767 protein-coding genes, 8 tRNA genes, 1 other RNA gene and 6 pseudogenes (1 of these 782 cut by a window edge) are annotated in these 922,746 nt (G+C 72.6%); 323 read left to right on the plus strand and 459 right to left on the minus strand.

Features of this window, described 5'->3' with window-relative positions:
- Window positions 1-2: 2 nt before the first annotated feature.
- From GA0070623_RS11675 to cimA, 9 genes are all read right to left on the minus strand, one after another.
- Window positions 3-1,151, minus strand: coding sequence for a cellulose binding domain-containing protein (locus tag GA0070623_RS11675; protein ID WP_067311031.1), 1,149 nt, complete (start codon window positions 1,149-1,151; stop codon window positions 3-5).
- A gap of 89 nt (window positions 1,152-1,240) precedes the next feature.
- The gene (locus tag GA0070623_RS11680; RefSeq protein WP_067311028.1) at window positions 1,241-1,639 is read right to left on the minus strand and encodes a DUF4180 domain-containing protein; all 399 of its coding nucleotides are present in this window, start codon (window positions 1,637-1,639) and stop codon (window positions 1,241-1,243) included.
- 86 nt (window positions 1,640-1,725) lie between these two features.
- Complete coding sequence (gene arfB / locus GA0070623_RS11685; protein WP_067311025.1) at window positions 1,726-2,151, minus strand: alternative ribosome rescue aminoacyl-tRNA hydrolase ArfB; 426 nt, start codon at window positions 2,149-2,151, stop codon at window positions 1,726-1,728.
- A 137-nt stretch (window positions 2,152-2,288) separates the two neighbouring features.
- The gene (locus GA0070623_RS11690; RefSeq protein ID WP_067311022.1) at window positions 2,289-3,152 is read right to left on the minus strand and encodes a S1C family serine protease; all 864 of its coding nucleotides are present in this window, start codon (window positions 3,150-3,152) and stop codon (window positions 2,289-2,291) included.
- A 53-nt stretch (window positions 3,153-3,205) separates the two neighbouring features.
- Window positions 3,206-4,165 (minus strand): VWA domain-containing protein, encoded by a 960-nt coding sequence (locus tag GA0070623_RS11695; RefSeq protein WP_067311019.1) that lies wholly within the window; start codon window positions 4,163-4,165, stop codon window positions 3,206-3,208.
- Entirely contained in the window at window positions 4,162-5,169 is a 1,008-nt protein-coding gene (locus tag GA0070623_RS11700) for a DUF58 domain-containing protein (protein WP_231932756.1), read from the minus strand. Before GA0070623_RS11700 ends, GA0070623_RS11695 begins: the two co-directional genes overlap by 4 nt.
- Window positions 5,166-6,215 (minus strand): AAA family ATPase, encoded by a 1,050-nt coding sequence (locus GA0070623_RS11705; protein WP_067311016.1) that lies wholly within the window; start codon window positions 6,213-6,215, stop codon window positions 5,166-5,168. Before GA0070623_RS11705 ends, GA0070623_RS11700 begins: the two co-directional genes overlap by 4 nt.
- Window positions 6,216-6,586: 371 nt before the next feature.
- On the minus strand, window positions 6,587-7,108 hold the full coding sequence (locus GA0070623_RS11710) for a hypothetical protein (RefSeq protein ID WP_067311012.1): 522 nt from the start codon (window positions 7,106-7,108) through the stop codon (window positions 6,587-6,589).
- Between the two features lie 290 nt (window positions 7,109-7,398).
- Complete coding sequence (cimA, locus tag GA0070623_RS11715) at window positions 7,399-8,997, minus strand: citramalate synthase (protein WP_067311010.1); 1,599 nt, start codon at window positions 8,995-8,997, stop codon at window positions 7,399-7,401.
- Window positions 8,998-9,276: 279 nt separating this feature from the next.
- Between cimA and GA0070623_RS11720 the strand changes: the two genes are divergently transcribed.
- The 3 genes from GA0070623_RS11720 (at window position 9,277) to GA0070623_RS11730 (ending at window position 12,080) form a co-directional block, all read left to right on the plus strand.
- Complete coding sequence (locus tag GA0070623_RS11720; protein ID WP_067311007.1) at window positions 9,277-9,735, plus strand: hypothetical protein; 459 nt, start codon at window positions 9,277-9,279, stop codon at window positions 9,733-9,735.
- A gap of 110 nt (window positions 9,736-9,845) precedes the next feature.
- On the plus strand, window positions 9,846-10,604 hold the full coding sequence (locus tag GA0070623_RS11725; RefSeq protein ID WP_067311004.1) for a tyrosine-protein phosphatase: 759 nt from the start codon (window positions 9,846-9,848) through the stop codon (window positions 10,602-10,604).
- 183 nt (window positions 10,605-10,787) lie between these two features.
- On the plus strand, window positions 10,788-12,080 hold the full coding sequence (locus GA0070623_RS11730) for a serpin family protein (RefSeq protein ID WP_084261426.1): 1,293 nt from the start codon (window positions 10,788-10,790) through the stop codon (window positions 12,078-12,080).
- A gap of 109 nt (window positions 12,081-12,189) precedes the next feature.
- Here GA0070623_RS11730 and GA0070623_RS11735 read toward each other — a convergent pair whose 3' ends face one another.
- Entirely contained in the window at window positions 12,190-13,287 is a 1,098-nt protein-coding gene (locus GA0070623_RS11735; RefSeq protein ID WP_067310997.1) for a branched-chain amino acid aminotransferase, read from the minus strand.
- Between the two features lie 106 nt (window positions 13,288-13,393).
- A complete protein-coding gene (locus GA0070623_RS11740; protein WP_067311043.1) occupies window positions 13,394-14,425 on the minus strand; it encodes a 3-isopropylmalate dehydrogenase in 1,032 nt (343 codons plus the stop codon).
- A gap of 220 nt (window positions 14,426-14,645) precedes the next feature.
- Between GA0070623_RS11740 and GA0070623_RS11745 the strand changes: the two genes are divergently transcribed.
- Together GA0070623_RS11745 and GA0070623_RS11750 are read left to right on the plus strand one after the other, a co-directional pair.
- Window positions 14,646-15,521, plus strand: a complete 876-nt coding sequence (locus tag GA0070623_RS11745) for an FAD:protein FMN transferase (RefSeq protein WP_067311039.1) — start codon at window positions 14,646-14,648, stop codon at window positions 15,519-15,521.
- Between the two features lie 357 nt (window positions 15,522-15,878).
- Window positions 15,879-16,235 (plus strand): hypothetical protein, encoded by a 357-nt coding sequence (locus GA0070623_RS11750; protein WP_084261424.1) that lies wholly within the window; start codon window positions 15,879-15,881, stop codon window positions 16,233-16,235.
- Between the two features lie 172 nt (window positions 16,236-16,407).
- On the opposite strand, the gene serA is transcribed toward GA0070623_RS11750, so the two are convergent.
- The 5 genes from serA to GA0070623_RS11775 form a co-directional block, all read right to left on the minus strand.
- Window positions 16,408-18,006, minus strand: coding sequence for a phosphoglycerate dehydrogenase (serA, locus tag GA0070623_RS11755; protein ID WP_067310990.1), 1,599 nt, complete (start codon window positions 18,004-18,006; stop codon window positions 16,408-16,410).
- A 1,137-nt stretch (window positions 18,007-19,143) separates the two neighbouring features.
- The gene (gene ilvC / locus GA0070623_RS11760) at window positions 19,144-20,157 is read right to left on the minus strand and encodes a ketol-acid reductoisomerase (RefSeq protein ID WP_067307040.1); all 1,014 of its coding nucleotides are present in this window, start codon (window positions 20,155-20,157) and stop codon (window positions 19,144-19,146) included.
- Between the two features lie 71 nt (window positions 20,158-20,228).
- Window positions 20,229-20,744: an acetolactate synthase small subunit gene (gene ilvN / locus GA0070623_RS11765; protein WP_067307043.1), complete on the minus strand. Its 516-nt coding sequence runs from the start codon at window positions 20,742-20,744 to the stop codon at window positions 20,229-20,231.
- A gap of 66 nt (window positions 20,745-20,810) precedes the next feature.
- Window positions 20,811-22,697 carry an acetolactate synthase large subunit gene (locus GA0070623_RS11770; protein WP_089004012.1) on the minus strand — a complete coding sequence of 629 codons (1,887 nt, stop codon included), beginning with the start codon at window positions 22,695-22,697 and terminating at the stop codon, window positions 20,811-20,813.
- A gap of 239 nt (window positions 22,698-22,936) precedes the next feature.
- On the minus strand, window positions 22,937-25,330 hold the full coding sequence (locus GA0070623_RS11775) for a putative bifunctional diguanylate cyclase/phosphodiesterase (protein ID WP_084261263.1): 2,394 nt from the start codon (window positions 25,328-25,330) through the stop codon (window positions 22,937-22,939).
- A 128-nt stretch (window positions 25,331-25,458) separates the two neighbouring features.
- On the opposite strand from GA0070623_RS11775, the gene ilvD reads away from it, so the two are divergent.
- A complete protein-coding gene (gene ilvD, locus GA0070623_RS11780) occupies window positions 25,459-27,306 on the plus strand; it encodes a dihydroxy-acid dehydratase (protein ID WP_084261264.1) in 1,848 nt (615 codons plus the stop codon).
- Between the two features lie 168 nt (window positions 27,307-27,474).
- Here ilvD and GA0070623_RS11785 read toward each other — a convergent pair whose 3' ends face one another.
- Window positions 27,475-28,293, minus strand: a complete 819-nt coding sequence (locus GA0070623_RS11785) for a DUF4352 domain-containing protein (RefSeq protein WP_067307052.1) — start codon at window positions 28,291-28,293, stop codon at window positions 27,475-27,477.
- Between the two features lie 330 nt (window positions 28,294-28,623).
- Window positions 28,624-29,634, minus strand: coding sequence for a transcriptional regulator (locus tag GA0070623_RS11790; RefSeq protein WP_067307054.1), 1,011 nt, complete (start codon window positions 29,632-29,634; stop codon window positions 28,624-28,626).
- 141 nt (window positions 29,635-29,775) lie between these two features.
- Between GA0070623_RS11790 and GA0070623_RS11795 the strand changes: the two genes are divergently transcribed.
- Window positions 29,776-30,249: a DUF2690 domain-containing protein gene (locus GA0070623_RS11795; protein ID WP_067307057.1), complete on the plus strand. Its 474-nt coding sequence runs from the start codon at window positions 29,776-29,778 to the stop codon at window positions 30,247-30,249.
- A gap of 191 nt (window positions 30,250-30,440) precedes the next feature.
- On the opposite strand, the gene GA0070623_RS11800 is transcribed toward GA0070623_RS11795, so the two are convergent.
- From GA0070623_RS11800 to GA0070623_RS11815, 4 genes are all read right to left on the minus strand, one after another.
- Complete coding sequence (locus tag GA0070623_RS11800; protein WP_067307059.1) at window positions 30,441-32,105, minus strand: SulP family inorganic anion transporter; 1,665 nt, start codon at window positions 32,103-32,105, stop codon at window positions 30,441-30,443.
- Window positions 32,102-32,446: an ArsR/SmtB family transcription factor gene (locus tag GA0070623_RS11805; protein ID WP_067307062.1), complete on the minus strand. Its 345-nt coding sequence runs from the start codon at window positions 32,444-32,446 to the stop codon at window positions 32,102-32,104. Before GA0070623_RS11805 ends, GA0070623_RS11800 begins: the two co-directional genes overlap by 4 nt.
- Window positions 32,447-32,562: 116 nt before the next feature.
- Window positions 32,563-34,572: an FAD-dependent oxidoreductase gene (locus GA0070623_RS11810; RefSeq protein ID WP_067307065.1), complete on the minus strand. Its 2,010-nt coding sequence runs from the start codon at window positions 34,570-34,572 to the stop codon at window positions 32,563-32,565.
- A gap of 144 nt (window positions 34,573-34,716) precedes the next feature.
- Window positions 34,717-37,287 carry a glycosyl hydrolase 2 galactose-binding domain-containing protein gene (locus GA0070623_RS11815; protein ID WP_084261265.1) on the minus strand — a complete coding sequence of 857 codons (2,571 nt, stop codon included), beginning with the start codon at window positions 37,285-37,287 and terminating at the stop codon, window positions 34,717-34,719.
- 339 nt (window positions 37,288-37,626) lie between these two features.
- On the opposite strand from GA0070623_RS11815, the gene GA0070623_RS11820 reads away from it, so the two are divergent.
- Complete coding sequence (locus GA0070623_RS11820; RefSeq protein WP_067307068.1) at window positions 37,627-38,646, plus strand: LacI family DNA-binding transcriptional regulator; 1,020 nt, start codon at window positions 37,627-37,629, stop codon at window positions 38,644-38,646.
- Window positions 38,647-38,701: 55 nt separating this feature from the next.
- Here the strand turns inward: GA0070623_RS11820 and GA0070623_RS31385 are convergent, their stop codons facing one another.
- Window positions 38,702-41,284: a putative bifunctional diguanylate cyclase/phosphodiesterase gene (locus GA0070623_RS31385; protein ID WP_269458981.1), complete on the minus strand. Its 2,583-nt coding sequence runs from the start codon at window positions 41,282-41,284 to the stop codon at window positions 38,702-38,704.
- Between the two features lie 188 nt (window positions 41,285-41,472).
- Here GA0070623_RS31385 and GA0070623_RS11830 point away from each other — a divergent pair, with 188 nt between their 5' ends.
- Window positions 41,473-41,847: a PH domain-containing protein gene (locus GA0070623_RS11830; protein ID WP_067307070.1), complete on the plus strand. Its 375-nt coding sequence runs from the start codon at window positions 41,473-41,475 to the stop codon at window positions 41,845-41,847.
- 6 nt (window positions 41,848-41,853) lie between these two features.
- Here the strand turns inward: GA0070623_RS11830 and GA0070623_RS11835 are convergent, their stop codons facing one another.
- The gene (locus GA0070623_RS11835; protein ID WP_067307073.1) at window positions 41,854-42,780 is read right to left on the minus strand and encodes a 2-hydroxyacid dehydrogenase; all 927 of its coding nucleotides are present in this window, start codon (window positions 42,778-42,780) and stop codon (window positions 41,854-41,856) included.
- 167 nt (window positions 42,781-42,947) lie between these two features.
- On the opposite strand from GA0070623_RS11835, the gene GA0070623_RS11840 reads away from it, so the two are divergent.
- From GA0070623_RS11840 to GA0070623_RS11850, 3 genes are all read left to right on the plus strand, one after another.
- Window positions 42,948-44,753, plus strand: coding sequence for a GAF domain-containing SpoIIE family protein phosphatase (locus tag GA0070623_RS11840; protein WP_067307077.1), 1,806 nt, complete (start codon window positions 42,948-42,950; stop codon window positions 44,751-44,753).
- Window positions 44,754-44,874: 121 nt separating this feature from the next.
- Entirely contained in the window at window positions 44,875-46,038 is a 1,164-nt protein-coding gene (locus tag GA0070623_RS11845) for a PQQ-dependent sugar dehydrogenase (protein ID WP_067307081.1), read from the plus strand.
- 136 nt (window positions 46,039-46,174) lie between these two features.
- Window positions 46,175-47,809, plus strand: coding sequence for a metallophosphoesterase (locus tag GA0070623_RS11850; RefSeq protein WP_067307084.1), 1,635 nt, complete (start codon window positions 46,175-46,177; stop codon window positions 47,807-47,809).
- 882 nt (window positions 47,810-48,691) lie between these two features.
- Here the strand turns inward: GA0070623_RS11850 and GA0070623_RS11855 are convergent.
- From GA0070623_RS11855 to ligA, 6 genes are all read right to left on the minus strand, one after another.
- Window positions 48,692-51,049 carry a transketolase-like TK C-terminal-containing protein gene (locus GA0070623_RS11855; protein ID WP_067307087.1) on the minus strand — a complete coding sequence of 786 codons (2,358 nt, stop codon included), beginning with the start codon at window positions 51,047-51,049 and terminating at the stop codon, window positions 48,692-48,694.
- Between the two features lie 155 nt (window positions 51,050-51,204).
- Window positions 51,205-52,704 (minus strand): Asp-tRNA(Asn)/Glu-tRNA(Gln) amidotransferase subunit GatB, encoded by a 1,500-nt coding sequence (gene gatB / locus GA0070623_RS11860; RefSeq protein WP_067307090.1) that lies wholly within the window; start codon window positions 52,702-52,704, stop codon window positions 51,205-51,207.
- Window positions 52,705-52,717: 13 nt separating this feature from the next.
- Complete coding sequence (gene gatA, locus GA0070623_RS11865; RefSeq protein WP_067307093.1) at window positions 52,718-54,193, minus strand: Asp-tRNA(Asn)/Glu-tRNA(Gln) amidotransferase subunit GatA; 1,476 nt, start codon at window positions 54,191-54,193, stop codon at window positions 52,718-52,720.
- A 76-nt stretch (window positions 54,194-54,269) separates the two neighbouring features.
- Entirely contained in the window at window positions 54,270-54,575 is a 306-nt protein-coding gene (gene gatC / locus GA0070623_RS11870) for an Asp-tRNA(Asn)/Glu-tRNA(Gln) amidotransferase subunit GatC (RefSeq protein ID WP_067307096.1), read from the minus strand.
- Between the two features lie 218 nt (window positions 54,576-54,793).
- Complete coding sequence (locus GA0070623_RS11875; protein ID WP_089004014.1) at window positions 54,794-57,301, minus strand: putative bifunctional diguanylate cyclase/phosphodiesterase; 2,508 nt, start codon at window positions 57,299-57,301, stop codon at window positions 54,794-54,796.
- Window positions 57,302-57,609: 308 nt separating this feature from the next.
- On the minus strand, window positions 57,610-59,766 hold the full coding sequence (gene ligA, locus GA0070623_RS11880; protein ID WP_407937978.1) for an NAD-dependent DNA ligase LigA: 2,157 nt from the start codon (window positions 59,764-59,766) through the stop codon (window positions 57,610-57,612).
- A gap of 163 nt (window positions 59,767-59,929) precedes the next feature.
- Here ligA and GA0070623_RS11885 point away from each other — a divergent pair, with 163 nt between their 5' ends.
- Window positions 59,930-60,442 (plus strand): type II toxin-antitoxin system PemK/MazF family toxin, encoded by a 513-nt coding sequence (locus tag GA0070623_RS11885; protein ID WP_067314841.1) that lies wholly within the window; start codon window positions 59,930-59,932, stop codon window positions 60,440-60,442.
- A 15-nt stretch (window positions 60,443-60,457) separates the two neighbouring features.
- Here the strand turns inward: GA0070623_RS11885 and GA0070623_RS11890 are convergent, their stop codons facing one another.
- The 7 genes from GA0070623_RS11890 to GA0070623_RS11920 all read right to left on the minus strand — a co-directional run bounded on the left by GA0070623_RS11890 (window position 60,458) and on the right by GA0070623_RS11920 (window position 67,664).
- Window positions 60,458-61,459: an ADP-ribosylglycohydrolase family protein gene (locus tag GA0070623_RS11890; protein ID WP_067314855.1), complete on the minus strand. Its 1,002-nt coding sequence runs from the start codon at window positions 61,457-61,459 to the stop codon at window positions 60,458-60,460.
- 127 nt (window positions 61,460-61,586) lie between these two features.
- Window positions 61,587-61,955, minus strand: coding sequence for a VOC family protein (locus tag GA0070623_RS11895; protein ID WP_172898513.1), 369 nt, complete (start codon window positions 61,953-61,955; stop codon window positions 61,587-61,589).
- A gap of 37 nt (window positions 61,956-61,992) precedes the next feature.
- On the minus strand, window positions 61,993-63,000 hold the full coding sequence (locus tag GA0070623_RS11900; protein WP_067314846.1) for a methionine synthase: 1,008 nt from the start codon (window positions 62,998-63,000) through the stop codon (window positions 61,993-61,995).
- 29 nt (window positions 63,001-63,029) lie between these two features.
- Complete coding sequence (gene mnmA, locus GA0070623_RS11905) at window positions 63,030-64,103, minus strand: tRNA 2-thiouridine(34) synthase MnmA (RefSeq protein ID WP_067314849.1); 1,074 nt, start codon at window positions 64,101-64,103, stop codon at window positions 63,030-63,032.
- 614 nt (window positions 64,104-64,717) lie between these two features.
- A complete protein-coding gene (locus tag GA0070623_RS11910; RefSeq protein ID WP_067305822.1) occupies window positions 64,718-65,893 on the minus strand; it encodes a cysteine desulfurase family protein in 1,176 nt (391 codons plus the stop codon).
- A gap of 275 nt (window positions 65,894-66,168) precedes the next feature.
- A complete protein-coding gene (locus GA0070623_RS11915; RefSeq protein ID WP_067305825.1) occupies window positions 66,169-66,837 on the minus strand; it encodes a class F sortase in 669 nt (222 codons plus the stop codon).
- On the minus strand, window positions 66,834-67,664 hold the full coding sequence (locus tag GA0070623_RS11920; protein ID WP_067305828.1) for a DUF4397 domain-containing protein: 831 nt from the start codon (window positions 67,662-67,664) through the stop codon (window positions 66,834-66,836). The genes GA0070623_RS11915 and GA0070623_RS11920 overlap by 4 nt, the downstream gene beginning before the upstream one ends.
- Before the next feature lie 251 nt (window positions 67,665-67,915).
- On the opposite strand from GA0070623_RS11920, the gene GA0070623_RS11925 reads away from it, so the two are divergent.
- Window positions 67,916-68,518: an RNA polymerase sigma factor gene (locus GA0070623_RS11925; protein ID WP_067305832.1), complete on the plus strand. Its 603-nt coding sequence runs from the start codon at window positions 67,916-67,918 to the stop codon at window positions 68,516-68,518.
- A complete protein-coding gene (locus tag GA0070623_RS11930; protein WP_067305835.1) occupies window positions 68,472-69,341 on the plus strand; it encodes an anti-sigma factor in 870 nt (289 codons plus the stop codon). Before GA0070623_RS11925 ends, GA0070623_RS11930 begins: the two co-directional genes overlap by 47 nt.
- Before the next feature lie 120 nt (window positions 69,342-69,461).
- Here GA0070623_RS11930 and GA0070623_RS11935 read toward each other — a convergent pair whose 3' ends face one another.
- The 5 genes from GA0070623_RS11935 to GA0070623_RS11950 form a co-directional block, all read right to left on the minus strand.
- Window positions 69,462-70,421 carry an electron transfer flavoprotein subunit alpha/FixB family protein gene (locus tag GA0070623_RS11935; protein ID WP_067305838.1) on the minus strand — a complete coding sequence of 320 codons (960 nt, stop codon included), beginning with the start codon at window positions 70,419-70,421 and terminating at the stop codon, window positions 69,462-69,464.
- An 11-nt stretch (window positions 70,422-70,432) separates the two neighbouring features.
- Window positions 70,433-71,212, minus strand: coding sequence for an electron transfer flavoprotein subunit beta/FixA family protein (locus GA0070623_RS11940; protein WP_067305841.1), 780 nt, complete (start codon window positions 71,210-71,212; stop codon window positions 70,433-70,435).
- A gap of 84 nt (window positions 71,213-71,296) precedes the next feature.
- Window positions 71,297-71,380: a hypothetical protein gene (locus tag GA0070623_RS31635; RefSeq protein ID WP_157517499.1), complete on the minus strand. Its 84-nt coding sequence runs from the start codon at window positions 71,378-71,380 to the stop codon at window positions 71,297-71,299.
- A gap of 36 nt (window positions 71,381-71,416) precedes the next feature.
- Complete coding sequence (locus GA0070623_RS11945; RefSeq protein WP_067305844.1) at window positions 71,417-71,830, minus strand: hypothetical protein; 414 nt, start codon at window positions 71,828-71,830, stop codon at window positions 71,417-71,419.
- Complete coding sequence (locus GA0070623_RS11950) at window positions 71,827-72,624, minus strand: GNAT family N-acetyltransferase (protein ID WP_067305848.1); 798 nt, start codon at window positions 72,622-72,624, stop codon at window positions 71,827-71,829. Before GA0070623_RS11950 ends, GA0070623_RS11945 begins: the two co-directional genes overlap by 4 nt.
- 41 nt (window positions 72,625-72,665) lie before the next feature.
- Between GA0070623_RS11950 and GA0070623_RS11955 the strand changes: the two genes are divergently transcribed.
- From GA0070623_RS11955 to GA0070623_RS11965, 3 genes are read left to right on the plus strand one after another with little or no spacing between them, the layout of a single operon-like run.
- On the plus strand, window positions 72,666-73,058 hold the full coding sequence (locus GA0070623_RS11955) for a YidH family protein (RefSeq protein ID WP_067305851.1): 393 nt from the start codon (window positions 72,666-72,668) through the stop codon (window positions 73,056-73,058).
- Window positions 73,055-73,375, plus strand: a complete 321-nt coding sequence (locus GA0070623_RS11960) for a DUF202 domain-containing protein (protein ID WP_067305855.1) — start codon at window positions 73,055-73,057, stop codon at window positions 73,373-73,375. The genes GA0070623_RS11955 and GA0070623_RS11960 overlap by 4 nt, the downstream gene beginning before the upstream one ends.
- Window positions 73,376-73,402: 27 nt before the next feature.
- Window positions 73,403-73,777: a PLD nuclease N-terminal domain-containing protein gene (locus GA0070623_RS11965; protein WP_067305858.1), complete on the plus strand. Its 375-nt coding sequence runs from the start codon at window positions 73,403-73,405 to the stop codon at window positions 73,775-73,777.
- A gap of 11 nt (window positions 73,778-73,788) precedes the next feature.
- Here GA0070623_RS11965 and GA0070623_RS11970 read toward each other — a convergent pair whose 3' ends face one another.
- The 4 genes from GA0070623_RS11970 to GA0070623_RS11985 all read right to left on the minus strand — a co-directional run bounded on the left by GA0070623_RS11970 (window position 73,789) and on the right by GA0070623_RS11985 (window position 78,198).
- Window positions 73,789-74,607, minus strand: coding sequence for an ABC transporter permease (locus tag GA0070623_RS11970; protein WP_067305860.1), 819 nt, complete (start codon window positions 74,605-74,607; stop codon window positions 73,789-73,791).
- On the minus strand, window positions 74,604-75,587 hold the full coding sequence (locus tag GA0070623_RS11975; protein ID WP_067305863.1) for an ATP-binding cassette domain-containing protein: 984 nt from the start codon (window positions 75,585-75,587) through the stop codon (window positions 74,604-74,606). Before GA0070623_RS11975 ends, GA0070623_RS11970 begins: the two co-directional genes overlap by 4 nt.
- Window positions 75,588-75,720: 133 nt before the next feature.
- Window positions 75,721-77,343 (minus strand): acetolactate synthase, encoded by a 1,623-nt coding sequence (locus tag GA0070623_RS11980; protein WP_067305866.1) that lies wholly within the window; start codon window positions 77,341-77,343, stop codon window positions 75,721-75,723.
- Between the two features lie 81 nt (window positions 77,344-77,424).
- Window positions 77,425-78,198 carry an enoyl-CoA hydratase-related protein gene (locus GA0070623_RS11985; protein WP_067305869.1) on the minus strand — a complete coding sequence of 258 codons (774 nt, stop codon included), beginning with the start codon at window positions 78,196-78,198 and terminating at the stop codon, window positions 77,425-77,427.
- A gap of 100 nt (window positions 78,199-78,298) precedes the next feature.
- Here GA0070623_RS11985 and GA0070623_RS11990 point away from each other — a divergent pair, with 100 nt between their 5' ends.
- The 3 genes from GA0070623_RS11990 (at window position 78,299) to GA0070623_RS12000 (ending at window position 80,249) form a co-directional block, all read left to right on the plus strand.
- Complete coding sequence (locus GA0070623_RS11990; protein ID WP_067305872.1) at window positions 78,299-78,826, plus strand: DUF6232 family protein; 528 nt, start codon at window positions 78,299-78,301, stop codon at window positions 78,824-78,826.
- Between the two features lie 97 nt (window positions 78,827-78,923).
- On the plus strand, window positions 78,924-79,406 hold the full coding sequence (locus GA0070623_RS11995) for a DUF6232 family protein (RefSeq protein WP_089004015.1): 483 nt from the start codon (window positions 78,924-78,926) through the stop codon (window positions 79,404-79,406).
- Between the two features lie 72 nt (window positions 79,407-79,478).
- The gene (locus GA0070623_RS12000; protein WP_067305931.1) at window positions 79,479-80,249 is read left to right on the plus strand and encodes a hypothetical protein; all 771 of its coding nucleotides are present in this window, start codon (window positions 79,479-79,481) and stop codon (window positions 80,247-80,249) included.
- A 147-nt stretch (window positions 80,250-80,396) separates the two neighbouring features.
- Here GA0070623_RS12000 and GA0070623_RS12005 read toward each other — a convergent pair whose 3' ends face one another.
- Complete coding sequence (locus tag GA0070623_RS12005) at window positions 80,397-81,290, minus strand: ribokinase (protein WP_067305934.1); 894 nt, start codon at window positions 81,288-81,290, stop codon at window positions 80,397-80,399.
- Window positions 81,291-81,498: 208 nt separating this feature from the next.
- Window positions 81,499-82,386, minus strand: a complete 888-nt coding sequence (locus GA0070623_RS12010; protein WP_067305878.1) for an ABC transporter ATP-binding protein — start codon at window positions 82,384-82,386, stop codon at window positions 81,499-81,501.
- A 75-nt stretch (window positions 82,387-82,461) separates the two neighbouring features.
- Here GA0070623_RS12010 and GA0070623_RS12015 point away from each other — a divergent pair, with 75 nt between their 5' ends.
- The 3 genes from GA0070623_RS12015 to GA0070623_RS12025 all read left to right on the plus strand — a co-directional run bounded on the left by GA0070623_RS12015 (window position 82,462) and on the right by GA0070623_RS12025 (window position 86,373).
- Window positions 82,462-83,508, plus strand: a complete 1,047-nt coding sequence (locus GA0070623_RS12015; RefSeq protein WP_067305937.1) for an ABC transporter ATP-binding protein — start codon at window positions 82,462-82,464, stop codon at window positions 83,506-83,508.
- Entirely contained in the window at window positions 83,505-84,518 is a 1,014-nt protein-coding gene (locus GA0070623_RS12020) for a hypothetical protein (RefSeq protein WP_067305881.1), read from the plus strand. The genes GA0070623_RS12015 and GA0070623_RS12020 overlap by 4 nt, the downstream gene beginning before the upstream one ends.
- Before the next feature lie 355 nt (window positions 84,519-84,873).
- The gene (locus tag GA0070623_RS12025; protein ID WP_231932757.1) at window positions 84,874-86,373 is read left to right on the plus strand and encodes a S8 family peptidase; all 1,500 of its coding nucleotides are present in this window, start codon (window positions 84,874-84,876) and stop codon (window positions 86,371-86,373) included.
- A 90-nt stretch (window positions 86,374-86,463) separates the two neighbouring features.
- Here GA0070623_RS12025 and GA0070623_RS12030 read toward each other — a convergent pair whose 3' ends face one another.
- Entirely contained in the window at window positions 86,464-87,639 is a 1,176-nt protein-coding gene (locus GA0070623_RS12030; RefSeq protein ID WP_067305887.1) for an ROK family transcriptional regulator, read from the minus strand.
- 352 nt (window positions 87,640-87,991) lie between these two features.
- Between GA0070623_RS12030 and GA0070623_RS12035 the strand changes: the two genes are divergently transcribed.
- Entirely contained in the window at window positions 87,992-89,533 is a 1,542-nt protein-coding gene (locus GA0070623_RS12035) for a glycoside hydrolase family 3 N-terminal domain-containing protein (RefSeq protein WP_067305890.1), read from the plus strand.
- Window positions 89,534-89,613: 80 nt separating this feature from the next.
- On the opposite strand, the gene GA0070623_RS12040 is transcribed toward GA0070623_RS12035, so the two are convergent.
- Window positions 89,614-89,955, minus strand: coding sequence for an STAS domain-containing protein (locus GA0070623_RS12040; protein ID WP_157746966.1), 342 nt, complete (start codon window positions 89,953-89,955; stop codon window positions 89,614-89,616).
- Window positions 89,956-90,329: 374 nt separating this feature from the next.
- Window positions 90,330-91,031 (minus strand): GNAT family N-acetyltransferase, encoded by a 702-nt coding sequence (locus tag GA0070623_RS12045; RefSeq protein WP_067305897.1) that lies wholly within the window; start codon window positions 91,029-91,031, stop codon window positions 90,330-90,332.
- A 159-nt stretch (window positions 91,032-91,190) separates the two neighbouring features.
- Here GA0070623_RS12045 and GA0070623_RS12050 point away from each other — a divergent pair, with 159 nt between their 5' ends.
- Both GA0070623_RS12050 and GA0070623_RS12055 read left to right on the plus strand, forming a co-directional pair.
- Complete coding sequence (locus GA0070623_RS12050) at window positions 91,191-91,391, plus strand: hypothetical protein (protein ID WP_067305940.1); 201 nt, start codon at window positions 91,191-91,193, stop codon at window positions 91,389-91,391.
- Between the two features lie 220 nt (window positions 91,392-91,611).
- On the plus strand, window positions 91,612-92,130 hold the full coding sequence (locus GA0070623_RS12055) for a hypothetical protein (RefSeq protein ID WP_067305900.1): 519 nt from the start codon (window positions 91,612-91,614) through the stop codon (window positions 92,128-92,130).
- Between the two features lie 76 nt (window positions 92,131-92,206).
- Here GA0070623_RS12055 and GA0070623_RS12060 read toward each other — a convergent pair whose 3' ends face one another.
- Window positions 92,207-92,935, minus strand: a complete 729-nt coding sequence (locus GA0070623_RS12060) for a Clp protease N-terminal domain-containing protein (RefSeq protein WP_067305904.1) — start codon at window positions 92,933-92,935, stop codon at window positions 92,207-92,209.
- Between the two features lie 165 nt (window positions 92,936-93,100).
- Between GA0070623_RS12060 and GA0070623_RS12065 the strand changes: the two genes are divergently transcribed.
- From GA0070623_RS12065 to GA0070623_RS12080, 4 genes are all read left to right on the plus strand, one after another.
- Entirely contained in the window at window positions 93,101-94,012 is a 912-nt protein-coding gene (locus tag GA0070623_RS12065) for a hypothetical protein (protein WP_067305907.1), read from the plus strand.
- A 169-nt stretch (window positions 94,013-94,181) separates the two neighbouring features.
- Entirely contained in the window at window positions 94,182-95,009 is an 828-nt protein-coding gene (locus GA0070623_RS12070; protein WP_197700110.1) for a DUF72 domain-containing protein, read from the plus strand.
- A gap of 309 nt (window positions 95,010-95,318) precedes the next feature.
- The gene (locus GA0070623_RS12075; RefSeq protein WP_084261203.1) at window positions 95,319-96,299 is read left to right on the plus strand and encodes a polyphosphate polymerase domain-containing protein; all 981 of its coding nucleotides are present in this window, start codon (window positions 95,319-95,321) and stop codon (window positions 96,297-96,299) included.
- Entirely contained in the window at window positions 96,290-98,401 is a 2,112-nt protein-coding gene (locus tag GA0070623_RS12080; RefSeq protein ID WP_067305914.1) for a CotH kinase family protein, read from the plus strand. Before GA0070623_RS12075 ends, GA0070623_RS12080 begins: the two co-directional genes overlap by 10 nt.
- A 53-nt stretch (window positions 98,402-98,454) precedes the next feature.
- Here GA0070623_RS12080 and GA0070623_RS12085 read toward each other — a convergent pair whose 3' ends face one another.
- Window positions 98,455-100,947: an ATP-binding protein gene (locus GA0070623_RS12085; protein WP_089004016.1), complete on the minus strand. Its 2,493-nt coding sequence runs from the start codon at window positions 100,945-100,947 to the stop codon at window positions 98,455-98,457.
- A gap of 320 nt (window positions 100,948-101,267) precedes the next feature.
- Between GA0070623_RS12085 and GA0070623_RS12090 the strand changes: the two genes are divergently transcribed.
- Together GA0070623_RS12090 and GA0070623_RS12095 are read left to right on the plus strand one after the other, a co-directional pair.
- Complete coding sequence (locus tag GA0070623_RS12090; protein ID WP_157517498.1) at window positions 101,268-102,563, plus strand: chymotrypsin family serine protease; 1,296 nt, start codon at window positions 101,268-101,270, stop codon at window positions 102,561-102,563.
- Window positions 102,564-103,123: 560 nt separating this feature from the next.
- Complete coding sequence (locus GA0070623_RS12095) at window positions 103,124-104,155, plus strand: glycoside hydrolase family 11 protein (protein ID WP_067305925.1); 1,032 nt, start codon at window positions 103,124-103,126, stop codon at window positions 104,153-104,155.
- A gap of 80 nt (window positions 104,156-104,235) precedes the next feature.
- On the opposite strand, the gene GA0070623_RS12100 is transcribed toward GA0070623_RS12095, so the two are convergent.
- The 8 genes from GA0070623_RS12100 to GA0070623_RS12135 all read right to left on the minus strand — a co-directional run bounded on the left by GA0070623_RS12100 (window position 104,236) and on the right by GA0070623_RS12135 (window position 120,099).
- A complete protein-coding gene (locus tag GA0070623_RS12100) occupies window positions 104,236-106,686 on the minus strand; it encodes a ricin-type beta-trefoil lectin domain protein (protein ID WP_084261205.1) in 2,451 nt (816 codons plus the stop codon).
- Between the two features lie 298 nt (window positions 106,687-106,984).
- Complete coding sequence (locus GA0070623_RS12105) at window positions 106,985-108,217, minus strand: RCC1 domain-containing protein (RefSeq protein ID WP_089004017.1); 1,233 nt, start codon at window positions 108,215-108,217, stop codon at window positions 106,985-106,987.
- Between the two features lie 176 nt (window positions 108,218-108,393).
- Window positions 108,394-109,764, minus strand: coding sequence for a ricin-type beta-trefoil lectin domain protein (locus GA0070623_RS12110; protein ID WP_067303726.1), 1,371 nt, complete (start codon window positions 109,762-109,764; stop codon window positions 108,394-108,396).
- Window positions 109,765-110,412: 648 nt separating this feature from the next.
- Window positions 110,413-113,112 carry an RICIN domain-containing protein gene (locus tag GA0070623_RS12115; RefSeq protein WP_067303730.1) on the minus strand — a complete coding sequence of 900 codons (2,700 nt, stop codon included), beginning with the start codon at window positions 113,110-113,112 and terminating at the stop codon, window positions 110,413-110,415.
- A gap of 424 nt (window positions 113,113-113,536) precedes the next feature.
- Complete coding sequence (locus GA0070623_RS12120; RefSeq protein WP_067303733.1) at window positions 113,537-115,984, minus strand: UvrD-helicase domain-containing protein; 2,448 nt, start codon at window positions 115,982-115,984, stop codon at window positions 113,537-113,539.
- A 275-nt stretch (window positions 115,985-116,259) separates the two neighbouring features.
- On the minus strand, window positions 116,260-117,540 hold the full coding sequence (locus GA0070623_RS12125; protein ID WP_172898394.1) for a DUF6357 family protein: 1,281 nt from the start codon (window positions 117,538-117,540) through the stop codon (window positions 116,260-116,262).
- Window positions 117,541-117,637: 97 nt separating this feature from the next.
- Window positions 117,638-118,291, minus strand: a complete 654-nt coding sequence (locus GA0070623_RS12130; protein WP_067303736.1) for a hypothetical protein — start codon at window positions 118,289-118,291, stop codon at window positions 117,638-117,640.
- A gap of 200 nt (window positions 118,292-118,491) precedes the next feature.
- A complete protein-coding gene (locus GA0070623_RS12135) occupies window positions 118,492-120,099 on the minus strand; it encodes a glycoside hydrolase family 44 protein (protein WP_067303739.1) in 1,608 nt (535 codons plus the stop codon).
- 273 nt (window positions 120,100-120,372) lie between these two features.
- Here GA0070623_RS12135 and GA0070623_RS12140 point away from each other — a divergent pair, with 273 nt between their 5' ends.
- On the plus strand, window positions 120,373-122,067 hold the full coding sequence (locus GA0070623_RS12140; protein WP_172898395.1) for a fibronectin type III domain-containing protein: 1,695 nt from the start codon (window positions 120,373-120,375) through the stop codon (window positions 122,065-122,067).
- A 441-nt stretch (window positions 122,068-122,508) separates the two neighbouring features.
- Here GA0070623_RS12140 and amcA (GA0070623_RS30350) read toward each other — a convergent pair whose 3' ends face one another.
- On the minus strand, window positions 122,509-122,670 hold the full coding sequence (gene amcA / locus GA0070623_RS30350) for a multiple cyclophane-containing RiPP AmcA (RefSeq protein WP_172898396.1): 162 nt from the start codon (window positions 122,668-122,670) through the stop codon (window positions 122,509-122,511).
- A 422-nt stretch (window positions 122,671-123,092) separates the two neighbouring features.
- Between amcA (GA0070623_RS30350) and GA0070623_RS12150 the strand changes: the two are divergent.
- The 5 genes and pseudogenes from GA0070623_RS12150 (at window position 123,093) to GA0070623_RS12170 (ending at window position 128,291) form a co-directional block, all read left to right on the plus strand.
- Window positions 123,093-124,174, plus strand: a pseudogene (locus GA0070623_RS12150) (hypothetical protein).
- Complete coding sequence (locus tag GA0070623_RS12155) at window positions 124,171-124,734, plus strand: flavoprotein (RefSeq protein ID WP_067303742.1); 564 nt, start codon at window positions 124,171-124,173, stop codon at window positions 124,732-124,734. The pseudogene GA0070623_RS12150 and the gene GA0070623_RS12155 overlap by 4 nt, the downstream one beginning before the upstream one ends.
- Window positions 124,735-125,374: 640 nt before the next feature.
- On the plus strand, window positions 125,375-126,145 hold the full coding sequence (locus GA0070623_RS12160) for a DUF429 domain-containing protein (RefSeq protein ID WP_067303746.1): 771 nt from the start codon (window positions 125,375-125,377) through the stop codon (window positions 126,143-126,145).
- Between the two features lie 46 nt (window positions 126,146-126,191).
- Window positions 126,192-126,731 (plus strand): DUF6361 family protein, encoded by a 540-nt coding sequence (locus GA0070623_RS12165; RefSeq protein ID WP_067303749.1) that lies wholly within the window; start codon window positions 126,192-126,194, stop codon window positions 126,729-126,731.
- 51 nt (window positions 126,732-126,782) lie between these two features.
- The gene (locus tag GA0070623_RS12170; protein ID WP_067303752.1) at window positions 126,783-128,291 is read left to right on the plus strand and encodes a PIN-like domain-containing protein; all 1,509 of its coding nucleotides are present in this window, start codon (window positions 126,783-126,785) and stop codon (window positions 128,289-128,291) included.
- Between the two features lie 414 nt (window positions 128,292-128,705).
- Here the strand turns inward: GA0070623_RS12170 and GA0070623_RS12175 are convergent, their stop codons facing one another.
- Window positions 128,706-129,848 (minus strand): DNA cytosine methyltransferase, encoded by a 1,143-nt coding sequence (locus GA0070623_RS12175; RefSeq protein ID WP_084261116.1) that lies wholly within the window; start codon window positions 129,846-129,848, stop codon window positions 128,706-128,708.
- A 290-nt stretch (window positions 129,849-130,138) separates the two neighbouring features.
- On the opposite strand from GA0070623_RS12175, the gene GA0070623_RS12180 reads away from it, so the two are divergent.
- From GA0070623_RS12180 to GA0070623_RS12190, 3 genes are read left to right on the plus strand one after another with little or no spacing between them, the layout of a single operon-like run.
- The gene (locus GA0070623_RS12180; protein ID WP_089004018.1) at window positions 130,139-131,746 is read left to right on the plus strand and encodes a sigma-70 family RNA polymerase sigma factor; all 1,608 of its coding nucleotides are present in this window, start codon (window positions 130,139-130,141) and stop codon (window positions 131,744-131,746) included.
- Complete coding sequence (locus GA0070623_RS12185) at window positions 131,743-134,808, plus strand: helicase-related protein (RefSeq protein ID WP_067303758.1); 3,066 nt, start codon at window positions 131,743-131,745, stop codon at window positions 134,806-134,808. The genes GA0070623_RS12180 and GA0070623_RS12185 overlap by 4 nt, the downstream gene beginning before the upstream one ends.
- Window positions 134,809-134,819: 11 nt before the next feature.
- Window positions 134,820-136,565, plus strand: a complete 1,746-nt coding sequence (locus GA0070623_RS12190) for a hypothetical protein (RefSeq protein WP_067303761.1) — start codon at window positions 134,820-134,822, stop codon at window positions 136,563-136,565.
- Here GA0070623_RS12190 and GA0070623_RS12195 read toward each other — a convergent pair.
- Entirely contained in the window at window positions 136,552-136,986 is a 435-nt protein-coding gene (locus GA0070623_RS12195; protein ID WP_067303765.1) for a very short patch repair endonuclease, read from the minus strand. The genes GA0070623_RS12190 and GA0070623_RS12195 overlap by 14 nt on opposite strands.
- Window positions 136,987-137,104: 118 nt before the next feature.
- Between GA0070623_RS12195 and GA0070623_RS12200 the strand changes: the two genes are divergently transcribed.
- From GA0070623_RS12200 to GA0070623_RS12220, 5 genes are all read left to right on the plus strand, one after another.
- Window positions 137,105-140,008 carry a helicase-related protein gene (locus GA0070623_RS12200; RefSeq protein ID WP_067303768.1) on the plus strand — a complete coding sequence of 968 codons (2,904 nt, stop codon included), beginning with the start codon at window positions 137,105-137,107 and terminating at the stop codon, window positions 140,006-140,008.
- On the plus strand, window positions 140,005-144,708 hold the full coding sequence (locus tag GA0070623_RS12205; RefSeq protein ID WP_067303771.1) for an Eco57I restriction-modification methylase domain-containing protein: 4,704 nt from the start codon (window positions 140,005-140,007) through the stop codon (window positions 144,706-144,708). Before GA0070623_RS12200 ends, GA0070623_RS12205 begins: the two co-directional genes overlap by 4 nt.
- Complete coding sequence (locus tag GA0070623_RS12210; RefSeq protein ID WP_067303774.1) at window positions 144,705-151,043, plus strand: DEAD/DEAH box helicase; 6,339 nt, start codon at window positions 144,705-144,707, stop codon at window positions 151,041-151,043. The genes GA0070623_RS12205 and GA0070623_RS12210 overlap by 4 nt, the downstream gene beginning before the upstream one ends.
- A complete protein-coding gene (locus tag GA0070623_RS12215) occupies window positions 151,043-153,178 on the plus strand; it encodes a UvrD-helicase domain-containing protein (RefSeq protein ID WP_067303777.1) in 2,136 nt (711 codons plus the stop codon). Before GA0070623_RS12210 ends, GA0070623_RS12215 begins: the two co-directional genes overlap by 1 nt.
- Window positions 153,179-153,357: 179 nt before the next feature.
- Window positions 153,358-153,969 carry a hypothetical protein gene (locus tag GA0070623_RS12220; RefSeq protein ID WP_084261118.1) on the plus strand — a complete coding sequence of 204 codons (612 nt, stop codon included), beginning with the start codon at window positions 153,358-153,360 and terminating at the stop codon, window positions 153,967-153,969.
- A gap of 283 nt (window positions 153,970-154,252) precedes the next feature.
- On the opposite strand, the gene GA0070623_RS12225 is transcribed toward GA0070623_RS12220, so the two are convergent.
- The 4 genes from GA0070623_RS12225 to GA0070623_RS12240 all read right to left on the minus strand — a co-directional run bounded on the left by GA0070623_RS12225 (window position 154,253) and on the right by GA0070623_RS12240 (window position 158,285).
- On the minus strand, window positions 154,253-155,725 hold the full coding sequence (locus GA0070623_RS12225; RefSeq protein WP_067303785.1) for a tyrosine-type recombinase/integrase: 1,473 nt from the start codon (window positions 155,723-155,725) through the stop codon (window positions 154,253-154,255).
- A complete protein-coding gene (locus GA0070623_RS12230) occupies window positions 155,722-156,120 on the minus strand; it encodes a helix-turn-helix transcriptional regulator (protein WP_089004019.1) in 399 nt (132 codons plus the stop codon). Before GA0070623_RS12230 ends, GA0070623_RS12225 begins: the two co-directional genes overlap by 4 nt.
- On the minus strand, window positions 156,117-157,010 hold the full coding sequence (locus tag GA0070623_RS12235; protein WP_089004306.1) for a DUF2637 domain-containing protein: 894 nt from the start codon (window positions 157,008-157,010) through the stop codon (window positions 156,117-156,119). Before GA0070623_RS12235 ends, GA0070623_RS12230 begins: the two co-directional genes overlap by 4 nt.
- 387 nt (window positions 157,011-157,397) lie before the next feature.
- Window positions 157,398-158,285, minus strand: coding sequence for a replication-relaxation family protein (locus tag GA0070623_RS12240; protein WP_067303791.1), 888 nt, complete (start codon window positions 158,283-158,285; stop codon window positions 157,398-157,400).
- A 1,341-nt stretch (window positions 158,286-159,626) separates the two neighbouring features.
- Here GA0070623_RS12240 and GA0070623_RS12245 point away from each other — a divergent pair.
- The 3 genes from GA0070623_RS12245 to GA0070623_RS12250 all read left to right on the plus strand — a co-directional run bounded on the left by GA0070623_RS12245 (window position 159,627) and on the right by GA0070623_RS12250 (window position 162,724).
- Complete coding sequence (locus GA0070623_RS12245) at window positions 159,627-160,283, plus strand: HAD family hydrolase (RefSeq protein ID WP_067303794.1); 657 nt, start codon at window positions 159,627-159,629, stop codon at window positions 160,281-160,283.
- Window positions 160,284-160,489: 206 nt separating this feature from the next.
- Window positions 160,490-160,933 (plus strand): hypothetical protein, encoded by a 444-nt coding sequence (locus tag GA0070623_RS29930; RefSeq protein ID WP_157517470.1) that lies wholly within the window; start codon window positions 160,490-160,492, stop codon window positions 160,931-160,933.
- 738 nt (window positions 160,934-161,671) lie between these two features.
- Window positions 161,672-162,724 (plus strand): hypothetical protein, encoded by a 1,053-nt coding sequence (locus GA0070623_RS12250; RefSeq protein WP_067303798.1) that lies wholly within the window; start codon window positions 161,672-161,674, stop codon window positions 162,722-162,724.
- Window positions 162,725-162,908: 184 nt separating this feature from the next.
- On the opposite strand, the gene GA0070623_RS12255 is transcribed toward GA0070623_RS12250, so the two are convergent.
- From GA0070623_RS12255 to GA0070623_RS12275, 6 genes are all read right to left on the minus strand, one after another.
- Entirely contained in the window at window positions 162,909-163,322 is a 414-nt protein-coding gene (locus tag GA0070623_RS12255) for a helix-turn-helix domain-containing protein (protein WP_067303801.1), read from the minus strand.
- A gap of 15 nt (window positions 163,323-163,337) precedes the next feature.
- On the minus strand, window positions 163,338-164,336 hold the full coding sequence (locus GA0070623_RS12260) for an IS3 family transposase (protein WP_407937959.1): 999 nt from the start codon (window positions 164,334-164,336) through the stop codon (window positions 163,338-163,340).
- A 5-nt stretch (window positions 164,337-164,341) separates the two neighbouring features.
- Entirely contained in the window at window positions 164,342-164,782 is a 441-nt protein-coding gene (locus GA0070623_RS31640; protein ID WP_407937960.1) for a transposase, read from the minus strand.
- Window positions 164,783-164,829: 47 nt separating this feature from the next.
- On the minus strand, window positions 164,830-165,087 hold the full coding sequence (locus GA0070623_RS12265; RefSeq protein WP_157746967.1) for a helix-turn-helix domain-containing protein: 258 nt from the start codon (window positions 165,085-165,087) through the stop codon (window positions 164,830-164,832).
- A 406-nt stretch (window positions 165,088-165,493) separates the two neighbouring features.
- Window positions 165,494-166,156, minus strand: a complete 663-nt coding sequence (locus GA0070623_RS12270; protein WP_067306156.1) for a pentapeptide repeat-containing protein — start codon at window positions 166,154-166,156, stop codon at window positions 165,494-165,496.
- Between the two features lie 125 nt (window positions 166,157-166,281).
- Window positions 166,282-167,616: a helix-turn-helix domain-containing protein gene (locus GA0070623_RS12275; RefSeq protein WP_067306154.1), complete on the minus strand. Its 1,335-nt coding sequence runs from the start codon at window positions 167,614-167,616 to the stop codon at window positions 166,282-166,284.
- Window positions 167,617-168,096: 480 nt separating this feature from the next.
- Between GA0070623_RS12275 and amcA (GA0070623_RS31540) the strand changes: the two genes are divergently transcribed.
- From amcA (GA0070623_RS31540) to GA0070623_RS12325, 11 genes are all read left to right on the plus strand, one after another.
- On the plus strand, window positions 168,097-168,276 hold the full coding sequence (amcA, locus tag GA0070623_RS31540) for a multiple cyclophane-containing RiPP AmcA (RefSeq protein WP_329007656.1): 180 nt from the start codon (window positions 168,097-168,099) through the stop codon (window positions 168,274-168,276).
- Window positions 168,273-169,244 (plus strand): NAD-dependent epimerase/dehydratase family protein, encoded by a 972-nt coding sequence (locus GA0070623_RS12280; protein ID WP_231932759.1) that lies wholly within the window; start codon window positions 168,273-168,275, stop codon window positions 169,242-169,244. The genes amcA (GA0070623_RS31540) and GA0070623_RS12280 overlap by 4 nt, the downstream gene beginning before the upstream one ends.
- A 17-nt stretch (window positions 169,245-169,261) precedes the next feature.
- Window positions 169,262-170,209, plus strand: a complete 948-nt coding sequence (locus tag GA0070623_RS12285) for a thymidylate synthase (protein WP_067306151.1) — start codon at window positions 169,262-169,264, stop codon at window positions 170,207-170,209.
- Window positions 170,206-171,942, plus strand: a complete 1,737-nt coding sequence (locus GA0070623_RS12290; protein WP_067306148.1) for a carbamoyltransferase family protein — start codon at window positions 170,206-170,208, stop codon at window positions 171,940-171,942. Before GA0070623_RS12285 ends, GA0070623_RS12290 begins: the two co-directional genes overlap by 4 nt.
- Complete coding sequence (locus tag GA0070623_RS12295; RefSeq protein ID WP_067306145.1) at window positions 171,936-172,970, plus strand: CgeB family protein; 1,035 nt, start codon at window positions 171,936-171,938, stop codon at window positions 172,968-172,970. Before GA0070623_RS12290 ends, GA0070623_RS12295 begins: the two co-directional genes overlap by 7 nt.
- 51 nt (window positions 172,971-173,021) lie before the next feature.
- Window positions 173,022-173,543 (plus strand): P-loop NTPase family protein, encoded by a 522-nt coding sequence (locus GA0070623_RS12300; protein WP_067306142.1) that lies wholly within the window; start codon window positions 173,022-173,024, stop codon window positions 173,541-173,543.
- 24 nt (window positions 173,544-173,567) lie between these two features.
- The gene (locus GA0070623_RS12305; protein ID WP_067306139.1) at window positions 173,568-174,383 is read left to right on the plus strand and encodes a class I SAM-dependent methyltransferase; all 816 of its coding nucleotides are present in this window, start codon (window positions 173,568-173,570) and stop codon (window positions 174,381-174,383) included.
- Entirely contained in the window at window positions 174,380-175,117 is a 738-nt protein-coding gene (locus GA0070623_RS12310; RefSeq protein WP_067306136.1) for a phosphotransferase, read from the plus strand. Before GA0070623_RS12305 ends, GA0070623_RS12310 begins: the two co-directional genes overlap by 4 nt.
- Window positions 175,118-175,138: 21 nt before the next feature.
- Window positions 175,139-175,789, plus strand: a complete 651-nt coding sequence (locus GA0070623_RS12315; protein ID WP_067306133.1) for a histidine phosphatase family protein — start codon at window positions 175,139-175,141, stop codon at window positions 175,787-175,789.
- Window positions 175,786-176,580: a phosphotransferase enzyme family protein gene (locus GA0070623_RS12320; protein ID WP_067306130.1), complete on the plus strand. Its 795-nt coding sequence runs from the start codon at window positions 175,786-175,788 to the stop codon at window positions 176,578-176,580. Before GA0070623_RS12315 ends, GA0070623_RS12320 begins: the two co-directional genes overlap by 4 nt.
- A gap of 90 nt (window positions 176,581-176,670) precedes the next feature.
- Entirely contained in the window at window positions 176,671-177,561 is an 891-nt protein-coding gene (locus GA0070623_RS12325) for a hypothetical protein (RefSeq protein ID WP_067306162.1), read from the plus strand.
- On the opposite strand, the gene GA0070623_RS12330 is transcribed toward GA0070623_RS12325, so the two are convergent.
- Together GA0070623_RS12330 and GA0070623_RS12335 are read right to left on the minus strand one after the other, a co-directional pair.
- Window positions 177,551-177,847, minus strand: coding sequence for a DUF4326 domain-containing protein (locus GA0070623_RS12330; RefSeq protein WP_231932761.1), 297 nt, complete (start codon window positions 177,845-177,847; stop codon window positions 177,551-177,553). The two genes, GA0070623_RS12325 and GA0070623_RS12330, sit on opposite strands and share 11 nt — an antisense overlap.
- Before the next feature lie 172 nt (window positions 177,848-178,019).
- Window positions 178,020-178,095: transfer RNA gene (locus GA0070623_RS12335), tRNA-Lys, on the minus strand.
- Window positions 178,096-178,279: 184 nt separating this feature from the next.
- Between GA0070623_RS12335 and GA0070623_RS12340 the strand changes: the two genes are divergently transcribed.
- Window positions 178,280-179,551: a L,D-transpeptidase gene (locus GA0070623_RS12340; protein WP_067306121.1), complete on the plus strand. Its 1,272-nt coding sequence runs from the start codon at window positions 178,280-178,282 to the stop codon at window positions 179,549-179,551.
- Between the two features lie 176 nt (window positions 179,552-179,727).
- The gene (locus GA0070623_RS12345) at window positions 179,728-181,023 is read left to right on the plus strand and encodes a L,D-transpeptidase (protein WP_067306118.1); all 1,296 of its coding nucleotides are present in this window, start codon (window positions 179,728-179,730) and stop codon (window positions 181,021-181,023) included.
- Window positions 181,024-181,222: 199 nt separating this feature from the next.
- Here the strand turns inward: GA0070623_RS12345 and GA0070623_RS12350 are convergent.
- Together GA0070623_RS12350 and orn are read right to left on the minus strand one after the other, a co-directional pair.
- Window positions 181,223-181,295, minus strand: a tRNA-His gene (locus GA0070623_RS12350).
- Between the two features lie 99 nt (window positions 181,296-181,394).
- Window positions 181,395-181,952, minus strand: coding sequence for an oligoribonuclease (gene orn, locus GA0070623_RS12355; protein WP_067306115.1), 558 nt, complete (start codon window positions 181,950-181,952; stop codon window positions 181,395-181,397).
- Window positions 181,953-182,058: 106 nt separating this feature from the next.
- Between orn and GA0070623_RS12360 the strand changes: the two genes are divergently transcribed.
- Complete coding sequence (locus GA0070623_RS12360; protein ID WP_067306111.1) at window positions 182,059-183,315, plus strand: glycosyltransferase family 87 protein; 1,257 nt, start codon at window positions 182,059-182,061, stop codon at window positions 183,313-183,315.
- 269 nt (window positions 183,316-183,584) lie between these two features.
- Here the strand turns inward: GA0070623_RS12360 and GA0070623_RS12365 are convergent, their stop codons facing one another.
- Window positions 183,585-184,319: a YcnI family copper-binding membrane protein gene (locus GA0070623_RS12365; RefSeq protein ID WP_067306108.1), complete on the minus strand. Its 735-nt coding sequence runs from the start codon at window positions 184,317-184,319 to the stop codon at window positions 183,585-183,587.
- A gap of 16 nt (window positions 184,320-184,335) precedes the next feature.
- Window positions 184,336-185,991 (minus strand): copper resistance CopC/CopD family protein, encoded by a 1,656-nt coding sequence (locus tag GA0070623_RS12370; RefSeq protein WP_067306105.1) that lies wholly within the window; start codon window positions 185,989-185,991, stop codon window positions 184,336-184,338.
- Between the two features lie 343 nt (window positions 185,992-186,334).
- Between GA0070623_RS12370 and GA0070623_RS12375 the strand changes: the two genes are divergently transcribed.
- The 3 genes from GA0070623_RS12375 to GA0070623_RS12385 are packed head-to-tail and all read left to right on the plus strand — an operon-like array spanning window position 186,335 to window position 188,659.
- Window positions 186,335-186,859, plus strand: coding sequence for a MauE/DoxX family redox-associated membrane protein (locus GA0070623_RS12375; RefSeq protein WP_067306102.1), 525 nt, complete (start codon window positions 186,335-186,337; stop codon window positions 186,857-186,859).
- Window positions 186,852-187,568, plus strand: coding sequence for a thioredoxin domain-containing protein (locus GA0070623_RS12380; RefSeq protein ID WP_067306099.1), 717 nt, complete (start codon window positions 186,852-186,854; stop codon window positions 187,566-187,568). The genes GA0070623_RS12375 and GA0070623_RS12380 overlap by 8 nt, the downstream gene beginning before the upstream one ends.
- Window positions 187,565-188,659: a hypothetical protein gene (locus tag GA0070623_RS12385; protein ID WP_067306095.1), complete on the plus strand. Its 1,095-nt coding sequence runs from the start codon at window positions 187,565-187,567 to the stop codon at window positions 188,657-188,659. Before GA0070623_RS12380 ends, GA0070623_RS12385 begins: the two co-directional genes overlap by 4 nt.
- Before the next feature lie 31 nt (window positions 188,660-188,690).
- On the opposite strand, the gene GA0070623_RS12390 is transcribed toward GA0070623_RS12385, so the two are convergent.
- From GA0070623_RS12390 to GA0070623_RS12405, 4 genes are read right to left on the minus strand one after another with little or no spacing between them, the layout of a single operon-like run.
- Window positions 188,691-189,455 carry an energy-coupling factor ABC transporter ATP-binding protein gene (locus GA0070623_RS12390; protein ID WP_067306092.1) on the minus strand — a complete coding sequence of 255 codons (765 nt, stop codon included), beginning with the start codon at window positions 189,453-189,455 and terminating at the stop codon, window positions 188,691-188,693.
- Window positions 189,452-190,222, minus strand: coding sequence for a cobalt ECF transporter T component CbiQ (gene cbiQ, locus GA0070623_RS12395; protein ID WP_067306090.1), 771 nt, complete (start codon window positions 190,220-190,222; stop codon window positions 189,452-189,454). Before cbiQ ends, GA0070623_RS12390 begins: the two co-directional genes overlap by 4 nt.
- Before the next feature lie 14 nt (window positions 190,223-190,236).
- Window positions 190,237-190,647 carry a PDGLE domain-containing protein gene (locus tag GA0070623_RS12400; protein ID WP_067306087.1) on the minus strand — a complete coding sequence of 137 codons (411 nt, stop codon included), beginning with the start codon at window positions 190,645-190,647 and terminating at the stop codon, window positions 190,237-190,239.
- Window positions 190,644-191,363 carry an energy-coupling factor ABC transporter permease gene (locus GA0070623_RS12405; RefSeq protein WP_067306084.1) on the minus strand — a complete coding sequence of 240 codons (720 nt, stop codon included), beginning with the start codon at window positions 191,361-191,363 and terminating at the stop codon, window positions 190,644-190,646. The genes GA0070623_RS12400 and GA0070623_RS12405 overlap by 4 nt, the downstream gene beginning before the upstream one ends.
- A 168-nt stretch (window positions 191,364-191,531) precedes the next feature.
- On the opposite strand from GA0070623_RS12405, the gene bcp reads away from it, so the two are divergent.
- The 4 genes from bcp to GA0070623_RS12425 all read left to right on the plus strand — a co-directional run bounded on the left by bcp (window position 191,532) and on the right by GA0070623_RS12425 (window position 193,599).
- Window positions 191,532-192,008, plus strand: a complete 477-nt coding sequence (gene bcp, locus GA0070623_RS12410) for a thioredoxin-dependent thiol peroxidase (protein ID WP_067306082.1) — start codon at window positions 191,532-191,534, stop codon at window positions 192,006-192,008.
- 31 nt (window positions 192,009-192,039) lie between these two features.
- Window positions 192,040-192,912 (plus strand): HNH endonuclease, encoded by an 873-nt coding sequence (locus GA0070623_RS30355; protein WP_172898397.1) that lies wholly within the window; start codon window positions 192,040-192,042, stop codon window positions 192,910-192,912.
- A gap of 5 nt (window positions 192,913-192,917) precedes the next feature.
- Window positions 192,918-193,003, plus strand: a tRNA-Leu gene (locus GA0070623_RS12420).
- Between the two features lie 65 nt (window positions 193,004-193,068).
- On the plus strand, window positions 193,069-193,599 hold the full coding sequence (locus tag GA0070623_RS12425) for a GNAT family N-acetyltransferase (RefSeq protein ID WP_067306080.1): 531 nt from the start codon (window positions 193,069-193,071) through the stop codon (window positions 193,597-193,599).
- 70 nt (window positions 193,600-193,669) lie between these two features.
- On the opposite strand, the gene GA0070623_RS12430 is transcribed toward GA0070623_RS12425, so the two are convergent.
- The 3 genes from GA0070623_RS12430 to GA0070623_RS12440 form a co-directional block, all read right to left on the minus strand.
- Window positions 193,670-194,767 (minus strand): expansin EXLX1 family cellulose-binding protein, encoded by a 1,098-nt coding sequence (locus GA0070623_RS12430; RefSeq protein ID WP_067306078.1) that lies wholly within the window; start codon window positions 194,765-194,767, stop codon window positions 193,670-193,672.
- A 54-nt stretch (window positions 194,768-194,821) separates the two neighbouring features.
- Window positions 194,822-195,148: a hypothetical protein gene (locus GA0070623_RS12435; RefSeq protein WP_067306075.1), complete on the minus strand. Its 327-nt coding sequence runs from the start codon at window positions 195,146-195,148 to the stop codon at window positions 194,822-194,824.
- A gap of 131 nt (window positions 195,149-195,279) precedes the next feature.
- Entirely contained in the window at window positions 195,280-196,113 is an 834-nt protein-coding gene (locus GA0070623_RS12440; RefSeq protein WP_067306072.1) for an O-methyltransferase, read from the minus strand.
- A 125-nt stretch (window positions 196,114-196,238) separates the two neighbouring features.
- Here GA0070623_RS12440 and GA0070623_RS12445 point away from each other — a divergent pair, with 125 nt between their 5' ends.
- The 7 genes from GA0070623_RS12445 (at window position 196,239) to hutH (ending at window position 205,374) form a co-directional block, all read left to right on the plus strand.
- Window positions 196,239-197,306, plus strand: a complete 1,068-nt coding sequence (locus tag GA0070623_RS12445; RefSeq protein ID WP_067306068.1) for an LCP family protein — start codon at window positions 196,239-196,241, stop codon at window positions 197,304-197,306.
- A 93-nt stretch (window positions 197,307-197,399) separates the two neighbouring features.
- Entirely contained in the window at window positions 197,400-198,251 is an 852-nt protein-coding gene (locus GA0070623_RS12450; RefSeq protein WP_067306065.1) for a MurR/RpiR family transcriptional regulator, read from the plus strand.
- 12 nt (window positions 198,252-198,263) lie between these two features.
- Window positions 198,264-199,919, plus strand: a complete 1,656-nt coding sequence (gene hutU, locus GA0070623_RS12455) for a urocanate hydratase (protein WP_067306062.1) — start codon at window positions 198,264-198,266, stop codon at window positions 199,917-199,919.
- Between the two features lie 114 nt (window positions 199,920-200,033).
- The gene (locus GA0070623_RS12460) at window positions 200,034-201,248 is read left to right on the plus strand and encodes an allantoate amidohydrolase (RefSeq protein ID WP_067306060.1); all 1,215 of its coding nucleotides are present in this window, start codon (window positions 200,034-200,036) and stop codon (window positions 201,246-201,248) included.
- On the plus strand, window positions 201,245-202,600 hold the full coding sequence (locus GA0070623_RS12465; RefSeq protein ID WP_067306160.1) for a formimidoylglutamate deiminase: 1,356 nt from the start codon (window positions 201,245-201,247) through the stop codon (window positions 202,598-202,600). Before GA0070623_RS12460 ends, GA0070623_RS12465 begins: the two co-directional genes overlap by 4 nt.
- Window positions 202,601-202,654: 54 nt before the next feature.
- The gene (gene hutI / locus GA0070623_RS12470; protein WP_067306057.1) at window positions 202,655-203,848 is read left to right on the plus strand and encodes an imidazolonepropionase; all 1,194 of its coding nucleotides are present in this window, start codon (window positions 202,655-202,657) and stop codon (window positions 203,846-203,848) included.
- Window positions 203,836-205,374 carry a histidine ammonia-lyase gene (hutH, locus tag GA0070623_RS12475; protein WP_067306054.1) on the plus strand — a complete coding sequence of 513 codons (1,539 nt, stop codon included), beginning with the start codon at window positions 203,836-203,838 and terminating at the stop codon, window positions 205,372-205,374. Before hutI ends, hutH begins: the two co-directional genes overlap by 13 nt.
- Before the next feature lie 828 nt (window positions 205,375-206,202).
- On the opposite strand, the gene rdgB is transcribed toward hutH, so the two are convergent.
- The 8 genes from rdgB to clpS all read right to left on the minus strand — a co-directional run bounded on the left by rdgB (window position 206,203) and on the right by clpS (window position 211,279).
- Window positions 206,203-206,817 carry an RdgB/HAM1 family non-canonical purine NTP pyrophosphatase gene (rdgB, locus tag GA0070623_RS12480; protein WP_067313927.1) on the minus strand — a complete coding sequence of 205 codons (615 nt, stop codon included), beginning with the start codon at window positions 206,815-206,817 and terminating at the stop codon, window positions 206,203-206,205.
- On the minus strand, window positions 206,814-207,542 hold the full coding sequence (rph, locus tag GA0070623_RS12485) for a ribonuclease PH (protein WP_067313929.1): 729 nt from the start codon (window positions 207,540-207,542) through the stop codon (window positions 206,814-206,816). The genes rdgB and rph overlap by 4 nt, the downstream gene beginning before the upstream one ends.
- A gap of 65 nt (window positions 207,543-207,607) precedes the next feature.
- Entirely contained in the window at window positions 207,608-208,354 is a 747-nt protein-coding gene (locus GA0070623_RS12490; RefSeq protein ID WP_067313931.1) for an MBL fold metallo-hydrolase, read from the minus strand.
- A 196-nt stretch (window positions 208,355-208,550) separates the two neighbouring features.
- A complete protein-coding gene (locus tag GA0070623_RS12495; RefSeq protein WP_067313933.1) occupies window positions 208,551-209,516 on the minus strand; it encodes a PLP-dependent cysteine synthase family protein in 966 nt (321 codons plus the stop codon).
- Window positions 209,517-209,527: 11 nt separating this feature from the next.
- Window positions 209,528-209,827, minus strand: coding sequence for a MoaD/ThiS family protein (locus tag GA0070623_RS12500; protein WP_067313936.1), 300 nt, complete (start codon window positions 209,825-209,827; stop codon window positions 209,528-209,530).
- A gap of 61 nt (window positions 209,828-209,888) precedes the next feature.
- Window positions 209,889-210,377, minus strand: coding sequence for a Mov34/MPN/PAD-1 family protein (locus GA0070623_RS12505; protein ID WP_067313938.1), 489 nt, complete (start codon window positions 210,375-210,377; stop codon window positions 209,889-209,891).
- 55 nt (window positions 210,378-210,432) lie between these two features.
- Window positions 210,433-210,927 carry a DUF2017 domain-containing protein gene (locus tag GA0070623_RS12510; RefSeq protein ID WP_172898515.1) on the minus strand — a complete coding sequence of 165 codons (495 nt, stop codon included), beginning with the start codon at window positions 210,925-210,927 and terminating at the stop codon, window positions 210,433-210,435.
- A 61-nt stretch (window positions 210,928-210,988) separates the two neighbouring features.
- Entirely contained in the window at window positions 210,989-211,279 is a 291-nt protein-coding gene (gene clpS / locus GA0070623_RS12515) for an ATP-dependent Clp protease adapter ClpS (RefSeq protein ID WP_067313943.1), read from the minus strand.
- A 329-nt stretch (window positions 211,280-211,608) separates the two neighbouring features.
- On the opposite strand from clpS, the gene GA0070623_RS31645 reads away from it, so the two are divergent.
- From GA0070623_RS31645 to GA0070623_RS12535, 5 genes are all read left to right on the plus strand, one after another.
- Window positions 211,609-212,148 (plus strand): AAA family ATPase, encoded by a 540-nt coding sequence (locus GA0070623_RS31645; protein ID WP_407937979.1) that lies wholly within the window; start codon window positions 211,609-211,611, stop codon window positions 212,146-212,148.
- A 1,421-nt stretch (window positions 212,149-213,569) separates the two neighbouring features.
- Window positions 213,570-214,286, plus strand: a complete 717-nt coding sequence (locus tag GA0070623_RS31650) for a helix-turn-helix transcriptional regulator (protein ID WP_407937996.1) — start codon at window positions 213,570-213,572, stop codon at window positions 214,284-214,286.
- Window positions 214,287-214,302: 16 nt separating this feature from the next.
- Window positions 214,303-215,589, plus strand: a complete 1,287-nt coding sequence (locus tag GA0070623_RS12525) for a nicotinate phosphoribosyltransferase (protein WP_067313945.1) — start codon at window positions 214,303-214,305, stop codon at window positions 215,587-215,589.
- A 68-nt stretch (window positions 215,590-215,657) separates the two neighbouring features.
- Complete coding sequence (locus GA0070623_RS12530; protein WP_067313946.1) at window positions 215,658-216,239, plus strand: isochorismatase family protein; 582 nt, start codon at window positions 215,658-215,660, stop codon at window positions 216,237-216,239.
- 64 nt (window positions 216,240-216,303) lie between these two features.
- Window positions 216,304-217,515: an MFS transporter gene (locus GA0070623_RS12535; RefSeq protein ID WP_067313947.1), complete on the plus strand. Its 1,212-nt coding sequence runs from the start codon at window positions 216,304-216,306 to the stop codon at window positions 217,513-217,515.
- Window positions 217,516-217,776: 261 nt separating this feature from the next.
- Here GA0070623_RS12535 and ctaD read toward each other — a convergent pair whose 3' ends face one another.
- Together ctaD and GA0070623_RS12545 are read right to left on the minus strand one after the other, a co-directional pair.
- Entirely contained in the window at window positions 217,777-219,534 is a 1,758-nt protein-coding gene (gene ctaD, locus GA0070623_RS12540; protein ID WP_089004020.1) for an aa3-type cytochrome oxidase subunit I, read from the minus strand.
- A 137-nt stretch (window positions 219,535-219,671) separates the two neighbouring features.
- The gene (locus tag GA0070623_RS12545; RefSeq protein ID WP_067312750.1) at window positions 219,672-220,778 is read right to left on the minus strand and encodes an FAD-dependent monooxygenase; all 1,107 of its coding nucleotides are present in this window, start codon (window positions 220,776-220,778) and stop codon (window positions 219,672-219,674) included.
- 197 nt (window positions 220,779-220,975) lie between these two features.
- Here GA0070623_RS12545 and GA0070623_RS12550 point away from each other — a divergent pair, with 197 nt between their 5' ends.
- Window positions 220,976-221,755 carry an IclR family transcriptional regulator gene (locus GA0070623_RS12550; protein WP_172898398.1) on the plus strand — a complete coding sequence of 260 codons (780 nt, stop codon included), beginning with the start codon at window positions 220,976-220,978 and terminating at the stop codon, window positions 221,753-221,755.
- A gap of 155 nt (window positions 221,756-221,910) precedes the next feature.
- The gene (locus GA0070623_RS12555; RefSeq protein WP_067312745.1) at window positions 221,911-223,038 is read left to right on the plus strand and encodes a GH12 family glycosyl hydrolase domain-containing protein; all 1,128 of its coding nucleotides are present in this window, start codon (window positions 221,911-221,913) and stop codon (window positions 223,036-223,038) included.
- 80 nt (window positions 223,039-223,118) lie between these two features.
- Here GA0070623_RS12555 and GA0070623_RS12560 read toward each other — a convergent pair whose 3' ends face one another.
- Window positions 223,119-223,901 (minus strand): aldo/keto reductase, encoded by a 783-nt coding sequence (locus GA0070623_RS12560; RefSeq protein ID WP_067312742.1) that lies wholly within the window; start codon window positions 223,899-223,901, stop codon window positions 223,119-223,121.
- 115 nt (window positions 223,902-224,016) lie between these two features.
- Here GA0070623_RS12560 and GA0070623_RS12565 point away from each other — a divergent pair, with 115 nt between their 5' ends.
- A complete protein-coding gene (locus GA0070623_RS12565; protein WP_067312740.1) occupies window positions 224,017-225,204 on the plus strand; it encodes a threonine synthase in 1,188 nt (395 codons plus the stop codon).
- Between the two features lie 126 nt (window positions 225,205-225,330).
- On the opposite strand, the gene GA0070623_RS12570 is transcribed toward GA0070623_RS12565, so the two are convergent.
- Window positions 225,331-225,723 carry a cupin domain-containing protein gene (locus tag GA0070623_RS12570; RefSeq protein WP_067312738.1) on the minus strand — a complete coding sequence of 131 codons (393 nt, stop codon included), beginning with the start codon at window positions 225,721-225,723 and terminating at the stop codon, window positions 225,331-225,333.
- Between the two features lie 274 nt (window positions 225,724-225,997).
- Here GA0070623_RS12570 and GA0070623_RS12575 point away from each other — a divergent pair, with 274 nt between their 5' ends.
- Window positions 225,998-226,723, plus strand: a complete 726-nt coding sequence (locus tag GA0070623_RS12575) for a response regulator transcription factor (protein ID WP_067312736.1) — start codon at window positions 225,998-226,000, stop codon at window positions 226,721-226,723.
- 142 nt (window positions 226,724-226,865) lie between these two features.
- Here GA0070623_RS12575 and GA0070623_RS12580 read toward each other — a convergent pair whose 3' ends face one another.
- Window positions 226,866-228,239 carry a cellulose binding domain-containing protein gene (locus GA0070623_RS12580; RefSeq protein ID WP_067312734.1) on the minus strand — a complete coding sequence of 458 codons (1,374 nt, stop codon included), beginning with the start codon at window positions 228,237-228,239 and terminating at the stop codon, window positions 226,866-226,868.
- A gap of 201 nt (window positions 228,240-228,440) precedes the next feature.
- On the opposite strand from GA0070623_RS12580, the gene GA0070623_RS12585 reads away from it, so the two are divergent.
- Window positions 228,441-229,520 carry a beta family protein gene (locus tag GA0070623_RS12585; RefSeq protein ID WP_407937980.1) on the plus strand — a complete coding sequence of 360 codons (1,080 nt, stop codon included), beginning with the start codon at window positions 228,441-228,443 and terminating at the stop codon, window positions 229,518-229,520.
- A 5-nt stretch (window positions 229,521-229,525) separates the two neighbouring features.
- On the opposite strand, the gene GA0070623_RS12590 is transcribed toward GA0070623_RS12585, so the two are convergent.
- Entirely contained in the window at window positions 229,526-229,807 is a 282-nt protein-coding gene (locus tag GA0070623_RS12590) for a HesB/IscA family protein (protein WP_067312730.1), read from the minus strand.
- A gap of 229 nt (window positions 229,808-230,036) precedes the next feature.
- On the opposite strand from GA0070623_RS12590, the gene GA0070623_RS12595 reads away from it, so the two are divergent.
- A complete protein-coding gene (locus GA0070623_RS12595; protein WP_067312728.1) occupies window positions 230,037-230,762 on the plus strand; it encodes an MIP/aquaporin family protein in 726 nt (241 codons plus the stop codon).
- Window positions 230,763-230,859: 97 nt separating this feature from the next.
- A complete protein-coding gene (dacB, locus tag GA0070623_RS12600) occupies window positions 230,860-232,443 on the plus strand; it encodes a D-alanyl-D-alanine carboxypeptidase/D-alanyl-D-alanine endopeptidase (RefSeq protein ID WP_067312726.1) in 1,584 nt (527 codons plus the stop codon).
- A 61-nt stretch (window positions 232,444-232,504) separates the two neighbouring features.
- Here the strand turns inward: dacB and GA0070623_RS12605 are convergent, their stop codons facing one another.
- The 3 genes from GA0070623_RS12605 to GA0070623_RS12615 all read right to left on the minus strand — a co-directional run bounded on the left by GA0070623_RS12605 (window position 232,505) and on the right by GA0070623_RS12615 (window position 234,734).
- Window positions 232,505-232,942 carry a nitroreductase family deazaflavin-dependent oxidoreductase gene (locus GA0070623_RS12605; RefSeq protein ID WP_067312724.1) on the minus strand — a complete coding sequence of 146 codons (438 nt, stop codon included), beginning with the start codon at window positions 232,940-232,942 and terminating at the stop codon, window positions 232,505-232,507.
- A 75-nt stretch (window positions 232,943-233,017) separates the two neighbouring features.
- Window positions 233,018-233,914: a hypothetical protein gene (locus GA0070623_RS12610; protein WP_197700068.1), complete on the minus strand. Its 897-nt coding sequence runs from the start codon at window positions 233,912-233,914 to the stop codon at window positions 233,018-233,020.
- 226 nt (window positions 233,915-234,140) lie between these two features.
- Window positions 234,141-234,734: a pentapeptide repeat-containing protein gene (locus GA0070623_RS12615; RefSeq protein WP_067312722.1), complete on the minus strand. Its 594-nt coding sequence runs from the start codon at window positions 234,732-234,734 to the stop codon at window positions 234,141-234,143.
- Window positions 234,735-234,812: 78 nt separating this feature from the next.
- Between GA0070623_RS12615 and GA0070623_RS12620 the strand changes: the two genes are divergently transcribed.
- Complete coding sequence (locus tag GA0070623_RS12620; protein ID WP_067312719.1) at window positions 234,813-236,045, plus strand: serine hydrolase domain-containing protein; 1,233 nt, start codon at window positions 234,813-234,815, stop codon at window positions 236,043-236,045.
- Window positions 236,046-236,094: 49 nt separating this feature from the next.
- Here the strand turns inward: GA0070623_RS12620 and GA0070623_RS12625 are convergent, their stop codons facing one another.
- Both GA0070623_RS12625 and GA0070623_RS12630 read right to left on the minus strand, forming a co-directional pair.
- Entirely contained in the window at window positions 236,095-236,559 is a 465-nt protein-coding gene (locus tag GA0070623_RS12625; RefSeq protein ID WP_089004022.1) for a PPOX class F420-dependent oxidoreductase, read from the minus strand.
- Between the two features lie 43 nt (window positions 236,560-236,602).
- Entirely contained in the window at window positions 236,603-237,244 is a 642-nt protein-coding gene (locus GA0070623_RS12630; RefSeq protein WP_089004308.1) for a DUF6642 family protein, read from the minus strand.
- Window positions 237,245-237,569: 325 nt separating this feature from the next.
- On the opposite strand from GA0070623_RS12630, the gene GA0070623_RS12635 reads away from it, so the two are divergent.
- Window positions 237,570-238,349, plus strand: coding sequence for a D-Ala-D-Ala carboxypeptidase family metallohydrolase (locus GA0070623_RS12635; RefSeq protein ID WP_067313233.1), 780 nt, complete (start codon window positions 237,570-237,572; stop codon window positions 238,347-238,349).
- 88 nt (window positions 238,350-238,437) lie between these two features.
- On the opposite strand, the gene GA0070623_RS12640 is transcribed toward GA0070623_RS12635, so the two are convergent.
- From GA0070623_RS12640 to GA0070623_RS12650, 3 genes are all read right to left on the minus strand, one after another.
- A complete protein-coding gene (locus GA0070623_RS12640; protein WP_067313235.1) occupies window positions 238,438-238,929 on the minus strand; it encodes a hypothetical protein in 492 nt (163 codons plus the stop codon).
- A 186-nt stretch (window positions 238,930-239,115) separates the two neighbouring features.
- Window positions 239,116-239,799 (minus strand): response regulator, encoded by a 684-nt coding sequence (locus tag GA0070623_RS12645; protein WP_067313237.1) that lies wholly within the window; start codon window positions 239,797-239,799, stop codon window positions 239,116-239,118.
- 55 nt (window positions 239,800-239,854) lie between these two features.
- Window positions 239,855-241,099: a sensor histidine kinase gene (locus GA0070623_RS12650; protein ID WP_067313239.1), complete on the minus strand. Its 1,245-nt coding sequence runs from the start codon at window positions 241,097-241,099 to the stop codon at window positions 239,855-239,857.
- Between the two features lie 133 nt (window positions 241,100-241,232).
- Between GA0070623_RS12650 and GA0070623_RS12655 the strand changes: the two genes are divergently transcribed.
- The 5 genes from GA0070623_RS12655 (at window position 241,233) to GA0070623_RS12675 (ending at window position 245,766) form a co-directional block, all read left to right on the plus strand.
- Entirely contained in the window at window positions 241,233-242,132 is a 900-nt protein-coding gene (locus GA0070623_RS12655) for an ABC transporter ATP-binding protein (protein WP_067313241.1), read from the plus strand.
- Window positions 242,129-242,911, plus strand: a complete 783-nt coding sequence (locus GA0070623_RS12660; protein ID WP_067313243.1) for a hypothetical protein — start codon at window positions 242,129-242,131, stop codon at window positions 242,909-242,911. Before GA0070623_RS12655 ends, GA0070623_RS12660 begins: the two co-directional genes overlap by 4 nt.
- Window positions 242,912-242,913: 2 nt before the next feature.
- Window positions 242,914-243,633 carry a YqeB family protein gene (locus tag GA0070623_RS12665; RefSeq protein ID WP_067313245.1) on the plus strand — a complete coding sequence of 240 codons (720 nt, stop codon included), beginning with the start codon at window positions 242,914-242,916 and terminating at the stop codon, window positions 243,631-243,633.
- Window positions 243,634-243,674: 41 nt separating this feature from the next.
- Window positions 243,675-244,235, plus strand: a complete 561-nt coding sequence (locus tag GA0070623_RS12670) for an SOUL family heme-binding protein (protein WP_067313247.1) — start codon at window positions 243,675-243,677, stop codon at window positions 244,233-244,235.
- 103 nt (window positions 244,236-244,338) lie between these two features.
- On the plus strand, window positions 244,339-245,766 hold the full coding sequence (locus GA0070623_RS12675) for an amino acid permease (RefSeq protein ID WP_067313249.1): 1,428 nt from the start codon (window positions 244,339-244,341) through the stop codon (window positions 245,764-245,766).
- Here the strand turns inward: GA0070623_RS12675 and GA0070623_RS12680 are convergent.
- Entirely contained in the window at window positions 245,712-246,752 is a 1,041-nt protein-coding gene (locus GA0070623_RS12680) for a hypothetical protein (RefSeq protein ID WP_067313251.1), read from the minus strand. The genes GA0070623_RS12675 and GA0070623_RS12680 overlap by 55 nt on opposite strands.
- A 56-nt stretch (window positions 246,753-246,808) precedes the next feature.
- On the opposite strand from GA0070623_RS12680, the gene GA0070623_RS12685 reads away from it, so the two are divergent.
- From GA0070623_RS12685 to GA0070623_RS12705, 5 genes are all read left to right on the plus strand, one after another.
- A complete protein-coding gene (locus tag GA0070623_RS12685) occupies window positions 246,809-247,741 on the plus strand; it encodes a ParA family protein (RefSeq protein WP_067313265.1) in 933 nt (310 codons plus the stop codon).
- Window positions 247,738-248,196 carry a Rho termination factor N-terminal domain-containing protein gene (locus tag GA0070623_RS12690; protein ID WP_067313253.1) on the plus strand — a complete coding sequence of 153 codons (459 nt, stop codon included), beginning with the start codon at window positions 247,738-247,740 and terminating at the stop codon, window positions 248,194-248,196. The genes GA0070623_RS12685 and GA0070623_RS12690 overlap by 4 nt, the downstream gene beginning before the upstream one ends.
- A 215-nt stretch (window positions 248,197-248,411) precedes the next feature.
- The gene (locus GA0070623_RS12695; RefSeq protein WP_067313255.1) at window positions 248,412-249,605 is read left to right on the plus strand and encodes an endonuclease; all 1,194 of its coding nucleotides are present in this window, start codon (window positions 248,412-248,414) and stop codon (window positions 249,603-249,605) included.
- Window positions 249,606-249,674: 69 nt separating this feature from the next.
- Window positions 249,675-250,526: an aldo/keto reductase gene (locus GA0070623_RS12700; protein WP_067313257.1), complete on the plus strand. Its 852-nt coding sequence runs from the start codon at window positions 249,675-249,677 to the stop codon at window positions 250,524-250,526.
- Window positions 250,527-250,647: 121 nt separating this feature from the next.
- The gene (locus GA0070623_RS12705) at window positions 250,648-251,526 is read left to right on the plus strand and encodes a cellulose binding domain-containing protein (protein WP_084261521.1); all 879 of its coding nucleotides are present in this window, start codon (window positions 250,648-250,650) and stop codon (window positions 251,524-251,526) included.
- 213 nt (window positions 251,527-251,739) lie between these two features.
- Here GA0070623_RS12705 and GA0070623_RS12710 read toward each other — a convergent pair whose 3' ends face one another.
- The 3 genes from GA0070623_RS12710 to GA0070623_RS31655 form a co-directional block, all read right to left on the minus strand.
- A complete protein-coding gene (locus tag GA0070623_RS12710) occupies window positions 251,740-253,062 on the minus strand; it encodes an AAA family ATPase (protein ID WP_067313261.1) in 1,323 nt (440 codons plus the stop codon).
- Between the two features lie 129 nt (window positions 253,063-253,191).
- Window positions 253,192-254,190 carry an IS3 family transposase gene (locus tag GA0070623_RS12715; RefSeq protein WP_407937959.1) on the minus strand — a complete coding sequence of 333 codons (999 nt, stop codon included), beginning with the start codon at window positions 254,188-254,190 and terminating at the stop codon, window positions 253,192-253,194.
- Between the two features lie 5 nt (window positions 254,191-254,195).
- The gene (locus tag GA0070623_RS31655; RefSeq protein ID WP_407937960.1) at window positions 254,196-254,636 is read right to left on the minus strand and encodes a transposase; all 441 of its coding nucleotides are present in this window, start codon (window positions 254,634-254,636) and stop codon (window positions 254,196-254,198) included.
- Between the two features lie 331 nt (window positions 254,637-254,967).
- Here GA0070623_RS31655 and GA0070623_RS12720 point away from each other — a divergent pair, with 331 nt between their 5' ends.
- From GA0070623_RS12720 to GA0070623_RS29935, 4 genes are all read left to right on the plus strand, one after another.
- The gene (locus GA0070623_RS12720; RefSeq protein ID WP_231932763.1) at window positions 254,968-256,548 is read left to right on the plus strand and encodes a restriction endonuclease; all 1,581 of its coding nucleotides are present in this window, start codon (window positions 254,968-254,970) and stop codon (window positions 256,546-256,548) included.
- 2 nt (window positions 256,549-256,550) lie between these two features.
- A complete protein-coding gene (gene darT, locus GA0070623_RS12725) occupies window positions 256,551-257,237 on the plus strand; it encodes a type II toxin-antitoxin system toxin DNA ADP-ribosyl transferase DarT (RefSeq protein ID WP_067311111.1) in 687 nt (228 codons plus the stop codon).
- Window positions 257,234-258,316 carry a type II toxin-antitoxin system antitoxin DNA ADP-ribosyl glycohydrolase DarG gene (darG, locus tag GA0070623_RS12730; protein WP_067311113.1) on the plus strand — a complete coding sequence of 361 codons (1,083 nt, stop codon included), beginning with the start codon at window positions 257,234-257,236 and terminating at the stop codon, window positions 258,314-258,316. Before darT ends, darG begins: the two co-directional genes overlap by 4 nt.
- A 232-nt stretch (window positions 258,317-258,548) precedes the next feature.
- Window positions 258,549-259,394 carry a hypothetical protein gene (locus tag GA0070623_RS29935; RefSeq protein WP_157517578.1) on the plus strand — a complete coding sequence of 282 codons (846 nt, stop codon included), beginning with the start codon at window positions 258,549-258,551 and terminating at the stop codon, window positions 259,392-259,394.
- A 130-nt stretch (window positions 259,395-259,524) separates the two neighbouring features.
- Here the strand turns inward: GA0070623_RS29935 and GA0070623_RS12735 are convergent, their stop codons facing one another.
- Together GA0070623_RS12735 and GA0070623_RS12740 are read right to left on the minus strand one after the other, a co-directional pair.
- Window positions 259,525-260,529, minus strand: a complete 1,005-nt coding sequence (locus GA0070623_RS12735; RefSeq protein ID WP_157517579.1) for a trypsin-like serine peptidase — start codon at window positions 260,527-260,529, stop codon at window positions 259,525-259,527.
- A gap of 24 nt (window positions 260,530-260,553) precedes the next feature.
- Window positions 260,554-261,081 carry a ferredoxin reductase domain-containing protein gene (locus tag GA0070623_RS12740; RefSeq protein ID WP_231932764.1) on the minus strand — a complete coding sequence of 176 codons (528 nt, stop codon included), beginning with the start codon at window positions 261,079-261,081 and terminating at the stop codon, window positions 260,554-260,556.
- A gap of 579 nt (window positions 261,082-261,660) precedes the next feature.
- Between GA0070623_RS12740 and GA0070623_RS12745 the strand changes: the two genes are divergently transcribed.
- From GA0070623_RS12745 to GA0070623_RS12760, 4 genes and pseudogenes are all read left to right on the plus strand, one after another.
- Window positions 261,661-263,157: a helix-turn-helix domain-containing protein gene (locus GA0070623_RS12745; RefSeq protein WP_231932765.1), complete on the plus strand. Its 1,497-nt coding sequence runs from the start codon at window positions 261,661-261,663 to the stop codon at window positions 263,155-263,157.
- Complete coding sequence (locus GA0070623_RS12750) at window positions 263,154-264,080, plus strand: aminoglycoside phosphotransferase family protein (protein WP_067311116.1); 927 nt, start codon at window positions 263,154-263,156, stop codon at window positions 264,078-264,080. The genes GA0070623_RS12745 and GA0070623_RS12750 overlap by 4 nt, the downstream gene beginning before the upstream one ends.
- Before the next feature lie 776 nt (window positions 264,081-264,856).
- Window positions 264,857-266,587 (plus strand): penicillin-binding transpeptidase domain-containing protein, encoded by a 1,731-nt coding sequence (locus tag GA0070623_RS12755; protein ID WP_084261430.1) that lies wholly within the window; start codon window positions 264,857-264,859, stop codon window positions 266,585-266,587.
- Window positions 266,588-266,955: 368 nt separating this feature from the next.
- Window positions 266,956-267,198, plus strand: a pseudogene (locus tag GA0070623_RS12760) (DUF3427 domain-containing protein); the annotation flags it as partial.
- A 22-nt stretch (window positions 267,199-267,220) separates the two neighbouring features.
- On the opposite strand, the gene GA0070623_RS12765 reads toward GA0070623_RS12760, so the two are convergent.
- From GA0070623_RS12765 to GA0070623_RS12785, 5 genes are all read right to left on the minus strand, one after another.
- Window positions 267,221-267,520, minus strand: a complete 300-nt coding sequence (locus tag GA0070623_RS12765; RefSeq protein ID WP_067311124.1) for a helix-turn-helix domain-containing protein — start codon at window positions 267,518-267,520, stop codon at window positions 267,221-267,223.
- On the minus strand, window positions 267,517-267,870 hold the full coding sequence (locus GA0070623_RS12770; protein ID WP_067311127.1) for a type II toxin-antitoxin system RelE/ParE family toxin: 354 nt from the start codon (window positions 267,868-267,870) through the stop codon (window positions 267,517-267,519). The genes GA0070623_RS12765 and GA0070623_RS12770 overlap by 4 nt, the downstream gene beginning before the upstream one ends.
- Before the next feature lie 130 nt (window positions 267,871-268,000).
- Entirely contained in the window at window positions 268,001-272,305 is a 4,305-nt protein-coding gene (locus GA0070623_RS12775) for an AAA domain-containing protein (protein ID WP_067311130.1), read from the minus strand.
- Window positions 272,306-272,385: 80 nt separating this feature from the next.
- On the minus strand, window positions 272,386-273,549 hold the full coding sequence (locus tag GA0070623_RS12780) for a phosphotransferase family protein (RefSeq protein ID WP_067311133.1): 1,164 nt from the start codon (window positions 273,547-273,549) through the stop codon (window positions 272,386-272,388).
- A gap of 179 nt (window positions 273,550-273,728) precedes the next feature.
- Window positions 273,729-274,556 carry a TetR/AcrR family transcriptional regulator gene (locus GA0070623_RS12785; RefSeq protein WP_231932766.1) on the minus strand — a complete coding sequence of 276 codons (828 nt, stop codon included), beginning with the start codon at window positions 274,554-274,556 and terminating at the stop codon, window positions 273,729-273,731.
- Window positions 274,557-274,699: 143 nt separating this feature from the next.
- Between GA0070623_RS12785 and GA0070623_RS12790 the strand changes: the two genes are divergently transcribed.
- Window positions 274,700-274,918: a hypothetical protein gene (locus GA0070623_RS12790; RefSeq protein WP_231932830.1), complete on the plus strand. Its 219-nt coding sequence runs from the start codon at window positions 274,700-274,702 to the stop codon at window positions 274,916-274,918.
- 119 nt (window positions 274,919-275,037) lie between these two features.
- Here GA0070623_RS12790 and yidD read toward each other — a convergent pair whose 3' ends face one another.
- The 4 genes from yidD to GA0070623_RS12805 all read right to left on the minus strand — a co-directional run bounded on the left by yidD (window position 275,038) and on the right by GA0070623_RS12805 (window position 280,724).
- Window positions 275,038-275,421, minus strand: coding sequence for a membrane protein insertion efficiency factor YidD (gene yidD, locus GA0070623_RS12795; RefSeq protein ID WP_067311138.1), 384 nt, complete (start codon window positions 275,419-275,421; stop codon window positions 275,038-275,040).
- Window positions 275,422-275,530: 109 nt separating this feature from the next.
- Window positions 275,531-275,704, minus strand: a complete 174-nt coding sequence (locus GA0070623_RS29940; RefSeq protein WP_157517580.1) for a hypothetical protein — start codon at window positions 275,702-275,704, stop codon at window positions 275,531-275,533.
- A 6-nt stretch (window positions 275,705-275,710) separates the two neighbouring features.
- Window positions 275,711-278,959, minus strand: coding sequence for an RHS repeat-associated core domain-containing protein (locus GA0070623_RS12800; protein WP_231932767.1), 3,249 nt, complete (start codon window positions 278,957-278,959; stop codon window positions 275,711-275,713).
- 679 nt (window positions 278,960-279,638) lie between these two features.
- Window positions 279,639-280,724 (minus strand): hypothetical protein, encoded by a 1,086-nt coding sequence (locus GA0070623_RS12805; RefSeq protein WP_067315369.1) that lies wholly within the window; start codon window positions 280,722-280,724, stop codon window positions 279,639-279,641.
- 247 nt (window positions 280,725-280,971) lie between these two features.
- On the opposite strand from GA0070623_RS12805, the gene GA0070623_RS12810 reads away from it, so the two are divergent.
- Together GA0070623_RS12810 and GA0070623_RS12815 are read left to right on the plus strand one after the other, a co-directional pair.
- Window positions 280,972-282,522, plus strand: coding sequence for a gluconokinase (locus tag GA0070623_RS12810; RefSeq protein WP_231932768.1), 1,551 nt, complete (start codon window positions 280,972-280,974; stop codon window positions 282,520-282,522).
- A gap of 48 nt (window positions 282,523-282,570) precedes the next feature.
- The gene (locus GA0070623_RS12815; protein WP_089004023.1) at window positions 282,571-284,196 is read left to right on the plus strand and encodes a GntT/GntP/DsdX family permease; all 1,626 of its coding nucleotides are present in this window, start codon (window positions 282,571-282,573) and stop codon (window positions 284,194-284,196) included.
- 205 nt (window positions 284,197-284,401) lie between these two features.
- On the opposite strand, the gene GA0070623_RS12820 is transcribed toward GA0070623_RS12815, so the two are convergent.
- From GA0070623_RS12820 to GA0070623_RS12860, 9 genes are all read right to left on the minus strand, one after another.
- Window positions 284,402-285,178 (minus strand): hypothetical protein, encoded by a 777-nt coding sequence (locus GA0070623_RS12820; RefSeq protein WP_067314305.1) that lies wholly within the window; start codon window positions 285,176-285,178, stop codon window positions 284,402-284,404.
- Between the two features lie 193 nt (window positions 285,179-285,371).
- Window positions 285,372-285,656 carry a putative quinol monooxygenase gene (locus GA0070623_RS12825; protein WP_067314307.1) on the minus strand — a complete coding sequence of 95 codons (285 nt, stop codon included), beginning with the start codon at window positions 285,654-285,656 and terminating at the stop codon, window positions 285,372-285,374.
- 62 nt (window positions 285,657-285,718) lie between these two features.
- Window positions 285,719-286,477 carry a MerR family transcriptional regulator gene (locus tag GA0070623_RS12830; protein ID WP_067314309.1) on the minus strand — a complete coding sequence of 253 codons (759 nt, stop codon included), beginning with the start codon at window positions 286,475-286,477 and terminating at the stop codon, window positions 285,719-285,721.
- Between the two features lie 79 nt (window positions 286,478-286,556).
- Complete coding sequence (locus GA0070623_RS12835) at window positions 286,557-288,854, minus strand: putative bifunctional diguanylate cyclase/phosphodiesterase (protein WP_231932769.1); 2,298 nt, start codon at window positions 288,852-288,854, stop codon at window positions 286,557-286,559.
- Between the two features lie 83 nt (window positions 288,855-288,937).
- On the minus strand, window positions 288,938-290,443 hold the full coding sequence (locus GA0070623_RS12840) for a hypothetical protein (RefSeq protein ID WP_067314311.1): 1,506 nt from the start codon (window positions 290,441-290,443) through the stop codon (window positions 288,938-288,940).
- Window positions 290,440-291,528, minus strand: a complete 1,089-nt coding sequence (locus GA0070623_RS12845; RefSeq protein WP_067314313.1) for a hypothetical protein — start codon at window positions 291,526-291,528, stop codon at window positions 290,440-290,442. The genes GA0070623_RS12840 and GA0070623_RS12845 overlap by 4 nt, the downstream gene beginning before the upstream one ends.
- A gap of 295 nt (window positions 291,529-291,823) precedes the next feature.
- Window positions 291,824-292,057 (minus strand): zinc-ribbon domain-containing protein, encoded by a 234-nt coding sequence (locus GA0070623_RS12850; RefSeq protein WP_067314316.1) that lies wholly within the window; start codon window positions 292,055-292,057, stop codon window positions 291,824-291,826.
- A 121-nt stretch (window positions 292,058-292,178) separates the two neighbouring features.
- On the minus strand, window positions 292,179-293,516 hold the full coding sequence (locus GA0070623_RS12855) for a class I SAM-dependent methyltransferase (protein ID WP_067314318.1): 1,338 nt from the start codon (window positions 293,514-293,516) through the stop codon (window positions 292,179-292,181).
- The gene (locus tag GA0070623_RS12860; RefSeq protein ID WP_067314320.1) at window positions 293,513-294,895 is read right to left on the minus strand and encodes an FAD-binding oxidoreductase; all 1,383 of its coding nucleotides are present in this window, start codon (window positions 294,893-294,895) and stop codon (window positions 293,513-293,515) included. The genes GA0070623_RS12855 and GA0070623_RS12860 overlap by 4 nt, the downstream gene beginning before the upstream one ends.
- 138 nt (window positions 294,896-295,033) lie before the next feature.
- Here GA0070623_RS12860 and GA0070623_RS12865 point away from each other — a divergent pair, with 138 nt between their 5' ends.
- Window positions 295,034-295,759: an RICIN domain-containing protein gene (locus GA0070623_RS12865; RefSeq protein WP_089004024.1), complete on the plus strand. Its 726-nt coding sequence runs from the start codon at window positions 295,034-295,036 to the stop codon at window positions 295,757-295,759.
- A gap of 72 nt (window positions 295,760-295,831) precedes the next feature.
- Here the strand turns inward: GA0070623_RS12865 and GA0070623_RS12870 are convergent, their stop codons facing one another.
- Window positions 295,832-297,139, minus strand: a complete 1,308-nt coding sequence (locus GA0070623_RS12870) for an MFS transporter (RefSeq protein ID WP_067302094.1) — start codon at window positions 297,137-297,139, stop codon at window positions 295,832-295,834.
- A 71-nt stretch (window positions 297,140-297,210) separates the two neighbouring features.
- Between GA0070623_RS12870 and GA0070623_RS12875 the strand changes: the two genes are divergently transcribed.
- Entirely contained in the window at window positions 297,211-298,263 is a 1,053-nt protein-coding gene (locus GA0070623_RS12875) for a GlxA family transcriptional regulator (protein WP_067302091.1), read from the plus strand.
- Here GA0070623_RS12875 and GA0070623_RS12880 read toward each other — a convergent pair.
- The 3 genes from GA0070623_RS12880 to GA0070623_RS12890 form a co-directional block, all read right to left on the minus strand.
- Window positions 298,228-298,704 (minus strand): hypothetical protein, encoded by a 477-nt coding sequence (locus GA0070623_RS12880; RefSeq protein ID WP_067302088.1) that lies wholly within the window; start codon window positions 298,702-298,704, stop codon window positions 298,228-298,230. The two genes, GA0070623_RS12875 and GA0070623_RS12880, sit on opposite strands and share 36 nt — an antisense overlap.
- Before the next feature lie 118 nt (window positions 298,705-298,822).
- Complete coding sequence (locus tag GA0070623_RS12885) at window positions 298,823-300,778, minus strand: VWA domain-containing protein (protein ID WP_067302085.1); 1,956 nt, start codon at window positions 300,776-300,778, stop codon at window positions 298,823-298,825.
- Window positions 300,779-300,780: 2 nt separating this feature from the next.
- Window positions 300,781-302,319: a magnesium chelatase gene (locus tag GA0070623_RS12890; RefSeq protein WP_067302081.1), complete on the minus strand. Its 1,539-nt coding sequence runs from the start codon at window positions 302,317-302,319 to the stop codon at window positions 300,781-300,783.
- Window positions 302,320-302,494: 175 nt separating this feature from the next.
- On the opposite strand from GA0070623_RS12890, the gene GA0070623_RS12895 reads away from it, so the two are divergent.
- Window positions 302,495-303,484 (plus strand): aldo/keto reductase, encoded by a 990-nt coding sequence (locus tag GA0070623_RS12895; protein ID WP_067302078.1) that lies wholly within the window; start codon window positions 302,495-302,497, stop codon window positions 303,482-303,484.
- A gap of 117 nt (window positions 303,485-303,601) precedes the next feature.
- On the opposite strand, the gene GA0070623_RS12900 is transcribed toward GA0070623_RS12895, so the two are convergent.
- The gene (locus tag GA0070623_RS12900; RefSeq protein WP_067302075.1) at window positions 303,602-304,567 is read right to left on the minus strand and encodes a lytic polysaccharide monooxygenase auxiliary activity family 9 protein; all 966 of its coding nucleotides are present in this window, start codon (window positions 304,565-304,567) and stop codon (window positions 303,602-303,604) included.
- Window positions 304,568-304,701: 134 nt separating this feature from the next.
- Here GA0070623_RS12900 and GA0070623_RS12905 point away from each other — a divergent pair, with 134 nt between their 5' ends.
- The 7 genes from GA0070623_RS12905 to GA0070623_RS12935 all read left to right on the plus strand — a co-directional run bounded on the left by GA0070623_RS12905 (window position 304,702) and on the right by GA0070623_RS12935 (window position 314,518).
- A complete protein-coding gene (locus GA0070623_RS12905; protein ID WP_067302072.1) occupies window positions 304,702-306,963 on the plus strand; it encodes a DUF4153 domain-containing protein in 2,262 nt (753 codons plus the stop codon).
- A 210-nt stretch (window positions 306,964-307,173) separates the two neighbouring features.
- Window positions 307,174-311,262 carry an Ig-like domain-containing protein gene (locus GA0070623_RS12910; protein ID WP_231932770.1) on the plus strand — a complete coding sequence of 1,363 codons (4,089 nt, stop codon included), beginning with the start codon at window positions 307,174-307,176 and terminating at the stop codon, window positions 311,260-311,262.
- A gap of 294 nt (window positions 311,263-311,556) precedes the next feature.
- Entirely contained in the window at window positions 311,557-312,270 is a 714-nt protein-coding gene (locus tag GA0070623_RS12915) for an EcsC family protein (RefSeq protein WP_067302099.1), read from the plus strand.
- Window positions 312,271-312,332: 62 nt separating this feature from the next.
- Window positions 312,333-312,596, plus strand: coding sequence for a transposase (locus GA0070623_RS12920; protein ID WP_084261045.1), 264 nt, complete (start codon window positions 312,333-312,335; stop codon window positions 312,594-312,596).
- 299 nt (window positions 312,597-312,895) lie between these two features.
- Window positions 312,896-313,126, plus strand: coding sequence for a colicin E3/pyocin S6 family cytotoxin (locus tag GA0070623_RS31660; protein WP_084261044.1), 231 nt, complete (start codon window positions 312,896-312,898; stop codon window positions 313,124-313,126).
- Complete coding sequence (locus tag GA0070623_RS29945; protein ID WP_157517443.1) at window positions 313,119-313,496, plus strand: hypothetical protein; 378 nt, start codon at window positions 313,119-313,121, stop codon at window positions 313,494-313,496. The genes GA0070623_RS31660 and GA0070623_RS29945 overlap by 8 nt, the downstream gene beginning before the upstream one ends.
- A 74-nt stretch (window positions 313,497-313,570) precedes the next feature.
- Entirely contained in the window at window positions 313,571-314,518 is a 948-nt protein-coding gene (locus GA0070623_RS12935) for an ImmA/IrrE family metallo-endopeptidase (protein WP_157746968.1), read from the plus strand.
- Between the two features lie 36 nt (window positions 314,519-314,554).
- Here GA0070623_RS12935 and GA0070623_RS12940 read toward each other — a convergent pair whose 3' ends face one another.
- Together GA0070623_RS12940 and GA0070623_RS12945 are read right to left on the minus strand one after the other, a co-directional pair.
- The gene (locus tag GA0070623_RS12940; RefSeq protein ID WP_067302061.1) at window positions 314,555-314,755 is read right to left on the minus strand and encodes a DUF397 domain-containing protein; all 201 of its coding nucleotides are present in this window, start codon (window positions 314,753-314,755) and stop codon (window positions 314,555-314,557) included.
- A complete protein-coding gene (locus tag GA0070623_RS12945) occupies window positions 314,755-315,654 on the minus strand; it encodes a helix-turn-helix domain-containing protein (protein WP_089004025.1) in 900 nt (299 codons plus the stop codon). The genes GA0070623_RS12940 and GA0070623_RS12945 overlap by 1 nt, the downstream gene beginning before the upstream one ends.
- A gap of 139 nt (window positions 315,655-315,793) precedes the next feature.
- On the opposite strand from GA0070623_RS12945, the gene GA0070623_RS12950 reads away from it, so the two are divergent.
- The 3 genes from GA0070623_RS12950 (at window position 315,794) to GA0070623_RS30990 (ending at window position 317,701) form a co-directional block, all read left to right on the plus strand.
- The gene (locus GA0070623_RS12950) at window positions 315,794-316,135 is read left to right on the plus strand and encodes a hypothetical protein (RefSeq protein ID WP_067302056.1); all 342 of its coding nucleotides are present in this window, start codon (window positions 315,794-315,796) and stop codon (window positions 316,133-316,135) included.
- 122 nt (window positions 316,136-316,257) lie between these two features.
- Window positions 316,258-317,172 carry a DNA-processing protein DprA gene (locus GA0070623_RS12955; RefSeq protein ID WP_067302053.1) on the plus strand — a complete coding sequence of 305 codons (915 nt, stop codon included), beginning with the start codon at window positions 316,258-316,260 and terminating at the stop codon, window positions 317,170-317,172.
- Between the two features lie 232 nt (window positions 317,173-317,404).
- Window positions 317,405-317,701, plus strand: coding sequence for a hypothetical protein (locus GA0070623_RS30990; RefSeq protein WP_231932771.1), 297 nt, complete (start codon window positions 317,405-317,407; stop codon window positions 317,699-317,701).
- Here GA0070623_RS30990 and GA0070623_RS12965 read toward each other — a convergent pair.
- The 9 genes from GA0070623_RS12965 to GA0070623_RS13005 form a co-directional block, all read right to left on the minus strand.
- Complete coding sequence (locus GA0070623_RS12965) at window positions 317,688-318,446, minus strand: phytanoyl-CoA dioxygenase family protein (protein ID WP_067302050.1); 759 nt, start codon at window positions 318,444-318,446, stop codon at window positions 317,688-317,690. The genes GA0070623_RS30990 and GA0070623_RS12965 overlap by 14 nt on opposite strands.
- 34 nt (window positions 318,447-318,480) lie before the next feature.
- On the minus strand, window positions 318,481-320,892 hold the full coding sequence (locus GA0070623_RS12970; protein WP_157517442.1) for a CehA/McbA family metallohydrolase: 2,412 nt from the start codon (window positions 320,890-320,892) through the stop codon (window positions 318,481-318,483).
- A gap of 207 nt (window positions 320,893-321,099) precedes the next feature.
- The gene (locus tag GA0070623_RS12975) at window positions 321,100-323,706 is read right to left on the minus strand and encodes an alpha-L-rhamnosidase (RefSeq protein ID WP_084261042.1); all 2,607 of its coding nucleotides are present in this window, start codon (window positions 323,704-323,706) and stop codon (window positions 321,100-321,102) included.
- Window positions 323,707-323,762: 56 nt separating this feature from the next.
- Window positions 323,763-324,935 (minus strand): serine hydrolase domain-containing protein, encoded by a 1,173-nt coding sequence (locus GA0070623_RS12980; RefSeq protein WP_067302044.1) that lies wholly within the window; start codon window positions 324,933-324,935, stop codon window positions 323,763-323,765.
- Window positions 324,932-325,462 carry a phosphopantetheine-binding protein gene (locus tag GA0070623_RS12985; RefSeq protein ID WP_089004026.1) on the minus strand — a complete coding sequence of 177 codons (531 nt, stop codon included), beginning with the start codon at window positions 325,460-325,462 and terminating at the stop codon, window positions 324,932-324,934. Before GA0070623_RS12985 ends, GA0070623_RS12980 begins: the two co-directional genes overlap by 4 nt.
- A gap of 174 nt (window positions 325,463-325,636) precedes the next feature.
- Complete coding sequence (locus GA0070623_RS12990; RefSeq protein WP_067302038.1) at window positions 325,637-326,587, minus strand: carbohydrate ABC transporter permease; 951 nt, start codon at window positions 326,585-326,587, stop codon at window positions 325,637-325,639.
- Window positions 326,580-327,494 (minus strand): carbohydrate ABC transporter permease, encoded by a 915-nt coding sequence (locus tag GA0070623_RS12995; protein WP_157746969.1) that lies wholly within the window; start codon window positions 327,492-327,494, stop codon window positions 326,580-326,582. The genes GA0070623_RS12990 and GA0070623_RS12995 overlap by 8 nt, the downstream gene beginning before the upstream one ends.
- A 58-nt stretch (window positions 327,495-327,552) precedes the next feature.
- Window positions 327,553-328,839, minus strand: coding sequence for an ABC transporter substrate-binding protein (locus GA0070623_RS13000; RefSeq protein ID WP_067302031.1), 1,287 nt, complete (start codon window positions 328,837-328,839; stop codon window positions 327,553-327,555).
- Between the two features lie 163 nt (window positions 328,840-329,002).
- Window positions 329,003-330,448, minus strand: coding sequence for an AMP-binding protein (locus GA0070623_RS13005; protein WP_157746970.1), 1,446 nt, complete (start codon window positions 330,446-330,448; stop codon window positions 329,003-329,005).
- Between the two features lie 281 nt (window positions 330,449-330,729).
- Here GA0070623_RS13005 and GA0070623_RS13010 point away from each other — a divergent pair, with 281 nt between their 5' ends.
- Window positions 330,730-331,623: a glycosyltransferase family 2 protein gene (locus GA0070623_RS13010; protein ID WP_157746971.1), complete on the plus strand. Its 894-nt coding sequence runs from the start codon at window positions 330,730-330,732 to the stop codon at window positions 331,621-331,623.
- Between the two features lie 385 nt (window positions 331,624-332,008).
- On the opposite strand, the pseudogene GA0070623_RS13015 reads toward GA0070623_RS13010, so the two are convergent.
- Both GA0070623_RS13015 and GA0070623_RS13020 read right to left on the minus strand, forming a co-directional pair.
- A pseudogene (locus GA0070623_RS13015) lies at window positions 332,009-333,529 on the minus strand (ATP-binding cassette domain-containing protein); the annotation flags it as partial.
- Entirely contained in the window at window positions 333,526-335,439 is a 1,914-nt protein-coding gene (locus GA0070623_RS13020) for an ABC transporter ATP-binding protein (protein WP_067302018.1), read from the minus strand. The gene GA0070623_RS13020 and the pseudogene GA0070623_RS13015, both read right to left, overlap by 4 nt.
- Window positions 335,440-335,713: 274 nt before the next feature.
- Between GA0070623_RS13020 and GA0070623_RS13025 the strand changes: the two genes are divergently transcribed.
- Window positions 335,714-337,231, plus strand: a complete 1,518-nt coding sequence (locus GA0070623_RS13025) for an AMP-binding protein (protein ID WP_089004029.1) — start codon at window positions 335,714-335,716, stop codon at window positions 337,229-337,231.
- Between the two features lie 6 nt (window positions 337,232-337,237).
- Here the strand turns inward: GA0070623_RS13025 and GA0070623_RS29950 are convergent, their stop codons facing one another.
- Window positions 337,238-337,402, minus strand: a complete 165-nt coding sequence (locus tag GA0070623_RS29950) for a hypothetical protein (protein ID WP_157517440.1) — start codon at window positions 337,400-337,402, stop codon at window positions 337,238-337,240.
- Complete coding sequence (locus GA0070623_RS13030) at window positions 337,395-339,431, minus strand: RiPP maturation radical SAM C-methyltransferase (protein WP_067302012.1); 2,037 nt, start codon at window positions 339,429-339,431, stop codon at window positions 337,395-337,397. The genes GA0070623_RS29950 and GA0070623_RS13030 overlap by 8 nt, the downstream gene beginning before the upstream one ends.
- Before the next feature lie 469 nt (window positions 339,432-339,900).
- Here GA0070623_RS13030 and erm point away from each other — a divergent pair, with 469 nt between their 5' ends.
- Window positions 339,901-340,689, plus strand: a complete 789-nt coding sequence (gene erm, locus GA0070623_RS13035) for an ErmE/ErmH/ErmO/ErmR family 23S rRNA (adenine(2058)-N(6))-methyltransferase (RefSeq protein WP_067302096.1) — start codon at window positions 339,901-339,903, stop codon at window positions 340,687-340,689.
- Window positions 340,690-340,805: 116 nt separating this feature from the next.
- Here erm and GA0070623_RS13040 read toward each other — a convergent pair whose 3' ends face one another.
- Genes GA0070623_RS13040 through GA0070623_RS13050 form a run of 3 tightly spaced genes read right to left on the minus strand, consistent with a single transcriptional unit; the run spans window position 340,806 to window position 343,581 of the window.
- Window positions 340,806-341,801, minus strand: a complete 996-nt coding sequence (locus GA0070623_RS13040) for a Gfo/Idh/MocA family oxidoreductase (RefSeq protein ID WP_067302008.1) — start codon at window positions 341,799-341,801, stop codon at window positions 340,806-340,808.
- Window positions 341,798-342,778, minus strand: coding sequence for a Gfo/Idh/MocA family protein (locus GA0070623_RS13045; RefSeq protein ID WP_067302006.1), 981 nt, complete (start codon window positions 342,776-342,778; stop codon window positions 341,798-341,800). The genes GA0070623_RS13040 and GA0070623_RS13045 overlap by 4 nt, the downstream gene beginning before the upstream one ends.
- Complete coding sequence (locus GA0070623_RS13050; protein WP_067302002.1) at window positions 342,778-343,581, minus strand: sugar phosphate isomerase/epimerase family protein; 804 nt, start codon at window positions 343,579-343,581, stop codon at window positions 342,778-342,780. Before GA0070623_RS13050 ends, GA0070623_RS13045 begins: the two co-directional genes overlap by 1 nt.
- A 291-nt stretch (window positions 343,582-343,872) precedes the next feature.
- On the opposite strand from GA0070623_RS13050, the gene GA0070623_RS13055 reads away from it, so the two are divergent.
- The 4 genes from GA0070623_RS13055 to GA0070623_RS13070 all read left to right on the plus strand — a co-directional run bounded on the left by GA0070623_RS13055 (window position 343,873) and on the right by GA0070623_RS13070 (window position 348,719).
- Window positions 343,873-344,766 (plus strand): phytanoyl-CoA dioxygenase family protein, encoded by an 894-nt coding sequence (locus tag GA0070623_RS13055; RefSeq protein WP_084261038.1) that lies wholly within the window; start codon window positions 343,873-343,875, stop codon window positions 344,764-344,766.
- Window positions 344,767-344,795: 29 nt separating this feature from the next.
- Window positions 344,796-345,824 (plus strand): glycosyltransferase family 9 protein, encoded by a 1,029-nt coding sequence (locus GA0070623_RS13060; RefSeq protein ID WP_067301997.1) that lies wholly within the window; start codon window positions 344,796-344,798, stop codon window positions 345,822-345,824.
- Window positions 345,825-345,901: 77 nt separating this feature from the next.
- A complete protein-coding gene (locus GA0070623_RS13065) occupies window positions 345,902-346,666 on the plus strand; it encodes a class I SAM-dependent methyltransferase (protein WP_084261037.1) in 765 nt (254 codons plus the stop codon).
- A gap of 103 nt (window positions 346,667-346,769) precedes the next feature.
- The gene (locus GA0070623_RS13070) at window positions 346,770-348,719 is read left to right on the plus strand and encodes a carbamoyltransferase family protein (RefSeq protein WP_067301990.1); all 1,950 of its coding nucleotides are present in this window, start codon (window positions 346,770-346,772) and stop codon (window positions 348,717-348,719) included.
- Window positions 348,720-348,724: 5 nt separating this feature from the next.
- Here GA0070623_RS13070 and GA0070623_RS13075 read toward each other — a convergent pair whose 3' ends face one another.
- The 10 genes from GA0070623_RS13075 to GA0070623_RS13120 all read right to left on the minus strand — a co-directional run bounded on the left by GA0070623_RS13075 (window position 348,725) and on the right by GA0070623_RS13120 (window position 359,321).
- A complete protein-coding gene (locus tag GA0070623_RS13075) occupies window positions 348,725-349,723 on the minus strand; it encodes an aldo/keto reductase (protein ID WP_067301986.1) in 999 nt (332 codons plus the stop codon).
- 33 nt (window positions 349,724-349,756) lie between these two features.
- Window positions 349,757-350,758, minus strand: a complete 1,002-nt coding sequence (locus GA0070623_RS13080; protein WP_067301983.1) for an aldo/keto reductase — start codon at window positions 350,756-350,758, stop codon at window positions 349,757-349,759.
- Complete coding sequence (locus GA0070623_RS13085) at window positions 350,755-351,960, minus strand: 3-dehydroquinate synthase family protein (RefSeq protein WP_067301981.1); 1,206 nt, start codon at window positions 351,958-351,960, stop codon at window positions 350,755-350,757. The genes GA0070623_RS13080 and GA0070623_RS13085 overlap by 4 nt, the downstream gene beginning before the upstream one ends.
- Window positions 351,961-352,053: 93 nt before the next feature.
- The gene (locus GA0070623_RS13090) at window positions 352,054-353,181 is read right to left on the minus strand and encodes a Gfo/Idh/MocA family protein (protein ID WP_067301978.1); all 1,128 of its coding nucleotides are present in this window, start codon (window positions 353,179-353,181) and stop codon (window positions 352,054-352,056) included.
- A gap of 67 nt (window positions 353,182-353,248) precedes the next feature.
- Window positions 353,249-353,629, minus strand: a complete 381-nt coding sequence (locus GA0070623_RS13095; RefSeq protein WP_089004031.1) for a hypothetical protein — start codon at window positions 353,627-353,629, stop codon at window positions 353,249-353,251.
- The gene (locus GA0070623_RS13100; protein ID WP_067301972.1) at window positions 353,626-355,149 is read right to left on the minus strand and encodes an NTP transferase domain-containing protein; all 1,524 of its coding nucleotides are present in this window, start codon (window positions 355,147-355,149) and stop codon (window positions 353,626-353,628) included. Before GA0070623_RS13100 ends, GA0070623_RS13095 begins: the two co-directional genes overlap by 4 nt.
- The gene (locus GA0070623_RS13105; protein ID WP_157746972.1) at window positions 355,146-355,748 is read right to left on the minus strand and encodes an SIS domain-containing protein; all 603 of its coding nucleotides are present in this window, start codon (window positions 355,746-355,748) and stop codon (window positions 355,146-355,148) included. Before GA0070623_RS13105 ends, GA0070623_RS13100 begins: the two co-directional genes overlap by 4 nt.
- 88 nt (window positions 355,749-355,836) lie before the next feature.
- A complete protein-coding gene (locus GA0070623_RS13110; protein ID WP_067301967.1) occupies window positions 355,837-356,928 on the minus strand; it encodes a glycosyltransferase in 1,092 nt (363 codons plus the stop codon).
- Window positions 356,929-357,019: 91 nt separating this feature from the next.
- The gene (locus tag GA0070623_RS13115) at window positions 357,020-358,045 is read right to left on the minus strand and encodes an NAD-dependent epimerase/dehydratase family protein (protein WP_067301964.1); all 1,026 of its coding nucleotides are present in this window, start codon (window positions 358,043-358,045) and stop codon (window positions 357,020-357,022) included.
- Between the two features lie 73 nt (window positions 358,046-358,118).
- Window positions 358,119-359,321: a nucleotide sugar dehydrogenase gene (locus GA0070623_RS13120; protein WP_231932773.1), complete on the minus strand. Its 1,203-nt coding sequence runs from the start codon at window positions 359,319-359,321 to the stop codon at window positions 358,119-358,121.
- 560 nt (window positions 359,322-359,881) lie between these two features.
- On the opposite strand from GA0070623_RS13120, the gene GA0070623_RS13125 reads away from it, so the two are divergent.
- On the plus strand, window positions 359,882-360,637 hold the full coding sequence (locus GA0070623_RS13125) for an LmbU family transcriptional regulator (protein WP_089004033.1): 756 nt from the start codon (window positions 359,882-359,884) through the stop codon (window positions 360,635-360,637).
- 133 nt (window positions 360,638-360,770) lie between these two features.
- On the opposite strand, the gene GA0070623_RS13130 is transcribed toward GA0070623_RS13125, so the two are convergent.
- Both GA0070623_RS13130 and GA0070623_RS13135 read right to left on the minus strand, forming a co-directional pair.
- Window positions 360,771-360,843 (minus strand) — tRNA-Ala (locus GA0070623_RS13130).
- A 108-nt stretch (window positions 360,844-360,951) separates the two neighbouring features.
- Window positions 360,952-361,551: a YqgE/AlgH family protein gene (locus GA0070623_RS13135; protein ID WP_067301959.1), complete on the minus strand. Its 600-nt coding sequence runs from the start codon at window positions 361,549-361,551 to the stop codon at window positions 360,952-360,954.
- Window positions 361,552-361,692: 141 nt separating this feature from the next.
- Between GA0070623_RS13135 and GA0070623_RS13140 the strand changes: the two genes are divergently transcribed.
- Together GA0070623_RS13140 and mdlC are read left to right on the plus strand one after the other, a co-directional pair.
- On the plus strand, window positions 361,693-362,496 hold the full coding sequence (locus tag GA0070623_RS13140) for an S-methyl-5'-thioadenosine phosphorylase (RefSeq protein WP_067301956.1): 804 nt from the start codon (window positions 361,693-361,695) through the stop codon (window positions 362,494-362,496).
- A gap of 166 nt (window positions 362,497-362,662) precedes the next feature.
- Window positions 362,663-364,258: a benzoylformate decarboxylase gene (mdlC, locus tag GA0070623_RS13145; protein ID WP_067301953.1), complete on the plus strand. Its 1,596-nt coding sequence runs from the start codon at window positions 362,663-362,665 to the stop codon at window positions 364,256-364,258.
- Between the two features lie 206 nt (window positions 364,259-364,464).
- Here the strand turns inward: mdlC and GA0070623_RS31390 are convergent, their stop codons facing one another.
- The 8 genes from GA0070623_RS31390 to pruA form a co-directional block, all read right to left on the minus strand.
- Window positions 364,465-365,517 carry a hypothetical protein gene (locus GA0070623_RS31390; protein ID WP_089004034.1) on the minus strand — a complete coding sequence of 351 codons (1,053 nt, stop codon included), beginning with the start codon at window positions 365,515-365,517 and terminating at the stop codon, window positions 364,465-364,467.
- A 342-nt stretch (window positions 365,518-365,859) separates the two neighbouring features.
- Window positions 365,860-366,235, minus strand: a transfer-messenger RNA (tmRNA) gene (gene ssrA / locus GA0070623_RS13155).
- A 104-nt stretch (window positions 366,236-366,339) separates the two neighbouring features.
- Window positions 366,340-366,819 carry an SsrA-binding protein SmpB gene (gene smpB / locus GA0070623_RS13160; protein WP_067306250.1) on the minus strand — a complete coding sequence of 160 codons (480 nt, stop codon included), beginning with the start codon at window positions 366,817-366,819 and terminating at the stop codon, window positions 366,340-366,342.
- 135 nt (window positions 366,820-366,954) lie between these two features.
- On the minus strand, window positions 366,955-367,830 hold the full coding sequence (gene ftsX, locus GA0070623_RS13165) for a permease-like cell division protein FtsX (RefSeq protein ID WP_067306172.1): 876 nt from the start codon (window positions 367,828-367,830) through the stop codon (window positions 366,955-366,957).
- A 70-nt stretch (window positions 367,831-367,900) separates the two neighbouring features.
- Window positions 367,901-368,581 (minus strand): cell division ATP-binding protein FtsE, encoded by a 681-nt coding sequence (gene ftsE / locus GA0070623_RS13170; protein ID WP_030331491.1) that lies wholly within the window; start codon window positions 368,579-368,581, stop codon window positions 367,901-367,903.
- 118 nt (window positions 368,582-368,699) lie between these two features.
- Window positions 368,700-369,821: a peptide chain release factor 2 gene (gene prfB, locus GA0070623_RS13175; RefSeq protein ID WP_067306175.1), complete on the minus strand. Its 1,122-nt coding sequence runs from the start codon at window positions 369,819-369,821 to the stop codon at window positions 368,700-368,702.
- 64 nt (window positions 369,822-369,885) lie between these two features.
- Window positions 369,886-370,401 (minus strand): PadR family transcriptional regulator, encoded by a 516-nt coding sequence (locus GA0070623_RS13180; protein ID WP_067306179.1) that lies wholly within the window; start codon window positions 370,399-370,401, stop codon window positions 369,886-369,888.
- A gap of 264 nt (window positions 370,402-370,665) precedes the next feature.
- Complete coding sequence (pruA, locus tag GA0070623_RS13185; protein ID WP_067306183.1) at window positions 370,666-372,294, minus strand: L-glutamate gamma-semialdehyde dehydrogenase; 1,629 nt, start codon at window positions 372,292-372,294, stop codon at window positions 370,666-370,668.
- Window positions 372,295-372,762: 468 nt separating this feature from the next.
- On the opposite strand from pruA, the gene GA0070623_RS13190 reads away from it, so the two are divergent.
- Window positions 372,763-373,746 (plus strand): hypothetical protein, encoded by a 984-nt coding sequence (locus GA0070623_RS13190; RefSeq protein WP_067306186.1) that lies wholly within the window; start codon window positions 372,763-372,765, stop codon window positions 373,744-373,746.
- 87 nt (window positions 373,747-373,833) lie between these two features.
- Here GA0070623_RS13190 and GA0070623_RS13195 read toward each other — a convergent pair whose 3' ends face one another.
- Window positions 373,834-374,346 carry a DUF6912 family protein gene (locus GA0070623_RS13195; protein ID WP_067306189.1) on the minus strand — a complete coding sequence of 171 codons (513 nt, stop codon included), beginning with the start codon at window positions 374,344-374,346 and terminating at the stop codon, window positions 373,834-373,836.
- Between the two features lie 382 nt (window positions 374,347-374,728).
- Here GA0070623_RS13195 and GA0070623_RS13200 point away from each other — a divergent pair, with 382 nt between their 5' ends.
- Both GA0070623_RS13200 and GA0070623_RS13205 read left to right on the plus strand, forming a co-directional pair.
- Entirely contained in the window at window positions 374,729-374,956 is a 228-nt protein-coding gene (locus GA0070623_RS13200) for a helix-turn-helix domain-containing protein (RefSeq protein ID WP_067306191.1), read from the plus strand.
- Window positions 374,957-375,058: 102 nt separating this feature from the next.
- A complete protein-coding gene (locus tag GA0070623_RS13205; RefSeq protein ID WP_067306252.1) occupies window positions 375,059-375,640 on the plus strand; it encodes an Rv3235 family protein in 582 nt (193 codons plus the stop codon).
- 257 nt (window positions 375,641-375,897) lie between these two features.
- Here GA0070623_RS13205 and secA read toward each other — a convergent pair whose 3' ends face one another.
- Window positions 375,898-378,822, minus strand: a complete 2,925-nt coding sequence (secA, locus tag GA0070623_RS13210; protein WP_067306193.1) for a preprotein translocase subunit SecA — start codon at window positions 378,820-378,822, stop codon at window positions 375,898-375,900.
- A 170-nt stretch (window positions 378,823-378,992) separates the two neighbouring features.
- Here secA and GA0070623_RS13215 point away from each other — a divergent pair, with 170 nt between their 5' ends.
- Together GA0070623_RS13215 and GA0070623_RS13220 are read left to right on the plus strand one after the other, a co-directional pair.
- Complete coding sequence (locus GA0070623_RS13215; RefSeq protein WP_067306195.1) at window positions 378,993-380,147, plus strand: GNAT family N-acetyltransferase; 1,155 nt, start codon at window positions 378,993-378,995, stop codon at window positions 380,145-380,147.
- Window positions 380,144-381,271: a GNAT family N-acetyltransferase gene (locus GA0070623_RS13220; RefSeq protein ID WP_067306197.1), complete on the plus strand. Its 1,128-nt coding sequence runs from the start codon at window positions 380,144-380,146 to the stop codon at window positions 381,269-381,271. The genes GA0070623_RS13215 and GA0070623_RS13220 overlap by 4 nt, the downstream gene beginning before the upstream one ends.
- 84 nt (window positions 381,272-381,355) lie before the next feature.
- Here GA0070623_RS13220 and hpf read toward each other — a convergent pair whose 3' ends face one another.
- From hpf to mtrA, 5 genes are all read right to left on the minus strand, one after another.
- Window positions 381,356-381,982 carry a ribosome hibernation-promoting factor, HPF/YfiA family gene (hpf, locus tag GA0070623_RS13225; protein ID WP_067306200.1) on the minus strand — a complete coding sequence of 209 codons (627 nt, stop codon included), beginning with the start codon at window positions 381,980-381,982 and terminating at the stop codon, window positions 381,356-381,358.
- A 251-nt stretch (window positions 381,983-382,233) separates the two neighbouring features.
- On the minus strand, window positions 382,234-382,941 hold the full coding sequence (locus tag GA0070623_RS13230; RefSeq protein WP_067306203.1) for a ComF family protein: 708 nt from the start codon (window positions 382,939-382,941) through the stop codon (window positions 382,234-382,236).
- A 7-nt stretch (window positions 382,942-382,948) separates the two neighbouring features.
- Window positions 382,949-384,775, minus strand: a complete 1,827-nt coding sequence (locus tag GA0070623_RS13235) for a GerMN domain-containing protein (RefSeq protein ID WP_067306206.1) — start codon at window positions 384,773-384,775, stop codon at window positions 382,949-382,951.
- Window positions 384,772-386,448: an MtrAB system histidine kinase MtrB gene (gene mtrB / locus GA0070623_RS13240; protein ID WP_407937997.1), complete on the minus strand. Its 1,677-nt coding sequence runs from the start codon at window positions 386,446-386,448 to the stop codon at window positions 384,772-384,774. Before mtrB ends, GA0070623_RS13235 begins: the two co-directional genes overlap by 4 nt.
- A gap of 88 nt (window positions 386,449-386,536) precedes the next feature.
- Window positions 386,537-387,226, minus strand: a complete 690-nt coding sequence (gene mtrA / locus GA0070623_RS13245; protein WP_067306208.1) for an MtrAB system response regulator MtrA — start codon at window positions 387,224-387,226, stop codon at window positions 386,537-386,539.
- Window positions 387,227-387,441: 215 nt separating this feature from the next.
- Here mtrA and GA0070623_RS13250 point away from each other — a divergent pair, with 215 nt between their 5' ends.
- From GA0070623_RS13250 to GA0070623_RS13270, 5 genes are all read left to right on the plus strand, one after another.
- Entirely contained in the window at window positions 387,442-388,287 is an 846-nt protein-coding gene (locus GA0070623_RS13250) for a hypothetical protein (protein ID WP_067306210.1), read from the plus strand.
- A 26-nt stretch (window positions 388,288-388,313) separates the two neighbouring features.
- Window positions 388,314-388,877, plus strand: a complete 564-nt coding sequence (locus GA0070623_RS13255) for a DUF4129 domain-containing protein (protein ID WP_231932774.1) — start codon at window positions 388,314-388,316, stop codon at window positions 388,875-388,877.
- Window positions 388,878-388,984: 107 nt separating this feature from the next.
- Window positions 388,985-390,313 (plus strand): DUF4350 domain-containing protein, encoded by a 1,329-nt coding sequence (locus GA0070623_RS13260; RefSeq protein WP_231932775.1) that lies wholly within the window; start codon window positions 388,985-388,987, stop codon window positions 390,311-390,313.
- Window positions 390,310-391,299, plus strand: a complete 990-nt coding sequence (locus tag GA0070623_RS13265) for an AAA family ATPase (RefSeq protein ID WP_067306216.1) — start codon at window positions 390,310-390,312, stop codon at window positions 391,297-391,299. Before GA0070623_RS13260 ends, GA0070623_RS13265 begins: the two co-directional genes overlap by 4 nt.
- Entirely contained in the window at window positions 391,296-392,606 is a 1,311-nt protein-coding gene (locus tag GA0070623_RS13270; RefSeq protein WP_067306219.1) for a DUF58 domain-containing protein, read from the plus strand. Before GA0070623_RS13265 ends, GA0070623_RS13270 begins: the two co-directional genes overlap by 4 nt.
- A 131-nt stretch (window positions 392,607-392,737) precedes the next feature.
- Here the strand turns inward: GA0070623_RS13270 and GA0070623_RS13275 are convergent, their stop codons facing one another.
- Window positions 392,738-393,796: a stage II sporulation protein M gene (locus GA0070623_RS13275; protein WP_084261217.1), complete on the minus strand. Its 1,059-nt coding sequence runs from the start codon at window positions 393,794-393,796 to the stop codon at window positions 392,738-392,740.
- A gap of 41 nt (window positions 393,797-393,837) precedes the next feature.
- Between GA0070623_RS13275 and GA0070623_RS13280 the strand changes: the two genes are divergently transcribed.
- The gene (locus GA0070623_RS13280; RefSeq protein ID WP_231932776.1) at window positions 393,838-394,980 is read left to right on the plus strand and encodes an RDD family protein; all 1,143 of its coding nucleotides are present in this window, start codon (window positions 393,838-393,840) and stop codon (window positions 394,978-394,980) included.
- On the opposite strand, the gene efeB is transcribed toward GA0070623_RS13280, so the two are convergent.
- The 3 genes from efeB to efeU are packed head-to-tail and all read right to left on the minus strand — an operon-like array spanning window position 394,973 to window position 398,470.
- Window positions 394,973-396,274: an iron uptake transporter deferrochelatase/peroxidase subunit gene (efeB, locus tag GA0070623_RS13285; protein WP_067306222.1), complete on the minus strand. Its 1,302-nt coding sequence runs from the start codon at window positions 396,272-396,274 to the stop codon at window positions 394,973-394,975. The two genes, GA0070623_RS13280 and efeB, sit on opposite strands and share 8 nt — an antisense overlap.
- A 49-nt stretch (window positions 396,275-396,323) precedes the next feature.
- Window positions 396,324-397,457 (minus strand): iron uptake system protein EfeO, encoded by a 1,134-nt coding sequence (efeO, locus tag GA0070623_RS13290; RefSeq protein WP_067306226.1) that lies wholly within the window; start codon window positions 397,455-397,457, stop codon window positions 396,324-396,326.
- Window positions 397,458-397,486: 29 nt separating this feature from the next.
- Entirely contained in the window at window positions 397,487-398,470 is a 984-nt protein-coding gene (efeU, locus tag GA0070623_RS13295) for an iron uptake transporter permease EfeU (protein ID WP_084261218.1), read from the minus strand.
- 373 nt (window positions 398,471-398,843) lie between these two features.
- Here efeU and GA0070623_RS30360 point away from each other — a divergent pair, with 373 nt between their 5' ends.
- The gene (locus GA0070623_RS30360) at window positions 398,844-399,002 is read left to right on the plus strand and encodes a hypothetical protein (RefSeq protein WP_172898400.1); all 159 of its coding nucleotides are present in this window, start codon (window positions 398,844-398,846) and stop codon (window positions 399,000-399,002) included.
- Between the two features lie 60 nt (window positions 399,003-399,062).
- Here GA0070623_RS30360 and ahcY read toward each other — a convergent pair whose 3' ends face one another.
- The 13 genes from ahcY to GA0070623_RS13355 form a co-directional block, all read right to left on the minus strand.
- Window positions 399,063-400,550 carry an adenosylhomocysteinase gene (gene ahcY / locus GA0070623_RS13300; RefSeq protein ID WP_067306231.1) on the minus strand — a complete coding sequence of 496 codons (1,488 nt, stop codon included), beginning with the start codon at window positions 400,548-400,550 and terminating at the stop codon, window positions 399,063-399,065.
- Between the two features lie 229 nt (window positions 400,551-400,779).
- Window positions 400,780-402,009, minus strand: a complete 1,230-nt coding sequence (manA, locus tag GA0070623_RS13305; protein WP_067306234.1) for a mannose-6-phosphate isomerase, class I — start codon at window positions 402,007-402,009, stop codon at window positions 400,780-400,782.
- Between the two features lie 2 nt (window positions 402,010-402,011).
- Window positions 402,012-403,034: a cation diffusion facilitator family transporter gene (locus GA0070623_RS13310; protein WP_067306237.1), complete on the minus strand. Its 1,023-nt coding sequence runs from the start codon at window positions 403,032-403,034 to the stop codon at window positions 402,012-402,014.
- 46 nt (window positions 403,035-403,080) lie between these two features.
- A complete protein-coding gene (locus GA0070623_RS13315; protein WP_089004035.1) occupies window positions 403,081-404,277 on the minus strand; it encodes an SIS domain-containing protein in 1,197 nt (398 codons plus the stop codon).
- Window positions 404,274-404,459: a Trm112 family protein gene (locus GA0070623_RS13320; RefSeq protein WP_067306242.1), complete on the minus strand. Its 186-nt coding sequence runs from the start codon at window positions 404,457-404,459 to the stop codon at window positions 404,274-404,276. The genes GA0070623_RS13315 and GA0070623_RS13320 overlap by 4 nt, the downstream gene beginning before the upstream one ends.
- Window positions 404,460-404,522: 63 nt before the next feature.
- Complete coding sequence (locus GA0070623_RS13325) at window positions 404,523-405,905, minus strand: phosphomannomutase/phosphoglucomutase (protein ID WP_067306245.1); 1,383 nt, start codon at window positions 405,903-405,905, stop codon at window positions 404,523-404,525.
- Window positions 405,906-405,974: 69 nt separating this feature from the next.
- On the minus strand, window positions 405,975-407,354 hold the full coding sequence (locus tag GA0070623_RS13330) for a hypothetical protein (RefSeq protein ID WP_197700069.1): 1,380 nt from the start codon (window positions 407,352-407,354) through the stop codon (window positions 405,975-405,977).
- A 97-nt stretch (window positions 407,355-407,451) separates the two neighbouring features.
- Entirely contained in the window at window positions 407,452-408,093 is a 642-nt protein-coding gene (locus GA0070623_RS13335; RefSeq protein WP_067314206.1) for an endonuclease V, read from the minus strand.
- A gap of 64 nt (window positions 408,094-408,157) precedes the next feature.
- Window positions 408,158-408,403, minus strand: coding sequence for a hypothetical protein (locus GA0070623_RS13340; protein ID WP_067314202.1), 246 nt, complete (start codon window positions 408,401-408,403; stop codon window positions 408,158-408,160).
- Window positions 408,404-408,550: 147 nt separating this feature from the next.
- The gene (locus GA0070623_RS29955; RefSeq protein WP_157517643.1) at window positions 408,551-408,829 is read right to left on the minus strand and encodes a hypothetical protein; all 279 of its coding nucleotides are present in this window, start codon (window positions 408,827-408,829) and stop codon (window positions 408,551-408,553) included.
- Complete coding sequence (locus tag GA0070623_RS13345) at window positions 408,804-412,874, minus strand: toxin glutamine deamidase domain-containing protein (protein WP_084261568.1); 4,071 nt, start codon at window positions 412,872-412,874, stop codon at window positions 408,804-408,806. The genes GA0070623_RS29955 and GA0070623_RS13345 overlap by 26 nt, the downstream gene beginning before the upstream one ends.
- A gap of 15 nt (window positions 412,875-412,889) precedes the next feature.
- The gene (locus tag GA0070623_RS13350) at window positions 412,890-413,231 is read right to left on the minus strand and encodes a hypothetical protein (protein ID WP_067314200.1); all 342 of its coding nucleotides are present in this window, start codon (window positions 413,229-413,231) and stop codon (window positions 412,890-412,892) included.
- A complete protein-coding gene (locus GA0070623_RS13355) occupies window positions 413,224-413,655 on the minus strand; it encodes a YbaB/EbfC family nucleoid-associated protein (protein ID WP_231932777.1) in 432 nt (143 codons plus the stop codon). The genes GA0070623_RS13350 and GA0070623_RS13355 overlap by 8 nt, the downstream gene beginning before the upstream one ends.
- 73 nt (window positions 413,656-413,728) lie before the next feature.
- On the opposite strand from GA0070623_RS13355, the gene GA0070623_RS13360 reads away from it, so the two are divergent.
- From GA0070623_RS13360 to gabT, 3 genes are all read left to right on the plus strand, one after another.
- A complete protein-coding gene (locus tag GA0070623_RS13360; RefSeq protein WP_067314198.1) occupies window positions 413,729-414,952 on the plus strand; it encodes an SUKH-3 domain-containing protein in 1,224 nt (407 codons plus the stop codon).
- Between the two features lie 156 nt (window positions 414,953-415,108).
- Entirely contained in the window at window positions 415,109-416,542 is a 1,434-nt protein-coding gene (locus tag GA0070623_RS13365; RefSeq protein ID WP_067314196.1) for a gamma-aminobutyraldehyde dehydrogenase, read from the plus strand.
- Window positions 416,543-416,546: 4 nt separating this feature from the next.
- Complete coding sequence (gene gabT / locus GA0070623_RS13370) at window positions 416,547-417,818, plus strand: 4-aminobutyrate--2-oxoglutarate transaminase (protein WP_067314194.1); 1,272 nt, start codon at window positions 416,547-416,549, stop codon at window positions 417,816-417,818.
- Between the two features lie 60 nt (window positions 417,819-417,878).
- On the opposite strand, the gene GA0070623_RS13375 is transcribed toward gabT, so the two are convergent.
- The 9 genes and pseudogenes from GA0070623_RS13375 to GA0070623_RS13410 all read right to left on the minus strand — a co-directional run bounded on the left by GA0070623_RS13375 (window position 417,879) and on the right by GA0070623_RS13410 (window position 425,598).
- Window positions 417,879-418,577: an RlpA-like double-psi beta-barrel domain-containing protein gene (locus tag GA0070623_RS13375; protein ID WP_089004315.1), complete on the minus strand. Its 699-nt coding sequence runs from the start codon at window positions 418,575-418,577 to the stop codon at window positions 417,879-417,881.
- A 154-nt stretch (window positions 418,578-418,731) separates the two neighbouring features.
- Window positions 418,732-419,361, minus strand: a complete 630-nt coding sequence (locus GA0070623_RS13380; RefSeq protein WP_231932778.1) for an endonuclease domain-containing protein — start codon at window positions 419,359-419,361, stop codon at window positions 418,732-418,734.
- Between the two features lie 429 nt (window positions 419,362-419,790).
- A pseudogene (locus GA0070623_RS31665) lies at window positions 419,791-419,856 on the minus strand (hypothetical protein); the annotation flags it as partial.
- Between the two features lie 251 nt (window positions 419,857-420,107).
- On the minus strand, window positions 420,108-421,310 hold the full coding sequence (locus GA0070623_RS13385) for a saccharopine dehydrogenase family protein (RefSeq protein WP_067315262.1): 1,203 nt from the start codon (window positions 421,308-421,310) through the stop codon (window positions 420,108-420,110).
- Window positions 421,310-421,513: a hypothetical protein gene (locus GA0070623_RS13390; protein ID WP_067315264.1), complete on the minus strand. Its 204-nt coding sequence runs from the start codon at window positions 421,511-421,513 to the stop codon at window positions 421,310-421,312. Before GA0070623_RS13390 ends, GA0070623_RS13385 begins: the two co-directional genes overlap by 1 nt.
- A complete protein-coding gene (locus GA0070623_RS13395; RefSeq protein ID WP_067315266.1) occupies window positions 421,510-422,352 on the minus strand; it encodes an ABC transporter permease in 843 nt (280 codons plus the stop codon). Before GA0070623_RS13395 ends, GA0070623_RS13390 begins: the two co-directional genes overlap by 4 nt.
- Window positions 422,349-423,251 carry an ABC transporter permease gene (locus GA0070623_RS13400; protein ID WP_089004316.1) on the minus strand — a complete coding sequence of 301 codons (903 nt, stop codon included), beginning with the start codon at window positions 423,249-423,251 and terminating at the stop codon, window positions 422,349-422,351. Before GA0070623_RS13400 ends, GA0070623_RS13395 begins: the two co-directional genes overlap by 4 nt.
- A 5-nt stretch (window positions 423,252-423,256) precedes the next feature.
- Window positions 423,257-424,408, minus strand: a complete 1,152-nt coding sequence (locus GA0070623_RS13405) for an ABC transporter ATP-binding protein (RefSeq protein WP_067315271.1) — start codon at window positions 424,406-424,408, stop codon at window positions 423,257-423,259.
- 5 nt (window positions 424,409-424,413) lie between these two features.
- Window positions 424,414-425,598, minus strand: coding sequence for a polyamine ABC transporter substrate-binding protein (locus GA0070623_RS13410; RefSeq protein WP_067315273.1), 1,185 nt, complete (start codon window positions 425,596-425,598; stop codon window positions 424,414-424,416).
- Between the two features lie 209 nt (window positions 425,599-425,807).
- On the opposite strand from GA0070623_RS13410, the gene GA0070623_RS13415 reads away from it, so the two are divergent.
- The gene (locus GA0070623_RS13415) at window positions 425,808-426,320 is read left to right on the plus strand and encodes an Lrp/AsnC family transcriptional regulator (RefSeq protein ID WP_067315275.1); all 513 of its coding nucleotides are present in this window, start codon (window positions 425,808-425,810) and stop codon (window positions 426,318-426,320) included.
- 55 nt (window positions 426,321-426,375) lie between these two features.
- Here GA0070623_RS13415 and GA0070623_RS13420 read toward each other — a convergent pair whose 3' ends face one another.
- From GA0070623_RS13420 to GA0070623_RS13430, 3 genes are read right to left on the minus strand one after another with little or no spacing between them, the layout of a single operon-like run.
- Window positions 426,376-426,561, minus strand: coding sequence for a DUF397 domain-containing protein (locus GA0070623_RS13420; protein ID WP_089004036.1), 186 nt, complete (start codon window positions 426,559-426,561; stop codon window positions 426,376-426,378).
- Window positions 426,562-426,572: 11 nt separating this feature from the next.
- A complete protein-coding gene (locus GA0070623_RS13425) occupies window positions 426,573-426,755 on the minus strand; it encodes a DUF397 domain-containing protein (RefSeq protein ID WP_089004037.1) in 183 nt (60 codons plus the stop codon).
- Window positions 426,746-427,510, minus strand: a complete 765-nt coding sequence (locus tag GA0070623_RS13430) for a helix-turn-helix domain-containing protein (protein WP_067315605.1) — start codon at window positions 427,508-427,510, stop codon at window positions 426,746-426,748. Before GA0070623_RS13430 ends, GA0070623_RS13425 begins: the two co-directional genes overlap by 10 nt.
- A gap of 456 nt (window positions 427,511-427,966) precedes the next feature.
- On the opposite strand from GA0070623_RS13430, the gene GA0070623_RS13435 reads away from it, so the two are divergent.
- Both GA0070623_RS13435 and GA0070623_RS13440 read left to right on the plus strand, forming a co-directional pair.
- Window positions 427,967-429,313, plus strand: a complete 1,347-nt coding sequence (locus GA0070623_RS13435) for an aspartate aminotransferase family protein (protein ID WP_067315602.1) — start codon at window positions 427,967-427,969, stop codon at window positions 429,311-429,313.
- A 49-nt stretch (window positions 429,314-429,362) separates the two neighbouring features.
- The gene (locus tag GA0070623_RS13440; protein ID WP_067315598.1) at window positions 429,363-430,739 is read left to right on the plus strand and encodes an NAD(P)/FAD-dependent oxidoreductase; all 1,377 of its coding nucleotides are present in this window, start codon (window positions 429,363-429,365) and stop codon (window positions 430,737-430,739) included.
- Between the two features lie 369 nt (window positions 430,740-431,108).
- Here the strand turns inward: GA0070623_RS13440 and GA0070623_RS13450 are convergent, their stop codons facing one another.
- Window positions 431,109-431,486, minus strand: coding sequence for a DUF3499 domain-containing protein (locus GA0070623_RS13450; protein ID WP_089004038.1), 378 nt, complete (start codon window positions 431,484-431,486; stop codon window positions 431,109-431,111).
- Window positions 431,487-431,640: 154 nt separating this feature from the next.
- On the opposite strand from GA0070623_RS13450, the gene GA0070623_RS13455 reads away from it, so the two are divergent.
- Window positions 431,641-432,090 carry a metallopeptidase family protein gene (locus tag GA0070623_RS13455; protein ID WP_067315158.1) on the plus strand — a complete coding sequence of 150 codons (450 nt, stop codon included), beginning with the start codon at window positions 431,641-431,643 and terminating at the stop codon, window positions 432,088-432,090.
- Between the two features lie 193 nt (window positions 432,091-432,283).
- Here the strand turns inward: GA0070623_RS13455 and GA0070623_RS13460 are convergent, their stop codons facing one another.
- From GA0070623_RS13460 to GA0070623_RS13485, 6 genes are all read right to left on the minus strand, one after another.
- A complete protein-coding gene (locus GA0070623_RS13460) occupies window positions 432,284-432,541 on the minus strand; it encodes a WhiB family transcriptional regulator (protein WP_007455784.1) in 258 nt (85 codons plus the stop codon).
- Window positions 432,542-433,016: 475 nt separating this feature from the next.
- Window positions 433,017-433,310, minus strand: a complete 294-nt coding sequence (locus tag GA0070623_RS13465; RefSeq protein WP_067315156.1) for a phospholipase — start codon at window positions 433,308-433,310, stop codon at window positions 433,017-433,019.
- 79 nt (window positions 433,311-433,389) lie between these two features.
- Window positions 433,390-434,787 (minus strand): DUF4331 domain-containing protein, encoded by a 1,398-nt coding sequence (locus tag GA0070623_RS13470; RefSeq protein ID WP_067315154.1) that lies wholly within the window; start codon window positions 434,785-434,787, stop codon window positions 433,390-433,392.
- A 234-nt stretch (window positions 434,788-435,021) separates the two neighbouring features.
- Window positions 435,022-435,300: a hypothetical protein gene (locus GA0070623_RS13475; protein ID WP_067315160.1), complete on the minus strand. Its 279-nt coding sequence runs from the start codon at window positions 435,298-435,300 to the stop codon at window positions 435,022-435,024.
- A 126-nt stretch (window positions 435,301-435,426) separates the two neighbouring features.
- Window positions 435,427-437,949 (minus strand): bifunctional FO biosynthesis protein CofGH, encoded by a 2,523-nt coding sequence (locus GA0070623_RS13480; RefSeq protein WP_067315152.1) that lies wholly within the window; start codon window positions 437,947-437,949, stop codon window positions 435,427-435,429.
- Window positions 437,950-438,185: 236 nt separating this feature from the next.
- Entirely contained in the window at window positions 438,186-439,109 is a 924-nt protein-coding gene (locus GA0070623_RS13485; protein ID WP_067314080.1) for a hypothetical protein, read from the minus strand.
- A 98-nt stretch (window positions 439,110-439,207) separates the two neighbouring features.
- Here GA0070623_RS13485 and cofD point away from each other — a divergent pair, with 98 nt between their 5' ends.
- Both cofD and GA0070623_RS13495 read left to right on the plus strand, forming a co-directional pair.
- Window positions 439,208-440,155 (plus strand): 2-phospho-L-lactate transferase, encoded by a 948-nt coding sequence (gene cofD / locus GA0070623_RS13490; RefSeq protein WP_067314082.1) that lies wholly within the window; start codon window positions 439,208-439,210, stop codon window positions 440,153-440,155.
- Window positions 440,152-441,315 (plus strand): coenzyme F420-0:L-glutamate ligase, encoded by a 1,164-nt coding sequence (locus GA0070623_RS13495; RefSeq protein WP_067314084.1) that lies wholly within the window; start codon window positions 440,152-440,154, stop codon window positions 441,313-441,315. Before cofD ends, GA0070623_RS13495 begins: the two co-directional genes overlap by 4 nt.
- Before the next feature lie 108 nt (window positions 441,316-441,423).
- Here GA0070623_RS13495 and GA0070623_RS13500 read toward each other — a convergent pair whose 3' ends face one another.
- Both GA0070623_RS13500 and GA0070623_RS13505 read right to left on the minus strand, forming a co-directional pair.
- Window positions 441,424-442,425, minus strand: a complete 1,002-nt coding sequence (locus GA0070623_RS13500; protein ID WP_067314086.1) for an ArsR/SmtB family transcription factor — start codon at window positions 442,423-442,425, stop codon at window positions 441,424-441,426.
- Window positions 442,426-442,709: 284 nt separating this feature from the next.
- On the minus strand, window positions 442,710-443,747 hold the full coding sequence (locus tag GA0070623_RS13505; RefSeq protein ID WP_067314088.1) for a hypothetical protein: 1,038 nt from the start codon (window positions 443,745-443,747) through the stop codon (window positions 442,710-442,712).
- A 129-nt stretch (window positions 443,748-443,876) separates the two neighbouring features.
- Between GA0070623_RS13505 and GA0070623_RS13510 the strand changes: the two genes are divergently transcribed.
- A complete protein-coding gene (locus GA0070623_RS13510; protein ID WP_067314097.1) occupies window positions 443,877-444,479 on the plus strand; it encodes an NUDIX hydrolase in 603 nt (200 codons plus the stop codon).
- A 43-nt stretch (window positions 444,480-444,522) separates the two neighbouring features.
- On the opposite strand, the gene GA0070623_RS13515 is transcribed toward GA0070623_RS13510, so the two are convergent.
- The gene (locus GA0070623_RS13515) at window positions 444,523-445,614 is read right to left on the minus strand and encodes a mannose-1-phosphate guanylyltransferase (protein WP_067314100.1); all 1,092 of its coding nucleotides are present in this window, start codon (window positions 445,612-445,614) and stop codon (window positions 444,523-444,525) included.
- 63 nt (window positions 445,615-445,677) lie between these two features.
- Entirely contained in the window at window positions 445,678-446,823 is a 1,146-nt protein-coding gene (locus GA0070623_RS13520) for a glycosyltransferase family 4 protein (protein ID WP_067314090.1), read from the minus strand.
- Between the two features lie 150 nt (window positions 446,824-446,973).
- On the opposite strand from GA0070623_RS13520, the gene GA0070623_RS13525 reads away from it, so the two are divergent.
- Window positions 446,974-447,663, plus strand: coding sequence for a TIGR03089 family protein (locus GA0070623_RS13525; RefSeq protein WP_067314092.1), 690 nt, complete (start codon window positions 446,974-446,976; stop codon window positions 447,661-447,663).
- A 356-nt stretch (window positions 447,664-448,019) separates the two neighbouring features.
- Here the strand turns inward: GA0070623_RS13525 and GA0070623_RS13530 are convergent, their stop codons facing one another.
- Window positions 448,020-449,996, minus strand: coding sequence for an acetoacetate--CoA ligase (locus GA0070623_RS13530; protein WP_067314095.1), 1,977 nt, complete (start codon window positions 449,994-449,996; stop codon window positions 448,020-448,022).
- A gap of 647 nt (window positions 449,997-450,643) precedes the next feature.
- A complete protein-coding gene (locus tag GA0070623_RS13535; protein ID WP_089004039.1) occupies window positions 450,644-451,159 on the minus strand; it encodes an acyl-CoA thioesterase in 516 nt (171 codons plus the stop codon).
- 23 nt (window positions 451,160-451,182) lie between these two features.
- On the opposite strand from GA0070623_RS13535, the gene GA0070623_RS13540 reads away from it, so the two are divergent.
- From GA0070623_RS13540 to GA0070623_RS13550, 3 genes are all read left to right on the plus strand, one after another.
- Window positions 451,183-451,857, plus strand: coding sequence for a hypothetical protein (locus tag GA0070623_RS13540; RefSeq protein ID WP_067315254.1), 675 nt, complete (start codon window positions 451,183-451,185; stop codon window positions 451,855-451,857).
- Window positions 451,858-452,037: 180 nt separating this feature from the next.
- A complete protein-coding gene (locus tag GA0070623_RS13545) occupies window positions 452,038-454,089 on the plus strand; it encodes a type I restriction-modification system subunit M (protein WP_067315252.1) in 2,052 nt (683 codons plus the stop codon).
- A gap of 8 nt (window positions 454,090-454,097) precedes the next feature.
- Complete coding sequence (locus GA0070623_RS13550; protein WP_089004040.1) at window positions 454,098-455,339, plus strand: restriction endonuclease subunit S; 1,242 nt, start codon at window positions 454,098-454,100, stop codon at window positions 455,337-455,339.
- 38 nt (window positions 455,340-455,377) lie between these two features.
- On the opposite strand, the gene GA0070623_RS13555 is transcribed toward GA0070623_RS13550, so the two are convergent.
- Window positions 455,378-456,745 (minus strand): hypothetical protein, encoded by a 1,368-nt coding sequence (locus tag GA0070623_RS13555; RefSeq protein WP_231932779.1) that lies wholly within the window; start codon window positions 456,743-456,745, stop codon window positions 455,378-455,380.
- Window positions 456,746-457,151: 406 nt separating this feature from the next.
- Between GA0070623_RS13555 and GA0070623_RS13560 the strand changes: the two genes are divergently transcribed.
- The 5 genes from GA0070623_RS13560 to GA0070623_RS13580 all read left to right on the plus strand — a co-directional run bounded on the left by GA0070623_RS13560 (window position 457,152) and on the right by GA0070623_RS13580 (window position 467,651).
- On the plus strand, window positions 457,152-458,312 hold the full coding sequence (locus GA0070623_RS13560; RefSeq protein WP_067314409.1) for a helix-turn-helix domain-containing protein: 1,161 nt from the start codon (window positions 457,152-457,154) through the stop codon (window positions 458,310-458,312).
- Between the two features lie 570 nt (window positions 458,313-458,882).
- The gene (locus tag GA0070623_RS13565) at window positions 458,883-461,051 is read left to right on the plus strand and encodes an AIPR family protein (RefSeq protein WP_067314412.1); all 2,169 of its coding nucleotides are present in this window, start codon (window positions 458,883-458,885) and stop codon (window positions 461,049-461,051) included.
- Window positions 461,048-464,227, plus strand: coding sequence for a type I restriction endonuclease subunit R (locus GA0070623_RS13570; RefSeq protein ID WP_067314415.1), 3,180 nt, complete (start codon window positions 461,048-461,050; stop codon window positions 464,225-464,227). Before GA0070623_RS13565 ends, GA0070623_RS13570 begins: the two co-directional genes overlap by 4 nt.
- Before the next feature lie 30 nt (window positions 464,228-464,257).
- Window positions 464,258-465,829, plus strand: coding sequence for a serine/threonine-protein kinase (locus GA0070623_RS13575; RefSeq protein ID WP_089004042.1), 1,572 nt, complete (start codon window positions 464,258-464,260; stop codon window positions 465,827-465,829).
- Between the two features lie 106 nt (window positions 465,830-465,935).
- The gene (locus GA0070623_RS13580; protein WP_197700070.1) at window positions 465,936-467,651 is read left to right on the plus strand and encodes an ATP-binding protein; all 1,716 of its coding nucleotides are present in this window, start codon (window positions 465,936-465,938) and stop codon (window positions 467,649-467,651) included.
- 46 nt (window positions 467,652-467,697) lie between these two features.
- Here the strand turns inward: GA0070623_RS13580 and GA0070623_RS13585 are convergent, their stop codons facing one another.
- Complete coding sequence (locus GA0070623_RS13585; RefSeq protein ID WP_089004043.1) at window positions 467,698-468,861, minus strand: acyl-CoA dehydrogenase family protein; 1,164 nt, start codon at window positions 468,859-468,861, stop codon at window positions 467,698-467,700.
- Between the two features lie 248 nt (window positions 468,862-469,109).
- Between GA0070623_RS13585 and GA0070623_RS13590 the strand changes: the two genes are divergently transcribed.
- Both GA0070623_RS13590 and GA0070623_RS13595 read left to right on the plus strand, forming a co-directional pair.
- The gene (locus tag GA0070623_RS13590; RefSeq protein WP_067314160.1) at window positions 469,110-470,537 is read left to right on the plus strand and encodes a UDP-glucose dehydrogenase family protein; all 1,428 of its coding nucleotides are present in this window, start codon (window positions 469,110-469,112) and stop codon (window positions 470,535-470,537) included.
- A 155-nt stretch (window positions 470,538-470,692) separates the two neighbouring features.
- Window positions 470,693-475,582, plus strand: coding sequence for an SCO7613 C-terminal domain-containing membrane protein (locus GA0070623_RS13595; RefSeq protein WP_067314161.1), 4,890 nt, complete (start codon window positions 470,693-470,695; stop codon window positions 475,580-475,582).
- 139 nt (window positions 475,583-475,721) lie between these two features.
- Here GA0070623_RS13595 and purE read toward each other — a convergent pair whose 3' ends face one another.
- The 3 genes from purE to GA0070623_RS13610 form a co-directional block, all read right to left on the minus strand.
- Window positions 475,722-476,213, minus strand: coding sequence for a 5-(carboxyamino)imidazole ribonucleotide mutase (gene purE, locus GA0070623_RS13600; RefSeq protein WP_067314163.1), 492 nt, complete (start codon window positions 476,211-476,213; stop codon window positions 475,722-475,724).
- On the minus strand, window positions 476,210-477,370 hold the full coding sequence (locus tag GA0070623_RS13605) for a 5-(carboxyamino)imidazole ribonucleotide synthase (protein WP_067314165.1): 1,161 nt from the start codon (window positions 477,368-477,370) through the stop codon (window positions 476,210-476,212). Before GA0070623_RS13605 ends, purE begins: the two co-directional genes overlap by 4 nt.
- A 235-nt stretch (window positions 477,371-477,605) precedes the next feature.
- Window positions 477,606-479,642 (minus strand): thioredoxin domain-containing protein, encoded by a 2,037-nt coding sequence (locus tag GA0070623_RS13610; protein WP_067314167.1) that lies wholly within the window; start codon window positions 479,640-479,642, stop codon window positions 477,606-477,608.
- Between the two features lie 135 nt (window positions 479,643-479,777).
- Between GA0070623_RS13610 and GA0070623_RS13615 the strand changes: the two genes are divergently transcribed.
- Complete coding sequence (locus GA0070623_RS13615) at window positions 479,778-480,812, plus strand: phosphatidylinositol-specific phospholipase C domain-containing protein (protein ID WP_067314169.1); 1,035 nt, start codon at window positions 479,778-479,780, stop codon at window positions 480,810-480,812.
- A gap of 515 nt (window positions 480,813-481,327) precedes the next feature.
- Here GA0070623_RS13615 and GA0070623_RS13625 read toward each other — a convergent pair.
- The 3 genes from GA0070623_RS13625 to mca form a co-directional block, all read right to left on the minus strand.
- The gene (locus GA0070623_RS13625) at window positions 481,328-483,796 is read right to left on the minus strand and encodes a putative bifunctional diguanylate cyclase/phosphodiesterase (protein ID WP_407937981.1); all 2,469 of its coding nucleotides are present in this window, start codon (window positions 483,794-483,796) and stop codon (window positions 481,328-481,330) included.
- Window positions 483,797-484,045: 249 nt separating this feature from the next.
- The gene (locus tag GA0070623_RS13630) at window positions 484,046-484,330 is read right to left on the minus strand and encodes a hypothetical protein (RefSeq protein WP_067314016.1); all 285 of its coding nucleotides are present in this window, start codon (window positions 484,328-484,330) and stop codon (window positions 484,046-484,048) included.
- Window positions 484,331-484,379: 49 nt separating this feature from the next.
- Complete coding sequence (gene mca / locus GA0070623_RS13635) at window positions 484,380-485,261, minus strand: mycothiol conjugate amidase Mca (RefSeq protein ID WP_067314018.1); 882 nt, start codon at window positions 485,259-485,261, stop codon at window positions 484,380-484,382.
- 179 nt (window positions 485,262-485,440) lie between these two features.
- On the opposite strand from mca, the gene GA0070623_RS13640 reads away from it, so the two are divergent.
- Both GA0070623_RS13640 and greA read left to right on the plus strand, forming a co-directional pair.
- Entirely contained in the window at window positions 485,441-485,875 is a 435-nt protein-coding gene (locus GA0070623_RS13640; RefSeq protein ID WP_067314020.1) for a DUF4307 domain-containing protein, read from the plus strand.
- Window positions 485,876-486,018: 143 nt separating this feature from the next.
- Window positions 486,019-486,519, plus strand: a complete 501-nt coding sequence (gene greA / locus GA0070623_RS13645; protein ID WP_172898402.1) for a transcription elongation factor GreA — start codon at window positions 486,019-486,021, stop codon at window positions 486,517-486,519.
- Between the two features lie 74 nt (window positions 486,520-486,593).
- On the opposite strand, the gene ilvA is transcribed toward greA, so the two are convergent.
- The 3 genes from ilvA to GA0070623_RS13660 all read right to left on the minus strand — a co-directional run bounded on the left by ilvA (window position 486,594) and on the right by GA0070623_RS13660 (window position 490,564).
- Window positions 486,594-487,814, minus strand: a complete 1,221-nt coding sequence (ilvA, locus tag GA0070623_RS13650; RefSeq protein ID WP_067314035.1) for a threonine ammonia-lyase — start codon at window positions 487,812-487,814, stop codon at window positions 486,594-486,596.
- 183 nt (window positions 487,815-487,997) lie between these two features.
- On the minus strand, window positions 487,998-489,407 hold the full coding sequence (locus GA0070623_RS13655) for an amidase (protein WP_067314037.1): 1,410 nt from the start codon (window positions 489,405-489,407) through the stop codon (window positions 487,998-488,000).
- Window positions 489,408-489,424: 17 nt separating this feature from the next.
- Complete coding sequence (locus GA0070623_RS13660) at window positions 489,425-490,564, minus strand: cystathionine gamma-synthase (RefSeq protein WP_067314022.1); 1,140 nt, start codon at window positions 490,562-490,564, stop codon at window positions 489,425-489,427.
- A gap of 125 nt (window positions 490,565-490,689) precedes the next feature.
- On the opposite strand from GA0070623_RS13660, the gene GA0070623_RS13665 reads away from it, so the two are divergent.
- Together GA0070623_RS13665 and msrA are read left to right on the plus strand one after the other, a co-directional pair.
- Window positions 490,690-491,103, plus strand: a complete 414-nt coding sequence (locus GA0070623_RS13665) for an HIT family protein (protein ID WP_067314024.1) — start codon at window positions 490,690-490,692, stop codon at window positions 491,101-491,103.
- 103 nt (window positions 491,104-491,206) lie between these two features.
- Window positions 491,207-491,869, plus strand: a complete 663-nt coding sequence (msrA, locus tag GA0070623_RS13670; RefSeq protein WP_067314026.1) for a peptide-methionine (S)-S-oxide reductase MsrA — start codon at window positions 491,207-491,209, stop codon at window positions 491,867-491,869.
- Window positions 491,870-491,919: 50 nt separating this feature from the next.
- Here msrA and GA0070623_RS13675 read toward each other — a convergent pair whose 3' ends face one another.
- Window positions 491,920-492,135 (minus strand): winged helix-turn-helix domain-containing protein, encoded by a 216-nt coding sequence (locus GA0070623_RS13675; protein WP_231932780.1) that lies wholly within the window; start codon window positions 492,133-492,135, stop codon window positions 491,920-491,922.
- A 203-nt stretch (window positions 492,136-492,338) separates the two neighbouring features.
- Between GA0070623_RS13675 and GA0070623_RS29960 the strand changes: the two genes are divergently transcribed.
- From GA0070623_RS29960 to GA0070623_RS29965, 3 genes are all read left to right on the plus strand, one after another.
- The gene (locus GA0070623_RS29960) at window positions 492,339-492,512 is read left to right on the plus strand and encodes a hypothetical protein (protein WP_157517635.1); all 174 of its coding nucleotides are present in this window, start codon (window positions 492,339-492,341) and stop codon (window positions 492,510-492,512) included.
- 591 nt (window positions 492,513-493,103) lie between these two features.
- Complete coding sequence (locus GA0070623_RS13680; RefSeq protein ID WP_089004044.1) at window positions 493,104-494,882, plus strand: tetratricopeptide repeat protein; 1,779 nt, start codon at window positions 493,104-493,106, stop codon at window positions 494,880-494,882.
- Entirely contained in the window at window positions 494,869-495,426 is a 558-nt protein-coding gene (locus GA0070623_RS29965; RefSeq protein ID WP_157517530.1) for a hypothetical protein, read from the plus strand. The genes GA0070623_RS13680 and GA0070623_RS29965 overlap by 14 nt, the downstream gene beginning before the upstream one ends.
- A 1,135-nt stretch (window positions 495,427-496,561) precedes the next feature.
- On the opposite strand, the gene GA0070623_RS29970 is transcribed toward GA0070623_RS29965, so the two are convergent.
- From GA0070623_RS29970 to GA0070623_RS13705, 7 genes are all read right to left on the minus strand, one after another.
- A complete protein-coding gene (locus GA0070623_RS29970) occupies window positions 496,562-496,867 on the minus strand; it encodes a hypothetical protein (protein ID WP_157517529.1) in 306 nt (101 codons plus the stop codon).
- A gap of 112 nt (window positions 496,868-496,979) precedes the next feature.
- Window positions 496,980-497,234, minus strand: coding sequence for a hypothetical protein (locus GA0070623_RS13685; RefSeq protein ID WP_067307619.1), 255 nt, complete (start codon window positions 497,232-497,234; stop codon window positions 496,980-496,982).
- Window positions 497,231-497,806 carry a hypothetical protein gene (locus GA0070623_RS13690; RefSeq protein WP_067307616.1) on the minus strand — a complete coding sequence of 192 codons (576 nt, stop codon included), beginning with the start codon at window positions 497,804-497,806 and terminating at the stop codon, window positions 497,231-497,233. The genes GA0070623_RS13685 and GA0070623_RS13690 overlap by 4 nt, the downstream gene beginning before the upstream one ends.
- A gap of 79 nt (window positions 497,807-497,885) precedes the next feature.
- The gene (locus GA0070623_RS13695) at window positions 497,886-498,095 is read right to left on the minus strand and encodes a hypothetical protein (RefSeq protein ID WP_067307613.1); all 210 of its coding nucleotides are present in this window, start codon (window positions 498,093-498,095) and stop codon (window positions 497,886-497,888) included.
- Window positions 498,096-498,421: 326 nt separating this feature from the next.
- A complete protein-coding gene (locus tag GA0070623_RS13700; protein WP_067307610.1) occupies window positions 498,422-498,904 on the minus strand; it encodes a hypothetical protein in 483 nt (160 codons plus the stop codon).
- A 146-nt stretch (window positions 498,905-499,050) separates the two neighbouring features.
- A complete protein-coding gene (locus GA0070623_RS31395; RefSeq protein ID WP_269458982.1) occupies window positions 499,051-499,182 on the minus strand; it encodes a hypothetical protein in 132 nt (43 codons plus the stop codon).
- A gap of 935 nt (window positions 499,183-500,117) precedes the next feature.
- The gene (locus GA0070623_RS13705; RefSeq protein WP_067307608.1) at window positions 500,118-501,755 is read right to left on the minus strand and encodes a recombinase family protein; all 1,638 of its coding nucleotides are present in this window, start codon (window positions 501,753-501,755) and stop codon (window positions 500,118-500,120) included.
- Between the two features lie 30 nt (window positions 501,756-501,785).
- On the opposite strand from GA0070623_RS13705, the pseudogene GA0070623_RS29975 reads away from it, so the two are divergent.
- Window positions 501,786-501,863 (plus strand): annotated as a pseudogene (locus GA0070623_RS29975) (peptide-methionine (S)-S-oxide reductase MsrA); the annotation flags it as partial.
- A gap of 82 nt (window positions 501,864-501,945) precedes the next feature.
- Here GA0070623_RS29975 and GA0070623_RS13710 read toward each other — a convergent pair.
- Window positions 501,946-502,515, minus strand: a pseudogene (locus GA0070623_RS13710) (SDR family NAD(P)-dependent oxidoreductase); the annotation flags it as partial.
- 309 nt (window positions 502,516-502,824) lie between these two features.
- On the opposite strand from GA0070623_RS13710, the gene GA0070623_RS13715 reads away from it, so the two are divergent.
- From GA0070623_RS13715 to GA0070623_RS13725, 3 genes are read left to right on the plus strand one after another with little or no spacing between them, the layout of a single operon-like run.
- Window positions 502,825-504,615 (plus strand): N-acetylglutaminylglutamine amidotransferase, encoded by a 1,791-nt coding sequence (locus tag GA0070623_RS13715; protein WP_067307606.1) that lies wholly within the window; start codon window positions 502,825-502,827, stop codon window positions 504,613-504,615.
- Window positions 504,616-504,617: 2 nt separating this feature from the next.
- Window positions 504,618-506,447 carry an N-acetylglutaminylglutamine synthetase gene (gene ngg, locus GA0070623_RS13720; protein WP_067307604.1) on the plus strand — a complete coding sequence of 610 codons (1,830 nt, stop codon included), beginning with the start codon at window positions 504,618-504,620 and terminating at the stop codon, window positions 506,445-506,447.
- On the plus strand, window positions 506,444-507,619 hold the full coding sequence (locus GA0070623_RS13725; RefSeq protein WP_067307602.1) for an osmoprotectant NAGGN system M42 family peptidase: 1,176 nt from the start codon (window positions 506,444-506,446) through the stop codon (window positions 507,617-507,619). The genes ngg and GA0070623_RS13725 overlap by 4 nt, the downstream gene beginning before the upstream one ends.
- A 117-nt stretch (window positions 507,620-507,736) precedes the next feature.
- Here the strand turns inward: GA0070623_RS13725 and GA0070623_RS13730 are convergent, their stop codons facing one another.
- Window positions 507,737-509,458 (minus strand): alpha/beta hydrolase domain-containing protein, encoded by a 1,722-nt coding sequence (locus tag GA0070623_RS13730; RefSeq protein ID WP_067307599.1) that lies wholly within the window; start codon window positions 509,456-509,458, stop codon window positions 507,737-507,739.
- A gap of 540 nt (window positions 509,459-509,998) precedes the next feature.
- Between GA0070623_RS13730 and GA0070623_RS13735 the strand changes: the two genes are divergently transcribed.
- Together GA0070623_RS13735 and GA0070623_RS13740 are read left to right on the plus strand one after the other, a co-directional pair.
- The gene (locus tag GA0070623_RS13735; protein WP_067307596.1) at window positions 509,999-510,928 is read left to right on the plus strand and encodes a ribonuclease Z; all 930 of its coding nucleotides are present in this window, start codon (window positions 509,999-510,001) and stop codon (window positions 510,926-510,928) included.
- The gene (locus GA0070623_RS13740) at window positions 510,925-511,443 is read left to right on the plus strand and encodes a GNAT family N-acetyltransferase (protein ID WP_067307593.1); all 519 of its coding nucleotides are present in this window, start codon (window positions 510,925-510,927) and stop codon (window positions 511,441-511,443) included. The genes GA0070623_RS13735 and GA0070623_RS13740 overlap by 4 nt, the downstream gene beginning before the upstream one ends.
- Before the next feature lie 2 nt (window positions 511,444-511,445).
- Here the strand turns inward: GA0070623_RS13740 and GA0070623_RS13745 are convergent, their stop codons facing one another.
- From GA0070623_RS13745 to GA0070623_RS13755, 3 genes are all read right to left on the minus strand, one after another.
- The gene (locus tag GA0070623_RS13745) at window positions 511,446-512,372 is read right to left on the minus strand and encodes a peptidase associated/transthyretin-like domain-containing protein (RefSeq protein ID WP_067307590.1); all 927 of its coding nucleotides are present in this window, start codon (window positions 512,370-512,372) and stop codon (window positions 511,446-511,448) included.
- 161 nt (window positions 512,373-512,533) lie between these two features.
- Window positions 512,534-513,904 (minus strand): cystathionine beta-synthase, encoded by a 1,371-nt coding sequence (locus tag GA0070623_RS13750; protein ID WP_067307587.1) that lies wholly within the window; start codon window positions 513,902-513,904, stop codon window positions 512,534-512,536.
- Window positions 513,905-513,979: 75 nt separating this feature from the next.
- The gene (locus GA0070623_RS13755) at window positions 513,980-514,336 is read right to left on the minus strand and encodes a DUF1232 domain-containing protein (protein ID WP_067307584.1); all 357 of its coding nucleotides are present in this window, start codon (window positions 514,334-514,336) and stop codon (window positions 513,980-513,982) included.
- A gap of 182 nt (window positions 514,337-514,518) precedes the next feature.
- On the opposite strand from GA0070623_RS13755, the gene GA0070623_RS13760 reads away from it, so the two are divergent.
- From GA0070623_RS13760 to GA0070623_RS13770, 3 genes are all read left to right on the plus strand, one after another.
- Window positions 514,519-515,568 (plus strand): SGNH/GDSL hydrolase family protein, encoded by a 1,050-nt coding sequence (locus GA0070623_RS13760; protein ID WP_067307575.1) that lies wholly within the window; start codon window positions 514,519-514,521, stop codon window positions 515,566-515,568.
- A 76-nt stretch (window positions 515,569-515,644) separates the two neighbouring features.
- The gene (locus GA0070623_RS13765; RefSeq protein ID WP_067307570.1) at window positions 515,645-516,448 is read left to right on the plus strand and encodes an SGNH/GDSL hydrolase family protein; all 804 of its coding nucleotides are present in this window, start codon (window positions 515,645-515,647) and stop codon (window positions 516,446-516,448) included.
- A gap of 193 nt (window positions 516,449-516,641) precedes the next feature.
- Window positions 516,642-517,904 carry an acetyl-CoA C-acetyltransferase gene (locus GA0070623_RS13770; RefSeq protein ID WP_067307567.1) on the plus strand — a complete coding sequence of 421 codons (1,263 nt, stop codon included), beginning with the start codon at window positions 516,642-516,644 and terminating at the stop codon, window positions 517,902-517,904.
- Window positions 517,905-517,907: 3 nt separating this feature from the next.
- Here the strand turns inward: GA0070623_RS13770 and GA0070623_RS13775 are convergent, their stop codons facing one another.
- From GA0070623_RS13775 to eno, 20 genes are all read right to left on the minus strand, one after another.
- On the minus strand, window positions 517,908-518,228 hold the full coding sequence (locus tag GA0070623_RS13775) for a hypothetical protein (protein ID WP_067307565.1): 321 nt from the start codon (window positions 518,226-518,228) through the stop codon (window positions 517,908-517,910).
- A 92-nt stretch (window positions 518,229-518,320) separates the two neighbouring features.
- Window positions 518,321-519,142 (minus strand): Bax inhibitor-1/YccA family protein, encoded by an 822-nt coding sequence (locus GA0070623_RS13780; protein WP_067307563.1) that lies wholly within the window; start codon window positions 519,140-519,142, stop codon window positions 518,321-518,323.
- A 108-nt stretch (window positions 519,143-519,250) separates the two neighbouring features.
- Window positions 519,251-519,334 (minus strand) — tRNA-Leu (locus GA0070623_RS13785).
- Between the two features lie 154 nt (window positions 519,335-519,488).
- On the minus strand, window positions 519,489-520,826 hold the full coding sequence (locus GA0070623_RS13790) for an NAD(P)/FAD-dependent oxidoreductase (protein ID WP_067307630.1): 1,338 nt from the start codon (window positions 520,824-520,826) through the stop codon (window positions 519,489-519,491).
- A 104-nt stretch (window positions 520,827-520,930) separates the two neighbouring features.
- A complete protein-coding gene (locus GA0070623_RS13795; protein WP_407937998.1) occupies window positions 520,931-521,491 on the minus strand; it encodes a hypothetical protein in 561 nt (186 codons plus the stop codon).
- A gap of 5 nt (window positions 521,492-521,496) precedes the next feature.
- Entirely contained in the window at window positions 521,497-522,861 is a 1,365-nt protein-coding gene (locus tag GA0070623_RS13800; protein WP_231932781.1) for a DUF58 domain-containing protein, read from the minus strand.
- 5 nt (window positions 522,862-522,866) lie between these two features.
- Window positions 522,867-523,874: an AAA family ATPase gene (locus GA0070623_RS13805; RefSeq protein ID WP_067307555.1), complete on the minus strand. Its 1,008-nt coding sequence runs from the start codon at window positions 523,872-523,874 to the stop codon at window positions 522,867-522,869.
- The gene (locus GA0070623_RS13810) at window positions 523,874-524,461 is read right to left on the minus strand and encodes a hypothetical protein (protein ID WP_067307552.1); all 588 of its coding nucleotides are present in this window, start codon (window positions 524,459-524,461) and stop codon (window positions 523,874-523,876) included. Before GA0070623_RS13810 ends, GA0070623_RS13805 begins: the two co-directional genes overlap by 1 nt.
- 34 nt (window positions 524,462-524,495) lie before the next feature.
- The gene (locus GA0070623_RS13815; protein ID WP_067307626.1) at window positions 524,496-525,233 is read right to left on the minus strand and encodes a DUF4129 domain-containing protein; all 738 of its coding nucleotides are present in this window, start codon (window positions 525,231-525,233) and stop codon (window positions 524,496-524,498) included.
- Window positions 525,234-525,252: 19 nt separating this feature from the next.
- The gene (locus tag GA0070623_RS13820; protein ID WP_084261278.1) at window positions 525,253-526,053 is read right to left on the minus strand and encodes a uracil-DNA glycosylase; all 801 of its coding nucleotides are present in this window, start codon (window positions 526,051-526,053) and stop codon (window positions 525,253-525,255) included.
- Window positions 526,046-526,732: a dienelactone hydrolase family protein gene (locus tag GA0070623_RS13825; protein ID WP_067307546.1), complete on the minus strand. Its 687-nt coding sequence runs from the start codon at window positions 526,730-526,732 to the stop codon at window positions 526,046-526,048. The genes GA0070623_RS13820 and GA0070623_RS13825 overlap by 8 nt, the downstream gene beginning before the upstream one ends.
- Before the next feature lie 316 nt (window positions 526,733-527,048).
- Window positions 527,049-527,558: an LppU/SCO3897 family protein gene (locus tag GA0070623_RS13830; protein ID WP_231932782.1), complete on the minus strand. Its 510-nt coding sequence runs from the start codon at window positions 527,556-527,558 to the stop codon at window positions 527,049-527,051.
- Window positions 527,559-527,667: 109 nt separating this feature from the next.
- The gene (locus GA0070623_RS13835) at window positions 527,668-528,738 is read right to left on the minus strand and encodes an HAAS signaling domain-containing protein (protein ID WP_067307543.1); all 1,071 of its coding nucleotides are present in this window, start codon (window positions 528,736-528,738) and stop codon (window positions 527,668-527,670) included.
- Entirely contained in the window at window positions 528,735-529,067 is a 333-nt protein-coding gene (locus GA0070623_RS13840) for a PadR family transcriptional regulator (protein WP_067307540.1), read from the minus strand. The genes GA0070623_RS13835 and GA0070623_RS13840 overlap by 4 nt, the downstream gene beginning before the upstream one ends.
- A 527-nt stretch (window positions 529,068-529,594) precedes the next feature.
- Entirely contained in the window at window positions 529,595-530,530 is a 936-nt protein-coding gene (locus GA0070623_RS13850; RefSeq protein WP_067307537.1) for a Ppx/GppA phosphatase family protein, read from the minus strand.
- A 212-nt stretch (window positions 530,531-530,742) separates the two neighbouring features.
- Window positions 530,743-531,984: a hypothetical protein gene (locus tag GA0070623_RS13855; protein ID WP_067302774.1), complete on the minus strand. Its 1,242-nt coding sequence runs from the start codon at window positions 531,982-531,984 to the stop codon at window positions 530,743-530,745.
- A gap of 73 nt (window positions 531,985-532,057) precedes the next feature.
- Window positions 532,058-532,564 carry an amino-acid N-acetyltransferase gene (locus GA0070623_RS13860; protein ID WP_067302777.1) on the minus strand — a complete coding sequence of 169 codons (507 nt, stop codon included), beginning with the start codon at window positions 532,562-532,564 and terminating at the stop codon, window positions 532,058-532,060.
- A gap of 1 nt (window position 532,565) precedes the next feature.
- Window positions 532,566-533,123, minus strand: coding sequence for a DUF501 domain-containing protein (locus tag GA0070623_RS13865; protein ID WP_067302931.1), 558 nt, complete (start codon window positions 533,121-533,123; stop codon window positions 532,566-532,568).
- Window positions 533,124-533,160: 37 nt separating this feature from the next.
- Window positions 533,161-533,775, minus strand: a complete 615-nt coding sequence (locus GA0070623_RS13870; RefSeq protein WP_067302934.1) for a septum formation initiator family protein — start codon at window positions 533,773-533,775, stop codon at window positions 533,161-533,163.
- A 31-nt stretch (window positions 533,776-533,806) separates the two neighbouring features.
- Window positions 533,807-535,090, minus strand: coding sequence for a phosphopyruvate hydratase (eno, locus tag GA0070623_RS13875; RefSeq protein ID WP_067302780.1), 1,284 nt, complete (start codon window positions 535,088-535,090; stop codon window positions 533,807-533,809).
- Window positions 535,091-535,310: 220 nt separating this feature from the next.
- On the opposite strand from eno, the gene GA0070623_RS13880 reads away from it, so the two are divergent.
- Window positions 535,311-536,003, plus strand: a complete 693-nt coding sequence (locus GA0070623_RS13880; protein WP_067302784.1) for a hypothetical protein — start codon at window positions 535,311-535,313, stop codon at window positions 536,001-536,003.
- A complete protein-coding gene (locus GA0070623_RS13885; RefSeq protein WP_231932783.1) occupies window positions 536,000-536,920 on the plus strand; it encodes an NAD(+) diphosphatase in 921 nt (306 codons plus the stop codon). The genes GA0070623_RS13880 and GA0070623_RS13885 overlap by 4 nt, the downstream gene beginning before the upstream one ends.
- 14 nt (window positions 536,921-536,934) lie before the next feature.
- Here the strand turns inward: GA0070623_RS13885 and GA0070623_RS13890 are convergent, their stop codons facing one another.
- From GA0070623_RS13890 to mfd, 4 genes are all read right to left on the minus strand, one after another.
- Window positions 536,935-538,554, minus strand: coding sequence for a DUF885 domain-containing protein (locus tag GA0070623_RS13890; RefSeq protein WP_067302791.1), 1,620 nt, complete (start codon window positions 538,552-538,554; stop codon window positions 536,935-536,937).
- 171 nt (window positions 538,555-538,725) lie between these two features.
- Window positions 538,726-539,709 (minus strand): nucleoside triphosphate pyrophosphohydrolase, encoded by a 984-nt coding sequence (locus GA0070623_RS13895; protein ID WP_067302795.1) that lies wholly within the window; start codon window positions 539,707-539,709, stop codon window positions 538,726-538,728.
- Window positions 539,706-540,491 carry a hypothetical protein gene (locus tag GA0070623_RS13900; RefSeq protein ID WP_067302936.1) on the minus strand — a complete coding sequence of 262 codons (786 nt, stop codon included), beginning with the start codon at window positions 540,489-540,491 and terminating at the stop codon, window positions 539,706-539,708. The genes GA0070623_RS13895 and GA0070623_RS13900 overlap by 4 nt, the downstream gene beginning before the upstream one ends.
- Window positions 540,492-540,651: 160 nt before the next feature.
- Window positions 540,652-544,290, minus strand: a complete 3,639-nt coding sequence (gene mfd / locus GA0070623_RS13905; RefSeq protein WP_067302798.1) for a transcription-repair coupling factor — start codon at window positions 544,288-544,290, stop codon at window positions 540,652-540,654.
- 136 nt (window positions 544,291-544,426) lie between these two features.
- On the opposite strand from mfd, the gene GA0070623_RS13910 reads away from it, so the two are divergent.
- From GA0070623_RS13910 to ppc, 3 genes are all read left to right on the plus strand, one after another.
- Window positions 544,427-545,347, plus strand: coding sequence for a helix-turn-helix domain-containing protein (locus GA0070623_RS13910; protein WP_067302801.1), 921 nt, complete (start codon window positions 544,427-544,429; stop codon window positions 545,345-545,347).
- Between the two features lie 389 nt (window positions 545,348-545,736).
- Window positions 545,737-546,747 carry a hypothetical protein gene (locus GA0070623_RS13915; protein ID WP_067302805.1) on the plus strand — a complete coding sequence of 337 codons (1,011 nt, stop codon included), beginning with the start codon at window positions 545,737-545,739 and terminating at the stop codon, window positions 546,745-546,747.
- Between the two features lie 118 nt (window positions 546,748-546,865).
- A complete protein-coding gene (gene ppc / locus GA0070623_RS13920) occupies window positions 546,866-549,652 on the plus strand; it encodes a phosphoenolpyruvate carboxylase (protein WP_067302808.1) in 2,787 nt (928 codons plus the stop codon).
- Window positions 549,653-549,700: 48 nt separating this feature from the next.
- On the opposite strand, the gene GA0070623_RS13925 is transcribed toward ppc, so the two are convergent.
- Window positions 549,701-550,450: a hypothetical protein gene (locus GA0070623_RS13925; protein ID WP_067302811.1), complete on the minus strand. Its 750-nt coding sequence runs from the start codon at window positions 550,448-550,450 to the stop codon at window positions 549,701-549,703.
- Between the two features lie 53 nt (window positions 550,451-550,503).
- Between GA0070623_RS13925 and GA0070623_RS13930 the strand changes: the two genes are divergently transcribed.
- Complete coding sequence (locus GA0070623_RS13930; RefSeq protein WP_067302814.1) at window positions 550,504-551,655, plus strand: DNA recombination protein RmuC; 1,152 nt, start codon at window positions 550,504-550,506, stop codon at window positions 551,653-551,655.
- A gap of 152 nt (window positions 551,656-551,807) precedes the next feature.
- On the opposite strand, the gene GA0070623_RS13935 is transcribed toward GA0070623_RS13930, so the two are convergent.
- Window positions 551,808-552,302: an RAD23 family protein gene (locus GA0070623_RS13935; protein WP_067302817.1), complete on the minus strand. Its 495-nt coding sequence runs from the start codon at window positions 552,300-552,302 to the stop codon at window positions 551,808-551,810.
- A gap of 186 nt (window positions 552,303-552,488) precedes the next feature.
- On the minus strand, window positions 552,489-553,472 hold the full coding sequence (locus GA0070623_RS13940; protein WP_067302820.1) for a 4-hydroxy-3-methylbut-2-enyl diphosphate reductase: 984 nt from the start codon (window positions 553,470-553,472) through the stop codon (window positions 552,489-552,491).
- 133 nt (window positions 553,473-553,605) lie between these two features.
- Here GA0070623_RS13940 and xseA point away from each other — a divergent pair, with 133 nt between their 5' ends.
- Both xseA and GA0070623_RS13950 read left to right on the plus strand, forming a co-directional pair.
- Entirely contained in the window at window positions 553,606-554,832 is a 1,227-nt protein-coding gene (gene xseA, locus GA0070623_RS13945) for an exodeoxyribonuclease VII large subunit (protein WP_084261076.1), read from the plus strand.
- Complete coding sequence (locus GA0070623_RS13950) at window positions 554,829-555,041, plus strand: exodeoxyribonuclease VII small subunit (RefSeq protein WP_067302822.1); 213 nt, start codon at window positions 554,829-554,831, stop codon at window positions 555,039-555,041. The genes xseA and GA0070623_RS13950 overlap by 4 nt, the downstream gene beginning before the upstream one ends.
- Before the next feature lie 46 nt (window positions 555,042-555,087).
- Here GA0070623_RS13950 and GA0070623_RS13955 read toward each other — a convergent pair whose 3' ends face one another.
- From GA0070623_RS13955 to GA0070623_RS13965, 3 genes are all read right to left on the minus strand, one after another.
- Window positions 555,088-555,825: an alanyl-tRNA editing protein gene (locus GA0070623_RS13955; protein ID WP_067302825.1), complete on the minus strand. Its 738-nt coding sequence runs from the start codon at window positions 555,823-555,825 to the stop codon at window positions 555,088-555,090.
- Window positions 555,826-555,950: 125 nt separating this feature from the next.
- The gene (locus tag GA0070623_RS13960; RefSeq protein WP_067302828.1) at window positions 555,951-556,796 is read right to left on the minus strand and encodes a hypothetical protein; all 846 of its coding nucleotides are present in this window, start codon (window positions 556,794-556,796) and stop codon (window positions 555,951-555,953) included.
- A gap of 160 nt (window positions 556,797-556,956) precedes the next feature.
- The gene (locus GA0070623_RS13965) at window positions 556,957-557,589 is read right to left on the minus strand and encodes a DUF4245 domain-containing protein (protein WP_067302831.1); all 633 of its coding nucleotides are present in this window, start codon (window positions 557,587-557,589) and stop codon (window positions 556,957-556,959) included.
- A 157-nt stretch (window positions 557,590-557,746) separates the two neighbouring features.
- Between GA0070623_RS13965 and glpX the strand changes: the two genes are divergently transcribed.
- Both glpX and GA0070623_RS13975 read left to right on the plus strand, forming a co-directional pair.
- Entirely contained in the window at window positions 557,747-558,778 is a 1,032-nt protein-coding gene (gene glpX, locus GA0070623_RS13970) for a class II fructose-bisphosphatase (protein ID WP_067302834.1), read from the plus strand.
- Entirely contained in the window at window positions 558,775-559,746 is a 972-nt protein-coding gene (locus GA0070623_RS13975; RefSeq protein ID WP_067302838.1) for a DMT family transporter, read from the plus strand. The genes glpX and GA0070623_RS13975 overlap by 4 nt, the downstream gene beginning before the upstream one ends.
- Before the next feature lie 102 nt (window positions 559,747-559,848).
- On the opposite strand, the gene GA0070623_RS13980 is transcribed toward GA0070623_RS13975, so the two are convergent.
- The 6 genes from GA0070623_RS13980 to GA0070623_RS14005 all read right to left on the minus strand — a co-directional run bounded on the left by GA0070623_RS13980 (window position 559,849) and on the right by GA0070623_RS14005 (window position 565,243).
- Window positions 559,849-560,817 (minus strand): NAD(P)/FAD-dependent oxidoreductase, encoded by a 969-nt coding sequence (locus GA0070623_RS13980; RefSeq protein ID WP_067302841.1) that lies wholly within the window; start codon window positions 560,815-560,817, stop codon window positions 559,849-559,851.
- A gap of 117 nt (window positions 560,818-560,934) precedes the next feature.
- The gene (locus GA0070623_RS13985; protein WP_067302843.1) at window positions 560,935-561,588 is read right to left on the minus strand and encodes a rhomboid family intramembrane serine protease; all 654 of its coding nucleotides are present in this window, start codon (window positions 561,586-561,588) and stop codon (window positions 560,935-560,937) included.
- A 114-nt stretch (window positions 561,589-561,702) separates the two neighbouring features.
- Window positions 561,703-562,398 carry an aggregation-promoting factor C-terminal-like domain-containing protein gene (locus GA0070623_RS13990; protein ID WP_067302846.1) on the minus strand — a complete coding sequence of 232 codons (696 nt, stop codon included), beginning with the start codon at window positions 562,396-562,398 and terminating at the stop codon, window positions 561,703-561,705.
- Window positions 562,399-562,684: 286 nt separating this feature from the next.
- Window positions 562,685-564,100 carry a PhoH family protein gene (locus GA0070623_RS13995; protein ID WP_067302850.1) on the minus strand — a complete coding sequence of 472 codons (1,416 nt, stop codon included), beginning with the start codon at window positions 564,098-564,100 and terminating at the stop codon, window positions 562,685-562,687.
- A gap of 401 nt (window positions 564,101-564,501) precedes the next feature.
- On the minus strand, window positions 564,502-564,867 hold the full coding sequence (locus GA0070623_RS14000) for a hypothetical protein (protein WP_067302853.1): 366 nt from the start codon (window positions 564,865-564,867) through the stop codon (window positions 564,502-564,504).
- A 31-nt stretch (window positions 564,868-564,898) separates the two neighbouring features.
- Window positions 564,899-565,243, minus strand: coding sequence for a hypothetical protein (locus GA0070623_RS14005; RefSeq protein WP_067302942.1), 345 nt, complete (start codon window positions 565,241-565,243; stop codon window positions 564,899-564,901).
- A gap of 265 nt (window positions 565,244-565,508) precedes the next feature.
- On the opposite strand from GA0070623_RS14005, the gene GA0070623_RS14010 reads away from it, so the two are divergent.
- From GA0070623_RS14010 to otsB, 3 genes are all read left to right on the plus strand, one after another.
- On the plus strand, window positions 565,509-565,949 hold the full coding sequence (locus GA0070623_RS14010) for an XRE family transcriptional regulator (protein WP_067302856.1): 441 nt from the start codon (window positions 565,509-565,511) through the stop codon (window positions 565,947-565,949).
- A gap of 162 nt (window positions 565,950-566,111) precedes the next feature.
- Window positions 566,112-566,465 carry a hypothetical protein gene (locus GA0070623_RS14015; RefSeq protein ID WP_067302858.1) on the plus strand — a complete coding sequence of 118 codons (354 nt, stop codon included), beginning with the start codon at window positions 566,112-566,114 and terminating at the stop codon, window positions 566,463-566,465.
- A gap of 90 nt (window positions 566,466-566,555) precedes the next feature.
- Window positions 566,556-567,380 carry a trehalose-phosphatase gene (otsB, locus tag GA0070623_RS14020; protein ID WP_067302861.1) on the plus strand — a complete coding sequence of 275 codons (825 nt, stop codon included), beginning with the start codon at window positions 566,556-566,558 and terminating at the stop codon, window positions 567,378-567,380.
- 116 nt (window positions 567,381-567,496) lie between these two features.
- Here the strand turns inward: otsB and GA0070623_RS14025 are convergent, their stop codons facing one another.
- From GA0070623_RS14025 to GA0070623_RS14035, 3 genes are all read right to left on the minus strand, one after another.
- On the minus strand, window positions 567,497-568,267 hold the full coding sequence (locus GA0070623_RS14025; RefSeq protein WP_067302864.1) for an isoprenyl transferase: 771 nt from the start codon (window positions 568,265-568,267) through the stop codon (window positions 567,497-567,499).
- Between the two features lie 112 nt (window positions 568,268-568,379).
- Window positions 568,380-569,252: a hypothetical protein gene (locus tag GA0070623_RS14030; RefSeq protein ID WP_067302867.1), complete on the minus strand. Its 873-nt coding sequence runs from the start codon at window positions 569,250-569,252 to the stop codon at window positions 568,380-568,382.
- 40 nt (window positions 569,253-569,292) lie between these two features.
- The gene (locus GA0070623_RS14035; protein WP_067302870.1) at window positions 569,293-571,137 is read right to left on the minus strand and encodes a phosphoenolpyruvate carboxykinase (GTP); all 1,845 of its coding nucleotides are present in this window, start codon (window positions 571,135-571,137) and stop codon (window positions 569,293-569,295) included.
- Between the two features lie 369 nt (window positions 571,138-571,506).
- On the opposite strand from GA0070623_RS14035, the gene GA0070623_RS14040 reads away from it, so the two are divergent.
- Together GA0070623_RS14040 and GA0070623_RS14045 are read left to right on the plus strand one after the other, a co-directional pair.
- Window positions 571,507-572,043, plus strand: coding sequence for a GtrA family protein (locus GA0070623_RS14040; protein WP_067302944.1), 537 nt, complete (start codon window positions 571,507-571,509; stop codon window positions 572,041-572,043).
- A gap of 60 nt (window positions 572,044-572,103) precedes the next feature.
- Window positions 572,104-572,865, plus strand: coding sequence for a GtrA family protein (locus tag GA0070623_RS14045; protein ID WP_067302872.1), 762 nt, complete (start codon window positions 572,104-572,106; stop codon window positions 572,863-572,865).
- Window positions 572,866-572,969: 104 nt separating this feature from the next.
- Here the strand turns inward: GA0070623_RS14045 and GA0070623_RS14050 are convergent, their stop codons facing one another.
- Entirely contained in the window at window positions 572,970-573,542 is a 573-nt protein-coding gene (locus tag GA0070623_RS14050) for a PH domain-containing protein (protein ID WP_067302875.1), read from the minus strand.
- Window positions 573,543-573,658: 116 nt separating this feature from the next.
- The gene (locus GA0070623_RS14055; RefSeq protein WP_067302879.1) at window positions 573,659-574,534 is read right to left on the minus strand and encodes a biotin--[acetyl-CoA-carboxylase] ligase; all 876 of its coding nucleotides are present in this window, start codon (window positions 574,532-574,534) and stop codon (window positions 573,659-573,661) included.
- Window positions 574,535-574,644: 110 nt separating this feature from the next.
- On the opposite strand from GA0070623_RS14055, the gene GA0070623_RS14060 reads away from it, so the two are divergent.
- Complete coding sequence (locus GA0070623_RS14060; RefSeq protein ID WP_067302882.1) at window positions 574,645-576,225, plus strand: acyl-CoA carboxylase subunit beta; 1,581 nt, start codon at window positions 574,645-574,647, stop codon at window positions 576,223-576,225.
- 18 nt (window positions 576,226-576,243) lie between these two features.
- Here GA0070623_RS14060 and GA0070623_RS14065 read toward each other — a convergent pair whose 3' ends face one another.
- The 4 genes from GA0070623_RS14065 to GA0070623_RS14080 all read right to left on the minus strand — a co-directional run bounded on the left by GA0070623_RS14065 (window position 576,244) and on the right by GA0070623_RS14080 (window position 579,563).
- Window positions 576,244-577,158, minus strand: a complete 915-nt coding sequence (locus GA0070623_RS14065; protein ID WP_067302886.1) for a hypothetical protein — start codon at window positions 577,156-577,158, stop codon at window positions 576,244-576,246.
- Entirely contained in the window at window positions 577,158-577,649 is a 492-nt protein-coding gene (locus GA0070623_RS14070; protein ID WP_067302889.1) for a SigE family RNA polymerase sigma factor, read from the minus strand. Before GA0070623_RS14070 ends, GA0070623_RS14065 begins: the two co-directional genes overlap by 1 nt.
- A gap of 71 nt (window positions 577,650-577,720) precedes the next feature.
- A complete protein-coding gene (locus tag GA0070623_RS14075) occupies window positions 577,721-578,713 on the minus strand; it encodes a ketopantoate reductase family protein (RefSeq protein WP_067302892.1) in 993 nt (330 codons plus the stop codon).
- 106 nt (window positions 578,714-578,819) lie between these two features.
- Entirely contained in the window at window positions 578,820-579,563 is a 744-nt protein-coding gene (locus GA0070623_RS14080) for a M50 family metallopeptidase (protein WP_067302895.1), read from the minus strand.
- Window positions 579,564-579,751: 188 nt separating this feature from the next.
- On the opposite strand from GA0070623_RS14080, the gene GA0070623_RS14085 reads away from it, so the two are divergent.
- Window positions 579,752-580,504: a GH25 family lysozyme gene (locus GA0070623_RS14085; RefSeq protein WP_089004046.1), complete on the plus strand. Its 753-nt coding sequence runs from the start codon at window positions 579,752-579,754 to the stop codon at window positions 580,502-580,504.
- A gap of 109 nt (window positions 580,505-580,613) precedes the next feature.
- On the opposite strand, the gene GA0070623_RS14090 is transcribed toward GA0070623_RS14085, so the two are convergent.
- Complete coding sequence (locus GA0070623_RS14090; RefSeq protein ID WP_067302901.1) at window positions 580,614-580,847, minus strand: hypothetical protein; 234 nt, start codon at window positions 580,845-580,847, stop codon at window positions 580,614-580,616.
- 93 nt (window positions 580,848-580,940) lie between these two features.
- The gene (locus GA0070623_RS14095) at window positions 580,941-583,058 is read right to left on the minus strand and encodes a serine/threonine-protein kinase (RefSeq protein ID WP_067302904.1); all 2,118 of its coding nucleotides are present in this window, start codon (window positions 583,056-583,058) and stop codon (window positions 580,941-580,943) included.
- A 90-nt stretch (window positions 583,059-583,148) separates the two neighbouring features.
- Between GA0070623_RS14095 and GA0070623_RS14100 the strand changes: the two genes are divergently transcribed.
- The 5 genes from GA0070623_RS14100 to GA0070623_RS14125 all read left to right on the plus strand — a co-directional run bounded on the left by GA0070623_RS14100 (window position 583,149) and on the right by GA0070623_RS14125 (window position 587,764).
- Window positions 583,149-583,361, plus strand: coding sequence for an acyl-CoA carboxylase subunit epsilon (locus tag GA0070623_RS14100; protein ID WP_067302907.1), 213 nt, complete (start codon window positions 583,149-583,151; stop codon window positions 583,359-583,361).
- Between the two features lie 63 nt (window positions 583,362-583,424).
- Complete coding sequence (locus GA0070623_RS14105; protein WP_407937982.1) at window positions 583,425-583,919, plus strand: hypothetical protein; 495 nt, start codon at window positions 583,425-583,427, stop codon at window positions 583,917-583,919.
- 1,363 nt (window positions 583,920-585,282) lie between these two features.
- Window positions 585,283-586,434 carry a type VII secretion-associated serine protease mycosin gene (gene mycP, locus GA0070623_RS14115; RefSeq protein WP_067302947.1) on the plus strand — a complete coding sequence of 384 codons (1,152 nt, stop codon included), beginning with the start codon at window positions 585,283-585,285 and terminating at the stop codon, window positions 586,432-586,434.
- A 9-nt stretch (window positions 586,435-586,443) separates the two neighbouring features.
- Window positions 586,444-587,100, plus strand: a complete 657-nt coding sequence (locus GA0070623_RS14120) for a Maf family protein (RefSeq protein WP_089004048.1) — start codon at window positions 586,444-586,446, stop codon at window positions 587,098-587,100.
- A 10-nt stretch (window positions 587,101-587,110) separates the two neighbouring features.
- A complete protein-coding gene (locus tag GA0070623_RS14125) occupies window positions 587,111-587,764 on the plus strand; it encodes an O-methyltransferase (RefSeq protein WP_067302913.1) in 654 nt (217 codons plus the stop codon).
- A gap of 134 nt (window positions 587,765-587,898) precedes the next feature.
- On the opposite strand, the gene GA0070623_RS14130 is transcribed toward GA0070623_RS14125, so the two are convergent.
- From GA0070623_RS14130 to GA0070623_RS14140, 3 genes are all read right to left on the minus strand, one after another.
- The gene (locus tag GA0070623_RS14130; RefSeq protein ID WP_067302917.1) at window positions 587,899-588,654 is read right to left on the minus strand and encodes an ABC transporter permease; all 756 of its coding nucleotides are present in this window, start codon (window positions 588,652-588,654) and stop codon (window positions 587,899-587,901) included.
- Window positions 588,655-588,673: 19 nt separating this feature from the next.
- Window positions 588,674-589,633, minus strand: coding sequence for an ATP-binding cassette domain-containing protein (locus tag GA0070623_RS14135; RefSeq protein ID WP_089004049.1), 960 nt, complete (start codon window positions 589,631-589,633; stop codon window positions 588,674-588,676).
- 116 nt (window positions 589,634-589,749) lie between these two features.
- Window positions 589,750-590,370 carry a PadR family transcriptional regulator gene (locus tag GA0070623_RS14140; RefSeq protein WP_067302923.1) on the minus strand — a complete coding sequence of 207 codons (621 nt, stop codon included), beginning with the start codon at window positions 590,368-590,370 and terminating at the stop codon, window positions 589,750-589,752.
- Window positions 590,371-590,517: 147 nt separating this feature from the next.
- On the opposite strand from GA0070623_RS14140, the gene GA0070623_RS14145 reads away from it, so the two are divergent.
- Together GA0070623_RS14145 and GA0070623_RS14150 are read left to right on the plus strand one after the other, a co-directional pair.
- Entirely contained in the window at window positions 590,518-592,269 is a 1,752-nt protein-coding gene (locus GA0070623_RS14145; RefSeq protein WP_067302925.1) for an acetyl/propionyl/methylcrotonyl-CoA carboxylase subunit alpha, read from the plus strand.
- Between the two features lie 90 nt (window positions 592,270-592,359).
- A complete protein-coding gene (locus GA0070623_RS14150; RefSeq protein WP_067302928.1) occupies window positions 592,360-593,799 on the plus strand; it encodes a GuaB1 family IMP dehydrogenase-related protein in 1,440 nt (479 codons plus the stop codon).
- Between the two features lie 294 nt (window positions 593,800-594,093).
- On the opposite strand, the gene GA0070623_RS14155 is transcribed toward GA0070623_RS14150, so the two are convergent.
- Entirely contained in the window at window positions 594,094-594,720 is a 627-nt protein-coding gene (locus tag GA0070623_RS14155) for a TetR/AcrR family transcriptional regulator (protein WP_089004319.1), read from the minus strand.
- Between the two features lie 86 nt (window positions 594,721-594,806).
- Between GA0070623_RS14155 and GA0070623_RS14160 the strand changes: the two genes are divergently transcribed.
- Genes GA0070623_RS14160 through GA0070623_RS14175 form a run of 4 tightly spaced genes read left to right on the plus strand, consistent with a single transcriptional unit; the run spans window position 594,807 to window position 599,566 of the window.
- Window positions 594,807-595,253, plus strand: coding sequence for a DoxX family protein (locus tag GA0070623_RS14160; RefSeq protein WP_067304636.1), 447 nt, complete (start codon window positions 594,807-594,809; stop codon window positions 595,251-595,253).
- Between the two features lie 31 nt (window positions 595,254-595,284).
- Complete coding sequence (locus GA0070623_RS14165; protein ID WP_067304639.1) at window positions 595,285-595,806, plus strand: MarR family winged helix-turn-helix transcriptional regulator; 522 nt, start codon at window positions 595,285-595,287, stop codon at window positions 595,804-595,806.
- The gene (locus GA0070623_RS14170) at window positions 595,800-597,533 is read left to right on the plus strand and encodes an ABC transporter ATP-binding protein (protein ID WP_089004050.1); all 1,734 of its coding nucleotides are present in this window, start codon (window positions 595,800-595,802) and stop codon (window positions 597,531-597,533) included. The genes GA0070623_RS14165 and GA0070623_RS14170 overlap by 7 nt, the downstream gene beginning before the upstream one ends.
- On the plus strand, window positions 597,530-599,566 hold the full coding sequence (locus tag GA0070623_RS14175; protein WP_067304644.1) for an ABC transporter ATP-binding protein: 2,037 nt from the start codon (window positions 597,530-597,532) through the stop codon (window positions 599,564-599,566). Before GA0070623_RS14170 ends, GA0070623_RS14175 begins: the two co-directional genes overlap by 4 nt.
- Window positions 599,567-599,624: 58 nt before the next feature.
- Here the strand turns inward: GA0070623_RS14175 and GA0070623_RS29980 are convergent, their stop codons facing one another.
- Entirely contained in the window at window positions 599,625-599,792 is a 168-nt protein-coding gene (locus GA0070623_RS29980) for a hypothetical protein (RefSeq protein ID WP_231932786.1), read from the minus strand.
- Between the two features lie 643 nt (window positions 599,793-600,435).
- Here GA0070623_RS29980 and GA0070623_RS14180 point away from each other — a divergent pair.
- Window positions 600,436-601,071 (plus strand): DedA family protein, encoded by a 636-nt coding sequence (locus tag GA0070623_RS14180; RefSeq protein WP_067304738.1) that lies wholly within the window; start codon window positions 600,436-600,438, stop codon window positions 601,069-601,071.
- 89 nt (window positions 601,072-601,160) lie between these two features.
- On the opposite strand, the gene GA0070623_RS14185 is transcribed toward GA0070623_RS14180, so the two are convergent.
- Window positions 601,161-602,564: an NAD(P)H-quinone dehydrogenase gene (locus GA0070623_RS14185; RefSeq protein WP_067304647.1), complete on the minus strand. Its 1,404-nt coding sequence runs from the start codon at window positions 602,562-602,564 to the stop codon at window positions 601,161-601,163.
- Window positions 602,565-602,670: 106 nt separating this feature from the next.
- Here GA0070623_RS14185 and GA0070623_RS14190 point away from each other — a divergent pair, with 106 nt between their 5' ends.
- Window positions 602,671-603,126: a gamma-glutamylcyclotransferase gene (locus GA0070623_RS14190; RefSeq protein WP_067304651.1), complete on the plus strand. Its 456-nt coding sequence runs from the start codon at window positions 602,671-602,673 to the stop codon at window positions 603,124-603,126.
- Between the two features lie 174 nt (window positions 603,127-603,300).
- Here the strand turns inward: GA0070623_RS14190 and GA0070623_RS14195 are convergent, their stop codons facing one another.
- From GA0070623_RS14195 to GA0070623_RS14210, 4 genes are all read right to left on the minus strand, one after another.
- On the minus strand, window positions 603,301-604,263 hold the full coding sequence (locus tag GA0070623_RS14195; RefSeq protein ID WP_067304654.1) for a GNAT family N-acetyltransferase: 963 nt from the start codon (window positions 604,261-604,263) through the stop codon (window positions 603,301-603,303).
- A gap of 67 nt (window positions 604,264-604,330) precedes the next feature.
- Window positions 604,331-605,080: an SCO6745 family protein gene (locus tag GA0070623_RS14200; protein WP_067304742.1), complete on the minus strand. Its 750-nt coding sequence runs from the start codon at window positions 605,078-605,080 to the stop codon at window positions 604,331-604,333.
- A gap of 31 nt (window positions 605,081-605,111) precedes the next feature.
- Window positions 605,112-606,092: a hypothetical protein gene (locus GA0070623_RS14205; RefSeq protein ID WP_067304657.1), complete on the minus strand. Its 981-nt coding sequence runs from the start codon at window positions 606,090-606,092 to the stop codon at window positions 605,112-605,114.
- 3 nt (window positions 606,093-606,095) lie between these two features.
- Window positions 606,096-606,725, minus strand: coding sequence for an MBL fold metallo-hydrolase (locus GA0070623_RS14210; RefSeq protein WP_067304660.1), 630 nt, complete (start codon window positions 606,723-606,725; stop codon window positions 606,096-606,098).
- Window positions 606,726-606,805: 80 nt separating this feature from the next.
- Here GA0070623_RS14210 and GA0070623_RS14215 point away from each other — a divergent pair, with 80 nt between their 5' ends.
- Window positions 606,806-607,819, plus strand: a complete 1,014-nt coding sequence (locus GA0070623_RS14215; RefSeq protein WP_407937999.1) for a DUF4349 domain-containing protein — start codon at window positions 606,806-606,808, stop codon at window positions 607,817-607,819.
- On the opposite strand, the gene GA0070623_RS14220 is transcribed toward GA0070623_RS14215, so the two are convergent.
- Both GA0070623_RS14220 and GA0070623_RS14225 read right to left on the minus strand, forming a co-directional pair.
- A complete protein-coding gene (locus tag GA0070623_RS14220) occupies window positions 607,776-609,038 on the minus strand; it encodes an amidohydrolase (RefSeq protein ID WP_067304666.1) in 1,263 nt (420 codons plus the stop codon). The genes GA0070623_RS14215 and GA0070623_RS14220 overlap by 44 nt on opposite strands.
- Window positions 609,039-609,567: 529 nt before the next feature.
- Window positions 609,568-611,151: an acyl-CoA mutase large subunit family protein gene (locus GA0070623_RS14225; protein WP_067304745.1), complete on the minus strand. Its 1,584-nt coding sequence runs from the start codon at window positions 611,149-611,151 to the stop codon at window positions 609,568-609,570.
- Window positions 611,152-611,381: 230 nt separating this feature from the next.
- Here GA0070623_RS14225 and GA0070623_RS14230 point away from each other — a divergent pair, with 230 nt between their 5' ends.
- From GA0070623_RS14230 to GA0070623_RS14245, 4 genes are all read left to right on the plus strand, one after another.
- Window positions 611,382-613,556: a serine/threonine-protein kinase gene (locus tag GA0070623_RS14230; RefSeq protein ID WP_067304667.1), complete on the plus strand. Its 2,175-nt coding sequence runs from the start codon at window positions 611,382-611,384 to the stop codon at window positions 613,554-613,556.
- A 69-nt stretch (window positions 613,557-613,625) separates the two neighbouring features.
- Window positions 613,626-615,371 (plus strand): phospho-sugar mutase, encoded by a 1,746-nt coding sequence (locus tag GA0070623_RS14235; RefSeq protein ID WP_067304670.1) that lies wholly within the window; start codon window positions 613,626-613,628, stop codon window positions 615,369-615,371.
- Window positions 615,372-615,856: 485 nt separating this feature from the next.
- On the plus strand, window positions 615,857-616,741 hold the full coding sequence (locus tag GA0070623_RS14240) for a helix-turn-helix domain-containing protein (protein WP_067304673.1): 885 nt from the start codon (window positions 615,857-615,859) through the stop codon (window positions 616,739-616,741).
- Window positions 616,734-616,937: a DUF397 domain-containing protein gene (locus GA0070623_RS14245; RefSeq protein ID WP_067304676.1), complete on the plus strand. Its 204-nt coding sequence runs from the start codon at window positions 616,734-616,736 to the stop codon at window positions 616,935-616,937. Before GA0070623_RS14240 ends, GA0070623_RS14245 begins: the two co-directional genes overlap by 8 nt.
- 247 nt (window positions 616,938-617,184) lie before the next feature.
- Here the strand turns inward: GA0070623_RS14245 and GA0070623_RS14250 are convergent, their stop codons facing one another.
- Both GA0070623_RS14250 and upp read right to left on the minus strand, forming a co-directional pair.
- Complete coding sequence (locus GA0070623_RS14250; RefSeq protein WP_067304678.1) at window positions 617,185-617,868, minus strand: GOLPH3/VPS74 family protein; 684 nt, start codon at window positions 617,866-617,868, stop codon at window positions 617,185-617,187.
- A 201-nt stretch (window positions 617,869-618,069) separates the two neighbouring features.
- Window positions 618,070-618,702, minus strand: a complete 633-nt coding sequence (gene upp / locus GA0070623_RS14255) for a uracil phosphoribosyltransferase (protein ID WP_067304681.1) — start codon at window positions 618,700-618,702, stop codon at window positions 618,070-618,072.
- A 200-nt stretch (window positions 618,703-618,902) separates the two neighbouring features.
- On the opposite strand from upp, the gene deoC reads away from it, so the two are divergent.
- The 10 genes from deoC (at window position 618,903) to GA0070623_RS14305 (ending at window position 630,382) form a co-directional block, all read left to right on the plus strand.
- On the plus strand, window positions 618,903-619,880 hold the full coding sequence (gene deoC / locus GA0070623_RS14260; RefSeq protein ID WP_067304684.1) for a deoxyribose-phosphate aldolase: 978 nt from the start codon (window positions 618,903-618,905) through the stop codon (window positions 619,878-619,880).
- Between the two features lie 5 nt (window positions 619,881-619,885).
- Window positions 619,886-621,337, plus strand: a complete 1,452-nt coding sequence (locus tag GA0070623_RS14265) for an aldehyde dehydrogenase family protein (RefSeq protein ID WP_067304747.1) — start codon at window positions 619,886-619,888, stop codon at window positions 621,335-621,337.
- A complete protein-coding gene (locus GA0070623_RS14270; protein ID WP_067304688.1) occupies window positions 621,330-622,154 on the plus strand; it encodes an aldehyde dehydrogenase family protein in 825 nt (274 codons plus the stop codon). Before GA0070623_RS14265 ends, GA0070623_RS14270 begins: the two co-directional genes overlap by 8 nt.
- A gap of 165 nt (window positions 622,155-622,319) precedes the next feature.
- Window positions 622,320-622,775: a BlaI/MecI/CopY family transcriptional regulator gene (locus GA0070623_RS14275; RefSeq protein WP_067304691.1), complete on the plus strand. Its 456-nt coding sequence runs from the start codon at window positions 622,320-622,322 to the stop codon at window positions 622,773-622,775.
- A 10-nt stretch (window positions 622,776-622,785) separates the two neighbouring features.
- Complete coding sequence (locus tag GA0070623_RS14280) at window positions 622,786-623,691, plus strand: M56 family metallopeptidase (protein ID WP_067304694.1); 906 nt, start codon at window positions 622,786-622,788, stop codon at window positions 623,689-623,691.
- Window positions 623,692-623,803: 112 nt separating this feature from the next.
- The gene (locus tag GA0070623_RS14285; RefSeq protein ID WP_067304698.1) at window positions 623,804-625,054 is read left to right on the plus strand and encodes a cytochrome ubiquinol oxidase subunit I; all 1,251 of its coding nucleotides are present in this window, start codon (window positions 623,804-623,806) and stop codon (window positions 625,052-625,054) included.
- A gap of 10 nt (window positions 625,055-625,064) precedes the next feature.
- A complete protein-coding gene (locus GA0070623_RS14290) occupies window positions 625,065-626,072 on the plus strand; it encodes a cytochrome d ubiquinol oxidase subunit II (RefSeq protein ID WP_067304701.1) in 1,008 nt (335 codons plus the stop codon).
- On the plus strand, window positions 626,069-627,826 hold the full coding sequence (gene cydD, locus GA0070623_RS14295; protein WP_067304751.1) for a thiol reductant ABC exporter subunit CydD: 1,758 nt from the start codon (window positions 626,069-626,071) through the stop codon (window positions 627,824-627,826). Before GA0070623_RS14290 ends, cydD begins: the two co-directional genes overlap by 4 nt.
- Window positions 627,823-629,643, plus strand: a complete 1,821-nt coding sequence (gene cydC, locus GA0070623_RS14300; RefSeq protein WP_067304704.1) for a thiol reductant ABC exporter subunit CydC — start codon at window positions 627,823-627,825, stop codon at window positions 629,641-629,643. Before cydD ends, cydC begins: the two co-directional genes overlap by 4 nt.
- Before the next feature lie 67 nt (window positions 629,644-629,710).
- Window positions 629,711-630,382 carry a permease prefix domain 1-containing protein gene (locus GA0070623_RS14305; RefSeq protein WP_067304708.1) on the plus strand — a complete coding sequence of 224 codons (672 nt, stop codon included), beginning with the start codon at window positions 629,711-629,713 and terminating at the stop codon, window positions 630,380-630,382.
- A gap of 100 nt (window positions 630,383-630,482) precedes the next feature.
- Here GA0070623_RS14305 and GA0070623_RS14310 read toward each other — a convergent pair whose 3' ends face one another.
- Window positions 630,483-630,824 carry a PadR family transcriptional regulator gene (locus GA0070623_RS14310; protein WP_067304711.1) on the minus strand — a complete coding sequence of 114 codons (342 nt, stop codon included), beginning with the start codon at window positions 630,822-630,824 and terminating at the stop codon, window positions 630,483-630,485.
- A gap of 140 nt (window positions 630,825-630,964) precedes the next feature.
- Here GA0070623_RS14310 and GA0070623_RS14315 point away from each other — a divergent pair, with 140 nt between their 5' ends.
- Together GA0070623_RS14315 and GA0070623_RS14320 are read left to right on the plus strand one after the other, a co-directional pair.
- Window positions 630,965-631,933, plus strand: coding sequence for a DNA primase (locus tag GA0070623_RS14315; protein WP_067304714.1), 969 nt, complete (start codon window positions 630,965-630,967; stop codon window positions 631,931-631,933).
- A gap of 41 nt (window positions 631,934-631,974) precedes the next feature.
- On the plus strand, window positions 631,975-634,566 hold the full coding sequence (locus tag GA0070623_RS14320) for a transposase (protein WP_067304717.1): 2,592 nt from the start codon (window positions 631,975-631,977) through the stop codon (window positions 634,564-634,566).
- 252 nt (window positions 634,567-634,818) lie between these two features.
- On the opposite strand, the gene GA0070623_RS14325 is transcribed toward GA0070623_RS14320, so the two are convergent.
- The 4 genes from GA0070623_RS14325 to GA0070623_RS14340 form a co-directional block, all read right to left on the minus strand.
- Window positions 634,819-635,412: a GTP-binding protein gene (locus tag GA0070623_RS14325; protein WP_067304720.1), complete on the minus strand. Its 594-nt coding sequence runs from the start codon at window positions 635,410-635,412 to the stop codon at window positions 634,819-634,821.
- A 1-nt stretch (window position 635,413) separates the two neighbouring features.
- Window positions 635,414-635,791, minus strand: a complete 378-nt coding sequence (locus tag GA0070623_RS14330) for a DUF742 domain-containing protein (protein WP_067304754.1) — start codon at window positions 635,789-635,791, stop codon at window positions 635,414-635,416.
- Between the two features lie 93 nt (window positions 635,792-635,884).
- A complete protein-coding gene (locus tag GA0070623_RS14335; RefSeq protein ID WP_067304724.1) occupies window positions 635,885-636,289 on the minus strand; it encodes a roadblock/LC7 domain-containing protein in 405 nt (134 codons plus the stop codon).
- Window positions 636,286-639,951, minus strand: coding sequence for a sensor histidine kinase (locus tag GA0070623_RS14340; protein WP_067304726.1), 3,666 nt, complete (start codon window positions 639,949-639,951; stop codon window positions 636,286-636,288). Before GA0070623_RS14340 ends, GA0070623_RS14335 begins: the two co-directional genes overlap by 4 nt.
- A 322-nt stretch (window positions 639,952-640,273) precedes the next feature.
- Here GA0070623_RS14340 and GA0070623_RS14345 point away from each other — a divergent pair, with 322 nt between their 5' ends.
- On the plus strand, window positions 640,274-640,747 hold the full coding sequence (locus GA0070623_RS14345; protein WP_231932359.1) for an ATP-binding protein: 474 nt from the start codon (window positions 640,274-640,276) through the stop codon (window positions 640,745-640,747).
- Window position 640,748: 1 nt separating this feature from the next.
- On the opposite strand, the gene GA0070623_RS14350 is transcribed toward GA0070623_RS14345, so the two are convergent.
- Window positions 640,749-641,825, minus strand: a complete 1,077-nt coding sequence (locus GA0070623_RS14350) for an adenosine deaminase (protein WP_067304732.1) — start codon at window positions 641,823-641,825, stop codon at window positions 640,749-640,751.
- A gap of 438 nt (window positions 641,826-642,263) precedes the next feature.
- On the opposite strand from GA0070623_RS14350, the gene GA0070623_RS14355 reads away from it, so the two are divergent.
- Window positions 642,264-643,109: a putative RNA methyltransferase gene (locus GA0070623_RS14355; protein WP_089004320.1), complete on the plus strand. Its 846-nt coding sequence runs from the start codon at window positions 642,264-642,266 to the stop codon at window positions 643,107-643,109.
- A 49-nt stretch (window positions 643,110-643,158) separates the two neighbouring features.
- Here the strand turns inward: GA0070623_RS14355 and GA0070623_RS14360 are convergent, their stop codons facing one another.
- The 12 genes from GA0070623_RS14360 to GA0070623_RS14415 all read right to left on the minus strand — a co-directional run bounded on the left by GA0070623_RS14360 (window position 643,159) and on the right by GA0070623_RS14415 (window position 658,473).
- The gene (locus tag GA0070623_RS14360) at window positions 643,159-643,839 is read right to left on the minus strand and encodes a DUF4272 domain-containing protein (RefSeq protein ID WP_067309563.1); all 681 of its coding nucleotides are present in this window, start codon (window positions 643,837-643,839) and stop codon (window positions 643,159-643,161) included.
- A 135-nt stretch (window positions 643,840-643,974) separates the two neighbouring features.
- A complete protein-coding gene (locus tag GA0070623_RS14365; protein WP_067309559.1) occupies window positions 643,975-645,255 on the minus strand; it encodes a thymidine phosphorylase in 1,281 nt (426 codons plus the stop codon).
- A gap of 52 nt (window positions 645,256-645,307) precedes the next feature.
- Complete coding sequence (locus tag GA0070623_RS14370) at window positions 645,308-646,018, minus strand: cytidine deaminase (RefSeq protein ID WP_089004051.1); 711 nt, start codon at window positions 646,016-646,018, stop codon at window positions 645,308-645,310.
- A 136-nt stretch (window positions 646,019-646,154) separates the two neighbouring features.
- On the minus strand, window positions 646,155-647,435 hold the full coding sequence (locus GA0070623_RS14375; protein WP_067309554.1) for an ABC transporter permease: 1,281 nt from the start codon (window positions 647,433-647,435) through the stop codon (window positions 646,155-646,157).
- 3 nt (window positions 647,436-647,438) lie between these two features.
- Window positions 647,439-648,668 (minus strand): ABC transporter permease, encoded by a 1,230-nt coding sequence (locus GA0070623_RS14380; protein WP_407938000.1) that lies wholly within the window; start codon window positions 648,666-648,668, stop codon window positions 647,439-647,441.
- A gap of 92 nt (window positions 648,669-648,760) precedes the next feature.
- Window positions 648,761-650,413: an ABC transporter ATP-binding protein gene (locus GA0070623_RS14385; protein WP_084261357.1), complete on the minus strand. Its 1,653-nt coding sequence runs from the start codon at window positions 650,411-650,413 to the stop codon at window positions 648,761-648,763.
- Window positions 650,414-650,604: 191 nt separating this feature from the next.
- Window positions 650,605-651,675 (minus strand): BMP family lipoprotein, encoded by a 1,071-nt coding sequence (locus tag GA0070623_RS14390; RefSeq protein WP_172898518.1) that lies wholly within the window; start codon window positions 651,673-651,675, stop codon window positions 650,605-650,607.
- A gap of 273 nt (window positions 651,676-651,948) precedes the next feature.
- A complete protein-coding gene (locus GA0070623_RS14395; RefSeq protein ID WP_067309545.1) occupies window positions 651,949-652,290 on the minus strand; it encodes a hypothetical protein in 342 nt (113 codons plus the stop codon).
- Window positions 652,291-652,518: 228 nt separating this feature from the next.
- Window positions 652,519-654,480: a glycoside hydrolase family 13 protein gene (locus GA0070623_RS14400; RefSeq protein ID WP_067309542.1), complete on the minus strand. Its 1,962-nt coding sequence runs from the start codon at window positions 654,478-654,480 to the stop codon at window positions 652,519-652,521.
- A gap of 128 nt (window positions 654,481-654,608) precedes the next feature.
- Window positions 654,609-655,505 (minus strand): sugar ABC transporter permease, encoded by an 897-nt coding sequence (locus GA0070623_RS14405; protein WP_067309569.1) that lies wholly within the window; start codon window positions 655,503-655,505, stop codon window positions 654,609-654,611.
- A gap of 89 nt (window positions 655,506-655,594) precedes the next feature.
- Window positions 655,595-657,217, minus strand: a complete 1,623-nt coding sequence (locus tag GA0070623_RS14410) for an ABC transporter permease subunit (protein WP_067309539.1) — start codon at window positions 657,215-657,217, stop codon at window positions 655,595-655,597.
- Complete coding sequence (locus GA0070623_RS14415; RefSeq protein WP_067309537.1) at window positions 657,217-658,473, minus strand: sugar ABC transporter substrate-binding protein; 1,257 nt, start codon at window positions 658,471-658,473, stop codon at window positions 657,217-657,219. The genes GA0070623_RS14410 and GA0070623_RS14415 overlap by 1 nt, the downstream gene beginning before the upstream one ends.
- 197 nt (window positions 658,474-658,670) lie before the next feature.
- Between GA0070623_RS14415 and GA0070623_RS14420 the strand changes: the two genes are divergently transcribed.
- Window positions 658,671-659,735, plus strand: a complete 1,065-nt coding sequence (locus GA0070623_RS14420) for a LacI family DNA-binding transcriptional regulator (protein WP_067309534.1) — start codon at window positions 658,671-658,673, stop codon at window positions 659,733-659,735.
- 245 nt (window positions 659,736-659,980) lie between these two features.
- Window positions 659,981-661,618, plus strand: a complete 1,638-nt coding sequence (locus GA0070623_RS14425; protein ID WP_067309531.1) for a glycoside hydrolase family 13 protein — start codon at window positions 659,981-659,983, stop codon at window positions 661,616-661,618.
- Window positions 661,619-661,860: 242 nt separating this feature from the next.
- Here GA0070623_RS14425 and GA0070623_RS14430 read toward each other — a convergent pair whose 3' ends face one another.
- The 6 genes from GA0070623_RS14430 to GA0070623_RS14455 form a co-directional block, all read right to left on the minus strand.
- Window positions 661,861-662,319, minus strand: coding sequence for a hypothetical protein (locus GA0070623_RS14430; protein ID WP_067309528.1), 459 nt, complete (start codon window positions 662,317-662,319; stop codon window positions 661,861-661,863).
- 120 nt (window positions 662,320-662,439) lie between these two features.
- Complete coding sequence (locus GA0070623_RS14435) at window positions 662,440-662,829, minus strand: GntR family transcriptional regulator (protein WP_067309525.1); 390 nt, start codon at window positions 662,827-662,829, stop codon at window positions 662,440-662,442.
- Window positions 662,829-663,740, minus strand: a complete 912-nt coding sequence (locus tag GA0070623_RS14440; RefSeq protein WP_089004322.1) for a YhjD/YihY/BrkB family envelope integrity protein — start codon at window positions 663,738-663,740, stop codon at window positions 662,829-662,831. The genes GA0070623_RS14435 and GA0070623_RS14440 overlap by 1 nt, the downstream gene beginning before the upstream one ends.
- Before the next feature lie 89 nt (window positions 663,741-663,829).
- A complete protein-coding gene (locus GA0070623_RS14445; protein ID WP_067309522.1) occupies window positions 663,830-664,429 on the minus strand; it encodes a 2'-5' RNA ligase family protein in 600 nt (199 codons plus the stop codon).
- Between the two features lie 2 nt (window positions 664,430-664,431).
- On the minus strand, window positions 664,432-665,457 hold the full coding sequence (gene trpS, locus GA0070623_RS14450) for a tryptophan--tRNA ligase (RefSeq protein ID WP_067309519.1): 1,026 nt from the start codon (window positions 665,455-665,457) through the stop codon (window positions 664,432-664,434).
- A 33-nt stretch (window positions 665,458-665,490) separates the two neighbouring features.
- A complete protein-coding gene (locus GA0070623_RS14455) occupies window positions 665,491-666,567 on the minus strand; it encodes a hemolysin family protein (RefSeq protein ID WP_084261356.1) in 1,077 nt (358 codons plus the stop codon).
- 227 nt (window positions 666,568-666,794) lie between these two features.
- Here GA0070623_RS14455 and galE point away from each other — a divergent pair, with 227 nt between their 5' ends.
- Together galE and galK are read left to right on the plus strand one after the other, a co-directional pair.
- On the plus strand, window positions 666,795-667,724 hold the full coding sequence (galE, locus tag GA0070623_RS14460) for a UDP-glucose 4-epimerase GalE (RefSeq protein ID WP_231932833.1): 930 nt from the start codon (window positions 666,795-666,797) through the stop codon (window positions 667,722-667,724).
- Window positions 667,721-668,917 (plus strand): galactokinase, encoded by a 1,197-nt coding sequence (gene galK, locus GA0070623_RS14465; RefSeq protein ID WP_067309513.1) that lies wholly within the window; start codon window positions 667,721-667,723, stop codon window positions 668,915-668,917. The genes galE and galK overlap by 4 nt, the downstream gene beginning before the upstream one ends.
- A 520-nt stretch (window positions 668,918-669,437) precedes the next feature.
- Here galK and cysN read toward each other — a convergent pair.
- The 9 genes from cysN to GA0070623_RS14510 all read right to left on the minus strand — a co-directional run bounded on the left by cysN (window position 669,438) and on the right by GA0070623_RS14510 (window position 677,962).
- Window positions 669,438-670,733, minus strand: a complete 1,296-nt coding sequence (gene cysN, locus GA0070623_RS14470) for a sulfate adenylyltransferase subunit CysN (RefSeq protein ID WP_089004052.1) — start codon at window positions 670,731-670,733, stop codon at window positions 669,438-669,440.
- A complete protein-coding gene (gene cysD, locus GA0070623_RS14475; protein WP_089004053.1) occupies window positions 670,733-671,647 on the minus strand; it encodes a sulfate adenylyltransferase subunit CysD in 915 nt (304 codons plus the stop codon). The genes cysN and cysD overlap by 1 nt, the downstream gene beginning before the upstream one ends.
- 77 nt (window positions 671,648-671,724) lie before the next feature.
- Window positions 671,725-672,528, minus strand: coding sequence for a 3'(2'),5'-bisphosphate nucleotidase CysQ (locus GA0070623_RS14480; protein WP_067307177.1), 804 nt, complete (start codon window positions 672,526-672,528; stop codon window positions 671,725-671,727).
- Window positions 672,529-672,647: 119 nt separating this feature from the next.
- Window positions 672,648-673,238, minus strand: coding sequence for an aminoacyl-tRNA hydrolase (pth, locus tag GA0070623_RS14485; RefSeq protein WP_067307174.1), 591 nt, complete (start codon window positions 673,236-673,238; stop codon window positions 672,648-672,650).
- Between the two features lie 88 nt (window positions 673,239-673,326).
- Window positions 673,327-674,013 (minus strand): 50S ribosomal protein L25/general stress protein Ctc, encoded by a 687-nt coding sequence (locus GA0070623_RS14490; RefSeq protein ID WP_067307171.1) that lies wholly within the window; start codon window positions 674,011-674,013, stop codon window positions 673,327-673,329.
- 325 nt (window positions 674,014-674,338) lie between these two features.
- Entirely contained in the window at window positions 674,339-675,319 is a 981-nt protein-coding gene (locus GA0070623_RS14495) for a ribose-phosphate diphosphokinase (RefSeq protein ID WP_067307168.1), read from the minus strand.
- A gap of 87 nt (window positions 675,320-675,406) precedes the next feature.
- The gene (gene glmU / locus GA0070623_RS14500) at window positions 675,407-676,906 is read right to left on the minus strand and encodes a bifunctional UDP-N-acetylglucosamine diphosphorylase/glucosamine-1-phosphate N-acetyltransferase GlmU (protein ID WP_084261267.1); all 1,500 of its coding nucleotides are present in this window, start codon (window positions 676,904-676,906) and stop codon (window positions 675,407-675,409) included.
- Window positions 676,907-677,009: 103 nt separating this feature from the next.
- Window positions 677,010-677,081: transfer RNA gene (locus GA0070623_RS14505), tRNA-Gln, on the minus strand.
- Window positions 677,082-677,128: 47 nt separating this feature from the next.
- Entirely contained in the window at window positions 677,129-677,962 is an 834-nt protein-coding gene (locus GA0070623_RS14510; RefSeq protein ID WP_067307165.1) for a helix-turn-helix domain-containing protein, read from the minus strand.
- A gap of 170 nt (window positions 677,963-678,132) precedes the next feature.
- On the opposite strand from GA0070623_RS14510, the gene GA0070623_RS14515 reads away from it, so the two are divergent.
- Entirely contained in the window at window positions 678,133-678,825 is a 693-nt protein-coding gene (locus GA0070623_RS14515) for a TetR/AcrR family transcriptional regulator (protein ID WP_067307187.1), read from the plus strand.
- Window positions 678,826-678,927: 102 nt separating this feature from the next.
- On the opposite strand, the gene GA0070623_RS14520 is transcribed toward GA0070623_RS14515, so the two are convergent.
- The 7 genes from GA0070623_RS14520 to GA0070623_RS14545 all read right to left on the minus strand — a co-directional run bounded on the left by GA0070623_RS14520 (window position 678,928) and on the right by GA0070623_RS14545 (window position 684,979).
- On the minus strand, window positions 678,928-679,389 hold the full coding sequence (locus GA0070623_RS14520) for a DUF4383 domain-containing protein (RefSeq protein WP_067307162.1): 462 nt from the start codon (window positions 679,387-679,389) through the stop codon (window positions 678,928-678,930).
- Window positions 679,390-679,490: 101 nt separating this feature from the next.
- A complete protein-coding gene (locus GA0070623_RS14525) occupies window positions 679,491-679,946 on the minus strand; it encodes a DUF4383 domain-containing protein (RefSeq protein ID WP_067307159.1) in 456 nt (151 codons plus the stop codon).
- 89 nt (window positions 679,947-680,035) lie between these two features.
- On the minus strand, window positions 680,036-681,838 hold the full coding sequence (locus GA0070623_RS14530) for an ABC-F family ATP-binding cassette domain-containing protein (RefSeq protein ID WP_067307156.1): 1,803 nt from the start codon (window positions 681,836-681,838) through the stop codon (window positions 680,036-680,038).
- Window positions 681,839-682,077: 239 nt separating this feature from the next.
- Window positions 682,078-683,031, minus strand: coding sequence for a 4-(cytidine 5'-diphospho)-2-C-methyl-D-erythritol kinase (locus GA0070623_RS14535; protein ID WP_067307153.1), 954 nt, complete (start codon window positions 683,029-683,031; stop codon window positions 682,078-682,080).
- Window positions 683,028-683,168, minus strand: a complete 141-nt coding sequence (locus GA0070623_RS29985) for a hypothetical protein (RefSeq protein WP_157517523.1) — start codon at window positions 683,166-683,168, stop codon at window positions 683,028-683,030. The genes GA0070623_RS14535 and GA0070623_RS29985 overlap by 4 nt, the downstream gene beginning before the upstream one ends.
- Window positions 683,169-683,177: 9 nt before the next feature.
- A complete protein-coding gene (gene rsmA, locus GA0070623_RS14540; protein ID WP_067307150.1) occupies window positions 683,178-684,047 on the minus strand; it encodes a 16S rRNA (adenine(1518)-N(6)/adenine(1519)-N(6))-dimethyltransferase RsmA in 870 nt (289 codons plus the stop codon).
- Window positions 684,048-684,079: 32 nt separating this feature from the next.
- Complete coding sequence (locus tag GA0070623_RS14545) at window positions 684,080-684,979, minus strand: TatD family hydrolase (RefSeq protein WP_067307147.1); 900 nt, start codon at window positions 684,977-684,979, stop codon at window positions 684,080-684,082.
- A gap of 250 nt (window positions 684,980-685,229) precedes the next feature.
- Here GA0070623_RS14545 and GA0070623_RS14550 point away from each other — a divergent pair, with 250 nt between their 5' ends.
- Entirely contained in the window at window positions 685,230-686,474 is a 1,245-nt protein-coding gene (locus tag GA0070623_RS14550) for a hypothetical protein (protein WP_067307144.1), read from the plus strand.
- Window positions 686,475-686,538: 64 nt separating this feature from the next.
- Window positions 686,539-687,390: an alpha/beta fold hydrolase gene (locus tag GA0070623_RS14555; RefSeq protein WP_067307141.1), complete on the plus strand. Its 852-nt coding sequence runs from the start codon at window positions 686,539-686,541 to the stop codon at window positions 687,388-687,390.
- Between the two features lie 121 nt (window positions 687,391-687,511).
- On the opposite strand, the gene metG is transcribed toward GA0070623_RS14555, so the two are convergent.
- The gene (metG, locus tag GA0070623_RS14560; RefSeq protein ID WP_067307138.1) at window positions 687,512-689,314 is read right to left on the minus strand and encodes a methionine--tRNA ligase; all 1,803 of its coding nucleotides are present in this window, start codon (window positions 689,312-689,314) and stop codon (window positions 687,512-687,514) included.
- Between the two features lie 144 nt (window positions 689,315-689,458).
- Between metG and GA0070623_RS14565 the strand changes: the two genes are divergently transcribed.
- A complete protein-coding gene (locus GA0070623_RS14565) occupies window positions 689,459-690,331 on the plus strand; it encodes a hypothetical protein (RefSeq protein WP_231932360.1) in 873 nt (290 codons plus the stop codon).
- A 116-nt stretch (window positions 690,332-690,447) separates the two neighbouring features.
- On the opposite strand, the gene rsmI is transcribed toward GA0070623_RS14565, so the two are convergent.
- Window positions 690,448-691,287, minus strand: a complete 840-nt coding sequence (gene rsmI / locus GA0070623_RS14570) for a 16S rRNA (cytidine(1402)-2'-O)-methyltransferase (RefSeq protein ID WP_067307129.1) — start codon at window positions 691,285-691,287, stop codon at window positions 690,448-690,450.
- A 92-nt stretch (window positions 691,288-691,379) separates the two neighbouring features.
- Between rsmI and GA0070623_RS14575 the strand changes: the two genes are divergently transcribed.
- The 6 genes from GA0070623_RS14575 to GA0070623_RS14600 all read left to right on the plus strand — a co-directional run bounded on the left by GA0070623_RS14575 (window position 691,380) and on the right by GA0070623_RS14600 (window position 698,755).
- Window positions 691,380-693,176 carry a dolichyl-phosphate-mannose--protein mannosyltransferase gene (locus GA0070623_RS14575; protein WP_067307128.1) on the plus strand — a complete coding sequence of 599 codons (1,797 nt, stop codon included), beginning with the start codon at window positions 691,380-691,382 and terminating at the stop codon, window positions 693,174-693,176.
- Between the two features lie 496 nt (window positions 693,177-693,672).
- A complete protein-coding gene (locus GA0070623_RS14580; protein ID WP_067307127.1) occupies window positions 693,673-694,953 on the plus strand; it encodes a VWA domain-containing protein in 1,281 nt (426 codons plus the stop codon).
- Between the two features lie 2 nt (window positions 694,954-694,955).
- Window positions 694,956-695,735 carry a peptidase gene (locus GA0070623_RS14585; RefSeq protein ID WP_067307180.1) on the plus strand — a complete coding sequence of 260 codons (780 nt, stop codon included), beginning with the start codon at window positions 694,956-694,958 and terminating at the stop codon, window positions 695,733-695,735.
- A 135-nt stretch (window positions 695,736-695,870) separates the two neighbouring features.
- Complete coding sequence (locus GA0070623_RS14590) at window positions 695,871-696,527, plus strand: 4'-phosphopantetheinyl transferase family protein (protein WP_067307123.1); 657 nt, start codon at window positions 695,871-695,873, stop codon at window positions 696,525-696,527.
- A gap of 62 nt (window positions 696,528-696,589) precedes the next feature.
- Window positions 696,590-697,666, plus strand: a complete 1,077-nt coding sequence (locus GA0070623_RS14595; protein ID WP_067307120.1) for a DUF4352 domain-containing protein — start codon at window positions 696,590-696,592, stop codon at window positions 697,664-697,666.
- A gap of 213 nt (window positions 697,667-697,879) precedes the next feature.
- On the plus strand, window positions 697,880-698,755 hold the full coding sequence (locus tag GA0070623_RS14600) for a S1 family peptidase (RefSeq protein WP_067307118.1): 876 nt from the start codon (window positions 697,880-697,882) through the stop codon (window positions 698,753-698,755).
- Window positions 698,756-699,037: 282 nt separating this feature from the next.
- Here GA0070623_RS14600 and GA0070623_RS14605 read toward each other — a convergent pair whose 3' ends face one another.
- Entirely contained in the window at window positions 699,038-699,436 is a 399-nt protein-coding gene (locus GA0070623_RS14605; RefSeq protein WP_067307115.1) for a hypothetical protein, read from the minus strand.
- Window positions 699,437-699,989: 553 nt separating this feature from the next.
- Between GA0070623_RS14605 and GA0070623_RS14610 the strand changes: the two genes are divergently transcribed.
- Genes GA0070623_RS14610 through GA0070623_RS14620 form a run of 3 tightly spaced genes read left to right on the plus strand, consistent with a single transcriptional unit; the run spans window position 699,990 to window position 708,534 of the window.
- Window positions 699,990-700,757, plus strand: coding sequence for a lipase family protein (locus tag GA0070623_RS14610; RefSeq protein WP_067307112.1), 768 nt, complete (start codon window positions 699,990-699,992; stop codon window positions 700,755-700,757).
- A complete protein-coding gene (locus GA0070623_RS14615; protein WP_067307109.1) occupies window positions 700,754-703,741 on the plus strand; it encodes an ATP-binding protein in 2,988 nt (995 codons plus the stop codon). The genes GA0070623_RS14610 and GA0070623_RS14615 overlap by 4 nt, the downstream gene beginning before the upstream one ends.
- A 2-nt stretch (window positions 703,742-703,743) precedes the next feature.
- The gene (locus tag GA0070623_RS14620; protein WP_089004055.1) at window positions 703,744-708,534 is read left to right on the plus strand and encodes a hypothetical protein; all 4,791 of its coding nucleotides are present in this window, start codon (window positions 703,744-703,746) and stop codon (window positions 708,532-708,534) included.
- An 18-nt stretch (window positions 708,535-708,552) separates the two neighbouring features.
- On the opposite strand, the gene GA0070623_RS14625 is transcribed toward GA0070623_RS14620, so the two are convergent.
- The 7 genes from GA0070623_RS14625 to GA0070623_RS14655 all read right to left on the minus strand — a co-directional run bounded on the left by GA0070623_RS14625 (window position 708,553) and on the right by GA0070623_RS14655 (window position 716,311).
- Complete coding sequence (locus tag GA0070623_RS14625) at window positions 708,553-709,434, minus strand: IS5 family transposase (protein WP_331715180.1); 882 nt, start codon at window positions 709,432-709,434, stop codon at window positions 708,553-708,555.
- Between the two features lie 293 nt (window positions 709,435-709,727).
- A tRNA-Ala gene (locus GA0070623_RS14630) sits at window positions 709,728-709,801 on the minus strand.
- Window positions 709,802-710,051: 250 nt separating this feature from the next.
- Window positions 710,052-710,867 (minus strand): divisome protein SepX/GlpR, encoded by an 816-nt coding sequence (gene sepX / locus GA0070623_RS14635; protein WP_172898404.1) that lies wholly within the window; start codon window positions 710,865-710,867, stop codon window positions 710,052-710,054.
- A 179-nt stretch (window positions 710,868-711,046) separates the two neighbouring features.
- Window positions 711,047-711,649, minus strand: a complete 603-nt coding sequence (locus GA0070623_RS14640) for a GNAT family N-acetyltransferase (protein WP_067314710.1) — start codon at window positions 711,647-711,649, stop codon at window positions 711,047-711,049.
- 91 nt (window positions 711,650-711,740) lie between these two features.
- Window positions 711,741-713,033, minus strand: a complete 1,293-nt coding sequence (locus tag GA0070623_RS14645; RefSeq protein ID WP_067314699.1) for a molybdopterin molybdotransferase MoeA — start codon at window positions 713,031-713,033, stop codon at window positions 711,741-711,743.
- Window positions 713,030-714,031 (minus strand): UTP--glucose-1-phosphate uridylyltransferase, encoded by a 1,002-nt coding sequence (locus GA0070623_RS14650; protein WP_067314701.1) that lies wholly within the window; start codon window positions 714,029-714,031, stop codon window positions 713,030-713,032. The genes GA0070623_RS14645 and GA0070623_RS14650 overlap by 4 nt, the downstream gene beginning before the upstream one ends.
- A 9-nt stretch (window positions 714,032-714,040) precedes the next feature.
- On the minus strand, window positions 714,041-716,311 hold the full coding sequence (locus GA0070623_RS14655) for a diguanylate cyclase (protein ID WP_067314703.1): 2,271 nt from the start codon (window positions 716,309-716,311) through the stop codon (window positions 714,041-714,043).
- A gap of 86 nt (window positions 716,312-716,397) precedes the next feature.
- On the opposite strand from GA0070623_RS14655, the gene GA0070623_RS14660 reads away from it, so the two are divergent.
- From GA0070623_RS14660 to GA0070623_RS31005, 3 genes are all read left to right on the plus strand, one after another.
- Window positions 716,398-717,024: a 5-formyltetrahydrofolate cyclo-ligase gene (locus tag GA0070623_RS14660; protein WP_089004057.1), complete on the plus strand. Its 627-nt coding sequence runs from the start codon at window positions 716,398-716,400 to the stop codon at window positions 717,022-717,024.
- Window positions 717,025-717,259: 235 nt separating this feature from the next.
- Complete coding sequence (locus tag GA0070623_RS14665; protein ID WP_067314712.1) at window positions 717,260-717,664, plus strand: FmdB family zinc ribbon protein; 405 nt, start codon at window positions 717,260-717,262, stop codon at window positions 717,662-717,664.
- A gap of 215 nt (window positions 717,665-717,879) precedes the next feature.
- Window positions 717,880-718,533, plus strand: coding sequence for a CpaB family protein (locus tag GA0070623_RS31005; RefSeq protein WP_067314715.1), 654 nt, complete (start codon window positions 717,880-717,882; stop codon window positions 718,531-718,533).
- A gap of 112 nt (window positions 718,534-718,645) precedes the next feature.
- On the opposite strand, the gene GA0070623_RS14680 is transcribed toward GA0070623_RS31005, so the two are convergent.
- Window positions 718,646-718,825 carry a hypothetical protein gene (locus GA0070623_RS14680; protein ID WP_067314717.1) on the minus strand — a complete coding sequence of 60 codons (180 nt, stop codon included), beginning with the start codon at window positions 718,823-718,825 and terminating at the stop codon, window positions 718,646-718,648.
- Window positions 718,826-719,043: 218 nt separating this feature from the next.
- Between GA0070623_RS14680 and GA0070623_RS30585 the strand changes: the two genes are divergently transcribed.
- Window positions 719,044-719,700, plus strand: a complete 657-nt coding sequence (locus tag GA0070623_RS30585; RefSeq protein WP_197699982.1) for a hypothetical protein — start codon at window positions 719,044-719,046, stop codon at window positions 719,698-719,700.
- An 80-nt stretch (window positions 719,701-719,780) separates the two neighbouring features.
- On the opposite strand, the gene GA0070623_RS14690 is transcribed toward GA0070623_RS30585, so the two are convergent.
- Window positions 719,781-720,263 carry a DUF2231 domain-containing protein gene (locus tag GA0070623_RS14690; protein ID WP_067306729.1) on the minus strand — a complete coding sequence of 161 codons (483 nt, stop codon included), beginning with the start codon at window positions 720,261-720,263 and terminating at the stop codon, window positions 719,781-719,783.
- A 193-nt stretch (window positions 720,264-720,456) separates the two neighbouring features.
- On the opposite strand from GA0070623_RS14690, the gene GA0070623_RS14695 reads away from it, so the two are divergent.
- Window positions 720,457-721,308, plus strand: coding sequence for an oxygenase MpaB family protein (locus tag GA0070623_RS14695; protein ID WP_067306703.1), 852 nt, complete (start codon window positions 720,457-720,459; stop codon window positions 721,306-721,308).
- 90 nt (window positions 721,309-721,398) lie between these two features.
- On the opposite strand, the gene GA0070623_RS14700 is transcribed toward GA0070623_RS14695, so the two are convergent.
- The 10 genes from GA0070623_RS14700 to GA0070623_RS14740 form a co-directional block, all read right to left on the minus strand.
- Complete coding sequence (locus tag GA0070623_RS14700; protein ID WP_089004058.1) at window positions 721,399-722,259, minus strand: RecB family exonuclease; 861 nt, start codon at window positions 722,257-722,259, stop codon at window positions 721,399-721,401.
- Window positions 722,260-722,383: 124 nt separating this feature from the next.
- Complete coding sequence (locus GA0070623_RS14705; protein ID WP_067306697.1) at window positions 722,384-722,998, minus strand: MarC family protein; 615 nt, start codon at window positions 722,996-722,998, stop codon at window positions 722,384-722,386.
- A 40-nt stretch (window positions 722,999-723,038) separates the two neighbouring features.
- Complete coding sequence (locus GA0070623_RS14710) at window positions 723,039-723,905, minus strand: PHP domain-containing protein (RefSeq protein WP_067306694.1); 867 nt, start codon at window positions 723,903-723,905, stop codon at window positions 723,039-723,041.
- 118 nt (window positions 723,906-724,023) lie between these two features.
- A complete protein-coding gene (locus GA0070623_RS14715) occupies window positions 724,024-725,271 on the minus strand; it encodes a WD40 repeat domain-containing protein (RefSeq protein WP_067306690.1) in 1,248 nt (415 codons plus the stop codon).
- Window positions 725,268-726,035, minus strand: a complete 768-nt coding sequence (locus GA0070623_RS14720; protein ID WP_067306687.1) for a SigE family RNA polymerase sigma factor — start codon at window positions 726,033-726,035, stop codon at window positions 725,268-725,270. Before GA0070623_RS14720 ends, GA0070623_RS14715 begins: the two co-directional genes overlap by 4 nt.
- 103 nt (window positions 726,036-726,138) lie before the next feature.
- A complete protein-coding gene (locus tag GA0070623_RS14725) occupies window positions 726,139-727,005 on the minus strand; it encodes a PH domain-containing protein (protein ID WP_067306685.1) in 867 nt (288 codons plus the stop codon).
- 6 nt (window positions 727,006-727,011) lie between these two features.
- Complete coding sequence (locus tag GA0070623_RS30370) at window positions 727,012-727,170, minus strand: hypothetical protein (RefSeq protein WP_165942702.1); 159 nt, start codon at window positions 727,168-727,170, stop codon at window positions 727,012-727,014.
- Window positions 727,171-727,286: 116 nt separating this feature from the next.
- A complete protein-coding gene (locus tag GA0070623_RS30375) occupies window positions 727,287-727,949 on the minus strand; it encodes a DUF6758 family protein (RefSeq protein WP_331715181.1) in 663 nt (220 codons plus the stop codon).
- A 451-nt stretch (window positions 727,950-728,400) separates the two neighbouring features.
- A complete protein-coding gene (locus tag GA0070623_RS14735) occupies window positions 728,401-729,024 on the minus strand; it encodes a TrmH family RNA methyltransferase (protein ID WP_067306722.1) in 624 nt (207 codons plus the stop codon).
- Window positions 729,025-729,133: 109 nt separating this feature from the next.
- A complete protein-coding gene (locus GA0070623_RS14740; protein ID WP_067306682.1) occupies window positions 729,134-729,640 on the minus strand; it encodes a hypothetical protein in 507 nt (168 codons plus the stop codon).
- A gap of 636 nt (window positions 729,641-730,276) precedes the next feature.
- Here GA0070623_RS14740 and trxA point away from each other — a divergent pair.
- From trxA to GA0070623_RS14755, 3 genes are all read left to right on the plus strand, one after another.
- Window positions 730,277-730,639 carry a thioredoxin gene (gene trxA / locus GA0070623_RS14745; RefSeq protein ID WP_067306679.1) on the plus strand — a complete coding sequence of 121 codons (363 nt, stop codon included), beginning with the start codon at window positions 730,277-730,279 and terminating at the stop codon, window positions 730,637-730,639.
- A gap of 83 nt (window positions 730,640-730,722) precedes the next feature.
- Entirely contained in the window at window positions 730,723-731,769 is a 1,047-nt protein-coding gene (locus GA0070623_RS14750; RefSeq protein ID WP_067306676.1) for an Rv2578c family radical SAM protein, read from the plus strand.
- Between the two features lie 70 nt (window positions 731,770-731,839).
- The gene (locus GA0070623_RS14755; RefSeq protein ID WP_067306674.1) at window positions 731,840-732,247 is read left to right on the plus strand and encodes a CoA-binding protein; all 408 of its coding nucleotides are present in this window, start codon (window positions 731,840-731,842) and stop codon (window positions 732,245-732,247) included.
- 63 nt (window positions 732,248-732,310) lie between these two features.
- Here GA0070623_RS14755 and GA0070623_RS14760 read toward each other — a convergent pair whose 3' ends face one another.
- Window positions 732,311-733,147, minus strand: a complete 837-nt coding sequence (locus tag GA0070623_RS14760; RefSeq protein ID WP_172898519.1) for an SDR family NAD(P)-dependent oxidoreductase — start codon at window positions 733,145-733,147, stop codon at window positions 732,311-732,313.
- A 185-nt stretch (window positions 733,148-733,332) separates the two neighbouring features.
- Here GA0070623_RS14760 and GA0070623_RS14765 point away from each other — a divergent pair, with 185 nt between their 5' ends.
- Entirely contained in the window at window positions 733,333-733,896 is a 564-nt protein-coding gene (locus GA0070623_RS14765) for a DUF4190 domain-containing protein (protein WP_067306668.1), read from the plus strand.
- A gap of 135 nt (window positions 733,897-734,031) precedes the next feature.
- Window positions 734,032-734,856 carry an SDR family NAD(P)-dependent oxidoreductase gene (locus GA0070623_RS14770; protein WP_067306719.1) on the plus strand — a complete coding sequence of 275 codons (825 nt, stop codon included), beginning with the start codon at window positions 734,032-734,034 and terminating at the stop codon, window positions 734,854-734,856.
- 57 nt (window positions 734,857-734,913) lie between these two features.
- On the opposite strand, the gene GA0070623_RS14775 is transcribed toward GA0070623_RS14770, so the two are convergent.
- The 6 genes from GA0070623_RS14775 to GA0070623_RS14800 form a co-directional block, all read right to left on the minus strand.
- Entirely contained in the window at window positions 734,914-735,471 is a 558-nt protein-coding gene (locus GA0070623_RS14775; protein WP_067306665.1) for a nucleotide-binding protein, read from the minus strand.
- Complete coding sequence (locus tag GA0070623_RS14780; protein WP_089004059.1) at window positions 735,468-736,610, minus strand: helix-turn-helix domain-containing protein; 1,143 nt, start codon at window positions 736,608-736,610, stop codon at window positions 735,468-735,470. The genes GA0070623_RS14775 and GA0070623_RS14780 overlap by 4 nt, the downstream gene beginning before the upstream one ends.
- A gap of 71 nt (window positions 736,611-736,681) precedes the next feature.
- Window positions 736,682-738,964 carry an APC family permease gene (locus GA0070623_RS14785; protein WP_231932362.1) on the minus strand — a complete coding sequence of 761 codons (2,283 nt, stop codon included), beginning with the start codon at window positions 738,962-738,964 and terminating at the stop codon, window positions 736,682-736,684.
- A 211-nt stretch (window positions 738,965-739,175) separates the two neighbouring features.
- The gene (locus GA0070623_RS14790; protein WP_067306659.1) at window positions 739,176-740,147 is read right to left on the minus strand and encodes a DMT family transporter; all 972 of its coding nucleotides are present in this window, start codon (window positions 740,145-740,147) and stop codon (window positions 739,176-739,178) included.
- 52 nt (window positions 740,148-740,199) lie between these two features.
- On the minus strand, window positions 740,200-740,664 hold the full coding sequence (locus tag GA0070623_RS14795) for a hypothetical protein (protein WP_407938001.1): 465 nt from the start codon (window positions 740,662-740,664) through the stop codon (window positions 740,200-740,202).
- Between the two features lie 198 nt (window positions 740,665-740,862).
- Window positions 740,863-741,732 (minus strand): PhzF family phenazine biosynthesis protein, encoded by an 870-nt coding sequence (locus GA0070623_RS14800; RefSeq protein ID WP_067306655.1) that lies wholly within the window; start codon window positions 741,730-741,732, stop codon window positions 740,863-740,865.
- 32 nt (window positions 741,733-741,764) lie between these two features.
- Here GA0070623_RS14800 and GA0070623_RS14805 point away from each other — a divergent pair, with 32 nt between their 5' ends.
- The 3 genes from GA0070623_RS14805 to GA0070623_RS14815 all read left to right on the plus strand — a co-directional run bounded on the left by GA0070623_RS14805 (window position 741,765) and on the right by GA0070623_RS14815 (window position 745,130).
- Complete coding sequence (locus GA0070623_RS14805; protein WP_084261245.1) at window positions 741,765-743,111, plus strand: magnesium transporter MgtE N-terminal domain-containing protein; 1,347 nt, start codon at window positions 741,765-741,767, stop codon at window positions 743,109-743,111.
- Window positions 743,104-743,778 carry a DUF1003 domain-containing protein gene (locus tag GA0070623_RS14810; protein WP_067306714.1) on the plus strand — a complete coding sequence of 225 codons (675 nt, stop codon included), beginning with the start codon at window positions 743,104-743,106 and terminating at the stop codon, window positions 743,776-743,778. The genes GA0070623_RS14805 and GA0070623_RS14810 overlap by 8 nt, the downstream gene beginning before the upstream one ends.
- A gap of 203 nt (window positions 743,779-743,981) precedes the next feature.
- A complete protein-coding gene (locus GA0070623_RS14815; protein ID WP_067306652.1) occupies window positions 743,982-745,130 on the plus strand; it encodes a P-loop NTPase in 1,149 nt (382 codons plus the stop codon).
- A 63-nt stretch (window positions 745,131-745,193) separates the two neighbouring features.
- Here the strand turns inward: GA0070623_RS14815 and GA0070623_RS14820 are convergent, their stop codons facing one another.
- Both GA0070623_RS14820 and GA0070623_RS14825 read right to left on the minus strand, forming a co-directional pair.
- The gene (locus GA0070623_RS14820; protein ID WP_067306649.1) at window positions 745,194-745,625 is read right to left on the minus strand and encodes a Sec-independent protein translocase family protein; all 432 of its coding nucleotides are present in this window, start codon (window positions 745,623-745,625) and stop codon (window positions 745,194-745,196) included.
- A gap of 73 nt (window positions 745,626-745,698) precedes the next feature.
- A complete protein-coding gene (locus GA0070623_RS14825; RefSeq protein ID WP_172898520.1) occupies window positions 745,699-747,036 on the minus strand; it encodes a S1C family serine protease in 1,338 nt (445 codons plus the stop codon).
- Between the two features lie 341 nt (window positions 747,037-747,377).
- Here GA0070623_RS14825 and GA0070623_RS14830 point away from each other — a divergent pair, with 341 nt between their 5' ends.
- Window positions 747,378-747,986: an O-methyltransferase gene (locus tag GA0070623_RS14830; protein ID WP_231932363.1), complete on the plus strand. Its 609-nt coding sequence runs from the start codon at window positions 747,378-747,380 to the stop codon at window positions 747,984-747,986.
- Between the two features lie 7 nt (window positions 747,987-747,993).
- On the opposite strand, the gene GA0070623_RS14835 is transcribed toward GA0070623_RS14830, so the two are convergent.
- Both GA0070623_RS14835 and GA0070623_RS14840 read right to left on the minus strand, forming a co-directional pair.
- Window positions 747,994-749,460 (minus strand): leucyl aminopeptidase family protein, encoded by a 1,467-nt coding sequence (locus GA0070623_RS14835; protein ID WP_067306643.1) that lies wholly within the window; start codon window positions 749,458-749,460, stop codon window positions 747,994-747,996.
- A 140-nt stretch (window positions 749,461-749,600) separates the two neighbouring features.
- On the minus strand, window positions 749,601-749,768 hold the full coding sequence (locus GA0070623_RS14840; RefSeq protein WP_007455245.1) for a DUF3117 domain-containing protein: 168 nt from the start codon (window positions 749,766-749,768) through the stop codon (window positions 749,601-749,603).
- 191 nt (window positions 749,769-749,959) lie between these two features.
- On the opposite strand from GA0070623_RS14840, the gene GA0070623_RS14845 reads away from it, so the two are divergent.
- The gene (locus tag GA0070623_RS14845) at window positions 749,960-750,778 is read left to right on the plus strand and encodes a PaaX family transcriptional regulator (protein ID WP_067306641.1); all 819 of its coding nucleotides are present in this window, start codon (window positions 749,960-749,962) and stop codon (window positions 750,776-750,778) included.
- Window positions 750,779-750,782: 4 nt separating this feature from the next.
- Window positions 750,783-751,574 (plus strand): enoyl-CoA hydratase/isomerase family protein, encoded by a 792-nt coding sequence (locus tag GA0070623_RS14850; RefSeq protein WP_067306638.1) that lies wholly within the window; start codon window positions 750,783-750,785, stop codon window positions 751,572-751,574.
- Between the two features lie 43 nt (window positions 751,575-751,617).
- Here GA0070623_RS14850 and GA0070623_RS14855 read toward each other — a convergent pair whose 3' ends face one another.
- The 5 genes from GA0070623_RS14855 to GA0070623_RS14875 all read right to left on the minus strand — a co-directional run bounded on the left by GA0070623_RS14855 (window position 751,618) and on the right by GA0070623_RS14875 (window position 754,901).
- Window positions 751,618-752,370: an SDR family NAD(P)-dependent oxidoreductase gene (locus tag GA0070623_RS14855; protein ID WP_067306636.1), complete on the minus strand. Its 753-nt coding sequence runs from the start codon at window positions 752,368-752,370 to the stop codon at window positions 751,618-751,620.
- A 64-nt stretch (window positions 752,371-752,434) separates the two neighbouring features.
- Complete coding sequence (locus GA0070623_RS14860; protein ID WP_067306633.1) at window positions 752,435-753,019, minus strand: hypothetical protein; 585 nt, start codon at window positions 753,017-753,019, stop codon at window positions 752,435-752,437.
- Window positions 753,016-753,612 (minus strand): DNA-3-methyladenine glycosylase I, encoded by a 597-nt coding sequence (locus GA0070623_RS14865; protein ID WP_067306708.1) that lies wholly within the window; start codon window positions 753,610-753,612, stop codon window positions 753,016-753,018. The genes GA0070623_RS14860 and GA0070623_RS14865 overlap by 4 nt, the downstream gene beginning before the upstream one ends.
- Before the next feature lie 117 nt (window positions 753,613-753,729).
- Entirely contained in the window at window positions 753,730-754,251 is a 522-nt protein-coding gene (locus GA0070623_RS14870; RefSeq protein ID WP_067306630.1) for an SRPBCC family protein, read from the minus strand.
- A complete protein-coding gene (locus GA0070623_RS14875; protein ID WP_067306627.1) occupies window positions 754,248-754,901 on the minus strand; it encodes a DivIVA domain-containing protein in 654 nt (217 codons plus the stop codon). The genes GA0070623_RS14870 and GA0070623_RS14875 overlap by 4 nt, the downstream gene beginning before the upstream one ends.
- 210 nt (window positions 754,902-755,111) lie before the next feature.
- On the opposite strand from GA0070623_RS14875, the gene folP reads away from it, so the two are divergent.
- Window positions 755,112-755,981 carry a dihydropteroate synthase gene (gene folP / locus GA0070623_RS14880; RefSeq protein WP_067306624.1) on the plus strand — a complete coding sequence of 290 codons (870 nt, stop codon included), beginning with the start codon at window positions 755,112-755,114 and terminating at the stop codon, window positions 755,979-755,981.
- 54 nt (window positions 755,982-756,035) lie between these two features.
- Here the strand turns inward: folP and ndhC are convergent, their stop codons facing one another.
- Window positions 756,036-756,413 (minus strand): NADH-quinone oxidoreductase subunit A, encoded by a 378-nt coding sequence (gene ndhC / locus GA0070623_RS14885; protein WP_067306706.1) that lies wholly within the window; start codon window positions 756,411-756,413, stop codon window positions 756,036-756,038.
- Between the two features lie 145 nt (window positions 756,414-756,558).
- On the opposite strand from ndhC, the gene GA0070623_RS14890 reads away from it, so the two are divergent.
- The 3 genes from GA0070623_RS14890 (at window position 756,559) to GA0070623_RS14900 (ending at window position 761,095) form a co-directional block, all read left to right on the plus strand.
- Window positions 756,559-757,971 (plus strand): hypothetical protein, encoded by a 1,413-nt coding sequence (locus GA0070623_RS14890; RefSeq protein WP_067306622.1) that lies wholly within the window; start codon window positions 756,559-756,561, stop codon window positions 757,969-757,971.
- 258 nt (window positions 757,972-758,229) lie between these two features.
- Entirely contained in the window at window positions 758,230-760,077 is a 1,848-nt protein-coding gene (locus GA0070623_RS14895; protein ID WP_089004060.1) for a 2-oxoacid:acceptor oxidoreductase subunit alpha, read from the plus strand.
- Complete coding sequence (locus tag GA0070623_RS14900; protein ID WP_089004061.1) at window positions 760,070-761,095, plus strand: 2-oxoacid:ferredoxin oxidoreductase subunit beta; 1,026 nt, start codon at window positions 760,070-760,072, stop codon at window positions 761,093-761,095. Before GA0070623_RS14895 ends, GA0070623_RS14900 begins: the two co-directional genes overlap by 8 nt.
- 84 nt (window positions 761,096-761,179) lie before the next feature.
- Here the strand turns inward: GA0070623_RS14900 and GA0070623_RS14905 are convergent, their stop codons facing one another.
- Window positions 761,180-762,196: a potassium channel family protein gene (locus tag GA0070623_RS14905; protein WP_067314240.1), complete on the minus strand. Its 1,017-nt coding sequence runs from the start codon at window positions 762,194-762,196 to the stop codon at window positions 761,180-761,182.
- A 218-nt stretch (window positions 762,197-762,414) separates the two neighbouring features.
- Between GA0070623_RS14905 and GA0070623_RS14910 the strand changes: the two genes are divergently transcribed.
- Together GA0070623_RS14910 and GA0070623_RS14915 are read left to right on the plus strand one after the other, a co-directional pair.
- Window positions 762,415-763,008 carry a helix-turn-helix domain-containing protein gene (locus tag GA0070623_RS14910; RefSeq protein WP_067314253.1) on the plus strand — a complete coding sequence of 198 codons (594 nt, stop codon included), beginning with the start codon at window positions 762,415-762,417 and terminating at the stop codon, window positions 763,006-763,008.
- A gap of 135 nt (window positions 763,009-763,143) precedes the next feature.
- Window positions 763,144-763,740, plus strand: coding sequence for an ATP-dependent Clp protease proteolytic subunit (locus tag GA0070623_RS14915; protein ID WP_067314255.1), 597 nt, complete (start codon window positions 763,144-763,146; stop codon window positions 763,738-763,740).
- A 68-nt stretch (window positions 763,741-763,808) separates the two neighbouring features.
- On the opposite strand, the gene GA0070623_RS14920 is transcribed toward GA0070623_RS14915, so the two are convergent.
- Both GA0070623_RS14920 and GA0070623_RS14925 read right to left on the minus strand, forming a co-directional pair.
- Window positions 763,809-764,267 (minus strand): EVE domain-containing protein, encoded by a 459-nt coding sequence (locus GA0070623_RS14920; protein WP_067314242.1) that lies wholly within the window; start codon window positions 764,265-764,267, stop codon window positions 763,809-763,811.
- Window positions 764,268-764,286: 19 nt separating this feature from the next.
- Window positions 764,287-764,913: a helix-turn-helix transcriptional regulator gene (locus tag GA0070623_RS14925; protein ID WP_067314244.1), complete on the minus strand. Its 627-nt coding sequence runs from the start codon at window positions 764,911-764,913 to the stop codon at window positions 764,287-764,289.
- 480 nt (window positions 764,914-765,393) lie between these two features.
- On the opposite strand from GA0070623_RS14925, the gene GA0070623_RS14930 reads away from it, so the two are divergent.
- Entirely contained in the window at window positions 765,394-768,927 is a 3,534-nt protein-coding gene (locus GA0070623_RS14930) for a BTAD domain-containing putative transcriptional regulator (protein WP_067314246.1), read from the plus strand.
- On the opposite strand, the gene GA0070623_RS14935 is transcribed toward GA0070623_RS14930, so the two are convergent.
- From GA0070623_RS14935 to GA0070623_RS15005, 15 genes are all read right to left on the minus strand, one after another.
- Window positions 768,917-770,353, minus strand: coding sequence for a hypothetical protein (locus GA0070623_RS14935; protein WP_157517644.1), 1,437 nt, complete (start codon window positions 770,351-770,353; stop codon window positions 768,917-768,919). The genes GA0070623_RS14930 and GA0070623_RS14935 overlap by 11 nt on opposite strands.
- A gap of 11 nt (window positions 770,354-770,364) precedes the next feature.
- Window positions 770,365-771,705, minus strand: a complete 1,341-nt coding sequence (locus GA0070623_RS14940; RefSeq protein ID WP_067314250.1) for a hypothetical protein — start codon at window positions 771,703-771,705, stop codon at window positions 770,365-770,367.
- 121 nt (window positions 771,706-771,826) lie between these two features.
- Window positions 771,827-772,630, minus strand: a complete 804-nt coding sequence (locus GA0070623_RS14945; RefSeq protein ID WP_089004062.1) for a hypothetical protein — start codon at window positions 772,628-772,630, stop codon at window positions 771,827-771,829.
- Window positions 772,631-772,644: 14 nt separating this feature from the next.
- Window positions 772,645-774,069, minus strand: a complete 1,425-nt coding sequence (locus GA0070623_RS14950; RefSeq protein ID WP_157517689.1) for a hypothetical protein — start codon at window positions 774,067-774,069, stop codon at window positions 772,645-772,647.
- 109 nt (window positions 774,070-774,178) lie between these two features.
- Window positions 774,179-775,345: a zinc ribbon domain-containing protein gene (locus GA0070623_RS29995; RefSeq protein WP_157746975.1), complete on the minus strand. Its 1,167-nt coding sequence runs from the start codon at window positions 775,343-775,345 to the stop codon at window positions 774,179-774,181.
- A gap of 1,039 nt (window positions 775,346-776,384) precedes the next feature.
- The gene (locus GA0070623_RS14960) at window positions 776,385-776,933 is read right to left on the minus strand and encodes a phage tail protein (protein WP_067314489.1); all 549 of its coding nucleotides are present in this window, start codon (window positions 776,931-776,933) and stop codon (window positions 776,385-776,387) included.
- On the minus strand, window positions 776,933-778,873 hold the full coding sequence (locus GA0070623_RS14965) for a putative baseplate assembly protein (protein WP_067314491.1): 1,941 nt from the start codon (window positions 778,871-778,873) through the stop codon (window positions 776,933-776,935). Before GA0070623_RS14965 ends, GA0070623_RS14960 begins: the two co-directional genes overlap by 1 nt.
- A complete protein-coding gene (locus GA0070623_RS14970) occupies window positions 778,873-779,301 on the minus strand; it encodes a GPW/gp25 family protein (protein ID WP_084261582.1) in 429 nt (142 codons plus the stop codon). The genes GA0070623_RS14965 and GA0070623_RS14970 overlap by 1 nt, the downstream gene beginning before the upstream one ends.
- A gap of 8 nt (window positions 779,302-779,309) precedes the next feature.
- The gene (locus GA0070623_RS14975; RefSeq protein WP_067314494.1) at window positions 779,310-781,241 is read right to left on the minus strand and encodes a phage baseplate assembly protein V; all 1,932 of its coding nucleotides are present in this window, start codon (window positions 781,239-781,241) and stop codon (window positions 779,310-779,312) included.
- A gap of 13 nt (window positions 781,242-781,254) precedes the next feature.
- A complete protein-coding gene (locus tag GA0070623_RS14980; RefSeq protein WP_067314497.1) occupies window positions 781,255-782,385 on the minus strand; it encodes a phage tail protein in 1,131 nt (376 codons plus the stop codon).
- Window positions 782,385-782,870 carry a phage tail protein gene (locus GA0070623_RS14985; RefSeq protein WP_084261583.1) on the minus strand — a complete coding sequence of 162 codons (486 nt, stop codon included), beginning with the start codon at window positions 782,868-782,870 and terminating at the stop codon, window positions 782,385-782,387. Before GA0070623_RS14985 ends, GA0070623_RS14980 begins: the two co-directional genes overlap by 1 nt.
- A gap of 64 nt (window positions 782,871-782,934) precedes the next feature.
- Window positions 782,935-785,364, minus strand: coding sequence for an eCIS core domain-containing protein (locus GA0070623_RS31400; protein WP_157517646.1), 2,430 nt, complete (start codon window positions 785,362-785,364; stop codon window positions 782,935-782,937).
- Window positions 785,365-786,513: 1,149 nt separating this feature from the next.
- Complete coding sequence (locus GA0070623_RS14995; protein ID WP_067313401.1) at window positions 786,514-786,930, minus strand: hypothetical protein; 417 nt, start codon at window positions 786,928-786,930, stop codon at window positions 786,514-786,516.
- Window positions 786,917-787,399: a phage tail protein gene (locus tag GA0070623_RS15000; protein ID WP_067313403.1), complete on the minus strand. Its 483-nt coding sequence runs from the start codon at window positions 787,397-787,399 to the stop codon at window positions 786,917-786,919. Before GA0070623_RS15000 ends, GA0070623_RS14995 begins: the two co-directional genes overlap by 14 nt.
- Before the next feature lie 56 nt (window positions 787,400-787,455).
- Complete coding sequence (locus GA0070623_RS15005) at window positions 787,456-789,018, minus strand: phage tail sheath family protein (RefSeq protein ID WP_067313406.1); 1,563 nt, start codon at window positions 789,016-789,018, stop codon at window positions 787,456-787,458.
- A gap of 178 nt (window positions 789,019-789,196) precedes the next feature.
- On the opposite strand from GA0070623_RS15005, the gene GA0070623_RS15010 reads away from it, so the two are divergent.
- The 4 genes from GA0070623_RS15010 (at window position 789,197) to GA0070623_RS15025 (ending at window position 792,478) form a co-directional block, all read left to right on the plus strand.
- On the plus strand, window positions 789,197-789,817 hold the full coding sequence (locus GA0070623_RS15010; protein WP_067313408.1) for a Pvc16 family protein: 621 nt from the start codon (window positions 789,197-789,199) through the stop codon (window positions 789,815-789,817).
- A gap of 112 nt (window positions 789,818-789,929) precedes the next feature.
- Complete coding sequence (locus GA0070623_RS15015; RefSeq protein ID WP_089004065.1) at window positions 789,930-791,276, plus strand: COG1470 family protein; 1,347 nt, start codon at window positions 789,930-789,932, stop codon at window positions 791,274-791,276.
- Complete coding sequence (locus GA0070623_RS15020; RefSeq protein ID WP_067313412.1) at window positions 791,273-792,055, plus strand: helix-turn-helix transcriptional regulator; 783 nt, start codon at window positions 791,273-791,275, stop codon at window positions 792,053-792,055. The genes GA0070623_RS15015 and GA0070623_RS15020 overlap by 4 nt, the downstream gene beginning before the upstream one ends.
- A gap of 30 nt (window positions 792,056-792,085) precedes the next feature.
- Window positions 792,086-792,478, plus strand: a complete 393-nt coding sequence (locus tag GA0070623_RS15025; RefSeq protein ID WP_067313414.1) for a PAAR domain-containing protein — start codon at window positions 792,086-792,088, stop codon at window positions 792,476-792,478.
- A 189-nt stretch (window positions 792,479-792,667) separates the two neighbouring features.
- On the opposite strand, the gene GA0070623_RS15030 is transcribed toward GA0070623_RS15025, so the two are convergent.
- Both GA0070623_RS15030 and GA0070623_RS15035 read right to left on the minus strand, forming a co-directional pair.
- Window positions 792,668-794,359 (minus strand): choice-of-anchor D domain-containing protein, encoded by a 1,692-nt coding sequence (locus tag GA0070623_RS15030; RefSeq protein ID WP_084261530.1) that lies wholly within the window; start codon window positions 794,357-794,359, stop codon window positions 792,668-792,670.
- A 105-nt stretch (window positions 794,360-794,464) separates the two neighbouring features.
- Window positions 794,465-795,703, minus strand: a complete 1,239-nt coding sequence (locus tag GA0070623_RS15035; RefSeq protein ID WP_067313419.1) for a hypothetical protein — start codon at window positions 795,701-795,703, stop codon at window positions 794,465-794,467.
- 252 nt (window positions 795,704-795,955) lie between these two features.
- Here GA0070623_RS15035 and GA0070623_RS15040 point away from each other — a divergent pair, with 252 nt between their 5' ends.
- A complete protein-coding gene (locus GA0070623_RS15040) occupies window positions 795,956-796,531 on the plus strand; it encodes a hypothetical protein (protein ID WP_067313421.1) in 576 nt (191 codons plus the stop codon).
- Window positions 796,532-796,741: 210 nt separating this feature from the next.
- Here GA0070623_RS15040 and GA0070623_RS15045 read toward each other — a convergent pair.
- Window positions 796,742-796,814: transfer RNA gene (locus GA0070623_RS15045), tRNA-Arg, on the minus strand.
- 294 nt (window positions 796,815-797,108) lie between these two features.
- On the opposite strand from GA0070623_RS15045, the gene GA0070623_RS15050 reads away from it, so the two are divergent.
- From GA0070623_RS15050 to GA0070623_RS15075, 6 genes are all read left to right on the plus strand, one after another.
- The gene (locus GA0070623_RS15050; protein WP_067313424.1) at window positions 797,109-798,677 is read left to right on the plus strand and encodes a TIGR02677 family protein; all 1,569 of its coding nucleotides are present in this window, start codon (window positions 797,109-797,111) and stop codon (window positions 798,675-798,677) included.
- A complete protein-coding gene (locus GA0070623_RS15055) occupies window positions 798,674-800,065 on the plus strand; it encodes a DUF2398 family protein (RefSeq protein WP_067313426.1) in 1,392 nt (463 codons plus the stop codon). Before GA0070623_RS15050 ends, GA0070623_RS15055 begins: the two co-directional genes overlap by 4 nt.
- 11 nt (window positions 800,066-800,076) lie before the next feature.
- Window positions 800,077-804,204: a TIGR02680 family protein gene (locus tag GA0070623_RS15060; protein WP_089004066.1), complete on the plus strand. Its 4,128-nt coding sequence runs from the start codon at window positions 800,077-800,079 to the stop codon at window positions 804,202-804,204.
- 95 nt (window positions 804,205-804,299) lie between these two features.
- On the plus strand, window positions 804,300-805,487 hold the full coding sequence (locus GA0070623_RS15065; RefSeq protein WP_231932364.1) for a TIGR02679 family protein: 1,188 nt from the start codon (window positions 804,300-804,302) through the stop codon (window positions 805,485-805,487).
- Between the two features lie 156 nt (window positions 805,488-805,643).
- Window positions 805,644-806,210 (plus strand): hypothetical protein, encoded by a 567-nt coding sequence (locus tag GA0070623_RS15070; RefSeq protein WP_067313835.1) that lies wholly within the window; start codon window positions 805,644-805,646, stop codon window positions 806,208-806,210.
- Window positions 806,207-806,848: a nucleotidyl transferase AbiEii/AbiGii toxin family protein gene (locus GA0070623_RS15075; protein ID WP_067313832.1), complete on the plus strand. Its 642-nt coding sequence runs from the start codon at window positions 806,207-806,209 to the stop codon at window positions 806,846-806,848. The genes GA0070623_RS15070 and GA0070623_RS15075 overlap by 4 nt, the downstream gene beginning before the upstream one ends.
- Window positions 806,849-807,155: 307 nt before the next feature.
- Here GA0070623_RS15075 and GA0070623_RS31405 read toward each other — a convergent pair whose 3' ends face one another.
- A complete protein-coding gene (locus GA0070623_RS31405) occupies window positions 807,156-807,290 on the minus strand; it encodes a hypothetical protein (protein WP_269458959.1) in 135 nt (44 codons plus the stop codon).
- Between the two features lie 27 nt (window positions 807,291-807,317).
- Entirely contained in the window at window positions 807,318-808,493 is a 1,176-nt protein-coding gene (locus tag GA0070623_RS15080) for a metallophosphoesterase (RefSeq protein WP_067313846.1), read from the minus strand.
- 135 nt (window positions 808,494-808,628) lie between these two features.
- On the opposite strand from GA0070623_RS15080, the gene GA0070623_RS15085 reads away from it, so the two are divergent.
- Window positions 808,629-809,177, plus strand: coding sequence for a hypothetical protein (locus tag GA0070623_RS15085; RefSeq protein ID WP_157517631.1), 549 nt, complete (start codon window positions 808,629-808,631; stop codon window positions 809,175-809,177).
- Window positions 809,178-809,226: 49 nt separating this feature from the next.
- Here the strand turns inward: GA0070623_RS15085 and GA0070623_RS15090 are convergent, their stop codons facing one another.
- Entirely contained in the window at window positions 809,227-810,009 is a 783-nt protein-coding gene (locus GA0070623_RS15090; RefSeq protein WP_067313827.1) for an NAD(P)H-dependent oxidoreductase, read from the minus strand.
- Window positions 810,010-810,152: 143 nt separating this feature from the next.
- Between GA0070623_RS15090 and GA0070623_RS15095 the strand changes: the two genes are divergently transcribed.
- Both GA0070623_RS15095 and GA0070623_RS15100 read left to right on the plus strand, forming a co-directional pair.
- Window positions 810,153-811,001, plus strand: coding sequence for a helix-turn-helix transcriptional regulator (locus tag GA0070623_RS15095; RefSeq protein WP_067313825.1), 849 nt, complete (start codon window positions 810,153-810,155; stop codon window positions 810,999-811,001).
- 137 nt (window positions 811,002-811,138) lie between these two features.
- Window positions 811,139-812,080, plus strand: a complete 942-nt coding sequence (locus GA0070623_RS15100) for a phosphotransferase enzyme family protein (protein WP_067313822.1) — start codon at window positions 811,139-811,141, stop codon at window positions 812,078-812,080.
- A 13-nt stretch (window positions 812,081-812,093) separates the two neighbouring features.
- Here GA0070623_RS15100 and GA0070623_RS15105 read toward each other — a convergent pair whose 3' ends face one another.
- Window positions 812,094-812,813 (minus strand): VOC family protein, encoded by a 720-nt coding sequence (locus GA0070623_RS15105; RefSeq protein WP_067313821.1) that lies wholly within the window; start codon window positions 812,811-812,813, stop codon window positions 812,094-812,096.
- A 386-nt stretch (window positions 812,814-813,199) separates the two neighbouring features.
- On the opposite strand from GA0070623_RS15105, the gene GA0070623_RS15110 reads away from it, so the two are divergent.
- The 10 genes from GA0070623_RS15110 (at window position 813,200) to GA0070623_RS15155 (ending at window position 832,708) form a co-directional block, all read left to right on the plus strand.
- A complete protein-coding gene (locus GA0070623_RS15110; RefSeq protein WP_197699983.1) occupies window positions 813,200-813,436 on the plus strand; it encodes an MbtH family protein in 237 nt (78 codons plus the stop codon).
- Window positions 813,437-813,841: 405 nt separating this feature from the next.
- On the plus strand, window positions 813,842-820,144 hold the full coding sequence (locus GA0070623_RS15115; RefSeq protein WP_089004067.1) for a non-ribosomal peptide synthetase: 6,303 nt from the start codon (window positions 813,842-813,844) through the stop codon (window positions 820,142-820,144).
- On the plus strand, window positions 820,144-820,959 hold the full coding sequence (locus tag GA0070623_RS15120; RefSeq protein WP_067303128.1) for a methyltransferase domain-containing protein: 816 nt from the start codon (window positions 820,144-820,146) through the stop codon (window positions 820,957-820,959). The genes GA0070623_RS15115 and GA0070623_RS15120 overlap by 1 nt, the downstream gene beginning before the upstream one ends.
- Window positions 820,956-824,861, plus strand: coding sequence for a non-ribosomal peptide synthetase (locus GA0070623_RS15125; protein ID WP_067303131.1), 3,906 nt, complete (start codon window positions 820,956-820,958; stop codon window positions 824,859-824,861). Before GA0070623_RS15120 ends, GA0070623_RS15125 begins: the two co-directional genes overlap by 4 nt.
- Window positions 824,862-824,910: 49 nt before the next feature.
- On the plus strand, window positions 824,911-826,062 hold the full coding sequence (gene dpgA / locus GA0070623_RS15130) for a 3,5-dihydroxyphenylacetyl-CoA synthase DpgA (RefSeq protein ID WP_231932365.1): 1,152 nt from the start codon (window positions 824,911-824,913) through the stop codon (window positions 826,060-826,062).
- Window positions 826,063-826,118: 56 nt separating this feature from the next.
- Entirely contained in the window at window positions 826,119-826,784 is a 666-nt protein-coding gene (dpgB, locus tag GA0070623_RS15135; RefSeq protein WP_067303134.1) for an enoyl-CoA-hydratase DpgB, read from the plus strand.
- Window positions 826,765-828,090 carry a (3,5-dihydroxyphenyl)acetyl-CoA 1,2-dioxygenase DpgC gene (gene dpgC, locus GA0070623_RS15140; RefSeq protein WP_067303137.1) on the plus strand — a complete coding sequence of 442 codons (1,326 nt, stop codon included), beginning with the start codon at window positions 826,765-826,767 and terminating at the stop codon, window positions 828,088-828,090. Before dpgB ends, dpgC begins: the two co-directional genes overlap by 20 nt.
- Before the next feature lie 133 nt (window positions 828,091-828,223).
- Window positions 828,224-828,805 (plus strand): PadR family transcriptional regulator, encoded by a 582-nt coding sequence (locus GA0070623_RS15145; RefSeq protein WP_084261085.1) that lies wholly within the window; start codon window positions 828,224-828,226, stop codon window positions 828,803-828,805.
- Between the two features lie 28 nt (window positions 828,806-828,833).
- The gene (locus GA0070623_RS15150) at window positions 828,834-830,105 is read left to right on the plus strand and encodes an MFS transporter (protein ID WP_067303142.1); all 1,272 of its coding nucleotides are present in this window, start codon (window positions 828,834-828,836) and stop codon (window positions 830,103-830,105) included.
- 143 nt (window positions 830,106-830,248) lie between these two features.
- A complete protein-coding gene (locus GA0070623_RS15155) occupies window positions 830,249-832,708 on the plus strand; it encodes an AfsR/SARP family transcriptional regulator (RefSeq protein ID WP_084261086.1) in 2,460 nt (819 codons plus the stop codon).
- Between the two features lie 25 nt (window positions 832,709-832,733).
- On the opposite strand, the gene GA0070623_RS15160 is transcribed toward GA0070623_RS15155, so the two are convergent.
- Both GA0070623_RS15160 and GA0070623_RS15165 read right to left on the minus strand, forming a co-directional pair.
- Window positions 832,734-832,985: a RyR domain-containing protein gene (locus tag GA0070623_RS15160; protein ID WP_231932368.1), complete on the minus strand. Its 252-nt coding sequence runs from the start codon at window positions 832,983-832,985 to the stop codon at window positions 832,734-832,736.
- Window positions 832,986-833,013: 28 nt separating this feature from the next.
- Window positions 833,014-835,140 carry a toll/interleukin-1 receptor domain-containing protein gene (locus GA0070623_RS15165; RefSeq protein WP_067303151.1) on the minus strand — a complete coding sequence of 709 codons (2,127 nt, stop codon included), beginning with the start codon at window positions 835,138-835,140 and terminating at the stop codon, window positions 833,014-833,016.
- Window positions 835,141-835,271: 131 nt separating this feature from the next.
- Between GA0070623_RS15165 and GA0070623_RS15170 the strand changes: the two genes are divergently transcribed.
- The 5 genes from GA0070623_RS15170 to GA0070623_RS15190 all read left to right on the plus strand — a co-directional run bounded on the left by GA0070623_RS15170 (window position 835,272) and on the right by GA0070623_RS15190 (window position 840,992).
- On the plus strand, window positions 835,272-835,883 hold the full coding sequence (locus tag GA0070623_RS15170) for an NUDIX domain-containing protein (RefSeq protein WP_089004070.1): 612 nt from the start codon (window positions 835,272-835,274) through the stop codon (window positions 835,881-835,883).
- Window positions 835,880-836,926 (plus strand): macro domain-containing protein, encoded by a 1,047-nt coding sequence (locus GA0070623_RS15175; RefSeq protein ID WP_067303160.1) that lies wholly within the window; start codon window positions 835,880-835,882, stop codon window positions 836,924-836,926. Before GA0070623_RS15170 ends, GA0070623_RS15175 begins: the two co-directional genes overlap by 4 nt.
- The gene (locus GA0070623_RS15180) at window positions 836,923-838,740 is read left to right on the plus strand and encodes a hypothetical protein (RefSeq protein ID WP_067303163.1); all 1,818 of its coding nucleotides are present in this window, start codon (window positions 836,923-836,925) and stop codon (window positions 838,738-838,740) included. Before GA0070623_RS15175 ends, GA0070623_RS15180 begins: the two co-directional genes overlap by 4 nt.
- 267 nt (window positions 838,741-839,007) lie before the next feature.
- Window positions 839,008-840,333, plus strand: coding sequence for a sensor histidine kinase (locus GA0070623_RS15185; RefSeq protein ID WP_067303233.1), 1,326 nt, complete (start codon window positions 839,008-839,010; stop codon window positions 840,331-840,333).
- A 14-nt stretch (window positions 840,334-840,347) separates the two neighbouring features.
- Window positions 840,348-840,992, plus strand: coding sequence for a response regulator transcription factor (locus GA0070623_RS15190; RefSeq protein WP_067303166.1), 645 nt, complete (start codon window positions 840,348-840,350; stop codon window positions 840,990-840,992).
- A 30-nt stretch (window positions 840,993-841,022) separates the two neighbouring features.
- Here GA0070623_RS15190 and GA0070623_RS15195 read toward each other — a convergent pair whose 3' ends face one another.
- The 3 genes from GA0070623_RS15195 to GA0070623_RS15205 form a co-directional block, all read right to left on the minus strand.
- Window positions 841,023-842,330 carry an alpha/beta hydrolase family protein gene (locus GA0070623_RS15195; RefSeq protein ID WP_084261088.1) on the minus strand — a complete coding sequence of 436 codons (1,308 nt, stop codon included), beginning with the start codon at window positions 842,328-842,330 and terminating at the stop codon, window positions 841,023-841,025.
- A gap of 210 nt (window positions 842,331-842,540) precedes the next feature.
- The gene (locus GA0070623_RS15200; RefSeq protein ID WP_067303234.1) at window positions 842,541-842,927 is read right to left on the minus strand and encodes a nuclear transport factor 2 family protein; all 387 of its coding nucleotides are present in this window, start codon (window positions 842,925-842,927) and stop codon (window positions 842,541-842,543) included.
- A 110-nt stretch (window positions 842,928-843,037) separates the two neighbouring features.
- Complete coding sequence (locus GA0070623_RS15205) at window positions 843,038-844,411, minus strand: glycoside hydrolase family 6 protein (protein ID WP_067303170.1); 1,374 nt, start codon at window positions 844,409-844,411, stop codon at window positions 843,038-843,040.
- 227 nt (window positions 844,412-844,638) lie between these two features.
- Here GA0070623_RS15205 and GA0070623_RS15210 point away from each other — a divergent pair, with 227 nt between their 5' ends.
- Complete coding sequence (locus GA0070623_RS15210) at window positions 844,639-845,322, plus strand: TetR/AcrR family transcriptional regulator (protein ID WP_067303174.1); 684 nt, start codon at window positions 844,639-844,641, stop codon at window positions 845,320-845,322.
- 162 nt (window positions 845,323-845,484) lie between these two features.
- Complete coding sequence (locus tag GA0070623_RS15215; RefSeq protein WP_067303184.1) at window positions 845,485-846,600, plus strand: sensor histidine kinase; 1,116 nt, start codon at window positions 845,485-845,487, stop codon at window positions 846,598-846,600.
- Here GA0070623_RS15215 and GA0070623_RS15220 read toward each other — a convergent pair.
- A complete protein-coding gene (locus GA0070623_RS15220; RefSeq protein WP_067303187.1) occupies window positions 846,566-846,775 on the minus strand; it encodes a DUF5988 family protein in 210 nt (69 codons plus the stop codon). The genes GA0070623_RS15215 and GA0070623_RS15220 overlap by 35 nt on opposite strands.
- Before the next feature lie 115 nt (window positions 846,776-846,890).
- Here GA0070623_RS15220 and GA0070623_RS15225 point away from each other — a divergent pair, with 115 nt between their 5' ends.
- Window positions 846,891-847,811 (plus strand): alpha/beta fold hydrolase, encoded by a 921-nt coding sequence (locus GA0070623_RS15225; protein ID WP_084261089.1) that lies wholly within the window; start codon window positions 846,891-846,893, stop codon window positions 847,809-847,811.
- 55 nt (window positions 847,812-847,866) lie between these two features.
- Here the strand turns inward: GA0070623_RS15225 and GA0070623_RS15230 are convergent, their stop codons facing one another.
- The 13 genes from GA0070623_RS15230 to sbnA form a co-directional block, all read right to left on the minus strand.
- The gene (locus GA0070623_RS15230; RefSeq protein WP_157746977.1) at window positions 847,867-856,737 is read right to left on the minus strand and encodes a type I polyketide synthase; all 8,871 of its coding nucleotides are present in this window, start codon (window positions 856,735-856,737) and stop codon (window positions 847,867-847,869) included.
- A complete protein-coding gene (locus GA0070623_RS15235) occupies window positions 856,734-862,901 on the minus strand; it encodes a type I polyketide synthase (protein ID WP_197699985.1) in 6,168 nt (2,055 codons plus the stop codon). Before GA0070623_RS15235 ends, GA0070623_RS15230 begins: the two co-directional genes overlap by 4 nt.
- A 55-nt stretch (window positions 862,902-862,956) precedes the next feature.
- Window positions 862,957-864,207: an FAD-dependent monooxygenase gene (locus tag GA0070623_RS15240; protein ID WP_084261090.1), complete on the minus strand. Its 1,251-nt coding sequence runs from the start codon at window positions 864,205-864,207 to the stop codon at window positions 862,957-862,959.
- The gene (locus GA0070623_RS15245; RefSeq protein ID WP_197699986.1) at window positions 864,204-864,443 is read right to left on the minus strand and encodes an acyl carrier protein; all 240 of its coding nucleotides are present in this window, start codon (window positions 864,441-864,443) and stop codon (window positions 864,204-864,206) included. The genes GA0070623_RS15240 and GA0070623_RS15245 overlap by 4 nt, the downstream gene beginning before the upstream one ends.
- Entirely contained in the window at window positions 864,436-866,343 is a 1,908-nt protein-coding gene (locus GA0070623_RS15250; protein WP_067303195.1) for an HAD-IIIC family phosphatase, read from the minus strand. Before GA0070623_RS15250 ends, GA0070623_RS15245 begins: the two co-directional genes overlap by 8 nt.
- Window positions 866,333-867,400: a 3-oxoacyl-ACP synthase III family protein gene (locus tag GA0070623_RS15255; RefSeq protein ID WP_067303198.1), complete on the minus strand. Its 1,068-nt coding sequence runs from the start codon at window positions 867,398-867,400 to the stop codon at window positions 866,333-866,335. The genes GA0070623_RS15250 and GA0070623_RS15255 overlap by 11 nt, the downstream gene beginning before the upstream one ends.
- A 41-nt stretch (window positions 867,401-867,441) precedes the next feature.
- Window positions 867,442-868,473, minus strand: coding sequence for a 2,3-diaminopropionate biosynthesis protein SbnB (gene sbnB, locus GA0070623_RS15260; protein ID WP_067303201.1), 1,032 nt, complete (start codon window positions 868,471-868,473; stop codon window positions 867,442-867,444).
- Between the two features lie 65 nt (window positions 868,474-868,538).
- A complete protein-coding gene (locus tag GA0070623_RS15265; protein WP_067303203.1) occupies window positions 868,539-868,736 on the minus strand; it encodes an MbtH family protein in 198 nt (65 codons plus the stop codon).
- A complete protein-coding gene (locus GA0070623_RS15270) occupies window positions 868,733-870,589 on the minus strand; it encodes a non-ribosomal peptide synthetase (protein WP_067303206.1) in 1,857 nt (618 codons plus the stop codon). Before GA0070623_RS15270 ends, GA0070623_RS15265 begins: the two co-directional genes overlap by 4 nt.
- Complete coding sequence (locus GA0070623_RS15275) at window positions 870,586-871,095, minus strand: nuclear transport factor 2 family protein (RefSeq protein WP_067303208.1); 510 nt, start codon at window positions 871,093-871,095, stop codon at window positions 870,586-870,588. The genes GA0070623_RS15270 and GA0070623_RS15275 overlap by 4 nt, the downstream gene beginning before the upstream one ends.
- A gap of 2 nt (window positions 871,096-871,097) precedes the next feature.
- The gene (locus GA0070623_RS30000) at window positions 871,098-871,610 is read right to left on the minus strand and encodes a GNAT family N-acetyltransferase (protein WP_067303211.1); all 513 of its coding nucleotides are present in this window, start codon (window positions 871,608-871,610) and stop codon (window positions 871,098-871,100) included.
- Entirely contained in the window at window positions 871,607-872,563 is a 957-nt protein-coding gene (locus GA0070623_RS15285) for a TauD/TfdA family dioxygenase (protein WP_067303240.1), read from the minus strand. The genes GA0070623_RS30000 and GA0070623_RS15285 overlap by 4 nt, the downstream gene beginning before the upstream one ends.
- A gap of 32 nt (window positions 872,564-872,595) precedes the next feature.
- Window positions 872,596-873,606, minus strand: coding sequence for a 2,3-diaminopropionate biosynthesis protein SbnA (sbnA, locus tag GA0070623_RS15290; protein WP_067303214.1), 1,011 nt, complete (start codon window positions 873,604-873,606; stop codon window positions 872,596-872,598).
- Window positions 873,607-873,775: 169 nt separating this feature from the next.
- Between sbnA and GA0070623_RS15295 the strand changes: the two genes are divergently transcribed.
- The 4 genes from GA0070623_RS15295 to GA0070623_RS15310 all read left to right on the plus strand — a co-directional run bounded on the left by GA0070623_RS15295 (window position 873,776) and on the right by GA0070623_RS15310 (window position 878,771).
- Window positions 873,776-876,265, plus strand: a complete 2,490-nt coding sequence (locus tag GA0070623_RS15295; RefSeq protein WP_084261092.1) for a beta-ketoacyl synthase N-terminal-like domain-containing protein — start codon at window positions 873,776-873,778, stop codon at window positions 876,263-876,265.
- Window positions 876,262-877,032, plus strand: coding sequence for a thioesterase II family protein (locus tag GA0070623_RS15300; RefSeq protein WP_067303217.1), 771 nt, complete (start codon window positions 876,262-876,264; stop codon window positions 877,030-877,032). The genes GA0070623_RS15295 and GA0070623_RS15300 overlap by 4 nt, the downstream gene beginning before the upstream one ends.
- A 242-nt stretch (window positions 877,033-877,274) precedes the next feature.
- Entirely contained in the window at window positions 877,275-877,946 is a 672-nt protein-coding gene (locus GA0070623_RS15305; RefSeq protein ID WP_231932371.1) for an AfsR/SARP family transcriptional regulator, read from the plus strand.
- Between the two features lie 93 nt (window positions 877,947-878,039).
- Entirely contained in the window at window positions 878,040-878,771 is a 732-nt protein-coding gene (locus GA0070623_RS15310; RefSeq protein ID WP_231932372.1) for a response regulator transcription factor, read from the plus strand.
- Between the two features lie 160 nt (window positions 878,772-878,931).
- Here GA0070623_RS15310 and GA0070623_RS15315 read toward each other — a convergent pair whose 3' ends face one another.
- On the minus strand, window positions 878,932-880,425 hold the full coding sequence (locus GA0070623_RS15315; protein ID WP_067314349.1) for an MFS transporter: 1,494 nt from the start codon (window positions 880,423-880,425) through the stop codon (window positions 878,932-878,934).
- Window positions 880,426-880,656: 231 nt separating this feature from the next.
- Between GA0070623_RS15315 and GA0070623_RS15320 the strand changes: the two genes are divergently transcribed.
- From GA0070623_RS15320 to GA0070623_RS15330, 3 genes are all read left to right on the plus strand, one after another.
- On the plus strand, window positions 880,657-881,016 hold the full coding sequence (locus GA0070623_RS15320; RefSeq protein ID WP_067314347.1) for a hypothetical protein: 360 nt from the start codon (window positions 880,657-880,659) through the stop codon (window positions 881,014-881,016).
- Between the two features lie 130 nt (window positions 881,017-881,146).
- Window positions 881,147-881,377 carry a hypothetical protein gene (locus tag GA0070623_RS15325; protein ID WP_067314343.1) on the plus strand — a complete coding sequence of 77 codons (231 nt, stop codon included), beginning with the start codon at window positions 881,147-881,149 and terminating at the stop codon, window positions 881,375-881,377.
- A gap of 196 nt (window positions 881,378-881,573) precedes the next feature.
- Window positions 881,574-882,602: a ketoacyl-ACP synthase III family protein gene (locus GA0070623_RS15330; RefSeq protein WP_067314341.1), complete on the plus strand. Its 1,029-nt coding sequence runs from the start codon at window positions 881,574-881,576 to the stop codon at window positions 882,600-882,602.
- Between the two features lie 107 nt (window positions 882,603-882,709).
- On the opposite strand, the gene GA0070623_RS15335 is transcribed toward GA0070623_RS15330, so the two are convergent.
- The 13 genes from GA0070623_RS15335 to GA0070623_RS15395 form a co-directional block, all read right to left on the minus strand.
- Window positions 882,710-883,951, minus strand: a complete 1,242-nt coding sequence (locus GA0070623_RS15335) for a hypothetical protein (protein ID WP_067314338.1) — start codon at window positions 883,949-883,951, stop codon at window positions 882,710-882,712.
- A complete protein-coding gene (locus GA0070623_RS15340) occupies window positions 883,938-884,471 on the minus strand; it encodes a SigE family RNA polymerase sigma factor (protein WP_067314353.1) in 534 nt (177 codons plus the stop codon). The genes GA0070623_RS15335 and GA0070623_RS15340 overlap by 14 nt, the downstream gene beginning before the upstream one ends.
- 80 nt (window positions 884,472-884,551) lie before the next feature.
- A complete protein-coding gene (locus GA0070623_RS15345) occupies window positions 884,552-885,289 on the minus strand; it encodes an ABC transporter ATP-binding protein (protein ID WP_067314335.1) in 738 nt (245 codons plus the stop codon).
- Complete coding sequence (locus tag GA0070623_RS15350) at window positions 885,286-886,293, minus strand: ABC transporter ATP-binding protein (protein WP_067314333.1); 1,008 nt, start codon at window positions 886,291-886,293, stop codon at window positions 885,286-885,288. The genes GA0070623_RS15345 and GA0070623_RS15350 overlap by 4 nt, the downstream gene beginning before the upstream one ends.
- The gene (locus tag GA0070623_RS15355; RefSeq protein ID WP_089004072.1) at window positions 886,290-887,183 is read right to left on the minus strand and encodes an ABC transporter permease; all 894 of its coding nucleotides are present in this window, start codon (window positions 887,181-887,183) and stop codon (window positions 886,290-886,292) included. Before GA0070623_RS15355 ends, GA0070623_RS15350 begins: the two co-directional genes overlap by 4 nt.
- Complete coding sequence (locus tag GA0070623_RS15360; protein ID WP_231932373.1) at window positions 887,176-888,186, minus strand: ABC transporter permease; 1,011 nt, start codon at window positions 888,184-888,186, stop codon at window positions 887,176-887,178. Before GA0070623_RS15360 ends, GA0070623_RS15355 begins: the two co-directional genes overlap by 8 nt.
- Window positions 888,183-889,778 carry an ABC transporter substrate-binding protein gene (locus tag GA0070623_RS15365; protein ID WP_067314325.1) on the minus strand — a complete coding sequence of 532 codons (1,596 nt, stop codon included), beginning with the start codon at window positions 889,776-889,778 and terminating at the stop codon, window positions 888,183-888,185. The genes GA0070623_RS15360 and GA0070623_RS15365 overlap by 4 nt, the downstream gene beginning before the upstream one ends.
- A gap of 95 nt (window positions 889,779-889,873) precedes the next feature.
- Window positions 889,874-890,134 carry a hypothetical protein gene (locus tag GA0070623_RS15370; RefSeq protein ID WP_067314152.1) on the minus strand — a complete coding sequence of 87 codons (261 nt, stop codon included), beginning with the start codon at window positions 890,132-890,134 and terminating at the stop codon, window positions 889,874-889,876.
- A 4-nt stretch (window positions 890,135-890,138) separates the two neighbouring features.
- On the minus strand, window positions 890,139-890,834 hold the full coding sequence (locus tag GA0070623_RS15375) for a superoxide dismutase (protein WP_231932374.1): 696 nt from the start codon (window positions 890,832-890,834) through the stop codon (window positions 890,139-890,141).
- A gap of 153 nt (window positions 890,835-890,987) precedes the next feature.
- A complete protein-coding gene (locus GA0070623_RS15380) occupies window positions 890,988-892,307 on the minus strand; it encodes a cellulose binding domain-containing protein (RefSeq protein WP_067314150.1) in 1,320 nt (439 codons plus the stop codon).
- 559 nt (window positions 892,308-892,866) lie between these two features.
- Window positions 892,867-894,120: an ABC transporter permease gene (locus GA0070623_RS15385; protein ID WP_089004074.1), complete on the minus strand. Its 1,254-nt coding sequence runs from the start codon at window positions 894,118-894,120 to the stop codon at window positions 892,867-892,869.
- Complete coding sequence (locus tag GA0070623_RS15390; protein WP_067314154.1) at window positions 894,117-894,773, minus strand: ABC transporter ATP-binding protein; 657 nt, start codon at window positions 894,771-894,773, stop codon at window positions 894,117-894,119. The genes GA0070623_RS15385 and GA0070623_RS15390 overlap by 4 nt, the downstream gene beginning before the upstream one ends.
- 26 nt (window positions 894,774-894,799) lie before the next feature.
- Window positions 894,800-896,116 (minus strand): efflux RND transporter periplasmic adaptor subunit, encoded by a 1,317-nt coding sequence (locus GA0070623_RS15395; protein ID WP_157517640.1) that lies wholly within the window; start codon window positions 896,114-896,116, stop codon window positions 894,800-894,802.
- Between the two features lie 88 nt (window positions 896,117-896,204).
- Between GA0070623_RS15395 and GA0070623_RS15400 the strand changes: the two genes are divergently transcribed.
- Genes GA0070623_RS15400 through GA0070623_RS15410 form a run of 3 tightly spaced genes read left to right on the plus strand, consistent with a single transcriptional unit; the run spans window position 896,205 to window position 898,683 of the window.
- A complete protein-coding gene (locus GA0070623_RS15400; protein ID WP_067314145.1) occupies window positions 896,205-896,789 on the plus strand; it encodes a hypothetical protein in 585 nt (194 codons plus the stop codon).
- Window positions 896,790-896,837: 48 nt separating this feature from the next.
- Entirely contained in the window at window positions 896,838-897,389 is a 552-nt protein-coding gene (locus tag GA0070623_RS15405) for a hypothetical protein (RefSeq protein WP_067314142.1), read from the plus strand.
- A gap of 46 nt (window positions 897,390-897,435) precedes the next feature.
- Window positions 897,436-898,683, plus strand: coding sequence for a PP2C family protein-serine/threonine phosphatase (locus GA0070623_RS15410; protein ID WP_067314140.1), 1,248 nt, complete (start codon window positions 897,436-897,438; stop codon window positions 898,681-898,683).
- A gap of 6 nt (window positions 898,684-898,689) precedes the next feature.
- Here GA0070623_RS15410 and GA0070623_RS15415 read toward each other — a convergent pair whose 3' ends face one another.
- Window positions 898,690-899,037 carry an STAS domain-containing protein gene (locus GA0070623_RS15415; RefSeq protein WP_067314138.1) on the minus strand — a complete coding sequence of 116 codons (348 nt, stop codon included), beginning with the start codon at window positions 899,035-899,037 and terminating at the stop codon, window positions 898,690-898,692.
- Between the two features lie 456 nt (window positions 899,038-899,493).
- Between GA0070623_RS15415 and GA0070623_RS15425 the strand changes: the two genes are divergently transcribed.
- The gene (locus GA0070623_RS15425) at window positions 899,494-902,043 is read left to right on the plus strand and encodes an FIMAH domain-containing protein (RefSeq protein WP_197699988.1); all 2,550 of its coding nucleotides are present in this window, start codon (window positions 899,494-899,496) and stop codon (window positions 902,041-902,043) included.
- A 143-nt stretch (window positions 902,044-902,186) separates the two neighbouring features.
- On the opposite strand, the gene GA0070623_RS15430 is transcribed toward GA0070623_RS15425, so the two are convergent.
- Window positions 902,187-902,873 carry a DUF305 domain-containing protein gene (locus GA0070623_RS15430; RefSeq protein WP_157517587.1) on the minus strand — a complete coding sequence of 229 codons (687 nt, stop codon included), beginning with the start codon at window positions 902,871-902,873 and terminating at the stop codon, window positions 902,187-902,189.
- Window positions 902,874-903,139: 266 nt separating this feature from the next.
- Here GA0070623_RS15430 and GA0070623_RS15435 point away from each other — a divergent pair, with 266 nt between their 5' ends.
- Both GA0070623_RS15435 and GA0070623_RS15440 read left to right on the plus strand, forming a co-directional pair.
- The gene (locus GA0070623_RS15435) at window positions 903,140-906,142 is read left to right on the plus strand and encodes a family 16 glycoside hydrolase (RefSeq protein WP_084261464.1); all 3,003 of its coding nucleotides are present in this window, start codon (window positions 903,140-903,142) and stop codon (window positions 906,140-906,142) included.
- Window positions 906,143-906,411: 269 nt separating this feature from the next.
- Window positions 906,412-907,557 (plus strand): hypothetical protein, encoded by a 1,146-nt coding sequence (locus GA0070623_RS15440; RefSeq protein ID WP_197699989.1) that lies wholly within the window; start codon window positions 906,412-906,414, stop codon window positions 907,555-907,557.
- Window positions 907,558-907,604: 47 nt separating this feature from the next.
- On the opposite strand, the gene GA0070623_RS15445 is transcribed toward GA0070623_RS15440, so the two are convergent.
- The gene (locus GA0070623_RS15445) at window positions 907,605-908,819 is read right to left on the minus strand and encodes a PP2C family protein-serine/threonine phosphatase (RefSeq protein ID WP_067312038.1); all 1,215 of its coding nucleotides are present in this window, start codon (window positions 908,817-908,819) and stop codon (window positions 907,605-907,607) included.
- A 135-nt stretch (window positions 908,820-908,954) separates the two neighbouring features.
- Here GA0070623_RS15445 and GA0070623_RS15450 point away from each other — a divergent pair, with 135 nt between their 5' ends.
- On the plus strand, window positions 908,955-909,344 hold the full coding sequence (locus GA0070623_RS15450; RefSeq protein ID WP_067312041.1) for a DUF1304 domain-containing protein: 390 nt from the start codon (window positions 908,955-908,957) through the stop codon (window positions 909,342-909,344).
- Between the two features lie 137 nt (window positions 909,345-909,481).
- On the opposite strand, the gene GA0070623_RS15455 is transcribed toward GA0070623_RS15450, so the two are convergent.
- The 7 genes from GA0070623_RS15455 to GA0070623_RS15485 all read right to left on the minus strand — a co-directional run bounded on the left by GA0070623_RS15455 (window position 909,482) and on the right by GA0070623_RS15485 (window position 919,525).
- A complete protein-coding gene (locus tag GA0070623_RS15455; RefSeq protein WP_067312044.1) occupies window positions 909,482-910,165 on the minus strand; it encodes a response regulator in 684 nt (227 codons plus the stop codon).
- A complete protein-coding gene (locus GA0070623_RS15460) occupies window positions 910,162-912,702 on the minus strand; it encodes a sensor histidine kinase (RefSeq protein WP_067312047.1) in 2,541 nt (846 codons plus the stop codon). Before GA0070623_RS15460 ends, GA0070623_RS15455 begins: the two co-directional genes overlap by 4 nt.
- A gap of 83 nt (window positions 912,703-912,785) precedes the next feature.
- Window positions 912,786-913,667 carry a potassium-transporting ATPase subunit C gene (locus GA0070623_RS15465; RefSeq protein ID WP_089004075.1) on the minus strand — a complete coding sequence of 294 codons (882 nt, stop codon included), beginning with the start codon at window positions 913,665-913,667 and terminating at the stop codon, window positions 912,786-912,788.
- A complete protein-coding gene (gene kdpB, locus GA0070623_RS15470; RefSeq protein ID WP_084261466.1) occupies window positions 913,667-915,853 on the minus strand; it encodes a potassium-transporting ATPase subunit KdpB in 2,187 nt (728 codons plus the stop codon). Before kdpB ends, GA0070623_RS15465 begins: the two co-directional genes overlap by 1 nt.
- 23 nt (window positions 915,854-915,876) lie before the next feature.
- Window positions 915,877-917,532: a potassium-transporting ATPase subunit KdpA gene (gene kdpA / locus GA0070623_RS15475; RefSeq protein ID WP_067312050.1), complete on the minus strand. Its 1,656-nt coding sequence runs from the start codon at window positions 917,530-917,532 to the stop codon at window positions 915,877-915,879.
- Window positions 917,532-917,621 (minus strand): K(+)-transporting ATPase subunit F, encoded by a 90-nt coding sequence (gene kdpF / locus GA0070623_RS15480; RefSeq protein ID WP_067312053.1) that lies wholly within the window; start codon window positions 917,619-917,621, stop codon window positions 917,532-917,534. The genes kdpA and kdpF overlap by 1 nt, the downstream gene beginning before the upstream one ends.
- Before the next feature lie 368 nt (window positions 917,622-917,989).
- Window positions 917,990-919,525: a glycosyltransferase family A protein gene (locus GA0070623_RS15485; protein ID WP_067312057.1), complete on the minus strand. Its 1,536-nt coding sequence runs from the start codon at window positions 919,523-919,525 to the stop codon at window positions 917,990-917,992.
- Window positions 919,526-919,908: 383 nt separating this feature from the next.
- Between GA0070623_RS15485 and GA0070623_RS15490 the strand changes: the two genes are divergently transcribed.
- On the plus strand, window positions 919,909-920,337 hold the full coding sequence (locus GA0070623_RS15490) for an ATP-binding protein (RefSeq protein WP_067312060.1): 429 nt from the start codon (window positions 919,909-919,911) through the stop codon (window positions 920,335-920,337).
- Window positions 920,338-920,378: 41 nt separating this feature from the next.
- Here the strand turns inward: GA0070623_RS15490 and GA0070623_RS15495 are convergent, their stop codons facing one another.
- Complete coding sequence (locus tag GA0070623_RS15495) at window positions 920,379-921,251, minus strand: DUF3152 domain-containing protein (protein ID WP_231932376.1); 873 nt, start codon at window positions 921,249-921,251, stop codon at window positions 920,379-920,381.
- 165 nt (window positions 921,252-921,416) lie between these two features.
- Between GA0070623_RS15495 and GA0070623_RS15500 the strand changes: the two genes are divergently transcribed.
- Window positions 921,417-922,643, plus strand: a complete 1,227-nt coding sequence (locus GA0070623_RS15500) for a DUF2786 domain-containing protein (protein WP_231932378.1) — start codon at window positions 921,417-921,419, stop codon at window positions 922,641-922,643.
- A 93-nt stretch (window positions 922,644-922,736) separates the two neighbouring features.
- Here the strand turns inward: GA0070623_RS15500 and GA0070623_RS15505 are convergent, their stop codons facing one another.
- Window positions 922,737-922,746 carry the 3' portion of a hypothetical protein gene (locus tag GA0070623_RS15505; protein ID WP_067315245.1) on the minus strand. It continues 509 nt past the right edge of the window, so only the last 10 of its 519 coding nucleotides appear in the window; its start codon lies off the right edge, out of view; it ends in the stop codon at window positions 922,737-922,739.

Below are 922,746 nucleotides of genomic sequence, written 5' to 3' on the forward strand. Positions count from 1 at the left end.
GGTCAACTGGCGGTGCAGGTCGCCGTCGGGGCGGTGGCGGTGCCGGTGTTGGTGCCGAGGAACCCGAAGGTGGCCTCGGCCGCCGGGGCGAGCGCGCCGTTCCAGCCCACGTTCCGGGCGGTGACCGCGCTGCCGGTCTGGGTCAGCTCGGCGTTCCAGGTCTGGGTGATCTGCTGCCCGGCGGGCAGGGTGAAGGTGACCCGCCAGCCGGTGGTGCGCGCGGCGCCGGTGCTGCGCACTGTCACCTCGCCCTGGTGCCCGCCCTGCCACTGGTTGGTGATCCGGTAGCTGGCGGTGCAGGCCACCCCGGCGGGCGGCGAGGTGGTCGGCGGGTCCACCGTGGGCGACCCGGTGGGGCTGACCGTGGGGCTCGGTGTCGGGGTGGGTGAGGTGGTGGGGCTGCCCGTCGGGGTGCTGGTCGGGGTGGTGCCGTCGAGCGCGGCCACCAGCGCCGGGTACCACCGGTCGGACATCTTCTGGTCGCCGGCCGCGTTGGGGTGCACCCCGTCGTAGGTGTCGGTGGTGGTGCTGAAGCCGGTCCACTGGTCGACCACCACGATCGGCGACGCGGCGGTGGTCTTCCCCGCGGCCCAGCCGTCGATCACGGCGTTCAGGGCGACCGCCCGCTGCCCGCACTCGGCGCAGCTCGACGGGGCCATCGGGATGATCTTGGCGACGATGATCCGCATCGCCGGGTTGCTGGCCCGCATCTGGTCGACCAGCCTCGAGTACGCGGTGAGGATGGTGGCCGGCGCGATGTTGCTCCACACGTCGTTGGTGCCGAAGTGCATCAACACGATGTCGGGGTGGGTGGCGGCGAGCCAGCCGGGCAGCAGGTTCTGGTTGGCCACGTTGGTCACCAGGTAACCGCCGTGGCCCTCGTTGTCCCCGTCGTACGGCTGGCCGCAGCCCTGCGGACCGAGGGTGCCGACGAAGTCCACGTTGGTGTGTCCGGTGGACTGGAGACGGTTCCAGAGGATGGACCGCCAGCAGCCGGGCGAGCCGGTGATCGAGTCGCCGAGGGGCATCACCCGCAGTGGGGTGGCCGCGGCGGGCCGGGCCGCCGGAGCGGCGACCAACCCGACGAGCAGGGTGAGGGGGACGGCCGCGAGCGCGGCGAGCAGGGCGGAGAGGAACGGCTTTCGGAGCATGCTGAGGGGACTCCTGTCACGTGACGGCGTGCGGTCGGTGACGGCCCGGTTGCTCCCACCCACATCTCAGCAGACCGGGTGGCCGCGACTCAACGCCCTCCCGCATCCTGGCGAAGCGTTTCGACGCGCAGCCGCTCCTCCAGCGCCGCCAGGGTGTCGACGAACCAGAGCTGGCCGCCCCGGTCGGCCTCGACGACGAAGTCCCGCAGGGTGGTGCTCCGCGTGACGTGCCCGGCGATGTCGCCCAGCACGACCAGCCGGAGCCGGTAGTTGGCGAACTTCTGCACCACCTCCCCCGCCACCCCGGTACGCAGCGTGAAGAACTCGACGGCGAGCCGGCGCACCGGCAGCACCACCAGCTCGACCCCGTGGCCCAGCGCCGCGCCGATCACGTCGGTGGCGTCGTCGCCGCCGCAGATCCTCGGCCCGTCCGGAGCGCAGGCGAGCACGGTACGGCCGGCGAGGGTGACCAGGGTGTCGGTGGACATGCCCGCCAGCGTAGGCAGGCCGGACCCGACCCGGGTGCGGTTTGCCGGGTGCGCCGCAGGGGTGGCACGGATCCGGGCGGCGCGGGTCAGTCCCCGTCGGCCCGCCGGTCCCGCTTGCGCTGCGACTGGCGTTTCTTGTCGGCCAGGCGGCGTTCCTTGGCACCGCGCGAGGGGCGGGTGGGCCGGCGGGGTGGCGGCGGCGGGGCGACGGCTTCGCGCAGCAACGCGGCCAGCCGCTCCCGGGCCGCCTCCCGGTTGGCCAACTGCGCACGGTGCTCGCTGGCGGCGATGGTGAGCACCCCGTCGACCAGCCGGCCGGCGAGCCGCTCCAGCGCCCGTTCCCGCAGCGCCGGAGGCAACCCGCTGGTGCCGGCCAGGTCGAAGCTCAGCTCGACCCGGGAGTCGGTGGTGTTGACCCCCTGCCCGCCGGGGCCGGACGAGCGGGAGAACCGTTCCCGCAGCTCGGCGGCGGGCACTGTCCACCGGTCGGTCACCCGCAGTCCGTCGTCCACCCCGCGAGGCTAACGCCCCCGGCCGACGCCGCGCGGCGCGGTCGCCGCCGGGCCGGGGCCACCACACCCGCGCGGGGGGCGCCGAGGCCCCGGCGCGGTCACCGGGGGCGCGGGCCGCCGCAGCCGACCGCGAGGGCTCAGCCCCCCTTGCCGATGATGGTGTCGGCGGTCTGCTGCACCTGGTCGATGGGGATGGCGAAGCCGATGCCGATCGAGCCGCTGCCGTCGATGGTGGCGATCGCGGTGTTCACCCCGACCACCTCGCCCCGGGCGTTGACCAGCGGCCCACCGGAGTTGCCCGGGTTGATCGACGCGTCGGTCTGCACCGCGCTGCGCCGGCTGGTGCCCAGCCGTACCTGCCGGTTCAGGGCGCTCACGATCCCGGCGGTCACCGTGCCGGCCAGGCCGAGCGGCGAACCGACCGCGAGCACCGGCTCGCCGACCCGGGTGGACCGGGGCTTGGCCAGCGGCAACGGGGCCAGCCCGGCGGCCGACGGCACCTTGAGCACCGCCAGGTCGCTGCCGGGTTCGCGGCCTACCACGTCGGCGGCGTACCGGCGACCGTCCGGCATCTCCACGGTCACCGCGCCCCCACCCCCCTTGGCCAGGATGTGGTCGTTGGTGACGATGTGCTGCTCGTTGTCGATGGCGAAGCCGGAGCCGGTCGCCGACCGCCCGGCGGCACCCCCGCCGACCAGCACGGACACCACCCCCGGCACGGTCTTCTGGGCGGCGGTGACCAGCTCAGCCGGCACCGGGGCGGCGGAGGCCGCCGTCGACCCGGCCCCGTCCTGACCGGCCACCCAGCCACCGGCCGCCGCGCCGGAGACGGTGGAGAGGGCGACCACCGCGGCGGCGGTCCACAACCGGCCCCGCCACCGTCGTCGGGACGGGTCCTCCCCCGGCCCCGGCACGTCCCACCGGTGCCGGCCGTCCGGTCCCAGGTCGGGTGAGAGGAACCAGGGGCCCCGGGGCTCCCCCAGACCGGTCTGTACTGCCATACGTCCGCTCCTCACTGTGCGCTGCGACGGACAGGGGCCACGCCGTCCCCGCCTCAGGGGAGGCGGGAGAACCAGCGCATCGATCCGGCCGCCGCCCCCATGGCGAAGACCAGCCCGAGCCCGATGAACCGGGCGGAGATGTCCTGACGTTCCTTGCGGTAGCCGACCGAGGAGCCGATGTCCTCGTAGACGTCGCGCAGTTCGGCGCTGCTGCCCGCCTCGTGGAAGCCGCCCCCGGTCTCGTCGGCGACCGCCCGGAGGGTCTGCCCGTCGACCGGCACCTGGATCGGCCGGCCACCCCGGTCGACGAACCCGCCCGGGGTGCCGAACGAGATGGTGTGCACCGGCACCTTCGCCGCGACGGCCGCCGAGGCCGCCTCCATCGGGTCCGCGCCGGAGGTGTTCGCCCCGTCGGAGAGCAGGATGACCCGGGCCGGCGGCGGCTGCTTGGCCGCCTTCTCGTCGAGGCTCTTGACCGCGCCGAGGGAGGCGCTGATCGCCTCGCCGATGGCGGTGCCCTGGACCCCGGTGATCCCCTCGGCGAGCCGGTCGATCCCATCGTGCAGGGCACCCCGGTCGGTGCTCGGCGGCACCAGCACCGCCGCGCTGCCGGCGAACGCGACCAGCCCCACGTTGAACTCGTCCGGCAGCCCGTCGACGAACGTCCGGGCGGCCTCCTTGGCGGCGGTCAGCCGGTCCGGTTCCACGTCGGTGGCGAGCATCGAGGTGGAGACGTCCACGGCGACCATCACGGTGGCCCGCTCCCGGGGCACCCGCACCTCGGCGGTGGGCCGGGCGAAGCCCACCACCAGCAGCGCCAGCATGGCCAGGAACAGACCGGCGGGCACGTGCCGCCGCCAGGCCGGTCGCTGCGGGGCGACCCGGTCGAGCAGCCGCAGGTTGGTGAAGCGGACGGCGTACCGGCTGCGTCGGCGCTGGGCCAGCAGGTAGGCGGCGGCCAGCGCGGCCACCCCGAGCAGCAGCAGGAGCCGCAGCGGTGACTGCCAGTTCACGCGACACCGCCCCGGGTGGCGGCGGACGCGGTGGCCAGCCGGCGTTGGGCGTACACGTGCCGCACGATGTCGGCGGTCCAGTCCCGGTCGGTCCGCAACGCCAGGTGCCCGGCCCCGCTGCGGCGCAGCACCCGGGCCACCTGGGCGCGTTGCGCGGCGGCGGCACCGGCGTACCGGCGGCGCAGCTCCGGATCCCCGGTCCACACCTCGCGGCACCGGCCGCTCTCCGGGTCGACCAGGGTGACCAGGCCGACGTCGGGCAGTTCCCACTCACGCGGGTCGGTGATCTCGACCGCGAGCACCTGGTGCCGGGCGGCGAGCCGGCGCAGCGCCGGCTCCCAGGGGGGCTGGGCGTCGTCCTCGTCGGGGAGCCCGTCGAGGAAGTCGGAGACCACCACCACCAGCCCCCGCCGCACGGCGACCCGGGGCACCGCCGTGAAGGCCCCCGCCAGGTCGGGGCCGGTTGGCGGGGCACCGACGTCCGCCCGGGGGGCGTGCAGCAACGCGCGGAGCAGCCGCAGCAGATGGGTACGCCCGGAGCGGGCCGGGAACCGGCGCAGCCCGTCGGTGCCGAGCACCAGTGCGCCGAGCCGGTTGCCGGTCCCGGCGGTCAGGAAGCCGACTGCGGCGACGGCGGCCACCGAGAGTTCCCGTTTGTCCAGCTCGGCGGTGCCGTACTCCATGCTGGGGCTGGCGTCGACCAGCAGCCAGGTGGTCAACTCGCGGTCGGCGTCGACCTCGCGGACGTGCGGGACGGTGGTCCGGGCGGTCACCGCCCAGTCCATCCGGCGTACCTCGTCCTCGCCGGGGCGGTACTCGCGGCTGCCGGCGAGTTCGCTGCCGGGGCCGGGCAGCAGGCCGCGCAGCTGGCCCTGGAGCAGCCCGTCGAGCCGGCGGGTGACGGTGAGTTCGAGCCGGCGCAGCCGCTGTGCGGGGGCGAGGTCGGCCAGCGTCGGGTCGGCCGGAACGGAGGTCGTCGGCACGGAGGTGGTCGGCGGTCTCACGCCGCCCCCAGGACGGGCGCGTACTCGGGGTGGCCGGTGGCGAGCACCGGTGGCGGCACCGCCTGGACCAGCCGGTGCACCACCGCCTCGGCGGACACCCCGTCGGCCACCGCGTCGAAGGAGAGCACCAGCCGGTGGGCGAGCACGTCGACCGCGAGTTCGCGGACGTCCTCGGGAAGCACGTACTCGCGGCCCCGCAGCAGCGCCTGGGCACGGGCGGCGGCGACCAGGCCGAGGGTGGCCCGGGGGCTGGCCCCGTACGCCAGCAGCGGGGCGACCTCCGGCAGCCCGAAGCGGGCGGGGTCGCGGGTGGCCAGGATCAGCCGGACCACGTACTCGGCGAGCGCGTGGTGCACGAAGACGTGGGCGGCCCGGCGCTGGTAGTCGCGCAGCCGGACCGGGTCGAGCACCCGGCGCGGGCGGGGCCGGTCGCTGCTCATCCGGTAGAGGATGGCCAGCTCGTCGGCGTCGCCCGGGTAGTCGACGACGACCTTCATGAGGAAGCGGTCGCGTTGTGCCTCGGGAAGCTGGTACACCCCCTCGGACTCGATCGGGTTCTGGGTGGCCAGCACCAGGAAGGGCTCCGGCACCGGCCAGCTCCGCCCGCCGATGGTCACCTGCCGCTCGGCCATCGCCTCCAGCAGCGCCGACTGGACCTTGGCCGGGGCCCGGTTGATCTCGTCGGCGAGCACCAGGTTGGCCATGATCGGGCCGAGTTCGACGTCGAAGCTCTCGGTCGAGGCGCGGTAGATCCGGGTGCCGACGATGTCGGAGGGGACCAGGTCGGGGGTGAACTGGATCCGGGTGAAGGTGCCGCCGACGACGGTGGCCAGGGTCTGCGCGGCCAGTGTCTTGGCGACGCCGGGCACCCCTTCCAGGAGGCAGTGCCCGTCGGCGATCAGTGCGGTGAGCAGTCGTTCGACCAGCCGGTCCTGCCCGACGATCACGCGTCTGACCTCGAAGAGGGTCTGTTCCAACTCCGCGCCCGCCGCATCGGCTTCGACCGCGCTGGGCAGGCTGGCCAGGGTGTCCGAGATGTCCGTCACGGTGCTTGCTTCCCGGGCCGGTGGGCAGGCAAACGTCGGAAATTCCGTCCCTGGCAGGCCCTTTCCCCACCGGACCGGGACGACCCGCCCGTTCGGGCGGCAACCTCGTTCCGGCCGTTCGCCCCCGCCCGGTCCATCGACCCGGGTCGGGGTGCGGAGCGGCGGCCCGGGACCACTGCCATCGACGGCGGCCCGGGGCCACCGCCGCCGGGGAGCGCCCTGGGGCCACCGCCGCCGGGGAGCGGCCTGGGGCCACCGCCGACGACGACGGCCGGCCGCCGGGGGGGGCGGTCACCGGCGGTGCCGGGGACTCCACGACGGACGGTGCCGACCCCCGGAACGGGGGCCGGCACCGTCGACGCGGCCGGGCGTCAGTTGGCGACGAACAGGTGGAACGGCTTGCTGGATACCGAGCCGCCGGAGCTGTACGTCTGGATGAAGACGCCGTTCGGGGTCTGGTTGCGCGGGGCGACCGAGATCTCGCCGGCCGGCGGCACGTTGAACTGGTCGTTCGTGCCGATGGTGGCCTGGAACGCCTTGCCGACCACGCTGTAGTCGAGCAGCACCTGGTACTGCCCGGTGCCGTACCTGGTCGACGACACGACGTTCGCCGAGTGCTGGAGCAGGGTGCCGTCGCTGGCGACGACCGCCCAGGCGACCGAGCCCGAGGCCGGCGGGGCGAGCGCGGCCTTCAGCGCCGCACGGGCCTGCTTGGCTTCGGCTGCCGTCACCGGCGGCTGACCGGTGGCACCGGCCAGCCGGGCACCCGGCTGAGCCACCTCGGCCGGGGCCTTGGTCGCCGGTTGTGCGGCGGCGATCCCGCCGCCGGCCAGGGTGAGCGCCAGGACGCCGAGCGTCACCGCCGCCGCCTTACGCCTGAAGAATGTGGCCATGACAGGTCTCCCTTTTGTGACCGTGGCGATACGGCCGACCCGCCGTTCGGTGGGCCGGATGGTTACTGCGGGCAAGCCGGAAAAGGCGGGAGCAGATAGCCCCGCCGGGGCCGAATGGTCTGTCAACCAACCCCAAATACCCGGCCTGAGCAGGGATTACTACGCTCCGTTGTGGCGCCTCAACCACGAGGAACGTAACACCGCCAAAAGGGGACCGTCAATAGTTGATCATTGCGTTTCGCTATCCGGAAAACGATTCTGGAAATTGCGAAAGGTGAAGGCCCGACCATTCATGAATGGCCGTTGGAGACGGCCGCCTGGTCGAGGCCGTAGGTGAGGGCGTCGACCAACGCGTGCCAGGACGCCTCGACCACGTTGGGGTGCACCCCCACGGTGGTCCAGTCCCGGCCGGTGCCGTCGGCGGTCTCCACCAGCACCCGGGTCACCGCGCCGGTGCCGTGGGTGCCCTCCAGGATGCGTACCTTGTAGTCGGCCAGCTCGAAGTGCCGCAGCTCCGGATAGTGCTTGGACATCCCGACCCGCAGCGCCTCGTCGAGGGCGTTGACCGGGCCGTTGCCCTCGGCGGTGGCGATCACCCGCTCACCGCGTACCCGGATCTTCACGGTGGCCTCGGAGACCACCGCGCCGTCCTCCCGGTGCTCGACCAGCACCCGGTACGACTCCAGCGTGAACGGCCGCGCCGGGGCGGCGTCCGGCAGCTCGGAGCGGACCAGCAGCTCGAACGAGGCGTCGGCGGCCTCGAACGACCAGCCACCCGCCTCCAGCTCCTTGACCCGGGCGGTCACCTTCGACACGGCGTCCGGATGGCCGGCCAGGTCAAGACCCAGCTCGCGGCTCTTCAGCTCGATGCTGGCCCGGCCGGCCATCTCGGTCACCAGGATCCGCATGTCGTTGCCCACCACCGACGGGTCCACGTGGTTGTAGAGCAACGGGTCGACCTTGATCGCACTCGCGTGCAGCCCCGCCTTGTGGGCGAAGGCGGCGGCCCCGGCGTACGCCTGGTGGGTGTCGGGGGCGATGTTGGCGATCTCGGCGATGGCGTGCGAGACCCGCACCATCTGTTCCAGGCAGCCGTCGGGTAGGACGGGCAGCCCGAGCTTGAGTTGGAGGTTGGCCACCACGGCGAAGAGATCGGCGTTGCCGGGGCGCTCGCCGTACCCGTTGGCGGTGCCCTGGACGTGCCGGACCCCGGCCTCGACGGCCGCGACCGTGTTGGCCACCGCGCAGGCGGTGTCGTTCTGGGCGTGCATGCCGAACGACTCCGGGGCGATCCCGGTCCGCGCGGTCAGGTCGGTGATCGCGGCGGTCACCCGGGACGGCAGCATCCCGCCGTTGGTGTCGCAGAGCACGAACCGCTCGGCCCCCGCCGCGAGCGCGGTCTCGACCACCGAGGCGGTGTACGCCGGGTCGTGCCGGAACCCGTCGAAGAAGTGCTCGCCGTCGACGAAGACCCGTCGTCCCTCGGCGACCAGGTGGGCGACGGTGTCCCGGACCATCGCCAGGTTCTCCGCGCCGGTGGTGCGCAGCGCGCGTTCGACGTGCCGGATGTCGGCCTTGGCGACCAGGGCGACGGCCGGGGTCTGCGCGTCGAGCAACGCGCGGACCTGCGGGTCGTCGGCGACGGCCACCCCGGCCTTGCGGGTCGCGCCGAAGGCGACCAGCAGGGCGTGCCGCAGGGGCAGCTCGGTGCGGGCCCGGCGGAAGAACTCGGTGTCCTTCGGTACGGCACCCGGCCACCCGCCCTCGATGAAGCCGACACCGAACTCGTCGAGCAGCCGGGCCACCGCGAGCTTGTCGACCACCGAGTAGCTGAGCCCCTCGCGCTGGGCGCCGTCGCGCAGCGTGGTGTCGTAGACCTGGAACGTCATCGAGAGTCCCTTCATCGGATCTTGGCGAGCAACAAAAAGACCCCCCGCGGATGCGGGAGGTCTGCGCGCTCGGCAGAGGGGTGGGCCGGCGCGCTAGCTGCCAATAATGCGGGCGGAGCTGGTCACGGTCGCCACTCTGCCACCCGCTCCCGGTTCTGGGAGGCAGAATCCACATGTCGGGACGGGTGTGCGCGGCGGCACACCCGGGTACCCGGGTGCGGACAGCAGGCACTTTCCCCGCCAGCGACAGCGACGACGACAGCCGAGGCAGGAGCTCCCATGGACCGGCTCGACCCGCACTCCGCCCACGGCAGCACCGACCCGATCGTCGACGACGGGCAGGGGGCGATCGCCGGCGGCGCCCCGGGCGGGGCGTTCAACCCGTGGAGCTACCGCGACGAGGCCGGGGTCGCCGACGTCGACCTGGTCGGCTACCAGGTCGAGGCCACCGACGGCGGCATCGGCCGGATCGACGGGGCCAGCCACGAGGTGGGCGGCAGCTACCTGGTCGTGGACACCGGACCGTGGATCTTCGGCAGGAAGGTGATGCTCCCCGCCGGCACCGTCGCCCAGGTCGACCACGACGACCGCAAGGTCCACGTCGACCGCACCCGGGACCAGATCAAGGCCGCTCCCGAGTACGACGAGACCAGCCACGGCGACCCGGCCTACCGGGACAGGCTGGGCGGCTACTACGACGACAGCTACGGCAACCTGCCCCCCGGCACCGCCCGGTAGCCGGGCGCGGAGGGCACCCGGGTCCAGGCGCGCAGAGCACCCGGATCCGGGCGTACAGAGCACGGTCGGTGGGGGCGCGGACACGCCCCGCCGACCGTTACCGTGTCCGGATGAACCCCATCGAGGACAGCCGCCGCATCCCGTTCTCCGCGATGTTCAACTTCCGCGACGTCGGCGGCTACCCCGGCCGGGACGGTCGTGTCGTCCGTTGGGGCCGGCTCTACCGGTCGGACTCTCCGCACCGGATCGACGGCACCGACCGGGAGGCCTTCGCCGCCCTCGGCATCCGTACCGTGATCGACCTGCGTCGCCCGTCCGAGGTGGACCGGGACGGCCGGGTGCCCGACCTGGACGGGCTGGCCTACCGGCACATCCACCCCGAGCACGCCGAGTGGGGGCTACGGGCGCACGAGCCGGACACCAGTCTGGCCCGCTACCTCGCCGACCGGTACGCCGACCTCGCCGAGACCGGCACCGCCGGGTTGGCCGAGGCGGTCGGCCTGATCGCCGACAGCGCCAACGCGCCGGTCCTGGTGCACTGCGTCGCGGGCAAGGACCGCACCGGCATCGTCTGCGCGCTGACCCTGGCGGTGCTCGGCGTCGACGACGAGCAGATCGCCGAGGACTACGCGCTGAGCACCGAGGCGTCCGAACGGTTCAGCGCCTGGTTGGCGGAGGCCATGCCGGACGCTCAGAAGCCGCCCGCGCCGTTCCTGGGCTCTCCCGCCGAGGCGATGGCGCTCTTCCTCGACGAACTCCGCCAGCGGCACGGGTCGATCGAGGACTACCTGCGGCACGCCGGGGTCACCGACGCCCAGCTCGCCGCCCTCCGCGACCACCTGCTGGAGCGGCACGCCCCACCGGAGTAGCCGCACCCCGATCGAACAGCCGGACCCCGCACGACGGGGAGGCGGTGGTTCGACGTCGCGGCCCCGGGGATGTCCCGCCGACCGGGTGCTCCTACCACGCGCGAGATACCGACATCGACAAACTTCGATTAATTATGCCGTTCCAACTGGCTTTCCTCCATGGAACTGCTCTACTGTCGAAACATGGTCTCGCGTCGATCGGTCCTGCGGGCGGTCCCCCTCGCCGCCGCCGCACTTGCCGCCGCCCCCGGCCGCCCCGGTCGGCCCGGCGCGCCGTCCACGTCGACGGAACCGGTACGCGTACCGCCCGAGCCGGCGACGACGCAGCCCGCCGCGACCGCCGTCCGCGGCTTCACGGCCGACCTCTACCGCACGCTGGCGTCGAGCCACGCCGGCGGCAACGTGGTGTGCGCGCCGTACTCGGTGGGGCTCGCGCTCGCGATGACCAGGGCGGGTGCCGGCTCGACCACGGCGGACGAGATGGACACGGTGCTCCACGCGCCGTATCCGCGACCCCGCGCGCTCGACAGCGGGCTCAACACCCTCGACCAGACGCTCGCCGGCCGTTACCAGGACGGCGACGGCACCAGGCAGGCACGGCTGACCACGGCCAACGCCCTGTGGACGCGGCTCGACCTCAGCCTGCGGCCCGGGTTCCGGGACACCCTGGCCGGCTACTACGGTGCCGCGCCGCACCCGGTCGACTTCCGTGGCACGCCGGAGGCGGCCCGCCAGGAGATCAACACCTGGGTGTCCGACCGGACCGCCGCGAGGATCCCGGAGCTGTTGCGGCCCGGTGTCGTGAGCCCCGACAGCAGCCTGGTGCTGACCAACACGACCTACCTCAAGGCCGCCTGGAAGTACCCGTTCACCGCCACCGCCACCGCGGTGGAACCGTTCACCCGGGACGACGGCACCGTCGTCCACGTCCCGGTCATGCGCGGGCCGTTCGACCGGATGGGCTACCTCGAAGGCGACGGGTGGCGCGCGGTCGACGTGCCGTACGCCGGCGACGGGCTCGCCATGGCCGTCGTCATGCCGACCCGGGGCGGTCTCGCGGCGGTCGAGGCCAACCTCGATGCGACGTGGCTGGGCGCGGTGCTGACCGGGTTCCAGACCATCGACGTCCAGCTACGTCTGCCCCGGTGGACGTTCCGCCTACCGGCCGACCTGGGTGCCGCGCTGGGCGGCCTCGGCATGCCCACGGCATTCACCCCGGAGGCCGACTTCAGCGCCATGAGCACCGAACCGGCCCTGCGCATCGGCAACGTCGCGCACGAGACCTTCATCGCGGTGGACGAGAAGGGCACCGAGGCCGCCGCCGCGTCGGCCGTCATCATCCGACCACCGTCGATCCCGCAGGGGCCGCAGTTCTTCGTCGACCGGCCGTTCCTGTACGTCATCCACGACCGGCCCACCGGCGTACCGCTGTTCATCGGCCGGCTCCACGACCCGCTGGCCACCGGCCCGGCCTGACCCGACCGCGCGCGGTCGACACCATCGGCTACGCGCCCGGCCGGGCAGGGGCCGGCGACAGCCGACGGCGAACCGCCGGCCGTCGCCACCGACGGGCGACGGGCGACCGTCAGAGGATGCGTCGGACCCAGCCCTGCGGGTCGGGGGCCTCGCCGCGCTGGATCGCCACCAGCCGCTCCCGCAGCGCGGTGGTGGAGCGTCCCGCCTCGCCACCGCCGATCACGAACTCGCCCCCGGGGAAGCGCACCCGGCCGATCGGGGTGATCACCGCGGCGGTGCCGCAGGCGAAGACCTCGCGCAGCCGGCCGCTCTCCGCGTCGGCCTGCCACTCGGCGAAGCTGATCGGGCGCTCCACCACCTGGTGCCCGGCGGCGGTGGCGAGGGAGAGCAGTGCGTCCCGGGTGATGCCGGGCAGGATCGTGCCGTTCAGCGGCGGGGTGACCACGGTGCCGTCGTCGTAGACGAAGAACACGTTCATGCCGCCCAGTTCCTCGACGTAGCGACGCTCCACCGCGTCCAGGAAGACCACCTGGTCGCAGTCGGCCTCGATCGCCTCCGCCTGCGCGGAGAGCGACGCGGCGTAGTTGCCGCCGCACTTGGCCGCGCCGGTCCCGCCGGGGGCGGCCCGGGTGTAGTCCGGGGAGACCCAGACCGTGACCGGCTTGACGCCGCCGGCGAAGTACGCGCCGGCCGGCGAGGCGATGACGCAGTAGAGGTACTCCTTGGCGGGGCGGACCCCGAGGAAGACCTCGCTGGCGAACATGAAGGGCCGCAGGTAGAGGCTGGCGTCGGCGGCCTCGGGGATCCACTCCCGGTCGATCTCGACCAGCCGGTGCAGCGACTCGACGAACAGCTCCGCCGGCAGCTCCGGCATGGCCATCCGCCGGGCGGACTCGACGAACCGGGCCGCGTTCGCCTCCGGGCGGAACATGGTGACCGACCCGTCGGCCGTCCGGTACGCCTTCAGCCCCTCGAAGATCTCCTGCGCGTAGTGCAGGACGGCACTGGCCGGGTCCATCGGGATCGGCGCGCGGGCCTCGACCCGGGGGTCGTACCAGCCCTTGCCGTCGGCGTACCGGATCGTCACCATGTGGTCGGTGAAGACCTGGCCGAACCCGGGGTTGGCCAGCAGGGCGGCCCGCTCGACGGCGGATACCGGCGCGCTATTCGGACGGATCTCGAAATCGAGCATGTCACCACCGCTCATCGCGCTGACCTCCCTGCGATTGGACGGCGCGCGGGGACCGCGCACCGAGCTGATGCCAGAAACCTACCCGAACGGTCGTTCAGCGGGTAGCTCCGCCCGGGTGGGATCAGGCCACCGCCTGGGCGGCGAGCCGGTCCCCCACCTCGTCGGTGCGCAACGGCGCACCCGGCGTCCGGGCGGCCAGCTCCGCGGCGACCGCGCCGGTCACCCGGGCGGCGGCGTCCGGGTGGCCGAGCTGGTCGAGCAGGAGCGCGGCGGAGAGCACGGCGGCCACCGGGTCGGCGACCCCCTTGCCGGCGATGTCCGGCGCCGAGCCGTGCACCGGCTCGAACATCGACGGGTACGCCCCGGTGGGGTTGATACAGCCGCTGGCCGCGAGGCCGATCCCGCCGGTCACCGCGGCGGCGATGTCGGTGAGGATGTCACCGAAGAGGTTGTCGGTCACCACCACGTCGTACCGCTGGGGCTGGGTGACCAGGAACATCGCGGCGGCGTCGACGTGCTGGTACTCGGTGTCGACGTCGGGGTGCTCGGCGGCGACGGCCGCGAACGTCCGCGCCCACAGCGACCCGGCGTGGGTCAGCACGTTGGTCTTGTGGACCAGGGTGACCTTGCGGCGTTCCCGCCGGCCGGCGCGGGCGAACGCGTCCCGGACGACCCGCTCCACCCCGTGCCGGGTGTTCAGGCTCTCCTCGGTGGCCACCTCGGCCGGGGTGTCCCGGTGCAGGCTGCCCCCGGCCCCGGCGTAGAGGCCCTCGGTGCCCTCCCGGACGACGACCAGGTCGACCTCGCCCGGCTTCACGGTGGCCAGCGGCCCGGCCACCCCGGGCCAGAGCCGGGACGGACGCAGGTTGACGTACTGGTCGAAGGCGAAGCGGAGCTTCAGCAGCAGGCCGCGCTCCAGCACGCCGGGCGGCACGGTCGGGTCGCCGACCGCGCCGAGCAGGATGGCGTCGTGACCGGCCAGCTCGGTCAGCACGGAGTCGGGCAGCACCTCACCGGTACGGTGGTACCGCGCCGCGCCCAGGTCGTACTCCGTCGCCTCGACGCCGGGGAGCACGGCGTCGAGGACCTTGAGGGCCTGCGCGACCACCTCGGGTCCGATCCCGTCCCCGGCCACCACCGCGATCCTCGCCACCCGCACTCCTCACCTCGTCCGTTGCCGAGAACGGTACGTCGCCGTCCCGGCTCCCGGTACGGGCCTTCCATGATCTGGGAAGCACAAACGCTCAGCAGGCTCCCAGGCAGCATTCATGGTGCGGTCATCTCCACTGCCTAGGGTCCTCATCATCGACGGGCCGCAGGGCCCGCGACGGACCGGCCGCGACGCCGCGGCACCGTCGTGAAGGAGCAGGATGATGCGGACCGAGCAGCAGCAGGGGCCAGGCCGACTGGACGCGCAACCGCGCACCCGCTGGGTGGACCAGGCGACGTTCTCCCGGCGTCGACCCGACCTGCGCCTGGGCGCCCGCAGCCACCGCGTCGACCGGCCCGGTGACGCGCCCGGCGGCCGGATCGCCGTGCAGCACCGCGTCCGGACCGGCACCGCCGAGTACTCCCTCCTGCTCAACGCTCCGGAGGAGCTGGGCCGCCGGACGGTCGGCGACGCGCTGCGCGACGCCGTCGCCGAGCTGCGGGCCATCGACCTCACCTACGGACCGAACCGGCCGGAGAGCCTGGTGTCCCGGCTGCGGCGCGGGGAGATCAGCCCCGAGTCGTACCCGCCGCTGACCGACCTGGTCGACCGGTGCGCGGCCATGCGGGCCGCCACCGACGGCTGGTTCGACGCCTGGGCCGTCCCCGGCGGATTCGACCCCGGCGGCCTGCTCAACGGCTGGGCGGTGGAGCGGGCCGCGACCCGGTTGCGCGCCGCCGGCATCACCGACTACGCGGTGCTCTCCGGCGCCGACCTGACGGTACGGGGACACGCCGCGCACGGCGGCCCCTGGCGGGTGGCCGTGCACCACCCGACCGACGGTCGACGCGCCCCGCTGGTGCTGGAGATGACGGCCGGCGCGGTGGGCACCTCCGGGGTGAGCGGCCGGCAGGGGCACGTGGTCGACCCGCACAGCGGGGAACCGGCCGGGCAGCTGGTCGCCGCGACCGTCGTCGGCCCGGACCTGGCCGTGGCCGACGCCTACGCGACCGCGTTGTACGCGGCCGGGCCGGTGGGGCTGTCGTGGTTCCGCGCCGACTCGGCGTATCAGGCTCTCTTCGCCCACCGGCGCCGCTGAGCGGCGCCGCGGCGCGTCGGCCGACCTGTGGAGGGGGTCCACGGGGTGGCGCGGTCGACGGGCCGGCGATCGGCCCCCACGGTCTCGGCAACGACCGTGGGGGCCGGTCAACGACGAGTGCGCGTGGCTCGCGCATTCGAGGGGTGCGGACCGGCCGATCGGACGGTCGACCTCGTCACCCGAAGACGGGCCGCTGCCTCGATGTTCCGGTGACCGCACCGGTACGGTAGCGAATCGACGCAACTCGACGCAAGAGGCTCCACAGCGGACGGTATCCACCGGACACTCCCGACCACCCGCGGTCAGCACGGCGGGGCAGTGTCGCCCGGGTGAACGCGTGATGGCACGCTGTCCGCCGTGAGTTTCGATCTGAGCGTGTGGGCCCTCCACGACGGGGCCACGCCGGAGGACGTCCGGTCGGCGGTGCAACGGTGCCGCGAGGGGCAGCACGGCGACCGGTATCCGGATCCCCGGGTGGTCGGCTTCTACCGCGCCCTCACCGCCTCCTATCCCGACCGGCCCGCCCACCAGGGCACACCGTGGGAGGTCTCGCCGCTGCACGCCGCCGCCGACCACGTGGCCCTGAACCTCGTCCCGACCTGCCCGGACCAGGTGCTGCTGGACATCGAGCGGCTGGCCGGCGAGTACGACCTCATGCTCTTCGATCCGCAGGACGGCTCGGTCTACCCGCCGCCGTCCCGGGTAACCCGCTGACCCGAGGTCCCCGCGCCGCCCGCTGACCTGCTGGCCCCGACGGCCCCGGGCCGCCAGCTGGCCCCGACGGCCCCGGGCCGCCAGCTGGCCCCGACGGCCCCGGTCGTCGGCTGTGGACGACGGAAGGACCCGACCGGGTCGGTCGGGTCCTTCCGTAAGCGGTGCGGTGGGGCTACTCGTCGCGCAGGTCCGCCGCGCTGGCGGCGGTCGCCCCGATCGAGTCGGCCGCCGAGGTGAGCAGGTCCGCGCCGAGCGCCTGGTCGACGGTGAGGGTCATCAGCGTCTCGCCGCCGGCCTCCCGACGGGCCACCTGCATGGCGGCGATGTTGATGCCGGCCTCGCCGAGCAGCGTGCCGACGGTGCCGACCACACCGGGCCGGTCGGCGTAGCGCAGGAAGAGCAGGATGCCCTCCGCGCCGATCTCCACGTCGAACCCGTCCACCTCGGTGAGCTTGAGGACGTCCCGGGCGCCGGTGTGGGCGACCGTGCCGGAGACGCTGACCGTGCGGCCGTCGGGCAGCGCGCCCCGCACCGTGACCAGGTTCGGGTGGTCGGCCGTCTCGGCCTGGGTGACCAGGGCCACCTCGACGCCCCGCTCCGCGGCCAGGTGCGGCGCGTTGACGTAGGTCACCTGCTCCTCGACCACCGAGCTGAACAGCCCCTTGGTGGCGGCGAGCTTGAGCACCGACACGTCGTGGTTGACGATCTCGCCGCGTACCTCGACGGTGACGCTGGCGGCCACCCCGCCGGCCACCGCGGTGAACGCCCGGCCCAGCTTCTCGGCCAGCGGCAGCAGCGGCCGGACGTCCTCGGCGACGACGCCGCCGGCCTGCACGTTCACCGCGTCCGGCACGAACTCGCCCTGCAACGCCAGCTTGACGCTCTTGGCCACGGCCAGCCCGGCCTTGTCCTGCGCCTCGTGGGTGGAGGCGCCCAGGTGCGGGGTGGCCACCACGTTGTCGAAGGCGAACAGCGGCGAGGAGGTGCACGGCTCCTTGGCGTACACGTCGACGCCGGCGCCGGCGACCCGGCCCTCGGCGATCGCGTCGGCCAGCGCCTGCTCGTCGACCAGGCCACCGCGGGCGGCGTTGACGATCCGGACGCCCGGCTTGACGATCGCCAGCTCCTTCTCGCCGATCAGGCCGACCGTCTCCGGCGTCTTCGGCAGGTGGATGGAGATGAAGTCGGCCTCCCGCAGCAGCTCCTCCAGCCCCACCAGGCGGACGCCGAGCTGGGCGGCGCGGGCCGGCTGGATGTAGGGGTCGTACGCGATCAGCCGGGTGCCGAAGGCGGCGATCCGGGACGCGAACAGCACGCCGATCCGGCCGAGGCCGACCACGCCGACGGTCTTGCCCTGCAACTCGACGCCGGTGTACTTGGACCGCTTCCACTCGCCGGCCTTGAGCGCGGCGCTGGCGCTGGCGGTGTTCCGCGCGACGGCGAGCAACAGCGCGACGGCCTGCTCGGCGGCGGAGACGATGTTGGAGGTGGGGGCGTTGACGACCATGACACCCCGTGCGGTCGCGGCCGGGACCTCGACGTTGTCCAGCCCGACGCCGGCCCGGGCGACCACCTTCAGGCGCGGCGCGGCGGAGATCGCCTCGGCGTCGATCTGCGTGGCACTGCGCACGATCACCGCGTCGGCCTCCGCCAGCGCGGAGAGCAGGGCGGGACGGTCGGTGCCGTCGACGTGGCGCACGTCGAAGTCGTGCGCGAGCACCTCGATGGCGGCGGGAGCGAGTTCTTCGGCGATCAGTACGACAGGATTCATCGGTCCTCGTAGACGTCGTCTTAGGTCGGCCGGGGCGACCGGGCGCCGCGATGCGCCCTGCGCCGATCCGAGCCATGGCCGTCAGGTGCCGGTCACGCACCCCACCAAGGATGGTAGGGGCCGCCCCGGTCGGCATGCCCCGGAGTACGGGGTGAGCGCCCTCACACAGCGTTGTCGCACGCCGGTCATCCGCCGTTCATCCGGCCCGTCGACGCGCGGCGCGGGCGCGCCGGGGCCGGTGAGGCATCGATCACCCCGTCCCGCCAGGTGAACCAGGCCCTGCGCACGGCGCACGTGCCCGATGCACCCGCCACCGTGACCGCCCATGTGCGCGGCCCGCGCGGCCACGCGGACCCGTGCGGCACGCGGCACACCCGGCACGAGCGCACGCCCGGCACGAGCGGCACGAGCGGCACGCAGTATGGGCGGCAACGCGGCACGCGGGCCACGCAGCCTGGGCGGCACGCGGGCCACGCAGCCTGGGCGGCACGCGGGCCACGCAGCCTGGGCGGCACGCGGGCCACGCAGCCTGGGCGGCACGCGGGCCACGCAGCACGTGCGCCCATCGCGGGCCCGTCCGGTATGCCGGTACATGCGGCCACGCAGTGCGTGCCGTCATACGGAGCCTTACCGCCCTACAGCATGTGCGACATGCGTTATGCGGCCATGCGGAACCTTGCGGCCACGGACACGTGCGGTGCGCTGCGACGGCCGCTCACCCCTGGTTACACAGAGAGCGGTATGCCTGACAGGCATAAATATGCCTGTCAGGCATACCGCTCTCTCCCGGGATAATGGTCAGCCGCGACACGCGCCCGACGAAGGCGACGACCAGAGCAGCCCGCCAACCGCCCATCCCGCGGCAGGCTCAACGCGCCGCGCACCCGACCCGCCGCAGGCTCAACGCGCCGCCGCGTATCCAACCCGCGGCAGGCTCAACGCGCCGCCGCGTATCCAACCCGCGGCAGGCTCAACGCGCCGAGGGCTCAGCAGGCGGATGCCCAGCGGGGCGCGAGCACCGCGGGGTGGCCAGTGAGCGAGCACCGGGCGGATGCCCAGCGGGCCGAGCGCCCAGCCAGGGGCTCGGCCCGCCGGGTGCCTACCGGGTGCCTACCGGGAGTCGGCGCGGCGGGTGGATCAGGCCGTCTCGGTGAGCGGGCGGTCCACCCAGCTCATCATGGAGCGCAGCTTCTGCCCGGTCTCCTCGATCGGGTGCGCCGCGCCCTCGGCCCGCCACTTGGCGAAGTTCGGCCGACCGGCGTCGTCCTCGGCCACCCACTCGCGGGCGAACTCGCCGGACTGGATCTCACCGAGGATCTTGCGCATCTCCTCCTTGACCCGGGAGTCGACCACGCGCGGGCCCCGGGACAGGTCGCCGTACTCGGCGGTGTCGGAGATGCTGTACCGCATCCGGGCGATGCCGCCCTCGTACATCAGGTCGACGATGAGCTTCAGCTCGTGCAGGCACTCGAAGTAGGCCACCTCGGGGGCGTAGCCCGCCTCGGTGAGCACCTCGAAACCGGTCTGTACCAGGGCCGCCGCGCCGCCGCAGAGGACCGCCTGCTCGCCGAAGAGGTCGGTCTCGGTCTCCTCGGTGAAGGTGGTCCTGATCGCGCCGGCGCGGGTGCCGCCGATGCCCTTGGCGTACGCCAGGGCGAGCGGGAAGGCGTTGCCGCTGGCGTCCTGCTCGACGGCGACCAGGCAGGGCACGCCCTTGCCGTCGACGTACTGGCGGCGGACCAGGTGACCGGGGCCCTTCGGGGCGACCATCGCCACGTCCACGTCGGCCGGCGGGGTGATCAGGCCGTACCGGATGTTGAAGCCGTGACCGAAGAAGATCGCCTTGCCCGGGGCGAGGTTGGGCGCGATCGACTCGGCGTAGATGGTCCGCTGGGCGGTGTCCGGCGCCAGGATCATGATCACGTCCGCCTCGGCCGACGCCTCGGCCGGGGTGAGCACCCGCAGGCCCTGCTCCTCGGCCTTCGGGCGGCTCTTGGAGCCCGCCGGCAGGCCGATCACCACGTCGACACCGGAGTCGCGCAGCGACAACGCGTGGGCGTGGCCCTGGCTGCCGTACCCGATCACGGCGACCTTGCGGCCCTGGATCAGGCCCAGGTCGGCGTCGTCGTCGTAGTACACCTCAACGCTCATTGACTTCCCTTTCGTACGGCGGTCTCGTCGGACCGTCGTGGACTGTGTGCGGTGGCGGGGGGGCGGCGCGGTCAGGCGGCACGCAGCGCGGGGCCGGCGGTGATCGACCGCGAACCCCGACCGATCGCCACCGTGCCCGACTGGACCATCTCCTTGATCCCGAACGGCTCCAGGTCGCGCAGCAGCGCGTCGAGCTTGTCGGGGGTGCCGGTGGCCTCGACGGTGAGGGTGTCCGGCGCGACGTCGACCACCCGGGCCCGGAACAGGGCGACCGTCTCCAGCACCTGCGCACGGGCGGTACGGTCCGCCCGGACCTTGACCAGCAGCAGCTCCCGGGCCACCGAGACCTGCGGATCCAACTCGACGATCTTGAGTACGTTGACCAGCTTGTTGAGCTGCTTGGTGACCTGCTCCAGCGGCGACGAGTCGGCGTTGACCACGATGGTGATCCGCGAGACGTCGGGGTTCTCGGTCTCGCCGACGGCGAGGCTGTCGATGTTGAACCCGCGCCGGGAGAACAGGCCGGAGACCCGGGCCAGGACACCCGGCTTGTTCTCCACCAGCACGGACAGGGTGTGCAGGGTCATGCCACCGTCTCGCTTCGCTCGGTCGGGCCGTGCCACCGCACGGTCCCGGGGAATCGGGCACTCATGTCAGATGTCGTCCTCGTCGAACGTCGGGCGGACGCCCCGGGCGAACATGATCTCGTCGTTGCTGGTGCCGGCGGCGACCATCGGCCAGACCATCGCGTCCTTGCCGACCACGAAGTCGATCACCACCGGGGCGTCGGTGATCGCCATCGCCGCCTCGATCGTCTTGTCGACGTCGGCGGCGTTCTCGCAGCGTAGGCCGATGCAGCCGAGCGCCTCGGCCAGCTTGACGAAATCCGGGATGCGGTGCTTGTGGGTGCCCAGCTCGGTGTTGGAGTAGCGCCCCTCGTAGAACAGGGTCTGCCACTGCCGGACCATGCCCAGGTTGCCGTTGTTGATCAGGGCGATCTTGACCGGGATGCCCTCCAACGCGCAGGTGGCCAGCTCCTGGTTGGTCATCTGGAAACAACCGTCGCCGTCCACCGCCCAGACCACCGCGTCCGGCCGGCCGACCTTCGCGCCCATCGCCGCCGGGACGGCGTACCCCATGGTGCCGAGGCCGCCGGAGTTGAGCCAGGTGCCCGGCTTCTCGTACGAGATGAACTGACTGGCCCACATCTGGTGCTGGCCGACCCCCGCCACGTAGATCGCCTCCGGGCCGGCGATCTCGCCCAGCCGCTTGATCACGTACTGCGGGGAGAGGGTGCCGTCGGCGGGCTCGTCGTAGCCCAGCGGGTACCGCTCGCGCAGGTCGTCGAGCTGGGTCCACCAGTCGGTCAGGTCGGCCCGGCGGCCGGCCTTCTGCTCGGTCGTCACCGCCGCGATCAGCTCGTCGATGACGTGCCGGGCGTCACCCACGATCGGGACGTCGACGTGCCGGTTCTTGCCGATCTCGGCCGGGTCGATGTCGGCGTGCACCACCGTCGCGTCCGGGGCGAACGAGTCCAGCTTGCCGGTCACCCGGTCGTCGAACCGGGCACCCAGCGCCACGATCAGGTCGGCCTTCTGCAGCCCGTAGACGGCGGCCACCGTGCCGTGCATGCCGGGCATGCCCAGGTGCTGGCGGTGCGAGTCGGGGAACGCCCCCAGCGCCATCAGGGTGGTCACCACTGGGATGCCGGTCAGCTCGGCCAGCCGGAGCAGCGGCTCGGACGCACCGGCCTTGAGCACCCCGCCACCGACGTAGAGCACCGGCCGACGGGCGCCGCCCATCAGCCGGGCCGCCTCCCGGATCTGCTTGCCGTGCGGGTGCAGGGTCGGCCGGTAGCCGGGCAGGTCCAGGGTGGGCGGCCAGGAGAAGGTGGTCGCCGCCTGGAGGACGTCCTTGGGGATGTCCACCAGCACCGGCCCGGGACGCCCGGTCGCGGCCAGGTGGAAGGCCTCGGCGAGCACCTGCGGGATCTCCTCGGCCGTCTGCACCAGGAAGTTGTGCTTGGTGATCGGCAGGGTGATGCCCTGGATGTCCGCCTCCTGGAAGGCGTCCGTGCCGATCATCGGGCGGGACACCTGACCGGTGATCGCCACGATCGGCACCGAGTCCATGTACGCGTCGGCGATCGGGGTGACCAGGTTCGTCGCGCCCGGCCCGGAGGTGGCGATGCAGACGCCGACCCGGCCGGTGGCCTGCGCGTACCCGGTGGCGGCGTGACCCGCGCCCTGCTCGTGCCGGACCAGGATGTGCCGCACCGAGGAGTCGTAGAGCGGGTCGTAGGCGGGCAGGATCGCCCCGCCGGGAATCCCGAAGACGACGTCGACGCCGAGCGCCTCGAGGGACCGCACCAACGAACCGGCACCGGAGACCGGGACCGGCCCGGACGGCCGTACGGCCGGGGTGGCCGCGGCGGCGGTGCCGCGCGGCGGGGTGGTGGGGTCGGCGTCGCCGGTCGGCTCGGTGACCGTGCGGGCCCGCCGGGCGGAGTGGGCGAGGGTCTCTGGCGTGGGTCTCGTCATGGCGGTTCAGGCCTTCGGCTGGAGTTGGGTGGAGCTGCTACGACAGGTGCGACAGGGGCGCGTGCCGCGCCCCGGGGTTCCGACGGCAACAAAAACGGCCCTCGTGCAGATGCACGGGGCCAGCGCACTCTCGACAGCGGGAGAGTGCGCTCAGGTAAGTACTCGCAGCGACCGGTTCGACGACATGGGCCAAGCCTGACGCATCTCACGCGATGAGTCAACTGATCCCACATGTTGGTTCACGAACGGGGGACGCCATCCCCGGCGGGTGCCTCGTCAACCGGTCCGGCCTGCGCGGACTCACCCTGCGGGGGGCGTGGGGCGGGCACCGGCGGCGACGCGGGCGGATGGGACCGCAGCCGGGGCAGCAACGGCGACGGGGCCGGTCGGGGCGGCACCGGAGGCGGGGCCGGCGGAGCCGACGCCGGACGGGCACCCGGCGAGGTGGCCGCCTCCAGCATCGCCTCCAGGTGCTCGGCCGGCACCCCCCAGCCGAAGAGCGCGCCCTGCCCGAACCGGCACCCGGCGGCCACCACCGCGGCCAGCTCCGTCGGGGTGGTGACCCCCTCCGCGATCACCTCCAGGCCGAGCTGGTGGCCCAGCCGCATGACGATGTCGACCATCGGGGCGAAGGCCGGTCCGTCCCGGCCCACCGGACGGACCGGCTCGTGCTCGGCGACCAGACTGTGGTCGATCTTGAGGATGTCGATCGGCAGCCGGCGGAGCTGCCCCAGCGACGAGTACCCCGCGCCGAAGTCGTCCAACGCGATCCGGACGCCGGTCAGCCGTAGCGCGGTCAACCGGCGGATCAGCTCGTCCAGGTCGGTGGCGACGGCGTGCTCGGTGACCTCCAGCACCAGCCGCTGCGGCGGCACGTGGTGGGCGCGCAGCGCCTCGGCCACCTGCACCACGTACTCCGGGGCGTGCAGCTCGTGCGGGGAGACGTTGACCGACACCCAGACGTCGTGGCCGTCGGCGAGCCAGCGGGACAGCTGCCAGCACGCCTGGTGCAGCACCCAGGCCCCCAGCTTGGCGATCATCCCGCACTCCTCGGCCAGCGGGATGAACTCGTCCGGGCGGACGTTGCCCAGCTCGGGGTGGTGCCAGCGGAGCAGCGCCTCGGCCCCCACCGGCCGCACCGAGGGCAGCGAGGCCACCGGCTGGAACGCCAGCCGCAGCTCGTCGCGTTCGATCGCGCCGCGCAGCTCGTGCTCCAGCCGGGTACGCCGGGTCAGCAGCCGGTCGTAGCTGCCGTCGTAGCGCTCGATCCGGTTCTTGCCGCGCTGCTTGGCGTAGCGCAGGGCCAGGTCGGCGTGGCGTAGCAGGCCGACCACGTCCGGGTCGCCGCCCTGCCCGGCCACCCCGATGCTCACCGACAGGAAGACCGCGCCACCGGCCTGGTCGTACGGCCGGCCGAGCACCCCCAGCAGCCGCTCCGCCACCGCGTCCGCCTCCGCCGGCCGCCCCCGCATCAGCACCGCGAACTCGTCGCCACCCAGCCGGGCGGCCAGGTCGCCGGGGCGCAGGTTGCCCCGCAGCCGCCGGCCCACCTCGGCCAGCACCATGTCGCCGACGTCGTGGCCACGCATGTCGTTGACGTTCTTGAAGCCGTCCAGGTCGAGGCCGAGCAGCACGCAGTCGGCCCCCTCGCTGGCACAGCGCTGCATCTCGCGCAGCAGGCCGCGCCGGTTGGCCAGGGCGGTCAGCGGATCGGTGTGCGCCAACTCCCGGAAGTGCGCCTCCCGTTCGGCCAGCCGGCCGGCGTACCGGCGGACGTCGTTGAGGGTGAGGTACTGCCGGGTGACCAGCGCGAATCCCTCCAGGCTGCCGGCGACGATGCCCAGCGCGTCGAACCGGCCGCCCTGCACGAGGTGGTACATCGCCGAGGCGGCCATCGCGAACATCGGGATGAAGGCGTACTCCCCGTCCCGGCGGATCAGGTCGATGTCGACCTGGCCGGGGGCGTCCACCCGGTGCACCGCGAGCGCCCCGGCGAGCAGGCCCACGGCGAGCAGCGCCATCCCGGTCACCGCCATCCCCGAGCCGCCCTGGCAGACCCCGGCGGCCACCACGAGACCACCGGTGGCGGTCGCGGTGATGCCGGTGCCGAGCACGGCCAGCCGGATCCGGGGGCCGTCGGCGCGGGCCACCACCATCCCGGTGAGCCCGGCGGTGAGCGCCGCGGTCACCGAGGCGAGCAGGATCGCCGGGCAGGCGCTCGGCGTGCCCGGCCCGAGCAGCCGGGTCGGCTCCGAGAGGAGCACCCAGCCGACGAACCAGATCGAGGTGGCCACGATCAGCCCGTCGAGCAGCAGCCGGGCGGCGGCGGCCCGGGCCGCCATCGCGCCGGGCAGCCGGAGCAGCCCGGCGCAGAACGCCAGCCCGGTCAGCGCGGTGCCGACGGCGATCACCGACGCCCAGCCCATGTGCCGCCCGCGCTGGTGCGCCCCGTGCTCGGTCGCCCCGAGCAGCGCGACGGCACCGGCACCCAGGGTGACCAGGGCGATCGCGGCGGCCAGCGCGAACAGCAGGTGCGCCTGGCGGTGCGGCCCGCCCCGCCGCCGGGCCGAGTCGGCCAGCAGCGCGGTGGCGGCGGCGGCGAGCAGGCCGCTCAACACCGCCACGGCGACCATGCCCGGGGGTAAACGCACGACCCCAACTGTGCCGGATCGGCACCCGCCACGGGGTACCGGGTGTGCAACTGTTGGGACACGGCGCGCGCGGTGGTTGCCGCCCGCCGGACGGTGCAAGACTGGTACCCATGCCTGAGCTGCGGTCGAGGACCTCCACCCACGGTCGGACGATGGCCGGCGCCCGGGCCCTCTGGCGGGCCACCGGGATGACCGACGACGACTTCGGCAAGCCGATCGTCGCCATCGCGAACAGTTTCACCCAGTTCGTCCCCGGTCACGTCCACCTCAAGGACATGGGTGGCCTGGTCGCGGACGCGGTGGCCGAGGCCGGCGGGGTGGGGCGCGAGTTCAACACCATCGCCGTGGACGACGGCATCGCCATGGGCCACGGCGGGATGCTCTACTCGCTGCCCAGCCGGGAGCTGATCGCCGACGCGGTGGAGTACATGGTCAACGCGCACTGCGCGGACGCCCTGGTCTGCATCTCCAACTGCGACAAGATCACCCCCGGGATGCTGCTGGCCGCGTTGCGGCTCAACATCCCGACCGTCTTCGTCTCCGGCGGCCCGATGGAGGCCGGCAAGACGGTGGCCGTCGAGGGCGTGGTGCACTCCAAGATCGACCTGATCGACGCGATGATCGCCTCCTCCAACGAGGCGGTCACCGACGACCAGCTCGGCGAGATCGAGCGCTCCGCCTGCCCGACCTGCGGCTCCTGCTCGGGCATGTTCACCGCCAACTCGATGAACTGCCTCACCGAGGCGATCGGCCTGGCCCTGCCCGGCAACGGCTCGACGCTGGCCACCCACGCCGCGCGCCGGTCGCTCTTCGTCGAGGCCGGGCGCACCGTCGTCGACATCGCCAGGCGCTGGTACGACCACGACGACGCCTCCGTGCTCCCCCGTACCGTCGCCAACCGCAAGGCGTTCGACAACGCGGTCGCCCTCGACGTGGCGATGGGCGGATCGACCAACACGATCCTGCACCTGCTCGCCGCCGCCCGCGAGGCCGAGCTGGACTTCACCGTCGCCGACATCGACGCCGTCTCCCGCCGGGTGCCCTGCCTGGCCAAGGTCGCCCCGAACTCGCCGAACTACCACATGGAGGACGTGCACCGGGCCGGCGGCATCCCCGCCATCCTCGGCGAGCTGGACCGCGCCGGCCTGCTGCACCGCGACGTGCACGCGGTGCACTCCCCCTCGCTGGCCCAGTGGCTCACCGACTGGGACGTCCGGGGCGGCTCACCCACCCTGGCGGCGGTCGAGCTGTTCCACGCCGCGCCGGGCGGGGTGCGTACCGTCGAGCCCTTCTCCACCACCAACCGCTGGTCGACCCTGGACACCGACGCCGCGCAGGGCTGCGTGCGGGACCGGGAGCACGCCTACAGCGCGGACGGCGGGCTGGCCATCCTGCACGGCAACATCGCGCCGGACGGCTGCGTGGTGAAGACCGCCGGGGTGCCCGAGGAGTGCCTGACCTTCCGCGGCCCGGCCAAGGTCTACGAGTCGCAGGACGACGCGGTCTCGGCGATCCTCGCCAAGGAGATCGTCGCCGGGGACGTCGTGGTGATCCGCTACGAGGGCCCGAAGGGCGGCCCCGGCATGCAGGAGATGCTCTACCCCACCTCGTTCCTCAAGGGGCGTGGCCTGGGCCGGTCCTGCGCGCTGCTCACCGACGGCCGGTTCTCCGGCGGCACCTCCGGGCTCTCCATCGGGCATGCCTCCCCCGAGGCGGCCTCCGGTGGCCTGATCGCGCTGGTCGAGCCCGGCGACGAGATCGTCATCGACATCCCGGCCCGGTCCATCGAGCTGAACGTGCCCGAGGACGTGCTGACGGCCCGCCGGGTGGCGCAGGAGAAGCGGGAGCGGCCGTACACCCCGCTCGACCGGCAGCGCCCGGTGTCCGCGGCCCTGCGCGCGTACGCCTCGATGGCCACCTCGGCCAGCGACGGCGCGTACCGTCGCGTCCCCGAGTAGGCCCCCGGCGGCCGGGTGAGGTCCCGTCGCGTTGTCCCGGCGAGGTAGCGGTGTCCGCTACCTCGCCACCACGGACGCCGGACGGCCTCCCGCGTCGGCGACCCGCGCGCATGCCGGGTGACGGTGGGAAGCTCGCCCAGGTCGGCGGACCCGGTCCGGCCACCCGGGTCACAGGGCGACGACAGCGTCCTCGGCGAACGTGAAAAGGCCGGCGTCGAGCGTGATCGTCTTGAGCTTGGTGCCCTTCGGCACGTCGAAGAAGACATTCGCGGTCACCGAGTTGCCCGGGTTGATCTCGTCGAGAAAACCCTGACCATCGCTGTTTCCGTAGATCCCCGCCTCCCCGTCGGCCTCGTACTCCCGGCCCTTGGAGTCCTGCGCGCTGAGGCTGCCGTCGGCGTGAAAGGTGTGCGCCCGCTTGGTGACGTTCTTGACCGTCACACTGACCTTGCAGAACGTGCCCTGCGCCTTGGTGTTGAGGAAATCGTTCCCGACCCGGGAGATCCCGCACTTCACACCCTTGACGGTGAACTCGAAGTCACCGCCGCGCACCTTGTCGCCGATGCCCGGGGTTTTCGGCTTCGGCGGCGCGGGAGCCGTGGTCGTCTTGACCGCGGGTGCCGCCTTGCTCGTCGCCGGTGCTGCCGTCGTGTTGGCCGGAGCGGCACCGCTCTTCACCCCGGGGACGTCGCCACTGACGGCGGCGGCCTGGGGCTTCTTGTCGTCGCCGACCAGGCCCAGCACCAGTGGACCGCCACAGCACAACACCACGAACGCGCCGACACCGATGAGCGTGGGCAGCAGCCAGGAGGCCCGCTTCCGGGGCGCGGCGGGCGGCAGCGGACCGCCGGGCATCGCCGGGGAGAACTGCCCGGCCTGGCGGGGCGGCACCTGCGCGGGAGGCACCTGCGAGAACGGGGCGGTCGGTGGCGTCGACGAGTGGCCGAAGTGCTGCTGGTTCCGGGCAGGGTCATAGGGTGCCGTCATCGAGTGGTTTCTCCCGGGTCTTGATCCATAGCAGCAACGCACCGAGCGAAGCGGCCCCCACCGTGCCATGGTGGCCCCGGGGCAATGGTCGGCCGGCCGGCCCGAGCCACCCGACGCTTTCCGGAGATAATTGCCAGCCCGTTGGATCGCCCTCAGACTTTCAGCCAAAGCTCGGGCTGGGCGGCTTCACCATCAGTTCCGGTAGGCACATCGGGCCGCCGACGACCGGCTGTCGGAAATCCGCCAACCCGTTTCCGGGCAATGCGAAAGCGCCAATTCCCCTCCCGTGACGAGGGCGCACCACCATGTGCCGCAGCACATGGGACGGCCTCAGGGAATCGGACGGACCTGGGTCGCCCCCCGGTAGCAGCCGGTCCGGGCCGGTGGTGACGTCCAGCCCGCGCCGGTGATCCGCACCTCGGCCCAGACGCAGGTCCGGGTGCTGGTGAGCAGGTTGCCGTAGGCCGAGATGCCCGCGTAGTCGATGGTGAAGTCGTGGCTGCGGGCCGGGGTGTCCCCGTCGGTGACGACGAGCACCACCCGGGCCGGCCGGGGCACGGCCGGCGCACCGGTCGGAGCCGGCATGAACCGGGGCCAACTCGCCCCGCAGGCCGGCGAGTACCGCAGCTCCACCAGGCCGACCACCCGCTCGTCGACCAGCACCGCCGTGCTGTCCACGGTGGCGACGGCGGGATCGGCGGCACACCCGGCGTCCTTGGGGTCGGCCCCGTCGCGCACCCGCACGGCGGGGTCGGGCCCGGTGGGTGTCGGACCGGCCCGGCCGGCAGTCGGGGCGGAGGAGGCCGACGGGCGGTCGGCGGAGCGCCAACCGATCGAGGCCAGGCCGACGGCGAGCACCATGAGCAGGCCCGCCCCGGCAGCGGGGAGCAGCAGCCGACGGTCGGCCCGCACCGCCCGCGACGGCCCGCCGGCCGGAGAGGTCTCCCGCACCCCCGCAGCGGCGTCGGTGTCCCCGGCCGGACGCCCGCCGCCGGCCGGTTCGACGGGAGACGGCGGTTCACCGGCGGACGGGGGATCGGCGGTGCCGGGCTCGAGGGCGTCGGACACCGGACCGGGTGTGTCCGCGGCGACCTCCCGCCAGCGCCGTGTCCAGGCCGCCTCGTCGCCGCCGAGCGCCCGGACGTACGCCTGGGTGGTGTCCAGGGTGGGCAGCTTCCGGCCGCCGGCCGCCTCCGACAGCGAGCTGGACGACCGGTGCGCCCGGCGGGCCATCGCCTGGTAGGTCGGCCGGCCGGCCCGCTCGCGCAGGCGGCGCAGGTCTGCGGCGAATGCCTGCACCGGGTCGGCGTCGGGATCGAGGGGGCGCTCCGTCCGGGCCACCGTGACTCCTCGGAATTGATTGACCAGCGCCGGCTATTGATTGTCCAACGCCACCCAGCGTAGAGACGACCGTCGACGGAAGGTAGAGATGGGAGTCGACCCATCCCGGTCCGAAAGTCGACCATCCCCCTCGGAGGAACGATGACCACCGCACCCCGCACGTCGAGGGCCGTCCGCCGGACGGTGGCGAGCCTGGCCGCCGGCACCCTGGTCGCCGCGAGCCTGCTCGTGGCGAGCCCGGCGAGCGCCGTCAGCTGCACCACCACCGGCTGCGACGGCACCGACCCGATCAACACCGGCTGCTCGGCCGACGCCCGCAACGCGACCAGCCAGCCGGCGTACATCATGAAGGGCGCGACCACGCTGGCCGTGGTGGAGCTGCGGTACAGCGCCACCTGCGGCACCAACTGGGGCAGGATCAGCAATCGGGTGACCCCGAACCGGGTCCAGGTCACCGTCTACCGGGACAGCCCGCGCAAGACGACCCCGTGGTACGGCGGCACCGGCGCCCAGTACTACGGCGACCAGCTCTACGGCGACAACTCGACGATCTGCGCGGTCGGCGAGGTCGTCTACGGCGGCACCACGTACACCAGTTCGGCGCTCTGCGCCTGACCTGAACGGCTCCGCGCAGTGCCTGACCGGAGCAACGCCGCTCTGCGCCTGACCTGGACAGCCCCGCTCTGCGCAGGACCGGAGCCGTTGCGGTCCGGCCGGAGCGACGGCGGGGCGGCGTGGTGCCCGTCGCCCACCGGGCGGCGGTGGGCGGCGTTTCGCCCACCGCCGCGTGCGCCGGCCGGCCACCGTCAGGTGGTGACGGTGCCGCGCAGCAGTTCCCGGGCGTGGTCGATGGCCGCCGGGGTGTCGGCGAAGACCAGTCCGTCGCGGCGCAGTTCGTCGGCCACGCCCAGGGTGGCGAGCACCTGGTCGTGGTCGCGGGTGATGCCGGAGAGCAGCACGGTGATCCCCCGGCCCCGCAGTCGGCGGACCGCGTCGCCGAGCACGTGCGCGCCGGTGGCGTCCAGCGCCGACACCCGGGACATCCGCAGGATGACCACCCGGACGTCGGCCACCTCGGACAGCTCCAGCAGGAAGGTGTGCGCGGCGGCGAAGAACAGCGGCCCGTCCAGCCGGTAGGCCACGATGTGCTCGGCCAGCAGGGCGTGCTCCTCGGCGCTGTGCTCACCCCGGTCGAGCGGGACCTGTTCCAGCCGGGCGCTACGGGCCACCGCGCGCAGCGCGACCACCACCGCCACGGCCACCCCGACCGCGACGGCGGTGACCAGGTCCCACGCCACCGTGACGACGAAGGTGAGCACCAGCACCAGCGCGTCCCCCCGGGTGGCGCGGGCGAGAGCCCACAGCGCGCCGGCCTCGACCATCCGGACCGTGGTGGCCAGCAGCACCCCGGCCAGCGCGGCGAGCGGAATCCGGCCGACCAGCGGGGCGGCGACGAGGACGATCGCGGCGAGCGCCACAGCGTGGGTGAGGGCGGCCAGTTTCGACGCCGCCCCGGCGCGGACGTTGACCGCCGTACGGGCGATCGCGGCGGTGGCCGGGATGCCGCCGAACAGCGGCGCGGCCAGGTTGGCCAGGCCCTGACCGAACAGCTCCCGGTCCGGGTCGTGCCGTTGCCCGACGGTCATCCCGTCGGCGACGGTCGCCGACAGCAGGCTCTCCAGCGCGGCGAGCGCGGCAACAGCCAGCGCCGACGGCAGCAGCACCCCGACCGCGCCGGGGTCGAGGAAGCCCAGCGACGGCGCGGGAAGCCCCTGCGGCAGCGCCCCGATCCGGACCAGGTCGACCGGGGCGGTCTCGGCGAGCACCGTGGCGGCGGCCACCCCGAGCAGCGAGAACGGCAGGCCGGGCCGCCAGCGTGCGCCGAGCAGCATCAGCGCCGCCACCCCGAGCGCGACCGCCAGCGCCACCGGCCGGGGGTGTACGGCGAACCGGGCGACCGCGTCGGCGGCGACGGCCCACACCCGGTCGCCGTGCGCGTCGGTCACGCCGAGCGCGGCGGGCAACTGTTGCAGGGCGATGACCACGGCGATGCCGGCGGTGAAGCCCTCGATGACGGGGGTGGGCAGGTAGCGGACGTAGCGACCGAGGCGGGCCAGGGCGAGGGCGATCAGCAGCAGCCCGGCCAGCGCGCCGACCATCAGCACCCCGGTAGCGCCGAACTGCTGCACCACCGGCACCAGCACCACTGTCATCGCCCCGGTGGGGCCGGAGACCTGGAGGTGGGAGCCGCCGAAGACGGCCGCCACCGCCCCGGCGACGACGGCGGTGACCAGCCCGGCCTGGGCACCCAGCCCGGAGGTGACGCCGAAGGCGAGGGCGAGCGGCAGGGCCACCACCGCCACGGTCAGCCCGGCGACCAGGTCCCGCCGGGGTGCACGGCGTACCGCCTGCCAGTCGGTGCGGTCGGGCAGCAGGCCGAGGACCCGGTCGGCGACGGCGGCGACGCTCACCGGCCGGGCCGGGTAGGCGAGCTGCGGAGTTCGTCGAGGAGGGCGTCGCGGTCGGTGAGGACCGCGCCGAGGATGCGTCGGCCGGCGGCCAGCAGGTCGGCCACGTCGGGGGTGCTCAGCGAGTACATGACCAGCGGGCCGTCCCGGTAGGAGGTGACCATGCCGGCCCGGCGCAGCACGGCGAGCTGTTGGGAGAGGTTGGACGGCTCGACCTCGATGACGGCGAGCAGGTCGCGGACCGGCTTCGGCCCGTCCTGGAGCAGTTCGAGCACCCGGATCCGCACCGGGTGCCCGAGGGTGCGGAACAGCTCCGCCTTGGCCTGGTACAGCGGAACCGACATGGCACCCTCCCGATCGAGTCGTGAAGAATTTACCACTTGCGAAAATCTTCAATTAACCGGTCGCGGAGTTCGTGACTCCCGCTTCGGCACCGGGTCGCGCGGCGTACCGCCGGAGGTCAGGCCGGCAGGAAGCGGACCGCGTCGGCGACCACGTACCCGTCGGTGCCCTCGGTACGGATGAGCACGCTGCCCGCCGTACCCGCCGGGAACTGGTAGGTGCCGAGCGGCACCCACTGCCCACCCGATCCGCGCTGATCGACCACCCGGGTGGTCACCCCGCCGCCGTGCACCACGTCGACCGGGACGTTGCCGGCCCGGTTCGGGTCGGCCGTCCAGCGCAGCTGGACGGTCCAGCTACCGGCCGCCGGCAGGGACGGGGTGAAGCGCATCCGGTTGACGCCCTTGCCGGTGTTGCCGTCGTGCTCGTAGTCCGGCCCCTGGTAACCGCCGATGGCGGTGCTGGCCACCCAGACGCCGGCCCGGGTGACCCCGGCCGACCGGTTGTCCACCACGATCTCGCCCTCGGCGGTGGGCGGCCAGCTCAGGATCTGCCCGTCCCGGCGCAGCCGGGCCTGGAGGGTGGCGACGTCGACCTGCTGCACCGGCACCCCGGCGTCGACCGCCAGCACCGCCGCCGTCGCCGCGGACTGGGCGAGGATCATGAAGACCGGCTCCATCCGGATCGAGCCGTAGGCGATGTGGCTGGCCGACAGGCAGACCGGGACGAGGAGGTTGGCGCACTGCCCGGCGGTGGGCACGATCGACCGGTAGCTGACCGGGTACGGGCCGGGCACCCCGACCTGCACGTCTCCCTCGTTCCTCACCAGCCCGTCCACCACCACCCGCTGGCAGTTGTGCGAGTCCATGGTGTAGCTGGCCAGACCGACCGCGTCGGCGACCCGGACCGCGCCCCGGCAGTCCCGCTCGGTCATCACGTACGCCGACACCATCCGGCGGGCCTCGCGGACGTAGAGCTGCGGGGGCCACCCGCCGGTGGCGGTGAACTCGTCGGCCGCCAGACCCCACCGGGCCACCCCCGCCCGGACCGGCTCCGGCAGCCGGGGGTCGTTGGCCAGGAACCACATCAGCCCCTGCTGGTACGTCCGGTGGTCGGCGACCATGCTGTCCCGCTGTGCCCAGGTCGCCGTCGGGTAGGCGTGGCTCGCGCCGATGAAGTCGGTGGAGAACGCCCCGGTGTTGTTCGAGTCGGTCTTGCCGCCGCCGACGCTCTGGGTGGTGAAGAACGGCCCGGTGTAGCCGGCCCGCACGTACCGCAACAGCAGTTCGTAGTCGGCCGGGTCGTAGCCGGCCGGCTGCGGGAACGGGATCCGGCCGGCGGCCTGGGTCAGGCACATCCGGAAGTTGTACGCCTGGATCCGGTCGTCACCGGTGCCGTTCGGCGCGACCGGGGCGGCGGAGATGCCGGGGAGCAGCCCGCTGGCCGGGTCGCCCGGCACCACGTACGGGTCGACCGGCAGGGTGAACTGGTGCGCCCCGCGTAGCTGCACCCCGTTGATCGTCTCGCCGTATACGGCGTTGGCCTCCCGCCCGACCGTGTACGCCACCCCGGCGGCGGCCATCAGGTCACCCTCGTAGGTCGCGTCGACGAACATCGGGCCGGTGAAGAGTTGCCCGTTGTCGGTGACCAGGCCGGTGATCCGGTCACCACTGCGCTGCACGGTGGTCAGCCGCGCGTTCAGGTAGACCGGGATCCCGTGCTCGGTGAGCAGGTCCGCGCAGACCCCGGCGGCCACGTGCGGCTCGAACACCAGCCGCATCGGCGAGTCGGGGGCGACCGGGACGCCCTGGTACCGGGCGTACACCCGCCGGTAGAACTCCGCGGCGACACCGCCGATGGCGGCGCTGGTGCCGCTGTCGGTGTAGCCGAGCCCACCGGTGGTGAGCCCGCCGACGTGGTCGCCCGGTTCGACGATCACGGCGGTCCGCCCCAGCCGGCGCGTCTGCACGGCGGCCACGATGCCGGCCGCGGTCGCGCCGTAGACCACCAGGTCGGCGGTGACGGTGCCGGCGGCCAGGGCGGGCAGCCCGGGAGTGGTGCCGGCGGCGACGACGAGGGTGGCCCCGCCGAGGCGGAACAGGTGCCGGCGGCTGAAGGTGGACGACATCACGGCTGCCCTTCGCAGACGAGGGAAGGAGCGCGCCGCCGCACCCGGAATGCATCGACCCTTGCGGATCGAATCGGGGCTGTCAAGGGGCGACCGGCGCCCTCCTCCCCCGCACCGGACGGGAGGAGGACGCCGGCCCGCCAGTCAGCCCGCCACCGGGGCCGCGCCGTCCGGGCGGTCCGCGGCCGGGACCAGGCCACCCGGTCGGTCCGCCACCGGGGCCGCGCGGTCGACCAGGTCGTTGACGCAGCGCAGCACCGGCCGGGCGGTCAGCGCCACCGGGTCCAGCGGCGCACCGCAGGTCACCGTGAAGGTGGCCGACTCCCCCGGCAGCAGGGTGACCAGTGCCGCGTCGACCTCGGCCGTCGGGTCCAGCCGGTCCGGGAAGAGGGTCAGGTCGCGCAGCACGGTCCGCGCGGTGACCCGGACCCGGTGACCCCCGTCGACCTGCTGGACCGTCGCCTCGTAGCGGGCCGCCGGCCAGTGCGCGTCCCGGTCCTCGGCGAAGAACCACAGCGCCCGCTCGGCGGTGTCCCCGGCCTCGGCGACCAGCAGCTCCCGGCGTTCCTCGCCGGCCGCCGCCAGGTCCGTCGGCAGTGGCAGCGTCACCGCCGCGTACGCCGGCACGTCGAGCTGGTACGCGGTCGTCGCCCTCGGCTCGCCGGCCAGGGTGCACCGGGTCACCGTGACCGGGGACCGCCACGGGCTGCCGGTCTCGTTCACCGCGACCAGGGCCAGCCCGCCGTCGCGGGGCTGCACGGTGAGCAGCCGGTCGGCGTACGCCCGGCGCAGCGCGTACCACAGGGGCTTGCGGCGGCCGTCACCGTCGACGGCCGACCAGGAGGTGACCGGCCAGCAGTCGTTGAGCTGCCAGACGATGGTGCCGGAGCAGACCTCCCGGTGCGACCGGAAGTGCTCCACCCCCAGTTGGATGGCCCGCGCCTGGTTGAGCTGGGTCAGGTAGTGCCAGTCGTCGAAGTCGACCGGGGCGGGCAGGTGCGCGTCGAGCCCGCGTTGCAGCTTGGCGTCCCCGTCGGCGGCCTTCTGGTGGTGGGCCATCCCCGGCGAGTCGTGGGCGAGGGGCTCGTCGGAAAGCGCCCGGCGCAGCGTCGCGTACGCCGGGGGCGCCTGGTAGCCGAACTCGGCGACGAACCGGGGGACGTACTCGCGGTACCTCGTGTAGTCGTCGGTGTTCCATACGTCCCACAGGTGCGTGGTGCCGTGAGCCGGGTCGTTGGGGTGGATCGCCTCCACCCCCGACCACGGGCTGCCCGGCCAGTACGGGCGGGTCGGGTCCAGCTCGCCGACCACCCGGGGTAGCAGGTCGAGATAGAAGCCCCGCCCCCAGCTGCGCCCGGCCAGCGGTTCCTGCCAGCCCCAGTCGTGCCAGCCCCAGATGTTCTCGTTGTTGCCGGTCCAGAGCACCAGCGACGGGTGCCCGGCCAGCCGGGCCACCTGCTCCCGCGCCTCCGCCTCGACCTCGGTGCCGAACGGCTCCTCCTCCGGGTAGGCCGCGCAGGCGAAGAGGAAGTCCTGCTGCACCAGCAGGCCGCGCTCGTCGGCGAGGGAGTAGAAGTCGGTCGACTCGTACCGGCCGCCGCCCCAGACGCGCAGCAGGTTGACGTTGGCGTCGGCGGCCTGGGTGAACCGGTGGGCCAGCCGGTCACGGGTGATCCGGGTGGGGAACGCGTCGTCGGGAATCCAGTTGGCCCCCCGCACCAGCACCGGCACGTCGTTGACGTGCAGGGTGAACGGGGTGCCGTGGGCGTCGGGGGTGGTGTCGAGGCGGACCGAGCGGAAGCCGATCCGGTGCGACCAGGTGTCCACGGTGCGACCGTCGGGCGTCGACAGGTGCACCGTCAGCGGGTGCAGGGGCTGTGCGCCGTACCCCCGGGGCCACCACAGCTCGGGGTCGGCGACGGTGAGGGTCAGCGCGGCCGTGCGCTGCCCGGCCGCGACGGTCGTCTCGCCGGTCACCCCGGCGACCTCGGCGCGGACGGTCAGCGGCAGGTCGGCCACCCGCTCGACCTCGACGTGCAGCTCCACCCGCCCCTGACCGTCGACGACCGTCACCAGTGGACGGACGACACCGAGCCGGGCGGTGGACCAGGCGTGCAGCCCGATCTCCTGCCAGATCCCGGCGGTCACCAGCGTCGGCCCCCAGTCCCAGCCGAAGTTGCAGGCCATCTTGCGGATGAACGCGAACGGCTCCGGGTAGGCGTTGGGCCGGTCGCCGAGCCGGTCCCGCTGCTCCTCGGCGTAGCGGTACGCCGGGTCGAACCGGACGGCGAGGGTGTTCTCCCCCGGCCGCAGCGCCGACCGCACGTCGAACCGGTACGACCGATGCATGTTGGCGGTCCGGCCGACCTCGACGCCGTTGAGGGTGACCGTGGCGACCGTGTCCAACCCGGCGCAGACCAGGTCGATCCGGTCGTCGTCGCCGGGTGCGTACCCGAAGGTGGTGGCGTACTCCCAGTCGGTGCGGCCGATCCAGGCCAGCGCCGTCTCGTTGGCGTCGAGGAAGGGATCGTCGATCAGGCCGGCGGCGAGCAGATCGGTGTGCACGCAGCCGGGCACGGTCGCCGGCACCGCCCGACCGGCCACCGCGTCGGGCACCTGCGGCCCGGCCACCGCCCGTAGCCGCCAACCCTCGTGCAACGCCTGCCGAGTCACGACCCCACCGCGCCTTCGCTGCTCGGGACAGCCCCAGCACATCGAGGGATGTCAACTGAACCGGATAAGTCAAGACACCGTACGGGCCACCCCCAACCCTGTCAACGGTGTTCCCCACCGGCGGTCACCGGACCCCGGAAAGAGACACGGAGGGCTGCCTGAGCAGCGTCGCCGGGCAGCCCGACCCGCCACCGCACCACCGCGGAGGCAGCGCCCGGCCGGCCTGCTTAACCGGGCAAGCGGATCGACCACCGCTACCGGCTGGATTCCACCACGGCCGGCGGCACCGGTCACGCCCGGCACCGGTAGCGTGGGCACCGCCGGCCGATCCCGGCCCCGCGTACCGCCTGCCCAGGCCGCGAGAAATGGAGGAACCCGCCGGTGAAGCGGCCGACCATCGCCGACGTCGCCCGACGCGCCGGAGTGTCCAAGGGCGCGGTGTCGTACGCGCTCAACGGGCAGCCGGGCGTCTCGGAGGCCACCCGGCAGCGCATCCTGGCCATCGCCGCCGAGATCGGCTTCAGCCCGAGCAGCGCCGCCCGCGCGCTCTCCGGCGCCACCGCCGACGCCGTCGGCCTGGCCCTGTGCCGTCCGGCCCGGATCCTCGGCATCGAACCGTTCTTCATGGAGCTGATCAGCGGCGTCGAGGCCGAACTCTCCGCCCGGTCCTACGCGCTGACCCTCCAGGTGGTCGCCGACCAGGATGCGGAGATCGCGGTCTACCGGCGCTGGTGGGCCGAGCGGCGGGTCGACGGCGTCCTCGTCTGCGACCTGCGCACCGACGACATCCGGGTACCCGCCCTGGAGGAGCTCCAGCTACCCGCCGTGGTGATCGGCGGACCGGGGCACACCGGCACGTTGGCCAGCGTCTGGTCCGATGACGCGGCGGCGCTGGCCGAGACGGTGGAATACCTGGTCGCGCTCGGCCACCGCAAGATCGCCCGGGTCGGCGGCCTGCCCGCGCTGCGGCATACGGAGATCCGCACCGACGCCTTCGCCGAGGTCTGCGGCCGGCTCGGGCTCACCGAGGCGGCGACCGTGTGGTCCGACTACACCGGGGAGGAGGGTGCCCGCGCCACCCGGCGGCTGCTCAGCTCGGCCCAGCGCCCCACCGCCCTGATCTACGACAACGACGTGATGGCCATCGCCGGGCTCTCCGTGGCCCAGGAGATGGGGCTCGGCGTCCCCACCGACCTGTCCATCGTGGCCTGGGACGACTCCCCACTGTGCCAGCTGGTGCACCCACCACTGACCGCGCTCAGCCGGGACATCCCCGCCTACGGCGCGAACGCGGCCCGCCAACTGCTCGCCGTCATCGCCGGTGAGCCGGTCGGCGGCCTCCAGGACGAGACGCCACACCTGACCCCGCGCGGCAGCACCGCACCGCCCCGACCGAGATGAACCGGTTCAGTGGACCGGCCGGCGGCGGCCCGCTCAACGGAGTTCGGCGGCCCGCTCAACGGAACGCCGACGGGAACTCCGCGAAGTACGCCTCGACCCGTTCGGCGGTCGCCGGACGCGCCAGCGCGAAACCCTGGCCGTACCGGCAGCCCGCCCGCGTCGCCCGGTCGACGTCCGGCTCGGACTCCAGCTCCGCCATCACCACCGTCACCCCCAACCGCTCCCCCAGGCCCACCACCACGTCGATCAGCGGACGCGTCCCCTCGTCCGGCCCGACCGGCTGCGGCTGCACCTTCAACAGGTCGATCGGCAGCCGACGCAGCCGGGTCAGCGAGGCGTGCTCGGCCCGGAAGCTGTCCAGCGCGGTGCGTACCCCCATCGCCCGCAGCCCGGCCAGCCGGGCCACCACCATCGACAGGTCCGCGCCCAGCCCCGGTTCGGCGATCTCCAGCACCAGCCGTTCCGCCGGGACACCGTGCCCGGCCAGCACCGTCGCCACCCGGGGCACCAGATCCGGCGCCAGCAGCTCGGCCAGGGTCAGGTTGACCGCCAGCCAGAGTTCCCGGCCGCCGTACGACCAGTCGGCGAGCTGCCGGCAGGCCCGGTCCAACACCCACCGGCCCAGCTCACCCAGCAGGCCCAGATCCTCGGCGACCGGCAGCAACTCGGCCGGCAACACGGTGCCCAGCACCGGGCTGCGCCACCGCAGCAACGCCTCGATGCCGGCCGGCCGCCGGTCGACCAGCGCCAACACCGGCTGGTAGACCAGGTCCAGCTCACCCCGGGCCGCCGCGCCGGGCAGCTCCCGTTCCAGGTCCATCCGGCGGACCAGCTGCTCCTCCAGGCAGGCGTCGTACCACTCGACCCGGTTCCGGCCGAGCTGGACGGCCCGGCGGCGGGCCAGGTCGGCCTGACGCAGCACGTCCTGCGGGTCGCCTCCGGTCAGCTCGGCCAGGCCCACCGCGACCCGGAGCCGGGCCATCCCCGTCGGCACCGGCCACGGCTCGGTCAACGCGGCCAGCAGCCGCTCACCCAGCGCGTACGCCGGCACCGAGGCGGCGTCGGTGACCACCGCGAACTCCGTGCCGGACAACCGGGAGACCAGATCCCGCGGGCCGACCACGTCACGCAGCCGACGGGCGGTGGTGACCGTCAGGGCGTCACCGTCCACCCCCGGCCCGGCGGCGTCCTGCGCCGGCGGGCAACCGTGCACGTCGACCACGAGCAGCGCGCCGGGCGGGCCGGCCCGCTCGCCGAGCACCCGGAGCAGCTCCTGCCGGTTGGCCAGGCCGGTGAGCGGGTCGGCGGCGGCCACCCGACGCAGTTCCCGCTCCAGCCGACGGCGGTCCCCGACGTCCCGGACGTGCAGCACCACCGCGGCCACCTCCGGCACGTCGCGCTGGTCGCTGACCGTCGACTCGATCTCCCGCCAGGCACCGTCACCGGCGCGCATCCTGGCCACCAGCAACGGCGGGCCGTCGTCCTGCGGCGGCGCGGCCAGCCGGGTCAGCACACCGGGAGCGTCGTCCGGGTGCAGCAGGTCGGCCAGCGCGAGCCCGCACACCTCGCTCCGGCGCAGCCCGAACCAGCGCTCACCGGCCGCCGACAGCCAGTGCACCCGCAACCGGTCGTCGAGCACCAGGATCAGGTCGCGGCCACCCGAGACCAACGTCCGGAAGTACGCCTCCCGGGCGGCCAGCCGACCCGCCCACCGCCGGTCGTCGGCCGCGGAGATCAGCTCCCGGCCCACCAGCGGCGGGATCACCGCCAGCCCCAGCAGGACGGCGGTCGCGCTGAAGCCCCCGACGACCGCCAGGTGACCGGCCGCCGCCACGCTGGCCACCGCCGCCGGGGCGGTCACCCGGGGCCAGGCCGGCGGCGGACCGGCCGGGCCGGGCGGATCCCCCGCCGCGACCCGGGTCATCCCGGCGGCGGTCAGCAGCGCCCCGCCGACCAGCACCGGCACGAGGGTCAGCAGCGTCACCGCCGGAGCCCGGTAGGCCTCCAGCGCCACCAGACCGGCCAGCCCCAGCAGGACGGTCGCCGCCCCGACCCGGCAGCGGGCCGCCCCGGGACGACGACGCCGGTCGGCCAACGCGCTCACCAGCAACCCGGCCAGCCCGGTCGCGCCGAGGACGGTCACCACCCGGACCACCGGCGGCACCGGGCCGGACGGCACCAGCACCCAGCCGGCGAAGAGCAGCGCGGTGCCCAGGCCGAGCACGTCCACCCCACGCCGCAACCGGGCGCGGGGCGTCGACCGGGAGTGGCCGGGCAGCAGGAGAAGGCCGGCGGCGAACGTCGCGGTGGCCGCGCCGAGCCCGGCCACCGCGACCCCGACCCGCCAGCCCGCCGGCACCAGTGGTGGCACCGCGACGGTCAGCGCGGCCACCGTCACCGCGGCGACGAGCAGGGCGGCGGCGCGGCGGCAGAGCCGGCTGCGCCGGTCCCGGCCGTCGACGGCGGCCAGCCGGAGCAGCCGGCCGACGACCGGGGCGCAACCGCCGACGCCGGCCAGCGCGACGGCCGCCGGCGGTGGGAGGAGACCGGTCAGGCCCACGCTGACCAGCAGCGCGGCCAGCACCGAGGACACGACCGGTACGGAGAGTGGACGACGGAGGAGGGAGGCGTCGGTCACGGCGGTCACCTTCGTGAGGGGGACACGGGCCGGTGCAAGGGGGGTTACCGGTCCAACGAACGGCCATCGCACCGGTTACGCGCCCCGACCGTGACCCGCGTCACCCACCCGCCCGGCCCTCTCGGCGCCGGGAACGGCGCCGACGGCCCGGCCGGGGCCGCCGGGGACCGGGGTGGAATCATCGGGGGGTGAGCCGCGCCGACACCCTCCGTTTCCGGCACCACCAGGCCGTCCTGGTCGCGGCCGTGATCGCCACCATCGGCGCGCTGCCCCTGGCCGCCGCCCGGGCCTACCTGCTGCCGGTGCTGCTCGTCCCGCTGGTCGTCGCGGCCTGGGCCTGGCGCTCGGGCACCGACGCCGACCGGCGCGAGCTGCGGTTGCGGGCACTGGTCGGAAGTCGACGGGTGCCCTGGGAGCAGGTCGTCGAGTTGACCGCCGACCCGCGCGGCCGGGCCGTCGTCCGGCTCGCCGACGGGCAGCAGCTCCTCCTGCCCGCCGTCCGGGGCGTGGACCTGCCCCGCCTGGTCTCGATCACCGGGCAGGCCCTGCCCGACCCCCGCTGAGCGGTCTCAGTAGCCGTCCTCCACCCGGTTGACCAGCGGCGAACCCGCGGCGAACCGGCGTACCTGCTCCCCCACCAGCCGGTACGCCCGGGGCAGCAGCCCCTTGACCGAGCCGGCGACGTGCGGGGTGAGCAGCACGTTGGGCAGCTCCCAGAGCGGATGGTCGGCCGGCAGCGGCTCCGGGTCGGTCACGTCCAGCGCCGCCCGCAGCCGACCGGAGGTCAGCTCGGCGACCAGGGCCGCGGTGTCCGCCACCGGACCCCGTGCGGCGTTGACCAGCAGTGCCCCGTCCGGCATGGCGGCCAGGAAGTCGGCGTCCACCAGCCCCCGGGTGGCGTCGGTGAGCGGCACCAGCAGCACCACCACGTCGGCTCCCGGCAGCAACCGCGGCAACTCGGCCACCGCGTGCACCCCCTGGTCCGGCCGGGCGGTGCGGGCCACCAGGGTGAAGGTGACGTCGAACGGGGCCAGCCGGCTCCGTACCGCCGCGCCGATCGAGCCGGCCCCCACGATGAGCACCCGTTTACCGGTCAGTTCGTCGGTCGGCGCGACCCGGTCGTACGCCCACTCCCGCCGGGCCTGGGCGCGGGCCAGCGCCGGGAAGCCGCGCAGCTGGGCGAGGATCGCGGCGACCACCCACTCGGCGGTGCCGGCGTCGTGCACCCCCCGGGCGTCGCACAGGGCCACCCCGGCGGGCACCCGCCCGGCCCAGGCGTCCGCCCCGGCTGAGAGGAGCTGGACCACCGCCAGGTCGGGCAGCCGGTCCAGCATCGTCAGGGTCTCCGCGCCGGCCAGGAACGGCGGCACCCAGAACCGGACGTCCGCCGGGTCGCCGGGCGGGTCCGCCGGATCGGTCCACGGCTGTACGGTGACACCGCACGGCACCGGCCCGAGCAGCTCGACACCGGCGGGATGGGGAATCCACACCTTCACGCGTGCCGACGATAGCCCCCCGGCGGCGGGCGGTTCCGACGGGCCGGCCGACCGACGCCGCACCGGGCGATGTCGCCCACGTGCGCAGGCGACGGTCGGGCGGGAGGGGTATAACCGAGGGTCGGAGCGCCGAGCGGCGTCCTCCCATCACGGCAGACAGGTGGTCGATGACCGAACGCACCGAACGGCCGGCCGTCGACATCCCCGCGCTGGCCGAACCGGGCCGGCTGCGGTCGCTGACCGACACCGGTCTGGACGCCGCGCCGGACGAGGCGTTCGACCGGTTCGCCCGGCTGGTCAGCGACCTGCTCGACGTGCCGGTGGCGCTGGTCTCCCTGGTCAGCGAGACCAGGCAGTTCTTCCCCGGCGCGGTCGGCTTGCCCGACCCGTGGGCCGAACTCCGGCAGACCCCGCTGAGCCACTCGTTCTGCCAGCACGTGATCGACACCGAGATCCCGCTGGTGCTGCCGGACGCCCGGCTCTACCCCCGGGTCCGGGACAACCTCGCCGTGCCGGAGCTGGGCGTCGTCGCGTACGCCGGGATGCCGCTGACCGACCTGGACGGCCGGGTGCTCGGCTCGTTGTGCGCGATCGACAGCAAACCCCGCGCCTGGACGAAGGCCCAGCTGCACACCCTGGCCGACCTGGCCGCGGCCTGCTCCTCGGAGCTGCGGCTGCGGATCGCCCTGGACGCTGCCGAGTCGGCCCGCCGGCTGGCCGAACAGGCGCACGAGCGGCTCGGCCTGCTCGCCTCGCTGAGCGAGGCCCTGGCCGGCACGCTCGACGTGGAGACGGCCGTGGCGCGGCTGGCCGACGCGGTGGTGCCGCTGCTGGCCGACTGGGCCATGGTGACCCTGGTCGACCAGGGCGGCACCCCCCGGTGGGTCACCGCCGTGCACCGCGACCCGGCCCGTGCCGCCGAGGTGACCCGGTTCGGCGAGGTGGCGCTCGACCGGCTCGGTCCCGCCTCGATCACCCGCACGGTGCTGCGGACCGGCCAGCCGGTGCTACGCGGGGTCGCCGACCTGGCCGACGTCCGACAGGCCAGCGACGCCCCGGAGCTGGTCGCCCTCGCCGAACGGCTGGGCTTCGCCTCGCACCTGACCGTGCCGGTGCCGACCCCCGGCCGGGGCGCGGTGATGGGCGTGGTGACCCTGGTCAACGGACCGGACCGGCGGGCCTTCGACGACGACGACCTGGGTACCGCGCTGGAGATCGGTCGCCGGGCCGGGCAGGCCGTCGGCAACGGCTGGATCTACGGCGAACAGCGGCACGTCGCCGAGGTGCTGCAACACAGCATGCTCCCGCAGCTGCCGCAGATCCCGTGGGTGGAGCTGGTGGCCCGCTACCAGCCGGCCGCCGACCGGGTGGAGGTGGGCGGCGACTGGTACGACGCCTTCGTCCAGCCCGACGGTGACCTGATTGCGGCGATCGGGGACGTCGCCGGCCACGACATCGAGGCCGCCGCGACGATGGGGCAGCTCCGCAACCTGGTACGGGGCAACGCCTACGGGCGCGGTGACCCGGTGGACGAGCTGATGCGGCGGCTGGACGCCACCATCTCCGGGCTGCGCATCCCGACCGCCGCCACGGCGGTGCTGGCCCGGCTGCGGCCCACCCCGGACGGGGTGGCGGTCACCTGGTGCAACGCCGGCCATCCCGCGCCGCTGCTGGTCACCGCCGGTGGCGACGTACGACTGCTCGACGGCCGGCGGGAGCCGCTGCTGGGGTTGACCCGTCCGGTGCCGCGGACCGGGGCGGAGGTGCTGCTCGGCCCCGGGGACACCCTGCTGCTCTACACCGACGGGCTGGTGGAGCGGCGGGACCAGCCGATCGACGAGGGCATGGGTCAGTTGTGCGAACGGGTCGCCGCCGCCGGTGCCCGGCCGACCGCCGAGCTGTGCGACCTGCTGCTCGGCACCGGACAGCGACGCGAGGACGACGTGGCGCTGCTGGCCGTCCGGGCCAGGTGAGCGCCCGGCCGACCACCGGCCGCGGACGGTGGCCGGGCGGGGCAGCCCCCAACGGGGGCCGGGCGGGGCAGCCGTCGGCGGGGGCCGGGCGGGGGCGGATCCGCGGGCTAGGCTGGGCCGGGTGACCGCCCGTCTCCCGTACCCCCGCACCGCCCGGGTCCGCGCGGCCCTGGCGACCTCCGGCGTCGCACTGCTGCTCACCGGGTGCAGTCTCGGCCCGCCGGAGCCCGACCCGGCCGGTGAGCCCCCCAACCTGCCGACCCCGTCGGTGTCGGCGACCGCCCCCGAGCAGCAGGTGGTGGCCACGGTGCTGGCCAAGGGGCTACGGGTGCCGTGGGGGATCGCCTTCCTGCCGGACGGGGCCGCCCTGGTCACCGAACGGGACTCCGGCCGGATCCTCCAGGTCGGGCCGGCGTCGGGGCCGCAGGGGTTGGCGGTGACCCCGGTGCAGACCGTCCCGGAGGTGGCCGCGTCCGGCGAGGCCGGGCTGCTCGGCATCGCCGTCTCCCCGGCGTACGCGCAGGACCGGTCGGTCTTCGTCTACTACACCACCGCGCAGGACAACCGGGTGGCCCGGTTGACGCTGGGCGGCACCCCCACGCCGATCCTCACCGGCATCCCCAAGGCCGGCAACCACAACGGCGGTGGGCTCGCCTTCGGCCCGGACGGGCAGCTCTACGTCAGCACCGGCGACGCCGGTGACCGGGCCGCCGCCCAGGACCGGGCCAACCTGGCCGGCAAGATCCTGCGGATCACCCCGGACGGCAAGCCGGCGGCCGGCAACCCGTTCCCGGGCTCACCGGTCTGGTCGGTGGGGCACCGCAACGTACAGGGCCTGGCCTGGGACGCCGGTAAGCGGATGTACGCCACCGAGTTCGGACAGAACACCTGGGACGAGATCAACCGGATCGACCGGGGCGCCAACTACGGCTGGCCGACGGTGGAGGGGCAGGCCGGGGACGGCCGGTTCGTCGACCCGATCACCCAGTGGGGCACCGGGGAGGCGTCCTGCTCGGGGCTGGCGGCGACGGGTCGGCTGCTGGCCACCGCCTGCCTGCGCGGGGAGCGGCTCTGGCTGGTGGAGCTGACCGACGGCGGCACCGTGCTCGGTGCACCCCGGGAACTGCTGACCGGGAAGTACGGCCGGTTGCGGGCGGTCGTCGCCGCCCCGGACGGTTCCCTCTGGGTCTCCACCTCCAACCACGACGGGCGGGGCGAGCCGGTGCCGGAGGACGACCGGCTGCTGCGGCTGGTCTTCGCCGACGGCGGTGCCGGTCGGAGCTGACGGACAAGCCGACGGCGGTGCGGGCCGGAGCTGACGACACACCGGCAGGCCGGACAGCCGGGCAGGTACCGGGCGGATCGGCCGTCCGTCGGCCGGGTTTGCCAAGATCCTTCACTGGGCAGGTCACAATCTCAGCATGGACGGTCAGGAGAACGAGCAGCGCGGGACCGGGGGCGCAGACACCCCCACCCGGCGTGAGCGGCGCGGGCGCACCTGGTGGCCGGCCGGTCGGTCGGGGCAGGCCCGGCGGGTCGGCGTGGTACTGGCGGTGCTGTTGGTCGCCCTGACCGGAACGGTCATCGGGGTGTTCGCCGCCGGCCGGGTCAGCACCGACATCGGCCCGTTCCGCGCCGACCTGACCCTGGCCCCGGCTGTGCGTGGCGGCACCACCGTCGACATCCCCCCGCTGGGCGCGCTCCAGCTCGACAGTCACCGGGGGCCGACCCACCTGACGGTCGGCCTGGGCGCGCTGGACCAGCGCAAGACCGAGGCGTTGATCGACGACCCGGCGAGCATCAGCCGGGCCAGCCAGTCGGCGGTGACGGACGTCCGCAACGGGGTGCTCCGGCTCGGGCTGCGCACCCTCGGCGGGGCGGTGCTGGCCACCCTGCTGCTGGCCGCGTTGGTCTTCCGGGACACCCGGCGTACCGCGTGGGCCGGCGGGCTCGCCCTGATGGTCACCGCCGGCAGCCTCGGCCTCGCGGCGGGCACCCTGCGCCCGCAGGCCATCGAGGAGCCCAGGTACGAGGGACTGCTGGTCAACGCCCCGGCGATCGTCGGTGACGCGCGCCGGATCGCCAACGACTACAGCCGCTACGCCGAGCAGCTGCAACGGCTGGTGGGCAACGTCAGCCAGCTCTACACCACGGTGTCGGCGCTGCCGGTGTACGAACCGGCGCCGGGCACCACCCGGGTGCTGCACGTGTCCGACATGCACCTCAACCCGACCGGCTGGCAGTTGATCCGTACCGTGGTCGAGCAGTTCGGCATCGACGTGGTGATCGACACCGGCGACCTGACCGACTGGGGCAGCGAACCCGAGGCGTCCTACGTCGGCTCGATCGGCCTGCTCAAGAAGCCGTACGTCTACATCCGGGGCAACCACGACTCGCCCCGGACGGCGGCGGCGGTGGCCCGCCAGCCGAACGCGGTCGTGCTCAACAACTCGACCACCACCGTCGCCGGGCTGACCATCGCCGGCATCGGCGACCCCCGGTTCACCCCGGACAAGGAGACCTCACCCGCCGGCAGCGGGCTCACCGCCCAGGTCGCCGACCAGGTCATCGGGGCCGGTGAGACGCTCGCCGCCACGGTCCGCAGCTCGCCCCGACCGGTGAACATCGCGCTGGTGCACGACCCGGCCTCGGCCGGACCGCTCTCCGGCACCTGCCCGCTGGTGCTGGCCGGGCACACCCACGCCCGCCAGATGTCGAAGCTGCCGCAGGTGGCCGGCCAGCAGACCACCCAGCTCATGGTGGAGGGCTCCACCGGCGGTGCCGGACTGCGTGGCCTGGAGGGCGAGAAACCCACCCCGCTGTCGATGTCGGTGCTCTACTTCGACCAGCAGAAACTGCTCCAGGCGTACGACGACATCACCGTCGGGGGTACCGGCCAGGCCCAGGTGAACCTGGAACGCCACGTCATCCAGGAACCGGCGAAGGGCGCCGACGTCCCGGTGACCCCGACCCCGACCCGAGGCGCATCGGAGTCCCCGGCCCCCTCCGGTACCGCTCCGACTCCCACCTCGCCGACCCCCAGCCCGACCAGCTGACCCCCTCCCCCGGTAGGCAGCCGGCCCACAACCGCCGCCATGCCGGCAGGCCGGACGGCGGCAGGCGTCCGACGGACGTCGGCGGACGGGCAGGCAGGCAGGCGGACGGGCGACGGCGCACAGCCAACGTCAGCCACGCGACCAGCGCACAACCGATGTCAGGGCAGGAAGAAGGGCTGGGCCGCCGCCGCGCCGCCCACCCGCCACCGATGCTGCCGGCGCACAACCGGCGGTGACGGCTGCAGGCCGACCGCCGAGCCTCCGGTACACGAATGCCCCATGCCACCGCCACCCTCCATCAATGTCACGGAAGGTTACTTCCAGGCCGCCCCACCTATCCACACCCCGAGACTTTGCTCTGCCGCCCCCACAGCGACAGTGACCTTCAGTAATCATGTTGCCAATCACGCCGCCTGCATTCAATTCACATCCCCTGCTTAGGGGCTTGTCGCCTCCATAGCAGCAGAGCAAAGGATAGCGAGCGCACTGTGAGGGCTACCGAAGCGAACACTGAGAGTGACCTGAGGCGGCATCAGCCAGGAAAGTAACGGACAGTAGTGGGATCGGCAAGGTGCTTCGCTGAGGGGCGGCGGGCGCCCGTCCCAGCCAGCACCGGACAGGTCCGCGCCGAAGCCGCGCAGGTGACCAAGGTGGTTCAGGCGGGGGAGGGGGATCCGATGGGGCCGGCGGCGGGGGCGGTGGCTGGCACCGGGCCGAGCGGAGCGGAGCGGGCAGACGCGAGGGCACGGAAGGGGTGGGGCACGGAAGGGGTGGGGCACGGCAAACGCGAGGACACGGCAGACGCGAGGCACGGAAGGGGTGGGGGCACGGGAGACGCGAAGCCACGGGAAGGGTGGAGGCACGGGAAAGGTGGGGCAGGGGTCAGCGTAGGGACAGGGCGGCCAGCGCGGCGTTGACGATGCTGCCGGGGAGGAGATCGTGCAGCTCGTACAGTTCGCGGACGCTGCCGGACTGGCCGAACTCGTCCACCCCGAGGGGCACCGCCGGCACACCCAGCGCCGAGCCGAGCCAGGCCATCGCGTGCGAGGCGGCGTCGTGCACGGTCACCAGCGGGGCACGGTCGCCGAAGGCCGCCCGCAACGCCCCCGGGGCGCTCGGCACGGTCGCCGTGCGGACGCCCTGGCGCAGGGTGCGCTGCCAGGCCCGGTACAGCCGGTCCAGGCTGGTCACGTCGACCACGTGCGCGGCGATGCCCTCCTCGGCCAGCTCGGCGGCGGCGGCCAGCGTCTCCGGCAGCACCGCCCCCGAGGCGGCCAGGGTGACCACCGGCGCGTCGGCCAGGTGCGGATACGCCTGGTGCGCGTCCACCAGCCGGTACGCCCCGGCGACCACCTGCCGGCGCAGTACCGCGTCGCCGAGCCGGGTCCGGGCCGCCTCGAACGGCGTCTGGTCCAGCGGGCGGGTGCTCAACCGGAAGTAGTACGCCCCGTCCTCGGCCGGCGCGGCGGTCGCGGCCGGAGCCGTACCCTGCGCGATCTGACCGAACGCGTCGCAGAGCAGCCAGTCCAGGCTGGTCGCGTACGCCGGTTCGCAAAGGGTGACGCCGGGCAGTTCCAGGCCGACGGAGGCGGTGACGGTGGACTGGTGGGCACCGCCCTCCGGGGCCAGGGTGATCCCCGACGGGGTGCCGGCCACCACGAACCGGGAGCCCGAGTAGGTGCCGTAGAGGAACGCATCCAGGCCGCGCAGCACGAACGGGTCGTACACCGTGCCTACCGGCAGCAGCGGCTGCCCGGACAGGTCCCACGCCAGGCCGAGCTGCCCCAGCAGCAGGAACAGGTTCATCTCGGAGATGCCCAGCTCGATGTGCTGCCCGGTGGGGCTCTCCGTCCAGCGCAGCATCCGGTCCTCCGACCAGGACCGCCGTTCGGTCGGGGCGAAGACCCCGGTCCGGTTGAGGAACCCCGCGAGGTTGGTGGAGGTGGCCACGTCCGGCGCGGTGCTGACCAGGTAGGGCGCCACCTGCGGGTTTCGGGCCAGCTCCACCAGGACCCGGCCGAAGGCCTCCTGGGTGGAGATAGGCCGCTGCGTGCGTACCCCGGTGGCCTCCGGGACGGTGACCCCCAGCGAGCGTCGGCGCGGCGCGCGGGCCAGCGCCTCACGGCGGGCGCCGGCCCGAATGCCGGCCGGGCTCGCCGGGTCCAGCCGGTCCCACTCGGTCGCGGTGGTCAGGCCGTGCGCCGCCCGCAGCACGTCGATCTGCGCGGGGGACAGCAGCGCCGAATGGTTGCGCGGATTGCCGGCGATCGGCAACCCCCACCCCTTCACGGTGTACGCGAAGACGACGCTGGGCCGGTCGGTCACCGCGTCGCACTGGGCGTACGCGTCGAGCATCGCCTCCAGGTCGTGCCCGCCCAGGTCGGTGACGAGCGGGGCCAACTCCTCGTCGGTCAGGTCGGCGATGAACGCGGCGATCCCGGCCGGCGCACCGTCCAGGAACCGCTCCCGCAGCGCCGGCCCGGCCAGCCCGAACAGCGACTGGTACTGCTCGTTGGGCATCCGGTCGATCCAGTCGCGCAGTGCCGTCCCGCCCGGCCGGGCGTACGCCTGCGCGAGCCGGCGGCCGTACTTGACCTCCACCACGTGCCAGCCGGCGGCCTCGAACTGCCCCCGCCACTGGTCGATCCGGATGCCGGGGACCACCCGGTCCAGCGACTGCCGGTTGAAGTCGACCAGCCACATCACGTTGCCCAGGCCGGTGGTGGCCGGATCGGCGACCGCCTCCCAGATGTTGCCCTCGTCCAGCTCGGCGTCGCCGATCAACGCGACGAACCGGGAGTGCGGGCGGGCGCCGAAGTGGGCGTCCACGTAGCGTCGGGTCACCGCGGCGAACAGCGGGGCCGCCGCGCCCAGCCCGACCGAACCGGTGGAGAAGTCCACCGCGTCCGGATCCTTCGTCCGCGACGGGTACGACTGCAACCCGCCCCGCGCCCGCAACCGCGTCAGGTACGACCGGTCCAGGTTGCCCAGCAGGTACTGGATCGCGTGGAACACCGGGGAGGCGTGCGGCTTGACCGCCACCCGGTCCTCGGCGTCCAGGTGGTGGAACCAGAGCGCGGTCATCGCGGTGACCAGGGAGGCGCTGGAGGCCTGGTGGCCACCGACCTTCACCCCGTCGCCGGTGTCCCGGTCGTGGTTGGCCGCGTCCACGATCCGGGTGGCGAGCCACAGCACCCGTCGCTGGATCTCGTCGAGGACATCGAGGTCGTGCTCGTTCACGGGAACTCCATCCGGGCGTCGCCGTTGACGCCCTCGGTGGGAGGGGTGGCGCGGGTCGCGCGCGTACCCCCGGGAAAGGGTGAGGGCCACCGCCGGGTCACGGCGGCGGCCCTCGCCGGTCGCGGGCGGGAACCCCCGGCTCCGGCCCGTGTGGGTCAGCCTTGGACGCCGAGGCGCTCCAGGATGAGGTCCCGCAGGGTCTTGGCGTCGGCCTGACCCCGGGTCGCCTTCATCACCGCGCCGACCAGCGCGCCGACCGCCGCCACCTTGCCGCTGCGGATCTTGTCGGCGATGGCCGGGTTGGCGGCGATCGCCTCGTCCACGGCGGCGGTGAGCGCCCCGGTGTCGGAGACCACCTCCAGGCCCCGCCTGGTCATGATCTCGGTCGGCGAACCCTCGCCGTCGACCACGCCCTCCAGCACCGTCCGGGCCAGCTTGTCGTTGAGCTTGCCGGCGTCCACCAGGCCCTGCAGCTCGGCGACCTGCGCCGGGGTCGCCCCGATGTCGGCCAGCTCCACGCCGGTCTCGTTGGCCCGGCGGGACAGCTCGCCCAGCCACCACTTGCGGGCCGCCGCCGGGGTGGTGCCGGCGGCCACCGTCGCCTCGATCAGCTCGACCGCACCGGCGTTGAGCACCGACTGCATGTCGAGGTCGGACAGGCCCCACTGCTCCTGGAGCCGGCGGCGGTGCAGCCGGGGCAGCTCCGGCAGGGCCGCCTTCAGCTCGGCCACCCAGGCTGTGTCCGGGGCGAGCGGCACCAGGTCCGGCTCCGGGAAGTACCGGTAGTCGGTGGCGGTCTCCTTGGACCGGCCCGGCGTGGTGTCCCCGGTGTCCTCGTGGAAGTGCCGGGTCTCCTGGGTGATCCGGCCGCCCGCGTCGAGCACCGACGCCTGGCGCAGGATCTCCGAGCGGACCGCCCGCTCCACCGAGCGCAGCGAGTTGACGTTCTTGGTCTCGGTGCGGGTGCCCCACTCCTCGCCCGGCAGGTTGAGGGAGGTGTTGACGTCGCAGCGCAGCGACCCCTCCTCCATCCGGACGTCGGAGACGCCCAGCGAGCGCAGCACGTCCCGCAGCTCGGTCACGTACGCCTTGGCCACCTCGGGGGCGAGCGCACCGGTGCCGGGGACCGGCTTGGTGACGATCTCGACCAGCGGGATGCCGGCCCGGTTGTAGTCGACGAGCGACTCGGTAGCGCCGTGGATCCGGCCGGTGGCCCCGCCGACGTGCAGCGTCTTGCCGGTGTCCTCCTCCAGGTGCACCCGCTCGATGCCGATCCGCACCAGCTCGCCGTCGACCTCGACGTCCAGGTAGCCGTCGGAGCACAGCGGCTCGTCGTACTGGCTGATCTGGAAGTCCTTCGGCATGTCCGGGTAGAAGTAGTTCTTCCGGGCGAACCGGCACCATGCGGCGATGGAGCAGTTCAGCGCCAGGCCGATCCGGATGGTCGCCTCGATCGCCGCCTTGTTGGCCACCGGCAGTGACCCGGGCAGGCCCAGACACACCGGGCAGACCCGGGTGTTCGGCTCGCCGCCGAAGTCCGTCGGGCAACCGCAGAACATCTTGGTGTTCGTGCCCAGCTCGACGTGGGTCTCCAGGCCGATCACCGGCTCGTAGCGCGCAACGACCTCGTCGTACGCGGGCAGTGTCGTCGTCATCTGAACTCCAGCCTCACAGTGCCGGTGGGGTGAACGTGCCGACCACGGACTCCAGCGCGGCGGCGACCCGGTACATCCGGTCGTCGGCCATCGTCGGGGCCATCACCTGCATACCGACGGGCAGCCCCTCGGACAGGCCGCACGGCACCGAGATGCCCGGCCCGCCGTACAGGTTCGTCGGGATGGTGAACAGGTCCGCCAGGTACATCTGGTACGGGTCGGCGGTGCGCGCCCCGATCGGGAACGCCACGAACGGCGTGGTGGGCGAGATCAGCGCGTCGACCTGCTCGAACGCCGCGGTGAAGTCCCGGGTGATCAGGGTGCGGACCTTCTGCGCCTGCCCGTAGTAGGCGTCGTAGTAGCCCGAGGAGAGCGCGTAGGTGCCGACCATGATCCGCCGCTTGACCTCGGCGCCGAACCCGGCCTCCCGGGTCAGCGACATGACCTCCTCCAGCGACCGGTTCCCGTCGTCGCCGACCCGCAGGCCGAACCGGACCCCGTCGAACCGGGCCAGGTTGGAGGAGCACTCGCTCGGCGCGATCAGGTAGTACGCCGGCAGCGCGTACCGGAAGTGCGGGCAGGACACCTCGACGATCTCCGCGCCCAGCTTGGCCAGGGTGTCGACCGACTCGCGGAACGCGGCCATCACGCCCGGCTCCGCGCCCTCGCCGGTGAACTCCTTGACGATGCCGAGCTTCACCCCGGTCAGGTCGCCGCTCGCACCGAGCTTCGCGGCGGCCACCACGTCCGGCACCGGCTGCGGGATGGAGGTGGAGTCACGCGGGTCGTGCCCGCCGATGACCTGGTGCAGCAGCGCCGCGTCGAGCACGGTCCGGGCGCACGGGCCGGGGGTGTCCAGCGAGGAGGAGAACGCGACCAGGCCGTACCGGGAGGTGCCGCCGTAGGTGGGCTTCGCGCCGACGGTGCCGGTGACCGCGCCGGGCTGCCGGATCGAGCCACCGGTGTCGGAGCCGATGGCCAGCGGCGCCTCGTACGCGGCCAGCGCGGCGGCGCTGCCCCCGCCGGAGCCGCCGGGGATCCGGGCCAGGTCCCACGGGTTGTGGGTCGGACCGTAGGCGGAGTATTCGGTGGAGGAGCCCATCGCGAACTCGTCCATGTTGGTCTTGCCGAGCATCACCGTGCCGGCCGCCCGCAGCCGCTGCACGATCGTCGCGTCGTACGGCGGACGCCAGCCTTCGAGGATCTTCGAGCCGACGGTGGTCGGCACGCCCTTCGTGGTGAGCACGTCCTTCACCGCCACCGGCACCCCGGCCAGCGGCCCGAGCTGCTCACCGGCGGCCCGGCGCTCGTCGACGGCGCGGGCGGCGGTCAGCGCCCCCTCGCTGTCGACGTGCAGGAACGCGTGCACCCGGTCGTCGACGGCGGCGATCCGGTCGAGGTGCGCCCGGGTCACCTCGACGGCGGAGGTCTCCCCGGCGGCCACCAGCCCGGCCAGCTCGGTCGCGGTCATTCTGGTCAGGTCGGTCATGCCGTCGCCTCGCTCCGCTCACCGGCGCCCCGGACACCCGGCGCACTGGGCTCGATGGTTCGCCTGTCACACCCGCTCACGACGCCACGTCCTCGTCCAGGATCCGGGGGACGCGGAACCGCTGCTCGGCGACGTCGGGGGCACCCGACAGCGCCTCCTGCGGGGTCAACCCGGGCACCACCACGTCCTCGCGGAGCACGTTGGTCAGCGGAACCGAGTGCGAGGTCGGCGGGATGTCCGCCGCCGTGACCTCGCCGACCTGCGCGACCGACTGGAGGATCACGTCCAGCTGGCCGGCGAAGGTGTCCAGCTCCTCCTCGGTGACGGCGAGCCGCGACAGTCGCGCGAGGTGCGCGACCTCCTCGCGGGAGATGGCGGCCATCGGTGCCCCCTTCGTGACTGTGCTGCTGCGTCTGGGTGTGCCGGCCGCGCCGTCGGCGGGATGACGCGCGGTGACCGGAGCGAGTCTATTGTCCTGCGCGCACGCCGACGTCTCCGACTCCCCCTCCCGCCCGCGCGGCCCGCCCGCACCGGCCACCGGGTCCGCCGCCGTCCGCCCGCGCGGCCCGCCCCGGCCGTCGCCGTCGAGCGGCGGGCGGGTCAGCGGGCGTGCCGGCGGGGGATCTCGGCGTCCGGGCTCGGGACCGGGCTCAGCGGGCGGTAACGGGCCAGCCAGGCGGCCAGCTCCTCGGCGGGCATCGGGCGGGCGTAGAACCAGCCCTGCGCGGCGTCGCAACCGGCCGCGTGCAGCAACCGCCAGGTCCGTTCGTCCTCCACCCCCTCGGCCACCACCCGCAGGCCGAGCGCGCCGGCCAGCTCGATCGTCGACCGGACGATCGCGGCGTCATCGGCGTCGTCGGCCATCCCCAGCACGAACGACCGGTCCACCTTCACCTCGGCCAACGGCAGCCGGCGCAGGTGCTGCAACGACGAGTAGCCGGTGCCGAAGTCGTCCAGCGAGATGGCCACCCCGAGCTGGTGCAGCCGGGTGATGGTGGCGAGCACCCGTCGGGGGTCGGCCATCAGCGCCCCCTCGGTGATCTCCAGTTGCAGCCGCTCGGGGCGTACCCCGCAGTGGGCCAGCCGGTCGGCGATCCGGTCGACGATCTCGTCCGTGTGCAGGTCGCGGACGCTGACGTTGAGCGACGCCCGCAGCGTGATCCCGGCCGCCGACCACTTGGCGAGCTGCTCCACCACGTCGTCGACCACCCGGTGGGTGAGTAGGCGCATCACCGCGCTCTGCTCGGCCACCCGGATCAGCTCCTCCGGGTCGACCATCCCCCGCCGCGGGTGCCACCAGCGCAACAGCGCCTCCACCCCGACCACCTCCCCGGTGGCGATGGCGACCTGCGGTTGGTAGTACATGGTGATCTCGCCGGTCTCCCCCGTGCCCCCGGCCGGGCCGCCCGTCCCCGCCGGGCCGTCGGCCGCCGACCGGGCCGGCAGCCCGGCCTCCCGCCCGGTCGGCCCGGGTGGCCCGCCCCGCACCGGCCCGACCGGGGAGGACCCGGGCAGCGCCGGGTGGTCGCGGTGCCGGCGGACCGGGTCGGCACCGGTGAGGATCCGGTTCAGCAACTCGTCGGGCTGGGCCGGGGCCGGCCGGGGCCGTCGGCGGGGCAACCACCACCGGCCCGCAGCCGGGCCGCCGGGATCCGGGTCGGCGTCGCATCCCGGCCCACCGGGATCCCGGCCGGCGTCGCATCCCGGCCCACCGGCCGGGGTGTCCGCCCCCGGCGGGTCGGTGGCCAGCCGGGGCGGCAGCACCGCGCCGTCGCCACCCCGCACCGGCCGCCCGGCTGCCGGCCTCGCTTCCAGTACGCGGCGCAGGTCGGCCAGGAGCCCCAACCGCTCGGCGGAATGGTGGTCGGACTCGGCGGCGTACACGGCCACCGTGTCGTGGCGGTGCTTGGCGTCGTACATGGCGACGTCGGCGTGGCGCATCAGGGTGGCGTAGTCCGCGCCGTGCTCGGGGTAGAGCGCGATGCCGATCGAGCCGCCGACGTCCAGCGGCAGCCCGTCCAACGACACCGGCTCGGTCAGCGCGGCGGCCACCCGACCGGCCAGCTCCCGCGCCCCGTCCACCCCGTCGAGCCCGCCGGCCACGATGGCGAACTCGTCACCACCCAGCCGGGCCAGCAGGTCCCGGTCGCGCACCACCCCGGCGAGCCGGGCGCCCACCTCGACCAGCAGCCGGTCCCCGACCGCGTGGCCGAGCGCGTCGTTGACGTTCTTGAACCGGTCCAGATCGATCAGCAGGAGGGCCAGCCGCCCGCCCGGCTCCCCCCGGGCGACCCGCTCGGCGTGCCGGTGCACCTGCTCGGCCACCTCGGCGAGCAGCGCCTTGCGGTTGGGCAGGCCGGTGAGCGGGTCGAGGGCGGCGAGCTGCTCCTGCTCGTCGGAGAGGTAGGCCATCCGGTAGACCGCGAACAGCGGCACCAGCACCAGCGGGATCAGCGCGGCGGTGGCCCGCGCGGCGGTGACCAGGACCGGGGCGAGCAGCAGCAGCGAACCGGTGGAGAGCAGCTCGAACGGCAGCCCCTGCCGGGCCGCGGGCCACCACCGGCCGCCGAACCGCAGTCGCAGCGCGGTGCTGACCAGGCCGTAGTTGACCGCGAACCAGGTGACCGTCGCGCCGGCCGCGGCGAGCACGTCGGTCCACCCCGGCCGGTGGCCGTCGAACAGGCCGCCCGGTCCGAGCCGGAGCACCAGGTACGCGGCGGCGAGCGCGCAGGTGTACTGGGCCGCGTTGAAGGCGGTCCGCCAGGGGGCGTGACCCAGCCGTACGCCGGAGACGACGACCGCGACGGTCTGCACGAGCACCGCTGGCCCGAGCCCCCAGCCGAGCAGGATGGCGAACGTGAAGCAGGTGGAGGGGAAGACCGCGGAGGTCTGCCGACGTCCCGAGGGCACGAAGGGGCGGGCGTCGCACCCGACCGCGAGCACCGCCATCGTCCAGAACGCCGCCGACAGCAGGTCCGGTCGACCGACGAGACCGACCAGCGGCAGGACGGAGACCACGACGGCCAGCCCGATCACCCCGGCGACGAGGCCCAGGAACGGCGTCTCCCGCCCGGACGGGAGGCGGTTGCGGGGATCGGCGGGCTCCATCGCACCTCCCGGGCACACCCAGTCAGGGTGTACGCCGGCCGTACACCTGCCACCATGAAACGCCCTGCCGGCCGGTGGACCCGCACGACAGCCACGAATCGGGCGTAGTCGTGACTAAGTTGGTATACGACCCCAAGGCTCGCCTATGGGTGGAGCAGGACACGCCGCGTGCGGCCCCGGGACGCCCGGACCGGGCGGCACGACCGGGGCGGCGGCGCACGACGCCCGGACCGGGCGGCACCGCACGGGCGCACGACGCCCCGGCCGGGCGGCACGGCGCAGGTACGGCACGGGGCCGACGCCCGGGGTCAGCTCTCCTCGACCCGGGCCACCTCCCGGGCGGCCTCCGGGCCGGCCTCCAGCAGCACCCGGAAGCCGTCCTCGTCGAGCACCGGCACCTTCAGCCCGGCCGCCTTGTCCGCCTTGGAACCGGGATTGTCGCCCACCACCACGAAACCGGTCTTCTTGGAGACCGAGCCGGTGACCTTCCCGCCCCGGCTCTGGATCGCCTCGGCCGCCTGGTCCCGGCTGAACCCGGCGAGCGTGCCGGTCACCACGACGGTGACCCCCTCCAGCGGGCGCGGCCCCTCGTCGACCGCCTCCTCGGCCATCCGTACCCCCGCCTCGGCCCACTTGCGGACCACGTCGCGGTGCCAGTCGACGGCGAACCACTCCTTGACGCTGGCGGCGATCGTCGGGCCGACACCGTCGACCGAGGACAGCTCCTCCTCGGCCGCCGCCTCGATCGCCTCGATCGAGCGGAAGTGCCGGGCCAGGGCCTGCGCGGCGGTCGGGCCGACGTGCCGGATGGAGAGCGCCACCAGCACCCGCCACAGGTCGCGTTCCCGGGCCACGGCGAGGTTGTCGAGCAGCTTGGTCGCGTTGGTGCCGAGGCTGCCGTCCTTGTTGACGAAGAACGGGGAGCGGGCGAGCCGCCCGGCGTCGAGGGAGAACAGGTCGCCCTCATCGGTGATGATCTCGGCGTCGAGCAGCGCGGCGGCGCCCTTGTAGCCGAGCACCTCGATGTCGAACCCGCCCCGCCCGGCGAGGTGGAAGACCCGTTCCCGCAACTGCGCGGGACAGCTGCGGGTGTTGGGGCAGCGGATGTCGACATCGCTCTCCTTGGCCGGGGCGAGCGGCGTGCCACAGGACGGGCAGGTGGTCGGCATGACGAACGGACGGGCGTCGGCGGGACGCAGCGCGACCACCGGGCCGAGCACCTCGGGGATCACGTCGCCGGCCTTGCGCAGCACCACCGTGTCCCCGATCAGCACCCCCTTGCGCTCGACCTCGCGGGCGTTGTGCAGGGTGGCCTGGGCGACCGTCGAGCCGGCCACGTGCACCGGCTCCAGCACCGCGTACGGGGTGATCCGACCGGTCCGCCCGACGCCGACCTCGATGTCGAGCAGCCGGGTGTTGACCTCTTCCGGCGGATACTTGAAGGCGATCGCCCAGCGGGGCGCCCGGCTGGTCGAGCCGAGCCGGCCCTGGATGGGGACCGGGTCGACCTTCACCACCACCCCGTCGATCTCGTGCTCGACGTCGTGCCGGTGCTCGGCGTAGTGGGCGACGTACTCCGCCACCCCGGCGAGGTCCGGCACCACCCGCCAACGGTCGCTGGTCGGCAGCCCCCACGCCTTCAGCGCCGCGTACGACTCGGACTGGGTGGCCGGACGGAAGCCGGTACGGGCGCCGGTGCCGTGCACCACCAGCCGCAGCGGCCGGGACGCGGTGATCCGGGGGTCCTTCTGGCGCAGGCTGCCGGCGGCCGCGTTGCGCGGGTTGGCGAACGGTGCCCGGCCCTGCTCGACCAGGGTGGCGTTGAGGTCGGCGAAGCCGGCGACCGGGAAGTAGATCTCGCCGCGTACCTCCAGCAGCTCCGGCACGTCGGGGAACTCGTCGGACGGGGTGAGCCGGGCCGGCACGCCGCGGATGCTGCGCACGTTGGCGGTGACGTCCTCGCCGGTGCGCCCGTCGCCCCGGGTGGCCGCCCGCACCAGCCGGCCCTTCTCGTAGGTCAGGTTGATGGCCAGGCCGTCGACCTTCAGCTCGCACAGGTAGGGCACCGGGCCACCGGCGTCCCGCTCGACCCGCTCGGCCCAGGCGGCCAGCTCCTCGTCGGCGAAGGCGTTGTCCAGCGAGAGCATCCGCTCGGCGTGGGTGACCGGGGTGAAGTCGGTGGAGAACGTGCCGCCGACCCGCTGCGTCGGTGAGTCCGGGGTGCGCAGCGCCGGGTACTCCGCCTCCAACGCCTCCAGCTCGCGCAGCTGGCGGTCGAACTCGGCGTCGGGAATCGTCGGCGCGTCGAGGACGTAGTAACGGTACTGGTGTTCGGTCAGCTCCTGGCCCAGCGTGGCGTGCCGCTCCCGCGCCTCGGGGGTCGGCTCACCACCGGCCGCCGCCTCCTGTGCCGCACTGACCTGCTGGGGAACCTCTTCTTCCGACACCCTGTCGCCTCCGGACATCGTGCGAACCTCCCCGGTGATCACGCTACTGGAGCACGGTAACGGGCCGGTGGGACATTCCCCCTGCCTCCCCCACCGCGCCCGACGGGCGCCCGCCGCCCGACCGTGCGACGATCGCCGCACCTCGGCGGCGCGGTGCCGCCCGGACGGAGGCGGGGTATCGATGCCGGAGTGGGTGTGGTGGGGGCTGCTGATCGTGCTGGCGGTCGTCGCCGGCTGGGTCTGGAACGAGTGGCGTCGACGCGGTGGTCGACCCTCCAGCGGCGGCCAGCGCACCCGGCCGCCGCGCGGCACCCCGCCCCGCGACCGGGCCCGACCGACCGCGCCACCCCGCCCCCGCACCCCCACCGGTACGCCCCGACCGGGTGACATCTGGTGGGCGGACGTGCCGTTCCACGACGGCACCGGCTCGAAGGTCCGGCCCTGCCTGGTGGTACGCGCCGACGACCGGGGCGCCGAGGTACTCAAGATCACCAGTCAGGACAAGAGCGACCGGGACGACCACGTCCGGATCCCGACCCGGGACTGGGATCCGGACGCCGAGCACGACAGCTGGCTCGACCTCGCCGAGCCGCTGCGGATCCCGGCCGACGCGTTCTCCCGCCGGGCCGGCGGCTGCGACCCGGCCCTGTGGCGTCAGGTCAAGCGCCTGCACGGACGGCGCAGCCCGGCCTGACCGATCCGCGGCGGGTCAGTCCCAGGCCGCGCCGAGGGTGGTGAGCTGGTCGGCGTACTCGATGCGGGTGGACCAGCCGGGCGGCCAGCCCGGCAGCCCGTGCGCGGCCCCGAGGAACGCGCCGGCCAACGCGGCGATCGAGTCCGAGTCGCCCGCGGTGGCCGCCCCCCGGGCGATCGCGGCGACCGGGTCGTCGGGGTGCCACAGGACGCAGAGCAGCGCCGTGGCCAGCGCCTCCTCGGCGACCCAGCCCTCACCGGTGTACCGGCACGGATCGCCGCCGTCGTCCGGCCGGCGCAGCGCGGCGGCGAGCCGGTCCAGCGCCTCCAGGCACTCGTCCCAGCCCGGCGCGATGAACGCGGCCGGGGAGTCCGCCCCCGACCGTTGCCACAGGTCACCGAGCCAGTCGTCCCGGTACGTCCGCCGCTCGGTGCGTGCCCGGTCGACCAGCAGGCCGGGCAGCTCCGTCGGGGCCGCGCCGCCACGCAGCAGCCGCACCGCGTACGCGGTCAGCTCGCTGGCGGCCAGGCCGGTCGGGTGACCGTGGGTGAGACCGGCCTGGAGCTGGGACAGCCCGGCGAGGGTGTCCAGGTCGACGTCGATCAGCCCGACCGGGGTGACCCGCATGTTGGCGCCGCACCCCTTCGAGTCGACCACCGTCGCCTGCTGCCAGGCCAGCCCTCGGCCCAGCTCCCCGCAGGCCCGCAGGCAGGTCATCCCCGGTGCCCGGTTGTTGTCCGGGCTGGCGGCCCAGTCCAGGAAGCGCCGCCGGAGCAGCGGTTCGACCACCTCCAGGGTGTGCACGGGGGCGTCGTGCAGGGCCCACCCCACCGCGAGCGCCATCTGGGTGTCGTCGGTGACCAGCACCGGATCGCCGACCAGCTCCCGCGGGCCGCCCGGGCCGTACCGGCGGTGGATCTCCGGTACGGAGAGGAACTCGGTCGGTTTGCCGAGCGCATCGCCGTAGGCCAGCCCGAAGAGCGAACCGGAGGCGCGGCGCAGCAGGGAATCGATCACGACCCGATCATGCCCCGCCCCGGCCACCCCGGCACGCCGGAGGCCACCGGCCGGCAGCCCGGCCGGCAGCCCGAGCTGCGGTCGACGCCCGGCCAACGGCCGGCGGCACGGCCAGCGGCCGGCGGCGTCAGTCCCAGCAGAGGCAGAAGGGGTGACCCACCGGGTCGGCGTAGACCCGGAAGCCCTCGCCCTCGCCGGGCAGCCGACGGGCGCCCAGGGCGAGCGCCGCCTTCTCGGCCACCTCGATGTCGTCGACAGTGACGTCGAGGTGGAACTGCTGCGGCCTGGCCGGATCCGGCCAGGCCGGGGGAATCAGGTCGGGTGCCTGCTGGAAGGCGAGCCGGGGCGACCGCCCGACCGGCCCGCCGAGCACCACCCACTCGTCGCCCTCGGAGTCCTCCTCGGCCAGGGGCAGGCCGAGCAGCTCGGCGTAGAAGCCGGCCAGGGCGCGCGGGTCGGGGCAGTCGATGGCCACGGTACGCAGTTTCCCAATCATGACCGTCATCCTGCCCACCCGGTACGACGGAAAACCCTCACGCCTCGTGCAGCCGCCGCGCGGCGTCCCGACAGGCGGTGAGGACCGCACGGGCCTGCTCCGGGGCCGCCCCGGCCAGCCCACAGGCCGGGGTGACCACCACCTGTTCGGCGAGCTGGCGGCGCGGAAAGCCGAGCCGGTCCCAGAGTCCGCGTACCCGGTCGGCCAGCTGGGCCGAGGTCGGTGGGTGGCCGGCCGCCGACGGCTGCGTCGGGGCCACCCCGGCCAGCAGGCCGAAGCCGGCGTCGATCGCCTCGCCCAGCGGGTCCAGGTCGGTGAGCAGGGCGAGGTCCAGGGCCACCCCGACCGCCCCGGCGGTGCGGAGCAGCTCCAGCGGCACGTCCGGGGCGCAGCAGTGCACCACCGTCGGCACCCCGACCGCGCTGATCACGTCGCCGAGCAGACCACGGGCCACCGCCGTGTCCACCGGTCGGTAGGTGCCCAGCCCGCTCTCGGTCCGCACCCGACCCGCCAGCGCCGCCGGCAGCGACGGCTCGTCGAGCTGGAGCAGCACCGACGCCCGGGGCAGCCGGCGGGCCACCGCCTCGACGTGCAGCCGCAGCCCTTCGGCCAGCGAGGCGGTCAGCTCCCGCACCGCCCCCGGGTCACGCAGCAGCCGGCCGCCGATCGGCAACTCCACCGCGGTGGCCAGGGTGAACGGCCCCGCCGCCTGCACCTTCACCGGCCCGGCGTACGCCTCGGCCTGCTCGGCGAGCTGGTCCAGGTCACGTTCCATCAGGTCCCGGGCGCGGCGCAGGTCCCGACCGGGGCGGGGGGCGATCCGCCAGCGGGCGGCGTACAGCTCGACCGGCAGCTCGACCAGGAGCCCGCTGCTGCGCCCGATCAGGTCCGCGCCCGGACCCCGGGCGGGCAACTCGGGCAGGTGTGGCAGGGCGGGCAGTTCACCGAGGACGATCCGCTGCGCCTCGGCGATGTCGGTGCCGGGTAGCGAACCGATGCCGGTCGCCGCGCCCGCCGGCCAGGGCCAGAGCTGCTGTGGTTTCACCGCCGAAGGGTAACCGGCCCCCGGACGGATCAGCCGGTGATGGTGGCGGAACCGAGCACCACGTCCCCGGCCGGATCCGGCCGGTACGCCACGACCGCCTGCCCGGCGGCCACCCCGCGGACGGGACGGCGCAGCTCGGCGACGAACGTGTCGCCGTCCACCGTCACGGTCGCCGGTACGACGTCACCGTGCGCCCGCAACTGCACCTCGCACTCGATCGGCGTGCCCGGCAGCTCGCCACCGGTCCACACCGGACGACTGGCGCGGACCAGCGAGACCTCCAGCGCCTCGGCGGGACCGACGGTGACCGTGTTGGTCTTCGGGGTGATGGAGAGCACGTAGCGCGGCCGGCCGTCCGGGGCCGGTCGGTCCAGGTGCAGGCCCCGCCGCTGACCCACCGTGTAGGCGTACGCGCCGGTGTGGCTGCCCACCACCGCGCCGGTCAACGCGTCGACCACCTCACCGGGGGTTTCGCCGAGCCGCCCGGCGAGGAAGCCCCGGGTGTCGCCGTCGGCGATGAAGCAGATGTCGTGCGAGTCGGGCTTGTCGGCCACCGCCAGGTCACGCCGGGCCGCCTCGGCCCGGACCTCCGCCTTGGTGGCGTCGCCGAGCGGGAACATCGACCGGTCGAGCTGCGCGCGGGTCAGCACCGCCAGCACGTACGACTGGTCCTTGGCGAGGTCGACGCTGCGGCGCAGCAGACCGTCGGGGCCGAGCCGGGCGTGGTGACCGGTGACCACGGCGTCGAACCCCAGCGCCACGGCCCGGTCCAGCACCGCCGCGAACTTGATCTTCTCGTTGCAGCGCAGACACGGATTCGGGGTACGCCCGGCCGCGTACTCGGCCACGAAGTCGTCCACCACGTCGGCGTGGAACCGCTCGGCCATGTCCCACACGTAGAAGGGGATACCGAGCACGTCGGCGGCCCGCCGCGCGTCCCGGGAGTCCTCCAGCGTGCAACACCCGCGGGCGCCGGTCCGGAAGGTCTGCGGATTACGGGCCAGGGCAAGGTGCACCCCGGTCACGTCGTGGCCGGCTGCCACCGCCCGCGCTGCCGCGACAGCGGAGTCCACCCCACCCGACATCGCCGCCAGAACCCTCACAGCCACCCCCCTCTCCCCACCAACCCTACCCACCCCCCTCCCCCACCCCGTGCCCCCGTGTCCCCGTGCCCCTCCCCACCCGGTCCCCCTCCCCCGTCCCGCCCAGCCCCATCCCGCCCAGCCCTCTCCCGCCCCGGTCCCGGCCAGCCCGGACCTCTCCCGCCCTGGTCTCGGCCAGCCCGGACCTCTCCCGCCCTGGTCTCGGCCAGCCCGGACCTCTCCCGCCCTGGTCTCGGCCAGCCCAGCCCTCTCCCGCCCTGGTGATCAAGAGGTTTAGGTCATCCGCGAGCCCATTCCTCGCCTGAACCTCTTGATCACCAGGCGCCCCCATCCGCTCCCGCCCGACCTGGAGCGGATAGGGGCTCGCGGGTGCCGCGGATGGGCTTTGGGATGGGTGATCAAGAGGTTTGCGTCACCCACTGGCCGAGATTCTGACGCAACCCTCTTGATCACCGGGGCGAACCGGAGCGGGGCCGGCGGGGCAGGGCGAACCGGAGTGGGGCGGCGGGGCAGGGCGAACCGGAGTGGGGCGGCGGGGCAGGGGGAACCGGGGCGGGGCGGACCAGGACAGGCCAAGCTGGAGTGGCGCGAACCGGGACCGGCCGGGGTGGGGGTCAGCGGGGGGTGCGGAGGGCGGCGGCTCGGCGGGCGCGGTCGACGGCGGTGGGGAGGGCGGCGATGAGGGCGTCGACGTCGGCGGGGGTGCTGGTGTGGCCGAGGGTGAAGCGCAGCGAGGAGCGGGCCCGGTCGTGGTCGGCGCCCATCGCGAGCAGGACGTGGCTGGGCTGGGCCACCCCGGCCGAGCAGGCTGATCCGGTGGAGCAGGCGATCCCCTGGGCGTCGAGCAGGAGCAGCAGGGCGTCCCCCTCGCAACCGGGGAAGGAGAAGTGCGCGTTGCCGGGCAGCCGGTTGACGGTGTCACCGTTGAACACCACCTCGGGCACCGCCTCCCGGACCCGCCGCACCAGGTCGTCGCGGAGCCCGGCCACCCGGGCCGCGTACTCCTGCTGGGCCTTGACCGCCGTCTCGACGGCGACCGCGAAGGCGACGATGCCGGCGGTGTCCAAGGTGCCGGAGCGGACGTCGCGTTCCTGGCCACCGCCGTGCAGCAGCGGGGTCGCCGCGACGTCCCGGGCGAGCAGCAGCGCGCCAACCCCGGTCGGACCGCCGAGTTTGTGCCCGGTCACGGTCAACGCGGACACCCCGCTGGCCGCGAAGTCGACCGGGACCTGGCCGACCGCCTGCACGGCGTCGGTGTGGAACGGCACCCCGTGCTCGGCGGCCACCGCGGCCAGCTCGGCCACGGGCTGAACGGTGCCTACCTCGTTGTTGGCCCACATGGCGGTCACCACGGCGACCCGCTCGGCGTGCTCGGTCAACCGGGCGCGGAGCAGTTCCGGGTCGAGCTGGCCGGCGGCGTCCGTGGGCAGCCAGTCGACCTCGGCGCCCTCGTGGTCGGCCAGCCAGTCGACCGCGTCGAGGACGGCGTGGTGCTCGACCGCGCTGGAAACCACCCGGAGCCGGGCGGGCCGGGCGGCCCGCCGTGCCCAGAAGATGCCCTTGACCGCGAGGTTGTCGCTCTCGGTTCCGCCGCCGGTGAAGATGACCTCGGACGGGCGGGCACCCAGCACCGCGGCCACCCGCTCGCGGGACTCCTCCACCCGACGCCGGGCACGCCGGCCTGCCGCGTGCAGTGACGACGCGTTGCCGACCTCACGGGCGGTGGCGACGTACGCCGCCAACGCCTCGTCGAGCATCGGGGTGGTCGCCGCGTGATCCAGGTATGCCATCACCGTTCAGCGTAACGGCCGGGGCACGGTCAGCCGGATACCGGACCGCTCGTACCGAAGCGTGGATCGGCCCGGCCGGACCGGGAACCGCGCCTGCCCCACGCGGGCCGGGACACGAAGCGGCCGGGGCCGGGACCGGATCGGCCCCCGCCCCGGCCGGCACGGCCGAGCGTCACGCCGGCACGGCCGAGCGTCACGCCGGCACCGCCGAGCATCACGCCGGAACGGCTGAGCGTCACGCGAGCATCACGCCGGAACGGCTGAGAGTCACGCCGTCACGCCGGTACGGCGGTGACGACGATGTTGTCCCGGTAGTGGCGGGTCTTCGGGTCGAACGGGCCACCACAGGTGATCAACGTGAGCCGCGGCTTGCCGTCCCGGGCGAAGTACCGGTCCAGCGGGATCTTCGTCTTGGCGTACTCCTCGCGGGAAACGACCCGGTAGGCCCGCTGCCTCCCGTCGGCGCCGGTGGCGGTGAGGGTGTCGCCGCGGTCCAGTTCGCGGAGCCGGAAGAACGCCCCCTTGCCCTGCTCGGAGCTGTCGACGTGACCGGCGACCACCACCGAGCCGGCGGCGGTCTCCAGCCCGGGGCCATACCGGTACCAGCCGATCTGGTCGACGCTCGGCGGGACGTCGAACTCGTCGGTCCGCGGGTCGACGCCCACCGGGTTGACCGTGGCGGTGACGTCGATCGCCGGGATGCGCAGCTTCACCGGCGGGACGGTCCGGTCGTCGGCGGGCAGGTCACCGGCGGTCACCGGCACCGACGGGCCACCGCCGGTGCCGGTCGTCGGGCTCGGCGGGCCGCTGCTGGCCAGCGCCGCCGCCTCGTCCGCGCCGACGTCCTCGGCCGGTTGCGATCCGCAGGCGACCACGGTGGCGATGGTGAGCGCGGCGACGCCGGCGGCCATCGCCGCCAGCGCCCCGCGGTGTCGCACCGTCACCGGCGACCGGTCCGGGTGGCGGCCACCCGCGCTCCGCCGCCGACCAGCAGCAGTACGCCGGCACCGGCCAGCACGTACCACCAGGTGTCCACGCCCGTACCGGCCTGGCCGCCGGTGCCGCTGGGCACCCCGCCCGGGGCGGAGTGCAGGCCGGTGATGGTCTGGGCGACCAGGTCGAGGTTCTTGCCCTCGGCAGAGCCGGTCGCGTAGACGATGGTGGCGGTGCCCTCCTTGAGGTTCAGGTCCGCCGGGCCGATCGCCACGGTGTCGGTGCCGGCCAGCACCACGTCGGCCTTGACCGTGCCGGCGTCGACGTCGGCCTTGGCCTCCTTCGGGTTGGTCAGCCCCTCGAAGACCGGCTTGCCGCCCGCCCGGACGTCGACCGCCGGGGCGGCGGCGGTGTGCCGGACGATCAGCCGGGCCTTGCCGGCGGCCAGCTTGGCGGTGTCGTTGACGAACGGGGTGATCTGCGGCTTGCCGTCCGCGCTGAGGTGCGCGGCGAGGCTGATGTTGGCGCCGCCGGGCACCTCGGCGTCGTCGACCTTCAGGATGGCGCTGCCGATGGGCTGGCCGGGCTTGGTCAGGGCGATGTCGTACTCGCCCTCGGCGAGGGTCAGCGGGCCGGCCACGTCACCGGGCTTGAAGTTGTCGAGGGTCTTCTTGCCGTTGACGTAGACGTCGACCGGGGTGTCCGGGATGCCGTGCACGACGGAGACCTTGGACGAGGCGGCGTAGGCCGGGCTCGTGGTCGCGGCGCCGACGCCGGCGAAGGCCAGGGCGGCCACCGCACCGCCTGCGGCGACCCGACGGAAGATAGCGAGCTGCATGTCTGCCTCCTGGTGATTGGTGCTGGTTCGTCAGGTCTGGCTTGCAGAACGGGTTACGCCACCCGTCGCCGCACCGGATGCAGCCGCGGACCACTTTCTTTTTCTTCGTCCGAAGCGCATCCGGCACCGCCGTCGGGGACGAACAGCAGGTGAGACGAGTGGAGGCGGACACGGACCGGGAGAGTGGGGCGGAGGCTGTGGGAGTTACAGTCGGGCATGCCCCAGGGAAGGCGACCCGCCCGGTGACGGCGGTGGGAACAGCAGGACAGGACCCCGATCCACCCCCCGACGAGCTGGCCGAGCGCTTCCGGGCGGGTGACGAGAGCGCGCTGCGGGAGGCGTACGACCGGTTCGGCCGGGCCGTGTTCCACCTGGCCACCAACACGCTGGCCAACCGCAGCGACGCGGAGGACGTGACCCAGGCGACGTTCGTCGCCGCCTGGCTGGGGCGGGACACCTTCGACCCGGCCAAGGGTTCGTTGATCGGCTGGCTGCTCGGCATCGGCCGGCGCAAGGTGATCGACCGGCTGCGCGCCTCGGCCCGGGAGAACCGGGTGGTGGAGACGGTCCGTCAGCTACCCGAGCCGGTCGCCACCGGCGGCGACCCGGACAGCGTGGTCGACCGGCTGGTGATCGCCGACGAGCTGGCCCGGCTCCCGGACGACCAGCGCCGGATGCTGGAGCTGGCCTTCTACGACGACCTGACCCACCAGCAGATCTCGACGGTGACCGGAGTCCCGCTGGGTACCGTCAAGAGCCACATCAGGCGGGGCATGGCGAGCTTGAAACGCAGATGGGAGGTGGACGGTGCCACACCTGGAGCACGACCGGCTGGTCTTTCTGGCGCTCGGTGAGAGCGAGGCGGGCCACGGTGAGACCGACCACCTCGCGACGTGTGTGAGCTGTCGGGACGAGCTGGAGGCGCTGCGGCACATCGCCGGGCTGGGCGCGGACACCCAGGGCCTGCGCGAGCTGCCCGACCCGCCGGCCCACGTGTGGGCGGGCGTGCTGGCCGAGCTCGACGCCGCCGAGAAGCTGCCGTCCCTGGCCGAGGCGCACCGCCAGGGCCTGCCGGGGGTACGTCCGCAGCCGCTGGCCGAAGAGCCGCCCGGCCTTCCCCACCGGCCGTCGCCGGCGGTGACCGGTGACCGCCCGGAGCCCCGTCGACAGTCCTCGCGCCCCGACGGGGAGCGTGCCCCCGGGCGACCGGCGACACGGTCCCGGCGGGGCCGGCGGTGGCCTCGGTGGGCCACCACCGTCGTCACGGCGACCGCCGCCGCGGCGATCGCGGTGCTCGGCACCGTCGCCGTCCTCGGCGACCGGGGCGGACCCACGCCCCAGCAGGCCGTGCTGGCCAGCGCGCCGCTCACGGCGTACGGCAGCACGCCGAAGGACGCCAACGGTGACGCCCGGGTCTTCGCCGACGGACGACTGCACCTGCACGTCGCGAATCTCCCGGACGTTTCGGGGTACTACGAGGTGTGGCTGATCAATCCGACGACCATGGAGATGTTCTCGGTGGGTGTGCTGCGCGGTAGCTCGGGCGACGCCCTGCTGCCCCTGCCGCCGAACGTCGATCTCCAGGCGTACTCGGTGGTCGACGTCTCCGCCGAGCAGTACGACAACCGCCCCGCCCACTCCGGCGACAGCCTGCTGAGGGGCACCCTGACGGGCTGATCGGTGGGCCGGTTCAGCTCCCCGGCCCGCCGATCAGCTCCCTCGCCACCCCGGACTCCCCGGCACGACCAGGCCGCCGCCCGGCACTGCGGGCGGCGGCCTGGTACGGACCGGAACGGGTCACTTACGCTTGCGGATCTCCTCGGCGGCCTGCGGGACGATCTTGAACAGGTCGCCCACCACGCCGTAGTCGGCCAGCTCGAAGATCGGTGCCTCGCCGTCCTTGTTCACCGCGACGATCGTCTTCGAGGTCTGCATGCCGGCCCGGTGCTGGATCGCGCCGGAGATGCCCAGCGCGACGTAGAGCTGCGGCGAGACGGTCTTGCCGGTCTGTCCGACCTGGAACTGGTGCGGGTAGTACCCGGAGTCGACGGCTGCCCGGGACGCCCCGACCGCGCCGCCGAGCAGGTCGGCCAGCTCCTCGACCAGCTTGAAGTTGTCGGCGTTGCCGACGCCGCGACCGCCGGAGACGACGATGCCGGCCTCGGTCAGCTCGGGGCGGGAGCCCTTCTGCTCGGCGACCCGCTCGACGACCTTCGCCAGCTTGTCGGTGTCGGTGACCGACACGGTGAGCTGCTCGACGGCCGGGGTGGCCGCCGCCGGGGTCGGGGTGACCGAGTTCGGCCGTACGGTGACCAGCGGCAGGCCCCTGGTGACCCTGGACTTGACGATGGTGGAGCCGGCGAAGGCGACCTGGGTGGCGGTGCCGTCGGCGTCGAGGCCGACCACGTCGGTCAGGATGCCGTTGTCCAGCTTGACGGCCAGCCGGGCGGCGATCTCCTTGCCCTCCTGGGCCGACGCCAGCAGGACGGCGGCCGGCTGCACCCGGTTGACCAGTTCGGCCAGCACCGTCGCCTTGGGGGCCACCAGGTGACCGTCGATCTCCTCGCTCTCGGCGGCGTAGATCTTCTCCGCGCCGTATTCGCCGAGCTTGGCGCTGAGCGCCTCGGCGGCACCGGCGCCCCCGAGCACCACGGCGCTCGGGGTGCCCAGCTCGCGGGCCAGGGTGAGCATTTCCAGGGTGACCTTCTTGACGCCGAATTCCCTGGTGGCTTCGACGACGACGAGTACCTCAGCCATGTTCAGACCCCTCAGACGAACTTCTCGGTGGCGAGGAACTCGACCAGCTTGACGCCGCCGGAGCCCTCGTCGGTGATCTTCGCGCCGCCGGAGCGCGGTGGACGCTTGGTGTGCTCGACGACGGCGCTGGTCGCACCCTCGAAACCCACCTCGGTGGGCGCGACGCCCAGGTCGGCCAGGGAGAGCGTCTTCACCGGCTTCTTCTTGGCCGCCATGATGCCCTTGAAGGAGGGGTAGCGCGGTTCGTTGATGGTGTCCCAGACCGAGACGACGGCCGGGGTGGCGGCGGTGACCACCTCGTAGCCCTCCTCGGTCTGCCGCTCCACGGTCAGCGTCGCGCCGTCCACGGTGAGCTTGCGGGCACCGGTCAGCGCGGCGACCCCCAACCGCTCGGCGAGCATGTGCGGCATGACCTGCACCCGGCCGTCGGTCGACTCGGCGCCGCAGATCACCAGGTCGGCGTTGAGCTGGCCGAGGGCGGCGGCGAGCACCTTCGAGGTGGCCACCGCGCAGGACCCGTGCAGGGCGTCGTCGAGGACGTGTACGGCGGAGTCCGGCCCCATGGAGAGCGCCTTGCGGATCGACTCGGTGGCCCGGTCCGGTCCCATGGTCAGGATGGTGACCTCGCCGCCGTGCGCCTCCTTGATCTTGAGCGCCTCCTCGATGGCGTACTCGTCCATCTCGTTGATGACGTTGTTCGCCGAACCGCGGTCGACGGTGTTGTCGTCAGCGCGCAGGTTGCGGTCCGCGCCCGAATCAGGCACCTGCTTGACGAGTACGACGATGTTCATCGCGATTCGACGACCCTCCTGTTGGTGGTGTGCGATCTGCTCGCCCGGTCAAGGGCGGAGCTTCGCGCGTCCGTTGACACCCGGTCAACCGCGGGGTGCTGTGCAGTTGCCCACGAACGCCATGTTACCTGCCAGTAGGTTACTGTTCCCGGGCACCCACAGTGACACGGCTCACCGCGTACCCGCCAATCTCGGCGGGCGGGGTCAGGCCGGCTCGGCCAGCGCGGTCCGGATCCGGTCGATGACGTCCGCCTCGGCCGGCGTCACCCCCCGGTGCGCGCGGGCCACCTGCTCGGCCGCAGCCACCACCAGCTCGCGGTACACGGACAGGTCGGCCGGGGACTTGGCCCGCAGGATGTCCACCGCGCGGCCCAGCGCCGGTAGCACCACCGACTCGACCTCCAGGGCCGAGTCCCGGGGCAGCCGGGGCAGCGAGCCGCCGGTGAGCGCCTCCTTCACCAGTCCGCTCGCGCCCGCGAACGCCCCGGACGCGGCGAAGCTCTCCCGGATCATCGCGAACACCCCCGGATCGGCGTTCGACACCAGGAAGACCGCCCCGAAGGCGCCCGTCTTGAGGACCTGCTGCTCGTCGTCCGTCAGCCGCTGCTCCATCATCACGGAGTGTAGACGTACGGGGTGGTCGTGGTGACCGGGACGAAGCCGAGTCGCTCCAGGATCGGCCGGCTGTCCTCCGAGGCGTCCACCTGCAACAGCGTCTTGCCCCGCTGGTCGGCCAGCCGTGCCCGGTAGGCCACCAGCGCCCGGTAGACGCCCCGGCGTCGCCACGGCACGAGCGTCGAGCCGCCCCACAGGCTGGCGAAGCCGGTGCCGTTGAGATAGCGCACCCAGGCGGCGCTGACCACGACGCCCTCCGCCTCGGCCACCAGCACGGTGATCGACTGCGGGTCCGCCTCGATCTCCCGGAGCAGGCCGGTGACCAGGTGCGAACGGTCGCTACGCCAGACCTCCTCCTCCATCGCGGCGATCCGCACCAGGTCGTCCCGGCTGGTGACCTCGCGCAGCCGTACCCCCTCGGGGAGCACCGGCACGGCGGCGGCCAGCGGCGCGACCGGGCCGATCAGGACGGTCTCCCGGTCCTCCGGCACGAAGCCGGCGGCGCGCAGCCGCTCCGGCAGGTCGGCGGGCTCGTCGTGGCTGTTGTGCTTCCACTCCACCGACTCGCCGCGCTGCCGGAACAGCTCGACCTGGCGGGCGATCAGCGCGTCCAGCTCCGCGCCGGCCAGCCCGTCCAGCGTGCGGTAGGTGAGGAAACCGCCGTGGTCCAGGCCCAGCACCCGCACCAGCGGCCCGTCCCGTTCGATGGTCACGCCGGCCGGGACCGGGTCGGGGATCTCCGGCCGGAGCTGTCGGTCGTAGGTGTCACGCAGGGTGGTGGCATCAAGATCTGTCACCGCTCCAGGCTAGGCCGACCGTAAAGCGGATAATCGGCGTCGTGTGGCAGGCGATCAGACGGTGGTTCGACCCGTCGGACCTCGACTCCGTGGGGACCACCCCGGACTACCGCTTCTCGCTGGCCAACGAACGGACCTTCCTGGCCTGGCTGCGCACCGGGCTGGCGCTGATCGCCGGCGGGCTGGCCGCCGCCCAGTTCCTGCCGCCGCTGCCGCTGCGACACCTGCGCGAGGCGATCGCCGTGGCGTTGCTGCTGCTCGGCGGCACGGTCGCGGTTCGCGCGGTGGACCACTGGTCGCGTACCGAACGGGCCATCCGGCTCGGCGACCGCCTGCCGGCCTCCCGTTTTCCGGCCGTGCTCGCCCTGATCGTGGCGGTGGGCGCGCTGCTGCTGGTGGTGGCCGTCCTGGTGCGCGGGGTTAGCGGCCGGTGACCGGCGGCCCGGGGCGCGCGGGCGGCGATCCCGGCCTGCAACCGGAGCGCACCCGGCTGGCCTGGCGGCGTACCGCGCTGGCGTTCACGGTGGTCGGCGTGCTGGCGGTCCGGCTGGCGCTCACCGGGGACATCGCCGGGGCGTTGCTCGCCGGGGTGACGGTGCTGCTCTGGTGGGTGACGTTGGTGGCCACCTGGGGGCGGGCCACCGGTCGCCGCCGGGCGGCGGTCGACGCCCGGGCGGTACCGCTGGTGGCCCTCGCCGCGGCCGGTTTCGCGCTGCTCTGCGTGTCGCTGGTGCTGCGTGGGGTGTGGTGACGCGCAACGCTGCGTCATGATGGGGGCATGGCCCGGCTCTACGTGCTGTTGTTCCTGATCCAGGTGGTGCTCGCCGCCTGCGCGCTGATCAGTTGCCTGTCCGCCGACGACGGTACGGTCCGCGGGCTGCCCCGGTTCCTCTGGGTATTGGTCATCCTCGTCTTCCCGCTGATCGGGGCGGTCGCCTGGTTCCTCGCCGGGCGTCCCGTGCCCCGGGGGGACCGGCGGGGCTGGTCGTCCGGCCCGCGGCGGCCCGTCGCGCCGGACGACGACCCGGAGTTCCTGAAGTCGATCGACGAACGGGCGAACCGCGACGACCACGCCCTGTTCCAGCGGTGGGAGGAGGACCTGCACCGCCGGGAGGACGACCGGCCCCGCGGCGGTGAGCGGCCCGAACTCTGACCCCGGCCGGGTCAGACCCGACGGCGCAGGCCCCGCACCGCGAGCGGGGCGAAGACCGCGGCGATGGCGACCGCCCACAGCAGCGACTGGAGGACCGGCCCGGCGACCGGCCCACCGACCAGCAGCCCGCGCAGCGCGTTCGCCAGGATGGTCACCGGGTTGACCTCGACCCAGTGCTGGAGCCAGGACGGCATGGTCTCGGTCGGCACGAAGGCGTTGCTGGTGAAGCTGAGCGGGAAGATCACCGTGAAGCCGAAGATCTGGACCTTGTCCGGTTCGCTGACCAGCACGCCGACCAGCACCGACATCCAGGCGGCGGCGAGCGAGAAGACCAGCAGCAGGGCGAACGCGCCGAGCAGCCCGAACAGGCCGTTGCCGAGCCGGAAGCCGAGGATCATCCCGACCCCGAGGAGCAGGGTCAACGACCAGGCCTGCTTGACTGTGTCAGCGACGATCCGGCCGGCGAGCGGGGACCAGCGGGCCACGGGCAGCGACCGCAGCCGGTCGAAGACGCCCTTGGTGAGATCCTGGTTGAGCCCGAAGCCGGTGGTCATCGTGGCGAAGAAGGCGTTCTGCACGATGATGCCGGGCAACGCGAACGTCAGGTACTCCCCCGGGCTGCCCGAGATCGCCCCGCCGAAGACGTAGGTGAAGAGCAGCACGAACATCACCGGCTGGATGCTCAGGTCGAGCAGCTCCATCGGATTGTGTTTGATCTGCACCAGGCTGCGCCAGGCCAGCGTGCCGGTGTGCCGCAGGCCCGCGGTCAGGCCGAGCCGGCGGGCCGGCGCGGGACGGGCCGACGGGGTGGCGACGGTCGCGGCGGTCATGCCGGGCTCCCTTCCAGGATGTCGGCGGTGTCGGCGGTGGCGGTGTCGTCCTCGGCCCGGTGGCCGGTGAGAGAGAGGAAGACCTCGTCGAGGCTGGACCCGCGCAGGGCCAGCTCGGCCACGTGCACCTCGGCGTCGTCGAGCCGGCGGACCACGGCGGGCAGCGCACCCGGCCCGCTGACCGGCGCGGTGACGGTGCTCTGGTTGACCTCCGGCACCACCCCGGTCACCTCGCCGACGACGGCGAGCACGGTCGGCAGGTCGGTCACCTCGACCGGCCGGACGGTCAGCACCTGGCCGCCGGTCTTGGCCTTCAGCTCCTCGGGGGTGCCCTGGGCGATCACCCGGCCGTGGTCGACCACGGCGATCTCGTCGGCCAGCTGGTCGGCCTCCTCCAGGTACTGCGTGGTCAGCAGCACGGTCACCCCCTCGGCCACCAGCCCCCGGACGATGTCCCACAGGTCGTTACGGCTGCGCGGGTCGAGACCGGTGGTCGGCTCGTCGAGGAAGAGCACCTGCGGCCGACCCACCAGGCTGGCGGCCAGGTCGAGCCGGCGGCGCATGCCACCGGAATAGGTCTTCGCGGCCCGCCCGGCGGCGTCGGTGAGCTGGAAGCCGGCCAGCAGCTCGGCGGCCCGGCTCCGGGCGTCGCGCCGGGACAGACCCAGCAGCCGGCCAATGAGCAGCAGGTTCTCGGTGCCGGTCAGGTTCTCGTCGACCGAGGCGTACTGACCGGTGAGGCCGATCAGCTGGCGGACCTGGTGGGCCTCCCGGCGGACGTCGTACCCGCCGACGGTGGCGTGGCCCGCATCGGCGGTGAGCAGGGTGGCGAGCACCCGTACCGCGGTGGTCTTGCCGGCGCCGTTGGGGCCGAGCAGCCCGAAGACCGTCCCGGTGGGCACCTGTAGGTCGACCCCGGCCAGGGCGGTGGTGTCGCCGAACCGGCGCACCAGTCCCTCGGCGCGGATGGCGTGTGTCATCAGAACTCCCGTCGTTATCGCTGGATCGTCCAACGATGGGCGAGGGGTCTGACGTTACGTGTGTCGCCGCTGTCATTCCGCCGATTTATCCGCCCGGCAGAACACGGCCGCCGCCGGGCGCGGTGCCGGGCTTTCAGGCCAGGTTCGACGAGCGGGGGTACGCGTCGGCCGGGTCGGTGAGCACGTTGACCAGGTACGGCACCCCGGCGTCGAACGCCCGGCCCAGGGCCGGCCCGAGGTCGGCGGCCTTCGCCACGGTCTCCCCGGCACCGCCGAGCGCCTCGACCACCTTGTCGTAGCGCAGCTCGGGCTGCAGGTCGGCGGCGACGTCATAGCCGTACATGGCCCGCATCGGGTGCTTCTCCAGCCCCCAGATGCCGTTGTTGCCGACCACGATCACCACCGGCAGCCGCTGCCGGACCAGCGACTCCGCGTCCATCAGCGAGAAGCCGGCCGCGCCGTCGCCCATCAGCACGCAGATCTGCCGGTCGGGGTGGCTGACCCGGGCGCCCATCGCATAGCCCAGCCCGGTGCCGAGGCAGCCGTACGGGCCGGGGTCGAGCCAGGTGCCGGGCTGCGACGGCTCCAGGTAGCGCCCGGCGTACGAGACGAAGTCGCCGCCGTCGCCGATGGTGACCGCGTCCGGGGCGAGCACCCGGCGCAGCTCGCCGTAGACCCGGGCCGGGCGGATCGGGTCGGTCTCGGCGGCCATCTCGGCGGCGTCGCGGGCCTTCGCGGCGTCCTCGGCGGTGCGCAGCCGGGCGATCCAGTCGGCGTGGTCGGCCCGGTCGCCGGGGTGGTCGGCGAAGGCGGACAGGATCAGCCGCAGGTCACCGGCGGGGCTGGCGGCCGGCTGGACGTGCCCGGCCCGCTGGGTCGGGGCGTCCACGACGTGCACCACCGCCGCGTCGCCGAAGTCGCCGAAGCTGAGCCGGAAGTCCAGCGGGGTGCCGACGACGACCACCACGTCGGCGTCGCCCAGCGCCACCCGGCGGGCCTTGGCGAAGGCGAGCGGGTGCTCCGGCGGGAGCGCCCCGCGCCCCATGCCGTTGGTGAAGACCGGCACCTGCAACGCCTCGGCGGCCTCGCGGAGCGCGGCGACGGCGTCGCCGGCGTACACGTCGGAGCCGGCGATGATCACCGGACGGGTGGCGGCGGCGATCAGCCGGGCCGCCTTCGCCACCTCGTCGGGGTCGGGTTCGATCGGCGCGACCGTGGCCGGGGCGGGCAGGTCGGCGTCACCGACCGAGAAGACCGCCTCCAGCGGGAAGTCGAGGAAGACCGGCCCCCGGTGCGGGGTGAGCGCGGTGGTCAGCGCGGCCGAGACCGCGCCGGGGATGTCGTCGGCACTGAACACCGTCTCGGCGTGCTTGGTGACCGGGGCGACCAGCGGGAGGTGGTCCATCTCCTGGAGGCTGCCGGAACCCCAGCGGAACTGCGGGGCCCGACCGCCCAGCACCAGCACCGGTGAGGCGTTGAAGAAGGCGCTGGTCAGCCCGGAGATGCCGTTGGTGACACCGGGGCCGGCGGTGAGCACGGCGACGCCGGGACGGCGCTGGAGCTTGGCCACCGCCTCGGCGGCGAAGACGGCGGACTGCTCGTGCCGGACGTCGTAGAGCGGGAAGCCGGTGGTGTGGGCGGCGTCGTAGAGCGGGAAGACGTGCCCGCCGGAGAGGGTGAACAGCTCCCGTACGCCGTGCGCCCGCAGTGCCGCCAGCGCCAGCGCTCCGCCGTGGCCCTCGACCCGTTCCGTCATCGCCGCTCCCCCTCGTCCGCCGGCCGGAGTCACACGCTACTGGCCGGTACGGAAGATGTGAACACTCCTCACCGGGCCGGATCAGCGGCCGGTGAAGTCGGGCTTGCGCTTCTCGACGAAGGCCGCCATCCCCTCGCGCCGGTCGTCGGTGGCGAACAGCGCGGCGAAGAGCTGGCTCTCCCAGGCGAGCCCGGAGCCGAGATCCATGTCCAGGCCGGCGTCGACCGCCAGCTTCGCCGCCCGCAGCGCCTGCACCGGGCCGGTCAGGTACGGCCGGACCAGCGCGACCGCGGCGTCGTAGACCTCGGCCGCCGGGACGACCCGGTCGGCCAGCCCGATCCGCAGCGCCTCCGCCGCGTCCACCATCCGGCCCGACATGATCAGATCCTTGGCGCGGGCCGGGCCGACCAACCGGGCCAGCCGCTGGGTGCCGCCGGCACCGGGGATGACACCGAGCCTGATCTCCGGCTGGCCGAGCTTGGCGTCCTCGGCCACCACCCGCCAGTCGCAGGCCAGGGCCAGCTCGCAGCCGCCGCCGAGGGCGTACCCGGTGATCGCGGCGACCACCGGCTTGGGGATCCGGGCGAACGCGCCGATGGCGCTGGAGAGGTCGGCGGCCCGCTCCGCCATGTCCACGTAGGACATGTCGGCCATCTCCTTGATGTCCGCGCCGGCGGCGAAGACCTTCTCCCCGCCGTACACGATGACGGCCCGGACGGCCGGGTCGGTGCCGGCGGCCACGGCGGCGGCCCGCAGCTCCTCCTGGACCTGCTTGTTGAGCGCGTTCATCGGTGGCCGCTCCAGCCGGATGGTGCCGATGCCGTCACTGGTCTCCAGCCGCACGAACTCGCTCACGCCGCCCTCACTTCCTCGTCGAAGTCGCGTGCCAACCTTACGACCCCGGTCGTTGGGGTACGTAGTCTGGTGTTCGCCACCCTCGGTCGGGAGTCCAGCGATGATCACGTACTACGACGACCGGTCGGTGCAGGTCACCTCTACCGCCGTCCGGATCGACGGCCGGGCCTACCCGTTGGCCGAGATCGGCCTGGTCTGGCACCGTCGGGGCGGCCGCTCCTGGCGGGTGCTGGCCGGGCGGGGCGCGATCGGCGCGGCCCTGGCCGGTCCGCTGGTGGCCGCGGTGGTCGGCATCGCGGTGGCCGTGTGGCTGCACCGCTCCCCCACCGTCACGATCGCCATCGTGGGGGCGTCGGTCCTGGTCGGGCTGGCCGTCGGGCCGATCGCCGACTTCCTCTTCAACCACCTGGACCGATCGTACGACCGGGGCAGCCGGCAGCGTGAGCTGTGGGTCCGCTGGCGGGACCAGCCCGTGCTGCTGCTGCGCACCGGCGACGCCCAGCGCTTCGGGCAGATCTACCGGGCGGTGCAGCGGGCGGTGGAACACACCGGGCCACCGCCCCGGACGGTGCGGCGCGACACGGCCGGTTCCGCCCAGGACGGTCCACGGCCCGGCGGCCGGCGGTAGCCGCCGGTCGGCACCGATCCGCCGGTACCGGTCCGCCGGCCCGCCACCGACCGGACACGCAGCGGCACCTACCGCCTGCGAACGGTTATGGTTAATGATGACCCTCTATTACCGGGACGACACGGTGCAGGTGACCTCCGAGTCGATCCAGGCCGGCGGGCAGCTCGTCCGGATCGCCGACGTGGCGTACGTCTGGCACGCCCGGGGGGCCACCACCATGGCCGTCCGGTCCCGCATTCTCGGCCGCGGCGTGCTGGTGCTGCTGCTCTCGCTGCCCCCGTTGATCGCGCTGGTCTGTGTCGTCTCGCTGGTCTGGTCCGCACAGGACCGGGGCGAGTGGAAGCCGGCCCTGCTCGTCCTGGCCGCCTGCGCCGTCGGGGCACTCGCCCTGCTGCCCTTCCTGGAGCTGCCGCTGGGCTGGCTGGACCGCTCGTACGAGCGCGGCAACCGGGTCAACGAGCTGTGGGTGCAGCACCTCGGTCAGGAGTTGCTGCTGCTGCGCACCCCCGACGCGCTGCGGTTCGGGCAGATCTACCGGGCCGTCCAGCGCGCCGTCGAACAGCAGGGGGAACACCGGTGAGCACCGCTGCCGGTGCCGGTCGGCCAGCCCGCCGCCGGGCACCACTGGCCGGGGCGACGCACACTGGGTGACATGGCCATCCCCCTGCCCCGACCGACCGCCGTCGTCGGCCTCACCCGTTCCGCCCTCGACCAGGCTCTCGGCTCGGCCGCCTCGTTCGCCGCCGTACCGGCCCGCGCCTTCGCCGTGCTCGACGGGGTGGAGGCGCTCCTGGCCCGGATCAACCTGGTGGTGGACCGGATCGAGGAGACCCTGGACCGCACCGACCGGGTGCTCACCGACGCCGAGGAGGCGGTCGCCGAGGTCGCCGTGATCAGCACGGCGGCGACCACGGCAATCGACCGGGCCACCGAGGTCGCCGCCGCGGCCGCCCTGGTGGTGGCGGAGGCCGAGCAGGTGTCGGGGGCTGCGGCCGGGGTGGTCGCCGGGGCCGGGCAGGTGTCCCGGGCCGCCGGGGTGGTGGTCGCCGGGGCCGAGGCGGTCGCCGGGCGGGCCGCCGACACGGTGGCCACCGCCGAGGGTGCCGCGGCCGTCGCGGCCGAGCTGCTGGCCGCGTACGAGCCGGCGCTGCGGCGGGGTGCGCCGATGGCGAACCGGTTCGTGGCCGAGCTGAGCCACGAGGAGGTGGTCGCGGCGATCCGGCTCGTCGACGAGTTGCCGAAGCTGAAGGAGCACCTGACCTCCGACGTACTGCCGATCCTGGCCACCCTGGACCGGGTCGGCCCGGATCTGCACGACCTGCTCGACGTGACCCGCGACCTCAAGCTCGCCGTCGCCGGCATCCCGGGCCTGGGGATGCTGCGCCGCCGGGGTGAACGGCTCGCCGACGACCCGGCAGGCTGAGCATCCGGTCAGCGAGCCACCGGCACCGACCGTCCGTGCAGGAGTTGCAGGTCCCCGACCGGCCGGGCGGGATTTCCCGCTCCCTGACCGGCGGCGCGGGGTTTCCCGCGGCCCGACCGGCCGCTCAGGCGCGGGACCGGGGCCGGGTCAGGGAGTGAAGAGGGCGTCGATCTCGGAGCGGCTCGGCAGGGCCACGGAGGCGCCGAACCGCCGGACGCAGGCCGCACCGGCCGCCGCCGCCCAGCGCACCGCGTCGACCACCTCGCGCCCCTCGCCCCAGGCCACCGCAAGGGCGGCGGTGAACGCGTCCCCGGCGGCGGTCGAGTCGACCACATCCACCGCGACGGCCGGCACGTGCACGGCCGGGCCGTCCCGCTCGACGTACCAGGCTCCGTCGCCGCCGAGGGTGAGCACCGCCCGGGGCACCAGCGCCAGCAACGCCTGCGGGTCGTCCCGCCCGCCGCCGGCGAGCAGCTGCGCCTCGGTCTCGTTGACCACCAACAGGTCCACCGCGGCGAGCAGCTCGGCGGGCACCTGCCGGGCCGGTGCCGCGTTGAGGATCACCCGGGTACCGGCGGCGCGGGCGGCCGACGCCGCCTCGGTCACCGTCTCGACCGGGATCTCCAGCTGCGCGACCAGCACATCCGCCCCGCGTACGGCGTCCAGCTCGGCCCCGGTGAGGCCGGTGAAGGCGGCGTTCGCCCCCGGGGTGACCAGGATGGCGTTCTCACCGACGGCATTGACCATGACCAGGGCCACCCCGGACGCTCCGTAGACCACCCGCAGGTGGGTGGTGTCCACCTGGGCGGCGGTGATCCGCGCCCGCAGGGTGACCCCGAACGCGTCGGAGCCGAGCGCGCCGAGGAAGGTGCAGGCGGCACCGGCCCGGACGGCGGCGATCGCCTGGTTGGCGCCCTTGCCGCCGGGCACCATCGCGAAGTCGCTGCCGAGCACGGTCTCCCCCGGCCTGGGCAGTTCCGTGGCGGCCCCGACCAGATCCATGTTCGCGCTGCCCACCACGACGATCCGGCTCTGCCGCACCACGACCTCCCGCCGACCGCACGTTCCGCGGCGAGTCTAGGGCCTCGACCGCCCGTCCCGGGTGAGTGGCCGGTCGGTGCGACGACCCGAACCGTCCCACGACCCCGGGCCGTCACACGACGCACGCCACCGGACGACACGGGCCGCCGGACGACACGGGCCAGCGCGCCCGGCCGCCCACCGGCGAGGGCCGGCACAGCGCGGGCGGTCAGGCGGCGCGGGCGGTCCAGCGGTCGCCGCGGCGCTCGACCACCAACGGCAGGCCGAAGGTCTTGCTGAGGTTGTCACCGGTCAGCGTCTCGGCGAGCAGCCCCTGGGCGACCACCCCGCCGTCGCGCAGCAACATCGCGTGGGTGAAGCCGGGCGGGATCTCCTCGACGTGGTGGGTGACCAGCACCATGGCCGGCGCGTCCGGGTCGTACGCCAGCTCGGCGAGCCGGCCGACCAGGTCCTCGCGCCCACCCAGGTCGAGCCCGGCGGCCGGTTCGTCGAGCAGCAGCAGCTCCGGATCGGTCATCAGGGCGCGGGCGATCTGCACCCGCTTGCGCTCGCCCTCGGAGAGGGTGCCGTACGTCCGGTCCGCCAGGTGGCCGACACCGAGCTGCCCGAGCAGGGCGCGGGCGCGGGCCTCGTCGGCCGGGTCGTAGTTCTCCCGCCAGCGGCCGACGACCGACCAGGCGGCGGTGACCACCACGTCGCTGACCCGTTCCTCGGCGGGGATCCGCTCGGCCACCGCCGCGGTGGTCAGGCCGATCCGGGTGCGCAGCTCGGTGAGATCGGTGCGGCCGATCCGGTCGCCGAGCACGTGCGCGACGCCGGTGCTCGGGTGCAGCCGGCCGGAGGCGAGGCCGAGCAGGGTGGTCTTGCCGGCGCCGTTGGGACCGAGCACCACCCAGCGCTCGTCCAGCTCGACCTGCCAGTCGATGTCGTGCAGCAGGGCGGTGCCGGATCGCCGGACGGCAACGCCGGCCAGGCTGACCACCAGATCCGCGTCCACGGTCGAGGGAGCGGCTGCGGCGGGGAGCGGGTCACCAGTCACCGCTCCATCCAACCACGCAGTCCCGGGGTGGTCCCCCACGGGCGGCGGTCCGGCCATAGGGTGAAGCGCCGTGTCGTTGGTCACCACACCGGGAGGGCGACCCACGCCTGCACGAGACGAGAGGTGGTGCGGATGAGCGCGGTCATCGAGATCACCGGCCTACGCAAGACGTTCCGCACGCTGCGGCACGGCGGCCGGGTGGCGGTGGACGACTTCGACATGGTCGTCGAGGCGGGTCAGGTGCACGGCTTCCTCGGCCCGAACGGCTCCGGCAAGACCACCACGCTGCGCGCCCTGCTGGGGCTGGTCAACGCCGACGCCGGTGAGCTGCGCGTGCTGGGCGAACCGGCACCGGAGCAGCTGGCCCGGGTCGCCGGCCGGGTCGGTGCGATCGTGGAGAGCCCGCAGTTCTTCGGCAACTTCACCGGCCAGCGGACGTTGCGCCTGCTGGCGGTGGCCGGCGGCGTGCCGACGTCCCGGGTGGACGAGGTGCTGGAGCAGGTCGGCCTCCACGACCGTGGCCAGGACCGGGTGAAGGGCTACTCGCTGGGTATGCGGCAGCGGCTGGCCGTCGCGTCGGCGCTGTTGAAGAATCCGGAGCTGCTGATCCTGGACGAGCCGGCGAACGGGCTGGACCCGGCCGGCATCCGGGAGATGCGGGACCTGATGCGTACGCTCGCCGAGTCCGGGGTGACGGTGCTGGTGTCCAGCCACATCCTGGGCGAGATCCAGCTGATCTGCGACCACGTCACGATCATCTCGCGGGGTCGCCGGGTGGCCGCCGGGCGGGTGGACGACGTACTGGCCGGGCACGACCAGCACGAGTGGCAGGTACGGGTGGGCGACCCCGGGCGGGGGGCGGAGCTGCTGCGGGCGGCCGGGCTGACCGTCACCGCCCATCCCGACGACCTGCTGGTGGTCGGTGGCACCCGGGAGCCGGAGCTGATCAGCAGCACGCTCGGCGGGCAGGAGTTGTGGGTCCGTGAGCTGACCCCGATCCGGCCGGACCTGGAGAGCGTCTTCCTCGAACTGACCGCGGCGCCGGCCCCGCCCCGGCAGGCGGACGGCACCACCCCGGACGGCACCGGCACCGGGGGCGCCGACCCGGGCGGCACCGATCCCGGCGGTGGGCGGCTGATCGAACTGGACCGCAACGACGGTCGGAGGGTGGACGCGTGAACCTGGTCCGTGCCGAGGTGGAGCGGCTGGCCGCCCGCCGCTTCGTCCAGCTGATGGTGCTGCTGCTCGCGGTGGCCTTCACGGTGACCACCGCGACGACCCTGCTCGGGTCGCACCGGCCGACACCGAGGGAGCTGTCCGCCGCGCAGGCGCAGGCCGCCCAGGCGGTTGCCGTGATGGAGGCGGAGCACACCCGCTGCCTGCGGGTCCGGGCGGGCGAGATCCCGATCACCGAGGACGCCGGTTACGTGCCGGCCGACTGTGGTGAGCTGGACCCGGCGCGGATGGAGCGGCTGCCGCTGGCCACCGACTACCTGTCGTCGGTCTTCGTCTTCGCCCAGGAGGCACGGGGGCTGCTCTACTTCCTGATCGCGTTCCTGGTGCTGTTCGGGTTCCTGGTGGGCGCGTCGTACATCGGTGCCGACCTGAACTCCGGCGGGGTGGTCAACCTGCTGCTCTGGCGGCCGGGCCGGCTCACCGTGCTCGGCACCAAGCTGGGCACCCTGGTCGGGGTGGTGGCCGCGCTCTCGGTGCTGGCGTCGGCGCTCTACCTGGGCACCTTCTGGACGATCGGGCAGACGGCCGGTGTGCCGGGTCCGCTGGACGGGGAGTTCTGGCGCGGGCTCGGCGCCATCTACGGGCGGGGGCTGGTGCTGGTGCTGCTGGCGACGGTGCTCGGCTTCGGGATCGCCACGCTGGGCCGGCACACCTCGGCGGCGCTCGGCGCGGTCGCCGCGTACGCGGTGGTGTGGGAGGTGGGCTGCCGGCTGGTGCTCCAGATCCTCGACGTGGCCCGGCCGGACCTGCTGATGCTCTCCAACTACCTGGGCGCGTGGCTGTCCGGCCGGTTGGAGTTCTGGGACGACACGGGTTGCCCGCCGGGGAGCGGTATCTGCGACGGCGGCACCTACGTGATCACCTGGGGGCCGGCGCTGCTGGTGCTGTTGGCGCTGACCGGTACGGTCACCGGGGCCGCGTTCGCCGCGTTCCGCCGCCGCGACCTGGTCTAGGCGTACCGCGACCTGCTCTCATCCCGCGCTCCGCCCAAACGGCCCGGAAATTGCATCGCGGGCAATGCACCGCGACAACAATTGCTCGCCATACGCTTTTCCGGGCTAGGTGGCCGCCGGCCGGGGAAGACCGGAAGGAATCCCATCCTCCACACTTCGCCGCGGTGCTGCGGGAAGGAATCCGGGCACCCGCCCACGGGCTAGACGGAGCGAATCCGTGCATTGACAGTCGGTCACGAAGATTGAATTATTTACCGGCATGGATCAGCTTCGGAAACACCGTCGCCTCCGGGCAGCCCTGGTCACCGTGGCCACTGCGGCAACCATTTCGACCATGGGAATGGCAAGCCCAGCAATGGCCGTGGGAAAAGTACTCGGTAGTGGGGGTCCGGACGCCATTGCCGACAACTACCTCGTCGTATTCGACGAGCACGGCACCGCCGAGGCTCGGGCGAACGTGGCCGCGCTGACCGGACGGCTGGCCGCCAAGTACGACATCGAGGTGGCGCACACCTACCAGCACGCGGTCCGTGGTTTCGCCGGCACCATGACCCGCGCCGCCGCCCGACGGCTGGCGGCCGAGGCCGACGTGTCGTACGTCGAGCAGGACCGGGTCGTCCGGGCGCTCGACACCCAACCGAGTCCGCCGTCCTGGGGTCTGGACCGGATCGACCAGCGCGACCTGCCGCTGAACGCCAGCTACTCGTACCCGTCGACGGCGTCCACGGTGCGGGCGTACGTGATCGACACCGGCATCCGGACCACGCACAGCACCTTCGGCGGCCGGGCCACCTGGGGCACCAACACCGTCGGCGACGGTATCGACGCGGACTGCTCCGGCAACGGCCACGGCACCCACGTCGCGGGCACCATCGGCGGCTCCCAGTACGGCGTGGCCAAGGGGGTCTCCCTGGTCGCGGTCAAGGTGCTGGACTGCAGCGGCAACGGCACCCTGGCCGGGGTCACCGCCGGCGTCGACTGGGTGACCGGTCACCACGCCCCCGGTGTGCCCGCCGTGGCCAACATGAGCCTCGGCGCGCTCGGTGCCGACAGCACCCTCGAATCCGCGGTCCGCACCTCCATCGCCGACGGCATCGTCTACTCCATCGCCTCCGGCAACAACAGCACCGACGCGTGCGGCTTCACCCCGGCGCGGGTCGCCGAGGCGATCACCGTGAACGCCAGCACCACGGCGGACGCCCGCGCGTCGTTCTCCAACTGGGGCACCTGCACCGACATCTTCGCCCCCGGGGAGGGCATCGTCTCGGCGTCCAACGCGAGCGACACCGCCACCGCCTCGCTGAGCGGCACCTCGATGGCCGCCCCGCACGTCGCGGGCGCCGCCGCGCTGGTGCTGGCCGGCAACCCCGGGCTCACCCCGGCCCAGGTGGCCGCCACCCTCTTCGACGCCTCGACCCCCAACAAGATCACCAACCCGGGCACGGGCTCGCCGAACCGCCTGCTGTACACGGGATCGGCCCCGCCCTCCCCCGGCAGCGCCACGCTCACCCGGTACTTCTGGCCCGGCCGGGACCACGTCAGTTCCACCACCCACCCGGGCGGCGGCTACCAGCCCGAGGGCAGCCTCGGCAAGGTCCTCACCACCCAGGTCGCCGGCACCCATCCCCTCTACCAGTGCCAGGTGAACAACGACCGGTTCACCTCCCCGTCCGCCAACTGCGAGGGGCGTTCCTTCCTCGGGGTGATCGGCTACGCCTACGACAACCCGCCGGCCGTGCCCTACCAGGGGCTCTACCGGTGCGTCGCGCGCGGTAGTGGAGAGCATTTCGACTCGCCGGACCCGAACTGTGAGGGACAGGCCGGCGAAGGGCTGCTGGGCTACCTGCTCAGCTGATCGGCCGTCCCGCCGGGCGACGGCGGGGCGCGGTTCCGGGACCGTGCCCCGCCGCTCCCGCCCGCCGGCACACCAGCGTCGGGTCGACGGTCAGCCGATCGTCGACCCGAACACCTCGTCCCGCACCGCGTCCAGCGCGGTGCGCAGCGCCCCCCGCAGGATCGGCTCCTCGGTCACCCCGGTGGGCACCACCCGGGGCCGGACCAGGGTGATCGCGGCCACCTCCTGCTGCACCCGCTCGGCCAGCGCCACGCCACCGGCCTGCCCCACCTCACCGGCGAGTACCACCAGCGGCGGGTCCAGCACCACACAGGTGCTGGCCACCCCGAGGGCGAGCCGGCGGGCCAGCTCGTCGAGCAGCGGGCCACCGGCGGTGCCGGCGGCGATGGCGGCGCGCACCGCCTCGGCCGCGTCGGGTGCGTCGATGCCGTGCTCACGGGCCACCGCCTGGACCGCGTCCGCCCCGGCGAGCTGCTGGAACGCCGGCTTGGCCCGGCGCGAGACGTCCCGGGGGATCGGCACTCCCGGCACCGGCAGGTAGCCGATCTCGCCGGCCGCGCCGCTGCTGCCGTGGTGCAGCCGGCCCCCCAGCATGATCGCCAGACCCACGCCGGCGCCCACCCAGACCAGGACGAAGTCCGCCAGCCCCTGGGCCGCGCCGGACTGCGCCTCGGCGACGGCGGCCAGGTTCACGTCGTTCTCGAAGACGACCGGGGTGTGCAGGTCCTCGCGGAGCGCGGCGAGCAGCCCCCGGTGCCAGCGCGGCAGGTTGAAGGCGAAGGTGATGTCCCCGGTGGCCGGGTCGACCAGGCCGGGGGTGCCGAGCACCACCCGTCGTACGCTGTCGAGCTGCGCGCCGGCCCGGCTGGCCGCCTGTACCACCGCGGTGTGCACCACGCCGACCGGGTCGTCGGTGTCCCGGGTGGACTGCTCGACCTGGCTGACCACCGCACCGGTGATGTCCGCGCAGGCGGCGACCACCCGTTCCGCGCCGACGTCCACCCCGACCACGTACGCGCTGCCCGGCCGGACGGCGTAGAGCTGCGCGTTCGGCCCCCGCCCGCCGGCCTGCTCGCCGACCCGGGCCACCAGCCCCCGCTCCTCCAGCCGCTCGACCAGCTGCGATGCGGTGACCTTGGACAGGCCGGTCAGCTCGCCCAGGCGGGCCCGGGTGAGCGGGCCGCGTTCGAGCAGCAGCTCCAGCGCCGCACGGTCGTTGAGCGCCCGCAACAGTCGGGGGGTGCCGGGCAGCCGGGTCGCACTCATGCCATGTCCTCTGGTTTTCCGTAAACTCTGCTAACCGAAGCGCGCTGATCAGGGCTGTCCGTAGCGTATCGGCCACCTCGTAACGGGGAACTCCGACGACCCGGCCGCCCGCGACGCCACTCGTGCCGTCCGGCGCTGCCGGCCGCCGGGCGGTGGACCGGGGACGACCGGGCGAGGGACCGGAGGCGACCGGGCGAGGGACCGGAGACGACCGGGCGAGGGACCGGAGACGACCGGGCGAGGGACCGGAGGCGACCGGGCCGCCTGCGCCGGTCGGGTCAGATGGGGCAGGCCGGACGGATCGGGCGGGTGGGGCGGAGCGGGTCGGACGACGGGGAAAGAGGAGGTCCAGGTGGGGCGGGATGCCGGACTGCGCCGATTGGTGCTGGGCACGCTGCTGGCCGCGTACCCGGGACCGCTGCCGCCGGACTGGGCGGTCGAGCTGGTCGCCGACGGGCTGGCCGGGCACACCCTGTTCGGCACCAACGTGCACGACCCGGCCCGGCTGGCGGCGAGCACCGCCGCGCTGCGGGCCGTCCGGTCCGACGTGCTGGTCGCCATCGACGAGGAGGGCGGCGACGTCACCCGGCTGGCCCACGCCACCGGCAGCCCGTACCCGGGCAACGCGGCGCTCGGCGCGGTCGACGACACCGCGCTGACCCGGCGGATCCACGCGGCGATCGGTGCCGAGCTGGCCGCCGTCGGTGTCACCGTCGACCTGGCCCCCACGGTCGACGTCAACACCGCCGACGACAACCCGGTGATCGGCACCCGTGCGTTCGGCGCCGACCCGGCCCGGGTGGCGGCCCACGCGGCGGCGGCCGTGAGGGGTCTCCAGTCGGTCGGCGTGGCGGCCTGCGCCAAGCACTTCCCCGGTCACGGTGCCACCGTCGCCGACTCGCACCACGAGCTGCCCACTGTGGACGCCGGTCCGGCGCTGCTGCGGGAGCGCGACCTGCCGCCGTTCGCGGCAGCCGTCGACGCGGGCGTGCAGGCGATCATGACGGCGCACATCCGGGTACCGGCGCTGACCGGGGACGGGCCGGCCACCTTCAGCCGGGCCGTCCTGGTCGACCTGCTGCGCGGTGAGTACGGCTTCACCGGTGTCGTGGTCACCGACGCGTTGGAGATGAAGGGGGCGGCCGTCGCCGCCGGCGGGGTCGGGTCGGCCGCCGTCCGCGCCCTGGCCGCCGGTGCGGACCTGCTCTGCCTGGGCGCGAAGGTCGACGCCGCGCTGGTCGAGCGGGTGGTGGCCGAGATCGTCGGGGCGATCGGGGACGGCCGGCTGGATCGGCGACGGGTGGAGCAGGCCGCCGCCCGGACGGCCGCGCTCGCCGCCTGGACCCGCCGCGCCGTCCCACCCGGCCCCGCCCGCCCCGGCCCCGTGCCCACCGGCATCGTCCCGACGGGCAGCGGACTCACCGGCAGCGGGCCGACGGGCAGCGGACTCACCGGCAGCGTCCCGACCGGCATCGGGTACGAGGCCGCGCGCCGGGCCGTCCGGGTGGAGGGCGACCTGACCGGGTTCGACCAGCCCCTGGTCGTGCAGGTGCACGCCGACGGCACCATCGCCGAGGGGCGGGTGCCCTGGGGGCTGGGTCCGCACCTGCGTGCCGTCGAGCAGATCCGGGTGGTCAGCGCCGAGACCGATCCGGCGGCGGTACGCCGACTCGCCGCTGACCGGCCGATCGTGCTGGTCGGGCGGAACCTCCACCGGCTGCCTGGCGGCCCGGCCCTGGTCGCGGCGCTGGCCGGGACGCACCCCGTGACGGTGGTGGAGATGGGCTGGCCGGGGCGGTGGCGGCCGGCCGGGGTGCGGGCGTTCGTCACCACCTACGGCGCGAGCCACGCCAACGGTCGCGCGGCAGCCGAGGCGCTCGGCCTGACCGGCTGAGCGGACGGCCGGCGGCGGGCTGCGGCCGGCTGGGGCGGCGGCCGGCGGGTCGGCCACGTCGTGCCGGCTACGGGCGGGTGTCAGCGACGCCAGGGGGCCGGGTCGCCGTGGTCGCCGGGGAGGCCGAGCAGCGGACCGACCGCCGTGATCCGCAGCACCCGTGCCACCACCGGTTGCGGCTCGGTCAGCCGCAGGGTGGCGCCCCGACCGACCGCCTCGGCCGCTCCGCGCAGCAGCGCGGCCACCGCGGTGGAGTCGAGGAAGGTGACGGCGGCGAGGTCGACGACGATCTCCAGCAGGCCGGGCCGGTCGAGGGCCTCGTCGAGAGCGCGCTCCAGCCCGGGGACGGTGGCGATGTCGAGGTCACCCACCGGGTTCAGCACCACCCGGCCGTGCCCCCCGCTCGGCGTCGGTAGCTGCATGCCCGTCCACTCCTGGTCAGCCGGCCACCCGGCCCGCCCGCGCCGACCCTCGCCGCGACGCCCGACCATACCGCTGACCCCTGACAGCTTCCGCGACCAGCACCACCCGTACCCCCGAACACTCGCACCGCGCACCCTGAGTTACCGGCGCACAGGGCGGCATTTTCCTCCCACCGCAGGTCAAGTCCACTTTCGGACAGCGGCAACCCGCCGCATAACCCTTGCATCGCAGCCATACGAGCACGTAGCGTGACCGCCGTTGAGGGCGACCGGCACCCGCGCCGGTCTCGGTGGGGCCTGGGACAGGCCGCGGACCGTGGATCCGGCCCGGGATCCACGGTCCGCGCCCGCACCCCGCTCGTCCGCCGCCCCGGTCAGGGCGGATAGACGCCGTACGAGGACCAGCCCCGGTCCGGGAAACCGGCCGCCTCGGCGACCCGGGCGGAGCCGATGTTCGCGGGATCGTGCCGGTAGGTCGGGACCGCCCCCTCGTCGAGCACCCGGCGGGCGGCCTGGGCGACGAGCCGACGGGCCAGTCCCCGGCCACGCCCCGCGGGCGCGGTGCCGACCGCAAGCTCCTGCCCGTGCGCGTCGTGCCGCTTGATCCCGACGCCGGCCAGGTAACCGCCGTCGGCGTCACGGACCACGAGCACGTCGTTGTCGAACAGGCGCAGCCAGCGCGGCAGGGCCGGATCGGTGGGAGCGGTCCAGGTCCCGACGTCGGGCAGGGCCGCCGGCGCGAGGCACCACCGGAACACGTCGTCGTTGACCACCCAGCCCGGTTGCCCGACCGTCGCCGGCAGGGCCTCGTACAGCGCGGATCCTGGTCGTCCGGCCAGCACCCGGATGGCCTCGACCCGGTGCGGCGGCACGGAGAGCACGGTGCTGTCACCGGCCCGCACCGCGACGGCCGGGCGCGGGCGGCCGTCCCAGGCCGGGCGGGTCCGCCGCCGCGAGCCGACCACGTGCAGGCCGGGCCCGGCCGGCCACCGCCCGAGCCAGGTCGCCAGGTGCAGGTGCAACCGCCGGTCCAGCACCGCCCGCCCCTCCCCGGTGACGACACTTCCATGATCCACGGTACGCCGGTCCGTCCCGTCGCGCGTCGGATTACCGACGCCGCCGCACGGGTAGGGACAAGCGGGATCGTGACCCTAGCCTGCCCGGAACCCGGCCCATCGACCGTGCGTCATATCTATTTCCATACATGTACACCTTTCTTTGGGACGGTAATGGTCATGCCAAGACAAACGAATGACCGGTACCAGCAGGACAGCCCGCCGATCTGGGGTACGGCGGAGACCACGGGCCGGTTCCCCGCCCAACCGCGCTACCGGGAGGCCCGGTGCCGGCACGGTGCCGACCCCCTGCTCTCCTGGGCCGAGCTGGACAGCCTGCCCGCCGGCTGCTCGTCCCGGCGCGGCCTCACCGCCCACTGAGCCGCCGGATCCGCCCTGCCGGGTCCACATCCGGCCCCTTCCACAGATCCGTCACGGACAGGCCGGCACCGCCACCGCCCACGGGTGACAGCGCGGGGCCGCCGCAGCGCGATCCACCACCTGCCGACAGTCGTGCCGGGGTGTCCGGCCGGGGCGTTCGCACACCTGTCGGGTAGCGTCTTGTGGTCGATTCCGGCCAGCGACAGGAGAAGCGCAGCGCATGGGCAAGAAGACGATCCACGTCTCCGACTTCAGTGGCACGGTGCTGCGTCCCGACGACGAGGTGGTCCGGGTCGTCGTGCTGGAGCATCCCGACCTGGTGGCCGGGCCCGTGCAGCTGGACGCCACGGTGACCGAGGTGGAGAGCCTCGACGATGCAGCACTCGACGTGGCGGTGGTCGAGATCCACGACGGGCACGCCGGTGGGGAGCCCCGCCGGGTGGTGCTGACCGCCAGTGAGTTCGACGCCATGGCGACCGACACGCCGATGGCGCAGTTGTTGAAGACGGCCGAGCGGGTCCGCCCGCCGAAGGCCCGCAAGAGCGCCGAGAAGATCGACTACGGCACCCTCGACCATGCCGGCAGGCCGCACCGGGGGCGGGTCACCGAGGAGGAGGCCCGCCTGGTGCGCGAGCAGCTCGACGAGGTGAACAAGCGCCTCGCCGATGCCGGGCTGCGCCAGATCGACCCCGCCGACCCGGAGCACGCGCTGCGCTACGGATTCCCCGCGGTCGACTGAGTGACCCCGGCCGTGGCCGGACGCGCCCCCGTTGTCGCGTCCGGCCACGGCCACCGGGACGGTAGGCCGCCGGCCGTCACTGCCCGCCGGCGACCCCGGCGAGGGCGGCGGCCACCTGGGTCTCGGCCCGTTCCTTGGTCATCCCCAGCCCGGACAGCACGCCCGTGCCGTCCTCCAACTCCAGCAGGGCCAGCAGGATGTGCTCGGTGCCGACGTAGTTGTGCCCGAGGCGGAGCGCCTCCCGGAAGGTGAGTTCGAGGACCTTCTTGCCCTGCGCCTCGTACGGGATCAGGGCGGGTACGTCGTCGGCCCGCGCGGGCAGCGGCGCGGTGGCGGCCTCGCGGACGGCCTCCGGGCTCAGCCCCTCGGCGACCAGAGCCCTGACGGCGAGGCCGTCCGGCTCGGCCAGCAGGCCGAGCACCAGGTGTTCCGGTCGGATCTCCAGGTTGCCGGCGGTGCGGGCCTCCTCCTGCGACGCGATCACCACGTTGCGGGCCCGGGGGGTGAAGCGGCTGAAACCGGCGTTGGGGTCCAGGGCCGCCGCCGCGTCGGCCTTCGTGGCGGAGCGCTTCTGGGCGGCCTGCTTGCTCACCCCCATGCTGTTGCCGATCTCCGTCCAGGAGGCGCCGGAACGGCGGGCCTGGTCGACGAAGTGGCCGATCAGGTGGTCGGCGAGGTCGCCGAGGTGGTCGGCGACCAGCACCGCGTCGCTGAGCTGGTCGAGCGCGTCGGGGCGGGCCTTCTTGATCGCCTGGATCAGCTCGTCGAGGCTTACCGGGTTCGGGAGTTTCGCGGATTCCGTCATGCGTCAACCATAGGTTGACGAAAGCTCACCGTCAACCAGAGGTTGACGAAACGCGGTGGTGAGTAAATCCCGACACTCGCCGTGATTCCGCGATCTCGTACCGCAACATCGATGGGGCCAGTTATCGAAATCGGTCACTGTGACCTGAGGAGGTCCCGTCCCCCCATGCTCAGAACGATGAAACGCCTCGCCGCCCTCACCACCGCCGCACTGCTCGTCACCACCGCCCTCGCCGCCACCGCCGCGTCGGCCGCCCCCGAGGCCGGCGGGCAGACCGCCGACCGGGCCGCCAAGACCACCCTGGTCGCCTCGTGGTACTCGGGCACCCTCGCCGCGGGCGCCACCCAGAACTGGCAGTGGAACAACAACCCGGCCGGAGCGGTCTACCAGGTGGGGCTCTCCCCGACCGGGGCGAGCACCAGCCAGCCGTGCCAGTTCCAGGTGACCCGGAGCTGGTACACCCAGCTCTACAGCGGCGAGCGCCGGTTCAACTGGACCATTCGCAACACCGGCGCCATCGCCTGCGGCACCCAGGTCATGCTCAGCTCACTGACCTCCGGGGCCACCTGGGCGCTCGGCGGCATCGCCCCGGGCGGCACGGTCACCTCGGTGTGGAACAACAACCCGGCCAACGTGGCGTTCCTGCCCGGCATCGCACCCAGCGGTGCCACCAGCACCACCGGCTGCCAGCTCGAGGTGACCAGCTCCTGGTACTCCCGGCAGACCAACGGTGAGCGGCGGTTCTACTTCACCGTCAAGAACGTCGGCACCATCACCTGCGCCGGCAGCGCCCTGCTGGGCAGCACCTCGACCTCGACCACCTGGTCCGCCGGGACGCTCGCGCCGTCGGCCAGCAGCGGATCGGTGTGGTACAACGCCAACCCGACGACGCTGGTCTACCTGCCCGGCCTCAACCCGGCGGTCGCCGCCAGCACCTGCCAGTTCGGCACCACCAGCAGCTACTACCAGCAGGTGGTGAACTCCGACGGCACCGTGCAGCGCCAGTACCTGGCCTACTACACCAACGTCGGCGGGGTCACCTGCTCCGCCACCTTCCTGCTCGGTTCCATCACCTGATCCGCCGCCGCGGCGGCCCGTCCCGATCGCGGGGCGGGCCGCCGCACCCGTACCCCGCCGTCGTGCCGACCGCCCGACGCCGACCGGCGCGGCTCCGATACCGTGCGGCGACGGATCGGGTCGGTGCTGCGGGAGGATCGGGATCATGCGGCTACACGTCGGCTGCGCGATGTGGACCCACCGGTCGTGGCAGGGCCGGCTGATCGCCCACCCACTGCCGGCCCACGAACGGCTGCGGCACTACGCCGGCTGGTGCGACGCGGTCGAGGGGAACACCACGTTCTACGCGACCCCGGCCCGGGAGACCGTGGCCACCTGGGCCCGGCAGACCGGGCCGGACTTCCGCTTCGTCCTCAAACTTCCGAAGGTCGTCACCCACGAGCGGCGGCTCGTCGACGCCGAGGGACCGCTGCGGGTCTTCCTCGACGCGATCGAGCCGCTCGGCACCCGTGTGCACGCCCTGTGGCTCCAGTTGCCGGGGTCGTTCACCCCGTCGGACGTCCCCGTGCTCGCCGACTTCCTGCGCCGGCTGCCCGAGGCCCACCGGTACGCCGTGGAGGTCCGGCATCCCGCCTTCTTCACCGACCCCCGCGCCACCCGGCTGCTGGAGGAGGCGTTGGCCCCCTCGGGCACCGAGTGGATCCCGTTCGACACCACCGCGTTCTTCCGCAGGCCGCCGACCAGCGAGGCGGAACGGGAGGCGTGGGGCAAGAAACCCCGGATGCCGTTGCGGTCGGTCGCGCTGACCGACCGGCCCGTCGTCCGGTACCTCGGCCGGGACGCCGAGACGGAGACCGTCGAGGGCTGGCGGCACTGGGTGGAGACCACCGCCGACTGGCTGCGGGAGGGCCGCTCGCCGACCGTGTTCGTGCACACCCCGGACAACGCCGACGCGCCGCTGCTCGCCCGCCGCTTCCACGACGAGGTACGGGTCCGGCTACCGCACCTGGCCGCTCTGCCCGAGCCGATCCCGGTCGGTCCGCTCACCCTGTTCTGACCCTCGACCGACACCGAAGGCCGAAAGTTTCGAGCGCCGCCCCGGGATTCCCTGTCGGGAGAGTGGCCCACCGCCGCCTCCACCTCGCCCATCCAGCCATGTCGGGGAATGTCGACAGGCAGCCTGGTCAGCCGTCGAAGCTGGACCAGTGTATTGACGTTACCCGATGTTCGACTTACAGTACCGAAATAGTCACCGAAAGTTTACCGAAAATGTGATCGGCTCCGGCCGTCCCGCCGGGGGCTTTCCCCCGAGCTGACGCAGGCGACGTCGGACCCGACCGCCGACGAGCCAGGAGGAATCCGAGAGATGTCGCAGGTCGCAACCGGCCCGGCCGGCACGGGCCAATCCGCTCCGGCGACCGTCGGGGACCACCCGGCGCCGGTGACCGCCGGCGGCGGTCCCGCCCCGGCGACCGTCGCCGGCCCGCCGGTCCCCGGTGGGAGCGCCCCGACGGTCCCGCCGCCGTTCGCACCGGCGCTGGCGGAGCTGCCCGGCGTCGGGCTGGCCGAGCTGATCGAGCGGGCCGCGCTGCAGAGCCGGGTGGACCGCAAGTACCTCGTCGCGCTGGACGAGCTGCCGGGCCTGCTCGACCGGCTCATCCCACACGCCCTGGTGCTGGACATCGACGGCGCACGGTCCTTCCGCTACGAGTCGGTGTACTTCGACACCCCGGGCCTGGCCAGCTACCACGGTGCGGCGTACCGGCGGCGGCGGCGCTTCAAGGTGCGGACCCGGACCTACCTCGACTCGGCCGAGTGCTGGCTGGAGGTCAAGCTCAGCGGCTCCCGCGGGCTGGTCACCAAGCACCGGCTGCCGTACCGGCCGGAGGACCGCCGCACCGTCCGGTCGGGGCGGGAGTTCGTCGACCGGGCGCTCGGCCACGGCTCGGTCCGATCCGCCCCCGTCGGCGGTCACCTCGAACCGGTGCTGGTCACCCGCTACCGCCGTACGACGCTGCTGCTGCCGACGACCGAGAGCCGGGTCACCATCGACACCGACCTGTGCTGGCAGGACGACCACCACACCCTGCACCTGCCCGCTGTCGCCGTGGTCGAGACCAAGACCCGATCGGCGGCGTCCCCGGTCGACCGGCTGCTGTGGCAGGGCGGCACCAGACCCGCCCGCATCTCGAAGTACGCCACCGGCCTCGCCGCCCTGCGACCGGAGCTGCCGGACACACCATGGCGACGGACCCTGCGCCGGCACTTCCGGCCGGCCCCGCCACCGGTCCCGGCGGGGCCGCCCACCCGCGTCATCCGAACCGGACAGGAGACATCGTGCGTCTGACCGTTCGCACCCCCTCCCGGCGTAGCGCCGGAATCGTGGCAGTGCTCGTCACCGGGCTCCTCGTGCCGTACGCGGCACAGGCGGACGCCGGACCGTCCCCCCGGCCCCCCACCCGCGCCGGCGTCACCACGGGACTGGACACCTCCGCCGCCGACGCCGTGGCCGCCGCCGGGGCAGCGGACGACCTCGTCGGCGACATCGTCTTCTCGCGGCCGAGCGGCACCTTCCAGGGGGAGGTGACGGTGTCGCTGAGCACCACGGTCAGCGGCGCGCAGCTGCGCTACACCACCGACGGCCGACCGCCCACCGCGCAGTCACCGCTGTACGCGGGCACACCGTTACGGTTCACCCGGACCACCCAGCTGCGGGTCCAGGCCTTCGTCGGCCAGACCGCCTCCGGTGCGCCCGGCACCGCCATGTACGTCGCCCAGAACGTCGCCACCGCCCACGACCTGCCGGTGGTCCTGCTCGACTCGTACGGGGCGGGCAAGCCCGGCCGCGAGTACCTCGACGCCACCGCCATGGTCTTCGAGCCCGGCGGCGGCACCACCTCGCTGGCGGCGACCCCGACCGTCGCCACCCGCGCCGGGTTCCACCTGCGCGGCCAGTCGTCGGCGTCGTTCGAGAAGACGCCGTACCGCGTCGAACTGCGGGGCAACGACAACGACGACGCCGACTATCCGATGCTGGGCATGCCGGCCGACTCCGACTGGGTGCTGCGCGGGCCGTTCAGCGACAAGGCGTTGATCCGGGAGGCGCTGGTCTACGATCTCGGGCGCGAGATGGGCATGCCCGCACCGAGATACCGGTTCGTCGAGTTCTACCTCAACACCGACGCCGCCCCGGTGGCCGCCGGTGACTACATGGGCGTCTACATGCTGGTGGAGACGATCAAGAACGCCAAGAACCGGCTGAACCTCAAGCAGCTCGACGAGGACGACCTGACCCTGCCCAAGATCCAGGGCGGGTACATCTGGAGCTTCGAGTGGCTGGCCGCCGAGGAGCCGACGCTGACCTGCACCGGGCCGGCGGCGACCTGCTGGAACTACCTGGAGGTGCGGGATCCGTCCCCCTTGCAGGCACCCCAGCGGGACTGGCTGCGGGGCCACGTCCAGGAGTTCCACGACGTGCTGCGGGCGGCGAACTCCGCCGACCCGGTCACCGGCTACCGGAAGTACATCGACGTCGACTCGTTCGTGGACCAGATGGTCCTCAACGAACTCAGCCGGGAGATGGACTCCTACATCCGCAGCGCGTACTTCTACAAGGACCGCGACACCAAGATCTTCGCCGGCCCGCTGTGGGACTACGACCTCAGCTTCGGCGTCGGCGGCTACTTCGGCAACGACCAGATCGCCGGCTGGCAGTACCAGCAGACCCGGCAACCGGTCGCCAACGACTGGTTCCCACAGCTGGTACGCGATCCGGCCTTCGTCAACCAGCTCCGGTCCCGCTGGCAGAGCCTGCGCCGGGGCCTGCTCGCCGACAGTGCCCTCCAGGCGCGGATCGACGCCCTGGCGGCACCGCTGGCCAACGGCGCCCAGCGCAACTTCCAACGGTGGCCCAACCTGACGGCACCGATGGTCGGCCCCTTCTACACCCCGACCGCGCCGACCTGGCAGGGCCAGGTCCAGGCCATGCGGGACTGGATGCTGCGCCGCGCAGCCTGGCTGGACTCCACCGCCGGCTGGGGCGGCCCGGTCACCACCCCGCCCCCGTCACCGACGACCGCGCCACCGACCCCGACCACGCCACCGCCCACCACCACGCCACCGCCCACCACGACCCCGCCGCCGGCCACCCCCCGCTGCACCGCGACGTACACGGTCACCAGCCGCTGGACCGGCGGATTCCAGGGCGAGGTACGGGTCACCGCCGGCCCGGCCGCGCTCAGCAACTGGTCCGTGACCTGGACGTACGCCAACGGCGAGCGGGTCACCCAGGCCTGGAACGCCACGGTCACCAGCCAGGGCGCGACGGTCACCGCCCGCAACGTCTCCTACAACGGGGCCCTCGCCCCCGGCACCAGCACCACGTTCGGGTTCCTCGGCTCGTCCACCGGCAACCCCGGCACCCCCACGCCGAGCTGCACGACGAGCTGACCACCCACCGTCACCGCCCCGGCCCGCCCCGGTGCCGGGGCGGCGACGGATCGTCAGTCCGCCGCCGGGCTCCCCGCTGCGGCCGGGGTCAGCAGGTCACGGACCCGGGCCGCGTCCGGGTGGCCGAGGTCCTCGAAGACGGCGAGCGCCCGCCGCCAGGTCCGGCGGGCGCCGTGGACGTCCCCGAGCGCATGCCGGGTGTCACCGAGCCGGGTCAGGGTGTCCGCTTCGTCGTACCGGTCGCCGATCCGTCGGTACAGCACCAACGCCCGGCCGTAGCAGCGGATCGCCCGCCGGTGGTGGCCGAGCCGGTCGTGGATGAAGCCGAGGCTGTCCCAGGTGTTCGCCTCGCCGTGCCGGTCACCGGTCGCGGCCAGCAGCGTCAGCGCCCGCGAGCAGTGGTCGAGCGCCGGCCCGTACCGGCCGAGCTGGGCGAACGCCCAGCCGACCGCGTTGCGGGCGCTGGCCTCCCCGGCCAGGTGGCCGGCGGCCCGGTACAGCGCCAGGGCGCGCTGCCCGTGCTCCAGCGCCTCGGCGTGCCGGCCGAGCCCGTCGAGCATCGCGCCGAACGCCCGATGGGTGCGGGCCTGCCCGGTGTGGTCGCCCAGCCCGTCGAACAGGGCCAGGGCCTGTCGGTAGTGCTCGACCGCCTCGTCCACCCGACCCAACCGGTTCAGCGCCCGGGCCAGGTCACGGTGGGCGTTCGCCTGTCCGGGAAGGTCGGCCGCCCGACGTGCCCCGGCCAGGGCGGCCTGCTGCGCCACGACCAGCTCCGGCCAGTTCCCCCGCCGCTGGAGGAAGTCCACCAGCGCCCAGGCCAGCTGCCAGGCGTGGCCGTCGAACCCGGTGCGCCCGGCGTGCGAGACCGCCGCCAGCAGCACCGGGTACTCGGCGGTGAACCAGGCGAGCGCCCGACCGTGGTCGGGCGGTTCCTCGGGGGTCACCCCGGGCAGGGCGGCGACCGGCACCACCGGATCCCGGCCCGGTTGCAGCAGCAGGGCCGCCGCGTGCGCGGTGTGCAGGTAGTGGTCCAGTCCACGCTGGAGGGCCGCCTGCCGCTCCTCGACCGGTTCGAGGCGCTCGGCCAGCTCGGCCGCGTACGCCCGGAGCAGGTCGTGCGCGACGAACCGGCCGGGCGCGTGCTCGGTGAGCAGGTGCGCGTGGGCCAGCTCGGCCAGCAGCCGGGCCGTCCGGTCCCGGGGCAGGCCGGCCAGACTGGCCGCCGCGGCGACCCCGGTGTCCGGTCCCGGGTGGCAGCCGAACAGCCGGAACAGTCGCGCCGCCGGTGGGGTCAGGTTCCGGTACGACCAGGAGAAGACCGCCTGCACGTCGGTGCCGGTGTCCCCGCCGTCGAACGAGTCCAGCAGGCGCGGCGCCTCGCGCAACTCGGCGACGATGGTGGCCAGCGGGAAGGTGGGATGCGCCGCTCCCCGCGCGGCGAGCACGGCCAGCGCCAGGGGCAGCCGTACGCACCGTTCGATCATCTCGTCGACCGCGGCGGGTTCGACAGTCAACCGGTCCGCGCCGAGCCGCCGGGCGAGCAGCTCCCACGCCTCGTCGGTGCTGAGCAGGTCGACGGTGATCTGGCGGGCGCCCTCGGCGGTGATCAGGCCGGCCAGCCGGTGGCGACTGGTGACCAGGCAGAGGCAGTTCGGGCTGCCGGCCAGCAGGGGGCGTGCCTGGTCGACGTCCCGGGCGTTGTCCAGCAACACCAGCATCCGGCGGTCGGCCAGCAGGCTGCGGTAGAGACCGACCTGCGCGGACAGGTGGGTGGGAATCCGGTCGGGCGGCACGCCCAGGGCTTCGAGGAATCCCCGGACCGCCTCGGTCGGTGTGACCATCGCACCGGTGGAGTCGAATCCGCGCAGGTCGACGTAGAGCTGACCGTCCGGGAAGCGGTCGGCGACCCGGTGCGCCCAGTACACCGCCAGCGCGGTCTTGCCGACGCCGGCCGTCCCCGACAGGACCACGGTGCTGGTCGGCCCGGCCCGGCCCGGCGCGTCGTGGCCGGTGCGGCCGGCGTCGAGCTGATCGAGCTGCGCGGCCCGGCCGACGAAACCGGGCAGGGCGGGGGGCAGTTGACGCGGCACCGGCACCCGGGCCACCGGTGTGCCGGCCCGGGTGCCGCCGCTCCTGGTCCGCGCCCCGGAGGCCCGGGCGGGCCGGCCCGGGGCGGGGTGGTCCGGGTTCGTGTGCCGGCGGCGCTCCTCGACCCGGTCCCGCGCGGTGGCCAGCGCCCCCTGCTCGGCGGGGGTGGCCCCGAGCAGCCGGATCAGGGTGTCGAACCGCTCCGGCGGGGGCAGGATGTTGCCGGCGAAGTACTCCCCGATCACCCCCCGCGACCAGCCGGTCCTCGCCGCCAACTGCCGGTACGTCAGCGGCGTCTCGCCCTGCTGCCGGGCTTCCCGGCGGCGGAGCTGGCGCAGCAGTCCGGCCAGGTCCGGCACGGTCTGCGCGTCGGTGTCCAGGCGGTGCGCCTCCGGCGCGGGGCGGACCGCCCGGGCCGCCGGCTGCCGGGTGCCCGCAGGTCCCCGTTGGTCGGACATTCGGCGTTGGTCGGACATTCGGCCTCCACCCCCCGGGCATCCCCGTCGCCCCGGATGCGACACCGGGAGGGTAGAACCGGCCGGGCGACGCCGGTAGGCCATTGCCGATGTATGACAGTTCCACGTCGGACCTGTTGCGCCGACCGCAGGTCGACAGCCGTTCGGCCGGTCTGCCAGCACCGTCCGACGACCGCCCGTCCTGCGCTGTCCGGGAGTGTCCAGCGGTGTCCAGGATGCACCGCCGGACACCCCCGTGACCTGCCAATGTCCCCAGGGCGGGCTGACGCCCGCACCGCAGATCACTGGGGAAGGGATACCTGATGACTCGTCCACACCCGACCGCACCGCGGTCGGCGGGAGTGCTGCGTCGCGTCGCCACCACCGCGTTCGGCGTCACGATGCTCGTCGCGGGGGTGGCCGCCGCACCGGCCAGCGCCGCGCCCGCTCCCACGGCGCCGCCCGGCAAGGCGGCCACCACCGGTTCGTTCGTCGACAGCACGCCGGTGCCCGGGGGCTTCGCCTCCTGGAAGGAACTGCTGACGTTGCAGCAGCGGATGAACACCGCCGCCGCCCGGATCACCAGCCTGGCGGAGCGCAACCCGAAGTCCGGTTTCGCGGGTGTGGTCGCCGACCCCACCGCCCGGCAGTTGCAGGTCTACTGGAAGGGCGAGCCGCCGGCCGACATGGTGGCCGTGAGCCGGACCACCGTGCCGACCCGGGTGCTGCCCGCCGCGTACACCCGGCGGGAGCTGGTGGCCGCGGCGGCCAAGCTGCGCCGTTCGGCCGGCGACAAGCTCACCACGGTCGGGCCGCGGGCCGACGGTGCCGGCCTGCTCGTCGGTACGCAGAACGGGCTGCCCGGCGCGGCGAGCCTGGCCGGTGTCCCGGTCACCGTGCAGACCGGGGTCGCCGCCGCGCCCGCCACCCGGTGGGACGACACCGCCCCGTGGTGGGGCGGCGCCGCGTGGCGCAACACCGCCACCGGTGGCGGCTGCTCGACCGGTTTCGGGGTCTTCCGGGCCGGAGCGGCGCGGGTGCTCTCCGCCGCGCACTGCGCCAACATCAACGTCGTCGCCGCCGACCCGACCGGGCAGACGATCGGCGCCGTCGGCGTCCGGAACACCGGCACCGACACCCTGCTGCTGACGGCCAGCGCGGGCGGGCGGGTCTTCAACAACAGCACCGACGCGGCCGGCAACGTGGTCAGTGAGTTCAACAACCAGGTGATCGGCGCGCTGGCCAGCCAGGTCGGCAACTTCGTCTGCACCTCCGGGGCATACTCCGGAACCCGCTGCTCGATCCAGGTCAAGGCCCGCGACCTGTGCATCAACGTACGTGACTTCGCCACGGTCTGCGGCCAGGTGCAGGCCGAGAGCACCACCCGCACCAACGCGGTCGGCCAGGGCGACAGCGGCGGCCCGGTGGAGATCGTCAACGGGGCGAACACCCTCCAGGTCTGGGCCACCGGCACCAACACCGCCATCGACGACACCAACACGCTGACGGCCTGCACCGGCTACGTCCCCACCGGCCGCAAGTGCGCCTGGCGGATGTACTACGAGGACATCATCTCCGGGATGGCCGGCGTCGGCGCCTCGGGCGTGATCCTCGGCTGACCACCCCGACGTCCGCCGATCAGATCCGGCGGCCGGGCCGAGGCGCGATCCGCGTCGGCCCGGCCGCCGACCGGCATGTCCGGCCCAAGGCGGGGACGACCCAAGGCGGGGACGGCCGAAGGCGGGGACGGCCGAAGGCGGGGGCGGCGTCGGACGGGTGGCACGGATCGGATCACGGATCGGTCTCGGAAGTTTCGAGCTACCCCTTCCGACCACTCCCCCGGGCCGGCACACCACAGTGGTCGACCGGGCCGGATCCGAGCCGTCGACACGGCCGCCGGCCAGCGGCAACCCGGTCGGAGCGAGCGATCTTGTTACGATAGAGTTTCGGGAATCTTTCGGAAAGTCGTTGACAGGTGGAGGATCGACGCCCTACCGTCGCCATCGACAGCACTCGATGCTGTCGCCACCACCCCACCGCGACCCGTCCCCGATTCCGCTGGACGACTCCGCGTGGTGACACACACCGCATGACCGGCTGCCGCACCTGGCCACCGACAGGCCGCCGGGTCGCGCCGCGTCGCTGGCTCCGGCCAGCTGTCACGAGGAGGAAAACGCACATGAAGGACACCTCGACCAGGCCGCGAAGGAGCCGCGTCCGGCTGCTCCTCAGCGCCGCGTGCGCCGCGGCGCTCGCCGTCACCGGCACGTTCATCGCCTCGCCCAACGCGTACGCCGAGAACGACCGGACCCTCACCTCGAACCTCACCGGAACGCACAACGGCTACTTCTTCTCGTTCTGGAAGGACAACGGCAACGCCAGCATGACGCTGCGCGCCGACGGCCGCTACAGCAGCAGCTGGGACCGGAGCACCAACAACTGGGTCGGCGGCAAGGGCTGGGCCACCGGCACCCGGCGGACGGTCAGCTACTCGGGCACCTACAACCCGGGCAACAACAACACCTACCTCGCCCTGTACGGCTGGACCCGCAACCCGCTCATCGAGTATTACGTGGTCGAGAACTTCGGCAGCTACAACCCGAGCAACGGCGCCACCCGGCTGGGCACGGTGACCACCGACGGCGGCACCTACGACATCCTGCGTAGCCTGCGGACCAACGCCCCGTCGATCGACGGCATCCAGACGTTCTACCAGTACTGGAGCGTCCGGCAGCAGAAGCGCAGCAGCGGTACCATCACCACCGCCAACCACTTCGACGCCTGGGCCCGCGCCGGCCTGAACCTCGGCACCAACCACAGCTACCAGATCATGGCGACCGAGGGCTACCAGAGCCAGGGCAGCTCCGACATCACCGTCCGCGAGGGTGGCGGCGGCAACCCGACCAGCGGGCCGACCGCCAACCCGACGACCACCCCGCCCTCCGGCGGCAACTGCACCGCGGTGCTCTCGGCCGCCGAGCAGTGGGGTGACCGGTTCAACCTGAACGTCGCGGTCAGCGGCACCAGCAACTGGGTGGTCAGTCTCGGGCTGAACGGCGGCCAGAGCATCCAGAACAGCTGGAACGCCTCGGTCAGCGGCACGAGCGGCACCGTCACCGCCAGGCCGAACGGCAACGGCAACAACTTCGGCATCACCATCATGGCGAACGGAAACTGGACCTGGCCGACGGTCAGTTGTCGAACGGCCTGACCCCGACCGGTTCCTGAGCACGACACAGCGGCGGGCGGCCCCGGTGACACCGGGACCGCCCGCCGTGGCGTTGCCTGCGGTCAGCCGCGTATCCACTGCTGGTTGCTGCCGCCGTTGCAGGTCCAGAGCTGGACGGCGGACCCGTTGGCGGTGGCCCCGCCGTTGATGTCCAGGCACAGCCCCGAGGCGACCCCGACGATCGTGCCGTCGGCGTTGAGCCGCCACTGCTGGTTGGTGCCGCCGGTGCAGCTCCAGATCCGGGCCCGGGTGCCGGACGCGGCGCTCGGCACGTCCAGGCACTTGTTGCCGTAGACGGTGAGCTGGTTGGTCGAGCTGAGCGACCAGCGCTGGTTGGCGCCGCCGTTGCAGTCCCAGATCTGCACCACCGCGCCGTCGGTCTGGCTGGCCCCGTTGACGTCCAGGCACCGGTTCGAGCCCGCGCCCCGGATCTCGCCGGTCGGGGTGCCCGGGGAGCCGACGGCGGTCACCGAGAGGTTGTCGAACTGGGCGGTGACGCCCTGGCCGGTGCCGTACCCGATCTGGCCGGCGACCCAGGTGGAGTCGGTGGCCGTGCCGACGGTGTTGCCGTCGATGGCGGCGGTCAGCGTGCTGCCGTTGAGCGTGAACGCCAGGTTGTGCCACCGCCCGGTGCCCAGCGCCGCGGTGTTGCCGCTGGCCAGGGTGCGCCAGTTGCCGCTGGTGTTGTTGCTCCGGATCGACCAGGCCCCGCCGTCGGTGACCCGGAAGTAGTACCCGTTCATGTTCTGCGGGCCCTGGTGGTTGTAGGTGTTGCCGCGCCCGATCAGCTGCGCGTAGCCGGACTTCTCCAGCAGCACGTCCGAGGAGACCGTGTAGTTGCGCCAGCTCAGGTCGCCCAGCAGGGTGTACGGCTCGGCCTGGCCGGAGGTCCAGTAGATCGGGGCCTGCTCGGACATCTGCCGGACGCACTGCCCGGTGCGGCCGGCGGCGCAGCCGGCGATCTCGAAGGAGCCCTGCTGGTCCATCAGGTACCGCGCCTCGCGGCCGGTGGCGTACGAGTCGAAGGTGTCGGTGTACGGCAGCGTCAGGGTGCCCTGCGCCGGGCTGACCGCCGTGCCCTTGCCCTGCCCGCTGGTGGTGGTGATGCTGTAGACGTAGCCGGGCTGGACGGTCAGCGAGAAGCGCCCGCCGTTCGGGGTGATGTCGCTACCCCGGACGAAGTGGTCGGCGGTGTTGTTCGACCGCACGTTGGTCGACCAGACCCGGACCGTGCCGGTGGACAGGCCGCCGGTGACGGTGAAGTCGAGGGTCTGCGCCGCGCTGGCGTCCATCGTCTCGATGACGGTGCTGTAGTCGCTGTTGTTGGTGGACTTCAGCGAGACGTAGCTGCCGTTGTTGCGGTTGCCGCCGAGGTATCCGCTGGACGCGTCGAGGTAGCGCCAGCCCGGGGCGGTGAACTGGGTGGTGTGCCCCATCACCCAGGCGTTCTTGCCGATCGAGTACGCCCCGGACCACGGCTGCTGGGCCACCGCCACGCCGGTGGTCGCCCACGGGATGTTGGGCGTGATGGCGGCGATGACCGGCCAGTTGATGTACGCGGTCATCTTGCCGTCGAGGTAGCCCCGGTTGATGCCCCGGGCGAGTGCCTGCGCCCCCGCGTTGTAGTCGTCGGAGCCGTTCTCGCTGGCCCACAGCGACTTGCCGGTGGACACGGCGTTGTTGGAGCTGGGGCAGCTGGTCTGGGCGCTGCGGTAGCCGCAGACGTAGTGGCTGCCGAAGACCTGCACGGCGGTGGCGAACGCCGGGTCGCGCAGCGAGTCGTCGGCGGCGCCCCAGCCGAAGTCGTCCGAGGCGACGATCTTGACGTTGCTGTAGCCGCGGGCGTTGAGGGTGGAGCGCAGGTTCTTGTACCAGCCGGTGTTGTAGCCCTTCTCGTTCCAGCCGCCGAGGTAGTTGATGGTCAACCCGTGGGTGCCCGCACAGTCCAGCCAGGCCACCAGGTAGTCGATGGAGTCGTTGGACCAGAAGTTGCCGTTGCCGATCCAGCCCGGCGCTCCCCAGGCCAGGCCCACCAGGGCGATGTTGGGGTTACGGGCGCGGGCCTGCTCCATCATCCACCACTCGTAGCCCCGGTTGCAGTTGATGCTGCCCCGGGTGTGCTCGTGGCTGGGCTCCGCGCCGGAGGTCGAGTTGGTGTCGCCGCCGATCTCCACCTTCATCAGCTGCATCGCCGCGCCGTAGCCCGGCTTGAACAGGTAGTCCAGGATGTCGCTGCGCTGCGGCTCCGGGTAGTCGATCAGCAGCCGGCTGTTGCCGCCGCCGCCGCTGACCGCGCCGACCCCGTCCAGCACCCGTCCACCGGACCCACCGTTGATCGTGATGGCGGTCGCCGCCTGGGCCGGGGAGGCGAATCCGGTCAGTACGGCCGCCGCCGCCACCGCCGCTCCGGCCATCGACGCCGCCAACCGACGTGGCCGCCATCCGCTGCGCCACCGTCGGCGGCGTGACCCGCCGCCACCGGTGCCGTGTGGACGACTCTCTGCTCCGAACATCTGACTCGCCTCCCAGCCGTTTCCGGCCCGGAGCGGTACGGCGCACATCGGACTGCCGTACCCCACGCAGGATAGAAATCGGCGACCGTCAATGATTAGACGTCGTATGTTAGGCACCGTGCCGTTCGCCGGTCAACGGCCGACCCCGCACCTTTACCGCCGAATCGGGACAGCTCCACCACGATCCGGGAACGCGTCGCCGGAAAAGATCAGATGAATACGCCCGGTGGGCACCCCGCGCCCGTCGACCCGGCCACCACCGACGGGTGGCGGCCGGATCGACGGGACACGGCGTCGGTCAGCCCGGCAGGACCACCTGCGCCGGGGCGGACCGGTGGGTGGTGGTGCCGTCACCCAGCTGCCCGGACATGTTGTTGCCCCAGCACCACAGGCCACCGTCGGTACGCACGCCGCAGCTGTGGTAGCTGACGGCCAGGTTCTGCGTCCAGGTGGTCGCGGTGCCGACCCGGACCGGGGCGGACCGGTGGGTGGTGGTGCCGTCACCCAGCTGCCCGAAGCCGTTGTTGCCCCAGCACCACAGGCCACCGTCGGTACGCAGCGCACACGACGAGTCGACACTCGCCTCGACCCTGGTCCAGCTGGTGGCGGTGCCGACCTGGATCGGACTGGTCTGGACGCCGGTGCCGCCGCCCACCTGACCGTACCCGTTCTCACCCCAGCACCACAGGGTGCCGTCGGTGCGGACCGCGCAGGTGTGCGCGTGCCCGGCCGTCACGCCGGCCCAGGTGGTCGCGGTGCCCACCTGCGCCGGGGTCGCCCGGTAGCCCAGGATGCCCACGCCGAGCTGGCCGTCCGTGCTGTCGCCCCAGCACCACAGGGTGCCGGTGGTCTGCACGGCGCAGCTGTGCGCGTACCCGGTGGTGACGCTCGCCCAGGTGGTGCCCGTACCCACCTGGACCGGGCTGGTCGCCCGGGACGGCGAGGTGCCGACGCCGAGCTGCGCGTTGCGGTTCAGGCCCCAGCACCACAGCGTGCCGGTGGTCTGCACGGCGCAGGTGTGGTTGGCGCCGGCGCTGACGCCGGCCCAGGTGGTGGCGGTGCCGACCTGCACCGGGGTACTCCGGCTCGTGGTGGTCCCGTCACCGAGCTGCCCGCTGTAGTTGCCACCCCAGCACCACAGCGTGCCGTCGGTGCGGATCGCGCAGTTGTGGCTGGTACCCGCGTCGACCCGCGACCAGGTGGTGGCGGTGCCGACCTGCACCGGGCTGGTCCGGTTGGTGGTGGTGCCGTCACCGAGCTTGCCCCCGTAGTTGTCACCCCAGCACCACAGCGTCCCGTCGGTACGGATCGCGCAGGTGTGCAGGTCACCGGCGGTGACCCGGGACACCTCGGCGGCGAACGCGGCGCTCGACGCGCCCCGCTCCGCCACGCCGGCACCCGCGACGGCTGCGCCCGCCGAGAATCCCACGGCGAGCGCGGCGACCCCGAGGGACACCGCCGCTGTGGTGACGGCGGCGCGGGCCGCCCGCCGCCATCGGGCCCACAGCCGACTGTTCCGTTGTTCGTTCATGCTCTGTTCTCCCCAGACAAACGTCGAATCCTGCACGGTGGAGGCGGCATCGCCCCGGCGGGTCTCCCTCGACCCACCGCGTACAGCAGTGACCCTATGCATTGAAAGCAATCAATGCGAGAGCCAACCGGGGCGATGTCGGGCCTACCGGTGCCGTCGATGGACGTCCGTCGGGGTCAGCTCCGGCTCCAGCGCTGACCGGCGCCGCCGTTGCAGTCCCAGATCTGGGTACGCGCGCCGTTGGCCGTGCCGTTGCCGACCACCTCCAGGCACCGGCCCGAGCCCACCCCGGTGATCGTGCCGTCGGCGTTGAGCCGCCACCGCTGGTTGGCCTGGCCGTTGCAGTCCCAGATGATCACGGAGCTGCCGTTGGCGGTGGCCGCGCCGTTGACGTCCAGGCACTTGCCGCCGAAGACCCGCAGCTCCTGGGCGGCCGTCGAGGTCCAGCTCTGGTTGCTCTGGCCGTGGCAGTCCCAGATGATCGCCGCCGCGCCGTTGGTCTGCGCGCCACCGTTGACGTCCAGGCACCGACCGGAGGAGGTGTGCCGGACCGCGCCCGTGCCGGACGGCGGCGGGGTCGTCGGGTTGCCGGTCGGCGAGGCCGTCGGGGTCGGCGTCGGGGTGGTGCCGTCGAACTGGGTGAAGAACCGCCAGACCTCACCCTTGGTCCAGGTACGGACGCCGCTGTCACCGCCGCCGTCCACCGGGCCGGGGGTGTGCCCGCCGTCGAAGGCGGCCCAGACCACAGGGTAGCCGGCCCGGCAGCCGGAGTAGGTGGTGGTGATGTGGGTCAGGCTGCCGGCCCGCGGCTCGGGCGGGCTCTGCGCCGTACACCCGTTGTTGCGGACGAAGGTGTCCCGCAGCGACCGGCCGGCGGAGACGTTGAGCACCGGGTCACCGATGCCGTGGATGCCCATGTAGGCGATCGGCTGACCACCGCCGCTGCACCCGCTGAGCTGCCCGCCGGAGTAGACCGCGACGGCGCGGAAGACGTTCGCCCGGGAACAGGCCAGCGAGTAGCTCATGCCCCCGCCGTAGCTGAAGCCCAGGGCGAACAGCTGCGTCGTGTCGACGCACAGGTCGTTCTCGATCAGCCGGACCATGTCGTCGACGAAGGTGACGTCCTGGCCGCCGGGGTTGGCCCAGCCGTTGCCGTTGCCCTGGGGGGCCACGAAGATCGTGCTGTTGTTCGCCTGCTGGCGCAGCCCGTAGTAGGACCAGGCCGCCCCGTCCGCCCCACCCCCGTCGACGTCGTTGGCGGTACCGCCGTTCCAGTGGAACCCGAAGATCAACCGGTACTGGTGGTTCCGGTCGTAGTTGTCGGGAATCCGGAGGATGAAGCTACGGTTCTGACCGCTGCTCTGGATGGACCGCTGGCCGCTGGTCAACGTGGGTGCCTTGCCGCACCCCGGGGTCGCCGCCGCCGCCGCGACCTCGGCCGCCGCCGCCGTACCGGTCGCGCCACCGGCCAGGGCCGTCGCGCCCACGGTCAGGACGAGGACCGCCGCCGCCGCGAGAGATCCGAGGATGGGTCTACGCCTTGTCATGATGCTGGGCTCCTGCCACTCGGCATGGACTGATGTCAGGTACGGCTGTGCCACGGCGATCCCGACGCGCGCCCGACTGCCTCCCGCTGACCGCACCCGCCAAGGACGGAGCACCGGGAGACGCTCGGTGCGCCCACGACGCCGACCGGCTCGTCGCCGCGGAGGCCAGCCACTGGTCCCGCTGCCCGGGCGGAGCCGGCTGGCCGTCGAACCGATCGGTGGTCCACCACGTACGCCCGAACGCCACCCCGTCGGGTACCGCCACCGGAGCACCGGCACCCGACGTCGAATCGATTCGGCCAGACCCTAGGCCGGAAAGTGAAACATGTCAATGCTGTGTCCGGCAGGTTGCGACCCGGCTCCACCGCCGGCCGACCCGCCGGAGCGGCCCAGAATCCGCAGGCCACCCGCCCGACGTGCGGTCCGACGGACGCACGGCGTCACCGTCATACGGCACCACGGACGCGCGACGTCGGCACCGCACCGCACGACAACCGCGCGACATCGACGCCGTACGGCGCGACGGACGTGCGACATCGACGCCGTACGGCGCGACGGACGTGCGACATCGATGCCGCGCGGCTGCTCCGGCCCGCCGCGACCGACGACCCGGGGCCGGGTGCAGTGGCCCGGCCCCGGGGAGTGCGGTCAGTTGCGCAGGCTCCACTGCTGGTTGGTGCCACCGTTGCAGGACCAGAGGATGATCTTCGTGCCGTTGGCCGTGGCCGCGCCGTTGGCGTCGAGGCAGAGCCCGGACTGGGCGTTGGTCAGGGTGCCGTTGGCGTTGAGGTTCCACTGCTGGTTGGTGCCGCCGTGGCAGTCCCAGATGATCACCGTGGTGCCGTTGGTCGTACCCGCGCCGTTGGCGTCCAGGCACTTGTTGCCGTACACGGTCAGTTGCTTGTTGGCGCCGTAGGTCCACTGCTGGTTGGCGGCGCCGCCGCAGTCCCACAGCTGCACCTGCGTGCCGTTGGTGGTGGAGGAGTTGGGCACCTCCACGCAGCGCCCGGACTGGGCGCCCACCAGCCGACCGCCCTGCTGGCTGCTGCCGCCCCCCTGCTGGCGGACGATCGAGGTCGACTCGGCGGACCGGTTGCCCTGCGCGTCGAGCACGAACAGCCGGTACTCACCCTGGGTGGACGGCACGGCGATCGAGGTGGCGGTGCCGGCGGCCCTGGTCATCGTCGGGCCGGCGGTGAAGGTGGTCGTGCCGGCCGGAGCCAACCAGACCGTCCTGGCCGCGTCACCGGTGCTCCGGATCGGCACCGACGCCGTCGCGCTCGTGACGAACGTGCTGGCCGGGAGCACGTAGTTCGGCAGCGACAGGTTGGCTGCCGGAATGATGTCCCGGAACGCGTCCTCCAGCCCCGAGTTCGCCGCGATGGCGTACGCCGCAGCCGGCCAGACGTAGTCGGAGGAGACGATGATGTCGTTGACCGTGCTGTTGGGCAGGTTCTTGTTCGACACCTTGTTGATCGGGCCGTAGATCTGGGTGATGCTCAGATCGTGCTTCCGGCCGAAATCGTCGGAGTTGATGAGCCAGGTGACGTTCTTGTCCACGCTCAGGACGTTGTCGCGGAAGGTGATGTACGCCGAGCCCTCGTCCGGGTGCAGACCGTACTTGTGACCGGAGGGCACACCCTGGAGATAGTTGTTGGTGATCGTGGTGCCCGGCTGGCTGCCCAGGGTGTAGATCGGCGCGGTGTCACTCAGCCGCTGCACCGTGTCGATGATGTGGTTGTAGCTGATCGTGTTGTTCCGGGCCGTCGTGGTGGGCCGGTTGGGCGCGATCGAGCCCGACGAGCCGTCGAAGTTCCACCAGCCCCAGCCGAGGGTGATCCCCGACCACGGCGACTTCTCGATCCGGTTGCGCTGGATCGTCAGGGTGTCGACGAAGTACGCCGAGATCGGGCTGTGCCCGTTGAACAGCACCGCGCTGTCGTACAGGTAGTTGTTCCTGATCTCGATGTTCCTGGGCAGCCCCTCGACCTGCGGCGACCACTTCTCCCGGTTGGTCGACGTGCCGTCGCCGATGTAGACGTGCTGCGGGTGGCCGACGGTGACCGCGGACCCGGCGACGTCGTTGGTGACGTTCCCGATCAACTGGCTGTTCTGCACGTCGTTGACCATGTTGACGCCGTCGGCGCCGGTGTGCTGGAACCGGTTGCGCTCCAGCCGGATCCCGTCGGCGTTCTCCACCTGGAGCATGCCGGGGGTGGTGTCGACGTTGCGGTAGTAGTAGTCGTGGAAGTTCCGCTTCGCGTACGCCTGCGCCCCGAGGTTGCCCTGCTGTGCCTGCTTGAACGACGAGCCGGCGACGTTGAACAGGTTCCAGTCGGAGTGCTGCACGGTGAGCCCGGAGAACGTGATGTTGCGGGCGTGGCTGCTCGTCGAGGTGCCGGCGACCCGCAGCAGGGTGGTCACGTTGTTCGGCGCGAAGACCGACGCGGTCGCCATGTTCTCCGTGCTGGACTTGTAGTAGTAGAGCGTCCGGCTGCTCTTGTCGAAGTGGAACTCACCCGGCGCGTCGAGGAACTCGTAGGCGTTCATCACCTTGTGCGAGCCGCCGGTCTGGGCGTTGCCGTTGAACGCCCCCTGGGCGATGGCGGCACCCGGCTGCTGGAACAGCGCCACCCGGTTGGCACCGTCGGAACTCGTGGTCACCTGACGCACCCCCACGATGGCGGTGGTCCAGGTGGTGGCCGTCTCGATCTCGATGTCGTCGGCGTTGCGGGCGATGGCGGGGAAGTCGTTCAGGCTGTACTTCGCGCCGTCACACTGCGACCCCGACTCCCAGGCCCACGCCGCCTGCCCGGCCGTGATGTTGTACGTCCCGTAGCAGCCCGCCGAGCCGATCGTCTTCGACGCCATGAACGCCCGCTTGTCGTTGACGTAGAGCGCCCGCAGTTTGGTGGCCCGGTCGAGTGGCGCCTTCCAGATGTTTCCACTGTGCTGGGTCCAGCCGGTCACCGGCACACCACCGTCGAGCACCGGTGTCTCGCCGGGATAGGCGGAATACATGACCCGGTAACCGTTGGTGCCGGAGTCGGCCGCCCCGAACTCGACGGTGCTGCTCACCGGGTAACGCCCGCCGCGCAGGTACACCTGGATGTCGCCGGTCATGCTCGCGTTCACGGTGCGGACGGCGTCCCGGGCGCGTTGCAGGGTCTTGAACGGCGACTGGACGGTGCCCGCGTTGGCGTCGTCACCGTCCGGCGCGACATAGTAGGTTTGCTGGACGGCGGCCGAGGCCGGCGGCGGGTTCCCGAGCACGGCCGGCAGCGCGGCGGCGACGAGCAACACGCCCGCCGACAGCGATCTGCGCACGACGGAGAGAGCTGATTTCACGTACGGTTCCTTTCGCCTGCCGCCGACTACGTGTCCGCTGGACGGTCGTCCGGGCAGTGCGACAATGAACCGCCGTGCGAACACGGGTCGACGCGCTGGGAGCGGGTGCGCTCCCGGGGTCCGACCGTTGGCGGGTTCCTTGCCGAGACACCATGACCGACCGGGCAGGGTCCACGTTCGAGCGATGCGTACCGACAGCGGAGAGCCCCCTGCCACCGGGAGCTCCCACCGTCCGCTCAGACGCTCTTGCCCGTAGTCACGGAATGCTGCCTGAAGCGTAGGCGGCGCTTCCGGCGGACGCAACTACCAATTGTCAATCACCTATGCGTAATCGTGACCCTGCCGGCGGGAAGCCCGGATCGTCTCCTCGCCGACCGCCCGTCGACCGCCACCCGGGGTGGATGTCGAACCACCGGCCCGCCGGTCACCGGACGGGTGAGCCGGTGCGGTCGTCGGGCTGCGGCCCGGCGGCCCGGCGGTCGCCCGGTCGGCGGTGGAGGTGCTCCCGCAGTTGCCGGCGCAGCTCACCGAGCGGCCCGGTGGCACCGAGCCGGCGCAGGAACTCCGGCGCGCTCCAGCTGACCAGGGCGCCCTGCCGGGACAGGTACAGGCCGACCCGGTCGATGCCGTACCGGTCGTCGTAGTCCAGCAGCAGGTAGCCGGCGAGCTGGTAGATCTCGTCGCGGCCCAGCTGGTGCGGTCGGATGGTCGCCTTGCAGTCCAGCAGCAGGCCGTCGAGGATGAAGTCGGCGTCCGCGCCGCCGATGTCCTGACTGCCGGCGAACGTCGGGCCGCAGAACCGGGCGGCGGCGGGCAGTTCGAGGAACGGCCCGAACGCCTCCTCGGCGATCGCCAACTGCCGGGTGACATCCTCGATGGCGTAGCCGGGGACCGCCGCCAGCAGGTCGTCGAGCGTGGTCGCCGGGGTCGCGCCGGTCAGCATGCTGTACCGCCGGATCTCACCGGTCCGGTAGACGTCCTCGTAGTAGGCGGCCACGAAGCACAGGCGCTCCAGGATCTCCCCGTCGATGTCGTCGTCACCGTTCAGGTAGGCGTCCACCATGGCGACCAGGTCGCGTCCGGCCCGGTGCAGGGCCTGTCGTACCGGTGGCGGGGGTGCGCCCCGCAGCGGCCCGGCGGCGCCGACGGCCTCGACGCCGATCCCGACCGGTGCGCCGAGCGGGCTGCCCAGGCAGAGCCGGAGCCGGAAGTCGACGGCGTGACCGAGCGCCGACCAGTCGGGATACCGCACGTCGATCGGCTGCACCGGACGGGGCAGGTCGCCGATCCTGCGGAGGTAGTCCTGCACGACGACCGCGCTGTGGGGCAGGTGCCGGGCCAGGAACTGCGACATCGGGGAGTTCGGGTACCTGAGCTGGCGGGTCAGGCTCAGCTCGATCATCGGCCGCCCGGCCACCGTGCCGTCGCCGGTCGACTCCATGGTCTTCTCGTAGTCGTCGATCCACCGGATCCCCGCCGGGTCCAGGTGGTGCCGGGCCCGGGTGACCGCCACGTAGATCAGCCGGGCCTCGCCGGCCCCGAGCGGACGCGGCATCCCGTGGTCGTCGACCGACGGCTCGGCGAAGCCGTTGCCGATCCGTACCCGGGACCACTCCCGGCCCTTGGCCTTGTGCGCGGTGGACACCGTGACCCGTGCGGTGCGCTCGTCGGTGAGCCGGTCGACGGCATCGATGATCACCTCCGGCCCGTACGTGTCGACCAGCGTCACGATCGCCTTGAGATCCTGGCCGGCGGTGTCGTTCTCGGCGTACTCCTGCACGTCGTCCCAGGAGGTGAAGAGGAACAGCTCCGGATGGGTGGTGGCCCGGCCGGCCTTCAGCGCCTGGGCGGCCTGCGCGATGTTCCGCAGCGTCTCCCCGCCGCCGGTGAGCGCCACCGGCACGCCCCGCTTCAGGAAGCCGAGGACCTCCTGCATCGCGTCGGCGTTCCCCCGGCAGAGCACGGCGTCGATCTCCGCCGCCGCTCCGACCCGGGAGTCGATCACGCTGTTGCCGGTCAGTTGCAGGTCCGAATCGGCGTGCCGGAGCCAGCGGTTCGCCGTCCGGGCGATGTGCGGGCCGAACCGGAACGACCTGGTCAGGTAGAGGTGGTCCGCCGGGAAGCCGGTCATCACGTCCCGGGCGTCGCGCCACGCGTAGATCTGCTGGGCCGGGTCACCCACGCACACCCGCTGCGCGTGCTGGGCCAGGAAGACCTCCTCCAGGACCGGGTTGGTGTCCTGGGCCTCGTCGAGCAGGACGAAGTCCCCCTCCAGCACCGGCCCGGTCAGCGCCCACATCTTCAGATAGTGGTCGTGTTCGAAGCGCAGCCTGCCGTCCGGGGCGCAGATGTCGTCCCAGGCCCGGCACGCGTACGGCAGGAGCACCCGGGCGAGGTGGTCCTGGGCCACCGTGTCCAGCCCGTTGATCCGTTCCAGGTGCCGGGCCGTCAACTGGCGGTCGGTGCTGTAGCAGAACCGACGGATCATGCCCATCACCAGGCGGGCCTGGTGTGCGCAGGTGATCGGCCGGGAACTCACCCGCAGCTCCTGGCGGATGCCCAGCAACCGCGCGGTCTCCTTTGCGGGAATGCGGGCCGACCGGTTCAGCCGTTCCCGGTAGTTCCGGCCGACGGCGCGGTGTGCCAGCGAGTGCGCGGTACGGCATTCGACGTTCGCCCCGAAGCGCTGCCGGGCCTCGTCGGCGATCGCCCTGTTGAACGCCACGTAGAGGCCGCGCTTCCTGGTGGCCCCGGCCATCATCACCAACGTCGCGGTCTTTCCGGTGCCGGCCCCCGCCACCAGGGCCAGTTCCCTGCCCGCGAGGAACATGTCCCGGGCGGCGAGCTGCTCCTCGGTCGGCTTGACGTCCATACACCCTTCCCGGACCGGTTCCCGTGCTCACCCCGTCGTCGTCCGTGGACCATCCGACGGCCCGCCCGGACCCGAGAGCCGCTCGCGGAACCAGTGGAGCCTACTGCGAAAGTGAGCGCGATGTGATCACTCCATCACCGCCGCCCGGGAGGATCCACGGTGTCACCAGGCCGTCGACCCAGCCTTCCCGGAGAAAACAGGCGCATTGCGGTGATTCTCGATCCTCTCGCACGAGCACCGGCAGCGACGCCGGACGGTTCCTGCTGAGTTTCCGGTCAGGCTCGGGCGTCGCGCCGACGACGCGTGCGCTCGAACTCGGCGACATCCGACGTCCAGGGACCGTGCTGGTCGAGTGCGGCACAGCCGCCGCGGACGAAGGCGTGCACCAGGTCCCGGTACCCGGCGATCCCGTCGACCAGGCTGTACTCCACCCGGTACTGCGGCGCCGAGCCGGCCTCCCCGGGTCGCACCGTCGTGATCCGGGCGACGGAGTCCGCGTAGAAGTGCAGCTGGATCCCCTCGCCCCTCTCCTCGTCCTCGATGGTGAACACCTCGTTGTCCGCAGCGGAGCGGTCGGCGACGAACTCCCAGAACGCGGCGGAGGCGGTGCGGGGACCGGCCGCCGACCACTGCTGCCCGTCACCCTTGTCGTCGGTGAACGGCAGGGCGGCCTTCCCTGCGCTCCCGTCGTCGGCCTCCCCGTCGTCGTCGCGGCGACCGTCGACCGCCTCCCCGTCGTCGTCCGTCGGGGCGTCGCGGGAGCGGTCCGCCGCCTCGGAGCAGAGCAGGAAGCTCACCGTCCGCACCGCGTCATCGACGAGTTCGGGGTACGCGCGCCGCACGGCCGCGTCGACCACCGCCGCCATCCGGTCCCAGTCGCGCCGGTCGGTGGCCCGCCGTCCCCGGCGCGGGTCGAGGCCGATCCGCATCCCGGCACTCGCCCGCTCCGCGGTGGCGATCACCCGCAGGACCCGGGGCAGCAGCGCCGGGTCGACGGCATCGGGTACGCGTCGGGGGATCGTCGCGCCGTGCACGTACTGGCCCGTGTACCGCAGGATCTGCGCGTCGAGGGGGCCGAGGACCATGCCACGCTCGGCCCGACGGCGGTCCGCCTGATACTCCTGGGCCCGCTTCTCGTCCGGCCGTTCCGTCGCCGTACGCATCGCCTCGTAGACCTGACCGCGCTCCAGCAGGTCGGTGTCGGCGCCATGGGCGACGAGCCGGCTCCGGTCCCACCGGATGCGCCGGAAGAGCGCGTCGACCTCGACGGGCGCGGAGAGCAGGATCGGGTCCAGGAGCGCGACGGCGGCGTCCTGGTCGAGATCACCCCGGGTTCCGGCCGCCTCGCAGAGCGGGACGACCGCGCTCCACAACAGCAGGTGCCGGGCCAGGTTCTCCCGGATCACCGGGAGATGCGCCGCGCCGATCGGGAACGTGAACGTGCGCGGCTCATGGTTGGCGTCGGCCCCGGCGCCGAGCATCAGCCGCAGCTCTCCGTCCTCGCGGACCACCCGCGGGAGCCAGCCGCCGCCACGCGTGAACACGGTGTCCGTCACCGCCCGGACGTTCCCCGCACCGACATCGGCTGGACCCTGCCACCCCGGGTCCACAGCGAGTGGCGTGGCAGGTCGCCGTGCACCCCGCAGCCGCCGTTCACGCCCACCGGGCACATGCGGCGTCGAGGCGCGGGTCACTGCGCACCCAGACTTCGCCCCCGGCGGCTCCGGCCGGGGGCTCGGCGCGTTCGAGGCCGAGGAACTCGATCAACTGGAGCAGCTCGGCGCGTTCGGCCCGGTCGTCGTCGACACCGTGCGAGTCGAAGAAGACGTGGTACCGGCCGATCGGGTCGACGATGCCGGAGTTCGCCCAGATCCGGGCGGTCTCTTCGAGCGCCGCCGCTTCCGTGGTGAACGTGGCGGCGCGGGCGGCACCGCGGGCCTCCGGTGCCAGGTCGAGGTCGGAGAGGTCGGGGAACCACTGACCGAAGCGGTCGAGGCCGGCATATCCGTTCTCGAAGAACAGCCCGGCGGCCGGAATGTAACGGTTGACCGCGTCGACCCGGAGGTGCTCCGACCGGGGCTGGTCCCCGTACCCGAACCGGGAGATCACCCCCAGCCGGGGCATGAGCACCAGTCGCTGCTTCGCCGAGGTGTCCTCGATGGTGTAGGTGTCCGACTCCCGCTCCCGGAAGAACGCGGCGAAAGCCCAGTAGGCCTCCTGCGCATCGGCCACCGGGACCTCGCGGTCGTCGCCGTCGCCGACGGTGAAGACGAACTGCTTCGGTCCGGGACGGTAGCGACGGGCCATGGGCGTCCTTCGTTCGGGTGTGACAGCTCCACCGACGCAGTTGATCATAGCGGGCGGACCTGCGGCCCTGGTCACGGGCGGTCCGATGCGCTGGTGTCCGGGAACGAGCCCACCCGCGCCCCCGGCACCGGAACCGTCCGCCACGCCGACGACGGGGAGACGCCCCGCCCCGCGCCGACCCGCGCGGGGCGGTGGGCCGCTCAGTGCCGGCGCTGCGGCAGGACGAGCAGCGTCACGGAGTTCGCCGGGTACGTCGCGCTGATGCCACCCCCGGCCACCCGGAGGTCCCCACCCCGGACGATCGAGGTGAGATCGGCGGGGCCGTAGGTGAACCGCTGCGCGCGGTCCCCGCCGTGCAACCCGGCGAGCGCCAACCGGGACGTCAGATCGCCACCGGTCTTGTTGACCACCATCACGGTGAGTGCCCGGTCGGACGAGCGCTGCGCGGCGTAGACCGCGAGCTGCCCCTGGTCGCTGCTGACCGCCGACACGCTCACGTCGCCGAACCCGCTCCCGGCTCCGTCGTAGTTCCGGTACATCCGGAAGGCGTACGCGCCGGGGTCGGTCGGCTTCGGCTCGCCCCAGATGGTGGCCAGGTCCAGCCCCTCGCGCCCGAAGATGCCGAGCACGTCGGCCTGCGCGAGCGCGCCGTTGATGTCGTCCAGCGCGCCCCAGTTGTATTCGGTGATGGCGACCTTCGTACCCGGGTAGTACTGCGCGACCCAGGCCTTCATCTGGCGGATGAACTGCAACGGCGGCGCGTTCACCCCGCCGGGGCCGATCCACGACTCGTCCACGTACGTCGGATCCCACAGCGACCGGGTGGAACGCAGTCGCAGCGCGTTGGCGTCCGGGTCCTTGCCGCCGCTGATCTGCGGGTAGTAGTGCTGATCGAAGTAGTCGAGGAAGCGTTTCCCGCCGTGGGCGTCGCCGAAGTCCTTCATGTTCTTCAGGTACCACTGGGAGAGGTTGAGCCCGCCGTGCGCCGCCGCGTCCGCCCCCGGCGCGCATCCGTCGAGGCCGGACGCCACCCACTCGCAGTAACCCCAACCGGACGGGCCGAGCACCGCCGCGCGCGGGTCGGCGGCCTTGATCGCCGCCGCGGTCGCCGTACCCTTGCCACCCAGCTCGTCGTAGCTCACCGGTTCGGGGTGGACGTCGCGGTGGGTGGAGTTCCACAGCACCGGTTCGTTGTCGAGTTCGTAGATGGACACACCGCCGCGGGCCGCCGGGCCGAACTGGTCGACGAGGTGGGACACCATCTCTCCCGCGAACGACGCGCCGGCCGGGATCGAGGTGTCGGTGGGGACCGCGCCGGTCAGGTTCGCGTCGGCGTGCCGGCCGTTGCCACAGTTCGGATCCCACTGGTCGAACGAGTCCTGCTCGGGAAAGCGGGTGGCGGGAAAGCCACAGGCGAACGGATGCGACGAGGGCGAGTCCTTCGCCACCCAGCCGATCAACGGAACGGCGACCACCTGTTTCGTCCCGTGATCCCGGTTCCGCTGGACGAACGCCTCGACCGTGTTCTCCGGCCCGGCCACGATGTTCTCGAAATACCAGTCGCTGCCCGTGTTGTAGGTGTGGTTCTTGAAGTTGTAGCGGCTGCTCGCGTTACCGCCCCACCGGGCCACCGGTGTGCCGAGTTCCGCGACGAGCGCGGGGTCACCGCCGTTCATGCCGTAGATGTCGGGGCTGATCCGGTGCCGGGCGGCGGCGACATCCACGGCCAGGGTGAGCCCGTCGGCGGCGGCGGCCGGGCCGATGCCCGCCTGGGTCACCAACAGCCCTACCACCAGCGATCCGGCCATCCCGATCGCCGTCGCCGATCGTGGCCCGCGCCGTCGTCGCCCGCCCATCGTCGTCTCCTGCCGCCGATCGACCCGGGACGGGCCGAAACCATATTTACATTATCAAGCGTCTATGTTTAGTCAATCGGACTCCGTGATCCACCTGTCGGTTCGGTTGGATCACCGCAGCCAACCCGGCGACACGGGCCGACACATCCCACCCGGAACTTCTACGTGTCTCAAATGGCGAGTATTCTCTTGACGCCCGTCTATGCTTTGCGACATCGTCCAGGCATGATGGGCTATGGTCCCGGATCCCTGTTCCGTCGCATGTGGCCGGCCGTCGTCGCCGTGGCCACGCTGCCGGCCTCGGTCCTGGGTTTCGGTCTGGTCACCACACCCGCGGCCGGCGCCGACACCGTGTCGATGCTGGCGAGCACCGCCCCGCCATCGCCCCCGTCCAGCACACCGGCGCCGCCGGCCCCGCCCACCCTGCTCAGGGCCACCACGGTGACCTCGACGTCGGTCACCCTGACCTGGACCGCCGCCGTCCCCGGCTGCTGCGCCATCACCAACTACACCATCATGTACCCCGAGGCGTTCAGCGACGTGATCCCGACCACGACGGTCGGCAACGTCACCACCGCCACGATCACCATCTCGCCGACCCGCCAGTACCAGATCAGGGTGGCGGCCAGGGACTCGGTGGGACACACCTCCCCCTGGTCGAACCAGATCATCGTGGTGGCTCCGGCCACCGACGACGGCCCGGACACCGTGCCGCCGGGCTCACCGACGAGCCTGACCAACCGGAACGGCACGCTGTACTGGTCCGCCGCGTCGGACAACGTCGGGGTGACCGGTTACCAGGTCTACAGGTACGACGGCTGGTACACCTCCACGCTGCTCGGCACCGCCACCTCGACGACGTACCAACTGCCGCCCTCGGCCACGACCGGACCCGGCCCACGCATCCAGTTCTACGTGCGCGCCAGGGACGCCGCGGGCAACCTGTCGGCCGCGTCCAACACGGTCGACGCGACCAGCTCGACGCCCCCGGCCGACCTGCCGCCGACCGCACCGAGGGACCTGTCGGTCAGCCGGATCACCTCGACCTCGGCCACCCTGACCTGGACGGCCGCCGAGCCCGGCTGCTGCGACATCACCGGATACACGATCAGCTACTTCCCGGCGTTCCACGACCTCGGGGAGACCGCCCGGGTCGGCAACGTCACCACGGCCACGATCACCCTCAAGCCGGCCACCCAGTACCGCGTCATCGTGCAGGCCAGCGACTCGGGCGGGCACGGTTCACCGTCGTCGGACCCCCTCACCATCGTCACCCCGGCAACCGACACCGGCCCCGACACCGTGCCGCCCGGTGCCCCGGGGACGTTGACCGTCAGCGACGTGACCACCGCGTCCGCCACGCTGAACTGGACGCCCGCGACGGACAACGTCGGGGTGACCGGGTACCAGGTCTACCGCTGGGACGGGTCCTTCAACTCGACGCTGGTGGCCACCGTGCCGGGCACCAGCCACACGCTGTCACTCGCGCCGTCCGTGCCCAACCGCTACTACGTACGGGCCCGGGACGCGGCGGGCAACGTGTCGATCGCGACCAACGAGGTCCGGGTCGACCCGCCGACCGGCCCCACCACCTCGCCACCCGGCCCGACCTGTGCGGTGACCTACCAGAAGCAGGCGGAATGGCCCGGCGGCTTCGTCACCAACGTCACGATCGGGAACACCGCCACGACCACTGTCGACGGCTGGACCCTGGCCTTCACCTTCCCTGGTGACCAGCGGATCACCACGCTCTGGAGCGCCACCTACACCCAGTCCGGCTCCGCCGTCACGATCCGCAACGCCGGCTGGAACGGCACGATCGCGGCCGGCGCGAGTGTCTCGTTCGGCTTCCAGGGCACCTGGAGCGGCAGCAACGCGTCCCCCACCGCCTTCTCCCTCAACGGCGCTCCCTGCCGATAAGGCACCGTGTCACCGCTCTCCAGCGTGGTTCGCCCAAGGTCAGGGGGTTCACGGGGAGGTGAGGCGGGTGACAGGCCCCGCCCCTTGCGTGGGTCTGGAGACGTCCGGCCCGGCGGTCAGGCAGGTAGCAGTAGGCGCAGTCGAGGTTGCAGAAGCTCGTCGGCTGCACCACCAGGGTGTGAAACAACTCCTCACAGTCACTCGTCCCGCTGGCGTCCGGCTGGCTCAGGTCGTCGATGGCCTCGTGCAGACATCCGGCCAGATAGCGGAACAGGCCGATCCGATTGCCCGCGTACTCCGTCAGGAGCGCGCTCCTGGCCCCGCCGCAGGGCCATGAACGGCCGCAGGCGCGACAGCCCCAGCGCGGACGCGACGGCACATGCTCATGGCCCATCCGACCGCGACAGCCCGCCGCAGTCGCCGGAGGACTCTGGTTGATGCTCACCGGCGGATTTCTCCTCGGGCCCGCTGCGCGAAGAACCGACGCCACACGTAGGTCAACAGCGGCGGATCCGCCGTTCCCGCCAGCACGGGTCCTGTCGACTCCGGTGGGCCGGGCCGCTCCTGCTGGCCCCTCGCGTAGCGGGAGACGTACACGGTCATGCCCGCTCCCCCGGCACGACGCGTCCTTCGCAGCGGTGGGTCCACCAAGGCCCGGTGGACCCACCGCTGCCGGCCGGCGGCTCGGGAGCGAGGTGACCGCCACCCGCCCACGCAGCCCTTCTGGCGGTACGCGGACGAGGAGTCATCAGTGCTGCCGGCGGATTTGCCGGTGACAGCAGTTGCGGAGGCGTCGGGTCGCGTTCCGGCCTGTCACCGCTCGGCATATCCATCCGAAGCTCCCTGCTCTGAGACTGCCGCTGACCTACCGGCGCGCCCTGGGAAGGCGGCCCGGTACACCCGCCCTCGCCCGAGGCAGGGCATGCGCGGAATGTCCTGTCGGTGCACCGCCGGTGCACCTGCGGTAACCCCATGTGCCGCTACGATCACCAGGCAGGAGACGGTCCCTGTCGGGAGGACGTGCGATGACTCCGATCACGACCTGGACCGGCCGGGACGCCACCGCCCTACGCCAAGCAGCGCGGATGAGCGTCACCGCCTTCGCCGAGCACCTGGGCGCGGCCCGCCGGACGGTGGCCAAGTGGAGCAGCCAGGGCGACAACGTCATCCCCCGCGCCGACATGCAAGCCGCGCTGGACACCGTGCTGACCCGTGCCACACCCGAGGTCCGCGAACGCTTCGCAGCCCTGCGGGCGACGGGCACCACGCCACCACGCCCCGGCCCAGATGCCGATACTGGTGAGGAGAGCCACCACAGCCCGGACTCGGATGGTGACGTGCAACGGCGAGACTTCCTGCGCAGCGCTGCGGTCAGCGTCGCCGAGCTGTACCACGTCGTCGGTAGCGTCCTGCTCAAGCTGGGCGACCGTGCAATGGCCCTGGTCGCCGCAGAGCGGAGCACCCGCGCCGCCGCGACGAGCCAGGACCCGGTGGCCGTCGCCGCGAGCGCACGGATCATGACCCATGCCCTGATGAGCAACAACCACGACGAGCAGGCCGTGACCCTCGCCGCAGACGCCGCCGGCGCACTCGACCGGGACACGGGCCTCGCGTCGACCGACGCGGTCGCCGTGTACGGCGCCCTCGTCCTACGCGGTGCCGTCGCCGCAGCCCGCCGCGACGACCGGGCCACCGCACACACCATGCTCGACGAAGCGACCCGCGCCGCGAGCCGACTCGGCTACGACGGCAACGACCGGTGGACCGGCTTCGGCGCCACCAACGTCCTGCTGCACCGGGTCAACATCGCCCTCACCCTCGGCGACGCCGGCACCGCCATCACCATCGCCCGCACCATCCCCTCGACAAGGTGACCCTCGCCGAACGCAAAGCCACGCTCTACGTCGACGTGGCCCGCGCCTACGCCCAGTGGGGACGCCACGAACAGGGTCTCAACGCCCTCCGCACCGCGTACGAGGTGGCACCCGAAGAGATCCGCTGCCGCCCAGCGGTCCACCGCCTCGCCAACGACCTCGCCCGCCTCACCACCGGCCCGGTACGCGCCGCCGTCGTCGACTTCACCCGGACCGTCGGGATCTCCCGGTGACCGCAGGGCACCTCCAGATCGTCGTCTGCGCCGCCGGCCCCGCACCCGACGTCACCACCCTGATCAACACCGCACACCAACGGTCCTGGACCACGGCGGTCACCGCCACACCCCACGCGATGGACTTCATCGACATTCCAGCCATCGAAAAGCTGACCGGCGCACCCGTGCGATCCGACTACCGGGCATCCCCGGGCGTCCGCCGCTCGCTACCCACCGCCGACGCACTGGTCATCGCACCCGCGACCTACAACTCGATCAACAAGATCGCCCTCGGCCTCGCCGACAACTACGCCATGACCACCATCGCCGAACTCATCGGACGACACGTTCCCACCGTCATCGTCCCCTTCGTCAACACCGCCCTCGCCACCCGACACTCCTACCGCCGCGCCGTCACCAACCTCCGCGACGAAGGCATACACCTCCTCCTCGGCCCCGAACACAACTGGGAACCACACCCACCCGGCACCGGCAACGACCGCCGGCTCGCATTCCCCTGGACCACGGCGTTCCACGCAGCCGCCGCACTCGCTGAGGAGAAACAGCCGCGGAAATAAGCAGCCCGGGGTCAACCCCGATCACATCCGTCGACCGACGGCCCGGTGCCCACACCACCCGGGCATGCGGCAAGATCATCAGACGGCGGCCGGAAGAACGCATAGGCGAGGCTGGGCGGCTCCGACGTCCACCCACATGCCGTTCGTCCACCGGCAGCCGGAACGGTCCAACGGCTCCCGAGCACCCACCGAGACACCGAACCACCGACAGAAACGCCAAAAGGCTCCGACCCAGGGTGAAACCCCAGGTCAGGGCCTTTTTGTGGTGCGCCGCCAGGGACTCGAACCCCGAACCCGCGGATTAAGAGGTTGATCTTGGTCGAGTCGTCTGGTCCAACGGGGCCGCGTGAGTCCATCTGTTCGCGGTCAGGCCCCAGCTTCACAGAACGGCGTCCAGCCCAGTCCATCGCGCGCTGGCCCCGTCCCATCGCGCGCGAGCACCCACGGAGACACCGCATGGATCATGACAAAAAGGCTGGCCACGGATCACGGTAGGCCCTGGGCCATGCTGGCGCAGAACCACTCACACTGGCTGGGCCCGCTCTCACTCACCGATCGGGGGCCACGCGTACCTGAACGTCCTACAACGACGGTCGGTCGAGCCATGTCTCGACGCTTGGTCGGCACCTAGAGTGTTGCGGTGCTGACCCTCGGCGTCGACCTCGCAGCGGCGGACAAACGTACGGCGATGGCGACCATCGAATGGCTGTCGGATCGCGCAGTGGTGCGAGACGTGGTTCTCGACGTGGGCGACGCCCAGATCGTCAAGGCCAGCCAGGACGCGGACAAGGTCGGGCTGGACTGCCCGCTCGGCTGGCCGGAACCCTTCGTCGCGCTCGTCACGGCCCACCGGTCCGGCCACGTCACCATCGCCGACGGCGATGCCGCGCGATGGCGGCGTCATCTGGCCTACCGGTTGACCGACGAGGTGGTACGCGAGACGACGGGCATCATTCCGCTCAGCGTCGCCGCGGACCGGATCGCTCATGCCGCTTTCCGGGGTGCCGGGCTGTTGGCGATGCTGGCCGCCGCCGGCCATGACGTCGACCGGTGCGGCGACGGCAAACTCGTCGAGGTCTACCCAGTTGCGGCCCTATGCCGCTGGGGGTTGACGTACCGCGGTTACAAGGGACGGGGCCAGAAGACGCAGCATGCCGACCTCGTGACCGCGCTCTGCGCGGCCGCACCCTGGCTGGAACTGGGCGCTTCCGATGCGCTGTGTCGACGCAGCCACGACGCCTTCGACGCGGTCGTCGCGGCCCTCAACGCACGTGCCGCCGCGACAGGCAGGGCGACCCGACCCGACGACGAGCAGCGGCAGGTCGCAGGGACCGAGGGCTGGATCGCCCTGCCCACGGGGCCGCTCAGCGACCTTGTCGACGGCACCGGCGCCGGCGGGAGGCGCTCATGACCTCGGGCTGAGTTGGCTGGACACGTCTCGCGAGGACCAGCAACGCATGCGCGAGTTGCTCAAGCTCTTCAGCGACACGGAGAGCCGGGACGAGTTGGGCGCCGGCCAGGTCCGCGACGCTTTCAGCGACCTGCTGTTCCCCGGCACGTCGGTCCTGCAGAACCGGGCACGGTATCTGTTGATCGTGCCCTGGTGCTACCAGGAGGCGCAGAAGCGTGGGCTACGTGGTGACCGCCTCGCCGCGCGGGTCGACCGCAACGAGCGGAAGGTGATCGCCGCGCTGCTGCGCGGCAGCGACACGGAGGGCATGATCGGCAGGCGCGCCGGAGTCGGGGTCCGCACCCTGCCCTCGAACATCTACGCCGTTGCTGCACAAGCGGATCATCGACAGATCGACTCCGGCTCGGCCAGTGCCACCGGGTCGTCCCACGCGCATCACCATCCGACCCAGGATGAAGGGCGGGATCGAGCAGGTGCGCCAGCAGAGTGCCAGGCATCGCGTTCCCTGGCTCGGAACGTGCTGCGCTTCGGCCGCCTGACCACAAGCGCGGACCAGGAGACCGACAATCGGCCGCTCGGCCCATAGGACTGCACCATGGGATCGATAACAATGAGGTCCGTCTTGGGGAGGTCATAGATGGTTGGGCTGTTCGACGGGTTCGAAGGCTATCGAGTGGTAAGCGAGGCCGAGTCGCGCCAGGCGTTGACCACCGCGCTAGTCGCGGTAGACGCAAACGTACTTCTCAACCTCTACCGCTACAACGCTCGGACGACGGCGGACCTGTTGACGATCTTCGAGAAGCTCGGTGACCGTCTCGTCGTTCCGTACCAGGCAATGCGCGAGTTCCACCGCAATCGGCTTCGGGCCATCGGCAATCCTGAACAAGCAACGGGAGAAGCGCGCGCCGCCTTGGAGAAGAGCCGGGCAACGGCAGCGCGGGCTCTCGAGACCTGGTCGAAGCACCTGGCCATCGACGACGCCGAACTGCAACGTTTGCATCTTGACATCGACGGCGTGTTCCAACGCCTGCGAGACGCGATCGACCGAGCCACGCCCGACCGCGTTCACCCCTCCACACCGGCCGACGCGGACCCGGTACTGAGCAGACTCTCCGAGCTCTTGTCCGGCAGGGTCCTCCCACGCCCCGAGGACAAGGTCTGGGACGCCCTGATCGCCGAGGGCAATCAGCGCGTCGACGAACTCATTCCTCCAGGCTATCTAGACGCAGAAAAGGGCGACCAGTATCCAGAGGGTGCTGCCGGCGACTTCCTCGTCTACCGACAGGCATGCCACGAGGCGAAAGCGCGGGACATGGACCTCATCATCGTCACGAACGACGAGAAGGAGGACTGGTGGTGGCGCCGTGGACCAGACATGATCGGCCCGCGACAGGAGATGACGAAAGAGTTCTTCGACAGCACGGGGCACCGCCTGTTCCTGATGCGGGCCAGTGACCTGCTGAACCGATCTCAGGCTCTCGATGTCGAGGTCAATCCCGAGTCCGCCAGAGACGCCGACGTCAACCGTGCAGACATCAATGAGCCTGGCAAGTGGACGGCTGAAGCGGTGGACATGCTGCTTCAGAAGCTACGCGGCGAAGGACGAAGCGACCTGGCCGACGTGATCACTGCCGCCGCGTCCGCAGGCGGCACCATCAGTCGCGAAGACATCTATACCCTCTGCGGCTACCGCGAGGATCGCATGCTGCGCGGGATCACCCGCCCAACCACCCGGATCACCGGCGACCTGCAGGCCGCGAGGATCCTGCCGCCCTCCGTGACACCGATGATGAAGCCGGTTTACATCGACGCAGGCGCCTTGAGTGCCATCCGAATCCCGTCGGAGGTCGTGGACATCCTCGATCCGAACTCAACACCGCCCAGCCCAGGGCTGGATACAGAAGCGGCCGGCAAGTACCAACCCCTTGCTGACTATCTGGCGGCGCTGGACAGCGAGTCGACATCGATGGCTTTCGGTGAGATCGAAGACATCCTCGGCGACACGCTCGCACCCTCTGCCCGCAAGCACCTCCCCTACTGGTACTCCCCGCAAAACTCACTGGGCAAAGCGGTAGCATCGGCGGGATTCAAGGCTCGCGGTGTACGGATCGAGACTGAAACGGTCGAGTTCGTCCGGCGCTCCTAGGCCAATCGACCTGAGATGGCCGACCGCCGCGACGGAACGTCTGCGACGGCCTTGCAAGTCCGAGTGACGCGGGCGGCGATAGTTGCTGTCGCCGCCTGTGACTCCGCGAAGTCCAGCCGCGTCCACAAGGGCTAGCGGCCCCTACGAATTTGTCAACACCGGCCACCCTGCAATGGAGCCAAAATACTTCGGAATACGGTTTGGTAGACCGGGCATCCCCACTGCCACTCCGCGCACTCGTGGACTGGCCCGATGGGGCAGGCACGCGACATGACACCCGAAGCCAGGGTACGACATTGGTCGATCGTGGCTGGCTCGAACGACTTTCGTCGCACCAGGTGCACCGGCCTTCTGCGGGCCGGGCGGTACCATACGACCTGCCGGTTCACCTCCCCCAACGCTACGCAGAACAGTTCATGCGACGGCTGTGGACACCGGGACGGAACTAGGCACGTTAGCCGAGAAAGGCCGAGATTTGGCACCCCGTCGTGTTGGTCGGATCGACGCTTTGACGGTTTCTACATGCTGGACGATCGCTGCGCCCACTGCTTGAGCCAGCTTCGGCGGCACCGCATTGCCGATGAGCCGCCCAAGAGGAGCGAACTGCACCGGGTTTCCGGGAGCGACGAACTCGTAGTCAGGCGGGAAACTCTGAAGGATCGCGGCTTCGCGCAGTGAGACGGCCCGGTCCTGTTCAGGATGGCCGAAGCGACCGGCTCCGAAGTTGTAGGACAGTGTCGTGATGGTGGGTGACGGCTCGTTCCACACCATGCGGGCATAGACGTTGCGGAAGGTGGATCCTGACGACCTACGATGACAGGGTGCGCGGAGCTCTTCCTGCCAGTCCTCCCAGGTGCCGCCTGGTTTCGAACTCTTGATTCTCTCCAGGTTGATCGGAGTCAGGCTACGGCTTTTGTGGAGACGATCAGCAGGGTCGGTCTCACCATGCCGAAGGGGTGGAAGACCGCCGATGGCTTGTTCGACGGTAGGGTAGTCGGCTACCCCGACTCCACCCTTGGGTACGCGGATCTCGCCGAGGAGAGAGGCGACGAGAACCATACGCCGTCGCTGTTGGGGCACTCCGTAGGCCGGGCAGTAGCAAGACTCGTACCGCACCCGGTAGCCGAGTTCCTCGAGCTTGGCGACGAATGTCTGGAAGATCGGAGTGCTGCCGATGCGGGGAACGTTCTCCATGGTGACGATCTCGGGCATGGCACCCTGGACCAGACGACTGACTTCGTCGATCAATGGCCACTGTGCTTCCTGCGACGTGTCGGTGCCGCGGCGGTACGAGGAGAACGGCTGGCAGGGTGCACATCCAGCCAGCACACGGATCGCCCCTTTCGGCCACATCGCGCTGAGTTCATCGGCGTCCAGGTCGCGTACGTCCTTCTTGCGGAAGGGGGCGCGGACATTGGCCTGATAGGGATACTCGCAGGCCGGATCGATGTCGAAACCTGCAGCGATACCGACACCAGCCTTCTTGAGCCCGTACGACAGGCCCCCCACGCCGCAGAACAGGTCGACTGCAGAGATCTTGACGGTACGCGGGGCCATGCCAGCGACTGTAGTGGGTCGACGGGCACCGGTACCGACTGGCTTCGAGGGTCGTACTTTCGACCCCGGTTCGGCGGCGGATGGTCGGATCACGGACAGCTACACGACAGGGATGGCTCCGGAGTGCTGGTCGACTGATAGGAATGCTCGCATCTGATCCCGACCGATGCCAGGCGCCACCGTCACGATCGGAGGGTCGAGACCCCGCCGCAGCTAGAACGCATGTTCGATTTGCCTGCTTTGTCACACTCCGGCTCTACGCTCGGATCCTCGTAGAGGGGGAGGGATTCATGGCTACGGCCACACGGTCTTCCACCAGCTTTCCGCCAGCCCTGGTCGACGAGTTGCGAGAGATCGTCGATCGCCACGACAGGAACCGGGTGCAGTCCCTGGTCACGGCGTTCGTCGCTCGCCATCGCCTGACTCATGGAGATGTCGATGACCTGCTGATGGTATTGACCAGGCAGCGAGCGTCGGGTTACCAGGCGGTTTCGTCGAGCGGTTCCGTGGTCCAGCCTTCCATGTCGCCCGACCTCGCACCCGCGGACGTGGCCGGAAGCCACGTGGCTGGAGGTGGACCGCACGAGTTCTCGACTGCAAGTGGGGCGGCCCCGGGGCAGTCGCCGGACGAGGCGACGGCTGACGACGGCCCGGACTGGCTGTTCGGTGATGCTCCCGAGCAGCCAGTCTCGTCGGCATCCGACGGGGCGGTGGGGGTGGCGTTCGAGGATCTACTCGGTGACTGGTCTCGCACTGGGGGGAAGCTGACGCGCGCCGAGGTCGCCTTGGTCGCGACACGACGGGCACTGTCCGCAGGACAACACGGCGAACTGCTGCGTCTGCTGGAGGGAGCCGGCGTCGAGTTGCCCGCTGCCGCCGACACGCGTCCTGCCAGATCCGCCGTGAAGGGCTACGAGCTGCACGGGGACACGATCCGCCAGTATTTGGGGACCATCGGCCGGTACCGGCTGATCGGTGCCGAGCGTGAGGTGGAACTGTGGTCGCTGATGAAGCAGGGCGAGTCGGCACGACGCACACTCGAAGTCGGGTGGGGCGAACTGTCGCGCGCGGAGCGGCGAGCCTTGCGTCACCGGATCGAGGAAGGCCGTGAAGCGCACGCCGAGCTGGTGTGTGCGAATCTGCGGCTCGTGGTGTCGATCGCGAAAGCCAAGCAGTACGACGGCAGGGGTCTCGAGTTCGCCGATCGGATCCAGGAGGGCAACCTGGGACTGATGCACGCGGCCCACCTCTTCGACGGCTCCAAGGGATACAAGTTCTCGACCTATGCGACCTGGTGGATAAGGCAGCACATCGAACGCGGCATCGCCAACTACGGCCGCACGGTCCGCATACCCGTCCATTTCATGGAGCAGATGCGGAAGGTCGACAAGGCCGTCCGCACACTCACGGCGCGACTCGATCGGGCACCCACGCTGTCGGAACTCGCCGACGAGACGGGACTGGATCCCGGCAAGGTGCAGGCGACGTTGGACCACTCACGTCCAGAGGTCAGTCTCGACGATCTACTCGGTGACGAGGGCGACCTACGTCGGTCGGACCTCCTCGTCGCCGAGCAGGAGCGTGACGGCCGCACGGACCCGGCGGAGATCGTCTGCCATGCGATGTTCCATGCGGACGTCGAGTACACCCTGCGGCAGGCGCTGCCGGAGCGAGCCGTGTGCGTGCTTAGACGACGGTTCGGCCTCGGCACCTACGAGCAGGAAACCCTCGACGAGATCGGAGCCCACTACGGTGTCACCCGCGAGCGGATCCGACAGATTCAGGCGAAGGCGTTGAAGACGCTTCGGGAGCACCCGGCCGCGGCGGCGCTGCGCGCGTACGTGACCGAGGCACCCCTGGCCGTGGTTTCCCGGAGTGGTGACGAGGAGAAGACGTGACGAGCTACGGCAAGGGTCAGCCGCTGGCGGAGGCGTGCGACCGATTCGTCACTTGGCTGGATGGTCGAGTGGTGGCGGCTGGCCGGGGTGACGGTCTGGAACGGTTGGAGGTAGCGCCCTCCGGAACGTTCTGGCTCGGCCGATTGGCCTGCGAGGACGAGGTTCGCAAGGGTGTGGGCGACGACCGGTCGGAGCGCCTGGACCCGTGCGCGATCGGTGTCCGGTTCCGTCCGGAGGGGCCGGCACCGTGGTCGGCGACGGTGACGGTACGGGCTCGGGCGTGGGTGAAGGATCCCAAGGACGGTCCCGATCCCGAGCGCCGGTGGTGGAGGAGCGGTCTGGTCGAGGAGAAGGTCCCGCTCGTCGTTGACGCGGCCGGGGGGACCTTCGGTGCCAAGCAGTTGGAGGGTGCTTTCGCAGCGGTCGGTGCACCCGGATTGTGCGCAGAGGTACGCGTCGAGGTAGAGGACTGGCACCGCAGGCCCGAACTGGTGGTGCAGCTGGTGAACACCAGCCCGCAGAAGGCCCCGGGGCTGACCGATTCCCATATCTACGAGACGCAGTTGGAGGTGGCGGGGCTCAGCACGGTGCCGTTCGAGCTGGAGGCCCTGCCGGACAGCTTCCGCTACGACCGGCGGGTGCCGGCATACGGCATCAACGTGGGCGTCGAGATGGTGGCTCCCGGGGTGTTCCGTACCACTGACACGGTCGGTGTGCAGACCTTCCGGCCGGAGTACTGGAACAGCCCTCGTCCCCAGCCCGATCTTTCCTTTGCTCGCCTCGCCGCCGATCCGATCCCGGTCCTCACCGACCTGGTGGACGCACTCGACGAATACGACCGAACGCACTGGTCCACGGTCGCCTTGGACGAACGCCACCTGGCCGATGGCTGGACGGATGCGATGCGCGCCGAAGCGGACCGGTCCGCTGCCGACGTGTTCGACGAGCTCGCCCGGCTGCGTGCCGGCCTGGAGCTGGTCCGGACGCGCCCGGAGATCCGACGCTCGTTCCAGCTCATGAACGAGGCGATCGGGCTGAGCGCCAAGGGGCGTGGTTACCGTACGTGGCGCGCGTTCCAGGTGGGATTCCTGCTCTCTGCCATCCGGTTCCTCGCCGAGCCGGCTGAGGAGGCCGATCACGTCGACACCGTGTGGTTCGCCACCGGCGGTGGCAAGACCGAGACGTATCTGGGTCTCCTGCTGACCACGGCGTTCTTCGACCGGTTGACCGGGAAGCGTACGGGTGTGACCGCGTGGTCGCGCTTCCCGCTACGCCTGCTGAGCCTGCAGCAGACCCAGCGTTTCGCCGATGCGCTCGCTGGGGCGGAACTGGTCCGCCGACAACAGGATGATCTCCGGCGTAGCGCTCCGTTCAGTCTCGGCTTCCTCGTCGGTCAGGCCGGCACCCCGAATAAGATCGTTCCCAAGCCGGAGAACGACGAGATCGGACCGGACAGCCCGGGAATGCCGGAGAAGTACCGGGTGCTGCTGCACTGCCCGTTCTGCCGGGACGAACGCCTGAGCATGAAGTTCGACCGGAAGCGATGGAAGCTGGAGCACCACTGCACCAACCAGGCGTGCCCCTGGCAGCGGGGTCCGCTACCGGTCTACGTCGTCGACCAGGAGGTGTTCCGCTTCCTGCCGACGGTGGTCGTCGGCACGCTCGACAAGGCGGCGTCGATCGGCCTGCAGCAGGCCATGCGAGGGCTCATCGGTCCGCCGCAGAAGCTCTGCTCCGAGGAGTGGCACGGGTTCACCTACTCGACCCGGTCGAAGTCCCCCAACGGCTGCCTCGTTCCCGACTGCCAAGGCACCCTCAAGGCGCTGCCAATGGCCGCGGAGCGGTTCGGTCCGTCGCTTCGCCTGCAGGACGAGCTGCACCTGCTACGCGACAGCCTGGGCGCGGTCGACTCGCACTACGAGAGCCTGTTGGACCATCTGCAGGACAAGCTGTGCGGCACCCGCGCCAAGATCGTCGCCAGTAGTGCGACCCTGACCGGGTACGACCACCAGGTCAGGATCCTGTATCGGCGCAAGGGGCGAGTCTTCCCGCAGCCGGGGCCCCGAGCAGGCGAGTCCTTCTGGACCGCGCCGGTCACCGCCAAACTACGGCGCTTCGTCGCCGTGGCACCGCGTGGCGTCACGCTGGAGCACGTCAGCGACCGGACCTTGGACGCCCTGCAGCGATGCGTCCGGGAGCTGCTGAACGACCCGAGAACCGTGTGTGCGGAAGCCGGGATCGATCCGGGGCACGCGGAGAAGCTGCTGAGCATCTACGGCACCGACGTCGTCTACGGCTCGACTCTCTACGACGTGGAGGCCGCCGGCCGGAGCCTCGGCAGCAACAACACCGTCGACGGCATCAACGTCGAGCAGCTGACCGGTCAGACCGACTTCGACGAGGTCCGCAACATCCTGGAGCGGTTGGAGAAGCCGGAGGACGCGTTCGAGGACCGCATCCACGTGATCGCCGCCAGCTCGATGCTGTCCCACGGTGTCGACGTCGACCGGCTCAACACGATGGTCATGCTGGGTCTTCCGCTGACCACGGCCGAGTTCATCCAGACCACGGCCCGCGTCGGTCGCCGGTACCCCGGTCTGGTGTACGTCCTCCACAAGATCGGTCGTGAGCGTGACGCCCAGACGTTCCGACACTTCGACAAGTACGTGAGCCAGGGCGACCGGTTCGTCGACGCCATTCCGATCACCCGTCGCAGCAGGCGGGTGCTGGCCCTCACGATGCCCGGTGTGGTGGCGGCGCGGATACTGATGCTCGTGGAGCCGGCCAGCAAGCAGCGGCTGAGCACTCCGCTGAAGCTCCGACAGTACGCTCGCGACGCCGGGCTCACTCCGGCCGACGAAGCGGCGTCGGTCGCAGCGGTCCTCGGGTTCGACGGGCCGGAGGATTCTCTGCACCAGCAGCAGATCGTCGAATGGGTTCAGGAGTGGTTCGCCGACCTTGAGGACCCTGCCAGCAAGGCCAGGTTCATCGGCGAGATCGGCAGCCCGTCTCCGATGACGAGCCTGCGCGACGTCGAAGCCCAGGCCCCGATCCACGACTGAAGGCGGACGAGATGACGATCCTGGGATCCCGCAGTGGCAGCCAGATCCTGCGGACCTTCCTGCCGGCTCAGACGGTCGACTTGCGCGGTGACATCTACCGGGTCGACGAGTGGTCGGCGCCGAGTCCGATCGAGGTCGACTCCGAGCGGGTTCGCTGGAGCCTGCTGAACGAGATCGGCGCCTGGAGCGCCCACGACAAGGACAGCGGCATGGCCGCCGACTTGCTGCGCAAGGTGCCGGTGGAGGTGGTCGAACTCGACGAGCGCCGTGGCGTCACGGTGGAGCGGTACCCGCGAGTCTGGTTGTGTCGGGCCTGCAAGCGCATCGGAAAGTCCGAGGAAGCCCGCTGCAGGTGCGGCAAACGAGCGTGGGGGCAGCTGCACTTCGTCGGCGTGCACGAGTGCGGAGCCGTCACGGAGCCCTGGATCAGACGTTGCCCTCAACACGACGACGTGCAGGTGGTCATCCCGAAGAGCGCCAAGGCGACGGACATCCGCTTCGTCTGCCCGACCTGCCGAACGGAGACCATGCAAGGGCTCGGATACGGGCGCAAGTGCGCGTGCGGTGACGGCACCGTGCGGTGGAACGTGCACAAGGCCCGGATGGTCTACGTGCCCCGCGGCATGGTGCTGATCAATCCGCCGCGTCCGGAGCACCGCGAGAACCTGAAGCTCGCGGGCGGCCCCCGCAAGGCTCTCGTCTGGGTGGTCGATGGCCTGACCGCAGTTCGTCCAGCCGACGTGACCGCGAAGCAGACCCGCGAGGAACTCGTCGGACAGTTGATCTCCAGTGGCATGGCTCCGGACATCGCGGAGCAGATGGCGGACCTGGCCGAGGCGGGGGGCCAGTTGGCCAAGGCCGGCGACCACCCTGTCGACCGGTTGTCGCCGCAACGTCGCGAAGTGGCCGAGCGGGCGGCCGTCGACATCGCGATGGCCCTGGCGGAAAGTCGGATGCCGACGACGGCCCTCCACGCACCCGAGTCCGACGATCCGCTCGAAAGGCGCTACCGGGAGGACTATCCGCCCGCGCTACAGCGGGCCGGCATCGACGGCCTCGACCTGGTCGACAAGTTCCCGGTACTCAACGCGATGTACGGCTACACCCGTGGCGAGGACGATCCGTCGAAGTGCCGACTGGTGCCGTTCCGGCGCAAGCGCAGCGGCTACCGGCTCTACGGCAACCTGGCGGAAACCGAGGCCTTCCTGATCCGCCTCGACCCGGTACGCGTGGCGACATGGTTGTCCGGCCGAGGTCACCGCCTTCCCGGCTGGACCTCCGAGTCGACCGACGCCCTCGCGGCGCGCGTGGCGATCCTGGAGTCGGCGGTCGTCCCCACCAAGCGAGACGATCCCACCGTGGAGTCGGTCGGCTCCGACGTGCTCAAGTTGATCCACACCTACGCACACAGGTTCATCCGGCAGACGGCGGTCTTCGCGGGCATCGAACGCGACGCGCTCAGCGAGTACCTGGTGCCCGAGCATCTCGGCTTCGTCGTGTACGCCGCAGCCCGTGGTGACTTCGTGCTCGGCGGAATGCAAGCGGTCTTCGAGTCCAACCTCGATTCCCTGCTGACCGCCTTCGTCGACGCCGAGCACCGGTGCCCCCTGGACCCGGGCTGCAGCATCGGCAGCGGCGCCTGCACTGCCTGCGTCCACCTCGGTGAGCCGTCGTGCCGGTTCTTCAACCGGTTCCTCGACCGTGGCGTGCTGTTCGGAAAGGGCGGCTTCCTGCGCACCTCGGTCACCGCCCGATAGTCGTCACCCGGCGTCGCCACTCGGCCTGGACCAGGTCGGCGGCGGCGCCGATAGCTTCGTGCTCCCACACGTGCAGCACGACCCAGCCCAACTCGGCGAGAGCGGCGTCCTTGGCTCGATCGCGGGCGACGTTGCGGTCGAGCTTGGCCTGCCACCACTCGCGGTTGTTGCGGGGGACGGTTCCGTGCTGCGGACAGCGGTGCCAGAAGCAACCGTCGACGAAGACGGCGACCTTGGCACGACTGAAGGCCACGTCAGGCCGCCCGGGCAGGTCCGAGTGGTTGACCCTGAACCTCAGCCCTCGCCGGTGCAGCTCACGACGGAGTGCCAGTTCGGGCTTGGTGGAGGTGCGGGGCTGGCGGCGCATGCGGACCGACGTGGCGGCGTCGAGCGGTATCGGCACAGTCGACTTTCGGACCATACTCTCGGCCTCTCTGCGGAATCGTGAATGATCGTGCACGGTTAGGCTTTCGCCGGGTAACGACCCGAGACTTGTTCGGTGTCGTTTTCGTACGGTTTCGAAGACGGAGCATGCGCCTGTGCCGGCAACCAAGCCTGACGTCCACGGTTCGTTCGCACCAGGATCGGTCGTGGTGGTCCGCGACGAGGAATGGCTCGTCCGCGCGGCCGAGGAGACAGCCGACGGCACCCTGGTCCACGTCCAGGGGCTCGGTGAACTCGTCCGCGACACCACCGCCTCGTTCTACACCCGGCTGGACCGGGTGGTCGTGTCGGACCCCGCCCACGCACGGGTGGTGGCCGACGCCAGCCCTCGATACCGCACCGCGCGCCTCTGGCTGGAATCGACGCTCCGGAAGACAGCCGTGCCCCTCGGCGAACGCTCGCTGTCGGCGGCGACCAGAGGGCTGGCGGACGCGTTGAGCTACCAGCAGTCGGCGGTACGCAAGGCGTTGGACCCGGCGAACCTGCGACCCCGGATCCTGCTCGCCGACGCCGTCGGCCTCGGCAAGACCCTCGAGATCGGCATGATCCTCTCCGAGCTGGTACGTCGCGGCCGCGGCGACCGCATCCTCGTGGTGACCCCACGCCACGTGCTCGAACAGATGCAGCACGAGCTGTGGACCCGGTTCGCCCTGCCGTTCGTGCGGCTCGACACCGCAGGCATCCAGCGGGTTCGACAGAAACTACCGGCGACCCGCAACCCGTTCACCTACTACCGCCGGGCGATCATCTCGATCGACACGCTCAAGTCCGACCGGTACGTGGCCAGTCTGCGTAGACAGCGGTGGGACGCGGTGGTCATCGACGAGTCGCACAACCTGTCGAACGCCGCGACCCTCAACAATCGGCTCGCTCGTCTGCTCGCCCGCAACGCCGAGGCCCTGATCCTGGCTTCGGCCACCCCGCACAACGGCAAAGCGGAGTCCTTCGCCGAACTGGTGCGCCTGCTCGATCCGGCCGCCGTGCCACCGAGCGGGGTCCTCGACCGGGAGGAGGTTCGCCGGCTCGTCGTCCGTCGCCACCGGCACAGCCCCGAGGTCGCGAACGCCGTCGGCGCCGACTGGGCGGAGCGGCAGGAGCCGAACAACGTCCTGGTGCCGGCTACCCCGGCCGAGAACGCGGTCGCCGACGAACTCGAGCACACCTGGCTGTGGCCCGGCGAGGGCGGAAGCCCGTACTCGGGACCGCGCGCGGCGTTCTTCCCCTGGACGCTCGCGAAGGCGTTCCTGTCCTCACCGGCCGCACTCCAGGAGACGATCGACGGCCGCATCGACCGGGTCGGCAGGGACGAGAAGGTGCCGTCCCAGCGAGCGGAGGTCGAACTGCGGGCCCTGCGCCACCTGCGACAGCTCAACGAGCGGACAATGCAGGAGCCATCGGCCAAGTACACCCGGCTGGTGGCGTACCTGAAGGAGATCGGTGTCGGCCCCGGCTCCTCCACCCGGGCAGTGGTCTTCGCCGAGCGCCTGGAGACGCTGCGCTGGCTGCACCGCAGCCTTCCAAAGGACCTCGGCCTACCGGCGAACGCCGTCGAACTGATGCACGGTGGCCTCACCGACGCCGAGCAGCAGGACGTCGTCGAGCGCTTCAAGCAGGAGCAGGCGGCGGTACGCGTTCTGGTGACCGGCGACGTCGCCTCCGAGGGAGTCAACCTGCACGCCCAGTGCCACCAGCTCGTCCACTACGACATCCCGTGGAGCCTGATCCGCATCGAGCAGCGCAACGGCCGCATCGACCGCTACGGCCAGAAGCACCCGCCTCGCGTCACCGCCCTGCTGCTCGACCCTGCCAGCGAGGGGTTCGCCGGAGACGTCCGCGTGCTCGCCAAGCTGATCGAGAAGGAGAACGAGGCGCACACCGCTCTGGGTGACGTCGCCTCGCTGATGGGGCAGTACGACGTCAAGGGCGAGGAGAACGAGATCCGGTCCGTCCTCGCCCGCACCAAGCAGCTCGACGACGTGATCCGACCGGTCGCCGAGGTCGCCGCCGGAAACGACCTCGCCGCGCTGTTCGCCCAGATCTTCGAGTCCGCCGGGCAGACAACCGGCGAAACCGTGGCCCCTGACTCCACCATGGAGGCTGGCGACTCCGGCTCGGGCCTCTACGACGACGAGATCTCATACCTGGAGGAGGCCCTGCGGGAGGCGTTCGTCGATCCCACCGCGCCGCCGACCCGCGGCGGTATCGGCTGGCGCCGCGAAGAGGCGTTCGGCACCGCGGAACTCGTCCCCCCGACCGACCTGGTGCAACGCCTCGACGTGCTACCGCAGAGCTATCTCGCCGACCGCAAGGTCACCGAACGCCTGGTGCTCGCCACGACCATGGCCCGAGGCCGGGAACGGCTCGCCGCAGCCCTTCGCGACCGCAGCGGTACGACCTGGCCCGACGCGCACTACCTGAGCCCCCTGCACCCGGTCCTCGACTGGGCCGCCGACCGGGCCCTGGCCGCCCTCGGCCGCAACGAGGTGTTCGCCGTACGCGGCGCCGTGGAGACCCCGACGGTGCTGCTGCTCGGCACGCTGACGAACAAGCGGGGACAGGTGGTCTCCACGGCGTGGCTGACCGCGCAGTTCCCTGCCCCGAAGGACCCGTCGTTCGTCCTGGTGACGCCACACGAATCGGTCCGTACCGCGTTGCAGGAGCTGGGCTGGACCACACCGCGAGCCAACCCCGGCCCCGTGCCCTCGATCGACAGTCTCGAACCTCTGATCGCGCCTGCGGTGCACCAGGCTGCGGCCTACCTGGAGAAGAACGTCTTCGAGGCGGCCAGCCGCGACGCCCAGCAACGGGTCGAGACCTGGCGCCGCAAGCTCGACGCGTGGGACGAGGGAGCGGACGTCCTGATCCGGCGCAGCGACGTACAAGCCAGCCGGGCCCGCATCGACGAGGAACGCGAGCTGGCCGAATCGATGGCACCGTCCCGACAACTGGTACGCCCACTGCTGGTGGTCGTGCCCGACACGGAAGGCGAAAACGAGTGAGCGGGTCGGACGCGATCCTCGTCGGCGAAGGCTGGATCTCCGAGCACTACTTCACCACCGAGGCCACGAGAGAATCGTTCCGCGCCAAGGTCCTGGAACGCCGCACCGCGTGGGACGCCGAGGACGCGGAGAAACGCCCGACACCACGGTCCCGCTTCCTCGCCGCCCGCAAGGAGTTGGAAAGCGACCTGGCAACCCTGTCCGAGTTGCTCGACCCTGCCGCCGCCACCGAGCAAACTGGCAGTCGGACAGCCCACGGCGCACCCGCCCGCGTCGCCACGACGATGCGCACCGTCCTCGGACTCGACGCGCCCGGGTTCGTCACCGTCGAAACCGGGCCGGTCACCCGTGTTTCCTCGGTCGGCGTGACCGGACCCGCGCCGCTGGTCGTCCTCACGGCTCTGCCCGTAACCACCGTCGAGGAACTGCTCGCCCGCGACGCGGTGACGCTCGACGAACCGGTCCGGCTGACCGAGGACGGCGAGGACGTCAAAAGCGTCGCCCGACTGCTGTCCGCCCTCTTCGTCGCCGACGACGCCCCGGAACTGGCGCTGGTGCTGGCCGGTCGGTGGGCGCTGCTCGCCGAACGCGAACGCTGGGCCGAAGGCCGCTACCTCGCCGTCGACATCCAACTGGTCTGCGAACGCAACGACACCAAGAAGGGCGGCGAGGTCGACCGGGCGCTGGCCTGCCTGTGCGCCGAGTCGATCGCCCCCGACACCGACGGCAAGCTGTGGTGGCACGGCGTGCTGGAGGCGTCGATCAAACACACCGTCGGCGTCTCCCAGGACCTACGCGAGGGCGTACGCCTCTCCATCGAGATCGTCGCCAACGAGGTCATCGCCCGCCGCCGTGCCCAAGGGCTGCCGCAGCTGCCGAAATCCGAAGCCCAGCCATTGGCCCGGCAGTCGCTGCGGTTCCTCTACCGGATCCTGTTCCTGCTCTACGCCGAAGCCTCCCCCGAGCTGGGCGTGCTGCCGGTCGGAGCCCCCGAGTACGACCAGGGTTACAGCCTCGACCGGCTCCGCGAACTCGTGCAGGTCGAACTGGCCACCCCCCGAGCCCGTAACGGCACGCACCTCTACGAGTCGCTGGGAGTCCTGTTCCGCCTCGTCGACAAGGGCCACCCGTCAGCCGCCTCCGGTGACGACGACGCGACGAGCATCCCGGGCCTGACCTTCAACCCGCTGCGCGCCGACCTGTTCCGCCCCGAAGCCATCGCCCACATCGACGAGGTCGGCCTGGGTAACGTCGCCGTCCAGCAGGTGCTGGCCCACCTGCTGCTCAGCAAGGAGCAGCGCGGCAAGGACCGAGGCTTCATCTCGTACGCCGAGCTGGGCATCAACCAGCTCGGCGCGGTCTACGAGGGCCTGATGTCCTACACCGGCTTCTTCGCCGACACGGACCTGTACGAGGTGGCCAAGAACGGCGACGGCTCGAAGGGATCGTGGGTCGTCCCGGTCGAGCGGGCCGGCGGCATCGCCGCCACCCACTTCGTGAAGGCCATCGACCCGGTGACCGGCGAGTCCCGCCCGGTGGTGCACGAGCAGGGTTCGTTCGTGTTCCGCCTCGCCGGGCGGGAGCGCCAGCAGTCGGCCTCCTACTACACCCCCGAGGTGCTGACCCGCTTCACCGTCGGGCAGGCCCTGGAGGAACTGCTCACCGACGAGACTCCCGCCGAGCAAGTCTTGACCATGACGATTTGCGAGCCGGCGCTGGGCTCGGGCGCGTTCGCCATCGAAGCGGTCCGCCAGCTCGCCGACCAGTACCTCAAGCGCCGGCAGAAGGAACTCGACCAGCGTATCGACCCCGACGAGTACCCGAAGCGCTTGCAGGAGGTCAAGGCGTACCTGGCCCTGCACAACGTCTACGGCGTCGACCTCAACGAGACCGCCGTCGAGCTGGCCGAAATCTCGCTCTGGCTGGACACCATGGTCGAGGGCCTGTCCGCACCGTGGTTCGGCCTGCACCTGCGCCGAGGCAACTCGCTGATCGGCGCCCGCCGCGCCGTGTACCGCCGCAGCCAGGTCGCCGACAAGTCCTGGCTGGGAGCCGTGCCGCAGGAGGTGCCGTTGACCTCGCTGGTCGAGGACATCGACGCCGGCCGGGTTGCCACCGACGGCATCCACCACTTCCTGCTGCCTGCCGACGGCTGGGGCTCGGCCGCCGACGCGAAGGAGGCCGCGGCCCTCGCCCCGGACGCCGCAAAGAAGCTAAAGAGATGGCGGACCGGCACACGGAACAAACCCACCAAGACCCAGGTCGACGCGTACACCGAACTCGCGCACCGGGTCGAGACCCTGTGGCAGATCGCCTACCGGCGGCTGACCATCGCCGAGGAGCAGATTCGCCGGTCGATCCCAGTCTGGGGCATGGGTGAGCTGCCCGCCGGTGGAGCGGTGACTCGCGAGCAGATCGAGACGGCGCTCGCCGACCAGAATGGCGCCTACCGTCGGCTACGCCGAGCGATGGACGCCTGGACCGCCCTGTGGTTCTGGCCCCTCACCGACACCCTCGCCACCGTGAACGGCGAGGTGATCGAGCCGCCCACGGCCGCACAATGGATCGCCGGCCTGCAGGCGCTACTCGGTCGCAACCCGGACGTGCACAAGCGCAAGCCGGTCGAGCTGCGCTTCGGTGCGGGCATGAGCTGGGCAGAGTTGGACGAAGCCGAGTCTCTGGAGATCGGTTTCGCCAGCGCGGAATCCATCGATGAGATTCTCCAGAAGCACCCATGGCTGGTGGTATGCGAACGGATCGCCCAACGACAGGGCTTCTTTCACTGGAACCTGGAGTTCGCAACGGTCTTCGCCGGCGGCGGCTTCGACCTCCAGGTCGGTAACCCACCGTGGGTCCGACCCCGCTCTGACGTCGATGCGCTGCTCGCCGAAGGTGACCCCTGGTGGCAGCTCGCCCTCAAGCCGACCCAAGCGGAGGTCGCCGCGAAACGGTCCACCACCCTCGCCCTGCCCGGCATGACGGACTTCGTCATCGACGGCACGGCGGACGTGTCGTCGACGGCGGCTTTCGTCGGCGCTCCCGAGCAGTACCCGCACCTTGCCGGCCTGCAACCCGACCTCTACCGCTGCTTCATGGAGGTGATGTGGCGACACGGCTCGGTGCGAGGCATGCTCGGCATGATCCACCTCAACTCGCACTTCACCGACGAGAAGGCAGGCTCACTCCGGTCCGAGCTTTATCTACGCCTTCGCCGCCATTGGCATTTCGTGAACGAACTCAGGCTTTTCGAGATCGAAGACCACAAGCACTACGGCATCACTGTGCACGGCTCTCGGCAGGAAGCAACAGCGTTCACCCAGGCGAGTTGGCTCTACCACCCCGACACTGCGCTGCGATCACTCGTCCACGACGGTTCCGGGTCGGAGCCGGGGCTCAAGGACGACAATGGAAACTGGGACTTACGCCCACACGGGTCGCGCATCACCCACGTCACCGACGAGACCCTGCGCGCCTGGCACGCCACCATGGAAAGCAGCGATGCGCCAGTCCAGCAGACCCGGATGGTGTATGCGGTGAACCGGTCGAGCGCAGCCGTACTGAAGAAGCTCTCTCAGTCACCGCGAATCGGTGAGCTGGATCTGCGATTCTCCGCCGGATGGCACGAGAAGAACGATCGGACGAAGGGATACTTCGAGTCGGAGTGGGCGGTGCCGGCGTCTTGGGACGACGTGATTCTGCAAGGGCCACACCTGTTCGTGGCGACGCCGCTCTACAAGACTCCAAACAAGACCATGCTCAACAATCAGGACTGGTCGGTGACGGACTTCGAGGAGTTGCCGGCCGACAAGATCCCGGCCACCGCCTACCAGCCCATCGGCGACCGGTACGAATACGACTGCGCTTACACCGACTGGGGTGACGAGGACCATCCCGACCCCGCCCGCGACCACTACCGCATCGCCTGGCGCCGCATGGCCGCCAACCAAGGTGAGCGCACCCTAATCCCGGCCATCATCCCGCCTGGAGCCGCTCACGTTGACGGAGTCTTCGCTGCTGGAGATCCAAACGGGTCGGCTGGCAATGCAGTCTTGATCCAGGCCATTCTCGGCTCCTTGATTAGCGACTTCATGACGCGCACTGCCCCGAAGGGCGACATCCGCGGTCCCGGCATTACAAGGTTGCCATGGATCGACACTGACACTCGATTCCGTGATTCACTGATCCTGCGCGCACTGAGGCTTAACTGTGTGACAAACGCTTATGTGGACCTGTGGCTAGACGGTTATGAGGAAGAATTCGCCGAGGACTCCTGGGCAGGCGGGTTCGCGCATCGGCGGCGGAAGCCGCTGGAGCAGGTCGGCCCGGAGTGGACCGTCGAAACGCCCTTGCGGATCGCCGCAGACCGGCGTCAGGCAATGGTCGAGATCGATGCGTTGGTCGCGTTGATGCTCGGGCTGACCGCCGACGAGCTGTGCTCGATCTATCGGACCCAGTTCGCGGTGTTGCGAGGCTACGACCGCAACGTCTACTTCTACGACGTCAACGGGCGGCTCGTGCCAAATTCGGTGCTCACCGTGTGGCGCAGGAAGGGCGACCGGATCACCGCAGAGGAGCGGACCGCGACCAACCAGTCCGGCTACACCTACACCTATGAACTGCCCTTCGTCACCCTCGATCGGGAGGCGGACATGCGGCAGGCGTACGCCGTGTTCGAGCAGCGGCTGCGGGAGCGTTCGTGACCGAACTGCTGCCCACCTTCCAGGCGGCCCGAATTCGGCAAGGTCTGGTCGACTACCTGACGACGACGTTCGGGCTGACCGACGGCGACGCACGCGACGGCCTGGACCGGTTCCTTTCCGACCCGGGCACGGGCATGTTCAAGGGCCCCTACGTGCGGCTGCGGCTGCCGTTCCGGCCCGCCGAGGAGGGGTGGCGGAACAGCCTGGAGTGGTACGAGGGTTTCCCGCCTTACGGCCATCAGGCGGCGGCGTTCGCCCGGCTGGCGTCGGCAGTGGGCGGTGAGCCACGTCGGCCGTTGCCGACTTTGGTCACCACCGGTACGGGTTCGGGCAAGACCGAGGCGTTCCTGCATCCGATCCTCGACCACGTGATCCGGGCCCGGCGGGACGGGGTGACCGGCACGAAGGCCCTGATCCTGTATCCGATGAACGCGCTCGCCAACGACCAGGCGGCGCGACTGACCCGCCTGCTCACCATGCACTCGGCGCTGGCCGGGGTGACGGCTGCGCTCTACACCGGGCAGGAGGGCGCCACCCGCACCACGGTCACCCCGGATGGGCTGATCACGGACCGGGTGGCGATCCGGGACACCGCTCCGGACCTGCTGCTCACCAACTACAAGATGCTCGATCAGTTGCTGCTGCGTGCCGAGGACCAGGAGTTGTGGCGGCAGTCGGCGACAAGCCTTCGCTACCTGGTGTTGGACGAGTTCCACACCTACGACGGGGCGCAGGGTACCGACGTGGCGATGCTGCTGCGTCGGTTGGGGCTGGCGCTGAAGAGTCACTGGCGTGACGACGATCCGCTGGTCGACGACGCCGCCCGGTCCCGGCCGCTGGGCCTGATGACGCCGGTCGCGACCTCGGCGACGCTCGGTGACAAGGGTGACCCGTCGGTGATGCGGGAGTTCGCCCACACCGTCTTCGGAGAGCGCTTCGACTCCACGTCGGTGGTCACCGAGACGCGGCTGGGCCTGGCGGACTGGGCCGACGGCGCGGCCGAGGCGGTTGCCCCGGCCGGGTTCACACCGAAGAGCCTCGACGAGCTGCGCGCCGCCGGAATCCGGCCGCTCCCGGAGGTGAGCCTGGACGCCTCCGGCGCGGAGGCCGCGTACGCCGTACTCGGGCTGCTGTACGGGGTGACCAGCGACGAGCTCGCCGGTGCGGCGCCGGAGTCGTTGTCGGCGTTGTGCCGGGCGCATCCGCTCGTGATCGAGCTGGCGCGGTCGGCCGGTCAGGCCGTCGCGCTCAGTGACCTCACCCTGCAGGTGTTCGGTCCGCAGGCCGAGCCGGAGCAGGCCGAGGCGGCGTTGTCGCAGGTCCTGGCGATGCTCGGGCACGTACGTAAGGTCGTCGGTGGCGGTGCGCTCTCGGTCGACGTGCACCTATGGGTGCGAGAGCTGACCCGCATCGATCGGGCTGCGGCCGCCACGGCGCGGTTCCGGTGGAGTGACGACGGGCCGGTGGTCGCGGGCGACGAGGCCGAGGAGGCTCGCCCCTCGTTCCCGGCGATCTTCTGCCGGCACTGCGGGCGGTCCGGGTGGGGGGTCGGGCTCGCCCCAGTGGGCGACAGCCTGGGCCCGGACGACGAGGGCATCCGTCGGCAGCACGCCGCCCGGGAGGGCCGGTTCCGTCCCCTGCTGTACGCGCCGGCCGAGGCCGCCGTCCGGTCCGACGACGAGTCGCCGGTCGAGGGCCTGGTGTGGTTCGCGGTGCGCAGCCGGGAGTTGCTGGGCACGGTCGACGTGGACGATCCGGATCTGCGTGACGGGTGGGTCCTGCCGGTGCTGACGAACGTCGGGGACGCCGCCGACGAGCTCAGCCGCAAGGACACGTGCCCGTCGTGCGGGCAGGAGGACGGCATCCGGTTCCTGGGCAGCGCCATCGCCACCCTGCTGTCAGTGTCGCTGTCCACCCTCTTCGGTGCGCCGAAGCTGGCCTCCGAGGAGAAGAAGGCGCTGGTCTTCACCGACTCGGTGCAGGACGCGGCGCACCGGGCCGGTTTCGTGCAGGCCCGTTCGCACACGCTGACCATGCGTTCGGTGCTGCACGAGGCTGTCGCGGAGGGGGCGCTGACGCTCGACCGGCTGGTGGAGGAGGTGCTGACGAAGGCGGGTGACGATCCGGTCCGGCGCTACCGGGTCCTGGCACCGGACTGCGCCGACCGGGAGTCGTTCACGCCGTTCTGGCAGGCGCCGCGTCAGCGGGCCGTCAAGACGTCGGTGCACTCGCGGGTACGCAAGCGGCTGGCCCTGGACGCCGCTCTGGAGTTCGGGCTGAACTCCCGCATCGGCCGGACGCTGGAGCTGACCGGGTCCGTGGCGGTCGAGGTCGAGGCGGGTCTTCCGGCACGCATCGCCGGCCTGGCCCGGGCCGCCCTCGACGGCACCGCCTGGCAGGAGCGTCTGGGGTCGGCCGGCGTCGGCGACGACGTCCTGGTGCAGTGGGTGCGCGGTGTGCTGGACCGGATGCGGGTACAGGGCGCGATCGAGCATCCGTGGTTCGACCGTTACCGCGCCGAGGACGGCCGCGACTGGTCGATCTGGGGTGGCCGGCCCCGCGGGGACGGCATGCCGGCGTTTCCCCGCGACCGGCCGCGACCGGCGTACCCGAAAGTGGGTGGCTCGCCGGGGCCGACCAACTACTCCCACCTGGACCCGGTGACCGCCTCTCAGTCCTGGTACGCCCGCTGGACGTCGCGGGTGCTCGACGTCTCGCCCCTCGACGGTGGCCGGCTCGCCCGGATGCTGTTCGAGCGGCTCGCCCGTGACGGTGTGCTGACCACGACGACCAGCCAGTCCGGGGCCACCGTCTACGCCTTGCCCGCCTCCGGGGTGGTGGTGGCCCCGACGGACGAGGCCGACCTGACCTCCGGGCGACACCTGCTGGTCTGCGACACCTGCCGGGGCAGCATGCCCGGCGGCGTCGCCACCGTCGTCCAGCTGTCCGGGGCACCTTGCCTGAACGTACGGTGCCGTGGACGCCTGCAGCCTCAGCCGCTGCCGGCCGACAATTTCTACCGCCGCCTCTACGCCTCGCCGGACATGCGGCGGGTCGTCGCCCGGGAGCACACCAGCTTGCTCGACGACGCGACGCGTCTGGCGTACGAGGACGGCTTCCGGGGTGCAGCGACCAGCCCGCAGGCGCCGAACGTGCTGGTCGCGACGCCCACCCTGGAGATGGGCATCGACATCGGCGACCTGTCGGCGGTGTTCCTCGCCTCGCTGCCCCGTACGGTGGCTTCCTATCTGCAGCGGGTCGGGCGGGCTGGGCGTCTCACCGGAAACGCTTTCGACCTCTCGTTCGTCACCGGTCGCGGCGAGCACCTGCCGAAGCTCGGCGACCCGCTGTCGGTGATCGACGGCGAGGTGCGACCACCGGCGACCTACCTGGCCGCCGAGGAGATCCTGCGCCGTCAGTACACGGCCTACCTGATCGACGCGTCGGCCCGGGAGCAGGGTCGCCGGCATCCGAGCAGGGCGGCCGGGGCCATCGGGTCCTGCGCGCCGGGCACCTTCCTCGGTGACTTGGTCCTGCGGGCCGAGCAGTCGTGGGAGCAGGATCTGGCCCGATTCGTCGCGACGCTGGCCGACCTACCCGGCGAGGTGGTGGACGGGCTGCGAGACTGGCTGGTGCCGAAGGCCGGCCCACGCAGCAGCGGATTCGCCCGGCACCTGCAGGAGGCGAGCGGGCGCTGGCAGCAGACGGTCGCGGTTCTCGAACAGCGCCGAGCGAAGATCACCGAACTGCTTCCGGAACTCGAGGCGCGGGCGCAGTCACCTGCGGTGACCGAGGACGACCGGCAGGCGCTACGGTCCGCACAGGCGACCCGGCAGATGACCAGTGGTCAGCTGGCTCATCTGCGTAGCAGCTACTGGATCGGTGTCCTGGAGGAGTACGGGCTACTGCCCAACTACACACTGCTCGACGACACCGTCACCCTGGACGTCGGTCTGTCGTGGATCGACCCGGACGACGCCAAGTACCGCTACGACAGTGCCCAGTTCCAGCGGGGTTCGGCACACGCCCTTCGAGAGTTCGCGCCCGGAGCCACCTTCTACGCCCGTGGCTGGGAGATCGAGATCGACGCCGTCGATCTCGGCCTGGACGGGGCGTCGGTCCGCACCTGGGCGTTCTGCCCGGACTGTGGGTACGCCGCGGATCTGGCTCTGACCGGGAGGGAAATCGTCCCGGTCACCTGCCCACGCTGCGGCAGCCGGGGAATCCACGACACCGGTCAACGCCTCGACGTAGTCGAACTCACCCGCGTCTCCGCCGAACTGCGGCGTGACGAGGTGGCCATCTCCGACCGCCGCGACGAGCGGGGCCGGGTCGCATTCCAGATCGTGACCACCGTCGACGTGAACCCGGACGACGTGGCGGACCGATGGTTCGCCGAGGGCATCGGACTGGGTTGCAGCCTCCTTCGCTCGGTCGACATCCGCTGGCTCAATCTCGGCCCGGCCGGGCACGGTCCGACCCGTACCATCGCCGGGGCCGAACGGCAGGGAACGTTGTTCCGGGTCTGCTCAGGCTGCGGGAAACGCGACACCGACACCGGACGCAACCGGCCGCACGAGCACCGTCCCTGGTGCCCGCACCGGACTTCGGTGAGCGAGGTGACCAGCACCGTCGCGCTGTCCCGGACACTGCGCACCCAGGGTCTGCTGGTCCGGTTGCCCCATACGGTCACCCTCGGCGACGACTTCGCCGTACCGAGTCTGTCCGCAGCGCTGCTGCTGGGCCTGCGCGAGCAGATGGGCGGCCACCCCGACCACATCCGGGTCGAGCAGGTCGTCGATCCGACGTTGTCGGACGGGAACGACAACCACGACGCGATCCTGCTGCACGACACCGTTCCCGGCGGTACCGGGTATCTGGCCGGCATCGCCGGTCCGGACGACTTCAGGAAGCTGCTGGTCCTTGCCTGGAACCGGGTGCGGGACTGCGAGTGCCGCCTCGAGGAGCGGTTGGCCTGCCATCGCTGCCTGCTACCGTTCCCTTCACCGGGAGTCGTCCGCCGGGTTTCGCGGGCCTCGGCCGAACGGCACCTACACACCCTGCTCGGGTTGGCTCCCGACGTGCACACAGCCGAGGACACGACCTGGACGGTGACCAAGGTGGCCCCGAACGAGGAACCGGAGTCCCATCTGGAGCGTGCGTTCCACCGGGTGTTCCTGGGCCGGCTACGCCGTAGCGGCGCGGCGGTCACCGAGACGCCTTCCCCGGTCGGCAACGTCGCCCGGTTCACCCTGCCCGGCACACCCCGGCACTGGACCCTGACGCCACAGGTGAACGTCGCCAACTCGCGGCCGGACTTCCTGCTCAAGGCCAACGACACGAACGTGCCCGACGTCGCGGTCTTCACCGATGGTCGGGCCTACCACGCCACCGCCACAGTGAACCGGCTCGCGGACGATGCCGCCAAGCGTGCCCACCTGCGTGACCTGGGCATGGTGGTGGTCGCCCTCACCAGCGCCGACATCGCCGCTGCCGAAACCGGCACCCACACCGCGCCGCAGTGGTGGAATGCCGCCCTGGCAGGCAGCCTGATGAACGTACCGGGGTTCCAGGCACCGCCGGAGGCGTACAAGGCACTGGGTCGAGGGATGGTCGACTGGCTGGTCGGCTGGGTTCTCGACCCGAACCCGGCTGCGGCACGGGCCGCCGCGCGTGCCGTGCCGATGTTCCTGTCCGCCGGGGCTCAACCGCTCCAGGTCGCCTCGGACGTCACCCTCGCCCAGGTGGGCCGGGCGGCACTGCTCGGTGAGGAATCGCCCGTCGGCGAACGCCGAGTTCACCTGCACCGCAGCGGCTCCCTCGCCGCTGTCGTCGAGATGAGGCACACCGCCGGCGTCGAGGTCGCAGCCGTGCTCGACGACCGGTCCGAGATGCTCGACGAGAGACATGCCGAATCGTGGCGTGCCTGGTTGCGGCTCGCGAACGCGCTCGGTCCACGAGACTGGCCGACCGCCGTGACGACGACCAGTCTCGTCGAGCCGATCGCCGGCAGGCCGGACACGGCCGAGCCGCTACGGCCGGTGGGTGCCTGGGCCGACGTGTACGAGGCCGCGTTCTCCCAGGACGAGAAGGAACTGATCAGCTCCCTGGCCAACCACGACGTCACACCACCGACAGTCGGCGCGGAGGGCCCCGACGGCATTCCGCTCGACATCTGCTGGCCTACGCTGCGCGTCGCCGTGGCCTTTCCCCACATGCCGCCGGAGGACCGCGCCGACCTGGCCCGCCACGGCTGGCGGTTGGTGGCGCCCACGCCCGCCGAGGTCGTCGCTGCCCTGGCCCACGCTGCCGTCGAGACGGACGAAGGACACTGATGCCGACCATCATCATGGGAAAGCTCGCCAGCAAGATCGACGGCTCGGTCCGTGGAAAGGCGATGACCTTCCTGCAGAAGCTCGGAGTCGACGACGCCACCCCGGGCCTGCACGTCGAACCCATCCAGCACAGTATCGACCCACGGGTTCGCACCGGGCGGGTTGACGACTTCTGGCGGGCCGTCATGTTCCGCCTCGACGGCGACGGTGAAACCCACTACGTCATCCACGGCATCTGGCCACACGACGACGCCATCGGCATCGCTCGACGCGTACGGCTGAGGGTCAACCCGATCAACGGCCTACCCCAGATCGAAGAGATCGAGCCTTCCCCAACCCCGACTTCACCTCCCGACGAAACCACGACGAGGTCCACGAAGCCGCTGTTCGTCCGACTCGGTCACGAACACAGCGAACTCGTCGAGCGGCTCGGGCTCCCCGAAGACGTCGTCACCCAGGCCGCGGCCGCCTCCGACGAGGACGGCATCCTCGACCTCGCACAGCGGTACGAGGGCTGGATCGGCACCATCCTGGTCGACCTGGCCGCAGGGGACGACATCGACACGATCGTCCGACGGATGCAGCTGGAAAAGGCCTCCTCGTCCGGTGACGACGATGCCGACGTGTTGCAATCACTCAAACATCCGGCCGCCGCGCTGCAGTACGCGTTCATTGACGACCAGGAGGAACTACGACGGGTCATCGAAGGTGGCGACTTCGGTGCTTGGCGAATCTTCCTGCACCCCGAGCAGCGTCGCTACGTCGACCGCTCGTACAGTGGCCCGTTCCGGCTCTCGGGCGGAGCCGGCACCGGCAAGACCGTCGTGCTCGTCCATCGGGCCCGCGCACTCGCCCGCCGCGACCCCGACGCCCGGATCATCCTGACCACCTTCACCACCAACCTCGCGGACGCCTTGGGCGACAGCCTCGGCCAGCTCGACCCGCGCGTGCCACAGGCCAAGGCCCTCGACCAGCCCGGCGTGTACGCGACGGGTGTGGACGCGCTCGCCTCCGCAGTGCTGCGGACCGCTGGTCGCGGCCTTGCCCCCGCGATGCGGGAGGTCCTCGGCGAGGAGCGGTCGACGCCGCTGGCCCGCACCGCACCGAATCGTTGGCGGGAGGTCGTCGAATCGACCGGCACCATGCTGCCGTACGAGCTGGCCAACGAGACGTTCCTCGCCTCGGAGTACGCGCACGTCGTCCTACCCAACAAGGTGCACGACGAGGTCGGCTATCTACGGGTACGCCGACCGGGTCGAGGCGTCGCGCTGGACCGTGCCAAACGCCGAGCCGTCTGGGCACTCGTCGAGGCATACCGGGCCCGCTGTCGGGCCGACGGCGGCCTCGACTTCGCCGAGGCCGCCGCAGTCGCCGCAGCGCACCTGACGGTCACCGACCCGCGTCCCGCCGATCACGTGCTCGTCGACGAAGGGCAGGACCTCTCACCCACCCACTGGCTCCTGCTCCGTGCCGTCGTCGGGGAGCACGCCGACGACCTGTTCATCGCCGAGGACTCCCACCAGCGCATCTACGGCACCCGCGTCGTGCTCGGGCGGTACGGCGTCGCCATCGTCGGCCGTTCCCAGCGGCTCACCTTGAACTACCGCACCACGGCGCAGAACCTGCACTACGCCATGACGATCCTCGGCGGCGGCCAGTACGTCGACCTGCAGGACGAGCCGGAAGGCACCGGCTACCGATCGGCCCGCACCGGCCCGATGCCCATCATCGAACTCGTCGACTCCCTTGCCGAAGAGACAGCAGCGGTCGTCCGACACGTGCGCACCTGGCTCGACGCCGGAGATCCGCTCGAGAACGTCGCCGTCCTGGTCCCCGACCGGTACCACCGCGACCGCGTCGTCACCGCTCTCACCGACGCCGGCATCGACGCCCGCGCCGTGGACCGCGACCGCCCACCGGCAGGCCGGGTACCAGTACTCACGATGCACCGTGCCAAGGGCACCGAGTTCTCCAAGGTCCTGCTGGCCGCAGGTAAACCATCGCCGGCCGAGATGGAACGCCTCGCCTTGCTGGACCCTGCCGAGCGCGCGGACGCGGATCTTCGGGCCCGATCGTTGACCTACGTCGCGGCGACCCGGGCACGTGATCAGCTGATAGTGGTGCAGCGAAGCTGACAGCTGAGTAGGAGGCCTGGGAAGGAAGCCGCGCCCGATGTCAGATGGGAGATCGGGGCGGCCGGAACGAGTCGGTAAAGCGGCGTGGGTGACGGTCACTACGGTCGTTCGTCCATCCCCTTTCCAGGCCATGTCGACCATGCAAGCGTCAGGAAGGGTCGTGGATGAGGCCGAGAAGAGTGACCTTGCTCGACATCGGGCTGGACTCGTCGTTCGATGCTGCGATGACGTTCGTCCAGTCGACACTGCAGAACATCAACGCCGGTTGTGAAGCTCCGATCGTAGAAATCGACTTTGTTCGGTCACGTGATCCCGACACCGTGCTGTCCGCGTTCACTTCATCATGCGACGTCCTACACGTCATGGCCCATGGCGACCACAGCGTCACGCCGTCGTTCACCAGTACGGACGGCGAGTTCACCGTGTCCTTCGAGCAGCTCGGGGAAGTCGCGGCAGACAGGGGCAAAGGCATCTCGACCGGCGCCATCATCGCGGACGGCTGCAAGACCGGCACCGGCGCGTGGCAGAAGGCGGTACGGGACTGCCTCCAGGGCGAGGTCACCTACGTGGGCACCTCCTCCATCATCGGCTGGCACGAGAGCGGCGTGTTCAGCTCCGCCTTCTACGGCGCCCTGTTCCGCAACCGTGGACGCGGCGTGAAGCCTGCCGACCAGGCTCAAGATGCCGCCACCCGGGCCATCGACGCATATGCCCTGCTGACGGACAAGAACTGTCCATTCAAAGTCACGACCCTCAAGCCGAGTCAACGCGCCCGGACGCTGCTGAGCTGACAGGGGCGTCGACCAAGCACACGGTCACGAAGCGCTCGAGGGGTTGGCTCCCCAGAGGGATCGCACCTCGCGACCTGCAGGTCGCCCTCGCCCCAGACCGACCGCCGGATCTGGACGCCGGTCGATGATCCGTCAGTACGACAACCTGGTCTGCATCACAAGACGTTGCGGAACCGGATCAGCCAGAGCAGGCCGGCAGACGCTGCGCTGACGAAGACCGCGTAGGGCCGGCCGACAGCGTCGTCGGCCAGCCCTACGCGACTGATGGAGGCGAAACTGCGAACTATGCCGGCCTTGCGGTGCTACCGCGGCGGGGGACGATGGCGGCGGTTGCTTCGGCGGCGGCGTGTGAGAGTTCGGGGAGGACGGCGCCGTAGAAGGTGGCGGTGAAGTGTGGGCTGGAGTGGCGGAGTCGGTTGGAGATGACTTTCATCTGGACGCCTGCGGCGAGTCCCATGGTGGCGGCGCCGTGGCGGAGGTCGTGAAGCCGGATGGGTGGTAGTCCGGCTTGGGTGGCGAGGTGGTGGAAGTGGTCGGTGACGTCGGCGGGGTGGAGCCGACCGCCGGTCGGGGTGGTGAACACCGATCCGTTCCTGGTCCAGGCCGCTCCGGCGGCTAGGCGTTCGCGGTGTTGCCGGGCGCGGTGGGCGCGCAGCACAGCGACGGTTTCGGTGTCGAGGGCGATGGTGGCTTCGCTGTCGGTGGTTTTGGGGGTGTCGATGGTGGTGGCCCAGCCTTGTTGGACGAGTTGCCAGCGGACGGTGAGGGTGTTGGCGTCGAGGTCGAGGTCGTCCCAGTGGAGTCCGCATGCTTCGCCTCGGCGGAGGCCGGTGAAGGTGATGAGGTAGTAGAGGGCGTAGAGGCGGTCGCCGGCGTCGTGGGTGTGGTCGAGGAATCGTCCGGTGTGTTCGGGGGTCCAGATCATGACGGGGCTGGGGGTTTTGCCGGTGTCGCGCCAGGTGCGGATGTGTTGGTCGGTCCAGATGGTGGGCTTGGGTGGTCGGGCGCGGGGTAGTTCGATCAGGAGGGCGGGGTTGGTGTCGAGGTAGCGGTGGCGGCGCATCGCGTCGTTGAGTGCCTTGCGGAGGGTGGCGTGGATGACGTGCATCGTCCTCGGTCCGACGATCCGCTGGTTCTTGACCTGGTCACGTTTCACGGGGTCGCGGCTGGCGCGGAGGGTGGTGATGGTGGTGTTGCGTTCGGCGATGGCCTCGTACATGGCGTCGATGTGACCCGGGCGGAGCCGGTCGATGCGCAGGTGCCCGAGGTGCGGGATCAGGTAGAGGCGGATGTGGCCTTCGTAGGAGCGCAGGGTGCCTTTCTTGATGTTCTTGCGTCCGGCGAGCCAGTCGGTGAGGTAGTCGGCCATGGTGGGTAGTTCGGTGGGGGTGATGTCGAGGTGCAGGGTGCGGCGGACCTGGTCGGGGGTGGGGATGGGTGCGCCGGTTTTGACGGCGGTTTCGATGAGGTCGCCGGTTTTGGTCGTGGCGTGGGGGTCGGTGGGGTCGGGGACGGCGAGGGCGGCGCGGATGCGGTCGAGGGTGGTGTCGGCGTCGGTTTGGGTGGGGTAGGGGCCGTGGCGCAGTGTGCGGCGGGTGCCGTCGTTGCGGGCGGGGATTTCGATCTGCCAGTGCCATTGGCCGTGGTTGCGGGACCAGCCGCCGCCGGGCCTGCGCAGGTCAGGGCAGGAGCGTCCCAGGCGGCGGCCGGTGGTGGTGTCGCGGCAGCCGCAGCGTTTGAAGATGGAGCCTTTCACTGGTCGTCTCCGGGGTGCTCGACGTGGTGCCGCCAGCGGTGGCGGGTGTAGTCCGCTGGTGGCGGGGTCGTTGCATCCACGCTCGACACCACGGCGGGATCAAGTCGCCGGCCACCGGCAGGGTCCGGGGCGGATTGGTCGAGGAGGAGGAGTCGGAGGAGGCCGGTGACGGGGACGATGATGCGGGTGCCGGCGCGGATCAGTGGTGTGGGGAAGGTGTCGGTGGCGGCGAGGCGGTAGGCCTGGGAGCGGCTGATACCGAGGACCGCGGCCGCGGTGGGCAAGGTGGTGGCGACGCCGAGCGCGCGGATCCGCTCGGCGGTCCACGGCACGCTGGTAGACGGGGATGAGCTGGTCGGTTGGGTGTCGCGGGTGGGAGTGGTGTGGGCGTTCACGGTGTCGGATCTCCTGACTGCGGTGGAAGCGGTGCAGAGGTACGCGAGGTGGTAGGCGTAGCGGGCTCTGGTGCTGCCGGCAGGGTGCTGGTGTCGGCGGGTTCGGGAGTCCGCTGGTCGATGGGTGGGGCTGGTGGGGCCTGGTCGGCTTTGAGGATCTTCAGTAGCTGGGATACGCGGGTGTTGGACACGGTGTGGCCGGTCGCGCGCAGCGCGGTGGCCAGGGCGGCGCGGGTGAGCGTCCGGCCTTCGGCGGCGAGGTCCTCCTGGGCGTGCCTGGCGATTAGGAGTAGGGCTTCGGTGTCGGTGGGGTGGGTGGACGGTCCGCGCCGCGACGGCCGACGCTGGCCGACCGGTCCCCCGGTCTGGGAGTGGTCCGGTCTGGCGTCCGGGTGGTTGGTGGGGTGGTGGACGGTCCGCGCGGGCAGACGCCGGTCCCCGGTCGGCAGGGACGGCTGGGCGTCGGTGCGGTCCGCCGGGAGCTGGCTTGCGGTGGCGATGGGCTGGTCCGCTGGTCGGGCGGTGGGCGGGTTCGTTCCGGCTGGTGTGGGTTCGGGTGGGGTGTTGGTGTAGCCGAGGGCGATCTTGACCATGACCAGGAACCCGAGCGCGGGCACGGCCGCGGCGGTCCAGCCGATCGGTGACGGCTCGGCCTCCACGACCTGCGCCGCGAGCGACAACGCCACCGCGCAGGCCAACACCGCCGCCGGGAACACCGCCGACACCTGGGCCCGCTTGCGGCGGCGCAGTTCCAGACCGGAAGCGATGGACATCAGCTCCAGCACGATCGCGTCCGCCCACGCCAACCACCCCGGCTGACCGTGAGCAGCGGCGACGTTGTGGACATGGGTGAAGCTGGCCGCACCCGCCGCCCCACCAATGGCCAACATGATCACGACCTGAACGAACCCCTCCACTGGGCTTCGTCCCGGACCGGCGTTCGGATCACCGGGTGCGGTCGTGGCCGACCACCTCCCCCGGCCGGACCACCAGCACGCCCGGCCCGCCCGTACGTGTGGACCGGACCAGGGGGCGGACGGTCCTGGCGTGCCTGACCAGGACCGTGGATGGCCCGGTCCGGGGTCGGTCCGCAGATCGGCCACGCAGGCGCCGGGACGATACCTCGGTCCGCTCGCTGTCAGGGCTGTCCGGTGCTGTCACCGGTCTGTCAGCAGCCTCCGGTGAGACGCTGACAGACCAGTGACAGAACGGCTCCGGGGTCGTCACCGTCGCACACGCCGACCGCACGATGAAGAGGTCCGGGGAGGTGTCGTCGGTCATGCCGCCTCCCTGGTCGGGTCACGGTCGTCGAGGACCCAGGCCGACAGGTCAGCCAACGTGGAACGTCGCCCGTCACCGCCGGCCACCGCCCATACCGCCTCGGCGGGGCACAGGCCCGCCGTCGTCGCGTGGTCGCGGGCACCGGTAGCCACCGGCACCAGCGGCGGCGTCTCGGCCCACATCCGGCGCAGGTTGCGTTCCCGGGCGGCGGAATGCAGCCAGAACAACACCGGCCACGCCCGCCCCATCGCCGCGAACCACTCCCGGTAGCCGACCAGCTTGCGGACCAGCACCGACAGCGGCTCACCACCGGTGTCGTACTCCACGAAGAACGGCACCACCGTTCGACCCGAAACCCATAGGCCGTAGCCGTCCGGACGGACCCGGGGCTGGTAGGCGCGCACCAGAGCCGGATCCCCCGGCCGGGTGAACACCCCCGACCGCTGGCACTCCGCCTCCGACAACCACTCCCCCAACCACACATCAGCATGGGTGCGGGCGTAGCCGGCGAGGCCGGTGAAGAAACCGTTCACCCCCAGGCGGTGCTCCAGGGTGCGGCTCGACGTCCAACGGCGCCGCTCCACCCGGGCATGATCACGCCGAGGCGGACGTTCATCACGACCAGCGGCGACGACCTCCGCGCCGAGCTGATCGATGACGTAGTGATACGGGTACGAGCCACCGTCAGCGCGCTGCGGACGGAACCGCGCCACCAACCGCAACCGGTACAACGTCCGCAACCGCCGCTGACAAAAATCCAGAGACGAAAACAGGGCATGCGCGAGCTGGAACGACGTCAACACACCGTGGTCGTAGAGCCAGCCCAACAGCACACGGTCACGGGCGGTCAGTTGGGACTGGACCCGAAGGACCGGATCATCCACCGATCACCACCTCCCCTCTTGTAGGGAATGCCAGCCCCAGGGGGAGAGACCCGGGACCATGCAGGGTCTGTCGCAGGACAAGCCAGCAGGGCTGACAGCCGACCTGACCAGCGGTGTGAGACACGACAGGGGGTCCGTTCCGGCGTCTGGTCGAAGACTGACCTCAACACCGACGCCAACCCGGGCCCCGCAACGGGCACTGAAACGGGATCTGTCACCGCCACCGGCACCGAGCCGAAGCGCACAGACACGGAATGAACCACGAACACAACAACTCCTTGATCGAGAACAATGAGAATGCGCGACGACATTCACGACGCCGCAGGGATACACAGCCACAGCCAGTGCGACGGACTACGGAGAAGCGCACTGTGGAGTTGCCAACCAACACGCCGACCGGGCATCCCGGTCGACCCGGGCGGATGAGGACAGCAACGACCGACACGACCACCAGAAAGGCGGTCGCGGCAGCATGAACGGCGGCAGCAGCTACGAAAGCAGGACAGCACACCCCCACACCGGCAGGCGGCGCATCGCAGCGGGGGACATATGCCGCGGAGCCGTCGACATCACGGCTCGGTAGGGCGTCGACTCAACCCGCCGGAGAAAGAACCTTCATCGCGAACCCCCTACCACTCAGAACCAACGACGATCCGCTAACCCCGAGCCTCGAACGACCCGCGACGCTCCTCTCTGGAACGTCGCCAGCCTGGCCGATTGGACCCGGCAGACAGACCGCCACGCGGTCACGTCCGTACCAGTACGCCTCCCCCGCAGCACCCTGTCAACCAGCGCCACCAGCAGCCGATCACGACGTCTCCGGACCCAGCCGGACGCACCGACACCCGCCGACCCGCACTGGACCCCAGCGGCACAAATCCACGCCCGCAACAGGCAGAAAAATCTTGACCAACGCTCGCAAACGTCTCACTAAATGAGACGATCTTCTGACCCGACGAACACTTGCGGGCCAGGAATCGAGCCCGGAGAGTGCCCGTTCGCATGACCGAGACGCAGACGACCTCCGCCTCTCACACCGCGCCCGACGCGGCTTCTGGTGCCCAGCTTGCCGGTGTGATCCTCAGAGACCAGGCCGACCTACGCCCCCCAACCACCAATCTCGGGGCCGCCTCGTACCACGCGCACGGCCTGCCGCCGCCCCAGTCCCACATCGAGCGGTCACGATTGGGCCGATCCCACCTCCTCATGCCCACCGGCCAGCAAGGTCGAAGACGGTCACCCAGCGCCACGGGGTAGTACTTCACCCTCACCGCGCCAAGCGGCTCGGCTCGGCTGAGGGCGCACGTTGATCTACCGAAGGGCACACGGCACAATCGCCAGGTGATCACCAGCGTGTTCTTCGATGTGGGCGAGACCATCGTTGACGAGTCCCGCGAGTACGGCACCTGGGCAGACTGGCTCGGCGTACCACGCCACACCTTCTCCGCCGTCTTCGGCGCAGTCATCGCCCGCGGCCTCGACTACCGGGAAACCTTCCAGGTCTTCCGACCAGGATTCAACCTGACCCAGGAACGGCAACGCCGCACCGCAGCAGGACAACCCGAATCATTCACCGAAGACGACCTCCACCCCGACGCCCGCCCCTGCCTGACCGCGCTACGCGCCGCAGGGCTCCACGTCGGCCTCGCCGGCAACCAGACAGCACGCGCAGAGACCATCCTGCGCGCCCTGAACCTCCCAGTGGACGTGATCGGCACCTCGGACGGCTGGGGCGTAGAGAAACCCTCCCCCGCCTTCTTCGACCGCGTAGTCACCGAAGCCGGCTGCCCAGCCGACCAGGTGCTCTACGTCGGAGACCGCCTCGACAACGACATCCGACCAGCACAAGAAGCAGGTATCCCCACCGCACTCATCCGCCGAGGCCCCTGGGGACACATCCTCAACGACACAGCGATCAGCGACCGCTGCCTGTTCCACCTCAACTCACTCACCGAACTACCCAAACTCATCCGCAAACACAACAAGCCGACCACCTGACCACTGCCCACGCACTCGAATGAAGCTGCACAGCACGCGGTACGCGGCATGAGAAGATGCTGCGGCTGAAGGCGACCGCGCGAGCCCCTGAGCACTTACAAAAGTCCGCCGTAACAGTTAGGTTGAGTCCATAGACGGCGGGCACCGTGAGCCAGTGCCAGTCTGCGTCTTCGTGGAGATGCTTCGTGATGCGCTACTGTTCAGACGTGGACGATACGCTCCTGTGGAACGGTGCCAACAAGTGCAACTCGATCCACGCAGAGCAGGGCCCAGACTTCCCCACAGTTCTGCAGGGCTGGCGTCTCCGTCGGGAGTGGGAAGCTCACCTGCGGGTGTTCTGCGGTGAATGGCGATCTCTATCACCCGACGACCCGGACGATCCTTATCCCGCAACCATGAACGGTTGTGCCAACCAGCGCTTCCTGATCAGGTGGCGCAGCATCGGTGGCGCGCCAGTCCGTTTTGGCTGCGGGACAGTCGCGGGCGACATCGGAACGATCGTCGAGAACGAGCTGTCAGCGCCAGCGGTATGCGGCTGGGCCGAACTTCACGGCTGCGGATGGCCGCTGTGGCAGTTCGTCGAGCAGAAGAACGGTGGCAACCTCGGCGACATTGCCGTGGCGGTGCAGTCTTGGATAGCTTCGGCCTGATCCGAGGGTGCAGCCGAGGGATCCTCTGCGGTAGTGTGCGCCCATGCCGTTCGCCAAGCCAGTCGTTGGTGCCTCAGATGCGTGGATTACTCCTGGGCTGGTGGCGTCTGTCTGCGCGCTTTTCTTCACGATCGGTTCGTTTTGGTGGATCCAGGTTCGCCGTGGCCGGCTACGCAGCTATCCGCCGCAGGTCTACGCAGCCGCCTTTGGGCCACACAAGACAATGATAGTGCTGCCGCTGGTGATTCATAATCCGGCACCAGCACCACTGGCGGTGATTGGGCTTCGATTGCGGATCGATTTACCCGAGCCCAGGCACCGGGAAGTTGCTGAGCCAACGGCCGATTCCGTCGCTCTACCAAAGATCATGCCGTGGATTGCTTGTCGGTCCCACGTCTACTCCGACTCACGGACATACAACGCGCCGTTCGCGGTGGATGGACGAGGGATGGTGGAGAAGTTCGTGGAGTTTCAGTGGGATTGTCCATCCACGACGCTAGCAGACGGTCCCTACGCCGTCACCGTCGAGGTTCGGTCGGCTCCGCGTCGATGGTGGCAGAAAGACAGATGGCACCGGCTGCTTCAATTCGACCTAAACACGCAACTCTCCGCTGAATCCCGAGCGTCGTTCCTAACTCGGACAAATGACCTAGAGTTCACGGGTCCGGCAACCCGCGTCTGGGAAGACCAGTAACGGCAGCGGCCAACATCATCATCAACCGCCCCGATAGGAGACTCGTGAGCATCCAGCAGGATCGGCGAGAGTTGGAGCGCAAGCAGAAGGCGCAGTCGGACAGCGCGCGCAGGGCCGCCGACCTGCGCACCAAAGAGGCGCGCAAGCGCGCCGACGCAGCCAAAGCCGATCAAGCAGCCAGCCGCACTAGCAGCCCTTCGCAAGCTCAAAGCAAAAGACGCGAAGCGGTCCGAGCCTTGGAGGCTGCCAACAAGTACGGCCGAGACGCATCCGCACTGGAGGCCAAAGCCGCTGGTTATGGCTCCGATGCGGCGAAGCTGCAAACCAAGATCGCGAACGCGGAAACAGCTGAACGTCAACGAGCCGCCCGTCAGCAGATCATCGCCCAGCGGACAGCACAGGTCGAGCAACGCCAGCTCGCCCAGCAGGTTGCATCCTCGCAGGAGAGGATTGCTATGTCAGAGCGGGCGTGGCGTACACTCACCGCGCCGAAAGCCGAAAAACTCCGTATCCTCATGTTGGGCGCGTCCTCCGCTGGAGACCTCCGCGTCACGCGCGAGCACACCAGAGTCCGACGAGCAATCGAAGCTGCACTGCACCGTGATCAAGTCGAGATTGACGTACGACTTTCGGCTACTACGCAGGACTTACAGGACGGCATCGCCAAATTCCGCCCTCACGTCGTCCACTTCTCCGGGCACGGCGATGAGCAGCTGATCTCCTTCGAGGAAGATGTGGATGACTTCCACGCTGGCGTCGTGGTGACTGCGAGCGCCTTCGCCTCAGCGTGCCAAGCCACCGACTTTCCGCCGACCTTGATCGTTTTCAACGCCTGCAAGTCCTCCGGCACGGCCGACGCGCTCGTCGACCGCTTCGCACCCCTGGCGATCGGTATGACAGACAGCATCGATGACGGCGACGCCCTCAACTACGCCGCCGCCCTCTACTCTTCGGTTGCTAACGGGCAGTCAGTCAACTCCGCCCATCTTGCAGGCAAGGCCGCAATCGAGTTGTCAGGCGGGGAGCACGAATTGCCCTACCTCGCGACGGCTCAGGGCATCGACCCGACAACCGTTATTCTGGTAAAGCAGCCGTAGACTGAGTAAGCTGCCAACAAGATCGAGTGCACTCTCATCGGCATGAGAGCGTGCCTCAGTTGTCCATCTCCGGCGAGACAGGAGATTCGCTCACCAGCAGAACCCACGGTTGTCGGCGGGTGCCGTCGGCGCTCGGCTACGGCGAGCGGCCCTGTCGGTGTGCCTACCTCACTCTCGCGCTGTTCTACCCGTGCTGGTCGGGGGTGTTGAGGATCAGCAGGAACCGGGCTTTGGTGTCAGTGTCGGCGAGTGCGAGCGTCTGGTCCAACACCGCCTGCGCGGCCATCTTCGGTGGCGTGGGCGTGCGTCGGTGTTCCCAGCCGGAGACGGCCGCGTCGCTCGCTCCCAGCCGCTGAGCGAAGTCGTGGACGGTCATCCGTAGCGCCTCCCGCAATGCGCGGACCTCCCGCTCGGTCCACCGACCGACGACCACCGCCTCACACTGGCACCTTCTCGGCTCCGCCGGTGCGCTCGGCTGCACCTGAACGGTGGGAGCGATGAGGCGGGCAGCGCGTTGCCGACGCTCACGGTCACGTGCCGACGCCCGCTGCTCGTGGAAGTCCCGCACCAACGCGGCGACCTGGTCGAAGGCGGCCAACCGGTAGTTGTCAAGTCAAACTGAGACGGTCTGTTCCTGTCGGGGCGGCTGGTTGATCCAGGCATGGTCGGGCAGTTTCGGTGCGCGTGGCCGGCGGTTGAATCGGTCCGGGTGGGCGGTGTGGGCTGCGTCGAGGGCGTGTTGGCGTTGCTCGCGGATCTGCTCGGCGGTGCCGTAGTGCACCGAGGCTGGGGTGTGCCAGCCGATCCCGGAGTGCCGGTGCTCGTGGTTGTAGGCGGTGAAGAATCCGTCGCAGAAAGCTCTCGCGTCAGCGAGGGACCCGAACCTCTCGGGGAAGTCCGGCACGTATTTCATGGTCTTGAACTGGGCTTCGGAGTACGGGTTGTCATTCGAGGTCCGAGGTCGGGAATGTGACCGTAGGACACCGAGGTCGACGAGCATCTCCGATACCGGCTTCGACACCATGGCGCCGCCACGGTCGGCGTGGATGGTGTGCGGTTCGATCCCGTTACGGCTGATCGCGTCGGCCAGGAAGTCGCGGGCGACGACCGCGTCCTCGACGGCCGCGACGAGCCAGCCGGCGACGTAACGCGAGTAGATGTCGATCACGACGTAACACCGGTACCAGACGCCTTTGACAGGTCCCTTCAACGCGGTGATGTCCCAGGACCACACCTGACCCGGCCCGGTCGCGACCAGTTCCGGACGCACCCGCGGCGGGTGGGTCGCCAGCCGGCGTCGTTCCCGGCTCTGCCCGGCGGCACGGGCGATGCGATACATCGTGGACATCGAGCAGTGGTAGCGGCCCGCGTCGAGTTCCCTGGCCCAGACCTGCGGGATCGCCAGGTCGGCGTAGGCCGGCGAGTTCAGCACAGCCAGCACCCGGTCGCGTTCGGCCATGCTGAGCGCCTGCGGCGGCGGGGTGCGGGGCAGCCACGGCCCGTGCCGCGGTCCGACCGGCTTGGCCCGCCGGTAGTAGGTCGCCCGCGAGGTCCCGGTCAACGCGCACGCCCGCAGCACCGAGATGTCCGCGTCGCGTAACTCGCCGAACACGGCGGTCAGGATCTCCTCGGCTGGCTGTCGCTGTCCGCGCTCTCGGAGAGTTCTTCCAAGAGCGCGTGTGCTTTTCCCATGATGTCCAACGCCATGCGGGTCTTCTTCAGATCCGCCTGCAGCTTCTCGTTCTGCCGGCGCAGCTTCTCCAACTCGATCTGTTCCGCGGACTTCTTCACCCGCGCCCCGACCGCCGCCGTGCCGGAATCCGTGACGGGAGTCCCTACCTGGCCGAGTTGCCCGGCGTCGCGAGCCCGTGTCCATTCGATGATGTGCGACGAGTACAGACCTTCCCGGCGCAGGATCGCGCCTTTCTCTCCGTTCGCGGCGTTCTCGTACTCGGCGACCATCGCGAGCTTGTACTCCGGGCTGAAGACCCGCCGTGATGGCTTTGGCGCCGGGTCGCCGCCGCCGGACGCCGGCTGCTTGCCAGATGAAGTAGACACGTACACAAGGATCTCCGATCCCCGCCCTCAGCAGGTCAGCACCCCACTCACACGGGGTGTCTCACACCATCTTGACCAAGAGGGAACAGCACCCCGTTGGCACCGACCACCTCGTCGGCGTCGCACCAGAAACCCCGGATGCTCATGTCCCGACCGGTCTCAGCGTTGGCCAGCGTGCTGCGCGAGTAGCAGATCCGCTTGGCCAGTTGCGCCTGCGTCATCCCGGCAGCGGCACGCCATCCGGCCAACTGCCGGCCAAGATCCTTACGTTGCTCGGCCACCAGCCCCGAGGTGGTCCCGTCCACCGAGCCGAACCCTCTCGGCAGGACCGGCGCAGACCCCACTCCCCCACCCCGTCGAGTCGACTGCACACCTACGGTCATCGACGCCCCCACCGGCCCACGAACCGACACCCGAGGGACCAACCAGTCACGGCAAGAGAACCAGCCGGCAGAAGTACAGAGTCGTCCGTTACGGCGGTGAACGGCCAGATGCGCGCACCGAGCTGCCCACCCAGAACAAAGGCCTGGGCGTCAGCACCGTCGGAACGCCCTACCGCGAACGCGGTCGTATCGACGTACGACCTCACCGGCAACGCCGCCGCCCCCGCGACTGGTAGCCCACGACTGACATTCCACCGTTGCACTGCGACACCGACAGACCCGACGAGTGCGGTCGCAAGACGACCGACGGGCACTTCCGATCCGAAGATCATTGAGCCCGCACCGCGAGGTGGAGTTCACCGACAGCCAGGTGGGTCAGGTCAGGCAACTGCTCCTCGGTGAGCGTGATCCCGTACAGGTTCGCGAGAGCGGTCTTCAGGCCACGCAGCGAGTTACCCCGCAGGTCGGCGCCCTGGAGCTGACTCGACGCCAGTTCGAGGCGAGCCAGCTGGCACGATCTCAGGACGACCTTGGGGAGCCGGCAGGAGGACCAGGTGGCGTCGGTGAGGATGTAATCGACGAACGCCACCGCCCCGCCAGCGGCGACCCGGCTGAAGGTGGCGTAGTCGAAGCGGCAGCCGTCGAACAGGACATCCTTGAGACGGACGTCGGTGAGCCGCGCACCGGTGAACCGCGACCCTGTGATGACGCTGCGTTCGATGCTGAGCCCGGACAGGTTGGCGCCGGAGAAGTCGGTGCGGACGATCTCCCAGCCGAAGACCGTTCCCCCTTCCCAGGTACTCTCGCTGAGGTCCGACCCGGTGATCCGGCTACCCCGAACACGGACCTCGTCGAGGGCGACACCCCGCCAGGAGGCGTTGTCGACATGGAGGTCGGTGAGATCAACATCGGGCTCGGTGGTGCTGTCGAGATCGTCGGGGTCGAGATCGGGAAGCAGGATCGTCACGTCGCCGACTGCGGTGGTTCGCATGGGTCCTCTACCTGTTGAACGGCCACGCGGGAGGTCGCACCACGTGGTGGAAGGGTCTGCCGAATCAGTAATCACCTCGCCGAGCTACCCGATGCCGTTCACTGGCGAATCGACGCCGGCCCGCTCTAACTACCAGGTAGCGCGGCGCGACTGGCGGTCAACGCGGTGACGCGTTCGTCGAGTCGGGCACCGTTGCGGCTGTCGCCGAGTACGTTGCGGACGGCTCGGACCCGGTCGAGGCCGGTGCCGTACCAGTCGGTGTGTAGGGCATCGACGGCCTGGTTGAGGTATTCGGCAGCCCGGTCACCGTCGTTGCCATGGGCGTTGGCAAGGTCGGCGAGAACAACGCTGCGCTGTTTGGCGCCAGCCCCGGGGAGAGCGGCGAGTGCCTGATCCAGCTGGATAGCGGCTTCCCCGTGGTCGCCATCGGCGAGAGCGGCGTAACCGGCGAAGGAGTGCAGACGCGTGTTGTCGTAGAAGTCGAGCCATTCAGGCGGCACAGGGCTGCCATCAAGCGCCTTCGCTGCCAGATCGATGTGGTGGCGGCTGGCCGCCGCTGCTCCTGCCCGGCCCTCGACCTCCGAGGCGACGCAGTGCAACCAGGAGCGGACCATGGGGCTGACACCGTGCCAGGTGTGTTGGAGGGCTGCGTTGGTCAGCGTGCGGGCCTTCGCGGGATCGTGGCCGAAGGCGGGGATGAACGCCATGTGGCCGAGAACAGCTGCGGCCAGAGCATGGTCGCCGGCTTCGCGGGTGGCAGCGAGGGCGACGTCGTAGCAGCGTTCGGCGACGGCGGGTTGGCTGAGGTCGAAGAAGGCGAGTCGGGCGGTGAGCAGTGCGGACTCCGCGAGCGCTCCGGCGAGACCAGTCCGATCGGTTCCGGTTGCGGCACGGAGGAGCCCGATGCCGAGCTGAGTGTGGGCGTAGGCGGCCTCGTACAACGGCCGGGCCGGGCTCGTCCAGTACAGCTCGCGCTGACAGCGCACGATCTGCCGATACGAGTCGGGGTCGACGGTCCTGCCGCCAGCGTGTGCGGCGGGGGGATCGAGTGATAGCAGCGGCGCGACCAAGGGCAGCATGCTGGCACCGACGAGCGCGCGTAGTACGGACGCCCGGTCCCAGCCGTTGCCGTTGCCGTCTCGGGTGAGCATGTCCCACAACCTCCTGAACTCGTGCAGTGTTTCCTCAGCCGGACGTACGGCCAGTTCGTCGGGGGTGAGCAGGCCGAGGTCGCTCGCTGGCTTACCGAAGATCGCGACCAGGTGCTTGCGGTAACGCGGGTCTGGCCACCGTTCCCCGGTCTCCCAGCGTCGCACGGTGTTGGCGTTGAGCCCGGTGTCGATCTCGCCTGCGCGGCTCATCTCGGTGCGGATGCGTTCGGTGGTCTCCTCGTAGGACCAGCCGCGTTGGAGTCTCTCCCACGCGAGCTGCCGGTTCAGGGAATAGCGCCGTCCCGCCATCGCGCACCTCCGGACTTCACCTGTCGACGTGGATCACGCTAGCCACTGCCGCTACGGGTCGTCACTACCTGGTTGCGACTGGACGGGTAGTGGACGGTACCGGCCCACGGCGAGGAACGGTTCGCTAGAGCTGGACATCGAACGCCGCCGTTGCCGGTGGCACCGGTGTCCACCGATGACCGTCAACGGCGTGGGGTTCATGGTGGACGTACTGATCAGGACTGACAAGGCGTCGCCCCAGCGGGGTCCAAATGCCGTGATGGCCGTCGGCGCAAGTCCCGCGAGGTTGGTTCCTCGCCTGCGTGTCGCCGTCGAGCCTGCGCAGGCGGGTGATCGGCGGGGTGCTCCCAGCCGCCGCCTCCCGGTGGCGGACCTGCCGGTCCTCCGGTGGGTCCGCCGCGCCGGCGGCCGACTCCACAGACCTGGCGCACGTCCTTGGCGATCACGGCGCGACATGGGCGGGTCGGAGGCGGGACCGCGATGACGGTCTACGTCTCCCGTAACGCCGCTACGACAGCCACCGGTTCGACAAGGTCCGAACGACCGGGTGCCCTGCCGGTGATCGATCAGACCACACTTTCCCAGGTCGACCCACCCCTGTACACCCACGTCTGGCGTCGGCTCTTCGAGCAGAGCCCAGGAAGGGAGGAGCAGCGATGATGTCTCGTGTTGTGGTCACCGGAGCGGCCGGCTTCATCGGCTCGCACCTGGTCGACGCGCTACTGGGCAGAGGAGTCAGGGTCGTCGGTCTGGATCGGCGGCGGGTCGGTGAGCACGCCCTCGCGGACGAGAACCTGGCCCGGGCGGTCGTCAACCCCTTGTTCACGCCGTACTGCCTGGACCTGGCCGTCGACCAGTTGGACGACGTGGTGGCTGGCTGCGACACCGTCTTCCATCTCGCCGCGCGGCCGGGTGTACGGCCGTCGTGGAGTCGCGAGTTTCTCGACTACACCCAGACCAACGTGCTCGGCACACACCGGTTGCTGGAGGCCTGCACCCGCCAGGGGGTGCGCAGGCTGGTCGTCGCCTCGTCGTCGAGCGTCTACGGTCCGGCCGACCAGCCCAGCCGCGAAGACGATCCCACCTGCCCGGTTTCCCCCTACGGGGTGAGCAAGCTGGCCGCGGAACAGCTGTGTCTCGCCTACGCCCGGCGAGCTGACAGCCCGCTTAGTGCCGTCGCGCTGCGCTACTTCACTGTCTACGGGCCTCGGCAGCGGCCCGACATGGCAATCGGCCGAGTCCTGTTCGCCGCCTACACCGGCTTTCCACTCACGCTGTTCGGCGATGGCAGCCAGCGGCGCGAGTTCACCTACGTCGGCGATGTCGTCACCGCGACCCTCGCCGCCGCTCGCCTCGAAGCCCAGGCAGCGGTGGTCAATGTTGGCGGCGGTGCAAGCGTCTCGATGCTCGCGCTGATCGACGAGGCTGCCCGGGTCACCGGACGACAGGTGCCGGTGAAGGTCGTGGCCGCTCAACCGGGCGACGTACCCGCGACTGCTGCCGACCCCACTCGCGCCCACCGATTGCTCGGCTACTGGCCCACCGTGGGGCTCCACGAAGGCCTCGCCCGACAGGCCGCCTGGCTGGTCAACCTCTCCGACGACCGACTCGCGGCCTTCACCTCCTGACCTCACAAGGGAGCACCATGATCGTGTTGACCGCCGACTCGGCGAGCGCGTTGTTCACCGCCGCCTGCCAGGCCGTACTGCTCAATGGTCGCGTTGCCTGCCCCCGCGATCTCACCACGACCGAGGTGGTCGGGGCACACCTGCGCCTGACCAACCCCCGACGACGGCTCGTCGCGGTACCGCCCGCAAGGGTGATCAACCCTGCCTTCGCGGTCGCGGAGGCACTCTGGATCCTCTCCGGCTCCGACTCGCCGTGGATCTACGACTACAACGACAAGCTGCGCGTGTACGCCGACGACGGCGTGCTATGCGGCGCGTACGGGCCACGGCTGCGCCGCTGGGACGGCCACGTCGATCAGCTCGACGCAGTACGCCGGCAGCTGCTCAATGATCGGGAGTCACGGCGTGGGGTGATTCAGCTGTTCGACCCGTCCCGGGACCATCGCGGCTACCGCGACGTGCCGTGCACCCTCGGCTACCGGTTCTTCGTCCGGGACGGTCGACTGATCATGCACACCAGCATGCGCAGCCAGGACCTCTGGCTCGGCTTCCCGTACGACATCTTCACCACCACCCTGATCCACGAGCTGATGGCCGGTTGGCTCGACGTCGAGCTGGGCGAGTACCACCACCACGTCGACTCGCTGCACCTGTACGCCCACAATGCCGAGGCTGCCGCCGCCTCCCTGCATGGCGCCGAGGGCAACGCCGAACTGGCTCCGGTCGACGCGCCCTGGCCGGACCTCGACCACCTCCTCCAGCGGGTGCTCGACGGCGACACCAGCCTGGCCGACGGCTCGACCTGGGACGCGTTCGGGCGGTCTCTCGCCAGCTACCGCGCATGGAAAGCCGGGGAGCGCGACCATGCGCGCAAACTCGCCACCGACACTCCCGATCCACTCGGTGCCGCCCTGGTGAGCTGGTACGACCACCTCGCCCCCGCCAAGCCCGCCGGGCAGCGATGATCGCGCAACGGTCCGCACGAGGGGCCGAGGTCGTGCTCGGGCTCTGTGCCTACACCCACGACTCGGCCGCAGCACTCCTGGTCAACGGCAACCTGACTGGTTTCGCCGAAGAGGAGCGCCTCGACGGGACCAAGCACAGCAAGGCGTACCCCGCCAGGGCCGTCGCTTGGCTCCTCGACCGGGCCGGGTTGACCGCGAACGACGTCACCGCAGTGGCGTACAACTTCGACGGCCGTCGCTACCTGCCGGCGCTGGGTCAACTCCCCGATCACCTTGCACGCGCCTCGACCCGCAGCCGGGCGCTTCCTCGTTCACGCAGCTTCCTCACCGTGCATCGCCGCTACCGGGCGCGCATGCGCGAGCTGTCGCAGTGGTTCCCGCATGCCCGACTCGTCCCTGTGCTGCACCACCGCGCACACGCCCTCTACTCCTTTCTGTCCGCTGGCGTGGACGACGCGGCGGTCCTGGTCGTGGACAGTCTCGGTGAGTTGCAGACCACCACGATCTGGCATGCGGCGCACCGCGACGAGCAGCCCTTTCACCTCCGTCTGGCTGCTGCGATAAGGGATCCGGCATCGCTCGGCTACGCGTACGGCGCCGTGACCGAACACCTCGGCTGGCGCCGGGGAGACGAGGAGGGCACGGTCATGGCGCTGGCCGCCCTCGGTGAACCAGCGCGATTCCGTGACGTGATGTCGCGCGCGATTCCGCTGACCGGTGACGGCTTCACCCTCGATCCAGGGTTGTTACCGCTTCGGGTCCTCTCCAGCAGATACCCCCGGACCAGCGCAGAGTTCACCGCCGTCACCTGCCCGCCCCGCCCACCAGATGCTGCGGTCGAACCGGTGCACGCAGACCTCGCCGCCGCCCTGCAGGAACGCACCGAGCAGGTGATGCTTCATCTGGCAGGGCGGGCCACCCGCCTGACCGGGTCCGGTCTGCTCTGTCTCGGCGGTGGCGTCGCGATGAACTGCGTCGCGGCCGGTCGGATCGCCCGGGCCGGCATCGTCGACGAGGTCCACATCCCACCCGCTCCCGGAGACTCGGGCACCGCAATCGGCGCTGCCGCAGCCGTCTGGCTCGACACCACCGGCCAACCTCCCACCGGTATCGGCGGACGCTGCTACCTCGGCCCGGCGTACCCCGATCTGACCCTGTCGGCCGAACCGCGGCCTGGGCTGACCGCCGAACGACCGGCGGACCCGGCCCAGCACCTCGCCCGGCAGCTCGCCAACGGAACGATCGTCGGGCTCTTCACCGGTCCGTTGGAGGCGGGGCCACGCGCACTGGGTAACCGGTCCATCCTCGCCTCGCCCTTCACCCACGAGGTCGTGGACCGGCTGAACCGCACGGTCAAGTTCCGCGAAGCGTTCCGCCCCTTCGCCCCGGTGATCCTCGCCGACAGGGCCGCCGACTACGTCCAACTCGGCCAGCCCTCACCGTTCATGTCCATCGCCGCACCGGTGACCGCTCTGACCGGCAGCCGCCTTCCCGCGATCGTTCACGGCAACGGCACCGCGCGGGTTCAGACTGTGACCCGTCACCAGCATCCGTTCCTCGCCAGCGTGCTGGCTGCCTTCGGCGAGATCACCGGACATCCGGTGCTGATCAACACCTCGTTGAACATCAAAGGCAAGCCGATCTGCGGCACCCCCGAGATGGCCCTGGACTGCCTGGTCGAGACCGGCCTGGATGCCCTGCTTCTCGAAGGCTGGTGGGTGACGAAATGTTGATCGGTTACAGCTTCTGGGGATTCCTCGGTCCGGGTGTCGTCGACACCCCCGACGGCGGACGCAGCCACCGCCGTTGCCTGGTCGACGGGCTCCGCCAAGCCGGCCACGAGATCGTGTTCCTCCAGCCCAACCGTGACCTCTGCGACGCCGGCCTCGACCTCAGCGCCAGCTACCGGTGGGACGTCGGCCTACCCGACCTCGACACGTTGTTCCTCGAATGGCGTTGGCCCATCCCCGGCCGCAACACCACTCCCTGCGGCCGGCCCGGACACACCTGCGACCTGCACCGCCAGGCCGAACTCGTCACCCACTACACCCACCGGCTCGGCATCCCAACGATTCTCTGGGACAAGGACCGGCGACTCGATCCGGCAGACCCACTTCGCCGGACCAGCAACGTCACCGTCTGTGAACCGGCCCTGCACCCGAGCCCGGGCGCGACGACGCTACTCTTCCCCGTCGCGGATGGGGTCCTCGACGCCACCGACCCCGACGAGTTGGCCACCCGGCATCGCTCGACGCCGCTGGTGTACGTCGGCAACCAGTACGACCGCGACGACGCCTTCGACACCTTCTTCGCCCCCGCCGCCGCGCACCTGCCCCACCTGGTCGCCGGCAAATGGCCCGACACCCACCGCTGGCCCGGCCTCAACTTCGTCGGCCGGGTACCGTTCCCACAGGTCAACAAGATCCACTCCGACGCGCTCGCCACCGTGCTGCTACTTCCCGAGCGCTACGCCGAGGCCGGCCAGATCACCCAGCGGATCTTCGAAGCTGTCCTCGCCGGCTGCGCCCCGCTCCTGCCGACCACCATCAGAGGCGCCGCCGAACTCGTGCCGACGAACCTGCACGTCAGGCAGGCTAACGACGTCCGACACCGGGTCGGCTGGCTCGCCGAGATCACCGGGACCAGCGACCACGCCGGCCTGATCGCCGACTGCCTGCACCGTCTCGCCCCGTTCCGGCTCTCCACCCAGCTCAGCGTGCTGAATCGTCTCCTGCGTCATCCCGATCTGGTGACGCCATGACCCGCCGTGTCCGCACGACCCCGCCCCAGAGCAGGCCTACCCTGGAGGACCATGGACAGGATCGCCCTCATCGGCTGCGGTGGCAGCGGGAAATCGACAATCGCCCGGCAACTCGCCCAGATCCTCGACGCGCCCCTGACCCACCTCGACGCGATCTACTACGACGAGCAGTGGAACCCGCTTCCCCAGGAGGAGTTCACCGCCAGGCAGGAGAAACTCGTCACCGGCGAACGCTGGATCATCGAGGGGAACTACGCCGGTACCCTGCCGATCCGGCTGGCCGCCGCCGACACCGTGATCTTCCTCGACCTTCCCGCCGCCACCTGCCTCTGGGGCATAGTTCAGCGACGTCGGCGCTATCGGGGCGGCCAGCACCAGGCCGACGGCGTCTACGACCGGATCACCTGGAACTTCGTCCGGTACATCCTCGGCTATCGACGCACCATGCGGCCTCGGGTCCGCAACCTCATCCAGGAACACGGACCACACGTCCAGCTGATCTCGCTCACCAGCCGCCGCCAGGCCAACCGACTGGTCGACCGGATACGAGCACAAGCCCCACCAATGCCCTGACCCGGACGGGACGGGAGGCGACCAATGCTGCCTAACCCGTTCCTCGATCCCACTCTGGTACACGGCGACCTCTACCGCACCGGCGACCGGCTCGCAGAACGCACCCGTGCGCTGCGCGACGCCAAGGTCGCCGGGCGAGACGCCACCGCAGTCATCACCGACCTGCTGGCACAGCGGACCTCACCCGATGCGATGGTCCTCGACATCGGCTGCGGACGGGGTACCACCACGCTCCGCATCGCCGCCCGTCTCCGCCCTCGGCGCCTCGTAGCCGTCGATGCCTCAGTCGCGCTGCTGGACATCGTTCGTACCCGATTGGCCGAGGCCGGAGGGAACGGCTCGGTGGTCGCCGCCGACTTCCACCGCCTACCGATGCCGGATGCGGTAGCAGACGCGGCGGTAGCCGCGTTCTGCCTCTATCACTCGACCACCCCAGCCGCCGTAATCGCGGAAATCGCCCGCTGCCTCCGCCCCGGAGGCAGCGCCGTCCTGGCAACCAAGTCGCTCGACAGCTACGCCGAACTCGACCAGCTCCCCCAACTCGCCGGCATAGACCGCGATGCCACGCGCCGGCCGAGCCTCTACGAGAGCTTCCACAGCGCCAACCTGCTCGATATCGCCGGCACCCACCTCACGGTGCTCGACGTCCTGCATGAGGACCACGTCTTCGAGTTCGCCGACGTCGCGCACCTCGCCCGCTATCTCGCCACCACTCCCAAGTACCGACTTGACCCCGACTGCTTACCAGACAACCTCGCCGCGATCCTCCGGCAGCGGCTGCCGGCACCGCCGTACCTGGCCCGATCCACCGTCAGCTACGCCCTGGCGGAACGGCCGTGACCAGCAACCTCTTCATCAAGCGGTACGCCGACCCACAGCGCTGCTCGGCAGCGGCGGCCCACCATGCCTGGCTCAATGGGCTGGACTCCACTGTTCGCCTGCCACGCCTGATCACGAGGACCGACTGCTCTCTGATCTTCGAGCGGCTATCGGGCCGGGCAGCTGGGATGGCGGATCTTCCCCGGATGGCGGCCATCCTCGGTCGGCTACACGACGCCGCTTACCGCAGGGAACTGCACTCCGCCCGGCTCGACGAAACGCACACCACCTCGATCGGACTGGTGATTCCCGATTTCGCCAGACCGCGTCGGAAGGCGCTACACCAGACCGCCCTCGCTACGGGAGTCGACCAGACCGTGCTCGACGCCGTCCTGGACCGGGCTGACCGACCGGCGGCCTTTTACAAGGACCCGAACGTCCGCAACTACCTTGTTCAGCAAGAAGGCATCGCCGTCGTCGACTTCGACGATCTCACTCTCGCCCCCTTCGGCTACGACCTGGCCGGACTCCTCGTCACCACATCCCTGACGTACGGACGCCTCGACCAAGCAACCCTCACGGCCTGCATCGACGCCTACCGTTCCACCACCGCCCCGAACCGTTGCGGCTTCGACGAGCTACGGCAGTACGCCGAGCTACACCACCTTTTGACGCTCCGGTACCTCGGCACCAACGGATACCGACACCCGTGGCCCACTGTCCGGCCCTGGCCCGACCCGTTCGCGCCGACCTGACCTCCTGAAGGATCCCTGCCGATGGCCCCCACCACCGAACTTGTCATCGCCCGTCACGGCGAGGCCGCCTGCAACGTCGCCGGGATCGTGGGCGGCGAACACGGCTGCACCGGTCTGACCGACCGGGGCCACGAGCAGGTCACCCAGCTCGCTGTCCGCCTGGCCGCCGAACACGCAGCTCGACCGTTCTCAGCCTTCTACTCCACGCCCAGACTCCGCGTGGTCCAGACAGCCGAGATCATCAAGCGGGCACTCCACCTGCCGTCCACCATCGAGCCGGACCTTCGCGGGCCTGACCACGGCGACGCCGACGGCCGGCCATGGGCGGACGTCAAAACCGCCTTTCAGGGGCCACCCCAACACGCCCCCGACCGCCCCTACGCCAACGGCTCGGAGACCTGGAACCAGTACCTCGACCGGGCAACCAGAGCCCTACAGGAGATCCTCACCCGACACGACGGCGAACGGATCCTCATCGCCGCCCACGGCGAGACCGTCGAGGCCGCCAACACCCTTCTCCTCGCACTCCCGCAGGACGCCTGCCTACGGCTCGGCTTCGTCACCGACCACGCCTCGATCACCCGATGGCAGCGACCCACCAACCGGTTCGGACGCACGATCTGGCAACTCGCCGCGCACAACGACACCCGACACCTCGAACCCGGGCAATGAGCAGCACAGACCTCCTCGCACTCTGCCGGCGTCTCCTCGACGTCGACGTCACACCTCTGAACTGGCATCCAGGCCACGCCGGCACCCGGGTACTCCGCGCCGCCACCGCCGAACACGGGGAGGTGATCGTCAAACCCCACCGCAGCCCCCAACGACACACCCAGGAGGTGAACGCCTACCGGACCTGGGTTCCGACCCTCGGTGACCGGGCACCCCGCCTCCTCGCGGCAGCCGACGATCCGCCCGCGATCATCATCACCGCCGTGCCCGGCATCCCACTCCGCCACCGAACCCTCGACTCCGAGGCCGGGCAGGGCGCCTACCGCCAAGCGGGAAGGCTACTCAGAACGTTTCACGCCGCCGGGCCGCCGAGGCTGGAGCCGGACTGGACAGCCTGGCTCGCCCAACGAACCGAGTACTGGATCCACCAAGCCGCAGACCGCATCACGTCCCGCTTCCGCGCCGAGGTACGCGCCCACATGCGAGCCCTTCAAGACCTTGGCCCGCTCCCTGCCGTACCGTGCCACCTCGACTTCATGCCCCGGAACATGATCCACAGCGACGACGGCATCCTTCGCCTGATCGACTTCGAGCACAGCCGCTACGACCTGCCCGCCCGTGACCTCGTACGCCTCACCACCCGCATCTGGCCGCACCGCCCCGACCTACGTCACAGCTTCCTCGACGAGTACGGCCAACCCAGCACCCTCGACCGCGAGGTCCTGGAACACTGCGCGCACCTCGATGCCCTGACGGCGTGGGCAGTACAACCCCCAGATGACCGCAGGTGACGGTTAGACATCGCAGATGGCTGGCGCCCCATCGACTTAGATGCGAAGCTATCTATGTAGCGCGAAGTGTGCATGCAGCCACATTCAGCAATGTTGGTGGTTCCATTGGAACAACTTCCTTTGTGGGGACCGAGCACCGGTGAACAGCTATCACCGAAGCCGGTACTCACGCGACCAGCGACACTCCGCATCCTGATCACCGTGAAGGCGGCACCCAACCCCTCCGCCCGCTACGGGGAGACAGTCTGCGTCGGCGCGCTCGGCCTGGACGCTCCCTGGACGGGCTGGATCCGGCTCTACCCGGTCCACTTTCGGGAACTGGCCGACGACAGCAAGTTCCGCAAGTACGACATCGTCCGCCTCGACGCACTGCCGGCCCGGCAGGACCAGCGCCGCGAGAGCTGGAAGCCGATCGTGGACACCATCACCACCGAGCGACACCTTGCCAACTGGCAGCCCCGCCGCACCCTCCTTGATCCACTCATCGAAGACTCCATGTGCCAGCTCAACAAGCAGACCCGCGACGACCCGAGAGCACGATCGATCGCACTGATCCGCGTCGCCGACATCTCGGGCCTACAGGTCAAACGACGTGACGGCTGGTCGCCAGAGGACCGCAGGAAGATCGCCGGCTACCTCAATCAGCTCGACCTGCTGGAGCCGTCCCAGCGCAGCCCTCTTAAGGCACCGCGATTCACCGGCACCTACCGCTACCGGTGCGCAGACCGCCAATGCCGCGGGCACCAGCAGACACTCTGGGACTGGGAATTCGTCGCCCTACAATGTCGCCTGGCGCAGCTCACCGACGCGGAGACCACGGATCGACTCAGGCACAAGTTCCTCACCCAACTCTGCGCCGCCGACCGCGACGTGGCGTTCTACGTCGGCAACCAAGCGGCAAGGCCACAGTCCTTCAGCATCGGCGGTGTCTACGCACCCAAACGACCCACCGAACGGTACCGGCTACGCGTCAACCGATGATCTCGGTCAACACATCCGCATGACAGGCATCCTCCACACGACACCAACACGCCAACTGCTTACCGGCGAGATCCCGCCGCGCCCGCTCGACAAGCTCCGGCTGCCCCACGAGCCACTGCCGATACAGGCGCAGCGCCTCCGCCCGATCATGTTTCCGCATGCTGAACGGATTGGCCCAGGGAGAACGCCGCAACCCGAACCCCTGCCGCCCCACATACACGGCACCGGCCGGCACCACCGGGTGATACAGGTCCCCCTGCACGCGAACCCGTGACTGCGCCACCACCCGATCAGCGTAGCCGTCACCAACGGGCTTCAGGTGGCAGCTCGCGTCCATCCAGTCCGGGCAGGCGACCCCGGTCCAACGGCTCCCGAGCACCCACCGAGACACCGAGCCACGAACAGCAATGCCAAAAGACTCCAACCCAGGGTGAAACCCCAGGTCAGAGCCTTTTTGGTGGTGCGCCGCCAGGGACTCGAACCCCGAACCCGCGGATTAAGAGTCCGCTGCTCTGCCAGTTGAGCTAGCGGCGCTCGTTGGCACGCAGAGAACATAGCACGGGGCAGGAGCGGGGTTCCAATCCACTACCCGGCTCCCCCCTTCGGTCGAGCTTAACGGTCAAAAGCCGCCAAATCCCCCACCGTACAACGTGCGGGATCGAGCCGGTGGCCTGGATGGGGCACGATGTCCGCCAGGTACGCGAGAACAGAGGTGGGGATGGGCAGGTTAACGCGGGGCGGGGCGATGGCGGGCGCTCTCGTCCTGGCGGCGTCGCTGGCTCTGGCCGGGTGCGGCGGCGACCAGAAGAAGCAGGCCGAGTTCGTCGGTGGCACCGGGGCTTCGCCGAGCACCGAGGCGGTGGCCCCGACGCAGTCCGACGGGGCGTCGCCGTCGGCGCCGGCCGCCGGCCTGGCGGTCAGTCCGGCCGACGGGGCGAAGAGCAGGCCGGTCAGCACCGAGATCAGCGCCGACCTCCCGGGCGGCGGCAAGATCTCCTCGGTCACCCTCACCACGGGTGACGGCAAGCAGGTCGGCGGGAAGATGCGTCTGGACGGCAGCTCCTGGGTGCCGTCGTCGGCCCTGAAGTACAACACCAGATACAAGGCCACGGTGACCGGCACCGGCGCCGACGGCCAGCCCCGGCAGGGGGTGAGTACGTTCACCACGATGGCCAAGCCGACGTCGATGATCGGCTCCGGCCTGTACCTCTTCGACGACCGGACGTACGGCGTGGCCATGCCGGTGGTGGCCGAGTTCAGTCCGGGTATCCCGAAGAAGGACCGGGCGGCCGTCCAGAAGCGGATGTTCGTCAAGACCGATCCGCCGCAGCCGGGTGCCTGGCACTGGGTCTCCAGCGGCACCCAGGCGTACTACCGGGGGCCGGAGTACTGGCAGCCGGGGACGACGTTGAGCGTCCGGATCGCGCTGGCCGGGATTCCGCTGAGCAACGGCCGGTACGGCAACGTGGACCGGTCGGCCACCGCCAAGATCGGGCGGGCCTTCGAGATGAAGGTGGACAACGCCACCAAACAGATGGAGGTCTTCGAGGGCGGTCAGCTGATCAAGACGTTGCCGGTCAGCCTGGGCAAGAAGAGCACGCCCTCCTCCAGCGGCACGATGGTGGTGATGGAGAAGAAGGAGAAGACCGTCTTCGACACCATGGACGAGCCGGACCCGGCCAACCAGTACCGCACCGAGATCGATTTCGCCCAGCGGCTGACCTGGGGCGGCGAGTACATCCACGCGGCACCGTGGTCCGAGGGGGTGCAGGGTCGGCGGAACGTCTCGCACGGCTGCGTCAACGTCTCGATGGCGATGGGCAGGTGGCTCTTCTCCCAGACGAAGGTCGGTGACCCGATCACGGTCAAGGGCACCCCGCGCAAGCTCGAACCCGGCAACGGGTGGACGGCCTGGAGCCTGACCTGGGCGGAGTTCGTCAAGGGCAGCGCGCTGCCGGTTCCGCAGGGCGGCTCGGGCCCCCTGGTCTGACACACCCGGCCCGGGTCGACGCGGTCCGCGTCGACCCGGGCCGACGTGGACCGGTGACCCACCGTGTTCACACTTCGTCCACCGGCGTGTTTCAGTTCACCCTTCGCAACCGACGGGCGCTCCCACACGTCAGTGAGGCACGATGGAACATCGGGGACCACGACTGCGAGGGAATCATGCGACTTGTCCAGGACCATCTGACCGGGCGTACCGGTCGCCGCCGGGTGCTCGCGGCGGGGGTCCTCGCCGCGACGCTGGCCCTCACCTCCGCCTGCACCGGCTCCGGCGGTGACAAGCCGTCGAGTTGGCAGGGCGGCGGCGGGGAGAGCGCGCCCAAGGCCACCGCGACGATCAGCGAGCCGAAGGCCGACGCCACCGACGTCCCCGCCTCGACCGGCATCGTCTTCGCGGCCAAGGACGCCAAGGAGACCACCGTCGCGCTCACCGACGCGGCCGGCAAGCCCGTCGAGGGCAAGCTCGCCGCGGACGGTGCGAGCTGGCTGCCCGACAGCACCCTGGAGTACGGCGGGAAGTACACCGCCACCGTGACGGCCACCGGCGACGACGGCAAGTCGGCGACGGCGACCAGCGCCTTCACTGTGATGGCCAAGCCGGACAAGCAGGTGCGGGTGACCAGCTTCCTCGGCGACGACCAGGTGGTCGGCGTGGCCATGCCGCTGATCGTGAAGTTCGGTCGTGCCGTCCCCGAGGACTACCGCGACGACGTGCAGCGACGGATGACGGTCACCAGCACCCCGGCCCAGGAGGGCGTCTGGCACTGGGTCAGCCCCACCGAGGTCCGTTACCGGCCGAAGGAGTTCTGGAAGTCGGGCAGCACCGTGTCGTACCGGGTGCGGGCCGGTGGGCTGCCGATGGGCGACGGTTGGTACGGCCGGTCCGACCTGACCGTGGACATCAAGATCGGCCCGGCGGTGGTGATGCAGGTCGACAACAAGACCAAGCGGATGACCGTCACCAAGGACGGCAAGGCCGTCAAGACCGTCCTGGTCAGCCTGGGCAAGAAGAGCACCCCGTCGTCCAGCGGCACCATGGTGGTGATCGAGAAGCTCCGTAAGACGGTCTTCGACACCATGGAGGAGCTCGGCCCCGAGGAGGGCTACCGCACCAAGATCGACTATGCCCAGCGGCTCACCTGGGGTGGCGAGTTCATCCACGCCGCCCCCTGGTCGGAGGGGCAGCAGGGCACCACGAACGTGTCGCACGGCTGCGTCAACGTGTCGATGAAGGACGGCGCCTGGCTGTTCGCCAACACGAAGATCGGTGACCCGATCACGGTCAAGGGCACCGAGCGCAAGCTCCAGAACGGCAACGGCTGGACCGACTGGAACATGAGCTGGGACGAGTACGTCAAGGGCAGCGCCCTGCCGTACGACCCGGACGCCGGGCAGCCGGACGCCGGCACCGCCCCGGACGGCACCGCCCCGGAGCCGAGCGCCACGCCGACGTCCTGACCGGGAGGTCGACACCCCGACCCGACCGGAGCACCGACCGTCCACGATCGGCCCCCGCCGCCAGGTGGGGGCCGATCGTGCGTCCGGGACAGGCACGACGGGTGGCGACAGCGGGGGCGTCCCCCCGGCAGACCCCGGATACGACTCAGGCCCCCTCGGACGAGGGGGCCTGAGCTGCGGTGGAAAGCTCCACCAACCGGGTGACTGATGGGAATTGAACCCACGACAACCGGGACCACAACCCGGTGCTCTGCCAACTGAGCTACAGCCACCATGCCGTCCGCTCCGGTCTCCCGGGCGGGTGCGGACTAATAATAGCCACACCCGGGCGGGGCCCGTCCAGCGGGTTGCACCCCGACCGGCGGACCGGGTTAGAGCTGCGCGGCGATCGCCCTCGCCGTGTCCACGTCCGGGCCGGGCAGTGGCACGAACAGGGTGCGCCGGTAGTACTCCAGCTCCCGGATGCTCTCCCGGATGTCGGCCAGCGCCCGGTGCGCCAGCCCCTTCTGCGGCTGGCCGAAGTACACCCGGGGATACCAGCGCCGGCACAACTCCTTGATCGACGACACGTCGATCATGCGGTAGTGCAGGTGGGCGTCGAGCCGGGTCATGTCCCGGGCGATGAAGCCGCGGTCGGTGGCGATGGAGTTGCCACACAGCGGCGCGGTGCGCGGGTCCTTCACGTGGCTGGTCACGTACTCCAGGACCAGGTCCTCGGCCTCGGCCAGGGTGACCGTGGAACGGCGGGCCTCCTCGGTCAGGCCGGACTTCGCGTGCATGGTGCGGACGATCTCCGGCATCGCGGCCAGGGCCTCGTCGTCGGCGTGGATGACCACGTCCACCCCCTCACCCAGCACGTTGAGGTCGGGGTCGGTGACCAGTGCGGCGACCTCGATCAGCTTGTCGCTGGTGAGGTCGAGCCCGGTCATCTCACAGTCGATCCAGACGAGTAGGTCAGCCACCGCAACAGACTACGCGCAGCCCAGGTGCCCGCGCCTCGGCACTGTCGGGGGACGGGACCGCTAGGGTTTCCCCGTGCCCGCCGATTCCGTCGCTTCCCCCGTCGCCACCCCGGAGGACCAGCGAAGCCGTACGGTCCGCCGGGTCGTCACGGTGCTGGCGCTGGCCGCCGTCCTACCGGCGCTCTACCTGCCGGGCCTGGTGCACGACTTCTTCGATCTGAAGATCTACATGCGGGCGATGGACTGGTGGGCGTCCGGGCATCCGCTCTACGACTACGTGCAGCCCGACCGGGTGCAGGGTGAGCTCTACTTCACGTACCCGCCGTTCAGCGCGCTGCTGCTGCGCCCGTTCGGGGTGCTGCCGCTGGGCCTGACCATTGTCGTCTTCACGGCGCTGACCTGCGTCGGTGTCGTGGTCACCACCCGCTGGCTGGTGCTGCCGGTGATCGAGCGGCACGGTCTGCACCGGACGTTCGCGCTCGCCGTGTCGGTGCTGCTGGTCTTCGCGGTGGAGAGCACCCGGGAGACGATCACCTTCGGTCAGATCAACATGCTGCTGGTGGTGCTGATCCTGGCCGACCTGCTCTTCGCCGTACCCCGGGCGCGGCGATGGGCCGGGGTGGGCGTGGGGTTGGCCACGGCGCTCAAGCTCTTTCCGGGCATCTTCATCGTCTACCTGCTGGTGACCCGGCGCTGGCGGGCGGCCATGGTGGCCAGCGTCACGGCGGCGGCGGCGACGCTGCTGGCCGCCGCGGTGGCGCCGCAGGACTCGTGGCGGTTCTGGACCCACGAGCTGTGGGCCACCGACCGGGTCGGGCGGACCGACTACACCGGCAACCAGTCGCTGTTCGGTCTGCTCAGCCGGATCGACGCGCCCGAGGAGCCGAACCGCCTGCTCTGGCTCGTCCTGGTCGTCGCCGTTCTCGGGTACGGGCTGCACCGGGCGGCCCGTGCCGCGCGCAGCGGTGACTGGTTGACCGGCCTCACCCTCACCGGCCTGGTCGGCGGTCTCATCAGCCCGATCACCTGGACCCATCACATCTACTGGTTCGTCCCGGCGGTGGTGGTGCTGGTGGATGCCGCGCTCGACGCCGACCGGGAGACCCGGGAGGGGGCGCGACGCCGACGTCGGCTGCTCGCCCTCGCCATCGGCACCGGCCTGGTGATCGTCTGCGGGGTGGTCTCGTTCTTCGACTGGGGTGTCGCCCCGGCCCGGACGGACAATCCGTGGGAGTTCCTGGTCCGCAACGCGTACGTGCTGCTGGCGGTGCTGCTGCTGATGCTGCTCCCGGTGCGGCGGGAACCGCTCCCGACCACCGGACAGCCCTGAAAAGGACAGATATTCCACTGTCTGACTTTTAGCGCTAATCTGACATGAGCCGGTCACGGCTACAACGCACCGCTCCCCCGGTGGGACGGCCCTCCGCGTCGGCAGCGCGGAGGGCCGTCACCGGGACCGGACCGCCGGGAGGGAAGGCCGCCACCGGGACCGGCCACCGCGCGGAAGGCCGCACCGGGACCGGCCACCGCACGACAGCGACCCACCGCACGACAGCGGCCCGCCGGACGGATCCGACGGGCCGGTGCGGGCGGTGCGGGTCAGGACTTCGGCGTCGGCTCCCGCCGGGTCCGGGCGAAGGCCAGCCCGCCGAGGGCCAGGCCGCCGAGCCCGGCCAGCAGGCCGACGACGCCCAGCACGATCGCCGTCGAACCCGAGTCGTCGTCATCGTCGTCGTCCCCGGCCGCCGCCGTCGCACCGGCCGCCGGAGCCGCCGACGGAGAACCGGCCGCGGCCGTCAGGGTCAGCACCGGTGCCGGGTTCTCCGGCTCCTCCGCACCCGGGGTCGGCTCCTCGATCCACCGCGACACGTTGCCGTCGGAGTAGGTCTGGAGCGTCTTGAAGACCATCCTGTCGACCTGCGGCAGCGGACCCATCGAGACCGGGAACTCCTGGAACTCACCCGGCTTGACGCCCCCACCGGCGGCGGCCGTCCAGGTGAGCTTGGAAACCGCCTCCGTGAGCTGGCTGCCGTGCACCTCGATCGGCGGATCCACCTTGCGCTTCTCCACCGCGACCGTCCACCCCGGCACCGGCATCGTGGAGACCGAGCCGACCGGGGCGTTCTCCGGCAGGTTCACCTCGATCTTGACGGTGGAGGCGGTGTCGCTCTCGTTGGGCACCCGGACGGCGAACCGGCCGTAGCTGCCCTGGGTCGCCTCCCTCGGGTTGACCGTGACGTGCGCCGCGGCCGGCCCGGCGAAGCCCAGCAGCGTGGCGGCGACGGCGGTGAGGGTGAGCGCGGCGGCGGATGCGGTGCGCCGGAGACGGATCATCTGGGACGGGCCCTTCTTACTTGATCGGCACGGTGGCGGTCACCGTGGCCTGGTCGATGTCGGAGGTACGGACCGTGAAACGCAGTTGCCACTCACCCGCCGACGGGAAGCTGAACTCCCCGGTCGCGTGGTTGTCGGTCAGCTTGAGCAGCGGGATGTCGATCGGTTCCACCCCGGCCGAGGGCAGCGCGGCGGTGGCCTTCCACTCCACCACCGGCTGCGGCCGGTTGTCCGGCGTGTAGGCGTACAGGTGCATCGAGTTGTTGCCCCGCTCGGCCGGGTCCAGCTCGACCTGGAGCGAGTAGATCGGGCTGGTCAACGTGGTCGAGTAGTAGCCGGCGTCCGCGCCGGAGCCGCCGTCGGCGGCGGTCCGGGCCGGCGGGGTCTGCACCAGGACCGCCGTGACCCCGAGGATAACCGCGGTGACCGCCAGCTCCACCCAGACCGCGCGCCGCACCGGCATCGGCCGGGCCGCCGCGGTCCGCCGCCGCACCAGCTGCCGGGAGTACGCGGCCACCCCCACCACCAGCGCGAACAGTCCGATCTTGACGAGCAGCAGCCGGCCGTACGTGGTGCCGGTGAGGGCGGCGAGGGTGCCCACCTCGATCAACCCCTGCACGACGCCGGCCAGCAGCAGCGCCGCGACCGCCAGCGCCGCCCAGCGGGACCAGATCGGCAGGATCGCGCCCAGCTCCCGCTCGTCGGCCCGGCGCAGCAGGAAGCCGGCCAGCATCACCAGCCCGCCCAGCCAGACCGCCATGCTGCCCAGGTGCACCGCGTCGACGAGCACCGAGACCGCCGGGGCCGGGGAGGCCGCCGGATGCCCGGCCAGCGGCCAGGTGAACAGCCCGGCCACCCCGAGCCCGGTCAGGATGAGCCCGTCGGTGCGACCCACCGGCCCCCGGGTCAGCGGCCGGAGCAGGAACACCGACGCCGCCAACAGACCCAGCCGGATCAGGTGGGCGCTGCCGTACCCGCTGCCCAGCACCTCGGACAGCCCCTCGCCGGTGACGTCGAACACACCGCCTCCGGCGGTGTACGGCACCTGCAACCACACCTCGACCGCGGTGGCGACGGCGAGCAGCCCGGTGCCGGCCCACAGCAGCCGGGCCGGCCCCCGCCGGGACAGCCGCAGCGGCCAGAGCGCGGCCAGCACCAGCGTCGGACCCACCACCAGCAGCAGCCCCGCGTACCCCAGGTAGCGGGCCACCTTCACCCCCGCACCGACCACCGGGTCGGCCCGGCTGTCCGTGCCGGAGTCGGTCGGCGGTGTCGACGGCGCTCCCACCGAGTAGGTGAACGCCCCGGAGACCGGGTGGCTGTCGGCGGAGATCACCCGGTAGCTGACCAGGTAGGTGCCGCGCGGACCGGCCGGGTCGACCCCGATGGTCACCACGGACCCCTCGAACCGGGGTTCCCCCCGGTCGGCGCGGGAGCCGTCCGGCGCGATGACCCGCACCTTGTCGGGCACCTTGCGGACCGACTCGCTGAACGTCAGCACCACCTCTGACGGGGCGCTCGGCACCACCGCCGAGGCGACCGGGCTGCTGCTGGCCAGCACGGCGTGGGCCGCGGCCGGCCCGCCGGGGGCGAGCAGCAGGGCGACGAGGGTGACCAGCAGGCCGGCAGCGGCACCCGTGCGGGCGAGCCAGCGACGATCGACGGCGTTCATCCCGCCATGCTCGCTGACCGGAGCCCCGAACGCCCACCCGACCGCCCCGTGACGGCACGGGGTGGCCCCGGCGGCCGGGGCGCCTGCCGTAGGTGGTGGCACGTCATGAGCAGGTAGTCGGACGGGAGGGGGGAAAAGTTCCCGGCGTGAGCGGGACCATGCAAAGGGCCGAAGGACCCTGCCCGCCACGGCCACGCCGCGTAGCCTGGCTTGTCGTGACCCCCGCTCACCGCGACCCCGCCGCGACCGCCCGCCAGGCCCCGCCGACCGGTCCCACCCGCCCCCGGGCGGGCCACCGGGGACCGGCCACGCCGGGGAACCCGAGGGCCGGGCGGGACGACCAATGGGCGTGACCGCAGCGCGTACCCGGGCCGGAGGCTGGCCGGTCGTCCGGCCCTGGCTCGGCCTCGCCGCCCGGCTCGGCCTGGCCGCCGTGTGGCTGTTCGCCGGTGGGGCCAAGGTCGGCGACCTGGCCGCCTCCGGGCGGGCCGTCAACGCGTACCAGGTGATGCCCTACGAGGTGGCGACGGCGATCGGGGCCGCGCTGCCCTTCGTGGAACTGGCGCTGGGCCTGCTGCTGCTCGCCGGGCTGGCGACCCGGCTGAGCGCCGGGGTCTCCGCCGCGCTGCTGGTGGTCTTCGTCGCCGGCATCGCCTCGGCCTGGGCGCGCGGCCTGGCCATCGACTGCGGGTGCTTCGGCAGCGGCGGGCAGCTCGCCGCCGGCCAGGCCCCGAGCTACCTCCCGGAGATCCTCCGGGACCTGGGATTCCTGGCGCTGGCCGGATTCCTGCTGATCTGGCCCCGCACCCCGTTCTCGGTGGACGGCTGGCTCGCGGGCGACCCACCCGTGGAGGACGACGATGAGTAGTCGCAAGGGGCGCAACGAGGCCGCGCGGGTGGTCCGCGAGCAGCTCGCCCGGGAGAAGCGGCGCAAGCGGACCCTCTGGACCTCCGTCGGCGCGGTCGTGGTGCTGGTGATCGCCGGCCTGATCGGCTGGAGCGTCTACTCCAGCCAGAAGTCGGACACCTTCACCGCGCCGCCCGGGGCGAACGACGCCGGCACCGGCGTCGTGCTCGGCACCGGGCCGGTCACCATCGACCTCTACGAGGACTACCTCTGCCCGGTCTGCAAAGAGTTCCAGCAGACCAGCGGGGAGACCATCAACCAGCTGGTCTCCTCCGGCAAGGCCAGGGTGGTCTTCCACCCGGTCGCCTACCTCAACCGGTTCTCCACCACCGAATACTCCACCCGTTCCTCGGCCGCGTCCGGCTGCGCGGCCCAGGGCGGCAAGTTCAAGGAGTTCACCGACGCGCTCTTCGCCCAGCAGCCGCCGGAGGGCAGCGCCGGGCTGAGCAACGACCAGTTGATCGACATCGGCGCGGGCGTCGGGCTGAACAGGGACGACTTCGGCTCCTGCGTCAGGGACGGCACGTACACGGCGTGGACCGAACACGTCACCGACGACGCCAGCAAGGCCGGGGTCACCGGCACCCCGACCCTCAAGGTGAACGGCACCGCCGTGTCCGACCGCAGCCCGGCCGGCATCACCGCGGCCGTGGAGGCGGCCGGCAAGTGACCCCGGCACCCCTGCGGCGGGCCGTCCTGCTGGTCATCGCCGCACTGCTCGGCCTGCTCGGCACCGCCGCCCCGGCGTACGCGCACGGAGCGGACGCCCCCGACGGCACCGACTACCGCACCGCGGTGACCGGGATCACCCCGGCCCGGCCGGGGCTGACCGTCCGGGCCGTCGAGGCGGGCGCGCGACTGGAGCTGGTCAACCGCACCGGCCGGGACGTCGAGGTGATCGGCTACTCCGGGGAGCCGTACCTGCGGGTCGGCCCGGACGGGGCGTACGAGAACACCCGCTCCCCCGCCACGTACCTCAACCGGACCCTGGCCGGCGACACCGCGCTACCCGCCGCCGCCGACCCGGCCGCCCCGCCGCAGTGGCGCAGGATCGGCGACGACCAGCGGGTCCGCTGGCACGACCAGCGCACCCTGTGGCGGGAGCCCACGGTGCCCGCCCCGGTGGCCGCCGACCCGGGCCGGGAGCACCGGGTCCGCGACTGGGCCGTGCCGCTGCGCGCCGGGGGCGAACCGGTGGAGCTGCGCGGCACCCTCGACTGGGTGCCGCCACCGGACCCGTACCCGTGGTGGGTGGCCGCCACCCTCGGGGCGCTGCTGGTCGGGGCGGCAGGTCTGCTGCCGGGCGGTCGGGCGCTGCGTGGCGTCGGCGCGGTGCTCGCCCTGGGTGGGGCCGCCGCCGTCGCGCTGGTGCTCGGCCGGGAGCTGGACGCCGGGGCGCAGGGGGTGGCCGGGGTGCTGCTCGGGCTGCTCGCCGGGCAGCTCTGGCCGCTGCTGACCGGGCTGGGCGCGCTGGCCGCCGGCGGGTGGGCGCTGGCCCGGCGGCCCGCCGCCGACTTCGTGCTCGCGCTGGCCGGCGCGTGCCTGACCCTCTTCGTCGGCGTCGCCAACCTCACCGTGCTGTCCCGCGCGGTCGCCCCGGTGCCCTGGTCCGGCGGCACCGCGCGGGTGCTGGTGACCGGGGTGCTGGTCGCCGGGGTGGGCGCGGCCGGGGCCGGTCTGCTCCGGCTGCACGCCGCCGCCCGCACCGCCGCGCCCCGGACCCCCGCCGGCCCGGTCCCGAGCCCACCCGTCCACCGGTGAGGTCGACCGCCCCTCGGCGCTCCCGGGCCGGTCAGCCGGTCGGTCGCGGGTGGAAGCCGTAGGGCAGTTCCAGGCGGTGCCGGGCCAGCAGGGCCGCATCGGCGAGCAGATCGGCGGTGGGGGCGTCGGCGACGATCCGGCCGGCGTCCAGGATCACCGCCCGGTCGCACAGCTCCGCCGCGTAGGGCAGGTCGTGGGTGACCATCAGCAGGGTCACCGGCAGGGCTCGCAGGATCCCGGCCAGCTCCCGGCGGGCCGCCGGGTCCAGGTTGGACGACGGCTCGTCGAGGACCAGGATCTCCGGGCGCATCGCCAGCACGGTGGCCACCGCCACCCGGCGACGCTGCCCGAACGACAGGTGGTGCGGGGCGCGGTCCCGGTGCTCGGCCATCCCCACCGCCGTCAGCGCCTCGTCCACCCGGGCGGCCAGCTCGGCACCGCGCAGCCCCAGGTTGGCCGGGCCGAACGCCACGTCCTCGGCCACCGTGGGCAGGAAGAGCTGGTCGTCCGGATCCTGGAAGACGATGCCCACCCGGCGGCGGACCTCGGCCAGGGTGTCCCGGTCCCGGGACACCGTCAGCCCGCCCACGCTCACCACCCCCTCGGTGGGGGTGAGGATGCCGTTGAGGTGCAGCACCAGCGTGGTCTTGCCGGCACCGTTCGGGCCGAGCAGGGCCACCCGCTCGCCGCGCGGCACCGTCAGGTCCACCCCGGCCAGCGCGAGGTGACCGTCCGGGTACGCGTACCGGACGCCACGCACGTCCAGGGAGACAGCGGTCTGCACGTACCCGATCATGTCAGGACGACGGCGGTCGCGGCGATGGCCACCGCCACGACCGGCACGGTGGCCGCCGCCGCCCACTGCCCGGCGGTCGCCGCGCCGGCCCCCTGCCAGACCACCGGCATCCGCCCGGTGTAGCCCCGGGAGAGCATCGCCAGGTAGACCCGCTCACCCCGTTCGAAGGCCCGCAGGAACAGCGCGCCCACCCCGGCGGCGAAGCCCCGCAGCTGCCACAGGAAACGCGGGTCGTCACCGCGGGAGACCCGGGCCACCCGCATCCGGCGGGCCTCACCGACCAGCACGTCGAGGTAGCGCAGCATGAACGTGGCGATCTGGGTGATGATCTGCGGGCACCGCAGCCGGTCCAGCCCGACGATCAGGTCCCGGGTGGTGGTCGTCGCCGCCAGCAGCAGTGACGCCAGCACCCCCAGGGTGCCCTTGGCGACGATGTTCCACGCCCCGTGCAGGCCGTCCACCGACAGGCTCAGCCCGGCGAACTCGGTCCGCGCCCCGGCACCGAGGAACGGCAGGGCGACGGCGAAGAGCACGAACGGCAGCTCGATCGTGGCGCGCAGCAGCAGCCAGCGCGGACCCACCCGGGCCAGCGCGGCGACGACGGCGACCAACAGGGCGTACCCGCCGAAGGCCCAGAACGCCTCGCGCGGGGTGGCCACCACCGCCACGGTGAACAGCACCATCGCGGCGATCTTGACCTCGGGGGCCAGCCGGTGCACCCGGGACGGGGTGTCCCGGTAGAGCACGTGTGCGTGTCCGGCTCCCACGGCGTACCGCCGGGTCAGCCGACGGAGCCGGACGCGGGCTGCCGGTCGGCGGTGCCGCCGGCCTGCTCGCCCCGGGTGTCGGTGTCGGCCGGGCCACGGCGACGCAGCAGCCAGAACAGGCCGCCGCCGACGGCGAAGGTGAGCAGCACCCCGACCACCCCGGACAGGCCGGTGGAGAGGAAGCCGTTGTCGACACCCCGGATGCCGTAGTCGGCCAGCGGGCTGTCGGCCAGCTCGTGGTCCCTCGCCTGCCGGGCGGGGCAGGAGCCGCCGGTGATCTCGTCGTCGGCGTTCACCGTGCAGCCCTTGAGCAGCGACGAGTCCAGGCCGTCCGGGTGCGACGAGGCGTAGTTGCTGACCACCCCGGCCAGCAGCAGGGCGACCAGCAGGCCGACCGCCACGAACCCCCAGGAACGCTTCCTCACCGCACACCTCCGACAGCCGGAACGGGAGCCGGCGCGGTCGCCGGCTTCAGCGCACGCAGCGCGTACACCAGATCGGGTCGGACCTTGGCCACGGTGGCGACCGTGGTCGCGGTGATCAGCCCCTCGCCGATGCCGATCAGCAGGTGGACGCCGGCCATCGTGCCGGCCAGGCCGGTGAGGTTGCCGCCCAGGTCGGTGGTGCCGCCGAGCCAGTACTGCACGACGAAGCCCTGGGACGCGACCACCACGCTGACCAGCGCCGAGACGAAGGCCGTCACGGCCAGGCCGGCGGGGGTGCGGGGAAGGACCCGCAGCAGGCCGGCGATCAGCAGGTACGCCGCCGCGGTGCCGAGCAGCGCCATGTTGGTGATGTTCAGGCCGAGCATGGCGACGCCACCGTCGCCGAAGACCAGGGCCTGCACGATCAGCACCACCGACACACAGAGCGCGCCCACCCACGGGCCGACCAGCAGCGCGGCGAGCGCGCCGCCGAGCAGGTGACCGGAGACCCCGGCCGTGAAGATCGGGAAGTTGAGCATCTGGACGGCGAAGATGAACGCGGCGACCAGGCCGGCCATCGGCGCGAGCCGGTCGTCCAGGTCGCGCCGGCCGCGCAGCACGCAGAAGGTCAGGGCGGCCAGCGCCACGGCCGCGAAGACGCCCGCGACGGGACCGTTGATGATCCCGTTCGAGATGTGCATCGCCAGGGTTTCCACGTGACCTCCAGTCGACCGGCGCGCTCAGCTTATTTCCCGCAGTCTGTTGTTGCCAAGGTGCGGCAACAAGCCATGTGCGGTTCACCTCCAGGCCGGTCGCCGGTCGCCCCCGGGGCGGCCCGGCGCGGGACGGCCGACCCGTCGCCGCCCGGCGGTAGGGTCGTCGCCATGACCGCGCCCGACCGGCTCGCCGCCGGCGACCCCGCTCCCGACTTCACCCTGCCCACCGACACCGGGGAGACGCTCTCCCTGGCCGCGCTGCGCGGTCGCCGGGTCATCCTGTACGCCTACCCGGCCGCGATGACGCCCGGCTGCACCAAGCAGGCCTGCGACTTCCGCGACTCGCTCGCCTCGCTCCAGGCCGCCGGCTACGAGGTGGTCGGCATCTCCCCCGACAAGCCCGCCAAGCTGGCGAAGTTCCGCGAACGTGACGCGATCACCTTCCCGCTGGTCGCCGACGTCGACAAGGCGGTGCTCACGGCGTACGGCGCGTTCGGCGAGAAGCAGCTCTACGGCCGTACGGTGACCGGGGTGATCCGGTCCACCTTCGTCATCGACCCGGACGGCAAGATCGAGCACGCGTTCTACAACGTCAAGGCCACCGGCCACGTCGCCAAGCTGCGCCGCGACCTCGGCCTCGACTGAGCGCGTCACACCCCGCCACTACGGTCGGTGGGTGGTCCGCTACCGATACCCACCCCCGGTGCTCGCCGAGGCGGCCGCCGCCGCCCACTCCGTCGCCGGCGTGCTGAGGCTGCTCGGTGTCCGCCCCAACGGGGGCTCGCACGCCCACCTCAGCCGTCAGCTGCGCCGCTTCGGCATCGACACCTCCCACTTCACCCGCCGTCCGACCGGGAGCCGTCGACCGTCCGCGCGGCGCATCCCGTCGACACGACTGCTGCGCCCGCTCCCGGCCGGTTCCCGACGGGTGCCGGGGGCACGGCTCAAGAGCGCGCTGCGCGACATCGGCGTCCCGGACGAGTGCGAGGGGTGCGGCACCGGGCCGACCTGGCGGGGCGCGCCGCTGACCCTGCACGTCGACCACCTCGATGGCGACTTCCTCGACAACCGGCCACCCAATCTGCGCATACTCTGCCCGAACTGCCACAGCCAGACGTCGACCTACGCCGGGCGCAACCAGTCCACCCCGACGCTGGTCGCCGACCACCCGCCGACGCCACCGCAGGGTCGCGAGCCAGCCGGGCCCGAGCAGGTCGCGGAGGTGATCCGGCAGGTCGAAGCCGGTGTCATCGGGCCGAGCGAGGCGGCCCGTCGGATCGGCTGCCACCGCAACCACGTCTCCCGGCTGCGGCACCGGCTCGCCACCACCGGCAGCGTCACCGCCCCGCGCCGGACGCCGGGCGACCATCCGCACCACCAGACCGTCGTCCGGTACGCCCTGGCCCGTCCCGAACTCGGCCCTCGGAGGCTCGCCGAGTTCATCCGGCGGGCGACGGACGGCGCCTGCGCGCCCAGCCACGGGACGGTCTCGAACGTCCTGCGCCGGGCCGGGCTCTCCACCGTTTCCGCGCGACGTTCTAAACTCTGACCCGAGCGGGAGTGGCGGAATGGCAGACGCGATAGGTTTAGGTCCTATTGTCCGAAAGGACGTGGGGGTTCAAGTCCCCTCTCCCGCACCACACCGTCCTGTCGGGAACGTCACGATCGCGGGTCCACGGCAGGTCGTGGCAGGAGGATCAGTGGCGTGAGCCTGCGCTTCGTCCTCGACCCCGATCTCACTTCCGAGCTGCGCGAACGCATCATCGACCTGTGGGTCGACGTGACCAACGCCGGCGGGGCGGTCGGCTTCGTCGCCCCGGTCGGCACCGCCGACGTACGCCCCGTCGCCGAAGCGACCTTCGCCGGTGTCACCGACGGCCCGGACCGGCTGCTGGTCGGCTACGACGGCGACCTGCCGGTGGCGGTGCTGTTCCTCACCGACCACCGGTTCCCGCTCAAGGCGCACTGGGGCGTCCTCAAACGGGTGATGGTCCATCCCGACGCTCAGGGGGGCGGCCACGGGCAGGCCCTGATGCGGGAGGCCGCCCGGCGGGCCCCCGAGCTGGGCTGGCGGGCGCTGCACGTGACGGTGCGCGGCGGGCTGGGCCTGGAGCGCTTCTACCACCGGCTCGGTTACCGCGAGGTGGGCCGGCTGCCGGGCGCGCTGCGGGTGGCACCCGGCGACGACCGCGACGAGATCCTCATGTGGCACGACCTGGACACCCCCACCGCCTGACCCCGTCCCGTGGGCCGCAGCCGGTGCGGCGGGGCGGAGAGCACGAGGCCAGTGGGCGGACGGCGAGCGGTCAGCCCCGGGAGGCGCAGTCGACCGGGCGGCCCGCGAGCGGCTGCGCCGACGCGGCGGGGACAGGTGCCGCAGCCACGTCCGGTGGGGCGGGTGAGGTGGGGGCGGCCACCGCCGACGGGCTGGCGGCGGCTGTCCGGCTCGGGGTGACGCTCGCGCGTGGCGACGGCGGCCTGCCGGACGGGGCGCTCCGCGCAGCCGGGGCGCTGCCGCCGTACATCTTCACCGTGCTGCGCTGGACCCGGCCGGGGGACATGGTGATGCCGCTGGCGGTGACCCGGTGGCCGTAGACGTCGGTGACCCGGACGGCGTACGGGCCGGGCCCCGCCCCGGAGTCGATCAGCCAGTAGTTGAAGTCCTGCCGGGCGGCGGTGCGCCAGGCGCCGGAGCCCTGTCGCACCTCGACGGCGCGCAGCGGGTTGCCGTGCTCGGCGACCAGTACGGCGAACCAGTACTGCGACGCCCCCTCCTTGATCCGGAAGGTGAGCGGGCCGGACAGCGGCGGGTCGACCGCCGCGCGGTAGCTGACACCGACGATGCCCTGCACCGGGTCGGCGATCCGGGCGAACGCCTCGCGGGACAGGTCGACGTGCCCGGGGGCGCACTCCGGGCACTGGTCCATGATCAGGACCCGGACGGTGCCCCGGGGGCCGGTGACGTCGAGGTACCCGCCGCAGGCCGCGCCGGCGCTGTACTCGCCGGGGCCGAGCGCCGCGTAGAGCCGGTCGGCCGGGGCGGACGGGTAGGAGCAGTTGCCGCCGGCCCCCTTCGAGTCGTAGAAGGTGGCCTTGCCCCGGTGGACCGTACCCCCGGTGGGTGGTGCCGCCAGCGGTTGCCCGGCGGCCATGACGACCGACCCGGCGCCGGCCGGCGCGGCCAGCCCGACGGACGGGGCGGCGCAGGCGGGGGCGGCCCCGGAGCGCAGCGCGAGACTCAGCCCGAGCACGGTGGCGAGCGCGGCCACGCCCCCGGCGGCCAGCCAGCGGCGACGCCCGCCGGTACGGGCACGGCGGCGGCCCGGCCCGGGACGCCCGTCGGAGGTGCGGCGGTCCGGCCCGGAGCCGGCGAGTGGTTCGTCGGGCACGCTGCCATCGGTCACGCCGACCGATGCTGCCGGACCCGGGTGACCCGGGACAAGCCGGCTAAGGGAAAGCTAAGCCGGTCGGCCGATCCGGTCGCGGTGCAGTCCCGACGCGATCACGGTGAGCGACCGCAACGGCTCGGCGGCCTCCGGGCGGACCCGGAGCAGATCCTCCAGCCGGACCCGCCAGCGGCCGGCTTCGACGGCGGCGGCGTCGGGCGTGGTGTACGCCCACGGCCGGAGCCGCTGCCCGGTGTCCCGGAGGGACCGCTCCTGCTCGGCGCCGAACAGCGCGCCGAGTTCGGTGCACATCCAGTCGAAGAGCTGGTCGTCGGGGACGACCGAGACGATCAGTCGGGCCATGTCCCAGGCCACCCGGGGATGGTGGAGAACCTGCATCTCGACTCCTGGATAGACGGTGGCGATTCGGCCATCATCGATCCATGGGCGGTCCGGGACAAGACCCGACCGGTGGAGTACACCTCGACCGTCCGGCACCGCTTCGGCCGCCCCGGTGTGCACCGCCCCCGTCACCAGGCGACGCCGATGCCGTCCCCGGGGTACCAGTGGTCGAGCGGGGTCTCCCGGTAGGCGAGGAACCGGCGGCCGGTGCGTTCGGCGTGCTCGGCCAGCACACCGGTGGTGGTGACGTTGTCGGTGAGCAGGAACGCGCCGGGGGCCAGCTGCGGCTCGACGGCGTCGAACTCGCGGCGTTCGTGGGCGTGGCTGTGGTCGCTGTCGTGCAGGAACAGGTCGACCGGCCGGTCCAGGGCGGCGATCGCGGCGACCGAGTCGCCGACCACCAGGTCGACCACGTCGGACCAGGGCGCGCTGCGGGCCAGGTAGCCGGCCTCCGGGTTGACGTCCAGCGAGGTGAGCCGGCCGGGGTGCCCCTCGGCGGCGTTGCGCAGCAGGGCGGCGGCGAGGACACAGCTGCCGAGCCCCTTGTCGGTGCCGGTCTCGACGACGTGGGCGGGCCGGGTGGCCCGGACGATCGCGTACCAGCCGACCCGGCGCGCGTAGCGGACCCGCCGGTCGGCCAGGCCGCGCCGGGCGGACCGGGCGGTGGCCTGTTCGATGTGCCGGCGCAGCACCGCGTCCCCGCTGATCTCGGCGAGGTATCCCCGGACCCGGGCCACCGGGACGTCGCAGACCACGCTGACGAACCAGGTGAGGTGCTGCCGGCTGAGCTGGGTCAGCTCGTAGGTGTAGTTGTGGTGTTCCCGGGAGGTGGCCAGCCACCTGGCCGAGGTGCGCAGCACCTTCGCGTCGTACCGGGCGACCCGGGCGAGCCGTCCGGGGAAGGCGGCCACCGGCGCCAACGGGGTCCGGGCGATGGCCCGGCGCAGTCTCGTCGCATCCACGGCGAGGTTCTACCAGCCGCAGGTGACCAGCGACTGAACGTCCAGCGTACGGCGGCTTTTCGGGCTGCGCCCGGTCGGGCGTACGCGGGCTGCCCGACTGGGTGACGGCTCAGTAACATGCGGCCATGCCCGTAGGCGAACAATCCTCGGAAACCACTCCGGCCGCCTCCCCCGGGAACGCCGGAGCCCCCGCCACCGCCGGATCCCCCTCGTCGTCGCCACGGCGACGGCGGGGCTGGCGGATCGCCCTGGTGGCGCTGCTGGCGCTGGCCCTGCTCGGGGCGGGCGGGGTCGGGGCGGGCGCGCTCTACCTACGCTCGGTCGAGCAGGACGTCGAGCGGGTGGACGCCTTCACCGGGGTGCCGACGGAGAGCCGGCCACCGGTGGTGGCCCGGGACGCCACGAACATCATGATCCTGGGCAGCGACTCCCGGGATCCGGAACGGACCGGGGGATCCCGGACCGACACGATCATCCTGGCCCACCTGCCCGGGGATCGGAAGAGCGCGCAACTCGTCTCGATCCCCCGGGACACCTGGGTCGACGTTCCCCGGTCGACCGACGGCCGGTACGGCGGCCGGCCCGCGAAGATCAACGCGGCGTTCGCCTGGGGCGGGATCCCGCTGATGGTGCAGACCGTCGAGGAGTTCACCGGGGTCCACGTCGACCACGTGGCGGTGCTCGACTTCGCCGGCTTCCAGGAGATCATCGACGCGCTGGGCGGGGTCGACATCACCGTCGACCACCGCTTCACCTCGATCCACCCGCCGCTGCGCACCTTCCCGGCCGGCCGGCAGACGATGGACGGCGCAACGGCGCTGGACTACTCCCGGCAGCGCAAGCAGTTTCCGGACGGCGACTTCGCCCGGATCCGGCACCAGCAGCAGGTGATCCGGGCGATCCTCGACAAGGCGGCCACCGGGGGCCTCCTGACCAGCCCGGGGAAGCTCGACGACTTCGTCCGGGCCGCCTCGGCGTCGGTCTCCGTCGACCGGGAGATGTCGCTGCTGGAGCTGGCGACCGAGCTGCGCGGCCTGCGGGGCGGCAACCTCACCTTCGTCACCAGCCCGTCCCGGGGCACCGGCCGGGTGGGCAGCGAGAGCGTGGTCTTCGCCGACGAGCGGAGGTCCCGGGAGTTCTACGACGCGGTCCGCCGGGACGCCACCGCCGAGATCGTCCGCGCCGCCCGCTGAGCCGTCGACACAGGCCCGCCGGACCGGACGGCGGAGGGCAACCCGGCGGGGCGACTTCTTGCTCCTGAAATATTTCATGCATAGAGTCTCGGCATGAATGAAGGAGCCGTCGCCGCGCCACCGGACAGGCTGCTCGACCTGTTCCACGGCGTCCGGCTCACCCCCACCCAGCGGCGCATCGCGCACTGCCTGGTGCAGCACGCGGCCACCGTGGCCTACCTGTCGGCGGCCGAGGTGGCCGAGCTGGCCGGGGTCAGCCAGCCGTCGGTGACCCGGTTCGCCGTGGCGCTCGGCCACGACGGCTACCCCGCGCTGCGCCGCCGGCTGCGCGAGCTGACCGCCGTCGGCCCCGACGGTCGCCCCGACGACGACAACGAACTGCAACTCGCGGTACGCGCCGAGATGGCCAACCTGGAGCGGCTGGCCGGCGAACTGGCCGACCGGGACCGGATCGCCACCGCCGGCCGGCTGCTCGCGGCGAGCCGCCCGCTGCCGGTGCTCGGGCTACGGGCCGCCGGGCCGCTGGCCGCCTACTTCGCCTACTTCGCCGCCAAGGTGCTCCCCGACGTGCGGGTCCTCGACGACGGCGGCAGCCTGCTCACCGACCGCCTCGAACAGGCCGCCTCGGCCGGGGCGGACGCGCTGCTCGCCTTCGTGCTGCCCCGCTACCCCCGGGAGACCCTCGACGCGCTGCGGGCCGCCCGCGACGCCGGCCTCACCGTCGTCGCGATCACCGACTCCCCGGTCAGCCCCGCCACCGAGTACGCCGAGCTGGTGCTCCCCGCCGCCGTCGGCACCGACCTCGTCTTCGACCTGCACACCGCTCCGATGACCCTGGCGATGGTGGTGCTCCAGGCGATCTGTGACGCCGCCCCGATCCAGACCCAGCGCCGCCTGGAGGCGTTCGAGTCGTCCGCCGCCCGTCGTCAGTTGTTCCTCGACTGAGAGGAGTACGCCATGCACCAGCCCGTCCGTGCCGCCCGCGGCACCACCCGTACCGCCAAGGGGTGGCCGCAGGAGGCCGCCCTGCGGATGCTGATGAACAACCTCGACCCGGAGGTGGCCGAACGCCCCGACGACCTGGTGGTCTACGGCGGCACCGGGAAGGCGGCCCGGGACTGGCCGTCGTACCACGCGCTGGTACGCACCCTCACCGAGCTGCGCGACGACGAGACGATGCTGGTGCAGTCGGGCCGCCCGGTCGGGGTGCTGCGTACCCACGAGTGGGCGCCCCGGGTGCTGCTGGCCAACTCCAACCTGGTCGGCGACTGGGCCACCTGGCCGGAGTTCCGCCGGCTGGAGTCGCTCGGCCTGACCATGTACGGGCAGATGACCGCCGGCTCGTGGATCTACATCGGCACCCAGGGCATCCTCCAGGGCACCTACGAGACGTTCGCCGCGGTGGCCGCGAAGCGCTTCGGCGGCAGCCTCGCCGGGACGCTGACCCTCACCGCCGGCTGCGGCGGGATGGGCGGGGCGCAGCCCCTCGCGGTCACCATGAACGACGGGGTGTGCCTGATCGTGGACGTGGACCGGACCCGGCTCGACCGGCGGGTGCACGACCGCTACCTCGACGAGGTCGCCGACTCGCTCGACGACGCCGTCGCCCGGGTGCTGGCCGCGAAGCGGGACCGCCGGGCGCTGAGTGTCGGCGTGGTCGGCAACGCCGCCACCGTCTTTCCCGAGCTGCTGCGCCAGGGCGTCGCCGTCGACGTGGTGACCGACCAGACCAGCGCGCACGACCCGCTGTCGTACCTGCCGGAGGGGGTGGAGCTGGCCGACGCCCGGGACTACGCGCAGGCCAAGCCGGCCGAGTTCACCGACCGGGCGCGGGCGTCGATGGCGAAGCACGTCGAGGCGATGGTGGGCTTCCTCGACGCGGGCGCGGAGGTGTTCGACTACGGCAACTCGATCCGGGGCGAGGCGCAGCTCGGCGGGTACGCGCGGGCGTTCGACTTCCCCGGCTTCGTGCCGGCGTACATCCGGCCGCTGTTCTGCGAGGGCAGGGGGCCGTTCCGCTGGGCGGCGCTCTCCGGCGACCCGGCCGACATCGCCGCCACCGACCGGGCCATCCTCGACCTGTTCCCGGAGAACGAGTCGCTGGCCCGGTGGATGCGGCTGGCCGGCGAACGGGTCGCCTTCCAGGGTCTGCCGGCCCGGATCTGCTGGCTGGGCTACGGCGAGCGGGACGTCGCCGGGGTGCGCTTCAACGAGATGGTCGCCGCCGGGGAGCTGTCCGCGCCGGTCGTGATCGGCCGGGACCACCTGGACTGCGGCAGCGTCGCCAGCCCGTACCGGGAGACCGAGGCGATGGCCGACGGGTCCGACGCGATCGCCGACTGGCCGCTGCTCAACGCGCTGGTCAACACCGCCAGCGGGGCTTCCTGGGTGTCGCTGCACCACGGCGGTGGGGTGGGCATCGGCCGGTCGCTGCACGCCGGTCAGGTCTGCGTCGCCGACGGCACCGCGCTGGCCGGGCAGAAGATCGAACGGGTGCTCACCAACGACCCGGCGATGGGCGTCATCCGGCACGTCGACGCCGGCTACGACACCGCCCGCGACGTCGCCGGGCGCACCGACGTCCGCATCCCCATGGCGGAGGGGCACGCGTGAGTGCGAGGAGCGCAGCGCAGCGGAGCACCGCAGTCACGAACAACGGAGGAACCCCGTGAGTGCGAGGAGCGCAGCGCAGCGGAGCACCGCAGTCACGAACAATGGAGAAGCTCCGTGAGGTTCCGGGAGTTGTGGGACGAGATCGCGCCGGTCGGCCGGGACGCCGACAGCGGCGGCTACCTGCGGTACGCGCTGACCGCACCGGAGCTGCGGCTACGGGAGTGGTTCCGGGCACAGGCCGACCTGCGGGGCATGCCGGTCAGCGAGGACGGCAACGGCAACCTGTTCGCCTGGTGGGGCGAGCCGGACAACGGCGACCCGAACACCGACGGGCGGGTCGGCACCGCGGCGGTGCTCACCGGCAGCCACCTCGACTCGGTGCCGCACGGCGGGGCGTACGACGGGCCGCTCGGCGTCGTCAGCGCGTTCCTCGCCGTGGACGAGCTGCGGGCCACCGGGGCCGATCCGGTCCGGCCGGTGGTGGTCGCCGCGTTCGTCGAGGAGGAGGGCGCCCGGTTCGGCGTACCGTGTCTGGGGTCGCGGCTGCTCACCGGCGAGATCGACCCGGACCGCGCGGCCGGGCTGCGCGATGCCGCCGGGGTGAGCTTCGCCGACGCGCTGGGTGCCCGCCCGGCGGGGGCCGACCCGGCGCTGGCCGACCGGTTCGCCGCCTTCGTGGAGCTGCACGTCGAGCAGGGGCGGGCGCTGGTCGACGCCGGTGCGCCGGTCGGGGTGGCGAGCGCCATCTGGCCGCACGGCCGGTGGCGCTTCGAGCTGCGCGGCGAGGGCAACCACGCCGGTACGACCCGGATGGCCGACCGCCGCGACCCGATGCTCACCTTCGCGTTCACCGTGCTGGCGGCGAACAAGGAGGCCCGGTTGCGCGGCGCGCACGCCACGGTGGGCCGGGTCGCGGTGGAACCCAACGCCACCAACGCGGTCCCGTCGACGGTGACCTGCTGGCTGGACGCCCGCGCCGCCACACCGGAGACCCTGCGCGAACTGGTCGAGGCGGTGCATGCCAAGGCGGCCGAACGCGCCCGCCGGGACGGCACCGAGCTGACCGTGACCCCGGAGTCGGCCACCCCGCTGGTCACCTTCGACGGCGGGCTGACCGACCGGTTGGCGGACCTGCTGGCCGCGCCGGTGCTGCCCACCGGGGCCGGCCACGACGCCGGGGTGCTCGCCGCGCGGCTGCCCACCGCGATGCTGTTCGTCCGCAACCCGACCGGGGTGTCGCACTCCCCCGCCGAGTCGGCCACCGACGACGACTGCGCGGCCGGGGTGGTCGCGCTGGCCCGGGTGCTGGAGGAGCTGGCATGCCGCTGACCCGCTGGTTGGCCGAGCAGGCGTGGCTGCCCGATCACGCCGCGCCCACCCCGGACGTGCTGATCGAGGCCGAGGACGGCCGGTTCACCGCCGTCACCCCGCTGGCCCGGGAGGCGACCCCGCCCGCCGGGGTCGAGGTGCTGGCCGACGCGGTACGGCTGCCCGGCCTCACCCTGCCCGGCCTCGCCAACGCCCACTCGCACGCCTTCCACCGGGCGCTGCGCGGGCGTACCCACGGCGGTCGGGGTGACTTCTGGAGCTGGCGGGACGTGATGTACGACGTCGCCGGTCGGCTCGACCCCGACTCCTACCTGGCCCTGGCCAGGGCCGCGTACGCCGAGATGGCGCTGGCCGGGATCACCTGCGTGGGCGAGTTCCACTACCTGCACCACGGCCCCGACGGCCGGCCGTACGACGACCCGAACGCGATGGGCGCGGCGCTGGTCGAGGCGGCGGCGCAGGCCGGCATCCGGATCACCCTGCTGGACGCCTGTTACCTGACCGCCTCGGTGGCCGGCGACCCGTTGGTGGGGGCGCAGCGGCGCTTCGGTGACGGGGACGCGCGGCGCTGGGCGGAGCGGGTCGACGGGTTCCGCCCGGCCGGGGCGCACGTGCTGCGCGGGGCGGCCGTCCACTCGGTGCGCGCGGTGCCGGCGGAGCAGCTCGCCACCGTCGCCGGCTGGGCCTACCGGCAGGGTGTCCCGCTGCACGTGCACCTGTCGGAGCAGCCCGCCGAGAACGACGCCTGCCGGTCGGTGCACGGGCGTACCCCGACCGGGCTGCTCGCCGACCGCGGCGTGCTCGGCCCGGACGTCACGGCCGTGCACGCCACCCATCCCACCAGCGCCGACCTGGCCCTGCTGGGCGGGCACCGGACCGGGGTGTGCCTGTGCCCCACCACCGAGCGGGACCTGGCCGACGGGATCGGGCCGGCCCGGTTGATGGCCGACGCCGGCATCCCGTTGAGCCTGGGCAGCGACAGTCACGCCGTGGTCGACCTGTTCGAGGAGGCCCGCGCGGTGGAGCTGGACGAGCGGCTGCGTACCCGGCGGCGCGGGCACTTCACCGCCGCCGCGCTGCGCGACGCGGCCACCGTCGCCGGGCACGCCGCGCTGGGCTGGTCCGACGCCGGCCGGCTGGCCGTCGGGGAACGCGCCGACCTGGTCACCGTCCGGCTGGACAGCCCGCGTACCGCCGGGGTGCCGCCGGTCGGGGTGTTCTTCGCGGCCACCGCCGCCGACGTCGACCAGGTGGTGGTCGACGGGCGGCAGGTGGTGCGCGACGGCCGGCACCTGACCGTGGACGTGCCGGCGGAGCTGAGCGCGGCAATCGCGGCGGTGACCGGTGCCTAGCCGTACCGGGCCGGCGGCGGTCGGCCTGCCGCGGCCGACGGCGGGCGGTGTGTCGTGAGCAGTCTGCTGGTCGACAACATCGGCGAGCTGGTCACCAACGTGCCGGCGGCCGGCGGGGAGGGGCCGCTGGGCCTGCGGCGCGGGGTCGCCCTGCTGGTGGAGGCGGGCCGGGTGGTCTGGATCGGGCCGGCCCGGTACGCGCCGGCCGCCGACCGGCGGATCGACGCCGAGGGCGGCGCGGTGCTGCCCGGGTTCGTCGACAGCCACGCCCACCTGGTCTTCGCCGGGGACCGGGCGGCCGAGTTCGCGGCCCGGATGGCCGGCGAGCCGTACACCGGGGGCGGCATCCGGACCACGGTCGGCTCGACCCGGGCGGCCTCCGACGACGACCTGCGGGACACCGTGGGGCGGCTGCGCGAGGAGGCGATGCGGCAGGGCACCACCACCATGGAGATCAAGAGTGGGTACGGCCTGACCGTCGCCGACGAGGCCCGCTCGCTGCGGATCGCCGCCGAGGTGACCGCCGAGACCACCTTCCTCGGCGCGCACGTCGTCCCTGCCGAGTACGCCGGCCGGCCCGACGACTACGTGGGGCTGGTCTGCGGGCCGATGCTCACCGCCGCCGCGCCGTACGCCCGCTGGGTGGACGTGTTCTGCGAGCGGGGCGCGTTCGACGCCGACCACGCGCGGGCGATCCTCACCGTCGGGCAGGCCGCCGGGCTGGGCCTGCGGCTGCACGCCAACCAGCTCGGCCCGGGGCCGGGGGTGCGGCTCGGGGTGGAGTTGGGGGCGGCCAGCGTCGACCACTGCACCCACCTGTCCGACGCCGACGTCGACGCGCTGGCCGGTGCGGCAGACGCCGACGATCCGACCGTGGCGACCCTGCTGCCGGGGGCGGAGTTCTCCACCCGGTCGCCGTACCCGGACGCCCGGCGGCTGCTCGACGCGGGGGTGACCGTGGCGCTGGCCACCGACTGCAACCCCGGATCGTCGTACACCTCGTCGATGCCGTTCTGCGTCGCGCTGGCCGTCCGTGAGATGCGGATGACCCCGGCGGAGGCGGTCTGGGCCGCGACGGCCGGCGGCGCCCGGGCGTTGCGCCGCGCCGACGTCGGGCTGCTGCGCCCCGGCGTACGGGCCGACCTGATGATCCTCGACGCCCCCTCTCACCTGCACCTGGCCTACCGGCCGGGTGTCCCACTGGTCCGCCAGGTCCTGCACAACGGAGTGCCGCAATGTCGACTGTGACCGTCCAGCCCACCGGGATCACCCCCGCCGACGTGCTCGCCGTGGCGCGCGGCGACGCCGGGGTCGCGCTCGCCCCGGCCGCCGTCGACGCGATGGTCGCCAGCCGGTCCATCGTGGACGGCATCGAGGCCGCCGGCCGTCCGGTGTACGGCGTCTCCACCGGCTTCGGGGCGCTGGCGAACACCTTCGTCGCCCCGCAGCGGCGGGCCGAGTTGCAGCACGCGCTGATCCGCTCGCACGCCGCCGGGGTGGGCACCCCGATGCCCCGCGAGGTGGTCCGGGCGATGATCCTGCTGCGGGTCCGTTCGCTGGCGCTGGGCCGCTCCGGGGTCCGACCGCTGGTCGCGCAGGCGCTGGTCGACCTGCTCAACGCCGACGTCACCCCGTGGGTGCCGGAGCACGGGTCGCTCGGCGCGTCCGGTGACCTGGCGCCGCTGGCGCACTGCGCGCTGGTGCTGCTCGGCGAGGGCTGGGTGCTCGGCCCGGCCGGGGAGCGGGTCGGCGCCGCCGACGCGCTGCGCGCCGCCGGGCTGACCCCGGTGGCGTTGGCCGCCAAGGAGGGGCTGGCGCTGATCAACGGCACCGACGGCATGCTCGGCATGCTGCTGCTGGCCGTCGCGGACGCCCGGCACCTGTTCACCATGGCCGACGTGACCGCCGCGCTGGCCATCGAGGCGATGCTCGGCTCGGAACGGCCGTTCCTACCGGAGCTGCACGCCATCCGGCCGCACCCGGGGCAGGCCGCGTCGGCGGCGAACATCCACCGGCTGCTGCAGGACTCCCGGGTGATGGACTCGCACCGTGACGACCTGGCGCACGCGGTGCAGGACGCGTACTCGATGCGGTGTGCCCCGCAGGTGGCCGGGGCGGCCCGGGACACCCTGGACTTCGTGGCGACGGTGGCCGGCCGGGAGCTGGTCTCGGTGGTGGACAACCCGGTGGTGCTGCCGGACGGCCGGGTCGAGTCGACCGGCAACTTCCACGGCGCTCCGCTCGGCTTCGCCGCCGACTACCTGGCCATCGCCGCCGCCGAGGTGGGGGCGATCGCCGAACGGCGGGTGGACCGGCTGCTCGACGTGACCCGCAACCGGGAGCTGCCGGCGTTCCTGTCGCCCGACGCGGGAGTCAACTCCGGGCTGATGATCGCCCAGTACACCGCCGCCGGGATCGTCGCGGAGAACCGCCGGCTGGCCGCGCCCGCCTCGGTCGACTCGTTGCCGACCAGCGGCATGCAGGAGGATCACGTCTCGATGGGGTGGGCGGGGGCGAAGAAGCTGCGTACCGTGCTGGACAACCTGACCAGCCTGCTCGCCGTGGAGCTGCTGGCGGCCGTCCGGGGGCTACAGCTGCGGGCGCCGCTGGAGCCGTCCCCGGCCGGACGGGCCGCCGTGGCGGCGCTCGGCGGTGCGGCCGGCGAACCCGGTCCCGATGTCTTCCTCGCCCCGGTGATGGAAGCGGCCCGTGCCGTGCTCGCCGGGCCCGACCTGCGTGCCGCCATCGAACGGGAGGTCGGCCCCCTGGGCTGACTTCCCTTCCCGGGCTCTTGCGCCCTCTCCGCCCACCGCCCCCGGCCGACCCACTGCCCCGGCCGACCCACCGCCCCCGGCCGACCCACCGCCCCCGGCCGACCCGTCGTCCCCGCGACAGCCCGTCGCCCCCGCGGCGGCCCGTCGGGGCGCAGGTCCTTGCCCCGGCAGGTCCACCGCCATCGCGCGCCCATCACAGCCCTGAGCTGTGCCCGCGCTCGGCACTCCCGAAGCCCACCCCGCCAATCCCATCACCTTCCGTGATAACGCCCCCCGACCCAACAGCATCACCAAAAGTAGTCGAAGCTGCTACCCCACTAATCCCCACCACCATCCTTTGCTCTGCTGCCACGGAGGCGACATCGCTCTCACCAGCAAGAATAAAGGCCACTCCCTGATTCACCCCTAGAAGGCCCAGTGACTCTTCGTGCGCGTCGCCCGAAGGGCAGCAGAGCAAAGGATGCGGATGTCGTACTGTGCTGCCGGTTGGATGATTACCGTTGGTGAGCAGATGGGGCCTGACGTCGAGTGTCGGGGCTAGACGGAAAAGGAGCATGTCCTCGCGGGCAGGGCGCGCATCCGGGACGACCGCAGGCGGGTAGGACAGGCACGGAGCCATGCCGCCCACGCCCCGGGCAACCAGACGTGCTGGATGCCGACAGCGCCGAGCCGTTCACGCCGGGCAGCCGACAGGCAGGGCCGTTCGTGAGCCGGCGCGCCGACAGGCGCCCCGCCCACGGGGACGCGGGCGGGGCCGGGAACGAGGCGCGGGCCGGGACGAGGAGCGGGCCGGGAACGAGGAGCGGGCCGGGACGAGGCGCGGGCCGGTCAGGTGGCGGGCAGCACCTTGGCGGCCAGCTTCGCCAACTCGCGCAGCGCCTTGCCCCGGTGGCTGATCGCGTCCTTCTCCTGCGGGGTCAGCTCCGCGTTGGTCCGCTCCTGGCCGTCGCCGACGAAGATCGGATCGTACCCGAAGCCGCCGTCGCCGCGCGGGGCGCGCAGCAGCCGGCCGGGCTGGCGGCCGTCGACCAGGTGCTCCTTGCCACCGGGCAGCACCAGCGCGACGGTGCAGACGAAGGCCGCGCCCCGGTGCTCGTCGGGCAGGTCGGCGATCTGGTCCAGCACCAGCTGAAGGTTGGCCCGGTCGTCGCCGTGCCGGCCGGCCCAACGGGCGCTGAACACCCCCGGCATGCCGTTGAGCGCGTCGACCGCGATGCCGGAGTCGTCGGCGATGGTGGGCAGGCCGGTCCGCCGGCAGCCCTCCCGCGCCTTGATCAGGGCGTTCTCGCCGAAGGTGAGGCCGGTCTCCGGTAGCTCCGGGTACTCCTCGACATCATCCAGGCCGAGCAGGGCGATCCGGTGCGCGCCGAGCGCGCCGTCGAGGATGCGCTGGAGCTCGACCAGCTTCTTACGGTTCCGGGTGGCGAGCAGGACCTTGTTCATGATGCGAGCGCCTTCCGCTGGGCCTCGGCCAGTTCCAGACAGCCCAACGACGCGACGTCCAGCAGCGCGTCGAGCTGCGCCCGGGAGAAGACCCCGTCCTCCCCGGTGCCCTGCACCTCAACGAAGTCGCCCTCGCCGGTGCAGACGACGTTCATGTCCACCTCGGCGGCCACGTCCTCGACGTAGCAGAGGTCCAGCAGCGGCTCGCCCGCGACGATGCCGACGCTGACCGCGGACACCGACCGGTGCATCACCCTCTCCGGCTTGCCGGCCAGCGACTTGCGGGCGGCCAGCCAGCTCACCGCGTCGTAGAGGGCCACGTACGCGCCGGTGATCGAGGCGGTACGGGTGCCGCCGTCGGCCTGGAGCACGTCGCAGTCGAGCACGATCGAGTTCTCGCCGAGCGCCTTGAGGTCGACGCAGGCGCGCAGGCTGCGGCCGATCAGCCGGGAGATCTCGTGGGTCCGCCCGCCGATCTTGCCGCGGACGCTCTCCCGGTCGGAGCGGGTGTTGGTGGCCCGGGGCAGCATCGCGTACTCGGCGGTGACCCAGCCGAGCCCGGAGCCCTTGCGCCAGCGCGGCACGCCCTCGGTGACGCTGGCCGTGCAGAGCACCCGGGTGCCGCCGAACTCGACGAGCACCGAGCCCTCCGGGTGGGTGCTCCAGCCCCGGGTCAACGTCACCGGTCGGAGTTGGTCGGGTCGACGCCCGTCAGGTCGTGCCATCCCTGCACCCTATGCGGTGCCGCGATCGCGTCGTGCCGCGGTCTCCCGGCGGCGGTGGGGCCGGGTCAGATCTCGTAGCTGGCGCCGGCCCGGACCACTTCCAGCGGACCGGTGTACGCCCCGGCTGCCGCCGCGATGGTGTGCGACTCGCTGCCCCAGGCCACCACCAGGTGGGTCAGCAGCAGCCGGCCCACCCCGGCCTTGGTGGCCGCCTCGCCGGCCTCCCGACCGGTCAGGTGCAGATCCGGGGGATTGTCCACCCCGTCGAGGTAACTGGCCTCGCAGAGGAAGACGTCGGCGTCCTGGGCGAGCCGCAGCAACGCGTCACAGGGGGCGGTGTCGGAGGAGTAGCAGAGCACCCGGCCCTCGTGCTCCAGCCGCACCCCGTACGTCTCGACCGGATGGTTCACCCGGTCGACGGTGACGGTGAACGGGCCGATCGGGAAGGTACCCGGCTGGAGGCCGTAGAACTGGTAGACGTCCTCCACGTCGGCGCCGTCCTGGCCGTAGGCGGTGGCGAGCCGGTCCGGGGCGCCCGGGGGCGCGTAGACCGGCAGCGCCGGGTAGGGGCCGTCCGGGGCGTACCGCCTCACGACCACGTACGACGCCGCGTCGAGGATGTGGTCGCAGTGCAGGTGCGTCAGGAGAATGGCGTCCGGGGCGTGCAGCCCGGCATAGCGTTGAAGGGTGGACAGCGAGCCGGACCCGAAGTCGACCAGCAGCCGGAAGCCCTGCGCCTCGACGAGGTAGGCCGAGCAGGGGGACTCGGGACCGGGGAAGCTCCCCGCACAGCCCAGGACGGTCAGCCGCATCCAGTCGCCCCACAATTACGATAGGTAGTCGACACGCCGGGGCCAGGTAGGCTGATGATCTCAACCGACGCGTACGCCACGGTGCGCAGCCTACGCGCAGCGACGGCGGGGCAAGAATCATCTTCTGGAAGTTGTCACCAACGTGACACCCACGGAGCGACCCGGTCGACGGTCCGTCGACCGGGCCTCCGGCGGGTCACGCCCAGAGCTGCCCTTCCAGGGCGTCCTCGGCGTCGGCGAGCGTGCCGCCGTACGCCCCGGTGGAGAGGTACTTCCAGCCGCCGTCGCAGACCACGAACGCGACGTCGGCCCGGCGGCCGTCCCGCACCGCCTCGTGGGCCACGGCCAGGGCGGCGTGCAGGATCGCCCCGGTGGAGAAGCCGGCGAAGATCCCCTCCACCTCCACCAGCTGCCGGGTCCGCAGCACCGCGTCCCGGGTGCCGACGGAGAAGCGCCGGTTGAGTACCGTCGCGTCGTACAGCTCGGGGACGTAACCCTCGTCGATGTTGCGCAGCCCGTAGACCAGCTCGCCGTAGCGGGGCTCGGCCGCCACCACCTGGATGCCCTCGACCTTCTCCCGCAGGAACCGTCCGGTGCCCATCAGGGTGCCGGTGGTGCCCAGGCCCGCCACGAAGTGCGTGATGGTGGGGAGGTCGTGCAGCAGCTCCGGGCCGGTGGTCTCGTAGTGCGCCCGCGCGTTGGCCTCGTTGCCGTACTGGTAGAGCATCACCCAGTCGGGGTGTTCGGTGGCGATCTGCTTCGCGGTGGCGACCGCCTGGTTCGAGCCGCCCGCCGCCGGCGAGAAGATGATCTCCGCGCCGTACATCCGGAGGAGCTGGACGCGTTCGGTGGAGACGTTCTCCGGCATCACGCAGACCAGCCGGTAGCCGCGCAGCTTGGCCACCATCGCCAGCGAGATGCCGGTGTTGCCGCTGGTCGGCTCCAGGATGGTGTCGCCGGCCCGGAGGCGGCCGGCCTGCTCCGCCGCCCGGACCATGAACAGGGCCGCGCGGTCCTTGATGCTGCCGGTCGGGTTCCGGTCCTCCAGCTTGGCCCAGAGCCGCACCGGCGGCGCCCCGTCGGGCACCGTCGGCGAGAGCCGGGGCAGCCCCACCAGGGGGGTGCCGCCGCAGGCGTCGAGCAGGCTGTCGTACCGCGTCATGACGCCCGCCCTCAGCGGGCGGCGACGAAGCCGAACGCGCCACCGGCGACGGCCGGCAGGACGGTCACGCTGTCACCGTCGTTGAGCTTGGCGTCCAGCGCGCCGAGGAACCGGACGTCCTCGTCGTTGACGTAGACGTTGACGAAGCGGTGCAGCGCGCCGGCGTCGGTGACCAGCCGGCCCTTCAGGCCGGCGTGCCGCGAGTCCAGGTCGGTGAGCAGGTCGCCCAGGGTGTCCCCGGAGCCCTCGACGACCTTCGCGCCGCCGGTGTAGCTGCGCAGGATGGTGGGGATGCGAACCTCGATGGCCATGACGTACTCCTTGGTCGGGTGTGCCTCGGTGCCGGACGGAAAGGGTGTGCGGAGCTGGGGATCAGCTGCCGGAACACTCGTAGTCGACCGTCGCCGGGCTCTGCCCGAACATGTAGGACTGGACCGCGTGCGGGTCCACCCCGGCATCCACGATCCGCACCGGCTCCTCGGTCACCACGCCGTCGACGATCCGGAACGACCGGATCTCCTCGGTGTCCGGCTCGCGGGTGGAGACCAGCAGGTAGTGCGCGCCCGGCTCACCGGCGAAGGCCACGTCCGTGCGGGACGGGTACGCCTCGGTGGCGGTGTGCGAGTGGTAGATGACGACCGGCTCCTCGTCGCGGTCGTCCATCTCCCGCCACACCCGCAGGTGCTCCATCGAGTCGAACTCGTAGAACGTCATCGAGCGGGCCGCATTGTCCATCGGGATGTGCCGGGTCGGGGTGTCGCCGCCGACGGGTCCGGCGACCACCCCACACGCCTCGTCCGGGTGGTCCCGGCGCGCGTGGGCGACGATCGCCTCGACGATCGACCGGTCGATGCTCAGCACGTGACCCAGCCTAGCGCCCGTTGCCGGCAACCGGCGAGGCGGCGGCCGTCACAGTTCAGTCGATCAGGGCGTTGAGCAGGGATTCCTGGAGATAGCCGAGGTAGGCGTAGACCGACAGTTGGAACACCCGGGACGAGGTAGGGTCCTCGGCGACCGCGTCGTCGAGCTCCTCGCCCAGGTCAGTGCCGTCCTTGATCTCCAACCGGACGCCCATCGCGAGCCGGGCGTCGTTGAGCGCCCGCAGCCACGCCTCGGCCGCCTCGGCGTCCAGCCGCACCTCGCCACCGGCGGATTCGGGCAGCGCGGCGAGCACCGCGCCGGCCTGGTCGATCTTGGCGGTCTTCAGGTCGCCCTCGGTGTAGCGGCGGAACTCCGCGGTGCCCGCCGGGTCGTCCGGGTACGCCTCGGGAAAAAGCCGGCCGACGACCGGGTCGGCCGGGTCGAAGCCGTCGGTGAGCAGCCCGACCACCTCACCGGCGACCTTTCGCAGCACCCGCGCCTCGTCCACGGCGAAGGTCGCCACGTACCGGTCGCCCTGACGACGGAACATGCTCACCGGGCGGTCTCCGTTCGCGACTGCGGGGCTCGCAAACCCGGCTCACTCCTCACGCTCACGACCTGTCCACCGTCGCCCAGAGGCCGTACGCGTGCAACTGGGCCGCGTCGTGCTCCATCCGCTCCCGGGCGCCGCTGGACACCACGGCCCGGCCCTTGTGGTGCACGTCCAGCATCAGCTTCTCGGCCTTCTCCCGGCTGTAACCGAACAGCTTCTGGAAGACCCAGGTCACGTACGTCATGAGATTGACCGGGTCGTCCCAGACGATCGTCACCCACTGCCGGTCCGCGACCGGCACCTCGTCGGTGTCCGGCGTCTCGACCGGTGCTACCTGTGGAGCCGCCATGCCCCCATGGTGCCACCGGAAGCGGGGATTCGATGAACCGGAACGCCGGGACAGCTCCGATCACCCACCCGAGCTGCGGAAACCGGCGGAACACGGATGCCGCGGCGACCCCGCGCCGGCGACCCGGCCCATCCGGACGCCGGGCACCCGGGCGGGGCGACCGGGCCGGTGACGATCGGCGGAGGGACGCGCGTACCCGCCCGGCCCGGGCGGCACGGCGCGCATACCGCACCGGCCCGACGCGGATACTCAGTGTCGGACACGGGCCTACTCCACTCCAGCGTGTGACCGGGTACCTCCGCACCGAATTGCATCGATATGCTGCCCGGATGAGTCGGTGGGGTTTCGTCGGCCGTACGGATGAACTCACCCGGCTGCGGGCCGCGGTGCGCGAGGGCCGGGGGCGCGGGCTCTTCGTCAGCGGCAGCGCCGGCATCGGCAAGAGCCGGCTGCTGCGGGAGGGGGTGGCCGCCCTTCCCCCGACCGGTACGCGCTGTCGTTCGTCGCGGCCAGCACCGCCACCTCGGCGCTGCCCTTCGGCGGGCTCGCCCCGGTGCTGCCGGCCGAGCAGCCGGCCGGCCTCTCCCCCGCCGGCGTGCTGCGCTGGGGGGTCGACGTGCTGCGGGAACAGGCCGCCGGGCGGCGCATCGTGCTCGCCATCGACGACGCCCACCTGCTCGACCCCCCGTCGGCGGCCCTGGTCCACCTGCTCGCCCGCGCGGAGAACACCACAGTGCTGGGGACGCTGCGCAGCGGCGAGCAGATCCCGCTGCCCGTCCGGGCACTGTGGACCGACGACCTGGTCGAACACACCGAACTGGCCCCGCTCGGGCCGGCCGACACCACCGACCTGCTCGCCGCCATCCTGACCGGGCCGGTCGACGCCGGCACCGCCGAACGGCTGTTCCGGCTCTCCGCCGGCAACCCGCTGCTGCTCCGCGAGCTGGTGCTGGCCGCCTCCGCCGGAGGCGAGCTGGTCCGCAGCTACGGACTCTGGCGGTGGACCGGGCGACTCGAACTGGCCCCCAGCCTCACCGACCTCGTCGACACCCGGATCGGGCGGCTGGAGCCCGGTGTCCGGACCGTGGTCGAGCTGGTCGCCTTCGGCGAACCCCTCGGCCTGCACCTGCTCGAACAGGCTGCCGACCCGGCCGACGTGGAGGCGGCCGAGGAGCGTGGCCTGATCAGCGTGGGTGCGGGCGGCCGGCGGGCCGACGCGCGGCTCGCCCACCCGCTCTACGGTGAGGTGATCCGCCGGCGGTGCCCGGTCAGCCGGACCCGTCGCCTCCAGGCCCAGCTCGCCGAGCGGCTGGAACGGGTCGGTGCCCGCCGCCGCGGTGACCTGCTGCGGGTGGCGGTGTGGCGGTTGAACTCCGGCACCGCCCAGGACCCGGCGCTGCTGCTCGACGCGGCCGGTCAGGCGTTCACCCGGTACGACGTGCCGCTGGCCACCCGGCTGGCGCGGGCCGCGCTCGACGCCGACGGCGGCTTCCCCGCGGCCGAGCTGCTCGCCACCCTGCTGATGTTCGGCGACCGGCCGGCGGAGGCCGTCGACGTGCTCGACGGGGTGGCCGACGACGTCGTCTCGGAGGAGCGGCGGTGCCGCTGGCTGACCGTGCACGGGATGGTCGGCTACTGGGGCCTGAGTCGGCAGTCCACGGTGGACACCCTCGCGGCGGCCGGTCACACCCTGGCCGACCCCGGCCACCGGGCCCGGCTGCGCGCCTTCGAGGCGATCATGCGGCTACACGGCCTGGACGTCGACACCGCGGTGCGGATCAGCCGGTCGGTGCTGGACCATCCGGCGGCCGGCGTCGCGGCCCGGGAGCTGGCCCGGTCCACCGTCGCCCATGCCGACGCGGCGCGGGGCCGGTTCCTGGCCAACGCCGCGGCGATCGACCGGGTGCAGGCCGAGGCGGCGAACTGGCGGGCCGACATGCCGTACCTGCACCTGGCCATGGAACTGGCCCGGGGCACCCGGCTGACGCTCACCGGGGACCTCGCCGGCATCGACGCCATCGTGGCCGACGAGTTCGCCGACCAGGCCGACGCCGGGGACTTCCGGCTCGGCACCGGCTACCTGTCCATCCTCCAGGCGTACGCGGCGCGGCTGCGCGGTCGCGGCGACGACGCGCTCAGGGCCAGCCTCGACGCCTGCGTGGTGCTCGCCACCAGCCGGGTCTTCGCGGGCCTCGCGCATGCCGAGCGCGCCCAGGCGGCGGCGCTGCGCGGCGACGAGGCGACCGCGCGGGAGGCGATGGCCGAGGCCGACCGGGTCCAGACCCCCGGCATGGCGGTCCTCCAGCCCTGGCTGGAGCAGGCCCGGGGCTCGGTGCTGGCCGCCGGTGGCGACCTGACCGGGGCCGCCGGGCACCTCGGCGAGCTGGCCGGCCGGCTGCACGCCGACGGTCTCGCCGGCCACGAGGTGCTCGTCCTGCACGATCTGGTCCGGCTCGGTCAGGCCGGCGCCCCGGTCGGGCCGGCGGGTGCCGACGGCAGCCGACGCACGGTGGCGCAGCGGCTGGCGGATCTCACCGGGGAGGTCGACGGCGACCTGACGCCGCTGCTCGCCCGGCACGCCCGCGCCGCGGCCGAGAACGACGGATCCGCCCTGTTGGCGGCGGCCGACGACTTCGCCAAGCTGCACCTGACACTCTGGGCGGTCGACGCCACCGCGACCGCGCTGCACGGGTGGCGGCGGGACAGGTCGACGTCGGCAGCGACCGCGCACGAACGGCTCGCCGCCCTGCTCGCCCGCTGCGACCGGCTCCGGACCCCGGCGCTGGACGCGCTGCGGCCCGCGCTGAGCGCCCGGGAGCTGGAGGTCGCCGGCCTCGCCGCCGCCGGGGCGACCAGCCGGGTCATCGCGGGCCGGCTCTTCCTGTCGACCCGGACGGTGGAGAACCATCTCCAGCGGGTCTACGGCAAGCTCGGCATCACCAGCCGTGCCCAGCTGGGCGCGGCACTGCGGTCGGTCCCGGGGCACGACGGCGGCGCGACCGGGTGAACTCTAGGCTGGGCTGGTGAACCGTCTTCGTCCCGCGCTGCTGACCGACCACTACGAGCTGACCATGGTCAGTGCCGCCCTGCGGGACGGCACCGCCGACCGCCGCTGCACCTTCGAGGTGTTCAGCCGGCGGCTGCCCACCGGACGTCGGTACGGCGTGGTCGCCGGGACCGGCCGCCTGATCGACATGATCAGGGAGTTCCGGTTCGCCCCGGAGGAGGTCGAGTTCCTGCTCCGCACCGGGGTGGTCGACGAACCGGCCGCCCGCTGGCTGGCCGGCTACCGCTTCACCGGCGACATCGACGGGTACGCCGAGGGTGAGCTGTTCTTCCCCGGCTCCCCGATCCTCACCGTCTCCGGCGGCTTCGCCGAGTGCGTGGTGCTGGAGACCCTGGTGCTGTCGGTGCTCAACCACGACTGCGCGGTGGCCGCGGCGGCCGCCCGGATGGTCACCGCGGCCCGCGGCCGGGCGCTGATCGAGATGGGTTCCCGGCGGGCGCACGAGGAGGCGGCGGTGGCCGCCGCGCGGGCGGCGTACCTGGCCGGTTTCCGGTTCACCTCCAACCTCGCCGCCGGCCAGCGGTACGGCATCCCCACCGCCGGGACCGCCGCGCACGCGTTCACCCTGCTGCACGACGACGAGCGGACGGCGTTCGCGTCGCAGGTCGCCACGCTGGGCCGGGACACCACGCTGCTGGTCGACACGTACGACATCAGCCAGGGCATCCGGACCGCCATCGAGGTGGCCGGGCCGCAGCTGCGGGCGGTCCGGATCGACTCCGGCGATCTCGCGGTCATCGCCCAGCAGTCCCGGGAACTGCTCGACTCGCTCGGTGCCACCGAGACCAAGATCATCGTGTCGGGTGACCTCGACGAGTACGCCATCGCCGCCCTCGCCGCCGAGCCGGTCGACATGTACGGCGCGGGCACCGCCGTGGTCACCGGGTCCGGGGCGCCCACCGCCAGCCTGGTCTACAAGCTGGTCGAGGTGGACGGGCGGCCGGTGGTCAAGCGCTCCGAGAACAAGGGCACCATCGGCGGCCGGAAGGTCGCGGTACGTCGGCACAAGCCCACCGGCACGGCCACCGAGGAGATCGTCGTCTCGCAGGGCGTACCTGACCGGCGGGCCAACGACCGGCTGCTCCAGCACTCGTTCGTGGTCGACGGCGAACCGGTCGACCTGCCGGGCATCGAGCAGTCCCGCGAGCACCTGCGGGAGTGCCTGATCTCCATCCCGTGGGAGGGGCTGAAGCTCTCGGCCGGTGATCCGGCGATCCCGGTCACGGTCGTACCGGCCGGTTGAGTCGTCGGGGCAGACTGGGTCGTGCCGCAGGTGGGGTCACCGGCGGCGAGCGGAGAGGAAGGGCACCGATGGCCAACGCGCTGATCATCGTGGACGTGCAGAACGACTTCTGCGAGGGCGGTTCGCTCGCCGTCGCCGGGGGCGCGGGGGTGGCCGCCGGCATCTCCGGGTTGCTGGCGGCCGAACCGCGGCGGTGGGACCACGTGGTCGCCACCAAGGACTACCACGTCGACCCGGGGGCGCACTTCGGCGATCCGCCGGACTACGTCGAGTCCTGGCCCCGGCACTGCGTGGTCGGCACCCCGGGCAGCGAGTTCCACCCCGACCTGGTGACCGACCGGGTCGAGGCGGTCTTCCACAAGGGCGAGCACGCCGCCGCGTACTCCGGTTTCGAGGGGCACGCCGCCGACGGTGAGGGCCTGGCCGACTGGCTGCGCCGGCACGACGTGGACCGGGTCGACGTGGTCGGCATCGCCACCGATCACTGCGTCCGGGCCACCGCCCTGGACGCCGCCCGGGAGGGCTTCGCCACCACCGTGCTGCTCGACCTGACGGCGGCGGTCGCGCCGCCGACGCTGGACGTGGCGCTGCGGGCGATGGACGGTGCCGGGGTGACCCTGCACGGTGAGCCGGTGATCAGCGCCGCATGAGCCGGTAATCGCTTGCCGTTGTCGTACCTCCGGTCGAGGATGACCGCCGGAGGTACGGAGCATCATGACGTTGACGCCTTACCGGAAGGCCCTGGCCCAGCCCGGCCTGCGGTCCCTGCTGCTGGTGGCGGTGCTGGCCCGCATCCCGCTCACCGCGACCGGGGTGGCCCTCACCTTCTTCGTGGTGCTGGAGCTGGGCCGGGGTTACGGAGCCGCCGGCCTGGTCGGCGCCGCGTCGGTCACCGGCGCGGCGATCGGCTCACCCCTGCTCGGCCGGCTGGTCGACCGGCGCGGCCTGCGGCCGGTGATCGCCACGACCACCATCGTCGAGGCGGTCTTCTGGGCGAGCGCCCCGACGTTGCGCCTGCCGCTGCTGCTGCCCGCCGCGTTCGTGGCCGGGTTGTTCGCGCTGCCGGTCTTCTCGGTGGTCCGGCAGTCGATCGCCGCGCTGGTCCCGGCGCAGCGTCGACGCCCCGCGTACGCGTTGGACTCGATGTCGATGGAGCTGTCCTTCATGATCGGGCCGGCGCTGGCCGTGGCGCTCGCCACCGCCGTGTCGCCCCGGGTCGCGCTCTGGGCGATCGGCGCGGGCATCGTCTCCTCCGGCATCCTGCTCTGGCTGCTCGACCCGCCGATCCGCAGCGCCGACGAGCCGGTCGGTCCGCAGCCCCGGATTTCCCGGCGGCAGTGGCTGACCAGCCGCCTACTCGCCGTGTTCGCGGTGAGTGCCGCCGCCACCCTGGTGCTCGGCGGCACCGACGTGGCGGTGGTCGCCGTGCTGCGGGCCGGTGGCGAGGTCGGCTGGACCGGCGCGGTGCTCACCGCCTGGGCGGTCGCGTCGCTGGTCGGCGGCTTCGCGTACGGGGCCGTCCGCCGGTCCTTCTCCCCGTTGGCGTTGGCCGCCCTGCTCAGTCTCTGCACCATCCCGGTCGGGCTGGGCGGGGGTCACTGGTGGCTGCTCTGCCTGGCCCTGCTGCCGGCCGGCGCGCTCTGCGCCCCCACGATCGCGGCCACCGCCGACGCGGTCAGCCAGCTCGCCCCGGCCGGGGTACGCGGCGAGGCGATGGGCCTGCACGGCTCCGCCACCACGGTGGGCATCGCCCTCGGCGCTCCGCTGGCCGGTGCGGTGATCGACGCCTCGGTGCCGCTGTGGGGGTTCGCGGTCACCGGTGCCGTGGGGCTGCTGGTGACCCTCGTCGTGCTCCCGATGGAGCTACGTCACCGCCGCGCACCCACCACCGAACCCACCGCCGACCTGGCCCCCGCCGCCACCTGACCCGGCAGGGCAGCAGGGCGAGGGACGATAACTTCTCTCGCGAGCGGTATGCCACAGCGTCATCTTTATGACGCTGTGGCATACCGCTCTTTCGAGAGAGTGTCGCTCCGGCGGCCACACGTTCCGGAGCAAGCCAACCCCGACCCCACCAACGGCCGGCGCGGAACGCCGGCCGCGACCGACGACGGCCCGTCCCGGGAATGCCGACGGGCGTCGCACCCCGGGTGGGGTACGACGCCCGTCGGCGGTGTACGTGCGGCGTCAGCGCCGGTCGAGGTTCCCGGCGGTGTCCTCCTGGTAGCTGGCACCACCGTTGACCTCGCTGGTCAGCGGCTTGGCACCACCCTCCGGCGGGCCGGCGAGGCTCTGGCCGGCGGCCAGCTCGGGGAACTTCGCGTCGAACGCCGGGCGCTCGGAACGGATCCGGGGCATCCGGTCGAAGTTGCGCAGCGGCGGCGGGGAGCTGGTCGCCCACTCCAGCGAGTTGCCGTGGCCCCACGGGTCGTCCACCTCGACGACCGGGCCGGTCTTGTACGACTTCCAGCAGTTCCAGATGAACGGCAGGGTCGAGATGCCGGTGATGAACGCGCCGATCGTGGAGATCATGTTGAGCGTGGTGAAGCCGTCGCTGGGCAGGTAGTCGGCGTACCGCCGGGGCATGCCCTCGTTGCCCAGCCAGTGCTGCACCAGGAACGTGGTGTGGAAGCCGATCATGGTGAGCCAGAAGTGGATCTTGCCCAGTCGCTCGTCGAGCATCCGGCCGAACATCTTCGGGAACCAGAAGTAGATGCCGGCGAACACCGCGAACACGATCGTGCCGAACAGCACGTAGTGGAAGTGCGCCACCACGAAGTACGAGTCGTGCAGGTGGAAGTCGAGCGGCGGGCTGGCCAGCAGCACCCCGGTCAGGCCACCGAAGAGGAAGGTCACCAGGAAGCCGATGGCGAACAGCATCGGCGTCTCGAAGGTGATCTGCCCCCGCCACATGGTGCCGATCCAGTTGAAGAACTTCATCCCCGTCGGCACGGCGATCAGGTAGCTGAGGAAGCTGAAGAACGGCAGCAGCACCTGGCCGGTGGCGAACATGTGGTGCGCCCAGACGCTCATCGACAGCGCGGCGATGGCGATGGTGGCGGCGACGAGGCCCTTGTAGCCGAAGATCGGCTTACGGGAGAAGACCGGGATGACCTCGGTGATGATGCCGAAGAACGGCAGCGCGATGATGTAGACCTCGGGGTGGCCGAAGAACCAGAACAGGTGCTGCCACAGCATCGGGCCGCCGGTGGCCGGGTCGTACACGTGGGCGCCGAGCAGCCGGTCCGCGGCGAGCGCGAAGAGCGCGGCGGCCAGCAGCGGGAAGACGAGGATCGCCAGCAGGCTGGTGACCAGCATGTTCCACGTGAAGATCGGCATCCGGAACATGGTCATGCCGGGCGCACGCAGGGTCAGGATCGTGGTGATCAGGTTGACCGCGCCGAGGATGGTGCCCAGACCGGAGATGGCCAGGCCGACCACCCACATGTTCGCGCCGACGCCCGGCGAGTGCTCGACGGTGCTCAGCGGGGTGTAGGCGGTCCAGCCGAAGTCGGCCGCGCCACCGGGGCTGAGGAAACCGGCGGTCGCCATGGTGCCGCCGAAGAGGTACAGCCAGTAGGCGAAGGCGTTCAGCCGGGGGAACGAGACGTCGGGGGCGCCGATCTGCAGCGGCACGACGTAGTTGGCGAACGCGAACACGATCGGCGTCGCGAAGAACAGCAGCATGATCGTGCCGTGCATGGTGAACAGCTGGTTGTACTGCTCGGGCGACAGGAACTGCAGGCCCGGTCGCGCCAGCTCGGCTCGCATGATCAGGGCCATCAGGCCGCCGATCATGAAGAACACGAACGCGGTGACCATGTACATGATCCCGATCTGCTTCGCGTCCGTGGTGCGCAGCAGCCGCGCGATGGCCGACCCCTTGACCGGCTCTCGGACCGGCCATGGCCGGGTCACGACCGGCTTGGGTGCGACGGTGGTCACGAATGGCCTCCGGTTCTCGGTTGTCCCGCTCGGCACGCGTCGTCAGCTGCGGGCCGTCATCCGAAAGGATGTTAGTCCCCGGTAGGTGGCAGCACCGCTCGGGGTGCTCTGGCACCATGTCCGGCCGCCGGTCGCGGCTACAGCGGGCCGACCAGCAGTCGGTAGTGCTCGCCGAAGATCCGCCCGCCCCGCCCGCGCAGCAACGGGTCGCGCAGCGCCGGCGGCACGTCGCGGGTGCGGTTGCGGTCCCGGGTCCGGTCCCGCACCCATCGGGTACGCGGACGACGACGGCTCTCGTACGCCACCAGGGCCGCCTCGACGCCACCGGCGGCCCGGAGCGACTCGGCGAGCACCACCGCGTCCTCCAGCGCCATCGCGATCCCCTGGGACAGCGTCGGCGCGGTGGCGTGCGCGGCGTCGCCGACCAGCAGCACCCGGCCCCGGTGCCAGCGACCCAGCTCGACCTCGTCGGTGAGCCCGACCTGCACGTCGTGCCAGGCGGTCAGCACCGCCGGGACCGGTCCCCCGTAGCCGCCGAAGAGTTCACGCAGCCGGGCGACCGGGTCGGCCGGAGCGACGGTGCCGGCCTCGTCGGCGTAGCAGTAGAGCCGCCCGGCCCCGAGCGGCACCACCAGGAAGCCGGCCCGCCGCCCGAGCAGCGCCGTCCAGTCCGCGACGTCCGGGCCGTCGCGCACCACCCCCCGGTAGACCACCTGGCCGGCGGCCCGGGGCGGGCCGCCGAGCCCGGCCAGGGCGCGGACCGCGGAGCGGGGCCCGTCGGCGCCGATCACCAGGTCGTACTCGCCGCCGGTGCCGTCGGTGAAGGTCACCGCGACCCCGGTCGGCAGCAGTTCGACGGTGTTCACCTCGGCGCCGTGCCGGACCGCGCCGCCCGCGCCGCTGAGCAGCACCTGGTAGAGGTCGCGGCGGGGCAGTGCCCGGCACTCGCCCACCCCGGCCCAGAGCGCGTCGAGGTCCACCTCGCAGAGCGGGTCGCCGGCGGCGTCGAGGAAGCGCTGGCGGCGGATCACCTGCCCGAGTGGTCGGACCGGGCCGTCGAGGTCCAGGCCACGCAACGCACGGGCGGCGTTGCCGGGCAGGTAGAGACCGGTGTCGGTCAGCTCGTTCGGAGGTAGTTTCTCGGTCACGTCCGGCCGGAAGCCCGCCAACCGCAGGGCCCGGGCGACGGCCAGACCGGCGATGCCCGCACCGACGACGAGGATGCGCAGGGGAGAGCCACCCATGGTGGTGTACGCCTCCGGAGGGGATCGGTACGCGGTGAAGGCAAGACACTACTCCGCGCGATCGGAGCACACCAGAGGCGTTGATCCTGACCTCCGGCGCAGCCGGAACGAACCAGAAACTCGTCCAGGCGGTGGAACGTCGTTCGAGGGAGGTGCACTCCTGGGCCGGACGCCGTGCGTCTCACTACAGTGACGCCGTGACGACGGACGAGTCGTACCGGTCGGTCAAGTCGGCAGGGCGGGCGCTGGACGTGCTGGAGGCGCTGGCCGCCCCGCAGGGGCCCCGGTCGCCGGTGGAGCTGAGCCGGGCGCTGGGCATTCCCAAGAGCAGCCTGCACGCCATCCTGCGGACCCTGCTGGACCGCGACTGGGTGGCCGTCGACCCGACCGGGACCAGGTTCTCCGTGGGGCTGCGGGCGCTAGAGGTCGGTGCGGCGTTCCTCGTCGGTGCGGACGCCGCCGCCCTGTACGACGTCACCCTGGACCGGCTGGCCGAGCACTCCGGCGAGACGGTCCAGCTCTACCGCCTCGACCGCGGTGCGGTGGTGCTGCTGGCCAGGCGGGACTCGGCGCACATCGTCCGGCCGGTCTGCGCGGTGGGGCGGCGGCTGCCCGCGCACGCCACCGCGGCCGGCAAGGCGCTGCTCGCCGCCCGGACCGACGAGGAGGTCGACCGGCTGCTCCAGTGGCCGCTGCCGGCGGCCACCGGCCGGACGGTCACCACCCCGGAGGCGCTGCGCGCCGAGCTGGCCGCCGTGCGGCGGCGGGGTTGGGCCGAGGAGTGGGAGGAGTGCAGCCCGGGACTGGCGGCGGTGGCCGTGGCGGTGGCGCTGCGGGAACCGGCGGTGGACGCGATCGCGGTGGCCGCCCCGGTGGCCCGGCTGGGGCCGGAGGTGCGGACCAGGCTGGCGGCGGTGCTGCGGGAGGCGGCTACCCAGGCCCGCACGGCCCGCGCCCTACTGTCGCTCAACCCGTAGAACGCGGTTCACGTACATGGATGCGATCGGCTGTTAACTTAACCGGTTCAGTTGCGCCACAGTTTCAAGTGTGTAAATGTGACAAGGACCATGGGAGCGCTCCCGGTCACACCCGAGTCAGGTCCGGCGCCCCCGCGCCGCAGCCAAGGAGCATCATGAAGCGTCCATTGCGGGCACTCGCCGCCGCCGGCCTCCTGGCCGTCGGTTCGATCGTCGCCGTCGCCTTCGGCGGCACCGCCTCCGCCGACACCCAGATCTGCGAGCAGTACGGCTCGACCGTCATCGGCGGCAGGTACGTGGTCCAGAACAACCGCTGGGGCACCACCGCCCAGCAGTGCATCAACGTCACCGGCAGCGGCTTCAGCATCACCAGCCAGCAGGGCTCCGCACCGACCAACGGCGCACCGGTGTCGTACCCGTCGATCTTCGTCGGTTGCCACTACACCAACTGCTCGCCGGGCACCAACCTGCCGGCCCAGGTGAAGTCGATCAGCAGCGCCCCGGGCAGCATCTCCTTCAACTACGTCGGTGGCGCGATCTACGACGCCGCCTACGACATCTGGCTCGACCCGTCGCCCAAGCGGGACGGCGTCAACGCGATGGAGATCATGATCTGGTTCAACCGGCAGGGCAGCATCCAGCCGATCGGCTCGCCGGTGGGCAACACGAACATCGCGGGCCGCAGCTGGGAGGTGTGGCGCGGCAACAACGGCGGCAACAACGTCATCTCGTACGTCGCACCCTCGGCCATCCAGGGCATGAGCTTCAACGTGCTGGACTTCATCGCCGACACCCGTAACCGCGGGGCGATCACCAACGACTGGTACCTGACCAGCATCCAGGCCGGCTTCGAGCCGTGGCAGGGCGGCGCCGGGCTGGCCGTCACCAACTTCTCCCAGACCGTCAACACCGGCGGCACCCCGCCGCCCACCACCGCCCCGCCGACCACGCCCCCGCCCACCGGCGGCGGCTGCGCGGTGAAGTACACGTCGAACTCGTGGAACAACGGCTTCACCGCCGACGTGACGGTCACCAACCGGGGTTCGGGCACCATCAACGGCTGGACCCTGACCTACAACCTGCCCAGCGGGCAGCAGGTCACCAGCTCCTGGAACGCCAGTGTCACCCAGAGCGGGTCCGCGGTGACCGCCCGCAACGCCGCCCACAACGGCACCCTCTCCCCCGGCGGCAGCGCGACCTTCGGCTACCAGGGCAGCCTGAACGGCACGTACTCCGCGCCGACCAGCTTCTCCCTCAACGGCGTGGCCTGCGCCCGCGCCTGAGACCCACCACCCACCACCACGCGGGGGGCGTGACCGACAGGTCACGCCCCCCGCACCCCGTCCCGACATCCCCGCTGCGGTCAGCCGCCCAGGGCGTCGATGTCGCGCAGCTCCTCGGCGGTCAGCGAGAAGTTCCAGATGTCGGCGTTGGCGCGGATCCGTTCCGGGGTGACCGACTTGGGGATCACCACGATCTCGTGGTCGACGTGCCACCGGAGCACCACCTGTGCCGGGGACACGTCGTGCGCGGCGGCGATCCGGGTCAGCACCGGGTCGTCCAGGTCGCTGGCCTTGAACGGGCTGTAGCCCTCCAGCACGATCCCCCGGTCCCGGTGCTCGGTGTGCCGCCGCCGGTCGTACAGCGACGGGCTCCACCTGATCTGGTTGACCGCCGGAGTCTCCCCGGTCGCCTGGATCAGCTCGTCGAGCTGGCCGGTGGCGTAGTTGCTCACCCCCACCGCCCGGGTGAGGTTCTCGTCCCGGGCGGCCAGCAGCTCACGCCAGACCGGGATGCTGTCCGACGGCGACGACGGCGGCCAGTGGATCAGCCAGAGGTCGACGTGGTCGGTGCCCAGCGCCCGCAGGCTCGCCTCGATCGTCTCCCGTTCCCGGCCGACCCGGTCGGGCGGCAGCTTGGTGGTGACGAAGACGTCCTCCCGGCGCAGCCCGCTGTCCCTGACCGCCCGGCCCACCTCCTCCTCGTTGCCGTACATGGTGGCGGTGTCGAGGTGCCGGTAACCGGCGGCCAGGGCGGCCAGCACGGCGTCGTACCCGGCCCGGCCGGTCGCCTGCCAGGTGCCGAACCCGAGCAGCGGCATGCGTACGTCGCCGGGGAGACCGACGGTGGGTTGGTCGAGGTCCATGCCGACCGTTCTACCCGTGATCGGACCGGACATGCCGGGCGAGCGGCGAACCCGGGCCGATTGCCGGAGAATGCCGGTGTGCCGAGCATCGACCGGTCCGACGTCGAGGAGCATCGTGTACCTGACCCACCTGGAGTGCCCCCGCTGCGACCGGGAACACGACGCGGGCCGGCTCACCAACCTGTGTGACTGCGGTTCACCGCTGCTGGCCCGCTACGACCTGACCGCGGTGGCCGCCGCGGTGACCCCCGAGCGGTTCGGGCTGCGCCCGGCCGACCTGTGGCGCTACCGGGAGCTGCTGCCGGTCGCCGACGAGCGGCACGTCACCACGTTGGGCGAGGGGTGGACGCCGCTGTGGCGGGCGTCGGCGTACGGCCGGGAGATCGGCGTCGGAGACCTGATCGTCAAGGACGAGGGGCTGACCCCCACCGGGTCGTTCAAGGCGCGGGGGGCGGCCGTCGGGGTGAGCCGGGCGCGGGAGCTGGGGGTCCGGCGGATCGCCATGCCGACCAACGGCAACGCCGGAGCCGCCTGGGCGACGTACGCGACCCGGGCCGGCCTGGCCTCGACCATTGCGATGCCGGTGGACGCCCCGACCATCTGCCGCCGGGAGTGCGTGGCCGCCGGGGCCGACCTGCACCTGGTGGACGGGTTGATCGGCGACGCCGGGCGCTGGGTGGCCGAGCTGGTCGCCGGCTCGGACGGCACGGTCTTCGACGCCGGCACGCTGCGCGAGCCGTACCGGCTGGAGGGCAAGAAGACGATGGGGTACGAGATCGTCGAGCAGCTCGGCTGGCAGGTGCCCGACGTGATCATCTATCCGACCGGTGGCGGGGTCGGCCTGATCGGCATCCACAAGGCGATGCACGAGCTGCGGACGCTGGGCTGGGTGGGCGACAAGCTGCCCCGGCTGGTGGCCGTGCAGTCCACCGGCTGCGCGCCGGTCGTCCGGGCGTTCGCCGCCGGTGAGGACCGGGTCCGGCCGTGGGTCGACGCGCACACGGTGGCGTTCGGGATCACCGTGCCGGCCCCGCTGGGCGACGAGCTGATCCTGACCGCGCTGCGGGAGAGCAGCGGGACGGCGCTCGCCGTCGACGACGCGGAGATCCTGGCCGACCTGCGGGACTTCGCCGCCCGGGAGGGGTTGCTGCTCTGCCCGGAGGGGGCGGCCTGCCTGACCGCCGCCCGGCACCTGCGGGCCGGTGGCTGGATCCGGGCCGGCGAGCGGGTGGTGGTGCTGAACACCGGGTCGGGGCTGAAGTACCCGGAGACGGTGGACGTCTCCGGCGTGCCGGTGGGGTGACGCCCGACCCCCTGCGGACGGGACGCATCCCCGACGGTTGGGTCCGGGGCAGGAGGACCCCCGCCCACGCGCGGGGCGTGGGACGGGGGTCGGCCCCGGGACCGGCGTGCCCGCCGACGGTGGGGTTCAGGAGGTCGGCGGTTCGTCCCGGCCGGCGGCCTCCGCCGCGTCGGCCTCCTCCTTGGTCCGGTGCACCGCCTGGTCGGCGTGCTCCGGCGGGCCGTAGACGGTGTAGAGGACCAGCGGGTTGGGGCCGGTGTTGACGAAGTTGTGCTTCGTCCCCGCCGGCACCACCACCAGGTCGCCCTGGGCGACCGCCCGGGTCTCCCCGCCGACCCGGGCCTCACCGGTGCCGCTGACGAAGGTCAGGATCTGGTCGATCCCGTCGTGGACCTCCTCGCCGATCTCACCACCGGCCGGGATCGTCATGATCACCAATTGGGTCTGCTCGCCGGTCCAGAGCACCCGGCGGAAGTCCGGGCTCTTCTCGGCGACCGTCGCGATCGTGAAATGTTCCATGTCCCGCTCATACCCGTAACGGCAGCGGATCACGCCGGGTCGTGCGGATGGTGGAATTCCCCACCCCGCGGGGGTTTGCAGGTCGCCGAAACGGGCAACGAGCACTCCGGGCCGGCGCGGCGACGCACCGGTCGAACCAGGTCCCCGCTGGCGTACCGCCGAATGGCTGCGGTGGTGGGAGACGGTCGGAGCGCGGCGACGGACGGCCGATGGTCGTGCGGCGCCGTGCGCCCGTCTCCGGGGTCGGACCGTTGCCCGGGACTACCCTGCGGGGGTGGCCCGCCTGCTGCTCGTCGAGGACGACCTGACCATCCGCACCCCGCTGGTCCGGGCGCTGCGTGAGCGGGGGCACGCGGTGGCGGCCGCGTCGACCGCCATGGAGGGGTTGCGGCACACCCTCGACGAACGACCCGACCTCGTCGTGCTCGACCTCGGGCTGCCCGACCTGGACGGCGGTGAACTGCTGCGGATGCTGCGCGCGGTCAGCGCGGTCCCGGTGATCGTGGCCACCGCCCGCGACGACGAGCGGGAGATCGTCCGGCTGCTCGACGCCGGGGCCGACGACTACGTGGTCAAGCCGTTCACCGCCGCCCAGCTCGACGCCCGGGTCCGGGCGGTGCTGCGTCGGGGCGGACCCGACCGGCCCGACGACGACCCGGTGCTGGTGGTCGGCGGGCTGCGGATCGACCCGCGCGCCCGGCAGGTCGCCCTGGACGACGTACCGGTGGAGCTGACCCCGCGCGAGTTCGACCTGCTGCACCACCTCGCCACCCGGCCCGGCGCGGTGGTGACCAAGCGGGAGCTGCTCACCGAGGTCTGGCGGATCCCCTACGGCGGGGCGGACAAGACCGTCGACGTGCACCTGTCCTGGCTGCGTCGCAAGCTCGGGGAGAGCGCCCAGCAACCCCGCTACCTGCACACCGTGCGCGGGGTCGGGGTACGGCTCGCCCCGCCCGGCGGCGACCACCCCGGGCCGGGCGACGACCCGGGCGACGACTGACCCGCGACCGGCCCGGCACCGGTGGGGTGCCGGGCCGACGGGGTCTCAGCGGACCGGGGTGCCGGGACGACAGGGGCTCAGCGGACCGGGGTGCCGGGACGACAGGGGCTCAGCGGACCGGGGGTGCCGGACCGCCAGAGGCTCAGCGGACCGCGCAGGTGAGCACCGTCGGCGGCTGGTTGTCACCGGTGACGACCAGCCCCCAACTGGTCGTCGCGCCGGGGGCCAGGCTCCCGTTGTGGGCGGCGTTGGTCGCGGTGACCTGCCGACCGGACTGGCTGACCGTGGCGTTCCAGGACGAGGCGACCTGCTGCGTGCCGGCGAAGGTGAGCGCGTTGGTCCAGCCGGTCAGTGCCCCGGCCCCGACGTTCCGGACGGTCACCTCGGCCTGGAAGCCACCCGACCAGGAGCCGGTCACCCGGTAGCCGGCCGAGCAACCGGTCATCGGCGCGGGCGTCGGCGTACCGGTCGGCGTCGGGGTCGGCGTACCGGTCGGGGTCGCGGTCGGAGTCGGAGTCGGAGTCGGCGTGGGGGTCGCGGTCGGAGTCGGGGTGGGGGTGGGGGTGGGGCCGTCCGAGGTGGTGTAGTCGACCCGGGTGTACGCCGCCGAGCACGTCCCGCCGCAGGACGCGGGCAGGGCGAACCGGTAGACCCGACCGTTGTTGACCAGTGCGCCGGCCGCGTCGCGGACCCGGATCTGGAAGTCGGTGCCGCCTGAGGCGGTCGCCCCGATCACGTAGGACTGCCCCATGTCGCCGTTCATGGCGGCAGCGGTCCACACTCCACCGGCCAGGTACTCCACCCCGTGGATGCCGTTGGCCAGGTGCGAGACGGCGATCGCCGGCCAGTAGCGCTGGGCACCCTTCATGAAGCCGATCCGGATGTCGCCGGAGTAGTTCGGCGCGGGCACGAACGACCAGGAGACGTGCCGGTTGTTCCAGTGGGTGGGGTTCATGTCGCCCACCGGTGTCCCGTTCCGGACGAACCGGTTGAGCGAGGCGGTGGAGAGGTCCAGGTGGTAGGGATCGTCCCGGCACCAGGCGTTGCCGTCGCCGCAGCTGTCCGCCACCACCATGGTCAGCGTCGCCCCGTTGTAGGCGTCCGTGGTCCACCCGCCGTTGCGGCAGAACGGCTGGCCGGGCGCGCCGTCGTTGACGCCGGTGCAGTAGTCGCCGATCGTGACCCGGACGAAGCGACCACAGTTGAGGCCGTTGTTCCACAGCCCGATCTTCGCCGCCTGACTCGCCGGGATCGGCCGGATCGGGTACGACGAGTAGTCGCCGGGCAGGTCGTAGGCGTTGAGCGCGACGAAGTCCGGCGCGTCCAGCTCCGACTGGGGCAGTCCGCAGCCGCCGTACGGGGCGCCGAGGGCGTCGAAGTGGGTGGCGTTGCCGGTGACCGGGGTGGTCGGCTCGGGTACCGCGACGGCCCGGGCGGGCAGCGGAACGGCCAGCAGCAGCGCGGCGACGAGGGTCGACGCCGCGAACGGGCGGGCGCGGTGACGCGACGATCTCATGGGGGTACGCCTTCCAGGACAGCATGGGGGGACGTTGGTCTCGGATGCCCTTCCACGCCCGGCGTACCGCCCGTCCATGCCACCATCGGCACCCACCGCTGTCAATGCCCGACATGGACCCACCGCTGATTTCCGTTCACCTCTGTGCCGGTGGCGCTCGAATCGGTAAATTGAGGTATGGTGCCCGCCCCCGGAGGTCGGGTGGCGGAACCGGTCTACCGCCCCATCCTCACCAGCAGACGCGGTGAGCTGGAGGCGCTGGTGCACCTGGACAGCGCCGCGGCTCCCCTGGTAGCTCCGGTCCTGCACGTCTCCCCCGCCGACAGCGGCCTGCCCGAGCTGCTGGGCCGGCTGCCCGCCGGTCTGGTGCCGGCCGTCGACGTCTGCGCGCTGCCCGACGGGCCGGACGCCGAGCTGGCCCGGTGGGGCGTACCGGTGCTCCCGGTGATCGGTTTGAGCTGTGGTGACCGGCGGTTGGCCGCGCACGGCACGGCGTGCCGCGCGTACGCCCGGGGGGCGGTGGTCCGGCTCCGCGTCGGCCGGGACCGGGCCGGGCCGGACGCGACCACCTCCGCAGTGGAGCGGGTGTGGCGGCGCACCGGGTTGCTCCCGGAGCAGTGCGACCTGCTGGTCGATGCCGGTGACGTGTGCTGTGCGGCGGATCTGCGGACGGCCGAGCCCCGGGTGCGGCGGCTGGTGGACTGGGCCTGCCGGCACGCCTGGCGCACGGTGACCGTGGCGGCCGGTGGGATGCCCCCGTCGCTGTCCCGGTTGGGCACCGACGAACCGGTCCGGGTGGACCGGTGGGACTGGCAGTTCGGGCGTCGGCTGACCGACCTGGGCGTGGGCTACGGCGACTACGGGGTGGCCCCGGCCCCGCCCGGCGACGTGGAGCCCGGCGACGTGGAGCCGGGCGACCGGCTGCCCACCGTGCGGTACACCGCCGACGACGGGTGGTGGATCTACCGCTGGTCGCGGCGGGGTGGCCGGGGCGACGAACGCTTCGCCGACCTGTGCCGGGCACTGGTCGCCGCCCCGCACTGGCCGCCCGCCGGGGCGGGCTTCTCCTGGGGCGACCAGGAGTTGCTGCGCCGTGCCCGCCGGGTGACCGGGGCGGGATCACCGGTCAACTGGACGGCGTGGAGCACGTCGCACCACCTGGCGCACGTCCTGGCGGCGTTGACCGGCCCGGTCGACCGGCGTCGTCCGGGTCCGCCCCCGGGCGGCGAGGACGGCTTCACCCGCCCGCACCGCGGCGGCGAGCACCGGTGGACCCGCTGATCAGGTCACGCCTGCTCGGTGAAGCCGAACTGCACCACACCCTCGTCGTCGACGGAGGCGTCCACCGAGGTGTCGTTGAGCAGCTCGGCGGCCTCGGAGTCGAGGAAGATGCGGGCCCCCTCGGTGTCGACGATCTGGTCTCCCTGGGCCGGCACGGGCACCAGTTCGATGGTGAGCGCCCCGGCCTCGACGTCGGCGGCGATCCGCAGCCCGCCGTCCTGGGCGACGTCCTGCTGGGCCGCGAGGTCACGGATCACGAGCACGGCGTTGTCGGTCATGGTGAGCATGATGGGACTCCTCGGGATTCTCGGGATCGGAACCTCGCGCGGCGGCAGATGCGCGCTTCCTGCGGCGAATCGGTGCCCGCCGGGCGATCCGGGGCGGCTTCCCGCGGCCCCTCCTCACCCACGGTGCCCGTTGCCCGGGGGTTCGTCAAATAGAGCGGGGTCTGTCGAGGGCTCCGCCGACATCCCCGTTTCCGCTCCCCGGCCCGCCGATCCTTCCTACCCTGAGCGCATGGACGCTGCCCGACGGTACGCCGCCGAACTGCTCGGCACCCTGCTGCTGGTCTTCGTCGGGGTGGGCAGCGCGGTCTTCGCCCGGGTCGAGGGCGGGGTGGTGGTCGTGGCGCTGGCCTTCGGGCTCGTCGTGGTGGCGCTGGTGTACGCGCTCGGACCGCTCTCCGGTGCACACCTCAATCCGGCGGTGACGCTGGGGGTGCTGCTCTCCGGCAAGATCTCCGTGGTCGGCGCGGTCGCCTACGCCGTCGCGCAGTTCGTGGGGGCCGCGGCGGGCGGCTTCGTCATCTGGGCGCTGGTCCGCTGGGGCGGGGTGGCGGACCAGACGGGGGTGTTGGGCACCAACGGCTACGGCGTGCACATCAACCGCGGCGGCACGGCGGTGCTGGAGACCATCCTGACCTTCCTGTTCGTGCTGGTGGTGCTGGTGGTGACCAGCCGGGTCGAGCATGCCGGTTTCGCCGGCCTGGCGATCGGCCTGGCGCTGACGGCGGTGCTCCTGGTGGGGATCACCCTGGACGGCACCTCGGTCAACCCGGCCCGGTCGTTCGGCCCGGCCCTGTTCGAGGGCGGCACGGCGCTGCGGCAACTGTGGGTGTTCTTCGTCTTCCCGCTGCTCGGCGGGGCGCTGGCCGCTCTGGTCGCCCCGCTGGTGCTCCGGCGGAGCCCGCGGCTGCGGCGCGGACCCGAGGCACCCGGTCCGGCCGCGCCGCAGCCCGGCTGACCGGTCCGGGCCGACCGGTCCGGGACCGGCCGGAGACGGAAGAAAACCTACGGTGTCGAGGCTTGCCTGACGGAAATCTTCGTGGCAGCGTCAGCGCATGCATCGTCGTCTCTTTCCCCGGACGCTCGCGTCGGTGGCGCTGGCCGCCACCGTGGCCACCGCCGGTGCGCTCCCGGCCACCGCCGAGTCACCCTCCCCGGCGGACGCCCGGTTGCGCGCCACCATCGACGCCGTCCTCGCCGACCCCCGGCTCGACGGCGCGCAGGCCGGGGTGGTCGTGGTGGACACCACCACCGGCCGGACCCTCTACGACCGCGACGGCGACCGCCGGCTGGTGCCCGCCTCCAACACCAAGCTGCTGACCTCCACGGCGGCCCTGGCGCTGCTCGGCCCCGGGCACCGGTTCAGCACCGATGTGCTCACCGCCGGGCGGCGGCGGGCCGGGCTGCTCTCCGGCGACCTCTACCTGCGCGGCGGCGGCGACCCGACGATGCTGGCCGCCGACTACGACGCGCTGGCCGCCCGGGTCGCCGCCGACGGGGTACGGATGGTGACCGGTCACCTGGTGGCCGACGACACCCGTTACGACGACAGCCGGCTCGGCCCGGACTGGGCCTGGGACGACGAGTCGTCCTACTACGCGGCTCAGGTCTCCGCGTTGACCGTGGCGCCGGACACCGACTACGACGCGGGCAACGTCATCGTGCGGGCCGCCCCGGCGGGCACGGTGGGGGCGCGGCCGATGGTCACCATGACCCCGCCCAACGGCTACCTGCGGATCGACAACCGGGCCGAGACGGTCGCCGACGGCGGGACGACGCTGTCGTTCGCCCGGACGCACGGCGGCAACACCATCGTGGTCACCGGTCGGATCGCCGTCGACGCCGTGCCGACCAGCGACTGGCTCAGCGTCTGGGAGCCCACCGGGTACGCCGCCGCCGTCTTCCGCGACGCGCTGCGCCGGCACGGGGTCCGGGTGCTCGGCCGGACCGTGCTCGGCCGGGCCACCCCGGCGGACGCGGTACCGGTGGCCCGGCACGACTCGATGCCCCTGGCCGACCTGCTGGTGCCCTTCCTCAAGCTGTCCAACAACGGCCACGCCGAGGTGCTGACCAAGGAGATGGGGCGGGTCGTCTCCGGCACCGGCAGCTGGCCTGCGGGGCTCACGGCGATCAGCGAGTACGTCGCCGACAACGGAGTGGACACCGGCGTGCTGCGCCAACTCGACGGCTCCGGGCTGTCCCGGCGCAACCTGGTCCCGGCCGGCGAGTTCGTCGCCCTGCTCGCCGCCGTACGCCGGGAACCCTGGTTCGACACCTGGTACGCGGCGCTGCCGATCGCCGGTAACGCCGACCGCCTGGTCGGTGGCACCCTGCGCAGCCGGATGCGCGGCACGGCGGCGGCGGACAACGTGCACGCCAAGACCGGCAGCCTGACCGGGGTGTCCGGGCTCTCCGGCTACGCCACCGACGCCGACGGGCGGGTGCTGGCGTTCTCGGTGGTGTTCAACAACCACCTCACCTCGTCGGTCCGGGAGTTGGAGGACCAAATCGCCATCGCCCTGGCCTCCCACCGGGCGGCGGACGGCGGCACCGCCCGGGTGGCACCGCCGGCCGCCCCGGAGGCGCCACCGGCACCCGGGGGCGGGGAGTGCTCCTGGGTCAAGCCGGCCGTCTGCTGAGCCGCCCGGCACCCGGGCCACCGCCGGGTGCTGAGCCGCCCGGCACCCGGGCTGCGGCCGGTCACCGCCGGTGCAGCACCACCACCGGGATCTCCCGGTCGGTCCGGCTCTGGTACTCGTCGTAGGCGGGCCAGATGGCGGTCATCGCCGGCCACATCGTCGCCCGTTCCGCCGGCTCGGCGGTGCGCGCCCGGACGGCGAACGTCTCCCCGCCGACCTGCACCTCGGCCTCGGGGTCGTCGAGCAGGTTGAGGTACCAGGAGGGGTGCTGCGGCGCACCGCCCTGGGAGGCGACGACCAGGTAGTCCGCGCCGTCGCGGCCGTAGATGAGGGCGGTGCGACGCAGCTTGCCGCTGCGCCGGCCGCGGGTGGTCAGCAGCAGCGTGAAGACGCCCGGCTGCCACTCGTGCCCCTCGACACCGCCGGTCGCGACGTACCGGCGGATGTGGTCGGCGACCCAGCCCTCGGGGCTGTCCACCACCTGCTCGTTGGTCGGCATCTGTGCCTCCGGCTAGCTCGTGGGCATCGACCCGGCCACGCTATCCCGGCAGCGACCCGCCCGGCACGGAACGACTCAACGGACCGCCGCCGCCTGGAGGTTGACGTTGCCGCAACTGCTGTTGAAGGTCCCCTCGACGGTCCACCGGATCAGCAGCTTCGCGCCCTGCGGGGCGCGGAACCGGATGACGAACTGGGTGGTGTGGGTGGTGTGCGGGTCCTCCAACCGCAGGGTGCGGGTCGGGCCGCCGGTGGACAGCCGCACGTCCAGCCGGCCCCGGGCCATCCAGATCCCGGCGAAGAGGTGCACCGTGCGCGGCTCGCCGCTGGCCGGCACGGACAGCGCGAAGCCGTTGCCGACCCCGCAGACGAACACGCCGGTGCCGGTGGCGCCGACGGCCGGCACCGGCGTGCCGTCGCGCCAGCCGAACAGTTCGGGGTTGGTGTCGTACCGGTCACGCGCGCCCCGGCCGCCCTCGTCCCGGATCTCCCCGGTGCCACCGCTGCGACGGACCAGGGTCTCCGGCCGGTTGAGCCCCCAGTGGACCCAGTCCCGGGTGCCCAGCCCGGTCAGGTCCACCTCGGCGGGCACCTCGGTCCGGGAGACGCTGACCGTCGGCGCGGCCGGCGACGACGCCGCCGGGACGACCGTGGGCGACGGCGGAACGGTCGGTGACGGGGTCCGTTCCCGGGGCTGCAACCCGGGCGCGGCGATCCCGGTCTCGGCCGGGTCACCCAGCCCCGCCACCCCGGTCGGGTAACCGGCCGGGGTGGGCGTGCCGGCCGCCGGCCCCGCGTCCTGCCCGGTCGGGTCGGCTGCCGGCCCCAGGTAGGTCACTAGCACGGCGAGGCAGGCCAGGGCGGCCACCGCCCCGATCGCCCAGCGGCGACGTTGCCGGCGACGGGCCTCCCGCCGCTGCGCGCTGCGGGTCGTCGGGCCCGGCCCGATCCGCCAGGTCTCTTGGTCGTCCACGTGTGTCCCACTCCCCAGCCCGACGCCCGCGACCGGTCGGGGAGGGGGTGCGGTCGCGACGTGAGCGCTCTCACGTTTTCATTTCAAGGCCGGAGTGCGCCATATGCCAGCGGGTGGGCGTTTCCAGTTTGTTACCAACTGGGGTTGAAGGAAAGTTTCCTATCCATTGTCGAAATCCCAGCTCAAGGCCATGATGCCAGGAAGATCCACCAGGCCTGCGGGCCGGTCAACGAATCTCGAACCCCAGCGCCAGGGCCAGGGCCATCGCCTGCTCCGGGTCGATCACCGCCCCCGCCCGCTCCACCGCCGTCGGATCCAGCGCGGTGAGGTCACTACCCCGCAGGTCGGCTCCGCCGAGCCGCACACCGTGCCACTGGGCGGCCGAGAGGTCCACCCGGGCCAGCGTCGCGCCGGTCAGGTTCGCCCCGCTCAGGTCGGCCTCCCGCATCCGTACGTCGCTGAACCGCGCGCCACGCAGGTCGGCGCCGGGCAGCGCGACGAACGACCAGTCCCCACCCGACACCCGCAGCGGACGCAGCTCACACTGGTCGAACGTGCTGCCGACCAGCTTGCAGCCGGTGAACTCGGCCTCGAACAGGTTGCACCGGCGGAACCCGCAGCGGACGAAGGCCGAGTCGGTATGCCGGGAGGCGTTGAACGACACCCCGCCGAAGGAGCACTCGGTGAACGAGGCGCCCCGGCTGACCGCCTCGGTCAGGTCGACGTCGGCGAAGACACAGCGCACGAAGTGCCGGTCGACGAACTCCTCGGCGTACCAGTCGGTGCGGCGGAACGTCTCGTCCTCGGTGGCCTGCGGCATCGGTCCACCATAGGTGCGAGCACCGACACCACCGGCGAATCTTCCACCCGGCGCGTACCGGCTAGTAGGTTCGGCGGCGTGAACGTGGCACGCAGCACCGACCCGGCCCGCATCGGCTTCGACCCGGCCCGGCTGGCCCGGATCGACGAGCACTTCGGCCGGTACGTCGACGACGGGCGGCTGGCCGGCTGGCAGGTGGTGGTCACCCGGCGCGGCGAGATCGCCCACTGTTCGGTGTACGGGCTGCGCGACGTGGAGGCGGGCACCCCGGTCGACCCGGACACCATCTGGCGGATCTACTCGATGACCAAGCCGGTCACCTCGGTCGCGGCGATGATGCTGTGGGAGGAGGGCCGGTTCGAGCTGACCGACCCGATCAGCCGCTGGCTGCCGGAGTTCGCCGACGTCCGGGTCTTCGACAAGGGTTCGGCGCTCAAGGCGTACACCGTGCCGGCGGTCGAGCCGATCCGGGTCTGGCACCTGCTCACCCACACCTCCGGGCTGACCTACGGCTTCGCGCACACCTCCGTGGTGGACGCGATCTACCGGGCCGCCGGCTACGACCTCGGTGTCCCGCCGGGGCTGGACCTGGCCGGCGCGAGCGCCGGGATGGCGAAGCTGCCGCTGCTGTTCCAGCCCGGCACCGGCTGGAACTACGGGGTCTCCACCGACGTGCTCGGTCGGCTCGTCGAGGTGGTCTCCGGGCAGAGCCTGGCCGAGTTCTTCGCCGACCGGATCCTCACCCCGCTGGGCATGACCGACACCGGTTTCTGGGTCGACCCGGCGGACGCCGGGCGGCTCGCCGCCCTCTACACCCCGCATCCCGGCACCGGCCGGGTGGTCCGCGCCGACGCGCTCGGGGCTGCCGCGTCGGCCCGCCCGGAGTGCCTGTCCGGCGGCGGTGGGCTGGTCTCCACGGCCGCCGACTACCACCGGTTCACCCAGTTGCTGCTGCGCGGCGGCGAGCTGGACGGCGTACGGCTGCTCGGCCCCCGGACGGTGCGCTACATGACCCGCAACCACCTGCCCGGCGGCGGCGACCTGGCCTCGCTGGAGCCGCGGGGGTTCGCCGAGACGGTGCTGGACGGCATCGGCTTCGGGCTGGGCTTCGCCGTGGTGCAGGACCCGGTGCCGGCCAAGGTGCCGAGCAGCGTCGGCGAGTACTACTGGGGTGGGCTGGCCAGCACCGCGTTCTGGGTCGACCCGGCCGAGGAGCTCACCGCCCTGCTGTTCACCCAGCTCATGCCGTCGAGCACCTACCCGCTGCGCTCCCAGCTGCGCCAGCTCGTCTACGCCGCCCTGGTCGGCTGAGCCCGCACCGGCCCGGGATCGGGGCGGGGGACCGGCCGTACCCCGGTGGTCAGTCGGCCAGTTGGGGCGGGAAGCCGCCGGTGGCGATCGGGCCCCACCTTTCGACGGTGACCCGGATCAGCGACTTGCCCTGCGCCACCATGGCCGCCCGGTACTCGTCCCAGTCCGGGTGCTCCCCGGAGATGCTGCGGAAGTACTCCACCAGCGGCTCCAGCGCGTCGGGCAGGTCGAGGACCTCGGCCACCCCGTCGACCTGCACCCAGGGGCCGTCCCAGTCGTCGGAGAGCACGCAGGCGGAGACCCGGGGGTCACGGCGGATGTTGGCGACCTTGGCGCGCTGCGGGTAGCTGGAGATGACCAGCCGGCCGGCGGCGTCGACCCCGCCGGCGACCGGCGAGGACTGCGGGCGGCCGTCGGCCCGGGTGGTCATCAGCAGAATCCGGTGCCGGGGGCGGACGAACTCGATCAGGGCGTCCCGGTCGACCCGGGTGTTGGTTGCGACGCTGCGTGCCATGCCCCGGTTCTACCAGGCCCGCCGGCCGGCGGGGCGGCCGGTGTCAGCCGGACCGGCCGGCGGCCCGGCCCGGCGCGGGCTGGGCGGGCACCCGGGGCCGGGCCGGGGGCCGCCAGGCGCGGCCGTTGGCGTAGATCACCCGGAAACCGAGGTACGCCGCGAGCGGCGCCCAGTGCGCCGAGCCCATCCGCAGCTCGGCGGCGTTGTGCCGCTGGCCGTTGGCGAGCACGTCGAGCAGCACCGTCTCGAAGGCGGCCGACTCGACCCAGTCGACTTCGCGGGTGAAGCCGCAGATCAGGGCCGCCCCGGTGACGTCGAGGAAATCGCGCAGCGTGGCGTCGGAGGCGCGCAGCACCGAGCAGCTGCCGAAGTAGAGCCGCCGGCCCTCGCCCCGCCCGGCCATCCGCTCGGCGACGTCGGACAGCTCGACGGAGTCCCAGTCGGTGAGGCAGAGCCGGCTGGGCTCACCGTGCATGGCGAAGAAACCGACCCGGTGGTCGGCGTACTGCTTGAGCAACCAGCGGTCGAGGAAGTAGAACAGCTCGTCGCGGGTGGCGGCGTCCTTGTGGATGTAGCGGATCCGGCCGAGTCGCTCGAGCAGGTCGAGGGTGGGCAGCACGGACCCGCGCTCGTTGAGGTCGCGGTGCCACTGCCCCTCGACACAGAAGACCCCGCCCCGCGCCACGTCCACCTCCCCCGACCCCGCCGGCCCGCACGACGTTACCGGGTCGGGGCCGACGGGCCCCATCACCCTCGCGGCCGGTTCGCCCCGCCCGGCGGGACAGGCCGTCGACCGGGAATTCCGGCCCGTTGTGTCACTTACTGGCCCGGCCTGACCGAATCACCATTGGCGGCAATTCACAGACAACATCCAGCTATCGCCGCCGCTGCGGACAATTCTTCTCTATTGCCGCGAATCCCTCGGCGAGCTGTCACTGTGGAAGTTGCAGGACGTCCTGGGCGATGCCCTGCGTCACCACCCCATCCACGTCTCGATCGGGAGGACTTCTGTGCGCAGGAACACTGTGAAGCGGGCACTCGTCGCGTTCGCCCTGGCCCTGCCGGGTGCCGCGATCGCCACGGTGGCCGCCGCGCCAGCGGCCCACGCCGACGGCTGTTACACCTGGAAACGCGACCTCTACCAAGGGCTCTCCGGCAACGATGTCCGCCAGCTGCAGATCCGGGTGGCCGGATGGACCAGCCGCGGCGGGATCGTCCGGATCGACGGGGACTTCGGCCCCGAGACCGCCGCCGCGGTCAAGCGCTTCCAGAGCGCGTACGGGCTGCGCAGCGACGGCATCGCCGGCAAGCAGACCTTCAACAAGCTCTACCAGTTGCAGGACAACGACTGCACGCCGGCCCACTTCAGCTACCGGGAGCTGGACGGCGGCTGCGGCAAGGGCGGGTGGAGCGGCGGGCCGCTCTCCGCCGCCGACACCAAGGCCAGCGCGGTACGCACCATGTGGAAACTGGAGGCGCTCCGGCGCGGCCTGGGTGACAAGCCGCTCAACGTCACCAGCGGCTTCCGCGACTCCAGCTGCAACAAGAAGGTCGGCGGAGCCTCGGACAGCCAGCACCTCTACGGCAACGCCGCCGACCTGACCTCGGCGAGCAGGTCACTGTGCGAGGTCGCCCGCGCCTCCCGCGACCACGGCTTCAGCGGCATCTACGGCCCCGGCTACGCCGGTCACGACGACCACGTCCACGTGGACTCCCGGCGGGAGAACAACTACGACAAGTCGACGAACCGCACCAGCTGGGCAGCCCCGGACTGCGGCGTCAGCCGCTGACCGACCGGCGTGGACACCGGCCCGGCCCCACGGGATCATCGGGGCCGGGCCGGCACCGCACCGGGGAACCGGCGGGGGGTGCCCCCGCTCAGCTCGCCCGGGGCCAGCGCGGCGCGGCGGCGGGGGGCGCCACCGGCCGGCCGGGGACACCGGCGCGCATCCCTGGCCGCATCCCGGTGGCGGTGGGCCGCCCCCCGGACGTGCCCGGCCGAACCACCTGGCCCCGCGCCGGGTAGCCGGTGGCCGGGGCGGGCCGGGCGGGCGTCGTACCGGGCCGGGGGGTGGTGTAGGTGAACGGGAACGGCACGTGCACGAACGGGTTACCGTGCCGGATCAGCGCGTCGATCTGCCGGTCGTTCAACCCGTGGTTCTCCAGCACCCGCCGCCCCCAACGGTGCAACCGGCACGGGTACGACGACCCGTCGTTGCGGCACAGCGGCCCGTTGGGCCACTCCTCGGCGGCGTGCACCACGACCGCTCGCACCGCGAGCCGGACGTCCTCGGGTGTCAACGAGGCGGGCACCGGCACCTCGCCCAGAACCTGATCGATGGGGTCCGTCGACTGCTCACCAACTCGCACGGCAGGCCTCCCGCAGCTCGGCAGCGATTGCAGCCGAATCGCCGCAACGCATCCTCGGCCAGTGGTACGGGCGGTGACCGGCGGCGGTTCAATCCCCCCAGGCGGTGAGCAGATCCTCCGGCGTCAACACCCGCACACCATCGACCACCGCGCCGGCCGGGACGACCGCCAGCAGCGGCACCCGCCTCAGACCAGGCCCGCGTCGTGGACCAGCAGCGCCACCTGGACCCGGTTGTTCAGCGCCAACTTGGTCAGCAGCCGTGACACGTACGCCTTCACCGTCGCCACGCTCATGAACAGCTCCGCCGAGATCTCCGCATTGCTCCGGCCGTGACCGAGCGCCACCGCCACCTCCCGCTCCCGCTCGGTGAGCCCGGCCAGCAGCCGCAGCGCCCGGTCCCGGCGCGGGTCCGGGCCCGCCGTCGACCCGTCGGTCAGGTGGCTGATCAGCTGCCGGGTCACCGTCGGTGACAGGGTCGCCTCGCCGGCCGCCACCCGCCGCACCGCCCGGACGATCTCCGCGGGCGGGGTGTCCTTGAGCAGGAAGCCGCCCGCACCGGCCCGCAACGCCCGCAGCACCTGCTCGTCGGCGTCGAAGGTGGTCAGCACCAGCACCTCCGGCGGGTGCGGCGACGCCCGCAGCGCCTCGGTGGCGGTCAGCCCGTCGACCCGGGGCATCCGGATGTCCATCAGCACCACGTCGGGCGCGCACCGGGCCACGGCGGCCGGCACCTCGTCGCCGTCGGTCGCCTCCCCCACCACCCGCAGGTCCGGCACCCCACCGAGGATCATCGACAGCCCGGCGCGGACCAGCGCGTCGTCGTCGACGATCAGCACCCGCACCGGGGCGTCGGGATCGCCGCCGCTCATCCCGGCCACCCGGCCCGCCCCCGCCGGTCGGCGGGGTCCGGTCCGGCCGGGCGGCTCATGCCGGCCACGGCAGTCGGGCGGCCAGCCGGAAGTCGCCGGTCGCGTCGTCCCGACCGTGCGTCAGCCGGCCACCGGCCAGGGTGACCCGCTCGGCGATGCCGACCAGCCCGGTCCCGGCACCCGGCAACGCCGGCCCGGGCGCGCCGCCCACCGGCCACGGGTTGCGGATCTGGACCGCCAGCTCCCGCCCCGGCCCGCCGGCCAACCGGACGGCGACCGCCGCGCCCGGGGCGTGCTTGCGCGCGTTGGTCAGCCCCTCCTGCACGATCCGGTACGCGCTGCGGCCCACCGCCGTCGGCACCTCCGCCGGCCGGGTCACCTCGTCGACCAGGGTGACCCGCACCCCGGCCGCCCGCGACTCGGCGACCAGGGCGGGCACGTCGGCGAGGGTGGGCTGGGGGCGTTCCGGTGCGCTGTCGCCGCCGGAGGTGTCGGCGCGGAGCACCCCGATCACCTCACGCAGGTCCTGGAGCGCGGCGTGCGCGCTGCCCCGGATCACCCCGGCGGCCCGGGCCACCTCCTGCGGCGGCGCGTCCGGGCGGAACTCCAACGCCCCGGCGTGCAGGCTGAGCAGCGAGATCCGATGCGCCAGCACGTCGTGCATCTCCCGGGCGATCCGGGTGCGTTCGAGCTGCCGGGCCTGTTCGACGCGGAGCTGCTGCTCGGCCTCGGCCCGGTGGGCGCGGTCGCGCAGCGACAGCACCAGCTGCCGGCGGGCCCGGACGAACAACGCCCAGGCCACCACGATCCCGACGAACATCATCGTCCAGGCCACCGTCGCCCAGTAGGGCAGCGACGGGTCGGGACGGACGACGCTGTAGAGCGGAATGACCGACAGGTGGAACCCGACCAGCGCCGCACCGATCGGCAGCGGCCGGTGGACCAGCACGGTGAACACCACCACCAGCATCGCCACCCCGGCGGTCACCGAGAACAGGGCCAGCGGCAGCCCGGCCACCGCCAGCCCGACCGGCCAGCGGCGGCGCAGCCACAGGGCCGCGCAGTAGACCAGACCCCCCGCCAGGTCCACCCCGATCAGCCAGGACGGGCCGGCGTTGTGGGAGAACTGCGGCCTGCTCGACATCGCGTCGGCGAACGCCAGCAGCGCCCAGCCGACGGCGAGCAGGAAGGCCACCGTGTCGACCAGCCAGTCCCGGGGCGTCCGCCGGGACGCCCTCGCCTCGGGCGTCAGCGCGCCCGGCAACAGCCAGGGATGATCGGGTACGACGGCAGCACTCACCCACCCATGCTAGAAACCCGACCGGCTTCCCGGACACCAACCAAAGTCGAGGTCTGCCGGTATACCGAGGTAGGGGCGGCTCTCGACCGCCGGCCGCAGCGCCCGGCCGGGTGGCTGGGACAGGCTCGACGGCATGATCACCGTTGACCACCTCACCAAGCGGTACGGCCCGCACACCGCCGTCGACGACGTCTCGTTCCGCTGCGAATCCGGCACCGTGACCGGTTTCCTCGGCCCGAACGGGGCCGGCAAGTCCACCACCATGCGGATGCTCTGCGGGCTGACCCGCCCGACCTCCGGCACCGCCACCGTCGCCGGTCAGCCCTACCGCGAGCTGCCCAACCCGGGCCGCGAGGTGGGCGTGCTGCTGGACGCCTCGGCGCAGCACGTCGGGCGCAGCGGGCGGGAGACGCTCACCCTGGCCGCCCGGACCATGGGCGTGGACGCCGACCGGGTGCCCGCCGTGCTCGACCGGGTGGGTCTGAACCCGGTGGCGGCGAAGCGCCGGGTCGGGGCGTACTCGCTGGGGATGCGGCAGCGGCTCGGCCTGGCGCTGGCGCTGCTCGGCGAGCCCCGGGTGCTGGTCCTCGACGAGCCGGCCAACGGCCTGGACCCGGAGGGGATCTTCTGGATGCGCGGGCTGCTGCGCGACTTCGCCGACCGGGGCGGCACCGTGCTGCTCTCCTCGCACCTGCTGCGGGAGGTGGAGGCGGTCGCCGACCGGCTGGTGGTGATCGGCGGCGGCCGGGTGGTGGCCCAGGGCGGCAAGGACGAGCTGCTGGCCGGGGCCGGCACCCTGGTCCGGGCCCGCGACCCGCACGCCCTGCGGCTCACCCTCGACCGGGCCGGGCTGGACGCCACCGCCGGCGCCGACGGCGGCTGTGTGGTGCACGCCGAACCCGGGGCCGTCGGGCAGGCCGCCGCCGACGCCGGGCTGGTCCTGACCGAGCTACGGCCGGCCGGCGGCGGTGGCCTGGAACAGCTCTTCCTCACCCTGACCGCCGGCGCGAGCACCAAGGAGGCCGTGAAGTGAGCACCGTGACGACCGCACCCCCCACCCCCGCCCGGCAGGCCGTGCCCGGACCGTCGCTGGTCCGGCTGATCGGGGTGGAGCTGCGCAAGCTCGGCGACACCCGGGCCGGACGCTGGCTGCTGGCCTCGATCGGACTGATCGCCGCCGTGATCGTCGCGCTGCAACTGCGCTTCGTCGACGACGCCGCGCAGACCTTCAGCAACTTCTTCACCGCGTCGCTGGCGCCGGTGGCGCTGCTGCTGCCGGTGCTGGGCATCCTGTCGATCACCGCCGAGTGGTCCCAGCGCACCGCGCTGACCACGTTCGCCCTGGTGCCGCGCCGGGAGCGGGTGGTCGTCGCCAAGCTCGCCGCCGTGCTGCTCGCCGCGTTGGCGTCGGTGCTGGTGAGCCTGGCCGTCGCCGCCGTCGGCACCCTGCTGGCGGGGATCACCGGCGGGGCGGGGAGCTGGGACTTCGACTGGACGCTGGCCGGGCACGCCGCCGTGTTCCAGGCCATCAACGTGCTGATCGGCGCGGGGTTCGGCCTGCTGCTGCTCAACACCCCGCTGGCGATCGTCACCTCGCTGCTGCTGCCGACGGTGTGGGGCATCCTCTCCGCGATGATCGCGGCGCTGCACGGCCCGGCCCGCTGGCTGGACACCTCGATCACTATGGAGCCGCTGCTCGGTGCGGACATGACCGCCGGGCAGTGGGGCCGGCTCGGGGTGTCCCTGCTGGTCTGGGTGGCCGCGCCGCTCGCCGCCGGGATGGCGCGCACGCTGCGGCGCGAGGTGCACTGACCATGTCGACGCGGGAGCCGGACGCCACGACCAGAGTCGGTGGCGACGTCGGGGAACTGCTGGTCATGTGGGTCGGCTTCCCGCTGCTGGGCGGCGCCCTGGGTGGGCGGCTACCCATGGTCGCCGACTGGGTGGCCGGGCTGCCCTGGGCTCCGGTGCAGGGCTGGTTCGAACTGGTCGCCGGGTTGCCGTACCGGCGGGCACTGCTCGGGGGCATGCTGCTCGGGATGCTGGCCGGGCTGCTCGTCGCCCACGTCGGCACCCGGGAACGGTTGATCGTCACGGTGGACCGGGGCGGTGTCCGGCTACGCCGCGACGGCGTCGACCACGACCTGGTCCGCCGGTGCGTCACCGCCGTCTTCGCCGACCGCAGGGAGCTGGTGCTGCTCGGTCCGGCCGGTGAGGAGCTGGCCCGGGAACGGTCCGACCTGAGCCGAGGGCGGCTGCGGGACGCCTTCCGTGAGCACGGTTGGCCGTGGCAGGACGCCGATCCGCACCGGGCGGCGTACCGGCGATGGGTGGAGGGGTTGCCCGACCTGCCGCCGGGGGCGGATCCGCTGCTGCGCGCCCGGCAGCGGGCCGTCGAGGCCGGCCGGCAGCGGGACGCCCGGGAGATGCGCGGTGAGCTGGCCCGGCTCGGGGTGGTCGTCCGGGACGAGGACAGGCGACAGTACTGGCGGACCGTTCCGCTTCCCCGGGAGGAAAACCCGGACGGGCGGTAGCGTCTGTGGTGGAGGGGATCTCCTCGGAACCGGGAGCCTGCATGACCGAGCAGCAGCCGTACCGGGTGCTGGGCCGGCACCCCGGCTTCGAGCTGCGCCGGTACCCGGCCCACCTGGTCGTCGAGCTGCCGATCGACGGGGGGTTCGCCGCCGCCGGGAACGCCGCGTTCCGGCCGCTGGCGGCCTACCTGTCCGGGGCCAACCGATCCCGGCGCGGGGTCGGGACGGCCGGTCAGGTGCTGCGGGAGGCGGGAGGCGAGCGGATCGCGATGACCGCGCCCGTGGTCCAGGAGGAGGGCGACCGGCCCGGGAACTGGCGGGTGTGGTTCGTGCTGCCGGCCCGGCTCAGCCCGGCCACCGTGCCCGAGCCGGCGGACCCCCGGATCACCGTCCGGGAGGTCCCCGAGCAGCTCGCCGCGGCGGTCCGGTTCGCCGGGCGGTGGACCGACCGGGCGTTCGAGCAGCGGGCCACCGCGCTGGGCCGGGCGGTAGCCGACGCCGGCCTCACCCCGTCGGGGGCGATCCGGTACGCCCGGTTCGACCCGCCGTGGAAGCCGTGGTTCCTGCGCCACAACGAGGTGGTGCTGCCGGTCGTCGAGTGACCCCGGCGCACGGCCGCAGCGTCGTCACGTCGTCGCCGATTGTGCATCCGCCGCACAGGGAGTATCAACCAAGGCGGATATCTCCCGGCGGAAGGGGACGACCATGGCCTCCACAGTCGACAGGGGCGGGATCTTCCGCCGCAAGCCGGTCGAGGAGATCACCGACGAGACCGGTCAGGGGCTGTCCCGCTCGCTCGGGCTGTGGCAGCTCACCGCGATCGGCGTCGGCGGCATCATCGGCGCCGGCATCTTCGCCCTGGCCGGGGCGGTGGCCAACCAGACCGCCGGGCCGGCGGTGCTGGTGTCGTTCCTGATCGCCGGGCTCGCCAGCGCGGCGGCGGCCCTGTCGTACGCCGAGTTCGCCGGCATGATCCCCCGGGCCGGCTCGGCCTACACCTACGGGTACGCGGTGCTCGGCGAGGTGGTGGGCTGGTTCATCGGCTGGGACCTGCTGCTGGAGTACACCGCGATCGTGGCGGTGGTGGCGATCGGCATCTCCGGCTACTTCGGCTTCCTCGTCGGTGAGCTCGGCGTCGAGCTGCCCGCCTGGACGCTGGGTGCCCCGGGCACCGGCGACGGGCACGTGGTGGACCTGTTCGCGGTGCTGCTCTGCCTGCTGATCGCCTTCCTGCTGACCCGGGGCATCAGGACCGCCGCCCGGTTCGAGACGATCGTGGTCGGGGTGAAGGTGGCCGTGGTGCTGCTGGTGATCGTGGTCGGGTTCTTCCACGTCCGCACCGGCAACTACTCGCCGTTCTTCCCGTACGGGCTGGGCGGGGCGTTCACCGGGGCGGCCACCGTCTTCTTCGCCGTCTTCGGCTACGACGCGATGAGCACCGCTGCCGAGGAGTCCACCGACGCCCGCCGGCACATGCCGAAGGCGATCGTCTGGTCGCTGGCCATCTCGATGGTGCTGTACGTGCTGGCCACCCTGGTGCTGACCGGGATGCAGAACTACCGGGACATCGACCCGGAGAGCGGCTTCTCCTCCGCGTTCGCCTCGGTGGGGCTCTCCGGCCTGGCCAGCGTCATCGCCGTCGGGGCCATCATCGGCATCCTGACGGTGATGTTCACCTTCATGCTCGGGGTGACCCGGGTGTGGTTCTCGATGAGCCGCGACGGCCTGCTGCCGGCCTGGTTCGCCAAGGTGCACCCGGTGCGTCGGGTGCCCACCCGGGTCACCTGGATCGTCGGCGTCGGCTCGGCGGTGATCGCCGGCTTCCTGCCGATCCGGCAGGCCGCCGAGCTGACCAACATCGGCATCCTGCTGGCCTTCGTGGTGGTCTGCGTCGCGGTGATCGTGCTGCGCTACCGCAGCCCGGACGCCCCACGGACGTTCCGCCTGCCGGGCATGCCGGTGGTGCCGGCGCTCGGCGTGGTCTTCTCGGTCTGGCTGATCAGCTTCCTCGACCACGTGACCTGGCTCCGGTTCGCCGTCTGGTTCCTGCTCGGCGGCCTGGTCTACACGTTCTACGGTTACCGCCGCTCGGCGCTGGCCGGCCGGGACGGCACCACGCCCCCCGGTTCCTGACCCACCGTCGGTCGGGCCGGCAGCAGGGCGGCGAGCAGCCCGGTGAGCAGCCCGGCCAGGGCGGGGAACGGGTCGGGGCCGGCGATCGGGCTGTTGCCGGCCAGCGCGGTCAGCGGCGCACCCAGTCGCAGCGCCGCGCTGACCAGCAGCGCGCCGGACAGCAGGGCCAGCGGGACGACCACGGTGACCGGGACGAGCAGCACGAGCCGCCGCCACGCCGGTCGACCGTCCGGCCAGGGCCGGGTCAGCAGCGCCACCCCCACCAGCAGGACCGCGCCGAGCACCGCCGCCGGGAACAGCCGGTCGGTCGACCCGACGGGCCGGACCAGCGGCAGGCCGACCCCGCCGACGACGGCCATCCCCACCGCCACCACCAGCCGGGGCCGGCCCGGCCCGGGGACGGCGGCCAGCGCGCCCACCACTGTCGACGCCAGCAGGAGCAGACCGGTCACCAGGACGGCCGGACCGAGCTCGGGCTCCCGACCGGTCGGCGAGCGGGTCGTCACGGCGACCAGCATCAGCACCACCGTGACGACGGGCAGTCCGGCCAGCACGGCCCGGTCCGGGCCGGGCGCGGCGTCGCCGTGTACGCCGAGGGTGGCGGTGATCCCGACGGCCAGCCAGCCGACGGCGACCAGCAGCACTGTCGCGCCGGGGCCGGTGGGGTCGGCCCGGTCGACCGCGACGTCGGCGACCAGCGCGCCCCCGCCGAGCAGCACGGCGCGCAGGGTCGACGGCCGCCGGCCACCGCCGGCCAACACCAGCCCGGCGACGACCGCCGTCAAGGCCAGGAAACGCAGGTCACGCGCCCAGTAGGTGTGCTCGCCGGGGAGCCGCTCCGACCACGGGCCGACCGGTTCGGTGAGGGGTTGCCACCGGGTCGTCCCGACCGCCCAGCAGACCACGGCCAGGGCGGCGAGCCCGGTGCCGGCGGCGGCGAACCGGCCGCCCGGTCGCGGAGCGTGACCGGCCGGGGTGGGCATCATGGATGGTCAGACGCCATCCGGGCGGTTACGGTTCCCCGTCTGGGGAGGTGCCGTCGGTGTACGTCGTATCCGTGATCAACTACAAGGGCGGGGTGGGCAAGACCACCGTGACCGCCAACCTCGGGGCCGAACTGGCCAACCGGGGGATGAAAGTGCTGCTGATCGACCTGGATCCGCAGACCAGCCTGACGTTCAGCTTCTACGACCCGGAGGACTGGCGGGAGCGGCTGCGCGACGGTCGGACCGTGAAACGCTGGTACGACAGCCTGCGCGGGGACACCCCGGCGGTGACCCTGGGTGAGCTGGTGGTCTCCCCCGGCCCGGCCAACACCCACCTCTCCGGGGCCGGCCGGCTCGACCTGATCGCCTCCCACCTCGGCCTGGCCGACATCGACCTGGCCCTGGCCCGGGGCGTCGCCGACGGCGAGGACTACGACCGGGAGCTGTTCCGGGTCCGTGGCTCGCTGGCCGAAGGGCTGCACGATCCGGCGCTCGACGGCTACGACCTGGTGCTGATCGACTGCCCGCCGAACTTCAACGTGGTGACCCAGTCCGCCGTCATCGCCAGCGACCACCTGCTCATCCCGGCGAAGGCGGACTACCTCTCCACCCTCGGCATCGACCACCTCTGCGGCAGCGTCCGGGAGCTGGTCGACCGGTACAACGCCGACGCCCGCCGGTTCGCCACCAGCCGCCGGCACCACAAGGTCGCCCCGGACGTCGCCGGGGTGGTCTTCACCATGATCCAGCTGACCGCGCACCGACCGATCGCCGCCCACCAGGGCTACCTGGACCAGGTACGCGCCCTCGGGCTGCCGGTCTTCCCCACCGCGCTGCGGGAGAACGTCACCCTGTTCGCCGGGAACACCCCACGCGGGGTGCCGGTGGTGCTGCGTCACCGGGTCACCTCGCCGGTCGTCCAGGAGGAGCTGCGGCAGATCACCACCGAGTTCCTCGGCCACCTGCAACCCCGCGAGGTGACGGTGTGACCGGGACTCCCGGCGGAAACCTCGCGGCCGGGGTGCTGGCCCGGGTGGGTGAGCTGCTGGCCGGGCTGTCGGCCGCCGAGGTGGCCGCGCTGGCGCAGGGCCGGCTGCGGTTGGCCGTCGTCCCGGTGGCACCGGCCGGGGAACCGACCGGCCCGACTCCGGTGCCGCCCACCGGGCCTGTGCCGCCCACCGCATCGCTGTCGCCGGCCGCGCCGGTGCCGCCCACCCCGTCGGGTGTCGACCTGACCGTCGCTGCGGCCACGCTCGACGCCATGGCGCAGCGCCGGGACGGCACGGCGTACCTGACGCCCTGGCCACTGCGGGACCTGCGGGCGCTGGCCGCCCGGCTCGGCCTGCGCGGGGTCGGCGGCCTGCGCAAGGCGGAGCTGGTGGAGCGATTGGTGGACCGGACGGTCGGGTTCCGCGCCGCCTCCGCCGCCGTCCGCGCCCGCTGAACCGGCCCCGCCGCCCGCACCCCGGACCACCGGCCCGGAACGGCTCGGCCACCCGGTCGGAGCCGATGCCGTCGTGCCGTCGTGCCGTCGCGGCGGCGGGCGGCGGGCGGCGGGCGGCGGGCGGCGGGATCCTGTCGTGCAGCGGTTCGCGGTGGCCGGGAATTCACCTCGCCGACCTCCCGTCGGTCGGGTTCCGGCCGATAACATCGCCGGGCATGGATATGAAGAGCAGCACCCGCCCGCGACCCGGGCGGACGATCGCCGCGCTCGCCGCCGCCGTCACCCTGGCGGTCCCGGTGGTGGTGGCCACGACCTCGGCGTCCGCGGCGGCCACGTCGACAGTGGCGCAGGCCCTCGCCGCCCAGGACGGCCGGGTCGCCACGGTCACCGGCTACGTGATCGGCCAGCCGACCGCCACCAGCACGGTGCTCACCTCCGGCTACACCGCCGACACCGCCATCGCCCTGGCCGACACGGCCACCGAGACCGGCACCAGCCGGATGCTCTACGTCCAGATCACCGCCGACTACCGCAGCGCCTTCGGGCTGTTGACCAACCCGTCGCTACGGGGTCGACAGGTCACCGCCACCGGGACGCTGACCGCGTACTTCAGCCACGGCGGGCTGAAGAACCCCACCGGGATGAGCATCGGCGGCGGCACCCCGTCGCCCACCGCGACCGCCTCCCCCACCCCCGCGCCCACCGGCTCCACCGGGCCGTACGACTCGACGTACTACGCGACCGCGATGGGCAAGAGCGGCGGCGCGCTCCGCACCGCCCTCCACACGATCATCAAAACCCAGACCAGGCTGAGCTACGACCAGGCGTGGGAGGCGTTGAAGGACACCGACCAGGACCCGGCGAACGCCAACAACGTGATCCTGCTCTACAGCGGACGGTCGCAGAGCAAGAGCAGCAACGGCGGCGGGGCCAACGACTGGAACCGGGAACACGTCTGGGCCAAGTCGCACGGTGACTTCGGCACCTCGACCGGGCCGGGGACCGACGTGCACCACCTGCGACCGGAGGACGTGACGGTCAACTCCGCGCGCGGCAACAAGGACTTCGACACCGGCGGCAGCCCGGTCGCCGAGGCCGCCGGCAGCTACACCGACGCCGACTCGTTCGAGCCGCGTAACGCGGTCAAGGGCGACGTCGCCCGCATGATCATGTATATGGCGATCCGGTACGAGGGGGACGACGGCTGGCCGAACCTGGAGATGAACAACTCCGTCACCAACGGCAGCGCGCCCTACCTCGGCCGGCTGCCGGTGCTGCTCCAGTGGCACCGGCAGGACCCGCCGGACGCCTTCGAGCAGCGTCGCAACCAGCGCATCTACGAGCGCTGGCAGGGCAACCGCAACCCGTTCGTCGACCACCCGGAGTGGGCCACCGCGATCTGGGGCTGAACGGGCCGGTTGTCACAGATCACCCCGGTCGGGCGGTGAGGACACGGCCCGACCGGGTACACCCGCGGTATGGCAAATACCGTTCCCGACATCAGCCTCAACGACGGCAACACCATCCCACAGCTCGGCTTCGGGGTCTTCCAGATCGAGCCGAAGGACACCGCCGAGGCGGTGGGCCGGGCGCTGGAGATCGGCTACCGGCACATCGACACCGCCGAGATGTACGGCAACGAGGCGGAGGTGGGCGAGGGCATCCGCGCCTCCGGCCTGGACCGGAGCGAGGTCTTCGTGACCAGCAAGCTCAACAACGGCTTCCACCGCCCCGAGGACGCCCGCCGGGCGTTCGAGTCGACGCTGGCCGCGCTGAAGACGGACTACGTCGACCTGTTCCTCATCCACTGGCCGCTGCCCACCCGCTACGACGGCGACTTCGTCTCCACCTGGAAGACGCTGGAGGAGTTCCAGCGCGACGGCCGGGCCCGCTCGATCGGGGTGTCGAACTTCCAGGTGCCGCACCTGGAGCGGCTGGCCGCCGAGGCCGACGTGGTGCCGGCGGTCAACCAGATCGAGGTGCACCCGTACTTCACCAACGAGCAGGTGCGCGCGTACGGCAACACCCACGGCATCCCCACCGAGGCGTGGTCCCCGATCGCCCAGGGCCGGGTGCTCGACGACCCGACGGTCGTCGACATCGCCGAGCAGGTCGGGCACACCCCCGCCCAGGTGGTGCTGCGGTGGCACGTGCAGCGCGGCGACATCGTCTTCCCCAAGTCGACCACCCCGAAGCGGATCGAGGAGAACTTCCGGATCTTCGACTTCACCCTGGACGACACCGCCATGGAGCGGATCAGCGGGCTGGACAAGGGCGAGCCGGGCCGGACGGGACCGAACCCGGACGTCTTCGACTACATCCCCGCCTGAACGATCCACCGCCGGACGGCGCGACCCACGGGCGGGATCCGGTCCCGGATCCCGCCCCGTCGCGTCAGCGCCACCATCTCTGGCATTGATGGACGTGCATCAAGGTCCGTACCATCCGGGCATGCGTGCCCGTCGTGTCACCGCCGCCGTCGTCGCCGCCGGCCTCGTGAGCCTGGTCGCGGTCACCGCCGCACACGCCGACGACACCCCGGCGCTGACCACCCCCGGCGCCCCGGTGGTGGTCGCCAACGAGCCGCACCGGCTCAGCCTGACCTGGACCCCGTCGACGTGGAAGGGCGAGCCGGGCGGCCCGATCACCTACGATGTGCGCTCGCCGATCGGGCCGAACGCCTACCGGGGTCTGGGCAGCACCGAGACCAACGCCATCACCCTGACCGACCTGGCCCCCGGCACCGACTACCGGATCGCACTCCAGGCGTACGCCCTCGGCGGCTACTCCGACACCTCGGCGGTCACCGAGGTGCGTACCGCGTACGGGCGGGCGAAGGTCGACTACCTCAACCTCGACTGGGCGCCCACCGACAACCAGGCCCAGTTCCGGATCAACGTCACCAACACCGGCAGCCGACCGCTGGACCTGACCACCGTGCGGGTCCGCTACCACCTGCGTTTCGAGAACGGCAACGCCGCCCTGACCACCGAGTGCGACTGGGCGACGCTGGGCTGCGGCACCATCCGGCGTACCCTCCAGTATTTTCCGCCGCCCGCGCCGCCGCCCGGCCCCAGCCCGACGCCGACCGTCTACCCGGTGCCCGGCACCCCGTTCCCCGGCTGGGTAGAGCTGACCTTCACCACCGGGGTCCTCGCCCCCGGGGCGTCCTCCGGGCCGATCCAGCTCCGGCTGCACCGGCCGAACTGGACGGCGATCGACGAACGCGACGACCCGAGCTGGCAGCAGGCCACCGGGGCGTGGACCGCCAACAGCCGGATCACCCTCGACGTTGACGGGGTGCGCGAGTACGGCGACACCTGGGGCTGACCGCCGCCAGGCGTGGGCGAGATCGCAGGCGGACGGCGCCCCGGGGCATTCTTCCCGGTGCGGCGTATGACGGTGCGTCATATTCATGCCCCACAGGCATACCCGTGCCAGGCATCGTCGTTGCCCGCCGGGGTGGCCCCGGGGCCGGCGCAGCGGGTCGGGCGGTGGGCGCCGGGACGCCCGTCGGCCGGCGCGGCGCACGCCGGACCCGGGTCAGGCCGGTGCCCGGTGGTCCGCCAGGAACGTCATGGTGGTCTGGTTGGCGGCCCAGCCGTCGGGGAACTTCACCGGCACGTCCAGGTGCACCGACTCCGTCGACGGGTGGGCGTCCAGCAGCTCCCCGATGCCGGCGCGGGCCACCACGACGCAGGCGTGCCGGTGCCGGGAGGTCAGCACGCACAGCCGCCCCGACTCCAGGTGGAAGTTCGTCGCGTCCCGCCGACCGGAGAGCGGGTGCAGCACGATCGTCACGTCGTACTCGCGGCCCTGGAGGCGGTTGGCGGTGTCCACCGTGATGCCCGCCCCCGCCGGGCCGAGGTGGGCGCGGATCGCGGCGACCTGGTCGCGGTGCGCCGCGCCGACGGCGATCCGGTCGGCGGTCACCGGCGTGCCGCCCGGCGCGTGCTCGGAGACCGCGACCGCGCCCCGGGCCAGCACCCGCAGGGCGAGCGCGGCGCACGCCGCGGCGGCCTCCGCGTCGGTACGCACGGTGTGCCGCGCCGGCAGCTCGTGCAACGCCCAGCCGGTGCCGGCGGCCAGCTCCACCGCCGCGTCGAGCGCGTCGCCCGGCCCCGGCCGGGTCAGCGTCAACACCCGGTCGGCCGGACCGGTGCCGGCGCGGAAGCCGGTGAACGGGTAGAACGCCGCCGCCACCACCGGGGCCGCCGACGCCGGCAGCCGCCAGGACACCGGCAGCCGGTGCACCGGCAGCTCCGGGTTGTGCCGCAGCAGCACCGCCACCGCCGCCTGCATCGGATCCCAGCTCAGGCCCGTCCAGCGCAGCGTCTCGACGGTGGAGAACGGGTCGAGCTGCCCGGGATCCCCCACGAACAGCGCCCGCGCGAACCTCCCGGCCACCCGCAGCAGCGCGTCCGAGCGCATCTGGTACGCCTCGTCGACGATCGCCCACGGCCACCGGCCCTCGGTGACCGTGGCCCACTTGGCCGCCGTACCGATGGTGACGGCCGGGTCGCCCAGGTCCGTGACCTTCGACGCGACCCGGACCGTGTCGTGGCCCCGGACCCGCTCCGACGGCCGGTAGTCGGTCGCCGACAGCCGGCCGATACGCAGCTCGGGAGCCTTCGCGGCGAGCCGGTCGATCAGGTCGTCGACCTGCTCGTTGGTCTGCGCCACGATCATCAGCGGCTCACCGGCGGCGGCCAGCTCGACGGCGGCCCGCACCACCAGGGTCGACTTGCCGGCCCCGGGCGGGGAGTCGACCACCACGCCCCGATGGTCGCCCGAGCGCAGGTCGGCCAGGACGGCCGCGACGACCCGTTCCGCCTCGACGGCCGGCGGCACCTCAAGCCCGAGCATCGACCTCTCCTCCCGATCCGCTGTCGCTTGGGCAGCGACAGCCTCATCACGATACGGATCGCCGACGGGATTACTGATCGGCCTGCGGCCTGTCAGCAGCCCAGCCCGAGCGCGGCGGTAGTTGTCAAGTCAAACTGAGACGGTCTGTTCCTGTCGGGGCGGCTGGTTGATCCAGGCATGGTCGGGCAGTTTCGGTGCGCGTGGCCGGCGGTTGAATCGGTCCGGGTGGGCGGTGTGGGCTGCGTCGAGGGCGTGTTGGCGTTGCTCGCGGATCTGCTCGGCGGTGCCGTAGTGCACCGAGGCTGGGGTGTGCCAGCCGATCCCGGAGTGCCGGTGCTCGTGGTTGTAGGCGGTGAAGAATCCGTCGCAGAAAGCTCTCGCGTCAGCGAGGGACCCGAACCTCTCGGGGAAGTCCGGCACGTATTTCATGGTCTTGAACTGGGCTTCGGAGTACGGGTTGTCATTCGAGGTCCGAGGTCGGGAATGTGACCGTAGGACACCGAGGTCGACGAGCATCTCCGATACCGGCTTCGACACCATGGCGCCGCCACGGTCGGCGTGGATGGTGTGCGGTTCGATCCCGTTACGGCTGATCGCGTCGGCCAGGAAGTCGCGGGCGACGACCGCGTCCTCGACGGCCGCGACGAGCCAGCCGGCGACGTAACGCGAGTAGATGTCGATCACGACGTAACACCGGTACCAGACGCCTTTGACAGGTCCCTTCAACGCGGTGATGTCCCAGGACCACACCTGACCCGGCCCGGTCGCGACCAGTTCCGGACGCACCCGCGGCGGGTGGGTCGCCAGCCGGCGTCGTTCCCGGCTCTGCCCGGCGGCACGGGCGATGCGATACATCGTGGACATCGAGCAGTGGTAGCGGCCCGCGTCGAGTTCCCTGGCCCAGACCTGCGGGATCGCCAGGTCGGCGTAGGCCGGCGAGTTCAGCACAGCCAGCACCCGGTCGCGTTCGGCCATGCTGAGCGCCTGCGGCGGCGGGGTGCGGGGCAGCCACGGCCCGTGCCGCGGTCCGACCGGCTTGGCCCGCCGGTAGTAGGTCGCCCGCGAGGTCCCGGTCAACGCGCACGCCCGCAGCACCGAGATGTCCGCGTCGCGTAACTCGCCGAACACGGCGGTCAGGATCTCCTCGGCTGGCTGTCGCTGTCCGCGCTCTCGGAGAGTTCTTCCAAGAGCGCGTGTGCTTTTCCCATGATGTCCAACGCCATGCGGGTCTTCTTCAGATCCGCCTGCAGCTTCTCGTTCTGCCGGCGCAGCTTCTCCAACTCGATCTGTTCCGCGGACTTCTTCACCCGCGCCCCGACCGCCGCCGTGCCGGAATCCGTGACGGGAGTCCCTACCTGGCCGAGTTGCCCGGCGTCGCGAGCCCGTGTCCATTCGATGATGTGCGACGAGTACAGACCTTCCCGGCGCAGGATCGCGCCTTTCTCTCCGTTCGCGGCGTTCTCGTACTCGGCGACCATCGCGAGCTTGTACTCCGGGCTGAAGACCCGCCGTGATGGCTTTGGCGCCGGGTCGCCGCCGCCGGACGCCGGCTGCTTGCCAGATGAAGTAGACACGTACACAAGGATCTCCGATCCCCGCCCTCAGCAGGTCAGCACCCCACTCACACGGGGTGTCTCACACCATCTTGACCAAGAGGGCGGCGCCTGCGGGGACGAGAGGCCGGTCAATGGCACGAAGGTAGCTAGGACTGGGCACAGCGAGACGGCCCTGCGTTGTCTGCCATCCGACTTGGGGCACACCACAGTCAGGACGAAATATGCGTAACCCACCTTCACGATGATCAACGACGATCGCTGCAGGTATCCGCTCAGTCGCTCAATGGCTATGGTGTCGACTCCGTCATCCCTCGCAACACATAGGACTTACGTGGGCATCCTCCGAGAGATGCAGCGGGCACACGCACGGCAGGTGCGCGCCCAGCAGCAGGCTCAAGCTGCCGCACACCGGCACCACCAGCAACTACGTCGAGAGGCCGAACGCGCCTTGAAGGCCGCCCAACGCACGGCCGTAGCCAACGAACGCGAGCGCAAGCGGCTGTACGTCGAGGCGCGGATGGCCGAGGTGGCCGCCGACAACTCCGGTCTTCAGGCACACCTCGACGACCTGGACAATCTCCTGGCCGCAACCCTCGATGTCGACGACTACATCGACTTCCGCCGGCTACGTAAGTCGGTTGAGCACGCCCCGTTCAAGCCCGGCAACCTCGGGGTGCCGCTGACACCACCCGACTGGCAGCGGTTCGTGCCGGCCGCGCCCGGGTTTCTCAGCAAGATGTTCGGCGGCCAGGCCAAGTACCAGCAGCAGTTCGCTGCAGCTCAACAGGCATTCGTGCAGGCACAGGCGGAACACGGCGCCACCGAGGCCGAACGTCAGCGGAAGCTGGCCGCCGCCCACCAGCGCTATCTCCAGAAGTGCGCCAAGGTCGACGCGGAGGTGAACGCGCACAACGCGGAGATCGACCGCTTCGCGGCGGCCGTCGCCGCGGCCGAGCCGGCCGCGGTGGTCGACTACTTCGGCATGGTCCTGGGTAACTCCGTCTACCCGGACGACTTCCCGCAGCACTACCGACTGGCCTACGTTCCGGAATCCCGCCAATTGGTGGTGGAGTATCACCTGCCGACGCTCGATGTGATCCCTGCCGTACGCGAGTATCGGTATGTCAAGGCCCGCGACGAGATATCCACCACCGCGAGGCCCAGCAAGGAGATCAAGGAGCGGTACGCCGTCCTCGTCGCACGGGTCACCTTGCGGACGGTGCACGAGTTGTTCGAGGCCGACCGGTCCAAGCTCGTCGACACGGTGGTGTTCAACGGCATCGTCGACACGACCGATCCTCGGACGGGCGCGTCCGTCCAGCCGTGCCTGGTGACGCTGCGGACCACCCGCGAGACCTTCACCGCGCTCAACCTCCGCCTGGTCGAACCGCTCGCCTGCCTGGCGCATCTCAACGCCTCGGTGTCGAAACGGCCCGCTGAGCTGGCACCGGTCCGGCCGGTGCTGGAGTTCGACATGGTCGACAAGCGGTTCATCGACGAGGTCGACGTGTTGGCCGACCTGGACCAGCGGCCCAATCTGCTCAGGCTGACCCCGAGCGAGTTCGAGAGTCTGATCCAGAACCTCTTCGCCAAGATGGGCCTGGACACCAAGCAGACCCGGCCGTCCCGGGACGGTGGCGTGGACTGCGTCGCCTTCGACCCGCGCCCCATCTTCGGTGGCAAGGTCGTCATCCAGGCAAAGCGCTACCGCAACACGGTCGACGTGTCCGCCGTACGGGACCTCTTCGGCACCTTGCAGAACGAGGGCGCGTCGAAGGGCATTCTCGTCACCACCAGCGGCTACGGACCGGCCTCGTACGAGTTCGCCTCGGGCAAGCCGCTGGAGTTGATCGACGGTTCCAACCTGCTCTACCTACTCGGCGAACACGCGGGGGTGACGGCCCGGATCGACCCCAACGATCTGGACTGAGCATGGACATGCGCCGTCCATCCCGACAAGCGTTGATCATGCATTTCACCCACGTCGACAACCTGCCGGCGATCCTGGAAACGGGAAGAATCATCGCGGACAGCGCCGTGGGCGGACGCCTGGTGACCGAGGTGGGGTCGGTGGACATCAAGGCCAGCCGACGATCCAGGCTGGTGACCTGCCCGCCCGGCGGGTTCGTCGCCGACTACGTGCCGTTCTACTTCGCGCCCCGTTCGCCGATGATGTACCGGATTGCGAGGGACCACCAGGCCGGCAAGATCGGACTGTATCCGGATGGTGACGACCCACTGGTATACCTGGTGAGCTCGGTCGACCGCGTGCACCAGGCAGGGCTGCCCTGGGTAGTCAGCGATGGCAACTGTGCCTCCGTGCTCACCCGCTTCTCCGGGAGCCTTGACGATCTTGTCTCCATGGTCGACTGGCCGCTGATGCGGGAGATCTCCTGGAACAACATTCCGGAGGACCAGGACCGCATGCGGCGGCGGATGGCCGAGTTGCTGGTGCCCCGGGAGTTTCCGCTGGAGTTGCTTGCCGGTTACTCCGTACGGACGAGGGCACGGGAGACACAGCTGAGGCGGCTCCTCCGTTCTGCTGGCATCATCAACCCGTACGTCGCTGTCAGACCGGACTGGTACTACGGCTACACCCGGGGGGAGGTACGCGAATGATCGTCGTCAGCCATGGCAACCTGCTCACCGCCGACGCCGAGGCCCTGGTCAACACGGTCAACACGGTGGGCGTCATGGGCAAGGGGATCGCCCTCCAGTTCAAGCGCGCCTTCCCCGCCAACTACACGGCTTACCGAGCCGCCTGCGCGGCGAAAGATGTCCATTTGGGCAGAATGTTCGTTTTCGATTCAGGCCTACTCGGCACCCGCCGCTATGTGATCAACTTCCCCACGAAGGGGCACTGGAAGGCCAGATCCAAGCTGTCCGACATCCAATCCGGCCTCGCTGATCTCGTCCGGGTCGTCCGGGAACAGCGGATCCACTCGGTGGCGCTACCTGCGCTCGGCTGTGGCAACGGTGGGCTCGACTGGGACGTGGTCCGACCGATGATCGAGCAGGCGTTCGCCGAACTGCCCGACGTCCGAGTGCTGGTGTTCCCGCCGGAGGGCGCTCCCGAGCCGGCGGACATGCCGGTCGCCACCTCCAAGCCGGCGCTGACCGCAGGACGCGCCACCCTGCTGCGGTCCATCGAACGCTATCTCGACCGCGCCCGTGCGCTGGAGCCCCGGGACGGCATCACCAACCTGGAAATCCAGAAACTCGCCTACTTCCTCCAGGTCTTCGGAGAGCCGCTGCGCCTGTCCTTCACCCGGGGCCGCTACGGGCCGTACGCGGAAAATCTCAACCACGTTCTCAACCGACTCGAAGGCCACTACCTGATCGGCTTCGGCGACCGGACCTCTCGGGTCGAGGAGTTGCGTCCCATCCACCTCACCGAGGGAACCAGCGAGGCCGTTTCCGCATGGTTCGCTGCCGGTCACCGGATGACGGAGACGCTCGACCGCATCGCTGCGTTGGTGGACGGATTCGAGTCGCCCTACAGCCTCGAACTGCTCGCCACGGTGCACTTCGCCGCTGAGGTGGATCCTGCGACCACCGACCTCGACGAATTGATCGAACGCGTCCAGGCGTGGAGCGGGCGCAAGGCCCGCCTGTTCACCCCGGCGCACGTCACCACCGCATACGAGCGTTTACAGTCCGCCAGCCTGCTACCCCGCCTGGCCGCGTCGTCGGCCTGACCCGCTTCAGGTCCGCCTGAGTCGTGCCACTTCCCGGGTCGGCTTCGTCGGTTGAGCCGCGCGTTCAAGTCGCAACCCTGGCGTCAGGCGGCTCGGGTGGTCTGCCGGTCGCGGACGGCACTCGTGACACGCCGGTTCTCAGCGAGCACCTCGTCGCGTTCGTGGATGCAGCGGCGCAACCCCGATCGCCCGGGCTGGCTGCAACCGGTGCATGTTGATTAGAATGCCCCCCGTGGGCACCGATGGGCGCTATACAGGCGGTCGCGTGATTGCCACAGGGCACCAGAGTGTCATCGAAGCCACCCATCGGCTCCTGCAAATTGATCCTAGGCAGTTAGCCGGCCTCAAGGTTCGAGCAGGTGAGCACCTTGCCGCTATTCTGACAACGACATTTCTCGGCAATGCGCCACACGCAGTCGACTTGAGGGGCGATGTAGATTTACGTTTCAATCTGCCCGAGCAGCCACCGTTTCCATTATCGCCCGGCGGCGACGTCGCCTTCGAAGTCAAGTCAATGCCGGGACCATTTCGCGAATTCAGCGAGTCGATTAACCGGGCAGCACGACGTGGACATAGGGAGAACTTCTCGATCATAGTGCTGGTAGAGCATGCCAACGACATATTGTCTAGCGCCCACCCAGTTTTGATGCAGGCACAGAATGCTCTGTTGCGAAAGGCGCCAGGGGAGACGTCGCGAAACATCTTCCTGGTGATCCATCCATTTGATCGATTTGCTCTCGAAACCTACGAGTCACCAGCAATCGGGGCTGCGCTCGCACCAGCAGCCATACATCCAGCCCTCGACACGCTGTGGGTACTGTGGGTACCCGATCACCTCACGGTTTGGTGCACGAAAGACCAAACGTGGACCGACTTGCTCTTCACCGGTGCAAATCTGGACGAACCACCCGAAGCAGGGAGAAGTCCACTGGCGGTACTACAGGAAGCGGAGTCGGATTTTCTCGCCGCAGTAGCCGGACATTCGGGCTACACAGATTCTCCTTATCTATACGAAATAGCAAGATCCCAGGACCCGTCGACGCGGCGGCCCGCACCATCGCCGTCCCCGGGGCGATGAGAAATCGTCTGGTTGTGTCGAGGAACCATGGATCGCCTGCCTTGCGGCGGAGGGACCGCCGTCGGCACCGGGGGCTCACGCTCGTAACGAGGTGGGCTGCCCGGTGCCTGCTGGTCCTATCCGGTCCGGATCAGCTGTGTTGCGCCCGTTGGAAGAGCGGGCGGGTGATCGCCGTGCTGAACTGCGGCCCCACCAGGTAGCGCTTCCCGGGCTGGTAGCCGTGGGAGTTGTCGCCGACGACGGTGCCGAGCCCGGTGTGCCGGTCGAAGTGCGCGAACCGGGGTCCGCCGCTGGAGCCGCCGCCCATCACGCACGCGGTGCCCCACTGGCCGGGCGGCTCCGGCCAGTCCTCCGTCGCCTGCTGCTCCACCGCCCGGCCGGCGCAGTAGGCGAGACGCTCACCGGTGTACTCCGGCAGGCCCTCGCGGGCCTCGTCCGAGCTGGCCCGGGGGTAGCCGAACTGGTGCACCATCTGAGCGCCGGGCACGTCGTAGCCGATCCGCTGGGCAGCGCCGACGGCATCCTGCACCCGGCGTCCGTCGTCGTTCGGGTGGAGCACCACGAACGCCTGGTCGTACGAGTCGTACAGGCTCTCGATCTGGTCGTTGAGCAGCCATGTGGACGCGACCACCGACAGCCGGCCGACGAACCTGCCGTACGGCGCCCGGCCGTCGGTGTAGCCGGGGACGAACAGCACGTTGGCCGACCACTGGTTGTCCTCACCGATCAGGTCGGTGTTGTTGACGCAGTGCGCGGCGGTCACCACGGTGCTGCGGTTGGCGCTCTCCAGCACGGTCGCCGTGCAGCTGGCATCCTCACCGTGGTCGGTGAAGAAGAGCCTGCCGACGGTACGCGACACGGCGTCCGCCCGGGTCCACGGTGCGCCGTCCGGCTTCGCCACCGGCGGCACCTGCGCCGACGGGGTCTTGAGCGCCGCGATCCGCTGTGGCGTCCAGTACGCCAGCACCGCCTGCCGCTCGGCTGCGGTGACGGCCACGGCGTGGGTGGCGACGGGGCCGGGTGTGGCGGTCACGGGTTGCTGGGCGATCCCGGCCAGGGTCGCCGTCACCAGCGCGGTGACCGCGCCCGCGACGCCGACACGACGACGCAGACCGAAAATTGGCTTCGATGTCATGACGGGGAACGTAGGACCGGAATGTCAGGAAGCCGTTTGCGGAGACGTCCTCTCCGGCGCGGTGGTCTGACGCCGGATGCGGTGCGGAAGGTGGACACGGTCGGCGGGCACTCCGGCGGCGAGCAGCCGCAGCCGCGAGCCCGCCAGCATGGGAGGCGGTCCGCAGACGTAGACATCCTGGTCGGGGCGCAGGTGGTCGAGGGCGACCGTGAGCGCGTCACCCCGCTCCGCCAGGTCCGCCTGCGGGTCGTGGGAGAACGCGGGAACGATGGTCAGCCAGTCGGGGGCGCACTGGAGTTTGTCGAGGGCGATGGCGTCGTACAGCTCGACGAAGGTGCGCGCGCCGACGACCAGCGTGACCCGGCGGCCGTCGGGGGCGGCGGCAACCTGTTCGACCAGGGCGCGCAGCGGGGCCAGCCCGGTGCCACCGGCCACCAGCAGCAGGTCACCGTCGCGCAGGTGCAGGCCGGTGTCGCGGGGCGTGCCGAGGCGCAACAGCTCGCCGGGGCGTACCTCGTGGACGAGGCTGCCCGAGACGGTGCCGGCGGCCACGGCGCGGACGTGCAGCTCGACAGTGCCACGGCGACAGCTCCGCGTCCGCCGACACCAGCCGCAACCAGCGGTGGACGATCTCCTCAGGGGTCACGCCTGCGCACCGCCCTCGGGCGTGACCTGCGCACGATCGGACAGCCGACCCGCGACCGGGATGTGCGCTTCTTCCTCCTGGTCGGTGGCGGGGACGGGGAGGTCTGTTGCGGCGGTGTTCATGGTGTCTGCGGCCCCTGTTTCTCGGCGGAAGGGTGACGGGCGCCGGGGCGGGCGGGGACGAGGTCGCGTCGTTCGGGTCGACACGCCCCGGAGCCCGGCACCCGCCCCGGGCCATGCATCAACCCTGGTCGCAGATCCGTAGCCGGTTATGCCTGGATGATCGTGGACGCCAAGCGCGCTCGACATCCAGCCGACTACCCGGTCCGGCCGAACCAACGATCTCCTACGTCCCGGCGACGAGATGACGTCCGACCGCTGACCGCTGTCGACTCCTTCCGGCGCTCGATGCACCCTGTGGACGGAGAAGCGTGAACGTCCTCGATATGCGCGCTGCGTATACCGATCCCGCACGGAGCGGGTTGAATGGATACGCTCGACTTCGGGTTCAGCCGTCCGCGATTGGCGAGGTTGCCGGTGACATCTGCGAACTGCCCACGCTGTGGCGGACGGCTTGCCCGCGACAACGACAGCGGGCGGTGCGCGCCCTGCCAGGCCGCCGAGCGCGACCGACTCAGCGTGCCTCCCGAGGTGCCAGCTTCCTTCTGGGAACACGCGCCGGTACGGCAGGCGCTAGCTGAACGGCACCTCGGGCAGGTGATCAGGGCGTACCGGTGCCATCCGTACCACGGACGGAACCCGTTGCCGCAGACCGTGGTGGCGGGGTGGTTGGGGATCACCCAGGCCCAGTTGAGCCGAGTGGAGAACGGCCCGCCGCTCGTGCATCTGGACCGGCTGGCGCACTGGGCGGAGCTGTTCGGAATCCCCGGGACCTACCTGTGGTTCACCCCACCAGGCCGTAGCCACATGACGGGTGCTGTCGTGGCACGCGAGCCACAATCCCCGGGACCGGACGAGAGCCGGCGAGCGCTGTTGGCTGCCATCGCCGCCGTAGCTGCGGGAGCCGGTCTGATCGGCAGCACGGGCCTCGTCCAGCCCCGACGCATCGGCGCTGCGGATGTCGCACGCCTGAACGCTGTCCTGGCCCTCTACCGATCCGTGGACCGCGAGAGCGGAGGCGGCCTGCTGTACCGAGAGGTGGCCCGCTTCGCCGAGTCGGTGTACCGCATGCTCGACTGGACGCACCCAGCCGGGCTGGCCCCGCGCCTGGTGGCAGCGGTCGCGGCAGCGCGCCAGTTGGCCGGCTGGACGGCCCTCGATGCGGGCAGACACGACGACGCCCAACGACACTTCGTCGCCGGTGAACGGGCCGCGCTCGCCGCCGGTGACGCACCACTGGCGGCGATGATCCGCTATGCGCAGGCCAAGCAACTTCAACACCTGCGACACAATCAGGATGCCCTCGCGACGCTTCAGCTCGCACACGCCCAGCTCGGAGCGCAGGCCACCCCGGCGGTCAAGGCCCTCCTCTGGGGCGCGGAAGCCGCCTCGGCCGCCGCCCTCGGTGACTACCAGACCGCAGAAACGACCTTGGGTAAGGCGAGCGATCAGTTCGACCGCATCAGCCAGGAGCGCGAGCCGGACTGCATGGGGTTCTACGACCGGGGGGAACTGCTCGCCCAGTACGGCCGCGTGTACCGGGACAGGGCGCGGCAGGACAGCAGACATGCGCCCGAGGCGGTGCGCTGGGTCGAGGCCGCTATCGCCTCCTTCGGCACTGCTAACGTGCGGAGCACGGTGCTGAACGAGGTCGGCCTGTGCAGTGCGCTCTTCCTCGCCGACGAGCCGGAGCGAGCCGTTGCCGTGGGTGCCCGGGTGATGGAACAGGCGCGCGGGATCAGCTCTCGACGGGTGCTCGATCGGGTCGTCAACCTACGCCGCGATCTGGTACGTCACCGGGAACTCCCGGAGGTGGCCGCGTTCGAGCGCGCCCTCACCGCCCGTGCTTTGGCAGTTGTATGAGCGGGCGGTTCTCCGAGCAGGCAATGACGGAGGCGATGCGAGAAGTCGCGGCCAGCCTGGGCGTCTCCTCGGAGGACGCGCAGTTGCTGCGCCTGACCAACAACGCTGTCTTCGCCCTGCCGAGGTCCGGCATCGTCATTCGGATCGCACGTACTCACGGACTGCGTGACCGGGTGGCCAAGGTCGTCCGCCTCGCGCACTGGTTCGCCGACATCGACGCCCCGACCATTCGCCTGGCGCCGGGCGTCGAGCAGCCGGTCGAGGTCGGCACCCTGGCCGCGTCCGTTTGGCAGTACATCCCGACCGGCTCACCCACCCCGACGGTGGAGGAACTCGGCCTTGCCCTGCGGAAGTTCCACTCTCTCGGCCTGCCACCGTCTCCGCTCCCCGCCTGGGATCCGGTAGCTGACGCGCGCAGACGACTAGCCGACGCCGACGGCCTTGGCGAGACTGACCGCAACTTCCTGATGCGGTGGTGCGACCGCTTGGAGCCGCAGCTCGTTGCCCTGAACCAGCACACGGAGCAGAGACTCATCCACGGGGACGCCCATGTCAGCAACCTACTCAAAGACCCATCGGGCCGGACGGTGATGTGCGACTTCGACGCCACTTGCGTTGGCCCTTGGCAGGTCGACCTGACGGCGGTCGCGGTGGGCGAGCGTCGGTTCGGGCGCACGGGGGCGCACGAGGGGTTGGCCTCTGCCTACGGCCACGACGTGACCTCTGATCCCGGGTGGCCGCTGCTGCGAGAGGCGCGCGAGTTGAAGATGATCGTCGCCGCCGTACCTCATCTTGCCGCATCCAAGCAGGTCACCACCGAGTTCGACCGACGTCTCCGGTCTGTCCGCGATGATGACCACGGGACACGCTGGACACCGTTCGCTGACCTGACCACGCCGGCTAAGAAGGCGATGACGCCATGACGCCCGACATGTGGCTGGGCCACCACAATGCCGATCAGGCAAACCGGATCGTCGATCAACTGGTGAACCTCTATCTGGATCGTCTTCTGGGTGGGAGATGGTCACGGCGACGGCCAACGGCGAGTTGGTGGGATACCTCTACGGCTTCCCGCTGTCTGCGCGGACACGATGGTGGGGCGGCATCCAGCATCCCGCCACGGCCAGCTTCACGGATGAGGACGGCAAGCACACCGTCGCGCTGAGCGAGCTTCTTGTCCACCCTGCCTGGCAACGACGAGGCATCGACAGGGTGTTGCACCACGAATCTCCTGAACAACCGACCCGAAAGGCGTTCGACTTTGCCCGCCCGCCCGGACAACGTCGTTGCCCAGGCGGCCTACTATCTGGTGGTGTCACCGCCCGCCGCCCACGCCCAACCAGCTGACCTGCAGCAATGGGCCCGCCTGGAATGACACATCGAGAACCGGCTGCACTGGAGCCGCGACGTCACCTTCAACGAGGACGCCCACCGCGTCAGGTACCGGTGCTGCCGTCGTTACAGGTAGCCAGCGCACCGAGTGAGGTCGTCCACGGCCAGGGCGTCTGCTCGGCGGAAAGATCCGGTTGGGGTCCCGACTACGCCGCATAATCCAGGTCTACGGAAGCTACGACCCGCCGTGGCAGTAAGAGACCGAAAGGCCGGAAACATCGATCTTTACATGGACCGATCACGGTGAGCGCCGACACGCCAATGGTCCACGGACAAGAAGAAGTACCCGATACCGGCGGAGGTTTGCATGTCCAGCAAGAGCTCTGATGATCTCGTTCACGCCCGGTCGTTGCTGGAAACCATCGCAAGGTCCTTCCTGCGCGGCTCGGCCCACGGCAGCCGGGAGGCGCGCAACCGCCTCGGCGATGAACTAGTCGAAGTCACGAAACGACTGTCAAATCAGGAGCGCACCAGGCTGGCGCGAAGCATCCCATCGGTCGTTGCCGCATTCCCTCCGGAGGGTCGTCGCGACTTCCACAGCTTCCTCGACGCAGCCCTCGCGGCCGCTGAGGAGATGCAGTCGCGGAAGGGGGACTCGGCGGTCTCCTCGCCGTGGGACCCGGCGTCACCAGGATCCACGGCTCAGCCTCAGGGGCGGCAACGCACGGCTGCACCTGCCACTATCGGGAAGCATCCACGCGCTTGGATTACCGCCGCTGTCGCGGCGTTTGTCGGGCTCTCAGTCGTAGTTGTGCAGCTTGTGCACGACGACCGAGGCGTGACGACTCAGGGAAGGCCCGCCGAGAGCCCGGCAACAGGTCAGCTACCTGCTCTCCTCGCCGGCGAACAGACCATCGCGATCTCCGTGGAGGACGGCCGAGGTGGCTATCGCCGCCAGTACCCGCAAGGCCGGACCTACGCGACCGTGACCGGATTCACCTCGTTGAACGAAGTGGCGAGTCTCGATGCCTGGCTCCGTGACCGCGCCGCCACCCCCGGCGCATCCGACGGCGACCACGCTATTCACACCACGATCGTGCCAGCTGTGCAGGAAGTGGCTGTTCGGGAGCTTGGCACGGCCCGAGGCGCTGCTGTGGCAGTCGATCCAGCCACCGGCCATATTCTGGCCATGGCCAGCACCCCGGGCTACGACCCCAACCTCCTCGCGGATCCGGACACCGCGTCAGCGGCGTTGCGGTCCCTGCACGCGGACGCCACCGAGCCGCTAAGCAACCGAGCCACTACGGGCATTGTCGCCGCCCCTGGCGAGGTGTTCGAGGTGGTCACAGCCGCCGCTGCCCTCTCCAACGGGTACACCGCCGACACGCAACTACCCGGACCCGCCGTCCTCACCCTGCCGGGGATGACGACGCAACTGGCCAACCGCGACAACCAGGCGTGCTCCAGCACCGGCACGACAACCTTGGCCGACGCCCTGCGGACCTCCTGCACGACAGCGTTCGCCGACCTCGGTATAAGACTGGGCGGACGGACGCTGCAGGAGCAGGCCCAGGCATTCGGGATCGGCCGAGCAGGGCACATCCCCGTCCCGGTCCAGCCCAGCGTCTTTCCTGACGTGCGATCTCCACACGAGGCCGCCTGGGCCGCCGTGGGCGCCTTCGACGTCCGGATCACACCACTGCAGCTGGCGATGATCAGCTCTGGAATCGCCAACCAGGGCAAGGTCGCCACACCGACACTGCTCGCCGACCACGTCGGCGAACCTCCCATGTCACCGGCAACGCTGACCGCGACCACACCTGAAGTCGCCGGAGCGCTGGCCGCGATGATGCGCGGTGCCGTGGTATCTGGACCCGCGCGCGGTCTGACCATCCCCGGCCTTCCGGTCGCGGGCCTGATCTGCGATTCCCCCAACGGGTCGGCAGGCATCACGTGGGCCACGGCGTTCGCGTCGACCGGCGGTAGATCGATCGCCGTCGCCGTAGCCCTGGAAAACCACGACAAGCGGACACTCTCCGCGCAGACCGCCGCCGTCACGCGCGGCCTCATCAGGGCGGGACTGGACGTTAACGAATGATTGTGAGCGCGCTGTCGGCCACAGGGCTGCTCGCGGGTCTGCCGAGCCCTCTGGAGCCGCCGGTTCCCGAATTCGGGGAGGTTGTGTAGGGCCTGATCCTGCTGGTCCTTCCCACTGCTGGCGGCCCGCTCGTAGCGGTGAACCTGGTCATGGCGCTTCAGTCCCGGGTAAATGGAGGTCGCCAGGTGGTGCGGGGGCACACCTGGTCCACCGCGCATACCTTGCTGTGCTGCGGACTGCTCCACCTCGGCGAGTCAACGCTGCTGCGGTGACTGCGATGGTCCTCATCGTACAGGCCGGTGTCCTGTTCCTGACCTACCTCGGCGGTTGCATATTCACCGCGACGGGCGACCCCGCCCGTGCGGCCGACCTCGGAGGCCTCGGCGACCGGGCAGCGGTACGTCCACCACGCGGAACGGGGTTCGACGGTGCACCTGTTCGTCCGGGAGACCCGGGTGCCGGACCGGAACCTGGGCGCCCCGGCCTACCTGTACGCCGGGCCGATGACCTACCGGCGGCACAGCGGGGAACGGCCGATGCGGATCGTGTGGGAGCTGGCGACCCCGCTACCCGCCGACCTGTACGCGGCGGCCCGCAACATCGCCGCCTGAGCGGGGTGCTGCGTCGAGCTGTTCAGGCAGCGTCGGCGTTCGGGGTGAACCTGACGTCCAGCCGCATGTCGAGGGCACGGGCCAGCCGTTCCAGGACAGGCAGCGTGGGGACCGTCCCACCAGCCTCGAATCGCGCTACAGCCGACTGCGTCATCCCGGCGGCTCGGGCCAACTGGCTCTGAGTCCAACCACCAGCCTCCCGCAGATGCCGCACCTCCTGACCCAACTCGAACGCGATCCGGGTCGCCTCGTACGCCTCGGCGACGCCAGGCTCGGCCATCCGGCGGTCACGCAGATCGTTCCAGTCAATCCGGTCACTCACCGCTCTGTCCCCTCATTCACGATGTGTCGCTCGGCCATGCACCGCTCAAGCGCCCGTCGAGCCCGCTGGATCTCCCGGTCCTCCCGCATCCGCGTCTTCCGGAACACCGTGAGCAGGATGATCCTGCGTCCGGAGGTGATCCAGTAGGTCACCCGCACCGTGCCGTGCTCCAGGTAGAAGCGCAACTCCCTGAGTTTGCCGTCGAGCTGCCTGGTGTGGGGTTCGCTGAGAAGGACACCTCGACCGGCGAGGAGGTCGATATAGAACGCCGCCCGGGCAAAGTCTGCGCTCGGCAGTTCCTCCAACCATTCTCGAACTTCTGGTTCCAGCTCTACGCTACCCCAGGCCATAGCATTGATGCTATATATCGAGGCGGTGGTCCTCCGTCAGCGACACCCGAATCCTGCCTCTGTGTGCTGCGGCAGGGTCGCCATCGCGTCTCCAGGAATCTCATTCGTCAGGTGCCGGATCATTCGGAAGTCATGCGCGCGGGGAAGTCTCGGCCGCCCTGCTCCCCTCGATGCCCAACTCCTCGATCCGCTGCCACAGCGGGGCCAGCGCCGCCTCCGGATCCCGACTGAACACGCTCCCCCGGATCCGGACGAAAACGCAGTTGCCGACCCGTTCCAGCACCGCCTGCCGGCGCATGTCGCTCTCCCACTGCTCCGGCCCGTGGTAGGCGTCCCCGTCGCACTCGATCGCCAGTCGCCGCCCGTCCGGCGCGGGCAGCACGAAGTCGATCCGGTACGAGCCGATCCGGAACTGCGGCAGCGGTCGCAGCCCCCGGCGCAGCATCCGCCGCAGCACCTCGCGTTCGAAGTCGCTGTCGCAGCGCCGTTCCAGGTCGTCGTACGCCTCCTCGGCGGTGGTGACGTTCTGGCAGTAGCGCAGCAGCAGGCCCCGGGCGTCGTCGGGGCGCAGGTCGTCGGGTTGCACCGAATGGAACACCCAGAGCTGGTCGCGGGCCCGGGAGGCGGCGACGTTGACCCGGCGGTGGTGGTCGCGCTTGGTGAAGGCGGCGACCGGGCCGTTGAGCGGGGAGACGACCGTGGACACCAGCACCACGTCGCGTTCGTCGCCCTGGAAGGTGTAGGAGTCGCCGACGCGCAGCCGGCGGCGTTCCATCTCCTCCTCGCCGATCTCCTCGCGCAGTCGGGACAGCAGATAGATTGCCTGCCCGCTGGTGCTGAGCAGGCTGACCACGCCGACGCTGCGGCCCGCGTACGCCGGATCGGCGACGATCGCGGCGACCCGGGCGACCAGCGCCTCGGCCTCGGCGACGTTGACGTTGCCGTACGTGGGCAGGTCCTGACGGACGCCCTCGGGCACGTGCACGGCGACCACCGGGTCGCCGATGCCGGCGGGCCGGTCGGTGCGCAGCGGTTCGATCTCGCCGCCGTAGTAGGTGTCGCTGGAGAACCCGATGATCGCCGGTACGGACCGGAAGTGCTCGGTCAGCAGGATCCGCTCGGGTGAGCGGCGGACCGCGTGGTCGTAGAGGCTGCTCTCCGGGTCGAAGTGCTCGGCCGACGGCACGTCGACCAGGTGTGCGTTGATCAGGCCGGTGACGCTGCCGACGAAGGAGAGCTGCGGCCCGATCTGCTGGTCGTCGCCGACCACGACGGCCCGTTCGGCGAGGCTGAGCACGGGCAGCGCGAACAGGTCGGCCTGGGACGCCTCGTCCACGATGACCACGTCGAACCGTGCCCCGCCGGCGAACTGCTCGATGGCCCGGTCGACGGACATCACCCACACCGGCACGGCGTCCACGGCGGCGGTCATCGCCTTCTGGGCGTGGGCCTGCCACTGGGCGGCGTTCCGCCCGGTCCCCTTGCCGATCTTGCGGAGCGCGGTGGTCCAGTCGGCGAGGGCGGCCCGCCGTCGGTCGTCCAGCGCCAGCGACACCTCCAACCAGGCCGACGCGACCACCAGTTCCCGGGTGAGCTGCCGGATCCGTTCCCGGGTGCGGTCGACGCGCCGGCCCAGGGCGACCGGGTCGACACTGCCGACCACCTGGTCGAACCAGGTCTGCGCACGTCGCCACCGCCACCGGTCGAGGCAGTCCGCGCCGGTGCCGTGCAGGGCCGCGGCGGTGCCGGCTTCGAGCTGGGCGGTCCAGTCCGGGGCGACGGGTCGCAGCCGGTCGGTGAGCTGGCCGAAGCGTTGCGCCTCGGGGCGCAGCGCGGCGAGCCGGCGCACCTCGTCGAGGAGGGCGTCCCAGCCGTCGAGGTCACCCTGGAACGCCTGGTCGAGCAGCCGCCACAGGTCGCTGGCGGCCGGGCCGGACATGCCGCGCTGGAGCAGCGCGTCGAGCCGGTGCTCCTCGGCGACCAGCTCGTCGTGGGCGAACACCGCCGTGCCCCGCCCGAGCAGGGCGATCAGCGCGGTCAGCCGGCGTACGTCGGTGGTGTGCTCGGCGCGCGGCAGTAACCGGCGGACGGTGTGCAGCAGCGCCGGCCAGCGCCGCCGGTCCCAGTCCAGCGCGGTGGCGGCGGCGGTGAGCAGCTGGCCGGTCCAGTACTCCGGCTCGTCGCCGACCTCGGCGGGCAGGCCGAGCGGCACCCGCCACTCCGCCCACCGGGTGGCCAGCGCCTGGCGCAGCCGACGCCGGGTGACGTACGCGACGACGATGTCGACGTCGGCGGCGCTGCGCAGCATCTCGCCGTCGATCCGGCAGTCGGTGGCGATCCGGGCCAGGGTGCCCTGGAAGAGCTTGCTGACGCCCTTACCGGCGGCGAAGCGTTGCCGCAGCTCGTCGAGGAGCGCCAGCAGCCGGCGCGGCTCGGTCAGGTGGGCCTCGACGACGGCGACCTCGTGCCCGGCGATGACCCGGGCGGCGGCGGCCAGGTCGGCGAGCGCCTGCTCGCTGGCGGCGACGTGGTCCTCCCACCGGATCCGCCAGTTCGCGTCGGCCTGCACCAGGGTGCCGAGCCGGTCGGTCCACGCCCCCTCCCGCCCGGTGAGCTGGGTGAGCGCCTCCCGCAGCTGCCCGCCGAGCTCCTCCAGGGCGGGCCGCCCGACGGCGCGGACCTCGGCGACCAGCATCCCGGCGTCGGCCAGCCGGTCCAGCTCACGCCGGGTGTCGGCCAGCTCATGCCGGTCGGCCCGGACCGCCTCGGCGGTGGGCAGCTCGGCCACCGTCGGCAGGTGCCGCAACGCCTGGGCACGGTCCTGTCGCCGGGTACGCCGGGCGATGTCGAGCAGTTCGCTGAACTCCTCGCCGGTCAGCGGGGCGTCGAGGTCGGGGGCGAGCGGGTCGGGGATGTCGCCGTACCGGTCGGCCCGTTCGCGCAGCCAGGCCCCGACGTCGCCGGGGGACAGCCGGATGCCGTCGATCTCGTACCGGGCGGACTCGTGTTCGGCCAACGCCCGCAGCCCGGCCAGGGCGAGCCCCAGGTCCCGCTCGGTCTCCTCCAGTTGCCGGCGCAGCCGGTCGACCTTCTGCTGCTCGACGCGGCGGTCCAGGGTGGCGCCCCGGTCGGAGAGTTCCCGGGCGGCGAGCTGGAGCTGCACGAGCTGGTCGGCGGAGCGGCCGAGCACCGCCAGGCAGAGCGGCTGGATCTCGGTGGGCAGGCCGTCGCGCAGCACCCGCAGCGGGTCCTCCTTCTGCGCCACGACCAGCACCCGCTTGCCGTGCGCCATCAGGTGGCAGATGAGGTTGCGGATGGTGTGCGTCTTGCCGGTGCCGGGCGGCCCCTGCACGGCGACGTTGCGGTGCTGGGCCAACCGGCGGGCGATGGACTCCTGCGCCTCGTTGGTGGGCAGCGGCATGAGCAGCCGCTCACCCAGCGGCTGCCACCGCTGCGGCTCGTCCTGCGGCATCTCCAGCCGGCTCGGCTCGTGGGCGAGGATCGCGGCGAGCGCGCCGATGCCGGTGGTGTCGCCGGCCAGCAGCCGGGACCGCAGCTCCTCCAGGAACCGGCGCAGCATCCGCTGCCGGGGCCGGACGAACAGCACCCCGGTGTCGTGCACGTACGCCCCGGTGGGGGCGGGGGCGTCGGCGTCGCGCAGCACCGGGTCGTGGCCGAGGCGGCGCAGCGCCCGCGCGAGGAAGTCCCGCCGGTCCTCCGCCGCCCAGACGTCCAGGTCGAGCTGCCCGCCCGCCCCGGCCAGGTCGAGCAGTTGCCGCAGGTAACGATCGTCGAGGCCGGTCAACGGATCGGTCTGCAACCGGGCCGGCCCCTGCGGCACGACCCGGACGACCGACCGGTCGGGGTCGAACTCGACGGCGACCGGGGTCACCACCAACGGGTACCGCACCCGGTGCCCGTCGACCTCGGTGGTGACGACGCCGTGGCCCCAGACGAGTTCGTGGCCGGCGGCGGTCATGTCGATCCGGTGCATGAGGTCGAACAGGGCGCGGTGCAGCTGGCGTACCCGGTCGGTGGCCGCGGCCTGCTCGGCCCAGGGCCGCCAGTCCTGCTCCCGCCACCGGTCGAAGCGGGGTCGCAGCCGGGCGACCGCCTCCTCGTCACCGGTCAGTTGCGGCTCGGCCGGGTAGGGCGGGGCGTCGGCCAGGTGCGGGACGAACTCGACAGGGGTCTTGAGCCGCCGGGGGGCCGCCGGGAAGCCGACCCGCAGCCAGCTGACCCCGTCGGCCGAGACGCCCACCTGGCAGTCGGGGTGTTCGGGCAGGTCGTGCTGCCAGAACGCGTCCGTGGTGGGCACCGTCCGGGCCGGCTTCTCCAGCTGGGCGCGGACCGCCATCAGGTAGTCGACCAGCGCGGTGGTGCGCGCCAGGATCAGCGCGGGCGTTTCAGTGTCGGACGTGGCGCGGGAGAGCATGCGGCACCTTTGCTGGCTGTGGCGGTCCCCGGCACCCTACCGGCGAATTCCTCCCGGACGGGACCTCCGGTCGGCATTCTTCACCCCGGCTCGGCCGCCGCCCGCGCCAGGTTGGCCGGCACGTCCTTGGCGTGGTAGACCCGTTCGCTCGGCTCGATCCCGGCGAGGAACATCGCGTACACGGCCGCCATCCGCAGCCAGGCCACCGGCCGCAGCAGCGCCACCGCCCGCTCCGGTCGGCAGCCGGGCACGTCGGAGCGCCAGCGGGCGCACCAGTCGGCGAGCACGGCGGCGGCGGGCCCGGCGGGCAGCTGCTCGGTCAGCCGGAGGACGTCGAACGCCGGGTGCCCGACGAACGAGTCACCCCAGTCGATGACGGTCCGCCGCCGCCCGTCGGCGCGGACGTTGCCGGGGTGCAGGTCGCCGTGCACGAGGGTGTCCGGCAGCCCGCACCGGGACACCTCGGCGAGCCGCGTCTCGACGGCGGCGAGCTGCCGGTCGGCGGCGGGGTGCGGGGCGAGCATGGTGCGGAGCCACCGGGCCAGGGCGACACCGCGCAGGTCCGGCACCCCGGCGGCAGCCAGCCGGTCGACAGTGGGCACGGCGCGTAGCTGGAGGGCATGGTGGACGGCGGCGATCGCGGTGCGTTCGGCGGCGTCGGCGCCGTAGCGGTCCTCCCCCGCCACGTGGTCGAGCAGCATCCGGCCCTCGTCGTCGGCGGCGAGCAGCGTCGGCGTGTCCGGGTCGTCGGCCAGCAGCCGCAGCACCGCCGCCTCGTGCCGGAAGAAGGACGGCACCTGCTTGAGCCAGCTGATGCCGTGCGGCCCGTCGAGCCGCCAGATCGCCGACAGGTTCCAGGTGCGCTGCTGGGCCGCCCCGGTCGCCGGCCGACCCAGCCGGTCGAGCTGCCCGGCGGCCCAGGCCAGGCTCGCCGCCGGCCCGCCCGGCTGCGCGTAGGGCGCCCGCAACGGATGCGCCGCCGGCTCCACCGCCTCCGCCGGCAGCAGCGGTACGCCCACCGGCCCGACGGCCTCCGCCAGGTAGCCGACGTGGCCCCCGGGCGGCTCGCCCTGCTGCCCGGGGAGCAGCCGCAGCACGGCCACCTCGGTGCCGTAGGCCGCGCGGGCGCCGGCGACGACCTCGACCGTGTCCTGCCACCAGGGCACCGGCACGGTGAAGTCGGGCAGCGCGCCCAGCGTCCGTCCGGTGCCGTCGACCAGGACAAGGCGCACGGTGCGGGACATGCCCGGACGGTAACCACCGCGCTGCCCGTCGGGCGAGCCGATTACCACGGCGGCAGGCGAGCGGATTAGCGCACCGGAGCGAGCCAGCCGCACCCACTGCCACGACAACAACTCTCCACACAACGAGGCACTGACCACCGGGACGGCGGGAGCGGCCAGCGCGCCCAGGGCGGGAGCGGTCAGCGGACCGGGGCGGGAGCGGTCAGCGCACCCGGGTGGGTGGCGAGGATGGCGTCGAGGCCCCGGAGGAAGAGGTCGTCGTCGCTCCACTGTGCGTCGTCGAGGTGGCCGGAGGCGGTGAGGGTTGGATAGGCGGCGGCGTTCGCCTCCAGGTGCCGGCGGGCCTCGGCACGTACCCGGGGGTCGTTCGTCTGGTGCCAGGTGGCCTCGGTGAGCGCCGCGCCGATCACGTAGTTGGCCACCAGCCGGGTCATCACGGCCAGGTGGACGCCGGTGAACCCGGCGCGGACCAGCGCCGACTGGAGGAACTCTGTACGGGCGAGGACGTGCGGGCCGAGCATGGGTCGACCGATCAGGCTGGGCGCCCAGGGGTGGCGGAGCATGGCCGCCCGCCAGCCGGCGGTCAGCGTGCGGACGTCGTCGCGCCAGTCGGTGCCGGCGGCGACCGACGGATCCCCGGTCGGGTCATCGGTGACCACCGCGCTCTCGGTCGGGTTATCGGTGACCGCCGCGTTCTCGGTCGGCAGCGGCACCTCGCCGAAGATCTGGTCGACGGCCAGGTCGAGGACGTCCTCCTTCGTGGTCACGTGCCAGTAGAGGGCCGTCGGGGTTACCCCGAGACGTTCCGCCAGCCGACGCATGGTCAGCCCGTCGACACAGTGCCGGTCGAGCAGGGCCACGGCCGCCGTCACGATGCGCTCCCGGGTCAGCGGGGTGGCCCGGCGGTTGCGGGCCGGCTCGTCGCGCAGCCACACCGTGCCGGCCCTGCCGTCGGAGCGGCCGCCCGGCCGCTCGGCGGGTGCCCCGGTCAATCCACTCGCGTCCACCCGCGCCAGCCTAGTACCGTGTCGGTTAACTTAACGTTGTTAGATTAGATGTTCACCGTCCGGGCGACAGAGTGCTCTGCTCACCGGTCGCCCCGGTGAGCAGCGGCGATCCCCCGGAAGGACGGTGGCGACCCGTGCCGCTGATGCGGATCCAGCTGGACAGCGACCGGTACACCGCGCGTCGGGTGGTGGAGTTGCACCGGGCCGGCAAGGTCCACCGCGAGTCCCGGGACGCCGCCCGCGCCGAGGTGTGGCGGCGCGGGCGCACCCCCGCCGCGGAACCCGTCTTCGTCGGCACCACGAACGGCGAGCCGGTCCGGCTCATCTACGACGTCGAGGTCTACCGGGACGTGACGTCGTAGAACCCGAAGGCCACGGTTGCGCGCCCGGCCGGGCCGACACCGCCCGGCCGGGCATCTGTCGACCCCCGCCGGCACGGACGGCTGGCCGCCAGGCGGACGGACGACGGGCGGACAACCGGTCAGCGGACCGGGTCGTGGGTGCCGTGCGGGACGCCCGGCGTGCAGCGGCGCAGCCGGTCCGCCGCCATCCGGCCACCGACGGCCAGGCCGTACCGCTCGACGGCGGTCAGGCCGTAGGCGCTGCACGTCGGGGTGTAGCGGCACCGGCCCGGCCAGCGGTGCGACAACCACCGCCGGTAACCGAGGATCGCCGCCCGGCCGGCCCGGTCCACCGCCGGCGCGCGGCTGACCCGGGCGGTGGTCGCACCGAGGGTGAGTAGGAACGAGAACAGGCCGAAGTCGCAGCAGGGCAGACCGTCACAGTCACAGACGTCGCAGTCGGCGTCGCACCAGTCGCGCTTCTTCCGGCGCTGCTTACGCTTGAAATGGATCACGCCGTACATGATGCGACGGCCGCGCCACCTCCACGGAAGGCCGGTGGCCGCGCGGTTCGCCGCCCGATCACCGGACCCGCGCCCCGGGGGAACCGGCACCACCGCTCTTCCGCTCAGCTCATCGGGATAACCTGCCGATCACCACGCTCAGCGGCAGCAATACGGCCGCGATCACCGCCCAGGCCGCCACTCCCACCCACACGGATCCGTCTAGCGTGAAAGCGAGCAGAACGGAAACCGGGAGCAGCGCGATCGTCGCCGCGATCATCGGCTTGGCAACTGAGTTTCGCATGGCAGATCAATCCTCCTCGGCCTTCTCGCTCAGGTACTTATTCAGCATGTTGGAGCCGCAGCCTCCCACCGCGCCGGTCACGAAGCCGACCCCGGCGCCGGGCAGCGAGAAGACACCCGCCCCAGTAACCGCACCAGCCGTTGCGCCCCCGACCGCGCCGACGGCGGCACCGATCGCGCAGGCTTCGCCGTAGTCGGTCTCACGACCGGTCGGGTCGACAAAATTCACCGGGCTCGCGGCTGCGTAGCCGTATCTGTTGCCTTGGGCCGGGTCACCAAGGAAGGACAGATTGTCCTGCTGGGTGAAACGACCCTGTGCCGGGTTGTACCAGCGCTGCCCGAACTTGGTGAAGCCGCTCCCCGAGTCGTACGTGCCTCCGGCGAAGCGGATCAGGTTGGGCTGTCCGAGGGCGGCCTCGTCGGTGGTGGTGCCGGTGCCGTACGGGTCGTAGCGGTAGGTCGCCGCGACGGTGCCGTCGGCCTTCACGATCGCCACCGGCGAGCCGAGGGCGTCGAGGACGTACGCGTAATCGGTGGTGCCGACGCGCAGGCCCAGCGGGGTGCCGATCCCGTCACGCTCCACGTAGGCGGTGGTGCCGCCCGCCGTCCAGGACTGCAACGAGGCCATCCCGTGCTGGTCGTCCAGACCGTACTGCATGGTGGTGGTGCCGGCCCGGACCAGTTCGACCTGGTCGCTGCCGACGTAGCTGTAGGTGGTGGCGTTCACGCCGGTCATCTGCTTGGCCGGGTTGTAGGTCATCGGATTCACCGTCGGCGTGCTGGTCCGGGTCTGGTTGCCCCGGCCGTCGTAGGTGTTGTTGGTGGTGGTGATCTGGTTGGCGGTGTTGTAGGTCAGGGTCTGGGTGGTGGTGCCGTCGACCTTGACGCTGGTCCGGTTGCCGTTGCTGTTGTAGGCGTATTCGTAGGTCTTGCCGTTGTAGTCGGTGGCCTTGGTGAGCCGGTTGGCCTTGTCGTAGGTGAACTGGCTGACCACGCCGCTGACCTCGTCCTTCTGCCACTGGCGCAGGCCGGTGTCGTCGGCCTTGGCCGTCGAGCAGGGCTGGCCCGCGGTGTACTCCGCGTGGCAGTAGGTGACGTCGAAGACGGTGGCCGGGCTGGCCGAGTTGCGGGTGGCGGTGATCCGGGTCGGCCGGTCCGACTTGTCGTACACCGTCTTGATCCGCATGGCGTACGCGCTGTTCGTCTCGTCGCTGGCGAAGTACGTGTTGAGCCGGTTGCCGTTCTTGTCGTACGAGAAGTTGTAGCGGGTGCCCCCGGCGGTGTCCATCCGGTACAGCCAGTTGCGGGTGTTGTAGTAGTACTTCGTGGTGCCCCGGCCGTCGGTGAGTTCGGTCAGGTTGCCGGCGAGGTCGTACGAGTACTTGAACGTCGGGGTGCCCGGGTTGGTGCGCCGGTCCAGCCGGTTGAGCTGGTCGAAACCCCACGTGGTGGTGCCTGAGGAGTCGACCCGGCTGATCACGTTGCCGGCCCGGCCGTACTCGAAGGTGACCGCGGTGAGGCTGCCGCAGCCGGAGTAGCTGATCTTCTGGACCCGGTCGTCCTTGCTCCACTGGTAGGTGGTCAGGCAGCCGTCGTCGGCGGTCTCCAGCCGGCCCAGGTTGTCGTAAGTGAAGGTCTTCACGGCCAGGCCGTTGCCGGTCGGCGGGGTGACCTTGGTGATCTGCTTGTTCGAGTCGTACGTGTAGCTGGTGGGATTGCCGCTGTTGGCCGGGTCGGTCGAGGTCTTGACGGTGCCGTCGGAGTTGTAGTCGACCTCGGCCTTCGCCGCGAGGGCGTCGGCGGTGGAGGTGCGGTTGCCGGCGCCGTTGTAGGTGTAGGTCGAGCTGTTGCTCTGGGCGTCGATCGACGACGACGGCTGGAAGTTCGCGGTCGGGTTCGTCGCGGTCGCGGCGTTGGCGTAGGCGGCGGACGCGCTGGCCCCGGTGGGCGAGGCCGACTTGGTGAGCGACTCGCCCGCGTTCGCGCCGTAGGTGTTGGTGACGGTGCCGTCCTCGGGGCTGACCGCGCTGGCCACGTCGCTGAACGGCGTGTACGTCTTGCTCCGGCTGTTGCCGGCCGGGTCGGTGGCCTTGGTGACCCGCTTGTCGCTGTTGAGGTCATAGGTGGTGTTCGGCACGTTCGCCACCGGCTGGGACAGGTCCTGCCGGGGGTCGGCCACCAACGTCTGCGACGACGTCGGGTAGGCCAGCCGGGTGGTGGCCCCCTGCCCGGTGGCGTTGTTGGTCACCTGGGTGAACGAGGTCACCCGGTGCTGACCGTCATAGGTGACCGTGCTGTAGGTGTCGTCCTTGGTCCAGATCTTCACCAGGTCACCGGCGCCGTCGTACTCGAACGTCCAGCGGCGGGAGGACGCCGGTGACTGGATGGCGCTGAGCCGGTTGTTGGCGTCGTACTCGTAGCTGACCTCGCGCAGGACGCCGTAACCGTCGCTCTGCTGGTACTTCGTCAGCCGGTCACCGGTGTAGACGACGGTGGCCTTACGGGCGTAGGCACCACCACGGTCGGAGGTCACCTGGGTCATCTTCCCGGCGCTGTAGACGAAGTCGGTGACGTTGCCGTTGCGGTCCTCGGTCTTCTCCAGCACCCCGGCGGAGGTGAAGAAGAGCGCCCGCCCGCTGTCGTGCTCGGTCAGCTTCCAGCCGCTCCCATCGTGGGCCAGGCCGGCCTTGAACTCGCCGGGCGAGGAGTAGCCGGAACCGGAGCCGGTGAACTTGCCGACCACCCCGTCGGCGGCGGCGTAGGTGACCGAGCCGTCGTCGGCCGGGTAGAGCTTGACGTCCACTCCCGAGCGGGTACGCCAACCGGGGCCGTGTGCACCGACGGCCAGGTCGCCACCGACGAACAGGCTGTTGAAGCTCGCGCCGAGCGTCACGTTGTCGGCGATGCCGGGCAGGGTGAGATCGGTGCTGCGCAGCATCAGGTTGCCGGAGCCGACGTTGACGGTCGCCTCCAGGCGGTCGGTCAGCGAGAACGACAACTGGGTGCCGTTGCGGACCGGACCGGTGCCCTTGGGCACCACGGGCGCTGCCCCCGCGGCAGCACGGGCGGTGCGTCGGGTCGGGCTGTCGTAGAGCCATACGTTCTTGCCGGACCTGGGCGACACCAGCGAGGTATCCGTCCTGGGAGCGGTGGACACGGGCGGGGCGGCGGATGCCGGACCGCCGGCCGGGGCGATGACCATCGAGGCGGCCAGCACGGTGGCCGCCACTCCCCCGGTCGCAGTGCATTTAACCATCAATTCTCCCCATGCTTTCCATGGGAGGGATTCCCATGGTCGAAGCCACATGAAAATTGCGTCCCGCTGGCCGGAAGAACGGCCAGAAATGGGCGCGCGGATGTAGCGATGATCGTTGAATGAGCAGCGGCCGGCGGCGTACGTTCAGCAGTGTCGGTGGACGATTTCGGTGGGCTGGACCAGCCACTCCCGGCGATCCGGCGACAGGCGCGACAGGCGGGCAGCAGGTGCCCCCACCTGCCCGGTCGGGCTTAGCGGGAGACGCTCGGGGTAGCAGCCGAAGGCGTGTCGGGCACGGCTCCCCGACCGGGCGCGCCCGGCGGTCGAAGGTGTGCAGCGGGTGGCGTTTTCCGGCGATCGACCGGCGACCATTCACCGGCCCGACAGCGGGCGTCCACCTGATTAGCCATGGCGATCGTCTAGCACATGATCGATTTGGCGTGAGTCAATTGACGTTCGACAAGTTTCCACTCAAGGAAACTATCCATCGATTGGATGACTGTCAATTAAACTTACCACCAGGTTGGAGTAAAGTCCGATTTTTTACACAATCGGGTGCCGATGTCACAATCCGTGTCCGGAACCGAGTGGGTCGGAGCAGGTCGGAGCAGAGCCGGGCAGGGGGCGGAGGGGAGCGGACGGGGCGGTCGGCACCGGGACCGGCGGGACGAAGCAGAGGTCAGCGGTCGACGGTGCGGCGTACCCCGTCGTGCCCGGCGCAGGGCTTCGGCCGGCCGCCGGTCAGGCTGACCGCGCCGTCCCGGCAGAGCACCAGGTAGCCGCGTCCGGCCCAGAACTCGGGCACGCAGTCGAACCAGTCGCAGACCCGGTGGTCGGGCCGGCGGATTCGTTCCCCGCCGCAGTAGTCGTACCCCATCGGGTTGGCCGGCGCCCCGCAGCGCCGCTCCCGCACCACGGACGGCGACGGGGCGGGCGACGGGGGCCGGATGCGGGACGGGACAGGTGCGGCGGTGGCCGCCGCCGCCACCTCCGGGGTGACCGGCGGATCCGACTCGGCCAGCACCGCCGGCACCACCAGGGTCAGCGCGGCGGCCACCGCGACGGTACGTCGGCCGCCGGGGATCCGGGCACTGATCCTTGCCTGTGCGGGGGTGGCGATCGCCGGCCGGAACGGCGTGCTCTCGGCGTGCACCGCGATCAGCTCGTCGAGCTGGGCGAGGACGGCGGCCCGCTGCTCGATGGCGTCGGCGAAGGCCAGGGTGAGCACGAACCGGAACTCGGCCGCCCGGCCCGGCGGCACCAGCACGCCGGAGGTCTGCCGCCGGTCCAGGACCTGGACCAGGGTGACCGGCGCCGCCGGGTCGTGCAGCAGCCCGGTCATCTTGCCGTACGCCCAGTCGCGCCGACCCCGCCCGCCGACCAGGACCAGCCGGCGGTTGGTGACCACCGCGATGCCGGCGTCGGTGGCCCGGACCCCGTCGGGCAGCCGGTGCCGCAGCCGCCCGCAGTCCGGCTCGACGACCAGCTCGGGGGCGGGTAGCACGCCGGTGTGCCGGACCTCGACCAGTTGCGCGCCGGGCATCGTCCACAGGACGGCCTCGCCGGGGCCCAGCGCCAGCGGCAGGCCGACCCCGGAGGCCGCCGTGCCCCGCAGGCCGACGGCGAGGGCTCGCAGCCGGCGCAGCTCGTCGTCGCGGCGTCGCCAGGCCCGCTCGTCGGTGCGGAAGGCCCGCCGTCGCCGTTCGTTCTGCCGGCGTGCCCAGGTGTAACGCCAGGTCGAACCCGTCGCATCAGTCATCGCCACGCCGACTCCTCCGCCGCGCGAGCCACCAACCGGGGTGTTCACCGGGTTCAACGGCGACCACCGACCCGATGGCCCGTAATTCCGGATTTACCACCCGATCGAGGGATGGATCCGACCGCCGGCGGCACCTACCGCACGGGTCCACCGTCGCTTCGACGCCGTGCGGGGTGGTGCGTCCATGGGTAACGTCAGCCGCAGCCGGGTCCGCAGCGCAGCGCCCGCACCACCGACGCCAAGGGGGTACCCCGTGACCGGCCCGGACCAGCGCCACCTGGTGCTCGGCGTCGACATCGGCACCACCAGCACCAAGACCGTGGCGTACGACACCGACGGTCACCAGATCGCCAGCCACTCCGTCGGCTACCCCCTCGACGAGCCGCACCCCGGCTACGCCGAACAGGACCCGCAGCTCATCTTCGACGCGGTGGTGGAGACCATCCGCACCGTCGTCACCGAGCTGGGCGACGGGATCGCCGGCCTGTCGTTCAGCACCGCGATGCACAGCCTGATCGGCCTCGACCCGGAGGGCGCACCGCTCACCCCGTCGGTGACCTGGGCCGACTCCCGGGCCAGCGGCCAGGCCGAACGGCTCCGCGCCGCGCCCTGGGGGCTGGACCTGCACCGGCGCACCGGCACCCCCGTGCACCCGATGGCCCCACTGCCGAAGATCCTCTGGTACGCCGAACAGGAGCCGACGCTGCACGGCCGGGTCGCCCACTGGGTCGGCATCAAGGACTACGTGCTGCTGCGGCTGACCGACACCCTGGTCACCGACCACTCGGTCGCCTCGGCCACCGGCCTGCTGGACATCCACCGACTCGGCTGGGACGCCCAGGCGCTGCGGATCGCCCAGATCACCGAGGAGCAGCTCCCCCGACTCGTCCCCACCACCACCGTGCTGCCGGGGCTGACCGCCCGCGCCGCCATCGCCACCGGTCTGCCCGCCGACACCCCGGTCGTGGTCGGCGCGGGCGACGGCCCGCTGGCCAACCTCGGCCTCGGCGCGGTACGCCCCGGCGTCGTCGCCTGCTCCATCGGCACCTCCGGGGCGATGCGGGTGGCCGTCGAACGCCCCGCCGTCGACCCGCTCGGCGGGGTGTTCTGCTATGCGCTCACCGAGGACCGCTGGGTGGTCGGCGGCGCGATCAACAACGGCGGGATCGTGCTCCAGTGGGCCGGTGACGCGCTCGCCCCCGAGTTCGGCGAGCACGGCGAGGAGGAGCTGCTGGCGCTGGCCGCCACCGCACCGGTCGGCTCCGGTGGCCTGATCATGCTGCCGTACCTGCTCAGCGAGCGGGCCCCGCACTGGAGCGCCCTGCCGCGCGGGGCGTACGTCGGGCTGACCCACGGGCACCGCCGCGAGCATCTCGTCCGGGCCGCGCTGGAGGGGGTCTGCCAGCAGCTCGCCCTGGTCCTGGCGTCGGTCCGGGCGGCCGGCAACGAGGTCCGCGAGGTGCGGGCCAGCGGCGGCTTCGCCCGCAGCCCGCTGTGGCGGCAGATGCTCGCCGACGCGCTCGGCGTGCCGGTGCGGTTCCCCGCCGGCCACGAGGGCTCCAGCTTCGGCGCGGCGCTGCTCGGGATGCAGGCGCTCGGCCTGATCGACTCCGTCGACGTCGCCGCCGACCTGGTGCGGATCGACGAGACGGTACGCCCCGAGCCGGCCTCCGCCGCCACCTACGCCGCCCTGCTCCCCCTGCACGCCGAGCTGTACGACGCGCTGGTGCCCACCTTCGCGTCGCTGCGCCGACTGGCCCCCAGCCTGCCGGCGGAGCCGCCACCCACACCCGCACCCATGTGATCGCCCGCCCCGCCCCGGGTCGGACCCCGTCCGAAGGTCGTGATTGCCGTGCCCGTCCTCCTCGCCGCACCGGCCGAACCGGTCACCAACGCCGGTGACGCCCAGCTCGTCGTGGCCGCTCTGCTGGGCATCGCCGCGGTGGTGCTGCTCATCGCCTGGGGCAAGGTGCACCCCTTCCTGTCGCTGATCCTCGGTGCGGCGGTGCTCGGGGTGGTCGCCGCCATGGCCCCCGACGCGATGATCGAGTCGTTCAGCGCCGGGGTCGGCTCGACCGTCGGCGGGGTGGGTCTGCTGATCGCCCTCGGCGCGATGATCGGCGGTCTGCTCGCCGAGTCCGGCGGGGCGGACGGCATCGTCAACCGGGTCGTCGGGCGGGTCTCCGGCTCCGCCCTGCCCTGGGCGATGGCCGGGGTCGCCGCGCTGATCGGCCTGCCGCTCTTCTTCGAGGTCGGCGTGGTGCTGCTGGTGCCGATCGTGCTGCTGGTCTCACTGCGTACCGACGTGCCCCTGATGAAGATCGGCATTCCGGCGCTGGCCGGCCTGTCGGTGCTGCACGGCCTCGTGCCGCCGCATCCCGGTCCGCTGGTGGCGATCTCCTCGCTCGACGCCGACCTGGGGCTCACCCTCGGGCTGGGTCTGATCATCGCGATCCCCACCGTGATCATCGCCGGTCCGGTGTTCGGCAACTTCATCGCCCGGTACGTCCCGGCCACCGCCCCGGCCGCGCTGCTGCCCACCCGGCAGCCGGCCACCGGGGGCGGCGGTCGACGCGGACCCGGCAGCCCGGCCGCCCCCGCCGCCGGGCGCGGCCGGGGCACCGACGGCCCGGACACCGGCCGGGGCACCGGCGGCCCCACCGGGCGAAGTGCCGACGGCCCGGACACCGGGCGGGGACGGGCCGGTGACGATGTGGACGGTGACCTGCTCACCGACGACGACCTGGTCAACCCGGGCACCGGTCGGCCGGGCGCCCCGGTCGACGACACCGGCACCGAGACCGCCCGGCGTACCCCCGGGTTCTGGCCGGCGGTGCTCACCGTGCTGCTCCCGGTGGTGCTGATGCTGCTGCGCGCGGTCGGCGAGCTGACCATGGCCGAGGGGACCTTCGCCCGGCAGGCCCTGGACATCGCCGGCGCACCGATCGTGGCGCTGCTGGCCGGCGTGCTCGTCGCCATGTTCACCCTCGGCTACCAGGCCGGATTCAGCCGCGGCCAGGTCTCCTCGGTGCTCGGCGGCTCGCTGCCGCCGATCGCCGGCATCCTGCTGATCGTCGCCGCCGGTGGCGGCTTCAAGCAGGTGCTGGTGGACGCCGGGGTGGGCGAGCTGGTCGCCGACGCGGCCAAGGACGCCAACCTCTCCCCGCTGCTGCTGGGCTGGCTGGTGGCCGTCGGGATCCGGGTCGCCACCGGCTCCGCGACGGTCGCCACGATCACCGCCGCCGGTATCGTCGCGCCGCTGGCGGCCACCCTGGACCGGCCGGAGGTGGCGCTGCTGGCGCTGGCCGTCGGCTGCGGTTCGCTCTTCTTCTCGCACGTCAACGACGCCGGCTTCTGGCTGGTCAAGGAGTACTTCGGGCTGACCGTGGGGCAGACCATCAAGAGCTGGTCGGTGCTGGAGACGATCATCTCGGTGGTCGGTTTCGCCGGCGTGCTCCTGCTCGACCTGCTCCTGTGAGATCCCCCGCGCCCGCGCCCGCAGGTCGGTCGGGCCGGCGCAGGTCGGTCGGGCCGGCGCAGGTCGGTCGGGCCGGCGCAGGTCGGTCGGGCCGGCGTTGATCAACTCAGTGTCGCCGCGATAGCGGTGTCGGAGCGCGCGGACACCGCAGTGGTGGCGATGTTGCGAGCCAGCCCCGCCGGGCCGGACCGGGCGGGGCAGGAGGTCAGGCGCCGGGGATGTTGGCCGGCGGGTCCTCGCCGATCAGGCCGGCCGCCGGCTTCTCCGCCGACACGGGCAGGCCGAAGTCGGCGTACGTCAGGTCGAGCGCCGAGGCCCTGCCCGGTTCGCCGGACAGCTCGATCCGGTAGCGGACCAGCCGGCCCTGCGCGTCCACCGTCGCGGTGAACGGCACCGCCGCGGCCCGCTCGCCGAGCACCCCGCTCATCCCGCTGCCGAGCACCTCGGTGCTCCGACGCAGGTCCAGGGTGCCGGCGTAAGCGCGTTCACCGGTGGCGCGCACCCCGGTGGCCGTGCCGAGCGTGCTGGCCAGCCGGGTGTTGTCCACGCCGGTCCGCTTCCCGGCGGCGGCCTCGGCGGTGCCCAGGTGCCACCAGGTGCGCCCGTCCCACACCGGCACCCTCCGATCCGGGGCGGTCACCTTGACGTAGACGTCGGTGCCGGTGGCGAGCCGCTCGATGACCACCTTGCCGTTCGCCACGACCAGCGTCGTCGTCTCCAGGCCACGCCGGCCCCGCGGATCCCAGAGCAGGGTGGTGCCATCCCCGCCCGCACCGGCACCGAGGGTCAACCGGTAGGACTCCTGGTCGACCCGCTGCGCGGCGGTGGCCAGTACGGCGGCCGGCTCGGTCGGGGCCGGTCCGGTCGTGGACGACCCGGTGGTCGGTGTCGGTCCCGCACCGCCGTCGTCCGAGGTGCAGCCGGCCGCCGTCACCAGCGCGACGAGGGCCGCCGTGGCGACGGCCAGCTTCGGGTGCTTCACGGCGGTCTCCCCGGGTGGCGCGCCCGCCGGCCGAGCCGATCGACGCTGGTGACAGAGCGGTCGCGCCAGCCTACCCGGCACCCGGCCACCGACCGGCCGCCCCCGACCGCACCCACCCGGGGCGTGCCCCGGCAGCTACCCGGGAAGCCGGGGAAGGCGTCCGGTCCGTCCTCGGCCGACAGGCCGGAGCCGGTCAGGGGGCCTCCACGGCGGAGATGCGGTAGCGGTGCACCTCCGCGCCACGGATCGCCACGACCTGCTCCTGTTCCGGGCCGGACCCCCGGAACGCCAGCAGCTCGTCGTCGGACTCCCAGCGTTCGTAGACGTTGATCCGGCCCGGCTCGACCAGGTCGGCGCCGATGGCGAAGTCGACACAGCCGGGCGCCGCGCGGGCCTGCCGGACCACCTCCACGCAGGAGGCCAGGTAGGTGTCCCGCTCGGCGGGGTCGACGTAGAGACTTCCGGCCACGATGAACACAGACGACCTCCGGTGGGTGAGCGGGACGAACCCCCATCCTCACCCACCGCGGGCGGCACCGTTCAGGCTCGGCTGATCGCGTTGGCGTGGATCGCCTCCGCCAGGTACTCCGCCAGCCCCGGCGCGATCGTCTCGTAGAAGGCGGTGAACCGGGGATCGGCCAGGTACATGTCGGCCAGCCCGGTGTGCACCTCGTACGAGCAGTCGTAGAACCAGCGGACGATGAGCTGCCGGTGCTCCTCGGCCAGCGCCATCGTCTCCGCCGAGTCGGCGGGCGTCCCGGCGGTCAGCGCCGCCACGATCCGCCGTCCCCAGTCCTCCTGCTCCGCCTTGATGCGCAGCCAGTCCTCCTTCGAGTAGTTCGCCGCCCGCTGGGTCGACACCCGGTACGCCTCGGTGTCGCCCCAGCGCTGCCGCGCCTCCTCGGCGTGCTCCTCCGGATCGACGTCACCGAAGACCTCGAACCGTTCCTCCGGAGTCAGGTTGATCTCCATCCGTCTCGCCTCCATCGCGATCTCGATCGCGGCGACCATCTCCTGGAGCTTCCCGATCCGCCCGGTCAGCACGTCGTGCTGCCGGCGCAGGTGCGCCGCCGGGTCGGCATCCGGGTCGTCGAGGATCACCGCGATCTCCTCCAGCGGAAACCCCAGCTCCCGGTAGAAGCGGATGTGCTGCAACCGCTCCAGGTCCGCGTCGTCGTAGCGGCGGTAGCCGGCCGGCGTCCGGCCGCTCGGCGAGAGCAGCCCGATATCGTGGTAGTGGTGCAGCGTCCGGACCGTCACCCGGGCCGCCTTCGCCACCTGACCCACCGTGTACGCCATGGTCTCCTCCCTCCGGCACCCAGGTTGCGGCCTGCCGTGACGTGAGGGTCAAGCCGGTTCCCCCAGTCGGGGGGAGGGGTCAGCGGGGGGCCTGCAGGGCGGCCAGGCCACCGGGACGGCCGTACCGGTAACCCTGGCCGTGCAGGCAGCCGATCGCGGTGACCGCCTCGTGCTGCCCCTCGGTCTCCACCCCCTCGGCCACCACCGCCAGGTCGAACGCCCCGGCCAACCGGGTGACCATCTCGACCGTGGCGTACGCCCGCTCGTCGGTGTCGAGCCGGGCCACGAACGACCGGTCGATCTTGAGATCGGTGGCCGGAATGCGGTGCAGATAGCTCAACGACGAATAGCCGGTGCCGAAATCGTCGATGGCGATCCGGATGCCCAGCTCACGGAGCTGGGCGAGCCGTTCCAGCACCGCCTCGCTGCCGTCGATCAGCGCCGACTCGGTCAGTTCCAGGGTGAGCGCGCGGGGGGCGAGGCCGGCGGTGGCGGTGGCCGCCGTGACGGTGGCGATCAGGTCGGGACGGCGCAGGTGCGCGGCGGCGATGTTGACCGCCACGGTCGCCTCGGGCACCCGGACCCGCCAGGTCGCCGCCGCCCGGCACGCCTCGTGGATCACCCACCGGTCGATCGGCACGATCAGCCCGGTCTCCTCGGCCAACGGCAGGAACGCCGCCGGGGCGAGCAGGCCGAGCCGGGGATGCCGCCAGCGGACCAGGGCCTCCGCGCTGCGGACCGCGCCGGTGGCCAGGTCGACGATCGGCTGGTACTCCAGGTGGAGCTGCCGCTCGTCGACGGCCCGACGCAGGTCGGCGATCAGCTCGGCCCGGGTCACCGCCGACTCCCGCAGCCCCGGCGTGCAGGTGCGGTACGCGGACTTCCCGGCGGCCTTCGCCGCGTACATCGCGATGTCGGCGTCGCGCAGCAGGTCGGTGTGGGTGGCGTGCTGCGGGCCGAACTCGGCGATGCCGATGCTCGCCGACGGGTGGACCCCGACGTCCTCCTCCCCCGGGGACGGTTCCAGGGCGGCCAGCAGCCGGGCGGCGAGCCGTTCCGGGGCGACCGGGCGGTCCCCGTCGACCAGCACCGCGAACTCGTCGCCGCCGAGCCGGGCGATCGTGCCGTCGTCACCGACGGCCGTCCGCATCCGGCCCGCGATGCTGGTCAGCAGGGTGTCGCCGGTGGCGTGCCCGAACCGGTCGTTGACCTGCTTGAAGCCGTCCAGGTCGAGCAGCAGGACGGCGACCGGCGGCCCCTCGCGCAGCGCCTGGCGCAGCCGCCGGTTGAACATCAGCCGGTTCGGCAGGCCGGTGAGCTGGTCGGTGTAGGCGAGCCGACGCAGCCGGGCGACCAGCCGCAGGTTCTCGTTGGCGGCCAGCCCCTGCCGCAGGGCGAGCACCCCGAGCAGCGCCATCATGCCGACGAAGACCAGCGGCGGGGTCTGCCCGGTGGGTCGGCGGGCCAGCACCACCGCGATGATCGCCCCGCCCACCGGCAGGTACGGCAGCGCCACCCGCCACCAGGACGGGAGCGGGGCCTCGCCGATCTCCTCGGCCCCGTCGCAGGTGGGCGGCGGTGGCCGGGTGGTGGCGATACCGATCAGCAGGTAGCTCAGTGGCCAGCAGACGTCGATCGGGTGGCCCGGGGCGTAGCTGCCGTGCGCGACCAGCGAGACGTAGACCGCGTCCGCGCCGGCCCGGGTGACCAGGCCCGCCCCGATCAGGGTCAGCGGCGGCCACACCGAGCGGGCCGGGCCGGCCACCGCCACCAGGATGGTGAGCTGCATCAGGTCGATCATCGGGTAGAGCAGGCCGAGGGTGCGCAGCGGATCGTCGAGGTCGGCGGCGGCGACGTCGCGGAACACCACCACCCAGCCGATCGGGATCAGGGCCAGCCCGACGATCACCCCGTCCAGCACGGTGCGGGCCCGGCCCACCGCGCTGCGCGGCGCGGTCAGCGAGGCCAGCAGTGCGGCCGTGCCGGTGACGATGCCGGCGGTGAAGACCGCCCCGATCAGCGGGGTGTGCGGCAGCTCGTCGGCGCGCAGCCGGTCCACCGTCCAGAGCAGCCGGCCGGCGGCGGCCAGCCCCATGGTGAGCGCGAGCAGCGCCCAGAACCGGCGCAGCGGGGCGGGGTGCCGACGCATCGTCCGGGCGCAGGCGTAGCTGGCCCAGCCCGCCACGGCGGTGGCGGTGACGTCGCTGACCAGGGCCGCCTCGGGCAGCGCGGCGAGCAGCCAGACCAACTCCAGGACGACGGCCACCGCGGCGACCACCGCACCCACCCGGGGGAGGGTCAGTGGTCGGATCGGCACGCCGGAGACGGCGTCCTGGGGCAGCACGGTGATCGCTCCGGCTCTCTCTCCAACGCGCACCTCGACCGTGCGGACGGCCCACGGACGGCGAACCATCGAAGCCTAGCCAGCCGGGCGGGTCACCGCCACACTCACCGGGTCGGCTATCCGACCACTGAGGACAGCTCGGATCCCCGGGCGTCGGCCGCGTCGTGGGTCGGCGGCCCCCCGTGCGTCCACGGTGTCTCCTCGGCGGTGGGGAACGTCCCGGCCGGCAGGAACGCCTCCGACAGGGTGGTCAGGCAGAGCCGCTCCCCCACCTGCGGCACGCTGCCCGGCGGCGCGGTCAGCCCCCGACCCATCCCACCCGACAGCTCCAGCACCACCTCGGTCCGGCCGTCCGCCGCCGGGGTCACGAAGACCACCCTGGCCTTCTGGCCCGGCCGCGCCGTCGACCAGAGGGTCGCCCCGACCGGCATCCGGACCGGGTCGCCGGTCACCACCTGGATCCTCGGCCGCAGCACCGGCCGCTTCCCGCTGTCGTCCACCCGCCCCGGGTCGGCCAGCGTCACCTCCCCGACGAAGGCTTCCCCGGTCAGCCGGTGCTCGGCCATCACCAGCGGGTCGTCGTAGGCGCGCTGCACCAGGTAGGCGCTCGCCGCGCGCTCCAGCCGGTGCAGCCGGACCGCCGCCGCCACCGCGCCGTCGTGCCGGGGCTGCGGTCCACCGTCGGCGTCGAGGTGCTCGGCGTAGCCGGTGAAGGCGTCCCGGTCGCCGGCCCAGCGCCCCACCACCCGCGCCCCGGGCGGCAGCGCGCCGAGCAGGCCCAGGCCGCGCCACATCAGCTCCCAGGTGGGCGCGAGCTGCCCGCGCAGCAACCGCACCAGCTCCGCGTACGCCTCGTCGCGCGCCGGGTCGTCGGCGGCGGCGGCCCAGCCGGCCATCGCCGGGGCGAGCAGCACGTTGTCGAACTCCGGGTCGGTGGCCGGGCCGGCCGGCGGGCACACCTGCGGGTCCTCGGCGAGCGCGGCGGCCTGCGCACCGGTCCGGCCGGCCGGCGGGTCGATCCAGCCCAGCAGAGCGGGCAGGTGCAGGTCCTCCACCGCGCTCTGCCCGGTCGCCCAGTGCAGGGTGAGCGCGTCGGTCATCGCCAGCAGCGCCGACGAGCCGGGCTGCTCGGCCCGTTCGGCGAAGAAGGTCAGCCAACGGCCGAGCAGCGGCACGACCGGGTGCACCGGATGGTCGCCGTCCGGACGGCGGAACCGGGTCGACCGGCCCAGCAGCCGCAGGAAGGTGATCCCGGCCGGGTTCGGCACCCAGAGCTGCGGGGCGTCGGAGTACCGGTACCGGACGTCGCGGCCCCGGTCCACGGCCACCGCCTCGGCGACACCCCGGAAGCCGTCCAGCCAGGGCAGCACGACCGCGGCCAGCTCGGTGACGAACCGGAACCGCTGGTCCCGGTTACGGGGCTGCGGCACGATCAGCAGCCGGGCGTCGTCGGGGGCGGTGCCCACCAGCGCGGCCAGCGGGGCGTGCGCCTCACCGGCCATCGCCAGCGGCACCAGCACCAGCGGGCGTTCCGCCAGGTGCAGGTGCCGGACGGTGGCGACCGGCTGGGCCACCCCGGCGGCGACGGCCTGGGCCTTGGCCAGCGCCCGTAGCGTACTCATGCGGGGTCGCCGGCGAGGGCGTCGGCGCGCAGCCGGGCGGCGGCCCGCAGCAGCGCGGCGGCCTCCTCCCGCTCCGGGTCGGCGGCCCGCTCGCCGGCCGCCAGGGCCAGCACCTCGGACACCTCGGCGATGCCGCCGAGGGCCTCGCGCACCGGTCGGCCCAGCGCGCCGGTCTGCCCGCGCGCCTCGTCCCGGCAGAAGTACGCCAGCTCACAGCCGGCCAGGCAGTCCGGCGCATAGCGGGCCGGCACGGTCCGCAGCGCGGCGGTCAGCCTCGCCGGATCGGCCGCCGGGTCGGCGGTGAAGTCGGCCGGCACGGCGGCGAGCAGGTCGTCCAGCCGGGCCATCCGGTCCAGCTGGCGGCGCAGCACCAGCAGCTGCTTGCGGACGTCGATCAGGCTGGCCACCGGCCGGTTGGCGAAGTCCTGCGGGCAGACCAGCACCACGTCGGGCGACACCGACTCCGGATCCCGCCCTCCGGCGGCGAGCAGCTCGCGCAGGGCCAGCACGTAGACGGCCGACTGGATGGCGGCGGCGGACACCTTCGCCGGGTCGGCCTGCCCGTCGATCACCGGGAACGACTTGATCTCCACGACGTGGAACCGGCCACCGAGCCGGGCGGCCACCAGGTCCGGTTCCAGGTGCACCCGCTGACCCGCGACGTCCAGCCCGAGCAGCGGATGGTCGAACAGCGCGGCGTCCGGCCCGGTGGCGGTCAGCGCGGCCCGGGACCGTTCCCGCCGGTCCGGCAGGTCGTCCGCCCCGCCCAGGTCCGTCCAGCTCGCCCGCGGCGGCACCGGTACGCCCAACCGCTGCGCGACCAGCCGCAACAGCTCCGCCCCACCGTCCGCCTTGACCTGCGCCTCGAACGCGTTGCCCCGGGTGATGGCGAACCGGGACTGGCCGAACCGGGCCGGGAAGCCGACCCGCCCGGCGAGCGCGGTCTTGTCCACCCCGGCGCCGTCCAGCACCGCCCGCCGGGCGCAGCCGGGGTTACCGGTGAGCGCGGCGAGCGTCCGGGCGTTGTGTCGTTTCGGGGGCGCGTCGCCCCGGATCGCGGCCAGGCGTTGCGCGGTGCTCGTCACGACAGGCCACGATAGCCGCCCCCGCCGACCCTGCCCCGCCCGACGACGCCCGCGCCGGCCCGGGGCGGCGCCGGCTTCCGCGGCCGGCGGAGCGGAGCCCGGGTGGTGCGGGGGCGGCGCCGGGTTCAGCGGCCGGCGGAGCGGTTCCAGGGTGAACGGGGCGAGTGGGCACCGGCGGACGGCCGGCGACGACGGCGCGACCGGCGACGGCCCGGGGTGCAGAGCGGGCGGGTGCCGGTCGGCGCCGGCCCCGCCGGCGGCCCGCCGATCAGCCAGCACAGGAAGCGGGCCACGGTCAGCCGACCGGGAGGCGACGGGCCTCGTCGGCGCTGACGGGGTACTCGGTGCCGCAGAACGAGCACTGCTGCGCGTACCGCGTCCGGACCGGGATCAGCGGGACGAAGAACACGGTGAACTTCGTGACCCGGCGGCTGATCACCTGTGCGGCCCGGTTGCCGCAGTGCCGGCAGACGGCGGTCACCACCCCCGCCCGGATGACCCGGGTGCGGAGTCCGAAGATGAGGAGCATCCTCCGGCAGTACCCAGCCCGGCCGGCCGGGAACCACCGGACGACGATGTCCGCGCCCGGGGCGGCACCCGGACGGGCACCGCCCCGGCGGATGCCACCGCTGCCGCCCCGGTGCGGCCGGTCAGGGCGTCCAGTCCGGGCGCAGCGGGTAACCGTTGCCACCCGCCGGCCCGTTCCGGGTCGCCAGCACCTGGTGCAGCTGGATGCCGTTGCGCTCGAAGGCCAACCGCGACCCGGCCATGTAGAGGCCCCAGACCCGGGCCGTGCCCAGGCCCACCTCGTCGACGCAGAAGTCCCAGTTCGCCACGAGGTTGCGGCACCAGGCGGCCAGCGTCAGCGCGTAGTGCTGCCGCAGGTTCTCCTCGTGGTGCACCTCGAACCCGGCGTCGTGCACCTCGCCGATCAGGCGGCCCGGCCCGGCCAGCTCGCCGTCGGGAAAGACGTACCGGTCGATGAACGCGCCCGACCGGTGCGGGGCGCGGTTGTCGGCCCGGGTGATGCAGTGGTTGAGCAGCCGGCCACCGGGACGCAGCCGGTCCCGCAGGGCGCGGAAGTACGCCGGGTAGTTGCGCACCCCGATGTGCTCGGTCAACCCGATCGAGGAGACCGCGTCGAACTGCTCCCGGGGGGCGTCGCGGTAGTCGAGGTGGCGCACCTCGGCCAGCCCGGTCAGGCCCTCCCGTTCGATGGCCGCCCGCGCCCACTGCGCCTGCGCCCGGGACAGGGTCACCCCGATCGCCCGTACGCCGTACTCGCGGGCCGCGTGCCGGACCATCCCGCCCCAGCCGCAGCCGACGTCGAGCAGGCGCATCCCCGGCTGGAGCGCCAGCTTGCCGGCCACCAGGTCGTACTTGGCCGCCTGGGCCTGCTCCAGGGTGTCGGTCGGGCTGCGGTACACCGCGCAGGTGTACGTCATCGAGTCGCCGAGCACCTTCTCGTAGAAGGCGTTCGACACGTCGTAGTGGTGCGAGATGGCGGTGCTGTCCCGGCCCCGGGAGTGCCGCAGCCCGCCCATCACCCGCCGCCAGCGGGGCAGCGCCTCCTGCGGCGGGGCCGGCGGGGGCCGTAGCCGCTCCCAGCCCAGCCCGCGGGCCAGGGCCAGCGCCTCGGCCACCGGGGGAATCCGCAACCGCAGGTCGGACAGGACGCTCAGGGCCTCGTACGGGTCGCCGGGGTGCACCCCGCCCAGCTCCAGGTCACCGCTGACGTACGCCCGCACCATGCCCAGGTCACCCGGGGCGGTGAGCAGGTAGGACAGCCCCCGCTCGGAGCGGACGTCGAGGGTGATCCCGGCGTCGGCCGGGCCGATCGCGCTGCCGTCGTAACCGGTGACGCGGATCGGCAGGTCCCCCGTGGTGACCGCGCGGACGACGTCGGCGACGGTCGGACCGGGCCGACCTCCCGCCGGTGGGCTGGCCGGGGCGCCCGCCGCCCCCTGTTCTCGGTCGGTCAGGCTCATCTTCGTGCAACCGCCTTCTCGTAGAGTCCGGTGAGCCGGTGGTCCGGGTCGTAGCGGTCCTTGACGGCACGCCAGGTCTCCCCGCCGTAGAGCCGGTCGAAGGCCGCCCGGTCGTAGTACGCGTCGGAGTAGAGCGACTTGTGCCCGCCCAGCTCCGACACCGCCCGCTCGATCGAGCGGTTCACGTCGCCGTCGGCGGCACCCGCCGCGATCGGCACACTGCCCCAGAATCCGATGTTGACGTACGTCCGGCCGGGGTGCAGCGGGTAGAGCGGCCAGGCCCGGGCCGAGCCGGGGCCGGCGGGCTCCCGCAGCCGTAGCGGGCAGAGCCACACCGGGGTCATCCCCACCTCGCGGTCGAACCAGCGCAGGAACTCGGCGGTGGCGTCCAGCGGGATCTCGACGTCCTGGACGACCCGTTCCCGGGCCGGTCGACCCCGCCACCGGTCCACCCGGGCCGCCACCTGGTAGCGGTGCTCCAGCCGGACCAGCCGGTGGTAGACGTCGCTGCGCCGCCAGCGGGCCGGCCAGAGCCGACGCACCACCGGGTGCTGCACCCCGAACGCGGCCGAGCACCAGAACCAGTCGGTGTCCCACCGCCACAGGTAGTCGTGACCGCTCAGGGTGTCCCGCACCCGGCGGCGCAACGAGCGGTAGTAGACGTCCTGGCCGGTGTAGTCGCTGAGCCGCTCCGGCTCGTCGGTGAAGGAGCCGAGCACCAGGTAGGACTCGCCGGGGCTGAACACCACACCGTCCATCGCGTCGACCGGTCGCCCCTCCCACTCGCCCTTGGCGACCACGTCGGCGATCGCGTCGGTCAGCTCTGCCAGCCGGCTGAACCGGACGTTGCGCAGGGCCACCGCCCGACCCACCGGCTGGAGTTCGATGCGCAGCCGGGTGGCGTACCCCAGGCTGCCCAGCGAGTTGGGGAAGGCGGCGAACAGGTCGGCGTGCGGCCCGTCCGGACGGGCGGTGACCACCTCCCCGGCACCGGTGAGGACGTCCAGTTCGACGACCGACTCGTGCGGCAGCCCGTTGCGGAACGACGTCGACTCGATGCCCAGCCCGGTGACCGCGCCACCCAGGGTGATCGTCCGCAGCTGCGGCACCACCAGGGGCATCAGCCCGTGCGGGAGGGTCGCGTCGACCAGGTCCTCATAGGTGCACATGCCCTGCACGTCGGCGGTACGGGCGACCGGGTCGACCGACAGGACGCCACCCAGCCCGCTCACGTCGAGCCCGGGGGTGCCGGTGGCCGACCGGGGTCGGAACAGGTTGGAGGTGCGTTTGGCCAACCGTACGGGGTGCCCGGGAGGCACGGCGGCGTACGACCGCCGCAACGTGTCCACCGCCAGCTCATGATCACGCTGTGCGCGCATGAGATCACCTTACGCGCGAAGCGGCGTTCCGGGGGGACACCCCGCACCGACCGTCCATCGGGGCGGCCGGTCGTCGACCGGGTCACCAGGCGGTGGGCCGACTGGCCGTCGACCCCGCCGGTAGGTCACCATTCCGCCATGGCCGTCCCCGATCCCCACCGCGACCCGTCCGGCACCGTGTACGGCGGTCGGCCGGCTGCCCGGCCCGCACCGCCCCGGGATCCGCTGATGCGGTTCGCGCTGGTCACCGGGCTGGCGGGCGTACTGCTGGGGGTGTTCTTCGCCACCGGCGTGCTGGGCGGCGGCGACGGCGACGGGCAGCCGGTGGTGCCCGCCGCCGCACCGACCCCCGGCACGACGACCGAGGCGGTGCCGGCCACCGGCCCGTCGCCCAGCCCGACCCCGTCGCCCACCCCCACCCCCAGCCCGTCGCCGACCACCCCGGCCCCGGTCTCCGGGCCGATCGTGCTGCGCGCGGTCACCTCGGGCCTCTGCCTCGGCACCGACGGCGGCGGCGAGACGGCCACCGCCGAGCTGGCCGTCTGCACCGGTGGGCCGGAACAGCGGTGGGTCGCCAACCCGGTCGCCCCGGACCTCGTGACGCTCACCAACGCCGGCCACGGGCAGTGCCTCGACGTCGAGGGCGGCAGCCGGGACGACGGCGCACGGCTCCAGCAGTTCGGCTGCCACGGACAGGCCAACCAGCAGTGGCGGCTGACCCCGGTCGGCACCGGGCCGGTCCTGCTGGTCGGCGTCGGGTCCGGCCGGTGTGCACAGGTCCGCGACGGCGGCACCGCGCCCGGCGACGACCTGGTGCAGGCCACCTGCACCGCCGCCGCCGGCCAGCAGTGGACCCTCGGCTGACCGGCCGGCCGGCGGTGGACCCTCGGCTGACCGGCCGACGGGGTGGGTCGGCATGCGGTTCCCCTTCACCGGTCAGCCCCGGTAGCTCCAGGCGCCGGTGTGCCCGGCGGGCACCGGCACCGGCAGCGACGGTGGTGGCACCGACCGGCGTCCGCGTCGCAGCAGCAGCGACAGCACCCCGGCCCCGATCGAGAGCACCCCGGCCGCGTACCAGGCCGGCGCGTAGTCGCCGAGCCGGTCGCGGACCAGGCCGGCGCCGGTCGCCGCGGCAGCCGCCCCGAACTGGTGCGCGGCGAAGACCCAGCCGAAGACCACCGCCGCCGACTCGCCGAAGTACTCCCGGCACAGGGCCACCGTCGGCGGCACGGTCGCCACCCAGTCCAGCCCGTAGAAGACGACGAAGACCAGCATGCTGGGCCCGGTGCCGCCGGTGAACAGGGCGGGCAGCAGCAACAGCGACAGCCCGCGCAGCCCGTAGTAGCCGGCGAGCAGCAGCCGGCTGTCCATCCGGTCGGTGAGCCAGCCCGAGGCGACGACCCCGACGATGTCGAAGAGCCCGACCAGGGCGAGCAGGCCCGCCGCCGTGGTCTGCGGCATGCCGTGGTCGTGCGCGGCCGGCACGAAGTGGGTGCCGACCAGGCCGTTGGTGGTCGCCCCGCAGATCGCGAAGCCGCCCGCGAGCAGCCAGAACGGGCGGGTCCGGGCGGCGGCGGCGAACGCGGCCACCGCCCGCGCGGCGGCGCCGCCGGTCGAGGGCGGCCGGGGCGTCACCTCGGTCGCGCCGTAGGCGGGCAGGCCGAGGTCCGCCGGGTGTTCCCGCAACCACCACACCACCAGGGGTACGACCGCCAACGCGGCCCCGGCCACCACCAGTGCCGCCGTCCGCCAGCCGTGGTCGCGGACCAGCACCGCGAGCAGCGGCAGGAAGACCAGCTGGCCGGCGGTCCCACCGGCGGTGAGCACCCCGGTGACCAGCCCACGGCGGCGGACGAACCAGCGCCCGGTGACGGTGGCGACGAAGGCCAGCGCCATCGAGCCGGTGCCCAGCCCGACCAGCACGCCCCAGCAGAGGATCAGCTGCCAGCTCGCGGTCATGAAGACGGTCAGCCCGCTGCCCAGGGCCACCAGCGCCAACGCGCCGGCCACCACCCGGCGGATGCCGAACCGGTCCATCAGCGCGGCGGCGAACGGCGCGGTCAGCCCGTAGAGCAGCAGGTTGACCGAGACGGCGGCGGAGATGGTGGCCAGCGGCCAGCGGAACTCGGCGTGCAGCGGGTGCAGCAGCACCGACGGGGTGGCGCGGAAGCCGGCCGCGCCGACCAGCGCGACGAAGGCGACGGCGGCCACGGTCCAGGCCGGGTGGAGACGGGCTCGGGTCATGCTCCGAGTCTCGGCGGCGGCCCGACCCGGTGGTGAGTGGCCGGAAAGCCATCGTACGCAATAATCGGGCCATGACCCTCGTGCCGCACCGGATCGGCGTGCTCGCTCTCGACGGGGTGGTCGGCCTCGACCTGGGCACCCCGGCGCAGGTCTTCGGGGCGGCCCGCGACGCCGACCGGCGACCGCTCTACACCGTCGACACCTGCACCCCCGGCGGCCGGCCGGTGCGCAGCTCCGCCGGCTTCCGGGTCCTCCCCGACCACGGGCTCGACCTGCTGGCCACCGTCGACACGGTGGTGCTGCCCGGCCTGCACGGCAGCGCCCCGATGACCGACGGCACGATCGACCCGGCGGTGACCGTGGCGCTGCGGGCCGCCCACCGGCGGGGCGCGCGGATCATGTCGATCTGCACCGGCGCGTTCGCGCTGGCCGCCGCCGGGCTGCTCGACGGGCTGCCGGCGACCACCCACTGGGCGTACGCGGACCACTTCCGCCGGCTCCACCCGACCGTCGACCTCGACCCGGACGTGCTCTTCATCGACGCCGGCCGGGTGCTCACCTCGGCCGGCGTCGCCGCCGGGATCGACCTCTGCCTGCACGTCGTGCGCAGCGACCACGGCAGCGCGGTGGCCAACCGGGCGGCCCGACGGTGCGTGGTGCCGCCGTGGCGCGACGGCGGCCAGGCCCAGTACATCGAACGACCGGTGCCCCGCACCCCGGCCAGCGGCACCTCGACCACCCGGGAGTGGGCCCGGCAACGGCTGCACGAGCCGGTCACCCTGCGGGAACTCGCCGCCCACGCCCGGATGAGCGTCCGCACCTTCACCCGGCACTTCCGCTCGGAGACCGGGCTGAGCCCGGCACAGTGGCTGCTCCAGCAGCGCACCGACCACGCCCGGCTGCTCCTGGAGACCACCGACCTGAGCGTCGAGCAGGTGGCCCGGCGGGCCGGCTTCGGCACCACCGCCGCGCTGCGCCAGCGGCTGCACACCCGGATCGGGGTCTCCCCGTCGGCCTACCGTCGCACCTTCCGCCGCGCAGACTCCGGCACCCGGCCCGACGGCTCACCACCCGTCCCGGCCCCGGGCTCAGGCGGGTTGCGGCTGGTCGCGGAGCATCCGTAGCTGCGCCAGATGCCGGGGCAGGTGCACCCGGGCGTGCAGGTCGAGCGTGCGCGACCAGGGCAGCGGTTCGTCGACGACCAGCTCGAAACCCTCCCGCAGGTGCGTCTCGACCGGAGTGTCGGCGGCCGGGCCGAGCCGGTCCACCAGCGCGCAGAGCCGCCGGCTGGTGGCCCGCAGCACGGTGGTCAGGCCGGGCAGCCCGCCGCACTCGGCGACCAGGGCGTCCAGCTCCGGCCGGTGGACGCCGGCCAGGTCGTAGAAGGCGAACGGCGCACCGGCCAGCACCGCCTCGGACACCTCGCTCATCAGCCCGTCGTTGGCGACCAGGTGCGCCACGATCCGCGCCGCGTCCCACCCGCCCGGCCCCGCCGGGCCGAAGCCGCCCGCCTCCACCTCGGCGAGCACACTCCGGTACGCCGCTCGCAGCCCCGCGCTCTCCACCCGTCCAGTCAACCCCGCGACACCCCGTCGGGCGGGGGGTTGTACGGGCCGGATCACCCGGACGGGCGGCCCGGCCCGGCACGGCCGGCATCGACGCCCGGCACCGGCACGGCCGGCGTCAACGCCCGGCGGCGCCCCGGGAACGGAGGTAGTCGGAGACCACGTACTCGCCCAGGTCACCGAGGTCGGGGGTGAACAGCCGGCCCCGGGCACGGCGGGCCACCGCGTCCATGAAGCGCCGCAGGTCGGGATCCTCACCCAGCAGGAAGAGGTTGAGGGTGACCCCGGCACGGGCCAGCCGGTCCACCTCGCGGACGGTGGCCCGGACCGTCTCCGGCAGCGGCGGCCACTGGAAGTACGCCTCGCCGTCGTCCGGGTCGAGGTGCGCGGTCGGCTCGCCGTCGGTGACCACCAGCACCACCGGCTCCGCCCCCGGATGGCGGCGCAGGTGCCGACCGGCCAGCCGCAGCGCGTGCTGGAGGTTGGTGCCCTGCCGCCGGTCCGGCTCCGCCGCCGCCAGCTGCTGCTGCGTCAACGGCATCGCCTCCAGGCCGAAGCCGACGATCTGCAGCGCGTCCTGCGGGAACCGGGTCGCCATCAGATGCGACAGGGCCAGCGCCGTCTGTTTCATCGGCCCCCACCGCCCCTGCGACACCATCGAGTACGACAGGTCCACGCAGAGCGCCACCGCCGCCGACGCCCGCCGTTCCGTCTCCACCACCTCGAAGTCCTCGACGGCGAGTTGCAGCGGCACGGTGGGACCGGCCCGGCGGACCGCCCGGGTGAGCGTGCGTACCACGTCCAGCGGCTGCTCGTCGCCGTACTCCCACTGCCGGGAGGCCCCGCTGACCTCGCCGGCCGCCCCGGCCGTCCGCAGGTCGTGCTGGCCGCGCGGGCCGGCGGTGAGGTCGGCGAAGACCCGGCGCAGCGCGGTGCCCGCCAGCCGGCGCAGCGCCTTCGGGCTGAGCGTCAGCCCCTCGGCGTCCCGGCCCACCCAGCCCTGCCGACGCAGCTCCCGCTCCAGCTCCCGCAACCGGATAACGTCGTCGGCGGCGTCGCGGCCCAGCGTCCGGGCCACCGCGTCGACGTCCACGTCGTCCAGGGTGGCCCCGGGGTGCTCCTGGTCGAGGGAGTCGAGCAGGTCGTCCAGCTCGGCGATCTCGTCCAGCGCCCCGGCCGCCTCGCCGTAGCCGAGCGGCCGGTCGCCCCGGACCCGCTCGCCCCGCTGCCAGTCCAGGTCGGGGCGCAACGCGCGCAGCTGGGCGTCGAGCGCGGACAGCTCACCGGCGAGCCGGTCACCGAGCGACTGCCGCATCAGCCCGGCCAGCTCCTCGCGCTGCCGGTCCGACAGCGACCGCATCAGCCGCTGGCCGGCGGCCGACCGGCGGGCCAGCACGTCGACCAGCTCGTCGACGTCGCGCGGCTGCTCCGGGAAGAACTCGCCGTGCCGGCGCATGAACTCGGCGAACGCGTCGGTGGTGTCCTCGTGCCGGGCGTGCCGGGCAAGCAGGTCGTTGAGGTCGTGCATCATCTCGGCGAGCTGCGCCTGCACGGCAGGATCCCCGGCGGCCCGCGCGGCGTCGCGCAGCCCGGCGAACCGCTGCTCCAGCACCTCCCCGCGCAGTCCGTCGAGAATCCGCTGGTATGCCTGCCGGGCCTCGTCGCTGGTCCACCGGTACCCGGACAGCTCCTGCACCGCGCGGGCGGTGGACCGGGGCAGGTTGTCCAGCACCGTCTCGGCGAACCGGGCGTCGTCGTCGGTGCGCCCGCGCAGCGCGTCCCGCTCCGCGGCGAGGGCCTGGTCGAGCAGCGCCCGGGACCGGGTCACCGCGCCGTCCAGGTCACCCCGGCGCAGCGCCTCCCGGCGCAGCCGACGGGCGCGGGCGGCCAGCTCGTCCAAGCCGCCCCGGCCCTGCGGGCCACGGCGCAGCAGGTCGCGCAGCGCCTCCCGGAGGCTGCCCCCGGCCAGCACCTCCGCGCCGACGGCGTCCACCGCGGCCCGCACGTCGTACGGCGGGGCGAGCGGGTCGGGGCCGCCCTGCCACTGGCCGTACCGGAACCGGTTGCCGGCCATGCTCAGCTCCGGCCGCCGTAGACGGTACGACCCGACTCGGTGACGTCCTTGCCGAGCCGGCGGGTCAGGTGCAGCCCCTCCAGCACGAACTCGACACCGGCGGCGGCCTGCTCCGGGGTGGGCGCGTCGCCCAGCCCCAACCGGTCCAGCGCCTTGGCCAGCCCCGGCACGGTGCCGACCTGGCGCAGCAGCTCCGCCGAGGGGACGAGTTCCCCGGTCTCGATCACCGCCCCCTCGGCGACCAGGGCGGTGAAGCCGGAGAGGTCCAACCCGGCCAGCCGGGACCGGAACGTCTCAGCGGTCGCGGTCCGCAGCAGGTGGCCCAGGATCTCGGTCTCCCGCCCCTCCTCGCCGCTCTCGAACTCGACCTTGCCGCGCAGCGTCGAGGTCACCGACACCGCGTCACCGACCCGGGCGACCGGCGACTCCTCGCGTACCGTGCCGTCGCCGGCGGCGGACGCGGAGCCGGCGGCGGACGCGGAGCCGGCGGCGGACGCGGAGCCGGGCGGTGCGGCCCGGGAGGCGGCGGGACCGGCGAGCAGGCCGGCACGGCGCAGCGCGGCGGCCGCGACCGTCTCGGCGGCGGCGATGGCGAACCGGGCGGAGACGCCGGAGCGCGGGTCCACCGACGGCGACTCACGCACCGCGCGGGCGAACCGGGCCAGCACCTCCAGCACGTGCTCCGGCACCTCGGCGACCAGGTCGGCCTCCTGCCGGATCAGGGCCAGCTCCAGGTCCAGGTCGACCGGGTAGTGGGTCCGCACCTCCGCGCCGAACCGGTCCTTGAGCGGGGTGATGATCCGGCCCCGGTTGGTGTAGTCCTCCGGGTTGGCGCTGGCCACCAGGAACAGGTCGAGCGGCAGGCGGAGCTGGTAGCCGCGGACCTGGATGTCCCGCTCCTCCAGCACGTTGAGCAGCGCCACCTGGATCCGTTCGGCCAGGTCGGGCAGCTCGTTGACGGCGAAGATCCCCCGGTTGGTCCGGGGCACCAACCCGAAGTGGATGGTCTCCGGGTCGCCGAGGGTACGACCCTGGGCGAGCCGGATCGGGTCGACGTCACCGATCAGGTCACCGACGCTGGTGTCCGGGGTCGCGAGCTTCTCGCCGTACCGCATCGAGCGGTGCAGCCAGCCGATCGGCAGGTCGTCGCCGGCCTCGGCGACCAGCGCGCGGGAGGCCGGGGTGAGCGGGTGCAGCGGGTGCTCGTTGAGCACCGAGCCGGGGAGCACCGGGGTCCACTCGTCGAGCAGCGCCACCAGCGAACGGATCAGTCGGGTCTTGCCCTGTCCGCGTTCGCCGAGCAGCACCATGTCGTGGCCGGCGAGCAGCGCCCGCTCGACCTCGGGCAGCACGCTGTCGTCGTAGCCGACGATGCCGGGGAAGCGGTCCCCGCCGGAGCGCATCCGGGCGAGGAGGTTGTGGCGGAGTTCCTGCTTGACGGTCTGGTACCGGTGTCCGGCGGCGCGCAGCGCGCCGATGGTGCCCGGCAGGTCGGCGGGCGGGACCGGGAGAGCCTGGTTGGGCGCAGTCACCCGTCCCACGCTAGCGCGGTCCCGCGTCCGCCGCCGCCGTCACCGGGACCGTCCCTGCGGCCGCCGGTCTCCCGGGCCGCCGGCCGGGCGGCGTCACCGGGGCCGCAGACCGCCCGACGGGACGGACCACCCGGGCGCGACCAGGGTGAACGTCCCGTCGGCGGGCGGGGCTAGGGTCGACGGCGTGACCTACCTCGCCGCGGACGACCGCTACGACCAGATGACCTACCGCCGCAGCGGGCGCAGTGGCCTGCGCCTGCCGGCGATCTCCCTCGGGCTGTGGCACAACTTCGGGCCGGACCGCCCGTTCGCCCGGCAGCGGGACATCGTCCTACGCGCGTTCGACCTCGGTGTCACCCACTTCGACCTGGCCAACAACTACGGTCCGCCACCCGGCGCGGCGGAGGAGGCGTTCGGCCGGCTGCTCGCCACCGACCTGAAGTCGTACCGGGACGAGTTGGTGGTGTCCAGCAAGGCCGGCTACCTGATGTGGCCCGGCCCGTACGGCGAGTGGGGTTCCCGCAAGAACCTGATCTCGTCGCTGGACCAGTCGCTACGGCGGATGGGCCTGGACTACGTGGACGTCTTCTACTCGCACCGCTTCGACCCGGACACCCCGCTGGAGGAGACGATGGGCGCGCTGGACGCCATCGTCCGGTCCGGCCGGGCGCTCTACGTCGGCGTCTCCAACTACGACGCGGAGCAGACCAGGCGGGCCGCCGCCATCCTGCGTGACCTGGGCACCCCGCTGCTGATCAACCAGCCGTCGTACTCGATGTTCAACCGGTGGACCGAGGCCGACGGGCTGCTCGACACGCTGGCCGAGGTCGGGGCGGGCTGCATCGCGTACAGTCCGCTGGCCCAGGGGCTGCTCACCGACCGCTACCTCGGCGGCATCCCCGCGGACTCCCGGGCCCGCACCAGCGTCTTCCTCGACGAGACCGACGTGACCGACGAGAAGCTGGCCACCGTCCGGGGCCTCGCCGGGCTGGCCGAGCGGCGCGGGCAGACGCTCGCCCAGCTCGCCCTCTGCTGGGCGCTGCGGGATCCGCGGATGACCAGCCTGATCATCGGGGCGAGCAGCGTCGCCCAGCTGGAGGGCAACGTCGCCGCCCTGTCCCACCCCGACCTGACCCCCGACGAACTGGCCGAGATCGACCGCCTCCTCAACTGACCGCCCCCGAGCCGGGCCGGCGCACGTGGGCTGAAACAGCGGTGTCCGCGCGTGCGGATACCGCTACTTCGGCGCGGTTGTGTGGATCATGCGGCCGGCCGGTCGACCGGCGGTGGCTCACCAGATGCGGCGGCGGCCGGCGCGGTGGTTGCGGACGCCGCAGGGGCGGCCGGGCGGGACCGGGGCCGGGCGGCGCAGCCGGGTCGCCACCAGCGCCACCACCAGCACGGTCAGCACCACCGCCGCGCCCACCACCAGCCGTAGGTCGCCGCCCCCGACCCGGGTCACGGACGCCACCGGCACGCCGGCCTCCTCCCCCGCGCCGACCGACCCGTCGACGTCCGAGGCGGCGTCGGCGGAGTCAGCCGGGGCCGGATCGGCACCGGTCGTCGCGGCACCACCCGGCACGGGCGACGACGTGGCCGCGGCGGCGTCGGCCGGGCTGGCCGCGAGCACCCCGGCCGCTGGCCGGAACAGCACGTCGGAGCAGGAGTAGTAGGTGTCCGGGGTGTCGGAGTTCTGCCACACCGTGTAGATCAGGTGCCGGCCGGTCAGCCCCGCGGGCAGCCGCCCCGGGATCTGGTACGACCCGTCCCGCAGTGGCGGGTCGGTCACCGACAGGAACGGGATGGTGTCGAGGTCGGCCCAGCGGAGCCGGGTCTGCGGGTCGTACCCCGGACGGGTGGTGTAGAGCCGGAAGGTGCCCTTGTGCGGGATGGTGCCCCGGTAGCGGAAGACGTACTTCGCGCCGGCGGTCAGCTCGGTCGCCGGCCAGTCCGCCCGGGCCAGGTCCAACCCCCGGTAGGCGGAGAGCCCACCGCTGCACAGCTCGCCGTCCGGGATGCGCTCCCGGTCCCGGCCCGCGACACCGTACACCCGGATGTTGTCCCACTCCCGCAGCGCCGCACCCGCCGACACCGCCGCCCGGCAGGCCGGCGTCGAGACGTGCGGCCCCTGCGGGCCGCAGGCCGCCGAACGGCTCAGCGGGCTGGTGGGTGCGCCGTGCGCGGCGGCGGGAGCCGCGTCGAGCAGCACGGTCACCGCCACGACCGTGAGGGCGGCGAGCGTTCGGCGTACGGTCATCTGGTCCTCCCGCCCTTGGTACGGACGCGGGCCGGCAAAGGTTCGACGTTTCGACGCGCCGTGCCGGTGACGGGGCCGCGACGAGGACCGGTTCGCTCTACAGTGACCGCACTTCCCGTATCAAGGAGCACACCGTGTCCGAGCCGGAGCCGACGTCAGACTCCCCCGGCGGCAGCCCGACGCCGCCCGGGTCGCCGTATCTGTTGGCCCTGCCCGCGCTGGAAGGGATGCCACCGGCGATCAGGTGGCCCGGTCAGGAGGGTGCGCCGGGGTGGGCCATCCCGGTCCAGGTGCCGGACGGCACCCTCGGGTACGCCCTCTTCCTGCCCCTGGTGTCGGCGACCACCGACGCCCCGACGGGCGACCGAGACCGCACCGACGCCCCGACGGGCGACCGAGACCGCACCGACGCCCCGAGGGGCGACCGAGACGGCCCGGAGCCCGCCGCTGCCGCCGCCACGCCGACAGCGGCGCTCTCCCCGTCCAGCGCACCCGCCCAGCCGGCCCCCGCCACCGCGCCGACCCTGCCGGAACCCGCCGCCGTGCCCTCGCAGCCCGGCCCCACCGCCGCCACCGTGCCCACGCAGCCCGGCCCCGCCACCGCGTGCCCTGCCGCGCCGACCGCCCGCAGCGATGGAGGTCCGGCCGCGGCGGCCGGTGACCCGGCCGGCGGGGTTTCCGCACCGGCCGGGCCGGTACCCGCCGATCCACCGGCGACGACAGCCGGCCAGGGGGCCGCCGCCGGCTCCGGCCAGGGGGCCGCCGCCAGCCCCGGCCAGGGGGTGACCGTTCCGGCACCGCGCGCCGGGGCCGCCGCAGCGGCCGGTGGACGGCCGGTCCCGCACTGGGGCGGGTCACCGACGCCCTGGATCCCGCAGCCACCACCGCCGTCGTTCCTCAGCACCCGGTGGCCCGGTCCCCGGCCCGGCAGCGGATGGGCGGTGCCGGCGGCGGTGCTCGCCGGTGCGCTGGGGGTGGCGTTCTTCGTCCCGCTGAGCCGCACCGGCATCGGCTGGTTCCTCGGCTGGCTGATCCTCACCGCCGGGGTGGTCGCCGCCGTCCGGAAGAGCACCGGGGCGCTGACCCGCACCGACCGCCTGATCCGGGGCGGCTGGGCGGTGGCCGCGCTGGCGCTGCTGACCGTGCTGGCCTTCCGCAACGCCTGGTGGCTGGTGACCTTCTGCGTGTTCGGGGCGCTGGGCTGCGCGACACTGGCCATCGTGGGCGGCCGGCAGGTCCGTTCGATCCTGTTCAGCCTGGTCGCGGCCCCGTTCGCGGCGCTACGCGGGCTGCCCTGGGTACGCCGGCACGTCACCGCGACCGGCACCGGCCAGGTGCTGCGTCGGGTCGTCGGCTCGGTGGTCGCCACGGTGCTGGTGCTGCTCGTCTTCGGGCTGCTGCTCTCCTCCGCCGACGCCGCCTTCAACGAGGTGCTCGGTGCGGTCGTACCCGAGATCAACGTCCCCACGGTGGTCCGCTGGCTGTTCCTGGCCGCCGTGGGCGGGCTGATCGCGGTCGCCGCCGTCTACACCCTGGCCGCCCCGCCGGACCTGTCCACCGTCGACCGGGAGAGCCGCCGCCGGTGGGGGACGCTGGAGTGGTTCCCGGCCATCGCGGCGTTGACCCTGCTCTTCGTCGGCTTCGTCGCGGTGCAGTTCACCGTGCTCTTCGGCGGTCAGCGGCACGTCCTGCGCACCGCCGGCCTGAGCTACGCCGAGTACGCCCGCAGCGGGTTCTGGCAACTGACCGTGGTGACCCTGCTGACCGTGGCGGTGCTGGGTGGGGTGAGCCGATGGGCCCGGCGGGAGACCCGGGTCGAACGGATCCTGCTGCGGGTCCTGCTCGGGCTACTCAGCGCGCTCAGCGTGGTGATCGTGGTGTCGGCGCTGTCCCGGATGTACACGTACCAGAAGGTCTACAGCTTCACCGGGGAGCGGATCTTCGTGATGGCCTTCGAGCTGCTGCTCGGCGCGGTCTTCCTGATGATCCTGGCGGCGGGCGTGCGGTGGCAGGGGCGCTGGATCCCCGGCGCGACCGTCGGCCTGGCCGTGGTGATGCTGCTCAGCCTGGCCGTGCTCAACCCGGAGGACTACGCGGCCCGCCGCAACATCGCCCGGTACGAGCAGACCGGCAAGATCGACGCCTGGTACCTGCGGGCGCTCTCCGCCGACGCCACCCCGGCCCTGGCCAACCTGCCGGACCGGGTCCGCCGCTGCACGTTGAGCTGGATCGACGACGACCTCGCCGAGCCGGATCCGTGGTACGCCTGGAACCTGGGCCGTACCCGGGCCCGCGCCGAGCTGGACCGGCTGGGTGCACGCGCCATCGGCGGGCAGAAGGACTGCAAGGCCGCCGACCAGTTCGACCTGCCGAAGACCAGGCGCACCCCGCGCTGACCATCCCGGCCGCTCGTCGACCCGTCCGATTACCCGCCGGGTTACCGTCGAGGGCGCATTTCCCCTGGTAGGACAGTATTCGATCAGCCAGAAAACGGCTGTCAACGGAAACCTCGGAGAAACCGGGGCTGGTTAGCGTTCGCGACCGTTGAACGCTCAACTCGCTCCGAGGAGACCCCTTTGACGGTACGAACATCGAGGAGCACACGCGTGCTCCTCTCGGTGATCGTCGCGGTGACGGCCCCGGTGGCCCTGGCGGGGACGGCCACCGCGGCCCCACCCACCGCGCTCGCGCCGCCCCCGGCGACCGCGACCGACCTGCCCGATCCGACGGCCCGCGGCCCCTTCGGTCACCGGGCCGTCCAGGAGGCCAAGTTCGGCCTCGCCGCCATCCAGGAACCCAACTCCGCCGGCGCCGACCCGACGGCCGGGACCGCGCAGGCCGCGGAGCGGATCGAGATCCGGGGCCAGCTCCACACCCCGGACTTCACCCGGCGCAGCACGCCGTCGCCGGTGCTCGTGCTGGTGCACGGCAACCATGGCTCGTGCGACTCCGGTCAGGACACCGCCCAGCTCACCTGCGCCCAGTTCAAGCACAACGAGAACGGCTACGCCTACCTGGCGGAAAACCTCGCCACCTGGGGTTACACCACCTTCTCGGTGTCCCAGGACCAGCTGATGATGCGGCAGGACGGCAACAAGGGCAAAGGGATGCACAGCCGGCGGATGCTGATCGCCGCGACCCTGGACGCGCTGAGCGCGGCGAACCGCCCCGGCGGCCTGCCGGTCGACGAACACACCACTGTCGGCACCACCCTCGCCGGCCGCCTCGACCTGACCCGCATCGGCCTCATGGGACACTCCCGCGGTGGTGACGCGGTGTCCAGCTTCATCGACTACAACCGCATCCGCACCGACGGGCCGCGCTACCCGCTGCGCGGGGTGATCTCGCTCGCCCCGGTGGACTACGAGCGCAAGGCCCCGTACGGGATGCCGTACCTGTCGATCCTGCCGATGTGCGACGGCGACGTCTCCAACCTCCAGGGCGCGCGGCTCTTCGAGCGCAGCCAGTACGTCAACCCGGGTGACCCGTTCCCCCGGATCCAGGTCGAGCACCTCGGCGCGATCCACAACTGGTACAACACCGTCTGGTACGCCGACGGCGGCGCGGACGGCCAGGCCAACAACGACGCGGCCTGCGGCAACTCCGCGCCGTTCGCGACGAACAACATCCACCCGCACAACCTGCGGCTCAGCGGCGCGGCCAGCTACACCGACCCGGCCCTGAACTACGCCATCGACAACTCCGACCCGCTGAACCCGGCCGTGAACACCAAGTTCTCCGGCGACCCGGCGCGGATGGGTGACCAGGAGAAGCTGGGCCTGGCGACGATGGCGGCGTTCTTCCGCCGCTACGTCGGCGGCGAGGGCGCGTTCCAGCCCTACCTGACCGGCGAGCTGGCGAACACCCCCGGCGGGTTGCAGGTCCCGGCGTCGGCCTGCCCGACCAGCCCGTCCGGCACCGCGATCGGATGCGACGAGCGGGTCAACACCAGCTACTTCGCCGCCCCGCAGGAGCGGGTGGACGTGATCCGGCCCGAGGTGAACAACCCGCTCACCCGTAACGCCCTCGGCGGCACGCTGACCGGCAGCGGCTTCGCCGACCCGTACGCGCAGGCCGCCGGGGTCACCCCGAAACCGGCGAGCACCCCCGGCGGGTACGACTGGTGCAACCCGGAGCCGCAGGACTTCGCGCCGGGGCAGCTCGGGAAGACGGGGCTGCCGACCGCCGCCAAGCCCTGCCCGCTGCCGGCGGCCGGCGCGCTCGGCGGGCAGAACGGCACCCGGGAGAACAGCCCGGTCAACCACTCCTACGGCCGCCAGCTCACCCTCGCCTGGGAGCCGGGCTCGGCCGCGTCGCTGACCGCCGCGATCCCGGCCGCGTCCGGTGACGTACGGCACCTCAAGGCGTTGGCGCTCAGCGCCGCCGTCAACTTCTTCGACACCCGCAACCCGGGTGCCGACAACCGGGGCGACAACACCCGGGACACCACCGTCGACGGCACCCCGGCCAACCCGGTGTGGCCGAACGAGAAGCCCACGTCGTACGACCCGGCCTCGACGACCCAGCGGTTCGTCATCGCGCTGCGGGACGCCGCCGGTCACGAGGGGACCGTCGACGCCGGGGATCCCCGCTGGGGCAACGCCCTGCACATGTCGACCGGCACGAACACCCCGAACACCCACATCGTCCTGGACCAGATCCGGGTTCCGCTGGCCGAGTTCGCGGCGCAGGGCGTCGACGTCGGCGCGCTGGCGAAGCTGGAACTCCGGTTCGGGGTGGGCGACCTGCCGAAGTCCGGTTCGATCGAGCTGGCCGACGTACGCTTCCAGGAATCCGACGCGGGGGCGTCCCTGTTGTCCGACGGCGACCGGGCCGACGGCGCGGGTCACGGCCCGTCCGCCCTCGGCGGCCCCGACCCGGCGACCTATCTGGCCGGCTACGACAACACCCCGGGCAACGTCGCGCTCGTCGACCCGGTGGCCAACCCGCAGGGCAACACCACCTGGACGGTCGACGACGACCGGAAGCAGTGCCCGACGGCCGACTTCGCCTCGATCCAGCGTGCCGTCGACTTCGCCTCGCCGTGGGACACCATCGTGGTGTGCGCGGGTGTCTACCAGGAGTCGTCGACGCCGGTGAACCATGCGTCCAACCCGGTGCAGACCGGGGCGCGCAACGGCCTGACCGTCACCAAGCCGCTGAAGATCAAGGGGGCCGGTGCGGACAAGGTGACCATCATGCCCGACCCGTCGCTGGGCGACCTGGCCGGCGACCAGCCGTACCTACGCGACGGCGGCGGCAACGTGATCACCGTGTCCCGGCAGTCGCTCGGCTCGACCGACACCAACGAGATGTTCCTCGACCTGTCGGGGGTGACGGTCACCTCCGGTGAGGTCTGGGCCGAGGCGGGCATCGCCTTCTTCGGCGCGGCCGGCCGGGTGGCGGACAGCATCGTCGGCCCGCTGCGGACGGCGAGCACCGACGAGGAACTGGCCGCCCACCCGCACGGCTGGGGCATCGTCAAGACCGGCATCATCCGGGGGGCGGGCACCGGCACCGTCGAGAGCGAGGTGACCGTCACCGGCAGCGTGGTCCGGGGCTACCAGTCCGGCGGCATCCTCTTCGACGGCGCGCGGGGCCGCGACGGCACCCCCGAGACCACCGTCCGCTCCGGCATCCGCCAGCACGGGTACGTGACCGACACCGTGGTCACCGGCGAGCCGAACAGCCGGTTCCCGCAGACCGGCATCGCCTACACCAGCGGGACGACCGGTTTCGTGAACACCAGCCGGGTCACCGGGAACTACTACCGGCCCGCCCCTTCCCGGTCGTACGGCATCCTGCTCACCGATGCCGGCACCGAGACGGCCGGCGCGCTCACCGGCACCCGCAACGTGCTCACCGGCAACGGGTTCGCCGTCTACAACGCCAACGCCGACAACACCGCGGTACGCGAGGGCGCCCCGTTCGCGTTGACCGGCAGTTACCTCGGCAGCGGGCCACCGGTGCCGGGCGGCCCGGCGGTCCCGGACACCGGCGTCGAGGCCATCTCCGGGGTGGACGGCACCGGCAGCGCCACGGTCAGCGTCACCAAGCGCCGCCCGACCCCGCCACCGGCGGTGCCGACCGCAGTGGGTCGGGTCGCCGACGCCGCCCCCTCGGCCGAGCTGGCCGACCCGGGACGTGGCGCGGTGTTCCGGGTCGGGTCGACGGTGCACCCGCTGGTCCGGGGCACCGACGACTTCGCCGTCGCCTCGGCGAGCCTGTTCGTCAACGGCACCCTGGTCGGCACCAGCACCACCGCCCCCTACCTGTTCGACTGGACGCCGACGGCGAAGGACGCCGGTAGGCAGGTCAGGTTCCAGGCGATGGTGGTCGACTCGTCCGGGCAGTCGACGCTGTCCAAGCCGGTCATCGGCACGGTCGACCCGGCAACCCCGGCCCCGACCGTACGGATCGACTCGGTCGAGACCAGCCCCACCTCGGGGACGGCGACGCTCACCGCGACGGTGAACACCGCCGGCACCCTCACCCTCACCGGTGACAAGGTGGTGGCGGTCACCCGGCAGGTGGCGAAGGCGAACACCGTCACGGTGACCGTGACGGTCGCCCCCGCGTACCGGCAGACCCTGGTCAGGACGGGTCGGCTCGACGTGACGCTCACTGTCGGATTCGGCAACGCGGCCGGGCAGAGCCCGGGTGAGACGGTGCAGGTGACCCTGGTCAGATCGTGACGACCCGGCGCTGAGGGGAGGGGTCCGCCGGGATCCCTCCCCTCAGTACGTGCACCACCGAACCGGGTCTGTCGGCTAGCCGATCGAACCGACGATCTGGCATCCCCTTTGTGGATCATACGTACGTCCCGCGAGCGACGCCCTGCGGTGCCGGGCCGCTCGACGCGGTACGCAACCGGCGCTGGGTCGTCGCCGTCATGCGGGGTGACCAGCGCCGCCCCGTCCGTCTGCACCGGTCCGGCCTCGCGCCTGGTCAGCGGTCGGCTGATCCGCACGGCCAGGAACGGAGTAACGATGGACGCGGACGAGCACAGCGACGCCCCTTCCAACGCGATAGCCCGCCACTTCCAGAACCTGACCGTGAAGGTCATCCAGGATGGCGTCGGCCCGATCACCGGGTCGGTCCCCTACGCGGAGGCCCGCCTCAGCAAGGCCATGTCGGCCGCAGGGGATCCGATCATCGACTCCGACGGCACGCCCCTGCGTGAGCACGCGAGCGAAGCGGCGATCGAGCGGGTGATCGATCGACTGATCAAGGAGTCGGTGGCTGCGGCGTCCACCAACGGCTTCGTCACCGGTCTGGGCGGTTTCGTGGCCATGCCCGTGACCCTCCCCGCGAACATCGCCGGGTCGCTGGTGATCAACGCACGACTCGTCGGATCGATCGCTTACCTGCGGGGTTATGACATCTCGGATCCGCACTTCCAGACCTTCATCGTTCTCACCACGGCAGGCGGAACGCTGGCGGGCTCGCTCCAGGGGGTGGGAGTCAAGGTGGGGGCGAAGTTGACCGCCCAGATGATCAGAACGATCCCGATCGCCGTCATCCGGAAGATCAACCAACGGGTCGGCTTCATGCTTCTCGCCAAGTACGGGACACAGCGTTCGGCCATCACCCTGGCAAAGGGCATCCCGATCGCGGGGGGCCTCGTCGGTGCCGGGATGGATGCCGCCCTCACCGCTCTGGTGGGCCGCACGGCCAAGGCCAACTTCCCGGCATCCATCTGACCCGCCGGGGTACGGCGTGACCAGGCCGACGAGACGAACGCGCCGACACCTAGGCCCGCGACATGCTACGCACCTCCCTGGAGATCATCCGCAAGCCCGCCGACCAGCAAGAGTTCGTCGTACACCGCCGCCGCTGGGTGGTGGATCGAACCCTTGCCTGGCCCACCACCTACCGCCGCCGCCTGGCCCGCGACTACGAAACCCAACCGGCCACCTCGCAAGGCATCATCCGCTGGGCCGCGACCGCCGGCATGCTCGGCCGCCTCACCCGAGGCGCCGAGCATGCCACCCGCCAACAACGCCGCGCTCTCAACAAATCCGACTGACAGACATGCGAAACGCTCACTCAGGAACGTCGACCCACCTAACCCTCATTTTTCGGCACCCTCCACAGCACCTGGGCCTGAACGAACTCCTCGACCATGAAGGCGGACCTGAACGAATCCTTGATGGCGGACCATTCCCCCTGCCCGACGCCCTCTTCCCCCCGAGTGTCGGATGTCCGACAAAAAATGCAGATCGGGACGCTTGCGCCGGACCGCATCAGACAACCTCAGATCGTTACAATTTTGAGGTTTGCGCTGCGCCCCTCTAGCACCTTGGTTCGATCGGAGCCATACTGACCTTGACGTATACACCCCTACCCAGACCCTGCATTGTAGATGATCTAGAAAACCTGGGGGCACGCAAGGGAGTCCGTCGTTGGCGGGATCGCGCCGGACGCATTTACACCTACGATGGTCAACACTGCGAACTAGAGGTCTTCAACTCCCGCGGTCGGCACATAGGTGTCGCGGATGTATACACTGGAGAGTTTATCAAGCCCGCAGTTAGAGGAAGGAAGATCGATGTTTAAGCTTATCCAGAGAAAGCGATCCGACGATCGGTCCAACTTCATCGACGACGTGCTGCGGGGAAAGGCAACTCTCGACCAGATCGACGACTACATCGATCGGTGGCATGACGCGCCCGATGGCTCCCCTGCCGCATCCGTGGAGCTCCACGAGTTCCTGGGCATGACGTGGGAAGAATATCGCCTCTGGGGCGAGCGTCCTGAATCTCTTCGTTTCACCGTGGCCGCCCGTCGGGCGAACAAACCGGTATCGGATATCCTCCGTTCAGACCGGGCACTAGGCGCAGCCGCACGGTCAAGCAGCAAGACCGATGCTGAGCTGGTACTCACCTGGCTGAAGTCCCGGGGGCGGATCGGAAAAATCGCAGACTGATAATGGAAGAAAGTGAACTCGGACTTTGGTCCACCCGAAGCCCTGACGAGCCCGCACGATCTCTGGCCTCAACCATGGTTGAGCGATACGATCTGGTTCCTCCGGTCAACATCAAGGCACTCCTACGTGACTGCGCAGATCTCTACTTTGAGGGCTGGCCGTTCACTGGCTGCGACGCCCTAGTCCACGGTCTACACCTGCCCCGGCCGCAGGTATTCGTGCGCAACGGACTACCTCCACGCCGGGAAAGACTCACTCTCGCCCACGAGTACGGCCATATCAAGATGGGCTGGCACTACGGGACAGTGGGATGCCAGGCTGTCCCGAGCGAGGTGGCCATCGAAGCGGCCGAAGGAATTCCTGGCCCGACACATGACGCCGATGACCAGGAGCGCGAAGCGACCCGCTTCGCCAGTTATCTCCTCATCCCGGACCGCCACCTAGTGCCATTGATCAACAACGCCGACATGGGTCTCATCCTCGACGGACTGGACCGCACAGGCGTCTCTGCGGATGCTGCATTCATGCGGCTGAGAGACCTCCTTCAGCCCGGCTTCCTGTTCACCTTTGAGGTGAAGTCCGACCGACGTTTCTACACCTCGCCAGGAACTGTCATGCCGACATCCTCCAGCCGACTCCGGATATCGAGCCTAAGAGAGGCGTCAGCTGACTCAGGTACGGCTTATGTCGGTGGGCGGCGTGTCGATTGGTTCCGGCTGACAGATTTCGCAGCATTCGAGCCTGCGCCCGGGTCGCAATCGGCAACTGAACTGCTTCGTTCCGCCATAAATTCGCACGAAAATGACCCGGAGTTCCAACAAAAGCTGCTTCTCAGCATAAACGGAGTAGTCGGGGGCAGCCTTTCCGCAGAACGCGCCCGGCACCCTGAACAGGCGCTGGCGCTACTTCGTCACAAGTTCGACAGCAAGCCGGAGTTTCAGGAGATCGTCAATGACCCCAGCTTCGACCTGTACCTGAGGCGCAAGGTGGAGGAGTGGGCCGTCAAGCGAGGAATTCTCTGAGCGAGTCTTCCGCCATCGGACCAAGGTGGCCGGCTGTCAGCTCGTGGTGTCGGTCTTGAGGCCGGTCAGGAAGCTGACCCAGGAGTGGCCGTCGAAGGCGAGCACCGGGCCGCTGCGGTCCTTGGTGTCGCGGACGTCCACCGCGCCACCGACGAACCGCACCTCGACGCAGGCCGCGTTGTCGGAGCTGCGGGAGGACTTGAACCAGCCACGATCGGGGGTGGGGAGAGCGGCCATCACGTCATCTCCTTGGCGATCCGCCGGATCAGCACCAGCGACTCCGCCGAGCTTAACGCCCGTTCCCGCGCCTCGGCGAAGGTGACGACGTAGTCCGCGACCCGGCTGGACTGGTCGATGATGTCGCTGGAGGTCAGCACCTCCTGCCAGACCAGGTCGGCCAGCCGGGGAGACGGGAACGACAGGATCTGGAATGGGCCGCCGAGCGCGGGATGCGCCCCGGCGGTAAAAGGCATCACCCGGATCTCGAACTGTTCCGGGCGTTCGGTCAGCAGCCGGTCGAGGTGGTCGAGCTGGGCGCGCATCACCTCCCGGCCGCCCACCTGCTGCCGCAGCGCGCCCTCGGCGATCACGGAGGTCAGCCGCAGCGGATGGTCACCGTCGAGCCGCCGCTGCCGCGCCATCCGCACGGCGACCCGCCGATCCATCTCCGTCAGCCGCACGTAGGTGTTGCCACCCCGGATCACCGCGCGGGCGTACTCCTCGGTCTGCAACAGCCCGTGCAGGAGTTCGTTGTGGTAACTGCGGACATGCTCCGCGCCCGCCTCGTAGCCGAGGAAGCGCAGGAAGTCGGCCGGGAAGAGCTGCGAGTACTGGTGCCACCAGGCCCGCTGCATGGCCGCGACCCGCAACCCCTCCAGCTCGGCGGCATCGGCGGGGTCGATCTCGTAGGCCGCGACGAGCTGGGCCAGCCGTTCGCCCGGCAGCTTGACCCGCCCGGCCTCCACCCCCGAGATGTACGCCTGCGTGATGCCGCTGGCACGACCTGCCGCCACCGCCGTCATCCCCACCTCCTCACGCCGCTCCCGCAGCCGGAGCCCCAGCTCCCACGCCTGCACGGTGGGCGACACGAGTGGTGCGGTCGACTTGCGGCGCGTCCTCGACGTGTTGGGTGTCATCACTGTCCCGTCCTGTCCCTGTCGCGGCTGTCTCGCCGACCATGCTAGAGCGAAACGCCGAGCGCCGTCTACTTGATATAAACGCCAGCATCGGCAATGCTGCCTGCTACGAGCTTCGCACCGCAGACGAGGAGGCAGCATGCCGAACGAGATCAGGCTGGTCCCCAAGGAACCGCAGGTGCGGCATGCGTTCTCGCTCTGCCGGATCGTCGACGCCGGCACCCCCGACCAGTGGTACGACCTGCTCGGTGTCGTCCGGGTGCCGGTCGACCGGCTGGCCCCGGACAAGCTGTGCGACCAGCTACGCCCCTGGGCGCTGGCCACCCTGGCGACCGGCGGCTACGGCTTCGGCCGCTACTACGCCTGCTACTCCACGCTCGACGAGGACGACGAACCCGACAAGGCCATCGCGCACGAGGACATCGACTGGTCCGGCAGCACCGTCCTGGTCCCCGCCGACCAACCAGCCACCTCGTGCTGAACCTTGACGCTCACAGGAATCGAACATATGTTCGATGCGTGGTGTCCGCCGATAATCCCCGCCAGCAGCAGCCACCGGGATGGCTGAGCCAGAACGGCACGTCAGGGCCTACGACCGTGCCCATGGACACGGCGATGATCGAGCGGGCTGCCCTGGTCGCCCTCCTTCGCCGCCCGCAGGCAAGCTGGTCAGAGACGGCCCTGGACATCCAGGAGGACGGCAGCGCCAATGCCGTCCTCGACCGCACCGTCGGCCACTACGACACGCTCTTTCCGCAGGCAGAGTCGACCACCGAGCTGATCGACACTGCCACCGCCGAGATTGCCGGCTGGCAGGCGGAGGGGATCGGCGTTCACGCCTTCTTCGACGCCACCTACCCGGCTCAGCTGCTCGGCATCCGAGAGATGCCGCCGCTGCTGTTCAGCCGGGGCGACCTTCGGGTTCATGACCGGGCGGTGGCCGTCGTCGGCAGCCGTAAGGCGAGCAGCGACGGGCTACGGATCGCCCGGGCGGTCGCCACCACCCTCGCCGGGCGTGGAGTGACCGTGGTCAGTGGACTCGCCAGCGGCATCGACACCGCCGCTCACTCCGCCGCGTTGGAAGCAGGCGGGCGCACCGTGGCGGTCATCGGCACCGGGATACGCCGCTACTACCCGGCAGAAAACAGACGCCTCCAGGACCACATCGCCGATGTCGGGCTGGTGATCTCCCAGGTCTGGCCAGACGCCCCGCCGAGCCGACAGAGCTTCCCCATGCGCAACGCCGTCATGAGCGGCTACGCGGTTGCGACGGTTGTCGTCGAGGCAGGCGAGACCAGTGGAGCACGAATCCAGGCCAGGCTCGCGCTCCAGCACGGCCGCCCCGTCGTCCTGACTGGGCAGGTCATGCGGTGCGACTGGGCCAAGGCGTTCGCCGAGAACCCCGGCGTCTACGTCGTGCACGGCACCGCGCAACTCCTGGAAGCCGTCGACGACATCCTCAGTTACCAGCCCACCGAAGCCGGCCTGGAGAACTTCCCTGACTTCGCCCTCAGCTGACCAGCGCTGGGTCATCATCCGGCGGTACGTCGAAGTCCAGCGCGGATACCTACGCAACCCACTGCCGGCGTACCCCTGGATCTGCCCCACGTGCCGCGGAGTCCGAGGCGAGGGCTACTCGCTCTGCTTCCGCTGTCAATCCCACCTCGCCCGGTCGAACGGCGTCCTCGCGGACCTTGTTCTACCGATCTCCTACTCGCCCCGCACCTGGCAGCATCATTACAACCTCCGGATGTACAAGGGTGCGGCCCGGTCCGGGCAGGCCCAGCGGAATCTGCTCGTTCTCCTGCTGCTCTTCCTGCGCGACCACATCGCCTGCCTGACGGCCCGTACCGGTGCATCACCCACGCACGTCATCACCGTCCCCAGCACCCGTGTCCGCCCCGGCGTACATCCGCTCACCGAGCTCGTGGGTGGTCAGCTCCGCCTCCCCTGGATCACCAGCGCGGTCAACCCGAGCTACGGACCAGACGACCACGACTTCCACGCCGACTGTTTCGAGCGGCTTTCCCCGGTCACGGGACGCTGAGGATGTGGCGGGCGGCGGGGGTGAGCCGGTCGCGGGTCGCCGGCCGGAGGTAGCCGGCCTGGTCCACCTGCTGCTTGAGCCCGCGCCGGCAGAAGAAGGAGTGCAGGGCGCGGCGCGGCCGGTCGGTCCGGTTCGTGGTGCCGCCGTGCCACAGGTGGCTGTTGACGACGACCACGGTGCCGGCCGCCCCGAGCAGGGTGATCTCGTCGGGGTGCGGGTCCTCGGTGTTGTCCATGACGTGGGCCGGGCGCAGGCCGAGGCGGTGGCTGCCGGGGACGACGCGGGTGGCCCCGTTCTCCCCGGTGAAGTCGTCGATCATCCAGACCGAGTTGCAGACCTGGTAGTCGCCGGGCCGGAACGGTCTGCCCCAGTCGGCGTGCAGTCCCTGGTGACCGCCGCCGGGGAGGGCGGCCCGGCTGTTCAGGGAGGAGAGCGTGAAGTCGGGCAGCACGTGGGCGATCCCGGCGAGGACCCGGGGGTGGGTGTAGCAGACGTCGAAGGCGGGGTCCTTGTTGACGAGGTCGGCCAGCCGGTCGGTGCCGGCCTCCCGGTGCACCTCGGTGCCGGCCCGGTCGCCCTCCTCGGCGGAGAGTTCGGCGAGCCGGCGGCGGATCGTCTCCAACTGCTGCGCGGCCAGGATGCCCGGCAGCACCAGGAACCCGTCGGTGTCGAGCCGTGCCCGCTCGTCCTCGGACAGGGTGTCGTCAGTTACCCCGAGGTCACCCAGGGCGGTCCCGATGTCCATCTGGTCTCCTTCGTCGGCACGTCGGCGATGTCTGTCAGCTCCCGCGCTCGTCCAGTGCCCGCAGGGCCTCCAGGAACGGACGTTCCAGCCAGGCGAGGTGGTCGACCTCGCCGTGGTGGTGCGTGGTGGAGTGGTCGGGCCGGCGGGCCGCGGTGTGCCGGACGTAGTCGCGGGCACCCTTGATCAGGGTCCGGATCCGCCGGATCCCCTCGGGATCGGCCATCGCCCAGTCGCCGCCGCAGGCGACGTAGACCGGGGACGTGTGCGCGAAGACCCGGCGGGCCCATTCGTCGAGGTGGTAGTCGGTGCCGAAGGCCCGGCAGGCGAGCCACGAGTGCGCGCCGATCGGCAGGTCCGTGGTGATCTCCGCCTGTCGGCCCCCGTCGGTCTCCGCGCGGGCGACGACCTCGCCGTTGAGCACGACCTCGAGGCAACGTAGCGGGAAGATGCTGCGCACGGTGGCGTGCACCCGGACCGTCCCGGGTCCGGCGAGGCGGACGGTGTCGCCGGGTCCGTCACCGTCGACGGTGAGCGTCAGCAGCGGCCCTCCGGAGAGGAAGGTGCGCCCGGCCCGTACCGCCTGGCACCAGGCCGGATAGCTGAACTCGCCGTCCACCCGCGCGTACGTCCGGTAGAGGCCGACCGGCACGGCGCTGGACATCTTGTCGGTGCCGCCGACCAGCGGCAGCCGGTAGCCGCTGTTGAGATAGTGGTAGTACTCCTCCGTCGCGCCGTCCGAGTAGGCGGCCATCTCGACGGCGTCCGCCCGCCCGGTCGCCACCAGCACTGCCGGTTCGCCGTTGGGGTTCGGGAAGTGCGCCGCGACGACCGTGCCGCCCTGGGCGTGGGTCCGGTCGGCCCAGTCGCTCAACGTGGCGTCCAGCGCGCCGCCGAGTTCGGCCTCACCGGGGCCGTCGCTGCACCACGGCATGACCGGCTCGGTGAGGCCCCAGAGCACCACGTGGCCGAGCGTGTGCTGCCGGTTCTCCTGCCCGACGTACGTCAGGTAGCCGCCACCGTCGATCACGGCGGGCCGGCCGGAGAAGTCCTCGATGTTGGTGAACAGCGAGCCCCACTGCGACTGCAGCAGGTTGACCACCCGCAGGTCCTCACCGAGCTGTTCGAGCTGGGCGCCGGCGGTCGACAGGAAGTGCACGTGCGAGTCGCCCGACCACCATCCCTCCGCGGCCAGGTCGGCGATCCGGCCGATCCGCAGCTCCAGGCTCTGCTGACCCGGCTCGATCCGCACGGTCTGCCGCAGCGGCTCGTACTCGAAGCCGCGGGCGATGTCGACGATCACGTCGCCGCGCGGCAGCCACCCCTGGCAGGTGCCGTCGATGTACGCGTAGGTGCGCTCCCCCAGCCGGACGTCGCCGCCCACGTCGTAGTGCCAGCTCCGCAGGTTCTGTGCGACGTGCTGGTGGTGGCCGTGCGGCTGGTAGGGCACCCCGGCGGGCGAGCTGAAGTGGACCCGGCACGGCACCGGTGCGCCGGTCGCGTCGTCGACGACGGTGACGTGCACCCAGTTCCGGCCGCTCTCCACCACCTCCACGGACACCCGGCCGGTGTCCACCGGGCCCCGCTCGACGTCGGCCCAGCGCAGCCACGCGAGCTCCTCGTCGCCCTGGCGGACCGTGACGGTGGCCGAGGGCAGGGCGGCGACCAGCGCGTACCTGGACGTCCCGCCGGCGGTGCCCCAGCCGACCCGGTCGTCCTCGACGCCGGGCAGCGGCTGCGGGCTGGTGGCCACCCCCCGGTCGACGTGGACGCCGAGGGGGCCGGCCCGCCCGTCCTTCGGCGTCAGCCGCACCGGGCGGGCCGGGGTGCGGACGAAGGGGTGCTCGTCGACGTCGCTGGTCGTGATGCCGGCGACGATGAGGCGGGCGGACGTCGGGATGAACTCGATCCGTTCGACCGGCACCTGCGGGTGGGGGTTCTCCCAGCACCACAGGTAGTACCCGATGGGGGCCTGCCTGGTGTGTTCGGTCAGCCGGAAGCCGGCCTCGCCCCAGTCGTCGCCCGCGAAGCGGGGTTGCTCGTAGTCGGCGGTGTCGGTGACGCCGAGGAACGGCTGTCGGCTCCACAGTGGTGGGTGCACGATCTCGATCTCGAACCGCTCCCGGACCGGCACCCGGACGACCCGGCCGCCGGTCAGGTGGAACGCGTACTCCGCGACGGTCTGCCCGACCGGGTGGGCCACCGGGGCGTCCCGTTCGAGCAGCCGGTGCGCGATGATCACCCGGGGCGCGGGGCGGCCGATCCGGACCGACACCGGCGCGGTGGGCATCAGGTAGCACCGCTGCGCGGACGGCGGTTCCGACCCGATCAGGAACGGCAGGCCGCGCAGGTCCACCCGCCCGATCGGTGCCCGGCCCGGCGGCTCGCCGAGCACGTCGACACCGGCGTTGCACACCGCGGAGAGGTCCACTGGCTCGTAACTCGGCATTGATAGTCCGGGGACGCGGCGTCCGGACGGACCCGGCTCCCCATCCCCCCTTCGATCCGTACCCGGCACGGAAGTGCTTCCCCACCGCACGGCCGACCGACCAGCACGTCGATATAAATCAATGCGAAACCCGAGATCATTATCGTCCGCCCGCAGCGCTTCCACCACCTCCGGGTGGTCGTCCCGCCGGCGGGACGACCACCCGCGTCAGTCGAAGTCGGTGGGGATGGGGGGCGGGTGCCAGACCGGGTCGTCGGCCGGCGCGCGGTGGGCCGCGCTGAACCGGTGCCGGCCGGGTCCGACCTCGACGGGATCGCCGCCGGGCAGCACCACCACGGCGGTGACCCCGACGGGCACGGTGACGTCGACGGTGAGCAGGCCGTCCGCCCGCCGCCAGGACACCTCGGCCCGGCCGTACGGGGTCAGGTGCGCCGTCCTGGCCCAGGCCACGCCGCCACCGGGGCGGGGTGCGACGGTGAGGACCCGGTACCCCGGCGCCCCGGGCGCGAGGCCGCCGAGCACCCGGTGCATCCAGTCCGCGACCGCGCCGAGCGCGTAGTGGTTGAAGGACGTCATCTCGCCCGGGTTGACACTTCCGTCGGGCAGCATGGCGTCCCACCGTTCCCAGACGGTGGTGGCGTCCATGGTGACCGGGTAGAGCCAGGAGGGGCACTCCCGCTGGGTGAGGAGCTGGTAGGCGTCGTCGAGCGCGCCGGCCGTGCACAGCGCGTCGCAGATCAGCGGGGTGCCGAGGAAACCGGTGGCGATCCGGTGGCCCCGGCTGCGCACCACCTCGACCAGCCGTTGCGCCGCCCGCGCCCGCTGCCGGTCGTCGTCGAGCAGCGCGAACTCCAGGGCCAGCGCGTAGCCGGTCGGCGAGTCGCCGACGACCCGACCGTTCGGGCTGACGTACTCGTCGCAGAACGCCCGGCGGCAGCGCTCGGCCAACGCGGCGAACCTGACCGCGTCGGCCTCCTCGCCGAGGATCCGGGCGATCCGCGACAGCACCCGCGCGGTGTGCACGCGGTAGGCGGTGCCGACCAGGACCGGGTCGGTGACGGCCGCCGCCGGGTTGTCCGGCGGCGCGGTGGGATCCAGCCAGTCGCCGTACGTCAGCTCCGGCTCGTCGAACAGCGGCCGCCCGCCGAGCGCGGCGGTGACCCCGTCCACCCAGGCGCACATGCTCCGGTACTGGCGGCGCAGGATCCCGGTGTCGCCGAAGTGCCGGTACACGGCCCACGGCACCAGCACCGCCGCGTCGCCCCACCCGGCGTGCCCGACCGGCTCGGCGAACGGCCCGCCCAGGTCGACCCGGGGCACGAACAGCGGCACGATGCCGTCCGGCGTCTGGTCGGCGGCCAGGTCCTTCAGCCAGGAGGTCAGGAACCCGGCGCAGTCGTACAGGTAGCTGGCGGTCGGCGCGAAGACCTGGATGTCACCGGTCCAGCCCAGCCGCTCGTCGCGCTGCGGGCAGTCGGTCGGGACGTCCAGGAAGTTGCCGCGCATCGACCAGACGACGTTCCCGTGCAGCCGGGTCAGCAGCGGGTCGGAGCAGGCGAACCACCCGGTGCGCTCCAGGTCGGAGTGGTGGACGAGGGCGGTCACGTCGTCGGCCCGCAGCTCGCCCGGCCAGCCGGTCACCTCCGCGTACCGGAAGCCGTGGAAGGTGAACCGCGGTCGCCACCGTTCCCCCTCCGGGTCACCGCGCAGCGTGTACCGGTCGGTGGCGGCGGCGGTCCGCAGCGGCCGGACGCCGAGCTCGCCGTGCTCCAGCACCTCGGCGTGGCGCAGGGTGACCGTCGTGCCCGCCGGCCCCTTCGGCCGGATCTCCAGGGTGCCCACCAGGTTCTGCCCGAAGTCGAGCAGGGTCCGGCCGGACGGCGAGGTCAGCACCGCGCGGACCGGCACCCGCTCGATCAGGCGGACCGGTGGCCCGTCGGGTGCCACCAGGATGCCCGGGTCGAGGTCCCGCACCGCGCAGGGCCGCCAGCCGCGGTCGTCGAAACCGGGGGCGGACCAGCCGGGCTGTTCGAGCCGGGCGTCGTGGTGTTCGCCGTTGTACAGGTCGGCGGAGGTCACCGGTCCGGTGGCCGACCGCCAGGAGGCATCGGTGCCGATGGTCACCGTGCGGCCGTCGGCCAGGACGACCTCCAGCTGCGCCAGCAGGGCCAACCGGTCACCGTAGACGTTCCGGCGACGGGTGGCGAAGGTCAACCGGCCCCGGAACCAGCCGTCCGCCAGCTGCGCCCCCAGCACGTTGCCGCCCGGCCGCAGCAGGTCGGTCACCTCGTAGGTCTGGTAGCGCAGCCGGTGGTGGTAGCTCGTCCAGCCGGGCGCGAAGGCGTCCACACCGACCGGCCGCCCGTTGATCTCGGCCCGGTACAGGCCGTGCGCGGTGACGTAGAGCCGGGCCGAGGCGACCGGCGCGTCGAGGGTGAAGCACCGGCGCACGAGGGGGGCCGGGCCGTCCGGCGGGGTGACCAGCCGGGCCGTCCAGTCCGCCGGCTCCAGCAGTCCCGCCTCCACCGTCGCCGGTGCGCTCCACGGGGAGACCCGCCCGTCCACGCCGGTCACCCGGACCCGCACCGTACGGCGGTCCCGGGAGCGCAGCTCCGACGCCGGCCACGGCACGCCCACCGAGTCCGGCGAGGCGACCCGGTGGGTCGTGCCATCCACCTCGACCTCGTAGCCGGCCTGCCGCCAGCCGTCCGGCGCGGACTCGGTGCGCCAGGACAGCCGCGGCGCGCGGTCACCGATGCCCACCGCGGTACGGAGGTGCCCGAACCGCACCCGGCCCACCCGGACGTCCGCCATCTGCCGGCTCCTCCGCCTCGCTCAGTGCGCGGCTCCGCCGGACCCCGCCACGGGGGTCAGCGGAACGCCCGGTACACGGCGGCGACGACCGGGTGGCCGTGGGTGGAGCGGTAGCCGCTCCCGTCGCCGATCAGCTCCCGGGGCACGCCGTTCATCCGGAGCGCGATCACCAGGCCGGCCCGGGGGTCGCACAGGCCCCACGTCCCCGCGTTGCTGTGGTGCCCGAAGCTGGCCGGCGAGACCTCGCGGTAGAAGTTGCACCGGTCCAGCCGGAGGAACATGCCGTACCCCATGCCGTTCTCCACCCGGAACGACCGGTCGGTGTCCTCGTCCTCCTCGGACCCGGTGACGAACCGGTCGGCGGGTTCCTCGGTCAGCCCGGCCGGCTGCTGCGTGGTCGTCATCGGCGACGGGTCGAACCCGAGGAGGTCCCGGCACCGTTCCGGCTCGCTCAGCACCGAGTACAGCTCGGCCAGCGCCTCCATCGGCGCGTACCCGCCGTAGGCCGGGTTGGGCCAGGCGAGCGCCTGCGGGCTGTTCAGCCGGGTCAGCTCGCAGACCGGCCCGCCGAACCGGAGGGACCAGTAGGCCAGTTCGAGCCGGGACGGGTCCGGCCCCGGGACGGGGACCAGCTCCAGCGCGTCGGCGCCCGCCGGCCGCAGGACGTGCTCGGCGAGGAAGTCGGTCCAGGGTACGGTCGTCACCCGCTCGATCATCTCGGTCAGCGTCCACCAGCCGCCCCAGCTGTCGTACCGGATGACGGTGCCGGGCGTCCAGTCGCCGATCTCCCCGGCGAACAACCGCTGCTTCAGCACGGCCGGCGACGAGATGTAGGGAAAGGCGTTGCGGGGCATGAAGTGCCCGGCGGTGTGGGTGAGCAGGTGGTGCGCCGTGATCGTCTCCTTGCCGCCGCAGCCGAACTCGGGGACGTACCGGCTCACCGGCTCGTCGACGGAGAGCAGCCCGCGCGCGGCCAGCGCCAGGATCCCCATCGCCACCACCGGCTTCATCGCGCAGTCCAGCCTGGCCTTGGTCGCGACGGACATCGGCACCCCCGGCCGGGCCTCACCGGCCGCGTGGCTGAGCACCTGCCGGCCGTCGACCCGGACGACGAGCTGCCCGCTCCGGCAGTGGCCCCCGGCCACGAAGGCGTCGAGCATGGCGGCCGGCGACGCGCGGTGGGCCTCGATGTCGGGGAGGTCGGCGGCGGCTCCCGCCCGCCGGCTCATCCGGTCGTTCCCCGGTCCCGCCCGGCGTCGACCAGCGCCGCGACGTGCCGCACCGAGGGATTGTTGAAGAACCGCATCAGGTCGACGTCGACACCGAACTCGTTCCTGATCTCGGCGACGACCCGCACCGCGCTCACCGAGTCACCGCCGAGGTCGAGGAAGTCGTCGGTCACCCCCGTCCGGTTCCGGTCCAGGATCCGGTTCCACAGCGCGACGACCCGCTCCTCGGTCTCGGTCGTGGCCGGCTCGTAGCGGTAGACGTAGACCGACTCCGCCAGCAGCGACTCGGGGTCGGGGAAGCCGTCCGCCAGGTCCGGCAGCTCCGTGGCCAGCACGACGGTGATCCGCGACGCCGCCGCTTCGAGCACCTCGGCGCAGGCGTCCCGCAGCTCGGGGCCGCTGCAGAAGCCGTCGGGCCGCACCAGGGCCAGCACCGGGCCGGGCGCGCCGTAGTCGATGACTGTCGCACCGTCGACGTCGGGCCGGTCGACCAGCGTCGCCTCGACGTCCTTGCGCACAGCGGGCATAGCGACCCCATCTCGACGTGCCGACTCTCGGCGGGATGGTCGGGCGGTGTCCTCACCGCAGGGCGCGGGCGGTCTCCCCCGCCGCACCCGGCCAGGTCACCGACCATACCGGAGCACCCCATGGGAGGGAAGATTGTCGATGGCTGACCGGCCGGTGCGGCACTGCGGCGGCGGTCAGCCGCTCATCGCCCCGGCGGTCATGCCACGCACCACCCACCGCTGCGCCACGACGTAGAGCACGAGCGTCGGGAGCTGCGCGATGAGCAGGGCCGCCGCCGGCAGGTTCCAGGACACGAAGTACTGACTCAGCTGCACCGGCAGCACGCCCACCGTGACCGGCCAGCTGTCGGAGTTGTTGAGCAGCACCACGGCGAAGAGGAACTCGTTCCAGATGTTGATGAACTGGAGCACGAAGACGGTGGCCAGCGCCGGGCCGCTGAGCGGCGCGAGGATGCGCAGCAGCACCCCCGAGTCGCTGCACCCGTCCAACCGGGCGCTGTCGTCGAGTGCCCGCGGGATGCCGGCGAAGAAGCCCCGGAAGATGAGCAGGCTGAACGGGATCCCGTACACCCCGTGGATCAGGACGAGACCCGCCAGCGAGCCGGTCAGGCCGAGCGACTCGGCGATCCGGTACAGCGGCAGGACGACCATCTGCTGCGGGACCATCAGCCCGACCAGGAGAAAGACGAAGAGCGCATCGGCGAACGGGATCAGGCGGCGGGCGATGAAGAAGGCGATCGGGAAGGTGACCACCACGTTGATCAGCGCGCCGCCCACCGCCAGCACCAGGCTGTTGCCCAGCAGGGTCGGCATGTCGAGCGTCGTCCACGCGCGCACGTACGCGTCGAGGGTGGGTGGCACGGCCGGCGAGAACGGGCTCTCCCGGATCTCCGCGTCCGACTTGAGCGACGTCTGCAACGACAGCCAGAAGGGGTAGAGCCACAGCAGGACCGCGACGGCCGCGGCCACCGACGCGGTGACCGAGTAGCGTCGCCGGGGCCGTCGTCGCCGGGGCCGTGCGCCGCCCGGCCGTTTGTCGCCCGGCAGTTCGCCGCCCGGCAGTTCGTCGACCGGTTCGGTCCCGGCGGGGCTGGTGTCGTCGACGACCTCGGACGGGTCACTCATCGAACGCCTCCCGCGTTGCCACCCGGCGCACGTACACGATCGCGAAGGTGAGGCTGAGCAGCAGGATGACCACGGCGATCGCGGCGCCGTAGCCCTGGTTACGGTTCACGAACGTCTGGACGTACATGTAGTAGCCCAGCAGGGCGCTCGCGTTGTCCGGCCCGCCCTTGGTCATCACGTAGACGAGGTCGAACGACCGGAGCGACTGGATCACGGTCAGCGCGACGACGACCACCATGACCGGCCGGACCCTCGGCAGCGTGACGTAGCGGAACCGCTGGAGCCCGTTCGCGCCGTCGACCCGGGCCGCCTCGTAGAGTTCCGCCGGGATCTGTCTGATGCTGGCGTTGAACAGGGCCATGCTGAGGCCCGAGAACTGCCAGGCGAAGACCGCGACGAGCGAATACAGCACCAGGTCCGGGTCGCCGAGCCAGTCCTGGGCCAGGAAGCCGAGGCCGACGGCGTCGAGCACCCCGTTCAGGGCGCCGAACGACGAGTTGTAGACCAGGGAGAACATGATGCCCAGGGTCACCAGGCTCATCGTGCTCGGCAGGAAGACCAGCGCCCGCAGCAGCCCTGTGCCGCGCAGCCGCCGCGCGTTCAGCACGGCGGCGTATACGAGGCCGACCGCCACCGGGACGGTCATCGTCACCGCGGTCCAGACGAGGGTGTTCACCAACGCCGTCCGGAAGGCGGGGTCCTCCGCCATCCGGGTGTAGTTGTCGAGCCCCACCCACTGCGGCGGCGTGAAGCCGTTGGACCTGTAGAGGCTCAGCCGCGCGGTCATGACGATCGGCAGGATGATGACGGCGACGTACGCGATCACGGGAAGGGCCAGGTAGAGCAGGCCTTGCCGGGACGTCCGCGCCGGCCGGGCCGGACGCCCGCGCGCCGCTGACCGCCGCACCGGCGCGCGGCGCCTCGGACCGTTCACACTGCCTCCAGGTCGACCGGTGTCCCGCCGGCTACTGCCGGTCGGCCACGGCCTGCACGCGCTTGGCCGCCTCGGCGGGCGTCACGGTCTTGTTGACGACGCCCTGGGTGGCGTCGAGGAACTCGTTCGCGACCTCGGCGGTGAAGGCGAGGTCCACGTGCAGGAAGCTGTCGCTCGTCTGCGACTTCATGGCCTCGGCGAGCTTGAGCATGACCTTGGACAGGTCGAGCGTCGTCAGGTCGACCTCGACGTTGGCCGGGAACAACCGGCCGGCCTTGCCCAGCGTCGTCTGCGCCTCGGCGGCGACGTAGTAGTCGACGAAGGCCGCGGCGGCGTCCCGGTGACGCTGGTCCGACTTCGCGTTGATCATGAGGGTGTTCTCGGCGTAGATCTCCAGCGTGCTCTGCTTACCTACCGCGGCGGGGAAGACGAAGTAGTCCATCTTGTCGGCCGCCGCCTTGTCCGACCCGGCGATGGTGCTCGGGTACCAGTTGCCCTGCACGTTCATCGCCCCCTCGCCCTTGACCCACGGGATGGTCGAGTCGGCGTAGCCGATCGAGTTCGGCGATCCGTAGTAGTAGCCCGCCGCGTTCCAGTCGGCGAGCTTCTGCCAGGCCGCGACGAACGGCGCGTCGGTCCACCTACCCTTGCCGGCGACCAGGTCGTTGTAGACCGCCGGTCCGTTCTCCGCCACGACGAGCTGCGTCCAGTAGAACTGCGCCTCCCACTTCTCCTTGTTGGAGAGGATGAAGGGGGCCACCCCACCGGCCTTGAGCCTGGCCGCCGCCGCCTCCAGCTCCGGCATGGTCTTCGGGACGGTGACGCCCTTCTGGGCGAAGATGCCGGGCTGGTACCAGATGGCGCTGGAGGACATCATCGTCGGGGCGAAGTACTTCTTGCCGTCGAAGGTCGCCTGGGTCTGGCCGAGGGCGTTCAGCCGCTTGGTCCAGCCGTACTGCTCGTAGTAGCCGTCGAGCGGGGCGGCGAAGCCGGCGTCGATGACGTCCTTCGCCCGGCCGCCCGCCCACGCGTAGAAGACGTCCGGCGCGTCACCCCCGGTCAGCTGGGTGATCTGCTTCGTCTTGTACGTCTCGTCGTCGATCGCCGTCCGGGTGACGCGGTACCGGCCCTCGAACTTCTTGTTGAAGGCCTCCACGATCGCCGCGTCGGCGTCGTCACCGACGCCGGTCAGCCGGGCGGAGTAGCGGATCTCGGTGACACCGGAGGATTCGGCCTCGCCGCCGCAGGCGGTGAGTGAGGCGCCGACCGTCAGCGTGACCGCGAGCGCTGCAATACGGAGTCTCTTGTTCGCAGTCACCGGTGTCTCTCCATCCTGGACGGCAGACGAGGGTCGTGGACAGTGGGTCGGTAGTCTAGCCCTAAGTCGTCAGTCAGGATGGCATCGGATTGGCCGGTGTCGTCGCCGCCGAAGTCGACGGTGGTGAACGGTCCTGGCCGCTTAGTCGTTATCCGGACAATGGTCAGCCGGACCCGGCGTCCACCATCTGGTCGAGCGCGGAATAGTCGAGCTTTCCGGCGGCGGTACGCGGCATCGCGGCCAGCCGCCGGACGACCACCATGGCCGCCGGGACGCCGAGCGTGCCGGCGATCTCCCGCCGCGCCGGTGCGAGGGTGTCCGGCTCCCGGGTGGTGAAGACGACGATCGGTGTCCCGCCGGCGGTGGCCACCACGGCGACCTGCCCCACCGGCCCGCACCACTCCTCGACGTCGTCCAGGCTCACCCGACGGTCGAGCACCTTCGCGAACCGCGACGACCGGCCCGTCACGTAGAGGAAGCCATCATCGTCGAGCCTGCCGAGGTCACCGGTGTCCAGCGTGTCGACCTCCCGACCGCGCGCCAGGTCGGCGCGGCAGGTGGCGTAGCCGAGCATCACGTTGGGTCCGGTGTAGCGGATCGCCCCCTCGGACCGTCCCGGGCGGGTCGGCCGCACCGTCACCCGACCGCCGGGCAGCGGGGTGCCGACCGAGCCCGGCTTGTCCGCGAGGCGGTCCGCGGCGAGGCAGGTGATCCGGGAGGTCGCCTCGGTCTGGCCGTACATGCAGTGGAACGCCCCGCCGGTACGGTCGGCCCAGTCGACGGCGGCGCGGAGCAGGCGCTGCGGCAGTCGTCCGCCCGCCTGGGTGAGCACCCGCACCGACGGCGGCAACCGGTCGGCCCGTCCGCCCAGCACCGTCTCGTGGACCAGTGGGGTTCCGCCGACGGTGGTCACGGCGGCACGGTGCACGAGTTTCCAGAAGTCCACGCTCAACGGGCTCAGGTCGGTCACCACGACCGCCGATCCGGCCGCGAGATGGCTGGTCAGGATCGAGAGCCCGTAGCTGTAGCAGAGCGGCACGCCGGTCACGGCGCGCTGCGCGGCGGACAGGCCCAGCGCCCGGCCGATGCCGGTGGCGTTCGCCAGCACGGCGTCCGCGCCGATCCGCACCAGCTTCGGTGACCCGGTCGAGCCGGAGGTGGACAGCAGCAGTGCCAGGTCGGCCCCGACCCCGCCGGCCGGCTCCGGGGCGACCCAGGCCGCGCCCGTCCCGCCCGGCACCGCCGACCCGACCGCCCGGTATCCGCTTTCCCGCAGGTAGGAATCGGGATCGCCGGGCCGCTGGAACACCATCCCGGGTCGGTAGGTGGCGACGAGAAGTCGTTTCCGGTGCACCGGTGTGTCGGGCGGGAACAACGCCACCGCCTGACCGGCGGAAATGGCACCCAGATAAACAAGCGACAACTCGATCGAGTTCTGCAGGAAACAGAAGATCACCTCCTTTTCCCCACTCCCGGTGAGAGTGCGCAACGCCTCGACGGTCCGGTCCAACCGTCCGCGCAGTTCCCCGAAGCTGATCGTCCGGCGGGCGGAGACGAGGGCCGGGTCGCCGTCGGATCCCCCGAGCAACAGGTCGCGGATCTCGGTCAACGCCGCCTCCCCACCCGCCGTGTCGGGGCCGTGTCCCCGGTGCGACACGGGCCGCCGCCGGGCGCTGGACGCCTGCCCCACCGGCCCGGCCCGCCGCACCGACCTTCCCACGATCCGGTCATCTGCGGGGGTCGATGCGGTGTGATAGGTTCGGACCGCATCAAGCTGATCATGACGTTGCGGATGGTCCACCACCGTCGGAGCGTTACCGGCGCAGACGCGGTAGGCGTCCTCCGCGACCGTCCGGACAGGACACCGACACGGAGGGGGCGAGGTTGCGCGTGCGCGCCTCAGTTGTCATCACCACGTACAACCGACGCTCGGTGGTACCGCAGGCCGTCGAGTCGGTCCTCGGTCAGACCCTCCGGGACATCGAGGTGACCGTCGTCGACGACGGCTCGACCGACGGCACGGCCGACGAGCTGACCCGGCGGTTCGGGCAGGACAGCCGGCTACGCGTCATCCGCCGGGTGAACGGCGGCCCACCCGTCGCCCGCAACACCGGCCTCGACGCCTCGTCCGGCCCGTACGTCGCGCTGCTCGACAGCGACGACATCTGGCACCCCGAGTACCTGGCCAGCCAGGTCGACGTGCTCGAGCGCCACCCCGAGGCCGACATGGTCCTCGACAACGGCATGTGCCACGCCCCGGGTGGGGAGTCCGTCCCGCTGTTCGACCAGCCGGACTGGGTCTTCCCGCACACCATCGACGCGATGTGCGAGCTGTCGTACATCCTGCCCAGCTTCAGCGTCTTCCGCTCCCGGGTGCTGCGCGAGCTGCGCTTCGACGAGACGTTCCGGGTCGGCGACGACACCGAGCTGATGTGGCGCTTCCTGGCCGCCGGGCACCGCAGCGTGGGCAACCCGCGGACGCTGGCCGAGTACCGGGCGGTCTGCCAGCCGGGTGGCGAGGCCGCCGCGCAGCTCACCGGCGAGCAGGATCCGATCCTGCTCGCCGCCTACGACGTCTGGAAGCGGTACGGCGACCGGTACCCGCGGGCGATCGACCGCGGCCCCGACTTCCACCGGGAGTTCGCCGAGGTGCTGATCCGCAACGACCGCGCGCACGAGGCGCGGTGGCACGCGGAACGCTTCGCGCAGACCGCGCCCGACGACCCGGACGCCGAGCGGCTGCTGCGGCTGTCCGGCGCGGTCGGTCAGACCACCGCGTCCTAGTCCCGGCAACCGGCCCCGGGCACCCGGCACCGTCGGCGTGCCCGGGCCGGCACACCGTTGCTGCGGTCCCGCTCACCCCGCTGCCGACTCCCCGCTCACCCCGCTGCCGGCGCTCCGCTCATTCCGTGTACGCCCGCGACTGCAGGTGGAACAGCTCGGCGTAGCGGCCACCGGCGGCGACGAGTTCGTCGTGCGTGCCCCGCTCGACCACCCGACCGCCGTCGAGCACGACGATGAGGTCGGCGAGGCGGACCGTCGACATCCGGTGCGTCACGAACAGGGTGACCCCGCCGACCCGGGCGGCGACCTCCCGCGCGGTGGCCTGGTAGGCGTCACACACCTGCTGCTCGGCGAGGGCGTCCAGGGAGTGCCCCGGCTCGTCCAGCGACAACAGCATCGGCTCGGTACGCATCACCGCCCGGGCGAACCCGACCCGCTGCCACTGCCCGCCGGACAGCTCGGTGCCGTCGCCGTAGCCGCTGCCGATCAGCGCCCCGGTGTCGCCGATCCGTTCCAGCAGGGCCGTCGCCCGCGCCCGGTGCATCGCCGCGGTGACCGCCTCGCGGGAGTCCACGTCCGGCAGGTGCCCGACGCCCACGCTGTGCTGCAGGGTGAGGTCGATCCGGGCGAAGTCCTGGAACAGGGTGGCGGTCCGTCGTCGCCAGGACGTCACCTCGGTCGCCGCCAGATCCACCCCGTCGACCAGCACCCGTCCCGCCGTCGGTGGGTACAGGCCGGTCAGCACCTTGATGAGGGTGCTCTTGCCGGCGCCGTTCTCGCCCACGAGCGCGACACAGGTACCCGCCGGCAGATACAGGTCGACGTCGCGCAGGGCGGTCCGGTCGCTGCCCGCGTAGGCGAAGCTGACGTTGTCGAACCTGATGCCGTCGGTCATCCGCTCGACGGCGAACGGCGTCGCGCCGGAGCCGCCCGACCGTTGCCGCGACTCGTCCCGGAGCTGGAGCAGGCGGCGCACCCCGCTGGCCGAGGCGTAGACGTCACCGAACAGGTCCAGCCCGGCGGCCATCTGGGTGGCGATCTGGGTGGCCAGCGTGACCACCAGGATGACGTCGCCGACGGTGGCCTCGCCCCGCCGGGCGAGCTGGTAGACGTAGAGGACCGAGCCGACGTACCCCAGGGCGAACGCGAGCTGCCCGGCCAGCCGCAACGCGGTGCTGCGCCACTGCGCCGCGTTCATCGTCCGCTGGTAGGTGGCGAGCAGCTCGGCCTGCTTGCCGAGCAGGTACCGCGCGTTGCCCATCAGCCGGATCTCCTGCTGGGAACGGGGATCGACCATCAGCCGGCGGTAGTGCCGGATCGTCCGGGTCACCGGTGCCGTCCGCTCCCGCGCCGACTCCAGCAGGTGCTCCGCGCGCCGGCCGAACACCACCGGCAGCACCGCCACCACGGGCAGCAGCAACAGCAGCGGCGACAGGACGCCGAGCACCACGGCCGTGACGGCCAGCTGCGCCGCCAGGGCCGCCATCGGCAGCCCGCCGATGATGCCGGCCCGCATCCGCTGCACGTCCTGGCGTACCAGGTCGACCCGGTCGCCGAAGGACGGATCGTCGCCCAGCTCCAGCCAGTCGGACCCGTTGGCGGCCCGCAGCAGCTCCCGGTGCAACCGCTGGTCGGTGATCTCGGCCAGCTCGAAGTAGTAGAGGTGGGCGAAGTGGCCCAGCATCAGCTCGCACAGCAGCACCACGGCGGCCACCGCGCCCCAGGCCGCCGCCTCGCCGGGAGCGTCGACGACGACCGCGTCGACGAGCTTCTTGAGCGCGAGGGCCACCGCCGGGGTGGCCAGTGCGCCGGGCAGGAGCAGCCCCATCCCGATGACGAACCGCCGTCGGTCGAGCCGCCACGCCAGCCGCAGCAGCCACCGGAGCCCGAACCAGGTGTTGTTCATGCCGGTCCCCCCAACGGTGTCGACGTCGCGGCACCGTCGGCGAACCGACGGGCCTGCACGGCGAACATCCCCGCGTACCGGCCACCGCTGGCGATCAGCTCGTCGTGGCTGCCGGCCTCTTCGATACGCCCGTCGGCGAGCACCACGATCCGGTCCGCCTGCCGCACCGACGAGAAGCGGTGCGAGATGACCAGGCTGGTCACCCCCCGGGTGAGGTCGAGGAAGGTGTCGTAGAACTCCGCCTCCCCCCGCGCGTCGAGCTGGGCGGTCGGCTCGTCGAGGACGAGCACGCTCGCGCCGTGCCGGACGGCGAACAGCGCCCGGGCGAGCGCCACCCGCTGCCACTGCCCGCCGGAGAGGTCCTGCCCGCCGGGCAGCGCCCGGGTCAGCGGCGTCTCCAGGCCCAGCGGCAGCTCGTCGAGGAGGTACCCGAGCCCGACCCGGCGCAGCTCGGCGGTGACGCCCTCGTCGTCGTCACGGTGCTCCACCGAGCCCATCGCCACGTTCTCCCGGAGGGTGGCCTCGTAGCGCACGAAGTCCTGGAACACCACCGCGAACGTCCGCTGCCAGGCCTCGGGGTCCAACCGGCGCAGGTCCACCCCGTCGACGGTGACCGAGCCCCCAGCCGGCTGGTAGAGACCGGCCAGCAGCTTGACCAGCGTGGTCTTCCCCGCGCCGTTCACCCCGACCAGCGCGGTCGAGGTGCCGACCGGCAGCCGGAGGTCCAGCCCGCGCAGCACCGGCCGGTCCGGCTGGTAGCCGAAGGTCACCTGTTCCAGGGCGATCAGCCGCTGGGGCGTGGTGACGACGCGGTTCCGCCCGGTGCCGTCGTCGTCGGTGTCCTCCCGGCAGAGCCGCTCGAAGGCGAGGATGGCCTCCCAGGCCGCGCGGCCGTGCACCATCTTCATGTCCGACTCGGGGAACATCTGGCCGAAGCGGACGCAGATGGCGACCGCCTGCACGCCGATGGCCACCTCGGCCACCGGGGCGTCGCCGGCCGCGCCGACGGAACCGGCCAGCAGGAGGAACGCCGCCAGCGTCGCGATCAGCCCCAGGCCGGCGTACACCAGGAACGGCACCCCGTAGACCCGCCGACGCCAGGACCAGAGCGGGTCCAGGTAGTCGCGCGACGCGTCCTCGTAGCGTTGGTCCAGCCAGTCGAGCAGCCCGAGGGTACGGATCTCCTTCGCCGCCCGCGTGGTGGTCGCGAGTTCGCGCAGGTAGGTCAGCCGTCGCCGGACCGGCTCGAAGCTGACGATCAGCGCACCCCAGCGGTGGAAGGCGATCGAGTGGCCCCGGCGGACGACCAGGGCCACCGTCGCCGCGGCCACCGCCACCGGCCAACCTGCGGTGACGGCCGCGACGGTGACCGCGCTGACCAGCTGGGCGTACCGCGCGACGAGCGCCAGGGCGCCCTCGGTCGCTCCACCGGGCGTCAGGATCCAGGTGTCGAACTCCTCCTCCGCGTGGTTCAACAGGTCGGCCACGTCGGCGCGTTCCAGGGTCGGCAGCGACGCCCGGATCGCGGCGTCCTCGGTGTACCGGGCGATGCAGTAGCTGTCGATCCGGCGCGAGACCACCTGCGACAGGGCACGTTGCAGCGGTGCCAGCAGTTGCTGGACGACGAAGGCGACGAGGGCGACGGCCAGCCAGCCGGCCGCGGCCGACCGGTCCGGGTCGCCGGCCAGACTACTCAGGGCCAGACCGACACCGATGCCGAACGTCATCGGCATCAACCCCGCGACGACGTGCACCGACAGCAGCGTGGCGACCAGCGGGCGGCCGGCGTACCGGCTGAGGTGCACCAGCTGACGGCCGGCCTCGGCGCGTCGCCGGGCCCGCCGACCCCATCCCCGCCACGGCGGGCGTGCCCCCTCGTCGCCGCGCGCCACCTGGTCGGCTGTCGGCACCCGTCCTCCAGAAATCCGGTGTGGATCGTCGTGCGGTGATCGGATCGGCGGCACCCGGCGGCGGTGTCCCGGCCGGCCCACTGTCCACGCGGGACACTACCGCAGCGGCGCGCTCCGCCGGGTCCGGGGAAGAGGCGGCGGCGCGTCCCGCCAGCGAGACGGGCGTCGATGGCCGGCGGGCGTCGCGTCTTGGCGGCCGACCGGCCGGTGCATAGGGTCGTGGGATCAGGTCGGTAGGCGCGACGGCGGCGACAGGGTGGGGACGGCGACGCTGATGACCGGCTCCGTGGGTGGGGCGTCGGACCGGGGGTCCGTCGTCGACCACGCGCTGCGGGCCGCCGCCCTGGCCATGCCGTCGGCCGAGGCGTTGGTGATCGACCCGGGATCCGCCGGGAACACCCTCGTCTGGCGGGACCTGGAGCGGCGTACCGCCCGGCTCGCGCGGCACCTCGACGAGGTCGTCGCCGCCCGGGCCGGGGGGCCGTGTGCCGTGGAGGTGCCGGCCGGGCGCAGCGCCTCCGCGTTGCTCTGGCTGGTCGCCGCCCTGCGTACGGCGCTCCCGGTGGTGCTGGTCGACCCGTCCGCGCCGCAGCGGGAGCGCGCGGCGGTACGCCGGGAACTCCGCGGCGCGGGTCTCGGCCTCGTCGTGCCGGCGGCCGGGGACGGCACTGTCGACGAACGCCGTCCGCCCGGACACCTGCCGGCGCTGGCCGGAGCGCCGCCGCGCGCCGCCGTGCCCCCGCACGCGCTGGTCCTCGCCAGCGGCGGCAGCACCGGACGCCCCAAGCTGGTCGTGGACACCACGATCCGCCGGCCGGCGGCCCACGAGCACCTCCAGGTGACCAGCCGGCTGGCGTGGCGGGCCGACCAGACCCAACTGGTCACCGGGCGGCTGCACCACGCCGCCCCGCTGACGTTCTTCGTGCGGGGCCTGGTCGACGGCAACCGGCTCGTCGTGCCGTCCCGGTACGCGTCGTCGATCGCCGCCCGCCTGATCGAGGAGCAACGGGTGCGGTGGATGCAGGCCACCCCGTTCCAGCTCCAGCACCTGGCGGCCTGGCTGCACGAGCACCCGGCCGACCTGGGCAGCCTGCGCGCCGTGCTGCACATGTCGGCGTCCTGCCCGCCGTCGGTCAGACGGCGGTGGATCGACTGGGTGGGCGCGGAGCACGTCTTCGAGATCTACGGGGCGACCGAGGGTCTCGGCCTGACCGTCGCGTCCGGCGCCGAGTGGCTGGCCCGGCCGGGAACGGTGGGCCGGGGCTTCTACACCCGGATCCGGATCCTGGACGAGGCCATGCGGCCGGTGCCCCGGCGGGCCGTCGGCACGGTGTTCCTGCGCAGTCTGGGTACCCCACCCACGGCCGTCTACCTCGGCGGCGACGCCCGGCTGGCCACCTCTCCGGACGGTTTCGGCAGCGTCGGCGACCGTGGCCGCCTCGACGAGGACGGCTATCTCTACCTCGAACCACGACGGGTCGACATGATCAACGTGGCCGGCGAGAACGTCTATCCGGCCGAGGTCGAGGCGGTGCTCGTCGGGTGTCCCGGCATCATGGACGCCGCGGTGACCGGGGTGGCCGACGACCGGCTGGGTGCCCGTCCGGTCGCCGTCGTCACCTGCTGGCCCGGTGTGACGCTGGACGAACGCGCCGTGCTCGCGTACTGCCGCGACCGGCTCTCGGCCTTCAAGACCCCGCTGTGGATCCGGGTGGTCGACCGGATTCCGGTCACCCCGGCCGGCAAGGTCGACCGTCGGGGGGTGGCCGACCTGGTATCCGGGTTCGGCTGAGGGGCGCTACCCGTCGTCGCCCGTCGTGGTCGCCGACGCCTGCGGAGCCGGACCGGCCGCTCCCTCCGCCCGGTCGGGCCGGCCGTCCGGCGGTGTGGTCGGCCAGTGCACCACGAGTTCCCCGTCGGCGGTGAACCGGAAGTCCGTCGGCGACAGCAGCGGATCAGGCATGGATCTCCTCCCGGGCGCGTACCCCGGTCATCGCGGGCAGGCGTCCGCCCGGCAGGGTCGCCCGGTCGACCACGTCGGCCCCGAGCACGAAGCGGCCGTCCCGCTCGTCGGCCAGGTCGCGCAGCACCTCCCGGAACCGCCGCATGGTCTTCGCGGTGGGCGTGTACGGCCCGAGCCGCAGCGGCAGCGCGAGGTACGCCTTGCCGTCGGTGACCACCAGCCGCCGGTCGATCAGGTGCGCCAGGACGTCCTCGACGGCCGCCTCGCCGACCCCCGGGTGCTCCTCCGCCACCGCCTTGTGCACCGAACTCAGGCTGCGGTACGAGTCGCAGGCCAGGAACACCGCGGTGGCCAGCGGCCGGTCGAGAACGGTCAGCGGCTGCACCGCCTCCGGGCGCAGGTCCCAGATGAGGGTCCGGCCGTCGACCAGACCGTAGAAGAGGTCGCTGCCGGCCTCGTAGGAGTCGGTCCAGCTCTGGCCCACCTCGATCACCTCGGCGGCGTAGTTGCTGCTGCCCGGCCGGTCGAGATAGTCGCAGTTGAAGAAGTAGGCGAGGTTGGACACGGCCCGGTCGTCGAGCGCGTAGATGTACCGGTACGCGGGCACCGGCCGGATGTTCGCCAGTTTGAAGCTCGTCGCCTGCTCGAACAATGGGCTGAACCTGTTGAGCAGCACCGGTCGCACGGAGGTGGGCGGGGGCAGGTGACTCAGTTTGCGCATCATCTCGGCCATCGTGGTGTAGTCCTCCGGCGATTCGTCGGGGATACCCCAGAGGATGTTCCAGAAGACCGTGATCCCCAGCTCCTTGCACCACTTGAGGAGCTGCACGTTCTGCAGACCGCGGACCCCTTTCCGCATCAGGGTGAGCACGTCGTCGGCGAGGCTCTCGATGCCGGGTTGCAGCGTCCGGATGCCGGCCTCGTGGAGCGCCTCCAGCTGCGGTCGACGCAGGTTGGCCTTGACCTCGTAGAACAGGTCGAGGCCCTTGGCCTTGCGGGCCAGCTCGGGAATCATGTCCTGGAAGTAGGCGTAGTCCAGGATGTTGTCGACCACCGTGACGGCGAGACCGGGGTGCCGGTCGGTGAGCGTGTCGAGTTCCCGCAGCGCGCGGCTGCTCGACTTGCTCCGGAACCGCATCGTCGCGCCGTTGAGACCACAGAACGTGCAGTGGTGCTTCTGCCCCCACCAGCATCCCCGCGACGTCTCGAACAGCAGGCTGGGCTTCACTGACCCGTCGAACCCGGCGGCCGCGAACTGCACGAAGTAGTCGTCGAAGTTCGGCTCCGGCAGGTCGTCCATCATCTTGACACCGGGCGCGACGGAGTACTGGGCGGCGAGCGCCAGCGCGTTCGGGGCCTTGCGCTGCCGCACCCCGGGCAGGTCCCCGAACGGTTCGCCGTCGATGATCCGGCGGATGATCTGCGGAAAGACGACCTCACCCTCGCCCGACACGGCGGCGTCCACCCACGGGAACTCGGTGACGAGCTGGTGGCCCATCACCCCCTCGCAGTTCGCGCCGCCGAAGATGATCGGGGTGTGCGGACTGAGCTCCCTGACCGCGCGGGCCACGGCCAGTGCGGCGATGTTCTGGTCGAACACGGTGGTGAAGCAGACGACGTCCGGCGCCATCGACACGATGCGGGCGGCGCTCTCGCGGACGAAGTCCGCCGCCAGGTCCCGGGCGGCCACCAGCTCGCTGATCAGGTCCTCGTTCAGCACCCGGCCGCCGTCGTCCGCGGGCACGGTCCAGGTCTCGCCGAAGCTCAGGACGTTGTCGACGTAGTCGCTGGCGGTGGCGTGGCCGGGGAACAGCGCGTCGGCGAACACCCATTCACCGAGGAGATTGCAGGTCGAGTCGCCGTCGGTGATGCGGTTGTACAACTGTGGGCTGATCCGTTTGGCGAATTCGATAGTCAGGTACAGGATGTCGACGTTCACGTCGTCGTTGGCCTGGACGAGGGCGGATTTCAGCAGGCTGAGGCCGAGTGACGGCAGCAGGAGTGGGCCGAACGGTGCCGAGACCAGCACGACATTGGCTTTACCGGTCGATGAGGGCTGTCCCATATGGCCACGTCTCCTCAGTCTGGAACGGTGACTCGGTGCTCCGGGTGATGTGTGGGTCGAGCCGAACCGGGAATAGGCCGGTGTCACCGCACCGGGTGACGACTGCGTGCCGTGGAAGACACCGGGCCGGGCCGGGAAGGGCTGGCGTCCCGCTGGGCCGATCGGCGTCGTGGACCGTGTCAACCCACCGTGGCACAACAGCTGCGACCGGTCAAGGTTCGATCGACGCTGGTCGAATTGCCGGCCACCGGGTTCCGGTTCGGCGACGACCCGGCACCCCGCCGCCGGGGTTCCCCCGGGGCAGGCGGTGCCGCCACGCTAAAATGGGCGGCGTTCGGCCACCTCAGGACCGGGTCGGCACGCTGCTTGCCCGAGATCGTGCGATCTTCCGGAAGCCACCCGAGGGGAGATCGACGACGTGAGGGACGACCGGGTGCCGCCGCACCGGGACCGGGACCGCAGACGGCGTGAACTGTCCCAGAACTTCCTGCGCTCGGCGGCGACCGCCGACTGGTTCGTCGACCTCGCGGACCTGCACCCGCGCGGCCTGGTGCTGGAGGTCGGGGGCGGCGAGGGCGTCATCAGCCGCGCCGCCGCGCCGCGCTGCCGCGAGCTGGACGTCTTCGAGATCGACCCGGTCTTCCTGACCCGGCTGGAGCGGTCGCTCGCCCCCCACGACAACGTCACCGTGATCGGCCGCGACTTCCTCTCCGTCCGGCCGCCGGACGAACCGTTCCAGGTCATCGGCAACGTTCCGTTCTCGATCACCGCCCCGGTGGTCGACTGGTGCCTGGACGCGCTGGCGCTCGACAACGCCACCTTCATCACCCAGCTCGAGTACGCGCGGAAGCGGACCGGCGACTTCGGCCGCTGGAGCCTGCTGACGGTACGCACCTGGCCGCTGTTCTCCTGGGAGCTGTGCGGCCGCATCCCCCGTACCGAGTTCCGCCCGGTGCCGAAGGTCGACGCGGGGATCCTCCAGCTCACCCAGCGACGGGAGCCGTTGGTGCCGCACGGCAGGTTGCGCGCCTACGACAGCATGGTCGAACTCGGCTTCACCGGCGTCGGCGGCAGCCTGTACGCCTCACTGGCCCGCCGGTTCCCGGCCGCCCGGGTCGCCAGGGCGTTCGCCGCCGCCGGGGTGGAGCGGGACCGGGTGGTCGCCTTCGTGCACCCGTCCGAGTGGCTCGACATCTTCACCTCGCTCGACGCCCGCAGGTGAGCGACCCGCCGCCCCGGCGCGCGGCCCCGCCGGCTCCCCCGGCACGGTGCCCCGCCGCCGTGCCGGGCGCGATGCCCCCGCCGCCGTCCCGGCACGGCCTTCCGGTCCGGGCGCGGTCAGTCGAGGTCGAGCCGGGAGAAACCGGGCGGCGCGTGGCGCAACGCCTCGACCAGGCGCATCGCCTGCACCGCGTCGCCGATGTCGCCGCCGACCGGTCGGCCGCTGAGCACGGCGTCCGCCAGCTCAATCATCTCGCCGGCGTAGCCCTGCAGGACCAGGCTGTTGTTGTGGTCGGTGGGGATGGTGAAGTCCGGCCGCCACGACTGCATCATGGCGGGGGTGGTGCCGTCGGCGTCCGCCCACAGCGGGGCCGCGCGCTCGACCGTCAGCTCGGTGAGGTCCCGCACCCGGAGCAGGGTCGAGTCGCCGGCCAGTTCGAGGGTCTCCTGCAGGCGCGGCTCCAGGGCGGACAGGGCCAGCATGGAGGCCGCACCCGACGAGTGCTCCAGCGTCAACGCGATCACGTGCTGCCCGTCGCGCTCCGACAGGTGGACCGTGCCCGCGACGACGTCCCCCATGAAGAAGCGGGCCAGGTCGAGCGCGTGGATGCTCATGAAGACGAGGTGGTCGAGCAGGGGTGCCGTCCGGACGTGGGAGTAGTTCAGCCGGAGCATCGACGGCCGGCCGAAGTCCGCGCCCAGGGCGGCCTGCCGGGCGAGTTGGTAGGCGCGGGCGTACCGCTTCTGGAAGCCGACCATGACCTGACGGTCACCGGCTGCCGCGGCGAGTTCGCACGCCGCCCGGTAGCTCATCGCCGGTGGCTTCTCGACGAACAGGTGCCGCCCCGCGGCGAGGACGTCCAGCCCCACCGAGTGGTGCAGGCCGGGTGGGCCGACGACCGCCACCACGTCGACCTCCTCGGCGGCGAGCAGGTCCTGGTGGCGGGTGTAGCGGGCGGACGCGCCGTAGGCCTGCGCCACCCGCTCGGCGCGGGACGGGTCGGTGTCGCAGACGGCGACGAGGTCGATGGGGGCGAACCGGAGCGCCGGCAGGATCGCCATCCACGCGTGGCTGCCGCAGCCGACCAGACCGAGCCTCACCCGTGTGGTCATCCGAACGCCTCCCCCGGTGGTGCTTGCCGGCCGAGGCCGAGCCGGTCGCCGATCACGTCGACCAGGGCCAGCGTCCGGGCCGCGCTGTGCAGGTCGGATTCGCAGGTCGCCGTACCCCGGACGACATCCTGGAAGTGCCGCAGCGCCGGACCGAAACCCATCGTGTCGACCGTCGTGTTCACCTGGTCGGGGATGGAGTAGTTCGGCCGCCACCGCTGCTCGGGGCCCTCCGGGGGCCGCAGCACGCAGGTGTCCACGTTGTCGACCAGGACCGAGCTGCCCGACCCGAACACCTCCACCGACTCGTTGTGCTGCTGCCAGCTCCCGGTGGTGCCGAGTTGCAGGCTGACCACCGCGCCGGACTCCGCCCGAGCGGCGACGGACAGCGCGTGCCGACCGCCGTCGCTGCGTCCCCGGGTCACGTGCAGGTCGTGGAGTTCACCGAGCAGGAACCGGGCCAGATCGAGATGGTGCACCGGGTTGTCGACCAGGTAGTCGTCGAGGCCGACGCCCATGTCACCCATGACGAAGGTGAAGGTGGCCAGCGAGGGCGCCCCGAACGAGGGATCCGCCAGCGCCGCCCGGGCCTGCCGGTAGGCCGGCGCGAACCGCTTCATGTAGCCGACCATCACCGGGACACCAGCCTCGGCGCTCAGCGCCGCGAGTCGGCCCGCCTCGGCCGATCCGCCGGCGCCCGGCTTCTCGGCGAAGACGGGAACCCGCGCCTCGACGCAGGCCCGGACCACCTCGCCGTACACCGACGGGGGGAGGCAGGCCACCACGGCCTCCACCCCCTCGCGCCGGAGCATCGCGGCCGGGTCGGCGTAGGCGGCCCGCGCGCCGAACCTCGCCGCCGCGGCCTGCGCGGAGGCCAGCCGCCGGGCACAGACGGCGGCCACGTCGAAGCCGAGCTGCACCAGGGCCGGGAGCAGAACCGAGGTCGCATGCCGGCCGCAGCCGACGACGCCGACGCGCATCACGGCGACCGCAGAAGCCGGTGCAGGAACTCCCGGCCGCGGCCGCTCTCGGCAGCGACCTGCTCGGGGGTGAGCCGGCCGTCGAACTCCAGTTCGAGGCAGACCGGCCGGGGGTTCGCGGCGAGGAAGCGGGCCAGCGCCGGCCAGTCGTACTCACCGTCGCCCGGCGTGTGGTGGACGTCGCCGTCCCGGTGGTCGCGGGCCTGGACCCGGGTGATCCGGTCCCCGATCAGCCGCAGCCCCTCCGCCGCCGGCGTCCCGCCGCAGGTGGCGTGGCTGGTGTCGTAGGTGACGCCGAGGGCGTCCTCGTCCGCGATCTCCAGCAGCCGGAGCGCTTCCGGGACGGTCTGCGCGTTCATCCCCCTATGCGGCGCCTCGACGCTGACGGTGACGCCGTGCCGGTCGCGGCCCCGGCGGAACGCCTCACCCGCCACGGCGGCGGCCCGGCGCAGTCCGGCGTCGGTGTCCTCCCGTTCGCCGACGTCCAGGATCAGCTCGCAGCGCAGCCCGGCGGCCAGCTCCAGCAGGCGGTCGGCGACCCGGAGCAGTTGGTCCGGGTCGGCCGGGTCGTCGCAATAGATACGGGGCGCTGAATTCAACGCGACCGGGCGGAGGCCGCAGCGGTCGAACAGCGCCGCGCTCCCGGCGACCGTTTCAGCGATGGGCGCCAATGGGTCCAGATGCGGGCAGAAATCGCCGAGAACGCCGATCTCGACCTCGGTGAACCCGATTGCGGCGATACGGTCGAGCGCATCCCCGATCGGGAGCACGCCGAACCCGATGGTGGAACAGGAAACCTGCATACCGCCCCTTAGCTCGTCCTCGCGGCAGGGCGATGGACCGTCGGGTGCTCCTGTGGCGACAGTAGGGTCACGTCCACCGCTGGTCAACATCGCGACGGTCGGATGCCGGACGCGCGCCGTGGACCGCCCGGCGGCCGGCGCGGCGCGCGGTCCGTCCCGCCGGCGAGACACTCCGCGATTGGCCCTACATATTCACTCACGACTTTCGGTGAACGCGACGGCACCTTGACTCGCCATTGGCGCGAATGTAGGCTCACCGCACCCGGCGCGAAATAACGACAGGGGGCCGCCATGAGCAGTGAGTATCACTCTACTCTCATCGCAAAAGCAATTGCCGAATATCCGAAGCTCGGCTATTCGATTCTTCCGGGATTCTTCACCGAGGAGGAGTTGGCCCCCGTTCTGAGCACGCTGCACGACACCCTTCCGGGGCCGGACGCCTTCGTGAACGGCTCCGCGGAGTTCCAGGAGTCGCACCGCACGAACTACCGCGCCGGCCTGGTCGACTGGCCGTACCCCAGCACCGAGCTGAGCCTGTTCGCGGTGCACCCGAAGCTGATCGAACTGTCCGAGATCCTGCTCGGCAGCCCGGACATCCGCATGTACAACGGCCACGCCTGGGTCAAGTACGCCGGGGCGTCCTACGACCAGGACCACCACCGCGACTACCGCGGGCACACCCCCGTCATCGCGTCCCAGGACCCGGAGTTCGCGCACGTCCAGTACTTCATCCTGCTGTCCGACGTGGACGAGGGGAACGGCCCGCCCATGTTCGTGGACAACCGGCTCGCCGAGGGCGTGCCGATGCACCCCCACCTGGCCCCCCGGGACGCCCACCCCGAGTTCTACGAGGCCGAGATCCCCGGCGTGGGGCCCCGGGGCACCGTCATCGCCTTCGACATCGACACCTTCCACCGCGCCACCGACCTCAAGCGGGACGGCGCGTCGCGGTACATGCTCCTGTCGTTCTTCCGACGGGCGGAGGCGAACTGGGTAGCCGGTCCGGGACGCGGCATCCTCACCGAGGACGCGGAATGGATCTCGTTCGTCGAGAACGCGAGCCGGCGGCAGTTGGACATGCTCGGCTTCCCGGCCCCCGACCACCGCTACTGGACCGACGAGATCAAGCAGGCCTACGTCGGCCGTTACCCCCACGCGGACCGGTCCTGGCTGGGGTTGGCGTAGGACCCGCGGACAGCAGGTAGGGAGCGCCGGTGCGGCTGCCACACACCCCCGGCCCGGCCAGGCGGTCGGTCCAGTACCTCCGGTACCGGACCGGACTGATCAGGTCGGTGCACACCTTCCACCGGGAGGCGGTGGAGCGGATCACCCTCGTCGTCCCGGACTCGCTCGGTGACATCGCCATCAACTCCGCGATCACCAGGGCCATCCGGCTGCGGGGGGCACCGGCGGAGATCACGCTGCTCACCGACCGCAAGTACGCCTCGGCGGTCGCCTTCAACCCGGACTACGACGCGGTGGCCCTGCTCGACGGCTACACCGACAAGCCACCCTGGGCGCTCACCTACCAGGAGCAACTGGCCGCGGCGAAGGCGCTGACCCCGGCGATGGACGCCCTGGTGCTCTGCCAGCCGGGTGCCTGGTGCGACGCCCTCTGGTCCCGGTTCCACTCGCTCGACATCCAGTACCGGCTGAGCGGCACCCCGCCGGCACTGCGCCGGCTCCCCCGGCTCACCGTCCCGGCCGGGGCCGCGGAGGCCGTCCGGCCGATCCGGCAGCGGGCCGTGGGGCGGACCGCCTTCATCGCGCCCGGCGCCTTCACCCTGAAGTTCGGCGCGGCCGGCGAGCGGTTCTTCACCGAGCTGGCGGCGCGTCTCGTCGGAGCCGGCTGGCAGGTCTACTGGAACGGCGCCGAAGCGCCGTCGCCCGCCGGCGGGGCACCGGGTGGCGCGGGATCGGTCGTCGCCGTGGGTCACCTGCCGCTGGCCCAGGTCGTGGCCCTGGCGAGCAGCTGCGAGCGCGCGGTCTGCGCCCGCAGCGGTCTGGCCGACGTCATCACCTTCTGCACCCCGGAGCTGCCCCAGTACGTCCTGTATCCCCGGACCCGGTATCCCTATTCGCGCCGACCTGTCCGGGAGTGCTACTCGCTACGGGCGATGGGCGGGGTGAACGTCCGCGAAAGCGAGAACTCACTGGACACCGACGCCGATCTGTCGGCCGAGCTCGCCGCTGTCGGACAATGGCTCGAATCCCCCCGGAAGCATACCGAGTCGACGCCGTGAGCAGCGCCGTCGATGCCCCCGACAGGGTGGTCCCGCCGACTCTGGGCTTGCCGCCTGGCATTGATTAAGCTCAGCACATGCCAGTCTTCGACAATTTGGTCGCCGCCTATGCGGCGGAGGGCTACGCAGTTTCGACCGGCCTCAACCCGACCGTGTTCCACAATCTGCACAGCGTCCCGTTCACCTGGCTGATCCGCGACGGCGTCGAGGTGGCGGACGGGCTGGGGATCTCGCTGCCGGAGATCTACCTGCTCGAGTGCCTCGCCGCGGTCCGACCGGCCGAGTCGATCCTGGTGATCGGGAACTCGTTCGGCTGGAGCACGCTCGCGCTCGCGCTGGCACAACCCCAGGCACGGGTGGTCGGGCTGGACTCGGCCGCCGACCGGTTCTCCCTGGAGGGGCTCGAGTTGACCGCCCGGATCGCCGGCCGGCTCGGCCTCGACCGGGTGTCCCCGGTCCGGGGAACGTCACCGGTCGACATTCCCGCCACCGTCGAGAAGCACCTCGGCGGGCAGGTGGATCTCGCCTTCGTGGACGGCCACCACACCAGCGACCAGATCGTCGCCGAGTACCGCGCGCTGCGTCCGCTCCTCACGCCGGACGCGATGGTCCTCTTCCACGACGTCCAGTACACCGGGCTGCAGGCGGGCTTCGACACCATCGTCGAGGAGTCCGGCTGGCAGGGCAGCATGCTCCACGCCACCCCGTCGGGCATCGGGTTCCTCACCGCCGATCCGTCACCCGCGCTGGCCAGGGTGATCGCGGCGTTCGCGACCGACCCGTCCGCCCTGGAGGTCGTCCGCAGGAAGGGGGAGCGCTTCGGTGCGGAGTTCGGCAGCTGAGCCGGACTCGTCGGTGGGTCGCCGCCCGGATCCGCGGTGACCGTCCCAGTCAAGCCGTCCGGTCCCCCGACGCCGGGTCAGCACGAGTGCGAGGGAGTATCCCGTGTCCAGGACGATCGTTCTCGGTATCAACTCGGCGCACGACGCCGCCGCCTGCCTACTCGTCGACGGTGAGATCGCGGTGGCCGTCCCGGAGGAGCGGCTGGCCCGTACCAAGCACTACGAGGGCTATCCGCACCGCGCCGTCGACTACTGCCTGCGCTCCGCCGGCCTGGCCGACCTGACCGCGGTCGACACGGTCGTCATCAACGAGTACGTCAAGGACGACACCGGCCTGCTCGTCCGTCAGGCCGGCTTCACGGGGGACCTCGTGGTCAACCCGTCGCACCACCTGCTGCACGCCTACTACGCCTGGATGGCCTCGTCCCTGCACCGGCCGGCGGTGCTGATCCTGGACGGCGCGGGCTACCACTACGGGGAGTACCAGCGCCGGCAGAGCCCGATGCTGGGTCCGCCGCCGCCGTTCTCGGAGATGGAGGAGTCCGAGTCGATGTACGTGGTGCGCGACGACGAGGAGCTGACGCTGGTGCGCAAGCGCTGGGGCCTGTGGGCCTCCAGCGACCCGTTCCTGCGCTTCCCGAGCCTCGGGCACATGTACTCGGTGGCCTCCGAGTACATCTTCGGGCACATGATGCACGCGGGGAAGACGATGGGCCTGGCGCCCTACGGCGACGCGTCCCGGTTCCCCGACCCGATCATCGAGTACACGCCGGACGGGCTGGTCATCGACACGGAGTGGATCACCAAGGTGCCGCCCCGCTCGGCCGAACCGGCGCACCTCGACGACATCTGCCGGGACATGGCCGCCAAGGTGCAGGCCGAGCTGGAGCGAGCGGTGCTGTACCTGTGCCGCGAACTGCACGAACTCACCGGGGCCGACGAACTGTGCGTGAGCGGCGGCGTCGGGCTGAACAGCGTGACCAACGGCATGATCCTGCGGGACACCCCGTTCAACCACCTCTTCGTGACGCCGGCGTCGGGTGACTCGGGGGTGGCGATCGGGGCCGCCCTGTACGGGCACCACCGCCGCACCGGACGCCGGGTGCGGTGGAAGGCCTACGACAACTACCACGGGCACTCCTACTCGACCGCGCAGATGCAGCGCGCGGTCACCAGCCGCGACGTCCTCGTCGACGCCCGCCCGGTGACCGACCTCACCGGGCAGGCCGCCCAGGACATCGCCGACGGCAGGTTCGTCGGCTGGTTCGAGGGCGGCAGCGAGTTCGGCCCGCGGGCGCTCGGGCACCGCAGCATCCTCTGCGACCCCCGCCCGCCCGAGATGCGCGACCGGCTGAACGCGCTGGTCAAGTTCCGCGAGCCCTTCCGCCCCTATGCCGCGTCGGTGCTCTCCGAACACGTCGGCGACTACTTCGAGGCACCCGACGACGACCCCTTCATGATGACCGTCGTCCAGGTCCGGCCGTCGCAGGCCGACGTGATCGCCAGCGTCTGCCACGTGGACGGCACCTGCCGCATCCAGACGGTCGACCCGGACCACGCCGGCAGCTACCGCCGGCTGATCGAACGGTTCCACGAACTGACCGGCCTGCCGCTGGTGCTGAACACGTCGTTCAACATCCGGGGCGAACCCGTGGTGGAGACGCCCGACGACGCCCTGGAGTGCTTCCTCGGCTGCAACCTCGACGTGCTGTACCTCGACGGCCACCGGATCACCAAGTACGTCGCCCGCACCGCGGAGCACCCGGAACGGCTCGTGCCCAGGCTGGCCACGTCGCTGACCATCCGGGCGACCGTCGGCAACGACGGGGGCGCGGCGACCGAGCCCCGATACCAGTGCCAGAAGAAGACCGGCCACCTCACCACGCTCTCCGCCGAGGAGTACGCGGTGCTGTCCCTGATGGACACCCGACGGAGCATCGCGGACCTCGCCGCGGCGCTGCCGGGGTGGACGACCGAGGACGCGGTGCACCTCGTCGCCGACCTCCAGGAGCGCGGTCTGGTCTACCTCGCCCGCCCGGCCGACGGCGGCTGAGCCGGCTACCGGCCGCGCCGCCGCACGCCGGCCTCGGCCAGCGGCGCGAGCACCGGCCCGGTGACCGGCACGTCCCCCAGGGCGTCGTCGATCGCGGCGAGGACGTCCGCGCCGAGGGCGACGGAGGAGGCGGCGGCGTTGGCGTGCACCTGCTCGGGGCGGCTCGCTCCGGTGATCGCCGAGGCCACCTCGGTGCGCCGGAGCACCCACGCCAGGGCCAGTTGCGACATGGTCAGCCCGACCGCGGCGGCGACGGGCCGTAGCCGCTCGACGGCGGCGAGCGTACGCTCGGACAGCAGCGGATCCATCGAACCGCTCCGCAGTTCGCCCGCCGCCCGGGAGCCCGGCGGCGGCGCCTGCCCGGGACGGTACTTGCCGGTCAGGACGCCCTCGGCGAGCGGCGACCACACGACGTGCGAGATGCCGTGCCGGGCACCGAGCGCGAAGAGTTCGGCCTCCGGCGCCCGCCACAGCATCGAGTACTGCGGTTGCGACGACACGAACAGGTCCGGCCCGCCGATCTCGACGGCCGCCTCGACCTGTTCCGTGGTCCACTCGCTGAAGCCGAGGTACCGGGCCTTCCCCTGCCGGACCACCTCCTGCAGCGCCGCCACGGTCTCTTCGAGCGGGACGGTCACGTCGAACCGGTGGGCCTGGTACAGGTCCACGTGGTCGACCCGCAGCCGGCGCAGGGAGGCGTCGATCTGCTTGGCGATCTGGGCCGCCGACAGGCCCCGGTCCGCCTCGTCGTCGGACATCTGGCCCCAGACCTTAGTCGCCAGGACGTACGAGTCCCGCGGGTGCCGGGTGAGGATCTCCCCCCAGGCCGCCTCGGCCGCGCCCCGACCGTACGCGTTGGCGGTGTTGAAGAAGGTGACGCCGACGTCGAACGCCGCCTCCGTGCAGCGGCGGATGAGGTCGGTGTCGACGCCGACGGCGTACACCAGTCCCAGCGAGATCTCCGAGACCTCGACCCCGGAACCCCCGAGTTGTCGATAGCGCATCAGTCCACCCTCGTCTGCGTGCGGTGACGTCGGTCAGTGGGCAGCGTCCAGGGTCGCGCGCTGCCGTGGGGTCAGCTCCAGGTCGACGGCGGCGAGGCTCTCGTCGAGCTGGGCCACCGACGACGCGCCGACCAGCGGGACGACCGGCACCTCCCCGCCGATCAACCAGGCGAGCACCACCTGGTGCGCCGTCGCCCCGACCTCCTCGGCGACCCGGTGCAGGGCGGCCAGCCGGGTCGGCGTGCCCGCGTGGTCCAGGTCGGGATCGGTGGGCCTTCCTCCCCGGGCGTACGCCCCACCGAGCACCGCCGAGTAGGCGACCAGGGTCAGCTCCGGGTGCGCGCGGACGTAGCTCAGCAGGTCCCCACCGGCGTTGCCGGGCCGACCGTCCACCGTGCGGAACCCCGGCGTGTCCGACCGTCTGCGCAGGTAGCTGTGCTGGTACTGGAGCACCTCGTAGCCGGGGACACCGGCGGCGGCGGCGAGCGCGCGGGCCCGCTCCACCCGCCACGCCCACTGGTTGCTCACGCCGAGCAGACCCACCGACCCGTCCGCGACCAGACCCGCGAAGGCCTCCACCACGTCCTGCTGGGGGACGGCCATGTCGTCCTGGTGCGCGTACAGCAGATCGAGCCGGTCCGTGCCGAGGCGCTCCATGCTGTCCAGCGCGGCCCGGCGGATCACCGCCGGCGCGAGCCCTTCGACGTTGCTCGGCTTGGCGACCTCGTCCAGGCTCAGCCCGTCGGCCACCGGCCGGTCGCCGACCTTGGTGGCGATCGTGATCTCGTCGCCGACGCCCCGGGACCGACGCCAGCGGCCCAGCACGCTCTCGCTCTCGCCGCCGCGGGTGCCGGTCAGCCAGAACGCGTAGTTGTTCGCCGTGTCGACGAAGGTTCCGCCGGCCGCCACGTACCGGTCCAGGATGGCGAACGAGGTCGACTCGTCGACGGCGCTCCCGAATGTGATCGCGCCCAGGCCGAGCACGCTCACCGTCCGCCGGGTGGCCGGATCCCGGCCGATCGTGCGGTACCTCACCCGATCACCTCCTCGTCGCGGGTGGCGGAACAGCCGAGTTCGGCGGAGTGCGACCGCAGCTCCGTCGCCGCGTGTTCCAGGTCGCCGAGGTCGACGTCGTCGACGAACTCGACCTTTGCGATGTCGAGCAGCACCGGCAGCCGGAGCCGCCCGCCGCGCAACGCCGTCGTCGACCGCAGGGCGGACCGCAGCAGGCCCGGATCGGCCAGGAGGGGATGCCAGAGCGGGAGCCCCAGCGTGCGGCCCAGCACCGACAGGATCTCCAGGCCCAGGTCGGGGGCGAGGTTGCCCCGCTGCATGGAGAGGACCACCGAGAGCGCCATGTCGATCCCGACCCACTCGCCGTGCGACAGGGTGGACCCCGGGGCCATCTCGAAGGTCGGTGAGACGGAGTGCCCGAAGTTCATCGTCCGCCACAGCCGGGCCTCCCGGAGGTTGTCGGCCAGCTCGGTGAGCATCGGCAGGATCGCCCGCCAGAGCACCTCCCGACCGACCGGATGCTGCATGCGTCGCTCCCGCAGCTCCCGGCCGTGCGAGATGAGCATGTGCCACAGCGCGACGTCCTCGGTGAGCGCGACCTTGGCGATCTCGGCCAGGCCGGCCGCCGTGTGCCGCTCGCTCTCGGTGGCGCACAGTTCGAGGCAGTGCAGCGCCAACGGGGCCGGGGCGAAGGTGCCCAGCGCGTTCTTGACGCCGGCGTGGTTGACCCCGACCTTGGCCGCGATGCCCGCGTCGCAGAGGCCGAGCAGGGTGGTCGGGATCCGGACCGCCGGCATGCCGCGGTAGAGCGTCGCCGCCAGCAGCCCGCCGATGTCGGTGATCGTGCCGCCGCCGACGAGGATCAACGGCTGGCTCCGCCGGTCCAGGTCCAGGGCGAGCAGCCGGGCGGCCAGTTCGCTGTACTGGGTGAGGTTCTTGGACTCCTCGCCGCCGTCGGCCTCGATCCAGACCGGGTCGATGCCGAACCGCTCGAAGAGGCCGGCGAACCGGCTGCCGAAGAGGCTCCGGACGGTACGGTCGATGATCACCGCGCGCCGGCCGGGCGCGTTCGCGGTGGCGTACACCGGGTCGCTGAGCCGGAACAGGTCGGGCACCGCCTCCGGGGTGGCCCGGAGCAGGTCGTCGACGAACCGGACCCGCCAGGTCCGCCCCTCCGCCACGGACGTGGCGGTGATCCAGTCGCCATCGGTCGCAATCGGCACTTCGGCTGTCCTCCCTCTGGACTACGGGCCAGTCGCCCACCGGTATCCGACGGGGATGGGCGCCACCGTCTCGTCGGTGCCGGTGTCGAGCGGTCAGCCCGCCGGCCGGGTGAGCGCCGTCGGCCGACCGGAGTCGGCGGCGGCCGACAGGGCGTCGACGACCAGCGCGCAGCGGTACCCGTCCTCGAAGTCCGCGGCCGACTCCCGGACCGACGTGCGGCCCGCCACCGCGCGCAGGAAGTGCGCGGCCTGATGGGTGAAGGTCTCGGTCCAGCTGATCGGATGGCCCGGCTCCGGCCACCACATCGCCATGAAGGGGTCGCTCGGCCGGGTCACCTCGATGAGCGTCGCCCGGTGCCCCGGGGTGATGCTCCACAGCTCGTTGAGTCGCGGTGACTCCCAGCGCAGCGCCCCTTTGGTGCCGGTGACGGTGAACCGGCACTCGCTGGTGACCCCGCCCGCCACCCGGGAGCCCCGCACGGTGCCGTGTGCACCGGAGCGGAACTGCAACGTCCCGCTGAAGAAGTCGTCCCGCACCGCCGGGGACGGGTTGAGCTTGCCCCGCTGCGCCTGCACGGTCGTCGGTTCACCGGCGAACCAGAGCGCCAGGTCCAGGATGTGCGGTCCGAGACCGAGCAGCGCGCCGTCCTGCGGCGGGGGCGGCCACACCGCGACGTCGTCGGCGTCGTGCTCCGGCAGGCCGATGGACTCCAGGAAGGAGCCGTCGAAGGCGACCACCTCACCGATCTCACCGGCGGCGACGAGATCGTGCGCGAGCCGGACGGCCGGCGCGAAGCGGAAGTTGAAGCCGCACATGTGCACCACCCCGGCCGCCTCCGCCGCCCGCCACATCTCGTAGGCGTCGGCCGCCGTCGCGGCCAGCGGCTTCTCGCACAGCACGGCGTGGCCCGCCCCGATAGCGGCCATGGTCGCGGCGTGGTGCAGCTCGGTGGGCAGGACCACGTCCACGGCCGACAGCCCCGGACCGTCGAGCTGCGCCCGCCAGTCCGTGAACGCCTCCCGGTAGCGGTACTGCGCGGCGGACCGGCGGGTCCGGTCGGGGTCACGGCCCGAGATCGACCGCAGCTCCACCGGTGGGAGGTCCGGCACCAGCAGGCCCGCGACCACCAGAGCGAGTGTGTGTGCCCGGCCCATGAAGCCGTTGCCGACCATGGCCACCCCGACGGGATCGGCCGGTGCCCGCACGATGTCGTCCCCCACGTCTCCGAACCTACCTACGGGATTTGAACTGATCAATGGAATGCTCCTCCCGTGGGACGACCCGCCGTCACAGGGCCGGGTCGATGTCGACGCGCAGCCCGCCGAGGCCCCGGTCGCGCGGCAGGTTCACCGCGTACGCGGTCGGCAGCCCCGAGGGCTTGGCGTCGTTGACGACCACCCGCTCCCCCAGCGGCAGCCCGAACATCGCCCGGTCCACCCGCAGGCCGAGCCGGGCCAGCAGGTCGAGGGTCCGGGCCCGCTCGCTCTCCGGACGACCGGTCATCACCACCACGACGTCGTCCGGGGCGATCTGCGCCCAGAAGCCGGCCGCGCCGTCGAGGACCTCGTCGTCGCCGCCGAGGTAGGCGTTGTGCCGGAACACCACGCCGTCGAGGTCGACGATCCACACCTTGGGCAGCTCGCTGAGCGTCAGCCTGGGTCCTGTCATGCCGCCTTCTCCAGCAGGTAGACGCCCTGGTAGAAGGCGCCCATGGCGGAATCCACGTCGTCCAGCGCGTACCCGGTCAGGGACAGCCAGATGAGGGCGTGGATGACGTCGACGTCGCTGCCGAACCACCCGGTGCGCTCCCGGACGAGCGGCCCCTGCCGTTCCCACCCGTTCGAGGCGATCCGCAGCGTGACGACGTCACCGGCGACGGTCAGCGCAAAGTTCCGGCGGTTGAACTGGTCGTAGTTCCCCTCGACCGAGTACAGCAGCTTGGACCAGTCGTAGCGGGGGTCGCCATAGCAGGTGGCCCGGCCGAACGTCCCCCGCGGATCGATCAGCCAGATGCCACCGGCCCGGTCCACCAGGGTGTTGGAGAACGTCGGGTCGCCGTGGACGAGCGCGTGGTCGACCGCGGGCAGCCGGTCCATCGTCGCGGCGAACCAGTCCGCGTGGCGCGGGTGCAGCGGGTTGCGGCAGGTGCGCCCGTTGATGACCAGCGAGGGCCGGTCGACGTTGGGCAGCAGCCGGCGGACCGAGGCCAGCCGGCTGACCGTCTTCTCGTGGTAGACCATCCGGTCCGACTCGGGGTCGGGTGGCGCGGGGCTGAGGGCGTGCAACCGCGCGAAGCAGTCCATGATGCCGGTGACCACCCGCGCCTGGCCGTCCGGCGTCAGGTCCAGGTCGAACGGGTGGACGCCGTCGATGCGCTCGATCGTCAGCGGCGACCGGCCGCGCAACCGTGGAACGTGCGGAAACCCCAGGTCGGTGACCGTCTCGTACCAGTGCGCCTCGGCCTCGATGAGGTGGTCGTACTGCCGCAGCCGGGCCGCCTTGACCACCACCTCGTCCCGGATCTCCACCTCGTTGAAGAAGCGGGCCGTCTGCCCCCCGTGCTCCTGCGCGTACCCGCGCACCGCCTCCAGGGTGCCGAACTCCCGCATCCCGGGCACCACCACGGTGTCGACGGGGGTCGACGACGTCCGTAGGTGCCGGACGAACTCGCCCTGCTCCGGCAGGTCGGGCAGGTGCTTCCTGGACGGGACCGCGAACAGGCCGGCCACCCCGCGCCGGTCCGACGCAACCTCGACCAGCCGGCCCTGGTCGTCGACGCTCCACCGGCAGCGGAACCGGTCGCTCAGGCCGACCAACACGCGGTCGCCCAGCTCGGCGGTGGGGAACTCCGCGAAGAACAGGTCGCACCAGAGGATCAGGAAGGCCGAGGTGTCGTCCACGACGGACACCGCCGTCGACAGCCCGCTCAGGGTGCCCTCGCCGGTCGCCCGGACGACGACGTGGTCGACCTTCGGGGGCACCGTCGCCAGGTACGCCGCCAGCACGTCGGCGTGGTGGTCCGCGACGATCACGAACCGGGCCCGGGGCAGCTGGCGGAAGAGCCGGTAGAGCAGCGGCTCGCCGTCGACCGACAGCAGGCACTTGGGCTTGTTGGCCGTGAGCCGGCCGAGCCGGGATCCACGTCCACCGGCCTGCACGATCACCGAGGGGATCTCGTCCAGCCTCATCTGACCCGCACCGGTCCGAGGCCGATGGTGCCGCCCGGGTGGGTCCTGCGGAAGGCCGCTTCCGACAGCCCCGCCGCGCTGGCGAGTTCGGCGGCGAGCGACTGGAGCAGGCCGAGGAAGCAGATCGAGGAGGCGGTCGGCGCGAGGTCGAGGTGGTCGGCCTCGCTGACCATCGGGACGTGGACCCCGCCGCGGCAGCTCGTCGCCAGCGTGGAGCCGGGGGCCGAGTGGATGGCGAGCGTGTTGGAGTGGCCGACCTGCCGGCACGCGTCCAGGAAACGGAGGAGTTCCGGCGTCTCACCGCTCTTGGAGATGAGGATCAGCAGATCCTCCGGCCGGAACAGGCCCATGCCGCCGTGCAGTGCCGCGACGGGGTCGGCGCTGACCGCCCGCAGGGACAGCGAGCTGAACGTCGAGGCCACCTTGTCGGCCAGCACCAGGTTTTGCCCGACGCCGCTGAAAATCAGCAGGCCGGTGCAGCGCCGCACCATTTCCACGGCCCGGTCGACCTCGGATCCGTCGAGATTGTCGGCCGTGTGCTGGAGATTCTCAATCTGGCATCGCAGACTTTCTCGCCAGGATCCGTTTCGAGCTGACACTGTATTCCAGCCTCACCGGCGGCGCCCGCCGCCTTGCTCCTTACTACCCTTCGGCCACTGCCCGTGCAAGGGTCCGCACTTCCGCCGGCTAATGATCCGCGAACCGGTTTATCATTTGTTCGACGTGCCGTTCGTAACTGTGGTTGTCGACGAGGTGTTTCTCGAGTTCCGCCGGCTGGCCGAAGCGCCGCGGATCGGCCATCACCCGGTCGAGGGCGGCCCGCAACGCGGCGACGTCGCCGGTCGGCACCACCAGGCTGGCGGCCACCTCCGGCACCTGTGTGCGCAGCTCCTCGGTCACGACGATCGGCTTGGCGAAGGTCAGCGCGTGGACCAGCGCGCCCGAGACGCCGCCGTGGGCCTCGAAGCCGGCCAGGTAGGGGAAGACCACGACGGCCGCCCCGGCGATGAGCTGGTCCAGCCGATGGTCGTCGACCCACCCGGGTTCCCACGTCACCCGGGCGCGGGGGAACGTCCCGGCCAGCCAGTCCGCGTCCTCGGGCACCTCCAGCTTTCCGCCGATCCGCAGCCGGTGTCCGCCCGAGCCGACCGCTTCGAGCAGCACGCGGATTCCCTTGTACCGGTTCCCCCGTCCGATCAGCAGGACGTACGGTTCGTCGCCGGCCGGCGCGGCCGCAGCGGCGGCGAAGCGACGCCGGATCGCCTGCTCGGTCGCCGCCGGCCAGCCCAGGTGGACGATCCGGTCGGCCGGTATCCAGCGGGACGCCTGACGGAGACCGGCCGAGGTGTGCACGACGATCGGATCCGTGGCCGCGAGCCGCCTCAGGACGCCGACCGCGTCGCCCTGTTTGACGGCGTTGATGCCCCCCATGGTGCCCTCGATCGCGCCCGGACGGTGCAGCGTGTGGGCCATCCGGATGCCGTGCCGCGTGATCGGGAAGGCATCCCAGTTCTCGTCGAGGAACAGGTTGACCAGGACGTCGGCTCCCTGCCGTACCGCCTCCGCGCAGGCCGCGCCGAGATTGGCCCGGGCCGGTCCCGGGGTGCGGTCCACGTCGCCGGTCATCGGGTGGTGGATCAGCCCGGTCAGCCCTCGACGGCCCGCCAGGAAGCTGTCCGGGCAGTAGATCGGCGCCCGCGCCGCCCGGCCCAGGCCGACGATGTGGTCCGGGTGGTGACCCGGCACCTCCCCGTAGTCGTCGAAGAAGGCGAGCCTCATCGACCGGCCCCTGCGGGTTCACGCATCTCGTCCATCCTCACCATGGCTGTCGGTCGGATCAGGGTGTGTCCCGCTGGCGGGACCGGTCGGGTCAGATCCGACCGTCCCGGACCGCGGTGGCGATCCACGGGATCACCACGTCGAGCATCTCGTCGAGACTGGTGGTCGCGGTGAAACCGAGGAGTCTCTCCGCCTTGCCGACGTCCGGCACGCGCAGCTGGACGTCGTGCTCGAAGGGGGTGTCGTGGACCAGTCGGAGGGGGACCGACGGCCCCTTGACCCTGCGCCAGATGGCCCCGGCGAGTTCGGCGACCGTGGTGGACTCGGCGGTGGAGAGGTTGAAGTCCTCGTTCAGCGCGGCCGGGTGTTCCATCGCGACCACGATGCCGCGGGCGAGGTCGGCACCGTAGGTGTAGTGCCGGACCTGCCGGCCGTCGCCGAGGATGTGCAGCGGATCCTGACCCTTGAGCACCTTCTGCACCAGGTCCGGCACCACGTGGGACATCGCGAGCTTGACGTTGCCCGAGTGGACGTCGTGGTGCCCGAGGGCGCGGGTCTCCCCGATGCCCACGCAGTTGAACGGCCGCACGATGGTGTACGGCAGCCCGTACTGCTGGTGCGCCGCGCGGGCATAGTACTCGACCGCCAGCTTCTGGAAGCCGTACGACGACACCGGCGGGGGGACACGGCGTTCGTCACCCTCCAGGGACGGCCACCGGTCGGTGGACTCGAACACCATGGACGACGACAGGTAGGTCACCTTCCGCAACCGGCCCTCCTGGTGCGCCCGGATGGCGGCGTCACAGGAGGACGCCATGATCCGTTCGTTGGTGGCGAGCAGGTCGTAGGCGTACCGGTGGAAGTAGGAGATCCCACCGATCATGGCCGCTCCGGCGATGAAGTGGTCACAGTCGGTGAGCAGCTCCGACAGGAGGTCGGTGTCGCGGGCGTCACCCTCGACGAAGCGGTACGCCGGGTGCTGGTCGTACTCGCGGGAGACCCGGCCGTACTTCGAGTAGTTGTCGATGCCGACGACCTCGTGCCCCCGGCTCAGCAGCTCCTCGACCAGGTAGCCACCGATGAATCCGGCCGATCCGCTGACCAGCACCTTCGGCATTCGCCGCGCCTCCGTTCGTCGATGTCTGCGAGCCGGTCGGCAAAACCGGTGTCCCCTGCGCCCCCGTCGGCGCTCAGATCAGCACGCCCCGGCCGGTGAGGCCCCAGATGTCGATCACCGGGGTCGCGGCGGGAAGGTCGCGGTACTGCTCGTGCGGGGCGGCGATGACGAGCAGTTCCGCGTCGGCGAGCACCCGCTCGTGCGGTACCAGCCGTTGGTCGTCGACGAAGGGGTCGGCACACAGCACCGCCGCCGCCTTGAGGAGCAGGATCTTGCGGAGCCGGTAGGCCAGTGACTCCCGGGGGTCGTCGCTGCCGCCCTTGAAGGCCATGCCCAGGATGCCGACCCGCATGGTGGACAGGTCGAACCGCTCCTCCAGCCGGGCCACCACGTAGTTGGGCAGCCCCTCGTTGACCAGCATCGCGGAGTGCCCGAGCGGGAAGTTGTTGCCGTTGAACGCCGCGAGCTGCATGGTGTCCTTGAACAGGCAGGGTCCGGCCGCGAACCCCGGGCCGGGCAGGTCGGCCGCCCGCGGGTAGTCGTACCGGATCGCCTGCCGGACCCGCTCGAAGTCGAGGCCCGAGTCGTTCGCGATCATCCAGAACTGGTTCGCCGCCGCGAACTTGATGTAGCGCCAGCTGTTGGTGAACAGCTTCGCCAGCTCCGCCTCCTCCGGGGTGAGCGGCACGATCTGCGGGGTCAGCGAGCGGAACAGCGTGGCGGCCCGCGCGAACGCCCGCGGGGTCCGCCCGCCGACGATCTGCGGGAGTTCGAAGAGCTCCACCAGCGCCCGGCCCTCGGCGATGCGCTCCGGGCAGAAGGCCACGTCCACGTCCGGCAGGCCCAGGCCCGCGATCAGCCGCTCGGCCATCGCGGTGACCCCCGGGTAGACGGTCGAACGCAGGGCGACGAAGTGGCCGGGGCGCAGGAAGGGGGCGTAGCGTTCCAGGGCCGTCGACACGGCGGTCACGTCGGGGCTGAGGTGCTCGTCCACCGGCGTGCCGACCACCACCACGAGGTGCTCCGACTCGCTCACGCAGGACGGGTCGACGGTGGCGCGCAGCGCGCCGGAGGCGAGCACGGAGGGCAGCAGCTCGTCGGCCCCGGGCTCGGCGAAGGGCATCCGACCCGCGTTCACCAGGTCGACCGCGACGCCGTTGACGTCGCACAGGACGACCGAGAGGCCGCGTGCCGCGAAGGCCAGCCCCAGCGGCAGGCCGACCCGCCCGCACCCGCCGATGATCGCGACGTCGGTGACGAACCGGGACGTGTCCACTGCTCTCCCCTCGACGAGTTGACCCGTATCGATCATCGAAGCGGTGGCGCATCTCTCTCGTATCACCGGTCCACGAGGGGGACTCTATCGATCACCGGCAGCTCAGGCAATCATGTTGATCCATTCCATACCACGATCGGAATCAATGGTGTCGCACCCGGCAAAGCAACCACACCGCCGTCGGCCCACCACCCTCCCGGTGATCTTTTCGCCCTGGCCAGCGGCACATTGCCCAGCTTGTTGCTCTTGACTTTCCCCGGTGGTTTCCGGCGAGAATGGATCTCTCGCCTTTGGACGATCTTGTTCGGGAGAATGGGTACGCCGACGTGCCCCGACCCCGTGCGCCCCACCCCGATGCCAGGCACGAGCGACGGTAACGGTAGAGGTCGGTGATACCGGATGGACTTCCGACGCTGCACCGGACACGGACACCGGCCACCGGGCCGGATCCCCGCCGGGATCTCCACCCGACGTGCGGTCGACCAGACCCTCCGTCCGACCGACGACCCACCGGACGGCTGCGGATGACGCCGACGGTCCCGACGAGGGAAGGCGGTGACGTGGCGGTGCATCCCTCCACCCGGACGAAGGACACCCGGACCGGACCACCGAAGACCGCCCCACTCGACGTGCAGTTCGACATCCTCGCGACACCGCGTACCGGCATCGAATTCCCCGAACACCTGCCGTACGAGAAATGGCTCGGCATCGGCCGGCGGCTGGCGGCGGTCAGCACCTGGTCGGCCTGGTGTCTGGGAGACTGGCTGCTCTACGGGGAGACCGCGTACAGCGGGCGCTACAGCGACGCCATCGAGCAGACCTCGCTCGACTACCAGACCCTGCGCAACTACGTCTGGGTGGCCCGACGTTTCCCGCTGTCCCGGCGGCGCGACGCGCTCAGCTTCGCCCACCACGCGGAGGTCGCCCGGCTGAGCGAGCACGAACAGGACTTCTGGCTGCGCAAGGCCGAGAAGCTCTCGTGGTCGAGAAACCGGCTGCGCAAGGAGGTCCGGGCCAGCATCGCGGAACGGTCCGCCGAGGCGATCCCGCCCGGGCCCGACGAGGCGAACCTGGACGACCGGGGCCGGGCCGGTGACAGCACCCACATCAAGGTGCGGTTGTCGCCGGAGCAGATCCGGTCGTACAGCGCAGTGGCCGAGAAGCTCGGGCACAGCCTGGAGGAGTGGGCGATCGGCGCGCTCGACCGGGCCGCCCGCGAGGAGCTGGCGGTCGGCGGCCCCGACCGGCCCGCCGACGAGGCACCGGGACGCCCCGGCGACTCCCGCCGGGGCGGCCTCTTCGCGGGAATCGGCTGACCCGCGCCCGGCACGCCGGTCCACGCGGCTTTCCCGCGCCCGGGGCGCCTGCGGCGTGGCCCGGCGACCGGCCACGAGATCGCAAAAAGCCGGCACCAGTCCTGGACTGGTGCCGGCTTTGCGTCTACGCAAGTGGAGCCGAGGGGACTCGAACCCCTGACCCCCACACTGCCAGTGTGGTGCGCTACCAGCTGCGCCACGGCCCCTTGCGGTAGTCCCGGTGTCCCGGGCACGGAGAGAACTATACACACGCCGCGCCGCATGGTCATCTCGCGGGGGTACCCCTGGACCGGCCCCCGGGGACGCCCGGTGGATCAGTTCAGCGCCACGTCCGGAGGGAAGTGCGCGACCGCCGCCATCATGCCGCCCTGCCGGCGCAGCACCATCGGCCAGAGGTCGTCCGGACGGTCGACGAAGGCGTCGCCGGGCAGCGCGTCGAGCACGAACCAGGACCCGTCCTCGATCTCCTGCTCCAACTGCCCTGAGCCCCAACCGGAGTAGCCGGCGAAGACCCGGATGCCGCCGATGCTGTCCCGCATCCGCTCCGGATCGACCGACAGGTCGACGGTGCCGACCGCGCCGGAGATCGGCTGGAAGCCCTTCAGCCGCCGCATCGGGTGCCGCATCCGGGCCAGGCAGATCGCCGACTCCGGCTGCACGGGACCGCCCTCGAAGAGCACCGCCGGGTGCCGGGCCAGGTCGCTCCACTCACCGAGGACGTCCGCGACCGGGACCTCGGTGGCCCGGTTGAGCACCACCCCGAGCGCCCCGCCGGCCTCGTGGGCGACCAGCAGCACGACCGTACGGTCGAAGTTCGGATCCTTGAGGGCCGGTGTCGCGACCAGCAGCCGCCCGGTCATCGACTCCACGGCACGACCGCTGATCGCCGGTCCCTCCCCCTGCGTGTCGGACATCGTCAGCCGCGCACCGGGTCCGACAACCGGGCACCACCGACCATCCGTGCTGTCACCGCCATGCCTGGCACCATAGCCTGCACCCAGTGCGGTGGCTAAGGTCTGACCGACAGGTGATCGAGGGCGGTCGAGGGAGGGTCGATGGTTCCGACGGCGGATATCGCGGTGATCGGCGGTTCGGGGCTGTACGCGCTGCTCGACGACGCGACGGAACACCAGGTGGATACCCCGTACGGCACCCCCTCGGACGTGCTCACCATCGCCTCGGTGGGCGGCCGGCCGGTGGCCTTCCTGCCCCGGCACGGGCGTGATCACCGCCACCCGCCGCACCGGATCCCCTACCGGGCGAACATGTGGGCGCTGCGGGCCCTGGGGGTACGCCAGGTGCTCGCCCCCTGTGCCGTCGGCGGGCTCCGCCCCGACCTCGGCCCCGGCACGTTCGTGGTGCCCGACCAGCTGGTCGACCGCACCAGCGGCCGGGTGCAGACCTACTACGACCAGGGCGCGGTGCACGTGGCGTTCGGTGACCCGTACTGCCCGGTGGGGCGGCGTGCGCTGCTCGACGCGGCGGCCGGGCGGGACGTACCGGCGGTCGACGGCGGCACGGTGGTGGTGGTCGAGGGCCCCCGCTTCTCCACCCGCGCGGAATCCCGCTGGTACGCCTCGATGGGCGGCACGGTGGTCAACATGACCGGCCACCCGGAGGCCGTGCTCGCCCGCGAACTCGCCCTCTGCTACACCTCCATCGCCCTGGTCACCGACCTGGACGCCGGGGTGGAGGCGGGCGAATCGGTCACCCAGGAGGAGGTCTTCCGGGTCTTCGGGGAGAACACCGACCGGCTGCGCGGCGTACTGCTGGACGCGGTGGCCGCCCTGCCCACCGACCGCGACTGCCCGTGCGGGCACGCGCTGGACGGCATCCGGACCCCGTTCCCGCTCCCCTGAGCGGCTGCCCCGCACCAGCGCCCCCACCTGGCACGGACGCAGGTGACAGCCGGCAAAGCACCCGAACCGCCGCCTGCCGCCCGGTAGATTCGGCAGCTCGGGGGCGGATCACCGGATTCCCGACGGGCAACGGCACGGGCCGGCGGGGGACACGGAGGCGGGGGCGATGGCGACCGTCCGGGAGACCACCTACGACCTGCTCCGTGCCCTCGACCTGACCACGGTCTTCGGCAACCCCGGCTCGACCGAGGAGCCCTTCCTCCAGGAATTCCCGGCCGACTTCCACTACGTGCACGCCCTGCACGAGGGCTCGGCGGTCGCCATGGCCGACGGGTACGCACAGGCCACCGGCCGGCCCGCCCACGTCAACCTGCACACCGCCCCGGGCACCGGCAACGGCATGGGCAACCTCGTCACCGCCTGGCACAACCGGACCCCGCTGCTCGTCACCGCCGGGCAGCAGAGCCGGGAGATGCTGCTGATGGAGCCCCGACTGGCCAACCGGCAGCCGACCGAGCTGCCCCGGCCGTACGTGAAGTGGAGCCACGAGCCGGCGCGGGCGCAGGACGTGCCGGCGGCCTTCATGCGGGCGTACGCGACGGCGGCGCAACCGCCGGCCGGCCCGGTCTACCTCTCCCTGCCGCTCGACGACTGGCATCAGCCGGCGGACCCGCCCCCGCAGGTGCGGACGGTGGCCACCAGGTTCGCCCCCGACCCGCGCCGGCTGGGGGAGTTCGCCGCGGCGTTGTCGGCGGCGCGCCATCCCGTGCTGGTGCTCGGCGCGGCGGTGGACCGGGCCGACGCCTGGCCGGTGGCGGTGGCGGTGGCGGAACGGCTCGCCGCCCCGGTCTGGTCCGCGCCGGCACCGGAGCGGGCCGCCTTCCCCGAGCACCACCCGCACTACCGGGGGGTGCTGCCGTACGCGATCGCGCCGCTGGCCGCGCAGCTCACCGGGCACGACGTCGTGCTGGTGGTCGGTGCGCCGGTGTTCCGCTACTACCCCCACGTGCCCGGTGACCACCTGCCACCGGGAGCCCGGCTGCTGCACGTCACCGACGACCCGGACGAGGCGGCCCGCGCCCCGGTCGGCGACAGCCTGCTCGGCGACGCCGGGCTGACCCTGACCGCACTGCTGGACCTGCTGCCGGCGACCGACCGGCCGCCACCCGCGCCCCGCCCGACGCCGCCGCCCCCGGTGCCGGCAGATCCGCCGGACGCGGACGCGCTCTTCGCCGCCTTGGCCGCCTGCTGGCCCGCCGACGCGGTGCTGGTGCAGGAGTCGCCGTCCAACCTGGCGGCGCTGCGTCGTCGGCTCCCGGTCACCAGGCCGGCGTCGTACTTCACCATGGCCAGCGGCGGGCTCGGCTACGGGCTGCCGGCCGCCGTGGGTATCGCCCTCGCCGAACGCGACACCGGGCGGGGACGGCCGGTGGTGGCGGTGATCGGGGACGGTTCCTTCCACTACTCGGTGCAGGCGCTGTGGACCGCCGCGCGGTTGCGGCTGCCGGTGGTCGTGCTGGTCCCGGTGAACCAGCAGTACGCCATCCTCAAGGCGTTCGCCGAGCTGAAGTCCACCCCCGGCGTGCCCGGCCTGGACCTGCCGGGCCTGGACCTCACCGCCGTCGCCCGGGGCTACGGCTGCGCCACCCGCGTCGTCGACACCCTGGACGACCTGCCCGACGCGCTGACCGGCGCACTACACGCCGACCAGCCGACCGTCCTGGCCACACCCATCAGCACCAAGATCCCCAAACTCCTCTAAACCCCACCCACCTCCACCCACCCACCCACCCACCTCCACCCTCGCCCCGCGTCGCCCCGTCTCGCTCCGGTGCGCCCCGGCTCGCCCCGGTGATCAAGAGATTTGGGTCAACTCTGGAGATCAACATGACGCAAACTTCTTGATCACCGGCCCGGGTCGTCGTGGTCCGGGAGGCCCCCGGGGGTGGGGGTGGGTCCGGGGGCGGGTCAGTGGGCGGCGAGGGTGAGCACTCGACCGGTGGCGACGTCGAGCACCGGGCGCGTGCCGAGCGGTGCCGCCAACGTCACGGTGACCGGCTTGAGCACGGCGAGCTCGATGCACTCCCCGGTGCCGGGGACCGTCCCACCGCCGACCACCACCACGTCGTCACCCTCCCGCACCAGGGCGGCGGGTCCGCTGTCGCAGGCCCCCAGGGCGACGTCGTACGTCAACCGGTCGCCGTCGACCCGTCGGAGCCGGTCGACGCCGGCCACGCCGCCCGGAAGGGTCCGGCTCGGGATCGCCGGCACGGGCACGGCGGTGACCGCCCGGGGGGCCACCGCGAGCCGGGCCACCGCAGTGGTCAGCTCCGCCACGGTGAACAACCAGGCCGGCACCGCCGCGATCCCCCGGCTGGTGCGTACCTCGGCGGTGCCCAGGGTCACGCCGGTGACCGTGAGCGGGACACAGGCGGTGGCGGCCCGGGTGGCGACCGGATCATCCGGCCGGCCGGCGACGGCCGGCGAGGGAGCCGGCGGCACCCGGGGCCGCCCCTCGCACGGCGGCGGATCCCCCTGGTCCAGTTGCCGGTACGCCTCGGCCGCACTGATCAGGGGGACGCTCAGGGCACCGTCCGGAAAGCGGATCGCCGCATCCGCGGGGACGACGGTCGGGAGTTCGATCTGATCCCGGTACCAGCCGGAGCGGAAGGCCGTCTCGGTGTCGGCGTCGAAGCCGGGATCCCCGGTGAGCACGGTGGCGTCCTGCAGCGGCAGGTACCCGGTCGACCAGTCGGGGCCGGGCCGCCAGGCCCCGGCGACCTCGGCGGCTCGCCGGTCGAATTCCTCCCCCTGCCGGTCCGCGCCACCAGTAGCTCCACCCACCACCGCCCCACCCGACGCAGCCCCACCCGCCACCGACCCACCCGGCACGGACCCACCCGACGCAGGCCCACCCGGCACGGACCCACCCGACGCAGGCCCACCCGGCACGGAGCCCGCCGGCGCACACCCCGCCACCCCCACCAGGATCCCCAGCCCCACCAGCACAAGTCGACGCATACCCCCTGAGACGCCCACCCACCCCCACCGGTTCCCACCCCACCCCCTCTCGTCCCACCCCCTCTCATCCCACCCCACCCCGCCCCCCGCCCCCGCCCCGTTGATCAAGAGGTTCAGGTCAGCCGTCGAGATCAAATTGACCTAAACCTCTTGATCAACGGGGCGAGAGAGGCGGGGGCAGGGCGGCCGGGGGGACTGGAGTGGGGGTGGGGGTGGGGGTGGGGGTGGGGGTGGGAGCGGGGGCGGGGGCGGGGGTGGGAGGAGGGGGCCAGGGCCGGGGAAGGTGGGCAATGGGCCGGGATGGCGATGCGCCCCGGTCCTTGAGGACCGGGGCGCATCGTGTGGTGGAGGTGCCGGGAATCGAACCCGGGTCCTTCGCCGGTTTGTCAGGGCTTCTCCGAGCGCAGCTCGCTATGCCTCTACTCGGCCCCACCGCTCACGCGAGCAAGTTGGTGTGACGGGCCCAGTCGCTGATTGATCTCGCCGCACGGACCCCGCGACCGGGTCCGGTTGGCCAGCCTTCTAGCTGATGCCGGCGAACTGGGACGAAGGCGTTCCCAGGCCGACAGACTCACTACTCGCCTCAGGCGGCGAGAGCGAAGTCAGCGCGATTTTGCTTGGCGCTTATTGGTTTCCGACGACCGATTCTCGAGACGACGTCGGCTTCCTCGGCTCGCTTCCCCTGTCGCTGCGTACGAAGTCGAAACCAGTCACCCCCTCGACGGGCCGCCGATGTGGCGGCACTGACCAGACTAACGCCTGCCGCAACGGGTTTCATCCCGAGGCCCGGGTCGGCGCGTCGAGCCCGACAAAAGGTGTGAATCAGTCGTCCATCCCCTTGCCCCGGCGACCGGACACCCGGGCGATCTCCCGGTCGGCGTCCCGCTTGGCGAGGTCCTGCCGCTTGTCGTACGACTTCTTGCCCTTGGCCAGGGCGATCTCCACCTTGGCCCAGCCGTCGGAGAAGTAGACCTGCAACGGGACCATGGTCAGGCCACCCTCGCGGGTCTTGCCGATCAACTTGTCGATCTCCAACCGCTTCAGCAGCAGCTTGCGGGTACGCCGGGGCTCGTGGTTGGTCCACGTGCCCTGGGTGTACTCCGGGATGTGCATGCCGTGCAGGAACAGCTCGCCGTCGCGCTCCTGGGCGAAGGCGTCGACCAGCGAGGCCCGCCCGGCGCGCAGCGACTTGACCTCGGTGCCGGTCAACGCCATGCCCGCCTCGTAGGTGTCGAGGATGGCGTAGTCGTGGCGGGCCTTCCGGTTGGAGGCGACCACCTTGCGGCCCTTTTCCCGTGGCATCCGGCGCACCTCCCTCCTGGTACGCGCACCGACCGTCCGGTCGGCGAGCGGGGATCATGCTACCCGAACGACAAGGACCCTCCCCCGCCGTTTCTTCCCGGCGGGGGAGGGTCCTCACGGAGAGCCCTGCGGCGACTAGACCCGCAGGTAGAAGCGGAGCGTGACCCAGGCGGTGGCGGCGCTGATCAGGCCGCCGACGCCGGCCATCAGCGGGAACATCAGGAAGATGTCCGACCACTGGATCGGCGAGAGCAGCCCCTCCAGCGCCTTCAACGAACCACTGAACAGCAACTGCTTGGCGCCGATCAGCGCGATCAGGCCCAGCAACGAACCGATCAGGCCGGCGACCACCGCCTCCAGCACGAACGGCGCCTGGATGAACCAGTTCGACGCGCCGACCAGCTTCATGACCGCGACCTCACGCCGCTTGCTGTACGCGGCCACCTGGATCGTGTTCGCCACCAGCAGCAGCGCGGCGATGGCCATCACCACGGCGGCGGCCAGCGCGATGTTCTGGATCGCGGTGAGCACGTTGAAGATCTTGTCCAGCAGCCGGCTCTGGTCGACGATCACGTCGACCCCCTCGGTGCCCTGGTACTGGTCGTAGATGTTCTTGTACTGCTCCGGGTTGACCAGCTTCAACCGGAACGACTCGGGCAGCAGGTCCGGCTTCACGGCGTTCACCAGGTCGGGCGCGTCCTGGTACATCTCCTTGAAGGTCTTGTACGCCTCGTCCTTGTTGACGTAGAGGACCTCCTTGACCAGGGGGTCGCTCTTCAGCTTGGCATCGAGGTCGGTGCGCTGCTGCTCGGTGACGTCGGTCTTCAGGAAGATCGAGACTTCGACGTTCTTGTAGTAGAGGTCCTTCATGTCGCCGACCTGTTTGTACATCAGGCCACTGGCGCCGAGCATGGTCAGCGAGACCGCCATCGTGATGATCATCGCGATGGTCATGGTCACGTTGCGCCACAGTCCGACCAGCACTTCGGACAGGACGTACTTCATCCGCATCGGGTGTTCCTCCGGCTCTCCGGCGTGAGGTGTTCGTCGTCAGGTCGTACGGCAGGGGTGGAGCGTCGGCTCACCCGTAGACGCCGCGCGCCTGGTCGCGCACGATACGGCCGCTCTCGATCTCGACGACCCGGCGGCGCATCTGGTTCACGATGTTGGAGTCGTGCGTGACCATCACGACGGTCGTGCCGGTGCGGTTGATCCGGTCCAGCAGGCGCATGATCTCGATCGAGGTGTCCGGGTCCAGGTTTCCGGTCGGCTCGTCCGCCAGCAGGATCAGCGGTCGGTTCACGAACGCCCGCGCCACCGCGACCCGCTGCTGCTCACCACCGGAGAGCTCGTGCGGGTAGCGGTGCTCCTTGCCACCGAGACCGACCAACTCCAGCACCTCGGGCACGACCCGGCGGGCCACCGCCTTGGTCTTGCCGATCACCTCCAGGGCGAACGCCACGTTCTCGTAGGCGGTGCGGTTCGGCAGCAGCCGGAAGTCCTGGAAGACACAGCCGATGGAACGCCGGAAGTGGGGTCGCTTCCAGGACCGCATCGAGGTGACGTCCTTGCCGTTGACGACGACGCGGCCCTTGTTGGGGGCGACCTCGTGCAGCAGCATCTTGATGATCGTGGACTTACCGGAGCCGGATGGCCCGATGAAGAAGACGAACTCGCCCTTCTCGATCGAGACGGACACGTTGTCGAGCGAAGGCCGGGACGCCTTCGGGTACGTCTTCGTCACTTGCTCAAGCTGAATCACGGGTGGTGAGTCTACGCGGTGTAACCGCAGAGCCAAGTGGCACGCCCCGCCGATGCGAGGCGCGTCATCGATTCACCCGGTCAGCCCGAGATCGACGACGCGCCCCGTCCACGACCGGTCACGCAGCGTCGTTGGCGAGCTGCTGCTGCTTGCGCCACCGGATACCGGCTTCGATGAAGCTGTCCAACTCGCCGTCGAAGACCGAGGACGGATTGCCGGTCTCCTGCTCGGTTCGCAGATCCTTCACCATCTGATAGGGGTGCAGCACGTACGAGCGCATCTGGTCGCCCCAGGAGCTGGTGCTGCCGGTCTTCAGCCCGGCCAGCTTCGCCTCCTCCTCCTGCCGCTTGCGCTCCAGCAGCCGGGACTGGAGCACCCGCATCGCGGAGGCCTTGTTCTGCAGCTGGGACTTCTCGTTCTGGCAGGTCACCACGATGCCGGTGGGGATGTGGGTGAGCCGCACCGCCGAGTCGGTGGTGTTGACGCTCTGCCCACCCGGACCGGAGGAGCGGTAGACGTCGACCCGCACCTCGTTCTCCGGGATGTCGATGTGGTCGGTCTGCTCGGTCACCGGCAGCACCTCGACCCCGGCGAAGCTGGTCTGCCGACGCCCCTGGTTGTCGAACGGGCTGATCCGGACCAGCCGGTGGGTGCCCGACTCGACGCTGAGCGTGCCGTAGGCGTACGGCACCTTGACGGTGAAGGTGGCCGACTTGAGGCCGGCCTCCTCGGCGTACGACGTCTCGTAGACCTCCGTCGGGTAGCCGTGCCGCTCGGCCCAGCGCAGGTACATCCGCAACAGCATCTCGGCGAAGTCGGCTGCGTCCACCCCACCGGCGCCCGCCCGGATGGCGACCAGCGCCTCCCGGGAGTCGTACTCGCCGGAGAGCAGGGTGCGGACCTCCATCTCCTGGATGGCCCGGGTCAACCCGGCAATCTCCGCCTCGACCTCGTCGAGCACCCCGGAGTCGGCCTCGTCCTCGGCCAGCTCCAGCAGCACCCGGGCGTCGTCCAGCCGGGAGCGCAGGCTGCCCAGCTTGCTGATCTCGCCGTTGACGTACGACAACTGCGAGGTCACCTGCTGTGCCCGAGCCTGGTCGTCCCAGAGGTCCGGCGCGGACGCCTGCTCCTCCAGCCGGGCCTTCTCCTCCCGCAGACGGTCGAGGTTGAGCACCGACTCGATGTTGCGCAGGGTCGCGTCGAGTTCCTTGAGTTGTTCGGCGTAATCGGCAGCGGTCACGACAGACAAGCGTACTGTGCGCGCGGCGGTCCGCTCACTGCACACCACCTACCAGGGCCGATGATCAGCCGACCGGGGCCGTCTTGAGCCAGGACAGGGCGGCCTTGTGGTAGGCGACGGCGAACTCCAGCGCGCTGGCGTCGTACTCGTCGCCCTCCTTCTTGGCGGTCTTGACCTGCTCCCGGACGTACGCGAGGGCTTCGGTGTGGTATTCGTTGGCCGAGGCGTAGAGGTTCTTGAGCTGGCTGGCCGAGTGCAGGTTGCCGAAGGCTATCCGCAGGGCGATCGGGTTGCGGATGGTGTCCCGACCGGGGTTCTCCGCCAGCCAGCGGGAGAAGGTCCGCTTGCCCGCCGCGGTTATCGCGTAGGGTTGACTCATCCGCGGTCCGGGCTTGCCCAACCGCACGAAACCACGCTCCGCCAGCACCGGCAACTCACGGTAGACCTGACTGCGTGTCATCGACCAGTACGGCGCCAGTCGGCGCTCAGCGGCGGCCATCAGTTGGCCGCCTGTCATCGGGCCCTCATGCAACAACCCCAGCAGGGCCGCCGCAGTGGGGTTGACTCCGGAATCCGCCATGCCCTCTAAGCTGCCACTTTGCGGTCCCGGCGTCCAGGATTTCCGGATTTGCCACCCGGAGGGATTTCCAATGTGCACTGTCGGCCGACGACAGTGCTCCCAGGACCACCCGCCGACCACCCCGGACCGGCCCCCACCGGGGGGTGACCTGGGCCGCACCGGCCGGGCAGCCGAGGATACCCCCGGGTAACCCCGGGCCGTCCCGGGGGGAGCCGGTCCGGTCGGCGGTGACGGGTCGACCCGCCCCCGCCGACCGTCGCCGGTTCAGCCCATGTGCGGGTACGTGTGGTCGGTCGGCGGCACGAACGTCTCCTTGATGGTCCGGGGCGACATCCAGCGGACCAGGTTGTGCCACGACCCGGCCTTGTCGTTGGTGCCGCTGGCCCGCGCGCCACCGAAGGGCTGCTGCCCGACCACCGCGCCGGTCGGCTTGTCGTTGACGTAGAAGTTGCCGGCCGCGTACCGCATCCGCTCGGCCACCGCGTCGATCACCCGGCGGTCGGTGGCGAAGACCGACCCGGTCAGCGCGTACGGGGCGACCGACTCCGCCTGGGCGACCACGTCGTCGAACCGGGCGTCGTCGAACACGTGCACGCCGAGGATCGGGCCGAAGTACTCGGTGGTGAACGTCTCGTGGGCCGGGTCGGCGCACTCGAACAGCGTCGGCCGGACGAACCAGCCGACCGCGTCGTCGGCGGTACCCCCGGCCAGCACCCGGCAACTGTCGTCCCCGGCGATCAGCTCCAGCGCTGCGGTGTGCCGGGCGTACGCCCTGGCGTCGATCACCGCGCCGCCGAAGTTGCCGAAGTCGGTGACGTCGCCGTAGGTCAGCGCGTCGGCGGTGGCGGCCAGCCGGTCCCGCAGCCCGCCCTCCCAGAGCGACCGGGGGACGTACGCCCGCGAGGCGGCCGAGCACTTCTGACCCTGGTATTCGTACGCGCCCCGGATCAGCGCGGTGTGCAGGGCGTCCACGTCGGCGCTGGGGTGCGCGACGACGAAGTCCTTGCCGCCGGTCTCGCCGACCAGCCGGGGGTAGCCCCGGTAGGAGGCGATGTTCTCCCCGACCGTGCGCCACAGCTGCTGGAAGACCCTGGTCGAGCCGGTGAAGTGGATGCCGGCCAGGTCCGGGTCGGCGAGCACCACGTCGGAGACCTCCTCGCCCCGCCCGGTGACCATGTTGATCACACCGGGGGGCAGGCCGGCCGCCTCGAACAGCCGCATGGTGAAGTGCGCCGCGAACTGCTGGGTGGGCCCCGGCTTCCAGACCACGGTGTTGCCGAGCAGGGCCGGCGCGGACGGCAGGTTGCCGGCGATCGCGGTGAAGTTGAACGGGGTCACCGCGTAGACGAAGCCCTCCAGCGGGCGGTGGTCGAACCGGTTCCACACCCCCGGCGACGAGTTCGGTTGAGCCGCCAGCAGCCCCCGGGCGAAGTGCACGTTGAACCGGAGGAAGTCGATGAACTCGCAGGCCGCGTCGATCTCCGCCTGGACGGCGGTCTTGGACTGGCCGAGCATGGTGGCCGCGTTGAGGGTGTCCCGCCACGGGCCGGCGAGCAGCTCGGCGGCGCGCAGGAAGACCGCGGCCCGCTCCTCGAACGGCAACGCCCGCCACCCCGGCGCGGCGTCCTTGGCGGCCCGCACCGCGGCGCGGGCGTCGTCGTGGGTGGCGTGCCCGGTGACGCCGAGCACGTGCGCGTGCCGGTGCGGCTGCACCACGTCGACCGGGGCACCGCCGGCCATCCGCTGGCTGCCGGCGATGGTCATCGGCAGGTCGATCCGCTCGGCGGCCAGCTCGGTCAACCGCCGCTGGAGCCGCTCCCGGTCGGCGCTGCCCGGCTCGTAGGTGCGTACCGGCTCGTTGTGCGGCTCGGGTACGGAGAACACGGCGTCCATGTCACAGGCTCCTGGGCGATCTCGACAGCGGCGGCGAAATCGGCCCCGCAGGCGTCGACCGGGCGGCCGGACAGCCGGACGCCGCGCGAGGGACCTGGACGCGGCGGCGGGACCTCCGACGATTCTTCCACGCCGGCCTGCGCGGACTCACGCCACGCCGGCTCCACGCCGTAGATCACGAGGCCCAATCGCCCATTCGTCGACGATTCCCGCCAGGATTCCCCGACGAGCCGAAGAAACACAGGCCGATCCGACGGGCCGGAAGCGCCCGCGCCCAGCCCCGTCCGGGCGACCGGGAGCGCCCGCGCCCAGCCCGGCCGGCGGACCGGGGGCACGCACCCGGCCCGATCCGGGCGACCGGGAGCGCCCGCGCCCAGCCCGGCCGGGTCCGTCCGGCCCGCGTACGCTGGTCCGAGCGAGCGAGCGGCCCGTCCCGGTGCCGGGGTGCGCGGTGGCGAGAGGGAGACGATGAGCAACCAGCCCGGCAGTACGACGGCCGCCCCCGTCGACCCGCCCGCCGACCCGACGACCGGGCGGACGGGCTACGCCCCGGGCACGGCGGTTCTCGCGGTCCTGGCGGCCGGCTGGCTGACGGCGATGCTGTGGTCCACCCGGGAGGTGATCCACTCGGCCGCGGTCGGCCTCACCGCGATCACCCTCTCCGCCTTCGCCCTGCCCGGGGTGATCTCCGCCGCGCTGGTCGCCGGCGCGGCCGTCGCGCTGGCCGCGAGCGAGCTGACCGCCCGCCGGCTCGGCGACCGCGCCGCACTGCGGTTCGCGGCGGCGCTCGGCGCCGGGATGCTGCTCGGGCTGGGCACCGCCCTGGCCATCAACCTGACGTACGCCGACAACGCCACCACCAACACCATCGCCGGCACCAGCGCGGCGGCGGCCATCATCGGCGCGGCGCTCGCCGGAGCGCGTACCCCCGGACCGGTCGGCGCGGTGGTCACCGCCACGCTCGGCGCACTGCTCTTCGTGGTGGCCTTCAGCCAGGCCCGCGACCCGCTGTTCGACCTGTTCGGGGCCGACGACTCCCAGGCGTCGCTGGTGAGCGCCGCGAAGTGGGTCTCCCGTACCGAGTCACTGCTCGCCGGCCTGCTCGCCGGCCTGCTCGCCTTCGGCTACCTGACCTGGACCCGCCGCCGGGCCGTCCGGCACGCCCCCGACGCCCCGGCTCCGAGGTGGCCCGCCTACCTGGTCGCCGGGGCCGGCCCCGGCCTGCTCCTGCTGCTCACCGAGGTGATCATCCGGGTCGGCGGCCGGACCCTGCTGGACCTGGCCGGGGCGTTGAGCGAGGCGGACGCGGTGGCCCAGACCAGCATGGGCACCTCCCGGATCGACAACGGCATCTGGGTGCTCTTCGTCGGCGCGCTGACCACGGTCATCCTCTTCGGCCGCACCCTCGGCCCGGCCCGCCACGACGACGAGCCCGGGTCCGACGAGGCCTGACACCACCCGCCACGGCCCGGCACCAACCCGCCGCACGGCCCGACGCCGTCCAGCGCGCGCCACCCGGCCCGGCCGGCCGCCGCCCGGTCAGGAGGCGGTGGTACGCAGCAGCAGCTCCCACTCGGAGGGGTCGTACCACTCCAGCTCGTGATCCTCGGTCCCGTCGACGGTGAACTGGGCGTCCGGATCGCCGGCGAGCGCCTCCGCCACCACGTCGACGGCGGCGGTCACGTCCTTGACCGCCTCGGCCCCGTCCACGTGCAACGCTGCCACCGCCGACGCCGGCACCGGCCCGTCGAGCTCCACCACGCTCGAACCCAGCTCGCCGTCACCCCGACCGACGAGCCGCGCGGGCAGGTCCACCGAGACCACCACCCGGCGGCGGGGGGCGTCGGCATCCTCCCGGAGCAGTTGCAGGGCGTCCTGGGCGGCCCGGGTGAAGGCGACGTACTCCAGCTCCTCCTCGTCGCCCTCGGCGTACCACTCCCGCAGCATGGGGGTGACCGCATGCCCACCGCTCGCCGGCAGGCCCTGCTCCCGCAGCAGGACCAGCATCGGCACGGTCGCCGGCACATACACCCGGACCAGCTCGTCGCCCACCGTCGTCTCCCCTGCTCGTCCACGGTCCCGCCGCCGACGTTCGTCCACGGCCCGCGGCCACCGCTCGCCCACGGCCCCGCCGCCACCGGCACGGCCGGTGGCCGCCCGATCCGATCATGCCGTACGCCGTGACCGTCGTGCACCGCACACCGCTCCGCCGGACGGCCCGGGTCCGGGGCGGGACGGTCGACCCGGGTCCGGCGAGCCGGACGGACGGCCCGGGTCCGGCGAGCCGGACGGACGACCCGGGTCCGGCGAGCGGGACGGTCGACCCGGGTCCGGGGCGGGAGGGGCGGCGCGGCCGGCCCGGACGGGCGGGTGCTGGGCCGGGAAGGCTGTCGGTGGCAAACTGAGCCGAACGACGCCAAGCCGAGGGGTTTCCGTGGAGCCGAGGTTTCTCCTGCTCTCCGACGTTGCCGCCGAGCTGAACGTGTCGGACTCGCAGGTCTACCACATGGTCCGCAGTGGTGAGCTGCCCGCTATCAAGATCGGCGGGCGGGGTCAGTGGCGGGTGGAGCGTGCCCGGCTGGAGGAGTACATCCAGCTCAAGTACGCCGAAACCGCCGAGTGGGTACGCGGCAACCCGCTCACCGACCGCGACCCGGAGTGACCGGTCCATCCCGCTGAGCCATTGACCCTCGGCACCGCCGTGCCCGAGAATCAACGGTGTCGGAAGCAAACGAAGGCAAACGTAGGGATTGAGGGTGCAATGATGGCCGACTCCCGCCGTCCGGGGCCGACCCGACCGCCGATCCGGCTGCGCCCGGCCCCCGTCGCCGATCCGCCCTACGTCGACGAGGTGCCGGATCTCTGGCCGCGGCCACCCGGCCAGCTCGCCCTCGACCTGTTCGGCACGGGACAGCCACCCCCCGGCCGCCCGACCGGTCGGCGGCCTGATCCTCGGCCCCACCCCGGGCACCCGGTCGCCCCGCCCCCGCCCCCACCCGCCACCGCCACTCCCGAGGCGGCCCGTGCGGCACACCGGTTCGTCGGCACCTGCCTGGAGATCCTCAACGGCTACCGGCCACCCGGCCAGATCCGTGCCCTGGTCGAGCCGGGGCGCACCGTCGAGGTGACCGAGCAACTCGCCCGGGCCGCGGCGCGTACCCCGCCGGTGCGGCGGCGGTCCACCCGGCCCGCCGTCCACCTGCGCCGGTTGCGGGTGTGCGAGCCGCGCGCGGCTGCGGTCGAGGTGGCAGCGGTGCTCACCGCCGGCGGTCGCACCTGGGCCATGGCGCTGCGCCTGGAACACCGGCGCGGCAGCTGGCTCTGCACCACCCTCCAGGTCATCTGACCCCCACCCACCCAGCTCCCTCACCCACCCACCGCACCACCCGCTACCGCGCCGGCCATCGCCCGCGTTGATCAAGAGGTTTAGGTCAGCCGTGGAGATCACATTGACCTAAACCTCTTGATCAACACAGCACAGCGGCCGACACGGAAGGGGCGGGACACGGAAGGGGCGGGAGTGGGAGGGGCGGGGGCGGCGCGGGGGAAAACGGGAGGACGCCCGCCCGCTCGGTGAGCGGGCGGGCGTCCTCCGGGGTCGGGTCAGGCGCCGCCGTTGGGCGCTCCGTGGCAGCGCTTGTACTTGCGGCCGGAGCCACACGGGCAGGGCGCGTTACGGGACGGACCGCCCTCGGCCCGGTCGACCGGGCCGGTGTTGCGGCGGGCCGTGCTGGCTGCGGCGGCCTGACCGGTCGCCCCCGCGTCAGCCGGGCGACGCGACGGGCCGGCGGCCGGACGGGCCGGGGACGGGGCCTGCTGCTGCCCGCCCCCGATGCCGAGCGCCGGTGCGGACGGTTCCGGCTCGGGCCGCTCGACGGCCACGCCACCCGCGCCCGCCTCGCCGTCGATGGTGGGGGCGGAGTACTGCAGGCCCTGCTGCTGCGGCGCGCGGTTGAGGCCCTTGGCCCGGATCTCGACCGGCTTCTCCAGCAGCTGGACCTCCTCGGCCTCCGGCTCCGGCTCCTGGACCTGCACCTCCAGGTTGTAGAGGAAGCCGACCGTCTCCTCCTTGATGCCCTCCATCATGGTGGCGAACATGTCGAAGCCCTCGCGCTGGTACTCGATGACCGGGTCGCGCTGGGCGTACGCCCGCAGGCTGATGCCCTCCTGGAGGTAGTCCATCTCGTAGAGGTGCTCGCGCCACTTGCGGTCGATGACCTGGAGCAGCACCATCCGCTCGAGCTGACGGGTGGCCTCCTCGCCGAGGCTCTCCTCGCGCCGGTCGTATGCGGCGTTCGCGTCCTCCTTGAGCCGGGCGAGCAGGAAGTCCTGGTCCAGACCGGACCGGGAGCCGACCTCCTCCTCCAACTCGTCGATGGTGACGCCGACCGGATAGAGCTGCTTGAGGTTCGTCCAGAGCTGGTCGAGGTCCCAGTCCTCGGCGTAGCCGTCGCTGGTGGCCCCCACCACGTACGCGCCGACAGTGTCGTCGATCATGTTGCGGACCTGGTCGGAGAGGTCCTCGCCGTTGAGCACGCGCAGCCGCTCGGCGTAGATCACCTGGCGCTGCTTGTTGAGCACCTCGTCGTACTTCAGGACGTTCTTGCGGATCTCGGCGTTCTGGCCCTCGATCTGGGCCTGGGCGTTCTTGATCTGCCGGGTGACCATCTTCGACTCGATGGGCACGTCCTCCGGGATGTTGAACCGCTCCATCACGGCCTCGACCGCACCGGCCCGGAACCGCTTCATCAGCTCGTCCTGGAGCGAGAGGTAGAACCGGGACTCGCCCGGGTCACCCTGCCGGCCGGCCCGGCCGCGCAGCTGGTTGTCGATCCGGCGGGACTCGTGCCGCTCGGTGCCGAGCACGTAGAGCCCGCCGGCTGCGGCGACCTCCTCGGCCTCGGTCTCGCACGCCTGCTTCCAGGTGGGCAGGACCTCCTCCATCGCCTTGGCGTACTCGTCCGCCTGCTCGACCGGGTCGAGTCCGCGCTGGCGCAGCTCGCTGGCGGCGAGGAACTCGGCGTTGCCGCCGAGCAGGATGTCGGTACCCCGGCCGGCCATGTTGGTGGCGACGGTGACCGCGCCCTTGCGCCCGGCCTGGGCGACGATCTCGGCCTCGCGGGCGTGGAACTTCGCGTTCAGCACCGAGTGCGGGATGCCGCGACGCCGCAGCAGCGTGGAGAGGATCTCGGAGTTCTCCACCGAGACGGTGCCGACCAGCACCGGCTGACCGGCCTGGTGCCGTTCGGCGATGTCCTCGATGACGGCGTTGAACTTGGCCTTCTCGGTCTTGTAGATCACGTCGGCCTTGTCCATCCGGACCATCGGCCGGTGCGTGGGGATGGTCACCACGCCGACCTTGTAGACCTTGTTGAACTCGCCCGCCTCGGTCTGAGCGGTACCGGTCATGCCGGAGAGCTTCTCGTAGAGGCGGAAGTAGTTCTGGAGGGTGATGGTGGCCAGGGTCTGGTTCTCCTGCTTGATCTCCACCCCCTCCTTGGCCTCGATCGCCTGGTGCATGCCCTCGTTGTAGCGGCGGCCGTGCAGGATGCGCCCGGTGAACTCGTCGACGATCAGCACCTCGCCGTCGCTGACGATGTAGTCCTTGTCGCGCTTGTAGAGCTCCTTCGCCTTGATCGCGTTGTTGAGGTAGCCGACCAGCGGGGTGTTCACCGACTCGTAGAGGTTGTCGATGCCGAGCCGGTCCTCCACCTTGGCCACGCCACGTTCGGTGACCGCGATGGTGCGCTTGGCGTAGTCGACCTCGTAGTCGCCCTCGCCGTCCTTGCCGGCCTGGAGACGGGCCACCACGCCCGCGAACTCGCCGTACCAGCGGGCGGAGTGCTCGGCCGGGCCGGAGATGATCAGCGGGGTCCGGGCCTCGTCGATCAGGATCGAGTCGACCTCGTCGACCACGGCGAAGTTGTGCCCGCGCTGGACCAGCTCCTCGTGGGACCAGGCCATGTTGTCACGCAGGTAGTCGAAGCCGAACTCGTTGTTGGTGCCGTAGGTGATGTCGCACTCGTACGCGGCCTTGTGCTCGGCGGCCGGCCGGTTGGGCAGCACCACGCCGACGGTCAGGCCGAGGAACTCGTGCACCTGGCCCATCCAGGCGGCGTCGCGCTGGGCCAGGTAGTCGTTGACCGTTACCACGTGCACGCCCTTGCCGGAGAGCGCGTTGAGGTAGACCGCCATGACCGAGGTCAGCGTCTTGCCCTCACCGGTCTTCATCTCGGCGATGTTGCCGAAGTGCAGTGCCGCGCCACCCATCACCTGGACGTCGTACGGCCGCTGGCCGAGCACCCGGGCAGCCGCCTCGCGCACCGTGGCGAATGCCTCGGGCAGCAGGTCGTCGAGGGTCTCACCGTCGGCGAGCCGCTCCCGGTACTGGTCGGTCAGTGACCGCAGCTCGTCGTCGGTGAGGTTGACGTAGTCGTCCTCGATCGAGTTGACGGCGGCGGCGATGGCCTTCAGCCGGCGCACCATACGGCCCTCGCCCGCGCGGAGGACCCTTTCCAGAATCGACACGGATCAACGCTCCCCTAGACAGTCTCGAACCATCGTAGGCGCTCCGTCGGCGCGATGGTCACTGGTGGCGGCGGTCCGGACCGACTAAACCGACATATTGCTCGGCTCGGCCCGCCACCCGGCGGTTATCCGGTTACGCCCACCGCGAACGATCCGGCACGATGACTCGGATGGAGCCTGTGGAGATCACCGAGGACGGCCTGTTGCTGCGCCCGTGGCTCGCCTCGGACGCGGACGACGTACACCGGGCTTGCCAGGACCCGGACATCCAGCGCTGGACCACCGTACCGCGTCCGTACCGGCCTGAACACGCCCACGGTTTCGTCACCGGGATCGCGCCCCGCGCCTGGGCCGACGGCACCGGCGCACCGTTCGCGGTCGGCGACGCGGCGACCGGCGAACTGCTCGGCTCCTGCGGCCTGGTGTCGATCGACCGGACCCTCGAATCCGGCGAGATCGGCTACTGGACCGCCCCCTGGGCCAGGGGGCGTGGGGTCACCGTCCGCGCCGTCCGGGCGGTCGCCCGCTGGGCCTTCGACACCCTGGCGCTGCGCCGGCTGGTCTGGCAGGCCGAGGTCGGCAACCACGCCTCCCGGCTGGTCGCGTTGCGGGCCGGCGTCCAGGTCTCCGGCGAGCTGCGGCTGGCCCGGCCCGGCGAGGGCGGCCGGACCGAGGGCTGGATCGGGTCGTTGCTGCCCGGGGAGGTGCCCGCCCCCGGTGCACCCGGCCCGGCCGGGCCGGGCACCCTGGACGCCCGCCGGGCCGCCGTGTTCGGCCGGGCGCAGCCCGTCCTGTTCGCCACCGCCGGGGACACCGAGCTGCGGTTGCGCCCGATGGAGGAGCGTGACCTGGCCGGGGTCGTCGCCACCTGCCGGGACGCCGACACCGTCCGGTGGACCAGCGTGCCGCACCCGTACCAGCACACCGACGCCGAGAGCTACCTGACCTACGGCGGGCTGACCTGGGCCCGGGGCAGCAGCGCCTGCTTCGTGCTGGCCGATCCGGACGACGCCTTCGCCGGCACCGTCGACCTGAGGTTGAACCCCGTCGACCCGCTGCTGGCCGAGGTCGGTTTCATGACCGCGCCGCACGCCCGGGGGCGGGGCTGGATGCCGGCCGCGCTCGGCGCGCTCGCCGCGTGGGGCGTCACCGGGCTGGGCCTGGCCCGGATCGAGTGGAAGGCCCACGTCGGCAACACCGCCTCCCGCCGGGTCGCCGAGAAGGCCGGCTTCACCGTCGAGGGCACCGTCCGGGGCGGGGTGGCCCAGCGGGGGCAGCGGGTGGACGCCTGGCTCGGCGCGCTGCTCGCCGAGGACCTGACGTGACGCCGCAGACCATCGAGGCCGGCCGGATCCGGCTGCGGGCGTACCGCCCGGACGACGCCGACGACCTCGCCGCGGGCTGCGACGACCCGGTGAACCTCCGGTTCAACCCGACGATGCCCCGGCCCTACACGCTCACCGACGCGCGCCGGTGGATCACCGAGGGCGCCCCGGCGGTGTGGCGGGCCGGCGGGGCCGCGTACGCGATCGTCGACGCCGCCACCGACCGGCTGGTCGGCGGCGGTGGGCTCAGCCAGGTGGTGCCGGCCCGGGGGCAGGCGGAGCTGGGCTACTGGGTGTCGCCCGGCTCCCGGCGGCGCGGCATCGCCACCGCCGCCACCCGGGCGCTGGCGCGCACCGCGTTCCGGGCCGGCCTGAACCGGCTGGAGCTGCTCATCCACGCCGAGAACCCGGCCAGCCAGCGGGTCGCGCTGGCCGCCGGTTTCCAACCCGAGGGGGTACGCCGGGCCGCCGGCCGGGACCGCGACGGCAGCCGGCACGACCTGCTCGCCTGGGTACGCCTCGCCGGCGACCCGCCCGGCCCGGCCCCGCGCCCGCTGCCGGACCTGCCCGGCGCCCGGCTCACCGACGACGTGGTGACACTGCGCCGGCTCGCCCCGCCGGACGCCGAGGCGCTGTACCGGCTGCACAGCCGCCCGGAGGTGGTGGCGACCCGGGTCCGTCCGGTCGCGCCGACCCGGGCCGACGTCGCCCGGCGCTGCGCGGTCGCCGAGAGCGAGTGGTTGACCGGCCGGGCCGCGGACTTCGCGTTGCTCGATGCGGCGACCGGCACCCTGGCCGGCGGCTGCGCCCTGATCTACGACGAGCCGGCCACCGGCCAGGCCATGATCGGCTACAGCCTGCTGCCCGAGGCGCGCGGCCGGGGGCTGGCCACCCGTGCGGTCCGGCTGCTGACCGGCTGGGCGTTCGGCCCGGTCGGGCTGGCCCGGCTCTGGGCCGGCACGGCGACCTGGAACGTCGGCTCGCAGCGGGTCATGGAGCGGGCCGGTTTCCACCGGGAGGGCCTGATGCGCGCCCGGCTACCCGCCCACGAGACCACCGGCCGCCCCGACACCGTCCTCTGGTCCCTCCTCCCCACCGACCCGCTCCCCCCACCCCTTTCCTAGGTGATCAAGAGGTTTACGTCAGTTCGATCTTCACCGCTGACGCAAACCTCTTGATCACCGCGCGGAAGGGCCGGGGGCTGGGCGTCAGGTGTCGAGGGAGATGATGCCGTAGTCGTAGGCGTGGCGGCGGTAGACGACGCTGGGGCGGCCGGACTCCTTGTCGTGGAACAGGTAGAAGTCGTGGCCGACGAGTTCCATCTGGAACAGGGCGTCGTCGACGGTCATCGGATCGGCCGGGTGCACCTTGGCCCGGGCGATGTGCCAGGGCTGGTCGTCGTGCTCCTCCGGGCGCTCCTCGACGGCGGTCGCGGTGGCCGTGCCACCGGCGGGAACCGCCACGTCGTCCAGGCCGGCGACCGGCAGGCCGGCGGTGGCGGCGGCGACGGAGATCGGCGCGTGCCGGCCCCGGTGTACACGGCGGCGGTCGGCCGCCCGGCGCAGTCGGGTGTCCAGCTTGGCGATGGCCGCGTCCAGCGCGCTGTAGAAGTCGTTCGTGCAGGCCTCAGCCCTGATCACCGGCCCGCGGGAGACACAGGTGATCTCCACTCGCTGGCAGGTGTCGGACTGCCGGGGATTGCGTTCGTGGAACAGCTCCACATCGACCCGGATGAGCTTGTGATCGTAGCGTTCGATTTTCGCGAGTTTCTCCGCTACGTGTACCCGGTAATGGTCCGGCACTTCGACGTTTCGACCCTTGACCACGATGTCCACGTGACCTCCCTTTTCCGGATGGTCGGCTGATCTTCGAATCCGGTCGAGCGACCTCGGGAGGGCCCCTGGGAGCGTCGACCGGTCAGGTACGGCTACGCCTCCTTCCACCGTCGGGGGCGGCTGGGGAACGCTTCCTACCCCCGACACGAAAACGCTAACTCCTGTTCGGCCGGCAGTCACCCCCGGTTGCGGGAAACCCTCAGAGAATTAACAGCAACCAACACCATGGGGTGAAACGGAAACACGAAGCGTCACCGGGGCCGCCGCTTTTGCGTTGCACCCAACACGGCCGCGCCGTATGGCGTCATTCCCGCCGCCCGCAAAGTCCGACTCAGCGCGGCCAGGGTGGCCCCGGTGGTCAGGATGTCGTCCAGCACCACCACCGTCCGGCCACCCGCGCCCCGACCGGCCCACCCGGCCCGCAGCCGGAACGCCGACGCCGCCGCCTCGGCCCGCCCCGCCCGGTCCAGCGCCACCGAATCCGGCCGCGGCAACGCCCGCACCGGGACCGCCGTCGACACGTCCCAGCCGGCCCGCCGCAACCGGACCGCCGCGTGCCGGGCCAACCGGGACAGGTGGTCGCCGTAGCGCTCCCGAGCCGCCGCCGCGCGGTCCGGCACCGGCACCAGCAGCACCGGCCGGGCCGTTCCCACCGACGCCGCCACCACGTCCGCCAGCAACCCGCCCAACGGCCGGGCCAGCCCGTGCCGACCCCGTTCCTTGTACGCCAGCAGCGCCTCCCGCAACGGACCCGCGTACGGGCCGAGGGCGTGGCAGGGCGGCAGGTCAGGCGGTGCGGGTACGGGCCGGGCCGGCACCGGACGCAGGGCGGCGAGCTGGCGTACGCAGTCCGGGCAGCAGCCCTGCCGCAGGCTCGCGTCCCGCCGCCCACAGCCCGCGCAGCCGGTCGGGAAGACCAGATCGGTCAGGTCCGCCCAGAGTCCACCGACGTCCCGCACGGCCGGCTCAGAACAGGAAGAACGGCGCGGTAGGGCTGCCCGCCCGGGCACCGGCGGGCGGAGGCGACACGTCCAGTACCTGTTCCGCCCGGATCGTCTCCACCGACGACGACCGGTAGCGGTAGGCGACCCCGTTGGCCTCGTACATCATCATCACCGAGGGCAGCACGTACGTCGGGTTGACCGGGTACACCGCCAGGTGGGTCACGCCGGCGCCGACGTCGGTGACCAGGGCGGACTGCTGTGCGCCGTCGACCCCCAGCTCGTACACCCCGGAGCGGTCCGTCGAGCCGGCCAGGGCCAGGATGTTCTCCCGCTCCCAGTCCACCGCCGACAGGTCGGTCAGGGTGGTGGCGACCGGCCGCACCGGGCCGAGCGAGACCACCCCGCCGTCGAGGCTGGCCGCACTGAGGTAGGGCCGACCACCGACGATCAGCGCGATCCGGTGCCCGTCCAACGCGGCGGCCACCGCGCTCACCCGTCCCGCCGCGCCCACCGGCACCGGCACCATCCGCGCCCGGTCGTCGAACCGGTAGAGCTTCCCGTCCGCGACCACCAGCCCGTACGGCTGGGCTCCCGCGAGCGGACGCAGCCAGACCGGCCGCCCGATCGCGGCGAACGTCTGCGTCCCCGCGGTCATCGCCTGCACCGGCGCGGCACCCGAGCCGACCACCAGCCGGTGCCGACCGCCGGGGGCGGTGCTCACCAGGGCGGCGAGGATCTTGTCGTCGTCCCGCCGCAGGGCGGCCGAGACGACGTCGTGGTTGTCCTCCGCCCGGAGCGGCACGGCGCCGACGGCCTCGCCCTCGGCGGCGAGCGGACGGACCGCACCCTCGTAGACGGTGAACCGCTGCGGCCCCTGGGTGAGCGGATAGACCGGGTTGGCGAGGCGGTGGGCGGCCAGGTCGTCGATGGTCACCCGGGACTGGTTGCGGGTGGTGAGCTGCAGTGGCCCGTCCAGCTCGGACAGCGACCAGGCGAGCTGGACGCCGAGCCGCTCCAGCTTGCGGCGGTCGTCCCCGGGCAGGTCGAGGTTGACCTCCCAGCGGCCGTCGGTCTTGACCGCGTTGTTGATCAGGGCGGTCCGGTCCGGCAGGCCGCTCACCCCCTGGCGGAGCCAGTCCGACGGCCCGGCGATCAGCCACTTGACCGCCTCGCTGACCAGCCGCTCGGCCGGTACGGCGACCGGCAGGTACCGCTGGTCGGCGACCAGCCGGGTGGCGTCGGAGTTCCAGAAGTAGACCGTGCGGTTCTTGTAGTACTGCTGCAACGCCACCGTGCTCAGCAGCAGCACGGGGGGTGGGTCGGTGACGTAGTACCCGGCGTCCTCCACGTCCTCCCGGCCCGGCTCGGCGGAGCCGCGCAACGAGAACCGGTACTCGGTGTCGGTCGCCACCGGCGGGCCGAGCACCCCGTTGGCCCGCAGCACCCCCACCTGCTGCACCGGCACCCGGACGGTGAGCAGCCCGCTGGCGTTCTGGGTGATCACCGGCTTCTCGGTCAGCCGGACCACGTTGATCACGACCTCGCTGCCCTGCTTCTCGGCGAGCCGGTCGCGGTCCTCGCGGGCGATGAACTGCTTGACCCGCGCGTACGCCCGCTCCGGTTCGCCGGCCGCGGCGGAGAGGAAGTTCTCGACGAAGGCCTCCCGGTCGGTGCCGCTGGCGGCGCGGGTCGGCGGTTCGCCGCTACCCGAGCTGGACGCGCCGGCCGAGACCGCCGGACCGGACCCGTCGACCTGGAGGTCGGTCTGGTCGGGGATGCCGCAGCCGGCGGCGACGAACGCCAGCAGCGCGGCGCAGAGCAGCCCGAGCAGCGCCCGACGCCGGTTCACGACCGGACCTCCGCCCGGTCGGCGGCGGTCGAACCCGGGCCGATGGCCAGCACACCGCCGTCACCGGGGCCGATGGCCAGCGGCTCGCCGTCGCGGGGGCCGCCGAAGGGCAGGGTGGCGTCGGCCGGGACCAGCCGCAGCGGTGAGCTGGTGAGCCGGTCACCGGAGCGGACCGGCAGGGTGAGGCGGAACTGGGCACCCTGCCCCGGGGCACCCCACGCCTCCAGCCAGCCACCGTGCAGCCGGGCGTCCTCCAGGCTGATCGACAGGCCCAGGCCGGTCCCGCCGGTCTGCCGCGCCCGGGACGGATCGGCCCGCCAGAACCGGTTGAAGACCAGCTTCTCCTCGCCCGGCTTGAGCCCGACGCCATGGTCGCGCACGGTGACCGCCACCGCGGTCTGGTCGACCCCCAGGGTGATCACCACCGGTTTCGCCTCACCGTGCTCCACGGCGTTGCCCACCAGGTTGCGCAGCACCCGCTCGACCCGGCGCGGGTCCACCTCGGCGATCACCGGGGTGGTCGGCACGGCCAGCTCGATGGTGACCCCGACCCGCTCGGCCAGCCCGGCGAGGCGGTCGGCGACCCGGTGCACCACCGGCACCAGGTCGGTCGGCTCGGAGTCGAGCATGGCGAAGCCGGCGTCGAAACGGCTGATCTCCAGCAGGTCGGTGAGCAGCTCCTCGAACCGGTCCAGCTCCGCGTGCAGCAGTTCGGCGCTGCGGGCCACCGCCGGGTCGAACTCGTCGCGCTCGGCGAAAATCAGGTCGGCGGCCATCCGGACGGTGGTCAGCGGGGTACGCAGCTCGTGCGAGACGTCGGAGGTGAACCGGCGCTGGAGGCGGGACATCTCCTCCAGCCGCAGGATCTGTCGTTGCAGGTTGGTCGCCATCTGGTTGAAGGAGGTGGCGAGCAGGGCGAGGTCGTCCTCGCCGTCGACCACCATCCGCTGGTCGAGCAGGCCGGCGGAGAGCCGCTGGGCGGTCCGCGCGGCCACCCGGACCGGGGTCACCACCAGTCGGGTGACCAGGGCGGCGAGCAGGCCGAGCAGCAGCACCAGGGCCACCCCGGTGGCGATCACGGTGGCCCGCGCGTCGGCGGCGGTGGCGTCCTGCCGGTTGAGCGGGACGAGGTAGTACAGCTCCAGTTGACCGAAGCGGGTCGGCACCGGGGAGCCGTAGACGAGGTACTTGGTCCGTTCGCCGGTGAGCCGGCCGGTGCGGATCTGGTGGGCCACCTTGCCGTCGGCGACGGCGGCCCGCAGCTCCCGGCTCACCAGCGGCCGGACGTCCGTCGCCGGGGAGGTGCGGGTCTCGATGACGCCGGCGTAGTTGTCGGCGGTGATCGCCACCACCACCCCGCTGGTCTGCTGCGGGTCGCCCCCGGCCAGGTAGTTGACGGTGCCCTCGATGGTGTCCTGGAGCTGCGTCTCCTGCGGCTGGCTGTAGAGGGCGAACTGCTTGGCCGAGTAGTCGCTGCCGTTGCGCAGCCGTAGCAGCACGTCGGTCTCGGCGTTGTCGAGCAGGATGCTGGTGATCTTGTCGGCGATCAGGTAGGCGAAACCGCCCACCAGCAGGCTGGACACCACCAGCGTGATGGTCACCACCCGGACCTGCAACGACCGCCGCCAGGTCTGGCGCAGCCCGGCGGTCACCCGCGTCGTGCGCCCCACCAGCGCGCCGCGCAGCGCCCGCGCGGCGGAACGCCAGCCGGCGGGGTGCTCGGGGGTGGGGATCGGTGCGCTGGTCACGGTGCAGACCAGGCTATCCGGTACCCGCCTTGTAGCCCACGCCCCGTACGGTCAGGATGATTTCCGGCCGCTCCGGGTCCGGCTCGATCTTGGCCCGGAGCCGCTGCACGTGCACGTTGACCAGGCGGGTGTCCGCCGCGTGCCGGTAACCCCAGACCTGTTCCAGCAGGACCTCCCGGGTGAAGACCTGACGCGGCTTGCGGGCGAGCGCGACCAGCAGGTCGAACTCCAGCGGCGTGAGCTTCACCTCCTCACCGTCCCGGCTGACGGTGTGCGCCGGCACGTCGATGGTGATCTGGTTGCCGGGCGGACCGATGGTCAGCATCTCCGGCGCGACGTCCTCGCCCCGGCGCAGCCGGGCCCGCATCCGGGCCACCAGCTCCTTGGGCTTGAACGGCTTGACCACGTAGTCGTCGGCACCGGACTCCAGGCCGAGCACCACGTCGACGGTGTCGCTCTTGGCGGTGAGCATGACGATCGGCACACCCGACTCGCCACGGATCGCCCGCGCGACGTCGATACCGCTCATTCCAGGCAACATCAGGTCAAGAAGCACAATATCGGGGCGACTATCCCGGAATGCGGCCAACGCCCGCTCCCCGTCGGCGACGAACGAGGGCAGGAACCCCTCACTGCGCAGGACGATGCCGAGCATCTCGGCGAGCGCGGGGTCGTCGTCGACCACCAGTACCCGGGCTCTCATGGGGTTTATGTTTCCATCCCCGTTCAGTTGGTGGGATCGGCGTCTGGATGGCACGGTACTGCCGGAAGAGGTGTCCCCGCACGTCCCCCGCGCGATATCTCCCCCGATGGCCGGATCGCTGCGGCCGCACGGCGGGTCCACCCGGCCGGTCGGGCCGTGTCACCATGATCCCCGGGCAGGTCGCCGCCCGCCAGCCACCATTCGCAGGAGTACGCGTGCCCGACCCCGGCCCGACCGCCGTACTCCCCCGGCGTCCGCTCACCGTCGGGGAGCTGCTCGACTCCGCCGTACTGCTGCTGCGCACCCGGGGCCGGGTGCTGATCCCGCTGGGCGTCCTGCTCGCTACCGGTGAGCAGGTGCTGCTGTACCCGCTCCGCCTTCTCGCCGACGCCGGCCCCCCGCTGTGGTGGACCGGGAGCGGGTCGTTCCCGCTCTGGTGGCTGATGCTCGCGGTGGGCGCGGCCGGCGAAGCGGTAATCATCCTGCTGCTCGGCAACCCGGCCGCCCGGGCGGCCGGCGCGGCGCTGCTCGGCCGCCGGGCCGGTACCGCCGAGCTGCTCCGCCCGGCCGGCGCCCGCTGGGGCGTCACCCTGCTGTCCGCTCCGGTGGTCGGCCTGCTGATGCTGGTCGCGGCCCTGCTCGGCCCGGCCTGGCTGGTCGGTTACGGACTACTCGGCCCGGTCGCCGCGGCGGTGGTGCTGGACCGGGTGCCCGGGACGGCGGTGCCCGCGCGGGCCGCCCGCGTCGCGCTGCGCGGTCGGGCCGCCGCCGTCCGGGTGCTCGGCTACCTCGGCTGGTGGGTACTGCGGGTCGGCCTGGCGCTCGGCCTCTTCTTCGGCGTCGAGTCGTTGCACCTGCTCGACCTGGCCGACCCGGACGTCCGCGCCGTCGCCGCGATGGTCGTCTGGGCAGCGGTGAACAGCGTGGCCTACCCCGCCCTGGCCTGCCTGGACGCGGTGATCCACCTGGACGTCCGGATCCGCACCGAGGGACTGGACATCCAGCTCGCCCGTACCCCCGCCGGGGTCCTGGCGACCGTCCCGCCGGCGGCCGACCGGTGAGCCGGTGGTGGACGGAGGCCGTCGCCGTGCTCGGCGACGTCCTGCCGCTGCCGCTGGCGGCGCTGCTGCTGGTGCTGGCCGCCGGGCTGACCGCACTCGCCTGGTACCACCATCCGGCCTGGGTGCCCCGCCGGCTGCCCCGGTGGCGGCTCCGGCTGCCCCGGTGGCGGCGTCGCCGCCGGGCGGACCGGTCGGCCGGCACCACCACCGCCGCCGTGCTGCCCCGCCCCCGGGCCGGCGACGACGCCGTCCCCACCGGCGGCCCCGGGTCCTCCGTGGCCGACCGGCTGGCCGCCGAGGGCCGCTACGCCGAAGCCGTCCGGGAACGGCTGCGCGACATGGTCCGCCGGCTGGCCGCCGCCGGGGCGGTCACGCCCCGGCCCGGGATGACCGTCACCGAACTCACCGACGCGGCGGCCCGGGCCCGTCCCCCGGTCGCCCCGCCGCTGCGCGCCGCCGGGACGATCTTCACCGAGCTGTGGTACGCCCAGCGCCCGGCCGCCGCCGGCCACGACCGCCGGATGCGGGAACTCGCCGACGACCTGGACCGGGCGCTCGCCACCCCACCACCGGACGGGAGCAGCCCGTGACCCGGCCGACGACCGCACCATCACCACCAGCCGCATCACCACCAGCCCCATCACCACCAGCCCCATCACCACCGGCCGCACCGCCACGGCGGCGACGCCGGCACCGGGTGATCGTCCCGCTGGCGGTCGCCGCCGCGCTGCTCGCCGGCACCATCGGCGCCCACGCGCTGGACCAGCCCGACCCCACCGACCCCGGTTTCCTCTCCCCCGTCGCCACCGACGACGACGGCGGCAGCCGCCTCGCCGACGCGCTGCGCGCCCGGGGCGTCACCGTCCGCCGGGAGACCGACCTGCTGCCCGCGCTGCTCGCCCTCGACAACGCCCCGGCCACCCTCTTCGTCCCGGCACCGGAGCTGCTGCACCCGGACACCCTCGGCGCGCTGGGCGAGCTGCCCGCCGGACGTCGACTGGTCCTCGTCGACCCGGCCCGCCGGATGCTCGAAACGGCCGGCCTGCCGGTGGTGCCGACCGACCGGCGGTGGGCCACCCGGGCGGTCGGCCCGGCGGCCGACGGCCGGCCCTGCCCGCTGCCCGAGGCGACCCGGGCCGGGGTCGCCGCCGCCCAGCTCCAGCGGTACGCCGCCGCACCCGACGGGCCGGTCGCCCTCGACCGCTGCTACGCGGGCGGCCTGGTCCGGCTGCCCGGCCGGGCCGAGACGGTGGTGATCGGCGCCAGTGACCCGTTCCGCAACGACCGGATCGCCGAACGGGGCAACGAGGCGCTCGGCGTCGGCCTGCTCGGCGTCCACGACCGGGTGGTCTGGCTGGACCTGGACGGTCCGGCCCCGCCCCCCACCTTCGGCCGTCCCGGCGGCGACGGCGAACCCGCCTGGTCACCCACCCCCGGCGGCAGCACGGAGCATGACAACGGCGGCACGGGCGAGGGGCAGGGGCAGCCGGGCGGCCCCGGCCCCGCCACCGACCAGCACGACGGGCCGGGCGACCCTCCCGGCCAGGGCGGTCCACCACCACCGGACGACCACCCGCTGCGGGACGCCTTCCCGCCCTGGTTCTGGGCGCTGCTGGTGCAGCTCGCCCTGGTCGCGCTGCTGGTCGTGCTCTGGCGGGCACGCCGGCTCGGCCCACCGGTCGGCGAGCCGCTGCCGGTCGAGGTCCGCTCCGCCGAGACCGTCCTCGGCCGGGCCCGGCTCTACCAGCGGGCCCGCGCCCGGGGGCCGGCCGCCGCGACCCTGCGCACCGCCACGCTGGGCCGGGTGCGCGACCGGCTCGACCTGCCCACCACCACCGGGCACGCGGAGCTGGCCACCCGGGTCGCCGAGCGGGTCGGCGGCGACCCGGAGCAGATCCACGAACTGCTCTACGGCGCGGCGCCGCGCACCGACGCCGAACTGGTGGCGCTGGCCCGGTCACTGGACCGGCTGACCCGTACCGTGGCGGCAGCGCCCGGCCGACCGACCGAAGGAGACCCCCGGTGACCCGACCCGCCACCACCGTCGAGCCCACCGCCGGCCCGGACGACGCCCGGGCGGCCCTGCACCGGCTGCGCACCGAGGTGGCCAAGGCGGTCGTCGGCCAGGACGCCGTGGTCACCGGCCTGGTGATCGCGCTGCTCTGCCGGGGCCACGTGCTGCTGGAAGGGGTGCCCGGGGTGGCCAAGACGCTGCTGATCCGCACCGTCGCCGCCGCCCTCGACCTGGACTCCAAGCGGGTCCAGTTCACCCCCGACCTGATGCCCGGCGACGTCACCGGGTCGCTGATCTTCGACCCGCGCACCGCCGCGTTCACCTTCCGGGAGGGTCCGGTCTTCACCAACCTGCTGCTCGCCGACGAGATCAACCGGACGCCGCCGAAGACCCAGTCGGCGCTGCTGGAGGTGATGGAGGAGCGCCAGGTGTCGGTGGAGGGCGCCCGCCGGCCGCTGCCGGACCCGTTCATCGTGGCCGCCACCCAGAACCCCGTCGAGTACGAGGGCACCTACCCGTTGCCCGAGGCCCAGCTCGACCGGTTCCTGCTCAAACTGACCGTGCCGCTGCCCAACCGGGACGAGGAGCTGGGCGTGCTGCGCGCCCACCACGCCGGGTTCGACCCGCGTGACCTCTCCGCGGCCGGCGTACGCCCGGTGGCCGGCGCCGCCGACCTGGCCGCCGCCCGGGAGGCGGTCGGCCGGGTGCACGTGGCCGAGCCGGTGCTCGGCTACATCGTGGACCTGTGCCGGGCCACCCGGGTCACCCCGGCGCTGGAGATCGGCGCCTCGCCCCGGGGCGCGACCGGGCTGCTCGGCACCGCGAAGGCGTGGGCCTGGCTGGCCGGCCGGGACCACGTCACCCCCGACGACGTGAAGGCCACCGCCCGGCCGACGCTGCGGCACCGGCTGCGGCTGCGCCCCGAGGTGGAGCTGGAGGGGGTCGGCGTCGACGCGGTGCTGGACACGGTGCTGGCCACCGTGCCCACCCCACGATGACCTGGCGGGCGGCCGCTCTGCTGCTGGCCGGGGTGCCCACCCTGCCGCTCTGGCCGAATCCGCTGCTCGGGGTGGCCGTGATGACCGCCGGGGTGCTGCTGCTGGCCGCCGGGGACTGGGCGCTCGCCGCCCCGCTGCACGGGATCGTCGTCGACCGCGAGGGCGACCGCGCCGTCCGGCTCGGCCACCGCGCGACCGTCACCCTGCGGCTGACCAACACCTCCGGGCGTACGCTGCGCGCCCGGGTACGCGACGGGTGGGTGCCGTCCGCCGGGGCACGGCCGGACGTACCGCCGGACCGGGTGTCCCTGGTCGAGCCCGGCGGGGTGCTGGTGCTGCCCAGCCGGCTCACCCCCACCCGGCGCGGCGACCGGCCGGCGGTGACCGTGGCGGTGCGTTCGATCGGGCCGCTCGGGCTGGCGTTCCGGCAGCGGGCCGGTCGACCCGCCAGCCCCGGCTGGACGCTGCGGGTGCTGCCCCGGTTCGACTCCCGGCGACACCTGCCGGAGAAGCTGTCCCGGCTGCGGGTCATCGACGGCACCCAGGTCACCCGGGGGCGCGGCCAGGGCACCGAGTTCGACACCCTGCGCGAGTACGTGGTCGGCGACGACGTCCGGTCGATCGACTGGCGGGCCAGTGCCCGCCGCTCCGACGTGCTGGTCCGCACCTGGCGGCCGGAGCGCGACCGGCGACTGGTCTGCGTGCTCGACACCGGCCGTACCTCGGCGGTCCGGGTCGGCGACGAGCCACGGCTGGACACCGCCATCGACGCGGCGCTGCTGCTGGCCGCGCTGGCCTCCCGGGCCGGGGACCGGGTCGACCTGCTCGCCGCCGACGCCGAGATCCGGGCCACGGTCACCGGCAGCGGCCAGCCCGCCCTGCTCCACCGGCTGGTGCACGCGCTCGCGCCGCTGCACCCGGCGCTGGTCGAGACCGACTTCGACCTGATCGTCGCGGAGATCCTGCGCCGGCACCGGCGGCGCAGCCTGGTGGTGCTCTACACCGCCCTGGAGGCCGGCGCGCTCGCCGAGGGCCTGCTGCCGGTGCTGCCCCGGCTGGCGGCCCGGCACCGGGTGGTGGTGGCGGCCGTGCACGACCCGGTGCTCACCGCGCTGACCACCGCACCACCGGTACGCCGCGAGGACGTCTACGCGGCCGCGGCCGGCTGGCGGGCGCTGGCCGAGCGGGACCGGATCCGCACCGTCCTCAGCCGTTACGGGGTGACCGTGGTGGACGCCCCGGCGGCCCGGCTCGCCCCCGACCTGGCCGACACCTACCTCCGGCTCAAGGCCCTCGGCCGGCTCTGAGGGTCGCGCTCCGCACCGGCTGAAGCCGGCCATCGTCCTGATCAGATTGCGGAAACGAGCACTCCTCGCGGCGTGTCGTATGCATGACCGCAATCCGTTCGAGCGCGTCCCCGCCGGGCGGTGGGCGGGGGTTAGCGGGGCGGGGGGTTAGCGGGGCGGGGGCGGGGGGTGGGGTGCCAGGCGCGGGCGGGATCGGTGGAGGGCCAGAGTTCGGCCAGCCACGGGTCGGTCCGCTCGGCCGGTAGGCGCTCGGCGGCGAGCGCCCGGCGACCGAGCAGCACCACGTACGCCAGGAAGCCCAGCCACACCGCCGCGCCGACGCCGACCCGCAGTGCCACCGGCACCGGCGCCGGGGTGACGAACGCCTCCAGCAGCGCGGAGACCCCGAACAGCCCGACCAGGCCCACGGCGACCAGGATCGCCGACCGGCCCGCCTCGGCGACCGCCCGCCCCCGGCCCAGGTTCTCCGGCGGGGAGATCCACGCCCAGGCGGTCCGCAGGCCGACCCCGGCCGCGACGAAGACCCCGGTCAGCTCCAACAGCCCGTGCGGGGTGATCAGCCCGAAGAAGACGTCGGCGCGGCCGTAGGAGACCATCACCCCGCCGACCACGCCTACGTTCAACGCGTTCTGCCACAGCAGGTAGCACACCGGCACCACGAGCACCCCCGCGGCCAGGCACTGGGCGGCGATCCAGGCGTTGTGCGTCCACAGGTGGAAGGCGAACGTCGGCGCGGAGAACTCGGTGTAGTAGCCGGCGAAGCCGGAGTCGACCAGGTCGGCGGCGGCGTCCGGGCCGATGAACGCGGCAGCGGTGCCCGGATTGGCCGCCACGTACCAGATGAGGAAGCCGCTGAGCAGGCTGAACCCGGTGGACACCGCACACCACCACGGCCAGGCCCGGTAGACCGCGCCGGGGAACCCGACGGTGACGAACCGCCCGACGGCCGCCCAGGACAACCGTCGGCGGCCGGTGATCCGGGCGCGGGCCCGCAGGACCAGCTGCGACAGCCGGCTGACCAGGACCGGATCGGGTGCCCGGCTGCGCAGCGTCGACAGGTGGGTGGCGGTGCGCTGGTAGAGGACCAGCATCTCGTCGATCTCGTCGACGTCGAGCCGGCGGCGTTCGCAGTACAGCTCCAGCCGCCGCCACTCGTGGCCGTGCTCGGCGACGTACGCGTCGAGATCCACTGGTCCTCCCCCGTCCCGCGCCCATAGTGTTCACTGTCCGGGTGAGCGCGCAACCAGCGGTGCCGGCCGGCGTCGGCCCGACCGCTCGTGGGGTGGACGCCACCGTAGCCGGCGGCGACCCGACCGACCGGGTGGCGGCCCTGGGGGCGGCAGGCGGCGACCCGGCCGGCCGGACGGCGGACGCCGGGCTGGTCAGCGGCGAGGCCGTCGAGCTGGACGTCCGGGCGGCGCGGCTCGGATCCCGGGTGCTGGCGCTGCTGATCGACGTCGTCGGGCAGGCGCTCTGCGCCGCGTTGCTGGCCCTGACGCTGACCCCGCTGGTGCTGATCCTGCTCCCCGACCCGGTGGTGGACCGGGCGTTCACCGGCGCGCTGGAGACGCTCGGCCTGGCGCTGGTGCTGGTCGGCTACCCGGTGATCTGGGAACGCCTCAACCACGGCCGTACGCCGGGCAAGCTCGCGGTGGGACTGCGGGTGGTCGACGCCGACGGCGGGCCGGTGGGGGTGGGCCAGTCGCTGACCCGGGCGCTGGTCGGGGTCGCGGTGGAGTGGCCGGGGCTGGTGCTGCCCCTGCTGAGCTGGGCGGCCGGGGCGACGGTGATGCTGACCGACCCGCGCGGCCGGCGGCTGGGCGACCTGGTGGCCGGGACCATGGTGGTGCACACCCGGTCCGCACAGAGCTGGCGACCCGCTCCACAGATCATCCCGCCGCTGGCCGGCTGGGCGGTCACCCTGGACCTGACCCGGCTCGACGACGCGCTGGCACTGGCGGTCCGGCAGTACCTGACCCGGGGTGCGCAGCTCGTCGAGCCGTACCACAGCAGGTTGGGTCGGCAGCTGTGGCGCGAGGTGGGGGCGTTGACCTCCCCGGCACCGCCGCCCGGCGTACCGGAGTCGTTGCTGCTGGCCGCGGTGCTGGCGGAACGGAACCGGCGGGGCGCGCTGCGACTGCGCCGCCAGCGGGCGGTCACCGCCGCGCTCTGGCCCGACCCGACCGCCGTCGGCCCGTCACCGGCCACCGTCGGCCCGCCACCCGCCACCGTCGGCCCGGCACCGATCGCGACCGGCCCGCCGGCCCCGGCCGGGTCGGGGCTCCGGGCGGGGTCGCCCGGTGGTTACGCGCCCGCCCCACCGGGGCCGGACCGCCCACCCGGCCCGGGACCTGGCTGGCCGCCGCTCAGCTGAACAGGGTGCGGCCCCACCAGTCGGCGGCGTCGCGGACCCCGGCCGGGCAGGCGAACAGGCCACTGGAGACGTGCCGCAGGTACTCGTTCATCGCGTCGTTGCGGGCGAGCCGGGTCTGGATCGGCACGAACTGCCGGCGCGGATCCCGCTGGTAGGCCATGAAGAACAGCCCGGCGTCGAGCCGGCCCAGCCCGTCCGAGCCGTCGACGTAGTTGTAGCCCCGGCGCAGCAGCCGGGCACCGTCGTTCTGGCTGGGGTGGGCGAGCCGCACGTGCGCGTCCCCGGCGATCACCGGCTGCCCGTCGTCGCCCTTCGCGGCGAAGTCCGGCTCGTCGAACTCGTCCCGGCGGCCCAGCGGAGCACCGCCGCCCTTGGTCCGCCCGACGATCTGTTCCTGCTCGACCAGCGAACTGCGGTCCCAGGTCTCGATCTGCATCCGGATCTTGCGGGTGACCAGGTAGGACCCCCCGGTCATCCAGTCCGTGCCGTCGTCGGGCTGGACCCAGAGGTGCCCGCGCAGCAGCTCGGCGTCCTCGGCCTTGAGGTTGGCGGTGCCGTCCTTGAAACCGAAGAGGTTACGGGGGGTGGCCTGGTCCCGCGACGTCGACGAGGTACGCCCGAAGCCGAGCTGGGACCAGCGGACGCTGACCACGCCCATCCCGATCCGGGCCAGGTTGCGGATGGCGTGCACCGCCACCTGCGGATCGTTGGCGCAGGCCTGCACACACAGGTCACCGCCGGAGATCTCCGGGCGCAACGCGTCCCCGGCGAAGTGCGGCAGGTCGGCCAGGGCGGCGGGCCGGCGGCCGGCGAGGCCGAACCGGTCGCGGCCCTGCGCGTCGCGGAACAGCGTGGCGCCGAAGCCGACGGTCAGGGTGAGCTGCGACGGAGGCAGGCCCAGCGCCTCGCCGGTGTCGTCCGGCGGGGCCTCCGGCATGCCGTCGACCGCGCCGATCACCCCGGCGTCCTTCCCGGCGGTCATCCGGGCGGCGGCGGCCGTCCACTCCTGGAGCATCGCGACCAGCCGGTCCCGGTCCTTGGTGATCACGTCGAAGGCGACGAAGTGCAGCCGGTCCTGGGCCGGGGTGGTGATCCCGGCCTGGTGCTCGCCGTGGAACGGCACCGCCCCGGCGGCCCCGTCGTTCGCGGCGGCCCGGTCGCCGTCTCGGGCCAGCGCGCCCGCTCCGGCGGCCACCCCGGCCACTCCGGCGGCACCGACCCCGACGAGGGTGATCGCCCGCCGCCGGGACAGCCGGCGGCGGCTCCGCCCGGCGGTGCTGCTCTGCTCGCTCATCGACTCTCCTGGGAGGGACCGGCCGTACGACGGCCGTGCTGGGCCGTCGTCACCGGGCGACGGCGGCGGCGACCTTGCTGACCGGCTCGGCGAGGGCGTTGATGCTGTCCGACAGCTCCTTGAGGTCGGTCTTGCCCAGCTGGTTGTGCAGCTTCCAGCCGTCGCCGTCGCGGTGCTTGCCGAGCGCCGCCTCCACGGCGGCGAACTCCTTGTCGAGCTGGGCGACCAGTTCCGGGGCGCGCTGCTCCAGCGCGGGCCGCAGCGCGGCGACGGCCGCCTTGGAGCCCTCCAGGTTGGCGTTGAAGTCCCAGAGGTCGGTGTGCGAGTACCGCTCCTCCTCGCCGGTGATCTTGCCGCTGGCCACCTCGTCGAGCAGGGCCTTGGCACCGTTGGCGAGCTGGAGCGGGGTGAGCTTCTCGGCGTTGGCCCGCGCCACGATCTCCTTGACGTCGGCGAGCAGCCGGTCGGCGATCGGGCCGTCCTTGCTGATGTCGCCGGTGGTCCAGAGGTCCTTCTCGATCCGGTGGAAGCCGGTGAACTCCATGCCCTCCTCGATGACCTCCTCCCGACCGTCGATCTTCGGGTCGAGGTCGCCGAAGCTCTCCGCGACCGGTTCGATCCGCTCCCAGTAGGTGCGGGCCACCGGGTACAGGGCCTTGGCCTTCGGCACGTCACCGGCCTTGACCGCGGTGACGAACTCCTCGGTCCTGGTCAGCAGGGCGGCGGTCTGGCTGGTCACGTACCGCTGGTAGCTGGCGGTGGCCTCGGTCAGCGCGGCGTCCGGCGCGACGGTCGCGGCGGTGCCGCTGACCTTCAGCGCGCCCCGGATGCCCCGGCCGCTCATCCCCGGCTTGCAGGCCGTCTCGTACGTACCCGCGGGCAGCTCAACCCGCAGCTCCCGGCTGAGCCCCGGGGCGATGTTCTCCACCTCGCCCATCACCCGGTCGCCGGCCGCGTAGACGTAGAACTCGTTGACCTTGCTGCCGGAGTTGGTCACGGTGAAGGTCGCCTGACCGGCGTCCAGTTCGGTGACGTCGACCTCGCACACGCTGTCCGTCGCCTTCACCTTGACCGTGTTGGCGGCCTCGGCATCCTGCCGCTCGTCCTTGCCGCCGCAGGCGGCGACACCGGTGACGGCGAGCGCGCCGACGGCGGCGAGCGCCAGGAAACGGGTGGTACGCATCGTTGCTTGTCTCCTTGGAAAGGGCGTGTTCAGGAACGCCGCGACACGGCCGGCTGGGTGGTGGGGCGACCGTCGGCGGGGGGAGCGGTCGCCCCGGCGTCGTCGGCCGCTGCCGGGGCGGCCGGCTCGGAGGCGGCCGCTGCGGAGGCGGCCGCTGCGGAGGCGGCCGGCTCGGGGGCGGCCGGTGCGGGCTTCGGGGCGGGGGTCGCCGCCCGGCGCAGGAACAGCACCAGCACCGGTACGGCGTAGGCGACCCAGGCGACCGTCTCCAGCACACTGGGCGCGGCGGTGATGTTGAACATGCCGGCGAGCAGCGCGGCGTACCAGGTGTTGGGGTCGAGCACCGCGGTGATGTCGAAGGCCAGGTCGTTCAGGCCGGGTAGCACCCCGGCCTCCTGGAAGTCGTGCACGCCGTACTTGAGGATGCCGGCGGCGACCAGGATCAACAGCGCGCCCGTCCAGGTGAAGAACGTCGACAGGTTGATCCGCAGCGCGCTGCGGTAGAGCAGGAAGCCGATCCCGATGGCGGTGGCGATGCCGCCGACCAGGGCCAGCAGCGGCCCGGAGCCGGTGCCACCGGTCGCGCTCTGCGCCGCCGAGTAGAAGATCAGGGCGGTTTCCAGGCCCTCCCGGACCACCGCGAGGAACGCCATCCCGGCCACCGCGAGGGAGCCGACGGCGAGCGCCTCGCTCAGTCGGCCGCGCAGCTCACCGGCGATCGTCCGGGCCGCCCGCCGCATCCAGAAGATCATCCAGGTCACGAAGACCACGGCGGCGACCGAGGTGACGGCCTCGAACAGCTCGCGGTCCTCGGAGCGGGCGAGCAGTTCGGTCGAGGTGTACTCGATGAGCCAGCCGAAGAGGACCGAGAGCGCCACCGCCAGCCCGACGCCGGCCCACACCTGCGGCAACCGGTCCCGACGCTGCGACTTGACCAGAAAGGCGACCAGGATGCTGACGACGAGCGTGGCCTCCAGCCCCTCCCGCAGGCCGATCAGGTACGTGGCGAACATCGGTACTCCGTGTCGTGGTCAGGCATGCCTCAGGTTACTTAGGGCAGCCATACCTTCCTCCTGATCGAAGGTGCCGTCAAGTCGTTCATGACCAGCTTCACCCTGGCCGGGAGGGGCGGACCGCCCCGCCGGACGAGGACTGTGCAGGTGCCGCCCGGCATGACACGATCGAGGCGTTCCCCAGGACAGGACGGCCCGTGCCCGACACGCCCCGCACCCCCACCACCCGCCCCGGGTGTCCCCCGCCGTTGCCGGCCGCCGACCCCCGCGCGGGCCACCCCGGCCGTCCGGGCCACCTTCGTCATCCGGGGCGGCAGCGCCATTCGTGCCACCTTCGCCGTCCGGGGCGGCTCCGTCATCCGGGGCGGCAGCGGTGAGGGGGTTCGGTCCCTGGCTGGCCGTCCTCGCGCTGGTGATCGCGCTCAACGCGCTCCGGCTGCGTCCGCTGGCCGTGGTCGTCTCGCTCGTCTGGCTCGCCTGGTGTGTGTGGACCTGGGTACGCCCGGCCCGCCGCCGCCCCGACGCACGCTAGGACGACGGCACGGGAGAGGGGGCCGGCCAGTGCTGGCCGACCCCCTCCCCGGTGGTGTGCTCAGTAGCGGTAGTGCTCCGGCTTGAACGGGCCCGCCGGGGAGACGCCGAGGTACGCGGCCTGCTCCTTGGTCAGCTCGGTCAGCCGGGCGCCGAGCGCGTCCAGGTGCAGCCGGGCGACCTTCTCGTCCAGGTGCTTGGGGAGCACGTAGACGCCGGTCGGGTACTCGTCGGTCTTGGTGAACAGCTCGATCTGGGCGATCGTCTGGTTGGCGAACGAGTTCGACATCACGAAGCTCGGGTGCCCGGTGGCGTTGCCCAGGTTCAGCAGACGGCCCTCGGACAGCACGATGATGGCGTGGCCGTCGTCGAAGCGCCACACGTCGACCTGCGGCTTGATGTTCTCCCGGGTGACGTCCGAGCGCTTCATCAGGCCGGCCATGTCGATCTCGTTGTCGAAGTGGCCGATGTTGCCGACGATGGCCTGGTGCTTCATCCGGGCCATGTGCTCGTTGGTGATGACGTCGAAGCAGCCGGTCGCGGTGATGAAGATGTCGGCCTGCTCGACCACGTCCTCCAGGGTGGCGACCTGGTAGCCGTCCATCGCCGCCTGGAGCGCGCAGATCGGGTCGACCTCGGTCACCACGACCCGGGCGCCCTGGCCGCGCAGCGACTCGGCGCAGCCCTTGCCGACGTCGCCGTAGCCGAGCACGACGGCCATCTTGCCGCCGATCAGCACGTCGGTGGCCCGGTTGATGCCGTCGATCAGCGAGTGCCGGCAGCCGTACTTGTTGTCGAACTTGCTCTTGGTCACCGAGTCGTTGACGTTGATGGCCGGGAAGAGCAGGGTGCCGGCCCGGTGCATCTCGTAGAGCCGGTGCACGCCGGTGGTGGTCTCCTCGGTGACGCCCTTGATGCCGGCGGCGATCCGGGTCCAGCGCTGGCCGTCCTCGGCGAGGCTGCGGTGCAGCACCTGGAGGATGACCGCGTACTCCTCGGAGTCGGCGGACTCGACGGGCGGGACGACCCCGGCCTTCTCGAACTCGACGCCCTTGTGCACCAGCAGGGTGGCGTCACCGCCGTCGTCGAGGATCATGTTCGGACCCTGACCGTCCGGCCAGGCGAGCACCTGCTCGGTGCACCACCAGTACTCCTCCAGGCTCTCGCCCTTCCAGGCGTAGACCGGGACGCCGGACGGCGCGTCGGGGGTGCCCTCGGGGCCGACCACGATCGCCGCGGCGGCGTGGTCCTGGGTGGAGAAGATGTTGCAGGACGCCCAGCGGACCTGCGCGCCGAGGGCGACCAGCGTCTCGATCAGGACGGCGGTCTGGATGGTCATGTGCAGCGAACCGGTGATCCGGGCGCCGGCGAGCGGCTGGGCGTCGGCGAATTCGCGGCGGATCGCCATCAGGCCGGGCATCTCGTGCTCGGCGAGGCGGATCTCCTTGCGCCCGAACTCGGCGAGCGACAGATCCGCCACCTTGTAGTCGCCCTCGGCGAGGGTGCTCGGCCGGGCGTCGCGGGACGACGCCGGGAGGGTGCTGGTCATGAAGGCTCCTGTCGAACGATGGCTGCGCGACCCTCAACCTTACGCCCGCATCCCCCCGGCGCGCAGCCGGCCGTCTCGGAGCAGCGCACGGGGCGGTCGGCGCTGGACGGTCTCCCGCCCATCCGCCGGCCGCCCCGTGCATCCCCCCGGTTTGGTTCCCCCGCGCGGCGCCGGACCTTCGTCGCGACAACGCTGCGCACACATGAAGTTACACTGTGCAACAGTCTCGTCAAGCCAATTCCGGAAAGTCGGACTTGCCGCGTGTCGTCGGGCCGCCGCCACAGGTGGCGACGAACGCGACACCCGTACCGGCGACGACCAGGGTCCGCGCGCCGGCCGGACCCACGGCGGCCTGCCCCGGCCCGAGCGTCACCGCCCCGGTCCCGTCGTCCACCGCGACCTTGCCGTGGTGGCAGAGCACCACCCGGGGGCCGGGCAGCGGCAGCCGCACCTCCGGCCCGGCCGCGTCCACGGTCACCCGGTGCAGCGCGAAATCGTCCACCGGCACCGGCCAGCACACCACCCCGGGCGCCACCGGGCGGGCGACGATGACCGGATCGTCCAGCACCTCGAAGCGCAGCACCCGCACCAACTCGCCGACGTCCACGTGCTTGGGGGTCAGTCCGCCGCGCAGCACGTTGTCGCTCGCCGCCATGATCTCGACGCCGGTGCCGCACAGGTAGGCGTGCAGGTTGCCGGCCGGCATCCAGATCGCCTCCCCCGGCGTCAACCGCACGTGGTGCAGCAGCAACGCCACCAGCACCCCCGGATCGGCCGGATAGCGGGCGGCCAGCTCCCGGGCCAGCTCCGCGTCCGGCCCGGCCGCGTCCGCTCCGCGCACCGCGTCGACCAGTCCGGCGCGGTCCGCGTCCGGCCAGTTCAGCAGCGCCCGTACGGCCTCCCGCAGCCCCGCCGGCCCGGCCCGCAGCGCGGCCACCACCGGCGACAGCTCCGGCACCCCGAACCTGGCCAGCGCCGTCGCCGACACCTGCGGATCCCGGAACCCGCAGAGCGCGTCGAACGGCGTCAACGCGACCAGCAGCTCCGGCTTGTGGTACGGGTCGACGTAGTTGCACCGTCCCTCCGCCCGCCCCGGCCCTCCGCCCGCCCCGGCCCGGGCCTGCTCGGCGGCGTACCCGGCCCGGGCCTGCTCGGCGTCCGGGTGGGCCTGGAGGCTCAGCGGGGCGTCCGCGGCGAGCACCTTCACCAGGAACGGCAGCCGGGTTCCGAACCGGGCGACCTGCCGGTCGCCGAGCCAGTGACCAGGCTCGGCGACCAACAGGTCGGTCAGGCTCACCCGCTCGCCACCCCGGTCGACGGTGGCCGGGCTGTCCGGGTGCGCGCCCAGCCACAGCTCCGCCTCCGGGCCGGCGCTGGGCACCGGTCGTCCCTGCAACTCGGCGATCGCCGAACGGGATCCCCAGGCGTAGTCGCGGATCGACCCGTACAGCAGCTCCACGCTCAGCCTCCGGCCCGCCCGGCCACCTCACCCGACTCGCTCGGCGACGGTACGGCGGCGGCCGGCGCGGCGGCCGTCGGCGCGGCCGTGCCGGTGCCCGCCCGCTCGGCGGCCACGCTGTAGATGTCCGGCTCCAGGTAGATCACCCGGGCGATCGGCACCGCGGCCCGGATCCGCGCCTCGACGGTGTTGATCCCCCGGGCCAGCTCCTCGGCGCTCTCGCACGCCGGGACGCCGATCTTCGCGGCCACCATCAGCTCCTCCGGGCCGAGGTACAGCGTCTTCATGTGGATGATCCGCTCGACCTCCGGGCCACCGGTGATCGCCCGCTCGATGGTCGCCAGGTCACCCGGATCGGCGCCCTCGCCGAGCAGGAGACTCTTCGTCTCGATCGCCAGCACGATCGCGATGATCACCAGCAGTACGCCGATCATCGCGGTGCCGGCGGCGTCCCACATGCCGTTGCCGGTGATCAACGTCAGCCCCACGCCGAACAGCGCGAGCACCAGACCGACCAGCGCGCCGAAGTCCTCCAGCAGCACCACCGGCAGCTCCGGCGCCTTGGCCCGACGGATGAAGTTCACCCAGGACTGGCTGCCCCGGGTGTGGTTCGACTCCTTGATCGCGGTCCGGAAGGAGAAGCCCTCCATCACGATGGCGGCCAACAGCACCGCCACCGGCACCCACTGCCACGCGGTGATCGGGTGCGGGTCGGCCGCCTTGTGCCACGCTTCGTAGAGCGCGAAGAGGCCACCGAGGCTGAACAGCACGATCGACACGATGAACGCGTAGATGTAGCGCTCCCGGCCGTACCCGAAGGGGTGTTGCGGGGTGGCCGCCCGCTTGGCCCGCTTGCCGCCGAGCAGCAGCAGCGCCTGGTTGCCCGAGTCGGCCACCGAGTGGATCGACTCCGCCAGCATCGATGACGAACTGGTCAGCAGGAACGCGATGAACTTGGTGATCGCGATGCCGACGTTCGCCAGCAGGGCGGCGATGATCGCCTTGGTCCCGCCGTTCGCGCTCACGCCGTCGCCCCGATCCTGGGCATGACGGCAGCGTCCCTGCGTCCGTTCACTGGTTCGACAGCTCCTTCATCTCGGTGACGGCCGGAACGGCCATCGGATCCAGCCCATGGGCCAGGGCCAGGTAGATCGACGCGAAGTCGGGCACCGCGACCAGGGAGGCGAGCCGTTCCAACGCGGAACCGCCCTCGGCGGTGACCACGTCACAGCGCACCCCGCGCCGCTCGGCGAGGGTCTGCACCGCGTCGGCGCGGCGCTCCTCGACGGCGAGCGGCTCGTCGGTGTCGTCCTCGGCGTTGAGGCCACCGTCGCGCAGCAGCACCAGCCGCAGCCGGGTCGGGTCGGGCTCGACCTCGTCCGGGTCGGCGAAGATGTCCCGGGTCGACTCCACCAGGCCGCCGAAGACGCCGTCGAGCAGGCCGACCCGGCCCCGACCGGCCTCACCCAGCGCCCCGGTGACCACCGGATAGCGGGCGTTGGCCGACAGCGTGTCGCCGAACCGGCGGGCCGCCACGGTCGCCAGCGGGGAAGAACCCCAGACGATCGGGATCGACCCGGCCAGCCCGAGCGCCAGCGACTTCGCCGGGTTGACGAAGGACTCGGCGGTCGACCGGCACCGGTCGGCGTCGGCGTCCAGCCGGGCCGCCGTCTCCGCCAGATCCGCCTCGTTGACCTTCACCAGGCCGAGCGTACGGGCGGCGAGCAGCACCGGCACGGTGAGCGCCCAGAGACTGGCACGGGCCGGGGCGCGGCGGGGCACCGGGATGAACGGCGCGCGGGCCCGCTCGGCGACCGACTGCAACTGCGAGTCGGGTGCGCCGACCGCGACCAGCCGGGCCCCGCGGCGGTGCGCGGCCTCGGCGGCGCCCAACGCCTCCGGGCTACGGCCGGACGCGCTGACCGCGATCACCACGTCGGCCGCGCCGACCCAGCCCGGCACCCCGGCGCTGCGGTGCGGGATCACCGGCACCGGGCAGCGCGGCCCGGCGACCGTGGCCAGCACGTCCCCGGTACGCCCGGCGGTGCCGATGCCGGCGATGACGACCGCCCGGGGGCGACCCTCGTCCTCCAGCAGCGCCAGGTTGGCCTCGGCGGCCAACGCGGCGGACTCCCGCACCTGCGCCCCGGCCGAGGCGGTGAAGCGCAGCATGCCGCCCGGGTCGTGGGCGGCGACCGCGTCCGGGTCGTCCAGGATCGACTCGTCGGCCACCCGCCGGCCGCTGACGCCGGCCGTTCCGTCCATCACCGCTGCGCCTCCGGCCCGCCACGAGCCTCGTCCAGCAGCAGCACCGGAACGTCGTCGCGCACCTCGAAGGTGCGACCGCACTCGGTGCAGGTGAGGGTCTGGGCCTGAGCGTCGTAGTCCAGCGGTGCGTGGTGTGTGTCCGGGCAGGCGAGGATCTCGAGCAACTGCGGGTCCAGGGCCACGGCGCGGCTCCTTCCACGTGTGTGGTCTGTGCCGGTCGGGGGTGCCGACCGGCGGAGGGGATCTTATCGGCGAACCCGCTCCAGCACCTCGTCGCGCAGCGAGGCCATCCGCTCCTCGGTCGGCCCCTCCACGTTGAGCCGCAACAGCGGTTCGGTGTTGGACGCGCGCAGGTTGAACCAGGCACCGTCGGGGAAGCGCAGGGTGAGGCCGTCCAGCTCGTCCGCCTCCGCCTGCGGGTACGCGGCACGCACCTCGGCGACCCGGGCGGCCTGGTCGGTCACCGTGGAGTTGATCTCGCCGGAGGCGACGTACCGCTCGTAGACGCTGGCCAGCAGGGACAGCGGCTGGGACTGCTCGCCCAGCGCGGCCAGGGTGTGCATGGCGGCGAGCATGCCGGTGTCGGCGAACCAGAAGTCCCGGAAGTAGTAGTGCGCGGAGTGCTCACCACCGAAGATCGCGTTGGTCCGGGCCATCTCGGCCTTGATGAAGGAGTGGCCCACCCGGGCCACCACCGGTTCACCGCCGTGCTCCCGAATGATCTCCGGCACCGCCCGGGAGGTGATCAGATTGTGGATCACCGTGGAACCCGGGTGTTTAGCCAGCTCACGGGCGGCGACCAGGGCGGTGATCGCGGACGGGGAGACCGGCTCGCCCCGCTCGTCGATCACGAAACAGCGGTCGGCGTCACCGTCGAAGGCCAGACCGAGGTCCGCGGAGTGCGCCACCACCGCCCGCTGGAGGTCGACCAGGTTCTTCGGGTCGAGCGGGTTGGCCTCGTGGTTGGGGAAGGTGCCGTCCAGCTCGAAGTAGAGCGGGACGATCTCCAGCGGCAACGCCGGCAGCGCCGCGTCGCCGAGCACACTCGGCACCGTGTAGCCGCCCATCCCGTTGCCCGCGTCCACCACCACCTTGAGCGGGCGGATGGCCGACAGGTCGACCAGCTTGCGCAGATGGGCCGCGTAGTCGGGAAGCAGGTTGCGCCGGTCGACCGGGGCCGGCGGACCGGCCGACGGCCGGGCCGCGCCGTCCAGCAGCGCCTGGGCCCGGACCCGGATGTCGGCCAGCCCGCTGTCCTGGCCGATCGGGCGGGCCCCGGAGCGGCACATCTTGATGCCGTTGTACTGCGCCGGGTTGTGGCTGGCGGTGAACATCGCCCCGGGCAGGCCCAGCGCGCCCGAGGCGTAGTAGAGCATGTCGGTGGAGGCCAGCCCCAGCTCGATCACGGCCCGCCCCTCGGCCCGCACCCCGGCGGCGAAGGCGGCGGCCAGCCCCGGACCGGTGGCCCGCATGTCGTGCGCGATCAGCACGGCGTCGCCGGGTTCGCCGGACTCGTTGAGCACCTGGGTGAGGGCCGCCCCCAGCGCCTCGGCGGCCCGTTCGTCCCACTGGTCGGGCACCGTCCCACGGACGTCGTACGCCTTCACGATCTGGGACAGGTCAGACACCGGTTTCAGCTCCTCGACAGGGGTCGTCAACGACCCTGAGCGTATCGGAGCGGTGGCGTCCACCCCGTGCTAGCCGGGGAGCTGGGGCGCGATCGTTGTCGGGTCACCGCCGGTGGTGGGCGTCGGGTCGGGCCGCTCCGGGGCGGACCCCGGCCGCTCCGGGACCGGCACAGCCGCGGACGGTGGCCCCGGAACCGACGCAGCGGCCGCCGCTGGCACCGGGACCGACGCAGCGGCGGCCGGCGGAGCGGCCGCCGGCGGAGCGGCCGCCGGCGGAGCGGCCGCCGGCGGAGCGGCCGCCGGCGGGACGGAGACCGGGCGGTCCGGGGCCGGCGGGACGGACCCGGGGCCTTCCGGGGCGGCGGCGGGACGGGCACCGTACACCGCGCCGGCCGGGCGCTGGTGGGGCGTCACCGCCGGGTAGGTGCCGGGGGCACCGTACAGGCCGCCGGTACGGGTCGGCGCGGACGGCGGCGGCTGCCCGCCGTACACCTGACCAGCCGGCGAGGGGGGCGGCTGTCCCCCGTACACCTGACCGCCGGGCGACAGGGGCTGCTGTCCGCCGTACACCTGACCGGCCGGCGGCGGGGGCGGGACCGGCACCGCGCCCCCGGAGCGGTAGGTGGTCGGCACCGGGTTGCGCGGCTGCGGCACGGCCGGGAAGTCACCCGGGTCGGCGGCCCGGCCCGGGTCGGCACCGGCCCGGTCGGCGCGGGACCGGAAGATCAGTAGGGCGATGAGCCCGGCACCCAGGACCACCAGGGCGATACCGGCGAACATGATCATGGATCCTCCGGAGGTCTCTGCGGCGGCCCGGCCGGTGGACGGCGGGGCGGCGAGCACGGCCTGGGTGGCCCCCGGCTCCATCGTGGAGGCGGGGGTGGTCGCGACGGGGGTGGGCGTGGGCTTACTGGTCGGGGTCGAACTCGGGGTCGGGGTCGGGGTGCCGGCGGCCCGTCCGCCGACCCGGGACGTGTCGGCACCACGGCCGATCAGCCGGCCGGCTGCGGTCGTCACCTCACCGACCACGCCCAGCCGACCCGCCGGCGCTCCGGCGAGGAAAGCCACCCGGTAGCGGACGACGCTGCTCTTCCCCTTGCACAACGTCGGATCCGCCGACGGGGTACGGGAACCCCGCACCACGCCACCGCCGCCGGAAACCGGCACGGCGGACCAGCCCCCGCCGACGTTCACCTCTACCCGGACCTGTTCCGCGGTAATCCCGTCGAGGCTCAGCCCCAGCGCGGTGCGCAGCACCACACACCCGCCGGAACGCTTCCGCACCTCGATCGAGACGCCGCCCGGTGGGCCGCCGGCGGAGAAGCCGCCCGAAGCCCGCACCCGCACCCGGTCCGAGTCCGCGTACGCGGGAGGCGCACCGACCGCCACCAGGCCGCCGAGCAGCGCACCGACGGTCAGCAACCGCGCCGCCTGCCGACGCCCGGACATCGCCCACCTCACCCTCCCGCCCCGGCGGGGCCGCCGGTCAGGTTACTACCGGCCCAGCCGGACACCCGGCGACAGAGCACCCCGCATGTGGGCCGCGTTACCCGGTGCCGGCGGTGGCCGCGAGGGTGGCGCGACAGAGCCCGTCGGCGGTACGGGTGGTCTCCGGCAACCGGTAGCGCGGGGTCAGCGCGAGCACCCGGTCGACCGCGTTGTCCAGCCCCATCCGATGCCCGACACTGACGAACACCGGCCGCACCCCGTCCCGGGTACGCAGCACCCGACCCACCACCTCGCCGGCGTCCACCAGCGGCGCGCTGTCGCCCCGGCGCGGGCCGGGGCCGGTCCACGTGCCGACCAGCGGGGTCTTGCCCACCCCGATCGCCGGCAGCCCGGTCACCACGCCCAGGTGGCAGGCCAACCCGAACCGGCGCGGATGGGCCAGCCCGTGCCCGTCACAGATCAGCAGCTCGGGGCGGATGGTCAGCCGGTCCAGGGCGGCCAGCAACGCCGGCAGTTCCCGGAAGGCGAACAGCCCCGGCACGTACCCGAAGGCGGGCCGACCGACGCTGACCCCCCGGTCCACCACCTCCAGGGTCTCGGCGTCGAGCACGGTCACGGCCGCGGCCAGCCGGTCACCACCCTCGGCGTACGCCACGTCGAGGCCGGCCACCGTCGCGGGCCGGCATGGTCCCGGCCCGACCAGGTCCGCGCGCGACCGCAACCGGTCCTGTACGGCCATCGCCTCGGCGACCGTCAACGCCTGGTGCCCGCTGCCGTCGTACCACTCCCGCGGCCCGGCCGGCTCAGCCCGACCCACCGTCACGCCTGCCCTCCCCGTTCTCCTTGTCGACCTCCCCGTTCTCCTTGTCGACCTCCTTGTCGGCCCTCTTGTCGAAGGCGCCGAAGGCGATCGCGAAGGCGACACCGATGGAGATCCCGAACACCACGCCGACGGCGTCCTCGAACATGATCCACCCGATGACGATCCCGACGAGCAGGCCCGAGACCCAGGCGGTGGTACGACGTCTACCGGCAGCAGGGTCAGCCATGGCTTCACCCTATTTGAGCACCGCAAAGCGCCGGTTTCTCTAGCTGCTCCCGTCGGCGGCCACCCCAGCCGAAGGGCCGCACACCCCATCCACCACCCATCCTGATCGCCTCACCTACGGCGACCAGCTCACCACCGGACCAGGGAACTAGCCTGTCGCCGCCTGCTCGAAAATGCCTTCGATCGTCTCGTCGTCCGGAAGGGGCCGCCCGCCCGTCACCGAGGCCGCAGCCCGGTCGGCGGTAGCCCGGTCCACCTCTCGGTACCGTTCGAAATTTCGATGATCGTCAAGAAAACGGGTGACACGCTCAGGGTTGTACGCCCATGAGCGTCGACGGTGGTCCCACATCAAGGCGTGTCCCCGGGCCGGATCGGTCACGAACACGCCTACCGGCTGGGCGTTACGGGACAGAACGTAGTAGGTCAACACTCTGACGCTCCAATTGACGCTCCAGTTCGGGAGATACGGGGAAGTCCTGCGCCGTCAGCCCGAACCGCGCGGCGACACCAGCAAAGTCTCGTCCATCGGCCCGGAGGACCTCGATGTAGGACCACCAGACGCCCCTGTTGAGGTGTATCCACTTCGCAAAGCTGGCATCCTTCGCCGGAAAGGACTCGGCAAGACGTGTAGGCACCTCAGCCGGCATTCCATAGCAGCGGTTCATCGACAGCATCTCGAGGAATGCTTCGACACGTCGCACCGGGGACTGGGTCGTACGGCGCAGCACCTCGTACGCGTGATGCGTCTCCAACCACGCGGCTCGGGAAGACCGACTGTGCACCTGCAACTCGAAGAGCTGCCCTTCCGGGCAGCGGACGGTGCAGTTGAATCCGTAGAACCGGTTGCCGGCCCGCCAGAAGTTCTTACAGGAGCCCTCGTCAACCGTGAACCCCGCACTGTTCAACTCCGCCAGGATTCTGCGCACCGCCTCCTCGTACGACACTGCCGGCGATACGACGAAACAGAACCTCAGAACATCGTTGACCTCCACACTGAACTCCTCGACCGAGATGCCGACCGAGCTTGCCTCGTCGAGGAACTTGCGGGCCAGGGACAGCGGACTTTTCAGCCGGAACTCCTGGTCACGCAGCTCGACAGCGCCGCCCACTCCCAACGCGCCGCCCACCCGGGCGGCAAGCCGACCTAGGGTGTTTTCCACCTCGTCGGCTACCATCGCCGCCTGTTCACGGACCTTGTCAAGCTCCCCGCGCTCGTGAACGGATAGTTCGGCCATCACCTCCACCGGTTCGGCACCCGGATCGCTCGGCGGCACATCACCCTGCGCATCGGCCGGGTGGTCCGCCCCACCGGGTCCGTCGAGCAGGTGGAGGCGGTTGAGGTACGGGTCGCCGTATCCCTGCTCGTCGTCGGGTGCCGGCGGGTGGTCGGGCAGATCGGGGCGGACACTGAACCGGCCCCGCGCCAGCCCGCCCAACGGCATCGGCCGGGCGTCCGCACCGAGGATCAGCGCGTCGATGCCGACGACGTTGTCGGGGTGCCGCCGCCCGGCGTGGGCGTAGAGAGGGCGGTCGCGGACCGTTCCCGCCTGCGGGTCGAGGTACAGCACCGCACCGTTCTGGTTGAGCGCCACCCAGGCGTGCGAGCCGCCGTTCTCCCACTCGGTGATCAGGAAGGCGTAGCTGCCGTGCCCTCCCAGGACGAGCTGGTCACGCAGGTTGCGGTAGCCCCGCTCGACGGACTGGCGCAGCGCTGCCGGCCCCGGTGGGGCACCCTCGTCGACGGCGAAGAGCTTCTGGAACCGTCCGCCGGTGACCTCTTCGACCCGGCCGGGACCATCGACCTCACCATTGACCGGACGCCGGATGTCGCCCTGCAGGTAACCGTCGAAGGTACGGGGCGCGGCCACCCTCGGCCGACCGTGCACCCACGTCTCGAACAGGGACAGGGTGCAGTCCAGGCAGTTGATGCCCCGGGTCGGGTCGGCCTGCGGGCCGCCGTCGTTGGCCAGCGCGAACCACCCACCCTGCCGGGGGTCGGCGGTCCGCACGACGCTGCCGTCCGGCTGCCGGGGCAGCTGTCGTTCGAGGTCGGTCTGGTGCAGGGCGAGCGGTGGTCGCAACCCGCCGACCCGCCCGTACCTGCGGGAACGGTCGATGGGCGGCGGGCTGTCGTCGCCGGTCAAGGCCGACCGGTCGCCCGTCTCGACCCCACCGACCGCCAACTCGGCCACGTCGCCGTTGATACGGGAGAAGTCGGCCGGGTCCGCCACGAACACCGTGTCCGGAACTACCCGACCCGCAAGGATCGCTTCCGCGAGATCCCGGTGGCCGTTCGCGTCCCGCTGCGCCTGACGGGCTATTCCCTGGAACCAGTTGGCCAGCTCGATGCGATCGTCGCGCTGCAGACTTTCTGCCCGTCGAGCAGCACGCTGCGCCCTCGCTTCGTGCTCACGAGCGAGCTCTCTCCGGAAGCCAGCCTCGTCCCTTCGACGCCGGTCCTCGAACCAGTGTCGCTGCGCCTCGAAGTAGCCCTGATAACGGCGGCGGTCCAGCGCCTCCCGTTCGGCCGCCCACATGGCGGCGTACCACTGCGGCGTCCTCGGGCGGGGTGGCTCGTCGTCCGCCCGGGGCGTCGGGACGACCGGCTCGGTGGCAGGTGCGACCACCGGCCCGGGTGCCAGCGCCTCCAGCAGCGGGAAGCGTCGGGCACCCCGCCTCTCGCCGTCGCCGTCGATGCCCGGGTGCCCGGCTCCGGCAGCCGGCGGGAGGTGCGGCACCGAAGGCGTTGCGCTGCCGTGTGCCGGCGGACCCGCCGTCGGTGCTGGCCCCACCGGGACACCGGGTGGTGACCCGAACGAAACTCCGGCGACGGGACCGGCCGAGGTCACGCGTCCCGACGACGAATCCCCGGTGGGTGACGAGGCGGTTCCCGCCGGTGACCCGCCCGCTGTCGTCGTGCTGGCGGCCGTGTTGACCTGCGCGGCGTCGACACCGGGCGACGCGACCAGCGCCGACGTCACCGTCTCGGTGGATCGGCCCGCCGTCACCGGGGACGTCGCCGAGTCTGTCGTGACCGACGACAGCGTAGGACTGGACGACATCGATGCGGCCGCGACCGACACCGGAACTGCGGCGGTCGGATGGTCCTTGGCCGGATGGTCGGCGGCCGGATGGTCGGCGGTCGGATAGTCGGCGGTCGGATGGTCCGTGGCCGCCGGGCGTGAGGCCGCAGGCGCCTCCGACGTCACCTCTGCCGGTCCCCCGACGAGAGGACCGTGGCCGGTCGGCGCCTGTGGAGGGGGAGACGACGCTTCGACAGCGGTGCCGGGGCCGTCGCCGGTCACCAGGGCCGGATCGACCCGCACCGCCGGCGTCGGTGCGGCGGCACCGGCGGACGCCTGCACCGGAGCATCAGCGGACGGGGTTGCCCGGTCACCGCCGACCGGCGGTGACAGACCGGGAAAGGCCGTGGGCACCGGGGCCGCGTCGGCCAACGCATGCAGCCGACCGTCGAGCCGGGCGTGCAGCGCGGCGTCCGCCTGGCCGGTCGCCGAACCCGCGGCCCCGGAGACGGCAGCCCGGCTCGCCTCCTCCAGCGACAACACACCCTGGCCGGTGGCCAGCCCCGCCGCACCCTCCGCGAGCACCTCACCGGTCATCTCGCGGCCGAAGTGCTCACCGACCCGGGCGCCCCGGCCGGTGGCGTGCCGCCCCAGGCCGGCCAGGGGTGCGACCGCGCCACCGGCCAACCCGCCGAGCGCCGACGCACCGAGATCGGCCAGGTCGAGGCCGTGCCGGCGACCGGTGGAGTTCTGGTACGCCTGCGTCGCCAGGCTGACGCCGGCCTCCTCCCCCGCCTCGTACAGACCCCCCTGGACCGCCCGCTTGCCCAGCCCGCGCATCCCGCCCCTGGCCACTTCCTTGGCGGCCCGCTCGCCCGCTTCCCTGAGGCCCTGCCGGAGCGCCTTCTTGGCCAGTTGCGCCGTCAACCGGCGGAAGATCTGCTGGATCACCAGCCGGCTGGCGGTAACCGCCGCGCCGGCCGCCGGTGAGGCGACCCCGGCGGTGAGCGCGGCGGCGACGGCGAGCGCGAGCAGCTCCACGACCAGGAGGCCGAGTTCGATCCACACCTCGAGCTTGGCGGCCTCGATGTCGCAGCCGCACTCCTCGACCAGGCGGCCCAGGTCAGTGCTGACCGTGAGCAGCACCGACAGCGGGGCCTCGTCGCCGTCGGCCAGCCGTCGCCAGGCCGCCTCGAAGGCGTCCGGGACCGCCCCCGCCCCGCCGTATCCGTTGCGGATCTCGGTGGCGGCGGCGACCGCGTCGGCACGTGGGCCGGTCAGGGCACCCGCCACGGCGTACCACTGGTCGGCGAGGTCCCAGACGGCGCGTTCGTTCCCCTCCGGCCACTCCACGCCGACCACCCAGTCGAGCGCCTCGTAGACCCAGCCCGGCAGGTCCCAGGGGCTGAAGTCGAGGGGGTGCGGGATCGGGCTCGGCAGCACGGTCACGACTTCCCCCGCAGGTCAGCGCCGACGGCCCGGGTCGGCCACCCCGTCGAAGCGCCGGCCGGTCGCCGCGTCGGTCCGAAGGTTGGCGTCGACCGAGGTCACCACGTCGGTGCCGAGCCCCTCCAGCGACCGGCCGAGCCCGGCCCAGGCGCGCAGCAGGATCTCCTCGGAGGACCGGTAGCTCTTCTCGAAGGCGGCACCGATGTCGTCCCGACCCCACGGACGGGGTGCGCTGGCCGCCGCGATCTCCCCGCCGAGGCCGGCCCGGCGGGCCGACACCGACTCACCGGCCAGGCGCAGGTCGGTGCCGCCCCGCCGGGCCCGGGCCGGGTCGAGCCAGAGCTGCCCCTCACCCATGCCGTTCGTCCTCCCGCCGGAGCACCGCGTCGGCTCGCCCGAGCAGTGCGCCGAAGTCGCCCGTACGCAGGAAATCCACCGATCCCGAGCCGGCCGGCAGGTGGGCGGCGACCAGTTCCTGGGTGGCCGTGGCCGCCCGGGCGCAGGCCCGGCGCACCGTCGTGGTGATCTTCCGGCTCAGCGCGTGGTGATCGCGGTCCTGATAGACCTCGCCGGTCAGCTCCACCGAGATCAGCTCACCTCGGGCGCCCACCGTCGCGGTGACCTGGCCGTCGTCCGAACGCTCGGTGACCCGCAGCTCGGTCAGTGCGGACCGCAGATCGTCCACGCCGGACCGCAACCGCCGGTACTGGCCGTAAACCTCGTCGAACCGCGCCCGGAGCGCATCGTTCGCGTCCCGGTCCACCCTCTCGGCCAAGGCCACCCTCCCCGGTCACCGTCAGTCAGGCGAACCATACCGGCTGCCACGATCCCGTGGGGTCCGGTAGTTTCGGACGGTGATCGATCGCCGACAGGCCGAGCAGCTCGCCGACGTGTGGGCCCGCCGTGACTCGCGACGCCTGGGCCACGAGTGCCGGGCCACGCTCGACGAGTTCGACCTGGGCTACGTGATCCGGTCGACTGTCGACCGCGCGGTCGACACCAACCCCGGCGACCTGCCGACCACCGTCGTCGACAAGGAGACCGGCGAGGTCACCACCTGGCCCCGGGTGCCGGCGGCCGTGGTGCAGCAGATGTACCGCCGCAGCCGGCCCACCGGCACCCCCGCCCCGCGGACCGTCGACCCGGCCAGCCTGCTGCGGCGCGAGATCCGCCGGCTGCCGACGCCGGCCACCGTGGCGCACCTGACCGTCGAGGGCCGCACCTACCTCGGTCACGGCGTCAAGGGCGAGGTGGCGCTGCGGCATCACCCGCTGGTCCAGGCCTACCTCGACGAGCTACCCCCGGGGCACCTGGTACGCGGGGGTGAGCGGCACGCCGAGATGGTCGTCGTCTCCGACGTGCTGCACGAGTACGACCACCGCCGCGCCGCCGCCGGCCAGCCTCCGCTGACCATGCGCGAGGCCCGGTCGCTGCTCCTGGCGACCGGAGTGGACGTCTTCCTGGTCCGCGAGCCCGGCGATCCGTTTGCCGGCCCGGCGGAACGCCCGTGCGACTCCTGCCTCGACTTCCTGGTCCACTTCGCGGTCGTCGGCTGGTCGGAGCTGGCGTTCACCCGGCAGTGGCGGTCCGGGGAGCAGGCATCACCCGAGCCGGGACGGTTCCCCTCGGAGGTCGCCGACGCGCTGGTGAGCGCGGGCTGGCGTCCAGGGTTCGGTGACGATGGGCTTGCCGAGGAGGCGATCGCGGAAACGATGGAGATCTCCCGCGGGCATCCCGACCTCGCATCCGCGCTGGACGCCCTCACCAGGTTCCCGGGGCTCGTCTCCGGTCGGCGCGGCCCCGGGCGGCAGGTGTGGATCTCGCGGTTCTCCATCGACCCCGTGCACGCCGCGTACACCGTCGACACCCTGGCGGACTTCGGTGCCGTGCTCGGCGTACGCCTGTTTCCGATCGGTGCTCAACACCCGGACGGCATCCTGGCCGTCGACGAGCGCGGCCGGGTCTTCGCGCTGGACCAGGCCGGTGAGTGGTTTCTCGGTGACGACATCGACGCCGCGCTGACCACCCTGCTCCTCGGCCTCGCACCGCCCCGGGTCCGCGACGACGGCACCTGGTGAGGCGTCGGGACGCCCCCCGCCGCGCGGGAAAGCCGGTGCCGCACGGAAACAGTGGCCTCAGCCCTTGTCTGCCGCGAATTCAGTAGCCAAGATGGCAGTCAGACTGCGATTACCTCCGCTGATCCGACTCCCCGCCATCCCTGGAGCGACCTCATCATGAGCGACCAGCAGCTGCGCAACTTCGTCGACGGCACGTACGTGGACCCGGTGGACGGCGGTCACGCCGACCTGATCGACCCCTGCACCGGTGACGTCTTCGCCCGGACGCCCGTCTCCGGCGCGGCGGACGTGGACGCGGCGATGCGGGCCGCCGCCACCGCCTTCGAGACCTGGCGGGACACCACCCCGGCGGAGCGGCAGCGGGCGATGTTGAAGCTCGCCGACGCGGTGGAGTCCCGGGCCGCCGAGCTGGTCGACGCGGAGGTGCGCAACACCGGCAAGCCGCGCCAGCTCACCGCCGAGGAGGAGCTGCCACCGGCGGTGGACCAGTTCCGCTTCTTCGCCGGGGCGGCCCGGATGCTGGAGGGTCGCTCGGCCGGGGAGTACCTGGCGGGGCACACCTCCTACGTGCGGCGCGAGCCGATCGGCGTCTGTGCGCAGGTCACCCCGTGGAACTATCCGCTGATGATGGCGGTCTGGAAGATCGCCCCGGCGTTGGCGGCCGGCAACACGGTGGTGTTGAAGCCGTCGGACACCACGCCGGTGTCGACGCTGCTGCTGGCCGAGATCGCCGCCGAGTTCTTCCCACCGGGGGTGTTCAACGTGGTCTGCGGCGACCGGGACACCGGTCGTGCCCTGGTGGCGCACCCGACCCCGCAGCTGGTGTCGATCACCGGCTCGACCCGGGCCGGCATGGAGGTCGCCGCCGCCGCCGCGCCGGACCTCAAGCGCACCCACCTGGAGCTGGGTGGCAAGGCCCCGGTGGTGGTCTTCGACGACGCGGACGTGGCGGCGGCGGCCGAGGCGATCGCGACGGGCGGCTACTTCAACGCGGGCCAGGACTGCACAGCGGCGACCCGGGTGCTGGTCGGCCCCGGCCTGCACGACGACTTCGTGGCGGCCCTCACCGAGCAGGCCCGCAACACGCGTACGGGTGCCCCGGACGACGCCGACGTGCTCTACGGCCCACTGAACAACGCCGACCAGCTCGCCCGGGTCAGCGGCTTCGTCGACCGGCTGCCCGACCATGCCGACCTGCACACCGGTGGCGCGCGGGTGGGCGGGCGCGGCTACTTCTACTCCCCCACCGTGGTCTCCGGGCTACGCCAGGCCGACGAGATCGTCCAGCAGGAGGTGTTCGGCCCGGTCATCACCGTGCAGCGGTTCACCGACGAGGACGAGGCGGTGCGCTGGGCCAACGGCGTCGACTACGGGCTGTCCGCCTCGGTCTGGACGAAGGACCACGGCCGCGCGATGCGGATGACCCGCCGGCTCGACTTCGGCTGCGTCTGGGTGAACACCCACATCCCGTTCGTGTCGGAGATGCCGCACGGCGGTTTCAAGCACTCCGGGCACGGCAAGGACCTGTCGGTCTACAGCCTGGAGGACTACACCCGGGTCAAGCACGTCATGCACCACGTCGGAGGCTGATCACATGGTCTCCAGCGCGGAGCTGCACCGGCGGCGGGGTGCCGCGGTGGCCCGTGGCGTCGGCAGCGTGATCCACTCCTACGTGGACACCGCCAGCGGCGCAACGATCACCGACGTCGAGGGGCGGGAGTGGATCGACTTCGCCTCCGGCATCGCGGTCACCAGCGTCGGCAACTCCGCCCCCCGGGTGGTGGAGGCGGTACGGGCGCAGGTCGAACGCTTCACCCACACCTGTTTCATGGTGGCGCCGTACGAGTCGTACGTGGCGGTCTGCGAGCAGCTCAACGTGGTGACCCCGGGAACGTTCGAGAAGCGTTCGGCGCTGTTCAACTCGGGTGCCGAGGCGGTGGAGAACGCGGTGAAGGTCGCCCGGCACGCCACCGGCCGGCAGGCGGTGGTGGTCTTCGAGCACGCGTACCACGGCCGGACCAACCTGACCATGGCGTTGACCGCGAAGAACATGCCGTACAAGCACCGGTTCGGGCCGTTCGCCGGGGAGATCCACCGGGTGCCGATGTCGTACCCGCTGCGCGACGGCGGGCTGTCCGGGGCGGAGGCGGCGGCACGGGCGATCGACCTGGTGGAGAAGCAGGTAGGGGCGGAGAACGTGGCCGCGCTGCTGATCGAGCCGATCCAGGGCGAGGGCGGTTTCGTCGTACCGGCGGCGGGTTTCCTGCCGGCGCTGCGCCAGTGGGCGACGGCGGCCGGGGTGGTGTTCGTCGCCGACGAGATCCAGACCGGTTTCTGCCGGACCGGTGACTGGTTCGGCTGCGACCACGAGGGCGTGGTGCCGGATCTGGTCACCCTGGCCAAGGGGATCGCCGGGGGGTTGCCGCTGGCGGCGGTGACCGGCCGGGCCGAGCTGATGGACGCGGTGCACGTCGGCGGCCTCGGCGGCACCTACGGCGGCAACCCGATCGCCTGCGCGGCGGCCCTGGCCAGCATCGCCACGATGCGGGAGCTGGACCTGGCCGCCGCCGCCCGCCGGATCGGGGCGGTCCTCGCCGACCGGTTGCGCGCCGTCGCCGCCCGCGACCCCCGGATCGCGGAGGTACGCGGCCGGGGCGCGATGCTGGCCGTGGAGCTGGTCCGGCCGGGCGGCCTGGTCCCGGACCCGGCCGCCGCCAGCGCCGTCTCGGCGGCCTGCCACGCCGCCGGCCTGCTCACCCTCACCTGCGGCACCTACGGCAACGTGCTGCGGTTCCTGCCGCCGCTGGTCATCTCCGACGACGAGTTGGCCCGGGGGCTGGACATCCTGGACGCCGCCTTCGGCTGACCTCCAGGCCCCGATCGGCACCGCCCGGGTCGCCGCGCAGCCAGGTCGCCGCTGGTGCGCTCAGCGCACCAGCTCGACCAGGTTGCGCCGGATGACGTTCTTGCCGGGCTCCCGCAGCAGTTCCATCGCGGCGGCGTTGAGCAGCACACAACTGCCCGACGGCCCGCTCACCGACACCGTCGCCACCTTCCCGTTGTCCAGGTTCGTCACCCGCAACCGTGTCCCCACCGGGAACCGGTCACTCGTCGCGGCGGGCTTCCCGCCCTCGGCGGAGAAGGTGACCGAGCCGCTGCACACGCCGCCGGGCTGGACGACCGCGCCGGTCGACGACGGTACCGGCCGCAGGGTGACCGGCGGCTGGGCCGCGCCGGGGCGGGTCTCGCCGGGGGCGGGGGCCGCCGGCGCGTCGACGCCGACCCGCTCGACCACGTTGCGGCGGATGACGTTCTTGCCAGGCTCCCGGACCAGCTCCATCGCGGCGGCGTTGAGCAGCACACAACTGCCCGACGGCCCGCTCACCGACACCGTGGTCACCATCCCGTTGTCGAGGTTCGTCACCCGCAACCGTGTCCCCACCGGGAACCGGTCACTCGTCGCGGCGGGTGTGCCACCCTCGGCGGAGAAGGTGACCGGCCCGGAGCAGAGGCTCGGACGGGCGGGCGCGGTGTCGGCGAACCCGAATCCGGTGCCCACTGCGACCACCGCCGTGGCGACCGCCGCGACCCCCGCTGCCAGTACGTGCTTGCGCTGCACCTTCACCACGTCTCCCGTCGTCGTTGCCTGCACCGCCTGATACGGCCCCAACCCGCCCCCCGTTCAACCAACCTCCCCACATCCCTCGATCCCGGCGTCGATCAAGGAGTTGTGGTGGGCTTTTCAGGTCTTTTGATACTGTTTTGCGCTCCCCACAACTTCAAGATCGACAAGGTGGGGGGTGGGGGTGGAGGAGGGCGGATATCTGGGTGGTGATGAGGGTGGGGCGGTGGTAGAGGTCTCGGGCGGTGAAGTGGCGCATGCGCCAGCCCTGTGCCGCCAGCCAGTTCATCCGGGCACGGTCGTGGTTGAGACGGTCGCGGTCGAGGTGGGACAGCCCGTCGTACTCGATGCCGACGCGTGATCGCCGGTACCCGAGGTCCAAGCGGTAGCGCCGAAAGCCGTCGTCATCCGACACCCAGATCTGTGGCTCCGGTGCCGGCAGCCCACCGTCGATCAGGACGAGCCGGAGTTGGCTCTCCTGCCGGCACTCCGACCTGGGGTCGGCGAGCCGTACCAGTTGCCGTGCCTGCTCGACACCCCGCAACCGCGCGTGTCGGGCAAGCTCGGCAGTCAACTCCTCGGGACGACAAGCGCCCACCCGCAGGCACAGGTCGAGAAGTGGCAACGCGTCCAGCCTGGCGACCGTCCTGGCCAGGTCCACCGCGCACCGGTCCGCGGGAGCGCACGGCAGACCGGCCAGCAAAACCGGCTCAGGTACGGCAAGCACCGCCTGGTGCACCACGACGCCCCGGATCTGCGGCACCATCCCACCGGCGGGCACGATCACGTGGAGATCCTCGCTGGGCACGACACCGAACCCGTGCAGTCGAGCACCCGAGTGGAAGCCGACGACCGCCCCCTCCGGAAGCCGACGCAGAAGCGCCTGCCACCGGACGCCCTCCTCACCCACCACCCCACCGACACCACCCGGACCCCGGCTGCTCCGCCTCACCCGGACACTCCCCGCTGCCCAGGCACTCCCCGCCACCCCGACACCGCTCGCCGCCCAGGCACTCCCCGCCACCCCGACACCGCTCGCCGCCCAGGCACTCCCCGCCACCCCGGCACTCCCCGACCCACCGACACCACCCGGACCCCGGCTGCTCCGCGCCACCCGGACGCCCCCCGACCCACCTGTTTCCCCCAGCGCACCGGCCTCTCCCGGCCCGTAGACACCCCGCGACCACCGGCGCAGTTCCCCCTCACCGACCGCCCGCCGAACCTCCTCCCGGCTCCATCCGGCCGACAACAACTCCGAGTACCGCAACAGCCGCCCCGCCATAGTCACCCACCCTGCCCACCACCCAACCTCCCCACCACCCCCTGTGGACAACCCCCCACCCACCTCCCCCACCCCCTGTGGACAACCCCGCCCCACCCCCGTCCCCCCACCCCCGCCCCACCCGCCCACCCCACCTGCCGATCATGGAGTTGTGGTGCCCCGCGAAAGCCACGAAAGATTACCAATCACCCACCACAACTCCATGATCGACGGGGAGGGAGGGGAGGGCGGGCAGCAGGGAGGGCGGGGGGTTAGCGTTCTTCTATTCCCCAGGGGGAGCCGTAGTCGGTGAGCAGGTCGAGGAAGGGGCGCGGGGGCAGGGCCTCCGGGCCGAGCACGCCGACGCCGGACCAGCCGCCGGTGGCGAGGAGTTCCAGGGCCACCACCGGGTTGACCGCGGTCTGCCAGACCACCGCCTGGTGGCCGTACTCCCGCATCGACCACTCGTTGTCGACCACGTGGTAGAGGTACACCCGGCGGGGCCGTCCGTCCGGGCCGGTGCCGGTGACGTACGTGCCGGCGCAGGTCTTGCCGCGCATCCGGTCGCCGAGGGTGGCCGGGTCGGGCAGGCTGGCGGCCACCACGTCGCGGGGAGAGACCTGCACGCCGCGCACCGACACCGGGGTGGTCGAGTCGAGACCGACCTTGTGCAGCGCCCTCAGCACCTCGATGAACTCGTCACCGAGGCCGTACTTGAAGGTGACCCGCCGGGCCTTGACCCAGCGCGGGATCAGCAGCACCTCCTCGTGTTCGACGTTGACGCACTCGACCGGGCCGATACCGGCCGGGAAGTCGAAGACCTCCGGTTCGCTGAACGGTTCGGTGGTGTACCAGCCACGGTCCCGTTCCCAGATCACCGGCGGGTTGAGGCACTCCTCGATGGTGGTCCAGATGGAGAACGACGGAGCGAAGTCGTACCCGTCGACGGTGAGGTTCGCCCCGTCCCGGATGCCGATCTCGTCGATCTCGCTGAACAGCTCGTCGGCGGCGTACCGGGCGAACACGTCGGACAGGCCCGGCTCGATGCCGATGCCGCACAGCGCCAGCCGGCCGGCGTCCACCCAGGCCGAGGCGGCGGCGAACTGCTCGTCACCGAGCTTCACCCCGGTCTGGGTGTAGGGCCGCGCCGGGTGCGGGTGGGACAGCGACATCGCCATGTCCAGGTAGTCGACCCCGGCGGCGAACGCCCCGTCGAAGATCGGCATGACGAAGCGCGGGTCGACAGCGTTGAGCACGTGGGTGATCCGGTGCTCCCGGCAGAGCGCGGCGACCGCGTCCGCCGAGGAGGCGTCGAGTCGGGCGGCGACGAACCGGCCACCGTGTCCGGCGACGGCCCGCTCGGCCCGGGTCAGGTCGTAGTCGGCGACGACGACGGTGGCGAAGAAGGACCGGCGGGCGGCGATGGCGACGGCGGCGGAGCCGACCCCGCCGGCGCCGACGAGCAGGATACGCATCAGGAATCGAACCCCAAACCAAGACGATCGAGCGTACGGAACCAGTGCTGACGCCGGTCGTCGTGCGCGTACGCGTCGGCGCGGACCGGCGACCAGCGGGTGAGGTGGATGTCGGCGGCCGGACGGGGAGGATCGGGGCGGTGGTGCACATACCGGCCGGGCGTCGCCTCGACGAGCGCCCGGCCGGTATGCGGGAGGTTCACGACAGGCCTGTCGCCCGTCGACCGGTCACGTCGGCGACCGGGAGCGCGGCCCGTCGGGACCGTCGACCGCGCAGCATGCTCAGCCCGACGAGCAGCAGGGCGATGCCGAACATCGCCGTGCCGATCACGTTGACCTGCGGCGGGATGCCCCGCTGGGCGGCACCCCAGACGTACATCGGGAAGGTGACGGTGGTGCCGGCGTTGAAGTTCGTCACGATGAAGTCGTCGAAGCTCAGCGAGAAGGCGAGCAGCGCGGCGGCCACGATGCCGGGCAGCACCAGCGGCAGGGTGATCCGCCGGAACGTCTGCCACTCGCTGGCGTAGAGGTCCATCGCGGCCTCCTCCAGCCGCCGGTCCATGCCGGCGAGCCGGGCCTTGACCGTCACCACCACGAACGACACGCAGAACATCACGTGCGCGATGACGATGGTCCAGAAGCCCTGCGGCACCCCGGCCGAGACGAACAGGGCGAGCAGCGAGGTGCCCATCACCAGTTCCGGCGTCGCCATCGGCAGGAAGATCAGCAGGTTGACCCCGCTGCGCCCCCGGAACCGGTGCCGGACCAGGGCGAACGCCATCAGAGTGCCGATCAGGGTGGCCCCGACGGTGGCGATGAACCCGATCTGCACGCTGCGGACCACCGCGTCGCACATCTCGGGGGTGGCGCAGGGCTGTCGCCAGTTGTCCAGGGTGAACTCGTTGAAGTCGTAGGACAGCCGGCTGGACGGGCGGTTGAGGGACAGCCCGGCCACCACGGCGATCGGCAGGAACAGGTAGCCGAGCACCAGCAGGGCGACGATCATCACCCACCGGTCGGCCAACCACCGCGACATCCTCATAGGACATCCTCCGTGCCGGCGCGGCGCAGGTAGACGAAGACGACCGCGAGGATCGCAGCCATCAGCAGGAACGACAGGGCGGCACCCTGCGGGTAGTCCAACCGGACCAGGAACGCCGAGTCGATCACGTTGCCGATCATGTACTCGTTGGGGGTGCCGAGCAGTTCGGCGTTGATGTAGTCGCCGGTCGCCGGGATGAAGAAGAGCAGGGTGCCGGCGGTCAGTCCGGGCATCGACAGCGGCAGGGTGACCTTCCGGAAGGTGTGCAGCGGGCTGGCGTACAGGTCGCTGGCCGCCTCCAGCAGCCGGTAGTCGAGCCGCTCCAGGCTCGCGTACAACGGCAGGACCAGGAACGGCAGGAAGTTGTACGTCAACCCGAGCACCACCGCGACCGGGGTGGCGAGCAGTCGCCCGTCCGGGCCGAGCAGGTGCACGTCCCGCAGCAGCCCGACCAGCGCGCCATTGTCCGACAGGATGGTCTTCCAGGCCAGGGTACGTACCAGGAAGCTGGTGAACATCGGGGCGACCACGCAGACCAGCAGCAGGTTCTTCCACCGGCCGGCCTTCTGCGCGATCGCGTACGCCAGCGGGTAGCCCAGCAGCAGCGCCAGCAGCAGCGCCGCCCCGGCGTAGCCGAACGACCGGGCGAACTGCGGCCAGTACGCCTGCACCGCCTCCGGATAGTTTCCGAACGCCCAGGTCAGCGCGTAACCGGTGGAGAGCGAGCCGGCCGGGTCGTAGAGGCTGGCGGCGGCGAGCTGGAGCAGTGGCACGGCGAAGAACAGCAGTAGCCAGGCCGCCCCCGGCACCAGCAGCAGGTACGGCAGCAGTCGGTGCCGGCCGGGCCGGGCCGGTGGCGGCGAGGCGACCGACGGGCCCCCGCCGCCCAGCTGCGCCAGTGCGGTCACGACGGCGCCCCGACCGGCTCGCCGAGCAGCGGGGTGGTCCGGTCGTCCTGGCCCGGCTCGCGGGGCAGCAGGAAGGCGTGCCGGGGATCCCAGTGCGCCACCACTGACGCGCCGACCGGCCGCTGCCCGACCAGACCGCTGTTCGCCGTGAACGCGGACAGTTCACTGCCCCATCCGGTACGCACCAGGTACTGGGTGCTCACCCCCACGTACGACGCGTCGGTGACCACCCCGTCGACGTGCTGGTGGCCGGTGGGCACCTGGTCGGCGGTGTCGACCAGGTGCAGCTTCTCGGGACGTACCCCCAGGTAGACCGGACCCCGGTCGGTGCGGGCCCGGTCGACGGGCACCGAGAAGCGCACGCCGCGCGCGGTGACCGGCACCTCGGACCCGGCCGGGCCGGCGGCGTCGGCGGCGAGCAGGTTGGACTGGCCGAGGAAGTTCGCCACGAACGCGGTCGCCGGGTACTCGTAGAGTTCGGCCGGGGCGCCGAGCTGTTCGATCCGCCCGGCGTTCATCACCGCGACCGTGTCGGCCATCGTCATGGCCTCCTCCTGGTCGTGGGTGACGTGCACGAAGGTGATGCCGACCTCGGTCTGGATGCGTTTCAGCTCGATCTGCATCTGCCGGCGCAGCTTCAGGTCGAGCGCGCCGAGCGGCTCGTCGAGCAGCAGCACCTGCGGGTGGTTGATCAGGGCACGGGCCAGTGCGACCCGCTGCTGCTGGCCGCCGGAGAGCTGGGCCGGGCGACGCCGTTCGTAGCCGTCGAGCTGGACCAGCGACAGCATCCGGCGGACCTGGTCGCCGACCTTGCGGATGCCGCGCCGCCGCAGCCCGAAGGCCACGTTCTCGGCGATGTCCAGGTGCGGGAAGAGCGCGTAGCTCTGGAAGACCGTGTTGACCGGCCGCTGGTACGGCCGCAGCCGGGCGATGTCCCGGTCGCCCAGGAGCACCTGGCCGGCGGTGGGCTCCTCCAGCCCGGCGATCATCCGCAGGGTGGTCGTCTTGCCGCAGCCGGACGCCCCGAGCAGGGCGAAGAAGGAGCCCTGCGGGACGGTCAGGCTGAGGTCGTCGACGGCGGTGAAGACGCCGAACCGCTTGGTCAGGTGGGCCAGCCGCAGGTCACCGGCCGGTGCCTCGTTCGCCATCCCGCTCACGCCCCGATGACCTGCTGGAACTTCGACTCGTATTCCTTCTCCTGTTTCTCGTCCAGGGCCATGAAGACCTTGGACTTCGCCAGCAGGGCGTCGTCCGGGAAGATCAGCGGGTTGGCGGCCAGCTCCGGGTCGATCTTCTCCATCTCGGCCTGCGCGCCCTTGACCGGGCAGATGTAGTTGACGTAGGCGGCCAGCTTGGCGGCCACCGTCGGCTGGTAGTAGTAGTCGATCAGCGCTTCGGCGTTGGCCCGGTGGGTGGCCTTGTTCGGCACCAGCATGTTGTCGCTGAACAGCATCACCCCGGAGTCCGGTGCGACGAATTTGACCTTGGGGTTGTCACCGGCCAGCTGGATCACGTCGCCGGACCAGCCGATGCACGCGGCGATGTCCCCCTTGGCCAGGTCGGGAGCGTAGTCGTTGCCGGTGAACCGGCGGATCTGCTTGGATTCGACGGCCTTGCGCAGCTTGTTGAGCGCGTCGTCGAACTGGGCCGGGGTGAACTTCGCCGGGTCGTGCCCGTTCGACTGAAGCAGCAGGCCCATGGTGTCCCGCATCTCCGACAGGGCGGTCACCTTGCCCTTGAGGTCGGCACGGGTGAGCAACTCGTCGACCGTCCGGAGCTCCCCGGTCACGCTGCCGTTGTAGGCCAGCCCGGCGAGGCCGGACTGCCACGGCACGGCGATCCGGTCCTCCGGGTCGAAGGAGCGCCCGCGCAGCGACGGCAGCAGGTTGGCCGCCACGTTCGGCAGCTTGGCCGCGTCGAGCTTCTGGATCCAGCCGAGCCGGATCATCCGGGCGGCCATCCAGTCGGTGAGGACGATGATGTCCCGCCCGGTGCTCTGACAGCCGGCCAGTTGGTTCTGCACCTTGCCGAAGAACTCGTTGTTGTCGTTGATGTCCTCGGTGTAGGTGACCTTGATGCCGCTGGCGGCCACGAACGCGTCGAGGCTGGGCCGCTTCGCCGCGTCCTTGTCGTCCACGTCCATGTACTGCGGCCAGTTGGAGAAGGCGAGGGTCTTCTCCGTGGCCGACAGGTCGTCGCTCTTGCAGCCGTCCTCGGTCTGGGTCGCGGCCTTCGTGCCGCAGCCGGCGAGGCTGCCGCCCGCGGCGAGCAGGGCGGCCGATCCGAGGGTGCCGGTGAGCAGTCCACGCCGGGTGAGGGGCCGGAGGGGAGTACGCATGTGACGACTCCTAGGGGGTCGTCCGTCGGCGGCGGGGACGGGGGTGCGGCGCCGGCGGGAGGGGTCGGGTGCCTGAGACGACCGATCCTGGCATGAGGTGACCAGCCCCACAAGGGATTCCGTTGCCGCAATAACCTCTGACGACGAATTACGCCAGACTGCGCCATAGCACTAGGCTCGGCTGGGGGAACCGACATGGGGAGCGGTCGATGACGATCCGACAGCAGGAGAACGGCACCGGCGGCCGGCGCGTCGCGGTGCGCGACGGTGCCAGTCACGCGCTGTTGGACGACGTGGCGAAACAGATCATCGAGCAGCTCCAGGAGGACGGCCGCCGGCCGTACGCGACCATCGGCAAGGCGGTCGGGCTCTCCGAGGCGGCCGTCCGCCAGCGGGTGCAGCGACTGCTCGACGCCGGGGTGATGCAGATCGTCGCGGTGACCGACCCGCTCCAGCTCGGCTTCCCCCGCCAGGCCATGATCGGCCTACGCACCGACGGCGACCTGGAGGCCGTCGCCGACCGGCTGGCCGGATTCGAGGAGATCGACTACGTGGTGATCACCGCCGGCTCGTTCGACCTGCTCGCCGAGGTGGTCTGCCGCAACGACGCCCACCTCCTGGAGATCCTGCAACGGCTACGGTCGGTGCCCGGGGTGCTCGCCACCGAGGCGTTCGTCTATCTCAAGCTCCGCAAGCAGACCTACACCTGGGGTACGGCCTGAGCCCACCCGCCGTGGTCCACCACGCGAGGCTCAGGCCCGATCCACACCCCGGGGCTCAGCGGGAGGTGGCGACGACGAAGGTGCGCCACGCGTCGGGGGCGAAGCTCAGCGTGCCGCCGGCCCGGTCCTTGCTGTCCCGCACCAGCACCCGACCGGACAGGTTGTCCGCCACCTCGACACAGTCGCCACCGTTGTTGCTGCTGCGGCTGGCGGTCCGCCAGCGGGGCTCGATCACGTCCATCTCTCCACCGCTCACTTCTGGGCGGCGACGAAGGCACGCCAGACCTCTGGGGTGAAGGTCAGCGTGCCGCCGACCCGGTCCTTGCTGTCCCGCACCAGCACCCGACCGGACAGGTTGTCCGCCACCTCGACACAGTCACCACCGTTACTGCTGCTCCGAGTAGCCGTGCGCCAGCGGGGCTCGATCACGTCCATCTCTTCACCGCTTCCCGAATCAAGGCGCTCGACTGGCGGACGGACAGCGCCTCGCCCGCTACGCTCTCCCACCTTCTGCCCAGGCTAGCAATGTCGGCGCTCTCGGTCACCATCTCGCCACGGAGTTGGTTGTCCAGATAGGCCACCTCGGACCCATCCGGCAGCCGAGCCAGCATGAACGGCCCGGCCAGACCGGCGTGCCAAGGCTCGTCCGCAGGAATCACCCGAACCTGCACATGTTCCCGGCCAGCGACGTCCGCCAGGTGACGCACCTGGCGGGCCATCACCCCGGGATTGCCGACCGTCCGGCACAACACAGCCTCGTCGACCACGATCACCAGTTGCGGCGGAGGGTCACGGTCGAGCACCGCCTGCCGCGCCAACCGGCTGACGACGAGTTGTTCGACCTCGTCGGTGGACAGCCCTCCGGCGCGCAGTACCGCTCGGGCATAGTCCTCGGTCTGCACGAGGCCGGGCAACACCAGCGGCTGGTATGAGCGGATCGAGGTGGCGTCCTGTTCCAGTTCCGCCCACGGGCGGAACCAGGGCAGGTCGCGGCGACGGTAGGGCTCGGGCCAGAGTTCGGCCGGCTCCCGGCCAAGAATTCCGGCGACCACCACCCGGGTACGCGGATGCGGCACCCGCCCCGAGCTGAGCCACCGCCCCGCCGTCTTCGGATCCACCCCCACCCGATGCGCCAGGGACTCGACCGTCTCCCCGCGTTCCGCCATCGCCACCCGAAGCACCTCGTTCACCGGCAGCCCCTTTCCGCCCGACCGACACGCTCCGACGCACCGTAGCCACAGTGCGTGTCGACGTCCGCCCGTCATCGGCGTGTCGGCGCGGGACCTCTCCCAAGGGTCCGCAAGGTGCCCCGGAAGGTCCGCGAAGCGTCCCGGAAGTGCACCTGGATCCACTCTCGGGAGCCGGTATGGCGGCCTCCCCCGTGCCCGGATACCGCTAGCTGGCCGCCATTGAGTCGATCATGCCCCACCGAGGCCGGCCGGCGCGGGGTCGGCGGAGCGAGCATCCAGCCGGGCTGCCACCATCCCCAGGGGCATACGGATTCCGTTGCATTGCACCCCCACTCATGCTGAATCCGTCGCCGCTGACGCGAACTAGGCTTGCATTTCGCGGTCGAGCTGTGGGATAACCGTGGGCAGAGCGGCCGGTGTGTCACCCCTGACCGGCCCGTGACCGATGGGGCTGACATGGCCGACGCCACCGACCACCTCTGGATGCACTTCACCCGGATGGCCAGCTACGCCACCGGCGAGGTGCCCACCATCGTGCGCGGCGAGGGCACGTACGTCTGGGACGCGCAGGGTCGCCGCTACCTGGACGGGCTCGCCGGGCTGTTCGTCGTCAACGCCGGGCACGGGCGCACCGAGCTGGCCGAGGCCGCCGCGAAGCAGGCCGGCGAGCTGGCCTACTTCCCGCTCTGGTCGTACGCCCACCCGAAGGCCGTCGAGCTGGCCGAGCGGATCGCCTCGCTGACGCCCGGCGACCTGAACCGGGTCTTCTTCACCACCGGCGGCTCGGAGGCCGTCGAGACGGCATGGAAGCTGGCCCGTGCCTACTTCAAGCGCACCGGCAGGCCCACCAAGCACAAGGTGGTCAGCCGGTACCTCGCCTATCACGGCACCTCGATGGGCGCCCTGTCGATCACCGGACTGCCCGGCATCAAGACGGACTTCGAGCCGTTGGTGCCCGGTGGGATCAAGGTGCCGAACACCAACTTCTACCGGGCTCCCGAGCACGGCGACTCGCCCGAGGCGTTCGGCGTCTGGGCCGCCGACGAGATCCGCCGGGCCATCGAGCGGGAGGGGCCGGACACGGTCGCGGCGGTGTTCCTGGAGCCGTTGCAGAACTCCGGCGGCTGCTTCCCGCCGCCGCCCGGTTACTTCCAGCGGGTACGCGAGATCTGCGACACGTACGACGTGCTGCTCGTCTCCGACGAGGTGATCTGCTCGTGGGGCCGGCTCGGCGAGTACTTCGGCGCCGTCCGGTACGGCTACCAGCCCGACATCATCACCACCGCCAAGGGCATCACCTCCGGCTACGCCCCGCTCGGCGCGATGATCGCCAGCGACCGGCTGATGGAGCCGTTCCTCACCGAGACCGGCATGTTCGCCCACGGGGTGACCTTCGGCGGGCACCCGGTCTCCTGCGCGGTGGCCCTGGCCAACCTGGAGGTGTTCGCCCGGGAGGACCTGATCGGCCACGTCCGGGCCCATCAGGACGCCTTCCGGTCCACCCTGGAGAAGCTCACCGACCTGCCGATCGTCGGCGACGTCCGGGGCGACGGCTACTTCTACGGCATCGAGCTGGTCAAGGACAAGACCACCAGGGCGACCTTCGACGAGGCCGAGTCGGAGCGGCTGCTGCGCGGTTTCCTGTCGTCGGCGCTCTTCGCCGCCGGGCTCTACTGCCGGGCCGACGACCGGGGCGACCCGGTGGTGCAGCTCGCCCCGCCGCTGATCGCCGGGCAGGAGCAGTTCGACGAGATGGAGCAGATCCTGCGCGCCGTACTCACCGAGGCGTGGTCCCGCCTGTAACCGTCCCCGCCCCGCCGGCCCGGCCGGCGCTGTCGTCGCGGAGCCCGCAATGCGCTACCAGGAGCTGTCCCACTGGCTGTCCACGGTGAACGAACCGTTGACCCCGCTCCCGGCCCTGCCCGGTGACGCCGACGCCGACGTGGTGATCGTCGGTGCCGGCTACACCGGGCTGTGGACGGCGTACTACCTCGCGGTGGCCGATCCGACGCTGCGGATCGTCGTGCTGGAGGCGGAGATCGCCGGGTACGGCGCGTCCGGGCGCAACGGCGGCTGGTGCTCGGCGCTGCTGCCCACCTCGCTGCCGGCGCTGGCCCGCCGGCACGGCCGACCACAGGCGCTGGCGATGCAGCGGGCCATGCAGGATACGGTGCGCGAGGTGGGCCGGGTGGCCGCCGCCGAGGGGATCGACTGCGACTGGCAGCACAGCGGGACGGTGCTGCTGGCCCGTACCGACGTCCAGCTCGGCCGGGCCCGCGCCGCCGTCGACGAGGCCCGCGACCACGGCCTCGACCCCGACGACCTGGTCCTGCTCGACGCCGCCGGGGCCGCCGCCCGATGCGCCGCCGAGGGGGTACGCGGTGGCACGTACACCCCGCACTGCGCCGCCGTGCACCCGGCGAAGCTGGTCCGTGGCCTGGCCCGCGCGGTGCGACGGCACGGGGTGACCCTGTACGAGCGCTCCCCGGTCACCGCGATCCGGCCCGGCGCGGCGGTCACCCCGCACGGGACGGTACGGGCGGCGGTGGTGGTCCGGGCCACCGAGGCGTACACGCCGATGCTGCCCGGCCACCGCCGGACCGTCGCCCCGGTCTACTCGCTGATGGTCGCCACCGAACCGCTGTCCGAGGCCACCTGGCAGCGGATCGGGCTGGCCGACCGGGAGACCTTCTCCGACTACCGGCACCTCATCGTGTACGGCCAGCGCACAGCGGACGGCAGGCTGGCCTTCGGCGGGCGCGGTGCCCCGTACCACTTCGGATCGCGGATCTCCCCCGACCACGACCGGGAGCCACGGGTCTTCGCCGCACTCCGCCGTACGCTGGGGGAACTCTTCCCGGTGCTCGGGCCGGACGTGCCGGTCGCCCGGGCCTGGGGCGGCCCGCTCGGGGTGGCCCGGGACTGGTCCGCCTCGGTCGGACTGGACCGGTCGTCCGGGTTGGGCTGGGCCGGCGGCTACGTCGGCGACGGGGTGGGCACGAGCAACCTCGCCGGCCGTACCCTGGCCGACCTGATCCGGGGCGTGGAGTCGGAGCTGACCGCCCTCCCCTGGGTCGGCCACCGCTCCCCCCGCTGGGAGCCGGAGCCGCTGCGCTGGTTGGCGATCAACGCCGGCCTGCGGGTGATGTCCTCGGCGGACGGAGCCGAACACCGCACCGGCCGCCCCGCCCGCCGCGCCACCACCTTCGCCCACCTCCTGGGCCACTGAACCCCTGAGTCCCTGCGCCCCTCCCCGGCTCCTCCCTGCCGCCCGCCGACCCCCGCTGAAGCCGGTGAGGCCGGTTACGCCGGTGAGGCCGGTTACGCCGGTGAGGCCGGTTACGCCGGTGAGGCCGGTTACGCCGGTGAGGCCGGTTACGCCGGTGAGGCCGGTTACGCCGGTGAGGCCGGTTACGCCGGTGAGGCCGGTGATCAAGAGGTTTGGGTCAAGCTGAAGATCAAAGATGACCCAAACCTCTTGATCACCGGGGCGGGCTGGGGGTAACGGACGGGCGCGGGGGCACGGGCGGGCTCGGGCGCGGGGGCACGGACGCGCGCGGGAGCACGGGGCCGGGGCGCGCGGGGGTGGGTGCGGGGTTCAGTGGTTGGGGGGGATCACGCGGAGGTGGCCTCGGCGGCCGGTGGGGGGGTTCTGGTTCTGGGGGTGGGGGGTCTGGTCGTCCTGGGGTGGGCGGGGGGCGACCGGGCGGGCCGCCTCGCGGACGGCCTCAGCCAGGGCGACCAGGTCGTCGGTGGTGGGCGGCGGGGGCTCGAACTCGCCCTCGTGCCGCACGACGTCCCAGCCCCGGGGGGCGGTCAGGCTCCGGGCGTGCTGCTCACACAGGTCGTACGTGTGCGGCTCGGCGAATGCCGCCAACGGCCCCACGACCGCGGTCGACTCGTTGTAGACATAGGTCAATGTGGCGACCGCTTGCCGGGGGCAGCCGTTACGGGAGCAGCGCCGTGGTGACCTCACGTGCGGCAGGGTATCCCCATTACCGGGTCCGGCGCACCGGTTCGCTTTGCGACACGCCCATCACGGTGATCACAATTCGCACCTGGTGCTCCCGCCGCGCCTGTCGACGCGCGCCGTGGTGGGCCGGGCGGGGCTGCGGGCTACCCTTTGCCTCATGACGAGTCCGGAACACCGCCGCCCCGGCGCCGGCCGGCGCAACCACCGTGACCGGCACGGGCGTGGCCTGCGCGGGCGGCTGGTGCCGGCGACCGTGCCGCTGGCCCGGACCAAGGCCGAGGTCTTCGACGACCTGGTGCTGGACACGGTGGAGACGCTGGAGCGCCGGTTCGCCACCGAGCTGGCCGGGGTCGAGTTCGCCGTCGAGGACGTCCCGCCTGACCTGAACGTCTACGACTCCGACGTGCTGGAGGACGGCGAGGTGCCGCTGGCCCGGCTGCTGCCCGGCCGGCCGGGTCGACAGGAGGTGCCACCCCGGATCGTGCTCTACCGGCGGCCGTTGGAGTTCCGCGCGATGGACCGCGAGGACCTCGCCGACCTGGTCCATGACGTGATCATCGAACAGGTGGCGAACCTGCTCGGGGTCGACCCGGACGAACTGGCCTGACCGCTTTCCGACCTCTGGCCGTCGGCTCCACCCCACCGGACCCGGCACCGGGCCATCTCACGTGGCCCGGTGCGCCGCCCGGTAGCCGACCGCCCCCGCGGTCGGGCCGCCGCACCGCCCTGACGTCGGTCACCCCCGTGACCCGTCGGGCGTGAGCCGGGCGGCCCCCACCGCCCCGGCTCGGCCCCTCAGCTCAGGCGGCCCGCCGCTTGAGCTTTCGCCGCTCCCGCTCGGAGAGCCCGCCCCAGATCCCGAACCGCTCGTCGTGCCCGAGAGCGTATTCGAGGCATTCCGTCTTGACCTCGCACCGCGAACAGATCCGTTTCGCCTCGCGGGTCGAGCCGCCCTTCTCGGGGAAGAACGCTTCCGGGTCGGTCTGCGAGCACAGTGCCCGCTCCTGCCACTCCGGCGCGTTTCCGAGCAGGTCGGCCACCTCAAGCTGGCCGTCCATCAGATGCCTCCTTGTCGCGCACCGACGTCACCGCCGCTGCAACCCCCCACGCGAAAGGCGTGCTTGTCCGTCCGGTCCCTATTTGTTGCGTTCCGCGCGAACAACCCCATCGAAATTACACGCGTGTAATGCGTGCGCCGTCAAGCCGGACTTGATAATGGAGTCGCCCTCCCGACACGCCACCGGACGGTCACCCGGACCATCCGGCCCTCGCAACCTGCCCTATCGATTCAGCCCCCGGGCGAGTAACGCCCCCTCCGGCGAGTTGCCCCAGATTTCTGCTGTGGCGTCGCCGCCCCGGCGGCCGCCGGAGCACGTCGACGGGCACGTTGGACGGCCGACCCGCCAAGATCATGAGCATGGTGGGGGACAGGGTAACGCGGTTGGCTCCGGACCGCCCGCCGAGCCGGGAATGCCGACAGCGCCCCGTCCACAATGTGGACGGGGCGCTCGGGTGGACGAACTGTCGCGGGACTCAGGCCGACCGTGGTGGGCTGCTCGGCCAGACGAATTCGGCAATCGCCCCACCGGTGACGGAGATCGTCCCGGCGGACGTCTCCTCGTCCCACCAGACGGTATACAGGCCCGCTGCCAAATCCGGGTAGACGGCACTGTGGAACACCCCGTCGCGGACGATCCGCTCCCGCACCGCCGAGTGCGTACGCACCACGGCGTCCTGGTCGACCCGGCTGATCTCGATCTCCCGGCCGTGCAGGTCACGTCCGGTGTAGATGATCAGTGCGCCGGTCTCGCCGCCGATGTCGAGCATCACCGTACCGCTCTCCGTCGGCCCGTACTGATGGTGATGGTGATGGTGGTGGTGTCCGCTCACGCCGCTCTCCGTCCGGTCAGGAGTTCGCCGCGGCCGGGTTGTTGAACCCGTCGTACGGCGTGCCGAGGAAGGGGAAGTCCCGCAGGAACGGCGCGGTCACGTCGGCCGCGCTCAACCCGGGGGTCACCGCGCCGGCCGCCGCGTCCGGCTTGAACTTCTTGTCGACCAGCGGCACGGTCACCCCGGCCACCGCCCGCAGCGCGATGCTCACCACGTCGTCGACCACCCGGCGACCGTTGGGGAAGCCGGCCAGGTCGCCCCCGAGCAGACCGAACTGGTTCGGCTTGCTGCTCGGCTTGATCGCGGTGTTCAGCCGCAGCATGTCGGCCTGCACCTCGCCGGTGAGGTTGGTGAAGCCGTCGATCAGCCCGGACGGGATCCCGGTGAGCAGGATGGCGAGCAGGTCGGCCCGGGGCTTCTTGGACTTGTTCAGCGCGTCCAGGTTGGGGAAGACACCCGGGTAGAGCACCGGCAGCAGCGCCGCCAGCTCCGGTTGCTCGACGAACCGGGCGAACCGCTTGTCCTCGGTCGGCGGCAGGGTGTTCCACAGGTCCTTCTTGGACATCGGCACGATGACCTCGTTGAACAGCGGGTTGCCCAACCGGGACACCTGGGTCCACGGGCCGACGGCGGAGTCCGCGGCGACCCTGTCGCCGAGCACCCGCACCTGCTGGCGGGAGGCGGTCGTCCACACCCCGATGGTCGAGGCCCGGTCGCCCGCGCCGTACCGGTTGGCCTTGCGGCGCACCTTGCTCAACGGCACCTGCACCGCGATGCTGTGCACGTTCATCCGGTCCACCGCGTTGACCGGCTCGCCCTCGGTCTTGAACAGCTTCTTGCCGGCCACGTGCAACTGCTGGAACGGCCGCAGCGTACCCAGGTCGAAGATCGCGCCCAGGTCGACGAAGAAGCCGTCCGCGCGCTGCCCGGCGAACACCTTCTCCCCCGTCGACAGCTTGAACGTCGCCTGCCGGACCAGGTCGTTGTACTTCGGGATGGACAGCGGCCCGACGTTGCACGGCGGGCAGGGCAGCTTGTGCGCGAGCACGTGCTCCCTGCCGTCGGTGATCCGGGTCAGCCGGTAGAACTGCCGCCGGTTCCAGTTCTTGCTGTCCAGCGACTCGATCGGCCCGGTGTTGTAGAGAAAACTGTTCTGGTTCGTGATCTCGGTACGGAATTCGAACCGGTAGGTCACGTCGGGGTGGCCGTCACCGTCGTTGTCGATATGGATCTCGTACCGCACGTCGTCGCCGAACTCGAAGAAGTTCGGGCCGCTCGCGGGGAGCTGCAACGGCACGTAGTTGGCGATCAGCGTCACCGAGTCGGGCCGGTCGGGGCTGACGAAGGCGTAGAGGTCGGAGCTGTCGGCGACCGGGTCCTTGCTTATTTCCGGCGCTTCGCGGTGGGACGACATGGCGGACCAGCCTTTGCGGAATCATGAGGAATCAGGGCATGACGAACCGGGCGCCGAGAGCCTGCGCCTGGCGGTGAAGGGGAAGCGACGCGGACGGGTCCACCCGCCCGGCGGTGACGGCAGCTCAGCGCCGCCCGGTGCCGATCGGTGGCTCAGCGCCGCCCGGTGCGGATGGACGGCTCGGCACCACCCGTCGCGGGCGGTGGCCGACGCCGCCTGGTGGCAGCGGGCGGGTCAGCTCCGACCGGCGGCACGGCGCAGCCGGTCCGCCAGCCCCCGGTCGCGCACCTCGATCCGAGACGTGCCGACGAAGACGTCCAACGTCCCGGAGTTGGCGTCGCGCAGGTGGACCACGATCGGCCCCTCCGCGCTCGTGGTCGACGGGGAGTTCTGCGCCACCGACACGCCGGTCACCGTCAGGGCAGCCGCGCCCAGCGTGGCGCTCGCCGCCGCGGTCAGTGTCTGGCGGCGGGTCAGTCGCGGCCAGGAACGCTTCCGCACTTCGCTCGTCATGGGGAACCTTTCCTCCGGCGGCGCGTGAGCGCCCGCGGTGTGGAGCGCGAGGTCGCCGGCGGCGGCCCTCGCCTCAACCGCCACCGGCGAACACTGGTACGGCCCGCACGCGCGAAAGGTTCGATGTCATCGCGACGGATGACCGTACGCGGTCGTCCGCTTGCGCGCCGGCCGTCCGGCGGCGGCGGCGATCGCCCGCAACTGCTCCTCGGTACGCGCCGATCCGTTGCCCGAACCCGCCATCCGGGAGATGGTCTCCTCCATCAGGGTGCCGCCCAGGTCGTTGCAACCGCCCCGGAGCATCGCCACGGTGCCCTCGTCGCCGAGCTTCACCCAGGAACACTGGATGTTGTCGATCCGGCCGTGCAGCAGCAGCCGGGCCATCGCGTGCACCACCCGGTTCTCCCGCCAGGTCGGGCCGGGCCGGGCGATGCCGGCCAGGTAGATCGGCGCGTTGGTGTGCACGAACGGCAGGGCCACGAACTCGGTGAACCCGCCGGTGCGGTCCTGCACCCCGGCCAGCACCCGGAAGTGGGCCAGCCACTGCCCGGGGTGGTCGACGTGCCCGTACATCATCGTGGAGCTGGACCGGATGCCCAGCTCGTGGGCGGTGGAGACCACCTCGACCCAGGCGGCGGCCGGTAGTTTGCCCTTGGTGAGCACCCAGCGCACGTCGTCGTCGAGGATCTCGGCGGCGGTGCCGGGGATGGTGTCCAGGCCGGCTTCACGCAGCATCGACAGCCAGTCCCGCACCGGCACGCCCGCCTTGGCGGCGGCGGTGACGATCTCCATCGGGGAGAACGCGTGCACGTGCATCCCGGGCACCCGGGCCTTGATCGCCCGGACGATGTCGGCGTAACCGGTCACCGGCAGCTGCGGGTCGATGCCGCCCTGGAGGCAGACCTCGCCGGCGCCGGCCGCCCACGCCTCCTCGGCCCGGTCGGCCACCTGCTCCACCGACAGCCGGAACGCGTCGGCGTCCCGCTCCCGCTGGGCGAACGCGCAGAACCGGCAGCCCACGTAGCAGACGTTGCTGAAGTTGATGTTGCGATTGACCACGTAGGTCACGTCGTCGCCGACGGTGTCCCGCCGCACGTCGTCGGCGAGCCGGCACAGCTCCTCCAGGGCCGGGCCGTCCGCGCCGAACAGCGCCAGCGCCGCCCCGGCGTGCCGGGGCTCCAGCAGCGCCGCCGGATCGTCGGCCGCCAGCCGCAGCCCCGCCCGCAGGTCGCCGTCGGCGCCCGGCACCGGCCCGCCCGACGCGGCGGGGCTCACCTTGCCGGCGACCTCCGCCCAGTCGCCGTAGACGCTGTCGAAGTCGCCCCGCCGGTCGTCGGTGCGGCCGGTCGTGTCGATGGTGGCGTGCAGGTCGACCCGACCGCCGCCGAAGACCTCCTCCGGCTCCTGCCAGGGGCGGCCCACCGGGCGGGCCGCCTCGACGGCCAGCCCGGTCGCCGGGTCGGCGAGCGCCGTGACGTGCGGCAGCAGCCGGGGGTCGAGCCAGGGGTCGCCCGCCCGGACGTACTCCGGGTAGACCGTCAGCCGCTCGCGCAGGGTGAAGCCGGACTTCTCGGTCTGCCGGGCCAGCTCGTCGAGCTGCGGCCACGGCCGTTCCGGGTTGACGTGGTCGGGGGTGAGCGGGGACACCCCGCCCCAGTCGTCGATGCCGGCCCGCAGCAGCAGGTCGTACTCGTCCTCGATCAGGTTGGGCGGGGCCTGGATCCGGGCCTTCGGGCCGAGCAGCAGCCGGGCCACCGCCACGGTGGCCGCCAGGTCGTGCAGCTCGGCGTCGGGCAGGCCGCCCATCGCCGTGTCCGGCTTGGCGCGGAAGTTCTGCACGATCACCTCCTGGAGGTGGCCGTACTCCCGGTGCGACCGGCGGATCGCGAAGATCGCGTCGACCCGTTCAGCCGGGGTCTCGCCGATGCCGATCAGGATGCCGGTGGTGAACGGCACCCCGACCCGGCCGGCGTCGTCGAGGACCCGCAGCCGGACCGCCGGCTCCTTGTCCGGGGAGCCGAAGTGCGGGCCGCCCGGCTCCGACCAGAGCCGGGTGGCGGTGGTCTCCAGCATCATCCCCATGCTCGGCGCGACCGGCTTGAGCCGTTGCAGCTCCGACCAGGAGAGCACCCCCGGGTTGAGGTGCGGCAGCAGGCCGGTCTCCTCCAGCACCGCCACCGCGCAGGCCCGCAGGTAGTCCACTGTGGAGTCGTAGCCCCGCTCGTCGAGCCAGGAGCGGGCCGCCGGCCAGCGCTCCTCAGGCCGGTCACCCAGGGTGAACAGGGCTTCCTTGCAGCCAAGCGCCGCGCCCTGCCGGGCGATCGACAGCACCTCGTCGGTCTCCAGGAAGGCCGCCGGCAACCGGTGCGGCACGGTGGCGAAGGTGCAGTAGTGGCACCGGTCCCGGCAGAGCCGGGTCAACGGGATGAAGACCTTCTTCGAGTACGTCACCACGCCCGGTCGGCCGGCGTCGCGCAGCCCGGCGTCCCGGACCTCCCCGGCGATCCGGAGCAGCTCGTCCAGTTCGCCGCCCCGGGCGGCCAGCAGCGCGGCGGCCTCGTCGACGTCGAGGGCACGCCCGGTGGCGGCCCGGCGCAGCGCCCGGCGCACGGTCGCCGCGGTCGGGCCGGGGTCGGTGGGGTCAACCATCTGCCCAGCCTAGGCGCTGACCTGGACGGTCCGGCAGGTACGCGACCCGGGTGTGACATCATCCCCGGCCCGGCACCGGCGACCCGGGCCTCCGCCACGGCCCGGCCGGGGCCCGGCACCACCACCACGGCCCGGCCGGGGCCCGGCACCACCACCACGGCCCGGCCGGGGTCCGGCACCACCACCACGGCCCGGCCGGTCGCGCCGCAGCGTCGACCGGCCGGGCCGTGGTGGGCTCAGTGCGGGGTGTTCGGGTCGTCGCGCCGGAAGGGCTGGGTGCGGTCGGCCTCCGCGTCCCCCGTGCCGGTGGTCGGCTCGCCCGGCTGACGCGGGATCGCCTGGGTCGGGTCGGCCGACGGGGGCTGCCCGAACGGCGGGGCGCTGTGCGGCCCACCGGCCGGCGGCGCGGACTGCGGAGCACCGAACGGCGGGGCCGGCTGCGGCGGGACACCGCCCGTCGACCCGGACTGCGGGGCACCGAACGGGGGTGCGGACTGCGGGGCACCGAACGGGGGTGCGGACTGCGGGGCACCGAACGGCGGGGCGAAGCCGGGCTGGCCGTACTGCCCGGCACCGGGCTGGCCCGGGGTGGGGTAGCCGGCACCCGGGTAGCCGCCCTGCTGCGGCCAGCCCGGCTGCGGCTGACCGTAGACACCGGGCTGGAGCTGCGGCTTCGGCACGTGGTAGAGGGTGCGCCAGATCCGGAACACCACGTACGCCGCCAGCCCGAAGATCGCCAGCCAGGCCGCCCGGGTCAGCATGCCGAGCAGGGCGTCCAGCACCTCCGCCTCGGCCAGCCGGCCGACCAGCCAGATCAGGAAGGTCAACACGCCGAACAGCGCGGCGAAGGCATACTCGCCGAGGGCGAGCTGGGTGAACTGCTTCGCCCGGCCGGACACCGGCGAAAGGTGGGTGACCAGCAGCACGGCCAGCAGCGGCAGCACCGTCGACTCGACACCGACGAAGGCGAAGAACTCGCTCCCCGCCCGCCCCGAGAAGGTGCTGTAGTCCGACGTCGGCACGAGCAGCCGGACGAAGGCGACGAAGAGCAGCACGGCGTTCGCGCCGAGCAGGACGAGCGCGGCGAGTTCGCGCAGGGGTGCGGTGATCTGGCGGGCCTGCGACGCGTCGTGCGACGCGGGCTCGGCGGGGCTGGTCACGAACTCTCCCTCGGGGCGAAACGGACAGATGCCGACGTGAGCCTAGTCTCTCGGGCCACCCACCGGCGGTACGCCTCCCGTACGGGAGGATGGGGGACATGCACATCGTGGTTCTGACCGGCGGGATCGGGGGTGCCCGATTCCTGCTCGGCGTCCGGGCGTACGCCCGCGAGGTGGGTGCCGAGGTGACCGCCGTGGTCAACGTCGGCGACGACCTCTACCTGCACGGCCTCAAGGTCTGCCCCGATCTGGACAGCGTCCTGTACACCCTGGGCGGGGGCGCCGACCCGGAACGCGGGTGGGGGCGGGCCGGCGAGAGCTGGACGATCCGGCAGGAGCTGGCCGCGTACGGGGCCGAGCCGGGCTGGTTCAACCTCGGTGACAAGGACGTCGCCACCCACCTGGTGCGTACCACCATGATCACGGCCGGTTATCCGCTGTCGCAGGTCACCGAGGCGCTGGCCGCCCGCTGGCAGCCCGGCGTACGGCTGCTGCCGGCGACCGACGACCGGCTGGAGACGCACGCGGTGGTCGACCTGGACGGCGACCGGCGGGCCATCCACTTCCAGGAGTGGTGGATCCGGTACCGGGCGGGCGTGCCCACCGACCGGTTCGTCTTCGTCGGCGCGGACAGCGCCAAACCTGCCCCCGGGGTGACCGAGGCGCTCGCCGCCGCCGACGTGGTGCTGGTCGCGCCGAGCAACCCGGTGGTGAGCATCGCCCCGGTGCTGGCGGTGCCCGGGCTGCGCGACGCGGTGGCCACCGGCCCGGCCCCGGTCGTCGGGGTGTCGCCGATCATCGGCGGCGCACCGGTACGCGGGATGGCCGACCGCTGCCTGGAGGTGCTCGACGTGGAGTGCAGCGCGGCCGGGGTGGGCCGGCTCTACGGCGGGCGCAGTGCGGGCGGCCTGCTCGACGGCTGGCTGGTCGCCCCGGAGGACGACGGCGTGACGGTGCCCGGGGTGACGGTCCGGGCGGTCCCGCTGCGGATGACCGACGAGGCGGCGACGACGGCGATGGTGCGGGCCGCGATGGAGCTGGTGTGAGACTGGAGATCCTGCCGGTGCCGGGCATCGGCGACGTGACCGAGGGCGACGACCTGGCGGTGCTGATCGGCACGGCCGCGCCGTGGCTGCGGGACGGCGACGTGCTGGTGGTGACCAGCAAGATCGTGTCGAAGGCGGAGGGCCGGCTGGTGGACGTGCCGGCCGACGGGCCGGAGCGGCTCGCCGCGAGGGACGAGGTGCTGGCCGCCGAGACCGCCCGGGTGGTGGCCACCCGGGGGCAGACCCGGATCGTGCAGACCCACCACGGCTTCGTGATGGCCTCCGCCGGGATCGACGCGTCCAACGTCGACAAGACCCGGCTGGTGCTGCTCCCGGTGGACCCGGACGCGTCGGCCCGGTCGCTGCGCGCCGCGCTGCGGGACCGCTACCGGATCGACGTCGCGGTGATCATCAGCGACACGATGGGTCGGCCGTGGCGCAACGGGCTGACCGACGTGGCGCTCGGAGTCGCCGGGATGCCCGCCATCCGGGACCACCGGGGCGAGGTCGACCCGTACGGCAACGAGCTGCAGCTGACCCAGATGGCGGTGGTCGACGAGCTGGCCGGCGCGGGTGAGCTGATCAAGGGCAAGTGCGACCAGGTGCCGGTCGCGGTGGTCCGTGGCTACCTGCCGGCGACGTCACCACCGACCGACGGTGGCCCGGCCCACCCGCCGACCGAGGGCAGCGGCCGGGACGACCTGCCGGCGGTCCGGCTGGTCGACGACGGGGTCGGGGCCGCCGCCCTGGTGCGGGAGAGCGCGCTGGACCTGTTCTCGCTCGGCACCGCCGAGGCGACGGCGGCCGGGCTGCGGGCCGCCGCGACACTCGCCGACGGCCCCGGCGCGGCACCGGTCGACCCGGCCGCCGTCGACCGGGCCATCGCCGCGGTGGCCGGGGTGGTCGCCCCCGGCACCAGCTTCACCCCGGTCACCGACGACGAGGTACGCGCCGGTCTGGCGGCCACCGTCGACGGCTGGCCGGCCGGGGCGACCGGCCTGGTGCTCGGCGCGGCACCCACCCCCGTCGACCAGCCCGACCTGGTGCGTTTCGGCGCCGACCTGCACCGGCTGCGGATCGCGCTGGCCGCCGAGGGGATCGGATCCGCGCTGCTGCCACCGCCGACGGGCAGCATCGCCAGCGCCTGCCTGGCCCTCTGAGTCAACCGGTCATGGTGCCGGGGCGGCGGCTTCCGCGAGCTGGACACCGCCACATCCGTGACGTTGCGCCGCCCGCCGGCAAAGGCGTCAGGCGTCAGGCGTCAGGCGTCAGGCGTCGAGCATGGCCCGGCCGAGCGGGGTCAGGGTGTGCAGCACCGTGTTGCGGTCGCGGCGACTGACCAGCAGCCCGGCGTTGCGCAGCACCGCGGTGTGCTGACTGGCGGCGGCGGCCGAGATGTGCAGCCGGCGGGCCACCTCCCCGGTGGTCGCGCCGTCGTCGCTCACCTCGAGGACCGCCGCCCGGGTCCGGCCGAGCAACGCGGCCAGCGCCTCCCGGCCACCGTCACCCGCCGGCCGACCACCCGCGCCGGCGGGCGGGTCCAGCCCGCCGAGCCGGTCCGCCGGATAGACCAGCACCGGCGGCAGCGCCGGGTCGAGCAGGGCGACCGGGGTACGCGCGCAGAAGAACGACGGCACCAGCAGCAGCCCCCGTCCGTCCAGGTGCAACTCCCGACGGTTCGGATAGTCCACGACCTGTAGTACGCCGGAGTCCCAGCGCATTCCCGGCCGCAGGCTCGCCAGCAGCCCCTCGGTGCCGCCGTCGAGCAGGGCACGGGCGCGTACCGCGCGGTCGGCCTCCACCGCGGCCCGGATCCGCCCCCAGTACGGATCGATCGCCACCGACCGGTACTGCGTCATCGCCTCCGTCAGGTGCCGGAGCACCTCCGGCTCACCCCGGGCCAGCGCGGCGGCCGACGACGGCAGCGGGTTCGTGCCGGACAACAGGGTCAGGTCCCGGCGCAGCAGCTCGGTCGGGGTGGACCGGACGGCGTCCAGCCCCGCCTCGAAACCGTCGAGGCTCTCGTAGGGGGTGAGGAAGTCGGGAAAGTAGCCGCGTGGCGGGTTCAGCGCGAACAGCAGCCGGAACTGGTCGGCGGCGGTCTCCCGGCGCAGCCCGGCGGCGACCCCCCGGCGCCAGCCGGCCATCAGCGGATCGCGGGTCCGGCCCTGGAGCAGGTGCAGGCTCAGGACCAGCTCCCAGACCGGGTCGGCGGCGGGCGCGACCCGGGTCCGGAGGAGGTCCTGCTGCGAGAAGTGGATGGTCAGCATGGGGCACTCCCGGGGCGGGGCTGGGGGACTCCCGCCGACCCACTGCACTGTACCGGGCGGCACTTATCTCCACTTTTAAGTGTGGAGTGAAAGACCTCGACGCAAGTTCCACCGATTGACATGCTCCTAGTGCCCGGACGACACCTGGGGTCACCCCCGCCGCCGCCCGGGTTGCCTGGGGTCCGCAGGACGTGGCACCCGGGAGGCACCACGAGGGTCTGCGGCCCTGGTTCCGCAGAGGTGTCACCCGGGTCCACCACCCGTCCGCGCGAGGGCGGCTCGGTTCAGCCGATCCAGAGCGCCACCCGATGGTCCTCGTCGGTGACGTAGAAACGGCGTCCGTCCACCTCGGCCACCCCTTCGACGTGCCGGAACGGCGTCAGGTCGGCCACCAGCTCCCCCGCGATCCGCCCGTCGTCGGTCGGCTCCCACCGGAACCGGACGTGCCGCGAGGTCACCTCCCCACCGGCCGGATGGTCGTCCAGCAGCACCGATCCCTTGCCGAGGGCGTCGATCGACCCGACCACCGCCGCGTACCCGCCGTCGGCGGTCGGGGTGACCGCGCGGAAGCCCACCAGTGCGCCGGGCGGCGTCACCCCGGTCAACGCGTACGTCCGGTCGGCGCGGGGCCACCCCGCGCCCCGGGTGAACATCTCCGGCACCCCGGCCAGCTCGACCAGGACCGGTTCCCCGTCCACGGTCACCGGGAAGCGGAGCCCGAGCAGCACCGTCCCCTGCGGGGTGAACGCCGCCGCCTCCACGTTCAGCGGCAGGTCGTCCTCGGCCAGCCGGCGTACCCAGGACTTGGCCCGCGCCGTGCCCCGGGAGACCGTCTCGCCGATGAACCGCTGCCGGACCCGGTCGCCCGGCGGCAACGGGGTGAACGCCGCCTTCGCCAGCGCGTCGTTGATCGCCCGGTGCACCCGGAACCGGTTGCGGACCACCTGCACCGGCAGTGTCCCGGTGGCCGCGTCGTCCTCCCGGAAGCGGGCCACGAAGGCGCGGCGGGGGCGCAGCGGACCGGCCTTGGATCCGAAGTGCGATCCGAAGACGTACACCCAGCCGTCGTGCTCGGCCAGGGCCTCACCGTCCTCGGTCCGGCCGTTCTCGACCCCGGCGTCCGCCACCACGTGATGGGCGACCCACTCGCCGTCGGCGCGCTCCAGCAGCAGGGCCAGGCACTGCTCCACCGGCCCCTCGTCGAGCACGGTCCAGAAACCGCGGACGGCGTCGTACGCCCGCAACAGCGACCGGGACCGGACCGGCAGAAGGTCACTGGCCTCGTTGCCGGCCACCACGAACTCCAGAAGTCTCAGGCTCACCGCGCCAGGGTACGGAGCGCACGCTCGTAGAGTGGCGGGATGCCCGACGCCTCGTCCGCCACCCGCCTCCCCACCGCCGAGCCCGCCGGCACTCCCGAGCCGGCCGCCCCCACCAGCACCGCCGGACCGGTGGAGGGGGCGGCCGGGCCGGGGCCGGGCGACGGGAACGCGGCGCTGTACGCCGACGCGGTGGCGGTGCTGACCGGCTGGACGCCGACCGGGTCGGCCGCCGCCGAGGCCCGGGACCGCACCCTCGCCCTGCTCGCCGACGGCCCGGCCGCGTTGACCCGTCACCACCTGCCGGGCCACCTCACCGCGAGCGCCCTGGTCCTCGACGCCGCCGGTACCCGGGTCCTGCTCTGCCTGCATGGCAAGCTGCACCGCTGGGTGCAGCTCGGCGGGCACTGCGAACCGGGTGACCACACGCTGGCCGGGGCGGCGCTGCGCGAGGCCACCGAGGAGTCCGGCATCGAGGGGCTGGTCATCGACCCCGTACCGATCGACGTGGACATCCATCCGGTGGCCTGCCAGGGCGGCTCGCTGCACCACGACGTCCGGTTCGCGGTCTTCGCCCCACCGGGGGCGGTCCCGCAGGTCAGCGACGAGTCCGAGGCGCTGGGCTGGTTCCCCGCCGACCGGCTGCCGGAGCCGCTGGCCGGCGGGACCGTCCAACTCGTCGTCCCGGCCCTGGCGGCCCATGCCCGCCACACCGCCGGCCACCCACCCCGCTGAGCCGGGCGTCCGCCACGGCGGTACCGGCCGGGGCGGCCGGCTGTCAGACCAGCCCGTCCTCACCCCGGGACTTCAGCTCGTCGACCAGCGCCTTGACGTCCTGTGCCCGGTCGCGGGGGCAGACCAGCACCGCGTCGGGGGTGTCCACCACGATCAGGTCGCGGACCCCGAGGACGGCCACCAGCCGACCCGACTGCGGCACCACCACCAGGTCGTGGGCGTCGTGCAGCAGGACTCCGGGCTTGGCGTCGACCCCCAGCACCACGTTGCCGGCCGGGTCGGCGGGCAGCACCTCGCCGAGGGTGTGGAAGTCGCCCACGTCATTCCACCCGAAGTCACCCGGCACGGTGGCGACCCGACCGGCGGTGGCCGCGCCCTCCATCACCGCGTAGTCGACAGAGATCTTCGGCAGCGTCGGCCAGACGGCACCGAGGACCTCGTCCTGCTCGGGGGTGCCCCAGGCCGCCGCGATCGCGGTGACTCCGGTGTGCAGGGCCGGCTGCTGGCGGGCGAGTTCGGCGAGGAAGACGTCCACCCGCCAGACGAACATGCTGGCGTTCCAGAGGTGCCGGCCGCTACGCAGGTACGCCTCGGCGACCGGCGCTGCCGGCTTCTCCTTGAACTCGATCACCGGACGCAGCAGGCCGTCACCGCCCGGCTCACCGGTCTCCAGGTAGCCGTAGCCGGTCTCGGCCCGGGTCGGGGTGATCCCCACCGTCATCAGCAGGCCCTGTTCGGCACCCTGGACGGCCGCCCGGACGGTCCGCACCCAGGAGGCCGGATCGCGGATCAGGTGGTCGGCGGCGAAGGAGCCCATCACGGCCGTCCGGTCCCGCTGTGCGATCACCGCCGCCGCCAGGGCGATCGCCGCGCAGGAGTCCCGGGGCGACGGTTCCACCAGGATGTTCTCCTCGGGCACCCCGCGTAGCTGCCGGGCCACCGCCGCCGCGTGGGCGGCCCCGGTGACCACCAGGGTGCGCTCCGGTGTGGTCAGCGGCGCCAGCCGGTCGACGGTCGCCTGGAGCAGCGACGCGTCGGTGCCGGTGAGCGGGTGGAGGAACTTGGGGTGCCCCGCGCGGGACAGCGGCCACAACCTCGTGCCACTGCCACCCGCCGGGATGACGGCGTAGAGCATCAGCACATCATGCCCGAACCGTCTCAGGTCGGATGCCGGCTCGGCCGTACGGTCAGCGACCACTCAGGAACGGGCCCGGCTCCACGCGGCGATGTGCACCTCGGCGCTCGACGCCCAGGTGAACTCCTTCGCCCGGTCGACGCCCGCCTTGGCCAGCGACAGCCGGCGCTGCTCGTCGTCGAGCAGGGCGGCCAGGTCGGTGGCGATCTGGTCCGGGTCCTCGCTGGTGTAGGCGACCGCGTCACCGCCCACCTCGGGCAGCGAGAGCCGGGGCGTGGTGAGCACCGGCGCGGCGCAGGCCATCGCCTCCAGGATCGGCAGGCCGAACCCCTCGCCGTACGACGGGTAGGCGGCGACCAGCGCGCCGCCGAGGAAACCGGGCAGGTCGGCGTAGCGCAGGTAGCCGGGGCGCAGCAGCCGCAGGTGCGAGGGGACCTCGGCCACCGCGCGGTCGATGTCGTCGTCGTGGCCCTGGCCGCCGGCGACCACCAGGGCCGGCGGGTTCTCCCGGTCGGCCACCGCCCGCGCCCAGCCCCGGATCAGGTTGGGTACGTTCTTGCGCGGCTCCTTGGCCCCGAGGAACGCGACGTAGCTGCTGCCGCCGAGCCCGAGCCGGGCCCGTACCCGGGCCTTCTCCTCGTCGCCCGGTGCGTGGAAGGCCTGCTGGTCGACCCCGTGGTAGGCCACGTCGATCCGGGTCGGGTCGGCGTCGAGCAGCCGGATCAGCTCGTCGCGGGTGGCCTTGCTCGGCACGATCACCCGGCTGGCCCGGCGCAGCGACGTCTTGATCGCGCTGCGGAAGAACGTCCGGCGGGACTTGTCGTAGTGCTCCGGCTCGGTGAAGAAGGTCGCGTCGTGGACGGTCACCGTCACCGGGCAGCCGGCCCGCAGCGGGCAGGTGTAGAACGGCGAGTGCAGCACCTCGGCACCGACCTGCTGGGCGAGCAGCGGCAGACCGGTCTGCTCCCAGGCGAGCCGGGCCGGGCGGTGGGCAACGGCGGCCGGGGCGGGGATCACCTCGGCCCCGGGCAGCATCCGGGTGTACCGCTCCAGGTCGGTGCGGAGGCTCACCACGACCAGGTCGACCGTCTCCCCGCAGACCACCCCGAGGGCTCCGAGCAGGCCATCGACGTATCTACCGACGCCGCCACGGTCGGCGGGGACACTCGTGGCGTCGATGAGCACGCGGGGCGGGCGACCGGCGGTCACGGGGCGACTCCTTGCATGGCGGGTCTGTGGGGAACAACACTCTGGGCAAGCCTACGCCGGAGCCCGGTGCGGACGCTGACTGCGACCCGACCGTACGCCGACTTGTCATCGCCATCGGATACGGACGGCGGGGGCGTATCGTTCGCGCCGATGGCCGACAACATTGCCCGGGTGTTCGCCGCCGCGATCGCGGCCGACCCCGCCCGCCCCCTGCTGACCTGGTACGACGACGCCACCGGCGAGCGCACCGAACTCTCCGGAGCGACCCTGGCCAACTGGGTGGCCAAGACCGCCAACCTGCTCGTCGACGAGCTGGCGCTGAGCCCCGGCGACCGGGCCGGGGTGCTGCTGCCACCCCACTGGCAGACCGCCGCGGTGCTGCTCGGCTGCTGGTCGGCCGGCGTTACGGTGCGTGACGAATCCGGCGACGTGGAGGTCCTCTTCGCCGCCGCCGACCGGGTGGCCGAGGCCGACGCCTGGCCGGCGGGCGACCGGTACGCGCTGGCGCTCGCCCCGTTCGCCGCCCCGCTGCGCGAGGTGCCCGCCGGGTTCGCCGACTACGTCGTCGAGGTACGCACCCAGGGTGACCACTTCACCCCGTCCACCCGGGGCGGTCCGGCCGACGCGACCCTGCTGGCCGAGGCGGACGCCCGCGCGACGGACCTCGGCATCTCCCCCGGCGACCGGCTGCTCGTCGACGCGGCGGTCCACCCCGACCCGCGCGACTGGCTGCTCGCCCCGCTGGTCCGCCGGGCGACGATCGTGCTGACCGGCAACGCCGACCCCTCCCGCCTCCCCACCCGAGCCCACACCGAACGCACCACCCACACCCTGACCTGACCCCCACCTCGCTCCGCCCTCTCCCCCGCCTCTCCCCCGCCTGTCCCCGCCTGTCCCCGGTGATCAAGAGGTTTACGTCAACATCCCACCCATGGATGACGTAAACCTCTTGATCACCCGACCCCGACGGGGATGGTGTCCGGTGATCAAGAGGTTCGGGGCAGTGCCAGCCGCCTGGATGACCTAAACCTCTTGATCACCGACCCCGATGGCGCTGGTGTCTGGTGATCAAGAGGTTTAGGTCAACCCGCCCGGGGCGAGGTGACGTAAAGCTCTTGATCACCGGGGCAGGCGAGGCCGGCGGGGAGGGCGAGGCCAGGCGGGGAGGGGCCAGGCGGGTCAGGGGGTGGGGTGGGTCAGGGGGTGGGGCGGGATTGGGCGAAGGTGGCGAAGGCGGTGAGGGACTCGGGGTTGGCCAGGGCGCCCTGGGCGGCGGCCGACTCGACCGGGGTGCCGGTGAGGATCTTCTTGACCGGGACCTCCAGCTTCTTGGACGACAGGGTGCGGGGAACCGCCCTGACCTGGTGGATCTCGTCGGGGATGTGCCGGGGCGACAGCGCGGTACGCAGCTCACGGGCGATCTTGCGGCGCAACGTGTCGTCGAGTTCCAGGCTCTCGGCGAGCACCACGAACAGCAGCAGCTCCCCGGCCCCGCCCTCGTCGTCCTCCAGGTGCACCACCACCGAGTCGACCACCTCGTCGAGGCCCTCCACCACCGAGTAGAACTCGGCCGTGCCGAGCCGTACGCCGCCCCGGTTGAGGGTGGCGTCGGAACGACCGGTGATCACGCAGCCGCCCCGCTCGTTGATAGTGATCCAGTCGCCGTGCCGCCACACCCCGGGATAGACGTCGAAGTACGCCTCGGCGTAGCGGCGACCGTCCGGGTCGTTCCAGAAGCCCACCGGCATGCTCGGCATCGGCGCGGTGATCACCAGCTCGCCCAGTTCGCCGAGGACCGGGGTGCCGTCGGCCGAGCGGGCCTCCACCTTCGCCCCGAGCGCCCGACAGGTGATCTCACCGGCGTACACCGGCAGCAGCGGCACCCCGCCGACGAAACCGGTGCAGACGTCCGTACCGCCGGACAGCGACTGGAGCTGGAGGTCGGTGCCGACCGTCTCGTACACCCAGGTGAAGCCCTCGGCGGGCAGCGGCGCACCGGTGGAGCCGACCCCGCGCAGCGCGGACAGGTCGGCGACGTCCTTCGGGACCAGGCCGGCCTTGCGGCAGGCCAGCAGGAACGGCGCGGACGTCCCGAAGTACGTGGTGCCGGTCTCCTCGGCCAGCCGCCACAGCGCACCCAGGTCGGGGTGGCCGGGGTTGCCGTCGAACAGCACGATCGTCGCCCCGACGGCCGGCCCGGAGACCAGGAAGTTCCACATCATCCAGCCGGTGGTGGTGAACCAGAAGAACCGGTCGGCCGGGCCGAGATCATGGTGCAGGGCCAGCATCTTGAGGTGTTCCAGCAGGATGCCGCCGTGCCCGTGCACGATCGGCTTCGGCAGGCCGGTGGTGCCGGAGGAGTAGAGCACGTAGAGCGGGTGGTCGAACGGGACCGGGGTGAAGGTCAGCCGCCCGGTCGTCTCCGCCGCCAGCTCGGCCCAGCTCAGGCTGCCCTCCGGTACGCCGTCAGGGGCGGTCGGGTGCAGGTAGGCGATGGTGACGGTGTGGGTCAGCGACGGCAGGGCGGCCCGGATCGCGGCCACCTCGGCCCGCCGGTCCACCGGCTTGTCGCCGTACCGGTAGCCGTCCACGGCCACCAGCACCTTCGGCGCGATCTGCTGCCAACGGTCGACGACGCTACGGGTGCCGAACTCCGGGGCGCAGGACGAGAAGATCGCCCCGAGGCTGCTGGTCGCCAGCAGCAGCACGTACGTCTCGGGGATGTTCGGCGCGTACGCGGCCACCCGGTCCCCGGCGACCACGCCGAGCCGGCGCAGCCCGGCCGCCACCCGGCGGACCTGCTCGCGCAGCTCGGCAGCGGTCAGGGTGACCGGCGGACGGGTCTGGGAGTGGGCGACCACCACCGGGTCGTCGTCGGCCCGACCGGGCATCCGGAGCACGTTCTCGGCGTAGTTGAGCGTCGCGCCGGGGAACCATCGGGCACCGGGCATCGCCGCACCGCCCAGGGTCGCCGTGGGCGGGGTGTGCGCCACCACCTCGAAGTGGTCCCAGATCGAGCGCCAGAAGGCGTCCAGGTCGGTGACCGACCACTGCCACAGCGCGTCGTAGTCAGCGAAGTCCAGCCCCCGGTGCTCCCGCAGCCAGCGCAGGTAGCCCCCGATCCGGGACCGTTCGCGTACGTCCGCCGGCGGCGTCCACAGCACGTCACCCACCGCTCCACCCTCCCTGAGGCCCACACGGCACTGTGCCCGGCCATACCGCCATCTTGCCTACCTGGCAGCGTCATCATCCACACCGGGGGCCGACACGGAAACGTGCCCCGCGCACACATTCCAGCCCTCCCCCTCAGGCCAGCCCCGGTGATCAAGAGATTCACGTCAACATCCAGCCCCGGCGTGACCCAAACCTCTTGATCACCAGGGCTGGGCACACCGCCGACCCGCCCAGCCAGCGCACCTCACACCACCCCGAGCGAGCTGGATCGGTGACCAAGAGGTTTACGTCAACAATCCGGCGCGGGCGTGACCCAAACCTCTTGATCACCGGGGCTGGGCACAGCGCCGATCCGGCCAGCCAGCGCACCTCACTCGGCCCGGGCCGCCTGCCCCGGTGACCAAGAGGTTTAGGTCAACAATCCGGCGCGGGGCTGACGTAAAGCTCTTGATCACCGGGGCGGGGCAGGACGGGACGGGGCGGGGCAGGACGGGACGGGGCGGGGCAGGACGGGACGGGGCGGGGCAGGACGGGGTGGGGCAGGACGGGGCGGGACGGGGCGGGACGGGGCGGGACGGGGCGGGGCGCCCGGGAGGGCGGGGGGCGAGGGCGGGGAGGTGGGAGGAGGGGGAGGAAGGTGGGAGGGTCAGGAGGCTCGGTGGGCCTGGATGGCGCGGCGTTTGGCCAGGCGGTGGGCGCGGCGGATCTCCGCCTCCTTGTAGCGGCGGTGGTCGTCGGCGGTCTCGGGGAGCACGGGGCGGACCGGGCGGGGCGCACCGCCCACGTCCACCCCGACGAAGACGAGGTAGGCGGTGGCCACCCGGACGGGAGCGTCCTCCGCGGAGTCCCACCGCTCGGCGACCACCTTCACCCCCACCTCCATCGAGGTGTTGCCGGTCCAGTTGACCTGGGCGTGGGCGTGCACCAGGTCACCCACCCGGACCGGCTCGGAGAAGACGATCTCGTCGATGGAGGCGGTCACCGCCGTACCGCCGCTGTGTCGGGCCGCCGCCGCGCCGGCCACGTCGTCGACGAACTTCATCAACACCCCGCCGTGCACGGTTCCGTACAGATTGACATCGACGGCGGTCATGATGCGACTCAGCGTGACCCGGGAGTACGACGTCGGCTTGCCGGGAGGGGTGGCGGGGTGCTCGGTCATGCCGGAAACGGTACGGTGCGCCAATGCGACATCTCTGGAGCTTCCTCGCCGGGTTGGTGGTGGCGCCCATCACCTGGGTACTGCTCACCCTCGGGCAGGACGGGTCGGGCCGCACCGTGGACCGCTGGGTGGAGATCGGCACGTACAACACGGCGAACCTGATCGAGCCGGCTGTCTACCTCGGCGTCGCCGGCATCCTGCTGGGCCTGGTCGGCACGCTGCGCACCTCGCCGCTCGGCCCGCTCGTCGCCGGGCTGCTGCTGGTCACCCCGTACGTCGGGATGTTCATCGCCCCGTTCACCGTGCTCGACCGGATCCCGAGCGACTGGAAGGTGCTCGGCGACCCGCTGCCGCTGCGCGAGCCGGTGCAGAACGGCACCCTGTTCCTGATCGGCGTGATGCTGCTGATGGCCGTGTTCAGCGTGCGGCGGTGGCGGCGCTGGCCGCAGCCGGTGACCGGGGTGGAACCGCCCCCGGCCGACTACGACGCCCCGCCGCCACCCAGCTACGCCACGAGCGACTGGCCGCCGCCCGGTCCGCCCGCCCGCAGCGAGCCGGACACCGCGCCGCTCACCCTCGGCTACCCCGACCTGGACACCCCCACCGAGCCGCTGCCCCGGCGGACCGGCACCGAGTCGCCGTGGTCCGCGCCGCCGCGCTACGGGGCCAAGCCGGAGAACAGCACCGACAACCGCTGACGACCGTCGGGGGGGCCGGCACGACCGGCCCACCCGCACCCCTTTCGTCAGGACCGGTGGTCGTCGTGGCGGCGGACGCGGGACAGCTCGTCATAATCCTGAGTACGCCAGCGGTGCAGCCGCCCGTACCCTGCCCGCCGGCCTCACCGGCGGTGCGTCTCTCCCATCAGAAGGAACGCGTTGAACAGCAGCAAGCACACCGAGCTGGCGAACCACGCCTGGTCGGTCGCCGATCTCCTGCGCGGCGACTACAAGCAGTCCGACTACGGCAAGGTGATCCTGCCGTTCACCGTGCTACGCCGCTTGGAGTGCGTGCTCGACCTCACCCGCGACCAGGTCCTCGCGGAGTACGACCGGCGCAAGGACCAGAACGTGGACCTGGGCCGGTTCCTGCGCCGAGCCTCGGAACACCGCTTCTACAACGTGAGCGGCTACACGCTGAAGTCGATGGTCAACGACTCCGGCCAGTTGGCGAGGCACCTGCTCGCCTACATCGGTGCGTTCTCCGAGAACGCGCAGGAGGTGATGGAGCGCTACGAGTTCGCCCAGCAGGTGCGCCGCCTCGACAACGCGAACCTGCTCTACCGGGTGGCCGGCCGCTTCGCCGACCTCGACCTGCACCCGTTCGAGCGCGACCGGAAGACCGGCAAGGTGGTCCTCGACAAGGAGACCGGCAAGCCCGTCCCCAACGTCACGAACCAGCAGATGGGGTACGTCTTCGAGGAGCTGATCAGGCGGTTCGCCGAGAGTTCCAACGAGACCGCCGGTGAGCACTTCACCCCGCGCGAGGTCATCGACCTGATGGTGAGCCTGCTGGTCGCCCCGGATGACGACGCGCTGAGCGTGCCGGGCGCTTCCCGTACCGTGCTCGACCCGGCCTGCGGCACCGGCGGCATGCTGGCGGCGGCCGAGGAGCACATCAAGGCGCTCAACCCGTCGGCAACGGTCACGGTCTTCGGGCAGGAGCTCAATCCGGAGTCCTGGGCGATCTGCCGGTCCGACATGATGATCAAGGATCAGGACCCGGACGACATCAAGTTCGGCAACTCGTTCAGCGACGACGGCCACCGGGGCCGGCACTTCGACTACCTGCTGGCCAACCCGCCGTTCGGGGTGGAGTGGAAGAAGGTCAAGGACGAGGTCGAGTACGAGCACGAGAGCCTCGGCGAGAGCGGCCGGTTCGGTGCCGGTCTGCCCCGGATCAACGACGGCTCGTTGCTCTTCCTCCAGCACATGATCTCCAAGATGAAACCGGTGACCGCCGACGGCAAGGGCGGCAGCCGGATCGCCATCGTCTTCAACGGCTCGCCCCTGTTCACCGGGGCGGCCGAGTCCGGCGAGTCCCGGATCCGGCAGTGGATCCTGGAGAACGACTGGCTGGAAGGCATCGTCGCCCTGCCCGACCAGCTCTTCTACAACACCGGCATCTCCACGTACTTCTGGCTCCTCACCAACCGCAAGGCCAAGGGCAACAAGGGCAGGGTGGTGCTGCTCGACGCCCGCGACCAGTTCACCAAGATGCGCAAGTCGCTCGGCGACAAGCGCAAGGTCATCACCCCGGAGCAGATCAAGGGCATAACCCGGCTGTACGAGGAGGCGCTCGACGCCGCCCGGGACCCTGAGCACCCGCAGCACGCCAAGGTGAAGGTCTTTGCCAACGAGGACTTCGGCTACCGCCGGATCACCGTCGAACGCCCGTTGAAGCTCCGCTTCGAGGTCACCGAGGAGACGCTCACCGCGCTCGCCGCCTCGAAGCCGATCCAGAAGGCGGCAGACGTCGACGGGCTGACCATCGCGTTGAAGCCGCTGCTCGGGCAGGCGTGGACGACCAAGCGTGCCGCGTGGGACGCGCTGCGCAAGGCGACGGCCGAGAGCGGGGTGGGCTGGCCGTCCGGCACCGCCTTCCAGAAGGCGATGCGGGACATCGTCGGGGTACGCGACCCCGAGGGCGAGGTCCAGCTCGTCAAGGGCAACCCCGAACCCGACACCGATCTCCGCGATTACGAGAACGTCCCGCTGGACCAGGACATCGACGACTACCTGCGCCGCGAGGTCCTCCCACACGTCCCCGACGCCTGGATCGACCACGACAAGACCAAGATCGGGTACGAGATCCCCTTCACCCGCCACTTCTACGTCTACAAGCCCCCGAGGCCACTAGCAGAGATCGACGCTGAATTGAAAGCGTTGGAAGCTGAGATCCAGGAACTACTGGGCGAGGTGACCGAGTGAGTTCGCCAATGGTTCCGCTGCGAAGGGTTGCGAAGGTCGTCAACGGGGGAACCCCTCCTCCGAATCCGGAAAACTGGGGAGGCCCAGTACCCTGGGCGACACCCGCCGACTTCGGTGACACGCTATCGAAGGTCGAAACGACCCGGCGCACCCTAACCACTCACGGAGCTCGAACTGGATCAACCATCGTACCGCCGGGCAGCATACTCCTTTCCACCCGGGCACCCATCGGGCACGTGGCAATTACCAATACTGCAATGGCCTTCAATCAAGGCTGCCGTGCCCTAGTTCCCTGCTCTGAGATCGAGTCAAGATTTCTTGGATATCAACTCGAAGCACTACGCGAAGACCTCAAGGCCAGGGGACTCGGAACCACTTTTCTGGAAGTATCCTCCGATTCTCTTGCATCAATGCCCATCGCAGTACCGAGCCTTGCGGATCAGCATCGAATCGCCGACTTCCTCGACGCCGAAACTTCCCGCCTTGATCGCATTCAGGTACGAACGGCTGAGCAGCGATCACTCTTGTCCGAGATCTCCAAAGAGGCAATCCGTCTCGCAACGACTACAGGCAACGGCAAGACGCGAAGCTCGGGCGTCCCATGGATGCCGGAGGTCAATGAACAGTGGAAAATTATCAAGCTGGGCCACGCCTTCAGAACGGGAAGCGGCACAACCCCCAGATCCGACCAGCCTGAATACTTTAGCGGACCACACCCATGGGTTAATAGCGCAGATATCAACGACGGCGAGATCAACCGATGCGAGAAGTCGGTGACCGACAAAGCGCTAGCAGAATTCCCTGCCCTTAAAATCCACCCAGCAGGGTCGCTCGTTGTTGCACTTTATGGGCAGGGAGCAACCAAAGGCAGGGTTGGGGTTCTGCGGATTGCTGCCTGCCTGAATCAAGCATGCTGCGCTTTGACGCCCATTGGGCCGATCACTGCAGAGTTTGCTGCCTACTGGTTCAAAGCGCACAAGCAAGGAATTGTTGGTCTCGCACTCGGGGCGGGGCAGCCCAACCTGAGTCAAGAACTCATCAGACAGCTCCGCATCCCGGCACCCAGCATTAAAAGACAGCGTCGGATCATTGCAGAATTGCAGAAATTTGAGGCGGAAATAAACGTCAAATCGACCCTACTTCACGCAAGAGAAAGACTACTCGGCGAACGCCGGACCGCGCTGATCACCGCTGCTGTCACTGGCCAGATTGACGTCTCTACCGCTAGCAGACGAGGAGTCGAGGACTGAGCTTGCCGTTGGAGCTGCGCAAACCCGCCCCCTCGCTATCAGATGGAAATCAGGTCACGGGCGTCCTGGCGGAACTGACGGACGGCGGGCGTGCGCTGATACGGGGCAAGGGCTCCAACCAGGTTGCGGACGTGCTTGATGCACCTGGCGGAGTTGACCTGCCCGGTGAGGGTCTGCACGGCCTGGCCGCCGAGGGCAAGCGCCTTGTCCAGCTCGGGATGCTCCTGCTGGACATAGGTGGTGGCGAGCAACGCGTTGCGTAGCGCACCTTCCCGCGTGTACTCGTTGCCCTGTAGCCGCAGCGCGGTCCTCAGGTGGTCACGCGCACGGGGCCAGTCCTCCAGCTTGACGTAGCAATAGCCGGCCTGGGCGTTCGCCTGCGCCTCGTTGATCCAGTAGGACCAGTCGGGGTCGCCGTGCTCCGGTCGGCTGTCCGTGAGCCTGCCAAACGCGTTGTCCAGCGCCCGACGGGTGTCGGTCACCGATCGGCTGTTGGCGTACGCCTCGGCAGCCCGTAGATCGAGAATCGCTGCCACCTTCGGACTCGTGGCCGGGTAGCTGGCCCGCGCGGTCTCAGCGAGGGTCACCGACTGGCGAAGCTGACCAAGGTCCTTGGCCTGACAGGACATGAAGCCGAGGATGTTCGCCCCGAGCCCACGGTCGGCGGCGGCGTTGGCCTGGTAGAGACCCGCGATCCAGAAACGTTGCGCCTGGGTGTGGTGGCCATTGTCGAACGACAGCCAGCCCGCAAGGCGCAACAGCTCACCGGCGGTGGCGTGGAGGCGTCGGCCGACGCTGTCGGTGTAACTACGCTCGCGTAAAGCCTCAACCACCGTGCTCAGATGTTGGCGGACCAAGCCCAGGGTCTGGCCGCTACCGAGATGGTCATCCATTCGTCGCAGGCTGGCTGTCACCGCGTCCAAGTGATCGACGACCTCGCCGGACAGGGGGCGACCGGTGGTCGATGCGACGTCCTTTGCCTGTGGGGCGATCAGCCACTCGTGCGCTGGTGCCGTCACGGCGGTGCCGATCAGGGTCAGGAACATTCGTCGATGCATCATTCCCTCAGATTCGTTCACAACCTCGGCTGCTTGCAATGCCCCGGCTGAGGACCAAGGCAGGTCGAGCCCGACAGAGGCAGGCGCAGCCTCGAAGCCGTCATCCGGCCAGCCCAGCTCATCGAAGCTGATCTCGCGCTGCAACTGTTCGGAAAGAACAGCCGTGACCAGAGCTGGCCACGGGCTGCGGGGAACATCGCCCTTCTTCCACTTGTAGGGCGTCTTGAGGTGCAAACGCTCGGCACGCCCGTGCCGTTCGGCGCACTCGTTGAGGCGTCGAGCGAGCTGCTCCGGCTGCCAGCCCACCTCGGCCAGCAACCGACTGATCGCCTCTCCGCTTGACTCCACCCACCGACTCCCTCATGCGTAGCGACTCCTGCACGGAAAGTACCGAAACCATCCATGATCAGGTGTCCCGGCACCGGTCCGCACCAATAGGCACTCCGCGCACCTGGGTTCTCCATGGCATTGGCGAGGTCAACTGAACCCGTCACGCCGATCTTTGTCAGCCAGTCCAGAAGGTAGGGGTGCTCGTGGTGTCCGTGGTTGTGTCGGTGGTGTTCGGGGGCCTGGTGCCGGGGTTCCTGCTCGGGCTGCTGGCGTTTCGGGTCAAGTCTCGGTGGTGTCCGCGCTGCGGGGAGTCCACCTTGGCCATGGGGCCGACGGAGCGGGAGCGATGACCCGGCCTGGCGGTCGCAGGGGCAACGAGCCGCCGATCGGGCGGCGGGTGGCCGAGCTTCGGGCCAATCGGGGCATGAGCCAGCAGGTCTTCGCCGACCGGATCGGCAAGTCGAAGAGCTGGGTGGACAAGGTCGAGCGCGGCGTCCGTACCCTCGATCGGTTCTCGGTTATCGAGACGGTGGCCGCGACCCTCGGGGTTGCCCCGACTGTCCTGCTCGGTGTCAAGGCCCAGCGAAGACCGGCCGCAGGCACCGACGTCGGCAGCGCCGTGGAGCGGGTACGCGAGGCGTTGGCGCGCTACGACGTACCCCGACTCGGCAGCGACGACCAGCCGACGTCGTCGCTGCGTCAGCCTGCCGACCAGGTGGGGTACGCCTGGACGGCTTACCGCAGCGGCCACCACGTCCAGGTGTTGCGGATGCTGCCCGACCTGCTCGACGACAGCCGACGGGCCTGCCGGGTCCGGTCGGAAGACACCGGGGCCGCCGACCTGCTGGTGCGGGTGTACCGGCTCGCCGCCCAGGTGCTTGTCAAGCTCGGCGAGGCCGACCTGGCCTGGCTGGCGGCCGACCGGGCGATGAGCGCCGCCGCCGACGATCCACGGCGGGCCGGGCTCGCGGCGGTCTCCCTCGCCCAGGCGCTCCGGACGCTGCGGCGGGGCAGGCTGGCGATGGGCGCAGCCGCAGCCGCCGTACACCGGCTCGACCTCGTGCCGTCCCGGACCTGTCTGCCGGAGGAGCCCACGCTGACGGGAACGCTGCTGACCGAGGCTGCTCTGGCCGCCGCCTCGTGCGGGGCCGTCGCCGCCGCTGCCGAGTTCACCGAGCGGGCGGCCCAGCTCGCCGCCACCCACGGCGAAGGGCACCACGACGAACACGACGGAATCACGTTCGGCCCCACCACCGTCGAGCTCACCCGCGCCCTGACCGCCATGCGCTTCGGCGACCACTACCGGGCCGTCACCGCCCACCGGCTGGCCACCGGCGGCGACGCCTGGCACCGACTTCCCGCCGAACACCGGGCCGCCCACCTCATCGACATCACCCGCGCCCACCTCGACCTCGGCGATTACCAGGGTGCCGGCCGCGCCCTGGTGGCCGCCGACGGCATCGCCCCCGCCGAGGCCCGCCTCCGCCCCGCTGCCCACGCCGCGCTGACCGCAGTGCTCCGCGCCGGACCCACCGCCGCCGACGTGGCCCGTCTCGCCGCCGCTATCGGCCTGACCCGACAGTGACCGCCGCTGCCGACAGTCTCGCCAGATCGCAGCTCATGTATCCCGAGCATCCGACTCCAAGCCGTAGTAGGTTCACTTCGAACGCTCTGGGCGCCTCCGGGCCACCAGAGTTCCGGCTCGAGAACTGTGGATGGCGCCCCCCGGCATCGGGTGGGCGCCATTCGGCGTACTACCGCCCGGCCCGGCCCCCGGAGGTCGTGATCCCCGCGTCCGTGCACGGTGGCCATGCCTCTGCTGTCGCGGACTGATCGGATATCTGACTCGCCGGGGCGTGCTCTCCCGGACCGGGCGTGACGTCGGCGGCACTGAGCTGCGCCGATGCGGTCCGTCACTCCTCCCGTCACGTGAAGCGATCTCTGGTCAGCCCGACGGACCGACCAGGACGGCTACGATGGGTGACGCATGCCGGCCAAGATCAGCTTCTCGCTCGATCTCGGCGCTTCCCGCCGCGTGTGACGGGCTCAGCCCGGCAACGGGGCATTGCCGTCCACCGTGCTGAAGAGGTGGCGAGGCTGGGCCTCGGAGGCGGCATGCTGCGATGACGGTGAAGATCGGCAGTGAGGTAGTCGGATGAGCGGAACGCCCGCGGCTGGTGCGTCGTCCTACGAGACGGCCCCGAAGACCCAGGTCCAACAGGTCCGCAGTGCCCTGCTGCGGGAGTTCGACGGGCTGATCGACGTCGAGGATCTCGCCAACAAGTCGGCAGTCGATCGCGAGCAGGCATTCCTGTCGAGGGCACTGGCCGCCCTGACAGTCCGCGACCTGACGGGCTGCGACTCGGCCGCCGCCGCCGACGCCGTCATCGACGGCCGGGACGACATCGGCATCGATGCGGTCGCCATCGACAAGAACGCATCGCACCTCTGGCTGGTCCAGTCCAAGTGGAGCGACAGCGGCAGAGGGAAGTTCGTCGTCGGCGACGCACTCAAGTTCGTCGAGGGGCTTCGGCACATCGACGGACGGCAGTTCGACAGGTTCAACGCCCGGTTCCAGAGCATCGCGGACCAGGTGGTCGCCGTGCTCAGCAACCGGGGCTCGAAGATCACCCTGGTCCCGACCGTGATGCGGACCGAACCGCTCGCGGCCGACGTCCTCCAGCGGCTCTCCGACGCCCAGGAAGAGTTCAACCAGTTCGGCAACATGCTCAGCCGACGCGTCTACCTGGCCCGCGACATCTGGGAGGTGGTCCGCAACGACTTCGCCGAGCCGCCCATCCCGCTGACCGCCAGGATGCACGACTGGATCAGGGTCGTCGAACCGTACGAGGCGTTCCAGGGAATCGTCTCGGTCGCCGACATCGCCGAGTGGTACGAGGCCCACGAAGACCGCCTCTTCGCCCGCAACATCCGCAAGCCGCTCGGCATCACGCAGGTCAATCAGGGTCTGATCGACACGCTGACCGCCGACCCGCACAACTTCTGGTTCTTCAACAACGGGATCACGGTCCTCTGCGACACGGTGAATCCCGAGTACTTCCAGCGGGCGGCGAAGCGGTCGCCGGTCACCCTCCAGCTGGACGGGGCCAGCGTGGTGAACGGTGCACAGACCGTCCACGCGATCCACCGGGCGTTCCGGAAGGCTCCCGAGGCCGTCGCCGACGGTCACGTGACCGTCCGGGTCATCTCGCTCAAGAACTGCCCACCGGACTTCGCCGACGCGGTGACCACCGCGACGAACACGCAGAACCGGGTCGAGCGGCGGGACTTCGTCGCCCTCGACCCGGTGCAGCGGCGCATCAAACAGGACTTCCTACTCTCGCTTCAGAAGGCGTACACGCTCAAGCGCGGTGAACCGGAGCCCACCCCGGAAAGCAGTGGTTGCTCGGTGGAGGTCGCCGCCACCGCGCTGGCCTGCGCGCACCGGAACTCCGACCTCGCGGTCCGGGCCAAGCTCGGCGCGGAACTGCTGTGGGAGGAGGGAACCCAGGGCGCCTACCACCTGTTGTTCAACGCGCAGGATCAACCTTCCGCCTACCAGATCTGGCGCAGCGTCCTCATCCTGCGGGAGGTCGACGCCACGCTCCAACGCACCGCGAAGAACCGGCAGGCACGGGCCGAAGCGATAGTGGAGCGCGGAAACCGGCTGATCGCACACATCGTCTTCCAATACCTCGACCTCGACGGCATCGACGAGCCCGACACCGACTGGGATGCGGTCCTGGGCCAGGTGCCCCAGGCGGTCGAACGGGCCGTCGACTGGCTCGTTCATCACGTCGATGCCGAGTTCAAGAAGCAACTGGTGTCCACCACGCTCACCGAACCCGAGCCCTGCCGTACCCTCGTGGGCCTGGTCCTGAGAGACCTGCGCAGCGGCGCCCCGGTCCCTGAGCTGCCGGCGGAATACCGCCCGGTGCGCAACGTCCCGAGGCAGCGTCGGCGCAACACCGTACCCACCCTGGTCGATGCCAACCGGCTCGCCGAGGGCACGCCGCTGACGTTCCGGGCGATCAGCCAGGCCGAGCGGGACGCGATGGCCGACTGGCTCGCCGCCGACCCGAGTCGCGGGGCCGCGACGTGGGTCAACCAACGGGTACGACCGATTCTCTGGGCCGCCGACGGGAAGCGCTACTCCCCCTCCGGGCTGGTGCAGAAGATGTGGCAGTTGGCCGAGTGGGGCAAGGCACCGGTCGCCGCCCAAGGGCCCCTCCGGTGGTTCGTCGCGGAGGGGCAGTCCCTGTGGAGGCTTGCCCTGGACACCCGCAACGACGGTGACCTCGGCGAGGGGGACGAGGAAGGATGAGCGCCGCGCACCACGAGTCGAAGTTCGGTGACGCGATCGTCGCCGCCCTGCTCGCCGCCGGATGGGAGATCGGCGACCCGGCCGACTACCGCCCCGACCTCGGCCTGGACACCGGGCGGCTCTTCGCCTTCATCGGCGCGACCCAGGCCGCCGAGTGGGAGGACCTGGTCACCTTCTACGGCGGGGACCGGGACGCCGCACAGCGCGGCTTCGTCAAGCGCCTCGACCAGGCGATCGCCACCGACGGGCTGCTCGACGTGCTGCGCAAGGGCGTGAAGGATCACGGCGTACGGATCCGGGTCGCGTACTTCAGGCCGTCGTTCGTGGAGTCGGACGGGATCCTCGCCGACTACCGGCGCAACCGGCTGACAGTGGTGCGGGAGCTGGCGTACGCCACCAAGCAGTCCGACCGGGGCAACCGGCTGGATCTGACCCTGTTCCTCAACGGCATCCCGGTGGCCACCGCGGAGCTCAAGAACCCGCTGACCGGCTCGGGGGTCGAGCATGCCAAGGAGCAGTACCGGCTCGAGCGGGATCCGGCCGAGCTGATCTTCTCCCGCCGGGTGATCGCCAACTTCGCCGTCGACCCCGACCGGGTCTTCGTCACCACCCGGCTGCGCGGCAAGCCGACCCGGTTCCTGCCCTTCGACACCGGCTCGGAAGGCCCGGGTCGGCCGGGCGGCAAGGGCAACCCGCCGGCCACCGAGTACGGGAAGTACGCCACCTCCTACCTGTGGGAGGAGATCTGGCAGCCGGACAACTGGCTCGACCTGCTGGAGCGCTTCGTCCACCTGCACCGGGAGAAGGGTGCGGACGGGCGTACCCGAAAGTCCTTGATCTTTCCGCGTTACCACCAGTGGCATGCCGTCAGGAAGCTCGCGGCGCACGCGGCACGGCACGGGGCCGGGCACAACTACCTGATCATGGCCTCGGCGGGGTCGGGGAAGTCGAACACCATCGCCTGGCTCAGCCACCGCCTCTCGTCGCTGCACACGAGCCGCGACGTGGCCGAGCTGGACCCCGACGCGGTGCGGGCCGGCCTGCAGCCCGGCTCGCCCGTCTTCGACAAGATCATCATCATCACCGACCGCCGGAACCTCGACTCCCAGCTCCGCGCGACGGTCGGCAGCTTCGAGCAGACCGCAGGAATCGTGGTCCCGATCGACGACGCCCAGGAGGCGAAGTCGGAGCGACTCGCCAGGGCGCTGTCCCGCGAGACCGGCAAGATCGTCACCGTCACGTTGCACACGTTTCCGGCGCTGCGGGACTACCTCAAGCAGAACCCGACCGAGATCCAGGGCCGACGGTTCGCCATCGTCATCGACGAGGCGCACTCGTCCCAGTCCGGCGACGCGGCCGGCTCCGTCCGTGAGGTGCTCCGCGACCTGGGCCTGGACCCCGACTCCGGAGATCCGGGCGCGACCAGCGCCGTCGCACCGGCGGACACCAGGGCCAGGCTGAAGGCCAAGGCACAGCAGCGGCAACGGGCCGCCAACCTCTCCTACTTCGCGTTCACCGCCACGCCGAAGCACAAGACCCTGCTGGACTTCGGCACGCTCGGCACGGACGGGAAGTTCCACCCGTTCCACACCTACTCGATGCGGCAGGCCATCGAGGAGGGCTTCATCCTCGACCCGCTGCGCAACTACGTCACCTACGCCACCTACTGGAAGCTCGTCAACGGCAACCCCGACGAGCGGAAGGTCGACCGGGCCAAGGCGAACCCCCTGCTGGCCCGGTACGCGCTGACCCACGACTCGACGGTCGCCCAGCACGCACAGGTGATCGTCGAGCACTTCCGCACACACACCGCCGGCCGGCTCGGCCGCCGGGCCAAGGCCATGGTGGTCACCGCGGGCCGACCGCAGGCCGTGCAGATGGCCCGGTCGATCAAGAAGCACATCGGCGACCTCGGGTACGCCGACCCGGGCGTCCTGGTCGCCTTCTCCGGCACCCTCACCTACGACGGCGAGGAGATCACCGAGGCGAAGGAGAACGGCGGACTGCCCGAGAGCGCCCTACCGAAGGCGTTCGCCTACACGCGTGCCGACGACAGGGCCGCCCAGGCCGGCGGGGCCGGGCAGCGCGAGTACCGGATCCTGGTGGTCGCCGAGAAGTACCAGACCGGCTTCGACCAGCCGCTGCTCACCACGATGTACGTCAACAAGACGCTGACCGGCATCGCCGCCGTGCAGACCCTGTCCCGGCTCAACCGCACCGCCGACACCAAGAGCCAGTCCGACCTGGCGGTGCTGGACTTCGTCAACGACGCCGAGGACATCAGGGAGGCCTTCCGCCCGTACTTCGAGGAAGCCGCCACCCTGCCCTCGGACCCCAACCTGCTCTACACCGCCCAGAGCCGGGTCATGTCCGCGGACCTCCTCGTCGACGAGGAGATACTCGCCTTCGCCGCGGCCTGGCTGGCCGCCGACGAGCAGGCCGCCGGCAACCCGGCCACGTGGACGAAGCTGCACGCCGAGCTGTACCGGCACCTGGACCCGGCCGTCGCCCGTTTCACCGCGTTGCTCGACAGCGACGACGAGGACGACCAGGCCACGGCCGAGACCTTCCGCGCCGACCTGAACGACTACGTCCGCAAGTACGGCTTCCTCTCCGGCATCGTGCCGTACACCGACGACGAACTGGAGGGCCTCTACCTGTACGGGCGGCACCTGCTCAACCGGCTGCCCCGCGGCGCGGACGGCGGTGTGGACATCGGCGAGGTGGACCTCAGCCATCTCCGGGTGGAGATGACCGGCGAGCACGACGTCAGTCTCGTCCCGGAGGGGCCGGCCGACATGAAGGGCTTCGGCGACGGATCCGGCGGTGCCAGGGAGTCGGAGAAGTCGCTGCTCTCGGAGCTCATCGACAGGTTCAACGCCAGGTACGGCACGGAGTTCACCGAGCAGGACGTCGTCAAGCCCTTCCACGAGGCGCTCGCCGACCCGAAGGTGCGGCTGGCCGCCGTCGCCAATGACGAAGAGAACTTCGGCCATGTCTTCGACCCGGTCTTCGAGGACAAGATGATGGACCACTTCGACTCCACCGCCGACCTGGGACGCAGGTACTTCGACCCGCAGCAGAACTTCCGCAGCTCGCTCAACCGCAGCGCCCGCAGCGCCGCCTGGCGGCTGATCCGCCGCCAGGAGGGGGTCGTCGACGATGACGTGGCCTGACCGACGGTCGGGGCGGAGACGGGGGTAGCCGTGCGGGCGGAGCCGATCGCCGGTCGGTACGAACGGGTCGAGGAGATCGGCTCCGGCGGCATGGGGCGGGTCTGGCGCGGCTACGACGGCGTCCTCGACCGCGAGGTCGCCATCAAACTCATCCACCCCGCCGCCGTCCACACCTCCGAGCAGGCCGAAGAGCTGGCCAGGCGGTTCCGCCGCGAGGCCCGCGTCACCGCACGCATCCAGCACCACGGCGTGCCCCAGGTGTACGACGCCGTCCTCGACCGGCCCTACGACCGGCTCTACCTGGTGATGGAGTACGTCCGCGGCACCGCCCTGCGGGCCTTCGTCGACCCGCGGCAGCCGCTACCGGTGACCTGGGCCGCCGCGATCGTCGCGCAGATCTGCACGGTGCTCTCCCACGCCCATGCCATCCCCGTCGTGCACCGTGACCTCAAACCCGAGAACGTCCTGGTCACCGCCGACGGGGCGGTCAAGCTTCTCGACTTCGGCATCGCCGCCATCCTGCGCACCGACGTCACCCGGTTCACGGCGGCCGGCAGCGCCCTCGGCACCCACCACTACATGCCGCCCGAGCAGATCCAGAACGCGCGGATCACCCCGCAGAGCGACCTGTACGCCCTCGGCTGTGTCCTGCACGAACTCCTCGCCGGGCGACCGGTCTTCGCCGGCGGCAGCGACTTCGAGCTGTGGCACCAGCACGTCACCGAGCCGCCCCCACCGCTGCGGACGCTCCGCGCCGACGTGCCCGCGGCGATCGAGGAGCTCGTCCTCGATCTGCTGGTCAAGACCCCCGAGGACCGGCCGGCGGACGCCTACGGGGTCTACGAGCGGCTGCTGCCCTTCCTGCCCCTGCCAGGGACGGCACCGCCCGCCGCCGAGGCTGCGCCCGACGCCGTGCCCGACCCGACGCTGGTGTACCGCCGGCCCAACGCGCCACGCCGCCGACCCGAGCCGGCGGCTCCCACGCCGCGCGGTGCGATGTCGACCGCCCACCCGGCGGCGATCCTGCGGACCGGCGTCCGAGAGGCGATCAAGGCGGCCGTCGCGCAGTCCGACGAGCTGCTGGACGACGAACGCTTCGCCCAGGCGGCGGAGGTACTCGATCGAGTGATCGGTCCCGCCAGCGCGGCGCTCGGTGCCGAAAGCCCCCGGGTGCTGGCGCTGCGCTCGCGACGAGCCGCCATCCTCGTCATCGGCGGGGACTTCCGGCGTGCGCTGCCGGAGTTCGACGCCCTCGCCGCCGCGTACGCCCGCACCGCCGGCCCCACCGGCGAGGACGCGGTGGAATGCCTCCGGCAGGCGGCCCACTGCCGGGCGGAGCTCGGCCAGGCCACCACGGCCCTGCGCCAGTTCCGGCAGGTGCTGCGGCACGTACGTGTCGCCTCGGGCGACGCCTCCCCCACCGCCCTCGACCTACGCCGCAGCATCGGCATGCTGCTGCTCTCCGAAGGGAAGGCCGCAGAGGCCGCGGCGGAGCTACAGCCGCTGCACGACGACCTCTGCGTCGTCTACGGACCGGGGCACGAGGAGACCCGGGAAGTCGCCGAGGCGCTCGCCCGGCTCCGGTTCACCGGCGGCGGGTAGCAGGGCTGGCGCAACAGACGATGAGTTCCGTGACTCTGGCCTGAACCCTGCGAAGCTTAACACCTACTTAACACATCACTTGCTAAGTGCGAAGTTCGGTGATGTCATGGGTGCTGTGATTGCTGACGACGTAATCGAGATGCTCGCTACTCTGCGTCGGATAGGCGGTGAGCCTTCAGGTATCGAAGCGAAGCGGGCCGCCGAAGGGCTGCCGAAGTCCGTTCGCGAGACCCTCTCCGCCTTTGCGAACACCGAGGGCGGGACGATCCTGCTCGGGGTCGACGAGCAGAGCGGGTTCACCCTCGTCGAGCTGACCGATCCCGCCGGACTACGGAACGCTCTGGTGCAGATGTCACGAGACGATCTCACACCCCCATTGCGCATCAGCACCGAGATCGTCGAGGTCGACGGGCACCGATTGGTGGTCGCGGAGGTACCGCCCACCCCGGCCGACCAGCGTCCGGTCTACGTCACCGCGCAAGGCATCTCCGGGGGCTCGTACCTACGCGGGGGTGACGGCGACCGCCACATGACTCAGGCAGAGATCGCTATGGTCACGGCCACCCGAACTCAACCGATGTACGACCGCGAACCCGTTGACGGGACCTCTGCGGACGACCTGGACGACGAGGCAGTGCGCCGCACGCTGCGGAGGATTCGGACCGGATACCCAAAGCTCGCACAGTCCGACGACGCCACCGTCCTCTACCGGCTCGGTATAACGGCGGGGCCCACAACCGAATCGACGTTGACGCTCGCCGGGCTTCTGACCTACGGGCAATTTCCGCAACAGCACTTCCCTCAGCTGATGGTCTCGGTGGTCGTGCACAGCCCGGATCCGGCCTCCGGCGTAAGGTTCCTCGACAACCAGACAGTCCGGGGCTCCATCCCTGAAATGGTCGAGACCACGCTTTCGGTACTCCGCCGCAGCCTCGCAGTCCGCGCAGTCATCAGCGATCACGGTGGACGCCTGGATGAAGTCGAGTATCCGCTCGAAGCGGTCCGCGAGGCGGTCGTCAACGCCCTGCTGCACCGCGACTACAGCCCCGTGACGAGAGGCACCCAGGTGAAGGTTGACCTGTTCCCCGACCGCCTTGTCGTCCGCAGTCCAGGCGGCCTCTACGGGGGCGTCGTCGTCGACGAGCTCGGCGAGGAAGGAATCTCGTCGTCGCGCAATGCCATCCTGGCGAGCCTCCTCGCAGACACCTACCTGCCGTCGTCGAACGAACTCGTCGCCGAAAACCGGTCTTCAGGTATCCCCGCGATGCTCGCCGTAGCACGACGCCGGGGCTTGCCACGGCCGAACTTCAGGAGTTCCGTCTCCAGCTTCGTGGTCACCATGGCCCGCTCCGAACTCCTCAATCCCGAAGTTCGCCGCTGGATCGCCGGGCTGCACGCACACTTGCCCACACCCGCGCATGAGATCGCCCTCGCGATGCTGCGCGAGAACTACCTCACGAACGAGATGCTGCGGCAATGGGGCGTAGACCGGATCGCTGCCGGTCAGGTCCTGCGGGATCTCGTTGACCAAGGACTGGCCGTAAAGGAGGGCGGACGGCGCTACGCACAGTACGTACTCGATCCCGCAGCAGCCGGTCGGGCCAGGGAGCCTGACCTCTTCACCAACCTCCTGCCTGACGTCAGCGAGGCGCTCAGGATCCAGGGCGAAGCGACAGCAGGGGAGCTCGTCGAACTCACCGGACTGTCACGCACCGCCGTCCTCAACCATTTACGCGCGCTGGTCCGGGCTAACGACGTCATCGCCGTCGGAGCAGCGCGAAGCCCCAAACGACGATACCGATGGGTCGGATCCCCAGCATAGAGATGCGCGCCAACATCGGCGCCTTCAGCTGCGCAAACACAGCCTCTCAGTCCTTGAGGAGCTGCCTCGCCATCACGATCCGCTGGACCTGGTTGGTGCCCTCGTAGATCTGGGTGATCTTGGCGTCGCGCATCATCCGCTCGACCGGGTAGTCGCGGGTGTAGCCGTAGCCGCCGAGGAGCTGCACGGCGTCGGTGGTGATCTCCATGGCCGCGTCGGAGGCGAAACACTTCGCCGCCGCCCCGAAGTACGTCAGGTCCGCGTCGCCGCGCTCGGACTTCCCGGCGGCGGTGTAGGTCAACTGCCGGGCCGCCTCCAGCTTCATGCCCATGTCGGCGAGCATGAACTGGATGCCCTGGAACTCCGCCACCGCCTTGCCGAACTGCTGACGCTCCCGCACGTACCCCTTGGCGTAGTCCAGGGCGCCCTGGGCGATGCCGACCGCCTGCGCGGCGATGGTGACCCGGGTGTGGTCCAGGGTCCGCATCGCGGTGCCGAAACCGGTCCCCGGCTCACCGATGATCCGGTCGGCGGGGATGCGTACGTTGTCGAGGTAGACCTCCCGGGTCGGGGAGCCCTTGATGCCGAGCTTCTTCTCCGGAGCGCCGAAGCTGACCCCCGGGTCGGACTTCTCCACCACGAACGCCGAGATGCCCCGGGAGCGGGCCGCCGGGTCGGTCACCGCGAACACGGTGTAGAACTCCGACACCCCGGCGTTGGTGATCCACCGCTTCACCCCGTTGAGCACCCAGTGATCACCGTCACGCACCGCCCGGGTCGACATCGACGCCGCGTCACTGCCGGCCTCCGGCTCCGACAGGCAGTACGAGAACATCGCCTCCCCGGCCGCCACCGGCGTCAGGTACCGCCGCTTCACCTCCTCCGAGCCCGCCAGGATCAACGGCATCGTGCCCAGCTTGTTCACCGCCGGGATCAGCGACGACGAGGCGCAGGCGCGGGCCACCTCCTCGATCACGATCGCGGTGGCCAGAGCGTCCGCCCCCGCACCGCCGTACTCCTCGGGGATGTGCGGGGCGTGGAAGTCCGCGGCCCGCAGCGCGTCGTACGACGCCCGGGGGAACTCACCGGACTCGTCGGCCTCGGCCGCGTACGGGGCCACCTTCGCGGCACAGACCTCACGAACCGCCTCACGGATCGCGTCGTGCTCCTCGGGCAACCGGTAGACGTCGAACGTCTGTTCTGCGGCCATGTCGGCCCTCCCCTTTCACCGCTATCATGCGCAGTCTGTGACGTCCGGAGGCCGCCGACTGCCGCAGGATGAAGGATAGCCATCGTGACCCCTGTCCACGTTACCGGCGGGTAGTATCACCGCCGGGCGGGTCTCGGAAGCGCACAACTACGCTGACAGGACGACAGGTTTTCCATCGGTGCCCGGCCAGGCGCCGCAGCCGATTGCGACGCAGTGAAGCGCCGCCAGTGCGAGCGGAGAAGACAGGCGTGACGATCCCCTACCCCACCATCCAGCCGGCGCCGACAGTCTCCCCCGTGACGCCCCCGTCGGGCGCCCCGCGCCCCCGGGTCACCTTCCTGGGCACCGGCTACCTCGGCGCGACGTACGCCATCTGCTACGCCGAGCTGGGGTACGAGGTCCTCGGCTTCGACGTCGACGCCGACAAGATCGCCAAGCTGAACGCGGGCGAGGTGCCGATTCACGAGCCGGGCCTCGACGAGCTGCTCCGGCGCAACCTGGCCGCCGGCCGGCTGCGGTTCTCGACCGACATCGCCGAGACCGCCGCCTTCGGCGACGTGCACTTCATCTGCGTCGGCACCCCGCAGCGGGCCGACGGCATGGGCGCCGACCTGTCGTACGTCGAAGCCTCGGTGACCGCCCTGGCCCAGCAGCTCACCCGCAAGGCGCTGATCGTCGGCAAGTCCACCGTGCCGGTCGGCACCGCCGAGTGGGTGGAGCAGCTCGTCGGCAAGCACACCCCGGACGACCTGGGCGTCGAGGTGGCCTGGAGCCCCGAGTTCCTCCAGGAGGGCTTCGCCGTCGACGACGTGCTGCGCCCCAACCGGATCGTGGTCGGCGTCAAGAGCGAGTGGGCCAACGCCATGCTCTACGCCGCCCACAAGGGCGTCTTCGACCTGGCCGCCACCGAGGACCGGGAGGTCCCGCTGGTGGTCACCGACTTCGCCACCGCCGAGCTGGTCAAGGTCGCCGCGAACGCCTTCCTGGCCACCAAGATCTCGTTCATCAACGCGATGGCCGAGGTCTGCGAGGCCAGCGGCGGCGACGTCACCCAGCTCGCCCGCGCCATCGGCTACGACCCGCGGATCGGCAACCGGTTCCTCCAGGCCGGTCTCGGCTTCGGCGGCGCCTGCCTGCCCAAGGACATCCGCGCCTTCCAGGCCCGCGCCCAGGAGCTGGGTGCCGGCGAGGCGCTGCGGTTCCTGCACGAGGTGGACCTGATCAACCTGCGCCGTCGGACCCGGGTCCTCCAGCTCGCCGCCGACCTGCTCGGCCGCCGCTCCGGCCCGGCCGGCCCGGACTTCTCCGGCACCCGGATCGCGGTGCTCGGCGCGACCTTCAAACCCAACACCGACGACGTCCGCGACGCCCCGGCGCTCGCGGTCGCCGCGCTGCTCGCCAAGGCCGGCGCCGACGTGCACGTGTACGACCCGCAGGGCACCGAGAACGCCCGCCGGATCGCCCCCGAGCTGTGCTACGAGGCCAGCATCAACGACGCGGTGTCCGGTGCCGACCTGGTCTGCGTGCTCACCGAATGGGCCGACTTCCGCAACGCCGACCCGGTCGTCCTCGGTGAACTGGCCGCCGGTCGCAAGGTCGTCGACGGCCGCAACTGCCTCGACGCGACACTGTGGACCCAGGCCGGCTGGGAGTACCGGGGGATGGGCCGCCCCTGACGTCGGCCGCGACGCGCCGGTACGGGGTGACGCTCCCCGCACCGGCGCGTTTTTGTGCCCCCAACGGAGTGGCAGGTGTCGAAATCCGCGCCCGCTCAGGGCATGCTGCGTGAGGGACGGCGTCCACAGTGCGGCCGGCCGGGTGGAGGGATGTCGTGGAGAACTTCCAGTGCTCCTCGTGCGGGCGGCAGATCAAGCCGGCGGCCCGCTGCCCCAACTGCGGGGCCGAGCAGCCGCAGTGGCGTGAACACCTGGCCGAGATCGAACGCTCCATCGCGGAGATGAAGGCCCGCGACGCGGAGATCGCCCGGGAGCAACGGCAGATCGCCGCCAAGATGCAGGCCGCCCTCTTCCAGCGGGACATCCTCGCCCACGCCGGCGAGGAACGCGTCAAGCAGGCCACCCGGCCGCGCCGGGTGCTCCGCCGCAAGCCGGGCCGCCGACCACCGACCGCCGCCACCGGAGCACCACCGAAGGTGCCCCGGCAGGGCACCCCCGCCGGCCCGGACGAGCCGCCGCTCCCACCGCCGTACCGGACGGCCACCTGGCTGGGCGCGGACAACCCGGAACACCCGGCGGAGGCGTCCTCCCGGGAGGTGCAGAACATCCCGCTCGGGTTGGGCGCGCTGGTGCTGGCGGTCGCCGCGGTGGTCTTCGCCGCCGTCGCGACCAGCTCGATGGACGCCCTGGCCCGGCTCGGCATCCTGCTGGTCGCCACCGTCCTGCTGCTGCTCGCCCCGCCGGTGCTGGCCAGGCGGGGGCTCACCTCCACCGCTGAGACGATCTCCACGGTCGGCCTGCTGCTGGTGCCGCTGGCCGGGTACGCGCTCTGGGCGGTGGACCGGATCGGCGCCTCCGGAGCGGTCTTCTCCGGGATGATCTTCGCGTTGACCACCGGCGTCGCCCTCGCCTACGCCGTCGGCACCGGGCTGCGCGCCCCCCGGTTCGCGGCGGTGCTGGCCGCCCAGCCCGTGGTGCCGCTGCTCGCCTACGGGTGGGTCGACGGCCCGACCGGCTGGGCGGTGGTGTTCACCGTGGTGGCCGTGCTCGACCTCGGGCTGGTCCGCTCCGGCATCATGCGGGAACGACCGGCCGGACCGGACTCCGTGCCCGCCGGCCCCACCGCGCCCCGGCAGCGGGTCGACCCCGACGGCCGACCGGAGGCGGCACCCGAGGAGTCGGCCGAGGTGCTGGCCGGCACGGCGGGCGACCCGACCGGCGGCTCCCGGCCGGTGCCGTGGCTGCCCGAGACGACCTGGCTGCTGCACGGGGTGGCGGTGGCGCTCGCCCTGGCGTACGCGGTCACCGCCCTGCTGCGGGTGCAGACCGTGCCGGCGGCCACCGGGGCGGGCGCGGCGCTGCTGCTGGCCGCCCTGGTGGCCCTGGCCGGCACCCTGCTGCTGCGCCGCCCGCCACTACCGGACGTGGGGGCCGGCATCCTCACCCTCGCCGTGATCGGCGCGCTGGGCCGGATCGCCGCGGTGGCCTTCCCGGGCCGGGCGCTGCTGCTGATCGCCGCGGTCATCACGCTGACCGGGCTGGCCGTGCGGGCCGTACCGGAAGCCGCCCGGCGTGGGCCGCAGCTCGCCTCCGCCGCCGCGCTGACCGTCAGCGGCCTGGTGGTGGCCGGTGGTGCGCTGCGGGCCGGGCTGGCACCGGTGCAGGCGGCGCTGCCGGCCTGGCGGGCCGACCTGTCCCGGTTCCCCGCCGAGGTCGCGGCGACGGCCGGTCCGTCCGCCGGGCAGCTCGCCGCCAGCGCCCTGCTGCTCACCGTCGCGGCGGTGCTGGCCCTGCCGCCGGAGATCCGCCGCGAGTTCGCGGTGGTCGGCGCGGGGTTGACCGCGCTGGCCGTACCCGCCTCGTTGGGCCTGGGCGCGGTGGCGGCCCCCTGGCCGATGGTGCTGGCGGCGGTCGCGATCGGCGTCGCCGGGCTCTCCGCCGGCACGACACGGGCGGCCGTGGTGCACGCCGGCACCGCCACCGCGGTCGGCTTCGTCGGGGCCGGTGCCGCGCTGAGCCGGCCGTCGGTGACGGCCGCCGCGCTGGCGGTGCTGATGCTGGCGGGGGTGCTCGTGGCGCTCGCGCCCCGGGTGCGGATCGCCCCGGCCGCCGCCGACGTCGTCTCCGGGTGGGCGGCCGGCGGGGCGGCGTTCGCGCTGCCCGGCGCGGTCGCCGCGTTCGTCGCGGCCACCGAGCCGTCCGGGCCGGTGCTCACCCCCGGGGTGCTCCGGGAACTGACGGTGCCGATCCTGGCGGCGAGCTTCCTGGCCGTCTGCGTCACCCTCGGCTACGCGGCGATGATGCAGGTGTCGCAGCGGCACCTGAGCCTGCCGCACGCCGTCGGCACCGGGCTGGGCGCGTTGGCGGTGATCGGGGCCGCCTTCTTCGCCCCGGGCCGGACCGCCGCCGACGCCTGGCTCGGTGGGCTGGTGCTGATCGCCACCCTGCTGCTGCTCTTCGCCGGACGGATCGACGCGCGTCGCCCCTCGGATCTGGCGTTCGACGGTGCCGACCTGGCCGCCGCCGCCGTCACCACCGCGCTGATCGCCACCCTGGTGCGGATCACCGCGGTGATCTCCCCCGGCGGACAGCTCGCGGTGGCCGCCGTGCTGGTGCTGGTGGTCGCCGTCGCCGCCCGGGCGATGCCCGAGGAGTGGCGGCGCGGGCCGGTGCTCGGCATCGCCGTGGGCGCCGCCCTGATCGGGGTGCTGGCCGGCTGGTCGGCGCTGCGCGGCGGGGTGGGCGTGCTGGCCACCCCGGGGCCGATCTGGGCCGGCGACCTCACCGGCTGGCCGGCCGCGCCGACCGGCGGCTCGGCCTGGCAGGCCCCCGTCGCGCTGGCGCTGCTCGCGCTGGCCGCCGCGATCCTGCTCCCGGCCCCCTGGCGGTACGACGTGGCGGGCGTCGGCGCGGTGCTGGCCACCGTCGGCGTGCCGGCCGCCTTCGACCTGCCCTGGTGGTCGCCGGTCCTGGTGGGGTTGACCGTCGCCACCGTCTTCGGGATGGCCGCGGTCGCTTCCGCCGACCCGCGTGCCGGGGTCTCCCGGGCCGCCGTCGCCGGGGTGGTCGCGCTGCACGCCGCCGGGGCCGGGCTGGTGCGCCCGTGGACCACCGCGCTCGCCCTGGGGGGCATCGCGCTGATCGGCCTGACCGTGGCGGCGGTGGCCCGGTCGCTCGCCCCCTCGCTGGTGGAGGACGTCGAGACCGAGGGGATGCCGCCGCACCTGGTGCAGATCGGTGGCCTGGCGACCGCCGCCGCGCTGCTCACCCTCCCCGGCGCGGTGGCCGCCCTGGCCGCCGAGTTCGGCCACTCGGCCCAGGTGGTGCTGACCGCCGCGCTGGCCGCGTCCAGCTTCGGGCTCGCCGCCGTGGCCGCCGTCCGCCGGCAGGTCCCGCAGTATCTGCCGTACGCGAGCGCGGCCATCGCCGGTGGGGCCACCGTCAGCGCCCTGGCCGCCATCTTCGTCGACCTCCCGTCCGGGGTGTTCGCCGCCGCCGCGGCCCTGCTCGGTGTCCTCGCCGAGCTGGTCCGGGCGGCGACCGTGCCGCCGGTCGGGTCCGCCCAGCCGACCCGCCGCTGGACGGTCCTGCTCGACGGCGCGCTGCGCCGGCTGCCGGACGACGGCACGCAGCGGCGCTGGCGGGTCAGCCCCGCCGCCGGGGCGCTCGCCGCCGCGGCGGTGCCCACCGTGCTGGCGCTGTTCTCCCTCGCGCCGCTGCTCGTCGTGGCGCTGGTCGAGCCGCACCGGATGCTCGCCCACGTCTGGCAGGGGCCGCCGCCGCAGCTGCGCACCCCGCCGCCGGAGCTGGTCGACCCGACGCACGTGCTCACCGCCCTGCTGCTCACCGCCACCGCCGCGCTGGCCGCCACCGGCCTCAGCGGTGGCCGCCGTTCCCGGGCGGTGCCGGTGGTGCTGCCCGGCCTCGCGGTCACCCTGCTGATCACGCCGATCGCCCTGGGCATGGCCTGGCCGCAGAACGCCCTGGCCGCCCTCGCCGTGTTCACCATCTCGATGCTGGGGCTGGCGCTGACCCCGCCGCCGCCGCTGGCCGAGCGCGCCCGGTCGCTGCGGCTGGCCCGGGTGCTGGTCTTCGCGATCGGGCTGGCCGCCGGCGGCGCGGGACTCGCCGGCAGCCTCGCCAGCGAGGGGCTGACCCTGTTCACCCTGGGTGGCGCGGTCGGTGTCGGGGCGGTCGCCGCGCTCTTCGGCACCACCGGCCGGGCGCGCGTCCTCGGTTGGCTGTTCGCCTCGCTGATGGCGCAGCTCTTCGTGCTCACCGTCGGCCTGGTGGCCGGGTTCCCGGCGGTCTGGTCGGCGTTCGGGGTGCTCGCCGTGGGCGCGGTGTTGCAGGTCCTCGCCGCGCGGCTGCCCCGGCTGCGCCGGCCGGAGGCGTACCGGGAGGCCGCCACGGTCGAGTGGAGCGGTTACGCCGCCGCCCTCATCGCCCTGGCTCTGGCCTTCGACTCGCCCCGGCACATCGCCGCCCTGCTCGCCGCCTGGGGCGCCGTGCTCGGGGTGGCCGCCACCCGACCGGGGCGGCGACCGGTGGAGCGGCGGATCCTCTTCTGGGCCGTGGTGGCCTGCGAGATCGTCGCCTGGTGGATCCTGATGCGGGTCGCCGACGTGGCGCTGCCGGAGGCGTACACGCTGCCGTTCGCGGCGCTCGCCCTGCTGGTCGGCCTGCTGGAGCTGCGCGACCGCCCGGACCTGTCCAGCTGGGTGGCGTACGGCCCGGCGCTGGTCGCGGCGTTCGTGCCGACCCTGGCGATCGTGCTGGCCACCGACTCCAGCATGCTGCGCCAGGTGCTGCTGCTACTCGGCGCGGTGGCGGTGCTGGTGTTCGGCTCGATCAGCCGGCAACAGGCCCCGGTGATCGTCGGCGCGGCGGTGACCGCGGTCGCGGCGGTGCACGCCCTGTTCAGCCTGGGGCCGTGGCTGGTGCTCATCCCGGTCGGCCTGGTGCTGCTGGTGCTCGGGGCGAGCAACGAACGCCGCCGTCGCACCCAGGACCGGTTGCAGATGGCACTGCGTGCCATGAGGTGAATCGGAGGGTCACGGCGGGGTCGGACGCGGTCGGCCTCAGTGGGCCGGGTGGTCGTGGGCGGGGGCGGCCCGGCCGGGGGGGGCACGTTGTCGTGGGCGGCCCGGCCCGGCCGGGGTCGGGTCGGGCACGGGGCTGGGGTCAGGCCAGGGAGGCGCGGAGGGCGGCGTCCTTCTCGGCGACCAGATCCTCCAGGTCGGCCTGGAAGGCGACCATCCGGGCAAGCAGGGCCGGGTCGGTGGCGGCCAGGATGCGGACCGCGAGCAGGCCGGCGTTGCGGGCGTTGCCGATCGACACGGTGGCCACCGGGATCCCGGCCGGCATCTGCACGATGGACAGCAGCGAGTCCATCCCGTCCAGGTGCTTCAACGGCACCGGTACGCCGATCACCGGCAACGGGGTGACCGAGGCGACCATGCCGGGCAGCGCGGCGGCACCACCGGCCCCCGCGATGATCACCTTGAGCCCCCGGTCCACGGCGTCCCGGCCGTAGTCGATCATCTTGACCGGGGTGCGGTGCGCGGAGACCACCGCCACCTCGTAGGGCACCCCGAACTCGTCCAGCGTCTCGGCGGCGGCCCGCATCACCGGCCAGTCCGAGTCGCTGCCCATGATCAGCCCGACGGTGCTCACGCGTGCCCCTCCCGCAGCCAACGGGCGGCCCGCGCCGCCCGCTCCCGTACGTCGTCCAGGTCGTTGCCGAGCACCGTGACGTGCCCGATCTTGCGGCCCGGTCGGACCTGCTTGCCGTAGAGGTGCACCCGGGCACCCGGTTCGGCGGCGAAGAGGTGGTGCAGCCGCTCGTCGAGGGAGATCCCGCCCGGCTCGCCGCCGAGCACGTTCGCCATCACCACCACCGGGGCGGTCAGCGCGGTGTCCCCCATCGGGTAGTCGAGCACCGCCCGCAGGTGCTGCTCGAACTGGGAGGTGCGGGCCCCCTCGATGGTCCAGTGCCCGGAGTTGTGCGGACGCATCGCCAGCTCGTTGACGACCAGCCCGGCGTCGGTCTGGAACAGCTCCACCGCCAGCAGGCCGACCACCCCGAGCGCGGTGGCCAGGTCGATGGCGAGCTGCTGGGCGGCGACCGCCAGCTCCTCCGGCAGCTCCGGCGCGGGGGCGAGCACCTCGACGCAGATCCCGTCCCGCTGCACCGTCTCCACCACCGGGTAGACGGCGACCTGCCCGAAAGGCGAGCGGGCCACCTGCACGGCCAGCTCCCGGCGCAGCGGCACCCGCTCCTCGACGATCAGCGAGGTGCCCCCGGCGAGCAGGGTGGCGGCCAGCTCGCCGGCCTGCCCGGCATCGTCGACCAGCCAGACGCCGCGCCCGTCGTAGCCGCCCCGGGCCGCCTTGAGCACCACCGGCCAGCCCTGCTGCGCACCGAAGGCGAGCAGGTCCGCCGGGTCGGCCACCGGCCGCCACGCGGGGTTCGGGGCGCCCAACGCGCCGAGCCGTTCCCGCATGGCCCGCTTGTCCTGGGCGTGCAGCAGCGCGTCGGCGGGCGGGAACAGCTTCACGCCCTCGGCGGCCAGGGCACGGATGTGCTCCGTCGGGACGTGCTCGTGGTCGAAGGTGACCACGTCACAGCCCTTGGCGAAGGTGCGCAGTGCGGCGAGGTCGGTGTGGTCGCCGAACTGCACGTCGGCGGCGACGAGCGCGGCACCGTCGTCGGGGGTGAGCGCCAGCACGCGCAGTGACTGGCCGAGGGCGATGGCGGCCTGGTGGGTCATCCGGGCCAGTTGGCCGCCACCCACCATGCCGACGACGGGCAGACCGGTACGGGAGTCCATAGCGCGGCCAGCCTATCCGGGCCGACCCCACCGGCCGACCCGAGGGCCACCCCGTCCCCGTCGGCCGGGCCGTCCCTGTCCGCCCGGCCGTCCCCGTCCGCCCGGCCGATCCTGTCCGCCCGGCCGTCCCCGTCCGCCCGGCCGATCCTGTCCGCCCGGGCCGACCCCGTCCGCCCGGCCGATCCGGAGGCCGGCGACCGGCTCAGCGGCCGGCGACCGGCGGCGGCAGGCCGGCTCAGCCGAGCTGGGTCACCAGGTCGTCGACCGAGGTCACCGGCCGCTGGCAGACGAACCCCCGGCAGACGTACGCGGTGGGCAGCCCGTCGACCCGGGGCCGACCGGCGAGCAGTGGCACGCCGGGCTGGTCCGGCCGGCCGGCGACCACCACCGCGCCGGGTGGGGCGTGCCGGTGCGCGGCGGCGACCAGCGGATCCCCGGCCGGGTCGTCGGTGACCACCGCGATCTCGTACGGCCCGGAGAGCAGCGCCTCACCCGCCGCCGCCGCGTACCCGGTGAACCGGGCGTGCCGGCCGACGATCGGCGCGACGGTCGACAGGGCCGCCTCGGCCGCCTCCCGGTAGCGGGTCTCCCCGGTCAGCGCCGCGTACGCGGTCAGCGCCGCCACGATCGCCGACCGGCCCGACGGGGTGGCGTTGTCGGTCGGGTCGGCCGGGCGGGCGACCAGCCGTTCGGCGTCGTCGGCGGTGTCGTAGAAGCCGCCGTCCGGGGCGGCGAACCGGGCCAGCGCGACGTCCAGCAGGCCGCCGGCCAGCTCCAGCCAGCGCCCGTCGCCGGTGAACTGGTGCAGCGCGCAGAACGCCTCGGCCACGCAGCCGTGGTCCTCCAGCACCCCGGCCGGTTCGCCGACCGTCCGGTCCCGGGAGGCGCGGCGCAGCCGGCCGTCGACCAGGTGCACGGCGGCCAGGTGCTCGGCGGCGTCCCGCAGCGCCCCGTCGGCGACGATGGCCACACCGTCCATCAGGTTGGCGTCCTCGTCGTCGGGGGCCACCAGGAGCGCGGCGACCTGGACGAACTCGACGAGCGCGGTGATCGCCAGTCCGTTCCAGGCGGCCACCACCTTGTCGTCGCGGGCCGGTTGGGGGCGGGTGTCCCGGGCGGCGAGCAGCCGGCCCACCACACCGCGCCAGCGGTCCCGGACCGCCGGGTCGGCGTCGTCGACGTCCCGGGCCAGCCGCAGCACGCTCGTGCCGTGCTCGAAGGTGCCCGCCTCGGTGACGTCGAACAGGTCGGCCGCCCACCGGCCGTCGTCCTCGCCGAGCACCTCGACGAGCTGGGCCGGGGTCCAGGCGTAGGTGAGGCCCTCCACCCCCTCGGTGTCGGCGTCGAGCGCGGAGGCGAAGCCGTCCCCGGGGCGGTGCAGCTCGTCGGCGAGGAACCGGGCGGTGTCCCGGGCCACCCGGCTGGCCAGCGGGTCGCCGGTGAGCCGCCACAGCTGGGTGTAGACCCGCAGCAGCAGGGCGTTGTCGTAGAGCATCTTCTCGAAGTGCGGCACCGTCCAGTGGGCGTCCACCGAGTAGCGGGCGAACCCCCCGGCGAGCTGGTCGTGCAGGCCGCCCCGGGCCATCGCCTCGGCGGTGTGCCGGACGATCTCCAGGCTGCGCGCCGAGCCGGTGCGCCGGTGGTGCCGCAGCAGGAAGAGCAGGTTCATGTGCGGCGGGAATTTCGGTGCGCCGCCGAAGCCGCCGTTGGTTTCGTCGTACTCTCGGGCCAGTTGGTCGGCGGCGGCGTCGAGCAGCTCGGCGGTGAGCGGGGCGGTGGGGCCGCCGACGGCCTGGGCGCCGCCGATCGCCTCGACCACTGCGGCGCCCTGCCGCAGCACCGCCTCCCGCTGCTCCCGCCAGGCGGTGCCGACCGACTCCAGCAGCCGGACGAAGTTGGGCTTCGGGAAGTACGTGCCGCAGAAGAACGGGGTGCCGTCGGGGGTGGCGAAGACCGTCATCGGCCACCCGCCCTGGCCGGTCATCGCCTGGGTGGCGGTCATGTAGACGGCGTCGACGTCGGGGCGTTCCTCGCGGTCCACCTTGATCGCCACGAAGCCGGCGTTGACCAGTGCGCCGACCGTCTCGTCCTCGAACGACTCGTGGGCCATCACGTGGCACCAGTGGCAGGCGGAATAGCCGACCGAGACGAGCACCGGGACGTCCCGCCGTTTCGCCTCGGCGAACGCCTCGTCGCACCACGGCCACCAGTCGACCGGGTTGTCGGCGTGCTGGAGCAGGTACGGCGAGGTGGCCTTGGCGAGTCGGTTCACCCGACGACCCTATCCACCCCCGGGCGCACCCGCCGGGGCAACCGTTGCGCCGACATCGGGCCTTCCCCCGTTAACATTCATCGACTTTGATCTGTTCGGGTCCGGTGATCGGCACCGGGCCGCGAGGAGGTCCCCATGCGCGGTTCCCGTCTCCTGTCGGCGCTCACCTCGGTCGCCGTGGTCGCGGCGGTGTTCGGCACCACCGGCCACGCCTCGGCCGCGGTGGACCCCGGCACCCGGGTCTCGGCGACCACCGTGGTCGGTACGCACAACGCGTACGAACGCGGCACGTACCCCTATCTGGCGCAGGCGCTCGACGCCCGCCCCGGCCTGATCGAGCTGGACGTCTGGCCGGACATCATCACCAAGCAGTGGCGGGTCAGCCACTCCAACCCGCTGGGCAACGACAACAACTGCGTCGCCGCCACCACCCCCGCGCAGCTCTACACCGGCACCCGCAACAAGAACCTGGAGCACTGCCTGGACGACATCAGGCTCTGGTTCGACGCCCACCCCGACGCCGGCCCGCTGCAACTCAAGCTGGAGCTGAAGACCGGCTTCAGCAGCCGTACCGGACAGGGGCCGGTCCAGCTCGACGCCGTGCTCGCCGCCCGGCTCGGCAGCCGGGTGTTCCGCCCCGCCGACCTGCGCGGCGGATACGCCACCCTGGACGCCGCCGCCCGCGCGAACGCCTGGCCCACCCGGGCGCAGCTCGCCGGAAAGGTGATCGTGGAGCTGATCCCCGGCACCGTCGAGGAGGGCAACCCCACCGACACCCTGTGGACCGACATCGAGTACGCCCAGCACCTCGTCGGCCTGGCGGCGGCCGGCACCCTCGGCCAGGCACAGGCGTTCCCGGCGGTGCACCGCGCCCAGGCCGGCGACCCGCGCAGCCGGTACGCCGACACCGGCCTGCGCCCGTGGTTCGTGCTCTTCGACGGCGACGCCAGCGCGTACGTCACCGGCGGCATCGACACGTCCTGGTACGACACCAACCACTACCTGCTGGTGATGACCGACGCGCAGAACGTCCCCCCGGCGGTCGGCAACACCGACCCGGCGGCCGCCCGTGCCCGGCTCGCCCAGCTCGCCGCCGCCCACGCCAGCGTGGCGTCCGCCGACTGGGCGGCGCTGCCGACGGTGGTCGGCGAGGTTCTTCCCCGCGGCTGACCCACCCGCCGTCAGGTGGCCCGCGTTCCGACGGCCGGCGCGCGGGCCACCACCACCGCCGCACCCCCGCACCCCCGCACCCCCGCACCCCCGCACCCCCGCACCCCCGCACCCCCGCACCCCCGCACCAAGATCGTGCTCGATCCCTGTTGTAGTGGCCTCACATCCCTCCGAGACCACTACATCGTGGATCGAGCACGATCATGGATCGCTACGGGCGCCGCCACGCCCCCGGGACGGGCGGGAGGGCGGACGGGACGGGGATAAGACGCACGGGCGCACGCACGGACGCACGCACGGGCGCACGCACGGGCGCACGCACGGACGCACGCACGGGCGGGCGCACGGGCGCACGCACGGACGCACGCACGGGCGGGCGCACGGGCGGGCGCACGGGCGCACGCACGGACGCACGCACGGGCGGGCGCACGGGCGGACGGGCGGACGGGCGGGACGGGGAAATGGCGGGTGGGAGGGGCGGGCGGGATAAGACGGGACGAACGGGGGCGGCGGGGTCAGGAGGCGCCGTCGGCGCGTAGGGGGAAGACGTTCGACTCGGCGGAGTCACGCAGCGAGCCGAGCACCGCGCCGATCTTGTCGGCCGGCATCGGCTTGAAGAAGTGGTAACCCTGGGCGGCGGTGCAGCCCAGCGCCACCAGCGCGGCCCGCTGCTCGGCCGTCTCCACCCCCTCGGCGACCACCCGCAACCCCAACTCGTGCGCCAGCCCGACGGTGGCCCGGACGATCGCCGCCGCCTCCGGCGAGTCGGCCATCCGGATCACGAAGGACCGGTCCACCTTCAACTCGTCCACCGCGATCCGGGTCACGAAGGACAGCGACGAGAACCCGGTGCCGAAGTCGTCGACCGCCAACTGGACGCCCATCGTGCGCAGGTTCGCCAGCACCTCGTCGATCACCTCCAGCTCGCTCATCACCACCGTCTCGGTGATCTCCAGGACCAGCCGGTGCGCCGGCACCTGGTGCCGGCGCAGCGCGTCCGCGATCTCCGCCGGCAGCCGGGGGTCGAGCAGGCTGCGCGCCGAGAGGTTCACCGAGATCGGCACGTCCAGCCCGTCCCGGGCCCACCCGGCGGCCACCGAGAGCGCCTTGTCCAGCACGTACCGGGTGAAGGTGCCGAGCTGTTCGCTGTGTTCCACCGGGCGGATGAAGTCGGCCGGGCTGAGCCAGCCCCGCCGGGGGTGCTGCCAGCGGATCAGCGCCTCCACCCCGGTCGGGGCGCCGGTGGCCAGGTCGACCGCCGGTTGCAGGGCCAGCACCAGCTGGTCCTCGGCCTGCAACGCCTCCCGCAGCTCGGCGAGCAGGGCCAGCTGGTCGGTGCTGGCGGCGTCCCGGGCGCTGTCGTACGCGGCGACGCTGCCGCCGCCCTCCTTCGCCTGGTACATCGCGATGTCGGCCCGGCGCAGCAGCTCGGTCAGGTCGGCGGTGCCCGCCCCGGCGACCACCACCCCCACCGACACCTCGACCGACATCCGTACCCCGGCCACCTCGGTCGGCGCGGCCAGCCGCTCGGCGATCTCCCGGGCCTGCCGCAGCGCGTACGCCATCGGGGCGGCCCGGTCACCGAGCACCGGGACCGACGTCAGCAGCAGGGCGAACTCGTCGCCACCGAGCCGGGCGAGCAGGTCACCGGAGCGGGCCAGGTCGCCCAACCGGTTGCCGGTGAGCTGGAGCAGCCGGTCACCGGCGGCGTGCCCGAGGGTGTCGTTGACCTCTTTGAACTGGTCGATGTCGAGCAGCAGCAGAGCCACCGGGTGGTCGTGGGCGAGCTGCCGCAGCGCCTGGTCACCCTTGCTCAGCAGGGCCGTCCGGTTGACCAGTCCGGTCAGCGCGTCGTGCACCGCGTCGTACGACGAGCGGGCGCTGACCAGCCGCAGCTCCCGGTGGGTCGCCGCGTCGTGCAGGGCGGCGGCCAGCGCGTCGGAGTAGGCGGCCAGCGCGTCCCGCTCCCGGTCGCCCGGCGGGCCGGCGGCGGGGAACCGGACCCGCAACTGTCCGACCTGGACGTCGCCGACGACCAGCGCGCGGACCAGCTCGCCGGCGTCCGGGGCCGCCCCGTCGGGTGGCCCGACCTCCCGGCCCCGCACCTGACCGGAGGCGTCCCCCCGGTAGCGCCGCCACCGGCCGTCGCCCCGGGCCACGTCCACGTCCACCAGTTCGGCGCCGAACAGGGCGAGCGCGCCGGTCACCGCGGCGGTGGCCACCCCCCGCTCGTCGAGCTGGTTGAGGGCGGCGGTCGCCTCGGCGAACGCACGCCAGGTGCGTTGTTCCTGGTCGGCGCGGAGCCGGTGCCGGTAGGTCTGCTGGAGCAGCCAGAGCAGCGGGGGCAGCACCAGCAGCCAGCGGGGGTCGATCTCCAGCAGCGCCACCACGACCAGGCCGACCGCCACGTTGCCGACGAACATCAGCAACTTGCCGCGCACCGCAGCGAGCAGCGGCGGGCCGACCGCCGTGCCGTGCCGCAGGGCCAGGGCGGCCCCGCCCAGCCCGGCGGTGGTGAGCAGGTAGCCGACCGCGCCGACGACCAGGGCGGGGACGAGCGCCGGGGTGGGACCGGCCAGCAGCGGCGCACCGAGGGCGGTGGCGACGGTCACGGCGAGCGCGGTCGCCGCCGTCAGCGAGGTGGCGATCCGCACCAGCTCCAGCGGGGCACGACGGTCGGCGGCCAGCGACATCGCCGTCCAGGCCGCCCCGGTGCCGAGCAGCGCGGCGGCCGGCAACCAGCCGGCCGGGGTGAGGTGCAGACAGACGATCAGCGCCGCTTCGCCCCAGGTGAGGCTGACCATGCCGGTGGCGGTGCGGAACCTCAGCCGGGCGAGCTGGGCCACCGCGAACACGACGACGGCGATGCCGAAGCGGGCCGCCCCCGGGACCGGGTCGTCGGGCGGCAGGTCGACCGGCAGGCGCAGGCCGAGCACCACCGCCACCAACGCCGTCACCGCGACGGCGACGGTCAGCAGGCGCACCCGCCAGGGGGTGTCCGAAGGCTCAGGACCGTCGCCGGACGCGCCAGCCCTGCCGGAGTTCACCGCCCGGCTCCGTCCGCGGGGCCGTCGACGGCGCGACGGAGGAACGCGGCTGCGACGGTCATGGCACCCCCTCCCGCGCACGGCTTCAGGGACTTACGTCCCCCGGCGGAAGGCTAAGCCAATCCGGTTGACCGCAACAGGGGGCGACGACCCGGATCGGCGTGATTCACGCGCCAGCCACCTCGGTCAGGGCTGCTGGTGACCACTGGACGGGTTCGGACGTGATTCCTGCCCCGGTGTCCCGTCCGGCGGACCGGGGACCGACGAATCGGTCCGATCGGTCCCGACCGGGCCGCCCGGCTCGGGGAAGCGGTCGGGCAGCCGGCGCAGCCGGGAGTTCATGTTGCGGATCAACAGGACGGTGGCGGTGCCGAGCAGCACGATGAGGAAGAGGCCCATCGGCCCGGCCAGGCCGCCCGTGCGGGTGTCGCCGAAGTTGTTCTCGGCGAGCACCTGGACAGCGTTCAGCATGGTATGTCTCCGATGTGCGGTGGAGTCTCAGCGTAGCCCCGGGCAGTGGTCACCCGGCATGGGCGGCCTCCCGCACCCCGGCGAACAGGTCGGACTCCGGCAGCGGGGACTCGACCATCGAGCGGGCCAGCTGGAAATCCTCGGTCGGCCAGGCGTGCTGCTGGAGCTCCATCGGCATCTGGAACCAGAAGCCGTCCGGGTCGACCTGGGTGGCGTGCGCCCGCAGCGCGTCGTCGCGGACCGGGAAGTACTCCGCGCACTCCACCCGGGTGGTGATCCGCGTGCCCTTGTCCGGCCGCTCGTCCCAGCGCTTGAGCCAGTCCTCGTACGGCGAGGGCAGGCCCGCCGCGAGCATGCCCTCGTGCAGGGCCAGGAACTTGCCCCGGGAGAAGCCGATGTCGTAGTAGAGCTTCAGCGGCTGCCACGGGGTGCCCAGTTCCGGGTAGCGGGCCGGGTCGCCAGCCGCCTCGAACGCGGCCATGCTGATCTTGTGGCACATGATGTGGTCGGGGTGCGGGTAGCCGCCCTCCTCGTCGTAGGTGGTGACCACGTGCGGGCGGAACTCCCGCATCAGCTTGACCAGCGGCCCGGCCGCCACGTCGACGTCCTGGAGGGCGAAGCACCCCTCGGGCAGCGGCGGCAGCGGGTCACCCTCGGGCAGACCCGAGTCGACGAAACCCAGCCAGGCCTGCTCGACGCCGAGAATCGCCCGGGCGGCGTCCATCTCGGCCCGGCGGATCTCGCCGATGTTCGCCCACACGTCGGGGCGGTCCAGCTTGGGGTTGAGCACGCTGCCCCGTTCGCCCCCGGTGCACGTCACGACCAGCACGTCCACCCCCTCGGCGACGTACTTCGCCATGGTGGCGGCACCCTTGCTGGACTCGTCGTCCGGGTGTGCGTGCACGGCCATGAGACGCAGCTTCTCTGCCAACGTGGGCGCTCCTCGTCTGTGCCCGTCGGCGGCCCGGTCCGGGTCGCTCGCCTGACCTGCCGCGGTGACCTGCCGGCACGGCTGCCGACCTGCCACACCGGGCTCGGTCCCGGACTGGGAAGATGGACCCTGACATTCTTGCCGATGCCGCCGACAACAACGCCAGGAGATACCCGCCGGTGACCGAGACGCACGCCACAATTCCCGGGGCCGCGCCGGTCTTCCCGCCCGGCCGGTACGGACGCCGGCGCGAGCCCGAGCGCCGCCGACCGCTGCTGCGCTGGCTGCTGGCGGCCGTGCTGATCACCGGGTTGGTGCTCGCCGCGACCCAGCTCTACCAGCGGTACGGCGACCCGGAGTACAAGCCCGAGGTGATCACCTACACCGGGATCACCGACACCGGGGTGCAGGTCGACTTCCGGGTGACCGTGCCGCCGGGCGGCTCGGCGGTGTGCCTGGTGCGGGCCCGCTCCCACGACGGGGCCGAGGTGGGCCACGAGGAGGTGACCGTGACCGCGGCCCCCGGCCAGCGGCACGTCACCGCCCGGCACCGGCTCACCACCACCGGACGCCCGTTCATCGGCGAGGTGGTCCGCTGCCGCCCGGCCGGCTGAACCGCCGGCCGGCAGCGGCGGTCCGAGCGGCGACGGCCGCGCCGGTCCCCCGAGCGAGTGATCGACCACGCCCGGTGGGTGCGCTCCACTGGTAGGTTGGTAAGTCACCTGTCAGCCAGTCCGCACATCCGAGGAGTACGCCTGTGTCCATCAATGACAACAAGGCGCCCGCCACCTGGCTGTCCCAGGACGCGCACGACCGCCTCCAGGCCGAGCTCGACGAGCTGATCGCCAACCGCGCGGTCATCGCCGCCGAGATCAACGCCCGGCGGGAAGAGGGCGACCTGCGGGAGAACGGCGGCTACCACGCTGCCCGCGAGGAGCAGGGCAAGGCCGAGGGCCGGATCCTCTACCTCAAGGAGTTGCTGCGTACCGCCCAGGTCGGCGAGGCGCCGACCGCCGACGTGGTGGCACCGGGCATGGTAGTGACGATCTACTTCGACGACGACGAGAACGACACCGAGACGTTCCTGCTCGGCTCGCGGGAGATCGCCGCCACCACCGAGCTGACGGTCTACAGCCCGGAGGCGGCGCTCGGCCAGGCCATCCTCGGCGGCCGTCCCGGTCAGGCCTGCACCTACACCGCGCCCAGCGGCGCGGACATCAAGGTGACCATCGTCAGCTTCGAGCCCTTCTCCGGCTGAGCCGTCGCGCCGCCGGGTCCGCGCGACCCGGCGGCAGCTGCTCGCGTACCCCCGGAGCGGGGCACCCACCGGTGTCACGTCCCGGGTGTGAGGACCACCTGGTAACCGCTGGCCCGCAGGGCGCTGATCAGCGTGTCGGAGTGCTCGACCCCCCGGGTCTCCACCGACAGCGCCACCTCCACCTCACCGAGGCGCAGGTGCGGGGTGGCCCGCTGGTGCTCCACGTCGACCACGTTCGCCCGGTGCCCGGCGATCTCGGTGAGCAGCGAGGCGAGCTGGCCGGGCCGGTCCGAGCAGCGCACGGTGACCCGCAGGTAGCGACCGGCGGCGGCGAGGCCGTGCTCGATCACCCGCATCATCAGCAGCGGGTCGATGTTGCCGCCGGAGAGCACCGCCACCGCCGGGGTCCGCGCCGGCACGGCCCCGGCGAGCAGCGCGGCCACTCCGACCGCGCCGGCCGGCTCGACCACCTGCTTGCCCCGCTCCAGCAGCATCAGCAACGCCCGGGAGATGTCCTCCTCGGTGACGGTGACCATCTCGTCGACCAGCTTGCGGACGTGGCTGAAGGTGAGCTCGCCCGGTCGGCCGACCGCGATACCGTCGGCGATCGTGGCGAACGCCGGCAACCGGACCGGTTCCCCGGCGGCCAGCGAGGGCGGGAAGGCGGCGGCGCTGGCCGCCTGCACGCCGATGATCCGGACGTCGGGCCGCAGTGCCTTCGCGGCCACCGCCATCCCGGAGATCAGACCACCGCCGCCGACCCCCGTGATGATCGTCTGGACCTCGGGGCACTGTTCGAGGATCTCCAGGGCGACGGTGCCCTGGCCGGCGATGACGTCCGGGTGGTCGAACGGGTGGATGAACACCGCTCCGGTCCGCTCGGCGAAGGTCTGCGCGGCCACCAGCGACTCGTCGACGGTGTTGCCGACGAGTTCGATCCGTGCGCCGTACCCCTTGGTGGCGGCCACCTTCGGCAGCGGCGCGTTGACCGGCATGAAGACCGTGGCGTCGGTGCCGACCAGGCCGGCGGCGAGCGCCACCCCCTGGGCGTGGTTGCCGGCGCTGGCCGCGACCACCCCCCGGGCCCGGTCGGCCGCCGACAGCCGGGCGATCCGCACGTACGCCCCGCGCACCTTGTACGACCCGGCGCGTTGCAGGTTCTCGCACTTGAGCCACACCGGCCCGGCCAGCGTCGCGCTCAACGGTCGGGAGGGCTCCAGCGGGGTGGTCCGGGTGACCCCGGCGAGCAACTCCCGGGCGGCCCGGACGTCGGCGAGGTCGACCAGTTCCGTCATGCCCCGATCGTGCCACCCGCCCCCGGCCGCACCGGCGGCGACACCACCCGCCACCAGCGGCGACGACCCGCTCACGGTGAGGTCAGCCGCCGCCCGGGACCGGGCACGCGACGTTCGCGCGTCAGACGACGGCCGGGGAGCCCGTGCAATCGTCAGGCGACGACCGGGGAGCCCGTGCGACCGTCAGGCGACGGCGGGGGAGCCCGTGTCGACCCGGGGGTAGCCGGGGGCGTGCCGGGTCCACGGGGCCTGCATCTCGAACTGCCCGGCGACCCCGAGCAGCAGCAGCTCCGAGCCGGGCGGGCCGATCAACTGCGCGGCGACCGGCAGGCCGTCCGGCCGGCGGCCCACCGGCACCACGATCGACGGCAGGCCGGCGACGTTCCACGGGGCGGCGAACGGGGCGTACCGGATGTTGGTCTTCATGTTCGCCAACCAGGACCGGCCGGACCAGCCGGTGGCCTCGGGCGGCGGCCCGGCCAGCGCCGGGGTGAGCAGCAGGTCGACCGCGTGGTCGGCGAAGAAGCCGATGGACCGCTCCCGCCAGGCGGCCCGGTCGGCCTCGCGCACGTACCCGCGGCGCTGCGCCCACTCCCCCAGCGCGACGTGCCGGCGGCTACGTCGTTGCAGGCCCCGCCGGTCGATGCCGGCGGCCCGCACGTCGGCCGCGGCGGCGGCGAACCAGGTGGCGATCCCCTGCAGGCCGAGCGCGGTCGGGTAGACCGGATCGGCGGGCACCGTGTCGTGGCCGGCGGCGGCCAGCAGCCGGCCGGCCGCGGCCACCGCGTCCCGGTTGGGCACGTCCGGTGACACGCCGCGCACCGGCGAGCGGAGCGACACGCCGACCCGGAGCCGGGGCGGTGGCACCAGCTTGTCCGGACGACGCCCGGCGAGCACCTGGAAACCGACGGCGGCATCGGCCACGGTGGTGGTCAGCACGCCGTGCTCGGTCAGCCCGAACCAGTCCTCCGCGCCGAGCTGGCACGGCACCACCCCCCGGCCGGGCTTGAGGCCGACCAGGCCGCAGCAGGCCGCCGGGATGCGGATCGAACCGAGCCCGTCGTTGCCGTGCGCGATCGGCACCAGGCCGGCCGCGACGGCGGCGGCGGCCCCGCCCGAGGAGCCACCGGGGGTGAACCGGACGTCCCACGGGTTACGGGTGACGGCGGTCGCGTCGTCGGTGATCGCCCACAGGCCCAGCTCCGGCATCCGGGTCACCCCGAGGATCACCGCGCCCGCCCCGCGCAGCCGGCGCACCACCTCGTGGTCGGCCTCCGCCACCGGGGTACGGGCGGCCAGCGAGCCGTTCCAGGTGGGCAGGCCGGCGACCGGGGTGTTCTCCTTGACCGCGACCGGCACCCCGGCCAGCGGGAGGTTCGCCAGCTCCTCCTGCTCGTCGACCTTCTCCGCCTCGGTGATCGCCTCACCGGCGCGGACGGCACGGAACGCGGCGAGGCCGTGGTCGACCCGGTCGATGTGGTCGAGGTGGTCGGCGACGACCTGGGTGGCGGAGACGTCGCCCCGGCGTACGCCCCGGGCGATCTGCCTGGCGGTCGCCCCCACCCAGGTCGGCATGATGTCCTGCACGGCCACCTCTTCCCAGCCCACGGTCAGCCCAGCGCCTGCTCCAGGTCGGCGAGCAGGTCGTCGACCGTCTCGATGCCGACAGACAGTCGCACGAGATCGCCGGGAACTTCAAGCGGCGAGCCGGCGGCACTTGCGTGTGTCATCCGGCCCGGGTGCTCGATCAGCGACTCCACCCCGCCGAGCGACTCGGCGAGGACGAACAGCCGGGCCCGGTTGCAGACCTGCACGGCGTGCTCCTCGCCCCCGGCGGCCCGGAAGGAGATCATCCCGCCGAACCGGCGCATCTGCTTGGCGGCCACCTCGTGCCCGGGGTGCGACGGCAGGCCCGGGTAGATGACCTGGGCGACCTTCGAGTGGCTGTCCAGGTAGGCGGCGATCCGCTCGGCGTTGTCGCAGTGCCGGTCCATCCGCACCCCGAGGGTCTTGATGCCGCGCAGGGTGAGCCAGGCGTCGAACGGCCCGTTGATCGCGCCCATCGCGTTCTGGTGGTAGCGCAGCTCGTCGCCGAGCGCCGGGTCGGTGACGACCAGCGCGCCACCGACCACATCGGAGTGACCGCCGACGTACTTGGTGGTGGAGTGCACCACGACGTCCGCGCCGTGCGCCAGCGGCTGCTGCAGGTACGGCGAGGCGAAGGTGTTGTCGACCGCCAGCAGCGCCCCGGCGTCGTGCGCCACCCCGGCCAGGGCGGCGATGTCGGCGATGCCGAGCAGTGGGTTCGTCGGCGTCTCGATCCAGACGATCTTCGTGGTGGGGCGGATCGCGGCCCGCACCGCGTCGACGTCGGAGACCTTCGCCGGGGTGTACGTCAGCCCCCAGCGCTCGGCCACCCGGGCGAAGAGCCGGTAGGTGCCGCCGTACGCGTCGTCCGGGATCACCACGTGGTCGCCGGGTCGGCAGACCGTCCGCAGCAGGGTGTCCTCGGCGGCCAGACCGCTGGCGAAGGCGAGACCGACCCGGCCGCCCTCCAGCGCGGCCAGGCACTCCTGGAGCGCGTCGCGGGTCGGGTTGCCGGAGCGGCTGTACTCGTAGCCCTGCCGGGGCGCACCGACGGCGTCCTGGGCGTACGTGCTGGTCTGGTAGATCGGTGGGATCACCGCGCCGGTCCGGGCCTCCGGATCCTGCCCGGCGTGGATGGCGAGTGTCTCGAAGCCGTGACTCATCCCGCAGACGTTAGCGGGCCATTCCCATCCGCCGGACGGAACCCGCACCCGCTCACCCCGCGCCTGCGCCCCGGCGGCACCCGCTCCGCGTGGTGGGTGGGCGCGCGGGGCCTTACGCTGCGCGGGTGGACGGTTGTGTGTTCTGTCGGATCGTGGCCGGCGAGGTGCCGGCGTTCCGGGTGGCCGACGAGCCGGACGGGGTGGCGTTCCTGGACACCCGGCCGGTCTTCAAGGGGCACGTCCTGGTGGTGCCCCGCACCCACCTGGTCACCCTGACCGACCTGCCGGCGGCCGACCTGTCCGGCTACTTCGGGCTGGTGCAGCGCCTGGCTTCGGCGGTGGAGTCCGGCCTGGGGGCCGGTGGGACGTTCGTGGCGATGAACAACCGGGTGTCCCAGTCGGTGGCTCACCTGCACACCCACGTGGTGCCCAGGACGAAGGGCGACGGCCTGCGCGGCTTCTTCTGGCCGCGGACCCGGTACGCCGACGACACCGAAGCCGCCTCCCACGCCGGGCGGGTCGCCGCCGCCCTGCGCTGAGCCGACATTCTGCGGCCGGTCGGGCGAGAGGCTCGGCCCAGCGGGTAAGGAAGCGGTACCCGCCGGCGTTGCACGCGGGGAGAGGTACGAGAGGAGTTCCACCGTGTTCCTTCGCCGCATGAAGGCCGAGATGATCAGCCCCGACCAGGCCCTGCCCGGCCGCCCGATCGCGATGCCGGTCGGGGACCGGCACGAGGTGCTGGCGTCGTCACTGAAGGGTCCGTTCCCGGCGGGCGCCCAGGTCGCCGTGTTCGGGATGGGCTGCTTCTGGGGTGCCGAGCGGCTGTTCTGGACCCTGCCGGGGGTGCTCACCACGTCGGCCGGTTACGCGGGCGGCTACACCACCAACCCGACGTACGAGGAGGTGTGTTCGGGGATGACCGGGCACGCCGAGGTGGTCCAGGTGGTCTACGACCCGGCCGTGATCAGCTACGAGGACCTGCTCAAGGTGTTCTGGGAGAACCACGACCCGACCCAGGGTATGCGGCAGGGCAACGACGTCGGCAGCCAGTACCGCTCGACGATCTACACCACCTCGGACGAGCAGCTGGCCACCGCGCAGGCCTCCCGGGACGCGTTCGCGCCGATCGTGGCGCGGGCCGGCAAGGGTGAGATCACCACCGAGATCGCCCCGCTGGGCGACTACTTCTTCGCCGAGGACTACCACCAGCAGTACCTGGCCCCGACGAAAAACCCTGACGGATGGTGTGGTATTGGCCCGAACGGCATGACGTGCCCCGTGGGGGTCGCCCGGATGGGCGGCTGAGCAGCGAAAACACACCCCGGTCGCCGCTGCGGGGAGCGGGCGGCCGGGGGCTACTCGGCCACGTAGACGCCGGAGCCTGACACCCCGACGACCAGGCCGCGAGCCTTGAGCGCGTCCACCGCACGGGCGACGGTCCGGCGGGCGCTGCCATATTCCTCGGCCAACGCGTCATACGTCGGCAGGCGCGAGCCGGGCCGGAACTCTCCGGCCCCGATCCGCCGGGTTAGGTCGGCCTCGATCTCTCGGGCAGTGTGAGGGATCTGCACGCGCACAGGGTCGCGCGTTCCCATGCATGCCCTACTTACACCTCTGGCACTGCTTGCCCTGGTCGCATTGGTGGCACTAGGTTGCCAGGTGGAAGCGCGATCAGCGGTAGCCGTGACGGCGGCGCGGGTCGCTGCACGCACGAGGGGCGTCCCGTCGCCTGGCAAGCGGCGGGGCGTCCCGTTCCGTTTCTGGAGAGGTGCCGATGCTGTCCGAAGAGAAACCGCTACGGGTGCCGGTCGACATCAACGGATGGCGGTGGCCGTTGTGGGCCGGACGGGTGGAGTGCGGCGAGGTGGTCGCGGCCGAGCGATGTACGGCGCTCTCCGAACTGGCCGAGGCGATCGAACTGCACGCGTCGAGGTGCCGGCGGGCCTGAAACGACCAAACCCCCGGTACCCATGTAGGTGCCGGGGTTTCGTGTGTCTGCGGTCAAGCGGGCAGGAGAAGGTATAGCGCGAGGTCGGCGGCGTCCTGCGTCGGCTCGGCAGTGTCGCGGCCGGGTTTCGTGACGGCGGTGCTCATGATCTCGTTCTTTCCTGGTCCGCAGGTCATCGGAGCTGCTCGTGGCCCATGTGCGGAGGCGACGGGGCTTCCTCAATACCCGTCAACTGCGCACATGGGTACGCCGGTCGCCTGCCGTGGTCTACGACCGCCACCCTCGCGTCTCGGCCGCGCCGGTCGCTAACAGGGCCAAGCGAGGCGCGCCATCACGGCGAGCGAGGCGGCCAGGCCGACGGGGTAGCGCGCTCAACTCCGCCATGAGCGCGCATCGCGGCAGATGAGGACACCGATATGCGCGACCCTCCGCCGGACTACTGTCAGCCAGTATGTGCCATTTTGCGGCAATGCTGTAAATGATCTGACAGTTCTTGCGCGAAGTCCAAGCCCTGTTGCAACCTTAGTTAGCTGCGGCCAGCGGTCAACCGCGTTTGATGCCCGCGTTATCCGATGAGGAGGCAAGTAGGGAGTGGCTGCATCCTATGACGTTTTCATTTCCTACAGCGGCCCAAACCGACAATTGGCTAGAGTTATTGCGGATGGGCTACAGGAGCGTGGCGTCAAAGTTTGGCTCGACGAGTGGACGATTCGTCCAGGCGGAAGCATAGTCGCGGAATTGAGATCAGCCATTAACGCCGCCAAATCCTACGTCGTTCTATTCGGCGGCGTGCCGGAAGGTACGTGGGCGAGCGCCGAACGTGAGGCGATCGTCGTGCAGGCTGCGACCAACCGTAGAACACTGATACCGGTCAAGGTTGGAGATTCCGCAGCGCCGCCTGAACTTAGAGGGCGCCGCTATGTCGATCTTACGTCATGGGATCCTCCGAAATTTCAGGATGCTATCGATGAAATAGCCCACCTAGTGGCTCGCACCGCGACGCCCGAATACCGTCCGCCTGATCCCGCAAACATCAACCCAGCTTTGAGGGGCGCCGAAAGAAGGCACGATCAGCTGGTGGCTTCTGCGGAGGAGGCGGAGCTGAGGCTGATAGAGGCACGGGAATCCGCAGATTTTGAGCAGGCAGGGCTCGCCTATCATCAGCTCGGCATCGTCGCACAGGAGCGTGGTGATTACGAGCAGGCCACCGAATTTTACTATCAGGCGCTCAGCACATTCCAGCAGATCGACGATCAGCGAGCAACGGCCGCCACCTATCATCAGCTCGGCATCGTCGCACAGGAGCGTGGTGATTACGAGCAGGCCACCGAATTTTACTATCGGGCGCTCAGCACATTCCAGCAGATCGACGATCAGCGAGCAACGGCCGCCACCTATCATCAGCTCGGCATCGTCGCACAGGAGCGTGGTGATTACGAGCAGGCCACCGAATTTTACTATCAGGCGCTCAGCACATTCCAGCAGATCGACGATCAGCGAGCAACGGCCGCCACCTATCATCAGCTCGGCATCGTCGCACAGGAGCGTGGTGATTACGAGCAGGCCACCGAATTTTACTATCAGGCGCTCAGCACATTCCAGCAGATCGACGATCAGCGAGCAACGGCCGCCACCTATCATCAGCTCGGCATCGTCGCACAGGAGCGTGGTGATTACGAGCAGGCCACCGAATTTTACTATCGGGCGCTCAGCACATTCCAGCAGATCGACGATCAGCGAGCAACGGCCGCCACCTATCATCAGCTCGGCATCGTCGCACAGGAGCGTGGTGATTACGAGCAGGCCACCGAATTTTACTATCGGGCGCTCAGCACATTCCAGCAGATCGACGATCAGCGAGCAACGGCCGCCACCTATCATCAGCTCGGCATCGTCGCACAGGAGCGTGGTGATTACGAGCAGGCCACCGAATTTTACTATCGGGCGCTCAGCACATTCCAGCAGATCGGCGATCAGCGAGCAACGGCCGCCACCTATCATCAGCTCGGCATCGTCGCACAGGAGCGTGGTGATTACGAGCAGGCCACCGAATTCATTGAACGCTCGATGCAAATTCGGTCTGAGATGGGCGACCAATTAGGAATCGCCAGCGCTCTGAGCCAATTGGGCGCCGTTCGCACCCTCCAAGGCAATCCTGCCGCTGCCGTCTCCTTGAACGCCGAGAGCCACCGCATACGTAGGAGTATTGGCTCCCCCGACTTAGCGATTGATCTTCAATGGTTGGCACGCCAACGAGACCTTCTCGGCGACGAAGAGTTCAAGCGCGTGCTGGGTGCGGCCATTCCGGCACCTATGGACGGCGACACTTCCGCGGTCATTCCAGAAGGTGATCGCCGTGCCGGAGGCTGATGGCGATGACCTGAATGAATTGACCGTACTTCTCAAGGTGCTCGACATTCTTCGTTTAAGGATCGAGGCTCAAGAACCCCGGAACAATGAAGCCGTCCAGATCACTCAGATCGTGAGTCAGTTTCTCCCCGGCACCACTATAGGTAACCTCATTCAAGGCCACGGAACTGATTATCGAGAGGAAGTAATAATGGGGGATAAATATGAAGTGCGCGACAATGCGCAAGTCGGAGCGATGGGGAAGCGTGCCCAAGTTACGACTGTAACCTTTGGGTCCGCACAAGGAGACGCAACGGAGGTCGACCTTAAAACTCTTGCATCCGAGCTGAAATCTCTACGTGCGGAAATGCGCAATCGCGCGGAAACGACCGACGAGGACCTCGCTGTCGTGTCGATCGGCCAAGCGATATCCGCAGCAGAGAAAGGCGAAGATCGCGAACTGTTCAGACACCTTAAGAGTTCAGGACAGTGGGCCCTGGGGCTGGCGACCTCAATTGGCGCTGGAGTCGCCGCAGGAGCAATCAAATCATCTTTAGGGCTGTAAGCGTTTGAAGAAAACCGAGCCTGCGAATCTACAGCGCAGCTGACCCGGCGATATTGCTTTTGCAGTAGGGTAGCGTGCCCCAACCCCCCGATCAAAGCCGGGGCAGTGCCGGGCGGCCGGCGTCAGGGCGGTCACTTGACCGGTCCAATCGGGGCCGGGCCGGTCTCGTGGGCGGGATAGTCCGGGCGGCTCATGGGGCGTAGTCCCGGCGGCGCATCGCCTGGCGCACGTGGGCGTGTAGCCGGCGGTTTTCAATGCGGCACGGCCGGCACAGCCGGCGGTATCCGTCCGCCGTGCGGCGGTCGCGGCCGAACGACGAGAGTTGCCGCTCGGTGTTGCACTGCGGGCAAACCTTCATCGCGTGCGCCTAGTGTTTCGCTCGCGGCACTCGCCGCAGCAATAGTCGCGGCCATCGTTGACCTGTGAGATCGACAGCCAGCGCGAGCAGCCGTCACACGGGCGGCTGCCCATGTCCACACCGGGCGGCTTGCGGCAGGAATTGTCGTGCATTGGAGGACTCCTTAATGGGTAACAATACGGGATTATGGGAAACCCGCGGCATTTGGGAATCATAAGAATTCCGGGCTGACAGGAAATTGCCATGCCTACCGGGAGAGCGCGAGGCGGGGGCGTGGGAGGCACCCCCCACCCCCTGCGCTGACCTGCGAACGGTGCGGCGAACGCACGCGCGCAATTCCACAACGGAACAATGCATTTCGTTCGCTCGCACATTCGTCATCAAACTAATTGCAACTCATCATCGCTATCACAATTCATGCCAGCACGCAACGCACATCGGCTCGCCTGTTGGAATAGGTCTGCGTCGACAGCGTGGACATAGGCGCGTGCGTGTGTGTGCCTGCTCGTGGGCAACAGACACACACGCGCTTGCGTCACTCATTCACTCTTCATTGTCCGGCGGCACAGGGGGCAGACCGGCCAACCGTCGCGCCAATTCCGGGGACGTGCCGGCGGCTACCTCGGCCCGGTAGAAGTCCTCATCGGACATGCCGGGCCGCCGTACCGTACGGGACCGGCCGGAGGTCTGGACGGCCACAGGAAATTGCCCATGGCGTCATTCAGGTTCATCGAATTCACCTCCCCAGGGTGGTCGGAATGGCGGGAGCCGGGGCTTTCACTTGCTGCCCAGCAGGGTCCGATGCGGACGATCTCGCATCGATCCCTTGGCCGGCGGTGCCGGCGGGCGTGCGGCGGTGCGGCAGGCGTGCGAGCAGTAGCGCCACTGGCCCTCTCCCTGCACCGGGAACGGCTCGCCACAGTGGCGACAGTCCCGCGTGGGGGTTGCCGGCTGCGGCGCGGGCGTCGGGTCGGGCGCGGGGGTCGGCTGCGGCTCGTCGGCCACCAGCACGCCAGCGGCGCGGGCACGTTCGGGGATGTGAAACTCTTCGTCGTGCTCGGCGGCCAGCGTCGCGGCCTCCACACGGGCCAGCAGGGCAGCCGCGCGGGCGGCCTTGGCGTCGCGGCGGCGGTGGGCGGCGGCGCACCCTCGCGGTTGGCCTTCTGCCAGCCGATGTCGTGGCGTTGCTGGCTCATCAGAACGGGCCTCGGATTCTCTTGGCGATGTCTTCGATGTGCTCGGGCGTCTGGCGCTCGTAACCCTTGATCTGGCGGGCGATACGGCCGATGTCCTCGGCGGACCGGCCCGCCGAGGGCTGCTCCTCGGCGGGCTGCTCGGCGGCCTCCCGCTCGGCACGGATGGCGGCGAATCTCGCGTCCACCTCGGCGTCCCAAGCGGCGGCCTCGGCGGCGGTCATCGGCTGGCCGGCGTCGTCGTATCGCTGGTTCACCGGGCACCACCGATCACGCGCAGGGCACGGAGGATGTTGTCCACGCTGCCCAGCGGCAGGAAGCCGTCAACCACGTTGGTGTGCGCGTTGTACGGGGTCGAGCGCCCGATCAGGATGGCGAGCCGGTCGGTGGCCTTGCGGATCTCGTCCCGGTCGCGCTCCTTGCGCTCCTCCACGTACGGCGCGGCGGCTTCCACCAACGCAAACTGCGCGTTCACAGCCGGCGGCATCAGGGCGCGGTGCGCGGCGATGATCTCATCGCGGCGGGCCTCCCAGAACACATCCGGCTTGGGCTGCCTCACCTTGCCGGCCAGCGCGGCGGCCTTCACCTCGGCCTTGTCGTCGGCGTACTCGTCGGCCAGGTCGTCCATCTTGTCGGCGGACGCCTTCAGGGCCTCAAGGGCGGCGGTCAGCTTGTCGAGCGCGGCGGCCACCTCGGGCACCTCGGCGGCGATCTCGTCAATGAACGGCGGCAGGTGCGGCGCGCGGCGGCCAGGCTTGGCGAGGTGCTCGGTGCCGTGGCTGGTCTGCGTGACGGCGGTGTCGAGGTTGGGGAACTGGACGTTAGACACGGGGGAACTCTTCCGTTGCTCGGGCGTCTCCGCGTTTCCGAGCGAGGGGTAGCCGGTGACCGACCGGCGGCGGGGTGGATCAGTTGGCGAACGGGTCGTGGTCGCGGGCGGCCTCTTCACAGACGAGGCAGCCGGGGACCGGCCACAGCGAGACGTGCGCGCGGTGGCGCTGCCACTCGTCGCGGTTGCGGGCGGCGTGGCGGACGTTGCGGGGGTGGGCGGCGCGGGCGTCGCGGGCGGCCATCAGGGCGGCGAACTCGGCGGCCCGGCGGCGGTCACGGTTGCTCATCCGGCCACCCCGAGCGGGGCACAGGGCGGGGTCGCGCAGACTCCGCACGCGGTGCCGATCTCACCGGTCGACAGGATCGCTACGTAGGCGGCCCGGTGGCCGCATCCGTTGGCCTCACAACGGAAGTCGGACGCTATCAACAGCTCGTGCCGGCGCTCGGGCGAGACGTGAATGGCGGTCAGCGGGTTAGGCATCGGGGAGACTCCAAACGGGTGTAGAGCGGCGCTCACCGGGGGCCGTCCAGGTCTGCGGCGTCAGGCGGCCGAGCGGCGACGGTGCCAGGCACGCAGCGGCCAGGCGGGCGAGCGTGTGCATGAGCTGCCGCATCACAGCCGCTCCCACAGCGGACGATCGCCGGGCCGGGTGTACGTGCGGTCGCGCATGATCAGGCGCTCGCGGCGGGTGCGGTCGGTGTAGATCGGGGCACCCCGCCAGAGATGCACGCCCAACCATCCGCGCTTCCCGTGGACTACGGCGCTCATGAGGTATTCGCGGGCGACGGCGGCGAACGTCTTGCGGCCGGCGGGCATGATCTCGCCAACGGCCGGGCCGCGCTTGACGGCCACGCGAGCGCCGATCATCTGCGTGTCGGCGAACATGCCACCGGGGGCACCGGTCATCAGCACCGGGTCAGCGTCGTAGTCGAGCGTTTCCAGGGTGGAGAGGTACGCCTCGAACAGCGCCGGGCCTTCCGTGAACCGGCCGATCAGCCAGCGGAACGTTTCCAGGTCGGTTAGCCAGGTCTCGATGGCCCAGGCTGCGGAGCGGGCGGCCGGCGTCATCTCGTCGCCGTATCGGTATGCGTCCACGGGGTCACCTCCAATCGGTTGCAGGGCAACGAAAAACGCCCCGGTCGTTGTGGGAGATGCGACCTCCCACAACGCCCGGGGCGTTGGCTTTTCGGTGTTGCTGGCCGCGCCGTGTGTGTCGCATACACGCGGTGCGGGGGGCTGCCCTATCGGGACAGGCGGGCGGCGCGGTGCGCCAGGTAGTCGGCCACGTTCGCGCGGAACGCGGTGGTGGCTTCGTCAGTCAGTGGCCGGGGCCGGGTCGCGGTGGTGCGGCGGGTGATCGTCGGGGCGGTCATGGTTCCTCCACTCTGGGCAGTGGTAGACGGCGAAACCGCCCGGACATGGGTGGGCCGATCTCCTGGCGGCAACCAAGATCGGCTCACTCATGACCGGGCGGGTCGGGGTGCGCGCGGACGGGTTGCCGGTCGTCGCGGTGCGCGGGGTCCGCCCGTCTCGGGCGGTGGTCGTGCGGGGGGCTTGTACTAAGTACGTCCCACAGAGGTAAAACGCCCTGTTCAGAGGCTTGCGGCGCTGCCGGGCGGATGGCTGGGGCGGGCCGGCGGGCCACACTTGTCTCGCACTCTGTATGTCCCCATCGGGGGGAAACCAGCGGCGGACCACCTCTGTTGTCACCGAATACGTCCTACAAGGGGGGAAACCCGATCTTGACGGGTGCGGGCGCAGCGGGGGCGGCCCGACTACCTGCCAGGTGGTAAGTCCTCACCGATGTAAGGGCTGCGGGGGTCGGACGCGGGCGCAGCGGGGCGGCCCAAGAATTACCCCCCGGATGGCGCACCCGGGACCGGCGAGTGTCGGCACCCTGCCGTCACTTACCCCCTGATAACGCACCCATCACCGGGCGCGGGCGCAGCAGGGGACGCCCAGGGACTACAGAGAGCACTATAAGCAACTACAGTTAGTTATGGTAGAGGGTTATAAGGGGGAGGAAATAGGACAGATTGAATGGGGAAGGAAAGCGGGCGAGGAAGCAACGAGAGTCCGAACTCCATTACCCCCCGGATGGCGCACCCGCGTCGGCACCCCCTCGGCGGCGCTGTCGACCAGCGGGCGGGGGCTGCGGCGGGATGGCATCGGAAGCGGGCTGTACGCCACGCTGCCGGCCGTGCGGGCTGTCCGGGGGCATCGGGGGGGACGGCGGACGCACAGTGGCCCGCTACGGGGCACGTAGCGGGCCACTTGTTGACACCGGGCGGGACGGGGCGTGCGCGACCTATGCAGTGCCGGCCCAATACAGCGTTACGCGGGCGTTCACGGTGCCCCACGGGTCAGCCTTGGTCGGGCGGCCACCCTTGGATGCCGCACGGCGCACCGTGATCCGGTCAACGAACAGGGTCACGAAGTCGCGCCGCTCCCCCACCGTCGCGCCGTCCCACCATGTCCGCTCGTCGCCGTACGCGCTGGAGGTCCAGAGGTCCAACGGTAGTTTCGCGGTGGCCTGCTCGTCCAGCTCGGCCAGGCGGGCGGTAAGGGCATCGACGCGGGCACCGGTCACCGTGACGGCGCGGGTAAGCGCTGCGGCGGCGGCACCCGAGGCGGTACCCAGGGCCTCGGACTGCTGATCGAGGGCGGCAGATGCGTCGGCCAGCTCGGCGGCCACTGCGGCACGCTGCACGGCGGTCTCCGGCGTCGCGGTCGCGGCCCCGTAGCGGCGGGTTGCCTCGGCCAGGATCGACGCGGTGGTCTGGTCCTCGTCGGCCGGATCGATGGAGTTGAGCAGGCGGTCGATTCGCATGCGGACCCAGCCATCGAGCGCGGTCAAGCTGATGGTGTTAGAGTGCCGGCCCGCCGGGGCGGTGCACATGTAGGCGTCGCGATTCGCCAGGGTGGCGTTTGCGACGAACCGACGCGCCTTCATCCGGTACCCGCACTCGCACCACAGGATGCCCAGACCTGAGAGTAGGGCCGGCTCGTCGGCGGATTGGATCGACCGGGCGGTGCCGGTGAGGATGGCTTGCAGACGCCAGAACTCATCGGTGGTGATGATCGGCTGCTCCGGGGGCGGCAGCACGCGGGCGTCTTCCAGGTCGTACGCGGTGCGGTAGCCGGTGATGTTGCCCCGGTCATCGAGCACGGCGACGGCCGGCAGGCCAGCGATGCGGGGGTCTCGCAGCCGCTTGTTTAGGTTCCGGTCCGACCAGGCACCCGACGCGCGAGAGCGGCCGACCGTTGCGCCGCGCGTACGGATGCCCCGGCGGTCGAAGTAGCGGGCCACGGCGTGCACGGCGTGACCGAAAAGCACGGCGCGCACGGCCACCCGCAGCGCGTATGCCTCGGTCGGCTCGATGACCAGGGCGCGGATGGCGACCGGCTCGCCTGCGGGGGTCTGCGCCATGCGCTCGACGGTGCGGAATCCGAACGGCGGGTTTCCGAGATGTCCCCCGGCGGCGTGCGCAAGGGCCTTTGCGGCTTTGATTGCGGCGGACTTGTTCTTTGACTCGTTGTGGGCGGCGTCCATTCGCAGCAGAAGGTGGATCAGATCCATCGTATTATCCGGGCCGAATGTGCCTTCGGTGATGCTGACAATGGTCAGGCCACCGGCGAGCAGCGGCAGCCATTCGGCAAGAGCGATACGCGGATCTTGGCGGGTGAGGCGGGAGACGTAGAAGACATAGAGGTGCGTGATTTCACCGGCCTTGATCGCCGCTACCATCTGGTCGTACGCCTCACGGACCACGCCGACCTGATAGCCGGATCGGTCGATGTCCTCGAACATGCGGACGGTTGCGCCGGGGTGGTCGTGGTTGGCGCGCTCGGTGGTGGCGGTGCGCTGCGTTGCCGGGGATGCCTCGGACTTGTTCGCACGGGCGGACGACTGCCGCACGTAGGCGGCGGGGCGAGCGGTGATCATGGCTCTACAGTAGTGTATGGCCCGTCAGGTTCCAAGAACCCGAACGGTTACTGCAACCACGGCCCGAACGGGTTGAGCTGCCCGGTCGGGGTGGCCAAGACCGCCTGATCCCTTCGGTCCCGCCAGCCGCAGGGCCGCCGGTTCCCGACCGGCGGCCCGCACGCGCCTGTCCAGTGGAGAGGCTCACCGGTCAGATCGTGAAGCCGCCGTCGACGTTGACGGTGGCGCCGGTGATGTACCGGCCACCGGGGCCGGCCAGGAAGGCGACCGCAGCCGCGATGTCGTCCGGCCGGGCGTAATGGCCGAGCGCGGTGAGGCCGTTGATCGTCTCGGCGTTCGGCCCGTCGGCCGGGTTGAGGGCGGTGTCGGTCGGGCCGGGGTTGATCAGGTTGACGGTGATCGCCCGGGGGCCGAGTTCACGCCCGAGGGCCTTGGTCAGGCCGGTCAGCGCCGTCTTGCTCATCGCGTAGAGCGCGAAGCCGGGGAAGACGGTGCGCTCGGCCATGTTGCTGCCGATGTTGATGATCCGCCCGCCCGCCGCCATGTGCCGGATCGCGGCCTGCGAGGCGACGAACGGTGCCCGCACGTTGACTGCCACGGTCAGTTCGAACGCGTCGAGACCCAACTCCTCGACCGGCCCGAGCGGGAACGCGCCCGCGTTGTTGACCAAGATGTCCAGCCGCCCGAGGTCGGTGGCGGCGTTGTCGACGGCGGCGGTCACCGCCGCCGGGTCGGCGCTGTCCGCCCGCAGCCGCCCGGCGGCGGCCCGGTCCGGCGGTGATCAGACTTCGCGTTCGGCGTCGGGCAGACCCCCGGGCGCCGAAGAGGTTGCCAGCTGGGGGTTGGACCCGGAATTCAGGTGAACCGGCAGAAGCACCACGCTTTCCGGGCCTGCGGTCTTTGTCACATCACGGTCCCGGGGCGACTCGGGCACCGGCAGTGCCCCGGGCAGGAACGGCGACCCGCGCGGGGCCGTCACGCTGAGTGGCGCACATCCTAGCAATCCCGTAACAGGGCCGACATCAGCTCAACAGGCGAACGGCAACAACCTCTGGCAGCATTGGCTGGCATGTGCGGACTTGCGGGAGAGTTCCGCCGTGACGGTTCCCGGGCCGACGTGTCGGCGGTGGAGCGCATGGCGGCCACGATGAGTGACCGGGGGCCGGACGACAGCGGAGTGTGGTCCCAGGGGGCGACCGCCCTCGGGCACCGTCGTCTGAAGATCATCGACCTCTCCGCCGCCAGCGGGCAACCGCTCGTCGACCCGGCCGCCGGGCTCACCGGCGTGTTCAACGGCTGCATCTACAACTACCGCGAGCTGCGCGAGGAGTTGCAGGCCTTGGGCCACCGCTTCTTCTCCGCCGGGGACAGCGAGGTGGTGGTCAAGGCGTACGCCGAGTGGGGGCTCGACTTCGTCGACCACCTGATCGGGATGTTCGCCGTCGCGATCACCGAGCGGGACACCGGCCGCCTGGTGCTGGCCCGCGACCGGCTCGGCATCAAGCCGCTCTACCTGGCCGAGACGCCGGGGGTGGTGCGCTTCGCCAGCACCCTGCCCGCCCTGCTGGCCGGCGGTGGGGTCGACACCACCATCGACCCGGTGGCGCTGGCCCACTACCTGAGCTTCCACAGCATCGTGCCGCCACCGCGCACCATCCTGCGCGGGGTCGCCAAGCTCCCCCCGGCCACCGTCCGGGTCTACGAGCCCGACGGCCGTACCCACGAGCGGGTCTACTGGGATCCGTCCTTCACCCGGTCCACCGAGCGGGCCGACTGGTCCGCGCGCGACTGGGAGGACGCCCTGCTGGCGTCGCTGACCACCGCGGTCCGCCGACGGATGGTCGCCGACGTGCCGGTGGGCGTGCTGCTCTCCGGCGGCCTGGACTCCAGCCTGGTGGTGGCGCTGCTGGCCGGCGAGGGGCAGACCCGCTCCGGGCTGTCCACCTTCTCCATCGGCTTCGACGCGGTCGGTGGGCGGGAGGGCGACGAGTTCGTCTACTCCGACCTGGTGGCGAAGACCTTCGGTACCGACCACCACCAGCTCAAGGTGGCCGCCGGTGACCTGGTGCCGCCGCTGGAGGCGGCGGTGGCCGCGATGAGCGAGCCGATGGTCAGCCACGACTGCGTCGCCTTCTACCTGCTCAGCCAGGAGGTGTCCCGGCACGTCAAGGTGGTCCAGTCCGGCCAGGGCGCGGACGAGATCCTCGGCGGCTACCACTGGTACCCGCCGCTGGCCGGCGTCGACCGGGAGCGGGCGCTCGACACGTACGCGCAGGCGTTCTTCGACCGGGACGCGGCCGGACTGGCCCGGGTGCTCAACCCGGCGTGGCTGGCCGACGGCGACCCGGCGCGCGAGTTCGTCGCCGCCCATCTGGGTCGGGTCGGGGCGCAGACCGCCGTCGACGCCGGCCTGCGGATCGACACCCAGATCATGCTCACCGACGACCCGGTGAAGCGGGTGGACAACATGACCATGGCGCACGGGCTGGAGGCCCGGGTGCCGTTCCTCGACCACGAGTTCGTGGAGCTGGCGGCGAGCTGCCCGCCCGAGCTGAAGCTGGCCCAGGGCGGCAAGGGAGTGCTCAAGGAGATCGGCCGCCGGGTCCTGCCGCACGAGGTGATCGACCGCCCCAAGGGCTACTTCCCGGTGCCCGGCCTGACCCACCTGGAGGGCAAGCTCCTCGACCGGGTCCGCGACGCGCTCACCGCGCCGCAGGCCCGTCGCCGCGACCTGTTCCGTGCCGACTACGTCACCGCGCTGCTCGCCGAACCGAACGCCGAACTGACCCCGTTGAACGGAAACAAACTGTGGCAACTGGGACTCCTGGAAATGTGGCTCCAGAGCCACGGAATCGACTGACCGTGAACGAGACTCTCGCCACCGGCACGGCCCGTACCGACCGGGAGCGGGTGCTCGGCCGCCGCCGGGAGCGGATCGGCCCCGGCGGCGATCCGGTCGCGCCGGGCACCGCTCCGGAGCCGCGCCGGGAGCCGGCCGGGCCGTCCGACGTGGTCCTCGACTGTGGCTGGGGGCGGCTGGTCTTCGGCCAGACCTTCCACGAGCAGATCGCGGTGGCCCAGGTGCTGCGCTCCGAGGCGGCCGGCGCCCGGGACATCTGCATCTACCTGCGCGATCCGCACGTGCTGGTGTCCCGGCTGCCCGACGAGCTGTTCATCGACCCGTCGCTGACCTACCGGCTGCCGCTGGGCGAGCGCCGCCCGGAGGCCACCGGGCGGATGGAGATCCCCGGGCTGGTCGTCCGGCCGCTGCGCGACGCCGACGACGCCGACGCGGTGAACCGGATCTACGCCCGCAACGGCATGGTCACCGCGCCGGTGGAGGTGCTGGTCGACAACGCCGGCACCGACCGGTTCCTGCACCTGGTGGCCGAGGCGAGCACCGGGGAGATCGTCGGCACCATCACCGGCGTCGACCACGTGGCGGTCTTCGGCGACCGGGAGAACGGCGCGAGCCTGTGGTGTCTCACGGTGGACTTCAACACCGCCCCGCCCGGCACCGGCCAGGCCCTGCTCACCGAGCTGGCCGACCGGCTCGACGAGCGGGGTCGGGCCTTCGTCGACCTGTCGGTGCTGGCCGAGAACTCGGGCGCGATCCGGCTCTACGAGCGGCTGGGCTTCCACCGCACCGGCACCCTGTGCGTGAAGCGGAAGAACCCGATCAACGAACGGCTGTTCCTGCCGTCCGCCCCGGCGGGCTACGACGAGCTGAACCCGTACGCGAAGATCGTCGCCGACGAGGCGATGCGGCGCGGCATCCGGGTGGAGGTCACCGACGCGCACTGGGGTGAGCTGCGGCTGACCAACGGCGGCCGGACGATCGTCACCCGCGAGTCGCTGTCCGAGCTGACCTCGGCGGTGGCGATGAGCCGCTGCGACGACAAGCGGGTCACCCGACGCATCCTCACCGAGGCGGGAGTGTCGGTGCCGCGTGGCCGGACCGCCACCGGCGACGCCGACGACCTGGCCTTCCTCACCGACGTCGGTCCGGTGGTGGTCAAGCCGGCCCGGGGCGAGCAGGGCAACGGCATCACCGTCGGGGTACGCACCGCCGAGGCGCTGACCGCCGCCGTCGAGCTGGCCCGCCGGTTCTGCCCCGACGTGCTGATCGAGGAGCTGCGCGCGGGCGAGGACCTGCGGGTGATCGTCATCGACCACGAGGTGGTGGCCGCCGCGGTACGCCGACCCGCGCAGATCACCGGCGACGGCGTGCACGACATCACCGAGCTGATCGCACGGCAGAGCCGGCGGCGGGCCGCCGCCACCGGTGGTGAGTCCCGCATCCCGGTCGACGAGATGACCCGCGAGGTGGTGGCCGAGGCCGGGCACCGGATGGACGACGTGCTGCCCGAGGGGCGGGTGTTGGCGGTGCGTCGGACGGCGAACCTCCATACCGGTGGCACAATCCACGACGTGACGGCCGAACTGCACCCGACGATCGCCACCGCCTGCGTGGCGGCGAGTCGGGCCCTGGACATCCCGGTGACCGGGCTGGACCTGCTGGTCCCCGCCCCCGACCAGCCCGAGCACGTGTTCATCGAGGCGAACGAGCGGCCGGGGCTGGCCAACCACGAGCCCCAGCCGACCGCCGAGCGCTTCGTGGACCTGCTCTTCCCGGGCACCCGGGCCCCGCAGCGCCTCTGGAGCCCGGCCGGGCCCGGAGGGGTCGCGTGAGCCTCAAGCCCCTGGAGATCGATCTGGACTACCTGCGCCAGGTGCTGCTGGAGCTGCTGGACATCCCGAGCCCGTCGGGGCGTACCGACCACGTGCAGCAGTACGTCGGCGAACGGCTCTCCGCGCTGGGCATCCCGTCCACGCTGACCCGGCGGGGGGCGCTCAGCGCCTGCCTGCCCGGCCCCCGGCAGACCGGCGCCGACCGGGCGATCGTGGTGCACACCGACACCATCGGCGGGATGGTCAAGCGGCTCAAGGAGAACGGCCGGCTGGAGCTGAAGACCATCGGCACCCACTCGGCCCGGTTCGCCGAGGGCGCGCACGTGCGGATCTTCACCGACGACCTGGACCGGGTGATCACCGGCCAGGTGCTGCCGCTGAAGGCCAGCGGGCACCGCTACAACGACGACGTCGACCTGCAGGGCGTCGGCTGGGAGCACGTCGAGGTCCGGGTCGACGAGCCGGTCGAGGACATCGCCGGCCTGCGGGCGCTCGGCGTCGACGCGGGGGACTTCGTGGCGTTCCTGCCGAATCCGATGATCACCCCCTCCGGTTTCGTCAAGTCCCGGCACCTGGACGACAAGGCCGGGGTGGCGGCGGTGCTGACCGCGTTCAAGGCGGTGGTGGACGCCGGCATCACCCCCACGGTCACCGCCCACCTGCTGGTCACCGTCACCGAGGAGATCGGCCACGGGGCCAGCCACGGGCTCGATCCGGACGTCGCCGAGATCGTCTCGGTGGACGCGGCGGTGGTCGCCCCGGGCCAGCAGTCCCGGGAGGACGCGGCGACCCTGGCGATGGGCGACGGGGTCGGCCCGTTCGACTACCACCTGACCCGCAACCTCGCCACCATCGCCCGGGAACACGGGGTGGACCTGGTCCGCGACGTCTTCGACTACTACCGCTCGGACGTGGCGGCGGCGGTCGAGGCGGGCGCGCACGCCCGGGTCGCGCTGCTCGGCTTCGGGGTGGACGCCACCCACGGCCACGAACGCACCCACCTGGAGGGGCTGCGTCACCTGGCCCAGCTGCTGTGCCTCTACCTCCAGAGCGACCTGGTCTTCCCCGAGTGGGACGCCGAGCCGGCGGGTGACCTGGCCGACTTCCCGTCCCTGGCGGTGCAGCCGGCCGGCGGGGACGGCCCCCGCGAGGGCCCGATCGGCATCGACTGACCGGCTGGTGGCCGCGCTGCCGGGCACCGCTGAACGGCGGGCACGACATCACGCGTCGTGCCCGCCGCCCACCGGCCGCCCCGGCCCCTCACCGTGGCGTCGGTCCTTACGGTCGGGTCACCGGTTGCGGCGTTCCGCCGCGTCGAGCAGGGCGATCAGCGCCTCGGTCACCCGCAGCACCGCGTCCCGGGCGGCCGGGTCGCGGGTGATCCGCTGTTCCGCCCGGTCGGCCAACTGCCCCAGCAGTTCACCGGCGCGGGCCGCGTTGCCGGCGGTGCCGGCCTGCTCGGCCCGCTGGAGCCGATCTTCCAGCCGGGCCGCCACGTACTCGGTGATCCGGCCGGCGGCGACGTACTCGGTGATGAGGTCACGCAGGTCGGAGTACCAGGCGGGGTCGCGGGTGAACGACGCGGGCAGGTAGCCGGCGTCGGCGGCGGCGAGGGTGGCCGCGACGCTGGCGTCCACATACGACCCGACGGTCGGGTAGCGGGCGGCGAGCTGCGCGTCGGTCAGCGGCACCGAGCTGCCGTCGAGGAAGCAGAAGCCCGGCCCCGTGTTGCTGCCGCTGTTGACCCGCAGCGGCACCTGGTGCTGGGCGAGCCGGATGCCGCCGAGGGCGAGCCCCAGCTCGTCACGGGCGACGGCCGGTGGTGTCGTGGTGGTCGTCCGGATCGGCGGGGCGCTCGGCGGGGCCACCTGCTGGGCGACCCAGGCGACGGTGTGGTCGTACACCGCGTTCTGCACCATGTGCTGCGGGATCCGCGACAGCGAGGGCAGCGTGCAGGTCTGCGGTTCACCCGGATAGCCGCCCGGGTAGCTGCCGATGTCCCGCTGGCGCAGCGGCCCGTAGTCGGTGATCAGCTTCCAGTCGCCGTGCGAGGCGCCGGCGACCTCCCAGGAGCGCAGGACGGGCGAGTCGGCCTGGGCGCGGGCCGCCGCCGGCAGGATGCCGCTGGCCACGTCCCCCTCGGAGTTGATCCGGAACACCGGCGTCGCCAGGTCGGTGCGCAGCACCCCGCCACCACCGTGCAGGACGACCGCGTCGAGCACGTTCGCCGACTGCTGGACGCCGTTGTAGTAGTTGGCGAGCCGCCCGGCCGACTGCGAGTGCCCGGTGGCGATCACGTACTGCGGGGCGGGCAGCTTGCCCAGCGGGTCGACCCCGGTCGGGTTGCGGACCGCCTTCACCGCCTGGCTGAAGATGTCGTACGAGAGGCTGTCGTCGGTGACCGAGCCGCCCACGGTGACGTCCAGCGCGCCGTACCGGCTCGGGCTCCACGTCTTGAGGCCGGTGGCCGAGTGCAGCCCGGCCCGCTGGGCGGACACCCCGACCCAGGCGTACCCGGACCGGACCAGGTGCTCGTGTGACTGGAACCAGTCGACCTCCTGGTCCCACTGGTTGCTGACGTTGTTCCACTCGGCGACGACGACACCGTTGAACTTCTTGGTGTTGGCCGGCCGCCGGACCACCAGCCGGGTGCCGTACGGCTGGTCGGTGGCGATGGTCGTCGCGTTCTGGGTGCCCTGCACCGCGTACCGGGTGGCGGTGCCGAAGAGGAAGAACTCCTCCTCGACGTAGCCGGCGGCGGCGAGGTCGACGTCGGTGGCGAGGAACGGGTAGCCGTGGCGGGGGTCGCCGACCGGGGTGGTCCGGGCGATCGGCCCGGCGACCACCGGGTTCGCCACCCGCTCGCCGGTGGCGGTGGACGGCCGGGGCGCGGCCGCCTCGGCCGCGGTCGCCGGGACGGCCGGGCCGGTGGCGACGGCCAGGGCGCCGGCCAGGCCGAACGCGACCAGTGATCGGCGGGTGGGGACGGGGGTGCGGGACGGAACGGGCACGGTTCACCTCACGAAGGGGTCGACCGAGGGGACTGCTCGGACGGGTGGTGGCGAGATGCGCTGCTCGGGATCGACTGCGGTGGCTGTCGTGGGGCAGAGAGTAATGCTCACTTCAGGCGAAAGATAGGCCAGATGAGCACGAACTTTCGATCGGTTGGACAAAAGTCGAACCAGTCGGCGTGGACGGCAGCGGTTCCCGGCCCGTCCCGGCCCCCTGCGAAAGTTCGCCGAAAATCACTACCGGCACCGGGCGTCGGGTGGGTAGCGTGGCGGTACACGGGAAAGGAGGTGGTCCAGACTTGTATAGCAATCGGACTCGTGAGGTGGCTGTCCGCTAGCCGCTGTCCTCGACAGTGAAACACCAGCTCGATCGTCGAGACCGTGTGGCAGCGGTGCGGCGAAACCACGACAGCCACCCGACCCCCGGGGTGCCGACCCAGTCCAGTCGGCCCGCGCGCAGCGCGGAAGCCCCGGGGGTCGCTTCGTTCCCGGCCCGGCGGGCGGCACGACCGGGCCGACGGTCCAGGTCAGGAGGCCGCCGTGTCCATGCGCGAGATGGTGGTGCTCGGCACGGCCAGCCAGACCCCCACCCGGCTGCGCAACCACAACGGTTACCTGCTGCGCTGGGACGACGAGGTGATCCTCTTCGACCCCGGCGAGGGCAGCCAGCGGCAGCTCCTGCACACCGGGGTCACCGCCACCGACCTGACCCGGATCTGCGTCACCCACTTCCACGGCGACCACTGCCTCGGCCTGCCCGGCACCATCCAGCGGCTCTCCCTGGACCGGGTGCCGCACCCGGTGGCGGTGCACTTCCCGGCCGGCGGCGCGGAGTACTTCGCCCGACTGCGGCACGCCAGCAGCTTCCACGAGACCGCCGAGCTGGCCGTCGAGCCGATCACCGCCGACGGGCAGCGGATCGCCCTGGGCGTCGGCACGCTGGAGGCCCGCCGGCTGCGGCACCCGATCGAGACGTACGGGTACCGGCTGGTCGAGCCGGACGGCTGCCGGGTGCTGCCGGAGCGGCTGTCCGCGTACGGCATCGGTGGGCCGGCCGTCGGTGAGCTGCTGCGGGTCGGGCACCTGGACGTCGGCGGACGCCGGGTCACCCGGGACGAGGTGAGCGTGGTCCGGCCGGGGCAGCGGTTCGCCTTCGTGATGGACACCGGCCTCTGCGACGGGGTGTACGCCCTCGCCGAACACGCCGACCTGCTGGTCATCGAGTCGACGTTCCTGGCCTCGGAGGCCGCGCTCGCCGCCGAGGTCGGCCACCTGACCGCCGGCCAGGCCGCCCGGGTCGCCACCGAGTCGGGGGTACGCACGCTGGTGCTCACCCACTTCTCCCAGCGGTACGCCGACCCGCGCCGCTTCCACGACGAGGCCCGCGAGCACTTCACCGGCGAGCTGGTCGTCGCCGAGGACCTGACCGTCGTGCCGGTGCCGCCCCGGCGGGTAGCCTCGCCGGGGTGACCGTCACGCTGCGCCCCGCCGTCGCCGGCGACCTGATGCCGGTGGGCGCCCTGCACCAGCGGTCCCGGGTCGCCACCTACTCGTCGTTCCTGCCGCCTGCGGCGCTGGCCGACCCGACGCCCGAGGCGATGGGGGCGTACTGGGTCGAGCGGTGGACGTGGGAGCGTGACGAGCACCTGATGACCGTGGCCGAGCGGGACTGCCGGCTGGTCGGGTTCAGCTACCTCGGCCCGGACGATGCGGGCGACCCGACCACCGGCCTGCTCAACGCCATCCACCTCGATCCGGCCGAGCGGGGCCGGGGCACCGGACGGGCGCTGATGGCCGACGCGCTGGACACCATGCGCGGCCGGGGCTGGCGTCGGGCGGTGCTCTGGGTGCTGGAGCGCAACACCGGCGCCCGGGGCTTCTACGAGCACGGCGGCTGGAGCTGGACCGGCCAGACCCGGGACGAGCGGATCGGGCGCGTCCCCGTCCCCCAGCTCCGTTACGCCCGGCGGCTACCGGGCCACTGACGTCACGTGCCGTCCCGGTCCGCGTCGACCGAGAAGTTGATCACTGAGAGGTAGCCGTCGCCGTCCTCGACGACCTTCATCAACATCGTCTCGGCGTAGATGGTGTCGTTGTCGTTGAACGTGTCCCGCCCGGTGTGCGCGGCGTACGGCGCTGCGGCGTACACCCTGCTGTTGAGGGCCTCGTCGAACATCATCTGGGTGGTGAGCACCCGGTTGTCGCCCACGTGCACCATCGCGTGGATGTGCGTGGTGCGGCCCCGGTACCAGCCCGGCCAGACGGTGGTGAACTCGACGATCCCGTCGGCGTTGGTGACCTGCGCCCCGCGCAGGTACCGCTTGTCGTCGGTCGGCGTCAGGTCCGCCGAAGCCCCTTCCGCACCGCCACCCGGAGCCGCACCACCACCCGGAGCCGCACCGCCACCGGGCGGGTTGCCGGTGGGCGGGTTGCCGGTGGGCGGGTTGCTCGGCGGGGAACCACCGGGGGCGGAGCCACCGCCCGATGCACCGGACGACTGGGCCTCGGCGCCGGAGTACAGACCGTCGGCGTCACAGTGCCAGATCTCCACGACGGCATCGGCCAGCGGCCCGCACTGCTCGCTGTCCTGGACCCGGATCGCCACCCGCAACCGGGTGCCCGCCCGGTCCTCCCGGATGTCGCTGCGGATCTTGTCGGCGTCGAAGTAGTACGGCCCCTGTGTGGTGGTCGCGGTCAGCGTGCAGGTGTTCGCCGCGCCGAAGAGCGCGGTCAGGTCGGCGGACGTGCTGGCGGTCGCCTGCGGGGACACCGTCTCCCCGGTCGACGTGGTGACCGTGCCGTCGTCCCGGCCGCAGGCGGCGAGCAGACCGGCCAACCCGATCGAGCCGACCCCCGCGATCAGCCGGCGACGGCTGACCCGCTGCCCCTCGTGGTGGTCAAGGTCGTGGCGCATGTCGTTCCTCCCGTGGGTCGGTGCCTATCGGCTGGCTCCGACGGTAGGGAGGCGGTACGGACGCCCCCTGTACAGCTCCTGTCGCCCTGCTGTGAATGGTCGACCCGACCGGACACGCTGCGGGGCACCTCCGCACGGAGGTGCCCCGCAGGTGTGCCGGGTCAGTGCGCGCCGAGGTGGGCGAGCAGGTCCTGACGGGTCAGCACGCCCTTGGGCTTGCCGTCGACCAGCACCAGCGCCGCGTCGGACTTCTCCAGCATGCCCACCGCCTCGCTGACCGGCTGACCGCCGCCGATCATCGGCAGCGGGTCACCCATGTGCCGCTCGATGGTGTCGTGCAGGTGCGCCTGACCGGTGAACAGGGCGTCCAGCAGGTCCCGTTCGGCGATCGAGCCGGCCACCTCACCGGTCACCACCGGCGGCTCGGCCTTGAGCACCGGGAGCTGGGAGACGCCGTACTCGCGCATGTAGTCGATGGCGTCGCGGACCGTCTCGGTCGGGTGGACGTGCACCAGCTCGGGCAGGCCGCCCGGCTTGCCCGCCAGCGCGTCGGCGACGGTCGGCTCGGTGCCGGAGTGGTCCAGGAAGCCGTACCGGGCCATCCAGCGGTCGTTGAAGATCTTGGACAGGTAGCCCTTACCGCTGTCCGGCAGCAGCACCACGATCACGTCGTCCGGGCCGGCGGCCCGGGCCACCTCCAGCGCCGCCACCACGGCCATCCCGCAGGAGCCGCCGACCAGCAGACCCTCCTCCCGGGCCAGCCGCCGGGTCATCTCGAAGGACGCCTTGTCGGAGACCTCGACGATCTGGTCGGCGATGTCCCGGTCGTAGGTCTCGGGCCAGAAGTCCTCACCGACCCCCTCGACCAGGTACGGCCGACCGGTGCCGCCGGAGTAGACCGAGCCCTCCGGGTCCGCCCCGATCACCTTCACCCGCCCCTCGGAGGCCTCCTTGAGGTAGCGCCCGATGCCGGAGATGGTGCCGCCGGTGCCGACCCCGGTGACGAAGTGGGTGAGCCCGCCCTCGGTCTGCTTCCACAGCTCCGGGCCGGTGGTCTCGTAGTGCGACCGTGGGTTGGCCGGGTTGCTGTACTGGTCGGGCTTCCACGCGCCGGGGATCTCCCGGGCCAGCCGGTCGGAGACGTTGTAGTAGGAGCGCGGGTCCTCCGGGGCGACGGCGGTCGGACAGACCACCACCTCGGCCCCGTACGCGCGCAGCACGTCCTGCTTGTCCTGGCTGACCTTGTCGGGGCAGACGAAGACGCAGTGGTAGCCCTTGAGCTGCGCCACCAGGGCCAGCCCGACACCGGTGTTACCGCTGGTCGGCTCGACGATGGTGCCCCCGGGACGGAGGATCCCGGCGGCCTCGGCGTCCTCCACCATCCGCAGCGCGATCCGGTCCTTCACCGAACCGCCCGGGTTGAGGTACTCCACCTTCGCCAGCACGGTCGCCCGGATACCCTCGGTGACGTTGCGCAGCCGCACCAGCGGGGTGTTACCGATCATGTCGACGACGTTGTCGTAGTACTGCACCTCGTTGTGCCCTTCGTTGCGGCGCCGGGAACGGCGGCCTGGCAGACGGTCCTTCGTCGCTCAGGGTACGGGTTGTCAGAGGGTCACATGACCGGGGATGACCACGCCCTGACGCGCCTCCCACTCCAGGAAGCGCTCGGTCTCCGCCAGCACGCTGCCGGCCAGCCAGGTGACCATCACGGCGTCGTCGACCAGACCGAGGACGGTCAGGAACAGCTCCGGCACCACGTCGACCGGCGACACCACGTAGACCGCCGCCGCCGTCATCAGGGCCAGCCGCAACCCCCCGTCGTAGTCGCCCCGGGTGGTGGCCCGGATCATCCGGGGCAGCGCCGCCAGCCGGGTGCCCAGTGACGGCCCGCCCCGTGCCCCGGCCGCCAGCGACCGGGCCAGTGCGGTGAAGGCCGCGGTCCGCTTCAATGTCCTACCCATCTCATCCAGCCCCTCTCCACCGACCAGCGTGACTGCCCGGCGCAACCCGGCGTCACCTGCGGCGGGACGGCCGTCCGCCGGTGCCCGCCACCGGATCAGGTACCCAGAACCGGCGTCGCTCAGCCCTGAACCACCCGTCCTGACAGCGGCGGGGTGTCGTTGCGGCGCGATAATGTCGCTGTATGGGGGTGGCTGGTTCCGTCGTGACGGTGGATCCGCGGTGGCACCGCGCCCGGCAGGTGTTCCGGCTGGCCGCGATCGGCACGGGTGCCGCGGTGGCCGCCGTCGCCGCGACCGGCGGGGTGCTGCTCGGTCAGGCCCGGCAGGCCCGGCGCACCATCCCGATGGCGGAGGCCCCGCCGCCGCGCTGCGACGGCGTCTACGGCGTCAAGCTCCCCGGGCCGCCGCTGACCATGGTGATCCTCGGCGACTCCTCGGCCGCCAGCTACGGGGTGCTGCGACGGCGGGAGACCCTGGGTTCGCTGCTGGCCACCGGGCTGTCCCGGCGGCTGCACCGGTCCGTACGGGTGCACCGCTTCGCCGTGGTCGGCGCACTCTCCTCCGGGCTCCGGCCGCAGGTCGAGGCGGCCCTCGACTGCACACCGGACGTCGCGGTGATCCTGGTCGGCGGCAACGACGTCACCAACCGCACGCCGTACTCGGTGGCGGTCCGCCACCTGGTCGACGCGGTCCGGGCGCTGCGCGCGGCCGGCTGCGAGGTGGTCGTCGGCACCTGCCCCGACCTGGGGGCGATCCAGCCGATCCAGCCGCCGCTGCGCTGGCTCGCCCGGCGGTGGAGCCGGCAGCTCGCCACCGCGCAGACGGTGGCGGTGGTCGAGGCGGGCGGGTGGACGGTCTCCCTCGGCGACCTGCTCGGTCCCCGGTTCGCCGCCGAGCCCACCCGGATGTTCGCCTGGGACCGGTTCCACCCCTCCGCCGAGGGGTACGCGATGGCCGCCGCCGCGCTCCTGCCGACCGTGCTGTCGGCCCTCGGGGGCGGGGAGCGTCAGCCGGTGCTGGCCATGGGCGAGGGCGTACGGTCGCTGCCCCGGGCCGCCCACGAGGCGGCCCGGCACGCCGGCACGGAGGTCAGCGGCGCCCAGGTCCGGGGCCGGGACCACGGCCCGGCCGGGCGCTGGGCGCAGCTCCGGCGGCGGGCCTTCTTCGGCGTCGCACCGGCACCGCAGCCCGGCGTCACCGCCGACTCACCCCAACTGGAGGGACTGGCATGAGCGAGCACAGCGAGCGGAGCACCGGGAGTCACCCCGGGCCGGTCACCACCGGGGCGGCCCGCCGGGCGGTGACACCGTGACCGGCCGCTCCCTCGGCGGCGAGCTGGCCGTACGGCTCGGCAGGGCCGCGGCGGTCTCCCTGATCGCCGGGACGATCGGCGGGGCGGCGGTGCTCGCCGGCCAGGCGGTGGCGGCGCGTAACCGCGACTACGCCCGGCCCGAGCTGGGCCTGGCGCTGCGGGCGACCGTCGGCCGGGCCGGTGCCCCGCCGCTGCGGTTGGTGCTGCTCGGTGACTCCTCGGCGCTCGGCGTCGGGGTGGCCCGGTTCGACGACACGGTCGGCGGTCAGCTCGCCCACCTGCTGGCCGAGGGGCCGACCGGCCGCCGGGTGCACCTGTCCAGCGTGGGGGTCTCCGGATCCCGCTCCACCGACCTGGCGACCCAGGTGGCACGGGCGTTGCTCGGCGACCGACCGGACGTCGCGGTGGTGCTGATCGGGGCGAACGACGCCACGGCCATGCGCAGCCCGGTCGAGGCCGGGTCACATCTCGCCTCGACCGTGCGTCGGCTGCGGGAGGCCGGGGTCGAGGTCGTCGTCGGCACCTGCCCGGACCTGGGCGCGGTGCGGGCGGTGGCCCCGCCGCTGCGACAGGTGATCGGCTGGTCGGGCCGGCGGGTGGCCCGCGCCCAGACCGCCGCCGTGCTCGACGCCGGGGGCACGGTCGTCGACCTCGGCACGGAAACCGGGCCGGTGTTCCGGGCCGACGCGGGGACGCTGTGCCACGACGGTTTCCACCCGTCCGCCGACGGATACCGGGTGTGGGCACACGCCCTGTTGCCGGCGGTGGTGGCCGCCGCCAACGTCGCGTCCCGCCGCTGACCGGGTCCGGCTCCGGCACTGACCGGGTGCGGGTGCGGCACTGACCGGGTGCGGTCCCGGCCGTGACCGGGTGCGGGTGCGGGTCGGGGCCACCGTCCCGGCGGGTCCACCGTGCCCGGGCAAAGGCCGGGGTGACATTTCCCGCCGGGCGGTCTTCTTCCGCGTGAGATTACCGTCAAGTTAACGTTGGTTCATGCCGATTGAGTCGTCCCGCGACGCCGTCATCGTCGCCACCGCCCGGTCCCCCATCGGCCGCGCCTTCAAGGGTTCCCTGCGCGACGTCCGCCCGGACGACCTCGCCGCCACCATCGTGCAGGCCGCGCTGGACAAGGTCCCCGGCCTCGACCCCACCACCATCGACGACCTCTACGTCGGCTGCGGGCTGCCCGGCGGCGAGCAGGGCTTCAACCTGGCCCGGGTGGTCGCCACCCTGATGGGCCTGGACGGCCTGCCCGGGGCCACGGTGACCCGTTACTGCGCGTCGTCGTTGCAGACCACCCGGATGGCGATGCACGCGATCCGGGCCGGTGAGGGCGACGTCTTCGTCTCCGCCGGGGTCGAGATGGTCTCCCGGTACGCCCGGGGCAACTCCGACACCCTGCCCCCCGAGGCCAAGGCGCTGGTCGGCGGCGGCTGGGAGAACCCGCGCTTCGCCGAGGCCCGGCAGCGGTCGGTGGCCCGCGCCCAGGGCGGCGCCGAGGTGTGGACCGACCCCCGCGACGCCGGCCAGCTGCCCGACGTCTACCTCGCCATGGGGCAGACGGCGGAGAACCTGGCCCAGGTACACGACATCACCCGGGAGGAGATGGACGCGTTCGGCGTCCGCAGCCAGAACCTCGCCGAGAAGGCCATCGCCGACGGGTTCTGGGCCCGCGAGATCACCCCGGTGACCACCCCGGACGGCAGCGTGGTCGACACCGACGACGGCCCGCGCCCCGGGGTCACCCCGGAGGCGGTGGCCGGGCTGAAGCCGGTCTTCCGCCCGGACGGCCGGATCACCGCCGGCAACTGCTGCCCGCTCAACGACGGCGCCGCCGCCGTGGTGGTGATGAGCGCCCAGCGGGCCGCCGACCTGGGGCTCACCCCGCTGGCCCGGATCGTCTCCACCGGCGTCACCGCCCTGTCGCCGGAGATCATGGGCCTCGGCCCGGTCGAGGCGTCCCGGCAGGCGCTGCGCCGGGCCGGGATGACCGTCGACGACGTGGACCTGGTCGAGATCAACGAGGCGTTCGCCGCCCAGGTGATCCCGTCCTACCGGCAGCTCGGCATACCGGAGGAGAAGGTCAACGTGATGGGCGGGGCGATCGCCGTCGGCCACCCGTTCGGAATGACCGGCGCCCGGATCACCGGCACCCTGCTCAACGCCCTGCAGTGGCACGACCGGACCATCGGCCTGGAGACCATGTGCGTCGGCGGCGGTCAGGGCATGGCGATGGTGCTCGAACGGCTCAGCTGAGCCCTACAGCGCGCCGCGGGTCGCCGTCACCAGGGCGGCGGCCCCGGCCAGTACCGCCTGCGGCGGGCCGGCGGCCACCAGGTCCGCCGTGACCACCCGGAGCTGGTCGGGCAGCGCCATCGGGTGCGCCAACCGGGGTACGTCCCGCCGGGGCTCACCCTCCGCGTCGGCGGCCAGGTCGGCGACGTCCTGCACCAGCCTGTGCACCAGATCGGCCCGGGAGACGTCGCCACCCTCGGCGACCGCCGCCCAGCGCGGCTGCTGCCAGTGCCCCACCTGACGGACCAGCAGCGCCACCGCCCGGTCCAACTCCGCTGCGCTCATCGCCGGCGAGTCTACGCAACCCCGGCCGGTCGCGCCGACGACGACGCCCGCCACCGCAGGGAGCGCGGTGGCGGGCGTCGGGTGCGAAACCGTCAGTCGTCGCCCTGGAAGTAGCTGATCAGGCGCAGCATCTCCAGGTAGAGCCAGACCAGGCTGACCACGATGCCGAACGCGGCCGTCCAGGAGTAGCGGGCCGGCAGCCCCATCCGGACGCCGTCCTCGACCTCCTTGAAGCTGAGCACGAAGCTCAGCGAGGCCACCACGATGCAGACCAGGCTGAACCCGATGGCCAGCGGGCTGCCGTCGCGCAGGCCGGTGTTCACGCCGAACAGCGCGAGCACCAGGTTGATCAGCATGACGGCGAAGAGGCCCGCCATCACGGCGATCATGCCCTTGACGAACTTCGGGGTGGCCCGGATGACGCGCGCCTTGTAAAGCATGGTCATCACGAAGAAGACGCCGAAGGTGGCGACCACGGCCTGGAGCACGATGCCCTGGTAGGCCGTCTCGTAGAACTTGCTGACCAGGCCGACGAACGCGCCCTCGACGATCGCGTACGCGACGACCAGGGCCGGGTTGGCGACCCGGGAGAACGAGATGATCAGGCCGAGCACCAGGCCGACCATCGCCGCGCCGATCCAGGCGACACCGAGCAACGAATCCGGCACCAGGATCCAGGCCGCGGCGGCGGCGACGCCGAGGATGGCCAGGAGGGTGACGGTCTTGACGACGACGTCGTCGAGGGTCATCGTGCCGGACACCTGCGGGGCGACCGGGGAGCCCGGTTGGCCCGGGTACTGCTGGGGAATGCCGGGCTGTCCGTAACCGTACGGCCCGGGTTGGGCGTACCCGGCGGACCGCTCCCGCTCGGCCGCCTGGCCGAGCCGGGCGAGCACCGGGTTCGAGGTCTTCACTGTCTCAGGCCTCCCTCAGGGGGTCAGTCGCACGCAAACGTGCACTCCCAGGGTAAACGGCCGGCACCCCGGCACGCCCGCCGGGACGCTGTGGGAAAGCTGAGAGTGTGGTGCCCGGGGCGGGTCTCGAACCCGCACGCCTTGCGGCAGCCGCTTTTAAGGCGGCCGTGTCTGCCGTTCCACCACCCGGGCGGGTCCACGCCGACGCGCGACGGTGCAGTGTCACGGTAACCGTTCCGCGCCGGCCCGGCGTACCCCCGGGGGCACCGCGACGGCGACCCGGCCCCGACGACGCCGGATGCCCCTCCCCGCGACCGGGGAGGGGCGTCCGGGCGGGTACCGCCGGTCAGGCCGCCCGGCTGGTGACCGGGATCGGCTGCGACGCCTCCGCGAACTCCTCACGCGGGTCGTGCAGCTGCCCGAGGGCGACCACCTCACGCTTGAGGAAGAAGGCCAGCGACCAGTCCACCACGACCCGGACCTTGCGGTTGAACGACGGGATCCGGCTCATGTGGTACGTCCGGTGCATGAACCAGGCCGGCCAGCCCTTCATCTTGATGCCGTACACCTGGGCCACGCCCTTGTGCAGGCCGAGGCTGGCCACGCTGCCGGCGTGCTTGTGCTTGTAGTCGACCGGCTCCCGGCCGCGCACCACCAGCGCGATGTTGTCGGCCATCCGGGCGGCCTGGCGCACCGCGTGCTGGGCGCTGGGCGAGCAGTAGTTGCCCGGCTCCTTGGTGAGATCCGGTACCGCGGCGCAGTCACCGGCGCTCCACGCCCCCTCGACCACCCGGTCGCCGTCGACGACCTGGAGGGTGGGCAGGCAGGTGACCCGCCGCCGCTCGTCGCGGGGGAAGTCCGTGCGGTCCAGCATCGGCGACGGCTTGACGCCGGCCGTCCAGACGATGGTGTCGGAGCGGAAGCTGTCGCCGTCGGAGAGCTTCACCACCCCGTCGACGCAGGACTCGAGCCGGGTGTCCAGCCGGATGTCCATGTTCCGCTTGAGCAGCTGCTGCACCGTGTAGGCGCCCATGTCCCGGTCGACCTCGGGCAGCACCCGCTGGGTCGCCTCGACCAGCACCCAGCGCATGTCGTCCGGCTCCAGCTCCGGGTAGTAGCGCAGCGCGTCCCGGGCCATGTCCTCCATCTCGGCCAGCGCCTCGATGCCGGCGTAGCCGCCGCCGACGAAGGTGAAGGTCAGCGCGGAGCGGCGGACGTCGGGGTCCGGCGTGGCGGCCGCCACGTCGAGCCGGTCCAGCACGTGGTTGCGCAGGTAGATGGCCTCGCCGATGGTCTTGAAGCCGATCCCGTGCTCGTGCAGGCCCGGGATCGGCAGGGTGCGGGACACCGAGCCGGGGGCCACCACCACGTGGTCGTACGGGATCTCCCGGGTCGGGCCGACGATCGGCTGCACCACCGCGGTCTTGCGGCTGTGGTCGATCCGGGTCACCGCACCCGCGACGATCTTGCACTTGCGCAACTCACGCCGCAGCGGCACCACGGAGTGCCGGGGCGAGATGTTGCCGGCCGCCGCCTCCGGGAGGAACGGCTGGTACGTCATGTGCGGCTGCGGGTCGACCACGACGACCTCGGCCTCACGGGAGCTCAGCTTCTTGGACAGGCGCAGAGCGGCGTACAGGCCCACGTGCCCGGCACCCACGACAAGGATCCGCTTCGGATTCACGTCATCCATCTTTCCCCGGGCGGCCCTGGAAATACCGGTCGAGACCCCCTTCTGTGACGGAGCACAACACCTGTGAGCTGCGTGACGTTCCCGCCGACAGCCCGCTACCGGCGGCGCAGCAACCAGCCCAGCAACCCGCTCGTACCCACCGCCACCAGCAGCCCGACCACGGTGACGGCCTGGGAACCGGAGTCCGGGCCGAGCTGACCCGACCCGGCCAGCAGCACGCCGATCACCGCGGAGGCCAGCACCACCGCACCGGCCCGGGTGACCCAGCGCAACACGACATTCGGGTCGATCGCCCCGTCGTACGGCAGCACGGCCGCCAACGCGCAGAGGGTGTGTCCGAGGTAGAGCAGGGCCGCCACCGCCAACAACCGCCACAGCGCGATCGGCCGGTCGTACCCGGCCGAGGCGAACACCCACCCGACCACCGTGACCAGCGCGGCGAAGGTCGGCCACACCCGTCGTGGCGCCACCGCCGGCAGCACCGCCACCACCGTCAACGCCAGCACCGACCGGGCGCTGAACAACTCCACCGGATACGCCAGGAGCAGACCGGCGAGCCCGACCAGGAAGACGGCACCGCGTACCAGCAACGGCAGCAACGCCACCCGGCGCGCCGCCGTGCGCGCCGCCCGGACCCGCTCCCGCGCCGCCGCCACCGCGCTCACCGGCCACCTACCCGGGGAGCGGTCGCCAACCGGGCGACGTCCCGCAGCACCTGGTCCAGGCTGCCGGCGCCGGCCCACCCCACCACCGGCACGCCGTGCTCCCGGAGCTGGGTGATCATCGTGTCCCGGTCCAGCCGCCACAGCCGGTACGCCACCGGCGCCCACCCCCGGTCCCCGGGCGGGGCCAGGTCGGCCGGCAGGGTGTCCACCGCCACCACGAAGCGACCGCCCCGGGCCAACCGGGCCAACATCTGCGCGGACCGCTCGTCGAGCAGCGGGGTGAGCACCACCACCAGCGCGTCGGCGGAGAGCACCTGCGGGCCGAAGACCTGGTCGTACGAATCGTGCGGGGACGACTCCGCGTGCACGTCGAGCAGCCACTCCAGCACCGTCAGGTACTGCCGACGGCCGGTGGCCGGGCGCAGCCGGCGGGCCGCCGGACCGTACTCCAGCAGCGCCACCCGGTCACCCCGGTGCAGGTAGTGCTCGGCGATCGCGGCAGCCGCCCGGACCGTGGTGTCCAGCACCGAGGCCGTGCCGTCCACCCCGCCGGAGCGGCCCGCCTCGGCCAGCACGTCGAGCAGCACGACCACCTCGGCGTCCCGGTCGGACAGGGTCGACGCCACGTGCAGCTGCCGGGTCCGCAGCGACACCCGCCAGTCGATCCGGCGCAGCCGGTCCCCCGGCCCGAAGACCCGCACCCCGGCCAGCTCACCGCCCTCCCCCGGCCGCCGCGAGCGGTGCCCGCCGACCAGCCCGGCGGCCCGGGGCATCGCCTCCACCGCCTCGAACGGCTCGGTCTTCGGGTACACCCGCATCCGCAGCGGATCGGTGAGCACCGCCCGGGACACCAGCAGCCCGTCGGCGGCGGCGGCCCGGGCACCCGCCGGGCCGATCGGATGCCGGCCCCACCGCAGCGCGGTGCCGGCCAGCTCCAGGTCGACGGCGGTGCCGGTGGCCAGCGTGGTCACGAAGGGCCGGTCCGCGCCGCCGGAGCGGCTGACGTCCAGCCCGAGCCCGCCGAAGCCGGCCCGCCGCACCCGCAACCACGGCGAGATCCGGGTCCGGACCACGACCACGTCGTACGACACCACGTCCGGGTTGCCCACCGCCACCGCCCCGGCCAGCTCGCCCCCCTCGACCAGCTGGCCGTCCGCGGCGGTGATCTCCAGCTCCGGGGCGGCGACCGGCCGGCGGCGCAACGCGTACGCGGTGCCGAGCGCGAACGGGGTGGCCAGCACCACGAGGTCGACCCGGCCCAGCAGCACGGCGGCGATCAGCAGCAGCCCGGTGAGCAGCACCGCCCGGCCGAGCGCCCAGGTGGGCGACCAGCCCACCGTCGCCTCCTGACGGTCAGGCACGACGATCAGCGCCCGGCCCGGCCGGCCGCGTAGCTGGGCAGCGCGCCGCTGGCCGGGGCCGGGGTCTGCTCCAGCACCTCGCCGACCACGAACGACGGGTCCACCCGACGCAGCCACATCTCCGGGCGCAGGGTGATCCGGTGGGCCAGCGCGGGGGCGGCCACCTCCTTCACGTCCTCCGGCACCACGTAGTCCCGCCCGGCGAAGACGGCCCGGACCCGGGCCAGCAGCAGCAGCGCCAGCGACCCGCGCGGCGACGCCCCGACCAGCACCGACGGGTGCTCCCGGGTGGCCGCGGTGAGGTCCACGATGTACTTGCCGACGGAGTCCTCCACCACCACGTCCTCCAGCGCGGCCTGCATGGCCCGCAGGGTGCCGGCGTCGACCACCGGCTCGATCTGCGCCTCCTCGCGACGACGGTCCATCCGTCGGCGCAGCACCTCCCACTCCTCGTCGCGCTGCGGATAGCCGAACGACACCCGCAGCAGGAACCGGTCGAGCTGCGCCTCGGGCAGCGGGTACGTGCCCTCGTACTCGATCGGGTTGGCGGTGGCCAGCACGTGGAACGGCGCGTCCAGCCGGTAGGTGACGCCCTCGACGGAGACCTGCTTCTCCTGCATCGCCTCCAGCAGCGCCGACTGGGTCTTCGGCGGGGTCCGGTTGATCTCGTCGGCGAGCAGCAGGTTGGTGAAGAGCGGACCGGCCCGGAAGGAGAAGTCGCCGCTGCGCTGGTCGTAGAGGAACGAGCCGGTGACGTCGGCGGGGAGCAGGTCGGGGGTGAACTGGAGCCGGCGGAAGTCCAGCCCGAGGGCCTGGGCGAAGGAACGGGCGGTCAGCGTCTTGCCCAGCCCGGGTAGATCCTCCAGCAGCACGTGCCCGCCGGCCAGGATGCCGGCCAGCACCAGTTCCAGGGCCTCCCGCTTGCCGACCACGACCGTGCCGACCGCGTCCAGCACCGCCCGGGCCAGGTGGCCGACCTCCGTGGCGGGAATGCTGCGGTCCACGTCGTTCATCAGATCTTCTCCAGTTCGGCGACGATCACCGCGAGGTCGCGCGGCGACGGGGTACGGCGGGAGGGGGTGTCGAGGAAACTCCACAGCGGCTCCCCGAGCAGGGCGCGGGCCCGGACCGGGTCGGCCTCCCGGGTCAGGCCGTGGCGTTGGCGCAACCGCTCGTCGGCCAGCTCGCCGAGGCGGGGCAGGATCCGTTCGGTGAAGCGTTCCGGGCTGTTCGAGGCCCAGTCCAGCGGGCGCTCCCAGCCGTTGATGGCGGCCCGCAGCGCGTCCCGGGCCGCCCAGTTGTAGTCGCCCGACTCCTCGCCGGCCGGGGTCCGGACACCGGCGCGGGGTGGCGGCGGTGGGGCCAGCGCGGCGGTCACCCGCCGGACGGCGAGCACCGCCAGCACCCCGGCCACCACGATCGCGAGGGAGAGTTGCAGGCCGACCGCGCGCAGGCCGACCAGGATCACGGCGGTCACCCCGGCGGCCGTCAGGAGCAGCCGGAACAGCCAACGGACGCGCCCGCCCCGGGCCGCTCCCGACCGGGCCGGGGCCTCCTCCTCGAAGCGGAACAGGTCGTCCAGACCCGTCGACTCGCTCACCTCGGCACCCCACCGCTCGCGGCGTTGCGGGCGGTCACGCCGGCACCTGCGCGTCGGCCAGCGCGGTCAGTTCGCCCCGCAGCCGCCGTAGCGCCCCCCGGGCCTGGTCGCGCATCCGGGCGTCGACGGTACGGGTGGCGTAGCGGGCCTCGCGGTAGACGTGCGCGAAGCCGTCCAGCACGTCGGTGCTGGCGATGGCGGGCACGCCGGCCGCCGGGTCGCCGCGCAGCAGCCGGGCGACCAGGTCGGTCGGGGTGTCCCCGGTACGTCTCGGCACGCCGGCCTCGGTGGCCGCCTCCTCCAGCCGCACCCAGCAGGCGATGACGGCGGTACGCGGGTCGGTGTCGGCGTCGTCCAGCTCCTCCAGCCCGGCGTCGAGGGCGGCCATCACCTCCCGCGCGGTGCCCTCGGCGGTACGCCGGGCCCGCACCCCGGGCACCGCCCGGGTGGTCCGGCGCAACGCACCGCGCACCAATATCCAGGCCAGATAGCCGAAAGCGGTCAGGACGGCCAGTCCGAGCAGGGCGATCGCCACCGTGGCGATCCACTGCGGGACGCTCGCCCGGGTCTGCTCGGCGTCGGTCCGCGGCTCGATCGGGATCGACGCGGCCGGCTCGGCCGTCGGGTACTCCGGCACGTAGGGCAGGCTCTCGGCGGCCGGCGGAATCCGGCTCGCGCCGATCGACGAGTGCCCCGCGGCGAGCGCGGCGGCGAGCAGCAGCAGCGCCACCAGGACGACGGGCCACCATCTGCGCAGTACGCCGAGGACCATCGCCACCACCCCACGCTGCTCAGTCCACCGCCGCGAGCTGTCTGGCCCGGGTGAACACGTCGTCCAGCATCTCTGTGGTCAACCGCCCGGTGAAGGTGTTCTGCTGGCTGACGTGGTAGCAACCGAGCAGAGCGGGAGCGGCCGACCCGGACCAGTGTGCCCCATGGCCGAAGAGCGGTCGCGGGCTGGGCGGCCGGACGCCGTACACCTGGCGTAGCACCGGCCACCACGCCGCCCAGGCGAACGCGCCCAGCGCGACCACCACCCGCAGGGTCGGGCGGATCAGCTCCACCTCCCGGTGCAGCCAGGGGGCACAGGTGTCCCGCTCGGCCGGGGTGGGCTTGTTGTCCGGTGGCGCGCAGCGTACGGCGGCGAAGATCCGGGTGCCGGTCAGCGCGAGACCATCGTCGGCGGCCACGCTGGTCGGCTGGTTGGCCAGCCCGGCGCGGTGCAGGGCGGCGAAGAGCACGTCGCCGGAGCGGTCCCCGGTGAAGACCCGGCCGGTCCGGTTGCCGCCGTGGGCCGCCGGGGCCAGACCGAGGATGCCGATCCGGGGTTCGGACGCCGCGCCGGGTGGGGTGGCCGGCGGTCCCGCGCCACCCCGACCGGTGCGGTTGTCGGGAGCGCCGAAGCCGGGCACCGGGCGGCCCCAGTAGTCCTGGTCGCGGAAGGCGGCCCGTTTCGTCCGGGCGACCTCCTCGCGCCAGTCGACCAGGCGCGGGCAGGCGAAACAGTCGCTGACCGCGGCGTCGAGACCGGCCAGGTCGGCCACCCGGGCGGCGTGGTCGGCCACCCGGGCGGGGGTACGCGACTCAACCAAGTTTGGCCCGGAAGAGTTCCAGGGTGCGGGCCCAGGCGGTGGCGGCGGCCCGCTGGTCGAAGTTCTCCGGCCGGTCCTCGTTGAAGAACGCGTGCGCGGTGCCCGGATAGTCGTACGTCTGGAAGGTGCCACCGGCGTTCTCGACCGCCCGGCGTACCGTCTGCACCCCGTCGGCGGCGGCGAGACCGTCCGCCTCGGAGCAGTGCACGACCGCCGCCTTGCCCGCGTAGTCTGCCCACTCGGTGGGCATGCCGTCCCACGGCAGCCGGGGGTAGAACGCGGCGGTGGCCACGATCCGCTCGGCCCGGGTCGCCGCCCAGAGGGCCAGGCTGGCGCCGGCGCAGAACCCGGCGCAGCCCACCTTGCCGGTCACCTCGGCCCGGCCGGCCAGGAACTCCGCCGCCACGGCGATGTCGGCCGCCGCCTCGTCCATCTGGGTGCTGTTGAGCATCTGCCGGGGCTCGCTCGGCCTGCTGGCCGGCTGGCCGTGCCGGAAGTCGGGGGCCAGCGCGACGAAACCGGCCTCGGCGAACCGGTCCACCACCGAGCGGATGTGCGGGACGAGGCCCCACCAGTCCTGGATCACGATGACCGCCGGGCTGGCCGCGCCGCTGGACGGTATCGCGAGATACCCCTCGCCGGCCCCTGCGTCGCGGCGGTAGCTCACCATCTCACCCATCGGCCCGTCCTCCTGTCGGTCAGTCATCGTTGGCTGGTCGCAGGGCGTTCCTACGTGTCGGTAGCCTGCCACGGCGGAACACGTGTCGGGAAGATGCCGGAACAGTGGGATACACCTCGTATTAACCCGCCGGTGGCCGGGGGACACAGCGACGGCGGCGCGGAATTCCGCGCCGCCGTCGACAGACCACCGTGGTGCCCGGGAAGGCCCTGGTGGCGGGCCTTGCGACCCGCCGCCCCGGCCGGATCGAGCCCGGCGGCGGGCCTTGCGACCCGCCGCGCCCCGGCCGGGGCCGGCCGCCGCGGTCCCGCCGGGCTCAGGCCTTCTTGGTCAGGCAGAGCAGGTAGCCCTTGCCACCCGGGGCGATGTTGTAGAAGAGGTAGGCGTCGTCACCCTCCTTGATGTACTGCTCGCACGCCTTGCCCTCCTTGGCCTGCGCCTCGGTCTGGTTCTCCACCCGGCCGACCACGTTGTAGGCGGCCTCGGTCGAGGTGCACCCGACCACCTTGGCGTCGTTGACCGACTGCTCCTCGGTGCCGGTCACCTCGGGCAGCTCGGCGATGCAGTCACCGGCCTTCGCCTCGGCCGTCTCGTCCGGGTTGAGGAAGTTGCCGATGGCGCTGGCGGCGCCGAACTTCAGCACGGCGATCACCAGGAAGGCGACGATCGCGCCGATGATGCCGAGCGCCTTCTTCGCGCCGCCACCCTTCGACCCCTTCGACCCCTCCGGCTCCTCCGGTGCGGCAGCGGGGGCCGGGGTGACCGGCTCGGGCTGGCCGGCCGGCTCGGCCTGTGGCGCGGGGGACGATGCGACCTGCTCTGACACGGGATGTCCTTCCGAGGGGTGAATGAGCAGACGACAACGTAGCCACGAAGATCGGCGTGCGCTGCCCCGTTCCCCTCGTCCGTTCAGCTATTTCCCAGCAACGGCACGGTCATCCGGTGACCGTGGGTAGGGGCGTGCTCGCCGGCCCGGACACCGACGGCGGAACCGGCGGGACGGAACCCGACGGGACCGGCGGGGTCGGAGTCCCCGACGGGGTGGCCGGCGGGGCCGGAGCATCCGACGCGGTGGCCGGCGGCGGGGTCCGCGTCGGGGCACCCGGGGTGGCGGCGGAACCGGGCGGGAGCGGGGCGACCGCCGGCGGGCGCGGCCGGAACGGCGCCTGCTCCGGACAGTACGGGTAGCCGCGCTGCACCGGATTGACGTCGGGCAGGGCCGGATCGTCGCAGGCCGGCCAACCCAACCGGATCGGGGTGCCGTTCTGGTCGAAGAGCCGGGCGTTCTGCACCAACCGCCCCTCACTGTCGTAGACGTAGACGTCCTGCACCTGGTCGTACGGGTTCTGCACCGAGGTCGATTCGTAGCCGTAGTCGTAGTCGGAGCGGGCGTGACCGTCCACGTCGGCCACCGCGCCGATCGCGAACAGCACCAGCACCGCGGCGGTAGCGTGCACCGACCACCGCCGCCAGGACCGCAGCCCGGGGGTACGCCGGCCCAACCAGATGGAGCCGAACACCAGGCCGGCGAGCATCAGCAGGCCGACGAACGCACTGCCGTCGAGCCGGGGCAGCAGCCCGAGCGGGCCGTCGGTGCTGAGCGCGGTGACCAGCATGGCGGCCAGGTAACCACGGGCCACCCACCAGGCCGGACGGAGCAGCCGCAGGAACTCCCCGGCCGTGGCGTGGCCGAACAGGGGGCCGAGCCGGGCGTCGACCCGGCCGACCCGGGCCCGGGTGCGCCCCACGAGGGCGGCGATCCGCCGGTCGAGGACCCGTCGACCGGCGGCCGGATCCCCCGCCCCCGCGGCGGCACGCAGCTCCGCCGCGTACGCCTCCGGGGTGCCCAGCCGGTCCACCAGGGAGCCGTCCGATTCGACGGCCACCTCGGCGAGGTGTTCCGGCAGATCCTCGGTCAGCTCGTCGCGTTCCTGCGCCGGCAGGTCGGCCAGTGCCACCCGCACCCGCTCGACGTAGTCCGTGATCTCCTGCCCAGTGACGGTCATGCCGCCATCCCCCGATCGTCGAGCAGCTGGTCCATCGTCGTGGCGAACGCGCGCCAGGTCTTGCCGGAGCGGGTGAGCTGGTCACGACCGGCGGCGTTGAGCGCGTAGTACTTGCGGTGCGGGCCGGACTCGCTCGGCACCACGTACGTGGTGAGCAGGCCGGCGGCGAAGAGTCGGCGGAGCGTGCCGTAGACCGAGGCGTCGCCGACCTCCTCCAGCCCGGCTTCGCGGAGCCGGCGGAGGATGTCGTAGCCGTAGCCGTCGGAATCCCGCAGCACGGCCAGCACGGCCAGGTCGAGCACACCCTTGAGCAACTGTGTGGTGTCCACGCGTCACACACTACTGCGCACTGCGAAGTACCGTCAACAGCGGCATACCAGGCCCCGACTCCCTCTCACCCCGCCGCCCAAAGCCGCCCCCACCCCCGGATCCGCCCCGGGCTCCCACTCCGACTCCAGCTCGACTCCCGCTCCCGCCCCTGCCCCCGCTCCGACTCCCGCTCGACTCCCGCTCCCACTCGACTCCCGCTCCCGCCCCTGCCCCCGCTCGACTCCTGCTCCTGCTCCTGCTCCTGCTCCTGCTCCCGCTCCCGCTCCTGCTCCTGCTCCTGCTCCAGTGATCAAGAGGTTCGAGTCATCCCCGACCAAATCCCCGACGCAAACCTCTTGATCACCACGCCCCACCCCGGTGATCAAGAGGTTTGCGTCATCCCCGACCGGGCGGGGTGACGTAAAGCTCTTGATCACCGGGCTCGATGTCGAGCGGGCGGAGGTGGGGAGCGGGCGGAGGTGGGGAGCGGGCGGAGGTGGGGAGGGGGCGGAGGTGGGGAGCGGGCCGGGGGTGTGTTGGTCGGCAGTCAGACGGGTTGCTGGGTCCAGGCGATGCCGTCGAGGATGTCGTGTTCGGAGGCGACCACCGAGGACATTCCGGCCCGCTCCATGATCACCCGCAGCACCAGGGCGCCCGCGCCGATCACGTCCGCCCGGCCCGGGTGCATCACCGGGATCGCCAGCCGCTGGGCGGCGCTCTTCGCCAGCAGGTCGGCGGTCACCCCGGCCACCTGCTCGTACGGCACCCGGGCGTGGTGGATCCGCTGCGGGTCGTACTCCTGGAGGTCCTGGGCGATGGCGACGACGGTGGTGACCGAGCCGGCGAGGCCGACCAGGGTCGCAGCCTGACGGCCGGGGACGGCGGCGAGCGCCCGGTCGACGGCGGCGGCGATGTCGGCCTGCGCGGCGGCGACCTCGTCGGCGGTCGGCGGATCGCCGTGCAGGTGCCGTTCGGTCATCCGGACGCAGCCGATGTCCACCGAGATGGCCGCCTGGACGCCGCCGTCGCGGGTGCCCACCACGAACTCGGTCGAGCCCCCGCCGATGTCCACCACCAGGTACGGCGGCTCGGCGTCGGCGGGCAGCCCACGGACCGCCCCGGTGAACGACAGGCGGGCCTCCTCGTCGCCGCTGACCACCTCGGGGGCGACGCCGAGGGTCTGCTCCACCATGGCCCGGAAGTCGGCCGCGTTGCTGGCGTCCCGGGACGCCGAGGTGGCGCACATCCGGACCCGTTCGACGCCCAGCCGCTCGATCTCGGCGGCGTAGCCGGCCAGCGCCACCCGGGTCCGCTCGATCGCCTCGGGGGCCAGCCGCCCGGTCCGGTCGACACCCTGACCGAGCCGGACGATCTCCATCCGACGGGCCAGGTCGACCAGCGGAGCCTGCGGCCCGGCCGCGGGGTCGGGCAGGTCGGCGACCAGCAGGCGGATGGAGTTGGTCCCACAGTCGATGGCGGCCACACGCGTCGTCACGGCAGCAACCCTACGGCAGCCGCCGGCCGCCCACGGCGGCACCGACCGCGCACGCCAGCAGCACCCGACCGCAGCACCCAGCCGCGCACGCCAGCAGCACCCGACCGCAGCACCCAGCCGCGCACGCCAGCAGCACCCGGCAGCACACGCGAGCAGCACCCGACCCCGTGCATCGGCGGCACCGACCGGCCCAGCGGTGGTCACCGTCGCCGGGACAGCCGCCGCAGCAGCAGCCACGGCACCCAGGCCAGCACGGCGAGCAGCACCAGCAGGGCCACCAGTGGTGTCCGCCACCACGGGGCCACCGTCGCCGGTGGCGGGTCGGCGGGCGCGGAGACCCACGGGCGGGCGGTCTTCGACCAGGCCAGGAAGGCGTCACCGATCGGCAGCAGGCCGAAGGCGTACCGGCGGGTGTGCGGGGTGTCCAGCGGAAAGCCGACCAGCTCGCCGTAGTTGGCCAGTGCCCCGGCCAGCGCGTCGTCGCCCTGCACCTGGGCCGCGCCGAGGGTCACCACGGTGGCCGAGAAGCTCACCCCGAGCGGCAGCGGCCCCGAGTCGACGTCCCCCGGGCCGTCCAGACCGCGCGGATACTCCCGTACGGCCGGGCCGAGCCCCAGCGGCGACACCACGAACCCGGTGCGGAAACGCAGGTACTGCTCCCGGGCGAAGGCCGGGTCGATCTCCGGCAGGAACCGCTGGATGACGCTCTGCGAGGTGCCCCGGGCCACCTCGGCCGGCGCGCCGGTGCCCGGGTCGACCCGGTGCGGCAGCAGGCCGGTACGCGGGTCGAGCCGCTGGCGTACGCCGTCCAGCCAGCGGGCCGTGGTCCGGTCGAACCGGGGCGGCAGCAGATGGTCGTGCAGCCGCAGCGAGGCCACCGCCACCGTCGAGTCGACCGGCCACGCCTGCCCCGGATAGGCGGCGAGGTACGGCGTGGCCGAGGCGTCGAACGCGGCGGCCAGTGCGGTCGACGCCTCGGTGAACCGGCGTACCTCGGCCGGATCCCGACCCGACGCCGGTTGCAGGGCGAGCACCCCGCCGCGCAGCCAGTTCGTCCAGCCGGCGTGGAAGACGCCGTACGCCGGGGTCAGGTCGGCGCTGAACGGGGCCGTGCCGGCCGGTGACTCCAGCCGGGCCAGCGCCCACCGGGCCTCCCGCAGCGCCCCGTCGCGCTCCTGCGGTGGTTGCCGCAGGCCGGTCTCCACCCGGGCCAGCCCGTACAGCGCGTGGGCGAAGAACCAGCCCTCCGGGAACATCGCCTGGGCGTCCTCACCGGCACCGGCGTCGAGTTCGGTGCGCAGGTAGCTGAGCTGCCGGTCCACCCCGGGCGGCTGCCCGGCGACGCCGCCGGTGGCCGGGGCGATCAGCCGGGCCACGCCGACCAGCGCGAACAGCGTCACCAGGGCGGCGAGCAGGGCGACCAACCGACGCAGGATCGTCACCGACCCAGGGTGCCGGGCCGGGTCAAGGGCACCCCCGCCCGGCCCACCGGCCAGCAGCGGGCAGCCGGTCGGCCTAGAGCCGCAGCAGCATCCGGGTGTTGCCCAGGGTGTTCGGCTTGACCCGTTCCAGGTTGAGGAACTCGGCGACACCCTCGTCGTAGGAGCGCAGCAGCTGCTCGTACACCGGCTGTGGCACCGGGGCGCCGTCGATCTCGGTGAACCCGAACGCGCCGAAGAACGCCGTCTCGAAGGTGAGCACGAAGATCCGGGCGATGCCCAGCTCCCGGGCGGCGTCGATCAGCTCGGTGACGATCCGGTGGCCGATCCGCCGCCCCCGGCAGACCGGGTCGACCGCCACGGTGCGGATCTCGGCGAGGTCCTCCCACATCACGTGCAGCGCGCCGCAGCCCACCACCGTGCCGTCGCCGGCCACCGCGACCCGGAACTCCTGCACGTCCTCGTAGAGGGTGACGGTGGCCTTGCTGAGCAGCCGCCGGTCGTCGGTGTAGGTGTCGACCAGCCGCCGGATCCCGCGTACGTCGCCGGTGCGGGCCCGGCGTACCACGATCCCGTCGGTCATCTCACTGCGCCGCCGGCACGTCCACGCACGGCCCGGCGGTCCACCACTTCTCCACCAGGGCGAGCGTCTCGTCGCCGAACGGGTTGACGCCGGGCCCGGCCCCGAGCGCGTGGCCCAGGTGCACGTGCAGGCACTTCACCCGGCCGGGCATCCCCCCGGCGGAGATGCCGGCGATCTCCGGGACCTCGCCGATCGCCGCCCGGCGGGCCAGGTAGTCCTCGTGCGCGGCCCGGTACCGGTCGGCCAGCTCCGGGTCCTCGGCGAGCCGCTCGGCCATCTCCTTCATCAGCCCGGCCGACTCCAGCCGGCTGCACGCCGCCGTCGCCCGGGGGCAGGTCAGGTAGAACAGCGTCGGGAAGGGGGTGCCGTCGGCGAGCCGGGGGGTGGTCTCGACCACGTCGGGCAGGCCGCACGGGCACCGGTGGGCCACCGCCCTGGTGCCGCGGGGCGGGCGTCCGAGCTGCGCGGCCACCGCGGCCAGGTCGGCCTCGGTGGCCGGCTGGTGCTCCGGCGGGGGTACGGAGTCCGCCGCCGGCTCCTGCGGTGGTACGACAGTCACGGTGCCCATCTCTCGTTCGGTACGCGGGTGCTGCTGCTCACTGGTCCGAGGCGTCGCCGTTCGCCGCCCGGACGCTCGACCACAGGGTGTCGTACCAGGGGTCGGGGGTCTTCGGTGGGGCGGGCGGTCGGCCCCCGTTGGCGTCCAGGGCCGCGCCGTCCGCGTCGTTGAGCACGATCACCGGGGTCTCGCCCGGCGCCACCATGTAGAACCGTTCCCGCGCCTTGATCTTGATGTATTCGGGATCCTGCCACTTCGCCGCCTGGGCCGACAGCTCGGCGATCTGCTCGCGCTGGGCTGCCTGGCTGGCCTCCATCCGCTCGATGTCGACCTGCTGGTCGAGATAGACCCGGACCGGATAGGTGTACGCCAGGGCGAGCGCCAGCAGCACCGCGAACAGGACGGTGGCCCGCCCGGTGAACCGTCGGGGGTGGGGTGCGGTGAGCCGCCGGATGGTGCCGCCGGCCGCCGTCCGGCGGGCCGCCGCCGGACGGTTCGCCGAACGTACCCCGTCGGCGCTGCGCGACCGGGCAGTGGTGGCCCGCGGCGCGGCGCGGACCCCGCTGTCGCGCAGCGGCGTCCGGCCCGCGCCCGGCCGACCGGTCGGCCGGCGGGCCGGGCGTTGGCCACCCGGTGTGCGGCGCTGCTGCATCGTCACACCCCTCCCCCGAGGTTCGCCTGGCTCAGGCCGAACGGTAACGCGGGAACGCGCCGGCACCGGCGTACCGCGCCGCGTCGGCCAGCTCCTCCTCGATCCGCAGCAGCTGGTTGTACTTGGCGACCCGGTCGGAGCGGGCGGGGGCACCGGTCTTGATCTGGCCGCAACCGGTGGCGACGGCCAGGTCGGCGATGGTGGTGTCCTCGGTCTCGCCGGAGCGGTGGCTCATCATGCACTTGAAGCCGGCCCGGTGGGCCAGGTCCACGGCGTCCAGGGTCTCGGTCAGCGAACCGATCTGGTTGACCTTGACGAGCACCGCGTTGGCGGACTTCTCGGCGATGCCCCGGGCGATGCGCTGCGGGTTGGTGACGAACAGGTCGTCGCCGACGATCTGGATCCGGTCGCCGACAGCGGCGGTGAGGGTCGCCCAGCCGCTCCAGTCGTCCTCGGCCAGCGGGTCCTCGATGGAGACGATCGGGTAGTCGCCGATGAGCTTCGTGTAGTAGTTGCTCATCTCCTCGGCGCTCTTGGCGGCGCTCTCGAAGGTGTAGGTGCCGTTGTCGAAGAACTCGGTGGCGGCCACGTCGAGGGCGAAGACGATGTCGGTGCCCAGCCGGTAGCCGGCCTTCTCGACGGCCTCGGCGATCAGGTCCAGCGCGGCGGCGTTGCTGGGCAGGTTGGGGGCGAAGCCGCCCTCGTCACCCAGGCCGGTGGAGAGGTCCTTCTTCTTGAGCACCGACTTCAGCGCGTGGTAGACCTCGGCGCCGGAGCGCAGCGCCTCCCGGAAGCTGGGCGCCCCGATCGGGGCGATCATGAATTCCTGCACGTCGACGTTCGAGTCGGCGTGCGCCCCACCGTTGAGGATGTTCATCATCGGCACCGGCAGCAGGTGGGCGTTCGGGCCGCCCAGGTAGCGGAACAGGCTCAGCTCGGCGCTGCCGGCCGCCGCCTTGGCCACCGCCAGCGAGACCCCGAGGATGGCGTTCGCGCCCAGCGTGCCCTTGTTGTCGGAGCCGTCGAGGTCGAGCATCTTCTGGTCGATCAGCCGCTGCTCGCTGGCCTCGAAGCCGATCAGCTGGTCGACGATCTTGTCCTCGATGTTGGTGACCGCGTTCTCGACACCCTTGCCCAGGTAGCGGCCCTTGTCCCCGTCGCGCAGTTCGACCGCCTCGAAGGCGCCGGTGGAGGCGCCGGAGGGTACGGCGGCGCGGGCGATCGTCCCGTCGTCCAGCCCTACCTCGACCTCGACCGTCGGGTTGCCCCGCGAGTCGAGAATCTCCCGGGCGACGATTCCCTCGATGGTTGCCACTGAGTCGCTCCTCGTTCGTTGTGCGAATCCGGTATGGGCCGCGACGGTGCGGCTGGGGCAGATGTTGAACGCAGCGTATCGGGCCGCATCCCGGCGCACGGCGGCCGGGGACACGTGACCCACCCCCGATCGGCCCGGCGAGACGGACATTCCCGGATTCTCGCCGCTCAACCGGCAACCGGTTTGCGCCCGGTGGACCCGATCGACCACGCTGGTCGCCATGCCCGCCGTCTCGACCACCCTCCGCGTGCTCGCCGTGCCGGTCATCGCGTTGCTCACCGTCACCGGCTGTCAGGCCCTGGACGACGCCGGACGCACCCTCGGCCGGTCCGATCTGGTCAACGACCTCGCCGCCCGGCTCGACGAGTCACTGGCCCAGACGTGGACCGCCGAGTACCGGCTCCCCGGCGACCGGACGATCACCATCGCCCAGGAGAAGGAGCCGGCCCGTTCCGCGTACACCTGGACGGCCGGCAAGATCACCGTTTCCGAACAGGCCATCACCCGGTGCGAGACCACCGCCGGGCGGACCGCCTGCACGGTCGTGCCGCCCGTGCTGATGTCCGGCAAGGCCGCCGTCCCGCTCTTCACCGAGGCACGCAAGGTCGGGCTGGTCACCCCGCCCGCCGTCATCGGGCTGCTCACCGAGGCCGCCCTGGACCCGCGCGCCCAGGTCAAGCAGACCGACACCACGATCACCGGGCACCACGCCAGCTGCGTCGAGGTCCGCCGCGACGCCGGGGACTTCGACGCCTGCGTCACCAGCGAGGGCGTGCTGGGCAGCTTCACCGGGACGCTCGACGGCCGAGCGGTCGAGCTGACCCTGGACCGTTACACCGACTCGGTGACGCCGACGGCGTTCGACCTGCCGGTCGGGGCCGGGGTGACGGACCGCCGGCCGACGAAGCCGTGACCGTTCCCCCGCCCGCACGTCCCACGCCCACGACCGGCGACGCCGGCCCGGAGGGGGTGCCGTCGCAGGACGTCCACGACGCGACCAGCCCGGCCGGCCCCGCACCGGACGACCTGGGCCTGGTGGTGGCCGGTACCCGGCTGCTCACCACCCCCGACGGCGGCCTGCCCCGGGTCGGCGCGCTGCCGGCCGCGACCGGGTGGGTGCCGCTGGGCACGCTCGACGGTGTGCCGGCCTGGCTGACGGAGACGGTCGAGGACCTGACGACGGCCGGTGGTGGGGATCCGGCCGGTGGCCCACGGCCGGTCGGCCGGTGGCGGAGTTGGCGGGCGCTCGCCGCCGAGCTGCCCGAGCCGGTCGCCACGATCGCCGGGCGGGCGGTGGCCGTGGCCACCTGGCGGCGTACCCACCGCTGGTGCGGGGCCTGCCGGGCGGCGCTGGCCGACGTGCCGGGCGAGACGGCCCGCCGCTGCCCCGACTGCGGCCTGTACGTGCCGCTGCGGCTCTCCCCGGCGGTGCTCACCGCGATCACCCGGCCCGGCCCGGCCGGCGGCCCCACCGAGCTGCTGCTGGTCCGGCACGCGTCCGGGCCGACCGAGCTGTGGGCGCTGGTCGCCGGCTTCGTGGAGGCCGGTGAGTCGCTGGAGACGGCGGTCCGTCGGGAGGTCCACGAGGAGGTCTCGCTGGACCTCGGCACGATCGACTACTTCGGCAGCCAGCCCTGGGCGATCTCCGGGCCGGGGGTGCTGCTCGCCGGCTTCACCGCCACCGTCGCCGATCCCGCTGCCGAGCCGGTGGTGGACGGGCGGGAGCTGGTCCGGGCCCGCTGGTTCCCGGTGGACGCGCTGCCGGCGGAGCTGCCACCGGCGTACTCGATCTCCCGCTGGCTGATCGACGCCGTCGCCGCCCGCGGCTGAGCCGGGCAGGCGGGTCAGATACCGAGCAGGGTGCGCAGGTGGCGCGGGGGCGGGCAGTCGTGGGCGAGCATCGCGTCGTGCCACTGTCGCACCGGCACCCCGGCCGGACGGGACGCGGCGACGTCGGCCATCTCGCTGTAGCCGACGAAGTAGGTGGAGAGCTGCGTCGAGGTGAGCAGCGCCCGCCGCCACTTGCCGGCCGCCTCGCCCTCCTCCTGGAAGCCGCGCCCGGTCATCAGCGCCAGCGCGTCCGCCTCGGTCATCTGGTCGCAGTGCACCAGCTGGTCGAGCAGCGCATTGATGGTCATCCGCAGCTGCATCTTGAGCTGCTGGAGGCGGACCGGCAGGCCACCGAAGCCGAGGCCGGCCATCAGCTCCTCGGTGTAGACCGCCCACCCTTCGATGAACACCCCCGACTCGGTCAGCGCACGGACCCGGGTGGGACCGGCGTACCGGCGGGCGTGGGCGAGCTGGAGGAAGTGCCCCGGCATCGCCTCGTGCACGGTCAGGTTGCGGATCATGTGGTCGTTGTACTCCCGGTAGAACGACTCGACCCGGTGCGCCGGCCAGTCCGCCGGGGTCGGCGCGATGCAGTAGAAGGTGGGCAGGTCGGCCGGCTCCAACGGGCCGGGCGAGTCGCAGTACGCCACCGCGACGCCCCGGGCGAACTCCGGCATCTCCTGGATCACGCACGGGTCGTCGACCAGGCTGACCAGGTCGTGCACGCGGACGAACTCGGCGGCCTCGTCGAGGCTGACCGACGCGAGGTCCACGATGGAGTGGTCGTCGGGGTGCTCGGCGGCCAGCAGGTCGAGCGCCCGGCGTACCGTCTCGTCGTCGGCCGGGCCACCGACCAGCTCGACGGCCGCCGCGCGGATCTCGGCGGTGACCCGGTCCAGGTTGTCCCAGGCGCGGCGCTGCACCTCGGCCGCGCCCAGCTCGGTGTCGAGGGTGTGCCAGAGCCGGGCCTCCCAGCGGCGGCGACCCAGCCGGGGGTCGCGGCCCGGCCCGGCGTCGGCGGCCAGCCCGGCGCGCAGCCAGCCGACGAACTCGTCCAGCGCGGCGGTCGCCGCCCGAGCCGCCGGCCCGACCATGCCGTCGAGCGCGGGTGCCCGGGCGAGCAGCAGCGGCACCTCGTCGCGGATCAGCGCGGCGGTGCCGGCGAACTGCCCGACCGCCGTCTCGGCGTGGATCCGGGGCATGTCGCGCAGCGTCGCCCGCGCGGTCGCCAGCGCATCAGGTACGGCCGTCAGGCGTCCGGCCAGGTGGGCCAGCCGCTCCTCCACCGGGGCGTACGGCCGGGCGAGGAGGGCGTGCAGCAGCGGGCCGGGATTGTGCGCCAGCGGATCCCACTCGTAGGCCCGGATCTCGCTCAGCTCGAACAGTTCCCGGTCGACCAGGGCGCTGAGCAGCGCGTGGTCGACCTGCTCCTCGACGTCGAGCGCGTCCGCGTCGACCTCGGCGAGCGCGTCGGCGGCCTCCTTCAGCATCGCCTGGTCCGCCGCCACCGCCGGCCCGGAGAGATCCGGCAACCGGTCGTCGAACCGGTGGTCCCCGCTGGAGGTGGCCAGCCCCGGCCGGCTCTCCAGCACCGCATCGACGATCCGCTCCGCGAGCGGCACGAAGAACCCCACCCACCGACCCTACCCGCCCCCGGCCCCGCCCCGGTCCCGCCCGGCCCCGCCCGGCCCCGCCCCGGTCCCGCCCGGCCTCGCCCCGGTCCCGCCCGGCCTCGCCCCGGTCCCGCCCCGGTGATCAAGAGGTTTACGCCAGGAAACCGCGCGGGCCTGACGTGAACCTCTTGATCAACTCGACGAAGCGGGTGGCGGGAGGGAGGGGAGCGGGAGGGCGAGGGTGGTCTTGCGGAGGGCGGCCTCCGGGTCCAGGTGGGCCTGGCGGGCCTGGGCGACCAGGGCGAGCAGGCTCGCGCCGAGGCGGGATTCCGGGTCGGGCTGGGCGTCGGGGGACGGCAGCGGGACGGTCAGCCCGGCCCGGCCCGCCCGGTCCAGCACCTTGGCGGCCAGGGAAAGGGCCGGCTGGCTCAGCGCGACGCCGTCCAGCACCGACGTGCGGGCCTTCTCGGCCTGCTTGATCCGCTCCCAGTTGGCCTCGATCTCCGCCAGGGAGGCCGCCTCGGCACCGGCGAAGACGTGCGGGTTGCGGCGGACCATCTTGTCCACCAGGGCGCCGGCCACGTCGTCGACGTTCCACCGCTCACCCTCGGGCAGTTCCTCCGCGAGACGGGCGTGCAGCAGCACCTGGAGCAGCACGTCACCCAGCTCCTCGCGGAGCGCGTCGGTGTCATCGTCGTTGATCGCGTCGTACGCCTCGTAGCACTCCTCGATCAGGAAACCGGCGAGGCTACGGTGGGTCTGCGCCCGCTTCCACGGGTCACCGCCCGGGGAGGCGAGCCGGTCCATCACCTCCACCGCGTCGAGCAGCCGGGCTCCCGGCGGATCCCACGAGCCGTACATCAGCTCCAGCTCGGCCAGCCCCGGCTGGCGGGCCAGCCGCAGGCCCAGCTCCCGGGCCAGGGTCGCGTCACCGGCCGGAGCGGCCAGCCACACCGCCGTACCGTGGGTCGCCGCGGCGGCCAGCACCGCGTCGGTCGCCCCGCCGGACACCACCGTGACCTCGACACCCGCCGCGCGTACCGCCGTGACCTGGGCGCTCTCCGCGTCGGTCAGCACCGGCGCGGAGCGGAGCGTGTCCCAGGCGGCGGCGGTCAGCAGCCCCGCCGGCAACCGGGGCGAGGTGACCAGCAGGACGATCCGGTGGGACGTGCTCAGGAGGCCACCGGCCCCTGCGCCGGGGTCGGGCTGCCGACCGGCTCGGGGGTCGACACGTCGGTCACCGGGCCGCTGGCGTCGATGTAGGGCAGCGCGTAGAAGACCAGCTCCTGGCCCTTGTTGACCCAGGCGGGGACGCCGAGCGGCCGGTACCGGGGGTTGACCTCGACGTCCACCGTGTCGGCCTGCTCCCCCAGCGCGGCGCTCAACGCGGAGGCGCTGCGGACGAAACCGCCGTCACCGAAGAGCTGCCGCACCTGGGCCACCGGCAGCCCCTTGTCGATGCCGCCGGTCTTCTCGATCGCGTGGTAGACCGCCATCACCGACTCGTCGCTCAGGTCGGCCGGGGGGAGCTGCTGGCTGAGCACGGCGAACAGGTCGGCCCACTCGCCCCAGAGCTGCACGTACTCCGCCTGCGGCGGGATCTGGAGCTGCTCGGCCAGCTGGTCCGGGGTGATCTGGTCGGGCACCTGGAGGTTCTTCTCGGCCGCGACCCGCTTACCCAGGTCGATGCTGACCAGCAGGTTCACCACGTCCTGCCGGGTCACCCTGGCCCGCAGCTGCTCGGGGCCGGGGGTCTGCCCGGCCTGGGCCGCGCCCTGGCGGACCGCGTCGGCGTACTTCGCCTGCGCGTCGGAGTAGATCGCGTCCACCCGGGCCACCGAGTAACGACTGTCGCCGATGTATGCGGCCACATCCGGAGATGCCTTGCCGCAGGCGGAGAGGGAGAGGACACCCAGGGCCGCGACGCTGGCGGCGGCGATGAGACGGCGTGCACGCATGACGGTCACTCTCTCATGCCTGCCCGGGTACGGTGACGCCGCCCACCGGGAGCTGCGCCCCCACCCGGGCGTCGCGCCACCCGGCCCCGGCGCGTCGGCGTGCCCGTCGGACGGCCGACTCGAACGCCCACGCGCCGTGCCGTCGGACGGCCGCGACCGTTCATGCCCGCGCTCCGGCCAGCGGGGCCGGCTCGCCGAGGACGTCGGCGAGGAGCTGGCCGCACCATTCCAGCAGTGCCTGGTCCCGCAGGGGCTCGCCGCCGATCCGGCGGGTGCTCGGCCGGGGCACGCTGACCTGGTCGGTGGCCGCCTTGTAGACCGAGTCCGGGTGGTAGCGCTTGAGCCGCAGCTGCTTCGAGTCGGGCAGTGGCAGCGGCCCGAACCGCAGATGCTTACCCTGCATGCTGACGTCGGTCAGGCCGTAGCGGCGGGCCAGCAGCCGGAACCGGGCCACCGCGACCAGGTTCTGCACCGGGGCGGGCGGCTCGCCGTACCGGTCGGTCATCTCGGCCACCACCTCGCGCAGCCGCTCCTCGTCGCGCGCCTCGGCCAGCTTGCGGTACATCTCCAGCCGCAGCCGCTCCACCCCGACGTAGTCGTGCGGCAGGTGCGCGTCGATCGGGAGATCGATCTTGACGTCGGTCTCCTCCTCGGTGCTCTCCCCCTTGAACGCCGACACCGCCTCGCCGACCATCCGGACATAAAGGTCGAAACCGACACCCTCGATGTGCCCGGACTGCTCGCCGCCGAGCAGGTTGCCGGCCCCCCGGATCTCCAGGTCCTTCATCGCCACGTACATGCCCGCGCCCAGCTCCGTGTGCTGGGCGATGGTGGCCAGCCGCTCGTGCGCGTGCTCGGTGAGCGGCTTCTCCGGCGGATAGAGGAAGTAGGCGTACGCCCGCTCCCGGCCCCGGCCCACCCGGCCCCGGATCTGGTGCAGCTGGGCCAGGCCGAGCAGGTCGGCCCGCTCCACGATCAGGGTGTTGGCGTTCGGGATGTCGATACCGGACTCCACGATGGTGGTGCAGACCAGGACGTCGAACTCCTTCTCCCAGAAGCCGACCATCACCTTCTCCAGGGCCTCCTCGCCCATCTGCCCGTGCGCCACCGCCACCCGCGCCTCGGGCACCAGCTCGCGCAGCTTCCGCGCCGTCCGGTCGATCGACTCGACCCGGTTGTGCAGGTAGAACACCTGCCCGTCGCGGAGCAGCTCCCGATGGATGGACGCGGCCACCTGCCGGTCGTCGTACGCCCCGACGAAGGTCAACACCGGGTGCCGCTCCTCCGGCGGGGTGGCGATGGTCGACATCTCCCGGATGCCGGTGATCGCCATCTCCAGCGTCCTCGGGATCGGGGTGGCCGACATGCTCAGCACGTCGACCGAGGCGCGCAGCGTCTTGAGGTGCTCCTTGTGCTCGACGCCGAAGCGCTGCTCCTCGTCGATGACCACCATGCCGAGTCGCTTGAACCGGGTGGCCGTCTGGAGCAGCCGGTGGGTGCCGATGACGATGTCGACGGTGCCGTCGGCGACCATCTCCAGCGTCCGCTCGCTCTCCTTGGCGGTCTGGAACCGGGAGAGCTGCCGGATGGTCACCGGGAACTGGTTCATCCGCTCGGCGAACGTGTTGTAGTGCTGCTGAACCAGCAGCGTCGTCGGCACCAGCACCGCCACCTGCTTGCCGTCCTGCACCGCCTTGAACGCCGCCCGGACCGCGATCTCGGTCTTGCCGTACCCGACGTCGCCGCAGATCAGCCGGTCCATCGGGACGGTCTGCTCCATGTCCCGCTTGACCTCCTCGATGGCGGCCAGCTGGTCGGGCGTCTCCTGCCACGGGAAGGCGTCCTCCAGCTCCCGCTGCCACGGGGAGTCCGGGGCGAACGCGTGCCCCCTGGACGCTTTCCGGGCGGCGTAGAGCTGGATCAGCTGCGCGGCGATCTCCCGGACCGCCCTGCGGGCGCGGGCCTTGGACTTCTGCCAGTCCGAGCCGCCCATCTTGTGCAGGGTGGGCTGCTCGCCGCCGACGTAGCGGGAGAGCTGGTCGAGCTGGTCGGTGGGGACGAACAACCGGTCGCCGGGCTGGCCGCGCTTGCTGGCCGCGTACTCGATGACCAGGTACTCCCGGGACGCGCCGTTGACGGTGCGCTGCACCAGCTCGACGTACCGGCCGATGCCGTGCTGCTCGTGCACGACGAAGTCGCCGGCCTTCAGCTCCAGCGGGTCGATGGTGTTGCGCCGCCGGCTCGGCATCTTGCGCATGTCCCGGGTGGAGCTGCCCCGGCTGCCGCTGACGTCGTTGCCGGTGAGCAGCACGAACCTCGACGCCTCGTCCACGAAGCCGGCGCTCAGGCAGCCGCAGGAGACCAGCACCTCGCCGGGGGCGGGCGCGGCCGGCACCTGCTCGGTGAGCCGGGCGCCCAGGCCCGCGTCGCGCAGCACCTCGACGGCCCGCTGGGCGGGGCCGTGCCCCTCGAAGACCAACGCGACCGACCAGCCCTCACCGGTCCAGCGCTTGATGTCGTCGACCACCCGGCCCGTCTCACCGTGGTAGAGCGGGGCCGGCTGGGCGGCCAGGGTGACCGCGATCGCGTCGTCGGGGGTCACGTCGACCTCGGCCGGCGCATCCTCCCAGGGCTGCCGGGCGGGGGTGGCGGTGTCCGCCTCGACCAGCCCGAACGGGGCCAGCGTCCACCACGGCTGGCGCAGGGCGCGGGCGGTGGCGCGTACCTCGGCCAGGGACTTGAAGGCGGCGGCGCCGAGGTCGACCGGGGCCTGGCCACCGACGGCGGCCGCGGCCCAGCTCGCCTGGAGGAACTCCGCCGAGGTACGCACCAGGTCGTGCGCCCGGGTGCGGATCCGCTCCGGATCACAGAGCAGCACGTGGGTGCCGGCTGGCATCGTGTCGACCAGCAGCTCCAGGCTCTCGCTGCCGAGCAGCGCCGGCACCAGCGACTCCATCCCCTCGACCGGGATGCCCTCGGCCAGCTTGTCGAGGATCTCGGCCAGCTCGGGGTGCTCCCGCCCGAGGACGGCGGCCCGTTCCCGCACCGCCGGGGTGAGCAGCAGCTCCCGGCAGGGCGGTGCCCAGAGCATCGGCACCCCCTCGATGGTCCGCTGGTCGGCGACGGCGAAGGTGCGGATCTCCTCCACCTCGTCGCCCCAGAACTCGACCCGCGACGGGTGCTCGTCGGTGGGCGGGAAGACGTCCAGGATGCCGCCCCGGACGGCGAACTCGCCGCGCTTGGTGACCAGGTCCACCCGGGCGTACGCCAGGTCGGTGAGCTGTCGGGCGACCTCTTCGAGATCCGCCTCCTCGCCGGCGGCGAGCTGCACCGGCTCCAGGTCACCGAGCCGCTTGAGCTGCGGCTGGAGCAGTGAGCGCACGGGTGCCACCACGACCCGCAGTGGGCCGGTGCGGCCGTGCGCGTCGGCGGACCCCGGGTGCGCGAGCCGGCGCAGCACGGCCAGCCGCCGGCCGACCGTGTCGGAGCGGGGCGAGAGCCGTTCGTGCGGCAGCGTCTCCCAGGACGGGAAGACCGCCACCTGCTCCGGCGGGAGCAGGCTGCCCAGCGCGGAGGCGAGGTCGTCGGCCTCCCTGCTGGTCGCGGTCACCGCGAGCACCGGGCGGCCCGCCCCACCGGCCGGCTCGTCGGCGGCGACGGCGGCGACCGCGAACGGGCGCAGCGCGGCCGGGGCGGTCAGGTCCAGGCCGTCGATCTGGGCGGCGCCGGAGCGGGCCAGGTCACGCGCCCTGGCCAGCCCGGGATCGGCCAGGGCAGCGGCGAACAGTCCGGTGAGCATGCGTGATCACTTCCCGCGGATGGCACACGACTATCACCCCTCGCCCGGTCTGGACGGGGGGTCTACGGATTCGACACTATCTCTTATCGGAGACGATCGGCCGCCATGCTGGTCGGCGAGTACCTGGGGGAACCGAATGCCCGAGGGAACCGGCAGCGATCCACGCCGCAAGACCACGCCCGCCCGCTGGCGGGTGCTCGGCCACCCGGACGGGATCCTCGTCTATCAGGGCCAGTGCATGGTCGAGAACCCCGACTGGACTGAGACGGTCGCCGACAAGACGTACAAGGTGGTGCTGGGCCGCTCCGGCGCGTCCCAATACCGGATCAACGGCCGGTCGGTGCTCGTCGACCCCACCTCGTTGGTGATCACCCGGCCCGGTGACGAGCAGTCGGCGGCGCACCCGTACGGCTGCGGCGACTCGTTCACCTGCCTGGAGATCGACCCGGAGGTGCTGGCGGACCGGCCGGACGGGGCCCGTTGGCTCGATCGGTCCGGCTGGGACGGCCACTCGGACGCCTCCCTGGACCTGGCGCACCGGTTACTGGTGGCGGAGTCCCTGCGTGGTCTGGACCGGTTCGAGATGGCCGAGCGGCTGCACCGGTTCCTCGGCCGGTTGCTCCAGCACAGCGCCCTGGCCGGGGACGACGAAGGGGCCGAGATCGACCGCGCGGTACGGCGGCGGCCGGCGACGTTGGCCGCTCACCGGCAGCTCGCCGACCGGGCCCGCGAGGTGCTGGCCACCTCGGACTTCACCCTGGGCCTCGCCGAGGTCGCCCGTATGGTGGGTGCCTCGCCGTACCACCTCAGCCGGGTCTTCCAGCGGGTCACCGGCAGCAGCCTCACCGCCTACCGCAACCGACTACGGGTCCGGGCGGTGCTGGACACCCTCGCCGAGCCGGACGGTCCGCCACTGGGCCGGCTGGCCAGCGACTACGGCTTCACCGATCAGTCGCACCTGACCCGGGTGGTCCGGGAACAGGTCGGCCATCCGCCGGCCCGGCTGCGCAAGCTGCTGGTCCCGAAGCGACCGGCCGGAGACCGACCGCAAATCTGAGCAAATTTCTACAAGAACGAGGACCACCCCGAAGGCGAGGATTGATCGCATCAGCCCGGAACGGTCACCGGACAGGCGGCCGGACGGGGGTACGCGGGCCCGTACGGGGGTGCCCGACACCCCCAGCCGGGCACCGGGTGGCCCACCTCGCGGCAACCCCGAAGGTGCCGTGCAGTCCCTGCACGGCACCTTCGCCCTTCTCCGCCCATGCCGGGCCGTCCGGCGGATCTTGACTGGGTACGCCGGGCACGGTGCGGTGAGGCGAGCTGCCCTCGGGTACCGGGCTGCGCGCGGAGTTCGCGGTGTCGCGCCAGGTGGTGCGCTCGACAGCGACAGCGCGACCCGACAAAAACCTACAGACCAGGCGTTATACCCATAGGCTGGGCGATGTGGACGAGGAGCCGCGTACCCGGGACTGGCTGCCCCGCACGGTGGCGCTGCTGGTCGGCACGCTGGCGCTGGCCACCGCGTTCATCGCGGCCTACGTCGGCGCGCTGCACCAGCCGCACCCCCGGGACGTGCCGGTCGGCGTGGTGACCGGCGACCAGCGCGCCGAGGCGCTACTGACCGCCGTGCGCGCCCGCACCGACACCATCGAACCCGTCGGGTACGACAGCCCCGGCGCGGCCGACGACGCGCTCACCGCCCGCCAGGTGTACGCCGTGCTGACCTCGACCCCCGACGGCACGCTCGTCCTGACCACCGCCAGCGCCTCCGCCCCGGCCGCCACCGAACTGGTCACCCAGGTCCTCACCCCGGCCGCCCAGCAGGCCCGACTGCCGCTGACCGTCACCGACCAGGTGCCCGTCTCCCCCGACGACCCGCGCGGCCTGGTGCCGTTCTACCTGGCCGTCGGGCTGGTGCTCGGCGGTTACCTGGCCTCGACCGCGCTCGGCGTCTCGCTCGGCACCGCCCCACGCGGCCTGCGCCGGGCCGGGCTGCGGATCGGCTCGTTGGCGGTGCACGCGGTGCTGCTCGGGACCATCGGCGCGGTGCTGGTCGGCCCGGTGCTCGGTGTCTGGGACCACGACCTGGTCGCGGTGGCGGCGGTCGGCATGCTCACCGTCTTCACCGCCGCGATGGTGGCCGCCGCGGTGCAGGGCTGGCTGGGGCTGCTCGGCACCGGGCTGGTGATCCTGCTGCTGGTGGTGCTCGGCAACCCCGGCTCCGGCGGCATCTACGCCCCGGAGTTCCTGCCCGCCGCGCTGCGCGGCATGCACCGCTGGAACGTCCCCGGCCTCGCCACCGACCTACTCAAGTCGGTGGTCTACTTCGACTGGCGGTCCACCCGCTGGCCGCTGACCGGGCTGCTGCTCTGGGCCGTCCTCGGGGTGTCCGGCCTGCTCACCGCCGCCCTGTTCCGCAGCCGACGGGCCGGTTCGGCGGGAGCCACCCGGTGAGGTCGCCCCGATCGTGGGGAACGTGACACACCGCACCCCTTCCTCCCCGACCGGGCCGCGCGGATACCATCCAGGGAGTCGGACAGCGCTGTCCTTCGTACTCACGTAAGGAGCGCACGTGACCGACCAGCACGATCACGACGGGCCCGACGCCGCCCTGCGGGCCGACATCCGCCGGCTCGGCACCCTGCTCGGTCAGACCCTGGCCCGCCAGGAGGGTCGACCGCTGCTCGACCTGGTCGAGGAGATCCGCGCCCAGGTCCGCTCCGACGCGCCGGCCGCCGCCCAGCGCCTCGGCGGGCTCGACGTGACCACCGGCACCCGGCTGGCCCGCGCCTTCTCTACCTACTTCCACCTGGCCAACATCACCGAGCAGGTGCACCGCGCCCGGGACCTGCGCCGCCGCCGGGCGATCCAGGGCGGCTGGCTGGACCAGGCCGCCAAGATGATCGCCGAGCGCGGCGTGCCGGCCGAGGAGATCGCCGCCGCCGCCCGCCGGCTCGCGGTACGCCCCGTCTTCACCGCCCACCCCACCGAGGCGGCCCGCCGGTCGATCCTGTCCAAGCTGCGCGCCATCGCCGACGAGCTGGACGCCGAGACCGCCAACGCCATCCTCTACGGCGCCAGCGACGAGGCCCCGGCCAACCGTCGTCTCGCCGAACTCCTCGACCTGATGTGGCAGACCGACGAGCTGCGCCTCGACCGGCCCGACCCGACCGACGAGGCCCGCAACGCGATCTACTACCTGCGCGACCTGTACGCCGAGGCCGCCCCGCAGGTCCTCGACGACCTGGCCGACACGCTGCGCACCCTCGGCGTGGAGACCTCGCCGACGTCCCGCCCGCTGACCTTCGGCACCTGGATCGGCGGCGACCGGGACGGCAACCCGTTCGTCACCCCCGCCGTCACCCGCGAGGTGCTGCGCATCCAGCACGAGCACGGCATCGCGGCCACCGAGGCGGCGATGGAGCACCTGGTCAACGAGGTCTCCGTCTCCCGCCGGCTGCGCGCCGTGTCGCTGGACCTGTCGGCCAGCCTCGCCGCTGACCTGGACGCGCTGCCCGAGGTGGCCCCCCGCTTCCGCCGGGTCAACGCCGAGGAGCCCTACCGGCTCAAGGCCCGCTGCGTGAAGGCGAAGCTGGCCAACACCCGGGAGCGGCTGCGCGCCGGCACCCCGCACGTGCCCGGCCGGGACTACCAGGGCTCCGCCGAGCTGGTCGCCGACCTGGAACTGCTGCGCGCCTCGCTGGCCCGCAACTCCGGGCAGCTCACCGCCGTCGGCCGGCTGGCGTCGACCATCCGTACCGTCTCCGCGTTCGGCCTGCACCTGGCCACCATGGACGTCCGGGAGCACGCCGAGAAGCACCACGAGGTGCTCACCCAGCTCTACGCGGCGGTCGGCGAGGTGTCGGACTACCCGTCGCTGAGCCGGCTGGAGCGCACCAAGCTGCTCGCCGACGAGCTGACCGGCCGCCGGCCGCTGTCCGCGCTGGACACCCCGTTGACCGAGGCGGCGCGCAAGACGTTCGACGTGTTCGGGGCGGTCCGCGAGGCGCAGGACCGGTTCGGCGGCGAGGTCATCGAGTCGTACATCATCTCGATGACGCTCGGCGTGGACGACGTCCTCGCCGCGGTGGTGCTGGCCCGGGAGGCCGGCCTGGTCGACGTGCACACCGGGCGGGCCCGGATCGGCTTCGTGCCGCTGCTGGAGACCCCGGCCGAGCTGAACGCCGGCGGTGAGCTGCTCGACGAGCTGCTGTCCCTGCCGGCCTACCGGGCGCTGGTGGCGGCCCGGGGCGACGTGCAGGAGGTGATGCTGGGCTACTCCGACTCCAACAAGGAGGCCGGCATCACCACCAGCCAGTGGTCCATCCACCGGGCCCAGCGGGCGCTGCGGGACGTGGCCGCCCGGCACGGCGTGCACCTGCGGCTGTTCCACGGCCGGGGCGGCACCGTCGGCCGGGGCGGCGGCCCCACCCACGAGGCCATCCTGGCCCAGCCGTACGGCACCCTGGACGGCGCGATCAAGGTGACCGAGCAGGGCGAGGTCATCTCCGACAAGTACACCCTGCCGGCGCTGGCCCGGGAGAACCTGGAGCTGACCGTGGCCGCGGTGCTCCAGGCGACGCTGCTGCACACCGCCCCCCGGCAGCCCGCCGAACAGCTCGAACGCTGGGACGCGGCGATGGACGTGGTCTCCGAGTCGGCCTTCCGGTCCTACCGTGGCCTGGTCGAGGATCCGGACCTGCCGGCGTACTTCTGGGCGTCCACGCCGACCGAACTGCTGGGCGCGCTCAACATCGGCTCCCGGCCGGCGAAGCGGCCCAACACCGGGGCCGGTCTGGGCGGGCTGCGGGCCATCCCGTGGGTGTTCGGCTGGACGCAGACCCGGCAGATCGTGCCGGGCTGGTTCGGGGTCGGCTCCGGCCTGGCCGCCGCCCGCGCGGCGGGCCTGGAGGACGTGCTGGCCGAGATGAACCGCAACTGGCACTTCTTCCGCACGTTCCTGTCGAACGTGGAGATGATGCTGACCAAGACCGACCTCAGCATCGCCCGCCGGTACGTGGAGACGCTGGTCCCCGAGCAGCTGCACCCGATCTTCGACAAGATCGAGCAGGAGTACGAGCTGACCAAGCAGGAGGTGCTGGCGGTCACCTCGTCGCCGGCCCTGCTGGAGAACTCGCCGGTGCTCCAGCGCACCCTCGCGGTGCGCGACACCTACCTGGAGCCGCTGCACCACCTCCAGGTGGCCCTGCTGCGGCAGTACCGCGACTCCGGCGCCGCCGGCCGGGCGGTGGCCACCGCGCCGGGTGGCCGACGCGCCCCCAGCGACGGTACGGCTCTGGAGCGCGCCCTGCTCACCACGGTCAACGGCATCGCCGCCGGGATGCGCAACACCGGCTGACCGACGCCACCCCTGCCCCTGCCGCCGCGGCGGCAGGGGCATCCGGCGTCAGAAGTCGCCGCCCCCGAAATCACCGCCGCCGAAGTCGCCCCCACCGAAGTCACCACCACCGAAGTCGCCCGCGGTGCCGAAGTCGCCGCCGAAGTCCGCGCCGTCGCCGAAGCCCTCCTGGTAGCCGGCGTCGTAACCGGGGTCGGCGAAGGCCGGCGAGAAGAGCGCGTCGGCGATCAGCATCCCGCCGACCACGCCGACGCCGGCCCCCAGCGCGGTCTTCCACCAGGGCGTCGAGTACCAGCCGGCCGGCACCGGCCGCCCCTGGTAGCGCCCGCCCGGGTAGTAGTACGGGGTGTCCCGGCCGGGCTGCGGACCGGCCCTGAAGGTCTGCCCCTGCACGTCCACCTGACGGTCCCGGGTGATCTCCCCGGCCCCCTGCGCGGCGGCCAGCGGGGGCAGCTCCGGCCCGGGGTCCAGGCCGAGCGCCACCCGGGCGGCCCGGGCGTAGGCGAGCCCCTCCAGGGCGGTCTCCCGGGCCAGCCGGAACTGGTGGACGGTGCGTGCCTGCTCCAGCTGGCTGCCCGCCGCGTTGTACCGCTCACCCGCGTCGACCAGGGCCTGGCGTACCGCCGGCTCGTCGCCGTGCAGGTTCATCACCTGGCCGCCGAGGCGTTCGTACCAGCGCTGGGCGTCGGCGCGCACGTCGGCGAGGCTGCGCGCCTCCCGGGCCGCCTTCTCCCGCCGCCACCAGACGAAACCACCGGCCAGCATGGCGACCAGGATGAGCACGAGCAGAAATTCCATCCCCCGAACGTACCCGGGGGCGTCGAGTCGTACCCGTTTGGCAAGCTCTGGTGATGGACTTCTCGACGCTGGCCGTGGTGGTGGTCTGCCTCGCCGCCGGCGGCGCGGTCGGCTGGTACGCCGCCCGCGCCCGGTCGGCCACCGAGATCGCCCGGCTGGAGGCCACCCTCGCCGCCACCCGGGAGGGCGAGAGCCGGCTGGAGCAGTCGATGCGGGCGCTGAGCTACGAGGCGACCGCCCAGTCCCAGGAGGCGGTGGCCCGCGCGGTCGCCCCGCTGCACGACACCCTGCGCCGCTACGAGACCCGGGTCGGCGAGCTGGAACGGGACCGGGTCGACGCCTACGCCGAGCTGCGCGAACAGGTCCGCTCGATGGGGGCCGTCTCGAGCGAGCTGCGCACCGAGACCAAGCAGCTGGTCGCCGCGCTACGCGCCCCGCAGGTACGCGGGCGCTGGGGCGAGCACCAGCTCCGCCGGATCGTCGAGGCGGCCGGCATGCTGGAGCACTGCGACTTCAGTGAGCAGGTCACCGCCGCCACCGACCACCAGGGGGTCCGCCCCGACCTGGTGGTCCGGCTGCACGGCGGGCGCACGGTGGTGGTGGACGCCAAGGCCCCCTTCGACGCCTACCTGACGGCGATGGAGGCACGCGACGAGCGCAGCCGGGACACCCACCTCGACCGGCACGCCAAACACCTGCGTGGGCATGTCGACGCGCTGGCCGCGAAGACCTACTGGGCGGCGTTCGACGACACCCCGGAGTTCGTGGTGCTGTTCGTGCCGGCCGACCCGTTCCTGGACGTGGCGCTGCAGCGCGACCCGACGCTGTTGGAGCACGCGTTCGCCCGCAACGTGGTGCTGGCCACCCCGGCCACCCTGGTCGCGCTGCTGCGGACGGTGGCGTACTCGTGGCGGCAGGAGGCGCTGGCCCGCAACGCGGTGGCGGTGCACTCGCTGGCCCGCGAGCTGTACGGCCGACTGTCCACCCTGGGCGAGCACGTCGGCAAGCTCGGTACCTCGCTCGGCGGCGCGGTGACGGCGTACAACCGGGCGGTCGGTTCGTTGGAGGCGCGGGTGCTGGTCAGTGCGCGCAAGCTGGCCGAGCTGGGCGTCTCCGACCAGGAGCTGACCACGCCCGGCCAGGTCGAGGTGGCCCCCCGCCAGCCCCAGGCCCCCGAGCTGCTCCCCACCGACGACCGGCCCTGACCCCGCACGCGGCGGGGCGCGCGGGGCGCTGGGCGGGGTACGCGGGCGGCGCGGGGCGCAATGTCGCCGATGTGGCGGTATCAGGGCGGCTGGACACCGCAATATCGGCGACATCGCGTCCACCCGGGCCGGGCCGACCCGAGCCGGGCGGGTCAGGAGCGGCGGGCGGATTCCACCAGGAACGGGACACCCTGCTGGCAGGTGCTCGTCAGGTCGGGTTGTGCCCGGCCGGTGACGGTGACCCGGGCTCCCTTCACGAGCACGTCGGTGGGGCCGCCGACCAACTGGTGACCGTCGAGCAGCAGGCACCCCGGCTCGACCCCCGCCTCGACGGTGCCGGTCAGCTCCGTCGCGCCCGGACCGGGCGGCAGCCGTGGGCCACCGGGCGGCGGCTTCACACCGGGCGGCGGCTTCAGCCCGCCGGGCGGCACCGACCCGGCCGGTGGTGCGGACGGGGCCACCGAGCCCGGCGGCGCGGACGGCGGCACGGCGTCCGACGGGGTGACCGGGTCCGAGGGGGTGACCGTGGGCGGCGGGGAACTGGTCGGGACGGCCGGCGGCCCGGTGACGTCGGCACCGTCACCACAGCCGGCGAGCGCCACACCGGCGGTCAGCAGCACGACGACCGCCATCCGAGGAGTTCTCATACCCACTGCGACGCGCCCCGTCCGTGATCCGTTCCGTCCGCCGCGAACCCGCCGGGCGTACCGGTGCTCCACTCCGCCACCGCCAACGACGAAGACCGAGGCCGGCGGGCCACCGCCGGGCACGGTCGGCGCACCGCCCCGTGCCGGGGTCGCCACGCACGATCCCCGCCCGCGGCTGATCCAGGGTCAGCCGCGGGCGGCGGCCTTCATGTCGCGCTTGAGTTCCTGCGGCAGCGAGAAGGTCAGCCGCTCGTTGGCGGTGACCACCTCGTCGACGTCGGTGAAGCCCCGCTCGGCGAGGTAGGCCAGCACCTCCTGGACCAGTTCGTCCGGCACGCTCGCGCCGGAGGTCAGCCCGACGGTGCCGGCACCGGCGAGCCAGGCGTCGTCGATCTCGTGGGCGAAGTCGATCAGATACCCGGCGCGGGCACCGGCGTCCAGGGCCACCTCGACCAGGCGTACCGAGTTGGACGAGTTGCGCGAGCCGACCACGAGCACCACGTCGCAGTCCGGGGCGATCTCCTTGACCACGTGCTGACGGTTGGAGGTGGCGTAGCAGATGTCGTCACTGGGCGGCGACTGGAGCAGCGGCAGCCGGGTCTTGAGCCGGGCCACCGTCTCCAGCGTCTCGTCCACCGACAGGGTGGTCTGGGAGAGCCAGACGACCTTGTTCGGGTCGCGCACGGTGATCCGGTCGGCGTCGTCGGGGCCGTCGACCAGCTGGATGTGGGCGGGGGCCTCCCCGGCGGTGCCGATGACCTCCTCGTGCCCCTCGTGGCCGATCAGCAGGATGTCGTAGTCCTCTGCGGCGAACCGCTTGGCCTCCTGGTGCACCTTGGTCACCAGCGGGCAGGTCGCGTCGATCGCCTTGAGCGACCGGGCCTTCGCCTGCTCGTAGACCTCGGGGGCGACGCCGTGCGCGGAGAAGACGACGGTGGCCCCCTCCGGCACCTCCTCGTTCTCCTCCACGAAGATCGCGCCCTGGGCCTCCAGGGTCCGCACCACGTGCTTGTTGTGCACGATCTGCTTGCGGACGTAGATCGGAGCGCCGTAGAGCTTCAGTGCCTCCTCGACGGTCTGCACCGCCCGGTCGACCCCCGCGCAGTACCCGCGGGGCTTGGCCAGGAGCACGCGCTTGCCGGTCTTGGGGGTCGCCTCAGCCTCGGTCACCCGCCCATCGTACGTGTCGGCATCTCCCCCGGCAGCGGCTGCGACCGGGGCCACAGCGGGGGTACGGCGGGACGCGCGGCACGGGCGGTCGGGGCCGCCCCGGATCGTCGGAGGCGGACCGTAGGGTGGGCGGGTGACCGACGCCCCGCGTAGCACCCCCGAGGAGCCCTGGCCGGTCCGGGTGGTCAGCCAGAAGGTCGGCGCCTGGATCGCCAAGCTCGGTTGGGTCTGGGTCGACGGGCAGGTGGCGCAGATCAGCCGCCGGCCGGGAGCGGGCACCGTCTTCCTCACCCTGCGCGACCCGTCGGCCGATCTCAGCCTCACCGTCACCACCAACCGGGACGTCCTGGACGCCGGTGCGCCGGAGCTGCGCGAGGGCGCCCGGGTGGTGCTGCACGCCAAGCCGGAGTTCTACGCGGCCCGGGGCACGCTCAGCCTACGCGCCGACGAGATCCGCCAGGTCGGGCTCGGTGAGCTGCTGGCCCGGCTGGAGAAACTCAAGAAGCTGCTCGCCGCCGAGGGGCTGTTCGACAGGTCCCGCAAGCGCCGGCCGCCGTTCCTGCCGCAGCGGGTCGGCCTGATCACCGGTCGGGCGTCGGCGGCCGAGCGGGACGTGTTGACCAATGCCCGGCGGCGCTGGCCGGCGGTGGAGTTCCGCACGGTCAACGTGGCGGTGCAGGGGCCGGGGGCGGTGTCGCAGATCGTCGACGCGCTGCGGGTCCTCGACGCCGACGAGCACGTCGACGTGATCGTCCTGGCCCGGGGCGGTGGTGGCATCGAGGATCTGCTGCCCTTCTCCGACGAGGCGCTGTGCCGGGCGGTCTTCGCCTGTCGTACCCCGGTGGTCAGCGCGATCGGCCACGAGACGGACGCCCCGCTGGTCGACTACGTCGCCGACGTCCGCGCGTCCACCCCCACGGACGCGGCCAAGCGGGTCGTCCCCGACCTGGCCGACGAGGTACGCCTGATCGGCCAGGCCCGGTCCCGGCTGGAGCGGGCGGTCCGCAACCTGCTCGACCGGGAGTCGCACCGGCTGGCCCTGTTCCGGTCCCGCCCGGTGCTGGCCCGCCCGCAGGTGATGGTCGAGCAGCGGGCCGTCGAGGTGACCGCGCTGCGCGACCGTTCGATCCGCAGCCTGACCCACCGGCTGGGGGCGGCCACCGACGACCTGGGCCACACCGTGGCCCGGCTGCGTGCGCTCTCCCCCGCCGCCACCCTCGACCGGGGTTACGCCATCGTGCAGCGGACCGACGGGCACGTGGTCCGGGCGGCCGACGAGGTGGCCGGTGGCGACCCGCTGCGGGTACGCCTCGCCGAGGGTGAGCTGACCGCGACCGTGCAGGAGACGAGGACGAGATGAGCGACCGGAACCCCGACGAGCGGCTCAGCTACGAGCAGGCCCGCGCCGAGTTGGCCCAGGTGGTGGAGCGGTTGGAGGCGGGTGGCACCTCGTTGGAGGAGTCGCTGGCGCTGTGGGAGCGCGGCGAGCGGCTCGCCGCGGACTGTCAACGCGCCCTCGACGGCGCGCGGGCCCGGATCGACGCCGCCCGGTCGACCCCGGAGTCCTGACCGCGCGCGACGGGCCGGGGTCGGTCGGGCCGGCGGGGCGGACGGGTCAGTCGGCGAGGCGGATGCGTACCCGACGGTTCTGCCGGCCCTTGCTCTCCACCTTGACGACCCGGAGCCGCCCCACCTGCCCGATGGACGCGACGTGGGTGCCGCCGTCGGCCTGCACGTCGAGGCCCTCGATGTCGACGATCCGGACCTCCTGCTCGTCCGGGGGGATCAGGTTGGTCTGGGTACGCACGATGTCGGGGATGGCCAGCGCCTCGTCGCGCGGCAGCACCCGTACGGAGACCCGCCGGTCGGTGGCCAGTTCCTTGTTGACCGCCTCTTCGAGCAGCCCCTTGAAACCCTCGGGGACCTGCGGCAGGTTGAAGTCCATCCGGGCCTCGCCGGGCTCCATGTTGCCGCCGGTCACCAACGCGCCGAAGTCGCGGAACACCACCCCGCAGAGCACGTGCAGCCCGGAGTGGGTCCGCATCAGCGTGAACCGGCGTGCGTCCTCGACCGCCCCCTGGACCTCGACACCGACCGGTGGTACCGGGTCGCCCTCGGCCGGGATCAGGTACAGGTCGTCGCCCTTGCTGGTGCCGACGATCCGGGTCTGCACCCCCTGCCACAGCAGGACGCCGTGGTCCGGTGGCTGGCCGCCGCCGCCCGGGTAGAAGGCGGACCGGTCCAGCACGATGCCGCGCTCGGGGTCGACGTGCACCACCCGGCAGGTCCACTCGCGCAGCGAGGGGTCGGCCAGGTCGAGGCGCTCGGTACGTCCGTGCCGGGAGATGCCCATGACGGCGCAGCGTACTACCGGTGGACGCGCACCGTCAGCACTGCCGCGCCGGTCCGTCCGGTGGCCCGACCGGGCCGGTGGCGGGATGGTCCGGGACCATCCCGCCACCGGTCGACCGGAGTCAGTTAGTTGAACAGGTTGTACAGCTCCTGGGGCGCCTCGACCACCTGGTCGGCGGCGGGCTTCTGGGCGGCGGTGGCGTTGCCGTAGTCGGAGTAGGTGATCTTGATGTCCTGCGCGGCGCTCTGGCCGGCCGCCGGGATCTGGACCACCATCTCGCTGAGCCGGCCCTGCGGGTCCAGCTTCGCGGTGAACGGCACCGACTTCGCCTGCGCGCCCAGCGCGGTGATCACCGTCGAGTCGACGGAACCGGCCTCGGCGGCCTTCGACACGTCCAGGGTGCCGGCGTAGCTGCCCTCACCGGTCTGCCGGACCTCGGTGATGCCCTGGGTCAGCACGGCGCTGCCCGCCGGGTCGATCTTGTCGAAGTCGAAGCCGAGCGACTTGTTGCCCTTGATCCGGGTCTGGTCGAGGTGCTGGTACTTGCCGAGGCTGAGCTTCTGCGCCCCGGGGATGCTGCTGGCCGACGTGCCGCCGAGGTCCAGCTTCACCCAGCTGTCCGGCTTGGCGTGGATCACGTCCAGGTTCATCATCAGGTCCGAGGACGCGTCACCGATGCTCAGCTTGATCTGGGCGCTCTGGCTGGGCTGGTGCACCTGCCCCTCGGCGGTGGAGCCCACCCCGGTCATGGTGAACCGGAAGTTGCCGTTACGGATCTCGTTGGTGGAGTTGAGCAGGGCCTGCTTGGCGTCGGAGGTGCCGGGCGAGGCGCTGCCCGAGGCGGCGCTGCCGGAGGCCGACGGGGATGCGGAGGCCCCCGCCTCGCCGCTCCCGGAGTTGTTGCAGGCGGCCAGGCCGGGGGTGAGCAGCGCCGCGGCGAAGACCGCCGCGCTGAAACGTCGAATGGTCACGTCAGGCTCTCCAGTCGGGTCGTCCGGCCCCCGGCGGGTGCCGGGGGCGTGGCGCGCGGCCCCCGCCCGGTCGTACCGGCACCGGCGCGCATCCCTTCTGTTCCCGGACGTCGCCTTCCGCAATCCCCCGCGTCGCCACCGACCACCGGCCCGTGACCGGTCAGCGCAGCGCGCCGGCCAGCTCGCGCAGCTCGTTGTCCCGGGCGTCCCCGACCACGATCACGGTGCGGTTCGGTTCGAGCAGCACCAGGGCCTGCTCGTTGCCCCGCCCGGTGTACCGCTGCCAGCTCGCCCCGCCCAGGTCCGCCGGCCCCTGCGGCTGCCCGGCGGCGGTCAGCTCGGCGGGGAGCAGCCGCTCCGGCGGCACGTTGCTCTGCACCAGCTGGGCGCCCCGCCCCTCCGGGGTGAGATAGCCCACCCGCAGGTTCGCGCCGTCGTCGACGGTGCGGAAGCTGGCGCTCACCGTCCGCCAGCCGGAGCCGAGCCCGGACGGTTCGGTGACCGGGAAGGCGTTCGCGGCGCGGGCCTGCTCGTAGGCGGGGCCGGCGTCGACGACGGTCGGCTGCTCGCCGCCGAGGAAACCCCGGTAGAAGGCGAGCAGCAGGGCGATCGGGACCAGCAGCACCAGCAGGGACAGGGCCATGTCCTTCGGCGAACGTTCGGAACGGGCCTTCGCCACCCGGCCGCCGTCCGGCGCCGCCGTCGGCCGCCCGGCGGCCGGGGGCAGCGGCGGCTGGCCGTCCGGCGGGGTCGGATCGGCGGGTACGCGGTCGGCAGGCTGTGCGGGTTCCACCGTCCCATTCTCGCAGCCGCCCGGTAGGGCGATCCCGCCCACCGTCGCCCCGCCCCGCCGCCGGACCTGGCATCGTGTGAGGATCAGCGACAGAGCCGGCAGCGGCGACCGCCGTCCCTGCCGGTCCGCCCCGCACCGTCGCGAGGAGGAAGCCGCCATGACGAACACCAGGACGCGCGTCCCGCAGGACCTCGACCGTAACCTCGCCCTCGACCTGGTCCGGGTCACCGAGGCCGCGGCGATGGCCGCCGGCCGGTGGGTCGGCCGGGGCGACAAGGAGGGCGGCGACGGGGCAGCCGTCGACGCCATGCGCAAGCTGATCAACTCGATCCAGATGCGTGGCGTGGTGGTGATCGGCGAGGGCGAGAAGGACAACGCGCCGATGTTGTTCAACGGCGAGCAGGTGGGCGACGGCACCGGCCCGGAGGTCGACGTGGCGGTGGACCCGGTCGACGGCACCACGCTGATGAGCAAGGGCATGCCGAACGCGCTCGCGGTGCTGGCCGTCTCCGAGCGGGGGGCGATGTTCGACCCGAGCGCCGTCTTCTACATGGAGAAGCTGGCCGTCGGCCCGGCGTACGCCGACGTGGTGGACATCGAGGCCGGGCCGGCGGAGAACCTGCGCCGGATCGCCAAGGTCAAGGGCACCGACGTCGCCGAGGTGACCGTCTGCGTGCTCGACCGCTCCCGGCACCAGGACCTGGTCGGCGAGATCAGGCGGACCGGGGCGGGCATCCGGTTCATCTCCGACGGCGACATCGCGGGGTCGATCGCCGCCGCCCGGGGCGAGTCGGGCGTCGACGTGCTGATGGGCATCGGCGGCACGCCGGAGGGGATCATCTCCGCCTGCGCCCTCAAGTGCATGGGCGGCGCGATGCAGGCCAAGCTCTGGCCGCAGGACGCGCGGGAGCGGGAGAAGGCGCTCGCCGCCGGGCACGACCTCGACCGGGTGCTCGGCACCGACGACCTGGTCACCGGGGACAACTGCTTCTTCGTGGCGACCGGGGTCACCTCCGGCGACCTGCTGCGCGGGGTGCGGTACGCGGCCGGCGGGGCGTACACCCAGTCGATCGTGATGCGGTCCAAGAGCGGCACCATCCGCGTGATCGACTCGTACCACCGGTTGGAGAAGCTGGCCCTCTACTCGGCGGTGGACTTCGACGGCAGGCCACTGGCAGAGCAGGAGTGACCGCAACCGGAACGGCGACCCGACCCGTCCTGTCCACCCCCCGCCGGATCGCCGGGATCGGGCTGGCGACCGCCGCCGGGGTCGGCGTGGCCGTCCAGTCCCGGATCAACGGCGAGCTGGGCGTACGCCTGGCCGACGGGATCGCCGCGGCGGTGGTCTCCTTCGGCCTCGGGCTGCTGGTGCTGCTGGTGCTGGTGCCGGCCCTGCCCGGGGGGCGACGCGGCCTGGCCGCGTTGCGTGGGTCGCTGCGCTCCGGCGCGTTGCGCCCCTGGCAGACGCTGGGCGGGGTGTGCGGGGCGCTCCTGGTCGCCACCCAGGGGCTCACCATCGGCGTGCTCGGCGTGGCGGTCTTCACCGTCGCCGTGGTCGCCGGGCAGTCGGCCAGCAGCCTGGCCGTGGACCGGGCCGGCATCGGACCGGGCGGCCGGCAGCCGGTGACCGTGGCCCGGCTGGCCGGGGCGGTGCTGACCGTGCTGGCGGTGCTGCTGGCGGTCGGTGACCGGCTCGGCGACCCGGGCACCCTGGCGCTGGCCCTGCTACCGCTGCTCGCCGGGCTGGGCCTGGCCTGGCAGCAGGCGGTCAACGGACTGGTCCGGGCGGCCTCGGGCAGCGCGCTCACCGCCACCCTGGTCAACTTCGCCGTCGGGACGGCCGCCCTGCTGGTCGCCTTCGGCGTGGAGGTGGCCGTCCGGGGTGTCCCCGGTGGTGCGTTGCCGGCCGAGCCGTGGCTCTACCTGGGTGGCCCGATCGGCATCGTGTTCATCACGGTCGCGGCGGCGATCGTCCGCTTCACCGGGGTGCTGCTGCTGGGGCTGGCCACCATCGCCGGTCAGGTGGTCGGTGCCGTCGCGCTCGACGCGGTGCTGCCGACGGCGGCGTCGCACCCGGGACCGGCCACCCTGGCCGGCGCGCTGCTCACCCTGGTGGCGGTGCTGATCGCGACGCTCGGCCCGGCACCCCGGCGCTGACCGGCGAGCCGGTGCCAGCCGACGCTGACCGGCGGCCGGGCGTCCCGACGCCCACCGGCCGGCAGCCCGCCGCCGACCGGCGCCCCGGCCCGGGCGGGGCGGTCAGCCGGCGTCGGAGGAGTGGCCGGGGAACAGGTGGGCGGCCGGGTCGATCGCGACGGCCGCGTTGTTGACCGCGGTGGCGGCCTCGCCGAAACCGGTGGCGATCAGCCGTACCTTGCCCGGGTACTCGGTGATGTCACCGGCGGCGTAGACCCTGGGCAGGCTCGTCGCCATCGCGCTGTCCACCACGATGTGCCGCCGGTCCAGCCGCAGCCCCCACTCGGCCAGCGGACCCAGGTCGGCGGTGAAGCCGAGGGCGGCGACGACCGTGTCGACCGGCAGGGTCTCCGTCGCGCCACCCCGTACGGTGATCTCGGCGGCGGTGACCGTGTCGTCGCCGTGCAGCCGGGTCACCTCGGCGTTGACCACGACCCGCACCGGCAGGGAGAGCACCCGGGCGACCGTTCCGGCGTGCGCCCGGAAGCGCTCGCGGCGGTGCACCAGGGTCACCGAACGGGCCAGCGGTTGCAGGGTCGCCGCCCAGTCGAAGGCGGAGTCACCGCCGCCGACGATCAACACGTCCCGGTCGGCCAGCGCGGCCGGGTCCGGTACGAAGTAGACGATCCCGCCGCCGAGGAAACTGTCCGCGACCGGCAGTGGACGCGGGGTGAAGCTGCCCAGCCCGCCGGTGACCACCACCGCGCCGCAGCGCAGCTCCTCGCCGCCCGAGAGGCCGAGCACCGGCCTGCCGTCGGCGTGCGAGAGCTTCTCGGCCCGGGTGCCGAGCAGGTATTCCGGGTGGTAGGGCGCAGCCTGGGCGACCAGGTTGGCCACCAGGTCACGGCCCTTGACGGCGGGGAAGCCGGCGACGTCGAGGATCAGCTTCTCCGGGTACATGGCGGTGATCTGCCCACCCGGCTCGGGCAGCGCGTCCACCACCGCCACCGACAGACCGCGGAAGCCCGCGTAGTAGGCGGCGAACAGCCCGGTCGGGCCTGCTCCGATCACGGCGACATCGACCTCGCGCATGGGCGTACCGTCGCTTTCCGCTGGCGATAAACGCGTGCTGATCCCGACGTTAGGCCCGCCGTCCCGATCGGGCAAGCACCGCGCGGCCCTGCCGTACGCCGGGCGGGTCGTCGACGCTCAGGAGTTCAGCGTGGACTCCACCCGGTACGGCCCGTACGGGTCGTGGGGGCGGCGACGCCGGAACAGGATCGCCGCGACCACCCCGCCGAGCAGCCCGAACAGGTGGCCCTGCCAGGAGATCCGCTCGTCGGTGGGGAGGATGCCGAGCAGCTGCCAGCCGTAGAGGAGACCGACCAGCAGCACCACCGCGAAGTTCCACCAGCTGCGTTCGACGATGCCCCGGGTGAGCAGCAGGCCGAGGTAGCCGAAGATGACCCCGCTGGCCCCGACGACCACCGAGTTGGGCGAGCCGGTGAACCAGACGCCGAGCCCGCTGACCAGGATGATGACCAGAGTGGACCAGAGGAACCGGCGGACCCCGGCGGCCAGCACGAAGGTGCCGAGCAGGATCAGCGGAATGCTGTTGCTGTAGAGGTGGTCGAAGCCGTGGTGCAGGAACGGCGAGAAGAACACCCCGTCGAGCCCCTGGATGCGCTGCGGGATGATCCCGGCGGCCACGTCGAGCCCGAAGCCGAGCCCCTGGTCGAGGGCCTCGATGAGGAAGAGGAACGGCACCACCGCGCACATGGCGACGAAGGCCCGGCCGAGCGACGCGTAGAACGCCTCGGTGCCGAACCGGTCGGGGTCGCCGCCCGTCGGGTGCAGGGTCACCCCACCATGGCTATCAGCATTCTTCGACGACCGCCACCTCGGTCCCGCGCCACCGGGGGTACGACGACGGCGGGGCGGGTGGTCGCCCACCCGCCCCGCCGTCGTGTCCGTCGATCAGTACCAGCCTTCGCTCTGGCTCTTGGCCCAGGCGCCGCACGGGTTGTCGTACCGGCCCTCGATGTAGCCGAGGCCCCACTTGATCTGGGTCACCGGGTTGGTCCGCCAGTCGCTGGCGATCGAGCTCATCTTGCTGCCCGGCACCGCCTGCGGGATGCCGTACGCGCCGGACGAGGAGTTGCTGGCCTTGGGGTTCCAGCCGCTCTCCTTGTTCCAGAGCTTGTCCAGGCAGGGCATCTGGTCGATCTTGAAGCCCGCCTGGAGGAGCATCGCGCAACCGGTCTTGCGGTGCCCGCTGTACGAGCTGCACGACGCGGGGACCGGGCCGGCGTATGCCTTGATCTTCCCGTCCTCCGCCTTGGCCTTGGCCTCGGCCTCGCGCTCCTTCTTCCGCGACGCGGCGGCGGCCTCGGCGGCCTTGGCCCGCTGGGCGGCCTCCTTGGCCGCCGCGGCGGCCCGCAGCCTCGCCTGGTACTCGGCGGCCCGCTGCTTGGCGGACTCCCGCCGGTGGTCGGCCTGCCGGTCACGCTGGTAGTCGTACTCGGCCTGGTCGACCTGGAGGCCGACCTGTGCGGTCAGGCCCTGTTGCTGGGTTTCCCGGTCTTCGCCCAGATAGAAACCGCCGGCGACGCCCACGGAGAGCAGCGCGACAGCGGCCGTACGGGCACCGAACCGGCTCCACAGCCGACTCACGTAGTGTCCCTTCGTCGGGGGCAAGGGCGCGACGCGGACCGGCCCGAACGGGCGCGGCCGTGCCACGAGCGCCCCGACCTGAGCCGGTCGCCACCGACGTACCGGCGGCGGGGCGGCGGGGCCGTCCAAGGAGGGGACGGACGGTCGCCGACCACCGCGCCGGGACGTGGGCGCTCGATGGACACCATTGCGCACAGTGAGGCAGTTGGGAAACCCACCCGTAGATTTGTGATTTGCGCCACAAAGTGAATGTGGACGATGGGGGCGGACCCCGCCGCCGGACGACTCAGCCCGGAATGTCCTCCAACAGATCCGTCACCATCGCGGCGATCGGGGATCGCTCGGACCGGTTCAGCGTGACGTGCGCGAAGAGCGGGTGGCCCTTCAACGCCTCGATCACCGCGGTCACCCCGTCGTGCCGCCCCACCCGCAGGTTGTCCCGCTGGGCCACGTCGTGGGTGAGCACCACCCGCGACCCCTGCCCGATCCGGGACAGCACGGTGAGCAGCACGCCCCGCTCCAACGACTGCGCCTCGTCGACGATGACGAAGGCGTCGTGCAGGCTCCGGCCCCGGATGTGGGTCAGCGGAAGGACCTCCAGGATGCCCCGGGAGGTGACCTCCTCCAGCACGTTCTCGTGCACCACCGCGCCGAGAGTGTCGAAGACGGCCTGCGCCCAGGGCGACATCTTCTCCGACTCCGAGCCGGGCAGGTAGCCCAGCTCCTGGCCGCCGACGGCGTAGAGCGGCCGGAAGACCACCACCTTCTTGTGCCGGCGGCGCTCCATCACCGCCTCCAGCCCGGCGCAGAGCGCCAGCGCCGACTTTCCGGTGCCGGCCCGGCCGCCGAGCGACACGATCCCGATCGACTCGTCCAGCAGCAGGTCCAGGGCGATCCGCTGTTCGGCCGACCGGCCGTGCACGCCGAACGCCTCCCGGTCACCCCGGACCAGCCGGACCGTCTTGTCGGGCAGCACCCGGCCCAGCGCCGAACCCCGGGTGGAGTGCAGCACCAGGCCGGTGTGGCAGGACAGCCCGGCGGCGGCGTCCAGGTCCAGGCAGTCGCCGGCGTAGAGCCGGCCGATGTCGTCGTCGCCCAACTCCAGCTCGGCCATCCCCGTCCAGGTCGGGTCACTGGCCTGGCCGTGCCGGTACTCGTCGGCCCGCAGCCCGACCGAGGCGGCCTTGACCCGCAACGGCATGTCCTTGCTGACCAGGGTCACCTCCCGCCCCTCGGCGGCCAGGTTGAGCGCCACCGACAGGATCCGGGCGTCGTTGGACTCGTTGCGGAAACCCGGGGGCAGGACGCCGTCGTCCGAGTGGTTGAGCTCGACCTTCAGGGTGCCGCCGGACTCGTTGGCGGGCACCGGGTGGTCCAGTCGACCGTGCCGGACCCGCAGCTCGTCGAGCATGCGCAGGGACTGGCGGGCGAACCAGCCCAGCTCCGGGTGGTGCCGTTTGCCCTCCAGCTCCGAGATCACCACGAGGGGCAGGACCACCTCGTGCTCGGCGAAGCGGTGGAAGGCCGCCGGGTCGGAGAGGAGTACGGACGTGTCCAGGACGAATACCTGGCCGGCTGGACCGGGCTCCTCGGGGCCGGGCGGAGCGGCGGCCGTGGCGCGGCGGCTCCGGGTGGATCGGCGGGTCGTGGCAGTCGCGGCCGGGATCTGGTCGACACCGGCGGGCGTACGGCGAGTCGTCACAGGCCTGCTCCGACGGACGGGCATCCGCCGTCCGCGTTCCGCCTCCTCCGGTGCCCGGGGACACGGGGTCGGATGCGGAACCCCGTGCGCGAGGTCGCAGATCCGGGCGGGCCGGCTGACCCGGGAGAACCCCGTGCCATGCCTAGACGCTAGCGGCGCCGGGCCGCCTCGGCTAGAGGGCGGACGAGGATCTCCCCGGGTGGGTGGTGGCCGGCGGCGGACCGGCCGGGATGCCTGCCCCCTGCGCGCATCCCGGCCGGTGGCACCGCGCGTCAGCGGTCCGACGCGGCCCCGGCACACGCGCCGACGGCTCGACGCGGTCCCTGGCACCGCGTGGTCTGACGCGGTTCCGCCGGTCCGCGCCCACCGGGGACGGCGTACCGACGGGAGTCGACCCCCGGTCAGCCGGACCGGCGGACCAGGGTGCCGGCCGGGCGCTGCCCACCGGTGGGTGGTCCCGGCACGGCGGCGAACGAGGAGCCCGTGTAGGTGGTGCCCTGGCGCACCGCCGACGAGGCGTGCGGCGGCGGCAGCGGGGCGGGAAGCCCGGCGGGCGGCGGTGCCACCGGGACGGCCAGGGCCGAGGCGAGCACGGCCCGGGCTTCGCGTCGACGCCGGTTCCAGGCACCCCGGTCACCGTCGAAGTAGCCCTGCCGGTAGCCGAAGCGGTACCCGACCCGGTAGCTGAGCTGGCCGTGCAGCCGACCGGCCGCGTAGCTGGCCGCGCCCAGGACGAGCACGAGGAACAGCGCGAGGAGCGGGCTCATCGGGCGGCTCCGGCACGTCGCACCGGCCGGGTCACCGTTCCTCCGGCCCGGCCGGACCCGGATCGACGACCAGCAACCGTTCCAGGTCCTCGGTGCTGACCTCCTCGACCAGTTCGACGCTGATCCGGCAGCCGTCCAGCACCACCTCGGCCATCGAGGAACGCCGGATCTCGCCGCCGACGTCGTAGACGCGGACGCTCATCTCCGGGCAGCCGAGGTGGGTCCGCCAGGCGTTCCACTCGTCCCGGTCGCCGACGCTCAGCGACAGGTAGCGGCAACCCCGGGCGAGGTAGAGCCGCCAGGGTGCGCTCAGCCCCGCGGCGACCCCCTCGGCGATCAGGCCGAAGGCCTGGGCACGGGTCGCTAGTTCGGTCACCACACCCCCCTCGCACCGGGGGCGTGACGCATGTGAGCACTGATCGTCTCAAGCACGTGACACACCGTAGATTGTCCCATGAGCGTGACAGTATCAGCTTTTCGTCCGGTTTCCCGGACGTGCGGATGTGGCTATTATGCCCAGGTAAGACCGGCCGAGAACGGGCACGGACCTCGAACGGACCCCACCGCGAGGCCGTCTCATATGCGTGACAAAGATCCGCCCCGGGCAGGCTGGACGAGCGCTGCGGTCGTACCGTCACAGGGTGACCGAGACCGCCCCCGCCCGGAAGATCGCATTCGCCACCTTCGTTCGTCGAGCGCTCGACGACGCCCGGGCGATGCGGGCCTGGACCGGCACCGAGGTCTCCCGACGGACCGGTGTCTCCCGGCAGACGATCAACCGGTGGGTCCGCGGCGACTGGGCCAGCGACCCGGAGGCGGAACGGGTGGTGGCCTTCTGCGAGGGGCTGGGCCTCAACCCCGCCGCCGCCTTCGCCGCCCTCGGCTGGGACCGGGCCGCGGCCCCCCGGAACGCCGCCGGCACCCCGCCGATGGACCCGGACGTCGAGGCGCTGCTGCGCCGGCTGGTCGATCCGGCGGTCTCGGACGCGGAGAAGTTCCACATTCGAGAAACCATCCGTTATCTCGCATACCGCCCGACTCTCCCGCTGGATGCCCGGACCGGTGGAGAGCGGGCCGGGTAGTTCCTCAGATGGCGAAAGAACGCCGGATCGGACCTGATCGTTTCGCTCCGGGGCCGCGACGGGCCCGCTAGCGTCCGTATTCGTACTGCTTGGGCTCGTCGTCGGCGGGGGGACGGGACAAGGCCGGAATCAGCCCTGCGGGACAGAAGGAGGGGTCTGTCCGTGACCCTGAAATGGTGGGCAGTGCTGGTCGCAGCCGTCTCCCTGACCGCATGCGTGACCGCGAACCTGGTGGTCGGGATCGGGGCGGGCGGGCAGATTCCCCTGGTCGTCAACCTCTTCGCCCTCACCGTCGCCGGCACGGCCGTCGTCCTGGCGGTGGTCGCCGCCCTGCACGACCGGCTCGACGACCGGATCAGCGCGCTCACCGAGTTCCTGGTGGCACGGCTCGACGAGATCGACGACCGCACCGGCGACCGGAACACCGGCTTCGTCGAGGGTTACCTGCTCAACCAGGATCGACCGGCCACAGTGGTGCCGTTGGGACGGCCCCGACGGGGTGCCGCCGAGCGCTGAGGATCATTCGCGGACAGCACGGCACTGCGCTGTCAAGAAGCCACGCCGAAGCCACGAATCCGTCACCGGCCCCGGGGTACGCTTTCGCGCGTGCCGCCGTTGAATCTGGGTTCCCAGCAGCCGCAGACCCCGCTGGATGCTGAGCACGCCTGGCGTACCACCGCCGAGCGGGCCGCCGACACCGTCTTCTTCTTCGACTTCGACGGCACCCTCGCGCCGGTCGACGACGACCCCACCGCGGTACGCCCCGCGCCGAAGGTGCTCGCCGCGCTGGAGGCCCTCGCCCCGGTGGTGCAGCGGGTGGCGATCGTCTCCGCACGCCCCGTCGACTTCCTCCGTGACCACCTCGGCGGCCTCACCGGGATCGACCTCTACGGGCTCTACGGGCTGGAGCACAGCCACTCCGGCGGCGAGACGGTGACCGAGCCCGCCGCGCTGCCCTGGGTGCCGACCATGGCCGAACTGGCCGACCTGGCCCGCACCGAACTGCCCGCCGGGGCGCTGGTGGAGTTCAAACGGCTCAGCGTTGCGCTGCACTGGCGTACCGCGCAGCAACTCGGCCCGGCGGTCGAGCGGTGGGGCCGCGCGCAGGCCGAACGGCTCGGGCTGCGGGTGCAGGCCGGGCGGATGGTGCTGGAGCTCAAGCCCCCCGTCGACCGGGACAAGGGCCTCGTCATCGGCGAGGTGGTCCGGGACGCGGGCGGCGCCTGGTACTTCGGCGACGACGTCTCCGACATCAAGGCGTTCGCGGCGCTGCGCGCCCGGTCCGCCGCCGACCCGGCGTTCCTCGGGGTCTGCGTGGCGGTGGCCAACCCCGAGACCGGTCATGAGGTCGCCGAGGCCGCCGACCTCACCATCGACTCCCCCGCCGCGCTGGGCGACTTCCTGACCCGTGCCCTGCACCACCTCACCTGACCGGGAGCCGACCGCCGCTGCGGCTCGGACCCCGTAACGGCGTTGCCGGAGTGCCGACGGCGCTGCGGTTCAGGCCCCGTTAGCGGCGTTCCCGGATGCCCGACCGGCGCTGCGGCTCAGGCCCCGTAACGGCGTTGCCGGGTGCCGTAGGAGCGCAGGGCGCGGAGGAAGTCGACCCGGCGGAAGTCGGGCCAGTTGAGTTCGCAGAAGTAGAACTCCGAGTGCGCCGACTGCCAGAGCATGAAGCCGGACAGGCGCTGCTCACCGCTGGTCCGGATGATCAGATCCGGGTCGGGCAGCCCCCGGGTGTAGAGGTGCTCGGAGATGTGGTCCACGTCCAGCGAGCCGGCCAGCTCCTCGATGGTGCCGCCCTTGGCGGCGTGCTCCACCAGCAGCGAACGGACCGCGTCGGCGATCTCGCGCCGGCCGCCGTACCCGACGGCGATGTTGACCTGCGCGCCGCCGGTGCGCTCCCGGGTGCGCTCCTCGGCGGCCTTGAGCGCCTGGGCGTGCTGCGTCGGCAGCACGTCGAGCGCCCCGACCATCCGCAACCGCCAGGGGTTACCCTCCTCGGCCAGCTCGGTGGTCAGGTCCTCGATGATCTGGAGCAGTGGATCCAGCTCTTCCGCCGGCCGGGAGAGGTTGTCCGTGGAGAGCAGCCAGAGCGTGACGTGACCCACGCCGGCCGCGTCGCACCAGCGCAGCAACTCCTTGATCCGCTCGGCGCCCATCCGGTGCCCGTCGTTCGGATCGACCAGGCCCATCTCCCGCGCCCACCGGCGGTTGCCGTCGCACATCACGCCCACGTGCCGGGGCACCGGCCGACCGGCGAGCCGGGCCGTCAGCCGCCGCTCGTAGACGGAGTAGAGGAGTTTCCGCAGAGTCATCACCCTGCAGCGTAGCGACCCACCCCCACCACCAGTGCCGCGGTGGCGCACCTACCGCGTGATCAAGAGAAATACGTCAGCTACAGGCCGCTCGATGTCCGAAACCTCTTGATCACCGTGGCTCACCGGCGGGGGTGGGGGTCGGCGTGGGGGCGGCGCGGTGGAGGGAGTAGAGGGTGAGCAGGACGGCGGCGAGGAGGGGGGCGCCGTCGCGGACCAGGCCGTCCAGGCCCAGCAGCCACCAGCAGAGCGGGAGGTCGACCGCGAGGACGCCGAGGGCGATGGTCACCAGCAGGCGGCGGGCCCACGGCCGACCGCGCATCAGGAACGCCGTGCAGAACAGCACCAGGTAACTGAGCACGACGCCGGCGCCGAACCAGAGCAGCACCACCGGCAGGGCGGCGAGCCGGCCGTCCAGCACCGCCCCGCCGGCCACCAGGGCGGGCACCAGCGTCAACGGGCTGTAGGTGAAGGCGGCCACCCGGGCGGTGAGCAGCCAGCCGGTGACCTGGGGGCGTTTCGGGGCGACCTCCCGCCAGGTGATCGTCCCGCCCTCGACCACCAGGCCCTTACGGTGCCGCACCAGGTGCCCGGCGACCGCGTCCGAGCGGTAGAGCAGCACCACCACGGCGACGCAGAGCGCGGTGAGCGCCGCGAAGCCGAGCAGGCCGGGCAGCGGCGGCACACCCTGCCGGGGCACCACCAGCCGGCCGACCGCGAACACGGTGGTCACCGCGAGGATCAGCCCGAACGGCTTCGCCCCGGCCCGACCCCGGTCCACCTGCCCGATCAGCAGCAGGAAGCCCAGCGAGCGCAGCATCGCCCAACCGGTCCGCACCGCCAGGCCGAACTCCTGCTCCGGGGCGTACCACCAGTTGAGCAGCTCGACCACGACGGTGGCGGCGGCGGTCGACGCGAGCAGCACGGTCAGCGCCCGGACGGCGGACGGCCGCCGGACCTGCGGGGTCACGGCGGCCGTCCTCATGACTTCCGGTGTTGCCCGGTACGGGCGACCGGCACACCTGCTAGCGCCGTGGCTGCTCCGCGTCGAGCCGGGCGCGCAGCGCATCCAGCTCCGACCAGAGGACGGCGGGCAGCTTGTCCCCGAACTTGTCGAACCACTCGGTGACCAGCGGCAGCTCGTTGCGCCACTCCTCCGGGTCGACCTTGAGCGCGATCCGCACGTCCTCCGGGGTCATGTCGAGCCCGTCGACGTCCAGCGCGTCGGCGGTCGGGACCATGCCGATCGGCGTCTCGACCGCGTCGGCGGTGCCCTCGATCCGCTCGACGACCCACTTGAGCACCCGCGAGTTCTCGCCGAAGCCCGGCCAGAGGAAGTTGCCCTCGGCGTCCTTGCGGAACCAGTTCACGTAGTAGATCTTGGGCAGCTTGGCGGCGTCGCCGTCCACGCCCTTGCCCATGTCGATCCAGTGGTTGAAGTAGTCCCCGGCGTGGTAGCCGATGAACGGCAGCATGGCCATCGGGTCACGGCGCACCACGCCGACCGCGCCGGACGCGGCGGCGGTCGTCTCCGAGGAGAGCGTCGCCCCCAGGTACACCCCGTGCACCCAGTCCCGCGCCTCGGTGACCAGCGGGATGGTGTCCCGGCGACGGCCACCGAACAGGATCGCGTCGATCGGCACCCCGTTCGGGTCGAAGTAGTCGTCGGACAGGATCGGGCACTGGGTGATCGGGGTGCAGAACCGGCTGTTCGCGTGGGAGGAGAGGTGCTCGCTCTCCGGCGTCCAGTCGTTGCCCTTCCAGTCGACCAGGTGGGCCGGCGGCTCGCCCATCCCCTCCCACCAGATGTCGCCGTCGTCGGTGAGGGCGACGTTGGTGAAGATCGAGTTGCCCCGGTCCAGCGTCCGCATCGCGTTGGCGTTGGTCTTCCAGTCGGTGCCCGGGGCGACGCCGAACAGGCCGTACTCCGGGTTGACCGCGTAGAGGCGGCCGTCGGAGCCGAACCGCATCCAGGCGATGTCGTCGCCGATGGTCTCGACCTTCCAGCCCGGGATGGTCGGCTCCAGCATGGCCAGGTTGGTCTTGCCGCAGGCGGACGGGAACGCGCCCGCCACGTGGTAGACCTTCCCCTCCGGCGAGGTGATCTTGAGGATCAGCATGTGCTCGGCGAGCCAGCCCTCGTCCCGCCCCATCACGCTGGCGATCCGTAGCGAGTAGCACTTCTTGCCGAGCAGCGAGTTGCCGCCGTAACCGGAGCCGAAGGACCAGATCTCCCGGGTCTCCGGGAAGTGCGAGATGTACTTCGTCTCGTTGCACGGCCAGGCGACGTCGGACTGGCCGGGGGCGAGCGGGGCGCCGATGGAGTGCAGCGCGTGCACGAAGTCGGCGTCGTCGCCCATCGCGGCGAGCACGCTCGCGCCCATCCGGGTCATGATCCGCATGGAGGCGACCACGTACGGGCTGTCGGTGATCTCGACGCCGAACATCGGGTTCTCGGCCTCGACCGGCCCCATGCAGAACGGGATGACGTACATCGTCCGGCCGCGCATCGCGCCCCGGTAGAGGTCGGTCATCGTCCGTTTCATGTCGGCCGGCGCCATCCAGTTGTTGGTGGGGCCGGCGTCCGCCTCGTCCACGGAACAGATGAACGTGCGCTCCTCGACACGGGCGACGTCCGTGGGGTCGGTGCGGGCGTAGAACGAGTTCGGCTTCTTCTCCGGGTTCAGCCGGACCAGGGTGCCGTTGTCGACGAGTTCGTCGGTGAGACGCCGCCACTCCTCATCGGAACCGTCCACCCAGACCACCCGGTCAGGCGTGGTGAGTTCCGCGATCTCCCGGACCCAGGCGAGCAGCTTGGGGTGGGTGGTGGGGGCCTGATCGATCCCCCGCACAGTAGCCGGAGCAACCATGACTCATCTCCTTGTGGTCGACGCTGACCGATTTATGGGATGCACGAGTCTCGGCCGACGCGGGCCGCGTCGCCTTCGTGGAAACCTGGGATTGGCCCCAGCGTAAACCGGGTCGACCCGCGAGTCAGTGGGACTGGTTGTGAACAACTGCACAAGGTGCGGCCCGGCTGCGGCAACACGAGCTGATACCCGCTTTCACGCGCAGTTTCACGCAAATCTTCCGACGAACTGCCGACGCCCCGGTAACGGCGGGCGGGAAACGGCGGAACCGGGCGGCCGGGCGGCCGGGGTCACGGCACGGCGGCGGGTCGCCGGCGGTGCCCCGTCCGAAGTGCCGGCAACCGGTACGCTCGCGAGGTGGCCGCGACGATGACCGGGGACCAGCCTGGTGCCCCGCATACCCGCCCGGGTCTGGTCCGTTCGTTGCTGGACCGCTTCGGCCACCTCATCCGCGAGTTGAGCAAGTTCGCCACGGTGGGCGGGGTGGCCTTTCTGGTCGACTTCGCCCTGTTCAACTACCTGACGCTGGTCCGGGGCGTGGAGCCGGTGACCGCCCGGGTGGTTTCGACGGTGATCGCGGCGACCGTCGCGTTCGTCGGCAACCGCTTCTGGACCTGGCGGCACCGGGCGCGCTCCAACCCGGCCCGCGAGTACGCGCTGTTCTTCTTCTTCAACGCGGTCGGCCTGGGCATCGCGGTGGCCTGCCTGGCGGGCAGCCGCTACGGGCTGGGCAGCGTCTGGCCCGGCGTCTTCCGCACCCCGTTGGCCGACAACATCGCCAGCTACGTGGTGGGCACCGCGCTCGGCACGATGTTCCGGTTCTGGTCGTACCGACGGTTCGTCTTCGTGGATGCGGGAACTCCTGCGGCTCCGGAGGTGACCGGCGACCCGTCACCCGGTTCGTGAGCGGTCGCCCACCGTCCAGCCGGAGACTCCGGCATCCTCCTCTGCCCTAAGGTGTTGCGCATGCGTCTTGTCCGTCTGCTGCCCGAGCGCTGGCAGAAGTTCATCCGCGAGGCGCTCAAATTCGGCATCGTGGGGGGCGTCAACACCGTTATCAATTACGCGGTGTTCAACGCCCTGGCACTCACCGTTTTTGTCGACGGTCAACTGAAGGCGACGGTCATCGCCACGATCGTGGCCACCATCACGTCGTATCTGATGAATCGTCACTGGACGTACCGGGATCGGCCGAAATCAGCACTTCGACGGGAATACGCCCTCTTCTTCCTGTTCAACGGTGCCGGTCTGATCATCGAGCTGGGCGTGCTCGCCGCCGCCAAGTACGGGCTGGGGTTCACCAGCCTGCTCGCGCTCAACGTGGCGAAGACCGGCGGCGTGCTGCTCGCCACCCTGTTCCGCTTCTGGTCCTACCGGACCTTCGTCTTCCAGCCGGTGCCCCGGCACGCCGAGGAGAGCTGGCACTCCATCAAACGGGACGAGTGGGACACGATGGCCGAGCTGGATCCGGTCGCCGAGCTGGCCGAATCCGTCAGCGAGCTGGAAGAGGCCCAGGACCAGCCGGACCGGCGGCCCGACCCGGCCGGCGGCCCCCCACTCCGGCCCGCCACCGAACCGCCGCTCACGCCCGCGCCGGCCACCGATGGGGTGTTCACCTCCGCCCAGGGCGGGAGCGCCGGCGTCGCGCGGACGGCGGCCGGCGGTGACCTGAACGCGGAGCTGGCCACCGAGCTGCACGCCGGCACCAACCGCGCACCACGCGCCTGACCGGCCCGACCCCGCGACGCACCACACCGCTACCCGACCGGGCAAAGGCCCCACGATCCCGGCCGACACGGCCCCGGGGACGCCCCGGGGCCAGCGCGCCCGGATCAGCCGGTGGTGTCGCGCAGCGGCTTGCCCTCCCGCATGTCGGCCAGGATCTCGCGCATCTCACCGTCGCCCAGCGTGTGCTTGTCGTGCTGCGCCTCCACCAGCTCGTAGAGGGTGGTCTGCACCCGGTCGACCCGGGGCACGTCGACGAGCACCGACTGACCGCGTTCCCCGGCCGACTCGATGGTCAGGGTGCCGCAGCCGAGCAGCCGCTCGACGAAACGCTGACTCATCGAGTGGTCGTTGATCCGGGCCAGCGGCAGGTCCCGCCGGTGCCGGGAGAAGACCCCCTCCTGGAGCAGCACCCGCTCGTTGGTGAACAGGTAGTGCGTGCTGCGCCAGACCAGGAACGGCCACAGTCCCAGCCAAAGCGCCGCGATCAGGAACAGCCCGGCGACGACGGAGAGCACGATGGTGCCGCCGTCGCCGTCGGGCAGCAGGAGCCAGCCCGCCACCACCGCCGCGACGCCGACCACCAGCACCAGGGCCGGCCGCAGCAGCGCCTTCCAGTGCGGGTGCAGGTGCAGGACGACGTGCTCGTCCTCGGTGAGCACGTCTTCGGGGAACGCCACGGGAACCTCCTAGCCGACAACCGGACGCGCTGACCGTAACCGGTCGACACGACCCGTCGGATCAGCCGGGCGGCCCGCCGTGCACCCCGCGCACGAACCGACCGGAAACCGCCCGGTCAGCGCAGGTGCAGCACGTCCCCGGCGGCCAGCCGACGCTCCCCGGCGGCGGTGTCGACCAGCAGGTGCCCGTCGGGATCCACCCCGGTGGCGAGCCCGGTCAACGCGGAGCCGTCGGGCAGCAGCACCCGCACCTGCCGGCCCACCGTGGCACAGGAGGCCAGGTAGGCCTCCCGCAGGCCGCACGCGTCGGCGTCGCCGCCGGCCACCCGCCACCGGTCGTACCAGTCGGCGAGCGCCCGCAGCAGGGCGCGCAGCAGCGGATCACGATCGGTCGCCGTGGCACCGGCGAGCTGCAGCGAGGTGGCCGGCAGCCCGGTCGGGTTCTCCGGCAGCTCGTCGGCGCGCAGCGTCACGTTCAACCCGATGCCGAGCACGATCGCGGGGGGCTCCCCGACGACGGCGGCCGGCACCGCCTCGGCCAGGATGCCGGCGCACTTGGCCTCGCCGAGCAGCAGGTCGTTGGGCCACTTCAACCCGGCGTCCAGTTCGGCCAGCCGGGAGACCGCCTCGACCAGCGCGACGCCGGCCAGCAGCGGCAGCCAGCCGTACCCGGTCGGTGGGGCCGGCGGCCAGTCGCGTTCGGTGACCGCCTCGCCGGGCCGGAGCAGGACGCTGGTCGCCAGGCCCGCCCGGGGCGGCGACTGCCAGGCCCGGCCGCGCCGGCCCCGGCCGGCGGTCTGCCGCTCGGCGACCACCACCAGCCCCTCCGGCTCACCGGCCCGGGCGGCGTCGGCCGCGTCCGCGTTGGTCGAGCCGGTCTCCGGGCGCAGGTCCAGCCGCCGCCAGGGGCCCAGCGGCGCGGTCAACGCCCGGGACAGCCGCGCCGCCGACAGCGGCGGTCGGTCCAGATCGGTGTACGGCGAGCCCGGCATCCCGCCAGCCTACGGGCCGGGCCGGCGACCCCGCCCGGTCAGCCGCCGGCGGAGGCCGGTGAGGTGCACTGCACAGCGGCGCCGGCCTGAACCATCGTTATATTCCCTGGGTGACTACCGAGACCGGGACCAACATCCACAGCACCGCGGGCAAGCTGGCGGACCTGGAGCGCCGGGTCGACGAGGCGGTGCACGCGGGAGCGCGCGGCGTCGAGAAGCAGCACGCGCGGGGCAAGAAGACCGCCCGGGAGCGGATCGAGCTGCTGCTCGACGAGGGCTCCTTCGTCGAGTTGGACGAGTTCGCCCGGCACCGGTCCACCAACTTCGGGCTGGACCGCACCCGCCCGTACGGCGACGGGGTGGTCACCGGCTACGGCACCGTGGACGGCCGGCAGGTCTGCGTCTTCGCGCAGGACTTCACGGTCTTCGGCGGCTCCCTCGGCGAGGTCTTCGGCGAAAAGATCGTCAAGGTGATGGACCTGGCCATGAAGATCGGCTGCCCGGTGGTCGGGATCAACGACTCCGGTGGGGCACGCATCCAGGAGGGCGTCGTCTCGCTCGGCCTCTACGGCGAGATCTTCTTCCGCAACGTGCGGGCCAGCGGGGTCATCCCGCAGATCTCCCTGATCATGGGTCCGTGCGCGGGCGGCGCGGTCTACTCCCCGGCGGTCACCGACTTCACCGTGATGGTCGACCGGACCTCGCACATGTTCATCACCGGCCCGGACGTCATCAAGACGGTCACCGGCGAGGACGTGGCGATGGAGGAGCTGGGCGGCGCGCGCACCCACAACACGCGCAGCGGCAACGCGCACTACCTCGCCGCCGACGAGGACGACGCGATCGACTACGTCAGGGCGCTGCTGTCCTACCTGCCGTCGAACAACCTCGACGAGCCGGTCGTCGTCGACGCCCCGGCCGACCTCGACGTCACCGACGCCGACCGGGAGCTGGACACCCTGATCCCCGACTCGGCCAACCAGCCGTACGACATGCACCGCGTCGTCGCGCACGTCCTCGACGACGGCGAGTTCCTGGAGGTGCAGCCGCTCTACGCGCAGAACATGCTGGTCGGCTACGGCCGGGTGGAGGGCCGCCCGGTGGGGGTCGTCGCCAACCAGCCGATGCACTTCGCCGGCACCCTGGACATCGCCGCCTCGGAGAAGGCGGCCCGCTTCGTCCGCACCTGCGACGCCTTCAACATCCCGGTGCTGACCTTCGTGGACGTCCCCGGTTTCCTGCCCGGCACCGGCCAGGAGTGGGACGGCATCATCCGCCGGGGCGCGAAGCTCATCTACGCGTACGCCGAGGCCACCGTGCCGAAGGTCACCGTGATCACCCGCAAGGCGTACGGCGGGGCGTACGACGTGATGGGTTCCAAGCATCTCGGGGCGGACCTGAACTTCGCCTGGCCGACGGCGCAGATCGCGGTGATGGGCGCGCAGGGCGCGGTGAACATCCTCTACCGGCAGGAGCTGGCCGCCGCCGAGGACCCGGCCGCCGTGCGCGCCGAGCGGATCGCCGAGTACGAGGACACCCTGGCCAACCCGTACGTCGCCGCCGAGCGCGGGTACGTCGACGCGGTGATCCCGCCGCACGAGACCCGGACCCAGATCGTCCGGGCGCTGCGGGTGCTGCGGACCAAGCGGGAGACCCTGCCGCCGAAGAAGCACGGCAACATCCCGCTGTAGCCCGCCGGCCCGGGTGGGTCAGCAGGGCGGACCGGCCGGGCGGGTCGCTGCCGGGCAGAGCCGGCTCGCGGCGGCCTTACCCACGTCGATCAGGGGACCGTAGTCGATCCCGGGGCCGGTGTCGTCGTCGGCCCGGTCGACAACCGTCTCCCGGGCGGGCACGACCACGGTGACCAGGTCACCGACCCGGACCACCAGGGTGTTCTCGACGGTCGACGGCGTGCCGACCGGCTTGCCGTCGGGCTCCGCCCGGGGTTGCAGCGCCACGTGCCGCAGCAGCACCGACTGGTCACCGGCGAAGTCGCGCACCGACGGCTCCCAGCGGTGCTCCTGATGCGTGCGGGCCGGCTGCTGACCGGTCGTCAGCGTGGACGTGACGAGATTCCACCTCGCACACGCGTCGAGCAGGCGGTCGATCTCGTCGAAGAACCACCGACCCCGGGTCGGCTCGATCCGGTAGACGTCCTGGGTCAGCACCGGCCCGGCCGGGGCGTCGGCCCCGTCCGGCGACCGGAGCAGGGTCTGCGACCGGGAGGCCCGGGACACCGGCAGCTGGGCGGCGACCTCGCGTTCCCGGCCACACGATTCGAGCAGCGGGTCGACCCGGACGGTCTCGCCCAACCCCGCCCCGCCCAGCCGCACCCTGGCCTCCGTGAGCAGGTCGGCGGGGGCGAGCAGCGCGTCGAGCGGGATCTCCGCCCGGACCGGGGTCGAGGCCGCGACCGGGGCGGCCGGGGCCGACGATTGCGCGGTGGACCGTTCCCGCACCGCCACGGCGGAGCCGGCCAGCAGGGCGAGCACCGTCAGCGCCGACAGCGCCGCCGTACGACGGCTGCGGCGGCGGGCGCGGGCGCGGATCTCCGCCGGCTCGGGCCAGCCGACCGCGCGGAGGTCCCGGTGCAGCTGGTCGACGAAGGGCGGGACCTCACTCATCAGACCTCCTCCAGGTCGGAGACGGCGAGCAGCCCGGCGAGCGCGGTGCGGCCCCGGGAGAGCCGGGCCTTCACCGTGCCCACCGGGGCCGCCGTCTGGCGGGCCACCTCGGCGACGGGCATACCCACCAGGTAGTACAGGGCGAGCGCGGTGCGCTGCTCCTCGGGCAGTTGCCGCAGGGCACTGACCACCTCCAGGGTGTCGGTGCCGGGGCCGGGCACGCTCTCGGTCGCCCCGTGCCGCAGGTACGCCCGGGCCCGGCTGCGCAGGCTGCGCCAGCGGCTGACCGCGATCCGGGAGGCCACCACCCGTACCCAGGCCTCCGGGTCGTCGTATCCGCCCACCGTCGACCAACGCTGCCAGGCACGGATGTACGCCTCCTGCACGGCGTCCTGCGCCTCGGCCAGGTTGCCGGTGAGCGCGCAGACGAAGGCGAGCAGCCGGTGTCGGCTACCCCGGTAGAACTCGTCGAACCCGTCGACGTCCGGCACCCTGGTACCTCCCCCGTGGCGGTCGCAGGTGACACGCGTACCGGACCCCGGTGGGTTGCGTGCTCAGCCGGTCAATCCGGCCGCTCGACCAGGTGGTCCAGCTCGGCCGGCGGGAACGTGCCGGCGGGGAGCCGGTCCCGGGCCAGTCGCCGCACCGCGACCTGCACGGCGGAGTTGGCCGGCGTCGGCACCCCGAGCCGCCGGCCGAGCTGCACGATCTCCCCGTTGAGGTGGTCGGCCTCGGTGGAGCCGGCCGCCCGGGCCAGGCTCTGCCAGGTCGAACTGCCGCTGCGCGGCTGCCCGTCGACCGGCCGGGTGCCGACCCGGTCCCCCCGTTCGGCCCGTTCCTCGTCGTCGGAGGGGTGCGCGATGCCGGCGGCGGCGAGCACGGCGACACCCTCGGCCCGGACCCGATCGACCAGCCAGCGGGGATGGTCCGCCCCGAACAGGGCCTGCACCCCGTTGCCGAGGTTGTTCAGCAGCTTGCCGTACTTCCAGCGCATCACGTCGTCCCGGACGGGGGCGACGAAGCCGGCGGCGGTCAGGTCGGCCGACACCGCCGCGTCGACCTCGTCGGCACCCGCCGGGTAGCGGCCCAGGTGCAGCATCCCCGGGTACGGGTGACCGCTGGCGATCACCACACCGGGGTCGAGGTGGGTCGCCGGCAGCCAGACGCAGACCGGATGGACGTGGGCGAACAGGCGCAGCGCGGTGGGTTCGTTCGCCACCCCGTTCTGCGCGGTGAACAGCGGAAGCCGCTCACCGGCCGTACCGCCCCCGGCGACCGGGGCGTCCGCCCAGGCGTCCAGGGCGGCCCAGGTGTGCTGCGACTTGACGGTCAGCACCAGCACGGTGTCGGCCGGCAGCGGCGCCGTCCCCGGCCCGTCCACCGCCGGCCCGTGCCAGGTCACCGCCCGGTCGGGGGTGCGCAGGGTGAGGCCCTGACGTCGGATCGCCGCCAGGTGCTCCCCGCGGGCCACCAGCGTCACGTCGCGGCCGGCCTCTCCCAGCAGCACGCCGATGGTGCCGCCGACCGCGCCCGCCCCGATGATCAGGTATCGCATCCGCCGATTCTGCCCGGCGCCGGACGATCCGGCGACCTGGGCCTCATCACCGGATCGTCCGGCGACCTGGGCCTGGTCACCGGACGATCCGGCTACCTGGGCCTGGTCAGCGCGGAAGGTCGGCTCCGGTGAGCAGGGGTCCGGCGAGCAGGATCGCGCCGACGGCGAGGGCGGTCAGGTTGACCAGCCCGAAGACGGTCACCCAGAGCAGCGCCGGGAAGGGCGTCAGCCGGGCCAACTGGTCGGCGTCGGACTCGGGCATCCGGCCCCGGCTGCGCATCCGTCGCAGCTCGAACACCGGCCGGACCCCGCCGATCAGCAGGAACCACACCGAGGTCCAGGCGAACGCGGCCTGCACCTGCGGGCTGGCGTACCAGGAGACGAGGAGCACCACCCCGCCGGTGACCAGCAGGGAGAGCACCCCGAAGACGTTGCGGACCAGCAGCAGCAGGGCGAGCAGGAGGGCCACCGCGACCCAGAGCAGCAGGGTGATCCGGTTGCCGCCGAGCAGCCAGGCGCCGACCAGGCCGACCAGCGACGGGGCGACGTACCCGGCGAGCAGGGTGAGGATCATGCCGGGGCCGGTGGGGTGGCCGGCGCTGAGGGTGAGCCCGGAGGTGTCCGAGTGCAGCCGGATGCCGTGCAGCCGCCGCCCGGTGAGCAGCGCCGCCAGGGCGTGGCCGCCCTCGTGGGCGATGGTCACCGCGTTGCGGGCGATCCGCCAGGACGACCGGACCGCGACGACCACCAGCGCGGCCAACGCGGTGAGCAGCACCAGCAGGGGCGGCGGGTCGGGTTGGGCGCTGAACAGCCGGTCCCAGAGGTCGCCCAGCCCGTCGATCGACACCATGGCCGGGGAGCCTACCCGTCGAACGGCCGACGACGCCCACCCGCGGCGACTCCAGGGGCCTGACCGGTTCAGATCAGTGCCCTCCGGGGTCGACTACCGTCGATGAAAGTTTTCTTAGGCCCCCTTGCGATCAAGGGCAGGAATCTCCAAGGATTGGCGTCAATCGATTGGCGTCCCTGGAGGAATCCATGACCCGTACCAGATTCTCGCTGCGCCGGTTGTTCGCCGCCGGTCTCACCGTGGCCGCCACCGCGGCCGCGGCCCTCGCCGTCACGGCCGCACCGGCGGCCGCGGCCACCACCGCCGGCGTCGACGTCTCCCACTACCAGGGCACCATCAACTGGACCAGCGTCCGCAACGCCGGCGTCGAGTTCGCCTTCATCAAGGCCACCGAGGGTTCGTCCTACAAGGACCCGAACTTCAACACCAACTACGTCAACGCCTACAACGCCGGGGTGATCCGCGGGGCGTACCACTTCGCCCGGCCGAACGTCTCCTCCGGCGCCAGCCAGGCCGGCTACCTGGCCAGCAACGGCGGCGCGTGGTCGGCGGACAGCCGCACCCTCCCGGCCGCCCTGGACGTCGAGGCCAACCCGTACAGCGGCGGCACCTGCTACGGGCTGTCCACCACCGCGATGCGCAACTGGATCCAGGACTTCCTCAACACCTACCGCTCCCGCACCGGCCGGTACGCGGTCATCTACACCACCACGAGCTGGTGGAACCAGTGCACCGGGAGCTGGACCGGCCCGTGGGCCAACCACCCGCTCTGGCTGGCCCGCTGGGCGAGCGCGCCGGGCACCCTGCCCGCCGGCGCCTCGGTCTGGAGCTTCTGGCAGTACACCGCCACCGGCAGCGTCTCCGGGATCAGCGGCAACGTCGACCGCAACTACTGGAACGGCACCCGCGCCCGGCTGGTCGCGCTGGCGAACAACACCTGACCGTCGCCGTCCACGACGCGGCGGCAGCGGGACCGGTCACCCATCCTGCGGTGCCGACCGGTCCCGTTGCCGCCCGTCGTGCCGGCCGGTCGCCTTCCGGTCCGCCGGCTCAGGCGTTCCTGCGGCTGGTCAGCGGCATGGTCACCGGGTCCGCGCCGGTGGTCATCGTGGTCCGGCGGGTCAGCCGCCAGACGGCGACCCCGGCGGCGGCGACCGTCACGACGGCGACCAGCGCGACCAGCACGGCCACGCCGGCGCTCACCAACAGCAGGACGACATCGCCGAGTGCGACGAGCATCCACAGTGCCAGCCTGGGTCGGGCGTCCCTGCGTCGGTAACTCATCTCGCTACCTCCTTCCGTCGTCAGGTATACCGGTACCCCGGACGACGGAAAGTCATGCGAAACGATTTCACCCCCGGACGGGAATCCCCGGGATCAGTTCTTCCGGTCCGGCACGAACCGGCTGGTGATCAGGGCGAAGTTGTCGAGGTTGGCGTTCCAGTCCTTCGCCGCCACCTCCCAGCGGATCGCGAAGCCCCGGTTCGTGGCGGTGACGAAACCCCGGTTGCGGACGTGGATCCGGGTGTTGTCCCGGCTCTCCAACCAGTCCCAGTCGGCGCAGGTGCGGTAGCCGCCGCACGCCTTGATGTCGAGGTACTGGTAGTTGCTGACGTAGTTGCGCCGGTTCGGCTCCTGCGCCTTCCAGTCGGCGACCGCGTCCTTCTTCGGGCTGGACGTCCACTGGATGAGCAGTTCCCGCACCCCACCGGGCTCGGTGACGGTCACCGAGTCGGACCGGACGCTGCGCCGCCAGCCCTTCGGCACCGGCACGCTGAACGTCGGCCCCGTGAACATCTCCCAGCCGACCGGCAGCGCGTTCGGATCGGCAGAGGGCGAGGCCGACGGGCTGGGCGTGGGCGAGGCGCTGGTCGGTGGCGGAGCCGCCGGAGCCGACGTCGGGGCGGCGGAGGACGCGGCGACACCGGTCGGCGCGGCCGGTGACGGGCCGTCGTCCGGGTCGTCGGAGCGGGTCAGCAGCGGGACGGCCAGCGCCAGCCCCACCAGCAGCACCACGACCAGCGCGCCGAGCAGCAGGTTACGTCGCCGGTTGTCCGGCGGCGTCCCGTCGTACACCGGGACGGAGGCGACCCCGGCGGACCCGGCGGACGGGCCGACCGGCGCGTCCAGCACGGCGGTGGGGTTGCCCGGCGGGGGCGGATCGACCCGGGCCGGCGGGGCCACCGTGCCGGTCGCGGCGTCGGCGTCCGCCGGTGCGGCGACCACGCTCGTCGGCGAGCCGTCGGCCGGGTTAACCGAGCCGGTCGGCGCGGCGTCGGCCCCGGTCGGCGGGGTGACCTTCGTGGTGGGTCCGGCATCCGTCCCGGCCGGGATCGTCGCCGTGGCGTCCCCGCCCACGGTGGGGGCATCGGTGACGACCGTCGCCGTGGCGTCGGTCGGGGCGGTACCGGCGGTGGTGGTCCGCGCGGCGGCGCTGTCGTTCGCGGCGGCGCTGTCCGACGCCGCCTTCGCCGCAGCTGCCTTCGCCGCAGCTGCTTTCGCGGCGGCGGCCTTCGCGGCCGCGGTGCCGGTGGCGGCCCCCGCAGCGGCCGCCAGTGACGACGAGATCTTCCCACCGGTGCCACCCTGCGCCGGCACCACCGGTACACGCGGCTCACGCGGACCGTTCGGCCCGGGCCGGCGTACCCCGTCGAGCAGTGAGATGCCCTTGGCCCGCTTGCCGGCGGCCCGCCGCAGCATGCGCTCCGCTACCTCGGCGGTGATCCGCTCGGTCGGGTCCTTGCGGAGCAGGCCGGTCAGCACCGGCTTCAGTGGGCCGGCGTTCCTGGCCGGCGGCAGCGGCTCGGTGGCCAGCGCGGCGAGCGTGCCGATCGCCGACGGCCGGGCGTACGGCGACTTGCCCTCCACCGCGGCGTAGAGCGTCGCCCCCAGCGACCAGAGGTCGGCCTCCGGCCCGGCGGTGCCGTCCCTGGCCCGCTCCGGCGCGATGTACGCGGGCGAGCCGAGCACCATGCCCGTCCGGGTGACGTTCGGATCGCCGGGGATGGTGGCCAGTCCGAAATCGGTCAGCACCACCCGGCCGTCGGTGCCGAGCAGCACGTTGCCCGGCTTGACGTCCCGGTGCATCACACCGGCCTTGTGGGCGGACTTCAGCGCGCCCAGCACGCCCAGGCCGATCTCCACCGCGCGGGCCGGGGACACCGGCCCGTCCTCGGCGAGGGTGTCCTGCAACGACCGCGACGCCACGTACTCCATGACGATCCACGGGTCGCCGTCGGTGCGCAGCACGTCGAAGATGCGGACCACGTTGACGTGGTTGAGCCGGGCGATGGCCCGCGCCTCCCGCAGCGACCGCTCCCGCACCTCGCGGCGCTCGTCGTCGGTCAGGCTGGGCGGCGGGACGAGCTCCTTGATGGCCACGTCCCGGTGCAGCACCTCGTCGCGCGCCTTCCAGACCCGACCCATGCCACCCTGACCGAGCGGCGAGAGCAGCCGGTACCGGTCAGCGACGAGTTGGGAAGGCACGTCAGACATCGGTGAGACGGTACCCGGCCCCACGAAGGCACACACCGCCGGCACGCCACTGTGCGACGTGGGTCAACTTTCGCCGCGTACCCTGGCGGCATGTCTGCCGAAGAGCCGCTGTTCCGGGTCGTCCGGGGGAACCCGACCGCCGAGGAGCTGGCCGCCCTGGTGGGCGCGGTCCTGCTCCGTTCCCGGCCGACCGGCACACCCCCGCAGGTGACCCGCTCCGCGTGGACCAGCAGCGCCCGCCCCGTCGGGGTGTCCCCGGTGGCCGGTCCCGGCGCCTGGCGCGCGTCCGGCCTGCCCCGCTGACGGTCGGGGCCGCCGATGGGGGCTGCCGGTATCGCCGGGCAGCCACTAGCCTCACTCTGGGGGATGGCGTCGTTACGTTCGGGAGGACCAGTGATCCCTGAGGAGGGCCGTCCAGCTTCCTGGCTCGGTGACTACGGCGGCATCGAGGCCGATATCCGACAGATGCGGGAGTTCGCCGATCAGCTCCAGACCGAGGTCGACCGGCACTACGCCCCGCACCTGCGCCACATCGCCGACGACATGACCGCCGCGGTGCCCAACCCGTGCGACGCGTTCATCGAGTTGGTGCACTTCCTCCAGGCACACTGGGAGACCCAGCAGGCCACCTCCGACCTGGTGCACGGCCTGGCCGGGGCCACCGGCCGGCTCGCCGCCGCCGCCAACCGGATCGCCGTCGACTACCAGGAGACCGACGCCTTCGCCGAGGCGCGGGTCACCGACGTCGAACGTGCCCTGCGCGGCGCGCAGGCCACCGGGTCCACCCTCGCCGCCCGCTCCCCGTGGACCGCCCCCGAGCCCAACAGCCCGGACAATCCGGGGCCGGTGGTCCTCCCATGATCGAACGGGGCGGTGGCCGCACGTCCGGGCTGACCGACTGGCACCTGATGGACGTGCTCAGCATGTGGGCCTGCCTCCAGGACCAGGAGACGCAGGGGCACTGGAAACACGTCGCCGGATGGCGCAAGGTGTGCGACCTCGCCCAGACCCACCTGCGGCGGCTCCAGCAGTACCGCAGCGGCCTCGCCGAGGCGTGGCCGCCCGCCACGAACGCCGCCGCCCGCACCTACCTCGGCGAGCTGGACGAGCTGATCGGCAAGGTGCAGCGCACCCACGACACGGCCGCCGCCAACCACGACGCCCTCGCCGCCGCTGCCCGCGCCATCGACAGCGCCCGGCCGGAGATCAAGCGGCTGCACGACGACTACGCCCGGAAACTCCACCAGAAACGAGGGTACGAAGCGACACTGGCCGATCCCAGGGCGGCGGCGGGCAGCCGGGTGGTGGACCCGCCGGTGACCGACGCGGACCTGGAGAAGTTGAACACGCAGGCGCGCGGGGTCATGTTCGGACTCAGCGGCGAACTCCAACAAGCCCAGGCCATGCTCCAAAAGCCTCCGCCCGCACGTTTCCCACGCGACGTTGGATCTACCGACGCTTATGATACCCCAGGGTCGATGCCAGCAATCCCGCCAGTAACCCCCATTCCAATTACTCTGCCGGAGCCCAAAACGCCGGGACTCAACGGAGCGAATGCCTCAATCCCTTCCCCCGCGATGCCATCATCGAAAGTTGGGCCTACGCTCGGCGGCGTCGTTAACACCGGCCCACCAATACTCAATCCGGATACAAACCCCGGCGCCCACCTAGGCACGGCAGGCCCTCAGCAGACACCCACAATTCCGCCAACACTCTCAACCCGAGGACAGATAGGGTCAATCACAGGGAATAGACTTCCGAAGTCGCAAGGCAGCCTCTCAAGCCCATCTCCCACCATGCACAATGACACACCTCCGCATGCCATTAAACCACCGCAAGCCACGCCCTCCAGCGGCATAATTGGCGGAACACACGGAATTGCATCCGGCCAACCAGTCGGCAATAGCGCCCCCCGGCGCGTCAATCCTATAGGCGGCCTCATCGGTGGTGGTGGCGCAGGGCTTGCGCCTTCCGGAGGCGCCGGAAGCCGGCCTAGAGGCGGCCGGGGAAGCCAGCCGGGTGGACTACCACCCATCACCGGAGGAGCCGGAATAGGCGGCCCTCCCAGCTCTCCACCCTCAAATACAAGAGGTGGAATTTCATCTCGCAAATGGAATGCCGACCTTCCTTGGGCAACCGACAAAGGTGTACCACCAGTAGTCTTTCCACCGGAAGAGGATGGCCCCATAGACCCAGGACCCGCCATCGGATTTAACCGGTGACCATCGCCAAATCCTCCAGCGCACTACATCTGCTGACATTTATTCAGATTCTTATTGCGCCGACACTCACCTTGCCCACGGAGCCACCGAAAGCCAACCAGACAGCAATACGCCAAGATCAGTGGCACCTAAAGTTTCTAAATACTGAAAAGGCGCACAAAATAAGTCAAGGCGAAGGCTCGATAGTAGCTGTACTCGACACCGGGGTGGCGCCCCATCCAGACCTGCGGGGCAACCTACTCACTGGGATTGATACGATTCCCGGAGGAACCGGCGACGGCCACAGCGACCATGATAGCCACGGCACTGGAATGGCAGGACTAGTCGCAGGACATGGTCAAGCGAGTAGAACGGGAGCGCTCGGAGTCGCACCGAAGGCAAAAGTCTTGCCGATCCTCTGCTCCCCATCAAGAGGAGATGGAGATCCAGACGCTCTTGCAGAGGGTATTAAATTCGCAATTGCGCGCAGCGCAAACATAGTCAGCATCTCCAGCGTCGGAGGAAGTAGCCCTTATTTGGATAGAATGATCACCCAAGCCCTCGCCTCCAACATTATAGTTGTAGCCGCCGCCGGCAATTATCCCGAGGACACGAGAGTGGGTTACCCCGCCACCGCTAGCGGAGTAATCGCGGTGGGTGGAGTTGACAGGAACGGTAATCACGCGTCCATTTCTGTGAGCGGTCCGGAGATTGATGTCGTCGCTCCTGCGGTCGACATCTACAGCACCAGCATCGACGGCAAGTACCGCAAAGGCACCGGTACGTCTGATGCGACTGCGATCGTGGCCGGTGCTGCGGCGCTGGTCCGCTCGAAGTACCCCTATCTGCCCGCCGCCGAGGTCGTCCACCGGCTCACCGCCACCGCCGTCGACAAAGGTCCGCCGGGCCGCGACGACGAGTACGGCTACGGCGTCATCGACCTGGTGGCGGCGCTGACCGCCGACGTACCCCCGCTTGGTTTCGAGAGCGTGACGGCGGTGCCGCCGAGCGGCATGACGAGCGCAGCTGCGCAGCCGGCCGGGGGTGACGACGGCCGTGGTGCCGCCGCCCGGGGGTGGGCGACGCTGGGGGTGATCGTGGCCGCCGGGTGCGGATTCCTGGTGTGGCGGCGACGCCGACGTGCCGACGATCCGCCGCCGCGGATCAGCCGGTAGCGTCGGCCCGTGCCCAACTCCATGCCGCTCCGCCTCGTGCTCGCCTCGCAGAGTCCCGCCCGCCGCAAGCTGTTGCACGCGGCCGGGATCGAACCCGACGTGCTGGTCAGCGGGGTGGACGAATCCCAGGTCGTCGCGGATCGGGCCGAGGATCTGTGCCTGGAGCTGGCCCGGATGAAGGCGCAGGCGGTGGCCGATCGGCTGCGCCCCACGCCGGACGGGCGCACGTTGGTGCTGGGTTGCGACTCCGTCCTCGCGTTCGACGGTGAGATCCTCGGCAAGCCGGCGGACGCGGCCGACGCGACCCGACGGTGGGGGCGGATGCGGGGGCGCACCGGGGTGCTGCACACCGGGCACTGCCTGGTCGACGTGGTGCACGAGTCCCATGTCGAGGCGGTGGCCTCGACCGTCGTACGTTTCGCCGACGTCACCGACGAGGAGATCGCGGCGTACGTGGCCACGGGTGAGCCGTTGGCGGTGGCCGGGGCGTTCACCATCGACGGACTGGGCGGGGCGTTCCTGGACGGGATCGAGGGTGACCCGGGGACGGTGATCGGGTTGTCGTTGCCGCTGCTGCGTCGGCTGCTGCGTGACCTCGGGCTGAGCATCACGGACCTGTGGGCCAGGGTCGCGCCGGGAGCCCAGGAGATCCGGCCGCTGGGCTAACGTCCGGGTCATGACCTCGAAGTCGTTGCCGCTGACGCCGGAACTGCACGCCTATCTCGTCGCCCATGGCTCCCCGCCCGACGAGATCCTCCGCGACCTGGCCGAGGAGACCCGGGCCGTCCTGCCGGCGCACGCCGAGATGCAGGTGGCACCGGAGCAGGCGGCGTTCCTCACCTTCCTGACCCGGTTGCTGGGGGCACGCCGGGCCGTCGAGGTGGGTACGTTCACCGGGCTGTCGTCGCTGGCCATCGCCCGTGGGTTGCCCGACGACGGTCGGCTGACCTGCTTCGACATCTCGGAGGAGTTCACCGGCATCGCCCGGTCGTACTGGCGGCGGGCCGGGGTGGCCGACCGGATCGAGCTGCGGATCGGCCCGGCCGCGGAGACGCTGCGGGAGCTGCCGCACGACCGGCACCTGGACTTCGCCTTCATCGACGCCGACAAGACCGGCTACCCGGTGTACTGGGCGGAGCTGGTGCCCCGGATGCGGCCCGGCGCGGTCATCGCGGTCGACAACACCCTGCGTGGCGGCCGGGTGCTCGCCCCGCGTGACGCCGCCGACCGGGCCATCGCGGCCTTCAACGACGAGGTGCTGGCCGACGTCCGTGTCGACGCGGTGATGCTCCCCCTCGCCGACGGGGTCACCCTCGCCCGGGTGCGCTGACCGCTCGACCTGGAGTCGGCTGCGGAGATCGGCTCCGCTGCGCCGACATAGCGGTGTCCGGCACGGGCAGACACCGCTATGTCGGCGACATTGAGTCGATCAAGGACACCCGGGCGGGTGGGCGCGGCTCCCCGTCAGCGGACGCTACGGGCGAACTGCCGTGCCGCCCAGTAGACCCCGGCGGCGGCGAGCACCGTGATGATGGCCAGCCCCTGCCAGACCTTGTCGTTGCCGAGGTCACCGGCGAACAGTGCCCGGGTGCCGTCCACCGCCCAGGAGAACGGGTTCCACTCGGCGACCCCCTGCAGCCAGCCGGGGGCGAAGGTCAGCGGCAGCAGGATGCCGGAGAGCAGCAGCACCGGCTGGGCCACCGTGTTCATCAGCGGGGCGAGCGCGTCCTCGCTCTTGACCTTGAGCGCGACGCCGTACGAGACGGCCGAGGTCATCAGCGCGATCAGGGCCAGCATCAGGTACGCCAGGAGCAGGTCCACGATGAAGACCCGCAGGTCGAACAGGAGCGCCAGCAGGGTGATGATCACCGCCTGGACGAGCAGCGAGACGACGTCGCGCAGCGAGCGACCGAGCAGCAGGGCGAGCCGGCTGATCGGGGTGACCCGGGACCGCTCGATCACCCCGGCGCGCAGCTCGGCGATCAGGCCGAAGCCCTGGAACAGCCCGCCGAAGATGGCCAGCAGCACCAGCAGACCGGGTACGAAGATCTTGTACGCGGCGGCCTGGGTTGGCGCGTTCAGGGCCGGCTTGAGCAGCGGGGCGAAGAGCAGCAGGTACATCACCGGCTGGAAGACGCCGACGAAGACCCAGACCGGGTTGCGGAGCAGCAGTTGAAGTTGGCGTTGGAAGATCAGCCAGGTGTCGCGGGCGAATTTCATCCGTGGTCTCCGGGGTGTCTCAGGACTCGCGCAGCGAGCGGCCGGTCTTGGTGAGGAAGACGTCGTCGAGGCTGGGGCGGTGCAGCTCGATGGAGCTCATGACCAGCCCGGCGTGGTCGAGCCGGCGCAGGATCTGCGGGATGGCGGTGGCGCCCTCGTCGACGTAGAGGCGCAGTCCCCCCTCGTCGACGGTCTCCAGCTTGTTGAGGTACTCCTCGCTGTCGAGGAGCTCGGCGGCCTGCGGGGTGCTCGCCACGTCCAGGCCGACCAGCACGACGTCGCCGGAGATCTCCCGCTTCAGCTCGGCCGGCGTACCCTCGGCGACCACCTCGCCGTGATCCATGATCGAGATCCGGTCGCAGAGCGCGTCGGCCTCGTCGAGGTAGTGGGTGGTGATGAAGACCGTCATCCCCTCGGTACGCAGCCGGCGGATCTCGTCCCACATGTGCGCGCGGCTCTGCGGGTCGAGGCCGGTGGTCGGCTCGTCCAGGAAGACGATCTTCGGTTCGTGGATGATGCCGAGGGCGATCTCCACCCGCCGCCGCTGGCCGCCCGAGTAGGTCTTGCACTTGCGGTCGGCGTACTCGGTGAGCTGGAAGGCCTCCAGGGCGCGGACCGCGCGGCGGTGCGCCTCGGCCTTGCCGATGCCGTACATCCGGGCGTGCAGGACGAGTTCCTCGCGGGCGGTGCTCTCGTCCCAGGTGCTGCCGCCCTGGGCCACGTAGCCGATCCGGCGGCGTACCTCGGCCGGGTCCTTGCGCAGGTCGGCGCCGGCGATGACGGCCTCGCCCCCGTCGGGCTCGATCAACGTGGCGAGCATCCGCAGGGTGGTGGTCTTGCCGGCGCCGTTGGGGCCGAGGAAGCCGAAGATCTCCCCCGCCGGCACCTGGAGGTCCACCCCCCGTACGGCGTCCACCGTCTTCGTCTCCCGACCCTGCCGGGAGCGGAACGACTTCCGCAGCCCCCTGGTCTCGATCATTTCTGCTCCTGGTCGTCCGGGCCGGGTCGTGCCGGCCGCTCTCTGCCCCGAGGCACCGTGCGGCGCACTCCCCACCATCGGGTCGGGAGCAGGCTAACGCGATATAGCTTCTATGGTCAACTTTGATTATTGCTTTTCCGTTCGGCCGGCGGACCACCATCGGTCCAGCCGGGCCAGACGTCCGGCCCCGTCAGCCCAGCAGGCAGGTACGACACCCCCGAGTCGATCCGCTCGGCGATCCGCCCGCACCACGCCATCTCCGCCTCGGCCCGCGCCATCCACAGCTCGAACATCCAGGCCACGTGCACCGGCCTGCTGTTGCGTGCCCAGTCGGAGTCCAACGAGGCACGCATCCACTCGACACCGGCACGCAGCAGGTTCGCCCGGTTGCGCAGCGCTGCCGCCGCCTCCTCGCGGGGCATCGCCGGCAGGAACGAGAAGGCCGCCGCGAACGGGTCCGGCACCTCGTGCAGCCGCCACCACTGCGCCCGCAGCAACGTCTCGAACTCCTCGTCCCCCTTGGGCGTCACCTCGTACGTGGTACGCGCCGGACGGGCACCGACCTGCTCGGTGGCGACCGTCCGCAACAGGCCCTCCTCGGTCAACTTGCGCAACGCGTGGTAGATCGAGCCGGGCTGCACGTTCGCCCACTTGTCGGCACCCCAGCTCGACAGTTCGCGGCGCACGTCGTAGCCGTGTACGGGCTGCATCCACCGAACCAGCCCCAGGATCATCATCCGAGTCGCAGACACCGCACGAGCGTAATAGCCAAACTTGACTAACCCTCGGCGTCGACAGTGCGGCATCCCACACTGAGTGATCGTTAGGGGTGCTTCCGACCGGCCGATACACTCCCCAGTCAACGACCCCGGGAGGAGCACCAGGTGCGCAAGGTTCTCATCGCCAACCGCGGCGAGATCGCCGTCCGCGTCATCCGGGCCTGCCGCGACGCCGGGCTGGACAGCGTCGCCGTCTACGCCGACTCCGACCGGGACGCCCTGCACACCACCCTCGCCGACGAGGCGTACGCCCTCGGTGGCGACACCGCCGCCGACAGCTACCTGCGGATCGACAAGCTGATCGAGGTGGCCCGGCGGTCCGGCGCGGACGCCGTACACCCGGGCTACGGCTTCCTCTCCGAGAACGCCGACTTCGCCCAGGCCGTCATCGACGCCCGGCTGACCTGGATCGGCCCCACCCCGCAGGCGATCCGCGACCTCGGCGACAAGGTGACCGCCCGGCACCTCGCCCAGCGGGCCGGCGCACCCCTGGTCCCCGGCACCCCCGACCCGGTGGCCGACGCCGCCGAGGTGACCGCCTTCGCCGCCGAGCACGGCCTGCCGGTCGCCATCAAGGCCGCCTTCGGCGGCGGCGGGCGCGGCCTCAAGGTGGCCCGCACCCTGGAGGAGATCCCGCACCTGTTCGAGTCGGCCACCCGGGAGGCGGTCGCCGCGTTCGGCCGGGGCGAGTGCTTCGTCGAGCGCTACCTCGACCGGCCCCGGCACGTGGAGGCGCAGGTCCTGGCCGACCAGCACGGCAACGTGGTCGTGGTCGGCACCCGGGACTGCTCACTGCAGCGCCGGCACCAGAAGCTGGTCGAGGAGGCCCCCGCGCCGTTCCTCACCACCGCGCAGCGTGCCCAGATCCACGACAGCGCCAAGGCGATCTGCCGGGAGGCCGGCTACCACGGCGCCGGCACGGTCGAGTACCTGGTGGGTGGGGACGGCACCATCTCCTTCCTGGAGGTGAACACCCGGCTCCAGGTGGAACACCCGGTCACCGAGGAGACCGCCGGCGTCGACCTGGTCCGTGAGCAGTTCCGGATCGCCGACGGCGAGAAGCTGCGCCTCACCGAGGATCCGACCCCGCGCGGGCACGCCATCGAGTTCCGGATCAACGGCGAGGACCCGGGCCGCAACTTCCTCCCCGCCCCGGGCGTCATCACCGCGCTGCGCCTGCCCGGCGGTCCCGGCGTACGGGTCGACACCGGGGTGCGGGCCGGGGACGTGATCGGCGGCAACTTCGACTCGCTGCTGGCCAAGGTGATCGTCACCGGCGAGACCCGCGCCGAGGCCGTCGAGCGGGCCCGCCGGGTGCTCGACGAGATGGTCGTCGAGGGGATGGCCACCGCGCTGCCGTTCCACCGCCTCGTCGTACGGGATCCGGCGTTCACCACCGAGCCGTTCACCGTGCACACCCGGTGGATCGAGACCGAGTTCGACAACACCGTCCCGGCGTTCACCCCGACCGCCTCCCCCGCCGAGACGGCGGCGGCACGCGAGACCGTCGTGGTCGAGGTGGGCGGCAAGCGGCTGGAGGTCACCCTCCCCGCCGGCCTCTCCGGGGGTACGACCACCGCCGCGCCGACCGCCCGGAAGCCGGCCCGCCGGGGCGGCGGCGCCAACGCCGGCGCGACGGTCAGCGGCGACGCGCTCACCTCCCCCATGCAGGGCACCATCGTCAAGATCGCCGTCGCGGACGGGGACACCGTCGCCGAGGGGGACCTGGTCGTCGTCCTGGAGGCGATGAAGATGGAGCAACCGCTGCACGCCCACCGGGCCGGCACGGTCGCCGGGCTCACCGCCGAGGTCGGCGCGGTGCTCACCGCCGGCGCGGCGATCTGCACCATCACCTGAACCGCTGTCGCTGCCGGACGCCCGCGGGGGCAGGGTGGTCTGGGCCACCGACGGGCGGCGGGAGGGACCGGGACCGGGAATGATGGTCGGGTGAGGTTCCTTCATGGCGCGGTGCCCGCGCACGACCTGACCTACAACGACGTCTTCATGGCGCCGAACCGCTCCGAGGTGGGTTCGCGGCTCGACGTCGACCTGGCCACCGGCGACGGCACCGGCACCACCATCCCCCTGGTGGTGGCGAACATGACCGCGGTGTCCGGTCGGCGGATGGCCGAGACGGTGGCCCGGCGCGGCGCGATCGCGGTGATCCCGCAGGACATCCCGATCGACGTGGTAGCCACCGTGGTCGACTGGGTCAAGCAGCGGCACCTGGTGCACGACACCCCGATCACGCTCGGCCCGACCGACACCGTCGGTGACGCCATCCACCTGCTGCCCAAGAAGTCCCACGGCGCGGTGGTGGTGATCGACGAGGCCGGCCGGCCGGTGGGGGTGGTCACCGAAGGGGACACCCACGAGGTGGACAGGTTCGCCCAGCTCCAGCACGTGATGTCCACCGAGCTGCAAACCGTGCCGGCCGACGCGGACCCGCGTACCGGATTCGAGCGGCTCAACGCGGGACGGCGGCGGCTGGCCCCGGTGGTGGACGCCGACGGCCGCCTCGTCGGGGTGCTCACCCGGCAGGGCGCGCTGCGCGCCACCCTCTACAAGCCCGCCGTCGACGACCGGGGACGGCTGCGGATAGCCGCCGCGGTGGGCATCAACGGAGACGTCACCGGCAAGGCCGAGGCGCTGCTCGCGGCCGGGGTGGACACGCTCGTGGTGGACACCGCCCACGGGCACCAGCACCGGATGCTCGCCGCCCTGCGGGCGGTGCGCAAGCTCGACCCGCCGGTGCCGGTGGCGGCCGGCAACGTGGTCACCGCCGAGGGGGTACGCGACCTGGTCGAGGCGGGCGCGGACATCGTCAAGGTCGGCGTCGGGCCGGGCGCGATGTGCACCACCCGGATGATGACCGGGGTCGGCCGACCACAGTTCTCGGCGGTGCTCGACTGCGCCGCGGCGGCCCGCACCCTCGGCCGGCACGTCTGGGCCGACGGGGGCGTCCGGCACCCCCGCGACGTGGCGCTGGCGCTGGCCGCCGGGGCGTCCAACGTGATGGTGGGCTCCTGGTTCGCCGGCACCTACGAGTCCCCGGGCGACCTCTACACCGAGCCCGACGGCCGCCGCTACAAGGAGAGCTTCGGGATGGCCTCCTCGCGGGCGGTCAGTGCGCGGACCGCCGAGGACAGCGCCTTCGACCGGGCCCGGAAGGCGATCTTCGAGGAGGGCATCTCCACCGCGCGGATGTACCTGGATCCGACCCGCCCCAGCGTCGAGGACCTGATCGACGAGATCGTCTCCGGGGTACGCAGCGCCTGCACCTACGCCGGCGCCCGCACCCTGGACGAGTTCCACGAACGCGCCCTGGTCGGCGTCCAGAGCACCGCCGGCTACACCGAAGGCATGCCCCTCCCCACCAGCTGGTAACCCCACCCTGTCCCCGCCCCTGCCCCCGCCCCGCCCCGCCCCTCCGCCTCCGCCTGCGCGAGCGCCTGCGCGAGTTGATCAAGAGCTTTACGTCACCCCGCCCGCCCAGCCATGCCCCAAACCTCTTGATCACCGATACCAGAGCCGTCGGCGCCGGGTGATCAAGAGGTTTGGGGCAGCTCCGAGCAGGTGGGTGACGCAAAGCTCTTGATCACCCGTTCACACCGGGGGGCGAGGCGGCGATCAAGAGGTTTGCGTCAGGTTTGGGCTGGTGGGGTGACGTAAAGCTCTTGATCAACCCGTGCGGGCAGGGTGGGGTGGGGCGGGGGAGGGAGGGGGAGGGGGGAGGGGGGAGGGGGACGGGAAGAGGCGGCGGATGACGGTGCGGGCGGCGATGCGGGGGTCGGCCTCGACGTCGGGCGGCAGCGCACCGGAGAGCCAGAGCGTGGCGAAGCCGTGCACGATCGACCAGGCGGCCAGCGAATCCGTCCGCGAGCCGTCCGGGTCGGCACGGTCCGGCGGTAGGGCCGCCACCCCGACGTGCAGCGAAGCGCCGGCCCGTTCCCGGGCCGCCCGCACCTCGGAGGCGTCGGCACGGTAGAGGTCGGGCCGGAACATCACCTCGAAGTGCGCCCGGTGGCGGACGGCGAAGTCCACGTACGCCACCCCCACGTCTAGCAGGTCGTCCCCGGCCGCGGACAGGGCGGCGGCCAGCAGGTCGAACCCCTCGACGGCGAGGGCGGTGAGCAGCCCGGCCTTGTCACCGAAGTGGTGGGTGGGGGCGGCGTGCGAGACGCCGGCGCGGCGGGCGAGGTCGCGCAGGCGCAGCGCCGCCGGGCCGGACTCCTCGATCGCCGCCACCGCCGCCGCGAGCAGGGCGCGTGGCAGGTCGCCGTGGTGGTAGGCACGGGTGTCGGTCATGACACCGAGCATATCTTTACGTTGACAAGACGGCCATTCCTCCGGCTATCTTGTCAGCATAAAGATTTGCACCCGAGGAGGCCCGCATGGTTCCGTTGATCGCTCTGCTCGTCGGCACCGCCGCCGCGCGCCTGGCCGGGCTGGCCGGCGTGGCCCCGCTCGACGGCTGGCACCCCGCGCTCCGCGTCGGGCTGGCACTGCTGTTCGTGTTGACCGGCTTCGCCCACTTCACCTCACCCCGCCGGGAGGACCTGATCGCCATGGTCCCGCCACGCCTGCCCCACCCGGGCCGCCTGGTCACCGCCACCGGGGTACTGGAGTTGGCCGGGGCCGTGGCGTTGCTGGTCCCGGTCACCGCCCGACCGGCCGCCGCCGCCCTGGCGCTGTTGATGATGGCGATGTTCCCCGCCAACGTCTCGGCGGCCCGGCGCGGTCTGACGCTCGCCGGCCGACCCGTCACCCCGCTCGGACCGCGCACGGCGTTGCAGATCCTGTACGTCGCAGTGGCCCTGACCATTTCGTTTGGCCCCTGACCGTCCGGGGGCTAACATACCGACCGTGCAGATGGAACCACTGCCCGCATTTCCGGACGTGCTCCGCGGCGTGCCACTCGGCCGGCTGCTGTCGGTCGCCGGGCACCTCGTCGACCAGCACTGGGGTCGCTACCTCGCCGAGCACCACGGCCTGACCCCGGCCGGGATGCGGGTGCTGTTCACCCTCACCCATCTCGACGACGCCACCCACCGGGACGTGGCCGACCGCTGTTTCGTCCGGCCCGCCACCCTCACCGGGATCATCGACACCCTGGAACGGGACGGCTTCGTCGAGCGCCGCCGCGACGAAGCCGACCGACGCACCGTCCGACTGGCGCTGACCGACAAGGGGCGCGAGCGCACCCAGGCCCTGGTCGACCAGATGCACACCGCCACCCCGCTCACCTCCGTCGACGCCGATCCGGCCCGGCGCGCGGTGATCCGGGATTTCCTGATCGAGGTCATCACGACCATGTCCGACGGGGAGGACAAGAGGTTGACAACACAGCACCAGGGAACGACCGACCCGAGGCCCGGGAGCCATCCGTGCTGATCAGTCTGTTGCGCCGCTACCTGCGGCCCTACCACCGGCCGCTGGGCCTGGTGGTGCTGCTCCAGTTCGTCGGCACGATGGCGTCGCTCTACCTGCCGAGCCTCAACGCCGACATCATCGACCTGGGGGTGGCCCGGGGCGACACCGACTACATCATCCGTACCGGTGGTTGGATGCTGGTGGTCAGCCTGGTGCAGATCGCCTGCTCGGTGGCGGCGGTCTACTTCGGCGCCCGCACCGCGATGGCCTTCGGCCGGGACCTCCGCTCGGCGATCTTCGGGCAGGTCAACCGCTTCTCCGCGCGGGAGGTCGCCCACTTCGGCGCCCCCTCGTTGATCACCCGCAACACCAACGACGTGCAGCAGGTGCAGATGCTCGTGCTGACCAGCTGCACCATGCTGGTCGCGGCCCCGATCATGAGCATCGGCGGGGTGGTGATGGCGCTGCGGGAGGACATCGGCCTGTCCTGGCTGATGCTGGTCAGCGTGCCGGTGCTCGCCGTCACGCTCGGGCTGGTCATCCGCCGGATGGTGCCCGGCTTCCGGCTCATGCAGACCCGGATCGACACCGTCAACCGGGTGCTCCGGGAGCAGATCACCGGCATCCGGGTGGTCCGGGCGTTCGTCCGGGAACCGTACGAGACGCAGCGGTTCGGGGTCGCGAACGCCGATCTCACCGCCACCGCCCTGCGGGTCGGCCGGCTGATGGCGCTGATCTTCCCGGTGGTGATGCTGGTGCTCAACGTCTCCAGCGTCGCCGTGCTCTGGTTCGGCGCCCAGCGGGTCGACTCCGGGCAGATCCAGATCGGCGCGCTGACCGCCTTCCTGGCGTACCTCATGCAGATCCTGATGGCGGTCATGATGGCCACCTTCATGCTGATGCTGGTGCCCCGCGCGGCGGTCTGCGCCGAACGCGTCGCCGAGGTGCTGGACACCGAGTCCTCGGTGGTCCCGTCGACCACCCCGGTCACCGACGTCGACGGGCATGGCGAGCTGGAGCTGCGCGGCGTCTCCTTCCAGTACCCGGGGGCCAGCGCGCCGGTGCTGCACGACATCTCGTTCCGGGCCACCCCCGGCCGGACCACCGCCGTGATCGGATCCACCGGCGCCGGCAAGACGACCCTGTTGAGCCTGATCCCCCGGCTGGTCGACCCGACCGCGGGCCAGGTGCTGGTCGACGGGGTCGACGTCCGGGAGCTCGCCCCGGAGGAGCTGTGGCGGCGGATCGGCCTGGTGCCGCAGAAGCCGTACCTGTTCACCGGCACGGTGGCGAGCAACCTGCGGTACGGCAACCCGGACGCCACCGACGACGAGCTGTGGACGGCGTTGGAGATCGCCCAGGCCCGCGACTTCGTGGCCCAGATGTCCGGTGGCCTGGACGCCCCGATCGCCCAGGGCGGCACCAACGTCTCCGGCGGGCAACGGCAACGCCTGGCCATCGCCCGCGCGCTGGTCCGCAAACCGGAGATCTACCTCTTCGACGACTCGTTCTCGGCGCTCGACCTGGGCACCGACGCCCGGTTGCGGGCCGCGTTGCGCCCGGTCACCGCCGAGGCCGCAGTGGTGATCGTGGCCCAGCGGGTGTCCACGATCATCGACGCCGACCAGATCATCGTGCTGGAGGACGGGGGCGTGGTCGGAATGGGCCGACACGACGAACTGCTCGACGACTGCCCGACGTACGCCGAGATCGTGGCGTCCCAGCAGACCACGGGGGTGCCGGCATGACCGCCGTACCCGAGCAGAAGAAGGCCCCGGAGGCGACCACGCCGCAGCGGCTGCCCACCGCCGCCGGCCGGCGCGGCGGCGGCCCGCCGTGGATGAGCGCCGCCATGCCCGCGGAGAAGTCGATGAACTTCGGGCCGTCGGCCCGCCGGCTGCTCCGCCGGCTGCGACCGCACCGGGTCACGCTGACCGGCATCATCACCCTGGCCGTGGCCAGCGTCGGGTTCAGCGTGGTCGGCCCGAAGATCCTCGGCCACGCCACCGACATCATCTTCGCCGGGGTGCTCGGCCGGCAGCTTCCTCCCGGCACCACCGTCGACCAGGCGGTGGCCGGGATGCGGGCCGCCGGCAACGACAACCTCGCCGACATGCTCGCCCGGATGGACGTGGTCCCCGGCGCCGGCATCGATTTCGACGCCCTCGGCCGGACGCTGCTGTTCGCGCTCGGCCTGTACGTGGCGGCCAGCCTGCTGGCCTGGTGGCAGGGCTGGCTGCTCAACGGGGTGGTGCAGGCCACCGTGCTGCGGCTGCGCGCCGAGGTGGAGGAGAAGCTCAACCGGCTGCCGCTGCCCTACTTCGACCGGCAGCCCCGGGGCGAGCTGCTCAGCCGGGTCACCAACGACATCGACAACATCTCGCAGACCCTGTCGCAGACGCTCAGCCAACTGCTCACCTCGCTGCTGACCGTGGTCGGCGTCCTGGCGATGATGTTCTGGATCTCGCCGCTGCTGGCGCTGGTCGCGCTGATCGCGGTGCCGCTGTCGGTGATCGTGACGCAGCGGATCGCCAAGCGGTCGCAGCGCAAGTTCATCGCCCAGTGGACGCACACCGGTGAGCTGAACGGCCAGATCGAGGAGGCGTTCACCGGCCACGAACTGGTCAAGGTCTTCGGCCGCCAGCCGGAGGTCGAGGCCAGCTTCCACGCCAAGAACGAGGAGCTGTTCCGGGCCAGCTTCGGCGCGCAGTTCATCTCCGGGATCATCATGCCGGCGATGATGTTCATCGGGAACCTCAGCTACGTGGCGATCGCCGTGGTCGGTGGGCTGCGGGTGGCGTCCGGGTCGATGAGCCTCGGTGACGTGCAGGCGTTCATCCAGTACTCACGGCAGTTCACCCAGCCGCTCACCCAGGTCGCGTCGATGGCGAACCTGCTCCAGTCCGGGGTGGCCTCCGCCGAACGGGTCTTCGCCGTGCTCGACGCCGACGAGCAGAGCCCCGACCCGGCCGCCCCGACCCGGATCGCCGAACCGCACGGCCGGGTCGAGTTCGAGAACATCTCCTTCCGGTACGACCCGGACAAGCCGCTGATCGACGACCTCTCCCTGGTCGCCGAGCCCGGCCACACCGTCGCCATCGTCGGCCCCACCGGCGCCGGGAAGACCACCCTGGTCAACCTGGTGATGCGCTTCTACGAACTGGACGCCGGGCGGATCACCCTGGACGGGGTGGACATCACCACGCTGCGCCGCGACGACCTGCGCGGCCGGATCGGCATGGTGCTCCAGGACACCTGGCTCTTCGGCGGCACCATCCGGGACAACATCGCCTACGGCCGCCCGGACGCCACCGAGGAGGAGATCCTCGCCGCCAGCCGGGCCACCTTCGTGGACCGGTTCGTCCGCAGCCTCCCCGACGGGTACGACACCGTCATCGACGAGGAGGGCAGCAACGTCAGCGCCGGTGAGAAGCAGCTCATCACCATCGCGCGGGCGTTCCTCGCCGAGCCGTCGCTGCTGATCCTGGACGAGGCCACCAGCTCGGTGGACACCCGTACCGAGGTGCTGTTGCAGCGGGCGATGGCGGCGCTGCGCTCCGACCGGACCAGCTTCGTCATCGCGCACCGGCTCTCCACCATCCGCGACGCCCACCTGATCCTGATGATGGAGAACGGCCGGATCGTCGAGCAGGGCACCCATCAGCAACTGCTCGCCGCGCGGGGGGCGTACCACCGGCTCTACCAGGCGCAGTTCACCGCCGCGGTGGTCGACGACGAGGCCGTGCCGGCACCGGCGGCCGCGGCACCGGCCCGGGGCTGAGCGTCGCACCGACCGGGGCGGGACCGGGGGCGTCGCTCCCGGTCCCGCCCCGCACCGGTCAGCGGGCCGGGAGCAGCTCGGCCGAGCGGGCCGCGACCACCGCGCCGATCAGCCGCACCGCGTCGTCCGCCGGCATCGGGTCGAGGCTACGGCCGTCGCGCAGGCGCAGCGCCACCGTGTCGTCGGCCGCCTCCCGGGCACCGACCACCCCGACGGACATCCGCACCTGGGGCTGTTCGCCGGAAACTCGATCGCGGTCGTCGAGTGCCCACCTCCGCCCGGCTGACACTTACGCTGGCGACGCCGACGTCGACGCCGACGCCGATCGTTCGGCAACGTCAATGGTCGGGCGTGGGCCGGCGACGGCGATACGGTGGAGTCACCTTCCGCGGCAGAATCGACGGCCAGAATGATCAACAGGTACGACCCGGGACCGACCGGTACCGCGGCTCCGGCTGGAACCCGGTGACCTCCGGTGCGACGCCCCGACCCTGAGCGTCACCCCCCGGTGCGGCCGGGACGGAGATTAGGAGGGTCGCCGGCACGGGACCTGCCGGCGACCCACGGCGGCCCACGCGTCAGGAACGGGGGACCTGACGCGGGTGGAACCGCGTACCCAACGGTACGCCGACGACCCCCGATCCGCCGACCCCCTCCGAGCGACGAGCGGCGAGCGGCAGACGGCGAGCGGCAGACGGCGGACGGCCCTCCGCACTGCTACCGGTGGCACACGGCGCGCAGTCACCCGGTCCTCCCCGCAGCGCCCGGTGGTGTCCGTGGTCACCAACTTCCGGTCCGCCCGTCGGCGTCGACGCCGCCACCGGGAGGCTCGGAGCCTGGAATCGGCCCTGACCGGCGAGGTGGCAGTCGTGCCCGAGCTTCTCACTGACGTCGCATCGCCCCTGTTGGCGTACCTGTTGCTGATGGGCCTGCTCATCGCGGACGCCTTCGTGCCGGTCATCCCGACCCAGGCGGTCATGATCACCGGAGGCGCCCTCACCGTGGTGGGCGGGCTGAGCCTGCCGTTGACCATCGGGGTCGGGGCGCTCGGCGTCTTCGTCGGCGACCTGGCCTGCTACCTGATCGGCCGCAGCGCCCCCGACCGGCGACCGGCCCGGCACGTGGCACCCGGTCGGGCCCGTCGGGTCGCCGGGCGGGTCACCCGGGGGCTGCGCCGCCCCGGACCGCTGACCATCCTGCTCTGCCGGTTCGTGCCCGGCGGGCGGATGGCGGCCTGCTTCTCCGCCGGCCGCAACCGCTACCCCTACCGGCTGTTCCTCTGCTACGAGGCGCTGGCGGCTTTCGGCTGGGCCAGCTACGGCGCGCTGGTCGGCCACCTCGGCGGCACCGCGCTCACCGGATCGGCCTGGCGGTTGGGGCTGGTCGCCGCAGCCGCGGCGATCGGGTTCGGGGCGGCCGGCTGGACGATGACCCTGCTCAGCGCCCGCGCCGCCAGCAGAGGAACCCCCACCGACCTGACCGCGTCCACCCCGAACCCACCATGATCACCTGATTGCGCCGACGTCACGGAACCCGGCCCGCTCCGACACCGCCGGACCGGCGACGTGCGCCGAGCCCCCGCCGGATCACCGGGTCATTCGAGTTCGTGCAGCATGAGCTGGCGGGCCGCCTCGGTGATCGAACCGGACAGGCTCGGATAGATGGTGATGGTCTGGGCCAGCTCGTTGACGGTGAGGTTGTTCTCGATCGCCATCGTGATCGGCAGGATCAGCTCGCTGGCCTTGGGGGCCACCACCACCCCGCCGACCACCTGGCCGGTGGACGGGCGGCAGAACAGTTTGACGAACCCGTCCGCCAGGTCGTCCATCTTCGCCCGGGCGTTGCCGGTCAGCGGCAGCATCACCTGGCGGGCCAGGGTCCGGCCGGAATCCGCCTCGTCCTGGGAGACGCCGACGGTGGCCAGCTCCGGGTCGGTGAACACGTTCGCGGCCACGGTCCGCAACCGCAGCGGTCGGACCGCCTCGCCGAGAGCGTGCCACATCGCGATCCGGCCCTGCATGGCGGCGACGCTGGCCAGCGGCAGGACGCCGGTGCAGTCGCCGGCGGCGTAGATGCCGGGGACGTTGGTCCGGGACACCCGGTCGACCGTGACGTAGCCGCCCTTGGCCAGCTCGACGCCGTACTCGGCCAGGCCGAGGCCGGCGGTGTTCGGGATCGAGCCGACGGCGATCAGGGCGTGCGAGCCGGTCACCACCCGCCCGTCGGAGAGGACCACCTCCACCCCGTCGTCGGTACGCCGGACCGCGTCCGCCCGGGAGTTGTTGAGGATGCTCATGCCCCGGCTGCGGAACACCTGCTCGATGGCCATCGCCGCGTCGGCGTCCTCGTGCGGCATCACCCGGTCCCGGCTGGACACCAGGGTCACCTCGACCCCCATCGCCTGGTAGGCGCTGGCGAACTCGGCACCGGTCACGCCGGACCCCACCACGATCAGGTGGGTGGGCAGCTCGGGCAGGTCGTAGACCTGCCGCCAGGTGAGGATGCGCTCCCCGTCGGGCAGCGCGGTGGGCAGCTGGCGCGGGGTGGCGCCGGTGGCGACCAGCACGGTGGACGCGGCGATCGAGTACTCCGCGCCACCGTCGGCCGGGGTGACCACGACCCGGTGGGTGTGACCGAGAGTGTCCTCGCCGAGCCGGGCGGTGCCCGCGACGAAGGTCACCCCGGCCTTGAGCAGTTTGGCGTGGATGTCGGCGGACTGGGCCAGGGCGAGCCGCTTGACCCGCTCGTGCACGGCACGGGCGTCGACGGTGACCGCCTCCAGACCGTCGGAGTGGATGCCGAACTCCTCGGTGTCCCGGTAGCCGGTGACCACCTCCGAACTGGCGATGAAGGTCTTCGACGGGACACAGTCGGAGAGCACGCAGGCACCCCCGGCGCCGTCGGCCTCCACCACGGTGACGTCGGCGTCCAGCTGGGCGGCGACCAGGGCCGCCTCGTAGCCGGCCGGCCCCCCGCCGATGATCACGATGCGGCTCACAGCCCTCGCCCTCTCTCGGTGTTCACAGTGACTTTCTTCTCCCGAACCCGTGCGACACGCACCGTCGTATTCTCCCCCACCGGCCCGGCGGGCTATCGTCATCGCCGTGCGTCACTACGCGGCCTACGGCTCAAACCTGGACCCCGCCCGGATGCGTGCCTACTGTCCGCATTCGCCGATGGTGGGTGTCGGCTGGCTGGAGGGGTGGCGGCTGACCTTCGCGGGCGAGGACGTGATCGGCTGGGAGGGTTCGGTCAGCACCGTGGTCGAATCCCCGGGCGACCGGGTCTTCGTGGCGCTGTACGACATCGACCCGTACGACGCCGCACAGCTCGACGAGCTGGAGGGTGTCACCGCCGGCACGTACCGCAAGCTCACCGTGCGGGTCTCGACGCTCGACGGGGACGTGACCGCCTGGGTGTACGTCTTCGACGGCTACGAGGGCGGCCTGCCGACCGCCTGGTACCTGTCGGAGATCGCGAACGCCGCCGAGAAGGCGGGCGCACCCGACGACTACGTCTCCGAGCTGCGGTCCCGCCCCACCGGCACCGCCTCGGCGTAACGCGTATCGCACCCGCCCAGTCTGCTCCCGGGGCCGGTGCCGCCCGACGGCGGCCCCGCCGGGTGTGCCGCGTGACCCACCCACCCCATCGTGATCAACCGCGCGGGCGACCGTGATCAGGCAGGGTGGGGCGGCCCCGGTCGGGTGGCCCCGGGCCGCCCCCGGCTGTCGGCGTCAGGCGGGGGCCGCCGGCACGCTCCGCTCGTACACGTCGGTCCAGCGGGTGCCCCGCAGGCCCACGGAGCGGTAGAGGGTGACCGGGGCGGTCGGGTTGGCCAGGTCGACGCCGAGCCCGGCATGAGCCCGGCCCTTGCTTGCGTAGACCGCGAACGCCCGCCGCAGCAGCGCCGCCCCCACCCCGCGCCGCCGGTGGGCGGGCAGCACCGACAGGGTGCGTACCCAGCCCATGTCCTGTTCCACCGCCTGGTCGGAGGAGTTCAGCGCGCCGGCCGGCTCGCCGTCGACGTCGGCGACGAACCACTCGTCCCAGACCCGGCCGGCGTCGGTGAGCCGGTCCCGCCAGCCGGCGAAGCCGACCGGCTCGTAGTCCGGGGTGTCCCGGAAGGCGGTGTCGTGGATCCGGTGGAACAGCCGTAGGTCGGCCTCGTCACCGGCCCGCAGCGGGCGGACCGTCACCCCGGGCGGGGGTGGCGGCTCGGCGGGCAGGTCGGCCAGCGACCGGCTCATCCGCAGGTACCGCTTGACCCGGGTGAATCCGGCGGCGGTCAGCTCATCGGCCCAGCGGGTCTCCGGGGCGCAGACGGTCGCGCGGACGGTCAGCGCGGGTAGGCTCCGCTCGGCGGCCCGGGCGGCGATCCGGTGCAGCATCCGGTCGAGCAGCGTGGCGCGCAGCGCCGCCGCCCGGTGCGGGTCGACGAAGACGTCCAGGGCCTCGCGGCCCACCCCGGTCGGGTTGTCCACCAGCGCCCAGCCGACGACCCGCTGATCGGGATCGGTCAGCAGCCAGGAGTCGCGCCGCGGGTCGAAGAACGGCGCGGTCAACGCGGCCCGGACGTCGTCGGCGTCGAAGTCGGGATGACCGATGGCGAACGTGTCGGCGGCGTGCACCACGGCGAGCAACGCGGGCACGTCGTCCAGGGTGGGGCGGCGGGCGGTCCAGCCGGCGGGGAGCGTCACGCCGCAGATCCTGGCAGCCCACCGCGCCGTCCGCCGCCGGTTTTCCGGCCGCCCCCGGCGGGCCGGGCTACCCGGCCGGGTCGGGCCGCAGTCCCGACCGGAGGTCGCTGAGCAGCTCGATCAGCTCCCGCCCCTCGGCCGGTCGGAGCGCCCGGAAGCCGGTCGACGCCAACCGGTCGGTCACCGCCTCGGCCCACAGCCGACGCCGCACCAACGGCCCGACCGCCGGGTAGGGCGGGGACCACCCGCACGCCGCCGCCCCGTCCTCCCCCGCCGGACCGGCCAGCACCGCCTCCAGCGGTGTCATCCCGGCGGCCCGCACCGCGAGCAGGTACGCCCCGGCGAAGTACTCCCGCAGCAGCAGGAGCGCGGCGGCCGCGCGGGCGCCGTCGGTGTGTTCCGGCAGCGGCATGGCCCGCCAGGCGGCGAAGAGCGGCATACCTGTCGCGTCGGCGGCGGCCACCACCCGTTCCAGCAGGGCGGTCAGCCGGGGCGTGCCGGGCAGCCCGTCGAGGTGTGCGGTGCCCCACCGGCAGCACTCGGTCAGGTTGGCGGTGGCCACCGTCAGCGGCCGGACCACCCGGACAGCGGTGTCCCACCCGTCGGCGACGGCTTCCGGGGCGAGGAAGCCCAGCGCCGCCACCACCGTGTCGGCGTGGATGTCGCCCAGCGCGCCGGCCCGCCCGGTGACGTAGAACGCCCACCCGGAGAGGCCCAGTTCCCTGGCCCGTTGCAGGGTCTCCGGGCTCCTGCTGAACAGTTCCCCCAGCTCCAGCACGGCGGGCTTGCTGCCGGCGGCGACCTGTTCGGGCGTCATCCCGACCACCCGTTGCACGTATCCATCGCGCTCAGTCTGCCTGGCCGCCGCCAGCCGTGGTGTCCTCCCCTTCGGCGTCCAGTGCCTCGATGGCCGCCTCGACCTCTCCGGTGCGGCGGCGGGCCGCGACGTGGGTCCGTTCGGCCGCCCGGCGGGCCAGCCGGGCCCGGCTCAGCTCCTGCTCGGCGGCGGCCCGACGACGCTCCAGGTCGGCCAGCTCGCGCTCGATCCGGTCGAGCGCGTCGGCACCCGTCCGCTCGGCGGTCGCCGTGCCGTCGCGCTCCCGTTCCGCCTGCCGCTGGGCGGCCCGGGCCGCCGCCAGCTCCCGCACCAGGGCGCGACGGCGTCGATCCCGTTCGGCCCGGACGGCCCGCGCCGCCGCCCGCTCGTCGCGAACCCGCCGGGCACCACCCCGGTCGACCTCCCGCCCGGGTACGCCGACAGCCTCCGCCCCGCCACCGGCCCCCCTCCCGCCACCGCCGGTGGTCTGCGCGCCACCGGTGACCAGGCGTAGTTGCGGGCGGGGGACCTCACCGAAACCGGAGTGGTGCACCGCCTTGAGCAGCCGCCCGGCGCGCACCTGCCCGGCGACCCCGGGGTCGGCGAGCGCCGCGTGCAGGGTCGCCTCCACCTCGGCCAGGGGCAGCCGGGCGGCCGGCGGCGCGTCGGGACGGTCGGCGGCGAGCCGGCGTACCTCGGTGACCAGGGCGGCGACCAGCGCCCGCCGCTGCCCGGACAGCTCCCGCAACCGGGCCCCCTCCAGGTCGCGCTGGGCGCCGCGCAGCGCTTCGGCGAGCGGCCCCAGCTCGGCCACCAGCTCGGGACGGTCCAGGGCGAGCAGGTTCACCAGCCAGGCCGCCACGGTGGGCCGCCTCGACCCGGCCAGTCGGCGGGCGGCGGCGGTGTCCCCGGCCCGGCGGGCCTCGGCGGCGGCGGCCTCCCGGGCGGCGACGAACCGGGCGGGCGGGGTGCGGTAGAGCTGCCGGGTCAGCTCGGACTCGTCGGCGGCCACGGTTCACACGTCGATCCGGGTACCCGGCTCCAGCCGCTGGTAGTCGGTACGGGACAGCGCGGCGTACTGCCGGTCGAGCACGCCGTACCCGTTGTCGTTGAGCATCGCGTCGTGCAGGGCGTACGCCCGGCGGGGGGCGACCGCCCGGATGAAGTCGACCACCTCGGAGAACTTCGACCAGGGGGCGTGGATCGGGGCGAAGAGCGTGTCCACCTCGACGTCCTCGGGGACGTGCAGCGCGTCGCCGGGGTGGTAGACGGTCGCGTCGAACAGGTAGCCGATGTTCTCCACCACCGGGATGTCCGGGTGGATGACGGCGTGCCGGCCGCCGACGGCGCGTACCGGGACACCGGCGGCGGTGAAGGTGTCACCCGGGGTGACCGGGACCAGTGCCGTCGCCGCGTCGCCGAGCACGCCGCCGAGCGCGGCGGGTCCGTACACCGGGATGGGGTTCCGGTCCAGCCGCCGGGTCAGCGTGGCCACGTCCAGGTGGTCGGGGTGCTCGTGGGTGACCAGCACCGCGTCCGCCCCGTCCAGCGCCGCCGGGTCGCTGAACCCGCCCGGGTCGACGACCAGCACCGCCCCGTCGTGTTCGAGCCGGAGGCAGGAGTGCGCGTACTTGGTGAGCCGCATCGTGATTCCTCGCTTATCGAATCGTGATGTCCTCAGCGCAGTCTGCCGGAACCGGAGCGGCCCCGTGCCGCGTCCGAACTATCGCCCGAGTGACCGGGGCGACGACGACGGGAGCGGGGATGACACTGAGGACAGCGACCGGCGGGGCACGCGCGCTCGCCGCGATCGGGTTGGCGGCGCTGCTGCTGGCCGGCTGCGGGGCAGCCGACCGGAGCAGGGACTCGGCCGACTCCGGCGGGGCCGCGCCGGCCGAGAAGGCGCCGGCGCGGGCGGCACCGGACGGCGCGGCGGCGTCGGGGCAGGCCGGTGCGGGCGCCCCGGACCTGCGGGTCGACCAGCGGGCGATCATCTACACCGGAACGATGCGGGTGCAGGTGGACGACGTGGAGGGCGCGGCCCGGCGGGCGGTGGAGGCGGTCACCGCCGCGGGCGGGTTCGTCGGCGGGGACCAGCGCCGCAGTGCCGCCGCCTCCGCCCAGGCGGAACTGGAGCTGCGGGTGCCGGCGGCGAAGTTCGCCACGCTCGTCGACGAGCTGGCCGGGTTCGGTCGGCAGCAGCGCCGCGAGATCCGTACCCAGGACGTCACCGAGGAGACCGTCGACCTGGACGCCCGGATCACCACCCAGCGTGCCCGGGTGGACAGCGCCCGCCGGCTGCTGGCCCGCGCCGACACGGTGGCCGAGCTGGTCACCCTGGAGAACGAGGTGACCCGCCGGGAGGCGGACCTGGCCTCGCTGGAGGCGAAGAAGCGTCGGCTGGCCGACCTGACCGCGCTCTCCACGATCACGGTGACCTTCGTGGGCCGGGACGCCTCGACGGCCGACGAGGAGGAGGCGGACCGGACCGGCTTCATGGTGGGCCTGCGTGGCGGTTGGACGGTCTTCCTCGCCTCGATGGGCGTGCTGCTGACCGTGCTCGGCGCGCTGCTGCCCTGGCTGCTGCTCATCGGGGTGCCGGTGACCGCGCTGGTGGTGGTGCTGCGGCGGCGACGCCGTCGGCGGCAGCCTCCGCCGCCGGTGGGACCGGTCGGCGGAGGCCGCCCGCCGGCTCCTACCGGACCGCCGCCAGTGCCCGCAACGCGGTCTGCACCATGAGCCGTACCCCGACCGGGACGGCGCGCTCGTCGACGTCGAAGGACGCCCGGTGCAGGTCGACGCTGGGGCCGTCGGCCCGGCCGACGCCGAGCCGGGCGAGCGCGCCGGGGACGTGTTCCAGGTACCAGGAGAAGTCCTCGCCGCCCATGCTCTGCGGCGTCTCCGCGATCCCCTCCGGCCCGAGGGCGGCGGCGGTGGCGGCGGTGAGGACGTCGATGGCGCGGGCGTCGTTGCTGACCGGCGGACGACCGCGCAGGTACTCCAGGTCGACGGTGGCGCCGGTGGGCGCGATGACGTCCCTGACGACCTGAGCGACGATCTTGGGAGCCCGCTCCCAGGTGTCGCGGTCCATCACCCGCAGGGTGCCGGCCGCGCTCGCCTCGGACGGGATGACGTTGTACCGGGTGCCGGCCGAGGCGTGGCCGAACACCAGCAGCAGGCCGCTGTTGGCCGGCACCCGGCGGACGACCAGGGCCGGAACCTCGGTGACCAGCCTGCCGAGCGCGTCGACCAGGTCGACGGTCAGGTGCGGACGGGCGGTGTGCCCACCCGGCCCGGTGAGCCGCACGGTGACGTTGTCGGCCGCCGCGGTGATCGGGCCGACCCGCAGCCCCACCTTGCCCACCGGCTGGTTGGGGTCGCAGTGCAGGGCGAAGATCTGCACCACGTCCGCCAGGCCGCCGGCCTCGATGACCTCCAGCGACCCGCAGGGCAGGATCTCCTCCGCCGGCTGGAAGATCAGCCGGACCCGGCCGTCGAGCTGGCCGGCGTCGGCGAGCTGGGCCAGCAGCATCCCGACACCGAGCAGCACCGTCGTGTGCACGTCGTGGCCGCAGGCGTGGCAGACCCCGTCCACCGTGGAACGGTAGGAGACGTCCTTCACGTCGGTCAGCGGCAGCGCGTCGATGTCGGCGCGGAGCGCGACGACCGGGCCGTCGGGGCGGCCGTCGATGTCGCAGATCACCCCGTTGCCCTTGGGGAGCAGTCGGGGGTGCAGCCCGGCGAGGGTGAGCTCCCGGGCGATCAGCGCCGCGGTCTCGAACTCCTCCCCGGAGAGTTCCGGGTGGGAGTGGAGGTGGCGGCGGGTGGCGATCAGGCCGGGCACCCGCAGCGCGAGGAGGTGGTCCAGGTCGTGGGGCAGCGGCTGCGACCCGGACGGCGCCTCCGGCCAGGACGACGCCAGCAGGCTGCCCTCAGGCAGCGTCAACGCACTCGTCACGTCGAATTCTCGATCACTAGAAATGGATGGATCATCGGGGCGGACAGCAGACAGCCTAGACCTCCGACGGTGACGCTGCGCAACCTCGTTACGGTAGTGATCAGACCGCGTAGCGTCACGTAAGCCCTGGTGAGAGGGCTCGAATATCTGCGGGACAGCAGGTAGATCGCGGTCGGACGCCGTCATCTGCCCCCCACCTCCTACAACGCGTAACCGATTGGGCGGTCGCGAAATCGGCGTCGATCCGGGCCGTCGTACCCGAATTGTCGCATTGGTCGCCTCGGCTGACCGTCGGTCGGACAACTACCCGACGCCCCTGCGTGAGCGCCCGGTTCCCGACCGTGGCACGACCCCCCTGAGCATGCCCGGACGTGCTGTCCGTCCCGATCACCCGTTCGGGTTTACCCACCGGCCCCGGGAGTCACGCCCCGGTGGGCGGGACCACCGCCCACCCGGGCGGCGCCACGACCGTCGCCGGCGTGGGCTGTCACCGAACGTAGCTCCCCACCGGTGGGCCGGTCGGGTCGGATCAGAAGCTGTCGCTCGGGCGGTACGTCCCCCAGACCTGGCGCAGCGTCCCGCAGACCTCACCCACGGTGGCCCGGGCCCGCAGCGCCTCCCGCATCGGGTAGAGCACGTTCCCGTCCCCCTCGGCGGCGGTCCGCAGCTCGGCGAGGGCGCGCTCGACCGCCGCCGGATCCCGCCCGGCCCGCAGCCGGGCCAGGCGCTCCGCCTGCGCCGCCTCGATCGCCGGGTCCACCCGTAGCGGCTCGTACGGCTCCTCGGTGTCGATCCGGAAGCGGTTCAGCCCGACCACCACCCGCTCCCCCGCGTCGATCTGCTGGGCGAACCGGTACGCGGACTGCTCGATCTCCCGCTTCTGGAACCCGGCCTCGATCGCGTCCACCGCCGAACCGTGGTCGAAGACCCGGTCCATCAGGCCGTTCACCGCCGCCTCGAGCTCCGCGGTCATCGCCTCCACCACGTACGACCCGGCGAACGGGTCGACGGTGGCGGTCAGGTCCGTCTCGTACGCCAGCACCTGCTGGGTGCGCAGCGCCAGCCGGGCGGCCTTCTCGGTGGGCAGCGCGATCGCCTCGTCGAAGCTGTTGGTGTGCAGCGACTGGGTGCCGCCGAGCACCGCGCCGAGCCCCTGGATCGCCACCCGTACCAGGTTCACCTCGGGCTGCTGGGCGGTGAGCTGCACCCCCGCCGTCTGGGTGTGGAACCGCAGCATCATCGACTTCGGATCCTTCGCGCCGAAGTCGTCGCGCATCAGCCGGGCCCAGATCCGCCGGGCGGCGCGGAACTTCGCCACCTCCTCCAGCAGCGTCGTGCGGGCGACGAAGAAGAACGACAGCCGGGGGGCGAAGTCGTCCACCGCCAGCCCGGCGGCCAGCGCGGCCCGGACGTACTCCACCCCGTTGGCCAGGGTGAACGCGATCTCCTGCGCGGGCGTCGCGCCGGCCTCGGCCATGTGGTAGCCGGAGATGGAGATGGTGTTCCACTTCGGCACCTCCTTGCGGCAGTAGGCGAAGGTGTCGGCCACCAGCCGCAGCGACGGTTTCGGCGGGAAGATGTACGTCCCCCGGGCGATGTACTCCTTGAGGATGTCGTTCTGGATGGTGCCGTTGAGCGCCGAACCCGGCAGGCCGTTCTCCTCGGCGACGAGCTGGTAGAGCAGCAGCAGCACCGAGCCGGGGGCGTTGATGGTCATCGAGGTGGAGACCCGGTCCAGCGGGATGCCGGCGAGGAGCAGCCGCATGTCCTCGATGGAGTCGATCGCCACCCCGACCTTGCCCACCTCGCCGTGCGCGATGGCGTCGTCGGAGTCGTACCCCATCTGGGTGGGCAGGTCGAAGGCGACCGAGAGGCCCATCGTGCCGGCCTCCAGCAGCTGGTGGTAGCGCGCGTTGGACTCGGTGGCGGTGCCGAAGCCGGCGTACTGCCGCATCGTCCACGGCCGGGCGGTGTACATCGTCGGGTAGACCCCCCGGGTGTACGGGTACCCGCCCGGCTCGCCGAGCCGGGAGTCGAGCTCCGGGGGGAGGTCGGCGGCCGTGTAGACGCCCTTGACCGGGAACCCCGACTCGCTCACCCGCGCATCGCTCATCCACGGATGGTAGGACGCGGGGCCGTCGCCGGCGTGGTGAGGGATGCCGCACATCTCGGTTCGGCATCGGTCGACGGGAGGTGAACGGCCAGGTACACACGGTTCGGCGACGCGGTCGGTACCGTCGGGTAGGACAAAGGTCCGCCGCGTCGGGTTTCGCATCGGGCGTCGGAACCAGCAAGATAGAGAGGTTGTGTCCCAGCCCCCTCGACTTTCCCGGTGGCTTTTCTGTGACTCAGATCCCGACGTGGAGCGGCGGACCAGTGAGTCCCCCCAACGGACGCGCGGCACCCGGCACCATCATCGGTGGCCGGTACTCGCTGCGCTCCTCGGTGGGCAACGGCGGCATGGGCACGGTCTGGCGGGCGACAGACACCCTGCTGCGGCGTGACGTGGCGGTCAAGGAGGTGGTCCTGCCGCCGGGGCTGGCCCCCAGCGACCGGGACGCGATGTACGAACGCACCCTGCGCGAGGCCCGCGCCGCCGCCGCGATCCAGCACCCGGCCGTGGTCCAGGTGTACGACGTGGTCACCGAGGGTGGCCGGCCGTGGATCGTGATGGAGCTGCTGGACGCCCGCAGCCTCGCCGACATGGTGATCGAGGACGGCCCGGTGGCCGGCCGGGCGGTCGCCAAGATCGGCATCGCGCTGCTCGGCGCGCTGGAGGTCGCGCACGCCAACGGGGTGCTGCACCGCGATGTCAAGCCGGCCAACGTGCTGATCTGCACCGACGGCCGCTGCGTGCTGACCGACTTCGGGGTGGCCCGGATGCCCACCGACGTCCAGCTCACCACCCCCGGGATGGTGCTCGGCTCGCCGCACTTCATCTCCCCCGAGCGCGCCATGGGGCAGGATTTCGGCCCGCCCAGTGACCTGTTCTCGCTCGGCGTGACGCTCTACACGGCCGTCGAGGGGCGTCCCCCGTTCGACAAGGGCGACCCGATCGAGACGATGCACGCGGTGGTCGAGGACCCGCCGGCCGCCCCGCAGCGCAGCGGCCCGCTGACCCGGGTGCTGATGGGCCTGCTGGAGAAGGACCCGGCCCGCCGGCTGGACGTGCACACCGCGCGGGCGATGCTGCGCGAGCTGCTCGCCGGCCCGCTGACCAGCACGGCGACCGCGGTCAACTCGATCACCGACCCGTACTCGGTGGTGCCGGTGCAGCGTCCGTCGACGTTGCCGGCCATCGCCGCACCGCCGGCCGAGCCGAAGCCGAGCGGGCAGATCGGCGGCCGGGCGATGCTGGCCGCCGGTGAGTCGCTGACCGACCGGCTGGCGAAGCTGCGCCGGGGTGAGCGGCCCAAGCCGGTGGTGACCCCCGCCGCCAACCTCGACGACACCAGCGCCGACGCCCTCGCCGGCCCGCTGCACACTCCGACCGGCGCGATGCCGGCCTCTGGCGGCTCCACCGCCGACGCGCTGCCGACCCGCCCGACCGCCGGGACGTACGGTGGCACCACCGAGGCCACCCAGCGGATCACCCCGGGCGGCGCGCCGGAGGCCACCCAGCGGATCGGCGGCGGCACCGCCGACGCCACCCAGCGCATCGGCGGGCGCCCGGACGCCACCCAACGGATCGGCTCGGGCACCGAGTCGACCCGGCCCGCCTACGGGGCGGCGGAGCCGACCCAGGCCATCTACGGCGGTGGCGGCAACTCCGAGCAGACCCAGGCGGTGTACGGCGGGCAGTGGTCCATCCCCGGCACCGGTCAGTCCTGGACGTCGCCACCCCCGCCGCCGGGCGGGGCGGACGGTGGCGCGCTCGGCCGGGCGAAGGGCACCGGCGGTCGACTCGTCGGCACGGTGCGGAGCTGGCCGCGCAAGCTGCAGCTCGCGGCGGCCGGCGGCCTAGCCGTGGTGCTGCTGATCGGCGCGTTCGCGCTGTTCGGCGGCGGCGACCCCGAGCAGACACCGCCCCCGCAGGCCGGCCCGAGCACGCCGGCCGCCGGTGGCGGCGCGCTACCGCCGATGCAGGAGCACAGCGCCCGGGGCATCCGGGTGAACGTGCCGAAGGGCTGGCAGCGGGCGACCGGCGGGGTCTACATCGACTACGTCGACCCGCAGGACAAGGGGCGCAAGGTGCGTATCCTCACCGAGAAGTTCGGCGGCTCCTCGACCCGGTGGGCCGAGGTCGCGGAGAACGGCCTGCAGAACCGGACGAGCTCCTGCCCCAAGCCCTACGAGCAGCTGGCGATGGGTGAGAAGGAGCTGGCCGGCAAGTCGGCCGCCGAGTTCGAGTACACCTGCGGCGAGGGCGACGACAAGCGGCACGGCGTGTGGCGCGGGGTGGTGCACGAGGGGAAGGTCTACTCGTTCTACCTCTCCGCCACCGATGCCAAGTTCGCCGAGAGCCGGCCGATCTTCGACGAGATGGTCAAGTCGTTCCAGCTCACCGGGGCGAGCTGAGCCGGGTCGTCCGGCGGGGTGATCCGGGTCGACCGGACCCGGTGATCCGCCGTCGTGCTATCAAGGGGCATGGTGGCGGAAAGCACTGATCTCGACCGGATGCGCGACCAGGCCCGGCGCTGGCTCGACGACGACCCCGACCCGGCCAGCCGGGACGAGCTGCGGGCCGTGCTCGACCGGCTGCCGGCCAGCGCGCCGGAGCTGGCCGACCGGTTCGCCGGCCCGCTGACCTTCGGCACGGCCGGGTTGCGCGGCCCGCTGCGCGCCGGGCCGAACGGCATGAACCTCGCGGTGGTCACCCGGGCGGCGGCCGGGCTGGTCGGCTGGCTCGCCGCCGAGGGCGGTGAAGGTCCGCTGGTCATCGGGTACGACGCCCGGCACGGTTCCCGGGAGTTCGCCGAGCGCACCGCCCAGGTCGCCACCGGTGCCGGCCGGCCGGCGCTGCTGCTGCCCCGGCCGCTGCCCACCCCCGTGCTGGCGTACGCGGTGCGCAGACTCGGCGGGGTGGCCGGGGTGATGGTGACGGCCAGCCACAACCCGCCGCAGGACAACGGCTACAAGGTCTACCTGGGTGCCCAGCTCGGTGGGGCGCTCGGCGCGGGGGCACAGATCGTGCCGCCCGCCGACGCCGGCATCGAGGCGGCCATCCGCGCGGTCGGTCCGCTGGCGCAGGTGCCGCTGGGGCTGCCCGGCCAGGTGCTCGGCGACGACCTCGTCGCCGCGTACGTGGAGCGGGCCGTCACGGTGATCGACCCGGGCGGGCCGCGTGACCTGCGGGTGGCGTACACCCCGTTGCACGGGGTGGGGGCGGCGGTGCTGACCGCGACCTTCGCGCGGGCCGGTTTCCCGGTGCCCGGGGTGGTGCCCGACCAGGCAGAACCGGACCCGGCCTTCCCCACCGTCAGCTTCCCCAACCCGGAGGAGCCCGGCGCGGTGGACCGGCTGGTCGCCCTCGCCCGGGCCACCGACGCCGACCTGGCCATCGCCAACGACCCGGACGCCGACCGCTGCGCGGTGGTGGTCCGCGAGCCGGTGCCCTCGGGTGCCGGGACGGGGGTGGCGGGTGCCGGAACGGGGGTGGCGGGTGCCGGAACGGGGGTGGCGGGTGCCGGAACGGGCTGGCGGATGTTGCGCGGAGACGAGGTGGGGGTGCTGCTCGCCGACCACCTGATGCGGCGGGGCGTCGACGGCCTGTACGCCACCACGATCGTGTCGTCGTCCCTGCTCCGGGCGATGTGTGCGGCCCGGGGCCGGGCGTACGACGAGACGTTGACCGGGTTCAAGTGGATCGTCCGGGCCGGGGGTGGGACGTCGCCCCTGGCGTACGGCTACGAGGAGGCGTTGGGCTACTGCGTGGCCCCCGGGCACGTGCGGGACAAGGACGGCATCACCGCCGCGCTGACCATCGCCGAGCTGGCCGCGGGGCTGAAGGCGCAGGGGCGCACCCTGACCGACCGGCTGGACGAGCTGGCCGCCGAGTTCGGCGTGCACCACACCGACCAGCTCTCGGTCCGGGTGGACGACCTGCGGATCATCGCCGACGCGATGGCCCGGGTCCGGGCGGCCACCCCGACCATGCTGCTCGGTGCGCCGGTCACCGGGGCGCAGGACCTGCTGCCCGCCGCCGACGTGGTGATCCTGCGGACCGCCGCGGCCCGGGTGGTGATCCGCCCCTCGGGCACCGAGCCGAAGCTCAAGGCGTACCTGGAGGTGGTGGAGCCGGTCGCGGACGGGGACGTGCCGGCGGCCCGCACCCGCGCGGCGACGGCGCTCACCACCCTGCGCACCGAGGTCGCCACCGCCCTCGGCATCTGATCCCGCCCCCGCCACACACCCCGCCGCGTGTCCGGGCGGCGTGTCCCACCGCGCGCCCCGCTACATTTCCCGCCGCGCACTCGCGCTGCATGATCAACTCAATTTCATGGTTGTAGTGGCATCCATCCCGCTCGGATGCCACTACAACCATGAAATTGCGCGCCTCCCCCGCAACCCGCATCCGGGCGGGCGGGCAAATTGGCGGTGGGGGCTCGGCAGGTGGGGTGGGGAGAGCGTCGGTGGGGCGGTTCGGGCGGCTGCCTGGCCGCCCTGCTCGACCGGCACCCCGGCGGTGGGGATCGATCACGTCGAACCGCCACGCCCACCGAATGTCACCTGGTGCCATCTCTTGCTGACGATACGCTCGCACGATTAGCATCAGCGCATCGCTCTCACCATTTATCCGACGCCACCGGGATGCATTTTTCGTGATGTTGCATCGGCGGCGGACCGTTGTTTCATTCTGGACGGAAAGGTGTTGCACGGTGCGTGAAACAAACAGTTCGACAGTGCCGCGACGGCAGCTCGGCAGGCTGCTCACCCAGCTCCGGGAGGACGCCCACGTCAGCATCGAAGCCGCTGCCGGCGAGCTGGACTGCTCCCGGCAGAAGCTCTGGCGCATCGAGCGGGGCGTGACCCCTGCCAAGATGCCGGACGTCCGGGTGCTCTGCGAGCTCTACCGGGCCACCCCCGACCAGGCGAGCGTGCTGCTCGGGCTGGCCGAGGTGAGCCGGACCGAGGGGTGGTGGCACGCGCACGGCAGCGCCGTACCGTCCTGGTTCTCGCTCTACGTCGGCCTGGAGAACGTCGCCAGCAGCATTCGCTACTACAACGCCGAGCTGGTGCCGGGGCTGCTGCAGACTCCCGGCTACGCCACCGCGCTCTTCCAGCACAACCGGCCCGAACTGGGCGAGGATGAGCGGAGCAAGATCGTCAGCCTTCGCATCCAGCGGCAGGGGCTGCTGGCCCGGCGACTCCCACCGGCCCCCACGCTGACGGTGATCCTCAGCGAGGCGGTGCTGCGCCGCCCGGTGCCGGGCCGGTCGGTGATGGCCGACCAGCTCCGGCACCTGCTGGCCGTCGGCGAGCGGCACAACATCACCGTCCGGGTGCTGCCGCTGGCCGCCGGGCCACCGCTGGCCGCCGAGGCCGGCACCTTCGTGCTGCTCGACTTCCCACCCTCGGCACTCGGCAACCCGAGCGAGCCACCGACCGTCTACGTCGAAGGGCTCACCGGCGCGCTCTACCTCGACCAGCCGGCGGAGATCGCCGCCTACGAAAGGGTATGGAAGGGGCTGGATTCCCTCGCCCTCGACGCGGGACAATCGGCCGAGCTGATCGATGCGATCCGGGGAGAATGCCATGAGTGACCTGACCGGCGCCCGCTGGCGCACCAGCACCCGCAGCGGCACCAACGGCGGCGAGTGCGTCGAGGTGGCCGACAACCTCCCCGGCATCATCGGCATCCGGGACAGCAAGGACCCGACCGGCCCCGCCCTCACCGTCCCACCCACCGCCTGGTCCGCCTTCGTCACCGACCTGAAGGCCCACCGGCTCACCCACTGACGGCGGTCCGGCCCACTGACGGCGGTCCGGTCAGCCCACGGTGCGCCTGCTGATCCCGGCCCGCATGCCCTGCGCACCGGGACCGCCGCTGCCCTCGCCATCTCACACCGCCGCACGCACTCCGCGCGGCATGATCAACTCAGTTTCCTGGTTGTAGTGGCATCCGAGCGGGGTGGATGCCACTACAACCAGGAAACTGCGAGGCTCCCGGGCAACCCGTCGGGGCCGCGTGTGGCGGCGGCCAGGATCAGCCGACCGCGCGCTTGCCGAGGGCGTGGTCGACGGCCTGGCCGAGGGCGGTGACGACCAGGGCCACCGAGGGGCGGACCACCGACTCCTCCAGGCTGATCGTGCCGGAGAAGCCGGCCCCGCCGGCGATCTCCTCCAGCCGCCGCCGGGCGTCCTGCGCGGCGGTGCCGGTCAGGCCGAGCGCCGGCTCCATCCGCAGCACCGCCACCAGCGTGGCCAGCGCTGCCGTCCGCTCGTCGGGGAGCTGCTCGCCGGCCAGCGCCTCGGCCAGCCGACGGCGGCTGTCCTGCTCCACCGACGGGTCCGTGGTCGGGTAGCGGTGCACCACGATGAAGTCCAGCTCGGTCTCCTCGACGTCGCGCACCACACCCCGCTCGACGAGGTCGCCGAGGATGCGGTCGCGCAGGCCGTGCCGCAGCCGCTGCACCCAGGAGGAGGGGCTGTGCGGGGTGTCGGCGGCCAGCCGGCCCAGCACCCCGTCCAGGATCGGCTCGCCGACCGGCGTCGGGTCGGTCACCGCCAGGTTCCCGTCGACGTACGCGATCCGGCCGGCGAGGGCCAGCTCGACCAGGACGGCGGCGGCCATCCCCAGGTCGAGTCCGATCCGGGGCATGGTCGCCTTGCCGGACTCATCGTCATACGCGAGGAGCAGCAACTCCTCGGCCAGCGCAACACCAGTCATGGCCCGAGACGGTAGCGCCTGAACGCACACCGCGCTCCCCGACTCGCTCTCCGTGGGAAGGCGGCCCCGCGCGCCGCCCGTACCGCTCCCCCCGCCGCCCACCGGCTGACCGGGTGTTCCCGCAGGTCGGGCCGGTGCGTGTCGGCCAGAGCGGTGCGTGCGGGCCAGGCCGGTGCGTGCGGGCCGGAGCGGGGCTGTCGGTCAGAAGCGGGGCATGCCGCCGAACTGCCGGTCACCGGCGTCGCCGAGCCCCGGGACGATGAACATGTGGTCGTTCAGCCCCTGGTCGATCGACGCGGTGACCAGCCGCAGCGGCAGCCCCGACCGCTCCAGGCGGGCGATGCCGACCGGTGCGGCGAGCACGCAGAGCACGGTGATGTCGGTGCAGCCCCGGTCGGCGAGCAGCCGGCAGCAGTGCTCCAGCGAACCGCCGGTGGCGAGCATCGGGTCGAGCACCAGCACCGGCAGCCCGGCCAGGTCCCGGGGCAGCGACTCCATGTAGGCGCGCGGCTCGTACGTCTCCTCGTCGCGGGCCAGGCCGACGAAGCCCATCGACGACTCCGGCAGCAGCCCGAGCGCCGCGTCGGCCATCCCGAGGCCGGCCCGCAGCACCGGCACCAGCAGCGGCGGGTTCGCCAGCCGGGTGCCCTCGGCCCCGGTGACCGGGGTCTGCACCGGGTACTTCTCGACCGGGAAGGTGCGCGCGGCCTCGTACACCAGCATGGTGGTGAGTTCGTGCAGCGCGGCCCGGAACGACGACGAGTCGGTCCGGGCGTCCCGCATGGCGGTCAGCCGCGACTGGGCGAGCGGGTGGTCAATGACGTGTACGTCCACGATCGCCCAACCTACCGGTCCCGGTCGGCCGGCAGTACGGGTGCGCGGCGAGCGACGACGTGGCTCACCCCCGATTCGCCCGTGGCCGTGGCACCTCGGGCCACCCGCGCCCGACGACACCCCGCCGGGCCGGACCGACCGGCCAACCCGGGGAGCTGTGACCAGGATCACCCGATAGTCGGCTGCGTAGTATTCGGGGCATGACGGCGACAACGACGTCGGCCCGGTCGGACCTGTCCGAGCTGGGGCGATCCGAGACCACGCTACGGGCTTTCCTGCACGGCCTGCCCGGGGTCGACCAGGTCGGCGTGGAGCAGCGGGCCGCCCAGCTCGGCACCCGCTCGATCAAGACCACCGCCAAGGCGCAGGCCATCGACCTGGCCATCCGGATGGTCGACCTGACCACCCTGGAAGGGGCCGACACCCCGGGCAAGGTCCGCGCCCTGGCCGCCAAGGCCCTGCGGCCGGACCCGGCCGACCCGGGTTGCCCGCACGTCGGCGCGGTCTGCGTCTACCCGGCGATGGTGCCGCACGTGGCCGAGGTGCTGCGCGGCAGCGCCGTGCACCTGGCCAGCGTGGCGACCGCCTTCCCGTCCGGCCAGGCCCCGTTGGACGTCAAGCTCGCCGACACCCGGGCGGCCGTCGCCGCCGGGGCCGACGAGATCGACATGGTGATCAACCGGGGCGCGTTCCTGGCCGGGCGTTACCAGGAGGTCCACGACGAGATCAAGGCGGTCAAAGAGGCCTGCGGCTCTGCCGACGGCGGTCCGGCGGCCCACCTCAAGGTGATCCTGGAGACCGGCGAGCTGGCCACCTACGACAACGTCCGGCGGGCCTCCTGGCTGGCGATGCTGGCCGGCGGCGACTTCATCAAGACCTCCACCGGCAAGGTCCCGGTCGCCGCCACCCTGCCGGTGACCCTGGTGATGCTGGAGGCGGTCCGCGACTTCCGGGCCGCCACCGGGCGGCAGGTGGGCGTCAAGCCGGCCGGCGGGATCAAGAACACCAAGGACGCGATCAAGTACCTGGTCATGGTCAACGAGACCGTCGGCGGCGACTGGCTGAGCCCGGACTGGTTCCGGTTCGGCGCGTCCAGCCTGCTCAACGACCTGCTCATGCAGCGCACCAAGCTGACGACCGGCACCTACTCCGGTCCCGACTACTTCACCCTGGACTGAGCATGATGTTCGAATACGCCCCTGCGCCCGAGTCGCGCGCGATCGTCGACATCAGGCCGTCCTACGGGCTGTTCATCGATGGCAGGTTCGTCGACGGCGAGAGCCTCGACAAGACGGTCAACCCGGCCACCGAGGAGGTGCTCGCCGAGGTCACCTGGGCCGGCGAGCAGGACGTCGACCGGGCGGTCCGCGCCGCCCGCAAGGCGTACGACAAGGTCTGGGGTCCGATGCCGGGCCGGGACCGGGCCAAGTACCTCTACCGGATCGCCCGGCTCATCCAGGAACGCTCCCGTGAGCTGGCGGTGCTGGAGTCGCTGGACAACGGCAAGCCGATCCGGGAGTCCCGGGACGTCGACCTGCCGCTGGTCGCCGCGCACTTCTTCTACTACGCCGGCTGGGCCGACAAGCTGTCGTACGCCGGGTTCGGCCGGCCGTCGACGAGCCGGCACGGCGGCGCGGACCCGCGACCGCTCGGGGTGGCCGCACAGGTCATCCCGTGGAACTTCCCGCTGCTCATGCTCGCCTGGAAGGTCGCCCCGGCGCTGGCCGCCGGCAACACGGTGGTGCTCAAGCCCGCCGAGACCACCCCGCTGACCGCGCTGCTGTTCGCCGAGATCTGCCAGCAGGCCGACCTGCCGCCCGGCGTGGTCAACATCGTCACCGGCGCGGGCGACACCGGCCGGGCGCTGGTGGAGCACCCGGGCGTGGACAAGGTCGCCTTCACCGGCTCCACCGAGGTCGGCAAGGCCATCGCCCGGTCGGTGGCCGGCACCGGCAAGAAGGTCACCCTGGAGCTGGGCGGCAAGGCCGCCAACATCGTCTACGACGACGCGCCGATCGACCAGGCCGTCGAGGGGATCGTCAACGGCATCTTCTTCAACCAGGGCCACGTCTGCTGCGCCGGCTCCCGGCTGCTGGTCCAGGAGAACGTCGCCGAGCAGGTGCTCGACGCCCTCAAGCGGCGGATGGCGCTGCTGCGGGTCGGCGACCCGCTGGACAAGAACACCGACGTCGGGGCGATCAACTCGGCCGCCCAACTCGCCCGCATCCGGGAGCTGTCCGACGCCGGGGCCGCCGAGGGCGCGCAGCGCTGGTCGCCGCCGTGCGAGCTGCCCGAGCGGGGGTTCTGGTTCGCGCCGACCATCTTCACCGGGGTCACCCAGGCGCACCGGGTGGCCCGCGAGGAGATCTTCGGCCCGGTGCTGTCCGTGCTGACCTTCCGCACCCCGGCCGAGGCCGTCGAGAAGGCCAACAACACGCCGTACGGGCTGTCGGCCGGGATCTGGACCGACAAGGGTTCCCGCATCCTGTGGACCGCCGACCGGCTGCGCGCCGGGGTGGTCTGGGCCAACACGTTCAACAAGTTCGACCCGACGTCGCCGTTCGGCGGCTACAAGGAGTCGGGCTACGGCCGCGAGGGTGGCCGGCACGGGCTGGAGGCGTACCTCAATGTCTGAGCGGGTCGCGGTACGCAAGACGTACAAGCTCTTCATCGGCGGGAAGTTCCCGCGCAGCGAGTCGGGACGGACGTATCTCGTGCAGGACGCGAACGTGTCGCTGGCCTCCCGCAAGGACGCGCGGGACGCCGTGGTCGCCGCCCGCGCCGCCGTCAAGGGCTGGGCCGGCGCGACCGCGTACAACCGGGGTCAGATCCTCTACCGCGTCGCCGAGATGCTGGAGGGCCGCCGCGAGCAGTTCGTCGCCCTCGGCGTCCCGGCCGACGAGGTGGACGCGGCGGTCGACCGCTGGGTCTGGTACGCCGGCTGGGCCGACAAGCTCGCCCAGGTGTACGGCGGCGCCAACCCGGTCGCCGGGCCGTACTTCAACCTCTCCGCGCCCGAGCCGACCGGGGTGGTGGCCGTGGTGGCCCCCGAGTCCCCGGCGCTGCTCGGCCTGGTCAGCGTGATCGCCCCGGCCATCGTCACCGGCAACACGGTGGTGGTGGCGGCCTCCCCGGTGGCTCCGCTGGCGGCGGTGACCCTGGCCGAGGTGCTGGCCACCTCGGACCTGCCCGGCGGGGTGGTCAACCTGCTCACCGGCCGGATCACCGAGACCGCGCCGACGCTCGCCGCGCACCTGGACGTCAACGCGATCGACCTGACCGGGGTGGCCGACACCGAGCTGGCGACCGACCTGGAGGCCCGGGCGGCGGAGAACCTCAAGCGGGTGCTCCGGCCGACCCCGACCGACCACGACTGGACGGGCGACCCGGGCCTGGGCCGGATGACCGCGCTGCTGGAGACCAAGACGGTCTGGCACCCCAAGGGGGTGTGACCGGCCGGGTCACGCCGGTGCGGTCGACGGCCCGCCGCCAGCGCGACGACCGGACGGTCGACCGTGACCGGGGCCGGCACCGGTGGCCGCGACGGCCCGGTGGGGCGGTACCGGCCCGCCGGGAGGTCCGACAGCCGGTCGTACTACCGGGGGTAGGATTGCCGGGTGACTCGGTTGGGCGATCTTGAGCGGGCGGTGATGGACGTGCTCTGGGACGTGGTCCCGGGCACGTCGGACGGGGTGACCGTGCGCGAGGTCGCCGAGGCGTTGGACGGGCGCGAGCTGGCGTACACGACGGTGATGACCGTGTTGGACCGGCTCGCCGGCAAGGGCATGGTGCAGCGCAGACGCGAGGGGCGGGCCTGGCGCTACCGGGCCGCCGCCAGCCGCGAGGCGCACATCGCCCAGCTCATGCTCGACGCCCTGGATCTCGGCGGCAGCCGGGACGCCGCACTGGTGCGCTTCGCCCGCTCGGTGACCGGCACCGAGGCCGAGGTGCTGCGGGCAGCGCTCGGCGCGGAGGCGGGGCTGACCGGGCCGGCGTCGGCCGGGTCGACCGACCAGTTCGTGGAACCCCGTACCGGCCGGGCCAGGGTCGCCGACGAGGCGACGGACCGGTAGGGCGGCCACCATGGCGTACGCGGTGCACTTCGCCGGGGCGGTGCTGGCCTGCTGGCTGACCGCGCAGGTCCTGGCCGCCTCCACCTGGACGTGGCGGGCACCCCGGGTGGCGATCGTCTGCTGGCAGGCGGTCGGGCTGGCCCTCGGGCTGTCCGCGATGGGCCTGCCGATGGCGCTCGGGCTGACCGGGTACGACCGCCCGACCGGCGGGGCGCTGCTGGCCCTCGCCGACGATCTCGGCCACGGCACCCTCCCGGCCGGGGTGACCGCCGTCCACCTGGCCCTGGTCGGGGTGGGCTTCGGCATCGGCGCGGTGCTGCTCGCCACCACCGTGCGCAGCGTGCACTCCACCGTCCGCGCCCAGCGTCGGCACCGGGACCTGCTCACCCTGGTGGCCCGCCGGGATCCCACGATTCCCGGCGCGCTGGTGCTCGACCATCCCCGCGCCGCCGCGTACTGCCTGCCCGGGGTGCGTCCCCGGGTGGTGGTCAGCGCCGGCACCCTCAGCCTGCTGGACCGGGCCGAGCTGGCGGCGGTGCTCGCCCACGAGCGGGCGCACGCCCAGGAGCGGCACGATCTGGTGCTGCTGCCGTTCACCGCGCTGCGGCGGGCGCTGCCCTGGTTCCGGTGGGTCCGCGCCGCGCACGAACGGGTGGCCCTGCTGGTCGAGATGCGGGCCGACGACAAGGCGCGTGCGCTGCATGCGGAGGCACCGCTGGCGGGCGCGTTGCGGCGCTTCGCCGCCGCCGGTGACCGGATCACCCCGGCCGGCGCGCTGGGCATGGGTGACCGCGACCTCGACGTCCGGGTGCAGCGGCTGCTGGTCGCCGACCGGCCACCCCGGCTGCTCGGTGCCGCCGCGTTGGCGCTGACGACCACCCTGGCCGCGCTCCCGATCTCCCTCTTCCTGAGCTGACACCCCGCTCCCGGTAGCACCCGTCCCGTTCGGGGACGACACGCGGCCCGATAGGTAGACAAGCTACGTGTAGGCTCGCTACGAAAAGCGAGCCAACCCCTGGAGAGCGGTCATGGACACCCTGCTCCTCGCACGCCTGCAGTTCGCCACCACCACCTCCCTGCACTTCCTCTTCGTCGTGGTCACCCTCGGGCTGGTCACCCTGCTGGTCGGCATGCAGACCACCTGGTTCGTCACCGGCAATCCGCGGTGGGAACGGCTGACCCGGTTCTGGGGGCAGCTCTACGTGATCAACTACGTGCTCGGCATCGCCAGCGGCATCCTGATGGAGTTCCAGTTCGGGCTGAACTGGAGCGGACTGTCGCGCTACGTCGGCAACGTCTTCGGCGCCCCACTGGCGATCGAGACGCTCGTCGCGTTCTTCCTGGAGTCGACGTTCCTCGGCATGTGGATCTTCGGCTGGCACCGGCTGCGGCGCGGGGTGCACCTGGCGCTGCTCTGGGGGGTCGCGCTCACCGCGTACGCCTCCGCTTTCTGGATCATGGTGGCGAACGCCTGGCTCCAGCACCCGGTCGGCTACCGGGTACGCGACGGCGTCGCCCACCTCACCGACTTCGGGGCGCTGCTGCGCAACCCGACCCTCGGCATGGCCCTCGGCCACGTGCTCGCCGCCGGGCTGCTCACCGGTGGCATGCTGATGGCCGCGGTCAGCGCCGGGCACCTGCTGCGGCGTACCACCGACTTCGCCCTGCACCGCACCGGGCTGCGGATCGGGCTGGTCACCGCCGCCCTGGCGGTCAGCCTGGTGCAGGGTTTCGGCTTCGCCCAGTTCGGCCCGGTCGGCGAGTTCCAACCGACCAAGTTCGACGGCGGCCCGACCGCCGACGCCCGGATCGCCGAGTGGACCACACGGTTCGGGCCGGGTGACTACACCCCGCCGGCGCTCTCCGGCGTCGGGCTCGGCTTCATGATCCTGATCGGCTTCCTGCTGGGTGGCGTCTGGCTGCTGCTGCCGCTGCTCTGGCGGGACTGGGCGATCCGACTGCGCTTCCCGCTCTGGCTGACCCTGCTCGCCCTGCCGCTGCCCTTCGGCGCGGTGATCCTCGGCTGGCTCGCCCGCGAGGTCGGCCGGCAGCCCTGGGCCGCGTACGGGCTGCTCCCCACCGAGCGGGCCGTCTCCGGCGTCGACCCGGGCCTGATGCTCGCCTCGCTGATCGGCTTCAGCCTGCTCCTCGGCGGGCTCACCGTCGCCAACTGGACGCTGTTCGCCCGGCACGCCGCCCGGGGCGCGGCCGACCCGGCGCTCGGTCGACCGCCCGACGCCCTCGACACCGAGCCCCGGCCCACCCCCGCCTTCGCCTGAGAGGACCCCGATGGCACCCGTCTGGTACGCCCTGCTCGGTCTCTTCTTCGCCGGCTACCTGGTCCTCGGCGGCCTCGACTACGGGGTCGGGCTGCTGCTGGCCCGGCGCGGCACCCCGGCGGCGCACCGCGCCACACTGACCGCGCTCGGCCCGTTCTTCCTCGGCAACGAGGTCTGGCTGGTGGCCGCCGTCGGCCTGCTCTTCGGCGCCTTCCCCACCCTGGAGGGGGAGCTCCTCTCCGGCCACTACCCCGCCGTCGCCGGGGCCCTGGCCGGGGTGATCCTGGTCACCGTCGGCGTACAGCTGCGCAGTCGCGTCACCGGGGCGTCCGCGCGGCAGGGCTGGGAGCGGGTGGTGGCGGCCGGCAGCGCGCTGGCCGCGTTCGGCTGGGGCGCCCTGCTCGCCGGGCAGCTCCAGGGCGTACCGCTGGGGGTCGACGGCCACGTCGCCGGGGTGACCCACCTGGCGACCCCGTTCGTCGCCGCCACCGGGCTCGCGCTGACCGCCCTGGTCGCGGCGCACGGTGCGACCTTCCTCACCCTGCGACTGCCGGCGGCCGACACCCCGGCCACCGCCCGGCTGGCCCGCCGGCTGGTCACCGGGGCACTCGCCACGGTCGGCGCGGCCACCGCGCTGGGCCTGCTCGCCGACCGGGTACGCGCCACGGTCCGCCAGCCGCTGCCCGCCGTACTCCTGGTGGTGGCGCTGGTCGGGGCGTTGCTGGTGGCCCGGGCGGCGCTCGGGCGCGGTCGGCCCGGGGTGGCCCTCGCCGCCACCGGCGCGGCGCTGGCGCTGCCGGTGGCCGTAACCGGTGCGGCGCTCTGGCCGGCCGCGCTGGTCTCCACCGTCGACCCGGCGGCCACGCTGAGTGTCGCCGACGCGGCGGCCAGTGGGCCGACCCTGCGGTTACTGGGCTGGCTGGCGCTGCCCCTCCTGCCGGCCCTACTAGGCTTCCAGGCGATGTGCTGGTGGGTGTTCCGGGGACGGACCGACGGCAGGGCACCGGTGTACTGGTGAACCGCCGTCCCTTCGACCCGCGTCTGCTGCGCCGGGTTCCCGCGGCCCGGCGCGACCTCGCCGTGCTCGCGGCCCTCGGCGGGCTCACCGCGCTGCTGGTCGTCGCCCAGGCCACCGCCCTGGCCACGGTGCTCGCCACCGGCATCCACGGGCGGCTGGACACCGTCGCGCTGGCCGGCTTCGTCGTCGCCGTCGGCGCGCGGTCCCTGGTCACCTGGGGGCAGGGCACCGTCGCCGCGCGGGCCGCCGCCACCGTCAAGGCCACCCTCCGGGCCGACCTGCTCGCCGCGGTCGGCCGGCACGGTCCGGGCTGGGTCGCCGGCCAGCGGGCCGGGCAGCTCGCCACCCTCGCCGGGCGCGGCCTCGACGCGCTGGACGCCTACTTCACCGGCTACCTCCCCCAGCTCGTGCTCAGTGTCACCGTGCCGGCGGCCGTGCTCGCCCGGCTGGTCCTCGCCGACTGGAGTTCGGCACTGATCGTCGTGCTGACCCTGCCGCTGATCCCGGTCTTCGGCGCGCTGCTCGGCTGGCAGGCCCAGGCCGCCACCGAACGGCAGTGGCGGCGGCTGTCGATGCTCGGCGGGCACTTCCTCGACATGATCGCCGGGCTGCCCACCCTGCGCGCGTTCGGTCGAGCCAGGGCACAGACCGAGGTGGTCCGCCGGATGGCCGACGGGCACCGGGCCGCCACCATGAAGACCCTGCGGATCGCCTTCCTCTCCGCGCTGGTGCTGGAGCTGGTCGCCACCCTGTCGGTCGCGCTGGTCGCGGTGCCGGTCGGCATCCGGCTGCTCGACGGCGGGATCACCCTGGCCACCGCGCTGCTGGTGCTGCTGCTCACCCCGGAGGCGTACCTGCCGTTGCGGGTCGCCGGCAGCCGGTTCCACGCCAGCATGGAAGGGCTCACCGCGCTGGACGAGGCGCTGACCGTCTCCGCCGTTCCCGGCGCTCCGGCCGGGTCCGGGGCCAGCGCTCCGGCCGCCGTCCCCGCCGTGGCCGGCGGCCCGGCCGCCACGGTGCCGGCCGGTCCGGTGCCGGCCGGCGGCACCGCCCGGACGGCGTCCGGGGCCGGCGAGATCCGGTTCCACGACGTCACCGTCGCCTACCAGCGGACCACCGCGCTCCGGGACGTCACGCTCACCGTCCGGCCCGGCGAACGGATCGCCATCGTCGGGCCGAGCGGCGCCGGCAAGAGCACCCTGCTCGGCCTGCTGCTCGGCTTCGTCACCCCGACCGCCGGCCGGATCACCGTCGACGGGGTCGACCTGGCCGACGTCGACCCCGACGACTGGCGTCGGCAGATCGCCTGGGTGCCACAGCGGGCCCACCTGTTCGCCGCCACGCTGGCCGACAACATCCGGCTCGGCGCCCCCGACACCCCGGACGCCACCCTGGCCCGCGCGGTCGCCGACGCCGCCCTGGGTGAGGTCGTGCGCGCCCTCCCCGACGGGCTGGAGACCCTGCTCGGCGAGCGGGGCCACGGGCTGTCCAGCGGCCAGCGGCAACGGGTCGCCCTGGCCCGCGCCTTCCTCCGGGACGCCCCGCTGGTGCTGCTCGACGAGCCGACCGCCCGGCTGGACACCGCGAGCGAGGCGGTCGTCCTGGAGGCCACCCGGCGACTGGTGGCCGGTCGTACCGCCCTGCTGGTGGCGCACCGGCCGGCCCTGCTGGCGGACGCCGACCGGGTGCTGCACGTCGCCGCCGGCCGGGTAACCGAACTGACCCCGACCCCGGCCGGGGAGGCCAGCCGATGAGCACCGGTCCCGCCCCCACCGAGCGGGCCGCACGGGCCGCCCCCACCGAGCGGGCCGCACGGGTCGAACGGCCCGAGCGGGTGGTGCTGCGGCTGGCCCGACCGTACCTGGGTCGGCTGCTCGGGGCCGGGCTGCTCGCCTCGGCCACCGAGTTCGCCGGGCTGGCCCTGATGGCCACCGCCACCTGGCTGCTGATGAGCGCCGCCGGCCAGCCACCGCTGGACCGGCTCACCGTCGCCATCGTCGCCGTCCGGGCGCTGGCCGTCAGCCGGGGCGTGCTGCGGTACACCGAGCGACTCGCCGGCCACGACGCCGTCCTGCGCCTGGTCACCGACGTCCGCGCCCGGGTCTTCGCCACCCTCGCCGCCCGCCCCGGCCGGGCCGTCCCCCGCACCGGCGACGCCCTGAGCCGGCTGGTCTCCGACGTGGAGGCGGTCCAGGACCTGCTGCTGCGGGTGCTCGTCCCGGGGGCGGCGGCGGCCCTGGTCGGGGTCGCCGCCGTCGGCGGGGCCGCGCTGATCTCGCTGCCCTCCGCCGGGGTGCTCGCGGTCGGCCTGCTGGTCGCCGGGGTGGCGCTGCCGATGCTGGCCACCACGTTGACCCGACGGGCCGCCGACGAGGTGGCGCCGCTGCGCGGGGCACTCGCCACCGACGCCGTCGACCTCACCCAGGGCGCCGCCGACCTGGCCGCCTTCGGGGCGACCGGCCAGGCGTTACGGGCCGCCACCCGCCGCGCCGACCGGCTGGCCCGGCTGGAGCGCCGGCTCGCCGCGACCGGGTTCGCGGTGGACGCGGCCGGGGTACTGGTCGCCGGACTGACCGCCGCCGGGGTCGTGCTCACCGCCCTGCGCGCGCAGGTGGGCGGGGTGCTGGTGGGCGTACTCGCGATCGGTGCCCTCGCCGCCGTGGAGATCGCGCTGGCGCTGGTCGGCGCGGCCCGGCAGCGCACCCAACTGCGCGCCGGCCTGTCCCGGGTCGCCGCCCTGCTCGACGAGCCCGCGAGCCGGCCGCCCCGACGCCCGGAGCCGGCGGCCCCGGACGCCGCCACCACCCTCGGGTACGACGTCCGCTTCCACGGGGTCGTCGTGCGCTACCGGGAGGGTGCCGCGCCCGCCCTGGCCGGGATCGACCTCGACCTGCCCGCCGGCCGGCGGATCGCCGTCGTGGGCCCCAGCGGGGCCGGCAAGAGCACCCTGGCCGCGGTGCTGACCGGGGCGGTGGTGCCCGACGCCGGCCGGGTCACCCTGGCCGGGCGGGACGTGTCGGCGTACCCGCCCGCGGAGCTGCCCCGGGCGATCGGCGGGCTGCTCGCCGAGGCGTACGTCTTCCACGCCTCGGTACGGGAGAACCTGCTGCTCGGCCGACCCGACGCGGGCGAGGCGGAGCTGGCCGACGCGAGCCGGGCCGCCGGCCTGCTGGACTGGGTGCGGGAGCAGCCGGACGGTTGGGACACCCTGGTCGGCGAGGAGGGCGGGCAGCTCTCCGGCGGGCAGCGGCAACGACTCGCGCTGGCCCGCGCACTGCTCGCCGCCCCCGGCGTGCTGGTGCTGGACGAACCGACCGAGGGCCTCGACCCGGCCGCCGCCGACGCGGTGCTCGCCGGGGCGCTGGCGGCCACCCCCGTCGGGCACTCGGTGCTGCTGATCAGCCACCGGCTCAGCGGGCTGGCCGGGCTGGACGAGGTCGTGGTCCTGGACGCCGGACGGGTCATCCAACGTGGACGGCACGCCGACCTGGTGGCGAGCCCCGGCTGGTACCGGGACCAGTGGTTGCTCCAGCAGGCCGCCGAGCGCGGATACCTGGCCCTGACACCCTGACCGACCGGGACGCGGGTCCGGGAATCTCCCCGACGCGCCGGGGCGCCGGCCGTGGCAGGGTGGTGCCATGCGCGCCTGCGACGAGGTGGGGATCGACGAGCGGCTCCGTGACCTGACGTCCCGGCTGCACGGCCCGAAGCGGATGAAGACCGAACTGCTCCGCGAGGTGCGGGACGCGCTGCACGACGCGACCGAGGCGTACCGGGACGGGGGGTTGCCGGCGCGGGAGGCCGAACGGCGTGCGGTGGCCGACTTCGGGACGCCGGGTGAGCTGGTCCCGGCGTACCAGGCGGAGCTGGCCGCCGGGGCGCTGCGCGGGCTGTCCCGGCGGGCGCTGGGGATCGCGGTGGTGCTGTCGGCCGGCGGGGACCTCACCTGGCAGGGGTCGAGTTGGAGCGACGGCGGGACGCCTCCTCCGGCCGGCTACCAGCTGCTCTCCGCGTCGCTGAACGCGGTCTGGCTGGCCGTGGCCGGGCTGGCGCTGGCCATCCTGCTGTCCGGACGCTGGGCGGCCCGGCGGGGACGGGCCGGCACGCCGGCGGGTCGGCTGCTCGGGCTGGGGCTGGTCGGCACGCTCGCCTTCGGTGCGGTCGCCGGGACGGCGCTCTTCGGCTGGTCGGTCGGGCTGTGGGAAGCCGCCGTGACCTGGCCGCCGATGATCGTCGGTGCGGTGCTGGCCGGTGCCGCGCACTTCTCGCTGTTCCGGGCCACCCGTTCCTGGCTGACCGCCGCCCGCTGACCGGCGACGCGGTACACCGTGGCCACCGGATGCCCCGGGTCGCCTCCGACGACCGGCGGCGGTGCCGGGCGGGCAGCCCGGCCGTGGCCGGGCGGCGGGATCAGGCGGGTGAGGGAGCCGGGCCGGCCGGGTCGAGGAAGCGGCCGACGGTGGCGCTGAACTCACGCCAGCCGGCCCGCTCGCCGGCCAGTGCGCCCCGACCGGAGTCGGTGAGCCGGTAGGTACGCCGCTCCCGGCCGTTGACGGTGCTCCAGGAACTGGCCACGTGCCCGGCCCGCTCCAGTCGGCGCAGCGCCGGGTAGATGGTGCCGGTCGGCAGGTCGAGCTGGCCGTCGCTGCGGGCGCGCAGCGCCTCGATGACGGCGTAACCGTGCAGTTCGCCCTGCTCCAGCACGGCCAGCAGCAGGGCGTCGAGGTGGCCGTGCAGCGCCTGAGCCTTCATGCGTAGTTACGCTACTTGTCAGTCGGTCGGACCGCCAGCGATCGCCGGTTTCGACCGCCGTCGGGGTGCGGGGTCGGCCGATGGACGGACGCCCATTAGGGTATGTGCCCAGAGTCACTTGGCAGCCGCGGTGCCGCCAAGTGGGCAACCCGACGCACACGGAGGTCAGCGTGGCCCGCCAGTCGCCCCAACGGCCCGACGCCGACGAACCCGAGCTCGGCGACACCGACGGGCCGGACCTGGAGCCCGGCACGGTCGACCGCTCGCTCTGGGACGAGTTCGCCATCGACCCGGTCGAGATCGCCCTGCCCGCCGGCACCGGTTTCACGCTCCGGGCGTACCGGCCCGCGCGTGAGCTGACCCCGACGGACGTCGCCGAGCGCGACGAGGACGACCCCTTCCTGGCCCGCCGCCAGGTCGTCGAGACCGAGGACGACGAGGAGGTGGTGATCCTCGACGAGGAGTTCGCTGCCCTCTCGGCCGGGGACGACGAGGACGACGCCGACCGCAAGGACGACGACCGCAAGGACGACGCCGACGGCAAGCACGACGCCGACGCTGCCGACGCCGACGACGACGACGCCGCGGAGGCTGACGCCGACAGCGCCGACGAGGACGACGACGAGGAGGTGCCGGTCTTCCTGAGCCACAAGGGCCGGCTGCTGTTGTTCAAGACGCCCGAATCGCTCGTCACCTTCATCCGGTCCGGCGCACCCAACGATCTGTCTCAACTGGACGGTTGGAATGAACTGTCCGAACGGGTGGAGCCGGCCGACATCGCCCCGCGCGACGAGGACACCTACGAACTCGACCTGGTCGTCGAGAACCTGCGCGGCGGGCACGACACGTGGGATCCGACCCTCCTTATCGAGGCCGGCGAGGTGGCCCGTGACCTGTCCTATGCCCTGCGGCTACCCGCCGTGCTCGACATGCTCTCGGCCGGTTCCAGCCTGGACGACCTCGACGAGGCGCTCCGCGCTTCTGTCAACGGCGGAGTCGGTGGATTTCTCGGCCGTAGGCGGCTGAAGAAAATCGGGGCACAGACCGCAAGTCTGGGATGGCGCACCATTGTCGGCAAGATCTCTGCCGTCGTGGACTGGCGCGACTGACCCTGAGCGGGGAGCATCAGTGGCTGGCAGAGAATAGACCTGTGTCCCGGGAGGAGGACGACGCCGTGGCGCTCGTGCGCGTGTACTGCGGTCTGGCCTCGGCAGATCCGGCCGACCGACCGGCCTCGGCCGGATCGACGCTGACGTCCGCCGTGGTCGACGACGCAGGCCGTCTGCTGCATGTCTACGAGATCGGTGACGACGCGGCGGGCTACGCCCAGCTCGTCACGCTCCTCGTGGAACGGTCGGGCGGGCCGAGCGGCGTGGCGATCGCCGCCGACAGCGACGACCACGCGGTCACCTCGCTGCTGAGCGCGGCCGGTCGTCCACTGGCCATCGCCGACGACGACTCGGTCGACGACTTCGCCGAGCGGTTCGCCGACGACGACTCCCTGGAGGAGATGCAGTCCGCGCCGGCCGAACGGCGGGCGGTGGGCCTGGCCCGCGCCCTCCAGGCCGGCGCGCTCTCCGCGGTCACCCTCCCGGCCTCCCGGGATCTGGCCGGCTTCAAGCAGGTCCTCGCCGCGCACGCCGCGCTGTCCAGCGGCCGGCACTCCGCTGCCGTGGCGCTGCGCGAGGTGCTCCGCGAGCTCTACCCGGCCGCCCTGCGGGCGTACCCGGACCCGGCCGAGCCGGTGGCGTTGGCCGTCCTGGACGCGCTGCCCGAGCCGAACATGCTCGGCGGGACCTCGGCCCGGGGCCGCGACCTGTCGGTGGCCGCCGACGCGGTGACCGCGCAGCTCACCGCCGACGGAGTGGCCGAGGCCGGGGAGATCGAGGCAGCGGTCACCGCGCTACGGGTGGCCATCGCCGAGACGCCGCGCCGGGCCACCGTCAACCGGGCGCTCACCTCCGCCGTGGCCGAGACCGTCCGGCAGTCGGTCGCCGCGGTACGTGCCTGCGACGCCGGCTGCGAGGCGCTGGTGAGCGCGCTCAGCACCCGGGTCAGCGCCCCGAGCCCGCTGGGCCGCCGGGCCGCCGCCCGCCGCGGCGAGCAGGTCGGCGAGTTGACCGGCATCAGCGGCACCGGCACCGGTCTGCGTCCACTGCGGCCCGTCGAGCCGGCGCCGCCCGTCCCGACCGGCCGGCGCAGCCGCCCCGAGCCGGTCCCCGGCGGGGCGACACCGACCGCACCCCGGCCGCTCGGTCCGCCGCCGGTCGCCCCCGCCCCGGTCGCCCCGCCGCCCGTAGCTCCCCGCCCGGTGACCCCGGCGGCCGTGTCCACGCTGCCGACCTCGGCACCACCCGGACGCGTCGACCCGGCGGCCCGATCGGCGTCGGACGCCCCGACCACGATGATCCCGCCGATCCGGCGGGGGATGGACGCACCGGCCAACCGGCCGGTCTCGGCCCCACCGCCGCCTCCGCCGGGCATCACGCCGATCGCCCCGGCGCAGCGTGGCAACGTGCCGCCCGCCGAGGCCGGTGAGCCGTTCCGGCCGACGCTGACCACGGCCGCTATCAACAACGCCCGGGCCGAACGGCAGCGCACCGTGATCCCGCCCCGGCCCAAGACGACCGGCGCGCTCTCGACGCCCACCGGCGGCTTCAGCGCGACCGACCTGAACGTGCCGGTGCCGATCTCCCGGCCCGAGCCGGAGCCCACCGCCCCGCCGGGCTCGCGGGCGAACTGGCCGCTGGTCAACAACCCCGAGGACCCGGCCGCCAGCTCCGCCGACAACCCGGTGGTCCCGGCGTACGGTGAGCGGGCCGGCCGCCCGGGGGACGCCCCTGCCGACCCCGGGGCCGGGCGTCGGGTCACCCCGCCCTGGCTCGCCGACGACCTGCCCCAGGAGCCGCCGATGCTGCGGCTGGTGGAGCCGCCGCCGCTGGCCGACCGGGCGCTACGGGACGGCCTCGACACCGCCGACACGCACCTGGACACTCCGCCCCTGCGCCTGGTCGACCGGGAGGAGGCCGGCCGGTCCGCCCGGCCCGGCCGGTCCGAGCGTCCGGAACGCCTCGACCGGGCGGAACACCTGGACCGCCCCACCCGGGTCGACCGTCCCGGGCGGCTCGACCGCCCCGACCGGGCCGCGCGCCTCGACCGCCCCGAGCGGCTCGACCGTCCCGAGCGGCCGGAACCCCTGGACCGTCCCGAGCGGCCGATCCGCAGCGAACGGGCCAGCCTGGACCGTCGGCCGGAGCCGGTCGAGCGCCGTCCCCCGCCGATGGAGCACCGGCCGCCGCCGGTTTCCGACGAGGGCGACGGTGATCTGCTGATCTTCGCCCAGGCCAAGTCGGCGTGGTTCGTCGGGCACGGCGACGAGAGCGACCTGGAGTGGTCGTCCACCGCGGACACCGGCTGGCAGGCCGCCGAGAAGGTGGCCCGTCCGGCGGTGGGTGCGGAAACCCCTGCCGGGCTGCCCAAGCGGGTTCCCCAGGCCAACCTGGTGCCCGGCTCACCGCTGCGCGAGGAGCGTCCGCTGCGCATCGTCCGGGACGCGGCGAGCCTCGCCGAGAACACCACCGGCTACTTCCGGGGTTGGCGGCGGGGACAGGAGATCGGCGGCTTCGCGGTCGGCGGTCGGCCGGGGCGTGAGGCCGCCGGCGGCTGGGACTTCAGCCGGGATCCGACCGAGCGGGACGACGACCGGGAGTACGAGTTCCGCTCCGCCGGCTACCGGTCCTGACAAAAACCCACGCTGGCCGGGCACACCGAGATGGTGTGTCCGGCCGGTCACTGTGGTGCCGGCTCCCCTGAGGCGGGCGACCCGACCGGCCTGCCGGGCGTGCGCTCCGACGGGCGCGGGCGCTCTGGCCGTCCCCCCTCGGACACGGCCGGCGCTCTGGCCGTCCCCGCGGGCAGCCCGGCGCTCTGGCCGTCCCTACACGCGGACGCGCCCGGTCACGGCCGGAGCCGCCACCGGGCGCGTCGAGATCGGTCAGGCCGGTGCCGCCGCGCGCGAACGACGCATGGTCAGCACGTACTCGACCAGCGAGATCAGCACGTGCTTGGTCGACTCGCGGTTACGGGCGTCGCAGGCCACCACCGGGACGTCGGTCGAGATCGCCAGCGCGTCCCGGACGTCCTGCGGGTCGTGGTACTGCATCCCGTCGAAGCAGTTGATGGCCACCAGGTACGGCAACCGCCGGTGCTCGAAGAAGTCGATCGCCGCGAAGCAGTCGGCCAACCGGCGGGTGTCGACCAGGACCACGGCGCCGATGGCGCCCCGGACCAGCTCGTCCCACATGAACCAGAACCGCGTCTGACCGGGCGTCCCGAACAGGTACAGGATCAGATCCCGGTCGATCGAGATACGGCCGAAGTCCATCGCCACCGTGGTCGTCGTCTTGCCCGGCACCTGCCGGGTGTCGTCGACGCCCACGCCCGCGGAGGTCATGATGGCCTCGGTGGTCAGCGGTGTGATCTCCGAGACCGAACCGACCAGCGTCGTCTTGCCGACGCCGAACCCACCGGCGATAACGATCTTCGCCGACGTCACGCGCCCGTTCGGGGCAGGCGGTCGCTGCGACATGTCAGAGCCTGCGAAGTCCACTCAGCACCCTCTCCAGCAGTTCAGTGCCCACCGCGTCGTCCGAGTCGTCCAAGATGGTCGGCTCGTGGACCGCGACCAGGCCGTCCGTCGCCATGTCGGCGATGAGCACCCGGGCCACGCCGAGCGGAAGCTGCATCCGGGCCGCGATCTCGGCCAGCGACTGCACGCGTCCGTCACACAGCGCGGCGATGTACTGGTGCTCCCGGCCCTGACCGCCGTTGCCACCGGCAGCAGCGCGACCGCGCACCGTCGTCTCGACGAGCGCCTCCAGGGCGATGTCGAGCCGGGGACGGGTACGACCACGGGTCACGGCGTACGGTCGGACCAACGCGCCTGTCGGTTCGTCACGATCGATCATGTAGCCGCTCACCTCCTTCGCACCCGACACCGGCTCTCACCCGGTGGAACCCGTCGTTGTTGTCGTCCCGTGCCGACCGGATGGCCAGCCCGATCAGCCCATCATCCCGACAGCCGTACGGGCCTGCGGGGTGAGCGCGTCACCCACCCGGTCGACCAGCAACGCCATCTCGTAGCCGACCTGACCGACGTCGCAACTGCGGGCGGCCAGCACGGCGAACGACGAGCCGTCCGAGATGGACATCAGGAACAGGAAACCGTTGTCCATCTCGACGACGGTCTGCAGCACCGCGCCGCCCTCGAAGCAGCGGGCCGCCCCCTGGGTCAGGCTGACCAGGCCGGACGCGATCGCGGCCAGCTGGTCGGCCCGGTCCCGGGGCAGGTCGCGCGACGAAGCGAGGAGCAGGCCGTCGGCGGATACCGCGACCGCGTGCGCGACACCCGGCACCCGGTCGGCGAAGTTGGCCAGCAGCCAACCAAGATCCTGCGTAGTTGTCATCCTTCTTGCTCCTTCTGCCCGCTCCCGCCCGCCGGGCCGAAGCCAGACGGCGAGGATTGCTGCCCGCCCGGAGTCGCGTCCGGGTTGGTGGGGTTGTCCGAGGTGGTCCGGCCGCGTTGCACACCTCGATGGTAGGCCGAGAGCAGACCCCTGACCGCTTCCGGCGTACGTCGCTGCACCGACGCGGCCGGCTTCTCGATCGCCCCCGGCACGAGCTGCGCCATCGGCGTCCGCTTCGGCAGGCCGGTCTGGGTGGTCCCGGCCACCGGCGCCTCGGTCGCGGCCACCGCCGCCCGCCAGCCGTCGTCGGCGGCGGTCTGCCAGGCGGTGGGCTGCGGGGCGGGGCGACGGGTCGCCGGGCCGTCACCGCGACCGGGGAGGCCCCCGTTCGTCGTCCCGTTGTCGCGCGGCATGCCTCCGGCCGGCGCAGTCTCTGCCATCGGTGCGCTACCTGTCGTCCCTGGGGCGGGGTACTGAACGGCGGGGCCGGCCATGGTGGACCGCGCGGTCATGGTGCCGCCGCCCGCCGGCTGGCGGGCACCGGGCGCCTCCTCCGGACCCGGCTTGCGGGTGCGGAACCAGGCCGATTCGAGCTCCCGGAAAATCGGCAGCTCCATCGTCTCGTCCGCGTACCGCTGCTGGGGTGCCTGCTGCGGAGCCGACGGCCGTTGGCCGACCGACGACGGCTGCCCGGCCCGCACCGGCGGGGCCGCGGGCTGCCGTGGTGCCGGCGCTGCCGACTCGGTGCGCGGCACCCGGGGCAGTTCGGTGGTCATGTCCAGGGCGGCGGCGAGCCGCTCCGGGACCGGCGGGGTGGCGGTGTCCCGCTCGGGGTTGGCCACCGGCGGCCAGGCCGGCGGCGCGGCGGCACCCGGCGCGGCACCGCCCGAGGTCGGCCGGGACGGCAGCGGAGCGCTGGGCGACCCGGAGACCGGCGCGACCGGACCCGGCTGACCGGCGTACGGGGACGCCGACACCGGATATCCCGGGGCTGGCTGACCCGACACCGGATAGCCGGAGACCGGCTGGCCCGACACCGGGTAGCCGGAGACCGGCTGACCCGACACCGGCTGGCCCGACACCGGATAGCCGGAGACCGGCTGACCCGACACCGGCGCGGACGGATACGAGGGGGGCAGCGGCGGTGCCGAAACCGGCGGGACCGGCGGGGAGCTGTACGGCCGGGCCTCCGGGCTGCTCGGCAGCTGGCGCGGGATGACCGGCTGCTGGCCGGTGCTGTCCGGGTCGTCGCCGCTGCGCCGCTGGGGCAGCGGGTCGATCTGCTGGCCGTTCGTGGTGCGCGGGGTGAAGCCGTCCCCGCCGTTGATCCCACCGGCACCGGTGAGGTCCGACCAGGCGGGCATCCCCCGCCCACCGTTGGCGGGAGCGGGGGAACCGTTGCGCGGAGCCGGGTCGAAGGGGCGTCCGCCGAAGGTGACCTGGTTGCCGGATTCGCCGTGCCGGGCGGCCGCCGGCTGGCCGTTGCCGAGTGCGGGGAGCGCCCCGAAGGCCGGGGTACCACCGGAGCCGCCGAGGGCGGGGGCCGGGGAGCCGCCGAAGGCCGGGGTGGAAGCACCACCGAAGGCGGGGGTGGGGGCGCCACCGAAGGCGGGCGCGGCGCCACCGAACTGCGGGCCGGCGGCCGGCAGGCCGGGGGTGCCCGGGGCCCGGCCGGTGAGGGCGCGGGGCACCAGCACCGACGTGGGCAGGACCACCTCGGCCACCGTGCCCCGGTCGGTGCCGGGACGCAGCTCCACCTTGACGCCGTGCCGGGACGCCAACCGGGCGACCACGACCAGGCCCATCATCCGGGAGACGGCCACGTCGACCTGGGGCGGGGTGGCGAGCCGCTCGTTGAGGTCGGCCAGCTGCTCGGCGCTGATGCCGATGCCCCGGTCCTCGACGTAGAGCGACGCCCGGTCGCCGACCCGGCGGGCCTCGACCATCACCTGGGAGTCCGGCGGGGAGAACGCCGTCGCGTTGTCGAACAGCTCGGCTACCAGGTGGACCAGGTCGTTGACCGCGTGCGCGGAGACCTCGATGTCCCGGTCGATGATCCCGAACTCGATCCGGGTGTAGTGCTCGACCTCGGACTGCGCGGCGCGCAGCACGTCGATCAGGGCGGCCGGCTCCCGCTGCACCCGGGTGGAGTCGGCACCGGCGAGGACCAGCAGGTTCTCGTCGTTGCGGCGCATCCGGGTGGCCAGGTGGTCGAGCTGGAACAGCTCGGCCAGACGGTCCGGGTCCTCCTCGCCGCGCTCCAGCCGGTCGAGGTGGCCGATCAGCCGGTCGACCAGGATCTGCGAGCGGCGGGCGAGGTTGACGAACATCGTCGCGACCGAGGAGCGGAGCGCGGCCTGCTCGGCGGCGGTCCGGACGGCTTCCAGGTGGACGGCGTTGAACGCCTCGGTCACCTGGCCGAACTCGTCCCGGCTGCGGACCGGCAGCGGCTCGGCGATCTGGTTGGCGAGCTGGGCCGGGGACTGCTGGCCGGTGAACTGCGGGTCACGCAGCCGGGCCACCGCCTGCGGCAGGCCGAACTGGGCGATCGACAGGGCACCCTGCCGCAGCTCGCGCAGGGACCGGGCCATCGACCGGGCGACCAGGTAGGCGAAGAGGATCGCCAGCAGCAGCATGCTGAGCAGCAGGCCGGTCTCCAGGAAGACCTGGCGCTGGACGTCGGAGCGCAGCTCGTCGGCCTTGGCCACGACGTCGCTGTCGAGGCGTACCTCGACGGAGCGGTTGAGCTGGGCGTACGCGACCATGGCCGCGTCCCACTGGTCGGTGGTGAAGGTGAGGCCGTCCAGCTTGTCGCTGTTCAACGCGCTGACCTGGCCGGCGTAGATGTCCGCCTGGCGCCGGTCCGAGCCGGAGACGCTCTGGTCCTGGAACTCGCGCTCGGCGCGGGTCGCCACCGCCTGGAAACTCTGCAGCGCCTGCTGCTCACCGGTGTTGCTGGAGATGTACAGCTCCCGCAGGGCCGGGGTGTACGCCCTCTGGAGCAGCACCTGGTGCACCGCGATCCGGCGGACCGAGGCGTACTCCTTGGCCCGGGCCATCGCGGCGGCGGCCCGCATCTGGTCGCTCAGGTCGTTGTCGCCGGCGAGCTGGGTGGCCGAGTCGCGGATGGTGATCAGGTTGTTGATCAGACCGGTGTACCGGCTGACCGCCTCGCTGAGGCGGAGCTTGCCGTTGTAGACCTGGCTGCGGATGCCGGGCATCTCGGTGAGGTCGCTGTCGATCCGGTCGAGCTGTGTCTCCAGGGTCGCCGGCAGGCCCTCGATCTCGGCGCGCTGCTGCGAGTAGGGCACCTTGGACTGGTCGACCCGCTGGTTGACCCGGTTGTACGCCTCCTGGTACTGCTCACGGGCCTGCCCCTTGGGCGAGCCGAGCAGCAGGACGGCGTTGGTGCGTTCGTCCTGGAGGGTGTTGACCAGGTCACCGGAGTAACCCACCAGGTTGGCCAGGTCACCCGCCCGGTTGGCGTTGTTGAGCGTCTGCAGGTGGTCCACCAGGCCGCTGGTGCCCACGACGACCGTGGCGATGGTCGGCACGATCATGATCAGGCCGAGCTTGGACCAGATCGGCATGTCGCGGAGCCGGCCGGCCGGCCGACGCAGACGCGACAGGAAGGAGCCCGCCGTCGTTGGCCGTTTGCTCACGTCACCGCCCTCGCGATTACAGCGTCTCCGCGTTGCCACGGGCAACGCCCAGCAACCGACCCGGCGGGTCGGACCTCCGAGATTCCATCACGCCTCCCCTGAAAGAGAAAGCCCAGGTTGTCGGTCACCGGAGGTGTGATGAGATGTTGATGCAATTTGATCGCAATCCGTCTGGCCGGAGTTACTCAAAGTAATGGAATGTCCCCACCGCGTGGTCCTGCTGGCCGGCCCTTCCGGGTCCGGAAAGTCGTACATAGCCCATCGAACCGGTCTCCCCGTACTCTGTCTGGACGACTTCTACAAGAACGGCGATGACCCTACGTTGCCCCGACAGAACGGACTGGTCGACTGGGACGCGCCCGAGTCGTGGGACGCGGAAACCGCCGTGGAGACAATTGCCCGACTGGCCCGGCAGGGCCGGACCGAAGTTCCGGTCTATGCGATCGGCGCCGATCGACAAGTGGCCACCCGGCCATTTGAGGTGACCGGATCGCCACTCTTCATCGCCGAAGGGATTTTCGCTGCCGAGATCGTCGAGGAGTGCCGCCGACGGGGCATCCTCGCCGCAGCGTACGCGCTGCGGCGGCCGCGCGGGGCGACCTTCGTCCGCCGGCTGGCCCGTGACCTGGCAGAGCAGCGCAAGGCACCCGGGGTGCTGCTCCGGCGCGGGGTGGCACTGCTGCGCGCCGAACCGGCGGTGCTGCGCCGACAGACCGGCCTCGGCGCCGAGGCGGCCCACGCCCGGGAAATCCTGCGCCGGGTGGCCGACCTGGTCGCCGGCCACCCGCACCGGTGAGTCAGCCGATCAGCTTCGCGTACGCCGGCTTGATCACCTCGTCGATGATGGCCAGCCGCTCGTCGAACGGGATGAAGGCGCTCTTCATCGCGTTGACGGTGAACCACTGCAGCTCCGCCCAGCCGTAGCCGAAGTTCTCCACCAGCAGCGCCATCTCCCGGGACATCGAGGTGCCGCTCATCAACCGGTTGTCGGTGTTCACCGTCACCCGGAACCGCAGCTCCCGCAGCAGCCCGATCGGGTGGTCGGCGATCGACGCCACCGCCCCGGTCTGCACGTTGGACGACGGGCACAGCTCCAGCGGGATCCGCTTGTCCCGCACGTAGGCGGCCAGCCGGCCCAGCGTCGGCGTCGGGCCGGGGGTGATGTCGTCCACGATCCGTACCCCGTGACCCAGCCGGTCCGCCCCGCACCACTGGATGGCCTGCCAGATCGACGGCAGCCCGAACGCCTCGCCGGCGTGGATGGTGAAGTGGAAGTTCTCCCGCTGGAGGTACTCGAAGGCGTCCAGGTGCCGGGTGGGCGGGAAACCCGCCTCGGCGCCCGCGATGTCGAAGCCCACCACCCCGGCGTCGCGGTGCCGGACGGCCAGCTCGGCGATCTCCTGCGACCGGGCGGCGTGCCGCATCGCGGTGAGCAGGGTGCCGACCCGGATCTGGGTGCCCGCCGCAGCGGCCTCGGCGCTGCCCTCGACGAAGCCGGCGACGACCGCCTCGACCACCTCGTCCAGGGTGAGGTTCTGCTCCAGGTGCTGCTCGGGGGCGAACCGGACCTCCGCGTAGACCACGCCGTCGGCGGCCAGGTCGAGCGCGCACTCGCGGGCCACCCGGCGCAGCGCCGGGGCGGTCTGCATGACGGCGACGGTGTGCGCGAACGTCTCCAGGTAGCGCTCCAGCGAACCGGAGTGCGCCGCCTCCGCGAACCACCGGCCGAGTGCCTCCGGATCGGTGCTCGGCAGCTCGTGCCCCACCTCGGCGGCCAGCTCGACGATCGTCGCCGGCCGCAGGCCGCCGTCGAGGTGATCGTGCAGCAGCGCTTTCGGGACCTTGACGATGTCCTCGTATCGGATTGCGACCATCCCCCGACCCTAGTCACGCGCACCGGCGGCCCACGACCAGGCTCGCGGTGATCCACCACCGCGCCGCCCCGCCCCGATCGGCCCCGCCCCGATCGGCCCCGCCCCGATCGGCCCCGCCCCACCCCGGCCCTGCCCCGGTCAGGCCCGCGGCCGGCCCGCATCATCGCCGAGGTGGCGGTATCAGCGCGGGTGGACACCGCCACCTCGGCACCCTTGAGTCGACCGAGGACCTCCCGGGACACCTCGGCCGCCACGTCGGCCCCGCGCCGTAGGCTGCTGCGGGTGAACGCGCCGCACTCGTCCGACCGTCCCGGCAACGCGCCGCAGCCGGACGACACGACCCGGCCGGACGACACGACCCAGCCGAACGACACCACGAAGGCGGACGACACGACGCAGCCGGACGGCTTGACGACGCCCGTCGACGCGACGCATCCGCTGGTCGTGGCCCGGTTGCGCTGCCCGGTCTGCGCCGGGCCGCTGGCCGCCGCGACCGACACCCGCGCGTTGCGCTGCCCCCGCCGGCACAGCTTCGACCTGGCCCGCCAGGGGTACGTCAACCTGCTCACCGGCCGCTCCCCGCACGTCGGGGACACCGCCGAGATGGTCGCCGCCCGAGCTGACTTCCTGGCCGCCGGGCACTACCACCTCATCTCGTCCGCCCTGGCCGAGGCGGCAGCGACCCACGCGGGCACCGCGGGCTTCGGGGCGTACCCGCTGGTGGTGGATGCCGGAGCGGGCACCGGGCGGCACCTCGCGGCGGTGCTGGCGGCGCTGCCCGACGCCGTCGGCCTGGCCCTGGACGTCGCCAAGCCGGCGCTGCGCCGCGCCGCCCGCGCCCACCCGCGGGCCGCCGCCGCGCTCGCCGACACCTGGCGGCCGCTGCCGCTGGCCGACCGCTCGGTCGCCGTGCTGCTCAACGTCTTCGCGCCGCGCAACGGCGACGAGTTCCACCGGGTGCTCCACCCGGCCGGGGCGCTGCTGGTGGTCACCCCCACCGACGCCCACCTGGCCGAACTGGTCGAGGTGCTCGGGCTGCTGCGGGTCGACCCGGCCAAGGCCGACCGGGTCGCCGACAGCCTCGCCGGGCGGTTCACCCCGGAGCACGCCACCGTGCACACCGCCCGGCTCGCGCTGGACCGGGCCGAGGTCACCACCCTGGTCGGGATGGGGCCGAGCGCCTGGCACACCGACCCGCACCGGCTCGCCGCCGCGATCGACGCGCTGCCCGCCCCGGTCACGGTGACCGCCTCGGTACGGCTCACCGTCTGGCGTCCCCGCTGACCTGCGGCGGCACCGGCCCCCGATCTGCGGCGGCATCCTGTCCCGCCGGTCAGGTGGAGAGGTCGACCTCTTCCCAGCCGGGCGGCTCGTCGTGGTACGGCCCCCGCAGCATCACCGCCCACTCCAACGCCCACCGGCGCTGGCCGATCGCGTTCGCGTCCACCAGGCCGGGCAGCCGGTGCCCCGACCGCTCCACCTCCAGGTACGCCCAGTCCAGGCAGTAGTGCAGGTCGAGCAGGGCGGCGGCGTCCGCCGGGTGCTGCGGAGCGGCCAGGATCCGTGCCCGCCACTGGTCGAAGGTCTCCCCACCGGCGAGGTACGGCATCCGCTCCACCAGCCGCTCGTCCACCGGCACGGTCGGGTCGAGCTGCTTGCTCAGGCCGAGCACCCAGGACAGCGAGAAGAGCGCGTCGTGGTGCAGGACGAACGAGCGGTGGTCGCCCCTGCCGCCGACCACGAACTGCCACTCCGGCGGGGTGACCATGTCGACCAGGTGGGATTCGAGCAGCCAGCTCATCGCGGTCTGGGCGGGCATCCCGAAGCACCGGGCCAGGATCAGGTGCAGCACCGCGATGCGGGCCTCGATCTCCCCGGTGGGTCGCAGCTCGACCTCGTCGCCCGGCTCCCACACCAGGGGAAACTTGGCCGGCGGCAGTGGTAGGCCCAGCCGGGACAACTCGTCGAGGCTCGCCTCGCGGACCTCCCGTGGATCGGGGGCGGCTACCAGCACGGTCGGAAATCCTGTCTGCTCACGTCGGCGTCACCACCGTTCGATCCCCCTGGCCAGGGAGAATAACGTTCCGTGGCGACCAGCGCCATGCCGGCCACCCCGATCGGCCGCACCGGTCGGGACCGGTCCGGCGGTTCAGCCGATCCGCTCGATGACCAGCGGCGACGGCGGCGGCGCGGCGGCGGCGACCCGGACCGCCCGGTCCGCCTCGGCCCGCGCCGCCGGCAGCCGCGACGCGTCGTCGGCCCGCAGCTCGTACAGCGGGTCGCCGGCCCGCACCGGGTCTCCGGGGCGCTTGTGCAGCACCACCCCGGCCGCGGCGCTGACCGGGTCCTCCTTGCGGGCGCGACCGGCGCCGAGTCGCCACGCGGCCACCCCGATGGCGTACGCGTCGACCGACTCGACGAACCCGTCGGCCCCGGCGCGGACCGTCTCCACCTCGTTGGGGGTCGGCAGCGGGGCGTCCGGGTCACCGCCCTGCGCCCGGATCATCGCCCGCCAGGCGTCCATGGCCCGCCCGTCACGCAGCGCGGCGGCCGGGTCCGCGTCGGGCAGGCCGGCGGCGTCGAGCATCTCCCGGGCCAGCGCCAGGGTCAGCTCCACCACGTCGGGCGGGCCACCGCCGGCCAGCACCTGCACCGACTCGGTCACCTCGACCGCGTTGCCGACGGTCAGGCCGAGCGGGGTGGACATGTCGGTAAGCAGGGCGACCGTCCTGACCCCGTGCGCGTCGCCGAGGGCCACCATGGTCCGGGCCAGCTCCCGGGCGTCGGCCACGTTCTTCATGAACGCGCCGGAGCCGACCTTGACGTCGAGGACCAGCGCCCCGGTGCCCTCGGCGATCTTCTTGCTCATGATCGAACTGGCGATCAGCGGGATCGCCTCCACGGTGCCGGTGACGTCGCGCAGCGCGTACAGCTTGCGGTCGGCCGGGGCGAGCGCGTCACCGGCCGCGCAGATCACCGCGCCGACCTCGCGGAGCTGGGCGATGAACTCGGCGTTGCCCAACGACGCCCGCCAGCCGGGGATCGACTCCAGCTTGTCCAGCGTGCCGCCGGTGTGCCCGAGCCCCCGGCCGGAGAGCTGCGGCACCGCGCCGCCGCAGGCCGCCACCAGCGGGGTGAGCGGCAGGGTGATCTTGTCACCGACCCCGCCGGTGGAGTGTTTGTCGACGGTCGGCCGGGCCACCGCCGACAGGTCCAGCCGCTCGCCGCTGGCGATCATCGCGGCGGTCCACCGGGCGGTCTCCGGCACCGTCATCCCGCGCAGCAGGATCGCCATGGCCAGCGCCGACATCTGCTCGTCGGCCACCAGCCCCCTGGTGTAGGCGTCGACGACCCAGTCGATCTGGCCGTCGCTCAGCACGCCCCCGTCCCGCTTGGCCCGGATGACGTCGACCGCGGTAAAAGCACTCACCGTTGAGTTCCTTCTGAAGTCGTTGCAGGTAGCGGCCCGGTCACCGGCCGGTTCAGGAGGCGGCCCAGCGGGCCGGAATCTCCAGCGGCGGCTCGCCCTCACCGGCCCAGAAGATGGTGCCCTCCGCGTCCACCACCACGACCCTGGGGGTACGGGCCAACCCCCAGGTGATCGCCTCTGCCGGGTCGCCCCAGCTCGGCCCCTCCTCCAGCACCCCGGGTCCGGCCTCGTCGGTGTCCCCCGCCGACCGCTCCCAGTACGCCGTCCAGATCTGCTGCCCGGCGGAGAGATCCGGGTGCACGAAGACCGTCCCCCGCCCCCGCCAGGCGGCCAGCCTGTCCGGCACCACCGGCACCGGGTTCTCGCCGACGACCGCCTCGATGTCGGCCACGTCGAAGGCGTGCGGCAGCAGCTCCGCCATCCGCAGCGGACCGGTCCTGGACTCCACCAGGCACTCCGGGCCGCCGTTCTCCCAGAGCAGTTGCCGGCACCGGCCGCACGGCATCAGCGGTTCACCGGTCGCGTCGACGCAGGACATCGCGACCAGCCGCCCGCCGCCGGTGGCGTGCAGCGCGGAGACCACTCCGCACTCGGCGCAGAGGGTCACCCCGTACCCGGCGTTCTCCACGTTGCAGCCGACCACCACCCGGCCGTCGTCCACCAGGGCCGCCGCGCCGACCGGGAAGTGGGAGTACGGCACGTAGGCGTGTCGCATCACCTCGGTGGCGGCGGCCCGCAGCCGCTTCCAGTCGATGTCGCTCATATCCCTCATTCTGCCCAGGGCACCCGGCCCGGACGCGCGTCGGGTGCCGGTCGGCCACCGCCGTGGGTCGCACCCGTCGCCGGAAACGCCCCGGCCCGGCGGGACGGATCCCGCCGGGGCGGGAGCGGGCCGCGTCTCAGCCCTTGACGTACGGCTTGCCGTCGGCGGCGGGCGCCCGGACCCGACCGACCAGCCCGGCCACCGCCAGGATGGTCGCCAGGTACGGCAGCATCGCCAGGAACTGGCTGGGGATGCTGCTGCCGATCGCCCCGAGGTAGGTGGCGAGCTGGTCGGCGAAGCCGAAGAAGAGCGCGGCGAGCAGCGCGCCGGTCGGGCTCCACCGGCCGAAGATCAGTGCGGCCAGGGCGATGAAGCCCTTACCGCCGATCATGTTCTTGGTGAAGCTGTAGAGCGCCAGCGTGTACGACGCACCACCGATGCCGGCCACCAGCCCGGCCAGCAGCACGTTGCGGTAGCGCAGCCGCAGCACCTTCACCCCGAGGGTGTCGGCGGCCGTCGGGTGCTCGCCCACCGAGCGGGTCCGCAGCCCCCACCGGGTACGGAACAGCGCGAAGTGGATGACCAGCACCAGCAGCAGGCCGAGGTAGAGGAAGATGTTGCCCCGGAACAGGGCCGGGCCGAGCAGTGGGATGTCCTTCAGCAGCGGGATCTCCCAGTTGCCGAACCGCGGCGCGCTGTTGTACTTGTCCGCGTTGGTCTGCATCAGCCGCTCGTAGAGGAAGCCGGTGACGCCGACCGCCAGCAGGTTGAGCACCACCCCCATCACCACCTGGTCGACCAGGTAGCGGATGGCGAACACGGCCAGCAGCAGCGAGATCAGCGCGCCGCCGATCGCCGCCGCCACCAGACCGACCCAGACGCTGCCGGTGAGGCTGCCGAAGAGCGCGCCGCTGAACGCACCCATCAGCAGCTGCCCCTCGATGGCGACGTTGACCACCCCGGACCGCTCACAGAGCACCCCGGCCAGCGCGCCGAAGATCAGCGGCAGGGCCAGCACGAAGGTGCCCCGCACGATGTTGACCATAGGCATGAAGTTGCGGCCCTCGGGGGCGGCCGAGACCTGCCAGCACAGGAAGCTCAGCACGAAGCCGACCAGACCGACGCCGAGCAGCACGGTGAACCAGCGCTTCGGCACCCCGGCCAGCAGCGCGCCACCGGCCGCCGCGGCGACGACCCCGAACAGGATCGCGCCGAGGGTGCCGTGGACCTCCAACGCCGCGCCGCCCTCGGTCTCGCTGAGGGTGAACCGGGCCGGCTGGCCGGTGGCCAGCGCCCCGAACAGTCCGGTGGCGAGCACGCCCAGCGCCAGCAGGACCAGGCCGACCTTGCGCGGGCGGGTCCAGAAACCCTCGTCGACCGCGGCCACGGCGACGTCGGGGACAGCGGTGGTGGACATGCCTCACCAGCCCTTCGCGAGGCTCGTCTGCAACCGGGCGGCACGGGCGGCCCGGAGCTGGAAGATCGCCTTCACCAGGGCCGGCGCGGCGATGAAGATGACGATCAGTGCCTGGAGCACGGTGACCAGTTCCAGCGAGATCCCGGAGTACGACTGCATCCGGTTGCCGCCGGCCTGGAGCGCGCCGAAGAGCAGCGCGGCCAGCAGCACCCCCCAGGGCTTCACCCGGCCGAGCAGCGCCACCAGGATGCCGTCGAAGCCGATCTGCGCGATCACCAGCGGGGTCAGCGCGTTCGCGGTGGAGCCGAGCACCATCTGGCTGCCGCCGAGGCCGGCGAGCATCCCGGCGATCACCATCACCAGCACGTACGTCCTGGTGACGCTGATGCCGGCGGTCCGGGCCGCGTCCGGGTTGGCCCCGACGGCCCGCAGCTCGAAGCCGAGTGTCGACCGGGTGAGCAGCCAGGCGACGGCCCAGGTGGCGAGCACCGCGAGCAGGATGCCGGCGTGCACCCGCAGGTCGTCGCCGAGCAGCCGGGGGAACGCCGCCGAGGAGTCGACGGGCCGGCTGATCGCGTCCGACCGGTCCGGGTTCTGGACGCCGTTCTGCACGATGACCCAGGACAGGAAGTAGACCGCGACATAGTTGAGCATGATCGTGTTGATCACCTCGTGCGCGCCGGTCCGGGCCTTGAGGATGCCCGGCACGAAACCCCAGACCGCGCCGCCGACCGCACCGGCGATCAACGCGACGACCAGGTGCACCACCGGGGGCAGCGGCAGCGCGAAGCCGGCCACGGCCGCCAGGATCACCCCCATCGTCGCCTGACCCTGGGCGCCGATGTTGAACAGGCCGCCCCGGAAGGCGAGCGCCACCGACAGCCCGGTGAAGACCAGCGGCGCGGTGTAGGTGAGGGTCTCCGAGATCGGGCTCAGCGCGGCGGTGAAGCCGGACGCCTCCGGGTCGAAGACCGCCCCCTTGAACAGGTTGGCGTACGCCTCGCTGACCACCGTCCAGCTCGCGTTCAGCGCGTCGGTCGGGCGGGCGGTGATGTAGCCGTAGGTGGCCAGCACCTCCGGATCCGACACGATGATCAGGACCGCGCCGACCAGCATCGCCAGGACCAGCGCGAGGACGGTCACGGTCACCGTGTTGGCGGCCCAGAGGTTGTCCAGGAAGAGCCGGCCCAGCGTCGGCCGGGGCCCCGGCGCGGGCTGCTTCGGTGAGGTCATGGTGGCACCCCGGTCGGCCTTGCCGGTCGCGGTCAGCTCCGGTCCGGTCGCCGGCTCCTTGTCCGGGGAGCCGGACACCGGGTTCGGGTTGCTCATGCCTCGTCCTCGTTGCCAGGGCGCTCGGATGCCGGTGCCACCCCGCCGGCCGCCTCGGTGGGGGTCGCCGGGCCGGGGGTCGCCGCGCCAGGGGTGGCCGCGCCGGGGGTGGCCGAGCCACCGGCCGGGGCGGTGCCGGGGGTGTCCGGGGTGATGCCGGCCATCAGCAGGCCGATCTCCTCGCGCGGGGTGTCCGGGCCGACGATGCCGATGATCCGGCCCCGGTACATCACCGCGATCCGGTCGGCGAGGCCGATCACCTCGTCCAGCTCACTGGAGACCACCAGGACGGCGGTGCCGACGTCCCGCTCGCGGATGACCCGGCTGTGGATGAACTCGATCGAGCCGACGTCCACACCCCGGGTGGGCTGGGCGGCGATGAAGAGCTTCAGCGGCCGGGACAGCTCCCGGGCCACGATCACCTTCTGCTGGTTGCCACCGGACAGCGTGCCCACCGCCGCGTCCGCCGACGGGGTACGCACGTCGAACTGGTCGATCCGCTCCCGCGCCGACGCGGCGATCGCGTCCGGCCGCAACGCCAGGCCCTTGCCGAACGGCGGCCGGTCGTAGATGTCGAGAACCAGGTTCTCGGCGACGCTGAACTCCTTGACCAGGCCGTCGACGCTGCGGTCCTCGGGCACGTAGCCGACCCCGGCGCGGAGCACCTTCTTGGTGGACCAGCCGTGGATCGACTCGCCGTCCAGGGTCACCGTGCCGGCGAGGGTCGGGCGCAGCCCCATGATCGCCTCGATCAGCTCGGTCTGCCCGTTGCCCTGCACGCCCGCCACGCCGAGCACCTCACCGGCGCGTACGGTCAGGTCGACGCCGTCCACCGCGCGGACCCGCCGGTCGTCGTCGACGACCAGACCGGCGACCTCCAGGATCGGCCGCTGCGGGGTGGCGGGCTGCTTGTCCACGGTGAGCCGGACGTTGCGGCCGACCATCAGCGCGGCCAGCTCGTCCCGGCTCGCCTCGGGGGAGGCGGTGCCGACGGTCCGGCCGCGCCGGATCACGGTGATCCGGTCGGCGATGGCCTTGACCTCGCCGAGCTTGTGGGTGATGAACACGATCGACTTGCCGGCCGCCTTGAGCGACCGCATGACCGTGAGCAGCTCCTCGGTCTCCTGCGGGGTGAGCACGGCGGTCGGCTCGTCCAGGATCAGCAGGTCGACGTCGCGGGTGAGCGCCTTGACGATCTCGACCCGCTGCTGGATGCCGACCGGCAGGTCCTCGATCACCGCGTCCGGGTCGACCCGCAGGTTGTACCGCGCGGAGACCTCGGCCACCTCGCGGCGGGCCCGCCGCCGGTCCAGGAAGCCGACGATGCCGCCCCGGACCTGCTCCGCGCCGAGCATGATGTTCTCGGCCACGGTGAAGACCGGCACCAGCATGAAGTGCTGGTGCACCATGCCGATCCCGACGGCGATCGCGTCGGAGGGGCCCCTGAGCTTCAGCGGCCGGCCGTCGACCAGGATCTCGCCCTCGTCGGGCTGGTAGAGCCCGTAGAGCACGTTCATCAGGGTCGACTTACCCGCGCCGTTCTCGCCGAGCAGGGCGTGGATCTCTCCAGGCTCCACCGTCAGGTCGATGTGATCGTTGGCGACCAGATCACCGAACCGCTTGGTGATGCCGCGCAGTTCGAGTCTCAGCGCAACCTCCTGGAGTGCGAGCGATGGTGCAGCCTAGCTGCCGGCCCCCGGGGTCGCCGGTCGACCGGTGAGCGGACCGGCCGCCCCGGCGTCCGCGGGATCCCCCACGGACGCCGGGACGGCCGGTCGTCCTGCCCGGTGCCCGCCGGCCGCCGCTGCCGATGATCCCATCGTGGCGGCCGGCGCGGCGGTCACTTGGTCGGCTGGGCCTTCGAGGTGACCGTGATGGTGCCGGCGGCGATGTCCGCCTTCAGCTTCTCGACCTCGGCCTTGAGGTCCGCCGGGACCTTGCTGTCGAAGTCGTGGTACGGGGCGATCGAGACACCGTTGTTGGCCAGGTTGCCCACGAAGCCCGGGGTGGCGGCGAGCTTCTCGCCACCGGCGGCCTTGAGCACGGCGTCCTTGACGGCGTCCGGGATGTTCTTGACCACGGTGGTCAGCAGCGCCGCGCAGTCCGGGGTGCTCTCGCAGCCGTCGACGTCGACCCAGACGACCGAGTACTTGCCACCCGAGGCCTTGGCCGCCGAGGTGGTGCCGAGGCCCGCGCCGCCGGCGACCGGCATGACGATGTCCGCGCCCTGGGCGACCAGCGCGTCGGAGACCTTCTTGCCCTCGTCCTGCTTGGCGAAGTCGTTGGTGAAGGAACCCTTCTGGGTCGCCTTGTCCCAGCCCAGCACCTGGACGTTCTTGCTCTTGGTCTTGTTGTAGTGCGCCACACCGTCGGCGAAGCCGTCCATGAAGATGGTCACCGGCGGGATCGGCAGGCCACCGTAGGTGCCGACCTTGCCGCTCTTGCTCATCCCGGCCGCCAGGTAACCGGCCTGGAAGGCGGCCTGGGCGGTGTCGAACTGCATCGGGTAGACGTTCGCCACGCCCGGGTTGGCGTCCACGATGCCGAACTGCTGGCCGGTGTTGGCGGCGGCGATCTTCTTGGTGGCGTCCGCCATCAGGCCGCCGACGGCCAGGATGAAGTCGCACTTCTGGTTGACGTACCCGGTCAGGTTGACCTCGTAGTCCGCCTCGGCCTTCGACGCGACGTACTTGATGTCGATGTTGTCGTTGGCCTTCTTGGCCTCCTCCAGGCCCTTCCAGGCGGAGGTGTTGAACGACTTGTCGTCGATGCCGCCGACGTCGGTCACCATGCAGGCGCTGTACTTCTTGTCGCCGCTGCCACCGGCGTTGTTGTCGTCGTCGGGCGCCTCGCCGCACGCGGCAGCACCCAGCACGAGCCCACCCGCCGCGATGGCAGAGGCGATCCGCATCCCACGCACAGAGCGCAAGACGTCTCCTTCCATTGCACACCGCCTCGTGCGGTGGCAGCCCTTGAACCGACCAGCGCTGTGCTGCCGGCATCCCACGTTACGGACGGGAGCGTAGCCCCACGCCCACCCACCGGCCGCCAATCGTGCACGACTGTTGAACGCTCGTTATCCCGGCGTAACCCTGGGGTGGGGCACATCACTCACCATGCCTGGTGAGGACCGGCCGGGAGGTGTGAACGCCGGGTTTCCGGCCCACCCACCGCCCTGCGCCGATTATCGCCAGAACACCGCCACGGCCGCCGTGACCAGGGTCAACCCGATGATCGCCAGGAAGTGCCCCCGGGCGACCTGGGTCCGCTTACGAGAGAAGAAGACCATGACGAAGATGAGCAGGGCCAGCACCAACTTGGTAACAAGCTTGGCGGGGGCCGGCTCGTCGCCGTCCCGCAGCGGCGCGGACAGCCCCAGGCCGGTCAGCAGCTGGATCACGGAGCCCCAGAGCATGGCCGCGTTGATCCGCAGCTTGCCGCTGACGTACTGGGCCACCGCACCACCGAGCAGCAGTGCGAACCCGATCAGATGGACATAGAGAAGGATCAGTCGAAGAGCTTCCACGTCGGCAATCCTCCCCCATCAACGACACTTTGTAGTAGGTGGCCCGCCGGCTGAGTTCAATCCGTGATCTCCCCCGGCCACCACTCCGCCCGCCGCATGATCCGCGGCTCAAGATCGTGCTTGAACCTTGTTGTAGTGGCTTTCGCGCGCGGACAGGCCACTACAACAAGGATCGAGCACGATCTTCCAAAAGACATCCCACGAGAGGTGCGGGTGCGGGGTGGGTGGTCAGAGGTGCCAGACCTGGAAGGTGGGGCCGTCACCGGGGAGGGTCACCGCGCCGTCGGCGGCCCTCCGCAGGGGCGGGGCGCCACCGTAGGCGTTCTCGCCGGACCCCCCTCCCGCCCCGGAAGCCCCGGAGGCACCGGAGGCCCCGGAGGCCCCGGAGGCACCGGAGGCACCGGAAGTCCTGAAGGCACCGGAAGTCCCGGGCGGCAGGCCGGTCAACCGCACCGGTGCGCCGGCCGCCCGGCGGGCCAGCACCAGCACCGCGCCGGTCGTCGCCTCGCGCAGGAAGACCAGCGTGTCGGCGTCCACGTGCACCCAGCGCAGCCCGCCGTGCCGCAACGCCGGGGTGTCCCGGCGCAGCGTCAGCAACGCCCGGTACGCGGCGAACGTGCCGACGTCCCAGCTTGCCGGCCGGTGCCACGGCATCGGGGTACGCGAGCCCTCGCCGTTGACACCGGTCAGCCCCAGCTCGTCACCGGCGAAGACCACCGGGGTGCCGGGCATGGTGGCGAGCAGCCCGGCGGCCACCTCCTGCCGGGCGGAGTCCCCCACCACGGTGCGGATCCGGGCCGAGTCGTGCGAGCCGAGCAGCTGCCACGAGTGGGTGTACGACCGCCAGGAGACCAGCGACCGGAAGCTGTCCATGGTGGCGAGCACCGCGGGGGCGTCCCGCCGTCGTACCCCGCCCGGGGTGCCGAGGAAGTTCGGTACCGGCTCGTCGGCGGACCGGTGGGAGGGCTCGCCGGGGTGGGGTGACGTGCCGTCGCGGCGCAGCCAGGACCAGACCGGGTCGGTGAAGCCGACGTAGTTCATCGTGCCGTGCCAGCCGTCGCGGTCCAGGTCGCCGGTGTGGTCGTGGCCGTGCTCGGCGAGCAGCAGCCCGTCGGCCCGGGTCTGCGCGACCGTCTCCCGCAGCAGCCGCGCCACCTCGTGGGTGTACGCGTCCGCGCCCCGCCGGCCGGTCATGTTGGCCACGTCCACCCGCCACCCGTCCAACCCGTACGGCGGGCGCAGCCAGCGGCGCAGTGGTGAATCCGGGTCGGTGGCGAAACGGCGGCGCAGCTCGGCACTGCCCCAGTTGAGCTTGGGCAGCGACCGCACCCCGTTCCACGACTCGTAGGTCGGCTCCCCGCCGCCGGTGGCCACGTCGAAGTAGTACAGCTCCCGTTCCGGGGCGTCGACGTCGGCCAGGGCGCGGGTGAACCACCCGTGTGCGTCGCCGGTGTGGTTGCTGGTGATGTCGCCGATCAGCCGCCAGCCCCGGGCCCGGACGGCGTCGGCCAGCCGGACCAGCGCCGCGTCCCCGCCGAGCAGCGGGTCCACGGTGTCGAAGCTGGCCGCGTCGTACCGGTGGTTGGAGCGGGCCGGGAAGACCGGCGTCAGGTAGACCGTGTTGACGCCGAGCCGGTCCAGATGGTCCAGCCGTTCGGTGATGCCGTCCAGGTCACCGCCGTAGAACTGGTGCGGGGTCTGCGGGCCGCGCCCGACGACCGGGGTGTCCCAGGCGCAGGGGACCGCCCAGTCCGGCGGGGTGCGGCCGTCGGCGGCGGCGGACCGGGCGAACCGGTCGGGGAAGATCTGGTAGACCAGCGCGTCCCGCGCCCAGCGAGGCGGCGGGGCGTGGCTGACCAGCTTGAAGTCGCCGTGGTCGGGCACGTCGTGGTCGATCTGACCGGCGGCGTTGAGCCAGCGGTAGCCGGTCTTTCCGGTGAGCATGAAGCGGTAGTTGCTGACCGGGTTGCGCACCTCGACGTCGGCCCGCCACCACACCTCGTGGTCGTCGCGGCGGTCGACGGTCGCCTCGACGAAGCGGGGTTCGCCGTCGCCGGTGGTCCGGACGTGCACCTGCCGGACGTCGCCGTCCCGGGGCACCCGGACGAAGACCGGCACCCGCTGCCCGAGAGCGGGTTCCTGCTCGGGCACGTACAGCGCCGAGCCGTCGTGGTGCGGCGGCAGGGACATGGTGCGACCTCCGGTCGGACGGCGGCGGGGCGGTCGTCCGCCGCGCGGAACCCGGACCACCGCCGGCCCCGCCCCGCACGGGCGGCGACCCGGCGACACGACACACGACGGTGGTCCGGCGGGTCTGGTCAGCCCTTGACCGCCCCGGCGGTCAGGCCGGAGACGATGTAACGCTGGAGCAGTTGGAAGACCAGTACGGTGGGGATCGCGGTGAGCAGGGTGCCCGCCGCGAAGATCCCGAAGTTGTTGTTCCGCTCCCCGGCCACCAGGCCGAACATGCCGACCGCCAGGGTCTTCGACCCGGTGTCGGTGAGGAACACGTTGGCGATCATGAACTCGTTGATCGTGCCGATGAACGACAGCAGCGCGGTCACCGCCAGGATCGGCGCCACCAGCGGCAGCATGATCCGGAAGAAGACCTGGGCGTGGCTCGCGCCGTCCATGGTGGCCGACTCGTCCAGTTCGCGGGGCAGGGTGTCGAAGAACCCCTTCATCAGCCAGGTGTTCATGCCCAGCGCCCCGCCCAGGTAGAGCAGGAACAGGCCCCATGGGGTGTTGAAGCCGATCGACGGCCACAGGTCGGTGACCCGGCTGAAGATCAGGAAGATCGCCACGATGGCCAGGAACTGCGGGAACATCTGGATCAGCAGCAGGGTCAGCAGGCCGAACCGGCGCCCGGCGAAGCGCATCCGGGAGAACGCGTACGCCGCCAGCGCGGACAGGAAGATCGACGCGAAACTGGCCCCGCCCGCGATGAGTAGCGAGTTGAGGAACCAGCGGCCGAACTCCGTCCGCTCGAACAGGTTGCCGAAGTTCTCCAGGGAGGCCCCGGTCGGCAACAGCTCGGTCGAGGAGAGCGTGCCGAGCGGGTTGAGCGCCGCGGAGAGCACGAACAGGATCGGGAAGAGGCTGAACGCCACCGCCAGCACGCCGGCCACGTGCCGCCAGCCGACCTGGGCGAGCCACCGGCCGCCGCGCCGCCCGGGGCCGCCCCGGCCACGCCCGGTGTGGCCCGGCCGGGCCACACCGGTTCCGTCGGCACCCGGCCGGGAGTCGGATGGGCCGGCCGCGTCCCGCCGGGGCGCGGTCGCCCCGGCGACGTTCGGGTGGGTCGTCACGAGTAGACCTCCTCCTGCTGGCGGGTCCGCCGGAAACTGACCGCCGAGACCGTGGCGACGATCGCGAAGATGAAGATCGACACCGCGGCGGCCAGGCCGAACTCGGCACCCTGCGCGCCGAAGGCCAGCCGGTAGGTGTACGTGATCAGCAGGTCGGTGGCCCCGTTGGTCGGGTTGTCCGGCGCGAACGGGCCGCCCTCGGTGGTCAACCAGATCGCGTTGATGTTGTTGAAGTTGAACGCGAACGACGCGATCAGCAGCGGCGAGAGCGCGACCAGCAACAGGGGCAGGGTGACCGCCCGGAACGACTGGAACGGCGACGCGCCGTCGACCGAGGTGGCCTCGGTCAGCTCCTTCGGAATGGCCTGGAGCGCTCCGGTGGCCACCAGGAACATGTACGGGTACCCCAGCCAGAGCTGCACCAGCAGCACCGCGAGCCGGGCCGACCAGGCTTCGCCGAACCAGTCGACACCGAGTCCGAACAGGTTGTTGACCAGGCCGAAGTCGGTGTTGAACATGTCCCGCCAGACCAGCAGCATCGCGAACGACGGCATGGCGTACGGCAGGATCAGCAGGACCCGGTAGAGGTTGGTGCCCCGCATCCGGGGCGAGTGCAGAGCCAGCGCGATGGCCATGCCGAGCAGAAAGGTGAGCCCGGTGGAGCCGATCGCGAAGGCGAAGTTCCACAGCAGGGTGCCGAAGAACGGGCCGGAGATGTCCGGGTCGGTGAGCACCCGGGCGAAGTTCTTCAGCCCCACGCCGACCTGCCAACCCTGGGCGAGCCGCTCGCCGTCGGCGGCGACGAAGGCACCGGCCTTCGGGTCGGCGGTCCAGGTGCGGCCGGTCTCGCTGTCGGTGACGCAGTCGCACTTGCGGTCGTACGCCCGGATGGCCCTGCCCTCGTAGGCCCGGGACAGGCCGGTGGCACGCAGCGCGCCGCCCGGGGTCGGCACCACCAGGCCGGTGATCTCCTCGCTGCGGACGCTGGCCTGGCCGAAGGTCAGCACCGTGTAGCCCCGGGCGGCGGTGACCCGGCCGCCGGGCGTGACGGTCACGTCGGCGGCGGCGAGCGGGCGCAGCCCGTCGGCGTCCCCGGCGGAGACCGTGCCGGCCGTCGGGTCGGTCACCAGGAAGACCAGCGGGCCGGTGGCCGGGTCGCCCCTGGTGGCGACGGCGAGGGCGTACTCGGTGGAGCCGGGGACCTGCTTGACCGAGGAGCTCTCGATGGCGACGATCGCGTCGTCCTTGGACCCCCGGTGCCCGTCGCCGTAGTTGGTGAACGCGGTGCTCGCGGTGTAGAGCACCGGGAAGACCTGGAAGGCGAGCAGGAAGATCGTCCCCGGCACCAGGTACTTGGCCGGGATGTGCCGGCGGGTGAGGTAGAGGTAGCCCAGGCCGACGGTGGTGACCGCCAGCACGGCCAGACCGCCCCAGAGCCGGGCGGCGACGAGCGGGAAGGCCGCCCAGATCGCGATCCCGGCCACCAGGCCGAGCAGGACCACCTTGACGACCAGACCGGTCGCGGTGATCGGCGCATGGTGGCGCGCGGTGCTGGGCGTGCCCGGGAGCCCGCCGCCCGGGGCCTGCTGGGCAGGCCCCGGGCCGGACAGCGTGCTCATTACTTGATCTGACCCGAGATCGTCTTACCGGCGGCGGTGACGGTCTTCGCCGGGTCGGCGCCACCGATGACGGCGGCCTCCGCCTTGCCGAACGGATCCCAGATCGCGGCCATCGCCGGGATCGCCGGCAGCACCTGACCGTCCTTGCCCGCCTCGGAGAACTTGGCCAGATCCGGGTCGGTGCCCTTGACCTGGTCGAACGCGGCGGTCAGCGCCGGCGGGCGCGGTTCGGCCTGGTAGAGCGCCACCGCCAGCTCCGGTGTGGTGACGTAGTTGGTGACGAACTCCTGGGCCAGCGCCTTGTTCTTGCCCTTGGCGGCCACGTAGAACGCCTGGACGCCGACGAACGGCTGGGCCGGCTTGCCACCGGCGAAGCCCGGGACCGGCGAGATGTCGTAGGAGATGCCGGCCTTCTTGGCGTCGGCGATCGCCCACGGGCCGGAGACCAGGAAGGCGCACTTCTTGCCGGTGAAGGTGGCGATCGAGTTCTCGCCGGTGATGGAGCGCTTCAGCGCGCCGTCGCCCTTCTCGCCGAGCTTGCCGATCTTCTTGAACGCCTCGACCGACTCCGGCTTGCCCACGCCGAGGTCCTTCGGGTCGTAGTCGCCGTTGGCGGCGGTGCCGAACAGGTAGCCGCCGGCCGAGGTGTACAGCGGGTAGATGTGGTAGGCGTCGCCGTTCTGGCCGGACTGGAGGCAGAGGATCTCGCTGGCCTTCTTCTCGGCCTTGAGCTTCCTGCCGGTGGCGACCAGGTCCTCGATCGTCTTCGGCGCGTCGGGGGCCAGCGCGGTGTTGCGGATCAGCGCGATGTTCTCGGTGGCGTACGGCACGCCGTAGAGCTGGCCGTTGAAGGTCACCGCCTTGACCGCGGTCTCGTTGAAGCCGCCCTTCTGCGCGGCGGTGAGCTGCACCGGGTCGATGGCGCCGTTGGAGACCAGGTTGCCGATCCAGTCGTGCGCGCCGACGACGACGTCCGGGCCGCTGCCCTGCTGCGAGGCGGTGACGAAGTTCGTCTGGAGGTCCTTGGAGACGGCCTGCACCTCGACGGTGACGCCGTTTTCCTGGCCGAACTTCTCGGCGAACGGCTTGAGCGCCGCGGTCCGCTTGTCGTCCGCCCAGATGACGAGCTTGCCGCTCGCGGCCGGGGAGGAGGTCGCCTTGGCGGCCGGTTCGTCGTTGCTGTCGCCGCCGCCGCAGCCGGACGCGGCGAGCGCCAGGCCGAGGACGGTGACCACACCCGCGGTACGGATGCGCATCGGTACTCCTGTCGTCATGGCGAGCCGCCGGGGGAGGGCGGCCCGCCCTGGGAAAAGCTGAAAGTTCTTGCCAACCGACGCCGGACCGGCCGGGTCGCTGCTCTCGTGTGTTGCCGGGACGTTAGCAAGAGGTTGCAGCCAATGGAAGGGCTTGCAGAAGCGCCCGCAAGAACTTGCCCGTGGGCTAAAGTTCGGCCATGCGCGCTCGACTGTCCGACATCGCCCAACAGGCCGAAGTCAGCGAGGCCACGGTGTCGCGGGTGCTCAACGACCGCCCCGGCGTGGCCCCGGAGACCCGCCAGGCCGTCCTCACCGCCCTCGACGTGCTCGGGTACGAGCGTCCGGCCCGGCTGCGCAAGCGCAGCGCCGGACTGGTCGGGCTGGTGGTTCCCGAGCTGGAGAATCCGATCTTCCCGGCGTTCGCCCAGGTGATCGAGTCCACCCTGGCGCAGAGCGGGTTCACCCCGGTGCTGTGCACCCAGACCCCGGGCGGGGTCACCGAGGACGAGTACGTGGAGATGCTGCTCGACCGGCAGGTCTCCGGCATCGTCTTCGTCTCCGGCCTGCACGCCGACACGGCGGCCAACCACGACCGGTACCGCGCGCTGATCGCCCGGCCGCTGCCGGTCGTCATGATCAACGGGTACGCCCCCGGCATCGCCGCGCCCTTCGTCTCCTGCGACGACCGGGAGGCCACCGAGCTGGCCGTGGCGCACCTGGTCGCGCTCGGGCACCGGCAGATCGGCCTGGTCACCGGGCCGGACCGGTTCGTGCCGGTGCAGCGCCGGGTGGCCGGCTTCCGGGCCGCGATGACCCGCCTCGGCGCGACCGGGACCGAGCTGGACGCGCTCGCCGAGCTGTCCCTGTTCGGTGTCGAGGGCGGCGAGGCCGCCGCCGGCCGGTTGATCGAGCGTGGGGTGACCGGGATCGTCTGCGGCTCCGACCTGATGGCGCTGGGCGCGGTCCGGGCCGCCCGGCAACGCGGCAGGTCCGTCCCCGGTGACCTGTCGGTGGTCGGCTACGACGACTCGCCGCTGATGGCCTTCACCGATCCGCCGCTGACCACGATGCGGCAGCCGGTGGCCGCGATGGCGGTGGCCGCGGTCCGGGCGCTGGTGGACGAGATCAACGGGCACGCCGCCCCGCACTCGGAGTACCTGTTCCGCCCGGAGCTGGTGGTGCGCGGGTCTACCGCGGTGGTACGCCAGGCCGACGCCGGCCGGCAGCGCCCGGCCCCGCCCGCCCTCGCCGTCCCGGCCTGACCACCGTCCCGGCCTGACCGCCGTCCCGACCTGACCGCCGTCCCGGCGGGGCGCGGCCGGCTTCCCGGTTGATGGGACGGCCCGGAAGCACGCCCGACCCTGGCCGCAGGTGACGGACGTCATTTCTTGCGCAAGAGATGCTTGACGCTTGCAGCATCCGGCCGGCATTCTCTCAGCACCCGCGTCCGGCACCCGGCACCGTGCGGGTCAGCCACCGCGCCGCCGCAGAACGGGGATCCCCACCGATGACCGCCGCCGCCCCCTCCACGCCACCGACCTCCGACCACGACTGGTGGCGTGCCGCGGTCGTCTACCAGGTGTACGTCCGCAGCTTCGCCGACTCCGACGGCGACGGCGTCGGCGACCTCGGGGGCATCCGGCAGCGGCTGCCCTACCTGCGTGACCTCGGCGTGGACGCGCTCTGGCTGACCCCGTTCTACACCTCGCCGCAGATCGACGGCGGCTACGACGTGGCCGACTACCGCGACGTCGACCCACTCTTCGGCGACCTCGCCGACTTCGACGCCATGATCGCCGACGCGCACGCGCTCGGCCTGCGCATCATCGTGGACCTGGTGCCCAACCACACCTCCAGCGCGCACCCCTGGTTCACCGCCGCCCTCGCCGCCGGCCCCGGCTCCCCGGAACGGCAGCGTTACCTCTTCGCCGACGGCCGGGGCGTCGACGGTGAGCTGCCCCCCAACGACTGGGAGAGCATCTTCGGCGGCCCCGCCTGGACCCGGCTGCCGGACGGCCAGTGGTACCTGCACCTGTTCGACCCGGCCCAGCCGGACCTGAACTGGCGGCACCCGCAGGTGCGCGCCGAGTTCGAAGACGTGCTCCGGTTCTGGCTCGACCGGGGCGTCGACGGGTTCCGGATCGACGTCGCGCACGGCATGATCAAGGCCGAGGGGCTGCCGGACGTCGGCTTCAGCTCGATGACCACCGGCCGGCGTCAGTCGGAGCTGCTCGGCAAGGGCCGGCTGCCCTACTTCGACCAGGACGAGGTGCACGACATCTACCGCGCCTGGCGGCCGATCCTGGACAGCTACCCCGGCGGTCGGATGGCGGTCGCCGAGGCGTGGGCCGAGACCCCGCAACGGCTGGCCCGCTACATCGGCCCCGACGAACTGCACCAGGCGTTCAGCTTCGACTTCCTCGACGCCACCTGGTCGGCCGACTCGTTCCGCAAGGTGATCGACACCGCGCTGGCCGAGTCGACCATCGTCGGCGCACCGACCACCTGGGTGCTGTCCAACCACGACCGGCAGCGGCACGTCACCCGGTACGGCGACGGCGAGGTGGGCCTGCGCCGGGCCCGGGCCGCCGCCCTGCTGATGCTGGCCCTGCCCGGCTCCACCTACCTCTACCAGGGCGAGGAGCTGGGTCTGCCGGAGGTGCTGGACCTGCCCGACGCGCTCCGGCAGGACCCGGCGTTCCTGCGGACCGGGGAGAGCCGCGACGGCTGCCGGGTGCCGATTCCGTGGAGTGGCGAGCTGGCCCCGTACGGCTTCGGTCCGGAGGGCAGCGCGCTGAGCTGGCTGCCGGCCCCGGCGACCTGGCGTGCCCTCTCGGTGGCCGCCCAGACCGGGACGCCCGGCTCGACGCTGGAGCTGTACCGGGCCGCGCTGCGGATCCGGCACGAGCACCCCGCGCTGGCGACCGCCGCCGGTCCGGTGACCTGGCAGGAGGCCGGTCCCGGCCTGCTCGCGTTCAGCCGCAGCGCCGACGACACCGTGCTGACCTGCGTGGTCAACCTCAGCGGCGCCCCGGCCCGGATCGACGGGTACGGCCACCCGGTGGTGGCCAGCGCAGACCTCACCGCACGGGACGCCGGACACGTCCTGCCGGTGGACGCCGCCGCGTGGTTCGAACGGCGCTGAGCCGGGTAACCCGCCTTTGACACGGTCGTCCGTTGTGCCCCGCGCCGACGGGCGACCGGCTGCCGACCCCTTGTGGTGGGGGGTGAGGGTGGCACCGGTGGCCCGGGAAGTGGCTTCCCCGGGCCACCGGTGCGCCACCGGATACCGGTCCCGCCACGGGCAGCCCACCGGATTCCCCCTCGCGCCACCGGATGCCGGTCGCGCCACGGGTGCTCCGCCGGGCCGGCGAGCCGGTGGCGCCGTCACCGTGCGCGCAGCAGCCCGGCGATCCGCCCGAAGCCCGCCCGGACCTGCTCCTCGGTCGGGACCGGCAGCGGCTCCGGCGACGTCGCCCCGACGGTGGCCGTCGCCCACGACTCCCCCGGCCCGTCGTCCTGCTCGTCCAGGACCTGCTCGAAGTCCCCGTAGAGGTCGGCCGCCTCGATCCCCGCCGCCTCGTCGTCGGCGGCGAGCTGCGCGGCGGCGACCTCGCCCCGGATCTCCTCGGCGGACAGCGCCGGCACCAGCGGCTCGACCACCGCCATCAACTGTTCGTCGGCCACCACCGCCTCGGCCAGCGCCAGCGCGTGCGGACGCTCGTACGGCCCGCAGACCACCGGCTCCCACTCCGCCGGGTCGGCGAGCGGGCCGACCGTGATGATCCAGGGCAGGCCGAGCAGCGGGGAGTCGTCCGGCAGGTCCAGCGTCACGAGTGCGCCCACCGGTTCATCATCGGCAGCGTGACCGGAGCCCGCGGCGGCATCCGCCCCCGTTCATCTTTTCCGGCGACCGTCAGCCACCCGACGCCGTCAGCCACCCGGCGACCGGTCACCCGACGACCGTCAGCCCTGCGGCGGCCCGGAACCGGTCGGCGGCGGGACGCCCAGCGCGGACCGGACCAGGGCCAGCGCCCGGTCGGCGGGCACGCCCAGCCGGGCCGCCTCCTCGGCGTACCGGGTCGCCGCCCGGTGCAACCGGTCCGCCGCGTCGTCCCGCCCCGGGGCGACGAAGCTGCCGTGCCGCCCCCGGGTCTGCACCAGCCCGGCCGACTCCAACTCCCGGTAGGCGCGGGCCACCGTGTTCACCGCCAGCCCCAGCTCGGCGGCGAACTGCCGGACCGGGGCGAGCCGGGTGCCCACCGCCAGCCGCCCGTCCCCGATCATCGCGGCGAGCTGCGAACGCACCTGCTCGTACGGGGGCACCGTCGACTCCGGGTCGATCTCGATCGACATCAGCCCGCTCCTCCCGGCGTACCCGGATCGGTCTCGGTGTCGACGTCGGCCTCGACGTTGACCTGCCGCATCACCGCCCCCTCGGAGAGGTCCACCACCCGGCCGTGCCGGCTGGTGGCGGCGAGCGCGGCACCGAAGAGCACCAGCTGGTTGAGCAGGTACAGGTAGAGCAGCACCGCCACCGCGCCGGCCACCACCGCGTACGCCGGGTTCCGCTCGGTCCGCACGATGTAGAACCGCCCCACCGTGTTGAGCAGCGTGATCCCGACCGCCACCAGCAGCACCACCGGCCGCAGCCGCCGCCGGCTCATCCGCAGCCGGGGCACCGCCACCAGCAGCGCCGTCGCCAGCACCGCGTTGACCAGCACGCTGAGCACGGCGCTGACGGTGGTCAGCCCCACCGAGCCGGTGGCCCGCAGCAGGAACCGCAGCACCGACTCCAGCGCGTCCACGGCCGCCACCGAGACACCGAGCATCACGAAGACCAGCAGCAGCACACCCAGGTCCACCAGCCGGCGGACCACCAGGTTGCCCGGCTGCTGGTTGAAGCCGTACATCAACCGCTGCGACGACCGGATCGCCTCCACCCAGCCGATCCCGGTGAAGACCAGGATGACCAGGCCCACCACCCCGACGGCGTTGCTGCTCTCGGCGATCTGCCGGGGGTCGAGGAAGGGCAGGTTGTCCCGCAGGAACTCGGCCGCCGCGTCGGAGACCTCGTCGTTGTCCTCGAGGATCGCCCCGAAGACCGAGTAGGCGACCAGGGCGAGGGCGAAGACCGCGAAGAAGCCGTAGTACGCGATGGCGGCGGCCAGCCGGCCGCCCAGCACCTCGCCGTAGAGGTCCACCGCCCGCCAGACGTGGTCGAGCCGGGGCCACCGGTGCCGGGCCACGGTGAACCGGCGGTCCATGCCGGCGGTCCACCGGTCCCACGCGTCCACCACGTCATCCTCGCCGATCTGTCGTCACCGGTGCCGACCAACCGGACCCCGGTGGACGGTCAGCCGCCGAGCCGGAAGTCCCGGCGCGGCTGCCACCGGGTCTGCCCGCTGTGCGAGAAGAGGGTGAACCCCTCCACCTCGAACATCGCCGAGAAGTCGGCGAGATCCTCGTACGCCCGGTCCAGCGCCTCGGGGGCGACGTCCTGGGCGACGGTGACGTGCGGATGGTAGGGGAAGCGCAGCTCCCGGCGCAGGGCGGGCGCGGCGTTGATGGCCGCGGCGAGCAGCTCGCACTCGCTGATCCCGGCCGCCACCGCGACGAAGACCACCTGGGTCACCGGCCGGAACGTACCGGTGCCCCGCAGGTGCAGGGTGAACGGCAGGTGGGCGGCGGCGACCTCGGCCAGGTGCGTCTCGACCGCGTCCAGCGCCTCCAGCGGGATCTCGGTCGGGCCGAGCAGGGTCACGTGCGCCGGGACGACCTGCGGATCACCTGTCTGCACCCGGCGTCGGGTGAGCAGCTCACCCCAGGGCTGCGGGATGTCCACCGCGATCCCGATCTGGATGGTCTCGCCGGTCACCGGAACCCCGTCCCTGCGGTCCACGCTCCGCGCCACCCCTCCGCCCGTCGTACCGACCCGTACCGCCGCCCCGCCCACCGCTACTCGAAGTGGACCGGCGCGAGGAACCCGACCCGCTCGTACGCTGTCCGCAGGGTCGGCGCGGTGACCGCGCGGGCCTTCTCCGCACCCGCGGCGAGCAGCTTGTCGAGCTGGGCCGGGTCGTCGAGGTAGGCCCGGGTGCGCTCCTGGATCGGGGTGACGAACTCGCGGACCACCTCACCGAGGTCCTTCTTGAGATCGCCGTAGCCCCGGCCCGCGTACGCGGCCACCAGGTCGTCGATGCTCCGGCCGGAGAGCGCGGAGTGGATGGTGAGCAGGTTGGACACCCCGGGCTTGGTGGCCGTGTCGAAGACGATCTCCCGACCGGTGTCGGTGACGGCCGAGCGGATCTTCTTGGCCGAGCGGGCCGGGTCCTCCAGCAGGTCGATGATCCCGGCCGGCGAGGACGACGACTTCGACATCTTCGCCGTCGGCTCCTGCAGGTCGGTGATCTTGGCGGTGTCCTTGACGATGTGCGGGGCGGGCACCGTGAAGGTCGGCCCGAACAGCGAGTTGAACCGCTGGGCCAGATCGCGGGACAGCTCCAGGTGCTGCCGCTGGTCCTCGCCGACCGGCACCGCGTCGGCCTGGTAGAGCAGGATGTCGGCGGCCTGGAGGATCGGGTAGGTGAACAGCCCGACGCTGGACCGGTCGCTGCCCTGCTTCTGCGACTTGTCCTTGAACTGGGTCATCCGGCTCGCCTCGCCGAAGCCGGTGATGCACCCCAGCACCCAGGCCAGTTGCGCGTGCTCGGGCACCTGCGACTGGACGAACAGCGCGCTGCGGTCCGGGTCGATGCCGACCGCGAAGAGCTGCGCGGCGGCCACCCGGGTGCGCTGCCGGAGCACCGCCGGGTCGTGCCCGGCGGTGATCGCGTGCAGGTCGACCACGCAGTAGAACGCCTCGTGGGTGTCCTGCAACGCCACCCAGTGCCGTACCGCGCCCAGGTAGTTGCCGAGATGGAACGAGTCGGCCGTCGGCTGGATACCGGAGAAGACGCGGGGACGGGAGGGAACGTCGGACATGACGGCAATTCTGTCAGCAACGCCCCGGGTACGTCATGACGGGCCGGCGGGTCGACTCGCCGCCGGCCCCGCCGGGGCGGTGACCTCGCCTCCCGCCGGGGCGGTGACCCCGCGTCCCGGCGGCTCGGCGGGAGCGGTCACCCCGCGGCGCGGCTCCGGCAGGCGGGCGGCGGAGACCGCGACCCGGGAGACCCGACGGCCGTCGAGGGCGAGCACCCGCAGCAGCCACCCGTCGGCCGGTTCCGTCGGCGGTGGATCGTCCGACGAGCCGACCGGAACCTCGTCCCCGGCGACCGGCAGCCGGCCGAGGGCCGCCATCAGGTATCCGCCGACCGTCTCGTACGGGCCGACGGGCAGCGGCACCCCGGTCCGCTCGGCGAAGTCGGCCAGGTTGAGCCGACCGTCCACCACGGCCGGCAGGCCGGCGGACGCCGGTTCGGGCGGGCCGGCGTGCTCGTCGTAGATCTCCCCGACCAGCTCCTCGATCAGGTCCTCGCAGGTGACGATGCCGGCCGTGCCGCCGTACTCGTCGACCACCACGGCGAGGTGGTGGCCCTCGCGGCGCATCTCGGTGAGCGCGGCGAGCACCCGCTTGCTGCCGGGCAGCCGCTTGACCTCCCGGCTCAGCCGGCCCACCGTGGTGGTCGGGTCCAGGTCGGGGCGGAGCAGCACGTCCCGCAGGTGGATGAAGCCGACCACGTCGTCGTGGGTGCCGTCGACCACCGGATATCGGGTGTGCGGCTCCATCCGGACCAGCCGTTCCGCCTCGGCGAGGGTCAGCCCGGCGGCGAGGAAGACCACCTCGGTGCGGGGCATCATCACCTCGCGGACCAGACTGGCCCCGGCGACCAGCACCTCGTCGATGATCCGCCGCTCGTCCGGATCGATGACGGTGTTGGCGGCGACCAGGTCGCGCAGCTCGTGTTCGCTGATCCGTTCCCGCCCGGCGGCGGGGCTCGCGCCGAGCAGACCGGTGACCAGCCGGGTGGCCCCGTCGGCGGCCCGCACGACCAACCGGGCGACACCGCGGGCCACCGGCCCGGGTGCGCGCCGGCTCCGTGCCGGCGTACGTCTCCTGGGGCCGGCCCCGGGACCACCCGCCTCCCGCATGGAAGTGATGGTAGGACCGCCGGTCACCGGGCGTGGGCAATGTGCGGATCTGTTCAATCATGAAGGTTCATGATGGAATGGTGGCCATCCACGACGCACAGCGCGGCGACAGCACCCGGCCGTAGGGTGATCACGAACGGCCGCAGCGGGCGCGGCCAGGCAGGAGGACCGACGTGAAACTGCTCGTCACCGGCGGTGCCGGGTTCATCGGCAGCGTGGTGACCCGGATGCTGCTCGACGCCGGCCACCGGGTGACCGTCCTGGACGACCTGCGCACCGGCCACCGGGCCGCGTTGGCCCCCGACGCCACCCACGTCGACCTGCCGGTGCACGAAGCCGCCCAGGTGCTCACCCCGGACGCCGGCTACGACGGGGTGCTGCACTTCGCCGCGCTGATCGCCGCCGGTGAGTCGATGGTCCGCCCCGAGGCGTACTGGCACGCCAACACGGTCAGCTCGATCGCGCTGGTCGACGCCGTCCGGGCCGCCCGGGTGCCGCGCCTGGTCTTCTCCTCCACCGCCGCCGTCTACGGCAACCCGGTCGAGCTGCCCATCCCGGAGACCGCCGTCAAGGCCCCCACCAACACGTACGGCGCCACCAAACTCGCCGTCGACCTGGTGCTCACCTCCGAGGCGACCGCACACGACCTGGCCGCCGTCTCACTGCGCTACTTCAACGTCGCCGGGGCGTACCTGCGCGACGGGCTCGCCATCGGCGAACGGCACGACCCGGAGACCCACCTCATCCCCATCGCCCTCGACGTCGCCGCCGGCCGCCGGGAGAAACTCCAGCTCTTCGGCGACGACTACCCCACCGTCGACGGCACCTGCGTCCGCGACTACATCCACGTCGAGGACCTCGCCCGCGCCCACCTGCTGGCCCTCACCGCCGCCGTGCCCGGCCGGCACCGCATCTACAACCTCGGCAACGGCAGCGGCTTCACCAACCGCCAGGTCGTCGACGTGGTCCGCGAGGTCACCGGCCACCCGGTGCCGGTCGAGACCGCCCCCCGCCGCGAGGGCGACCCGGCCGAACTCGTCGCCTCCGCCGACCTGGCCCGCCAGGAACTCGGCTGGGTGCCCGAGAAGCCGACCCTCACCGACATGGTGGGCGACGCCTGGGCGTTCTACCGCACGCACGTGCTGGGGCAGTCGTGACGCCCGCAGCGGACGGACCGGCCGCCGCCCCGGCCACGACCGACGTCGCCGACCGCGCCACCGCCGCCTTCCGCTCCGGGTACGACGAACAGCCGGCAGGCCGCTGGGCCGCACCCGGACGGGTCAACCTGATCGGCGAGCACACCGACTACAACGACGGATTCGTGCTCCCCTTCGCCCTCCCGCTGCGTACCGTGGTCGCCGCCAGCCCCCGGCCCGACGAACACTGGACGGTCCGGTCGGAGATCGCCGACCAGCCGGTCGACTTCGGCGCCGCCGAGGTCGACACCCCCGGCCGGGTCACCGGCTGGGGCGGCTACGTCGCCGGAGTGGTCTGGGCCCTGCGCGAGGCCGGATACGCCGTCCCCGGCGCCCGGCTGGCGATCGCCTCGGACGTGCCGCTCGGCTCCGGGCTCTCCTCGTCGGCGGCGCTGGAGGCCGCGGTGCTCACCGCCCTGGTCGACCTGGCCGGGCTCGACCTGCCCACCGGGCGCCGGCCCCGGCTGGCCCAGCGCGCCGAGAACGCCTACGTCGGCGCACCCACCGGGATCATGGACCAGTCCGCGGTGATCCGCTGCCGCGCCGGCCACGCCCTCTTCCTCGACTGCCGCGACGAGTCCGTCGAACACATCCCGTTCGACCTGGACGCCGCCGGCCTGGCCATCCTGGTGATCGACAGCCGCGCCCCGCACCGGCACGCCGACGGTGAGTACGCCTCCCGCCGGGCCGCCTGCGAACGCGCCGCCGCCCTGCTCGGGGTGCCCGCACTGCGCGACGTACCGGCCGCCGACCTCGACGACGCCCTCGGCCGGCTGCCCGACGACGAGACCCGACGCCGGGTCCGGCACGTGGTCACCGAGAACCAGCGGGTACTCGACACCGTCGCCCTGCTGCGCGCCGGCCGGGTGCCCGAGATCGGGCCGCTGCTGACCGCCTCGCACGCCTCCATGCGGGACGACTTCGAGATCACCGTCCCCGAGGTCGACACCGCCGTCGAGGCGGCGCTCGCGGCCGGCGCGCTCGGTGCCCGGATGACCGGCGGCGGCTTCGGCGGCTGCGTCCTGGCCCTGGTCGAGACGGACCACTCGGAGGCGGTGGCGGCGGCCGTCACGACCGCGTACGCCGAGCGCGGCTTCCCCACCCCCACCACCCTCACCGTCCTCCCCGCCCCCGGCACCACCCGCCTCCCCTGACTCCCCGGTTCCCCCACCACCCCCGCCCCGACAGCACCCAGCCCGCCTGCGCCCACCCCAACCAACCCGGCTGAGCACGAGCACGGCACGGGCACGACTGGGCACGGCACGGGCACGACTGGGCACGGGCACGGCTGGGCACGGGCACGGCTGGGCACGGGCACGGCTGGGCACGGTGATCAAGAGGTTTAGGTCAACCCCACGTTCACATCCCGACATAAACCTCTTGATCACCGAGCCGATCACGCCCTTCCGCGGTGGGGCGGGGTGGGGTGGGCCGGGGTGGAGGATCACCGGGTGGGGTTGGCGGGTGATCAAGAGGTTTAGGTCAATCTCGTCCGCAAGATTGACCTAAACCTCTTGATCACCGGGCCAAGACCGGGACCAGGCCGGGCCGGGACCAGGCCGGGCCGGGACCAGGCCGGGCCGGGACCAGGCCGGGCCGGGACCAGGCCGGGCCGGGACCAAGACCGGGGCCAGACCGGGACCAGGCCGGAGGAGTTGAGGGGTGGGTGGGGGTTCAGGCGGTGTCGACGATCATGCCGGCGGCTACCGTACGGTTGGTGGCCTCGTCGATGATGATGAAGCCGCCGGTGGTGCGGTTGCGGCGGTACTCGTCGGCGAGCAGCGGCACGGTGGTGCGCAGTCGGACCCGGCCGATCTCGTTGAGCCGCAGCTCACCGGCGGTCTCGTCGCGGTGCAGGGTGTTGATGTCCAGGCGGTAGTACAGACCGCGCACGATCGTCCGCGCCGTCCGGGTGGTGTGCTTGATGGTGTACCTGCCGCCGACCTGGAGGGGCCGGGTCTCGTCCATCCAGCAGACCATCGCCTCGATGTCCTGCGAGACGGTGGGGGCGTTGTTGGGTCGGCAGATCATGTCGCCGCGGGAGATGTCGATCTCGTCGGTGAGGCGGACGGTGACCGACATCGGGGGGAACGCCTCGTCGACGGGTCCGTCGGCGGTCTCGATGGCGCTGATCCGGCTGGTGAACCCGGAGGGCAGGACCATCACCTCGTCGCCGGGCTTGAGGACGCCGGAGGCGACCTGACCGGCGTAGCCGCGGTAGTCGGTGACCGTGGTCGACTGGGGGCGGATCACGTACTGCACGGGGAACCGGACGTCGACCAGGTTGCGGTCGGAGGCGATGTGTACCCGTTCGAGGTGGTGCAGCAGGGAGGGGCCTTCGTACCAGGGCATGTTCTCCGAGCGGGTGGCGATGTTGTCGCCCTGCAACGCCGACACCGGCACCACGGTCAGGTCCGGTACGTCGAGTTTCGCGGCGAACGCGGTGAACTCGTCGGCGATCTGCTCGAAGACCTCCTGGGAGAAGTCGACCAGGTCCATCTTGTTGACGCACAGCACCAGGTGCGGAACCCGCAGCAGCGAGCACAGGAACGCGTGTCGCCGGGACTGCTCCACCAGCCCCTTCCGCGCGTCCACCAGGATCAACGCCAGATCCGCCGTCGACGCCCCCGTCACCATGTTCCGGGTGTACTGGATGTGCCCCGGGGTGTCGGCGATGATGAACTTCCGCCTCGGGGTGGCGAAGTAGCGGTACGCCACGTCGATCGTGATGCCCTGCTCCCGCTCGGCCCGCAGACCGTCGGTGAGCAACGCCAGGTTGGTGTACTCGTCGCCCCGGGCCGCGCTGACCGCCTCCACCGCCGCCAACTGGTCGGTGAACAGGGACTTCGTGTCGTAGAGCAGCCGCCCGATCAGGGTCGACTTACCGTCGTCCACACTCCCGGCCGTGGCGAACCGCAACAGGTCCATCGGTCGGGCCTCGACCTCGGGCGACACCGTCTCGGTGCTCATCAGAAGTAGCCCTCCCGCTTGCGGTCCTCCATGGCGGCCTCGCTGACCCGGTCGTCGCCCCGGGTCGCGCCCCGCTCGGTGATCCGCGTCGCGGCCACCTCCTCGATCACCCTGTCCACCGTGTCGGCGTCCGAGCGGACCGCCGCCGTGCAGGAGGCGTCGCCGACCGTGCGGTACCGGACCCGGGCGGTGAAGGGTTCCTCGCCGACCCGGGGGGTGAAGAACTCGTTGACCGCGTAGAACATGCCGTCGCGTTCGACGACCTCCCGGTCGTGCGCGTAGTAGATCGACGGCAACGGCACCCGCTCCCGCGCGATGTAGTGCCAGATGTCCAACTCGGTCCAGTTCGACAACGGGAACACCCGGATCGACTCACCCGGATGATGCCGCCCGTTGTACAACGACCACAACTCCGGCCGCTGGTTCTTCGGATCCCACTGCCCGAACTCGTCCCGGAACGAGAACACCCGCTCCTTCGCCCGCGCCTTCTCCTCGTCCCGCCGCGCCCCACCGAACAACGCGTCGAACCGGTGCTTCTCCACCGCGTCCAACAACACCGGCGTCTGGATCCGGTTGCGCATCCCGTCGGCCGACTCACGGACCGTCCCGGCCGCGAGGGCGTCGGGCACGCTCGCCACGATCAGGTGCAGGCCCAGCTCGGTGACCCGCTGGTCGCGGTAGTCGAGGACCTCGGGGAAGTTGTGCCCGGTGTCGACGTGCATCACCGGGAACGGGATGTTCGCCGGAGCGAACGCCTTCTGCGCCAACCGGAGCATCACGATCGAGTCCTTGCCACCCGAGAAGAGCAGCACCGGCCGCTCCATCTCGGCGACCACCTCACGCATCACGAAGATGCTCTCCGCCTCCAGGGCGTCGAGGTGGGAGACCTGGTAGGAGTGCGTGGGGGCGCTCATGCCACGGGCTCGATCGGCACGGATCCGTTCATGGATTCCAGACCTTTCCGGCGGACAAATCAAAAACAGCGCTCAGGCTACCCGGAATGTCTCTGCAACGCTGCAAGCAACCGGCTGGCGAGATCCTTGCGGCAGACCAGCAGGTCCGGCAGGCGCGGATCCGCCTCGTTGTATCTCAGCGCAGAACCGTCGATTCGGGAAGCGTGCAGGCCGGTGGCCGTCGCCACAGCGATCGGCGCCGCCGAGTCCCACTCGTACTGGCCACCCGCGTGGATGTAGGCGTCCACGTCCCCGGTCACCACCGCCGCGATCTTCGCCCCCGCCGAACCCATCGGCACCAACTGCGCCCCCACGTCGTCGGCCAGCGCGGTGAGGAAGGCCGGCGGCCGGCTCCGACTCGCCGCCAACCGCAGCGTACGGGCCCCCGAGGTGGCCGCCTCCACCGTCATCGGCGGGTACGCCGGCGGGTAGTCCGTGGCCAGCACCCGGTGCTGCGCCGGCAGGCCCACCGCCCCCGCCACCAGCCCGTGCGGCGACGGCGCGTTGCGCGCCCAGAGCGCCACGTGCACCGCCCAGTCGGACCGCCCCGGCTCGGAGAACTCCCGGGTACCGTCCAACGGATCGATGATCCACACCCGGTCGGCGGTCAGCCGGGACACCCCGCCGACGGCGCCCACCAGCCGCGACCCCTCGTCCTCCTCGGAGAGGACGGCGTCACCGGGCCGCCACTTCGCCAGCTCGCTGCGGATCAGATCGTGCGAGACCTTGTCCCCGGCCGACTTCAACGCCCCGGCGTCCGCGAACCCCAGCTCGGCGCGAAGCTCCACCAGGGCCTGCCCGGCCCGGTCCGCCAGCCATCTGGCGAACGCGCCGTCGATCATCGGAGGACTGCCCACGAACTCGCTCCCGTCGCCGCACCACGGCCCGCGCGGGGGTCGGGCCACGTCAGAAGCCGCAGACTACCGGCACCCCCACCGCGCTCCGAGTACGCCCCCGCGCCTCAGGCCCCGTGATACGCGTTCTGGGTCGGCTCGACACCCTTGGTGACCACCGACTCCACCACGTCGGCGGCCCGGTCCACCAGGAACGCCAACTCCTTGCGCTCCGCCGCGCCGAAGTCCGACAGCACGAAGTCCGCCGGATCCTGCCGCCCCGGCGGCCGGCCGATGCCGAACCGCACCCGGGCATACTCCTTCGTCCCCAACGACTTCGACATCGAACGCAGACCGTTGTGCCCGCCCTCGCCACCGCCCAGCTTCACCCGCACCTGCCCGTACGGGATGTCCAGTTCGTCGTGGATGGCGATCACCCGGTCGGCCGGGATCTTGTGGAACTGCGCCAGCGCGGCCACCGGCCCCCCCGACAGGTTCATGTACGTCTGCGGCTTGAGCAGCACCACCTTCGGGCCGCCGAAACCGATCCGCCCCTCGGCGACGTCCGCCACCACCCGCTTGTACCGGCCGAACCGCGCGCCCAGCCGTACGGCGAGCAACTCGGCGACCATGAAGCCGACATTGTGCCGGTTCCCTGTGTACTCCCGACCCGGATTACCCAGGCCGACCACCAGCCACGGCCCCGTCTCGTCCGTCACGTCCCGTATCTCCCCTCACCGTCGGTGCCCCGATACGCCGACAGGCGCCCCCGCGACGGGAGCGCCTGCCGTGAAACGATGCGGCCGATCAGGCCTCGGTCTTCGCCTCGGCGTTCTCGGCGCCCTCGGCGGCCGGGGTCTCGGCGGCCTCCGCACCCTCGGCGGCCTCGGTGGCCTCCGTCTCCTCGGGGGTCTCGACCTCCGGGAGGGTGGCCTCGAGCTGCTCGGCGGTGGGGGCGGCGGTCACCGAGGCGACCGTCTGCTCCGCGTCGGCCGCCAACTCGACACCCGTGGGCAGCTCGACGTCGGCGGCGGTGACCTGGCTGCCGGCCTCCAGCCCCTCGATCGACGCCTCCAGGTGGTCCGGCACCTTGGTGGCGTCGGCGGTCACCGAGAGGGTGTCGTGGTCGTGCACGATCAGGGTGTCCCGCGCGGCCTCACCGGTCAGCTGGACCGGGACCTCGACGGTGACCTTCTCGCCCCGACGGACCAGCAGCAGGTCCACGTGCTCGAAGCTGTCCCGGATCGGGTCACGCTGGATCGCCTTCGGCAGCGCCAGCACCTGGGTGCCGTCGCTGACCTCGATCGCGAAGAGCTGGTTGGCGCCGCCCTTACGGATGGCGGCGGCGAACTCCCGCGCCGGCAGCGCGATGTGCTTGGGCTTCTCGCCGTGGCCGTACAGCACAGCGGGCACCTTGCCGGCTCGGCGGGTACGACGGGCACCACCCTTGCCGAACTCCGTACGGGGCTCGGCGCTGATCTTTACCTCGGACACGGGAAAACTCCTGATGCTAACGCTACGGCGGCTTGTCGTCTGGCGGTGCTGGGCGAGGGGCTCGCTTGGGGCTCATGCGTCATGAACGACTGCCCGGAGCACCGCGTCGATGACGGTGCCTCCGTGCGGCGCTCTCTCAGCGACCCGCCGGGCACCCTCGCCGTGGCAACCGCACCAGTCTACCCGAGGTCTTTCCGGGCTCTCCGGCAGTCCCCGTCTCGCGCCGCCGCCCCGCGTCCCGGCGCCGGCCCGGTCGGCGGCGACCGGCGTGTCGGCGCCGGCCCGGTCGCCGCCGACCGGCCGACGCGGCACCCCGGTCGGGGCGTCAGCTGAGCCCGCCGAAGAGGGTGGTCACCGACCCGTCGTCGAAGACCTCCCGGATCGCCCGCGCCAGCAGCGGCGCGATCGACAGCACGGTGAGCTTGTCCAACTGCTTCTCCGGCGGCAGGGGCAGCGTGTTGGTCACCACCACCTCGGTGACCGGGCTGTTCTTCAACCGCTCGGTCGCCGGGTCGGAGAGCAGGGCGTGGGTGGAGGCCACCACGATCTCCGCCGCGCCGGACTCCTTGAGGATGTCCGCCGCCTTGGTGATCGTCCCACCGGTGTCGATCATGTCGTCGACGATCAGGCAGACCCGCCCCTCGACCTCGCCGACCACCCGGTTCGCCACCACCTGGTTCGGCTTCATCGGATCCCGGGTCTTGTGGATGAACGCCAGCGGGCAGCCGCCGAGCCGGTCCGTCCACCGCTCCGCCACCCGCACCCGGCCCGAGTCCGGCGCCACCACGGTCATCGGCCGACCGGCGAACTTGCGCTCCACGTACTCGGCGAGGATGTCCATCGCGAACAGGTGGTCCACCGGGCCGTCGAAGAAACCCTGGATCTGCGCGGTGTGCAGGTCCACGGTGAGAATCCGGTTCGCCCCGGCCGTCTTGAGCAGGTCCGCCACCAACCGGGCCGAGATCGGCTCCCGGCCGCGGTGCTTCTTGTCCTGCCGGGAGTACGGGTAGAACGGCAGCACCACGGTGATCCGCTTCGCGGAGCCCCGCTTCAACGCGTCGATCATGATCAGGGTCTCCATGACCCAGGTGTTGACCCCGTGTGTGACGGACTGGACCACGAAGGCGTCCGAACCACGTACCGAGTCCCGGAACCGGACGAAGATCTCCCCGTTGGCGAACTCGTACGCGTCGGAAGGGGTCGGCGCTACACCGAGCACCTCACCGATCTCCTTGGCCAACTCCGGAAAGCCACGTCCGGAGAAGAGCATCAGGCTCTTGCGGTTTTCGGCCACGATGCTACCCATGGGCTCGTCTGCTCCCGTTGGTCGGTGGTGCCCGGCGGCGGTGGGCCGGGGCTATTCGGTTGCAGTATGCCCCGACCCCGGCGACCCTCACACCGCCTCGGCACCCCCGTGGATTGCCTCACCTTCGCTTGTCGACGACGAACCGTCCGACGCACCCTCGGCAGCGGCCCGGGCCTGCTCGGCAGCCCGCGCGGAGACCGTCCCCGCCCGGTTACGCAGCACCCAGCCCTCGATGTTGCGCTGCGGCGCCCGGGTCACCCCCAACGCCCCCGGCGGCACGTCCTGGCTGAGCGCGCTGCCCGCCGCCACGTACGCCCCCGCGCCCACCTCGACCGGGGCGATCAGGTTGGTGTCACAGCCGACGAACGCACCGTCACCGACCACCGTGCGGTGCTTGTTCACCCCGTCGTAGTTCACGAAGATCGTCGCCGCGCCGATGTTGGCCCTCGCCCCGATCGTCGCGTCCCCCACGTACGACAGGTGCGGCACCTTCGCGCCCGGCCCCACGTCGGAGTTCTTCACCTCGACGAAGGTGCCCACCTTCGCCTTCTCGGCCAGCCGCGCCGCCGGCCGCAGGTACGCGTACGGGCCGACGCTGGCACCCGGTCCCACCTCGGCGCCCACCGCGTGGCTGCGCAGCACGGTCGCCGCCGGACCCACCACCGTGTCGACCAGCGTCACGTCCGGCCCGACCACCGCCTCGGCACCCACCACCGTGGCCCCCCGCAGCTGGGTGTTCTGGTCGAGCACCGCGTCCCGCCCGACACTGACCGTCACGTCGATCCAGGTGGTCGCCGGGTCCAGGATCGTCACCCCGGTCCGCATCCAGGCCTCGTTCACCCGGTCCCGCAGCAGCCCACGCAACCCGGCCAGCTCCACCCGGTCGTTGCAGCCCAACGTCTCGACGTGGTCGGCGGCCACGTGCACGCCGACCGGCTCACCGGCCGAGAAGAGCAGCCCGAAGACGTCGGTGAGGTACTCCTCACCCTGGTCGTTGTCGGTGGAGAGCTTGCCCAGCGCGGCCCGGAGCCGGGCCAGGTCGAAGGCGTAGATGCCGGCGTTGATCTCCCGGAGCGCCCGCTGGGCCGGGGTCGCGTCGCGCTCCTCCACGATCTGCTCCAGCCGGCCGGCGGCGTCCCGGACGATCCGCCCCAGCCCGGTCGGGTCGGGCACCTCGGCGGCGAGCACCGTGGCCGCCGCCCCCTCACCCTCGTGCGCCGCGACCAGCGCCTCCACCGTCCCGGTCCGCAGCAGCGGGACGTCACCGTTGATCACCACGACGGTGCCGGTGGCGTCCGGTACGGCGTCCAGCGCGATCCGCACCGCGTGCCCGGTGCCGAGCTGCTCGGCCTGGAGGACTCCGGTGGCGTCCGGGGCGACCTCGGCCAGGTGGGCGCGGACCTGGTCCGCCCCGTGCCCGACCACTACCACGGTGCGGTCCGCGCGCAGCGGCCCGGCCGCCGCCAGCACGTGGCCCAGCAGGGTACGGCCGAGCAGTGGGTGCAGCACCTTGGGCAGCGCCGACTTCATCCGCTTGCCCTCCCCCGCGGCGAGCACGACGACGGTACGGCGGTGGGGCTGGGACACGGGTGGGCTCCCGTCAGGGAAGGCGACAGTCTCGCCGCCATGCTAACCAGACTGCGGGGACACCTGGCCCCTTACCCCGATCGACGGAAAACACGACAGACGGCTCGGCCGCCAGGGTTCGAACCTGAAATACGGGTACCAAAGACCCGGGTGTTGCCAATTACACCACGGCCGAATGTGACGCAAGACAGCTTAGCGCCTCCACCGAGGCCGCCCCCACCCCTATGTGATCTCCCCGGTGAGTGCCGCCACGATGCCCTCGATCTTCCAGTACAGCTCCCGGCTCTTCGGCACGTCGATGACCAGGCAACCGTGGTAGTCCTCGCCGGTGTTGCGGCGGGTCGTCGGCCGATGACGCTTGAGGGTGGCCCGCCGGAACCGGTCAGCCGGCAGCTCAAGGGTCGTGACCCACCAGCGTTCCGCCGCCGCGACGTCGGCCGACTCGTGGATGCTCACCCGGTAGGTGGGAACACTCCGGTCGACCCCGCAGGCAGCGAGGAAGCGGAGGAACAACCGCAGTAGCCGGGCATCGGTGTTGACGAACTGTACGTGGTCGTGGCGGCGCCAGGGTTTGGACTTGGTGCCCTCGCACCAGTAGAGGGCCGCACCGAGCAGCAGCACCTCGCGGTCGCCGAGCTGACCCACCAGCTCCCGCATCTGGGTTCGTACCTGCTCCTGGGCGGCGTCGCGCGCGGCCCGGTGCGCTGCCCACCGGCTGTCCGCCATCGTCCTGGCCCGCGCCCGCCGACGTTCCCGGGCGGCATCGTCGTCCGGGTCGAGGGGGAGGTGCCTGACCCAGAGGTAGGCGGTCGACTTCGCCACCCCCAACCGGGCCGCGATGTCGTCGACCGAGCGGCCCTCGCCGCGCAGCGCCACCGCCGCCGTGCGCAGCTCGTCCTTGGCGGTCGGCCGCCGGGTCCACGCCGGTGGCGGGACGCCGCGCAGCAGCGCGTACACCCGGTTGCGGCCGAGACCGGTGCGGGCCTGGATCTGGCGGACGGAGAGTCCCTCCCCGGCGCGCAGCCGGCGCACCTCGGCGGCCGTCGGATCGGTCATGGCCGGAAGATTAGAACACCCGTACGACATCATCCCGGGGAAGCCGGTGCGCAGCGAAGCCGGCGGTGCCGCGGGGATCCACCTGGCAGGATGGCCGGGTGACCGAGACGGACGGGCACGACCGGAGCATTCCACGACAGGGCGTCACCGAGCGCCGGCGAGGTGACGAGATGGCCCAGACCCCGGGCGGGGACAACCCCGGCGCGCGACGACGGTCGGTGCCGGCGGCGGGCGCGAAACCGGCGTCCCGGGTACGGATGTCGGCCGCACAGCGTCGCGAGCAGCTGATCGCGATCGGTCGGCAGGTCTTCGCCGAGAAGGGCTTCGACGCGACCTCGATCGAGGAGGTGGCGGCGCGGGCGCGGGTCTCCAAGCCGGTCATCTATGAACACTTCGGCGGCAAGGAGGGCCTGTACGCGGTGGTCGTCGACCGCGAGGTGCGGGCCCTGCTGGACCGGATCACCACCGCCTTGACAGCGGGTGACCCCCGCGAGTTGCTGGAGCAGGCCGCACTGGCCCTGCTGGGCTACATCGAGGAGGAGACCAGCGGGTTCCGGGTGCTGGTGCGGGAGTCGCCGTTGATGTCGGCGACCGGCAACTTCAGCAGCGTGATGAACGACGTGGGGCACCAGGTGGAGCACATCCTGGGGGCCGAGTTCTCCAGCCGGGGCTACGACCCGAAGCTGGCCGAGCTGTACTCGCAGGCGCTGGTGGGCATGGTGGCACTGACCGGCCGCTGGTGGCTGGAGGTCCGCAGGCCGGGCAAGGAGACGGTGGCGGCGCACCTGGTGAACCTGGCCTGGAACGGCCTGTCCCATCTGGAGGCCGAGCCGGGGTTGATCACGGTACGCAGGCCCGGCTGACCGGTGTGGCCCGGGCGGGCCGGGCACCGGGAGAGCCGGGCAAGCGGCAGCTGGGCACCGGGTGAGCCGGACACCGGGGCAGCAGGACGAGCGGCGGGCCGGTCAGCGGGCCGGGTGGAGGCGGTCGGCCCGCTCCCGTTCGGCGTGCTCGTCGGTGCCGATCTTGTCGTACAGGCCGGTGGCGAGCAGCAGCAGCCCGAACAGCAGCGAGACGATCACCGTCGACATGGAGAAGTTGAGGATGTTGGCGCGGGTCTGGAGCACGCTCATCATCGCGATACCGGTGACCATGAAGACCACCCCGGCGGTGAGGTTCATGACGTGGCCGAGGTTGCCGCGCCGGGAGGCCCCGATGATCAGGACGAGCCCGAAGACCACCGAGACCAGCGAGAACGCCAGGTTGGTGCGCAGGCCCAGCGCCCAGTGGCTGCCCCTGGCGAACAGCGGCTCGCCCCAGGTCTGCACCACGCCCCAGACGCCGAAGACCAGGATGTAGAGGCCGACGAGGCCGGCGAAGACCCGGTACAGCGGGCGGGCCGGGTGGTTGACCGGGAAGTGCGCCATGGCCCCTCCTGCACGTGGACGCGATATCGGGAGAATTGTCCCCCGTCCCGCCGTCCGGCGTGGGCGAAACGCCAGGCACCCGGCCTGCCCGCGGGTACGGGTCAGAGCACCAGGCGGGCCTTCTGCCAGGCTTCCTTCTCGTCGTCGGTGCCGACCTTGCCGTACATGCCGACCATCAGCAGGACGAGGCTGAGGGTCATCAGCACGATCACCGTGAGGATGCTGAAGTTGGCCACGTTGGCGTCGGTCTGGAGGAAGGCCAGCCCGGCCAGGCTGATCACCATCAGGGTGTAGGACAGCCACTGGTTGATCGCCACGTCGAGGTTGCGGCCGATCACCGTGCCGGCCAGGATGACCACCCCGAACAGCACGGACAGCAGCGAGAAGCCGAGGTTGGTGCCCTGACCGAGAACCTTGGTGTCGTCCTGGGCGAAAATGTCGTTGCCGGCGCTGGCGATGACGCCGAGCACGCCGAAGACCACGAGATAGAGACCGAGGAGCCCGCCGATCGCCCGGTAGACCGGCCGCGCGGGGTGGTTGACGGGGGTGTGGGCCATGACTGTGTCTCCAACGCCGTTCGGGTGAGGGTCGCCGACGATTGTCCCGTACGCGAGGGTGTGACGCCGCACACGGGGGCGGTTCGGGGTTACAGCGGCGGGATCTCGTCGGCCAGGGTCAGCCAGGTCTCCTCGCTCCGCTCCCGCTCGGCGCGTACCTCCTTGAGCTGCGCGTCGAGTTCGGCGACCCGGGCGTAGTCGGTGGCGTGCGCGGCGAGCTGGTCGAGGAGGGCGGCCTCCTTCTGGTCGAGCTTGCCGATCTGCCGTTCCAGCCGGGTCAGCTCCTTGCGGGCCTGCCGGGCGTCGGCGGCGGACATCCCGCCCCCGGCCGGGGCGGCCGGGGCGGCGGCCGGGCCGGGCGCGGTCCGGGCGGGGCCGGGTCCGGCGGCGCGGGCCAGGTACTCGTCGACGCCGCCGGGCAGGTGCACCAGCCGTCCGTCGCCGAACATCCCGTACGCGGCGTCGGTGACCCGTTCGATGAGGTAGCGGTCGTGGCTGGCCACGATGATCGTGCCGGGCCAGGAGTCGAGCAGGTCCTCCAGCGCGGCGAGGGTGTCGGTGTCCAGGTCGTTGGTGGGCTCGTCGAACAGGAGCACGTTGGGTTCCCCGGCGAGCAGCCGGAGCATCTGGAGCCGGCGGCGCTCCCCGCCGGAGAGGTCGCCCACCGGGGTCCAGAGCCGGCGGTCGTCGAAGCCGAACACCTCGGCGAGCTGGGCGGCGGAGATCTCCCGGTCGCCGAGCTGCACCCGGCGGGCGACCTCCTCGACGGCCTCCAGGACGCGCAGGTGGCCGGGGAGTTCGGCGAGTTCCTGGGAGAGGAACGCCGGCTTGACGGTGGAGCCGGTGTGGAACCGGCCGTCGTCGGCGCGGGTGATGCCGGCCAGCAGCCGCAGCAGGGTGGTCTTGCCGGCGCCGTTGCGGCCGAGGATGGCGATCCGGTCGCCGGGGCCGACCTGCCAGGTGGTGTCGTGCAGGATCTCCTTCGGCCCGGCGTGCAGCCGGACGTGCTCCAGGTCGTACACCTGCTTGCCGAGCCGGGCGGTCGCCATCCGCTGCAACGACATGGTGTCGCGCGGCGGCGGTACGTCGTCGATGAGCGCGTTGGCCGCGTCGATGCGGAACTTCGGCTTGGAGGTACGGGCCGGTGGGCCGCGCCGCAGCCAGGCGATCTCCTTGCGGAGCAGGTTCTGCCGGCGGGCCTCGGTGGCGGCGGCGACCCGTTCCCGCTCGGCCCGGGCCAGCGTCCAGGCGGCGAAGCCGCCCTCGTAGGCGCGGACGGTCTGGTCGGCGACCTCCCAGGTGGTGGTGCAGACCGCGTCGAGGAACCACCGGTCGTGGGTGACCACGACGAGTGCGCCCCGGCGGCCGACCAGGTGCCGGGCCAGCCAGTCGACGCCACCGACGTCGAGATGGTTGGTGGGCTCGTCGAGGATGAGCAGGTCCGACTCGCGGACCAGCAGGGCGGCCAGCGCCACCCGGCGGCGCTCGCCGCCGGACATCGGGCCGACCGGCTGGTCGAGGCCGAGGTGGGGCATGCCGAGGCCGTCGAGGATGGCCCGGACCCCGGCGTCGCCGGCCCACTCGTGTTCGGCGCCCATGCTCTGGCCGAGCCAGGCGGTGCCGAGCACCACGTCCCGCACGGTGGCCTCGGGGGTCAGGGTGAGGGCCTGCGGCAGCCAGAGCACCCGCAGGTCACGGCGGTGGGTCACCCGGCCGTCGTCGGGGTCCTCCTGCTTGGTGAGCATCCGCAGCAGGGTGGACTTGCCGGCACCGTTGAGGCCGACCACACCGATCCGGTCGGCGTCGTCGAGGCCGAGTGAGACGTCGGTGAGCAGCGGCCCGGCGGCGCCGTACCCCTTGGACACCCGGTCCAGGTTGACGATGTTGGCCACGGTCCCACCTTTCATGATCAAGGCGTCCCGGTGCCGGCGGGCACCTCGGGACGCCTGGGGCAAGGGTACGCGGACACCCGCGCCGCCCCACCCGCCCGGGCCGGAGCCGGGGCCGGACCGCCTCGAACAGCAGGTCGAGGCGCGTTGATCAACTCATCGGGGCTGACGTTGCGGGTTCCCGGTCGCCGGCTACCGCAACCCCGGCCCACGGGAGTCGATCTCGATCCCGGGGCACGGGATCAGCCGATGCGGGCGCCGGGGACCGGGCCGTGGGCGACCCGGGTCTCCCGACACACCCCGGCGGCGGCCACCTCGGCGGCGACCCGTTCCGCGTCGGCGGCGTCACGGACCAGGAACACGCAGGTCGGGCCGGAGCCGGAGACGATGCCGGCGAGCGCCCCGGCGGCCTCCCCCGCCTTCAGCGTGTCGGCCAGGGCCGGGCGCATCGACAGCGCGGCGTCCTGGAGGTCGTTGCCGAGGCAGCCGGCCAGCACCCGGGGATCCCGTTGGCGCAGCGCGCCGAGCAGCCCGTCGGTGCTGCCCAGCGGCGCACCGGCGGTGCCGGCGGCGCGCAGCCGGTCCAGCTCCCGGTAGGCGGCGGGGGTGGACAGGCCGCCGTCGGCGACGGCCACCACCCAGTGCCAGGAGGTGGGGCGGGCCAGCACCGGGCTGACCGCCTCGCCCCGGCCGGTGCCCAGCGCGGTGCCGCCGTGGATCAGGAACGGCACGTCGGAGCCGAGGTCGGCGGCGATGCCGGCCAGCTCGTCGCGGGAGAGTCCGGTGCCCCACAGGGCGTCGCAGGCGACCAGCGCGGCGGCGGCGTCGGCGCTGCCGCCGGCCAGCCCACCGGCGAGCGGGATCTGCTTGCGCAGGTGCAGCCGGGCGTGCGGCGGCACCCCGGCGTACCCGGCGAGGGCGTGGGCGGCCCGGATGGCCAGGTTGGAGTCGTCCAGGGCCAGCTCGCCGGTGCCCTCGCCCTCCATGGTCAGGGTGAGCGTGTCGCCCCGGCGGGCGGTCAGCTCGTCGTAGATCGAGATCGCGTGGTAGACGGTGTTCAGCTCGTGGTAGCCGTCCCGGCGCAGCGGTCCCACCCCGAGGTGCAGGTTGACCTTCGCGGGCACCCGGACCCGGACCGGGCCGCTGCTGCCCCGTCGATGGTGGTCGTCGTCGTCCGGTCGCCAGGCCTCGGTCACCGGGTGACGTCCCACCGGCACGGGCGGATGTCGAACGGGATCTCCACGATCAGCTCCTCGGCGGCGTCGGCGGCCGGCGGCGTACCGGCCGGCAACCAGGTCGGACGCGCAGCGGCGGCGCTCCCCCCGGCGGGCACGGCGTCAGCCTACTGTGCGACGGGCGCGGGCGTCGGAGCCGACGCGGCGATCGCGGCGAACTGCTCCACGGTGAGCGACTCCCCGCGGGCACCGGGGTCCACCCCGGCGGCGGTGAGCGCCGCGGCGGCCCGGTCCGGGCCGCCCGCCCAGCCGGCCAGCGCCGCCCGCAACGTCTTGCGCCGCTGGGCGAAGGCGGCGTCGACCACGGCGAAGACGGCCCGCCGGGGCACGTCGTGGCGGGGTGGTTCGCGCCGGGTGAACGCGACCAGTCCGGAGTCGACGTTCGGCACCGGCCAGAACACGTTCGGCGGCACCCGGCCGGCGGCCCGGGAGCGGGCGTACCAGGCGAGCTTGACCGACGGGATGCCGTACACCTTGGAGCCCGGGCCGGCGACCAGCCGGTCGGCGACCTCCTTCTGCACCATCACCAGGCCGTGCCGCAGGCTGGGCAGCTCGGCGAGCAGGTGCAGCACCACCGGCACGGCGACGTTGTAGGGCAGGTTCGCCACCAGCGCGGTGGGCGGCGGGTCGGCCAGCTCGGCGGCGGTGATCCGCAGCGCGTCGGCCCGGTGCACGGTGAGCCGGGCGGCGTCCGGGCCGGCGTGGACGGCGGCAGTCTGCGGCAGTGCGCCGGCCAGCACCGGGTCGATCTCCACCGCGTGCAGGTGGGCGGCGGCGGGCAGCAGGGCCAGGGTGAGCGAGCCGAGGCCGGGGCCGACCTCCAGCGCCACGTCGTCGGGGGTGAGGCCGGCGGCGGTGACGATCCGGCGGACGGTGTTCGGGTCGTGCACGAAGTTCTGGCCGAGCTTCTTGGTCGGGTTGACGTCGAGGCGCGCGGCGAGTTCCCGGATCTCCGCCGGGCCGAGCAGGCCGGTCACGCCCCGAAGCGTAGTCGCGGGGTCCGGGCCGGTCACCACGGTCCGAAGGCCCGGTCGCCGGTGGCGGAGATCGCGGCGCACAGCTCGTCGAGGTCGGTCCCGGTGGTCTCGGCCAGCGACCGGACCGTCAGCGGGATCAGGTACGACGCGTTGGGCCGGCCCCGGTGCGGCATCGGGGTCAGGTAGGGCGCGTCGGTCTCGACGAGGAGCTGGTCGATCGGGGTGAGCGCGGCGGCCTCGCGTAGCGCGGCGGCGCTGCCGAAGGTGACGGTGCCGGCGAAGCTGAGCAGGTGACCCCGGCGGACGCACTCGCGGGCGAAGTCGGCGTCGCCGGAGAAGCAGTGCAGCACCACCGTGTCCGGGGCGCCCTCGTCGTCGAGGATCCGCAGCACGTCGGCGTGGGCGTCCCGGTCGTGGATGACCAGGGCCTTGCCGTACCGCTTGGCGATGGCGATGTGCGCCCGGAAGCTCTCCTCCTGGGCGGCCCGACCGTCGTCGCCGGTGCGGAAGAAGTCCATGCCGGTCTCGCCGACGCCCCGGACCCGGTCCCGGGCGGCCAGCGTCTCGATCTCGCGCAGCGCGGCGTCCAGGTCGGCCAGCCGGGGGGCCTCGTTGGGGTGCAGCGCCACGGTGGCGAGCACCGCCGGGTACCGGTCGGCGACGTCGGCGCCCCAGCGGGACGAGGCTACGTCCACGCCGACCTGGACCAGCCGGTCCACGCCGACGGCGGCGGCCACCTCGACCGCCGCGGCCACCGGGTCGGCGGCGTCGCCCCCGCCGGGCACCCCGGCCTCGCTGACGGTGATGTCGAGGTGGGTGTGGCTGTCCAGCACGGGACGGGGCAGCGGCGGCGGGGCGGGCGGGAACTCCCCGGCCCGGCGGGCGGCGCGCTGCTTACGGGTTTCGGTCGGTCCGGTCATCGAGGTCAGCATCACACACCCGGCGTCCCCGACCGCACCGACCCGGACCGGTCGGCCCGGTCGACGGCGCGGCGGGATCGGGGCGGCTCCGGGCGGCGTCGGGGGCCGGGACCGGCCCTGGGCGGCGGTGGGGTCCGGCGGCCGGGGACCGGCCCTGAGCGGCGTGGCAGCGGTGGGGTCCGGCGGCCGGGGTCGGGGGGCGTTCCCGGGACGCCACCGGCTGTTCACCGGGCCGGCACCTGACCGGCTTAGCCTCGCCGGGATGAGCGTCACCGACCGGGCCAGCGACGCGGCCTCCGAGCGGACCGGGTTGCGCGTGACGTACGGCGGAGTGGTCCATCCGGCCGAGGAGCTGGCCCGGGGCGCGGCCTACGAGCTGTTCAGCGCCGAGGCGGCACCGGGCTTCGAGTGGGCGCCCCGACCGGGCTCGCCCTGGCCGTGGCGGCGGTTCGTGCACGTCACCGAGGTCACCGAGGTCACCGGCGCCGGCGAGCCCGTCGAGGAGCCGGAGGCGGCGCTGCTGATGCCGGTGCACCGGGACCGGGGCTGGTCGTACCTGCACCAGCTCAGCCAGCAGCCGACGGCGGCCGGCGACCCGACGCTGGTCGCGGTGCGCGGCTCGGCGGTGCTCCGGCGGGGCACCCGGATGGTCAAGGTGCTCTCCGCCCGGCAGCTCGCCGGCTACGTGCGGGGTTGGCTGCCGCACGGGTTCTGCTACCGCGAGCACGACGTGGCGCACCTGCGCACGCCGGCCGCGTTGGCGGTGCTGCGCGGCGACGGCACCAGTGGCGACGACAGCGACGTCGGGTACGCGCTGCGGTGGCGGGCCGCCGATCCCGGCGACTACGACGTGCCGGTCGGTGAGGCGCACCGCGGCCTGCTGGGGTTGCCGCCCCGGGAGCGGCTCGGCCCGCCGGTGCTGGGCACCGGGTTCGTACCGAGTTCGGCGCAGTTGATCCCCGAGTTCGTCACCCGGGACTTCGCCGACCTGCCGATGCCCGCCAACGCCAGCCTGTTGGCGTACACCGCCGAGGGCACCGAGGTGGTGCTCTACAGCTACCAGGCGGAGCAGCGGGGCTGGTTGCGGATGGTGGGGCCGCAGTGGCGGCACCTGCTGGCGGCGGTGCCGGGGCTCTCCCCCGACCAGGAGTACGTGCCGACCGGTGAGGTGCCCCGCTCCACCCAGCTCGTCGGCGGGTACGCGGGCGGCGAGTACGAGGCGGTGGCGGATCTGCCCGGCGGGTTCCGGGTGCTGGCGATGACCCGGGCGGCCCGGTATCCGGTGGACGCGGTGGCCCGGCGGCTGCGGTACGTCCGGTGGCGGGGTGTGCCGTGTCTGGTGCTCCGGGAGGAGGGAAGCTGGCTGCGGCTGCGGCTGCGCCGACCGAATCCGGACGCGGTGCTCGACACCGGGGCGCAGTGCCACGAACGGGGCGTGTACGAGACGTGGGCACCGGCCGCCGAGGTGACCGACGACCAGGTGGTGGACCTGCCGTACGCGCTGTGAGGGCATACCGGTGGCCGGTCGGGGAAAGCGCGGGTCGTCCGACACCGACGGATCAGGAGAAGACATGCCCTTCATCACCGTGGGTACGGAGAACTCCGCCCCGATCGACCTGTACTACGAGGACCACGGCCAGGGTCAGCCGATCGTGCTGATCCACGGCTTCCCGTTCAACGGGGCGACCTGGGAGAAGATGTCCGGTCCGCTGCTCGCGGCCGGGTACCGGGTGATCACCTACGACCGGCGGGGCTTCGGCAGTTCGGCCCAGCCGGCCATGGGTTACGACTACGACACCTTCGCCGCCGATCTCGACGTGCTGATGACCGAGTTGGACCTGCGTGACGCGATCCTGGTGGGCCACTCGATGGGCACCGGTGAGGTGACCCGCTACCTGGGCGCGTACGGGTCGAACCGGGTGGACCGGGCGGTGCTGATGGCGCCGTTGGCGCCGTACCTGTTGCAGACGAAGGACAACCCGGAGGGTGTCGAGAAGAGCCTCTTCGACGGGTTCCAGCAGGCGATCATCGCGGACCGGTTCGCCTACCTGACCCAGTTCTGCGACGCGTTCTTCAACTACAGCGAGAACAAGGGCAGGTGGGTCAGCGAGGAGGCCTACCGGGCGCACTGGCAGATCGGCGCGCAGGCGTCGGCGAAGGGCACCCACGACTCGGTGGACGCCTGGCAGACCGACTTCCGGGGTGACGTTCCGAACATCGACGTCCCGGTGCTGATCATCCAGGGTGACCAGGACAACGTGCTGCCGTACCCGAAGACGGGTCAGCGGTTGGCGCCGATGCTGCCCGACGGCAGGCTGGTCACGCTGCAGGGCGCCCCGCACGGCATTCCGTGGACCCATCCCGCCGAGGTGAACCAGGCGCTGATGGAGTTCATCGGCGCACCGTCGATGGTCCGCGCCTGACGTCGCGCCGACGCGGCCCCGGGGGTTCCCCGGGGCCGGTTCGTCGTCCGCCCGCCGCGGTGACGGACCCGAGGCCCGTCGTCCGGCCGTGGACGCGGCCGTTCGTCGTCCGCCCGCGCGTTCAGCCCTCCAGCCGGGCCAGCTCCTCCTCGACGATGGACGGGTCGAGCTTGCGGAAGACCGGTTTCGGCGCGGCGAGCGGCCGACCGGCGGGCAGCGGCACGGACTCCCAGCGGGCGCCGACCGTGTAGTCGCCGGTCAGCACCGGGTAGCCCGGCCCGCCGTCGAGGTCGTCGACCTCTTCGAGCACCGGCATCGGGGCGTGCACGCCGGTGCCGCCGAGCAGCTCGTGGATCTGCTGCGCGGAGTGCGGCAGGAACGGCGTGAGCAGGGTGTTGGCGTCGCTGACCACCTGGAGGGCGACGTGCAGGATGGTGCCCATCCGGGGCTTGTCGGCTTCGGCCTTGAGCTTCCAGGGGGCCTGTTCGGACAGGTACCGGTTGGCCTCGGCGACGACCTTCATCGCCTCGCCGATGGCCTGCTTCTGCCGGTGCCTGGCGATCAGGTCGCCGACCGTGGCGAAGCCGGCGCGGGCCACCGCGAGCAGCGCCTCGTCGGCCTCGGTGAGCCCGGCCGGGTCGACCGGCGGGATCTCGCCGAAGTTCTTGGCCGCCATGGAGACCGAGCGGTTGACCAGGTTGCCCCAGCCGGCGACGAGTTCGTCGTTGTTGCGGCGGAGGAACTCGGCCCAGGTGAAGTCGGTGTCGTTGCTCTCCGGGCCGGCGACGGCGATGAAGTAGCGCAGCGCGTCGGCGTCGTAGCGTTCCAGGAAGTCGCGGACGTAGATGACCACCTTGCGGGAGGAGGAGAACTTGCGCCCCTCCATGGTCAGGTACTCGCTGGAGACGACCTCAGTGGGCAGGTTGAGCCGGCCCAGCTCACCGGGCTGGCCGTCGTGGGAGCCGGCCCCGGAGTACCCACCGAGCAGCGCCGGCCAGATCACCGAGTGGAAGACGATGTTGTCCTTGCCCATGAAGTAGTAGCCCGGGGAGTCCTTGCCCTCCCCGTCGGCCGACCACCACCGGCGCCACGCGTCCGGGTCGCCGGTGCGCCGGGCCCACTCGATCGACGCGGAGAGGTAGCCGATCACCGCGTCGAACCAGACGTAGATCCGCTTGTCGCCGCGCTCCTGCCAGCCCTCCAGCGGGATCGGCACGCCCCATTCCAGGTCCCGGGTGATGGCCCGGGGCTGGAGGTCGTCGAGCAGGTTGCGGGAGAAGCGCAGCACGTTGGGCCGCCAGCCGTCCCTGGTGTCCAGCCACTGGCGCAGCGCATCGGCGAGGGCGGGCAGGTCGAGGAAGAAGTGCTCGGTCTCCACGAACTCCGGCGTCTCGCCGTTGATCTTGGACTTGGGGTCGATCAGGTCGATCGGGTCGAGCTGGTTGCCGCAGTTGTCGCACTGGTCGCCGCGGGCGCTGTCGTAGCCGCAGATCGGGCAGGTGCCCTCGATGTAGCGGTCGGGCAGGGTCCGCCCGGTGGACGGGGAGATCGCCCCGGTGGTGACCTTGGGGACGATGTAGCCGTTGCGGTGCAGCCCGGTGAAGAGCTCCTGCACCACCGCGTAGTGGTTGCGGGTGGTGGTGCGGGTGAACAGGTCGTACGACAGCCCCAGCGCCAACAGGTCCTCGGCGATCACCCGGTTGTAGCGGTCGGCCAGCTCGCGGGGGGTGACCCCCTCGGCGTCGGCCTGCACCTGGATCGGGGTGCCGTGCTCGTCGGTGCCGGAGACCATGAGCACGTCGTGGCCGGCCATCCGCATGTACCGGGCGAAGACGTCGGAGGGAACGCCGAAGCCGGACACGTGGCCGATGTGGCGCGGACCGTTGGCGTAGGGCCAGGCGACCGCGGCGAGAACGTGACTCATGACCAGCAAGCCTAGTGACCCGCGCCGGGCGCCCGCGAACCAATAGGGCGCAGCCCGCCCCTACGACGGAAATCGCCCTTACGCCGGAATTGCCGGCCGACACGCGGAGTCAACTGACGGACACCGAGCGACACCCGGTGTCCAATGGCTGTCGTGACGGGCAGACGATCGGGGCACGACGAGCCGACGGCGGGCCGGCGGCGACCACCCAGCCCGGGCCCCGGGGACGGCCCGGGGCCGCGCGGGGCCGCCGTCGCCCCGCAGCCACGGCCCGGACCCGGCCCCGGCGAGGCGGCCGTCGAGGTCGAGCCGACCACCGGGGCACCGGTCGACGCGGTGCCCCGGCGGGTGCCGGTACGGCAGCCACGCACCGCCCGCTCCGCCGCAGGGGCGACCCCACCGGACGACGACGGGTTCTTCTGGGCGCCGATCGAACAGGTGCACTGGGACGGCACCCCGCTCCGCAAGGAGCCCAAGCAGCGGCGGCGGTCACCGCGCCGGCCCCGCCCCACCCGCCCCGTCCATCCGCCGGACCCGCTGCGGGGGCTCGCCGTGCTGCTGGCGTTGAGCCTGGTGGCGGCGTTCTTCGCCTGGGTGAGCGCGGGGCCGCTCTGGCTGGCCGTCGGGCACTCCACGGCGGGGACGGTGGTGATCACCGACTGCTCGGGCGGTGGCCTCACCCAGCGCTGCCGGGGCATCTTCGCCGCCGACGACGACCGGTTCCTGACCCACGGGATACGGGTCAGCGGGGTACCGGCCGCCCGCACCGACGCCGGCACGGCGCTGCGGGCTCGGGTGACCGGGCCGGGCGGGCAGACCGCGTACGTGGACACCGGGGTGGGCAGGCACCTGCGGTGGCTGCTCGGCCTGCTGGCGGTGGCCGGCTGCGGGGCGGGAATCGTCCGCTGGACCGGGGCGACCCTGCTGGCCGACCCCCGACGTCGCCGCTGGGCGACCGGTGGCGGCTACGCCGGGCCGGCCCTGATCACCCTGGGCTTCCTCGTCGCCGCCTGGTGAACACCGCCGCCGGGCGAGTACCGCCGCCCGGTGAGCACCGCCTCCGATGAGTGCCGCGGCCGGATGAGTGCCGCGGCCGGGCGGGCAGGTTTGGGGCAGGGGGCGGGGTGGTCCGGTCAGCGGTGCACGACGGTGTAGACGTCCCGACGGCGCAGCCCGTACCCGGTGGCCACCTCGGTGATCGCGTCCCGCCGGGACGTCCCGGCGGCCTCCCGCTCGGCCACCGCGGCGCGCAGCGTGTCGTCGTCGGGGCGCTCGGCGGGGGTTTCCGGCGCCCCCGCGACGACCAGGGTGATCTCGCCGCGCGGCTCGCCCCGGGCGGCCCACTCGGCGAGTTCGCCGAGTGGCCGGCGGACGACCTCCTCGTAGGTCTTGGTCAGCTCGCGGCAGAGCGCGGCGGGCCGGTCGACGCCGAACGCGGCGGCCAGGTCGGCCAGGGCGGCGGCGATCCGGTGCGGGGCCTCGAAGAGGACCAGGGTGCGCGGTTCGGTGGCGAGGGCCGCCAACCGGGCCCGGCGGCCGCCGGGTGTACGGGGCAGGAAGCCCTCGAAGCAGAACCGGTCGCAGGGCAGCCCGGACAGGGCCAGGGCGGTGGTCACGGCGCTCGGGCCGGGTGCCGCGGTGACCGGCACCCCGGCGTCGAGCGCGGCGGTGACCAGCCGGTACCCGGGGTCGGAGACGCTGGGCATGCCGCCGTCGGTGACCAGGGCGACCAGGTAGCCCTCGCGGAGCACGTCGACCAGTTCGGGGGTACGCCGCTCCTCGTTGCCCTCGAAGTAGGAGACGATCCGGCCGCCGACGGTGACGTCGAGATCGCGGGCGAGCCGGAGGAGCCGGCGGGTGTCCTCGGCGGCGACCACGTCGGCGGTGGCGAGGGCGTCACGGAGCCGGGGGGACGCGTCAGCGGGGTTGCCCAACGGCGCACCGAGCAGAATCAGGCGTCCAGTCTCGGACATTTCGCCCACGAAACGCGCTCCTTCATCGATAGTCGTACCAATCTCGGGGACGATGGACGCCACCGGGCACCTTCTCAGCCTACGATCGCCGGGTGACGAGTGCGTCGACAGCACAGGGTGCGAGCGCGGACCGATCCGACCCGGAGGCACCCCCTCCCGAGGGCGGCGGAGGTGGCGTGCCGGCGATCGTCCGCCGCCGGCTCGCCACCGTCGAGAACCGGCTGGACGTGAACTCGTGGATCGCCACCGCCGTGGTGGTGGCGATCGCCGCCGTCCTGCGCCTGCTCGGGCTGAGCAGCCCGAAGGGCAAGATCTTCGACGAGATCTACTACGCCCGGGACGCCTACGGCCTGATCGACCGGGGCGTCGAGTGGAACTACAAGGACAACGGCCCGTCCTACGTGGTCCACCCGCCGCTGGGCAAGTGGCTGATCGGGCTCGGCGAGTGGGCCTTCGGCTACCAGGACGCGGAGACCAACATCTCCGTGCCGGGCCACCTGATGACCACCGCCCCGGAGTTCGGCTGGCGGATCGGCGCGGCGCTGGCCGGCATCCTCTCGGTGCTGATGCTGACCCGGATCGCCCGCCGGATGTTCCGTTCCACCACGCTCGGATGCGCCGCCGGCCTGCTGCTCGCCTTGGACGGCTTCCACCTGGTGCTCTCCCGTACCGCGCTGCTCGACATCTTCCTGCTGCTGTTCGTGCTCGCCGCCTTCGGCGCGCTGGTGCTCGACCGGGACGCCCGGCGGCGGCGCTGGGCCCGCGCACTCGACGCGGGGCTCGACCCGACCGCCCCCGGCCGGGCCGGTCGCCCCGCCGGTGGCTGGCGGAACTGGCCCTGGTGGCGGCTGCTCGCCGGGGTGCTGCTCGGCTGCGCGTGCGCGGTGAAGTGGAGCGGGATCTACTTCGTGCCGGCCTTCGGGCTGCTGGCCCTGCTCTGGGAGGTCGGCGTCCGCCGGTCGGCCGGGGTACGCCGGCCGTGGCGGGACGCGCTCCTCGACGAGCTGCCCTGGCTGGTGCTCGCCGGACTGCTGGTGGTCGGGACGTACGTGGCGACCTGGTCGGGCTGGCTGCTCTCCGACGAGGGCTACTACCGGTCCGCGGCCCGGTACCCCAACCTCCCGGGGCTCAATGACACCCCGATCATCGGCTCGCTGACCAACCTGTTCCAGTACCACAAGGCGGCGTTCGAGTTCCACACCGGTTTGGAGACGGCGCACAAGTACCAGTCGTGGCCCTGGCAGTGGCTGCTGCTGGGTCGACCGGTGGCGTTCCACTGGTCGGGCGACGGCGCGTGCGGCGCTCCGACCTGCGCCTCGGAGATCCTGCTGCTGGGCACGCCACTGCTCTGGTGGTCGTTCCTGCCGGCCCTGGGGGCCACCCTCTGGCTCGGTGTGGCGCGGCGGGACTGGCGGGCCGGGGCGATCCTGGTGACCGTGGCGGCCGGCCTGCTGCCCTGGTTCTGGTACGCCCTCGACGGCCGGACGATGTTCTCCTTCTACGCCGCCCCGGCGCTGCCGTTCCTGGTGCTGGCGGTGGTCTACGTGCTCGGCGCGATCGCCACCCCCACCACCACCGGCCCCACCAGCCCGGCCCGGGCCACCCCGGCACCGGACGACCCCCTCCCCGACAGCTCCGCACCGGACGGCCCAGCACCGGACGGCTCCGCACCGGACGGCCGGGAACCGGTCGCGGTGGGTGTCGCGGAGGCCGATGCGGCCACCGCCGAGGAGATCGCCGACCGGCGACTGATCGGTGGGGTCATCGTCGGCGCCTACGTGCTGCTGGTGGCGCTCTGCTTCGCGTACTTCTACCCGATCTTCGTCGGCAACCTCCTGCCGTACGACGACTGGTCCGCCCGGATGTGGCTGGACGGTCGCTGGATCTGATCCGACCCCGTCGCGGGGTGGTGGCCCGACGCCGGCCGGAGGGTCGGCGTCGGGCGGGTCGCCGGTCGGATGGTTCGTGCCCGCCACCGGTCGCAGCACGGCGCAGGACCACGATGCCGCAGCGCGGCGCAGGACCACGATGCCGCAGCGCGGCGGAAGCACAAGCTGCCGCGGCATGCTGGAGGCCGCAGCGCGGCGGACGACCGCACACAAGGACGCGCCCCGATCGCCTGCCACGGGGGAAGCGGGCGATTGGGGCGCGCAAAAAGAGCTTAGCCACGTTGTGCCACCGGCACAACGGGTCGACTTCAGTCAGATTTCCGACTGATGCTTCGCACGGCAAATAGTTTACATCTAGCATCTAACGGACGGTCATCGACCGTCGAACGGACGTCCACCATCCGCCACTCGGACGACCCGGTGACCGGGTCACGATGTCGCGCAGACGCAGTGGTCCCCGGTGAGGCTCCATAGTGGATCTCACTACACTCGCCCGGTGATCAACACGAGACGACGATCGACGGCCGTCCTGATCGGACTGTTGGCGGCGACCTCGCTGACCGGCCCCGCACCGGCCCGCGCCGATGACGAGGAACCCGTCGAGCCGCCCAAGGTGGAGCTGGTGCTCGACGTGAGCGGGTCGATGCGGGCCGCCGACATCGACGGACGCAGCCGGATCTCGGTCGCCCAGCAGGCCTTCAACGAGGTGGTCGACGCACTGCCCGGGGAGACCCAGCTCGGCATCCGGGTGCTCGGCGCGACCTACCGGGGCAAGGACAAGAAGCAGGGCTGCCTGGACACCCAGCAGATCGTGCCGGTCGGGCCGGTGGACCGCACCGCGGCCAAGGCGGCGGTGGCGACCCTGCGGCCGACCGGCTTCACCCCGGTCGGGCTGGCCCTGCGCTCCGCCGCCCGGGACCTCGGCACCGGCACGACCGCCCGCCGGATCGTGCTGATCACCGACGGCGAGGACACCTGCGCCCCGCCCGACCCGTGCGAGGTGGCCCGGGAGCTGGCCGCCCAGGGCACCAAACTGGTGGTCGACACGCTCGGCCTGGCCCCCGACGAGAAGGTCCGCAGGCAGCTGCTCTGCATCGCCACCGCGACCGGCGGCACCTACACCGCGGCGCAGAGCGCCGACGAGCTGACCGGCCGGATCAAGCAGCTGGTCGACCGGGCCAAGGAGACGTACACCGCCGCCCCGGCCGTGGTGACCGGGCGGGCGGAGTGCGCGAACGCGCCGCTGCTCGCCCCCGGCGTATACGCCGACCGGGAGGAGTTCTCCGAGCACCGCTGGTACCGGGTGCCCGTCCGGCCGGGGCAGGAGCTGCGCGCCTCGGTCAGTGTGGCGCTGGACCGGCCGGTCAACCCGGACCACGCGGTGCTGCTGCGGGCCACCGCCACCGACGGCCGGGAACTGGTCCGGGGGGTCGACGCCGGCAGCGGTCGTACCGACGTGGTGTCGGCGGGGTTGCGCTGGTCGGGGACGGCGGACGGGGCGACACCTAGCCCGTCGGCCACCGACGCGCCGGTGCCGGCCACCACGGTCTGCCTGGTGGTCAGCAACGCCTTCGCCCCCCGCCCGGGAACCCGGGCCGCACCCGGCATGCCGGTCGAGCTGACCATCGACGTGGTCGCCTCCTCGCCCGCCCCGGCCGCGCCGGACCTCGGGCGCGGCTGGGTGCTGCTGCTCCTGCTCACCCTGGCCGGGCTGCTCACCGGCCTGGTCGTCGGGCTGCTCACCCGCTGGTGGGTGGCGACGTGGAGGACGAACTGACCATGCGTACCCCGATCATCCGGACCGGCGCGGCGCTGGCCGCCGCCGGACTGGCCCTGCTCGTCGCCCCCCGCCCGGCCACCGCCGCGCCCACCCCCTCCCCCGGCGCCACCCCGGTCACCCGGGCCGGGACGTCCTTCCTCACCGCCACCGTCATCGCGGCCGGTCAACCGGTCCGGGTGAGCGCCTCCACCGGCGACTTCCTGTACTGGTCGTTCCCGGCGACGGCGGGGCAACGGCACGAGGTCACCGCTACGGTGTCCCTGCCCAAGGCCCGCACCGGCGCGTCCACCTGGACGGTGGAGGTCTTCGACGGGCTGCGTCGCCGGCAGGCCTGCACGGCCGGGGCGCAGACCCCGACGGTGACCGCGTCGGCGGGCAGCGTGGCGCTGGGCTGCACGCTGCGTCAGGTGCGCTCCTGGGCGGAACCGTGGTCGGCCGACCCGCTGCCCGGCACCTACTTCGTCCGGCTGTCCGTGACCGAGCTGCCCGAACCCGACCTGGGGCAGCCGGTCGACGTGGAGCTGCTGGTGTCCGCCGAGGGCGAGGGCTCGCGCGACGACGGCGAGTTGCGGGCGCCGCTGGTGCCGAACACCCGGGCCGGCACGGTGCTGACCGGTGAGCCGGCAGCCGCCCCCGCCGAGTCCGACGACGACTGGTTCGACGGCGACTGGCTGCCGACGCTCGGCTCGCGGTGGGCGTGGAGCACCGTCGGCGGCGCGCTCGCCGCCGTCGCCGGGGTGGTCGGCTTCGCGCTGACCCGCCGCCCCCGCCGCCGCTGACCGGCCCCGACGTCGGGGCAGGCCGACCGCGACGGGGCGGTCCGGTGTCACCCGGTTGCGGTACGTTCACCTGCCATGGCCGATGGTCCGCGCACCGGGCGGACCGGCGGCGGTCGTACCGGAAGGGGTGGGTTGATGCGTGACCTGCTGCCGGCGGCGGTCTCGGTGGCGGTGGCCGAGACGGCCGACTGGGTGGGTGAGCTGCTCCCGGCGGAGCGGGCCGGGCTGGGCGAGCGGGCGGTGGAGAGCCGACGGCGGGACTTCACCGCCGGGCGGGTCTGCGCCCGCCGGGCGATGACCGCCCTCGGTTTGCCGGCCGCCCCGGTCCCGGCCGCGCCCAACCGCGCGCCGGTCTGGCCGGCGGGGCTGGTCGGCACCATCACCCACACCCGGGGCTACTGCGCCGCCGCCGTCGCCCGCCACGCCGACCTGCGCGCGGTCGGCATGGACGCCGAGCGGGACAAGGAACTCAACGCCGGGGTACGCCGGCTGATCATGTGCCCCGAGGAGGAGGACCACCTGGCCCGGCTGCCCGGCGGGGTGAACTGGCCGGTGGTGGTGTTCAGCGCCAAGGAGACCGTCTACAAGGTCTGGCACCCCGTGGTCGGGTCCTGGTTGGATTTCCTCGACGCCACCGTCGAGCTGGAACCGGACACCGGCGTCTTCACCGCCCGGATCAGCCCGGCACGGGTGTCGGCGGCCACCGTGGCCGACCCGCCCGCCCTGGTCACCGGCCGGTTCGCGGTCGAGGGCGACCTGGTCCGCACGGCGGCCGTGCTGCCCCTGCGCTGAGCCCTTGCCGCCACCCACTAGCGTCCAGGAGTTACGACCGTCGACCGCGTGCGAGGAGTACGGTGAGCCAGCCCCAACCCCCGTCCGGGCCGCAGGACCCCGACCAGCCGCCCTCCGGGGCGGCGCAGCCGTTCCCGCCGGCATCCGACCGACCGAAGCCGGTGGACCCCACCGCCGCGCTGCCACCGGTCCCGGAGCCGCCGCCTTCCTACTCCACCGACCCGTACGCGCCACCGTCGCCGTACGCGCCACCGCCGGTCTCCGGCGTTCCGCAACCGGCGTCCGGGCAGCCCTACCCGTCGTACCAGCCGGGCACGGCACCCCCGCCGGTCTCGGGCGGGGGCTACCCGCCGGTCTCGGGCGGGGGCTACCCGCCGTCCGCCCCGGGCTATTCGCCGGTCTCCGGTGCGGGGTATCCGGCGCCCGCCCCTGGCTATCCGCCGGTCTCCGGTGCCGGATACCCGCCGCCGCCCGGCGGGCCGGGTGGACCCGGCTACCAGTGGGGACCGCCTCCGGCCGCCTCGTCGGGCAAGAAGGTCTGGATCATCATCGGCGTGGTGGTCGCCGTGGTGCTGCTGCTCTGCTGCGGTGGCCTCGTCGTCGCGGCGGTGGCCGGGAGCCAGCGGGCCGACGAGGCGGCCGAGGAGACCGACCGACCGGTGCCGGCCCCCGACGTCACCAGGGTGCCGGGGCTGCCCGGCGACCGACCGTCGGCCGGGCCGTCGTCCACCGACGACGAGACGTTCAACCTCAGGGCCGGCGAGACGCTGGTGATCAACGACGACGACGGGACCATCGAGATCACCGTCCGGAGTTTCACCACCTCGTCCAAGGGCTGCCGCTCGTTCGCCCCGCCGCCGAACAAGGGTATGTACCTGATCGCCGACGTCACCGCCACGGTGACCAAGGGCACGGCATCGATCAATCCGTTCTACTTCCAGTGGGTGGCCGACGACGGCACCACGGTCAACGGGCTGGCCGGCGCGCTGTCCGGCTGCGGCGGCGACATGCTCGACTCGGGCAGCGGCATGCGGGCCGGCAGCAAGCGGTCCGGCGCGGTGGTCTTCGACGTGGCCGACAAGTCGGGCGCGGTCGAATACCAGCACAGGTTCGAGGCGGCCGGTTCCTGGAAGCCCTGACCTCCCAGGTCCCGTGCCGGGCCGGCTCCCCGGTGGGAGCCGGCCCGGTCCCGTCACCGCCCGGCCCGGCCCGGCCTGTGGCGGAGGCGGTGGCACCCGGTCCGGTCCCGCCCGGTCCGTGGGGGGCCGGGATCGCTGCCGCGCCTTGAAACGGGTCCGGTGCGGGCGGATGCTGATGGCATCGACCTTCACCGATCGACTTGGAGGTGGGAGATGCGCCGTCTCTCGCTCGCTGCCCTGACCCTGGCCGTCGCCCTACTGCCGGCGACCCCGGCCGTCGCGTACGCCGGTGCCACCGACCCGGTGGCCGTGCCGCCCGGGTCCACCGGACCGGCCGCGGCAACCGCTCTACAGGACGTGCGGACCGTCGGTACCACCTGGGGTCCGGATCCGACGACCGGCCGGCTGACCCTCACCGTCGACGACACCGTCCACCCCGAGCAGGTACGCGCGCTACGCGTCACCGCCGTACGGGCCGGGGCGGACCTGCGCCACGAGCCCGGTCGGCTACGCCTCCTCATCGCCGGCGGGCAGGCCGTCTACGGCGGTGGTGCCCGCTGCTCGCTGGGCGCGAACGTGCGCAGCGGCACCACCTCCTACTTCCTCACCGCCGGGCACTGCACCGCCACCGCGACGAGCTGGTACGCCGACGCCGGTCAGACCACCGTGCTGGGCACCCGCGTCGCCAGCAGTTTCCCCACCAACGACTACGGCCTGGTCCGCTACACCGGGCGGGTCGACCGGCCGAGCGCCGTCTACACCTACCCCGGCCTGCTCACCATCAACGGCGTGGGCACTGCGTACATCGGCCAGGCGGTCTGCCGCAGCGGTTCCACCACCGGTGTCCGGTGTGGCACCGTGACCGCTCTCAACCAGACGGTCAACTGGGCCGAGGGCAGCGTGTCCGGGCTGATCCGCACCAATATCTGCGCCGAGCCCGGCGACAGCGGCGGTCCGCTCTACGTCGCCGCGACCGGGATGATCATCGGCATCCTCTCCGGGGGCAGCGGCAACTGCACCAGCGGCGGCACCACCTTCTACCAGCCGATCGCCGAGGCGCTCGCCGCCTACGGCGTCACCATCCCCTGAACCGGCCGCCCGGCCCGGCCGAGCCGAGGGCCGGGGCCGGGAGGGCCGGGGCGGGGCGGGCGACCTGGTCCCCGCCGGCCCCGGTGATCAAGAGGTTTGAGGCAAGCTAGAGATCAAAGACGACTCAAACCTCTTGATCGCCGAAACGAGCATGCGGGCGGGGGGGTGAGCGCGCCGGAACGAGCACGCGGGCGGGGGTGAGCACGCGGGGGGAGCACGCGGGCGGGGGTGAGTGAGCCGGCCCCGGGAGGCATCGGATCGGTGTCGTCGGAGGTCGGTGGGTCAGCGCCGCGAGAGGCGGACGTGGTACCGCGTCTGGTCGGCGGGCTCCCGCCGGTAGTGCACCTCCTGGATCTGCCGGTCGTTGCCGTACACGGCGACGGACGCCAGCTCACCCAGGTGGTCCAGAGGTCCCCGGTGACCCTTCGACTCCAGCACGTCGGCGATGCCGCCCAGGTAGTTGGTGGCGTCCGACGGTGGCTCGGCCGGGCTCTCCAGCACGACGTCCAGCGCGAGCGGCCCGTCCGGGAAGAGCGGTCCCGGCCCCTCGCCGAGGGCCTTCCGCGCAGCGTGGAGCAGGGCCAGCACCCGGTCGGCGTAGCAGTGACCAGCAGCGAGCATCGACTTGGCCTCGTTCTTGGCCGGCGGCAGTCCCTGCACCCAGAAGCTGATCTCCGTCATCGCTCCACTCTCTGCCCTCGTCGGCGGCGCCGCACGTGCAGCGGCCCACCGAACACGGCGCGACCGCGCTGCCGTACCGGAGCTGTCCCCGCGTTACGGAGATGACCTTTTGCACTGGGTGGAGCTGAGGGGACTCGAACCCCTGCCCCCTCTTACCGATAGTGACGATCTGGGTCCAGCCGTCAGTCGGCATTCCCCGCCGTCAAGCTGCACAAACGGCACTTCAACATGACCTTCGGATATTACTGTTTGTCAACGTTAGGGTGAGGTTTTCGGGGGGGCAAGATATGGCATAATGAGTATTCGCAGCCAATGGACGCCCGCCGCCTCTGGGTCGCTGGGTCACGCGTGGCCTGATCAGCGGCCCACACGGGACGCCTACGGCCATAGCACAGGTCCAGCCATGCCACCGGCGTACTGCCGGCCCCGCCCGGTGGGCCAAGGTTCAGCCGAACGGGCCCTTCTCCGGTCCGAAGCTGGACGGTACACCTAGAAGGTGGCCGATATTTTAGCGATCCACGGAATCTTCGCACACCGAAGTTCGCGCACCGAGATGACCGACGAGTGGCATGAGGCCATAGTCCGTGGTCTGGAGAACGTGAGTCTTCCTGCAGCTAGGGACATTACCCTGGAGTGCGCCTTCTACGGTCACCTCTACAACGATGGCAAGGCGGGCGGCCGGAAGTCGTATGTGCCGGCTGACTTGCAGCCCGGCTTCGAGCAGGAGTTCTTTATCGCAATCGGAGAGGCGGCTGGCGAGGAACCGGCCGCCGCCGACCCGACGAAGGTATGGGCGCCGCGCAGCGTCCAGTGGGCCGTACGTCGGATAGAGAAGTATCGGATGTTCGACCGCGCCGCGTCCGTGACAATCGGACTTGTCAAGCAGGTCGCCCGATATTTGCGGGACGACAGCTTCGGGAAGGCGGTCCGTGACGAGCTGGCACGGGCCATGGAGACGAATCCGCGGGTTCTGGTGGCGCACTCGCTGGGCAGCATAGTGGCGTACGACTGGCTCCGGCGGCAGCCGTCAACGCCGGTGGACACGCTGGTCACGATCGGCTCACCGCTCGGGTTCCGCGGCATCCGCAAGGCCCTGCATCCGGATCTCGACACGTCGTTACCACCATCGCCAGGAGTATCGACTTGGGTCAATGTAGCAGCGGTGGAGGACGCCGTCGCCACCGTGAAGGAGTTGGACGGGTTGTTCGGCGGCGAGGTGACCGACCGGGCGGCGCGCAACTCGCGCCTAAAGGCACACAATGCCACGGCGTATCTGCAGAACGTGCACACGTCCAACGCGCTCAAGGCGGCGCTCGGGTGACGGTGGGCTACTTCGGCATCTCCGCAGTCGGCACGTTCCGGAACAGAGGTGACTGCGACTTCGCGGACCTCTCGCTCGTCCCGGATGAGGCAAAGGCGATGCGCGAGGCTCTTACTGGGCTCGGCCTCAGGGAGTTGTCTCGGGTGCCGGGTCGCGAGCTGACCCACGACGAACTCTACGCCGAAGTCGTCAAGCTGCGGGCCGAGCCGGGCGAGGGCTGCAGCTTGGTGCTGTACTGCACGGGTCATGGCCATGCGGACGATGACGCGGGGTGGTTGCTTGTGCCGCCGGAGACCGATGCGCAACCTATCGACGATTGGATGACGCCGGCTAGGCTGCTCCGGCCCCTGCTCCGGCGCAACGTCAGCCAAGTGCTGCTCATCCTGGACGCATGCTACTCCGGGGACGGCGCTCGCGAGGCGCTGACCAGGGCGCTGACGTCGACAGTCAACTTGGGGTCAGCCACTGACCTGTGGGTGGTTGCTGCGGCACGCCGGTTGGACGAGGCACAGCAGATGACGTTTGTCCCGGCGTTTGTCGACGCCATGAACCGGCAGGCCGCACAGTCGTTGACCGACCCCTTCCTAGATCCGTCGAGGGTGACCGACCTGACCGCTGAACTCCTGAAGAAACAGCATGCCGAACAGGTGCCCTGGGTCGCTGCGGGCTATCAGGCGGGCGGATGCCGAGCCCTTCCCAACCCACTGTTCATGCCGCCCGATCCTCCAACCGGCCGGTTTGCACGGCAGTGGAGCGCGCCGGCCCGGGGCGTGGCCGAAGCATCCCAACCCGGATGGTACTTCGCCGGGCGCGATGACATCCTTCGCGACCTGGCGAACCACCTCCAAGGCGACGGCTCACCGCAACCCGTACTCCTCCGCGGTGGTCCGGGCACCGGCAAGACGGCGATCCTAGGCCGGCTCCTGATGGCGGCGACGGACGAGGCGCGGCAAGCATTGCCGCCAGTGGCCCGCCACGGAGTGCTGCCGACGGGGGACGTCCCGATTACCGCGCTTTCCGTCGACGGGCTCGACGCGGAGTCTGCGGCCGAGGATCTGGCCGACGCCCTGGGCCTGCCGGTCCGGGACCTCGCCGGGTCGGTCGCCGCCCTCACACGGAGGACCGAGCCACTCGCGCTGCTGATCGACGACGTGGACCGCGCCGCCGACCCGAACGGCATCATCGAGCAGTTCCTGCGGCGACTCGCTGCCGTGCCGTGCGTCCGGCTCGTCGCCGCCGTGCGCGGTGAGTCGATCGACGGGTTCCGGCAGATCGAGCTGCCAGAAGCGGGCCCGGCCATTGAGTCGTACGTCCGGATCCGGCTAACGTACGCTCTCGGGTCGTCCGCCCGCTCGGCGTCCGCGCAGCTCGCTGACGCCTGCCAGGGCAACTTCTCCGCAGCCGTCGTTGCCGTCGACGCGCTGCTGCGCTCCGGCTCCGCCATGAAGCCGGTGCAGGACGCGCTGACGGAGGGCCTGCGTGCGGCGCACCGGCGGCTGGGCGCGCTGTGCCGGAATGCGATGACCGGCTGGGCAGCGGATCCGCACGAGCTCGTGACCTGCCTCTCCGCGGCGTGTTCGTATTCCACGGGCGGCCGTCTGCCAGCGGATCTCTGGGCCGCCATGGCGTGTCGGCTGACCGGGCGCAACTACGACCCGCGCGAGATAAGCATGTGCGCCAAGGCGGCGGGTGCCTTCCTGGAAGGCACGGTGCGGTGGCGCCCGCGTTTCGAGTACGTGGGTCAGGACGACGAACGGGTCCGGATCGCCGAGGTGCTGATCGACGAGGCACGCCAGCTCTACGGTCCGCAGTGGACCAATTGTCCCGAGGAGGTGATGGCAATCCTGCTCGGCGCCGCCACCGACACAGATGGCCGGTTCGTGTCGTTGCTGGATGAGGCGCCGCTCCTGCTCGCAGCGCCACCGCCGCTGGTCACCCGGGCATTGGGGAACGTCCGGAAGCGAGCCGACGGGCGCCACCGCATCGCCGCCTGGGCCGGCGTACCCGTGCGCGGCCAGCCGCAGGATCGCGCGCTTCTGCTCGGCCTGCTGGGGGCTCGTAACGGTCTACCACAGCTTGCCGAGGGCACTCAGGTCGTCTGGGCGAACCAGGTCACGTCGCCGGAGCGCCCCTCCCTGCTGACCCGCCTGGCTGTGGCGAACGGCATCCTCGTGACCGCCCATGACGATGCCTCAGTGCGCTGGTGGGACAGCCGGCGTGGAGCCGAACTGCGAGCGTGGCCGCCGCCGCGTACCCGGTGGACGGACGCGGCCATCACCGGCCTCGCCGCCACCGGTCCGCTGACCATCGCGGTGACCGGCGACCACCAAGCCTTCTGCTGGGATACCACGGATGCCCAGGCGCCGCGGGCACTGCCCGGACCGGCGACGCTGACCGCCGCGCATGCCGCCGGCGTCATCGCCCTCGTCCACGGCTCCACCATCACCTTGCTGGATGGAACATCCGGTGTAGAGCGACGGCGGCACAGCGTTTCCGACGAGGTGCTGCTCGCGGACTTCGCGGGATCGGCCGATCGGCCGGTTCTCTGGCTCGTGGACCGCGTGGGCCGGGTGTGGCAATGGGATCTTCGGGCAGACGGCCGCCAGCCGTCGCCGGTGAGCCTGTGCCCGTTGCCGCTGGAGCTGGCCTGTTCCCGCGAGGACGACACCACAGTGGTCGTCGACGTACGCGGTGAATTGACGCTGCCGACCCGCGCCGGCCCGGTGGGCCGGCCGGGGACGGCGGGTGGCGAGCTCCGGTCGGCGGCCGTGACAGCGAAGTGGCTGGTCCTCGGCGGTGGCTCGGATCGGCGGTCAGGATGGCTGGAGATGCACCCACTGACGAACCGTGGGCCGGCTACCCGATGGCCGGTGGACGGGACGGTGATCGGCCTCGGTGTGGTGCGCGATCTGGTGGTCGTGGCCACCTCTGGAGGTCTCGCCGTTCTCCGCCTTCCCGCGGGCGTGACTGAGGGGAGGCGGTGACTGTGACCCCGAAGGAGGCGTACCGCCGAGACCTGGCCGTCGCGTGCCTTGTCGTGCTGCACGAGGCGGCGGTCAACTCGCGGGCCGCGGAGCTGGCAGACGACCTGCGGACAATATGTGAGCACGGTGTCGACGCCGATGTCCTGACCAGGGTGCCGACCTGGCTCTGGCGCGAGACCAGCTCGGGCCTGCAGATGATCTTGAACGCGGCAACCGAACCCGAGGGCGACTCCTCCACGGCCGCCGAAGTCGCGCAAGCGCTGGGCGAGGAGGTCGTGGCCGACCTGCTGGACCTGGATGCGGAACAGGCTCTGCCGGGAAGGCCGGTCGCTCCGACTGTCATCGTGACGACTGGCGATGATCGGCACGTAGCCATTTCGTTGTGGCCCCCAGACGCCCGGCACCCCTGGTTCCGGCCCGCGGAGCCGCCGGAAGAAACGACCATGGCCATACGCCGAGTTCTTGCGCCCTTCGAGTCGCTCGCGGATCTTCCTATCGACCTGGACCTCGAAGCCGGCTATCTGTGGCCGGCGCACGTCGCAGGCCGCCCCACACTGGGACTGCACACCGCCCTTGTCGCGCTGGCCCGAGCCACCGGGCTGAGCAATGTGCCGGCCACGCTGGTGGCGATCGGCGACCTGGACGAGAAGGGCGGGTTCACGGTGCCCCCGGACACGGCGGCCTCCGCGACCGATCACCTGGCCTGCGCCGTCCTCATGCGGGGTAGCCAAGGGTGGCAGCTCACGGAGGCGGACGGAACCGTCCGTACGGCCGCCGGTGACGACCTGGACACCGCGGCCGCCCTGGTCTGGGGCGACGAATGGACGGCCTGGAAACGTGAACAGCATCGGCGCGAGCTGGAGCTGCTCGGCTGGGCCGTGGTTGATCCGAGCGGGCCGTCGCCACACCATCTCGTTCCGGAGACCGACGTCCAACAGGTGAACCGACTGTTCACGCTGTTCCACCAGGCCATCCAGGCGAAGATCAACACGGTGGCGGTCCTCGGCGGCCCGCCGAGTAGCGGCAAGAGCGTCATCGTACGCTGCTTGGCCGCCCGCCTCGCCCAGCAGAGAAAGAACCCGCCGCTGACCCGGATCATCGCAAGCACCACGCATGAACTGCCTAATCGCGAGGTGGCGCTGCGGATCGGGCGCCACGCGTTGGGCATGGATGAGGCGATCGGCGCGCGACGGCGCCTGCTGGTCCTCGATGACCTCCACCCGGTCGGCGACGGGAACGTCGACGCGCTGCTGCCCTATCTGTCCCATGCGCTGGGCTGCTCGATCCTCGGGGTGCTCCAGTATGACGTGAACTCCAACGAGGAGTGGCAGACCGACCACATCAACGTCGTCACCGCCGTGGTCGGCAGGCAGGCGATGCGGACTTTCGTCGAGGAGCTTTGCGAGGCGCACCCGCAACGCCTCGACCGGGCCGCCGGGCTCGCCGAGCTGAATCGGCCCCGGCCAACCGCCGACGTCCGGCGGCTGATCCAGATCATGCTCGGCCAGAACAAGCTGATCGACCAGTTTCAGGCCCTTGACGAGGCGACCCGTACGGTCATCGCGACGACTGCGGCCTGGACGCTCGCACGGGGCTGGTACGCGCACGACCTTCTCGGCACACTCACCGCCGGGCAATGCGCAGCCTTCGGGCTGGAATCGGACTCCAACGGCACCCAATGGCGGCTGCCCAGCCCGGACAACTGCCGCGCGATCCTGACCGCGTACCGCGCGATGCGACCTGAGACGCCGGCCCACCGCCGGATGCACCCGATCGACGCCACCATGGCCGATCTCCTGCTACCCGGGCTGCTCTCCGCGTTGCGGGAAGGGTCACCCCGCACACTCACCCTGTTACGCGGGATCCGGCTACACCGCAACGCCGTCGTCGCCGAGGTCATCCGGCGGTCTTGGGACGAGCGGATACTGCGCCGCTGGATCCGGCACCCGGAGACCCACCCGGCGCGGATCGCCGAGCTGTTGGTCGACCTGAACGTCTGGCTCAGCGAGGCGGTGGTCAAGGAGTGCCTTGACACCCTTATCGACCGGCTCGGCGAGCAGACCGACACCTTCACCGTTCAGGATGCCCTCGTCACGATCCGGTGCGTGCGCGCCTACCTGGCGGAAATCACCGCCTGGTGGCGTTCAGTCGGCGACTGGATCCACGACCAGGTCGTCGATCACCTCACCCGAGGCAACGGGAGCGCAGGCGAGCGGTTCCAGCTGCTGCGGCTGACCGAATCCTTCTACGACATGACGCTGCAGCAGGTGATCACCGAGCACGCCGGCAACGTCCTCGGTGGCCTGGACGCGTCCCAAGCCGACGACTACTACCTGGTACGCCGCGTGCGGGCGCTGCAGAGCCGGGCGGAACGCGCCCTGCGCCTGGACCAGACGTGGTTCCCGATCGAGCAGGAGGCACCCGTCCAGGCCCTGCTCGCTGCGGAGCCGCCGAAGAATGCCGGACTTCACCTGATCATCAGCTGGCTGGCCCTACAGCAGTATTTCGGGGAGGCGACCTGGGACAACCTGCTGGACGAGCATGAGCACCGGTTCGTGACAGCCATGCGCTACACATCGCCGCACGAGTTCAGCCGGGCCTTCAACGAACTGAAGAACCATGGAGCCACCCGTGCAAACGCGGTCTTCCATCGCGCGATGAAGAACAATCCCCGCCGAAAGGTGCAGGAAAACCAGCCGTTTCTCCAGACAGTCCGCGCTCTGCTGCACAACGCCGCGCCGATCGAGGCGGCAGAGATGCTGCGGAGCATTGCGGCCGCGCATATCCACGCGGCATACATCCTGATCTACCCACGAGACGACGAGCCGGATAACGACTTCGCCGCCCGCATGGCCGACCGCGCGGTGGAGCTGGCGGACGCCAAAGGTGTCGGCATGCTGCTCTCTGTCACACAGTCAATCGACGAGATCTACGTTGTACAGTCCGGAGGTTTCGCGCAGACCTTGGCCTCGCACCTCGGCAAGGACCGTGTCCTCGGGTTTCTGCGCGATGACCCGCGCCCGTCAGTCAAGTACTACCTAATCAAGGGCATCTCCGATGCTCAGGTGCCGTTCCTGCGTGAGTGCCTCTCTGCGGCGCGCGACATCGTGGTGGACGCGATCACTCGCGGCCGCAAGCCCTGGGGTCCCCGGCTGGCACTTCGGCTCGGCTCCAACCTGGAGACCGGCCAAGAATTCCTGCTTGACCTGCGCGACCATCTGCCACTGCAGGCCATTCTAGAGGGGATGGGCCCCTACTCGTCGCCGGAGACGCAGACCGAGTTTCACCGCCTCGGCCGTGCCCTGTTCCCCGAGGCAACCGAGCGATATGCGACAGAGTTCGACATACATGCATTCCTCGGGCCGCTGGCTGCGGCGCCTCCGGTGCCAACCATTGAGTGCTGTCGGGAGGTTGGCCGCACACTCGCCGAGGCCGATCATCGGGACGGCGGGCCGGCGGTCGTGCGGGCGGTCGACCGGATGGCGGGCGAGACGAATGCCTGGGCGAACCGCCTCACCCGGACCCGGAGGGCCGAACAGATGGTCCAAGCGTTGAACATCCTGCTCGACATCGACCGGCCCACGACCCGTTCCGCGTTGGCGGAGCTCAACCGGCTGGATGACGACGAGAGCGAGAGCCTACTGGTATGGAAGGCACGACGCGCGGTGTTCGACTCACCCACCGCGGCGGTCGCCCTCTTCAAGACGTTGGACGATGCCGAGCCCGGCCTTGGCTCACTGGTCTATGACCACCTGCGTGAGGAGCCGCTACTGCTTCAAGTCCTCACATACGAACTTCAGGTGCTCCAGTCCTCCTCCGCTCAATACGCCGCCATCCGCCATCTCGCGGCGATCGGTGTCCTACCCGGCCGCGTTGACACGGAGTGGATGTCACAGAACTTCACCGCGAAGCTCACGCTCATCGCGCACCGCGCGAGCCCGCACGTTCTGACCGACATCATTCGAATGTTCTCGATCGGCAAGGAGAATTGGGCCGACCGGGCCGTGCGCCTCATCGACCACGCGAAGCTGTCGGCGCGGCTACGGGTAGGCCGTTCCCATGACTTCGCGCCTGCGGTCCGACTCGCCGCGCTGCTCCTCGATCTCGGCGACCGAAAAGGCAGCGATCGCATCGTCGGCACGTTGTGCGACCTAGGACCAGGGCTGGTCATGCAGCATCTCCACCTGCGCGAATCCGCCATCCTGCTGGAGCTGGTGACCATGCTCCGACCGGAGACCATTACCCAGCTCAATCAGGAACTCCGGGCGTCGATCGCCGCCCGGCTGAGCCAGCCGGTGGTCCTCGACCAGCGCGAGCACTGGACCGAGATCGGGTACGCGTGCCACTTTCTGCAAGAGGCCGGTGGCTCGCCGCCCGACACCCGCACGCCGCTCGTCCTCCCGAACGTGGCGCACCATGCTGCCGTGGTGTGGGGTCTGCACAGCCTTCCGGACAGCGCCTGGCGAAGCACCGCATTGACCGAGGCGGCAGACCGTTTGGTGAGCCGACCACCCGCCGCACGCACCGAACTCTTCGCGCTGCTGGTCGTCGGCGCCCGGGCGGAGATCGATGGCCCCACTATCGCGGGACTGTCGTTGCGGCAGATTCGGGTCCTGCATGAGCTGGGCGAGCGCAACGCCGCGCTCGCTAGCCTGCTGGCTCCCGCTGAGGAGGAGATCCGACGGCTACTCTCCACGCCGGTCGCCCGGATCAGCTGGGACGCGCACCGGTTGACCGAATCGCTGGCCCGGCTCGGCCAGCAACGCGACCGCGTTGAAAGGCCGACCGGCTAGGGCCTGTGTCGAAGTTGGTCACAGCCATTCGTTGATGGCGGCGAGGTGGATGGTGGCCTCGTAGCGGACGGCGAGCTTGTCGAAGCGGGTGGCCACGGCGCGGTTGCGTTTGAGTCTGTTGATGCCGCACTCGACGGCGTGACGTTGCTGGTAGATGTGCGGGTCGAAGGCTGGTGGTCGGCCGCCCTTGGGTCCCTTCTTACGTCGGTTGGCGTCCTGGTCGGCTTTGCTCGGGATGGTCGCGGCGATCCCGCGTCGGCGTAGGTAGGCCCGGTTCGCTTTCGAGGTGTAGGCCCTGTCGGCCAGGACCCGGTCCGGGCGGGTCCTGGGTCGGCCGGTCACCAGGCGGGGAACGCGGATAGCGGCCAGGACGGGGATGAACTGCGGGCTGTCGCCGCGCTGTCCGGCGGTCAGCACCATGGCGAGGGGCTTCTGCCCTTGCTCGCATCCCAGGTGCAGCTTCGTGGTCAGCCCGCCGCGGGAGCGGCCGAGCGCGTGGTCGGCCGGTTCGACGGTGACGCCGCCGGGTGGTTCGGCCTGCAGATCCCCCTTTTCCTCGCCCCGGCCGCGTGCTGGTGGGCGCGGGCGCTGGTCGAGTCCACGGACACGTCCCAGGTGATCCTGCCGGCCGCGTCGGCGAGGGCCTGCAACCCTGTCAGGACCTGCTGCCAGGTGCCATCGCGCTGCCAGCGGCGGAACACGCCGACCAGGACCCGTACTGCGGCGGCACGTCCCGCCACGGGCACCCACCCGGATCCGCCACCGGATCCCATCGATCAACTGCCGCCTACTCCATGACGACGGTCGACCTGGCCGCTTCGGCGCCGGCAGCAACGGCTCCAGCACCGCCCACTGCCCGTCGGTCAGGTCGAACCGCCTCGTCACCGCTAGGGTGTCCACGAGGTCTCCGGTTTCAGGTTCTGCTTGGTCGCTGAACCATCTACCGGAGGCCTCACTCTTTTTCGATCTCCGACACGCAAAGATCCTCAAACCAGCTCATGCCCCGAGACCGACTTCGACACAGGCCCTAGACGCGCACGGGCGAAAAGCCTGAAAGCCGACAAACCGGGTATAACTGCCCACCGGCGAATACGACCGCGTCGACATGTTTGGAGGTCGGGGGTTACTCAGAATGATATTGGCAAAAATTTAGGCCCTGACCAGCATTTTTGCTGGTCAGGGCCTAAATTTTGTGGAGCTGAGGGGACTCGAACCCCTGACCCCCTCGATGCGAACGAGGTGCGCTACCAGACTGCGCCACAGCCCCTCTGCCGGCAGACCGGCTCCGGTCCCACCCGGCTTTCACCGGGCGGGCCGGCAGCAAGACTAACAGCCCACCCACCCCCCGGGCGAATCACCCCTCCCACCACCCGGGCCACCTGCTCCGCCGCGCCGGTGGGCCGAAGATGCGGCATCCGATCGCCCCGACAGCACAACTTCGACCCAAGCGAGGCGATCACGCAGGCCAGGCGAGGCGGACACGCAGGCCAGGCGAGACGAGGCAGGACAGGCGGGGGTCAGCGGGGGTCGCGGCCGGACTGGTACGGGCGTCCGCGCAGGCCACCGGAGCGGCGGTACGACACCGAGGCGCCCCCGCTGGCCGCCGCCGGCAGGTCGGTCGGCCGGTCGAGACCCATCGCGGTACGGCGTACCGCCTCGCGTTGTGCGGCCAGGCGGCGCTGCGCCTCCCGACGGGCCGCCGCCCGGCGGGCCTGCTCGCGGCGCACCTCGGCCTGCCGGGCGGCCAGCCAGGCCTCCTCCCGGGCCCGGATCCGCCGCCGCCGGCGCTCGGCCAACGCCCGTCGCCGCAGGTGTACGACGTACACGACGAGCAGTGCGGCGGTGACCGAGAAGCTGATCCAGAACCCGGGGCTGACCAGGATCACGCCGACCAGCTCGACGAAGTTGAGCAGCAGCAGCGCGGCGAGCACCCGGCGTCGCCGGTAGACGACCGGGGTGTGGTGCCGCTCACGGGGCGGCCGGCGACGGGCCTGCCGGGGGGCGGGCGGCACGGCGCGCAGGCGACCCGAGCGTCGGCCGGCGGGCGGGGCGGCACGGCGGGCCGGGGCCGGCGGCGCGGAGACCGGTGCGGTGAGGTTCCCGGTGGCGGCGTCCTCGGCCAGGGTGACCACGAGCGCCCGGGGCTGGTTGACCGGTCGCCGGCCGGGGACAGTACGACGCCGCCGACGGCGCTGGAGCACCCGCGCCGTCGACTGCGCCCGCTCCGCCACCAGCCGCTCGGTGGCGTCGTACCGACGGACCAGCGCCGGCGCGAGGGCGAGCAGACCGGCGGCGGCGAGGACGGCGAGGAGCACCGAGGTCGGCACCCTCACCCCTCCCGTCACCGAATTTCGGGACAACCACCGAACATCAGCAAGATCTTTCCCGAAAGATCACTCTCGACGCAGATCCTACGGCCGGGCGGTGCTTGCCGCAGCTTGCAGTTACTTGAGGTTACGGGCCACCGACCGGGATACCGGCACGCCGCGCCGATCCCGCCCGGGGGGACGGCTCACCCGACGTCGTGGCGCAGCCGGTGCCAGCGGGCCAGCAGACCGCCGTCGGCCGCCGCCTCCTCACTGGTCATCGCGTATCCGATGTGGTCCCGCCAGGCCCCGTCGATGTGCATGTAGCGCACGTGGTACGCCTCCTCGCGGAAGCCCAGCTTCTCCACCACCCGCCGGGACGGCTTGTTCTCCGGCCGGATGTTCACCTCCACCCGGTGCAGGCCCCCCGGGCCGAACGCGTGGTCGACGGCGAGCGCCATCGCGGTGGGGATCACCCCGCGCCCGGCCGTCCGGGAGTCCACCCAGTAGCCGACGTAGCCGGAGCAGAACGCCCGCCGGACGATGCTGCCCACGTTGAGGTGCCCGACCAGCCGTTCCTGCCCGCCCTCGCGCAGACAGACCGCGAACGGCATCCCCTCGCCGGTCCGCGCGGAACGCCGCTGGTCGGCGTGCACGTACCGGAACGCCGCCGGTGAGTTGGCCTCGTTCCAGCTACCAGGCAGGTGCGACTCCCACGGCGACAGCCACGCCTGGTTCGCCCGCCGTACCTCCGACCAGGCGACGGCGTCGGAACGTCGGTACGGCCGCAGCACCACCGGACCGTCCATCAGCACCACCGGCCACCCCGGCGCCCGCCCGAACCAGCTCACCGCGCCGACCTCCCGTCCACGGCCGGGACGCCGACCGCCCCGAACCGGCTCACCGCCGCCGGTCCAGCAGCAGCACGTCCACCGTGGAGCCGGCGGCGGCGGTGGTCACCCGCTCACCGAGCACCATCAGGCCGTTCGCCTCGGCCAGCCCGGAGAGGGTGTACGGCCCACCGCTGAGCGGCTGCACCGTGTAGCCCCCGCCGCGCCGCTCGGCCACGTGCGCGGGCCGGAACTCGCGCAGCCCGCCGGGCGACGAGATGGTCTCCAACAGGTGCGCCCGTACGCTCGGCCGGAACACCGGCTCCGCGCCGGCCAGCAGCTGGATCGCCGGCCGGGCCAGCACCTCGAAGCCGATCAACGCCGCACCGGGCTCACCGGGAAGACACACCACCGGCACCTCCTCGGCGCCGACGGTACCGAACCCGAGCGCCGTGCCGGGGTACAGCGCCACGTCGGTGAAGGTCACCGGCCCGGCCCGGCCGCCCTCCCGGCGGGACAGGATCCGCCGGACCATGTCGCCGGGGCCGGTGCCGGTGCCACCGGTGGTGATGATCAGATCGGCCCGCAGGGTCTGGTCCTCCAGCAGCCCGCGCAGCCCCTCCGGGTCGTCGTCACAGATCCCCACCCGGTACGCCAACGCGCCCACCTCGGCGGCGGCGGCGGTCAACGCGTGCGAGTTGGCGTCCACCACCTGACCGGGCTGGCTGCCCCGCCCCACGTCGACCAGCTCGTCCCCGGTGGCCACGATGACCACCCGGGGGCTGGGCCGCACCACCACGTGCCCGATGCCGGTGGCGGCGAAGACGGCCACCAGCGCCGGCGTGACGTACGTGCCGGCACGGGCGAGGACGGTGCCGGCGGGCAGCTCCTCACCGGCGCGGCGGACGCCGTACCCGCGCTTGGGGATGCGGAAGATCTCCACCGCCGCCATGCCCTGGTCGGTCCACTCCACCGGCACCACCACGTCGGCGGCGATCGGCATCGGCGCACCGGCCGCCACCGAGAAACACGAGCCGGGAGTGAGCCGCACCGGACGCCAGCTCGCCGCGCCGAGGTCACCGACCACGTTGAGCCGCACCGGACGGCCCGGCCCCGGCGAGGGGACCGGGCCGTACCCGACGAGGTCCTCCCAGCGCGCGGCGTACCCGTCCACCGCGGCCTGGTCGAAGGCGGGGAACGAGTGCGGGGCGACGACGTCCGAGGCGAGGACGTTGCCGTAGGCCTGGGTGAGGTCGAGGTCGAGCGGGGGCAGCGCGCGTAACCTGCGCAGCACGCTGCCCAGGTAGTCGGCGAGCGGCGTCAACTCGTTCGCGGCCGCCTCGGCGTCGGCCGTCGAGGTCATGTACCGGAGCCGCCCGCCGCGTCACGCACCCCGTTGAGGATCGCCGCCGTGACGGTCTCGTCGCCGTTGTTGACGAACCCGGTCAGCCAGCTGCGGAACTCGGCCCCGAGGTCCTCCCGCTCGACGGCGATCTGCACGACTGTCTGGAGGTAGCCCAGCGGCATGCCGGTGTCGTAGCGGGTGCCCCGGTAGACGATCGCGTGCACCGGCACCCCCTCGGCGCGCAGCAGCTCCATCGCGTCGGTGAGCTGGATCTCCCCGCCGCTGCCCGGTTCGGTACGCCGGATCGCGTCGAAGATCCGTCCCGGCAGGACGTACCGGCCGAGGACCGCCAGGTTGCTCGGGGCGTCCTCCGGCTGCGGCTTCTCCACCATGCCGGTGACCTTCACGACCTCGCCGAGGTCGGTCAGCTCGGCCTCGGCCGGCTCGACCGAGGCGATCCCGTACCGCTTGGTCTCCGCCGGATCGACCTCGAAGAACGCCAGCACCACACCACCGGTGCGGGCCTGCAGCTCCAACATGGCCGGCAACAGCGGCTCGGACGGCTTGACGAACTCGTCGCCGAGGAGCACCGCGAAGGGCTGGTCGCCCACGTGCGACTCGGCGTACCCGACGGCGTGGCCGAGGCCGAGCTGCTCCGGCTGCCGGCAGGTGTAGATCTCGGCCAGCTCGCTGGGGCGCTTCACCGCGGCCAGCCGCTCGGCGTCCCCCTTGGCCTCCAGCCGGGCCTCCAGGTCGGGACGCCGGTCGAAGTGGTCCACCATCGACGTCTTGCCCCGACCGGTGATCAGCAGCACGTCGCCGATGCCGGCCTGGGCGGCCTCCTCGACGATGTACTGGAGCACCGGTCGATCGATCACCGGCAGCAGCTCCTTGGGCACCGCCTTCGTGGCCGGCAGGAACCGGGTGGCCAGGCCGGCGGCCGGGATCACGGCCTTGACCGCACGGGCACGACCGGTCGCGGCGGTCGCTGAGGGGTTCGCTGAGTGCTCCGACATGCCGCGAGACTATCGGCCACGGCTCTGCCGCGGCGGGTGAGGACCGGAAGACGCGCCGCCCGGCTGCGTCACACCGGGGGTGCCGACGGCGTGCCGACCGGTCGGCTGCTCGGTCCGCGCGCCGTCGGCGGGGGTCCGGTCGGCCGCCGACTGGTCGGAGGGGGGCTGGTCGGCGGCGGACGGACCGGTGGGGGGACCGGCGCGGGGCGGATCGTCGTCCCCGACCGCCGTTCCCGCCGGGACCGCCGTCGGATCGGCCGGCACCTCCCCGGCCGGCACCGGTCGCGGACGCGCGGTCGCCACCCGGTAGCCGTCCCGGCCGGCGCCCTTGGCCGCGTACAACGCCTCGTCGGCGGCGTCCAGCACCTCCGTGCCGGTGCCGGCGTGGTCCGGGTAGACGGCGATGCCGATGGAGACCGACATCGTGATCGTCGTCGGGGTTCCGGTGTGGCCGGCCACCACGACCGGGGTCTCCCGGACCGCCGCGCCCAGCCGCTCGGCGACGGTCGCCGCGCCCCGGGCGTCGGTCTCCGGCAGCAGCACCACGAACTCCTCACCCCCCTGCCGGAAGGCCAGGTCCACCTCGCGGATCTCGCCCCGGACCCGACGGGCGAACTCGGCGAGCACCGCGTCCCCGGCGGCGTGCCCGTAACTGTCGTTGACGATCTTGAAGCGGTCCAGGTCGAGGACCAGGATGCTGAGCATCCGACCGAACCGGTTGGCCCGCTCCACCTCCCGGCGCAACGACTCCCGCAGGTAGCGGTAGTTCCACAGCCCGGTCAGCGGGTCGGTCAGCGACAGCCGCTGCGCCTCCTCGTGGACCCGGACGTTCTCCACCGCCACCGCCGCGTGCCCGGCGAAGGTCCGCAGGGTGGCCAGGTCGTCGTCGTCGAACTCGTCGCCCCCGAGCCGGTCGTAGAGGACCAGCACGCCGACCGCCGGATCCCGGCCGGCGGCCTCCCCGGCGGGCGCGGTGAACGGCACCGCCACGTACGTCTCGCACCACGGCTCGCCGGGCGGCGTCGGGCCGGGTCGGACCCGCCCGCGTTGCGGCTCGCCGGTGGCGGCGACCGCACCGACCACCCCCGCGCCGACCGGCATCCGCAGCTCCTCCGGATCGGTGCCCGCCGGGCAGCGCCCGGCCAGCCCCTCGACGCACTGCCCGACGAGCATCCCGGCGTCGTCGCGCAGCAGCACCGCCCCGGCCCGCGCCCCGGTCGCCGCGATGGCGCTGTGCAGGATCACCCGCAGGATGCGTTGCAAATCGTGGGTGCTGGCCAGGGTGTCCCCGAGCACCCCGAGATGGCCGCGCAGCTGGTCCCGGCTGCTGGTCAACGCCGCGACGTAGCCGGCGGTCTCCCGGATCATCCGGTTGAACGCGGCGGCGAGCCGGCCGATCTCGTCCCGGCTGCGCACCGGCACCCGGGCGGTCAGGTCGCCCCCGGCCACCCGGTCCACCGCGCCGGCCAGCTCCACCAGGGGCCGGGTGGTCACCCGGGCCAGCCGCCACGCGGTCAGCACGGCCAGCGCGGCGGCCAGCAGCACCGCCCCGAGCAGCACGACCGGCAGACCCGACGACTGCCCACCGGGCACCGAGAGCACCAGCGGCAACGGCTGCCCCGGGGTCGGTCCGAGCCGCCGGACGTACCGGCCGTCTCCGGTGGCGGTGACCCGCTCGCCGTCGGCCGAGCCGGCGGCGGCCAGCACCGCCGCGCGTACCCCGTCGGTTTCGGTGGTGTGGGCGATCCGGCCGGGACCGGCGGTGTCGTCGAGGAGGGTGACCGCGACGCCGGTCACGGCGGCCAACCGGGCCACGAACGCCGGGTCGACCAGCTCGGCGGCGGCCACCGCGCCGAGCGGCGTGCCGGCCGGATCGCGCAGGTCCACCCGGGCGCTGATGGCCCGCACCGGCCCGCCGGTCCGGACGCCCGCGCAGTCCTGCCAGCCGGTGGCGGGTCCACCCGGGGTGGCGTACGTGACGCCACCGGCCCGGTCGGTGACCAGCACCGCGGCGGCCAGCCCCCGGCTGACCACCTGGCCGGCGGCGCCCGCCCGCCCGGCCGGGTCGGGGCGCAGGGCCACCGCGTCGGCGGCGGCCCGCAACTGCTGGCAGAGCGCGTCGATCGAGGTACGCACGGCGGTCGCGGCCAGGCTGAGCCGTTCGGTGGACCGGCTCCGGTCCACCGTCGACAGCGTGGTCCCGACGAAGACCGCACCGAGCACCACCGGGCCGAGCACCACCGTGAGAAAGGCCGCCGTCAACCGCCCGCGTAGCGTCAACGTTCTTCCCCCCGGAAGTTCCAGGCCCGTTCCTGCGATGCTGACACAGAGCGACCGGCCGCACGGCGTTGCGTCAGGAGTGTTGCGTGCCCAATTTCTCCGATCACGCGGATGCCGTCCCGGCGGCCAAACGCGAGACACGCGTCGCGCTGCTCGCCCGCCGCCGGGCGCTCACCGCACCGCAGCGGGCCGCCGCCGCGCGGCGCGTCCAGGCCGAGCTGACCGATCTGGTACGCCGTCTGCGGCCGACCACGATGACCGCCTACGTGCCGGTCGGCTCCGAACCGGGCGGCCCCGACCTGCCCGACGTGCTCCGGGCCGCGCTGCCGGCCGGGGCGGACCTGCTGCTGCCGGTGCTCCGCACCGACCTCGACCTGGACTGGGCACCGTACGCCGGGCCGGGCACCCTGGTCGCCGCCGGCCGGGGCATGCGCGAGCCGGACGGCCCGCGCCGGGGCCGAGCGGCGGTCACCGGGGCCACCCTGGTCGTGGTGCCCGCGCTGGCGGTCGACCGGCGCGGGCTGCGGCTGGGCCGGGGTGGCGGTTCCTACGACCGGGCGCTGGCCCGGGTGCCGGCGGCCGTCCTGACCGTGGCGCTGCTGCACGACGGCGAACTCCTCGCGGCGCTGCCCGCCCAGCCCCACGACCGCCCGGTGGGCGCGGCGCTCACCCCGTCGGACGGCCTGCGCCGGCTGCCCACGGCCGCACCCTGAAGGCCGGCCGTACCGCCGGTCCGGCCGACCACCTCCGCTCCCCCGGACGGCTCAGCCCGGCCGCGTCCCGCCGCACCCGCTCCCCGATGCGTCGGCGTGCCGACGCCCGTCCGGCTCCGCGATGTGCCGGATCACGATCCGGCCCCGTCCGCTGGACGAACCCGGGTCCGATGACGCACCATTGGCACTCGAATACGCCGAGTGCCAACCGGCCGTCCCAGATCCGGAGGAGAACGTGCCCACGTACCAGTACGCCTGCACCGCGTGCGGCCACCAACTCGAGGCGGTGCAGTCGTTCTCCGACGAGCCGCTGACCGAGTGCCCCGCCTGCGAGGGGCGGCTGCGCAAGGTCTTCAACTCGGTCGGTGTCGTGTTCAAGGGCTCCGGCTTCTACCGCACCGACTCCCGGGCCTCGGGCACCGAGGGCAAGAGCAGCGCGGTGAAGTCCGACAGCACCTCCTCCGGTTCCGGCAAGGACTCGTCTGGTTCGTCCCCCGCGACCGGTTCGGGCTCCGGCTCCGGGTCCGGCTCGGGGTCGGGGTCGGGGTCGTCGACCGGCTCCGGATCCGGCTCGGCGGGCTCGACCGGCGGTGGTTCCTCCGGGTCGACCAAGTCGCCGGCGGCCAGCACCTCCTCCTGACCCGGTAGCCACCGAAGACCCCTGCCGCCCCGGGCCGCAGGGGTCTTCGTCGTCTCGGCCGGCCTTAGCAGATCCGGCGGGAGGACGGTGGCCGTCCACAGGTCCGCCCGTCGTCCAACGGCTGTGGACGACGGCTCGTGCCTCGCCCGACGCCCGCCTAGCCTGCTGAGCCGGGGATGCCGGCGGGGCATCCGGTGAGCGGCGGAGGTGTGGTCATGGCGGGCGGTGGCACGGATGACGAAGGCTCACTGCGGCCGTTCCGATGGCCGCATCGCCCCGGCGGGGCGACCCTGCTCCGGGCGGTGCTGGTGGCCGCCCTGCTCGGGTTGGCGGTGCTCGTCCTGGACACCCCGGCCCGCTGCCCCGCCGGCCCGCCACCGCCCACCGTCGGGCTGGCGCTGGCGGCAGGCCCCGCCACCGTCACCGCCCCGGGCGGATGCGCCCCGCCCGGAACGGACGACGCCACCCGGGCGGGCCGTTCCGACCACCCCCGGCCCCCGACCGGTCGGGCCGGGGCCGGCGACGCCGCCGTCCCCGGCGGGGAGGACGGCGACCCGCCCGCCGGCCGGGACACCCCGGTCGCGCTGCCGCTGCCGAGTGGCTTCGTCGGGGTGCCGGTACGGCTGGCCGAACCGGCCGCCCTGGCGGTCCTCCGCCCCGGCGCGCGGGTCGACCTGCTCGTGGTGCCGGCCGGGCGGGCGGCCGGTGAGACCATCCTGCTGGCGACCGACGCGCTGGTGCTCGACGTGGTGGGCGACGGTGCCGCCGACGGCTCCTCCGCGCTCTATCTGGCGGTCCGCCCCGACCAGGCGCAACGCTCCGTCGGGCAGCCGGAGGGCAGCCGCTTCGGTGTCGTGGTCCGGCAGTGAGCCACCGCCGTGCGCCGGAGCACCGGCAGCACACCGGTGCCCCGGTGCCCACCGCGCCGGCCGGGAGGGGGCGGGTCCTGCCGCCCGTCCCGCCGGTGGCCACCGGCGGCGGTCAGCCCCAGTGCGGAGGACGCTCGGCGAGCAGCCAGTCGTCGTTGCCGCCACGGCGCTCACCCCAGCCGGAGTCGGTGTCGTCGGCGGTCTGCTCGGGCAGCACCACGAAATCCTCGCTGAGGTCGACCGTGCGGTCGTCGTCGCCGGGTACGCCCTGCCCGGCCGGGTCCTCGATGATCACAGCCGGTAAGAATACCCGGGCAACCGGACCGGCCGCCCCTACGGTGACCTGACGTGTCGACCCGGCAACGGCCAGCCCGGGCGTCAGGAGACCACGATCCGTAGCCGCGCTCGGCCGGTCCCCGGGGTGGCCCGCCCTGGACCGGCGGCCCGCACCGCCCCGAAGATCGCCCTGCGACCGGCTGACGGCCCGTCACGTTGGTAGCGTCGGACGGCGTGACGACGCCCAGCGGTGCCAGCCCCGAGGACGAGTACTGGCGACGCCCGCCCACGCGGCAACCCGCCGAGACCGAGCCGACGATCCCGGCCGGCCGCACGGACGCCGCCGGCCCACCGGTCCCGACCACCGCCGCCGGAAGTTCGCGGAGCACTGACGATCCGCCTGGAGCGCCGGTGGACTCCCCGACCGGAGCCGGGGCCGGCGGCCGAACCGACGCCGGGACCGACACGCAGGCCGGTGTCCAGCCCGGCACCGGCACCGGAGCCGAGACCGAGGCCTGGACCGTCACCGGGGCCGGCAGCGCGACCGCGACCGGAGCCGCAGCCGGAGCCGACGGTAGGGCCGGGACCGACGGTGGGGCCGGGGCGGCGAGCGGTGCCGGGGACGCCGCCGGCCCGGCGGGTGGAGCCGGCCCGGGGTGGCCGACGGCGGGGGTCTACACCGGACCACCGCCGACCACGCCACCGCCACCGGGCTGGCGTCCCCCGGTGCACCTGGAGGCGACCCCCGCGCGCAGCCTGGCCTGGCAGGACATGGAGGCGATGGATGTCGCGGAGCAGCAGGCGCAGCGGGTCACCTGGAGCATCGGCGCGGTGGTCGGCGTCGTGCTGCTGGTACTGCTCTGCCTGCTCTGTTCCCGGGCGTTGTTCTGACCACGGCCGGCCGGGCACCCCCGCCCGTCAGGCGGTGGTGCCCGGCCGGCCGTGGTGACTCCGCCGGTCGCGGTGACCGGTCAGAACGTGTTGGTCCACACCGAGGCGGCGCCGCTGTCCCCGGTGAGGTAGACGGAGATGCAGGAGAGCACCGACAGCACCACGACGACCCCGGTCAGCACCCAGGTCGCCCAGGTGGGCAGCTTCGGGGTACGCACCCGGTCGCTGGTCACCGCCAGCAGCAGCAGCGCCGCCACGGCCAGGGCGAGGGTCCACCAGAGCAGGATGTCACCGAGCTCGGAATGCTCCTGGATCTTGGCAAGCAGCTCCGGCGAGTAGCCCTTCGCCTTCAGCGCCGCCTGGAACTCCTCTCCCGTCTCGGTCGCCACCCAGGCCAGGACCGGGGTGACGACGGCCAGGATGGCCACCGCCCAGTCGAGGCGGGGACGCCAGCGTGGCACCAACCCGTAGGCACTGGCCAGCAGGGCGAGCAACGGCACGAAGACCACCACGGCATGGACCACCAGAACGTGGGATGGCAGACCATTGAACTCTTTGAACACCGACACCTCCGGCAGTGGACGCGGTTGCGGCAGACAGCGTACGACGAGTGCATGGTCGTCGCGTCCCCCATCCGCGTACACGCTGTGGCGGACGTTCCGGTTCACCGGTCGCCGACCGCGGTCGGGTGCGGCGACCGGTCACGCGACCACCCGACGCCGGGCGGCACGACGCCGGGCGTGGCACTGTTGACGGGTGGACAACGACGATCTCGGTCTCTTCGGTCCCGGTTCGATCACCTGGAAGGTGCACGACGAACCGGTCCTGATCGTCGCCGGCCTGCGTTCCCTCTACCTCCAGGCGCTGCACCCCCGGGCGATGGCCGGGGTGGCCCAGAACAGCAACTACCGGTCGGATGCCTGGGGGCGGCTGGTCCGCACCGGCACGTACATCGACACGGTGAACTACGGCACCACCGCCGAGGCCGAGACGGCCGGTCGGCGGTTGCGTGCCCTGCACGCCCGGCTGCGCGCCACCGACCCGTTCACCGGGGAGCCGTTCCGGATCGACGATCCGGACCTGCTGCGCTGGGTGCACGTCACCGAGGTCGAGTCGTTCGTCGGCACCGCGCGTCGGGCCGGCCTGTCGCTGACCGACGCCGAGGTTGACGGCTACTACGCCGAGCAGCGGCGGGCCGCCGCGCTGGTGGGTCTGGATCCGGCCGACGTGCCGGGCAGCGCCGCCGAGGTGGCCGACTACTACCGGACGGTCCGGCCCGAGCTGCGCATGACGAAGGCGGCGGCGGAGACCGCGCTGTTCCTGACCGCCCCGCCGATCCCGTGGAAGCTCAGCCGGCCCGCCCGGCTGGGGCTGAGCCTGGGGCCACCGCGCTGGGCGTACTTCGGGGTGGCCGGGACGGCGCTCGGGCTGCTGCCGCCGTGGGCGCTGCGGTTGTACGGCGGGCTGGGACTGCCCACCACCGCGCTCACCGCCGACCTGAGCGTCCGGACGCTGCGGCTGGCCCTGGCGGCGCTGCCCCGCACCTGGCGGGAGAGCCCGATCCGGCAGGCGGCGAAGGACCGCGTCGTCCGCAGTCTTGCCGTCTGACACCACGCCGAGGCGATCGACACCGGACCACGCGACGACCCCCGACCGGGGCGGCCGGCCGACGCCTCAGTCGGCCGGGCGGGCGGCGAGTCAGTCGGCCGGCAGGGCGACGGGACGGTCGGCCGACGGAGCGGCGGGGCGGTCGATCGCCGACCACGGCTCCCGGCCCGGCATCTGCGCGCCGACCGGGCAGGTACGCCGGTAGTCGCACCAGCCACAGCGGGGACCGGCCACGGCGGGGAACGCCTCGTCCGGGTCGGACCCGTCGGTCACCGCCCGCTCGGCGGCCATGATGTCCCGGGCGGTGTCCTCGGCCCGGGTGAGTTGGCGGGCCAGCGACTCGGCGGTGTGGTCATGCCCCGCGACGGTGCCGGTCGGCAGGTGGTGCAGCTCCACCCGGCGGCACGGCCGACGGAAGGTCCGTTCGGCGGCGTACGCGTAGAGGGCGAGCGCCTGCGACCCGCGCGCGTCGTCGGCGTCGGACCCGCTGCGGCCGGTCTTGTAGTCGACGATGACCAGTTCGGGGCCGTCGGGACCGGGGCGGGAGTCGATCCGGTCGGCCCGCCCGTTGAAGGCCAGCACAGCGGTCTTGACGGCGACCACCCGCTCCACGCCCAGCGGGTCGTCGCCGGGGTCGAGGGTGGCGACGTACCCCTCCAGCCAGCCCAGCGCCCGCTGGTACGCCGCACGCTCCTGCTCGTCGTCGCGGTAGCCGTCGCGGACCCAGGTGCCCTTGAGCAGCGCGGGCAGCGCCTCGGGACGACGACGGTCGACGGGCAGCGCATACCAGTTCTTCAGGGCGGTGTGCACGCTGGAGCCGAGGGAGTTGTGTGCCCACGGCGGCCCCTTCGGCGGGGCGGGCCGGTCGAGGTAGGCGTACCGGTAGCGGCGGGGGCAGTCGGTGTACGCGCCGAGTTTGCTGGGTGTGCAGGTGAAGAGCCGTTCGGGCATGCCGGCGAAGCCGAGCTGTTCGGGTTGGCCGGAGCGGGGCCGGGGCGTACCGGCGGAGGAGGCTCGTCGCACCCTGCGATCCTGCCAGCCCGGTACGACAGCCCCGTACCGGCCCGACGGCGGGTCAGGCCGTGTTCACGTACTGGGTGACGAAGGCGGCCACCGCGTCGGCGATGAGCTGCACCGCGATGGCGGCCAGGAGCAGGCCGGCGATCCGGGTCAACACCTCGATGCCACCCGGCCGGAGGATCTTCACGATCCCGCCGGAGAACCGCAGCACGACCCAGACCGCCAGCATCACCGCGATGATCGCGGCGGCGATCGCCGAGATCTGCCCCACCCCGTCGGCCTGCTGCACGAACAGCATGGTCGCCACGATCGCGCCGGGGCCGGCGAGCAGCGGGGTGCCCAGCGGCACCAGGGCGATGTTGGAGGTGACCTGCTGGCTGGGGTCGTCGGCCTTGCCGGTGAGCAGTTCCAGCGCGACCAGGATCAGCAGCAGGCCCCCGGCGGCCTGCAACGCCGGCAGGTCGACGTGCAGGTAGGCGAGGAGGGTCTGGCCGGCGACGGCGAAGACCACGATGACGCCGAGCGCCAACGCGACCGCCTGCCAGGCGGCCCGGTTGCGGTCACGGGCGGCCAGCGGGCCGGTCAGGGCGAGGAAGATCGGCATCATGCCCGGCGGGTCGACGATGACCAGCAGGGTCACGAAGACCTCACCGAAGAGCTTGAGATCCACCGGACGAGGGTAGCGGTGCCGCTGGCAGGCGGAACGCGGATCACCCGGAAGCGACGCCGGTCACCCCGGAGGCCGCCGCGACGATCCGCTCGTACGCCTCCGGCGCGGTGGTGTGCGCGCCCAACCGGACGGTCTTGTGGCTGCCGTGGAAGTCTGACGAGCCGGTGACCAGCAGGCCCAGGTCGGTGGCGAGGCGCCGGACGTGCGCCGCCTCGGCGGGGGTGTGGTCCTCGTGGTCGGCCTCCAGGCCGGCGAGCCCCGCCCCGGCCAGGTCGGCGATCAGCGCATCGGGGACGATCCGGCCCCGCCGGCTGGCCCGGGGGTGGGCGAACACCGGCACGCCGCCGGCCGCCCGCACCAGGGCGACAGCCCGGAACACGTCGATGTCCTCCTTGGGCAGCCGGTACCGCTCGCCCAGCCAGTCCCGGCCGAACGCCTCGGTGGTGGTGGCGACCAGGCCGGCCCGGATCAGCGCGGCGGCGATGTGCGGGCGGCCGACCGTGCCCCCGTCGGCGGCGGCCAGGATCTCCGGCCAGCTCACGTCGATCCCGTCGGCCCGCAACAGCGCCACGATCCGTTCGCCGCGCTCCTCCCGGGCCTGGCGTACCCGGGCCAGCTCGGCGACCAGCTCGGGGTGCTCCGGGTCGAACAGGTACGCCAGCAGGTGCAGCGGCAGCGCCGGTTCGGCACCGTGCCAGCGGCAGGACAGCTCCGCGCCCCGCACGAGGCTGAGCCCGGCCGGCAGCGCGTCGACCGCCGCCGCCCACCCGGCGGTGGTGTCGTGGTCGGTGATCGCCACGACGGTCAACCCGGCGTCGGCGGCGGCCCTGACCAGCTCGGCCGGGCCGAGCGTGCCGTCGCTGGCGGTGGAGTGGGCGTGCAGGTCGATCAGCGGGCGCGCGGGCATGATCCGACGCTACCCGGCGGGGCCACCACCGCCGTGCCCAGTCGATCCGCCCGGCCACCGCCGTCCTGGGGCGATCCGGCCCGGCCACCGCCCTCCCGGCCAGGCCGCGGCCCCGGGGTCAGTCCGACCCGGCCACCACGACGGGTCGGATGTCGGCGTTGGCCCCGGCCACCGGGGTCGAGGTGGCCCGCGCCCCGGCCAGGACCTCGTCGGGACGCATCCGCGCCAGGGCGCCGCCCCGGTCGACGTAGGTCGCGTTCCGGGTGTCCGTCCAGGCCACCACGTCGCCGATCACCGGTCCGGCGGTCCGTTGGGGGGCGGCACCGCCGGCCAGGTCGACCAGGATCGCGCCGTCCGCACCGGCGAGTCGACCGTTGACCAGCAGCCAGCGCCCGTCGGGGGAGACCGCGCCCCGGCCGTCGGCGGCAGGCGTCGACTCGCACCGGGTGGTGTCCTGGCTCAGGTCGGGGCCGAGCAGGGCCAGACAGCTCCGGGCTCCGGCGCGCACCCGGGCGACCAGCCGGCCGTCGGACCTGGCCCCGTAGACGTCGAGGACGTGCGGCGCGACGGCGCCGGGCGGCGTGCCCGGGGACGGACGCCACAGCAGGTGACCACCCTGGGGGCCGGCCCGGAGCAGCACCTGGTTGCCGATGAACCGGACCGGGACCATCCCGGCGGGAGCCGGCTCGCCGACCACCGCGAGGAGCTGGCCGGCGACGATCCCGGCCGAGAAGATCCGTCCGTCGTCGCGCCAGGCCACCTGCCGGCCGTCCGGCGACACGACGATCTCCTCCGCCCCGGCGAGCAGCGCCTGCGGTTCACCGCCCGCGGGCACCGTCCAGAGGGTACGGCCGGCGACGGTGGCCGGCCCGGTCAGCAGCCAGCCACCGCGGTCGGGCAGCCGCTGCGCCCGTTCGACCGGCCCGATGCCGAGGTCGTACCGCTGGCCGGTGGCGGTGACCAGGACACCGGCCACGATCAGGTCGACCTCACCGTCGGCCGGTCGTTCCGCCGGGACGGGCGCGACCGGTCCGGCGGAACGGGAGGCCACCCCGCGCGGGTCGCCGAGCACCACGGTCGGGGTGGTGGTGCGGTCCGCCTGCCCGCCGAGCTGGGTCATCCCGCCGGTGGCCAGGGCGGTGGCGATCCCGGCCAGCGCGAGCCCGGCGACCGTGCGCCGACGGCGCGTCCGCCCGGCCCGGCGGAGCGCCAGCCCGGCCGGGTCGAACGGCAGCCGGTGCGGGACGGCGACCCGCTGGGCGAGCGTCTCCCGCAGCGCCTGCTCCAGCCGTTCCTCGTCGGTCACGGCGAATGGACGCTCGGGGCGGCCGGTCTGGTTGCCCGGTCGGGGTGACGAGGGGTTCATCGGGTCTCCGCGGTGACCGGGGTGGCCCGGGTGGGTGTCCGGGAGCGGTCGGCGGCCCGGCCGGGCGGGGTCGGGCGGGGAATCCGGGCCGGCTGGACGGCCGGCGCGGTACCGCCGGCAGGCGCGGCACGGGCAGCCTGTGCGGCACCGGCGGCCGGCGCGGCACGGGCAGCCTGTGCGGCACCGGCGGCCGGCGCGGCACGGGCAGTCTGTGCGGAGCGGGAGGCCGGGGCCGGGCGGGGGGCGGGATCGGCCGGGAGGTCGAGCTGCGCCTCCGCCCCGAGCCGGCGGCGCAGGGTGGCCAGCGCCCGGGACGTCTGACTCTTCACCGTTCCCGGGGAGATCTCCAGCAGGGCCGCTGTCTGCGCCTCCGACAGGTCCTCGTAGTAGCGCAGCACCAGCACCGCGCGCTGCCGGGCGGGCAGCGCACGCAGGTGCCCCCAGAGGACGTCCCGGTCGAGGTGCTGGGCGATCTCGTCCACGCCGGCCCGTTCGGGCAGTATCTCGGTGGGCCGCTCACCGTGCCACCGTCGTCGCCACCAACTGGTGGACGTGTTGACCAGCACCCGTCGGGCGTACGGCTCGACCGCCTCGATCCCGCCCAGCCGCCGCCAGGCCAGGTACGTCTTGGTCAGCGCGGTCTGGAGGAGGTCCTCGGCGGTGGCCCAGTCCCCGGTGAGCAGGTAGGCGGTACGCAGCAGGGCACCGGAGCGCGCCGCCACGAAGTCGCGGAACTCGTCCTCCAGCGGATCCCGGTCGGCCACCGCTCACCTCCGCGCCCCGTCCTGCCTGGCAGGTTGTCATGCCGGGCGACACCCGGTCGACGGCGGAAGGGGTGCAGTTCGCCCGCCGGACGGACGAGAGCCTTCAGGCGCCGTCGTCGGCCTTGGCCTCGTCGGCCTCCTTGCCCAACCGGGCCTCGACCGCCTGCGGCTCGTACATCTCCTCGACCACCCGCAGGTAGAGCTCGTTCGGGTTGGGCAGGTTCTTGATCTCGCGTAGCGCCTGTTCCTGGCCGGCGGATTCCAGCACGAAGGTGCCGTAGTTGAGTGCCCGGCCGGTCGGGGTCTGCTCGTACTTCATGTCGGTGACCCGGGCCAGTGGCATCATGGCGACCTTGCGCGTGACGATGCCGTTGACCACCATGACCCGCTTGTTGGTCAGGATGAACCGGTCGTACCACCAGTCGGCGACCTTCCAGGCCACCCAGCCCATCGCCGCGAACCAGAGCAGCACCGCGATGGTGGTCAGCGCGCCGACGTCCTGGCCGGCGAGGAAGCCGGAGAGGTAGCCGAGCACGAAGGTGGCCGCCACGCCGACGATGATCGGGGTGGTGAGGTGGATCCAGTGCCGCTTCCACTCGCCGCGGTACCGCTCGGTGGGGAAGAGGTAGCGGGCGACCAGCGAACTGGGCTCGTCCTCCAGCGGAAGGACCCGGCGGGGGGCCATCCCCTGGGAGTCGGACCGCAGCCCGGCCAGCTCCTCTTCGGAGATGACCGGCTGCTGGTAGCCCGCCTCCGGATCACGGCCCCAGGCACGTCCCTCACCGGCGTACGCCGGGCCGTCGCCGTAACCGGCGTCGTCCGAGAAGGACGGTCCGTTGGAGAGTCCCGCACCGGACCCGTAGCCCGGACCCTCGTCGGGCCGGTATCTCGGGATCGGTTCGGTGTCCCGCTCCCGGCGGTCCCGGCCGGGATCGTCCGGGTCGAACGGGGGTCCGGAGGGGCTGCCCATCGCTGGCTAGGCGACGAGGCTCGTGAAGAAGTCACCAAAGCCCTGGGCGATGTCCACGATGCCACCGCCGAGCGACTTGAAGACGTCCGCTGCCGAATTTGGCCGGTAGGCAACGAAGAAGATCAAGAATGCGATACCGGCCCAGGTGAGGACCTTCTTGACCATAGCGGGCCATCCTCTCGCGCGGCGCCGGGTCCATTTACCGCAGCGGCACCCACAGTATCAGCATGGTGCCGCAGCGTGAATATCTGCGTCCCATCTCCGACTCGCCGACAGGGCCGTCAGGCCCCGCCGTGCAGGTACGGAGACGGTGCGCCGTACACGAGCTCGGGCGGAGTCCACTCGGTGAGGTCGTGCAGGACGACATCTTCCGCGAGGAGGTAACCCGCGCTCGCCGGCCAGGCTATCGCATGGAGCCACATTCCCCGAGCCTCACCGGCGTACGCGCTTCGATCCGTTGCCGAATTGATCAGCCACAGTGGAGTCGGGTGGCCGCCGGCCCGGATCCGCGCCGGCTCGACATGCTCGGGATGACCAGGGCCGGGGCCCGGTCCGGCCAGCACCTCCGTCAACTCTGGACCGGGATCCGGGCCGGCCACTCCGGCGAACCGGGTACCCAGTCCGACCCCGGGCTCCTCGGCCACCAGCACCAGCTCGGCCGGTCCGCCGCCGAGCGGCGCCGGACCGGCGCAGGCGACGGCCGTGGCCCGGACGCCATCGGCTTCGTCGCCGGCCCAGGCCACCCCGGTCACGGTCCAGCCGGACGGCAGCGGCCAAGGGCACCACAGCGGCATCGCGGGCCGCTCCGGGCCGCTCTCGGCAGCCACCCGGTCCACCACGCTCGCCACGATCTCGGCGTCGATCCGCTCGGGCACGTGCAGCGGGGCGACCGGCCCGCACCGGACGCAACGCGAGGAACCGTTCATCAGGTCCGGCGGGCGCACCTGACCCGCACACCTCGGACAACTCACCACGACACTCACATCCCCACCGTGGCCCCACGATCCGGGTCCGTCAAGCCGACCCCGCCGACACGCCGTCTCCCGATCCCCCCGCCTCCCCGCCGTCCACCTGGGGTTCCGGGGCGGATCCGCCCCACCGGGAGGGCCGCGATCTCCGGTGCCGCCGAGCCCGCGCGGGGCGGGTCGGAGACGGCGGTGACGCGGGCGGCGCACGCGCCGGGCGGGCGCTGACCGCGCCGGGGCGGCCGGCCCTCTGCCGCTGGGCCGGGCACGCGCCGTCCGTCGCTGACGCGCCGGGCCCGCGCGGGCGGGCGGGTCGCTCTTCGCCGTCGCGCCCCCGGACGCGGTGGTGGCCGGGCCCGCGCGGGCGGGCGGGTCGGCCAGCTCACCAGCTCCATCTCGGTGGTCGCGGCGCCGGACCCGCGCGGGCGGGTCAGGGCGGCGGGGCGGCGGCGTACGCGCGGATCCAGGCGTGCATGGCGATGCCGCTGGCCACCCCGGCGTTGATCGACCGGGTCGAACCGTACTGGGCGATCGAGAAGAGCTGGTCGCAGGCGGCCCGGGCGGCGTCGGAGAGACCTGGACCCTCCTGACCGAAGAGGAGCACGCAGCGCCGGGGCAGGGTGGTGGTCTCCAGCGGCCGGGAACCGGGCAGGTTGTCGATACCGACCACCGGCAGGTCGTGGTCGGCGGCCCACCCGACGAACCCGTCGATCGTCGGATGGTGCCGGACGTGCTGGTACCGGTCGGTGACCATCGCACCCCGACGGTTCCACCGACGCAACCCGACGATGTGCACCTCGGCGGCGAGGAAGGCGTTGGCGTTGCGGACCACCGTGCCGATGTTGAAGTCGTGCTGCCAGTTCTCGATGGCCACGTGGAAGTCGTGCCGCCGGGCGTCCAGGTCGGCCACGACGGCCTCCCGCCGCCAGTAGCGGTACCGGTCCACCACGTTGCGCCGGTCGCCCGCGGCGAGCAGCTCCGGGTCGTAGCGGGGGTCGTCCGGCGGGTCGCCGGGCCACGGTCCGACACCCACGTCGAGTTGGTCCTCGGTCACGATCCCGAGAGGGTACGGACCCGGGCCGCGACTGTCGCACACCACCCCGCGTCCGGACCCGGCCGGCACGGGCACCCGCGGGTCGCCGCGTCCACCGGGTCGGCTCCGGTCACCGCAGGCCCAGCGCGTCGCCGAGGCGGTCCAGGAACCGCTGGTCGGTCGGATCCGGGTCGCCGGCCCGGCACACCCGGACCGCCACCGACTCGACCCACTGCCGGTACGCGGCCGAGTCGGCCGGGTCCGCCCGTCGGCGCAGCACCCGCACCACGGCACGGCAGACCGGCGGGAGGTCCGCCGCCCCGGCCAGCCCACCGGTCGGGGTGGTCGAGCTGTCGTCCCGGGCGTAGATCGTCGCCACCACGGCGCGGACCAGGTCGCTGTCGGAGGCCCGGCCGGCGGCGAGCGCGTCCAGCCCGACGAGGCCGGCGGCGACGGTACGCGCCGGGCGTCCGGGACCGGGCGAGGCGGCGGCGACCAGCACCCGGCCGGGCAGGGTGGTGAGCAGGCCCCACTCGCGGGTGGAGTAGCCGGCGGTGGTCAGCGGTGCGGCACGCCGTCCGGCAGAGGGCGGCTCTCCGGCGAGGGAGTGGCTCATCAGGACCTCCGCCGCCAGCATAAGCCCGCCGGGCGCAGGGCCGGGCCGGTCCACCCCGATCCGCGCGGCCGCGTGGCGGCGGGCCGGACCGCGTCCGTCCGCCTCCGCCGGGTGACCACGGGGTGCACCGGGCGCGCCGTACCGTCGGTTTGCGCCTTACCGCTGGTTAAGGAGATACCGGGGGCGGGGGTGACGGGTAAATGTCACACCGGTGTTCACCCGGGGGGAGACGCAATGAGCGGCGGGGCCCTCCCCGGCACCCGCCGCCCACGCTCTGATGTCCAAGAGTCTGCCCCACGGAAGCGACGGACGGACAGAGACGGAGGTCACATTTATCTTTTCGTAACAATACGGAGAGTCATTAACGATCAACGAGAGAGCGATCTCCGCAGCCTAGATAGCACCTCGTCAGGACGTCGATGGCGGCATGCCCGCTGCTCCGGGGGGCGATCTCCCTGGAAACGCTCCCATCACGGGCGGTCACGCAAATGCGTCGTGCAAGTGCAGTCCGCATGCGTACATCGACAGCGCCGGTTCGATGGGCGTGAGCGGACCGCCCCACCCGCACCGGTTTCGGCGTCCGCCACCCGGGAATTTGCCGGGGTACCGCCTGGTTCTACCGGACGAAAAAGCAATCCGCGCTGATCGGAGAGTCCAATGGCAACCGTCGAGCTGACCACGGCCAACTTCGACGAGGTGACCGCGAGCGACGGCATCGTGCTGGTCGACTTCTGGGCCGAGTGGTGCGGCCCCTGCAAGCGGTTCGCCCCGGTCTACGAGCGTTCGTCGGAGAAGCACCCGGAGATCACCTTCGGCAAGGTCGACACCGAGGCCCAGCAGGAGCTGGGCGCCAAGTTCGACATCCGGTCGATCCCCACGATCATGGCGATCCGGGACGGCGTGATCGTCTTCGCCCAGCCCGGCGCGCTGCCCGAGTCGGCCCTGGAGAACCTGATCGAGCAGGTCCAGGCCCTCGACATGGACGACGTCCGCAAGCAGCTGGCCAACCACCAGCACTGAGCACCGCCGACGGCGGCCGGGTCCACGGGGTCCGGCCGCCGTCGACTTGCGCCGACTATCGCACACGTGTTCGAATAGGCGTCATGCGCTGGGAGCACCTCTCCGCTCCCCCGGACGAGGAGCATCCCGACCGGGCAGCGCCAGCGGCGCCACCCCTGCCGCTGGCGCTGCCCGGAGCGGTGGCCCGCACCTTCGACACGCCAGACTTCGCGGGCATGACGTTCTACGAGGTGCGGGCAAAGTCGATCATCAACCGGGTGCCGGGCGGCTCGCGGGTGCCGTTCAGCTGGACGATCAACCCGTACCGGGGCTGCACCCACGCCTGTGTCTACTGCTTCGCCCGCAACTCGCACACCTATCTCGACCTCGACGCCGGTGCGGACTTCGACCGCAAGGTGATCGTCAAGGTCAACGCCGGGGAGCTGGTCCGACGCGAGCTGGCCGCCCCGCGCTGGCGCGGCGCGGCCATCGCGATGGGCACCAACGTCGACTGCTACCAGCGGGCCGAGGGGCGCTACCGGCTGCTGCCGCCGATCATCGAGGCGCTACGCGACTTCGGCAACCCGTTCTCGATCCTCACCAAGGGCACCCTGATCCTGCGGGACCTGCCGTTGCTGCGTCAGGCCGCCGAGGCGACCCGGGTCGGCCTGTCGTTCTCGGTGGGTTTCGTCGACGAGGCGCTGTGGCGGGCGGTCGAGCCGGGCACCCCGAGCCCGCGACGCCGGCTCGACGCGGTACGCCGCCTCACCGACGCCGGTTTCGCGGTGGGGGTGCTGATGGCCCCGATCCTGCCCGGCCTCAGCGACGGCGACGAGTCGATCGACGCCACCGTCTCGGCGATCGCCGCCGCCGGAGCCACCAGCGTCACCCCGCTGGCGCTGCACCTGCGGCCGGGGGCCCGCCAGTGGTACGCGCACTGGCTCGGCCGGCAGTTCCCGCAGCTGGTGCCCCGGTACCGCGAGCTGTACCGGTCCGGGGCCTACCCGCCGCAGGCGTACCAGCGGGAGCTGACCGCCCGGGTGCGGATCGCGGCCCGCCGGCACGGCCTGCACCGGGGCGAGCCCGGCGACACCCGACGACCGCCGGTCCCGCCGCCCGCGCCCGCCCCCGAACAGCTCGCCCTGCTGTGAGGACCGGCGCGGCCCGTCCGTGCCGGTCTCGGCCACCCGCGCCGGCACCCGGCCGGGCTAGGCTCGGCGGATGCGGACCGCCCAGCAGCTCCTCGCCGACTCCGCCGTGATCGCCGTCGTTGGCGCGTCCCGCGACCCGGGCAAGGCCGCACACCGGGTGCCGGCGCAGATGCAGCGGTACGGCTGGCGGATCATCCCGGTCAACCCGGCGGTGGACGAGTTGTTCGGGGAACGGGCGTACGCCTCGCTGGCCGACATCCCGCACCCGGTGGACCTGGTGGACGTCTTCCGACCGGCCGGGGACGCGGTGGAGGTGGTGCGTCAGGCGGCGGCGATCGGCGCTCCGGCGGTCTGGCTCCAGCTCGGCATCGTCTCGGCCGAGGCCCGGCGGATCGCCGAGGAGGCCGGCATGGACTACGTCGAGGACCGCTGCCTGATCGTCGAACGGGCCGCCGCCGACCTCACCCCGCCCCGGTGACCGGTCCCCCGACGGGGGGCGGCAAGCCCGTCGCTGCCGGTAGCGTCCGGCACCGGCTACCGATCAGCGGAACTGTGCCTCCCGGACGCTGTTGCCGCCGTCCACCACCAGCATCTGCCCGGTGATGTACGACGCCGCCGGTGAGCAGAGGAAGCTGATCGCGGCGGCCACCTCGTCCGGGGTGCCGGGACGGCCGACCGGCGTGCCCAGCCCCTGCTTGATCTCCGCCATGGTGGAGGCCGCCGTGTAGATCGTCCCCGGGGCCACCGCGTTCACCGTCACCCCGTCGGCGATCATCTCCATCGCCAGCGCCCGGGTCAGCCCGACCACCCCCGCCTTGGCCGCCGCGTACGCCGCCTCGGTCGGCAGGGCGTTCACCGGCCCGGCGGTCGCCGAGAGGTTGACGATCCGCCCCCAGCCGCGTTCGGCCATCCCGCTGATGAAGGCCCGGCTGCACAGGAAGGCGGTGGTCAGGTTCCGGTCGATCTCGCCGCGCCACTCGTCGTAGCTGAGCTGGGCCACCGGGCGCAGTACCTCGGGGCTGGCCCGGCTGGCCAGGCCTGCGTTGTTGACCAGCACCTCGACGTCACCGAGCTGCTCGGCCACCGCGTCGGCGAGCGCGCCGACCTCGGACTCGTCGGTCAGGTCGGCGACGAAGCCGGTCACGCCCAGCTCACCGGCCCGCTCGTGGATCCGCCGGGTGGTGGAGACGATCGCCACCCGGGCACCCAGGTCGGCCAGGCGGCGGGCGGTCGCGTACCCGATGCCGTCCGCGCTGCCCGCGCCGGTGACCAGGGCGACCCGCCCGTCCAGCCGCATGGTCACCGGATCGGCCACCGGCACCGGCTCGTCCTGGCCGGGCTGGCTGCCGGCGGCCGTGGCGCGGGTACGCCGGGCCAGGCCCGGTCGGCTCACGTCCCGCCTCGGTCGACTGCCGGATCGGTCGGCCCCACGCGCGTCGATAGCCATGCCGGGCATCCTGCCCGTTCGGCAGGGCGCGGGCAACGAGCCACCACGGGCGGACCTCGGCACTGTCGGGGCCTGGCTACCCTGACGGCGCACCTACATGCGACGGAGAAGATCACATGACCTACCCCCCGCCCTCCGACGGTTGGCAGGACCCGGCATGGTCGGGTCACCAGCCCGATCCGACCCTGCCGGCCAGCGCCCCACCGGTTTCCGTCCCACCCATCGGCAAGGACCCGTACGCCCCGGTCGACCCGTACGCGGGTGCGCCGGGCATCCCGGCCCAGGCCGGCCCGGTCGACCCGTACGCCGCCGCGGCCGGCTACCCGCAGCCGGTCGGCTACCCGCCGGCGGCCGGGTATCCCGGTTACGGCGGCTACCAACCCCCACCCACGCAGAACGGCCTCGCCATCGCCTCGATGATCGTTTCGATCATCGGCGCGATCGGCCTGTGCGGTTACGGCCTCGGCGGCTACATCGGCGTCATCGGCGCGATCCTCGGCCACGTGGCCCGCAAGCAGATCAAAGAGCGTGGCGAGGGTGGCTCGGGCTTCGCCACCGCCGGCATCGTCGTCGGTTGGATCTGCACCGTCATCGCGGTGCTGGCCACCATCGCCATCGTGGTCTTCTTCGTCTGGCTGGCCAACCAGGAGTCGTCGACCGGCTACGGGACCACGTACTGAGCCCGTCCTGGCCGCCCCGGGAGGCCCGGGGCGGCCCGACCGGTCACCGCTGCGGCGGGACGACCGGCCCGTTCCGGCCGCCGGAGACCGGTGACACCGCGGTAACCTCGTGCGGTGACCGGGGTGAACGGACCTGTGGAAGATCTCACCGGGCGGCGGACCGTGGTGGTGACCGGGGCCAGCTCCGGCATCGGGCTGGCCGCCGCCGTGGCCCTGGCCCGACGGGGCGACCGGGTGGTGCTGGTCGGCCGGGATCCGGCCCGCCTCCAGGCCGCCGGTGACCGGGTACGCGAGGCGTCCGGCGAGCGCCCCGAACTCTTCCGCGCCGACTTCGCCGTGCTGGACGACGTGCGCGGGCTCGCCGAGCGGCTGCGGGCGGCGTACGACCGGATCGACGTGCTGGCGAACAACGCCGGGGCGATCGTGTTGCAGCCGCTCACCACGGTCGACGGGTTCGAGCTGTCCATCCAGGCCAACCACCTGGCCCCGTTCCTGCTGAGCAACCTGCTCGTCGATCGGGTCGGCCGGCTGGTGGTGACCGCCTCCGGCGCGCACCGCAGCGGCACCCTGGACCCGGACGACCTCAACGCCCCGCTGCGCCGTTACCGGCCGATGCGCGCGTACGGCACCAGCAAGCAGGCCAACATCCTGTTCACCGCCGAGGCGGCCCGACGCTGGCCGGACGTGCCGGCGTACTCGTTCCACCCCGGGGTGGTGCGGACCCGGTTCGGCGCGGACAGCAAGCTGGTCGCCCTCGGCATGCGGCTGATGCCGTTCCGCAGCCCGGAGAAGGGCGCGGAGACCCTGGTCTGGCTCGCCAACCAGCCCGCCTCCCGGCTGGTCGACGGCGGCTACTACGCCGACCGGCGACTGCGCCGGCCGTGGCCGCGCGCCACCGACCCGGCTCTGGCCGCCCGCCTCTGGACCGCCAGCGCCAAGGCCGTCGGCATCGGAGCCTGAAACGGGCTGCGACGGAACGACCATCCGTGCCTGCCACCGTGACGCAGGAGGACGGGGTCACAGCAGCTCGTCGTATTCCAGAAGCCCGTTCTCCAGAACATGACGGCGGAAGCCGCCGACGCCGAAGGGCAGGAAGTACTCACCTTCCAGAAGATGGTCGACCAACTCTTCGACCATCAGCATGGTGAGCCTTTTCGTGCGGACCGCCTCGCACAGCAGCGGGACGGTCGCCGTGACCCGGATACCTCTTTCTTCGGCAATCTGGCGCGGGGTGGCATCGTCCAGCACCACTTCACACTTGTAGACCTGCCCCATGGCGAGCACCCCGCACTCACCAAGGTTCTTACCGTCAGCCACCAACCGGTCGTCATAGTGGGCGAACGCTTCGATGAAATCGAAGTCGGTTGACCTGTGAACATGGATCCAGTCTGCGTCGAGCACCGCACGAGCGGCCGCCACGTGCTCGACAGCACGATTGAGCTCACGCTCCACGCTGTCGGGGATGTAGACGGGTCGACCCTCGGCGAGAAAACGCAGGACCCCCAGCCATCCCTGCTTCGCAAAATGGCGCAACGGCCCGGTGTCGAAGACCAGGGCGTTCTCGGGAACCGTCACGACACAAAGCGCCAGATCTCGTCGGTCCGCCGCTCTCTGCTCTGCGGCAGGTCCACCTCGTCGAATGTGCCCTGAAGTAGGTCCAGGGCTCGTTCGCGGCTGATGCGCTCATCCCGCACGAGCCGCAGCACCGCACGGGCGAACGGTCGAGGAACCGTCGTCCCCGCCAACTCCTCCGGGGGGACGTTGAGACCCATCTCTACGATGTCAGTCTGATTCGTGCGGTACTTGCGTACCGAGGCGACCGTCTCACTGTCGGCTAGGCTCAATTCTTTCAGGCGCGTCGCGAGGGTGGCCATGTCAACCCGAAAGACACTCGCCAGGTGGATCGCCGCAGCACGCTCTCCCGACCGGGACGCCTTTTCATCCCACTGCAGGGTGACCGCAGCCTCGGGGAGCAGCAACGCGCGCGCAAAGCGATCGAGGCGTGACTCCAGGGGGACGGCGTGATCGGAGTGGTCGGCCACTCGCCAGTCGATGGTGTAGGTGTCCGCGATGAGGTAGTGACCGAGTTCGTGCGCCAGGGCGAGTCTCCTACGGCCGACCTTCATGTGGCTGTTGACGAGACACACACCGCCACGGGGCAACAGGATCGACCCAGCGTCCGCCGTATCTTTGCCGATATCGCGAGAGAACGCCAAGAGCCCGACGTCGGCGACCCGTTCGGCGAAATGGTGGATCGGCTCCGCCGCCGGCAGGGCCAGCAAGTCGCGCGCCTGCATCGCAAGTGACTCGGCCTCGGCGTTGGTTGCAGGCGGTGTGATGTGGGCCCGGACGACCGCCTCGGCACCATCGAGCCCCAGTTCGCCGACGCCCAACGAGGCGACGAATTCGACCTCGCTGGCGAACTTCGTAAGCAGGGCGTCGACCTGTGAGTCCGCGGTGTCCAGCCCCTGGCTCGACCGATGCGCGACGAGCGCGGGAATAGGCTCCTCGAAGAACGTCGACATGCGCACACCGACCGCGGCGGCGATGTCCGCCAACTCGAGTGCCGTGACCTTGCGTACGCCACTCTCGATCTTGTTCATGACTGTGCGCTCGATGCCCACCGCCTGACCGAGGTCCTCTTGGCTAAGGTCTGCACGCTTACGCGCCTCTCGGATGCGCTCCCCCAGCGTCCGTGCGTCGATATCAGCCACAGTGCGATTCTCGCACACTACGACTGTGACACGGGACACAAGCGGTAGAAACCACCAGGCGGACAGCCGCGCTACTCGACCACGTGGACCGGGATACTGGTCACCACCACACCGGGCAATGCGCGCAACGCCCTGCGCAGCCGGTGTCCGGTGCGGCTGTGCAGCAGGCGGTGCCAGGGCCGGCGCAGCACCACCTCCGGCACCACCACGGTCAGCACCAGCTCCGGCGCGGCGGCGTGCAGCGCCGCCAGGTAGTGCGCCAGCGGCCCGATCACCGCCCGGTACGGCGAGACGATCGTCTCCAGCCGGACGTGGTCCCCCCAGGCCCGCCACTGCTCCCGGAACCGGTCCGCCTCGGCCTCCTCCGGGGCGAGGTGCACCGCCAGCGTCGGCCTTCCCAGCGACACCGCGTACGCCAGGGCACGCATCGACGCCCGGTTGAGCCGTACCACTGGGACCACCACCAGGTGCCGCAGCTCCTGCGGCACCTCCTCCCACTCGACGGACCCGGCGCCCGGCGCTGGCACGGCGGGCGGAGGCACGGCGGGCGGAGAGACGGCGGGCGGCCCGGCCGCCACCCGCGACGGCCGGACCCCGGGCTGCCGGCCGCCCGGCGGGGGTCGCAGGGCCAGGGCGGCGTGCAGGGCGCGGTAGTGCCGGTGCACCCGGTGGAAGAGCAGCACCAGCAGGGGTACGGCGATCACCACCACCCACGCCCCTTCGGTGAACTTCGCCACCGCAGCGGTCAACAGCACCAGGCCGGACAGCACCGCGCCCACCCCGTTGACCAGCACCCGACGCCGCCAGCCGACGCCCCGGTGCCGCCGCCAGTGCACCACCATGCCGCTCTGCGACAGGGTGAAGGCGAGGAACACCCCCACCGCGTACAGCGGGATCAGCTTCTCGGTGTGTCCACCGAACGCGACGAACACGACGGTCGCCGTCCCGGCCAACGCCACCAGCCCGTTGCCGAACGCCAGCCGGTCGCCCAGGTGCAGGAAGCGGCGCGGCGCGTGGCCGGCGCGGGCCATGAAGAACAGCAGCCGGGGGAAGTCGTTGAACGCGGTGTTCGCGGCGAGCAGCAGGATCAGCGCGGTGGTCGCCTGGACGACGGCGTACCAGGGGCCGGTCGGGAAGGTGACCCGGGCGAGCTGGGACAGCAGCGTCTCACCGGGGCGGGGCACCAGGCCGGTCAGGTGGATCAGCAGGGTCAGCCCGGCGAAGAGGACCACCAGCATCGCCACCATCCAGGACAGCGTGGTGCGGGCGTTGCGCCACTCCGTCGGGCGGAACGCCGGGACCGCGTTGGAGACCGCCTCGATGCCGGTCATCGACACCGCCCCGGAGGCGAACGCCCGCAGCACCAGCAGCAGACCCAGCCCTTCCGTCGCCGGCACGACCGGCGGGGCCACCGGCGCGAAGCCCCGTCCCGCCGCCCGCAGGTAGCCCACCACCAGCAGCCCCAGCACGGCGGCGACGAAGGCGTACGTCGGCAGGACGAAGATGTTGCCCGCGGTCCGCACCCCCCGCAGGTTGCCGGCGAGCAGCAGCAGGATCACCAGCACCCCGAGCGGCACGGTGAAGGGCGTCAGCCCCGGCAGTGCCGAGGTGACCGCGTGCATCCCGGCGGCGATCGACACCGACACGGTCAGCACGTAGTCCAGCATCAGCCCGGCGGCGGCGGTCAGCCCCGCACCGACCCCCAGGTTGTCCCCCGCCACCAGGTACGAGCCGGCCCCGTGCGGGTACGCCGGGATGGTCTGCCGGTACGAGATCCCGACGGCGACCATCAGCAGCACCAGCCCGGCCGACAGCGGCAGGGTCAGGCCCAGCGCCCCGCTGCCGGCGAGCACCAGCACGGTCAGCAGCGCCTCCGGCCCGTACGCCACCGAGCTGAGCAGGTCGGAGGAGAGCACCGGCAGGGCCACCAGTTTGCGCATCCGCTCGTGCAGCACCGCCGCGCTGGCCAGCGGTGGCCCGAGCACCGCCCGCCGGACCCGGCCCAGCCGCCGCCCGAGGCCGGAGTCGGGACGGTTCGCGGGTTCGGCGGCGACCAGCCCGTCCCGCCCGCCCCGGTCATCCCGCTCGGGCCGGTCATCCTGCTCGGGCCGGTCATCCTGCTCGGGCCGGTCATCCTGCTCGGGCCGGAACAGGGCGATCGGGGTCAGCCGGCTGAACCGGCCCGGGGCCGGTCGGCTCCGGTACCGGCCCAGGGTCGGGTCGACCGGCAGGGCGCGCGGCACCCCGGTCCGCCACTGCGCGCCGACCCGGCGCAGGGTGTCCACCTCGGCGGGGTCGAGCGGCGGGAACTCGGCCGACGGGGTGACCACGGTGTCGCTGCGGTCGTCGTCCATGCTCCACCCCGGCATCGCCCACCTCCCCCCGCACTCTCACGCGCGGACGGGATCCCCGCCCGCCGTTCGGGCGGAATCGCGACGAACGGGCTCCCCGTGCACGGCCGGGACCGGGTCCGGCCGGCCGCGGAGGACAGCCGGACAGGACGGGCCGCCGGGGTGGGCGGCCGGGCGGGACGGGCGGGACGGGCGGCCGGGCGGGACGGGGAGGTCAGCCGGCCGGCGGACGGGACGGCGATGGGGCGGCGTCGGCGGGGAGCGCCGCCGGGACGGGGCGACGGCCGGCGCGGGATCCGCCGAGCACCACCACTGTCACCCCGACGAGCAGCAGCGCCAACCCGGGCAGGGCGAGCGGGCGCGGCAGCTGGCCCAGCCAGGCCCAGGCGATCAGCGCCGCGCCGGGTGCCTCCAGCAGGATCAGCACGCTGATCGTGGTCGCCGAGACCCGGCGCAGCGCGTGGTTGAACATCGAGTGACCGAGCAGTTGTGCCCCCGCCACCAGCCCGAGGATCGCCAGCCAGGTGCCGGAGCCGTAGCCGTGCAGCCGTACCCCGCCGACCAGGCAGACGACCAGCAGGACCAGCGCGCACACCCCGTAGCAGATGGTGGTGTAGGTGGCGGTGCTGATGGTGGCGCGGGCGCGCTCGCCGAACGCGGTGTAGACGGCGGCGAACATCCCACCGACCACCGCGAGCAGGTCACCGGCGAAGGCCCGGCCGGAGACCCCGACGTCCGCGCCGGTGGCCAGCACCGCGCCGGTCACGGCCAGCCCGATACCGACCCAGACGGCGGACGGCAGCCGCCGGCCCTGCCAGCGGGCGATCAGCCCCTGCCACACCGGTTGGGTCGCGCCCAGCGCGGTGGCCGCCGCCACCGAGGTGAGCTGGGCGCTCGGCATCCAGGTGGCGAAGTGCGCGGCCAACGCCACCCCGGACAGCACGCAGTACCAGCCCTCCCTGCGGGCCGCCCCCACGGTCAGCGTGCGGAGCTCGACCCGGCGGCGGGTCAGCGTGAAGGGCGCGAGCACGACGGTCGAGAGCAGGGTGCGCCAGAACGCGACGGCCAGCGCCGGTGCCGCCGCGAAGGCGATCAGCGGGGCCGACGACGAGACCGAGGCGACGGCGAGCGCGAGGACGCCGACGGTCAGCGGATCGACGGGCGGGCGCGGGTGGGCGGAGGACACGGGGAGTAATCCTCACACGCCCGGCACCGGGGCGGTGGGGTCGGGCGACGGATCAGCGGCGGCGGACCCGGTGCAGACGGAAGGGTTTGCGGGTGGCCCGGACCACGGCCGCACCGCGTGGCTCGGCGGCCAGCGAGGTGTCCGGCAGGGCCGTCCCGGCGTCCGGCGGGCCGTCCGGGGCGAGCCGGGTCAGCGCACAGCCGTCGGCCGCCCAGCGGGCCACCAGGTCGGCGGTCGGGCCGGAGGCGTTCAGCCGCTTCGCCGCCACCAGCGGGGCCGCCGTCTCCCACTCCGGGGTGCCCGGGGCCAGCCGGGTCACCCGGGCCGGCCAGGTCACGATGCGTCCGCCGTGGTCGCCGCGCAGGGTCACCCGGGCGGCGTCGGCGTCGGCCAGGCCCGGCGCGGCCTGCTCTCCCGGCCCGCTGACCACGAACAACGACCCCTCCAGGGGTACGCACCACAGCGCGGTCGGCGCACCGGCACCGACCGCCACCCAGGCCACGGCGGCCTTCTTCATCGCCTCGTCGACCAGGGGCGTCGACCGGGGAGCGTCCACCTCGTCCGTCACCCCCGCATCCTCTCGCAGCTCCCGCCCGGACGACACCCGACCGTCGACTCCGCCGGGTCACCGTCGCCCCCGACCGCCGCCCTCGACCGCCCGCCCGCACGACGGCGGGTCCGGAGCCCGTGCCCGGCCGGCCGGCGCGCTCCGTGGTCAGCCGACGAACGGGGGGACCAGGATCTCGCCCCGGGCCACCGGCATCACCTGACCGGCCACTGTCGTGCCGACCGCCTGCCCGTCCACGGCGGTCACCGTGCAGGCCAGCTCGGACGGGCGACCGATCTCCACGCCCTGCCGGACGGCGTACCCGGAGCGGCCCTCGCCGGGGAGCAGACCGCTGGCGACCAGCCACACCCCCAGCCCCAGGGCGGCCGAGCCGGTGGCCGGGTCCTCCGGCACCCCGAGCCCCGGCACGAAGACCCGGGCGTGCGCGGTGCGCGTGTCGGCGTCCCAGGAGAAGACGCTGACGTGCTCCACCCCGTACCGCTGGGCCGCCGCGGCGTTGACCCGGGCGCGGGGCACCGCGTCCGGGTGCACCGGCAGGTAGGGGAACTCCAGCCCGCAGCCGGCCACCCGGGGGGACGGGCCGGCGTGGTCGGCGGCGGTGAGCCCGGCCATCTCCAGCAGCGGCTCCGGGTCGAGTTCCGGCCCGAGGGTGCAGGTGCCGCCGGTCAGGGTGGCACCGGTCGCGGTCACCTCGATCGGCAGCACCCCGGCGTGGCACTCCTGGCTGACCGACCCGGCGGGGAACAGGCCACAGCGGCTGGCGGTGACCGCCGCGCCCACGCTGGGATGACCGGCGAAGGGCAGCTCCCCGGTCGGTGTGAAGATCCGCGCCCGGTACGTGGCGCCCACCTGGGTCGGCGGCAGCACGAACACCGTCTCCGACAGGTTGAACTCCATCGCCAGCGCCTGCATCTGCTCCGTGGCCAGCGCTTCGGCGCCGAAGACCACGGCCAGGGGGTTGCCGGCGAACGGGCGGTCGGTGAAGACGTCCACGATCTCGTAGGCCAGGGTCGACATGGTGGTAAACACTAGGCGCTTAGGCTGGGGCCGTGAGTACGCCGAACCGGGTCTACATCGCTCGACTCGCCGGAGTCGCCGTCTTCGACCCGAACGGCGACCAGGTGGGGCGGGTCCGCGACGCGGTCGCCCGGATCCGGCCGACCCAGCGCCCGCCCGAGGTGGTGGGGCTGGTGGCCGAGATGCCGATGCGCCGCCGGATCTTCCTGTCCATCAACCGGATCACCTCCATCGACCCCGACGCGGTCGTCCTCGGCAGCGGCACCCTCAACCTGCGCCGGTTCTCCAAGCGCCCGAACGAACTGCTCGTCCTCCAGGAACTGCTGGACCGGCGGGTGCAGCTCGACCCGGGTGGCCAGCCCGGCGCGGTGGTCGACGTGGCCATGGAGTGCAGCCGGGGCGGCGAGTGGGCGCTGTCCCGGGTCGCCGTCCGCGAGCAGTCCAGCCGGTTGACCCGCCGCGGCCACCTGCACCAGGTCGACTGGGACCGGGTCCGCGGCCTGACCGGCATCGCCGACAACCGGGGTACGGCCAACCTGCTCGCCGTGCTGGAGGACATGCGCCCCGCCGACCTGGCCAACGCCCTCCAGGACCTGCCCGACGCCCGGCGCAACGAGGTCGCGGCGGCGCTCGACGACGAACGCCTCGCCGACGTGCTCGGCGAGCTGCCCGAGCGTGACCAGGTGGAGATCCTGGCCGCCCTGGACCGGGAGCGGGCCGCCGACGTGCTGGAGGAGATGGACCCGGACGACGCCGCCGACCTGCTCAACGAGCTGCCCCCGCCGGAGCAGGACGTGCTGCTCGACCTGATGGAGCCGGACGAGGCCGACCCGGTCCGCCAACTGCTCAAGTACACCTCCGGCACGGCGGGCAGCGTGATGACCTCCGAACCGGTGATCCTGCCGCCGGACGCCACCGTCGCCGAGGCGCTGGCCCGGATCCGGGAGGAGCAGCTCTCCCCCGCGATCGCCGCGCAGGTCTTCGTGACCCGGGCGCCGATGACCACCCCCACCGGCCGCTACCTGGGCATCGCGCACTTCCAGCGGCTGCTCCGTGAGCCTCCGGCCGACCTGCTCGGCGGGGTGGTGGTCAACGACATCGACCCGTTGCGGCCGACCACCCCGCTGCCGGAGATCACCCGCCGGATGGCCACCTACGACCTGGTGGCGATGCCGGTGGTCGACCGGAACAACCGGCTGGTCGGCGCGGTCACCGTGGACGACGTGCTGGACCACTCCCTGCCCCGGGACTGGCGGGACCGGGACGCCGTACCGGCCCCGGGCACCGACGAGGGGGATCCGGGCACCGACCGGGCGGACCCGGACACCGGCCAGGCGGATCCGGGCGACCCGGCGAACGGCGGTGGCACCGATGGCTGACCAGCGGCGGACCGAGCGGCTGGACCAGCCACGGGAGCCCCGGGGCGTCAAGCTGCCGCGGTTCGACCCGGAGGCCTTCGGCCGCTGGTCGGAGGGGATCGCCCGGGGCATGGGCACGGCGAACTTCATCGTCTACATGACGGTGGTGATCGCGCTGTGGTTCGGCTGGAACACCCTGGCCCCGGCGGAGCTGCGCTTCGACCCGTACACCTTCACGTTCCTGACCCTGGTGCTGTCGCTGCAGGCGTCGTACGCGGCCCCGCTGATCCTGCTCGCGCAGAACCGGCAGACCGACCGGGACCGGGTGGCCCTGGAGGAGGACCGCCGCCGGGCGACGATGCAGAAGGCGGACACCGAGTACCTCGCCCGGGAGGTCGCCGCGCTGCGGATCGCGCTGGGCGAGGTGGCCACCCGGGACTTCCTCCGCTCCGAGCTGGCCCGGCTGGCCGAGGAGCTCGACGCGGCGGCCCAACGCCGGCAGAAGCGGGAGTTGCGGCAGGCGGACCGGGCCGGCGGCTGGCCCGGGGCCGGCGAGGGTCGACCCGGGATCGGCGAAGGTCGACCCGGGACCGGTGGGCGACGGCCCGGAGGGGGCGAACCGCCGCTGGACGAGCCCCGGGACGAGTGGGACGGCGACTACGCCCGGGACGGTCACCCGGAGAGCTGACCGGGCGGCGTGCGGGGCACGGGCGGGGGCCGGCATACGGGGCACGGGCGGTCCGCCGCCGGCCAGGAGCCCACCGAGCGCCTTCCGCCCTGATCATCCGGTTTCGTCCCCTGGGGCGGACGGTCCCGACCGGGCGATCGATTCGCTCACACCCGGCCCTGCTGCCGGCGGTCGCCCCGCGCGGCCGACGTAGCATTGCCCGCATGTCAGCTCCCGTCAGCACCCTCTCCGACGCGATCCAGGCCGCCCTGGCCACCGTCAACGACCCGGAGATCCGCCGACCCATCACCGACCTCGGCATGGTCCGCTCCGCCGAGATCGGCGAGGACGGGGTGGTCCGGGTCGGGCTGCTGCTCACCGTCGCCGGTTGCCCGCTGAAGGACAAGCTGCGCGGCGACATCACCGCCGCCGTCGGCGCGGTGCCCGGGGTGGCCGGCGTCGAGATCGAGTTCGGGGTGATGAGCCCGGAGCAGCGGCAGGAGTTGCAGGGCAAGCTGCGCGGTGGTGCCGCCGGTGACGAGACGGTGATCCCGTTCGCCCAGCCGGGCACCCGGACCCGGGTGTACGCGGTGGCCAGCGGCAAGGGCGGCGTCGGCAAGTCCAGCGTCACGGTCAACCTGGCCGCGGCGCTGGCCGCCCGGGGCCTGGCCGTCGGCGTGGTGGACGCCGACATCTACGGCCACTCGGTGCCCCGGATGCTCGGCGCGGACGGTAAGCCCACCCGGGTCGAAGACATGATCATGCCGCCGCAGGCGAACGGCGTGAAGGTCATCTCGATCGGCATGTTCACCCCGGGCAACGCGGCAGTGGTGTGGCGCGGCCCGATGCTGCACCGGGCGTTGCAGCAGTTCCTGGGCGACGTCTACTGGGGTGAGCTGGACGTCCTCCTGCTCGACCTGCCCCCGGGCACCGGCGACATCGCCATCTCGGTCGCCCAACTGCTGCCCAACGCCGAGATCCTCGTGGTGACCACCCCGCAGGCCGCGGCGGCCGAGGTCGCGGAGCGGGCCGGCGCGATCTCGTTGCAGACCCACCAGCGCATCGTCGGTGTGATCGAGAACATGTCCTGGCTGGAGCTGCCGGACGGATCCCGGATGGAGGTCTTCGGCACCGGCGGCGGCGCGGCGGTGGCCGAGTCGCTGAGCCGGACGATCGGCGCGCAGGTGCCGCTGCTGGGCCAGATCCCGATGGACAGCCGGGTCCGCGAGGGCGGCGACGCGGGCACCCCGATCGTGCTGGCCGCGCCGGACGCGCCCGCCGCGAAGGCGCTGCACCGGGTGGCCGACCGGCTGGCGGTACGCCGCGAGTCGTTGCTCGGCAAGCCGCTCGGCCTCAAGCCCGCCGGCCGCTGACCGCCGCCGCTCCCACCCGCCGCCGATGGTGCCCGGGTGGGGGCCGGCGGTCGGGCGCGGGTGTCAGGTGGCGTCGTCGTAGCTCGGCCGGGGGGCCGGCGCGGGAGCCGGTGCGGGCGCGGTGTCCGTCGTAGCGGCCTTCCGGGCGGCGGCGCGCGGGTCGATCCGGTCGGCGACCTCCTTGAGGTCCTCGTGCACGCCGGTCACGTCCGACCGCAGGCTGTCGTAGACCCCCTGGAGGGGCTTGCGGATCGCCTGCTCGTCCTCCTCGCTGAGGAGGTGCTTGCGGATGAACGCCTTCGGGTGCAGATCCTCCAGCTGGATGTCGGTGCCCAGCTCGCGGCTCAGGTCACCGGTCGCGTTGCGGGCCATCGCGCGCAGGTTGCGCACCATCCGCAGGCCGTCGCTGATGACGTTGGGCAGCCGGTCCCCGAAGATCAGCAGCGCCAGGAGCAGCAGTGCGCCGATCTCCCACCAGTTCAGGTTGTCGAGCACTGCGGGGCCTCCTCGTCACGTGGGGCCAAGACTACGCACGTCAGACCCCGCTCCGGGAGGGGGTGAACGGTCCTCACTTGGCGTCCGCGGCGAGCGTCACCGAGGCGTTCTGCCGGGTGGTGCCCCGCCGGTACTCCACCGTCACCACGGCCCCCGGGGCGAACTTGCGGACCAGGGCGATCAGGTCGGTGGGTTCGTTCATCGGCCGCCCGTTGAGCTTGAGGACCACGTCCCCGGCCTGGAGGCCCGCCCCGGCCGCCGGACCCGCCGGCTCCACGGCCGCCAGGCGGACGCCGGCACCGGCCCGGGTGGCGGTCCCGGTCCCGGCGACCTGGGCCCCGATCACGGTACGCCGGGCCTTACCGGTGCCGATGATGTCCTGGGTGATCCGTTTCGCCTGGTTGATCGGGATGGCGAAGGCGAGCCCGATGTTCCCCGCCTCCTGCCCCTCCGCGACCAGCGACTTGATGGTCGAGTTCACCCCGATCACCCGACCAGCCGCGTCGACCAGCGGGCCGCCGGAGTTGCCGTGGTTGACCGCCGCGTCGGTCTGGATCGCGGCGTAGTACCGGACCGGCCCACCCGGCTCCCCCGCCTGCATGGTGCGGTCCACCGCGCTGATGATGCCGGCGGTGACCGTGTTCGCCAGGGACAGCGGTGAGCCGATGGCCAGCACCGGATCGCCCACCGCGAGCGACTCGGAGTCGCCGAACTCGATCGGCCGCAGCCCCTTGCGGTTCACCTTGATCACCGCGATGTCCGACTCCGGGTCCTGGCCGACCACCGTCGCCGGGGAGCTGTTGCCGTCGTTGAAGGTCACCGACACCCGGCCGGTGCCGTCGGCGACCACGTGGTCGTTGGTGACCACGTAACCGTCGGTGCTGACGATGAACCCGGACCCCTCGCTGGTGCCGGCCGGCCCGGCCACCCGGATGGTCACCACGCTGGGCAGGACCCGGCCGGCGACCCCGGCCAGCGAGTCCGGGCGACGCTGGGCCAGCGCCGGCCCCTCGGCGGGACCGGCCCCCAGGGTGACCCCGCCGCCGACCCCGCCACGGACCGCGAAGGCGTACCCGAGGGCACCGCCCAGGGTGCCGGCGAGCAGCGCGACGACGAGCGGGACCAGGAGCAGTTGCCGCAGCTTCGGCCGCCCCGGCGCATCGGGGTCGACGACCGGCTCGGGTGCCGCCCCGGCCGCCGGCCCGCCCGGCAGGATCACCGCCGCCGGGGCGTACGGGTCGCGCCAGGGGTCGGCGAGGGCGTCGGACCACCAGGGCGACGTCGGGCCGCCGTGGCCGCCGTATGCGGTCGTCGGACCCGTCGGTGGCGGCCCGGCCGGCGGCGACGCCGACCCCGGAGTCCCGCCGGACGCTCGCCAGTCCCAGCCGTCGGTCACGTCGGTGCCTCCCAGTCCGTCCCCCGGTGCCCCGGGCCACGACCGGGGGTGACGGTCACGCGCGGGGGGCACCCCATCCAGGATTGCACGGATGCGCCGGGCCGGGTCAGCTCTTGTCCTCCCGGAGGCACCGCCGGCCCCACGTGATCAGCCACGACCGGCCTCCGGCCCGCCTCGAACGGCCCGACCACCACCGGATCCGGCCCGCCGGCACGGCCACGGGTGGACGCGCGGCTGCGTCGAGGAAGGCTCGCCTCTAGGCTCATACCCGCCACCCGTCCGTCGCACCACCCCACCCCGCCCGGAGGTGTCCCATCGCCACGGTCGCCAGTTCCGGTAACCCGACGGCGCAGGCGTTGCAGTTCGCCGAGTCGTACGTCGGCGAGGACATCGTGCTCCGGACGGCCCGCAGCCTCGCCCGGGAGGTCGGTCTCGACGCGGTCACCCCGGGCGCCGGGGCGGCGCTGCGGCTGCTCGCCGCGGCCGGCAACGCCCGTGCGGTGGTGGAGATCGGCACCGGCACCGGGGTCAGCGGCGTGTGGTTGCTGCGCGGGATGCGCGCCGACGGGGTGCTCACCACCATCGACGTGGAGGTCGAGCACCAGCGGATCGCCCGGCGGATCTTCACCGAGGCCGGTTTCCCGTCCGGCCGGACCAGGATCATCACCGGCCGGGCGCTGGACGTGCTGCCCCGGCTCGCCGACGGCGCGTACGACCTGATCTTCGTGGACGGCGAGGCGACCGGATCGGCGGCGTACGTCGACGCCGCCCTGCGGCTGCTGCGCCCCGGCGGGGTGCTCGCCCTCAACGGCGGCTTCGCCGGCGGTCGGATCGGTGACCCGGCCGCCCGGGACGCCCAGACGGTCACCATGCGGGAGACGGTCAAGGCGATCCGGGAGGCCGAGCAGTGGATCCCGGCCCTCCTCCCGGTCGGCCACGGCCTGCTCACCGCGGTGAAGTGCTGACCGGAGCTCAGCCCAGGGTCGCCAGCCAGCGCAGCAGGCCACGGACGCCCCAGCCGGTCGCGCCCCGGGTCAGCTCCGCGTCGTCGCCGTCGGCCCAGGACGGCGCGGACATGTCGATGTGCAGCCACCGGTCCCGCAGCTCCCCGGTGAACTCGCGCAGGTAGAGCGCCGCGATCACCGAGCCGGCCCCCCGGGCCGGCGAGCTGTGCCGGTCGGCCAGGTCGCTGCCGAGGTACTCCAGGTAGTCGGCGGGCAGCGGCATCCGCCAGGCCGCCTCGCCGGCCTCGTCCACGGCGGCCAGCACGGCGGCGGCCAGTTCGTCGTTGTCGCTGTAGAGCGCGCCGGTCCGCTTACCCAGCGCCACCGCGTTCGCGCCGGTCAGGGTGGCCAGGTCGACCAGCAGGTCGGGGCGGAGTTCCCGGGCCGCGTAGCCGAGCGCGTCGGCGAGCACCAGCCGGCCCTCGGCGTCGGAGTTGGTGCTCTCGCTGGTCGTGCCATCGTAGTGCGTGATGACGTCGCCGGGGCGGAACGCCGCACCGCTGACCATGTTCTCGGCCAGCGGGGTCAGCGCGGTCACCCGGACGGGCAGCCGCAGCGCCGCCGCACCGAGGGTGGCCGCGACGACCGCCGCCGCACCGGCCATGTCCTTGCGCATCAGTTTCATCGCCGACACCGGCTTGATCGAGATGCCGCCGGTGTCGAAGGTGATCCCCTTGCCCACCAGGACGACGTGCAGCCGGGCGTCGGCGGGCCGCCAGCCCAGCTCGACCAGGCGGGGGGCGCTGGCCGAGCCGCCGCCGACGGCGAGGATGCCGCCGAAGCCCTCGGCCGCCAGCTCCTGCGGCCCGCGTACCCGCAGGTGCAGCTCGGGGTGCTCGGCCGCGGCGTCGGCGACCTGACCGGCGAACCACTGCGGGGTCTTCACCGAGGAGGGGGTGTTGGTCAGGTCCCGGGCGAACCGGGTCATCCGGGCGGTGGTCCGGGCCGTCTCGACCGCCCCGGCGAGGGCCTCCGGCTCGGCGGCCAGCAGGGTCACCCCGGTCAGCGCGGGCGGTTCACCCTCGGCCAGCCGGAACCGGTACGAGGCGAGCAGCAGACCCTCGACGAACGCCCGGACCACCCCGGCCGTCGCGTCGGCCGGCAGACCGAACGTGACATGTGTCTCAGCTACGGCGGCCCGGGCGAGGGCGGCGCCGGCCGTACGCCAGGCCCGTTCCCCGCCGTCGCCCACCCCCAGCAGGATCAGCCGGCCCGGGGTACGACCGGGACGCAGCTGGCTCAGGGTCTCGCCGGGCCGGCCGGTCAGCCGGGCGACCGGCAGCAGCGCCGCGGCCTCGGCCCGCACCTCGTCGGTGGGCGGCGGTGCGGTGGCGACCAGCGTCGGCGCGCTGTGGTCCGGATCGGTGGCGGCGCGGACGGGCAGGACGAGGACGTCCGAGTGGTCGACGGCGACGGCGAGACTGATGGCGAGCACGCTGGACCGTACCTCCGGGAAGTTCGTGGTGCGGGACCTCGACGACCCGCGGGGGACAGACGAAGTCCCTGAGTCACCGGCGTCGCCGGTGACTCAGGGACACGGGACCGTCCGCGCGGCACCGCGCGGAGTGCCGGCGATCAGCCGGCGGCCGCCTTCAGCGCGTCACCGAGCGCGTTGGCCTCGTCGGGAGTCATCTCGACGACGAGCCGGCCACCGCCCTCCAGCGGGACACGCATGACGATGCCCCGACCCTCCTTGGTGACTTCCAGCGGACCGTCGCCCGTCCGCGGCTTCATCGCCGCCATGTTGTCTCCCCTCAGACCTATACATCAGGGTAGGTGTACTGCCCCACAGCCACTTCGTGCCGACCACCCGCAAGGTACGCGGGGGCGTCGACCACGATTTTCCCTGATGAACACCGCCGGACCCAAACCGGAGCAGCATTGATGTAACAGCACCTAGCTTATCTTGAGAAGGCCTGTCACAATGTGCGGTCATGCAGGCACGGTCGGCACTCTTCGACCTCTACGGTGACCATCTCCGCACGAGAGGTGGGCGCGCACCGGTCGCCGCCCTGGTGAAGTTGCTGGCTCCGCTCGGGGTGGCCCCGCCGGCCGTCCGGACCGCCGTGTCCCGGATGGTCCGCCAGGGCTGGCTCGAACCGCTGCGACTCGCCTCCGGCCCCGGGTATTCGATCACGCCGAAGGCGGTCCGCCGGCTCGACGAGGCCGCCGCCCGGATCTACCGCACCGGCCGGGTCAGCTGGGACGGGCGGTTCGACCTGCTCGTCCTGGCGACGCCGACGGCCCGCCGGGACCGGCAGCGGCTCGCCGCCAACCTCAGCTTCCTCGGCTACGGCACCCTCGACGAACACACCTGGGTGGCGACCCGGGCCAGCGAGGACGTCGACGTGCTGCTGGAGGAGGCCGGGGTGCGCTACGAGCGGTTCACCGCGGCGCACGCCGCCGGCACCCCCGGCGCGATGGGCGTGGTCCGCCGGGCCTGGGACCTGGCCGAGATCGGGCACGCCTACGAACGGTTCGTCGCCGAACAGCGCGCACAGCTGGCCGGGGTCACCGTGCGCAGCGGCGACGAGGAGGCGTACGCGGCCCGGTTCCGGCTGGTGCACGCGTGGCGTACCTTCCTCTTCCAGGACCCGCAACTCCCCCCGGCACTGCTCCCCGAACGCTGGCCCGGCACCGCCGCCGCCAGCTTCTTCGACCGGCACGCCACCCGGCTCCGGCCGGCCGCCGACCGGTACGTCGAGCAGTGCCTCGACGCCGGCAACCGGGTTCCCCGACAGAAGGGCCGTTAGAGACGTGACCGAGCCGCTGCTCGTCGACCGCACCGATGGCGTGGTCACCCTGACCATGAACCGCCCCACCGCGATGAACGCCCTCGACGTGGCGCTCAAGGAGGCCCTGCGGGACGCCCTGGCCGCGCTGGAGACCGACCGGTCCTGCCGGGCCGTGGTGCTGGCCGGCGCGGGTGGCTCGTTCAGCGCCGGCCAGGACCTGCGCGAGCACGTGCAGGTCCTGGAGTCGCCGGGCCGGGATCCGCTGGACACCGTCCGGGCGCACTACAACCCGATCGCCGCCCGGCTGGCCAACCTGCCCAGGCCGGTGGTCGCCGCGGTCCGGGGCATGGCCGCCGGAGCGGGCGCCTCGCTGGCCTTCCTGGCCGACTTCCGCATCGGCGGGCCGAAGACGAAGTTCCTGATGGCGTTCGCCGGGGTGGGTCTCGCCGCCGACACCGGGGCGTCCTGGACGCTGCCCCGGCTGGTCGGCCACGCCAAGGCCGTCGAGCTGCTGATGCTCGCCGAGCCGGTGGACGCCGCCGAGGCGTACCGGCTGGGTCTGCTCACCCGGCTGGTCGACGACGACGAGCAGGTGCTGCCCACCGCGCAGGAGCTGGCCGCCCGGCTCGCCGCCGGTCCGACCGTGGCGTACGGGGCGATCAAGCGGCAGCTCTCCATCGCCGACGCCGGCACCCTCGCCGACGCCCTCTCCGCCGAGGCGCAGGCGCAGTCGATCTGCGGCGGCACCGCCGACCACCGGGCCGCCACCACCGCCTTCGTCAACAAGCAGAAGCCGGTCTTCCAGGGCAACTGAGCCTCCCCGACGGCCACCCGGCCGTCGGACCGAGGGCGGGCGGTCAGCGGGCGACGTAACCGCCGTCGACGGGGATCGTGTGGCCGGTGATCCAGGCGGCGTCGTCGGAGCAGAGGAAGAGCACCACACCTGCCACGTCGTCCGGGGTGGGCATGCCGGGTTTCGGGTTGAACGACTCCATCCGGGTCCGCATCTCCGCGGGGTCGGGCGCGTTGTCGATGAAGTTCTGCACCAGCGGGGTCATCACCACCGTCGGGGCGACCGCGTTGACCCGGATGTCGCGGGCCGCGTACTCCACCGCCGCCGACCGGGTCAGCCCGACGATGCCGGCCTTGGTGAAGGTGTACGGGGAGATGTTCTCCTGCGCCGCCAGGCCGGTGGTCGACGAGGTGTTGACGATCGCGCCCCCGGAACCGCGCAGCATCGCCTCGATGCCGTACTTCAGCACGTGGAACACGCCGTCGCCGTTGATCCGCCGGACCTTCTGCCAGTTCTCCACGTCCATCTCGTGCAGCGGCTGCTGCCGGCCGTCGATGCCGGCGTTGTTGAAGATGACGTCGATCCGGCCGTAGCGCCCCACCGCCTCCGCGACGCTGCGCTGCACCGCCCCGGCGTCGCCGGTGTCGACGGTGACCGCGAGCGCGTCGGGCAGGTCGGCGGCCACCCGCTGGGCGCCCTCGGCGTCGATGTCGGCGATCACCAGCCGGGCCCCCTCGGCGGCGAAGCGGCGGGCGGTGGCCTCGCCGAGCCCAGAGGCGCCACCGGTGACGAATGCGACCTTGTCCTGGAACCGCATCGGCTCTCCCTCACCCGGCCGGCCGGCTGCCGGCACCGGTGCGCCATACCCGGTGGGCCGGCGGCTAGTCGTCCTCCTCCGGATCCTGGTTGGCCTCGACGCCCAGCACGAACGCCTGCATGGCCAGCTCGTCGCCGCTGGGCGAGACGAACGCGGGCAGCTCGGCCGGACCCAGCTCCCGCACGTAGGACCAGAAGAGCCGGACCGCCTCGGCCCGTGACTCGGCCTCGATCGGCAGGTCGAGGCTGACCAGCCAGGTGCGGCGGGGCGGTGGCGGGCCGAGCCGGTCGACCAGCTCGCGGTAGGTGCCGGGGTCGAGCGCGGTGACCGGGCCGGCGACCGCGACCCGGTCCACCGGCACCGGCGCGTCGAACGACCGCCGGGTGTACGTCACCAGCACCGCCCCGCCGTCGTGCCGGGCGACCCGGCCCAGCGCCACCAGCCGGGGCGGCTCGTCGGCCAGCACCGCCACCGGGTCACCCGGGCGGAGGGCGGGCGCACCGGCCGGGACGGCCAGCTCCAGGGTGTCGTGGTGGACGAGACGTTCGGCGTCGTACCGCCCGGCCGGGAGCAGCACCGCCCAGGCGTCGTCGCCCCGCCCGCCGTCGACGTCGGTCGGGCCGGTGCTGCGGTGGTCGGTCACGGTCATGCCCCCATCCCATCACGGGCCACGGGGGCGCCGGCGTGGCAGCCCGCGAGATGGTCGTCGACCATGCCGGTGGCCTGCATCAACGCGTACGCCGTGGTGGGGCCGACGAAGCGGAAGCCCTGCCTCTTGAGCGCCTTGGCCAGGGCGACGGACTCCGGGGTCGTGGCCGGCACCTCGGCGAACGACCCGGGCCGGGCCGCCCGGGGCGGCGGCGCGTACGACCAGAGCAGCGCGGAGAGCCCGTCGGGCAGGGCCAGCGCGGCGCGGGCGTTGGCGATGGCCGCCTCGATCTTGGCCCGGTTGCGGACGATTCCCGCGTCGGCGAGCAGCCGGGTCACGTCGGCGTCGCCGAAGGCGGCGACCCGCTCGATCCGGAAGCCGGCGAAGGCGAGCCGGAACGCCTCGCGTTTGCGCAGGATGGTCAGCCAGGACAGCCCGGACTGGAACGCCTCCAGGGTGAGCCGTTCGTAGAGGGCGTCGTCGCCGCGTAGCGGGCGGCCCCACTCGGTGTCGTGGTAGATCGCGTAGTCCGGGGTGCTCGCCCCCCAGGCGCAGCGGGGCAGGCCGTCGGGGCCGGTCACCAGGTCAGTCACCCGGTACACGCTAGGCCAGGGGGCTGACACCCGTCGCCCGGCACCGGCTCCGCGCGCGGCCGGTCGGGGCGGCGGCTGGTCGGCGGTCCGCAGCCGGTCGGGCCGGCGGTCGGTCGGTCAGCGGCGGGGGGTCGGGCGGGGCAGCCGGCCGGACTCGACCAGCCGGGCGAAGCGCCTGAGGGCCAGCGTCAGGCTGGCCTTGGAACCCGGCCAGAGCAGCGGCCAGGCGACCCGCCCGGCCGACCCGCCGGGAAGATGGAACCACTCGTGCCAGACCACCTGGGTGCGGTCGTCCGCGAGCGGGGTGCAGCGCAGCACGCCGGGGCCGCGCAGCAGCTTGCCGAAGTGGACCACGCCCACCTCGTACGGCGCGTCGACCCGGACCACCCGCATCTCGTCGCGCAGCACCGCCGGGCCGAGCGCGGTGACCGCCTCGATGACGCTGCCCTCCCCGCCGTCGCCCTCGACCACCCGGACCCGGGTCAGCGGAATCCAGTCGGACTGCCCCTCCCAGTCGGTCAGCGCGGCGAAGACCCGCGTGGCGGGGGCGTCGACGATCACGGTGGCGGTGAACTCACCGGCACCGGGCTGGGCGGCCTCGTCGGCCAACCCGCCGCCGGCCGGGTCGGTTCCGGTCACACCGGCTCCGACCGGACGGCCGTACCGCCGGGGCGGTCCTCGACGCTGTCGGCCGTCCGGTCCGTCCCGGCCCGGCCCGCTTCGGCGGGGGTGGCGTCGGGGTGGTCGTCGCCCGGGGCGGGGGCGGGCAGTTTCGCGGTCGTCCCGCCCGCCGCCGGGCGGACGGTCGGGGCCACCGGCTCCGGCGACGCGGCCGGCGTACCGGCGGGCTCCACCGGCTCGACCTCGACGGTCGGGGCCTCCGGCGCGGTGCCGTCGGCGACGGGCGTCGCCGGGGCGTCGTCGGCCGGGGCGCCGATGGACTCCTCCCGGGTACGACGCAGCGCGTCGGCCTCGGCGGTACGCCCCTCGCGCAGCGCGGCGATCTCGGCCTCCAACACCCCGATCAGCTCGGTCTTGTAGCCGATGTCGTAGGCGGCCCGCCGGAAGGCCTGGTCGACCTGGGCCATCCGGTAGCCGCGCAGGGCGGTGTCGAAGCGGAGCGCGCCGACGTCCGACTCACGCAACGGCCGGCCACCGGGCAACGGGACGGCCCGGCCGTCGGGCTCGACGGGCGTCAGCCCGTCCCGGCCCGAGATCAGCACCGTCACGCCGAACACGACCGCCGCCACGGTCAACGCGACGACCACAATGAGCAGAGTCTGACCCATGAGGAGATCGTGGCACGGGGAGACCCTCCGGAGCGACCCCAACCACCATCATCGTCGCCGATCTTTGCGCCGTACCCGTACCGGCCCCGGGGGCGGGCCGCCGTGCCGCGGGGCGGGTTCCCGTGCCGTACCGGCCCCGGGGCGTGGTCGACGACCGGATAGCGTCGGCACCGGCCGGGTGGTCCGGCCGGTGACCTGCGGGAGGCGGAATTGGCCGGGGCGCTGCGGCTCGGGGGGCGGACGTTCGCCCCGGGCGAGCCGGTGGTGATGGCGATCGTCAACCGGACGCCCGACTCGTTCTTCGACCGGGGCGCCACCTTCGCGCAGGACAGCGCGTTGCGGGCGGTGGAGCGGGCGGTCGCCGAGGGCGCGGAGATCATCGACATCGGCGGGGTGAAGGCCGGGCCGGGCGACGAGGTCGACGTGGCCGAGGAGATCCGCCGGACGGTGGACACCATCGCCGCCGTCCGGGCCGCCTTCCCCGGGGTGGTCATCTCGATCGACACCTGGCGGGCCGAGGTGGCGGTCGAGGCGGTGGCGGCCGGTGCGGACCTGCTCAACGACACCTGGTCGGGGGCGGATCCGGCGCTCGCCCGGGTGGCCGCCGAGACCGGCGCCGGGCTGGTCTGCTCGCACGCCGGTGGCCTCGCACCCCGGACCCGGCCGCACCGGGCGGCCTTCCCCGACGTGGTCGCCGACGTGGTCACCACGGTCACCGGGCTCGCCGAGCGCGCGGTGGCCCTGGGGGTACGGCCCGACGGCATCCTGATCGACCCCGCGCACGACTTCGGCAAGAACACCCGGCACTCGTTGGAGATCACCCGCCGGTTGGACGAGTTGTCCGGCACCGGCTGGCCGCTGCTGGTGGCGTTGTCGAACAAGGACTTCATCGGCGAGACGCTGGACCTGCCGGTGCCGGAACGGCTGGAGGGCACCCTGGCGGCGACGGCGGTGTCGGCCTGGCTCGGTGCCCGGGTGTTCCGTGCCCACCAGGTGCTCCCGACCCGCCGGGTGCTCGACATGGTGGCCTCGATCCGGGGCGACCGGCCCCCCGCCGCCACCCGCCGCGGCCTGGCCTGACCGCCGCACGGGCGGTGGCCCGACGGCGGGGTGCTCAGGTGACGGTGGGGGTGGTCAGGTCCAGTGCAGGATGCGCTTGCGCCAGGCGTAGAGGATGCCGAGCGCGACCACGGCCACGAAGACGCCCATCTCGACGACCGTCACCGCGCCGAAACCGGGCCGGTCGAAGACCAGCGCCCAGGGGAAGAGGAAGACCGCCTCGACGGCGAACAGCACGTACAGGTACGCGTACACGTAGTAGCGGATCTGCATCTGTGCCCAGTCGCCGCCGACCGGGTCGAGGCCGCATTCGTAACCGGCGCGCTTGCCGGCCGGTTCGGCGGGCCGGCGGGGACGTAACACCCGGTTGGCGGAGAACGCCGTAACGAAGAAGAGGGCGGCGGCGAGCAGCAACAGCCCGAGCGTCGCGTACGAGCCCAGGTAACCGGTCACGGTGGGCCAGCCTACCGGGCGGCGGGCCGGTCCGGACGCCGTGCCGGCCACCCGGAGACGGCGGGCGGTTTCTTTTCCGCAGGGACTGGTGCCACCCGGCAACTGTTACCGAATAATGAACGGCACCCCGAGTCACGGAGGTCAGATGCCCGGCAGGGACACGCGTGCCGTTCGGCGGTTCCCCGCCCGGCGTACCCCCGCCCTGGTCCTCGGGGCGGTGCTGACGGCCGGGCTGGTGGTCGCGCTCGGGATGTCGCCGGGCCTGGCCACGGCCGCCACCGGCCCGCAGCGGGCGGCCACCGGCCCGTCCACCTCCGGCGGCGGGCCGCCGGAGGGTACCGCGCCCCCGGGCGAGCCGACGGCGACCGCACCGGCCCCCACCGCCGTGCCGCCGACGCTGCCGCCCGGCCCGGAGCCGACCGGCACCGCGCCGGAGCCGACCGGCACGGCACCGGGCACCACCGCACCGGCCCCCACGGCCACCACACCGCGCCCGAAGCCGCCGCCCAGCAGATCCGCGCCACCCCGCGGGCCGAACCCCCACCAGCCGGACGCCGGCCGGGTCGGGGTCCGGGTCACCACCGGGGACGTCACCCTCGACGCCCGGTACTGGGACGCCCCGAGCACGGTCACCACCCTGCGGGTCACCGTCACCAACACCGGTGCCGTGCCGGAGCGGTTGCGGCTGGCGTACACGCTGCCGGTCGGGCTCACCGACGCCGGCACGCCGGGTTGCGCGGCGACCGGCGACGACAGCTGGCACTGCGGCGAGTGGAGCACCGCGCCGGGCGACCGGTTCGACAGCCTGATCCGGGTACGGGTCAGCGGCACCGCCTGGCGACAGCTCCCGCTGGCCGGCACGGTGCGGGTCACCGCGACCGGGCCGGGCGAGGGTGACACCGCTCAGGACGACGAGGGCTTCGCGGTCCTCCTCCCGCCCGGTCCGCCGGTGCCCGGCATCCTGCTGGACGCCGACGAGGTGGTCTTCGACATCGGTGGCGGGCCCACCGCGCTCGCCGCCCACCTGGGCAACACCGGCAGCGTGGCCGCTGACGGGCAGATCGAGGTGGCACTGCCGGCGGGTGTCAGCGTGCTGAGCGCACCGGCCGGCTGCACGCCGGGGTCACCCACCCGCACCCGGTGCGACCTGGGCGTGCTGGCGGCGGGGCGGACGGCGACGCTCCGGTTCACCGTCGCCGCCACCCCGGACGCCCAGCGCGCGGCCCCGCTGGCCGGCGCGTTGACCGGGCGGCTGGAGCCGGCGAGCGGGCCGGCCCGTCAGCTCCGGATGAGCTTCCGGATCACCGCCGCCGCCGCGCTGGCCACCCCGGTGGTGGGCACCCCTGCGCCGACCGGCTCACAGGGGCTGATCGCGGCCCAGGGCGTGGCCGCCGACCTCGGCGGCACGTCCCCCGGCCGGCGCACCGCGCTGGCACTGATCGTGGCCTCCGTCCTGCTGGTGGCGCTGGCCCTCGTGCTGGCCACCGGTTCGCTGCGACGACGGATGGCCGAACGGGCGGCGGACGAGGGGGCCGGCGACGGCCCGAGCGGGCGGTGATCTCAGTTACGACCGGCATCTCAAAACGCCGTATAATTCCCCAAATGTCGCCGGCCAGCTTCCCAGGTGTCGGACCTCCACCAAGGTTGCCCTAAGCCCGGGACGTAGGCTCGCAGCGAGAGACGACAGCGGGCCGGGCCAGCCCACGGGCGGACCGGGCGCAGCGGCGCACCAGGGAGGTCACGTGGCCTGGCAAGACGGGGTCACCATCATGTGCAGCCGCGCGCGCGGCGGGGCCGAGCGAAGCGAGGTGCAGACGTGACCAAGCAGATCCGTCAGTTGGACCGGGTGGTGATCCGTTTTGCGGGTGACTCGGGTGATGGGATGCAGTTGACGGGGGACAGGTTCACCTCGGAGACGGCGCAGTTGGGTAATGATATTTCGACGTTGCCGAATTTCCCGGCGGAGATCCGGGCGCCTGCGGGGACGTTGCCGGGGGTGTCGAGTTTCCAGGTTCATTTCGCTGATTACGACATTTTGACGCCGGGTGACGCGCCGAACGTGTTGGTCGCGATGAACCCGGCGGCGTTGAAGGCGAACCTGGCGGATCTGCGTCGGGGTGCGGACATCATCGTGAACACCGATGAGTTCACGAAGCGGAACCTGACCAAGGTCGGGTATGCGGTCAGTCCTCTGGAGGATGACTCCCTGGCGGGGTTCGTGGTGCATCCGGTGGCGTTGACGTCGATGACGGTGGGTGCCCTGGCAGAGTTGAACGTGGGGAAGAAAGACGCGGAACGGGCGAAGAACATGTTCGCGCTCGGGTTGTTGTCGTGGATGTACTCCCGGCCGTACGAGTCGACGTTGCGGTTCCTGGAGCGGAAGTTCGTCAAGCGTCCGGATCTCGTCGCGGCGAACATCGCGGCGTTTCGGGCGGGCTGGAACTACGGGGAGACCACCGACTCGTTCGCGGTGCGTTACGAGGTGAAACCCGCGGCGATGCGGCCGGGGACGTACCGCAACATCACCGGTAACGCCGCGCTGTCGTTGGGCCTGGTCGCGGCGGGGGTCCGGTCGGGGCTGCCGGTGTTCCTCGGCGCGTACCCGATCACCCCGGCGTCGGACATCCTGCACGAGTTGTCGAAACACAAGAGCCTCGGTGTGGTCACCATGCAGGCCGAAGACGAGATCGCCGCGGTCGGCGCCGCCCTGGGCGCCTCCTACGGCGGTGCCCTCGGGGTCACCACGACCAGCGGCCCCGGGGTGGCGTTGAAGTCCGAGACGATCTCCCTGGCCGTGGCCCTGGAACTACCGTTGGTCATCGTGGACGTGCAACGCGCCGGCCCGTCGACCGGGCTGCCCACGAAAACCGAACAGGCCGACCTGAACATCGCCCTGCACGGCCGCCACGGGGAAGCCCCCCTGGCGGTCATCGCCGCGAAGTCCCCCTCGGACTGTTTCCACGCCGCTCTGGAAGCCGCCCGGATCGCCGTGACCTACCGCACCCCGGTGATCCTGCTGTCGGACAACTACGTCGCCAACGGCTCCGAACCCTGGCTCCTACCCGACGTCGCCGATCTCCCCGACCTGCGCGTCGACTTCGCCACCACACCCAACCACGACGACGGCACCACGTTCCTGCCCTACCTGCGTGACCCCGACACCCTGGCCCGCCCCTGGGCCGTCCCCGGCACCCCCGGACTCGAACACCGCATCGGCGGCCTGGAGAAAGCCGACAAGACCGGCGACATCTCCTACGACCCCGCCAACCACGACTTCATGGTCCGCACCCGCGCCGCCCGCATCGACGCCATCGACGTCCCCGACATCGACGTCGACGACCCCGACGGCACCGCCCGCGTCCTCGTCCTCGGCTGGGGATCCACCTACGGACCCATCGGCGCCGCCTGCCGAGGCCTACGCCACCGCGGCCTACCCATCGCCCAGGCCCACCTGCGTCACCTCAACCCCCTGCCCGCCAACCTCGGCGACATCCTCACCACCTACGACCGGGTCGTCATCCCCGAGATGAACCTCGGCCAACTCGCCCAGGTCATCCGCGCCCGCTACCTGATCGACGCGATCGCCTACAACCAGGTCCGCGGCCTACCCTTCACCGCCGCCGAACTGGAGACGATCCTGGAAGAGGTCTGCAAAAATGCCTGAACCCACCCCGATCAAACTCACCACCAAAGACTTCAAATCCGACCAAGAAGTCCGCTGGTGCCCCGGCTGCGGCGACTACGCCATCCTCGCCGCCGTCCAACAATTCATGCCCGAACTCAACATCCCCCGCGAAAACACCGTCTTCATCTCCGGCATCGGCTGCTCATCCCGCTTCCCCTACTACATGAACACCTACGGGATGCACTCCATCCACGGCCGCGCCCCCGCCATCGCCACCGGCCTCGCCGTCACCCGCCCCGACCTGTCCATCTGGGTCGTCACCGGCGACGGCGACGCCCTGTCCATCGGCGGCAACCACCTCATCCACGCCCTCCGCCGCAACATCAACCTCAAAATCCTGCTCTTCAACAACCGCATCTACGGCCTCACCAAAGGCCAATACTCCCCCACCAGCGAAACCGGCAAAATCACCAAATCCACCCCCACCGGCAGCGCCGACGCCCCCTTCAACCCCCTCTCCCTCGCCCTCGGAGCCGAAGCCACCTTCATCGCCCGCACCATCGACTCCGACCGCAAACACCTCCAAACCGTCCTCCGCGCCGCCGCCCAACACCACGGCACCGCCTTCGTCGAGATCTACCAAAACTGCAACATCTTCAACGACGGCGCCTTCGAACCCCTCAAAAACCCCGACACCCGCGACAACCACCTCATCCGCCTCGAACACGGCAAACCCATCACCTTCGGCCCCGACAACCAACACTGCCTCACCCGCCCACCCCACGGACTCGGCCTCCACACCAGCAACACCACCACCACCCCACCCCACGACATCATCACCCACGACACCACCATCACCGACCCCACCTACGCCTACGCCCTCACCCGCCTCCCCGAACACCACACCCCCATCGGCATCCTCCGACAAACCACCCGCCCCACCTACGACACCACCGTCCAACAACAAATCACCACCGCCACAAACACCACCACCCACACCCCCGAACAACAACTCACCAACCTCCTCCACACCGGCGACACCTGGACGATCAGCTAGTCGCCCGTCGACACGTCGAAGTGGCCGTTCCCCCACGCCGGGGGTCGGCCACTCGCCGTTTCGGCGGCTACCCGATGTCAGGAGTCAGGAGGGGGTGGGGGTGGCAGTGGGACGGTCGTCGCGGACGTGCACGAGCATGTCGCCGGTCTCGATCACCGCGCCGGCCCGGTCCGCCAGGGTGACCACCTTGCCCCGCCGTACCAGCGCGATGACCAGGGACTCCAGCTCGCGGGGAGACTTGCCCACCTCGTGCCGCTCGGCGGAACGCATCGCCAGCGCCATCCCCTGACCGGGGGTGAGCAGGTCCTCCACCACGTCGATCAGCGGTGGGGCCGAGGTGGAGAGGCCGAGCAGCCGGCCGGCGGTCGCCGAGGAGACGATCACGTGGTGCGCGCCGCTCTGCCGCAGCAGCGGGGCGTTCTCGGCCTCCCGGACCGCCGCGATGATCCGTACCTGACCGGCGGTGAGCTGCCGGGTGGTCAGCGCCACCAGCACCGAGGCGTCGTCGCTGTCGGTGGCGATGATGACGGCCTTGGCGTTGCGGACGTGCGCCTCCTCCAGCACCGAGGAGCGGGTCGCGGAGCCCTCGATGGCGACCAGCCCGGCCGAGGTGGCCTGGCGCAGCGCGGTGCCGCTGCGCTCCACCACCACGATCCGGGACTTGTCCAGACCGTTCTCCAGCAGGGCGGAGACCGCGCTGCGGCCCTTGGTGCCGTAGCCGCAGATGATGACGTGGTCCTTCACGGTTCTCCTCCACCGACCCAGCCGGCGGCCGGTCCGGTACTGCTCGGTCAGGACTTCCAGGGTGGTGCCGACCAGGATGATCAGGAAGATCACCCGGGCCGGGGTGATGAACAGGACGTTCACCAGCCGGGCCGACTGCTCGAAGGGGGTGATGTCGCCGTACCCGGTGGTGGAGAGGGTGACCACCGCGTAGTAGAAGCAGTCGAGCAGGGTCAGCCCGTTCTCGTCCACGTCGCGGTAGCCGTCGCGGTCCAGATAGACCACCGCGACGGTGAGCAGGACCAGACCGAGGGCGGCGGCCAGGCGGAGACTCAACGCGCTGAGCGGACCCCGCCGCTGCGCCGGGAAATGGATCACCGTCGGTCCTGCTCCCCCTGGGTCGCCTGCACGAGCACAACATAGCGGTTACCAGGCAGGTCGACCCGCCGGGCCGGCGACCGCACCACCGGTGAGTGTCCCGTCACCCCGGGGACCGTCGCAACGGGTGGCGACGGTCGGCCCTGCCGGGCCGGTACCGGGGCCGCCGACGGGGCATGATGGGAGGGGTTCCGGACACCGGCCACGAGGAGGCCCGCATGTCGCTGCTGCGTCGGGTGATCGGCGGGGTGCTGCGTCGGGTACGGCTGCGTCAGCGCCGCACCCTGCGCGAGGTGGCCGCCGCCGCCGGGGTGTCCCTGCCCTACCTCTCCGAGGTCGAGCGCGGGCGCAAGGAGGCCTCCTCCGAGGTGCTGGCGGCGATCTGCCGGGCGCTCGGCATCAACCTGTCCGACCTGCTCGAAGAGGCCCGCGACGAGCTGCGCCGGGTCGAGCGCCGGGTTCCCGTCCCCCCGGGCGGAAGCCTCGCCCGGCTGGACCGGTTGCCCGCCGCCCGCCAGGGCCGGACCGGCTCCGGGGTGACCACCGTCGGCAGGATCGGCGGGACCGGGACGGCGACCGTCGGCATGGGCGGCGGGACCACCGTCGCCGGGGCCGCGACGGCGACCGTCGGCAGGGCCGGGATCGGGCTCGGGGTCACGACCGTTGGCGGATCCGGATGCGTGGTGACGGCGGTCGCCGTGCCCGTCCGGATGGTCGCCGTCGGGTCGGCCCGCCGCCGCGCCGCGCGTACCGCCGGGGTGCCGGCGCGCCGACGGGCCGGTGCGGGCCGGCGGCGCAGCCCCGTCGGCTAGGCCGGCCGGTTCTGCCGAGGGCAGATCTGCCGGGGGCAGAAAGGCTGGGGTGACGGCCGCCCGACGGCGCAGGCTGGACCCGCCGGCCCCCGGGCGGAGCGAGGTCGCCCGCCGGCGACGCGGAGGGTGGTCACCATGATCGGGTACGACGTGCGGATGCTGGACGGCGGTCAGCCGGCCTTCGGCGACCAGGTCTTCGAGCGGCTGCTGCGGGAACGGATCATCTTCCTCGGCACCGAGGTCACCGACGCCTCGGCCAACCAGATCTGCGCGCAGATCCTGCTGCTGGCCGCCGAGGACAGCAAGCGGGACATCTACCTCTACATCAACTCGCCCGGTGGCTCGGTCAGCGCCGGCATGGCCGTCTACGACACCATGCGGTACGTCCGCAACGACGTGGCCACCCTGGCCCTGGGGTTCGCCGGGTCGATGGGGCAGTTCCTGCTCTGCGCGGGAGCCGCGGGCAAGCGGTTCGCCCTGCCGCACGCGCGGATCATGATGCACCAGCCGTCCGGGGGGATGGGGGGCACCGCCGCCGACATCACCATCCAGGCGGAGAACATGCTGCACGTGAAGCGGACCATGCAGGAGCTGATCGCCGAGCACAGCGGGCGCGGCCTCGACGAGATCCAGGCCGACTGGGACCGGGACCGGTGGTTCACCGCCGAGCAGGCCCGGGAGTACGGCCTGATCGACCGGGTGCTCACCCGGGTCGACCAGCTTCCCGGCTGACCGCAGCCCCGGGGCGGCGGCCCGGCCGGGCCGTCCTGGTGGTGGGGCCGGAGCGGCTGTGCGCGGGGCTAACCGGGCAGGTGGTCGACGAGGGCGGTGAACTGCGCCCGGGTCAGGTACGACGGGTTGGCCGCCTGCGGCTGGCGGAACACCTCCAGCCCGGCCAGCCGGGGATCGGCCCGCAGCCGGTCCCGGGACAGCCGACCCACCTCGGGCAGGATGGTCAGGTCCAGCGGCACCGTCCAGGGTGCCCGGACGTCCGCGCCGGGCACCGGCTCGCCGGTGAGCCGCCCGATCCCCCACACGCCGTAGGGCAACCGCCCCCGGCTGCCGCTGGCCCAGAAGACCACGGGCTGACCGGCCCCCATCAGCCGGGCCCGGTAGCCGGGGCGTACGCACCAGCTCGTCACCCGGGGATCCCGGGCGAACCGGCCGGTCAGGTCGACCAGGTCGGCGTTGCCCTTGATCAGCCAGGCGCCCAGGTCACCCCGGGTCACCCGCCGCCCGTCGTCGCGTCCGTGCGGCACGTCGGACCCTCCTCGACCGTCAGATCAGCCCCTCCCGGACCGCGTACGCTACCGCGTGCGTCCGGTTGCGCAGCTGGAACCGGCTGGTGATGTCGTGCAGCACGTTCTTGACGGTCCGCTCCGAGTAGCTCAGCCGGGTCGCCACCTCCCGGGTGTCCATCCCGTCGGCCACCAGCCGCAGGATCTCGCTCTCCCGGACCGAGAGCCCGTTGACGTCGATGCCGCGCGGGGCGAGCACCGTCTGCTGCAGCCGGGTCACCTGCTTGACCAGCAGTCCGAGCACCTCCGGGGGCATCGCCGCACCTCCGGAGGCGGTGCTGACCACGAGCTGGGCCAGCCGGTGACCGGTGGCCTCGGCGCGGGAGGCGAGGGCGCGTACCCCGAGCTCCACCGCGGGGATCAGCGCCGAGTCCGACTCGACGGTCGCGACCAGCACGAAGCGCCGGCAGCCCAACCGGCGGACGGCCCTGAGCACGTCGAGCGTGTCGTGGTCGAGGGTGTCGGCGGCGACCACCCCGACGGTCTCGGCGGTGATCATCTGGGCGGGGACGACCTCGATCTCGGCCCGGCCGCGCAGCGCCGCGGTGATCCCGGCCGTGGAGATCGGGTCTGGGGTACGGATGTAGGTCTGGGCACGTCCGTTCATGGCGGTTCCTTAGCTTCCGGGCTGAAGAGAGCGTCAGCTGCCAGGCTGCCGTTCAGCAGGGGGACAGATCGGTGGTCCGGAGGCCGGTGCCGAACGGTTCCGTGACCGGGTGGGAGTCGCTTCGCCGAGTGGACACCGGCCAGCGGGTGGTGGCGGTGTCCGTCGTCCACGGTAGAGAGGGCGGCCGGCCGCGCACTGGAGGCCGACTGGACGCCACCACATCGATGTCCTTGCCGCACAACAACGTTTTGAGCTGGCCAAATATACGAATGTTCGAAAGCGAGCCGGCGGAGCACCGGCAGAACCGGCAGAACCGTTGCCCCACAGGGCGGCCAGCACTGCCCGATCGGCAGGTTTGGCCAGGATGGAACCCGGTGATTCAGTGTCGAAGATCATGGTCATCCGACCGGCCAACCGGCAGAATCGTGTGCTGGCGGCGCTGGTGGGACGGACGCGCAGCCATGACAGGGAGGCCCGTTGATGGCCGACAGCGGCGGTGAGATCCGACGACGACGACTGGATGCCGGACTGACCCAGGAGCAGTTGGCCGAACGGGCGGGGATCAGTGTCCGGGCGGTGCGTGACATCGAGCAGGGTCGGGTGCGCAACCCCCGGGCCGAGTCCCTCCGACGCATCGCCGACGCCGTCGGCCTGCCCCCACGGAAGCCACCGGGCCCCGCGCCACCGGCCCCGACGCCACCGCAGACCCTCCGGATCGACGTGCTCGGCCCGCTGCGGATCCAGGTCGGGGCGGAACCGGTCGCGCTCGGTTCCAACCGCCAACGGATGCTGCTCGGCCTGCTCGCCCTGCACCCGGACGCGATCGTGTCCCGCCATGAGATCGTCGACGTGCTCTGGGGTCACGACCCGCCGGACAGCTGCCTCAACCTCGTCCACACCTACGTCGCCCGGCTGCGCCGGGTACTGGACCGCCCCGGGGGCACCACCACCATCACCCACGTCGGCGGCGGGTACCGGCTCCGGGTGGACCCCTCCCAGCTCGACCTGAGCCAGTTCGCCACCGCCATCGAACGCGCCGAGGGCAGCGTCGCGGGCGACCTGCCGAGCCTGGACCGGCTCGCCGGAGCATTGGCGCTGTGGCGGGGGCCGGTGCTGGCCGACGCCGCGCCGAGCCTCACCCAGCACCCGGTCGCCGCCGCCCTGAACCGGCGGCGCATCGCCACCGCCGTCACCTACGCGACGCTCGCCGTCGACCTGGGCCTGCCCGAGCGGGCGGTCCGGGAGCTGCATGCGGTGGCCCGCCACGAACCGCTGCACGAACAGGTGCACGCCCGGCTGATGCTCGCCCTGGCCGCCTGCGGCCAGCAGGCCCGCGCGTTGACGCTGCACCGCCGGCTGCGGGACCGGCTCGCCGAGCAACTCGGCGTGGAGCCCGGCCCGGAGCTGCGCGAGGCGCAGCTGCGCATCCTGCGCCAGGACCTGCCCCGGGCGGTCGCCCGCGCGGGCAGCCCGGCGGGCGGCACCGGGCCGACGCCCGCCGAGACGGCACCACCCCGGGCCGAGGTGCCGCCGCCCCGCCCACCCCGGCACCGGCTCCCGGCGCAGTTGCCGGCCGACGTCGCCTACTTCACCGGGCGGAGCGCCCAGCTGGCCGCCCTCGACACGCTGCTGGCCAGGGCGACGGTGGACGGCGGGCCGGTGGTCGTCTCCGCCGTCACCGGAATGGCCGGGGTCGGCAAGACCGCCCTGGCGGTGCACTGGGCGCACCGGGTCCGCCGGCACTTTCCGGACGGGCAGCTCTACGTCAACCTGCGCGGCTACTCGGCGGCCAGCCCGGTCCCCGCGGCGGAGGCCCTCGCCGGGTTCCTGCACGCGCTCGGCGTACCGGCCGAGCAGGTGCCGGTCGACACCGGGCAGGCCGCCGCGCTGCTACGCACCATGCTGGACGGTCGCCGGATGCTGGTGCTGCTGGACAACGCCGCCAGCGCCGACCAGGTACGCCCGCTGCTGCCGGGAAGCACCGGCTGCCTGGCGCTGATCACCAGCCGGGACCGGCTCAGCGGGCTCGTCGCGGTCGACGGCGCACGACGCATCGACCTCGACGTGCTCACCGCGTCCGAGGCCAGCACCCTGCTCACCCGGATCCTCCCGACCGGACGGGTGGCCCGCCCAGGCGAGATCACCGAGCTGGCGACGGTCTGTGCCCGGCTGCCCCTGGCCCTGCGGATCGCCGCCGCCAACCTGATCGACCAGCCCGAGCAGTCGATCAGCGTGCACACCGCCCGGTTGACCGCCGGCAACCGGCTCGCCGGGCTGCGCATCGAGGGCGACGACCAGGCGGCCGTGCGGGCCGCCTTCGACCTGTCGTACGCCGCGCTGCCCGCCCCGGCCCGCCGGCTCTTCCGGCTGCTGGGGACCGCGCCGGGCACGGACGTCACGGTGGCCGCCGCCGCCGCGCTGGCCGGGATCGACGAGCCGGCCGCCACGCGCGAGCTGGACCGGCTCGCCGCCGCGCACCTCGTCCAGCAGGTCACCCCAGGCCGGTACGCCTTCCACGACCTGCTGCGGATCTACGCCCTGGAGCGGGCCACCGCGGAGGACCCCGCACCGGAACTGCGCTCCGCCACCGGACGCCTCTACGGCTGGTACCGGCAGCGGGCCGACGCCGCGGCCGCCGCGGTCTACCCCCACCTGGTGCGGCTGCCACCGGACCGGGCCGGACCGGTCGCCGGGACGCCGTTCCGGGACGCCGCCGAGGCGATGGCCTGGCTGGAGGACGAGCACCCCAACCTGATGCGGGTGATCGCGCACGCCGCCGGGAACGACGCCGACCCGGCCGCCTGGCGGATCCCGGACGCGCTGCGCGGCTACTACCAGTTCCGCCCGCACAGCGACGGACTGGTCGCCGCGGCCAGTGCGCTGCGCGCCGCCCAGCAGGCCGGCGACCATGCCGGCGAGGCCGCCAGCCGGCTCGGGCTGGCCAGCCTGCACCTGCGCCGCGGCGAGTACGAGGTGGGCCTGTCCCACGCCACCGCGATGATCGACGCGGCGCACCGGGCGGCCTGGCCGGAGGGCCTGGCGGCGGCGTACGGCACCTGCGGGCTGGTGCACCTGCGGGCCGGTCGGCTCGCCGAGGGGGCGGAGCTGACCCGGCTGGCGGTGAGCATCCACGAACGCCTGGGCGGCCCCGAACGGCTCAGCACCAGCCTCGGCAACCTCGGCGTCATCTACCGCGACATGGGCCGGCTCCACGAGGCTGCCGAGGTCTTCCGGCAGGCCCTGGCGCTGACCCGCAGCACCGGCATGTGGATGAGCGCCGGGATCAGCCTGAGCAACCTGGGCGAGGTGCAGCACGCCCTCGGCCGGCACGGCGAGGCGCTCGACCACCTGCGGGAGGCGCTGGAGCTGAGCCGGCGGACCGGCTACCGGCCGACCGAGACCGAGAGCCTGCGCCGGCTGGCGGCGCTGCGCGTACAGAGCGGGGAGCTGGGGCCGGCGGCCGAGCTGGCCACCGAGGCGCTGACCCTCGCCGAGCTGATCGGCGACACCGCCCAGCAGGCTGCCGCCCGCAACGTGCTGGGCGCGATCCACCTGCGCGACGGCGATCCGGCCGCGACCACCGAACACCGGCGGGCGCTCGAACTCGCCCGGGCCGGCGGTGCCCGGGGTGAGGAGGTCGAGGCGCTGATCGGGCTGGCCGAGGTGTACCGCGACAGCGACCCGGTGGAGGCGCTGGCGCTGGCCCGGCAGGCCCGGCGGGTGGCCCGGACCGCCGGCTACCGGGTCTGGGAGGGGCACGCCATGGTGGTCGCGGCCGAGGCGATGCAGGCCACCGGCCCGATGACCGCGGCCCGGACCGCCGAGGAGGCGCTGGCGATCCACCGGGAGACCGGGCACCTGCTCGGCCAGGTCCGCGCGCTGCGACTGCTCGTCGCGCTCGGCCCGGCCGGCGGCATCGACAGCGCCCAGCAGGCGACCTACCGGCGCGAGACGGCCGAGCTGGCCCGGCGGGTCCAGCCGGTGGTCGACGAGGAGCTGCCGGTCAACCCGTGACGGTGAAGTGGCGGCGGCTCTCCTCGTCCAGCGGGGTCAGGGTGGGCCGACCCGCCTCGTCCACCCGGAACGCCAACCGGCCCTCGACCGGGGACGAGTCGTCGGAGTGCGACGCTCGCCAACGGACCCGCAGCTCCGGCGCGTGGTCGTCGTCGCCCGGCTCCCACTCGGGGGTGAGGGCCAGCCGGATCCGGGAGCCGGTGCCGTTGCGCACCGGGTCGGGGCCGCCCCGGCCCGGCCCGCCGTCGGCTCCCGCCACCAGGAGCGCGACCTGCCGTAGGCCGGGGTGCCGCCGCCCCCGGTGCCACAGCACCGGCCACGCCTCCCGGTTGGTCGTCGGGTCGTCGCCGTAGTAGGCGTCGACGTCGACGTCGCCGTCCTCGGGGGGTCGCTCGACGCCACCGCGCTCGACGCCGGCCGGGGCGACCAGGTACCGGTGCACGGCGAACCGGAGGCCCAGCAGCAGCCGGACCGGGCCGGCCCGGCCCGGGTCGGCGTACCCCGCCTGGTAGGTCAGCAGCAACGCGCCGGGCTCCGGGGCCACCGCGTCCAGCATCGCCGTCCGCGCCCGACCGGCGGCGTCGCGTACCGCGAGGGTCTCCGGACCGTCCAGCCCCTGGAAGCCGGTCACCACGGCGGTGTCGTCGGTGTACGGCGTGAGTCGCACGCCGGCCGGGGCGGTCGGGGGGGCGGCGAGCCCGGTCGCGTGCCACGCCGGGCGGGTGCCGCCGGGCCGGCGGGCGGCGTGCGGCGGCACCCACGGCCGGTCGTGCACGCCGGCGTTGACCGGGGTGACGAGAAAGTGGGTACGGGTCGCCAGCGACTGGTCGGCCGCCTCGAAGAGCCCGTCGCTGTGCACCAGGAACGAGCCCACCTCGTCGTGGGCCGGGGTCAGCAGGACACCGTCGACCACGGTCGGCTCGTGGTGCACCCGGTAGCCGATCCGGACCGCCGGCACCGTCCCGTGGCCGGTCTCCAGCCGGGCGCTGAAGACCAGCGCGCCCACCTCGTTGAACTTGTTGAACGGGTTACGGCCGCCGCCGACGGCGTGCGGCGACACGCTCAGGTCGGTGACCCCCCAGCAGGGGAAACGCGCCAGCGCGTGCTGCCGGGAGGGCAGCGGGCCCGGCCCGATGTCGGCCACCACGTAGTCGAAGGTGGTGAACCGGACCAGCAGGTCCACGCAGACCCGTTTCGGACCGGTCGGGCCGCCCAGCCGACGCAGGTAGCGCAGCCAGTAGGAGTGCTGCCGTTGCTGGTCACCGCGGACCATGCCGGCACCGGCCAGGTAGGGCTGCGCCGGGGTGACCAGCTCCCGCAGCGTCGCCTGCTCCGGGAAGCCGGCACCGCTGAATCCGGTCACCGTGAAGGGGTCGCCCACCGGCTGATCGGGTCGGTAGCCGACCAGCCGCATCCGACTCGGCACGGTGCGCCCCCTCAGCTCGTCACGGTCAGGTGCTGGTAGGTCTGCTCGTCGCCGAGCCGGACCACCGGCCCGCCGGAGGCGTCCACGGTGATCAGGAACGACCCGCCGACCGGCACGGCGGGGCCGGCGGCCGGGTCCACCGCCTCCTCGGACCAGCGGACCAGCAGGCCCGGCACGTCGTCGGCCGTCCCGTCGTACCACTCGGGGACGAACCGTAGCCGTGAGCCGACCGGCGCGGCGGCACCGGCCGGATCGGGGTCGGCGTCGTCGGGCAGGGGGCGCAGCGACACGTCGACGAAGCCGGGGTGCCGACGACCGTGGTGGAAGACCACCGCGTCGGCGAACTCGTTCATGTCGATCAGGTACGAGCAGGTGAGCAGGCGCAACGCCAGTCGGGCCCGGACCCGGCCGGCCCGGGGTCCGTCGCCCCGGTCACCGGGCCGGGCGTACTCCACGATCATGCCGTCGTCGCGGGTGTCGCCGCCCATCGACGCCCGGTACCAGCGGGGGTGGCCGGTGTGCCAGACCTCGATCTGGTCGGGGCCGGCCATCCGCTCGAAGCCCTGCACCTCGACCGCCCCCCGGCGGGCCCGGCCGGTCGACACCCGAAGGGCGGTGACCGGCGGCGGGACCGAGACGTCGGTCGCCTGGTAGACGGTGAGGCTACGCCCGGGCGGTGGGTCGGCCCCGACCATCGGCCGTCCGTGCACCGTGCCGCTGACCGGGACGAGCCGCCACGACGAGCACCCGGGCGTGCCGGACCCCGGTTCCAGGGTGACCCCGCCGTCGCTGTGCACCGTCAGCGCCCCGGTCTCCTCGTACCCCGGGGCCATCGCGGCTCCGAGCAGCGGATTCTCCACGTGCCGTACCCGGTGCTCGACCCGGATCGCCGGCACCACGGCACCGGTGCCGGTGGGGGTGAACACGACCTTCGGCTCGAAGACCAGGTGACCGGCGTCGTTGAACTTGTTGAACGGGTTCCGGCCGCCGGCCCCGGTGGACCGCAGCGAGATGCTGAGGTCCTCGATCCCCCAGAGGCCCAGCACCGGCGGCGCCGAGCGGGGCGAGTACCGGTCCACCCGGGGGCGGGCCTGGTAGGGAAAGGTGCTGAACCGGATCAGCAGCTCCACCGCGACCAGCTTCCGGTGCCCCGGTCCCCGGTAGTGGTACCGCAGCCAGTAACAGTGCCGGTGGGTCCGGGTGCCCCGGTCCAGCCACACCGCGCCGTCCTGGCCGTCCGGCCACAGCTCCTCGGCGAGGATCTCCCCGACCGGCAGGCCGGCGTCCCGGAAGCCGGTCACGGTGAACCGGTTGCCGGACAACTCCTCCGGCTCGTACTCGATGCTGGTCACGACGCGTGATCCCTTGTTCGGCCGGACGGCCCACCGGGCGCGGCGGTGCCCGGTGAGTCCATCGGGTGCGGCGGATGTCGGGCCGGTGGCCGGGGAGCGGCCCCGGCCCGACCCCGGCGGATCACACGAGTTTGTACTCGCGGGCCAGGTACTGGAACTCCTCCACCGTCAGCACCGTGGCCAGGATGCGCTGGTCGGCCTCGGAGAGGTCGTCCACCTCGTCGTCCAGCACCCGGTCCAGGACCGCGCGGGCGGCGTCCGGGTCGAGGTCGGTCAGCGGCTCCGGTGCCGGTTCGACCGGCCCGTCCGGGTGCTGCCCGGGCTGCTCCCCGGGGTACGCCGACCCGTCCTGCCCCGACCCGTCGTAGGCCTGCTGGTCGTAGGCCCGGCCGTCGTAGGCCTGCTGGTCGTAGGCCTGCCCCTCGTAGCCCTGCTCGCCGTAGACCTGGCCGTCGTACGCCTGCCCGTCGTAGCCCTGCCCGTCGTACGCCTGGCCGTCGTAGCCCTGCCCGTCGTAGGCCTGCCCGTCGTAGCCCTGCCCGTCGTACGCCTGCCCGTCGTAGGCCGGCTCGTCGTGTTGGGCCGCCTGGTACGCCGCGGCGGCCCACGCCTGCGTCACCGAGTCGATCAACCGGGCCATCTCCGCCGCCGGCTCACCCATCTCGTCGACAGCGAAGATCTCCACCGGTTCGAGGGAGCCGGCCCGCTGGTAGACGGTGGCGTAGAAGTCGGCCAGCCACTCGTTGCGCTGGTACCAGTCCGGATCGCCCCACCCCTGTCCGAGCAGGTCGGGCAGCAGCTCCCAGCCGGTCTGCGGCTGCTCGGCGATGATGTGGTGCGCGCTGACCGCCGCCCAGCTCAGATAGGCGTACGCGTCGTCGAGGCCGGCCGGGCCGGTGGTGTCGAAAACCTCTGGGTAGTTCATCGTGGATCCCCCGCTCAGCCCGTGACGGTGAAGTACTTGTTGCTGTCGGCGTCCAGCAGGCGCAGCACCGGGCTGCCGGACTGGTTGACCCCGAGCCGGAACTGCCCCTTGTTGTGGTGGCTGCGGGACCGCACGTCGGCACCGGCGTGTTCGGCGGCCCAGTCGATCCTGAGCTGCACGCCGACCTGCCCCTGGACCTCCTCGACGTACGGCCCGAAGAAGAGCGTCGACTCCTCGTGGTGCCGGTTCTTCACCGCGTCGACGTCGTACCGCTCGCCCTTCTCCCCGACCACCGCCGCCTCGCCGCGCCCCACCTCCAGCACCCGCAGGGAGACGTTCCGGAAGGCGGTGTACCGCACCCCGTTGTGGTAGACGATCTGCCGGTTGCCCTGGTCGTCCGGCGCGGTCAGGTAGGGCACCAGGGTGAACCGCAGCAGCAGCAGCGCCCTGATCTTGGTGCGGACCTTCCGGCCCAGCACGGCACCGTCGCGGACGTACTCCAGCCGCAGCGCCGCCTCGTACCCGTCCTCCTCGGCGGCCGAGGCGACCACCGGCTGTTGACCGTCGTTGCGGACGGTGACGGTGTTCGGGCCGTCCATCCGGTCGAAGCCGATCACCTTCATCCCCTTGTGCTCGTGCGGGTCGAGCATCCGGCCACCGTGGTCGATCCCACCCAGCTCGATCCGTTGCGCGTTGAGCACGGTGGTCGTGGCCGTCCGGCCGTCCTGGGCCACCGGCACGACCCGGGTCGGGCGCTGGTGCACGCTGCCGCTGAGCGGGGTGATCCGGAAGTGCTTGTCGGTACGCCCTTCACCGGGGTCGATCTCGAAGCTGCCGTTGCTGTGCACCAGGAACGCGCCGACGTCGTTGTGGCTCAGCCCGAGCGGCGCACCGAACACGTTCTTGGCCTGGTGCTGCACCCGGTAGTTGATCCGCAGGTGCGGCATGCCGTCGTTGGCGGCGGCCACGTCGAAGGTCAGGCTGCCGGACTCGTTGAACTTGTTGAACGGGTTCCGCCCCCGTCCGGTCGCCATCAGCGACACGCTCAGGTCGGTGATCCCCCAGCACGGATAGCCGCGCAGGACCGCCGACTCCTGGTCGGTCGGGCCGTCATCACCCTCCCGCGGCACGTAGTCGAAGGTGGTGAACCGCACCAGCAGCTCCACGCAGACCCGCTTCTTGTCCGTGATCCCGATGCCCCGGCGCAGGTAACGCAGCCAGTAGACGTGCTGCCGGGACTGACTGCCCCGGACCATGACGAGCTGGCTCCGGGCGATCGGCACCGGTGCGATCAACTGGTTCAGCGGCACCTCCGGCAGGAAACCGGCGTTGCTGAACCCGCTGACCTGGAATACCCCGTCTGTCAACCCCTTGACCTGACCCTGCGCGAACCCGATCAGGTTCGCGGTGGTGTTCAAGGCGACGGCGACTTCTGACACGGATGCACCTCCGACGTGGCTGACCGTCGACCCGTTGACCGACGGTGGTGGTTGTTGCGGTGTTGCGCCGGGATGCCGCGCCCCGGCGTGACGTGCCGCCCGACGCCGCTCACTCCCGGGCGAAGAACTCGAACTCGCTGACCGCCACGTCGGTGCCCTTCTCGGCCCGGTGCACGTCGGTGACCTGGATCTGCACGCTGGTGACCCCGTCGGCCCCGTCGAGGGTGAGCGTCTGCGGCTCGCCGGTGTCCTCGACGGTCAGGGTGTCCGAGCGGTTGGTGGAGTAGACCAGGTGCAGGGTCATCGGCCGGTGGGTCGCGGTGTAGTCCTCGGCCGTGCCGGCGGTCACGATCAGCCGTTCGAGGTCGACCTCGGCCGCGAAGCGCAGGGTGACGGTCGGCGGCTTCTCCCTGTCCCAGCGCACCTGCCAGTGCGTGTTGCGGTACTGGTCGACACTGAGCTCCGGCCCGTGGTCGCGCACCGAGGCCCCGCCGGTCACCTGCACCGGGCGGACCGCCACGAACCGTGGGTTGATCTTCCGGTCCACCCAGTCCCGCGCCCCGGTCACCGGCCCGGAGACCGCCCCGTTGATCCGCTCCCGCAGCGGCGGATAGATCAGGTACGCCACCCCGATCGCGAAGAGCAGCACCGCGGCGACCGCGTTCGACCGCTGGTAGATGGAGTGCAACACGCCACCCACCCCACCCGGCCGCCCGCCGCCGGGCGTACCGGGGCGGGCACCGGCGGCGGTGACCCGGGGGCCACGTCGCGGCAGCAGGCGCTGCCACCAGCGTCGCCGGACCACCTCGGCGCTCCGCAGCGAGTCCCCGCAGCGACTGCAGAACCGCCGGGTCGGCGCGTTGCCCTCGCCGCACTCGCCGCAGATGAGGTCACCGGGTTGCCGCCGCCGGGTGGGTGCCCGGTTGCCGACGGTGGCCACCCGGGGCCGTACCGCCTGTGGACTGACCTCCTCGGGCGTGGCGGTCGCCGCGGTGCCGGCCCCGGGCCGGGCACCGGCCCGGCCGCCGGTGATCGGTGCCCCGGGCAGCACCGGGTCGGCCGCGCCGTCGGGGGCGACCAGGGCACTGGTGTACGGCGCGGCGCGGGTGTCGCGGCGGGGCGACGCGGACGGGGCCACCGGCTTGCGCGGCGCGGCCGGCAAGGTGGCACCGACCACCCCCGGTGGCGGTGGCGGCAGCCGGCGCGACGGCACCACGGCCCCGGTCGAGGCGGCCTCCGGCGCACCGGCCGGGGTGCCGCCCCGCGCCGACGACACGTCGCCGACCGGAGTGCCGTCCGCTGGCGACGATGCTCCGGCGGCCGGGAGGTCGTGGGTCGACGACGCCTCGTCGGCCGGGGTGTCGCTGTCGCCCGGCCCGTCGGCTGTCGGCCGGGCGGGCGGAACGACCCGCTCCCCCGGCGGACCGGACGCAGGCTGACCGGACGCGGGCGGACCGGTGCGGGCCGCCCGGTCCGGCAGCCGGGCCGCCGGCACTCCCGGCGGCGGCGGTGGCAGCCGGCGCGGCGGCGCCGCGACCGCCGGAGCGCCGGCCGCCGCGACCGGACCCCCGGCACCGGCGGACCCACCCGCCGGCAGGTCACCGGGCAGCCCGGGCGGGCCGGGACGCGCCCCCGGCGGGCGCGGTGCCGCGGACGCGGGCCGGCCCCCTGCGGAGCCGACCCCCGGCGGACCCGACCGGCCCCCCGCGGAGCCGACCCCCGGCGGACCCGACCGGCCCCCCGCGGAGCCGACCCCCGGCGGACCCGACCGGCTCCCCGCGGGAGCCGTCCCGGGCGGGCCGGGACGCACACCGGGCGGCACGGGACCGGACGGACCCAGGCCGGGCGGACCCGGACGCCCGGCCGGCGGGCTCAGCCCCGGCGGACCGGGGCGTACCCCGGGCGGGCCGGGCCGGGCACCGGGTGGCACGGGACCGGACGGACCCAGCCCCGGCGGACCCGGCCGTACCCCGGGCGGACCCAGCCCCGGCGGACCGGGGCGCACCCCCGGCGGACCCAGCCCCGGCGGACCCGGGCGGACCCCCGGCGGGCCGCCGAGCGGGCCGCCCGGTCCGGACCCGCGTCCGGTCCCGTCACCGACCCGCACCACACCCTCGTTCACCGGAGACCCGCCCGGAGCCGGCGCGATCACCCCGGCGATGCGTTGCAGGAGGCTCGGCTTCTGCCGGAACTCCCGCTCCGCCTCCTGGACCGTCTCGACCGGGATCTTCGGCGTGGTCTTCTCGCCGGTCCACTCCAGGAAACTGCCGCAGGACCCGCAGAAGGTGTCCGCGTCACCGTTGTGGTTCCCACACTCACGACAGATGATCACGGTGGAGCACCTCCAGGGTCGTCGTCACGTGCGCCGGTACGACCGCGCGGCACAGCTCGTCGAGGGCGTGCACGGCGACCGACCCGGGCTCGGCCACCCACACGCGCACGTGCACCCGGGCCGGCGGCAGTGCGGCCGGCAGCGGCTCCGGGCGGGTGGACCAGGAGACCCCGGTCGAGTCGAGGACCTCCACCTCGCCGCCGGTGGCCAGCTCCAGGGCGGTCCGCAGCCCGGCGACCGTCCCGCGCAGCCGGTGCGCGTCGACCGCGCCGGCCACCATCGCGCGCTGCCGCTCGACCGGCCAGTTCTCGTCGAGGTGGGCGCCCACCCAGTCACCGAGCCAGAGCAGGAAATCCGGCGGGGCCAACCACGGATCCAGGTACGCGTCGAGGCAGTCCAGCGTGGACACCACCGGCGCGAGCACCTGGTCCAGCCCCTCGGTCCAGCGCACCAGCAGGTCGTCCTCCTGCAACAGGGCGGGCAGGAAACCGGCGATCGGGTACGGCATCGCCACGTCGACCGGGCCGCGCATCAGTTCTCCTCCACCCGGAGCTGGTGGTCGAAGGAGAAGACCAGGCTGTCCGGTTCCAGGTCGATCCGGCCGGCCTCGGTGCCCCGCTCGCCGGTCACCGGGTTGGCGGTGAACAGCCGCAGGTCCTCCACCAGCTCCACCCCCCGCACCCGCTGCAACACGGCGAAGAGTTCACCGGCCTGCACCGGACGCCCGAACGGCCAGCCCCGGCCGTCCGGACCACCGCCGACCAGCGGGCTGAGGAAGCCGTACAGGGCGGCCAGGCCCTCGGCCCGGACCCGCTCGACGACCACCCGCGGCCGGGCGACCACCCGGGCCACCACGGTCACCCCCCGGTAGCGGGGCGGCTCGACGACCACCCGGGTGCCGACCAGCCGCGTGGCGTCCAGCCGCTCGGCCACCCGGGCGAGGCTCGACTCCGCCGGGATCAGGTCCTCCAGCCGCAACCGTCCCTCCTCGGCGGGTGCCGCCGGCACCACCAGGATCCGGGCCACCGGCGGCCCGTCACCGTTGCTCGGCACGCAGCGGACCCGGGCCAGTTCCGGGGCGGCCTCCCGGGCGAGCACCTCGTGGTCCTCGGCGGTCACCGCGCGACTGCGGCTACGCAGGGTCAGCGGGCCACGGCGGCGGGCCTCGTCCAGGGTCTCGCCGTCCACCCCGCCACTGGCCGGGCGGCGGTTCTCCACCCCGGCCACGTACGGGATCGAGGTCCGCAGGGCGGTCACCGCTCCGATGCCCACGTTGCCCCGGCTACCGCCGCCGACCGCGTACCGCCGCAGCCGCAGCCGGCCGCCCCGGGGCGGCACCGCGCCGTAGCGGCGCAGGGTGCCGTCGGGTTGCCGGACGGCCGGACCGAAGACCACCTCACCGGCCACCCCGTCGAGCAGGAAGTGCCGGTCGTCGGGGCCGCTGCCGGCGAAGTGCTCGACCGGCGACCACCGCTGCCAGCCGTCGTCGGAACTGACCTCCAGCACCGGGTCGCCGAAGCCGACCAGCACCGGCCGGCGGGTCAGCGTGAACCGCTGACCCGGCACCCCCTCGGAGTCGCCGATCTCCTCGTCGTCCACCAGGTCGGCGTGCACCGCCTCGGTGGTGCCGCCGACGGTGTTGGCGGCCAGTCCGAGCAGCACCGGTGAGGCGCTGTAGCCGGGCTGCCCCTCCTCCGGGGCCACCACCCGGGCCCGCAGCCAGCCGGCCAGCACCCCGTCGACCAGGGTGGCCTGGTGGCCGTCGGGCACGTGCAGCAGGATCGCCCCGGGCCGGTTCAGCGCGCCGGTCTCGTCCAGGCCGACCTCGCACTCCAGCCAGCCGTCGACGCCGCGCGCCTCCCAGCGCAGCGGCGGGTGCAGCGGGTTGACCCCGACACCGTCGACCCGTCCCTCGAACTCCAGCCGCACCGCACAGCCGCCGACCGGACGGTCCAGCCCGATCAGCAGCTCGTCGCCGGGCTGCGGCACCGGGGAGAACGCCGCCACCGGGCCGCCCAGCTCCAGCGCGCCGGTCTGGTCGGTGCTCCCGTCGGCGGTCCGGACCCGGAGCTGGGTCAGCGCGCACGGCGGCACGGCGAGATCGGCGAGGGTGGCGAAGACCAGGGGATCCCCGCCGTCGGCGACGGTCACCGCCCGGGTTCCCGCCGGGACGACCTGGGTGGCGCGGGCCGGCGTGGACAGCCAGAAGGTCAGGGTGGTCCGGGCGGCCGTGGGTGGCACCAGGCGTACCCCGATCAGCTCCAGGAACTTCACGTAGAGCCGGTCGGGCACCCGGTTGAGCCGGTAGATGAGCTGGTCGGTCAGGGACGCGAAGGTCTCGATCAGGGTGATCCCCGGATCGGCCGGGTGCAGGTCCGTCCACTCCGGGCAGCGGTCGGCGATCAACCGGCGGGCGTCACCGACCAGCTCGTCGAAGCCACGGTCGTCGAGGTCGGGGGCGGGCAGTGCCATCAGCCGAGCACCCCCGTCCCGGTCAGTTCCCGGTCACCGGGGAGGGTCTGCAGGTTGAGCCCGAGAACGCCGGGCTCGTCGGTGTCGCGTACCCGGTAGCGGACCTCGATGTGCAGCAGGCCGTCGCCGCCGGTCGGGTCCTCGGTGACGGTGACGTCGTCGATCTCGGCCCGGGTCTCCCAACGCTCCAGCGCGGCACGCACCTCCACCGCCACCGCCCGGCGGGTCTGCCCGGTGACCGGCTCGAAGACGAAGTCCCGCAGCCGGGAGCCGAACTCCGGCCGCATCGGGCGCTCACCCGGGTAGGTCGCCAGGATCACGCACATCGCCTGCTCCAGGAGAGCGGTACCACTGATCATGGCGAGCCGGCCGTTGGGCTGGACCCGCAGCGGAAAGGCACACCCGGTGCCGATGACGTCGGCCTGCATGGCACTCCTCAGTTGAGCTGGATGGGTTTGCCCTTGATGGCGGTCGACGCGGTGCCGCTGATGTTGACCTGCGTACCGCTGATGTCGACCGTCTTGCCCTTGAGCTTCAGGCTGGCGCCGCCGTCGAGGGTGAGGCTGCCACTCGGCCCCGCCTTGATCTCGACGGCGGTCTGCCCGGTGCACTCGATGATCAGCTTGCCGGGCTTGTCGGGGGCGCAGCGCAGGGTCACCGTGCCGGCCACCTGGTCCATCGCCAGCGAGAGCTTGTCGCCCTTGGTGCCGAGCACCACGTCGGCGGCGGTGGGCTGGCCCTTGCCGCCCGGCGGCACCTCGTCGTGGAAGACCAACCGGCTGCCGGCGGGCGAAAGCAGCCCACGCCTGATCACCGAACCGGTCTGCCCCACCGACTTCACCCCGCTCGCGCCGGGTTTCGTCGACGACGTCTGCCCGCCGTCCAGGCCGTACCCGGTGTGCCGGCTGGGCAGGCAGCCGAGCACGTACGGCCGGCGTACGTCACCGAACTCGAACGCGACGAGCACCTGGTCACCCGGCTCGGGCACGAAGAAGGCACCCCCGGTCGGGCCGGCGAAGAGCTGCCCCACCGGCGCCCAGTCGGTCTCGTGCTCCGGCGACAGCCAGGGCAGCGCCAACGTGACCCGGCCCAGGTTCTGCGGATCCCGCACGTTGCTGACCACCCCGCAGACCACGCCGTCGATCCGGGCCGGCCCGCCCGGGTCGCCACCGGCACCGCCGACGTTCGCCAGACCGAGCAGCGAACGGTCCTCCGCGCCGCCGACGGTGAACTCGGTGCGGTAGCCCTCCTCGGCCTCGTCGAAGACGTGCCGGGCGGCGCTGAGCGTCCAGGTCCCGGCGAACGGTGCCGGCACCCCGTCGACCTTGACCGCCTTCCCGGCGACCAGCCGGGCGTCGCCCAGGGCCTCCCCCTCCGCCTCGGCGAACCCGCCACCGAGGCTGGCGGCGAGCCCCTTCGCGACCTGGGTGACCGCGCCGTCGGCCCGACCGGGCACGGGCAGGCCCCGGCCGACCAGGACGTGCGCGCGCGGCCCGGGTGCCGGTCCCACGTCGCCGACCGCGCTGTTACCGGCCCGCGCGGGTGCCGGAGCGCCCCGGGGCACGAAGGTGTCGGCGGCACCGGTCGGCGTCCAGCCGGCCAGGCTCACCTGCTCGGCGGTGGTCGCGGTGCGGCTCGCCACCGCCGTCGCCGCGACCGGATCCCAGGCCCGCACCTCCACCTCGGGGGCGAGGTTGCCGGCGCTGACCCGGGGCAGGAAACGGCGCAGGTTGCCCCGGAAGGTCAACGGCAGCGGACTGCCGGCCCGCCGGGCGGTGGCCGCCCGGCGGAAGTGGAACCGGTCCCCGTCGGCGCCGATCTCGTAGCCGATCTCCCGGGCCCGGGCGGTCAGGAACTCCCAGTCGGTCTGCGCGACCTGGGACAGGTGGGCCAGCCTGCCGGTGGTGGCGTCGATCGTGCCGACCGACAGCTTCGCGGCGGACGCCACCTGCCGGGCGATGTCGGAATCCGACTGGTTGAGGAAGGTGCGCGTGCGCCGGACCCGGTGCAGCCGGTGGTCGTGGGTGTAGCCGCGCACCACCACGTGGGCGCTGAGATCCACGAAGTGCCCCTCCACGGCGGTCACCTCGCCACTGATCAGCCGGTGCTCGGCCGAGCCGTCCCCGGTCGGGCCGAAGACCTGTACGGCGGTGCCCAGCTCCAGCCCGGCCGTGCGCAGCACGCTGCCGTCCAGGTCGGCGAAGGTCAGCTCGAACATGTCCGGCAGCGCGGCCTGGGTGTCCACCACCACCCGTACCAGCTGGTCGGCGGCGGCCGTGGGCAGCGCCCGGCCGGCGGTGCCCACGGTGACCCGGGGGCGCAGGGTCGCCGTGCCCCAGAGCAGACCGTGCCGGTCGATCGCGGTCATCGTCCGGCCCCCACTACCGCCGCGCCCCGGTGGAAGCCCCCCGGGCCTGCGCCCGCATCGGGTCGTCCAACCCGCTGGCCACCGCCCGCTGACGCCACTGCGCCGGATCGGTCCGCACCGCCCGGGTCGGCACCGGACCGCCGCGCTTCGGGAAGATCTCCCCCTCGATCACGATCAGGTCCAGGGCGGCCTGGGCCCGTACCGGCTGGCCCTCCCCGTCGAACCGGGTCAGATTGACGTTGAGCGTGCTCAGGTTGACCGCCATCGACAGCTTCCCCCAGGTGAAGGTCAGCCGGGGCAGCTCGATGCCGGACGCGCTGCGGCTCTGCTCGTCGACGCTCGGCGGGCCGGAGAAGGCGATCAGCTTCTGCACGTCCTGGGCCACCCCGGCACCGACCAGCAGCACCTCGCCGGCCATCACCCGCAACGCGGTGTCGGAGGTCAGCTCCACGCCCCGGCCCCGGCCGACGAGCTGGCTGGCCCGGGAGGAGCGGGTGATGCCCATCTTGGCCGGGTTGTAGGAGAACGTGACCCGGCCGAGCGACGGGGACGACAGGCTGGCCGTCTCCGCCTTGGCCTGCAGGTCGGGAAAGAAGCCCTCGTGCACCAGCTCCAGCCGCTCCACCGCGACCTGGTTGCTGTCCGAGGAGAGGTCCGGGCCGGTCCACGACGACGGTCGTACGCCGTAGAGCAGCCAGCTGTTGACCGGCTCGCCGTCGGCGTCGAGCAGGGTGATCCGGGCGGTGGTCCGGGTGTCGTCGCCGGTGCCGTCCTGCCACGACCGCAGCACCCCGACCAGCCACTGTTGCAGCTGCGCCGAGCTCTCCCGGTGCACCGCCCGTTCCAGCACGACCGGGGCGTAGCTGACCTCGCCGGGCAGGTGGTACTGGCCGACGTAGTCGCCGGTCACCCGGACCACCTCGGGCCGGAAGTCGGCCCGCAGCCCCCGGCAGGAGCGCCACAGGCCGATCGGGACGTCCCCGATGGTCACCTGGAAACGCATCGCCAGGCCGAGCTTGAGGGTCCGCTTGACCCCGGGGCCGTCCCGGAACATCTGGAGCAGGCCGCCGGAGGCGAGACCCTGCGCGGTCTGGCTCGGGTCGCCCAGCATCCCGCCGAGCTGCCCCGCGGAGATCGCCGCCATCAGAGCGAGAACTTCACGTCGTCGTGCAGGAAACCGGTGTGCGCCAGCTCCAGCGTCTCCACCGCGACACCACTGTGGCTCGGGTCGAGTTCCGACACCGACCAGCCGACCGGGAAGAAGTGCTTCAGGTCCCAGCCGACGATCTTCAGGCCGAGGCTGTCGACGAGCTGGATCGTGCCGCTGAGCGGGCGGTACCGGTTGGCCTGCTGGCAGAGCCACTCCTGGACGACCTGGGAGTCGAAGCAGACCGCCCGGCTGAGCCGGATCCGGCTGTAGGTCGGCTCACCCACGTAGGTGAAGACGTCGTTGCTGTCGCCGGCCCGGTACTCGCAGACCTGCCAGGTCACCCCCAGCCCGGAGACCCGGGACCAGGAGCCGAGGTTGTACCGCTCGTCGTCGATGACCACGAGGTACCGGTGATTGACGCCGGTGACCTCGAAGAAGCCGCCCATGACGCGGGCCGCGGTGGAAAGACCGCCTGCCATCGTTTCGTCCTCCTCGTCGCCTCGTCCCGGCCCTGCATCCGGGTGGTGGTGCCATCCGTCGTGCTCAGCGGAACCGGGTCAGCCGTCCGCTGCGCTCCCGGTCGACCAGCAGCTCCTGCCGCAGCCGGCCGCGTAACCGCCCGTAGAGGCGGCCGGCCAGTTCCTCCAGGTCGTCGGGGTTCTCCAGGTCGACCGGCCGGCCCGGGGACCGGTCACCGGCCCGGGAGCGCAGCCGGTCGGCGTCCCGGTCCAGCCGGGCCGCCGTGGCCTGTCCCCGGTCGGCCACCGTGCGCAGCTCGGCCCGGAGCCGCTCCACCGCGTCGCGTACCTCGGCGAGCCGGCCCGTGCCCCGGTCGATCGCGGGCGGTGCCGTCGCGGCGGCCACCTCGGCGCGCAGGGCGTCCAGCGGCGGCCCGGCCGGCGGGTCGGCGGCCTGGTCCTGCTGCTGGTCGAGTTCGCCCCGCACCAGCGCCCGTAGGTCGTCGAGGGTGGCCGCCGGGGTGTCCATGGACGCCCGCTGGAGCGGGTGGGCGGCCGGCGGGCCGGGCGGCGCGGCCGGGGGTACTCCGCCCGCACCAGGGTTCGCCTGCCAGGTCAGGCCGCCACCGGGGGTGGTCCCCCAGGTGCCGACGGTGCCCGGGGGTGTCGGCGCGGCACCCCCGGTCAGCGGCGCCACGGGTGGCAGCGGACCTCCGACGCCCGGCCCGCCGCCGCCGAAAGCGTGCTCGGCGGCGAGCGCCCGCGCCTCCAGGTCCCGGCCCGCGCCGGTCGACTCGGCCGGCGGTGCCGCCCCGAACGCCCGCTGCTGGACCACGTGGGCCAACTCGTGGGCGAGCAGCGCGCGGGCGGGCGGCGCGTCCAGTGGCCCGGCTGACGCCGGCAGCAGCACCTCACCGCCCCGGGTCGCCGCCCGCGCCCCGGCCTGCTGCACCACCGCGGTGGCCTCCGTACCCCGCCACACCGGCACGGCCGCGACGTCCACGCCGTACTGCTGCCGGAAGCCGTCCACCAGAGCGGCCGGCACCTGCTCCGGCAGCTCGTCGACGCCCACCGGAGCGGGCGGTGCGGGCGGCGGGGCCGCGCGGTGCGCCAACGGCGCGGCCCTCTCCACCGTGGTCGGTGCCGGGCCCGGCCGTCCGTCCGCCACCGCCGGCGCGACCGTGACGACCCCCATGGGGTACGCCGTGACCTGCGCGTCGGTGGGGACCGCCGTCGTCCACGGCTCCGGCCGGTCGACCAACCCGGCCTGCTCCACCGACGGTACGGGCGGGTGCCGGACCGCTTCCGCCTGTCCCCGGCCCGGCCGCCCCTGACCGGCCCGGCCGTGATCCCGGTCCACTCCCGACGGCGACCCGGTCGGCGGCGACTGCTCCGGACGCCGGGTGAGGAAGAAGGTCGACGGCGGGGACACCGGCTCGGGGCGGTACGTGCCGCGTCCCGCCGCCGGCAGGATGTCCGTGGTGTCGCGCCCCGCCGCCGAACCCGGCGGGTCGTCCGTGGTGTCGCGGCCCACCGCCGAATCCGGCGGGTCGTTTGTGGTGTCGCGGCCCACCGCCGAATCCGGCGGGTCGTCCGTGGTGTCGCGGCCCGCCGGGCCTGGCCGGCTCTCCGGGGTCGCCCGGTCCGCGACGGGCCGGCTCTGCGACGGCGGCGGCCCGGCCGGGTCCGCGCCCCGGGCCGGTGTCGTGGCACCCGTGGCCGGCGGGGTCACGCCGGCCGGAGTCGACCCGGCCGGCTGCGTCCGCTGTGCGGGTGCCGGTCCGGCCCCGGCCTCGTCCAGCATCCCGCCCCGGTGGTCGACCGGCCCGGTCGCCCGCGCCGGATCCTCCGGGCGGTTACCCACCGGCCGGTCCTGCCCGACGCCCACCGGTCCGTCCCGCCGACGGTCGGCGGGGACGCTCCGGTCGCTGCCGGTGGCACCACCCCAGTCGGCCGGGCTACCCGGGTCGGGCCGATCCTGGGCCGCGGACCCGGCGAGCCGTCCCGGAGCAGCGGTGGGCGGGGCGGTCGTGCCAGCCGGCTCATGGGCCGCCGGGGACGTCGCCTCCAGGCCCGTTCGGGCGGTCACCGGCCGGGTGGTACGACCCCGACGTCTGGCGAAGGCCACCTCGACCGGACGCACCTCACCGGCCGACGGCGGGGTTTCCTCCGGGTCGCTCCGACCGTCGTGACCCGGGGCGGCGGTCGACCCGCCCCGGCCGGTGCCGGTGTCCGGCTGCGCCGACCGGGTACGTCCCCCGTCCGACGCCCGGGCCTCCTCGGCGGCCCGGGTGGCCTCCGCCGCCAGGTAGGCGACCTCGAACCCCGGCGGGGGCCAGACCTGCGCGGTGGGCAGGCCGGCGGCGGCGAACTGCGCAGCGGTCCGGGCCGCTGCGGCATCCGCCCCGTCGGGTCGCCCGGCGGCCGTTCGTCCGGGCGGCTCCTGCGGCCCACCCGTCGCCCCCGCGCCCTCTCCCCCGGGCCCGTCCGCGGCCCCGATCGGGCCACGTTCCACGGCCGGGCTCCGGTGCGGACCACCGGCCACGTGCGGGGCCACGCCCGGCGTCGGACCGCTGCCCCCGACCGGACTCGGCGTCGTTCCCCGTACCAGCGCCGGCTCATTGTCCAGGGTCGGACCGTAGCCCGGAGCCAGGCCGTAGCCCGGAGCCAGGCCGTAGCCCGGAGCCAGGCCGTAGCCCGGAGCCAGGCCGTAGCCGAGGGCCGGGCCGTGGCCGGAAGCCAGGCCATGGTCCAGGATCGGACCCGGGCCGGAAGCAAGGCCGTGGCCTGGAGTCACGCCATGATCGAGGGTCGGACCCGGGCCGGAAGCAAGGCCGTAAGCGGGAGTCAGGCCGAGGTTCGGTGCCGGACCCCGCATCGCGGTCGGGCCGTACGTGTCGGCCGGAGCCTGCACCGTGGTCGGATCCGCTGCCCGGGGCACGGCCGGCAACGACCGGTCGGGCTCACGGACGGCCCCCGGCGGCGGACCGCCCCACCGACCGGATGGCGACGGCGTCCCGGCAGCCGGTTGCGTGCCCGGAAGGTGGCCGCCCGCCCGGGGAAACTGCGAGGTGTCGTCCCCGCTCAGCGGTGCCCGGTACACCACCGGACCGACCGACCATGGGTCACCCGACCCGGTCACCGCCTGCCGGACCGAACCGGGCTGCGTCCACCCGGCGGGCGCGGGCGGCGTCCACCCGGACGGAGCGGGCTGCGTCCACCCGGCGGGCGCGGGCGGCGTCCACCCGGACGGAGCGGTCGGCGGGCGGTGGGGCGCAGCGGTGTCGTACCGGATCGGGGTCGGGTCGGTGGCCGCGACCGGCCCGACGGACGGCGCGGCGGCTCCCGGGGCCGGGCCGGCGAACGTCGGCGCAACGGCGGTCGGGGGCAGCGACGGGCCGTCCGTGGCCGTCCCCGGCGGCGGGATGGTGACCATCGCCGAGGCGGGCTTCACGGTCAGCAACGGCAGGCCCGGGAGGGCCGGGTACCCGTCGGTGGGCACCGGCGGGGCGACCGGAACGGATGGCGCGACCGGAACCGGCGGCGGTGCCCCGACCGTCCGGCGGCGACGCGGCCAGAACGGCTGTCCGGGCCGTGACGACCAGGCCATGCCCACCTCCTTCGGGTTCCGGTACGGGTGTGCGGCGTCGGGCTGCCGGGTGGGTCAGGAGGCGCCCGGTCGGCCGCCGGCCAGGTCCACCGCGAAGCGCCCCCCGCAGCCGGGGCAGGCCACCTCGACCCCGGTGTGCCCCTGCTGGTTGATCCGCCGGTAGAGGTCCTGAAGGAAGGCCAGGTCGGAGGCGAAGAGGTGCTCGATCACGTCGACGTCGACGGCATTCACCCCGCCGATCCGGGTCACCGTCCGGGCGAGCAGCAGCACGGTGAGGAAGGCCGGGTTCTGGCGTACCCGCGGATCGCCCTGGGGGTCGATCTCGTCGCGGGCGGTGGCCAGCCGCATGGCGCCCTCCCGGTGCACCCCGCCCCGGTCGTCGACCAGCCCGCGCGGCAGCACGAACGGATACTCGGTCCGCAGGCCCGCCGCCGGTCCGGCGGCGGGCTCGGCGACGCTAGATCCGCGCATTGAAGTCGAACAGGTCGTCGCACATCAGCGTGACCGTCTGGTAGACGATGTCGGTGGCCCCGGCCTTGACCCCGCTGACCTCCACCCGCGACGGCCAGGCGTTGGTCATCATGTACGTCAGCCGGGCGTCGCCGTTGAGGTCGTCGCCGGGGCCGTAGAGCTTGAGCGCGCAGTCCCGGTAGGCGTCGTACATGAGGTTGCGGACCTTCTGGTGCCACAGCCAGAGGTCGCCGTTGAGGTCGAGGCCCCGCTTGAGGGTGACCGTCGGCGGCTTGGTCCGCCCGAAGTGCCGGGAGAAGATCGGCCCGGTCGTGCCGGCGGCCATGTACTCCGCGTTCTCCACCTCGCTGCTGATCCCGACCAGCTCGGCGAAGTTGATCGCCGACATGCCCGGCACCTCCAGCCGGAAGACGGCGGCGCTGATGATCTGCGTGTTCTGCTTCGGGTCCTGGGTGCCCTGACCGGCCATGCTCGGTTCTCCTGGTCTCGTCGTCGCTCAGGTCGGGTGCTCGCCGCCGGGGCCGGTCAGTCGCCGGTGCCCTGGGAGAGCTGGGAGAGTCGGAACACCACGAACTCGGCCGGCTTGACCGGGGCGATGCCGATGTCGACGGTGAGGATGCCGGCGTCGAGGTTCTCCGGCGGGTTGTTCTCGGCGTCGCACTTGACGAAGAACGCCTCGGACCAGGTGTCGCCCATCAGCGCGCCGCTGCGCCAGACCCGGCGCAGGAACATCGTGATGACCCGCCGCACCGCGTCCCAGAGCCGGGGGTCGTTGGGCTCGAAGACCACCCAGTTGGTGCCGAGCAGGATCGACTTCTCGATCCAGTTGAACAGCCGCCGGACGTTGAGGTAGCGCCACTCGGCGTCGCTGGACAGCGTCCGAGCCCCCCAGATCCGGATGCCCTGCCCGGGGAAGGCCCGGATGCAGTTCACCCCGATCGGGTTGAGCTGGTCGTGCTCGCCCTTGGTCAGCCCGCTCTCCAGGGCCAGCGCACCGCGGATGATCTCGTTGGCCGGGGCCTTGTGCACGCCCCGGGTGTCGTCGTTACGCGCCCACACCCCGGCGACGTGCCCGCTGGGCGGCATGAACACCGCCCGGCCCTGCGCCGGGTCCATCACCTTGACCCAGGGCCAGTAGAGCGTCGCGTACTTGGAGTCGTAGCCGGCGACGTCCATCCGCCACTCCTTGAGGCGCTGCGGGTGCAGGCCGGGCGGCGGGTCGAGGATGGCCACCCGGTCACCCATCAGCTCGCAGTGCGCGATCATCGCCAACTGGACGGCCTTGAACGCCTCGTCGTCGATGGCCCCCTGCTGGTGGGCGGCGGCCAGGTCGGGCACGCAGAGCATGGTGATGTCCTCGATCGCCTCCAGCCCGGCGAAGCCGGTCCGGTCGCTGACGTCACCGACGTAGTCCTCGGCGCGTACCCGCAGGTCGCCGGTGCCGGTCGTGGTGGCCGGCAGCGCGGGCGCGGCGAGGGTGACCTCGGCGCCGCGGCGGGGCGGGGCGAGGGTGGCGCCCTTCGCCTCCTCGATCTGGATCAGCTTGGACTGCTGGCGGACGGCGGTGACCACGTTGCCCGCCCCGCGCTTGGTGGTCAGGTTGTCGAGCGTCTCGACCGGCTTGCCGGCCTGCTTGACGACGAGCTTGAACGCGTCGTCGCCGCCCTCGGAGGCGTCGACCACCTCCACCGAGAGGTCCTGGCCGGAAGCACCGGGCAGGGCGGCCCGGACGGTGAACGACAGCCGGCCGTTGTCACCGGCGGCCGGCACGGCCGCCGCCGCGTACGACTCACCGGCGCTGGCGTCGTCGGCGGGGTCCGCGCCGGCACCGCCCACCCGGACCACGTACGCGGAGCCGCCGCCGTTGAGGAAGTAGCCGTAGACCGACAGCGGCAGGAAGCTGCCCGCCACGAATCCCCCGAAGGTGCGGGTGTACTGCGTCCAGTTCGTGATCAGCGTGGGCTCGTCGACCGGCCCCTTCTCGGCGAAGCCGACGAACGCGGCGACGGCCGTCCCGACCGCCTCGATCGGCCTCGACCCGGAGGAAACCTCCTCCACGTAGACGCCCGGCGACAGATACGTCGGCATCGAACCTCCTGTACGACGGTGTGATGGGCCGAGCCTGCCAACGCCGACCGGCCGGAAGGGCTGCCCGCCGGACCGCCGCCGGGGTAGGCAGTTCTGCCCCCAAGGGCAACCGATCCGCCCCGACGGCCTGCCCGGCCGCCTGGCGCGGTGCCGTCCGGGCAGCGGGCAGGGTGGGCTGATGATCTGGGATGTCGACCTGTCCGTCCGGGCCTGGCTGGGCCACTACCTGCCGCCGGAGGTGCCGGTCGTCTTCGACCCGCCGGACCGGTGTGCGCAGCGGTCCGGCGGTGAGCTGGTCTCGGCCTTCCTGCTCGACGTCGAGGAGGACTCGGCGGGTGTCTCGGCGACCTGGGACGAGCTGCGCGACGCCGACGGTCAGCTGGTCGGGCGTCGTCCACCGGGCCGCCGGTACCGCTTCAGCTACCTGTTGACCGCCTGGGCCGCCGACACCGAGCGGGAGCACCGGCTGCTGGGTGAGCTGCTGGTCGGCTGCGCGAGCTGCACCGCCCTGCCGGCCCGGTTCCTGACCGGTGCGGTGGCCCGCGCGAACCAGCCGGTGGTGGTGCGCAGCGCGCCGCGGCGCGAGGGGGACACCGGCTCCGCCTGGGTGGGGTACGGCGGGACCGCCCGGACCGGGCTGCACCTGCAACTGCTCGTGCCGTTCGTGCCCGAGACGCAGACCGACCTCGCGCCGCCTCCGCGCGAGGTCAGCGTCAACAGCGGTGGTGGCCGTCCGGGCGGGCCGGGCGGCGGGCAGCCGGCCCGGCGGCCGAGGGGCGGGATCAGCGAGCCGCGCTGACGCCCCGCTGCCCGATCAGGCGTCCGGTTGCCCGTTCAGGTAGCCACGGCTGCCCCTTGGTGTTCCTCGTTCGTGGTTCTGCCGGCCCCACCCGCGCGGCGAGACTGCCCGCATGAGTGTCGCTGTGGGACTTGTCGAGACCGACCTCACCGTCGCCGCGGGCGGCACGGTCGGCTGCACCGTCCGGGTGCGCAACACCGCCGCCGTCGTCGACCAGTTCACCCTGGACGTGGTCGGCGACGCCGCGTCGTGGGCCGAGGTCGAACCGGCGACGATGAACCTGCTGCCCGGCACCGAGCAGGAGGCGCGGGTGACGTTCACGCCGCCGCGTGCGGCGACCGTGCCGGCCGGCAGCGTCGACTTCGGGGTACGGGTCCGGGGGCGGGAGGACCCGGAGGGTTCGGTGGTCGAGGAGGGCACCGTCACCGTGCTGCCCTTCGTGGAGCTGGCGACGGAGCTGGTGCCCCGTACCTCGCAGGCGCGACGCGCCGCCCGGCACCAGCTGGTGATCGACAACACCGGCAACGTCGAGACCACTGTCGAGGTCCTGCCCGCCGATCCGGACCGGCTGCTGACCTTCCGGGTGCTGCCGGCCGCGCCGGTGCTGCGGCCGGGCACGGCCACGTTCGTGAAGCTGCGGGTACGCCCCCGCAAGCGGTTCCTGCTCGGCCCGGACCGCAACCTGCCGTTCCAGGTGGCGGTCACCCGCCCGGACGCCGAACCGATCACCAGCGACGGGTTGCTGGTGCAGCGGTCCGTCCTGCCGGCCTGGTCGCCCCGGGTGGTGCTGGTCGCCGCCGCGGCGGCGGTCGCCCTGGTGGGGCTCTGGTTCGCGGTGCTCAAGCCCACCGTGCAGTCCACCGCCAAGGAGGCCGCAAAGGTGGAGACCAAGGAGTTGTCCCAGGAGGTGGCCGAGGTGAAGACCCAGGCCAGCGAGGCGGCGCAGACCGCCGAGAAGGCGGAGAAGGTCGCCAGCGTCGCGGCCGGCGCCTCGCCCAAGCCGAGCGCGTCCCCGAGCCCGACAGCCGGCTCCGGCAACGGCAAGGGACCGGGCAGCCAGGGCGGGACGCTGGACAACGCCGACCCGGAGACCGCCGCCGATTTCCGGGTGGCGACCAGCGCGTCGCCGACCACCTCCAACGAGTTCACCCTCTCCACCTACAAGCCGGCCGACAAGAAGGTGCTCTGGGTGACCGACATCGTCCTGCAGAACCCGCACGGCGACGCCGGCCTGCTCCAGGTGCGGCGGGGCGACACCGTGCTGCTGGAGACCGGCCTGAACAACTTCCGGGACCTGGACTACCACTTCGTCCAGCCGCTGCGGTTCTCCGCCGGCCAGCCGGTCACCGTGGCGGTGAAGTGCGCGAACCCGGGCACCACGGCGTGCACCCCGGCCGCCTACTTCGCCGGTCAGCTCGTGCCGGTCGCGCCCGCCCCGAGCCCCTCCCCCAGCCGATGAGCGACCCGCACCCCGCCGCCGGTTCCCCCGGTCCGCACCCCGCCGCACCGGACACCGCCGCTGTGGCGCGCACCGCCGCGCCGACCGCCACCAGGGCGGCGGACCCCGGAGCACCAGGCACCACCGCCGCACCGGGCGTCGGGCCGATCCGCACGGCGGTCCGGTCCCGCGACCCGATCTCCCAGGCCGGGGTCACGGCCCAGCTCGGCACGACGGGGGTCGACGATCCCGTCGGCGTGCGGCCGGTGGTGCTGGCCGAGCCCGACGACAGCCCGGACGTCCTGGTGATCGTCGCCGACACGGTGGACGACTGGCTGTTGGCGCAGCTCGACGCGGTGACCGGTCGCCCGGCCCCCCGACCGGTGCTGGTGGTGGGGCAGCTCGACGACAGCGCCGGGTTGCAGGCGATCGAGGCGGGCGGCCTGAGCCTGGTACGCCGTGCCGAGAGCACCGCGCCGCTGCTGCGCGAGGTGATCCGGGCTGCCGCCCGGGGCGAGGCGAGACTCCCCACTGACCTGCTCAGCTCGCTGCTGACCCGGGTGGGTCGGGCCCAGCGGCACGTGCTGGCACCCCGGGGGCTGACCATCCTGCCCCTGTCACCGCGCCAGCTCGCCGTGCTCCGGATGATCGCCGCCGGGGCGGACATCGCGACGATCGCGCGGGAGCTGTCCTACTCGGAACGCAGCATCAAGAACATCGTGCACGAGATCACCACCCAGCTCGGCGTCCGCAACCGCACCCAGGCGGTCGCGCACGCCATCCGCGAGGGGCTGATCTGACCGTTCCGCCGGTCGAGGAAGGGATCCATCGTGGGCGTACCCGCGGCGAAGCTCGGTGACAAGGTGGTCGGCACCGACACGCACATCATCATGGTGCCGTCACCGACCGGGCCGGTGCCGACGCCCACCCCGATGCCCTTCGCCGGGACCATCGCCAACGGGTGCAGCACCGACGTGCTGATCGAGGGTAAGCCGGCCGCGGTCGTCGGCAGTGTCGCGGTGAACGCCCCGCCGCACCTGCCGACCGGTGGGCCGTTCCAGACACCACCGAACAACCAGGGCACGGTCCTCGCCGGCAGCCCGCTGGTATTGATCAACGGCAAGCCGGCGGCCCGGCACGGCGACAAGGTCAACACCTGCAACGACCCCGCTCCGCTGCCGGCCGGCAGCATCATCGCCACCGGCCAGGTGCTGGTCGGCTGACCGGCACCGCCCTGCTGGCCACGCCACGTCCCGGCGACCGTGATCCCGGGCCGATTCCTGCCCCCGGAACGCTGGCGGGTGCCGGTCTGCGTCGCCGGGTGGGCGGGCCGGCCGGTCAGTGCGCGGGTGGGCCGGCCGGTCAGCGTCGCCGGGTGGGCGGGCCGGTCAGTGCGCTGGCGGGCCGGCCGGTCAGCGTCGCCGGGTGAACGGCCCCGGCTGGCCGGTCGCCGACTGCACCAGGAACGTGCCGCTGGTCACCTGGCCCACCGACGGCACCGAGGCGAGCGCGGCCCGGGGGCCGGCGAGTCCCTCCTCGAAGACCACCATCGGCACGGCGAACCGGCCGGACGCGTCGGCGACCGCCGTCACCGTGCCGGCGCCGTCGACCCAGCCGACCAGCACCTCGGCACCGGCCGGGAAGCCCTGGCCGAGCGCGGTGACCACCTGGCCGGGGCGACCGACGCCCGGGTTGAACTGCAACGTCGGGCTGCGTCCCGAGACGGTCAGCGCCAGCGACTGGGCGGCGACCCCGCCGGTGTCGGTGGCGCTGGCGAGGCTGAGCACCGAGGTGGCGGCCCCGATCGCCCGGGGGGTGGCGGTGAGGGCCAGCGCGCAGGACCGGGCGACGGCCAGCACCCCGGCACAGGTGGAGCCGGTGACCGCGAAGACCGCCGGGAGCGGCTGTTCGGCGAGGGCGGCGGCCACGGTCAACGGGTAGTCGCCGGTGTTGGTGAGGGTCACCGTCCGGGCCGACGATGGTACGCCGAGCGGGGCCTCCCCGAGGTCGAGCGCGGCGGCGTCGGAGTAGAGCACCGGTACGTCCGGCGCCGCGCCGCTGACGGTCACGCTCAGCCGCTCCGGCTCGCCCTGGACGAGGCCGTCCACGGAGACTTCGAGCCGGCAGGCGTACTCCCCGTTGCGGGCGGCGGGGTCGACCGCGACGGTGACGGTGAGGTCGACGGCGCCGCCGCTGTCGACGGTCCGCTCGGCCGGGGTGACCGAGGCCGAGAGCTGCGGGTCGCAGTCGGTGACGCGTGCGCCGACGGTGCTCTGGATGGCTCGGATGCCGGCCAGGATGGCGTTCGAGACCTCGGACGGGCCGGCGGCGTTGAACAGGACGCCCCCGGTCTGCCGGGTGATCTCGGTGTACTGCCCGGACTGGTCGAGGGAGTAGCTGCCCGGGTTGCCGACGTCCACGGCCACCACCCGTACACCCCGGGCGGTCAACGCCTGGATCGTCCCGGCGAGGTCGTGGCCGACGCTCGGGTCGTGCGACGGCGCGTCCCCGAAGATCACCACGATCGGGCTGCTCTCGGTCCGCAGGGTGACCGCTCCGGTGGCGACGGCGTACAGGGCGTTCAGGCCGGCCTCGGGGTCGTCGCCACCGCCGTCGGCGGTCCAGACGTTCACCGCCTCCTGCACCTCGGACGGCACGGCGGTCAGGTCCCGGTTGAGCCGGAAGACGAACTCGTCGCCCTCGTCCCGGAACTCGGCGACCGCGAAGCGGGCGTCGGGCTGGACGCCGCTGATGTCGTCGACGATCCGCTTCGCGTTGACCCGGACGTCGTTCAGCGCCGCCTGCATGCTGCCGGTCGTGTCGGCGAGCAACACCACGTCGGGGCGGGGCGGGACGGTCGCGGTGGTCACCGTGCGGGTGACCACCGCCGACCCGCCGGGGGTGAGCCCGAGGGCCGTCCCCGCCGGCTCGCCGACCAGGGGGGCGGCACCGTCGGTCACGCTGATCCGCAGCGCCGGGCCGCCGGCCGGTCGCGGGGCCGCGAAGAACTCGGCGTACGCGGCCGGCGGTGCACTGGCCACCAGGAGTGCCACCACAGCGAGCGCCGAGGCGGCGCGCAGGGAACGGGACGCTGATGCAGCCATGGGGACAGTGAACGCTGCCCGACCGGGTCACCCGCAGCCGCACGGGAAGCTCTCCGTGCAGTCCTGTCTGCCTGTTAGGGCAACGGCCGGCCGCCCCGGTCCACCCTACTGCGGCCGGGCCGACAGCACCCGGACGTCCAGCCCGCCGGAACACCGCCGGACCACGGCCGCCACGCTCTGCTCGTGGCTCGTCTTCACCGGGTCGACCGTGAAGTACGCCTTGCGGCCCCGGCCGTGACGCACCACGTAGCTCTCGGCCGTGCCACCGGCCCACGGATCCCCGAACGTCTTGAGCACGTTGTAGATCGGGGTGTCCATGTCACTCTCGTCGGTGTAGAACATCACCAGGTCCTTGAACTGCACGTAGTGCGTGTACGCCCCCTCCTCGGTCAGGGTGGCGATGATCCCGGTGTTGTGCGCGTTGAGGGCCGAGTCGATCGTGACGGTGATGGCGACGTACTGCGGGAAGGCGTGGATGGTCACCCGGTCGTCCCGGTACATCTTGGGCATCCCGTTCATCGCCGTATTGATCATGGTGGCGAGTTCGTCCACGTCGACCCCCCACGGGCTGACGAGGGCCTGGGTCTGCGCCCAGGAGTGCAGGCCGGCCAGGTTGGAGTTGGCCTCCGGGTTCAGGGTGAAGGCCACCCCCACCTTGAACTGCCCGCCCTGCCACCCGGGCGCGTCCTCCCCCTCCACCAGGGGTTCCGCGAACCGGACCGACTTCTGCGTCCCGGTGGCCGCCACCGGCTCGTCGTCGTCGGATTCGGCATACCCGACCTGCCAGTCGAGATTGGATTCGTCGAAGCTGATCTGGTCGTCCTCCCGGTCGCTCACCTCCTCCTTGCCGTTGTCGTACCCGTGGGCCTCCTCCGCGAGATCCTGGCAGGAGGCCACGAAGGCGGGGATCACCTCGGGGGCGGACAGCGCCATGACGGCGGCCTGCTGCACCTCTTCCCGCCAGAGTGCGAAGAGCTGCTCGTCGTCGCCCAACAATTCGGCCAGCACGGCGAAGTCGTCGTCGTTGCGGAGTTCGAGCGGCACGTCCGGGTAGCGTCGGGCGGTCTCCGCCAGGGCGGTGGCCATCGCCCAGTCGTCCCACGGCCGGGGCAGCTGGCGCTCGAACGTGTCCAGCGTCGCCCGCACGTCGTCGCCGTACCGGTAGGTGACCAGCAGGTACTCCAGGCTGCGGATCAGGTCATGGCGGTTCGGATGCAGCTGCTCGATCCATTGGCCGAACATCCGGGTGCCGTAGTCGCCGTCCAGGACGGTGGCGAACTCGACGGACCGGAAGTAGTCCGGACTCTGCGTGGCATCGTCCCAGTAGGTGTCTCGCCAGGTCATGACCGCTCTTTTCGCATCGGCGACAGTCGACCTGGCCACCCTGCCCCGATACCTACCGGTACGGCATGCGACCGCCGGCCGTCTTAGGGGCAGTCACCCCTGCCCCCACGGGCAAGCGCACCGTCACCGGCTGGAGCCCGCTGGCGCGGCCGGCAACCGTGGTGGGTCAGCGGCCGTTACCGCTGCGGCACACCTCAGCCCTGCCCCCCACCCCGGGGGAACGGGGATCCCGGCGTGGGCCAACATTCGTCCATGCCACTCGGTGTCCGGCAACACCCCGTCCCCTCGACCTGGCCGGAGCGCGCCATCGCGGCGCTCGGCCTGCTGCTGCTCGCCGACAGTTTCCTCCCCTGGTACCGGTTGAGCTGGATGGTCAGCCGGTACGGCGGCGGACAGCCAACTCGACATGTCAACGCGGCTACGGCGTGGCACAGCTCGACCGGTTGGTCGCTGGCCGTGCTGCTCGTCGTCGCCGCGGCAGTCGGCTATCTGGCCTGCGGCGTCTTCACCAACAGGTGGCCGAGACTGCTGGCGCCTCTGCGCTGGCTGTTTCTGCTCGCCGCGACGGCAGGTCTGGCGGTGGCGATCGTCACCTGGTGGGCGATCCCGTCCGTGGAGGTCTCAGGCGGCTACGGCGTCGTCGCCGCTGACAGGCTCGCGGGTGGGGTCACGTTCGGCGACATCGTGCGTGACCGGCTCTACGACAGGGAGACGAACGTGACCTGGGGCTTCTACATCGCCGTGTTCGTCACGACCGCTCTGGTAGCGCTCATGCTCCTGGACATCGTTCGGCGGACTGGCCGCCGTACTGCCCCGACTCCCGGATAGGGCTAGAGGCTACGACGTGCGGCCGGAGGACATCGGCGTACGCCCCTTGCCACCGGTCCGGTGGCAAGGGGGACCGGGTAGCCGGGGACTGTCGCGGGGCCGTTGACGCCTCCTGTGGGTGGGCTCAGGGTGGCATGCCGCCGCACAGGTCGACCGATCAATGGGAGAGCATATTCGCAGGCCGGAGGGCACAACATCTGATCTAGGAGGTGCCCCCGGCAGGATTCGAACCTGCGACACACGGTTTAGGAAACCGATGCTCTATCCCCTGAGCTACGAGGGCGCGAGCGCCTAGTCTAGCGACCTGCGGGTTCACCTGGGGTGGCAGGGAGTGGCCCACGTTCACCCACGGCACCCGGACCCCCGTTCGCCCAGCCCAGGACCACAGCTCGAGCACACGAACTCCCGTTTGCGACCGGCGGTCGGCTTCGGATTGGACCAACGGGCGTCTGTCGCAGGCACCCGTAGCGCAGGTTCCACGACCACCTCGGAGACCGTTGGTTCCTCGCGCGCCTCGGCGCCCGATAGGACCGGCTGAGTAGGGTGGGTGGCTGTTCGCGTCCCGTGGAGGAGAACGATGACGGCGCAGCCATCTCGACCGACGTTCGGGCTGGACGATTTCGGGCTGGACGACCGGATGCGGCTGTTCGGTTACGTGACAGCAGAGAACCGGTTCGCCTACCTGTGGCTGCTGCGGGCGTTCGACTCGGCACGGTCCAGCTACCACGTGGTGCTGCACACCTCCGACGTGGCCGCCGCACTGGCGGCGTTGCACGAGGTGGACGCCGACTGCCCGGATCCGGCCGGGTTGGAGTTGCCGCGGCTGCTCGATGCCCTGGTGGAGTGGGGGGTGCTCGACCGGGGGCAGGACGGTTCGCGGGCCACGACGCTGGCGGAGTACCGCAACCGGCACTCGGTGTACCAGTTCACCGAGGCCGGCTACCGCGCACACCGGGCGGTGGAGGCGGTGTTGTCGGCGAGCATCGACGACTCGACGTTGTCCCGGCTGGTCTTTGCCGATCTGCTGGCGGACCTCAATGCGCTCGCCGCAGCCAACGAGGCGGGGGACGCGGAGGAGGTCTACCGCAAGTTCAACCGGCTGGACCGGGCATTGGCCGACATCGCCGAGCGGGCCGCCCGCTTCTACCACATGCTGGGCGATCTGGGACGGACCAACGACGTACGGCCGGAGGTGTTCCTCGCCCACAAGGACGCCCTGCTGGCTCACCTACGCGACTTCCACGACGAGTTGCAGCGGTACACGCCCCGGCTGCGCGCGGCGGTGTACGAGGTCGAGGCGACCGGGCTGGACCGACTGATCGAGGCCGCCGCCGAGGCCGACGAACGGCTTTTCCACACGCCGGTGCAGCGGCTGGAGGACTGGCGTCGGCGCTGGGCGGGGCTGCGGTCCTGGTTGGCGCCGCCGGGCCCGGAGCAGCCCAGCGAGGCGGACCGGTTGTCGGACGCCACCATCGCCGCGATCGGGGACGTCCTGGCCCTGCTGCGTCGGGTCACCGAGGCGCGACGCGGCGGGGTCAGCCGGGAGTCGCAGTTGCGGCACCTGGCTGCGTGGTTCACCCACACCGGCACCCAGGAGGCCGCGCACGCCCTGTTCGACGTCGTGTTCGGCCTCGGCGCTCCACGCCACGTCGGGGTGGCGCACCCGGATCCGGAGGCGATCGCCGGCCGGCTGTCGTGGTGGGAGGCGCCGGCGGTGGAGTTGTCCCGCACCCTGGTGACCACCGGCCGGGCACCGGGCCAGGGTCGGGGACGGCCGGCCCGGCTGGACCGGGTCGACGACCGGCGGCACCGGCTGCGTGGCGACCAGCTCGCCCGGGAGCGCCGGTTGGCCGACGCGGCGACGACGTTGGCCGCCGAGGGCATGGACGGTCACCAGTTGGACGGATCGCAGACCCAGGTCCTGCTGCGCCTGCTCGACATCGCACTGGCGGCCCGGGTGGGTGGCCGAACCGGCGTGCCGCTGGCAGCCGCCGCGCACGGCGTGCGGCTGACCCTCACCCCGACGCCGGGCCGGTTCACCACGGTGCGCACCGCCGAGGGCCGGCTGCATCTGGACGGGTACGCGCTGACGGTCACCGCCGCGCAGCACACCGCGGTCCGCCGTCCCGGGCTGGTGCCGGCGTGACCGCGGAGGCGGGGGTGCCGCGACCGGCGGCGCACCGGTTCGCCGTCGATGTCCCGGAGTTGGTGTTGGCGGACTACCAGCGGGCGGTCCGGCTGGTCCTGCGCCATCCGCTGATCACGGTGACCTGGCCCGACGAGCGGGCGCTGCCCCGGGTGCGGCGATTCGCCGCCACTCTGCGCCGGGATCTCGCCGAGGCGTTCGGATATCGGCTGGAGCTACACGGTGCGACGGCCCGACTGGTACGGGCGAAGGACCGGCTCGACGGCACCCAGCCGGCGGTGTCGCGCACCGGGCGGCCGTTCGACCGGCAGCGCTACGCGTACCTGTCGTTGTGCCTGGCGGTGCTGGGCCGCGCCGGGATCCAGATCACTCTCAGCGAGTTGGCCGACTCGGTGGCCGGCGACGCGAACCGGATCACCGGCCTGGGGTTGGATCCGGACCACGGCCCGGACCGGCGGGCGTTCGTGGACGCGGTCGGCTGGCTGGAGGAGCGGGGTGTGCTGCGGCTGGCCGACGGCTCCAGCGCCGCCTGGGCCAGTGACCCGGGGGCCGGGGAGGCGCTGTACGACGTGGCGCGGGACGTGGTGTTCGCGCTGTTCCGGCCAACCCGGGTGCTGCAGCACGTCGATTCGGTGTCGGCCCTGCTGGACCGGACGATGGGCAGCAGCGGCAACGCCGAGCGCCGGCAGGCGGCCCAGGCGGCCCGGCGGGCGGTGGTGGAGTCACCGGTCGTCTACCACGCCGATGTCGAGCCGGCGGTCGCCAACCATCTGCGCGGCTCCGCGCTCGCCGTCGACCTGGCCCGGCTGACCGGACTGCGGCTGGAACGGCGGGCTGAGGGCGTACTGCTGGTGGACACCGCCGGGTTCACTGCGGAGCGGTTCCCGGGCACCGGTTCGGTGGCACAGGCCGCCGTGCTGCTCACGGTGGAGATGGCCGACCGGGTCGCGGATCCCGACGGCCGCCGGGTCAAACGGCTACCCCCGCCCGACGGGCACGCCCGGCAGCAGGCGCTGGCGAGCCACATCGACACCGGCCTGCCCACGGCCACCCTGGTACGCCTCGACGCCGCCGGTCCGGACGAGCCGTGGACCGCCGAGGAGCGGGGTGACCACGACGAGGCCGACGGCGTCGGCCGGTTGCCGTTCATCACCGACAGCTTCCTACGTACCGCCGTCGGGGAGATCCTCCAGCGGTACGGGACCGCGTTCGGGACCCAGTGGCACGCCGACCCGGACCGGCTGCGCGTCGAGGCGGTCGCGCTGCTGGAACGGTTCGGCGCGGTCACCGCTGTGCCGGGCGGGGTACTCGTCCGGCCGCTGGCGGGTCGGTACCGCCACACCGTCGCCACGGTCAAGCCCCGCGTCACCACCGAGACCCTGTTCTGAGGAAGTCGATCGTGATCGAGCAACGCGCCGTCCGCCGGTTCGCCCCCACCCGGGCCGGGATCATCAACCTGTGGGACTACCGGGACGAGGAGTTCAGCTTCGTCGACGGGTGGCTGGTGCTGCGCGGACCCAACGGATCCGGCAAGACCAAGGCGCTGGAGGTGCTGTTCCCGTTCGTCCTCGACGGGCGGATCGAACCGCGCCGGCTCAATCCGTTCGCCAGCGAGGACCGGACGATGAAGTCGAACCTGCTCTACCGGGGGCAGGAGGTCACCCACGCGTACGTGTGGATGGAGTTCGGCGACGGCGAGCGGTACGTGACCGTCGGCATCGGGTTGCGGGCGCACCGGCACGTCGACCGGGTCACCCGCTGGCACTTCGTGGTCGACGGGCGGGTCGGGGTGGACTTCTCCCTGCTGGACGCCGACGACCGGCCGCTGACCCGCCGCGACCTGATCGACCAGCTGGGCACCGAGGCGGTGCGGGACTCGGCGGAGGACTACCGTCAGCTCGTCGACGCCCGGCTGTTCGGGCTCGGCCCGGCCCGCTACGAGCAACTGCTGGACCTGGTGCTGACCCTGCGCAAGCCGCAGCTGGCCAAGGACCTCAACCCGGTCGAGCTGTCCCGCACGCTGCAACGGGGGCTGCGCCCGGTCGAGGACCACCTGCTGGTGGAGGCTGCCCGCTCGTTCGACGACATGGAGGCGGTCGCCCGTACCCTCGAAGGACTGGTGGCGGCGGACGTGGCGACGGCCGCGTTCCTGACGGTCTACTCGACCTATCTGCGCACCCACGCGCGGGCGGCCGCCGACGCTCTGACCGCCCGCCGCGACGCGGTCGCCACCCGGTCGACCGCACTCGGCGACGCCCACCACACGGCCGACGCGGCGGCGAAGGCGGAGTCCACGGCGGACGAGCGACTGCGGGCTGTCGAGGGCGAGCCCGGACGGCTCCGCGCCCACCTGGACAGTCTGAAAGCCTCGGCGGCCTACCAGTCCCACGAGCAGCTCGCCGACCTGCAACGGCACGTGCACGACCTGGCCGAGGCGGCCGGCCGGGCCGACGAGGCCGTCGTCGCCGAGGAGAGCGCGGCGGCGCGGCGGCGTGCCGAGTCAGAACGGGCGACGGTCGCGGCTCGGGACGCGCGGACGGCCGCTGACCGGCTCGCCGCCGATCTCCTGCTCGACGCCGGGGCGGCCGGGATCACCTGGAGCGCCGACGACGCCGCCCCGGACGACCTGGCGGCCCGGATCACCGCGCGGGTCGCCGCCCGCCGCGACGACCTGCGCGCCGTCCGCGCGCAGGTGGCGCGGCACGACCAGGCCGACCGGGACCACGCCCGGGCCGCCGCCGACGTGGCCGGCGCCACGGCCGCCGCCGCCGACGCCGAGCAGGCCGAGCGGCACGCCGAGGACGCCGTCGCGGAGGCCCGCGCCCGGCTGCGCGCCCAGCTCGAGCAGTGGGCGCAGGGCAACGCCGGGCTGCTGGCCGACATCGCGCGCCCGGACCTGGCTGCCGGGCTGGTTGCCGCCGTCAACACCACCGGCGAGCCGGGTGCGCGGACCCTGCGCGAGGTGTACGCCGACGCCACGGCCACCGCGGTGGCCCATCGGCGGGACCGGCTCGCGGCGCTGGCGGCGCAGCGCACGGCGCTGGCCGACAGGCGGGCCGAGGTGGCCGCCGAACGGGACCGGATCGCCGCCGAGCACGACGACGCGCCACCCGCCCCGGTGACCCGGCCCGCGCCACGCACCGGCCGTTCCGGCGCACCGCTGTGGCGGCTGGTCCGTTTCGCCGACGGGGTGACCGGCGCGGACGCGGCGGCCGTCGAGGCGGCGCTGCACGCGGCCGGGCTGCTGGACGCCTGGCTGCACCCCGACCCCGGGACGGCGACGACCGCGCTGGCCCGCGACGACCTCGACGGTTACCTGCTGCCGCTGCCGCCGCACCGGCGGCCTGCCGGGGCCACTCTCGCCGACGTGCTGGCCCCCGAGGAACAGGACGACGTGCCCGCCGCGCGGATCATTGAGGTGCTCGCCTCGGTGGCGCTGGCCGACGTGACCACGCCCGACGCCTCGCCGGTCACCATCGGCGTGGACGGCCGGTACGCCCAGGGCATCACCGCCGGCCGGTTCGCCAAGACCTCCTGCGAGTACATCGGCGCGACCGCCCGGGCCACCCGCCGCGCCGCCCGGGTCGCCGAGTGCGAGCGGCTGCTGGCCGTCATCGACGCCGACCTCGGCGCGGTGGACCGCGACCGGGCGTCCGTCGAGGCGCTGCTGGCGGCGGTGGATGCGGCCGCCGCGCAACTCCCGGCCCCCGCGCCGGTCCACACCGCGCTGCGCGAGCTGGACCGGGCCGCCGCGACGCTGCGCGCCCGGCAGGAGGCCAGCGCGGCCGCCGCCGCCCGCCTCGACCAGGCCCTGGCCGAGCGTGCCGCAGCAGCGGCCGCGCTGCGCCGGAGCGCGGCCGAGCGGTCGCTGCCGGTCGACCGGCTCGACGACACCGCCGAAGCGGTGGGCCGCTTCGAGAAGCGAGGGGTACGTCTGGAGGGCGGGCGGACGGCCGCCGCGCGTGCCGCCGAGCAGGAGGACCAGGCCCGGCAGCGGCACGACGAGGCAGTCGACCGGCTCACCGCCGCGGCGGAGACCGCACGCACGGCCCGGACCCGGCACCAGGAGAAGGCGGAGGCGTACCGGACGTTGCGCGACAGCGTGGGCGCCGACGCGGAACGGGTGCTGGCCGACGTGGCCCGAACCGCCGACGCGATCATCGAGGCGGAGCAGGCCGTCGAGCAGGCTCGCACCTCACTCGGTGCCGCCCGGGAGCGGCGGGTCGCCGCGCTGACCCGGGTGGAGCTGGGTGAGCAGGCCCTGGTTGCCGCCGTTGCCGAGGCGCAGCACGATGCCCAACGGCTGCGCCCGTACGCCCAGCCGGATCTGCTGGGCCTGCTGCGCTGCCCCACCGACCTGCGCTGGCCGGCGCAGACCCCGGACGACGCACTGCATCCGCAGGTGGCAGCCCTGCACGAGGCGATCCTCACCGCCACCCGGGAGCTGAGCCCCACCGAGACATCGCTGAAGCAGAGCGCCACGCGGCTCACCAGCGCACTGACCGACCTGCAGGCGCAACTTCCCGCCGCCGGCCTCGACCACCGGCCCGAGTGGGACACCGACGACGGGGTGATCGTGGTCCGGGTCGCCGACGAGCAGGGCCTCACCCCCGTCGCCCACTTCGCCGACCGGATCGCCCGCGAGCGCCGCGACCAGGAGCAACTGCTCACCGACTCCGAGCAGCGGGTGCTGGAGGACGCCCTGCTCGGGCAACTCGCCCGACAGATCCACCACCGGACCATCGAGGCCCGCGACCTGGTGGCGGCGATGGACAGCCAGATGCGCGCCCGGCGCATGTCGTCGGGGCTCACCGTCGGCGTCGGCTGGCGGCTCGCCGACGACCTCGACGCCGAGCAACGCGACGTGTGCAAGCTCCTTGAACGCGACCCGGCCCGGCTCGGGCCGGCCCAGCTCACCACCATGCGCCGGCACTTCGCCGCCCGGATCAAGACAGCGCGGGCCGCCGCGCCCGAACGGCCCTACCGGGAACTGCTCGGCGACGTCCTCGACTACCGGCAGTGGCGGACGTTCGCGTTCACCCTGCACCGGCCCGGCGGCGGCACGGAGGCGCTGACCCGGGCCCGACACAGCCAGCTCTCCGGCGGCGAACAGTCGGTCTCCCTGCACCTGCCGCTGTTCGCCGCCGCCAACGCGCTGTTCGGCTCGGCGCGGCCCGACGCGCCCCGGCTGCTCGGCCTCGACGAGGCGTTCGCCGGCGTGGACGACACCGGCCGGGGTGAGCTGATGGCGCTGGCGAAACAGTTCGACCTGGACCTGTTCATGACCGGCTACGACCTCTGGGCCACCCACCCGGCGGTCAGCGGCGCCGCCCACTACGACCTGTCGCACTCCGCCGTGGAACACGCCGTGTCCACCGTGCTGCTGGTCTGGGACGGCTCGACCAACATCGCCGACTTCGACGGAACCCTGGCCCGTGCGCTCGGTTCCCCGGAGACCCGCCGCGCCCCCGGTGGTCAGGGCGAGCCCGACCGGACCGGCGTCCTGCTCGACCTCACCGACGAATGACCGACGCGCACGGCGCGCGGCTCCCGGACCGCTCCGCCGCACATCCGTCGCTCGTGCCGACCGGGCGGCACCGGCCGGACGGTCCGGCGGATCTCGTGGATCAGCCCGGCTGGCGGCGGTTGCTGGCGGCCGCCCGGCGCAGCCTGGAGCGCACCGGTGGCCGGCTCGACACCACCGTGACGCTTTCCGCCCCCACCGACGACGAACGTCTCGTGGTCATCGGCATCACCGGCACCCACCGCTCCGCCGCGGCGGCCCGCCTCAGCGTCCGCCTCGGCGACGTGGACGAGCACCTACGCGCCGCGCACGGAGTCGGCCTGGTCGAGGTGCTGGCCGCGATAGCCCCGCTGCGCAACCGACCGTCCGACCTCAAACGCGAGGCGGTGGCCCGCGACGCCGTCCTCGCTCTGGCCAACGACAGCCGACATGCCCACACCGCGTGGTACGCCGAATGGCTCGACGGCCTGCGCCGCGACGGCACCCTGACCCGCGTCGTCCGCACCGGACTGCCGTTCGGGGACGTGGTCCGCGTCCTGGACGCGCTGCCCGCAGCCGACGAGCCGATACCGGTCTTCGCCGACCGGGTGCTGGAGGACACGAAGGCCCTCACCGACGGGCCGCTACGCGGGCTCGTCCTCCGTGCCGTCGCCACCTGGCAGCGGGCGGCGCTCCCGGTCGACGGTGAGCGGGAACGGGCGTTGTGGGAATCGGTCGGTCTGGTCCCGGACGACCTCGCCAGCCAGGTGCTGGTGCTCAACGTGCCGGCCACCGGCGGCCTGCTCGGGCGGTGGCTCACCGAGGCCGCGCAGGCCGGCGTGCCGATCCGGGTCACCCTGCACCAACTGCGCCTGGCACCGCTGACGCTGAACTGTGACCAGGTCTACGTCTGCGAAAACCCTGCCGTGCTGCGCGCGGCCACCACCGCGCTCGGAGCCCATGCCCCACCGCTGATCTGCACCGAAGGGGTGCCCTCGGTCGCCGTCCACACGCTGTTGTGGGCCGCTCAGGGGGCGGTGATCCGATGGCGCAACGACTTCGACTGGACCGGCGTACGACTGACTGCGGCGGCTCTCCAGCGGTATCCGGGCGCGGTCCCGTGGCGGATGGCTGCGGCTGACTACCTGCCGGCGGCGGGGACCGGCACAGCACTGCTCGGCACGCCCACTCGGACGCCCTGGGACGAGTCGCTGAGCGAGTCGATGCGGCGTGCCGGCCGAGCGGTGATGGAGGAACGGCTGCTCGACCGGCTCATCGCCGACCTACGGGCGGCCGGAGCCAGATAGCGGCAGGCCGGTGTTGCTCGGTGGATGCCGCAGGTCGAACGTCGTGGGCCCTCGTACCCAACATGGGCGTCGCCGCAAATCGAACGAGTGCCTCCTCGCAGATCGAATATGGCAGCAAGCCAAGCGTGCTGGGCCTAGCTTGGTAGGCTAACGGCCATGGGCCGGTTCTCCGAGGATGAGCTGCAGGCGGTTGTCTCCCGGTACGAGGCGACGCGGGCGCAGGCGTTGACCGAGCGGGACGAGCAGTTGCGGGCGTTTCACGCGGCTGGCTGGCGGCCGGTGGATCTGCAGCGGGTCACCGGATACAGCCGAGAGACCATCCGTCAGGCGCTCCGACCAGAAGTCCGACGGGCGACCAACATCAGCCGACGCAGGACGGCACCCCAGCCGCCGGCGGACTACCGGCCCTACGGTGACCGGAAGCCCTACGTCGTGGCCGAAACCCTGGCCGCGCTGCATGGCCCGACCGACGGCACGGTTACGCTTCCGCGTCACCTCGACTGGTCCGGGCACGCCGAGTACGACCTCGATCGGCCCGCACGCCTGGCCAGCATGTACAAGGTGGTACTCACCGAAGCCAGCACCGTCGAGGACCTGAACACCTGGCTCGACGCCGACCTCCTCCGGCGGCACTGGCCCACCCTCTGGCTGCCACCTGTGCTCCGGCAGCGCTGGGAGGAAACCTTCCCCGAACTCGCCGCCACCCGCAGCGACGCGGCATAGCGGCGGACCCCTTCCACGAACGCCTCGCCCGCACCGGGCTCGCGGCGGCCGATCGATACGGCTTCGCGCTGGCCGGCGGCTACGCGGTCCAGGCCGCCGGGCTCGTCGAGCGGCCCAGCGAGGACATCGACCTGTTCACCGCCTGGGACCGCCGCAACGAGTTCGCCGCCGCAGTCGTACACGCCTACCGAGTCGACAGCCTGACCGTCGAGACCGAGCGGCAGTACGACACCTTCGCCCGCCTGGCCGTCACCGACGGTGCGCGGGTGTCCAAGGTCGAACTCGGCGTGGACTGGCGGGCCAACGAACCGATCCTCATGGCGATCGGACCCGTCCTCCACCCCGACGACGCAGTAGCGAACAAGATGAGCGCCCTCTACGGACGGGCGTTCGCCCGGGACTTCATCGACATCGACGCCACCCTCCGCTCCGGCCGCTACACCCGCGAAGCCCTTCTCACCCTGGCCCAGCGCGCCGACCGTGGCTTCGAACGGCGCATCTTCGCCGACGCCCTCGGACAAGCCACCCAGCTCGACCCCGACGACTTCGCCCAGTACGGCGTCACCGGCCCAGCGCTGGACGATCTCCGAAGCCGATTCGCGGAGTGGCGCCGCGAACTGCTCGACGAGGAACGATGACTCGGCCCCGACCCACTCGTTCCTGGCCGTACGCTTCACCGTCGCCGGCTGGATCCGCCCGCACTTCCGCACGCCGGTCACCCGCGTCGAGGCCTTCGTACCGGGAACGGGCGACCTCACCGACGGCACGGCCAACACCCGGGACATGATCCTCGACCAGGGGTTCGTCGACGCCGACGGCCGCCACGTCACCGGCCTCGGCGCCGTGATCATGGAGGCGAAGTCCCGGGAGGGGGCGGCGACCCCACCGTCTACCTCCACGACCACGGCGTCCAACGCTGGACCGTCTCTACCAACCCGTCGAACGCTACTGGACCTTCCAGACCATCGAGACCGTCACGTTCGTCGCGCTGGCCATGCTGTTGCTCGCACTGGTCTTCTGCCGGAGTTGCCGCGCGTGCTCGACCTGATCACCGACGCCGCCGCCCTGACCAGGAACCACCGGAGGGAGGTGGTCGCCGGCGATCGGCTAACCCGCCCGGAGGGTGAGCAGGGTGATCTCGCTCGGCGCGAAGATCCGGAACGGTGGACCCCAGAAACCGGTCCCCCGACTCGTGTAGAGCTGGGTCCGGCCGTGCCGGCTGAGGCCCTGCACGACCGGCTGGTCGAGCCGGACCAGGTAGTGGAACGGCCACATCTGGCCGCCGTGGGTGTGCCCGGACAGTTGCAGGTCCACGCCGGCCGCGACCGCCTCGCCGATCTGCTTCGGCTGGTGCGCCAGCAGCAGCACGGGCAACTGCGGGTCGGTGCCGGCGAGCGCCGCCGCGTGGTCGGCCCGGTGACCGGCGACGCCGGACGAGGCGGCGGTCACGTCGTCCACCCCCGCGACGACGAGCCGTGCGCCGTCCCGCTCCACCACGAGGTGCCGGTTGTGCAGCGGCTCCCAGCCGAGGGTCCGCATGTGGTCGACCCAGCCCTGCGCCTGGCCGTAGTACTCGTGGTTGCCCGTCACGTACACCCGGGCCAGCCGGGCCTGCACCAGGCCCAGCGGCGCGGCCTGCGCCCGGCGCTGGTCGACAGTGCCGTCGGCGATGTCGCCGGTGTGGCAGACGATGTCGGGGGCCAGGCCGTTGACCACCTCGATGGTGCGGGCGGACCAGCGGACCCGGTCGATCGGGCCGTAGTGGGTGTCGGTCAGCAGCGCCACCCGGACCCCGTCGAGACCGGCACCCAGCCGGTCGAGGGTGACGTCCACCCGCCGGACCCGGGGCACCCGCATCGCCTCGGCGTACCCCCAGACGGCCAGGACGACCGAGACGGCCACCACGCCGACCGCCACCACCCGGGACCGCACCGGGTCGGCGACCCCGGCGGCGGCCAGCGGGAGCCGGGCCACGTTGCCGAGCAGCGCCCAGACGAAGAGGATCCAGACCAGGCCGAGGAGGGTGTCCCCCGCGCGGGCCGCCGCGTCCAGCCGACGGCGGCCGTGCCCGAGCGACATCAGCACGGGGAACGCGACCACCGCGACGACGCAGACCGCCGTGCCGGCGGCCACCACCGGCGTCGGCCAGCGCGCCGCCACCGTCAGCGTCCACCAGGGCAGCCCGAACAGCAACGCCAGGACCGCGATCAGCGTCGCCCCGGACACCAGCGGTCGCAGCAGCCCTCGCGCCGGCCGGACCTGTACGGCATCGCCAGCAGCCATCGCCGTCCTCCCGTCGGGTCCGTGCAGCATGACACGATCCGGGCCGGATCGACCACGCCCCGGAAGCCGGGACGGATCCGCCCGTAGGTGACCGACCCGCGACCGGGGGCGCCCCGGCTCGGGTACGGTCGGCGGATGGCGTACGACGCCCTGGCCGAGAGCCTGCGCCTGATCACCTCGGGAATGCCGGACGGCCCGGTGCGGCTGAGTCGACGCCGTCGCTTCGCGCCGGTCGCGGTCGACGTGGACGGCGACGTCGCCGCCACCCGGTTCCTCCGCCGGGGCGTCGGATGTCACTGGGACGAGACGCACCTCCTGACCGTCGACGACCGCGGCGTCTGGCGAATGCTCGGCGGCGGCGGGGCGTCGGACGAGGACCCCACCGCGGAGGAGTTCGGGCGGGCCCGCGACGGCCTCGGGCCGTACCAGGTGCTGCCGGGTGGGACCGCCGGCGTGGTGCGCGACGGCGGCTCCCCGCCGTCCCGGGTGACGCGATGGGTGCGCGGGTCGGCGGTGCTCGTCGGCCGGGGGATCGCCGAACTGCGGGTCGACGGCCGTCGCCTGCCCGCTCCTCACCACGGTCACCTGATCGTGGTCTGGGGCTCTGACCGGCCGCCGACGGTCACCGCACACGACGGCACCGGGCGCACGGTCGCCGCCGCCACGGTGTCTCCCCCGGGTTGACCGGCAGGACACCGCGACACCATGATCGCGCCGCGGTCGGACCGCAGCCTCACCCGGCGCGTACGTGCAGGTCGAAACCGCTGCGGCCGGGTGCCTCCAGGCCCTCCCTCAACCGCAGTGACGGGATCTCGTAGTCACCGGAGTTCTGCCGCCGGAACGCGATGGGCGGGGTCGTCTCCAGTGTCAGCAGTCGTTCCTGCCACCTCTTCGCGACGTCGGCGAACTCGTCACCGGAGATCCGGTCGGCGCGGTACAGCACGAACGGCGGCAGCACCTCCAGCCCCGGGTAGTAGAGGATGCCGTGGTGGATCGGGAACAGCAGGTCCTCGATCGGACCGTTGATCCCGCGATCCGTGTACTGCGACTCCGGGCCGCCGATGGTCACCGAGAGGACCGCCCGCCGCCCGAGCAGTGTCCCCTCCCCGAAACGCTCGCCGTAGCGGGTCTCGTCGTGCACGCCCACGCCGTAGGCGAAGTGGAACGAGAACACCCGGTCCACCCAGCCCTTGAGGATGGCCGGCATGGTGTACCACCAGAGCGGGAACTGGAAGATCACCGTGTCGGCCCAGAGCAGCTTCTCCTGCTCGGCCCGCACCTCGGGGGTGAGCGCGCCGGCGTCGTACGCCCGGCCCGAACTCGGGGTCACCCGCAGCGGGCTCGTGGCGTACCCGCCGAAGTCGGCCGCGTCCACCACGGCCTTCCAGTTCATCGCGTACAGGTCGCTCACCCGCACCTCGTGACCGGCGGCCTGGAGCGTCGACACCGCGAGATCCTTCAGCGAGCCGTTCAGCGAACGCGGCTCCGGATGGGCGTAGACGATGAGCGTCTTCATGGCTGTCCCTTCGACGACGTGTGTCGCCACCCATGCTCGACGGCCGGGACCGCGCCGTTCAGGGACGCCGGTTCCGTCGGACGGGACTTCCTGGTAACGGCAGGACCACCCGCACCCGTGTCGCCGGAGCGATACTGGAGGCCATGGACGATCTCGCGGGCTTCCTGCGTACCCGGCGCTCCCGGGTCGACCCGTCCGTCGCCGGCATCCCGACCGACAACCGGCGCCGCGTCGAGGGGCTGCGTCGCGAAGAGGTCGCCCACCTGTCCGGGGTCAGCGTCGACTACTACGTACGCCTGGAGCAGGGCCGCGCCACCCAACCCTCGGAACAGGTCCTCGACGCGCTCGCCCGTGTCCTCGGACTCGACGAGACCGAACGCGGTCACCTGTACCGGCTGGCCCGGCAGCGCCGCCGTCGCACCAGGGCACCCACCGGTCGCCTGCGGGCGGAGCTGCTCCGGGTACTCGACCTGATCGTCGACGCCCCCGCCCTGATCATGGACCACCGGATGGACGTGGTCGCCGGCAACCGCCTCGCCGGGCTCCTCTACGGCCGCGACACGACCGGCCTGAACACCGCCCGGCACATCTTCCTCGAAGAGGATGTGCGGGGCCTCTACGCGCAGTGGGAGACGTGCACCCTCGACGTGGTCGGGCACCTTCGCCTGGCCGCCGGAAAGCACCCCGACGATCCCCGCCTGGCCTCGCTCATCGGCGAACTGTCGATGGGCAGCGAGCGCTTCCGCCGCCTCTGGGCCCGGGCGGACGTGCGCGCCCGCGCACACGGACCCAAGGCCTTCCGGCATCCGCTGGTCGGGCTGCTGGAACTGCACCAGGAGAACTTCGCCCTGCCGGACGGGTCGGGCAGGGAACTGATCGTCCTGTCGGCGCCGCCGGGGAGCCCCGCCGAAGACGGGCTGCGCCTGTTGGCATCCCTCGACAACGACGGGAACGCTCCGGGCAAGGGACTGCGGGTCACGAACTCGTCGTGAGCCCTGCGCCCGTCTGCCGCCGGGTACGCCCCGCTGGGCACGAGTCGGTCGAGGTGAATGCGGCCCGCAGGCGGATCAGGCGGTTGAACAGGAATATCTGCACGCCTGGCAAGAACCGTCGGGCTACCATCCGCGTCGTGCTCGTTCACGTTGCCGAGGACTTCGGTATCCATCTGACTGCCGTGGAGGTCATCAACGGCGGGGTGGATCGGGCAGCGCAGAACTTCCTGGGCCGCACGGAAACAACCGCGTATGCGATCAAGTGGTCCGCCGGTGGCAGCGCCGCCGGGCTCGTGGTGCCGAGCGCGTTAGCCGACCGGAAAGTGCGAGCGGTGTCTGCGCCGGTCCGCACACGAGACGGTCGCCTCTACTCCGAGCGCGACGGGCGTCGGCTGTCGGTGACCCCGTGGGTCGGTGACCGCAACGGCCTCGACGGCGGCCTGGACGAAGCCCAGTGTCGCGAGTTCGGTGCGCTGCTCGCCGCGACGCACTCCCTCCCGGTCACGCCGGAGCTGGCGGCCGTTCTGCCCGTCGCCGGCCACCACCAGGATCTGGCTGCGGTCCGGGCGACCGAAGCGTTGCTTCACGCCTCGCCACCGCCCGATGTGATCGCGGCGGAGGCCAGGAGCATCTGGGCAGACCACGCGGAGCTCATCGCGGCGGTGGTCGACCGGGTGGGGTCACTGGCGTCGGCGGTGAAGCCGTCGACCGTGTGCCACACCGATCCGCACCTGGGCAACGTCCTGGCGGCACCCGGCCGGATGTGGCTCGTCGACTGGGACGACGCCGCCCTGTCCACACCCGAACACGACCTGATGTTCGTCCTCGGCGGCGCGTACGGCGACGAGCACATCGGCGATCGGGAACGAGAGTGGTTTTTCGAGGGGTACGGGCCGGTGACGGTGCGCCCGCGTCACCTGGCGTACTGGCGCGCAAGCCGTGGTCTGGCCGACATCGCCTTCCTCGCAGGGGAGGCTTTCACACCGGGCGAATACGGCGACACCTGGCGGGCGAGGGCGGTCCGGCTTCTCGCCGCGAACCTGGGACCAGACGGTCTCATAGCGCGGGCGATGACCTGATACGCGTGACGAGTCACCGCTTCGCTGCTGCGAGTTCGGCGGCGTTGTCGAAGGCGGATGCCGCCCTTTCGGACTGGCCTTCCGTCAGCGTGACGGACCGGGCGCGGGCCAGCATCTCGGCCGCGGTTTCCGGATCGTGCAGCACCATGGCCAGTTCGGCGCGGTAGACGAGGACCTCCACCTGCTCGACCGGGTCGTCGTCGGCGTGCGGGCGGGCCAGGGCGCTGTCGAGGATCCGAACGGCCTGTCCGACGGCTCCCCGGGAGTCGGCCTGCACCACGGCATTCGCCAGGGCCTTGGCCAGCCGGCCTTCCGGCGCGGTGGCCGGCGCGGGCGCGCTGGTGGCGTGCCGGAAGACCCGGATCCAGTTGCCGCCCGGGTCGATGACGCTGAATCCGCCCACCCCGTCGGCGTTCTTCCGCGCCCTGGGCCGGGTCATCCGCGGCGTTCCGGAGACCAGCACCTTGCCGTACGCGGCGCGCATACCGGCGGCGAACGCCCGGTGCAGTCCCTCGATGTCTCCGGTCAGCACCAGGCAGGAACCGTAGGACTGCTCCGGGTCGAACCCGGGGATCTCGAAGAACTGCAGTTGCAGGTCTTCCCGCCGCACCCCCACACACGGGTTGGGCCGGCGCTGCTTGTACGTGGTGTGGAAACCGAGAACTCCGTAGAAGCTCTCGATGTCGTCGATGGACGCGCACGGCAACAGGGGAACGGTCACCTCGTTGGTCATTCCTCCTTCCTAGGCGTCACAGGGCCGCCATCGCACACGGAAACAGCCGATCGTCGACTTCGGACATCCGATCGGCTGATGGCCCGGAACGCATCCGACCGGCCGCGCCATGGGCCGGACGGCGGGACGCGGGTGGCTCGACGTGGCGCCATTCCCGCGTGACGGATCATCTTGTCCTGGTCGAGGGGTTGCCCGACCCGGGCTGTTCACCGGCAGAGCATCGACTCACGGTCTCAGAATCTCCACGTACCGTGACCAGTGATGGTAAGTGATGGATAAGTGACGGTGAGTCGCCGGGAAGTTCGCGGTGAAGGACAACCACCAGTATTTACCGGGCCGCACCGACCTACGGGCGGCTGTCCAGGTGGACCCGCGAGGAGCACCCAGTGAACCCCTTCGATGACGAGAACGCCCGCTTCATGGTCCTGGTGAACGACGAGGGACAGCACTGCCTGTGGCCCGTCTTCGCCGAGGTGCCCGCGGGCTGGACGGTCGCCCTGGCCGACGCGGGCCGCGCCGAGGCGCTCGCCTGGGTGGAGACGAACTGGGTGGACATGCGACCGCGCAGTCTCGTCGAGGCGATGCGCTCCGGCGAGCTACCGGACGTGGCCCCGCGGACCTGACCCGGCGACGAACTCTTCGACTCCCGGGGCGGCGACAGGCGCAGAGCACGAACCGCCCCGCACCCGCCTGCCCGGCGGCCCCCTCGTTCGCCGCCGGGCGGCCCGACAGGGGCTTCTCCGGTGCGGACGTGATTCGCCCCCGTACCGGCCCCCGCCCGCCGCAGGAGCGTGACGGCGACGAGGTCGCAGGCTGCCGTCGGAGCGCTCCGCCCACGACCACGGGTGCGCCGGACTCCGATCCACCACCGCCCCGACGACGGTCGCGCCGTCGGCGGATCCGCCCGTCCTTGAGCCACCTGTGCCCGACCGGGATCAGCGAGGGGCTCGCGCCGGCCGGCCCCGTCCGGGCCTGAACCCCGCGCGGTCCGTACGCGTCCTCCCCCACTCGGAAAGTGAGCAACAGTGATGGTCCCGTTGTCCTTCGCGCAGCGCCGACTGTGGTTCCTCGACCGCCTCGAAGGCCCCTCGGCGACGTACAACATCCCCGTGGTCACCCGGATCCGGGACGCGGTGGATGTGGCGGCTCTCGATGCGGCCGTCGGGGACGTGGTCAGCCGGCACGAGGTGCTCCGCACCGTGTACGTGGAGGTCGACGGGGAACCGTCGCAACGGGTGCTGCCGGCCGACCGGGTGCGGGTCGACTTCGCCCACCGGGCGGTCACCGCCGACGAGGCCGACGAGGCCCTGGTCGAGGTCTGCGCGCAGCCGTTCGACCTGACCCGCGAGCTGCCCGTCCGGGTCCGGCTGTTCAGCCTGGACGCGCGGGAGCACCTGCTGGCGATCTCGCTGCACCACATCGCCGCCGACGGGACCTCGATGGGGCCGCTGAGCCGCGACCTGGCGACGGCGTACGCCGCCCGCCTCGCCGGGACGGCCCCGGCGTGGGAGCCGTTGCCGATCCAGTACGCCGACTACGCCCTGTGGCAGCGCGACCTGCTCGGTGCCGACGACGACCCGGACAGCCGGGCGAACCGCCAGCTGACCTACTGGCGGTCGGTCCTGGCGGGGTTGCCCGACGAGCTGCCCCTACCCACCGACCACCCCCGCCCCGCACACCCCACCCACCACGCCGGCCGCATCGACCTCACCATCCCCACCCACACCCACACCACACTCCGCACCATCGCCCGCACCCACGACGCCACCCTCTTCATGCTCATCCAAACCGCCATCGCCACCCTCCTCACCCGCCTCGGCTGCGGCACCGACATCCCCCTCGGCACCGTCGTCGCCGGACGCACCGACGACACCCTCGACAACCTCATCGGCTTCTTCGTCAACACCCTCGTCCTACGCACCGACACCAGCGGCAACCCCACCTTCACCGACCTCCTCCACCGCGTCCGCGACACCACCCTCACCGCCCTCGACCACCAGGACCTCCCCTTCGACCGCCTCGTCGCCCACCTCCAACCCACCCGCACCCTCGCCCGACACCCCCTCTTCCAGGTCGCGTTCGCCGTCGACCGGGGGCTCGTGCTGACCCTGGACCCGCTGTCCGTGCGGTCGGAGAAGCCGCCGTTCGACACGGCCAAGTTCGACCTGTTCTTCGGCTTCGTCGCGCACGACGACGGCGAACTGGAGCTGAGCCTCACCTACGCGGAGGACCTGTTCACCCGGGCCGGCGCGGCGGCGGTCGGGCAGCGGCTGGTGAACCTGCTGACGCAGCTCGCCACCGACCCGGCCCGCAGGGTGACGGCGACCGACGTACTCACCGAGGGCGAGCGCGAGAAACTGCTGAACGGTTTCAACGCCTCGGCTGCCCGGGTCGTCCCGGAGACCGTGCCGGCGCTCTTCGCCCACCAGGTCCGCCGGAACCCGGACGCTGTCGCGGTGGCGCACGCCGCCGGCCAGCTCAGCTACCGCGAGCTGGACCTGCGGGCGAACCGGTTGGCGCACTACCTGACGGCGCACGGCGTCGGCCCGGACGTGCACGTCGCGGTGTCGATGCGCCGGTCGGTGGAGCTGGTCACCTGCCTGCTGGCGGTGGCCAAGGCGGGTGGCTGCTACGTGCCGGTCGACCCGGCGTACCCCACCGTCCGGAAGCAGTTCGTCCTGGGGCAGACCGCGCCGGCGGTCATCCTCGTCGACGACCCCGCCCACCTGCCGGGCTCCCCGGCGGCCAAGACCGTCCTGGTCGGCGGTGACCTGTGGCGGGAGGTGTCGACCCTGCCCACCGACGAGCCACGGCCGCCACTCGCCCTGGACCACGGCGCCTATGTGATCTACACGTCCGGTTCGACCGGGCAGCCGAAGGGCGTGACCGTCACCCACCGGGGGATCAGTCGCCTGGCCCACCGCTACCGGCGGGACTTCGGTGTCCGGCCGGGCAGCCGGATCCTCCAGCTCGCCTCGATCGGCTTCGACGGGTCGGTGTGGGAGATGTACATGGCGCTGCTCGCTGGTGGTGCGGTCGTACCGTTCGACCCGGAACGGCTGCTCCTGCCGGCGGAGGCCGACCGCGACCAGCTCGGCCTGACCACCCACGTCACGGTCACCCCGAGCCTGCTCGCCACGTTGCCGACGAGCATCCTGCCGGCCGGGGCGACGGTCATCACCGCCAGCGAGGCGTGCCCGCAGTGGCTGGTGGACACCTGGGCGGCCGACCACCGGCTGATCAACTCGTACGGTCCGACCGAGGTGACCGTCTGCGCCAGCGGCGGCCCCCTGCCCCATGGCCAGCCGGTGACCATCGGGACGCCGGTGGCGAACACCGCCTGTTACGCGCTGGACGCGACGCTGCGGCCGGTGCCGGTGGGGGTGGCCGGGGAGCTGTACGTGGCCGGGGAGGGCCTCGCCCGAGGTTACGTGAACCGGCCGGAGCTCACCGCCAGCCGGTTCGTGGCCAACCCGTACGGGCCGGCCGGGAGCCGGCTGTACCGGACCGGTGACCTGGTCAGGTGGGACCGCGACGGGCGGCTGCACTTCCTCGGTCGTACCGACGACCAGGTCAAGATCCGGGGCTTCCGGATCGAGCTGGGCGAGGTCGAGACCACCCTCACCGGCCACCCCGGGGTCCGCCAGGCAGCCGTGGTGGTCCGCGAGGACCAACCCGGTGACCGGCGGATCGTCGCGTACCTGGTGCCCGAGGACGACGACCTCGACCTGTCGGCGCTCCGCGGGGCGGTCGGCGACCGGCTGCCCGACTACATGGTCCCGGCCGCCTTCGTCACCATGGCCGCGCTGCCGATGACCCCGAACGGCAAGCTCGACCGCAACGCCCTGCCCGCGCCCGGGTACCCGACCGCCGGCCGGGCCGTTGCGCGCACCGCCCGGCAGGAGGTGCTCTGCCAGCTCTTCGCCGCCGTCCTCGGGGTGCCCGAGGTGGGCGTCGACGACGACTTCTTCGACCTGGGTGGTCACTCGCTGCTGGCCACCCGCCTGGTCAACCGGGTGCGCGGCGTCCTGGGCGTCGACGTCGGGGTACGGGACCTGTTCGCCAACCCCACCGTCGCCGCCCTCGAACCCCGGCTCACCACCGGCACCCGCCGTCCCCCGGTGACGGTGGCCGTCCGGCGGCCCGACCCGCTGCCGCTGTCCTTCGCCCAGCGTCGACTGTGGTTCCTGCACTCGGTGCAGGGACCGTCGGCGACGTACAACGTGCCGGTCACCACCAGGATCACGGGCAGGGTGGACGTACCGGCCCTCCGCGCCGCCGTCGACGACCTGGTCGCCCGGCACGAGGTGCTGCGCACCGTCTACGTCGAGGTGGACGGTGAGCCCACCCAGCACGTGCTGCCTGTCGCACCGGGGCTGGTCGAGTTCATCCACCAGCGGGTGCCCGACGCCGAGCGGCAGGAGGAGGCGGTGCGCGCCGCCTCCGCCCGCGCCTTCGACCTGGCCCGGGAAGCCCCCCTCACGGTCCGGCTGGTCAGCCGCGACGACCTGGCGGACGAGCACCTGCTCGTGGTCAACCTGCACCACATCGCCGGTGACGGCGCGTCGATGGGACCGCTCGGCCGGGACCTCGCCGACGCGTACGCGGCCCGGGTCGACGGGCACGAACCCGACCGGGAGCCGTTGCCCGTCCAGTACGCCGACTACACGCTGTGGCAGCGCGACCTGCTCGGCGACGCCGACGACCCGGGCAGTGAGCTGCGCCGGCAACTGGACCACTGGGGAACGGTCCTGGCGGGGTTGCCCGACGAGCTGCCCCTACCCACCGACCACCCCCGCCCCGCACACCCCACCCACCACGCCGGCCGCATCGACCTCACCATCCCCACCCACACCCACACCACACTCCGCACCATCGCCCGCACCCACGACGCCACCCTCTTCATGCTCATCCAAACCGCCATCGCCACCCTCCTCACCCGCCTCGGCTGCGGCACCGACATCCCCCTCGGCACCGTCGTCGCCGGACGCACCGACGACACCCTCGACAACCTCATCGGCTTCTTCGTCAACACCCTCGTCCTACGCACCGACACCAGCGGCAACCCCACCTTCACCGACCTCCTCCACCGCGTCCGCGACACCACCCTCACCGCCCTCGACCACCAAGACCTCCCCTTCGACCGCCTCGTCGCCCACCTCCAACCCACCCGCACCCTCGCCCGACACCCCCTCTTCCAGGTCGCCCTGTCCCGGGCCGACCGCACGCCCACCTCGACCCCGCTGCCCGGGCTGGAGACCGCACCGGAGCCGACCAGACTGGCGGTCGCGAAGTTCGACCTCGACTTCACGGTCGCCGACGAACCGGTCGACGCCGACCTCCAGATCACCCTCACGTTCGCCACCGACCTGTTCACCACCGCGACGGCCGCGGCGCTCGGGGAACGGCTGGTGGCGATCCTGCAGCAGGTCGCGCTCCGGCCGGCCATCCCGGTCGGCAGCCTGGACGTCCTCACCACCCGGGAACGGCGGCAGCTGCACGCCGAGGCCGACGACCCGCCCGTGGTGCCGTGCAGCGTGGTCGCCGCCTTCGACGAACAGGCCGCACGGACGCCCGACGCGCCCGCCCTCACCGAGGGTGAGGTCACCCTCAGCTACGCCGAGCTGCGGGACCGGGCCGAGCGGCTGGCCCGGACGCTACGCGCCAACGGCGTCGGCGACGAAACGCCCGTACCGGTGCTCATGCAGCGGTCGGTGGACCTCGTGGTCGCGTTCCTCGCGGTGCTCAAGGCCGGTGGCGCGTACCTGCCGATCCACACCGCCTACCCGGTGCAGCGGATGCGCGCGGTGGCCGCGGACACCGCCTCACCGGTCCTGCTGGTGGACGACTCGTTCCAGGCCCACGAGCTGGCGAACGACGAGCGGGCCGCCGGCCGGGTCGTGCTGACCGGGACGCCCCGGGACGCCGACGCGGCGGTGCCGCTCCCGCCGGTCCACCCGCAGCAGCTCTGCTACGTCATGTACACGTCCGGCTCCACCGGCGAGCCGAAGGGCATCCAGATCACCCACCAGGGCGTCGTCGACCTGGTCCGCGACCCCAGCTGGGCGCTGCACGCCGGGGACCGCATCCTGCTGCACTCCCCGCACGCCTTCGACGCCTCCACCTGGGAACTCTGGGGTCCTCTGCTGCACGGCGGAACAGTCGTCGTGGCACCGCCCGACGCCGTGGCGGCGGCCGTGCTCCAGCGGCTGGTCCGCACCCACGGCATCACCCGGTTGAGCCTCACCGCCGGGCTGTTCCGGGTCGTCGCCGACGAACTGGTCGACGTCTTCCGCGAGTTGGACGAGGTGACCACGGGTGGGGACGTCATCTCCGCCCGGGCCGTCGCGCGCACCGTCGAACACTGCCCCGACACGGTGGTCCGCACCACCTACGGCCCCACCGAGATGACGCTGTGCGTCACCCAGTACCCCTGGCGGCACGGGGAGGACGTGCCGGCGACGGTCCCCCTCGGACGTCCGATGGCGTACACCGGCGTGCACCTGCTGGACCACCGCCTCCAGCCCGTCCCGGCCGGGGTGCCCGGCGAGATCTACCTCGCCGGGTCCGGTACCGCCCGTGGTTACCTGCGCCAGCCGGGGACCACCGCCGCCCGCTTCGTCGCCGACCCGTTCGGCCCTCCCGGCGGCCGGCTGTACCGCACCGGTGACCTGGCCCGCTGGAACACCGACGGGAGTCTGCTCTTCCTCGGCCGCACCGACGACCAGGTGAAGGTGCGCGGCTACCGGATCGAGCTGGGCGAGATCGAGAACGCGCTCACCGGCCGGGACGACGTCCGGCAGGCCGCCGTGGTGGTCCGCGAGGACCAGCCCGGCGACAAGCGGATCGTCGCCTACCTGGTGCCCACCGCAGACCCCGTCGACCCGGTCGTCCTGCGCCGTGACCTCGGTGCCCGGCTGCCGGACTACATGGTGCCCGGCGCCTTCGTCACCATGACCGCACTGCCGGTCACCGCCAACGGCAAGCTCGACCGGAAGGCGCTGCCGGCACCCACCCACACCCCCGGCGCCGGGGCCGGTCCGCGGACCGCCCGGCAGGAGGTGCTCTGCCGGCTCTTCGCCGACGTCCTCGGCCTGCCGGAGGTCGGCGTGGACGACGACTTCTTCGACCTCGGCGGCCACTCGCTGCTCGCCACCCGCCTGGTCAACCGGGTCCGTACCGCGCTGGGCGTCGAGGTGGGCGTCCGGCAGCTCTTCGAGAACCCCACCGTCGGCGCGCTGGAGCCGTGGCTGGTCTCGGCCAGGCCGGCCCGACCGACGCTGCGGGCCCGGTCGGCGGCCCGTGACACCGATCGAAAGGACGTACCGTGATGTTCCCCCCTGCCCTGCTCAAGGGTGACGAGCTGTACGAACACGAGGCCAGCGCCCCCTACGACGCCTCACGTGACCTGTCCAAGTACCTGCTCATGCACTACGGCAGTCTCGAGGACGTCTTCCACCAGAGCGGGCATCCCCTGGCCATGGCCCACGGGTACTGCCAGCGCCTGTCGGACCTGCTGCGTTCGTGCGCCCAGCGCACCGGCACCAGCGTCGCCCGCGCGCTCGACGTCGGGTGCAGCGTCGGCGGGGTCACCCACGCCCTCGGCGCGTGGGTGACCGACCAGGTGGTCGGCGTGGACATCAGCCGCCGGTCGGTGGAGATCGCCCAGGCGCTGACCCACCACGGCGGCGGCACGTTCTCCGTCATCGAGCAGGGGCCGTTCCACCGGGAGGTGTCCATCCTCGTCGAGCCGGGTGACCGGGCACGGGTGGCCTTCGAGGTCGGCGACGCCAACGCGCTGCGGGTCGGGGAGCAGCCGTTCGACGCCGTCGTCCTGTCCAACGTGCTGGACCGGGTCGCCCGGCCGGCGGCGTGCCTGGAACAGTTCACCGGGTCCACGGCGATCCTGCGCACCGGCGGGCTGCTGATGGTCGCCTGCCCCTGGTCGTGGTATCCGGAGTACAGCCACCCCGACGAGTGGCTCGGGTCCGCGGCCACCGGCACACCGAGCGAGACCGCCCTCAAGGCGTTGCTCGCCGGCCACTTCGACCTGGTCGCCGAGGTCGACGAACCCGGCGTCCTGCGGCAGAACCCCCGGGAGTACGACTACTTCGAGTCACACGTCACCGTCTGGAGGAAACGGTGACGGCCGGGCCGACGACCGGCACCGCGATACCCCTGTCGTACGCCCAGCGTCGGCTGTGGTTCCTGGGCCGGATGGAGGGACCGTCGGCGACCTACAACGTGCCGGTGGTGAACCGGATCACCGGCCCGGTCGACCCGGCCGCCCTACGGGCGGCGGTCGCCGACGTGGTGGCCCGGCACGAGGTGCTGCGCACCGTCTACCGCGAGGTGGACGGCGAGCCCGTCCAGCAGGTCCTGCCGGCCGCCCGGGCACGGGTCGAGGTCTCTCACGAGAGGGTCGCCGCCGACCGGGTGGACGCGCGGGTCGCCGAGCTGTGTGGCCTGACGTTCGACCTGGTCACCGGGCCGCCGTTGGCGGTGTGGCTGCTCACCACGGACGACCGCGATCACCTGCTGGTCCTCCTCGTGCACCACATCGCCGCCGACGGCACGTCGATGGGTCCGCTGAGCCGGGACCTGACCATGGCGTACGAGGCCCGCCTCGGCGGCGGCCCGCCGGCATGGGAGCCGTTGCCCGTGCAGTACGCCGACTACACCCTGTGGCAGCGGGAACTGCTCGGTGCCGACGACGACCCGGCGAGCGAGGTGCGTCGGCAACTCGACTTCTGGCGGCGGACCCTCCGCGGGTCGCCCGAGGAGCTGCCCCTGCCCGTCGACCGGCCACGCCCGGCCGCCGCCTCGTACCGGGGCGGCACGGTGCCGTTCGCGGTCGGCGCGGCCACCCACGCCCGGCTGCGGGACCTCGGGCAGGGCGAGCACGCGACGGTCTTCATGGTGGTCCAGACGTGCATCGCGACGCTGCTCACCCGGCTCGGCTGCGGCCCGGACATCCCGCTCGGCACGGCGGTGTCCGGTCGGCTCGACGAGGCCCTGGACGACCTGGTGGGTCTGTTCGTCAACTCGCTGGTGCTGCGCACCGACACCTCCGGCGATCCCTCCTTCACCGAGCTGCTGCGCCGGGTCCGGGACGCCGACCTGGCCGCCTTCGACCACCAGGACCTGCCGTTCGAGCGGCTGATCGAGGACCTCCAACCGGCCCGGTCGCTGGGCCGGCACCCGCTGTTCCAGGTGTTCTTCCTGCTCGCCAGCGGCGGCAGCGGGGACGTGCGCCTGCTCGGGCTGCCCGGTGCGCCGTACCGTCCGAGACACGACGTGGCCAAGTTCGACCTGTCGTTCTACCTGGCGGAGGAGTTCGACCCGGCGGGTCGACCGGCCGGGATCAGGGGCATCGTCGAGTACGCCGACGACCTGTTCGACCGGGCGTCGGCGGAGCTGCTGGCCGGACAGCTCGCCCGGGTGCTGGAGACCGCGGCGGCCGACCCCGCGCGACGGATCGGTGCGGTCGACCTGCTCGACGACGACGATCGGCACCGGCTGCTGGAGAGCCGCAACGACACGGCCCGTCCGGTGCCCGACGTCCGGGTCACCGACCTGTTCACCGGGCAGGTGGCCGTCACCCCGGACGCCGTCGCGGTGATGGCCGGTGACCGGCGGCTGACCTACCGCGAGTTGGACGAACAGGCCGAGCTGCTCGCCGGGTCGCTGCGCCGCTGCGGGGTCGGACCGGAACGCTTCGTCGCCCTGGCCCTGGCCCGTACGGAACAGGTCCTGGTGGCGATCCTGGCGATCTGGAAGGCCGGTGGGGCCTATCTGCCGATCGACACCGGGTATCCGGCGGGGCGGATCTCGTTCGTCCTGGACGACACCCGGCCGGTACTGCTCCTGACCGACCGGGCGAGCAGCGACGGACTGCCCGACGTGGACGGTTGCCCGCGCTTCCTGCTGGACGGACGGCGGAGCGGCCCGCTGTCCCCGTGCGCCGGCCCCGCCGACGGGGCCGCCGGACCGGGGCAGGCCGCCTACGTGCTGTACACGTCCGGTTCGACCGGGCGGCCCAAGGGGGTCGTGGTCACCCACGCGAACCTGGTCAACCTGCTCCTGGCGATGCGGGACCGGCTGCGGTTCGGCCCGGCCGACCGGATCGCGGCGACCGTCACCGTCGCGTTCGACGCGTCGGTGGTCGAGCTGCTCAGCCCACTGGTGTCCGGCGCCACGGTGGTGCTGGTGCCCCGCGACACGGCACGGGATCCCGCCGGGCTGGCGACGCTGCTGCGGCGTCGGGGGATCACGGCCATGCAGGGCACGCCGAGCCTGTGGCAGGTGCTGATCGGCCTCGCCCCGGAGGCGGTGCGCGGGCTGCGCATGCTCAGCGTCGGGGAGGCGCTGCCCCGGCGGCTCGCCGAACGGATGCGCGACCACGGTCGTGAGGTGGTCAACCTGTACGGACCGACCGAGACGACGGTCTACTCCACCACCGCGGTCGTCGACGGACGCCCCGGCGCACCCCCGATCGGGCGGCCGATCGCCAACACCCGGGCATACGTGCTCGACGATGCGTTGCGGCCCGTGCCGGAGGCGACCGTCGGCGAACTCTACCTGGCCGGCGCGGGGGTGGCCCGGGGTTACCTGAGGCGGCCGGCGCTGACCGCCGGGCGGTTCGTGGCCGACCCGTACGGCCGACCGGGATCCCGGATGTACCGCACCGGCGACCTGGTCCGCTGGGCCCGCGACGGGCACCTGGAATACGTGGGCCGCTCCGACGACCAGATCAAGATCCGTGGTCACCGGATCGAGCCGGGCGAGATCAGCGCCGTGTTGGACACCCATCCGGACGTCTCCGCGTCGGTGGTGGTGGCCCCGGTGGCCGGGACCGGCGACCGGACCCTGGTCGGGTACGTGGCCCGGCGGCCCGGTGCCGATCCCGACCCGGAGGCTCTCCGCACCCACCTGGCCGCCCGGCTTCCCGAATACATGGTCCCTTCGGCACTGGTCGTGCTGGACGTGCTGCCCACCAACGCCAACGGCAAGGTGGACCGGTCGGCGCTGCCCCGGCCGCCCCGCCCCAGCGGCGGCAGGGCACCGGCCAGCCCCCGGCAGCAGGTCCTCGCCGACCTGTTCGCCGAGGTGCTGGGGGTGCCCACCCCGGGGATCGACACCAGCTTCTTCGACCTCGGCGGCCACTCCCTGCTCACTCCGCGCCTGGTCAGCCGGATCGCCGCCGTCCTCGGCGTAGACGTGGGGGTACGGGCGGTCTTCGCCGCTCCGACCGTCGCCCAGCTCGACCGGGTCGTCGACCGGGTCCTGGAGCACACCGGACCGACCGGGTTGGAGGCGGTGCTCTCCTACCGCGCCGACGGCGACCGGCCGCCGCTGTTCGTGTTCCCTCCGGCCAACGGCCTGGGCTGGGGCTACTCGGCGCTGCCCCGGTTCGTCCCGGCCGGCCGTCCCGTGTACGCCCTGCAGGATCCCCGGCTCGCCGACGGGCCGGTCGACGACCGGACCGTGGCCGACCTGGCGGCGGGGTACCGGGAGACCGTCACCAGGCTCCGGGGCACCGGCCCGTACCTGTTGCTGGGTTGGTCGTTCGGGGGGACGGTGGCCCACCAGGTGGCGGTGGAGCTGCGCGCCCGGGGCGAGGAGGTCGCCCTGCTCGTCCTGCTCGACGCGCATCCCGGCGGGGACGGCCCCGTCGCGGTCAGCGACGCCGACGCCCGCCGCGTCGGGCTGGACGGGGTGGCCGTCGGCGACGGGAACCCCCGGGCGGCACTGGTCGCGGCGGGAAGTCCGCTGGCGTCCCTCGACGACCCGACGGTGGACCGCCTGCTCGCGGTGACGAAGGCGAACCTGCGGGCGATGGCCGCGCACACCCCGGGCCGGTTCGACGGGCCGGCGCTCGGCTTCGTGGCCACCCGGCACCACAGGGGCTCCGACCTGGCCTGGCGGCCGTACCTGACCGGGCCGGCGGAGTTCCACGACCTGGACTGCGGACATCTCGACATCGTCAAGGCCGAGGCCATGTCGGTGCTCGGCCCCGTCATCACCGAGAGGATGAGCGACTCGTGACCATCCGGAACGCGAAACGCCTGATCAGGAGCCGGAAACGGATGTGGGGGTGGACGTACCGGTGAGCACCGCGACCGCGCCACTGCCCCATCCGGGACTGCTCCGCGCCGCGCCGCCGCCGGCGCTCGGAACCCACGACATGGCCCGCGTCCTCGCGGTCGGCACGGCCGTCCCGCCGACCGGATACACCCAGCGGGAACTGCTGGACATCCTCGACGTCCGCGATCCCCGCATCCGGTCGGTGTACCTCAACAGCGCCATCGAGCGCCGGTTCCTCACCCTCCCCGAGGCGGGGCCGGACGGCACCCGCGTCATGGAGACCACCGGACAGCTCCTCGCCAAGCACAAGCAGCAGGGCGTGGCGATGGGCGTCCGGGCGGTGCACGAGTGCCTCAAGCAGACCGGGGCGGACCTCTCCGACGTACGCTACCTGTGCTGTGTCACCTCCACCGGCTTCCTGACCCCGGGTTTCAGCGCGCTGCTCATCCGGGAGTTGGGGCTCGACCGGCACGTCAGTCGCGCCGACGTGGTCGGCATGGGATGCAACGCCGGCCTGAACAGTCTGAACGTGGTCGCCGGCTGGGCCCGTAGCAACCCGGGCGAGCTGGCGGTGATGGTCTGCATCGAGGCCTGCTCGGCGGCGTACGTCTTCGACGGCACGATGCGTACCTCGGTGGTGAACAGCCTCTTCGGGGACGGTTCGGCGGCGGTCGCGCTGGTCGCCGGCGGTCGGGACGACGACACCGTCCCCCACCGGACCACGCCCCGGATCGTCGACTTCACCAGCTGCATCATCCCCGAGGCGGTGGACGCGATGCGGTACGACTGGGACACCGCCCAGAACGGCTTCAGCTTCTACCTCGACCCCGACATCCCGTACGTGGTCGGCGCGCACGCCAGGGCGACGGTGGACCGGCTGCTCGGCCGTTCCGGGTTGCGGCAGGACGACGTCGCCCACTGGCTGGTCCACTCCGGGGGCAAGAAGGTCATCGACGCCGTCGGGGTGAACCTCGGCCTGACCCGCTACGACCTGCGGCACACCATCAGCGTGCTGCGCGACTACGGCAACCTGTCCAGCGGATCGTTCCTGTTCTCCTACGAACGGCTGCTGCGCGAAGCCACCGTCCGCCCCGGCGAGTACGGCGTGTTCATGACCATGGGTCCGGGCTCCACCATCGAGACCGCCCTGGTCCGTTGGTGACCCGACCGTCCCCACCCGACCTGGGAGAAGAGCCCCCACCCGACCTGGGAGAAGACATGCCCCTCCAGCACGTCGTCGACGGCACCCTGCCCCTCACGGCGGCGGTCGTCGCCGCACTCGACGCCTTCATCGACACCGTTCAGGACGCCCCCGCCGGGCGGGTCGCCGTCCTCGAACTCACCGGGACACCCCCGGACCGGAAGCACCCGGCGCTGAGCCTGGTCAACAAGTGGGAGCGCGTCCTGCGCCGGTGGGAACGGGTGGCCGCGCCGACGGTGGCGGTGGCCCGGGGGGACTGCGGCGGCACCGCCGTGGAGATCCTGCTCGCCACCGACCTCCGGATCGCGGCGACCGACGCCCGCCTGCACCTGCCGGCCGCCGGATCAGGGGTCTGGCCCGGTATGGGGCTGTACCGGCTGGTGAACCAGGCCGGTTACGCCCGGGTGCGCCGGGACGTCCTCTTCGGCAACGTGATCCCGGCCGACCGGGCCTTCGCCCTCGACCTGGTCGACGAGGTGACCGACGACCCCGCGGGCGCCGTCGCCGTGGCGGTGGCCGCTCTCGCCGCCGCGGGGCCCGACGTCGCGGTCCGGCGGCAGTTGATGCTCGACGCGACCACCACCCCGTTCGAGGAGGCGCTCGGTCGGCACCTGGCCGCCTGTGACCGGGTCCTGCGCGACGGGGACGACGAGGAGGCGCGTGATGTCGTCTTCGCCGGTTGAGCGGGTCGGACAGCTGGCCGGGGCGCGGGACGTCACCGCCGCCGAGGCGGCACTGGACAGGCTCCTCGCCGGCTGTCCCACCCCGAGCCGTCGTTCACCGCGGCAGCGGGAGGCGGTCGCGGCGGCCCGCGGCCGGGCGCGTGACCTGAAGGACGCGTTCCTGCGGACGTCCGTCGACCAGCTCTACGACGAGCTGACCGACGGCCACCGACGGTTCCTCCGGCTGGACGACCTGTGCGCCGCAGCCGCCACGGCGGTGCCCGGTCTGGTGCCGACCCCGGCCCGGTCCGACGCGGAACTGCTCCGGCCGCCGGCTGAGAAGGAGGGCCTCGACGTCGACCAGAGCATCCTGGTCAGCCACGTGCTGCGTTCCGACCGGGCCGGCCCGCATCTGCTGGCGGCGATGCGGCGGCCCACCCGCCGGGCCGGTGACCTGCTGCCGGAGCTGCTGCGGACCGGCGCGGTGGAGCTGCGTTCGGTCCGGGTGGAGGTCCGCGACGGGGCGGCGCACCTGACGATGCGGCGTGCCGACTGCCTGAACGCGGAGGACAACGAACAGGTCGAGGACATGGAGACCGCCGTCGATCTGGCGCTGCTCGCCCCCCCGGTGCGGGTCGGGGTGCTCCGGGGCGGCGTGATGACCCATCCCCGGTACGCCGGTCGACGGGTGTTCAGCGCCGGGATCAACCTGAAGTCCCTGCACGCCGGACGGATCTCGTACCTGGGCTTCCTGCTGCGCCGGGAGCTGGGCTACCTCGCCAAGATCGTCCACGGGTTGACCGGCGGAGGCGACGACGCCTGGGACGGCGGGGCGGTGCAGAAGCCGTGGATCGCCGCAGTGGACACCTTCGCGATCGGCGGCGGGGCGCAGATCCTGCTCGCCTGCGACCGGGTGATCGCCGAGCGGGGGGCCTTCTTCAGCCTCCCGGCCGCGCAGGAGGGGATCATCCCCGGTGCGGGGAACCTGCGGCTCGGCCGGGTCGCCGGGGGCCGGCTCTCCCGGCAGATCGTCCTCGTCGGGCGGCGGGTCACCACCGACGAGCCGGCGGCCGGGTTGCTGTTCGACGAGGTCGTACCGGCGGACGGGATGGACGCGGCGATCGTCCGGGAGGTGACCCGGATGGACAGTCCGGCGGTGGTGGCGAACCGCAGGATGCTGAACCTCGCCGAGGAGCCGCAGGCGCTGTTCCGGCTCTATCTGGCCGAGTTCGCCGTCCAGCAGGCGCGGCGGCTCTACAGCGGGGACGTGCTGGACAAGGTCACCCGGTTCAGCACCGGCCCGCTCGCCGGGGCACCGGCGCGTTGACCGGCACGGCGCGGGGCGCGAGCGGACCTGGTGGCCTCCGACGTCGGCGGGTCACGGGTGCCGACCTCCTTCCCCGACGATACATAGCGATATATCGTTGGGGGGTTCGTCCTGCGTACCGTGGAGGTTGTCGATGACGGACCGGCACGTGCACCTGGGGCCCGACGCGGACCCGTCGGACATGCCACCACCACCGCTGCCACCACCACCGCCACCACCACCACCGCCACCGCCGCCGGGCCGGGTCCGACGGCCGGTCCGGATGCGCCGGGGAGACGTGCGGGCGGCGCTGCTCTCGCTGCTGCACGAGCAGCCGGGCAACGGCTACCAGCTCATCCGGGCCATCACCGACCGCAGCGGGGGCCGGTGGCGGCCCAGCCCCGGCTCGGTCTACCCGGCGCTGTCGCAACTGGAGGACGAGGGCCTGGTCGTCACCACCGGCACCGGCGCCGAACGCCGGTGCCACCTCACCGACGCCGGCCACGCGTTAGTGACCGGCGACCCCGCCCGGACACACGAGCCGTGGGCCGCGGCGGCCCGGCTGGTGCCCGACGCGGTCGTCGAGGTCCGGGCCGCGCTCGACGGCCTGACCGCCGCCGTCAACCAGGTCACCACCGCCGGCACCGACGCACAACTCGACCGGACCGCTCGGGTGCTGGAGTCGGTCCGCCGCGACGTCTACCGCATCCTCGCCGGCGACGATGCCACCCGATGAGCACCCCTTCGAGGCCAGGAGCAACGTGATGGAGGCACCACCCGGCGTCCCGACCGTTCTCGACGCGGCGCCTTCCGACGAAACCCCGCTGCGGCGCAACCGCAACTTCCAGCTCCTGTGGAGCGGGTCCGCGCTCGCGTTCCTCGGGCGGGAGATCACCGACCTCGCCTACCCGCTGGTGGTCCTGGCCGCCACCGGCTCGGCGGCCTGGGCCGGCACGTTCGGTGCCGTGCAGATGCTGGTGGCCCTGCTGGTCGGTCTGCCGGCCGGGGCACTCGTCGACGCGTACGACCGGCGGGTCCTGCTGATCACCATGGAATCGGTCCGGGCCACGGCCTCGGCGAGCGTCCTGGTGGCGGTCGCGCTCGACGCGGTCACCCTGCCGCACCTGCTGGCCGCCGGGGTGGCGGTCGGCGCGGTCCAGCCGCTCGGCGGCTCGGCCCGGATGCTCCTCGTCCGGTCGGTGGTGCCGCCGAGGCAGCTCACCGCCGCGTTGACCCAGGAGGAGATCCGTACCCACGCGGCGGCACTGTCCGGCCCTCCGCTGGCCGGCCTCCTCTACGCCACCGCGACGGCGTTGCCCTTCCTGGGCAGCACCGTCTCGTTCCTGGTGTCCGCCTTCTGCGCGGTGTTCGTCCGGCCCCCGGCCCGGGACAGGGAGGCCGGCACCGGGGCCGGGAAGGGCCGGCTTCTCCGCCACGCGCTCGCCGGGCCCGCCCAGCTCTGGCGGGTGCCGGCGCTACGGGCGGCCACCGTCTTCGCCGCGGCGCTGAACCTGGTCACCGCACCGCTGATCCTCGTCGTCATCGTGGTGCTGACCCGCCAGGGGGCGTCCCCGACCGTGATCGGTCTGACCTCGGCCGGCCTCGCGTTGGGTGGGCTCGCCGGCACGCTGCTGGTCCGCCCGCTGCACCGGGCGCTCGGGCCCGGCACGCTCATGCTCTGGCTCGGCGGCACGGCGGTCGCCACCATCGCGGCGCTGGCCCTGCCCTGGGGTTCGTGGTGGCTGGCGGCCGCGCTGTTCCTGCTCGGTCTCGGTGGGCCGTCGATGCGGGTGCTGGTCGACATTCTCATCTTCCGGCAGATACCCGATGAGCAACGGGGCCGGGCCATCTCGGCGTTCATGACGATCCTCACCGCCGGCGCGGCGGTCGGCCTGTTCCTCTCCGGGCAACTCCTGCGGTGGATACCGTCGTCGATCGCGATCCTGAGCCTGGCGGGCCTCCTGGCGATCACCGTCGTGGTCGCGGCGACCGACCGGCGGATCCGTACCGCCCGCTGGCCGGACGAGTCGCCCTGACACCCACCCGACAGACCGGTCCGGCCGTACCCGGATACACGGGATGCCGGCCACGCGATCGATCAGTATCGTGGTCCTGAGCGGACGTTAAGGAAAGGCGGCCAGGACGGATCACAGCACTGGCGGACTCAACGGGGGCTATAGTGGAAATTCGGGTACTCGGACCGGTCGAGTTGTGGCATCGGGGAAGGCCGATACGACTCGCCCGCCGGCAACAACGGCTCATTCTCGGCATCCTGGCGCTCCGGGCGAACGAATCGGTGTCGACGAGTCAGCTGATCGACCTGCTCTGGGGGGACGCGCCGCCCAGGCAGGCCAGGGCGGTGGTGCAGACCCGGATCAGTGAGCTGCGCGCCGTGCTCAACACCGCTGACGGCGGCCTGGTCCACCTGCACACCCGGGGCGGGGAGTACCGGCTCGAGTCGCCCCCGTCCGCCGTCGACGCCCAGCACTTCCTCGCCCTCTCCCAGGCCGCGCGGGAGGAGCCGGACGCGGCGAGCGCGGTCCGTACCCTCGGCCGGGCACTCGACCTGTGGCGGGGTCCGGTTCTCGGCGGGGACGTCCCCGATGAGAGCTACGCGACCGTCTGCCAGCGGCTGGAGTCCGCCCGCCTCACCGCCGTCGAGGAACTCTTCGACCTCGAACTCGACCAGGGCAACCAGCGGGGGATCGTCGACGAACTGCTGGCGACCGCCCAGGCCAACCCGTCCCGCGAACGCCTCGTCCGGCAGCTCATGCTGGCCCTGAGCAGGGTGGGCCGCAGCGCGGAGGCACTCAGCCACTACGAGAGATGGCGGCGGTGGCTGGCCGACGAGTTCGGGGCCGATCCACAGCCGGAGACCCAACGCGTACACCTGTCGATACTGCGCGAGGGCCACGAGAACCCGGTCGAGGAGGTGGCCGCGTCCGTGGACGGCCCGGTCGGCAGGCAGCCGCACGCCGACGTGTCCCGACTCCTGCCACCGGACATCAGCGACTTCACCGGCCGTACCGTCGAGGTCGAACGGATGCGTCGGCTGCTCACCGCGCCGACGCGGACCGGGGTGGCGGTGGTGACGGTGGTCGGGTCGGGCGGCGTCGGCAAGTCCGCCCTCTCGGTGCACGTCGCGCACACCGTCCAAGAGAGCTTCCCGGACGGACAGATGTACGCCGACCTCCACGGCTGCGACCACCGTGACCCGGTCGATCCGGCCGAGGTGCTCGGTCGGTTCCTCCGGGCACTCGGGGTGGCCGGTACGGCGGTGCCCGACACCGTCGAGGAACGGGCGGACCTCTACCGGAATCTCCTCGCCGAGCGACGGGTCCTGGTGGTGCTCGACAACGCGGCCACCGACGAACAGATCATCCCGCTCGTGCCGGCGGGCCGGCAGTGCGCGGTGATCGTCAACGGTCGCGCCCACCTCGGGTCGACCTTCGGTGCGTCGACGCTACGGCTGGCGGCCCTCGACCCCGCCTCGGCCGGTGAACTGCTCGCCCGGGTGACCGGTGACCAGCGGGTGCACGCCGAGCCGGCGGCCGCCGCCGAGCTGTCCCGTCAGTGCGGGTTCCTCCCGCTCGCCCTACGCGTCCTCGGAGCCCGGCTCGCCGCGAAGCCGCACTGGAGCGTGGAGAAGCTCCGCGGGATGCTCCGGGACGAGAGCCGCCGATTGGACCAGCTCAGCTACCGCGAGTGGGACGTACGGGCGAGCCTGGCGGCCAGCTACGTCGGACTGTCCGAGGACGCGCGGCGACTGCTACGCCTGACCGGTCACCTCGACCTCGCCCACACCGACCCGGGGATCGCCGCCGCATCGCTGGACGTCTCCCCCGGTGAGGGTGAAGCACTGCTGGAGCAGCTCTTCGACGCGCACCTGGTGGAGGCGGTCCGGGCCGAACCCATGGTCGGCGCCCGCTTCCGGCTGCACCACCTGGTGCGCCTCTACGCCCGGGAACGCGCCACCGCCGAGGACGATCCGGCAGAGCTGACCGCCGCCCGGAGCCGGGGCTTCGGCGCCTGGCTCACCCTGGCCGAACTGGCCCGCAGGGCGGTCGGCGACGACACAAGCATGCGGCACCGTGCCGTCGCGGAGCGTTACCCGGTCGGCGGGGAGCCGGCCCGGCTGGCCCGCACGGCACCCCTGACCTGGTTCGACGGTGAACGCGCGGCGCTCGCCGTGGTCGCCCGCAGAGCTGCGGGGAAGGGGCATCCGGCGGCCTGCTGGGAGCTGGTCGACGCCGTCTCCCCGCTGTTCCGGCTGCGCCGCTCGCTCACCGAGTGGCACGAGCTGCTACTCGTCGCGCTGGCCAGCGCCCGCTCGGCCGGAGACCGGCTGGGCGAGGCGACCATCCTGCACCGGCTCGCCGCGTGCAGCCGTGACCGGCAGGACTTCACCCGGGCCGAGCGGTACGTCGAGGAGTCGCAGGCGCTCTTCGCGACGGTCGAAGACCACGGACTCCCGTACCTGGCCCGCACCGGCCCCGTCCCGGGCGAAACGCCACGCGCGGCGACGCCCACACCCGCCCACCGGTTCCGACTCGACGACCTCGGACGCATCGCCGCCGGACCGCGTGCCGGCCTGCTCCTGGTCGAGGACGATCCCGACACCGGGCCGGCGAGGCGCTGAACCCGCGCACCGGCTGGGAGCGGGCCTACCGGGGCTGCTCAGAGGTGGGGTCGCGTTCGATCCGGAAGCCGAGCTTGATCAGCAGCCGGATCGTCCCGTCGATGAGCTCCCGGTCGTAGGACTTGTCGTCGTCGTCCAGATCCTCGTAGGCGACCAGGTTCGGGTGGGTCTTCTCCACGTCGTCGCGGGCCTCGCCGTACCGCCAGCCGTCCGCGAGCCGTTTCGCGGCCCAGATGTCGTGCGCCTGGCGGGACAGCGTCTCCCGTTCCCTGCGCACCTCCGGCGGCACCTCGACCCCACTGGTGTCAATCGGCTGCGGATGCCACACCGGATGCCCCCTCGTCTGCCGCGTCGGTGCGCGGCGGTCGCGGCCAGTGCGCAGAGACTAACCGGCTGACGGCGGTAAATGCGCGCTCCGCCGCCACCGCACGGGCGGCGGCGTCCGCGTCGGGCGGCGCGACGCCGACGACCGCGCTGAAGTGACTGATCCGCCCGTACGTCCGGAAGTCCTCCAACTGTTCGACGGTGTCCACCGACAGCACGGCCACCGCCACCGTGTCGGGCCAGGCGTTCAGCACCGGGGCGAAGGCGGCGGCGTCCGGGGCGGGCACCACCTCGTCCCCGACGGCCAGTGTTCCCCGTACCACCGACGGCAGCCCCTCCGCCGATGCCGCGACCCCCGGATCGGTCGGGTAGTCCCGGTGCGGACTGGGCACGAACGAGCTGTCGATGCTCAACCGGTGGAAGCCGCAGATCCGGTCGGCGACCACCACGTCGGCCGGCACCACGGCCGACGCGGTGCCGAGCAGCACGACGTGCTCGGGTCCGAACGCCTCGACGGCCGCGCGCAGCGCCTCCCGGCCGCCGTCCGTGCCGGCCCGGCAGAGCACCAGTTGGTAGCCGCTGCCCTGCTGGCGGGCCACCGTGCCGCCGAGCCAGTCGAAGTGGTTGGGGTGCTCGGCCGTGCCGACCACCGGGGCCGGGTGGCGCAGGGTGCGGGCCGCCGCCGCGTACTCCGTCGGGCCGGTGGCGAGCACGACGACGTCCACGTCCAGCGCGGTCCGCCCACCGGCCACCGTGATCCCGATACGGGGGCGGTGCCGCCGGTCGGTCAGGTCGGTCAGCGCCCGGTCCACGTCGTCGACGACGCGTCGCACCCGCGCGGCGGCGTCCAGGTGCACCACCGAGGCGCCCTGGACCGGCACGCTGGCGCCGGCGTGATGGTCGAGGAAGTACGGCAGTATCCGCATCCGTCCCCGACCACTCAACTCCAGCGCGATCTCCATCTCCTTCCGGCACCACGCGCTGTCCAGGTAGTGCCGGCTCACCAGCGGCACGAAGATCCGGCACTCCCCCACCTTGGCGAGCAGGCGGTGCTCCCACGCCTTGCCCCGCGGCAGGTCGCTGTTGAACAGGTAGTGGAAGTGCTCGACGTTGCGCAGGTCCAACTCCTGGGCGATCAGCTGGGCGAAGTCGTTGTCGCCCTGGGCGCTGCTGAGGAAGACCGGACCCTGGTCCCGGCCGAGGCTCCAGACGTACCGGCGGGCCTCCGGCAGGCCGACGAACGGGAGGCGGGGCATCTGCAGCCGGCCGATCTCCCGGCCCAGCTCCGGCAGCAGCACGTCCATCTCGGACCACCAGATGGCGTGCCGGTTGACCGCACTGGACGCCTGTAGCGCGTGGCTTACGGCGAGCCGGGGCAGTTGCCGGACGGCGTCGTCGGGGCGGTGGCAGACCAGCCGGACCGTCGGCACCCCACGGGCCTGGAGGAACGGCAGCACCCAGGACGGTGTCCGAGGATCGAGGACGTCGAGGAGGACGAAGTCGTACCGGTCCAGCAGGGTCGCCGCACCGGCGGCGTCGACCTCGTCGCGCAGCAGGGCCGCGGAGATGTCGTCCACCTGCCAACCGGCCTGGGAGATGAGCCGGCGCAGCTCCGGTTCGGCCGCCCGGTACTCGGGGGTCGGTGGGAGCACGAGCGCGGCGGCGCCCAACGGACGGTCCACCTCGTCGGCGTGCTCCCGGGCGCGGGCCGCCAGCTCGTCGAGGGCGGCCAGGGGCATCCGGTACGCGGCGAGCCGGTTGCGGTTGAACGGACGGGCCAGGTCCGCGCCGATGAAATGGCGTGCCGGAATGTTGATCTCCGGTATCACCAGTCTCGGCCGGTTCGCCAGGACCGCCATCCCGTACTCGTGCACCGCGAATGGTGAGCACCGGTACTGCGGTTGATTTTCCCGACGCGTGACCACGGCGACGAAACAGGCGGTTCGTCGCATCATCAACTCAAGGTGCATCGTGGACAGGGTGGCGGAGCGCGGGTCGACGGCGAGGGCGAACCGTTCCGACAGCACCTCGAGAAAGAAGTCGGTCACCCGCCGGTCCAGGACGTCGTAGCTGTGGCTGAAGTAGGCCGCTGGGCGCTCGTCGAGCATCTGTGGTCTCCTCTGACGCCATTTTCCGACACCTCGTTCCAACATCAACGACGTGGGAACCGGAGTTATGCTTAGGTTAAGCGCCGCGCTTCGTGAGGAATGCGCGCTTTTTTTGATCAAGGAGCGGCACCGTGCGTGATCACCAGCCGAACGTCGAGATCCTTTCCGAGCAGGTGCTCCTCACCACCGCGATCTTCACCATCCGGGAAGCCAGACTCCGTTACCGCACCTACGACGCGGACCGCTCCCTGTCCGACGACTGGAGCAGGCCGGTCACGCTCGTCAACGCCGATCGTGGCGATTCCGTGGCAGCGGTCGTCGTGGACACCGCACGTGGGGAAATCGTCCTGGTCGAACAGTTCCGCTTCCCGACCCTGGGCCACGGATCAGGATGGTTGGTCGAACTGGTGGCCGGTATGGTCGACGCCGACGAAGCGCCGGAAACCGCCGTCCGCCGCGAGATCCGCGAGGAGATCGGGTACGACGTACGCGTTCTGGAGCGGATTTCCACGTTCCATCTCTCCCCCGGGGGATCGTCGGAGCGCGTCACCCTCTTCTACGCCGAGATCGACGACAGCCTGCGGGTGGGCGCGGGCGGCGGTCGGGCCGACGAGGCGGAGAACATCGCCCGTAGAGTGGTGCCGCTCGGTGACCTTTCGGCGCTGCTCGACAGCGGCACGATCCAGGATGCCAAGACCCTGGCCGGGCTCCTCTGGCTGCACCGGAAAAGGTCACGGTCATGAATCCGTCGCTGCTCGGCGTCACCGGCGCCCTGATGCTGATCGGCATTCTGCTACAGGTCTGGTTCTCCGCGCCGCAACGCGCCGGCCGGCAGGCCGCCATGCAGCTGCCGTCGGTGCTGCTCTACGCGGTCGCGGTTTCGCTGCTGATGTTCTCGATCTTTCCGGAATCGTACGCCGACGGCCGTGCCCTCGGCTTCAGCATCGGCGGCGCCGCGGCGTTCGTGCTGATCTCCATCACCCTCTCCTTCCAGTGGCTGACCCGGGCCGGCAAGCGCGACGCGCTCGAAGCCGAGGTACGCCAGGCCCGCCAGGAGGTCGACCGGCTGAGGCTGCGGCTGACCATCGTGGAGGCTGCCCAGCAGCCCCAACGGCTACACCGCACCACCCGGACGGTGGCACCCATCCGTCAGGACCGCCGGCACCGGCTCGGCATCGTCACCGGCAACATCGCCAACGTCACCGGCATCGACGTCTGGGTGAACGCCGAGAACACCCGGATGGAGATGGCCCGCCCGACGGAACCGACCATCTCCGGCACGATCCGCTACCGGGGTGGCCGGCGTGACGCGGCCGGCAACCTGGTCGACGACCTCATCTACGACGAGCTGCGCACGGTGGCGCTGAGCACCCCGGTCGCCCCCGCGACCGTGTTCACCACCTCCGCCGGCATGCTCGCCGGGGACAACGGCGTCAAGCGGATCCTGCACGTCGCCTCGGTGGACGGCTCACCGGGCACCGGCTACCGGCAGGTGTCCGACATCGGTGGTTGCATGCGCAACGTGCTGGCCGAACTGGACCGGCTCAACGCCCAGGGCGAGCAGCTCCGGACGGTCGTCATGCCGCTGCTCGGCACCGGCAACGGCGGTGGTGATCTGGAGCGGACCGCGCAGATCATGGTCGAGGCGGCACTGGACTACTTCCGGATCCACCCCACCAGCCGGGTCCGCACCGTCCACCTGCTCGCCTTCACCGACCTGGAGGAGCGGATCATCCGCCTGGTGCTGACCGACCACCGGGACATCAGCGGTCTCGAGTCCGGATGACCGTGCTCGACGACGCGGTCGGGACGATCGCGGAACCAGGCCCGGCCGGTGTGCTCTTCTGGACCGGGGCCGGCGTCTCCCGGGGTGCGCCGAGTTGCCTGCCGACCGGTTGGCAGCTCACCGAGCGTGCCTTCGCCGCGCTGTTCCGCCCGTTCACCCTGGACGTCGTGCTCGCGTACCACGAACTGCTGGGCTGGCGGCGGGGGTCGGTGTGCCCGGCTGAGCCGGCCCGGACCCGGCTGCCCCGGCTGGAGACCGCGCTCGGCGCCGGTGCGCAGCAGAGCCCCGACCTGATCGGGGAGATCCTCGCCGACGTGCGGGACGCCCGGCCCAACCCGGTGCACGGGTTCCTCGCCGCCCACCTGCACGGCGGCGGACGCCAGCTCACCGCCAACTTCGACCTGTGCGTCGAACGCGCCCACGTCGGCCGGTACGGCCGGTCGCCGGACCCCGGGCAGCTCCACCACTTCCACAACGCGTTCTCCGACGGGTCGGATCCGGCCCGGCTGGGCGCCACCCTGGCGCGCATCGAACGTGGCTTCGACGCCGCCGACCGGGCGGCGCTCGTCGACCGGCTGCGCGGCCCGGCCCGCCGGGTCGTCATGGTCGGCTACAGCGGCAGCGACTTCTTCGACGTGGACGTGGCGGTCGCCGACCTCCCGCCGGGCTCGCTCGACGGTCTGACCGTCCACTGGGTCAACCACTCGTCGTGTGCCTGGCACCGGCCGACCCCACGGCCGTCGACCGCTGTCTTCGACGTCGAGTACGGCGACCCGGACGGGGTCCTGCCCTCCCTCGCCGGGCACCTGCGCAGAGCCGGGGCCACCGTCGAGTTCCTCTGCGGGCCGACCACCACGCTGCTCGACGGGCTCGCCGGTCGCTGGGGCTTCGACCGGGTGCCCCCGCCGGTCCTGCGGCCACCGCCCGCCGTCGACGTCGCCGTGGACGATCGACGCCGCACGGCCGCCACCTTCCGGTACTTCCGCGCCGTCGGTCTCGTGCCCGAGGTCCGTCGGCTGCTCGCCGAGGAGCCGGACGTCGCCGCCGACGAGCTGGTCCTCACCCGGTCCGACCTGATGTGGGAGGAGGGCCGGTACACCGACCTGCGCCGCTGGTGGCGACAGCAGCCACCGTCGCTCCGCCGCACCGAACGTATCGGGGCGACCCTCTGGGTCCAGGGGCGGTTGCTGCCCGCCTACGCGTGGCTGACGTGGCACCGGCGGCGGGCCTCGAACGACGCGGAGCTACGGCTGATCGCCGAGACCGAGGCCCGGGTCATCGAGCACATGCGGCTGGTGCCCGACCTGCGCTGGCTGGGCCGCCCGCTGGCACGCGACGCGGCCCGCTGGATGCCGGCACCCCGTCAGCAGGACGGGCTGCACGAGTTCCGGCGACTCACCGACGTCTCCGGAAGCCTGCGGAACTCCACGGCGGCCACCTCCCGGCCGGAGTCCGAGGCGGCCGAGACCCAGGAGTGGTTCCTGGAGGCCGGCAACGTCCACGCCGCCCTCGCGTACCAGCACCGGCGGCTGCGGGACAACCATCGCGTCACGACTCCCGTCGCCGAGCTGGGCCGGCTCTACCGGGCGCAACAGCGTCGGGCCGGGATCCTCGGCTCGACGGCGGCGTCCTGGCGGGTGCTCCTGCTTCCCCGGGCCGGGCAGGTGTTCACCCTGCGGGAGGCGGTGGTCGGGTGCGTCGCCGTGCAGTTCGGCGCCTGGCACCGGGTACGCCTGCTCGGTCGGCTCCTGATCGACCGGCTCCGGTCCCGGATCCGCCCGGCCCCGCCGGACGACCGGGGCTCCCTCCCCTGAGCTATCCGCGCCTGCGCGGCGCGGGCACACCCGGCGTACGGCCGCCGCCCCGGATCCCTGGGGGAAAACCACCAGGCCGAGCCGGGTGGTTGCCGGCTTCTGACCACCGACGCGGCGTACTGCTCCGGTCGCGGGACGCGTGACCGAACCACCGTGGGACGGACCGCCCGTGGGACCGGCCGACCGGGGGCCCGCCACCACGCGGCCGACGACGGGGGCGGTCGTGGTGGTGGTGACGGCGGCGGCGGGGGCGGCGACAATGGGTCGATGACCGTGCTGCGCGCCCCGTTCACCGCAGCTGTCCTCCGTCAGGCCGTGTTCTGTGTGGTCGGGGTGCTCAGCGCGGTCGCGGTCCTGGCCGTACCGGTGCTCGTGCCCGCCCTGGGCGTCCTCGTCCTCTCGGCCACCGGTGCCCTGGCCCGCGAGCCCGCGCCCGTCGTCGCGCCGCTGTTCCTGGTGCTGCTCCCGCTCACCGTCGCGCTCCTGGTCGTCCTGGTCGCCCCGACCGGACGCGCGACGGGAGCCGGGTACCGCCGGCTCGCGGCCCGACTGCTCGACGTGCACGTGGCAGCCCCGCCACCCCGCCCCTCACGGCGGCCCGGCGCGCTGGTCGCCGACGGGCCGGGCTGGCGGGCCGCCGGATACGCCCTGCTCAAGGTGCCGCTGGCCGTCCCGCAGGGCTACGGCGTGTTCTGCTACGTCTTCGGGCCGGTCAACCTCAGCTACCCGCTGTGGTGGCCGCTGTTCCGCAACCACCCGCCCGGCACCCGGCTCGGGCCGGTGTGGGCGTTCACCCCGTTCGGCGTCCTCGGCGCGCGGACCCTCGCCGGCGCGTTCCTCGTCGCGGCGGCCGGTCTCGCCATGCTCCTGGTGGCGCCGTGGGTGATGCGGGCCGGCACGGTGGCGGACGTGGCGGCGATGCGCCGGCTGCTGGGTCCGCCCCCGCTCGCCGAGCAGGTACGCGAGCTGCGGGCCAGCCGCGCACAGGCGATCGACGACGCGGCCACCATGATGCGCCGGCTGGAACGGGACCTCCACGACGGAGCGCAGATCCGGCTGGCGACGCTGGCCATGCACCTCGGCATGGCCACCGAGAAGCTCGGCGTCGACGGCCCACCCCCCGACCTCGCGCAGGCCCGCGAGCTGGTCGCGCTCGCCCACCGGGGCGCGAAGGACGCCCTCGCGGACCTGCGCGACCTGGTCCGCGGCATCCATCCGCCGGTGCTCGACAACGGCCTCGACGACGCGCTGGCGACCCTCGCCACCGACAGCGCGGTCCCGGTCACGGTGACGGTCGAGCTGACCGACCGTCCGGCGCCCGCCATCGAGACCATCGCCTACTTCTGCGCCGCCGAGCTGCTCACGAACGCGGCCAAGCACAGCGGCGCGACCCGGGTCCGGCTCGGAGTCCTCGGCTCCGGTCGCCGCCTGACCCTGAGTGTCACGGACGACGGCACCGGCGGGGCGGACCCGGCCGGCGCCGGCCTGACCGGGCTGGCCCGCCGGATCAGCGTCGTGGACGGTCGGCTGCGGGTACACAGCCCGGTCGGCGGGCCGACCCGGGTCGAGATCGAGCTACCCACACAGGTGTGAGCGGAGGAGACGACATGCGGGTGGTGATCGCGGAGGACTCCGCGATGATGCGCGAGGGTCTGGTCCGGCTGCTCACCGACCGTGGCTTCGACGTGTGCGCGGCGGTGGCCGACGCGGACACGCTGCGGGCCACGGTCGCCGCCGTGGTGCCGGACGTGGCCGTGGTCGACGTTCGGATGCCGCCCACACACACCGACGAGGGGTTGCGCGCCGCGATCGACATCCGCCGCGACCACCCCGGTGTCGGGGTGCTGGTGTTCTCCCAGTACGTGGAGACCCGCTACGCCACCCGGCTGCTCACCGACCGGCCCAGCGGGGTCGGTTACCTGCTCAAGGACCGGGTCGCCGACATCGCCGACTTCGTGGAGGCGCTGACCCGGGTGGCGGCCGGCGGCACCGCGCTGGATCCGGAGGTGGTCGGCCACCTGATGCGGGCCGGGCGGGACACGCTCGGGCTGGCGTCGCTGACCCCCCGCGAGCGCGAGGTGCTCTCGTCGATGGCCGAGGGCCGGTCCAACGCCGGTATCGCGGCGGCACTCGCCATCACCCCCGGGGTGGTGGAGAAGCACGTGGCGAACATCTTCGCGAAGCTCGGGCTACCCGCCTCCGACGGCGACAACCGTCGGGTGCTGGCCGTCCTGCGTCATCTCGGCGGCTGACCGTACGCGGCCGGACCCGCGGCGCTGGCGTCAGGGGACGAACACGACGTCGCGCAGTCGGGGTGACGGACCGTCCAGCACGTGACCGGCCCGGCCGCGCAGCCACCTGTCGAAGAAGGCGGTGACCAGGGTCTCCTGGCTGCGGACGGCCCGGGCCGGCGCGATGGTGCCCAGGGCGTCGGTGACGAAGCTGTCGGGGAGGTCGAGCTGCCGGGCGATCTGCGGGATCAGCGGCACGGCGTCCTTGTAGGCGTTCTCGCCCTTCGCGCCGTCGAGCCGCAGGTCGACGCGCCAACCGGTGCTGTTGTCCCACAGCATCCGCCAGGACGTCGTCCGGCGGTGGTCGGTCTCGACGTCGCCCATGAGCATGAACGGCCGGTCCAGGCCGGTGCGCGTGACCGGCCACAGGGCGAGGGCGTCCGGCATGATCGGCGACTCGATGCTGCCGCCCATGTCGATCGCGGCCCTGATGCGGGGGTCGTCGCTCATCGCCTGCAGGGCGGTCATTCCGCCGGCGGAGACGCCGAACATGCCCGTCCGGCTCAGGTCCAGGGCACCCGCCATGCCCCGGGGCAGCGGTCGGTCTGCCGCGTCCGGGTTCGCCCCCCGGTCGAGGGCCGCCAGCTGGTCGAGCACGAAGCGGGTGTCCGCGAGCCGGGTGTCGAACACCCGCGCCCCGAGTCGCTGGAAGTCGTCGGGCTGCTGCGCCTGCTCGAACAGCTGCGGCAACAGGGTGCTGACGACGCGGCCGTCGGGGAACTCCACCTCGGACACCTCGTAGGTGTGGTCGATGGTCACCACCACGTATCCGCGGCTGGCCAGGTCCTGCACCAGGGTGGTGCCCCAGGTCCGCGGGTCGCCGGCCCCGGGGGAGTACAACACCACCGGGTACGGCCGCCCGCTTCGCGCCAGCGGTGCGCCCCGGTGGCCGCTGGTCCGGGTGGCGGCGAAGTCCACCGCGCCCGCCGGGATGCCGTACAGGCCGGCCCCGACACCGGCGGCGCCACCGAAGTGGGCCGCCGCGCCGGGCAGCATGTGGGGTGCCGGTGGGAAGCGGTCCACCCCGGTGGCCGGGTACCAGACGCTGACCATCAGCTCGCGGGGGGCCGGGGTGGCCGTCCACGGGTCGGTGCGGGAGCGGTCGACCAGGTGCAGGTCGACGGTACCCACCGGGTGGGGCCCCGTCGGCGTCGGCAGCCGCAGCCGGGCCGGGCCGTCGGCTCGCTGCTCAGCCCGCGGTGCGACGGTGCCGGAGGCGGAGGACGGTGCCGGGTGGGCGACCGTCACGCAGCCGACGATCACCGTGGCGAGCACTGCGGTCCGGAATCCCCATGCCATGAGCGGCTCCTCAGGAAACCAGGGCTGCCCCAGCGGCCGCCCTTCGTCGGTTTCACGCTAGGAGCGCGACAGGGCCGGTAGAAGGCGGCTTCCACCCGCCTCGCGGGGGGTGGTAACCCCCAGCCCGCCGGCACCGGACGGGCAGCCGTCCCGGGCCGTCGTCGGCGGCCCGGTGCGGCCGGCGCGGTCGACCGTCGGCGGCGGGGACGGTTACTCGGTGAAGTAGTCGCGGAGCACGGCGATCCGCCCGGCGCGGAGGCGGAAGATCTGCACGAGCGACATCGTCGTGCGCCGCCCGTCGGCCCCGTCGAACGCGACGTCGACCTCGGCGATGAACACGTCGGGATCCGGGGTGTCGTGCAGGACGTAGCCGGATCCTTCCGGGTGCACCGTGCCACGGTGGGCCGGCTGCCGGTGGTACCTCCGGAGTCCGGACCGGATCGCCTCGCGGCCGACCAGGCGGCCGTGCAGCGGGTGACCCTCCGGTGCCAGCGGTGCGTCGTACACACCGTCCTCGGTGAACATCGCGGCGATCGCGTCCGGATCCCGGGTGACCGCACCGGCGTACACGTACCGTTCGAAGATTTCCTGATGCATGAGGTCCACTCTCCAGTCTAGCTCGCGGACCGGTGGCGGGGACGGGTGCCGGGCGACGGTGGCCCGGCGCGGAGAGGGTCCTCCGCGCCGGGCCGTCGGTGCCGGAGGGGTCAGCTGGCCGCGCAGGTGGCCGTGCTGCCCGGGCCGGTCCCGGTGCCCTGGAAGCCGAAGTTGGTCGACTGCCGGGCTCCGACCTGGCCGTTGTAGCTCACGTTGGTGAACCGGACGGTTCCGCTGGTACCGCTGTTCTGGGCGCTCCAGGCGCTGGTGACGGCGGCACCGCCGGGCAGGTTGACGGTCACGGTCCAGCCGTTGAGGCCGGTGTCGCCCGCGGTGACCTTTACGTCCGCGGTGAACCCGCCCGACCACTGGTTGACCGTCACCGACGCGGTGCAGCCGTTGCCTGCCGGCGGCGGGGTGGTGGGCGGAGCCGTGGTCGGCGGCGCGGTCGTCGGCGGTGCCGTGGTCGGCGGCGCCGTGGTCGGCGGGGTGGTGGTCGGCGGGTTGGGTGCGCCGTTGGCCAGACTGAAGGCCAGGTCCGGCTGGAACGAGCCGGCCGTGTAGCGGCAGCCGTCCGCCTCGCCCGGCGGCTTCACCCAGAGGTACGCGTCGATGTTGTTGTCGCCGGTGTTGGTCGTCGGGTACTGCCCGATGCGCCGGTCGGTGTTGTCGTCGCCGCACCAGTCCCCGCTGGCGCCGCCGTTGCGGCTGGTGTCGATGACCTGACGCTTGCCCGAGATGCCCATGCCGTTGAGGGCGGAGATGACCGACCGGCCGAAGTTCGCCTCACTGGAGGTGGGGTTGTAGTTCGACACGTTGGTGAAGAAGCCGTCGGCGTACTGCACCCCGGCCGCCCGGAGCCGGTTGGCGGTCTCGTTGGCGCTGTTCCAGGTGGAGTGGCCGGCGTCCAGGTACACCTTGGCGTTGGGGTTGGCCGACTTCATGGTCCGGGTGGCGGTCGAGATCGCCTGGTTACGGGCGTTGATCTCGTTGCTGTTCAGGCAGGTCAGCAGGGCGAGGGAGTCGGTCTCCAGGATGATGATGACCGTCCGGTTGCCCAGTCCCCGGGAGAAGTTGGACACCCAGGTCTGGTACTGGTTGAGGTCCGGCGCCCCGCCGGCGCTGGCTCCCCCGCAGTCCCGGTTGGTGATCTGGTAAACCGCCATCACCGGGATCTGCTGCGCCGCGTTGGCGGCCCCGACGAACGAGGCGGCCTCGGACTGCGCTGTCGACGGGTTGAAGTTGGCGAACCAGCGGGCCTGCGGCTGACTCGCGATCTTGTCGCGGATGACCGCGGCACGCGAGTCGCCGGGGTTGGCGGCGACCCAGCGGACGACGGCCGAACTCGGGTCGCGGTAGAGCGGTCCGGACAGGGTGCCGGCGGACGCGCCGCCGGCCGTCATACAGACGGCGGCAACGGTGGCACCGGCCACGGCTGCCACGCTGACGGCCGCTGATCTCCGGCGGCGGAAGAGGATAGCCACGACGTGTTTCCTCCTGATCACATTGATGTATCTAAGTTCATGGGAGCGTTCCCATGGACGTTAGCGGAGGCGGACCCCGCTGCCAAGACGTGCACGCTTGTCAATCGGTCAGCAATGTGGCCGGCGGGGCGGACCGACGCCGGACCGGGCCGGGCCACCCCACCCGGGGCAACCGACCGCATTGCGAGCAGTCGCCCGAAACCAGAGCAGTGCTACAGTTAACAACTATGAAGGCATCGGGGTTCCGCGCCCGGGTCCGGGCCGAGATCGTCACCGAGCTCAAGGCGGTGGCCTGGCGTCACCTGGCCGCCGACGGCGCCAACCTGTCGTTGCGCGCCGTCGCCCGCGACATGGGCATGGCCTCGTCCGCGGTCTACCGCTACTTCCCCAGCCGGGAGGACCTCCTCACCGCATTGATCATCGACGCGTACGACGCCCTCGGGGAGAGCGCCGAGAAGGCCGCCGAGAGCGCCGAGCCGGGGCTCGCCCGCTGGCTCGCCGTCGGGCACGCCGTCCGCGACCGCGCCCTGGCGGTCCCGCACGAGTGGGCGTTGATCTACGGCAGCCCGGTGCCCGGCTACCGCGCGCCGGAGGACACCATCGGTCCGGGTGCCCGGGTCGTCCTGCTGATCGGGCGGATCCTCCAGGAGGCGCTGCGGGCCGGCCGCCTGGAGCTCGGCGAGCCACTCACCGGGGAGTTCGCCACGGAACTGGCCTCGGTGGCAGCCCGGTTCGGCGACGACATGCCGCCGCGGCTCCTCGCCGACAGCGCGACGATGTTCTTCATGCTCTGCGGCGCGGTCAACGCCGAGCTGTTCGGCCAGCTGGCCAACTCGGTCGACCGGGACCGGCGCGGCTTCTTCAGCTTCCAGCTCGGCCAGGCGGCCACCCTGGCCGGTCTCACGGCCTGACCCGGTCCGGCACCGGCCGGCCCCCGGGCCGCCGGGCCGTCCGCGCGCCGACACCCGCCGGTCCATCGGTGGTAAAACTCGGTACAGAGATCCATCGTGGACTTTGTGATTGAATGAACCGTGCGCGTCTTCCATCGCGATTGGACGATTCGACGACGAGGTATGCAGGTTCGGTTCTTCAGTCTGTCCTGCCTCCTCTTCCTCGCGTATCCGGTCGGCGCGATCACCCGCACGTCGATCTGGCTCTTACCCGTACTGTTGGCCTTCGCCGCCGGCTACTGCCGGGTGATAATTCGCAACACCCCGCAGATGCACGGCAACCGCGCGCCGCTGACCGTCCTGCTCACCCTGGCCCTGGGCGCGCTGATGGTCCCCACCCTGCACTACGACTGGTTCTCCGGTCTGGGCGTCTTCGCCGCGATCATGCTGCTGATCAACTTCCCGCTGCGCTGGTGGCCGGTGGTCCTGACCGCCCTCATCGGCTCCTGCACCCTCGTCGCCCAGTTCATCCTGCACGCCGAACGCAGCTCGATCGTCGTGCTCCTGGTCCTGCTGGTGATCGTCGGAGCCACCCAGGTGGCCGTCTACAAGCAGATCGAGACGTCCATGCAGTTGCAGGAGGCGCGCACCGAGCTGACCCACCTGGCGGTCGCCGAGGAACGGCTGCGCATCGCCCGCGACCTGCACGACATCCTCGGGCAACGACTCTCCGCGGTCACCCTGAAGGCCGAGATCGCCGCCCAGATGGTCGTCCGGGATCCGCATCGGGCGGTCAACGAGATCCTCGAGGTGAGCGCCACCGCCCGGGACGCCCTGGCGGAGGTGCGCGCGGCCGTCTCCGGCTACCGCACGGTGTGGCTGCGGGCCGAGGCGGAGAGTTCCGAGGCCCTGCTGACCGCCTGCGGCGTGACGGTGACGGTGGCCGGTCCGCTGTCCCTGCCGCGGCCGACCAACGAGACGGCCGGATGGGTGGTGCGGGAGGCGACGACGAACGTGATCCGGCACGCCTCGGCGCAACGGTGCTGGATCACGGTCGTCGACGAGGGCGACACGTTCGTCGTGCAGGTCGCCGACGACGGGGCGGGCGGCGCGCTCGACCAGCCCTTCTCGTACGGCACCGGGCTCACCGGGCTCGCCGAGCGCATCGACATCGTGGGGGGCGAGCTGGAGGTCGGCCCCCGCGACGGCCGCTTCGTGGTGACCGCCCGGATCCCGGCCAACCCGCAGTTCGCGGACTCGACCGCTACTCGGCGATCCGCGTTCGGCCGACCCAGGTGAACACCGTCCGGCCGTCCGCCCCCGCGGCCGTCCGGTGGAAGTGCTCGTACCCGTTGAGCCACGGGAGCTTCACCCTGTCCGCGTCGCCGGTGACGTGACAGGTCCGCATCATGACCGGAATGTCGGTCGGACCGCCATCGAGCACGGCGACGACGGTGGGCTGCTGATCGTCCATCGTGACCCCTTCGATGAGCAACTGTCTGTGCTGCTCACGCTATGCACGGGGTCTGGAGTGCGGCTTGACCCGGTGACTCGATTCCGGCTCAAGCGCGCCGGAGGACCCTTCAGGCATGACGACCGAATCAGGGCAGGCCCGCCTGACCGGCACGGCGGTGTCGCCGCACGCCGGTCGCCCGGGTGGCATCCATATCGCGTACGAGAGTCTCGGCCGCCCCGACGGTGAGCCGCTGCTGCTCGTCATGGGTCTCGGCATGCAGATGATCATGTGGCACGACGACCTGTGCGCCGCCTTCGCCGGCCGGGGTTTCACGGTCGCCCGGTTCGACCACCGCGACGTGGGCGCCTCGACCCACCTGCACGAGGCCGGCCGGCCCACCATCCTGCGGATGATGCTGCGGCCGGGCAGGGCGGCGTACCGGCTGCCGGACATGGCCGGCGACGCGGTCGCCGTGCTCGACGCGCTGGGCTGGCCGCGCGCGCACGTCGTCGGCATCTCCCTCGGCGGGATGATCGCGCAGCAGATCGCGATCGACCACCCCGGGCGGGTGCTCAGCCTGACCTCGATCTCGGCCACCGCGTCGCCCCGGATCGGCCGGCTCAGCATGCGTACCGCGATGCGCCTGCAGAAGCTGCAGGACCGGCCGGTCGAGAACGGGGAGCAGGCCGGGCAGCTGATGGTCGACCTGTTCGACCTGATCGGCTCCCCCGGGTACGACATGGACGAACGCTGGCTGCGGGAACGCGGCCGGATCGCCTTCGACCGGGCCTACGACCAGGCCGGCCGGCTGCGGCACGAGGCCGCGCTGATGGCCTCCCGGGACCGCCGCGCCCAGCTCGCCGAACTCCGCGTCCCGGCACTGGTGGTGCACGGCGAGGCGGACCGGATCTGGAACGTCGCCGGTGGTCGGGCCACCGCCGAGGCCATCCCGGGCGCCCGGCTGATGACCTTCCCCGGGTACGGGCACGGCGTCCTCCCCCGGGCGCTCTGGGCCGACGTGGTCGGCGGCGTGGCCGCCCTCGCCGGCCGCTGAACCCCCGGCACGGGGAAGCCCGGTCACCCTCGCGGTGACCGGGCTTCCCCGTGCCTCACCAGCCGGCCGCGAGGTCCTCGCGGGCCGCGGCGACCAGGTCGTCGAGGGACAACTCGGACAGCACGGCGTCGTCAGGGCCGACCGCCGGACGCGCCGGAGACGGCGGCTCCGGCGTCCGGGCACCGAACAGTTCCGTGGTCAGGTAGGCGCTGAGGGCCACCACCGTCGGGTGGTCGAGCGCCACCGTCGCCGGTAGTTCCCGGCCCAGGCCGTACGCCAACCGGGTCCGCAGGTCGATCGCCATGATCGAGTCGAGGCCCAGGTCGGCGAAGCCTGAGTGCTCGTCCACCGGCACCGGACTGCCCAGCGTCTCCGCCACCATCGTCGCCACCGCGTCGCGCAGCACCCCCGGCGCGTCCGCCTCCGCCAGGTCGGCCACCCGCTCCCCGAGCCACCCCGACGGCGGCGTCGCGGCGTCGCGGGGGGCGGCCGACGCCGGTGCCGCCGAGGCCGCCACCAGGGCCGCCCGGGGATGGCCGGCGACCAGCGCGGCGTAGCGGGGAAGGTCGACCGCGACCGCGACCAACCGGTGCAGGTCGCTGTCCAGCGCCGCCGCCAGGACCGGCGCGGCGTCCTCGTCGCCCAACGGGCGGACGTGGTACCGCTCGGAAGCCCGCCGTACCACGTCGGTGCCGGCCAGGCCCTGCTCGCCGTCCGGCACCCACGGCCCCCAGGCGATGCTCACCGCCCGGACGCCCTCGGCCCGCAGCGCCTCGGCCAGACCGGTCAGGTAGCCGTTGGCGGCGGCGTAGCCGGTCTGCCCGGCCGAGCCGAGCACCGAGGAGACCGAGGAGTACAGCACGAAGGCGCCCAGCTCCCGACCCCGCAGCGCCGCGGCGAGCGCCGCCGCGCCGTCCACCTTGCCGGCGAAGACCCCGTCGTACGCCGACGGCGCCGCCGTGCCGAACGCGCCGTCGGCGGTCGACCCCGCCAGGTGCAGGACGGCGTCGAGCGGACCGAGCCGGTCGGCGGCGGCCACCGCCTCGGCGCACACCCGGGGATCGGCGACGTCACCCCGTACCACCTCGATCCGGACCCCCTGCCCGGTGAGCGAGTCCAGGACCCGGCGCGCACCCGCACCCGGCGCGGACCGGCCCACCAGGGTGAGCGCCCTGGTCCCCCGCTCGACCAGCAGCCGGGCGGTGCTCAGGCCGAGCGCCCCCAGACCACCGGTGATCAGCGCCCCGGACGGCCAGCCACGACCGGCGGACCGCGGTCGCGCCGGCACCAGCCGGGCGCCGGTGACCGCTCCGGCGGACACCCGCAACCGGGGCTCGGCGCACCCGTCGTCGACCGCGCCGGTCAGCGTCGCCGCCAACCGGTCCACCGCCGTCCGGTCGGTCTCGACGCGCAGCAGCCGACGGTCCGGCTCCTCAGCCTCCAGTGCGGCGAGCAGACCCCACAGCGTCTCCCGCAGCGGCGCCCCGCCCGGGCCGGTCGGGGCGAGCACCGCGTACGGCACCGCCGGGCGGCCGGCACGCAGTGCCGCAGCCAACTCCCGGACCGCCGCCAGCGGCTCCACCCGGTCGGACTCGACCCACCGGGCGTCCACCACCAGGTCGGCCGGGCCGTCCGGGGTCACGGTGTGCCCGGCGCGGCGCAGGGCGGCGGCCAGCTCGTCGACGAAGGCACCCGTGCCGGTCAGCCCGACCACGTGCCGCCGCCCGACCGGGCGCTCCGCGACCTCCACCGGGGTCCAGTCCACCGCGTACAGGTGGGACCGCTCCTCACGCAGGCTCTGCCGCAGCAGCTCGCGCGGCGCGTGCCGGACCCGGAAGTCGTCCACCACCATCAGGCTCTCGCCACCGGCGGTGAACAGGTGCAGGTCGGCGGCGTCCACCCGGCTGCGCCCGCCGGCCAGCGGCTCGGCCGAACGCACCCGGACGTGCCCCCACAGCTCGCCGGTCGGCCGGGGTCCGGCCGGGAAGGTGATCCGGGCCGCCGAGAACGGGATGGCCAGCGACGCGGCCTCGGCGACCCGGTCGTCGACCAGGAACCCGGCGATGCTCTGGAAGCACGAGTCGATGAGACCCGGATACAGCTCGTAGCACGCCGGGTCGTCGGGCAGCGCCGGTGGCGCGTAGCGGAGCAGGGCCTCCCCACCCCGGATCCACACGTCGGCGATCCACCGGAAGGACGGGCCGAGGGTGTAGCCGAGGGCGGCGAAGTAGGCGTAGAACGCCGCCCCGGAGAGGTGCCGGTCGGCACCGCTGACGAACTCCCCCCGGTCCGTCTCCGTCGGGGCCGCCCGGCCCGCCCCGTCGGCCGTCAACCGACCGGAGAGGTGCTCCTGCCACTGCCGCCGCTCGTCGTCGAGCAGGCTGTGCACGGCGAGGTGACCGGTCGCGGTGTCGGCGACCAGCTGCACCCGGTACTCCTCACCCTCGGCGACCACCAACGCCCTCGGGCAGACCATGTCGGTCAGCGTCAGCGCCGCGCCGTCCCCGGCGAGCGCGGACAGCGCGGTCGCCAGATGCGACGCGGCCGGGGTGACCACCGTGTCGTACAGCCGGTGGTCGGTGAGGTAGGCCGGGAACGCGGTGGTACGCGGGAACTCGAAGACCCGGGCGCTGCGCAGCGCGGGCGACTGGACCTCGGTACCCCAGTGCGCTCCGGTGCCGGCCGGCGCGGGCGACGGCCGGGCCGGGGCCGACTTCACCCAGAACCGGGTGTCGGCGAACGGGTAGACCGGTGCCGCCCCGGTCGCCCGGCCCTGCACCGCGGCCCACTCGATCGGCTGCCCCAGCTCGTACAGCCGGGCCACCGCGTCGAGCAGGACGGCCCGGTCGGACGCCCCGCGCCGCATCGACGGCAACGCGCCTCCGGCCGGCAGCAGACCGCCGGCGGTCACCAGGCCGGTGAGCGTACGCCCCGGTCCGATCTCGACGAACACGTCGGCCCCGAGGTCACGCAGCGCCTCCACCCCGGCGCCGAAGCGCACCGGCTGCCGGACGTGCCGGGCCCAGTAGTCGGCGTCGTAGCCCTCGGCGGGCCGACCGGTCACGTTGCTCACGATCGGCAGCACCGGCGGCCGGTGCGTCACCCCGGCGACCGCCGACCGCAACTCGTCGAGCACCGGCTCCATCAGCCAGGAGTGGAAGGCGTGCGAGACGACCAGGCGCTGCGTCCCGATCCGGTCGGCCCGGCAGGCGGCGGCGAAGGTGTCCACGGCGTCGGCCGGGCCGGCCACCACGACGGCGCGCGGCCCGTTGACCGCGGCGACGTCCAGCGGCTGGCCGGCGATCCGGTCGGCGACCTCGGCCTCGGTGGCCGTCACCGCCACCATCGCGCCCGGGGCGGACCCCTGCATCAGCCGGGAGCGCCGGCTGACCAGGAACAGGCCGTCGGCAAGGTCGAGCACCCCGGCGTGGACGGCGGCGGAGATCTCGCCGACGCTGTGGCCGAGCACGGCGGTCGCGGTGACCCCCCAGGAGGCCCACAGGGCGGCCAGTGACACCTGAAGGGCGACCAGCGCGGGCTGGGTCACCACGGTCTGGTGGATCCGCTCCCGGTCGGCTCCGGTCCAGAGCAGTTCGGTGAGCGGGGCACCGAGCTGCGGGGTGAGCACCGCGTCGCACGCGTCGAAGCGCTCCCGGAACACCGGCTCGGTCTCGTACAGCTCGCGGGCCATCCCGAAGTACTGGCTGCCCTGGCCGGAGAAGAGGAACGCCACCCGCGGCGGCCGGCCGGTGCCGACCTCCGGCGGCGGACCCGACAACCCGGCGAGCAGGTCCGCGCCGGTGCGGCCGACGACCGCACGGCGGGCACGCAGGTGGGACCGTCCGGCCCCGGCAAGCGCGGTCAGCGCGGCCACCCGCTCCTCGGCCGGGTCACCAGCGAGCACGTCGCGCCAGGCGGCGGTCACCCGCTCCAGGCCCGCCGGGTCCGACCCGGACAGCGGCAGGACGAACGGCGGGCGGCCGGCCGGCGGTGGCTCCTCGGCCGGTGCCGCGCCGACGATCACGTGCGCGTTCGTGCCGGAGAAGCCGAACGCCGAGATCCCGGCCAGCCGCCGGCCGCGTCCCGCCGGCCACGGCAGGGCGTGGTCCACCACCCGGACGTTCATGCCGGCCCAGTCGATCTGCGGGTTCGGCTCGGTGTAGTGCAGGTCGGCCGGGATCCGGTCGTGCCGCAGGGCGAGCACCGTCTTGGCCAGCGACACCAGGCCGGACGCCGACTCGCAGTGCCCGACGTTGCTCTTCACCGATCCGACGTGGAGCGGGTCGTCGGGTCGCCGGCCGGAGCCGAGCACCCGCCAGGCGGCGGAGACCTCGACCGGATCGCCGAGGGCCGTCCCGGTGCCGTGCGCCTCCAGGTAGGAGACCTCGGCCCCGTCGACCCCGGCATCGGCCAGCGCCGACCGGATCACCGCCTGCTGCGCCCGCCCGTTCGGGGCGGTCAGCCCGGTCGACGCGCCGTCGGAGTTGACCGCGCTGCCGTGCAGCACCGCGAGGACCCGGTCACCTGCCCGCCGGGCCGCGTCGAGCGGCTTGAGCACCACCATGGCCACCGCCTCGGAGCGGACGAAGCCGTCCGCCTGGGCGCTGAACGTGCGGCAGCGCCCGGTCGGCGAGAGCATGTGCGCCCGGCTGACCGCCACCGAGGCGGCCGGCGCGGCGATGACGTTCACCCCGCCCACCAGCGCCGTCTGCGACTCCCCCGACCGCAGGGACCGGATCGCGAGGTGCAGCGCGACCAGCGACGACGAGCACGCGGTGTCGATCGCCATCGCCGGGCCCTCGAACCCGTAGAGATAGCTGAGCCGACCGGCCGCCGCGTTGAGCGCGGTGCCGGTGCCGAAGTAGGCGTCCAGCCCGTCCAGGCCGCCCCGCTCCAGCAGGCGCGCGTAGTCGCTGTTGGAAATGCCGACGAACACGCCGGTACGGCTGCCCCGCAGGCTGCGCGGGTCGACACCGGCGTCCTCGAACGCGTGCCAGGCGGTCTCCAGCAGCAGCCGCTGCTGCGGGTCCAGGCTCTCCGCCTCCCGGCCCGGAATGTCGAAGAAGGCGGCGTCGAACCGGTCCACGTCCCGGAGGAAACCGCCCTGGTCGGTGGTGATGGTGCCGGCCCCTATCTGGTCGGCGTCGTGCAGGGCGGCACCGTCCCACCGGTCCGCCGGCACCGGGCCGACGCCGTCACGGCCGTCGGTCAGCAGGTCCCACAGCTCGTCGAGCGAGTCGGCGCCGGGGAAACGCCCGGCCATGCCGACGATCGCGATCGGCCCGGCGGCCGGGGTCGGCTGCCCGGGCCGGTCCGACGGCACCGGCCGCGCCGGTGCGGGCCGCGGCGGCTCCGCGCCGGCCACCTCCGGCGACGACCCGGCGGGATCCGTCCGGGCCGACATCGGCGACGGCTCGGCGGGACGGGATTCTGCCACCGGCGACGAGCCGGCCGGATCCGACCCGGCAGCCACCGGCGGCGAGCCGGCGGGATCCGTCTCCGCCGCCACCGGCGACGGTTGCGGCTCGGCGGTCGTCGGGCCGGTCACCCGGTCCAGGACGAACGCCCCCAGGTCGGCCACCGTCGGGTGGTCGAAGATGTCCGCCGTCGCCAGCCGGACCCCGAACCGGGCACCGAGCGCGTCGAGCAGGTCGATCGCCATCATCGAGTCCAGCCCGAGGTCGAAGAAGCCCTGGTCGTCGCGGATCCCGGCGGTCGACGGATGGCCCAGCACCCGGGCCACCGCGTCCCGGACCGCGTCCCGGGCGGCAGCCGGCCGGGCCAGCTCGGGCAGGTCCCGCAGGGCGACCGGGGCGGTCGGTCCGGCAGCCGGTCGGGTGACCGGGGCCAGCTCGCGGAGCAGGGCGCGCGGGCGGCGACCGGCCAGCACCGCGTCCAGCCGGCCCCAGTCGGCCGGGCAGCACACGACGGTCGACTCCGGCCCGGTGGCCGGGGCGACCAACGCCGCGGCCCCGTCCTCGGGCCGTACCGCGCCCACGCCGCCCCGCGCCAGGTCGGCGAGGGCGTCGGCGTCGACCATCCCGTCGCCGGCCCACGGCCCGTACGCGACGGTGCCGGCCGGCAGACCCAGCCCGGCGCGGTGCCGGACCACCAGCTCGGCCGCGCCGTTGGCGGCGGCGTAGGCGGCGTAACCGTCGGTGCCCCAGAGCGCCGACACCGACGAGACGATGGTGAAGAAGTCCAGCGGCCGGTCGGCCAGGAGCAGGTGGAGCCACCAGGCACCGGCGAGCTTGGCGCGCAGCGCCCCGGTGAACGCCGCAGTGTCCACCTCGGGCAGCGGGGTGCGGGCGATCGTGCCCGCGGCGTGCAGCACGCCGGCCACCGGGCGGTCCTCGGCGGCCAGCACCCCGGCCAGCGCCGCCGGGTCGGCACAGTCGGCCGCCGCGTAGCGCGCGTCGACACCGGCCGACCGGAGCCGGACGAGCAGGTCGGTCGCGGCGGTCGGCAGGGCGTCCTCGGGCCGCCGGCCGAGCAGCGTCAGGTGCCGGACGCCCCGGCGGACCAGGTCGTCGACGAGCACCCGGCCGACCCCGCCGAGCCCCCCGGTGACCAGGTAGGTCGCGTCGGCCCGCAGCGGCTGCGGGTCAGCGGCGGCGGGCACCGAGGCGCGCAGCCGGCCGGTGAACACCTGCCCGTCGCGGACCGCGAGCAGGTCCTCGGGGCCGCCGTCGGGCAGCGCCCGCAGCAGGGCGTCGACGTCGGTCCCGTCCGGGTGCGCCGGCAGGTCGACGATCCCGGCGTAACCGGCGGACTCCAGACCCAGCACCGGGGCCAGGCCGTGCAGCGCGCCGTGCCCGGTGGCCGGCACCTCGTCGTCGCCGCCCACCCGGCGGGCACCCCGGGTCAGCAGCACGACCCGATGGTGCGCCGGCAGCTCGCGCAGGGTGGCGGTGACCGTCGCGCACAGGGCCGCCGTCGCCTCGATCGACCGGGCGTCGTCGGTGGTCGCCGGCAGGGCCGGTGCCACGTACGCCAGCAGCACGCAGGTCGGCTCGGCGGGGCTCGCCGCACCGGGCGGGAGCACCTCGCGGCCCGCCGCGCGGGCGCGGGACCTGATCAGCGCGGTCAGTTCCGGGTCGTCACCCAGCACCATGACCGGACGGCCCTCGACCCGCCCCGGCTCCGGCAGCGGCAGCCAGGCCAGCTCGTGCAGCGGGGTGCCCGACGCGGACGGAACCTCCGTCACCGGGGCGTACCGCTGCCGCTGCCACGGGTAGCCCGGCAGGTCGACCACCCGGCGGGCCGGCGCGGGGGCCGGCGGCTCGGCGTCCACGGCGAGGTCCCGCACCAGGGGCGACGACTCACCCGCGGCCAGCGCGGTCAGCGCCTCCAGCGCGGCGGCCGGTCCGTCGGCGGCCACCCAGGCGCGTACCCGGTGCCGGGGCCGGCCGGGGCCGGCGGTGTACGCGAACGCCGGGTAGTCCGCCGCGTCGAGGGTCGCCAACCGCTCCCGGTAGCGGGCGGCGAGCGTCCGCAGGGCCTCCGGCGTGTGCCCGCCGATCTCGAAGCCGGCCACCTGCTCCGGGGCCGGACGGGCCGGCGGGGTCACCCCGGCGGACTCGGCGGTGCCGAGGATGACGTGCGCGTTCGTGCCGCTCATCCCGAACGAGCTGACCCCGGCGTGCCGGTTCGTAGCCGCCTCGTCCCAGGCCAGCACCTCGGTGGGCAGGGTGATCGCGGTGCCGGTCAGGTCGATACGCGGGTTGAGCGTGCCGAAGTGCACGAGCGGCGGCACCTGCCCGTGCCGCAACGAGAGGATCGCCTTGAGGATGCCGACCACGCCCGCCGCGGCCTCCAGGTGGCCGAGGTTCGTCTTGGCGGCCCCGATCAGCAGCGGCGCGTCCGTGCCACGTGGGCGTCCGAGCACCGTGGCCAGGGCCTCGACCTCGATCGGGTCGCCCAACGCCGTGCCGGTGCCGTGCGTCTCCACCAGCCCGACCTCGGCGGCGGTGAGGTCGGCGTCGGCCAGCGCCGAGCGCAGCAACGCGGTCTGCGCCAGCACGTTCGGCGCGGTGAACCCGGAGGACCGGCCGTCCTGGTTGAGCGCGGAGCCCTTGACCACGGCGAGCACGTTGTCGCCGTCCCGGACCGCGGCGTCGAGCCGCTTGAGCACCAGCACGACCGAGCCCTCACCCCGGGTGAAACCGTTGGCGCGGGCGTCGAACGCCTTGCACCGCCCGTCCGGGGCGAGCGCGCCCATCTCCGGACCGAGCAGCCGGGTCGACCGCGGCGACAGGATCAGGTTGACGCCACCGGCCAGGGCCAGGTCGCACTCGCCGGCCCGCAGCGCCGCCACCGCCTGGTGCAGGGCGACCAGCGACGACGAGCAGGCGGTGTCCACCGCCACCGCCGGACCGGTGAGGCCCAGCGCGTACGCGACCCGGCCGACGGCGAAGCAGTGACCGTTGCCGGTGGCCCAGTAGGCGTCCGCGGTCGACGGCTCCCACTCCCGGTAGTCCTGGTGGGTGATGCCGACGTAGCAGCCGACCCGCTGGTCGCCCAGGCGGTCCGGCGGGGTGGCCGCGTGGTCCAGCGCCTCCGCCGCCACCTCCAGCAGCAGCCGGTGCTGCGGATCCAGGGCGACCGCCTCGCGCGGGCTGATCCCGAAGTACCCGGCGTCGAAGGTGAGCACCTCGTCGAGGAACCCGCCCTGGCGGGGCAGCGTCGCCCACTGGTCGGCGAACGGCGCGGTACGGGCCGCCGGGATCGGCCGGATCAGGTCGCGGGCCGCGGTGAGGGCCTGCCAGTACCCGTCCATGGTGTGGATCCCGCCGGGCAGCCGCAGTCCGACGCCGATGACCGCGACCGGTTGGCGACCCCCCTGCTCGTCGAGCTGCCGGCGGAGTTTGCGGATGGTGTCCAGGGCACGGCTCAGCGGCGTCGGGCCGCCCGGTGTCGTCGTCACTGCACTCGTTCCGTTTCCGTAGCGGTGTCGAGGAGTTGCTCGCACAGCACGGTGGCCAGGGCGCCGGCCGTGCCGTAGGTCCAGAGCAGCGTGGGCGAGAGCTTCAGCCCGAACGCCGACTCCAGCCGGTTGCGCAGTTCCAGGCTCATCAGCGAGTCGAGCCCGAGCGCCTTGAACGGGGTCTGCTGGTCGACGGCGCCGGGATCGATGCGCAGCACCCGTCCGGTCAGCTCCCGCACCTTCTCCTCCACCAGCGGCACCCGGGCGTCCGCCGCCGCGCCGTGCAGCCGTTCCAGGAACACCGTGCCGTCCCCGCCGCCGGTGCCCCCGTCCGCCCGCAGCTCCTGCCAGCTCGGCAGCGCCGCGGTGTCCGGGTAGGCGTCGAACCACTGCCGTACGTTCAGCGGGACGTAGCCGACGACCCGTTCGCCGTCGTCGAGGAACCGGGCCAGCGCCGGCCACGCCCGGGTGACCGGGAAACTGCCCATGCCGCGCTCGGACAGCCGGTCGCCCCGGTTGCCGTCCTGCGCCGCGAGGCCGACGTCGGCGAACGGTCCCCACTGGACCGACAGCGCCGGTCGACCCCGGCGGCGGCGGGCCTCGGCGAGGCTGTCCAGGTAGGCGTTGCCCGCCGCGTAGCCGGCCTGGCCGGCGTTGCCGACCAGGGCGGCAGCCGAGGAGAAGAGCACGAACAGGTCCAGCGGGTCGTCGGTGGTCAACGCGTCCAGGTGCCGTGCGCCGTCCACCTTCGGGGCCACCGCGCGCTCGATCTGCTCGGGCCGCAGGGTGGCGATCGTCGCGTCGTCGAGGACACCGGCGGCGTGCACCACCCCCCGCAGCGGCGGCTGCCCGGCCCGGACCTGGTCCAGGACCGCGGCCACCGCCGCCCGGTCGGTGACGTCCACCGGGTACGCCCGGACGTCGCAGCCGGCCGCCCGGAGCGCCGCGATCCGCTCCCCGGCGTCCGGGTCGGGAGCACGCCGCCCGAGCAGGGCGAGCGCGCCACCGCCGTGCTCCGCGACGTACTCGGCCAGCGACAGGCCGAGCGCGCCCAGGCCGCCGGTGATCAGGTAGGTGCCGTCGGCCCGGAACCGGCCACCCGGCATCGGCTCCGGCACCACGGCGGTGACCGTGGTCGGATCCACCAGCACCAGCTTGCCGATGTGCCGACCGGTGGCCATGGTGCGCAGCGCGTCGGCGGCGTCGGCGAAGTCGTACCGGGCCACCGGCAGGCGCGGCAGCTTGCCGGCGACCACCAGGTCCCACACCTCGGTGAACAGCGGGGCGAACCGTTCCGGGCGGCGGTCCATCAGGCCGGCCAGGTCGATCGCCGCCACGGTGACCGACTTGCGGAACGCGGCCAGGCTGATCCGGCGGCCGGCGTACACGTCCTTCTTGCCGACCTCCAGGAACCGGCCGTCCTCGGCGAGCACGTCCAGCCCGGCGTCGATCGCCGCGCCGGTGAGCGAGTTGAGCACCACGTCGACACCCCGGCCACCGGTGGCCGCCAGCACCTCGTCGGCCCAGGACAGGTCCCGGGAGTCGAAGACCTGCCGGACGCCGAGGCCGCGCAGGTACTCCCGCTTCTCCTCGGTGCCCGCGGTCGCCAGCACCTCCGCGCCGAGGTGCCGGGCGACGCCGATCGCCGCCAGGCCCAGCCCACCGGCGGCGGAGTGCACCAGGACCGTCTCGCCGGCCCGCACCCGGCCCAGGTCGGCCAGCGCGTACCAGGCGGTCAGCGTCACCAGCGGCAGCGCCGCCGCGTCGGCGTCGTCGAGGTCGGGCGGCAGGGCGCGGACCCGGTCGGCGGCGACCGTCAGGTGGGAGGCGATGGCACCGAACGCGCAGGCGACCACCCGGTCGCCGACGGCGAACCCGGTGACGTCGGCGCCCACGGCGGTGACCCGTCCGGCGCACTCGCCGCCGAGCAGCTCCCCGCCGACCGGGTCCGGATAGGTGCCCATCGCCTTCATCACGTCGATGAAGTTGAGCGCGGCGGCGGTCACCTCGATCTGCACCTCCCCGGCGGCCGGGACGCCCCGGGAACGCGGCCGGAACTCCAGGCCGTCCCATCGGCCCGGTCGCGCCGGCACCAGGCGGAAGGGCTGCACCGGGGTACGCCACGCGGGCGGCTCCTCGTCGGGCTCCGCCCGGCCGACCACGATCCGGCCCACCCAGCGGTCCACGCCGCGCAGCACCACCTGGTCGTCGCCGTCGGTGGTGGCCAGCTCGGCGACCACGGCGAGCGCCGCCACGACCGGGTCGTCGGCGGCGGCGACGTCGACCAGTGTCGGGGCGAGCTCCGGGTGTTCGCGGCGCAGCACCCGGGTGAAGCCCCAGAACATGGCGGCCCCCGGGTCCGGCAGGTCGGCACCGGTGACCGCCTGGGCCCCGGTGGTCACCACCGCGATCCGCGGCGGCATGGGCAGCGCCGCGGCGGCCCGGGTCAGCTCGGTGAGCCCGACCAGCGCGGCACGCTGCTGCGGCCCGCCGGTCGGGACGACGAACACCACACCCGCCGGCTCCGCCGCGACCAGCCCGGCCGGGTCGGTCAGCTCCTCCCCGGGCAGGGCGGCGGCCAGCGGACCGGTCCCCGCGACGAGCCACCGGCCGGGCAGCGTCGCCGGCTCGGGGCTGGGCGCGGGCCGGAACGCCAGCCGGTGCAGCAGCGCCGTGTCCGGGTCGTCCCCGGCGGTCAGCGTCAACTCCTGGAGGGACAGGCCGATCATGCTGAGCACCGGCTCGCGCTCGGCGTCGAACACGTGCACGTCGTACCGGCCGTCGTCGCGTCGTTCGGCGTACGACCAGCCGGCCGTCGGCACGGTGGCCCGGTGCCGTTCGACCCGCTGCACCCCGGTCGGCACCACCGTGCCGGTGCCCTCGTCGAGGGCCAGGCTGACCTGGAGGGCCGCGTCCCACAGCGCGGGGTGCAGGGCGACCGACGCGCCGGCCCGGCACTTCGCCGGCAGCTCCAGTTCGCCGAGGGCGCGGGCGCCGTCGACCGACACCCGGCGGACGCCCCGCAGCGCCGGGCCGTAGCGCAGCCCGCGCCGTTCGCACGCCGCGTAGAAGTCGTCGGCCCCGACCGGCGGCTGCCCGACCAGGCCGGCCGGGAAGGGCACCGGCGCGGTGGCGGCGGACTGCTGGACGCGGGCCGTGGCGTGGGTGGTCCAGCCGGAGCCGTCGGACGCCAGCGAGCACAGCGTGAACGAGCCGCCCTCGGTGACGTCGTCGCGCCACAGCGCGCCGACCTGGGCCGGCGCGTCGCCGGTCAGGGTGAGGTCGGCGCTGAACCGCACGTCGCGCAGCACGGTCGGCTCCTGGCCGGTACGGGACCGGCCGGTGGCCAGGGCGACGGCGAGCATCGCCGCGCCGGGTACCACCACCGCGTCGTGCACCCGGTGGTCGGCGACCCACGGGTGGCTGCCGGTGCCGATCTCCAGGTCGCCCTGCCACAGGTCGGGCTCGGTGGCCGACGGGACGACGGTGACGTCGAGCCCGAGCCGGCCGCCGCGTCGCCGGCCGCCCTCCGTCCAGTTCCGGGTGCGCTGCCAGGCGATGCCGGGCAGCCGGACGGTCCGGCCCGGCGGCAGGTAGGCGTGCGGGGCCAGACCGGCCACGTACCCGGTGGCGAACGCGGCGGCCAGGTCGTCCACCGTTCCGGCGTCGCGGCGCAGGGTGCCCAGCACCCGGGGCGGCACCGGGCGCGACGCGGCGATCTGCTCGATCGCGGTCAGCAGCACCGGGTGCGGGCTGATCTCGACCAGGTGGGTGACGCCCCCGGCGACCAGCTCCTCGACGGTGGTCAGGAAGCGCACCGGTCGACGCAGGTTCTCGGCCCAGTACGCCGCGTCCAGTTCGGGACCGGACAGGGTGGTCCCCCGGACCGTCGAGACCAGCTCGACCGTCCCGTCGACCGGGGTGATCGCGGCGAGCGCGGCGGTCAGGTCGGGGGTGAGCGCGTCCATCTGCGGGCTGTGCGAGGCGTAGTCGACGTCGACCAGCCGGCAGTGCACCCCGTCCGCCTCCAGGATCTCGCGCAGCGCGAGCACGGCGTCGCCGTCACCGGAGAGTACGCAGGAGGCCGGCCCGTTCTCGACCGCCAGCGACACCAGGTCCTCGAACCCGGCCAGGGCGGCCCGCGCCGCCTCCGGGTCGAGCGCGACGGAGAGCATCCGCCCCCGGCCGGACGCCCGCACGGCGAGCGCGCTGCGGGTGGCGACGACCAGTGCGGCGTCCTCGTAGGACAGGATCCCGGCGACGGTCGCGGCGGAGACCTCACCCTGGCTGTGCCCGATCACCACGTCCGGGGTGACACCGGCATGCCGCCACAGCTCGGCGAGCCCCACCGACATCGCCCACAGCGCCGGCTGCACCATGTCCACCCGGGACGTCCAGCCGGTCCCGGCGGCCCCGGACAGCACGCCGGCCAGGTCCCAGTCGACGTGCGGGGCGATGGCCCGCGCGCAGCGGTCCACCACGGACCGGAACACCGGGCTGGCGGCGTACAGGTCGCGGCCCATCGCCGCCCACTGCGAGCCCTGTCCGGGAAAGACGAAGGCGACCCGGCCGACCGGCTCGGCGCGGCCGGTGACCAGCCCGTCGACGTCGGCGTCGTGGTCGGTGGACCAGGTGTCGAGCCGGTCCAGCGTCGCGGCGGTGTCGGTGGCGAGCGCGGCCACCCGCAGCGGGAAGTGGTCCGCCCGGTGGGCGAGCGCGCCGGCCACCTGCGCCGGGTCGGTGCCGTGGGCGAGCAGGTCGCGCACCTGCCGGACCCGCTCGGCCAGGGCGGCGGACGAGTGCGCGGAGATCGGCAGCACGGCCGGGACGCCGAGCGCCGGTGACGCCGGTTCCGCGCCGGCCGGCTCGCGCGGCGGGTCGGCCACCACGACGTGCGCGTTGGTGCCGCCCCAGCCGAACGAGTTCACGCCGAGGAAGACCGGCTCGTCGGGGAGCGCCACCGGGCCGGTCGCCACCCGCAGGCGCAGCCCGGCGAAGTCGATGCCCGGGTTCAGCTCGCCGTGCTGCCGGGTCGCCGGCACGGTGCGGTGCCGGATCGCGAGCAGCACCTTGAGCAGCCCGGCCAGGCCGGCGGTCGCCTCGGTGTGCCCGATGTTCGTCTTGACCGAACCGATCGGCAGCGGGCCGACGGCGGTGTCCCGCGCCTGACCGGCGACCCGGCCGAGCGCCTCGGCCTCGACCGGGTCGCCCCGGCCGGTGCCGGTGCCGTGCGCCTCCACGTAGGCGAGCCGGTCCAGCGGGATGCCGCCCTCGACGTACGCCCGGCGCAGCAGGTCCTCCTGGCCGGCCGGGTTCGGGGTGACCAGGCTGTCCCCGCCGCCGTCGTTGTTCACCACGGTCCGCACGACGACGCCCTGGATGCGGTCGCCGTCGGCGAGCGCCCGGTCCAGCCGCTTGAGGTACAGCCCGGCGATGCCCTCGGCCCGGACGAACCCGTCGGCGTCCGCGGCGAACGCCTTGCACCGGCCCTGCGGGGACAGCCCGCCGAAGTGGGTGAGCCCGATCGAGACGTCCGGCGCGAGGATCAGGTTGACCCCGCCGACCAGCGCCGCGTCGATCTCCCCGGTGCGCAGCGCCTGGCCGGCCAGGTGCAGCGCCACCAGCGACGACGAGCAACCGGTCTCCACCACCAGCGACGGGCCGGTGAGCCCCAGGAAGTACGAGACCCGGGCGGCGATCACGTCCAGGGCGTTGCCGACCGTGCTGTGCTGGGTGGCGGTGGCGCCCCGCTCCTTGCGGAGGATCTCGTAGTCGTGCCAGGACGCGCCGACGTACACCCCGGTACGGGTGCCGCGCAGGGCGGCGGCCGGCTGGCCGGCGTCCTCCAGCGCCCGCCAGGCCACCTCCAGCATCAGCCGTTGCTGCGGATCGATGTCCGCGGCCTCCCGGGGGGAGATGCCGAAGAACCCGGGGTCGAACTGGTCGACGTCGTCGAGGAACCCGCCGACGTCCTGCACCGCCCGCTCCGGGTCGAGCTGGGCGGTGGCGTCCCAACGCTCCGGCGGCACCGGCCGGATGGCGTCGCCGCCGTCGGCCAGCAGCTGCCAGAACGCGTCCAGGTCGGGGGCGTTCGGGAACCGCCCGGCCATGCCCACCACGGCCAGCAGCTGGGTCGGGTCGCCGGCAGGGTCGTTGTCATGCATCACGGGACCGCCTCGGTGTCGACGAACGGGAAAGGGGCTTGTGGGGCCGGATGGTTCAGACGCCGAGGCCGGGCCGGCTGCCGCCGGCCGCCACGGCCAGGTCGGCCGGGTCGATGCCGTGCGGCGCGTTGAGGACGCCGCCGAAGATCCGGTACTTCAGCGGCAGGGCGTCGAGCAGCCGGTACCGGGCGCGACGCAGCAGCACACCGGGGGTGCTGCCGGTGGCCAGCGCCTTCTCCTGGAGCCGCTGGAAGCTGGTGACGTGCGCCTTGTGGCGACGCCGCTCGGTGACGAACCCGGTGAACGCGGCGGCGGGGACCGGGCCGGCGGTGGACAACGCGTCGGCGATGACCGGCGCGATCACCACGGCGTCCTGGATGGCCAGGTTGACGCCCTGGCCGAGGATCGGGGTGCAGGTGTGCGAGGCGTCGCCGATCAGCACCAGCCCGTCGCGGGTCCACTCCGGCACCTCGGCTGTGAAGATCTCCAGGAACGACGTGTCGTCCCACGAGTTGAGGTGCTCGGCGACGACCGGGGCCAGCCGCGGGTCGAGCGCCATGATGCCGGCCTTGAACGGCTCGAAGCCCGCGGCGCGCAGCGCGCCGAGCCCCCGCTTGGGCAGGTTGTGGCCGACCCGGAGGAAGTCCGGGAAGGTGGGGAGCACCACCAGGTGCCGGTCGCGGTCGACGACCAGTTCCGCCTGGAGACCCCAGTCGGCCGGGCGCGGCAGCTTGAAGGAGAGGAAGTCGCGGGCCATGTGCTGCACGTCGGCGGTGATCCCGGCCGCGTGCCGCACCTTGGAGAACCGGCCGTCGGCGCCGACCACCAGCCGGGCGCGCACCTCGCTCGTCGAGCCGTCGCGGCGGCGCAGGCGGGCGCCGGTGACGGCGTCGCCGTCGCGCAGCAGCCCGGTGAACGAGGTGCCGAAGCGGTACTCGAACGTCGGGAACTCCGCCGCCGCGTCGCTGAACATCGCGATGAGGGCGGGCTGGGGGATGTCCACCGGAACCTCGCCGAGCGCGAACCGCCGGTAGTCGACGTGCATCACCCGGCGGCCCTCCATCCGCATGGTGACGCCCTCGGTCCGCAGGAAGCCGTGGGCGTCGAGCGCCGGGCCGAAGCCGAGCCGGCGCAGCGTCACCACCGACGGCGCGGCCACCGTCTCGCCCCGGAAGTCGCGCTCCAGGGAGGTCTGCTTCTCGACCACGATCACGCCGATGCCCCGGCGGGCCAGTAGGAAGCCGAGCAGTGCTCCCGCCGGGCCGCCACCGACGATCAGCACGTCGGTCTCCTCCACGGCGCTCACCGTCGGCTCCCCGCGTCCGCGCCGACGAGCTCCGCGAGTTCGCCGACGGTGGCGACCGCGGCGAACCGCTCGTAGTCGAGGGGACGACCCACCTCGCGCTCCAGGTACACCAGCACCCGTAGCGCGTTGACCGAGTCCCAGCCGTCCACCGCGGTCAGCGGGGTGTCCGCCGCGATGGTCTCGCCGGGCAGGTCGAGCAGGTCGGTGATGACCTCGACCACCAGATCCTCAGCCAACACGGAACACCTCCGGTTCATGCGTGATCTCGATGAAGGGACTCAGGTCGGGCAGCCGCGCCAGGTCGTGCCGGAACTCGCCGGTGTCGCCGGTGGGGTGGAACCCGAGCGAGGGGTAGAGCTCGGCGAACCGGCCGTTACGGTCGGTCGGCCGGAACGTGCCGGTGACGCCGGGTGCGCCGGCCGCGGCGGCCGCCCGCAGCACCAGCCCGAGCAGGGTGTTCTCCACGCCGCGGCTGAACACCCGGCAGCTGAGCACGAAGTTGCCGATGGTCCAGGTGCCGTCCGCGGCCCGGTCCAGCGCGATCGCGGCGATCAGCCCGTGGTCGCCGAACGTGTCGCCGAGGCGGGCGGTGAAGAAGGTGGGGGCGCCGTCCGTGCCGGACCGGTCCACCTCGTCCGCGCCGTACCGCACGCCGGTGAGGTTGCACTGGTTGGTCTTGGCGAACAGCTGGGTGATCCGCCCGGCGTTGACCGGTGTGCACGGCTCGACGGTGAGCCGCGTGCCGAGCCGCGCCAGGTGGTCGGCCAGGCTGGTCGCCTGCTGCTCGACCTCCCGCCGCCGGGCCTGCCGGCGGTACAGGGTGGTGCGGTCGCGGTCCTCGTCGGTGACCGACAGCACCAGGAAGTCGCCCCGGGCGGCGAGCGTCGCGGCGTACCGCGCCGGGTCGTCGGGCAGTTCGACGGTGGTCACCTCCGGTGCCATCCGGCGCATCAGTTCCCGCTCGACCGGGTTGTCGTCGACGAAGACGAACGCGTCGCTGCCGAGGTTCAGCTCGGCGGCCATCGCCCGGACGTTGCCGGCCTTGGGTTCCCAGTCGATCCGCCGGGCCACCAGGTGCGCGCTGCGCAGCAGCATCTCGGGGTGGTTGTCGAGCGCCGCCAGGGCGACCGGCTCGTCGTTCTTGGAGCTGACCGCGAGCAGGACGCCCTGGGCGCAGAGGTCGAGGGCCAGCCGCTGGAGTTCGGTGTGCGCGGTTCCCGGATAGCTGCCACCGATCCGCAGTCCGGCGGTGCCGACGTCGCCGACCACGCCGTCCCATAGCGTGTTGTCCAGGTCGAGGACCAGGCACTTCGCGGTACGGCCCAGGTCGGCGGCGGCGACCCGGGACAGCTCCTCGGCGTACGCGAGCAGGTAGCCCGGCGCGTAGGCGTGCCCGGCCACCTGGCGCATCCGGTGGTCGGCGAAGATGCCGCCGGCCGCCTCGGCCAGGTCGCCGTGGTCGAGCACCACTGTCGACGGCAGCTCGGCGGCCAGCGCGGCCAGCCCGGCGTTCATCTTCGACCAGGCGGCGGCGAGCCGGGCGCGGGCGGCGTAGCTCACCAGCCGGCGCGACCGCAGCGGACCCAGCGGGATGGTGGTGAGCACGGTGAGCCCGCCGAGCGTGTCGCGGGCGGCGGTGGCCCAGCCGGCCAGCTCCGCCGGGAAGGCCGCGCAGCGGGCCTCCACCTCGTCGAGGTCGACCGGGTCGGCCACCCGGTCGAAGACCGCCGCGTCGTCGAGGAGGCAGCCGACCAGCCGGGGCCGCAGCGTGGACAGCTCGGGCGCTCCGGCGGCGATCTCCAGCTGCCACTGGTTGAAGCCGGCCATCCGGATCTCGGGAAGGATCCCCCGGCGGAACGCCGCCGCCGTGATCATCGGCGGCAGGGCGTCCATCGTGGAGCTGCCCAGCAGGGCCAGGCGCGTCCTCGGCAGGTCGGCGTCGGCCAGCGCCGCCCGGCCCCGGGCGCCGCGCAGCAGCCGGCCGGCCGCCTCCAGATCGAGTGGATCGGGTACCCGGTCGAGCAGCTCGCGGACCGCCGCCAGGTCCGGCGGGGTGCCGCCGAGGCTGGCCCGCAGCCCGGCCAGCGCGACCCGGCCGGTCGCCGGCGCGGACCCGGTGCCCTGGTCAACCGACATCGGGGCCGCCCTCCGGCCGGTGCCGCAGCGCCATCCCGGCCAGCACCCACTTCGACGACTCGACGGTCGCCACCAGCATCCGGCCACCCTCGCCGACCCCGCCGCGGATCCGCCGCAGCGCCCGGTTGAGCTGGATGAACGGCAACGCGTTGCCGTTGTTGCCGGTGTCCGCCACGCAGGACACCGCCTGCTGCTCGCCGACCCCGAGATAGTCCCGGATCCGTTCGGTCATCACGCCGTTGAGCTGCGGGGTGAGGACGTGCTCGACGTCCGGCAGCCGCCACCCGGTGACCGCCACCAGCTCGTCGAGGATGGCGCGGGCGGCCTCCGGCACGTGCCGTTCGATCGCCTTGTAGTCCTCCTCGCCCATCGCCTCGCGTACCGTCCGGCCGTGCGCGTCGGGCACCTGCGGGGCACCGGCGACGCCGTACCAGCGGACGATCTGGGCGGGCGCCCGGCCCTTGCCGACGGTACGCAGGAACAGGTGCTCCACGAGCAGCCCCGGCCCCTGGGTGCCGGCCTCCACCACGGCCGCCCCGCCGCCGTCGCCGAACATCGCGAAGTTCACCATCTCGGCCGGTCGCAGCTGGGCCACCGCGTCGCCGGGCGGCAGCATGTTGCGGCAGGTGTCGGCGCCGATGACCAGGCCGCGGCGCAGACCGGAGGCGAGCAGCGCACGGGCGGTGTAGAGGCCCTGCAACGCGCCCGCGCAGCCGGAGGTCAGCTGGAACGTGGGCAGGTCGTTGAGGCCGAGCCGGTCGGCGACCAGGTTGACGGTCGCCGGCATCAGGTGGTCCGGCGAGGCCGTGGAGAGGACGAGGAAGTCGATGGCCGCCGGGTCCACCCCAGCGCGGACCAGGGCCTGCTCCCCCGCCTCGGTGGCCAGGTCGCCGGTGGTCTTCGGCACACCCGTCGGGCTGTCCGGCCGGCAGAAGTAGCGGGTGCGGTTGCCCGTCACGGAGTCCAGCCACCGCTCGTGCAGGCCGAAACGCTCGGCCATGTCACGGTTGGTGACGGGCTCACCGGGCAGCACCTCGCTCAGTGCGATCAGTCTCATGGTCGTCTCGCCTTCGGGTTCGGGCGGTCGTGATCGGGCGCTCAGCCGTACCGCTGGACGTCGTGGAAGAAGTCCGGGACGCAGACCAGCGCGTCGTCCGCGCCCACCTGGTCGTAGACGTGCTTGGCCAGCACCAGGTCGAGCACGCCGAGCCCGAACGGGGAGAACACCACCGGCCGGTCCGCGGGCGGGACGATGCCGCCGGTCAGCACGTCGCACAGCGTGCCGGCCACGAAGTCCCGGTGGCCGACCCGCTGCTCGGTGAGGTGGACCGAGGTGCCGGCCTTCATCACGTGTTCGACGTCGTCGACCACGTTCCAGGCGTCGAGGATGACATCCGGGTCGAGGTCCCGCAGGGACAGGTGCAGCACCAGCGGCGCGTGGCCGAACAGCGCCGGGTCGCTCACGTGCGGCTCGCCGGCGACGGTGGTGAACAGCACCAGGTCGCTCTCGGCCAGCAGCCCGTCGAGACGGTCGTGGGTGACCACCTGCTCGTCGCAGCGGCGTAGGTGGTCGCCGAATCCGGCGGCGTGCTCCGCCGACAGGTCGTGCACGCCGACCGACTCGAACCGCAGGCCGTTGGCGCGCAGGTAGCGGTGGGTGTAGCGGGCGATGACCCCGGCGCCGACCACGCCGAGGCGGCGGGGGGTGACCCCGCGCGCCGCGGAGAGCCGGACCGCCGCCGACGCCGCCGACGCGGCCGTCCGGGCCGCGCTGATGATCGACGCTTCCAGACAGGCGATCGGGTAGCCGGTCTCGAAGTCGTTGAGGACCAGCACCGCCGAGGCGCGCGGGATGCCGGCCGCCACGTTCTCCGGGAAGCTGGAGATCCATTTGAGGCCGTGCACGCCGACCTTGCCCCGGACCGACGCGGGCAGCGCGATGATCCGGTCCCGCGGCCGGTCCGGGAAACGCAGGAAGTAGGAGTCCGGGTTGGTCGTCTCGCCCTCGCCGTGCAGCCGGTACGCGCTTTCGATCAGCTCGGTGACCTCGCGCTCCCGCCCGTGCAGGACGTCGTGCACCTGCCGGCCGGAGATGATCGCGAACGGTGGTACCTGGGACATGGTGCTCATCAGCTCCTGAGTCGTCGTACGGCGGGGTGGTCCGCTGCCGTGGGGGTTCGGCCGACCGACCGGTCCTAGCTGGCGGCCCGCCCGGCGGTGGCGCGGCGCAGGGACGCCGGCCGCAGGTCGGTCCAGACCCGGTCGACGTGGCTGACGCACTCCTCCTCGGTGCCCTCGAAGCCGACCGGACGCCAGCCGCCGGGGTCGGGGTGACCGGCCGGCCACAGCCCGTACTGCTCCTCGTGGTTGACCAGCACCCGCCACCGGCTCATGCCGACACCGCCGCGGTGTTCACCCGCTCGTTGACGGCGTCGGTGAAGGCGCGGAAGGTGCGGTGCTCGAAGAGCATCCGGGTGGGCACCTTGACCCCGCCCAGGCTGGTCCGCAGCCGGGTGGCGACCTGCATGGCGTTGAGCGAGTGGCCGCCGATGAGGAAGAAGTCGTCGTCCTCGTCGACCTTCTCCAGTTCGAGGACGGTGCACCACACCTCGCGGACGGTGTCCGTGGCGTCGACCTTCATCTGTGTCTCCTCGGGAGTGTCGGATCCGTCGGCGGCGTCCCCGGTGGACGTGAGCCGGCGGATGAGGGCACCGCGGTCGGCCTTGCCGCCGACGGTCAGGGGGATGGTGTCGACGACCGCCCAGTCAGCGGGCTGCATCCAGCTCGGCAACTGGCCCGCCGCGTACGCCCGGACGGCCGCCAGGTCGCCGCCGGGACGCAGGTGGAGCACGGCGGAGAGCCGCCCGCCGTCCTCCCCGCCGTGGTAGAGCATCACCGCGCGGCTGACGTCCGGGTGGTCGGCGAGCACCGACTCGATCTCGCCGAGTTCGACCCGGTGCCCACGGATCTTGATCTGGTCGTCGGTGCGGCCGATGTACTCGATGACCCCGTCGGCCCGCCGGACCACCCGGTCCCCGGTGCGGTACATCCGGGCGCCGTCGGTCGACAGCGGATCGGGCACGAACCGCGCGGCGGTCAGGCCGGGCCGGCCCGAGTAGCCCCGGGCCAGGTAGGGGCCGGCCACGCACAGCTCGCCGGGGGTGCCGTCGGGTACCGGCACCAGGTCGGCGTCCACCACGCGGGCCTGCACCCCGGCCAGCGGCCGGCCGATGGTCGGGCTCTCGCCGGGCCGGATGAACGTGCCGGCCACGTTGACCGCGGCCTCGGTCGGCCCGTACAGGTTCATGGCGGTGACCGAGCCGTCGCCGACCAGCGTCTGCAACCGCGCCCACAGGGCGGGGGGCACCGCCTCGCCGGCGACGAAGAGCCGCAGGTGCCGCTCCGGGCCGGCGACGGCGGCCAGGTCCTCGATGAGCATCTGCGCGTGCGACGGGGTCATGTCCGCCTCGGTGAGCCCGCGCTCGACGATGAACTCGGCGAACTCCTCGGCGTCGCGGCGCATGTCGTCGGTGAGCACGCCGACCGTGTCGCCCCGGAACACCCGCACCCACTCCTGCACCGACGCGTCGAACGCGATGGAGGCGTTCCAGGCCAGCCGGGCGCCGGGCGGCCCGAAGAAGCCGCCCTGCTCCATGCCGTTGAGGAAGCTGACCAGCGCCCGGTGGGACACCTCGACGCCCTTCGGCCGCCCGGTCGAGCCGGAGGTGAAGATGACGTACGCCAGGTTGTCCGGGTGCAGGGCTACCGGCTCCGACCGCGGCACCGCCGACCAGTCGGTGCGGTCGAGCAGCACCGGATCGGGTCCGGACCCCTCGGGCAGCGAGCCGACCAGGCCGGCGTGGGTGATCGTGGTGACCGGTGCGGCGTCCCGGACGATCCGGCCGAGGCGCTGGGCCGGCTGCTCCGGGTCGAACGGCACGTAGACCGCGCCGGCCTTGAGGATGCCGAGGATCGCGACGATCAGGTCGGCGGTCCGGGGCAGCAGCACGCCCACGGCGCACTCCGGTCCGGCGCCACGGGCGGTCAGCAGGGTGGCCAGCCGGTCGCTGCGGTCGTCCAGCTCGGCGTAGCTGAGGGTGGCGTCCACGCCGACGACCGCGGCCCGGTCGGGGTGGGCCGCGACCGCCTCCCGGAACGCCGCCACCGCCGAACCGTGGAACTCGGGACGGCCGCGGCGGTCCGGCGCCGGCCCGGCCTCGACCGGGGCGGGGAGGATCTGCGTCATGACCCGACCGCCTCGGCCCGCTGCTCGGCCACCCGGTCCAGCAGCGCCTGGGTGTCCTGCAACGGCCCGGCCTCGGTCTGCAGCACCACCTTCCACGTGCCGTGGTCACGCAGCCAGCAGGTGGCGTGCACGAAGGTGATGGTCATCTCCGCCGAGTCGAAGCGGACCACTTCCAGGATCTGGCCGCTGACGCACTGCTGGACCACGGTCTTGATCGGCGTGACCGTCAGCGTCCAGGTCGGCTCCTCGAAGTACTCCCGCAGGATCCGGCCCCAGGCGTCGCGGTTCATACCGACGGTCCCGTCGGCGCCCAGGCCGGTGGCGTTGGGGCCGATGAAGTGACCGATGAACCGCTCGTAGTCACGCTTGGCGAACGCCCCGACGAAATCGTCGCCGGCCTCGGTCAGCTCGGCCACGCACCGCTCGCATCCGGCGTCGCCCGCGTGACCGGCGGTGAACGCCGCTCCGGTCACGTCCGGGTCGACGAGCGCCAGCTTCTCCCTCATCCTCAGTCCTCACTCTCGGTTGCGGCGGCGCGGTCGTCGCGCGCCAGTGTCATCAGCAGCAGCACCCCGTCCGGGTGCTGCGGATCCGGGATCGTGCCGTCCGGGCGGAACCCCTCGGAGGTGTAGAGCGCCTGGGCCCGGTGGTTGTACGGCTTGACGTCCAGCCAGACGGACCGGGCGTCGTGCCGCTCGAAGGCGTGGGCCACCGCGGCCCGGAACATCGCCCGGCCGTGGCCCCGGCCCCGGATCCCGTGGTCCAGCACGACCCGGCGCAGCTCCACCCGGCCGCCGCCGTCGCGCAGCCCGGCCAGCAGGACGAACCCACCGAGGGTCGCCCCGACCACGGCGACCAGGTGTTCCTGGTCGGCGTCCGCGAACGCCGCCAGGTGGTAGTCCCGGCCGGTGACGCCGAGGTACGACGTGGTGTCCGGCCCGACCTCCATCCGGGTGATCCCGTCCAGGTCGTCCGGGACCGCCGGACGCACCACGAGCGTCGGGCCGACCGAGGTGGTCACGGCGTCCCGACCGCCGCGTCCGACGCCTCGGCCATGGCGATGGCGATCTTCCGTGCCCCGGTGTACGGCTCCCGACCGTGCGCGGTCAGCATGTTGTCGATGACGACCAGGTCGTCGCGCTGCCAGTCGAAGCGGGTGCTGGCGGCCCGGTACGCCTCCTGGAGGTGCTTGGTCACCTCGGCCGGGATCTCCCCGCCGTCGCCGTAGTAGCTGTTCGTCGGCAGGTTCTCCGACCCGAACATGTCCAGCATCTCCTCGCGGTATACGGCCGGCAGCGTGTCCACGTGGAAGAAGGTGGCGTGGTTGAACCACACGTCGGCCCCGGTGACCGGGTGCCGGCGCACGGCGTCGCGCACCGCCCGGGTACGCAGCCCGTCCGCGCCGATCCACTCGACCTGGATGTTCTGCGCCGCGCAGTACCGCTCTACCTCGGCCCGGTCGTCGGTGTCGTAGAAGTACTGCCAGGTGCCGCCCATCGCGCCGAAGTTGCGCACGTACGACCACTTACGGCGGGTGAACTCCTCGACCACCGCCGGGTCGATGTGGTCGAGGACCCGGCGGACGTCGGCGAACGGGGTGGCACCCTGCGTCGCGGCCGGGGTGAGGCAGTAGAAGTAGACCTTCATCGGCCAGTTCTGCTGGTACGAGCACTCGTTGTGCAGGAAGATCTCCTCGTTCTCCGGGTAGTCCGTCGAGGTGAAGACGTTCCCGGAGAGGCTGCTGCGCGGCGAGGACCGCTCGGTGTAGTCCAGTGGCTCGCCGGACAGCGCCCGCACCACGCGGTGCAGCCCCTCGACACCGCCGACGTCGAAGCCGCGGAACAGCACCGCGCCCTGCTCGGTGATGAGCGACCGGATGGCGGCACGGTTGTCGCGTACCGTGTCGAGGATCGCGCCGTTGCCGTCGTACTCGATGACGGTCGGAAGACCGTCGGGAAGCGCGGAGATCCGCATCATCGTCCCTCTCGTCGAATGCCTGCCGGTCGTCACAGCCGCCCGGCGGCTGCGATCCCGGATTCCTTCCACAGGTGCGACACCTCACCGAAGTTCTGCCGGACCCAGGTGTCGGAATAGATCGTGTTGAGGTAGCGCTCCCCGCGGTCGGGGAAGATGAGCACGCAGGTGGCCCCGGCCGGGATCTGGTCGCGGTAGCGCTCCAGCGCCGACACCACCGCGCCGGAGGACCCGCCGGCCAGGATCGCCTCCCGCGCCATCAACCGGCGGCAGCCGACCACGGCGTCCAGATCGGACACGTGCACGACCGGCCAGGTGCTGGCCGGGTCGAGCAGCGGCGGCGGGGCCGAGGCCCCGTGGCCCGGGATCAACCGGCGGCGGCTCTCGTCACCGAAGATGGCGCTGCCCACCGCGTCCACCGCGACGACGGTGGTGCCCATCCGGTGCTCCCGGACGTACTCGGTGACCCCGGTCAACGTGCCGCAGGTGCTGGTGGCACAGAAGATGAAGTCCGGGTCACCGGGCAGCGCGTCGACGATCTCCCGCATGGTGCGGTGGTGCGCCTGCGGGTTGCGCGGGTTGGCGTACTGGTTCGGCCAGAAGCTGTGCGGCTCGCGCGCCACCAGCTCGCGGACCCGTTGCAGGCGGATCGGCAGGAACTCCCCGGTGACCGGGTCGGGCTCCTCGATCAGCTCGATCTCCGCCTGGAAGGCGCGCAGGATCGCGAGGTTCTGCGGGGTGGTCTTGGCGTCCACCACGCAGATGAACCGCAACCCGAAGTAGCGGCAGATCTGCGCGATACCGACCGCCAGGTTGCCCGAACTGGACTCGATCACCACGGACCGGTGCGGGACCAGTTCGCCGCTGCGGATGCCGTGCAGCAGCATGTTCAGCGCCGTGCGGTCCTTGATGCTGCCGCCCGGATTGGCCAGTTCGAGCTTGCCGAACACCCGGGCCGGCCGGTCACGCAGCAGGCCGTCGAGTTCGACCAACGGGGTGCCACCGATGCACCCGAGGATGCCCTGCACCGTGTTGCGGGTCATGACTGCGCCTCCTGCCGTCGATGGGGCCGAGTCTGTCCGGGCCCCCTTGAGCGGCTCTTGACGCTCCGCGGCCGGCACGGACCTCAGGGGGTCTCAAGAACACGTCGGTACGGTCCGCCGTAGTCGTGCACCGGCGCCGCGAGGCCGTCAGCGAAAAGCGAGGAGCGACGTGGATTCCACACAGTTGCGCGCCCTGGTCGAGGAACAGTTACGGCAGTCCCGTGCCCTGCGGGCCCGCATCCGCGAGTTGGAGCAGGAGCGGCACACCCCCCTGGCGGTGGTCGGCATGGCGCTGCGGTTCCCGGGCGGGATCAGCACCCCCGAGGCGTACTGGGACCTGCTCGACGGCACCGGGGAGGTGGCGTGCGAGATCCCGGCCGACCGGCCGGGGCTGCGTGCCGCGTACCACCCGGAGGTCGGCCGGGTCGGGCGGTCGTACGTCCGACGGGCCGGCTTCCTGCGGGACGTGGCCGGTTTCGACGCCGACTTCTTCGGCATCTCCAACCGGGAGGCCGAGTCACTGGACCCGCAGCAGCGGCTGCTGCTGGAGACCTCCTGGGAGGCGTTGGAGCGGGCCGGCATCGCGGTCCGCCGTGGCGGCCGGCTGGACGCGGGCGTCTACGTCGGCATCATGGCCTCCGAGTACGGCCAGCGGTTCACCGACGGTGACCCGGAGCGACTCGATCCGTACTACGGCACCGGCGGCGGGCACTGCTTCGCGGCCGGGCGGATCAGCTACGCGCTCGGGTTGCGCGGTCCGGCCGTCAGCATCGACACCGCCTGCTCGTCGTCGCTGGTGGCGCTGCACTCGGCGGCCCGTGCCCTGCGCGGCCGGGAGTGCCGGTACGCCCTGGTCGGTGGCGCGAACCTGCTGTTCTCACCGCAGCTGATGGTGTCGCTGTGCCAGAGCCGCGCGGTCGCTCCGGACGGCCGGTCCAAGCCGTTCCTGGACGGTGCCGACGGCTACGGCCGGGGCGAGGGCGTCGCCACCGTGGTCGTGATGCGCCTCGACGACGCCCTCGCCGAGGACCGCCCGGTGCTGGCGGTGCTGCGCGGCACGGCGGTCAACCACGACGGCGCCTCGTCCGGGCTCACCGTGCCCAACGGCCCCGCCCAGCAGGAGGTGATCCTGGCCGCGCTCCGGGACGCCGACGTCGCGCCGGCGCAGGTCTCCTACCTGGAGGCGCACGGGACCGGCACCTCGCTCGGCGACCCCATCGAGGCGGCGGCGCTGCACGGCGTGTTCGGACGCGACCGGGCGACCGGTGACCCGCTGCGGGTGGGCAGCGTCAAGGCCCGGCTGGGCCACCTGGAGGCGGCGGCCGGGATGGCCGCGCTGATCAAGGTGGTGCTCATGCTCCGGCACGGTCGGCTGGTCGCCGACGTGCCGCCGGGCGAGGGTCCACTCAACCCGCTCATCCCCTGGTCGCGGCAGTGCCTGGAGGTGGTCCGCGAACCGCGTGACTGGACCGGCGAACGGTTCGCCGGGGTCAGCGCGTTCGGGCTCAGCGGCACGAACGCGCACGTCGTGCTCCAGTCCGCACCGGCTCCGGCCGAGCACGACGAGCCGGCCGGGCCTGACGGGCCGGGCGGGCGGGCCGAGCTGCTGGTGCTCTCCGCCCGGACCGAACCGGCGCTGCGCACGCTGGCCGCCACGGTCAGCACCCGGCTCTACCGGGCGGACGACCGGACGGCCGGATCGATCTGCCACACCCTGCGGTCCGGGCGCACCCCGATGGCGTACCGGATCGCGGTGACCGGCGGCACCGCGCGGGAGCTGGCCCGCGCGCTGAGCAACGCCGTCGACCTGCCGGCCACCGCCGTCACCGAGGTGCCCCGCGAGGTGCTGCTGCACCACGGTGACCCGGCCGCGCTGGCCGCCGCCGTACGGCCGCTGGCGGACCGCTTCCCCGGCCTCGGCGAACCCGGCGGCGACCCGGCCGCCTGGCTGACGGCCGCGCTGGCCGCGCTGGGCGTACCGGTGCGGTCCGCTGCCGGGCCGACCGGCGCGGACGCCGCGGTGGTGAGCATCGGAACCCGCCGCGTGGTGCTCGTCCCGGCCGACCCGCTCCGGGCGGAGCAGGTGTTCCTGGACGCGCTGGCCCAGCTGTTCCGCGCCGGTGTCGACCTGCACGGGGATCCGCTGCGGACGCCGGGCGTCCGGTACCTCGCGGACCTGCCGACCTATCCGTTCCAGCGTCGCCGGCACTGGGTCGACGAGCCCCGGACCGGCAGGTTCGAGGCGACCGCCCCGGTGGTGCCGCCCCTGTCGGCGGCCGTGTCCCCGGCGGTTGTGTCCCCGGCGGTTGTGTCCCCACCGACGGTCTCCCCGGCGGCCGGCACCGACGCGATCGTCGCCTTCCTCCGCGACGAGCTGGCCGCCGCCCTCAAGGCCGACGAGCTGGACCTCGCGGCCACCTTCGCCGACCTGGGCGGGGACTCGTTCACCGCGATGCTCTTCGTACGTAGCGTGGAGGACCGCTTCGCGACGCCGGACATGCAGGCGGAGTTCGCCGTCGACCGCCCGCTGACCGAGCTGCTCGGCGAGCTGGCGGCGGCGATCGCGGCCCGGTCCGCGGCGGATCCGGTCAGCGCCGCAGCGGGGGTGGCCGGCGTCCGGATGGCACCGGTCGGTGCCGGGGCGGGGGCGGACCGGTGAGGCCGTTCATCCGCCCGCGCCCGGTCGAGAACCCCGCCCTGCGGCTCGTCCTGCTGCACCACGCCGGCAGTTCCGCGATGGTCTACTACCCGCTGGTCCGACTGTTGCCGGCCGACTGGGACGTGCTGCTGCTCGACCTGCCGGGCCGGGGCTCCCGGCACGGCGAGCAGCCGGACAGGGAGATGACCCGGGTCGTCGACCGGGTGCTGGCCGACGTCACGCCGCAGGCGGACGGCCGTTACGCGCTCTTCGGCCACAGCATGGGCGCGATCGTGGCCAGCGAGGTGGCCCGCCGGCTGGCCGGGCAGGGTCGACCGCCGGTGTGGGTGGGCGTCTCGGGCCGGTGTGCGCCGGCCAGCCCGGTCGACCACCCCGCCCGGCTGGTGACGCTGGACGACGAGAGCCTGCTCACCACGCTGGTCGGGCTGGGCGGCCTGCCGGCCCTGATCGGTGAGGTCCCGGAGCTCCGCGAGCAGTTCCTGCGGATCGTCCGGCCCGACCTGGAGGCGGTGGCGTCCTACCGGCCCCGGGTCGACCGGTCGCCGCTGCCCTGCCCGATCACCGTCTTCGGCGGTATCGACGATCCGTTCGCGCCGCTGGGCAGCCTGCCGGCCTGGCAGGAGGAGACCGTCGCACCGCTGCGGCAATGCCTGTTCCCGGGCGGGCACTTCTACTTCGCCGACGACGCGCTGCCCGAGTTCGCCCGGCAGCTGCGTGCCGAGTTGCACGCCGAGCTCGGCACGCAGGCCGCCCGAGCAGCAGGTTGATCGACCGGAGGAAGCGCTCACGTGAGATTTTCACGTGAGTCGGTGATTCCGTCACTGGCCCGGGACTCCCGCCCTGGGCAGGCTCTTGCTCGACCGAAGGTGCGTTTGCGCAGATCGGGGGAGCCATGCGAATCGATTTGTTGGGTCCGTTGTCCGCATCTCATAACGGGCGGTCGATCATGCCGACCGCCGCCAAACCATGCCAGATACTCACATTGCTGGCACTCAACCCGAACCGGTTGATGACGAAGGCGGACCTATTCGAAGAACTGTGGGAGAACAGCCCTCCACAGAGCGCGACGACGACTATTCACACGTACATTCATCAGCTCCGTCGACTCATCGACAGGGCGGTCGGCGACCAGTCGACGGGCTCCCGGGACATCCTGGTGACCCACCGCAGCGGCTACTCGCTGAGCCACGCGGTCACCGACGCCCAGGAGTTCCGCCGCCTCTGTGCCGCGGGCACCCGGGCGTCCGAGGCGGGCGACCACCGGTTGACCAGCCAACTGCTGGGCTCGGCCCTGGGCCTGTGGCGCGGGCCGATGCTGCCGGACATCCCCCTCGGTCCGCTGCTCGGCCTGGAGGTGATGGCGCTCCAGGACGCCCGGGAGGCGGCGCTCAGCCGGCGGATCGCCGCCGACCTGCGCCTGGGGCGGCATCACGAGATCATCGGTGAGCTGCGTACGCTCTCCAACCGCCACCCGATCAACGAGCAGTTCGCCGCGCACTACATGGTCTCGCTGTACGAGTCCGGCCGGATCACCGGGGCGCTGCAGGAGTTCCAGCGCATCCGCAGGCTGCTCATCGACGAGCTGGGCGTCGAGCCGGCCCCCCGGCTGCGCCGCCTCCAGGAGGTCATGCTCAGCGGTGGCCAGCCGCTGCGCGACCCGGTCCTGACGGCCATGGCCTGACCCTTCGGTCGATCTTCTGTCATCTGATCGACCCGCCAGGGCCACCGACGGGCGATCCGGGCGTAGTGTACTGACACCAATAGATATCAGAACGTGTGCGAGCGGGCCGGGCCGGGTGCCAGGCCCGTCTTCGCATCGCCTTCGTTCCGCTCATCGACGAGGCTGTTCGGTCCCGCCAGGGTCGATGACAGAAAGGGTGCGATGTTGTCATCGTCGCGGTTGAAGATATTGCTGGCCGAGGACGTCCACATGATTCGGGGCGCGCTCGTCGCCCTCCTGGAGTTGCAGCCGGATTTCCAGGTCGTCGTCGAATTGTCGCGGGGCGACAAGATCCTGTCGGCGGCGCTCACCCACCTTCCCCAGGTGGCCATCATCGACGTGAATCTGCCCGGCCTCGACGGGCTGAGCGCGGCCCGCCAGTTGCACCACCGGGTGCCGACCTGTCGCACCCTCATCCTGACCGGCATCGGGCGGCCCGGCATGCTGGAGCGCAGCATCGAGGCCGGGGTGACCGGCTTCATCCTCAAGGGATCACCGCCGACCAGCCTGGCGGCGGCCGTCCGCGAGGTGGCGGCGGGACGCCGGGTGGTCGACTCGCAGATCGCCCTCGCGGCGCTGAACGAACGCGACTTCAGCCCGCTGTCACCCCGCGAGGCGGAGATCCTCACCCAGACCGCGCACGGCCACTCGGCCGGCGAGATCGCCTCGATGCTGCACCTGTCGATCGGCACTATCCGCAACAACCTCACGTCGATCACGTCGAAACTCAGCGCCCGCACCCGGGTCGACGCGGTACGCATCGCCCGCGACGCCGGCTGGATCTGAGCCGCGACGCGGTGGGCGACGAGCGGCGGCCCGACCATCGGCCGGGCGACCAGCGGCGGCCCGACCATCGGCCGGGCGACCAGCGGCGGCCCGACCATCGGCCGGGCGACCAGCGGCGGCCCGACCATTGGCCGGGCCGCCGTCCGTCGCCTGCCGTCGGTCAGCTGGCGACCTTGACCGAACGGCTACCGGTGTCCGCGCCCGGCGCGGCGTCCGCCGTCGCCCGCGGCGGCAGCCCACGGAAGCCGATGATGCCGGTGAGCAGGCTCAGCCCGACCCAGACGAAGAGGGTCGCGATGCCCGCCTGGAGCGCGTCGTTGAGCGCCTCCGGACCGACCCGGCCGTCCGCGGCGTACTCGGTGATGCGGTTCTGGAGCACGGTGGCCGCGACCGCCAGGCCGAGCGCGCCGCCGACCTGGGTGGAGACGTTGAGCACGGCCGAGGTGGTGCCGGCGTCCTCCTCGGTCGCCTCGGAGGTGCCGACCGTCGGGGTCGGGATGAGGCAGAGCACCAGGCCGACCCCGAGCAGCGTGGTGATCGGGAACAGCACCGACCAGTACGACCCGTCGACCGGCGTCCGCAGCAGCAGGACCAGCATGCCGGCCAGCAGGACGGCGCCGATGACGTACGGCACCCGGGCACCGATCTTCGGGATCGCCTTGGACAGCGGACCCGCGACGATCATCATGGCGAGCGTGGTCGGCAGGTAGGCCAGCCCGGTCTCCATCGGCGTGTAGCCCAGGACGCTCTGCATGTAGATCGGCAGCAGCATGAAGCACGGGATCATGATGCCGGCGGTGAACAGCTCGCCGAGGCTCCCGGCGACCACCCCGCGCAGGCGGAACAGCCGCAGCGGCAGCAGCGGCGCCTCCGCCCGCATCTCGATCATCACGAACGCCGGCAGCATCACTGCCGCGACCAGGAACGACACCACGGTGCGCGGGCCGGTCCACCCGTGGTCGTTGACGCTCACGATGGCGAAGACCAGCGCGCCGAGACCGAGCGTGCCGGTCAGGCCGCCGAGCACGTCGGCCTTGGGGCGCGGCCCGTTCGGCGCACCACCGGGGATGAGGGCGAACGCGGCGAACAGCAGCACCACGGCGATCGGCAGGTTGATGTAGAACGCGAGCCGCCAGTTGACGTCGACGATGGCTCCGCCGAGCAGCGTGCCGAGGCCCGCGCCGACCCCGATGACCGCACCCCAGACACCGAACGCCTTGGTCCGCTCGGCGGGATCGCGGAAGGCGACGACCAGGATGGACAGGCAGGCCGGCGAGAGACCGGCCGCGGCGACGCCCTGGATCGCGCGGGCGGCCATGATCTGCGTGTCGGTGTTCGCCATCGCGGCCAGCAGCGAACCGGCCGCGAAGAGCACCAGCCCGCCGATGAACATCCGGCGGCGTCCGATGACGTCGTTGAGTCGGCCGCCGAGCAGCAACAGGCCGCCGAACAGCACGATGTAGTTGTTGAAGACCCATTGCAGGCCGGTGGCGGAGAGCCCGAGATCCTTCTGCAGTTGCGGGCCCATCACGCTGGCGACCGTGGTGTCGAGCGCGATCATCAGCTGACCGACCGACACCACGGACATGATCAGCCAGCGGCGGCGGTGCAACGCCGACTCCCGCCCGGCCGCGACCTGGACTTGCTCGCTCATGGCGCTTCCTTTCGCCCTGCCCAGACGGATATGTCATGCGGCGGTATCGGAACTGATCATTCAGTGAGCACTGCTCTTTGTCAAGAGCATTGATTTTTTCCCGTGCCACTGATCTAATTCAGACACCCTGATCTTGCCGGGCACACGGAGGACGCCCGGCACAGCGGGTTGACAGATGTCGATCAGAGCCGTGGACGGCCGACCGACCCGACAGCCGCCTAGGAGACCACGTTGCGGATCATCGCCGCTGTCTGTTCCGCCATCCTCGTCATGGAGTTCGTCCTGCACGGGCTGGCCATGTTCATCGGCATGGAGGCCGGCATCGACCCGCTGACCCGGCACTTCGGTTTCCGGCCGGAGCGCTGGCTGGTCCTGCTCATCGGGATGCTCGACGCCGCCGCGGCGGCGGCGCTCGTCGCCGGGTGGTGGCACCCGTGGGCCGCCGCGGCCGGTGCCGCGTACGCCCTGGCCTTCTTCGGCATGATGCTGGTCCTGCGCTTCCACCGGCACCTCGGCGGCATCCTGCCCCCGGACTTCCCCCTGTTCTTCACGCTGGCGGCGGTCGTGCTCGTGCTGAGCCTGCTGCGCTGACCCGCCCGCCCGGTCCGGACGGCCACTCCGGGCGGGTACGGCACGGACCCCACCGTGCCGTACCCGCCTGGAGTGTCGCTTGGGCGAAGCGCTCCAGCGCCGGTGCAGCGCGCTGGGGCAGCCTCACCGCATGGCACGGCTGTGGTCCACCCTGGGCAGCATGATCCGACGGTTCGTCGGCGGGATCGCCCGCGGACTGGTCAGCGTGGGCGAAGCGGCCTCCCCGGTACCCCTGACGGTGCGCGCGGTCCCCCGGGCACGGTCGGCCCGACCGCAGCCCTGCCTGCTCCGGTACGGCTCACTGGCGTCGCCTCCCCGCCGGGCGGCCCGCCGGCCGCCCGGCCGGGGCCGGATCCGCTGACCCGGCCCGCCCCGCCACACCGACCCGGCCCCCGTGCCCGCCGCCCCGGGCACACCCATCGCGACCACACCGGCCCCGCCGACAGGTGCGCCCCACCGCGACCACGGTCGGCGGCGGGCCGACGGCCGCCGCTCAAGGGCCGGTCGAGTCCGGACGGCCATGCTCGGAGCAAATGGTGCGACCACAAGGAGGCGCTGTGCGTTGGGACAACATCTACCTGGCCGGACTCGGGGTGCACCTGCCGGAGGACGTGTACACCGCCGAGCAGGCCGTCGCCGACGGCGTCTACGACGCGACCGCCGCGGTGACCAACGGCATCCGCGCTGTCCGGGTGGCCGGACCCGACGAGTCCGGTCCGGTGATGGCGGCCTCGGCCGGCCGGCAGGCCCTGGCACGGTCGGAGCACCGGCCCGAGGACGTCGACGCCGTGCTGCACGCCTACGTGGGGCACCAGGGCCGGGAGTTCTGGAGCCCGGCACACTACGTGCAGCAGGAGACCGTGGGCGCCAACGGCGCGTCGGTCACCATGGAGATCCGCCAGGGCAGCAACGGCCTCCTCGGCGGCATCGAACTCGCCGCCGCGCACCTGACCGCCCGCCCGTCGGCCACCGCCGCGTTGATCACCTCGGGTGACGCCTTCCACCTGCCGTTCATCGACCGGTGGACCAGCGACGACCAGACCGTCTTCGGCGACGGGGCCGCTGCCGCCGTGCTCTCCAAGCGCGGCGGGTTCGCCCGGGTGGTCAGCACGGTCAGCGCCACCGAGCCGAGCCTGGAGCCGCTCTACCGCGGTCCCGAGCCGTGGTCGCGGACGCCGTTCGACGACGGGAAGCCGGTCAACCTGACCGCCCGCAAGGACGACTGGCTGATGAAGAACGAGGACGCCTACGACGACGCCGTGGGGCTGGTCGGCCAGAAGGTCGCCGGGGTACTCGAACAGCTCCTCGACGAGGCCGGGATGACCCTCAAGGACGCGCAGTGGTTCGTCCACGCGACGCTCATCCGCCCGATCGCCGAGTGGAGCTTCTACAAGACGCTCGACCTCGATCCGGCCACCACCACGTACGAGTGGGGCCTGGACTACGCCCACATGGGAAACTGCGACCAGTTCGCCGGGATCAACCACCTCTACGAGACCGGTCGCCTGAAGTCCGGCGACCGGCTGGTCACCATCGGCGCGGGCATCGGCTTCATGTGGACCGCCGCGGTACTCGAGATCGTCTGAACCGGGGGCCGGACACCACGACAGCGGCACGGCGCAGACGCGCCGTGCCGCTGTCGTCGCTGGCGGGCCGCACCCGCCCCCGGCGGGCTACCGCCGAGCGGTGGTCGTCACGGCCGCAGGGCCTGCGCCGCCGGCGTCCAGGTCGACTCGTCCCGGACGTCGGCGACAGTGATCCCCCGGGCGATCCGCTCCAGTTCGGTCAGCGGCAGCCGGTTGCCGAGGCCCACGCCGCTGACCTGGACGACGACGGTGCCGTCGGCGCTCCAGACGTTGCAGAAGCCGCCACCTGCGGCGTCGCCGCCCGGAACCTGCCGGTCGGGGCCGGGGTGGCACTTCGTCACACCGGGCTCCGGCGACTGGTTGGAGCTGCCGCTCGGCGTGACGAAGATGTGGAACCCGTCCTTGATGCCGCCCTCGACCGCGTCGTACGGCGCGGTCAGCCCCGAGGTGGGCGCGGCCGGCCGGGTGAACGTCGCGCCGCCGTGGTCACCGGCGCGGGCCGCGGCGATGCCGCTCAGCCCCGGCATCGCGTGCGTACCGGTCTGCAACGGCCGGTAGCCGTTCGGCAGGTAGCCCACCCGGAACGGCAGCAGGGCCGGCGTCGGCCGGCTGGGCTTCAGCCCGCCGACCAGGCCACCGAGGTCCTGGAAGCTCGGCGTCGCCGGGTCGCTGGAGACCGACGTGACGGCGGCCCAGGCGTCGGGGGCGTACTCCCAGGCGAACAGCTTGTTGCCCGCGGCGATCGGCTTGCCCGGGTCGAGGCCGACCGGCAGGTTCGCCTGCACGGCCCGGTGCCCGGCCACCGTCACCTTCTGGGCGTTGCGGATCCCGGCGGGGTCGAAGACGCCCGGCCGGTAGACGGTCAGGTACGCCCACAGGGTGGGCTTCCCCCCGGCGGCCCGCTTCTTCTGCTCGACGGAATCGCCCCCCGCCTCGATCTCCTCCGCCGTGACCGGCCTGTCGTTCGAGGTGTGCCCGTCGGAGTAGACGGAGGCGATCTGGTAGCCGGTGGACGTGACGATCGGGTTCTGCACGTGCAGCGTGCCGGCGTCGTACCCCCGGAAGGTGAAGCTGAACGGCTCGGCCTGCGGCCACCTGGCCTCGGTGGAGCCGGTCGTCGTCGCGCCGGCCGGGGCGGGCGCGGCCGTGGTGCCGCGCTCGGCGCCCAGGGTCGGCAGGGTGAACGCCCCGGCGACCGCGACCACGACGAGACCGGCCACGCCGGCCGAGGCGAAGCCGGCCCGGCGACGCCGCTCGGCCCGCCGCCCGGCCGCGACGATGTCATCGGCGGTACGGGTCATCGGCGGCTCCTCGGCCGTCACGACGTCCACCACTTCATGCAACTGCATTGACCCACTCCTCCATCGGCTTCCCGGTGAGATTGATGTGTTCGCGGGCGAGCGCCTCGCGCAGCTTCGCCAGTCCACGGGAGGCCTGGCTCTTGGCCGTGCCCACCGTGCAGTTGAGGACGCCCGCGGTGTCCTCCAGGCTCAGACCCAGGTAGTGCCGGAGCACGACGGCGGCCCGCTGCCGTGCCGGCACGGTGTCGAGCGCCGCCCGCAGGCGCATCCGCTCGTCGGTCGCGCCGGCCGGATCCCGCAGCGCGACGTCCGGCATGGCGTCACCGGCCGAGCGCTCGCGTCGCCAGGGCCGGCGGGTCTCGTCGATCGCGGCCCGGTAGACCATGGTCTTGACATAGAGATCGGGCCGCTCCAGCCGCCGCCAGCGGGGGTAGAGCTTGACCAGCGCATTGGCCACGGCGTCCTCCGCCGCGTGCCAGTCACCGCAGGTCACGTACGCCAGCTTGCGCAGCGACGGCATCTGCGCCGTCACGAACTCGCGGAATGCCTGCTCGTCTTCGGCTTTCACGTCGACCGCCTCCTCGTGCCGGAGGTAGAACGGAGCCACCGGCCCGACGAGTTGCACGGCTCGGAAAAGTAGTTATGCGCTCACTTTGCGCGATGATCCAGTGCGGCCGGCGGCCCCGGAAGATCCACCACCCGGGTCGCCCAACGGGCCAGCAGGGCCGGGTCGTGCGTGATCAGCAGCACGCCGGCGGAGTGCCGGCGTTGGTAGTCGGTCACGACGGCGGCGACGTGGGCCTGCGTGGAGGCGTCGAGCATGGCGGTGGCCTCGTCGCAGAGCAGGTGGTCGGGCCGGTGGGCGAGCGCACGGGCCAGGCAGGCGCGTTGCAGTTGCCCGTCGCTGACCGCGTGCGGGCGCCGGGTCAGCAGGTCCGGGGTGAGCCCCACGAGGTCGGCCAGCTCGGCCGTACGGGCAGTCGCCTGCGCGGTCGGGGTGCCGACGGCGCGCAGCGGCGCGGCGATGAGGTCGGCCAGGCTCAACCGGGGGTCGCTGGCGGCCCGGGGGCTCTGGAACAGGATCGCGACGCGGGTCCGCACGGCGGCCGGCACCCGGTACCGGACGCCCCCGACGGGCCGCCCGTCGAGGGTGACCCGGCCGCCGTCCGGGGCGTGCAGGAGGGCGAGGACCCGGGCCAGGGTGGACTTCCCACTGCCGGACGGCCCGCGCAGCCCGACCGTCTCGCCGGGGGCGACGTGCAGGTCGACGCGGTCCAGTACCCGGTGCCGGCCGTAGCGGACGGTGACCTGGTGCGCGGCGAGGCCGGGGGACGCGACGCCCCCGGGGCCGGCGGTGCCCGTCGGGTCGTCGACCGTGCTCGTCATGTCGGTGCGCCCGGGGTCAGCGGGTGGTGACAGGCGAGTCGCCCCACGCCGTCGTCGGCGAGCCGGGGCCGGGTGTGGCAGGAGTCGGTGGCCCGGGGGCAGCGCGGGGCGAAGGGGCAGCCGGCGGGCAGGTCGGTGAGCATCGGCGGGTGGCCGGGCACGGGCGTGAAGGCCCGCTCGGGCAGGGCGTCGAGCAGCCCGGCGCTGTACGGGTGGCCGGGCTGCCCGAACAGCGCCGGGGTGGGCCGGTGTTCGACGATGCGGCTGGCGTACATCACGGCCACGGTGTCGGCGACCCGGCGGGCGGCGGCGAGGTCGTGGGTGATGAGCAGCACGGCGGCCCCGGTGTCACAGCGGCGGCGCAGCAGGTCCAGGGTGTGGTCGACCAGCGGCCGGTCCAGGCCGGTGGTGGGTTCGTCGGCGAGCAGCAGCGGCGGGTCGGGGGCCAACGCGAGGGCGGTGGCCAGCCGCTGGGCCATCCCGCCGGACAGTTCGTGGGGATAGCGGTCGAGGTCGGCCGGGTGCAGACCGACGTCGACGGCGGCCCGTTCGGCGGCGTCGGCGGCGGCCCGGCGGGGGTGGCCGTGGGCGCGCAGGGTCTCCTCCAGCAGCCGCCGGCCGGTACGCACGGGGGTGAGGGCGGTGGCCGGGCTCTGCGGGACGAGACCGACGGCCCGACCCCGTACCTGTCGGGCGAGGTGCCGTTCCCCCGCCGTGATCAGGTCGACCGGTTCGCCCGCCGCCGGGTGCAGGCGGGCCTGCCCGGTGACGGTGGCGTTGCGGGGCAGCAGCCCCAGCAGGGCGTGTGCGAGGACGGACTTGCCGCAGCCCGACTCGCCGACCACGGCCAGCAGTTCGCCAGGGTGCAGGTCGAGGCTCAGGTCGGTGACGGCGTGCACGACGGCACCGGGGAGCCGGAAGCGGACGGTCAGCCCGTCGACCGACAGCAGGGCGGGCCGCCGACCGGTGCCGGCGGGGAGGCTGGTGGGGGCGCTCGTGGTCACAGCTGCAGCTCCGCTCGTACCCGGGGGTCGAGGCGGTCCCGCCAGCGACCGGTGAGCACGGCGAGGGCGAGGGTCACGGCGACCAGGGCGAGGCCGGGCACGATGCTGGCCCACCAGGCGCCGGTGAGCAGGGAACGCTGACCGTCGTTGATCATGTTACCGATGGAGGCGAGGTGCGGTGGCAGGCCCAGGCCGAGGAAGGACAGCGCGGTCTCGTGCCAGACGACGTGCGGCACCATCAGCGTGGTGGCCAGCGCGAGACGCGGGAGCACGTGCGGCAGCAGGTGCCGGGTGAGCACCCGGGCGCGGCCCGCGCCGCCGGAGATCGCGGCCTCGACGAACGGGCGGCTCCGCAGGCTGAGCAGTTCGGCGCGGACGATGCGGGCGGTCGACAGCCAGTGTGTCAGCGCGATGGAGGCGATCACCGCGCCGAGGCTGGGGCGCAGCATCGCCACGATGAAGATGCCCAGCAGCAGGTGTGGCAGCGCGGCGATGGTGTCGACGACCCGCATCAGCGCCCGGTCGACCCGGCCGCCGACACTGCCGGCGACCGCGCCGACGAGGCCGCCGATGACGGTGGCGACCAGGGCCGCGACCACCCCGACGAGCAGCGAGACGCGCAGTCCGTAGAGGCTGCGCAGCGCCACGTCGCGGCCGAGGTCGTCGGTGCCGGCCGGGTGCTCGGCGGAGGGGGCGAGCCGGATCCGGCCCAGGTCGACAGCGCTCTGGTCGAGCGGCCAGAGGACCGGGGCGAGCAGGCCGGCGGCGACCGCGCCGACGAGCACCACCACGGCCAGCAGCACGCCGGGACGGCCTGCCCGCAGCAGCGCCGACGGCCGGCGAGGCGGCCGTGCCGGGGTGGTGGTCGGTGGCGGGGCGAGGTCAGTCATCGAGGCGTACCCGGGGGTCGGCGGCGGCGTAGCCGAGATCGGTGGCCAGGTTCGCGGCCAGCACCACGACGGTGGTGGCCAGGGTGGTGGCGGCCAGCAGCGGGAAGTCCGCGCCCAGCGCGGCCTGCACGGTGACCGCGCCGAGGCCGGGCAGCGAGAAGACGGTCTCCACCAGCACCGCGCCGCCGACGAGTTCGGGCAGGTGCGTGCCGACCAGGGTGAGGAAGGGCAGCAGCGCGGTCCGCAACGCGTGACCGAACAGGACGGTACGGCCGGGCAGCCCCCGGGCACGGGCGGCCAGCACGTGGTCGTCGCGCAGGCTCTCGGCGACGGCGTCCCGGACGAACAGCACGAACCACGGGGCCTGGGAGATCGCCAGCACGGTCACCGGCAGCACCAGGTGCCGGGCCACGTCCGCCGGGTCGGTGCCGGTCGCGGTGATGTCGGTGAGCCCGCCGGCGGGCAGCCAGCCCAGGGTGAGGGCGAACACGGCGATCGCGGCCAGCCCGATCCAGAACACCGGCATCGACTGCACGGCGTACGCGACGGACCGCAGGGCACGGTCGAAGACGCCACCGCGCCGGTACGCGGCGAGGGTGCCCAGCAGCACGCTGGCCACCAGGACCAGGGCGAGGGCCAGGCCGACGAGCAGCAGCGTCCAACCGGCGCGGGCGGCCAGCACCGAGGTGACCGGCTCGTGCCGGCTGGTGGACCAGCCGAGGTCGCCGCGCAGCAGGTTGCCGACCCAGCGGGCGTACTGCACCGGCACCGGATCGTCGACACCCCAGTTGGCGCGGAGCTGCGCGAGGTTCTCCTCGCTGGTGGTGAAGGCCGCCGCGCCCGCGTACTGCTGGGCCGGGTCGATCGGGGAGGCCGCGCCGAGGGCGAACATGCCCATGCTGGTCGCGGCGAGCACGGGCACGGCCACCAGCAGCCGACGGCGGATCATGACCCCGGCCCCCGCCAGCCGCCGACGGCGGACCGGCGGAGGTGTCGTCGTCACGATGTCTTCGTCCAGGTGTGCACGTTCCACCAGAGGCTGTTGGCGACGTCGTGCTCGTGCGGCTCGACCCGGGGCGTCACCCCCGCCACGGCGTCCCGCACCACGTAGGTGTGTTGCAGGTAGGTGAGGAACACCCACGGCACGTCCGTGGCGAGCTGCTTCTGGAAGGTGGCGTAGGCGGCCCGACGGGCGGCCGGGTCCGCGCTGTCCCGGCCGGCCTGCAACGCGGCGTCGACGGTGGCGGACCGGTAGGAGCCGGGGTTGAAGAAGCCCTGCCCGGCGAAGGCCGAGCCGAACAGCTTGTAGGAGACGAAATCCGGGTCGTACGGGGTGCCGTACCCCATGATCAGCGCGTCGGTCCTCATCCGGGGGGTGATCGCGTCCCAGGTGAGGCCCTGTGGGTTGACCGCGATACCGATCTTCCTGGCGTCGGCGGTGACCGCCAGGGCCAGTTCCTTGCGCAGGCTGTCGGTGGCCGGGTACATCAGGGTGAACGCGGCCTGCCGCCCGGCTTTGGCGCGGATGCCGTCCGGGCCGGGCGTCCAGCCGGCGGCGTCGAGGAGCGCGGTGGCGGCGGCCGGGTCGGCGGTGGGTCGCCCGGCGACCGACGGCTCGGCGAACTCGGAGGTGGGCGGTACCGGGCCGAACGCCGGCTCCCCCGCCCCGCCGAGGACCCCGGTCACCATGGCCTGCCGGTCCACCGCCGCGTGCAGTGCCCGACGGACCGCCAGGTCACCCAGGACCGGGTTGCCCATGGGCAGCATCACGCCCCGGTAGTCGGCGGTGGGGACCTTGTGCACCTGCTGACCGGCCTGGCCGTCGAAACCGGTGGCCAGCTTCGGCGGCAGTTCGGCCGCGTCGAACTCGCCGGCCCGCATCCGTTGCGCGCGGACGTTGTCGTCGGCGACGAACGCCACCACCACGCCCGGGTTCGCCGGCCTGCCACCCCAGTACCGGTCGTTCGCCGCCAGCACGAGCCGGTCCCCCGGCGTCCACGACGTCATCCGGTACGGGCCGGTGCCGATCGGCTTACGGTTGAACTCCGCCTTGTTGACGTCCTGCCCGGCGAACGCCTTCGCCGGGACGACGCCCAGCGCCAGCCGTTGCAGGAACGGCGCGTACGGGTGCTTCAGCGTGAACACCACGGTGGCCGGGTCGGGGGCGCTGACGGAGGCGAGCATGTCGAGGTCCGAGCGGAGCGTCGAGTCGACCTTCGGGTCCAGCACCGCCTGGTAGGTGAAGACCACGTCCTGCGCGGTGAACGGGCTGCCGTCGTGGAACAGCACCCCCTCGCGCAGCTTCGCCGTCACGGTCCGGCCGTCCGCCGACACCTGCGGCAGTTCCCGTGCCAGGGCCGGCGTCAGCGCGTTGCGGGCGTCCCGGGCGACCAGCCCGTCGAAGATCAGCGACGCGCCGTCGGGGCCGTAGTTCAGCACCGGGTTGAGGGTGTCGGGCTCGCCCGCGGTGGCCACCACGATCGTCGCGCCGCCGCCCGTGCCGGCCGGTGACGGCACCGCGGACGAGCAGCCGGCGGCCAGGAGCAACGCGACGCCGATCACCGCCGACACACGTAGGGACCGGGGCTCGACCATGACGTACTCCTGGGGATGGCACGGTGCGGGCCGCCCCGGCGTGCGCCGCCGGGGCGGCGGTGTTCGCGGGGACGCCTCGCGCGGCGTGGGGTGGATCAGGGGGCGGGCGGTGGGGGTGTGTCGGCCACGAGCAGGGTGAGCTGCCGTACCAGGTCGTCCAGGGACTCGCCGGTGTGCGCGCGGACCAGCCCGAGGGCGAGGTCGGCGAGCAGGTAGAAGCCGAGGGTGCGGGCCGCTTCGGAGTCGAAGGAGGCCAGCAACGTCTCCGCGCCGGCGAGGTCACCGCGACGGCGTGCGGCGATGACCCCGGCGGCGCGCTGGACGAGATCGGCGGCGACCGGAACCGGGCCGGTCACGCGGTCAGAGCTTCGGCGTGGCGGCGCGGGCCGCATCGAAGCGGGCAGTGACGTCGGTCCAGTCGACCAGGTTCCACAGCCGGTCGACGTAGTCCGGCCGGACGTTGCGGTACTGCAGGTAGTAGGCGTGCTCCCAGGCGTCGAACACCAGCAGCGGCGTCGAGCCCTGCCCCACGTTGCCGTGGTGGTCGTAGACCTGCTCGACGATCAACCGCTGACCGAGCGGCTCCCAGGCGAGGACGCCCCAGCCGGAGCCCTGCACGCCCTTGGTCGCCGCCGACAACTGCCCGGCGAACCCCTCGAACGCGCCGAAGTACTCCTCGATCGCCGCCGCCAGCTCGCCGTCGGGACGGTCCCCGCCGTCCGGGGAGAGGTTGTTCCAGAAGATGGAGTGCAGCACGTGCCCGGACAGGTTGAACGCGAACGTCTTCTCCAACCCGACCAGGGCCGCGAAGTCACCCTTGTCGCGGGCTTCGGCGAGCTGCTCGACGGCGTCGTTGCTGCCCTTGACGTACGCCGCGTGATGCTTGCCGTGGTGCAGCTCCAGGATCTCGCCGGACATGGCGGGCTCCAGCGCACCGTAGTCGTAGGGCATGTCAGGCAACGAGTAGAGACCCACCAGCAGCTCCTCGGGATCGGGGTCACGGCGGGGCGGGCACTCGGGCCAGGTCGGATCATCGCAGGCCCGGGCACCCGCCACTGATGCCAGTATTCCGCAGTTGCCAATACTTGGCAATAAGATCCGCCACACCCCGTACGGATGGCTCGACGCCCACGCCGGTGCGAACGGCGACACGCTCGACGACACGAGGACCCGGAGCCGGTCGGCTCCGGGTCCTCGTGGCTCCCAGGGTCAGGAGACGGCGCAGGTGATGTTGCCGGGCGGCGGGGTGCCGTTGCCGGTGGCGGTGAACCCGAACGTGGTCGAGGCGTTGGCCGCCAGGGCGCCGTTGTAGTCGGCGTTGCGGACGGTCACGTTACCGGTGCTGCCGGTGTTGACCCCGTTCCAGACGCTGCTGATCGCCTGGCCGCTGGCCAGGCTCAGGCCCACGGTCCAGCCCCGGATGGCGCTGCTGCTGGTGTTGGCCACGGTGACCTCACCCTGGAAGCCGCCGGGCCAACTGTTGACCGCCTTGTAGGTGGCGGTGCAGCCGCCCGGTCCGCTGGTGGGCGGCGGGGTGGTCGGCGGCGGAGTGGTCGGCGGAGCCGTGGTGGGCGGGGGCGTGGTCGGCGGCGGAGTCGTCGGCGGGGCCGTGGTGGGCGGCGTGGTCGACTGGAACTGGCTGAAGAAGCGCCAGATCTCCCCCGACGTCCAGGTCCGGGAGTCGTTGGGGCTGCCCGACCCGTCGACCGGGCTGGGGGTGTGGTCCCCGTCGAACGCGGCCCACTGCACCGGGTAGCCGGAGCGGCAACCCGAGTAGGTGGTGGTGATGTGGGTGAAGGTGTTCAGGCCCGGTTCGCGCGGGCTCTGCGCGGTGCAGCCGTTGTTCCGGACGAACGTGTCCCGCAGGGACCGGCCCATCGAGATGTTCAGCACACTGTCGTGGGTGCCGTGGATGCCGAAGTAGGGGACCGGCTGGGTGCCGCCGTTGCAGCCGCTCAGCTGCGCGCCGGAGAGCACGGCGACCGCGCGGACGACGGTGGGCCGGGCGCAGGCCACCGCGTAGCTCATCGCCCCGCCGTAGCTCCAGCCCAGCACGAACCGCTGGGTGGTGTCGACGCACAGGTCGTTCTCGACCTGCCGGGTGATGTCGTCGAACAGGGTCAGGTCCCGGCCGTTGGTGTTGGCCCAGCCGGCGTCGATCCCCTGGGGGGCGACGAAGATCGTGCTGTTGTTCGACAGCGGCAGCAGGCCGTAGTAGCCGGCCGAGGAGACGTTCTGGGCCGAGCCGTTCAACCAGTGGAAGCCGACGACCAGCCGGTACTGGCGGTTGCGGTCGTAGCCGTCCGGGATCCGCAGGATGTAGCTGCGGTTCTGGCCGCTGCTGGAGATGGTGCGCGTCCCGTTGGTCAGGGTGGGGGCCTTGCCGCAGCCCGCGGTCGCCGCGAGGGTGCCGTTCGTCGCGGCCTCCGCCGTCGCGGACAGGCCGCCGTTCAGCGCGCCGCCGACGGTCGCCGCGAGGAGGACGGCCGCGGCGGCGATGGTGGGAAGTAGCTGTCTGTGTTTCACCATTGCTTGGCTCCTTGCCATGGGTCTTCTGTCCCAGTGGTGGTGGTGGCGAGGTCGACCCGACGGGTGCCGGCTGCGCCCCGCGGGGGCAGTCGGGTGCGGATGACGGCTCGCACCTCGTCTCCTCGCGGTCGGCGAGTCGACTCGGATAGGCGGACGCGCCCGTTCGGCGCAGGCGGCACGGCGGCTCGGTGGGGCGGCCCGGACTGGTCGCCGACCGGCGGCACGGCGGGAGGGGGTGCCCTCGGATGCCGCTGCCGCTTGACTGAGGCGACGGGAAGCGTGCCCTTCGCTCCCGCGGCGAAAGATAGCAGGTTATCGATAACATACTCAACCGGGCGAGCGGCGTCGGTAGCCCGCCGGGGCACCGGTTTCGCAACTCCCGAACCGCCCCCCGACATGCCATGACCGCCCCGACCAGCACGGCAGCCCTCGGAAGCCGACCACATCGCGTCGAAAGTATCGATTGCTGAACCCGCAACTTTGCGAAATCCGCACCCGGTCGGGACGGACCGTGACGCCACCCGCCGGACCCGGCTGGTCGCCCGGTGCGGGGCACTCCTCAGACGCTGGCGAGCGCTTCGGTCGGCGGCAGCGCGGCGGCGCGCATCGACGGGTACACGCCGGCCACCACGCCCACCAGCACGGCACCGCCCAGACCGGCCAGCGTCGAGGAGAGCGGCACCACCACCGGCCAGTGGTGGTACCCGGCGTAGGCCACGGTGCCCGCCAGCCCGAGCAGCGTCCCGACGACGCCGCCCAGCGTCGCCAGGGCCACCGACTCGGTGAGGAACTGGCCCCGGATCTGGCCCCGGTTCGCCCCGAGCGCCCGCCGCAGCCCGATCTCGGACCGCCGTTCGAGCACCGAGATGACCATGGTGTTGGCCACCCCGATCCCGCCCACCAGCAGCGCCACCCCGGCGAGGGCGAGGAAGAGCGCGGAGAAGGCGTTCTCCGTGGCGCGTTTCGCGGCCAGGGCGTCCGAGGGGCGGCTGACCAGCACGTCGGCCGGGCGCTGCGGGCTCACCGTCTCCGGCAGCACCGCCCGGACCTGCTCCACCGCGGGCTCCAGGGAGCGGACGTACAGCACGGTGGGGTGCCCGTCGAAGCCCAGTTCGGCCTGCGCGGCCGGCCAGCCGACCAGGACGGACCGGTCGATCTCCGGGAGCAGGGGTACGGCGGCCAGGATGCCGACGACGGTGAACCACCGGTCACCGATCATCACCTGCTGGCCGGGGCCGTCCCCCGGGGACACGTCGAGCACGCCCAGCCGGGTCGCCGCCACCGAGCCGAGCACCACGGTGGGGAAGCGGGCGGTGGCCGGGGTGAGCCAGCTGCCGTGCTCGACCCGGGCGTTGATGACCGGGAGCAGGTCGAGCTGGCTGGCCAGCACCGTCAGGCCGGAGCCGTCACCCGGGTCGGTACGGTCGGAGCGGCGGATCAGGACGTGCGTGTTGGCGACCGCACTGACGCTGGTCACCGGGCCGATCCGACGGACCATGCCGGGCGACTCGGCCGGCAGCAGCGCCGGTGGATCCTGGTCGGGCAGCGCGTTCACCTGGAGCAGGTTCGTGCCGAGCGCGGAGAGTTCCCGCATCAGCTGGGCCTGGCTGGAGGCGGGGATGCCGGTGACCACGATCATGGTGGCGATCCCGATGGCGATGCCGAGGGCGGACAGCGCGGCCCGGGTCCGCCGGGTGCGGATGCCCAGCAGCCCCAGGCCGAGCAGGTCGGTCACGGCCAGCCGGACCGGCCGGGCGGCGGCGAGCGCGGTACGCGGGTGCGCCCGCGTACCCGCCTCGGTGGGTCCGGTCATCGGGGTCTCCCCACCGGGCCGGAGTCGGCGACCAGGCTGCCGTCGCGCATCTCGATCCGGCGGGGCAGCCGGGCGGCGATGTCCCGGTCGTGGGTGATGACGGCGAGGGTGGTGCCCTCCGCGTGCAGCCGGTACAGCAGCTCCAGGACGGTCTGGCCGGTACGGGTGTCCAGGGCGCCGGTGGGCTCGTCGGCGAGCAGGAGAGCGGGCTGGTGGACCAGCGCGCGGGCGATCGCCACCCGCTGCCGTTCCCCGCCGGAGAGCTGGTGCGGCAGGTGGGTGACCCGGTGCGCCAGGCCGACCCGGTCGAGCGCCGCGAGGGCCAGCGGCCGACGGTGCCGGCGGGGCACCCCGGCATAGAGCAGACCGGTGGCCACGTTCTCGGCGGCGGTGAGCCCGGCGGTGAGGTGGAACTGCTGGAAGACGAAGCCCAGCCAGCGCCCGCGCAGCGCGGAGAGCTGCCGGTCGGAGAGCCCGGCGACGTCGAGCCCGCCCAGGTGCACGGTGCCGGAGGTCGGCCGGTCCAGGGTGCCCATGATGTTGAGCAGGGTCGACTTGCCGGAGCCGGACGGCCCGACGATGGCCAGCATCTCGCCCTCGGCGATGTCGAGCGAGACGCCCGCCAGCGCGGTGACCCCGCCGGGATAGCTCATGGTGGCGTCGCGTACGGCCAGCACGGTCACGAGGTGGTCACCACCCGCAGGTCCTCGCTGAGGCCGTCCCCGCTGACCTCCACCATCCCCTTGGCGAACATGCCGGTGGTGACGGCGACGAGCCGGCCGTCGGTCAGTTGCAGGGCGTAACCACCCTCGCTGAGGGCCACCAGCGCGCCGACCGGTACGGCGAGCACGCCCGACCGCGTCTCACCGGCCAGGTCGACCTGCACGTCGGCGGCGTCGATCCCGGCCAGGTCGTCGTCCACGGTCACCGTCACCGCCCGCTTCGGTGCGGCCCCGCCCGGGCCGGCCGCCTCGCCGTCCTGCTGCACCGTCGTGCTGACGGCGGAGACCGAGCCGTCCACCGTCTCGTCCCCGGGCAGCGTCACCGTCACCTGGTCGCCCCGCTGGATCGTGCCGGCCTCGGTGGCCCCGGCCAGCACGGTGATCACCTTCGCGGTGGGCGTGACGGTCAGCAACGGCGTGGCGGCGTCGTCCCCCCGCAGGGCGGTGACGCTGTCCACCCGTACCGCGCCGGGCAGCACGGCGACGTCACCGACCGCGATCCGGCCGGTCACCGGCAGCTCGGCGTCCCGCTGCCAGCGTTTGACGGCCCGGATCAACGATCCGGTCAGGACGCCGTCCCCCTTGCGGACGACGACCGTGGGCCGGCCCGTCGCCGCCGTGCCGCCCACGGTCGGCGTGGCGTCCGCCGCCGGACCGCCCGCCCCGGACGCCGGCCTCCCCGACCCCGCCGTCGACTTCCCCGACGGTGCCGTCGATTTCCCCGCCCCCGCCCCCGACGCCGGCTTCTCCGGCGGTGCCGTCGGCTTTCCCGGCGCGGCGGGACGGTGGACCTTCTCCCCCGGAGCGGGCTGGCTGCCGATCTCGTAGCCCAGCGCCTTGAGGTTCGTCGCGACGATCCGCACGTCGCGGCCCACCGTGCCGGGCTCGGCCAGATCGCGGTAGAACGGCATGCCGCCGTAGAACAGCGGCACCGGTTGGTCGTCGACCCGGTAGAGCTGCCGGCCCCGGCTGACCGTCGTCCCGGCCTCCGGCAGCCAGGTGACCGTCCCGCTCCGGCCGCCCTTCACCGGTGCCGCCCGGCCGTAGCCGAGGGTGCCGGTCAGTGACACGGTGGCGGAGAGGTCGGTCCGGACGACGGCCACGGTCTCCACCGCGACCGGCGGACGCGTCGACGATTCCGGCGGGACACGGTGGACGGCCCAGACGACCCCGGCCCCGACGGCCGACACCATCAGGACCAGCACCGCCGGGACGACGACCCGTCGGCCGATGCGGCGTCGGGGGCTCTGCGCTGGTGGCTGTTCTGCTGACACGCCGACAGCGTGGCCGGAGTTCTTCAGGAACCTGTCAGGATTCCGGATCCACACAGGTTCCTGACATCGCGCCACGAACCTGACCCGCATGTCGAACTCGCTCGTCACCAGGACCCGTCGCCTCGCCGTGCCCCTGCTCGTGGCCGGCTTCCTGCTCGGGGGCTGCTCCACCGGGGACGGCGACGACCGCTCCGGCGGCCCACCGGCCGACGGTTCCGGGGTCGCCTCGCTGCGCAGCCCGGCCGCCACCTCGGGCGCACCGGCCCGTTCCGTCGAGGACCAGCGCCCGCTGATCCGCCTCGACGCGACCACCGACGAGATCGAGGCGCTGCGGAAGGTGTGGAGCGAGTGCGTGGCGCGGGAGGGCGGTCCCGGCTACCCCGACGGCCGCAGCGTCATCTGGCGGGAGAGCCAGCACGACCCGAAGGCGAAGCTGGTACGGGCGGCGTGCCGCGCCCAGGAACCGGAGTTCTTCGAGGAACGCCAGAAGCGTACGGACAACGCCACCTTCCGCGACAACCAGCGCCAGTGGTATGAGTGCGCCAAGAAGGCTGGTTACCGGCTCACCACGCCCGACGAGGACGGCGAGTTCGGCATCACCGAGGTCGGCCCGAACGGTGACTTCCAGTCGCCGAAGATGACGGCGTGCCGCCGGGAGGCGTTCAGTCGATAGCACCGGCCGCCGGTGAGTAGGGCCGGGCACCCCGGGTATCCCGCGCCCATGGCGCGGTACACGAAACCCGAGCTGCGGGAACAGCTGAAGGAAGAGATCAGGGCGGGCGACCGGGGCGGCCGGCCGGGCCAGTGGTCGGCGCGCAAGTCGCAGTTGCTGACCAGGGAGTACCAGCAGCGCGGCGGTGGTTACCAGGGGCCACGCGACGATCGCCAGCAGTCCCTGCGGCGGTGGGGCGAGCAGAAGTGGCGGACCAGACAGGGCACCACCCGCGCCCGCCACGACGGTGAGACCGACCGTTACCTGCCCGACCGGGCCTGGAACCGGCTCACCCCGCAGCAGCGACGCGCGACCGACGCCAAGAAGCGCCGGGGTTCGAGATCCGGCCGGCAGTACGTCGCCAACACCGGGCCGGCCAGCCGCGCCCGCCGGGCCGCCGGACCGGCCGGGTCGCTCACCGAGCTGCCCGTCGCCGAGGCCGTCCGGCACGTCCGCGATCTGGACACCGCCCAGCTCAGGGCGGCACTGCGCGCCGAGCGCGGCGGCAAGGGGCGCAAGACGCTGATCCGCCGGTTGGAGTCCGCCCTCGCCCGCCGCTGAAACGGCCCGTCCGGCGACCGGCACGCGGGGTGCCTATGCTCGACGGGTGGAGGACAGCGAGCAGGCCGTACTGGCCGAGATGCTGCAATCGGCCGAGGACGCCGCGCCCGTCGAAGCGGTCGAGGCGGTCACCGGGGCCATCGCCGCGACGTTGCACGCCCTCGGTGTCTCGCTGCTGGTCGCCGATCTCAGCGGCCGGGCGCTGGTCCGGCTGACCCACCAGCCGTCCACCGACGGCCCCGGCCGGCTCCAGGGCGACGAGTCCGCCGAGGTGCTGCCCTTCGACGGCGGCCCCTACGAGCAGGCGGTACGACAGCAGGCCGTCCGGGTGCTGCCCGGTGACGGTCGATGGCGACTGCTCGCCCCCGTGACCGAACGCGGGGAGGCCATCGGCCTGCTGGAGATCGACCTGCCGGACGAGCCGGACGCCGGGGTGATCGCCCGGGTCACCCGGACCGCGCACACCCTGGCGTTCGTGGTGATCGCCAACCGGCGGCACACCGACCTGTTCGAGTGGGGGCAGCGCAGCACCCCGTTCACCCTCTCCGCCGAGATCCAACGCCGTCTGCTGCCCGCCGCGTTCACCTGCGAGGCCGGCGCGTTCACCCTCTCCGGCTGGCTCGAACCGGCCGCGAGCGTCGGCGGTGACACCTTCGACTACAGCGTGGACCGGGACCTGCTGCACGTCGGCGTCACCGACGCGATGGGCCACGGGGTCGCCAGCGCGTTGACCGCCACCCTCGGGGTGGGCAGCCTGCGCAACACCCGCCGCCGTGGCCTGGGCCTGGTCGAGCAGGCCGACGAGGCCAACCGCGCCATCGCCGAGCACGCCAACGTCCGGGGCGCGTACGTGACGGCCGTGCTGGGCCGGATCGACCTGCCGACCGGGCGCTGCGAGCTGCTCAACGCCGGGCACGTCCCGCCGATGCTGGTCCGCGACGGCCGGACCACGACCCTGGACCTGCCGGGCAACTTTCCGCTGGGCATGTTCCCCGAGGCGGGCTTCCGCAGCGGGGAGGTCCTGCTGCGGCCCGGCGACCGGCTGGTCGTGGTCACCGACGGGATGCGGGAACGCAACGCCGCCGACCTCGACCTGCCCGCCGCCCTGCTCGACATCGCCGGGCTGCACCCCCGGGAGGCGGTCCGGGCGCTGTCCGACGCGGTGCTGTCCATCGCCGGGCCGGTGCTGGCCGACGACGCCACCCTGCTGATCGTCGACTGGTACGACGGCCACGGCCCGCGCCGCAGCACCGCCGGGGCCGACACCAGCCGGGCCAGCGCCCCGCCCCGGTGAGGTGCCCTACGAAGCGGATGCCGCCCGCTCGGCGTCCCGTACCGTGTCGTAGATGCCGATGACCTGGTCGACCGAGGTGATCGACAGCACCGTGCGGACCGACCGGCGGACCCCGGCCAACCCGAGCCAGCCGTTGCGCTCCCGCAGGTCCCGGTAGGCGACCACGAGCGCGCCGAGGCCGCTGGAGTCCATGAACCCGACGCCGGCCAGGTCGACCACCACCACCCGGTTCCCGCCCTCGACCACCTCGCGTAACCGTTCCCGTAACTGTGGTGTGGTGCTCATGTCCAGGTCACCGGCGATCTCCACCACCGTGCCGGCGCCCTGTTGCCGGGTCGACATCGTGAACTCCATGTGACCCCCCCATCTGGCGTACCGATACGTCCGGGTGACGCAGCATGCCGTACCCACGGTGCCAGATCCCGCCGTGGAGCGCGCGGCGACGGGCGGGCCGACGCCCGGGGGTGCGGTGCCCGGCCCCGGCGGACGGCGGCCCGACGCGCTGCCGACGGCGGCCCGACGGGTGACGGCGGCGGCCCGACGGGTGACGGCGGCCCGACTGGTGCCGGCGGCCCGACGGGTGACGGCGGCGTCCCGACGAGTGGCGTAAGGAACGGGCCGTCGGCTCCTACGACTGTCGTGAGCTGCGCGATCGTCCGGCGAAAACTGCGCCGGGCTTGCCGCGCAAACATGCACATAACTCACATGCGTGTCTTGACCAGCGACTGATCGTCGGTACGGTCCATCTCACGTGACGCGATTTCCCCCGATGTGGACGTCACAGCTGGTCCTTCGATCGGAAGGCGATACATGACAAATCCCTCATCCCCCAGGGTCCGCCGGGGTCGGCGGTCCCTCGGCCTGATAGCCGCCGGGCTGCTCCTGGTCGGCGCGGTCCCCGGCACGGCCTCGGCCGCGGAGCCCGACCCGCGCGTCGGCCTCGGCGCGGGCTGGCTCGACGCCCAGTCCGCGATCAGCAACCTGGAGCAGGTGGCGCACCGCGACAAGCCGGCCGGGTTCGTCGACCCGACCAACCCGGGCAACGGCGGGTACTACAACTCGGACCTCGCCTTCGGCGGCCGGTACGTCTTCCAGGGCAACTACAACGGGTTCACCGTCACCGACGTGGCCGACCCGGCCGAACCGACGCTGGTCACCAGCGTGGTGTGCCCGGGCGGGCAGGGTGACCTCTCCGTCCACGGCAACCTGCTCTTCATGTCGGTCGAGGAGACCCGCGGCCGGGTCGACTGCGGCACCAACCCCAACGTCGGCACCCGGTTCCAGGGCGTCCGGGTCTTCGACATCACCGATGTGCGCAACCCGACGCAGGTGGCAGCCGTACAGCTCTGCCGTGGCTCGCACACGCACACGGTGGTGACCGACCCCCGCGACGCCGCCAACATCTACGTCTACGTCTCCGGCACCACCTCGGTCCGCCCGGCGACCACGATGGAGGGTTGCAACAACAACGCCGCCGACGGGGAGAACCCGTCGCGGTGGCGGATCGACGTCATCAAGGTGCCGCTGGCGGCTCCGCAGGACGCCGCCGTGGTGAACCAGCCGAGGCTGTTCCAGGATCCCGTCACCGGTCGGGTCGACGGGCTCCAGAACGGCCCGGTGACGCCCCGCCACCCGTCCGGGTCCACCTGGTCGCCGACGCCGAACACCAACGCCTGCCACGACATCACCGCGTACCCCGAGATCGGGCTGGCGGCCGGCGCGTGCCAGGGCAACGGCATCCTGATCGACATCTCGGATCCGGCGAACCCGAAACGGATCGACGAGGTGGCCGACCCGAACTTCGCGTACTGGCACTCGGCGACGTTCAACAACGACGGCACCAAGGTGATCTTCACCGACGAGTGGGGCGGTGGCAGCGGGGCACGTTGCCGGGACACCGACCTGCCGCAGTGGGGCGCCAACGCCATCTTCGACGTCGTCGACCGGAAGCTGACCTTCGCCAGCTACTACAAGCTGCCGGTGCCGCAGTCGCTCCAGGAGAACTGCGTCGCGCACAACGGCTCGCTGATCCCGGTGCCCGGCCGCGACGTCATGGTGCAGGCCTGGTACCAGGGCGGCATCTCGGTGTTCGACTTCACCGACTCGAAGCACCCGCGCGAGATCGCGTACTTCGACCGGGGGCCGGTCAGCCCGACCTCGCTCGTGCTGGGCGGCTTCTGGTCGGCGTACTGGTACAACGGCAACCTCTACGGCAACGAGATCGCCCGTGGCCTCGACGTGTTCGCGCTGACCCCCAGCGCACACCTGTCGGCGGCCGAGATCGAGGCCGCCGCCCAGGTGAAGCTGGCCGGGTTCAACGCCCAGGGCCAGCCCAGGATCACCTGGACGCCGAGTTTCGCGCTCGCCCGCGCGTACCTCGACCAGCTCGTCCGGGCCGGTGCGATCGACCCGGCGCTGAGCATCGAGGTCGACACGGTCCTGCGCCGGGCCGGCGAGTTCGCCGCCGCCGGCAGGCGGTTCGCCGCCGAGGAGCAGCTGCGGACGCTGGCCGACAGGCTGGACACCGCACCGCACCGGACGCTCCGACAGGCCCTGGTGGACCTGGCGGACACCTTCAACCCCCGGGTCGCGGCCACGGTCGGCCCGGCCGAGCCGACCGGTAGCAACGGCTGGTACACCGGTCCCGTCACGCTCACCCTGACCGGCCTGCCCGCCGGCCTCTGGACCGGCCAGTACTCCGTCGACGACGGCGTGACCTGGGTGGACGTGCCGGCCAGCGGGGTCGCGACGATCGACGCCGAGGTCAAGGGCACGGTGCGGTACCGGGCGGTCGACGGCGCCGGCAACACCTCCCGGGAGGGCAGCCGGTGGCTCAAGATCGACCGGACCGCGCCCGACGTGCAGGTGTCCGGGCTGACCGGAGGGACGTCGTACGGTGACTCCGGCACGGTGACGGTGGACTGGACGGTCACCGACGGCGGCGCCGGGCCGGGGATCAACCCGGACAGCGCACTGCTGGACGGCAAGCGGGTGGCCCGGGGGGCGACGGTCGCCCTGTCCAGCCTCCCGCTGGGCGGTCACACCCTGGTGGTGACCGCGAAGGACAAGGCCGGTAACACCACCACCCGGTCCGTCGCGTTCACCACCACGACGTCGTTCGCCGACCTCCAGGCGCTCGTCGACGGTTACCGGGCCGCCGGAACCGTCAGCGCGGGCAACGCCGACAAGCTGACCACCAGCCTCGGCAAGGCCGGCGTGGCGGCCTCCGCAGGCCAGCCGGCGGAGGCGGTCGGGCACCTGACCACCTTCCTCGACCAGGCCCGCGCGCTGAACGCCGTCGGGGCGCGCACCCTGCTGGTCCGCGACGCCCAGGCGCTGATCGACCAGTTCGACAGGTGAGCCGCCCGGCCCGACCGGGCCGCCGGAACCCCTGAACCCGGGGCCTGCCCAGCACCGTTGGGCAGGCCCCGGCCGTTCCCCGGCCGAGCCGGCCCGGGCCGACGCCGGGGCCCTCGCCGGGCGGGCGCGGGCCCGCGGCCCGGTCAGCCGAGCTTGACCAGCATCTGCTGCATCCGCTGGATCTCGATGCCCTGGTCGGCGTTGACCTCGCGGGCGAACTGGTCGCTGGCCGGTTCGAGCCCGCCACCGGTGGCGTAGAGCTGCTCCACCATGGACAGCGCGCCCTGGTGGTGACGGATCATCGCGGTCAGGAAGAGCCGGTCGAACTCCGCGCCGCGCGCCTGCCTGAGCTGGTCGAGCTGCGCGGGGGTGAGCATCCCCGGCATCAGCGCGTCGTGCGCCCCGCCGCCGTGTGCCGCGCCTCCGTGCGGACCGGCGGTCGGCACGCTCCGCTCCGCGAGCCACTGCCGCATCCGCGCGATCTCGTCGCCCTGCGACACCTCGATCCGCTTGGCGAGCAGCGTCAGGTCCGGGCTGGTGGTCCGCCCGGCCAGCAGCGCGGTCATCTCCAGGGCCTGCGTGTGGTGCGGGATCATGCCCTGCACGAACAGGCTGTCGGCCGCGGTGAACCCGGGCGGCGAGAGCTGCGACAGGTCGGTGCCGGACAGTTCCCGGGCCGGCTGGCCGGGCGCTCCCGGCTGCACCACCCGCGACGTCGGCGGCTGGTACGCCGGGTCGTCCCGACCCGCCCAGAGGACCGCGCCCACCACCGAGCCGAGAACGACGGTGGCGACCACACCGGAAACGACCACGCGACGGGGCAGCGGCACGATTCACCTACCAGTCCGGGCTTGAGCTGCGCATAGTCCATGGGCATAGTGCCTGAAACGCGGCCCACCCACCAGCCCACGAGCCGGTGCGATCCGGCCCACCCCGGGCCACTTTTGTCACTGCATCGAAAAGTTTCCCCGAATCGATCAAAAGTGCTAGGGTCTGCGATCAATCTTCGATGTGACGAGTTCCACACCGGAGCACCACCGGAAAACAGTGGCGCGGTCCCTCCCGGCCGGGCCAGGCCCCACCCACAGGAGGCACCGTGACCACCCCGCACCGTCGGCGCTGGCGTCCCCGACCCGTCCTCGTGGCCGCCGGCACCGCCCTGGCGACCGTCCTCGCCAGCGCCTCCGTCACCCCGGCCACCGCCGCACCCGCCGCCGACGTCCCACCGCAGGAACCCGGCGTCACCCTGCGCGCGTACGACATGGGCACCCCGCTGTCGGCACTGTGCACCCTCAAGCCCGCACAGACCCCGAACGTCGACAAGCTCATGCCGCAGATCAACTGGACCAGCACCGAGGACTTCGGGCTCGCCGACCGGTTCGTCACCCACGTCACCGGCAACCTCGCCGTACCCGTGGACGGCAGCTACGCCTTCCGCCTCACCAGCGACGACGGCTCCCGGCTGACCATCGGCGACACGGTCGTCGTCGACCACGACGGGTTGCACGGTGAGACCGCCGAGGAGGGGTCGGCCACCCTCACCGCCGGCCTGCACCCGTTGCGCGTCGAGCACTTCGACGACGGGGGCGGCCAGGTGCTGCGGCTGGAATGGCGGCCACCGGGGGCCGCCGGCTTCACCCTGGTGCCGACCTCCGCGTTGAGCACCGACGCCGGGGTCGTCCGGGTCACCGCCCCGGGCTGGAAGTACTGCGAGGGAGCCACCGACTCGGCCGGCGACGGCCTGCCGCTCGACCGGGTGCACCCCGGCTACACCCTGACCGACCTGCGCCCCGACGGGTTCCGGCCGCAGGTCACCGGGATGGCGTTCCGCCCCGACGGCACTCTGGTGCTGAGCACCTGGGGTGGCACCGACAACGCCACCGGCGAGATCTACCTGGTCGAGGGGGCCACCGGTGCGACCGGCCCCGACCGGGTGACCTACCGCAGGTTCGCCGACGGGCTGCGCGAGCCGCAGGGCGTCGCCGTGGTCGACGGCACCGTCTACGTCAGCCAGAAGCACGAGCTGACCGCGCTGCGCGACACCGACGGCGACGGCGTCGCCGACGACCGGTGTACGGTCGCCACCTGGCCGTGGGGCGGCAACTTCCACGAGTTCGCCTTCGGCCTGCTCTACCGGGACGGGTTCTTCCACCTCAACCTGTCGGTCGCGATCAACCAGGGCGGCGCCACCACCGTGCCGCAGCCCGCACCGAACCGGGGCACCTCGATCAAGGTCAACGCCCGGACCGGCAAGATCACCTACCTGGCCGGCGGGCTGCGTACCCCGAACGGGATCGGCTGGGGGCCGCGCGGCGAGGTCCTCGTCACCGACAACCAGGGCGGCTGGCTGCCCGCGTCCAAGCTGGTCCAGATCCGGCAGGGAGCCTTCTTCAACCACTACACCAGCCCCGACGGGCCGTTCGACGACAAGCCGGTGACCCGACCGATCGTCTGGCTGCCGCAGAACGAGGTCGGCAACTCGCCGTCCACCCCCGTGCTGCTCGCGCAGGGGCCGTACGCCGGTCAGCTCGTCGTCGGCGACGTCACCTACGGCGGCCTGCAACGGGTCTACCTCGACGAGGTGGAGGGGCAGTATCAGGGGGCGGTGTTCCGGCACACGCAGGGCCTGGAGGCCGGCGTCAACGAGGTCACCCTCGGCCCCGACGGCGCGGTCTACGTGGGCGGCGTGGGGGCCGGCGGCAACTGGGGCCAGGAGGGCAAACTCAGCTACGGCCTGCAGAAGCTCACCCCCAACGGCACCTCGACGTTCGAGGTCAAGCAGATGCGGGCCACCGCCAACGGGTTCGACCTGGAGTACACCGAGCCGGTCTCGGCCGAGACCGCCGCGCGGCTCGCCGAGGCGTACCAGGTGACGCAGTGGCGCTACGGGGCGACCAGCCAGTACGGCGGTCCCAAGCTCGACCTGGAGAAGCTCACCGTGACCAGGGCGGTGCTGGCGGCCAACGGTCGCACCGTCCGGCTGCGGATCCCGGGCCTGAAGGAGAACCGGGTGGTGCACGTCCGCTCCCCGCGCCCCTTCTCCGCCGCCGACGGCGAGCAGCTGTGGAACACCGAGGCCTGGTACACCCTCAACGAGATCCCCGGCCGGGTTGCCCAGCCGCAGACCTTCTTCGAGGCCGAGGAGGGTCGCACCGTCGGCGTCGGGATGGCCACCGACCACGCCGCCTACTCCGGTGCCGGGTTCGCCGCCGGGTTCGCCGACGATGGCGCGTCGACCCGGATCTCCGTCGACGTCCCCGAGGCCGGCAACCACGACCTGGCCATGCGCTACAGCAACGGCCCGAACCCGTTCTCCGGCCCGAAACAGCTCAGCCTGTACGTCAACGGCAAGCGGATAGAGCAGACCGTCTTCCCCTCCACCGTCACCTGGGAGGAGTGGGGCACCGTCACCACCAGGGCACACCTGCGGCGGGGCCGCAACATCGTCGAGTACCGCAAGGAGAGCGCCGACTCCGGGCACGTCAACCTGGACGTGCTCGCCGTCCGGCCACGCGGGGAACGGATCACCCTGTTCGACGGCGGCGACCTCACCGAGTGGCAGCACACCGACGGGCGCGAACCGGAGTGGACCCGCGACGGCAACACCATGACCGTCCAGGGCGGCGACCTGCGGACCGTGCAGGCGTTCGGCGACTTCCGGCTGCACGTCGAGTTCAACCTGCCGCTCTACCCGCCGGAGGTGACCGGCCAGCAGCGCGCCAACAGCGGCGTCTACCTCCAGGACCGCTACGAGATCCAGGTGCTCGACTCGTTCGGCGTCGACCCGCCGCAGAACAACGACGCCGCCGCCATCTACACCCAGAAGGCGCCCGACGTGAACGCGGCCCGACCGCCGCAGACCTGGCAGACGTACGACATCGAGTACCGCCAGGCGCGCTACGACGCGGCCGGCGTCAAGGTGGCCAACCCCCGGGTCACCGTGGTGTGGAACGGCGTCACCGTGCACGACGACGTGGAGATCCTCGGCCCGACCGGCGGCAGCCGGCCGGAGGGTCCGGCGGCCGGCGCGATCCGGCTCCAGGACCACGGCAACCCGGTCCGGTACCGCAACATCTGGATCAAGCCCCTCGACGGGTGACCCCGGGCAGGAGACGCGGCCGGGACCGTCACGGCGGTCCCGGCCGCGTCGCGGCGCAGCCCCGGCCGGCCCGTCGTGACGACATCCACCGCGACCGGCGGACCCACCGCACCGGAGACCCGGACCACCAGTGTGACGCCCGCACCAGGTACCGTCCGGATAGGACAGTGGAGAGGGGTGCCATGACGTCCGGGGAGTGGTCCCCCGCCCCCGTCGGCATCGACGCCGACCGGTGGGTGAGCCGGTCGGGTTGCCGGACGGTCCTCGTCGTGACCCACACCGTTGCGAGCTGCCACCGGCTGCTGGACGTCATCGGGTACGTCGAGAGCGACCCCCGGGTGCAGGTGGTCTTCACGGTGGCGCCGGACGTCTTCAACCACCAAATGGAACAGCTTCTCGACAGGCTCGGCGCGCTCGTCCTGCCGTGGCAGCAGGCCGTCCGGGAACGCTTCGACCTCGGCCTCGCCGCCGCCTACGGCGGGCTGCACCAGCTCCACGCGCCCCTACTGCTGATGGCGCACGGAGCCGGGCACGGCAAACGGGTGCGATCCGTCCCGGACGGCGGATCCCCACCCGCCGACGCACCCGTGTACGGCCTCGACGCGCAACGGCTCACCCACGACGGGCGGGTGATCCCGGCGGTCCTCGCCCTCGCCCACGACGCCGAGGTGGCGGTGCTTCGCCGGCAGTGTCCGGAGGCGGTCGGGACGGCGGTGGTCGTCGGTGACCCCTGCGTCGACCGGCTCGTCGCCAGCCTCCCCCGACGCCCGGACTACCGACGGGCCGTCGGGCTGGACGAACAGCAGGAACTCGTGGTGGTCGCCTCCACCTGGGGCCGGAACGGCAGCTTCGGCCGCTGGCCCGACCTGCTGACACGGCTGACGACACAGCTCCCGGCCGACCGGTACCGGGTCGCCGCGCTGTTACACCCGGCGATCTGGGCCGCCCACGGAACCCGTCAGCTCCGCGCCTGGCTCCGGGACAGCCTCGACGTCGGGTTGCTACTGCCCGAGCCGGCCGAGGACTGGCGGGTAGCGGTGATCGCCGCCGACCACGTCATCGGCGATCACGGTTCCGTCACCGCCTACGCCGCCGCCGTCGGACGCCGGACCCTGCTGCTCCCCGGACCGGAGGCGGCACCCGCCCCCGGCACGCCCCAACACGTGCTCGCCCTCCACGCGGCCCGCCTGGACCCGCAGCAGCCCCTGCTGCCCCAGCTCGCCCTGGCCGGCGAGGTCGACCGGACGGCGGTGATGGGCGCGTTGACGGCCCGTCCAGGCGCTGCCGCGGGGCTGCTGCGGCGCGCCATGTACCGCCTGCTCCGGCTCCCCGAGCCCGACCGACCCCCGCGGACCGATCCGGTGCCGCTGCCCCGCCCGGGCCATCGGGACGGCGGGCACGGCCCGGCCGGGTGACCCGCCTCCCCGGTGGCCGGTCGGCCCCGCCCCGCGCGACGGTCGGTTCAGAAGCCCGGGGTCGGGTGCCCGTCCAGGTGGGGCAGCGGCGCACGCGGCGGACGCCACTCCAGCAGCAGCGCCGTCGCATCGTCGTCGAGCTGTCCCTCCTGGTAGGCGACCACCGCGCGGACCAGCCGACGCATCGTCTCCGGGGTGGCGAGTTGGTCGTTGAGGGCACGGTTGACGAAGTCGACCAGCCGCTTCAACCCGAACCGTTCCCCGTCGCCGCCCCGCGCGTCGGTGACGCCGTCGGTGTAGGCGAGGATGCGGTCCCCGGGGTGCAGCTCCTCCTCGTACACCTCGGGGCGGCGGGTCGCCAGGTGGCCCAGGCCGAGCGGGAGCGCGGTCGGGCCGGGCAGCTCCCGGATCGCCTTGCCGTCCCGCAGCAGCAGGGCTCCCGGGTGCCCCGCGTTGATCACCCGGAGCCGGCCGGTGCTGCGCTCCAGCTCGACCAGGAGCGCCGTGGCGAACAGGTGCGGATGCTCCGAGCGTACCCACTTGTCGATGCTCAGGGCCGTGTCGACCAGGTCGAGGCCGCACCGGCGGGCGTTGCGGTAGGCGCTGACCACGAGTGAGGCCAGGGTGCTCGCCCTGATGCCGTGCCCGCAGGTGTCGAACAGCCCGATACTGAGCACGTCGCCGTTGAGCGCGTAGTCGAAGATGTCGCCGCCGACGTCGTAGCACGGTTCGAGGATGGTGGTGAGCACCGTGTCCTCGGTGGCGAAGGTCAGCGGGGGCAGCAGGCCCCAGACGATCTCGGCGGCGACCTGCATCGGTAGCCGACGCCGCAGCCGCTCGACCACGTCGCCGTACGGCCGGCGGTTCACCACCAGTTGCCCCACGCAGGTCGCCAGCTCCCAGGCCGGCCCGTCGATGGCCCGCTCCCCGGCGGCCGGCGAGACGATCTCCAGCACACCCATCCGCTCGCACCCTACGAGCAGCGGCACCCAGACCCGGTCCGGGCTGTCGGCCGCCCGCTGCACGTCGAGACCGGTGAACGCCCGACCGGCGAGGGTCGTCTCGATCGACAGCTCCCCGCGGTCGAGACCGGCACCGAGCAGCGGAACGAGGCTGGCCTGCTGGTAGTCCGCCAGGTAGATCACGATCTCGGTGGCCGCCAGGGCCGGCGCGGCCCGGTTCACCAGCAGGGGCAGGTCGTCCGGCCCGCCGCGGGGTGCGGTGAGCTGGAGCCAACGCACCGCGTCACCCGCGTCGAGCAACCTGAACCTCCCCCACGTCTCCCCCACCGTAGGAGGCGCACGGGAAACCCGCCACCACCTGATTCGGGGCACGGCGGACAGGAAGAATGACGGTGGCGGACATCTCCGTTCCGCGCGAACCGAGGAGGCAGGGTCGTGGTCGTCACAGGGCTCGTCCTGGCCGGCGTCGCCGGCCTCATCCACGTCTACATCTTCTTCCTGGAGTCGGTCGTCTGGACCAGCGCCCGCGCCCGCGCGGTCTTCGGCACCAGCCGCGAGGAGGCGGAGGTGACCCGGCAGCTCGCCTTCAACCAGGGCTTCTACAACCTGTTCCTGGCCGTCGCGGTCGTCGTCGGCATCGTCGCGTACGCCGTGGGCGCGCACACCGTCGGCGCGACCCTGGTCTTCGTCGGCGCCGGGTCGATGGTCGCCGCCGGGCTGGTGCTGCTGGTCTCGGCACCGTCGAAGGCCAGCGCCGCGCTCAAGCAGCTCGTCCCCCCGCTGCTCGCCGTCGTCGCCCTGGCGATCGGCCTCGTCCTCCGCTGAGCCGGCGGGCCGACGACAGGGCCAGCCTGAGCCGGCGGGCCGACGACAGGGCCAGCCTGAGCCGGCGGGCCGACGGCTGAGCCGGCGGGCCTGCGAGCGAGCCGGCAGAGCACGACCGAGCCGGCGGGCCACGCCGGTCAGGGGCGGTAGCGGTAGCCCATGCCCGGCTCGGTGACCAGGTGCCGGGGCCGGGCCGGGTCGTCCTCCAGCTTGCGCCGCAGCTGCGCCAGGTACTGCCGCAGGTAGTTGGTCTCCTGCTGGTACTCCGGCCCCCACACCTCGTGCAGGAGCTGGCGCTGGCTGATCAGCTTCCCGGGGTGGCGCAGCAGCCGCTCCAGCACCGCCCACTGGGTCGGGGTGAGCCGGACCTCGACGCCGTCGTCGCGCACGACGGTACGGGCGGCGAGGTCGACGGTGTGCCGTCCCACCCGGGCCACGGCGGTGGCGTCGACCGGCGCGGCGGTGAGCCGACGGGTGACGGCGCGGATCCGGGCGAGGAGTTCGTCGATCCCGAACGGCTTGGTCACGTAGTCGTCGGCACCGGCGTCGAGGGCGGCGACCTTGTCCGCGCTGCCGGCCCGGCCGGAGAGCACGATGACCGGGATCGTGGTCCAGCCGCGCAGGCCCCGGATGACCTCGACGCCGTCCAGGTCGGGCAGGCCGAGGTCGAGCACCACCAGGTCCGGTGGGTGGCCGGCGGCGGCCTTCAGCGCGGCCGTGCCGGTCCCGGCGACCTCGACGTCGTACCCCCGGGCGCGCAGGTTGATCCGCAGCGCGCGGAGGATCTGCGGTTCGTCGTCGACGACCAGGATGCGGGTCACCGGTCCGGCCTCTCGTCGGCGGCGGGCAGCCGCAGCACCATGGTCAACCCCCCGCCGGGGGTGGTCTCCGGGGTGATGCTGCCACCCATCGCCTCGGCCAGCCCCCGGGACAGCGCGAGCCCGAGCCCCACCCCGGTCTGGTTGTCCCGGTCACCGAGCCGCTGGAACGGCAGGAAGACATGCTCCCAGCGGTCCTCGGGGATGCCGGGACCGGTGTCGATGACCCGTAGCTCCACCTGCCCGGCGTGGGTGCTGGCGGTGATCGTGGGCGGTCGTCCCGGCGGGCTGTGCCGCAGGGCGTTCGCAACGATGTTGACCAGCACCCGTTCCAACAGCCCCGGGTCGGCGTCGACCGCCGGCAGGGCGGCGGGGATGTCGGTCCGCACGTCGGCGGCGGCCGGTCCCAACTCGTCCAGGGCCAGCGGTACGGCGTCCTCCAGGCCGATCGCGGTGCGGGTGACCCCCAGCGCGCCGGCCTGCAACCGGCTCATGTCGAGCAGGTTCGCCACCAGCCGGCCGAGCCGGTCCAGCGACTCGTCGGCGGTGGCCAACAACTCGGCCCGGTCCTCCGGGTCGAACTCGACGTCCGGGCTGCGCAGGCTGCTCACCGCCGCCTTCGCCGAGGCCAGCGGGGTACGCAGGTCGTGGCTGACGGCGGCGAGCAGCGCGGTGCGCAGCCGGTCGGCCTCGGCGAGCGGGCGGGCGGTGGCCGCCTCCTCGGCGAGCCGTTCCTGGCGCAGCGCGACGGCGGCCTGGGCGGCGAACGCCTCGACGATGCGCCGGTCGGCGGCCTCCAGCCGCCGACCGCTGAGCACCACGGTCAGCCGGTCGTCGACCGGTACCGTGGTCTCCCCCGCGCCGGGGCTGCCCGCCGGGTCCACGCCGACACCGGCGACCCGACGCCAGGCGCCCTCCTCGTGGATCCGGCCGGGCCGCCCCCGCGCGTCGGGGTCGAGTTCCAGCACGCTGACCGCGCGCAGCGCGAAGGTCTCCCGCAGCCGGTCCAGCAGCGCCGGCAGCGGTCGTTCGCCGCGCAGCACGCTGCCGGCGACGGTGGCCAGGGTCTGCGCGTCGGCGGCGGCGCGGGCCGCCTCCCGGGTACGCCGGGCCGCCACGTCCACCACCCCGCTCACCGCGACCGCCACCGCGACGAAGACGCCCAGCGCGAGCAGGTTGTCCGCCTCGGCGATGGTCAGCGTGCGGTACGGCGGGGTGAAGAACCAGTTCAGCAGCAACGATCCGCCGAGCGCGGCGACCAGCGCCGGCCACAGCCCACCGACCAGCGCCACCCCGACCACCCCGGCCAGGAAGATCAGGATGTCGTTGGTCAGGGTGAGGTCCGGCAGCACCGACAGCAGCAGGGTGAGCAGCGGCAGGCCCAGCCCGGCCAGGGCGAACCCGAGCAGTCGACGCCGACGGGACAGCGCGGCCGGCACCCCGGCCCCGCGCCGGCCCCGCCCGGCCTGCGGATGGGTGACCAGGTGCACGTCGATCGCCCCGGAGCGGGCCGTGGTGGTGACGCCGACGCCCCGGGCGAACAGCTGGGCGAACCGGCCGCGCCGGCTCGCCCCGAGCACCAGCTGGGTGGCGTTGACGCCCCGGGCGAAGTCGAGCAGCGCGGCCGGCACGTCCCCGCCGAGCACCTGGTGGTAGCTGCCGCCGAGGCTCTCCACCAGGACCCGCTGCCGGGCGAGCTGGGCCGGGTCCACGCCGGTCAACCCGTCGTTACGGGCCACGTGCACGGCGAGCAGGTCGGCCCCCTTGCTCCGGGCGGCGATCCGGGCGGCCCGGCGGATCAGCGTCTCCCCCTCCGGGCCGCCGGTGAGGGCGACCACGACCCGTTCCCGGGCCTCCCAGGTGGCCGAGATGCCCTGCTGCGCCCGGTACCGGTCGAGCTGGTCGTCGACCTTGTCGGCCAGCCAGAGCAGGGCCAGCTCGCGGAGTGCGGTGAGGTTGCCGACCCGGAAGTAGTTGCCCAGCGCCGCGTCGATCCGGTCCGGCCGGTAGATGTTGCCGTGCGCCATCCGGCGGCGTAGCGCCTCCGGGGTCATGTCGACCAGTTCGACCTGCCCGGCGGCGCGGACGACGGCGTCGGGGACGGTCTCCCGCTGGGTGGTGCCGGTGATCCGGGCCACCACGTCGTTGATCGACTCCAGGTGCTGGACGTTGACCGTCGACAGCACCGAGATGCCCGCGTCGAGCAGCTCCTGGACGTCCTGCCAGCGCTTGTCGTGCCGGGAGCCGGGCACGTTGGTGTGGGCCAGCTCGTCGACCACGACCAGCTCCGGGCGGCGGGCCAGCACGGCGTCGAGGTCCAGCTCGGTGAACTCGGTGCCCCGGTGCAGCAGCGTGCGGCGGGGCAGCACCGGCAGGTCGCCGATCATCGCGGCGGTGTGTGGTCGACCGTGCGTCTCCACCAGGCCGATCACCACGTCGGTGCCGCGTTCGGCACGCCGTCGGGCCTCCTCCAGCATGGCGTACGTCTTGCCGACACCGGGGGCGGCACCCAGGTAGATACGCAGTTCACCTCGGGGCACGGGACCATCCTCTCGCTAGGCGTACCGCCCCGGGGCGCGACCGCCGGGCCGGCACCCCCGGGGCGGGGGTGCCGGCAGCGGGGTCAGCGGACGGCAAGGTTCCGGTCGAGGGCCAGGTTCAGCTCCAGCACGTTCACCGCGGGGGCGCCCATGAAGCCGAGCGTCCGACCGGTGGTGTGCTCCCGGACCAGCCGCCGGACCACCGCCGGGTCCATGCCCCGCTCCCGCGCCACCCGGGCCACCTGGATCCCGGCGTACGCCGGACTGATGTGCGGGTCGAGGCCGCTGCCGCTGGCGGTGACCGCGTCGGCGGGGACGGCGGGGTGCTCCGGGGCGTCCCCCCGGACCGGGGTGACCAGTCCACCGGCCGCCCGGTAGTCCTCGCCGGGCTGCGCCAGCTCCACCGGCACCCCCAGCCAGGAGGAGACGAACGGGGTGGCCGGGGCGGTCTGGTTGACGCTGACCACCCGGGTGACCGGGCCGGTCAGCCCGTCGGCGCGGAACACCGCCAGCACCGCCCCCACCCCGTCCGGCGTGCAGTACGGCCGCCGGCCGTCCACGCCGTCGAGGGCACCGACCGCCAGGCTGCGGGCGCAGACCTGGCTGAGCAGGCTCCGGGTCGAGTCCTCCGGGTCGACGGCGAGGGTGTCCAGCACGCTCTCCGGGCCGAGGTTCGAGGCGGCGGAGGCGGTCGGGTCGTAGCCGTCGCCGGCCGCCGAGGGGCGGGACTGGAAGTAGCGCGGGACGGGGTTGCCGTCGGCGTCGGTGAAGGACTGCCCGACCAGGGCGCTGCCGACGCTGCGGCCGTCCACGGTCAGCAGCGAACCGTCCGCCTTCGCGTCGAGGCCGGGGAGCCGACCGACGGCGACCAGGGTGAGCGGGTAGGCGACGCCGAGCAGCGCGGTGAAGACGAGCAGGGCACGCAGGGCGGCGAGGTGTTGGGCGAGCCAGGCGGGTAGACGCATCACGAGATCCCCGGGACGTACTGGACGAGCAGGTCGATGAGCTTGATGCCGAGGAACGGCGCGACGAGGCCGCCGACGCCGTAGACCAGCAGGTTGCGGCCGAGCAGCGTCGACGCGGCGGCCGGCCGGTACCGCACGCCGCGCAGGGCCAGCGGGATGAGCGCGACGATGACCAGGGCGTTGAAGATGACGGCGGACAGGATCGCCGATTCCGGGCTGGCCAGCCGCATGACGTTCAGCGTGTCCAGAGCCGGGTAGATGCCGGCGAACATGGCCGGGATGATCGCGAAGTACTTCGCCACGTCGTTGGCGATGCTGAAGGTGGTCAGCGCGCCCCGGGTGATCAGCAACTGTTTGCCGATCTCGACGATCTCGATCAGCTTGGTCGGGTCGGAGTCCAGGTCGACCATGTTGCCGGCCTCCTTCGCCGCCGACGTGCCGGTGTTCATCGCGACGCCGACGTCGGCCTGGGCCAGGGCGGGGGCGTCGTTGGTGCCGTCCCCGGTCATCGCGACCAGCCGGCCACCCTCCTGTTCCCGGCGGATCAGGGCGAGCTTGTCCTCCGGGGTGGCCTCGGCGAGGAAGTCGTCCACCCCGGCCTCGTCGGCGATCGCCTGCGCGGTACGCGGGTTGTCGCCGGTGATCATCACGGTCCGGATGCCCATCCGGCGCAGCTCGGTGAACCGCTCCCGCATCCCGGCCTTCACCACGTCCTTGAGGTGGATGACGCCGAGCACCCGGGCCGGCTCCCCGGCCACGTGTTCGGCCACCACCAGCGGGGTGCCGCCGTCTCCGCTGATCCCGTCGACGATCCGGTCGGTCCCGCCGCCCGGCTCGCCGCCGTGCTCCCGTACCCAGGCCAGCACCGCCGTCGCCGCGCCCTTGCGGACCTGGCGGGCCGGCGCGGCCGGTGGCGTCAGGTCGACGCCGCTCATCCGGGTCTGCGCGGTGAACGGCACGAAGTCGGCGTACGACCGCGGGTCCGGCTCCGGCGCACCCGGGTCGACCCGCGTGGCCAGCGACACCACCGACCGCCCCTCGGGCGTCTCGTCGGCGAGGCTGGAAAGCCGCGCGGCGGCGGCCACCTCGCCGGCGGTGACCCCCTCGACCGGCAGGAACGCGGTGGCCTGCCGGTTGCCCAGGGTGATCGTGCCGGTCTTGTCGAGCAGCAGGGTGCTGACGTCCCCCGCCGCCTCCACCGCCCGGCCGCTCATCGCGAGCACGTTGCGCTGCACGAGGCGGTCCATCCCGGCGATACCGATCGCCGACAGCAGCGCGCCGATGGTGGTGGGGATCAGGCAGACCAGCAGGGACACCAGCACCACCCCGGTCACCCCGGTGCCGGTGACCGCCCCGGTGTCCGGGGCGGCGGCCTGCCAGCCCTTGGCGAAGATCGCCAGCGGTTGGAGGGTGACCACGGCCAGCAGGAAGATCAGGGTGAGCGCGGCGAGCAGGATGTTCAGTGCGATCTCGTTCGGTGTCTTCTGCCGGTCGGCCCCCTCGACCAGGGCGATCATCCGGTCGATGAAGCTCTCCCCCGGCCGCTGGGTGATCCGCACGACGATCCGGTCGGAGAGCACCCGGGTGCCGCCGGTGACGGCGCTGCGGTCGCCGCCGGACTCCCGGATCACCGGGGCGGACTCGCCGGTGATCGCGGACTCGTCGACGCTGGCGATGCCCTCGACGACGTCGCCGTCGCCGGGGATGATCCCGCCGGCGCTCACCAGGACGACGTCCCCCTGCCGCAGCTCCGGTGCGGGCACCGCCTCGTCGGTGTAGGTGTCGGCGCGGGCACCCGGTGCCCAGCCGACCAGGCGGGTGGCGATGGTGTCCCGCTTGGCCCGCCGCAGCGAGGCGGCCTGCGCCTTGCCCCGACCCTCGGCGACCGCCTCGGCGAGGTTGGCGAAGATCACGGTGAGCCAGAGCCAGCCGGTGATCGCCCAGCCGAACACCGACGGGTCGGCGACGGCCAGGACGGTGGTGAAGACCGCGCCGATCGCCACGATCAGCAGCACCGGGCTGCGCCACAGGGTGCGCGGGTCGAGCTTGCGCAGCGCCCCGGGCAGCGACCTGACCAGTTGCCGAGGGTCGAGCAGGCCGCCACCGGCCCGGCGGGCGGGGTTGTCGACGGCGGGGTTGTCGACGGCGGGCCGGTCGTCGTCGGTGGTCACGGACGCGACGGACATGTCCTCGTTGTTCCTCATACGGGTCACAACCCTTCGGCCAACGGGCCGAGCGCGAGCGCGGGCAGGAAGGTGAGCGCCACCAGGACCACCGTGACGCCGACGACCATCCCGACGAAGAGCGGTCGGTGCGTCGGCAGGGTGCCCTCGGAGGCGGGGACGGGTGCCTGGCGGGCGAGCGAGCCGGCCAGGGCGAGCACGAAGATGATCGGCAGGAACCGGCCCAGCAGCATGCACAGGCCCAGCGCGGTGTTCCACCACGCGGTGTTCACGGTGATCCCGGCGAACGCCGAGCCGTTGTTGTTGCTCGCCGAGGTGAACGCGTAGAGCACTTCGGTCAGGCCGTGCGGGCCGGTGTTCAGCGCGGTCGCGTCGTTGCCGGTGGCGAAGGCGGTGGCGGTTCCCGTCAGCACCAGGGCCGGGGTGACCAGGAAGTACAGCGAGGCGAAGGTGATCTCCCGGGTGCCGATCTTCTTACCCAGGTACTCCGGCGTCCGGCCGACCATCAGGCCGGCGACGAACACCGTGATCACCGCGAGGACCAGCAGCCCGTACAGGCCCGCGCCGACCCCGCCGGGGGCGACCTCGCCGAGCATCATGTTGCCCAGCGTCATCATTCCGCCCAGCGCGGTGTACGAGTCGTGGAACGAGTTGACCGCACCGGTCGAGGTCAGCGTGGTGACCGCCCCGAACGTCGCCGAGTCCGACACGCCGAAGCGGACCTCCTTACCCTCCAGTGCCGCGCCGACCGCCTGCGGCACGGTGCCCTGCCCGGCCGACTCGAAGCCGGTGGTGAGGGCGACGCTGCCGAGCGCCAGGACGGCCATCACCGCGACGACGGCGTAGCCCTGCCGCTGCTGCCCGACCATCCGGCCGAGGACCCGGGGCAGGCTGAACGGGATCAGCAGGATCAGGAACAGCTCGACCCAGTTCGTCCAGGCGGTGGGGTTCTCGAACGGGTGGGCGCTGTTGGCGTTGTAGAAGCCACCGCCGTTGGTGCCCAACTCCTTGATCACCTCCTGACTGGCCACCGGGCCTCCGGGGAGGCTCTGGCCGCCGCCGGTCAGGGTGGTCACGTCGGTGCCGGCGGAGAGGTTCTGGACCACGCCGCCGAGCATCAGCACCAGCGCGCCGAGCACCGCGACCGGCAGCAGCACCCGCAGCACGATCCGCACCAGGTCGACCCAGAAGTTGCCCACCTCGCCCGTACGGCTGCGGGCGAAACCCCGGATCAGCGCCACCGCCACGGCGATGCCCACCGCGGCGGAGACGAAGTTCTGCACCGCCAGCCCGGCCATCTGCACCAGGTGCCCCATGGTCGACTCGCCCGAATACCACTGCCAGTTCGTGTTGGTCACGAAGGACACCGCGGTGTTCCAGGCCCCGTGCGGGACCACCGGGTCGAAGCCCAGCGACAGCCACAGGTGGTTCTGCCACCGCTGGAGGGCGTAGAGGAACAGCACCGAGACGGCAGAGAAGGCCAGCACGCTGCGGGCGTAGACGCCCCACGACTGTTCGGCGGCCGGGTTCACCCCGACCAGCCGGAACACCCCACGCTCCACCCGGGACTGGCGGGTGCCGGCGACCGACCGGTACAGGTGGTCGCCGACCGGGCGGTACGCGACGGCGAGCGCCACCACCAGGGACAACACGAAAACGATGCCGGCTGTCCTCGTGGTCATCAGAAGCGCTCCGGAAACAGCAGCGCGACGACCATGAACACACCCAGACCGATCGCCAGCACCAGGCCGACGGCGTTGACGGCGTTCACCGCTTCTCCACGCCCCTCACCACGAGGGCGAGCGCCGCGAACAGCACCACCGTCACCAGCACGAACACCACGTCAGACACGCGGACTCCCTCAACGGACGCGTACGTCGTGACCGCCTTCCGGCCACGCCGGGCAATCACAACGCGCCGTCGTCCGGACGGGCAGGGTCCATAACGCGACCGTGACGCGCAACCCCGGTTTCTTGACGCGTTCTTCACGCCGGCCGCCCGGGTCGGTGACCGTGGTCACGGCGGTGCCGGGGCGGTGGCGCTGGTCACGACCGTGCAGGGGCAGCGACGGTGGTCACGGCGGTGCCGGTCCCGCTGCGGGCGGGCCGGGCCGGGTCGGCGGGGTGGCCGCCGGACCGGTCAGCGGCGGATGGCCCGCCGGATCGACTCGGGCACCCTACGGGCCACCGCCCGGCGCAGCCGGAAACGCAGGCTGCCCGGATGCGGCACGACGACCGGTGGGGCACCGCCGGCCGCGCAGCGGAACGCCACCGGGAGCAGGGTGTCCTCGGTCCAGCCGCAACTGGTGACCCGGGCCTTCAGGTCCCAGGTGCCCCGGCTGCGGCCCCCGTTGAGCGTGCCGCTGTCGAGCCGGGCGGTGCCGTGCTGGACCAGCCGCACCGTGCCGTCGTCCGACGGGACCAGCTCCACCGTCCCGGTCACCGGCACGAAGAACTCCTCCCGGGTGTCCCGCCGTCGGGCGACCACGTCGAGCCGGGACTGCTTGACCCCGGTGGTCGCGTCCCGCAGGTCGGCCGGCAGGTCGTCCACCGGAACCACCAGCAGCCGCTGTTCACCGTCGGCGGTGAGGGTGAGCGGCCGGTCGCCGGAGCACAGCTCGGCGGTGAGGGAGACGGTCAGGGTGGTGCCCGCCGGCGCGACCCGTTGCACGGTGGCGGTGGCCCGGACGGCCGTCTCCCACCGGGCCAGCCGGCGCAGGTCGGCCGTGCGGCCCTGCTCGATCAGCCGGGTGATGATCCGCTGCAGCGGCGGCAGGCCGGCGGCGACGCCCGGGGCGAACCGGTCCCGGATCACCCGCCGCGCCTCGTCCACCAGCTGGTCCACCCAGTCGGCGGGCGCGTCGAGCAGCCGCCGACCGCGCAGCCGGGAGACCATCTCGTTACGCAGCCACCGCCGGTGCAGCCGGTCGCGCAGCGGGCCGGGGTCGGTGTGGGCGTCGACGATGTCGAGCGCCTCGCGGAGGTTGACGAAGTAGCCGGCCGGCTCCAGCGCGGTGGCGGTGACGTTGCCGGCGTCGGTGCGCCGCTGGTGGTGGTAGCAGACGTAGTCGGCCAGCACGCAGGTGCGTCGGGACAGGAAGTAGGCCCGGGTGACCAGTACGTGGTCCTCCAGCCGCCGCTTGCCCTCCGGGAAACGCAGGTCGTGCTCGACGAGAAAGGAGCGCCGGAACAGCTTGTGCGCGGTGAGGCTGTCGATCAGGGGCGCGTTCTCCAGGGTGGCGTCGAACCGGTTGCGCCGGAACAGCTCGCGCGGCACCGACCGACGGTGTCCGGCCATCTTGCCGATCACCAGGTCCGCGTCGTGCGCGGTCGCGCAGGCGTACAGGCGCTCCAGGGCCTCCTCGCCGAACCAGTCGTCGTCGTCGGCAAAGAAGACGTACTCGCCGCGGGCGTGCTCGACACCGAGGTTGCGGGGCCGCGACGGCCAGCCGGAGTTGTCGATGTGCAGCACCCGGAAGTGCGGGTGGGCGGCGGCCAGTTCGTCGAGCCGGGCGCCGGTCGAGTCGGTCGAGCCGTCGTCGACGAACATCGCCTCGAACTCGCCGGCCGGCAGCGACTGCCGCAGCAACGAGGTGACGAGCTTCTCGATGTGCGGTCCCGAGTTGTACGCGGGGACCACGACGGTCACCTTCGGGGCATTCGTACTGGCGGTCATGGCTCTTCCTGAGGCGGTCCGCGAGCCGGCGCGGGGGTGCGCCCAACCGTGCGGACGGGCACCCGCAACCGGGGCGTTCCGTCGCCGAGATGGCCCGTTCAGTTTGCGGACTTTACGCGACCGTGAGCGCTGACGGCAGGGCGGCACCGGCTGATTCCTCCGGTAGTCGGCGGACCGGCGGAGCACCACCCGTTCCGGCCTGGCCGACCATCCTCGACAGTGGTCCGAACCACATTTTCCCGCCGCACCCCGACGCCCGGCGGGCCGCCCGCCGACCGGCCCGGACGGATGTCGTACGACGCACCTCCCGGCGGCCCGGAGACGACGAATCCCCGACCGCCGGGGCCGGCATAGGAGACCGCTACGCAGGGTAAACCGGTGTCATGGCACAGCTGCTCACCTCGCCGCCCCCGCCGCAGGCCACCGAACTGCGCCGCTGGGAGCTGGCCGACCCCGCCGGTCTGCGGGACCTGCGGGCGTCCCTGCACGAGGCCCTGACCGGCGAGCGGCTCCTCGACGGGCAGCGCATGGACGAGGTGCCCGAGCTGATCGTCCTGGTCGCCACCGAACTGGCCACCAATGCCCTCAAGCATGGTATTCCGCCAACGATTGTCCGTTTACTCACCGTTGACGACTCGCTCATCCTCGACGTGGCCGACCACGATCTCAGCACCATCCCCGAGCTGGCCGACACCCGGCCGATGGGAGCGGGCGGCCGGGGGCTCCAGATCGCCATGGCGGTCTCCCTGGAGGTCGGCTGGTACGCCACCGACCGCACCAAGAACATCTGGGCGTCCTTCCCCCGCCGCTGACCGGGACCGGGCGGCTCAGCCGCTGACCGGGACCGGGCGGCTCAGTCGCCGGCCGGGATGGGGTCGTCGTACTCCCCGGCGGGGCCGGTGAACAGGCTGCCGCCCACCGTCGGCCAGGGGTTCGGGCGGCAACCGTGCAGGCCGAGGGTCTGCTGCTGCATCACCGGCGCCGGTCCGCCCGCCGCCGGGCAGCGTTCGTGGCCCCGGCCCAGCCGGTGCCCCACCTCGTGGTTCAGCACGTACGACCGGTAGCTGCCGAGGTCGCCCCGGAAATCCGGCACCCCACGCGCCCACCGGGCCACGTTGATCACCACCCGGTCGCCGTTGCGGCAGGAGGTGTACCGGTCCGAGGTGTCCCCGCACAGCTCGCCCCGGGTGACCGGGGTGGTCAGCAGCACGGTGAAGTCGGCCGGGGCGTCGGCACCGACCCGCTGCAGCCGCCACCGGCCATCGGCGGTCCAACCCCGGCGGTCGGCGAGCACCACCGCCACCTCCCGGCCGAACCGTTCCGGGTCCACGTCGTCGATGCCGCCCTCCACCGCCACCCGGTAGCGCAGCAACTGGCCGCTCCGCCCGGCGACCGCACCCTGGGCGGTCGCCGTCCGCCAGGTACCGGTGCCGCGCTGCGGGTAGCGCACCGCCGGGGCGGGGGCGGGCGATCCGGCCGCGGCCGGGACCTCCCCCCGGGGCGGCGCGGGCGGCACCGCGGCGGCGGCCGGCCGCACCGGTTCCCGTCGTACGTCGCCGACGAGTGCTCCCAGGTCGACGCCCTGCCGTTGGGCCACCACCGCGCCACCGGCGGCCAGGGCGGCCACCACCAGCACCGCCGTCAGCACACCGGCCGGGGTGGCACGCCGGCGGCGTCCCCGGTGCCGGCCCCGGTCGGCGGCCTCGCTCACCGTCAGGGTGCTCACCGTTCGCCTCCCCGTCCACCTCGGTCCACTCCGGGCAGGAGTACGGGCGGGAGGGCCGTACGGATGAGTCCCCGGGGTAGGCAATCCGGGTACGGGTACCGTGGCCGGGCAGACACTCCCGACCATCCGGACATCACCCGGTCGCCAGCTCCGAGGAAGGACCCCGTGGACGCCGACGCCCTCATCACCGCCGCGGTCGCGGCGGTCCGCGGCTCCGACGTACGCGACGCGGAGCGGAAGCTGGACCTGCTGGTGGTCGGCGGCGGCCCGGCGGGGGTCGGCGACGACGGCGGCCCGGCGGCGGTGGACGCCGCGCTGCGCGACCGGCTGGTCGCCGCCCTCGCCCGGCTCTGGCCGCGCGGCTGGCAGCCGACCGACGTGGCCCGGATCGTGACCCGCCGGCTCGGCGCACGCCCCGGCCGGCTGCTGGCCGACGCGCTCGCCGCCGACCGCGCGGCCCGGCCCGGCCCGGTGCCGCAGTGGTGGGACGACCAGTTGACCAGCCTGGACGCCCGGTTCCGCGGTGACGACGACGCCGGCCGGGCGGGCCGGGAGGGAACGGACCGGATCACCGCGCTGCGCGACGGGGTCGAGATGCTGGCCCTGCTGACCGGGCTGCCGCCGGTCGCGGTGCTCCGCCCGCCGCCCGGCGGCTCCGGCGGCGCGACCGGGTCCGGGCCGAGCGGATCACGCGTCCTCGACCGGGTACGGGCGCTGCTGGCCAAGGCGGAGTCCACCACCTTCCCCGCCGAGGCGGAGGCGTTCACCGGCAAGGCCCAGGAGCTGATCGCCCGGCACAGCCTGGAACAGGCGCTGGTCGAGGCCACCGCCGCCCACCCGGACCGGCCCGGCGGGATCCGGATCGGCACCGACGCGCCGTACGCGGGGGCGAAGGCGCTGCTGGTGCAGGAGGTGGCGACGGCGAACCGGTGCGAGTCGGTCTGGTCGGACGACCTCGGCTTCGCCACCGTGCTCGGCTTCCCCGCCGACCTGGCGGCCGTGGAGCTGCTGCACACCTCGCTGCTGGTGCAGGCCACCGCCGCGATGCTGCGCGGACGCCGGGAACGCCGGGGCGGCGGCCGGCGCACCAGGGCCTACGACGAGGCGTTCCTGCACGCGTTCGCCCAGCGGATCGGCGAACGGCTGCGGGCCGCGACCGAGGAGGCGAGCCGGCAGGCGACGGCGGCCGCCGGGCCGGACCGGCTGCTCCCGGTGCTCGCCGCCCGTTCCGACGCGGTACGCGAGCGGATGGACACCCTCTTCCCCGGTGCCACCCGGGCCCGGCTCAACGTGCGGGACGTCGAAGGGTGGCAGTCCGGCACCGCCGCCGCCGACCGCGCCTCGCTGGCCGGGGACGCCCCGGCGAACCGGCCGCTGCCCGGCCGACGCTGACCCACCCGCCACGGGCCGGCCGACGCCGGGAAGACCGGCCCACCGGACACCGCCCGGCCCCCGGGCTCTGCGGGCCGGCCGCGTGGGGGTGACTCAGGCGTGG

Source organism: Micromonospora rifamycinica (genome assembly GCF_900090265.1).
Classification (GTDB): Bacteria; Actinomycetota; Actinomycetes; order Mycobacteriales; family Micromonosporaceae; genus Micromonospora; species Micromonospora rifamycinica.

Bases quoted from the DNA above. Each gene is read 5' to 3' on its own strand.
- GA0070623_RS11675 (WP_067311031.1), bottom strand. From the start codon at position 1,151: ATGCTCCGAAAGCCGTTCCTCTCCGCCCTGCTCGCCGCGCTCGCGGCC.
- GA0070623_RS11680 (WP_067311028.1), bottom strand. From the start codon at position 1,639: ATGTCCACCGACACCCTGGTCACCCTCGCCGGCCGTACCGTGCTCGCC.
- GA0070623_RS11690 (WP_067311022.1), bottom strand. From the start codon at position 3,152: ATGGCAGTACAGACCGGTCTGGGGGAGCCCCGGGGCCCCTGGTTCCTC.
- GA0070623_RS11710 (WP_067311012.1), bottom strand. From the start codon at position 7,108: ATGGCCACATTCTTCAGGCGTAAGGCGGCGGCGGTGACGCTCGGCGTC.
- cimA (WP_067311010.1), bottom strand. From the start codon at position 8,997: ATGACGTTCCAGGTCTACGACACCACGCTGCGCGACGGCGCCCAGCGC.
- GA0070623_RS11720 (WP_067311007.1), top strand. From the start codon at position 9,277: ATGGACCGGCTCGACCCGCACTCCGCCCACGGCAGCACCGACCCGATC.
- GA0070623_RS11725 (WP_067311004.1), top strand. From the start codon at position 9,846: ATGAACCCCATCGAGGACAGCCGCCGCATCCCGTTCTCCGCGATGTTC.
- GA0070623_RS11730 (WP_084261426.1), top strand. From the start codon at position 10,788: ATGGTCTCGCGTCGATCGGTCCTGCGGGCGGTCCCCCTCGCCGCCGCC.
- GA0070623_RS11735 (WP_067310997.1), bottom strand. From the start codon at position 13,287: ATGAGCGGTGGTGACATGCTCGATTTCGAGATCCGTCCGAATAGCGCG.
- GA0070623_RS11745 (WP_067311039.1), top strand. From the start codon at position 14,646: ATGCGGACCGAGCAGCAGCAGGGGCCAGGCCGACTGGACGCGCAACCG.
- serA (WP_067310990.1), bottom strand. From the start codon at position 18,006: ATGAATCCTGTCGTACTGATCGCCGAAGAACTCGCTCCCGCCGCCATC.
- ilvC (WP_067307040.1), bottom strand. From the start codon at position 20,157: ATGAGCGTTGAGGTGTACTACGACGACGACGCCGACCTGGGCCTGATC.
- ilvN (WP_067307043.1), bottom strand. From the start codon at position 20,744: ATGACCCTGCACACCCTGTCCGTGCTGGTGGAGAACAAGCCGGGTGTC.
- GA0070623_RS11770 (WP_089004012.1), bottom strand. From the start codon at position 22,697: ATGACGAGACCCACGCCAGAGACCCTCGCCCACTCCGCCCGGCGGGCC.
- GA0070623_RS11775 (WP_084261263.1), bottom strand. From the start codon at position 25,330: ATGGTCGCCGTGGCGGTGTTGAGCGGCCTGCTCGCCGCCGCCGCCACC.
- ilvD (WP_084261264.1), top strand. From the start codon at position 25,459: ATGCCTGAGCTGCGGTCGAGGACCTCCACCCACGGTCGGACGATGGCC.
- GA0070623_RS11785 (WP_067307052.1), bottom strand. From the start codon at position 28,293: ATGACGGCACCCTATGACCCTGCCCGGAACCAGCAGCACTTCGGCCAC.
- GA0070623_RS11795 (WP_067307057.1), top strand. From the start codon at position 29,776: ATGACCACCGCACCCCGCACGTCGAGGGCCGTCCGCCGGACGGTGGCG.
- GA0070623_RS11805 (WP_067307062.1), bottom strand. From the start codon at position 32,446: ATGTCGGTTCCGCTGTACCAGGCCAAGGCGGAGCTGTTCCGCACCCTC.
- GA0070623_RS11810 (WP_067307065.1), bottom strand. From the start codon at position 34,572: ATGTCGTCCACCTTCAGCCGCCGGCACCTGTTCCGCCTCGGCGGGGCC.
- GA0070623_RS11815 (WP_084261265.1), bottom strand. From the start codon at position 37,287: ATGTGCTGGGGCTGTCCCGAGCAGCGAAGGCGCGGTGGGGTCGTGACT.
- GA0070623_RS11840 (WP_067307077.1), top strand. From the start codon at position 42,948: ATGACCGAACGCACCGAACGGCCGGCCGTCGACATCCCCGCGCTGGCC.
- GA0070623_RS11850 (WP_067307084.1), top strand. From the start codon at position 46,175: ATGGACGGTCAGGAGAACGAGCAGCGCGGGACCGGGGGCGCAGACACC.
- gatB (WP_067307090.1), bottom strand. From the start codon at position 52,704: ATGACGACGACACTGCCCGCGTACGACGAGGTCGTTGCGCGCTACGAG.
- gatA (WP_067307093.1), bottom strand. From the start codon at position 54,193: ATGACCGACCTGACCAGAATGACCGCGACCGAGCTGGCCGGGCTGGTG.
- gatC (WP_067307096.1), bottom strand. From the start codon at position 54,575: ATGGCCGCCATCTCCCGCGAGGAGGTCGCGCACCTCGCGCGACTGTCG.
- GA0070623_RS11875 (WP_089004014.1), bottom strand. From the start codon at position 57,301: ATGGAGCCCGCCGATCCCCGCAACCGCCTCCCGTCCGGGCGGGAGACG.
- ligA (WP_407937978.1), bottom strand. From the start codon at position 59,766: ATGTCCGGAGGCGACAGGGTGTCGGAAGAAGAGGTTCCCCAGCAGGTC.
- GA0070623_RS11885 (WP_067314841.1), top strand. From the start codon at position 59,930: ATGCCGGAGTGGGTGTGGTGGGGGCTGCTGATCGTGCTGGCGGTCGTC.
- GA0070623_RS11895 (WP_172898513.1), bottom strand. From the start codon at position 61,955: ATGATTGGGAAACTGCGTACCGTGGCCATCGACTGCCCCGACCCGCGC.
- GA0070623_RS11910 (WP_067305822.1), bottom strand. From the start codon at position 65,893: ATGGCATACCTGGATCACGCGGCGACCACCCCGATGCTCGACGAGGCG.
- GA0070623_RS11920 (WP_067305828.1), bottom strand. From the start codon at position 67,664: ATGCAGCTCGCTATCTTCCGTCGGGTCGCCGCAGGCGGTGCGGTGGCC.
- GA0070623_RS11935 (WP_067305838.1), bottom strand. From the start codon at position 70,421: ATGGCTGAGGTACTCGTCGTCGTCGAAGCCACCAGGGAATTCGGCGTC.
- GA0070623_RS11940 (WP_067305841.1), bottom strand. From the start codon at position 71,212: ATGAACATCGTCGTACTCGTCAAGCAGGTGCCTGATTCGGGCGCGGAC.
- GA0070623_RS11965 (WP_067305858.1), top strand. From the start codon at position 73,403: ATGGCCCGGCTCTACGTGCTGTTGTTCCTGATCCAGGTGGTGCTCGCC.
- GA0070623_RS11970 (WP_067305860.1), bottom strand. From the start codon at position 74,607: ATGACCGCCGCGACCGTCGCCACCCCGTCGGCCCGTCCCGCGCCGGCC.
- GA0070623_RS11975 (WP_067305863.1), bottom strand. From the start codon at position 75,587: ATGACACACGCCATCCGCGCCGAGGGACTGGTGCGCCGGTTCGGCGAC.
- GA0070623_RS11980 (WP_067305866.1), bottom strand. From the start codon at position 77,343: ATGACGGAACGGGTCGAGGGCCACGGCGGAGCGCTGGCGCTGGCGGCA.
- GA0070623_RS11990 (WP_067305872.1), top strand. From the start codon at position 78,299: ATGATCACGTACTACGACGACCGGTCGGTGCAGGTCACCTCTACCGCC.
- GA0070623_RS11995 (WP_089004015.1), top strand. From the start codon at position 78,924: ATGACCCTCTATTACCGGGACGACACGGTGCAGGTGACCTCCGAGTCG.
- GA0070623_RS12000 (WP_067305931.1), top strand. From the start codon at position 79,479: ATGGCCATCCCCCTGCCCCGACCGACCGCCGTCGTCGGCCTCACCCGT.
- GA0070623_RS12010 (WP_067305878.1), bottom strand. From the start codon at position 82,386: ATGGCCGGACCGCCGCCCGTGGGGGACCACCCCGGGACTGCGTGGTTG.
- GA0070623_RS12015 (WP_067305937.1), top strand. From the start codon at position 82,462: ATGAGCGCGGTCATCGAGATCACCGGCCTACGCAAGACGTTCCGCACG.
- GA0070623_RS12025 (WP_231932757.1), top strand. From the start codon at position 84,874: ATGGCCGTGGGAAAAGTACTCGGTAGTGGGGGTCCGGACGCCATTGCC.
- GA0070623_RS12030 (WP_067305887.1), bottom strand. From the start codon at position 87,639: ATGAGTGCGACCCGGCTGCCCGGCACCCCCCGACTGTTGCGGGCGCTC.
- GA0070623_RS12040 (WP_157746966.1), bottom strand. From the start codon at position 89,955: ATGCAGCTACCGACGCCGAGCGGGGGGCACGGCCGGGTGGTGCTGAAC.
- GA0070623_RS12050 (WP_067305940.1), top strand. From the start codon at position 91,191: ATGCCAAGACAAACGAATGACCGGTACCAGCAGGACAGCCCGCCGATC.
- GA0070623_RS12055 (WP_067305900.1), top strand. From the start codon at position 91,612: ATGGGCAAGAAGACGATCCACGTCTCCGACTTCAGTGGCACGGTGCTG.
- GA0070623_RS12060 (WP_067305904.1), bottom strand. From the start codon at position 92,935: ATGACGGAATCCGCGAAACTCCCGAACCCGGTAAGCCTCGACGAGCTG.
- GA0070623_RS12065 (WP_067305907.1), top strand. From the start codon at position 93,101: ATGCTCAGAACGATGAAACGCCTCGCCGCCCTCACCACCGCCGCACTG.
- GA0070623_RS12070 (WP_197700110.1), top strand. From the start codon at position 94,182: ATGTGGACCCACCGGTCGTGGCAGGGCCGGCTGATCGCCCACCCACTG.
- GA0070623_RS12075 (WP_084261203.1), top strand. From the start codon at position 95,319: ATGTCGCAGGTCGCAACCGGCCCGGCCGGCACGGGCCAATCCGCTCCG.
- GA0070623_RS12085 (WP_089004016.1), bottom strand. From the start codon at position 100,947: ATGTCCGACCAACGGGGACCTGCGGGCACCCGGCAGCCGGCGGCCCGG.
- GA0070623_RS12090 (WP_157517498.1), top strand. From the start codon at position 101,268: ATGACTCGTCCACACCCGACCGCACCGCGGTCGGCGGGAGTGCTGCGT.
- GA0070623_RS12095 (WP_067305925.1), top strand. From the start codon at position 103,124: ATGAAGGACACCTCGACCAGGCCGCGAAGGAGCCGCGTCCGGCTGCTC.
- GA0070623_RS12100 (WP_084261205.1), bottom strand. From the start codon at position 106,686: ATGTTCGGAGCAGAGAGTCGTCCACACGGCACCGGTGGCGGCGGGTCA.
- GA0070623_RS12105 (WP_089004017.1), bottom strand. From the start codon at position 108,217: ATGAACGAACAACGGAACAGTCGGCTGTGGGCCCGATGGCGGCGGGCG.
- GA0070623_RS12110 (WP_067303726.1), bottom strand. From the start codon at position 109,764: ATGACAAGGCGTAGACCCATCCTCGGATCTCTCGCGGCGGCGGCGGTC.
- GA0070623_RS12120 (WP_067303733.1), bottom strand. From the start codon at position 115,984: ATGGACGTCAAGCCGACCGAGGAGCAGCTCGCCGCCCGGGACATGTTC.
- GA0070623_RS12130 (WP_067303736.1), bottom strand. From the start codon at position 118,291: ATGGCCCGTCGCTACCGTCCCGGACCGAAGCAGTTCGTCTTCACCGTC.
- GA0070623_RS12135 (WP_067303739.1), bottom strand. From the start codon at position 120,099: ATGGCCGGATCGCTGGTGGTAGGGCTGTTGGTGACCCAGGCGGGCATC.
- GA0070623_RS12140 (WP_172898395.1), top strand. From the start codon at position 120,373: ATGATGGGCTATGGTCCCGGATCCCTGTTCCGTCGCATGTGGCCGGCC.
- amcA (WP_172898396.1), bottom strand. From the start codon at position 122,670: ATGACCGTGTACGTCTCCCGCTACGCGAGGGGCCAGCAGGAGCGGCCC.
- GA0070623_RS12165 (WP_067303749.1), top strand. From the start codon at position 126,192: ATGCGCGAGTTGCTCAAGCTCTTCAGCGACACGGAGAGCCGGGACGAG.
- GA0070623_RS12170 (WP_067303752.1), top strand. From the start codon at position 126,783: ATGGTTGGGCTGTTCGACGGGTTCGAAGGCTATCGAGTGGTAAGCGAG.
- GA0070623_RS12175 (WP_084261116.1), bottom strand. From the start codon at position 129,848: ATGGCCCCGCGTACCGTCAAGATCTCTGCAGTCGACCTGTTCTGCGGC.
- GA0070623_RS12180 (WP_089004018.1), top strand. From the start codon at position 130,139: ATGGCTACGGCCACACGGTCTTCCACCAGCTTTCCGCCAGCCCTGGTC.
- GA0070623_RS12190 (WP_067303761.1), top strand. From the start codon at position 134,820: ATGACGATCCTGGGATCCCGCAGTGGCAGCCAGATCCTGCGGACCTTC.
- GA0070623_RS12195 (WP_067303765.1), bottom strand. From the start codon at position 136,986: ATGGTCCGAAAGTCGACTGTGCCGATACCGCTCGACGCCGCCACGTCG.
- GA0070623_RS12215 (WP_067303777.1), top strand. From the start codon at position 151,043: ATGCCGACCATCATCATGGGAAAGCTCGCCAGCAAGATCGACGGCTCG.
- GA0070623_RS12235 (WP_089004306.1), bottom strand. From the start codon at position 157,010: ATGTTGGCCATTGGTGGGGCGGCGGGTGCGGCCAGCTTCACCCATGTC.
- GA0070623_RS12270 (WP_067306156.1), bottom strand. From the start codon at position 166,156: ATGCGAACCACCGCAGTCGGCGACGTGACGATCCTGCTTCCCGATCTC.
- GA0070623_RS12275 (WP_067306154.1), bottom strand. From the start codon at position 167,616: ATGGCGGGACGGCGCTATTCCCTGAACCGGCAGCTCGCGTGGGAGAGA.
- amcA (WP_329007656.1), top strand. From the start codon at position 168,097: ATGACGGTCTACGTCTCCCGTAACGCCGCTACGACAGCCACCGGTTCG.
- GA0070623_RS12280 (WP_231932759.1), top strand. From the start codon at position 168,273: ATGATGTCTCGTGTTGTGGTCACCGGAGCGGCCGGCTTCATCGGCTCG.
- GA0070623_RS12285 (WP_067306151.1), top strand. From the start codon at position 169,262: ATGATCGTGTTGACCGCCGACTCGGCGAGCGCGTTGTTCACCGCCGCC.
- GA0070623_RS12290 (WP_067306148.1), top strand. From the start codon at position 170,206: ATGATCGCGCAACGGTCCGCACGAGGGGCCGAGGTCGTGCTCGGGCTC.
- GA0070623_RS12295 (WP_067306145.1), top strand. From the start codon at position 171,936: ATGTTGATCGGTTACAGCTTCTGGGGATTCCTCGGTCCGGGTGTCGTC.
- GA0070623_RS12300 (WP_067306142.1), top strand. From the start codon at position 173,022: ATGGACAGGATCGCCCTCATCGGCTGCGGTGGCAGCGGGAAATCGACA.
- GA0070623_RS12305 (WP_067306139.1), top strand. From the start codon at position 173,568: ATGCTGCCTAACCCGTTCCTCGATCCCACTCTGGTACACGGCGACCTC.
- GA0070623_RS12315 (WP_067306133.1), top strand. From the start codon at position 175,139: ATGGCCCCCACCACCGAACTTGTCATCGCCCGTCACGGCGAGGCCGCC.
- GA0070623_RS12320 (WP_067306130.1), top strand. From the start codon at position 175,786: ATGAGCAGCACAGACCTCCTCGCACTCTGCCGGCGTCTCCTCGACGTC.
- GA0070623_RS12325 (WP_067306162.1), top strand. From the start codon at position 176,671: ATGTTGGTGGTTCCATTGGAACAACTTCCTTTGTGGGGACCGAGCACC.
- GA0070623_RS12340 (WP_067306121.1), top strand. From the start codon at position 178,280: ATGGGCAGGTTAACGCGGGGCGGGGCGATGGCGGGCGCTCTCGTCCTG.
- GA0070623_RS12345 (WP_067306118.1), top strand. From the start codon at position 179,728: ATGCGACTTGTCCAGGACCATCTGACCGGGCGTACCGGTCGCCGCCGG.
- orn (WP_067306115.1), bottom strand. From the start codon at position 181,952: ATGACCGGGCTCGACCTCACCAGCGACAAGCTGATCGAGGTCGCCGCA.
- GA0070623_RS12365 (WP_067306108.1), bottom strand. From the start codon at position 184,319: ATGATCCGTCTCCGGCGCACCGCATCCGCCGCCGCGCTCACCCTCACC.
- GA0070623_RS12370 (WP_067306105.1), bottom strand. From the start codon at position 185,991: ATGAACGCCGTCGATCGTCGCTGGCTCGCCCGCACGGGTGCCGCTGCC.
- GA0070623_RS12375 (WP_067306102.1), top strand. From the start codon at position 186,335: ATGGGCGTGACCGCAGCGCGTACCCGGGCCGGAGGCTGGCCGGTCGTC.
- GA0070623_RS12380 (WP_067306099.1), top strand. From the start codon at position 186,852: ATGAGTAGTCGCAAGGGGCGCAACGAGGCCGCGCGGGTGGTCCGCGAG.
- GA0070623_RS12390 (WP_067306092.1), bottom strand. From the start codon at position 189,455: ATGATCGGGTACGTGCAGACCGCTGTCTCCCTGGACGTGCGTGGCGTC.
- bcp (WP_067306082.1), top strand. From the start codon at position 191,532: ATGACCGCGCCCGACCGGCTCGCCGCCGGCGACCCCGCTCCCGACTTC.
- GA0070623_RS12435 (WP_067306075.1), bottom strand. From the start codon at position 195,148: ATGCAGGTTCTCCACCATCCCCGGGTGGCCTGGGACATGGCCCGACTG.
- GA0070623_RS12445 (WP_067306068.1), top strand. From the start codon at position 196,239: ATGCCCGTAGGCGAACAATCCTCGGAAACCACTCCGGCCGCCTCCCCC.
- GA0070623_RS12450 (WP_067306065.1), top strand. From the start codon at position 197,400: ATGAATGAAGGAGCCGTCGCCGCGCCACCGGACAGGCTGCTCGACCTG.
- hutU (WP_067306062.1), top strand. From the start codon at position 198,264: ATGCACCAGCCCGTCCGTGCCGCCCGCGGCACCACCCGTACCGCCAAG.
- hutH (WP_067306054.1), top strand. From the start codon at position 203,836: ATGTCGACTGTGACCGTCCAGCCCACCGGGATCACCCCCGCCGACGTG.
- rdgB (WP_067313927.1), bottom strand. From the start codon at position 206,817: ATGAACAAGGTCCTGCTCGCCACCCGGAACCGTAAGAAGCTGGTCGAG.
- rph (WP_067313929.1), bottom strand. From the start codon at position 207,542: ATGGCACGACCTGACGGGCGTCGACCCGACCAACTCCGACCGGTGACG.
- GA0070623_RS12490 (WP_067313931.1), bottom strand. From the start codon at position 208,354: ATGCGGCTGACCGTCCTGGGCTGTGCGGGGAGCTTCCCCGGTCCCGAG.
- GA0070623_RS12495 (WP_067313933.1), bottom strand. From the start codon at position 209,516: ATGACGCGGTACGACAGCCTGCTCGACGCCTGCGGCGGCACCCCCCTG.
- GA0070623_RS12500 (WP_067313936.1), bottom strand. From the start codon at position 209,827: ATGGCCATCGAGGTTCGCATCCCCACCATCCTGCGCAGCTACACCGGC.
- GA0070623_RS12510 (WP_172898515.1), bottom strand. From the start codon at position 210,927: ATGTTCCGTCGTCAGGGCGACCGGTACGTGGCGACCTTCGCCGTGGAC.
- clpS (WP_067313943.1), bottom strand. From the start codon at position 211,279: ATGGCGGCTCCACAGGTAGCACCGGTCGAGACGCCGGACACCGACGAG.
- GA0070623_RS31645 (WP_407937979.1), top strand. From the start codon at position 211,609: ATGAGTCGGTGGGGTTTCGTCGGCCGTACGGATGAACTCACCCGGCTG.
- GA0070623_RS31650 (WP_407937996.1), top strand. From the start codon at position 213,570: ATGGCGGTCCTCCAGCCCTGGCTGGAGCAGGCCCGGGGCTCGGTGCTG.
- GA0070623_RS12530 (WP_067313946.1), top strand. From the start codon at position 215,658: ATGGCCAACGCGCTGATCATCGTGGACGTGCAGAACGACTTCTGCGAG.
- GA0070623_RS12535 (WP_067313947.1), top strand. From the start codon at position 216,304: ATGACGTTGACGCCTTACCGGAAGGCCCTGGCCCAGCCCGGCCTGCGG.
- GA0070623_RS12545 (WP_067312750.1), bottom strand. From the start codon at position 220,778: ATGGGTGGCTCTCCCCTGCGCATCCTCGTCGTCGGTGCGGGCATCGCC.
- GA0070623_RS12555 (WP_067312745.1), top strand. From the start codon at position 221,911: ATGAAGCGTCCATTGCGGGCACTCGCCGCCGCCGGCCTCCTGGCCGTC.
- GA0070623_RS12560 (WP_067312742.1), bottom strand. From the start codon at position 223,901: ATGGACCTCGACCAACCCACCGTCGGTCTCCCCGGCGACGTACGCATG.
- GA0070623_RS12570 (WP_067312738.1), bottom strand. From the start codon at position 225,723: ATGGAACATTTCACGATCGCGACGGTCGCCGAGAAGAGCCCGGACTTC.
- GA0070623_RS12580 (WP_067312734.1), bottom strand. From the start codon at position 228,239: ATGAGATCGTCGCGTCACCGCGCCCGCCCGTTCGCGGCGTCGACCCTC.
- GA0070623_RS12590 (WP_067312730.1), bottom strand. From the start codon at position 229,807: ATGCTCACCATGACCGACAACGCCGTGCTCGTGATCCGTGACCTCGCG.
- GA0070623_RS12595 (WP_067312728.1), top strand. From the start codon at position 230,037: ATGGACGCTGCCCGACGGTACGCCGCCGAACTGCTCGGCACCCTGCTG.
- dacB (WP_067312726.1), top strand. From the start codon at position 230,860: ATGCATCGTCGTCTCTTTCCCCGGACGCTCGCGTCGGTGGCGCTGGCC.
- GA0070623_RS12605 (WP_067312724.1), bottom strand. From the start codon at position 232,942: ATGCCGACCAACGAGCAGGTGGTGGACAGCCCCGAGGGCTGGGTCGCC.
- GA0070623_RS12615 (WP_067312722.1), bottom strand. From the start codon at position 234,734: ATGCCGCAGGCCACCGAGGACGAGACGTTCCGCCGCACCGACTGGTAC.
- GA0070623_RS12625 (WP_089004022.1), bottom strand. From the start codon at position 236,559: ATGGCACGCAGCGTCGCAACCAACACCCGGGTCGACCGGGACGCCCTG.
- GA0070623_RS12645 (WP_067313237.1), bottom strand. From the start codon at position 239,799: ATGAGCGGCGGCGATCCCGACGCCCCGGTGCGGGTGCTGATCGTCGAC.
- GA0070623_RS12655 (WP_067313241.1), top strand. From the start codon at position 241,233: ATGATCACCGTTGACCACCTCACCAAGCGGTACGGCCCGCACACCGCC.
- GA0070623_RS12665 (WP_067313245.1), top strand. From the start codon at position 242,914: ATGTCGACGCGGGAGCCGGACGCCACGACCAGAGTCGGTGGCGACGTC.
- GA0070623_RS12670 (WP_067313247.1), top strand. From the start codon at position 243,675: ATGACCGAGCAGCAGCCGTACCGGGTGCTGGGCCGGCACCCCGGCTTC.
- GA0070623_RS12675 (WP_067313249.1), top strand. From the start codon at position 244,339: ATGGCCTCCACAGTCGACAGGGGCGGGATCTTCCGCCGCAAGCCGGTC.
- GA0070623_RS12680 (WP_067313251.1), bottom strand. From the start codon at position 246,752: ATGATGCCCACCCCGGCCGGTCACGCTCCGCGACCGGGCGGCCGGTTC.
- GA0070623_RS12695 (WP_067313255.1), top strand. From the start codon at position 248,412: ATGGATATGAAGAGCAGCACCCGCCCGCGACCCGGGCGGACGATCGCC.
- GA0070623_RS12700 (WP_067313257.1), top strand. From the start codon at position 249,675: ATGGCAAATACCGTTCCCGACATCAGCCTCAACGACGGCAACACCATC.
- GA0070623_RS12705 (WP_084261521.1), top strand. From the start codon at position 250,648: ATGCGTGCCCGTCGTGTCACCGCCGCCGTCGTCGCCGCCGGCCTCGTG.
- GA0070623_RS12710 (WP_067313261.1), bottom strand. From the start codon at position 253,062: ATGCTCGGGCTTGAGGTGCCGCCGGCCGTCGAGGCGGAACGGGTCGTC.
- GA0070623_RS12720 (WP_231932763.1), top strand. From the start codon at position 254,968: ATGCAGCGGGCACACGCACGGCAGGTGCGCGCCCAGCAGCAGGCTCAA.
- darT (WP_067311111.1), top strand. From the start codon at position 256,551: ATGGACATGCGCCGTCCATCCCGACAAGCGTTGATCATGCATTTCACC.
- darG (WP_067311113.1), top strand. From the start codon at position 257,234: ATGATCGTCGTCAGCCATGGCAACCTGCTCACCGCCGACGCCGAGGCC.
- GA0070623_RS12735 (WP_157517579.1), bottom strand. From the start codon at position 260,529: ATGACATCGAAGCCAATTTTCGGTCTGCGTCGTCGTGTCGGCGTCGCG.
- GA0070623_RS12745 (WP_231932765.1), top strand. From the start codon at position 261,661: ATGGATACGCTCGACTTCGGGTTCAGCCGTCCGCGATTGGCGAGGTTG.
- GA0070623_RS12750 (WP_067311116.1), top strand. From the start codon at position 263,154: ATGAGCGGGCGGTTCTCCGAGCAGGCAATGACGGAGGCGATGCGAGAA.
- GA0070623_RS12755 (WP_084261430.1), top strand. From the start codon at position 264,857: ATGTCCAGCAAGAGCTCTGATGATCTCGTTCACGCCCGGTCGTTGCTG.
- GA0070623_RS12770 (WP_067311127.1), bottom strand. From the start codon at position 267,870: ATGGCCTGGGGTAGCGTAGAGCTGGAACCAGAAGTTCGAGAATGGTTG.
- GA0070623_RS12775 (WP_067311130.1), bottom strand. From the start codon at position 272,305: ATGCTCTCCCGCGCCACGTCCGACACTGAAACGCCCGCGCTGATCCTG.
- GA0070623_RS12780 (WP_067311133.1), bottom strand. From the start codon at position 273,549: ATGTCCCGCACCGTGCGCCTTGTCCTGGTCGACGGCACCGGACGGACG.
- GA0070623_RS12790 (WP_231932830.1), top strand. From the start codon at position 274,700: ATGCGGATCCAGCTGGACAGCGACCGGTACACCGCGCGTCGGGTGGTG.
- yidD (WP_067311138.1), bottom strand. From the start codon at position 275,421: ATGTACGGCGTGATCCATTTCAAGCGTAAGCAGCGCCGGAAGAAGCGC.
- GA0070623_RS29940 (WP_157517580.1), bottom strand. From the start codon at position 275,704: ATGCGAAACTCAGTTGCCAAGCCGATGATCGCGGCGACGATCGCGCTG.
- GA0070623_RS12800 (WP_231932767.1), bottom strand. From the start codon at position 278,959: ATGGTTAAATGCACTGCGACCGGGGGAGTGGCGGCCACCGTGCTGGCC.
- GA0070623_RS12830 (WP_067314309.1), bottom strand. From the start codon at position 286,477: ATGGCGTACACGGTGGGTCAGGTGGCGAAGGCGGCCCGGGTGACGGTC.
- GA0070623_RS12840 (WP_067314311.1), bottom strand. From the start codon at position 290,443: ATGAGTACGCTACGGGCGCTGGCCAAGGCCCAGGCCGTCGCCGCCGGG.
- GA0070623_RS12850 (WP_067314316.1), bottom strand. From the start codon at position 292,057: ATGCTCCTCATCTTCGGACTCCGCACCCGGGTCATCCGGGCGGGGGTG.
- GA0070623_RS12855 (WP_067314318.1), bottom strand. From the start codon at position 293,516: ATGAGCCTGACCGACCGAGAACAGGGGGCGGCGGGCGCCCCGGCCAGC.
- GA0070623_RS12860 (WP_067314320.1), bottom strand. From the start codon at position 294,895: ATGCGCGCACAGCGTGATCATGAGCTGGCGGTGGACACGTTGCGGCGG.
- GA0070623_RS12865 (WP_089004024.1), top strand. From the start codon at position 295,034: ATGGCCGTCCCCGATCCCCACCGCGACCCGTCCGGCACCGTGTACGGC.
- GA0070623_RS12870 (WP_067302094.1), bottom strand. From the start codon at position 297,139: ATGACCCGAGCCCGTCTCCACCCGGCCTGGACCGTGGCCGCCGTCGCC.
- GA0070623_RS12875 (WP_067302091.1), top strand. From the start codon at position 297,211: ATGACCCTCGTGCCGCACCGGATCGGCGTGCTCGCTCTCGACGGGGTG.
- GA0070623_RS12885 (WP_067302085.1), bottom strand. From the start codon at position 300,778: ATGGCCGGCAACCGGTTCCGGTACGGCCAGTGGCAGGGCGGCCCCGAC.
- GA0070623_RS12900 (WP_067302075.1), bottom strand. From the start codon at position 304,567: ATGACCGTACGCCGAACGCTCGCCGCCCTCACGGTCGTGGCGGTGACC.
- GA0070623_RS12915 (WP_067302099.1), top strand. From the start codon at position 311,557: ATGGACGCGGACGAGCACAGCGACGCCCCTTCCAACGCGATAGCCCGC.
- GA0070623_RS12920 (WP_084261045.1), top strand. From the start codon at position 312,333: ATGCTACGCACCTCCCTGGAGATCATCCGCAAGCCCGCCGACCAGCAA.
- GA0070623_RS29945 (WP_157517443.1), top strand. From the start codon at position 313,119: ATGTTTAAGCTTATCCAGAGAAAGCGATCCGACGATCGGTCCAACTTC.
- GA0070623_RS12935 (WP_157746968.1), top strand. From the start codon at position 313,571: ATGGTTGAGCGATACGATCTGGTTCCTCCGGTCAACATCAAGGCACTC.
- GA0070623_RS12940 (WP_067302061.1), bottom strand. From the start codon at position 314,755: ATGGCCGCTCTCCCCACCCCCGATCGTGGCTGGTTCAAGTCCTCCCGC.
- GA0070623_RS12945 (WP_089004025.1), bottom strand. From the start codon at position 315,654: ATGACACCCAACACGTCGAGGACGCGCCGCAAGTCGACCGCACCACTC.
- GA0070623_RS12950 (WP_067302056.1), top strand. From the start codon at position 315,794: ATGCCGAACGAGATCAGGCTGGTCCCCAAGGAACCGCAGGTGCGGCAT.
- GA0070623_RS12955 (WP_067302053.1), top strand. From the start codon at position 316,258: ATGGACACGGCGATGATCGAGCGGGCTGCCCTGGTCGCCCTCCTTCGC.
- GA0070623_RS30990 (WP_231932771.1), top strand. From the start codon at position 317,405: ATGTACAAGGGTGCGGCCCGGTCCGGGCAGGCCCAGCGGAATCTGCTC.
- GA0070623_RS12965 (WP_067302050.1), bottom strand. From the start codon at position 318,446: ATGGACATCGGGACCGCCCTGGGTGACCTCGGGGTAACTGACGACACC.
- GA0070623_RS12970 (WP_157517442.1), bottom strand. From the start codon at position 320,892: ATGCCGAGTTACGAGCCAGTGGACCTCTCCGCGGTGTGCAACGCCGGT.
- GA0070623_RS12975 (WP_084261042.1), bottom strand. From the start codon at position 323,706: ATGGCGGACGTCCGGGTGGGCCGGGTGCGGTTCGGGCACCTCCGTACC.
- GA0070623_RS12980 (WP_067302044.1), bottom strand. From the start codon at position 324,935: ATGAGCCGGCGGGCGGGAGCCGCCGCCGACCTCCCCGACATCGAGGCC.
- GA0070623_RS12985 (WP_089004026.1), bottom strand. From the start codon at position 325,462: ATGCCCGCTGTGCGCAAGGACGTCGAGGCGACGCTGGTCGACCGGCCC.
- GA0070623_RS12990 (WP_067302038.1), bottom strand. From the start codon at position 326,587: ATGAGTGACCCGTCCGAGGTCGTCGACGACACCAGCCCCGCCGGGACC.
- GA0070623_RS13025 (WP_089004029.1), top strand. From the start codon at position 335,714: ATGACCGGCTCCGTGGGTGGGGCGTCGGACCGGGGGTCCGTCGTCGAC.
- GA0070623_RS29950 (WP_157517440.1), bottom strand. From the start codon at position 337,402: ATGCCTGATCCGCTGCTGTCGCCGACGGACTTCCGGTTCACCGCCGAC.
- GA0070623_RS13040 (WP_067302008.1), bottom strand. From the start codon at position 341,801: ATGACCACACGGGTGAGGCTCGGTCTGGTCGGCTGCGGCAGCCACGCG.
- GA0070623_RS13045 (WP_067302006.1), bottom strand. From the start codon at position 342,778: ATGCGCGTCGGCGTCGTCGGCTGCGGCCGGCATGCGACCTCGGTTCTG.
- GA0070623_RS13050 (WP_067302002.1), bottom strand. From the start codon at position 343,581: ATGCAGGTTTCCTGTTCCACCATCGGGTTCGGCGTGCTCCCGATCGGG.
- GA0070623_RS13055 (WP_084261038.1), top strand. From the start codon at position 343,873: ATGAGCAGTGAGTATCACTCTACTCTCATCGCAAAAGCAATTGCCGAA.
- GA0070623_RS13065 (WP_084261037.1), top strand. From the start codon at position 345,902: ATGCCAGTCTTCGACAATTTGGTCGCCGCCTATGCGGCGGAGGGCTAC.
- GA0070623_RS13075 (WP_067301986.1), bottom strand. From the start codon at position 349,723: ATGCGCTATCGACAACTCGGGGGTTCCGGGGTCGAGGTCTCGGAGATC.
- GA0070623_RS13095 (WP_089004031.1), bottom strand. From the start codon at position 353,629: ATGACAGGACCCAGGCTGACGCTCAGCGAGCTGCCCAAGGTGTGGATC.
- GA0070623_RS13100 (WP_067301972.1), bottom strand. From the start codon at position 355,149: ATGAGGCTGGACGAGATCCCCTCGGTGATCGTGCAGGCCGGTGGACGT.
- GA0070623_RS13110 (WP_067301967.1), bottom strand. From the start codon at position 356,928: ATGAGGCTCGCCTTCTTCGACGACTACGGGGAGGTGCCGGGTCACCAC.
- GA0070623_RS13115 (WP_067301964.1), bottom strand. From the start codon at position 358,045: ATGCCGAAGGTGCTGGTCAGCGGATCGGCCGGATTCATCGGTGGCTAC.
- GA0070623_RS13135 (WP_067301959.1), bottom strand. From the start codon at position 361,551: ATGTCCGACACGCAGGGGGAGGGACCGGCGATCAGCGGTCGTGCCGTG.
- GA0070623_RS13140 (WP_067301956.1), top strand. From the start codon at position 361,693: ATGGTTCCGACGGCGGATATCGCGGTGATCGGCGGTTCGGGGCTGTAC.
- mdlC (WP_067301953.1), top strand. From the start codon at position 362,663: ATGGCGACCGTCCGGGAGACCACCTACGACCTGCTCCGTGCCCTCGAC.
- GA0070623_RS31390 (WP_089004034.1), bottom strand. From the start codon at position 365,517: ATGCGTCGACTTGTGCTGGTGGGGCTGGGGATCCTGGTGGGGGTGGCG.
- smpB (WP_067306250.1), bottom strand. From the start codon at position 366,819: ATGCCACGGGAAAAGGGCCGCAAGGTGGTCGCCTCCAACCGGAAGGCC.
- ftsX (WP_067306172.1), bottom strand. From the start codon at position 367,830: ATGCGGATGAAGTACGTCCTGTCCGAAGTGCTGGTCGGACTGTGGCGC.
- GA0070623_RS13180 (WP_067306179.1), bottom strand. From the start codon at position 370,401: ATGGCGGATTCCGGAGTCAACCCCACTGCGGCGGCCCTGCTGGGGTTG.
- pruA (WP_067306183.1), bottom strand. From the start codon at position 372,294: ATGGACGCCGTGTTCTCCGTACCCGAGCCGCACAACGAGCCGGTACGC.
- GA0070623_RS13190 (WP_067306186.1), top strand. From the start codon at position 372,763: ATGAGCAACCAGCCCGGCAGTACGACGGCCGCCCCCGTCGACCCGCCC.
- GA0070623_RS13205 (WP_067306252.1), top strand. From the start codon at position 375,059: ATGGCCGACTCCCGCCGTCCGGGGCCGACCCGACCGCCGATCCGGCTG.
- GA0070623_RS13215 (WP_067306195.1), top strand. From the start codon at position 378,993: ATGGAGCCTGTGGAGATCACCGAGGACGGCCTGTTGCTGCGCCCGTGG.
- mtrA (WP_067306208.1), bottom strand. From the start codon at position 387,226: ATGAGAGCCCGGGTACTGGTGGTCGACGACGACCCCGCGCTCGCCGAG.
- GA0070623_RS13270 (WP_067306219.1), top strand. From the start codon at position 391,296: ATGACCTGGCGGGCGGCCGCTCTGCTGCTGGCCGGGGTGCCCACCCTG.
- efeB (WP_067306222.1), bottom strand. From the start codon at position 396,274: ATGAGCGAGCAGAGCAGCACCGCCGGGCGGAGCCGCCGCCGGCTGTCC.
- efeO (WP_067306226.1), bottom strand. From the start codon at position 397,457: ATGCGTACCACCCGTTTCCTGGCGCTCGCCGCCGTCGGCGCGCTCGCC.
- efeU (WP_084261218.1), bottom strand. From the start codon at position 398,470: ATGTTCGCCACGTACCTGATCGGCCTGCGGGAGGGGCTGGAGGCCACG.
- ahcY (WP_067306231.1), bottom strand. From the start codon at position 400,550: ATGACCAGCACCCTCCCGGCGTCGTCCCGCGACGCCCGGCCGAGCACC.
- GA0070623_RS13330 (WP_197700069.1), bottom strand. From the start codon at position 407,354: ATGTCCGGGCGTCGGCAGGCGGCGCGGTTGCTGACCGTCGGTGCGCTG.
- GA0070623_RS13335 (WP_067314206.1), bottom strand. From the start codon at position 408,093: ATGGCCGTACAGGACCGGTTGCGGTCGCGCGCGGACCTGGTCGGGCCG.
- GA0070623_RS13340 (WP_067314202.1), bottom strand. From the start codon at position 408,403: ATGGCTGACCCTGCTGCCGGTAGACGTCGTACCACCGCCTGGGTCTCG.
- GA0070623_RS13350 (WP_067314200.1), bottom strand. From the start codon at position 413,231: ATGGGTGAGGGGCAGCTCTGGCTCGACCCGGCCCGGGCCCGGCGGGGC.
- GA0070623_RS13365 (WP_067314196.1), top strand. From the start codon at position 415,109: ATGAGCGACCAGCAGCTGCGCAACTTCGTCGACGGCACGTACGTGGAC.
- gabT (WP_067314194.1), top strand. From the start codon at position 416,547: ATGGTCTCCAGCGCGGAGCTGCACCGGCGGCGGGGTGCCGCGGTGGCC.
- GA0070623_RS13385 (WP_067315262.1), bottom strand. From the start codon at position 421,310: ATGCGTATCCTGCTCGTCGGCGCCGGCGGGGTCGGCTCCGCCGCCGTC.
- GA0070623_RS13395 (WP_067315266.1), bottom strand. From the start codon at position 422,352: ATGAGGATGTCGCGGTGGTTGGCCGACCGGTGGGTGATGATCGTCGCC.
- GA0070623_RS13405 (WP_067315271.1), bottom strand. From the start codon at position 424,408: ATGGCGAACGAGGCACCGGCCGGTGACCTGCGGCTGGCCCACCTGACC.
- GA0070623_RS13410 (WP_067315273.1), bottom strand. From the start codon at position 425,598: ATGCGTACTCCCCTCCGGCCCCTCACCCGGCGTGGACTGCTCACCGGC.
- GA0070623_RS13415 (WP_067315275.1), top strand. From the start codon at position 425,808: ATGACGATCCGACAGCAGGAGAACGGCACCGGCGGCCGGCGCGTCGCG.
- GA0070623_RS13420 (WP_089004036.1), bottom strand. From the start codon at position 426,561: ATGGACGTGATCGAGCCCCGCTGGCGGACCGCCAGCCGCAGCAGCAAC.
- GA0070623_RS13425 (WP_089004037.1), bottom strand. From the start codon at position 426,755: ATGGACGTGATCGAGCCCCGCTGGCGCACGGCTACTCGGAGCAGCAGT.
- GA0070623_RS13435 (WP_067315602.1), top strand. From the start codon at position 427,967: ATGGCCGACGCCACCGACCACCTCTGGATGCACTTCACCCGGATGGCC.
- GA0070623_RS13440 (WP_067315598.1), top strand. From the start codon at position 429,363: ATGCGCTACCAGGAGCTGTCCCACTGGCTGTCCACGGTGAACGAACCG.
- GA0070623_RS13455 (WP_067315158.1), top strand. From the start codon at position 431,641: ATGACGAGTCCGGAACACCGCCGCCCCGGCGCCGGCCGGCGCAACCAC.
- GA0070623_RS13460 (WP_007455784.1), bottom strand. From the start codon at position 432,541: ATGGACGGCCAGCTTGAGGTGGCCGACCTGCTCGGAAACGCGCCGGAG.
- GA0070623_RS13465 (WP_067315156.1), bottom strand. From the start codon at position 433,310: ATGCTCGACATCGGCGGCGAGACCGGCGCACTGATCATCTACACCGGA.
- GA0070623_RS13470 (WP_067315154.1), bottom strand. From the start codon at position 434,787: ATGTCGTCCCACCGCGAAGCGCCGGAAATAAGCAAGGACCCGGTCGCC.
- GA0070623_RS13475 (WP_067315160.1), bottom strand. From the start codon at position 435,300: ATGACGAGCGAAGTGCGGAAGCGTTCCTGGCCGCGACTGACCCGCCGC.
- GA0070623_RS13480 (WP_067315152.1), bottom strand. From the start codon at position 437,949: ATGGTTGACCCCACCGACCCCGGCCCGACCGCGGCGACCGTGCGCCGG.
- cofD (WP_067314082.1), top strand. From the start codon at position 439,208: ATGCACATCGTGGTTCTGACCGGCGGGATCGGGGGTGCCCGATTCCTG.
- GA0070623_RS13500 (WP_067314086.1), bottom strand. From the start codon at position 442,425: ATGCTGACCATCCACTTCTCGCAGCAGGACCTCCTCCGGACCCGGGTC.
- GA0070623_RS13515 (WP_067314100.1), bottom strand. From the start codon at position 445,614: ATGCTCTACGCCGTCATCCCGGCGGGTGGCAGTGGCACGAGGTTGTGG.
- GA0070623_RS13525 (WP_067314092.1), top strand. From the start codon at position 446,974: ATGGCCGACAACATTGCCCGGGTGTTCGCCGCCGCGATCGCGGCCGAC.
- GA0070623_RS13535 (WP_089004039.1), bottom strand. From the start codon at position 451,159: ATGACCGAGCACCCCGCCACCCCTCCCGGCAAGCCGACGTCGTACTCC.
- GA0070623_RS13540 (WP_067315254.1), top strand. From the start codon at position 451,183: ATGCGACATCTCTGGAGCTTCCTCGCCGGGTTGGTGGTGGCGCCCATC.
- GA0070623_RS13550 (WP_089004040.1), top strand. From the start codon at position 454,098: ATGGTTCCGCTGCGAAGGGTTGCGAAGGTCGTCAACGGGGGAACCCCT.
- GA0070623_RS13560 (WP_067314409.1), top strand. From the start codon at position 457,152: ATGAGCCAGCAGGTCTTCGCCGACCGGATCGGCAAGTCGAAGAGCTGG.
- GA0070623_RS13565 (WP_067314412.1), top strand. From the start codon at position 458,883: ATGAGCGGAACGCCCGCGGCTGGTGCGTCGTCCTACGAGACGGCCCCG.
- GA0070623_RS13570 (WP_067314415.1), top strand. From the start codon at position 461,048: ATGAGCGCCGCGCACCACGAGTCGAAGTTCGGTGACGCGATCGTCGCC.
- GA0070623_RS13580 (WP_197700070.1), top strand. From the start codon at position 465,936: ATGGGTGCTGTGATTGCTGACGACGTAATCGAGATGCTCGCTACTCTG.
- GA0070623_RS13585 (WP_089004043.1), bottom strand. From the start codon at position 468,861: ATGGCCGCAGAACAGACGTTCGACGTCTACCGGTTGCCCGAGGAGCAC.
- GA0070623_RS13605 (WP_067314165.1), bottom strand. From the start codon at position 477,370: ATGGACTCCCGTACCGGTCTGCCCGTCGTCGGCATGGTGGGTGGCGGC.
- GA0070623_RS13615 (WP_067314169.1), top strand. From the start codon at position 479,778: ATGCGCGGTTCCCGTCTCCTGTCGGCGCTCACCTCGGTCGCCGTGGTC.
- GA0070623_RS13630 (WP_067314016.1), bottom strand. From the start codon at position 484,330: ATGCTGAACGCTGTCCAGGTGCTCGCCGAGAACAACTTCGGCGACACC.
- ilvA (WP_067314035.1), bottom strand. From the start codon at position 487,814: ATGACGGAACTGGTCGACCTCGCCGACGTCCGGGCCGCCCGGGAGTTG.
- GA0070623_RS13660 (WP_067314022.1), bottom strand. From the start codon at position 490,564: ATGAGTCACGGCTTCGAGACACTCGCCATCCACGCCGGGCAGGATCCG.
- GA0070623_RS29960 (WP_157517635.1), top strand. From the start codon at position 492,339: ATGCTGTCCGAAGAGAAACCGCTACGGGTGCCGGTCGACATCAACGGA.
- GA0070623_RS13695 (WP_067307613.1), bottom strand. From the start codon at position 498,095: ATGAGCAACCGTGACCGCCGCCGGGCCGCCGAGTTCGCCGCCCTGATG.
- GA0070623_RS31395 (WP_269458982.1), bottom strand. From the start codon at position 499,182: ATGACCGCCCCGACGATCACCCGCCGCACCACCGCGACCCGGCCCCGG.
- GA0070623_RS13705 (WP_067307608.1), bottom strand. From the start codon at position 501,755: ATGATCACCGCTCGCCCCGCCGCCTACGTGCGGCAGTCGTCCGCCCGT.
- GA0070623_RS13715 (WP_067307606.1), top strand. From the start codon at position 502,825: ATGTGCGGACTTGCGGGAGAGTTCCGCCGTGACGGTTCCCGGGCCGAC.
- GA0070623_RS13745 (WP_067307590.1), bottom strand. From the start codon at position 512,372: ATGCGCCACGACCTTGACCACCACGAGGGGCAGCGGGTCAGCCGTCGC.
- GA0070623_RS13755 (WP_067307584.1), bottom strand. From the start codon at position 514,336: ATGGGTAGGACATTGAAGCGGACCGCGGCCTTCACCGCACTGGCCCGG.
- GA0070623_RS13760 (WP_067307575.1), top strand. From the start codon at position 514,519: ATGGGGGTGGCTGGTTCCGTCGTGACGGTGGATCCGCGGTGGCACCGC.
- GA0070623_RS13770 (WP_067307567.1), top strand. From the start codon at position 516,642: ATGCCGATTGAGTCGTCCCGCGACGCCGTCATCGTCGCCACCGCCCGG.
- GA0070623_RS13775 (WP_067307565.1), bottom strand. From the start codon at position 518,228: ATGAGCGCAGCGGAGTTGGACCGGGCGGTGGCGCTGCTGGTCCGTCAG.
- GA0070623_RS13805 (WP_067307555.1), bottom strand. From the start codon at position 523,874: ATGAACGACGTGGACCGCAGCATTCCCGCCACGGAGGTCGGCCACCTG.
- GA0070623_RS13815 (WP_067307626.1), bottom strand. From the start codon at position 525,233: ATGGTCCTCGGCGTACTGCGCAGATGGTGGCCCGTCGTCCTGGTGGCG.
- GA0070623_RS13825 (WP_067307546.1), bottom strand. From the start codon at position 526,732: ATGGGTGAGATGGTGAGCTACCGCCGCGACGCAGGGGCCGGCGAGGGG.
- GA0070623_RS13835 (WP_067307543.1), bottom strand. From the start codon at position 528,738: ATGACCGTCACTGGGCAGGAGATCACGGACTACGTCGAGCGGGTGCGG.
- GA0070623_RS13860 (WP_067302777.1), bottom strand. From the start codon at position 532,564: ATGACCGACGGGATCGTGGTACGCCGGGCCCGCACCGGCGACGTACGC.
- GA0070623_RS13870 (WP_067302934.1), bottom strand. From the start codon at position 533,775: ATGCAGCAGCGCCGCACACCGGGTGGCCAACGCCCGGCCCGCCGGCCG.
- GA0070623_RS13880 (WP_067302784.1), top strand. From the start codon at position 535,311: ATGCCCGCCGTCTCGACCACCCTCCGCGTGCTCGCCGTGCCGGTCATC.
- GA0070623_RS13900 (WP_067302936.1), bottom strand. From the start codon at position 540,491: ATGCGTGCACGCCGTCTCATCGCCGCCGCCAGCGTCGCGGCCCTGGGT.
- mfd (WP_067302798.1), bottom strand. From the start codon at position 544,290: ATGCTCACCGGACTGTTCGCCGCTGCCCTGGCCGATCCCGGGCTGGCC.
- GA0070623_RS13910 (WP_067302801.1), top strand. From the start codon at position 544,427: ATGCCCGAGGGAACCGGCAGCGATCCACGCCGCAAGACCACGCCCGCC.
- GA0070623_RS13925 (WP_067302811.1), bottom strand. From the start codon at position 550,450: ATGGAATTTCTGCTCGTGCTCATCCTGGTCGCCATGCTGGCCGGTGGT.
- GA0070623_RS13930 (WP_067302814.1), top strand. From the start codon at position 550,504: ATGGACTTCTCGACGCTGGCCGTGGTGGTGGTCTGCCTCGCCGCCGGC.
- GA0070623_RS13935 (WP_067302817.1), bottom strand. From the start codon at position 552,302: ATGAGAACTCCTCGGATGGCGGTCGTCGTGCTGCTGACCGCCGGTGTG.
- GA0070623_RS13950 (WP_067302822.1), top strand. From the start codon at position 554,829: ATGAGCGACCGGAACCCCGACGAGCGGCTCAGCTACGAGCAGGCCCGC.
- GA0070623_RS13955 (WP_067302825.1), bottom strand. From the start codon at position 555,825: ATGGGCATCTCCCGGCACGGACGTACCGAGCGCCTCGACCTGGCCGAC.
- glpX (WP_067302834.1), top strand. From the start codon at position 557,747: ATGACGAACACCAGGACGCGCGTCCCGCAGGACCTCGACCGTAACCTC.
- GA0070623_RS13980 (WP_067302841.1), bottom strand. From the start codon at position 560,817: ATGCGCGAGGTCGATGTCGCCGTGATCGGAGCAGGCCCGACCGGGCTG.
- GA0070623_RS14000 (WP_067302853.1), bottom strand. From the start codon at position 564,867: ATGAGCCCGCTCCTCGCGCTGTTCCTCGTGCTCGTCCTGGGCGCGGCC.
- GA0070623_RS14025 (WP_067302864.1), bottom strand. From the start codon at position 568,267: ATGACTCTGCGGAAACTCCTCTACTCCGTCTACGAGCGGCGGCTGACG.
- GA0070623_RS14030 (WP_067302867.1), bottom strand. From the start codon at position 569,252: ATGAGGACGGCCGCCGTGACCCCGCAGGTCCGGCGGCCGTCCGCCGTC.
- GA0070623_RS14035 (WP_067302870.1), bottom strand. From the start codon at position 571,137: ATGGTTGCTCCGGCTACTGTGCGGGGGATCGATCAGGCCCCCACCACC.
- GA0070623_RS14040 (WP_067302944.1), top strand. From the start codon at position 571,507: ATGACCGGGGACCAGCCTGGTGCCCCGCATACCCGCCCGGGTCTGGTC.
- GA0070623_RS14045 (WP_067302872.1), top strand. From the start codon at position 572,104: ATGCGTCTTGTCCGTCTGCTGCCCGAGCGCTGGCAGAAGTTCATCCGC.
- GA0070623_RS14055 (WP_067302879.1), bottom strand. From the start codon at position 574,534: ATGCCGGGCTCGCCGTACACCGATCTGGACCGACCGCCGCTGTCGGCG.
- GA0070623_RS14065 (WP_067302886.1), bottom strand. From the start codon at position 577,158: ATGAGTGAGGTCCCGCCCTTCGTCGACCAGCTGCACCGGGACCTCCGC.
- GA0070623_RS14075 (WP_067302892.1), bottom strand. From the start codon at position 578,713: ATGCGATACCTGATCATCGGGGCGGGCGCGGTCGGCGGCACCATCGGC.
- GA0070623_RS14080 (WP_067302895.1), bottom strand. From the start codon at position 579,563: ATGGTGTCGATCGACGGGCTGGGCGACCTCTGGGACCGGCTGTTCAGC.
- GA0070623_RS14085 (WP_089004046.1), top strand. From the start codon at position 579,752: ATGACCCGTACCAGATTCTCGCTGCGCCGGTTGTTCGCCGCCGGTCTC.
- GA0070623_RS14090 (WP_067302901.1), bottom strand. From the start codon at position 580,847: ATGAGTTACCGACGCAGGGACGCCCGACCCAGGCTGGCACTGTGGATG.
- GA0070623_RS14095 (WP_067302904.1), bottom strand. From the start codon at position 583,058: ATGTCTGACGTGCCTTCCCAACTCGTCGCTGACCGGTACCGGCTGCTC.
- GA0070623_RS14100 (WP_067302907.1), top strand. From the start codon at position 583,149: ATGTCTGCCGAAGAGCCGCTGTTCCGGGTCGTCCGGGGGAACCCGACC.
- GA0070623_RS14105 (WP_407937982.1), top strand. From the start codon at position 583,425: ATGGCGTCGTTACGTTCGGGAGGACCAGTGATCCCTGAGGAGGGCCGT.
- GA0070623_RS14125 (WP_067302913.1), top strand. From the start codon at position 587,111: ATGACCTCGAAGTCGTTGCCGCTGACGCCGGAACTGCACGCCTATCTC.
- GA0070623_RS14130 (WP_067302917.1), bottom strand. From the start codon at position 588,654: ATGAAATTCGCCCGCGACACCTGGCTGATCTTCCAACGCCAACTTCAA.
- GA0070623_RS14135 (WP_089004049.1), bottom strand. From the start codon at position 589,633: ATGATCGAGACCAGGGGGCTGCGGAAGTCGTTCCGCTCCCGGCAGGGT.
- GA0070623_RS14140 (WP_067302923.1), bottom strand. From the start codon at position 590,370: ATGATGATCCTGGGGCTGGTTCGGTGGATGCAGCCCGTACACGGCTAC.
- GA0070623_RS14155 (WP_089004319.1), bottom strand. From the start codon at position 594,720: ATGACCGACACCCGTGCCTACCACCACGGCGACCTGCCACGCGCCCTG.
- GA0070623_RS14160 (WP_067304636.1), top strand. From the start codon at position 594,807: ATGGTTCCGTTGATCGCTCTGCTCGTCGGCACCGCCGCCGCGCGCCTG.
- GA0070623_RS14165 (WP_067304639.1), top strand. From the start codon at position 595,285: ATGGAACCACTGCCCGCATTTCCGGACGTGCTCCGCGGCGTGCCACTC.
- GA0070623_RS14175 (WP_067304644.1), top strand. From the start codon at position 597,530: ATGACCGCCGTACCCGAGCAGAAGAAGGCCCCGGAGGCGACCACGCCG.
- GA0070623_RS14200 (WP_067304742.1), bottom strand. From the start codon at position 605,080: ATGACGCCCGAACAGGTCGCCGCCGGCAGCAAGCCCGCCGTGCTGGAG.
- GA0070623_RS14210 (WP_067304660.1), bottom strand. From the start codon at position 606,725: ATGCGGCTCACCAAGTACGCGCACTCCTGCCTCCGGCTCGAACACGAC.
- GA0070623_RS14225 (WP_067304745.1), bottom strand. From the start codon at position 611,151: ATGAGCGATGCGCGGGTGAGCGAGTCGGGGTTCCCGGTCAAGGGCGTC.
- GA0070623_RS14235 (WP_067304670.1), top strand. From the start codon at position 613,626: ATGGTGGCGGAAAGCACTGATCTCGACCGGATGCGCGACCAGGCCCGG.
- GA0070623_RS14245 (WP_067304676.1), top strand. From the start codon at position 616,734: ATGAGTGACCTGACCGGCGCCCGCTGGCGCACCAGCACCCGCAGCGGC.
- GA0070623_RS14250 (WP_067304678.1), bottom strand. From the start codon at position 617,868: ATGACTGGTGTTGCGCTGGCCGAGGAGTTGCTGCTCCTCGCGTATGAC.
- deoC (WP_067304684.1), top strand. From the start codon at position 618,903: ATGACGGCGACAACGACGTCGGCCCGGTCGGACCTGTCCGAGCTGGGG.
- GA0070623_RS14265 (WP_067304747.1), top strand. From the start codon at position 619,886: ATGTTCGAATACGCCCCTGCGCCCGAGTCGCGCGCGATCGTCGACATC.
- GA0070623_RS14270 (WP_067304688.1), top strand. From the start codon at position 621,330: ATGTCTGAGCGGGTCGCGGTACGCAAGACGTACAAGCTCTTCATCGGC.
- GA0070623_RS14280 (WP_067304694.1), top strand. From the start codon at position 622,786: ATGGCGTACGCGGTGCACTTCGCCGGGGCGGTGCTGGCCTGCTGGCTG.
- GA0070623_RS14285 (WP_067304698.1), top strand. From the start codon at position 623,804: ATGGACACCCTGCTCCTCGCACGCCTGCAGTTCGCCACCACCACCTCC.
- GA0070623_RS14290 (WP_067304701.1), top strand. From the start codon at position 625,065: ATGGCACCCGTCTGGTACGCCCTGCTCGGTCTCTTCTTCGCCGGCTAC.
- cydC (WP_067304704.1), top strand. From the start codon at position 627,823: ATGAGCACCGGTCCCGCCCCCACCGAGCGGGCCGCACGGGCCGCCCCC.
- GA0070623_RS14305 (WP_067304708.1), top strand. From the start codon at position 629,711: ATGCGCGCCTGCGACGAGGTGGGGATCGACGAGCGGCTCCGTGACCTG.
- GA0070623_RS14310 (WP_067304711.1), bottom strand. From the start codon at position 630,824: ATGAAGGCTCAGGCGCTGCACGGCCACCTCGACGCCCTGCTGCTGGCC.
- GA0070623_RS14325 (WP_067304720.1), bottom strand. From the start codon at position 635,412: ATGTCGCAGCGACCGCCTGCCCCGAACGGGCGCGTGACGTCGGCGAAG.
- GA0070623_RS14330 (WP_067304754.1), bottom strand. From the start codon at position 635,791: ATGATCGATCGTGACGAACCGACAGGCGCGTTGGTCCGACCGTACGCC.
- GA0070623_RS14335 (WP_067304724.1), bottom strand. From the start codon at position 636,289: ATGACAACTACGCAGGATCTTGGTTGGCTGCTGGCCAACTTCGCCGAC.
- GA0070623_RS14350 (WP_067304732.1), bottom strand. From the start codon at position 641,825: ATGGTCGCAATCCGATACGAGGACATCGTCAAGGTCCCGAAAGCGCTG.
- GA0070623_RS14370 (WP_089004051.1), bottom strand. From the start codon at position 646,018: ATGAGCGACATCGACTGGAAGCGGCTGCGGGCCGCCGCCACCGAGGTG.
- GA0070623_RS14375 (WP_067309554.1), bottom strand. From the start codon at position 647,435: ATGTCCACCACCGCTGTCCCCGACGTCGCCGTGGCCGCGGTCGACGAG.
- GA0070623_RS14380 (WP_407938000.1), bottom strand. From the start codon at position 648,668: ATGACCTCACCGAAGCAGCCCGCGCCGGGGCCCCGGCCGACGCTGGGC.
- GA0070623_RS14390 (WP_172898518.1), bottom strand. From the start codon at position 651,675: ATGCGGATCGCCTCTGCCATCGCGGCGGGTGGGCTCGTGCTGGGTGCT.
- GA0070623_RS14400 (WP_067309542.1), bottom strand. From the start codon at position 654,480: ATGTCCCTGCCGCCGCACCACGACGGCTCGGCGCTGTACGTGCCCGAG.
- GA0070623_RS14410 (WP_067309539.1), bottom strand. From the start codon at position 657,217: ATGAGCACGCTGTCCGGCCCGGGGCCTGCCCAGCAGGCCCCGGGCGGC.
- GA0070623_RS14415 (WP_067309537.1), bottom strand. From the start codon at position 658,473: ATGCGCATCCGTACCGCGGGTGTGGTCACCGTCCTCGGCCTGGCGCTC.
- GA0070623_RS14420 (WP_067309534.1), top strand. From the start codon at position 658,671: ATGCGCGCTCGACTGTCCGACATCGCCCAACAGGCCGAAGTCAGCGAG.
- GA0070623_RS14425 (WP_067309531.1), top strand. From the start codon at position 659,981: ATGACCGCCGCCGCCCCCTCCACGCCACCGACCTCCGACCACGACTGG.
- GA0070623_RS14435 (WP_067309525.1), bottom strand. From the start codon at position 662,829: ATGTCGATCGAGATCGACCCGGAGTCGACGGTGCCCCCGTACGAGCAG.
- GA0070623_RS14440 (WP_089004322.1), bottom strand. From the start codon at position 663,740: ATGGACCGCCGGTTCACCGTGGCCCGGCACCGGTGGCCCCGGCTCGAC.
- trpS (WP_067309519.1), bottom strand. From the start codon at position 665,457: ATGTCCGACGTTCCCTCCCGTCCCCGCGTCTTCTCCGGTATCCAGCCG.
- GA0070623_RS14455 (WP_084261356.1), bottom strand. From the start codon at position 666,567: ATGCGGGAGGCGGGTGGTCCCGGGGCCGGCCCCAGGAGACGTACGCCG.
- galE (WP_231932833.1), top strand. From the start codon at position 666,795: ATGCTGCTCGACGCCGGCCACCGGGTGACCGTCCTGGACGACCTGCGC.
- cysN (WP_089004052.1), bottom strand. From the start codon at position 670,733: ATGAGCACCGAGACGGTGTCGCCCGAGGTCGAGGCCCGACCGATGGAC.
- cysD (WP_089004053.1), bottom strand. From the start codon at position 671,647: ATGAGCGCCCCCACGCACTCCTACCAGGTCTCCCACCTCGACGCCCTG.
- GA0070623_RS14480 (WP_067307177.1), bottom strand. From the start codon at position 672,528: ATGATCGACGGCGCGTTCGCCAGATGGCTGGCGGACCGGGCCGGGCAG.
- GA0070623_RS14495 (WP_067307168.1), bottom strand. From the start codon at position 675,319: ATGGGTAGCATCGTGGCCGAAAACCGCAAGAGCCTGATGCTCTTCTCC.
- GA0070623_RS14510 (WP_067307165.1), bottom strand. From the start codon at position 677,962: ATGACCGATCCGACGGCCGCCGAGGTGCGCCGGCTGCGCGCCGGGGAG.
- GA0070623_RS14515 (WP_067307187.1), top strand. From the start codon at position 678,133: ATGGCCCAGACCCCGGGCGGGGACAACCCCGGCGCGCGACGACGGTCG.
- GA0070623_RS14520 (WP_067307162.1), bottom strand. From the start codon at position 679,389: ATGGCGCACTTCCCGGTCAACCACCCGGCCCGCCCGCTGTACCGGGTC.
- GA0070623_RS14525 (WP_067307159.1), bottom strand. From the start codon at position 679,946: ATGGCCCACACCCCCGTCAACCACCCCGCGCGGCCGGTCTACCGGGCG.
- GA0070623_RS14545 (WP_067307147.1), bottom strand. From the start codon at position 684,979: ATGCTGACCTCGATGACCGGACCGACCGAAACCCGTAAGCAGCGCGCC.
- GA0070623_RS14550 (WP_067307144.1), top strand. From the start codon at position 685,230: ATGAGCGTCACCGACCGGGCCAGCGACGCGGCCTCCGAGCGGACCGGG.
- GA0070623_RS14555 (WP_067307141.1), top strand. From the start codon at position 686,539: ATGCCCTTCATCACCGTGGGTACGGAGAACTCCGCCCCGATCGACCTG.
- metG (WP_067307138.1), bottom strand. From the start codon at position 689,314: ATGAGTCACGTTCTCGCCGCGGTCGCCTGGCCCTACGCCAACGGTCCG.
- GA0070623_RS14565 (WP_231932360.1), top strand. From the start codon at position 689,459: ATGGCTGTCGTGACGGGCAGACGATCGGGGCACGACGAGCCGACGGCG.
- rsmI (WP_067307129.1), bottom strand. From the start codon at position 691,287: ATGTCCGAGACTGGACGCCTGATTCTGCTCGGTGCGCCGTTGGGCAAC.
- GA0070623_RS14585 (WP_067307180.1), top strand. From the start codon at position 694,956: ATGCGTACCCCGATCATCCGGACCGGCGCGGCGCTGGCCGCCGCCGGA.
- GA0070623_RS14590 (WP_067307123.1), top strand. From the start codon at position 695,871: ATGCGTGACCTGCTGCCGGCGGCGGTCTCGGTGGCGGTGGCCGAGACG.
- GA0070623_RS14600 (WP_067307118.1), top strand. From the start codon at position 697,880: ATGCGCCGTCTCTCGCTCGCTGCCCTGACCCTGGCCGTCGCCCTACTG.
- GA0070623_RS14605 (WP_067307115.1), bottom strand. From the start codon at position 699,436: ATGACGGAGATCAGCTTCTGGGTGCAGGGACTGCCGCCGGCCAAGAAC.
- GA0070623_RS14610 (WP_067307112.1), top strand. From the start codon at position 699,990: ATGACCGACGAGTGGCATGAGGCCATAGTCCGTGGTCTGGAGAACGTG.
- GA0070623_RS14640 (WP_067314710.1), bottom strand. From the start codon at position 711,649: ATGGACGGTCCGGTGGTGCTGCGGCCGTACCGACGTTCCGACGCCGTC.
- GA0070623_RS14645 (WP_067314699.1), bottom strand. From the start codon at position 713,033: ATGACCTCGACGGCCGACGCCGAGGCGGCCGCGAACGAGTTGACGCCG.
- GA0070623_RS14650 (WP_067314701.1), bottom strand. From the start codon at position 714,031: ATGTCGGAGCACTCAGCGAACCCCTCAGCGACCGCCGCGACCGGTCGT.
- GA0070623_RS31005 (WP_067314715.1), top strand. From the start codon at position 717,880: ATGGCGGGCGGTGGCACGGATGACGAAGGCTCACTGCGGCCGTTCCGA.
- GA0070623_RS14700 (WP_089004058.1), bottom strand. From the start codon at position 722,259: ATGCCCGAACGGCTCTTCACCTGCACACCCAGCAAACTCGGCGCGTAC.
- GA0070623_RS14710 (WP_067306694.1), bottom strand. From the start codon at position 723,905: ATGCCCGCGCGCCCGCTGATCGACCTGCACGCCCACTCCACCGCCAGC.
- GA0070623_RS14715 (WP_067306690.1), bottom strand. From the start codon at position 725,271: ATGAACCCCTCGTCACCCCGACCGGGCAACCAGACCGGCCGCCCCGAG.
- GA0070623_RS14725 (WP_067306685.1), bottom strand. From the start codon at position 727,005: ATGGGCAGCCCCTCCGGACCCCCGTTCGACCCGGACGATCCCGGCCGG.
- GA0070623_RS30370 (WP_165942702.1), bottom strand. From the start codon at position 727,170: ATGGTCAAGAAGGTCCTCACCTGGGCCGGTATCGCATTCTTGATCTTC.
- GA0070623_RS14740 (WP_067306682.1), bottom strand. From the start codon at position 729,640: ATGCTGGCGGCGGAGGTCCTGATGAGCCACTCCCTCGCCGGAGAGCCG.
- trxA (WP_067306679.1), top strand. From the start codon at position 730,277: ATGGCAACCGTCGAGCTGACCACGGCCAACTTCGACGAGGTGACCGCG.
- GA0070623_RS14750 (WP_067306676.1), top strand. From the start codon at position 730,723: ATGCGCTGGGAGCACCTCTCCGCTCCCCCGGACGAGGAGCATCCCGAC.
- GA0070623_RS14755 (WP_067306674.1), top strand. From the start codon at position 731,840: ATGCGGACCGCCCAGCAGCTCCTCGCCGACTCCGCCGTGATCGCCGTC.
- GA0070623_RS14765 (WP_067306668.1), top strand. From the start codon at position 733,333: ATGACCTACCCCCCGCCCTCCGACGGTTGGCAGGACCCGGCATGGTCG.
- GA0070623_RS14785 (WP_231932362.1), bottom strand. From the start codon at position 738,964: ATGGACGACGACCGCAGCGACACCGTGGTCACCCCGTCGGCCGAGTTC.
- GA0070623_RS14795 (WP_407938001.1), bottom strand. From the start codon at position 740,664: ATGAAGAAGGCCGCCGTGGCCTGGGTGGCGGTCGGTGCCGGTGCGCCG.
- GA0070623_RS14800 (WP_067306655.1), bottom strand. From the start codon at position 741,732: ATGTCGACCCTGGCCTACGAGATCGTGGACGTCTTCACCGACCGCCCG.
- GA0070623_RS14810 (WP_067306714.1), top strand. From the start codon at position 743,104: ATGGCTGACCAGCGGCGGACCGAGCGGCTGGACCAGCCACGGGAGCCC.
- GA0070623_RS14815 (WP_067306652.1), top strand. From the start codon at position 743,982: ATGTCAGCTCCCGTCAGCACCCTCTCCGACGCGATCCAGGCCGCCCTG.
- GA0070623_RS14840 (WP_007455245.1), bottom strand. From the start codon at position 749,768: ATGGCGGCGATGAAGCCGCGGACGGGCGACGGTCCGCTGGAAGTCACC.
- GA0070623_RS14845 (WP_067306641.1), top strand. From the start codon at position 749,960: ATGCAGGCACGGTCGGCACTCTTCGACCTCTACGGTGACCATCTCCGC.
- GA0070623_RS14855 (WP_067306636.1), bottom strand. From the start codon at position 752,370: ATGCGGTTCCAGGACAAGGTCGCATTCGTCACCGGTGGCGCCTCTGGG.
- GA0070623_RS14860 (WP_067306633.1), bottom strand. From the start codon at position 753,019: ATGACCGTGACCGACCACCGCAGCACCGGCCCGACCGACGTCGACGGC.
- GA0070623_RS14875 (WP_067306627.1), bottom strand. From the start codon at position 754,901: ATGGGTCAGACTCTGCTCATTGTGGTCGTCGCGTTGACCGTGGCGGCG.
- GA0070623_RS14890 (WP_067306622.1), top strand. From the start codon at position 756,559: ATGCCCGGCAGGGACACGCGTGCCGTTCGGCGGTTCCCCGCCCGGCGT.
- GA0070623_RS14900 (WP_089004061.1), top strand. From the start codon at position 760,070: ATGCCTGAACCCACCCCGATCAAACTCACCACCAAAGACTTCAAATCC.
- GA0070623_RS14910 (WP_067314253.1), top strand. From the start codon at position 762,415: ATGTCGCTGCTGCGTCGGGTGATCGGCGGGGTGCTGCGTCGGGTACGG.
- GA0070623_RS14915 (WP_067314255.1), top strand. From the start codon at position 763,144: ATGATCGGGTACGACGTGCGGATGCTGGACGGCGGTCAGCCGGCCTTC.
- GA0070623_RS14925 (WP_067314244.1), bottom strand. From the start codon at position 764,913: ATGAACGGACGTGCCCAGACCTACATCCGTACCCCAGACCCGATCTCC.
- GA0070623_RS14930 (WP_067314246.1), top strand. From the start codon at position 765,394: ATGGCCGACAGCGGCGGTGAGATCCGACGACGACGACTGGATGCCGGA.
- GA0070623_RS14945 (WP_089004062.1), bottom strand. From the start codon at position 772,630: ATGAACTACCCAGAGGTTTTCGACACCACCGGCCCGGCCGGCCTCGAC.
- GA0070623_RS14960 (WP_067314489.1), bottom strand. From the start codon at position 776,933: ATGCGCGGCCCGGTCGACGTGGCGATGCCGTACCCGATCGCCGGTTTC.
- GA0070623_RS14965 (WP_067314491.1), bottom strand. From the start codon at position 778,873: ATGGCACTGCCCGCCCCCGACCTCGACGACCGTGGCTTCGACGAGCTG.
- GA0070623_RS14970 (WP_084261582.1), bottom strand. From the start codon at position 779,301: ATGCAGGCCGACGTCATCGGCACCGGGTGTGCCTTTCCGCTGCGGGTC.
- GA0070623_RS14975 (WP_067314494.1), bottom strand. From the start codon at position 781,241: ATGACCGCGATCGACCGGCACGGTCTGCTCTGGGGCACGGCGACCCTG.
- GA0070623_RS14980 (WP_067314497.1), bottom strand. From the start codon at position 782,385: ATGGCGGCGATCTCCGCGGGGCAGCTCGGCGGGATGCTGGGCGACCCG.
- GA0070623_RS14985 (WP_084261583.1), bottom strand. From the start codon at position 782,870: ATGGCAGGCGGTCTTTCCACCGCGGCCCGCGTCATGGGCGGCTTCTTC.
- GA0070623_RS14995 (WP_067313401.1), bottom strand. From the start codon at position 786,930: ATGCGCGGATCTAGCGTCGCCGAGCCCGCCGCCGGACCGGCGGCGGGC.
- GA0070623_RS15000 (WP_067313403.1), bottom strand. From the start codon at position 787,399: ATGGCCGGTCAGGGCACCCAGGACCCGAAGCAGAACACGCAGATCATC.
- GA0070623_RS15005 (WP_067313406.1), bottom strand. From the start codon at position 789,018: ATGCCGACGTATCTGTCGCCGGGCGTCTACGTGGAGGAGGTTTCCTCC.
- GA0070623_RS15010 (WP_067313408.1), top strand. From the start codon at position 789,197: ATGATCTGGGATGTCGACCTGTCCGTCCGGGCCTGGCTGGGCCACTAC.
- GA0070623_RS15015 (WP_089004065.1), top strand. From the start codon at position 789,930: ATGAGTGTCGCTGTGGGACTTGTCGAGACCGACCTCACCGTCGCCGCG.
- GA0070623_RS15020 (WP_067313412.1), top strand. From the start codon at position 791,273: ATGAGCGACCCGCACCCCGCCGCCGGTTCCCCCGGTCCGCACCCCGCC.
- GA0070623_RS15030 (WP_084261530.1), bottom strand. From the start codon at position 794,359: ATGGCTGCATCAGCGTCCCGTTCCCTGCGCGCCGCCTCGGCGCTCGCT.
- GA0070623_RS15035 (WP_067313419.1), bottom strand. From the start codon at position 795,703: ATGACCTGGCGAGACACCTACTGGGACGATGCCACGCAGAGTCCGGAC.
- GA0070623_RS15040 (WP_067313421.1), top strand. From the start codon at position 795,956: ATGCCACTCGGTGTCCGGCAACACCCCGTCCCCTCGACCTGGCCGGAG.
- GA0070623_RS15050 (WP_067313424.1), top strand. From the start codon at position 797,109: ATGACGGCGCAGCCATCTCGACCGACGTTCGGGCTGGACGATTTCGGG.
- GA0070623_RS15070 (WP_067313835.1), top strand. From the start codon at position 805,644: ATGGGCCGGTTCTCCGAGGATGAGCTGCAGGCGGTTGTCTCCCGGTAC.
- GA0070623_RS15080 (WP_067313846.1), bottom strand. From the start codon at position 808,493: ATGGCTGCTGGCGATGCCGTACAGGTCCGGCCGGCGCGAGGGCTGCTG.
- GA0070623_RS15085 (WP_157517631.1), top strand. From the start codon at position 808,629: ATGGCGTACGACGCCCTGGCCGAGAGCCTGCGCCTGATCACCTCGGGA.
- GA0070623_RS15090 (WP_067313827.1), bottom strand. From the start codon at position 810,009: ATGAAGACGCTCATCGTCTACGCCCATCCGGAGCCGCGTTCGCTGAAC.
- GA0070623_RS15095 (WP_067313825.1), top strand. From the start codon at position 810,153: ATGGACGATCTCGCGGGCTTCCTGCGTACCCGGCGCTCCCGGGTCGAC.
- GA0070623_RS15105 (WP_067313821.1), bottom strand. From the start codon at position 812,813: ATGACCAACGAGGTGACCGTTCCCCTGTTGCCGTGCGCGTCCATCGAC.
- GA0070623_RS15115 (WP_089004067.1), top strand. From the start codon at position 813,842: ATGGTCCCGTTGTCCTTCGCGCAGCGCCGACTGTGGTTCCTCGACCGC.
- GA0070623_RS15120 (WP_067303128.1), top strand. From the start codon at position 820,144: ATGTTCCCCCCTGCCCTGCTCAAGGGTGACGAGCTGTACGAACACGAG.
- dpgB (WP_067303134.1), top strand. From the start codon at position 826,119: ATGCCCCTCCAGCACGTCGTCGACGGCACCCTGCCCCTCACGGCGGCG.
- dpgC (WP_067303137.1), top strand. From the start codon at position 826,765: ATGTCGTCTTCGCCGGTTGAGCGGGTCGGACAGCTGGCCGGGGCGCGG.
- GA0070623_RS15145 (WP_084261085.1), top strand. From the start codon at position 828,224: ATGACGGACCGGCACGTGCACCTGGGGCCCGACGCGGACCCGTCGGAC.
- GA0070623_RS15150 (WP_067303142.1), top strand. From the start codon at position 828,834: ATGGAGGCACCACCCGGCGTCCCGACCGTTCTCGACGCGGCGCCTTCC.
- GA0070623_RS15165 (WP_067303151.1), bottom strand. From the start codon at position 835,140: ATGCTCGACGAGCGCCCAGCGGCCTACTTCAGCCACAGCTACGACGTC.
- GA0070623_RS15175 (WP_067303160.1), top strand. From the start codon at position 835,880: ATGAATCCGTCGCTGCTCGGCGTCACCGGCGCCCTGATGCTGATCGGC.
- GA0070623_RS15180 (WP_067303163.1), top strand. From the start codon at position 836,923: ATGACCGTGCTCGACGACGCGGTCGGGACGATCGCGGAACCAGGCCCG.
- GA0070623_RS15185 (WP_067303233.1), top strand. From the start codon at position 839,008: ATGACCGTGCTGCGCGCCCCGTTCACCGCAGCTGTCCTCCGTCAGGCC.
- GA0070623_RS15190 (WP_067303166.1), top strand. From the start codon at position 840,348: ATGCGGGTGGTGATCGCGGAGGACTCCGCGATGATGCGCGAGGGTCTG.
- GA0070623_RS15195 (WP_084261088.1), bottom strand. From the start codon at position 842,330: ATGGCATGGGGATTCCGGACCGCAGTGCTCGCCACGGTGATCGTCGGC.
- GA0070623_RS15200 (WP_067303234.1), bottom strand. From the start codon at position 842,927: ATGCATCAGGAAATCTTCGAACGGTACGTGTACGCCGGTGCGGTCACC.
- GA0070623_RS15210 (WP_067303174.1), top strand. From the start codon at position 844,639: ATGAAGGCATCGGGGTTCCGCGCCCGGGTCCGGGCCGAGATCGTCACC.
- GA0070623_RS15215 (WP_067303184.1), top strand. From the start codon at position 845,485: ATGCAGGTTCGGTTCTTCAGTCTGTCCTGCCTCCTCTTCCTCGCGTAT.
- GA0070623_RS15220 (WP_067303187.1), bottom strand. From the start codon at position 846,775: ATGGACGATCAGCAGCCCACCGTCGTCGCCGTGCTCGATGGCGGTCCG.
- GA0070623_RS15225 (WP_084261089.1), top strand. From the start codon at position 846,891: ATGACGACCGAATCAGGGCAGGCCCGCCTGACCGGCACGGCGGTGTCG.
- GA0070623_RS15235 (WP_197699985.1), bottom strand. From the start codon at position 862,901: ATGCATGACAACGACCCTGCCGGCGACCCGACCCAGCTGCTGGCCGTG.
- GA0070623_RS15250 (WP_067303195.1), bottom strand. From the start codon at position 866,343: ATGTCGGTTGACCAGGGCACCGGGTCCGCGCCGGCGACCGGCCGGGTC.
- GA0070623_RS15255 (WP_067303198.1), bottom strand. From the start codon at position 867,400: ATGAGACTGATCGCACTGAGCGAGGTGCTGCCCGGTGAGCCCGTCACC.
- sbnB (WP_067303201.1), bottom strand. From the start codon at position 868,473: ATGAGCACCATGTCCCAGGTACCACCGTTCGCGATCATCTCCGGCCGG.
- GA0070623_RS15265 (WP_067303203.1), bottom strand. From the start codon at position 868,736: ATGAGCCGGTGGCGGGTGCTGGTCAACCACGAGGAGCAGTACGGGCTG.
- GA0070623_RS15270 (WP_067303206.1), bottom strand. From the start codon at position 870,589: ATGACGCAGATCCTCCCCGCCCCGGTCGAGGCCGGGCCGGCGCCGGAC.
- GA0070623_RS15275 (WP_067303208.1), bottom strand. From the start codon at position 871,095: ATGAGGGAGAAGCTGGCGCTCGTCGACCCGGACGTGACCGGAGCGGCG.
- GA0070623_RS15285 (WP_067303240.1), bottom strand. From the start codon at position 872,563: ATGCGGATCTCCGCGCTTCCCGACGGTCTTCCGACCGTCATCGAGTAC.
- sbnA (WP_067303214.1), bottom strand. From the start codon at position 873,606: ATGACCCGCAACACGGTGCAGGGCATCCTCGGGTGCATCGGTGGCACC.
- GA0070623_RS15305 (WP_231932371.1), top strand. From the start codon at position 877,275: ATGACGAAGGCGGACCTATTCGAAGAACTGTGGGAGAACAGCCCTCCA.
- GA0070623_RS15315 (WP_067314349.1), bottom strand. From the start codon at position 880,425: ATGAGCGAGCAAGTCCAGGTCGCGGCCGGGCGGGAGTCGGCGTTGCAC.
- GA0070623_RS15325 (WP_067314343.1), top strand. From the start codon at position 881,147: ATGGCACGGCTGTGGTCCACCCTGGGCAGCATGATCCGACGGTTCGTC.
- GA0070623_RS15335 (WP_067314338.1), bottom strand. From the start codon at position 883,951: ATGCAGTTGCATGAAGTGGTGGACGTCGTGACGGCCGAGGAGCCGCCG.
- GA0070623_RS15345 (WP_067314335.1), bottom strand. From the start codon at position 885,289: ATGACGAGCACGGTCGACGACCCGACGGGCACCGCCGGCCCCGGGGGC.
- GA0070623_RS15355 (WP_089004072.1), bottom strand. From the start codon at position 887,183: ATGACTGACCTCGCCCCGCCACCGACCACCACCCCGGCACGGCCGCCT.
- GA0070623_RS15365 (WP_067314325.1), bottom strand. From the start codon at position 889,778: ATGGTCGAGCCCCGGTCCCTACGTGTGTCGGCGGTGATCGGCGTCGCG.
- GA0070623_RS15380 (WP_067314150.1), bottom strand. From the start codon at position 892,307: ATGGTGAAACACAGACAGCTACTTCCCACCATCGCCGCCGCGGCCGTC.
- GA0070623_RS15385 (WP_089004074.1), bottom strand. From the start codon at position 894,120: ATGACCGGACCCACCGAGGCGGGTACGCGGGCGCACCCGCGTACCGCG.
- GA0070623_RS15390 (WP_067314154.1), bottom strand. From the start codon at position 894,773: ATGAGCTATCCCGGCGGGGTCACCGCGCTGGCGGGCGTCTCGCTCGAC.
- GA0070623_RS15400 (WP_067314145.1), top strand. From the start codon at position 896,205: ATGTCGAACTCGCTCGTCACCAGGACCCGTCGCCTCGCCGTGCCCCTG.
- GA0070623_RS15405 (WP_067314142.1), top strand. From the start codon at position 896,838: ATGGCGCGGTACACGAAACCCGAGCTGCGGGAACAGCTGAAGGAAGAG.
- GA0070623_RS15415 (WP_067314138.1), bottom strand. From the start codon at position 899,037: ATGGAGTTCACGATGTCGACCCGGCAACAGGGCGCCGGCACGGTGGTG.
- GA0070623_RS15425 (WP_197699988.1), top strand. From the start codon at position 899,494: ATGACAAATCCCTCATCCCCCAGGGTCCGCCGGGGTCGGCGGTCCCTC.
- GA0070623_RS15465 (WP_089004075.1), bottom strand. From the start codon at position 913,667: ATGCGTCTACCCGCCTGGCTCGCCCAACACCTCGCCGCCCTGCGTGCC.
- kdpB (WP_084261466.1), bottom strand. From the start codon at position 915,853: ATGTCCGTCGCGTCCGTGACCACCGACGACGACCGGCCCGCCGTCGAC.
- kdpA (WP_067312050.1), bottom strand. From the start codon at position 917,532: ATGACCACGAGGACAGCCGGCATCGTTTTCGTGTTGTCCCTGGTGGTG.
- GA0070623_RS15485 (WP_067312057.1), bottom strand. From the start codon at position 919,525: ATGACCGCCAGTACGAATGCCCCGAAGGTGACCGTCGTGGTCCCCGCG.
- GA0070623_RS15490 (WP_067312060.1), top strand. From the start codon at position 919,909: ATGGCACAGCTGCTCACCTCGCCGCCCCCGCCGCAGGCCACCGAACTG.